The sequence below is a fragment of the Chryseobacterium sp. HR92 genome (genome assembly GCF_045689405.1).
Taxonomy (GTDB): domain Bacteria; phylum Bacteroidota; class Bacteroidia; order Flavobacteriales; family Weeksellaceae; genus Chryseobacterium; species Chryseobacterium viscerum_A.
Genome location: NZ_CP139139.1, coordinates 1,007,570 through 1,930,315, shown reverse-complemented (window position 1 = coordinate 1,930,315; position 922,746 = coordinate 1,007,570). Strand labels below are relative to the sequence as shown.

Annotated in this window: 809 protein-coding genes, 3 tRNA genes, 1 other RNA gene, 3 pseudogenes and 2 riboswitches (2 of these 818 only partly in view); of the genes and pseudogenes, 327 read left to right on the top strand and 489 right to left on the bottom strand. The window is 36.0% G+C overall.

The genetic code is table 11. From position 1 onward, the window contains the following. The 5 genes from SFA27_RS08570 to SFA27_RS08550 form a co-directional block, all read right to left on the bottom strand. Positions 1–23, bottom strand: the start of a protein-coding gene (locus SFA27_RS08570; protein ID WP_407297668.1) for a hypothetical protein. Its footprint begins 568 nt before the window's first position; 23 of the gene's 591 nt are visible here — the first part of the coding sequence; it begins with the start codon at positions 21–23; its stop codon lies beyond the left edge, outside the window. Positions 24–37: 14 nt separating this feature from the next. Then, complete coding sequence (locus SFA27_RS08565) at positions 38–547, bottom strand: RNA polymerase sigma factor (protein WP_407297666.1); 510 nt, start codon at positions 545–547, stop codon at positions 38–40. A 266-nt stretch (positions 548–813) separates the two neighbouring features. Further along, complete coding sequence (locus SFA27_RS08560; protein WP_407297664.1) at positions 814–1,632, bottom strand: hypothetical protein; 819 nt, start codon at positions 1,630–1,632, stop codon at positions 814–816. A gap of 8 nt (positions 1,633–1,640) precedes the next feature. Beyond that, positions 1,641–2,150 carry an RNA polymerase sigma factor gene (locus SFA27_RS08555; protein WP_047377619.1) on the bottom strand — a complete coding sequence of 170 codons (510 nt, stop codon included), beginning with the start codon at positions 2,148–2,150 and terminating at the stop codon, positions 1,641–1,643. 146 nt (positions 2,151–2,296) lie between these two features. Further along, entirely contained in the window at positions 2,297–3,925 is a 1,629-nt protein-coding gene (locus tag SFA27_RS08550; protein WP_264517598.1) for an NADP-dependent glyceraldehyde-3-phosphate dehydrogenase, read from the bottom strand. 171 nt (positions 3,926–4,096) lie between these two features. Between SFA27_RS08550 and tpx the strand changes: the two genes are divergently transcribed. Further along, complete coding sequence (gene tpx / locus SFA27_RS08545) at positions 4,097–4,666, top strand: thiol peroxidase (protein ID WP_407297662.1); 570 nt, start codon at positions 4,097–4,099, stop codon at positions 4,664–4,666. 55 nt (positions 4,667–4,721) lie between these two features. Here tpx and SFA27_RS08540 read toward each other — a convergent pair whose 3' ends face one another. The 4 genes from SFA27_RS08540 to SFA27_RS08525 all read right to left on the bottom strand — a co-directional run bounded on the left by SFA27_RS08540 (position 4,722) and on the right by SFA27_RS08525 (position 9,414). After that, positions 4,722–5,327 carry a hypothetical protein gene (locus SFA27_RS08540; RefSeq protein ID WP_407297661.1) on the bottom strand — a complete coding sequence of 202 codons (606 nt, stop codon included), beginning with the start codon at positions 5,325–5,327 and terminating at the stop codon, positions 4,722–4,724. A gap of 404 nt (positions 5,328–5,731) precedes the next feature. Then, positions 5,732–6,493, bottom strand: a complete 762-nt coding sequence (locus tag SFA27_RS08535) for an MBL fold metallo-hydrolase (RefSeq protein ID WP_407297660.1) — start codon at positions 6,491–6,493, stop codon at positions 5,732–5,734. A 376-nt stretch (positions 6,494–6,869) separates the two neighbouring features. Next, on the bottom strand, positions 6,870–7,412 hold the full coding sequence (locus tag SFA27_RS08530; RefSeq protein ID WP_047377624.1) for a Crp/Fnr family transcriptional regulator: 543 nt from the start codon (positions 7,410–7,412) through the stop codon (positions 6,870–6,872). Positions 7,413–7,428: 16 nt separating this feature from the next. Then, positions 7,429–9,414, bottom strand: coding sequence for a urocanate hydratase (locus tag SFA27_RS08525; protein ID WP_407297659.1), 1,986 nt, complete (start codon positions 9,412–9,414; stop codon positions 7,429–7,431). An 88-nt stretch (positions 9,415–9,502) separates the two neighbouring features. Here SFA27_RS08525 and SFA27_RS08520 point away from each other — a divergent pair, with 88 nt between their 5' ends. Then, positions 9,503–9,949 (top strand): endonuclease domain-containing protein, encoded by a 447-nt coding sequence (locus tag SFA27_RS08520; protein WP_407297658.1) that lies wholly within the window; start codon positions 9,503–9,505, stop codon positions 9,947–9,949. A 120-nt stretch (positions 9,950–10,069) separates the two neighbouring features. On the opposite strand, the gene SFA27_RS08515 is transcribed toward SFA27_RS08520, so the two are convergent. The 5 genes from SFA27_RS08515 to SFA27_RS08495 form a co-directional block, all read right to left on the bottom strand. Then, on the bottom strand, positions 10,070–10,363 hold the full coding sequence (locus SFA27_RS08515) for a hypothetical protein (RefSeq protein WP_047377627.1): 294 nt from the start codon (positions 10,361–10,363) through the stop codon (positions 10,070–10,072). Positions 10,364–10,412: 49 nt separating this feature from the next. Further along, positions 10,413–11,399 carry a D-glycerate dehydrogenase gene (locus tag SFA27_RS08510; protein ID WP_047377628.1) on the bottom strand — a complete coding sequence of 329 codons (987 nt, stop codon included), beginning with the start codon at positions 11,397–11,399 and terminating at the stop codon, positions 10,413–10,415. 74 nt (positions 11,400–11,473) lie between these two features. Next, entirely contained in the window at positions 11,474–11,737 is a 264-nt protein-coding gene (locus SFA27_RS08505) for a prevent-host-death protein (RefSeq protein WP_407297657.1), read from the bottom strand. 205 nt (positions 11,738–11,942) lie between these two features. Then, positions 11,943–12,593 (bottom strand): protein-L-isoaspartate(D-aspartate) O-methyltransferase, encoded by a 651-nt coding sequence (locus SFA27_RS08500; RefSeq protein WP_407297656.1) that lies wholly within the window; start codon positions 12,591–12,593, stop codon positions 11,943–11,945. Between the two features lie 101 nt (positions 12,594–12,694). Beyond that, positions 12,695–13,342 carry a hypothetical protein gene (locus SFA27_RS08495; RefSeq protein WP_407297654.1) on the bottom strand — a complete coding sequence of 216 codons (648 nt, stop codon included), beginning with the start codon at positions 13,340–13,342 and terminating at the stop codon, positions 12,695–12,697. A gap of 134 nt (positions 13,343–13,476) precedes the next feature. Between SFA27_RS08495 and SFA27_RS08490 the strand changes: the two genes are divergently transcribed. The 6 genes from SFA27_RS08490 to SFA27_RS08465 all read left to right on the top strand — a co-directional run bounded on the left by SFA27_RS08490 (position 13,477) and on the right by SFA27_RS08465 (position 19,210). Then, positions 13,477–14,439 (top strand): Gfo/Idh/MocA family protein, encoded by a 963-nt coding sequence (locus SFA27_RS08490; protein ID WP_407297652.1) that lies wholly within the window; start codon positions 13,477–13,479, stop codon positions 14,437–14,439. Positions 14,440–14,897: 458 nt separating this feature from the next. Beyond that, a complete protein-coding gene (locus tag SFA27_RS08485) occupies positions 14,898–16,628 on the top strand; it encodes a cellulase family glycosylhydrolase (protein WP_407297650.1) in 1,731 nt (576 codons plus the stop codon). A gap of 66 nt (positions 16,629–16,694) precedes the next feature. After that, positions 16,695–17,573 carry a CGA/CIA family class A beta-lactamase gene (bla-A, locus tag SFA27_RS08480; RefSeq protein WP_407297648.1) on the top strand — a complete coding sequence of 293 codons (879 nt, stop codon included), beginning with the start codon at positions 16,695–16,697 and terminating at the stop codon, positions 17,571–17,573. 33 nt (positions 17,574–17,606) lie between these two features. Continuing rightward, a complete protein-coding gene (locus SFA27_RS08475; RefSeq protein WP_264517588.1) occupies positions 17,607–18,017 on the top strand; it encodes a hypothetical protein in 411 nt (136 codons plus the stop codon). Positions 18,018–18,027: 10 nt separating this feature from the next. Beyond that, positions 18,028–18,918: a 3-hydroxybutyryl-CoA dehydrogenase gene (locus tag SFA27_RS08470; RefSeq protein ID WP_185097842.1), complete on the top strand. Its 891-nt coding sequence runs from the start codon at positions 18,028–18,030 to the stop codon at positions 18,916–18,918. Positions 18,919–18,970: 52 nt separating this feature from the next. Continuing rightward, positions 18,971–19,210, top strand: a complete 240-nt coding sequence (locus tag SFA27_RS08465; RefSeq protein WP_002977986.1) for a hypothetical protein — start codon at positions 18,971–18,973, stop codon at positions 19,208–19,210. A 48-nt stretch (positions 19,211–19,258) separates the two neighbouring features. Here the strand turns inward: SFA27_RS08465 and SFA27_RS08460 are convergent, their stop codons facing one another. The 6 genes from SFA27_RS08460 to dnaN all read right to left on the bottom strand — a co-directional run bounded on the left by SFA27_RS08460 (position 19,259) and on the right by dnaN (position 26,458). Next, positions 19,259–19,669, bottom strand: a complete 411-nt coding sequence (locus SFA27_RS08460; protein WP_047377637.1) for an META domain-containing protein — start codon at positions 19,667–19,669, stop codon at positions 19,259–19,261. A gap of 497 nt (positions 19,670–20,166) precedes the next feature. Continuing rightward, complete coding sequence (pheT, locus tag SFA27_RS08455) at positions 20,167–22,569, bottom strand: phenylalanine--tRNA ligase subunit beta (protein WP_407297645.1); 2,403 nt, start codon at positions 22,567–22,569, stop codon at positions 20,167–20,169. 206 nt (positions 22,570–22,775) lie between these two features. After that, the gene (locus SFA27_RS08450; protein WP_407297643.1) at positions 22,776–23,393 is read right to left on the bottom strand and encodes a DUF417 family protein; all 618 of its coding nucleotides are present in this window, start codon (positions 23,391–23,393) and stop codon (positions 22,776–22,778) included. A 64-nt stretch (positions 23,394–23,457) separates the two neighbouring features. Continuing rightward, complete coding sequence (locus tag SFA27_RS08445) at positions 23,458–24,288, bottom strand: helix-turn-helix domain-containing protein (RefSeq protein WP_407297641.1); 831 nt, start codon at positions 24,286–24,288, stop codon at positions 23,458–23,460. A 56-nt stretch (positions 24,289–24,344) separates the two neighbouring features. Then, entirely contained in the window at positions 24,345–25,178 is an 834-nt protein-coding gene (locus SFA27_RS08440) for a M23 family metallopeptidase (protein WP_407297639.1), read from the bottom strand. Positions 25,179–25,327: 149 nt separating this feature from the next. Then, positions 25,328–26,458: a DNA polymerase III subunit beta gene (gene dnaN, locus SFA27_RS08435; RefSeq protein WP_034699704.1), complete on the bottom strand. Its 1,131-nt coding sequence runs from the start codon at positions 26,456–26,458 to the stop codon at positions 25,328–25,330. Between the two features lie 332 nt (positions 26,459–26,790). Here dnaN and SFA27_RS08430 point away from each other — a divergent pair, with 332 nt between their 5' ends. Further along, the gene (locus SFA27_RS08430) at positions 26,791–27,177 is read left to right on the top strand and encodes a diacylglycerol kinase family protein (RefSeq protein WP_407297637.1); all 387 of its coding nucleotides are present in this window, start codon (positions 26,791–26,793) and stop codon (positions 27,175–27,177) included. A gap of 107 nt (positions 27,178–27,284) precedes the next feature. On the opposite strand, the gene SFA27_RS08425 is transcribed toward SFA27_RS08430, so the two are convergent. The 25 genes and pseudogenes from SFA27_RS08425 to SFA27_RS08305 all read right to left on the bottom strand — a co-directional run bounded on the left by SFA27_RS08425 (position 27,285) and on the right by SFA27_RS08305 (position 62,546). Next, positions 27,285–27,743 (bottom strand): GyrI-like domain-containing protein, encoded by a 459-nt coding sequence (locus tag SFA27_RS08425; protein ID WP_407297635.1) that lies wholly within the window; start codon positions 27,741–27,743, stop codon positions 27,285–27,287. Positions 27,744–27,966: 223 nt separating this feature from the next. Beyond that, on the bottom strand, positions 27,967–28,299 hold the full coding sequence (locus SFA27_RS08420) for a gamma-glutamylcyclotransferase family protein (RefSeq protein WP_264517583.1): 333 nt from the start codon (positions 28,297–28,299) through the stop codon (positions 27,967–27,969). Continuing rightward, positions 28,299–28,928, bottom strand: a complete 630-nt coding sequence (locus tag SFA27_RS08415; protein WP_407297633.1) for an SGNH/GDSL hydrolase family protein — start codon at positions 28,926–28,928, stop codon at positions 28,299–28,301. The genes SFA27_RS08420 and SFA27_RS08415 overlap by 1 nt, the downstream gene beginning before the upstream one ends. Positions 28,929–29,285: 357 nt before the next feature. Further along, positions 29,286–29,699, bottom strand: a complete 414-nt coding sequence (locus SFA27_RS08410) for a ribonuclease inhibitor (RefSeq protein WP_407297631.1) — start codon at positions 29,697–29,699, stop codon at positions 29,286–29,288. Next, complete coding sequence (locus SFA27_RS08405; protein ID WP_407297629.1) at positions 29,680–33,375, bottom strand: phosphoribosylformylglycinamidine synthase; 3,696 nt, start codon at positions 33,373–33,375, stop codon at positions 29,680–29,682. Before SFA27_RS08405 ends, SFA27_RS08410 begins: the two co-directional genes overlap by 20 nt. 26 nt (positions 33,376–33,401) lie before the next feature. Continuing rightward, complete coding sequence (locus SFA27_RS08400; protein ID WP_407297627.1) at positions 33,402–34,403, bottom strand: YhcG family protein; 1,002 nt, start codon at positions 34,401–34,403, stop codon at positions 33,402–33,404. Positions 34,404–34,629: 226 nt separating this feature from the next. Next, positions 34,630–35,601, bottom strand: coding sequence for a WG repeat-containing protein (locus tag SFA27_RS08395; protein WP_407297625.1), 972 nt, complete (start codon positions 35,599–35,601; stop codon positions 34,630–34,632). 51 nt (positions 35,602–35,652) lie between these two features. Continuing rightward, positions 35,653–37,080 (bottom strand): adenylosuccinate lyase, encoded by a 1,428-nt coding sequence (purB, locus tag SFA27_RS08390; protein ID WP_047377647.1) that lies wholly within the window; start codon positions 37,078–37,080, stop codon positions 35,653–35,655. A 213-nt stretch (positions 37,081–37,293) separates the two neighbouring features. After that, entirely contained in the window at positions 37,294–37,434 is a 141-nt protein-coding gene (locus SFA27_RS08385) for a bacteriocin-like protein (protein WP_156118435.1), read from the bottom strand. 169 nt (positions 37,435–37,603) lie between these two features. Further along, positions 37,604–39,349, bottom strand: coding sequence for a CocE/NonD family hydrolase (locus SFA27_RS08380; RefSeq protein ID WP_407297622.1), 1,746 nt, complete (start codon positions 39,347–39,349; stop codon positions 37,604–37,606). 134 nt (positions 39,350–39,483) lie between these two features. Next, entirely contained in the window at positions 39,484–39,876 is a 393-nt protein-coding gene (locus SFA27_RS08375) for a hypothetical protein (protein WP_103231633.1), read from the bottom strand. Positions 39,877–40,499: 623 nt separating this feature from the next. Continuing rightward, positions 40,500–40,985: a hypothetical protein gene (locus tag SFA27_RS08370; RefSeq protein ID WP_407297620.1), complete on the bottom strand. Its 486-nt coding sequence runs from the start codon at positions 40,983–40,985 to the stop codon at positions 40,500–40,502. A 650-nt stretch (positions 40,986–41,635) separates the two neighbouring features. Beyond that, positions 41,636–42,187, bottom strand: a pseudogene (locus tag SFA27_RS08365) (RHS repeat domain-containing protein); the annotation flags it as partial. A gap of 595 nt (positions 42,188–42,782) precedes the next feature. Next, positions 42,783–43,031, bottom strand: coding sequence for a hypothetical protein (locus SFA27_RS08360; RefSeq protein ID WP_407297618.1), 249 nt, complete (start codon positions 43,029–43,031; stop codon positions 42,783–42,785). A 1-nt stretch (position 43,032) separates the two neighbouring features. Continuing rightward, positions 43,033–46,542 (bottom strand): DUF6443 domain-containing protein, encoded by a 3,510-nt coding sequence (locus SFA27_RS08355; protein ID WP_407297616.1) that lies wholly within the window; start codon positions 46,540–46,542, stop codon positions 43,033–43,035. Between the two features lie 9 nt (positions 46,543–46,551). Next, a complete protein-coding gene (locus tag SFA27_RS08350; protein ID WP_052184746.1) occupies positions 46,552–47,562 on the bottom strand; it encodes a hypothetical protein in 1,011 nt (336 codons plus the stop codon). Between the two features lie 11 nt (positions 47,563–47,573). Continuing rightward, positions 47,574–50,669 carry a hypothetical protein gene (locus tag SFA27_RS08345; RefSeq protein ID WP_407297614.1) on the bottom strand — a complete coding sequence of 1,032 codons (3,096 nt, stop codon included), beginning with the start codon at positions 50,667–50,669 and terminating at the stop codon, positions 47,574–47,576. A 5-nt stretch (positions 50,670–50,674) separates the two neighbouring features. Further along, positions 50,675–52,306: a T9SS type A sorting domain-containing protein gene (locus tag SFA27_RS08340; RefSeq protein ID WP_407297612.1), complete on the bottom strand. Its 1,632-nt coding sequence runs from the start codon at positions 52,304–52,306 to the stop codon at positions 50,675–50,677. Positions 52,307–52,624: 318 nt separating this feature from the next. Beyond that, the gene (locus SFA27_RS08335) at positions 52,625–53,035 is read right to left on the bottom strand and encodes a hypothetical protein (protein WP_047378048.1); all 411 of its coding nucleotides are present in this window, start codon (positions 53,033–53,035) and stop codon (positions 52,625–52,627) included. A 119-nt stretch (positions 53,036–53,154) separates the two neighbouring features. Continuing rightward, positions 53,155–53,553, bottom strand: a complete 399-nt coding sequence (locus SFA27_RS08330) for a hypothetical protein (RefSeq protein WP_407297609.1) — start codon at positions 53,551–53,553, stop codon at positions 53,155–53,157. Between the two features lie 93 nt (positions 53,554–53,646). Then, on the bottom strand, positions 53,647–55,974 hold the full coding sequence (gene bglX, locus SFA27_RS08325; RefSeq protein WP_407297607.1) for a beta-glucosidase BglX: 2,328 nt from the start codon (positions 55,972–55,974) through the stop codon (positions 53,647–53,649). 80 nt (positions 55,975–56,054) lie between these two features. After that, complete coding sequence (locus tag SFA27_RS08320; RefSeq protein ID WP_407297605.1) at positions 56,055–56,762, bottom strand: prolyl oligopeptidase family serine peptidase; 708 nt, start codon at positions 56,760–56,762, stop codon at positions 56,055–56,057. A gap of 78 nt (positions 56,763–56,840) precedes the next feature. Next, positions 56,841–58,232 (bottom strand): glucoamylase family protein, encoded by a 1,392-nt coding sequence (locus tag SFA27_RS08315; RefSeq protein ID WP_407297603.1) that lies wholly within the window; start codon positions 58,230–58,232, stop codon positions 56,841–56,843. Between the two features lie 68 nt (positions 58,233–58,300). Then, on the bottom strand, positions 58,301–59,719 hold the full coding sequence (locus tag SFA27_RS08310; protein WP_264517565.1) for a RagB/SusD family nutrient uptake outer membrane protein: 1,419 nt from the start codon (positions 59,717–59,719) through the stop codon (positions 58,301–58,303). Positions 59,720–59,729: 10 nt separating this feature from the next. Further along, complete coding sequence (locus SFA27_RS08305) at positions 59,730–62,546, bottom strand: SusC/RagA family TonB-linked outer membrane protein (RefSeq protein WP_264517564.1); 2,817 nt, start codon at positions 62,544–62,546, stop codon at positions 59,730–59,732. A gap of 365 nt (positions 62,547–62,911) precedes the next feature. Between SFA27_RS08305 and SFA27_RS08300 the strand changes: the two genes are divergently transcribed. From SFA27_RS08300 to SFA27_RS08290, 3 genes are all read left to right on the top strand, one after another. Continuing rightward, positions 62,912–63,583, top strand: coding sequence for a DUF4197 family protein (locus SFA27_RS08300; RefSeq protein ID WP_407297601.1), 672 nt, complete (start codon positions 62,912–62,914; stop codon positions 63,581–63,583). Positions 63,584–63,623: 40 nt separating this feature from the next. After that, on the top strand, positions 63,624–63,929 hold the full coding sequence (locus SFA27_RS08295) for a DUF493 family protein (protein ID WP_047378055.1): 306 nt from the start codon (positions 63,624–63,626) through the stop codon (positions 63,927–63,929). A gap of 65 nt (positions 63,930–63,994) precedes the next feature. Continuing rightward, complete coding sequence (locus SFA27_RS08290) at positions 63,995–64,465, top strand: hypothetical protein (protein WP_407297598.1); 471 nt, start codon at positions 63,995–63,997, stop codon at positions 64,463–64,465. Between the two features lie 48 nt (positions 64,466–64,513). Here SFA27_RS08290 and SFA27_RS08285 read toward each other — a convergent pair whose 3' ends face one another. The 20 genes from SFA27_RS08285 to SFA27_RS08190 form a co-directional block, all read right to left on the bottom strand. After that, positions 64,514–64,864, bottom strand: a complete 351-nt coding sequence (locus tag SFA27_RS08285) for an ArsC/Spx/MgsR family protein (protein ID WP_407297596.1) — start codon at positions 64,862–64,864, stop codon at positions 64,514–64,516. 88 nt (positions 64,865–64,952) lie between these two features. Further along, on the bottom strand, positions 64,953–65,567 hold the full coding sequence (locus tag SFA27_RS08280) for a deoxynucleoside kinase (protein ID WP_002977952.1): 615 nt from the start codon (positions 65,565–65,567) through the stop codon (positions 64,953–64,955). 27 nt (positions 65,568–65,594) lie between these two features. Then, positions 65,595–66,557, bottom strand: coding sequence for a hypothetical protein (locus SFA27_RS08275; RefSeq protein ID WP_407297594.1), 963 nt, complete (start codon positions 66,555–66,557; stop codon positions 65,595–65,597). Positions 66,558–66,650: 93 nt separating this feature from the next. Further along, the gene (locus tag SFA27_RS08270; protein WP_047378058.1) at positions 66,651–67,673 is read right to left on the bottom strand and encodes a glutaminyl-peptide cyclotransferase; all 1,023 of its coding nucleotides are present in this window, start codon (positions 67,671–67,673) and stop codon (positions 66,651–66,653) included. 35 nt (positions 67,674–67,708) lie between these two features. Next, a complete protein-coding gene (locus SFA27_RS08265) occupies positions 67,709–68,092 on the bottom strand; it encodes a VOC family protein (protein ID WP_407297592.1) in 384 nt (127 codons plus the stop codon). Then, complete coding sequence (locus SFA27_RS08260) at positions 68,089–68,595, bottom strand: GNAT family N-acetyltransferase (protein WP_407297590.1); 507 nt, start codon at positions 68,593–68,595, stop codon at positions 68,089–68,091. Before SFA27_RS08260 ends, SFA27_RS08265 begins: the two co-directional genes overlap by 4 nt. A gap of 3 nt (positions 68,596–68,598) precedes the next feature. After that, positions 68,599–69,024 (bottom strand): SRPBCC family protein, encoded by a 426-nt coding sequence (locus SFA27_RS08255; RefSeq protein ID WP_407297588.1) that lies wholly within the window; start codon positions 69,022–69,024, stop codon positions 68,599–68,601. Between the two features lie 140 nt (positions 69,025–69,164). Beyond that, entirely contained in the window at positions 69,165–70,778 is a 1,614-nt protein-coding gene (locus SFA27_RS08250) for a Na+/H+ antiporter (protein WP_047378062.1), read from the bottom strand. Positions 70,779–70,900: 122 nt separating this feature from the next. Beyond that, positions 70,901–71,905 (bottom strand): bestrophin family protein, encoded by a 1,005-nt coding sequence (locus tag SFA27_RS08245; RefSeq protein ID WP_407297586.1) that lies wholly within the window; start codon positions 71,903–71,905, stop codon positions 70,901–70,903. A 76-nt stretch (positions 71,906–71,981) separates the two neighbouring features. After that, positions 71,982–72,659, bottom strand: a complete 678-nt coding sequence (locus SFA27_RS08240) for a DUF2490 domain-containing protein (protein ID WP_407297584.1) — start codon at positions 72,657–72,659, stop codon at positions 71,982–71,984. A gap of 131 nt (positions 72,660–72,790) precedes the next feature. Then, the gene (locus tag SFA27_RS08235) at positions 72,791–73,186 is read right to left on the bottom strand and encodes a DUF1398 domain-containing protein (RefSeq protein ID WP_407297582.1); all 396 of its coding nucleotides are present in this window, start codon (positions 73,184–73,186) and stop codon (positions 72,791–72,793) included. 166 nt (positions 73,187–73,352) lie between these two features. Beyond that, positions 73,353–73,802, bottom strand: coding sequence for a VOC family protein (locus tag SFA27_RS08230; protein ID WP_047378064.1), 450 nt, complete (start codon positions 73,800–73,802; stop codon positions 73,353–73,355). A gap of 37 nt (positions 73,803–73,839) precedes the next feature. Further along, complete coding sequence (locus tag SFA27_RS08225) at positions 73,840–74,385, bottom strand: SRPBCC family protein (RefSeq protein ID WP_407297580.1); 546 nt, start codon at positions 74,383–74,385, stop codon at positions 73,840–73,842. Between the two features lie 15 nt (positions 74,386–74,400). Then, entirely contained in the window at positions 74,401–74,772 is a 372-nt protein-coding gene (locus tag SFA27_RS08220; protein WP_047378065.1) for a VOC family protein, read from the bottom strand. Beyond that, positions 74,769–75,173 carry a hypothetical protein gene (locus SFA27_RS08215; protein WP_407297577.1) on the bottom strand — a complete coding sequence of 135 codons (405 nt, stop codon included), beginning with the start codon at positions 75,171–75,173 and terminating at the stop codon, positions 74,769–74,771. The genes SFA27_RS08220 and SFA27_RS08215 overlap by 4 nt, the downstream gene beginning before the upstream one ends. Positions 75,174–75,175: 2 nt before the next feature. After that, a complete protein-coding gene (locus SFA27_RS08210) occupies positions 75,176–75,646 on the bottom strand; it encodes a hypothetical protein (protein ID WP_407297575.1) in 471 nt (156 codons plus the stop codon). Between the two features lie 10 nt (positions 75,647–75,656). Then, on the bottom strand, positions 75,657–76,112 hold the full coding sequence (locus SFA27_RS08205; protein WP_047378067.1) for a DUF1569 domain-containing protein: 456 nt from the start codon (positions 76,110–76,112) through the stop codon (positions 75,657–75,659). A 428-nt stretch (positions 76,113–76,540) separates the two neighbouring features. Further along, positions 76,541–77,746: an ABC transporter permease gene (locus SFA27_RS08200; protein WP_407297573.1), complete on the bottom strand. Its 1,206-nt coding sequence runs from the start codon at positions 77,744–77,746 to the stop codon at positions 76,541–76,543. Positions 77,747–77,807: 61 nt separating this feature from the next. Continuing rightward, positions 77,808–78,764, bottom strand: coding sequence for an HlyD family secretion protein (locus SFA27_RS08195; RefSeq protein WP_264517552.1), 957 nt, complete (start codon positions 78,762–78,764; stop codon positions 77,808–77,810). An 11-nt stretch (positions 78,765–78,775) separates the two neighbouring features. Further along, a complete protein-coding gene (locus SFA27_RS08190) occupies positions 78,776–80,194 on the bottom strand; it encodes a TolC family protein (RefSeq protein ID WP_047378070.1) in 1,419 nt (472 codons plus the stop codon). A gap of 392 nt (positions 80,195–80,586) precedes the next feature. On the opposite strand from SFA27_RS08190, the gene SFA27_RS08185 reads away from it, so the two are divergent. After that, positions 80,587–81,855, top strand: coding sequence for a hypothetical protein (locus SFA27_RS08185; protein WP_407297570.1), 1,269 nt, complete (start codon positions 80,587–80,589; stop codon positions 81,853–81,855). A 160-nt stretch (positions 81,856–82,015) separates the two neighbouring features. On the opposite strand, the gene SFA27_RS08180 is transcribed toward SFA27_RS08185, so the two are convergent. Both SFA27_RS08180 and SFA27_RS08175 read right to left on the bottom strand, forming a co-directional pair. After that, a complete protein-coding gene (locus SFA27_RS08180) occupies positions 82,016–82,504 on the bottom strand; it encodes an ecotin (protein WP_047378072.1) in 489 nt (162 codons plus the stop codon). A 149-nt stretch (positions 82,505–82,653) separates the two neighbouring features. Next, positions 82,654–88,560 carry an alpha-2-macroglobulin family protein gene (locus SFA27_RS08175; protein WP_407297568.1) on the bottom strand — a complete coding sequence of 1,969 codons (5,907 nt, stop codon included), beginning with the start codon at positions 88,558–88,560 and terminating at the stop codon, positions 82,654–82,656. An 18-nt stretch (positions 88,561–88,578) separates the two neighbouring features. Between SFA27_RS08175 and SFA27_RS08170 the strand changes: the two genes are divergently transcribed. The 3 genes from SFA27_RS08170 to SFA27_RS08160 all read left to right on the top strand — a co-directional run bounded on the left by SFA27_RS08170 (position 88,579) and on the right by SFA27_RS08160 (position 90,864). Further along, positions 88,579–89,334: a hypothetical protein gene (locus tag SFA27_RS08170; RefSeq protein ID WP_407297566.1), complete on the top strand. Its 756-nt coding sequence runs from the start codon at positions 88,579–88,581 to the stop codon at positions 89,332–89,334. Between the two features lie 3 nt (positions 89,335–89,337). Then, on the top strand, positions 89,338–90,417 hold the full coding sequence (gene recF, locus SFA27_RS08165) for a DNA replication/repair protein RecF (RefSeq protein WP_407297564.1): 1,080 nt from the start codon (positions 89,338–89,340) through the stop codon (positions 90,415–90,417). A gap of 153 nt (positions 90,418–90,570) precedes the next feature. Next, positions 90,571–90,864 (top strand): hypothetical protein, encoded by a 294-nt coding sequence (locus tag SFA27_RS08160; RefSeq protein WP_407297562.1) that lies wholly within the window; start codon positions 90,571–90,573, stop codon positions 90,862–90,864. 55 nt (positions 90,865–90,919) lie between these two features. Here SFA27_RS08160 and SFA27_RS08155 read toward each other — a convergent pair whose 3' ends face one another. Genes SFA27_RS08155 through SFA27_RS08145 form a run of 3 tightly spaced genes read right to left on the bottom strand, consistent with a single transcriptional unit; the run spans position 90,920 to position 94,700 of the window. Continuing rightward, the gene (locus SFA27_RS08155; protein WP_264517545.1) at positions 90,920–92,950 is read right to left on the bottom strand and encodes a site-specific recombinase; all 2,031 of its coding nucleotides are present in this window, start codon (positions 92,948–92,950) and stop codon (positions 90,920–90,922) included. A gap of 13 nt (positions 92,951–92,963) precedes the next feature. Further along, positions 92,964–93,608 carry a monofunctional biosynthetic peptidoglycan transglycosylase gene (gene mtgA, locus SFA27_RS08150; RefSeq protein ID WP_407297560.1) on the bottom strand — a complete coding sequence of 215 codons (645 nt, stop codon included), beginning with the start codon at positions 93,606–93,608 and terminating at the stop codon, positions 92,964–92,966. 45 nt (positions 93,609–93,653) lie between these two features. Further along, complete coding sequence (locus tag SFA27_RS08145; RefSeq protein WP_407297558.1) at positions 93,654–94,700, bottom strand: ABC transporter substrate-binding protein; 1,047 nt, start codon at positions 94,698–94,700, stop codon at positions 93,654–93,656. A gap of 60 nt (positions 94,701–94,760) precedes the next feature. Between SFA27_RS08145 and SFA27_RS08140 the strand changes: the two genes are divergently transcribed. The 4 genes from SFA27_RS08140 (at position 94,761) to SFA27_RS08125 (ending at position 99,322) form a co-directional block, all read left to right on the top strand. Next, positions 94,761–94,837 (top strand) — tRNA-Arg (locus tag SFA27_RS08140). 311 nt (positions 94,838–95,148) lie between these two features. After that, complete coding sequence (locus SFA27_RS08135; protein WP_407297556.1) at positions 95,149–96,285, top strand: helix-turn-helix domain-containing protein; 1,137 nt, start codon at positions 95,149–95,151, stop codon at positions 96,283–96,285. A gap of 101 nt (positions 96,286–96,386) precedes the next feature. Then, positions 96,387–97,883: a serine hydrolase gene (locus tag SFA27_RS08130; RefSeq protein WP_407297554.1), complete on the top strand. Its 1,497-nt coding sequence runs from the start codon at positions 96,387–96,389 to the stop codon at positions 97,881–97,883. Positions 97,884–97,888: 5 nt separating this feature from the next. Then, positions 97,889–99,322 carry a serine hydrolase gene (locus SFA27_RS08125; RefSeq protein WP_264517538.1) on the top strand — a complete coding sequence of 478 codons (1,434 nt, stop codon included), beginning with the start codon at positions 97,889–97,891 and terminating at the stop codon, positions 99,320–99,322. A gap of 70 nt (positions 99,323–99,392) precedes the next feature. Here the strand turns inward: SFA27_RS08125 and SFA27_RS08120 are convergent, their stop codons facing one another. From SFA27_RS08120 to SFA27_RS08105, 4 genes are all read right to left on the bottom strand, one after another. Continuing rightward, on the bottom strand, positions 99,393–99,911 hold the full coding sequence (locus tag SFA27_RS08120; protein ID WP_264517537.1) for a DUF2911 domain-containing protein: 519 nt from the start codon (positions 99,909–99,911) through the stop codon (positions 99,393–99,395). Positions 99,912–99,946: 35 nt separating this feature from the next. Continuing rightward, positions 99,947–101,638: a sodium:solute symporter gene (locus SFA27_RS08115; protein WP_407297551.1), complete on the bottom strand. Its 1,692-nt coding sequence runs from the start codon at positions 101,636–101,638 to the stop codon at positions 99,947–99,949. 100 nt (positions 101,639–101,738) lie between these two features. Then, the gene (locus SFA27_RS08110) at positions 101,739–104,243 is read right to left on the bottom strand and encodes a PIG-L family deacetylase (protein ID WP_407297549.1); all 2,505 of its coding nucleotides are present in this window, start codon (positions 104,241–104,243) and stop codon (positions 101,739–101,741) included. A gap of 406 nt (positions 104,244–104,649) precedes the next feature. Next, positions 104,650–105,321, bottom strand: a complete 672-nt coding sequence (locus tag SFA27_RS08105; protein ID WP_407297547.1) for a hypothetical protein — start codon at positions 105,319–105,321, stop codon at positions 104,650–104,652. A gap of 149 nt (positions 105,322–105,470) precedes the next feature. Between SFA27_RS08105 and SFA27_RS08100 the strand changes: the two genes are divergently transcribed. After that, the gene (locus SFA27_RS08100; protein WP_407297545.1) at positions 105,471–105,935 is read left to right on the top strand and encodes an AAA family ATPase; all 465 of its coding nucleotides are present in this window, start codon (positions 105,471–105,473) and stop codon (positions 105,933–105,935) included. Positions 105,936–106,684: 749 nt separating this feature from the next. Here the strand turns inward: SFA27_RS08100 and SFA27_RS08095 are convergent. Beyond that, a complete protein-coding gene (locus tag SFA27_RS08095) occupies positions 106,685–107,230 on the bottom strand; it encodes a hypothetical protein (RefSeq protein ID WP_407297543.1) in 546 nt (181 codons plus the stop codon). A 91-nt stretch (positions 107,231–107,321) separates the two neighbouring features. Between SFA27_RS08095 and SFA27_RS08090 the strand changes: the two genes are divergently transcribed. From SFA27_RS08090 to SFA27_RS08075, 4 genes are all read left to right on the top strand, one after another. Then, entirely contained in the window at positions 107,322–107,555 is a 234-nt protein-coding gene (locus SFA27_RS08090) for a helix-turn-helix transcriptional regulator (RefSeq protein WP_002977873.1), read from the top strand. 160 nt (positions 107,556–107,715) lie between these two features. After that, complete coding sequence (locus SFA27_RS08085; RefSeq protein WP_407297540.1) at positions 107,716–108,003, top strand: hypothetical protein; 288 nt, start codon at positions 107,716–107,718, stop codon at positions 108,001–108,003. A gap of 43 nt (positions 108,004–108,046) precedes the next feature. Beyond that, on the top strand, positions 108,047–109,855 hold the full coding sequence (locus SFA27_RS08080) for a hypothetical protein (RefSeq protein ID WP_264517530.1): 1,809 nt from the start codon (positions 108,047–108,049) through the stop codon (positions 109,853–109,855). A 331-nt stretch (positions 109,856–110,186) separates the two neighbouring features. Continuing rightward, positions 110,187–110,987, top strand: a complete 801-nt coding sequence (locus SFA27_RS08075) for a hypothetical protein (protein WP_264517529.1) — start codon at positions 110,187–110,189, stop codon at positions 110,985–110,987. 528 nt (positions 110,988–111,515) lie between these two features. On the opposite strand, the gene SFA27_RS08070 is transcribed toward SFA27_RS08075, so the two are convergent. Both SFA27_RS08070 and SFA27_RS08065 read right to left on the bottom strand, forming a co-directional pair. After that, positions 111,516–112,478 (bottom strand): beta-1,6-N-acetylglucosaminyltransferase, encoded by a 963-nt coding sequence (locus SFA27_RS08070; protein ID WP_407297538.1) that lies wholly within the window; start codon positions 112,476–112,478, stop codon positions 111,516–111,518. Between the two features lie 642 nt (positions 112,479–113,120). After that, positions 113,121–114,365: a tyrosine-type recombinase/integrase gene (locus SFA27_RS08065; protein WP_273635623.1), complete on the bottom strand. Its 1,245-nt coding sequence runs from the start codon at positions 114,363–114,365 to the stop codon at positions 113,121–113,123. Between the two features lie 301 nt (positions 114,366–114,666). Here SFA27_RS08065 and SFA27_RS08060 point away from each other — a divergent pair, with 301 nt between their 5' ends. The 5 genes from SFA27_RS08060 to SFA27_RS08040 all read left to right on the top strand — a co-directional run bounded on the left by SFA27_RS08060 (position 114,667) and on the right by SFA27_RS08040 (position 118,657). Continuing rightward, a complete protein-coding gene (locus tag SFA27_RS08060; protein ID WP_407297536.1) occupies positions 114,667–115,056 on the top strand; it encodes a hypothetical protein in 390 nt (129 codons plus the stop codon). Between the two features lie 272 nt (positions 115,057–115,328). Further along, positions 115,329–115,670: a hypothetical protein gene (locus tag SFA27_RS08055; protein ID WP_407297534.1), complete on the top strand. Its 342-nt coding sequence runs from the start codon at positions 115,329–115,331 to the stop codon at positions 115,668–115,670. 43 nt (positions 115,671–115,713) lie between these two features. Then, positions 115,714–116,046, top strand: coding sequence for a helix-turn-helix domain-containing protein (locus SFA27_RS08050; protein ID WP_407297532.1), 333 nt, complete (start codon positions 115,714–115,716; stop codon positions 116,044–116,046). Between the two features lie 284 nt (positions 116,047–116,330). After that, complete coding sequence (locus SFA27_RS08045; protein ID WP_407297530.1) at positions 116,331–117,455, top strand: helix-turn-helix domain-containing protein; 1,125 nt, start codon at positions 116,331–116,333, stop codon at positions 117,453–117,455. Positions 117,456–117,610: 155 nt separating this feature from the next. Continuing rightward, on the top strand, positions 117,611–118,657 hold the full coding sequence (locus SFA27_RS08040) for a serine hydrolase domain-containing protein (protein ID WP_407297528.1): 1,047 nt from the start codon (positions 117,611–117,613) through the stop codon (positions 118,655–118,657). 103 nt (positions 118,658–118,760) lie between these two features. Here the strand turns inward: SFA27_RS08040 and SFA27_RS08035 are convergent, their stop codons facing one another. Genes SFA27_RS08035 through SFA27_RS08025 form a run of 3 tightly spaced genes read right to left on the bottom strand, consistent with a single transcriptional unit; the run spans position 118,761 to position 123,629 of the window. Further along, positions 118,761–121,355 carry a pyocin knob domain-containing protein gene (locus SFA27_RS08035; protein WP_407297526.1) on the bottom strand — a complete coding sequence of 865 codons (2,595 nt, stop codon included), beginning with the start codon at positions 121,353–121,355 and terminating at the stop codon, positions 118,761–118,763. A gap of 1 nt (position 121,356) precedes the next feature. After that, on the bottom strand, positions 121,357–122,775 hold the full coding sequence (locus SFA27_RS08030) for a hypothetical protein (protein WP_407297524.1): 1,419 nt from the start codon (positions 122,773–122,775) through the stop codon (positions 121,357–121,359). Positions 122,776–122,777: 2 nt separating this feature from the next. Further along, positions 122,778–123,629, bottom strand: a complete 852-nt coding sequence (locus tag SFA27_RS08025; protein WP_407297522.1) for a hypothetical protein — start codon at positions 123,627–123,629, stop codon at positions 122,778–122,780. A gap of 502 nt (positions 123,630–124,131) precedes the next feature. Between SFA27_RS08025 and SFA27_RS08020 the strand changes: the two genes are divergently transcribed. Next, positions 124,132–124,578: a hypothetical protein gene (locus tag SFA27_RS08020; protein ID WP_407297520.1), complete on the top strand. Its 447-nt coding sequence runs from the start codon at positions 124,132–124,134 to the stop codon at positions 124,576–124,578. Between the two features lie 169 nt (positions 124,579–124,747). Here the strand turns inward: SFA27_RS08020 and SFA27_RS08015 are convergent, their stop codons facing one another. From SFA27_RS08015 to SFA27_RS07945, 15 genes are all read right to left on the bottom strand, one after another. Continuing rightward, positions 124,748–129,574, bottom strand: coding sequence for a hypothetical protein (locus SFA27_RS08015; RefSeq protein ID WP_407297518.1), 4,827 nt, complete (start codon positions 129,572–129,574; stop codon positions 124,748–124,750). Beyond that, positions 129,574–130,593 (bottom strand): hypothetical protein, encoded by a 1,020-nt coding sequence (locus tag SFA27_RS08010; RefSeq protein WP_407297516.1) that lies wholly within the window; start codon positions 130,591–130,593, stop codon positions 129,574–129,576. Before SFA27_RS08010 ends, SFA27_RS08015 begins: the two co-directional genes overlap by 1 nt. A gap of 14 nt (positions 130,594–130,607) precedes the next feature. Continuing rightward, positions 130,608–131,447, bottom strand: coding sequence for a hypothetical protein (locus SFA27_RS08005; RefSeq protein WP_407297514.1), 840 nt, complete (start codon positions 131,445–131,447; stop codon positions 130,608–130,610). 323 nt (positions 131,448–131,770) lie between these two features. After that, the gene (locus SFA27_RS08000) at positions 131,771–132,211 is read right to left on the bottom strand and encodes a lysozyme (RefSeq protein WP_264517519.1); all 441 of its coding nucleotides are present in this window, start codon (positions 132,209–132,211) and stop codon (positions 131,771–131,773) included. Continuing rightward, a complete protein-coding gene (locus SFA27_RS07995) occupies positions 132,208–132,735 on the bottom strand; it encodes a hypothetical protein (protein WP_407297512.1) in 528 nt (175 codons plus the stop codon). Before SFA27_RS07995 ends, SFA27_RS08000 begins: the two co-directional genes overlap by 4 nt. 119 nt (positions 132,736–132,854) lie before the next feature. Continuing rightward, complete coding sequence (locus SFA27_RS07990) at positions 132,855–134,171, bottom strand: ATP-binding protein (RefSeq protein WP_407297510.1); 1,317 nt, start codon at positions 134,169–134,171, stop codon at positions 132,855–132,857. Between the two features lie 669 nt (positions 134,172–134,840). Beyond that, positions 134,841–135,578: a hypothetical protein gene (locus SFA27_RS07985; RefSeq protein ID WP_407297508.1), complete on the bottom strand. Its 738-nt coding sequence runs from the start codon at positions 135,576–135,578 to the stop codon at positions 134,841–134,843. Between the two features lie 704 nt (positions 135,579–136,282). Beyond that, on the bottom strand, positions 136,283–137,164 hold the full coding sequence (locus tag SFA27_RS07980) for a hypothetical protein (protein WP_407297506.1): 882 nt from the start codon (positions 137,162–137,164) through the stop codon (positions 136,283–136,285). Positions 137,165–137,218: 54 nt separating this feature from the next. After that, a complete protein-coding gene (locus SFA27_RS07975) occupies positions 137,219–138,076 on the bottom strand; it encodes a hypothetical protein (RefSeq protein ID WP_047378123.1) in 858 nt (285 codons plus the stop codon). 406 nt (positions 138,077–138,482) lie between these two features. Further along, positions 138,483–138,890, bottom strand: a complete 408-nt coding sequence (locus SFA27_RS07970; protein ID WP_407297503.1) for a 5-fold beta-flower protein — start codon at positions 138,888–138,890, stop codon at positions 138,483–138,485. A 321-nt stretch (positions 138,891–139,211) separates the two neighbouring features. Continuing rightward, a complete protein-coding gene (locus SFA27_RS07965; protein ID WP_407297501.1) occupies positions 139,212–139,463 on the bottom strand; it encodes a hypothetical protein in 252 nt (83 codons plus the stop codon). After that, on the bottom strand, positions 139,456–142,413 hold the full coding sequence (locus tag SFA27_RS07960) for a hypothetical protein (RefSeq protein ID WP_407297499.1): 2,958 nt from the start codon (positions 142,411–142,413) through the stop codon (positions 139,456–139,458). Before SFA27_RS07960 ends, SFA27_RS07965 begins: the two co-directional genes overlap by 8 nt. A gap of 294 nt (positions 142,414–142,707) precedes the next feature. Beyond that, complete coding sequence (locus SFA27_RS07955) at positions 142,708–143,088, bottom strand: hypothetical protein (protein ID WP_047378127.1); 381 nt, start codon at positions 143,086–143,088, stop codon at positions 142,708–142,710. 60 nt (positions 143,089–143,148) lie between these two features. Next, positions 143,149–143,316 (bottom strand): hypothetical protein, encoded by a 168-nt coding sequence (locus SFA27_RS07950; RefSeq protein ID WP_156118455.1) that lies wholly within the window; start codon positions 143,314–143,316, stop codon positions 143,149–143,151. A 385-nt stretch (positions 143,317–143,701) separates the two neighbouring features. Continuing rightward, complete coding sequence (locus SFA27_RS07945; protein ID WP_156118456.1) at positions 143,702–143,860, bottom strand: hypothetical protein; 159 nt, start codon at positions 143,858–143,860, stop codon at positions 143,702–143,704. A gap of 771 nt (positions 143,861–144,631) precedes the next feature. Here SFA27_RS07945 and SFA27_RS07940 point away from each other — a divergent pair. After that, positions 144,632–145,294, top strand: coding sequence for a S24 family peptidase (locus SFA27_RS07940; protein ID WP_047378128.1), 663 nt, complete (start codon positions 144,632–144,634; stop codon positions 145,292–145,294). A 75-nt stretch (positions 145,295–145,369) separates the two neighbouring features. On the opposite strand, the gene SFA27_RS07935 is transcribed toward SFA27_RS07940, so the two are convergent. The 17 genes from SFA27_RS07935 to SFA27_RS07855 all read right to left on the bottom strand — a co-directional run bounded on the left by SFA27_RS07935 (position 145,370) and on the right by SFA27_RS07855 (position 169,747). Then, positions 145,370–146,278 carry a hypothetical protein gene (locus SFA27_RS07935; protein WP_047378129.1) on the bottom strand — a complete coding sequence of 303 codons (909 nt, stop codon included), beginning with the start codon at positions 146,276–146,278 and terminating at the stop codon, positions 145,370–145,372. Positions 146,279–146,381: 103 nt separating this feature from the next. Then, the gene (locus tag SFA27_RS07930; protein ID WP_407297496.1) at positions 146,382–149,993 is read right to left on the bottom strand and encodes a PKD domain-containing protein; all 3,612 of its coding nucleotides are present in this window, start codon (positions 149,991–149,993) and stop codon (positions 146,382–146,384) included. 86 nt (positions 149,994–150,079) lie between these two features. After that, positions 150,080–153,082, bottom strand: coding sequence for a PKD domain-containing protein (locus SFA27_RS07925; protein ID WP_407297494.1), 3,003 nt, complete (start codon positions 153,080–153,082; stop codon positions 150,080–150,082). After that, the gene (locus tag SFA27_RS07920) at positions 153,072–155,930 is read right to left on the bottom strand and encodes a hypothetical protein (protein WP_407297492.1); all 2,859 of its coding nucleotides are present in this window, start codon (positions 155,928–155,930) and stop codon (positions 153,072–153,074) included. The genes SFA27_RS07925 and SFA27_RS07920 overlap by 11 nt, the downstream gene beginning before the upstream one ends. Positions 155,931–155,954: 24 nt before the next feature. After that, on the bottom strand, positions 155,955–159,005 hold the full coding sequence (locus SFA27_RS07915) for a baseplate J/gp47 family protein (RefSeq protein ID WP_407297490.1): 3,051 nt from the start codon (positions 159,003–159,005) through the stop codon (positions 155,955–155,957). An 89-nt stretch (positions 159,006–159,094) separates the two neighbouring features. Next, a complete protein-coding gene (locus SFA27_RS07910) occupies positions 159,095–159,505 on the bottom strand; it encodes a GPW/gp25 family protein (RefSeq protein ID WP_407297488.1) in 411 nt (136 codons plus the stop codon). 155 nt (positions 159,506–159,660) lie between these two features. Beyond that, complete coding sequence (locus SFA27_RS07905) at positions 159,661–159,951, bottom strand: PAAR domain-containing protein (RefSeq protein ID WP_047421512.1); 291 nt, start codon at positions 159,949–159,951, stop codon at positions 159,661–159,663. Positions 159,952–159,956: 5 nt separating this feature from the next. Beyond that, positions 159,957–161,702, bottom strand: a complete 1,746-nt coding sequence (gene vgrG, locus SFA27_RS07900; RefSeq protein WP_407297486.1) for a type VI secretion system tip protein VgrG — start codon at positions 161,700–161,702, stop codon at positions 159,957–159,959. A 1-nt stretch (position 161,703) separates the two neighbouring features. Then, entirely contained in the window at positions 161,704–162,423 is a 720-nt protein-coding gene (locus SFA27_RS07895; RefSeq protein ID WP_407297484.1) for a LysM peptidoglycan-binding domain-containing protein, read from the bottom strand. Further along, the gene (locus SFA27_RS07890; protein WP_255815955.1) at positions 162,423–162,584 is read right to left on the bottom strand and encodes a DUF5908 family protein; all 162 of its coding nucleotides are present in this window, start codon (positions 162,582–162,584) and stop codon (positions 162,423–162,425) included. Before SFA27_RS07890 ends, SFA27_RS07895 begins: the two co-directional genes overlap by 1 nt. 201 nt (positions 162,585–162,785) lie before the next feature. Then, positions 162,786–163,253: a phage tail protein gene (locus tag SFA27_RS07885; protein ID WP_047388278.1), complete on the bottom strand. Its 468-nt coding sequence runs from the start codon at positions 163,251–163,253 to the stop codon at positions 162,786–162,788. 2 nt (positions 163,254–163,255) lie between these two features. Beyond that, positions 163,256–163,687 carry a phage tail protein gene (locus tag SFA27_RS07880; RefSeq protein WP_034699490.1) on the bottom strand — a complete coding sequence of 144 codons (432 nt, stop codon included), beginning with the start codon at positions 163,685–163,687 and terminating at the stop codon, positions 163,256–163,258. Between the two features lie 35 nt (positions 163,688–163,722). Continuing rightward, the gene (locus SFA27_RS07875) at positions 163,723–165,096 is read right to left on the bottom strand and encodes a phage tail sheath family protein (RefSeq protein WP_255815956.1); all 1,374 of its coding nucleotides are present in this window, start codon (positions 165,094–165,096) and stop codon (positions 163,723–163,725) included. Positions 165,097–165,119: 23 nt separating this feature from the next. Further along, positions 165,120–165,551 (bottom strand): phage tail protein, encoded by a 432-nt coding sequence (locus SFA27_RS07870; protein WP_034699490.1) that lies wholly within the window; start codon positions 165,549–165,551, stop codon positions 165,120–165,122. A 37-nt stretch (positions 165,552–165,588) separates the two neighbouring features. Further along, positions 165,589–167,310: a phage tail sheath family protein gene (locus SFA27_RS07865; RefSeq protein WP_407297481.1), complete on the bottom strand. Its 1,722-nt coding sequence runs from the start codon at positions 167,308–167,310 to the stop codon at positions 165,589–165,591. An 86-nt stretch (positions 167,311–167,396) separates the two neighbouring features. Then, entirely contained in the window at positions 167,397–169,115 is a 1,719-nt protein-coding gene (locus tag SFA27_RS07860; RefSeq protein ID WP_407297479.1) for a phage tail sheath family protein, read from the bottom strand. Positions 169,116–169,162: 47 nt separating this feature from the next. Continuing rightward, positions 169,163–169,747: a DUF4255 domain-containing protein gene (locus SFA27_RS07855; RefSeq protein WP_255815963.1), complete on the bottom strand. Its 585-nt coding sequence runs from the start codon at positions 169,745–169,747 to the stop codon at positions 169,163–169,165. A gap of 570 nt (positions 169,748–170,317) precedes the next feature. Between SFA27_RS07855 and SFA27_RS07850 the strand changes: the two genes are divergently transcribed. The 8 genes from SFA27_RS07850 (at position 170,318) to SFA27_RS07815 (ending at position 179,000) form a co-directional block, all read left to right on the top strand. Continuing rightward, positions 170,318–170,638, top strand: coding sequence for a hypothetical protein (locus SFA27_RS07850; RefSeq protein ID WP_047378143.1), 321 nt, complete (start codon positions 170,318–170,320; stop codon positions 170,636–170,638). A gap of 46 nt (positions 170,639–170,684) precedes the next feature. Further along, complete coding sequence (locus tag SFA27_RS07845; RefSeq protein WP_407297477.1) at positions 170,685–172,127, top strand: contractile injection system tape measure protein; 1,443 nt, start codon at positions 170,685–170,687, stop codon at positions 172,125–172,127. 107 nt (positions 172,128–172,234) lie between these two features. Further along, entirely contained in the window at positions 172,235–173,689 is a 1,455-nt protein-coding gene (locus SFA27_RS07840) for an ATP-binding protein (RefSeq protein WP_407297475.1), read from the top strand. A 47-nt stretch (positions 173,690–173,736) separates the two neighbouring features. Then, on the top strand, positions 173,737–177,225 hold the full coding sequence (locus SFA27_RS07835) for a peptidoglycan-binding domain-containing protein (protein ID WP_407297473.1): 3,489 nt from the start codon (positions 173,737–173,739) through the stop codon (positions 177,223–177,225). Positions 177,226–177,231: 6 nt separating this feature from the next. After that, on the top strand, positions 177,232–177,858 hold the full coding sequence (locus SFA27_RS07830) for a hypothetical protein (protein ID WP_407297471.1): 627 nt from the start codon (positions 177,232–177,234) through the stop codon (positions 177,856–177,858). A 75-nt stretch (positions 177,859–177,933) separates the two neighbouring features. Next, on the top strand, positions 177,934–178,170 hold the full coding sequence (locus SFA27_RS07825; protein WP_407297469.1) for a hypothetical protein: 237 nt from the start codon (positions 177,934–177,936) through the stop codon (positions 178,168–178,170). A 34-nt stretch (positions 178,171–178,204) separates the two neighbouring features. After that, positions 178,205–178,600 carry a hypothetical protein gene (locus SFA27_RS07820; protein ID WP_407297467.1) on the top strand — a complete coding sequence of 132 codons (396 nt, stop codon included), beginning with the start codon at positions 178,205–178,207 and terminating at the stop codon, positions 178,598–178,600. A 61-nt stretch (positions 178,601–178,661) separates the two neighbouring features. Then, positions 178,662–179,000 (top strand): hypothetical protein, encoded by a 339-nt coding sequence (locus tag SFA27_RS07815; RefSeq protein ID WP_407297465.1) that lies wholly within the window; start codon positions 178,662–178,664, stop codon positions 178,998–179,000. Positions 179,001–179,076: 76 nt separating this feature from the next. Here SFA27_RS07815 and SFA27_RS07810 read toward each other — a convergent pair whose 3' ends face one another. From SFA27_RS07810 to egtD, 7 genes are all read right to left on the bottom strand, one after another. Continuing rightward, positions 179,077–180,987, bottom strand: a complete 1,911-nt coding sequence (locus SFA27_RS07810) for an amidohydrolase (RefSeq protein ID WP_407297463.1) — start codon at positions 180,985–180,987, stop codon at positions 179,077–179,079. Positions 180,988–181,475: 488 nt separating this feature from the next. Beyond that, the gene (locus tag SFA27_RS07805; protein ID WP_407297461.1) at positions 181,476–182,267 is read right to left on the bottom strand and encodes a MalY/PatB family protein; all 792 of its coding nucleotides are present in this window, start codon (positions 182,265–182,267) and stop codon (positions 181,476–181,478) included. After that, positions 182,228–182,617, bottom strand: a complete 390-nt coding sequence (locus SFA27_RS07800; protein WP_407297459.1) for a hypothetical protein — start codon at positions 182,615–182,617, stop codon at positions 182,228–182,230. Before SFA27_RS07800 ends, SFA27_RS07805 begins: the two co-directional genes overlap by 40 nt. Positions 182,618–182,628: 11 nt before the next feature. Then, the gene (locus tag SFA27_RS07795) at positions 182,629–184,194 is read right to left on the bottom strand and encodes an ABC transporter permease/substrate-binding protein (protein WP_407297457.1); all 1,566 of its coding nucleotides are present in this window, start codon (positions 184,192–184,194) and stop codon (positions 182,629–182,631) included. Beyond that, positions 184,191–185,111 (bottom strand): ABC transporter ATP-binding protein, encoded by a 921-nt coding sequence (locus SFA27_RS07790; RefSeq protein WP_407297455.1) that lies wholly within the window; start codon positions 185,109–185,111, stop codon positions 184,191–184,193. The genes SFA27_RS07795 and SFA27_RS07790 overlap by 4 nt, the downstream gene beginning before the upstream one ends. An 8-nt stretch (positions 185,112–185,119) precedes the next feature. Then, positions 185,120–186,310: an ergothioneine biosynthesis protein EgtB gene (egtB, locus tag SFA27_RS07785; RefSeq protein ID WP_407297453.1), complete on the bottom strand. Its 1,191-nt coding sequence runs from the start codon at positions 186,308–186,310 to the stop codon at positions 185,120–185,122. 16 nt (positions 186,311–186,326) lie between these two features. After that, positions 186,327–187,307 carry an L-histidine N(alpha)-methyltransferase gene (egtD, locus tag SFA27_RS07780; protein WP_047378150.1) on the bottom strand — a complete coding sequence of 327 codons (981 nt, stop codon included), beginning with the start codon at positions 187,305–187,307 and terminating at the stop codon, positions 186,327–186,329. A gap of 362 nt (positions 187,308–187,669) precedes the next feature. Between egtD and SFA27_RS07775 the strand changes: the two genes are divergently transcribed. From SFA27_RS07775 to SFA27_RS07765, 3 genes are all read left to right on the top strand, one after another. Beyond that, positions 187,670–190,066, top strand: coding sequence for a hypothetical protein (locus SFA27_RS07775; protein WP_407297451.1), 2,397 nt, complete (start codon positions 187,670–187,672; stop codon positions 190,064–190,066). A gap of 653 nt (positions 190,067–190,719) precedes the next feature. Beyond that, the gene (locus tag SFA27_RS07770; protein ID WP_407297449.1) at positions 190,720–191,874 is read left to right on the top strand and encodes a helix-turn-helix domain-containing protein; all 1,155 of its coding nucleotides are present in this window, start codon (positions 190,720–190,722) and stop codon (positions 191,872–191,874) included. 140 nt (positions 191,875–192,014) lie between these two features. Continuing rightward, positions 192,015–193,073, top strand: coding sequence for a serine hydrolase domain-containing protein (locus tag SFA27_RS07765; RefSeq protein WP_407297447.1), 1,059 nt, complete (start codon positions 192,015–192,017; stop codon positions 193,071–193,073). 67 nt (positions 193,074–193,140) lie between these two features. Here the strand turns inward: SFA27_RS07765 and SFA27_RS07760 are convergent, their stop codons facing one another. Together SFA27_RS07760 and SFA27_RS07755 are read right to left on the bottom strand one after the other, a co-directional pair. Next, positions 193,141–194,283, bottom strand: a complete 1,143-nt coding sequence (locus SFA27_RS07760) for a serine hydrolase domain-containing protein (RefSeq protein WP_407297445.1) — start codon at positions 194,281–194,283, stop codon at positions 193,141–193,143. 801 nt (positions 194,284–195,084) lie between these two features. After that, positions 195,085–195,606, bottom strand: a complete 522-nt coding sequence (locus SFA27_RS07755) for a hypothetical protein (protein ID WP_407297443.1) — start codon at positions 195,604–195,606, stop codon at positions 195,085–195,087. A gap of 432 nt (positions 195,607–196,038) precedes the next feature. Between SFA27_RS07755 and SFA27_RS07750 the strand changes: the two genes are divergently transcribed. Continuing rightward, positions 196,039–196,320, top strand: coding sequence for a helix-turn-helix domain-containing protein (locus SFA27_RS07750; RefSeq protein ID WP_407297441.1), 282 nt, complete (start codon positions 196,039–196,041; stop codon positions 196,318–196,320). Positions 196,321–196,389: 69 nt separating this feature from the next. Here the strand turns inward: SFA27_RS07750 and SFA27_RS07745 are convergent, their stop codons facing one another. Next, on the bottom strand, positions 196,390–199,071 hold the full coding sequence (locus SFA27_RS07745) for a P-loop ATPase, Sll1717 family (protein ID WP_407297439.1): 2,682 nt from the start codon (positions 199,069–199,071) through the stop codon (positions 196,390–196,392). A gap of 6 nt (positions 199,072–199,077) precedes the next feature. Continuing rightward, positions 199,078–199,503, bottom strand: a complete 426-nt coding sequence (locus SFA27_RS07740) for a hypothetical protein (RefSeq protein ID WP_407297437.1) — start codon at positions 199,501–199,503, stop codon at positions 199,078–199,080. A 233-nt stretch (positions 199,504–199,736) separates the two neighbouring features. Here SFA27_RS07740 and SFA27_RS07735 point away from each other — a divergent pair, with 233 nt between their 5' ends. Beyond that, positions 199,737–200,417, top strand: coding sequence for a hypothetical protein (locus tag SFA27_RS07735; protein WP_407297435.1), 681 nt, complete (start codon positions 199,737–199,739; stop codon positions 200,415–200,417). 37 nt (positions 200,418–200,454) lie between these two features. Here the strand turns inward: SFA27_RS07735 and SFA27_RS07730 are convergent, their stop codons facing one another. Continuing rightward, positions 200,455–200,619 carry a hypothetical protein gene (locus SFA27_RS07730; RefSeq protein WP_407297433.1) on the bottom strand — a complete coding sequence of 55 codons (165 nt, stop codon included), beginning with the start codon at positions 200,617–200,619 and terminating at the stop codon, positions 200,455–200,457. Between the two features lie 607 nt (positions 200,620–201,226). On the opposite strand from SFA27_RS07730, the gene SFA27_RS07725 reads away from it, so the two are divergent. Beyond that, positions 201,227–201,715 (top strand): GNAT family N-acetyltransferase, encoded by a 489-nt coding sequence (locus tag SFA27_RS07725; RefSeq protein WP_407297431.1) that lies wholly within the window; start codon positions 201,227–201,229, stop codon positions 201,713–201,715. Between the two features lie 24 nt (positions 201,716–201,739). Here the strand turns inward: SFA27_RS07725 and SFA27_RS07720 are convergent, their stop codons facing one another. Together SFA27_RS07720 and SFA27_RS07715 are read right to left on the bottom strand one after the other, a co-directional pair. Beyond that, the gene (locus SFA27_RS07720) at positions 201,740–202,660 is read right to left on the bottom strand and encodes a helix-turn-helix domain-containing protein (protein WP_407297429.1); all 921 of its coding nucleotides are present in this window, start codon (positions 202,658–202,660) and stop codon (positions 201,740–201,742) included. Positions 202,661–202,721: 61 nt separating this feature from the next. After that, positions 202,722–203,552: an SDR family NAD(P)-dependent oxidoreductase gene (locus tag SFA27_RS07715; protein ID WP_264517476.1), complete on the bottom strand. Its 831-nt coding sequence runs from the start codon at positions 203,550–203,552 to the stop codon at positions 202,722–202,724. A gap of 224 nt (positions 203,553–203,776) precedes the next feature. Here SFA27_RS07715 and SFA27_RS07710 point away from each other — a divergent pair, with 224 nt between their 5' ends. Continuing rightward, positions 203,777–204,841, top strand: coding sequence for a serine hydrolase domain-containing protein (locus tag SFA27_RS07710; protein WP_407297427.1), 1,065 nt, complete (start codon positions 203,777–203,779; stop codon positions 204,839–204,841). 4 nt (positions 204,842–204,845) lie between these two features. On the opposite strand, the gene SFA27_RS07705 is transcribed toward SFA27_RS07710, so the two are convergent. Then, on the bottom strand, positions 204,846–205,712 hold the full coding sequence (locus tag SFA27_RS07705; RefSeq protein ID WP_407297425.1) for a LysR family transcriptional regulator: 867 nt from the start codon (positions 205,710–205,712) through the stop codon (positions 204,846–204,848). Positions 205,713–205,913: 201 nt separating this feature from the next. On the opposite strand from SFA27_RS07705, the gene SFA27_RS07700 reads away from it, so the two are divergent. Beyond that, complete coding sequence (locus SFA27_RS07700; protein WP_407297423.1) at positions 205,914–206,783, top strand: alpha/beta fold hydrolase; 870 nt, start codon at positions 205,914–205,916, stop codon at positions 206,781–206,783. Positions 206,784–206,828: 45 nt separating this feature from the next. Next, a complete protein-coding gene (locus tag SFA27_RS07695) occupies positions 206,829–207,791 on the top strand; it encodes a zinc-binding dehydrogenase (protein WP_407297421.1) in 963 nt (320 codons plus the stop codon). Positions 207,792–207,930: 139 nt separating this feature from the next. Here the strand turns inward: SFA27_RS07695 and SFA27_RS07690 are convergent, their stop codons facing one another. From SFA27_RS07690 to SFA27_RS07680, 3 genes are all read right to left on the bottom strand, one after another. Continuing rightward, positions 207,931–208,389, bottom strand: a complete 459-nt coding sequence (locus tag SFA27_RS07690; protein WP_047378165.1) for a MaoC family dehydratase — start codon at positions 208,387–208,389, stop codon at positions 207,931–207,933. Positions 208,390–208,734: 345 nt separating this feature from the next. Continuing rightward, positions 208,735–208,929 (bottom strand): cold-shock protein, encoded by a 195-nt coding sequence (locus tag SFA27_RS07685; RefSeq protein WP_407297419.1) that lies wholly within the window; start codon positions 208,927–208,929, stop codon positions 208,735–208,737. A gap of 134 nt (positions 208,930–209,063) precedes the next feature. Next, positions 209,064–209,849, bottom strand: a complete 786-nt coding sequence (locus SFA27_RS07680) for a DEAD/DEAH box helicase (RefSeq protein WP_407297417.1) — start codon at positions 209,847–209,849, stop codon at positions 209,064–209,066. A gap of 442 nt (positions 209,850–210,291) precedes the next feature. On the opposite strand from SFA27_RS07680, the gene SFA27_RS07675 reads away from it, so the two are divergent. Continuing rightward, positions 210,292–211,239 (top strand): beta-1,6-N-acetylglucosaminyltransferase, encoded by a 948-nt coding sequence (locus SFA27_RS07675; protein ID WP_407297415.1) that lies wholly within the window; start codon positions 210,292–210,294, stop codon positions 211,237–211,239. Positions 211,240–211,309: 70 nt separating this feature from the next. Further along, positions 211,310–212,521: a winged helix-turn-helix domain-containing protein gene (locus SFA27_RS07670; RefSeq protein ID WP_407297414.1), complete on the top strand. Its 1,212-nt coding sequence runs from the start codon at positions 211,310–211,312 to the stop codon at positions 212,519–212,521. Between the two features lie 77 nt (positions 212,522–212,598). On the opposite strand, the gene SFA27_RS07665 is transcribed toward SFA27_RS07670, so the two are convergent. Together SFA27_RS07665 and SFA27_RS07660 are read right to left on the bottom strand one after the other, a co-directional pair. Continuing rightward, the gene (locus SFA27_RS07665; protein WP_047378168.1) at positions 212,599–214,107 is read right to left on the bottom strand and encodes an adenosine kinase; all 1,509 of its coding nucleotides are present in this window, start codon (positions 214,105–214,107) and stop codon (positions 212,599–212,601) included. Between the two features lie 331 nt (positions 214,108–214,438). Further along, positions 214,439–215,356 carry an SRPBCC domain-containing protein gene (locus tag SFA27_RS07660; RefSeq protein WP_047378169.1) on the bottom strand — a complete coding sequence of 306 codons (918 nt, stop codon included), beginning with the start codon at positions 215,354–215,356 and terminating at the stop codon, positions 214,439–214,441. A gap of 214 nt (positions 215,357–215,570) precedes the next feature. Between SFA27_RS07660 and SFA27_RS07655 the strand changes: the two genes are divergently transcribed. Further along, on the top strand, positions 215,571–216,581 hold the full coding sequence (locus SFA27_RS07655) for a helix-turn-helix domain-containing protein (RefSeq protein WP_047378170.1): 1,011 nt from the start codon (positions 215,571–215,573) through the stop codon (positions 216,579–216,581). Positions 216,582–216,608: 27 nt separating this feature from the next. On the opposite strand, the gene SFA27_RS07650 is transcribed toward SFA27_RS07655, so the two are convergent. Continuing rightward, positions 216,609–217,529: an AraC family transcriptional regulator gene (locus SFA27_RS07650; RefSeq protein ID WP_407297411.1), complete on the bottom strand. Its 921-nt coding sequence runs from the start codon at positions 217,527–217,529 to the stop codon at positions 216,609–216,611. Positions 217,530–217,727: 198 nt separating this feature from the next. Beyond that, positions 217,728–218,639, bottom strand: a complete 912-nt coding sequence (locus tag SFA27_RS07645; RefSeq protein ID WP_407297409.1) for an SDR family oxidoreductase — start codon at positions 218,637–218,639, stop codon at positions 217,728–217,730. A 761-nt stretch (positions 218,640–219,400) separates the two neighbouring features. On the opposite strand from SFA27_RS07645, the gene SFA27_RS07640 reads away from it, so the two are divergent. Continuing rightward, positions 219,401–222,355, top strand: coding sequence for a SusC/RagA family TonB-linked outer membrane protein (locus SFA27_RS07640; protein WP_407297407.1), 2,955 nt, complete (start codon positions 219,401–219,403; stop codon positions 222,353–222,355). Between the two features lie 10 nt (positions 222,356–222,365). Continuing rightward, a complete protein-coding gene (locus SFA27_RS07635; RefSeq protein ID WP_407297405.1) occupies positions 222,366–223,829 on the top strand; it encodes a RagB/SusD family nutrient uptake outer membrane protein in 1,464 nt (487 codons plus the stop codon). Between the two features lie 450 nt (positions 223,830–224,279). Here the strand turns inward: SFA27_RS07635 and SFA27_RS07630 are convergent, their stop codons facing one another. Then, positions 224,280–224,792: a hypothetical protein gene (locus tag SFA27_RS07630; RefSeq protein ID WP_407297403.1), complete on the bottom strand. Its 513-nt coding sequence runs from the start codon at positions 224,790–224,792 to the stop codon at positions 224,280–224,282. Positions 224,793–224,879: 87 nt separating this feature from the next. Between SFA27_RS07630 and bla the strand changes: the two genes are divergently transcribed. Both bla and SFA27_RS07620 read left to right on the top strand, forming a co-directional pair. Next, the gene (bla, locus tag SFA27_RS07625; protein WP_047378176.1) at positions 224,880–225,770 is read left to right on the top strand and encodes a class A beta-lactamase; all 891 of its coding nucleotides are present in this window, start codon (positions 224,880–224,882) and stop codon (positions 225,768–225,770) included. Continuing rightward, on the top strand, positions 225,770–226,807 hold the full coding sequence (locus SFA27_RS07620) for a serine hydrolase domain-containing protein (RefSeq protein ID WP_407297401.1): 1,038 nt from the start codon (positions 225,770–225,772) through the stop codon (positions 226,805–226,807). Before bla ends, SFA27_RS07620 begins: the two co-directional genes overlap by 1 nt. A 665-nt stretch (positions 226,808–227,472) precedes the next feature. Here the strand turns inward: SFA27_RS07620 and SFA27_RS07615 are convergent. Continuing rightward, positions 227,473–228,588 (bottom strand): acyltransferase family protein, encoded by a 1,116-nt coding sequence (locus SFA27_RS07615; protein ID WP_407297399.1) that lies wholly within the window; start codon positions 228,586–228,588, stop codon positions 227,473–227,475. Between the two features lie 183 nt (positions 228,589–228,771). Between SFA27_RS07615 and SFA27_RS07610 the strand changes: the two genes are divergently transcribed. From SFA27_RS07610 to SFA27_RS07590, 5 genes are all read left to right on the top strand, one after another. Continuing rightward, entirely contained in the window at positions 228,772–229,836 is a 1,065-nt protein-coding gene (locus SFA27_RS07610) for a sensor histidine kinase (RefSeq protein ID WP_407297397.1), read from the top strand. After that, positions 229,829–230,527 carry a LytR/AlgR family response regulator transcription factor gene (locus tag SFA27_RS07605; protein WP_407297395.1) on the top strand — a complete coding sequence of 233 codons (699 nt, stop codon included), beginning with the start codon at positions 229,829–229,831 and terminating at the stop codon, positions 230,525–230,527. The genes SFA27_RS07610 and SFA27_RS07605 overlap by 8 nt, the downstream gene beginning before the upstream one ends. Positions 230,528–230,629: 102 nt before the next feature. Continuing rightward, complete coding sequence (locus SFA27_RS07600; RefSeq protein WP_081995513.1) at positions 230,630–231,112, top strand: nuclear transport factor 2 family protein; 483 nt, start codon at positions 230,630–230,632, stop codon at positions 231,110–231,112. Positions 231,113–231,416: 304 nt separating this feature from the next. Continuing rightward, the gene (locus tag SFA27_RS07595; RefSeq protein WP_047378180.1) at positions 231,417–231,977 is read left to right on the top strand and encodes a hypothetical protein; all 561 of its coding nucleotides are present in this window, start codon (positions 231,417–231,419) and stop codon (positions 231,975–231,977) included. An 80-nt stretch (positions 231,978–232,057) separates the two neighbouring features. After that, positions 232,058–232,753, top strand: coding sequence for an ABC transporter ATP-binding protein (locus SFA27_RS07590; protein WP_407297392.1), 696 nt, complete (start codon positions 232,058–232,060; stop codon positions 232,751–232,753). A 68-nt stretch (positions 232,754–232,821) separates the two neighbouring features. Here SFA27_RS07590 and SFA27_RS07585 read toward each other — a convergent pair whose 3' ends face one another. Next, on the bottom strand, positions 232,822–234,759 hold the full coding sequence (locus SFA27_RS07585) for an SPFH domain-containing protein (RefSeq protein ID WP_052184791.1): 1,938 nt from the start codon (positions 234,757–234,759) through the stop codon (positions 232,822–232,824). 446 nt (positions 234,760–235,205) lie between these two features. Here SFA27_RS07585 and SFA27_RS07580 point away from each other — a divergent pair, with 446 nt between their 5' ends. Continuing rightward, a complete protein-coding gene (locus SFA27_RS07580) occupies positions 235,206–235,643 on the top strand; it encodes a hypothetical protein (RefSeq protein WP_407297390.1) in 438 nt (145 codons plus the stop codon). Positions 235,644–235,751: 108 nt separating this feature from the next. Here SFA27_RS07580 and SFA27_RS07575 read toward each other — a convergent pair whose 3' ends face one another. The 3 genes from SFA27_RS07575 to SFA27_RS07565 form a co-directional block, all read right to left on the bottom strand. After that, positions 235,752–236,552 (bottom strand): patatin-like phospholipase family protein, encoded by an 801-nt coding sequence (locus SFA27_RS07575; RefSeq protein WP_047379362.1) that lies wholly within the window; start codon positions 236,550–236,552, stop codon positions 235,752–235,754. 260 nt (positions 236,553–236,812) lie between these two features. Next, positions 236,813–238,201 carry a dihydrolipoyl dehydrogenase gene (gene lpdA, locus SFA27_RS07570; RefSeq protein WP_047378183.1) on the bottom strand — a complete coding sequence of 463 codons (1,389 nt, stop codon included), beginning with the start codon at positions 238,199–238,201 and terminating at the stop codon, positions 236,813–236,815. A gap of 227 nt (positions 238,202–238,428) precedes the next feature. After that, positions 238,429–238,692 carry a hypothetical protein gene (locus SFA27_RS07565; RefSeq protein WP_407297387.1) on the bottom strand — a complete coding sequence of 88 codons (264 nt, stop codon included), beginning with the start codon at positions 238,690–238,692 and terminating at the stop codon, positions 238,429–238,431. Between the two features lie 206 nt (positions 238,693–238,898). Between SFA27_RS07565 and SFA27_RS07560 the strand changes: the two genes are divergently transcribed. Together SFA27_RS07560 and SFA27_RS07555 are read left to right on the top strand one after the other, a co-directional pair. Then, a complete protein-coding gene (locus SFA27_RS07560) occupies positions 238,899–239,279 on the top strand; it encodes a hypothetical protein (protein WP_264517453.1) in 381 nt (126 codons plus the stop codon). A 110-nt stretch (positions 239,280–239,389) separates the two neighbouring features. Continuing rightward, positions 239,390–240,277 carry a hypothetical protein gene (locus SFA27_RS07555; protein WP_047378186.1) on the top strand — a complete coding sequence of 296 codons (888 nt, stop codon included), beginning with the start codon at positions 239,390–239,392 and terminating at the stop codon, positions 240,275–240,277. A 63-nt stretch (positions 240,278–240,340) separates the two neighbouring features. On the opposite strand, the gene SFA27_RS07550 is transcribed toward SFA27_RS07555, so the two are convergent. The 12 genes from SFA27_RS07550 to SFA27_RS07495 form a co-directional block, all read right to left on the bottom strand. Beyond that, entirely contained in the window at positions 240,341–243,004 is a 2,664-nt protein-coding gene (locus SFA27_RS07550; RefSeq protein WP_407297385.1) for a glycoside hydrolase family 3 N-terminal domain-containing protein, read from the bottom strand. Beyond that, complete coding sequence (locus SFA27_RS07545) at positions 243,004–244,449, bottom strand: alpha-L-fucosidase (RefSeq protein ID WP_407297382.1); 1,446 nt, start codon at positions 244,447–244,449, stop codon at positions 243,004–243,006. The genes SFA27_RS07550 and SFA27_RS07545 overlap by 1 nt, the downstream gene beginning before the upstream one ends. Before the next feature lie 50 nt (positions 244,450–244,499). After that, positions 244,500–245,399, bottom strand: a complete 900-nt coding sequence (locus SFA27_RS07540) for a TIGR01777 family oxidoreductase (protein WP_407297380.1) — start codon at positions 245,397–245,399, stop codon at positions 244,500–244,502. A 113-nt stretch (positions 245,400–245,512) separates the two neighbouring features. Beyond that, positions 245,513–246,217: a YqjF family protein gene (locus tag SFA27_RS07535; protein WP_407297378.1), complete on the bottom strand. Its 705-nt coding sequence runs from the start codon at positions 246,215–246,217 to the stop codon at positions 245,513–245,515. 19 nt (positions 246,218–246,236) lie between these two features. Continuing rightward, positions 246,237–246,713, bottom strand: coding sequence for an SRPBCC family protein (locus SFA27_RS07530; protein ID WP_264517447.1), 477 nt, complete (start codon positions 246,711–246,713; stop codon positions 246,237–246,239). A gap of 3 nt (positions 246,714–246,716) precedes the next feature. Then, complete coding sequence (locus tag SFA27_RS07525; RefSeq protein ID WP_047378192.1) at positions 246,717–247,499, bottom strand: fatty acid desaturase; 783 nt, start codon at positions 247,497–247,499, stop codon at positions 246,717–246,719. Between the two features lie 12 nt (positions 247,500–247,511). After that, on the bottom strand, positions 247,512–248,324 hold the full coding sequence (locus SFA27_RS07520) for a DCC1-like thiol-disulfide oxidoreductase family protein (protein WP_407297376.1): 813 nt from the start codon (positions 248,322–248,324) through the stop codon (positions 247,512–247,514). 516 nt (positions 248,325–248,840) lie between these two features. After that, positions 248,841–249,344, bottom strand: coding sequence for a GbsR/MarR family transcriptional regulator (locus SFA27_RS07515; protein ID WP_034696386.1), 504 nt, complete (start codon positions 249,342–249,344; stop codon positions 248,841–248,843). 132 nt (positions 249,345–249,476) lie between these two features. Further along, complete coding sequence (locus SFA27_RS07510) at positions 249,477–253,994, bottom strand: TonB-dependent receptor plug domain-containing protein (RefSeq protein WP_407297374.1); 4,518 nt, start codon at positions 253,992–253,994, stop codon at positions 249,477–249,479. 3 nt (positions 253,995–253,997) lie between these two features. Beyond that, positions 253,998–256,766 (bottom strand): hypothetical protein, encoded by a 2,769-nt coding sequence (locus SFA27_RS07505; protein ID WP_407297372.1) that lies wholly within the window; start codon positions 256,764–256,766, stop codon positions 253,998–254,000. A gap of 65 nt (positions 256,767–256,831) precedes the next feature. Beyond that, a complete protein-coding gene (locus SFA27_RS07500) occupies positions 256,832–259,147 on the bottom strand; it encodes a T9SS type A sorting domain-containing protein (RefSeq protein WP_407297370.1) in 2,316 nt (771 codons plus the stop codon). A gap of 12 nt (positions 259,148–259,159) precedes the next feature. Further along, on the bottom strand, positions 259,160–259,678 hold the full coding sequence (locus SFA27_RS07495) for an RNA polymerase sigma factor (RefSeq protein ID WP_047378197.1): 519 nt from the start codon (positions 259,676–259,678) through the stop codon (positions 259,160–259,162). A gap of 196 nt (positions 259,679–259,874) precedes the next feature. Here SFA27_RS07495 and SFA27_RS07490 point away from each other — a divergent pair, with 196 nt between their 5' ends. Both SFA27_RS07490 and SFA27_RS07485 read left to right on the top strand, forming a co-directional pair. Continuing rightward, positions 259,875–261,077: an aminopeptidase C gene (locus SFA27_RS07490; protein WP_047378198.1), complete on the top strand. Its 1,203-nt coding sequence runs from the start codon at positions 259,875–259,877 to the stop codon at positions 261,075–261,077. Positions 261,078–261,272: 195 nt separating this feature from the next. Next, complete coding sequence (locus tag SFA27_RS07485; protein WP_407297367.1) at positions 261,273–261,437, top strand: bacteriocin-like protein; 165 nt, start codon at positions 261,273–261,275, stop codon at positions 261,435–261,437. A gap of 224 nt (positions 261,438–261,661) precedes the next feature. Here SFA27_RS07485 and SFA27_RS07480 read toward each other — a convergent pair whose 3' ends face one another. Continuing rightward, positions 261,662–262,723, bottom strand: coding sequence for an NADH:flavin oxidoreductase (locus SFA27_RS07480; RefSeq protein ID WP_407297365.1), 1,062 nt, complete (start codon positions 262,721–262,723; stop codon positions 261,662–261,664). A gap of 166 nt (positions 262,724–262,889) precedes the next feature. Between SFA27_RS07480 and SFA27_RS07475 the strand changes: the two genes are divergently transcribed. Next, positions 262,890–263,282 (top strand): helix-turn-helix domain-containing protein, encoded by a 393-nt coding sequence (locus SFA27_RS07475; RefSeq protein WP_047378201.1) that lies wholly within the window; start codon positions 262,890–262,892, stop codon positions 263,280–263,282. 32 nt (positions 263,283–263,314) lie between these two features. Here SFA27_RS07475 and SFA27_RS07470 read toward each other — a convergent pair whose 3' ends face one another. Next, a complete protein-coding gene (locus SFA27_RS07470; RefSeq protein WP_407297363.1) occupies positions 263,315–263,602 on the bottom strand; it encodes a hypothetical protein in 288 nt (95 codons plus the stop codon). A gap of 109 nt (positions 263,603–263,711) precedes the next feature. Here SFA27_RS07470 and SFA27_RS07465 point away from each other — a divergent pair, with 109 nt between their 5' ends. Then, the gene (locus SFA27_RS07465) at positions 263,712–264,128 is read left to right on the top strand and encodes a carboxymuconolactone decarboxylase family protein (RefSeq protein WP_407297361.1); all 417 of its coding nucleotides are present in this window, start codon (positions 263,712–263,714) and stop codon (positions 264,126–264,128) included. Positions 264,129–264,147: 19 nt separating this feature from the next. Here the strand turns inward: SFA27_RS07465 and SFA27_RS07460 are convergent, their stop codons facing one another. From SFA27_RS07460 to SFA27_RS07450, 3 genes are all read right to left on the bottom strand, one after another. Further along, the gene (locus SFA27_RS07460) at positions 264,148–264,933 is read right to left on the bottom strand and encodes a hypothetical protein (protein ID WP_407297359.1); all 786 of its coding nucleotides are present in this window, start codon (positions 264,931–264,933) and stop codon (positions 264,148–264,150) included. Next, entirely contained in the window at positions 264,933–265,148 is a 216-nt protein-coding gene (locus SFA27_RS07455; protein WP_407297357.1) for a hypothetical protein, read from the bottom strand. Before SFA27_RS07455 ends, SFA27_RS07460 begins: the two co-directional genes overlap by 1 nt. Before the next feature lie 143 nt (positions 265,149–265,291). Further along, positions 265,292–267,724 (bottom strand): thiamine pyrophosphate-dependent enzyme, encoded by a 2,433-nt coding sequence (locus tag SFA27_RS07450; protein ID WP_407297355.1) that lies wholly within the window; start codon positions 267,722–267,724, stop codon positions 265,292–265,294. A gap of 138 nt (positions 267,725–267,862) precedes the next feature. Here SFA27_RS07450 and SFA27_RS07445 point away from each other — a divergent pair, with 138 nt between their 5' ends. Next, positions 267,863–268,156 carry a hypothetical protein gene (locus SFA27_RS07445; RefSeq protein WP_047378204.1) on the top strand — a complete coding sequence of 98 codons (294 nt, stop codon included), beginning with the start codon at positions 267,863–267,865 and terminating at the stop codon, positions 268,154–268,156. Positions 268,157–268,285: 129 nt separating this feature from the next. Then, on the top strand, positions 268,286–269,095 hold the full coding sequence (locus SFA27_RS07440; protein WP_407297353.1) for a hypothetical protein: 810 nt from the start codon (positions 268,286–268,288) through the stop codon (positions 269,093–269,095). A 73-nt stretch (positions 269,096–269,168) separates the two neighbouring features. Here the strand turns inward: SFA27_RS07440 and SFA27_RS07435 are convergent, their stop codons facing one another. The 5 genes from SFA27_RS07435 to queA all read right to left on the bottom strand — a co-directional run bounded on the left by SFA27_RS07435 (position 269,169) and on the right by queA (position 274,583). Further along, positions 269,169–270,146, bottom strand: a complete 978-nt coding sequence (locus SFA27_RS07435; RefSeq protein WP_407297351.1) for a polyprenyl synthetase family protein — start codon at positions 270,144–270,146, stop codon at positions 269,169–269,171. 71 nt (positions 270,147–270,217) lie between these two features. Then, on the bottom strand, positions 270,218–271,126 hold the full coding sequence (locus SFA27_RS07430) for a hypothetical protein (RefSeq protein ID WP_407297349.1): 909 nt from the start codon (positions 271,124–271,126) through the stop codon (positions 270,218–270,220). A gap of 278 nt (positions 271,127–271,404) precedes the next feature. Continuing rightward, positions 271,405–272,355 carry a sterol desaturase family protein gene (locus SFA27_RS07425; RefSeq protein ID WP_047378207.1) on the bottom strand — a complete coding sequence of 317 codons (951 nt, stop codon included), beginning with the start codon at positions 272,353–272,355 and terminating at the stop codon, positions 271,405–271,407. A 72-nt stretch (positions 272,356–272,427) separates the two neighbouring features. Further along, positions 272,428–273,462, bottom strand: coding sequence for a 23S rRNA (adenine(2503)-C(2))-methyltransferase RlmN (gene rlmN, locus SFA27_RS07420; protein ID WP_047378208.1), 1,035 nt, complete (start codon positions 273,460–273,462; stop codon positions 272,428–272,430). 71 nt (positions 273,463–273,533) lie between these two features. Beyond that, a complete protein-coding gene (queA, locus tag SFA27_RS07415; protein ID WP_047378209.1) occupies positions 273,534–274,583 on the bottom strand; it encodes a tRNA preQ1(34) S-adenosylmethionine ribosyltransferase-isomerase QueA in 1,050 nt (349 codons plus the stop codon). A 154-nt stretch (positions 274,584–274,737) separates the two neighbouring features. Here queA and SFA27_RS07410 point away from each other — a divergent pair, with 154 nt between their 5' ends. From SFA27_RS07410 to SFA27_RS07385, 6 genes are all read left to right on the top strand, one after another. Further along, positions 274,738–275,460, top strand: a complete 723-nt coding sequence (locus tag SFA27_RS07410) for a hypothetical protein (RefSeq protein ID WP_407297347.1) — start codon at positions 274,738–274,740, stop codon at positions 275,458–275,460. A 27-nt stretch (positions 275,461–275,487) separates the two neighbouring features. Further along, positions 275,488–276,180: an AIM24 family protein gene (locus SFA27_RS07405; RefSeq protein ID WP_407297345.1), complete on the top strand. Its 693-nt coding sequence runs from the start codon at positions 275,488–275,490 to the stop codon at positions 276,178–276,180. A 59-nt stretch (positions 276,181–276,239) separates the two neighbouring features. Beyond that, positions 276,240–277,775, top strand: coding sequence for a hypothetical protein (locus SFA27_RS07400; RefSeq protein WP_407297343.1), 1,536 nt, complete (start codon positions 276,240–276,242; stop codon positions 277,773–277,775). 210 nt (positions 277,776–277,985) lie between these two features. After that, a complete protein-coding gene (locus tag SFA27_RS07395; protein WP_047378212.1) occupies positions 277,986–279,383 on the top strand; it encodes a Gfo/Idh/MocA family protein in 1,398 nt (465 codons plus the stop codon). After that, entirely contained in the window at positions 279,373–280,287 is a 915-nt protein-coding gene (locus SFA27_RS07390) for an NDP-sugar synthase (RefSeq protein ID WP_407297341.1), read from the top strand. The genes SFA27_RS07395 and SFA27_RS07390 overlap by 11 nt, the downstream gene beginning before the upstream one ends. Continuing rightward, positions 280,278–281,312, top strand: coding sequence for a phosphotransferase enzyme family protein (locus SFA27_RS07385; protein ID WP_407297339.1), 1,035 nt, complete (start codon positions 280,278–280,280; stop codon positions 281,310–281,312). Before SFA27_RS07390 ends, SFA27_RS07385 begins: the two co-directional genes overlap by 10 nt. Positions 281,313–281,476: 164 nt before the next feature. Here SFA27_RS07385 and SFA27_RS07380 read toward each other — a convergent pair whose 3' ends face one another. Both SFA27_RS07380 and SFA27_RS07375 read right to left on the bottom strand, forming a co-directional pair. Then, positions 281,477–281,968, bottom strand: a complete 492-nt coding sequence (locus SFA27_RS07380) for a DNA-deoxyinosine glycosylase (RefSeq protein WP_407297337.1) — start codon at positions 281,966–281,968, stop codon at positions 281,477–281,479. Between the two features lie 152 nt (positions 281,969–282,120). Then, positions 282,121–284,115 (bottom strand): prolyl oligopeptidase family serine peptidase, encoded by a 1,995-nt coding sequence (locus tag SFA27_RS07375; protein WP_407297335.1) that lies wholly within the window; start codon positions 284,113–284,115, stop codon positions 282,121–282,123. A gap of 205 nt (positions 284,116–284,320) precedes the next feature. On the opposite strand from SFA27_RS07375, the gene SFA27_RS07370 reads away from it, so the two are divergent. Then, positions 284,321–285,187, top strand: coding sequence for a chitobiase/beta-hexosaminidase C-terminal domain-containing protein (locus SFA27_RS07370; RefSeq protein ID WP_407297333.1), 867 nt, complete (start codon positions 284,321–284,323; stop codon positions 285,185–285,187). 52 nt (positions 285,188–285,239) lie between these two features. Here the strand turns inward: SFA27_RS07370 and SFA27_RS07365 are convergent, their stop codons facing one another. Both SFA27_RS07365 and SFA27_RS07360 read right to left on the bottom strand, forming a co-directional pair. Continuing rightward, positions 285,240–285,584 (bottom strand): phage holin family protein, encoded by a 345-nt coding sequence (locus tag SFA27_RS07365; RefSeq protein ID WP_047378217.1) that lies wholly within the window; start codon positions 285,582–285,584, stop codon positions 285,240–285,242. A 116-nt stretch (positions 285,585–285,700) separates the two neighbouring features. Continuing rightward, positions 285,701–286,123: a PaaI family thioesterase gene (locus tag SFA27_RS07360; RefSeq protein WP_047378218.1), complete on the bottom strand. Its 423-nt coding sequence runs from the start codon at positions 286,121–286,123 to the stop codon at positions 285,701–285,703. Positions 286,124–286,351: 228 nt separating this feature from the next. Here SFA27_RS07360 and SFA27_RS07355 point away from each other — a divergent pair, with 228 nt between their 5' ends. From SFA27_RS07355 to SFA27_RS07345, 3 genes are all read left to right on the top strand, one after another. Next, positions 286,352–286,774 (top strand): hypothetical protein, encoded by a 423-nt coding sequence (locus tag SFA27_RS07355; RefSeq protein WP_407297330.1) that lies wholly within the window; start codon positions 286,352–286,354, stop codon positions 286,772–286,774. 210 nt (positions 286,775–286,984) lie between these two features. Further along, positions 286,985–287,839 (top strand): AraC family transcriptional regulator, encoded by an 855-nt coding sequence (locus SFA27_RS07350; RefSeq protein ID WP_264517427.1) that lies wholly within the window; start codon positions 286,985–286,987, stop codon positions 287,837–287,839. 200 nt (positions 287,840–288,039) lie between these two features. Further along, complete coding sequence (locus SFA27_RS07345; RefSeq protein WP_264517426.1) at positions 288,040–288,531, top strand: hypothetical protein; 492 nt, start codon at positions 288,040–288,042, stop codon at positions 288,529–288,531. A gap of 425 nt (positions 288,532–288,956) precedes the next feature. Here the strand turns inward: SFA27_RS07345 and SFA27_RS07340 are convergent, their stop codons facing one another. The 15 genes from SFA27_RS07340 to SFA27_RS07270 form a co-directional block, all read right to left on the bottom strand. Further along, complete coding sequence (locus SFA27_RS07340; protein WP_407297328.1) at positions 288,957–291,083, bottom strand: DNA topoisomerase 3; 2,127 nt, start codon at positions 291,081–291,083, stop codon at positions 288,957–288,959. 506 nt (positions 291,084–291,589) lie between these two features. Next, positions 291,590–292,318, bottom strand: a complete 729-nt coding sequence (locus tag SFA27_RS07335; protein ID WP_407297326.1) for a M17 family peptidase N-terminal domain-containing protein — start codon at positions 292,316–292,318, stop codon at positions 291,590–291,592. A gap of 313 nt (positions 292,319–292,631) precedes the next feature. Then, complete coding sequence (locus tag SFA27_RS07330) at positions 292,632–293,999, bottom strand: alginate export family protein (RefSeq protein ID WP_407297324.1); 1,368 nt, start codon at positions 293,997–293,999, stop codon at positions 292,632–292,634. Beyond that, positions 293,996–294,427 (bottom strand): DoxX family protein, encoded by a 432-nt coding sequence (locus SFA27_RS07325; RefSeq protein WP_407297322.1) that lies wholly within the window; start codon positions 294,425–294,427, stop codon positions 293,996–293,998. The genes SFA27_RS07330 and SFA27_RS07325 overlap by 4 nt, the downstream gene beginning before the upstream one ends. A gap of 223 nt (positions 294,428–294,650) precedes the next feature. After that, positions 294,651–296,423 carry an amidohydrolase gene (locus SFA27_RS07320; RefSeq protein WP_407297320.1) on the bottom strand — a complete coding sequence of 591 codons (1,773 nt, stop codon included), beginning with the start codon at positions 296,421–296,423 and terminating at the stop codon, positions 294,651–294,653. A gap of 59 nt (positions 296,424–296,482) precedes the next feature. Next, a complete protein-coding gene (locus tag SFA27_RS07315) occupies positions 296,483–297,172 on the bottom strand; it encodes a hydrolase (RefSeq protein ID WP_407297318.1) in 690 nt (229 codons plus the stop codon). A 45-nt stretch (positions 297,173–297,217) separates the two neighbouring features. Continuing rightward, positions 297,218–298,093 carry a pirin family protein gene (locus SFA27_RS07310; RefSeq protein WP_264517420.1) on the bottom strand — a complete coding sequence of 292 codons (876 nt, stop codon included), beginning with the start codon at positions 298,091–298,093 and terminating at the stop codon, positions 297,218–297,220. Positions 298,094–298,202: 109 nt separating this feature from the next. Then, entirely contained in the window at positions 298,203–298,595 is a 393-nt protein-coding gene (locus SFA27_RS07305) for a Rid family hydrolase (RefSeq protein WP_047378228.1), read from the bottom strand. A 505-nt stretch (positions 298,596–299,100) separates the two neighbouring features. Further along, complete coding sequence (locus SFA27_RS07300; RefSeq protein ID WP_407297315.1) at positions 299,101–299,685, bottom strand: Crp/Fnr family transcriptional regulator; 585 nt, start codon at positions 299,683–299,685, stop codon at positions 299,101–299,103. Between the two features lie 9 nt (positions 299,686–299,694). After that, a complete protein-coding gene (locus tag SFA27_RS07295) occupies positions 299,695–300,006 on the bottom strand; it encodes a hypothetical protein (protein ID WP_047378230.1) in 312 nt (103 codons plus the stop codon). A gap of 152 nt (positions 300,007–300,158) precedes the next feature. Then, positions 300,159–301,769 (bottom strand): Na+/H+ antiporter, encoded by a 1,611-nt coding sequence (locus tag SFA27_RS07290; protein ID WP_407297313.1) that lies wholly within the window; start codon positions 301,767–301,769, stop codon positions 300,159–300,161. A 272-nt stretch (positions 301,770–302,041) separates the two neighbouring features. After that, entirely contained in the window at positions 302,042–302,662 is a 621-nt protein-coding gene (locus SFA27_RS07285) for an alpha/beta hydrolase (protein ID WP_264517417.1), read from the bottom strand. A 5-nt stretch (positions 302,663–302,667) separates the two neighbouring features. After that, positions 302,668–303,621, bottom strand: a complete 954-nt coding sequence (locus tag SFA27_RS07280) for a VOC family protein (RefSeq protein WP_407297311.1) — start codon at positions 303,619–303,621, stop codon at positions 302,668–302,670. A gap of 210 nt (positions 303,622–303,831) precedes the next feature. Next, complete coding sequence (locus SFA27_RS07275; RefSeq protein ID WP_407297310.1) at positions 303,832–304,128, bottom strand: GNAT family N-acetyltransferase; 297 nt, start codon at positions 304,126–304,128, stop codon at positions 303,832–303,834. Between the two features lie 58 nt (positions 304,129–304,186). Beyond that, the gene (locus SFA27_RS07270; protein WP_407297308.1) at positions 304,187–305,119 is read right to left on the bottom strand and encodes a ring-cleaving dioxygenase; all 933 of its coding nucleotides are present in this window, start codon (positions 305,117–305,119) and stop codon (positions 304,187–304,189) included. Between the two features lie 583 nt (positions 305,120–305,702). On the opposite strand from SFA27_RS07270, the gene SFA27_RS07265 reads away from it, so the two are divergent. From SFA27_RS07265 to SFA27_RS07245, 5 genes are all read left to right on the top strand, one after another. Beyond that, positions 305,703–306,701: an EamA family transporter gene (locus SFA27_RS07265; protein WP_052184798.1), complete on the top strand. Its 999-nt coding sequence runs from the start codon at positions 305,703–305,705 to the stop codon at positions 306,699–306,701. 18 nt (positions 306,702–306,719) lie between these two features. Then, positions 306,720–307,748 (top strand): methionine ABC transporter ATP-binding protein, encoded by a 1,029-nt coding sequence (locus SFA27_RS07260; RefSeq protein WP_047378235.1) that lies wholly within the window; start codon positions 306,720–306,722, stop codon positions 307,746–307,748. Continuing rightward, on the top strand, positions 307,741–308,397 hold the full coding sequence (metI, locus tag SFA27_RS07255; RefSeq protein WP_047378236.1) for a methionine ABC transporter permease MetI: 657 nt from the start codon (positions 307,741–307,743) through the stop codon (positions 308,395–308,397). The genes SFA27_RS07260 and metI overlap by 8 nt, the downstream gene beginning before the upstream one ends. A 126-nt stretch (positions 308,398–308,523) precedes the next feature. After that, positions 308,524–309,333, top strand: a complete 810-nt coding sequence (gene metQ, locus SFA27_RS07250) for a methionine ABC transporter substrate-binding lipoprotein MetQ (RefSeq protein WP_047378237.1) — start codon at positions 308,524–308,526, stop codon at positions 309,331–309,333. A 490-nt stretch (positions 309,334–309,823) separates the two neighbouring features. Then, the gene (locus SFA27_RS07245; protein ID WP_407298164.1) at positions 309,824–312,034 is read left to right on the top strand and encodes a glycoside hydrolase family 3 C-terminal domain-containing protein; all 2,211 of its coding nucleotides are present in this window, start codon (positions 309,824–309,826) and stop codon (positions 312,032–312,034) included. A 470-nt stretch (positions 312,035–312,504) separates the two neighbouring features. Here SFA27_RS07245 and SFA27_RS07240 read toward each other — a convergent pair whose 3' ends face one another. The 8 genes from SFA27_RS07240 to SFA27_RS07205 form a co-directional block, all read right to left on the bottom strand. Then, on the bottom strand, positions 312,505–314,691 hold the full coding sequence (locus tag SFA27_RS07240; protein ID WP_407297305.1) for a TonB-dependent receptor domain-containing protein: 2,187 nt from the start codon (positions 314,689–314,691) through the stop codon (positions 312,505–312,507). A gap of 371 nt (positions 314,692–315,062) precedes the next feature. Further along, positions 315,063–315,614 carry a DUF2652 domain-containing protein gene (locus tag SFA27_RS07235; protein ID WP_255816070.1) on the bottom strand — a complete coding sequence of 184 codons (552 nt, stop codon included), beginning with the start codon at positions 315,612–315,614 and terminating at the stop codon, positions 315,063–315,065. 59 nt (positions 315,615–315,673) lie between these two features. Continuing rightward, positions 315,674–317,086, bottom strand: a complete 1,413-nt coding sequence (locus SFA27_RS07230) for an efflux transporter outer membrane subunit (RefSeq protein WP_407297302.1) — start codon at positions 317,084–317,086, stop codon at positions 315,674–315,676. A gap of 17 nt (positions 317,087–317,103) precedes the next feature. Further along, positions 317,104–320,244 carry an efflux RND transporter permease subunit gene (locus SFA27_RS07225; protein WP_407297300.1) on the bottom strand — a complete coding sequence of 1,047 codons (3,141 nt, stop codon included), beginning with the start codon at positions 320,242–320,244 and terminating at the stop codon, positions 317,104–317,106. A gap of 9 nt (positions 320,245–320,253) precedes the next feature. Continuing rightward, positions 320,254–321,399 carry an efflux RND transporter periplasmic adaptor subunit gene (locus SFA27_RS07220; RefSeq protein ID WP_407297298.1) on the bottom strand — a complete coding sequence of 382 codons (1,146 nt, stop codon included), beginning with the start codon at positions 321,397–321,399 and terminating at the stop codon, positions 320,254–320,256. A 218-nt stretch (positions 321,400–321,617) separates the two neighbouring features. Beyond that, entirely contained in the window at positions 321,618–322,532 is a 915-nt protein-coding gene (locus tag SFA27_RS07215; RefSeq protein WP_407297296.1) for a helix-turn-helix domain-containing protein, read from the bottom strand. A gap of 85 nt (positions 322,533–322,617) precedes the next feature. After that, entirely contained in the window at positions 322,618–323,364 is a 747-nt protein-coding gene (locus tag SFA27_RS07210) for a metallophosphoesterase (RefSeq protein ID WP_407297294.1), read from the bottom strand. Positions 323,365–323,475: 111 nt separating this feature from the next. Next, a complete protein-coding gene (locus SFA27_RS07205; protein ID WP_407297292.1) occupies positions 323,476–324,864 on the bottom strand; it encodes an MFS transporter in 1,389 nt (462 codons plus the stop codon). A 143-nt stretch (positions 324,865–325,007) separates the two neighbouring features. On the opposite strand from SFA27_RS07205, the gene SFA27_RS07200 reads away from it, so the two are divergent. After that, a complete protein-coding gene (locus tag SFA27_RS07200; protein WP_264517408.1) occupies positions 325,008–325,478 on the top strand; it encodes an Lrp/AsnC family transcriptional regulator in 471 nt (156 codons plus the stop codon). An 80-nt stretch (positions 325,479–325,558) separates the two neighbouring features. Here SFA27_RS07200 and SFA27_RS07195 read toward each other — a convergent pair whose 3' ends face one another. Both SFA27_RS07195 and SFA27_RS07190 read right to left on the bottom strand, forming a co-directional pair. After that, positions 325,559–326,074: a hypothetical protein gene (locus tag SFA27_RS07195; protein WP_407297290.1), complete on the bottom strand. Its 516-nt coding sequence runs from the start codon at positions 326,072–326,074 to the stop codon at positions 325,559–325,561. Between the two features lie 18 nt (positions 326,075–326,092). Next, a complete protein-coding gene (locus SFA27_RS07190) occupies positions 326,093–327,145 on the bottom strand; it encodes a hypothetical protein (protein ID WP_407297288.1) in 1,053 nt (350 codons plus the stop codon). 457 nt (positions 327,146–327,602) lie between these two features. On the opposite strand from SFA27_RS07190, the gene mnmE reads away from it, so the two are divergent. Next, on the top strand, positions 327,603–328,988 hold the full coding sequence (gene mnmE / locus SFA27_RS07185) for a tRNA uridine-5-carboxymethylaminomethyl(34) synthesis GTPase MnmE (protein ID WP_407297286.1): 1,386 nt from the start codon (positions 327,603–327,605) through the stop codon (positions 328,986–328,988). Between the two features lie 769 nt (positions 328,989–329,757). On the opposite strand, the gene SFA27_RS07180 is transcribed toward mnmE, so the two are convergent. The 3 genes from SFA27_RS07180 to SFA27_RS07170 all read right to left on the bottom strand — a co-directional run bounded on the left by SFA27_RS07180 (position 329,758) and on the right by SFA27_RS07170 (position 334,787). Further along, the gene (locus tag SFA27_RS07180; RefSeq protein ID WP_407297284.1) at positions 329,758–331,752 is read right to left on the bottom strand and encodes a T9SS type B sorting domain-containing protein; all 1,995 of its coding nucleotides are present in this window, start codon (positions 331,750–331,752) and stop codon (positions 329,758–329,760) included. A 971-nt stretch (positions 331,753–332,723) separates the two neighbouring features. Then, positions 332,724–334,229, bottom strand: coding sequence for a helix-turn-helix transcriptional regulator (locus SFA27_RS07175; protein ID WP_407297282.1), 1,506 nt, complete (start codon positions 334,227–334,229; stop codon positions 332,724–332,726). A gap of 192 nt (positions 334,230–334,421) precedes the next feature. Next, a complete protein-coding gene (locus tag SFA27_RS07170) occupies positions 334,422–334,787 on the bottom strand; it encodes a winged helix-turn-helix transcriptional regulator (protein ID WP_407297281.1) in 366 nt (121 codons plus the stop codon). 202 nt (positions 334,788–334,989) lie between these two features. Between SFA27_RS07170 and SFA27_RS07165 the strand changes: the two genes are divergently transcribed. Next, the gene (locus tag SFA27_RS07165) at positions 334,990–335,412 is read left to right on the top strand and encodes a DoxX family protein (RefSeq protein ID WP_407297279.1); all 423 of its coding nucleotides are present in this window, start codon (positions 334,990–334,992) and stop codon (positions 335,410–335,412) included. A gap of 739 nt (positions 335,413–336,151) precedes the next feature. Here SFA27_RS07165 and SFA27_RS07160 read toward each other — a convergent pair. Further along, entirely contained in the window at positions 336,152–336,931 is a 780-nt protein-coding gene (locus tag SFA27_RS07160; RefSeq protein WP_264517396.1) for a T9SS type A sorting domain-containing protein, read from the bottom strand. A 206-nt stretch (positions 336,932–337,137) separates the two neighbouring features. Then, positions 337,138–337,836 carry a hypothetical protein gene (locus tag SFA27_RS07155; protein WP_047378346.1) on the bottom strand — a complete coding sequence of 233 codons (699 nt, stop codon included), beginning with the start codon at positions 337,834–337,836 and terminating at the stop codon, positions 337,138–337,140. A gap of 194 nt (positions 337,837–338,030) precedes the next feature. Here SFA27_RS07155 and SFA27_RS07150 point away from each other — a divergent pair, with 194 nt between their 5' ends. After that, entirely contained in the window at positions 338,031–338,849 is an 819-nt protein-coding gene (locus SFA27_RS07150) for a helix-turn-helix domain-containing protein (RefSeq protein ID WP_407297276.1), read from the top strand. Positions 338,850–338,851: 2 nt separating this feature from the next. On the opposite strand, the gene SFA27_RS07145 is transcribed toward SFA27_RS07150, so the two are convergent. The 3 genes from SFA27_RS07145 to SFA27_RS07135 form a co-directional block, all read right to left on the bottom strand. Next, a complete protein-coding gene (locus SFA27_RS07145) occupies positions 338,852–339,295 on the bottom strand; it encodes a YybH family protein (RefSeq protein WP_407297274.1) in 444 nt (147 codons plus the stop codon). Between the two features lie 160 nt (positions 339,296–339,455). Further along, positions 339,456–341,321: a T9SS type A sorting domain-containing protein gene (locus SFA27_RS07140; RefSeq protein WP_407297273.1), complete on the bottom strand. Its 1,866-nt coding sequence runs from the start codon at positions 341,319–341,321 to the stop codon at positions 339,456–339,458. Between the two features lie 71 nt (positions 341,322–341,392). After that, on the bottom strand, positions 341,393–346,282 hold the full coding sequence (locus tag SFA27_RS07135) for a PKD domain-containing protein (RefSeq protein WP_407297271.1): 4,890 nt from the start codon (positions 346,280–346,282) through the stop codon (positions 341,393–341,395). Between the two features lie 523 nt (positions 346,283–346,805). Here SFA27_RS07135 and glsA point away from each other — a divergent pair. After that, on the top strand, positions 346,806–347,819 hold the full coding sequence (gene glsA, locus SFA27_RS07130; RefSeq protein WP_407297269.1) for a glutaminase A: 1,014 nt from the start codon (positions 346,806–346,808) through the stop codon (positions 347,817–347,819). 138 nt (positions 347,820–347,957) lie between these two features. On the opposite strand, the gene SFA27_RS07125 is transcribed toward glsA, so the two are convergent. From SFA27_RS07125 to SFA27_RS07110, 4 genes are all read right to left on the bottom strand, one after another. Next, on the bottom strand, positions 347,958–348,317 hold the full coding sequence (locus SFA27_RS07125; protein WP_407297267.1) for a helix-turn-helix domain-containing protein: 360 nt from the start codon (positions 348,315–348,317) through the stop codon (positions 347,958–347,960). Further along, a complete protein-coding gene (locus tag SFA27_RS07120; RefSeq protein WP_407297265.1) occupies positions 348,293–348,607 on the bottom strand; it encodes a transposase in 315 nt (104 codons plus the stop codon). Before SFA27_RS07120 ends, SFA27_RS07125 begins: the two co-directional genes overlap by 25 nt. 194 nt (positions 348,608–348,801) lie before the next feature. Continuing rightward, positions 348,802–352,692 carry a response regulator gene (locus SFA27_RS07115; protein ID WP_407297263.1) on the bottom strand — a complete coding sequence of 1,297 codons (3,891 nt, stop codon included), beginning with the start codon at positions 352,690–352,692 and terminating at the stop codon, positions 348,802–348,804. Between the two features lie 461 nt (positions 352,693–353,153). Beyond that, positions 353,154–353,981, bottom strand: coding sequence for a hypothetical protein (locus SFA27_RS07110; RefSeq protein WP_407297261.1), 828 nt, complete (start codon positions 353,979–353,981; stop codon positions 353,154–353,156). Between the two features lie 844 nt (positions 353,982–354,825). Here SFA27_RS07110 and SFA27_RS07105 point away from each other — a divergent pair. From SFA27_RS07105 to SFA27_RS07040, 14 genes are all read left to right on the top strand, one after another. Then, entirely contained in the window at positions 354,826–355,086 is a 261-nt protein-coding gene (locus SFA27_RS07105; RefSeq protein ID WP_407297259.1) for a hypothetical protein, read from the top strand. Then, a complete protein-coding gene (locus SFA27_RS07100; RefSeq protein WP_407297257.1) occupies positions 355,086–355,520 on the top strand; it encodes a hypothetical protein in 435 nt (144 codons plus the stop codon). The genes SFA27_RS07105 and SFA27_RS07100 overlap by 1 nt, the downstream gene beginning before the upstream one ends. Positions 355,521–356,486: 966 nt before the next feature. Next, complete coding sequence (locus tag SFA27_RS07095) at positions 356,487–363,515, top strand: SDR family NAD(P)-dependent oxidoreductase (protein ID WP_407297256.1); 7,029 nt, start codon at positions 356,487–356,489, stop codon at positions 363,513–363,515. A 19-nt stretch (positions 363,516–363,534) separates the two neighbouring features. Then, positions 363,535–367,788, top strand: coding sequence for a beta-ketoacyl synthase N-terminal-like domain-containing protein (locus SFA27_RS07090; RefSeq protein ID WP_407297254.1), 4,254 nt, complete (start codon positions 363,535–363,537; stop codon positions 367,786–367,788). Next, complete coding sequence (locus SFA27_RS07085) at positions 367,776–368,075, top strand: acyl carrier protein (protein ID WP_002977699.1); 300 nt, start codon at positions 367,776–367,778, stop codon at positions 368,073–368,075. The genes SFA27_RS07090 and SFA27_RS07085 overlap by 13 nt, the downstream gene beginning before the upstream one ends. Further along, entirely contained in the window at positions 368,066–368,848 is a 783-nt protein-coding gene (locus SFA27_RS07080; protein ID WP_407297252.1) for an alpha/beta fold hydrolase, read from the top strand. Before SFA27_RS07085 ends, SFA27_RS07080 begins: the two co-directional genes overlap by 10 nt. After that, on the top strand, positions 368,841–371,243 hold the full coding sequence (locus SFA27_RS07075) for a glycosyltransferase (protein ID WP_407297250.1): 2,403 nt from the start codon (positions 368,841–368,843) through the stop codon (positions 371,241–371,243). Before SFA27_RS07080 ends, SFA27_RS07075 begins: the two co-directional genes overlap by 8 nt. Before the next feature lie 84 nt (positions 371,244–371,327). Next, positions 371,328–372,599, top strand: a complete 1,272-nt coding sequence (locus SFA27_RS07070; protein WP_407297248.1) for a condensation domain-containing protein — start codon at positions 371,328–371,330, stop codon at positions 372,597–372,599. Next, complete coding sequence (locus SFA27_RS07065) at positions 372,596–373,846, top strand: phthiocerol/phthiodiolone dimycocerosyl transferase family protein (protein WP_407297246.1); 1,251 nt, start codon at positions 372,596–372,598, stop codon at positions 373,844–373,846. Before SFA27_RS07070 ends, SFA27_RS07065 begins: the two co-directional genes overlap by 4 nt. 62 nt (positions 373,847–373,908) lie before the next feature. Further along, entirely contained in the window at positions 373,909–374,391 is a 483-nt protein-coding gene (locus tag SFA27_RS07060) for a hypothetical protein (RefSeq protein WP_407297244.1), read from the top strand. 173 nt (positions 374,392–374,564) lie between these two features. Then, positions 374,565–376,124 (top strand): N-6 DNA methylase, encoded by a 1,560-nt coding sequence (locus SFA27_RS07055; RefSeq protein ID WP_407297242.1) that lies wholly within the window; start codon positions 374,565–374,567, stop codon positions 376,122–376,124. Continuing rightward, entirely contained in the window at positions 376,114–377,328 is a 1,215-nt protein-coding gene (locus SFA27_RS07050) for a restriction endonuclease subunit S (protein ID WP_407297241.1), read from the top strand. The genes SFA27_RS07055 and SFA27_RS07050 overlap by 11 nt, the downstream gene beginning before the upstream one ends. A gap of 369 nt (positions 377,329–377,697) precedes the next feature. Then, positions 377,698–379,233 (top strand): reverse transcriptase/maturase family protein, encoded by a 1,536-nt coding sequence (locus tag SFA27_RS07045; protein WP_407297239.1) that lies wholly within the window; start codon positions 377,698–377,700, stop codon positions 379,231–379,233. A 30-nt stretch (positions 379,234–379,263) separates the two neighbouring features. Continuing rightward, positions 379,264–382,407: a type I restriction endonuclease subunit R gene (locus SFA27_RS07040; RefSeq protein ID WP_407297237.1), complete on the top strand. Its 3,144-nt coding sequence runs from the start codon at positions 379,264–379,266 to the stop codon at positions 382,405–382,407. A gap of 47 nt (positions 382,408–382,454) precedes the next feature. Here SFA27_RS07040 and SFA27_RS07035 read toward each other — a convergent pair whose 3' ends face one another. Then, the gene (locus tag SFA27_RS07035; protein WP_407298163.1) at positions 382,455–382,817 is read right to left on the bottom strand and encodes an XRE family transcriptional regulator; all 363 of its coding nucleotides are present in this window, start codon (positions 382,815–382,817) and stop codon (positions 382,455–382,457) included. 285 nt (positions 382,818–383,102) lie between these two features. Between SFA27_RS07035 and SFA27_RS07030 the strand changes: the two genes are divergently transcribed. Both SFA27_RS07030 and SFA27_RS07025 read left to right on the top strand, forming a co-directional pair. Beyond that, positions 383,103–384,974 (top strand): AAA family ATPase, encoded by a 1,872-nt coding sequence (locus tag SFA27_RS07030; RefSeq protein WP_407297235.1) that lies wholly within the window; start codon positions 383,103–383,105, stop codon positions 384,972–384,974. After that, a complete protein-coding gene (locus SFA27_RS07025) occupies positions 384,974–386,437 on the top strand; it encodes a 5-methylcytosine restriction system specificity protein McrC (RefSeq protein ID WP_407297233.1) in 1,464 nt (487 codons plus the stop codon). Before SFA27_RS07030 ends, SFA27_RS07025 begins: the two co-directional genes overlap by 1 nt. A gap of 84 nt (positions 386,438–386,521) precedes the next feature. Here the strand turns inward: SFA27_RS07025 and SFA27_RS07020 are convergent, their stop codons facing one another. Continuing rightward, on the bottom strand, positions 386,522–388,993 hold the full coding sequence (locus SFA27_RS07020) for a TonB-dependent receptor domain-containing protein (protein ID WP_407297231.1): 2,472 nt from the start codon (positions 388,991–388,993) through the stop codon (positions 386,522–386,524). 341 nt (positions 388,994–389,334) lie between these two features. On the opposite strand from SFA27_RS07020, the gene SFA27_RS07015 reads away from it, so the two are divergent. Next, positions 389,335–390,471, top strand: a complete 1,137-nt coding sequence (locus SFA27_RS07015; RefSeq protein ID WP_407297229.1) for a 1-acyl-sn-glycerol-3-phosphate acyltransferase — start codon at positions 389,335–389,337, stop codon at positions 390,469–390,471. 69 nt (positions 390,472–390,540) lie between these two features. On the opposite strand, the gene SFA27_RS07010 is transcribed toward SFA27_RS07015, so the two are convergent. Together SFA27_RS07010 and SFA27_RS07005 are read right to left on the bottom strand one after the other, a co-directional pair. Then, positions 390,541–390,819 carry a YbbC/YhhH family protein gene (locus SFA27_RS07010; protein WP_264517366.1) on the bottom strand — a complete coding sequence of 93 codons (279 nt, stop codon included), beginning with the start codon at positions 390,817–390,819 and terminating at the stop codon, positions 390,541–390,543. A 158-nt stretch (positions 390,820–390,977) separates the two neighbouring features. After that, positions 390,978–392,027 (bottom strand): alpha/beta fold hydrolase, encoded by a 1,050-nt coding sequence (locus tag SFA27_RS07005; RefSeq protein ID WP_407297227.1) that lies wholly within the window; start codon positions 392,025–392,027, stop codon positions 390,978–390,980. Positions 392,028–392,254: 227 nt separating this feature from the next. On the opposite strand from SFA27_RS07005, the gene SFA27_RS07000 reads away from it, so the two are divergent. Next, complete coding sequence (locus tag SFA27_RS07000; RefSeq protein ID WP_407297225.1) at positions 392,255–392,800, top strand: hypothetical protein; 546 nt, start codon at positions 392,255–392,257, stop codon at positions 392,798–392,800. An 18-nt stretch (positions 392,801–392,818) separates the two neighbouring features. On the opposite strand, the gene SFA27_RS06995 is transcribed toward SFA27_RS07000, so the two are convergent. The 3 genes from SFA27_RS06995 to SFA27_RS06985 all read right to left on the bottom strand — a co-directional run bounded on the left by SFA27_RS06995 (position 392,819) and on the right by SFA27_RS06985 (position 395,488). Beyond that, a complete protein-coding gene (locus SFA27_RS06995) occupies positions 392,819–393,250 on the bottom strand; it encodes a DUF3592 domain-containing protein (RefSeq protein ID WP_407297223.1) in 432 nt (143 codons plus the stop codon). A gap of 90 nt (positions 393,251–393,340) precedes the next feature. Continuing rightward, positions 393,341–394,828 carry a serine hydrolase gene (locus SFA27_RS06990; RefSeq protein ID WP_407297221.1) on the bottom strand — a complete coding sequence of 496 codons (1,488 nt, stop codon included), beginning with the start codon at positions 394,826–394,828 and terminating at the stop codon, positions 393,341–393,343. An 87-nt stretch (positions 394,829–394,915) separates the two neighbouring features. Further along, entirely contained in the window at positions 394,916–395,488 is a 573-nt protein-coding gene (locus tag SFA27_RS06985) for a helix-turn-helix domain-containing protein (RefSeq protein ID WP_047378375.1), read from the bottom strand. A gap of 188 nt (positions 395,489–395,676) precedes the next feature. Here SFA27_RS06985 and SFA27_RS06980 point away from each other — a divergent pair, with 188 nt between their 5' ends. Then, positions 395,677–396,570, top strand: coding sequence for a CPBP family intramembrane glutamic endopeptidase (locus SFA27_RS06980; RefSeq protein ID WP_407297219.1), 894 nt, complete (start codon positions 395,677–395,679; stop codon positions 396,568–396,570). 97 nt (positions 396,571–396,667) lie between these two features. Here SFA27_RS06980 and SFA27_RS06975 read toward each other — a convergent pair whose 3' ends face one another. Further along, positions 396,668–398,158 (bottom strand): hypothetical protein, encoded by a 1,491-nt coding sequence (locus tag SFA27_RS06975; RefSeq protein WP_407297217.1) that lies wholly within the window; start codon positions 398,156–398,158, stop codon positions 396,668–396,670. A gap of 427 nt (positions 398,159–398,585) precedes the next feature. Between SFA27_RS06975 and SFA27_RS06970 the strand changes: the two genes are divergently transcribed. The 11 genes from SFA27_RS06970 (at position 398,586) to SFA27_RS06920 (ending at position 403,146) form a co-directional block, all read left to right on the top strand. Further along, positions 398,586–398,801, top strand: a complete 216-nt coding sequence (locus SFA27_RS06970) for a RebB family R body protein (protein ID WP_034697211.1) — start codon at positions 398,586–398,588, stop codon at positions 398,799–398,801. A gap of 18 nt (positions 398,802–398,819) precedes the next feature. Beyond that, the gene (locus SFA27_RS06965) at positions 398,820–399,335 is read left to right on the top strand and encodes a hypothetical protein (protein WP_407297215.1); all 516 of its coding nucleotides are present in this window, start codon (positions 398,820–398,822) and stop codon (positions 399,333–399,335) included. A gap of 38 nt (positions 399,336–399,373) precedes the next feature. After that, on the top strand, positions 399,374–399,562 hold the full coding sequence (locus SFA27_RS06960; protein ID WP_047378379.1) for a hypothetical protein: 189 nt from the start codon (positions 399,374–399,376) through the stop codon (positions 399,560–399,562). Next, the gene (locus SFA27_RS06955) at positions 399,559–400,389 is read left to right on the top strand and encodes a hypothetical protein (RefSeq protein ID WP_407297213.1); all 831 of its coding nucleotides are present in this window, start codon (positions 399,559–399,561) and stop codon (positions 400,387–400,389) included. The genes SFA27_RS06960 and SFA27_RS06955 overlap by 4 nt, the downstream gene beginning before the upstream one ends. A 39-nt stretch (positions 400,390–400,428) precedes the next feature. Beyond that, on the top strand, positions 400,429–400,815 hold the full coding sequence (locus tag SFA27_RS06950) for a hypothetical protein (protein ID WP_407297211.1): 387 nt from the start codon (positions 400,429–400,431) through the stop codon (positions 400,813–400,815). A 23-nt stretch (positions 400,816–400,838) separates the two neighbouring features. Next, positions 400,839–401,066: a RebB family R body protein gene (locus tag SFA27_RS06945; protein ID WP_223599390.1), complete on the top strand. Its 228-nt coding sequence runs from the start codon at positions 400,839–400,841 to the stop codon at positions 401,064–401,066. 458 nt (positions 401,067–401,524) lie between these two features. Continuing rightward, positions 401,525–401,782, top strand: coding sequence for a RebB family R body protein (locus tag SFA27_RS06940; RefSeq protein WP_047378383.1), 258 nt, complete (start codon positions 401,525–401,527; stop codon positions 401,780–401,782). Positions 401,783–401,861: 79 nt separating this feature from the next. After that, positions 401,862–402,119, top strand: coding sequence for a RebB family R body protein (locus tag SFA27_RS06935; protein ID WP_047378384.1), 258 nt, complete (start codon positions 401,862–401,864; stop codon positions 402,117–402,119). An 82-nt stretch (positions 402,120–402,201) separates the two neighbouring features. Then, positions 402,202–402,459, top strand: coding sequence for a RebB family R body protein (locus tag SFA27_RS06930; RefSeq protein WP_047378385.1), 258 nt, complete (start codon positions 402,202–402,204; stop codon positions 402,457–402,459). 81 nt (positions 402,460–402,540) lie between these two features. After that, on the top strand, positions 402,541–402,798 hold the full coding sequence (locus SFA27_RS06925) for a RebB family R body protein (protein ID WP_047378386.1): 258 nt from the start codon (positions 402,541–402,543) through the stop codon (positions 402,796–402,798). Positions 402,799–402,882: 84 nt separating this feature from the next. After that, positions 402,883–403,146: a RebB family R body protein gene (locus SFA27_RS06920; protein ID WP_047378387.1), complete on the top strand. Its 264-nt coding sequence runs from the start codon at positions 402,883–402,885 to the stop codon at positions 403,144–403,146. A gap of 67 nt (positions 403,147–403,213) precedes the next feature. On the opposite strand, the gene SFA27_RS06915 is transcribed toward SFA27_RS06920, so the two are convergent. From SFA27_RS06915 to SFA27_RS06900, 4 genes are all read right to left on the bottom strand, one after another. Next, positions 403,214–403,891, bottom strand: a complete 678-nt coding sequence (locus SFA27_RS06915; protein ID WP_047378388.1) for a response regulator transcription factor — start codon at positions 403,889–403,891, stop codon at positions 403,214–403,216. 8 nt (positions 403,892–403,899) lie between these two features. Continuing rightward, entirely contained in the window at positions 403,900–404,544 is a 645-nt protein-coding gene (locus tag SFA27_RS06910; RefSeq protein WP_185097858.1) for a sensor histidine kinase, read from the bottom strand. Between the two features lie 74 nt (positions 404,545–404,618). Further along, the gene (locus SFA27_RS06905) at positions 404,619–405,263 is read right to left on the bottom strand and encodes a hypothetical protein (protein ID WP_156118470.1); all 645 of its coding nucleotides are present in this window, start codon (positions 405,261–405,263) and stop codon (positions 404,619–404,621) included. Continuing rightward, a complete protein-coding gene (locus SFA27_RS06900; RefSeq protein WP_047378392.1) occupies positions 405,250–405,960 on the bottom strand; it encodes a hypothetical protein in 711 nt (236 codons plus the stop codon). The genes SFA27_RS06905 and SFA27_RS06900 overlap by 14 nt, the downstream gene beginning before the upstream one ends. A gap of 205 nt (positions 405,961–406,165) precedes the next feature. Here SFA27_RS06900 and SFA27_RS06895 point away from each other — a divergent pair, with 205 nt between their 5' ends. From SFA27_RS06895 to SFA27_RS06850, 10 genes are all read left to right on the top strand, one after another. After that, positions 406,166–406,801 (top strand): LysE family translocator, encoded by a 636-nt coding sequence (locus tag SFA27_RS06895; protein WP_047378393.1) that lies wholly within the window; start codon positions 406,166–406,168, stop codon positions 406,799–406,801. Positions 406,802–406,977: 176 nt separating this feature from the next. Next, on the top strand, positions 406,978–407,850 hold the full coding sequence (locus SFA27_RS06890; protein ID WP_047378394.1) for a helix-turn-helix domain-containing protein: 873 nt from the start codon (positions 406,978–406,980) through the stop codon (positions 407,848–407,850). 81 nt (positions 407,851–407,931) lie between these two features. After that, positions 407,932–408,654 (top strand): FAD-binding oxidoreductase, encoded by a 723-nt coding sequence (locus SFA27_RS06885; RefSeq protein WP_407297206.1) that lies wholly within the window; start codon positions 407,932–407,934, stop codon positions 408,652–408,654. Positions 408,655–408,928: 274 nt separating this feature from the next. Next, positions 408,929–409,504: a TerD family protein gene (locus SFA27_RS06880; RefSeq protein WP_047378396.1), complete on the top strand. Its 576-nt coding sequence runs from the start codon at positions 408,929–408,931 to the stop codon at positions 409,502–409,504. Between the two features lie 6 nt (positions 409,505–409,510). Beyond that, positions 409,511–410,170: a hypothetical protein gene (locus SFA27_RS06875; RefSeq protein ID WP_407297204.1), complete on the top strand. Its 660-nt coding sequence runs from the start codon at positions 409,511–409,513 to the stop codon at positions 410,168–410,170. A 27-nt stretch (positions 410,171–410,197) separates the two neighbouring features. Further along, positions 410,198–410,836 (top strand): VWA domain-containing protein, encoded by a 639-nt coding sequence (locus SFA27_RS06870; RefSeq protein ID WP_047378398.1) that lies wholly within the window; start codon positions 410,198–410,200, stop codon positions 410,834–410,836. Positions 410,837–410,838: 2 nt separating this feature from the next. Then, positions 410,839–411,477, top strand: a complete 639-nt coding sequence (locus SFA27_RS06865; protein ID WP_407297202.1) for a vWA domain-containing protein — start codon at positions 410,839–410,841, stop codon at positions 411,475–411,477. 84 nt (positions 411,478–411,561) lie between these two features. Further along, positions 411,562–413,046, top strand: a complete 1,485-nt coding sequence (locus tag SFA27_RS06860; RefSeq protein ID WP_407297200.1) for a protein phosphatase 2C domain-containing protein — start codon at positions 411,562–411,564, stop codon at positions 413,044–413,046. Position 413,047: 1 nt separating this feature from the next. Further along, positions 413,048–414,559 (top strand): helix-hairpin-helix domain-containing protein, encoded by a 1,512-nt coding sequence (locus SFA27_RS06855; protein WP_407297198.1) that lies wholly within the window; start codon positions 413,048–413,050, stop codon positions 414,557–414,559. Positions 414,560–414,566: 7 nt separating this feature from the next. Then, positions 414,567–415,583 (top strand): TerC/Alx family metal homeostasis membrane protein, encoded by a 1,017-nt coding sequence (locus SFA27_RS06850; protein WP_407297196.1) that lies wholly within the window; start codon positions 414,567–414,569, stop codon positions 415,581–415,583. An 87-nt stretch (positions 415,584–415,670) separates the two neighbouring features. On the opposite strand, the gene SFA27_RS06845 is transcribed toward SFA27_RS06850, so the two are convergent. The 4 genes from SFA27_RS06845 to SFA27_RS06830 all read right to left on the bottom strand — a co-directional run bounded on the left by SFA27_RS06845 (position 415,671) and on the right by SFA27_RS06830 (position 420,307). Beyond that, complete coding sequence (locus SFA27_RS06845) at positions 415,671–416,249, bottom strand: NAD(P)H-dependent oxidoreductase (protein ID WP_407297194.1); 579 nt, start codon at positions 416,247–416,249, stop codon at positions 415,671–415,673. Further along, a complete protein-coding gene (locus SFA27_RS06840; RefSeq protein WP_047378403.1) occupies positions 416,246–417,268 on the bottom strand; it encodes a saccharopine dehydrogenase in 1,023 nt (340 codons plus the stop codon). The genes SFA27_RS06845 and SFA27_RS06840 overlap by 4 nt, the downstream gene beginning before the upstream one ends. A 53-nt stretch (positions 417,269–417,321) precedes the next feature. Then, entirely contained in the window at positions 417,322–417,888 is a 567-nt protein-coding gene (locus SFA27_RS06835) for a Crp/Fnr family transcriptional regulator (protein WP_081995550.1), read from the bottom strand. 649 nt (positions 417,889–418,537) lie between these two features. Beyond that, positions 418,538–420,307 carry an aminopeptidase P family protein gene (locus SFA27_RS06830; RefSeq protein ID WP_047378406.1) on the bottom strand — a complete coding sequence of 590 codons (1,770 nt, stop codon included), beginning with the start codon at positions 420,305–420,307 and terminating at the stop codon, positions 418,538–418,540. Between the two features lie 270 nt (positions 420,308–420,577). Here SFA27_RS06830 and SFA27_RS06825 point away from each other — a divergent pair, with 270 nt between their 5' ends. Then, positions 420,578–421,015 carry a DUF6526 family protein gene (locus SFA27_RS06825; protein ID WP_047378407.1) on the top strand — a complete coding sequence of 146 codons (438 nt, stop codon included), beginning with the start codon at positions 420,578–420,580 and terminating at the stop codon, positions 421,013–421,015. Between the two features lie 198 nt (positions 421,016–421,213). Continuing rightward, entirely contained in the window at positions 421,214–422,320 is a 1,107-nt protein-coding gene (locus SFA27_RS06820) for a DNA topoisomerase IB (RefSeq protein ID WP_052184823.1), read from the top strand. A gap of 130 nt (positions 422,321–422,450) precedes the next feature. On the opposite strand, the gene SFA27_RS06815 is transcribed toward SFA27_RS06820, so the two are convergent. The 13 genes from SFA27_RS06815 to SFA27_RS06755 all read right to left on the bottom strand — a co-directional run bounded on the left by SFA27_RS06815 (position 422,451) and on the right by SFA27_RS06755 (position 434,468). After that, positions 422,451–423,341 carry a helix-turn-helix domain-containing protein gene (locus SFA27_RS06815; RefSeq protein ID WP_047378408.1) on the bottom strand — a complete coding sequence of 297 codons (891 nt, stop codon included), beginning with the start codon at positions 423,339–423,341 and terminating at the stop codon, positions 422,451–422,453. Positions 423,342–423,575: 234 nt separating this feature from the next. Then, entirely contained in the window at positions 423,576–425,822 is a 2,247-nt protein-coding gene (locus SFA27_RS06810; RefSeq protein WP_407297191.1) for a TonB-dependent receptor, read from the bottom strand. Positions 425,823–425,997: 175 nt separating this feature from the next. Further along, the gene (locus SFA27_RS06805; protein WP_407297189.1) at positions 425,998–426,885 is read right to left on the bottom strand and encodes an urea transporter; all 888 of its coding nucleotides are present in this window, start codon (positions 426,883–426,885) and stop codon (positions 425,998–426,000) included. Between the two features lie 196 nt (positions 426,886–427,081). Further along, complete coding sequence (locus SFA27_RS06800; RefSeq protein WP_407297187.1) at positions 427,082–427,783, bottom strand: hypothetical protein; 702 nt, start codon at positions 427,781–427,783, stop codon at positions 427,082–427,084. A 116-nt stretch (positions 427,784–427,899) separates the two neighbouring features. Then, positions 427,900–428,688, bottom strand: coding sequence for an urease accessory protein UreD (locus SFA27_RS06795; protein ID WP_407297185.1), 789 nt, complete (start codon positions 428,686–428,688; stop codon positions 427,900–427,902). Further along, entirely contained in the window at positions 428,689–429,327 is a 639-nt protein-coding gene (gene ureG, locus SFA27_RS06790; protein ID WP_047094673.1) for an urease accessory protein UreG, read from the bottom strand. A gap of 259 nt (positions 429,328–429,586) precedes the next feature. Continuing rightward, on the bottom strand, positions 429,587–430,285 hold the full coding sequence (locus tag SFA27_RS06785) for an urease accessory protein UreF (protein ID WP_047378413.1): 699 nt from the start codon (positions 430,283–430,285) through the stop codon (positions 429,587–429,589). Beyond that, the gene (ureE, locus tag SFA27_RS06780) at positions 430,278–430,787 is read right to left on the bottom strand and encodes an urease accessory protein UreE (protein WP_047378414.1); all 510 of its coding nucleotides are present in this window, start codon (positions 430,785–430,787) and stop codon (positions 430,278–430,280) included. Before ureE ends, SFA27_RS06785 begins: the two co-directional genes overlap by 8 nt. Further along, entirely contained in the window at positions 430,777–431,424 is a 648-nt protein-coding gene (locus tag SFA27_RS06775) for a hypothetical protein (RefSeq protein WP_047378415.1), read from the bottom strand. The genes ureE and SFA27_RS06775 overlap by 11 nt, the downstream gene beginning before the upstream one ends. 113 nt (positions 431,425–431,537) lie before the next feature. Further along, positions 431,538–433,259 carry an urease subunit alpha gene (ureC, locus tag SFA27_RS06770; RefSeq protein WP_407297182.1) on the bottom strand — a complete coding sequence of 574 codons (1,722 nt, stop codon included), beginning with the start codon at positions 433,257–433,259 and terminating at the stop codon, positions 431,538–431,540. A gap of 1 nt (position 433,260) precedes the next feature. After that, positions 433,261–433,629: an urease subunit beta gene (gene ureB / locus SFA27_RS06765; RefSeq protein WP_407297180.1), complete on the bottom strand. Its 369-nt coding sequence runs from the start codon at positions 433,627–433,629 to the stop codon at positions 433,261–433,263. An 11-nt stretch (positions 433,630–433,640) separates the two neighbouring features. After that, entirely contained in the window at positions 433,641–433,943 is a 303-nt protein-coding gene (gene ureA / locus SFA27_RS06760) for an urease subunit gamma (RefSeq protein WP_034697260.1), read from the bottom strand. 159 nt (positions 433,944–434,102) lie between these two features. Next, the gene (locus SFA27_RS06755) at positions 434,103–434,468 is read right to left on the bottom strand and encodes a hypothetical protein (RefSeq protein ID WP_047378419.1); all 366 of its coding nucleotides are present in this window, start codon (positions 434,466–434,468) and stop codon (positions 434,103–434,105) included. A 407-nt stretch (positions 434,469–434,875) separates the two neighbouring features. On the opposite strand from SFA27_RS06755, the gene pruA reads away from it, so the two are divergent. The 3 genes from pruA (at position 434,876) to SFA27_RS06740 (ending at position 437,633) form a co-directional block, all read left to right on the top strand. Further along, positions 434,876–436,501, top strand: coding sequence for an L-glutamate gamma-semialdehyde dehydrogenase (gene pruA, locus SFA27_RS06750; protein WP_407297178.1), 1,626 nt, complete (start codon positions 434,876–434,878; stop codon positions 436,499–436,501). 405 nt (positions 436,502–436,906) lie between these two features. Then, the gene (locus tag SFA27_RS06745; RefSeq protein ID WP_047378421.1) at positions 436,907–437,128 is read left to right on the top strand and encodes a hypothetical protein; all 222 of its coding nucleotides are present in this window, start codon (positions 436,907–436,909) and stop codon (positions 437,126–437,128) included. A 295-nt stretch (positions 437,129–437,423) separates the two neighbouring features. Continuing rightward, positions 437,424–437,633, top strand: a complete 210-nt coding sequence (locus SFA27_RS06740) for a hypothetical protein (protein ID WP_407297176.1) — start codon at positions 437,424–437,426, stop codon at positions 437,631–437,633. A 402-nt stretch (positions 437,634–438,035) separates the two neighbouring features. Here the strand turns inward: SFA27_RS06740 and SFA27_RS06735 are convergent, their stop codons facing one another. Continuing rightward, positions 438,036–439,664, bottom strand: a complete 1,629-nt coding sequence (locus tag SFA27_RS06735; protein WP_407297174.1) for a tetratricopeptide repeat protein — start codon at positions 439,662–439,664, stop codon at positions 438,036–438,038. A 302-nt stretch (positions 439,665–439,966) separates the two neighbouring features. Between SFA27_RS06735 and SFA27_RS06730 the strand changes: the two genes are divergently transcribed. Continuing rightward, positions 439,967–441,127, top strand: coding sequence for a thioredoxin fold domain-containing protein (locus tag SFA27_RS06730; RefSeq protein ID WP_047378424.1), 1,161 nt, complete (start codon positions 439,967–439,969; stop codon positions 441,125–441,127). Positions 441,128–441,341: 214 nt separating this feature from the next. On the opposite strand, the gene SFA27_RS06725 is transcribed toward SFA27_RS06730, so the two are convergent. Beyond that, positions 441,342–442,364, bottom strand: coding sequence for a 3-oxoacyl-ACP synthase III family protein (locus SFA27_RS06725; RefSeq protein WP_047378425.1), 1,023 nt, complete (start codon positions 442,362–442,364; stop codon positions 441,342–441,344). Positions 442,365–442,437: 73 nt separating this feature from the next. On the opposite strand from SFA27_RS06725, the gene SFA27_RS06720 reads away from it, so the two are divergent. The 4 genes from SFA27_RS06720 to SFA27_RS06705 all read left to right on the top strand — a co-directional run bounded on the left by SFA27_RS06720 (position 442,438) and on the right by SFA27_RS06705 (position 446,400). Beyond that, entirely contained in the window at positions 442,438–443,337 is a 900-nt protein-coding gene (locus SFA27_RS06720) for a CorA family divalent cation transporter (RefSeq protein WP_047378426.1), read from the top strand. Positions 443,338–443,496: 159 nt separating this feature from the next. Then, the gene (locus tag SFA27_RS06715) at positions 443,497–445,083 is read left to right on the top strand and encodes a patatin-like phospholipase family protein (RefSeq protein ID WP_407297172.1); all 1,587 of its coding nucleotides are present in this window, start codon (positions 443,497–443,499) and stop codon (positions 445,081–445,083) included. Positions 445,084–445,140: 57 nt separating this feature from the next. After that, positions 445,141–445,641: a DUF2199 domain-containing protein gene (locus SFA27_RS06710; protein ID WP_407297170.1), complete on the top strand. Its 501-nt coding sequence runs from the start codon at positions 445,141–445,143 to the stop codon at positions 445,639–445,641. Positions 445,642–445,962: 321 nt separating this feature from the next. Beyond that, a complete protein-coding gene (locus SFA27_RS06705) occupies positions 445,963–446,400 on the top strand; it encodes a hypothetical protein (RefSeq protein WP_407297168.1) in 438 nt (145 codons plus the stop codon). Between the two features lie 11 nt (positions 446,401–446,411). On the opposite strand, the gene SFA27_RS06700 is transcribed toward SFA27_RS06705, so the two are convergent. After that, positions 446,412–446,942: an NAD(P)H-dependent oxidoreductase gene (locus SFA27_RS06700; RefSeq protein WP_407297166.1), complete on the bottom strand. Its 531-nt coding sequence runs from the start codon at positions 446,940–446,942 to the stop codon at positions 446,412–446,414. Between the two features lie 91 nt (positions 446,943–447,033). On the opposite strand from SFA27_RS06700, the gene SFA27_RS06695 reads away from it, so the two are divergent. Then, entirely contained in the window at positions 447,034–447,411 is a 378-nt protein-coding gene (locus SFA27_RS06695) for a helix-turn-helix domain-containing protein (RefSeq protein WP_047378430.1), read from the top strand. A gap of 115 nt (positions 447,412–447,526) precedes the next feature. Here SFA27_RS06695 and SFA27_RS06690 read toward each other — a convergent pair whose 3' ends face one another. Together SFA27_RS06690 and SFA27_RS06685 are read right to left on the bottom strand one after the other, a co-directional pair. Beyond that, complete coding sequence (locus SFA27_RS06690; protein WP_407297164.1) at positions 447,527–448,087, bottom strand: DNA-3-methyladenine glycosylase I; 561 nt, start codon at positions 448,085–448,087, stop codon at positions 447,527–447,529. Further along, entirely contained in the window at positions 448,087–448,404 is a 318-nt protein-coding gene (locus tag SFA27_RS06685) for a MazG-like protein (protein ID WP_407297162.1), read from the bottom strand. Before SFA27_RS06685 ends, SFA27_RS06690 begins: the two co-directional genes overlap by 1 nt. A gap of 160 nt (positions 448,405–448,564) precedes the next feature. On the opposite strand from SFA27_RS06685, the gene SFA27_RS06680 reads away from it, so the two are divergent. From SFA27_RS06680 to SFA27_RS06670, 3 genes are read left to right on the top strand one after another with little or no spacing between them, the layout of a single operon-like run. Beyond that, positions 448,565–449,476 (top strand): alpha/beta fold hydrolase, encoded by a 912-nt coding sequence (locus tag SFA27_RS06680; protein ID WP_407297160.1) that lies wholly within the window; start codon positions 448,565–448,567, stop codon positions 449,474–449,476. A 31-nt stretch (positions 449,477–449,507) separates the two neighbouring features. Next, entirely contained in the window at positions 449,508–449,864 is a 357-nt protein-coding gene (locus SFA27_RS06675) for a hypothetical protein (RefSeq protein WP_156118471.1), read from the top strand. 53 nt (positions 449,865–449,917) lie between these two features. Further along, positions 449,918–450,931, top strand: a complete 1,014-nt coding sequence (locus tag SFA27_RS06670) for a TQO small subunit DoxD (RefSeq protein WP_407297158.1) — start codon at positions 449,918–449,920, stop codon at positions 450,929–450,931. A 275-nt stretch (positions 450,932–451,206) separates the two neighbouring features. Here SFA27_RS06670 and SFA27_RS06665 read toward each other — a convergent pair whose 3' ends face one another. From SFA27_RS06665 to SFA27_RS06640, 6 genes are all read right to left on the bottom strand, one after another. Beyond that, positions 451,207–451,803 carry a hypothetical protein gene (locus SFA27_RS06665; protein ID WP_407297156.1) on the bottom strand — a complete coding sequence of 199 codons (597 nt, stop codon included), beginning with the start codon at positions 451,801–451,803 and terminating at the stop codon, positions 451,207–451,209. A gap of 390 nt (positions 451,804–452,193) precedes the next feature. Further along, positions 452,194–453,771, bottom strand: coding sequence for a DHA2 family efflux MFS transporter permease subunit (locus SFA27_RS06660; RefSeq protein WP_047378440.1), 1,578 nt, complete (start codon positions 453,769–453,771; stop codon positions 452,194–452,196). A 94-nt stretch (positions 453,772–453,865) separates the two neighbouring features. Further along, positions 453,866–454,969 (bottom strand): HlyD family secretion protein, encoded by a 1,104-nt coding sequence (locus tag SFA27_RS06655; RefSeq protein WP_047378441.1) that lies wholly within the window; start codon positions 454,967–454,969, stop codon positions 453,866–453,868. A 16-nt stretch (positions 454,970–454,985) separates the two neighbouring features. Beyond that, entirely contained in the window at positions 454,986–456,299 is a 1,314-nt protein-coding gene (locus SFA27_RS06650) for a TolC family protein (RefSeq protein WP_047378442.1), read from the bottom strand. Then, positions 456,283–456,921 carry a TetR family transcriptional regulator gene (locus tag SFA27_RS06645; protein ID WP_047378444.1) on the bottom strand — a complete coding sequence of 213 codons (639 nt, stop codon included), beginning with the start codon at positions 456,919–456,921 and terminating at the stop codon, positions 456,283–456,285. The genes SFA27_RS06650 and SFA27_RS06645 overlap by 17 nt, the downstream gene beginning before the upstream one ends. A 273-nt stretch (positions 456,922–457,194) precedes the next feature. Beyond that, positions 457,195–458,313, bottom strand: coding sequence for an ATP-binding protein (locus tag SFA27_RS06640; protein WP_407297153.1), 1,119 nt, complete (start codon positions 458,311–458,313; stop codon positions 457,195–457,197). Between the two features lie 251 nt (positions 458,314–458,564). Between SFA27_RS06640 and mdlD the strand changes: the two genes are divergently transcribed. From mdlD to SFA27_RS06620, 4 genes are all read left to right on the top strand, one after another. Then, entirely contained in the window at positions 458,565–459,884 is a 1,320-nt protein-coding gene (gene mdlD / locus SFA27_RS06635) for an NAD(P)-dependent benzaldehyde dehydrogenase MdlD (protein WP_047378446.1), read from the top strand. Positions 459,885–460,079: 195 nt separating this feature from the next. Next, positions 460,080–461,390 (top strand): hypothetical protein, encoded by a 1,311-nt coding sequence (locus SFA27_RS06630; RefSeq protein WP_407297151.1) that lies wholly within the window; start codon positions 460,080–460,082, stop codon positions 461,388–461,390. 1 nt (position 461,391) lies between these two features. Beyond that, complete coding sequence (gene lptC / locus SFA27_RS06625; protein WP_047378448.1) at positions 461,392–461,982, top strand: LPS export ABC transporter periplasmic protein LptC; 591 nt, start codon at positions 461,392–461,394, stop codon at positions 461,980–461,982. Positions 461,983–461,992: 10 nt separating this feature from the next. Beyond that, on the top strand, positions 461,993–463,036 hold the full coding sequence (locus SFA27_RS06620; RefSeq protein WP_264517321.1) for an anhydro-N-acetylmuramic acid kinase: 1,044 nt from the start codon (positions 461,993–461,995) through the stop codon (positions 463,034–463,036). Positions 463,037–463,083: 47 nt separating this feature from the next. On the opposite strand, the gene SFA27_RS06615 is transcribed toward SFA27_RS06620, so the two are convergent. Then, the gene (locus SFA27_RS06615) at positions 463,084–463,473 is read right to left on the bottom strand and encodes a hypothetical protein (protein WP_047378450.1); all 390 of its coding nucleotides are present in this window, start codon (positions 463,471–463,473) and stop codon (positions 463,084–463,086) included. A gap of 472 nt (positions 463,474–463,945) precedes the next feature. Here SFA27_RS06615 and SFA27_RS06610 point away from each other — a divergent pair, with 472 nt between their 5' ends. Beyond that, the gene (locus SFA27_RS06610) at positions 463,946–464,563 is read left to right on the top strand and encodes an NUDIX hydrolase (protein WP_264517320.1); all 618 of its coding nucleotides are present in this window, start codon (positions 463,946–463,948) and stop codon (positions 464,561–464,563) included. 67 nt (positions 464,564–464,630) lie between these two features. Here SFA27_RS06610 and murF read toward each other — a convergent pair whose 3' ends face one another. Together murF and gldJ are read right to left on the bottom strand one after the other, a co-directional pair. Further along, positions 464,631–465,902, bottom strand: a complete 1,272-nt coding sequence (gene murF / locus SFA27_RS06605) for a UDP-N-acetylmuramoyl-tripeptide--D-alanyl-D-alanine ligase (RefSeq protein ID WP_264517319.1) — start codon at positions 465,900–465,902, stop codon at positions 464,631–464,633. 155 nt (positions 465,903–466,057) lie between these two features. Further along, positions 466,058–467,659, bottom strand: a complete 1,602-nt coding sequence (gene gldJ, locus SFA27_RS06600) for a gliding motility lipoprotein GldJ (RefSeq protein ID WP_047378453.1) — start codon at positions 467,657–467,659, stop codon at positions 466,058–466,060. A gap of 164 nt (positions 467,660–467,823) precedes the next feature. On the opposite strand from gldJ, the gene porU reads away from it, so the two are divergent. Beyond that, complete coding sequence (gene porU / locus SFA27_RS06595; RefSeq protein ID WP_407297147.1) at positions 467,824–471,726, top strand: type IX secretion system sortase PorU; 3,903 nt, start codon at positions 467,824–467,826, stop codon at positions 471,724–471,726. A 59-nt stretch (positions 471,727–471,785) separates the two neighbouring features. Continuing rightward, positions 471,786–472,949 (top strand): type IX secretion system outer membrane channel protein PorV, encoded by a 1,164-nt coding sequence (gene porV / locus SFA27_RS06590; RefSeq protein WP_047378455.1) that lies wholly within the window; start codon positions 471,786–471,788, stop codon positions 472,947–472,949. A 141-nt stretch (positions 472,950–473,090) separates the two neighbouring features. Here the strand turns inward: porV and blaCHM are convergent, their stop codons facing one another. Beyond that, a complete protein-coding gene (blaCHM, locus tag SFA27_RS06585) occupies positions 473,091–473,849 on the bottom strand; it encodes a CHM family subclass B1 metallo-beta-lactamase (RefSeq protein ID WP_407297145.1) in 759 nt (252 codons plus the stop codon). Between the two features lie 176 nt (positions 473,850–474,025). On the opposite strand from blaCHM, the gene SFA27_RS06580 reads away from it, so the two are divergent. Then, on the top strand, positions 474,026–476,290 hold the full coding sequence (locus tag SFA27_RS06580; RefSeq protein ID WP_047378458.1) for an FUSC family membrane protein: 2,265 nt from the start codon (positions 474,026–474,028) through the stop codon (positions 476,288–476,290). On the opposite strand, the gene SFA27_RS06575 is transcribed toward SFA27_RS06580, so the two are convergent. Both SFA27_RS06575 and SFA27_RS06570 read right to left on the bottom strand, forming a co-directional pair. Next, positions 476,271–476,885, bottom strand: a complete 615-nt coding sequence (locus SFA27_RS06575; protein ID WP_047378459.1) for a 4'-phosphopantetheinyl transferase family protein — start codon at positions 476,883–476,885, stop codon at positions 476,271–476,273. The two genes, SFA27_RS06580 and SFA27_RS06575, sit on opposite strands and share 20 nt — an antisense overlap. A gap of 179 nt (positions 476,886–477,064) precedes the next feature. Further along, positions 477,065–477,583 carry a pyridoxamine 5'-phosphate oxidase family protein gene (locus SFA27_RS06570; RefSeq protein ID WP_407297142.1) on the bottom strand — a complete coding sequence of 173 codons (519 nt, stop codon included), beginning with the start codon at positions 477,581–477,583 and terminating at the stop codon, positions 477,065–477,067. A gap of 166 nt (positions 477,584–477,749) precedes the next feature. On the opposite strand from SFA27_RS06570, the gene ahcY reads away from it, so the two are divergent. From ahcY to SFA27_RS06525, 9 genes are all read left to right on the top strand, one after another. After that, positions 477,750–479,063 carry an adenosylhomocysteinase gene (ahcY, locus tag SFA27_RS06565; RefSeq protein ID WP_047378461.1) on the top strand — a complete coding sequence of 438 codons (1,314 nt, stop codon included), beginning with the start codon at positions 477,750–477,752 and terminating at the stop codon, positions 479,061–479,063. Between the two features lie 103 nt (positions 479,064–479,166). Further along, a complete protein-coding gene (locus SFA27_RS06560; protein WP_047378463.1) occupies positions 479,167–479,976 on the top strand; it encodes a hypothetical protein in 810 nt (269 codons plus the stop codon). Positions 479,977–480,260: 284 nt separating this feature from the next. After that, positions 480,261–480,653 (top strand): inner membrane protein YiaA, encoded by a 393-nt coding sequence (gene yiaA / locus SFA27_RS06555; protein WP_034699887.1) that lies wholly within the window; start codon positions 480,261–480,263, stop codon positions 480,651–480,653. Between the two features lie 139 nt (positions 480,654–480,792). Then, positions 480,793–482,607 carry a BspA family leucine-rich repeat surface protein gene (locus SFA27_RS06550; protein ID WP_407297139.1) on the top strand — a complete coding sequence of 605 codons (1,815 nt, stop codon included), beginning with the start codon at positions 480,793–480,795 and terminating at the stop codon, positions 482,605–482,607. A gap of 48 nt (positions 482,608–482,655) precedes the next feature. Next, the gene (locus SFA27_RS06545) at positions 482,656–483,957 is read left to right on the top strand and encodes a BspA family leucine-rich repeat surface protein (RefSeq protein WP_052184825.1); all 1,302 of its coding nucleotides are present in this window, start codon (positions 482,656–482,658) and stop codon (positions 483,955–483,957) included. Between the two features lie 32 nt (positions 483,958–483,989). Continuing rightward, positions 483,990–485,663: a BspA family leucine-rich repeat surface protein gene (locus SFA27_RS06540; protein ID WP_407297137.1), complete on the top strand. Its 1,674-nt coding sequence runs from the start codon at positions 483,990–483,992 to the stop codon at positions 485,661–485,663. Positions 485,664–485,674: 11 nt separating this feature from the next. Beyond that, positions 485,675–486,487 carry a BspA family leucine-rich repeat surface protein gene (locus SFA27_RS06535; RefSeq protein WP_407297136.1) on the top strand — a complete coding sequence of 271 codons (813 nt, stop codon included), beginning with the start codon at positions 485,675–485,677 and terminating at the stop codon, positions 486,485–486,487. After that, a complete protein-coding gene (locus tag SFA27_RS06530) occupies positions 486,488–487,231 on the top strand; it encodes a BspA family leucine-rich repeat surface protein (protein WP_407297134.1) in 744 nt (247 codons plus the stop codon). It begins immediately after the preceding gene. A gap of 16 nt (positions 487,232–487,247) precedes the next feature. Beyond that, the gene (locus SFA27_RS06525; RefSeq protein WP_407297132.1) at positions 487,248–488,807 is read left to right on the top strand and encodes a BspA family leucine-rich repeat surface protein; all 1,560 of its coding nucleotides are present in this window, start codon (positions 487,248–487,250) and stop codon (positions 488,805–488,807) included. 53 nt (positions 488,808–488,860) lie between these two features. Here SFA27_RS06525 and purE read toward each other — a convergent pair whose 3' ends face one another. Continuing rightward, positions 488,861–489,364: a 5-(carboxyamino)imidazole ribonucleotide mutase gene (gene purE / locus SFA27_RS06520; RefSeq protein WP_047378465.1), complete on the bottom strand. Its 504-nt coding sequence runs from the start codon at positions 489,362–489,364 to the stop codon at positions 488,861–488,863. Positions 489,365–489,615: 251 nt separating this feature from the next. Between purE and SFA27_RS06515 the strand changes: the two genes are divergently transcribed. The 3 genes from SFA27_RS06515 to SFA27_RS06505 all read left to right on the top strand — a co-directional run bounded on the left by SFA27_RS06515 (position 489,616) and on the right by SFA27_RS06505 (position 493,363). Then, positions 489,616–490,524 carry a DMT family transporter gene (locus tag SFA27_RS06515; RefSeq protein ID WP_264518684.1) on the top strand — a complete coding sequence of 303 codons (909 nt, stop codon included), beginning with the start codon at positions 489,616–489,618 and terminating at the stop codon, positions 490,522–490,524. A 142-nt stretch (positions 490,525–490,666) separates the two neighbouring features. Further along, positions 490,667–491,233, top strand: a complete 567-nt coding sequence (locus tag SFA27_RS06510; RefSeq protein ID WP_047378468.1) for a hypothetical protein — start codon at positions 490,667–490,669, stop codon at positions 491,231–491,233. 6 nt (positions 491,234–491,239) lie between these two features. Beyond that, positions 491,240–493,363: a cation:proton antiporter gene (locus SFA27_RS06505; protein ID WP_407297130.1), complete on the top strand. Its 2,124-nt coding sequence runs from the start codon at positions 491,240–491,242 to the stop codon at positions 493,361–493,363. A gap of 154 nt (positions 493,364–493,517) precedes the next feature. On the opposite strand, the gene SFA27_RS06500 is transcribed toward SFA27_RS06505, so the two are convergent. Continuing rightward, the gene (locus SFA27_RS06500; protein ID WP_407297128.1) at positions 493,518–494,630 is read right to left on the bottom strand and encodes a 5-(carboxyamino)imidazole ribonucleotide synthase; all 1,113 of its coding nucleotides are present in this window, start codon (positions 494,628–494,630) and stop codon (positions 493,518–493,520) included. A gap of 25 nt (positions 494,631–494,655) precedes the next feature. After that, positions 494,656–495,207, bottom strand: a complete 552-nt coding sequence (locus SFA27_RS06495) for a DUF1543 domain-containing protein (protein WP_047379475.1) — start codon at positions 495,205–495,207, stop codon at positions 494,656–494,658. Between the two features lie 97 nt (positions 495,208–495,304). Here SFA27_RS06495 and SFA27_RS06490 point away from each other — a divergent pair, with 97 nt between their 5' ends. Together SFA27_RS06490 and SFA27_RS06485 are read left to right on the top strand one after the other, a co-directional pair. Continuing rightward, complete coding sequence (locus SFA27_RS06490; protein WP_047378473.1) at positions 495,305–496,135, top strand: sulfite exporter TauE/SafE family protein; 831 nt, start codon at positions 495,305–495,307, stop codon at positions 496,133–496,135. Further along, positions 496,135–496,518 (top strand): DUF1634 domain-containing protein, encoded by a 384-nt coding sequence (locus SFA27_RS06485; RefSeq protein ID WP_047378474.1) that lies wholly within the window; start codon positions 496,135–496,137, stop codon positions 496,516–496,518. Before SFA27_RS06490 ends, SFA27_RS06485 begins: the two co-directional genes overlap by 1 nt. 3 nt (positions 496,519–496,521) lie before the next feature. On the opposite strand, the gene SFA27_RS06480 is transcribed toward SFA27_RS06485, so the two are convergent. After that, positions 496,522–496,899: a VOC family protein gene (locus SFA27_RS06480; protein ID WP_407297125.1), complete on the bottom strand. Its 378-nt coding sequence runs from the start codon at positions 496,897–496,899 to the stop codon at positions 496,522–496,524. Positions 496,900–496,923: 24 nt separating this feature from the next. Next, entirely contained in the window at positions 496,924–497,364 is a 441-nt protein-coding gene (locus SFA27_RS06475) for a nuclear transport factor 2 family protein (protein ID WP_407297123.1), read from the bottom strand. Positions 497,365–497,787: 423 nt separating this feature from the next. Here SFA27_RS06475 and SFA27_RS06470 point away from each other — a divergent pair, with 423 nt between their 5' ends. Next, a complete protein-coding gene (locus SFA27_RS06470) occupies positions 497,788–498,108 on the top strand; it encodes a GIY-YIG nuclease family protein (RefSeq protein WP_264517305.1) in 321 nt (106 codons plus the stop codon). A 245-nt stretch (positions 498,109–498,353) separates the two neighbouring features. On the opposite strand, the gene SFA27_RS06465 is transcribed toward SFA27_RS06470, so the two are convergent. The 11 genes from SFA27_RS06465 to SFA27_RS06415 all read right to left on the bottom strand — a co-directional run bounded on the left by SFA27_RS06465 (position 498,354) and on the right by SFA27_RS06415 (position 508,414). Further along, positions 498,354–498,497, bottom strand: coding sequence for a hypothetical protein (locus SFA27_RS06465; protein WP_407297121.1), 144 nt, complete (start codon positions 498,495–498,497; stop codon positions 498,354–498,356). Between the two features lies 1 nt (position 498,498). Beyond that, the gene (locus SFA27_RS06460; RefSeq protein ID WP_407297119.1) at positions 498,499–499,557 is read right to left on the bottom strand and encodes a diphosphomevalonate/mevalonate 3,5-bisphosphate decarboxylase family protein; all 1,059 of its coding nucleotides are present in this window, start codon (positions 499,555–499,557) and stop codon (positions 498,499–498,501) included. A 128-nt stretch (positions 499,558–499,685) separates the two neighbouring features. Next, a complete protein-coding gene (locus tag SFA27_RS06455; RefSeq protein ID WP_407297117.1) occupies positions 499,686–501,455 on the bottom strand; it encodes an AMP-dependent synthetase/ligase in 1,770 nt (589 codons plus the stop codon). Next, positions 501,452–502,465 (bottom strand): NAD-dependent epimerase/dehydratase family protein, encoded by a 1,014-nt coding sequence (locus SFA27_RS06450; protein ID WP_407297115.1) that lies wholly within the window; start codon positions 502,463–502,465, stop codon positions 501,452–501,454. The genes SFA27_RS06455 and SFA27_RS06450 overlap by 4 nt, the downstream gene beginning before the upstream one ends. A gap of 260 nt (positions 502,466–502,725) precedes the next feature. Beyond that, the gene (locus tag SFA27_RS06445) at positions 502,726–503,730 is read right to left on the bottom strand and encodes an MvdD family ATP-grasp ribosomal peptide maturase (protein ID WP_255816229.1); all 1,005 of its coding nucleotides are present in this window, start codon (positions 503,728–503,730) and stop codon (positions 502,726–502,728) included. Continuing rightward, positions 503,723–504,679, bottom strand: coding sequence for an MvdC family ATP-grasp ribosomal peptide maturase (locus SFA27_RS06440; RefSeq protein WP_407297113.1), 957 nt, complete (start codon positions 504,677–504,679; stop codon positions 503,723–503,725). The genes SFA27_RS06445 and SFA27_RS06440 overlap by 8 nt, the downstream gene beginning before the upstream one ends. A 73-nt stretch (positions 504,680–504,752) precedes the next feature. Further along, positions 504,753–504,977, bottom strand: a complete 225-nt coding sequence (locus tag SFA27_RS06435) for a microviridin/marinostatin family tricyclic proteinase inhibitor (RefSeq protein ID WP_047378489.1) — start codon at positions 504,975–504,977, stop codon at positions 504,753–504,755. Between the two features lie 49 nt (positions 504,978–505,026). Next, a complete protein-coding gene (locus tag SFA27_RS06430) occupies positions 505,027–505,263 on the bottom strand; it encodes a microviridin/marinostatin family tricyclic proteinase inhibitor (RefSeq protein WP_047378491.1) in 237 nt (78 codons plus the stop codon). Between the two features lie 114 nt (positions 505,264–505,377). Then, complete coding sequence (locus SFA27_RS06425; RefSeq protein WP_407297111.1) at positions 505,378–506,157, bottom strand: alpha/beta fold hydrolase; 780 nt, start codon at positions 506,155–506,157, stop codon at positions 505,378–505,380. Between the two features lie 103 nt (positions 506,158–506,260). Continuing rightward, positions 506,261–506,980, bottom strand: a complete 720-nt coding sequence (locus SFA27_RS06420; protein ID WP_047378493.1) for a pyridoxine 5'-phosphate synthase — start codon at positions 506,978–506,980, stop codon at positions 506,261–506,263. A 165-nt stretch (positions 506,981–507,145) separates the two neighbouring features. Beyond that, positions 507,146–508,414, bottom strand: a complete 1,269-nt coding sequence (locus SFA27_RS06415; protein ID WP_047378495.1) for a mechanosensitive ion channel family protein — start codon at positions 508,412–508,414, stop codon at positions 507,146–507,148. 272 nt (positions 508,415–508,686) lie between these two features. On the opposite strand from SFA27_RS06415, the gene SFA27_RS06410 reads away from it, so the two are divergent. From SFA27_RS06410 to SFA27_RS06400, 3 genes are all read left to right on the top strand, one after another. Then, the gene (locus SFA27_RS06410) at positions 508,687–509,874 is read left to right on the top strand and encodes a carboxypeptidase-like regulatory domain-containing protein (protein WP_407297108.1); all 1,188 of its coding nucleotides are present in this window, start codon (positions 508,687–508,689) and stop codon (positions 509,872–509,874) included. A gap of 75 nt (positions 509,875–509,949) precedes the next feature. Beyond that, positions 509,950–510,441, top strand: a complete 492-nt coding sequence (locus SFA27_RS06405) for a DUF456 domain-containing protein (protein WP_047378496.1) — start codon at positions 509,950–509,952, stop codon at positions 510,439–510,441. Positions 510,442–510,458: 17 nt separating this feature from the next. Then, positions 510,459–510,968 (top strand): hypothetical protein, encoded by a 510-nt coding sequence (locus tag SFA27_RS06400; RefSeq protein ID WP_407297106.1) that lies wholly within the window; start codon positions 510,459–510,461, stop codon positions 510,966–510,968. Here SFA27_RS06400 and SFA27_RS06395 read toward each other — a convergent pair. Genes SFA27_RS06395 through SFA27_RS06385 form a run of 3 tightly spaced genes read right to left on the bottom strand, consistent with a single transcriptional unit; the run spans position 510,955 to position 513,210 of the window. Next, positions 510,955–511,596: a uracil-DNA glycosylase gene (locus tag SFA27_RS06395; protein WP_047378498.1), complete on the bottom strand. Its 642-nt coding sequence runs from the start codon at positions 511,594–511,596 to the stop codon at positions 510,955–510,957. The genes SFA27_RS06400 and SFA27_RS06395 overlap by 14 nt on opposite strands. Before the next feature lie 40 nt (positions 511,597–511,636). Then, on the bottom strand, positions 511,637–512,641 hold the full coding sequence (locus tag SFA27_RS06390; RefSeq protein WP_407297104.1) for an acyltransferase family protein: 1,005 nt from the start codon (positions 512,639–512,641) through the stop codon (positions 511,637–511,639). A gap of 50 nt (positions 512,642–512,691) precedes the next feature. After that, a complete protein-coding gene (locus SFA27_RS06385; RefSeq protein ID WP_407297102.1) occupies positions 512,692–513,210 on the bottom strand; it encodes a GNAT family N-acetyltransferase in 519 nt (172 codons plus the stop codon). Between the two features lie 337 nt (positions 513,211–513,547). On the opposite strand from SFA27_RS06385, the gene SFA27_RS06380 reads away from it, so the two are divergent. After that, positions 513,548–515,695 carry an endonuclease MutS2 gene (locus tag SFA27_RS06380; protein ID WP_407297100.1) on the top strand — a complete coding sequence of 716 codons (2,148 nt, stop codon included), beginning with the start codon at positions 513,548–513,550 and terminating at the stop codon, positions 515,693–515,695. Positions 515,696–515,777: 82 nt separating this feature from the next. Here SFA27_RS06380 and SFA27_RS06375 read toward each other — a convergent pair whose 3' ends face one another. Then, complete coding sequence (locus SFA27_RS06375; protein WP_407297098.1) at positions 515,778–516,881, bottom strand: GEVED domain-containing protein; 1,104 nt, start codon at positions 516,879–516,881, stop codon at positions 515,778–515,780. 220 nt (positions 516,882–517,101) lie between these two features. Here SFA27_RS06375 and SFA27_RS06370 point away from each other — a divergent pair, with 220 nt between their 5' ends. Together SFA27_RS06370 and SFA27_RS06365 are read left to right on the top strand one after the other, a co-directional pair. After that, positions 517,102–517,902: a hypothetical protein gene (locus SFA27_RS06370; protein ID WP_047378505.1), complete on the top strand. Its 801-nt coding sequence runs from the start codon at positions 517,102–517,104 to the stop codon at positions 517,900–517,902. 33 nt (positions 517,903–517,935) lie between these two features. Then, a riboswitch (cobalamin riboswitch) is annotated at positions 517,936–518,116 on the top strand. A gap of 117 nt (positions 518,117–518,233) precedes the next feature. After that, positions 518,234–518,617 (top strand): acyl-CoA thioesterase, encoded by a 384-nt coding sequence (locus tag SFA27_RS06365; RefSeq protein ID WP_002977578.1) that lies wholly within the window; start codon positions 518,234–518,236, stop codon positions 518,615–518,617. A gap of 57 nt (positions 518,618–518,674) precedes the next feature. Here the strand turns inward: SFA27_RS06365 and SFA27_RS06360 are convergent, their stop codons facing one another. Continuing rightward, on the bottom strand, positions 518,675–519,265 hold the full coding sequence (locus SFA27_RS06360) for an HD domain-containing protein (RefSeq protein WP_047378508.1): 591 nt from the start codon (positions 519,263–519,265) through the stop codon (positions 518,675–518,677). A 1-nt stretch (position 519,266) separates the two neighbouring features. Then, positions 519,267–519,965 (bottom strand): XAC2610-related protein, encoded by a 699-nt coding sequence (locus SFA27_RS06355; RefSeq protein ID WP_047379481.1) that lies wholly within the window; start codon positions 519,963–519,965, stop codon positions 519,267–519,269. A gap of 513 nt (positions 519,966–520,478) precedes the next feature. Between SFA27_RS06355 and SFA27_RS06350 the strand changes: the two genes are divergently transcribed. The 8 genes from SFA27_RS06350 (at position 520,479) to SFA27_RS06315 (ending at position 527,979) form a co-directional block, all read left to right on the top strand. Then, the gene (locus SFA27_RS06350; RefSeq protein WP_047378510.1) at positions 520,479–520,808 is read left to right on the top strand and encodes a PadR family transcriptional regulator; all 330 of its coding nucleotides are present in this window, start codon (positions 520,479–520,481) and stop codon (positions 520,806–520,808) included. A gap of 11 nt (positions 520,809–520,819) precedes the next feature. Then, a complete protein-coding gene (locus tag SFA27_RS06345) occupies positions 520,820–522,541 on the top strand; it encodes a PspC domain-containing protein (protein ID WP_264517292.1) in 1,722 nt (573 codons plus the stop codon). A gap of 315 nt (positions 522,542–522,856) precedes the next feature. Continuing rightward, entirely contained in the window at positions 522,857–523,450 is a 594-nt protein-coding gene (locus tag SFA27_RS06340) for a 1-acyl-sn-glycerol-3-phosphate acyltransferase (RefSeq protein ID WP_407297094.1), read from the top strand. A gap of 33 nt (positions 523,451–523,483) precedes the next feature. Further along, positions 523,484–523,912: a PaaI family thioesterase gene (locus SFA27_RS06335; protein ID WP_047378514.1), complete on the top strand. Its 429-nt coding sequence runs from the start codon at positions 523,484–523,486 to the stop codon at positions 523,910–523,912. A gap of 129 nt (positions 523,913–524,041) precedes the next feature. Further along, entirely contained in the window at positions 524,042–525,001 is a 960-nt protein-coding gene (locus SFA27_RS06330; protein WP_407297092.1) for a hypothetical protein, read from the top strand. Between the two features lie 2 nt (positions 525,002–525,003). Next, positions 525,004–526,101 carry an RNA polymerase sigma factor gene (locus SFA27_RS06325; RefSeq protein WP_407297090.1) on the top strand — a complete coding sequence of 366 codons (1,098 nt, stop codon included), beginning with the start codon at positions 525,004–525,006 and terminating at the stop codon, positions 526,099–526,101. Between the two features lie 10 nt (positions 526,102–526,111). After that, positions 526,112–526,987, top strand: coding sequence for a hypothetical protein (locus SFA27_RS06320; protein WP_407297088.1), 876 nt, complete (start codon positions 526,112–526,114; stop codon positions 526,985–526,987). Between the two features lie 23 nt (positions 526,988–527,010). Further along, positions 527,011–527,979, top strand: a complete 969-nt coding sequence (locus tag SFA27_RS06315; RefSeq protein ID WP_407297086.1) for a chorismate-binding protein — start codon at positions 527,011–527,013, stop codon at positions 527,977–527,979. 373 nt (positions 527,980–528,352) lie between these two features. Here the strand turns inward: SFA27_RS06315 and SFA27_RS06310 are convergent, their stop codons facing one another. The 11 genes from SFA27_RS06310 to SFA27_RS06260 all read right to left on the bottom strand — a co-directional run bounded on the left by SFA27_RS06310 (position 528,353) and on the right by SFA27_RS06260 (position 538,746). Then, entirely contained in the window at positions 528,353–528,553 is a 201-nt protein-coding gene (locus SFA27_RS06310; protein ID WP_047378522.1) for a hypothetical protein, read from the bottom strand. A 5-nt stretch (positions 528,554–528,558) separates the two neighbouring features. Further along, positions 528,559–529,161 (bottom strand): MarC family protein, encoded by a 603-nt coding sequence (locus SFA27_RS06305; RefSeq protein ID WP_047378524.1) that lies wholly within the window; start codon positions 529,159–529,161, stop codon positions 528,559–528,561. Positions 529,162–529,205: 44 nt separating this feature from the next. After that, positions 529,206–530,945 (bottom strand): BatD family protein, encoded by a 1,740-nt coding sequence (locus tag SFA27_RS06300; protein ID WP_407297084.1) that lies wholly within the window; start codon positions 530,943–530,945, stop codon positions 529,206–529,208. Further along, complete coding sequence (locus SFA27_RS06295; protein ID WP_052184829.1) at positions 530,945–531,682, bottom strand: tetratricopeptide repeat protein; 738 nt, start codon at positions 531,680–531,682, stop codon at positions 530,945–530,947. The genes SFA27_RS06300 and SFA27_RS06295 overlap by 1 nt, the downstream gene beginning before the upstream one ends. A gap of 99 nt (positions 531,683–531,781) precedes the next feature. Further along, positions 531,782–532,789 carry a VWA domain-containing protein gene (locus tag SFA27_RS06290; RefSeq protein ID WP_264517286.1) on the bottom strand — a complete coding sequence of 336 codons (1,008 nt, stop codon included), beginning with the start codon at positions 532,787–532,789 and terminating at the stop codon, positions 531,782–531,784. After that, on the bottom strand, positions 532,789–533,781 hold the full coding sequence (locus tag SFA27_RS06285; protein WP_264517285.1) for a VWA domain-containing protein: 993 nt from the start codon (positions 533,779–533,781) through the stop codon (positions 532,789–532,791). The genes SFA27_RS06290 and SFA27_RS06285 overlap by 1 nt, the downstream gene beginning before the upstream one ends. After that, positions 533,774–534,670 carry a BatD family protein gene (locus tag SFA27_RS06280; protein ID WP_407297081.1) on the bottom strand — a complete coding sequence of 299 codons (897 nt, stop codon included), beginning with the start codon at positions 534,668–534,670 and terminating at the stop codon, positions 533,774–533,776. Before SFA27_RS06280 ends, SFA27_RS06285 begins: the two co-directional genes overlap by 8 nt. A gap of 56 nt (positions 534,671–534,726) precedes the next feature. After that, positions 534,727–535,590, bottom strand: coding sequence for a DUF58 domain-containing protein (locus SFA27_RS06275; RefSeq protein ID WP_047378531.1), 864 nt, complete (start codon positions 535,588–535,590; stop codon positions 534,727–534,729). Between the two features lie 96 nt (positions 535,591–535,686). Continuing rightward, positions 535,687–536,145, bottom strand: coding sequence for a GNAT family N-acetyltransferase (locus SFA27_RS06270; protein ID WP_264517283.1), 459 nt, complete (start codon positions 536,143–536,145; stop codon positions 535,687–535,689). Next, positions 536,145–537,149: a MoxR family ATPase gene (locus tag SFA27_RS06265; protein WP_047378533.1), complete on the bottom strand. Its 1,005-nt coding sequence runs from the start codon at positions 537,147–537,149 to the stop codon at positions 536,145–536,147. Before SFA27_RS06265 ends, SFA27_RS06270 begins: the two co-directional genes overlap by 1 nt. 289 nt (positions 537,150–537,438) lie before the next feature. Beyond that, positions 537,439–538,746, bottom strand: coding sequence for a hypothetical protein (locus tag SFA27_RS06260; RefSeq protein ID WP_407297078.1), 1,308 nt, complete (start codon positions 538,744–538,746; stop codon positions 537,439–537,441). 236 nt (positions 538,747–538,982) lie between these two features. On the opposite strand from SFA27_RS06260, the gene SFA27_RS06255 reads away from it, so the two are divergent. The 9 genes from SFA27_RS06255 to SFA27_RS06215 all read left to right on the top strand — a co-directional run bounded on the left by SFA27_RS06255 (position 538,983) and on the right by SFA27_RS06215 (position 548,699). After that, positions 538,983–540,317, top strand: coding sequence for a peptide-N-glycosidase F-related protein (locus tag SFA27_RS06255; protein ID WP_407297076.1), 1,335 nt, complete (start codon positions 538,983–538,985; stop codon positions 540,315–540,317). Positions 540,318–540,581: 264 nt separating this feature from the next. Next, positions 540,582–541,052, top strand: coding sequence for a DinB family protein (locus tag SFA27_RS06250; protein ID WP_047378537.1), 471 nt, complete (start codon positions 540,582–540,584; stop codon positions 541,050–541,052). Positions 541,053–541,097: 45 nt separating this feature from the next. Further along, positions 541,098–541,490 (top strand): four helix bundle protein, encoded by a 393-nt coding sequence (locus SFA27_RS06245; RefSeq protein WP_047378539.1) that lies wholly within the window; start codon positions 541,098–541,100, stop codon positions 541,488–541,490. Between the two features lie 71 nt (positions 541,491–541,561). Then, positions 541,562–542,311, top strand: coding sequence for a 23S rRNA (guanosine(2251)-2'-O)-methyltransferase RlmB (gene rlmB / locus SFA27_RS06240; RefSeq protein ID WP_047378541.1), 750 nt, complete (start codon positions 541,562–541,564; stop codon positions 542,309–542,311). A 2-nt stretch (positions 542,312–542,313) separates the two neighbouring features. Next, positions 542,314–543,435 (top strand): serine hydrolase domain-containing protein, encoded by a 1,122-nt coding sequence (locus SFA27_RS06235; protein WP_407297073.1) that lies wholly within the window; start codon positions 542,314–542,316, stop codon positions 543,433–543,435. 12 nt (positions 543,436–543,447) lie between these two features. After that, positions 543,448–544,497: a DUF6263 family protein gene (locus SFA27_RS06230; RefSeq protein ID WP_047378544.1), complete on the top strand. Its 1,050-nt coding sequence runs from the start codon at positions 543,448–543,450 to the stop codon at positions 544,495–544,497. Positions 544,498–544,561: 64 nt separating this feature from the next. Next, positions 544,562–544,792, top strand: coding sequence for a hypothetical protein (locus SFA27_RS06225; protein ID WP_264517278.1), 231 nt, complete (start codon positions 544,562–544,564; stop codon positions 544,790–544,792). A gap of 31 nt (positions 544,793–544,823) precedes the next feature. Beyond that, complete coding sequence (locus SFA27_RS06220; RefSeq protein ID WP_264517277.1) at positions 544,824–547,364, top strand: YfhO family protein; 2,541 nt, start codon at positions 544,824–544,826, stop codon at positions 547,362–547,364. Positions 547,365–547,412: 48 nt separating this feature from the next. Then, positions 547,413–548,699 carry a glycosyl transferase family 1 gene (locus SFA27_RS06215; RefSeq protein ID WP_407297071.1) on the top strand — a complete coding sequence of 429 codons (1,287 nt, stop codon included), beginning with the start codon at positions 547,413–547,415 and terminating at the stop codon, positions 548,697–548,699. Positions 548,700–548,781: 82 nt separating this feature from the next. Here SFA27_RS06215 and SFA27_RS06210 read toward each other — a convergent pair whose 3' ends face one another. Further along, positions 548,782–549,423 carry a hypothetical protein gene (locus SFA27_RS06210; protein ID WP_264517275.1) on the bottom strand — a complete coding sequence of 214 codons (642 nt, stop codon included), beginning with the start codon at positions 549,421–549,423 and terminating at the stop codon, positions 548,782–548,784. A gap of 131 nt (positions 549,424–549,554) precedes the next feature. On the opposite strand from SFA27_RS06210, the gene SFA27_RS06205 reads away from it, so the two are divergent. Further along, on the top strand, positions 549,555–550,520 hold the full coding sequence (locus SFA27_RS06205) for a YpdA family putative bacillithiol disulfide reductase (protein ID WP_407297069.1): 966 nt from the start codon (positions 549,555–549,557) through the stop codon (positions 550,518–550,520). 94 nt (positions 550,521–550,614) lie between these two features. Here SFA27_RS06205 and SFA27_RS06200 read toward each other — a convergent pair whose 3' ends face one another. Next, the gene (locus tag SFA27_RS06200; protein WP_264518683.1) at positions 550,615–551,796 is read right to left on the bottom strand and encodes an MFS transporter; all 1,182 of its coding nucleotides are present in this window, start codon (positions 551,794–551,796) and stop codon (positions 550,615–550,617) included. 417 nt (positions 551,797–552,213) lie between these two features. Here SFA27_RS06200 and SFA27_RS06195 point away from each other — a divergent pair, with 417 nt between their 5' ends. Continuing rightward, on the top strand, positions 552,214–552,975 hold the full coding sequence (locus SFA27_RS06195; protein WP_407297067.1) for a helix-turn-helix domain-containing protein: 762 nt from the start codon (positions 552,214–552,216) through the stop codon (positions 552,973–552,975). An 89-nt stretch (positions 552,976–553,064) separates the two neighbouring features. After that, positions 553,065–555,005, top strand: a complete 1,941-nt coding sequence (locus tag SFA27_RS06190) for an oleate hydratase (RefSeq protein ID WP_407297065.1) — start codon at positions 553,065–553,067, stop codon at positions 555,003–555,005. Between the two features lie 138 nt (positions 555,006–555,143). On the opposite strand, the gene SFA27_RS06185 is transcribed toward SFA27_RS06190, so the two are convergent. Next, positions 555,144–556,817: a glutamine--tRNA ligase/YqeY domain fusion protein gene (locus tag SFA27_RS06185; RefSeq protein WP_047378562.1), complete on the bottom strand. Its 1,674-nt coding sequence runs from the start codon at positions 556,815–556,817 to the stop codon at positions 555,144–555,146. Between the two features lie 153 nt (positions 556,818–556,970). Between SFA27_RS06185 and SFA27_RS06180 the strand changes: the two genes are divergently transcribed. Continuing rightward, complete coding sequence (locus SFA27_RS06180) at positions 556,971–558,101, top strand: alpha/beta hydrolase (protein ID WP_047378565.1); 1,131 nt, start codon at positions 556,971–556,973, stop codon at positions 558,099–558,101. Between the two features lie 430 nt (positions 558,102–558,531). Beyond that, positions 558,532–558,699: a bacteriocin-like protein gene (locus SFA27_RS06175; RefSeq protein WP_156118473.1), complete on the top strand. Its 168-nt coding sequence runs from the start codon at positions 558,532–558,534 to the stop codon at positions 558,697–558,699. Here SFA27_RS06175 and SFA27_RS06170 read toward each other — a convergent pair whose 3' ends face one another. Both SFA27_RS06170 and fbp read right to left on the bottom strand, forming a co-directional pair. Next, on the bottom strand, positions 558,700–559,719 hold the full coding sequence (locus SFA27_RS06170) for an o-succinylbenzoate synthase (RefSeq protein WP_047378566.1): 1,020 nt from the start codon (positions 559,717–559,719) through the stop codon (positions 558,700–558,702). Next, positions 559,720–560,736 (bottom strand): class 1 fructose-bisphosphatase, encoded by a 1,017-nt coding sequence (gene fbp, locus SFA27_RS06165; RefSeq protein WP_047378567.1) that lies wholly within the window; start codon positions 560,734–560,736, stop codon positions 559,720–559,722. A 324-nt stretch (positions 560,737–561,060) separates the two neighbouring features. Here fbp and SFA27_RS06160 point away from each other — a divergent pair, with 324 nt between their 5' ends. From SFA27_RS06160 to SFA27_RS06145, 4 genes are all read left to right on the top strand, one after another. After that, positions 561,061–562,299, top strand: a complete 1,239-nt coding sequence (locus tag SFA27_RS06160) for an aspartate kinase (RefSeq protein WP_047378568.1) — start codon at positions 561,061–561,063, stop codon at positions 562,297–562,299. A gap of 22 nt (positions 562,300–562,321) precedes the next feature. Then, the gene (locus SFA27_RS06155) at positions 562,322–564,163 is read left to right on the top strand and encodes a lysophospholipid acyltransferase family protein (protein ID WP_047378569.1); all 1,842 of its coding nucleotides are present in this window, start codon (positions 562,322–562,324) and stop codon (positions 564,161–564,163) included. Between the two features lie 108 nt (positions 564,164–564,271). After that, positions 564,272–564,344, top strand: a tRNA-Phe gene (locus SFA27_RS06150). 430 nt (positions 564,345–564,774) lie between these two features. Then, positions 564,775–566,124: a DUF3472 domain-containing protein gene (locus SFA27_RS06145; RefSeq protein ID WP_407297061.1), complete on the top strand. Its 1,350-nt coding sequence runs from the start codon at positions 564,775–564,777 to the stop codon at positions 566,122–566,124. Between the two features lie 91 nt (positions 566,125–566,215). Here the strand turns inward: SFA27_RS06145 and SFA27_RS06140 are convergent, their stop codons facing one another. The 8 genes from SFA27_RS06140 to tssD (SFA27_RS06105) form a co-directional block, all read right to left on the bottom strand. Beyond that, entirely contained in the window at positions 566,216–567,460 is a 1,245-nt protein-coding gene (locus tag SFA27_RS06140; protein ID WP_407297060.1) for a hypothetical protein, read from the bottom strand. Between the two features lie 15 nt (positions 567,461–567,475). After that, positions 567,476–571,708, bottom strand: coding sequence for a hypothetical protein (locus SFA27_RS06135; RefSeq protein WP_407297058.1), 4,233 nt, complete (start codon positions 571,706–571,708; stop codon positions 567,476–567,478). Positions 571,709–571,726: 18 nt separating this feature from the next. Then, the gene (locus SFA27_RS06130; RefSeq protein ID WP_407297056.1) at positions 571,727–572,521 is read right to left on the bottom strand and encodes a hypothetical protein; all 795 of its coding nucleotides are present in this window, start codon (positions 572,519–572,521) and stop codon (positions 571,727–571,729) included. A gap of 25 nt (positions 572,522–572,546) precedes the next feature. Then, the gene (locus tag SFA27_RS06125; protein WP_407297054.1) at positions 572,547–572,789 is read right to left on the bottom strand and encodes a hypothetical protein; all 243 of its coding nucleotides are present in this window, start codon (positions 572,787–572,789) and stop codon (positions 572,547–572,549) included. Positions 572,790–572,846: 57 nt separating this feature from the next. Continuing rightward, positions 572,847–573,305, bottom strand: coding sequence for a hypothetical protein (locus tag SFA27_RS06120; protein WP_407297053.1), 459 nt, complete (start codon positions 573,303–573,305; stop codon positions 572,847–572,849). A gap of 61 nt (positions 573,306–573,366) precedes the next feature. After that, positions 573,367–574,725 carry a DUF3289 family protein gene (locus tag SFA27_RS06115; RefSeq protein ID WP_407297051.1) on the bottom strand — a complete coding sequence of 453 codons (1,359 nt, stop codon included), beginning with the start codon at positions 574,723–574,725 and terminating at the stop codon, positions 573,367–573,369. A 1-nt stretch (position 574,726) separates the two neighbouring features. Continuing rightward, positions 574,727–576,607, bottom strand: a complete 1,881-nt coding sequence (locus SFA27_RS06110) for a type VI secretion system Vgr family protein (RefSeq protein WP_407297049.1) — start codon at positions 576,605–576,607, stop codon at positions 574,727–574,729. Positions 576,608–576,734: 127 nt separating this feature from the next. Then, positions 576,735–577,139, bottom strand: a complete 405-nt coding sequence (tssD, locus tag SFA27_RS06105) for a type VI secretion system tube protein TssD (RefSeq protein WP_047378579.1) — start codon at positions 577,137–577,139, stop codon at positions 576,735–576,737. Positions 577,140–577,681: 542 nt separating this feature from the next. Here tssD (SFA27_RS06105) and SFA27_RS06100 point away from each other — a divergent pair. Continuing rightward, positions 577,682–577,754: transfer RNA gene (locus SFA27_RS06100), tRNA-Phe, on the top strand. 119 nt (positions 577,755–577,873) lie between these two features. Here SFA27_RS06100 and SFA27_RS06095 read toward each other — a convergent pair. From SFA27_RS06095 to SFA27_RS06085, 3 genes are all read right to left on the bottom strand, one after another. Continuing rightward, positions 577,874–579,928 carry a cytochrome c biogenesis protein CcdA gene (locus SFA27_RS06095; protein ID WP_407297047.1) on the bottom strand — a complete coding sequence of 685 codons (2,055 nt, stop codon included), beginning with the start codon at positions 579,926–579,928 and terminating at the stop codon, positions 577,874–577,876. Positions 579,929–580,116: 188 nt separating this feature from the next. After that, on the bottom strand, positions 580,117–581,766 hold the full coding sequence (locus SFA27_RS06090; protein WP_407297045.1) for a DUF6029 family protein: 1,650 nt from the start codon (positions 581,764–581,766) through the stop codon (positions 580,117–580,119). A 2-nt stretch (positions 581,767–581,768) separates the two neighbouring features. Further along, on the bottom strand, positions 581,769–582,254 hold the full coding sequence (locus SFA27_RS06085) for a TlpA family protein disulfide reductase (protein ID WP_407297043.1): 486 nt from the start codon (positions 582,252–582,254) through the stop codon (positions 581,769–581,771). 191 nt (positions 582,255–582,445) lie between these two features. Here SFA27_RS06085 and SFA27_RS06080 point away from each other — a divergent pair, with 191 nt between their 5' ends. From SFA27_RS06080 to SFA27_RS06070, 3 genes are read left to right on the top strand one after another with little or no spacing between them, the layout of a single operon-like run. Beyond that, on the top strand, positions 582,446–583,513 hold the full coding sequence (locus SFA27_RS06080) for an Omp28-related outer membrane protein (protein ID WP_407297041.1): 1,068 nt from the start codon (positions 582,446–582,448) through the stop codon (positions 583,511–583,513). 30 nt (positions 583,514–583,543) lie between these two features. Further along, a complete protein-coding gene (locus tag SFA27_RS06075) occupies positions 583,544–585,418 on the top strand; it encodes a choice-of-anchor J domain-containing protein (RefSeq protein WP_407297039.1) in 1,875 nt (624 codons plus the stop codon). Positions 585,419–585,478: 60 nt separating this feature from the next. Then, positions 585,479–586,228, top strand: a complete 750-nt coding sequence (locus SFA27_RS06070) for a T9SS type A sorting domain-containing protein (protein WP_407297037.1) — start codon at positions 585,479–585,481, stop codon at positions 586,226–586,228. Between the two features lie 256 nt (positions 586,229–586,484). Here SFA27_RS06070 and SFA27_RS06065 read toward each other — a convergent pair whose 3' ends face one another. The 7 genes from SFA27_RS06065 to SFA27_RS06035 all read right to left on the bottom strand — a co-directional run bounded on the left by SFA27_RS06065 (position 586,485) and on the right by SFA27_RS06035 (position 598,026). Continuing rightward, a complete protein-coding gene (locus SFA27_RS06065) occupies positions 586,485–587,246 on the bottom strand; it encodes a LytR/AlgR family response regulator transcription factor (protein WP_407297035.1) in 762 nt (253 codons plus the stop codon). Positions 587,247–587,325: 79 nt separating this feature from the next. Next, complete coding sequence (locus SFA27_RS06060; RefSeq protein WP_407297033.1) at positions 587,326–588,645, bottom strand: RagB/SusD family nutrient uptake outer membrane protein; 1,320 nt, start codon at positions 588,643–588,645, stop codon at positions 587,326–587,328. A gap of 10 nt (positions 588,646–588,655) precedes the next feature. Further along, positions 588,656–591,988, bottom strand: a complete 3,333-nt coding sequence (locus SFA27_RS06055; RefSeq protein ID WP_407297031.1) for a SusC/RagA family TonB-linked outer membrane protein — start codon at positions 591,986–591,988, stop codon at positions 588,656–588,658. 6 nt (positions 591,989–591,994) lie between these two features. Then, positions 591,995–594,568: a zinc-dependent metalloprotease gene (locus tag SFA27_RS06050; RefSeq protein WP_407297029.1), complete on the bottom strand. Its 2,574-nt coding sequence runs from the start codon at positions 594,566–594,568 to the stop codon at positions 591,995–591,997. A gap of 130 nt (positions 594,569–594,698) precedes the next feature. Continuing rightward, complete coding sequence (locus SFA27_RS06045) at positions 594,699–596,282, bottom strand: histidine kinase (protein ID WP_407297027.1); 1,584 nt, start codon at positions 596,280–596,282, stop codon at positions 594,699–594,701. 217 nt (positions 596,283–596,499) lie between these two features. Continuing rightward, the gene (locus SFA27_RS06040; RefSeq protein WP_407297025.1) at positions 596,500–597,060 is read right to left on the bottom strand and encodes a cysteine hydrolase family protein; all 561 of its coding nucleotides are present in this window, start codon (positions 597,058–597,060) and stop codon (positions 596,500–596,502) included. Positions 597,061–597,081: 21 nt separating this feature from the next. Next, on the bottom strand, positions 597,082–598,026 hold the full coding sequence (locus SFA27_RS06035; RefSeq protein ID WP_407297023.1) for an alpha/beta hydrolase: 945 nt from the start codon (positions 598,024–598,026) through the stop codon (positions 597,082–597,084). A 142-nt stretch (positions 598,027–598,168) separates the two neighbouring features. On the opposite strand from SFA27_RS06035, the gene SFA27_RS06030 reads away from it, so the two are divergent. The 4 genes from SFA27_RS06030 to SFA27_RS06015 all read left to right on the top strand — a co-directional run bounded on the left by SFA27_RS06030 (position 598,169) and on the right by SFA27_RS06015 (position 600,744). Next, on the top strand, positions 598,169–598,528 hold the full coding sequence (locus SFA27_RS06030) for a helix-turn-helix domain-containing protein (protein ID WP_047379494.1): 360 nt from the start codon (positions 598,169–598,171) through the stop codon (positions 598,526–598,528). 182 nt (positions 598,529–598,710) lie between these two features. Further along, positions 598,711–599,886, top strand: coding sequence for a thioredoxin family protein (locus SFA27_RS06025; RefSeq protein ID WP_407297021.1), 1,176 nt, complete (start codon positions 598,711–598,713; stop codon positions 599,884–599,886). A 14-nt stretch (positions 599,887–599,900) separates the two neighbouring features. Next, positions 599,901–600,533 carry a DUF3575 domain-containing protein gene (locus tag SFA27_RS06020; RefSeq protein ID WP_047378593.1) on the top strand — a complete coding sequence of 211 codons (633 nt, stop codon included), beginning with the start codon at positions 599,901–599,903 and terminating at the stop codon, positions 600,531–600,533. 4 nt (positions 600,534–600,537) lie between these two features. After that, entirely contained in the window at positions 600,538–600,744 is a 207-nt protein-coding gene (locus SFA27_RS06015; RefSeq protein WP_264517257.1) for a hypothetical protein, read from the top strand. Here SFA27_RS06015 and SFA27_RS06010 read toward each other — a convergent pair whose 3' ends face one another. Next, a complete protein-coding gene (locus SFA27_RS06010; RefSeq protein WP_407297019.1) occupies positions 600,745–601,941 on the bottom strand; it encodes an exo-beta-N-acetylmuramidase NamZ domain-containing protein in 1,197 nt (398 codons plus the stop codon). It lies immediately after the preceding gene. Positions 601,942–601,945: 4 nt separating this feature from the next. Here SFA27_RS06010 and SFA27_RS06005 point away from each other — a divergent pair, with 4 nt between their 5' ends. Beyond that, positions 601,946–603,175, top strand: coding sequence for an ABC transporter permease (locus SFA27_RS06005; RefSeq protein WP_047378595.1), 1,230 nt, complete (start codon positions 601,946–601,948; stop codon positions 603,173–603,175). A 125-nt stretch (positions 603,176–603,300) separates the two neighbouring features. Beyond that, complete coding sequence (locus SFA27_RS06000) at positions 603,301–604,293, top strand: PLP-dependent cysteine synthase family protein (RefSeq protein ID WP_047378596.1); 993 nt, start codon at positions 603,301–603,303, stop codon at positions 604,291–604,293. A 63-nt stretch (positions 604,294–604,356) separates the two neighbouring features. On the opposite strand, the gene SFA27_RS05995 is transcribed toward SFA27_RS06000, so the two are convergent. The 4 genes from SFA27_RS05995 to SFA27_RS05980 all read right to left on the bottom strand — a co-directional run bounded on the left by SFA27_RS05995 (position 604,357) and on the right by SFA27_RS05980 (position 607,662). Then, positions 604,357–604,884, bottom strand: a complete 528-nt coding sequence (locus tag SFA27_RS05995; RefSeq protein WP_264517255.1) for a hypothetical protein — start codon at positions 604,882–604,884, stop codon at positions 604,357–604,359. 36 nt (positions 604,885–604,920) lie between these two features. Then, positions 604,921–605,223, bottom strand: a complete 303-nt coding sequence (locus SFA27_RS05990; RefSeq protein WP_047378598.1) for a chaperone modulator CbpM — start codon at positions 605,221–605,223, stop codon at positions 604,921–604,923. A 3-nt stretch (positions 605,224–605,226) separates the two neighbouring features. Continuing rightward, the gene (locus tag SFA27_RS05985) at positions 605,227–606,141 is read right to left on the bottom strand and encodes a DnaJ C-terminal domain-containing protein (RefSeq protein ID WP_407297016.1); all 915 of its coding nucleotides are present in this window, start codon (positions 606,139–606,141) and stop codon (positions 605,227–605,229) included. Between the two features lie 162 nt (positions 606,142–606,303). Next, complete coding sequence (locus SFA27_RS05980; RefSeq protein ID WP_407297014.1) at positions 606,304–607,662, bottom strand: S8 family serine peptidase; 1,359 nt, start codon at positions 607,660–607,662, stop codon at positions 606,304–606,306. A 302-nt stretch (positions 607,663–607,964) separates the two neighbouring features. Between SFA27_RS05980 and SFA27_RS05975 the strand changes: the two genes are divergently transcribed. Continuing rightward, positions 607,965–609,164, top strand: a complete 1,200-nt coding sequence (locus SFA27_RS05975) for a dicarboxylate/amino acid:cation symporter (protein WP_407297012.1) — start codon at positions 607,965–607,967, stop codon at positions 609,162–609,164. A 28-nt stretch (positions 609,165–609,192) separates the two neighbouring features. Next, positions 609,193–609,705 (top strand): hypothetical protein, encoded by a 513-nt coding sequence (locus SFA27_RS05970; RefSeq protein ID WP_407297010.1) that lies wholly within the window; start codon positions 609,193–609,195, stop codon positions 609,703–609,705. Between the two features lie 21 nt (positions 609,706–609,726). On the opposite strand, the gene SFA27_RS05965 is transcribed toward SFA27_RS05970, so the two are convergent. From SFA27_RS05965 to SFA27_RS05955, 3 genes are all read right to left on the bottom strand, one after another. Beyond that, a complete protein-coding gene (locus tag SFA27_RS05965) occupies positions 609,727–610,110 on the bottom strand; it encodes a DUF779 domain-containing protein (RefSeq protein ID WP_264517249.1) in 384 nt (127 codons plus the stop codon). A gap of 86 nt (positions 610,111–610,196) precedes the next feature. Continuing rightward, positions 610,197–611,231: an alcohol dehydrogenase AdhP gene (gene adhP, locus SFA27_RS05960; RefSeq protein WP_407297008.1), complete on the bottom strand. Its 1,035-nt coding sequence runs from the start codon at positions 611,229–611,231 to the stop codon at positions 610,197–610,199. Positions 611,232–611,505: 274 nt separating this feature from the next. Further along, the gene (locus SFA27_RS05955) at positions 611,506–613,035 is read right to left on the bottom strand and encodes an aldehyde dehydrogenase family protein (protein ID WP_407297006.1); all 1,530 of its coding nucleotides are present in this window, start codon (positions 613,033–613,035) and stop codon (positions 611,506–611,508) included. Positions 613,036–613,217: 182 nt separating this feature from the next. Here SFA27_RS05955 and SFA27_RS05950 point away from each other — a divergent pair, with 182 nt between their 5' ends. Continuing rightward, positions 613,218–614,141, top strand: a complete 924-nt coding sequence (locus SFA27_RS05950) for a helix-turn-helix domain-containing protein (RefSeq protein ID WP_407297004.1) — start codon at positions 613,218–613,220, stop codon at positions 614,139–614,141. A 74-nt stretch (positions 614,142–614,215) separates the two neighbouring features. Here SFA27_RS05950 and SFA27_RS05945 read toward each other — a convergent pair whose 3' ends face one another. The 11 genes from SFA27_RS05945 to SFA27_RS05895 all read right to left on the bottom strand — a co-directional run bounded on the left by SFA27_RS05945 (position 614,216) and on the right by SFA27_RS05895 (position 629,577). Next, a complete protein-coding gene (locus SFA27_RS05945) occupies positions 614,216–615,895 on the bottom strand; it encodes a RagB/SusD family nutrient uptake outer membrane protein (RefSeq protein WP_264517246.1) in 1,680 nt (559 codons plus the stop codon). A 12-nt stretch (positions 615,896–615,907) separates the two neighbouring features. Beyond that, positions 615,908–618,760: a SusC/RagA family TonB-linked outer membrane protein gene (locus SFA27_RS05940; RefSeq protein ID WP_407297002.1), complete on the bottom strand. Its 2,853-nt coding sequence runs from the start codon at positions 618,758–618,760 to the stop codon at positions 615,908–615,910. A 673-nt stretch (positions 618,761–619,433) separates the two neighbouring features. Beyond that, positions 619,434–620,762: a hydroxymethylglutaryl-CoA synthase family protein gene (locus SFA27_RS05935; protein ID WP_407297000.1), complete on the bottom strand. Its 1,329-nt coding sequence runs from the start codon at positions 620,760–620,762 to the stop codon at positions 619,434–619,436. 167 nt (positions 620,763–620,929) lie between these two features. After that, positions 620,930–623,440 carry a M1 family metallopeptidase gene (locus SFA27_RS05930; RefSeq protein WP_407296998.1) on the bottom strand — a complete coding sequence of 837 codons (2,511 nt, stop codon included), beginning with the start codon at positions 623,438–623,440 and terminating at the stop codon, positions 620,930–620,932. Between the two features lie 24 nt (positions 623,441–623,464). Next, positions 623,465–623,683: a hypothetical protein gene (locus SFA27_RS05925; RefSeq protein ID WP_047378609.1), complete on the bottom strand. Its 219-nt coding sequence runs from the start codon at positions 623,681–623,683 to the stop codon at positions 623,465–623,467. A gap of 359 nt (positions 623,684–624,042) precedes the next feature. After that, a complete protein-coding gene (locus SFA27_RS05920; RefSeq protein ID WP_047378610.1) occupies positions 624,043–624,837 on the bottom strand; it encodes a thymidylate synthase in 795 nt (264 codons plus the stop codon). Between the two features lie 135 nt (positions 624,838–624,972). Then, a complete protein-coding gene (locus SFA27_RS05915) occupies positions 624,973–625,413 on the bottom strand; it encodes a hypothetical protein (RefSeq protein WP_407296996.1) in 441 nt (146 codons plus the stop codon). 150 nt (positions 625,414–625,563) lie between these two features. Beyond that, positions 625,564–626,913: an alpha-amylase family glycosyl hydrolase gene (locus tag SFA27_RS05910; RefSeq protein ID WP_407296994.1), complete on the bottom strand. Its 1,350-nt coding sequence runs from the start codon at positions 626,911–626,913 to the stop codon at positions 625,564–625,566. 176 nt (positions 626,914–627,089) lie between these two features. Continuing rightward, a complete protein-coding gene (locus SFA27_RS05905; RefSeq protein WP_047378613.1) occupies positions 627,090–627,686 on the bottom strand; it encodes an IS1096 element passenger TnpR family protein in 597 nt (198 codons plus the stop codon). Positions 627,687–627,821: 135 nt separating this feature from the next. Next, positions 627,822–628,853: a cell wall metabolism sensor histidine kinase WalK gene (locus SFA27_RS05900; RefSeq protein ID WP_047378614.1), complete on the bottom strand. Its 1,032-nt coding sequence runs from the start codon at positions 628,851–628,853 to the stop codon at positions 627,822–627,824. A 49-nt stretch (positions 628,854–628,902) separates the two neighbouring features. Then, complete coding sequence (locus SFA27_RS05895) at positions 628,903–629,577, bottom strand: response regulator (protein WP_002977493.1); 675 nt, start codon at positions 629,575–629,577, stop codon at positions 628,903–628,905. Positions 629,578–629,901: 324 nt separating this feature from the next. Here SFA27_RS05895 and SFA27_RS05890 point away from each other — a divergent pair, with 324 nt between their 5' ends. Together SFA27_RS05890 and SFA27_RS05885 are read left to right on the top strand one after the other, a co-directional pair. Continuing rightward, positions 629,902–632,691: a TonB-dependent receptor gene (locus SFA27_RS05890; protein ID WP_264517240.1), complete on the top strand. Its 2,790-nt coding sequence runs from the start codon at positions 629,902–629,904 to the stop codon at positions 632,689–632,691. 44 nt (positions 632,692–632,735) lie between these two features. Continuing rightward, the gene (locus SFA27_RS05885) at positions 632,736–634,145 is read left to right on the top strand and encodes a hypothetical protein (RefSeq protein ID WP_047378616.1); all 1,410 of its coding nucleotides are present in this window, start codon (positions 632,736–632,738) and stop codon (positions 634,143–634,145) included. 386 nt (positions 634,146–634,531) lie between these two features. Here SFA27_RS05885 and SFA27_RS05880 read toward each other — a convergent pair whose 3' ends face one another. The 8 genes from SFA27_RS05880 to SFA27_RS05845 form a co-directional block, all read right to left on the bottom strand. Beyond that, positions 634,532–635,770: an amidohydrolase gene (locus SFA27_RS05880; RefSeq protein ID WP_407296991.1), complete on the bottom strand. Its 1,239-nt coding sequence runs from the start codon at positions 635,768–635,770 to the stop codon at positions 634,532–634,534. Positions 635,771–635,850: 80 nt separating this feature from the next. Then, positions 635,851–636,696 (bottom strand): helix-turn-helix domain-containing protein, encoded by an 846-nt coding sequence (locus SFA27_RS05875; RefSeq protein WP_047378618.1) that lies wholly within the window; start codon positions 636,694–636,696, stop codon positions 635,851–635,853. A gap of 242 nt (positions 636,697–636,938) precedes the next feature. Continuing rightward, positions 636,939–637,607: an ankyrin repeat domain-containing protein gene (locus SFA27_RS05870; protein ID WP_407296989.1), complete on the bottom strand. Its 669-nt coding sequence runs from the start codon at positions 637,605–637,607 to the stop codon at positions 636,939–636,941. 26 nt (positions 637,608–637,633) lie between these two features. Then, positions 637,634–638,968: an amidohydrolase gene (locus SFA27_RS05865; RefSeq protein WP_407296987.1), complete on the bottom strand. Its 1,335-nt coding sequence runs from the start codon at positions 638,966–638,968 to the stop codon at positions 637,634–637,636. A gap of 459 nt (positions 638,969–639,427) precedes the next feature. After that, positions 639,428–640,717, bottom strand: a complete 1,290-nt coding sequence (hemL, locus tag SFA27_RS05860; protein ID WP_407296985.1) for a glutamate-1-semialdehyde 2,1-aminomutase — start codon at positions 640,715–640,717, stop codon at positions 639,428–639,430. A 75-nt stretch (positions 640,718–640,792) separates the two neighbouring features. Next, positions 640,793–641,851 (bottom strand): glucosaminidase domain-containing protein, encoded by a 1,059-nt coding sequence (locus SFA27_RS05855; protein ID WP_047378622.1) that lies wholly within the window; start codon positions 641,849–641,851, stop codon positions 640,793–640,795. A gap of 15 nt (positions 641,852–641,866) precedes the next feature. Beyond that, positions 641,867–642,775 carry a 1-aminocyclopropane-1-carboxylate deaminase/D-cysteine desulfhydrase gene (locus SFA27_RS05850; protein ID WP_407296983.1) on the bottom strand — a complete coding sequence of 303 codons (909 nt, stop codon included), beginning with the start codon at positions 642,773–642,775 and terminating at the stop codon, positions 641,867–641,869. 324 nt (positions 642,776–643,099) lie between these two features. Then, the gene (locus tag SFA27_RS05845) at positions 643,100–643,426 is read right to left on the bottom strand and encodes a hypothetical protein (RefSeq protein ID WP_264517236.1); all 327 of its coding nucleotides are present in this window, start codon (positions 643,424–643,426) and stop codon (positions 643,100–643,102) included. A gap of 40 nt (positions 643,427–643,466) precedes the next feature. Between SFA27_RS05845 and SFA27_RS05840 the strand changes: the two genes are divergently transcribed. The 3 genes from SFA27_RS05840 (at position 643,467) to SFA27_RS05830 (ending at position 646,331) form a co-directional block, all read left to right on the top strand. Beyond that, complete coding sequence (locus SFA27_RS05840; RefSeq protein WP_007842321.1) at positions 643,467–643,649, top strand: DUF5522 domain-containing protein; 183 nt, start codon at positions 643,467–643,469, stop codon at positions 643,647–643,649. A gap of 1 nt (position 643,650) precedes the next feature. Further along, a complete protein-coding gene (locus tag SFA27_RS05835; protein ID WP_264517235.1) occupies positions 643,651–644,178 on the top strand; it encodes a DUF4136 domain-containing protein in 528 nt (175 codons plus the stop codon). Between the two features lie 362 nt (positions 644,179–644,540). After that, entirely contained in the window at positions 644,541–646,331 is a 1,791-nt protein-coding gene (locus SFA27_RS05830) for an endonuclease (protein ID WP_407296980.1), read from the top strand. A 212-nt stretch (positions 646,332–646,543) separates the two neighbouring features. Here SFA27_RS05830 and SFA27_RS05825 read toward each other — a convergent pair whose 3' ends face one another. From SFA27_RS05825 to namA, 18 genes are all read right to left on the bottom strand, one after another. After that, positions 646,544–647,263, bottom strand: a complete 720-nt coding sequence (locus SFA27_RS05825) for a hypothetical protein (protein WP_407296978.1) — start codon at positions 647,261–647,263, stop codon at positions 646,544–646,546. Positions 647,264–647,512: 249 nt separating this feature from the next. Next, positions 647,513–648,166, bottom strand: coding sequence for a hypothetical protein (locus tag SFA27_RS05820; RefSeq protein ID WP_407296976.1), 654 nt, complete (start codon positions 648,164–648,166; stop codon positions 647,513–647,515). A 20-nt stretch (positions 648,167–648,186) separates the two neighbouring features. After that, a complete protein-coding gene (locus tag SFA27_RS05815) occupies positions 648,187–648,567 on the bottom strand; it encodes a hypothetical protein (protein ID WP_047378628.1) in 381 nt (126 codons plus the stop codon). Next, positions 648,548–649,021: a LemA family protein gene (locus tag SFA27_RS05810; protein ID WP_407296974.1), complete on the bottom strand. Its 474-nt coding sequence runs from the start codon at positions 649,019–649,021 to the stop codon at positions 648,548–648,550. The genes SFA27_RS05815 and SFA27_RS05810 overlap by 20 nt, the downstream gene beginning before the upstream one ends. Before the next feature lie 86 nt (positions 649,022–649,107). Next, positions 649,108–649,884 (bottom strand): hypothetical protein, encoded by a 777-nt coding sequence (locus SFA27_RS05805; RefSeq protein WP_407296972.1) that lies wholly within the window; start codon positions 649,882–649,884, stop codon positions 649,108–649,110. 62 nt (positions 649,885–649,946) lie between these two features. Next, complete coding sequence (locus tag SFA27_RS05800) at positions 649,947–650,738, bottom strand: hypothetical protein (RefSeq protein WP_047378631.1); 792 nt, start codon at positions 650,736–650,738, stop codon at positions 649,947–649,949. Positions 650,739–650,746: 8 nt separating this feature from the next. Beyond that, the gene (locus SFA27_RS05795) at positions 650,747–651,457 is read right to left on the bottom strand and encodes a hypothetical protein (protein WP_407296970.1); all 711 of its coding nucleotides are present in this window, start codon (positions 651,455–651,457) and stop codon (positions 650,747–650,749) included. A gap of 12 nt (positions 651,458–651,469) precedes the next feature. Beyond that, positions 651,470–652,096: a hypothetical protein gene (locus tag SFA27_RS05790; RefSeq protein WP_407296968.1), complete on the bottom strand. Its 627-nt coding sequence runs from the start codon at positions 652,094–652,096 to the stop codon at positions 651,470–651,472. Between the two features lie 4 nt (positions 652,097–652,100). After that, positions 652,101–654,920: an OmpA family protein gene (locus SFA27_RS05785; RefSeq protein ID WP_407296966.1), complete on the bottom strand. Its 2,820-nt coding sequence runs from the start codon at positions 654,918–654,920 to the stop codon at positions 652,101–652,103. Positions 654,921–654,931: 11 nt separating this feature from the next. Then, the gene (locus SFA27_RS05780) at positions 654,932–655,420 is read right to left on the bottom strand and encodes a DUF4280 domain-containing protein (protein WP_047378635.1); all 489 of its coding nucleotides are present in this window, start codon (positions 655,418–655,420) and stop codon (positions 654,932–654,934) included. A gap of 29 nt (positions 655,421–655,449) precedes the next feature. After that, the gene (locus tag SFA27_RS05775; protein WP_407296963.1) at positions 655,450–656,493 is read right to left on the bottom strand and encodes a hypothetical protein; all 1,044 of its coding nucleotides are present in this window, start codon (positions 656,491–656,493) and stop codon (positions 655,450–655,452) included. A gap of 58 nt (positions 656,494–656,551) precedes the next feature. Next, positions 656,552–657,964, bottom strand: a complete 1,413-nt coding sequence (locus tag SFA27_RS05770; protein ID WP_407296961.1) for a phospholipase effector Tle1 domain-containing protein — start codon at positions 657,962–657,964, stop codon at positions 656,552–656,554. A 34-nt stretch (positions 657,965–657,998) separates the two neighbouring features. Beyond that, entirely contained in the window at positions 657,999–658,973 is a 975-nt protein-coding gene (locus tag SFA27_RS05765; protein WP_407296959.1) for a DUF2931 family protein, read from the bottom strand. A 61-nt stretch (positions 658,974–659,034) separates the two neighbouring features. Beyond that, on the bottom strand, positions 659,035–659,205 hold the full coding sequence (locus SFA27_RS05760; RefSeq protein ID WP_264517224.1) for a hypothetical protein: 171 nt from the start codon (positions 659,203–659,205) through the stop codon (positions 659,035–659,037). A gap of 1 nt (position 659,206) precedes the next feature. Next, positions 659,207–661,138 (bottom strand): type VI secretion system Vgr family protein, encoded by a 1,932-nt coding sequence (locus SFA27_RS05755; RefSeq protein ID WP_264517223.1) that lies wholly within the window; start codon positions 661,136–661,138, stop codon positions 659,207–659,209. Between the two features lie 149 nt (positions 661,139–661,287). Beyond that, on the bottom strand, positions 661,288–661,692 hold the full coding sequence (gene tssD / locus SFA27_RS05750; RefSeq protein ID WP_047378640.1) for a type VI secretion system tube protein TssD: 405 nt from the start codon (positions 661,690–661,692) through the stop codon (positions 661,288–661,290). Between the two features lie 294 nt (positions 661,693–661,986). After that, complete coding sequence (locus SFA27_RS05745) at positions 661,987–662,265, bottom strand: DUF2752 domain-containing protein (protein WP_407296956.1); 279 nt, start codon at positions 662,263–662,265, stop codon at positions 661,987–661,989. Between the two features lie 28 nt (positions 662,266–662,293). Continuing rightward, positions 662,294–663,346 (bottom strand): NADPH dehydrogenase NamA, encoded by a 1,053-nt coding sequence (gene namA / locus SFA27_RS05740; protein WP_407296954.1) that lies wholly within the window; start codon positions 663,344–663,346, stop codon positions 662,294–662,296. Positions 663,347–663,446: 100 nt separating this feature from the next. On the opposite strand from namA, the gene SFA27_RS05735 reads away from it, so the two are divergent. Next, on the top strand, positions 663,447–663,929 hold the full coding sequence (locus SFA27_RS05735; RefSeq protein ID WP_047378643.1) for a cytidine deaminase: 483 nt from the start codon (positions 663,447–663,449) through the stop codon (positions 663,927–663,929). A gap of 236 nt (positions 663,930–664,165) precedes the next feature. Here the strand turns inward: SFA27_RS05735 and SFA27_RS05730 are convergent, their stop codons facing one another. From SFA27_RS05730 to SFA27_RS05700, 7 genes are read right to left on the bottom strand one after another with little or no spacing between them, the layout of a single operon-like run. Continuing rightward, positions 664,166–664,480 carry a barstar family protein gene (locus SFA27_RS05730; RefSeq protein ID WP_407296952.1) on the bottom strand — a complete coding sequence of 105 codons (315 nt, stop codon included), beginning with the start codon at positions 664,478–664,480 and terminating at the stop codon, positions 664,166–664,168. Next, positions 664,477–665,100, bottom strand: coding sequence for a Zn-dependent protease (locus SFA27_RS05725; protein ID WP_407296950.1), 624 nt, complete (start codon positions 665,098–665,100; stop codon positions 664,477–664,479). Before SFA27_RS05725 ends, SFA27_RS05730 begins: the two co-directional genes overlap by 4 nt. Positions 665,101–665,157: 57 nt before the next feature. Next, entirely contained in the window at positions 665,158–665,676 is a 519-nt protein-coding gene (locus tag SFA27_RS05720; RefSeq protein WP_407296949.1) for a ribonuclease domain-containing protein, read from the bottom strand. 25 nt (positions 665,677–665,701) lie between these two features. Continuing rightward, complete coding sequence (gene nadE / locus SFA27_RS05715) at positions 665,702–666,493, bottom strand: NAD(+) synthase (RefSeq protein ID WP_407296947.1); 792 nt, start codon at positions 666,491–666,493, stop codon at positions 665,702–665,704. A gap of 13 nt (positions 666,494–666,506) precedes the next feature. Continuing rightward, the gene (locus tag SFA27_RS05710; RefSeq protein ID WP_047378647.1) at positions 666,507–667,040 is read right to left on the bottom strand and encodes a GNAT family N-acetyltransferase; all 534 of its coding nucleotides are present in this window, start codon (positions 667,038–667,040) and stop codon (positions 666,507–666,509) included. Continuing rightward, complete coding sequence (locus SFA27_RS05705; protein ID WP_407296945.1) at positions 667,037–667,564, bottom strand: GNAT family N-acetyltransferase; 528 nt, start codon at positions 667,562–667,564, stop codon at positions 667,037–667,039. The genes SFA27_RS05710 and SFA27_RS05705 overlap by 4 nt, the downstream gene beginning before the upstream one ends. A 12-nt stretch (positions 667,565–667,576) precedes the next feature. Beyond that, positions 667,577–668,215, bottom strand: a complete 639-nt coding sequence (locus SFA27_RS05700) for a leucine-rich repeat domain-containing protein (protein ID WP_407296943.1) — start codon at positions 668,213–668,215, stop codon at positions 667,577–667,579. Positions 668,216–668,267: 52 nt separating this feature from the next. Between SFA27_RS05700 and SFA27_RS05695 the strand changes: the two genes are divergently transcribed. From SFA27_RS05695 to SFA27_RS05655, 9 genes are all read left to right on the top strand, one after another. Next, positions 668,268–669,254 (top strand): gliding motility protein GldB, encoded by a 987-nt coding sequence (locus SFA27_RS05695; protein ID WP_407296941.1) that lies wholly within the window; start codon positions 668,268–668,270, stop codon positions 669,252–669,254. 30 nt (positions 669,255–669,284) lie between these two features. After that, complete coding sequence (gene gldC / locus SFA27_RS05690) at positions 669,285–669,608, top strand: gliding motility protein GldC (RefSeq protein WP_034695059.1); 324 nt, start codon at positions 669,285–669,287, stop codon at positions 669,606–669,608. 135 nt (positions 669,609–669,743) lie between these two features. After that, a complete protein-coding gene (locus SFA27_RS05685; RefSeq protein ID WP_407296938.1) occupies positions 669,744–670,883 on the top strand; it encodes a cystathionine gamma-synthase in 1,140 nt (379 codons plus the stop codon). A gap of 70 nt (positions 670,884–670,953) precedes the next feature. Continuing rightward, positions 670,954–671,403 (top strand): GNAT family N-acetyltransferase, encoded by a 450-nt coding sequence (locus SFA27_RS05680; RefSeq protein WP_407296936.1) that lies wholly within the window; start codon positions 670,954–670,956, stop codon positions 671,401–671,403. 103 nt (positions 671,404–671,506) lie between these two features. Continuing rightward, positions 671,507–672,019 (top strand): DinB family protein, encoded by a 513-nt coding sequence (locus SFA27_RS05675; protein WP_407296934.1) that lies wholly within the window; start codon positions 671,507–671,509, stop codon positions 672,017–672,019. A 249-nt stretch (positions 672,020–672,268) separates the two neighbouring features. Next, positions 672,269–672,697, top strand: coding sequence for an IS200/IS605 family transposase (tnpA, locus tag SFA27_RS05670; RefSeq protein WP_047378652.1), 429 nt, complete (start codon positions 672,269–672,271; stop codon positions 672,695–672,697). A 290-nt stretch (positions 672,698–672,987) separates the two neighbouring features. Continuing rightward, on the top strand, positions 672,988–673,536 hold the full coding sequence (locus SFA27_RS05665) for an L-threonylcarbamoyladenylate synthase (RefSeq protein WP_264517212.1): 549 nt from the start codon (positions 672,988–672,990) through the stop codon (positions 673,534–673,536). Positions 673,537–673,643: 107 nt separating this feature from the next. After that, a complete protein-coding gene (locus SFA27_RS05660) occupies positions 673,644–673,988 on the top strand; it encodes a nuclear transport factor 2 family protein (protein ID WP_047378654.1) in 345 nt (114 codons plus the stop codon). A 37-nt stretch (positions 673,989–674,025) separates the two neighbouring features. Next, positions 674,026–675,444, top strand: a complete 1,419-nt coding sequence (locus tag SFA27_RS05655) for a CCA tRNA nucleotidyltransferase (RefSeq protein WP_047378655.1) — start codon at positions 674,026–674,028, stop codon at positions 675,442–675,444. A 167-nt stretch (positions 675,445–675,611) separates the two neighbouring features. On the opposite strand, the gene SFA27_RS05650 is transcribed toward SFA27_RS05655, so the two are convergent. The 3 genes from SFA27_RS05650 to SFA27_RS05640 form a co-directional block, all read right to left on the bottom strand. Next, positions 675,612–676,667, bottom strand: coding sequence for a YncE family protein (locus tag SFA27_RS05650; protein ID WP_047378656.1), 1,056 nt, complete (start codon positions 676,665–676,667; stop codon positions 675,612–675,614). A 20-nt stretch (positions 676,668–676,687) separates the two neighbouring features. Beyond that, entirely contained in the window at positions 676,688–678,514 is a 1,827-nt protein-coding gene (locus SFA27_RS05645; protein WP_407296931.1) for a TonB-dependent receptor plug domain-containing protein, read from the bottom strand. 32 nt (positions 678,515–678,546) lie between these two features. Then, positions 678,547–678,724: riboswitch (cobalamin riboswitch) on the bottom strand. 125 nt (positions 678,725–678,849) lie between these two features. After that, positions 678,850–680,163, bottom strand: a complete 1,314-nt coding sequence (locus tag SFA27_RS05640; protein WP_407296929.1) for a T9SS type A sorting domain-containing protein — start codon at positions 680,161–680,163, stop codon at positions 678,850–678,852. A 154-nt stretch (positions 680,164–680,317) separates the two neighbouring features. Between SFA27_RS05640 and SFA27_RS05635 the strand changes: the two genes are divergently transcribed. Both SFA27_RS05635 and SFA27_RS05630 read left to right on the top strand, forming a co-directional pair. Continuing rightward, positions 680,318–681,946, top strand: a complete 1,629-nt coding sequence (locus tag SFA27_RS05635; RefSeq protein ID WP_407296927.1) for a helix-turn-helix domain-containing protein — start codon at positions 680,318–680,320, stop codon at positions 681,944–681,946. Further along, positions 681,943–683,076, top strand: a complete 1,134-nt coding sequence (locus SFA27_RS05630; RefSeq protein ID WP_407296925.1) for a tetratricopeptide repeat protein — start codon at positions 681,943–681,945, stop codon at positions 683,074–683,076. The genes SFA27_RS05635 and SFA27_RS05630 overlap by 4 nt, the downstream gene beginning before the upstream one ends. A 61-nt stretch (positions 683,077–683,137) precedes the next feature. On the opposite strand, the gene pafA is transcribed toward SFA27_RS05630, so the two are convergent. Beyond that, positions 683,138–684,784 carry an alkaline phosphatase PafA gene (pafA, locus tag SFA27_RS05625; protein WP_047378660.1) on the bottom strand — a complete coding sequence of 549 codons (1,647 nt, stop codon included), beginning with the start codon at positions 684,782–684,784 and terminating at the stop codon, positions 683,138–683,140. Between the two features lie 102 nt (positions 684,785–684,886). Here pafA and SFA27_RS05620 point away from each other — a divergent pair, with 102 nt between their 5' ends. The 12 genes and pseudogenes from SFA27_RS05620 to SFA27_RS05565 all read left to right on the top strand — a co-directional run bounded on the left by SFA27_RS05620 (position 684,887) and on the right by SFA27_RS05565 (position 698,190). Further along, complete coding sequence (locus SFA27_RS05620; RefSeq protein WP_407296923.1) at positions 684,887–685,672, top strand: hypothetical protein; 786 nt, start codon at positions 684,887–684,889, stop codon at positions 685,670–685,672. A gap of 22 nt (positions 685,673–685,694) precedes the next feature. Continuing rightward, complete coding sequence (locus SFA27_RS05615; RefSeq protein ID WP_047378662.1) at positions 685,695–686,087, top strand: VOC family protein; 393 nt, start codon at positions 685,695–685,697, stop codon at positions 686,085–686,087. A 17-nt stretch (positions 686,088–686,104) separates the two neighbouring features. Beyond that, entirely contained in the window at positions 686,105–686,641 is a 537-nt protein-coding gene (locus tag SFA27_RS05610) for a GNAT family N-acetyltransferase (RefSeq protein ID WP_407296921.1), read from the top strand. A gap of 111 nt (positions 686,642–686,752) precedes the next feature. Next, the gene (locus SFA27_RS05605; RefSeq protein ID WP_047379510.1) at positions 686,753–686,986 is read left to right on the top strand and encodes a hypothetical protein; all 234 of its coding nucleotides are present in this window, start codon (positions 686,753–686,755) and stop codon (positions 686,984–686,986) included. 139 nt (positions 686,987–687,125) lie between these two features. After that, positions 687,126–687,698, top strand: coding sequence for a Crp/Fnr family transcriptional regulator (locus SFA27_RS05600; RefSeq protein WP_407296919.1), 573 nt, complete (start codon positions 687,126–687,128; stop codon positions 687,696–687,698). A 45-nt stretch (positions 687,699–687,743) separates the two neighbouring features. After that, on the top strand, positions 687,744–688,298 hold the full coding sequence (locus SFA27_RS05595) for a putative glycolipid-binding domain-containing protein (RefSeq protein WP_407296917.1): 555 nt from the start codon (positions 687,744–687,746) through the stop codon (positions 688,296–688,298). 284 nt (positions 688,299–688,582) lie between these two features. Next, complete coding sequence (locus SFA27_RS05590; RefSeq protein WP_407296915.1) at positions 688,583–690,214, top strand: T9SS type A sorting domain-containing protein; 1,632 nt, start codon at positions 688,583–688,585, stop codon at positions 690,212–690,214. Between the two features lie 5 nt (positions 690,215–690,219). Then, entirely contained in the window at positions 690,220–693,024 is a 2,805-nt protein-coding gene (locus SFA27_RS05585) for a hypothetical protein (protein ID WP_407296913.1), read from the top strand. 3 nt (positions 693,025–693,027) lie between these two features. Further along, on the top strand, positions 693,028–696,993 hold the full coding sequence (locus SFA27_RS05580) for a DUF6443 domain-containing protein (protein ID WP_407296911.1): 3,966 nt from the start codon (positions 693,028–693,030) through the stop codon (positions 696,991–696,993). Positions 696,994–696,996: 3 nt separating this feature from the next. Then, positions 696,997–697,248 (top strand): hypothetical protein, encoded by a 252-nt coding sequence (locus SFA27_RS05575; RefSeq protein ID WP_407296909.1) that lies wholly within the window; start codon positions 696,997–696,999, stop codon positions 697,246–697,248. Positions 697,249–697,313: 65 nt separating this feature from the next. Next, positions 697,314–697,727, top strand: a pseudogene (locus SFA27_RS05570) (hypothetical protein); the annotation flags it as partial. Beyond that, positions 697,708–698,190 (top strand): hypothetical protein, encoded by a 483-nt coding sequence (locus SFA27_RS05565; protein ID WP_255816372.1) that lies wholly within the window; start codon positions 697,708–697,710, stop codon positions 698,188–698,190. The pseudogene SFA27_RS05570 and the gene SFA27_RS05565, both read left to right, overlap by 20 nt. Before the next feature lie 262 nt (positions 698,191–698,452). Here the strand turns inward: SFA27_RS05565 and SFA27_RS05560 are convergent, their stop codons facing one another. Then, on the bottom strand, positions 698,453–699,463 hold the full coding sequence (locus SFA27_RS05560; RefSeq protein WP_407296907.1) for an NAD(P)-dependent alcohol dehydrogenase: 1,011 nt from the start codon (positions 699,461–699,463) through the stop codon (positions 698,453–698,455). A 124-nt stretch (positions 699,464–699,587) separates the two neighbouring features. Between SFA27_RS05560 and SFA27_RS05555 the strand changes: the two genes are divergently transcribed. The 5 genes from SFA27_RS05555 (at position 699,588) to SFA27_RS05535 (ending at position 704,597) form a co-directional block, all read left to right on the top strand. Beyond that, positions 699,588–699,971: a winged helix-turn-helix transcriptional regulator gene (locus SFA27_RS05555; RefSeq protein ID WP_407296905.1), complete on the top strand. Its 384-nt coding sequence runs from the start codon at positions 699,588–699,590 to the stop codon at positions 699,969–699,971. 84 nt (positions 699,972–700,055) lie between these two features. Beyond that, positions 700,056–700,973 carry an alpha/beta fold hydrolase gene (locus tag SFA27_RS05550; protein ID WP_407296903.1) on the top strand — a complete coding sequence of 306 codons (918 nt, stop codon included), beginning with the start codon at positions 700,056–700,058 and terminating at the stop codon, positions 700,971–700,973. Between the two features lie 220 nt (positions 700,974–701,193). Beyond that, entirely contained in the window at positions 701,194–701,991 is a 798-nt protein-coding gene (locus tag SFA27_RS05545; RefSeq protein ID WP_052184840.1) for a hypothetical protein, read from the top strand. Further along, positions 701,991–703,877, top strand: coding sequence for a S8 family serine peptidase (locus tag SFA27_RS05540; RefSeq protein ID WP_407296901.1), 1,887 nt, complete (start codon positions 701,991–701,993; stop codon positions 703,875–703,877). The genes SFA27_RS05545 and SFA27_RS05540 overlap by 1 nt, the downstream gene beginning before the upstream one ends. A gap of 24 nt (positions 703,878–703,901) precedes the next feature. Then, positions 703,902–704,597, top strand: a complete 696-nt coding sequence (locus SFA27_RS05535) for a hypothetical protein (protein ID WP_407296899.1) — start codon at positions 703,902–703,904, stop codon at positions 704,595–704,597. A gap of 105 nt (positions 704,598–704,702) precedes the next feature. Here the strand turns inward: SFA27_RS05535 and SFA27_RS05530 are convergent, their stop codons facing one another. The 3 genes from SFA27_RS05530 to SFA27_RS05520 form a co-directional block, all read right to left on the bottom strand. Next, complete coding sequence (locus SFA27_RS05530; protein WP_045500033.1) at positions 704,703–705,629, bottom strand: malate dehydrogenase; 927 nt, start codon at positions 705,627–705,629, stop codon at positions 704,703–704,705. A gap of 118 nt (positions 705,630–705,747) precedes the next feature. Then, positions 705,748–706,299, bottom strand: coding sequence for a biliverdin-producing heme oxygenase (locus tag SFA27_RS05525; protein ID WP_407296897.1), 552 nt, complete (start codon positions 706,297–706,299; stop codon positions 705,748–705,750). 21 nt (positions 706,300–706,320) lie between these two features. Then, positions 706,321–708,519: an ATP-binding protein gene (locus tag SFA27_RS05520; protein ID WP_407296895.1), complete on the bottom strand. Its 2,199-nt coding sequence runs from the start codon at positions 708,517–708,519 to the stop codon at positions 706,321–706,323. 379 nt (positions 708,520–708,898) lie between these two features. Between SFA27_RS05520 and SFA27_RS05515 the strand changes: the two genes are divergently transcribed. From SFA27_RS05515 to SFA27_RS05490, 6 genes are all read left to right on the top strand, one after another. After that, a complete protein-coding gene (locus SFA27_RS05515) occupies positions 708,899–709,948 on the top strand; it encodes a linear amide C-N hydrolase (RefSeq protein ID WP_047378673.1) in 1,050 nt (349 codons plus the stop codon). A 191-nt stretch (positions 709,949–710,139) separates the two neighbouring features. Continuing rightward, complete coding sequence (locus SFA27_RS05510) at positions 710,140–711,306, top strand: porin (RefSeq protein ID WP_047378674.1); 1,167 nt, start codon at positions 710,140–710,142, stop codon at positions 711,304–711,306. Between the two features lie 20 nt (positions 711,307–711,326). Continuing rightward, a complete protein-coding gene (locus SFA27_RS05505) occupies positions 711,327–712,757 on the top strand; it encodes an anion permease (protein ID WP_407296891.1) in 1,431 nt (476 codons plus the stop codon). Positions 712,758–712,773: 16 nt separating this feature from the next. Then, positions 712,774–713,430, top strand: a complete 657-nt coding sequence (locus SFA27_RS05500; protein WP_407296889.1) for a succinate dehydrogenase cytochrome b subunit — start codon at positions 712,774–712,776, stop codon at positions 713,428–713,430. A gap of 11 nt (positions 713,431–713,441) precedes the next feature. Further along, complete coding sequence (locus SFA27_RS05495; protein ID WP_407296887.1) at positions 713,442–715,358, top strand: fumarate reductase/succinate dehydrogenase flavoprotein subunit; 1,917 nt, start codon at positions 713,442–713,444, stop codon at positions 715,356–715,358. 14 nt (positions 715,359–715,372) lie between these two features. Then, complete coding sequence (locus SFA27_RS05490; RefSeq protein WP_047378678.1) at positions 715,373–716,125, top strand: succinate dehydrogenase/fumarate reductase iron-sulfur subunit; 753 nt, start codon at positions 715,373–715,375, stop codon at positions 716,123–716,125. Between the two features lie 87 nt (positions 716,126–716,212). Here SFA27_RS05490 and SFA27_RS05485 read toward each other — a convergent pair whose 3' ends face one another. The 3 genes from SFA27_RS05485 to SFA27_RS05475 all read right to left on the bottom strand — a co-directional run bounded on the left by SFA27_RS05485 (position 716,213) and on the right by SFA27_RS05475 (position 719,078). Then, positions 716,213–716,986, bottom strand: a complete 774-nt coding sequence (locus tag SFA27_RS05485) for a cyclase family protein (RefSeq protein WP_407296885.1) — start codon at positions 716,984–716,986, stop codon at positions 716,213–716,215. Positions 716,987–717,040: 54 nt separating this feature from the next. After that, positions 717,041–718,003 carry a hypothetical protein gene (locus tag SFA27_RS05480; RefSeq protein ID WP_407296883.1) on the bottom strand — a complete coding sequence of 321 codons (963 nt, stop codon included), beginning with the start codon at positions 718,001–718,003 and terminating at the stop codon, positions 717,041–717,043. A gap of 61 nt (positions 718,004–718,064) precedes the next feature. Continuing rightward, positions 718,065–719,078, bottom strand: coding sequence for a nucleoid-associated protein (locus SFA27_RS05475; protein WP_407296882.1), 1,014 nt, complete (start codon positions 719,076–719,078; stop codon positions 718,065–718,067). A gap of 354 nt (positions 719,079–719,432) precedes the next feature. Between SFA27_RS05475 and SFA27_RS05470 the strand changes: the two genes are divergently transcribed. The 5 genes from SFA27_RS05470 to SFA27_RS05450 all read left to right on the top strand — a co-directional run bounded on the left by SFA27_RS05470 (position 719,433) and on the right by SFA27_RS05450 (position 721,360). Then, positions 719,433–719,597 carry a hypothetical protein gene (locus tag SFA27_RS05470; protein WP_255816393.1) on the top strand — a complete coding sequence of 55 codons (165 nt, stop codon included), beginning with the start codon at positions 719,433–719,435 and terminating at the stop codon, positions 719,595–719,597. Between the two features lie 11 nt (positions 719,598–719,608). Beyond that, on the top strand, positions 719,609–719,965 hold the full coding sequence (locus SFA27_RS05465; protein ID WP_047387108.1) for a hypothetical protein: 357 nt from the start codon (positions 719,609–719,611) through the stop codon (positions 719,963–719,965). Between the two features lie 82 nt (positions 719,966–720,047). Further along, the gene (locus SFA27_RS05460) at positions 720,048–720,179 is read left to right on the top strand and encodes a hypothetical protein (protein ID WP_262712104.1); all 132 of its coding nucleotides are present in this window, start codon (positions 720,048–720,050) and stop codon (positions 720,177–720,179) included. Positions 720,180–720,230: 51 nt separating this feature from the next. Beyond that, a complete protein-coding gene (locus SFA27_RS05455; protein ID WP_047378683.1) occupies positions 720,231–720,626 on the top strand; it encodes a hypothetical protein in 396 nt (131 codons plus the stop codon). 131 nt (positions 720,627–720,757) lie between these two features. Next, on the top strand, positions 720,758–721,360 hold the full coding sequence (locus SFA27_RS05450) for a hypothetical protein (protein ID WP_407296879.1): 603 nt from the start codon (positions 720,758–720,760) through the stop codon (positions 721,358–721,360). Between the two features lie 78 nt (positions 721,361–721,438). On the opposite strand, the gene SFA27_RS05445 is transcribed toward SFA27_RS05450, so the two are convergent. After that, positions 721,439–721,951, bottom strand: coding sequence for a thioredoxin family protein (locus SFA27_RS05445; RefSeq protein WP_047378685.1), 513 nt, complete (start codon positions 721,949–721,951; stop codon positions 721,439–721,441). A gap of 84 nt (positions 721,952–722,035) precedes the next feature. Between SFA27_RS05445 and SFA27_RS05440 the strand changes: the two genes are divergently transcribed. The 4 genes from SFA27_RS05440 to SFA27_RS05425 all read left to right on the top strand — a co-directional run bounded on the left by SFA27_RS05440 (position 722,036) and on the right by SFA27_RS05425 (position 724,426). Beyond that, complete coding sequence (locus SFA27_RS05440; protein ID WP_047378686.1) at positions 722,036–722,605, top strand: hypothetical protein; 570 nt, start codon at positions 722,036–722,038, stop codon at positions 722,603–722,605. A gap of 71 nt (positions 722,606–722,676) precedes the next feature. Continuing rightward, on the top strand, positions 722,677–723,468 hold the full coding sequence (locus tag SFA27_RS05435; protein WP_047378687.1) for a helix-turn-helix domain-containing protein: 792 nt from the start codon (positions 722,677–722,679) through the stop codon (positions 723,466–723,468). A gap of 165 nt (positions 723,469–723,633) precedes the next feature. After that, positions 723,634–724,053: a DoxX protein gene (locus SFA27_RS05430; RefSeq protein ID WP_407296876.1), complete on the top strand. Its 420-nt coding sequence runs from the start codon at positions 723,634–723,636 to the stop codon at positions 724,051–724,053. Between the two features lie 19 nt (positions 724,054–724,072). Beyond that, positions 724,073–724,426, top strand: a complete 354-nt coding sequence (locus SFA27_RS05425; RefSeq protein ID WP_407296874.1) for a cupin domain-containing protein — start codon at positions 724,073–724,075, stop codon at positions 724,424–724,426. A gap of 74 nt (positions 724,427–724,500) precedes the next feature. Here the strand turns inward: SFA27_RS05425 and SFA27_RS05420 are convergent, their stop codons facing one another. The 5 genes from SFA27_RS05420 to SFA27_RS05400 form a co-directional block, all read right to left on the bottom strand. Then, the gene (locus tag SFA27_RS05420) at positions 724,501–725,610 is read right to left on the bottom strand and encodes a heparan-alpha-glucosaminide N-acetyltransferase domain-containing protein (protein ID WP_407296873.1); all 1,110 of its coding nucleotides are present in this window, start codon (positions 725,608–725,610) and stop codon (positions 724,501–724,503) included. Positions 725,611–725,907: 297 nt separating this feature from the next. Then, positions 725,908–727,050 carry a cytochrome-c peroxidase gene (locus tag SFA27_RS05415; protein WP_407296871.1) on the bottom strand — a complete coding sequence of 381 codons (1,143 nt, stop codon included), beginning with the start codon at positions 727,048–727,050 and terminating at the stop codon, positions 725,908–725,910. 7 nt (positions 727,051–727,057) lie between these two features. Next, on the bottom strand, positions 727,058–728,644 hold the full coding sequence (locus SFA27_RS05410; protein ID WP_407296869.1) for a DUF6850 family outer membrane beta-barrel protein: 1,587 nt from the start codon (positions 728,642–728,644) through the stop codon (positions 727,058–727,060). Continuing rightward, complete coding sequence (locus SFA27_RS05405) at positions 728,634–729,983, bottom strand: DUF4876 domain-containing protein (protein ID WP_407296867.1); 1,350 nt, start codon at positions 729,981–729,983, stop codon at positions 728,634–728,636. The genes SFA27_RS05410 and SFA27_RS05405 overlap by 11 nt, the downstream gene beginning before the upstream one ends. Before the next feature lie 20 nt (positions 729,984–730,003). Continuing rightward, positions 730,004–732,724, bottom strand: coding sequence for a TonB-dependent receptor plug domain-containing protein (locus tag SFA27_RS05400; protein WP_407296865.1), 2,721 nt, complete (start codon positions 732,722–732,724; stop codon positions 730,004–730,006). 334 nt (positions 732,725–733,058) lie between these two features. Here SFA27_RS05400 and SFA27_RS05395 point away from each other — a divergent pair, with 334 nt between their 5' ends. Continuing rightward, positions 733,059–733,376: a DUF3892 domain-containing protein gene (locus tag SFA27_RS05395; protein ID WP_407296863.1), complete on the top strand. Its 318-nt coding sequence runs from the start codon at positions 733,059–733,061 to the stop codon at positions 733,374–733,376. A gap of 183 nt (positions 733,377–733,559) precedes the next feature. On the opposite strand, the gene SFA27_RS05390 is transcribed toward SFA27_RS05395, so the two are convergent. Next, a complete protein-coding gene (locus SFA27_RS05390) occupies positions 733,560–734,099 on the bottom strand; it encodes a hypothetical protein (RefSeq protein WP_407296861.1) in 540 nt (179 codons plus the stop codon). A gap of 135 nt (positions 734,100–734,234) precedes the next feature. Here SFA27_RS05390 and SFA27_RS05385 point away from each other — a divergent pair, with 135 nt between their 5' ends. After that, a complete protein-coding gene (locus SFA27_RS05385; protein WP_407296858.1) occupies positions 734,235–735,125 on the top strand; it encodes a winged helix-turn-helix domain-containing protein in 891 nt (296 codons plus the stop codon). Positions 735,126–735,250: 125 nt separating this feature from the next. On the opposite strand, the gene dnaK is transcribed toward SFA27_RS05385, so the two are convergent. After that, entirely contained in the window at positions 735,251–737,149 is a 1,899-nt protein-coding gene (dnaK, locus tag SFA27_RS05380; RefSeq protein WP_047378697.1) for a molecular chaperone DnaK, read from the bottom strand. 152 nt (positions 737,150–737,301) lie between these two features. Then, complete coding sequence (locus SFA27_RS05375; protein ID WP_407296854.1) at positions 737,302–738,540, bottom strand: zinc-dependent metalloprotease; 1,239 nt, start codon at positions 738,538–738,540, stop codon at positions 737,302–737,304. 345 nt (positions 738,541–738,885) lie between these two features. Here SFA27_RS05375 and ppk1 point away from each other — a divergent pair, with 345 nt between their 5' ends. The 7 genes from ppk1 to SFA27_RS05340 all read left to right on the top strand — a co-directional run bounded on the left by ppk1 (position 738,886) and on the right by SFA27_RS05340 (position 747,458). Continuing rightward, a complete protein-coding gene (gene ppk1 / locus SFA27_RS05370; protein WP_407296851.1) occupies positions 738,886–740,958 on the top strand; it encodes a polyphosphate kinase 1 in 2,073 nt (690 codons plus the stop codon). After that, on the top strand, positions 740,955–741,839 hold the full coding sequence (locus SFA27_RS05365) for an exopolyphosphatase (RefSeq protein ID WP_047378699.1): 885 nt from the start codon (positions 740,955–740,957) through the stop codon (positions 741,837–741,839). The genes ppk1 and SFA27_RS05365 overlap by 4 nt, the downstream gene beginning before the upstream one ends. A gap of 333 nt (positions 741,840–742,172) precedes the next feature. Then, positions 742,173–742,826 carry an NAD-dependent epimerase/dehydratase family protein gene (locus SFA27_RS05360; protein ID WP_407296847.1) on the top strand — a complete coding sequence of 218 codons (654 nt, stop codon included), beginning with the start codon at positions 742,173–742,175 and terminating at the stop codon, positions 742,824–742,826. Next, positions 742,823–742,972: a hypothetical protein gene (locus SFA27_RS05355; protein ID WP_156118480.1), complete on the top strand. Its 150-nt coding sequence runs from the start codon at positions 742,823–742,825 to the stop codon at positions 742,970–742,972. The genes SFA27_RS05360 and SFA27_RS05355 overlap by 4 nt, the downstream gene beginning before the upstream one ends. Positions 742,973–743,112: 140 nt before the next feature. Beyond that, on the top strand, positions 743,113–746,151 hold the full coding sequence (locus tag SFA27_RS05350; protein WP_407296843.1) for a choice-of-anchor I family protein: 3,039 nt from the start codon (positions 743,113–743,115) through the stop codon (positions 746,149–746,151). 182 nt (positions 746,152–746,333) lie between these two features. After that, positions 746,334–746,726 (top strand): DUF3060 domain-containing protein, encoded by a 393-nt coding sequence (locus tag SFA27_RS05345; protein WP_047378702.1) that lies wholly within the window; start codon positions 746,334–746,336, stop codon positions 746,724–746,726. 24 nt (positions 746,727–746,750) lie between these two features. Continuing rightward, the gene (locus tag SFA27_RS05340; RefSeq protein WP_407296840.1) at positions 746,751–747,458 is read left to right on the top strand and encodes a barstar family protein; all 708 of its coding nucleotides are present in this window, start codon (positions 746,751–746,753) and stop codon (positions 747,456–747,458) included. 111 nt (positions 747,459–747,569) lie between these two features. Here the strand turns inward: SFA27_RS05340 and SFA27_RS05335 are convergent, their stop codons facing one another. The 4 genes from SFA27_RS05335 to SFA27_RS05320 form a co-directional block, all read right to left on the bottom strand. After that, positions 747,570–747,818: a NifU family protein gene (locus SFA27_RS05335; RefSeq protein WP_002977212.1), complete on the bottom strand. Its 249-nt coding sequence runs from the start codon at positions 747,816–747,818 to the stop codon at positions 747,570–747,572. 46 nt (positions 747,819–747,864) lie between these two features. Further along, complete coding sequence (locus SFA27_RS05330; RefSeq protein ID WP_047378704.1) at positions 747,865–748,971, bottom strand: Mrp/NBP35 family ATP-binding protein; 1,107 nt, start codon at positions 748,969–748,971, stop codon at positions 747,865–747,867. A gap of 118 nt (positions 748,972–749,089) precedes the next feature. Further along, on the bottom strand, positions 749,090–749,836 hold the full coding sequence (locus SFA27_RS05325; RefSeq protein WP_264517171.1) for a hypothetical protein: 747 nt from the start codon (positions 749,834–749,836) through the stop codon (positions 749,090–749,092). Between the two features lie 39 nt (positions 749,837–749,875). After that, positions 749,876–751,831, bottom strand: a complete 1,956-nt coding sequence (locus tag SFA27_RS05320) for a hypothetical protein (RefSeq protein WP_407296837.1) — start codon at positions 751,829–751,831, stop codon at positions 749,876–749,878. A gap of 224 nt (positions 751,832–752,055) precedes the next feature. Between SFA27_RS05320 and SFA27_RS05315 the strand changes: the two genes are divergently transcribed. Continuing rightward, the gene (locus SFA27_RS05315) at positions 752,056–752,511 is read left to right on the top strand and encodes a hypothetical protein (RefSeq protein WP_407296834.1); all 456 of its coding nucleotides are present in this window, start codon (positions 752,056–752,058) and stop codon (positions 752,509–752,511) included. A gap of 112 nt (positions 752,512–752,623) precedes the next feature. Here SFA27_RS05315 and SFA27_RS05310 read toward each other — a convergent pair whose 3' ends face one another. Continuing rightward, complete coding sequence (locus SFA27_RS05310; RefSeq protein ID WP_407296831.1) at positions 752,624–754,966, bottom strand: TonB-dependent receptor domain-containing protein; 2,343 nt, start codon at positions 754,964–754,966, stop codon at positions 752,624–752,626. 94 nt (positions 754,967–755,060) lie between these two features. Between SFA27_RS05310 and SFA27_RS05305 the strand changes: the two genes are divergently transcribed. Beyond that, positions 755,061–757,862, top strand: coding sequence for a GH92 family glycosyl hydrolase (locus SFA27_RS05305; RefSeq protein WP_407296828.1), 2,802 nt, complete (start codon positions 755,061–755,063; stop codon positions 757,860–757,862). Between the two features lie 196 nt (positions 757,863–758,058). On the opposite strand, the gene SFA27_RS05300 is transcribed toward SFA27_RS05305, so the two are convergent. Both SFA27_RS05300 and SFA27_RS05295 read right to left on the bottom strand, forming a co-directional pair. Next, on the bottom strand, positions 758,059–758,781 hold the full coding sequence (locus SFA27_RS05300; RefSeq protein ID WP_407296825.1) for a phytanoyl-CoA dioxygenase family protein: 723 nt from the start codon (positions 758,779–758,781) through the stop codon (positions 758,059–758,061). 8 nt (positions 758,782–758,789) lie between these two features. Next, on the bottom strand, positions 758,790–760,040 hold the full coding sequence (locus tag SFA27_RS05295; protein ID WP_047378712.1) for a dicarboxylate/amino acid:cation symporter: 1,251 nt from the start codon (positions 760,038–760,040) through the stop codon (positions 758,790–758,792). Between the two features lie 220 nt (positions 760,041–760,260). On the opposite strand from SFA27_RS05295, the gene SFA27_RS05290 reads away from it, so the two are divergent. The 4 genes from SFA27_RS05290 (at position 760,261) to SFA27_RS05275 (ending at position 766,026) form a co-directional block, all read left to right on the top strand. Then, positions 760,261–760,749 carry a BON domain-containing protein gene (locus tag SFA27_RS05290; RefSeq protein ID WP_047378713.1) on the top strand — a complete coding sequence of 163 codons (489 nt, stop codon included), beginning with the start codon at positions 760,261–760,263 and terminating at the stop codon, positions 760,747–760,749. Between the two features lie 8 nt (positions 760,750–760,757). Beyond that, positions 760,758–761,177, top strand: a complete 420-nt coding sequence (locus tag SFA27_RS05285; protein ID WP_047378714.1) for an SH3 domain-containing protein — start codon at positions 760,758–760,760, stop codon at positions 761,175–761,177. 94 nt (positions 761,178–761,271) lie between these two features. After that, positions 761,272–764,037: an outer membrane beta-barrel protein gene (locus SFA27_RS05280; RefSeq protein ID WP_407296822.1), complete on the top strand. Its 2,766-nt coding sequence runs from the start codon at positions 761,272–761,274 to the stop codon at positions 764,035–764,037. Between the two features lie 129 nt (positions 764,038–764,166). Further along, positions 764,167–766,026: a CocE/NonD family hydrolase gene (locus SFA27_RS05275; protein ID WP_264517162.1), complete on the top strand. Its 1,860-nt coding sequence runs from the start codon at positions 764,167–764,169 to the stop codon at positions 766,024–766,026. Between the two features lie 138 nt (positions 766,027–766,164). Here SFA27_RS05275 and SFA27_RS05270 read toward each other — a convergent pair whose 3' ends face one another. The 3 genes from SFA27_RS05270 to speB all read right to left on the bottom strand — a co-directional run bounded on the left by SFA27_RS05270 (position 766,165) and on the right by speB (position 768,744). Continuing rightward, positions 766,165–766,773, bottom strand: a complete 609-nt coding sequence (locus SFA27_RS05270) for an alpha-ketoglutarate-dependent dioxygenase AlkB family protein (protein ID WP_407298162.1) — start codon at positions 766,771–766,773, stop codon at positions 766,165–766,167. Positions 766,774–766,974: 201 nt separating this feature from the next. After that, positions 766,975–767,817: a bifunctional helix-turn-helix domain-containing protein/methylated-DNA--[protein]-cysteine S-methyltransferase gene (locus SFA27_RS05265; protein WP_407296820.1), complete on the bottom strand. Its 843-nt coding sequence runs from the start codon at positions 767,815–767,817 to the stop codon at positions 766,975–766,977. A gap of 69 nt (positions 767,818–767,886) precedes the next feature. Continuing rightward, on the bottom strand, positions 767,887–768,744 hold the full coding sequence (gene speB / locus SFA27_RS05260; RefSeq protein ID WP_047095921.1) for an agmatinase: 858 nt from the start codon (positions 768,742–768,744) through the stop codon (positions 767,887–767,889). A 190-nt stretch (positions 768,745–768,934) separates the two neighbouring features. Here speB and SFA27_RS05255 point away from each other — a divergent pair, with 190 nt between their 5' ends. Further along, positions 768,935–769,594 (top strand): HAD family hydrolase, encoded by a 660-nt coding sequence (locus SFA27_RS05255; protein ID WP_407296818.1) that lies wholly within the window; start codon positions 768,935–768,937, stop codon positions 769,592–769,594. A 110-nt stretch (positions 769,595–769,704) separates the two neighbouring features. On the opposite strand, the gene SFA27_RS05250 is transcribed toward SFA27_RS05255, so the two are convergent. The 6 genes from SFA27_RS05250 to SFA27_RS05225 form a co-directional block, all read right to left on the bottom strand. Further along, positions 769,705–771,099 carry a decarboxylase gene (locus SFA27_RS05250; RefSeq protein ID WP_047378719.1) on the bottom strand — a complete coding sequence of 465 codons (1,395 nt, stop codon included), beginning with the start codon at positions 771,097–771,099 and terminating at the stop codon, positions 769,705–769,707. A gap of 122 nt (positions 771,100–771,221) precedes the next feature. Then, a complete protein-coding gene (locus SFA27_RS05245; protein WP_407296816.1) occupies positions 771,222–772,097 on the bottom strand; it encodes a tyrosine-protein phosphatase in 876 nt (291 codons plus the stop codon). A 118-nt stretch (positions 772,098–772,215) separates the two neighbouring features. Then, on the bottom strand, positions 772,216–772,863 hold the full coding sequence (locus tag SFA27_RS05240; RefSeq protein WP_047378721.1) for a thiamine diphosphokinase: 648 nt from the start codon (positions 772,861–772,863) through the stop codon (positions 772,216–772,218). After that, positions 772,853–773,422 (bottom strand): cob(I)yrinic acid a,c-diamide adenosyltransferase, encoded by a 570-nt coding sequence (locus SFA27_RS05235; protein ID WP_264517157.1) that lies wholly within the window; start codon positions 773,420–773,422, stop codon positions 772,853–772,855. The genes SFA27_RS05240 and SFA27_RS05235 overlap by 11 nt, the downstream gene beginning before the upstream one ends. Positions 773,423–773,614: 192 nt before the next feature. After that, a complete protein-coding gene (locus SFA27_RS05230; protein ID WP_407296814.1) occupies positions 773,615–776,035 on the bottom strand; it encodes a TonB-dependent receptor plug domain-containing protein in 2,421 nt (806 codons plus the stop codon). A gap of 332 nt (positions 776,036–776,367) precedes the next feature. Then, positions 776,368–776,952, bottom strand: a complete 585-nt coding sequence (locus SFA27_RS05225) for a hypothetical protein (protein ID WP_407296812.1) — start codon at positions 776,950–776,952, stop codon at positions 776,368–776,370. A 173-nt stretch (positions 776,953–777,125) separates the two neighbouring features. On the opposite strand from SFA27_RS05225, the gene SFA27_RS05220 reads away from it, so the two are divergent. Continuing rightward, positions 777,126–777,617, top strand: coding sequence for a DinB family protein (locus SFA27_RS05220; RefSeq protein ID WP_407296810.1), 492 nt, complete (start codon positions 777,126–777,128; stop codon positions 777,615–777,617). Between the two features lie 228 nt (positions 777,618–777,845). Here SFA27_RS05220 and SFA27_RS05215 read toward each other — a convergent pair whose 3' ends face one another. Further along, positions 777,846–778,799 carry a helix-turn-helix transcriptional regulator gene (locus SFA27_RS05215; RefSeq protein WP_407296808.1) on the bottom strand — a complete coding sequence of 318 codons (954 nt, stop codon included), beginning with the start codon at positions 778,797–778,799 and terminating at the stop codon, positions 777,846–777,848. Between the two features lie 95 nt (positions 778,800–778,894). Here SFA27_RS05215 and SFA27_RS05210 point away from each other — a divergent pair, with 95 nt between their 5' ends. Beyond that, positions 778,895–779,467 (top strand): Crp/Fnr family transcriptional regulator, encoded by a 573-nt coding sequence (locus tag SFA27_RS05210; protein WP_407296806.1) that lies wholly within the window; start codon positions 778,895–778,897, stop codon positions 779,465–779,467. 169 nt (positions 779,468–779,636) lie between these two features. Beyond that, positions 779,637–780,101 (top strand): carboxymuconolactone decarboxylase family protein, encoded by a 465-nt coding sequence (locus tag SFA27_RS05205; protein ID WP_407296804.1) that lies wholly within the window; start codon positions 779,637–779,639, stop codon positions 780,099–780,101. A gap of 49 nt (positions 780,102–780,150) precedes the next feature. Here SFA27_RS05205 and SFA27_RS05200 read toward each other — a convergent pair whose 3' ends face one another. Beyond that, positions 780,151–781,878 carry an ABC transporter ATP-binding protein gene (locus tag SFA27_RS05200; protein ID WP_052184875.1) on the bottom strand — a complete coding sequence of 576 codons (1,728 nt, stop codon included), beginning with the start codon at positions 781,876–781,878 and terminating at the stop codon, positions 780,151–780,153. A gap of 505 nt (positions 781,879–782,383) precedes the next feature. Further along, a pseudogene (lptB, locus tag SFA27_RS05195) lies at positions 782,384–783,109 on the bottom strand (LPS export ABC transporter ATP-binding protein); the annotation flags it as partial. 153 nt (positions 783,110–783,262) lie between these two features. Between lptB and SFA27_RS05190 the strand changes: the two are divergent. Beyond that, a complete protein-coding gene (locus tag SFA27_RS05190; protein WP_213280396.1) occupies positions 783,263–783,556 on the top strand; it encodes a TM2 domain-containing protein in 294 nt (97 codons plus the stop codon). 78 nt (positions 783,557–783,634) lie between these two features. On the opposite strand, the gene SFA27_RS05185 is transcribed toward SFA27_RS05190, so the two are convergent. Next, positions 783,635–783,781 carry a bacteriocin-like protein gene (locus tag SFA27_RS05185; protein WP_156118482.1) on the bottom strand — a complete coding sequence of 49 codons (147 nt, stop codon included), beginning with the start codon at positions 783,779–783,781 and terminating at the stop codon, positions 783,635–783,637. A 144-nt stretch (positions 783,782–783,925) separates the two neighbouring features. Further along, entirely contained in the window at positions 783,926–784,915 is a 990-nt protein-coding gene (gene hemB, locus SFA27_RS05180) for a porphobilinogen synthase (RefSeq protein ID WP_407296802.1), read from the bottom strand. 118 nt (positions 784,916–785,033) lie between these two features. Here hemB and SFA27_RS05175 point away from each other — a divergent pair, with 118 nt between their 5' ends. From SFA27_RS05175 to SFA27_RS05165, 3 genes are all read left to right on the top strand, one after another. Continuing rightward, on the top strand, positions 785,034–785,384 hold the full coding sequence (locus SFA27_RS05175) for a T9SS type A sorting domain-containing protein (RefSeq protein ID WP_047378731.1): 351 nt from the start codon (positions 785,034–785,036) through the stop codon (positions 785,382–785,384). A 108-nt stretch (positions 785,385–785,492) separates the two neighbouring features. Beyond that, positions 785,493–786,404: an ABC transporter ATP-binding protein gene (locus tag SFA27_RS05170; RefSeq protein ID WP_264517151.1), complete on the top strand. Its 912-nt coding sequence runs from the start codon at positions 785,493–785,495 to the stop codon at positions 786,402–786,404. Positions 786,405–786,409: 5 nt separating this feature from the next. Next, on the top strand, positions 786,410–787,720 hold the full coding sequence (locus SFA27_RS05165; protein WP_407296798.1) for an ABC transporter permease: 1,311 nt from the start codon (positions 786,410–786,412) through the stop codon (positions 787,718–787,720). Between the two features lie 96 nt (positions 787,721–787,816). Here SFA27_RS05165 and SFA27_RS05160 read toward each other — a convergent pair whose 3' ends face one another. The 9 genes from SFA27_RS05160 to SFA27_RS05120 form a co-directional block, all read right to left on the bottom strand. After that, positions 787,817–788,485, bottom strand: a complete 669-nt coding sequence (locus tag SFA27_RS05160) for a porin family protein (protein WP_047378734.1) — start codon at positions 788,483–788,485, stop codon at positions 787,817–787,819. A gap of 16 nt (positions 788,486–788,501) precedes the next feature. Beyond that, entirely contained in the window at positions 788,502–789,374 is an 873-nt protein-coding gene (gene sucD / locus SFA27_RS05155; protein ID WP_047378735.1) for a succinate--CoA ligase subunit alpha, read from the bottom strand. 90 nt (positions 789,375–789,464) lie between these two features. Further along, positions 789,465–790,367, bottom strand: a complete 903-nt coding sequence (locus SFA27_RS05150) for a UDP-3-O-(3-hydroxymyristoyl)glucosamine N-acyltransferase (protein ID WP_047378737.1) — start codon at positions 790,365–790,367, stop codon at positions 789,465–789,467. A gap of 70 nt (positions 790,368–790,437) precedes the next feature. Continuing rightward, positions 790,438–791,001 carry an elongation factor P gene (gene efp / locus SFA27_RS05145; protein ID WP_047378738.1) on the bottom strand — a complete coding sequence of 188 codons (564 nt, stop codon included), beginning with the start codon at positions 790,999–791,001 and terminating at the stop codon, positions 790,438–790,440. A 15-nt stretch (positions 791,002–791,016) separates the two neighbouring features. Next, the gene (locus SFA27_RS05140; protein ID WP_407296792.1) at positions 791,017–791,352 is read right to left on the bottom strand and encodes a hypothetical protein; all 336 of its coding nucleotides are present in this window, start codon (positions 791,350–791,352) and stop codon (positions 791,017–791,019) included. Positions 791,353–791,375: 23 nt separating this feature from the next. Further along, entirely contained in the window at positions 791,376–792,170 is a 795-nt protein-coding gene (gene lpxA / locus SFA27_RS05135) for an acyl-ACP--UDP-N-acetylglucosamine O-acyltransferase (protein WP_407296790.1), read from the bottom strand. Continuing rightward, positions 792,171–793,568: a bifunctional UDP-3-O-[3-hydroxymyristoyl] N-acetylglucosamine deacetylase/3-hydroxyacyl-ACP dehydratase gene (locus SFA27_RS05130; RefSeq protein WP_047378743.1), complete on the bottom strand. Its 1,398-nt coding sequence runs from the start codon at positions 793,566–793,568 to the stop codon at positions 792,171–792,173. Continuing rightward, positions 793,561–794,592, bottom strand: a complete 1,032-nt coding sequence (gene lpxD, locus SFA27_RS05125; protein WP_047378745.1) for a UDP-3-O-(3-hydroxymyristoyl)glucosamine N-acyltransferase — start codon at positions 794,590–794,592, stop codon at positions 793,561–793,563. Before lpxD ends, SFA27_RS05130 begins: the two co-directional genes overlap by 8 nt. Positions 794,593–794,663: 71 nt before the next feature. Further along, entirely contained in the window at positions 794,664–795,890 is a 1,227-nt protein-coding gene (locus SFA27_RS05120) for an HD domain-containing protein (protein WP_264517148.1), read from the bottom strand. 238 nt (positions 795,891–796,128) lie between these two features. Here SFA27_RS05120 and SFA27_RS05115 point away from each other — a divergent pair, with 238 nt between their 5' ends. The 4 genes from SFA27_RS05115 (at position 796,129) to SFA27_RS05100 (ending at position 800,601) form a co-directional block, all read left to right on the top strand. Next, a complete protein-coding gene (locus tag SFA27_RS05115; RefSeq protein WP_407296787.1) occupies positions 796,129–797,769 on the top strand; it encodes a S41 family peptidase in 1,641 nt (546 codons plus the stop codon). A gap of 132 nt (positions 797,770–797,901) precedes the next feature. Beyond that, positions 797,902–799,446 (top strand): bifunctional response regulator/alkaline phosphatase family protein, encoded by a 1,545-nt coding sequence (locus SFA27_RS05110; protein WP_047378748.1) that lies wholly within the window; start codon positions 797,902–797,904, stop codon positions 799,444–799,446. 100 nt (positions 799,447–799,546) lie between these two features. After that, positions 799,547–799,837, top strand: coding sequence for a YciI family protein (locus SFA27_RS05105; RefSeq protein ID WP_407296785.1), 291 nt, complete (start codon positions 799,547–799,549; stop codon positions 799,835–799,837). Then, a complete protein-coding gene (locus SFA27_RS05100) occupies positions 799,837–800,601 on the top strand; it encodes an exodeoxyribonuclease III (RefSeq protein ID WP_047378750.1) in 765 nt (254 codons plus the stop codon). The genes SFA27_RS05105 and SFA27_RS05100 overlap by 1 nt, the downstream gene beginning before the upstream one ends. 70 nt (positions 800,602–800,671) lie before the next feature. Here SFA27_RS05100 and SFA27_RS05095 read toward each other — a convergent pair whose 3' ends face one another. From SFA27_RS05095 to SFA27_RS04930, 34 genes are all read right to left on the bottom strand, one after another. After that, the gene (locus SFA27_RS05095; RefSeq protein ID WP_034699143.1) at positions 800,672–801,043 is read right to left on the bottom strand and encodes a septal ring lytic transglycosylase RlpA family protein; all 372 of its coding nucleotides are present in this window, start codon (positions 801,041–801,043) and stop codon (positions 800,672–800,674) included. Between the two features lie 557 nt (positions 801,044–801,600). Continuing rightward, positions 801,601–802,335, bottom strand: a complete 735-nt coding sequence (locus tag SFA27_RS05090) for a hypothetical protein (protein ID WP_047378751.1) — start codon at positions 802,333–802,335, stop codon at positions 801,601–801,603. A gap of 27 nt (positions 802,336–802,362) precedes the next feature. Beyond that, entirely contained in the window at positions 802,363–802,968 is a 606-nt protein-coding gene (locus SFA27_RS05085) for a hypothetical protein (RefSeq protein WP_156118483.1), read from the bottom strand. Positions 802,969–803,366: 398 nt separating this feature from the next. Beyond that, a complete protein-coding gene (rimO, locus tag SFA27_RS05080) occupies positions 803,367–804,668 on the bottom strand; it encodes a 30S ribosomal protein S12 methylthiotransferase RimO (protein WP_047378754.1) in 1,302 nt (433 codons plus the stop codon). A 97-nt stretch (positions 804,669–804,765) separates the two neighbouring features. Next, positions 804,766–805,311: a dTDP-4-dehydrorhamnose 3,5-epimerase gene (rfbC, locus tag SFA27_RS05075; protein ID WP_264517145.1), complete on the bottom strand. Its 546-nt coding sequence runs from the start codon at positions 805,309–805,311 to the stop codon at positions 804,766–804,768. A 15-nt stretch (positions 805,312–805,326) separates the two neighbouring features. Continuing rightward, positions 805,327–805,896, bottom strand: a complete 570-nt coding sequence (locus SFA27_RS05070) for a sugar transferase (protein WP_407296781.1) — start codon at positions 805,894–805,896, stop codon at positions 805,327–805,329. A gap of 14 nt (positions 805,897–805,910) precedes the next feature. Next, positions 805,911–807,047 (bottom strand): aminotransferase class I/II-fold pyridoxal phosphate-dependent enzyme, encoded by a 1,137-nt coding sequence (locus tag SFA27_RS05065; protein WP_407296779.1) that lies wholly within the window; start codon positions 807,045–807,047, stop codon positions 805,911–805,913. A gap of 1 nt (position 807,048) precedes the next feature. Then, positions 807,049–807,690: an acetyltransferase gene (locus SFA27_RS05060; RefSeq protein ID WP_047378758.1), complete on the bottom strand. Its 642-nt coding sequence runs from the start codon at positions 807,688–807,690 to the stop codon at positions 807,049–807,051. A 3-nt stretch (positions 807,691–807,693) separates the two neighbouring features. Next, positions 807,694–808,299 carry a sugar transferase gene (locus SFA27_RS05055; protein ID WP_047378759.1) on the bottom strand — a complete coding sequence of 202 codons (606 nt, stop codon included), beginning with the start codon at positions 808,297–808,299 and terminating at the stop codon, positions 807,694–807,696. A gap of 50 nt (positions 808,300–808,349) precedes the next feature. Further along, entirely contained in the window at positions 808,350–809,528 is a 1,179-nt protein-coding gene (locus SFA27_RS05050; protein ID WP_407296777.1) for an O-antigen ligase family protein, read from the bottom strand. Between the two features lie 35 nt (positions 809,529–809,563). Next, entirely contained in the window at positions 809,564–810,802 is a 1,239-nt protein-coding gene (locus SFA27_RS05045) for a glycosyltransferase family 4 protein (RefSeq protein ID WP_407296775.1), read from the bottom strand. A 3-nt stretch (positions 810,803–810,805) separates the two neighbouring features. Further along, complete coding sequence (asnB, locus tag SFA27_RS05040) at positions 810,806–812,656, bottom strand: asparagine synthase (glutamine-hydrolyzing) (RefSeq protein WP_407296773.1); 1,851 nt, start codon at positions 812,654–812,656, stop codon at positions 810,806–810,808. 1 nt (position 812,657) lies between these two features. After that, complete coding sequence (locus SFA27_RS05035) at positions 812,658–813,785, bottom strand: glycosyltransferase (RefSeq protein WP_407296771.1); 1,128 nt, start codon at positions 813,783–813,785, stop codon at positions 812,658–812,660. A gap of 99 nt (positions 813,786–813,884) precedes the next feature. Next, complete coding sequence (locus SFA27_RS05030; RefSeq protein ID WP_407296769.1) at positions 813,885–815,081, bottom strand: hypothetical protein; 1,197 nt, start codon at positions 815,079–815,081, stop codon at positions 813,885–813,887. A 91-nt stretch (positions 815,082–815,172) separates the two neighbouring features. Next, the gene (locus SFA27_RS05025; protein ID WP_407296767.1) at positions 815,173–817,005 is read right to left on the bottom strand and encodes a hypothetical protein; all 1,833 of its coding nucleotides are present in this window, start codon (positions 817,003–817,005) and stop codon (positions 815,173–815,175) included. A 100-nt stretch (positions 817,006–817,105) separates the two neighbouring features. Continuing rightward, positions 817,106–818,281, bottom strand: a complete 1,176-nt coding sequence (locus SFA27_RS05020) for an O-antigen ligase family protein (RefSeq protein ID WP_407296765.1) — start codon at positions 818,279–818,281, stop codon at positions 817,106–817,108. 49 nt (positions 818,282–818,330) lie between these two features. Then, positions 818,331–819,602 carry a lipopolysaccharide biosynthesis protein gene (locus SFA27_RS05015; protein ID WP_407296763.1) on the bottom strand — a complete coding sequence of 424 codons (1,272 nt, stop codon included), beginning with the start codon at positions 819,600–819,602 and terminating at the stop codon, positions 818,331–818,333. Positions 819,603–819,683: 81 nt separating this feature from the next. Next, a complete protein-coding gene (locus SFA27_RS05010; protein ID WP_407296761.1) occupies positions 819,684–820,694 on the bottom strand; it encodes a Gfo/Idh/MocA family protein in 1,011 nt (336 codons plus the stop codon). A gap of 10 nt (positions 820,695–820,704) precedes the next feature. Then, the gene (locus SFA27_RS05005; protein ID WP_407296758.1) at positions 820,705–821,277 is read right to left on the bottom strand and encodes a DapH/DapD/GlmU-related protein; all 573 of its coding nucleotides are present in this window, start codon (positions 821,275–821,277) and stop codon (positions 820,705–820,707) included. A 12-nt stretch (positions 821,278–821,289) separates the two neighbouring features. Next, positions 821,290–822,414, bottom strand: a complete 1,125-nt coding sequence (locus SFA27_RS05000; RefSeq protein ID WP_407296755.1) for a DegT/DnrJ/EryC1/StrS family aminotransferase — start codon at positions 822,412–822,414, stop codon at positions 821,290–821,292. 37 nt (positions 822,415–822,451) lie between these two features. Further along, on the bottom strand, positions 822,452–823,642 hold the full coding sequence (gene lhgO / locus SFA27_RS04995) for an L-2-hydroxyglutarate oxidase (protein ID WP_047378771.1): 1,191 nt from the start codon (positions 823,640–823,642) through the stop codon (positions 822,452–822,454). Between the two features lie 6 nt (positions 823,643–823,648). Then, on the bottom strand, positions 823,649–824,944 hold the full coding sequence (locus SFA27_RS04990) for a nucleotide sugar dehydrogenase (RefSeq protein ID WP_047378772.1): 1,296 nt from the start codon (positions 824,942–824,944) through the stop codon (positions 823,649–823,651). Further along, on the bottom strand, positions 824,944–827,331 hold the full coding sequence (locus SFA27_RS04985) for a polysaccharide biosynthesis tyrosine autokinase (RefSeq protein ID WP_047378773.1): 2,388 nt from the start codon (positions 827,329–827,331) through the stop codon (positions 824,944–824,946). The genes SFA27_RS04990 and SFA27_RS04985 overlap by 1 nt, the downstream gene beginning before the upstream one ends. A 5-nt stretch (positions 827,332–827,336) precedes the next feature. Beyond that, positions 827,337–828,161, bottom strand: a complete 825-nt coding sequence (locus tag SFA27_RS04980; protein ID WP_264517132.1) for a polysaccharide biosynthesis/export family protein — start codon at positions 828,159–828,161, stop codon at positions 827,337–827,339. 39 nt (positions 828,162–828,200) lie between these two features. Then, positions 828,201–830,129: a nucleoside-diphosphate sugar epimerase/dehydratase gene (locus tag SFA27_RS04975; protein WP_264517131.1), complete on the bottom strand. Its 1,929-nt coding sequence runs from the start codon at positions 830,127–830,129 to the stop codon at positions 828,201–828,203. A gap of 357 nt (positions 830,130–830,486) precedes the next feature. Continuing rightward, a complete protein-coding gene (locus tag SFA27_RS04970; RefSeq protein WP_081995536.1) occupies positions 830,487–830,945 on the bottom strand; it encodes a regulatory protein RecX in 459 nt (152 codons plus the stop codon). Between the two features lie 57 nt (positions 830,946–831,002). Beyond that, positions 831,003–832,268, bottom strand: coding sequence for a serine hydroxymethyltransferase (gene glyA, locus SFA27_RS04965; protein ID WP_047378780.1), 1,266 nt, complete (start codon positions 832,266–832,268; stop codon positions 831,003–831,005). Between the two features lie 126 nt (positions 832,269–832,394). Further along, complete coding sequence (locus tag SFA27_RS04960) at positions 832,395–833,300, bottom strand: NAD(P)/FAD-dependent oxidoreductase (RefSeq protein WP_407296750.1); 906 nt, start codon at positions 833,298–833,300, stop codon at positions 832,395–832,397. A gap of 172 nt (positions 833,301–833,472) precedes the next feature. Continuing rightward, complete coding sequence (locus SFA27_RS04955; protein WP_407296747.1) at positions 833,473–834,999, bottom strand: glycosyltransferase family 39 protein; 1,527 nt, start codon at positions 834,997–834,999, stop codon at positions 833,473–833,475. 153 nt (positions 835,000–835,152) lie between these two features. After that, entirely contained in the window at positions 835,153–836,364 is a 1,212-nt protein-coding gene (locus tag SFA27_RS04950) for an efflux RND transporter periplasmic adaptor subunit (protein WP_407296744.1), read from the bottom strand. A 106-nt stretch (positions 836,365–836,470) separates the two neighbouring features. After that, a complete protein-coding gene (locus SFA27_RS04945; protein ID WP_047378787.1) occupies positions 836,471–837,742 on the bottom strand; it encodes an ABC transporter permease in 1,272 nt (423 codons plus the stop codon). Between the two features lie 86 nt (positions 837,743–837,828). Further along, a complete protein-coding gene (locus SFA27_RS04940; protein WP_047378788.1) occupies positions 837,829–839,058 on the bottom strand; it encodes an ABC transporter permease in 1,230 nt (409 codons plus the stop codon). 133 nt (positions 839,059–839,191) lie between these two features. Next, positions 839,192–839,548, bottom strand: a complete 357-nt coding sequence (locus SFA27_RS04935) for a four helix bundle protein (protein ID WP_264517125.1) — start codon at positions 839,546–839,548, stop codon at positions 839,192–839,194. 99 nt (positions 839,549–839,647) lie between these two features. Then, complete coding sequence (locus SFA27_RS04930; RefSeq protein ID WP_047378789.1) at positions 839,648–840,337, bottom strand: ABC transporter ATP-binding protein; 690 nt, start codon at positions 840,335–840,337, stop codon at positions 839,648–839,650. A gap of 425 nt (positions 840,338–840,762) precedes the next feature. Between SFA27_RS04930 and SFA27_RS04925 the strand changes: the two genes are divergently transcribed. The 3 genes from SFA27_RS04925 (at position 840,763) to SFA27_RS04915 (ending at position 843,850) form a co-directional block, all read left to right on the top strand. Next, entirely contained in the window at positions 840,763–841,737 is a 975-nt protein-coding gene (locus SFA27_RS04925) for a ribonucleotide-diphosphate reductase subunit beta (protein WP_047378790.1), read from the top strand. Between the two features lie 108 nt (positions 841,738–841,845). Then, entirely contained in the window at positions 841,846–842,136 is a 291-nt protein-coding gene (locus SFA27_RS04920) for a hypothetical protein (protein ID WP_047378796.1), read from the top strand. Between the two features lie 55 nt (positions 842,137–842,191). Beyond that, entirely contained in the window at positions 842,192–843,850 is a 1,659-nt protein-coding gene (locus SFA27_RS04915) for a ribonucleoside-diphosphate reductase subunit alpha (RefSeq protein WP_047378798.1), read from the top strand. Positions 843,851–844,201: 351 nt separating this feature from the next. Here the strand turns inward: SFA27_RS04915 and SFA27_RS04910 are convergent, their stop codons facing one another. Then, the gene (locus SFA27_RS04910) at positions 844,202–847,387 is read right to left on the bottom strand and encodes a TonB-dependent receptor (protein ID WP_407296740.1); all 3,186 of its coding nucleotides are present in this window, start codon (positions 847,385–847,387) and stop codon (positions 844,202–844,204) included. A gap of 318 nt (positions 847,388–847,705) precedes the next feature. Between SFA27_RS04910 and SFA27_RS04905 the strand changes: the two genes are divergently transcribed. Together SFA27_RS04905 and SFA27_RS04900 are read left to right on the top strand one after the other, a co-directional pair. Next, entirely contained in the window at positions 847,706–848,596 is an 891-nt protein-coding gene (locus SFA27_RS04905; RefSeq protein ID WP_407296738.1) for a DUF72 domain-containing protein, read from the top strand. A 116-nt stretch (positions 848,597–848,712) separates the two neighbouring features. Then, entirely contained in the window at positions 848,713–848,943 is a 231-nt protein-coding gene (locus SFA27_RS04900) for a hypothetical protein (RefSeq protein ID WP_047378800.1), read from the top strand. A 54-nt stretch (positions 848,944–848,997) separates the two neighbouring features. Here the strand turns inward: SFA27_RS04900 and SFA27_RS04895 are convergent, their stop codons facing one another. Then, on the bottom strand, positions 848,998–849,591 hold the full coding sequence (locus SFA27_RS04895) for a hypothetical protein (protein ID WP_081995537.1): 594 nt from the start codon (positions 849,589–849,591) through the stop codon (positions 848,998–849,000). A gap of 69 nt (positions 849,592–849,660) precedes the next feature. Here SFA27_RS04895 and SFA27_RS04890 point away from each other — a divergent pair, with 69 nt between their 5' ends. Then, on the top strand, positions 849,661–850,896 hold the full coding sequence (locus SFA27_RS04890) for a PorT family protein (RefSeq protein ID WP_264517122.1): 1,236 nt from the start codon (positions 849,661–849,663) through the stop codon (positions 850,894–850,896). Here SFA27_RS04890 and SFA27_RS04885 read toward each other — a convergent pair. The 6 genes from SFA27_RS04885 to SFA27_RS04860 all read right to left on the bottom strand — a co-directional run bounded on the left by SFA27_RS04885 (position 850,893) and on the right by SFA27_RS04860 (position 857,447). Continuing rightward, on the bottom strand, positions 850,893–851,537 hold the full coding sequence (locus SFA27_RS04885) for an HD domain-containing protein (RefSeq protein WP_047378802.1): 645 nt from the start codon (positions 851,535–851,537) through the stop codon (positions 850,893–850,895). The two genes, SFA27_RS04890 and SFA27_RS04885, sit on opposite strands and share 4 nt — an antisense overlap. Further along, entirely contained in the window at positions 851,534–852,379 is an 846-nt protein-coding gene (locus tag SFA27_RS04880) for an alpha/beta fold hydrolase (protein ID WP_047378806.1), read from the bottom strand. The genes SFA27_RS04885 and SFA27_RS04880 overlap by 4 nt, the downstream gene beginning before the upstream one ends. Before the next feature lie 92 nt (positions 852,380–852,471). Beyond that, positions 852,472–853,362, bottom strand: coding sequence for a ribokinase (locus tag SFA27_RS04875; protein ID WP_047378809.1), 891 nt, complete (start codon positions 853,360–853,362; stop codon positions 852,472–852,474). A gap of 67 nt (positions 853,363–853,429) precedes the next feature. Continuing rightward, positions 853,430–854,065 carry a DUF4241 domain-containing protein gene (locus SFA27_RS04870; protein ID WP_264517120.1) on the bottom strand — a complete coding sequence of 212 codons (636 nt, stop codon included), beginning with the start codon at positions 854,063–854,065 and terminating at the stop codon, positions 853,430–853,432. A 133-nt stretch (positions 854,066–854,198) separates the two neighbouring features. Continuing rightward, on the bottom strand, positions 854,199–854,810 hold the full coding sequence (locus tag SFA27_RS04865) for a DUF3239 domain-containing protein (protein ID WP_407296735.1): 612 nt from the start codon (positions 854,808–854,810) through the stop codon (positions 854,199–854,201). 24 nt (positions 854,811–854,834) lie between these two features. Next, positions 854,835–857,447, bottom strand: coding sequence for a valine--tRNA ligase (locus SFA27_RS04860; RefSeq protein ID WP_407296733.1), 2,613 nt, complete (start codon positions 857,445–857,447; stop codon positions 854,835–854,837). Between the two features lie 128 nt (positions 857,448–857,575). On the opposite strand from SFA27_RS04860, the gene SFA27_RS04855 reads away from it, so the two are divergent. Next, entirely contained in the window at positions 857,576–858,052 is a 477-nt protein-coding gene (locus tag SFA27_RS04855) for a DUF1573 domain-containing protein (protein ID WP_149386869.1), read from the top strand. 243 nt (positions 858,053–858,295) lie between these two features. Beyond that, positions 858,296–859,165, top strand: coding sequence for a polyphosphate kinase 2 family protein (locus SFA27_RS04850; protein WP_407296731.1), 870 nt, complete (start codon positions 858,296–858,298; stop codon positions 859,163–859,165). Positions 859,166–859,176: 11 nt separating this feature from the next. On the opposite strand, the gene SFA27_RS04845 is transcribed toward SFA27_RS04850, so the two are convergent. From SFA27_RS04845 to rnpB, 4 genes are all read right to left on the bottom strand, one after another. Continuing rightward, positions 859,177–859,767 (bottom strand): glycine-rich domain-containing protein, encoded by a 591-nt coding sequence (locus SFA27_RS04845; protein WP_407296729.1) that lies wholly within the window; start codon positions 859,765–859,767, stop codon positions 859,177–859,179. A gap of 47 nt (positions 859,768–859,814) precedes the next feature. Beyond that, positions 859,815–860,342, bottom strand: a complete 528-nt coding sequence (locus tag SFA27_RS04840) for a hypothetical protein (RefSeq protein WP_407296727.1) — start codon at positions 860,340–860,342, stop codon at positions 859,815–859,817. Positions 860,343–860,363: 21 nt separating this feature from the next. Next, on the bottom strand, positions 860,364–860,894 hold the full coding sequence (locus tag SFA27_RS04835) for a hypothetical protein (RefSeq protein WP_407296725.1): 531 nt from the start codon (positions 860,892–860,894) through the stop codon (positions 860,364–860,366). Between the two features lie 174 nt (positions 860,895–861,068). Then, an RNA gene (gene rnpB, locus SFA27_RS04830) (RNase P RNA component class A) lies at positions 861,069–861,393 on the bottom strand. A gap of 166 nt (positions 861,394–861,559) precedes the next feature. Here rnpB and SFA27_RS04825 point away from each other — a divergent pair. The 3 genes from SFA27_RS04825 to SFA27_RS04815 are packed head-to-tail and all read left to right on the top strand — an operon-like array spanning position 861,560 to position 864,399. Further along, complete coding sequence (locus SFA27_RS04825; RefSeq protein WP_047378820.1) at positions 861,560–862,051, top strand: RNA polymerase sigma factor; 492 nt, start codon at positions 861,560–861,562, stop codon at positions 862,049–862,051. Then, the gene (locus tag SFA27_RS04820; protein ID WP_047378821.1) at positions 862,044–862,718 is read left to right on the top strand and encodes a hypothetical protein; all 675 of its coding nucleotides are present in this window, start codon (positions 862,044–862,046) and stop codon (positions 862,716–862,718) included. The genes SFA27_RS04825 and SFA27_RS04820 overlap by 8 nt, the downstream gene beginning before the upstream one ends. Before the next feature lie 58 nt (positions 862,719–862,776). Further along, positions 862,777–864,399 carry an AMP-binding protein gene (locus SFA27_RS04815; protein ID WP_407296721.1) on the top strand — a complete coding sequence of 541 codons (1,623 nt, stop codon included), beginning with the start codon at positions 862,777–862,779 and terminating at the stop codon, positions 864,397–864,399. A gap of 93 nt (positions 864,400–864,492) precedes the next feature. On the opposite strand, the gene rpoN is transcribed toward SFA27_RS04815, so the two are convergent. From rpoN to SFA27_RS04785, 6 genes are all read right to left on the bottom strand, one after another. Next, positions 864,493–865,956, bottom strand: a complete 1,464-nt coding sequence (rpoN, locus tag SFA27_RS04810; RefSeq protein WP_407296718.1) for an RNA polymerase factor sigma-54 — start codon at positions 865,954–865,956, stop codon at positions 864,493–864,495. A gap of 160 nt (positions 865,957–866,116) precedes the next feature. Next, positions 866,117–867,565 carry an asparagine--tRNA ligase gene (asnS, locus tag SFA27_RS04805; RefSeq protein WP_407296715.1) on the bottom strand — a complete coding sequence of 483 codons (1,449 nt, stop codon included), beginning with the start codon at positions 867,563–867,565 and terminating at the stop codon, positions 866,117–866,119. A 766-nt stretch (positions 867,566–868,331) separates the two neighbouring features. Beyond that, positions 868,332–870,062, bottom strand: a complete 1,731-nt coding sequence (locus SFA27_RS04800) for a helix-turn-helix domain-containing protein (RefSeq protein WP_407296713.1) — start codon at positions 870,060–870,062, stop codon at positions 868,332–868,334. Between the two features lie 153 nt (positions 870,063–870,215). Then, entirely contained in the window at positions 870,216–870,857 is a 642-nt protein-coding gene (locus SFA27_RS04795; RefSeq protein WP_052184846.1) for a hypothetical protein, read from the bottom strand. Between the two features lie 29 nt (positions 870,858–870,886). Continuing rightward, a complete protein-coding gene (locus SFA27_RS04790) occupies positions 870,887–871,351 on the bottom strand; it encodes a hypothetical protein (RefSeq protein WP_407296710.1) in 465 nt (154 codons plus the stop codon). Continuing rightward, positions 871,348–871,986 carry an LA_2272 family surface repeat-containing protein gene (locus SFA27_RS04785; RefSeq protein ID WP_407296708.1) on the bottom strand — a complete coding sequence of 213 codons (639 nt, stop codon included), beginning with the start codon at positions 871,984–871,986 and terminating at the stop codon, positions 871,348–871,350. The genes SFA27_RS04790 and SFA27_RS04785 overlap by 4 nt, the downstream gene beginning before the upstream one ends. A gap of 105 nt (positions 871,987–872,091) precedes the next feature. On the opposite strand from SFA27_RS04785, the gene SFA27_RS04780 reads away from it, so the two are divergent. From SFA27_RS04780 to SFA27_RS04760, 5 genes are all read left to right on the top strand, one after another. Further along, positions 872,092–873,021 (top strand): helix-turn-helix domain-containing protein, encoded by a 930-nt coding sequence (locus SFA27_RS04780; RefSeq protein ID WP_264517107.1) that lies wholly within the window; start codon positions 872,092–872,094, stop codon positions 873,019–873,021. Beyond that, positions 873,018–873,824 carry a helix-turn-helix transcriptional regulator gene (locus tag SFA27_RS04775; RefSeq protein ID WP_407296704.1) on the top strand — a complete coding sequence of 269 codons (807 nt, stop codon included), beginning with the start codon at positions 873,018–873,020 and terminating at the stop codon, positions 873,822–873,824. Before SFA27_RS04780 ends, SFA27_RS04775 begins: the two co-directional genes overlap by 4 nt. Before the next feature lie 247 nt (positions 873,825–874,071). Further along, complete coding sequence (locus SFA27_RS04770; protein ID WP_047378831.1) at positions 874,072–874,911, top strand: SDR family NAD(P)-dependent oxidoreductase; 840 nt, start codon at positions 874,072–874,074, stop codon at positions 874,909–874,911. Between the two features lie 100 nt (positions 874,912–875,011). Beyond that, positions 875,012–875,926: a helix-turn-helix domain-containing protein gene (locus tag SFA27_RS04765; protein ID WP_407296702.1), complete on the top strand. Its 915-nt coding sequence runs from the start codon at positions 875,012–875,014 to the stop codon at positions 875,924–875,926. Positions 875,927–876,011: 85 nt separating this feature from the next. Continuing rightward, complete coding sequence (locus tag SFA27_RS04760; protein ID WP_407296700.1) at positions 876,012–877,664, top strand: serine hydrolase domain-containing protein; 1,653 nt, start codon at positions 876,012–876,014, stop codon at positions 877,662–877,664. 37 nt (positions 877,665–877,701) lie between these two features. On the opposite strand, the gene rimM is transcribed toward SFA27_RS04760, so the two are convergent. The 5 genes from rimM to SFA27_RS04735 all read right to left on the bottom strand — a co-directional run bounded on the left by rimM (position 877,702) and on the right by SFA27_RS04735 (position 880,591). Further along, a complete protein-coding gene (gene rimM / locus SFA27_RS04755) occupies positions 877,702–878,244 on the bottom strand; it encodes a ribosome maturation factor RimM (protein WP_047378836.1) in 543 nt (180 codons plus the stop codon). A 14-nt stretch (positions 878,245–878,258) separates the two neighbouring features. Then, entirely contained in the window at positions 878,259–878,825 is a 567-nt protein-coding gene (locus SFA27_RS04750) for a 30S ribosomal protein S16 (protein ID WP_309436211.1), read from the bottom strand. 117 nt (positions 878,826–878,942) lie between these two features. After that, positions 878,943–879,527: a hypothetical protein gene (locus SFA27_RS04745; protein WP_264517103.1), complete on the bottom strand. Its 585-nt coding sequence runs from the start codon at positions 879,525–879,527 to the stop codon at positions 878,943–878,945. Beyond that, complete coding sequence (locus SFA27_RS04740; RefSeq protein WP_407296698.1) at positions 879,528–880,037, bottom strand: nitroreductase; 510 nt, start codon at positions 880,035–880,037, stop codon at positions 879,528–879,530. Positions 880,038–880,141: 104 nt separating this feature from the next. Continuing rightward, entirely contained in the window at positions 880,142–880,591 is a 450-nt protein-coding gene (locus tag SFA27_RS04735) for a hypothetical protein (RefSeq protein ID WP_407296696.1), read from the bottom strand. Positions 880,592–880,722: 131 nt separating this feature from the next. Between SFA27_RS04735 and SFA27_RS04730 the strand changes: the two genes are divergently transcribed. Beyond that, a complete protein-coding gene (locus tag SFA27_RS04730; protein ID WP_407296693.1) occupies positions 880,723–881,082 on the top strand; it encodes a DUF805 domain-containing protein in 360 nt (119 codons plus the stop codon). 34 nt (positions 881,083–881,116) lie between these two features. On the opposite strand, the gene SFA27_RS04725 is transcribed toward SFA27_RS04730, so the two are convergent. Next, the gene (locus SFA27_RS04725) at positions 881,117–881,647 is read right to left on the bottom strand and encodes an SRPBCC family protein (protein ID WP_047378841.1); all 531 of its coding nucleotides are present in this window, start codon (positions 881,645–881,647) and stop codon (positions 881,117–881,119) included. 211 nt (positions 881,648–881,858) lie between these two features. On the opposite strand from SFA27_RS04725, the gene SFA27_RS04720 reads away from it, so the two are divergent. The 10 genes from SFA27_RS04720 to SFA27_RS04675 all read left to right on the top strand — a co-directional run bounded on the left by SFA27_RS04720 (position 881,859) and on the right by SFA27_RS04675 (position 890,103). Further along, positions 881,859–883,877 carry a M3 family metallopeptidase gene (locus tag SFA27_RS04720; protein WP_407296691.1) on the top strand — a complete coding sequence of 673 codons (2,019 nt, stop codon included), beginning with the start codon at positions 881,859–881,861 and terminating at the stop codon, positions 883,875–883,877. Positions 883,878–884,176: 299 nt separating this feature from the next. Beyond that, positions 884,177–885,244, top strand: coding sequence for a tetratricopeptide repeat protein (locus SFA27_RS04715; protein ID WP_407296688.1), 1,068 nt, complete (start codon positions 884,177–884,179; stop codon positions 885,242–885,244). A 74-nt stretch (positions 885,245–885,318) separates the two neighbouring features. Beyond that, positions 885,319–885,738 carry a DUF1801 domain-containing protein gene (locus tag SFA27_RS04710; RefSeq protein ID WP_407296685.1) on the top strand — a complete coding sequence of 140 codons (420 nt, stop codon included), beginning with the start codon at positions 885,319–885,321 and terminating at the stop codon, positions 885,736–885,738. Between the two features lie 95 nt (positions 885,739–885,833). Then, positions 885,834–886,217, top strand: a complete 384-nt coding sequence (locus SFA27_RS04705; RefSeq protein WP_407296683.1) for a tetratricopeptide repeat protein — start codon at positions 885,834–885,836, stop codon at positions 886,215–886,217. A 28-nt stretch (positions 886,218–886,245) separates the two neighbouring features. Continuing rightward, the gene (locus tag SFA27_RS04700) at positions 886,246–886,446 is read left to right on the top strand and encodes a YqaE/Pmp3 family membrane protein (RefSeq protein ID WP_407296680.1); all 201 of its coding nucleotides are present in this window, start codon (positions 886,246–886,248) and stop codon (positions 886,444–886,446) included. A gap of 153 nt (positions 886,447–886,599) precedes the next feature. Continuing rightward, a complete protein-coding gene (locus SFA27_RS04695; protein ID WP_047378845.1) occupies positions 886,600–886,920 on the top strand; it encodes a helix-turn-helix transcriptional regulator in 321 nt (106 codons plus the stop codon). A 51-nt stretch (positions 886,921–886,971) separates the two neighbouring features. Then, positions 886,972–887,475: an SRPBCC domain-containing protein gene (locus SFA27_RS04690; RefSeq protein ID WP_407296677.1), complete on the top strand. Its 504-nt coding sequence runs from the start codon at positions 886,972–886,974 to the stop codon at positions 887,473–887,475. Positions 887,476–887,478: 3 nt separating this feature from the next. Beyond that, positions 887,479–887,892, top strand: coding sequence for an SRPBCC family protein (locus SFA27_RS04685; protein ID WP_047378847.1), 414 nt, complete (start codon positions 887,479–887,481; stop codon positions 887,890–887,892). Positions 887,893–888,160: 268 nt separating this feature from the next. Beyond that, entirely contained in the window at positions 888,161–888,892 is a 732-nt protein-coding gene (locus tag SFA27_RS04680; RefSeq protein WP_407298161.1) for a class I SAM-dependent methyltransferase, read from the top strand. A gap of 164 nt (positions 888,893–889,056) precedes the next feature. Further along, entirely contained in the window at positions 889,057–890,103 is a 1,047-nt protein-coding gene (locus SFA27_RS04675) for a serine hydrolase domain-containing protein (RefSeq protein WP_407296674.1), read from the top strand. An 18-nt stretch (positions 890,104–890,121) separates the two neighbouring features. On the opposite strand, the gene SFA27_RS04670 is transcribed toward SFA27_RS04675, so the two are convergent. Beyond that, on the bottom strand, positions 890,122–891,519 hold the full coding sequence (locus SFA27_RS04670; RefSeq protein WP_407296671.1) for an MFS transporter: 1,398 nt from the start codon (positions 891,517–891,519) through the stop codon (positions 890,122–890,124). Between the two features lie 40 nt (positions 891,520–891,559). Continuing rightward, positions 891,560–892,123, bottom strand: coding sequence for a TetR/AcrR family transcriptional regulator (locus SFA27_RS04665; RefSeq protein WP_407296669.1), 564 nt, complete (start codon positions 892,121–892,123; stop codon positions 891,560–891,562). A gap of 204 nt (positions 892,124–892,327) precedes the next feature. On the opposite strand from SFA27_RS04665, the gene SFA27_RS04660 reads away from it, so the two are divergent. Both SFA27_RS04660 and SFA27_RS04655 read left to right on the top strand, forming a co-directional pair. Next, a complete protein-coding gene (locus SFA27_RS04660) occupies positions 892,328–892,708 on the top strand; it encodes a VOC family protein (RefSeq protein WP_407296666.1) in 381 nt (126 codons plus the stop codon). A 96-nt stretch (positions 892,709–892,804) separates the two neighbouring features. Further along, a complete protein-coding gene (locus SFA27_RS04655) occupies positions 892,805–893,428 on the top strand; it encodes a hypothetical protein (protein ID WP_047378851.1) in 624 nt (207 codons plus the stop codon). Positions 893,429–893,441: 13 nt separating this feature from the next. Here the strand turns inward: SFA27_RS04655 and SFA27_RS04650 are convergent, their stop codons facing one another. The 4 genes from SFA27_RS04650 to SFA27_RS04635 form a co-directional block, all read right to left on the bottom strand. Beyond that, on the bottom strand, positions 893,442–894,461 hold the full coding sequence (locus SFA27_RS04650) for an NAD-dependent epimerase/dehydratase family protein (protein ID WP_407296664.1): 1,020 nt from the start codon (positions 894,459–894,461) through the stop codon (positions 893,442–893,444). A gap of 59 nt (positions 894,462–894,520) precedes the next feature. Continuing rightward, entirely contained in the window at positions 894,521–895,096 is a 576-nt protein-coding gene (locus tag SFA27_RS04645) for a Crp/Fnr family transcriptional regulator (RefSeq protein ID WP_407296662.1), read from the bottom strand. 235 nt (positions 895,097–895,331) lie between these two features. Then, positions 895,332–895,691: a hypothetical protein gene (locus SFA27_RS04640; RefSeq protein ID WP_407296659.1), complete on the bottom strand. Its 360-nt coding sequence runs from the start codon at positions 895,689–895,691 to the stop codon at positions 895,332–895,334. Then, entirely contained in the window at positions 895,691–895,825 is a 135-nt protein-coding gene (locus SFA27_RS04635; protein ID WP_264517090.1) for a hypothetical protein, read from the bottom strand. Before SFA27_RS04635 ends, SFA27_RS04640 begins: the two co-directional genes overlap by 1 nt. A 100-nt stretch (positions 895,826–895,925) precedes the next feature. On the opposite strand from SFA27_RS04635, the gene SFA27_RS04630 reads away from it, so the two are divergent. From SFA27_RS04630 to SFA27_RS04600, 7 genes are all read left to right on the top strand, one after another. Continuing rightward, the gene (locus SFA27_RS04630; RefSeq protein WP_407296656.1) at positions 895,926–896,546 is read left to right on the top strand and encodes a TetR/AcrR family transcriptional regulator; all 621 of its coding nucleotides are present in this window, start codon (positions 895,926–895,928) and stop codon (positions 896,544–896,546) included. Further along, entirely contained in the window at positions 896,524–897,021 is a 498-nt protein-coding gene (locus tag SFA27_RS04625; RefSeq protein ID WP_407296654.1) for a GNAT family N-acetyltransferase, read from the top strand. Before SFA27_RS04630 ends, SFA27_RS04625 begins: the two co-directional genes overlap by 23 nt. Positions 897,022–897,031: 10 nt before the next feature. After that, complete coding sequence (locus SFA27_RS04620; RefSeq protein WP_264517087.1) at positions 897,032–897,850, top strand: AraC family transcriptional regulator; 819 nt, start codon at positions 897,032–897,034, stop codon at positions 897,848–897,850. Positions 897,851–897,926: 76 nt separating this feature from the next. Continuing rightward, positions 897,927–898,517 (top strand): NAD(P)H-dependent oxidoreductase, encoded by a 591-nt coding sequence (locus SFA27_RS04615; RefSeq protein WP_047378858.1) that lies wholly within the window; start codon positions 897,927–897,929, stop codon positions 898,515–898,517. Between the two features lie 480 nt (positions 898,518–898,997). Next, positions 898,998–900,200, top strand: coding sequence for a tyrosine--tRNA ligase (gene tyrS / locus SFA27_RS04610; protein ID WP_407296652.1), 1,203 nt, complete (start codon positions 898,998–899,000; stop codon positions 900,198–900,200). A gap of 189 nt (positions 900,201–900,389) precedes the next feature. Beyond that, positions 900,390–900,911, top strand: coding sequence for a 3'-5' exoribonuclease (locus SFA27_RS04605; RefSeq protein ID WP_047378860.1), 522 nt, complete (start codon positions 900,390–900,392; stop codon positions 900,909–900,911). 24 nt (positions 900,912–900,935) lie between these two features. Next, positions 900,936–901,376 (top strand): GNAT family N-acetyltransferase, encoded by a 441-nt coding sequence (locus tag SFA27_RS04600; RefSeq protein ID WP_407296650.1) that lies wholly within the window; start codon positions 900,936–900,938, stop codon positions 901,374–901,376. A gap of 224 nt (positions 901,377–901,600) precedes the next feature. Here SFA27_RS04600 and SFA27_RS04595 read toward each other — a convergent pair whose 3' ends face one another. From SFA27_RS04595 to panD, 8 genes are all read right to left on the bottom strand, one after another. After that, positions 901,601–903,112 (bottom strand): helix-hairpin-helix domain-containing protein, encoded by a 1,512-nt coding sequence (locus tag SFA27_RS04595; RefSeq protein ID WP_407296648.1) that lies wholly within the window; start codon positions 903,110–903,112, stop codon positions 901,601–901,603. Between the two features lie 4 nt (positions 903,113–903,116). Beyond that, the gene (locus tag SFA27_RS04590) at positions 903,117–904,343 is read right to left on the bottom strand and encodes a PP2C family serine/threonine-protein phosphatase (RefSeq protein WP_407296646.1); all 1,227 of its coding nucleotides are present in this window, start codon (positions 904,341–904,343) and stop codon (positions 903,117–903,119) included. A 50-nt stretch (positions 904,344–904,393) separates the two neighbouring features. After that, the gene (locus SFA27_RS04585; RefSeq protein WP_407296644.1) at positions 904,394–905,437 is read right to left on the bottom strand and encodes a TerY-C metal binding domain-containing protein; all 1,044 of its coding nucleotides are present in this window, start codon (positions 905,435–905,437) and stop codon (positions 904,394–904,396) included. A gap of 17 nt (positions 905,438–905,454) precedes the next feature. Continuing rightward, positions 905,455–906,093 (bottom strand): vWA domain-containing protein, encoded by a 639-nt coding sequence (locus SFA27_RS04580; RefSeq protein WP_407296642.1) that lies wholly within the window; start codon positions 906,091–906,093, stop codon positions 905,455–905,457. An 88-nt stretch (positions 906,094–906,181) separates the two neighbouring features. Continuing rightward, positions 906,182–906,859 carry a TerD family protein gene (locus tag SFA27_RS04575; protein WP_407296640.1) on the bottom strand — a complete coding sequence of 226 codons (678 nt, stop codon included), beginning with the start codon at positions 906,857–906,859 and terminating at the stop codon, positions 906,182–906,184. A 28-nt stretch (positions 906,860–906,887) separates the two neighbouring features. Further along, complete coding sequence (locus tag SFA27_RS04570) at positions 906,888–907,463, bottom strand: TerD family protein (protein ID WP_047378867.1); 576 nt, start codon at positions 907,461–907,463, stop codon at positions 906,888–906,890. 177 nt (positions 907,464–907,640) lie between these two features. After that, positions 907,641–908,723 carry a lysylphosphatidylglycerol synthase transmembrane domain-containing protein gene (locus SFA27_RS04565; protein WP_407296638.1) on the bottom strand — a complete coding sequence of 361 codons (1,083 nt, stop codon included), beginning with the start codon at positions 908,721–908,723 and terminating at the stop codon, positions 907,641–907,643. Positions 908,724–908,726: 3 nt separating this feature from the next. Then, positions 908,727–909,077, bottom strand: coding sequence for an aspartate 1-decarboxylase (gene panD / locus SFA27_RS04560; protein WP_002976902.1), 351 nt, complete (start codon positions 909,075–909,077; stop codon positions 908,727–908,729). A gap of 399 nt (positions 909,078–909,476) precedes the next feature. Here panD and SFA27_RS04555 point away from each other — a divergent pair, with 399 nt between their 5' ends. After that, positions 909,477–909,767 carry an HU family DNA-binding protein gene (locus SFA27_RS04555; RefSeq protein ID WP_002976900.1) on the top strand — a complete coding sequence of 97 codons (291 nt, stop codon included), beginning with the start codon at positions 909,477–909,479 and terminating at the stop codon, positions 909,765–909,767. A gap of 276 nt (positions 909,768–910,043) precedes the next feature. On the opposite strand, the gene pdxH is transcribed toward SFA27_RS04555, so the two are convergent. Further along, complete coding sequence (gene pdxH, locus SFA27_RS04550; protein ID WP_047378874.1) at positions 910,044–910,685, bottom strand: pyridoxamine 5'-phosphate oxidase; 642 nt, start codon at positions 910,683–910,685, stop codon at positions 910,044–910,046. A gap of 24 nt (positions 910,686–910,709) precedes the next feature. Between pdxH and SFA27_RS04545 the strand changes: the two genes are divergently transcribed. After that, positions 910,710–911,258 (top strand): YqgE/AlgH family protein, encoded by a 549-nt coding sequence (locus SFA27_RS04545; protein ID WP_047378875.1) that lies wholly within the window; start codon positions 910,710–910,712, stop codon positions 911,256–911,258. A gap of 101 nt (positions 911,259–911,359) precedes the next feature. Continuing rightward, positions 911,360–911,941, top strand: coding sequence for an N-acetylmuramoyl-L-alanine amidase (locus SFA27_RS04540; protein WP_047378876.1), 582 nt, complete (start codon positions 911,360–911,362; stop codon positions 911,939–911,941). A gap of 85 nt (positions 911,942–912,026) precedes the next feature. On the opposite strand, the gene SFA27_RS04535 is transcribed toward SFA27_RS04540, so the two are convergent. The 9 genes from SFA27_RS04535 to SFA27_RS04495 form a co-directional block, all read right to left on the bottom strand. After that, the gene (locus SFA27_RS04535; RefSeq protein ID WP_407296632.1) at positions 912,027–912,842 is read right to left on the bottom strand and encodes an aminotransferase class IV; all 816 of its coding nucleotides are present in this window, start codon (positions 912,840–912,842) and stop codon (positions 912,027–912,029) included. A 78-nt stretch (positions 912,843–912,920) separates the two neighbouring features. Beyond that, positions 912,921–913,307 carry an START-like domain-containing protein gene (locus SFA27_RS04530; RefSeq protein WP_034696870.1) on the bottom strand — a complete coding sequence of 129 codons (387 nt, stop codon included), beginning with the start codon at positions 913,305–913,307 and terminating at the stop codon, positions 912,921–912,923. Between the two features lie 188 nt (positions 913,308–913,495). Continuing rightward, positions 913,496–914,671 carry an aspartate aminotransferase family protein gene (locus tag SFA27_RS04525; protein WP_407298160.1) on the bottom strand — a complete coding sequence of 392 codons (1,176 nt, stop codon included), beginning with the start codon at positions 914,669–914,671 and terminating at the stop codon, positions 913,496–913,498. Between the two features lie 95 nt (positions 914,672–914,766). Then, on the bottom strand, positions 914,767–916,506 hold the full coding sequence (locus SFA27_RS04520) for an OstA-like protein (RefSeq protein WP_407296628.1): 1,740 nt from the start codon (positions 916,504–916,506) through the stop codon (positions 914,767–914,769). Between the two features lie 3 nt (positions 916,507–916,509). After that, complete coding sequence (locus SFA27_RS04515; RefSeq protein ID WP_027374694.1) at positions 916,510–916,983, bottom strand: Fur family transcriptional regulator; 474 nt, start codon at positions 916,981–916,983, stop codon at positions 916,510–916,512. Between the two features lie 65 nt (positions 916,984–917,048). Further along, the gene (locus SFA27_RS04510; protein WP_047378879.1) at positions 917,049–919,043 is read right to left on the bottom strand and encodes a KUP/HAK/KT family potassium transporter; all 1,995 of its coding nucleotides are present in this window, start codon (positions 919,041–919,043) and stop codon (positions 917,049–917,051) included. 114 nt (positions 919,044–919,157) lie between these two features. Beyond that, entirely contained in the window at positions 919,158–920,138 is a 981-nt protein-coding gene (locus SFA27_RS04505) for a pyruvate dehydrogenase complex E1 component subunit beta (RefSeq protein ID WP_047378880.1), read from the bottom strand. 242 nt (positions 920,139–920,380) lie between these two features. Next, entirely contained in the window at positions 920,381–920,800 is a 420-nt protein-coding gene (locus SFA27_RS04500; RefSeq protein ID WP_034696866.1) for a DUF2147 domain-containing protein, read from the bottom strand. A gap of 178 nt (positions 920,801–920,978) precedes the next feature. After that, positions 920,979–922,746 carry the 3' portion of an LTA synthase family protein gene (locus SFA27_RS04495; protein WP_407296625.1) on the bottom strand. Its footprint extends 161 nt past the window's final position, so the window shows 1,768 of its 1,929 coding nt (coding positions 162–1,929); the start codon falls outside the window, past its right edge; it ends in the stop codon at positions 920,979–920,981.

Genomic DNA, 922,746 nt, shown 5'->3' with positions numbered 1-922,746 from the left:
TTTTTCAATTCATCGATATTCATTGGATTACTGATTTTTAATGTTTGTTGGTTTTTATTTGGCTTAAGATATATTTCAGTTTATTTTTTGCTCGGTTCATTTTCACTCTTGCATTTCCTTCAGAAATTCCCATCTGTTCTGCAATCTGCTTTCCGGAAAAATCTTCCAGATAGTAAAATATAAAGGCTTTATCAATGGGATTGAGCTGATGAATAGCTTTATACATTTCAGCCAGGCGCTCTTCTTTGCGGTAATCATAGTCTTCCTGCACAATGATATGATTGGAAAAATCTTCACGGGCAATAAAGCTTCTTCTTTTTTCTGATTTAAGGAAAATAATGGCCGTGTTCAAAGCAATTCTGTATAGCCATGTTGAAAATTCGCTTTCACCTCTGAAACCAGGAAATGCTTTCCAGAGCTGATAGGTAATCTCCTGAAAAAGATCATCCCGGTCATCTTTTTCAGTCATGTACATTTTAGAAATCTTAAATAGGATTCCTTTATGCTGTTCAATTTGACTTATAAACTCTTGTTCTAATGAGATCATGATTTGTTACTCTATAGAGTTAGTTTTCATTTAAAAAAATTGTTACAGTATTTTACAAAAGAAATAAAAAAACCCGACAGAAAAATACTGCCAGGCTCTCATTGTGTGTTTTTATAGGTTTACTATTTTGAGAATAGTATTGTATTATAAATCAATTATTTAATATTTTTTCACAGTTAGTAGAATAAAACAAGAAATGTTACATTTCTTAATAAAAAAAACCTGACAGGTTATCTGTCAGGTTCTTCTGTATTTAAATTAAACTTCTAGTTCAGTTTATTTAAGGCTCTTTGTAAGGATCCTATATCAAGAAGGTTCAGCTTGGCACCGGCTATGATGACAATCAAAAAAACGAGTGTCAAAAATAAAATGATAAAAACATACATTGAAACAAACCATATAACGGTATTCAGAATATTTCCTTTAATGCCCATTTTATTCATGAAAAATTTCTGTGAACGCTCAAACCATGTTTTTTTCTTTTCGGGTCTGGGGCTTATTTCAATCTCGTTAAGTTCATCTACCAAACGTACTACATCATCAATATACCTTCCGTACATATAATAGATCCAGTATTTTATGATAAAAGCAATCAAGAGCAGGGTAATCAGAAGGCTGATCCCGAAGATGGCCAGGTTATATTCCATCTCAAAATGGAAATTAATTCTGATCAGAGAGAGAAGAAACCCAAGAGGGATATAGGAAACATAATAAGCTATATAGATTTCTTTTGATATGAGCAGCTGGCTTTTAAGATTGAACAAATCATAATTTGTATTGATACTATTCTTTTGAAGCAGCTTATACAATTTCAGAAAACGTGAATAAAAATAGACGATAATAACAATGGTCAGGATTGTGACAAATGCGGATATAATTTTAATATTAGAATCGGCAGAAGCAAACGGGAAATTGGTCAAAAGTAAAGGCAGCGTTACAATCATCAGCCAAAACTCAGTTTCCATATTCACTTTCAGCATTTGCAACGGGGAATGTATTTCCTTCTGTTTTTCAAGAGAAATTTCAGGAGATTCCTGTCCTGTATCTTTATTCCAAAGTTCTTTAAAGTTTTCTAACTCCATCATTTTATCTTTTAATAAGAACCTGCTCTTTGTTTGGTAATGATCTCTTTCAGCTTTTCTTTTGCCCTTTTCAGCTTTACCCTTGTATTGACTTCAGTAATTCCCAGCTGAATGGCAATTTCTTTTCCCGAAAACCCTTCCAAAAAGAAAAATATAAGAGCTTTATCAATAGGACTCAGCTGGTGAATTGCTTCATACATCAGCTTCATATTTACATCATCCGTATCATTATAAGGTTCCTGGCGGGCACTCAGCCCATCTACATTCTGATTCTGTATAAAACTACGTTTTTTTTCACTTCGCAGGAAAACAATTGCTGTGTTTAGCGCAGTTCTGTACAGCCATGTGGAGAAATCACTCCTCCTTTGAAAATCACCGTATGATTTCCAGGCCTGGTAGATGATCTCCTGATAGAGATCATTCTGATCGTCCTTATTATCCATATACATTTTAGAGATCTTGAAAACAACACCTTTGTGCTTTTCTATTTTCTCTAAAAACTCTTTTTCCGGTGAAGACATGATTTACACACTGATCCTTAGATGATATTTCCAAAAACATCATCTTATTATAACACAAAACTCTAATTCCCGGCATTAAGTTAAAAAAATCCTCAATAAACAAAGAGATTTATTGAGGATTTTTATTTATGTTAAATACAAAATGATCAGAAAATATAATCTGTGCTTAAAAAATTGGAATCGTGTTCTCTGACAATAGTATTGAGTAATTCTTTATTGGACTCTGTAAGTTTTGCGGCTACCAATGACCGGATTGAGAATGAACGGAGTGCATCAAAAACAGAAAGCGTTCCTTCTGCACTGTCTTTTCTTCCGGTAAAAGGGAAAACATCCGGCCCTCTTTGTGCCTGGCAGTTGATATTAACACGGCTTACAAGATTCACGAATGGGTCGATCAGCTTTGCTACTTCCTGCGGATCTTCACTGAAAATACTTACCTGCATCCCGTGTGAAGCATTCACCTGATACTCTATAGGTTCTTCTATGTCTTCAAATGGAACAACAGGGATTACCGGACCAAACTGTTCCTCATGATAAAGTTTCATATCACTGTTTACAGGATAAACTACCGCCGGAAAAACAAAAGATTCATCCGTATAGCCTCCGTCTTTATTCAAAACGGCTGCTCCTTTCTGCAAAGCATCATCAATACATTCTTTCAAGTAAGGAGGTTTGTTGGCTTCCGGAAGCGGAGTTACTTTTACGTCTTTCTCCCATGGAAGTCCCGGTTTCAGAGCAGAAACCGCTTCACTCAATTTTTTTGTAAATTCTTCAGCTATTTCTTTCTGAACAAATATCAGTTTCAATGCTGTGCATCGCTGTCCGTTGAAGGAAAGCGCCCCTAAAATACATTCGCTCACCGCTACATCCAGATTTGCATTTTTGGTAACAATAGCTGCATTTTTCGCATCTAAGCTAAGAATTGCTCTTAAGCGGTTTACTTTCGGGTGTAGTTTTTTCAGTCCGTTAGCCACCTTGCTGGAGCCAATGAAGGCAAGAACATTCACTTTTCCGCTTTCCATGATTGGGGTGATAATTTCTGATCCTTTTCCATATAAAGTATTCACCGTTCCTTTCGGGAATGCTTCTTTGAAAGCTTCTAATAATGGATAGTGAGCCAACACCCCATGTTTCGGCAGTTTAAACAGAATCGTATTTCCCATAATCAAAGCGGGAATCAGGGTGGTAAAAATTTCGTTCAGAGGATAATTGAATGGTCCCATACTTAAAACCACCCCAAGCGGTGCTCTTCTGATCTGCGCAATGGTTCCTTCTGCCTGTTGAAAGCGGGAAGATTCTCTGTCCAGATCTTTCAGTGCATCAATGGTCTGATTGATATAATCTACAGTACGGTCAAATTCTTTGGTAGAATCAGCCAGCGTTTTCCCGATTTCCCACATCAGTAACCTAATGATAAGATCTCTTTGCTTGATCATCAGGTATACAAATTTCTGCATACATTTAATGCGTCCTTCTACAGACATTGTAGGCCATTCGCCCAATCCGTTATCATAAGCTTTTACACAGGCTTCAAGAACTTCCATAGCCTCATTTGGGCCAATGTTAGGAATACTTCCCAAAAGTTTTCTTTCTAATCCGTTTTCTGTAGGAATACACACCGGGGAATAGATTTCGGTGACATCTCCGTTCCACTCTACCAGTTCGCCATTCAAAAGATAAGTTCTCTGATGAATGACCGGAACTTTATATTCTTCCGGGATTTCATTTTCACCCTTAAAAATGTGATGGAATGATGCTGTATTTTCTGAACTCATAAATCTTTCTATTTTTTATGTGATAGGATTCTCCTTCTAAGGAGGTTTTGTTATATAAAGGTAAAAGTAAAATGTTTTGAAAAAAACAATCTGCTCATAGATTTAATCTATTTGAATTAAAATTAATCTCAGCTCCTGAAAAAAGAATAATTTAGCCTAAAAATAAATTTCATGTTTTCAAAATTAGTTTTCAGTACACTATTATTCTTCTCTGCAGTGGGCTTTGCACAAAAATCTAAAGCAATCAATACCGTTTTAATGGGAGGAAAAGAAGTACATACCTATGCAAAATTGCCGGCTCTGAACAAACCAGCTCCTAAATTTACCCTTACAGATGTGAATATGAATGATCAGACGTTGGATTCCTACAAAGGGAAGAATGTGATCTTAAATATCTTTCCTAGTGTAGACACTGGTGTTTGTTCGGCTTCTGTACACCATTTCAACGAAGAGGCAGGAAATCTTCCTAATACAGTAGTGCTGTGTATTTCCAAAGATCTTCCATTTGCACAGAAAAGATTCTGTGGTGCCGAAGGAATTAAAAATGTAATAATGCTTTCGGATTTCCGTTCAGATTTTGGATGGAACTATGGCGTGGAACTGGTAGATTCTGCCATGAAAGGTCTTCTGAGCAGAGCGGTTGTGGTAATAGATCCTTCCGGAAAGATCATCTATGAAGAGCAGGTGGCAGATATTTCTCACGAACCGAATTATGAAGCGGCTATTGCAGCTGTAAAATAATATATATTATTTTAATAAAGCTCCGGCGATCTTCGATCGCCGGAGCTTTATTTCCTTATCTTCTTTTCTTTTTAGTAGTAATCACTACTACTCCGTCTTTGGCTTTTTCACCATATTTTACAGAAGCAGAAGCTCCCTTAAGAATATTCATAGTTTTTATGAGATTTGGATCCAGCTCTTTTACTTTCTCATACTCACATATTTTTCCGTTTACTATATACAGCGGTTTGTATGCAGCTCCACTTGAAGGAGCTCCTCCAATTCTAAGTGTTTGGAAATGATCTGTATTTTGAAGCACCGGAGGAGAACTGATTACCTTTCCCATTGGCATTCCATTCTGTAGATTGATGACATTACTTTTAGTCGCGCATTCCTGTGCATTCACACTTACAATTCCTCCCGTTGTCAGCATGACACCAACCGCAAATTTTATCAACAAAGAATTGATATAGGAATAATTTAAATCTCTGTTGAGCTGTGATGGATTAAAATTTCCACAGATCTCTTCCGAAGTCCTCGAAAAAACATCTATAATTTCATCATCATCAGCTCTTCTAAAATCTCTAACTGTTTTGGAACAAACAGAACAGAACCTCCCTTTTTCATCTGGTGACATCGCATTCCAGTTTTCATGACAAGGTTTTGGTATCGTAATTTTCATAGTAAGCTTTTATTATAAAGATGAGCCAATGGCAGAAAAGGTTGGAAAGAGTTGTGAAATTTTCTAATATTTTAAATTTTGCTGAAAAATGACAAAGTATTTCAGACTTTTTATCTCTATTGAGATTCCTGTGGAATGACAAAAGAGTGAAGAATTTTACGCTAATTGTGTGAATTAAATATACGCAATGTTTGTCATTCAGAGCGAAACGAAGTGGAGCGTGGAATCTAGAATTTTCAAGTGAAGTTTACATTCTATGAAATAACAATTGAAGTTCGTTTTTAATAAATGAAGAAAGATCATCAATAGCATCGGGCTTTAGCCAAAATTTAAAATTAAGTTTTGGCTAAAGCCAATCATATTACACACAAAAGAAAACGGGCTAAAGCCCGTTCCTATTGATGTTAAGATTCTACCAACACCACTCCATCCTTCAAAACCATATACTCCTGTTCTACTTCTTCCGAAACGTTTTTCAAATCCTGATCATCAAAAACCTGAGGAATATAGCATTTCTCATGAGCAAACAATCCGTAATGGATGGGCACCAGCTTTTTGGCATGCAGAAGATGCGCTGCTGCAAAGGCCTCTTTCAGATTAAGGGAAGCGGGAACGGGACTGTATTGTAAGCCGATAATCTCAAAGTTAACCACTACTCCGTTTACGGGTAAGAAAGCATAATCTATGTTTGGGTTTTCTTTTCCAAGCTTCCAGAACTGGTTGTGCCAGATGGTATCTCCGCCGTGAAAGATCTTTATTTCCCCATCATCTACGATCCATGAGGATTGTACTTCTCCCACTCCATCCATGGCAAATACGGGTTTGAAGGTGATATTGTTTTCTGTAAAGGTTTCGTCAAGGTTCAGAACAATGATTTCTATGTCATCTATTATTTTTTTCACAACAGATTCCAGTCCTGCATAGACAATCAGTTTTCCGCTATTTTTTAAACATTTCCTAATAACTCCTTTATCAAAATGATCAAGATGTAGATGCGTAAACAGAATGTAATCTGCCTGTACACGATCCGAAAACTCTATAAGATTCTCTACGGCATCACCTAAAACGGGTTTATAGTAAGAGAAATCTTCTACTGCGTCTACCAGGATAGTTTTGTTATGTGAAATAAGTTTTACACCTGCCCAGTTTAATTTTTGTATTTCCATATTCTTTTTTCAGCAAAGGAAGAGAGTTACGGAAGGCCAGTCAATAAACAAAAGATAATTAATGAGAACGTTTTGAGGGTGGGAGCTGGAGGATGGAAGGTGATTATTTCTCTACAGTTCTATTGTCTTTTCTTTGAATTAATAGTAAGGATTTATAAACGCAAAGTTTTTATTTATTAACTGCAGATTCTAAGGTGGCAAAGCCGTTGTCTAAGCTAATGGTAAGAGCACACTTCATCAAATCGATTGAAAATCGATTCATCCTTTGCTTACTTAAAATAATGTGGATTTAAAATTGAAGCTTTGCGTTAAAAAAAACTCAGCAAGATAATATAGTCTTAATAACTTCTTTTATTATCTTCAAATTTCCAGCTTCTTACAAAATTCTTTTTCTAATTCTGCTTAAAGAAATAGGCGTAATCCCGATATAAGAGGCCAGGTATTTTAAAGGAATATTCTGAATGTAATGAGGTTTATTCTTCAGCAGGTATTCATAGAGGTCCTGCGGAGTATTTTTCAGTAAAAGCATTTCCCTTTTCATCGCTGCATTGAGTTTTCTGCTCAGATAGTAGTTCTGCACGAAACGGCAGTGCGGATTTACAGCGAACAGATTTTTCACCTCATCCAGAGTGATTTCCCACGCCAACCCTTTGTTGATAGACTCGTAAACGGCATCGGAACTTTTTTCTTCCACAGTAAAAATATCACCAGGAAAATAAAATTCTGAACAGATTTCAGTATCAATATCGGATGTGCTGTTGATATAATATTTACGGACAAGCCCATCTTCTACAAGATAGGCTTTGTTGTCAGTAAATATGTTTTTCTTTGAAAATTCAACCTCAGCAAATTTCTCCCATACAGGATCACCATCCTCTACGTTCAGGTGTGAAAACAGTTTTTTGTTGATGGCTGCCAATGCTGAATTTTATGAATTATAATAAGTTTTCGTCTACAAGGTTTGGAAGTGTTACTTTCAGGTTCGGTTCTACTTCCATAGCTCTTTTAATGGCGAAAATAGCGCCTTCGTTTCTTGCCCAGCTTCTTCTTGATATTCCGTTGTTTACGTCCCAGAAAAGCATAGACTTCAGTCTTCTGTCGGCATCATCGCTTCCGTCAAGAAGCATTCCGAAACCTCCATTGATTACTTCTCCCCAGCCTACACCACCACCATTGTGAATAGAAACCCAGGTAGCCCCGCGGAAACTGTCACCAATCACATTGTGAATAGCCATATCCGCAGTAAATCTTGACCCGTCATAAATATTGGAGGTCTCTCTGTAAGGAGAATCTGTTCCTGAAACATCGTGATGGTCTCTACCTAATACCACAGGTCCTATTTCTCCGTTTTTAATGGCTTTATTAAAGGCTTCTGCAATCTTCATTCTTCCTTCTGCGTCTGCATAAAGGATTCTCGCCTGCGAACCTACTACCAGTTTGTTTTCCTGTGCTCCTTTGATCCATTGAATGTTGTCTTTCATCTGCTGCTGGATCTCTTCAGGAGAGTTTTTTACCATTTCTTCCAATACTGCACACGCAATATCATCCGTTTTCTGCAGATCTTCCTGATTTCCACTGGAACATACCCAACGGAACGGCCCGAAACCATAATCAAAACACATAGGTCCCATAATATCCTGTACATAACTCGGATATTTGAATTCTCTTCCCAATGTCGGATTTTCTGCCATGACATCTGCTCCGGCTCTGGATGCTTCCAATAAGAAGGCATTTCCATAATCGAAGAAATAGGTTCCTTTCGCTGTATGTTTGTTGATGGCAGCCGCGTGTCTTCTCAACGTTTCCTGAACTTTTTCTTTGAATAATTCGGGGTTTTCAGCCATCATTGTATTAGATTCTTCAAAGCTTTGTCCTACCGGATAATAACCACCAGCCCAAGGATTGTGAAGCGAAGTCTGATCTGATCCGATATCAATTCTTAAATCTTCCTGATCGAATTTCTCCCAGACATCAACAATATTTCCAAGATAAGCCAGAGAAACAGTTTCTTTGTTAGCCTGTGCTTCTCTTACTCTTTTCACCAATGAATCAAGATCTTCATGAATTTCATTCACCCATTTCTGATCATGACGGATCTTTGTAATCTTCGGATTTACTTCCGCACATACAGTTACACAACCTGCAATATTACCAGCTTTGGGCTGCGCACCACTCATCCCTCCTAATCCTGAAGTAACAAAAAGTCCTCCTTTTGGTTCTTTTTTGATCTTTCTGAAAGCATTCAAAGCAGTAATTGTTGTCCCGTGAACAATCCCCTGAGGGCCAATATACATATAACTTCCAGCCGTCATTTGCCCGTACTGGGTTACTCCTAATGCATTGAACTTCTCCCAATCATCCGGTTTAGAATAGTTCGGGATCATCATTCCATTCGTTACAACTACTCTTGGTGCATCTTTATGAGACGGGAACAATCCCATCGGATGTCCTGAATACATTACCAATGTCTGCTCATTACTCATTTCTGACAGATATTTCATTGTCAGCAGATACTGAGCCCAGTTTGAAAATACAGCTCCATTTCCACCGTAAGTAATCAATTCGTGAGGGTGCTGTGCTACTGCATAATCCAGATTATTCTGAATCATCAGCATAATGGCTTTTGCCTGCTCAGATTTTCCGGGATAATCTGTGATAGGTCTTGCCTTCATTTCATAATCCGGACGGAAACGGTACATATAAATCCTTCCATAATCTTCCAGTTCCTGCTTAAATTCAGGAATCAGTTCTGCATGAAACTGAGGATCGAAATAACGTAATGCATTCTTCAACGCCAGTTTTTTCTCTTCTTCTCCTAAAATTTCTTTACGTTTTGGAGCATGGTTGATATTGATCTCGTATGGTTTTGGTTTTGGCAGCTGATTAGGAATCCCCTGCTGTATCTGTTCTTGAAATGTCATATTGCTATTTAAAGGTCTATGTTTTAAACAATGTTTGAAGTTTTAAAGATATTCAAATTAGGAAATATAGGCAAGTGAAAGGATGAAAATGGCTTATAGGTTTAAAGAAATCCTTACCGCTATCAACGGAGTTCCGATCCGTAGGAACTTCGTAGAAAATCTTCCCTACAATCCCCATTTAAAAGAATTATTAAAAGAAAAACGCAAAGCCCGCATTCTGGGTGAAGTAATATTCTGGAAGAAAGTCCGTGCAAAAAAGTTCCATAAGATTGATTTTGACAGACAGAGGATTATTGGAAATTATATTGTTGATTTTTATGTGAAAACTTTAGGACTCTTTATAGAAATAGATGGTTCAAGTCATGATGAAAAGCAGGTTTATGATGGGATAAGGCAGGAATATCTTGAATCATTAGGGTTATTGGTTTTCAGGATTAGTAATTTTGATGTGAGGAATAATCTGAGTTTGGTGATGAAAGAATTGGAGGGTTTTATTGTGCTGCATTATGGGACCACCCCGTCTTCAAAAATTTAAAAAATTTTTGAATCCACCCCTCCAGAGGAGGGGAATTATCCTTACTAAGAGAAGTCGCTATTCAACATAAAAAAAACCTTACTGAAATATCAATAAGGCTGGTTCATATAACGTAAAAATTTAAGTTAAAACATCATCGTTTTCTTCCTCATGATCATCTTCATTATCGCTGAGACTCCAGTAGTTGTTCTCTTCATCTTCTTCTCCTATTTCTTCCATTTCATCATCGTTATCGGCTCCTGGAATATCTAAGCCTTTATCTATTTTATCCTCGTCAAAATCTTCATCTAAAATAGGATTTCCGTCTCCATCGAGCGAAATGTGTTTTTCTCTCTTAAATATATCTTCATTTGGGTTATAATCCATCTGTTCTAACCTCTTGTTTTGTTGATTAATATTTTTCTCTGGTGCCATGATATTTAAGATTTTAGGTTTATATAATCAGAACAAAAATAATTCCAAGTTATAATGAATGAGCAGAATAAACATCAGGATTTGCACAATTCGGCATTTTTTCATTTTTTGAAAAAGCGATGATATTTCCTGCTGCCAGTCTTGCCATCCCGTTCCTGGCTTCAATAGTAGCAGAACCAATATGTGGCAAGATGCAAACACTTGAAAGTTCAAGAATAGGATCGTCTGCAGACATAGGTTCCGGGTTGGTAACATCCAGACCTGCTCCCCAGATTTTCTTATCAACCAATGCATGATACAAATCTTTCTGATTGTGAAACCCTCCTCTGGCGGTATTGATGAAAATAGCATCCGGTTTCATCTGTTCAAATATGGACTCATTGAATAATTCTTTATGGTCAGGGGTAAAATTGGCATGAACGCTTAATACATCCGAGTTTTTGATCAGCTCTTCAAAAGAAACATAAACTGCTCCCAATTCCTGTTCTGCTTCTTTGTTATGATGGCGGTTGTGGTAGATGATATTCATTCCAAAAGCCTTTTTTGATTTTTCAGCCATTTCATACCCGATACGTCCCAGTCCGAAAATCCCCAATGTTTTTCCATAAAGCTCCTGTCCCAAAGCATCCAAAGGATCAAATGCACCCCAGCTTCCGTCTTTTACTTTCCGGAAATTATAACTTGCTCTTCTTGCCACCGACTGCATAAGTAAAAAAGCAACATCTGAAGTTGCTTTGCTCAAAACATCAGGAGTATTGCCCACCGGAATATTCCTTTGGGTAGCTTCTTTGATATCTACATGATCAAACCCCACAGAATATAAAGCAATGGCTTTAACATTCGGACAGGATTCAAAGAAGTTTCTGTCATATTTAAATTCTGCTCCAATACTTAAAATAGTATCGGTACTTTTACAGTAACTCAGCCATTCTTCATAAGAAAGGTTTTCTTTTTCGGGAAGGGTAACTTCCAATCCTGCCTCTTCCAGCATTTTAATTCCTGTTTCGGGAATTCTTTTATTGATAAAGACTTTCATTGTTATGGATTAATGATTCTAAATAAAAAACCTCACTTGCAAAAAGTAAGGTTCCTGAACTTTAATATTAAAAATTATTTCTTTTCATCTGAATGGTCTTTGTTCTTCCCCCAGGCTTCAGAAGCAATTTCCTGAATTTCTGTCCGAACTTCCTTCGCAGATTTTTGAGCCTGTGTCATAAATCCATGTTGGGTTGCTTCCTGATTCCTGCTTTTCATGTCATGAATGTAATCTTTTACCTGCTGGGAATAACTTTCTACGCTATATCCTGGATTATTATTCAGGTTTTTCTGAAGATTACTAAAATCATGTGACGCTTTGAATCTGTTCGTGTCCATATTATAGATTTTAGTGATTGGGTTCTTATATGAGTCCAATTTTCATTCCGAAATGAGTTAAAATATTTTAAATTTTGGCTAAAGCCAATTGAATATCTATTGATAAAAAAAACGGACTAAAGCCCGTTCCTATTTATAAAATTGGTATTCAACAGAACTGGTGTTTGAGACCAGCAGGTCTACCAGTTCCGTTTAATCCTGATAATTATTGATTGGTTTTTCCAAGCATCGGAACAAATTTATAAGCTCCGAATTCTTCTTTTTCAAATTCTGTAGGACCTATTTTGGTAAATCTGTATAAAACCTGTTCATCGGTAGGTCCCAACGGAATCACCATTATTCCTCCGACGTTCAGTTGTTTTAAAAGCTCTGTTGGTAAGGTGGAAGCACCACAGGTTACAATGATTTTATCAAAGGGAGCAAAAGTAGGAAGCCCGGCAAAGCCATCTCCAAAGCTCTGAAATTTTGGAAACAGATGAAGTTCTCTGAGTTTCTTTTTGGAAAAATCAAACAGATCTTTCTGCCTTTCTACAGTATATACATGGGCTTTCATAGCCAATAAAACGGCAGTCTGATATCCGCATCCGGTGCCAATCTCCAGAACTTTCTCGCCTGGTTTTACCTGCAGAAGCTCAGACTGTTCTGCGACCGTTGAAGGGTGGGAAATGGTCTGATGTGCCAGAATGGGAAATGCTCTGTCTTCATAGGCAAAGTCTTCAAAAATACTTTCGATAAAAAGATGTCTTGGAACTTCACTCATTGCCGAAAGTACATTTTCGTCTGAAATTCCAATTCTTTGCCGAAGGTAATCTACTAAAATCTTTCTTTTTCCTTTATGTACAAACGAATCCTGCATTTGACAAAAGTAAGAAATTAGAAATTAGATTCCAGAAATTGGGGCAAAGAATTATCCACAAAAAGAAAGCAGTCTAAAAATGACCGCTTTATTCTTATTTATTAATTCCATTTTATCGGATAAGGTCCGTAAAAATCGCTGAAGGTATTATCAGTACATCTTTTTCTCACAAAAAAGTTATAGTTCACTGTTTTAGTTAATCCTATATAAATTGCTTTTTGACCTGAAATCACTAATTCTCCACTCGCAGGTGGTGCAGAACTGGTTGTCAAAACAGTTTCATAAGCAGAAATACCATCATTTTCCCATGTTACTGTAGCATCAAAAGTGGAAGAATAAACGGAGGAAGTCGTTTTTGAATACGTTGCATATCCGGGTTTTATACAGGTTGTTGTATTACCGGCTAAAACGGTAACAGGTCCCGCCCAGTTGCTCCGTCCATTGGCTGTTCCACAATTTTTTCTTACATAAAGGTCATATTTATTATCCTTATACAATGGAAGATTATAGGAATTCTTATAGGTTACAACTGTTGTTCCATTTCCTAAAGTAAAACCTTGCTCTCCATACTGTATTTCATAATATCCTTCGCCCTGGCTAATCATATTCCAGGAAAGCTGGTTACTTCCTTTTTCAAATATCAAATTTTCCGGTGTTCCACATTTAGCCTGCGGGTCATATGGACTGTCTCCTATACATCCGGCAGTACATAATCCTAAGATGAGTAATATCGAAATTATCCTTTTCATAGTTATTTTTCTGATCGTGAATTTACTGTAATTTCTTTAATGAATACATGCGTTCATTCTTAAATATCTCCAAGTGAAAAGTCATGTATTTTATAAATGTACATTCACTATATTTACAAAAATTTAATACAGCTATGTTAAAAGCAGGTTTGGTAGGTGCCGGACACTTGGGAAAAATACATTTAAAACTTCTTAATCAATCAGATAGATATGAATTTGTAGGTTTCCATGATAAAGATGTTGAAAACGGAAAGAAATTAGAGGCCGAATTCGGATATAAATATTTTGAAAATTTTGATGCGTTGCTTGAGCAGATTGACATGCTTGATATTGTCACTCCTACAGTTTATCATTATGATTATGCTCTAAAAGCTATCGAAAAAGGTCTTCATTTCTTTATTGAAAAACCGGTAACACAGACTCTTGAGCAGGCAGAAGAAATTTTACGTTTATGCCAGGAAAAAGGGATCAAAGCACAGGTAGGACACGTTGAAAGATACAATCCGGCTTTTATTGCCACTAAGGAATATATCAGCAATCCTATGTTCATTGAAATACACAGACTGGCAGAATTTAATCCCCGCGGGACAGATGTTTCTGTAGTACTTGACCTTATGATCCATGATCTGGATATTCTATTGAGCATGGCTAAATCTAAAGTTAAAAACATCCATGCAAGCGGTGTTTGTGTGGTAAGCAAGACTCCGGATATCGCCAATGCAAGGATAGAGTTTGAAAACGGATGTGTGGCCAACCTTACCACCTCCAGAATTTCTATGAAAGCTATGAGAAAAAGCAGATTCTTCCAGAAAGATGCTTATATCTCTGTAGATTTCCTTGAGAAAAAGGCTGAAGTGATCAGAATGAAGGATGCTCCTGAAAGCCCTACTCCATTTGATATGATCATTGAAAATGCGGATGGGGAAAAGAATCAGATTCTGTTTGAATACCCGAATATTCAGTCCAACAATGCTATTCTGGATGAATTGAATTCTTTTGCGGATGCCATCACAGGCGATAAAAATGTAGAGGTTTCTCTTGAAGACGGAACTGAAGCATTGAAAGTTGCTTTGGAAATCATGAGGCTGATCAGCTAAAAATAAAAATATGCTGTTTTTTATGACAGCCATACATACAATGCTATCTTATAATCAAAAGAATGATTATGAGGTAGCATTTTTAATTTCTAAGGTTATTATTAGTTTTAAAACGCAAAGGTTTCAATTTTAGTTACACATTATTTTAAGTAAGCAAAGGTTAAATCGATTTTTAATCGATTTGATGAAGCTGTAGAATTATTTAGCTAATTCCTGCTTTACTTATTTAATGAAATAAAAATTTTTTATTAATAATTACTGATTTATCAATAAAAAAAACTTTTCAAAACAAAAAAACAATATATTTGAAGAATAATTCAATAAAGTATTGAAAGATTTTGTTTTACATATATGGATATCCGACACACTCAATGATCTGAATACAGTTTCATTTTATGATGTCATCGTTCATTATAATTTCTAATATTCTCCTATTATTTTAAACCATTGAAACTACTATGAAAAGAGCCATTCTATTATCCGCAGTTTTATTGTCTCAATTTGGGACATCACAATTACTAAAGACTTCCGGGCAAAAAATCGTTAATGATAAAGGTGAAAATATCCAATTGAGAGGTCTTGGCCCGGGCGGCTGGATGCTTCAGGAAGGTTATATGCTGAAAACAGCTGACTTTGCCGGTCCTCAATATAAAATTAAGGAGAAAATTGCTGAGTTAATTGGTGAAGACGGAATGAATGAGTTTTACAAAGCTTATCTGAAAAACGGAATCACCAGACAGGATATTGATTTTCTGGCAAAATCAGGATTCAATTCGATACGACTTCCTATGCATTATAATCTTTACACGCTTCCGATTGAAAAAGAATCAGTAAAAGGAAAAGATACATGGCTGGAAGAAGGATTTAAAATGACCGATGATCTGCTTCAATGGTGTGCTGATAATAAAATCTACCTCATCCTTGATCTTCACGCGGCTCCAGGAGGTCAGGGAAATGATGTTAATATTTCTGATAATGATAAGTCCAAACCTTCGCTTTGGGCCAATGAAGAGAATCAGAGAAAAACCATAGCTCTTTGGAAAAAACTGGCTGAACGATATAAAGACAGTCCATGGATTGGAGGCTACGACCTGATTAATGAGCCTAATATCAATTTCACAGGCAAAAATCCAAACGGTACTGATGAAATGTCTAATGCACCGCTTTGGAAGCTCCAGAAGGATATCACGGCTGCCATCAGAGAGGTTGATAAAAAGCATATTATTTTTATTGAAGGAAATGGCTGGGGAAATAATTATAACGGACTACCGGCCATCTGGGACAACAATATGGCTTTCAGTTTTCATAAGTACTGGAATTACAATGATGATCAAACACTGAAATTTGCCCTGGACCTTCGGGAGAAATATAATATTCCGATCTGGCTTGGTGAGACGGGTGAAAACTCTAATGTCTGGTTTACTGAGCTTATTCAGCTTTTGGATCAACATAATATAGGATATGCATTCTGGCCGATGAAGAAGATTGATAATATTGCCGGAATCACCAATGTCAAAATCACACCTGAATATGAAAAGCTTTTGGGCTACTGGAGAAATGGAGGTGAAAAGCCTTCTAAAGAATATGCAAAAAAAGCTCTGATGCAAATCGCTGATAACTACAAACTGAGCAATACGGAAATCAAAAAAGATGTTATTGATGCGATGTTCAGACAGACAAAGGATGCTTCTACAAAACCATTTAAAAATCATCAGGTTCCGGGAAGAATATTCGCTTCAGAATATGATTTGGGGAGAATGGGTTCTGCTTATCTGGACAAGGATTTCATTAATCTATGGGTAAGTGATCCGGCAAAAAGATCAGAGTGGAACTCCGGGCAGCAAATGAGAAATGATGGTGTAGATATTTATAAGTGTAATGATAAAATCACCAATCAGTATTATGTAGGAAAAACAGAATCCGGGGAATGGCTTCAGTATACTGTTCAGTCAAAAGGAGATAAAAATTATACATTTGACATCCGGTATGCCGCCGCCAATGATTTAAAAATAAGAATTGAAACGGCTTCAGGAAAAGTTTTAGCGGCAGTATCATTAGCTTCCAGTGGAGGAAATGAGAACTGGAAAACGGTTTCCGTAAAAAATATCAGCCTTCAGAAAGGGGAAAACAGCATCAGAATATTCTTTGAAAATGATGGTGTCAATCTGAATTATTTTGAAGTAAAATAGTAATAAATATCTTAAATTGCAGCTCTCTTTTGATCATCAAAGGAGAGCTTTTTAATTTTCGGTATTATGAAAAAAACAGCATTTCTTTTTCTTCTGATTTCTGCATTCACATTTGCTCAGACATCCCTATTGGAACAAAAAATACATTCAATTCTTAAGAACAAAAAAGCAACAGTAGGAGTTTCTGTACTGGGTTTTGAAAATGGTTTTACTTATCATAAAAATGCGGATAAAAAGCTTCCGATGCAAAGTGTCTTCAAATTCCACATTGCAGCTGCAGTTCTAAATGCTGTAGATCATGGAAAGCTTTCTCTGGATCAGAAAATTAAATTGGATAAATCAAATTTACTTGAAAATACATGGTCTCCGCTTCGTGATAAGTATCCGGGAGGAAATGTTGAAGTTCCATTAAGCGAAGTGATTGAATATACTGTTGCCAAAAGTGATAATAATGGCTGTGACATCCTTCTTACGCTATTGGGAGGAACCCAGCCTGTACAGAAATTCATGGATTCCAAAGGGGTAAAGGGTTTTCAGATCAAATATAATGAAGAGGCAATGCATAAAGACTGGAAAGTTCAATATGAAAATTACAGCACCACAAAATCGGCAGTTGATGTTCTGAAAAAGTTTTATGACGGAAAATTATTATCAAAAAAATCAACAGATTATCTGATGCAGGTAATGCTGTCTACTTCAACAGGATTAAACAAAATGGTAGAACAACTTCCCAAAAATACTCCTGTCGCCAGAAAAACGGGAGCTTCCGGGAAAAATAGTGCAGGTTTAACGGGGGCAGAAAATGAAATTGGCATCGTTACTCTTCCTAATGGTAAACATTATGCATTAGCTGTATTTGTCAGTAATTCAACGGAAACCGATGCGGTAAACTGCAGGATGATTTCTGATATTTCTAAGGAGGTTTGGGAATATTTTAATAAATAGAATTTTAAGCTTATTTTTAAAGCGATTTTTAACATGAAAAAAATAATAGTAACAACGGCTCTGCTGGCTTTCACATTCTTTTACTCACAGAAGAATCAGAATTATTTAGAGATCAGCTATGGAAGCGTATGCTGTGGTCCGCCATCTGATAAGCCCGTCATGAGTTTTCTGAAAGAATTCAGGAATAAAAGCCAGATAAAAAGCCTGGAAGTACTGATACAAAAAGGAAGAGGAAGAGAAGGTGAATACGCGTTATACATTGGCACAGACTTTCTTACAAAGAATCAAAAAAAACGACTTATAAGAGGATTAACAGCTACTGTTTCCAATCAGAATAACAGTAAGAAGACTCAAAGTACAGGAAACGTTTTCTTTGATTCTACAGCTGTTGTCACACAATCGGATCTTACAGACGTAAAAAATTTAACTATCTATAAAAAATAAAGGAAAAATGATCAAAAACATTGTAGTTATCGGAGCGGGAACCATGGGAAATGGTATTGCACATACTTTCGCACAAAGCGGTTTTAAAGTAAATCTTGTAGATGTATCTCAGGAAGCTCTGGACAGAGGTTTAAAAACCATTACTACCAATCTTGACAGAATCATTGCAAAAGGAAATCTTACAGAGGAGCAAAAAGCTGAAACTTTAGGCAACATCACTACTTTTACAGCACTTAACGATGCTGCTGGTGCTGCAGACCTTATTGTAGAAGCTGCTACAGAAAATATTGATCTTAAACTGAAGATCTTTGGTCAGATGGATGAACTGGCTCCTGCAAACTGTATTCTTGCAACCAATACTTCATCTATATCTATCACAAAAATTGCAGCAGCTACCAAAAGAGCTGACAAAGTAATCGGGATGCACTTCATGAACCCGGTTCCGATTATGAAACTGGTAGAAATCATTAAAGGATATTCTACTTCCAAGGAGACTTTTGATGCAGTTTATGAAATGAGCAAAACTTTGGGTAAAGTTCCTGTAGAAGTGAATGACTATCCAGGTTTTGTGGCTAACAGAATTTTGATGCCAATGATCAATGAATCTATCGAAACGCTTTATAACGGAGTGGCTGGTGTAGAAGAAATTGATACCGTAATGAAATTGGGAATGGCACATCCGATGGGGCCGCTTCAGCTGGCAGACTTTATTGGTCTTGATGTATGCCTTGCCATCCTGAACGTAATGTATGATGGTTTCAAAAACCCGAAATATGCACCTAACCCATTGCTGGTAAATATGGTAACAGCAGGGAAACTTGGAGTAAAATCAGGTGAAGGATTCTACGATTATTCTGAAAGTAAAAAAGCTGAAAAAGTTTCAAAAATGTTTTTGAAGTAATTTTAAAGTCAATAATTTTATTTATCTTTGAGAAAGTTAAAACATTAAAAAAATGAAATTACCAAAGTTTTTATTAGCAGATAATTCGGAGTTTCCAGAAGATCTATTCGTAGTTCATACAGAATACCCAAGATTTATCTTAAACGTTGAGGAAGAAGAAGTTGAGTGGTTAGATGATCTTGAAGGTGATGATGAAGAAACTATGGCAGACGAAGCTACTAAAGTAGTAGAAGCAGCGTTTAAATGGTGCGACGAAGAGTTGGCTAAGTACGACGAAGAAGAGGAAGATTAATAACACTCTAAACATAAAAAAGGAACTCAATTGAGTTCCTTTTGTTTTTTATTCTGATTTATTGAACTTCAATAATAAAAGATTGTCTTTATACAATTCTAAAGTATTTCCGGAAATTACATATTTATTTGCTTTTCCCATCATATCCATAAAATTCTGCTCTACTCCGATGTTATTACACATCATTTTTGTAGATCCCATTTGTCCTGCTGTAAAACCACCTGTAGAAGGATCTATTGAAGCCGTTCCGAAATAGTTGTTACATCCGGCATTTCCTGTGATCTTCTCTCCTTCAATATTCAATGTCGGGATTTTACCTTTTACATTGTCAGCCAATGTCCATTTTGTATTGGCAAGAGCAGGCTGAGCCTTTCCTACTTTAGACGCAGACGGGCTCGTCATGGATCCACATGAAGCCAAAACTGCAGCTGTACATATACTTAAAAAAAGATTTTTCATTTTTTTCTTTTTGAATTCATCCAAATTTACGGAAATTATATTATCTAAACGGGTTGACGTGAATTTTATTATTCTTTAACATTTGATATTTTGAATATTTTTCAGAATTATTTTTACGCTCTTGATAATCAAAAAAAGGGTTGAAAGCGTTAAGACATAAGAACTTTATCTGCACTAAAGTTGTAGCGTTACCTTTGTCATTCCGAAGGAATCTATACTATAATTGGTTTATAAAATATATTGAGACTCCTACGGAGTGACAAAGACTGTGGATAGATTGTTTTTATACAAGATTTCCATTTTAATACTAATGATACTAATATTTTCACTAATATCACTAATGCAATTCAATAGGAACGGGCTTTAGCCCGTTTACATAAAAAAGCCAACATTCAAATGGCTTTAGCCGAAACATAACATTACAACCGGCATTATTAAAACAAAGAAACGGACTTTAAAAAGTCCGTTTCTTTTATCGTGAAGTATATTTTCAAGTATTAAGATCTCAACTCTGCATTGAATTCTTTCTGGAAAGCTTTGATCAGAGAATCCATTACTTCTGTAATCTCTTTTTCTTCCAGTGTTTTTTCTTCGTTCAACAGTTCAAAGCTCATTGCATAAGACTTCTTGCCTTCAGGAAGATTTTTACCTTCATACACGTCGAATAGGTTAATATTTTTAATGAATGGAGATTTGTTCTTTTTAGCCGTCTGATATAAATCCTGATAGTTTACATTTTTATCAATCAATAAAGCTAAGTCTCTTCTGATTTTGTTGAATTTCGGGATGTCTTTGAATTTCAATTCGTTTTTAGAACGTAATTCCTGAGCATATTCCAGTTCGATTTCTGCATAGAAACAATCCTGGTCAATATCAAAATCTTTTAATAAAGCAGGAGCTACTTTTCCAATTCTCACCAAAGCTTTACCATCTGCTTCATATACCAATGCATCAGAAAATCTTTCATCAGACAGAGCAGTTTCTTTATAATCTACAGCCAATCTTTCCAATAAAACTTTTACATAAGCCTTAAGGTTATAGAAGCTTACTGCAGATTTTGGCTGAAGCCAGTTTTCGGCAACATCTCTACCGGAAACCAACAAAGCCAATTGTTTTCTTTCTTCGTATTTATCTTTTTTGTGATAAATTTTTCCTAATTCAAAGAATTTAATGTCCTGATTCTTTCTGTTGATATTATATACAGCATTCTGAAGAAGTCCTTCCAATAAAGATTTTCTCATGAATGCTAAATCCCCGCTTAGAGGATTTAACAACTTTACGGCATCAGTTTCATCTTTTACAGAAGTCAATGAGTTGTTCATTACTTCGTTGAAACCAATACTTTGTAAAGCTCTTGCCCAGCTGTTTTCCAGTTCATCCTGATCGTTAGCACTTAGCTTAACAGGGGTAAACGAAATTTTCTGTGGGGCGTCAATTTTATTGTATCCGTAGATTCTTAAGATCTCTTCAATTACATCAATTTCTCTTGTTACATCTGCTCTGTAAGCAGGAACAGAGATTTCAAAACCATTAGGAATTTCATTTAAAACCTGAATTTCCAATGCTTTTAAGATTTCTTTTACTTTTTCTCTGTGAATTTTTGTTCCTAAAATCTGCTCAATTTTAGAGAATCTCAGGATCACATAATTGTCTTCTATTTTCTTAGGATATTCTTCCAATAACTCTCCTACTAATTTTCCTTCAGCAATTTCCTGAATCATCTTAATAGCATGAGTGATAGCCGTTCTTGTAAGATTTGGGTCTACTCCTCTTTCAAATCTGAAAGAAGCATCCGTATTCAAACTGTGGGCTTTTGCTCCTTTTCTTACCGCAATCGGGTTGAAGTAAGCACTTTCAAGGAATATTGTTTTTGTAGTTTCTGATACTCCTGAATTCTCTCCACCAAATACCCCGGCAATACACATTGGGTTATCTTTACCGTCTTTGATCATAATCTCAGAACCGTTCAATGTTCTTTCAACCCCGTCTAAAGTGGTAAATTTTGTTCCCGGTTTTACAACTCCTACTTTCACTTTCTTATCTGCAATTTTGTCTGCATCAAATGCGTGAAGCGGCTGTCCGTACCCGTGAAGAATATAATTTGTAATATCTACAATATTGTTAATTGGGCTTAGGCCGATTGCTTTCAGCCTGTCTTTTAACCAAGATGGGGATTCTGCTACTTTTATGTCTTCAATAACAGCTCCGATATATCTTGGACACAATTCTGCATCTTCAATTTCCAGAGTGAAATCATGAGTTCCTTCATTATTCAAAGCTTCAGAAGCTACTTTGTTAAATTGAGATTTCAGCTGGTTTGTAGAAAGATACGCATGAAGATCTCTTGCAACCCCATAGTGAGACATTGCATCTGTTCTGTTCGGCGTTAATCCGATTTCAAACACCTCATCATTGGTAAGCTCAAAATAATCAGCAAAGTTTTTTCCTACTTCATATTTTGTTTCGTCCAGCACCATGATTCCTCCGTGATCTTCGCTAAGACCTAATTCGTCTTCTGCACAAATCATTCCCTGAGAAACCTCACCTCTGATTTTTGCTTCTTTAATTTCAAAAAAGTTTCCGGTTTTATCATAGATTTTTGTTCCGACAACTGCTACAGGAACTGTCTGCCCAGCTTCTACGTTAGGAGCTCCACAAACAATATTCAATACTTTTCCGTTTCCTACGTCTACTGTTGTCTTCTTCAGTTTGTCAGCATTCGGATGCTTTTCGCAGGTTAATACTTTACCTACAACAATTCCTTCCAGACTGCCTCTTACGCTTTCAAATTTATCTATCCCTTCAACCTCAAGACCTATATCTGTAAGGAATTCACCGATTCTTTCAGTTTTTGATTCCGTTTTTACAAAGTCCTTCAGCCAGTTGTTTGATATTTTCATTTGTTAATCTATCTACTTATTTAATTCGTCAGATGAGCTCTAAGGTTTCATCTGCTCTATTTTGAAACTTTTATTTGAAATCCCACACCCTTTCCGGTATGATTTTTCGAGCTACAAATGTCGTGTTTTTTTGAGAAATAGAGAAATTTAGAAGCGACTTTAAGAGAATTAATTTTCGTTAATAATTCTTCTTCTGATTGATGAATCTATTGGGCAGACGGTTTCAATACTTTCTTCAGACTATCAGAAAATACTACCAGCCCTCCGGCCATCATGATAATATCTTTCAAGACCAAACGCCCTGCTCCGGACAGATAAGGAAACCCAAACTGAGGCGTAGGATAATCTCCGCCCAGATTAGGCACGTAAACTTCAGGAGTGGTTATAAGAAATGACAGCGTAATGAGTGACATTAAAAATGTTAAAGAACCACCAACGGCTCCGATTTTAGGAAACCAAATTCCGAATAACACAAAAAATCCGATAACGAGAATCATTGTTCCCAAGCCATAGGAAAAAATATAGGTTCCGTTTTTTGTATGCCAATCAATATTTTTTTGAATAACTTTTCCTTCCGGGTTTTTATACAAGGTATATTCTGCAACAGGTTTTTTGTCTTCATTAAGAACTTTATTCCCGGCATTTTTGTAGAAGAAACTCATGAAAGGACTATTGGCTACAAAGGGCACAATTCCTTCTGCTTCGTAATGGAAAGCCTTCAAGCCTCCAATCCAGGCCATAACAATGAAGATTGAAATTCTGAGAAAATTGAAAAACCAGGTATCCAACTCTAATAAACGGTGGTAAAGTCTGTTGTCTTGCATGTGATTTATTTTTTTAACAAAGGTATTCACATGCCTACAGCGCCAACATAGATATTTGAGGACATTACATGGACATTTTCGCCACCACAGAGATTCCTACCTGTTCTCTATATTTTTTTGGGGAACATCCTACCGACTTTTTAAAGTATCTGCTGAAGTAAAATTCATCGGAAAATCCCAGTTCTGAAGCAATTTCCTTTACAGATCTAAAGGTTAAATGCAGCAGTTTTTTTGACTCCAGGATAATTTTTTCATTGATAAGCTGCGTGGGTGTTTTCGCAAATTCTTTTTTTACAGCCTTGCTTAATGTATTATTGGTTATATTCAGCTTGTCACTGTAAAATGACAGTTCTTTTTCATTTTTAAAATAAATTTCCAGCAGTTTCTGAAATTCAAAAGCGTTCTTATTAGGAATTTTTTCACTAGAAATCACACTGTTTTCAATACTGCTTTTCTGTTTACTGCCAATGGCAAGAATAAGCTGAATATAAGTTTTGATAATGGATTCTGAAAACTGATGTTTTTCAGAATCTTCTTTTTTGATGTGATTAAAAAGTTCGAGAATATAGTTATAGTTTTCTTCTGACAGCTCAACGCCAGGATTCAGGTAAATATTATTGAAAAGAAGCCCGTTACAGGCCACTTCTTCTTTATGATATTCGATACAGTAATAATCACCATGGAAGAAAAGCATATAAATATTTTCATCAGACTCCGAAGCCAGTTTCAGTTTTTGATAAGGGGAAAGAAACAGTATATTGTATCCACTGTAAGAATAATTAATATCATCCACAGAGAAAACACCGGAACCTTTCCATAGAACAACACTGTAATTTTCAGTAGTGAGTTCTGAAGGAAAATCTGAGGTGTGGTATAACTGTATTTTTATTTTCATAATTAGTATCTTTTAAACACTAATACCTCTAATGATTCACAAATAACACGATCTGTTTAATACTCTTTTGAATATGTTTTTTTCTCTGCCAGATATTCATTTTTGCTTCCGTTACCAGTTCTGAAAAGGGTTTTAAGAGTATTTTTCTGCTTTGGTTTTGAAGGATCGGGAAGAAAGCATTGGAAATGTAAATGAGGACCATTTGTCCAGCCTGTGTTGCCGCTTAATCCTATTAAATCACCTTTTTTAACCTCATCTCCTATGTTAACTTTAACCCCATTTTGCTTCAGATGAAAATACTGTGCAATGGTTCCATCTGAATGTAAAATTGAAATATAATTGGCCTGATTAGCACAACTTGATGTAGGGCATCCTGTATTATTACTCTGAACAACATCAATCACTTTACCTTCTCTTGCCGCCGTAATTTCTGTTCCTTCAGGCATTACGAAATCTAAAGAGTTTTCGTTCTGGTGAGAAAATATTCCATTGTACCCCTGATAAACATTGAAGGATTTCCCTTTTTGAAAAGGAAGATCATATATATAGTCAGCATCATAAGTCTTTATCGTTGCATCTCCAGCCAATGTATAATAAGCAGGCATTTTCTTGATTTTCCAACCTTTTTTATTATCATTGACAACAAAATAAGCAATTTTGTTTTTTGTTGATTTAGGAGGCAGTACTCTGATCATTTTAAATGCTTCCGGACTCTTCAAGTTTTCTGTTTCCGGCTGCTCTGAAAATGTTATTGAAATGGGATAGATTTCAATATTATCAGCATAGTAAGTAATAATATCTTTCGTATGCTCATAATACATTTTTGCACTCTTCTGAGAGAAAGCCCATAGAGAGCAGATAAGTGATCCGAGAATTGTTATTTTTTTCATGCTTATTAAAATGTTTTTCTTACTATACTTTTACTTTGACGCTCATAATTCCTAAGTCAATTCCACATCATTACAACTATGAACCGGAATGCAGGATTACAAAAAAAGCCGGAAAAATTCCAGCTTTCTTTTATTTATATACGTTAATGTTATAATCCGATTACTGGCATTGATAACATTAAGATATTTTCGTTTTCTTCAAGACCGTCAAGAGGTTCAATGATCCCTGGTCTGTTAGGTTGAGACATTTTCATGGTGATATCATCAGATCCTAAGATCGTTAGCATCTCAGTTAAGAATTTAGAACTGAATCCGATATTGATATCTTCTCCGTTGTAGTCACAAGGAATCTGCATGTCTGCTTTGTTTGCATATTCAGTATCTTCTGCATGAAGGTGAAGAATATTTCCGGAAAGCTTGAATCTTACCTGATTGGTAGATTTATTAGACATGATAGATGCTCTTTTGATAGCTCCTAATAAAAGATTTCTGTTGATTGTCAATACATTTGGATTTTCCTTTGGAATTACCGCTGTATAGTTTGGATATTTTCCATCAATCAGTCTACAGATCCATATATGCTTACCAAAAGTAAATTTGGCCATATTCTCATTAAAGTCGATCGTAACGTCTTCATTGGAACTTGCCAGAATATTTTTGAAAATGTTCAGAGGCTTTTTAGGCATGATAAACTCCATCGGCTCAGCATTCATAAGGTCTGCTCTTTTGTACACCACCAATCTGTGGGAGTCTGTAGAAACGAAATTGGTTTCGTTTTCTCCAAACTGGAAAAGCACTCCTGTCATTACCGGACGAAGAGAATCGTTACTTGTAGCGAATAGTGTGTTTGTCAAAGCTTCAGACAAAACTCCTGCCGGCATCGTAACACTTTGGGAAGCGTCAAATTCCGGTAATTCAGGATAGTCATCAGCATTGTCTAATGCTACTGCGAAATTATCTTTTTCATCTAAAATCTCAAGCTGGCTTCCAGTTCCTTCGGCATTGTCTTTTACAACAAATGTCAGAGGCTGTTCACCATATGTCTTGATAAAATCCTGAAAAATTTTAGCAGGAACAGCAAATTTACCTGTATCATCAGACTTTACTTCCAGGGAAGTAACAAGAGTTGTCTCGCCGTCAGATGCTGTAATGGTAACATTATTTCCGTCTAATTCAAAAAGATAGTTTTCTAAAATCGGTCTCGATTGAGAGCTTGATATTACGCCACTTACAGTTTGCAACGCCTTCTGCAGTTCACCACTTGAAATAATAAATTTCATAGATTTATAAAATAAGTTTCTACAAATATAATAAATAGATACAATAAAGAAAAGAATAATATGGAGGAGTTTTTCACAAAGATCCTTAATTTGTTTTGAGCCTTGATATTATGCTTAAATTTCTTTTGATTCTGAAATTTTCATCAAAACATTCACTTTATTCCAATTTGTATTTATTCTTTTCTCCTTCAAAACTCATTAAAATATCAGTATTGGAGGCAAAAGAGGATAAACGTTGATCGTTTTCTTTTATAATATCCTATTTCAAATATAAAAGATAATTCACAACAATCAAAATACAAAGGTTATCTTTGCCTGAAAAGTTCAGAATTATGCAAAAACCTCCCATTCATAAAAGTTTTCTCAATGCTTTCCGGGGTGTTTTCATGATGATAAAAACGGAAAGAAATTTCCAGATTGAGCTGCTGGCCTTCTTTGTCAATCTCTTTCTTATTTTTTATTTTAAACTAAACAACACAGACACAGCTTTGGTTATCATCGCCTCATTTGCTGTTTTAAGTGCTGAAATTTTCAATACTGCCATTGAAAAGATCTGTGATATCATTCAACCCAATTTCGACAAAAGAATCGGCTTTATTAAAGATATTGCTGCCGGTGCTGTTGTATTGACGGCCGTTGCATCGGTGATTGTTGGGGTTTTGGTGTATGGAAAATATGTTGTAAGATTGATGAAGGCTATAAAACTGTTGTTCCTGTAGGTTCTGACCACCCCGTCAAAAATTCAAAGAATTTTTGCCACCCTTCCGAGGGAGGGGAATTTCACGTCTTCAGTTCAAAAGTCTGTGAAGGCAAGTTTTTTTTCATCTTATTTTACCGCAATCAAGATATCCACTTCCGCATCTGACGGATCTTGTGCTTTTTCTCCATAGATTTCAAAATCGGCGGTAAATTTTCTTCCCAGATCCATTTCCCAGATTTTCAGCCATTCATTGATCACCAAGCCTTTTGAAAGATCTCCTTTTGTGGTAAATCTCACGTAGTCTCCACCATCAAAAGAATAACCGATCATCCCTTCAGGAATATTATCCAGGTTTTGCACTTTACAGCCAAGAACTGTTGTATAAGGCTTTGTATCGTCTTTTTCGTAATCTGTATAGATGGAATAAATGGTATTGTCTATCTTATTTGGAATTGAATTGAGAATATCCCCGTTAATCAATTTTTCCCATAACACAGGAATATCTTTTGCAGCCTGCCCATCTTCATTGGTTGTTCTTACTGAGATCCCGATAACCTTAAAAGGTTCTATTTTCACGTTATTCATTTCTTGATTTTTTGTTATGTGACAAAGATAAAGACAGGTTGTGACAAGGGTATGTCAGGAGTTTTTTAAATGGGTTTAAAATCTTTTTTTAAGTTTTGGCTAAAGCCATGGATTTCTGTTTTATAGAATGAGTGGGCTAAAGCCCACTCCTATTGAATGTAATTTTGTCTTGTAAATTTGAATAGTAAAGTTTGTTGAGATTGCTTCTCCTTACCCGCAATGACTATTTCCCGACATAGATAAACCCTTTTTTCCCGGATTTAAAAACAGTTTCAATTCTTTTGTAGTCATCCACTTCATATTCATCTGCCTGAAGGATTTCCGCTTCTGTTACTTCAAAAAGCACTCCTTCTATCAGGTCTTCATCATTCCCCGAAAACTGAAGTACAGGATGGTATTTCTGACCGCTTTTCCGCAGTACTTCAGGATCTGTAATTTCAATACTGTTTAGTTTATATCCTGATAAGACATCTTTTTCACCTTGTAAAAGTCTTCCAAAGGTTTCCATTTGAACCTGTTCTTTCTGTAAGGTTCCGTAAGAAAATAAATTGGGCATTATAAATGTTTTTCAATAATTGGGATTGCGACTTCAGCCATCATTCCATAGCCTTTTTCGTTGGGATGCACTCCGTCTGCAGACAATAGAATCTCTTTATCTTCTAAAAATGCAGCGTAAAAATCTATATATCCTAATGAATGTTCTGAGGCAAGGTCTTTAAGGATCTGGTTATAAACAACAACTTCCCCGTTTGTTCTTAATTTCCCTGAGCTCACTACTACTCCATCTATTTTTTGGGAGAAAGGAAGAATACTCACAAGATAAATTTCGCTGGAAAATTCCTTGGCATGCGCAATGGCAGTACTCATATTGTTTTTAAATTTTTCAGGATCTACAATCTGTACTCCTTCTTTTATGGCAAGATCATTAGCTCCATAGCTTAAAAAAACGATGTTTCCGTCTGCAGAATTTCTTGCACTGAGTTCGTGGGGAATTCTTTTCAGTAATCCTTCTGTAGTCTCTCCTCCGATTCCTAAATTGAATAAGATCAGCTCATCTCCATTTCCTTCGTGAAATTGCTGCAAGGCATATCTTTTTAAAATATCTACCCAACCTCCAAAAACACCGTCATATTCCCCGTAAGTAATGCTGTCACCGAAGAACAGCCCGTAAGTAATTTTCTTCATTCAACTTTTATTGTTTTCTATTTTTGTTTCAGTAAAAATAGGAAGAAAATTATTGACTGATTATAAAACTGTTGTATTTATAGGATTTTAACGCTGGCTCTTACTTTTTGTTTGAACCATTAAGATTTTATAAGGAGTGAAGAATTATTAAGAGGAATACCTTATTCATCATTGATGAATCTTAACTTTGCTTAAAACCTTTATTATTCTTAATAGTTAAATATTTATTCTGTTTTTTTAACGCAAAGGTTTTATTGTTATTATGTTGATTCCAGGAAGCAAAGAATGAATCAACAAGTTGATTTGATAAAGCTAGCTGAAAAGTATTAAAGTTTCAAAATTCCCCTTCATTACTCATTATTCCAGTCTCAGCCTAATATTAGTATGTGATTCTATTATTTCTACCAGAATATCAAAAAGAGTCTGTCCTTTTCCTTCTGTCAAATCATCCAGTTTCTGTTGAATTAATTCTATGTTGAAAGGTTTTCCCTGTCTGATTTTGTTTTCATAGAATTCACAGGTGGCAGCAAAACCTAAGTCGTCTTTTGATTTCTTTGATTCTTTCCAGATGATTTCAATTTTTTCTTTATTTTCAAATATTCCGAAACCTCCGTAGAGAATATCATCAAAGCCGTCCAGAGTTCCTACTTTCCAGTCTGCATCTTTCATCAGAACACTGGAAGCTTCTTCGTAAAAACCCACTAAAGACGAAAAATGACCGCCATGGATGACGATCATTTTTCTTGTATTGTTATTTGAAGTATTCAACACCGTTTTTGAATATGTTGTGATAATTCGCGGTTGGTATATTTTTCATGAGACCTTCAGCAAATCGTTCCGGGTGTCCCATTCTTCCGTAGATCTTTCCACATGGGCTGGTAACTCCTTCAATTCCGAATAATGAATTATTCGGGTTGAATGGCATTCCGTGAGCAATGTTTCCATCAAGATCAATGTATTGAGTTGCAATCTGTCCGTTTTCATACAGCTTTTTGATTTCTTCTTCTGAAGCCATGAAACGTCCTTCTCCATGGGAAATCGGAATGGTGAAAGTCTGACCTTTCATTCCTTTTAACCAAGGGCTTTCGTCATTCACTACTTGTACTGTTACCATCTGAGAGATATGTCTTCTGATCGCGTTGTGAGCTAGCGTTGGAGAGTTTTCATCCAAGTCTTTGATTCTTCCGTATGGCAGCAGTCCTGACTTCACAAGTGCCTGGAATCCGTTACAGATCCCGATGATCATCCCGTCTCTGTCTAATAATTCATGAACTGCATTTTTCATTTTCTCGTTTTTCAGAACGTTAACGATGAATTTTGCAGAACCATCCGGCTCATCTCCTGCAGAGAAACCTCCTGAGAATGCCAGAATCTGAGATGTTCTGATCTCTTCTACCCATGCATCAATGCTTTCATCCAATAACTGGTGATTGATATTGATCAAAGGTAAACTGCTTACTATAGCACCTTCTTTCTGGAACGCATTCAGCGTATCATACTCACAGTTTGTTCCAGGGAATACCGGAGCGAAAACTTTAGGCTGTGCAATTCCGTGTTTTTTAATGATGATATTTCTTGGATGGATTGAATTTGATTTTTCATCAATTTCAACCGTGATCTTTTCTTTTTCTACAGTCGGGAAAAGGTTCTCGAATGTATTGGTATTAGCAGCTACAAGGTCTGTAATGTTTGATTCAAGACCATTGATTTTTACAATACCTGAATCTTTCACTTCTCCGATAAGCTGAAGAGCAACCGAGTTTAATTCTTCTTTTGCTTCGATGATTAAGCTACCGATATTTTTAGCCAATAAAACAGTTTCATCAGCATTGATTTCAGCCCCTAATCTGTTTCCGAAACTCATTTTTGCTAAAGCTACTGCAAGACCTCCTTCTTTTACTGTTTTCACAGAAACAATTTTTCCTGCTTTGATGTTTTCAAAAATGAATTCAAAAACTTCTTTTAAAGCATTATAGTTTGGAAGTCCACTTTCCTGAGCGATATGATTGAAGAAATACAGTTTGTTTCCTGCATTTTTCAATTCAGGAGAAATGATATTTTCTTTATCTCCGTTAGCACATGCAAAAGAAATCAAGGTTGGTGGAACATTCAGATCCTGGTACGTTCCACTCATGGAATCTTTACCTCCGATGGCAGCAAGACCTAAATTGATCTGAGCATCATAGGCTCCTAAAAGTGAAGCTAAAGGTTTACCCCATTTTTCCGGGTTTTGACCTAATTTCTCGAAGTATTCCTGGAAGCTTAGTCTGATGTTTTTATAATCACCTCCCATCGCTACAATCTTCGCAACACTCTCCACTACAGCGTAAGATGATCCTAACAGTGAGTTTTGTTTTGAGATTTCAGCATCGAATCCCCAGCTTGCCAAAGAAACGGTTTTAATATCTTTTGCTCCTAATATCGGTAGTGTCTGTACACTTCCTTCCATCAGGGTTTGCTGGTACTTTCCACCTAAAGGCATTGCTACTGTAGTTGCTCCAATTGAAGAGTCAAACATTTCAAGCAGTCCTTTTTGAGAAGCTACGTTTTTATCTTTTAAGATATTCAGGAAGTTTTCTGCTGTGAACTCTTTTGTTTCTTCTTTTACTTCTTCAAGGTGAGTGATTTTCACTTCCTGAGATTTTGAACATCCGTTGGTGTCTAAGAAAGCTCTTGAAAGGTCTACAATCTTGTCTCCTTTCCAGAACATCTGCATTCTTCCTGAATCTGTCACTTTTGCTACTTCTACGGCAACAATGTTTTCAGCTTCACAGAATCTGATGAATTTTTCTTTATCCTGAGGATCTACAACTACCGCCATTCTTTCCTGAGATTCAGAAATAGCCAGTTCGGTTCCGTTTAATCCTTCATATTTTAATGGTAATACATCAAGATTTACTTCTAAAGAGTCTGCAATTTCACCAATCGCTACAGAAACACCTCCTGCTCCGAAGTCGTTTGATTTTTTGATCAGCTTCGTTACTTCTGGATTTCTAAATAATCTCTGGATTTTACGCTCTTCTACAGCATTTCCTTTCTGAACTTCAGAACTCATAGTATGGATAGAAGTTTCGTCCTGCTCTTTTGAGCTTCCGCTTGCTCCTCCTACTCCATCACGACCTGTTGCACCTCCTAAAATGATGATTGAATCACCGTTTTCAGGTTTCTCACGTCTTACCCAGTCTACAGGAACAGCTCCGGTAACGAAACCTACTTCCATTCTCTTGGCTTTGTATCCTTCGTCATAGATTTCAGAAACCATTGTAGTGGCAAGACCGATCTGGTTACCGTAAGACGAATATCCGTTAGCAGCCTGCTTTGTAATAGTTTTCTGAGGTAATTTCCCTGGTAATGTTTTGTCAACAGATTCTAAAACGTCTGCAGCACCTGTTAATCTCATAGCCTGGAAAACAAAAGATCTTCCGGATAATGGGTCTCTGATAGCACCTCCCAAACAAGTGGATGCTCCTCCGAAAGGTTCAATTTCCGTTGGGTGGTTATGAGTTTCATTTTTGAATAATAAATACCAAGGTTCTTTTTTACCGTCGTATTCTGCTTCAATCTGAATGGTACATGCATTAATCTCGTCTGAAATAACAAGATTATCCAGGTTTCCTGTTTTATGGAAATATTTTCCGCATACTGTTGCCAGATCCATTAAGGAAATTGGCTTCAATTCGCGGCCTAAGAATTTTCTTTTTTCGATATAATCATTGAAAATAGTTTCCAATGTGTGTTTGAACTGACCTTCAAACTGAATGTCTGACAACTGGGTTTCAAAAGTCGTATGACGACAGTGATCACTCCAGTAGGTGTCTAATACTTTTAATTCTGTTTCCGTAGGATTTCTCTCTTCAGTTTTGAAGTATTCCTGAATGAATTTCAAGTCGTCTAATCCTAATGCAAAACCGTGGTTGTTATAGAAATTCTCCAGTTCCGCATCATTGAAATTGATGAAGTTTTCGTGGATGATTACTTTTGATGGCGTTTCATCTGCAGGAATATCCAGAATTGATAAATCTTTTTCCTGAGATTCTACTTTGTTGATCAGAAGGTCTTTGATTTTAACCAAATCCGCTTCAGAAACTCCTTCAAATTCGATCAGTTTTCCACTTCTTACTTTTGATTTTTCATTTTCTGTAAGCAATGCAATACACTGCTGTGCAGAATCTGCTCTCTGATCATACTGTCCCGGCAAAAACTCCATTCCGAAATGAATAGCTTTTGCAGGGTTTCCTGTGTGTAAAATATCAGTGACAGGGTCTACGAAAGTGTTATTCACCACTTTTTCAAATTCTCCGTCATTCAGATTGAAAATATCATATACATTGTATACTTTTACGCTTTGAACAGCCGGAACCACCGCTTTTACTTCATCAAAAATTTTTGGACTTTCAACATCGAAAATTCCTCTTTTTTCTACGAAAATTCTTTTGTTATTAGACATTAGATGTCAGATTTTTAATATTAGATTTATTTTTTATTTTCAAATTTATTTCTTGCTATCTCTATTGAACGATGCAATTTTTCAAGCAAAACTTTTTCTGAAGGTAAGATAAGTAAATATTCTGCAACTTTTATATTATCACTTTCCAGATTCATAAGTTCAATATGTTCGGAATTTTTTCCTGAACAAAGGATTAAACCAATGGGTGCATTTTCACCTTCTACTTTTTCATATTTATTAAGGTATGAGAGATAGAGTTCCATCTGACCTTTATGGCTGGCTTCAAACTCACCCAATTTCAGTTCGATAACGACTAAAGATTTTAGTTTCCTATGATAGAAAAGTAAATCCAGATAGTAATCCCTATTATCTATTGTGATTCTTTTTTGTCTTGAAAGAAAGGCAAAATCAGTTCCCAATTCAGAAATAAATTTTTGAAGCTCAACAATAATTGCTTCTTCTAAGTCTTTTTCAGAAAAGGTATCTTTCAATTCTAAAAAATCAAGAAAATAAGGGTCTTTAAAAACCAAATCAGGATTTAAAATATTATTTTCAGACCAGTTTTTCAGCTCTTTATCTATTATTTCTTCAGGCTTTTTACTTATTGCTGTTCGCTCAAAAAGCAGAGAATTGATTTTTTCTCTCAAGACCCTAACACTCCAGTTTTCAATTTTACAAACTTCAAGATAAAAGTTTCTTTTAGTATCTTGAGAAATAGGTATAAGAAGTAAAAAATGGGTCCATGATAATTGTCGCATCGCTGATGCGACAATTTCAAAATCATCAAAAACAGAGGCAAACTGTATCATTTTTCGGATATTCTTTTCAGAAAATGAATTTCCGAAATCTAATGTAAGCTGTTGAGAAATTTGTACTATGACTTCTTTGCCATATTCAGCTCTTTTATTTTCTAAAATATCTTTATTTATTCTTTGTCCAATTTTCCAGTACAAAACCACCATTGCCGAGTTTACCTGAGCTGCAACCTGACTTTTAGTCTTGTCTACCAGCTCCTTTAGATCGGTCATTAATTGTTGATGATTTTGATTCTGTAACATTATTAAAATTAGATGTCAGATTTTTAATATTAGATTTATTTTTCTTTTTACTTTTCTGAATTTAAAGTTTCCTTCTTTAAATCCATCTGTATTGGAAATTTTGGGGAAGATTTCTCTTTATCCATTATTCCGTACAAATTTAAAGGAATAAGTCGTATTTTCTTCAAATTTGACCTATGTAATTTCCAAATTTATTTTACTTGTTTATAAACTTATTAGGATTATCCTTATGTTCTTTCTGAAAGTCTTCTGCATTTTTTATTTCTTCTTTCAGCCAATTTTCAAAAGGAACTTTCTTTTCATTAAAATCCTCAATGGCATAAAACGTTTTTCCATCTTCTGAAACCAGGAATTTGAAACGATAAAGCATATCCAAGTCTTTCTTCCTGTCATTATAAGTATTCACCTGATAATAAGGAAAGTTTTCTTTTGGTCTTTCTACGATTTCAAAAAACAGATTCTTTTCTTTCTCAGATAATTTATTGTAAAAATTTACATAATAAAGATCTGAAAGCTTTTTCTTCTGCTTTTCAAAAAACTGAAGGATATTTTTCTCTTTTTCATTGTATTGAAATGGGTTCGGATAATATTTCCCATCTATTTCAACATCTTTCGCTGTTGGTTTTGTAAGTGACTGAACGGTTTGTCCTTTGACATTCATCACCCCCCATTTACCCCCTACAATGGATCTGTGCTCGTCATTTGTTTTTTCCCAGTCACAGCCGTCACAAAACGCAGCGTATCCGTAATTAAAAGGTGATACAAAATCATGCTCAGCTTCAATAACGATCTTACCGTTGCGGTCTGCAAATCCTACTTTATCATTTTTAACCAGTCTTCTCAGCCCTTCAGAGAAATAATCTGCTCCATTGTCAAAAAGGAAAGGCTGATACAGGAATTTCCCATTTCTATCATACACATAGCCCCATGCATTTTTCTCCGGTTTTTCACCTTCTTTATCTCCGTCAAAAAGAATTGTTTCTCCTTCTACAGGATCTCCATCTTTAAGGTATGAAAAGACTTTAAATTGTGCAGGAACTATTATTTTCCCTGCTTTATTTTTTACTCCAACCAGGGAATCTTTGGATTTAAAATAATATAAATCCTTTGTACCCTGAGAAAAGGATATGATTGGCGTCAATAAAATGGTTACCAGCAGTTTTTTCATATTGATCGGGGTTGGAAATAAAATATGCAGCCGAAAAGACTGCATATTGTTTTATACTTTAAGATCAGCTTCCAATCCTATTAAGTCTTTGTTTTGGTCTATAATCGGCTGTACCTCATTCTTGACGAATTCTTCCGTCTGGATAGGCGCGAAACCAATAAAGTTCTTAGGATCCAAAACTTCTTTCAGTTTTGATTTGTCCAGTTTTAAAGAATCATCATTCAGGATTCTTTCGATAAGGTCATTTTCTTTTCCTTCTTCTTTCACTTTCTTAGAAGCTTCCATAGAATGAACTCGGATCACCTCGTGGATTTCCTGACGGTCTCCACCTGCTTTCACTTCTTCCATGATAATGTATTCTGTCGCCATGAAAGGAAGTTCTTCCATAATATGCTTGTTGATTCTGTTCGGATATACAACGATTCCGTTCATGATATTATTCCAGATCAATAGAATAGCATCAACAGCTAAAAATGCCTGAGGAATTGTTAATCTCTTGTTCGCAGAGTCATCCAATGTTCTTTCAAACCATTGTGTAGAAGCTACCATTGCAGAACTTGTTGTCAGAGACATTACATATTTTGCCAATGCTCCGATTCTTTCACTTCTCATCGGGTTACGTTTGTAAGCCATTGCAGATGAACCGATCTGGTTTTTTTCGAACGGTTCTTCAATCTCCTTAAGGTTCTGAAGTAAACGTAAATCGTTTGTGAATTTGTGTGCAGATTGTGCAATATTTCCTAATAGAGCAACTACTTTCGCATCAATTTTTCTATCATAAGTCTGTCCGGAAACTCCGAAAACTTTATCAAAACCGAATCTTTTTGAAAGTTCTTTATCTAAATGTTTTACTTTAGAATAATCACCGTTGAAAAGTTCAAGGAAACTTGCAGCAGTTCCTGTAGTTCCTTTTACTCCTCTGAAACGAAGCGTTTCAAGGAAGAAATCCAATTCTTCGATGTCAAGAACCAGACTCTGTAACCAAAGTGTAGCTCTTTTTCCAACTGTTGTTAACTGAGCTGGCTGGAAGTGTGTAAATCCTAAAGTCGGAAGGTCTTTGTACTGAATAGCAAAGTCTGCTAAGTTCTTCATTACGTTCACCAACTTTTTCTTTAAGATTAAAAGTCCGTCACGAATCTGAATTAAGTCTGTATTGTCTCCTACAAAAGCTGAAGTAGCTCCCAGGTGGATAATTCCTTTTGCTGAAGGCGCCACATCACCATAAGCGTGAACGTGAGCCATTACATCATGACGGAATTTTTTTTCGTACTCTGCTGCTTTCTCATAATCGATATTTTCAGCATTAGCTTTTAACTCAGCGATCTGCTCGTCTGTAATTTCAAGTCCAAGGTCTTTTTCGATTTCAGCAAGAGCTATCCAAAGCTTTCTCCAATTCTGGAATTTGTTATTGTGTGAGAAGTTAAATAACATTTCTTCACTGGAGTAGCGCTCTTCCAATGGATTTTTGTAGGAATTCATTCGTTCTTTTACTTTTTAGATGTACAAAAATACGATTTTTCAGTGAGAGATGAAAATCCTGCTTTTATGATTTTTCAACTATATTTTGATGATTTTTATTTATACTTTTACCTTGAAGCAAAAGTATACAAAAGTTCAAGACGGGAATAAGACATAAAATAGGCTATCCCGTTTCTGAGACAGCCATTCTTTACATTATTTTCTTGAATCAAGTTAATCAATAAGTCCGCATGATGATCCCACAGGAATACATTTTTTTACAAATGAACACCAGAAGTATCCTGGCAGACACATAGGGATACCTCCCTGAACTGTTTTTAATTCTCTTTTTGAAAGTTTTCTTAAGTTTTTCATAGTAACATTTTTTTGATTTTTTTTCCTACTCTATATGCTTTTCGGATTACGCTTTAATTTGGTAACACCAATATACATATTTTTCAGATACAAAAATATAACTTATTCATTTTATACAATTTACAACTTGCACCATATTTATGTGCTTTCAATAATCATCAGCACTATTTTATTCATTTAAAACTGGAATCTTTACATAGCTATCATTATACCATTTGATCTGTAATGGAATGGAAGCATCTTGTATGGTTTCTGTACTGACGTCTTTTCCTGTTCCGTAATTCAATTGGGAAAACGGGTTTTTATTAACATCAATTTTCACGACGATTCTACTTCCTTTCTGAAGTTTTTTGCTTACAAAATGGCTATTGGTAAATTCTATCCAGGCTTTGTCTCCAGGCTTCAGAAGATGTCTTTTGGTAATGTCTTTTGCATAGCTGGCTCTTCCGATATAGTATGACAAATGGAAATATTTTCCTTCGGGAGTCAATTCATATAAAGTCACTCCCAAATCCACATCTTTTTTATTAAAAGAAATATGAAGCCCTCCAACAAAAGAACCGTTCACAATCATTGATTTTTCTACCGGACTGCTGGTAAAAATGAAACCTGAGCTTTGATCCAGCTCATTTTTCTCTATTGGAGAGGGATAATAATCGCTGTTGCCACTCAATTTTCGATCTTTAAAGTCAACCGTTTGAGAAAGAAATGTATTTTTATTGGAAGTTTTTGGATCAAGATAATACGTTCCATCCTTTTTTTGATTGGAAAGGTAAAACTTCAGAACATCATTGTTCATTTTTTCAAAAGATGGGGCACTGCGCCATTCATTTGCTCCCATTACTTCATAATTGATTTTGTCTTTAAGAGCTGATGGTTTGGGTCCGTTTTTCAGGATATAATCAAACCATTCGTAGGTGATTTTATTGATATCAAAGAGGGCAACCTCATCTACTTTGTATTCGTTCACTTCTTTCTCACCTCCCTGCTGTGTACCAAAGTGACCGTATGGACCAATGATCAGATAAAATGGAGTATTTGGGCTATACTTCTGCAATTCTTTAAGATAATAAATACTGGAATTCTGGGAATCATTATAATAGCCGTCAAAAGCCAGAACCGGAATATGGATTTGTTTAAAATCTTCTTTATAGGGAGCCATTTTTTGCCAGTATTCATCAAAATCAGGGTGGCTGATCCATCGTTGAAACCATCTGTTTGGAGTACCATCAATACTGTCCATTTTATGATATGCTTCTCCTTTATCCCACCAGTTAAACATCATTGCTCTGAAACGCTTTCTATCATTTCCTGTTTCATTGTCCAGATATTTGTTGTTTCCTACATAAAATGCCCATTCATAATTGGGATTAATGAAGATATTATTTTCCATAGGAAGTCCCATTCCAGGACGGTTTGCTACATAAGGAACAATCGTTTTCAATGCAGGATGAAGTGTTTTACAGGCTGCCCACTGGCTGAAACCATTGTAACTGCCTCCATACATTCCTATACTTCCATTACACCATTTCTGCTGACTGACCCAATCTATCACATCATATGTATCATTGGCTTCAAATTCATAAGGATTTATATCATCCGGGCTCAGTCTTTTACCACGGGCATACGCAATAACACCAATATATCCTTTATCAGCAGCATTTTTCAAACTCTGAAGATCCCGCCCTGTATCCCGGACATAAATAGTAAACTGGAAAACCACCGGAAGAGCTGTTTTCTCTCCCTTTTTTCTTACTACCATCGCAGAAATCATAGCTCCATCCCTTGTTTTGATCATCACACTATCCTGGATATCATAAGAACTATCCTGAGTTTTAGCAATTGCTGATATGCTTTGCTGCCCCTGAACAGAAACAATTGTACATAGAAAAAGAATGAACAGGTATTTTATCATTTTTTTGTTTTCTAAGATATAAAAAAACCTCCGCTGTTGCAGTGGTTTTTATTGTATCAACTCAAAATCATAGACTTTGTGTAGCGGGGTTTATATTTGCGGACACGAGCGAGACGCTCGCGCAAGCGGTTTTTTTATTCTATAATCTTTTTATAACAATTCTCCCCATCATGGTAGCCAAAGCAAAGTACAATATTCTTATCTTTTTTCTCAAAAAAAGTAGTATAGGTCATATCAGTATCATTCACATCTTCTGGAAAGGCAATTAAATCTTTATCAAAATTTAAATAAAAATCATTAAACTCTATTGTGTTACCTTCTAATTTGTATTTCGAATTGTAATTCAACAATTTCTTCCCTTTTATATTGTAAATTACTCTGTTATAAACCCCATCCTTGTTAATCGTTAAAGTGTCGTATGTATTCTTGTATGATATGGGTGAATATTTTCCATATATATCTTCATTACTAATATTTTGGCACGAAAATAAAAAAGGTAATAAAATTAAACTTATACTTTTTTTCATATTTATTAAATTTAAGATGTTCTATTTAAAATCTAGGTCTTGTTAATATAGATGGTGGTGTTATAGCTTGTTTAAAAACGTTCTTGAGGTTGGATTAACTACTTTTTGTTGAACTTCGGAATTGCCTCATGCTGGCGCGAGCGTCTCGCTCGTGTCCATACATATCTCATTAGTTTACATAAATTTCTAGTATTTCGGACTATCATCACCCTAATTTTCCAATACTACATAATATCAATGAATTAAATTTAATTTCTGTCATAAAAATAATAAAACTTATATTATTAAAGCGTTGTCAATACGAACAATCTCTGTAAACATGCAAGGTTCGTATAAAAGCAAGCTAAAAGAAAAGAATGAAGTGGTAGCAGACTGAAAAATTGCTTGATAAATAAGGGACTTAATAAGTTATAACTCTCTAACATAAGTTTTCCTCTATACTGGAAATGAATAAACCCACTGCGATTGCAGTGGGTTTTATTCTATCAACTCAAAATCATAGACTTTGTGTAACGGATTTTATATTTGTGGACACGAGCGAGACGCTCGCGCCAGCGGGGGCTTTCCTTAAACAAACTAAATTATAAAGCATTATAAAAGCCACTCAATAAATGGCTTTTGTGTTAATATTGACATTTTACTTGTTCCTTAGTAAAAGATTTCTGAACTCTTTTCATTGTTCCTCCAGGATATTCATAATCATATGTGTAATTTTTTCCGGGTAATGGATTATAAATCTTTTTATATTTACTGTTATCAGTGTTATAAATATAAAGAAGTACATAAGGTTGATCTAACCAGCTTAATCTAAAATCTTCTATTTCATACATTTTGGATTCTAAATTTTCTTTACATTGTATACTATTACTTAAAACCAATTTTAAGGAAGCTATATTAATATTAGATAATTCTCGATAATCAGATTCTTTTATCAAAAATTTTCCAGGAAAATAACTAATATAATACTTTTTTTCCCCATTTAAAATGTACATATTACTAATGGATGGATGCACATTTTGATCTATTGTTATAATTATATTCCCTTCCTTATTTTGAGATAAAACTCTTGATGATAAAAGGAATATTATTGTTAATATAAGATTTCTCATTATTCTAATATTTTTTCAACAGCTTTTTTAGTAAGACTAACAGATGGTGTTGTATTAGCTCCATTATAAATAGAGATACCATTTGGATTTGCATTAGTTGTTACTTCTACTTTACCTGTCGAAGTATTTGTTCCTTGTTGTCCTGTAGAATAACCTTGTGGACCTACAATAACATTTGTACCATATTGTGCAAAAGTAGTTATATCTGTGCTTGAAGGTTCTTGAGCGTTCCCACTATATACCTTTTCTCCTACAACTTCTGTTTTTGTAGGGTGTGAATGTATTGATGCTTCTACATCTGCAGGAGTACAATACATCGGTAAATTAGGTAATGTAGCACTTGCAAAAGCGTCTTTACCATATTGTACTTCTGGACCCTGTTTTCCTTGTAAAACAATTCCATCTGCCATTACGATCGAGCTTTCTTCTTTTTTACCTCCATTATTTAAAGTTCTATCTAAAACGTTCAAACTTTCTTTTAGAACTGCTGTACTTGGAAGTGTAACACCTGATCTTACACTACTTGTATCAACATTCCCTTTTATTTTAGAGATTGATTTTGCTTCTTTACTATCTGTAACCACAACCCTTACTCCGTTATTTACTCCATCCGTTCCGATTTTTTTTCCACTTAAATTATAATAATCCGTAAGAGGACTTCTTCCATCAGGATCAATAAATCGTATTGGGTTGTCAAACGCATAATTATAAGGTGACCATCTTCTCATCTTTTCCGTCAGCGGATCTACCACACTCCATCTTCCTAAATCTGGCATATACATCCTCGCACCATAATCATACATTCCCGTCTCCTGCAGTTCCTTACCGTTGTACTTGTACTTATATGCTGGATTTCCCATTAATCCATTATATCCCTCATGTTTTAATCCAAACGGATAATAATTGCTTTCTTCAATGATCTCTAATCCTGCTCCACTTTTAGCATAGCTTAATCTGGTATTTCCAAGATGATCCGTATAGTTATACACATACTTTCCGGTCTCAACATTAAAATATCCTTCTGCTGTTGGGAAAAACTTCAATACTAAATTAGCATACTGGAAGCCATCCAGATAGTCGGTTGTATCTGTTCCGAAAACCTTTCTTACCTTCACCCCGTCTGCTCTGTAAATATAATCCGTTACTTTGGAGTTTTGGGTAATCTTTCCGGGTAAATTTAGATAATTATATTGGATGGAGGAATATAATTATTAGCTACACATATAAAAGCCACTGCTCTTACAGTGGCTTAATTCTTACCTGCCACACGAAAGGATTCGTGCGAGAGCGGAGTTATAGCTTGTTTAAAAACGTTCTTGAGGTTGGATTAACTACTTTTTGTTGAACTTCGGAATTGCCTCATGCTGGCGCGAGCATTTCGCTCGTGTCCATACATATCTCATTAGTTTACATAAATTTCTAGTATTTCGGACTATCATCACCCTAATTTTCCAATACTACATAATATCAATGAATTAAATTTAATTTCTGTCATAAAAATAATAAAACTTATATTATTAAAGCGTTGTCAATACGAACAATCTCTGTAAACATGCAAGGTTCGTATAAGAGCAAGCTAAAAGAAAAGAATGAAGTGGTAGCAGACTGAAAAATTGCTTGATAAATAAGGGACTTAATAAGTTATAACTCTCTAGCGTAAGTTTTCCTCTATACTGGAAATGAATAAAACCACTGCGATTGCAGTGGCTTTTATTTTATCAACTCAAAATCATAGACTTTGTGTAGCGGGTTTTATATTTGTGGACACGAGCGAAATGCTTGCGCCAGCGGGGAAATTTATAAAACTTTGGCATCGGAATCTAAAATATCAGATTTATAAAATTCTAATCTTACTGATTTTACATTTATAACCCCTGGCTCTAAGTTTTCAGGGTATTCGTGTAACTCTGTTCCTAATGTTAAGTGTATATGATCTTCACTTTGCTTAACAAATTTTAAATATTCTATTAATTCCTCTATTCCTTGTTTATCAACAACTACCTCTAATTGTTCAGGAACACCTTTGTAATTTATAAATGATATCATATTAATCTTCTTTTGTTGGTAATTTTTTCTTAGGTGGCATGTTTTTAGGCTTAGGATTTGGATAGTTAACATCAATATGTGCAGGCTCTACTTTTTTTCCCGTTTTTCCTGATTTTCCAGTATCTACATTATATGAATAACCAGATTTATTATTCTTATAAGAAATTGAACCACTTTTAGGGTCTGTATAAACTTTATCTAATTTCCCTTTATTAACTTGTTTTTCCATTGCATTATTTACCTGCGAAGTCGTTTTTGTTTTGAACTGATTTCCTAAGCCAGGATCTTTAGCATTTCTTATACCTTTAATTCCTCTTCCCAAACCATCTGTAGTCGCTACAATAATAACTTCTGCCGCTTTTTCCCCTGTTATTTTCCCTGCTGTTTTAGAATCTCCTTGTATCAGTGCTCCTGCTGTTTTAGCCGTTCCATAAATACCAAATGTCATAGAATTAGCCACACTATCACCATAATCACTCCAAGTGTAATTGTTAACTGCATTTTTTGTTCCATCAATAGGATGAGCTATAAAATTTCCAATTCCTTTGAATGTTCCGACGAAACCCTCTTTTACCCCAGTAAAAAATTCATTACAACAATCATCATCTCCACCATCATCTGGAGCTCTTCCATCAGGATCCGTTAAACTTATCGGATTATTATAAACATAAGCATAAGGATCTTCTGTATTTTCAACTAGTGGATCTAACTGTGCCCAACGTCCCACATCAGGCATGTAATTTCTCCAGCCGTAATCATACATGCTACTTTCCTGCAATTCTTTGCCGTTGTACTTGTACTGATACACTGGATTTCCTGCTAATGCATTATATCCCTCATGCTTCAATCCAAACGGATAGTAATTGCTTTCTTCAATGATCTCTAATCCTGCTCCACTTTTAGCATAGCTTAATCTGGTATTTCCAAGATGATCCGTATAGTTATACACATACTTTCCGGTCTCAACATTAAAATATCCTTCTGCTGTTGGGAAAAACTTCAATACTAAATTAGTATACTGGAAGCCATCCAGATAATCAGTTGTTTCTGTACCGAAAACCTTTCTAACCTTCACTCCGTCTGCTCTGTAAATATAATCTGTTACTTTGGAGTTTTGGGTAATCTTTCCTGGTAAATTTAAATAATTATATTGAATGGAGGAAATTCCTTTATCCAATTGAGTAGTCATATTTCCATTGACGTCATAAGTAATGGTACTTCCTGTACTTCCTGATGCTAACGGATATCCACTGATGGCATTTCCGGTCCCGATTTCTTTAAGGTAAGATAACTTATTACTTTGTTCTCCGTTTTCATAATGGTATTCCAGATTGTCCATTACTTCAGGGGCAGTATATCCCGGAAGCTGTTTCCCTCTTCTTAATAGACTTTTTATATTTCCGTTAAGATCATAGGTAAGCTGTTCATGGTATTCTCCTCTTTCTAAATTCATGGCATCCCAGAAACGTCCTTCCTTAAGTCGGTTAAGGGCATCATATTCGTAGGAGTAATTTCTCAGTACAGCATCATTCTGAGTAATCCAGGACATCTGGGAGATATTTCCATTATATCTTGCAGAACCTGAAAACTGACTGTTTGGGTTGTTATAATGCAGTTCGTAAGCAAAAAGTTTATTCTGCAGATTGGATGGATCATTCACTTTTGTCATCCAGCCTCTGATATTGTAGGCATACTTTACACTTTGCAGTGGACTGCCTGTGGTATTTCCTACATTTTTCGTCTGCAGCTGCCCCAGATCATTGTAAAGGTTTTCTGCCAGAAGCTCCTGAGCCCCTCCATTTACCTGATTCCAATGTCTTACCAGTCTTTCCTGATGATCATATTCAAACGTTTCTTTGATATTTACTTTGGTATCGCTTGCAGATCTTTTGTGTTCAATAAGGCTATACTCCGGTACTCCTGAGAATTTCAGGAAGCTTTCGGTCTTCGTGTATCCTCCGAGATGGTTCAAAGAATGCGTTGCGATTGGCCTTCCCTTCTTATCATAATAGGTATAGACTTTTGTCCAGCCGTCATTTTCAATATTTTTAGTATAAGAAACCGTTGGAAGGCTTTTAGTACTGACATCTGAATTCTGTATGGTCTGAGGTAATACTTCCTGCCCTAGAACCGTACTTACTGCTGGCGCTCCCTGAGGATACGTATCATAATAATTGACAGTCAGAAGTTTATCAACTGCTGTAGGATAAGATACATTTCCATATTCAATACTTATTCCATTCAGGGTAAAGCTTCCTCCACGGGCTTCATAAGTATCAGCAGATTGGTTATCAATAGCATTCTGTATGGTATTTCTTGGATTAGTATCTCTGGTAATCCCAGTGTACACTACTCTTCCGAAATGGTCATATTTGGTAAACATCCATGACTGATCCGCTGAAAAATTGCTAATTCCATTTTTAAGAACAGTATCACGATACAGAATAACCTGATCTTTTTTATTGTAAATCATTTGCTCCAGACCTTTCCCCGGAAGTTTCTTTTCTACAAGCCTGTTTTTACCATCATATTTATACTGATAACAAAGATGGTCTAGTGCAGAAGCTGAAACTGTTGCTGAAGCCGAAGCTAAAGGTGGTATAACAAATGCCAGCTGGTCATATTCATTATAGACATAATAAGTATCTGCATTTTCTGAAACACTGATTACTTTTCTTACCAGTAAAGTCTGCCCCTTGCCGTTTTTAAATTCTATAGTTTTATTGTTGTCCTCATCTGTTACTGTATTTTTATACAGCTGGGCATTTCCATAGGTCCCGGACAATACAAGCTCTGAAGAAGAAGCTCCGGCAACCCATGAGGTAACAGTGGTGAATTTTTTAACCTCACCTGTCGTGTTGGTTTCATATCCAAAAACAACAGGTTTGTTCTGCCAGTCAGTTCCTGGATTTTTCTGATTTAAAATTCTATCTAGCGGAGAATTTTCAAGTGTTTTGTGGCTAAAAGGAAAAGAGTCATTGATGCCATTGGACTGATAGTAGCTATTTGCACTAGCTTCTACTCCGGTCTGAATATTTCCGCTTAATGAAGCCATAGGTACCGGAAGCCAGCTGTCTACCTGTCTTCCAAAATTGTCATAAGGAATATGGGTTACCAGATCCTTTCCTGTGGGAGTAGATTTAATACTTACAGACTGTTTGGGTCTTCCCAGCCCATCAAAAAACTGAACACTTTGTATCTGTTGCAGGGATCCGTCTGAAACCGCAGTAGGTACCAAGTATTGTCTGGTATAAATATAATTTTCCGTCGTTGGAAGACTGGACGAATAATTTACAGTGATGGGGGTATAAGTATCACCACCCGAGGAAGCACTTCCGATGTAAGCCCGGAAGGTTCCATTGGCAGAACTGAATTTAAAGCCCGGAAGCATACGTATACTTTGAGGGTCTGCTACTTCAGTATTGGAAGCAGGAGGAGCTGTTAAAACCACTTGTCCAAAGTGATAAAGGCTCCATAGCAACCCAATGCTTATATATATTTTCTTATACATTTTTCTATATTAATGGGTTGCGTTAGATTTCATCATAAGAAACTGCTCTTTCAATTGTTTAATTTCTGAAACAATGTTTTTAAGATCTGAATTCTCCCCTTCTAATTTCTGTATTTTTTCCTGCTGGTCCTTTAACTGTCTCTCCTGTTTAATGGCATACAGGGTAAGTTCTTCAATTTTCTGTAATAATTTAATCTGAAACTCACCAACATTCACCCCTTCTTTTTCCATCACCTTTGCTGACGCAATTTCAGGAAGGTGCTTTTTATCTTTAATATGTTTGGCTACCTCTTCCAGATTGGGAAGGTTATAGTTTTCTTCAAATACAAAGTCAGCAGTTGGAGTTAGCGTTACTTTTATTTCTTTAGCTTCCAGCTTACCTTGCAGTAAAGCATTTCCTGTAGGAGAAATTTTCATGATTTCAGGCATCGATACCGGTGAATCTATTGCTACTTGTTGGGAGGATGAAGCCAATAACCTGAAACCGTCATTGTCAAGCGTAAGGGCTGTTTTTACAAAGTTTCCTTCCCCACTGCTTGAAAGCCATCCTACATTTGTACCATTTGCTTTTACTCCATAACTCATATAAGAGGAGCCAGTGCTTCGTAATGCTCCCCAGTTATTCATTGAACCACTAGCATAAGGGATGGAAAAAGCATTAATTCCGGTCACAGAATCGCCAGCTCCTGCCATAATAGTTCCTGCTACATGGAGCTTACTTAAAGGGGTCACTGTTCCTATTCCCACATATCCGTTACTATCATTGATTACAAGTTTGGGATTTGTATAATCTCCTTTGGATACAATCCACTGGCTACCATGCAAATCACCAAAAAACCAACCATTATCTCCGTTAAGGTATTGGGTTTGAATCCCCCGGATAAATCCTCCATCATTGGTACTTCTTTTTAAATATAAGATAGGAGAAGGATTTTGAATAGTTACTTCAGAAAATGCTCCTTGTTGAGCAAAAGATAATTGAGCTCCTAAAATTCCTGCAATGAATATTATTTTTTTCATAATTTAAGTTTTTATTGTTTATAGTTATATTTAAATTCTTTTAATAAGTTACCTGTCTGGCTGTTTTCTCTGATTTCTTTAAGCCTGTTAGCAGAATCATAAAGATATACTTCTCTGATACCTGATGGTGGAGTGATACTTCTAACTCCAATTAGTGGATCATAAGTATAGGTTGTGATCTGATAGTTTGGCAAACTATTTCTGAATGTATTTAATACAGATAGAAGTGAAGTTTCATCATTATTAGCTGCTATAGAAGCATCAGTATTGGATGCATTAACAATGGAATCAATTAAGGACTGTTGAATATCTGTTAATTTCGCACCTTCTATTTTAGCAATAGGCTGAGTTAGATTATACCCCCAGATAACTACTGTCGAAACTCCATTTTTAGTAGTGAACTGTTGCAAGTTTCCTTTAGAATCATATTTATCGTAAGTAACTTCTGTAACTGCTGAAGTCGGGGTTTGAAGATCATATGAAAGAACTGATAAAGGAACCATTAGATTCCCTCCTTGTATGGTGGGTAATGAATTCGGATAAACATTTTCTATTTTTGATAAGGATTTCGTATCAGTTCCTACCGTTTGTGAAGTGATTTCCTGCAAAGAAATTCCTGTCATATTTAAGTTAATAAGTGCAGGCTTATTTAAGGACTGTGCAAACTTTTTTTCAGTTGATACTATTTTACCATCTGAAAAAGTAGTATTTATCTTATTGTTATTTAAATATGAAATATCATCATAAACATAACCACTTTGAGTTATCAGATTTCCACCAATATTCTTTTCTTCAATCTGGGACGAAAGTAGTGCATAAGGTTTTATATATTCTTTTTGGAACAGTTCCCATGCATTGGATATTTTTTTTACTCTAGTAGTATAATCTTGATTTACATTTCTACAATTTACAGCCAGAATATTATTTTTAGAGAGATTCTTACAGTAATCTTTATCAATAAATCCGTAATTCATTTTAACTGTTTTAATTACTGCATTATCTTTATAATAATCTTCCTGCACTAATTTCCCTCTGGTAAAACTCCGATCTTCAAGATCAGTTTCTTTGTTTTTAAGATAATCCTGAAGCGTATGGTCATAGTTAAATTGTGGAGTATGTATCTGTACAAAATAGTTGTTGCTATTCAGTATATCCGGATTTGTTTTATAAGTTGAGAATGTGTGCTGCTTTTGTACCTGTCCGTCAACATATTCGAAAACATTGGAATACTCAATATTACTACTGGAATATGCCTGAAGCTCTATATTTGAACCAGTCTGTTTAAGTTCTTTTTTTAAGGTGTATCCCCCTGGTGCACTTTGCTTATATTCAACATAGTCAACAAAACTATAAAGTGATTTTAAAATACCACTGGATTCAATAGAATTGAGATCCTTCGTATATTTATAAGTCTTTACTACAGGTATTATATTATCCGCATTGTCTATCATTTTTTGGATTCTCATACCACTTGCTATTCCAGTCTCATTACCTATTTGAGGGAAAAAAGCGGTTGTCGAATTTCTCATTAGTTTGGAAGAAAATGTATTAGGCTCGTAAAAAAATTCTGTATATCCTTTTGTAGGATAAATAACTTTTTTCAATAAACCTATATCATTAAAATTAGAATCTACATTTCTATTATTTGAGAGTATTTCGGTATCTCCTGTATTAGCATAGAATTTATAATCAGGAATCATCATATTAGTTTCCGGCTTTCCATTATAGTACCCCCAATAGTCTACCCCTCTTGTGGCGTCATCCGGAAAAGAAGTATCTTTATAATACTCAAATCCATAGTCTTTATTGTTGATTTTTAAAGCAGTAAGCAACCATCTTCTTTTTGAGGTTCCTTTAGGGCTAATAGTAAAATCGATGGTTTTAGTAATATTATTCTGGTATTTTTCTTCAATCTTTTTTAGTTTATACGATTTATAACCCAAGTCATCATTGTAGGTATCATAAGTAAAAAAAATAGTATAAAGATTATCAACATTTATTTCCTTCAGCATTGCTTTTTTGGTAAGATTCATTCTAATATATGGACTTTGCCAAGTACTACTTTGTGAGGATCCTGACACAGAATAACCTGCCCAAGAATAATCATACTGTGCTGTTGTATTTTGTGCTTCCTGATAAAAATACCTGTTGATATCGAATGAAAAATTGAAACTGTTTGCATTCGTTAAATGTGGCATTGCATTTTTTTGTGTACAGTAATTACTGCCTGCACCAATAGGATCATCTTCATTATAAGTATACTTTATTGTACGCCCATTACTAAGTTCTATTGTATTTAAATACCAGGAAGTAATTGTAAAGTCAGCATCACCTATATATGCGCCCTGATTAGTCTGATAATTTCCTAAATCACTCGAGAGCTCTAAGTTATCATATCTTCCTCCGAAATAATATTTGTTTCCATTACCATCAATAATTTTAAATGATGACATTTCTGGTTTGCAATTGGTTTGTTCAGCAACCCATTGCTGTGAATACCCAGAGATATCTACTACAAGATTAGGATCGTTAGATCTTATTAAGGGAGTTCCATCATTGCTTAAAGTAAAGTACCCTGAAATGCCTAAGAAATTAAAATTATACTTGTCAGACTCAAGTTCTGAAGAGATAGAACCATTAAAAATTCCCGGCCAGGGAGTAGAAAGTCCAGTGCTCAGCTGGAAATTTTTCGTATAAATATCATTAGCTGATTTATTATATGCTATGGCAGATAAAAACCCATTAAGAGAGGCGGATTGAATAGTTGTAAAATCGTCTGGAATCCCTCTTACTTCACGTGTAATTGCACCAGAGGCATTAATGAACCAGTTCAACCCAGCAAACCCTGATTTTTTTGTAGGAATAAATCCTGAAGAATCATAGCCTAAAGATATTGAGCTGCTAAAACCATCAATATTGATGTCCAATAAAGGGATATTAAGATCAATAGTACCTCTGTTCATATTAATGGGAATGTTACCCATTCTTTCATAACTATAAGATTCAGGTGATTTAATATTGATAGGTTTAAAATTGAGGCCTTGCCCTTGCAATTGGGAAAAACCAATTAACATTATTAATAATATGGGTGAATATAATCTTTTCATCAAGTTTATTTTTTAATTAATTTAGCATTCGCCGTTTTATTGTTATCAGTTTTTATAGTCATCAGATAAGCTCCCTGAACCAAAGCCTGGGTATTAATTTTTGTTACCCTGTTCTTGGTTTTTATACTCTGAAGCTGTCTTCCGCTCATATCATATAAAAGAATATCAGCATCTTTGAAATCAAACCCGATTTCTACATAAGCATAATCTGAAACAGGGTTTGGATAGATCTTGATATCATATTTTTCAATTAACTGATCAACCTGTTTATCTCCCAGTTTTACAATTTTCCAGTTTTCTTTACCCAGTTCTTCGGCGCTGGTTCCTGCCAGAACAATAGAACCGTCTCTGTTCAGCTTTAAATCTGAAAGTCTCTCTTCTTTTTGTCTGGATTCTCCTTTCACATGCTTTCTCCATTGTTCATTACCATTCTGATCCAAATACAGCATCCAGAAGGTTTCATCATCCGTTTGAATTCTTCCTTCTGCCTGGGTATAACCTCCTAATAGAATGCCTTTGGAAGATTTATCATCTGCGGAATGAATCACACTCATTCCCATCAGGATATCTCTATTTTTGAAATTGTAAGACTTCTGCCACCGTTCATCACCTCTTTCATTTAAAGAAATCAGCCATAGATCTGTTCCTTCTTCAATGCCTACAGTTTTATTTCCTGATCTTTCGGATCTGGATTCTCCACCGATAACAAAGCCATTTGAAGTTAATGCTAGCGTTCTGATATGATCATCACCTTTTCCTCCAAAGTTCTTTTCCCATTCTACCTTCCCGTTTTTGTCTAACTTGACAATCCAGTAGTCACCTTCACCGAAATTTTCAGTTTGTTTCGAGTTTCGGGATATGGGATTCGAGTTTTGAACGTTTGACACAGAACCCGCATCCCGCATCTCGGAACCCTTTTCAGATAATCCCGAACCTCGAACCTCGGAACTCCTCGAATAAATTCCGAGTAAAGCTCCGCCATCTTTCGTTGGAATCATTTTTTCTACTTCATCTAAGCCTTTTCCACCTAAGATTAATTGCGAGAGTTCTTTTCCGTTTTTATCGATTCTGGTAATCAAGACATCTTTAGAGCCATAACCTTTTGAAGAGTTTTGAACATTCCCTGCAACAACGAATCCTAAGTCTGTAGTTTGGATCACAGCTCTTGCTTCTTCGTCAGAAGAACTTCCTAAAGTTTTCTGCCACAATTCATCACCAAATTCATTGATTCTGATCAGCCAGATATCTGATCCTCCTTTAGAATCCTCTTTTTTATCCAATCCCTTTCCTGAATAGGAAGTTCCGGCTAAAAGAAATCCACCATCCTGTGTGGTCACTGTTGCTGATAAATAATCATGATTTGATCCAGAGAAGTATTTTTCCCAGGTTTCTTCTCCCTGCTGGTTTAGTTTGATAATATGGAAATCGTACCCATTATTCTGCTTACCGCCTGAAGCTTGTTGCTTATCGCTTTGAATGGAACTTCCGGTGATAAGATATTGCTGATCAATGGTTGTGGTGACCTGGCTAAGAAAATCCTGGGTAGAGGATTTGATATCTTTCTGCCACACCACTTCCTGGGCAGATATACCCAGGACCGTGCATAAGGTAAATGCACAGATATAGAATTTTTTCATTCCAATGTTGTTTTCTGAGTTAGTAATTAGTTTATTGAAAACCACGCAAATTTAACACTTTTTAAGACATAAAAATCACAAAGATGCGATTTAACATACATCCTACTATTTATTATTTAGTTCTCTTTATTTATGTTGAAATTCATTTTATTCTGATGTAAAATTATCTGCACTCGACGACAAAACATGACGTATTAAAATATATTTACCCGAAAAAATTAAGTTCCGGAAATAAGATAGCTCTATTTCAAACTATCAATTGATAGTAAACGAAAAAGCCACCCTTTCGAGTGGCTTTTTATTTTTTTGAATTTTATTTTACTGATAGATTATTTCATCATTCTTCTTGATTTGGTAGCTTTTTTTATATGGAGTTAAAACATAGCTGTCTTTAATATAAGTTCCGCTTTTCCAGATCTTTCCTTTTCCCTCTTTATTCAGAATAATGCTTTTCGCAGCTCCATCCGGAATAAAAATTTCAGCTTTTTTCATGTCTTTCGAGAAAATTATTGCCGTCATTGAGGTATAACTTTTATCTGAGTTTACTTCTTTCAGTTTTATTTTCTGATTGAAAGTTTGTATACAATTATTTTTTAATTGTGAATAGGTGTATCCTGCAGAACCAATACAACCGTGAACATCTCTATCACCTCCTAAGACAGGAGCTTGTTTTTGTGCAAATAGTAAGGATCCAAGGAACATTGCGCTGAATAAAAATATTTTTTTCATATGTAAAATTTTTGTTTTCTGGCTGGTAGAACTAAATCCCGAAACAGGGTATTAGTTCATTCCTCTAAGGTACAAAAAAAACCACTCTTACGAGTGGTTTTTCATTTTGAAATCTGATCTTATTGATAGATTACAATATTATCCTTTTTAAGCTGATATCCGCTTTTCTTGTAAGGAACCAATACATATCCATCTTTTTTCCATGCTTTGGCTTTACCGCCTGCTCTGGTAAGAATAATACTTCCTGTATCAGCATCTTTCACAAAAACCTCAGCTTTTTTCATGTCTTTACTGAAAATCACGGCAGCTATTGAAGTATAACTTTCTTTTGGTGCTACTTCTGTCAATTTAATTTTCTGTTCAAAAGTTCTTACGCAGTCTTTCTTGATTTGAGAGTAAGTATACCCTGCCGAACCAATACAACCGTGAGCATCCCTGTCACCACCTTTTATTTGAGTTGTTTGCGCGAATGCTATAGAACCCAGAAACATTGTACTTAATAAAATTGTTTTTTTCATGTCGATTTGCATATAATAGTAATTACCGAGGTATTATTAAAAATCATGCCAAAAAAGACATAATACACATTTCTGTGAAAACTTTTTTCTTTATTATTTAGTCCAATTGATCTTTGAATGTTTCACCTCAGCAGAGTTGGTTCCGATCATAATATCAAACTCACCTGATTCCCAGTCATATTTCAAATCTCCGTTGTAAAATTTAAGCGTTTCAGGAGTGATATCAAAAGTCACTTTTTTGGATTCTCCTTTTTTCAAAAATACTTTCTGGAAACCTTTCAGTTCTTTTACCGGTCTTGTAATGCTGCCTACCATATCTCTGATATACAACTGAACCACTTCTGCCCCGTCATAATTACCATTATTGGTTACAGTAACAGATGCTTGAATACTCTGATCTCCTTTCGGATTGGCATTAGATACTGCAACATCAGAATATCCGAATTTTGTATAGCTTAAACCAAATCCAAACGGATACAACGGTGTATTACATTCATCCATATAGTTGGAACGGAATCTTTGATACTCACATTTATCAGTCAGTTCCTGGCTTAAAGGGCGACCTGTATTTTTAGCATTATAATAGATTGGAACCTGTCCAAGACTTCTTGGGAAAGTCATTGGAAGTTTTCCTGATGGGTTTACTTTTCCAAATAGAACATCGGCAATTGCATTTCCTGCTTCAGATCCTGCAAACCAAGCATTAAGAATAGCATCCGGTGTATCTTTTACATTGGTTAAAGCTAATGGACGTCCCGTAAAAAGTACCATAGCAATTGGTTTTCCGGTTTTCTTTAATTCGTTTAAAAGATCAACCTGAGATTGAGGAATTGTAATCTCCGTTCTTGAAGATGATTCACCACTCATTTCCGCAGATTCTCCGATTGCAAGAACAATAACATCCGCTTTGTTTGCTACATCTACAGCTTCTTTTAATAATTCTTCTTTTGAACGGTTGTCTCTGTCTGTTTTCTTACCGTGGGCAGCATAGATGTCTTCTAATTTAGCATCATAATCAATATTGGCACCTTTAGCAGAAAGGAATTTTACTTCTTTACCATAGTTGGCCTGAAGCCCCTGCATCAGGTTTACTGCTTTATCATGTTTTGCAGCAACACTCCATGTTCCGGCCATATTTAATGAATTGTTCACCAATGGTCCGATTACCGCAATAGTTCCTGATTTTTTCAAAGGAAGTACCTGGTTTTCATTTTTCATTAAAACCATAGACTGAGCTGCAGCACTTCTTGCAATATTTCTGTTTTCCATACTGAAAACTTCTTTTGCTGCCAGTTTTGCATCTCCGTGTTTGTACGGATTATCAAATAAACCTAGGTCATATTTTGCTTCAAGAATCCTTCTTGTCGCCATATCAATTTCAGCTTGTGTTATTTTTCCTTCAGATAAAGATTTTTTTAATGTTGTTAAAAAGCCTTCTCCTACCATATCCATATCAACACCTGCTTTCAGAGCCAATGCAGAAACCTGCTGAAGATCTCCCATACCATGGTCTACCATTTCATTGATTCCCGTGTAATCAGTTACCACAAAACCTTTAAACTTCCACTGATTTCTTAAAACTTCAGTCTGAAGCCATCTGTTTCCGGTTGCAGGAACTCCGTCCACTTCATTGAAAGAAGCCATCACGGAAGCTACTCCTGCATCAACCGCTGCTTTGTAAGGTGGAAAATATTCGTTAAACATTCTCACATGGCTCATATCAACCGTATTGTAATCTCTTCCTGATTCACCTGCTCCGTACAATGCAAAATGCTTTACACAAGCCAGAATGGTATTTCCAACTGATAAATCTTTTCCCTGATAGCCATACACCATATTTTTTGCAATTTCACTTCCCAGATAAGGATCTTCACCGGAACCTTCGGAAACTCTGCCCCATCTTGGCTCGCGGGAAATGTCTACCATTGGAGAGAACGTCCAGTTGATACCATCAGAAGAAGCTTCTTTTGCTGCTACTCTCGCCGACTGCTGAACCAGATTCATATCCCATGAGGCTGCTAAACCTAATGGAATTGGGAATGTTGTTTCGTAACCATGAATAACGTCCATTCCGAAGATCAAAGGAATTTTCAGACGGCTGTTTTCTACAGCTACTTTCTGAACAGCTCTGATTTTTTCTGCTCCTTTTATATTGAATAGTCCACCTACTAAACCCTGTTCAACTTTTTTACCAATATCTGAGCTTTTAGCCAGACCTGTAGTAAAATCGCCGGAACTTGGTAAATTCAGCTGACCGATCTTTTCATCCAATGTCATTTTAGATAAAAGATTATCCACAAATGCTTTCTTTTTAGCCTGATATTGAGCCGTCTGATAAGACTGAACGGGCTTCGTTACCATTTCCTGTGCGGAGAACACAGGAGCCAATGCTAAAGTGGCAATTACAATTAACTTTTTCATAAATCTATCTTCTTAAATTATTGTTTTTATATTTTTATTTTTAATTCGATGAGTTTATCTTTCGATCATTGTGTGACAGGTTATTTTCCTTTCTTTTTGGACAGCATCCATTCATAAAGCTGCGGGTTTGAATAGGCCGAATCCCATGAGTTGTGATTATCATTCGGGAAGACAACCAATTCTGCAGATGGATTTACCGGATGTAGTTTTTGGTAAAAATTAAAAGCATTGGCAGGCAGTACAATATCATCCATGCCGCCATGAAATATTTTCATATTCAAATCCTTAAATTGGTGAATATTGGCTGTCATTACCTGATCTGTAGGAGCACAAACCGAGGCTACTGCTGCAAACATTTCAGGATGCTCCATGGCAAGCTTCAAAGTTCCCCATCCTCCCATAGAAAGTCCGGTAAGATAAATGCGGGAAGCATCAATTTTATATTTTTTCTGAATTTCTTTAATCAGATTGTATACCGTAACGGTATCCCACCATGTTCCTTCCGGACATTGAGGTGCCAGAATAGCTACTGGTTCTTTGATCAGGTTCTTATAGGTAAACGGGCTGTGTGCTTTGACTAAATCAAGGTTAGTTCCGCGTTCTCCTGAACCGTGAAGAAAGACTATTAATGGTACATTTCCTTTTGCATTCTGTGGGTAATCCAGAATGTAAGATATCTTTTCCGGTCTTTTAATTTCTTTATTAAGTTCTGCTTTTATTTCCTGTGCATTCATTTGTAGTGAAAACGGAAGAAGTAAAAGTAGAATATGCTTTAATTTTAGGTTCATATTGTTATTTAGGTTTTGGCTAAAGCCAATGGATTTGATCTTTTTTATTTAAACGGACTAAAGTACGTTTCTATTGAATTATTTTATTCCATATTTGGCTGACTGGAAGCTTAATTTCTTCAATCCCTGTTGAATTTCCGGAGCATTCATAAACAGTTTCCAAAGGAATCCAGACCTGTAGTTTTCAATCATTGGTGCTATTGTTCCCTGATCTATTGCCAGATACCTTGGTGTAAACCAATTGTTGTAATTGATGGAAGTAGCATCATAAGGACCTGCAGACCCTATAAATTCAGGGGTTTGGGTATAAATAAATCTCAGGAAAGCCATTGATTCTTTCGGAGTGTAAGGAAAACTGCTCAAAGCGGCAGTAGGTGTTATCACACCGTTGTCATTACTTGGCATGTGAGCTGTGTATCCTGTGCTTCCATCCTCGTTTCTGGTATAGCCGGCTGTTAATCCCCAATAGTTGAGTCCGTAACCTTTCCATTGTTTTGGATTTTCAACACAGTATTTGTAGTCTATAAGTGTTTGATTTTTATTGATATCAAAATAGTTTTTGACAAGTTTATCAGACAATCCCGTAGGATCCAGTCCGATGTATGAATATTGTGCCCAGAAAAGTGGTCCGCCATATTCTTCTGCATAATTATGTTTTACATACAGAGGTAATCCGTATTTTGTCTTGTCTGTAAGGTAGGTTCCGTTTCTCGTCCAGCCTTTGTAGTACGTTTCAGCATCAATGGAATAGGTAGGTGAAGACGCTGCCAGAATATAAGTAATAAGGCATTCATTATATCCTTCCAGAGGAAAATTCATTTCCCATTGGTATTCCGGTGACCAATGCCAGTAAAGAACTTTTTCGCCTCCTTTTGTATACCAGTTCCACTGAATTCCTTTCCATAGCTCGTCACATTTTGCTGCCAGTGCTTTTTCTTCTGCATTTCCGTTTTTAAAGTACTCACGGACCATCAGTATTCCTGAAGTAAGGAATGCGGTTTCTACAAGATCCCCGCCATTATCTTTTTTACCAAAAGGAACCGTCTTTCCGGTTTCCCCATTGATCCAGTGCGACCAGGCCCCTTTGTGACGGTCTGCCTTACCCAGGAAATCCATGATATGAGTAAGCCTTTTTACGGCTTCTTTTCTCGGAACAAATCCTCTTTCCGTTCCTACCAGAATGGTTGCCAACCCAAAACCTGAGCCTCCTGTAGTGATAACGTGTTTATCATTATCCGGATAGATATTGTCTTCATGATAACGTTCTCTTCCCAGCAATGAGTTGGGTTCAGCATAATCCCAGAAATACTTAAGGGCATCTTTCTGTACCCTGTCCATCAGCTGTTCATCAGTAATATTACTTTTTACAGCTTCAATTTTTCCGGCTTCCTGTTGGGCTGCAGGAGCATTTTTACAGGAATAGACAAAGAATAAAGAGGTGATAGCCATTGATAATATGTTCCTTTTCATGAGATCTTTTGTTATAGGTTCTAAAAGAAGAGGAGAACTTTCATTCTCCTCTAATGTTTATGGTTTATTTAGTATCCAGGATTCTGGGTAAATAGTCCTGTACTTTCATTCATCGCATCCAATGGAATCGGGAATAATTCGTTCTTCCCAGCTTTGAATCCATAAGGAGCAAGCACTGTAGCCGCTTGTCCTGTTCTTACAAGATCTACGAAACGATCACCTTCCAAAGCAAGCTCTACTCTACGTTCGTGCCAGATTGCTGTTCTAAGCGCAGATTGCGTTGCAGCTGTAGTTCCCGCTAATTGAGCTCTTGTCCTTACCTTATTAAGGTTAGTTGTTGCTGTGGAAGTATTCCCTAATTCGTTAGCAGCTTCTGCATTAATTAAAAGAATCTCAGCAAATCTTAATATTCTGATATTCTGTCTTGAACCATAGGCACAAGCGCTATTGTTCAGAGCTTTTGGAACATATACTTTTTGGTTAAATGTTGTTACAGAGTTTGGGTCTCCCATTGCAATAAGGTCACCTTCCGGAGTAGTTTCCCCATTTCTAAGAATAGTAAGTTCTTTTCTGATATCTCCCGGCTCAAATGCATTTTCCAATGCCTGAGAAGGTGTAAAGAATCCCCATCCGAACTGGTTTCTCACTCCCTGTACTTCTGCATATTGGCTTCCTCCGAATTGAGTAGAACATTCACAGTTTACTTCAAATACAGATTCTTTTCCAAATTCACCTCCAATTCTGAATACATGGTTGAAGTCAGGATCTAAATCATATCCCATAGACATCACCTGATTAGAGGTATCATATGCTTTCTGCCAATCTTTTTTATACAGATATACTTTTGAAAGCAATCCTAAGGCAGCTCCTTTGGTTACTCTTCCAAGATCTCCCGCAGCATAAGTTTGAGGAAGAACATTTGCAGCACTTGTAAGATCTGAAATAATAAAGTTATAAACTTCTTCTGCAGAATTTCTTGGGATCTTATAAGTAGAAGGAATTCCGTCAAAGATTGGAACCCCTCCATAGATTCTTAATAAGTTAAAATAGAAATAGGCTCTCAGCATTTTTGCCTCTGCAACCAATCTTGTTTTTAGAGTAGCATCCATTTCAATTTTCGGAACATTTGTAATCACCTGGTTACATCTGTTTACCGCCTGCCATTGTCCAATCCAGTATCCTCTTACTCCGTCATCACTTACTGTATAAGTAAATTGATCATAAGCATTGATAAATGATGCATCTCCAGGGTTAGAGCCTTTCACAACATCATCTGCAGGCACTCCAAATATAAATTGATATGGGAATGCCGAATTTTCCCAACTTCTTAAAAACACATAGATAGCATTCGTTGCCTGCATTGCATCATCCTGAGTTTTGAAAAAAGAATCCGCTTCTGTTACTCCTTCCTGTTTTATATCCAGATAATCGTCTTTACAACTTATCACAAGTGAAAATAAAGCGATGGATAAAAATATTTTTTTCATGTTCTTCTAATTAAAATGTTAAGTTCATACCGATTGTATAAATGGCTGAAATTGGATAAATATTATTATCAACCCCCATTTGCACTCTGTCCGTATTCATGATCTCCGGAGAGAATCCAGTGTATTTAAAACTTGTCCAAGGGTTCTGAGCACTTAGATACAATCTAAATTTGGTAAGCAATAAAGATTTTGCGAAATCTTTAGGTAAGTTATACCCCACAGTAATATTTCTGATTCTGAAATAGCTTCCATCTTCTACAAAGAAACTACTTGGAAGAATAACAGACTGATTGTTGGTAGTCATTGGATATGCATTAGATGTTCCTGCACCATGCCATCTGTTGTTATAGAAATCAAGATCCCAGTTTTCATTTCCATAACGCTGTTCACGGTTGTAGTTATAAATTTTGTTACCGAATACCCCCTGGAAGTCTACAGCAATATCAAAATCATGAACACTTAAATTAACTCCGAATCCATAAGTTCCTTTTGGAATTGGGCTTCCTAAGAACGTTTTATCTCTGGTATCAATAACTCCGTTTCCATCCATATCTGCAAATTTAAGCCATCCTGCTTTTGCTCCGGTTTGGCCAGATGCGGCTGCTTCTGCGTCCGTTTGGAATACACCTGTTACCTCATATCCATAATATGCTCCTACTGGCTGTCCGTTTTGCAGTCTTACAATAGAGTTTCCAAATAAACTTGCTCCTGTCTCAAGGTATGAACCTTCATATACTGATGTGATTTTATTTTTAAGAGTGGTAAGGTTACCATATACTCCTAACTTTACCTTATCTGAAATTTTAGTATCATAATTTACAGAAACTTCAAAACCTCTGTTATTGAATGAATATGCATTGGTAATAAAGTTTTTCCAGTTGCTTGCACCTGAAACCGTTCCTTGTACAACACCATAAACTACGTCTTTAGTATCTTTATCAAAATAGGTTGCATCAATTTTCAATTTATTATTGAATAAGCCCATTTCTAAACCAATATCTCTACCCGTTGTAGTTTCCCAGCCAATGTTTGGATCAATTACTCTGTCAATAGTCTGTGCAGGAGCTCCTGAATTTCCATAGTAGGCACCTTCTTTAAGGATTGTAGTTCTTAAGGTATAAGCTCTTGTTACATCCGGATTACCCAGTTTTCCCCAGCTTGCTCTTAACTTCAAAAGACTGAATACATTCTGATTGTTCATAAAGTCTTCTTTGGAAATCACCCATCCGGCACTTACCGCAGGGAATACTCTATGCCTGTCTCCTGATGAATATTTTGAAGTACCATCCCTACGAACAGATCCGTTTATCAGATATTTTCCTTTATAATCATAGTTAACTCTTGCAAACATAGATTCAATTCTGTCCTGATAAGGTACTACATCATATCCTTCTACGTCCTTATCAATCATAATGATATTAGTCCCATTGAAAATATTCATAGAAGCATTAGTCCCGTCATAATTAACGTTAAGTGCTTCTAAATAAGTCTGAGAATAGGAATTTCTTGTTCTGGAGAAACCAGCAAGAATTTCAAGATTATGATCTCCTAATGATTTTTTCCAGCTTAATGTATTATCCCAAATATAATTTCTGTTTCTTGAATCTCTTGTAATCAGTTTATTAGGCTTCTGATCAGAAACAGGAACATAATTAAATGTAGGTGTATATTCGTAAAGATTTGTATTATAGTTATCTGTTGTATAACTTACTCTTAAAGTAAAATCTTGTAGGAATTTATATTCAGCCCAGACATTGTTCAATAATCTTTCCTGTCTGTTCTGAGAACGGTATAAATCTAATACAGCACGTGGGTTTGGAATAGAATACCCGTTAAAGAACTGATAATCTCCTGTACCAGGGTTCATCACAGAGAAAATAGGAGGTGCATTATAGGCGTTCAATAAAGGATTTTTTGCCTGATCGGTACGCATTTTAGAGAATGTGAAATTATTCCCGATGGTAAGATTGTCAGTGATCTTATAACTAAGGTTTAACTTAGTGTTAAGTCTGTTAAATCCTGATCCGGAATTGATACCTTGTCCTGCAGCAATATTTCCTTCATCCTGAAGATTTCCTATGCTTGCATAATAATTAAGTTTACCTAAACTTCCTGAAGCTGAAAAGTCATTAGAGTTAATGATACTTGTTCTGAAAATTTCTTTAAACCAATCTGTATCTGCAGGAAAATTTGCCCTGGAAAGTGCACCATTAAGATTCCCATTATCATTCATCAGCTTTTCATTATAAAGCTCAATGTATTGATCAGAATTGGTCATTTTTGGAACATTGGTAACCTTCTTGATTCCAAGATAAGAATTGAAATTAAATATTGGTTTACCTCTTCCTGTTTTTGTTTTAATAATCACAGCTCCGTTAGCAGCTCTTGCACCAAAGATTGCTAAACTGGAAGGATCTTTCAATACACTCATAGATTCGATATCCTGAGGACCAAGGAAAGAGATGTCATCAGTGATCATTCCATCAACGATGAATACTGTTTTACCAGTCAAGGAACCTACCCCTCTGATATCTACTCTCGGTGAACTTCCCGGAGTCCCGGAATTCAAAATCTGTACACCAGATAATTTACCCTGTATTGAACTTATTGGGTTAGCGTTCGGTTTATCAGCAAGGTCCTTTGCAGAAACCATTCCGATACTTCCCGTAACGTTTTCTTTTTTCTGAGATCCATATCCGATCAAAACTACCTCCTCGATCTTCTGCTCTTTAGCAGTAGTATCTTTTGGAGTAGTCTGAGCATTGACGTTCATACCGAAGTACAAAACAGCAATGAGACATGAATACTTTAAATTACTTTGTTTCATATAGTTTCAATTTTATTCAAATAAATTCAATTTTGTACCTGTCTCTAAATAGTGGAGTTATTTAAAATCTCAAAAAAAGACATTAGCCAAAAATAGAAAAAATATTGTACAATGTTAAACTATCTTAAATATTTAAAAATTACAACATTTTATTATTCAAAAATTGACAAATGTTTAAATTTTATAATTTTATAACTAAAATTATTATCAATTATCTAACATTTTATTAATCATAAATTAACATTTTTAACGTAAAAAATCACCAAATCCGGGTCTGAATTTAATATTTTGTTAAATAGAGAATAGTAATTACCTTTGGTGCAGTTTTTGAGAAAAAAGCATTTAGAAATAAATAATAAAAATCAATGAAAAAATATATCATTGCAGCCGCTCTTATCATAGGAACCGGTGCTGTTTTTACCACCAGCGTACAATCATGTACAACATTGGCCACATCAGACATGGGGCTTTCTATTATTAAGAGAATTCTGCTTAATGGTATTGATAAAGGAATGGGTATCTACGGAAACAAGGAGGCCTTTCTGCAGAATAATATGGTAGACAAAGCGCTTCCCAAAGAGCTAAGAGACATCAACTCTATGCTGGAAAAGGTTGCTCCGTCACTGGTTGCTAAAGAAAGAGATTATATTGCACAGGCAGCAGCTTATACGGTAAATACTTCAAAACCTATTCTGGAAGGAGCCGTCAATAGTCTGAATGCTCAGGATGTAACGAGAATTATGCAGGGCACTACTGCAACACAGGTTCTGAAAGAAAAAACATCTCAGCAGCTTATTTCCGCAATCGCTCCCAAAGTAGATGAGAAACTGAATGAATATGGGATTGTAAAAACCATCAACACAGCTTTGTCAGGAAGCAATTTTCTGGGAAGCCTTTTAGGTGGAAATAAAAACACCGTCAATTCAGGTGGATTGAGCCAGCTGGCTTCTGAACAATTGGTAAACGGGTTATTCAATATCATTGAAGATTATGAGCATCAGAACTCCAAATCTCTCCTGGGACCATTTGGAAAATAGGAGAAATTTCGTTATATTTATATTATATTAATAATTGCAGATGGATATATTACAAGGAAATCAACACGCAAATCCTGAAGATTTTTACAAGTCTTTAAAGGATAAACTGGAGGGTCATCATGATTTTCCGGAAGATTATTTATTTAAATTTATTATTCCTACAGACCAGTCAAAACTTACTGAAATATACAGAGTTTTTGACGGCATTAAATTTACACTGGGAAACCGCGAAAGTAAAAATGGAAAATACACTGCCTGCAACATCAATGCATTTGTTTTGGATGCAGATCAGGTTGTGAATATTTATAAAGAAGTAGCAAAAATAGAAGGCGTTATTCTATTGTAAAAAACAGAAACCGTTTCATAGTAATGAAGCGGTTTTTTATTATTTAAAACATAAATAAAAACACTATGAAAATCCAATTGATCCTGTTTAATATTATTTTAATCACATCTGCAACAAGCTGTGTTCATAAAAATAATAGTGAAAATACAATAACGAATATCAACACAGCAGTGCAGCAACAAAAAATTGAACAGATTCAGTTAGCGGAAAGAACAAGAGGGTTCAGTAAGAGCATTCTTTTTACTCCTTCATCAAAGACAACAAATACAAACGAAGAGATCGCTAATGCTAAGATATCTTCTGCTGAATGGAAAGCTGTTTCCCGGCTTGCACAAACTCTTGACTTGTCTAAGATATCAGATCTTAAGTCCCCTACCACAGGCAGACATTCTGACCGTGCAATGGCCGCTTCCATTATTATTACTTCCAATGGAAAAGAGTACACTTCTTCAAGTTTTGATTCCGGCCACCCACCAAAAGAACTCGAAGCTTTATATAATGCAATCAATGGAACTGAGAAAACAAAAAACCAATAAAATAAAAATCCGCTCTTTTACAGAACGGATTTTTTATTGATGTATTTATTATTTTTCAATAAAGAATTTTACATTTTCAATTGGCCTTCCCAACATGGCAACTGAGCCTTTTACCAGGATTGGCCTTTGTATCAGAGATGGATTTTCAGAGAGAATCTTCAGCCATTCTTCTTCTGAATAATTTTTATCTGCATAGTTTTCAATATACAGCTTATCTGTTTTGCGGATGATATGAAAAACACTTTGGTTAAGCTTTTTCAATACGGTTCTGATTTCAAAAATACTTAGCGGATCTTCAATGATATTAATGATCTCAAAAGGCACTCCATTTTCGTCAAGATACTCGAGTACGGCATTTGACTTTGAACAGTTTCCGTTATGTAAAACTTTAACTACCATGATATAATTATTCAAAAAAAATTAATTCTCTTCAACAAATTTAGGAAGAATTCAACTGAGTCTGTCTTAATATTCTGATAAAAGTATGTTAAAACAATCCGTGAAGTTCTGCTTCAATTTTCTCCAGAATAAATCCGAAATCTTCCGGTTTTTCTACAAAATCAAGATCATCCACTTCTACAATCAGAAGTTTTCCTTCTGTATAATTGGAAATCCATTTTTCATATTTCTGGTTCAGCTTTGAAAGGTATTCAATACTGATAGAGGCTTCATATTCACGTCCTCTTTTATAGATTTTTTTAACCAGATTGGGAACATCAGATTTCAGATAGATCAGTAAATCCGGAGCTGATACAAAAGACTTCATCAGATCAAAAACCGAGGAGTAATTATTGAAATCTCTGTCTGAAAGAAGATTCATATCATTTAAATTTTCCGCAAAAATATGGGCATCTTCGTAAATAGTACGATCCTGAATAATGTTTTTACCACTTTCTCTGATCTCCTTTACCTGACGGAACCTGCTTCCCAGAAAATAAACCTGCAATGCGAAACTCCACTTACTCATATCTGAATAAAAATCTTCCAGATAAGGATTATGATCTACGTCTTCAAATTGTGCATCCCATCCGTAATGCTTGGAAAGCATCGTTGTCAAAGTTGTTTTTCCTGCTCCGATGTTTCCTGTAACTGCAATATGCATAATATTCTTTTTCCTTGTATTTACTGATTAGTTGATAAGTTTTTCGATTGCTTCAGTCTGAACTTTAGAAGTATCTTCAATCAATTTCTGTAAGGTATTGTCTGAAGGCTTCTCTACTGTATCCTCATTAGGTTTTTCTTCAGTCTTTTCTACTGGTTTTTCTGTAGACTGCTGCAGAGACTCCGGCTGAGCTTCGAGCTGTTTTTGCTGTTTGGCTTTCTTTACTTTTTCAAGGCTGTAAAGATAGAGTTTGTTCCCTTTGATTGCAAAATAAGAGAGGATGTTTTTATCCACAATTTGTGCTTCCTGATCTTCAAAAATGGTAGTCATTCCTTTTTCCGGAACATATTGTGAAATGAAATTACCGGCAACAACAAGGATTGCATCATTCTCTCTTCTAAAGCGTTTTCCGTTTTCTAAAGGGGCTTCAAAAAGTTTTTCAAATTTCAGGCTGTAAATCCTGATATGTTTTCTTGTTAAAATATAGACCTTATTTTCATAGATCAGCATATCCATCATATCTTCAAAACTGATATCAAAAGGATATGAGTTAATCGTGGTATCATTTCTGAAATTGTACTGTATCAACCGTTTTGTACTGTCATCCAAAAGCCACAGCTGCTGCAGATCTTCGGCATAGGCCATTCTGATGAAACCAAATTTCTGCTTAAAATCAAGCTTTTGAATTTCATTCATATTCTGATCTACAAACTTCATTTCCTGAGCGTTTTCAGAGAATAAAGGTACATTCAGGGGATTTTGTACGTTCTGTACTTTATAGGGAACAGTAAGCATCATTTTTCCAATCTGCTTTCCTAAAGAATCATATTTGGTAAAACTAAAATCTTTGTTTTTATAGATATACAGATTTCCGTAGTCATCGGCAAGCATATCTTTAGCTTCCTTCAATTTTAAAGTATCTAAAGGAATGATATTCTGCGCAGAAAATGTGCAGAAAGCAAAAGTCAATATCAGATATAGTAATCTCAAAATTCTTTTTTACTAAAGATAGCGTTCCTCATGGAACGCTACCAATTTACATACTTTATTTTATTCAGATAGAAATTGTTATTAAACTTTTTCTTATTTAATTACAACTTCATAAATTTTCGGCCAGTTCTTTCCTGTTACCAGCATATTATCGCCTTTGAAAGCAATTCCGTTCAATACATCATCACTTCCTTTCGTGTTCTGTTTGGCAATTTCCGTGAAATCAAAAGTTCCCACTACTTCACCATTGGCTGGATTAATTTTTAAAATAATAGGTTTCTGCCATACATTGGCATAGATAAATCCGTTATGGTATTCCAGCTCGTTCAATTGATCATAAGCCTGAGCACTACCGGCAACAGCGATATATTTAATCAGTTTTGAGGGGTTATTGACATCAAGGAAATATAAAAGTTTACTTCCGTCAGAAGCAATCAGGTTTTTGCCGTCATACGTCAGTCCCCAGCCTTCACCCAACACATTGGGATAAGCAAATTCTGAAAGCAGTTTCAAAGAGCTTTTATCATAGACATACCCCTTTTTGCTCTGCCATGTCAGCTGATATACTTTATCCCCTACAATGGTACTTCCTTCAGAGAAGTCTTCCTTGGCCTGTTTGGTAGAAGCAAGCGGAGTTGTAGTTCCCAATGTATATTTTAGAATCTGGGAAGATCCGTTCTGACCGTCACTTTCATAAATGGTATTTCCTTCCACCTGGAAACCCTGTACAAAGTTTTTAGGATCGTGGGGATATTCTGCTACAATCTGGTAGGGAATATTTTTTTCAGGATTTTTTGCAAATACATTGATGGTTGCATCCTGATTCAGTACTTCTCCTCCTTTTGTTTTAACGTTGAATGTAACAGCATTATCACCTAATGTAAAAAATTTAGGATCAACGGTTAAATCTGTTGTTTCTTTATCTCCGAAGCTGATGGTTACACTTTCTGCATTCTCCGTTACCTCTTTCGGAAGCTCAAGCTTATCTCCAAAATGGTATCCTTTCGCCTCCATTGAATTATTATAAGTGTTCAGTGTATCAAGAATTTCTTTATTCTTGTTACAAGATGCCAGTAATAAAATCGCTGCGAAACCCGCTATTATATTTTTTTTCATTGAATTTCTAAATATTTCCCCAAAAATAGCAAATTTTATTCCGTATTGCCAATATTATCTATGGGTTCACCAAATTGTAGTATATAACCGTTGTTGTCATAGATCGCAAATTCCCTCATTCCCCACTCAAAAGATTCAATCTCATAGCAGACTTTGGCCTTTGTTTTAAGGTCTTCCCAAAGCTCATCCACCTTATTTACATTAAAATACAATGAACCGGAAAAACCGATTGAAGTATTTTTTTCATGTTGGTTAGGCTGAGAAAGCATGATGTATATTTCATCTTTACGAAGCGAGGCCCATTGCCAATCATCATTCCTGTCCATTAGGGTAAATCCGAGAATATGCATATAAAACCCTATGGTCTCATCAAAATTTTCTGTCCAGAGAATAGGACGAAGTGCAGTAAACTGTATCATGACTCCTGTAATTCAAAGGTATTTTTATGGATTTTCATATTAAGGGAAGTCCAGGTTTCTGTATCAATCTTCGCTTCACTCTTCACTTCAGGATCAAAGGCAAAACCTACTTTCCGGTAACATTCAATAGCTCCGGTATTCCAGTCATAAACGTTCAATTCTGCAGTTTCTTTATCAAAATGAGTGAAACCATATTTCAGAAGTTCCTGCATTACTTTTTTACCATAGCCTTTTCCTCTGTTCTTTTCATCCCAGATCAGAATTCTGCCCAGCAGAAATGTCTTTTCTTTTAAAAAAATCTGAGCATGGCCAATAGTAGTTCCATTGTGATCCGTAATCGAAAACAAGGTTCTGTTTTCATCAGACAAATCGGTTTCCAGCTGTTCTGCTGTAAGCGGAAAACGATATACGGGTCCGGCAAACTGAAGAAGCATTCTTTCATCTTCTATTTTTGAAATCAACAAAGGTGCATCTTGAATGGTAAAGGGTTTTAATGTAATCATGGTCTACTTTTCTACATATTCTTTTAAACTTTGTCCTAAAATAGTATTCCAGCCTTGGGTAAAATTATCTCTTGAAAAACCTTCTCCTAAGTCTTTGAAGTTTTCAATTCCTTCATGAGTAAGTTTTACAAGAGTCTGTCCGTCCTCGGGAAATAATTCCCAGGTTACAACGGTTTTTAACGCTGAAAAATCAGGATATGACCATGTGTGTTTTAGTTTTTGATTGGGTATTATTTCTAAAATTTCACCCTGATGATGGTATTTATTTTCCCCTCCAGGTTCGTAGAAATTAAATTCTTTTCCTATTTCTAATGCAAAATCCCGGATATCAAAATACCAGGATTTCATTTCATTTTTATCGGTCAATGATTTCCAGATGGTTTCAGCCGGAGCATTTATTTTGTACTGAACAGTGATTGGTGTGCTCATATGATTGGTTTAGCATGTTTAAATTTAAACATTTTGTCTGAGATATTTTAACTACAAAAGTCACAAAAGAATTTAGACTAAGATGAGCCTGCATCTGTAAAAACTTTTGTGACTTTTGTGGTTTATTTTTAAAATTTTAATTATCCATGTGAAAATCCGGTGATCTTCGCTTCATCAAAATCCAGCTGCATTTCAATGGTTCTCATCACATGGTCGTCAAATATCTTTTCTCTTTTCATTCTGTGCAGCTCGTTTCTTTGTGCCTGAATGATCTGGCGCAATACATCTTTGTTTTCATTGATTGCCGATACATAGTCTCCTGTAGAGGCCATACACTGGGCTTTGTCTGCCATCAGCATCATTTCATTTTCCAGCTTATGTTTCTGATGACGTACCAAGCTGTTTGTAACTGCCAGTTCAGAAAAGTCATTATCCAGTTTGTGTAACGCTGTTTCTTTTAATTTTCGCATCAGGATCACTTCCTGTTTTTCTTCCGGCAATTCACTTCCTGCGTCCTGAATATTCAATAATTTCAGGATCGGACTCAGCAATAATCCTTGCCCAACCAGCGTAATCAATATAATAACGAAAGTTACAAATAAAATGATATTTCTGTGTGGAAATGCCTCTCCGTTTGGTAAAAATGCAGGAATTGATAATGCCGCAGCCAGTGAAACAACTCCTCTCATAGCCGCAAAACTGATGATAAATGGTTCCCGCCAATCCGGTTTCGGAACTTTTAACCTTAATTCTTTAGAGCAGACTCTTGGGAAATACATCAACGCATAGCTGTACAGAATTCTTGTACCGATGATAGCTCCACCAATTACTACACTGTAGAAAATACCTTCTGAAATAGTGTATTCTTTCATTCCTTCCACTACGATAGGAAGTTCAAGGCCTATCAGAATGAAAATAATTGTATTCATCAGGAATATCAAGACACTCCATACGTTCCCGGACTGTATCCTTGAGGTATGACTCAGATAACAATGCGAATTGTACGACATCAGCAAACCTCCGGCCACTACTGCCAGTACTCCCGAAAAATGGAAATGCTCTGCTCCCACATACATAATGTACGGTACAATAAGGGTAATAATGGTATCGATATTAGAATTGGTAGGAATAATTCTAAGCAATGCACCAAATAAAAAGCCTACCGCCACTCCCACAGCAATTCCTCCGATAGCCATCGTAAAGAAATCCTGAACAGCATCTCTCCAGATAAACTGTCCTGAAATAACCGCTGCAAGGGCAAACTTAAACACAATTAAACTGGATGCATCATTGATAAGACTCTCCCCTTCCAGAATATTGGTGATTTTTTTAGGAATTTTCATATGCTTCAGCACCGAAGTGGCCGCTACAGCATCCGGTGGAGAATTGACACCTCCCAGCAGGAACCCCATTGCTACTGTAAGCCCCGGAATAATTGAAGAAGAAAGATAAGCCACAACGATGGATGTTAAAAACACCAATCCAAAAGCCATCGAAAAAATCTGTTTTCTCCATTTATGAAAGTCCTGCCATGAAGTAAACCAGGCGGCTTCAAACAAAATAGGCGGCAGGAAAATAAGGAAAACAAGATCAGGTTCTATTTCTATACGTGGCATTCCCGGCACAAAGCTTATGAGCAATCCTGCAATCACAAGAAAAATCGGGTAAGCGACTTTTAATTTCTGGCCGATCATTACCAATATCATCACAGACAGCAGTACTGCAATGGATATTATAACATAGCTGTGAATCATTTTAAGTAAGTTTTTTTAAGTGTTATTTTTTATTTAAAAATCATATCCAAACCTATAAGGTTTCATTTATACTCTAAGTCTAAATCCTTTTTGCTTTACAATTCTACTGATAGATCATAGAATTAAAGCACAATATTATTCTTTGGAGTAATGGCTGGCGGAAGATCAGATTCATCCAGCATATCTCTCATATCAATTTCTATAGTACGGCTGATCTGAGTGATTGGAACATCATTGGGACTTCCCTCAAATGGATTTACAGAAGCCTCCCCTACACTATCTAAGGTATGAAAACACCAGGTCACCAGTAAAGAAAATGGAATATTAAACCATAATGTCCACCCTTCTACTATGGTTCCGTCTCCTAATTTATCAAGCTCTTTCAGTAATCCGAAAGGCACGAAAACAATGAATAAAAGCAAAAGATAAGTCGTGATTGAAGAGAAGTTTCTTGGATACGGAAAGTTTTTAATTCTTTCAGCTTTTCCCTGATTATCTGTAAACTTTACCAATTGCTGATTGATTTGTGTCCATTGAAAATCATTGAGATCTCCTTTTTCATAGGCTTCAGACAGCGCTTTGCTCTGTTTTGCCATCAATTGCGTTGCTCTGTTTTTTTTGCTTAAAATATACTGAAGCTCAGGTTCAGAAAGGTATTTTTTCAATTCTTCATCCAGCTTGGAAAGTCTCTCCGGAATATCATACTTTTTAGCATATTCATCAAACTGATCTGTCCCCATGTTTTCCCATGCTCTTGGTTCACGTAGCTGAAATCTCAGAGCCGTAAGCCATGCATAATGACGAAGAAACATTTCTTTTACCTTACCTGAATCTTTGGAAAGCAGCGCATCCCTCAGAATATATCCAAAGCTACGGCTGTCATTGATAATGGCTCCATAGATCTGCCTTGCTTCCCAGAGTCTGCTGTAGCTGGCATTATTTTTAAATCCAACAATAAAGGCTACAGCTGTTCCCATAATAGCAATCGGCTGCCACGGAACTGAGAGAAATTTCCAGCCCAGAAAGTACAGAACTGTAGGAATAGCTGATAATACAACCAGAGCATAAATACTGCGTCTGGTCCAGATAATGAACTCACGGGCTCCAAATCTTTTTCCTGAATGCATAGGTGTTTATTTTTTGTGTTTATTATTGTTATTTTCCAAATAATGGCTTTCATCAAGCATTCAGCATCGGTTACGATCAGTTTTTGGTAAATGGAATATTATTATAAAAACCAATCTGAATCTGCCCGCGGTTTCTGTTCTCCTGAATCTGGTTCATATAACCTGCTTCAATCCTCATATTTTTATTAATGACATATCCTAAAGCTCCATAGACTCTGTTTCTGTCGAAAACCGGACTGTCGAAGTGCAGAAATATCTCGTTATATACGGATGCATAAAGGGTTTTTGGCAACATCTCTTTTTGAGTAATCGGAATATTTACCCCCAGCATATAGCGAAACCTCATCCTGAAATCATCTTCCAGAAAACGTTCTTCCAAACGGTAACGGTGCTGAAGATAAAAACGTCCAAATTTCTGCTTGGTAATATACTGCTGGAAAATTCTATGTTCTATATTTTCTTTTTTCTCTCCGTTTACATAAGGCTGACTCAGAATAAAACCATATCCTAATAAAACATTGTTATTATTTTCTGTAAGATCATATCCAATTCCTGTACGGATAAGTAATTGTTCCAGATCTCCAACCGCATCAAAATTACGGTACTGAATTTCATTATGCCAGTTCAGCTTCTTACTGATTTTATTATTTCCAAAATACATATACCATACTCCCAGATCATTTTTTTGAGCAAATGTCAATATGGACCCAAAACCTAATACTGTGAATGCCAACTTCGTAAAAACCTTTCTCATGCTTACTAATTACTATTATCTATCGTTTTTAACAAAATTAATAATTTAAATCAATAATAGCAAATACTATTTCACAACATGATTTACAGAAAACCGAATGCAAAAATTTCTATCCGACATTTTCTATAAGATTATTCTGGAACCTTTTCTATCAGTACATTAGTTTCATTTCGGTCAAAATAAGTACAGGTCATTGCATGAAGATCCATCTTCCAGCCATTGACGCCGTTTTCTGCACAGTCATTACAGAAAGTCATATAATCTGTTCCTCCCTGCTGGTGAAGTTTAAGCCTCAGTTTAAAGTTTTCAAGATTTAATTTTCCTGAAACAGTAAGTAGACGATACTTGCTTCCCGTCTTGACAGATTGATTTTCCTGATTAAAATATTCTGTATTTCCGTCAGAGACGTATGTTGTGTAATGAGAAACTCCTAACTTTTTTATAGTCTGAATATAGGCAGGAAAATCAGCTCCGCTTTTCACTTTCTGATGCTCGGTTTTAATATCCTCAATTGTAAATTTCATCATTTTATATTTTTTGTGTTAAATGTAAAATCTTCTATCATTTTATTATTCTGATATACTCTTTCCATCAAATTTAAAAATTTTTGGGATGCAAATGGATATCAAATAAAAAACCGGCAATGCAATTGCCGGTAAGTTCTAACTATATTTTAAATACAAAATATTAATTTTATGGATGCTGCTGCATCTTAGCAGGGTCATCATAGTTTACCATCCAGTTGATCCCGAATTTATCACTAAACATTCCGAAATAAGCTCCCCAGAAAGTATCTGCCATTGGCATTGTTACCTGCCCTCCTGCAGAAAGACCACCGAATAATTTATCAGCTTCTTCTTTAGATTCTGCATTTACAGAAATAGAGAAATTGTTCCCTGCTTTGAAATTGGAAGACCACTCTCCTCCTGTATCGCTTCCCATCAATATTGTTTCTTTAGAGATCGGAAGTGAAACATGCATGATTTTGTTTTTGTCTTCTTCAGGAGTTTCTTTTCCTTCCATTGGAGGCATTTCTCCAAATGTTCCGATGTAAGGGTATTCTCCTCCGAAAACAGATTTATAGAAATCAAATGCTTCTTTGCAATTTCCATTGAATGTCAGGTAAACGTTTACTGTTGCCATAATTGTTTTGTTTTTTTAAGTTTAGTTTGTATTTTTATTAAGGTTTTTCAGATAGAGCTTTTAATCTTGAAAGTCCTTTCTGATAGTCTTTTCCGATAGCATCTTCCATGTTCATAAATAGTTTCATCAAAGTAAACGGATAAGGAATCTGTGATGTAAATCCCCATGTTGCTTTGCTTCCGTTTCCTTCCGGAACTACCGTTACATAAGCGTTTGCTTCACTTTCATATGGAGTAAGAAATTGGATTTCCGTATCAATTCTTTTACCTGCTTCATCTACTTTTTTCAATTCCTGACAACCTTTTCCTGCATTTTCATTTTTACTGTCCCAGCAAACTTTTTCTCCTGGCTGCCCCGTTGTGCCTGTCCAATCTTTTTTCATATTAGGATCAAGGTCATTCCATGGGCTCCATTGATCCATTGCTTTAAGGGTATTGGTATTTTGCCATACTTTTTCTACCGGTGCATTAATAGAAATTGTTTTTTCATATTTGCAATCTCCTGAAACAAAAGCCGCCACCACTAACAAAATGATTAGTAATGCAACTAAGAATAGTATAATTCTTTTAAATATTCTCATCATGAATGCTTTTAATTATTATCTGTGCTGATCTATAAGAATCATATTTCCATCGGGATCTTTCAGGTAAATATGTTCAGGTCCTGAAGTTGTTTCATCAGCTTCTTTTCCGATTTCGACTCCACTTTCTTTTAATCTTTTCTGAATTTCACGTACATCTTCAAAAGATTCAAGGTTCTGTGCATTTTCGTCCCATCCCGGATTGAAAGTAAGCATATTTCCGTCAAACATTGCCTGAAAAAGTCCTATCAGTGTAGACCCGTTTTTCATGATCAGGTAGTTACTTTCTGTAGTTCCTGCCATGGTTGTAAAGCCAAGTTTCTCATAAAAGTCCCTGGATTTCTGAAGGTCTTTTACACTTAAGCTGATTGAAAATGCTCCTAATTTCATATTTTCTTTGTTTTTAAAGCGAGTTTATGTCCTATGAAAACCAATCCCCAAACGAAGATTCCTAAAATCCAGAACCACATTGGAGTAGGTAAAGATGCCATCATGTAAATGGTCATCAGTAAAAAAATGCTTCCACAGATTACAGCTGCTATAGATTTTCCGTTATTAGAAATTTTTGAGGCTGTAAATCCGGAAACAATCGCTGCTAAGGCATAAGCCAGAATGATAAAAAAAAGTGCCATAAAAGGAGCATCATTAATATACACCTGCAGAGCCTTCATATCTCCGGCAGCAGCGGCTGCCGGAGGAGGATACAGATAATGTCCTATTTTTTCTACCACTGTAATGCAGATGGAACCCACAATAATTCCAACCACCACAGCTAATATTCTTCTCAGCATGATTATTGGTTTTTTAAATGGGTCTTAAATTCTAGGGTTCCGTCATAGCTTTTCCAGTCTCCTATAAGTTCAATATATTGCCCTTCAATTTTTTCTGTTTTCTTATTCCACTTAAAATTATAGACAAATCTTCCCTTAAAAAGCCCCGAATGTTTTCCTTTATTCTCTTCTGCCAACTCATATTCTCCAAACACGGTTCCCTGTTTTCTGGAATCTTTATATTTTGAAATGGTAATTTTACCTTCAAATTTTGTGTAGTTGGTATCCACAAGAGAATATCCTGAAACAAAATATTCCTGATCATTCTTTTTATTCTGTTCAGAAATATTGATCTTAAGTTTCAGTTCCTGGCCTTTGTTTCCGATAGTTCCCAGATAAGGTTTACTGTTGTTCAGCCACGTATTTGAAATATCCGGCATCTGCCCCAATACAAAATTGGCCGCCAGAAGGAAGAGTAATAAAAGTTTTTTCATGCAGTGAGTTTTAAACGCCAAATTGTGACAGATGGTGGTTCAGGTGTTTAGCAAACATATTGTTCCACTCCTGAGCTTTTAGTTTTCCGAAAGAAAAAGATTCTTTCCCATCAAAAGCTTCTGCCCCCAATTGCTGTGTCTTTTGAATAAAACCAATCAGTCTTGTTTTTTCTTCGTGAAAGTTTTTTCTGGTTGTCACCAAAAACTGTGGGGCCGTAGGAGAATCTCTTGGATATGCTTTTTCTCCCACTACTTTAGGTTTCACAAAGGTTTTTAATATAAATTTTGCAATAGATCCCGGTTTTTTATGTTTTTCCGGCTCATAAATCATTTCATAGGTGATACAACAGTGTGCCAGCATCTGATCTACCGTCATTTTCCCCCATAAACCATGGGTATCTTCTACCAATTTATTTATCCTATCAATATAATTTTGAGCATCTTTTGCATCAAATACATTTTCCATATAATTTCTATTTTACTATGGACAAATATATCAGTTTTTTTGTTTGATTTTATCGTTGGGTGAAAAAATTGAGTGTTGTTGGTTGCGGGATTCGGGGTGCGAGGTTACGAGTTGATAGTTGGTCTGTTGCTGGTTGCTGGTTTGTGATTAAGTGCAGGGATAAAGGTTGAGGTTACATGGGGTAAGTTACGGGATGCGGGATTATGGGGTGTGGGTGCTAGTTTCAAGGGTGCAGGATTTCGGGGTGTAAGAATCTGGAGTTTGGGTGGTGCGGATTGTTTTGTTTTTTGACTTATTTCTTGATGTTATTATTTTGAATTGTTTAATGTAAAGACTAATAACCACTGAACTCATACAAGCCATAATCAATACCTAATCAACTAGAAACCAACAACAAATTAACTAGAAACAAGCAACCAGCAACCAAACTACTCAATCTCCTCAGAAGCATTCTCAACCGCAATTTCCTGTGGCACGGCTTTTCTGAAAATAAACCAAAGTTTGATCTTTAAAGCAATCCAGCCTATAACAGCGTATACTACTAAAAGAATACTTAAATGTTTCAGGTAAGGGAATGTAAGTTCTACGGAACCTTTCTGAATCAATAAGATTTTGAAGGCCTGTAAAAAGGGAGTTAATGGGATAATATTTGCGATAAACTGAACAAAAGCAGGCATCGCACTCAATGGCCATGTAAAACCACTGATGATGAAGGCCGGAGAAGCAATAACCATAAGGATCTGTGTAGCTTTCAACGCATCAGGAATCAGAATGCTGATGAATACTCCCAAAAATGAAACTGATCCTACAAAAACTGCTGTCAGAAGAATAAAGTTGAGTATTCCTTCCGGCATTGGGACCCTAAAAATCATATGCATAAAGTAATAAATACCTACAATGAGAATAGAAAACACCCAGATAGGAATGACTTTAATAAGCATGGTTGGGAAGGCCCATTTTTTCATTTTGAGGTATTCTTTCACAAAAGATCCTCTTTCAAATTCAGCAGCAAAACTTACCGCCATTGCCAACAAGATTACTTGTTGTAATACTACCGCCAGCATCGCCGGCCACATGAAGATCAGATAGTTTCCGGTAGTATTGAAAAGTGTAATGTAATTGGCTTTGAAAGGTTCATATTGGGTAGCGGCCTTTGCTGCCGGCATTCCTGCTTTCTGAAGTGCTTTGATAGATGCTCCGGCAGAGAATGTTCCTATGGTGAGCTGAAGTGCTTTAGAAGCAAAATTTGCCGTTAAGACATTCCCTGTATTGATGTAAACATTCAGTTCGGGATATTTTTTCTGAAGCATATCTCCTTCAAATCTTGAGGGAATAATTACTACAGCCGCCGCTTCATGCCTGATCACCTCATCTTTGATGCTCAGAGGTTCCTGCAGATATCTGATAATCTTGATGCTTTTATTATCATCCAGCATTTCCGTCAATTGGTTAGACAAAGGAGTATTATCTCTGTCCACTACCAATACGGGAGTATTTTCAACTTTTCCACTTTTGTAGACAAACCCCAGCAAGGTTGCATAAAACACCGGTGCCAAAAAGAACACTGTTCTTAAGGTAGAATTGCCGATAAAAAGTTTGAACTCACGTTTTAAAAGACGGAAAAATTCTTTCATCTGTATATTTTTATGTGTTGAAGAATGAAATTCAATAGAAGCTTCATCCGTTCTTTTTTATTTATTTCAGGATGACATTGGCATTGACTAAAATACTTTTAGCTTTGTTCATGTCTTTAGGTTTTACTTTGATCTCATAAATAGCATCCTGCAACTGGTAATCAGGGTAAGCCGTTGTAATGTCTGCATACTTTGTAAGCTGTTTGATGTATACAATATTTCCTGTCAAGTTTTCTTTGTTATAAACTACCTGCATGGTCACCTCCTGCCCTTTTTTGTATTTTGAAATCGCACTTTCCGGGATGGTAAATCTGAAATAAGTACTTTCCGGAATATATCCGTTGAACAGAGCGAAACCAGCTGTTGCAAGTTCTCCAGTGTTTAAGCTGATGGTTTCTATTTCCATATCGTTGGTGGCAATGATATATCTTTCGGAGTATGCCACGTTAGCTTCCTGTAAAGCTCCTTTGGCCTGTGAAGCCTGCCCTGCCGCCATTTCTATTTTTTCAAAACGGGTTCCTCTGTTTACATCATCCAGTTCAGCCACTACAGCATCATATTGTGCTTTTGCGCCTTGTAGTTTTGCATAGATTTCGTCATGAGCCTGTGGAGACATTAAGCTGTCACGGAACATATTATTTGCTCTTTTGTAAGATTTCTGAGCAAATTCATATTGTTCTTTGAGCCCTTTATATTTGGCCTGAAGCTGTCTCAGCTGATCGGCTGTAGCTCCGTTTTTGGCCATTTGTTCCTGAGCTGAAGCTGCACTTACTGCTCCTTGTGCCTGTGCAATTTTTGCGGAAACCTCCGGTACATCAAGCTGAGCCAAAGTATCTCCTTTTTTCACAGTTTGCCCTTCGGAAACATATATTTTTAAAATTCTTCCGGTAACTTTTGGGGCAAAAGAGATCACATCTTTTTTAGTCTTTCCTTCAGGATCTTTGATTTTTTCATTTTTTTTGTCACAGCTCCCCAACAAAAACAGAGCAGCGAAGAGTATAGATATATTTTTATGCATCATTTAAATTTTTAAGGGATTAAATAAAATTTGGTGATATCCAGTTCCTGGGTAGACCTCATCAGTTCTATTCCCGCTCTTCTCTGGTTGAAAATGGCATTCTGATATTCAAGTTCTGAAGCTTCAAGATCGTTTTCGGCATCAATAAGCTGTGAAGATTTGCTCATTCCGTATCTGAATTCTTTTTCTGCCTGTACAAGTGCATTTTTTGCCAGTTCTTTTTCTTTGGCTTTTAAGGTAATCTGTGCGGACGCAATATCATAATTGGTTTGATTATTCGCCAGATTCAATGTCAGTTTTTTCAAAGCGTCTTCTTTCTGGTTCTGTAGTACTTCTTTTCCTACTTTAGCTGTTTCTTCAGCATGCTTTCCTTCTTTACCGTCAAAAATCTCCCATTTAAAACCTACTCCTGCCGTAATCAATGGAAATACGTTGATATTATTAGGTCGCCAGTCCAGTTTTTTTCCTTCATATCCAAGTATTGGAACTGCAGGAATGATATTTTCCGAGGACTTGATTCTATTTCCGTACAGACCAATATAGTAAGCGGAAGCCATCAATTGTACTTTAGGAATCATCCATGTTCTTTCAGCCTTTATTTTATAGTCTGCTGCACTTATACCATGTTCCAGTGCACGAATTTCAGCTCTCTGTTCTATTCCTTTTTCTGCAGCCAGCAATTCTACAGGAGATAATATGGGATCAATCATTCTGAGCCTTTCTCTGTCAATTCCTGTTAAAATATAAAGCTGGGTAAGAAGCAGTTCTTTCTTCCCTTCATATTCTACCATTTTGGCATTTAAAGTAGCTTGAGCCAGTTCGATTTTCTTATGATCGTAAGGCGTAATCAAACCGTAACCGAGCGCTTTATCTGCTGTTTTTCTATTGATATCAAGTCTTTTTTTACTTTCATCCAGCACTTTTTTAGACTGATGAATCAAGGCCAGCTGATCATACGCTCTGGAAATACCGGCTATAACTTCATCTTTTGTTTTCTCCAGCAGAATATCTTCAGATTTCTTCTTTTCTTCAACAGCTTTCTTCATGTACTTCACCTTACCTCCTGAATACAGAAGCATTTTGGCATCTGCCTTGGCAATACCTGAAAATCCTGATACATTGAAGTTATTGTTAAAAGCTCCTTCCGGAATATTGATAAAGGGAGCGAGATTGATTTCCGGTGACGTAAGTCTTGCTGTTCCGTTAAGATAGCCGGCTTTACCACTCAATTCCAGGGTAGGAAGAAAGATATCTTTCAGCTTGTGTTCGTCAAGATCGGTAAGCTTGTTTTGGGTAACCTGCATTTTGAGGTTCGAGTCCCGAACCATAGCACTATCCAGAAGTTCTTTAAAATCCGGCGCAGACTGTGCCCAGCCAAAAGCGGGGAAAGCAAAAAAACTAAACGTAAAAATCAATAAATTGTTTTTCATGGTTTATGTTTATAACAAATATAATGCAAAAAAAAGTAAAATCATTAAAGATAATTCTACAATATGGTGAATTTAAAGTAAGTTTAAAATGTGTTTAAGTTTAAAGCCTTATAAAATAAAGTTTTGGCCGATGCGTTTAAATGTTAATTAAAAACTAAAAAATGTTGAAAAAATATTTAACTCTACTTTTAGCATTGAACCTTTAGTGTATTTTTATGAGGAAATAAAGGGATAGAAGTATATTCAATTGAAAAAATATCCATGACTTTTATTCTGATTTTGATTTGAGAGTTGGATTCTTCGGAATAAAAAACTGAATAAACTTTTAGAAATAACAAAAACAGTGCTTCATCTTAAATTCACACCAACCTATTTAATAAAAAAATTATCTTTTGAAACACATTCTCACCATATTCTTCTTTTTACTATACATCTTTTCAACTGCACAAGATCAGAATATCTGCAAGTGTGAAGCTTTAGAAAAAGCCAAAGACAGTTCAAGAAAAACCTATTCTTACAATTATAAAATAACAAGAAAACAAGCACTTACTCCTCCTTTTAAATTCATATCTATCCAATATTTAAAAAGGTTTTCAAGATCTGAAAACATAATAGATTCTTTAGAAATGAAAATGGCTTCTGCAGAAAGCAAAGTCGCATCGGACAGTCTATTGGGATATTATAAAGTAAGAGACTCCATTAAAAAAATAGAATTTGCAAAACAATATGGAGACATTCCCTTGCCTTTAATTGTTAAGATAGGCAAGCTTAATAACACTATTGCTATCCTTTATCAGACAGAGTCTTTTTTTAATGCGAAATACTATCTAAGAATTTCTATGGACAATGGAGAAACCTGGAAGAATTATTATACTGGCATGGAAAAGAATAATAATTATTTTTTTAAAAAAAATTCTCAATTCCCATTGTGGAAAGATAGTCGCCACCTACAGATTGAAGCAGATATTGTGAGAATGACCAGACCATTAACCTTCCCAAGTGGTGAATCTGAATATGAGACATTAAGAAACAATGCGCTAGTAGTTATTAATATTGATGAGATCATAAAAGATTCTGACGGAGACGGGCTTAATGATCTTGAAGAAAAAATGGAATTTTTTACCGATCCTTTGTCAAAAGACACCGACAACGATGGAGTTTCTGATCCTGAGGATAATAATCCAAAATACAAAACGATAGACAATGATTTTACAAAAGCATTATTAGCCGCTTTATACGGGGAATATGATCTTGTTGATAATCCTGATCCGTTAACCATTGAGTTTATTGTGAATTTAAAAACATTTAAAGAAGATTTTGCTTCACAGAGAAAAAGGTATAATTCTTCTTCAAATAACACTAAAAAGAGTTTCCTTGATATGCTACAATATCATGTTATGGTAACGAATGATGAAAATCTAAGAAGAACAGATACTTTAGGTGAAAAGATAATTTTTCTTACCTCAAAAGAGTTTTCAAAATATGCCCAACAAAGTTTTAGCAATCTATACGTTCCTGTTTACAGCAACCTTTTCAAATGTGATGATAAAAAAGACACTTATATTTTAATCCATAATGGGGTTTCCAGAGGTGAAACTTATGTTATAACAAGAATTCCTGAAGGCTGGAATATTAAGGTAATTAATCAGTGGATAACATAATAAAATTGACTCTATTTTTTTTTATTCTATTCTGAATTTAGAATCTGGATTCCAACGAAATGACAAACGCCATATTTAATACCATCTACTACTATAGATAATAAACGAAAACTCCCCACATCGCTGTGAGGAGTTTTCTGTATAATTATAATAAGCTGATTTATCTTTGAACTGCTTTTTTCAAGCCAGCATCAGGACGTAAAATTCTGTAACGAACTTCGATATCTTTCGGTACATAGAACACCAATGGAAGTTTACTGTTGTATCTTACCGTTTCAGGCTTTAAGGTAACAAACTTTTTAGTCAGTTTTTTATCCATGCAGCCCATCAGGGTTCCGGCAGTCTCACCTTTAGATTCTACCTCATAATAGTTGTATCCCCATCCCTGAAGATCCTGAGTTTTCATTTCCCCCATCAGGAAATAGTTGTTACAATCTAACATTTTTTCAGCACCTACAAAAAGTTCAACTTTTAAATCGTTTTCGTTTTTTGCTACGGGAAGCTGAATATATACTTGCTTATATCCTTCTTTTGCTTTGGGGAACATTTCAATCTGTAGTTTTTCAAACTTTTCTGCCTTCTTTTGTGCGAAAGCATTTACTCCAGCCATTAATACTAATCCTGTGATTAAAGTTTTAGAAAATTTCATCTTTTAATAATTTTTTTAATTGCTATTATACTAATTCCAAAAACCATTCCAAAATTAAACAATCGTTTGATTTTTCGATTTAATTCTATTTTCATTGAAAGCCCAGAAACAAAAAACTGCAGTAATTTTTACTGCAGTCTTTTTATAAGTTACTCTGAAATTGCGACATTACTTCCTTTTGTATGTGCATTCATCTGTGGTGCGTAATAATTCTGCATCGTTGTAATTCCGTTGGAGAATTTTCCTGATGCATTGGCAACCACATCATATTCAAAAACATATTTTCCTTTTGGCATGTACTGAATATAGAAGTTGGTAGAAGCATCTTTGGTTGACTGATAATACCCAAGATTATTTTTCCATTGATATCCGGATAATACATCTACAGGTTCAAATCCTGCCGCACGCATATCTTTAATATGGATAAACTCCATGGCTCTGTCTGTATTCAGAATCATTCTTACCGTTACTTTATCTCCTACTTTCAACGGGGTTTCAGAAGAGATTTTCTGAAGTTCTTCTCCGTTTACGGTTTTCACTTTTTTATAGAGTTCTTTCGTCACGGAAATATAACTTTCGGAAGATTTGATTTTATCGAGATCTTCGTAATACTGCCAGAACAATCCTCCCTGTACAATTCCAGGGCCAGGTTTTGTTACAGTTACAGTTGCTAAGTTTTTATCTACGGCGTCTGGTTTCAAAGTTGATTTCACATATCCTGTAGCTTGTGTCTGAGGAGCTAATTCTTTTCCTCCCCAAACGATAGCAGCTTTATCACTTTCTGCTCCTGTCCATGATTTTCCTGAATTTAAGATGGTAAAGATCACCTCAGCAGTTCCTCTTGAGCTTCCCCATGAGTTCACTTCCTTCTGAGTTACCAGCCAGATTTTCATGTCTTCAATAAAGCTTTGATCGTTAGATTTTAACTTATTGAATGCTTCCAATGCTCCAGCGTGGTTGACCACCTTTGAACCGAACCATCCCCAGTCATTAAGGTTTTGCTTCCAGTAAACACCTTGGGTTTTTGTATCTGTAGACGTTTCTTTAAGGTAAGTCATCAATTTATCAGATACATCTTTCAGACCGTAATCATTCATTAACAATGCTGCACGGTGAAGTCCGAAGAATGTGAAGTCTGTGATCTTTGCTGTTTTTGCTTTTTGTTTAACTAATGTTTTCAAGGTCGCACCTTTTCCTTTCAACGGATATTGTTTTTCCCAGTAATTTCTGGTATCCAGATAATCCATAGCCCAGTTATTCCAGACGTTGCCTTTCTTTACATCAAAATACTTGTTGATTTCATTATCTACATACTGAATCAACTTAGCTGTAATAGCATTCTGGTCGGCACTTTGATAGTCTTTCACATTGTCTTTTAACCAGGAATTGATTTTCCCTAAGTTTTTAAGGATATACAATGAGGTACCATAAGAGCTTGGATAACCAGAATACCAAGAGAATCCACCATCTGGATTTTGTAGTTTTTTGAACTCATCCCAATCCTGACTGATAGAATTTTTCATGGTATTAGCATCAAATAATAATGCCAGTTTCTGCATCTGCTCGCCTTCATTTTTGCTTTCCAATACCCAAGGGGTTTCTTCCAGCAGCAGTTGTTTCAACTCCTGATTTTTTTCAAGATTTGAATTCAATAATCCTTTGTTCTGATATTCTTCAAAAACCGTTTTCATTTTTGGATTGGCTTTGAATATTTCTGAAGCCAGTACATCTGCAAACCATTTATTGAAGATCACATCTGCAGAGTTATTCTGATCATTTTTCAGACTTGGAAGGGCAAACATAATCTCCCAGATCGGATTGGTTGTCAATTCTAACGTATTGGAAACATTAGAGGCTGTCGTGGATGCATTATTTTTAAGATTATCCAGTACAAATGTTTTGGTTTCTCCTTCTTTCACAAATACTGGAACGGCATCCGTCACCAGCATTCTGTTGGGCAATACAGCAATAGCCTGCTGCTCACCGTCAGAATATTGACCTGCTTTAGCAACTACTTTGAAAATAATAGAGGAAACATTGTCCGGAACTTTTAATTTCCATGTTAATGCACTGCTTCCGTTTTCATTTAAACTGAAGTTTTGAGTTCCTGACGTAAGTCCAAATTTTGAAGAAATATTCTCATTGGTAAAGGCATCCAGAATTTGTAATTCGGCAGAACCGTTCAGTTTTTTATCTGTAAGGTTAGATAACTTCGCCTGCAGATTCAGTTCATCTCCTTCTCTCAGGAATCTCGGATAGTTTGGAGTTACAGAGAATTCTTTTTGTGTTACCACTTCTTTTTCCAATGTAGCAGCTCTTGCATCCTGGGTGTGTGCCAGGAACATTAATTTCCATTTTGTCAGCGCTTCCGGAGAAGTGAATTCAAAGCTTACATTTCCTTCAACATCCGTTTTCAGATTAGGATAGAAGAATGCGGTTTCATTCAGGTTTTGGCGTACAGCTACTTTGTCCAGTTCTTTTGCTACATCATCATGATCTAAAACTCCGTCTGCATTAGATGCCATTACGTCTATCGCTGCATTATCCACAACTTCTTTTGCCACAGATGCTCTGGCAGTTTTAAATCTTGCTCCTGCAATTGGTGATGGTGGTAGCGCATAAGCTGGAGCTTTTACTCCTTCTCTATTTTGAAGCCCTGCAACTTCTCCCTGCAACGTGTAGAAAAGATCACCATCAAACCAGTTGAACTGTGGAACCTGTACATACTTATCTTCAAAATATCTTAGTCTTTTCTGATAGTTTTGCTGCTGTAGATAATTGTTGATCCCATATGAAGTAACGATCACAAATGGAGTGTACAATTTTCTCCAACTAAAGCTGTTTGCGGCAAACTGATCCAGAGACATATCATACATATTGGCCAATACCTCAGCATTGATCTTTTCCTTATCATTTCCAGTTACTTTTACCGTCCATTTTTCCTTTGCATTAGGCTCAAGTTTATCTCTGAAGGTTACTGTTTCAATTTTTAAAGGTTTTTCTGTGTCTTTTATTTTTAAAGAAACAGATTCTGTATTCACATCATTGAATGCTACCAGCTGAAACTGAAGGTTCAGGTCTGATACACTTTTATCTTTAGGAATTTCAGCAGTATATTCCAATATTCCTTTTTTCATCTGATGAACTTCTGAAATCGTTTTTCCGGATCCATCCTGTACAAAAACATTCACTAATGCATCAGGAATTGCTGAAAACACATACACTTTAGCCTTTTCTCCTCTTGACAATTCTTCTTTCGGAGCAATCACTGTAAGGAACGTTTTCTGAACCGGCTTTAAAGAGGTTTTATCCCAGACACTGAAATTCTGAGCTGTTTTTATAGTGTCTTTCCCTTCAATATTGAAAAGTTCCAGCTGGTAATCTCCTGCTTCCAGTTTTCCTAAATCAAGATTCGTTGAAAGCTGAGCATTGTCAGCAGATGGCTGCTGTTGTCTTTCAACCAATACTTTTTCTGTTTTCCAATTTTTGATCTCATCATTTTTATCGAAAAGATCATGTGGGAATTTGCTGATAAATTCTTCTTTTGAATATTTCGGTAGATTCTGAACATCAGACTTGAAATTATCTCTGAAAATTCTGTCCGGAGCAATCAGTTTTGATAACTTCACCTGATATGGTTTCTTAAGATTCTGATCATTATAGTTCTTGGTTTCTACCTTCACTTTCACATTGTCATCTGCAAAAGTATTGCTGATATTTTCTGCAAGGATGTAGTGAGAAACCGAAGCTACTTTCAATTGAGTATTTGCAGTCTGTGTTTCCCCATTGATGTCTGTCACAGAAGCATTGATGGCATAGTTATCAATTTGTATACCTTCCAGTTTTTCATCTTTTTGAAGTTCTAAACGGATCATAAACTCTCCTTTTTCATTGGTCTTTACTTCGCCCAGAATTGAGTTTTCATTATCATTGTCCTGCGGATACCAGCTAAAATATCTCCATCTGATATTCTGTTTTTTGATTTCGTAGTTAACGGTAGTATTGTTCAGCGGAACACCGGAAAACATTACTGCTTTTCCTTTCAGTTCTATAGTTTGTCCGTATTTATATTCCTCTTTTACCGGAGTAAAAGTGACTTCAAATTTTGGTCTTTTGTATTCTTCTACCCTGAAATTTTTATATCCCTGGCTTTCACCGTCTATTCTCAGATAAAAATTACCGTTCAGTTTTCCTTTTGGAAGGATAAAGCTTCCATGATAAGAGCCAAATTCATTGGTGGTAAAATCCTGTGAAGAAACCTCTTCACTATTCGTATTCAATAATGTGATTTTCTGTTTCAATCCTGAAAGAACAGATTCAACTTCTTTATTGATTCTGGTATTAATCACCTTGAAATACACTATCTGCCCCGGACGGTAAATCCCTCTGTCTATGAAGATCTGAGCAGTTGAACGGGTTTGTTTATTAGGATTATAATCGTCAGCATAGCCTCTGTTTCCATAGACCTGCATGATCTGGAAATCATTCGTCTTAGGCTGTTGAATCAGAAAAGTTCTGTAATAATCTTTGTTTTCAGAAGAAGGGAACATAAATACTCCATTTGCATTCGTTGCTCCTTCAATTTTAGTTAACGTTTTATTGGAAACAAATTCATAAAATCTAAGGCCTTCATTTCCTATAGGTTTACCATTTTCACTGTTAACCAATTTCAATTCATCTGCCAAAGGTTTTCGGTCTGTTTTAGATTGATAGATGATCCTGTTTCCAGAAACCAAAAAGTAAAAATTCTGTCTGGAGTCTGAATCTTTCATGTCAGCTCCTGCAACCGTAAATTCAGCTACATATACTCCTGAAGGAAGCGGTTTCACCTCCAATGTGGTTTTATGATTCTGATAATCCTTAGGATCCGGAAGCTGAAATGTTTCTTTTCTTACCAGATTTTTTTTCAGTTTTCCAAAGGTATTGGAATAAGAATCCTGAACGTATTGAAGCAATGGTGTAAAATCATCTTTCACTTCATAAATATTCAGGGTAAATTCTGATACATTCTGATATTGTGCAACAAAATGAATCGGCAGATTGTTCTGAGTCTGTGCTTCATATTTCAGAGTCAGATATGGATTGACAATCTGTGCTTCCTTGCTTTTGATATTTTCAATGAATGGAGATTTCGGGTATTCATTTTTAGCCTGGGCAGCCAATGCTATAGCTTCTTTAGGTTTCTTCTTGCCCACAAGCTCATCCATGATCTCTCCCATGATGACCACTTTATAATCTCCTTCTACATCAGATTTTAAAAGATTCTGAAGCTGTTCAAGTTTATCTTTACAATGATTGAAGTTGCAGTTCTCTGTAATCTTTTCTTTCATGAAATACAGCTTTGTATTTCCTGTATTCTGAGCAATCAGTTCATCATAAATGGCATTGATCGTAATGCGGTTTGCTGTCAGTTCATTTTTTGTGAAAATATTATTTTCAGATAAAAATACTACTTTCCTGATTGCGTACCAGTCAGACAATGTTGGAAAATAAGCGATATCCTCAGTACCTGAAAAAATATTCTTATACTTTTCCAGAGAGACTTTTTTCATTTCAGGTTTCTCCTGATCAAGTTCCTGAAAGCTTTTTGTTAAATAATTTTTAAAATCAAGCTTACTCCAGGTCTCAATTTGTGAAATATCCTGAGAGTTGATATTGGTTCTTCCGTTGACTTTCCATGAGTTCTGGTTGTAATAATCCATGAAAAAACCATTCAGTAAAACTTTGTATACCAATTTGCCTTCCCCACTCATTTTGCCTTCTGCATCTTTAAGCTTTTTAAAAAATTGGGAAGCGGAATCATTCTGGTCATCATCCACCGTTTGATTTACAATACTGAACTCCGCTTTCAGAGAACGGATCAGTTCAAAAGTATTATTTTCTTTCATAGCTTGTTTCTGTATGTCTAAAATGATGGGAAGATTAGATTTATAAGCTCCTTTCGTACTGTTTTCAGCCACTTTTTTCCATTGGGTATCGTAATATTTCTGTGCGGATACCATTGAAAAGCTTAGCATTACTAGCAAAAGCAGAAAAATCTTGGAAAATCTTTTCATATATATTAATTTTGATAAATGAACATCTTAAAAATACTGAAAAAAACTATCATAGACAGCCAATTTTATGTCTCTCTTATGGGAACTCTTTTTGCAGTATTTTTCATGAAAGAGCAAAACACATTCCGTTTCCCTACCTTTGCATTAATTTTCATCACTTATTTCAGTGGTTACCTGTATACTAAATACCAATACACCAAACATTTTTTTAAAATAGTAGTCATCAATGCTGTTGCAGGAATGGTCTGTGCTTTTTTAATCATTCACAACCACAATGAAATAAGGCTTTTGAAATGGTTCATTATTGTAGTATTGGGACTGCTTTACAATAGTTTCTTTCTCGATGTTTATATCCGGAAAATCCCACTACTCAAAGTTTTTTATGTTGGATTAGTCTGGGCCTTGGTCAATTGCTGGCTCACCCTTCCGGAATTCAGTATTCCCATTTTTCTGATCAGCTTTTTCTTTATCACTGCACTTGTGCTTCCTTTTGACATCCGGGATATGAATAATGATACGGTAAAAACCTTTCCTATGCTGATAGGTGTTCAGAATACCAAATACATTGCCTATGCACTTGTTTTCATAAGCAATATTATTGGAGTTTTTTGTCTTGAATTATCTTATGCCGCAGCTTTTTTTATGACCAGTATTGTAACTTATATTCTCATCTATTTCTCTGATAACAAAAGAGATGACAGCTATTTTTCATTCGGAGTGGAAACTTGTTCGGCACTTCCTTTTTTATTTTTACTAATAATGGAGTATTTTTGACGAATGATTATTAAGAAGCTTTCCCTCTACAATTTCAAAAACCACTCTGAGAAAAAATTTGAATTTTCCCCGCAGATCAATTGTTTTGTGGGCAATAACGGTGTGGGAAAGACCAATATTCTGGATGCTCTGCATTATTTATCTGTAGGAAAAAGCTTCCTGGGAAATACAGATGTCAATAATATTAAAAAAGAAGAAGACTTCTTTACTCTTGATGCTGAAATTATGAATGAGGACAGCGAAGATATCATTAGAATCACCCAGCCCAAAGAAGCCAAAAAGGTGATCAAAAAGAATGATAAGAGCTATGACAGGCTCGCAGATCATATCGGCTACCTTCCGAGTGTTATGATTTCTCCCTACGATTCCAATCTCATTTCAGATTCCGGAGAAAGCAGACGAAAGTTTCTGGATGCGATGATCTCTCAAACGGATTCAGAATATCTTTTTGACCTCATCCAATATCAGAAAACAATTCAGCAGCGAAATGCTTTACTGAAATATTTTGCCAAAAACAGAACGTGGGATAAAGATTCACTTGAAATTTACGATGACCCGATCACAAAATTTGGGACTAAAATTTTTAAGAAAAGAAAAGAGTTTGTAGAACAGCTCAACCCTATTGTTCAGAATTTCTATCAGATTATTTCTGGTGGGAAAGAAACAGTATCTGTTATTTATGAATCTCATTTGCTGGAAGATTCTTTTGAAAACCTTTTAAAAGAAAGCCTTGAAAGAGACCGTATGCTCACCTATACTTCAAAAGGAATTCATAAAGATGATCTTCTTTTTGAAATGGATCATGTTTTAATCAAAAAAACAGGATCTCAGGGGCAGCAGAAATCCTTCCTTATTTCTTTAAAACTGGCTCAGATGAGTCTTGTAAAAGAGCTCACAAAAAAGACTCCTATTCTATTGCTTGATGATATTTTTGATAAACTTGATGATACGAGAGTTTCACAACTAATTGAGCTCGTAAATAAAGAAAGTTTTGGTCAGATTTTCATAACAGACACTCATCGAGAACGTACAGAAAGCGTGGTAAAGAAAATTAATGAGGAAAGTATAATTTTTGAAGTCTAACCAGCTAAGATAGGTATCTCCCCGAATTTTGAATCAAAAAAAAGAAGCATTTGAATTTGATTCTCCTTTTTATAGTATTTTTTATCTTAACTTATCATTCCCAAATCACGGAACGCTAAACCCAAATCACGCCTCCAACCCCACACCACGACAATGAAGAAGAAAAAACGTGAATATCAATCCTCTGAACTGGTAAAATCTTTTGCCAGGATTTATGGTTTTGAACATAAACTTATTGCTTTTGACATTAAAGATTTCCTTGAAGAGTATCTTGATGAAAGCCTTTTCAATGAAATTAGAAGTGTCAATATAGAAAACCAATGTATTATTATTAAAATTGATTCTCCCTTACTGAAACATGATTTTAAAATGCGTAAAAGCTTTTATCTCAAAAAGTTCCAGGATAAATTTGGGGTAGAAAAGTTCAATGACCTTCAAATATTATAAGACAAAAATGTATACCTATAGAAAAATGCTACCCGAGGGTAGCATTTTTATTATATTAATGTTCTTCTGATTTATTAGAAATAGTACTGTTCATAAGATCATCTGCTTTCTTATCCAGTCTGGAACTTAATGGCAGGAAGAATTTCAACGGATGCTTCATAAAATACCTGAAGATTTCTTTATAGATCTCACTTACCTGTCCGAAATTCATCTTTCTTGATCGGAATGCCAGGAACATGGATAAGCTGAAACTTACCAGGAAGTTGAAGAAACCTATCAGGAAAACTGTTACAAAAGACATCCAGAACGTATAAGAATCTACTGAAAAATCTTTTCCATATAGTCCCAACGCAAAGTTACCCGCTGCAAATGTAATATGCCTGATATCAAGATCCAACCCGAAAAACATCCCTACCGGAGCTGTTGCTCCAAGGAACACCCCGAACCAAAAGTTGGAAACAATTCCAGGCCAGTTTTTAGCATAATATTTTGAAAGTCCTTTAGCAAATTTCTTTCCGAAAAAGCTTCTGATTGAAAGGTTCTTGGCAATTCTTTCCGGAATCTGGTAAAACACGGAATTGTTCCCGATATTCCCTGAAATAATCCCTGAAATAAAAAGATAAAACCCAGCAATACTTGCATGCAGAATCGCTTTTGATTTAAAAGGATCAAGGTCTTTTAACAATTTATCAGATCTGTCTACAGCCAGATTTTGTGAGAAAAACACATCCAATCCGTAAATAATGGCAAGCGCCACCGGAAAAGCAAGCAATACATTTCCTACAAAGGCAATAAACTGACTTCGGAATAATTTGGATACCAAATGGGCAAACTCAGTATTGTTTCTTTGGGTCTTTCCTTCTTCAGACAATACTTTTGTCATCGTAGCGGCAGTCATTGCCGGCTGTTTTGTAGCAAGAGTAAAGCCCATCAGATAGATCATCACGAATCCCATTGCATAGTTCATGGAGTACAGAAAAGCGTGTGAAAAGTCACTCCCGGGGATATATCCGTAGAGCATTTTCAGAACACAAAGTGCTCCTACAATAATTCCACCGCCACTAGCCTTGTAGAACATAGTCATATATTCCTTTCGGGTAGAAGTAATATAGTGCGTCCCTGCTTCTGCGGTATGATTGGTAATAAGGTGGGAAATCAGCCTTGTACTATCGTTAATCAGATCAGAAATATTATTTTTATGAGATTTATAACTCAGAATATTAAAGATCAACTGTTTAGATTTTATCTGAACATCTTCATCGGTGTCGATAACCAATAACTGAACAATTTCATATATCCTTTCAGTCTGCTGGCGAATTTTTAACAGGGATTGATTGATCTTTCCGGAAATACCATATTTGGCAGAATTTTTAAAAGCAATATTTACAAATTCCTGGCATTGTTCTGCATAGATTTTAATTTGCTTATATCTGCTGTCCTTGGAATGCAGCTGAAGTTCAGGGTCTTTTACCAGATCTTCTGCTAATGTTTCCAGTTCGTTCTGAAGCGCAAGAAACGGGTTGTCCAGATTTCTGTACTGCGGAGCCATTCTCACCACTTCCACTTCCATAGCCATCCCCGTAACCCTCCAGGAAAGAATATTCATTGAGAAAATAAGTTCTTTTTTCACATTCGGTTTCAGAATGAAATCCGAAGCCCCCAGCATGTTTAAAAATTCATCAATCTCATTTTCAGGAAGATTATGAAGATATCTAAGATCCTTCTTCGGTCTAAGACTCACATTATCAATCATAAACCACACCGTTTTTTCGTTTTCAACAGGTGGCAAAACCTTGTTCAGGATTCTTTTTTTAAGTTCCGGAAAGAAAGCATTTTCTGAAAGAATATTAGCCTCCGTCAACGAAAGATTGAAGGGTCTTCCTCTAAATATATTGTGGATATAATGTTTAAAGTTCTCAGCAAAATTAGGATTGCTTCTGAAAAAATTGAGCACATCTGTAAAGTCTGCCTCTTTAATTGTCTCTAAAAACTCTGCAAAGGGCTCTAAAGAAAGGGTTTCATTCTTAAAAGAAAAATATTTTTTAAGAACTGACTCAAAGTTTGTGCTGGAATTAAAGAATTTCATTAGTACAAAGATACTATTTCAAACTCACATTCCTCATCTGTCTCATGATCCAATTATGTTTCTTTCTTAAATAGGGAGATGGATTTTTAGGGTCATACTTTTTCGGATTAGGCAATACAGCGGCAATCCAGGCTGCATCTGAAGCACTTAGGTCTTTGGATGATTTTCCAAAATAATATTGAGCAGCAGCTTCCACCCCAAATACCCCCTGCCCCATTTCAATGGAATTCAGGTATCTTTCAAGGATAATATCTTTACTCCATACTTTTTCTATGATAAAAGTATAGACAGCTTCCAGCCCTTTTCTTACCCAGCTCCTTCCCTGCCAAAGAAATATATTCTTTGCTGTCTGTTGGGAAATGGTACTTCCTCCTCTTATTTTTTTACCTTTCTCATTATATTTCATAGCTTTTTCGATGGCTGTATAATCGAAACCGTCATGATCAAAGAATTTCTGGTCTTCAGAAGCAATTACTGCTTTTTTTACATTGCTTCCCATTTCGTCATAGGAAATATAATCTCTGTGTAGTTTTCCATATTCAAAAAAACCTCCTATCTGGGTAAGGGTAATTGGCGGATTAAAAAACCTGCCCCAGATAATAAACACTACATTCAGAACCAGAATGATGAAGATAAGCTGTTTAATTTTTTTCCACATAATTGTATAAAAAGGAAAGGCAAAAATAAGCAAATAGTATGAGTTTTACTGTAATTCTTTCATGTAAGTAAGCTGATAACCCGGTAAAAGTTCAGGATGGAAGATTTTAATATAATCTTTGAGAATAAGATCTGCTCTTACTACACCACTTTCAAAGAAATCATTAGCTTTCAGTTTTTCTTTTCCTGCAATAGTGTATATTTTTCCTTTATTGAATACATCAAGTTTTCCGTAGAAGGGATTCATTCCAAACATTTCCTTTTTTGAAGTGTGACTTCCTGCATTTACCCAGTACTGTACCCCTCCTGCTTTGGCATATACTTCTTCAAAGCTCATTGTCAGTGCTTTTTCATCTTTGTTGTCCTTCATGATATAATTCGCATTGGCATCAGAAATATAATGAGCAACGGAAGTATTTCCTCCGGGAAGATACCACACATCTCCATACATTTCGTTAGCTAGGACAACTGGTTTTTCTTTTGCTGTTGAAGCCAGTTTTTTCAGCTCACTATAATTTTTTTCAACCTCCTGATATTTAGCTTCTGCTTCCTTTTCTTTTCCGAAAAATTCTCCGAAAAGCTTGATATAGGCCGTTTTTTCCAAAGGTTTCTGTTCCATGTATTCATCAAGAAATACAACCTGAATACCATTATTTTTCAAAAGCTCATAAGTATTATCAAAACTGGCAATATGATTGGTAAAAATAGCATCGGGTTTCATGGAAATGATCTTTTCCACATCGTATTTCTGTTCGCTTCCTACATTCTGAATTTTTCCTTCTTTAAGCAGATTCTGGATTTTATCTGAATAAATATACTCCGGACTGGAAACTCCTATGATTAAATTTTCTGCTCCAAGCTCTGAAATATACCCTGCCATACTTGCATTCAACAGGATAATTTTCTTGAATGGAATCTGATTTTGTTTAAAATTATAAGTGAAATTCCCCGATTTCAGCTCCAAGGTACCATCATGCTCCTTAAACTGGGTACGGGCGGAGATATTTGTCCAGTCTGAGGACGAAATTTTTGATTCTCTTTTACAAGCTGTTAGCGCAAAAACCGTAAATAAAAGTAAAATTCTTTGTTTCATCTTTCAAAGAAAGGAAAAAAGTGCTATATTTGCAAACCTTTAAACAACAAGGTAACACAAGGCCTCGTGGCGCAACTGAATAGCGCATCTGATTACGGCTCAGAAGGTTACAGGTTTGAATCCTGTCGAGGTCACCAAAAGCCAAAAGGCGCCACTTTAAGACAAGTGGCGCCATTTTTATTTACTTTTTACAAATTCGAGGTCTCGGAGGATATTTTTCAGCATTTCTTTAGCGCATTCTGTCTGGTCTTTTACACCTTGCTTCAATAATTACTACAACAATTTCAAAATAAGTCGATGGCATCGCAGTATTAATATTTATAGCAATGCAACTTTTAGTATTTGAGCGGAATATTTTTAACATTTGATAAAGTAGGAGGATAAAATTATCTATACTTCTTTAAGCTTTGCTATTTAAATATTAAATTGCACCTATGTTAAAAAAACCATGGACAAATACAGCTTTTTAGAAATAACCGCCTTTATTGGAATTTTTCTTGTATTTTTTCTTGCGTTGTTTTTATTGACTGTAAAAACCAAGCACAGACTTGCAAATTGGCTTCTTGCTTTTTTTCTTTTTACAAACGCTGTAGATGCTTTTAAATTTTTGATGCGTGATTTTCCTGTTAATTTTATCAACCTCGAGGCTTTTCGTTGGAGTATAAACTATTTGGTTCCGGCATCATTTTATCTCTATGTACTGTCCGTTTGTTTTTCCAAATTTCGATTAAAACCGAAACATTTATTGCATACCATTCCGTTTGTTGCTTTCAATTTGTATATGATGTCAGGAATATATTTTGAGGATAGAGCTGCGAAAGTGAATTTCATAAATGCGATGAATCAAACGCCTATCATGCATTTTTTTTATTTCCTTTTCGAATTTCTATTTCAAGTTTATTTTATTGCTTCATTTCTGGTTATTAGAAAATCTAAAACTGTCTATCTCGAGAATTATACAAATCCAAATATTTCTATTCTAAATGCACTTTACAAAATAACAATTCTATATTATGTTTTACATTTTTTAGTTCTTATAAGATGGCTGGTTAGCTTTATCTTTGGTTGGGGAGAACTCAGACAATGGATTGTTACCCTTGACGGATTTGCCTTTTTCTTTTGTACGTGTTGGTATCTATTTGTTGCATTAAATAATCCTGAATTTTTCAGAGGAGTTAATTCTCAATTGAAACCTCTCGTAGATCTAATTCCGAAACAAAAATCCTCTCCCATACTTGACGATGAAAAAAATAAGCAAATCATAGCTTTGAAAGAATTTATGATTAAAAATGAACCTTATTTAGATTCTTCATTGACGATTCAGGATTTGGCAGAACAATTAAATATGCCCGTCAAAGATTTATCGGCTTTGATTAATCTGTATATGAATAAGCATTTTTTTGATTTCATTAATGAATATCGAATCGAAAAAGCTAAAGAAATATTGAAAAATCCTTTGCAAAAAGAACTGACTATTTTAGAAATTCTTTATGAGGTTGGTTTCAATTCCAAATCGTCGTTTAGTACTTCTTTTAAAAAATATACAGGAACAACTCCGACAAATTTCAGAAAAAACCCAAATTAATCCATTCTTTTTCTAAGAAATGCGTTCGACTTTTTTTAGTCGGTCGCGTACTGAGACGTTTTAAAGCATCTTTGCAGCAAATTATAAAATCAGAATCGATTATGAAAAATTTCTTGTGTGTATTTCTAGTGCTTTTATCTCTGAATACTTTTGCACAAAAAGCCATATCCAATTCCAATAAAGAAAAAGCAAAAAAAATCGATTTGATTATTGGTAAATATCACGACTACAATCTTTTTAACGGAAGTGCTTTGGTTATTCAAAACGGCGAAATTATCTTGCAAAAAAATTATGGAAAAGCCGATATGAACTGGAGTATCGAGGCAACTTCTGACACAAAATTCAGAATTGGCTCCGTAACAAAACAATTTACTGCAATGCTGATTATGCAGTTAAAACAAGAAGGAAAAATCAAGCTGGATGACAAAATAAGTGATTATCTTCCTTGGTTTAGTAAAACGACAGGAAGTAAAATTACCATTCATCAATTGTTAACGCATACTTCTGGCTTACCAAATTACACTGATTTCCCTGATTTTAAAACTAAAATGGTTTTCGAAAATTTGTCTGGGAAAGATTTTGCTATCAAATATTTCAAGGATAATTTAGGATTTGAACCAGGAACAAAGCATAATTACTGCAATACGGGCTATTATCTATTAGGATTAATTATTGAGGAAATTACCAAGAAACCTTATGAGAAAGTTCTTCAGGAAAAGATATTTGATGTCATTGGAATGAAAAATACAGGAATTGAAGATCCAAAAGAAATCATTTCAAATTATGCTCAAGGCTATGATTTTGATTACGACGGTTATCAAAAAACAGATTACATTAATATAAAAACTGCGGTGTTTTCTGCTGGTGGAATGTACAGCACAGCAAATGATATGCGAAAATGGGATGATGCTTTATACACGAACACTTTACTGAATGACGAGAACAAAAAAATATATTTCACGCCAAGTTTAGGTGATTACGCTTACGGTTTGGTTGTCCAGAAACATCAGAATTTTTTAGGTTCGGGAAAAGACATTACAACAATGGCACATAGCGGCGGAATCAATGGTTTTTCCTGCAATATTGCCAGAATTCCTGAGGAAAAAATATACGTAATCTTGCTTGATAACACTAGAGCAGGTAAAAGAGGCGGACAATTGGAAGCTGTTATCGATGATGTCTTCGGAGTTCTATACAATACCAAAGTTGATTTGCCTAAACCATTAATTATCTTCGAAGTTTATAAAAAAATGAAAGCAGAATCAGTAGAAAAAGGAATTGCTTACTTGAAAGAACTGAAGAAAAACAAATTCGATTTCTATAATTTTAATGGTTTTGAAAATGAATTGAATAGATTAACATACAAGTTTTTGGGTGAAGGAAAACCTGATGATGCTTTAAAAATTATTGATTATGCAGTTTCAGAATTACCCAACTCATCCAATATTTATGATACACGTGGCGAGATTTATTTTAATAAAAAAGATTACAATGCTTCTAAAAAGAATTATCAGAAAACGTTGGAACTGAATCCTAATAATGATAATGCCAAAGAAATGCTTTCAAAAATCAATCAAATTCTATTTCCAAAAAACTAATTAAAATGAAGAACCGATTTTTCTTATTATTAACAATTGTTTTATTGACAAATACGCTTTCTGCCCAAGGGTTAAATAATCCAAAAGAAACAAAGAAGATACATCAAAATTCGACTGAACAAAAATCAGAAATCAATCAAATTGATTCCTTAATGACGAAATCTTACGAAAGAGGTTTGTTCAATGGAAATGTCCTTATTGCTAAAAATGATAAAATTATTTATCAAAAATCATTTGGTTTTACCGATGAAACGAGACAAACTCCTTTAAACAGCAAGTCAATATTCAATATGGGCTCTATCGCAAAAGAATTTAATGCTGTTGCCATCATGATTTTGGTTGAACGTGGTCTTCTAAATCTTGATGACAAGGTATCCAAATTTAATTTAGGATTACCAAAATGGGCAGAAAAGGTTTCTATACGTCATCTGATTAATTATGCCAGTGGTATTCCTCCAATCGAACGATTAAAACCCGAAAATGATGCTGAGGCATGGAATATTTTGAGAAGTAATAATAGTCTACTCTTTGAACCAGGTACCAGTTACAGGTATGATAATGGCAATGTCTTTTTGCAAAGAAGAATTATTGAAAAAGTAACCGGAATGTCTTTTCAGCAGTTTGTCATTAAAAACATTGTTAACCCTTTGAAAATGACTAATTCCGTATTTGATCCAATATTTGGCTCTAAAAACAGAACCTCTTGTTATGATATGGACAATGTCCGATGCCCGGAATTGAAATTTATTAGCGGCTGGCTTTGGGTAGATATCAATGATTTTTATAAATGGACTGAAGCGATGAATACAAATCGTTTAATATCCAAAAAATCCTTTCAAACTTTGTTGAATAACCCATACGCAAAAGAGGAAGGCGGATCACTTGGCAGATACTTTGAAAAAGAAGACCTACAAAGACACAATGGAATTTCGTATAAATTTGAATCCATTTTTTTAAACGATTTTAAAAATAAAATTACGATAATTCTAGTGTCCAATAATCTCAATAGAGTTTGGGATTTAGGGCATATTATTCACAACTTAATGTTGGGAAAAGAGTATGAAATTCCTAAAAAATCTATTTACCAAGCGATAAGAAAAGAATCTCTCAACGATGTAAACAAAGGGATAGAAACCTATTATTTACTCAAAGAAAAATCTAAAAATGAATATAGTTTTGAGAACCCGGGAGAGCTTAATAAGTTAGGATATGAACTATCAAGACTCGGAAAAAACAGTGAATCCATAATAATATTTAAATTGGCTACCACTGAGTTTCCTAAAGATGCTAATCTTTTCGATAGTTTAGGGGAAGCCTATTTTACAGATAAGCAATATGATTTAGCATTGGAGAATTATAAAAAAGCAATCAGTCTTGGCGGAACCAATGGTAATGCTGAAAAAATGATTGATAAAATAGAGAAAGAAATGGGGAAATAAAATTTTTCAAATCAAATTTTAAACAAAAAAATCCCGGGTTAGCCGGGATTTTAATTTCTGATATTCAAATTTATTTGATCTCTACAGGAACTGAGATTTTATCCCAATCCATTGTGAATCCATTATTGTTTATTTTATACACTAAAGTCTCCTGTGTTGCTGGTAAAGCTTTTGTTTTTACATCAACACGTAAAGCATCTTTTGATTCTTCGTATTTATAAGCACCCCATTGCTTGGGCTCCTTGTTAAAGATTGCAGTCCATGTTCCACTTTCTTTAGGAATTAAGAAAAAGCTGTATTTACCTGCAGCCAGTTTTTTACCCTGAACGGTAATGTCTTTATCCGTTTCAAAAGTAGTTGCTTCATTGGCACCCGCACGCCAAACTTTATTATAAGCTTCTAAACCACCCCAGATTGTACGCCCTTTAACAGAAGGACTGCTATAGGCAATGGTAATGGTTGCATCTTTAATTTTTCCCGTAGCAGTAGCCGGAGGGCTGGCAGGTTTTTTAGTGTCCTGTGCAAAGGCATTCAAGGAGATTGTCATTGTCGCAACAAGTACGGCAGCAGATTTCATGATAGTTTTCATATTATTTTTATTTGTTTGTTTTTATTATTATTTGCTTACGAATTTACTTCTTTCTGTTTATAAAACAGCAATCCAATTGCAGAAAATATAATGACTGCTGCAGCACCAATTACATTAAGCCAAAGAAAAGAAACGACATCAAATTGATACACGGCAATAACCGTAATTTCTGATAAAATGGCAGCAATAAATACATTCGGACCGTCAATTTTTTTATAGTAAAATGCAACCAGAAAAATTCCCAATATCGGACCGTAGAAAAGAGAACCCAATACATTAACCGCTTCAATAAGGGAACCCATTTGGGTTGCAAACATGGCTACGCCGATTGAGAAGATTCCCCAGGCTAAAGTATGGAGGCGGCTATACTTCAATTCGGTTTTCTCATCAGGAATTTCTTTACTGAATATTAAATGAACATCTTTTAATGAACAGGCAGCAAGGGAATTCAACGCAGCAGAAATGGAACCCCAGCTGGCCAGAAAAATGATAGCAAACAGTAAACCTATCATCCCTACAGGCAAGGTATTTTTTACGAAATACAGGAAAATGTAATTGGTATCCGTTTTCTCGGCATTGTAGTTTGAATTGTTAATCGCTTCTTCTACCCTTCCGTGAAGTGCTTTTACCTGCGTTTGTGTATTTTTAAAATCCTTAATTGTGTTTTGAAGTTGGGGGGAATGAGTATCCTTCAACCTTAAAATTTTTTTCGATTCTGCATTGAATTTTATCTGCAAATCCTGATGCTCTTTTTCAAATACCGCAGCCTGTTCAGGTTGTGATTCCTTTAAATGTTGATAAGAGCGTTCGTTAAAATAAATAGGAGCCGGTTTTAGAGAAAAGAAAGCAAAAAGTAAGGCACCGATCAGTAAAATAGAAAACTGCATCGGAATTTTAACCAATCCGTTCAAGAGTAGACCCATTTTAGCATTGGTATTGTCCTTCGCAGTAATATACCTCCCAACCTGGCTCTGGTCTGTACCAAAGTAAGAAAGTGCGAGAAAAAAACCACCAATTAAGCCGCTCCAGATATTGTATTTGTCTTTCCAGTCGAATTCTGTGGTGATTACATTGAGCTTTCCGGATTTCCCGGCCAGATAAAGCGCATCCTTAAAACCAATTCCATTCGGCATATTCTGAATAAGCAGAAAACCTGCAAAAGCCATTGTTCCAAGAATAATGAGAAACTGTAATTTTTGGGTGTGAGCAATCGCTTTTGCTCCGCCAACATAGGTATAAATCAACAGAATACCCCCTGTTAAAACATTGGTTAAGTAAATATTCCAGTTTAAGACGCTTGATAAAATGATACTGGGAGCATAAATACTGATTCCCGTTGATAAACCTCTGGAAAAAAGAAAAAGCAGTGAAGTGAGTACTCTTGTTTTTTTATCAAAACGGTTTTCTAAATATTCATAAGCGGTGTAAACATTTAAGCGCTGAAAAATCGGGATGAAAGTGATACAGATCACAATCATCGCCAAAGGCAAACCAAAGTAATACTGAACGAAACGCATCCCGTCTGTATAAGCCTGGCCCGGTGCTGAAAGAAATGTAATGGCACTTGCCTGGGTAGCCATAATGCCTAAAAGCACAATGTACCAGGGCATTTTATTATCTGCTTTCAGGTATGATTCGTTGCTTTTTTGGCCACGGCCAATGAATACGCCGTAAACCACCACTGCAACAAGTGTAACAATGAGAACTGTCCAATCTATATTACTCATGCCCAGAATTTAGTAAACCAATAATAAAATGCGATCTGCAATACTAATGCAACTGCTAATAGTATGTACCAGATATTCCAATTTTTAAGTTGCTTGTTCATTAGTTTTTCTGTGCAGATAAAAAGTTAAAAAATAAACGTGCCGCACCATCATTTCCCGCTGGCAGCTGTCTGAAAAATGCCAACGGTGTATAAATAAAATTCCCCTTCCCGTATTTGGCATATAAAGTTGATCCCTGCAGTGGCTCTTCATCTGTATCGTGCATTTCAAAGAGCGGTTCATACGCTGAATCCCATTGAGCTGGGAAATAGGCGCCACGCTCCTGTACCCAGCCTTTAAAATCATCCGCAGTAATTTTGTTCGGAAAGTTCAATAATTTATGATTTGGGTTTAAAAATGTAACCGCTGCATTTTCTTCGGTAACACGTTTATTGGCAATACTGAAATTGTACATTCCCAATTTGTCAACGGTTGTATCCTGGTTGGTGTTATACTGCATCACCAAATTACCCCCAGCTTTTGCATAAGACCATAAAAAAGGCATCCAGCGACCCAGCTTTTTCTCAGTGTTATTTGCACGAACACCAAGTACGATGGCATCATATTGCGATAGCTTATTTTGACTACCGTTTCCGCCAGATTCATCTATGTTGCCATAAAAATCTTCGTCTTTCAAGACATCAACCTGAATACCAGCAATACGTAGAAACTCAGGAATGAAATCGCCCGCACCTTCTATGTAACCCACTTTTTTAACCTTCGTCTGAATATCACCTTTCATTACGGCTACAGTTGCAGGCGCAAAATATTGTAATGAGGGTAAATGCGGGTACTGAATTAATACTTGTTTTTTATTATAAGTAGCTCCATCTGCAACAAAATTGGCATCCAATTGCAAGCGGGATGAATGTATTGAGGTAAGCTTAGTTTTCGGAATAACGTAATCAATGGTTGTATCTTTTCCATTGAGCGAGCTTACATCAGCGCCGCCTAATCGCTCCCCGTTATACATCAGATTGAGAGTACCTTTACTGTACTGTTTGTTAGAATTAACCTTAACATTTAAACTCAAATGTAGATCTTCATTTTCTTTGGCCCAGTACAATGGTTGTGTAAATTTCAGTTCTAATGCAGGAACAATACGCAAGGCTTCAACCACATCACCACGCACCGGGTCTAATTTCTTGAAAGATAAAGGAAGTTTAACCTGAAAATTTTCCGAACCTATTTTTAAACCAAGCAACACATTCAGTGGTGATTCTGCCTCAGGCAAACCAACTAAAGTATCATTCGGAACAGAGAAAGTTGCTGCATTTGTAGGAGGTTTTGCCAACCAGTAAGGTTCTGTGGGTGCGGCATCTGCAGGAATCTGAATGTCATGCTGAATGGTAATTAAAGAATCTTTTGATAGCTTTCTATTGAAGTTTTCTGACTGACTTAACCATCGTACATTTTCTAAAACGACAGGGTTTGCAGCTCTTGAAATCAGATTTAACCTGAAATTGTAATGATCCCCGGCAACAGCTTCAGCTTGGTTGGTAACCACCTCACCCATAAATCCAGCACAGCTTAGAATGATATTGTCAAGAGATTTAATTTTATCCTTTTTCAGGTCTGCATCTTTTAACGCCATAACCTTTTTTCGCAAAGTAAGCAAAGCAGGCAAACTGCGGTCTGGAGTATTGAAATTGAAAGCGGAAATAATTTCATCTAACGATTGGTCAATATCAGCGTTTCCTTTTGAAGTCCAGGTTTTAATTACTCCGTCAAAAAGTGTTGCTTTTGCAGGTTCGCCAACAACATGGGCAAAATATTCAGTTCTGATGCCGGCTACAGACTGTGTTCCCGCACCCTGGCTTTTATGTAAACTTCTGCTTAATCCTGCCAATTCACCATAGCCCATGCCCAATTGCGCATCATATTGCCCAACGGTAACTTTCAGTTGATTTTCAGCTGTTGTATTGACCCCGCCAAAGCGGAAAGTATTCCACAATACGCGTTTTGGCTGCCATACATTAACATATTTCAATTGATTTGGGAAAGCCGTTTTATCACCTGCCAGCTTAAAAGCTTTTTCTGCAACCACAGCAGAAGCCGCATGTTGCCCGTGGCCGGCCGCAGCAGTAGGAGGAAAACGACAAATGATAACATCCGGACGGAATTTACGGATTACCCAAACTACATCTGCTGTAATGCTGTCTGCATCCCATTGTTTAAAGGTATCGGTAGTGTTTTTAGAGAACCCGAAATCAATCGCCCTGGTAAAAAACTGTTGGGCGCCATCTAACTTTCTTGCCTCTAAAAGCTCATGGGTTCTGATTAAACCCAATGCAGCACCCTGCTCTGTGCCTAATAAATTCTGACCACCATCACCTCTGGTTAAAGACAGATAGCCTGTTTCTACATTTTGATCGTTGATTAACCAGGAGAGTAATCCTGTATTTTCATCATCGGGATGAGCTGCAAGGTATAAAACTTTAGGCAGCTGCTTAAGTGTTTTGAGTTCACGGTAAATTTCAGATGATTTTGATGGCCGAACCTGCTGGGCCGAACAAAAAACCGTATAAAATCCGAGGATAAATACAGTGCTTACTTTTTTAAACATTTAATTTTACTTTGCAGAGCAAATATAAGTAAATCATCTTTCTTTCAACCTTAAAAGAATTAAACTGTGAATTTCACAAAAAAAGTTGTTTATTTTTTTTATTAAACCACAAATCGAAGATTATCTCCTTTCAGTCGATGAATGTTATTTCGATGGAGTCAAAAGTCACAAAAGATTTTTAAACACTTAAGCTATTTTAAGTTATATACTTTGTGTATAAGAAGTACACGTAAGTTTTGTTGGCAATCAAAGATTTTCATCTTATGTGAACTTAATTATGCGGTATTCCTTTAAACTTTCTAAAGTGTACTAAAGTGTTTAAAAAAATAAAATCTTTTATGACTTTTGTGGCTAAACTTAAACACTCTTATTTATTAATCAAAGTTTCAAAGAAAATAAAAACTCCTTATGTTTTTCTAACTGTATTCCGTGTAAGATAGATATAATTAAACATACAAAATGTTGCTGCCGCTCCGAAAGTATGCCATAAAAAGTGGGTTCCGAAACTCAACCATTCCCATTTATCAACGATACGGAAAGTGAGTGCGAGAGCAAATGACAATAAAGCAAAACCTACCCATTTGCCAGCTTTCCATTGGGTATAAATCAAATAACTTAGTACCGAAAAAAGTACAAATGAGGCCATTATTGCATAATTTACATTGATAAAAAGAGAAGTCTTATCTACCAAAATCCAATTTCTCAAAGCAAACATAAGCACCAGATATACCAGAACCATTACAACAGCATAGTACCATCTGATGCTCTGCGCTAAAAAATAAAATCCGGCAGACAAACAGAGCAACATAATGGGCATCCAATCCATCATGATAAATACCGGCCATTGTCTGAATGAATGGTAAACAGTTCCCCCTATGGCACCAATATATAATAACACCAGACAGTAGGTTAAAAAAGGATATTCCTTAAAATTACCCTTTATTTTAAGGGTCCAAAAAATGGCTATGGCTAAAAATAATATAGCAGTTACTGCATTTAATGGCTCGGGGAAAAACTGAGCCATATCTGTTTCTTTATATAACATGCCTCCGTCCGGAGGTAGTGGGTTTATTGGCATTGTCTTTTTTTATATTATATTTATATACTTGTTCTAAATATAGAAAAATTATGGTATTAAATGATTGACAAAACGTTATATAATGGACGCTCAAAAAACAGGCACGAAAATTTCGTACTAGACTTTTGGATTACAATATAAACTGAAATATGAGAATTGCAATAATCGGCGCTCACAAAGTCGGTAAAACTACATTGGCAGAAGAACTTCTGGAAAACCTTCCCGGGTACACACTTGAAATAGAACCTTATTACCAGATGGAGTCTTCAGGGTATGAATTTTCAGAAGAACCTCATCCTGACGATTTTCTTGAACAATTTAATTATGCAGCCAAACTGGTCTTCAAAAGCGGAGATGATGTCATATTTGATAGATGTGTCATTGATATCTTAGCTTATCTTCATGTTCTTGATTCCGGTCGAAATATCCAGTCTCTCTTTGAAAAAGTTCAAACCATCATCGATGAAATTGATGTTTTTGTTTTTGTCCCTATTGAAGAACCCGATCTGATATCCAACCATCAGATAGAGCTGCCAAAACTCAGGCATAAGGTTAATGAGTTACTTTATGAATGGATTGAGGATCTTGGAATAAAGGTCATTAAAGTAAGCTGAACTTTATCGAACCGAAAAGACCAGGTGCTGACCGGAATTTTATCCTAGGATCTGAGGGGAGTAACTTCTATAAGGCTTTAAAAAGGTTACAGGTTTGAATCCTGTCGAGGTTAGTTTAAGAGACCATCATTGACAGTTGTTAGCCCTTAAAAAAATCAGAGCAGAAATAATCTACTCTGATTGATATTTGAATAACAAGTATTGAATGCTCTTCATCGTCTCCGCTCTCCGAAGTCTCCTGACTTTGGAGCAAGTGTAAAGGAAATAATCTTATTTACTAGCTCAAACTTGGGGGACCTTGCGCAACAGAGACAATAAAACACAATATTTGAAAAATGATTATTGGCAATCATTTCTCGTTGATTCGTCGAAGCGCATGGAAAAGCATGCTGCTTCATCAGCGACAAAGTTGCATCACTTTGCCCACTTATAATAAAGCGGAATTATTCATCAACTTTGCGTTAATCTTTGTAATCAAAAATAATGTACTGATGGTATGTTTTTCTAACGCAAAGCTTTAGCTGCATTATGCATATTTTTTAGGGAGCAAAGAATAAAATCAACGAAGTTGATTCGTCAAAGCGTATGGAGAAGCATAATGCTTCATCAGCGACAAAGCCGCATCACTTTGCCCACTTATAATAAAGCGGAATTATTCATCAACTTTGCGTTAATCTTTGTAATCAAAAATAGTGTACTGATGGCGTGTTTTTTAACGCAAAGCTTTAGCTTCATTATGCTCAACTTTCTTATCCCGAATGGGTGTCCGCCATCTTCTTTTCTCTCCTTCTTTGAAGAATAAGGTGTGCAGCATCCAGCATTTTAACCGTATGGATGTAGGGCATAACGATATTCCTTTCCGGTAGATTTTCATAGACACCCATTGAAAAATAGACAATTCCCGACATAAAATAATCAAATTCTTTGAGGGTGTATGCTCTGAATGCTGTTTTGAAAACCAGCAGAGGATTCCGGTATTCCTTCTCCGAAAGCAGGCCAAGCACCCACGGGGAAATCTTTTCCGGCCGAGTGTCAACCGTCCATTTCCTGTCTTTCAGCATGATGAGATATCCTGCCCGGATCAATGACCTCATCGAATGGTAAAATTCAAAGATAACCGCCGGATCTTCATTGATCCAGCTATTTCTTTTTACCGCATAATTCATCATATTGCTGAGCTTTTCTTTGGAAATATCCAGCTCATTGAACTGAAAGAACGTTTCCATCAGCTGCAACCCGGAGTGCTTCTTGTCTGCCCAAAACCGGGAATCAAAATCTGTTTTTATCTTTTTCATGAGTTTGTATTTTTTTATAAATGTAAGAAAAGAAATTTAATTACGGTCGATCGACCGCAATTTTTTATTATTTAATTATTTCATTTGTTCCATGACAGATATAAACGAAAAAATTTGTTCATACATTACAAAAAAATGGTTGATACCTTGGCTTCAAGAAGGCAAGTCACAAAATTCTTTTGCCAAAAATCATGGTGTAGAAGAAAGTACCATCAGAAAAATTAAAAGTGAAGAAACTTACAGAATACCCGTTGAAACACTTTTTAAAATATGTGAAGCAAGAAAAATCAGTTTATCTGATTTCTTTAAACTTATAAATGAATAAATCCTGACGAAAGTTGGGATTTTTTTTGTGATGAAATTTTCGAAAAAATACGTAAAAATACTGAATGGAAGTTTTAAGATGATTTTTATTTTTATTGTTTACGGAAAGCCGTAATCATCTTCTATGTTGCATTACTAAATTTGTTAAAAAGTATGATCTTATGAACTATCAAAAATCTCAAATGATCTATTCAGACTATAAATGGTCAGCAAAGGCTGATCACGATAATCCAAAATTTATAGGAGCTCAAGATGCCGCTATGTTAAATAGAGAGGAAGGTTATGAAATGTTATATTTTATAAACAGTATGGCTTTAACCTGGAGTTGGAATGACAGTCTAGTTTCACGTCAAAAATTAGAACATATAATTAGAGCTGAAGTACCAAGCGATATTCGAACACATTCAGGAATTAAAAACTGGATAGAACAAAATTATAAGGAAATCTAGCCTTTATTCAATTTTAGACATAATATTTATAAAATCACACTAAATGACTGCATCACAATTATTAGACAATATAATTCTGCACGAAAATGCTTACTTCTATATTAAGGAAACATCAGGTTTCCTTTCAAAAAGGATTATAAAAGAAACTTTTTCAGAGGCAGCCACAGATAAACATGGAAGATCTTTATTAGAAATTGTCAAAGAGAAAAAAACACTAAGTAATGGGATTGAAATATTTTATTCTATTTTAGTTTTTAAATATATTAAAAAACCCTCGTTCACAGAGGAATTAATAACAAATTGGGAAGAGGTAAAATTGGCTTACATGTGTATAGTTGATTTTGAAGAACATCTTGTTGTTACTCGACGAAATATTTCAAAAATATCAGATTTCCTTAAGACATTTGAAGCATTGGACTACAATGTTATAACTTCTATATATTCACAAGACAATACTTCTTTTGAAAAATTAAGTATGGATAACATGAACATTTCTGACAGAGCAATTAGGCAAAAAAGCTTAGAATCACCCGACTTAAAAGAAAATGTATCTAGCTTCGGATTACAAGGATACATTCTTAATACAGTAAGAGTAAGCAACGATGAAGAGAAAATTGCTTTATCTGTAAATTCATCAAGAATTAATCAACTTGGCCCCAAAAATACATTCAATGCTTTCTTAAATTGGTGTAACAAAACTGTAGAAAAAATAAAAAACTATGTACCAAAAACAAATTTTTTATCCTCTTTTGCAACATCAATAGATTACTCAAAACATAAAGATGATTTAACGCCAACGTCAATTCTTATTATATTAAGTAAAATTTATAAAGAATTTGAAGAAAACAAAATTAAAAGATGCTTTTTTAGAATCAAAAAAAGAAATGAGATACTTGAAAGAGAAATTAACTTAATTCCTATTTTAAAGCAATTTGAATATTTGTTAGAAATTGAAGAAATAGAAGATGTATACAAAATAAAAAACAATGTTGTTAACGATTTATTTTTATTTTTAAATAATAAATCTATAACTCTTCGTTCAAAAAAACTATCTAAACTTTTTATTGAGTATGAAACAGATCTATGCTATCCTATTCTTTCAGTAATTAATTGGACCAGAAGTTATATAATAACATTTGATAATCCTGAGTTCATCTACTGCAATAGAAAACTATTTAAAGATAGCCGTTTACTCGGAAACTTAGACTCTGTTTTAAAAATTTTTAAGGAAAACCCAGAACTTGAGAATGTTACCTCTGAAAAAGGAAAATTCCGAGTTAATTTAACAAATTTCGAAACTAACTCTGTATTTGGGTTTGTTGAAAATACATTTAAAGCAAATTATGAATATTTTATATGTGATGATCTTTCTAAAGAATGGGCAGATCACATAGGGTTAAATGAAGATTCAATAGCATTCTATCATTCAAAATATAAAAATTCAAATTTTTCAGCTTCTGATTTTCAAGATATAATAGGTCAGGCATTAAAAAATTTAGGTAATTTATCTCCCTCTGATGATCAATGGGAAATCAAAGAAAGGCTTTGGAACAATTTATATAAAAACGATTTCGTAGAAACTCAAATATCTAGAATAAGAACGGGTCAAAGCTCAAATCAAACAATTTCATATTTCAAAACAATAAAGGGCTATCCAAATATAAAAAAGCAAGTTCATATTGTTATAAATTTCATCTCTAAGTCTGCTCTAGAAGATAGATTACATAAATTAAAAAATGGTGAATCTTTTCAAGAGAGAAATGAAGTTATACAAATTTTATGGTTTATTTCTTCCCTTATTTCAAGTTGCTTTGAAGCAAATACAGAAGTTTACATACATTGTAAACCGTAGAACGAATCTCCAGTGTGCATTTCACACTATTCATTCTTAGAAAAAATCCACAACAAAAAACAATCAGTTGATCTAGCTACATTCTGTGATTAATTCACTTTTAACTAATAAAACCACTGTCATCTTGCTATTCGAAGTCTCCTGACTTTGAATATAATGATCTGATTTTACCCCCTTAAACTTACAAAGTAGAAAGAATAGTAAGTCTTGACTTCGGCTTTCAGTTAAGTTGTAATTTGTACTTGTATGGAATATTGTTTCAATCTAAAAAATTCCCTTAATCATTTATTTATAAATTTGAGATAATAACCAATTATCAAATATTCAGAATATGAATTTAAAAGCAACTTTCAGACAGAAAATGGAATATGATATATTTTATTACGAAACACTCAAAATATTTAAACAACATTTTTTGAAAGATTATGATTATCATACGAAAGGAGAAATAACTTTTATCGAATATCTAGAAATTCTTAAAAAAAATTATTGGGGAATAGTTGACGATTTATCAGAAATAATAGATTTACATTCAGATAATTTTCGAACTGACAGCTATGATATAACCGATGATAAAAAAGAATTACGAAGAAATCTATTATTTGAATTAAGTAAATATTTTGAGTTTTACGAGATACTTCAAAAAGTAACAAATAAAAAATACGAACATTACTTTTTAAACCACAAAGACATGAAAAATGCTGACATTTACTTTATAGAAGAAAACTCCAAATTATTTTTGGAAGGTGCAATGGATGAAATGATAGGCATTAAAGCTGAAATAGAAAATAAGATTAAAGAATTTGAATTGATATCCATTTTTATAAATGCTAATAAATCATCAAAAATATTAAATCCAAATAAAATATTAGTTAAAGGAAGCTTACAATCTATTGGCTATTTATTTTCAGAATTAATCGAAAAAGGGTTTATTGAAGCTCCAAAAAGAAATGGTAAGGATAATACCAGCGCTATATCTCGTATGATTTTAGACCATTTTGAATTTATAGATAAAGAAGAGCAACCAAAGCCTGAAGATATACGCAAAACTCTTTTTACAGAAAATAAACTTTCAATCGAAAAACAAAATCAGTTTAAAATTCCTCAAAGTAAAATTATCAATACAGATTAAAACGTAACAATTTAGTTTGCAATGAATTATTATCGTTTCTGGATAAACTGGATAATAATTTGGATAACACTCATATTCAACAATAATTAATCTTTGCAGTATCAATTAACAAATATTGCAAATGAGTACAATTAAAACTATTGAAAAAAGTCAGAGAAAATTTAATGAAGAGATCTTAACAAATTCCTATCAAGAATCTCAAAGCAACAATATTTTCAAAGATAATTCTGAAATACAAGTCATTGCAGCTTTTTACTTAATTTTCAAAATGTTTCGAAGAATCAAAATGAATTTTGATATTAATTTGAGAATTTATGGGAAAAACAAAAAGTAAACAAATTTACTTATTTACCAGCCCCCAGCTCTCCGAAGTCTCATGACTTTGGAGCAAGTTTTAAGCAAATAATCTTATGTACCAGCTCAAAGTCTGAAGACTTTGCGCAACCAGAGACTTACCTGTTTTACCAGCAATAAAAAAACCTCTATCAAGTTTGATAAAGGTTTTTTATTAGAATTTCAATACTCTTTTTAGTTGAGATGATTAAAATTTCTGTCCATATTTTTCACATGGGTTATTTTTACTGATGTTTTAAAAGGCTCATCATATTTCATCTTAATATAATCAATTATTTTATTGTCAACATTATCATCAAACTTTCTGGCAAAAAGATGATTTCCTGTTTGGAGAAAGCTTATATCTGTTTTGGTGAATGTTTTAGGACGTAATTTGATGTCTCCATCAGGAATCCAGATAATTGCTCTTTTGTCATCATTCACTAAAGTCCCTGTAAATGAAGTATTCATTAAAACGGTTTGAAAGAAAGATTCATCAGCAATTAAGGTATTTAAATAATAGTCTTCAAATTTTTTAACCTCAACATTGCTATTGATAAATTCACAGCAATCTCTCGTCAAAATCATCCATTGCCCTCCGATATAAGGTATGACATCTTTCATGAAGCCTCTCTTATGGGTTTTGTCAGAAATACGATCTTCCAATTCTTCAAAATAATTCTCAATTCTATTCATCGTTTCAGGTCTTATTTTTTCCTGATTATCAATTTTAATATAACTGTTCCCATTATTTTTCGATAAAAACTCTTTGATGATTTTTTGTGATTTCAACGGATAATCCTGCCCGCTTAGGTTTATAAAATAATCCCATTTTGCATCCATGCTCAACAGGTATTTTATACCATCCAACTCAGCCTGAACCATACTGTATCCTCCCCAAATAACATTTTCACTGTTTAGGATGTGTACGTTCGGATATTGTTTTAAAAAATCCTTTACATCTTTACCAATTTCCTGATTGGCTTTTTTGTCAATATGAATAAGGTAGAAATTAGTAGAATCGTAGATCGCTTTAAAAAGCTTCTTAAATTGATTCGGTAAGCGATGTACTAAAATTAAGTATGCTATACTAATTGATTTCATTGGAGTTTCACCAATTCTATGTCCGTCGCTTTCGCTTACATAAACACTTTTCATTTTATTTAATTTAAAAATTACTAATGTTTACAACTTATTTCATAAAGTATTAATAGACATTTTTATAAATATACGAAATTTAAACTGTTTTTATTAAAAATAATAAAATAAAAAGATTTTCAACCCACTGAAGCTTTGAATTATGAAAGAACGGATTAATAAAATTTGAAGGACTGTTGATGATGAAATACAATATTTGAAAAATGATGATTGACAACCATTTTTCCCGCTCTCCGAAGTCTCCTGACTTTGGAGCACTTTAAAAGAAATGATGTTATTTTACTAGCTCAAAGTCGGGAGACTTTGCGCAGCAGAAAATTTCCTGGTATATTGATAAATGCTATTAATCCGCAGTTATGGGGCATGACATATAAAGCCACTAATCCTATTGTATTGTAGCTAAAAAAAATATTAGATTATTTTTTATTGATTATTATTGAATTAGATTATTACCAGATGCATCTGCCAATGGTGATGCAATATTTACTGACTATATTAAAACTGCTTTAAAAATCACTATTTTTTTTTAAACACTTAATATAAAATACAGCAAACTTTAGGCATCCAAATTCTACAATGTTTTTTAAGAAACTTAAAGAACAGTAATAAGAAATACTCTAAAAAGATAGAAGGTATTAGATATCAACCTACACATTCCAACATTTCTTCGTACACTTTATCAAAATAATTACTTAAACATATTACCCGCTCATTATTAATTGAATTAATATACTTCATGAACATCTGCTCAGTACCATGACCAGTAGCCTCCATTAAAAGCGGAGTAGGAATTTTACCAAAGAAGTTTGTAGCAAAACTCCGTCTTCCTACATGGCTAGTTAAAACCTGCCACTTTTCAATTACCACATTTCTAACCCTATGCCCTACCCGCTTACGAGCTTTAATAAACTGATTCAGGCCCGCAAGTCTCGCCACTTCTTTTATCTTTCTGTTATATGTCTGGTAGTCTATGGATCCCGGGAAGCATCCTGCATTTCTCCTTATAACATTAAGTACAGTAGGATGTAAGGGAAGAAGAATTTCTTTATTGGTTTTACGTTGTATAAAATTAATACATGTTTTACCATTAATCTGCTTTAATTTATCCAAACTAAAATCCATAAAATCAGAAATTCTCTGTCCTGTATAACAACTAATCAACAGCCAATCTTTTGCCTCACTTAATTCACTTGGAAAATCTGTAGATTTAATCCTTCTGATTTCTTCCTCTGTAAGCGTGATTATCTGTCGATGCTGTTTTTCCCTTCGTATTTCTAATTGTCGTACGGATGTTCTAATTCCTTTACGCTCAACAAAATTCAAAATAGTTTTAATAAAATGAATACTCCTATAAATTGTATTCTCACTATATTGTTCGTCTTTGCCAAACAAGATAAAATCTTTAACAAAATCTGAATTTATATCTTCTATGAAGAGCCTTTTCATCATAAAACCTTCGAACCTTTTTATGAGTCTATAGAAAACATTATACCTTTTAAATGTTGATTCACATATCATTTCTTGTCGGGATTCGATATAATTTTTTAAAAAATACAGCAATGAATTCTCAGGATAAAGTTCCTGATTTTCCGCATTGATTTTTTGAATCTGTTTAGACAAAATCCTTTGATTCAGGGACTTTTTTTTGATATATCTTTCATTAATATATTGTCTGATTCTTATTTTAAGATGGTCTAATTTCGAATTAAGTTTCTTATTTTTTTTTAGATATATGTTTTTTGGACGTTGTTTTCCAAAATCCCATTCTTCATCTGAAATACTAAATGGGGTACGAAATTGAGAGTCTATCTCATACCTCTCATCGGTAATGCTAATATGAATATTTTTAAGAAGGCTGTTGTGGGGTAAAAAAAAATTTATTGTCATTGCTGGAAATTTAAAATATTAATATTCAGCGAATTTAACATAAAAAACTAGTCCTGACTAGACTACTATTATTGTACAAAAGTAAACATTTTTAACTAAATACGATATCATATTAAGGTATTGTAACACAAACTAATGAAGGTTTAAATGACTGACAGAATATAAATCCAAATTCATTCAAAAATCATTTTCTAAACTCCTTTATTTTAAAATTAATAAAAAAAAATATTGTCGTACAGATCAATAGGTTACAAAAGTAGTCTAGTCAGGACTATTTACCTAAAATCCTTTAATAAAAACTATGAAAATAAATGACATTTTACACTATATGATATTTTTATCACTACCATATTACATTTCTATTTATAATCAGGAAAAATTATTGGCAAAACAGGATATAAATCATTATTCCTTACACCATATAGAGATTAAAGAATTTTCAATAATCCCATCCTACCCGAACTCAAAAAGCAATGTAAAATATTCTGCTACAAAAAATACAGATAGTAATCATAAGAATACTTCTCATTCTACAAGTGAAAGGGATAAGCTAGAATCAAAATCACTACCCAAGCCTAGCCAAGAAGAAGAACGGGAAGTTTATGCGGCAGAAATAGACCAATTCACTCCATTTTTATTGGTTATAGCTTTTGCTTTAATCATATATTTTTCTAAGAAAAAAAAATCATAATGGTCGTAAGAATTAAATGCATAATAAAAACTATGACTAAAATAAAATTCTTCATCTAAAGCTGAAAAAAGAAAACGGCAAATGGATCAGTGTTAAGATAAAATTATATTATCCAGGTACTATTCAGACTGAAAAGCTGTTGGATCAATTATATGAAATAAATAACAAAATATAGTTAAGATAAAATGGATTTCAAAAATATAAGTATTGGCGCTCTAATTCTCAAATCTGTTAATGAGTCATCTATAGATATTCATAGAATATGCAATTTCATGAAACAATCAGAACAAGATATTAAAAAGATGTACTTGATGAAAAGTATGGATACAGAAGTTCTTTTAAGATGGTGTAAATTGCTTGAGTACGATTTCTTTAGAATTTATACCCAGCATTTGATATTATATGCGCCTCCGGCTTCAGCTCAAAACAATAAATCTCAGGGAAAAAGAAATTCTGCCATTCCACAGTTCCGTAAAAACATTTATACAAAGGAAATCATTGATTTTATATTGGAAATGGTATATACAGGCGAAAAAACCAAACTCCAAATAATACATGAATATGGTATTCCAAAATCAACCCTTAATAAATGGATCATTAAATTCAGTAGTTGATTCATAAATATTTTACACTATAAAATTATCTTAATTGCTCATTATGAAAAAAGCTGTATCGGTAAATTATCAAAAAATATACAAAGATCTTATAATGAAAAAATTTCCAGAAAAAATGCAAGAATATGATTCTTTCTTGTTAAAAGATGAGTTTACAGTATTAGACGTCATCAAAATTAATAACCTGATATTTGGAGATCAAAGCGGATCTGTACAAAATTTGAATCAGAAACTACGATCCTACAATAAACATACTATTTTAAAAATACTGGATTATCAAAAGAGGCATAAATTAAATAATTCTCAATTAGCTCTTCATTTTAATATGAGTAGAAATACCATTGCAAAGTGGAAAAAACAATTTGTCATAAAGTAGATTTTTTAATAATGTAAAACATTATTGATCATATTCATCATTGTTCTAACCTATATGGAGGTAAGAGTATTATAATCTTGATGATATGTTTCAAGTATTTTACATTAACAGTACCGTAGATTACCTTACTCTCCGAAGTCTCCTGACATTGAAGCAGGTTTAAAGGAAATGATTATTTACCAGCTCAAAGTCGGGAGATTGCACACCATACCATAATATTTGAAAAATGATGATTCACAATCATTTCTCTTTATGACTTAAATCCTATTTTTGTAAAAAAACTAATGGACAAATTAAGTTTTCTGGAAGTTATTGCTGCAATTGCTGTTTTTGCATCGCTGCTGCTTTCCGTGTTTTTGTTAACGGTAAAAACAGAAAGAAAACTGGAAAACAGATTATTTGCAGCGTTCCTTATCATTAATGCCATTGATATCAGCGGAATTTTCATGCACCTTTTTGTGGAGAGTTATAATCTGAAAGCGTTCAAAATATCTGCTTACTTATTGGTAATGCCTCTTTTCTATCTGTATGTGAATGCCGTTTGTTATTCTGATTTCACCTTAAAAAGAAAGCATTTACTGCATCTTATTCCTTTCATTGTGGCCAACTTAATTTTAGTTCCAAGACTTTATCTGGCAGAAGGTGCTGCTAAAGAGGACTTCTTTACAACGATGTGGCAATCCCCTGAAATGTTTGTGTATCAACTCATCGGGGAACTGCAGTTTTTCTTTTATATCGTTGCCGTATTCATTGTGCTTAAAAAATATAAGAAGATTTATCTTGAAAACTACACGAATCCCAACACTTTATTATACCAATGGCTGTTTCAGCTTACCCTGATTTTCCTATTTATCCATGTATGTATTATTTTTAAAAATATCATACGATATACAGCATACAACGATCTGTTTATTTGGTTGCATATTTTAGCAGGAACTTCCTTTTTATTGGCTGCCTGTTGGTTTATCTTAAAGGCATTACATTATCCTGAGCTTTTTCGCAGGGTTGATTCTACTCTACAATTGACAGAAGATTTTACGAAAACTCAGGAAACTGAAAATAAAACCGACAAAACAAAAAATTCTCAGATCGAGCAGCTTAGAAAATTCATGGTTGAAAAAGAACCTTTCCTGGAGCCTTCATTAACGATTCAGGAATTGGCAGATCAGGTGAATATTCCTGTTCGGGAGCTGTCTGTATTAATTAACCATCACCTCAATCAACACTTTTTTGACTTTGTGAATGAATACCGCGTTAAAAAAGCAATGACTATGCTGAAAGATCCCACAAAAAAAGAATATACGGTGCTGGAAATCTTGTATGAAGTAGGCTTCAATTCAAAATCTTCTTTTCACACCTCTTTTAAAAAATATACGAACCAAACGCCAACCGCATTCAGAAACAGTTGATAATTAGTCAATTGTAAAAAATAAAACTTTGAATTGTAAATAATCGGACTCATTTTATTCATGAAAATGAGTCCGACTTTTTTATACGGACTTTTTTCAAGATTCTCTACAGCATATTTGCATCAGATTATGAATGTCAAATTAAAATTCTGACCATGAAATATGTAACCCTTATTTTATTTTTTGCCTTACTTGGCTGTAAAAGTGTTCACACAACCCATCAACAAAATGTTGAAAATGCGATTACAAAAAATGCTCTTCAGTTATTAGAGGACAAAAGATTTCATTCTGTTTCTATTGCTGTGCTTAAAGATGGAAAATCAACGACAAAACATTTTGGAGAATTAACGATTGGAAAAGGAAACAAACCCAACGATTCTACCCTTTATGAATTAGCTTCTGTAACCAAAACTTTTACAGGTTATATAGCCGCTAAAGCTGTGCTTGATAAAAAAGTAAATCTAGAGGATGATATCAGAATCTATTTTGACGAACCTTATCCTAATTTAGCATTTAAAGGTGAACCTATAAGAATCAAACACCTCATCACCCATACCAGTGGATTTCCCAATTTCCCTATAAAAAGTGAAAACAAAAAGGCTTTTCTTGAAGGATTAAGACTCATCAACATTGAAACGAAGCCTGGAGAAATCTATTCCTATTCAAATACGGCTCCGGAGCTGACCGCCTATATCCTTGAAAAAGTATATCAGAAACCGTTTGAGGAATTGGTCACTGAATTTATTTTGAAACCCAATACAATGAACCAAACTAAGTTTACACTCACTGAAAATGACAGAACAAGACTGGTAAAAGGCTATAACGATAAAAACGAGCTAATGCCCAACTTCAACAGAACTTTATGGGGTGGAATTTCAGGACTGCACTCTACGACTACAGATTTGGTGAAATATATGAAACTGCAACTTGACCCATCAAATCCTATTGTCAAAGAATCTCATACAAAATTATATAAAGAAGGTTCTGATTTTTGGGAAGGTTATCATTGGTACATTATAGAAAATGACCATCAATTAATATATAGACACCACGGAGGGATATACGGAATGCAGAATTGGTTTGTAATTTATCCTAAACAAAATATAGGAATATCCATATTAACAAACACCAGCTTTAATGAAACTGGAGAAATTTTAGAAAAAGTAGTGGATAACTTGTACAATGACATACATGTAAACTAAAAATAAACAGCACATAACAGCAGGATCACAAAAAAATATCGCCACTTTAAACAAGTAGCGATATTTTTTCAATTTCTATCCTGAAATATATATTCTGTTTTTCTTACCAGATAAACTTACAGTTCTGTTCCTGTTCTGCAATCACTCTTTTTGATTTTGTTACATATAATCTAAGGAAACAGCCCGGGCTGATATTATAAATTCTTTTGCCATATACATCAACTCCCATCGTACCTCCGCCATAGTCAAAGTTATAAATAACGATCTGCTGTTTTGGATAGATTTCTTTGAAATTCACTACCATTTTGATCTGTTCTCCAATAACATGGATAAGCCTGTTTCTATCATCTATACTAAGATTACTGGAAGAGAACTCATATTCGTGTGGATCTAATCTAACGGCATAATCATTAGGATCAGACTGATCATTAACAATTTCATCTTTGAGAGAAGCTGTTCTCCCATTAGGAATAAACATTGTATCCGGGTTTTCATCCTCAGATTTAAAGTTTCCACTGGCTTTTATGGAACCTTTTACAGCTAACTTATCGCTATCATTGGCGTCTCTTCCCATTCCGAAGCGACTGGACTCCATATGAAAATTCAAACCTCCCAACCCGTTATACTCAGAACCATAAGAATAATATTCGTTTCGTTTCGCTGCTAACAATCTTTTCTGATGAACATCTACAATACCTGACTCAGCACTATTCAGATGGTTATCTGAAATCATTAAACCTGATCCGGTATTTACTGTGAAGTCCGAATTCAGCTGTAATCCGTACTGAGCCATATAATTCCATTGCTGAATATTTGTTTCAGTAAAATCTGCCTCTGTCCAGAATTTATACCAGGAAGTAGTCCAATTTCCATCAATTCCTTTTCTAATTTTCAACATCGGAACGCCGGAACCATTAATGCCAGTCTGATTGGCAAATGCTAACTGGTAGGACGAATCACCTGTAGAAGCAGTAGTACCATCCCAGGGAGCATAGGTCATAATCCCTGCATAATTTCCAGAGGCTCCCAGTCCTGCGCTGTTAGATTTAGCAAAATCAAATCTTACTCTTTTAGGTGTAGAATTGGGTGCAATATCATCTGCATTTCTTGATCCATCCTTTGATGTTACAAAAAAGTTGGTAAGACTAACAGAATTATTACCGCTGATAGTTAATTGCTGCCCTCCTTCATTTTCAGGAGTAGCACTTAATGCAATTTGGTTCATGTTTACAGCGTGTGTTCCTAACGTTCCATTAGGAATAACAGGACTATGGGTAAATGTCTTTGTATCACTTATTGTTTCAACTCCATTTTTTCTAATGAATACATCTAAAGATTCACTTTTTGTGTAGTAATTAGATAATACAGCATTCGAAAGATATCCTGCATTGGCATGATTCCCCCAATTAAATGCGGTATTCCAGTTGTTTATATTGGCCGCAGAAAAATCATTGGAATCCCAATCTTTTGTCCAGGGATACCAGGTTCCGCTAAAATAATATCTCCTATAAACATCATTGTTATTAGCATAAGTAGTATACTCCTGTACTATATGGGTTGAAGTATAATAAACTCTTAATTGTCCTGCTAATGCGGCGGGGTAATTATTGGCAGAAGTTGCGTTGGCATTTCCTGTCTGAACCCACCATCCTGTAGAAGTAATGCTATTTAAATCTACTGTAGGACCTAAAACACCCTTGTAAAGAAAACCTGTATTGTATGCTGATATCCAGTCAGCAGAAGTTCCATCATTCAGGGTTGTAATTCTACCTGTATTATTAATTTTTACAACTTCAGTTAATGCAGGAATATTTCCGTTTGTACCTGTAGCACTTCCATAATTAAATGAAAAATTTTTATGGTTATTCACGGTAAGTCCCCATGAATTTAATGATCCCCTTGGCTGAATAAAATCAGTACCATTAAATTGTAAATTGTGGCCTAACCACAACCCATAACCATGTGTTGTATTCGCCAGATTAGTATGGAAAATAGCTGATCCTGCCGCCGTTTGACTGCCAAACAACAAATTATAAGCATCTACAAACTGAGTATTATTAGCATTGATAACTACCTGGCCAGCGCTTGTTGAATCTCCCTGGGGTCTCAAATAAACAATTCCCGAAGCTCCATCCCCTGAAATTAATGTAAATGCAGACCCTGTTCTGATTCTGTTTACTCCTTGTCTTTGAACCACAAGTTCACCCGCTGTACTGTTAATATCTCCCGCAACTCCTATATTTCCGGATGTATAAGTATTTCCGGAAACATGAAGCCTATATCCGTCCAATGGTAATGATGATCCGTTTAATCCAATTCCTATTCTCTGATCCGATGTCCAAAGAAGCGCTTTAGTAGCATTGTAAGCTGTTGCACCGAAATAACCATACGACATCTTTACAGTCCCATCCGCGTCTACTGCTCCAAACCATGCAACAGTATCCACTACGCCATTAGAACCTGCTAATTGTAAAATATCTCTTGAAAAACCTGTTGCTGCCGTTACCGTAGATAAATCTTTTTTTATGGTACTGTTGGTAGCATGATTAAACGTAAGGGTACCGCTCATCAGGTCTCCTGATCTATTAACATAGGAATTATTATCCAGAGAACCATCTGCTTTTAAAAACTGGGCAGCTGTACCGCCCGTTACTTTATAGCCTTTAGAAGTGTTATAATATGCGTATTTTACATCCATGTTAAATATCTTTACGAGTTACTGTTATGGATACAGTATTAGGCAAAGCAGAATCAAATTCAACATCTATTTTATTCGGATCTGTTAATTTTATTCTGCCATCTATTTTGTAAAGCGTTACCGTATCATACATTGCAACATCAACATTTCTGGTCCCTAAGTTGTGTACCACACCTGAAGATCCGGAAATAGCAGTAGTGTATGATTTTACAGTATTATTTCCAGCGGTAACTCTACCTTTGGCATCAACGGTAACCTCATCATAAGTTCCGGCAGTTACTCCTGTTGCAGCTAATGTCAACCCTGAGGTAACGTTTGCAGAACCGTCAAAGGTTGTGGTCCACGTAGCATCACCTGAAGCAGAAATTGTTCTTGGCGTTGTCAGTTTCGCAGCTGATCCCGTTGTATTGATTGCTGCAGTGCCTGTTAATAATGTTGCAGGAACAGCAGTAACAGGTACTGCTACATTTCCTGAACCGTCAATAGTTTGTGCTGTTGCAGTAACTCCGGAAAGCGTAATCGTTCTTGGTGTAGTCCATTTTGTAGCGGAAAGTACATTTTTTGCTGCATCTGCCGTATTTTCGGCATTAGCTAATCCTACATGAGATTTGTTTAAGACTACCACACCCGTTAATCCGTTTACAGAGTCTACGGCTCCGGAAGTGATGTAAACGAACGTAGTTCCCGTCCATCGGTAGGTTTTATTGGTATCAAGGGATACGTAAATTTTACCTGTCTCACCGGTGATAAGAGTAGTATAACCCGCTTCTTTGTAAAACTTCCCGTCAGCTGTTTTATAATATCCCTCCAGAACATCATCCACGTAAGATGGCAATTGGGATGCAGGCACCAGTCCTGATGCATCCAGTGCAGCAACCCCATTCGCAGTACCTTTTTGTGATAACGGAATATAATTAGCTAAATCTGATGAAGTAGGCACAGAACCCAGATTTACCGTTATTCCATTGGTTGTCTGGCTAACTCCCGTAACCACATTCCCTGTACCTGAAGTAGTAACGGGTAAAGAAAATGTAGTTCCTGCCAATGTCAAACCATTACCTGCGGTGTAGGTAGTATCTGTAGACGCTAATGTGATTGTATTTCCGGTCTGGTTAACCGCCATATTAGCCCCTGCTGCAAGAGTAACATCACCAGAGACCAAAGTACCGGATGCCCCACCTTTCAGACGGGTAATGGTATCTGGCGTTGTAAATGATCTGTTTGCTGACAAATCATAGGCTGTACCGTTAATTGTTAAAGTACGTGTTTTGGGCACATAATCTAACGGATTTAAATTTCCATCATGCCAAAAAGAATTGATTGCCCTTGTACCGCCTCCTGCGGTTACAATATCATTGTCTGTTTTCCCTTCTATTTTATACCCTACAGAACTTCGGTAATAAGCGTATTTAATGTCCATAATTATATTTTTTTAATTGTTAACTGAATTATATTTGGTGGTAATGAGTCAAACAGCACTTCAATAGTATTGGTGTCTATTCTTCTTACCTTAATGGGTATTGTAAACATTGTGACGGTGTCGTAAGCATCAATCACAAAGCTTAAAGTATCAAGATCATGTTTTATCCTGGAGTCTCCCCTCACTCTCTCTTCATGTTTAATTTTTTCGGAACTGGCTGCATCTTCGATACTTTTAATTTTAGCATACACCAAATCATTAAACTGATTTTGATAGGTGACTGCACCCCAGTTTGAATAAATGCCGGCAAGGTTAATTTTATCATCTGAGATATTTCTGATAATATCCTCTTTAAGCAGTTCTATCTGCTGCCGGTTTTCTTTGATATAGTCTACGATTTCCTGAAGTTCATCAAGATTGGCGTCATTAGAGAGCAGTATTTCATTAATTCTGGCAATATGCTCAAGCATTTCATTATCCTTTGTCTGAATTGCATTTACAATTTCCCCGATCTGTTCTTTTGTATAGACATTTCCAATCTCCCCTCCTCCATCTATGGTAGCGGCTAATTTGATTTTTAACTTTTCTTTCCATTCATCTACGTTGGCATCTGTAAGATTGGATGCATTCAGTTTTGCCAGCGCTGAAACATGTGCATTTTCATCTGCCAGGTGATTTGTAAAAGTGGTGGTAGACAGTGTTCCCTGAAAAGCTTCCTGTAAACCCATCACCTCGTCCATTTTGATTTTTTCATCTAAATGACGGAATGATGAAAAGGTCTGCTTAAATTGATATTCTGTAGGAATATCACCTTTTTCAAACCAACTGAAAATTATATGTAATGGTGTACTCATTTTTGATTATTGAAAATTAGTTTTGATAGAATTGACAACTGCGGAACCTAAATTATTTTATAGGCCGATTGCTCTGAATGAAATTCTATTTTTTTTGAGTGATTTTAATTCACTCTTTTATCATCTTGTCAATTAACGGATTACTTATCTACAGGCATCAGGAAAACTATACTTTTTGTCAATGTTATCGGAGTTCAAATTTCATTTTTCTTATCCTCTTTTCAAAGTTTTTTGACCTTCCTATTCTGTAGCTGCAATAAACTTCATTTTTTGAAACGGAACGATACCGTTTGTAATTACCGTGTTCAAAATTCTTGTTTTTAAAGCTCCTGTGAAAGTTTTTCAGCCTCTCCATTCTGTAGTTGCAGTAAACTTACAATTCAGCAAACTCAAACGAACCGAATCATTTGTCTGACTCTGCATTTGGAGATATCATTTTTATAAAAACAGGATCTTTTAAAAGAAAATGCCAAATATTCCGTTTAATTCTTAAATTTGGCCAATGCAAAAGTATCTTTATCTCATCCTTATATCATTTTTCCTTACCAGCTGTTATACTTATCAGGTAAAAAAACAGCCGGATCCAGCGGCCAACAATAAACAGGACCCTAAAAAGACTGCTGAATCTGCAGGTAAGGCTTCTACTCAGCTACAAAATGCAGCAGCTCAACCACCTGTTCAGGTTAGTATTCAGGAGAAACTTGCCCCTAACAAAAATGTTAAGATTGACGTTGACGGAAAGAGCTATAAAATAATAGTTGACAGATGGGAAAGCGACAGTCTGGTTGCACACGCTGTTTATAATCCTAAAAAAATTCTGAAATTTCATAAGAACCAGATCAACAGTGAGAAAATTGCAGAAAAACGTTTTTCGCAACCCATAGCTGATATCATTACGGTTACTGTGTATGCCGGAATTGGTGTTTTAATATGGGCGCTTGTTCACTAATTTTTTTAATTGCCCCGATAACTATTTATTCTTAAAAGCATCAGGATTCTCCATAAACGTAGTTTAGGGTAATCCGTTCTGCTCACAAGCAGTCAAATGACGCCACTTAGGACAAAGTGACGCCATTTTATATAAGTTATATATTCTTTTGTTTCTGAATTTTTCAGTTTTAATACATCTTATTTTCTGCATATTTATAAACTGTCTTTTCATCCCAGACAAATAACTGGATAGAGCTATATGGTGGTATTTTGTATGAATACCCTGCACTTTCTATGTCAAATCCTTGCCAATTATCACTAGCATTTAACACCAATATTCTTTGACCTCGGAAACATTTTCCTAATATAAAATGCTCACCATATACACATCTGATGACCAGCATTCTATTATCAGAATCATAATATTGAGTTCCCGGCTGCTGTTCAATCATGCCATGAGATAATCTCATTCTGGATTTTTCATTGGTAATCTCATCATCAAGACGTGATAAACTTCCGTCCGGAATAAATAAAGTATTAGGATCTTCATTTTCGGATTTAAAGTTATTAATAGCCTTTACCGAGTCCCCAACATATACTCTACCAGCAACATCTACTGAATCCGAAACTTGTACTGAGCCCCCAACATTTACGGAGTCTGAAACATTTAGTGATCCTGCAATATTTACTTTATGTGAATCATTAGCTTTTGTACCTATACCAATATTCTGGTTTCCTCTATTGAAATTAATACCTTCCCAGCCCTTATAACTGCTTGAATATTTGTAATATTCATCTTTTAATACCGCTAAATAGAATTTATCTTTTTCATTATATATACCGGATTCTCCACCATTGTAATTATCAACAACCATTAATCCGTTACCTGTCTGATTAGTAAATTGTTGGTTGACAATAATGCCATTGTTGGACATATAATTCCAGCTGTCAATATTGCTTTGTGAGAAATTCAAATCACTCCAGACAGTTCTCCAAGGCTGCCATCCTGTATCTCCAGCCCCTGCATAACTTCCTCTGAATTTCATACCGCCGCCTGTTCTGTCGATGGTTAACTGTTGTCTGCCATCAGCTGAATTCAGATTTAAAGTAGTGGTATAATTAAACCCGGAAGACGGGGCTTCCTGTCTGTAAATTCCAGATTCAGAAACTAAATTTAAATCAGCAACATATTTTAATTCTTTAAACTTATCGTTCCAATTACTGATCATCGTAGGGGTAAGATTACCGGTATCCCAAATTGTATTTCCCTGAAATGTTGGTCTTGATCTTACATGATCAACGGCACCATAATTATCAATAGTCATCGCTATCTGAGGCCCTGCTGCAAACGAATTAGTAGTTGCAAAAGCCATAGATGTACCATTTCCGTCATTACTTCTTACATATATACCGGCTTGTGTTCCGCTATTAGATGAAAACCCGATGGAAGCTGTATACTGATTATCAGTATTTGGACCACTTTCAGTTTCTACCAAGAAAGAATACTCGGCAGATGCACTGGTGTTGCCCCAGCCTGTACCTGTATTTTTTCCTCTCCCTTTAATAATCTTAAGTCCGGTAATATCCTGTTGGCCATCGACATTAACAAACTTGCTGTTTGTCCAACTTTGTGTTGCTAAAAATACATAACCATCTGTTCTATGGTAAATGTAAGGCGCACCTGCTGATAAACCATTTGAGAATCCTAGTGTTTGAGCATTTTCGGCGGAATTAACTTTAGCATCAGGATTAAAATTATTATTAGTCCAAAGCGTTTCTCCATCTGATAGCAAAGGAATATTCCCTTTTTTCGTCATGGTTGTTGAATTAACAGCCTGCCAATACTCTAAGTGATTGCTGAATAAAGGAAAATCTATTCTATGATACCATGTATTAGTTCCTGCAATGTGTAAAGAGTTACCATAAGTAGATGGGAATCCGGTACCTGTAGCCCAATCTGTAACGCTTAAAGGATAATCAGTTTTCACTGCAGTTGCATCCTGATGATTCCCTCTTTTCGTCAGGTATTCTCCGGGATTTAAATTGTTGGTAGTCCACGGAATACCTCCCTGAATTTTAACAACACCACTATCTGAACTCAATAATAAATCACCGCCATTTGCAGCACGAACTACAAAACTATCTCCTGTTCCGCCCCATAAGGCAGAATTTCCATCAGCTCCGATATAAGCTATATCTTTAGCTCCGTCATATTTTTGCCAGGTCAGATAATTCCCTGTTTGTGCCGTACTTTTCCACCTACCTAACATAGCTGGTGTCTCTATATTAAAAGCACCTGTCATAGTACCGCCATCTTTTCTGAGATAGTTTCCTAAGTCTGAAGATGATACAAAATCTGAGGCTAATCTCTGGCCTCCGCCTGCTGTTAAGATATAGTTATCATTATACCCAACTTTGTTGAAACCTTTTGATGAAACCTGACCAGCATCAGTGAATTCTATACCATTATTTAAATCCCAATCTTCTGCATTATTTGTAACAGAAGGTGCCAATATTAAATTGTTATTGGTAGGTTTCTGAATGGACCAGGATTTATATGAACTATTTTTTAGTTTGAAAGGTATTCTGTTATAATAAGTTTTTGCGGCCGATACAATTTCATCCGTATTTCTTGTCTGGTAATCACTCGGTTTGAAATTTACATTATCCCAGGCTCTTCTCCATAGTGTCCAATTTCCATTATGCCCGCTTCTATAGACTAATTCTCCCGCGTCTGCATTACCATCATTATATTTTATCTGCAACTGTGCTGTAGTATCCTGAGCACCCATGTGCAGCATAGGACTATATAAATGCTGAACCCCTCCTGCATTATTGTTGGCTCTGTAAATTCCAGAATTGGCATAACCTCCAAGACTGTTGAAGTCATCATTATATTGTACTGCTTTAGGGATATAGCTGCTATCTGCAAAATTAGTTAGCCAACTTCTTGTAGCCACTACATCAGAAGGCAAAACAATGATATTGGCAGGATATAAGTCAAAGTTAGATTCTATCGCATGAGACCATCCCAGATTCCAATCCAGATTATAGTTTCCATATTTAACTTCTACTTTAGCTACTTCAAATGAAAAGTACCCATTCCAAAATGTACTTGGCTCTCCTAATAAAATACTGAGATATCCATCAGTTCCAATTCCGATTCTGGCGGTAGTTGTAGGAAAATTATCTGTTACTTCCCATATAGCTTTTGAACCATTAGAGACCATAGTCCCTGATACATATTTATAGAAAGCAACATTCACTTTACCTAAGTATTGACTTTCATATCCATAAATATTGATATCAATACTGAACATAGCCTGATCTGGTGAAGCTTGCGGCATTTTAATAGCTAAAATACCTGTATGTCCTCCAACATCATAATAGCCCTGATAAACTTTATTAAATATTCTTACATTATTTTGGTGTTTATTTATAGATCCCCCACCATCAAATTCTAAATCCTTTGCCCCAAGATTAACATCTTGTGTTGCACCATTATAGGGAACATAATTATTTAAAGTTGATGACTTAACAAAAGTTGACGGATCTAAATTATGAGAATCCCAAACTACACCATTTACTCCATTCTTATAGTGTATTATATCATTGTTATTAGATTCTATAATAGCATTAATAGTAGGGTTTCCTATATATAATGTAGATGGATTACCATAATTTAAAACCTGGTTATTTCCTGTAGTAAATGAAGTGGAATAAATACCTTGCTTAGAGTAAATCTGACCTGACCGTCCCAGAAAATGAGTAGGATGGTCTGCATCTCCAAAATGGAAACCTATACCTTCATTCAGGCTATTGGCACTTCCCTGATAATAGGAAAGTCCATAACTATCAGCATTAGCAAATGACCAGATTCTGTTTCTTTCATCTACTTTGTAGAATCTGTTTTGAAAACCTTCATCTGTCTGAACAAAGCCTCTTGAATGTATTCCATTTGCAGGAATAAACTGTGAGTCAGTATAAGCAGAAGAAGCCAATAAACCACCAGATAAGATAACCTGAGAACTATTACCGTTTAAACCCGCTATAGGTCTGTCTGAATCTAATACCCAATAGCCGCCTGTATCTTTCTTCTCCCAAAATGTATTACCAGAAACTAACTCTTCTTTGGTAAGTAAATGTTTAAGATTGATCTGAACCCTTTTTGTACCTCCCGGATCCGGATGATCCGATACTGAAGTAACTCTGTTTCTACCCTGGTCTAAACCTCCATAGCCAGCAGTAAATTTTACATCAAACCCCTGCCAGTAAGATAATTGAGTAAACCAAAAACAAAGTTTACCGTTTAAATTTAATGCAGTAATCGCATTCCAGTAATACAATGTGGAATAGCCACTATGAGAAATAATAGTACCATTATAGATATAGCCCTGGATCTTACAATCTAAAGGCTGATCAGTTCCGTACATATTACCTTTAATCTCTAAAAGAAACTGGTCTCCATAGTCTAAAGAATAATCTACATCAGTTTCAATCAATGTACCTTGTGGAAAGTTTCTTCCGGAATGATACCAGGAGTCTTCTTTTTTTCGGGAATCATAATCTCCTCCGCCTCCCGTAAGGAATCTTTCATCATTTGACCCGTCTTTATAATACCCGGCCGATCTCACGTAATCAAAAGCATTGCCATTGATATTCATAAAGTGATAACCGTTGGCCCTATATTGTAATGTACCGGCATAAAGACCCGGCTGATGAAAAGAAATTGCGGGGTAAATTGTATCAGATGCACCATTACCTCTCAATTCTAAAGCCACTGAATTATAAGCATTACCTGTAGCTCCTGAGAAGGCTTTTCTTACCGGTATATCCTGATACGTATTCGTTGTTACTAAATTTAAATCAGAAACTATTTCCGCATGGGTTCTGGTGCTGATTTTTTTCGTTACAGAATTCCAAACCATTACAGAACCTGCATCGTTTGGAACACTTTTCACAATTATTTCGCCTTCTACAGCGATGTGATTGTTAAAATATTCAGGAGCAATCATTAGTCTAGTCTTGCAGTTAAAGTAATTCTATATTCATTCGGGGTAAGAGGTGCTAAAACATCTATTTGTACATCATTTGCTGATGTAGTCACACAGCTTACATTTATTTTTCTGTTATCAGTATTGCGGTAACAGATATAATCAACATTCAGGGTATTCCAGCCATGGCTAATAGGAAAACTAACGGAAGAGCCGTCTCCGATCTGCCATGTCTGGGATTTAATTTTTGCATCCAGAACAGCTTTCGTAGATCTTGGAGTCATTGCTTTAACAGTATTGACTCCGGCAATAGCTTCAGCATCTGTCGCAATTTGAATCAGTCCTTTCACCGCATCGGTAGCATCTACAATATCAGGAATACCTTTTTCTATAATCTGATAATTTTTAGGTGCATTGGAAGCATCATCGGTATTGGCAATAAGATGGTCACCCACAGAAACGGGTTCATTGCCCACCCAGCCGTTTGCTGTAATCACCCACACCATTCCTGTTTTAATGGCAGCTGATGTAACAGGTGATGGAGTCGTCATTGAACCTTCAGTCGCAGAAGGAATATAACCTCCAGGCTGATAAATCAACGCTCCTGTAAGGCTTTGTCCTACTAAATTTTCAATATAAGTTTTAATCTTATTGGATGACCATGTATAGGTTCCTGACTGAGTAGCGTCATTCAGGAAAATAGAAACAATATCTGCATTGGTAAGATTTCGGCCTGCGACTTTAATAACATGCCCTGAACTATTGGTTAAGATCTGGCTTAGCAAAAGAAGCCCGCTTGTCTGATCTGTCTGAAATGGATTATTAGTGAGTGGATAATCAGGATGTACATAATTCTGAGCCAGGTTAATCCAATCGGTTCCGTTCCATTGATGCAGCTGCCCCTTATAATCAATGATCCAGCCTGCAGGAACTCCGGTTGTATCAGGAAATGAAGTATGGTAATGAAAACGGGTACGTTGCAGTTCACCAAAAAAATTATCCTGATGTGCGTTATTACTGATTACTGCGTTATTATTCATAGTTCTTTATTTTTTTATGGTTTAACTTTTAAAATGAGAATGTTAATTGGATTAGCGAGGTCTCCTAACATCTTAATCTCGATGGTTTGGTTGGTTGCGTAATCGTCAATATTTATTTTTTTACCTGTAACACTGTCCCTGGCTTGAATGATCACATTTTCCGTTTCAAGGGTATTGGGAATTACAGCACTTCCGGTAATCTGCACTACTGCACTTGTAGCTGTCTGTGAGAGCAGCAAGACCTTATCATAGATTTGCCTATTAAATTCCTGTTGGTTTTTCGGGCTGCTTAGCCAATCGTAGTCAAGTAACAGTTTTACTTTATCTTCACTTGTCTGCCCTGAAACAGCTTTTAAAGCTTCAATATCGTCACGGCTTTCTTTAATGAAATCAATTATTTCCTGAAGTTCATCCAAAGAAAGATCATTAGATAGCAGTATCCTTTTAATATTTTCTATATCAGATGCCAGGTTTTTATCTGCATCTTTCAATTCATCAACAAAGCCATCTACCTGTATCTTAGTGTATACATTGCCTGATTGCTCAGAACTGTCAACCGTAGCAACATTTTTAATTCCAAGTTTATTTTTCCAGTTGTCAACATGAGCTGGCGTCAGATTACCGGCATTCAGCTGAGCCAGATATTCCGAATGAGCCGCTGGATCTGTTAAGTGTTTTTGAAATGCTTCTGCACTGGCAAATAATTGAAAAATTTCTTCAAACCCTTCAATACCTTCCATGGGAATTAAGTCATCTTTGTGATAAAAAGATAAAAACGTGTCTTTAAACTGGGTTTCTGTTGGAAAATCTCCAGTTTCAAACCAACTGAAAATTGTATGTAATGGTGTACTCATTTGATAATTGATAATTAGTTTTAATAAAATTGATAATTGGGAAAGGCTTACAGATTATTTCTATGGCGTGATATTGTAAAGGAGCGAAGAAGGCCATATACTTGCAGATGAAGCTATATGGCAATGCATTCACTTAGAAAGAATCAATGAAGCTGATTCCACTTTTGCGATCTCAAAATATTACAATGATACTATAACATTTTTGCGTAAAATTTGAACTGTATGAGCAGTTTGAAGCAGGAAAGGAAGGTCACACCTGGCTTTGAAGATTTATATCCAATGATAATAGATGATTTAAAGTCCCCACTATCAGATGGGAATTGTTATTTGGAAAAGAACAGATCAGCTTCAGCCTTTCTTCTGCGGATGAGTCCGTTTAAAGTTTTTCCACCTGCGGTAATGTACTTCGTGGTAAACCAATTTCTGATTGCCTGCTCATCTGCTTTTTTATTAATCAAAGAAAACAGTCCATCTGATCCTCCGGTATTGTAAGTATGCGATACAAGAGCATCAAATTGATTTTGAGTAAGCATCAATTTAATTTTACTGTTAACGATTTTTTCATAAGTTGGTAAAACAGATGAAAATAGCTCTATTCCTTTCTCTTTGCTGATTGCAGGGTCTTTCATGGTTACTTTCTTTCCTCCCGGATAGTAAGTGTTACCATACCCTATTGTCGGAATTCCTGCAGAATCCAGATAGGGCTTTGAACTGAAGCCTTCAAATGATACAATCAGGTTGATTCCCTTTTGTGATGTTTTCATAGCTTAAAATATTTATAGGTGAAAAAGATGAGTATTAAAGTAATTCCAAGGATCGTAATGAAAATCCAGGCCAGGATTTCAAATCCATCTGATTGAATTTTCTTTGTTTCTTCAGAGACTTTTGAAGCTACCTCTCTGATTGTTTCTTTTGAACTCGTTTTCTGAGTTACATCCTGAATAGCATGGGTAATTTCTTCTTTTTTAACATCAGATTTTTCACGATTAACCTTTGCATAATAGCTGCTGATGGAATATTCTGCATTTCCCACGATGGAAATACGCTGAATGGTATCACCTTCCACCACATTATGGAAAACAAAGGGATTAGATGCATCAGATTTTCCCTTAATCAATAGATCTCCGGATATTTCATTTCTCTCTTCCTTCAGCAATACATTATCTGAAATACTTTGAGTTGATTGTGAGCTTTGAAAGCTTGAAGAATCAACTTTCACTTTTTCTGTTTCCTTTGTATTCTCTTTGTATGTAGTTGTAATTTTGTGTTTGCTTCGACAGCCTAACATGAGACTGCTCAATATGAGCAATAGCAGAATCTTTGTTTTCATTGGTTTTAGTTTTTAAAAATTGAACAGGCTTATCCTGAATTCTTCAGTTCCGGGAAATCCAGTTGAAATTCAAATTTTTACATAAAGATTTTATCTTCTTTTACGTATTCTTTTTTGATGCTATCCAGCAACATGTCTGCACTTACTTTGTAACCAGGTTCTTTTAATGCAATTGTTTTTAAACTTACATCCTGTATGATATTCATAATATTAGAACCGGTCAATTCATATCGTTGGGCAATTTGTTCCAAATCAATATCTTCAAGCTGTAATTGTTCAGGTAAATTTTGCTGCCAGATACGCAGACGCTCCTCATGCTTTGGATTATTGAATTGTATGCAGCTATGAAAGCGTCGCGTAAAGGCTTTATCCATATTATTTTTAAAGTTGGATGCCAGAATAATAAGCCCTGAAAATGTTTCTATGCGTTGCAGCAAATAAGAAACTTCCTGATTGGCATATTTGTCATGGGAATCTTTTACAGAGGTTCTTTTTCCGAAAATAGCATCCGCTTCATCAAAAAATAAAATCCAGTTTTTATTTTCTGCTTTGTTGAACAGTTTAGCTAATTGCTTTTCTGTTTCTCCAATGTACTTTGAGACCAGCATAGAAACATCTACTCTGAAAACAGGACGTTGGGTGTATTTTCCTAAGAGACTGGCGGCAAGAGTTTTTCCTGTTCCCGGTTCTCCATGAAACAACACTCTGAACCCTGGTTTAAGTTTTGTCTGCATGTTCCAGTCTTCCATCAGAATCCGGCTGCTATTGTACCAGGCTTCAATACTTTTAAGTTCCTGTAACGTAGTTTGAGGAAGTATTAAATCTGTCCATGATCGACGTGTGAGTATTTGTTCTGCCGGAAAGTCATTGCTCATTTTCGGCAATAATTCCGAGCCAAATATGATTTTGTTAAAAGCTTCTTCATGAACACTTATCTGGCTGTTCATTGATGCATGTTCATGGGCTGAACCTGAAAAAACAATGAGTTCTTCTTTACTCAAAACCGAATCCGGGCCGAAATAATCGAGTGCTTTTAATCGTTCTGAGATACTATCTCCTCCCAAAACGTATTGGGCAGCCTGAATAGTAGGATAAAAGAGCCTGCCGTTATCATTGGTTGAACAAAAGTCAAACAGCTCACTACCTGGAAACTCCAGATAAATGCGTTTCAGCAATGATGGGTCCAATCTTGGTAATAAAGCCATTAAAAGAATCACAACTTCCTGATGGGCAAGCTCCTTCCCTGAAATATAATCTCCTAATTGAAAATTCTCATGGTTATTAGTATTAAATTCAGGGGCTCCTACATTAAAATCCTCTGAAGGATTGTTTATACGCCATGTAATAACCTTTTCTAAATGAGTAAATAATTTTTGTAATTGTTCTGACTCCATTGGTTTTTATCTTTTTAAGATCCGGTGTATTGCATCCTTCTCACTTTAGGACACATTCACTTATCTTGTAGTTGATTTCAAAAACCTCAACCGGAAAGTAGCTCACATTCGAGTATCTCTCCACAACCGCCAAAGCAGCTGTTATTGGAAAGTTGCTCCATCATTGGAGTCCTTCTTTTTAAAGAATCAATCTGCGGCTGAAAGAGAATAGTAGATCCGTAGGCCCATCATTCTGCTTCCAGAAGGAGATTCCAATATTTACACATCAGAAAATTCCTGGATTTCAGACGCTAAAAGGTGTCCTGCCAATGAGTATCTCTCCGATTGAGGTGTGTTGTATGTTTTATGTGTTTTTAAATATCATGCAGCATCTCAAGGAGAGTGCATTGTATTTTGTAGTTTGCTAAGAAAACCTCAACCGGAAAGTAGCTCACATTCGAGTGTCTCTCCACAGCTGACACAGCAGCTGCTTTCGGAAAGTCGCTCCTTCATTGGAGTCCTTCTGTTTAAAGAATCAATCTGCGGCTGAAAGAGAATAATAGATCCGAAGACCAGCCATACTGCTTCCAGAAGGAGATTCTAATGTTTACACATCAGAAAATTCCTGGATTTCAGACGCTAAAAGGTGTCCTGCCAATGAGTATCTCTCCGATTGAGGTATGTTTGTGATTAATCAATAATGTAATTAACCAAATCGTAAAAGTCCCGTCCCAAAATAATTTTTATATTAACGGGATACGATGTATATTTTTTCCCATTTATCTCAATTTCCAAAAGCATCTGAATAAGAGAAAATGGTTTTCTATGATGAACCGTATGTCTGAATGAACCAGGTCTGGTAAGTGTCCCTGACGGATAAAACTCATTGAACTGTGATCCAGGTTTGAAATAATTAATAGGATTAATATCCAGAATCATTTCTTTAGACGTTACAGGGTATTCGGACATTCTTCCCAGGGATATTGCATCTAATTGCTGTTCCTTGTAAAAACCTGCATCTTTGAATCCATTTTTGACCTTTTTTTTCTGTTTGTAACGTTTTATAATAATCTTAGGTTTGTATTTATCAATATCCAATTCGTTTGATAATTTTACCTTTAAATATTTATAACTTACACTTCTGCTGAAAGTATGTACATAATTATCTATAGCCTGTGGTTCGCTTCCGGATTCTGCTTCCAGATTGATGTGCCCTCGTCCTGATTTTTCAATATTCCCGGCTCTATAGAAATGATAATATTTCGTTGTCCAATCTGCTGATGCCTTTACATCCAGTCCGAAATTAAGCTCATTTAAATGGAGATAATTATCTATGAATCTGCCAAACTGGCTTTCTGTAGGATATTTCCCGGTTTCAAAGTAGGTTTTCAGCTCCTCTCTTGGGGTTAATATGTTGTTTTCTTCCATGATATTTTAGTTTTCTTTATTGGCTTATGTTATTACTATAACCGCTTTCCGGAGCTGATTACCAGTTGTGATGCAAAGTTCAAAATTGATTCTTTTTTTGTTCTTATAAAAGTTTTCCACCCTCTCTATTCTGTAGTTGCAGCAATCCACATCTTTCTCATAAACAATCTATTACATATAAAATCTATGGATTTACATTTTTTCATTTTCTGCAATGCATTTCCGCCTTCCGTTTTCACAGAATTTATTATTTGCTTCAAAAAAATAGATATGACAACTCTCGTTTCGCTTTGCGGATGAAATTCCAATGGAAAAAAGCTTCCGTTACAGAATATTTTATCCTATTGAGGTTGTATTTTAGTCATGAGAATGTAATGGATTAATTCTCTGCTGCCTTGTGATCTAAATATCTTTTATATTGACGGGATAAGGCTTGTTTTGTTACCTAATAGCAATTATTATTTATATTGTGATAACAGTTCAAAATTAATCACTTTATTGTTCTTATAAAAGTTTTTTGCCCCCGCTTGTCTGTAGTTGCAGTAACTCTTAATTTTCTAGAATCCAATGATTATTATCTGATTTCAAAATCTACATTTCTTTATTCTCAGATCCATTCTGGTGGAATTGATTATGCCAGTATCATTATTGCAGGGATAAAAATGTGTTGTAATATCGATTGCTGCTCAGATATTCCAATCTGATTATTTTTCATTGATGGCATAATCACATTCGATTCTTACATTTCTGGTTTTATTGATACTCCCGTTATTTGGAATGTTTACATTATTTTGGTTTGCAGCCAGGTAACCGGTGGCTAAAAGCAGATCAGTATCTTCATCATAGATCCTGCATTCGATATTCTTATCAATTTTCCGAAGGTCTGCTCTATAAAAAAAGGTCAGAAAATCCCCTATATCATAATGATCTGTAACAATATCTCCACTTGTATATTCATGCCCCCAAAGATTTCCTCCTCCATATATCATATATTCAATAAAGGCATCAGTTTTATTAACAAATTTAATATTTGTGTTTACAATGTTTATTTTTTGCCCATAACTACGCTTGCTTATTTCAAAATAAAATCTTTTACCTTTCAGGGGACCAAAGTCAAACCCATCAGGAATTGAAGGCAGGGTATTCCCGAACAATCGAGACATCATACTATAAAACATATATGTTGGATCTGTTTCGTAGCGCAAAACATAATATTCATTTTCTCCTAAATTTTCTGCTGAGAATTTTTTTGCCTTAATAGTATAAGGTGCACTACCCAGGAAATATTGCTTTACTCCTTCAGTGTTATTACCTTTACCCGCATCAATTACCAGATCTTCTTCATCCTGTGAACTTATTACAATCGGAAACTCTTCATCTGCAGCAGCATAATTTACATAGCCGATGAATCCGTTTTCAATAGCTCCTAACCTATTGGCAAGAGTTACTATTTCCTTATTAGTAAGACCATCTTCTTTATGCCTCAAAGAATCTATTAAATCAGAAAATTGATTTTGTGTGGGATATTTACCGGTTTTAAAATAGGTTTTTAATTCTTCTCTTGGGGTTAATTTATTTTCTTCCATATTACTTTATTGTTCTCTGGTTTTCATTTCTACGCATGCTCTGTCCGGAGCTCATTATTTTACATTCTCATAATAGCTGCATTCGATTCTTACATTTCTGACCTCATTGATCTGGCCGCCATTCACAGAATTCTGGTTTTGTCCTGCTGATAAATAACCTGTCGTCAAAAGGGTATCATTTTCGGCATTATAAACTTCACACTTTATGTGTTGATTGATTTTTGTAAGGTCTGCCTTATAAAAGAAGGTCAAATAATCTCCCAGATCATAATGATCAGTAACGGTATCTTCAGCTCTATATTGATCGCCCCATCCAACGGCTTCTATTCTATATTGGATAGGTACTTCCGTTTTATTAACGAACTTAACATTAGTGTTTAAAATGTTTATTTTTCTTCCATAGGCTCCTTTTGTGATTTGTATGGGTAAGCCGATACTTTCTACCTCTCCAAAGTCAAAACCAGCAGAAACTGCATTCAGATTATTTCCGAATAATCTGTAAATGGTATAAGTCTGATTTAATTGGTAAGCCAGATTATAATATTCCGTTTCTCCCAAATCACCTTCTAAGATTTCTTTTACTTTTATAGTATAAGGTGCGCTGCCTATAATATAACGTTTATCTAAAAAGCTTCTGAAATCAGTAGATGAGATCACCTGATCCGGTTCATCATTCGTGCTTACCACTATTGAAAATTTTAGATTTCCGACATTATTTGCTAAAAAATTAACGTATATGTTGTCAATAGCTGCTAAATTATTGGCAAAAATGGCTAGTTCTCTTTTGGTAAAGACATCTTCTCTAAGCCTTAAAGAATCTATTAAATCCGCAAACTGGCTTTCTGTAGGATATTTCCCTGTTTCAAAATAGATTTTTAACTGGTCTCTGGTTGTTAGTTTATTTTCCTCCATAATACTTTTTTATAAGTTATGCTTCCGGGCATAATTACACTTTGGTTTCAATGATAATTTATGTTATGTTTTAAAGTTCTGAACTCATCCTTTTTTATCCCTGGAAAAGGATTTTAGCCTCGTTACGCTGTAGTTGCAGTAACGTTTACTTGTAAGAAACCGGATGATGACTTCTTACGTTTCATTGCCCAAAATTCATACTTTTTTTGTTCCTGTGAAAGTTTTTTGACCTGTCTATTCTGTAGTTGCAGTAGCCTTTCTTTTCTGAATAAGTAAAATAACCAGATCTGTATTTTATTTAATAAAACCTGGTCTGTATCTATAATAAAAAAGGCTCAGATTATAAAAATCCGAGCCTTTTTCAGCTTATATTCTTAATGCTAATTTCTTTTCGCAGCGTTGATGATTAATCCAGTTTAAAAAAGAAATACACTACCGCCGCCCATTCTTTTTTAACTCCTCTTGCATACCCGATAGTACTGTGGCTGCTGTTTTCAACCGTTCCATCATCTTTGATGTAACCAATAGTGGAATGACTGCTGTTTTCTACAGTCCCGTCTTCTTTCACATAGCCCACTGTAGAGTGGCTCTTGTTTTCGATAGTTCCGTCACTTTTGATGTACCCAATAGTGCTTCGGCTTTTATTTTCGACAGTCCCATCACTTTTAATGTAGCCCACGGTGGAATGGCTGTTGTTTTCTATGGTTCCGTCACTTTTAATATATCCTGTGGTACTGTGGCTTCCGGATTCTATAGTTTGGGCACCTACGGAAAGACAGAAGAGCAGGGAACAAAAGAATAGTGTTTTTTTCATATTCAATATTTTAATGAGTTATTAACTTTGATTATTTGATGTATTCAAAAGTATTGATTATTCTTTTATGTTGGATGCTATATAATTAAATCTGAGCTTATTTTTCTGAATATCAAGCTTTATTATAACCTAATTTTGTTTAGTTTATACTGTAATCAAATACAAACATTTTTTCTGAATCAGTTGGATCTAACTCTGATAATAATACTTGATTATCATTTAATTTTTCAACTCCCAAATACCTACTGTTTTCTGTTGCTAGTGGTTTTTAGATATAAAAACCGCTTTATTTCTAAAGCGGCTCAAATCATTTATGAAAATTTAATTTTCTTCTTTGTCTATTATTTTCATGATTTCTTTTGCCTTTACCTCATCTATAAACTCACCAGGAGTTGGGTCTGGGTAATAGCTATTTATTTGAGGAAATTCATGCCATTGTTTATTATAATATGTTTCTCCTATTTCTCCTATTTGATCATATACTACCCTTCTGTGCAATTCTTTGAATCCGGCTTCATCATCATGAACATAAATGAAATCAATTATTTTGATTATTTCTTTTTCTTTATTCATTTTTAAGTAAATTTATATTTTTAGGTGTTTCGATATTTTTATATGCTTCTGCTTGTTTAGCATTATTTATAGCTTTTAATTCTGCTGTTGCATCTGCTGCTCTTGAAGCTTCATATAAATCGTGTGTTTCAGATTTTACCCGGAAAGTTTCATTTGTATGAAATTGTAACTCAAATTGTTGCCCAGTTGGTGTTTCAAAAGTTACATTTAATCCTTTATATGAGCCATCTCCTTGAAACCAAGCATTAAATGCCTTTGTTTTTTTATATCCTTTTATTTCAAGTTCTTTGACTATTTTAAAATAATTTTCTACGTATACTTTTGGCTCGAATGTAATAGTAAATCTAAGGACATCGTTCATTTTTGAAGCAACTTTATTTATAGCTTTTTCAATCCCAATCTTTTCTATATGTCGATCCTGAGTTCTATCATTAATTTTTCTAGTTAAAGATTCCTCTCCTTTTATTGCAAAATCCAACCCCTCCATTTTGCCTCCGGTTTCTTTCGCCAAATTTAGTAAATCACCCTGGACTAATTCTTTTTCTAATTCTGCATTTGCAATCAATTGTTTTGCTTTTTCGTTTGCTATAATATATTTCTGAGTCTTTTCATTAATATCTTCAGAATATTCTACTCTTTCATCAACCTGTTTAGGCTTTTCTTCAAATGTATTACTTTTCTTTAAATTATCATCAATCTCCCGCAGAGCTTTTTCAGATAAGTTTTTGGTAATTTCTATTTGCTTCTCATTCGCCCTTTTCCCCACTTCTTCATTGCTGATAAACTTCTCGTATTCTTGTAGCACAGCATCACAAGCCTCGGTATCCTTCGCTAATTTTACCCCTTCTTGCATTTTACTTACTGCCTGTACCTGTTCTTCTATCAGTGCATCTATATGCTCTGGTATTTCTGTACGCAACTCTTGCAGTAGGCCTGCTTTATAGGTTTCTATTCCTTTTAATCCTTCAGGTGTTTGACTTATAGCTTTCCAACTGGTAATTTGCCCGTTTTGAGTAGTTGCTTGCACGTAAAAATCATCACCTTCTTTATCCAGTCTTTCTATAAAAGTTTGAATATCCATTTGGGCCAGCTCATTTGCAGTTTGTGCAGCATTTTGTTTAGCCTGCTCCCCACTTTGTATTAAACTTTGTTTATTATTTTCCAGCTCTGTCAAAAATCCGTTCTTCACTGCAGCAAAATTATCGAGACCTATCATCTTTCTTAGTTTAGCTCTAAAGTTTTTCACACTTTCCCCTATTCTAGCTAATGTTTTTGGGAAATAGGTTTTTGCAATAAAACCTGCTGCTTTTGCCAAACCTAGCATGGCAAAAGCTACTATAAAATTAGTACGCGCAGAAGCAGCCTGGTTTACATTTTCCTTAAACGTATTGGCGTCTTTAGCCTGTGACGCCGCCTTTATACGAGCTTCAGATTCTAATGCCGACAAAGTAATGGTAGCATACAACAATACTTCTATAATTGTAGCTATAATGGCAGCCACCTCACCTACACCTGTAAGCATAGCAATCACAGCAACTATACATGCTGCTGCCAACAACCAACCCGATACTTTAGCACCTGCTCCCAAACCTGCGGATAATCGTTGCCATGCATTCACATCTCCATTAGCGGCCTCTTTTATGTCTTTTTCTATAGCTTCTGCTGTTTCGGGTGTATTCATCAAGGTAGCCGCTTTGACAAAGTCTTTGGCAACCTCTCCCGGATGGTCTTTCATATACCGCAGCTGCGCTGCCGTCGCTTTTGTGGTCTGCTCTCTAGCTAAATCATACTGGTCACTTTCAGATATATTGCCTATTTGGTTATCATCAAACCCATTCCAAGAACCCTCTATAGCTTCCTGCATAGATTGAGGCACGTTCGCTGCCTTCATCTGTTCGCTTAATGTTTTCAGTTCTTCTTTTTTTGCCCAAAAGAGATCTACGGCTTTTTCAAACAATTCTATATTATCTGTAGCTTTTAGTGTAAGAAGTTGGAATAGTACGATATCTTCTGGTGACAATTTTTTCAGTTTTTCGGCAATCACCAATAAGCGTTGATAATCTGCTAGCTTAAGGTTACCTTTTTCTAACTTGATGAGCTTTTTTATTTCATTAGGTAGTTTGGCCAGTTCGTTTTTCAATTCTTCAGGTGTTTTTCCTTGATTAGATTTAAGAATATTACCTTCATCTACTTCTTTGCTCAATTTTTTACCATTTCCCGTACCCTCACCTCCTACTACTCCTTTGTAGTCAGATTTTCTGTAATCTGCACTTCCTCCTGAACTTACGAGTGTTTTTACATATGCATCTTCATATTTAGGTGTCCAGGAATGATTAACTTCTTGTCCAAAAATCATTCTTTCCGCATAACGATCCAGCTTATAGTTAGTATCTATACTACGATTATACTCATCTGTTTTGTAAGTATCGAAGTGTAAGGTATATACGTCACCTTTTTGGGTTACTCTTTCATTACCACCGGCCTGGGGTATAAATTCGGGCACAAAATTTTGATTTTCATCTTTACTTTCAGTGGTTTGTTTCTGTATGCTCTCCGGCTGATAAGTTTCAGGTTTAATATCATGATAATCTTGTACCTGGCTGGTATTCAAGGTAAATACATAGCCTTTTTCCATATCCCTGGTTTCCGGATGGTTGGCATCACCGGTTTTTGCTAAACTTTCCTGATGCTTTTTATACATTATTTCCGAGCCCTGATCATAAATGGTTTGTGAACCATGAACCATCGGAATATTACCAGTGAGACTGACTACATTACCACTAGGACTTGCTGATCCCGTTTTAAAGGATGATTCTCCAGACTTCTGTGTCTGTACATTTGCCACTTGCACCTCAGACTGAGGTACAACTACCGGATCCTTCGGCTTCTGCTTTTTGCTCTGGTTTTTATGGGCCTTATTGTCTTTTTCTACAGGTTTTGCTGCTTTCATTGACTTAGTTTTTTAATTTCATATTGTTTTAAAAGACCTATAGGCACAACTAAAATATTGTGCCTGATAGGGTGCCTGCCGGGTTGGAAAAATCATACCGGGTGAGGTAGATTCTTTAAGAATTTAAGTAAATAGAAATGGTATTTGACTTTGAGAAACAGGCAACACTGAACCATTTCCTGGTTTCTTCTCTTGTTTTTGAATTTTCAGGTTTTTTAAGTTTTAATACACTCTTTTCCGGATAATATCTCCTTGGGAGTGATTGATTCTGTCATTACGGTCAGAATCTTTTTATTATTTCATATCATCTTTCTTTTCTTCTTCCTCATCAGATGATCTGTCTGTATTGCTGGCACCATATCGGTTTTCAATAAGAAGGTTCACTGCTTTATCAATCCAGTTAGGCAGATTATTAGTGATCATCTTCAGGAATTTATCATAACCGTACCCCAATACAAACAGTACCCCTGTTGAATACCATTTGTCATGCAATTCGGCTCTGTTCATTAAATAGCTCATCGTAAAGCCTACGATTACTACGATTACCAATGTGATAAAATGTTCCCATGGCTGTTTTTTCTCTTTATTTTGTATGGAGACCAGTACCCTTAGTACCCCTCCTGAAAATGCTATTGCAGTTCCGATTAACAGGGCTTTTATACTATCCAAATTCATTCTTTTCTTCTCTATTATTTATTAAAAATTTTAATTTTCAAGCAACTTTCAGATGTTTAATTATTCCTGAGACAGAATGTACATATCATCTAAAAACTTTCTGATTTTCCGGATATTTTCGCTCTCATCCGCATAAGCTAACTCGTCAATAATATCACTGATATCTCTGCCTGGCTTCTTTAGTTTTTCCTTATCTTTTTTCTTTTTTTTCTTTTCTTTTTTTTTCATGGCTACTAGAATTTTAATTAAATGAATAATTGATTTTTTAGTTTTTTTTAAGTTGATTCCGCTTCCAATACACTAAGGCCAAACGGTTTCTTTTTAAAGTTCATATCTCATTTAAAACAACAGAACTAAAAAGCAAAAACCGTTTTTCACCTTAATATTTTACCTATAATTTAAATTTGAGAAAGATATCAGAGCAGCCTTTTAATCTGATGGATGGGCTGTTGAGGATCTAGCAATAACTTTGAATCCCTTTTATCTTTTTAGAATGAATAATTTCAAGAAATGAATTATGAATACACACTATCTACAAACATTATCTTATTGATATTCACATTACAACATTATATTAAATGGTAAGGACTGAGCTTTCTTCCGTGATCATACGTTATGGCTGAAGAATAATGTTATATATTGTTCTTTCAGACAGAAACAACATTTCCATAAGCTCATTGACAATCACTTTCATCTGTTTATCCTGATTACGTCTTACATAATCAATGACAAAATCTTTTCTTTTTTCGACTAATTCTTTACTACGTTTCATATTCTATGGTTAAAAGTTTTTTTGGTTAAAAAGTTTTTTCCGAATCAGACAAGCTTCCTATTCTTATATATTGACCGTTTCATTAAGTCATAAGAAACCCTAAAGGCGAATATTCCGCCTTTTAACAAGATGTCTGATTCCATTATTTAAATTTGTTTTTTTAGAAGCGGGTACCTGATATTTCCCAATAAAAATCTCATTCTGGCTTCTATCTTCTAAATTTCATTTGCCTTTTTAGTATGTATTATCAACCTTACTGCCAACTATAATTAATCGATATTTTATATGCTGAACAGCAGCGTTATTCTACATTTCCGGGTTGTTTTTTATTTTCTGGAAAAACAAAGAGCAAAATGATTGCTTTATTTAGATATCAATCAAAAAATAAACGCATTTTTATCATTATTAAAACAGTCTTAAAACGAACAAAAATCCAAAAAAACTCAAAATAAAAACGCACTTTTTACATTTTATAGATTATTGAAAATTTTTCTATTCCTATCTGCGCCGGATAAAACAAAAAAGGAAAATATCTACATTTTAAATATATTAGGCACAAAATAAATACTTAACTTTTTTAATTACAGATAATTATAAGCAAAAAATAACATTTTCAAATATTAAAAAAAAATTAAATTTTAAATATAATTTTGTACATTTGTACTGTTTCATCATAATGACGAAACAAATATACGAACATTGTTCGTTTTTCAAAATAAAAAACGAACATTTTGTTCATTTTTTTTCACAAATAACTATAAACATATCAAAATGAACTATTTAGAATTCAAAGAAATCAGGAAGAAACTAAACATGAAGCAGGCTGATATCGCTAAATCTATAGGAGTGGGTACCAGAGCCGTGCAATATTGGGAAAAAGGCGAACGAAAAATACCGGAAACGACGGCTTACTTTGTCACCAATTTACTGTTAAAACAGCAGGAACTCAATGATGACAGCGCATCTCCGGTTGTTTTTTCAGATTTGAAGATTATGCATGTCCCGTTGGCGAATCAATATGCACAAGCCGGTTATCTGAGTAATTTTGCTGATGAAGAATATATAGAAAGCTTACCCACTATTCCTTTTACGGACGATGTAGAGCACAGAGGTGAATACATGTGTTTTGAAGTAAAAGGAGACAGTATGGATAACGGATCGTACGAAAGCTATCTGGAAGGAGACATTATCTTATGCAGAAATATCAGACAGGATTACTGGATGAGTAAGCTGCATTATGATAAATGGGATTTTGTGATCGTTCACAAAGAGAAAGGAATTCTGGTAAAGCGAATCATCAACCATGACGTGGAAAGAGGAATTATCACCCTTCATTCTCTGAATGAATATTATGAAGATTTCGAAATCCATCTGAAGGATGTTGCGAAACTTTTCAATATTATAAGTACAAGACGTAAAAACAACAGAAGATAACTGCCTGAGTGAATAAAATCCTCAATTGCTTGAGGATTTTATTGGGGCATTAAGATCATCTCAGTATAAGATATTCTAACAGCTTACTTTGTCTTCCCTACCAATTATTGTAGCATTTTCCGGATCTACCCGATAAATGGCACTTGGATTAAGATATGAACTCAGGAATCTGATCCATCTGATCCCACTTCTTTTGAAGCTTTCGGGTGCATTTGGCTCAAATTCTTTTATATTTGTAGGTGTTGCAAGCATACCATTAGTCAAGTAAATCAAAGTTCCTATATCTGCTGAAGAGGGTTTCAAAATTACTTTCACTTTCCAGGCAGGGTCTGTCCCATTACAAAGAGGGTCTGGGTTCAGATCATCTACACCAGACAAACAATAGGCTTCTACTGCACCACTCCACTCTTTAGAATCAAACTGAACAACATCTGACCAATCTGAAATTCCATCCGGCTTACAATACTTTCTTATTCTTATATATAACTTAGTATTATCAGGAATTTTCCCATTTTTCATATCAATATTTTCAAATTGGGTATACGCAGTATCGCTAAAGCCCACCTTTGTATAAATAATGTCTGTAAAGTCAGGATCTTTTGCTATCTGATATTCCAATGTTGCAAGATTGGTGGTATCATCAACCCAGTAGTTCATTACGATCTGGCCGTCATCCAGCACTTTTATATCATAGATTTTAGGAACGTAACAAGTAGAAGAAGTATTACATCTCCCAACGTTCAGAAAAAAATCTCTCTTAGTAACAATTCCGCCTACAGCCAGTTTCACTTCCAATTCGTATGTGCCTGGAGTTTGAATATCATTTTGAATATCATTAAGCTTTATTGCATTACCCGTTACAACCAATTGCTTTATATCATGGGTAGGTCCCGGCGGATTTAAATAAGTCACAGTCGCCTCTGTTAGTGGCAATGAAGATTCATATCCTATTTTGAATGAAACATCACATTTTGCTGCTGCCATTATATTATGTTTTTATTGTTAATATTATATTTTATCAATATCTAAGGGGTGTTGAAATCATTCTAAAGAAAAAACACCCCTTGATATCAGATTAGGTTTAATATCAATACACTGTTACAGTTGTTGTATCAATACTAAATGCATCACTATTCGCATCCTTAACCAGAAGCTGGAATTTATAGTTACCAGCAATTAAATCTTCAACGATCAGTTCTCCGTTAGCAGGATCACTAATAAGCTTCACATCCGGACCTTCTAGTTTGCTCCAGAAGTATAGAAGTACGGGCGCTCCGTCACCTGATCCTTTTAGTCCAAATCTCCCCAGTTCTAAAGAAAACCGCAGATCTTTCGCCCCGGCATCAGCTTTAATAATCGGCAGAGTGGCAGGACAGCAGTTTACACTATCTGATAAGTCTATCTTTTTGATCGCCACGTACCAATCTCTTACCGTAATAGTCTGAGTACATTCACCGTTACTCACCTTCACATTGATCACCGGGATATTTTTTGGATCTACATTCATCAAGGTATAACTCATATTTCCATTAGCATCCGGCTGAGAAAGCGGGTTACCATCTACACTGTAAGTATAGTTTGTAAAGCCTGGCCCTGAAACGACAAAGTTTACTTTTGTTTCATTTGAATTACCGGCCGGATATTCAACAGATTTAACAGATATCCCAACCTTCGGTGTTGAAATAACCCTAATACTGCAGTTGGTTTGTTTTCCGTTTACAGTAAAGGTAATTACCTGACCGTGTAACGCAGGATTCACCAGATTCGGATTGAAGGAATATCCCCCAGCACCGGATACAACACTAGCTTCAGCACCAGCACTGGCTGCTACAACTCCATTGCTGGGTACCACGTTAAAAGGTATAGAACCGGATTCAGAACAAATAGTATTCACCGGCAAGCTTAATTGAACCGGAGCATCATACCAACCTCTTATAGTCGTGTATTGAGAACATCCTCCTCCAGTCACATTCACTCCTATCACCGGAATATTTTTTGGATCAAGATTAGAATATTTATAACTTATCTTACCATTTATAGGTTTGGGAGGAGTAAACTGCCCGGTACCCAGAAAATCCCATTCGTACATATATTCTGTAAAATATGGTCCGGAAACGTCAATGTTTATTGTGGTTTCTGTTGAACCGTTCGCTGGATAATCAACAGTATAATTAATATTAACTTTAGGCGGCGGAATAACCTTAATACGACAGTTCGTTGATTTATCGTTTACAGTAAATGTAATATATTGACCATACAAAGCAGAATTCACTGCATTTGGATTGAAAGAATAGCTTCCATTGCTGGATACAACACTGGCTTCAGCACCGGCACTGGCTTTCACAATCCCATCCGTAGGGAATAGATCAATAAAAGGTATGGAATCAGATGAAGAACAAATAATATCTGTTGCTAAACTTAACCGAACCGGAGCATCGTACCAGTCTCTTATTATAACATCCTGGATACATCCGCTGCCATCTACTTTTACTCTTATTGCCGGAATATTTTTAAGATCCAGATTGTAATACTTGTAACTCACAAATCCATTTGCATCCGGCTTTATCGGAACCCAAACGTCAGTCCCAAGGAAATCCCAGCTGTACTTATAGTCTGCAAAGTTTGCTCCGGAAACTTTAATGTTTACTATTGTTGCTGTTGAGTCTCCTCCAGGATAAATGACAGGTTTTACAACTTCTACTTTAACATCCGGTTCTGAAATCACTTTAATGCTGCAATCAGTAGGTTTACCATTGACAGTAAAGGTAATTTCCTGACCATAGAACTGTTCTTCCACAGCCTTCGGATCAAAGATATATTGTCCATTGATAAATTTCACACCATTACCGATACTTGCTTTCACAACTCCATTCATTGGGGATACTGTAAAAGGTATTGGGTCGGATTCAGCACAGATAACAGAAGTTGGCAAACTCAATTTGATAATTGCTTTTGGAGTACAACAGATGTATGGAAGTGAAAAGTCTGCAATAACTTTTGGATTTCTCACAGAATCATAAACCAGAATAAAAGTGCCACCACGTTTTACTCCCCGCTTATGTTCCAATCCCGAATTTTTTTCGACATATTCATTGAAATATGTTTTTGACAGATCTTTATTTCCCTTTAATTCTTCTAAAGACAAGAGCATAATATCAAATCCCAGCTGCTGCTTATCCTTGATTTCCTTTATCTGTTCAAAGGCAACCTGGTAATCCATCCCCTGATGACCTTCTATATTATAAAACGAATAGTTATCTATATTGAGATTTAAAGGACTTTCTTTTTCAAATTGTCCTATTAACACCCAATCTGTATCAAATGTTAAATTGCTGCCAGATGACCGGTTGCTCGTTTTATCAAAGTTCCACGCTTTTAAGAAATTTTCTGTAACCGTGTAATAAAAAGGAATCGCTTTATTACTCAGAGGATTCAGTTTTTGTGATGGAGTAATTTTAACCTTTTCCTTATTTTTAATAATATTATCAGGATTAAAATATCCCACCTGCTGATTAAAACGATTAATCAGGGTTTTAACTCTTTGGGTTGCTTTTTCATCATCCAAAGCAGGTGAATTATAAAACTGATGTCTTGAGAAATCCAACTGAATATCTGATATTAATTTCCCAAGCATGATGTGTTTAGGAAAAGAAACAAAATCCGGAAGACATTTAGTAAATGCTTTAGGAAGCAATTCTACAATTTCAGAATAGGTATCCATTAAATCTTTTACGACATCGTAAGCATACTGAAAACCTGAGTCCTGATTAAAAATTCTTGTAAATGATGCTTTAAACGTATCGTAATTGGCTGTTGGAATCCCTACTATTTTACCGATTGCTTCCATTCTTTCAAAAACAACCTTCCCAAAATCAGTTTTATCCACAGCCTTGATATATATATTTTTTAAATCAGAAGCACTCAATTTTTTATCTGAAACAAACTGTTCTAAAATAACACGGTTTTGTTTCACAGGCTCCATTATATCTTCTATAAACAAAGGATGAGGCTGAAGACGATCTTTTCTTTTGAGCTTAACCTCACCTGTTATAGGGTCAGGTAGAGTAAAACCATCTTCTCCAAGAATATGAGTGATCCCTCTTGCTGTAGTAACTAATACTTTAAGGTTTCTGGTTTGCTGTATTCCATGATTATCACAGTCAACACCTCTACAAGGCTTAACTTCTTTTTCATAGTCCTCCAAATACAGCAGCAGGTATTTGTCTTCTAATTTTGTAAGATTATTAACAGGTTGAAAATCAGATCTTGCATCCTGAGCTATTGCCAGTTCCCATAGTTCAATCTGCTCGCTCCCCTCGTAAAACGCAGGGTATTTTATTTTAAAATTATCATATACTTTAAAATGGGTGAAGTTTTTATTTTCAAGATCAACCGTTTTCAGATCGCTCATGTACAAATCTTCACTTATCTTACTCGTATTGTTCAGGGTTAATAAATCTCCGTCGGTGGTAAGCGCTGCTCCCTGAGAAAGCTGTATGCCGCTGAGCAGCCTGTTTTTATATATAAGTGTTGGTTTGAGGCCGCATACAATACCTACTCCCTGCAGCAGTACTCTGGACAAACGGTCCTGATCTTCAAAAAAATCCAGGAACTCATTGAACTGATCAGGATCTTCTATATACTGCCCTTTACTGAATTTACGGTATTGGACTGCTATACTACTTAATTGATTCTTCATTATTGTTCATTTTTTAATGATTTATTAAGGTCTTTTAATAAACTTCATAGACAATTGAAACTGCCTATGAAGTTATTATCTGACTATTATTTTGTCACTCCTGTACAAGGGTTTATTCTTAGGAAATTACCATTTGGATAACCAAAATAAATAGGAACTGTAGCGTTTGCCAGGAATATTTCGGTATAGGCAACATCCTGGTGGCAACCAGTTGGCGGTCTGTTATTAACAGGTAGAGCACATTCAAGTGAAAACTCTACAAAACCATCTGATGATTGTGATGCCATTTGCTTAGCTTCTGCCTGAGTGATGATAATTTCATTATATCTGCTCAATGCAGGAGTACCCTGTTTATGGTTACCTCTATCCTGACTGCCTCCTGTATTACTTAAATGTATATTTCCAATAAAGCCAGGGTATGGATTGATCCCTCCTATGACAATACCATTTCCTTTTAAGTTGAAAGTAGCATCATTACAAACGTGACCTGTGTCTATATCGTCTCTATACTGAATGACTACTCTCATACCACTTAAACATGCAATAGTGGATTGACCTTTTAATTTTAGCGGAGCTAATTTGTAGACCGTACTACAGCCATTAGCATTGGTTACTGTAAGTGTTGGATTGAAAGTTTTCTCTTGTCCGGCAACAAGCTTATACACATGGATTTTTTTGTTAGTTGGTGCCTCGTTATGAATAATTGGAGTACCATCATCAAAATTCCAGGTAAATGTAAGACCTGTAAAGTCTCCAGAAGCATCAAACTCAACTGTTGCATCCGGGTTGTTTGCATTTTCGTCCATCGTAGGAGCATCATAACTCACCGTACCTGTAGTCACAGATATATTTGGTTGTGCATACACTACCATCTGTGCTTCCACTGGATCATCATTAACGGTAAACGTAATAGTTTGTCCAAAATAAGCCGCGTTAACCAGACCAGGATCGAAGAAGCTTTGACCTCCCGATTGTGTAACCGCAGGAATCTGAGCACCATTTACAAATGCTTTTACCTGCCCATCTACCGGAACAATTGTCATCACAATTGGAGCATCTTTCTGACATAGTTTGTTTGCCGGTAACGACAGGAATGCAGGATCCTTTTTAGAGCAACACAGATAAGGCAGTGAAAAATCTGCAAGAACCTGGTTATCAGCTTCCGAGTGATAAATCAATGCGAAAGTTCCGCCCGGTTCCACTCCAGCCACATGCTCCAGGCCTGATTTCCTTTCTAAAAATTCGCTTAAAAGCTCACTTACAACATCGTCTTTTTTCGGATCCTGCTTTACTACCGTAACCCCATCTGAAGATCCTTCTTTTGAGAATTCAGCCTGGTTCAGTAATCTTAGCTGCTCATCCAGTTTAGAGATGTTCAGTAAAGTATTCTGTGAATTGGTTGTCCTGTTGCTTACATCGCTGGAAATGGATATCAGCTGCTTTCTGAGCTCATCAATAGATACTGTTTTTTCACGGATTGGCGGCTCGCTGCCAGGTTTTTCCCCTTTTTCCAGAACCAATGCAATAACATCAAAGGCTAAACCGTATTGTGTTTTAAGATCATTGATGTTTTGCAATGCTGTTTTATAAGGCATTCCAATGTGACCTTCGATTCTATAAAAATCATTATTGTCAATGTTATAATTCAGCGGATTCTGAATAAAATCTTCTCCTGATAAATTGGCTGTATGATAACTTAAATTGTAAGCAGCTCTATCGGTTTTTGCTTTTTCAAAGTTCCATTGGGCCAATAAAGATTGATCTACATTATAGTAATACGGTATTGCTTTATTACCCAATCTTACATTCAGGTTTGAAGGCGTAATTTTAATACGTCCGATATAGGATTGAAATCCATTGACTTTCTGCACAAAACGATTGGCAAGCATTACAACTCTTTCATAATTCTCATCATCATTGGTCGTAATTGGTGAATTATAAAAATCGTGACGTAATGGGATATATTCTCCTAATTCCTGCTTTGCTCCAACTGGCCCTAACATAAGGTGTTTAGGGAATGAGCTAATATCCGGACAGCATTCAGCATTGAGATGCAGGATCAGCCCTTTTATTTCATTGTAGGTATCAATCAGGTCCTTTAATAAATCATATCGGTACTGATAATCTTCTAAGGCCGGAGAAGTACTTGTCAGCAAAGGGTTCAGTTTATCATAAAGCGTCTGCCCGCCCAGATTCATATTTACATTAAAAGCTCCTGCAATAGAGGTAAAGCCATCACTTAATTCTGCAACAGTACTGATAGCGCCCTGAAATTTGGTCTTTAACTGCGGTGCTGTTTTTACAAGAGCATCCAGAATAACTCTTTTGGCCGCTATGTTAGGCAAACTGTCAAAAAGTTTTTCATATGTATTGTGCTGTTTATAGATAGCATCTTTTGCATCTCCTTTCGTGATAAGCTCTGAAACAGACGCTGAATCTGCCAGAAGTATTTTAAGATTAGATACCTGCTCTGCTCCGTTATTGTCACAATCAGCATCCTGACATGGGGTCTCATCATTAGAATAACTTTCCAGATACAGAATAACAATTTTATCATTTAATGAACTATAAATCTCACTTACCTGTTTAAAATCTCCGGCATTAGCCCCTTCGTTCAATAATTGTCTATACTCTTCTGTTGTAAACAATTCTAAAAGAGGTATTTGCTGTCCTCCGATACGAAAATGTTCATATCCTTGAACATCAATATAATTCCTATAGTATTTGTAATTTTTAGCCTTGAAGTCTATGATAGCCTCTGACCTTTTGCTTCCTACCTGGCGCAGCGTTATCAGGTCTCCATCAGTAGTAACCCCAGCTCCCTGTGTAATCATAATAGTATCAAAGGGAATCTCAAGATCCATATCTCCTGGTCTGGATGCTTTTTCTGTCAGAGAAGGTGAGATTTCAAGTTCTACGTACTTCGATTGAAAACCGCATACTACCCCAACTCCACTCAGGCGGGTTCTTGATAATCTGTCCTGATCTTCGAAATAGTCTATAAATTCGTTTAATTGCCCTTCTGTTAACGCCTGATTGTCGTTGAACTTTCTATATTGGGTTGTTACATTGTCTAATTTAGTGTTCATTATTTTTCAATTTTTTTGATAAGTTCGATTGTCCTAATATGATTTTTCCGTCCAGAGTGTCGTTATCATTGGCGTCGCAGTCCAAAAGCCTTCCCGGTCTATAAATATTGTTTAAATGGCTAAGAGCGGTTAGTAAATCCGTAATGCTGTTTCCAAGATTCACAATATTGTTCCTCGCTTTATCTGAAAGGTATTTTTTAAATGCTGTTTCAAATTCAGCCAAATCGTTCTGAGCGGTTTGTTTTTCACTCAAACGGTCTCCCACCCAGCAGATTTTTGCTAAAACATGAGCCGGAATTTCCTGTCTGATCACGGTTTCCGCATAACGCCTGAAATCAGGATCCTGAAAACGATAAGCAAAACCAGGAAGAACAACACTCACCCTGTAAGAATAAGGGTCAAAGACATCTGTCTCGCAGCCTTCTTCACAAGAAGACATAAAGGCTTCCGAATATTCTATCGGATCTGTAGTAGGATTTTCTTCTTCCAGGTCATACATAATTCTGAAAGTACCTCCTACAGACATACAGCCAATACCTCCCATAAGTTTATAATCTTTAGTGGTGGGCTTTAGCAATAAATGCTCAACAAGGAAAATACCTTCTTCCGTAAATTCATATTTGAAATACTTCACCGTTGCCTTAATTCCTTCTTTCAATTCTTTCAAATCTGAATAAGGATTAGTTTTTTTGTGAACAGCAATTACATTTTTTGCATCCGAATCATCTACAATTTCCAAATAATAGTTACCACCCAATGAAACACGGATTTTTATATTTCCGATGAAGCAATACCCATCTTCACATGCTTTTAATTTTTCTAATGTAACTTCAGGATGTTTCTCATCTAATCTGTCTAAGGCATTCTGAAGATCTTCCTCATCAATCTGAATGGTTTGATAAATGGCATCATTCAGGTTTTTGATGGCAATATGCTCAGTAGTATAAACATTGACAGATGATAAGATGATATTGCTTCCTGTATCTTTTACTTTCCAGGTGTAAGTATTTTTACCGGCATTGTCTGTTGTTTCAATAATGGATACCGGAGACTGAGATAAGTTTCTCTGGGTATAATCTTTAATTCCCAGCAACCGGGCAATTCTTTTCTGAACACCGGAAATATTACTGGTATTCCAAAGATCTGAATCTCCAATTAAGGTATAATTATAGCCTAAACCTCTGTCTTTACTTAATGATGAATATTCTTTTAAGAAATTTTCTTTGTTGTATAAGACAATTTCATCGGTAGATTTCCCATACAGTGATTTCATCAAGAAGGTATAGTCACTGAATGTTTCAGCAAAACGGGAGATTAAATGATCCAAAACTTCGTTTCGGCGTTCCACACTGTTATCCAGCTCTTCATATAATGAATCTGTAAGTTGATCATCGCTTTCCGTATCATAGTTGGAAACCAGTTCATCAAAGCCTTTAATATTCTTAAGAGCCTGAGTAAAAAAGGTTCTTTTTAACTTACCGTTAATGCTTAATACTTCTTTTACTTTTTCAAGATGTTTGAAATAGCCGGCAAGGATCTGATCAAAAAATAGCAAATACCCTTTCATTTGTTTGGCCAGGGCTTCTCTCTCCGGTGATGGATTCCCAATAATTCCAGATTCTCCTACTCCATAGGTATCCGGAAATTCATTCAGAATAGTAGCATAATTCGCAATATCATATGAAGTTCCTTGCGGCAGTACCAACTCTTTATTCTGTCTTGCATCATCTCTAAGTACTTCTTCTTCTCTTTTAAGAGTTTCCAGGTAATCCTGAACTTTTTTCTCATTGATATTTAGTGGAAGAGATCCTTTACTGTAGCTGAATGAACTCAGCTCGCACAGCTCCGGTTTTCTGCCTTTTTCAATGCAGATCAGCCAGTCATTATTTTGTTTGATCACGCTGTCACAACCTGCAATAGATACGTCATGAATTTCTTTAACACCTTCAATCTTCATGATTTCACTGATGATATCGGAAAGACGAACTTCTCTTCTTAACTGACTGTTTCTAAGTTCTTCAGTATCGATAAAGCCATTATCAAGAAGCGGACCTTCAAAAATCTGATCTGTAGTCAGACCTTTGTCCAGCATTTGTTTCAGCGAATAAAAATGAACCTCCGGAGACAGATAATTATTGATTGTTCTGATGACTTTAGCATGCACCAGTTCTTCATCAGCTTTACTGACAAGTCCGATACGGGCACATACTGCAACTTTCTGGATTTCAACTTCTTTAATTTCCGCCAGATCTTCACAAAGTCCTCTATTGGCATGATAGCTGTCTAATATTTTGGTATTGACATTAGATTTTTCACATCCAACACCATCTGTATCAATATCTTCAGCATAATCTACATAAAGGTCATACACTCCTTTTACGTTAAAACTTTGTGTTTTTTCTCCGATAGGTTTAAAGTCTAAATCCCCGGTTTTACAATCGACATATAATTTTTCATTTTTAGGAACCAGCCAGCAGTTACGGATTGGTCTTTTAAGACTTCCAGGCATGCTGATATCGATAAACAGCTTTCTGTAGTCCAGTTCGTTTAAAGGTCTTGAAGGTAAAATTTCTGCAGCCTTTAAAAACTGGGTATGAATGTCTGTTTTTACATCATCAGATGCCAGGATATCTTCCATGTTCAGGTTCATCCTCATCCCAAGATCCGTTATGGCATAACTTAAAACTTCCAATGTGGTGATACCAGGATCATGAGAGTTATAATCGGTCCAGAGTTTTCCTCCTAACTTTTCTATGTATTCAATTCCTGTTTTGCGTAGAAAATGAAAATCTGTCTGATCCCCGGTTTCTATATTTTTTGATATACTAATATGTTTATTTTCTGACATGATTATGTTTCTTCTTGTTTATTATTAAATACATACCTGTTCTGTAATAGTGACATTATGCTGCTTGGCAGATACCAGAATTGATTTTGGATCTACTTCTATTAAAGACTGCCTTTGCAGGACATTATTCACAAATATTTTAATCTCATCAATGTAATCCACATAATACAGCTGCTCCAGATAATTAACCAACTGATTAATATTCAGCTCTACATTAAAATCAATATTTTCAGAGTCTGTAAAAGCCCAAGGCGATATATATATTTTAATATCTTCGTCCAGTTGTTTGGTATAAAATGTTTCATCATACTGCTCAAAGAACTTGACCTTTGTTTCTACTTTTGCTTCTTTATAATTGGGATTGATCACCTGAGCTTTCACATGCATTGTATTTAATTCATTTACATAATTTTGAATTTTATTCAAAGAAGCTCTGCTTACCCTTGGCTGATAGATATCAAAAGCATTTTTATTTTTAATATTCGGAACCACCATCAGGGTTACGTGGCCCGGAGCCATATATGAAGTTTCGGAAGTATGATTTAAACATTTCACCTTAAAAACTTCCGGGAATTCCTGTAATACCAAATGTTCGTAATCCCATTGTGTAATGGCTCTGTGCTTATGTCTTAATCTTTCACTCACACGTCTGTAAAACTCCGTATCTGTTTCTTTGTATTTACCATCAAACGAGTTATAAGGCTGGCTGACGGATTTTACCTGAGGAACTCTGGTGATAAGTTTAGCAATGGTTTTTGCTTCCAATCCGTTATTGAGATGAGACAGATCATTGCCCTGATTCTGGAATGTTGCTAAAACCGCCTGAGTATAGATTCCCTGGATTTTGCATACTGCATCATAACTTCTTTGTGATTTGGCCCTGATCCAGACTAATCCGTCGGTAAATCTTGTATGGCTTTTATCAATATCCTTAGGCACTTTAAACTTGACAATCCCTGATTCCAGGAACTTTCTGGTCTCGTTCTGCAGCATATAATTCGACAAACTCATCCATGTATTGTTTGAAAGGATATGCCATTCTATGAATTCTTTTTCCAGGAAAGTTTCCACTAAAGGATTTTCACTTCCTTCCAGCATTTGGATCAATAGTGACACTGTAGTTTGAGGCATTGCTTCCAGACCGATGTATAATTCACCTCCATTCTGGTGTACCGGTACAATGCTATTGGTTTCGACTTCTTTTTCATATTGGCCGAATGCATCTTCGTGATACAGCTGTACTTCTTTATTTTTTGAAGCTTCCCCGGCAGATTCTCTTTTTAGGTATGAATATGCATTTTCTTTCGCACTGTAATTCAGCTCTATATCTTCAGCAAAAGGAATATATGGCTCGTTGGGAATAAGTTTTTTAAAGGTCGGATTACTTGATAATGCCAATGTATATAGTTTAGGATATACATCCTGTAATGAAGACTGATTCAGTGTTAATCTGATCGTCTCACTTGTTCCCGCCTCATTACTTGCATTATTTACAGAAAACTGGATTTTATAAGCGTCTTTTACTTTACTGAATACATCAATGTCATTGGCTTTGTCATACCAGATTTCCTTATCCAGCAAGGCAACATCTGCTTTAAAATAAGCGTCAGAACCTACGATTGAGGAGTTTTTTAAGGATTCAAAATCGGTTAAACTGATATTTTGATTAGGCTGAATAACATATCCGCTGTATAAATCTTTTATAGAATCCGGAGCATTTTTCCAGTTGATTGTAATGTCTGCATTTTGCCATTTTTTGGAAAACATTTCAGGACATTTGATGTAGAAATTAGATCCTTTAACAGGCTGTGCGGTGAAAGGATAATAAGGCTTTTCTGAATTTAATGTCCCATTATCATTTTCTATCTGAATTGATTTTATTCCTTTTACATCAACCGCTATTTCTATGTTTTTTATTAGTTTTTCCGAAAGAGCTTCATAAATATCGTAGTATTTTTCTCCTTCAATCATCAATCTTATAACAGGAAAGCTGGTTTGAAAAGTTTCCGAAAGTACTTCTTTATTGTATTTTACAACGGCTGGGAAATCTTTAGATAATGTAAAAGAAAGTTCTAGTCTTCCTTCTTCGTTTTTAATACATTTCAAAACAACACCTGATAGCCATTCTTTCTCCCCACTACAAAGCACTTTGATATTATTTTCAATATCTGTTTTTGAAAGATTCTGTAATTTCTGGGTTGAGTTCTTATTAAAATCAATCTTAAGAGTGACTGTACGTTCTCCTTCTTTTAAATCAAATAATGAGGATGCTATGGAAAACCCCAGTTTGGCTTTTGGAAGTTCCTTATAAATAGATTTATTGGAAACGGTTTCATCAGAATTATATCCAAACGGCCACCAATAGTTGCTGTCTTCCGGTAATTTATCACCCAATCCATCAGCAGAGTTGGCTACCGAAGCCATTTTCAGTTCTCTTTTTTCAACATCATTTAAGAAGCTTTTGATCTCAACTACTTTTGCCTGATTGGCCACAAGTTCATCACCTGTTTTGTAGATTCGTTTTTTTCCATCAACGTCTTTATTCCCATCCAGCAATGTACCGGCTGGAATTCTTTCCTGAATCGCTTTTTTAGCAAGTTCAAAAATCACATAGACTTTGTCTGATTTGGCATCATTTTTCTCAATTTGAAGAATTTCGTTATAATAGAAATCCAGGTGTCTTTTCGTCAGATTATTGAAGGCTTTTTTTGAGAAATCTAATAATTTTAAAAAGCAAACAAATAATGTCAGGTGAGGGGTCAGACTGCTATCCTGTTCAAACTGGGACATAAGATCTGTAACCTGTTTTTTCATACTTTTATACTCAACGCTTTCTCTACGTGGAATAGCCTTGGCATCATCACCCAGGAAGAAGTTTCCCCAGTTTCCTTTTGGTGTTGTATTATCATCTTTGTCAAAATAGTTTACACGTTGAGCAAAATTGTTTGCGAATAATAGCCAGTCAAACAAATCGAAATCGTGTAACTCAAGATTCCCAGGATCTAATTCTGCTAAAAAGCGCTGCATTTGTGATTTTCCTTCACGATAATGTGAAAATGTATCTGTTTTTTTCATTTGTTTATATTTATCTTTCTATGGTCAGATGCAATACTTATTGTAGTGTTTGGTAGTATTCAAAATGGCTACAGACATCCCGTAATTCATTATATTTCGGTAGCTTCTCCTTTGTAAAAAGGGAAAACCATATTGCTTCTTGTATTAGTATTTCTTACTTCGTAGTTAACTTGTATTAAAACTTCTCCCTGAAGCTCTTCCTGAGTATCTATTTCAATACTTAGAATGTTGATTCTGGGTTCATGATATAAAATAGCACGCTCAACGATTCCTTTCATTTGGGTAATCAGCGTTAAGTCCAGAGGTTTAAAGAGCATTTCCTGCAAGTCACACCCATAGTTTGGGAACATTACACGTTCACCCGGGCGTGTTGACAATAAAATCTTAAGGCTGTTATTGATGTCTTCCACATCTGTGGTCATGGCCAGTTTTCCTTCAGTTTCATTAAACTCAGGCGGAAAACTCCAGCCTGTTCCTAAAAAATCTGTATTTATTTTCATACGTTAATTTGTTATATTGAATGTTCACATCCTGCATCTGTAGCATAGAGTTTTGGTTATTTTAACCGTTTTTGTTATTGATGTTTTACATTTTTAGTTTTAGTCAGATCCTATTTATAGGGAGCTAATGATTGTATTAAAAGCTGCCTTCAATATTATCCGCCTATTAAAACAGTAGCTTCACCTGCGGTTATCACTCCTCCATGAGCGGTAGAATCTCCCATTCTTGCGGCAGGTTTCCCACCTATTAAAACACTTGAAGACCCCGATGCAATGGTGTCCGGTGGTCCGGTACATACTGCTTTGTCTCCTTGTCTTGCTGCGGGCATTCCGCCAATAAGCACTGTGGGTTCTCCTGCCGGCATTATAGGACCTCCTACATGGGGAACATTTCCCGTTACCATAGGGCAGGTATGCATATCTGTAATTCTTGCTGCCGGTTTCATGATTATTAATTAATTTTAACTTGAGATCCTTTTACTACTGTTACTGCTCCTGATTTAAGCTCTGAGCCGGAACTGCCTTCTGCTTTAAATTGAGCACTTGCTTTTACATTGATATTGGTTCCTTCCATATTAATGTCTCCTTTTGCTTTGATCTTGATGTCTTTCCCGCTTTCCATACTGATACCGTCTTTATTAAGGGTAAGAATATTAGAATGCTCATCTTTTATTGTAATGACATCGGCATCTTCGTCTACAATCACTTTTTTACCTTTTGGTGTTTCCAGTGTGTACGAAATTTTGTCGTCATTAAAAATCATTTTCATTTCGCTTCGGGTAACAAATCCTTTTTCGTGATTATCGTCAGAAGCTACAATAGGAGCTGGTTTTGCACTGCTGTTCAGCATTCCAAGCACAATGGCATCATTGGGGTCATCATTAATAAATCCGATGATAACCTCATCTCCTATTTCCGGTCTGAAGAATGATCCTCTGTTTTCACCTGCATCAAGGGTGGCAATACGTGCCCAGATTCCTTCTTCCTCGCTATTAATGATAGGAATCTGTACCAGAATTCTGTCTTCTCCGTCCGGATCTGATTCCAGTTGTGATACTACCCCTACATGCAATCCGCTTATGGCAGGCATAATTCCTGAACCAGGCATTTCACTTACATCATAGGTTTCGGAGAACCATGTTGGAGAAAGTCCGAATTGAGCATCCACCAGCCAATTTCCTTCAGCGATTTCATGACGGACACCGGTTATGTATATTTTCCCGTTGAATCGGTTTCCTACTCCTTGCAGTGTTAATGAAGCTCCTGGTATCACAGATGGGATTCCCTGGAGTTTTACTCTTCCTCTTGTTTTGGCTAATTGCTGGAAAGTGGCTTTGGCATCCCCCCATTCCTGCAGTTCCCCTTGGGTAAGATTTCCACCATGCTTAAGCTGCAGGTCTTCAATTCCGAAAACATTGGCTAAATCACCTGATGAAAGATTTCCGTTGAGATTAATGGCAGGATCCTGAGCTTCCACTTCTGTCAGTTCCTGATCGGTATAGCTCCATGTTTTGGCTGTAATCTTGCTGAATTGATCTCTGGCGTCAATTTCTCCGTCAAATTCATGTACGGATGATCCGTAAACCACTGTTTCTACGGCTTCAGCCCTAAAATCAGGTTTGGCAATTTTGATGGTTCCATCTTCAACGGAACAAAGTTTACCGTTTGCCTGCGCTCTGGTAAGCATAAAATCCCAATCAGAAGCCTGGTACTGAACCAATTCCTTATGAGAATTTGAAGTAGCTTCAACATCGGCAGTAAGCCCGTTATTACTAATGAGTTCTTCCATGACATCACTGTCTGTACTTTCGTAGAAATACTTGCTTTTTCTTCCTAAGGTCATTTTTACAGCCTTATCTCTGCATTCTACAATCAAGTAAGAAGATCCACTTCTGATTTTTATGTTGTGCTTTACAACAACTCCTTTAAAAATGGTTTCTTCTTCAGAATGGTATCCGGCGGTAATCTCAATTTCTTTTCCGGGAATTAACAGATCTTCATTACTGAGCTTGAAATCCTGCTCCGGTACACTTCCGTCTAAAATAACAATGCGGGCATAAGGAATTCTGTTGAATTCTTTTTCCACGACAATGCTTTTCACACCGTACTTCCCCGGCAGTTCTGTTCCTCCGGACATGACCTTATAGGTGACTAAATCCGGATTTTTTGCTGTTTGTATGTATCCGCTATTATTCATATTATGAAACTTTTTCTAATGGCGGAAAGAATAATTCCTGCCCTGGTTTTAGCTGTCTGAAATTGACAAGATTATTTACTTTAGCTACTTCCAGATAGTATTTGGAATCTCCGTAAATTCTTTCGGTCATTAATGGCAGTGTATCGCCGGCCTGTACTGTTCTTTTATGGGTAAGATCCGGTGATTCCAGCTTTTCAATTTTACCGGCAAGTTTCGGACTTGTTGATTCACTGAATGTTGCCTTTCCTATGGCTCTCAGAGGCTGGCCTTCGTTATCAAATAACTTATATTCTATCGTTAATTCAGAAAGCACACCTTTAAATTCAAAACTTCCCCAATTAAGGATAACATTATAGGGTTTATGGATAGAGCCCACGAGCTCGCCTGTCGCTTTATAAAAATCTTTAATCTGTTGGGTAACAGCTGTTTTTGCAAAGGATTTTCCTTTAATTTTATTAATCAGTTTAAGTCCTGAATTTGCTTCCGTAACCCCTGTCCCGTCAAATAGAAATTCTAATTGCAAATCAGGTGATGCTGATGAGGTATATCCTAAATTAGGTTTAGAATTACCATCTGCCTGGTCTGTATTATATTTCGTTTTATAGGTCATAGAAAAACCTGTCGGATTGATAAAAGCTTTAAAAGCACCGCTCTGAATTCTTTTTTCATAATCGGAGTTTTCGTAGGTTCCGATTGTCAGTTTTTGAATTGCTCCTCTCATTATCTTTCTTTTTTACGTTGTTCTATCTTTGCGGCCTGCTCCACACTTTCACTGATCGCACGCATAAGCAGTGCTTCATCTACCGATGCGGCAGTTGTGGTAGCTGCAGCTTTTTCGTCCACATTTATTTTAATGTGAAGCTCTTTTATTTCTATTGGCATTTCGTTTGTTTTTTAATCGATCATTAATATTCAAAACACTAATAACCAATGATTTAACATGTTTGTTTTTAAAAATCCAAGCACATGAAGGGTGTGTTCAGTCTCTGTTATAGACCAATCTGTTGTTTTTGTGAAAAAAGATTTGGGTAAAAGTTATCTTTAAACTAACACACGTTCAAGTGCTTAGATTTGATTTAGAAATTACAAGCCTAAGCTTGCTAACGATGAGGGTATTGTGAAATATCTATATTTCAGTTCTATTGTTTCAATAGCAAGTTTGCTTTCTTCTGCGTTGAATTCTGATACTTCCCATCTTACGGGGTATGCTCCAACTACATTCCAAACCATTAAGGGTGCTGTAGACTGAATTCCCCCTGAAAGAGTAATGATCAGGTCTCTTGGTTCAAACTGGAAGTTTTCCATCGCATTTCTGCACCAGCTTATCAATCCGGAACTTACGATTAACCCACGTTTAAGAACCAGATTAGGATATTTGGGTCTCAAAGGAAGTTGGTGTGTAAACCTGTTTTCGCCTCCTTCGGCATATTCTTCAGTTCCAATTTCTGTTGATAAACCAGATATAGATTGAAATCTGGAGTCAATACCCTCTGTTGTTGAAATCCCATTAACAATAAAAGAGAAACTGGTTGGAGGATATAAAACTGCCATGATTAGTTATTTTCAATAGTTAATCCTTCGTGTGCAATTTCCAGAGTTTCAATAGCCACCTCGTTACCTTCAGCTTTTAAATCTGTTGATTGTAATTTAAGCGGGAATGCATTTTTCACTTTCCAGGTTACTGCAGGAGCTCCTGTTTCATCCAAAAGGGAGATCGTGATAGATCTGCGTTCTACTGTACTTAGCTGAATACTTTGGAACCAGTCGAAATATTCGTTATCAGTTTTGAAAGTTCCTCTCTTTAAAGTGATGTTACTGAAAGTTTTCATTCCAGGCATTTTAATCTTACTAAAGTCCGGACTTGCGCCATGTCTGTATTCAATTAAAGCTGCTTCAACATTTAAACCGCTCACTTCCTGGAAACCTACTTTTGTTCCACCCCAATCTACTTCAAAGGCAAACTTTACTAATGGATATGTACTCATAATGTTTTTATATTTAGTTGTTATTTAATTTTATTTTATGCTTCCTGTAATTTGTGTGAAAAACGTAACACGATAAATTCAGCCGGGCGTACTGCAGCCATACCGATTTCAATGATCATTCTTCCTTCTAAAATATCCTGAGCAGACATTGTTTTGTGCAAACCAACGCTTACGTAATAAGCTTCTTCCGGCTTGCTTCCGGCTAATGCACCGTCTCTCCACTGCTGATCAAGGAAATTCTCGATCATAGCCTGTACACGAACCCATGTATTGGCAGTATTCGGTTCAAAAACGAAACGTTCTGTAGCTTTCTTCACAGATTCTTCTACCATATTGAAGAATCTACGTACAGGTACATATTTCCATTCGTTACTGTTTCCGTCTAGTGTTCTTGCTCCCCAGACTAACGTTCCTTTTCCTGTAAAAGTTCTGATCGCATTGATTGATTTTCCTGCTACCGCATCTACGTTAAGACCGTCTTGTACTTCATTGGAAATTTTTACAACTGGTGCCAGTACATTGCTAATTGCTAAATTAGCAGGCGCTTTCCATACTCCGGAAGTACTGTCTACTTTGGCATAAATTCCGGCAATTGATGAAGATGGAGCCAATACCAATCTTTTAGATTCAATTTCTCTTTTTGCCTGGTTGTACAATGCTGAGCTTTTTGATTTTAGCCATGCTAAATTATTTTCATTCTGAGGCATTGTAACATCCACAAGGGCCCCTGAAGCATTGATTTCTTTATAGCTATCGATTTTAACATCTTTATCATCAAAGCTATAGCTTAAAACTGTTTCTAATTTTGGATAATATGCAGCTCCATATTTTAATCCTGTAGCATTTACTCCGGTTCTAAAAGCAGCAGCGTCTTCAAAAACATCCATAATAACGAATCTGTCTTTCAAGTCTTCTGCCTGATCCAAAGCTTTATTGTATAACTTGTAAGCATCTGCTCCTAAAACTTCAGCATCCGGGAAAACAATAAGCGTTGGCTCATCTTCTTTTTCCAGTGATTTCAGTCCGAACCATAAACCGCCAGCAACCGTTTCTGTTCCTAATACAGGAGTTTTTTCATAGTCAGCTACTGAAACAATATAGCATGGTCCGCCACCGTTAGCAAAATACATTTGCATAGCATAATGCATTTTATAAGGACTTAGCTTGGCGTTGTCTACTTTTGCAGTCACAACAGTATCTTCAATCGAAATGGAGATCGCTGTTTTTTCATTTTTTGCTCCTCCAAAAATCGTTTCGTATTCCAACATAGAAGAGATTCTTGTTGGTTCATTTCTTGGTCCTTTATCCGTATGCCCGATAAAAGCAGGGATAGCCGTTTCTACTTGTGCTACAGATGGTGGGAATTTCGCAATTTCTTCTACGTAAACTCCAGGTGTTTTGTAATTCATTTGTTAAAAATTTAAAGTTAATATTAGTTATTTTCAATAGTTAATCCTTCGTGTGCAATTTCTAAGGTTTCGATAGCCACCTCGTTACCTTCAGCTTTCAGATCTGTTGATTGTAATTTAAGCGGGAATGCATTTTTCACTTTCCAGGTTACTGCAGGAGCTCCTGTTTCGTCTAAAAGGGAAATGGTAATAGATCTGCGCTCTACCGTGCTTAGCTGAATACTCTGGAACCAGTCGAAATATTCGTTATCAGTTTTGAAAGTTCCTCTCTTTAAAGTGATGTTACTGAAAGTTTTCATTCCAGGCATTTTGATCTTACTGAAATCAGGACTTGCGCCATGTCTGTACTCGATTAAAGCTGCTTCAACATTTAAACCGCTCACTTCCTGAAAACCTACTTTTGTTCCGCCCCAATCTACTTCAAAGGCAAACTTTACTAATGGATATGTACTCATAATTTATTTTTAATTTTAATTGTTATTTAATTTTATTTTATGCTTCCTGTAATTTGTGTGAAAAACGTAACACGATAAATTCAGCCGGGCGTACTGCAGCCATACCGATTTCAATGATCATTCTTCCTTCTAAAATATCCTGAGCAGACATTGTTTTGTTTAGACCAACACTTACGTAATAAGCTTCTTCCGGCTTGCTTCCGGCTAATGCACCGTCTCTCCACTGCTGATCAAGGAAATTCTCAATCATAGCCTGTACACGAGTCCATGTATTGGCAGTATTCGGTTCAAAAACGAAACGTTCTGTAGCTTTCTTCACAGATTCTTCTACCATATTGAAGAATCTACGTACAGGTACATATTTCCATTCATTGCTGTTTCCGTCTAATGTTCTTGCTCCCCAGACTAATGTTCCTTTTCCTGCGAAAGTTCTGATCGCGTTAATTGATTTTCCTGATGTAGCATCTACATTAAGCAGATCCTGCTCTTTGGTAGAAATTTTTTCTGCAGGAAGATCTACTAAACTAAGTCCTACATTAGCAGGCGCTTTCCATACTCCGGAAGTACTGTCCACTTTGGCATAAACTCCGGCAATTGCTGATGACGGCGCCAGTACTACTGATGCAGATTCGATTGCTTTTTTAGCCTGATTATACATTTCAGAATTAGCAGTCTTCAATTCGGCTAAAGTGGTAATACCAGATGCACCGGTAACTAACACATCAGCATCTTTGAAATCATAGCTTAAAACAGTCTTCAGTTTTGGATAATAAGCCGCACCATATTTCAGACCTGTAGAAGTTACTTTATCTCTAAAAGCAGCTGCGTCTTGAAGAATATCCATAATGACAAACCTGTCTTTTAATAATTCTGCCTGATCCAAAGCTTTATTGTACAAAGCATAGATTTTGCCGATAGCAACAGAATCACCTGCTCTGGCAGTAACAAGACTACTGGCAGCAAGAGCATTGGTTTCAATAGTTGCAGCCGAAGTTAAATCTGTCTCAAAAGCAGTTACAACATTCTGAGCAGCAGCTTTAACAGTAGCAACAGTAGCATTAGCAACAGCAGCAGCAATCTTAACAGCAGCTACAACAGCCTGACCGCCCTGAGCTCCAGCAGCCTGTAACTCGTTAGGATTAGCAACATTAAACTCAGCAGCTTTAGCAACAGCAGCAGCAACAGCAGCGTCTACATTAGCACCTGCAACAGCGTCTGCAACAAGGCCTGCAATACTTTTAGCCGCAGAAACAATATTTTTAACTTTTAACGCTGTAGTGACAACAGCAGAAGCAGCAGAAACATCAGCAGCAGAAGGAACTAAACTTTGAAGATCCGGAAAAACGATCAGGGTAGGTTCGTCTTCATTTTTTAATAATTCAAGCCCGGATAAAAAAGCTTCTGCCGGTGTAGGAGCACCTACAGCCTCCGGACTTTTATAATCTCCTACAGAAACAATATAACAAGGCCCACCACCATTGGCAAAGTACATCTGCATGGCATAATACATTTTAAAGTCGCTTACCTTGGTTGGCATTGCTGTGGCAACACCGTCTTTGAAAGCTACAGCGAAGATTTCCGGGTTTGCTTTTCCAAAAAGTTCTTCATACTCCAACATCGAAGCAATTCTCGTTGGTTTATTTTTCGGTCCATCCGCTGTATATCCAATAAAAGCAGGGATAGCCGTTTCAACTTGCGCTACGGAAGGGGGAAATTTTCCTTGTTCCTCCACGTAAACTCCAGGGGTTTTGTAATTCATTTTAAAAAATTTTACGTTAATATTAATTATTCTTCGAAGTAAAACTTCGAATATTTATTCGTGATTGATTTATTGATTTTATCTTTTTAGAATTGTTGCAATTTGTGCGAGAAGTTGAGTATAATAAATTCTGCCGGGCGTACTAATGCTATTTTGAGATTTACATTCATCGTAGTCGTTCCTTCTACTCCCTTAACTGTTACTTCGTAAGCTTCTTTCGGAGTGCTGCCTGCTAATGCACCCTCCATCCATTGCTGGTTAAGAAAATTTTCTAACATTGTTTTTGCCCGTAACCATGTGTGAGGGATATTAGGCTCATTCATAAACTTGTTGAGTGCATCGTTGATCGATTGTCTGATCATATTATAATAGCGACGTACATGTACATACTTCCATTCGTTATCTTTTCCTTCATCATTTTTATCTTTTCCTTCAAGGGTTCTGGCTCCCCAGATTAAGGTTCCTTTTCCTGTAAAGGTTCTGATCGCATTAATTGATTTTCCGAAAGCATCTATGTTTAAAGCAGCCTGTTCCTGATCGGAAATTTTTTCTGTCGGAGTAATGACATGGCTAATATTGATATTTGCCGGGGCCTTCCACACACCTCTTGTACTGTCTATTCTGCCGTATGCTCCTGCTATTGCTGATGATGGCGGTAAAACAACTTTTAACGACAGCATTTCTTTTTTCACCTGATTGTATAGTGCCGAATTGGATGATTCTAAATTTTTAAGTGTTATCCCATTTGCATCTCCTTTTTCGTCTTTTATCTCAAGGATTGCCGTTTTTAATGCATCAAACTCTCCACTGAAAACAGGTGCATTTTCGTCTAAACCATCAGGGATCATAAAATCGTCTATTATTCCGTCATAGATGGCTTCCAGCACAACTTTTGCCTCATCAATTACTTCTGTTAAAGCATTTTTTTTATCTCCTGCATCTGCTGTTTCATTCACTTCTTCTGCTATCGCAATAGCCTGATCTAATAAATCGGCAAGGACGTAAGCGTCGGCAGATCCAGTTGAGATTTCTGCACTTGCCAAACGTTTTAATTCATCTAAAGCGGCGATCTCACCCGCATAAAAAAGGGCACTTCCTTGTCCTGCTTTTTGTAAACCGGTATGTATTATAGGTGTTTTAGTCTCATCAAAAGTATAATTCAAAATGGTTTTTAAGTGAGGGAAGTAAGCTGCCGCATGATTAGTTGGGTTTACTTTACTTCTAAAAGATTCAATAGTGGTAAGATTGTTTGATTGGATGACAGAATTCCCGTAATAGGTGTCCAGTATAACAAATCTGTTTTTATTCTCATCTTTAGCTTTATCAATTGCCTGATTGTAAATGCTATAAAAATCAGATTCATTGGCTAGCGAAATAGCATCAGGGAAAATAATAAGAATCGGTTCTTTAATGTTTTTATGATCAATCTTACCCAGTCCTGTTTCCAATGAGGATAATTGTACTTCTGCTGACGTATAATCTCCTACAGAAATGATATAACAAGGTCCGCCGCCATTTGCAAAATACATTTGCAGCGAATAATACATTAAAAACTGTGCATGAGGTGCTACAATAGTTGCTCCTTTACCTTCTACATCCTGTAGCTGGATATTTTCTTCTTTTGCTTTTCCAAAATATTGTTCATATTCTAAAAGAGAGCTGATTCTGAAAGGCTCATTATACCCCACAGGGAGTAGTTCGGTATACCCAATAAATGCTGGCATAGCTGTTTCTATGTATGCAACTGAGTATGGAAGTTTTGTAATTTCTTCAACAGAAACACCTGGTGTTGCTGGATTTAACATGTTTAAAAATTTAAAGGGTTATTAGTTTTTAGTTTTTGCTTTTATGATTAATCAACTTTAATACTTTGTATATTAATGTCATTAATTAATTTAACAGGGACTACCTCCTTAGCCGCAATTTTTATCACGCTGATTTTATATAAAGCAGAAGGCATTATTTTTCCGCCTAATAATCCCCAGACGTAACTTAGCTGTTCAAAGGGAATGGAATGCAGTTCAATTCTGAAACTGAAATTGTTTTGGGGCTCAAGATCAACATACTCCAGAACATTCTTTGCCTGAAATACCTCAATAACTTTTGAAATACTTAGTAAAGATTTGCTGTATGTGCTTCTGTTGGCAGAGATCATTACATATAGATTTAAGTAAGCCGGAGTGCTTTCCTTATCATATCGGATCGGATTGTTGTCTACCACAACCTGCTGATACCTTGATCTGTTTTTCAATGTTGATTCCTCCTCAATGTTGAGCAGACTAATTACTACTTTGTTACTAAGTCCCTCAGTGTTGTCATCATGTTTTGCGATGTCATCAACAACAGCAATTTCAATTTCGCCAGGAACGTTAGGATCCCATAAACCATCCGGAGCATTTAGCTGATTTTTTAAAACTGTTAATACTTTATTAATCATAATTTCTGTTCTTAATTATTATGGTGCAAACATACAATCACACCCCCTCAAAAGACAAATATTTTGAGGACTCAATACAGTCTTTGCAGTAAATAGGATTTTAATTCTTATAAAAGAAAACTAAAAACAACACTATTAATACACTGACAACAAATACATTAAAAACAGTATTAAAAAATTAAATTCTAGCCCGAAGATTTTCCTCCTCTTATGATGGCCAAATTTCAGTCTGTAATTGAGTCTCATTCTGCTTTTAAAAATCATTGTATTTCAACATATGATTATCTATTAATTAGATGGCTATTCTTAGTGATCTGTATTTTCCGAATGGTTAATAATTGAATACGATGATGGATTGCCTAAAGTATTAGTTCTCCCAAAAATCATATGCTTTCCTGATTAGAAAGATCAGCTTTTTTGCACCCGGTAATTTCCAGAAAATATAAATCTGCATCATTAGGATATGATTTTGTCTTTTACTGCAAAGACAGAATAGAGCCGCCTTATAATTCGCAAAATAGGATCCCTTCTTTCTAATTTTGACCCAATAATTTTAAAAACTTTAATCATATGAACATTAAAACACTTTTCAGCAAGCGCAATGAAATCATTGGCGGTCATTTTAACGAACTACGCTCAAAATTGGGCGTGGCAGATCAAAACGAAGAAGCTATTTTCTCTTTAAGAGAAGAAATTTGTAATGCATGTCCTTTAAAAAACGGTAACAATTGCAACGCAATGAAATGGCTCAATCCAGATACACTGGAAGTAATAGATGGTCCAAAAGATGGATTTGTAAGAGGCTGCGGATGCAGATTGAGTGCCAAGCAGAGATCAAGATTCAGTCTTTGTCCTGCAGGTTTCTGGGGTGGTGAGTTCGACAAAAAGTAAGACTGTCTGACGATTCCCAATATTTTATCATTTAAACCTATTCAATGTGAAGCAAAATCATATCATTCAGAAAGTTTTTCTTGAAATTACCGTCAACAACAAAGAAAAAGCATTGCGTATAAAAGATGATATTAACAGCTTTTTGTCTATTGATGTTTTTCCGGAAATAGAAAAGCATATCAACGCTTTAGAATATAAGCTGGACGGTCATACCCTGCAGATTCCCCGTTTAGAATTAAATTTGGAAGTAAAAAGCAGCGCATTAAATACGGAGTTAAAGGGTCAAATAGCAGAACTCTTTAAAGATGAGCTGTCAGAAATTACTAAACCCATTGAAACTTCTCATCAGGAAACAGAAAGTGATACTAAACCTTATCTTGTAGATCATCAGGAAAAGATGCTCAAAGCATTTATCTATTTTTTGGAAAAAGGAGCTATGCCCTGGTGGAATTCGGAAAGCAATGCTATGGCTATTTTGGAACCATCGGTTTTTGAACGCATTATTTCTGCTGCCGGCTTTCAAAAAAGTATCCTATCTGCTTTGTCAAAAGAAAATGTCCGGAACCGGCTTATCAATCAGCTTTCCGATGAACAAATTGCACAATTATGCCTGGCAATTTTGAAAAACAAGGAATTGAAAATCAACCTGAAAACTGATACAATACGTCATCTATCGAAACTCAATCATACAGATAGAATTGCAATATGGCGTTTGGTCTTCAATGTAATATCGGAGTATCTGAATACATCCAATAACCATCCCCGGGAGTATCTTTTACAAGAAATTTCAACAATAGAGCAGATTGGTTTATCAACAACAAAAAACAATCATCAGAACAGGAAAACAGTAGTTAAGATATTCCCTTTTATTACAGAAAATGAAATTTCTGAAAGCATCAAAACGAATGTAGCAGATCAGCCTGAAAATGTAGAAACCTCGATAGAACCCATTCAGGAAAAAAATGTAATAGTTCAGGAAGATGTAACCCAGAACGAGGGACAATATATTCAAAATGCAGGGCTTATTTTGATCCATCCATTCATCAAACCCCTGTTTGAACATTGTGAACTCGTTGATCCCAAAACCCAGCAGCTCATTGATCCGGAATTGTGTGCCCATCTATTGCATTATATCGCCACCGGAAAAATAAATGCTCCAGAATATGACATGATTTTTGAAAAATTCCTGTGCAATATCCCGATGCACCAACCTATTAACAGGCATATTAAACTTTCTCGTAAGCATAAATCGCAGGCTAAAAATGTAATAGAAAGTGTACAGCACAACTGGGCTCCCATGAAAAAATCATCTGCTGCCTTATTACAAAACGAGTTTTTCCAGCGGCCGGGGAAATTAGTCATCACTGACTCTGATTACACCCTTATTGTAGAACGAAAAACACAGGATATTCTTCTTGAAAAGCTTTCCTGGGGAATTGGTCTCGTAAAACTTCCCTGGCAGAAAAAATTCATATTTGTAAACTGGTAATAACAGGTTACATTTTCTAAATCCTCTGAAGTTTTCCAAATACTTTAAAGTTGCTGATTTTACATCAGCAATACCCTCACTGTAACCCATTAATTCAAAATAAGATTATGAAATCTCCTATTAACCATGAACACTCATCATTAATAAAAACCAATGTTAATGAAAAAACAGAAATAATCAATCCGCTATTTCAAGCCAATGCTGTAAATCATAACTCTTTAAATGAAGAAATGAAATGGTTACAATCCCTTATTGAAAAGCGATGCAAAGAATTATTTCTGGAAGATGAGACAGAATTGAATATTGGTTATGAAATACCAGAACCTCCGGAATCAGATGGCCAATCTCCTTATTCCATTACGATCAACACCCACCAGCTTACTGTTGTAGACAGAATAATCTTAGCGCTGGGCATTGCTTCGGCCCATTATCCGTCTATCCTGAAAACATTTGTACAGATAGAAGAAAGCAGCAATGCATTTGCTATTGAAGCAGGTGGTGAATATGATAAAATCAGCCGCAGCTTTAAGCCTACTTTTCAAACTGCACTTTTTTTGCTGGCAGGTAAAGATTTATCACTGTGGTCACAGTATGGTGCACAACTCATCAATGGCAGTGTACTATTGAAAAATGATATTATTTACAATCGTTCTTCAACAGAATTTATTCATGGAAAAATTGAATTGGATACCGCTTATCTCAATTATTTTTTATCAGGACAGAAACCACAACTGGATCATGGTTCTTACTTTCCCGGCAGGCTTTACAAGTCTGATCTCACCATGGAAGATATTATTTTGGAAGATAATGTGAGAGATCAGATAAAACCCATTGGGCATTATATAAAAGCATTGGAAAACGGCTTTTTCAAAACCAATGAGCATAGCTTTAAACCAGGTTTCATTGCCTTATTCTACGGTGCACCGGGAACGGGAAAAACGATGCTGGCCGGAATTCTTGCTAATGCATATGGTATTGATATGTACCATGTAGATCTTTCACAGGTAGTGAGCAAATACATTGGTGAAACTGAGAAAAACCTTGAAGTGTTATTCAACAGGCTGCAGGGTAAAAACTGTATGCTGTTTTTTGATGAAGCTGACGCTTTATTTGGGAAACGTTCTGATGTAAAAGATGCTCATGACCGCTACGCCAACCAGGAGGTCTCCTACTTATTGCAGCGAATAGAAAAATTTGACGGGCTAACAATCCTGGCTTCCAATTTTGAAAACAATATGGATGATGCTTTCAAGCGCCGAATAGATGTTTCTGTCAATGTAATACGACCTACAGAAACCACCAGAAAAGCCCTTTGGGAGCACTATTTGCCTAAAAATATAACTTTTGAAAGTGATGACCTTTTACAACATTTAACCAAAGAGTATACTTATACCGGTGCTAATATCCGAAACATTATGAAAAATGTAGCAATGGCATTACATGACCGTAATGAAACCAGCATTACCTATTCATTAATAAGCACTTATCTAATGATAGAAAATGAAAAGGCTTTTGGAAAAAATCAAGCCCGTCTCAGCCCATTTGTACAAAAACCAGAATAAAACCCCTAGCACAGAGCATAATAAAAACTCATCTAATAACCAATACCATGAGCAGACACAAAAAAACATTTGCCCCCAGGGCTGGCAGGTCCGATAAGCAAAATACCCATAGTAAAGAGGATAAAGAAAAGCATGAGCAAATCACCGATCAGGACAACAAAATATCTCTCGCAAAAGCAGAAACTACCCAAATAACATACGATCCTTTTAAAAACAGAGCATTTAGAAAAGTAGAAAAAAACACATCGGTCATTCAATTATTTGACAAAGGGCAGCATGTTTCAACACTTCATAATGCACTTAATCAATTAGGACATAAAACCTCTGAAAATAAGAATCTTTTCTGGAATGAAACAAAGACCGGGATCATCAATTTTCAACGTAAAAATAATATTAATACTTCCGGCACTTTTAATAGAGAAACCTTGCTGAAAATGAATGAAGCATTAAATTTCTTAAACAGTAAGAAAGAAGTTGGGCCTCCTGTTTCTGAACGTGCGAAAATGCTGTACGAAGCCTTTGAGCACAGAACAATAGGGATTTTTGCAGGAACTGATGAAGATAAAGTTTTTATGGCTTTAGAAAAACTTTCCTATGAAGAAAGATATGAGCTTATTCAATATTATGACGCAACATACAAACCTAAAAGAAAGGTAGGGTTAGTACAGGATTTATATGAAGAATTAGGCAACAAAGATTTATTTAAAGCGATCCGGTTATTATATGCAAACTATGAAGAGCCACAACCAGCACTGGAACCAGAGCCGGCAAACCCCGAAGGTGAGCTGCTGCAGGAAGTTGTGGTCACAGGTAAAGGATCATGGATTAAGCCTAAGACAAAGTATGCCATAGAAGGACAGCCTATAGAGTTTGATTGTACCTATCAATATGACACCCCTGTTATGTATGCTGAAGGAAACAAACCTAAAGTTCCTGAAGTTGTCCGAAAAGTATTGATCCAGAATGACGGCAGAGTGTACAACCTGTTTGAATACCCTTTTAGAAAGGACACTAAAACTTTCAGACAGGATGGAACAGTAATCAGCCAGTTTTCCATTAATACCCATCAACCAGGGAACTTTACATTTGTCTTCATTATAGAAAATACTTTAACAAAGGAATTCAGAGCTCATACCAAAGAATATCAGGTTAAGACCCTTGAAGAGGCGGCAGCTGGTGATTTGAAAAAGAATAAAATTCAAAATTATTCAGATTTCAGACAGCAGGTAGCTTTTATTGAGTTCAATCTTTCAAAAGGAGCAGCTGAAGAGCAGAAAAGCAATCCGAATTTCTTTATTAAATCCGAATCTAAAAACCCTGAAGAAATTGGAAGTGTTTCTCCTAATCATGTTCCACGTTTGTATTATTCGATTAAAGGACAACCTATTCCTAAAGATCATCATTATTTCTGGTTTGCTGAAATCAATACTCCAAAAGAAATGGGAGTAGAATATGCTAAAAATGCAGATGTCTACGGTTATAAAAGAGGAGAATATTTCGGTAAAGATGGCTGGAATATGAATTCGGCACAGGCAACAGCTACTTTTGTAAACTCACTTACAGGAGTTTATACTATTCATTGTCTGGTATTAGACAAAAATAATAATCTGACAGGTCAGGAAGCATCTTACCGACAGGTTATCTTACCGAAGGATGATTACCAGGCTCTAAAAAATATAAGAGACTATAAGAAAGAGATTGACAAAAGCTTTAATACTATTTCTCCTAAAACAGCATTGGCCATCAATGCCGTAGCAATTAATGAGGAAACTACAGAGACCCTTTCACTCAATTTATTTATAGGAAAAAGCAAAAAGAATCCGGGCAATTATGTATTAACAGATCTTACTCCAGGTGTACAGCATCAGCGTACTTATGAAGGAAATAATTTAAAAGATTTATTTGAAGAATTCGACAGCAGAAACACCTATCCGGATGGTATTCTGGCTTATGAAATTCCATCCAATACATTAGGCTATCCTACTCTAAAAGGGAATTTCACTACTAACGGGGCATCGTTCATGGAATCGCTTTCCACCGGAGCTGGCTGGGCTTCTTTAGGTTTCGCAGTAGCAGGATTGGTTGCCTCATTTACGCCGGCAGCACCTATTGCTCCTTACTTATTTATAGCTGCAGGTGCCACAGGTGCCACTTCCGGAACCGCCAGCATTATTGATAAAGTACAAAAAGGAACATTAACCAACGAAACCCTGACTTTGGATGTCATTATGATCGCTTCCAGCTTTTTAGGGATGGCGGGCTCATTATCCAGCATCGCTAAGGCTTCCTCTATTATAAAAATATCATCAACCGGGATGCAGTATATCATTTTAACTGATTTTGCCCTTAATGGTACTGCAGCAGTGATGATTACAGCTGATGGCTTAGAAAGCATACAAGATATCCATGATAATAAAAACTTAACTACTGCAGAAAAAATAGATGCTATAGTTAAAATTTTAGGACAGTTGACCTTAACTGCAGGATTGGTAATGCTAAGCAGTAAAAACTTAAAAGGAGGAGAATTAGAGAAGCTGCCAAAAGTAAAAAGACAAACATCAAAGCAAACCTCCAAAAAATCTTATAATCCGGAGCAGCATAGTGAATTTATTGATACGCCTCATAATCTGACAGATGGTATATCTCCAAAGTTTCTAGATTTAAAGCTTCATTTATCAGAAGCTGAGATAGTAAATTACAAAAAAACTCTAAATTCGGCAGACCTTAAAGTTTTAAATGCAATAGATGATCAAGACAAATTGATTAACTTTGTTAAAAGTTATAAATATAATCCAAAAGCTTTCACTGAAGCAGTGAAAAGTTATGAAAATTTCTTTGGAAGTCGTGGATGGTATAAATTTTGGGAAAAAACCCCTGATATTAATAAGTCATTAATAGATATTAAGAAGTTAAAAAATGATGGTAAGCTATTACCTACCGGTGATGCAACAGATGTCGAGCTTGCCTCCACTCATGCTTTTACCGTAGATGGAGGATTTATAAACACTCCGTTACGTTTTGCACCTTCTTGGTGGAGTGAATATAACAGTCAAATGTATAAAAATTTAAAAAGTGCCTTAGAAAAACTTAGAAAAGTTGAAGAACGAAATATGAACGGGAAAATGGTATTTAGTGGACGAATGGAAACTTTAGAATATTTCAACTCAGCTTTAAAAAATGGAAAGGGTACAGAAGTTGCCTTTAAAGGTATGGTATCATCCACATTAGATGAAAAAGTAGCCGAAGGATTCATACAACTTTCAGCCAGGAATGTAGGAGAAGGAGAAACAGTAGCAATTATTAGAAAAATAAAAACTGTGGAAGGTGTTTATATTGATGATTTATCCGACTGGGGTAATAATTTAGGGAAAAAGAGACACTTTAATGCAGACCCACCTTCTACAATGATACAGGAAGAAGTGTTGATGAACGAAGGATATTTTCTTCAAACAACTGAACCCAAGTATATAAAAACTGTTGATAATATAAAATATTACGAAATAGAATATAGAGAACTAGTAAAACCATTAAACTAAATAAATATGATTTTTGCCATATACGATTTTACTCCCTTTAAAGATGAATTACCTAAATTTAATCTAAAAGAATTACTAAATATAGAAGATTTAAATAACTCTATTTTTAACGAAGTGTTTAATATTCTCAAACCACATCAGCAAGAACAGTACATTAGTTTCAAAAAATCTGAAGAAGCTAAAAAGTATAGAGAAGATAGAAATATCAGGCTACCTTATGTTGATTTTAAAAATTTACCCGAAACTCTTGATAATATATTATTAGAAAAAATAATGGCCTATCAAAAAGAAGGAGAAGTTCGCGATGCTATATTTGATTTGATTTCAGAAGACCATAAAGGTCAAATTGCCCGATTTGAATACAAAATACGAGAAGAAGAAGAAGCCAAAAGGCGAGCTTTAATGTCTGACGAGGAAAAAAGAAAAGAAAAAGAATGGTGGGATAAGTATGATGCAGATCCAACACCTCGTTTTATGGGTAATGTAGGTGAACCTGATACCGTTACAAGCTATATCATAAAATATGGCGTAAATCCTTTAACCCGAGAACCTGAAACTATTGAAAGTTTTCAAAAAAAATATACTATCGATCCAAAAACAGGAGATCCAGTTCCAAGGAAAAAAAATGAATAGTACTTTATAAATAAGTTCTAACGAGGCTATCTTTACAATGAGATAGCCTCATTATTTTATATGTGAAAAATTAAAATGAATAAAAAGAAACTATTAGAAAAGAAAGACTGGGAATATTATGTTTTTGAAGAAGACAGCAATATTGAATTATCTGTTCCTATTCCCAATCCCAGCCCAGGATTTGATATCATTTATATTCTGGATGACTCTGAAAAAGAAATGTATTTGAATACAGGTATTAAAGCTCTTGAAGACAGGATAGAGGATATGAAAATTAACTTTTCAAATTACAAAATGAATTCATGGAGATAAGAATATCATATAGAATTAGTAATTAAAAATCCATATGATTAAAATAAATGCAGAAATAGAAAAGGATGGAGAATCATTCATATTCTATGTAAATATATTTAATATATCCGAAGAAATTTTAAAACTGAACCTGTCTAATAATACGGGTGGGCTTGTAAGAGAATCAGTGTATTTATATGATAAAAATAAGGATAGATTACATAAAGGAATCAGCTATATGGCTCCTATAAATAATGTTACCAATCTAACTTCTATTGAACCAGGAAAATTTGCTCAGCTTATGTTAAAAGCGAAACTTGAAGAAATAGAGAATGACTTGTTTCTCGATTTTAAAGGAGCCAATTTTAATGTCAAACAAGATGAAACCTATTATTTTCAAATAGAATATCTTGGTGCAAAATCAGATATGGCGCCTTTCAATATTGATTAAAACAATCAATATTGAAGAATCATTAAACAAAGAAAAATATACAACGATAAAGTAATTCAGCATGATCAGAAAAAACGAAATAACCAGGCAGAAATTATTTGATGGCGATGAACAGGAATGCCTAAAAGAAATTTTTGAAATTGAAAATCAGAAAATCAAATTGATTGATTTTTACAACAGTCCGTTAAGAGATTTAAAAAAAGAAATAGATGATGAAAGTTTTGAAACCATTGTCAGAGAAAGTGAATTTAATGTAAGAAATACTTTCATTGAAAAATATGTATCTGAAGAGGGATTAGAGGTTCATTATCTGAAAAAGAATGATGTAATCTATCTGTTTTCATATGGAGAATTTCAGCCCGGAAGGTATATGCTGTTTTTAGAAGGTATTTATCATTAAGCAAAAAATAAAATCAGAGCAGATTATTTCTGCTCTGATTGTTATCTGATCAGCAACTATTTATTCTCAGAAGCAGTTATGAGTTGTCTGAAAAGAGCATATCTTTCTCAGTCACTACTTTTGCTTTCTTATCATCCACATAAACAGGAATACCGCCTACCCAGGTTTCCAATACAAGAATATCCCGCATTTTCATATATTGTAATGAAGGTGTATTTAATGAAAGAGGGTTCTGTTCCAATATAACAAAATCGGCAAAGTATCCTTTATCCAGCGATCCTACCCATTTGTCTGCGTAACATTGCCATGCAGCATCATAAGTAACCGCAATCAGAGCCTGTTCGGGAGTAAGGCGTTCAGCACCATTTAAAACATCAATATCCTTTGGATTCTTTTCCATAATTCTGGTAATCGATTGTTCCATCATTCTCAAAGGTCCCAGTGGGCTTACCTCATTATCACTATGAAGGGTAATTCTCATTCCGGCAGCAAGCGTTGATCCGCAAAGATCAAGCATTTGTGCTTTTTCACCAAATATCACTTCTTTAAAAGCATATCCCCAATAGCCTACGTGTCCGATCAGGAAACTTGGCGAAACCCCCATTTGGAGCATATTGGTAATCTGATCTGCTGTAAGAAGGGAACAATGTTCTATACGGTTACGAAGCTCCGGGCCTTTATATTGAGCAAGAGTACGCTGATAAGCATTGATGGCAAATGTTACTGCCTGATCACCATTGGCATGAACCATTAGCGGCCAGCCTTTTCCAGCCACCACAGTATTGATCAATGTATTATAGCTTGGCGGAATTGTATGGGCAGGAATACCTGTCTGTGGAAAATTAAATACACCTGTATTATTGGCAGGATTGCACAGATATGGAGCACTCTGATAACCGGTTAATCCCTGATTTGAACCATCTGAAACGACTTTAATATGTCCATAATATACAGGTTTATAATGCTCCGGTACTTTATATGGCTCCAGGTTATCAACATCTTCCTGATTAGAACAAAGATACGCTCCGCCTGTTCTTACCACTTCAGGATGAGTCTCAAAATATTTGGTTAAAAGGATTTCTGATCCTTTATTCAGTCCGGCATCATACATAAAAGTAACACCTCTTGAATTGGCAGTCTGAAAAAGCTCCGTAAGATAACGATTGATCTCTATGCTCATCGCAATGATCTGCAGCTTTATGGTCTTCAATGCAGGAGTCATCTGTAAACCTTCCTGTAGCTGGCCTTTTGTTTCACTGATATACCTGTCAACAGTTTTATACTCGTTCTTTATATCCGGATTGTGATCAAATACATACTCTAATGCCTTAGTATTCAGATAAAGGGTATGCATAGAGGCACTTAACAGCATCATAGGAATATCATGATTAATCGTATCAAGTATTACATTATCAATCGTAATTAATTCCTTTTTTCCATCAGTTTCCTTAAAAGGCATTAATGACGGATCCAATCCTCTTCCTAAAATAACAGCTCCGGGAATTTTAGGAATATGTGCGTTTATGATTGATCCTACAGAAGTTAAATCATATATCGCTTTTAAATTCTGCCCGTCAAAAGGGCTCAAATCTAGCCAGCCGGTCATCATTGCCGTAGGAATCATATGAACATGAGGCTCAATCAATCCAGGGAGTAAAGTTTGAGTTGCCGTTAATGTTTTGAGCAGAAATCCTGAGTGATTGGCAGCCATATAATCGTTTACATCTGATTCACTGCCGGTTACAACAACTTTCCCGTCAGCAATTCCAATGGCTTCAACGGTACCAGTAGATCCACCAATCATTGGCAGAATAGTACCTCCGCTTATCATCAGCGTTTGTGGTTTTTCGTGGGTCGCTTTTCCGGAACCGGGATTTATTTTCGTCAGATTTTCTGCACTGAAAAGTTCTTCTTTAAGAACATCTAAAACAGGATTGTGGCAAGAGCAATGGGTGCAGCCATGCGTGTGGTTGTGTTGTTTTTCCATAAGAATAATTTGGTTTTAAGGTATGGTTAAAGTTTAATTCTTTCCGTGTCTATTTTCAATAATACATTGCCTTCAGCACATAGAAAGATACTTTTGCTACCGAACAGGATTTATTGTATTATTAAAATTAAAATGGATTATTTTTAAGATATTATTTTTTAATAAATATTTATATATGAATAATTTTCATTTATTTACATGTATTAGTTTATTTTATAAAAATAACAAAAATATTCTTTCAACCTACTTTTTTCACTCAATATTGATTATTTTCTTCTGTCTGAAATTTTAATTTACTGCACAGTTTTATTTAATTCACTATTACGACATGTATTTTTCAATACTCCATAATATTCTAAAGCTCAACACATTCATACTCTGACAATTTGTAAAAACAATCAAGCCGAGAGCGAGGTTATCTAAATACAGTAAGCGCCAATTTTAAAAACTGGCGCTTACTGTATTATTAATTGATATGGATTACCGTTTCATTCCTTCAAAGCTTTTTTCAGCCGCTCCAGACCCACCGTCAGAAGCTGTCTTGGACAGCCAATATTGATTCTCAGGAAACCTTCCCCGTTTTTACCATACATCGTCCCCGAATTAAGCCAAACTTTACCCTCCATCAGAAGAATTTTTGACAATTCATCAGAGGTTTTACCGAATGAACGGCAATCCAGCCAAACCAGATAGGTCGCTTCCAAAGGAATCATTTTGATTTCAGGCAGATATTCATTGCAAAAATTTTTCAGGAATATAAAATTCTGATACAGATAGTCTTTCAGTTCAGCTACCCATTCATATCCTTTTGTGTAAGCCGCAATCAAGGCTTCCATGGCAATTGGATTAGGATAACTGTTTTCCTGAAGTTCCAGCATTTTTTTGGTCTGCTCCAATATATTTTTGTCCCGGGAAATAAGATATGATACCGGTAGTCCTGAAAAATTAAAAGTCTTACATGGAGAACCGCAGGTCACCGACTGAAGATTATAATGCTGAGCTACCGAAACAAACGGAATATGCCGGTGATTATTAAAAATCAAATCAGAATGAATCTCATCAGAAACCACTATCACATTATTCCGTGAACAAATGTCAGCTACTTTCTCCAAATCTTCTCTTGTCCAGACTTTTCCCACCGGATTATGCGGATTACAGAACAACAAAAGTTTAGTTTTGGGATCGGAAGCTTTCTTTTCGAGATCATCAAAATCAATGGTGTAATTTCCTCCTTCGTACTTCAATTCATTGCAGACAATATGACACCCATAATTTTCCAAAATGGTAAAAAAATGATTGTAAACAGGTGTTCGTCAGGTTGCACAAAAGCACGAATGATGGCCGAAAGTGAAGGAAGAATTCCCGTTGCAGGCAGAAGCCAGTCTTTTTCTATGGTAAAATGGTGATTCGTTTTCCACCAATCAATCACCGAATCATGAAACCCTTTAGGAATCGTACCATATCCGAAAATTCCATGAGAAACCTTTTCATAGATAGCCTGAATCACTTCCGGAGCGGTTTTAAAATCCATATCTGCCACCCACATAGGTAAGATATCTGCCTTTGCCCAGTCCCATTTTACGGAATGAGTTCCTCTTCTTTCTATGATTTCGTCAAAATTATACTTCATGTTTAACGTCATTATTTTGAATCCAGATAATTTTTCAGGTCTGAAATATTTTTAATGTTAAGTTCATTTGCCTGTTTCTTCCGCATCATCAAAGCATACGCATTATTAAAACCAAGTGGTTTCAGCCATTCAATTCCGTATTGTTTCCGGAATTCCAGATTGACATAATCCAATGTTTTTGCCGGACTTTTAGAGACTTCTTCTATCGTTTTTGCCGAAGGTTTCAGCAAGACCAGCAGTCCGGTTCCTGTATATTCGGGATAAAAGTCAATCCCATCATTCATAAGAGCATCAAAGCAGATTTTCGTTCCGCCAAGCCCTGTTTTCGTTTCCACTTTATAATTGGTATAGCCTTCGATGAGCATTTTGTAAATTTCGGCAAGAATATACTGTTCACCAAAAATTTTTGACCCGATTTTTATCGTTTGGGAATTTCCTTTGCGCGGATCTTTATATAAGTTTGTTTTTATTAAAAAGTCTTTGGCAATTTTCTCAGGAGTCTGTTTAAGATAATCAGCTTTATAATTCAGATCTGTCATTATGGAATCATTGAATTTCCCCGATACCAGATTCAATGTTTTTTCCAATCCGGGAAACTTTTCCAGTGTCTTTGTTTTTATTACCGGCGCTGCAAAATAAGGAGGAAAAATCTTCTTGTCATCCTCCAGAACATACAGATCAAAAGCCTTAATTCTGCCATCTGTAGAATATCCGCTGATGAGGTCCAAATCTTTTTCGTAGGCTGCTTTGTACATAATGGCATCACTTACAACCAAAGGGTGTACATCCAGCCCATATACCGAGCGAAGTCCAAGATCACCGTCCTGCCGTCCCATAAATTCCGGCGTAAAGCCTGCTTTAAGCTTATGATCAGAAACGGAAGTCAAAAGATAAATGCCCCCAATAATTGCCAATATAACGGGAACGGTATATTTTAATTTCTTTACAGCTTGATAACTTAATTTCTGTAAAACGGCAATGGTTTGATCTAAAAGAACAGCCAATAACGCCGCCGGAATAGCTCCCGCCAGAATCATATTGGTGTTATTGAGGGAAATTCCGCCAAAAATAAATTCTCCCAATCCTCCGGCCGCAACAAATGAAGCTAATGTTGCCACTCCGACATTGATGACTGCCGCCGTTCTGATTCCCGCAATAATGACAGGCATCGCTAAAGGAAATTCAACTTTGAAAAGCCGTTGTTTCCTGTTCATTCCCATTGCTTTTGCAGCTTCAATGACCATTGGATCTACTTCTGTAATTCCGGTGTAGGTATTTCTGATGATGGGTAAAAGCGCATATATGAACAACGCAACAATGGCCGGAGTAGCCCCAATTCCGAATGCGGGAATCATAAAACCAAGCAATGCGATACTGGGAATAGTCTGCAAAATCCCTGCAATTCCTAAAACAGAACCTGATAATTTTCTTTTTCGGGCAATTAAAATTCCTAAGGGTACACCAATAATGATCGCCAGAAACAGAGACAAAAAAGTGAGTCCCAGATGCTGTACAACCTGAGTAAGCAATTTCTCATGCTGCTCTGTGATAAACTGCCAAAAATTTAGCTCACTCATACAGTCTGGGATTTTCGGTATTCATTAAAAGCTTTAACCAGATTTTCATAATCTTCGGAAAGTGAAGTATCTGCACTCAATTTTTGAAGAGCATCCCATAAACCTGTATTTTCGGAAAACTGAAGTTCTTCATAGAAACGACGGCCATCAATCAGAGGTATCATATCTTTCAGTCTGGCCACTTTGTACTCCAGTAAAAGCCGGCTTCTAGCAAAGAAATTTTTAACAAAATCATTTTCCGGCTGATAAAGCATTTCTTTTGGAGTTCCCGTCTGAATAATTTTCCCTTGATCCATCAGGCAGATTTTATGACCCAGATCGAATGCTTCCTGAACATCGTGGGTAACCAGAATAATCGTTTTATTTTTAAGCTCTTCCAATGATTTGAATTCTGCATGAATATCGGTTTTGGTAATATTATCCAACGCTCCGAACGGTTCATCCATCAGCAAAACAGGCGAATCGGCAATCAAAGCACGGGCAATTCCCACTCTTTGCTGCTGTCCGCCGCTTAGCTCGTTTGGAAACCGAGTAAGTACCTCTTCTGAAAGATGAAGCTTATGTAATAATTCCAGTGTTCTTCCAACAGTCTTTTTTTTATCCCATTTCAGTAAATCGGGAATGACTGCAATATTCTGCTGAATAGTGTAATGGGGAAACAATCCGGAATGCTGCATGACAAAACCAATTCCCATGCGTACCTCTTCCACTTTTTGTGACTGAATATTTTTACCGTCAATCAAAATATTCCCGGAATCTACTTCGATGAGGCGGTTTATCATTTTCAGCATGGTTGTTTTCCCGCATCCGCTTGTTCCCAAGAGCACCAGAATTTCCTTATCATTAGCCTGAAAAGAAATAGTATCAACCGCTTTTTTCCCGTTAAAACTTTTTGAAACCGATTCAACTGTAATCATAGGCAAAATTATTGTGCAAGTCTGATTCCGGTAAACTGCCACTGCAAATGGGTCTGGAAAAAGTTCCGGTAGGTATTTCTGCTATGTCCGGGCGGAGTGGCTACTGAAGCACCGCGAAGTACCATTTGATTCACCATAAATTTCCCGTTATATTCCCCCACAGCTCCTGTTTCTTTTTTAAATCCAGGGTATGGAAGATAGGCGGAATTTGTCCACTCCCAGCGTTTTCCCCAGTCAAAATATTCTGATGCGGCTTCCCATTCGGCTTCAGTAGGCAGGCGTTTTCCTTTCCATGAAGCAAAAGCAGAAGCTTCAAAAAAACTGATGTGGCAGACCGCTTCCTCTAGATCGATTTCCTGTAAACCGTTTAAAGTATAATTCATCCATTTTCCATCAATGAAATGCCAGTATAAGGGGGATTTTGCATTGTTTTGTCGCACCCAGTCCCAGCCCTCAGCGTGCCAATGGCGGAAATCTTTATACCCCCCGGCTTCAATAAATTCTAAGTATTCTTTATTGGTTACTAACTGACTGCCAATAGTAAAGTCATTCAGATACACCTTGTGTCTTCCGAGCTCATTATCAAAACAGAAACCTTCACCCTTAAAACCGATTTCATAAATTCCTTCTGAAAAATTAATCATTTCTGAGTTTCCAGCGCTTTCCTTTTTAGAAATATCTTTTTTTCTGTAAGCTGGAAATAAAGGATTGTGGCCTAAAATATATTTGATATCTGTCAGTAACAGTTCCTGGTGCTGCTGTTCGTGGTTTAAACCTAATTCCAACAGAGATTCCAGTGATTCTGTAAGATATCCGTTATGAAGAAATTCATCCATCTTCCGGTCTACATATTCACGATATTTAAAAACATCTGAAACGGAAGGACGGCTGAGATTTCCTCTGTCGGTACGGATAACACGAGCTCCAATGGTTTCGTAATAACTGTTGAACACAAAATTATACTGAGGATCAAAAACTTCGTACTCCGGAAAATTGGGCTGCAATATAAAGGTTTCAAAAAACCAGGTGGTATGGCCTAAATGCCATTTCGGAGGACTTACATCCACTATAGGCTGAACCACATAATCTTCAATTTCCAAAGGGCTGCAAATCTCAACGGAATGATTTCGGATTTCCGAGTACTTTTTTATCCAGTTTTTATGAGAATTTGCTTTTGCCAGTGCTGCATCTTTATTCATAAAAAATCATTTTAAATTAGACCATCCAAATAGAATCTACAAACCAGTTTTTTGCATCTTTAATTTCAACAAGGATATGAAATCCCGAATCTCCAGCCAGCTTTTTAATATCCTGTTCAGAAAATTTCTGAGAAATTTCCATATCAATCAGCTCATCTTTTTTAAAGTAAAACAAACGGTTTCCCACATGAACTTCCTGATCACAGAGACTTACCAGAAAACTCCTGCAGGCTCCCGAAATCGGATCATAATTTTGATAATGCTGGAAATTTTCCATCTTGAAATCAGCTTTCAGTTCCCGGTTGATTCTTGTCAAAAGATTAAGATTAAACGAAGCGGTAATTCCTGCTGAATCGTTGTATGCGGCAAGAATCGTGTTTGGATTTTTCTTAAGATCAAAACCTACGAGAAATAAGTCTCCGGCATTCAGTTTTCTTTTCACTTCATTACAGAAATGTCTGGCTTCCTCACTTTCCATATTCCCTATATTTCCGCCTAAAAAAAGGACTACTTTTTTCTTTTTTGAAATACCGGTGGCTTTATCAAGCATATCAAAATACTCCCCTTCCAGCGGTAATATTTCCAGCCCCGGCAATTTTCTCTTCAGGTTTTCCTGCAAAACGGAAAGAATATTTCCTGAAATATCAATAGGCATATAAGTAAAATCTGTTCCTTTCTCTACTAAATTTTTGAGAAGATAAGAGGATTTCATCGCATCACCTGCTCCTAATTCTATCAGATCAAAAGATTCATTGATATTGGAAATTGCTTTTGCGAGTTCTTCAGTTTTATTTTGAAATATATCCAGCTCACAATTGGTAAGATAATATTCCGGCATGGCCATAATCTGCTGGAAAAGGCGGTCGCCTGTTTTGTCGTAAAAATATTTTGAAGATAATTTTTTCGGATGAGCGGACAAGCCTTTTAAAACGTCCGAACCGAAATTATCGATACCTTCATTTTTAAAATGATCATCTTTTTTTAACGGTACATTCATAGTTTGTATTTTGTTTTGGTTGTTCATTGAGTACAACTATCTTGCCGACACCGGAATTGCTTCCCATGTACCTATAAGCGTCTCCAATTCATCTAATTAAAGGTAGGATTTATTTGTGAATTTCACCTACCACATCTCATTTTATTGATAAAACACGAACAATTCACGGGTGCTCTTCCTTGATTAAACCACTTTATCAGCATAGTTTTCCGATAAAGACCACCAACAGTTTTGCAGTTAATAACCAGTGAATCACAATCTGAAACTAATATTCTTTAAATTGGATAAATATCAGTTTTTTAACCTTTCCGAAGTCTTTAAATGATTAAATTAGCCCAGAATTAAAATGCGCTGAGATTTTTATGAAAAATATATTCTGTGTTTTGCTTATTTCTATGGTACAGCCTGTACTGGCCCAAACTAAATTGGAGAAAGCAATTACCAATCTTGAGAATAATTACGAACAGGAGAAAGTATACTTACTTACCGACAAATCCCAATATGCCGCTGGTGACAAAATCTGGTTTAAAAGTTTCGTATTTGACGGATATAACCGTTCTGCATTATCTACTACTCTATTTGTTGAATTGTACAATTCTGATAAAAAATTAATAGACTGGAAAACGGTACTTCTTACCAATGGTGAAGGCAGCGGGGATTTCCAACTGAAAGAAGACCTTCCTGAACAGGTTTATTTTGTGAGAGCTTATACGCCTTACATGACCAATTTTAACGAAGATTTTCAGATTGTTAAAACCCTTCCGGTTTACAACCCTAACTCCACAGAATCATTAGTGATTGCTAAAAATTCTGACTGGTCTGCAAAAGCCTTTCCGGAAGGCGGAACTTTCATTAACGGAATGCCTACCAAATTTGCCGTAAGATTATCCGGCAATTCTTCTTTACCGGAAAATTGGACCGGAAAAATAATTGATGCCCAAAATCCAAAAACTCCTATCACTACATTTAAATCTTTCGATAAGAATGTTGCTTCCTTTAGAATAACTCCGGTATCAGGAAAAAAATACCAGGCCGTCATCCAGGATAACAATGGAAAAAGCCAAACAATAGATCTGCCACAGGTTGCTGACAGCGGTCTGAATGTCGATATTTCCAGCTCTAAAGAAGGAATTAAATACACTTTAAAAGGCGTTAATCTGAAACAACAGCTCCAGGGTTATAAAATTGTAGGACTTATCAATAACCATCTTGCGTACAGAGCAAATATCAACCATTTAACCAATGAGGCTTCAAGTCTTATTCCCACAAAAATCAGCAACGGGGCCAACGGTGTTTTGCAATTGGCCATTTTTGATGAGCAGGATAATCTTGTGGCCCAAAGGCTTTGCTTTATAAAACCCGGTGATTTAAAGATTGAAAAAGCAGAAATCATAGCCCAGAGCTTAAAACAAACTCCAAGGGCTTTCAACAGCATTGATCTTTCTCCGGAATCTTATTTTAAAAATTATACTGTTTTGGTGAGTGAAGATGGCGGCACCTCAACTCCGGAAGAAGATAATATCCTTAGCGGACTGTGGTTAACGGGAGATTTTACTTCAAAAATAGACAGCCCGGCACAATATTTTTCCAAAAATGCCAATAGTGAAGCACTGGACGCTCTGCTTATTTCTGAAAGCTGGAAGAGATTCGACTGGAATTCCGTACTCAGCGGAACTGCCCCCATCATTAAAACCAAATCTCAGCAATATCTTTCTTACAGAATAAAACCTATTAAAAATAATGCTCTGCTGATCAACTCCGATGTAAATTTAGTATTGCAATTAGGGAAAAATGAACCTGCTTTCAATCAATTTAAAACAGATCAAAACGGATATGTCTATTTGAGTAATCTCAATAATGATGAACCTGTAAAAGTTTCCTTATTTGTAAATTCAGAAAATAAAGAATCAAATACTGATAATTTATTTGTCACCGTAGAACCGCTGGTAACTCCTTCAGAATTTAAAGGCAGCTTCCCGGGTACAAAATATACACTGATAAAATCTGCTAAAAATAAAACCCTTCCCCCAGCAATTTCCAGAGCGATCAATACTCAAAAAAACTATAAAAAAATAGAAGGTAATGATATCCAGATTCAGGAAGTAGCATTGGTAGGAAAAAAGAAAGACCCAAAAGAAGAATTAGACAAACAACTGTCCACCGGAATGTTCAGTTCTGTAAATTCTACAGTCTTCGACTTCGTGAATGAAGACCAGCATGCCGCAGCATATACTAATATACTAGACTGGCTGCAGGGAAAAGCAGCAGGTTTAACACTTCAAAGAAATAATTCAGGCGTAAACGTGCCTTACATCCGCGGCCAGCAGGCTAAGCTGTATTTAGATGAGGTACTTACTGATGGTTCAATGATTTCGTCCCTTCCTGTAAGTAATATTGCAATGGTAAAAATTATTAAGGGATCAGGATTAATAGGTGATGCCGTAGCCATATACACCATGAAAGGCAATATGAAGTCTAAAACCAATGAAAAAGAAGTTCCAAAGAACAACTCAGCCATCATCAAAGGATATGATAAACCTTCAGAGTTTCTTGTTGAAATGATAGATGAAGATGCTCCGGCAAAAATTGAAAATGACACCAGAGAAACCCTTTACTGGAACCCTAATTTATTTGACAGCGACTACGTTCCGCCAAGAATTAAATTCTTCAATAACGACAGTGCCAAACAATATAAAGTACTGATCATAAGTTTTGATGAAGATGACCATATTCTTTATGATCAGCAAATTTTGAAATAATAAAAAAGCCTTTCAATGATCTTGAAAGGCTTTTTTTGTTTTGAAGCAGGAAGCTAGCTGGAAGGAGGAAGTTATGATCGTCATAAAGAATACTTGTTTGTGTTTTTTTAAGTTGTATTTTTTAAAATGATAACTTTATCTCTATTATTGACTACCTCAAATCTTAGATTTCTAACGAGGAATTGTCATTCTGACGAAGGAAGAATCTTATTGATAAGTAGACATCTGAGATTCTTCATACATTCCTGAACTATGTTCGCAGACTTTTAGTCTGTATTCAGAAATCAAAGATTCGACGTAGTCAATGACACTAAAACCAAAAGTCGCCTGTTTTGTTGACTATAAGTCGCTACAACTAAAAACAACTCCCCGCTTCCTTCCTCCAGCTTCCGGCCTTTTGTATATTCCTTAATTCAAGCGGTTTATGATTAAGGGAGTTAATCGCGGATGAAGCTATGTGGCTATATGTTCGCTTAGAAAGAATCAATGAAGTTGATTCCGTCTTTGCTCCCTTAGAATATGATATTTAAATTATAAAATCTTTGCGTTACATCATACTGCATAAGCACAAACAATATTCTTTAAATTATTTTAAATAATTATATTTACGAAAGTAAAACCTGGATCAAAATACAGAACATAAAGCATTATGAATGGATAAAATGAATTTATTAAGTCTTGTAACGATAATCTCGTTGTTCGTTTCATTCTTTCTTGTATTTTTTTTACTTACAGTTAAAACAAAGCACAAAACCAGTAATCGTCTTTTTGCTTTTTTCCTTATCCTTACTGCAATAGATGTGAGCGATCCTTTATGGAATTCAATTTCTAACGGTCCCTCCAATCTGGGAATGCTGAGAAATACATTTGCATTTTTACAGATTCCTGTTTTCTATCTGTATGTACTGTCTGTTTGCTATTCTGATTTTAGGCTCAAACCTAAATACCTCATACATCTCCTTCCGTTTTTAATTGTAAATATTGTTTTGCTGCCTCGTTTTTATGCTGTAGATACCGCTTCTAAAATTGATTTTCTTGTCAATCGTCAGCATATGACAGAGCTTCAGTTCAATCATATTCTGTTTCATATTCAGGTTATTGTTTATTTTACTGCTGTATTTCTGCTTTTGAGAAAGGCCAAAAAGCTCTACCTTGAAAATAATGCCGGTACCCATGTCAATTCCTACCACTGGCTCTTCCAGTTTACGGTTGTACTCACCATTTTATATTCCATAGCTCTTTTGAAGAATATTTTCAAGTTTTCGGATTATCTGTACATCTCAGAATGGATAAAAATAGGAGCATTGGTCCTTCAGCTTTTTATTGTCTGCTGGTATCTGTACAAAGCATTGAATAACCCTGGTCTTTTCAGAAATATTGATTCCAAATTAAAGCTTGTTTCCGATATTATTTCTGAGGAAAAAAATAATAATTCCGAAGCCGTTAATGAAAATGTACACAATGAAGAATTATTGAAACTGAAGAAATTCATGGCAGAAGAAAAGCCGTTTCTTAATCCTTCTTTGACCATACAGGATATTTCAAAAGAACTTGAAATTCCCGTTCGTGAATTGTCTGTTCTTATCAACCATCAATTAGGACAGCATTTTTACGATTTTGTGAATACATATCGTATTGAGCATGCGATGAATATTTTAAAAGACACTACAAAAAATAAAGTAACCATTCTGGAAATCCTGTATGAAGTAGGTTTCAATTCAAAATCTTCCTTCAATACTGCTTTTAAAAAGCATACAGGAAACACGCCTACCCAATACCGCAACACACTACAAAACAACGCTTTGTAATTACTCGTACTCTTATCTTACATTACCCGAACGTATTTTTTCAGACCAATGAGGCCGAATACTTTTATTCGGTCGCCTAGATGTAAGCACTTCCACATCTTTGTATCGAAATCATTTTTAACCATTAAAATAACGATACAATGAAAACTTCATTCACTTTTCTAGCAGTACTATTATTGATCAGTACTTTTACTTTTGGACAGAATATTTCCAAAAAAATAGATTCCATCATCAAAGACAATTATCAGAAAAATCCGGACGTGGCAATCAGTGTCGGGTTGATCAGTAATGATGAGGAATATTACACGGCTTATGGAAAACTGAGCAAAGAAAGTTCTGTTAACATTAACAAGAATTCCATATTTGAAATTGCGTCTATTACTAAAATTCTGACTTCAAATTTAATTGCCCAGGCCGTTATCGAGAAAAAGCTAAAACCGGAGGATTATATCGACAACTATTTGCCTAAAGGATATATTTTACAGAAAAATCTTAAAAACAAAATCAAAATTTCAGATCTGGCTTCTCATCAGTCTGGCTTACCAGATATAGATTTCGCCAAATTAATAGAACAGAATCCGCAGCAGCCTGTAAGCAGCGTCACAGAAAATACATTGACTTCCATTGTCAACAACTGCAGTGAACTCATTGATTATGGCAAATACCGTTATTCTACCATTGGGTATACGCTGCTTGGACAAATACTGGAAAAAGTGTACGGTAAAAGCTATGATGAAATAATTCGTGAAAAAATAATCACTCCTCTGCAGATGACCAACACATTGACAAAGGATTTCAATGTAAAAAACATTACAGCCGGATATAATCCCAATGGCGGTGCTCAGGAATTTTTCAAGTGGAACATTACAGCATCAGCAGGATTGGTAAAATCTAATGCCTCGGATATGATCACTTATCTGAAAGCTGTTCTTACCAACGGAAATCCAATATCTGATGCCGCACTTTTAACAGAAAAGCTCTACTATAAAGATGAAAAAAGAGAAATGGGACTAGGTCTTACCATTAGCACTGATGATCAGAACACCATTTATCTGAAGTCCGGCGATTCTATGGGCCAATCTTCCATCATCTGCTACAACAGGGCAAAAAAATGGGGAATCATCATCCTTCTCAATCAAAGAAATTCAAAAATGAGACAAAATCTGCTGAATGAGATCTACGACAAAGTCCTGAAATAAATCTCCTAAGCCATCATACAAAAATCCAGAAAACAATTTTCTGGATTTTTTATTACAGAACTCTGTTTCAATTTGCTTTTATTCTTTTGGCCCAGCTCTGATAGATTGGGAACCAAACACGATCTCCGTTTGAGCCATTACAGAGAATTACAATACTGCTCTTTGTGGGAAAATGCATAAACAGGCCAGCGCTCCAGCCTTCATTTTCTCCGGTATGCCCTACTGTTTCAAGCCCTTCATAATTCATGAACCTATATCCAAGACCGCTTTTTCCCTTATCAGAAAATGGTAAAACAGGTTTCTCCATCAATTGTACGGTTGCCGGTTTCAACACTTTATGTGGTTGGCTTTGTTCATAGTTTAGTGACAGTTCTGCGAAATGCGCCAGGTCCAAAACTGTTGTTTGCAATCCTGCTGCAGCCTGTTCTGTAAATATTCTGTTCTTTATAGGTTTACCCGAAGCATCATAAGCTGTTGCAGAATTTTGCATCATTTCTTCAGTCCATTCATATGTAGTATGATTCAATCCTAAAGGGTTGAAAACATTCTTTTTCATATAATCTGCAAATTTCTCCTTCGTTCTTTCTTCCAGCATCAGCTGTGCTAATGTGTAGCCACCGCCTGAATACTCCCACTGTGTTCCCGGCTCGCTTATTAAACGTACACTTTCTCCGTTTCTTTTTGTCTTTCCGGAAAGAGATTCTTCCAGACTCAACAATTTTGTTCCTTGTTCAGAACCTCCGTAACCATGTACCGAAAGCCCTGCCGTATGACTGAGAATACGCTTCAGAGTAACTTTTGATATATCATATTGGGAAACGGGTAATTTCCAGCGGGTCAGGTATTCATTTACTGGGTTATCCAGGTTTACAAGCCCTTTTTCTGTAAGTTGCATCAATCCCCATGCAGATACCATTTTAGAAACAGAACCTACATTAAAAATGGTTTCTGTGGTTACCGGCTTTTGGTTTTCTTTATCAGCAAACCCTATACATTGTGTCCAGACTATTTTTCCATTCTGAATAACAGCTATGGCTACTCCGGGAACATTGTTATTCCTGGTTGCTTCCAAACCGATTCGCTGAATTTCGGTATAGAGTGAATCTCTTTTCAGCTTTTCAACCTCAACAGCGCTCTTTGTTCCCGAACAGGAAAGAAGAAGTAAGGTAAAAGATAAGCCAAAGATGGATTGTATTATTTTGCTGTTCATTTTCTATTTGTTTACAATATTTCGAATTGAAAGACCAATGCTTTCTTCGCCTTTGTTGCCGTACTAAAAATACAAAGAATATCATCAGTAGTATGCTCTGTTTCAGGAGTTTTCTATTTTTATCTAAAAAACGTCATTGTATGCGGCCTAAAATAACTTTTATCTTCCAGCCTTTTATTTCTTTAAAACGCAAAGAAAATATTCAATCCGTTTATTAAAAAGGGAGCAAAGAGTGCAATGAAGTCGCGGATGAAACTGTAAGGCTATGCGTCCGCTTAGAAAAATCAATGAAATTGATTCCAGCTTTGCTCCCTTATAATAAGATAATGATAGTAGTAAACCTTTGCGTTAAATCCTTAGCTTAGTATTGTCATTCTGACGAAGGAAGAACTCCCTGGAAATATATGAGATTCTTCACTACATTTCTCAACTATCTTCCAGTCTTTTGTTTCTTTAAACGCAAAGAAAATTTTCAATCCGTTTATTAAAAAGGAAGCTAAGAGGGCAACAAAGTCGCAGATGAAGCTGTAAGGCTATGCGTCCGCTTAGAAAAATCAATGAAATTGATTCCAGCTTTGCTCCCTTGTAATAGAATAATAATTTTAGTAAACCTTTGCGTTAAATCCTTAGCTTAACATTGTCATTCTGACGAAGGAACAATCTCCCTGGAAATATATGAGATTCTTCACTACATTCCATTTCGTTCAGAATGACAGCCTTGAAATTAATAGGTATCCATACCAACCAGCTATCACTACACCTTACAATGACTTCCATCTTCCAGCCTCACGCTCCCAACTCCTACTTTCCTCTCCTTTCCAGCATAAGATGCCCCGCATCCAGCATTTTCAGCAGGTGCAAATATGGATTAACAAGATTTGTTTCCGGAAGTTTATCGTAGGCTCCCATTGAGAAATAGACCATCCCGGACATAAAATAATCAAACTCTTTGACGCTGTATTCTTTGAATGCTTTTTTAAAAACCAACACTGGATTTTGGTATTCTTTCTCCGAAAGCAAGCCGAGAACCCATGGAGAAGGATTTTCCAGCAGAGGATCTGCAACCCATTTCTTTCCTTCTAAATGGATGAGGTAGCACGCACGCACAAACGACCGTACCGCCTGATGAAACTGAAAAACTACCGATGGATCTTCATTGATCCAGCTATTTCGCTTTACGGCGTAACTCATAATGCTGTTTAACTTCTCTTTAGAAGATGCCAGATCATTGAACTGGTAAAAGTTCTCCATCAGCTGTAACCCGGAACGCTTCTTACCGCCTTTCCAAAGCTGAGGTTCAAAATGTGTGCTTGTCTTTTTCATGTTTGTATTTTTTAAATATTATAATATAAATCTGTATTCCGTTAAAGCATGAAGCCACAATGGATTGTACAATCCATTGTAATATATCATGATACTTTATGTGATAAAGCGACTTAGAAATGATGATTGTAGAAAAAGAGAACAACATGAAATAAAACGGCATGGAACTCTACAATATCTGAACTAGAGGTACTGGTATACCCAACACACAGATAAGAGAGCCCACGCCTAGGTCGTGAGCTTCCTGCTTATCGTCTTGTGTGTTTAAAAATTACCAGTTTTCTAGTACAAGATCCTAAGCAATAGCTTCTATAATTTTTTGAAGTATCGCAAAGCTACTTTATTGTAGCTTATTGCACAAATATAAAACAATTTTTAAAATATGTACTATAGTACATAATTATTTTTATTGTTTTTCATTCACTTTGAATTATGAATGAATCATTAGATGAAATAGAGAAATTTGTTATAAAACGTATAAAAGAAATACGTGAGACAAAAGGAGTTACTCAAGAAGAACTATCTCTTTCGATAGGAAAGAATATTGGATTTATTTCACAGATAGAAGCACCGTCTAAAAAAGCTAAATATAATTTAATTCACTTGAATTTAATTGCTATAGCATTAGGCTGCTCCATTAAGGATTTCTTTCCTAATGAACCAATTAAAGAAAAAAAATACGACATTAGAGAAATTAAAGCAAAAAAATCCTGACAATGTCAAGATTTTTTTTATGCTTCATTAACTATAAATACTAAATATTTACAGATAATTATAAAAGAATTATTTTTTCCCAAACAATGCTTTATGCGCACCTGGACCTTTTCTTTTGAGGCCCATACCAATTAAATATAAATCTGGAATATGGTATCTTTTTTCCTTGTTTTTAGGTGTAAACTTATATTCATACAATACTCCTATATCTTCTAATCTTTTTTTTATTTCTGGAATTGGTAAAATTTTAAGTTCGGGTGTAGCATCAACGAGTTTACTTAAAGCATTTTCAAGAGTTGATTCTTCTATAGGAAATTGTTGATGATAATTACTCAAATTATCAAAAATCCCTTTTAATATTGGATATTCTTCTTTTATATCTTGTACTCTATGGGTAGATACCTTAGACATAGCCATTTCCATACTTGCAGGTCTTAACGGATAATCACCCGTAAATTGTTTATTCTGAATTTGTACATTAGCGGTTTCACCAAATAAGTTCAATAAACTTCTTGGCTGTATTTGTTTTTTAGTATCGCTAACATGATATAATATCCAATTATAAGGAAAAGCTTTATTATTTCCTCCCATATATTGACCTAATAACCGTTCTAACAATTTCCTATTATCTTGTTCAACCAATTCTGGGATAATTCCTAAACTATTAATTGATTCTGACCTATCGCTAATCATATGCTTCATCCAAAGTGGCAATTTATTAGTTTGCCATACCCTTTTCCAGACAATATTTAATAATTGATCATAATCCCAACTAATAGTAGATATATGATTATTAAGCTTTACTTTATCAGTTAAATTCACTTCGCGCTCAAAAATGTCGTTTCTCATAAATATTTTTGTGCTAAGTCTACTTTGATATGTTTGTATACTTCTCCATACTTCTACTAAAGCACTTAAAATTCTTCCTCGAGAATCGCTTTCCTCACGTATTAATACATCAAGATAATCATAAATAACAGTTATATAAGTCTTTTCTATTTCTAAATCAGAACATATTTTTTTAATTTCATCATCAATATCTAATGGATCAAAAGTCCTGGCATTATTAATAAATTCTTTCCAGTCTTCTTGATAAACAATATTGTCCTTGCTTTTTTTAATGGATTTTAATAGTAAAAGTTTCCAAAAGTTTCTTAAGGTTTTATGGTCTTCACCCATAATACTTTCAAAAACAGATTCTGATGGATAATCTGAAGTTCTATCTAACCCCTTTATCCAAGTTGAAGATTGCATTTCACCATCATTTATTTCACAATATGCAGCCAAGTCAATTGCAAATTCTTTATTTGAAAGAACAGCATACAAAGCTGTTTTGCCAGCTCCTTTTTCACCTAGAATTAGATATTTATTTCTATCAAAAATAAATTTATAATCCTTTCGAGGGTAAAATTTATTTAATAAGTCTTCGGAAGTATGAAATTCATACTCAGCAGCTGACGAGCCTTCAGGAGAAATTGATGCAAGGCCTTCTAGAAGTTCTTTTCCAATTTCGGCTGTTATTTCTTCTTGTGGCACTATCTCTTGTTTTTCCTCATATATAAGAGATGACATAGTTTTATAAACATTATTTCCAGAATTTTCTTCAACCAAAGATTTTAATTTCTCTGAATTATTTAGAAGTACTGCTAAATTATTATATGGTACTTCTATTGGATAATGTGGAGCCGTTTCATCATTTATATATGGCGAGTCATCTTCATAATATAAATCACTAAATAAATTATAAGAGTGTTGTAGAAAATAGTTTCGTTCATCTTCAGCAAGAGGAGATGCAGGTACTGGAGAATTTACTAAATAAAACTTCAGGTTTTGTTGTTTAATTTTTGGAAGAATAGACTCTAAACCAAACATATTCTGGCGGTTTCCATAAAAAAACAAAAAAGATTTACTTGCATATCTTGTTAAAAATAAACCTCCTAAATCATTTAATCCTGTACGTGTATCAATAAGGATGAAATCTGGTTTTAGGTCTTTTTCAATACTTTCTAATAATATATCTATTGGAGAAGCTTGATTATTTTGAAAAGTTGCATTTACTTTAGAGAATTTACTCAAATATGAATTCTCATTTTCATTCATTAATGCAGCAGGAAATATCATAAGTTCCCCTCCCAAGTTACCTACAATTTCTTGTCTATTAATATTATAGTAATAATTGCCAATTTCTAACTTATCTGACTCAAATTTAGTAGCCATTATATCAACAATAAAGTCTGTAACACCTTTAAATTGTTCTATATCAGGAAAATCGTTAGAAAATAAACTTGCTAATCCAGGCGCTTCCAAGTCAAAGTCTAATAAAGCTACTTTTTTACCTTGTCTTGCTAATTGAATTGCTGTTAAAACGAGACTAGTTGTCCTTCCTAATCCTCCCTTAAATGAATAAAAAGCAATAATAGGAATTTCACTAGAATATTTGTTCATTAAATCCCAATTCTGTAGACCTACGTGTCTATCTACGTACCAAACACAGTCATTTAATTTAAAGGGTGGCAAGTAATTAGGATGATTGATATCATTATAAATAAAACCATCTTTGCCGATCTCAACAATTCTTTCAATAATTTCATTAAGCCTATCTTTCAAAATAATAGGGTAAGTTGGATCAGGATTTAGTAAGTATATTGAGAATCTTGCATGAATATCACACACAATATATGCGCTACCTTGCTGTACAATTTCGCAAGTTACCAATTCAACTTTTTTCTTTATATCATCAAAACTATTCATTATTATTTAAATTACATTATCAATTGTCATTTTAGTAAGTATATCAAAACACTTTTCCTTTTCCTGATGAAAGTTAATAGACATCGTTTCATCCCAAGCATTTGGATTATCTTCATATCTTTTTATAGGATTCCATGTATTAATAATATTGTTACATTCAGTATGTACATCAATAATATAGCTACGATAGGCAGAAGCTGACGCTGCACTTGTAGCAGCATAGTAAAGATCTGCGCTTAATTGATTTATATTATGACCATAGGATCGAGGATTAGAACTAGGAATCGGTAATGAAAAATTCATAAAAATTTTCAGATAGCATTCTACAACATAACCAGCCATATAACAAGAGTTATGAAAGTCTTTATTAAGGTGTAAAATATTACTACTATCTCGCATTCTCTCTGCGCTATGTATAAAATTATCTGCCATTATTCCAAATTAATTTTTCAACTTCCAATTTAAAAATTTTATCTTATATTTTAATTTTTTAAGAGAAAAATTTTTAAAATTCAAGAGAATTAGTAAATATCAAATACTTTTTAAAAGTCTCACCACCTTGGAGATTCTATTTCAACAAAATCCTGCCCTATTTCTCAATATTGAAGAGAGTTGCCTATATTTGACACTTAGCGAAAATTATAGAACACCTCAACACTTACAAAATGAAAACAAAACTTAGCTATCTGTTTATTCTGTTATATGCTCTTGTAAGTGGTCAGGAAAAATCTATCATTAATGACCTGAAGTTTTCTAACTATTTCGGGCATCCCAAAACCATCACAGAGATCATTACTTATTCACCGGAGAATATCTATAAAAACATTTCCTATTATGACAAAGAGGGTTTTCTGACTAAAATAGAATATTACAATGCTATCGAAAGCGGACCTTCTCATGAAAGGTCTATCAATAAGATCATCACTTATAATTCAAAGGACAAGGCCAAACGCTATTTTGAAGCCTTTAATCCTGGAAATAAGAAGATAGAAACTACAGGCTATTTTGAAAAAGTTTCGGATTCTCTGTACAAAAGAGTTTCAAATGATTCTGCTCACAATATATCTCTTAGCAAGCTGTTTTATTTTGACAAAAATAACCGTCTTATAAAAACAGAAGAAACCGGAAATTTCTTTGAAACGCCGGTTAACAGCACTATTTTTTACACTTACATCAATGAAATGAGAAGTGAAACACTTCTTGAAGATGCCACTAAGCAAAAAAAATCTAAGCTCATTTATAAAAATGTAAAACTTGATCCGCAAGCCAACTCCATTTATGAAGAATTAGCAGATGATCAGGGAGCAATACAACAAAAAACAGAAAGAGTATTTGAGTATTATTAACCACGCTGGTTCAGCACTTTCATAAAAAACATAGAATTCAAATACAAAGGCTGAAGGCACTTTCAAAGAGCCTCCGGACACTTGGGTAAGTATCCGGAATGATTTTCCAAACTGCCTGCACCGCCTTCAAAAATAATCTGCAACGCTTACCCAAGTGTCCGGAACCACTTACAGAAATATCTTCAGTTTCTTCCCTGGTCATTCTTACCACTTAAAGAACTGTCTACAGACACTTGGATAAGTGTATATCGACAATGATATAAGTGTGTCCTGAAACCTATAAACCACATCCAGACCGTTATCTAAGGGGCTCTAGCCACTTATCATACCCTCTCCAGGGACTTCCGAACAGCCTCTACCCCCTTGAGCAAGTAGCTCTAGCCTCTTAAGTAAGGGGATCTCCCCCCTTGGGTAAGGGGGTATAGGGGGTTGTATAAGGGGGTAAAGGGTGTTACACAAGGGGGTCGAGGCCCTTATCAAAGAGGGTCTAGCCACTTGTATTAGTGGCTAGAAGGGCTTCGGAAAGGGGTAAAAGAATAAAGCTGACTTATTGCGAACCTGTTTCTTCATTTATTAAGATAAAAACCACAAACATCTGTGAAAATCTGTGTGATCTGCGCGTAAATAAAACCACAAGAGTCATAAAATCCTTAAAACACTTAAGTAAACTTTAGAGGATATTCTTGCGTAAAGTAAGTACACATTAGTTTTAAAAATCTTCGGCTTTTTCTCAGATTTAAAGATTAGACTACAATGCAGAAAGCTTAAATAAGTTTTATATTTGAAGATCAACCAACACACCCATTACAATGAAAAACAGTAGTTATGAAATACAACTCAGGCCTACCGTAGTGGCTGATCTGGATATTCTTTTTGAATTTCAGCTTGATCCTGAAGCCAGGCATCTGGCCGCCTTTATGTCAAAAGATTCCACCGATAAAGAAGCCTATCTGGCGAAATTCACAAAATTACTGGCTGATCCTAACATCAACAATCAGACTATTATGGCCGATAATGTGATCGCCGGAAGCATTGCCAAGTTTATCATGGAAGGGGATGCAGAAATCACCTATTGGATTGATAAACCTTTCTGGGGAAAAGGGGTTGCCACAACAGCATTGAAAGATTTTCTCACCCTTGAAACCACAAGGCCTATTTTTGGACGGGTAGCTTTTGATAATTTCGGCTCGCAAAAGGTGCTGGAAAACTGTGGTTTTATAAAAGTAGGTACAGATAAAGGCTTTGCCAATGCCAGACAAACGGAGATTGAGGAATTTATTTACAGACTCGACCGTTAATTTAATCCCAATAAAATCAAACCATTAATTGAAAGACTTCCTGAATTCTAAAGGAGAAAGCTTGGTTTTTGTTTTAAATAGATTACTGAACGACTGGGAATGCTCAAACCCCAGTGCATATGCCACTTCACTCACAGACAGGCTGGTGGTGGAAAGCATTTCCTTTGCCTCGCTGATCAGTTTGTCATGAATATGCTGCTGAGTACTCTGCCCTGTTAAGGAACGCAGCATATCACTTAAGTAACTGGGTGAAAGATGTAGATTTTCTGCAAAATAACTTACCGTGGGTATTCCTTTATTAAGAGACATTTCATCTTTAAAATATCCATCCAGCAAATCTTCAAATTTTTGCAGTAGGCTGCTGCTGGTAGCTTTACGGGTAATAAACTGGCGCTTATAAAAACGATTGGCATAGGTAAGAAGCAGTTCTATCTGAGAGATCATCACATCATGGCTGAAGTCGTCAATACGGCTGTTGAGTTCAGATTCAATAAAATTGAAAATAGAAAGTACTGTATTTTTCTCTTCTTCAGAAAGGTGCAGGGTTTCTTTCGTAGAATAGGAGAAAAAACCATATTGCCTGATCTTCCTGGCGATGGGATATCCCAGAAAGAAGTCAGGATGAATGAGCAGAGAGTATTGTGAACAAACGGTATCACTATTTCCGTTCCCTCCTATCACCTGACCGGGTGCTGCAAAGAGCAGTCCGCCTTCATTAAAATCGTAATAGCCTTGTCCATATTCTATTCTGCCTTCCAGTTTGGGTTTATAGGATATTTTATAGAAACTCAACACATGTTTTTGAGACAGTTTATCTGTTGCCACCAGATTGTGTGCCCCATTCATTAAGCTAATGAGAGGATGCTTGGGGGTTGGCAGTCCGAAAAACCTGCTGGCCTCTGATAACGATTCAAATTTGAAAGGAGTTTGATTTGTCTTTTTCATAATTGGTATTTTAAAGGTACAAAAAACCGGCTATAATTGTATAACCGGCTGTTACTGTTTGTTATGATCCCTGCGCTGCACTGGAAACTTCATCCCAGGCTTCCCAGAGATTGATTCTTTCTGCATATACAGACTTCACCAAAGGAAGATTATGACTTCCCAGATGAAAGCGCAACGGTGGATTTTCAGCATCTACCATTTTAAAGAGCGCTTCTGGTGTCGCTTTAGGATCTCCTTTCTCATAAGACTGAATGGTCTTTATAAATTCTGTTTTAAAGTCATTGTACACCTCCATGTTCTGAGAAAACTTCAGTGAGTCCTGACTTCCAAATTCTGTAGCATACGCTCCCGGTTCTATAATGGTTACCTTTATCCCGAATTGCTTAATCTCTTCTGCAAGACTCTCATGGATTGCTTCAAAAGCCCATTTGGAAGAACTGTAATACCCAATGACGGGTAATGTAACGTGTCCGAGATTGCTTGATGTCCCCAGAATATGCCCGTATCCCTGCTCTCTCATGATTGGCAATACCGCCTTAATAACACTTACGGGACCAAGAATATTGGTTTCATATAAAGCACGGATTTCATCTGCACCTGCCTCTTCTATGGTTCCTACCAGCGAATATCCTGCGTTGTTCAGTACAATATCCAGCTTCCCGAAATGCTGGTGGGCTTTATGTACGGCTTCTTTTACCTGCTCAGGATTCGTAACATCCAATGCTAAAGTAAGTACGTTATCACCATATTTCTCTTTAAAATCGGCAATGCTTTCCAGTTTTCTTGCTGTGGCTACCACTTTGTCACCACGCTCCAATGCTGCCTCAGTCCAGATGCGTCCGAAACCTCTTGATGCTCCGGTGATAAACCAGATTCTATTTTGCTGTATCATAATTTTAAAATGTTTTTTTTTGATAAAGCAAAATTATAAAGCCTGTCTCCTGAAATTGTAGTCTAATCGCAGACCTTTGTAGGCGAATTGAGGATCTTTAAGCTGAAACAAAACCACAAGAGCTTTAAACACTTAACTGAGTTTTGGAGGATAAAAACATCATCATATGTAATATTCTTACCCATCCGGTTGTTTTATAAATGACTAACCCACAAAAACTCATCATGAACATTAAAATTACATTACTGCTTCTTCTTATTTCCAATTATCTTTTTTCACAAACCATCAACCCGGAAAAATTAGATCATTACTTTAATTATATTGAAAATAATAATCTGGGAGTGGGCAGTCTCTCGATTTTCAAAAATGGTAAAGAAGTCTATTCTAAAAATTTCGGACAAAAAAATATCCCGCAATTAACTTATAATAAGGATACTAAATATCAGGTAGGCTCTGTTACCAAAATGATTACAGCTGTTTTAATTTTCAAGTTAATTGAAGAAAATAAACTGAATCTCAATAATAAACTTTCTGAGTTTTATCCTGAAATTATCAATTCAGATAAAATAACTATTAAAAATTTACTAGAGCATACCAGCGGATTGGGAAGCTATGTGGTGAGAGATGGGGAAGTATGGGTAACCGAAAAAGTAAGTGACAAAGAAATTATGGATCTCATTATAAAACAAGGGAAGAGTTTTGAGCCGGGTGAAAAGGTTGCTTACTCCAATTCTGCTTATTACCTTTTAACGAAAATTCTTGAACAAAAATATAAAAAAACGTTTCACAAAATAGTTCGTTCAGAAATTCTAAAACCCCTCCAATTAAAAAATTCAGCTTCTTTCCAGGCGAATCAAAAAAATATATTTCTGCCTTATCGTTATGAAAACAATTCCTGGAATATGCTGAAAAAGGAAATAGACTTTCTCAATGTAATTGGTGTGGGTGACATCTCTTCAACGCCTTATGATCTGAATATTTTCATCAACAGTTTATTCCATAATGTTATTCTTAAAAAAGAAACACTGAAACTGATGGAACCTGTATTGGGAAAAGAAAATTGGGGAAGAGGAATAGCAATCTGGGATTTTGACGGTATTACATTTTATGGTCATGGCGGTGATACCTTAGGATCACACGCTATTCTTATCTATAATAAAGAGGCAGATATCTCCATCGCTTATGATACCAATGGAGAACGGATTAAAAAGGAGGATTTTATAAAAAATATAGTTAATCTGCTTTATAACAAAGAAATTACGCTTCCTGAAATCAAAAACAAATTGTAATAGATTATAATAGTTGCGCATGCATATCAATAAAGCACTGTAAAGCCCTCGACTGCGGACCATCTTTTCTGAAAACAAGAATGGTATTCATGGTTCCCAGCTGCTTATTCAGTCCATAAGTCTTAATTTCTCTTCCTGCGTAGTATTTGGAAACAATTTCTTCCGGCAGTATACTGATTCCCAACCCTGCTTCTACGAAATTAATCACACCCTCAATAGAATTCAGGGTGGTACTCTTATAGTTCAGAATTCCTTTATGGCTTAACCAGGATTCTAACCTTTCCCTGAAAATACAGCCTTCATCGAATACTACTATCTTCAGTGGTTCATTCGCGATGAGTGTCTGCAGGCTCGGGCCTTTTGATGAGGTAAGAATCACAAGCTGTTCTTCTTTAATACAGATTTTCTCCAGTCCTTTAGCATTTACAGGAGCAGAAACAAAAGCTGCATCAAGGTTATACTCCAAAACACCGGAAAGTACCGAATCTCTGGTGTTTGATTTAAACTCCAGTTCAATGCCTGGATATTTCTCATCAAACGTATTAAGGATTTCAGGAACCTTTAATGCCATCGTTGTTTCTATACAGCCTATTTTCAGACATCCTCTGATGTTTTCACCGCTCAGAATATTATTCTTTGCTTCTTCTACCAAATGCTGAATCTGTTTAGAATACTGCATCAGGATCATGCCTTCGGAAGTAAGTTCTACTTTTCGGGAAGTACGTGAGAAAAGCTTAGTATTAAATTCATCTTCAAGACTTTTTATTCTTGCCGTGACATTCGACTGAACCGTAAACATCATGGAAGCTGCTTTTGTAAAACTGCCACTTTCTGCCACGGCTTCAAATATTTTAAAATCGTTTATGTTCATCCCAATTAATCATTATAAGTGATTACATTGATTACAATTAATCGTTTTCAGTAATCAAATATCCGTATTAATTTTGGACTATCAAAAAAAATAAATGAAAATAATATTCAGACCATTCATTGCAGCCCTCTCGTTTGGCTTGCTTGTAAACAATATGACAATGGCTCAAACCAATCAAAATTAACATTAAACCATCACATTATGGAAAACCATCCTATCCACTATCGCAACATCAAGGTAAATGATTTAAATCTGTTTTACAGAGAAGCAGGCCCTGCCAACGCTCCTACAATACTTCTTCTGCACGGCTACCCTACCTCTTCCCATATGTTCAGGAACCTGATTCCTATACTGAGTAAAAAATACCATGTCATTGCTCCGGACCTGCCTGGTTTTGGGTATTCTGATGCTCCGGATCATCAGCAGTTCTCTTACACCTTTGATCATCTTGCAGAAACTGTACAGGCATTTGTAGATCAACTTGAAATGAAACGTTTTGCGGTTTATATTTTTGATTATGGTGCTCCGGTAGGTTTACGCCTTGCCATGAATAATCCTGAAAAGATCACCGGGATTGTCTCTCAAAACGGAAATGCCTATGAAGAAGGGTTAAGCAAAGAATGGAATCCTATACAGAAATACTGGAAAGACCCATCACAGGCAAACCGCCTTGCCCTCAAAGACTTTGTTTCTAAAGAAGCCACCATGTTTCAATATTATCATGGCGTTTCTGATCCTTCTTTAATTGCACCTGAATCCTACACTCTCGACCAGAAATTTCTTGACAGACCTGGTAATATAGAGATACAGCTTGACTTAGTAAAAGATTACAGAACCAATGTAGCCTTATATCCGAAATTCCATGAATATTTCAGAAAACATCAACCGAAGCTGTTACTGGTATGGGGAAACAAAGATCCGTATTTCCTCCCTGCAGGAGCCGAAGCTTATAAAAGAGATCTGCCGGATGCGAAATTAAAGTTCTATGATACGGGACACTTTGCTCTGGAAACAAACGTTGAAGAAATAGGTGCTGAAATATTTGAATTTATGGGGACATTGCCCCAATAGCCAAGTAAGTTTTAAACTATTAAAAAGTAAGCGAAATATTTAATTATGAAAGCAATTGTCATTAAAAACTATGGTGGACCGGAAGTTCTGGAGGTAACGGAAATGCCCGCTCCTTCTATCACAAATCCTTTTCAGGTATTGGTAAAAGTAAAGGCTGCTTCTGTAAATCCTCTGGATTATCAGGTAAGACGCGGAGATTATGCATCCCTGTTTGAATTACCCATTATAACCGGTCATGATATTGCCGGTGATGTTATTGCAGTAGGTGAAGCCGTACAAAAATGGAAACCTGGCGATAAAGTCTATTATTCCCCACGTTTTGGAGGTTCGGGCAGCTATTCTGAATATCACCTTACTGAAGAATCCTCATTATCAGGAATGCCCAATAACCTAAGCTATGAGGAAGCGGCAGCTATTCCGCTTATTGGAGGAACGGTATGGGAAATGATTGTGGTACGTGCCCAATTAAAAAAAGGAGATAGCATTCTCATCCTTGGAGGTGCAGGAGGTGTTGGCTCACTCGCCATACAGGTGGCCAAATCATTAGGTGCCTATGTGTACACTACAGGGCAGAGCAGCTTACATGGAAAGCTTCAGCATCTTGGAGCAGATGTAGTTATTGACCATCATAAAGAAAATTGGATTGAAAAAATACAAACTCATACCAGGGGAAAAGGTGTTGATGTCATCATTGATACCGTGGGAGGAAGCACGCTCTCAGACAGCCCTCTTGCTTTAGCTGATTATGGTACTGTTGTAAGCCTGGTTGACATTGCCCGGCCACAAAACCTCATCCACGCCTGGGAAAAAAATGCGACGTATCATTTCGTTTTTACCAGACAAAGCAGAGATGAACTCCATCATATTACCCAGCTCATCGAAACCGGACAGGTAAAGCCTGTTATAGACAGTATCTACCCGTTTGAAGATATTAAAAGTGCCCATCAAAGAATAGAGGATTCAAAACGGGACAGACCTTTATTGGGCAAAATAGTACTGTCATTGTAAAAATACATAGATAACTGTTTTATAATAAGCCGTAGAACAGATAGCAAAAAATTAAAAGTGTCATTGAAATCAATGATGCTTTTTATTCATAAAACACTAACACTAATTAAGTTAACAGGTTAATTTTTTAAATTTTGTATCAGAAAAAATGATAAAGGAAAACGACATCACCTGTATAGGCGGGTTTTATATGATCTTTAATCAGCAGTTTAGCTTCAACGACTGCTTTTACAGTTCCCTTGAGATTGATTACTGATTTTACCGTCGCCTGCAGCCTTACCTCACTGTTTACAGGAACAGCATCTCCGAATTTAAGGTTCTCTATTCCGTAATTGATTTCCATTTTTACATTCCGAACATCTGCAATCTGTTTCCAGAGATAAGGAATCAATGATAATGTTAAATAACCATGAGCAATAGTTGATTTAAAAGGGCCTTCATTTTCTGCCCTTTCCTGATCTGTATGAATCCACTGATCATCTAAAGTAGCATCTGCAAATCTGTTGATCTGATCCTGATGTATTGTATGCCAGTCAGAAACTCCTATCATTTGTCCTTCAAAAGACTTATACTCATTAAAATTATTAATAATAATCATATTATTTCTGAACCTTTTGAGGGATTAAAATATGTACAGCTGTTGTAAACACTGTAATAATGATATACCAAGTCTGCATATTTTTTATATTTTTCAAACATTCAATCTTAGTCTATCAATATCTGGTCCAATTACCATCCTTATATTTTCAAATCCCGGAAAACCTCTCACATAAGTAAGAGGCTAATGAAAATAAAAAGTAATCTAAATTACATCCATGTTTTTTCAAACAATAGATCCAGATACTAAGTTTTATGGATTTTGAATCTGTAAAAAAATATAAAAAATATGAAACTTAATATGGAAAGGTATGTTATTGTAACATACCTGCAAGTAAGACTTTAATTATGCCAACTTTACGTTAACAGCATTTAAGCCTTTATCACTTTTTTGTACATCAAAAACTACTTTATCATTTTCACGGATTGTTCCTATGCTTAATCCTGAAGAGTGTACAAATATATCTTTACTTCCATCTGCTGGAGTAATAAAACCGAAGCCTTTTGCTTCATTGAAAAATTTTACGGTGCCTTCTTGCATTGTAATTATTATTAAAAATTGTATATTATAGTCTGTAAACGCTACAGATTCTATTCATAAAAATGAAATAGCAGTTCCTTCTATTCCGGTTTATCCAATCCTGTGAACACAGGTTTCAGGAATATCCGGAAATTCTACTGCTGCTGGACCAGTTTATTGGCTACATGTTGAGTACGTGTAAAAACCATTGATCTTATATTTTTTTTCTGCAGTTTATCTGTCTGCAAATCTGTTTTTTTTTCTTTTTCTACAAAACAAACCGGCTGGCTGGCCATCTTTGCTGTTGAAGAAACCGGGCTGACAATAACCTCCACGGGATTGTTCAGCATTGTTCCGGCAAAATGTCTTACGCTTCCTGGCATTGTTGTCGAAAAAACCAGATTTTGTCTTTTCTGGGGAAGCAGTTTTAAAACCTGTTTCACTTCATTAATGAACCCCATATCAAGCATTTTATCTGCCTTATCTAAAACAAATATTTCAATTTTGGAAAGGTCAATATGTCTTTGATTCTCTAAATCAAGCAGTCTTCCCGGTGTTGCCACAAGAATATCCACTCTTTTCCTCAGCGCTGCAAGCTGGCTTCCAATAGGAAAACCTTCATAAACAGAAAGCTGAGACAATGGTAAATACTTACTGTAAATTCCAAGATTTTCTTCTAGCTGCATAGCCAATTCCCGTGTTGGCGTAAGTATTAAAATTCGTATCTCTTTATGGTCCGGAGTATGCCTTTTCAATAGCTGCAAAATAGGCATAACAAATGCTGCTGTTTTTCCTGTACCCGTTTCTGCACATCCTACAACATCTCTTCCCGATAAAATAGACGGAACTGCATTACACTGTATTTCAGTAGGCCTGGAATATCCAGCTTCTGTCACTGCACGGATAATTGGGTTGATTAAATTTAAATTTTTAAAATTCATTATAAATTCCGGCTTTCCGGTATTTTGTAAGCAAATCTGTTGATCAGAATTTGAATGGGTATCTGGTAAGGATAAACAAATAAAGAGTATTCTTTTCTGCTCATCTTTTTCTTGTTTTAGCTACAATAATATCTGTAATATATTACCCAGCCATGACGTATCGCTCCTAATCTACAATAGAACTTTATAATCTTTGTTTTCTGCCAGGAAAATGAAGATTATAAATTGGTAGCTGAAAAAGCAAAACTGAAAGAAAAAAATGTGATTTTAAACTATGACAGAATAGCAAAGGCAGTGACCTGTTTTATAAATGTTTTGCAAACTTACAATAAAAAAAAACAAACACAATTCCATTTAATTAATTGATTATCAAAAATTTATTCGTATCTTCTAGCAATTAACTAAATTGTTTGTTGATGCAGATGATTTTAAACTCCGAATCATGCAAACTTCTGATCCCAGAACAAAACCTTATCCCAGAACATTAGAGTCAAATACGGGCCCGCATGTAAGGATTGCTTATTTTATTATGGTACATCATAAACCTGAAGTATTTAAGGAGATGTTTAAGAAAATTTATACAAGGGATCAGTTTTATCTTATTCATATTGACAGAAAAGCCAAGCCCGATCTCATTGAAGAAATACAGCTGTATGTAGTTCAGTTTCCCAATGTCTATATTCTGGACAGCCTGAATATTGTTTCAGGAGGCTTCAATATGGTTCAGGCTGAGTTGAATGCCATGGAGTTTCTCTTAAACGTAAGTAAAGAATGGGATTATTTCATTAATCTAAGCGGTGAAGATTATCCCCTGAAATCACAAAATATTATCCGCCAATTTCTTTCCACCCATAAAGACAGAAATTATCTTTTTTATTACGACCAGAAATTTTATAGACCAGACACCCTGCAAAGAATACAAAGTTATTTCACTGAATTTGCCTATGTGATTTCATCTTTCATCTACAAAAGAACATTTATGAAAGGAGTAGTCCCTTTTATTGGTGGAAAATGGTTCATTTTTACAAGAGAAACCTGCTTATTCTTAATCAATAATAAAATGGTAATGGATTTTGAAGATTACTATCTTCATACTTTTTTACCTGCAGAATCTTTTTTTCAGACTGTTCTTATGAATACATCATTTAGTGATATCATTATTAATGATGATAAAAGAGCTGTACTTGAGAAATCAATTTTTCAAAATACACAGAGTACATTCAGTTATATTGAATCTTTAAAATCCGGCAATCAGCTTTTTATCAGAAAGATAAACAACAAAACTGATGAAAATATCAGAAAATATATCGAGGAAAGTTTTCATCTTCCTCTACCCTATGTGAATGAAATTGAAAGGGAATTAAAAAGAGATAACCGTCAGAACAACTGATATCTTACTCAAAATTTTTCGATCAAATCCTTATATTTGAAAAAACATCACAAACCTGTTTTCTTCAGATATGGAAAAGAAGTTGGTGCTAGAGCACTTAAAGCTTGCAACATTAGATAGTCAGGGATTAGCACAAAATACACCGTTCGGAACCGGAAAAGATGCGGTGCTTTATGCTTTGGAGCATCTCGGATATATACAGATTGATACTTTGTCTATGGTGGAACGCGCCCATCATCATACACTTTGGGCAAGAATCCCTGACTTTAAGGCTGATTATCTTGAAGAACTGGTAGAGGAACGCCAGGTATTTGAATATTGGTTTCATGCAGCTTCTTATCTTCCGATGCAGGATTTCCGGTATGTTTTGCCACAAATGCTTACCATCAAACGAGGAGAATCCCGTTATTACAATGCAGACCCAAAAGTAATGAAATATGTCATAGACATCATTCGCAGTGAAGGTCCCAAACGGGCAAGAGATTTTGAAAACGAAAGTCATAAAGCAGGAACCTGGTGGAACTGGAAGCCTGCCAAACTAGCTCTTGAAAGACTTTTCATGCAGGGAGACCTGATGATCAGCGGACGCTCCGGAATGCAGAAAACATATGATCTGACTGAAAGAGTTCTGCCTTCTTCCATCAATACCACAGAACCTACTCCACTTGAGTTTGCGAAATATCTGGTAACAACCAATCTCCGTGCTTATGGATTTACTACGGTAAAGCAGATCACCCATCTTCGGACAGGAAATGACCTGAAGAAGAATGTGAATGAGGTTTTACAGGCTATGCTTGAAGAAGGCACAATATCGAAAGTTAAAATTGATGGAGGAAATTCTGTTTATGTTCAAAATAATCTGCTGGAAAAAACATTTGATATGACAGGTTCTAATGTATGGCTGCTGTCACCGTTTGATAATTCTATTATTCATCGTGACCGGATCAAACAGGTTTTTGATTTTGATTTCCGGTTGGAATGCTATACTCCGAAGGAAAAAAGACAATATGGTTACTTCTGTCTGCCCATTCTGTTTGGGGATCAGTTTATCGGAAGGGTTGACTGTAAAGCGCACAGAAAGGAAAAAAAGTTTGAGCTTATCCATTTACATATTGAAAACAATACAATAGCTCCTGAATTATGGCTTACACCTTTTGTAGAAACCGTAAAACGTTTTGCTGTCTTCAATGGTTGTGAATCTTTGGTTCTGACAAAAGTAAGTCCTTCAAAATTAGGCTCTATGGTAAAAAAAGAATTATCCCGATCAAAGTTGAGAAAGTAATCTTGGTTGATCTATTAAAAGACAAATCGCATTATTAAGTCAATAATGCGATTTTATTTTTTTCAGGAAAATCCCGGTTAGTTCAATTTCTGATTTGTTTTCTGGACAAAATCATTCCATTGCTGATTCAGGTAGGATAATGAATTCTTTTTCTCATTTTCATTCAGAGAAGAATAATTAATGGAATTGAAAACCAGTTTTTTTAGTGCTTTTACATCCAGCTCCCAATACACCATTGCTACCCAGAAATCATAACTAAGTCCTGTGTATCCATATACGGAAGGATCATCACTGTTGATGGAACACTGCACTCCATTGCTTAATAATACTCTGGCAGGGTGATTTCTCATATCACTCACATATCCCAGAACCTGGTTACTGATTGGGCTTACTTCCACCAGTTTATTTTGTGCTCTTATCTGCTCCATTGTTTTGGGGAAGTAGATCAGATTCAGTCCGTGCCCGATTCTTTTGTTATTTAATAAAGCTACATCCAGAACATTTTTATTCAAGGCGGAGTTGCTTTCTCCTGCGTGAAGGAAAAGAGGCATTTCTACGCCGTATTTTTTAGTAAGCTCGTTCAGTTTTGCCCAGTTTTTCTCAAAAAAATTGATGTTATGTCCAGCAGCTTCATCTGCCACAAGATCAAATCCTGAAATCATATCCGGAAATTCTTTCTTCATCTCAAATGCTGTTTCCAGCTGTTTCCCAATACTTTCATTATCCAGGAATTTAAAGCTTGAATAAATCAGTTTCAGGGTGAACTGCGGATCAGACTTGTGTACTTCTTTAAGAATATCCTGCAGATCTGTGATGGAAGTTTTTAAAGGGTATTTCCCATGCTGGAAGTCATAAAGCTCATCAAAAATATATCTGATTTCTACGTGCTGTACTTTATCTTTGATCAAATCCTGGAATCCTTTTAAATAATATTCTTTGAAGAAAGGACGGTAAGGAAGCAGCAGATTGATACGCTTAAAACGTTTTTCAAATTCAATCCAATAATCTGTGTAAGAGCAAAGGTTTTCACGTTTCAACGTAAGAAGGTCCTGTAACTGTTTTTCAAAATCAGGGTTTGAAGCCAGTTTTTTATCAAGACTGACAAATCCGTTCGGAACTTTTCCTTTTTCAAAAAAAGCCAGCTGTCCGAAAATGAACTGATCATTATCTTTCTGATCGTAAACGTAGCATTCCTGGTATTTTCTGGCAGCCGAAATTATCCATTTCACCTCCGTTATCCCTCCGCTGTGGGTATGCAGCAAACCTCCTTTGGGCATGGTCTGTACTATTTCATACAGCTTACTGCCTTCTATTAAAGGTTTTATTTCATAAAAAGAGCTGTTGTATAATGATATTTTTTTGGATTCTGTATCACTTAGAAACTGCTTACGTAGTTGCAATATCTTCTTATCCAAAACTATTTCCGCATCAGATAATTTTATATCATTATCAAATGCCATGGCTTCATTTTCCTTCTCTGATAGTTTCAAGCTATTCTGGTAAGCAGATGTTCCGATTACTTTATTTTGTCCCCAAAACAAAGGTGTTCCCAAAAGTGCTATATAAGTAAGGTATTTTTTCATCATATTATTGGAGTGGTTTTCTACAATCGTTACGCTTTATCACTTTTGATAAAGAATTGTGCAAATAAAATAATTATCAAAAATATAATTAATTTTTCTGTAAAAGAACTCCAATCACCATTAAGAATGATGAAAGATATCAATTTTTAAATTTCAGAAACAGTTTTTCAAAGACTGCGGCAAATGCAATTCACTGAGTTACAAAAGAAATCTTAAGAAAAAGGCTGCCTTACCTGGAAGACAGCCTTTTTTATTATTTTCTTTATCATATCTATAAGAGTTATCTATTTTTAGACATCTGACAAGTAGAATCTGAGAATTATTGAGTACAGCTTTAATTTATTTTATCAAAATCCGGATAAGGAAAGCCCTTCCCTGTTTCACAAAGAGATTTCAGGCTTCTGAAAAATAAAGCCCAGTCAAAACTACAGGATGCAAATTCTGAATTGTACGATTTCCAGCCATCATGGTGGAATAATAAAATACATCCTTTCTTATGCGGTTCCAGCTCAAAAGTAAGTGTAGTACCAATCCAATCCTCAAATCCCTTGATACAAAGCCACTTCACCAGACTGTAAGGTTTCAGTTCCATTACTTCCATATTTTTAAAATAATCAGGACCAAAACCAAACCTCAGTATACTCCCAATCTCAGCTTTTGCTTCCGTATCCGGTGTCCACCATCCGGCTAATCCTTCCTTGGTAGTGATGGCTTCATATACTTTTTCAACAGGTACGGTAATGAGTAATCTATGATAAATGCTTTTTGTATCCTTATTTTCTTCCTCATAACCAGGTGCTGCAAAATCTTCTTTGGGAGTTGCTTTACCCTGACCTGTAGTAATCAGGGATTTCAGACTATCCTGGATATAATGAGTCCAGGCGTCATGGCAGACCTCATAGCATTCACCTTCAGGAACCAGCCCCTGATGGGTAAATATCAGTTCTGTTTTTCCTTGTTTTTCATGAATATCAAATACGATATGAGTATTTACCCATTCTGTTTTATCTTCAATAAAATTAAAATCGTTATCCAGAACATGCCACACCACTTTAGTATTAGGCTGCATTTCTGTAATTTTTATCCTGCATCGGTGTACATCACGATAATGATAGGTAAATTCGCTGTTCAGAACAGAGGTAGATCCTTCAATATTTTCAGACCACCAGCCCCGGACATTATTAACGGCATCAAATACCTGCTGGGATGAAGCATCAACGGTAATACTTGTTGTAAAATCCTGTGATTTCATAATTTTATTTGTATTAGTGTTAGTTTTTTTTCAACAATCCTTTCAGACTGTATCATCTTAATTTACTTATCCAAAGGTAAGAACATAGAAAGACCTATAAGGGGTGTAAAATAGACATTCTAAGAGGTTGATCCGGACATCTTATTTTTTTATATTTGTATGATACAGATGAGGTTACAGCCGGCACAATTTATTCACCTTTACATTCTGCGATATGAAACATTTAACCATATTAGTTCCCGATGCACAGACAGCTCCCAATACATTATCCTGCATTATAGGAACCTATCATATTTTTACGGAAGCGAACAGGTATTACAGCCATAACAATAAAGATATGGTATTCACCATCGAACTGGCCGGAGTTTCCCAGCAGTCTGATTTTGTAAATGGTTTACTTACCGTGATCCCACAAAAAAATATTGCAGCCATCAAGAAAACCGATCTGATTGTCATTCCTGCCATTGCCCCGAATTTCACAAAAATAGAAGACCAAAATACAGCACTTGTCCATTGGATATCAGAACAGTATAAAAAGGGAGCGGATGTTGCCAGCATGTGTACAGGAGCTTATATATTGGCTTCTACAGGTCTTTTGGACTCAAAAAGCTGTTCAATCCACTGGAATACGGTTGCCAATTTTAAAAAGCTGTTTCCCAAAGTGAACGTAAGGGCAGAAAAAATCATTACGGATGAACAGGGAATCTATACAAATGGCGGAGGATATTCTTTCTTAAACCTTCTTCTTTATCTGGTTGAAAAATATTACGACAGGCAAACGGCTATTTATTGTTCCAAAATATTTCAAATTGACATCGACAGAGAAACTCAATCGGATTTCATCATCTTTAACGGGCAAAAATCGCATGGCGATGAAATGATTATTCAGGCCCAGGAATACATTGAAAAGAATTTCTCTGAGAGAATATCCATGGAAGCGCTTTCCAAAAAATTCACGGTTGGAAGACGAAGTTTTGACCGCAGGTTTATAAAAGCAACCGGCAATACTCCTCTTGAATACCAGCAAAGGGTAAAGATAGAGTCTGCCAAAAAAGAATTGGAAGCCTCCCGGAAAACCATCAATGAAGTGATGTATGAAGCAGGCTATTCTGATGTGAAAGCCTTTCGGGAAATATTCCGCAGAATTACAGGTTTATCTCCTATAGAATATCGTAATAAATACAATAAAACAGGGATTAAATCCAAACAGCATCATTCATCATAATGCTGTTTGAATCTTATCTTTTTTATTTTACTGAAATGATGTTCTAAACTCCAGCGGAGAAAGCCTGGTTTTATTTTTAAATAGTTTTGTAAAGGACTGTGGATGCTCAAAGCCTAGTTCATAAGCAATCTCACTTACTGAGAGATCTGTTGTAGATAGTTTTTCTTTCGCTTTTTCAATCAACTTATCATGGATAAACTGCTGCGTACTTTGCCCGGTAAGAGTTGTCAGCAGCCGGCTAAGATAATTGGGTGAAATTCCAAGCTTTTTGGCTGTAAACTGTACCGTGGGCAGTCCTTTTGATACCAGATCATTATCATTGAAATAATCAGCCAGTAAAGTTTCTAAACGGTTAAGAATGCTATGATTGGTTATTTTTCGGGTGATAAACTGTCTTTCATAAAACCTTTCGGAATAATTGAGCAATGTTTCTATATGTGAAATGATAATATTCTGACTGAATTTATCAATCACCCCATGATATTCCTGTTCAATATTTTCTATAATTCCATTGATGGTAAGTTCTTCTTTTTTTGAAAGAAACAAGGCTTCATTCACGGAATAGTCGAAAAAGTCATATTGTTTTATGGTTTTCGCCAATGAAGTGTTCCACAGAAAATCAGGGTGAATCAGCAGCATCCAGCCGGATTGTTTCTCCTTCAGACCGGAATCTGCCTCAATTCTGAAAACCTGATTCGGGGAAATAAAAAACAGAGTTCCTTCATCAAAGTCATATTCCTGCTGACCATATTTCAGTTTGCCATTAATTCCCAATTTTAAAGAAATCTGGTAAAAATCCAGCATCCAGTTAACCTCTCCGATATCAGCAGGCCGTTTAACATTGTTGTAGTCAATCACACTGATCAGTGGATGCTCAGGAGGAGATAATCCTCTTGAACGGTGGAATTCTGTAATGGTTTTTATTCTTTTTGTAACCCGTCTTTCCATATCTATAAAATTACAAATTGTTTTAAAAGTTATTTAACCACAGAGGACACAGATTTTCACAGATGTTTGTGGTTAATACTGTACACTTATAAAAATCGAAGATTTAAAAAAGCTTATGTGTACTTATTCTGTGCAAGGACATCTTCTTAAACTCACTTAAGTGTTTAAAAATTTTTGTAACTTTTGTTGTTCAATATTTTACCCTTCCTCATTTTGGTAAGCAGCGGCAAATTCTTTTGCAAAATCTTCCAGCTTTACTTTCCCCAGAACAGGTTGATGCTGATAATAATCTTCGTACAGAATTCCACTACCCTGACTTGCCTGAGTTTCTACAAACCCTTTGGCCACCTGCTCATTGAAGCCGATATCAAGCCAGTTTTTCAATAATTCCTCATCTGAAATCACTTCCCATTCCAGATCTTCCTTACCAATGGATGTACCCAAAGTTTTTGCAATTTCATTAGGAGAAGCCTCATCACTTGCTACATACCGTATTGTCCTCCCATCAAATGGTTTTTCAATTTCTTCAGCTACAGCATCTGCAATATCCAGCGGAGAAACCCAAGGTTCTTTTTGATCACCTCCCCAATTGGAAATAATAGCACCTTTATTTTTTATCGTATTGATGAATGAAAACATATTGAAATAAATACCAACAGGACGAACAAATTTAATAGCAATATCCTCCGGCAGCTGTTTCAGAATCTGTTCTACATGATAATGAAATACGATAATGCCCGTCCCTTTATTCGTATGAGCACCAATACTGCTGAGATGGACAATTTTTTTCACGCCTGAACATTCCACAGCAGTTTTGTATTGACGGCCAATTTCACTGATCTTTCCGATAAAATCAATGTCTTTATCAAACATATTGCCTGCGGCTTCCATTGTTTCCATTAAATAAACAAGGTCTGCTCCTGTAAACGTTTCTGTAAGAAAGTCAACATCAAACATACTGCCAATAGCGGCTTTTGCTCCCAAAGCTTCTATAGCAGCTGTTCTTTCTTCATTACTGCTGATCACGGTAACTGAGTGTCCTTTTTGTACAAGGTGTTTTGTAAGTGGTTTTCCGATGTTCCCTATGGAACCTGTCAAAACTATATTCATTTCTTTAATTTTTTGTTGATGTAAAACTCCGAAATACAGCTAGAGCAGACTTCACCGGATCTATCTTCTTCTTAGCCAAAACCAAACCTCCTACAAAAATTTCACTTATCAACCTTCCGGTTCAGGCAGCAGCTTGTCTTATAAAATAAATAAAAAGTCTACAAAAACAATAGACTTCTGGTGTTAATTTTAATTCACTGTTTTAAAACCTATTTTTTTATAATTTTTTAACATTTTAAATAATTAATTAAATTATTGATTATCAAATAAGTACATTGTTTAAATTTCATCACTTTTAATTAGTCTACTAATTTAGTAGATTAATATGATTTATCTCATACTCCTTTTTTACCGTGATTCATCAATTATTAAATAATTTTGACTCAGTTAAAAAAAACATAAACTTTATTCTCATGAATAAGAATACCTTTAATTCTTACCTATGCACTATTATGTCGACAGCTACTGCACAGCATAAATGTTGTGGAACGTCTGCCCTTTCACAACACAACCTTACTTCCCAAGACATGTGTTTTGATATGATGTGCAAAATGATGATGTGATAACTTTTTAAGAGATACATTCATTACTGTAGGAATTAAAGCCAAAGAGTTCAAGGCTTCTTTCATCCGGGTACATCTCCAGTAAATTTTAATTTTCTATTTCTTATATCCTCCCTGAAAAAGGAGGCAGGGAATTATTATTTCTTACAGAGAGATCAGCAGTAATACACAGTTCAGTTTTAAACCTAGATTAATATAATGAAAAAGAAACAATGCAAGCTTGGTGTATTGGCTTTACTCCTATTCGCGGAATACGGCTTTGCCCAAACTAAAGACAGCCTTTCCAACGAAACCTCTATAAAAGAAGTGGTAGTAGTAGCCTTTGGAAAGCAGAAAAAAGAAGAGATCACAGGATCTGTACAGTCCTTGAAGGCTAAGGATCTTTCAAATCTTCAAAACGGAAATATTCTTCAGGGAATTGGAGGAAAAGTAGCTGGGGTACAGGTAATCTCATCAGGACAACCAGGTTCTCAGCCAACAATCAGAATGAGAGGAATAGGCTCCATCAATGCTTCCAGTGATCCGTTAATTGTACTGGATGGCATTCCATACAGCGGGAATCTGAACAGTATTGCTGCCTCAGATATTGAAAGCATTTCTTTTCTTGAAGATGCTTCTTCCAATGCATTATACGGTTCCAGGGGAGCCAATGGAGTGATTATTGTGAATACAAAAAGAGGGAAAAGTAAAGGAGTAAGTATTGAAGCCGATGTAAGAACCGGGGTCAATTTCAGATCTATTGAAGATTATTCAGTTTATACTTCTCCACAGGATTATTACACTGCTTATTATAACAGAGCCAGAATTGGCGAAATCGCAAGATTGAAGCAACCGGGAGCTGTTCCTTCTGGTGCCAGTCCACATGATGTAGGCCTTTCAGCGTTGAATAAATTAGAATATAATGTTTATAATGTTCCTTTTAATCAATTGATTTCAAAGGATGGATCTTTCAATCAGGATGCAAAATTGTTATATCAGGATGACTGGAAAAAACTGCTTTTCAGACCTTCTTTGAGAAGAGAAGCCACGGTAGGGATCAACGCCAATGGGGATCAGATAAAGTCTTACACCTCTCTTAATTATCTGGATGACAAAGGGTATTTAATTTCTTCAGGATTTGAAAGATTCGGGATCAGATCGAATGTAGACTACTCTATCACATCAAAGCTGAAATTAACCAGTGCTTTGTCTTATACCTACAGTAAGCAGGATTTTGGGGAAACCGGAGGTTTTTCCAACCCTTTCCAGTTTGCCAGAAACATTGCTCCTTTCTATCCTGTTTTCCTCAGGGACAATAATTACCAGAGATTGTATGACAGCAATGGAAATGCTTTATACGATTATGGAGCCGGCCAGGGACCTAACGGAGCCGCAAGATCGTATGCCGTTTTTGAAAATCCTGTAGGAAACCTTCAGAAAGATAAATCTCAGATCATCAGCAATATTACCAATCTTAATCTTGGTTTAAATTATGAAATCATCAAAGGACTGGATTTCACGTACAATTTCGGTGCCTATCTTGAGAATACAAGAAATCTTCAGTTCGGAAATACGGAAGGAGGAACTTCATCTTCTGTAGGGGGAACTATTTCGCAAGGTTCTAATTTTAAATATACGCTGAACCACCAGCAATTGCTTACCTATCAGAAAAAACTTGGAAATCACAGCTTCAATCTTCTTGTAGGACATGAACTGAACAAAATAAAAGATGATGGCTTTTCAGGATCAAAACAGCAGCTTTTATTACCTGGCTCACAAGCTTTTGATAATGCTGTGAAAATTACCGATTTATCAGGAAGCGGTTATGAATATGCTGTAGAAGGGTATTTCACAAGGTTATTGTATAACTATGACGGAAAATATTTCTTCAATGCCAATATACGTAGAGATGGTTCTTCTGTTTTTTCACCTGAAAGCAGATGGGGAAATTTCTATGGATTGGGACTGGCCTGGAATATTGCAAAAGAAGATTTCCTTAAGGACAACAGCGTGATTAATTCTTTAAAATTAAAAGCGTCTTATGGGCAGCAGGGAAATGACAATATCCTTTTAGGAGGTTCCAGCAGGGATTATTATGCATATCAGGATATCTATGGAATTAATAATTTCGGTGACGACAAGCCGGTTCTTTCGCTTAAAAAACAGGGAAACAAGGATTTAAAATGGGAAACCTCCAAAAACCTGAATGCCGGTTTTGAACTCTCACTTTTAAAAAACAGAATAACCCTGAATGCAGATTATTTTGAAAGGAAAGTATCGGATATGATCTACACGCTTCCTCTTCCTCCGTCCAATGCAGGTTCTTATGTGAAATACGGAAACATTGGAGATATGACCAACAGAGGTGTTCAAGCTAATCTAAGTGTGGATATTCTCCATGGTGATGAATTTCAATGGAGTGTTTATGCCAATGCCACTCATTATAAAAATAAGATTACCCGATTACCTGCTGAGCAAAGAAACACAGGCTTGGTTAGTGGATTATTTATCTTAACGGAAGGTGGAGACCGTTATACCTACTTCCTGAAAGAATTTGCCGGAGTAAATCCTGAAAATGGTGACGCTTTATGGTATCGTACATCCATAAACCCTGTCACTCAGAAAGAAGAAAGAACGGTTACCAACAATTATAAGGAAGCCACGGATTATAACACTGGTAAATCGGCTATTCCAAAGGTGTATGGTGGATTCGGAACAGATTTTACTTATAAGAGATTTAATCTGGCCGTGAATTTCGCCTATCAGTTCGGAGGATATGGATATGATGATATTTATAGAAGCTTATTCCACTCAGACAGCTATGGCTCAAACTATTCCACAGATCTGGATAAAACATGGACTCCTGAAAATCCGACGGCAGCGCTGCCAAGAGTAGACCTCACCGCTACAAACCAAAACGGAAATTCAACGCTTTATTTAATTAAATCGGATTATATCAGTCTTCAGGATGTAACCCTCTCCTATCAGCTTCCTGATGGTTTTGCACAGCAGGCAGGTTTATCTGGTCTGAAAATCTATGTGACAGGCAACAACCTGTATCTGTGGTCCAAGAGAAAAGGATATGACCCAAGAGCTTCATTGACAGGAGTTTCTGATGCATACCGATATTCTCTGTTGTCAAGTGTCTCTTTAGGTTTTAAACTTAATTTTTAAAAGAATAGGAATGAAAAAAATAAAATACTTTATAGCAGCTGTAACCCTAGGTTTTATTACTTCCAGCTGTGCCAATGATCTCAATACTTTACCGGATGGCGATATTTCCGGTGAACAGCTGAATAATGATTCTTCCAGCCCGGAAAAAATCCTGGGCGGCATCTATCTTGATCTTCGCAGCAATGGTGCCGGCGGTACTACTGCTCACTCAGATTTTGGAATCATGGGAATCAAAGCAGGAGCTGAGCTGATGTCAAATGATGTCATCCAGTCTACAAACCAGCATTTGGGAATGTTTTATAATTACGAAGCAACCAATGCCAGCAACATTGCTTCTGAGATTGTCTGGACTACTTTTTATGCAAGAATATTTGTGATCAACAAGCTTCTCGATGATTTAGATAAAAATGCAAACGCAAAGAACAGAGCTATTGCAGGACAGCTATTGGCTTTAAGATCCTACTCTTATTTTTATCTGGTTCGTTTTTATGCCAACGATTATAATGGACATCAGTCTGAGCCGGGGCTTCCATTGGTACTTACCGCAAGCAATCCCAGCCAGGGACTTCCAAGATCAACTGTTGCTGAGGTGTACGGACAAATCAAGAGTGATATTGAGGAATCTATTACCCTTTTAGATACTTATGCCCGGCCATCCAGAGCCCAGATTGACCGAAGAACAGCCAAGGCTATTGCGGCTGAAGTATTTCTGGAAACAGGAGATTACACTAAAGCTGCCAAATATGCTGAGGAAAGCAAGCAGGGGGTTAGCCTTATGACAGAAGATGACTATACCACTACCGGATTTTCCAGCATCAATAATCCAGAGGTAATATGGGGTTTTCATAATACAATTTCCACGATGAGTATCGGAAATCATTATGCATCATTCTTCTCGATGTTTGATAATACCAACGAAGGATATGCCGGAGCTGCACAGATCCGTAAACTGATAGACAAACGCCTTTATGAAGCGATTCCGGAAACAGATTACCGTAAAAAAGTGTTTAATGGAAGCCAAAGTGCACCCTATACTTTTAACGGAAAAACAAAAAATTATCCACCATATGTAAGCTGGAAGTTTAAAGATCCTACTCTTTTTGAAGGAGACTATATTTACATCCGAGCTTCCTCACTGTATTATGTACAAGCTGAAGCCCTTGCCAGACAGGGAAGAGAAACGGAAGCAAGACAAATATTATTCGAAATCACCTCGAAAAGGGATAAAGCCTATACCCTGTCTACAAAATCCGGTAATGATCTGATCAATGAGATCATCCTGCAAAAAAGAATAGAATTGTGGGGCGAAGGCTACGCATGGTTTGATATGAAAAGATTAAACACCCCCTTAGAAAGAGTATACACAGGAACGAATCATACTTTTGGAAGATTCAACCTTACTCCTGACAAATTCAGATTCCAGATTCCTAATAAAGAGATTAATAATAACCCACAAATCAAACAGAATGAATAGATAAACCTAAAACAATTTTACATTCAAATATATTCAGTGACGAGGCATCATTTACTTGTAAATGGTGCCTTTTTTATGATACCATTTTTATTCTGAATACAGCAGGGATCTAAACCTTAATATCCTCACGCAGATCTTGCAAATTAAGCAGGTCTTTATGTAAAAAAAGATTATGCTATCTTAAACGCAAAGTTTAATAAGGTGAAAAATATAATAAAGGAGGCAAAGAATCGCGACTTCGTCGCTGATGAAGATGCTTGATAATACATCCGCTTAGAAAGAATCAATTTCATTGATTCCTCCTTTGCTCCCTTAAGAAATAAGGGAGTATAAAAAACTCTGCGTTCAAAAATATATAATTTCTCATGCAGATTCGGGAGATTATGTTGATTTTTTAAATCTGCTTAATTTGCAAGATCTGCGAGAGATAAAAGGAGCTCTACAAATTTTTTATTTTATAATAATATCAGACTTGTAATTGTCTTTCACAAGCTCACCGTTTTTATACAACCGCTGGTTGATGACCTTCCCTTTTTCATTGAAATAAAGCCACAGTGCATTTTTTCTTCCCAAGGAATCCAGACGTCCCATTTCTTTCGGCATTTTATTGTTATGAAGAATTTGAACAGGATACAATCCTTTCAGGTTTTTTAAAGAATCCATTTTTTCAGGGATCAGTTCAGCTTCATTCCCTATTTTGAAAGTATACTTTTTTCCTTTATCGCTTCTTAAAATAAGTTCATCTCCTGATATTTCATATTTTCCTTCTGAAAATGGAGCAGTTGAAATCTGATCATAGCTTATAAGTTCTGTTTTTAAAAATTCAAAAGTTCCGTTTTTTATATGGAGTGAATATTCTCCGCCTCCGGATTGAAGCTCAACATATTTAGGATATTCTACATCTTTTTTACAGGAAATAATCGTGAAAAGAAGGACAAAAAGGCTAATAGTTTTTATTTTCATAGAACTAAATTATTAAAATATTTGCAGTAAAAGAAAAGAGGAAATACATATATTTGGAAATCAAAAAAACTTTAAAACCAGACTCAAATGAAGAAAGGAATTATTTTCGCGTTATTCGCACTCGTGGTCAGTCTACCTCTTTTTTCGCAGCACACAAAACTTTCGGATCTTAAGAAAACCATTGAATCCATTATCTCCCATAAGAAGGCAGATGTGGGGGTTTCAATCATGGGACCTTATCAGAAAGAAACAATACAAATTAATGGCAATAAGCTGTATCCCATGCTCAGTACTGTAAAGTTTCCTATTGCTTTAACAGTATTGAAAAAAGTAGAAAAGGGTGAGCTTTCTTTACAGCAGAAACTATTCATTAAAAGAGAAGAGCTTCTTGAAGATACCTGGAGTCCGTTCAAAAAAGAACATCCGGATGGTAATATAGAAATCAGCCTGGAAGAAGCTCTGAAGTGGATTGTTTTATACAGTGACAATAATATCTGTGATATCCTGATGAGACTTGTTGGTGGACCGGAACCGGTTCAGCAGCTGGTCAACAGTAAGGATTGTATCATTCAAAACAATGAAGAAGATATGCATAAAGACTGGGAATCTCAGTTTGTAAACAAAATAACACCCAATGAAGCTATCCGGCTTCTTGAAACATTCAATAATGGAAAAATCCTGAATAAAAAACATCATCTGTGGCTGTATAATGCCATGCTCAATAATACTGCCGGCCCCAAAAGACTTAAAGGAAGTCTGCCAGAATACGTGAAAGTAGCACACAGAACGGGAACATCTTTTACCAACAAAGAAGGAATGACCGGCGCCATCAACGATTTTGGTATTATTGAACTTTCCGGCAGCCAAAAAATATACATCGCCGTTTTTGTTCATGACACCTATGAAAAGTTTGAAAATGCAGAAGCAATTATTGCTGATATCGCTAAAGTAACTTATGAATTTTACCAAAAAAAATAATGATCACAAAAAAACTGTTCTTCACCAGCGCATTTGCAGCCCTTCTATCTATTTCCTTAGCTGCCCAGAAAAAAGAGACTTATAGCTATAAAATTGACAGTATTATAACCGCTGCCAGCCCTATCGCATTTAACGGCGTTGTTTTGGTTGCTCAGAAAGGTAAAATCCAATATCTGAAATCCAATGGTTACAAAGATTTTGAAAAGAAAGTCCCTTTGAAAACAGATGACCAGTTTGAAATCATGTCCAATTCAAAGCAGGTTACCGCTGTTTTGATTTTACAGGCTGCTGAACAAGGAAAGCTGAGTCTTCATACTCCCATCAAAAAGTATCTTCCTGCTCTTACCCAAACCTGGGCAGATACGGTTACTATCCATCATCTTCTGAATCATACTCATGGTATTACAGATATTAATAAGCCAACAGCTTTCAAAGCCGGTTCCCAGTTCAAATATGGTAATCTTTCTTATAAACTGTTAGGGGAAATCCTTAAAAATACAACCGGGAAAAGCTTTACAGAACTTGCCACTTCTCTTTTCAAAAAACTGAAAATGGATAGAACTTTGGTATACAATACTAGGAGCAATCAGACTCTTGTTCCAGGCTACATGAACAAAGACAATCAGTTTGAAAAGGTAAAACAATCATTCCTGAATGATGATATTGCTCCGGCAGCCGGTATCATTTCTACTGTAAAGGATCTTGCAAAATGGGACGAGGCATTATTTAAAGGAAAGCTTCTCTCACCAGCTTTTCAAAAGCAGATGCTGACTCCTTCCACAAGCTCCCAACACAATGTTTTTGGAAAAGAAAATATGGGATTTGGGTACAATGTAAGGTTTATCAAAGAAGCGGGCCTGGATTATTTTGCCGTGACAGGTCTTGGTGATGGATTCACATGTCTTAATGTATACTTCCCTTCTACGGATACTACTTTGGTCATTTTAGAAAATCAGATGTCTGAAAAAAGTGAATACTGGAGTTTTAAAGAGGCTTCAATAAAGAATGTAGTACTGAAGGCAATAATCTCTCAATAATCATTTTATTCTACAATCTATAAGTCAGTTTCAAAATATAAACTGACTTTTTTATTTTTTATGCTCTCGCAGATTATTCAAATTAAGCAGATCTTTATGTAACATTATTTAAAGAATAAGAAGATTGTTCTATTTTAAACGCAAAGATTAATAAGGTAAAAAATACAATAAAGGAAGCTAAGAATCCCGACTTCGTCGCTGATGAAGGCACTTGGTAATACATCCGCTTAAAAAGAATCAATGAAGTTGATTCCGGCTTTGCTCCCTTAAAAATAATCAAAGTCTAAAAGAAGCTTTGCGTTTAAAAACATATAATTTCTCACGCAGATGCGGGAGATTTCGCTGATTTTCTAAACCTGATTAATCCGGGAGATTTTTTTAATATTCACTTGCTAAAAATCTTAGGGATAAAAAACCTGCACCTTTGTGTTTTCCAATTAAACCTATCTTTCTATGTTTTAGGAAAACGCAAAGATTAATAAGATAAAAAATATAGTAAAGGAAGCAAAGAAGTGCGACTTTGTCACGCATGAAGGTGCTTGGTAATACATCAGCTTAGTAAGAATCAATGAAGTTGATTCATCCTTTGCTCCCTTAAAAATAATCAAAGTCTAAAAGAAGCTTTGCGTTTAAAAACATATAATTTCTCACGCAGATTTGGGGGATTACGCTGATTTTTTCAACACCCTGGATTTAATTACTGAGAAAGGTTTTTCAATAACAAACCTATAGAACAAACCACCTAAAACACAAGCAAACAGACAAATAAGAATAGTGATATTATCTGAGGTTTCAAGTTTAAAATAATCAAGCTGCTGCTGTACCATATGGATAATTCCTTTATGGGAAAGGTAAACAGCATATGACATAGCAGCCAATTGAGCAGTAATATATGACTTCAAACGATACAGGAAAGATGATTGGGAGATAGCGGCCATCAGGATCATTCCGTAGCTTACCGCCACCAGTGTAAAACCAAATACAGAAGCAGCTTTGGAAGCTTGTTCATTGCATATCCAAAATGAAATTCCCAACAGTAGTATTCCAAGAAAAAAAAGCTTATTTCCGTTGCCGGCAACTATTCTTTTAAATATTGAAGAATACTGCATAAGATACCCGATCAAGACACCCATTCCCAGGCCATCTAATCTTGTATGGGTAGGATAATATATTTTCATATACCATAATTTCCAGAAATCTGTGGAAAAAGTCTCTGGCACTGCAATACATTCATTCCATGCCATCAGCCTTGCTACAATAGAAAATCCAATGACAGCAATCATCAGAACCGCGATATATTTGAACAGTTTTGTTGGCATGACGATCAAAAGGAACAAAGGAAGAATGAGATAAAATTGTTCTTCAATACACAATGACCATGCATGGGAAAATGTTCCCCGACTGATAACGTTCAGTTCATAGTTTTGAGTGAAAGTCACAAACTTCCATAAAGGGGATAAAGCTTCCCTCTCCCTGAAAAAAGGAAATGTAAAATAGAGAAAAAGGGTAAAACAGTAAGCCGGAATAATCCTGAAAAACCGTTTTAAATAAAATGTTTTCAGACTGACACTTCCATTGTTTTCTATTTCTTTAAACAGCTGTCCTGAAATCAGAAAACCGCTTAGTACAAAGAAAAGATCTACTCCTGTCCACCCAAATCTCCCGATACTGTCTACCCAGCCAGGATGTTTAAAGGCCCGGTAGTGATATAGTAATACGAGTAAAATAGCAGCAGCTCTCAGATGATCCAATCCGTAAAGTCTTTCAGAATGTTCCTTCATTATTTTTTTATACAAATGTTCACCAATTTCAGATTGCTTTCTGATTGAGAATCCGGACAACAGAAGATTCACTACCAACAGCAAAATAGGCCGTTTGTATAATAAATGATGTTACCTGACATTATTTTAAAGTCTTTTACATACCATTTCTCTGGTGTAGCTTAAGTTTTTATATTTTTGAAGATGATGAAAACGCCATCAGGAAATCAGATCAGACCAATGCTATACTTCCAGCTGTTCTTCTGGAGTGCTTTATTTTTATTCGGAACGGCAAGAATGTATGGAGAATATGAAAGTGGAGTTTTTAATGAAGTGATGATTTATAACTTTTGCCATTGGATTTTCCAGATTGCAGGGGCCAATTTTATTTATTTTGTGCTGATCCGTCATTTTTTTGACAGGAAAAAGTATATTGCATTTTCGCTGTATCTCATTATCAGCCTTTATCTTATTTCAATCATCAACAGGGTTTTTCTGGTTTATATCGCTGAACCTCTTTTCACCCAGGAAGTGAAAGACAGTATTTTCAGCATTTTTACAGATATTCCTTATCTTTTGCTTCATTATACATTTCCTGTTATCAGTGGGGCATTTGTTTTTGTTTCCATCATGTTTATCATTCGTTACAAGGATGAAAAAGAGCATACAATCAAACTGCAGAAGGAAAAGACCGAGCTTGAACTGCAATCACTCAAATCCCAGCTCAATCCTCATTTTCTCTTTAATACCCTGAATAACATTTATTCTCTGTCGGTCAGCCGTTCTGATAAAACCTCCCAATCTATCAGTCAGCTATCGGATATTCTGGATTATATTTTATACAAAGGGCAGAAAAAATGGGTGTTGGTTTCTGATGAACTGGCTGTTATAGAAAATTATATTGCGCTGGAAAGCCTACGGTACCATGATGAAAGATTAAAAATCCGGAAACATATCAGGTTAAACTCCCAGAATACTATTCCACCCCTGCTGTATCTTACATTGGTAGAAAATACCTTTAAACATGGAGTGGGAAAAAGTTCAGAAACCACAGAAATAAAGATTGATATGGAAACGAATAGCCAGCATTCTGTTTTTACAATTGAAAATACATTCTCAGACCACCAGACAGCTAATGAAAAAGGAATCGGACTGCAGAACATACAAAGACAGTTGCTGTATCACTATCAGAACCATTTTACCTTCCGGATCTCACAGGAAAACAATATTTTTAAAGTTGAAATAATCACTCCTTCACATTATGATTAATTGTATTATTGTAGATGACGAACCTCTGGCCACGTCATTACTGGAAAACCATATTTCTAAAATCGACGATTTAAAGCTGGTGGGGAAAGCTCAAAATGCAATGCAGGCTTATAAAATACTGCAAAACCAGACTGTAGATCTTATGTTTCTTGATATTCAGATGCCTCACCTCAATGGAATTAATTTTCTGAAGTCACTTCCTCAGAAACCCCAGACTATTTTCACTACCGCTTACCGGGATTTTGCCATTGAAGGTTTTGAACTGGAAGCAGTAGATTATCTCCTGAAACCTATTACTTTTGAGCGTTTTTTTAAATCTGTAGAACGCATTCTCAGAACTGCGACTGACCATAAAGAAGATTTCATCCTCATTAGAACTGAAGGAATGCACCGGAAACTTATGCTTTCAGAGATCGTCTATTTTGAAAGCCAGGGAAATGACATTAAAGTAGTTCTCGTAACCAATGAAAGTTTTATTTCGAAAAGTAAAATTACAGATCTGGAGCAAAGGTTGTCGGGTAAGGATTTTGTAAGAATTCACAGGTCTTTTATCATTAATTCTGTTTTTGTGACGGCATTCAGCAATAATGAAATTGTTGTCAACAATCATAAAATTCCTGTGGGAAGAAGTTATAAACATGAGTTTGATACTTTTATATCTATTTTTTCAAAACGTTCTATTAATAACTAAAAGAATAATTTTCATAATCTACTAAAATTTAAATGATTACATTTAAACCGAGAGCAATCATAATATGCTTTTGAGAAATTTTGAATTATAAAACCATTAAATATGAAAAACAAATTCTTCATTCCATTATTTTCAATCCTATTATGTTGTTTAATATGGACTACTACTTTCTCACAATCAAAATCTTATACACCAGTCTCTCAAGAGCTTTACAATACCATAATGAAAAAGGACAGCATTCTTTTCAGCGCTGCCAACTCAGGAAATATTGAAAAACTTAAAACATTTTTTACTGAAAATCTTGAGTTCTTTCATGATATTGGCGGCCTAGCAAACTATAAAGAAACTATTGATAATTTCACTAGAGTAGCTAAAAACTATGCATACACCCGAAGAGTTTTAGTTCCTGAATCTGTGGAAGTATATCCTATTAAAGATTATGGAGCAATACAGACCGGAATCCACCAATTTTGCCGTTTGGAAAATGGTTCTCTGATCAATTGTGGAACGTTCAAATTTGTTCATATCTGGAAACAAACCCCTCAGGGATGGAAAATATCAAGAGTTATCAGTTATGGACATTAAATTAATTACATTTTATTTTTATCTAAAAAATTACACACTATATATCAGCAGATTATGATAAAAAAACACATCATTTTATAATTTTAACATTTCTTGAAGCGGCAATTCCTCAACAACATAAAACACTACAAATGAATACATTATAGTCAAATTTACATATAATGAATTACATAACATTATTCTACCAACCTGTATGGATATTAAAAAAAATGGTTATTTTTGCTCCATCCGAATAAAATTGCTTTTACGCTTTTTTATTAGTAATTTTATGTGCACCAATTTATAAAACATTAAAATTCAATTCATGAGAAAAATAATTCTACTTATTACATGTATGTTCGGTATTTCAGTTTTCTCACAGATTAAAGTGTTGAAGAATGAAAGTTTGGTGGAAATTGGTAAAGATAATTCCGTTGGTCTCTATAAAAAGGAAGATAAATTTACAGTCAACTACCAGGATCTGAACACCAGCAACCTGAATACAATCCGATCTTTTTCATTTCAGAATCTTAATGGTGATGTTGCCGGCCTATACAAACTTATTATGGATGGTTTTATCTCCACTCCGGAAGAGAATGTTGTGCTGGAATTACCTAATGATATCATCGAACTTCATTATGAAAAGAATTATGGCCAACAAACCATGCAGTTTATCCAGGTGATCAATAAAAACCGGAAATACATTGGAAAATCACAGTTTTTAAATCAAAAGCAAGTGGAGAAAATTTTCGGAAGAACCAATGGAAAATATACCATGTATGACAAACCTGCTTCTATAAATCCTTCAGCGAATAAAGGAAACGGAAATACAGCTTCTACTGCTGCCCCGGCAACAGGCGGAACCAAGAAAAAATCAAGAAAATAATTATATTTTATAAATATTGCGAAACTCATTCTATCGGATGAGTTTTTTTATTTTATTTTTGCAGAAAGACATTAAAACTTATGCCGCTTCAGATAATCAATTTAACCAAAAAATTTGGTGAGCAGACTGCCCTTGACAATATCAACATTTCTATTGATAAAAATGAAATCATCGGTCTTCTTGGCCCGAACGGTGCCGGAAAATCTACCCTGATGAAATCTATTGTCGGAGCACTGAAAATTGACCAGGGTGAAATTATTTTCAATGGTATGAATATCTCAAACCATGAGATTGAAAGCAAAAAGAAAATAGGATTTCTTCCTGAAAATAATCCGCTTTATCTGGAGATGTACGTAAAAGAATACCTTCAGTTTGTAGCCAATATTCACAAAATCCCTGAATCCAGAGTAGATGAGGTGATAGAACTGGTAGGAATTACCCCTGAAAAATCTAAAAAAATAGGACAGCTCTCTAAAGGATACAAACAGCGTGTAGGATTGGCACAGGCTATTATTCATCAGCCGGATTTACTGATTCTGGATGAACCTACCAATGGTCTTGATCCCAATCAAATTATTGAAATCCGTAATGTGGTAAAACAAATCGGCCAGCAGAAAACCGTCTTACTTTCCACTCACATCATGCAGGAAGTGGAAGCGCTTTGTTCAAGAGTGATTCTTATTCATAAAGGGAATATACTTCAGGACTGCCCTATTAATGAGTTTAAAGGTAAATTTGAAAGCCTGGAAGAGGCGTTTGCAAGTTATACTGTATAAAAAATACGAAATCGCCCGGAAAAATTTCCGGGCGATTTCGTATTTTTTAATTATTCCTTAGGCTAAAGTTAAGAATTGTTATCCGGTTTTTCTTCAATTACAGTAACCGTTTCAGCATTTTTCTTTTGCACCTGCTCCAACAGCTGAAGTCCCAGAAGTCCGCTGATTCCGCCATTTGCTGAATCTCCGTTTCCACCAATTAATACCTCAGGCATTATTCTTACATTCTGGCTGGCTATATTCTCCATAATTTTCAATTGGGTAAAGTTATTTCCGCCCATTGCTTCTACAGATAGCTTGTAAGATTCTGCATTAGATTTACCAATGGCCAGAATTTTTTCCGCTTCTGCATTACCGGTTAATGAAATTTGTTCTGCATTTGCTTTTGCCAGCAATTCTATCTTTTCTGCTTCGGCTTTGGCAAGAAGTCTTGTTTTTTCTGCTTCACCTGTTGCTAACAGTTTCAATCTGTCTCCTTCCGCATTCGCCTGTAATCTTACAGAATTGGCATCTCCGGTCGCTTTTTTCACCGATGCATCAGCTATCCTTTCTGCAATCACAACACCCTGATCTGCTTTTACAATTTCTTTCTGCATATCAGCAACAGCCGTTTCTTTTTCCAGGGCCTGACGCGTTTCCTGGGCCAGCATTTCAGTTTCGTAGGTGATTTTCTGTTCTTCCGCCAATTTTCTATCGGTGAGCGTTTTCATTAAACTTTCCGGAGGAACAATCGCTCCTATCAAAGTATCTACAGCATTTACATTATATTGTTCCAAAACACTGCTGATGTGATCTTTTGCCGACTGCTGTCTTTCTTTTCTGGTTCCCAGGAAGGCAATCACATCACTATCCTGTGCTGAGTTTCTGAAATAGTTTCCAATGGTTGGCTCTAAAACCTGGCTTACAAGATTGATCATATTTCCAAAACGGGCTATTACTTTTGGAGCTTCATACGTAGGAATATGGATGATTTGCGATACATCAAGATTGAAAGGGAAACCGTCTTTACTTCGTACTGTAATGGTTGAAAGGTTTTTATCCAGCTGGTGAGATTCACTTCTTTCATAGGCCCAGTTCAGCACCAAATTGGTAGTCGGAACAAGTTCAACCTTCATAATGTAAGGATTGATAGGATATTTTCCGGGGCCAATAGGTTCTGCCCAAACTCCTTTATGGCTTTTCTCCACTATATTTCCATGTTTAAAATCAATCCCGCTCAAATCCAGTCCTTCTTCTCCTACATAACTGATAATGACTCCCACATGGCCAATTGGAATTTCCGTCATTTTCACCATTTCAACTTTTGTAAACCAGGGATTCAGGAAATAGGAACCTGCCAGAATTACCTGTTCCTGAAGCCCTTTAAATCCTCCATTGTTTAAAAAAGTATCTACGTCCTGAAACTTATTATGATCATTGATAATCTTACCGGCAATCTGACCTTCTGCCAAGGGATCTCCTTCCATGGTCGTGATAATTCCCACTGCATTATCAGGAATCTGAGTCATATCCGTTAATTCTATTTCAAACAGCAGCGTATTGATTCTGTAGGATCCCGGCGCAATAATCGCGGTCTGACGGCCTTTCCTTCCTCCGTTTTTCAAAAAAGCTTCAGCATCCTGAAAAGAATCACAGTCCACTTTTCTGCCTAAGATTCTTCCGGTTTCTAATTCTGCACCATCTTTTGCCAATAATAATCCTATTTTTCCGGTGGGAATCACTATAAAAGGCTGAAAATCGATAGAATACTGCCATATCCATTTTCTGAAATATACGCCCGGAGCTAATGTCTGGGCCTGAAAACCTGCTTCTCCATTGGTGGCGATAATTCTTCCTTCCGGAAGTTCCTGCTTACCAACCAGCACAAATTTTTTGGTAACTAACCCTATTTTGTCCTGAGGGACAATGATTAATCCAAAGAAAATTCTTAAAATGAATTTATAAAAAAGTATGCACAACAGTGCAATTACGGCCGGAATCATCCAGCCATGAAAAGCTAATTCCATAGTTTTGTTTTTTGTTTTTGATTATATTTGAAAACAGGGATTGTGCTCTATTTCTTCGGTATATGAAAAAACAGAGTACGAATTATGTGATAATTCTTTCGAAAAAATTAAGAAATTACAGGAGGAGAAGTATTAAAAATCGTGAAGATGATTTCTGATACTTTTAATAGAAAAAACTTAAAGTTAATTAGTTTCATTTTGATAATAAAGGAACGAGATCCTTTGATGGTACAAATGTACATAAGAAAAGTAATCAGTTGTTTCAGAAATTGACAATATTTTGCCAATAAAATAATAATCAATTGAAAATCAGTATTATTATTTTCAAAAAACAAGCATTCAAAAGCTGCAAAAAACTAATTTTCAGTACTCTATATTTATATTCTAAATTGAAAAATGGCGTTATATTTGATAGAATCTAAAATGTTAACCAATAACCATTTAATATGATAAAGCATATTTTATTAGGAACTTTCTGTTTAGCTCAGTTTTCTTTCGTTAATGCCAAAGAAGTTCCGAATCCAACAACAGACCGTTTTATTACTTCCTCTACCTTTCAGCAGGTACCGAAGACTGTCATCATCAAAACCAAAAAGTTCAAGATAAGAATTGACAAACAACCAAACGGCAAGTACCTTTACCAGTCGTGGAATGCCAACACCAAGATTACGGCAAAACCAAGTATGATCATCAGTGATGGTGAACTGATTCCTGATGGTACAGGCGGCAACTATTATATCAACTTCAATAATGAGGGCCATAGCTATCAGATCTGGAGAAATTATCTTACGGATTCTCCGAAAAAAGCAGCTTATACATTGGTGGTAAATGATGCTAATGACCGTGAAATTGTTCGCCAGGACGGATACGTAGTGAAAAATTAAACTGGAAAAGCTGGAGGTTGTTATAGCCTATCTATAACTTCTTTTTAAGAACTCAAAATCGTTTTCCCTTTTTATAAAATAAAATCCTGCATCAATATGCGGGATTTTTTATGTTCCGGATTGTTTTAATTCTTCAAAAAAACCACTGGCTTCATAACTTTCTTTAGCAGCTTTGTACCCGATATTAAAAATTTCTTCCAGTCTGTCTTTTCTTCGCTCAAAAGTGCCATAAGAAGATAGTTTCTGAGAGGAAATGAACCAGTCGCAGTACTCAAATTTTACTTTTTCAATTCTGTAGGAAAGTAAATCGTAAGAACGGGAAACAATAGCTTTAATGGAGTTCAGGTCTTTAATTTTAGCTTCGTTGGGTGGAGATACAAATACACCAATCAGTTTATCACATTCATCCCTGATGATGTCTGCAGGAAAGTTGTTTAGTACACCTCCATCACAATACATTTCCTCACCAATGATGTAAGGAGTTGTAATTCCGGGAATGGAACACGAAGCAATGATGGCATCCACAATCTCAAAATCTTTATCAAAAATCTTCTGAGTCCCGGAAACCAGTTCTGTTGCCACAATTTTCACTTCAATATCAAGATCACCCAATTTCATTTCATGGAAAATAGGCTTCAGATAGTTTCTGAAAATCACTGAAGAAACAAGTCCCGGCTGATTGAATGTAAAATGTTTCCAATTGAAAAAATACACAGAATTGAAAAATTCCAGAATTTCTTCCGGAGTTTTTCCGATAGCATGAAGACATCCTACAATAGAGCCTGCACTACAGCAGGAAAGGATATCTACGTCAATCCCTTTTTCCTGTAAGAATTTTAATACTCCTGCATGAGCGATTCCTTTGGTACCGCCGCCTGATAAAACAAGTCCTACTCTGTCAAAATTCATAGAATAAATGTAAGGAAACAGCATGAGATAATAGAGTTAATTTTTATAAATATGCTGATTTTAAAATTATTTTAAGAAAATCCATTGTATGCAAGCTAAAATTTCATCAGAAACCTTTTAAGAAAAACGGGTAATAAGCAATAAACCTAACAGGTTTTAAAAACCTGTTAGGTTTAGTTTACTATATTTCAGATTAGTATCAACGAAAAAAGCCCGGAGAAGTCCGGGCTTTTTATATAGATTTCTATATCTTTTTCAGATTAAATGTGAATCACTTCACCGTAAGCAGCAGCAGCAGCTTCCATAATAGCTTCAGAAACTGTTGGATGCGGGTGGATAGATTTGATGATCTCATGACCTGTAGTCTCTAGTTTTCTAGCTACAACAGCTTCTGCAACCATATCCGTTACTCCTTCACCAATCATATGGCATCCTAACCATTCACCATATTTAGCATCGAAGATCACTTTGATAAATCCGTCTGTATTTCCGTTTGCAGTAGCTTTACCACTTGCAGAAAGAGGGAATTTACCAACTTTGATTTCGTATCCTTTTTCTTTAGCCTGCTTTTCAGTAAGACCTACAGAAGCTACTTCAGGGTGACAGTAAGTACATCCAGGGATATTGCCATAGTCGATTTTTTCAACGTGCATTCCTTTGATTTTCTCAACACAAGTAATTCCTTCTGCAGAAGCAACGTGAGCCAATGCCTGAGTTGGGATGATATCTCCAATGGCATAGTAACCTGGTACTGAAGTTTCGTACCATTCGTTTACCAATACTCTTCCTTTATCTGTCTGGATTCCTACTTCTTCCAATCCGATGTTCTCGATATTAGCAGCAATACCTACAGCAGATAATAAGATATCAGCTTCAAGCGTAATGTTTCCGTTAGCTGTTTTCACAGTAGCTTTTACACCTTCGCCGCTTGTATCAACACTTTCTACAGAAGCGTTTGTCATGATCTCGATTCCTGTTTTTTTCAGAGATTTCTCTAAGTGTTTAGAGATTTCTTCGTCTTCTACAGGTACGATATTTGGCATAAATTCAACAACAGTTACTTTTGTTCCCATTGTGTTATAGAAATCAGCAAATTCTACCCCGATAGCTCCAGAACCTACAACAATCATAGATTTTGGCTGCTCAGGAAGAGATAATGCCTGTCTGTATCCGATTACTTTTTTACCATCCTGTGGCAAGTTTGGTAATTCTCTTGAACGAGCTCCTGTAGCGATAATGATATGAGTACCTGTATATTCAGTTACTTTACCTTCTTTATCTGTCACAGAAACTTTTTTACCTTTCTGTACTTTTGCAGTACCAAGAATTACGTCAATCTTATTCTTTTTCATCAAGAATTCGATTCCTTTGCTCATTTTGCTGGCAACACCACGGCTTCTCTGAATTACATTCGGGAATTCAAAGCTTGCCTCCACTTTATTCAAACCATAATCTTCAGCATGGTTGATATAATGAAAAACCTGAGCAGATTTCAATAAAGCTTTAGTTGGAATACATCCCCAGTTAAGGCAGATTCCTCCTAAATTTTCTTTCTCGATAATTGCGGTTTTGAAACCTAATTGCGCTGCTCTGATCGCAGTAACATATCCACCAGGACCACTTCCAATGACAATAATATCGTAATTCATTACTTTAAAAATTTTTATGCGAATTTAAGGAAAAATATTGGATGTTTAATGTTTCCGCAGACTGATCTTAAAATGCATCAACAAGGCGATTTTATTTAATTTTAAACAAAGAAAGAGAGCACAAAACGCACTCTCTTTCAATAAACTTCATTATACTTTGAAAATTTATCAAAACTTACAGCATAAAAATCTGTTTTTCAAATTTTAATAACTGCAAAAATACTGTATTATTTTGCCTGTTTAAGTAATCGTTTTTCAGTTGCATATCTTTGATTTAAGGCTTTCATCTGGTCTCTCTTCATCTGTTTGGTAGCCAACGGATGATTAAGGATCAGCTTTTTCTCAATATTGTATTTTTTGGTAAGCTCTTGCATTTTAATATTAACCAGCTCGCTTTTTGAAGGGTGTGGGGGTGCTGGTGGATGTTTTTGCGCAAAAACATTCATGGATAAACCTAATAACAATACTGTTGAAATTAATAACTTTTTCATAATGTTCATATTTTTGAATGATTTCAATCAATTCAATAGTTTTAATTAAATTCATTCCGGTTCATGATAAATCTTGCATATATCATACCAATATTTTTTTTAAGAAAGTAAAATCCATATTGTAAAATCATTGACTCATTTGAAATAATGATGGTTAATTACCATCTATTTTTCATACATTTATCTTTTAATAAACACTTATGAAGATGTCTGCAAAAAAGGGTAATCTGACCAAAAACAGTATCTGGATGAAAGAACCTGAATCCCACGATTTTCCTGCAGCACAGGATTATCTGGAACTCCTTTTTGAACCGGATAAAGCCAGAAAAATGGTTGAAAAATTAAAATCGGCCTCTACAATAACAAAAAAATCAAAAGATATTTTAAGAGCAAGTAAGCTTCCCCTGCTTCCTGAGACCAATATTCATGTGAAAGAAAACCTCAAAAAAGTAGAAAAAAATAAAAAACTATCACCAATATTGTTGGTTAGAGGTCAAAATGAGCTGATCATTGCTGATGGTTATCACCGTCTTTGCTGCAGCTATTATCTTACCGAAGATTTGGAAGTTCCGTGCAGATTGGTTTAATAATTCAATGCTATATAGTGATTTAATTAAAATAAATATAATTTATTAAGCTTTAACTAATTTTTAGTTATTTTTTTTCTATATTTGATAGAACTCAAATTTCTTACACAATGAAAAAATACATCTCGATCCTTTTATTTGGAGCCCTTCCCTTAACTGCACAAGTAGGTATTAATACAACAACCCCTAACAGTACGCTTGCCGTCAATGGTTCCTTAAGGGCTGGCTATAGTGAAGTCACATCCACTGCTTATAATATTCTGGCTACCGATCATTACATCACTTATAATGGAGCAGCCGATGCCACATTTACCCTTCCTGTCATCGGAACCGGAACAACAAGTTTTACGGGAAGAATTTATAAGATCAAAAACATTTCGCCGAATAATATCACACTCCAGGCTTCCAGTGGTAATACATTAAGAATTGACAACACTCCTGTTGCTTCTTTTGTGATTCCAATTGGCGCCTATGCTGAAGTGGTGAACAACGGTAATACAACTGGTGGAACATGGGATCTGTCTTTTACAGTTCTTCCTAAGCCGAGCAATGTGGAGATTTACGGTACCCAGTTTTTTATTCCTCCTCATGCGCTTGGAACAGCAGCTCTTGCCGACTGGACCAATCACGCTAATGCAGGTTATGATTCAGGTTCTGCAACTGACAGATGGTGGATCGTGAGTAAAACATCTGTAGACAGGGCTCATACAGCTGCCTACTCCAATACAAGCAGAATGACCCTGGTTTATGAATATCAGGGTACTCCTTTCAATGTTAACAATATGTATCCTATTCTTACTGCAGGAAATAACTCAAGTTTCCCGGATGTATTTACAGCATCTTTTGTAAGCCTTGCCAATAATGGTACAGGTGGTAAAACCAGACTTACCGTATCTGTTGCCCGTGTAGATTTTATTGGTACGAATGGTGCCACTACCAATAACAGTAACTGGGCAGGAACATTCTTATTGAATGTTTTACTAGCCAGAAAATACTAGATATCTTCAAAAAAATATAATAAAAAAGAGCAGAAATTTCTGCTCTTTTGTTTTTTAATTTAACTATAAAACTTCAATATTCTGTTTTAATGGTAAGTTCCTGGATGAATTGCCGACCATAATCCTGTAAGTTCCTTTTTCTACAACCCATTCCATTTTTTCGTTCAGGAACTGTAATTGTTTTATGGGAACTTCAATGGTGACAGATTTTGATTCTCCCGGCTGCAATTCTACTTTCTGAAATCCTTTGAGCTCAATCACCGGTCTGGAAACTGTAGCCAGCAAGTCTTTCACATACAGCTGAACCACTTCACTTCCTGCTCTTGAACCTGTATTTTTTATGTTGACTTTGGCAATAATAGTTTCATTTTCTGAATATTGGGTTTTATTCAACTGTAACCGGGAGATTTCAAAGGTGGTATAACTTAAACCAAATCCAAACGGATACAATGGCTCACCACTCAGGTCATGATAATCATTTCCTCTTCCCGTTGGATGATGATTATAAGTCAAAGGCAGCTGGCCTTCTTCGACCGGAAAAGTGATGGGCAGTTTCCCTGATGGATTTTCAGCACCGAAAAGAGTTTTTGCCACGGCATTTCCTCCTTCTTCACCGGGATACCAAACATCTAAGATTGCTCCTACTTCATCTTTCCAGGCGGTTGTTTTTATAGCAGATCCTCCTACTAAAACTACTGTTACCGGTTTTTTCAATTTTGAAATTTCCTGAATAAATAATTCCTGATTTCCGGGTAAACTCAAGGAGGAACGGTCCTGAAATTCGCCTTCATGAATTCCGGCAGCAACGATGATATAATCTGCATTCTGAGCAAGATTTAAAGCTTCCTTATATTCTTTCTGGTACTTATGAAGTCCGTAGTTCCAGATCAGTTCAAGATTAGCTTCACCCCTGTTTTCATGAAACTCTATCGTTATGTCATATTTTTTCCCTTTTACGAAATCTACATCAACCATTTTGGTGGAATAGCTTAGTTTTTCCCATTGGTCAATAGCTAATTTGCCATCAAGGTATAATCTGAAGCCGTCATTTCCCCGTAATCCTAATTGATATTTTCCTGAATCCGGTGCTTCCAGTTTTCCTGTCCAGCGAATGCTGTAATGATCCGCTTGAAGTTTTTCAGGATTCGGTGAATATAGAGTCCATTTAAAACTGAGCTGTTCATCCTGTTTTTCAAAAGCAGGATTTCCTTTTAAATCATTATTAGAGAAATAGAATCCTTTTAATCCTTTTTTATTTTCGGAGGATAAATATTCATTGGAAATTGTGGTAAAATCCTTTACATTCCAATCAATCCCTTTTGAATAAACGACTTCAATGTTTTTATCTCTGACATAATTTTTAATTCCGTCTACAATATTTATTTTTTTATTTCCCGGCCCGGAATAACCACCTAATCTGGCATCAACAGCATCTGTTCCTACCACCAGAATTTTTTTTACATTTCCGGGAACAGGAAGAGTCTGGTTATTGTTCTGAAGCAAAACAAAAGATTCTGCAGCTGTTTTTTCTGCCAGAGGCTTGTGATTAAGCTTTTTTAATTCTTCAATTTCTTTGAGTGAAACGTAAGGGTTTTCAAATAATCCAAGTTCAAACTTTGCTCTCAATACTCTTGAAACGGCATCATCAATTCTTTCTTTTGAGATTCTTCCATCCAAAAAGGGAGGAATAAAGAGCTCATAATGTTTGTATTCTGTCTGGAAAATTACATCCAGCCCTGCATTGATTGCCTGCGCAGAAGCATCATCATAATCCTTTGCCGTAAAATGCAGCACATTTGCTCCTCCTACCGCACTTGCATCACTGATGACAAAGCCTTTGAAATCCCAGTCTTTTTTTAACTTTTCTGTTAACAGCCAATGATTTGCTGTTGAAGGTCTCCCATCAAGAAGATTATAAGAGGTCATTACTGAGCGGCTTTTTCCTTTTGTAAAAGCATTGTTAAAAGGTATTAAATGCGTTTCTTCAAGATATCTTTTGCTCCAATGAATCGGGTATGAATCTCTTCCACCTTCTCCTACATTGGCCAGAAAGTGTTTCGGAGTTGTTATGATTCCTATATTTTCAAATGAACTAACGAAACTGACTCCCATTACTGAGGTCAGAAAGGGATCTTCACCATAAGTTTCCTCCGTCCTACCCCATCTCACATCACTGGCCAGATTCACTACAGGCGTCAGAATCTGACGGATTCCTCTCAATTTGGATTCTTTTGCAATTGCTGTTGAGACTTTATTCATCAACTCTGGGTTGAAAGTAGCAGCCAAACCAATTGCCTGTGGAAAGGCAGTTGCTCCTTCTCTCACCAGTCCGTGTAAGGCTTCGTCAAAGGGAATAATCGGGATTCCTAATCTTGATTCTTCCACGAAATATTTCTGAATGGCATTGATTTTTTTCACCAATCTTTCTGCATCTTCATTGGCGTTATATTTCAATAACTGCCCTGCTGCTCCGCCACCTTGGTTTCCTGCGCTCACCTGCAACCCAAAAATTCCATGAGAATATTGTTCCTTCGGGACTTTATCTAAATCTCCGGGAATCATAAAACACTGCCAGAATTTTTCTTCAGGTGTCATTCTCTTCAACAGATCCTGAACTCTTACTTCAATGGGTTGTTTTGGGTCTTTATATAAAGGCTTTTGGGCAGAAATAATCACCACATTCAACAATAATGCTACTCCTGTAAGGTTAAAACGAAATAGTCTCATTATTGCACGATTTGAATTACGGTTGCATATTTCAGATTTTTTCTTTCTTCAGGTAATTTGATTTCAAGCGTATTTTCTGTTGTTGTTTTCCATTGAATTTTTGAAGAAAGACCTAATATTTTTAAAGATTTTGGCTTAAAGTTTTCCGGGATGGAAAAGGTAAGTGCTGCCGGAGCCTTATATTCTGACTGTTCATCAAGATGAAATACATTTACTGTATGATGGTCCTTACTTTGGGTATAATAGTAGCTTCCTTCGTGATAGGGTGCAATACTTCTGGTTGCAAAAACCGCAGACTGATTTTTCTCCATCCACCCGGAAATCTGCTGCAATCTTTCATAGACTATTGGATCATAATCACCATTCGGTCCGGGAGCAATATTCATGAGATAGTTTCCTCCCCTTGAAATGATTTTAACCAAGGTTTCAATGATCTTCTGGGAGGTTTTATAATTGTCATTCGGAACATAGGAAAAGGAATCTCCCATTGTGATACAGCTTTCCCAAGGGATGGAAAGAGCATGTTCCGGAACTGCCTGTTCTGGAGTAACATAGTTTTCCCATTTGCCGGGAACAGTACGGTCTACAATGATGATTCCCGGCTGATTTTTTCTGGCCATCGTTCCTATTTTATCCATATCAATGTCCTGCTCCACTTTGATGGTGCGCTGCCATTCCACTTTCTGATCTATGGTGTGAAAAGGACGTACCCATCCTCCATCTAACCAAAGAATATCAATTTTTCCATAATTGGAAGTGATCTCATTCAGCTGATTGAAAGTGAATTTTTTAAAATTCTCCCATCTTTCCGGATATTTCTTCGGATCATAATTGACGTTTCTGTCTTTTGGTGGAAAGTAAGACCACCAGTAATCATCGGAATGCCAGTCAGGTTTTGAAAAGTAAGCTCCGATTTTAAATCCTTCTTTTCTGAAGGTATTGAAAATTTCTTTCGTTACATCTGATTTTGGATGTTTTGAAAAGGGTGTCTTAGGAGAAGTGATTTTATAGTCTGACTGCTGGGTATCAAACATTGCAAAACCATCATGATGCTTGGTGGTAAAAACCACGTATTTCATTCCGGCTTTTTTTACGGCATCTGCCCATTTCTGAGGATTAAACTGTGTTGGATTAAAAGTTGTCTGAAGGTTTTCATAATTTTTTACATATTCGTCATAAGATTTTCCGTGCTCAGGTTTTCTCTGTGTCCATGATTCGTCTTCGGGGCATAAGCTCCAGCTTTCAACAATTCCCCACTGGCTGTAAGTTCCCCAATGCATAAACAGTCCGAATTTCATATCCTGCCACTGGTCCAGATTCTGGGCAACCAAAGGATCTGTGGGTTTCTGATATCCGTCAGACACATTATGAGCCTGTGAAAATACTATTGAACTAATTAAAAAAGATGAAAGGAAAAAGGGTTTTATTTTGGGTATAACCAGCATATAGGATAGTTTTCCGCTAATTTAATTATCCTTTGGGAAATCCGCAAACATTAGGATTCCAAGAGATTAAGAATAGCTTCATCAAATCCGGGATAGGAAAACTGAAATCCATCTTTTATGAGTCTTTCAGGATAAACATTCCGGCTTTTTAAGAGTAATTCGGTTTCTGTATCCAGGAATATAGATGCAATTTCCAACTGCCAGACAGGAGCATTGAGCCCAAAAGGTATTTTCAATTCTTTTCTTAATTTTTTCATCATATTTTCATTGGAAACCGGAGCTGGAGCCGTTATATTGATCGTGCCCGACGTATTCTCATGTTGAATAATCCATTCTACTGCTTTACAAAAATCATCAATATGAATCCAGCTTACCATCTGATTACCTCTTCCCTGTTTTCCTCCCAAGCCCAGCTTCGTAATCATTTTAAGTTTTGGAAAGGCACCGCCATTATTTCCAAAAACGATAGAGGTACGAAGAGCAATTTTTCGTATTTCTTCATTTTGGACGGCAAAGAATTCTTTCTCCCAGCTTTTGCAGATATTCATGGAAAAATCATCTCCTATAATTCCGTTTTCTTCTGTATTGAGATGTTTTTCAGAATGAACGTAAATGGTTGCAGAACTGGCATTCAGCCACACTTTTGGTTTTTCAGAACATTGATCTACTGCTCTTTGCAATATTCTTGTACTATCAATTCTTGAAGAATAGATTTCCTGTTTATTTTTCTCATGATAACGGCAGTCGACGGATTTTCCTGTCAAATTGATCAGAACATCTGCTTTTTCAAGGCTGTTTTTCCATTTACCTATCGTTTGGGCATCCCAATAGATTTCCTTTTTACGTTTAGGATTACGGGTAAGGATGTAGACTTGATTTCCTTTTTCTGTAAAGTATTTTTCAAGGTTTTCACCAAGAAATCCGGTTCCTCCGGCTATGATTATTTTCATTGTTTGAGATTTAATGTTTAAAGTTTTGGGTTCAAGGTTTATGATTTGCCCACAAATTTCACAGATTTGCACAGACGGTCTTGGAAGGAGGAAGGTATTTTGCTCTTATTATTTTAGCTGATGTATTTCTTGGTTTTGACTTGAATTTCTGATCCTTCTGCCAACATTACAGAAATGGGTTGCTGATCATTCAGGAAGGAAAAATCACTTCCATAGATTTTTTGAAAATCAATTTCCAACTGGTGGTATTTTACTGTATAACAATCCCATTTTGGGTGGCAAACTTCATATTCAGAGGTTGTATTTTCTTTTTTGGTAAAGCCAAAATAATGTTCTGTGATAAATTCAAATTCTGAGTTTTCTTCCATAGGTTTTGCGATAGCCTCAGCCATAATCTGAATAGAATGCCAGCTTTTATCTTTCCATGAATACCGGATCAGCAGCTCATCCCCACTTTCATCAATCTGGTTTTTCATCGGCATGGTATGATAATTTTCTTTATAGATGGAATTTGCAACCAGGCTTAATGCAGGTTTGGGAACAATCTCTTTGATAAATACCACTCCTCTTTTCCAAACTCCTTTTTCTTCTTTTTTTACATAAAATCTTAGGTTTACTTCTTCAAAATTTCGGTGAAAAGGAATGGGTAATCCCAACAGTTTTGAATTCAAAAACATAAATCCCACCAAGCTTACATAGCATCTGCCATTATAAAAATCGAGTTCTGTTCCTTTGGGTAAATAGGGCAATAAGACATCAGGATCAATATCGTAATTGATGATGGCCAGCTTTCGCCATTCTGCTTTTAAAAAGTTCATTACAATCTGTTTTTTATGGTTAAAAAATGGCTATTCCGTCACAGGTAGAAGATTCTGCAATGGTTTTGATCATTTCGTTTCTTTTGATCAGAAATTTTCTGAGATATCCTGTAAGAAAAATGGCATTAAATAATTTTCCAATGATGCCAAGCGGAGATTCAAATTCAAAAACATCTGTCATCAGTGTTTTTCCGTTTACCGTTTTAAAAATATGACGGTGTCGCATAGATTTGAAGGCTCCTTTCTGCATCACATCAATGAACTGAACGGGTTTTTCCATCCTGACAATTTTTGTTGTGAGGTTTTGATATACTCCCAGGTGTTTTGCCCGCCAGGTTACGGTTTCATTTTCTTCAATCAATCCAGAGGTACGTCCTGCAATTGCTTTTTCATGAGATGTTGAGGTAGACTGCTGATGCAGATCAATATTCCTTGCCAGGTCAAAAACATAGTGAATATCTGCTTTGATGACTGTGTTTAAATAGATTGTTGACATTTTTTAAAAGGTTTGTTTTTTGTTTAATTCTGGAAGCTTTTTGTCTATTCTTTCTGCAAGCTCTGGAAGCTTTATGGTAGGCACCGCAGGAAAAAGATGGTGTTCCATATGATAAAACATACTGAAACTCAATTTATTCTTCCAGAATCCGCGCTGTGTTCTGGCGATATCAGGATGCTCGTGGGTATCGTGATGAACAGTCCACACTGCAAAAAATGCCATTAGAAATTCGCCTAAAACCATCATCAATATGTGATACATCAGGAAATAAATATGAAAATAAAACACTACTGCTATAAGAATGGTTATAGACGCCAGCTCTAACATCATATTCTTCCGATAGGTTTTATTGGCTTTTTTAAAAGTAATCCAATGAATCAGAAACATATGTTTGGGCCCATACAGAATGGCTTGATACCATTTCATAGAAGCAGATTTACCTTCATAATCTTCTTCTGAGAGGCAAAATTTATGATGTCTCAGGTGATTGAATTTTACGGCGTGAATAGAGGTCATCATGGTAAGACTATTAAGATATAAAGACAACCATGTCAACCTTTTTCCAGTTCCTAATGAATTGTGAAAGCCATTATGTACCTGTCTCAATGCGGTGAGGAAATAAAAACCTGAGAACGGCAATGCTAATCCATAATATCCTTTATACGCTAAAAACAAAGAAATAAAAAGCCATGGCAGACTGATGTTATTTTCAATCAGTATTTCCTTTGGAGAAAGTTTTTTTAGGTCTTTCCACTCTATGGTTCTAATAATTTCAAGATGATTCATGTTTTTAATTTTTTAAATGGTTGTCAGAATGACAATAGCCAGCGCTGTTATCCTAAACAATATCCATGAAATGGTTGGAAAAAAATTTAATTTTAGTATTCTGCATCTTCTTATATGTTCCAGAAACATGATCAATACTACAATCCCAAAGTATACCAGATAAAAGACAGGAGTAAAATCGGTTATCAGAGCAGGAATTAAAAGCAAAGTCCCGATTAAGGAAACAGTCATCATATTTCCGAGATAATCCCAAATTTTATCTTTGAGATAGCTTTTTAAAAAGAGGGTCTGCCAAACGATCTGACCAAGACAAACAGCAAATTCTCTTAGAAAATTTCGTTCTAAATTAAAATCAAGCTTCAAAGAAAATTGACTTAAGATGTATGCTGAAAAAACAACAACAAAACTGATGTATGCTATTCTGTATTTCAGGTTAAAATCCGGAACACAGGATTGTTCTGTATAATCTTTTGAGGAAGGAATAATCTGTTTTCTATTGTAAGAAACAAAGGAATACAGCTTTTGAAAAAAACAATACAGAGGTTTTGTCCGAGCAATTTTTGCCAACAATGGAAAAGAGTTACCGATGATAAGGAGCAGACTGTCTAATCCGTAAACGACTTCATTTTTGTTGTGATCTACCAGAGCAATTTCATTTTTCGCACGGTTGAAGTCTATCAGTATTTTATTTTTCACTGAAAGTTCCGTAAATGCTTCTCTTCCATCTTCATCCAGCATTCCGCATTTAGTAAAACCTTTGGAGTAGAGATTACACATAGGACATTCATTGTCGTAGATTAATGTGTGGTTTTTGAGCGTTTCCATAATTGTGATTTATAAGGTTCATAAGTAGTGTAACAGTCATAAACATACGCCGCTGCCATCACAGGGCTATATAAAAGAGCGGCCATTAAAACATATCCAAAAAAAATCATTGATGTGTTTCTCTGTAAACAAGATGGTTACAATAATCCAGACCGGTACTATTACAATTCCATACGCGATATACAGCGCTGACTTTTTTGTTTTAAAAAACAGTTTGATCAGGAAACTTATCAATTGAGGAATTCCTACTATAAAATAAAACAGAACAAATCCAGACAAACCACCAAATATAAAAGCCTGAGGCCCAATTATTATAAAGAATAACTGAATGTAATAATCATATTTTGCAAATGTTTTCATGGCAGCAATGGTTTTAAAGTGATCCTTTTCTTCTGAAATAAATAATCAGGAATAAATGAATGATTAAATTTTTCATAATTATTATTAATTTTATATTTTCAGTAATTTTTGAAAATTAAATTGAAATAAAAAAGGATTTTCATCCTCTTTCTTTTTCTATTTCAACAGATTGGTAATCTTCCCCACCAGCCAGTGGTCATCACTTTTTATTGCCAGATCCATAATATTATTAATTTTTCCGGTTACAGAACTGAAGTCATTCATCAGCTTGATAAATTCCTGAGCTTCTTCCGAATCTTTATCTTCGATATTCTTTAATTCTTCAAGAAAAGAAATCACAGGTTCTATTTCTCTTTTTCTGCGCTCCTTGGTAATTTGTTTGAATAAGTACCAGACATCTTTCTCCGCTACGAAATATTCTTTACGATCGCCTTTCACAAACTCTTTTTTCACGATTCCCCAGTCTATCAAAGCACGAAGATTCATATTGGCATTTCCTCTTGAAATCTCCAACTGCTCCATTACTTCGTCTGTAGAAAGGGGTTTGCCGCTTGCCAAAAGCAGTGCATGCACCTGTGCCATCGTACGGTTGATTCCCCAATTGGTAGCAAAGGTTCCCCAGGTCTGAATGTATTTTTCTTTTGCTTCTGAAAGTTGCATTTTGTTTTCCTTTTAGATTTCTGTAGCAAATGTAATTATATTTTTTGAATTTTCAATAATTTTTGAAAATTAATTTTAAAAATAAAACAGACATCCCTGAGAATGTCTGTTTGGGGTTTATAAAATTTAAAATTAAGGTTCTATTTTAGTAATTATACCCTGATTCCAATGTTTAGCTTCCGGCATGTAGTAGAGATATACATTGCTTGATTTTCCGGTATAAGTTCCTGCAAATTCTACTTTGAGATCCAGATTGATGGTTTTTGTCTCTTCAGCATTGAAATGTTCCCAGTACAAAACCAAATAATTGTCAAAGATTTCATAATAAGAAATCTGTTTTTTATCAATCAGATCTTTTAGCAAAGCATTTTGTAAGGTCAGTCCTGCAGGGATACCGATCTTCGCTATGGTCATTGGTAGTTGGCCATTGATTTTATTTTTAACGGTCACTGTCATTCTGTTGGTCTCTCCCACTCTGGACACCGCAGATTTTAGCTTTGTTTCCATAGTAACAGGAATATCTTTGCTTTCCGGGGCCAGAAGTGTATAATACTGATATTCTAATTTATAAGGCAGACCTTTTTGTGTTGGATAATGAATACTGATATTATTTTCTCCAGCTTTAAATGCTGACGAAAGACTCATCATAGGTGAAATTTGTGCCTGATTAATCTTGATGGCAGGCCTTTCAGTTCCATATAGTTTTCCGTTTTTAGAGAAAAACTCAGACAATGCCTGTATTGCGAGTGTTGTAGCCTGTGTAGAACCGAACCCGTAATATCCATTGAAATTAATGAGTTGATCTGCTGCTTCGGCAATTTTCAACTGATTCAGTGTTTCATCTTTCTGAAGTGCCATAATATATAACGAGAGAGTTTCTGCATCTGCAGACATTCCCCATGATCCTGTAAAAGTGATGTTGGATTTTATATTTTTCGATTCATACTGCTTGTCCAATATTTTCATCAGATCATCATATTCCTTTTGTTTTCCTAATTGAGCAGCAGCATTGGCAAGTAAAGCCAGCTGATAAGAATCTTTTGTAACCAAAGCTCTTTTCATCATTACTGTAAAGGAATCTTCTATTTCATTTTTAAAACCCAGCTTAGATAATGCATACAGCACATACATATTTCTTGACCAGGAATATTCCGAGAAATCCCTTTTTGATTCATAGGGTCTTCTTACTTCAAATAATCCGTTTGTATTTTTCTTAGACAAAATGAATGAGGAAAGTCCCTGAATGATCTTAGCATCCGGGGTTACATACTTTTTTAAATCCGTAAATTCTAATAGCGCAAACGCAGAAAGTGCCACATCCGATTCTTCGCTGCTGAAATACCCGAAACCTCCGTCTCTGTTTTTATAACTCAACATTTTCTGGAACCCTTTTTTCATATTTTTAACCACCAGATTCTCAGTTGCTGTATCTATTTTTTTATCTGATTTTAAATAATCCAGAATAAAAATATTAGGATACACCGTTGAAGAAAGTTGTTCAAAGCATCCGTAAGGTTCTCTTTTCAACTGTTCCAGATCTTCAAAAAGCTTCAAAGCAGTATTTTCGAATACATAATATGATGAATAGAGACTTCCGTTAATGTATTCCGGAATAGTGATTTTGATATCTTCTGTTTTATTATTAATGATGGAAAACTTATGTGGGAATCCTTTCTCTTCTACTTTAAACGGAAGAATCATCGTTTCTCTGAAATCTCCGGATCTTATAGTAAATTGAATGTTGGAATCTACAATCTCGTCTGTTTGTATTTTGACAAATAATCTTCCCGATTCCAATGGTTTCAAGGTAATTAAGCTGTCAGAATGAACCAGTTTTACATGATTGGGAACAATAACATCCATCGTCATTTTCCGTATTTCTGAAGAATTATTTTTAATAACAACAGGAATCATCATCTGGTCCGTTCTTGTCAGATATTGTGGAATTTTAGCATCCAGTGAAATAAGGCTCTGTGCAGCATAAGTGGTTTCATCTCTGCCCAAAAGCCCTGTTGCAGAAATACCTTCTGTCATCACTCTAAAAGTAGAATTGGCATCTGAATTATAAAACTCTACTTTTGCCTTCCCATTTTTATCGGTTTCTACAACGGGATTCCAATAAAGTGCTTCCCTATAATCGAACCGGTAGGATGTGTTGGTAGTTTTATATTCCGGATAAACAAAAGTTCTTGATCCGGCATATGAAGTAAGTCTTCCGTAAGGCAGCGTTTCTATTGCAACATAAGATTTCGGAGTAATATCAAAGCTGATTTTTGAGCTGTTATTTTTATATGAATTAATAATCACAACCCCGTTTGCAGCCCTGCTTCCATAAATAGCGGTAGCAGCAGCATCTTTGAGAACTGCAATACTATTGATATCATTCGGGTTTATAGTGGTATTGAAGTTTTCTACGGGAGTACCATCAACGATGAATAATGGAGTCTTATTGGTAATGGACGCTGTTCCCCTTATTCTTATCTGTGTACTGGCTGCTGGCTGTCCTGCCGGCGTAATTACTAATCCGGCAACTTTTCCGCTTAATAATGAGGCTACATTGGGATTCTGAATTTCCATCGAAGACATTATCGTTGCAGAAGTAATCGCGGCTTTATCTCTTTTTAAATTGTATCCTAAAACAACAACTTCTTCAATCCTTTTATTCCGGATAGTATCAGATTTTGAAAAACCTGGTTTGCTCAATGTTTGGGTATTATTTCTGTTTTCTGTTCTTATAACTTCTTTTCTTTCAGCTTCTTTTACAATTTCTTCTACATCAATATTGGATAACTTTTGCTTCACTAAAGGATTAATATCCAGATTATACGACAAGATTCTGATTTTCAATGTATGTTTAGGCTGAGAAGATCTGGCTATAATTTTATACGAATGGTCCGCATTCAGATCTGAAAAATAAAAACGTCCATTTTCCGCAGCGGTCTGTTTAAGAATTTTTTTATTATCTGTATTCAAAAGAAAAACATCTGCATTTACAGGTTTTTTGTGCTCATCTTCCACCACTCCGTAGATTGTATTTTTCTTTTCAGGAAGAAACTTGTACTTATTGGTTGTAATAATTTCCGGGATAAACTCGAAATACCTGTAACCATTTGTCAGCATAACAAGATCTAAACTTTTATCGGCTTTTTCTTCTTTTTTATCGAAATAAAACTGTGGTTTTTCAATTTTCCCTTTCAACTCGGAGTCCATCAGAAGCCAGGAAATGATATGATTCTGTTTGTCATCAGCGTAGGTCCAGAGCTTATCATCCACTACGCTCAATCCAAGGTTGGCAGGAACAGGTCTGTTATTTTCATCAGTGGTTTCGATATCCAAAATTACTTTTTCCCGCGGCAGATAATGTTGTTTTACAGGTTTAACCTTTATATTCAATTTGTTTTCTTTATTGGTAAAAACCACACGTTCTGCAAGAGGAATATTGTTTTCCAGTACGGTAAATCTGCAGATTCCTGTGGGGAAGTCTTTTTCATTAATTTCCAATAAATTGCTGCCTTTTTTTAACAGAAGATCTTTGGTATACAATTCTTTTCCGCGGAAATTTCCCTTCAGGGTAATCGTTTTTTCATCGGTTGAAATGAGGGTAAAAATTACTTTTTTGTTTTCATTCCGGATATTAAAAACTACCCCTTCATCTTTTGCGGCAGGGAAATTAAAAGTCTGGGTACTGTTTTCCGGCTTTACCACTTTTGCATAATAGATTTCTCCTTTTTCCGGCGTAAAACGGAAGCTTCCCATCCCAAAATTATAGGCTGGAATTTCTTTTATTTTTTTATGATTCTGATTGTAAACAGCAAGAACAGCATCTACAGGTTTTTCAAATTCATCAAGAATTTTAAAGGCAATATTTTGCTCTACTCCATTGATAAAAGTTCCGCCTTCAGGCAAAAATTTCACATCCAGATTATTCAGAACTATTGGGATATTTCGTGAAATAGATTCTGTAAATCCGTCAAAATTCACTTTAATATTCAAAAGGGCATCAGAGGATTTCAAAATTTCCGGGAGCTTGAAGCTTAATTGATTTTTACCTTCTTTATCTGTAATAATTTTACCTTCTGAAACAGTTTCCCCGTTGGTCATTACCGTATAATCTGCTTCATAAAAAGGAATCGGAAGGTTACTCAGGCTTCTCATTGAAAAATCGGCTGTCACCTCATCTCCCGGGCCGTATCCTTTTTTAGGAAAATCCAGCTTCATTAAAATTCTTGGAGAGACTATTTTCTGGAGGGTAATTTCTTTCTCAAAGGTATTTTTCCCTTCTTCATTCTGCATCCAGTTGGTAAAGGCTCTGATCTTATAAATTCCACCTTTCATATCTTCATCAAAATAGAAATAACCCTGGGCGTATCCATTGGTAATCTCATATTTCATTTTTTTCAAAACACTTCCTGCAGGATCAATAATTTCAAAATTAACGATTCTGCTGTCTTCTGCCGGAAGGTTACTTTTTCCTTTTACAACGTATATTTTAAAATACATTCCCTCACCAGGTTTATAAAAAACATGATTGGTCTGAACGTAGGTCTTTTCTTTTTCAAAGTCCTGAAATGGCTGCTGTGCTTTTAGGAAAACCGTTGACAATACTAAGCTCAGCAAGATGATATAAGGTGATATAAGCTTGAAATTCATGGGTTAAAATTTGAGTGAAACAATACATCCGAATGTTTTAAAAGATGGAAGGTTAAAAAAATCAAGTCCTCTTCCATTATCCATATCATAAAAATTCTGATTGGGATCTGCTCCTTTACTGGCCTGCCAAAGCATTAGATTATTTACATAAAAAGTAAGTTTAAGATTCTGCTTGCCATAGTTGATTGGAAAATTGGAAGACAGTGAAATATTGCTGATCCTTACATAATCTGCCTTTTGAATATAGTTTTCCGCCACACCCAGGTAGCCATATCTTGTCCATCGGGTTTCCAGAACATTCAGATTGGGATCATAGAAATCTACAGGAATCTGGTTTACAGTTCCATTTGCTTGCACGCCCTGGAAAACATAGTTTTTGATATTTCTATCTTCTCCCGAGTCGGAAGAACGGCCATAATAATCAAGAACAGCCTGTGTTCCGTTCCAGAGCTGTCCTCCTTTCTTCCACTCCCAATTGATATCTAAGGAAAAATTTTTATACGCAAAACTATGAGTAAATTTCATCACGAAATCTGGTGTAGGGTCTGCGATCATTTTCATTCCTTCTGCTTTTTTGGGGAATCCAAGCTCATCAATGATCAATTGCCCGTCAACATTTCTTTCAAAATAGCTCCCCATGACAGCTCCCAAAGCCTGCCCTTCAGTAAGGGTTTTATAAATGTCTTTAAATCCTGAAACAGGTATATTCTTATAGCCGGGAGCTATCTTGTCTACGATATCTTTATATTTGAAAAATGACACTTTCTGGATACTGTAAAAGTCATCCCCAAGGCGCAAACGGTCATAGGCAAAATTGAATTCATATCCACTGTAGGTATGATCTGCTATATTCTTTAATTTTAACTGATTATTTTCAAAAACAGGAAATATATCATCTGTATTTTTTCTGTTGAAATATTCTCCTTCCAGACTTATATTATAACTAACGTCAAGCCTGGCACCCGCTTTCCATTCTTTTGTATTGATATTGGATAAACCTCTGAAGCTTTCCACTTCCTGTACCGGGAAATATTGATTATAGTTTTGTGCATTCAATAAAGTGGTGGAATAAGAAGCATATGATCTTGTAATTTCCGGCTCGGTGCTCAGCTGTGTATAACTTCCCAATAATTTAAAACTGTAATTATACCAATTGAAAATGTTATTGAACTTTACATAAAAATTAGCTTTGGGAAGCCAGTAGTTGTTATTAAGGGATGTATTAGAAATATAAAATGAATTTCCAAGATTAAAACCAGCTTCAAAATCATAATCACGGATATCCATATTATAATTAAAAATATGATCCTGCGAAGTTCTCTGATATTGGTATTTCTGATTGATAAAGCTGTTATAAACATCCGATTTTCTATCGTTTAAGATAAAATTCAGACTGAACGTATTTTTAAAATCATAATCCCCTAATGCATAGGAACCCAATATATTGGAATGATATAAGCTGTTGTTTTGAATCCTTTCATTCAATACTCCATTGCTGAAGCCATAAACAGAAGGTTTATACTGATCCCGGTTCCAGATATTGTTACTTTCATAAGACTGGCTGATATTCAGTTTAAAATTACCCCAGCTTTTTCCAACATTAAGACTGAACTGCCTTTCACGATTCTGATACCGGTATTTGTCATCCTGTTCAAAAAGGAATGAGGGATTGTCTGCATCTTTGCTGTAACTTCTTTGTGAACCATTATTCAGAAGGATATTTTGCTCATTTGAAAAAGAAATGGGTGTTAACAATGAATTCTGATAGGCTCTGTTGAACAGTCCTATTCTATTGGTATTGGTAGCTTTTTCTTGTTCGTAATTAAAAGCAAGATTAATTGAATATCCATTAAGCTCTGTATTCAGCTTTGCTTTAAAAGTGTTGGTAATATCAAACTGATCTATAAAATACATCTGGTTCTTCTGCTGGCCAAGGTTCAATGACAGCCGGATTTTCTCATTGTAACCTTCTTTTATAAAAGCATTTACATTCAACTGGTTATTGTACCCTACCGTTGTTTTAAAAAGGCTGTTATTATATTTTCTGGCATGCTGAACTCCATCAACCCAAGGAATCAGTCTTCCGTTCTGATCATATTCATAAGCCAGTCCATCAAACCCCAGGGTAGAAATATCCGGTCCAAAACTGAACATTTCGTTGGTTTCCGGTCCTTTCCAGACAAGACTTCCATTTTCTGATCTTCCCTGTACATATTTGCTTTGAGTTCCGGGAATCCCATTCCTGTTTTTAATATCTAAGGATGTGGTAAAGCTCCCATTAAAAAGTAATGTTTTCTGGTTGAGCCTTTTTAAAATATAAAGGCTGTCATTTTTTGGTTTTAACTGTCTGATTCTCTCAAAATAAGAATGTGACCTTTTACTTAAACGGGTCTTTGTTTTTTCAATACTGAAATCATCTCTGATCTCTTTTGAAACCAGGCTGTCATAGGTTTTACTATAAATATTTTCGACATTTCTATTGCCAGTCTGATTTTCCAGAATAGCTTTTAATTCCTTAAGCTCATAGGTAGAAATAACATGAGTATTTTTGCCTTGATTCCATACAAGGGTATCATAAGGTTTCGCAGCAATAATGGCAAATCCTTTCTCATCAGTCAGTTCATAAATACCACTGTTTTTATTATAAACCTTTAAGAAATTCTGCTCTTTATCTTTGGATGTTAAAAATTTTCCAGAATAATACAATTGTGAATTTTGTGCCTGTAATAAAGTAATGGTAAACGGCAGCAACAGCAAATAATTCTTTTTCATCAGTTATTAGTATGTTTAAAAATATAAAAAAAGAAACTTCCGGGGAAATTTCTTTTTTAAATATGTTAGTTTTTAATGACCTTAAATGTTTCCCACAGACCATTAGTATGAATACGTACAAGGTAAATCCCTTGAGGATAAGAAGTTAAATCAATTGTATTTTTACCTTCGGGTAGTTTTTCTTTTCTCATAATAATTTTTCCGGCGAGATCATAAACAAACAGTTCGTCAATTAATTTTCTTGTTTTTATCTGCATCAGACCTTTTGTTGGGTTTGGGAATACAACAGTCTTACTATCAACCTGATTTTCAATTTCTTTCTCCATTTTTTTATTGATATGATCATTTAAAATCCCTGTACTGCATTCCGGTACAACTGCTCTTTGAAGGATTAATCTTAATAGTAAATCATTCAGTTTTTCAACTTCATAAGAATCTATGGTTGGTTTGATATGGCTGTTTCCTATCCCACTGTCATCTGTAAGGAATGTATAGGTACCATTGGTAAGTAAAGCAAATGTCCTCATCAGATATTCCGTTTGCTTATCTGTATCACTGGCAGCCAGTGGAATAATCGTAATCCCTTTCTTTGCAGCAGCCTTTATTGTACTATAAAGTTCCTTTATATTCTGTTCCGAATGGTGTGGTGGTGCATCCAGAATTAAAAACATTATTTTGGTTGAGTTTTCATTACTCCATTTAAGCTCATCAACAGAAACTTTCAGGGCTTCTACAACAGCTTCCGGTGTATCTCCGCCACCGCCTGCACTTTGTTTTTTAATAAATCCAATAAGATCTTCTGCTTTATCCGAAAAATCAAATTTCCGGGTCACATATTCATCCCCCAGATCTCTGTAAAAAACGGATCCATACCTTACAGTTGTATTTTTAAGCTTTCCTTCGATTTTTTTCAACACATCCAGAAGTTCAGACTGAAGATAAGAAATCTCATCCCCCATAGAGCCTGTAGCATCCACTACAAAAGCGAGATCCAATCTACGTTTTTGCAGACAGGGCTTATCCATGACAATCAGGTTTTGTCCACTTTTGAAATTCCTGATATTGCTGCTGATTACCTGCCCTGAGCCATCGGACAAATAATATTTCTCTGAACCTGAGTTGCCATCTGCCATTGGTGATATCCATAATTCTGCATTACCCAGATTATCTGAAACAGCTTCCCAGATAATGTTTTTCTTATCATCCAATAGTTTTACTTTTTCACCTATTACCGGCTTTCGGTCTCTGTTGACCAACTGAACTGAAACTCTTTTATCAGGAAAGAATTTCCATGTAGTTTTATACTGATCTAAAGTAGGAACTGCAATATCTTTCCAATAATCCCACTTAGAAAAATCGTTCACTTCTCCTGCTGTCAGCTGGCCTGCTTTTGGAAGTGTTTTTTCAGGTTCTTCAGGTTCTTTCAATATTTTCTCAGCACTTTCTGAGGAAACTTTTTTGAGTTTTTCTATTTCTGTTCTGGATAATCCTTTTGTGGTAATTACAACAACTCCGTTGTTAGCTTTGCTTCCATACAATGCAGTAGCTTCCAGTCCTTTCAGTACTTTTAATTCTTTTATTTTTTTAGAATCCAGGGTATTTAAAAATTCAGACCCACTACCTATTACAACTCCATCAACAATATATAGAGGATTCGTAGAGCGGCCGTCTATACTTTTTGCACCTCTGATTAATATTGCATCAGTCTTTTTAATTCCGGCTGAGACTTCTATCCCCGCAGCCCTTCCAGCCAATGAAGATACTGCAACCGGAGAATGTAAGGGAGCTTTATCTCTGGAAGCAATCATCACTGTTGAAGATGATAACGCTGCCTTACTTTTAACTGTTTTTGAATATCCCATGACTACAACTTCTTCAATATCTTTTGTTTTTAAAGTATCATTGTAGATTTCTGGTAAAGATGTTATTATTCTATCAGGAGCTTCTACTGGTGGTAAACTACAAGTAGGATGAGGTTGATATGGGGTTATAACTACTACTGGCGGAGATTGATGTGCTAAAGGAAGAGGCACAGATACAGGCAATTCTTCTTTTCTGATATTATTCTTTATTGTACTGTCTATTTTTGCAATATCTGTTTTATTAATTGGACCTCTTAAAGTTGTATTCTCTGCTATTACTGGCTTTAAAGGTTCTGCAACCTCTTTTTTATTCATAAAGTAAAAAGCTCCCAAACCAATTATCAAACTTGCAGCAATACCATAGGGCAGCCAAAGAGGAATTGTTCTCTTTTTCTTTTCTTTTTTATCTAATTTCTCTTCAATTTCCCCCCATACTTTCTCAAAACCAGGAAAAACAGTTGGCTCTTCTGATAGCTTAGAAGCTTCATTGAATTGTTGATCTATATGATTATTTTCCATTGTTGTAAAAGTTTAAATGTTTTGATTCACTAAAAGTTCCTGCAGCTTTTTCCTTGCAAAATTGAGCTGGGATTTTGATGTTCCCTCGCTGATGGAAAGCATGGTTGCTATTTCCTTATGAGGATATCCTTCAATAGCAAAAAGATTAAAGATGGCTCTGCAGCCTTCAGGGAGAAAATTCAATAAACTCAGAATATCTTTTTCCATAGAAAGGTTTTCGGTAGTTCCTTCAGAAGGATCAATAAAGTTTTCTTCCAGTGAAATAAGCAATCCTTTATTGGATCTTAATTTCTGCAGACATTCGTTCACAGCAATTTTTCTTGCCCATGCTTCAAAAGTATCAGCATTATGAAGCTGTGTAATTTTCGTAAATATTTTGTAGAACGTATCAGCCAATACTTCTTCTATATCTTCGTCGTTTTTCAAATAGCGTCTGCAGACTGCGTAAAGTCTGCCCGCCATTTTCTCGTAAACTTTCCGCTGTGCATTGCGGTCGCTACGTTGGCATTCCAATAATAATTCTTGTTCCATAGTCAGGAGTTATACTATTATAGATGCAGAAACTTTTGCATAGGTTGGAAACATGATCAACTTTTTTGGATAAAATGATAAAAAAGTAAATTTGAAAATCAGTTTTTTAGTATTTTTTTTTTTCAAATTTAACTTTTCCTTGTGTAACAAATCTCTATTATCAACGACTCTTAATATAAATAATCTTTTTATAGTAATGAAAAATGCCAAAATTGCATCATTACTTTTTGTTTTGTCTGCAGGAAGTATGATGTTTGCCCAAGATGACTTAATCAACAAGTTAAAAAACAACCAATCACAAAATGCTAATTTTCAGTTCACAACGTTAAAAGACGTTGGTGCAACTTCTGTAAAAAATCAGGGATCATCAGGAACTTGCTGGAGCTACTCAGGAAATTCATTCCTTGAATCTGAAATGCAGAGAATGGGCAAAAAACCTGTAGATCTTGCTGAAATTTTTACAGCAAGAAACTCTTATCATGATAAAGCTAAATTATATGTGTTAAATAATGGCGCTATCAGTTGGGGTGACGGAGGAGAACTTCATGACGTAATCAATATGTACAAGAAGTATGGTGCAGTTCCTCAGGATGTGTACACAGGGTTAAAAGCCGGGCAGACTACGAATAACTTCAAGGAAATGCAGGGGAAACTGAAGCCGGTTCTTGACAGCCTTGTTCAGGCTTCTTCAAAAGGAAAACTTACAGATAACTGGATGGATTCTGTAGATGCTATTCTTGATGAATATTTAGGAAAAGTACCTGCCAACTTCACATATGAAGGGAAAAACTACACCCCGAAAACATTTGCTAAAGAAGTAGTAGGAATCAATCCTGAAGATTATGTAGAATTATCTTCTTACAAAGATTATGCTTATTATGAGAAATTTGTAGTTCCTATTCCTGATAACTGGAGCCATGATTCTGACTGGAATGTTCCAATGAAAGATCTTACAGCCATCATCGACAATGCAGTAACGAAAGGATATTCTGTGGGTTGGGCAACTGACGTTTCTGAACCTTATTTCTCTTATAAAAATGGTGTAGCTTATGTTCCGGATATGGAATTTGATCAGATCACTGCAGAGAACAAGCAGACTTTGTTTACTGAGCCTAAAAAAGATAAAACCATCACTGAAGACATGCGTCAGAAAGCTCTTAACAACCTTTCTACAACGGATGACCACGGTATGCATATCGTAGGTTTAGCAAAAGACCAGACAGGTAAAGAATATTATATGGTGAAAAACTCATGGGGAGTAACCAATGATTTTGCAGGATATCTTTATGTAACAAGACCTTATGTTGAATACAAATCAACAGCTATCCTTGTTCACAAAAATGCAATTCCGAAAAGCATCTTAAAGCAATTAAAGCCAACTAAGAATATCGGTTTATAAGATAAAGAAATCATTTCTGCCGGCTTAAAGGCAGTTTTAGATATTTAAATCTGTTAAAACCCGCTTCCGGAAATTCCGGAAGCGGGTTTGTTTTTAAAATACATTCTTTGAAATAATTTATTTCCCATTTTAGTGTAAAGTATTGTTTGATTTACAAAAAATATTATATTTGCATGAATCAACAAACTAATTAACATGAAAAATCTAAAGAAATTAACAAAATCGACATTAAAGAACATCATCGGAGGAAATGCACCACAGTGTGAAGGAGATACTATTGCCTGCCGCCACAAAGCTGAAAATGGTGTTCCTGCCTACTGGTCATGCGAACCCGCTGCAACAGGATGCAGATTCTTATAAAACATGACCTTCAGAATTTTCAGAAGTTGTTTATAAAACAAATAAGAACCCGATTTCAGAAATTCTGAAATCGGGTTCTTTAATAAATAGGTGAAAATTAAATATAAAATAAAGTGAATTATGCTGATTTAATACCAGGTTGAATCATTAATTCCGCTTCACAAGTGAATAAATTATGCTGTTAAAAAATCGACCGCGAAGCGAATTCACTATTCTAATTGATATTAAAATAAAACGCCCATACTTTCTGCTGAAAAATCTAAAAGAGCTTCTGTATTTCCGTCTTTGATCTTCTGTACCCACTGGTGATCCTGTAAAATAGCTCTTCCTACAGCAACAAGATCAAATTCTTCATTGTCAAGTCTTCTGATCAGTTCTGTAAGTTCTGTTTTTTCTGTTCCCTGTCCTGCAAAAGCATTCAGGAAATCTCCGTTTAAACCTACAGAACCTACTGTAATGGTTGGCTGTCCGGTAATTTTTTTAGCCCATCCTGCAAAGTTTAAATCAGAACCTTCAAATTCCGGCTCCCAGAAACGACGTTGTGAACAGTGGAAAATATCTACACCAGCTTCTTTTAACGGTAATAACCATTCTTCCATTTCATTAGGAGTGAATGCCAGTCTGGTTTTATAATCCTGCTGTTTCCACTGTGAAAGACGGATGATAATGGTAAAATCCTCCCCTACTGCTGCTCTGATCGCTTTTACTACTTCTACAGCAAATCTGCTTCTTTCTTTTAGTGTTTTACCACCGTATTCGTCAGTTCTTGTATTGGTTACTTCCCAGAAAAACTGGTCAATAAGGTATCCGTGAGCTCCATGAATTTCAATACAGTCGAAACCAAGGTCTTTCGCAGATTTTGCAGATGCTGCAAACTGTGCAATGGTATCCTGAATATCTTCAATCGTCATTGTGGAAGCCTTTTCCATTGGAACCAACGGATAGTCTTCAGACATTCTTGTATCTCCTACATGCCAGATCTGAGGGCCCATTTTACCTCCATTCTGATGTACAGTATCAATTACATTTTTCCATCCGTTTAAAGCTTCTGTTCCATAGAAATCAGGAATATTCTGCATATTTTTTGATCCCGGTCTGTTGATCACAGTTCCCTCAGAAAGAATTAATCCTACTTCTGAAGCGGCTCTTCTTCCATAATAGTCTGCGACATTCTGAGTTGGGACTCCATTGTCAGACTGTGCTCTGGTCATAGGAGCCATTACGATTCTATTTTTAAGCTGTAAATTTTTGTATTGAAACGGTTTAAATAATGATGATGTGCTCATATTTAAATTTATATTTTATAATTGTTACACAAAGTAACTAATAATAGTTCGCTTTTGTATCTTTTATTAAAAAAATAGTGGTAACTTCGCAGTAACTTACATTAGTAACATCAAAGTAACGTATGAAACGCAGGTCTCATATGATATTTAAAATAAAGATCTCTCTATGAAAAAGAATGAATTAATGCAATACAGCTGTCCTCTGGGCAAGGCAATGGCCGCTTTGGGAAGCAAATGGAAGCCTATTATTGTTCTTGTTATTAAAGACAGAAAGTTACGTTTTGGGGAACTGGCAGTACGCATTAATGTCATTTCCAGAAAGGTATTGACTGATCAGCTGAGAGAGATGGAAGCCGATGGACTGGTTATTCGTGAAGAGTTTAAGGAACTTCCTCCAAGAGTGGAATATTCTCTTACAGAAAAGGGATTGGCCTTGCTACCCATCCTCTATTTATTGGAAGAATGGGAAGCAAAATATCAGGTGAAAGGGCAACATGAAGATAAAGATTGCGCTTTTTTGAATGAGGATGTGAAAAATATAAAGGCTGTCAATGTTTGATAGCCTTTACTTTTATCCTATCTTGACAGATGCTAATTATCAGGCTTACTTTTTATAAATAGTGATAATACAAAAAAGATAAGCAAAAACATTACAAATTGAATCAATAAAACAGGAAGTAAATCTGGGTCTGCATACCTGTATGCAAAACTCAAAATTGACACTGGAAATGTTACTAATATGGCATACAAAGTCCATTCACCATAAAATGGATCGCTGCCATAAGCTGAGCATACTGCCAGTGTTCCAATACCTACATACAGGATAGAAATAATCAGTGCTAATCTTCGAGACTTTAAAAATAAAGTTATTTCTTTCATTCTTTAACTAATAATATGATACACTTTCAAAAAGGTAAGTGTATAACCAAAAAGTAAGTATATAGGTTCTGAAGTGTTTCTGATGCAAATTTGCAGAAAAATTTTCATTATGAATTACAAAGAAATTGCAAAAGAAACGATTGGAAATCTGTATAGAGCCCACAACAGCATTAGAAAATCCGGGATTGATGAAAAACTGATAGCCCTTGTGGAACTGCGTATCTCTCAAATCAATGGATGTGCGTATTGCTGCAGTTATCATGCAAAAGAACTGTCTAATTTTGGCTTTGAACAGGATACTATTAATAGGCTTCCTGGCTGGAAACATACGCAAGTATTTAATGATCAGCAAAAGCTTGTTTTAGAATGGGCAGAAGCCGTCATTTACAGCAAAGATGACTGGGAAAATACCAAAACAAAACTGATAGGCCAATTTACAGAGCGCGAAATCGTAGAACTTACGGCAAGTATAACCCTGATGAATACTTTGAATAAATTGAGGATTACTTTGGTAGATGAGGATTAAAAATTAATAATATTAATTTTTAATCTATGGTTCTTGCAATAACAGAAACCAAATTTCCAGAAGCATCAAATGTTTCATCTAATTGAATAAATGTTAAATTCAAATTTATTAAATCTGAATATTTAAGTATAATATAGTTTCCTTTTATATCTTTATATATACCACTTTGATCTGAAATAAGTTTTCTTTGTGCATTAGTAACTATTAATAGATCTAACCCTCCATCACGAGCTAATTGATAGTCCGCTAAAACTCCTCTATAAATAAATGTTTGTTCATTAACATTGACTAGTGCATCAACGTATGTAAAATCAACATCTTCAACAGTGTCATTTTGCAGTATATGTGAGTTTTTTTCAAAATTCAACAATCTTGCAGTAATAATATAATGCCAGACGTTTTTATATTTAAGAATATCATATTTTGTATCAAAAGATTTTGATAAAACACATTTTTTAAATCTATTACCTATTGAATATGCAATAATATTAAGCAACACTTGATAAACTATAATAGCTATTTTATTTTTTTCTACTGTTGTAATTGCCGTTTTTATTACATCATCATTTGAAGATGATAGACCTAAAATAATATCAAATCCAAAGTCATAATTAAAAACATAATATATAATAGGATAAGATAATAAATAGAGAATAAGACTCGGAAAAAGAGTATTTATTAAAAGGTTATAAAAATCACTCGTTGTATATTGATTAGAAAATTCTCCAGAATAAAACCCTTTAGCAAACGAAATTCCTGGTAGAATCAGGATTAAAAGAATAATCCCACTTAATGCAATGTCCACTATTTTGAAGTTTCTAGTTCTTCTTTTGTAATTGGCTTCTGCAATTCAATCTTCTCAGATGTTCCATCTTTAACAGCAGTTCTAATCGCAGAAATTATATTAACAGAATCTGTTTTACTATGAAGCAATATTCTTCCTAGAGCACTACTTACAGCAACTCTTCCAGTGGATAAATCTCTTTTTCCTAATAAAGATTTTTTAGAATTCAATTTCATATATCAAACATAACAAATTTATTTCAAAAATGCAACTAATTGATTTTAAAATAAATGAAGTTTTAATTTTAATTTTTATTTATGATAAGTTAAAAACCGCTCCCAAAAAGGAAGCGGTTTCAAAAGTTTATCTAAAATCTCAATTAGAATATTGCTGGATATTTCTGAGGATTTGTTTCATTAAACATTGCGTAGATTTTTTCTACCATATCGTCTGTAGATGGCTTACTGAAATAGTCACCATCACTTGCATAGGCAGGTCTGTGATCATTTGCAGAGATTGTCAGCGGATCTGAATCCAGATATCTGAATGCTTTCTGCTTTTCAAGGATCTGCTGTAAGATGAAACCTGTAGTTCCCCCTTCTACATCTTCGTCAATCACTACCAATCTGTTGGTTTTCTTAACACTTTCAGCAATTTCGTGAGATAAATCGAAAGGAATCAACGACTGAATATCAATTACTTCTGCAGAAATCCCTAGTTTTTCCAATTCATTGGCTGCTTCAGTTACAATTCTCCATGTAGACCCGTAAGTAACCAAAGTAACGTCTTTTCCTTCTTTAGTTACTTCAATTTTCCCTACAGGAACAGTGAATTCACCTAAGTTATCCGGCTGTTTTTCTTTTAATCTGTATCCGTTCAGACATTCTACGATGATCGCAGGTTCGTCAGCCTGAAGCATAGTGTTATAGAATCCTGCTGCTTTCGTAAGATTTCTAGGTACTAATACTAAAATACCTTTTGAAAGGTTAAGAATCCCTGCCATTGGAGAACCTGAATGCCAGATTCCTTCTAATCTGTGCCCTCTTGTTCTGATAATCAATGGAGCTTTCTGCCCTCCTTTCGTTCTGTAATGTACTGTTGCCAGATCATCACTCATCCCCTGTAAACAGTAAAGAACATAGTCTAAGTACTGGATTTCAGCGATAGGTCTTAAACCTCTCATGGCCATACCAATACCCTGTCCAAGAATGGTTGCTTCACGGATTCCTGTATCAGCAATACGTAAAGCACCGTATTTTTCCTGCATTCCTTCCAGTCCCTGGTTTACATCACCGATGTTTCCGGTATCTTCACCAAAGATCAGGGTTTCAGGATATTTTTCAAAAATTTTGTCAAAGTTATTTCTGATCACTACTCTTCCATCTACATCTTCAGAGCTGTCAGAATATACCGGTTTGATTTCCTGGATATTTTCAGACTTCCATTCCGACTGAGAGTATAAGTGAGAAGAATAGTTATCTTTTTCAACTGCCGCAACTTCATTATACTTCTGCATCAGCTGAGTTCTTTCTGCAGAGTTTGTACCTCTTGTTGCCAGTAAAGCTTTTCTTACTAAATGGAAAATGTCCTTTTTAGCTTTTGAAACCAGTTTATTGAATTGAGAAATGTATGCTTCAACTTCAGCATTCTGCCCTTTAAGGCTTTCTACTAAAGGTAAAATAGACTGAATAAGTTCTGAAACTGCTTTTTGATAGTTTTCCCAAGCCGTTTTCTGTCCTGCTTTTGCGATCTTTTTTGCCTCTTCATCAATAGTTTCTAGCTCTTCAGCAGTCGCAATTACTTCTTCATTTCCATCAATATCAATAGAATAGTTCAGGATCCACTCTTTGAATTTTGCCAGTCCGTCATACTCAGCTTCCCAAGCCAGACGTTCTTCATTTTTATATCTTTCGTGAGATCCGGATGTAGAGTGCCCCTGAGGCTGGGTAACATCAATTACATGAACCACTACCGGTACACTTTCTGTTCTTGCAAAATGTTCTGCCTTAGCATATGCATCCAATAATGCAGGATAATCCCAAGCTTTCACCTGAATGATTTCACATCCCTGGTTCTCACCTTCCTTTCTCTGGAAACCGCTTAACATCTCACTGATGTCAGCTTTTGCTCTTTGATTTTTAGTAGGAACTGAAATTCCATATCCGTCATCCCAGATAGAAACAATCATAGGAACCTGAAGTGCACATGCTGCATTCAGAGTTTCCCAGAAGTGTCCTTCTGCTGTAGAAGCATCCCCAATAGTTCCGAAAGCAATTTCGTTACCTTCTCTTGAGAATTTTTCTGAACCGTCAAATTTTACACTTTTATAGATTGTAGAAGCCTGAGCCAATCCTAATAATCTCGGCATCTGTCCGGCTGTAGGAGAAATATCGGAAGAAATATTTTTCTGAGCTGTCAAATCTTTCCAGCTTCCGTCTTCATTTAAACTTCTTGTTGCGAAATGCCCGTTCATCTGTCTTCCAGCTGAAGCAGGCTCTCTTTCCACGCTTGTATCTGCGTACATCTGTGCAAAGAAACTTTCTACTGTTAAGGCATCTATTGCCAATGCAAAAGTCTGATCCCTGTAATATCCTGAACGGAAGTCTCCATTTCTGAAAACTTTCGCCATTGCAAGCTGAGGAAGTTCTTTTCCATCCCCAAAAATTCCGAATTTAGCTTTTCCTGTGAGTACTTCTCTCCTTCCGAGATAAGACATTTCACGAGAGATCCTTCCTAACCTGTAGTCTTCAAGTATCTGATTTTTAAAATCTTGAAAGGATATTTGCTGTGTTTCAATGTAGGTTGTTTGCATAGCTAAGTAAAAAAGTTTTTTAATCTTCAAGTATTTTGCTAATATACACTTTTTAAATTAATTTTAATTTTTAATAATCTTTTTTAAAAATTTGATAATAAAAAAAATTGTGCTTTATTTTGAAAAAAATTGTAAAAGATGGAAAAAAAATCACCTCACATTTTGAATGCCTCGAGCAATCTTTTAGGGTTTTCATTGATTATCATGACGTCTCTAAAAATCGCTAAAATCAGTCAGAATACGCATTTAGACGAATTTGCAGGTCTTGCCAGCATCTTTTTTGCATGCAGCTGCTTTTTCTCATTTCTGGCTATCAGAACGAAAACGAAAAAACGGGAATCCACCTTTGAGAGTATTGCGGATTATTTATTTTTAATCGCTTTATTTTGTATAGTTCTGGCAGTTATTATTGTAAGTCTAAAAATAATTTAATTTAAAAACACAAATTCAATTATCATTATCAAACTATAAGTCATAGATTTTTATCGATAATCGCTTATTTTCATTTCTCTGGTATATTATTTGAAATTAACATTAATAATTTTTTAAAAACACTAGAAAATGATGAAAAAATTACTTACCGTAGCTAAGGTTTTTGCCTTTTCTACACTTTACTTTGCACAGGTAGGAATAAATACTTCCAATCCTCAGACGACCTTTCATATTGATGGGGCTAAAGATAACCCAACATCCGGAGTTCCTTCTACAGCACAACAATCTAATGATTTCACAGTGACTAATACCGCACAAATAGGAATAGGAACTGTTACTCCAACAGAAAAACTGGATGTAAGTTCGGGAAATGTACGTGTCCGAAATATTAATTCCAATATAGGAGTTGGCGGAACAGACAGAGTAGTGGTTGCAGATACCAATGGTGTTCTGAAAACTATTGATTTTACAGCCTATTCACTATTCCATGCCCGCCTGGCAGCTGATCAGAATATCAGTAGTGCAGCTTCTATTGTGACATTAATGTTTGCCAGCCCAGTTGCTACTTCCCCATTTTATTCTTATAACACTTCTTCAGGGGTTCTAACTTTTAATCAGGCCGGTAATTATCTGGTGACTTTACAGGCAAGTTTTACAAATATTTCTGCAGGAGCACAATTACTTTTAGGGATCAGACCAGTTCCGGACAGTAACTATCTGGGAAGAGGAAGCCATTATGCAGGAGCTGCAACTCCTACCCTAACAGCTTCAACAAGAATTGGTGAACTAATGAATTACACGACTGTAATTGTAGTGCCTACAGCTGGGTATCAGATTCGTTTTACAGCAGCTCCTAATCAAGCATGTACGATTTTATCAACAGAGATGGGACCTACAGGAAATGGAAATGTAACCAATGTAACGGTACAGAAAATATAAACAGGAAAACATTGATAAAAGGTTTCGGCGCACCTGTGGTGCGCCGAAACCTTTTTTATTTATTAATATTTTTTTAAAACTTTCTTTCAATTACATAATCCAACATGCTATGCAGCGATTTTCTTGCCTCAGAATCCGGGAAATCATTCAGAAGATCTTTCGCTTTCTGCTGGAAATCTTTCATTACCTTAATGGCATATTCCAATCCTCCCGAGTTTTTAACGAATTCAATAAGCTCTTTTACACGTTTGGGGTTATTGTTATAACGTTTTATAGTATCGAAATAGTACTTTCTATCCTTCTCACTGGCTATTTTCAGGGTATGAATTAAAGGCAGGGTCATTTTCTGTTCTTTAATATCAATTCCTACGGGCTTTCCGATCACATTTGAACTTAAATAATCAAAAAGGTCATCTTTGATCTGAAACGCCATTCCTGTAAAGGTTCCGAAGTCCATCATCTTCTTAGCAAGAACTTCGTCTGCATTGTTAGAAAGAACTCCTATTTCACAGCAGGCAGCAATGAGAGTAGCCGTCTTCTGACGGATAATCTCATAATAAACATCTTCTGTAATATCCAGTTTTCTGGCTTTTTCCAGCTGAAGAAGTTCTCCTTCTGACATTTCACGGATGGTTCTGGAAATTACTCCAAGTAAGTCATAATCTTTGTGGTCTGTAGATAGTAAAACTGATTTTGATAAAAGATAATCTCCCACCAAAACCGCAATTTTATTTTTCCATAGCGCATTGATTGAAAAGAAATTACGACGTTTAAAACTTTCATCTACTACATCATCATGTACCAGAGTAGCAGTATGGATTAGTTCGATCATAGACGCACCGCGGTACGTCTTCTCTGTCACCTCTCCTACCAGCTTGGCACAAAGAAATACAAACATAGGGCGCATCTGTTTTCCTTTGGTGGTAACAATAAAACGGGTTACTTTATCTAATAAAGCCACTTTACTCTGCATTGATTCATAAAACTTCTGTTCAAAAAGTTTCATTTCATCATTGATCGGTCGTTTAATCTCTTCTACAATATTTGCCAAAATCTGCGATGCTGGGTGAATAATTATTAATTCTCACAAAGATAATTTTTTTCGCTCAATTTTAAGACAAATTAATCTTTGAGTTGATCTTTAGGGATAAAATAAAAAGAGGGTTTTGTAGTTCCCAATGGAGATTTGAATTTTTCACTGGAAATATAAATTCCCGTTTCATCTACACTTATTCCTTCAATCTGTGATAATGAAAGAGCTGTTCCCAAATAATAGTGCTTTGGTTTTTGCTTGAAAAATATTCCGGGCTCCGTTTCAGTAAAAATATCTAAAAAGACTTCTGTTTTCTTAGTATATCCTATCAAATAAAGCTTTTTATCAAAGTAAGAAGCATCCGTTACCACAAAACCTGTTTTATAGGTTTCTGTTTTTTCTGCCTTTTGCAGTTCTGAAATGTCAGGATCTACGATATAATGGGAGGTTGCTTTTGACGCCCATTCTTTAGTAAATATATGCAGTTTTCCATTTAAATAAATCATGGCTTCTGCATCGAAGTCATTCTTTGTATTTTTAGAAATGAATTCAGTCTGTTCAGGATAATAAAAAGAAATTGTCGTTCCATCTAAAGCTCTTTCTGAACCAGGAATTTTAATGTTTATAGATGTATCAAGACGTTCGTAAGGAACTTTATAGATCATCAGATTTTTCCTTGTTCCTGCATTATTTCCAAAATCTCCTATATAAAAATTCTCACCGTCATTAGCCAAAGCTTCCCAATCATTATTAATCAGATTGGTTTTCAGTGTTCGGATAATTTCGCCATTATTTTTATCAATTTCAAAAAGCTCGGCTGGATTTCCACTATCGTTGAAAGTGTATAATTTTCCGTTTAAAATATCCAGTCCGGAAGTTTCTTCAATTTTATCATTCAGATAATTAACCCTGTATTTTTTTATTTTCAGAAAGTCGGTCTGCTGGGAAAATGCAGATTGAGTAATGATGAAAGTGAAAATCAGAAGGAGTTTTTTCATAAGACAAAAGTAGGGTTTTATTCTGAGCTAGAGGGTTTGAGAGTTGGAGGGTGGTTATGGGGGTACGAGATTTCAGGTTTCGGGTTTCGGGGATGTGAGTTTGAGAGTGAAAGTGTACAAACTACACGCTTAGTCTATCTATCCATACACTTTGTCATTCCGAAGGAATCTAAATATTGTATGCAACCTTTGAAAAAGAAATATCCATTAAAAAAAACAGAAAAACGGACTAAAATAGTCCGCTCTTCCTTAGATTTCTATTGATTTTAAAAACAGGCTTAAGCAGTTTTCTGCTCTTCCTGAGTTTGCTGTTGTTCTTTCTTTTTGGCCTGTTTTGCAAAATATTCTTTCTGGTATTGCCTTACCGTCTTTCCGGTTCCGTCATGTCTCCATCCCGGTGAATTGAAAATATAATTGATCCTGTCTGTAAACTTTAATCCGGGCTGCTTCAGATCTTTCCAGATTTTTCTCCATTCATAAAAAAGTACCGTATCTGGTCTGTTATCAGGCATTTTAGGATAGATTCCATATTTTACGGGAATATTAGGGTCCTCTTTTTGAAAGGTTCCAAATATTTTATCCCAGATGATCAGACACATTCCCATATTTTTATCCAGGTATTTTACATTGCATGCATGATGAACGCGGTGGTGGGAAGGAGTCACAAGAATATATTCTAAAAATCCCATACTCTTCACTGTTTGTGTATGAACCCACGTTCCATATACCTGACCAATAGCATAAGCCACCATAATATGCCATGGATTGAATCCTAAAAATGCAAGCGGTGAAAAATATAAATATCTGTAAAGCGGCTGTAGGACAGGACTTCTGAATCCTGTTGTAAGGTTAAAATATTCTGAACTGTGGTGCGTGATATGAACTGCCCAGAATGCTCTGGAACGGTGGTCAACATAATGCAGTACATAATAAGCAAAATCTGTGATGATAAAACAAGCCAGCAGATACCATACACTAAGATCCCATGAAAAAAGCCTGTGATTGTAGAAGAAAAACATAACGCCCATGGCAAATGCTTTCATGATAAGGTCCAGACCAAAATTCATTAAGGCCAGATAAACATTTGTAGCAAGATCTTTCCCACTATATAACTTAGCCTCTGAAACGTGGCTGTAAATCATTTCAGCTAAAATAACAGTTGCATGCAACGGGATAGCCCATGCATACACATTTTCCAGCCCATCCTCGCTCATAAGAAAATCCATCATCACAAAATAATTTGTGCAAAGGTAGGGTTTTAACCTTTTTTTAAGGAAGTTTTGATTTTTTTTAAGGAAATTTTAATCCGTTGCTTTGTTGGCCAATTGCCCGCAAGCTGCATCAATATCACCTCCACGGCTTCTTCTGACCATTACAGTAATACCTGCATTTTCAAGCTGGCGGATGTAGTTTTCTTCCGCCTGTTTGTTACATTGGTCATACTTACCATCACCAATCGGGTTGTATTGAATAAGGTTTACTTTTGAAGGAACCTGTTTGCAGTATCTGATTAAAGCTTTAATATCTTCATCTCCGTCATTGATTCCTTTCCATACACAATATTCAAAAGTAATGACAGAACCTGTCTTTTGATACCAGTACTGAAGGGACTCCATAATATCCGTCAACGGGAATTTATCAGAGAAAGGCATGATCTCGTTACGCTTGGACTCGATAGCAGAGTGAAGGGACAAAGCCAGTTTCACACGCAGTTCGTCATCAGCAAGCATTTTGATCATCTTTGGAATACCGGATGTAGAAACGGTAATTCTTCTTGGAGACATTCCCAATCCTTCCGGCTGGGTAATTTTTCTGATAGCCTCCACTACGTTTTTGTAATTCATCATCGGCTCTCCCATTCCCATAAATACGATATTGGAAAGCGGTCTCTCGAAGTACATTCTACTCTGGCTGTCAATCAGAGCTACCTGATCTACAATTTCAGCCACTTCAAGGTTTCTCATCCTCTTCAGTTTTGCTGTAGCACAGAATTCGCAGTTTAATGAGCATCCTACCTGCGAAGATACACAGGCTGTAGTTCTTGTTTCTGTAGGAATAAGAACAGACTCCACCATCAGTCCGTCATGAAGTTTCACTCCGTTTTTGATGGTTCCGTCAGTACTTCTTTGAAGAAGATCTACGGAAACAGGGTTGATTGTATATTCTTCGGAAATTTTTTCACGAAGTGATTTCGAAAGATTCGTCATTTCATCTATCGAATGGAGATTTTTACTCCACAGCCAGTCATAGACCTGTTTCGCACGAAACGGTTTTTCTCCTAAAGACTCAAAGTAATCTTTAAGCTGGTCCAGTGATAATATACGGATATCTTTCATTATAAGGTTGTAGATTTTAGGTGGCAGGTGGCGGGTAACTACTACCTGCCACCTTTTACCTATTATCTTTTTTATAGAATTAACATTGCGTCACCGTAAGAATAGAATTTATACTTTTCTTTTACGGCTTCTTCATAAGCTTGCATTACGAAATCTTTTCCAGCAAACGCAGCAATCATCATAAGAAGTGTAGACTTCGGTGTGTGAAAGTTTGTGATCATTGAAGTAGCTACTCCGAAATCGTGAGGCGGATAAATGAATTTATTAGTCCATCCGTTGAAAGCAGAAATCTTTTTGTTTGAAGAAACAGAAGTTTCCAGTGCTCTCATTGTAGTGGTTCCTACCGCACAAACTCTTCTGTGAGATTCTACCGCTCTATTGATAAGGTCAGCATTTTTCTCATCGATGATGATCTCTTCAGATTCCATTTTGTGCTTAGAAAGATCTTCTACCTCAATCGGGTTGAATGTTCCCAATCCTACGTGAAGTGTTACTTCAGCAAAATTGATTCCTTTGATCTCTAATCTCTTCATCAAATGCTTAGAGAAGTGAAGACCTGCAGTAGGTGCTGCAACAGCTCCTTCTATTTTAGCATAGATAGTCTGGTATCTTTCTGCATCTTCCGGCTCTACAGCTCTTTTGATATACTTTGGAAGTGGAGTTTCTCCCAATTCTTTTAATTTCGTTCTGAATTCGTCGTAAGAACCGTCGAATAAGAATCTTAACGTTCTTCCTCTTGAAGTAGTGTTATCAATAACTTCCGCTACCAAAGATTCATCTTCAGTGAAGAATAATTTGTTACCAATTCTGATTTTTCTTGCCGGATCTACCAAAACATCCCAAACTCTGGTTTCTTTATCAAGTTCTCTTAATAAGAAAACTTCAATTTTAGCACCTGTTTTTTCTTTATTTCCGTAAAGACGGGCAGGGAAAACTTTAGTATTGTTGAAGATAAACAAATCATCCTCATCAAAATAATCCACTACATCCTTGAATAATTTATGCTCGATAGTTTGTGTTTTTCTATCAAGTACCATTAATCTAGCTTCATCTCTGTGCTCTGATGGGTGTTCTGCTAATAGTTCCGCAGGAAGATCAAAATTAAAATCTGATGTTTTCATTTTTTAAATTACGGTTTAAAAATTATTGAAATTACAAGGTGTAATTTTCGGAGTGCAAATATACGACATTGAATACCCCTTTGTCAAGTATTATTTACAATGAAATATAAAACCGTGATTTTACGGGGAATTTTAAACTTAAAAAGTTTTACTTTTGGGAAAATTAAAATTCAGCATGGAGCCAGTAAGCACAATCTATTTCCTTAATAATCCGTATCCTGACGGTCATAAAATTGTTACATTCAACTGGAACGGACGGATTGATGAATATGGGTTTATCTGGTTTGATTTTCATTTAAAAACCGAAAATTATTATGCAAATGATGATGACAGCGACGAAGAAGACGAAGATCTCTCTGACTGGGACTCCAAAGTCGTATGGGGAAATTACCATGCCTGTACTCTATCGTCAAATTATTGGGGTGAGCAAAGAGGAATAAGAATTAACAACCTTGATGAGAAACTTGACTTCGATGCTGTTGTTAAAAATAACCTTTTCAGCAACGATCTTCCATCTGAACAACATTATGATGATGATGATCTGGCATTCAATATTTATCTGCTGGGACATGACAGTTGTGCCGGCCATCAGATACAGTTTTCAAAAACAGACAGTAGTCAATATGATATTACTTGGACCGGTAAAATAGCATTAACTTACGCTGGTGATGATGAGTTTTCTCATGATTTCAAAGCAGAGATTTTCAATGCAGAATTTGAAGGTTTTCATTATCCTAAAACCTGGTCAGTAGAAAAAGCAACGGAAATGTTCAAAGCTAGACTTGCCAACTTTGAAACCTATGAATTTGTGGATCTGAATCCGAAAAGTAATAAGAGAGAATACAAATTAAACAGAATCAAATCGATAACCGCATAAAAACAACCAATCAAAAAAATTATCATTATGAGTAAATATTCAATTGAAGCATTTATCAACGAAACAAAAGAGAATCCGCAGCAAAGAGATTATTTTGAACTGGAAACCAAACATGTTCTGGAAATCAACCTTAATAATCAGGCAGTATGGACCAAAAAAGGAAGTATGGTAAGCTATGTGGGAAATGTCAATTTTGAAAGGCAGGGAATGCTTGCCGGAGGAATTGGAAATCTTCTTAAAAAAGCAATCAGCGGGGAAGGAAGTAAGCTTATGAAAGCGGAAGGAACCGGAAAATTGTATGTGGCAGATTCCGGAAAAAAAGTACGTATCCTTTATCTGAACAACGAGTCAGTATGTGTGAACGGAAATGATGTTCTTGCCCATGAGCAAAGTGTAAAAAGTGATATTACCATGCTTAAGAGTATTGCAGGAATGATGTCTGGCGGACTTTTCCAGGTGAAACTTTCAGGAACGGGACATATTGCCATTACAACTCACGGAGATCCATTAACTCTACTGGTAACTCCTGATACGCCTGTGTTCACAGATCCTAATGCTACTGTTGCATGGTCCGGAAATCTGAACCCGGAACTGAAAACAAATGTTTCTTTCAAAAGCCTTATCGGAAGAGGAAGTGGTGAAGAATTTCAGATGAAGTTCTCAGGCCACGGATGGGTATTGATTCAGCCTTACGAAGAAGTTTATTATATGGAAAAATAAAGCCGGCAAACCTTAGAGGGAATTTTGTATTTTCGTAGTACTTATTAAAGCAATAGCAAATGAATACTCTGATAAAGCTATTTTTTCTGATCGTTATAATTCCTAATATAATTATAGCCCAAAAACCAAAGAATAATTACGAATACAATATAGATCTTCTTCATATGTCCAACGATGAAGTCCGGGTTTCTTTTGCTCCGCCCAGGAACAATCTTCAACAAGGTAAGTTTATTATCCCTAAACTGGTTCCCGGATTTTATCAGGCTATGAATTTCGGCCAATATGTTTCAGATTTTTCAGCTACCGACAAGAACGGAAAAAAAATACTGACAGAACGCCTGGATAAAAACAGCTGGCTGGTACACGATCTTAAACATGTACACCAAATATCATATCAGGTAGCCGACGGTTGGGATTCTTTAAAAAATGATACCCAGGAAGCCAAATCTCCAGGCAGTATGTTTATCAAAGACAGCGTTTTTGTAATCAACTATAATTCTTTAGTGGGATATTTTGAAGAAATGAAAGATAATCCTTATCAGATTAATATTACAAAAAACAAGGACTTTTACGCTTCTTCTGCCCTGGATTATAAGCAGAAAAATAAAAATACAGATATTGTTTGGGCAAAAGATTACCGGCAATTGGTAGATTCTCCTGTTTTATATTGCGTTCCCGATACTACATGGCTCAAAATAGGTCATACCAAAGTGCTTGTATCATTCTATAACAAGAAGGAAAGACATTATTCTAAAACGATTGCTAACGAAATAGAGAACATTCTGAAAAATCAGCAGGCTTATCTTGGCGGAACATTACCGGTCAACAAATATGCTTTTTTGATTTATTATGAATCTTCCAATGAAAACGGATATCTGGGAGACGGGCTTGAACACTCCCACTCTACAGTCTGCCTGTACCGTTCAGGAAGTATGAAATTTCTTCCGAATGCTTTAAACAGAGTGGCTTCTCATGAGTTTTTCCATATTGTTACCCCTCTCAATATTCATTCAGGAGAAATTCAACATTATGATTTTCTGAATCCTGTCATGTCTAAGCATCTTTGGCTGTATGAAGGAATGACTGAATATGCTACGATTCATATGCCTATCAAACAAAAAATGATCAGTCTGGAAGATTTTGAAAAAAGTCTGGAAGAAAAGATACATGGTATGAAAGAATTTGATGATAAATTTTCTCTTACTGAATTGAGTAAAAACTCCATGGAAAGACAGGATCAGTATATGAATTTTTACATGAAAGGAGCATTACTTGGATTATGTCTGGACATAAGGCTAAGAGAACTCTCAAACGGAAAAACAGGAACTCAGGATCTGATGCAGATGCTTATGAAAAAGTATGGAGAGGGTAAATATTTTAATGATGATGAACTTTTTGATGAAATTACTAAAATGACCTATCCGGAAATACGTGTATTTTTCAGGGATTATGTAGAAGGTACCCAACCTATTCCATTGAAGGAATATCTGGAAAAAGCAGGTCTTAGCTATGATGAAACCACCGGAAAAGTAACTACGATACCTAATCCCGATTCAAAACAGCTGGCTTTAAGAAAAGCATGGATTAATCAATAGACTTTTAAACGAAATTATAAAAGTGAAAAGAGCTAAAGAGTAAAAATTATTTAGCTCTTTTACCCTATTTCAAACATTCTTAAACCATCTTACTCTCTAGCCCGGAAACTCTTTCACTCCCAAATCCTCCAGCTTCCCCTCCCTCACCTGATATTATCCATCACCTCATCGGGATTTACAAAAGTTTTAATATATTTAGGAAAAAAATAGATGGACAATAGTAATTCGCGCAGGAACTTTCTTAAGACAGCAGCTTTAGCAAGCTTTGGGGCATTGGTTTTACCCAATTCATTATTTGCCTATTCCAATGATTTTAAAACAGATAAAAAAGTCCGTGTCGGTTTCATCGGCGTTGGTCTTCGTGGGCAGGAACATGTGAAATTACTGGCAAAACGCAATGATGTAGAGATTGTAGCATTTGCAGATCCTGAGAAAAGAATGCTTGCTGCTTCTCAAAAAATATTAAAAGACAACAATAAACCGGCTGCTCAGGAGTTTTCCAACGGGGAATATGACTATAGAAATCTATTAAAATTAAAAACAATAGATGCTGTTGTCATTGCTACTCCATGGGAATGGCACCTTACACAGGGTGTAGAAGCTATGCGTGCTAAAAAAATTGTGGGCATGGAAGTTTCCGGAGCAATAAAGCTTCAGGACTGCTGGGAATTTGTAAAAGTATACGAGGAAACAAAAGTTCCTATCTTCATGATGGAAAACGTGTGTTACCGAAGAGATATTATGGCCATTCTGAATATGGTTCGTAAAGGGATGTTCGGAGAATTAGTTCACGGAAGAGGTGGTTATCAGCATGATCTGAGAGGTGTGCTTTTCAATGACGGGGTTAATCCTTACAATTCCGGTGCAGAGTTCGGAGAAAAAGGATTCAGTGAGGCAAAATGGAGAACCGAACATTATGTAAAACGTAACGGAGAACTTTATCCTACACATGGATTAGGTCCGGTTGCCATGATGATGGATATCAACAGAGGAAACCGTTTAACAAGACTTTCTTCATTCTCTTCAAAATCTGTAGGACTTCATAAATATATTGTAGAACATCCTAAGGGAGGAGAAAATCATCCAAGTGCCAAAGTAAAATTCAATCAGGGAGATGTGGTAACTACGCAGATTGCCTGTGCCAATGGGGAAACCATCCTTCTGACTCATGATACAAGTTTACAGCGGCCTTATGATTTGGGCTTCCGTGTTCAGGGAACTGAAGGATTGTGGCAGGATTTCGGATGGGGAGATTTCAACCAGGGCCACATTTATTTTGAAAAAACAATGAACCATACCCACCGTTGGGACAATACAGAAAAATGGATGACAGAACACGATCATCCGATGTGGAAAAGGTTTGAAAATACTGCTGCGGGAGCAGGACATGGCGGAATGGATTTCTTTGTAATGAATACTTTTATTGAATGTATCAAACGAAATATAGAATTCCCGATGGATGTGTATGACCTTGCTTTATGGTATTCCATTACGCCGTTGAGTGAAGAATCTATTGCCAAAGGCGGTCAGGTAGTTGATATCCCTGATTTTACCAATGGAAAATGGAAAACCCGTAAACCTGTATTTGGAATGACCGATGAGTTCTAAGAAAACACTACTCATATTAGCAGGCGGATTAGGCAGCAGATATAAAGGGCTCAAACAGATAGACGGAATACTCAATAATGGCTCACCGATTCTGGAGTATTCTATCTTTGATGCTCTGGAAGCCGGTTTCCAAAAAGTAGTTATTATTGTCAATAAACTGATTCCTGAACGTTATATTGAAAGACTCAACAGCATTTCAGAAACTAAAAATTTTGAGCTGCATTGGGTGTATCAGGAAATGGACAGTATTCCTATTTCGCTGGAAGGTTTTGATTATCCTGATCGTGAGAAACCATGGGGAACTGCTCATGCTGTTCTTTGTGCCAAATATTCAGTACAGGAGCCTTTTGTGATGATTAATGCGGATGATTTTTACGGAAAAGAAGCGTTTCAATTGGCCGCAAATGAAATTAACCATCATCATATCTCAGATTCACAATTGGGAATGATTGTTTATCCCGTAGGAACAACGTTGAGTGATAATGGAGCTGTAGCCAGAGGAATATGCACGCTGGATCCGGAAAATTATCTGATCAAAGTTGAAGAACAAACTTCCATTCAAAAAATAAATAATTCTATCGTTTATATTAAAAATGGAGAAAATGTAAAATTAGATCCTAATACTTTGGTATCCATGAACTTTTTTATATTCCATCCTCATATTTTCTGTTATCTGGAAGCCTATTTCTATGACTTTATCGAATCTGATCCACTACCAACTCAGGAATTTTATATTCCTTCTGCTGTACAGAGAATGATAGATGAAAACAGAGTACAGGTAAAGGTAAAAGCGTCTATGTCTCAATGGATGGGTGTCACTTATGCCGATGATAAAGAGGAAATTAAAGATTTTTTGATTTCAGAAGTTAGAAACAATAGATACCCGGAAAATTTATGGAGCTAAACGATATTGTTATTCAATTTATTGGTACAGATCATTACGATCTCACTCCTATTACTGACGGGTTGATCAATACCACCTATCTTTTGGAAAATAAAGATCAGGGGAAAAAGTTTATCTTACAGAAAATCAACAATCATGTTTTCAAACGGCCGGAGATTATCATCAATAATCATTTAATGATTAATGAACTTCTAAGGTCAAATAACTATCAGTTTCAAATGATAGAACCTATTCCTTCTCTTACCGGTAAACTTCTGGTAAAAGATACAAATGATGATCCATGGCGTATGTTGAGCTTTGTAGAAAACAGTGTTTCTTTTCTTACCGTTCCATCACTGCAGACGGCATTTGAAGCAGCTAAGACCTTCAGTTATTTCCTTACTACCGTTAATACTGAAAAGCTGCCTGCTATTGAAGATACACTTCCTGATTTTCTTAATTTTGAGAAAAGGGTTGCAGATTATAAAAATGCACTTAAAGATGCGGCTCCTCAATTAAAAGAAAATGCAAAGGCTGAAATAGAAATCACCAATCAGCTTCTGTCCTTGCCTGATCAATGGATCGAAATGGAGAAAAACAATCAGATTCCTAAAAGAATCATACATGCAGATGTGAAAATCAGCAATATCCTCTTCGATCAGAATCATAAACCATTAGCTGTCATTGATCTGGATACTATGATGATTTCCACAGTTTTGTATGATTTCGGAACAATGATCCAGTCTTATACCAATACTACTCATGAAGATGATGGAAATGCCAGAAACAATTTCAACCCTGAAATGTATAAGGTTGTAAAAGAAGGATTCTTATTCTATTTAAAGGAAAAACTTACCCCGGAAGAATCTGACAATCTTGATTATGCTGCACAAGTCGCCATTTATATCCAGGAACTTCGTTTTTTAACGGATTACCTGAATGGAAGCACCTATTATTCTACGAAATATCCTGAGCATAATTTAGACCGGACCAAAAACCAACTGGAGCTGTTGAAGGGATTAAGGGAATATCTGGGAAGTGAATGATGTTAAAAAATCCTTTAATTTTCTATCAAGATTAAATACAAAATTTAGATTCCTACGGAATGACAAAGTGTACGCATAAATAAAGCGCTCTGTTTGTCATTCCGTAGAAATCCCCACTCTTACAAACAACGCCCTAACTCGTAAACCCTCCCATTCTCAAACTCTCAAACCAAAAACTCCAGTATTCTCTTCCACTCCTCCAGCTTCTTCTCAAAGGAAACGGTATGAAGTGGACTTGTAGAAGGCAATAGGAAAATGGGCAGTTTATAATTTTTCCCCAGCAGTTTTTGTAAATTTTTATGAGATTTTCCACCATTGCAGAATATGGCTTTGACATTTGGGTGTTTTTCCAGCAGTTCAGCAATCTGGTTGGCCTCTTCATTTCTGATTTCGGAATCCAGGCTTCCTTTTCTTTCGCAGGAATCAATGACGTCCCAAAGAGCAATGTGATGTTTCATGATCGTTTTGATTCTTTGGGTATAATCTTCAGTAAATTCTTCGTTCAGCAACTCAAAAATAATTTTCCAGAATTTATTTTGCGGATGGGCATAATATTGTTGTTTTTCCAATGATTTCACGCCCGGAATTGAGCCTAAAATTAAAATTTCAGATTGGGCATCAATAAGGGGTGAAAATGAAGAAATACGGTTTTGCATATTCAAATATATAGATTTTATTTCTCGCAGATTATGCAGATTACACAGATTAAAAAATATGTTGCTATTTAGGTTTTGGCTAAAGCCATTGAATTTCTGGGCATAAAAAAGCGGGCTAAAGCCCGCTCCTATTGATATTTATTTTGTTTCTATTATAAAGTTTCTTTCAACCAATCAAAGAATTCTCTCTGCCATACCAATCCGTTTTGTGGATGAAGTACCCAGTGATTTTCGTTCGGGAAGTAAACCAGTTTAGATTTTAATTCTCTTAATTTTGCAGCCTGGAAAGCTTCCTGTCCCTGCTCGTAAGGAACACGGAAATCAATTCCTCCCTGAACGATCATGATAGGTTTATTCCATTTATCTACAAAATTGCTTGGATTGAATTCTGTATAAGCTTTTGGCTGTGGTTTTTCCCATGGTGAACCAAGATCCCAGTTTGCAAACCAAAGCTCTTCAGTAGTAAGATACCATGATTTCATATCAAATAATCCATCATGAGCGATGAATGTTTTGAATCTGTTTTCATGGATTCCTGCCAGCATAAATACGCTGTATCCTCCGTAACTCGCTCCTACTGCGGCTACTCTGTCTCCGTCTACATATGGTAAAGTTTTCGCAAAGTCTGTTGCTGCCAGATAATCTCTCATTGGCTGCCCGCCCCAGTCTCTTGAAATCTCTTCATTCCATTTTGTACCCCAGCCTGGCATACCTCTTCTGTTTGGTGCTACCACGATATAATCATTGGCTGTCATCAGGGCAAAGTTCCATCTTACGCTGAAAAACTGAGTAAGAGCAGACTGCGGACCACCCTGGCAGTATACCAAAGTAGGATATTTTTTGTTTGGGTCAAAGTTTGGCGGATAGTGGAACCACACGCCCATTTCCTTACCGTCTGAAGTCTTCACCATCTTAAGTTCAGATTTCCCCTGAGCCAGCTTAGCATATGTTTCTTTATTGGCTTCAGTCACCTGCTTCATTTCTCCGTTTTTAACGTTTACAGAGAATAATTCTGTGGCATGGTTTACATCTGTTCTTCCTACTAAAAGTGAATTTTTATTGTCTGTAAAGATTTCGTTTACGTCAAAATCTCCTTTCGTAATCTGTTGTACTTTTGCTGATTTTGAATCCAGAGCAAAAAGCTGTTTTGTCCCTCTGAACGCTGCTGTGAAGTAGATCGTTTTTGAATCTGCACCCCAAAGTACATCTCCTGAAACACTTTCATCCCAACCAGAAGTTAAATTAGTTGTCTTTCCTGACTTCCAATCCATGATTTTCACATCATTCTTATCTGCTTCATATCCATCTCTGGCCATGCTCTGCCAGATCAAAGATTTTCCATCCGGACTGAATTTAGGATTTACATCATACCCTTTGTTGGATTCTGTAAGATTTTTGGTTGTTCCTGATGCTAAATCGTAAGCAAAAATATCTGTATTGGTACTTGTAGAATAGTCTTTTCCACTTTTAGGTTTTGTAACATATAAAAGCTGTGCAGAATCTGAACTCCAGATAAAGTCTTCAGCACCCCCGAAGGGTCTCTGAGGAGAATCCCACATTTTTCCTTCCAGCAGGTCTTTAGCTGATTCTGCTTTATCAGAAGTATTCACTACAAATACATGGTTGTATTTTCCTTCATTGAAATAATCCCAGTGTCTGTGGTTCAGATCTGTATACACCTGAGCCGTAGTTTTAGGAGTATCGCTGAATTTATCTTTCCCCATTACTTTTTCTACCAATACCTGCTTGCTGAAAGCAATTTTCTTCCCGTCCGGAGAAATGACAACATTATCAACTTCACCGATGGTATAAAATTCTGTCCAGGTTTTTCCTGCATCTTTAGAAAGATAGATTTTATCACCTTCCTGAGCATAGATTCCATTTTTATCCCATTGAATAAGGGCTTTTTTACCGAAATCAATTTTGAAAGACTGATTATTAAGAACATTCAGAAAATAGTTCTCATTTTTTGTTTTTTCTGTTTTCAGATCAACCTGTCCTACTTTATAGATAAGAGAACCCTGATCCGGTGAAACAGCCTGTACTACAACTTTTTTCAAAGTCCAAAGAATTTCAGGCGTCATTACTTGTTGTGCATTCATTAAAAGCGGAGCTGCCAAGGCCAGCAGACTGTACTTAAGTTTCATATGTTGATATTCATTTTTTAACGGATGTACGGAATCCTGCTGATTTCATACCCTCCTTTTATTAAACTCAAAGATTGCCAAAGTTAACTATTAAAATAAAATTAACGAAAGAATTAACATTTAAGTTTTCTAAAGTTTAAAGTAAATCATTTATCAATTGGTAAATTCATTAATTTTATAAAAAACAAACTAATACCCATATTTCATGAAAAAGTTTCTGCTTATTTCGTCATTTCTTCTATCATCATTCTTTTTTTCACAGTTAACGATAAGTCCTTTTGCAAGTCATTATGATAATCCTTATCAAGCCATTATTTCAGGAAACGGCACAATTTATTATACAACTGATGGAAGTACACCCACACTAAGTTCTAGTTCTGCCCTCAACAATGTGCAGATTCCTATCGACCAGAATAAAGAAATCAAAGCATTTCTTGTTAACGGACAGGGAAATTCCTCAGCTATCATCAGTAAAAAATATTATACGGGAAGTATTCCTGATGCTGTTATTTATTTTAAAGCACCTTCTACCTGGACGGGCGGAAGCTGTGCCATGATTGATATGATTAATCCCAATTCAATTAACGGATTTGCAATAGATACGTTATGGCCCGGAATAGTGATGCAGCCTGCAGGATGTGAAACCTGGTACAAAATCACCAGAAATTTTGAAAATGCCAATGTACGTTTTAATAATTGTTCTCTTTTTGAAAATATTCCTCCGGCCATCAGTACGAATTTGATTCCGATGGGAAGTACTTTGTATTATGATTTTACAGATGGAGTGATAACAACTCCACCTTCATGCCTGTTTTTGGCAACTCATGAAACACAGCTTAAAAACAACACCCTTTTGATCAAGGTTTATCCGAATCCTGTTTCAGATGTTTTAAAGGTGAATACAGACAGAAACTTCAAGGAATATGAAATTACAGATGTGAACGGAAGAGCTATTGTAAAGGGTCAGTTTGTAAAAGAAATTTTAATTAATCAGCTTATTTCTGGAAATTACTTTCTAAAACTGAAAGACCAGCAGGGAAATTTGGTTTTACTGAAATTCATTAAAAAATAAAAAAATCCGCTCGTTGAGCGGATTTTTTTATTTTGATTTATTATGATTTTAATTAATCTCCATCTGAGAACATTGAATTCGCCAGAGACGTCACGATTGACAATAATATACTGAAGATAAATGCCCACCAGAAACCATCTACCACCATACTATCTATGAAGTAGTCTGCAATCAGGATAATTCCGGCATTGATTACCAAAGCAAAGAATCCTAATGTAAGAATGGTCAACGGCAGACCGAACAGGCTTAAAATAGGCTTTACAAATATGTTAAGAACCCCTAGCACAATAGCAAAGATAATGGCTGAAGAAAATCCTTCAAAATGTACTCCCGGTAAGATTTTAGTTAAAAGATAAGCTACAATTGCTGTTACAAATAATCGGATAATTAAGTTCATTGAGTTATTTTTTAATGTTTATGGGGTGTATGGAGCAAAAGCCATTCCATTCCGGAAAAAAGAATCCTTTGAAACCCTTTATTTAAGGAATATCTTGTCTTTTTTTCTTTAATGTTTTATTTTATTTTCATCATTGTGACCAATGAAGTCGCCACATGGCTTTCTGAGTCTGATCCTTCAGTCTGAACATAGATTTCTGTTCTCACCACAATGATTTTCCCTCCGCCTTTGATGACATAGGATTTTGAAACCAAAGCATCACCCATGGCAGGACGAAGGTAATTCACTTTCAATTCAACAGTTACCACATAACAGTCTTCTGCGTAATGGCTCACCGCTGCATAACCTGAAGAAACATCTACCAAAGAAGCAATCATAGCCCCATTGAACATTCCGGCTTTCCTGGTCATCATTTCCATTTTAGGAATCTTCATGGATATAAAATCGGTTTCTACTTCCAGCAGTTCTGCTTTATAGAATTGTAAAGTTTCCGAACGGTTGAAGCTGTCTGTGATGAGTTTTCTTTTTTCTGGAGTCATTACTTTTTGAATTTGTATGTAAAGGTAGAAATTGATTTAAAGATTAAAGAATTTAAAGATTAAAAATTTTCCAGTGGCAAGAAGCTTTGAAGGAACTGATATAAACTTATGCTGCTGTTTAATTTCTACATGAATATTTAAACCTTATAGGTTTGCTGATGTGTGGTTTGTTCAGCAATAATCAAAATTTTTCAGTTCAAAAGATTAGCTTTGCAGAAAAGCTTTACTATGGGTTTAAAAAGGTTTTTCCAATTTTTAGGTTTAGTGGCAGGCTCCGGTTTCCAGGCGCAGACTCTGCATTTGTATGGCGGCGCAGATCAGGATCAATATCTGGGTTGTTTAAACTGTGATAAATTTGATAAGAATTCGATATGGAACAAGTTTAGCGATTATGGAAATGCCTTCAGTTCAAAATCTATCTGGAATGCCTATGGAAATTACGGAAGTCCCCACAGCACCTACTCTCCATGGAATGAGTATGGAGCTTATCCTCCGGCAATTGTAGATCAGGATGGAAATTTCTTTGGGTTTCTTACTGTGAATCCTTATAAATCTGGAAGATCAGAGCTGGAACTGGCTGCGATTTTGTGCAAGCATCATGAGGAGATTAAAAATGATGTTAGTGGCTGGCATGAGAAATTGTTCCGGTAAGCCACCCCGTCAAAAACTCTTTGAATTTTCGTCCCCCCTCCGGAAGAGGGAAATTTTCACGCCTTCAGTTGTAGTATTTGTAGTAGAACAAAGATTGTAAAAGTACAAGACTGGATTCCTTCAGAATGACAAGGTGTACGGATAGGCTACATTTTACAAGAATTTTTTTTAACTTTCACATGATTCAATTCAAAACGAACTTCATCCATTATGCTGAATGATTATAAAAAATACGAATTGTTTGGAAAGACTCTGATACAGAAAATTGATATGACGGGCCCATTCAGATATGATTTTCCGGTTTCGGAGCAAGCCTGTTTTCTGTATGTGATTAAAGGAGAATTTCAATATAAAACAGATGAGCAGGAATTTGATGTTCCTACCCATTATTCCCTGTTTCTGAACTGTATCAGTTCTGGAAAGCATATTCAAAATTCAAATTCAGAGGATAATTGTCAGGTCGTAATCGTTACTTTCTACCCGGATATTTTGAAAAGAATCTATGACAGAGAATTGCCTTTATTACTGCAAAGACCTGCCAATAATACTTCAACTCCGTCCAGTGAGAAAATAAATAATGATTTTCTAATTCAAAAATATGTAGAAGGATTGCTTTTTTACTTTGAAAATCCTTCACTCATTAATGAAGATATATTAATACTTAAACTGAAAGAGATTATGTTGCTGCTCGCCCAATCACAGAATGCAAATACCATTCAATTGATTTTGTCTCAACTTTTCTCTCCAACAACTTATTCTTTTAAGCAAATCATTGAAGCCAGCTTATTTTCACAACTCACCATTGAACAGCTTGCGGAACAATGTAATCTGAGTATATCATCCTTCAAAAGAGAATTCGCAAAACTCTATAATGATACTCCTGCCAACTATATAAGAAACAAAAAGCTGGAAAAAGCTGCCGAATTACTTTTAATATCCGATGAACGCATTACTGATATCGCATTGGACTGCGGATTTAATGATCTGGCTACTTTCACAAAAAATTTCAGCGACAAATATCTTGTCACTCCTTCCAATTACCGTCATCAACAGAAAGAAAAATAATTGAAAAGCATTTTATACAATGATAAGGACATTTCTTATTTCAATAAGGAATAATATTTTCTGGACTAAAATCTCAAATTCTTGAACTAAATCACAAAGTCATTTCTGTGTTTCTATCGCAAATTTGTACCGTCAGCTTCAGGGAATAGAAGTATGTCTGTAGCTCAGACTTATGAGTATAAATTTAAAATAAAATCAATATGAATCTATCAAGTTTAGGAATTTTTCACACCATTATTGGCATTGCAGCACTTGTTGGCGCCATCATAGGGTTTATCAAATATGGTAAAATCAATCTGGCCCAGCCGTCAGGAAAAGTTTATTTTTATGCTACTGCCATCACCTCACTTACCGCATTAGGCATCTCAAAAAATGGTGGTTTCAATGCAGGACATGTATTCTCATTATTCATCCTAGTATTGATCTTTGTTGCCTATTTCCTTTTTTCAAGTAAAAAGGATGTCAATAGAGCCAGATATTTTGAGAACTTCCTGCTGTCATTCAGCTTTTTTCTGTCCCTTGTCCCAACTATTAATGAAACTTTCACAAGAGTTCCGATAGGTCATCCTTTGGCTAAAGACATCAAAGATCCGATCATTGGGCAGACTCTTCTGATCCTTTTCCTGCTTTTTATTGCTGGATCTGTTTTTCAGTTTATAAAGCAGAAAAGAGAGAATGTTGAAATTTCATGATAATAAGGCGTTCAAAAAATTGTAAAACCACCCCGTCAAAAATTCTTTGAATTTTTGACACCCCTCCAAAAGAGGGGAATTTTTACGTCTTCAGTTGTAGTATTGGTAAATAGGGTAAGGATAGATTCCTGCGGAATGACAAATACTACGCTTAGTTTATCCGTACAGTTTGTCATTCCGTAGGAATCTCTGTATAGATGGGTTGGAAAACGCGGAGGCGCAAGGTCTTTCTAAACTGTGTATTTTTAAGGTGTAAAGATTTTATCTCCGATAAAATGTGATAATGTCAAAAAACTATCACGTTTGACTGGCAGTCAAAAGGTCACGGGTTCGAATCCCGTATTCTCCACCCAATGATGCTATTTAATCTGTTTTCCCGGAATCATGGACAAAAACTTGACAAATTTTGGATCAGATACTATTGATTAGCTAAGTTGTGTCTGAAAGTCATCACTTAACGTCAGAACTCCTTCTGTAATAGCTTCCGGATGTGTGGTAAAACCTTTTAATTTTGAAGTTTTCCCTTTTAAAACGAGGTCTAAAAGCTGTTTATCTGATAATTTTTTACCAAAAATTTCAAAAGTTATTTTAAAGCCACAGTTTTTGAAATCGGAACACCCTACTGCTGTTTTTCCTTTGATCAGATTGTGTTCTTTACATTTCGGACATTTTGTTTCTTCCCAGGACTGAAGTTCTTTTTTCTGTGCAGGTTCTCTTTTTTTCTTCTCCTTCACTTCTTCTTTTTCCTCTTCCTGAAGGGTAATCACTTTTCCTTTTCCGTACACTACTTTCTCGGTAAGTTCAGTAACCATCTGGATCAGCTCTTCCTTAAAAAGATTGGCTTCATACTCTCCTTTTTCAATTTTACGAAGTTTGGATTCCCATTCTCCGGTAAGTTCCGGACTTTTTAACAGCTCGTCCTCGATGGTATCTATCAACTGAATTCCGGTTTGCGTTGCGATGAGGTTTTTCCTTTTTTTCTCGATGTATTTTCTCTTGAAAAGGGTTTCGATGATATTCGCACGGGTGGATGGTCTTCCGATACCGTTGTTTTTCAGCATTTCACGCAGTTCTTCATCTTCAACCTGTTTTCCGGCAGTTTCCATGGCTCTCAGCAACGTTGCTTCGGTGTAGGGCTTTGGAGGAGTGGTTTTTCCCTGATGAATCATTGGATCGTGTGGTCCGGTTTCTCCTACAATAAATTCAGGGATGGTTTGTTCTTCCTCTTTTTCTTTTTCCTTATCGGTGGTTTCCTCTTTCGGTTCTTTGGCGTAAACGGCTCTCCATCCTGCTTCAAGAACCTGTCTTCCACTGGTTTTGAAAGGAATAGTTCCTACTTTTCCTTCTACCAATGTATTGGAAATTTTACATTCCGGGTAGAATACAGCAATGAAACGTTTTGCAATCAGATCATAAATCAGTTTTTCTTCCCTGCTCAGATTCTGAGAAGGTGGAATTTCCGTAGGAATGATCGCATGGTGATCCGTTACTTTTGTATCGTCGAAAACAGTTTTTGATTTTGGAATCGGAGCTTCCAGCAATGGGGCAATCAGATCCTGATAAGGGTACATTTTCTGAAGAATACCTGTTATTTTCGGGTATAAGCTATCTGATAAGTAGGTGGTATCCACACGCGGATAAGTTACATGCTTCTTTTCATAAAGGCTTTGCACATAATTCAATGTATTTTCCGCTGAATACCCATACTTTTTATTGGCTTCTACCTGAAGTCCGGTCAAATCGAAAAGTCGTGGATTTTTCTCTTTTCCTTCTTTAATTTCGAAAGAAACGATTTCAAATGGATTTACTTTAAGATATTCCAATCCTTTTTCAGCACGTTCCAGTGTTTTTAATCGGTCAATCGCTGCATTGAAAATAACGTCACGGTATTTGGTCTTCAATTCCCAATATTCTTCTGTGGTAAAGGCATCAATTTCTTTCTGACGCTGCACCAGCATGGCCAATGTTGGGGTTTGCACTCTTCCAATGGAAAGAACAGCTTTATTTCCGCCAAATTTCTTGGTAAAAAGCCTCGTAGCGTTGATTCCTAACAACCAATCTCCTATGGCTCTAGCATTTCCAGCCAGATACAGGTTTTTATAATCTTCCGCTGGTTTTAAGCTCGCAAAACCTTCTTTAATGGCATCTTCCGTCAATGAAGAAATCCATAAACGCTGGATGGGTTTGTTGCATTTTGCTTTCTGTAATACCCAACGCTGAATGAGTTCTCCCTCCTGCCCGGCATCCCCACAGTTAATGACCTCATCACATTCTTCGACCAATCTTTCAATCACTTTAAACTGATTTTCAACACCTTTATTCGGTATCAACTTGATTCCAAAACTGTTGGGAATAATCGGCAGTGAAAAAAGGTTCCAGGATTTGAACTGTGGACCGTAGTCGTGCGGTTCTTTCAGGGTACAAAGGTGTCCGAACGTCCATGTCACGCAATAGCCGTTTCCTTCCATATAGCCTTGTTTAGGCGTGGTAGCGCCCAATACTTTGGCGATATCTCTGGCAACACTGGGTTTCTCGGCAATACATAATTTCATGAACTCGGGTTTATAGAAGGAGTGCAAAAATCGGGATTTTTTTTGACATTGCAAATTTAGTTGGATGTTGAAGGGTTACATCTGAGAGAGAGGAAATTAAGTTCTGTATTCTAAAGATGTGAAGTTTTACAATGTATTTAAACGCAAAGGTTATTGGATTCTATTATATATTTGAGGGAGCAAAGAAATGCGATTAAAGTCGCTGATGAAGCGAAAGGATAATCTACCCTATTTAAAAAGAGATCATGCCAACGGTCTATCAATCGTCTTCTGTCATTCTAACGAAGGAAGAATCTTATTGATAATTAAATGAGATTCTTCACTACATTCCATTCAGAATAACATTTTTGAGGTATCTATATTCAATACTGCTTAGAATTAAAAGATTTAAGCTAAAATTTTATATTTAAATAATTGCTTAGTAGATATATAATCGTGATCCTTCTTATACAAAAAGCCCCCTTAAAAAAGGAGGCCGAATCAACAATGTAATGAAACCAGGTTCATTATTTCTTTTGGGCTTCTGAAATGGCATCGGAAATTCCTCCGCCTGCGGTTTCAAAGAAGGCAGGACCAGCCAGAAGATATACTTTTTCTAATTTTTTTGTGGTGGAAAGTTTGTGCTCTTTCAGGTAATTTTCAGAACGGTTGGCGTGAACGATTCCTCTTACTACATTTCTGGCTACCAAAGCGGTTGGAGAATCTATTCCTGCATCTTTCAGGTCGCTGGCAAAGGCAAAATTGGTAACACCCAATCTCATAGCTTCACGGGCTGCCACTTCGCCTACGGAAGTCATTAAGTCTGGTGTGAACTTGTTACGGTCACCCAAACCTATCAATAATAATTTCTTTGCAGACATAGATCCTGCAGGCGGCGTGATCAAAAGAGTTTCCAAAGAATGTCCCTGAAACTGTCCTGTTTTTCTAAGGTTCGTCAGCTCTCCTTTCAAAGCTTCATCAAGGTGAACTAATCCATTCAATTTAGCGGGTAATGCCTGAGCATTGAAGATGTCTCCTTCTGTATATTCAAAAACACAGGCTACCTGAAGCTGGGCCTCTGCTGAAGAAGGTCCCTGAACTAATCCTACCATAGAGATTCCGTCTACGGTTCCCCATGTTTTAGAGGTTCCTATGGCTGTTGTTTTTGCAGGTGCTGTGGTGGTGGTTTGTGCAAAGCTTAGTGTAGATAATGCTAAAGCTGCGATTACCAGTGAGTGTTTTAGTGTATTTTTCATGAGATTTATTTTTTTGTTGGTTTTTGTTGTTGGTTGCTGGTTATTTTTGTTTCGAGTTACGAGTTTCGGGGATGCGAGATACGGGTTGTAAAGGTTGTTTGTTGGATAACGCAAAGACGCTAAGTTTTTTAAGGTTTAAATTTTTAAGGCGCAAGTCGCTCCGCTCCGGCTATTTCTTTTTCAAAGGTAGTTTCTGTGATGGAAAGGGGCATTGATGTGGGGTAATTTTTTGTTATGGGTACGGGATTCGAGGTGCGGGGTGCGAGGTACGAGATTTTTTTTGTTACGGGATTTATTTATGTTGTTATGTCTATTAAAATTTAAATACAATTCTGGAGTTGATGAAGAGTCCGTCTTTGTGGTTGTCGATTACATCGTTGATAAAGGCTCCGGTATTGAAGTATTGTATTCCGGTATTAAAGGTTAAAAATGTATTGATCTTATAATTAAAACTTCCTAAGAAAGCTGTTCCGATGTATCTCTTTTTTGAGTTTGACGATGGAAGGTTCAATGTTCCGCTGGGTCTGTAAATCCCGTCCTGGGTAGAATATCTCCAGTTGAAAACTACGTCTGCCTGAACGGTTATTTTTTTACCTAAATCAATGGTTGCATAAGGATGAATATCAATTAAATTCACCGGACCGATCTGAGGATTAAATCCAAAATAGCCGCCTTTCGGGTACAAAGGATTGAAAGTTCCCAATGTTCCGTCTCCTTTATTACTGTCTCCTGAAATATAATCGTTTCTAAGGTTGATGGTTGGTTTTCCTTTTACATTTTCAAACATATATCCGATGTCTGCAGAAGCTGTCCATGCGCTGATATTTCCTTTATTAAAGTTACCGAACTGATAGGCTGCTTCAAAATTGTAAATAAAGCCTCCTCCATATTTCCAGAACCTCCCGCCAAAAGTGTGTCTGTTCTCATCTGAAAGCCCATCCTCAAAACGTACATCCTTTCTGTGAATTCCCAAATAATACAGCTCCAGGTTTCCGCTTCTGGGGATAATCCATGTATTGTAACTTCCCCAAAGGTTAACTGATTTTGAAGATGTATTATCGAATGCTCCCGGACTGATTTCACTGGCTGCCATCATAAACGCATCAGATCTGAAATTTCCTCTTTTGTACATAAATTTCAATCCATCAAAATACAGTCTTAAATTCGGACCTTCTCTTACCGAGATCAGTCTTCCGCTTCCATAATCCAGCTCCTGTCTTCCTGCACGCACCGTCAGTTTTTCTTTCTCATTTTTCAGGATATCCACATCAATGAAGAGATTCTGAATATTCAAATGATCCTCGTCAATAGGTCGCGGACCATTCTTTCGTCCGTTTTCCCAGGCACTTCTCACCTGCCCGAAAATTCTTACCCGTGAGCCCAGATGCAGATCTGCATGTACGTTATATCTTTGGATCAGAAAAGGATTGCTTCCGATATCCATTCTTCCCCAATCTTCATTATTAAAATCTACAAATTCCAGTCTTGCTTCTCCTCCTACTGACAGATAATTGTTATTTTTTTCTGCAAGCGGTATATATTTTATGGAGTTATAAAAAGTCTTTGCAGAATCTTGATAAGAAGCATAATCTTCATCAAACCTCATCAGCTTGAACTGAGCAGATAACTGAACCGGAATAAAAATCTGCAGCAAGAGTACAATGGCAATCAGTTTTTTCATGATGATTTCTTTGTTAAATAATGATCAACCGAATATTTCCCAGCCCCCATAAACAGTAGAAAAAGATAACACAAACTGTACATGAAAGGAGTATCTTTCACCAGTAATGCATCATTCCAATGGAGAATAAAATATCCTGTAAGTGTTACAGCCAAAATGGGTAATACTGCTATTCTCGTGAAAAAGCCAAAGATCACAAATACCGGAAATACCAGATTGGCAGCATCAGCAAAAAGGCTGTTAAATGCTTCGGGAAGATGCAGCGGGTTGGGCACCTGCTCTGCTTCTGAAACACCTACTCCTATTTTTTTCAATCCGTGGGCTACGATCAATTCTACCGAAAGTAAGATTCTGAATACTAAAAGTGCAGCATCGGTTAATTTTCTTTCCGGACTGGTATTGGTGATGATATGGATTATTTTTTTCATGATTGGAATGAAGTTTTAAGGTTTATTTTTGTTTTTTTAACCGCAGATTGCACGGATTGACACGGATGATTGTGGTTATTTTATACTGTTGATGGTTTTGCGTGTAAGACCACCCCGTCAAAAATTCTTTGAATTTTTGCCACCCTCCAAGGGAGGGGAATTTTTACTCCTTCAGTTGAAATATTTGTATACAAATGAAATATTAGTCCTTATTGCTTACCAATTATTTTGTCTGATACCCTCCGTAATATTTTACCGGTGACCAATCCGGGATTACTGGAAGCGGTGCTGGAGCTGCTGTTTTGTAGGTTTCGTCTCCGTACACTACTTTTCCGTCTACGATTGTAAGTTTTGAAGTGATGTTTTTGATTTCTTCATCATTGACCGTGAAATAATCTTTATCCAAAATGGTAAGGTCCGCAAAGTATCCTTTCTGTATTTTTCCTTTCTGATAGTCTTTTATGAGTTCATACCCTCCATAAGTAGAAAGAGATAATGCTGTTTTTCTATCCAGTGTATTTTCTTTGCCCATTACCTGGTTTCCTCCTATTGTTTTTCCTGTCGTGATCCAGTATAAAGCAACCCATGGATTGTAGCTTGCTACTCTTGTTCCGTCTGTTCCCAGTCCGACAGGAATTCCCATTTCAAGCATTTTTTTCACCGGTGGGGAAGCTAAAGCTGGTTTTTTACCATATCTGCGGATGAAACTTTCACCCTGATACGCCATTCTGTGCTGTACTGCAATTCCTCCACCCAATGCTTTAATTCTTTTCATATTGTCTTCAGTCACGGTTTCGGCATGATCAATAAACCAGACTAATCCGTTCAAAGGAGTCTCTTTATTGACTTCTTCAATGACATTTAAAAATCTGGTGATGCTTTCATTATACGTTGCATGAATTCTGAAAGGCCATTTATTTTTTACCAGAAGACTTACTACATCTTTCATATTCTTTTCCATAGTAGCTGGAAGTTCCGGTCTTGGGAAAAGGAAGTTTTCAAAATCGGCTCCGTCTGATACCAGGTTTTCCCCTCCTCCGTTGACATGATAGTCTATTTCATTAAAATCATTGTGACCATGGTCATCAATCTCTACCATTCCTGTCCATTTGGTGTAATCTGCAAGTTCGGAACCTTTCTTTTGAGCAAATAAATAGTAAGGAAGACGAACAGTAATTTTTCCCTGTTTATTCAGTTGATCTGTTGTTCCGTAGTCGTCCGGAAAATTCTGGAATCCACCTCCTGCATCCATTACAGCGGTTACTCCTAATCTGTTCAGTTCGGTCATATACTGGAGGGTAGAATTTACTTTTTCTTCTTCTTTCAACTCCGGTAGTTTCGCCAATGTTGAATAAAGGATAAATGCATTAGGTTCTGCCACCAATAATCCCGTAGGATCTCCATTATTATCTTTTTCGATCAGTCCCTGTGCGGGATTGGGAATATCTCCGTTGATGTTCAGTTCTGTTAATCCGGCTTTATTTAACCAGGCTTTTCCATAGAGATACATGATGAAAGTGGGAACATTTCCTGTGGCTTCATTAATTTCAGCCAATGTGGGAAGTCGTTTTTCTTCAAACTGATATTCATTCCAGCCTCCGATTACTCTTACCCATTGTCCTTTAGGTGTTCGCTGAGCCTGTTCTTTCAACATTTCCAATGCTCTTTTCAAAGATTTCACACCATCCCAACGAAGTTCTGTATTATAAAACCGTCCTCCTCTAATCACATGCAAGTGGCTGTCAAACAATCCCGGAATCACTCTGTTTCCTTTGGCATCAATGACTTTTGTATTGCCGTTTTTTAATTTTAAAATTTGAGCATTGGTTCCTGCCTGTAAGATTTTGTGATCTTTTATAGCAACAGCCTGTACTTCGGGATTTTTATCATCCATTGTCGTGATCTTCCCGTTGGTGATAATCATATCTGCTTTCTGAGCATGGAGAATTCCTGTAGCAAAAACCGTGGTAAGTGTAAGTATATTCAGTAGTTTCATTATTTCAATATTTAAGTTTGAAGGTTTCGGCAGGCTTTCAGCCTGCCGAAACAGCCTCATTAGTGTTTTAACATTTCCTGAGCGTACTGAATTCCAATCCCGTAAGCCCCACCATGTTTTTTCATCAGGTCATTAACCGGTTTGTACGTTTCTTTTCTTGCCCAGTCTCTCTGCAGTTCCAATACATACTGAACAGAAGTAATAGGATGTGCCCCAGCCTGAACCATACGGGCGATTGACTGATCGTGAGCTTCTTTAGAAATATCCCCTGAAGCATCAGTTACCACGTATACATCATACCCTTCGTCAATTGCTGATAATACAGGTCCTACGATACATACACTTGTCCATAATCCGGCAAAAACCAGTTTCTTTTTATTTTTCCCAGTAATGGCTTTGTGAGCGTTAACATCTTCCCAAGTATTCATAGTAGTTCTGTCCACATATCCGCTTGTTGCTTCAGGATATACTTCTGAAATTTCCGGGAAAACAGGTCCGCTGAATGATTTTTCAGCTACCGTTGTTATCACTGTAGGAACATTAAATATTTTTGATCCTCCTGCTACAAGTGCTACATTATTTCTTAATTCTTCCATGCTGATGCTTTTTGTAGCGAAAGCCATTTGACCTTCGTGGTCTACAAGCACCACTGCATGATTCGTAGGATTTAATAATGATTTCCCAGGGTTTTGAGCTGTTGCTGTTAATGATAATAAACCAGCTGCAAATGATAGGATTAATTTTTTCATGATAATTTAAAATTTAAGTGTTGTTATTTCTGTTGAATTTTTTATTTATAGTGTCATAGGTACTTCCATTAAAAGGATTTCTGTACCTTCTTTAATAGCTTTGATATTAATCTCCTGAATATCCCAGACTCCGAATCCATCACGTTCTTCAATCGTCTCACCACCTATTTCTGCGCTTCCTTTAAGGATAAAAACATAGACTCCGTTTCCTTTTTTTCGGATCTGATAATGGGTTTCTTTATTCTCATCAAAAGTTCCCAGGTGAAACCACGCGTCCTGATGGATCCATACACCTTCATCATCAGCATTGGGAGAAAGAATCTGTTGAAACTGATTGTGGCCTTTTGTTTTGTCTAAAGTAATCTGGTCATATCTTGGTGTAACATTTCTCTTTTTAGGATAAATCCAGATTTGAAGGAATTTTACCAGCTTATCACTGTTTTTGTTGAATTCGCTGTGCATGATTCCGGTTCCTGCACTCATCACCTGGATATCTCCGCTTCTGATCACTGCTGTATTTCCCATGCTGTCTTTGTGTTCAAGATCACCTTCCAAAGGAATACTGATGATTTCCATATTGTCATGAGGGTGCGTTCCGAAGCCTCTTCCCGCCTCCACTCTATCGTCATTCAGGACTCTCAATACTCCGAAGTGCATTCTTTCAGGATTATAATAATTGGCAAAACTGAAAGTGTGCTGGCTCAACAGCCATCCGTGATCTGCTTTCCCTCTTGAATCTGCTCTGTGGATGACAGAGTTTTCTTTTATTTTTGATTCTGTATTGGGAAGATGATTGTATCCGATGGGTTCTAATGGCTCAATCTCGTCAATGTCATTTTTCATTGCACTGGCCAAAGAAGCAGATGCTACAAACATTCCTGTTCCCAATAATCCTTTCTTTAAAAAATCTTTTCTGTCCATATCAGATTGTTATTTGTTGTTGTTTGATAGTACAAATTTAGAGAGACCGGAAACCCTGCACATTTAACTAGTTTAATAAATGATGATTTTGGAAAATTCATTGATAAATTTATATCGTTGCAATAATTTTAATTTCCACAAGCTGCTCTGGCAATGCAAGTCCGCTTACTCCAACCATTGTACTAGCTACAGTTTTAGGATCATCATAAAATTCTGTTTTGAAATTTTTTCTTGCCTCAAATGCAGCTGCCATATCCATTGCATAAATCACTTCTTCTACTACATTTTCCATTGTCATCTCATATCTCGATAGCAATTCTTTGATATTCGCGTAGGTTTGTTTCATCTGCGCTTCCATTCCTTCTGCCAGTTCACCATCTTTGTTGTGACCTAATTGACCGGAAATCCAGACGGTATTTCCTTTTTTTACCGCTTGTGCGTATCCGTAAATATTTTCCCAAGGCATCCCAAAGCCTTCTGCTGTTTTGTTTTCCTGTGACATTTTTTTATTTTTTTAAATTAATAAGACAAAGGTAGAGCAGATAGAAATCTTAAAAATTTAACTAGTTTAATAAAGCACTTTTTGCAAAAAAAAATGCCGGATACAAAAGTATCCGGCAGTATAAATATATTGGATTGTTGTTTTTGGGGAAACGCAAGAGTGTTTATTTACTCTTAGGAACTATTTAATTTGAAAGAATAATTTAAAGAATAGCTTTATTTAGATTCCTACGGAATGACACAATTGCAATAATGGCTTACCCATACAGTTTGCCATTCCGTAGGAATCCAGCCAGTATTATTCAAATAAGAAAAGTATCAACAAAAATTCCAATTCTGATCCAAAATCTCAACTGAAGACGTAATGATTCCCCTCCATTGGAAGGGTGGCGAGAATTCAATGAATTTTTGACGGTTGGTCTTATATGTAAAATTATCATGAGCAAAAACTCTCATAATCATCCGTATCTGTATGCACGACCCGCAGATAAAAAATTCTCAAAGATTTATTTCTCCTTTGAAGCAAGTCGCTTTCTGATAGTACTTACAAATTCTTTTGAAACACCAAGATATGATGCTATATAATACTGCGCCACACGTTGCGGAATTGTTGGATAAACTCTTATAAATTCCAGATAACGGTCCGTTGCAGGCTGAGAAATAGTATTAACCAGGCGGTTTTGAAGTGTCACCACATACCTCTGCATCATCATTCGGAAAGCTCTTTCAAACTTAGGAACTTTCTGCAATAGCACCTCCTTCGTTTCCGGGGTCAGCATATAAATTTCTGTATCTTCCAAAGTTTCAATAAAAATCTTAGAGGGTGTTTTGTTATTGAACGAATCAATATCAGTTATCCACCAATCTTCAACGGCAAACAGAAGTGTCACTTCAAAGCCATTTTCATCAAGATAATAAGTCCGTACACAACCCTTCTTTATAAAACCCTCGAATTGACAAATCTCTCCTTCGCGCAAAAGATGTGTTTTCTTTGGAAAACTCTGAAGCTTTAACAAGTCCTCATAGATTTTTTCCTCTTCAGGAGCTAAGGTGACAAATCGAGAGATATTTTTGATGATATTTTGAAACATAAATTTATTTTACCCCTGCAAATTAGGAAAAAGACTGTAAACTTCATTCTTTAAAAGTCCGCTTCCTCCTCCATAATGGTCGATTACTTTAACATCTTTATCCAGCCCGGCGCAAAATATTTTTATATCTTTCTCAAAATCATCTTCTAAACCGGAGCTTAAAAGGACTATGTCTACTATATTATTTTTTATATATTCATAGCAGAAATTTTCATCACTTTGTATTTCTGCTGTCCAGCCTTCATTATTTTCTATAATTCTTTTCAAAGTAGCCAGAATTTCCTGGTTCTTTCCAATGACTAAAAAATGTAATATTTTCATTTTGTTCAAGGTTTAATGTTTAAAATTCAAGGTTCAAGGTTTAATGTTCAATGTTTATATTGTTGGAGTAAAGGATAAAAGCCAGATGAAATAACTATGATACTCTCAAACCCTCCGACCCTCAAACTCGTATCCCGAACTTCGCATCCCTCCTACAAGTGCTTATTCCCTGTAATTTTCAGTTCATTCAGATCCAGTTGTGATTCGGCTTTTCTTATCTCGTCTTCGCTGAAGCGTTTTTCACGTTTCATTTGAAACAGTTCTTTTCTTTGCAGGGCAAATATATCCAGCATCACGTTATGATATTCTACCATATCATTTCGTCTGTTGGTACACATTTCCAAAGAGCTTAAATGGTTCTGGTGAAGTTTGATATCAGTTTCCAAAGCTTTTTTAAAATTTTCAAGCAGGCTATTGCTGTTCACCAATTCATTATACTCTTTATCAAGTTTTTGAACTGCAAGTTTATCCAGTCTCATTTGAATTCCCGCCTGCTGTTCATGAGAAGGAAGAATAGGATCGATTTCTTCGATTTTTGTCAATCTGATCACCAAAGGCAGTGTCAATCCCTGAAATACCAATGTAACAAAAATAACGACAAATGTGATAAAAATGATCAGGTTTCTCATCGGAAATTCGGACTGGGTATTCATCATTACTGGAATAGACAGGGCTGTAGCCAAAGAAACAACTCCTCTCATTCCTGCCCATCCTATAATTAATGGATTTTTCCATCCCGGACTTGGATCGCGGCGGGCTTTTTCACTCAGCCACCTTGGAATATGAGCCACAGGATAAATCCATAACAGACGTACTACAATTACGATCAAACTTATAATTAAACCATATTTGATTCCTTCCATTAATGAAATTTCACCCAATCCATGGATGATATCCGGAAGTTCCAGACCTATTAATACAAAGACTAAAGCGTTCATCACAAAAATCAGAGTATTCCAAACTCCTGTCATATTGATTCTTGTAGTTCCTGTTTTAAAAATTTCATGAGAACGGAAAGACATAAACAACCCTCCACTCACCACAGCCATTACTCCCGAAAAATGAAAATGTTCTGCAGAAAGAAACAGAATATAAGGCGTAATCACTGTAATGGCAGCATCAATGGCAGGTGTGGTGGGTAAAAAACGGTGAATGGCATAGAAAACATGAGCCCCTGCAATTCCTATGACCACACCCATTCCTGCTACCAGAAAAAACTGCCCCGTTGCTTCATGCATTGAGAAAGCTCCTGTCATTACGGCTGCCAGCGCAAATCTGAAAACAATCAGTGAAGAGGCATCATTAATCAAACTTTCTCCTTCCAGAATGGCAATAGTACGTTTGGGGACTTTTAATCCTTTTAAGACTGTGGTGGCAGCAATAGCATCCGGTGGTGAAACAATTCCTCCCAATAAAAACCCTAATGCCAGTGTAAATCCCGGAATCAGCATTTGTGAAGTATAAGCCACTACCAGAGATGTCAAAAACACCAAGCCAAAAGCCAAGAGACTGATGGGACGTTTCCATTTCCAGAAATCATTCCATGAGGTGTACCAGGCCGCTTCGTACAAAAGAGGGGGTAAGAAAATCAGAAATATAATTTCCGGATCCAGTTTTAGAACAGGTACTCCCGGAATAAAGCTGATGCCCAATCCGGCGAGAACCAGAAAGATAGGATAGGCAATTTTGATCCGCTGTGCCAGCATTACCAGCAGCATGACGAGTAATAAAAGTCCCAGGATTAAAAGGAGTTGTTCGTGCATGTTTTTAGAAGTTAGAAATTAGAGGTTAGAAGTCAGATTTCAAATTCGGGGTTATGTAAGTTTTGGCTAAAGCCAATGATTTTTTGTTTTTTGTTTGGCAGGCTAGAATCCACCTCTATTGAATGCTAATTTATGCATTTGGTTAGATTCCTTCGGAATGACAATGTGAACGGATAGATAATGCGCATACTTTGTCATTCCGAAGGAATCTCCACTTTACTTAAACACCTGAAGTATAGCAAAAGTTGCACACTTCAATCTTAAAAAAACACTTACTTAAATAGTATTGAGTTGGCCAATTCAATTTCTTCCTCATTAATAGAGTGTCCAAAATTGGCATATACTTTTTCTGTTACATCAGCATTCATTTCTCTTAAAATATTGGCTGTAGCATATACTCTTTCTATAGGAACATGAAAATCAGGGTTGCTGGTTCCCAGAAAAACCGGAGTTCCGGCAAAATCACCTTTATAATTTTCACGATTGATCTTATCTCCTATCACACCGCCAATAATGGCCGCCGCTCCACCAAACTTCTGAGCATTACGGGCCAAAAACTCCAGAGTAAGACAAGCACCTTGAGAAAATCCGAAAAAGTATATATTTTCAGGTTTAATTCCAGCTTTTACAGCGGCTTTTACTGTTTCTTCTACCATTTCAAGGGCAGATGATAACCAAGGTTCGTTTTGTTCTACCGGAGCTATAAATGAAAAAGGATACCAGGTGTGGTTTAAAGCCTGTGGGGCTAATAATGCATAATCTTTTACATTCAGGTGCTGGGATAAACTCAGAATATCCTGAGCGCTTCCTCCGCGTCCGTGAATCATAATCAAAGCTTTTTCTGCCTGATGTAATGGAATTCCTGCTGTTTTTATATTTAAAATATGACTCATTATTTTTATCTGAATTTTTCTGTTGGATAATTAATTGCTGGAAGAACTTCTTTCAAACGTTCTCTTCTTTTTTCAAACTGTTGCGGCAATTGCAGATCTTCTCCTAAAAATGCGGCTTCTTCATCCACATCGAACCCGGGACCGGAAGTTGCAATTTCAAACAAAACTCCACCCGGCTCTTTAAAATAGACTGAAGTAAAATATTTTCTATCCTTCACTTCAGTATGTTCCAATCCATATACATTTAACCGCTTTACCATTTCAAGCTGAGATTCTGCATCCGGAGTTGCAAAGGCCACATGGTGCACGGTACCTCTTCCTGCCAATCCTTTCAGTGCATTGGGAGTAGATAAAAGATCTACATATTTCCCGGGCATATTGTCTGTTCCCAATCTCAGTCGGTCAGGCGTTTCCTTAATCACCTTATGATCCATCTGGGTTGTAAGAAGAGCTGCCGTTCTTTCATAAGCATCCTGCCAGATTTCTACATGATGGATTCCTTTTATGGCATAATCTTTAGGAATATAACCATTGTAGTATCCTTTTCTTTCATCTTGATCATTAAAAACCAATTCCAATCCCAGCCCATCAAAATCTTCAAGATAAATAAAAACTTCATCAGAGAACCTTTGCTGTGGCTGCTTAAAAGGGATATTGAACTGTTCCAGACGGTTCATCCAATAATCCAGGCCCTCTATAGAAACTGAAAATGCCGTTGTATTGAGCATTCCTTTACCATGTCTGCCATTGATAAGATCTTTACCATACGGAAAAGTAGTCATGATCGTTCCCGGTGTACCATATTCGTCTCCGAAATAAAAATGATAAACATCTGAGTAATCAAAATTAACCGTTTTTTTGACCAATCGAAGTCCTAAAACTCCGGTATAAAAGTCTATATTTTCCTGTGCATTGCCGGTAATTGCCGTAACGTGATGCAGTCCTGTGATAAGTTTCATTGTGATAAAATTGTTAATTGGTTATTGTGATAGGAGGCGAGATTTCGGAGGTTAGGGGTTAGGGATTTGAGTTGATACGTTCAAGAGTAGCTTTATTCATCTTTTGTCTTTCACCTCTGTTTTTAGCTCGGGACTCTCAAACCATCTTACCCTCCGACTCTCAAACTCGAATCTCGAAAACCCGCATCCCGAAACCCGACCCTCAACTATCTATAGCACCTCCTTAAACCAAACATCATTATATTCTTCCGGGTGACGTTTAAACTGTGCGTGAACATACGGACACAGCGGCAGAATTTTTAAATCGTTTTCTCTTGCATAGGAAACCAGTCTTTCCAATAATATTTTAGCAAAGCCTTTTCCTTCATATTCCGGATTCACTTCGGTGTGGTAAACGGTCAATTTTTTTCCTATGACTGAAATATCCATTTTACCGGCCTTGTGATCGTCTGAGAAAAGCTGAATTTCACCTTTCCTTCCTTCTAAAACTATTTCTGTTCTTTCCATTTTTTTGTTTTTAAATCTTTATTCAAAATTAGCATCTTTATGAGAGCTGGCCGATGATCTATGATAAGTTCGGAAGCACTCCTTCTATTTTCTCACGCATTCCTTCATACTGTGCAGGAAGCTTCAGATTTGTTCCCAACTCATTCAAAGGTTCATCTACAGTAAATCCCGGATTGTCAGTTGCAATTTCAAACAAAACTCCACCCGGTTCACGGAAATACAATGAATAAAAATAGTCTCTGTTGATCTTCGGAGTGATGCTCAGTCCTGCGGATAATGCTTTCTCACGATATTCCATCAGAATCTCATCATTTTTTACTCTGAATGCAATATGATGATTGGTTCCGGCAGCATTTCTTCCGGCAGGAATTGTATCATTTTCAATAATATCTATAAGGTTAGCCGTGTCAATTGCATCAGTAGCGAATCTGTATCTTTCTCCTTCCTGTTTTTGCAGATTGTATCCTAAAACATCAGTCAGAACTTTGATTGTAGGGTCTGCTTTTTTTAAGGTTAAAGTGACATTGTGGAATCCTTTCAATGCATTTTCATCTTTAATATCATCAGTTGTCCATACTTTTCTGTTATCATCACCTGATGGTTCTATAAACTGCAACTGAAGACCGTCAGGATCTTTGAAAGAGATCATTTTTTCTCCAAATACTTCTCCTTCTTCCACGCTTACATTAAAGCTTTGCAAACGGTTTTTCCAGAATTCAAGGCTTCCTTTCGGTACTGAATATCCGATATGGGTAGCCATTCCGCTTCCATTGTTACCTTTACCAATTCCTTCCCATGGAAAGAAAGTAAGGATGGTTCCCGGCGTTCCGTTTTCATTCCCAAAATAGAAATGATACGTTCCCGGATCGTCAAAATTTACCGTTTTTTTAACCAGTCTTACTCCTAAAACCTGTGTATAAAAATCTAAATTTCTTTTGGCATTGTCTGCAATGGCAGTAATATGATGCAGACCTAATATTCTATTGTCCATGTCTTTTAATTTTGATGCTAAATTACAGTGAACAGAAATGCTACACATTTAACTAGTTTAATAAATGTAACTCCTTCATTTTAGCCAACATTATTTAGCATACCTTTTAAATATTAAATAAGAACACAAAACCACCTTTACATAATTCCTAAAAATATCAGCATATTTTATCTTTTCCACAACACCAATTAAGATGTAATTTCAGTATCATTTGAATTTAAAAGCATAAACTGCTATAATTTTTTAAAAATCTATTAAAAAACAAAAATACAAAACACACTGATTTTAAACACATTAAACCATTAACAATAAATTAATATTCAAAATGTCTACTTTTTTAGTGGACTAATAAAAATTATATGATATATTTGCAACCGTATTCAGGAAATAAAACAAAATGAAGGCAGAATTCAAAAATAATTCAATTAAGAAACATACCATCAAAAATATGATGAAGGATATCTGTATGTCTATACATCAAGAATACTGTGGTTGACCTTACTTTTATATAGATATATTTTCAGAGGCTTTACCACGTGGTAGAGCCTTTTTCATTGAACACAACAACATTAAAAAAATAAAAATGAGTAATTCTAAAAACAAATGGTTGATTCCATTGGCTTTTACAAACATCTATGTGATATGGGGAATTACGTTTTTAGCTATTTCATTTGGCTTAAAAGGTTTTCCGCCGTTCATTCTTTCAGGGTTAAGATTTCTGGTTGCCGGTATTCTGATGATAGGATATCTTCTTTCTAAGGGAGAAAAAGCAAATTCTCTGATCAACTGGAAGAAAAATGCAATTACCGGTATTCTTATTCTTACCGGAGGAACAGGACTTGTAGCCTGGGGAGAGCAATATGTAACAGCTTCTGAAGCGGCAATATCTATTGCAACCGGCCCGTTCTGGTTTATTGCAATCGACAGAAAAAACTGGAAATATTATTTCTCAGATAAATTTATTCCGATAGGATTGGCCATTGGATTTGCAGGATTAATTATGTTTTTAAAAGGCAGTGTAAATTCAAATGCAGCTCATGCAATTGCTAATGAAAATCTACGTATTACTGCATTTGTAGTTTTGGGTCTAAGTTCCATCGCATGGGTACTGGGTTCTTTATATTCAAAGAAAAATCCGGCTTCTCAATCTACCTTTATGAATATTGCTCAACAGCTTATAGTAGCGGGATTAGCTTCTTTTTTAATCTCTTTTATAAGAAAAGAATGGACTGGTTTTTCAGTTTCTGCAGTCCCGTTATCGGCATGGTTTGGAGTCCTATTTTTGATCTTCTTTGGATCGATAGTCGCTTATTTGTCGTACATTTGGCTTCTGTCCGTTAAACCCGCTGCCTTGGTAAGCACACACACCTATATCAATCCTATTGTAACAGTGATTGCAGGTTGGATTGTTGCCAGCCAAAGCATCAATGGAGGTCAGCTGTATGGTTTATTTATCATATTGCTGGGAGTACTTCTAACGAATGTCACCAAGTATTTCAGACTTTCAAAACGGTCAAAAGTAAAAATCAGAAGAGTAAGAAGATTTTTTAACAGAGCAGGCAAGCCATATCAGCCTATTTAAACAGAATACAAAATCAGAATGATAGAGATCAGAAACATATCGAAAACATTTCACCAGAAAAAACAGTCCTTTAAGGCATTGGATAAGGTGAGTTTAAATATAGAGAAGGGAGATATTGTTGGAATTATCGGTTTTTCGGGTGCTGGAAAAAGTACCCTGATCCGTACAGTAAATTTACTGGAAAGACCAGATGAAGGGCAGATTATTATTAATGGAAAAGATTTTACGCAGCTTAATGCTAAACAATTGGCTGAGGAACGCAAAAAAATAGGAATGATCTTCCAGCATTTCAATCTTCTTTCTTCCAGAACTGTTTTTGATAATGTAGCTCTTCCTTTAGAACTGGATCATAGCAGTAAGGATGAGATCAACAAAAAAGTCAACGAATTATTGAAGATTGTGGGACTTGAAGATAAAGCCAATGATTATCCCAGAAGTCTTTCCGGTGGACAGAAACAAAGAGTTGCCATTGCCAGAGCTTTAGCCAATGATCCCCACCTTCTGCTTTGTGATGAAGCAACCAGCGCACTGGATCCGGCTACAACACAATCTATCTTGCAGCTTTTAAGAGATATCAATCAGAGACTGGGAATTACCATCCTTTTAATTACCCATGAAATGGAAGTTATCAAAGCGGTCTGCAACCACGTTGCAGTGATAGACCAAGGAAAATTATTAACAAAAGGAACTGTAAGCGAGATTATTTCGGATAAAGAGAACCCGATCATCCGCCAGTTTATAAATTCAGATATCATGACCCTGCCACAGGAATTCATTAGCAGACTGCAGAAAGAACCCAAAGACGGTTTATTTCCGCTGGTCGAAATAGAACTTAACGAAAACATCAGTGTGGAACAAATTCTTTCAACACTATATAACCAATATAAAATCCCTTATAAACTTTTAAAGGCAGACGTAGAGTATTTTGGAGATTCCAATTTCGGAAAACTTCTGCTTCAGCTTCAGGGTGAAGCAGAAGAAAACCAACAGGTGATTTATTATTTCAACCAAAACAAAATTCAAAATACAGTAAAAGGATATGCTTAGTGATACGGTAATTGCCCTTTTGGCAAAAGGAACCTGGGAAACGGTTTATATGACATTTTTATCCGGATTTTTTGGATTTGTACTTGGTCTTCCGGTAGGAATCATGTTGTTTTTAACCAGAAAAGGACAACTGCTGGAAAATGCAGTCTACCATAGAGGATTGTCTATTCTGGTTAATATTTTCCGTGCCATCCCTTTTATTATTCTGATCGTATGGATGATTCCTTTTACCAGAATTCTGGCAGGAACTTCTATTGGAGTAAATGCCGCTTTGGTTCCGCTAAGTGTGGGTGCAGCTCCATTTATTGCAAGACTTGTGGAGAACAGCCTTATTGAGGTTCCTCACGGACTTATAGAAACGGCAAGAGCGCTGGGAGCCTCTCCATTGCAGATCATCAGAAAAGTATTGCTGCCTGAGGCACTTCCTTCATTAATTAACAACGCTACTATCACTTTGATTACGCTTGTAGGATACTCTGCGATGGGTGGGGCTGTAGGTGCAGGTGGACTTGGACAGGTGGGTTACCAATACGGATATATCGGATATGATATTGTCATTATGAATACAGTATTGATACTTCTTGTTCTGCTGGTGTTTATCATACAATTCGCGGGAGACCGATTGTCAAAAAGATTTGATCACAGGTAGTTGGGTTGGAGAGAGAATGAGTTGGAGGGTTTGAGATACGAGGTACAGATTTCGAGATACAGAGTACAATTGAACAGGCTTTTCGCCTTTTGCTCTTTTGCTTCAATATTTTAAATAAAAAATAGAATGAAAAAAATAAAGATTTTTGGTTTATTAGCTGCTGGAATATTACTGTTCAGTGCTTGTTCGGGAAGAAAAGATGACCCGAACTTTATCCGTGTCGGGATTACTTATGGCCCGGAACAGGAAATTGCTGAGGTTGCCAAAAAAGTAGCTAAGGATAAATACAATCTGGAAGTGGAGCTTATCCCTTTTAATGATTATGTAGTTCCCAATGAAGCTCTGACTAACGGAGATATTGATGCCAATGCCTTTCAGCATCTTCCTTATTTAACAGAACAGTCCAAGCAGAGAGGTTACAACCTCGTACCTGTAGGAAATACATTTGTCTATCCTATTATTGCCTATTCAAAAAAGATTAAAAATATCAGTCAGCTGCAGGAAGGTAACACTGTTGTTATTCCCAATGACCCAACCAATGGAGGACGTTCTCTGCTTCTTCTGCAGAAAAGCGGTCTGCTGAAATTAAAAGCAGGTGTAGGACTTCTACCAAAAGTAACAGATATTACTGAAAATCCCAAACAGCTTAAAATCATGGAGATTGAAGGAGCACAGATCCCAAGGGTTTTAGATGACAGAGACGTTGTTGTAGGAATTATCAATAACAATTTTGCAGCCCAGGCAGGATTAGACTCGGAAAAACAGGGTATCCTAATTGAAGATAAAGACTCTCCATATGTGAATCTGGTGGTGGCCAGACAGGATAATAAAAACAGCCAGAAAGTAAAAAACTTTGTAAAAGCTTACCAGTCTCCGGAAGTGGAAAAGAAAGCCAAAGAAATTTTCAAAGGCGGAGCTGTGAAAGGATGGGATTAATGAGTTTGAGGGTTTGAGAGGGCACGAGTTTGAAATGCGAGGTTCGAGATCCGGGTTTTGGGATTCGGGATTCGCGGTTTTGTGTGAGAGTTTGAGAGTAAGAAGGTTTGAGATTGTAAGAGCTTAGATTCCTGGACAAACTACGCGCTTTACCTATACGTCAACCTTGTCCATTCCATAGGAATCCAGACACTATATTAGAAGCATTGTAGGATTCGAGGTATTGAATGGAAAGTATAGATGAGTAGTTTCATTTGTCTTTTACTTTTTCCACCTATCAAATTCTATTTATTTTTTTCGCTATTATAAATACAATATTTAATAATGAGCTGTCTGCAAATATGTGGGCAGTTTTTTATTCATTAAAATTTATTTTCTCAATTTGAGATAATAAAAATTTTCTCTATTTTTGCTTTTAATCAAATAGAAAGGCATCATGTTAAAGAAAACCGTCATTATAAGTTTATTCACCTTTATTTCTGCTTCTTATATGGCTCAGACCAATACTACCATACCCGTTTATTTAGATGAATCCAAACCTGTAGAACAGCGTATTCAGGATGCATTATCAAGAATGACACTGGAAGAAAAAGTGGCAATGCTTCATGCACAGTCCAAATTCAGTTCACCAGGTGTTCCAAGATTGGGAATTCCTGAATTCTGGACAACAGATGGTCCTCATGGGGTACGTCCGGAAGTAATGTGGGACGAATGGGATCAGGCTGGCTGGACCAATGATTCTATTATCGCCTACCCTGCACTGACAGCCTTATCCGCTACCTGGAATAAAAAAATGTCATGGAACTACGGTAAAGCATTGGGTGAAGAAGCCCGCTACAGAAAAAAAGATATCCTTCTGGGACCTGGAGTGAATATTTACAGAACTCCGCTGAACGGAAGAAATTTTGAATATATGGGTGAAGATCCTTATCTGACCTCAAAAATGGTAGTTCCTTATATTAAAGGAGTCCAATCTAATGGTGTGGCAACTTCTGTGAAACATTTTGCACTCAACAACCAGGAAATGTTCCGTCACACCAGCAATGTGAATGTAGACGACAGAGCGCTTTATGAAATCTATCTCCCGCCTTTCAAGGCAGCAGTTACAGAGGGTGATTCATGGACGATCATGGGTGCTTATGATATGTACAAAGGCCAGTATGCCAGCCAGAATCAATATTTATTAAATGATATTTTAAAGAAAGAATGGAACTATAAAGGGGTTGTAGTATCCGACTGGGGTGCTGTAAACAATACAGAACAGGCCATCCACAATGGTCTTGACCTTGAATTCGGATCATGGACCAACGGACTTTCTGCCGGAACTAAAAATGCCTATGACAATTATTACCTGGCAAAACCTTATCTGGATCTGATTAAAGCAGGAAAAGTAGGAACCAAAGAACTTGATGATAAAGTAACAAGATTACTTCGTCTTGCTTATAAAACTACGATGAACCGCAACAAGCCTTTCGGAAATATTGCTTCAGAAGAGCATAAAGCGGTGGCAAAAGAAATTGGTGAAGAAGGAATCGTTTTACTAAAGAACCAGGGAAATGTGCTTCCTATTGACCTTAATAAAGCTAAAAAAATAGCAGTTGTTGGAGAGAATGCCATTAAAATAATGACTGTTGGTGGAGGTTCTTCATCTTTAAAAGTTAAATATGAAGCTCTTCCATTAGACGGAATCAAGTCCAGATTTGGAAAGCAGGCAGATGTACAGTACGCAAGAGGTTATGTAGGAGATATCGGAGGTGAATATAATGGGGTAAAATCCGGACAGGATTTAAAAGATACCCGCTCTGAAGCTGAATTACTGAACGAAGCGGTAGAATTGGCCAAAAAATCTGATTACGTCATTTTTGTTGGCGGACTGAATAAGGCAGACTTTCAGGACAGTGAAGGAAATGACAGAAAGAGCTACGGACTTCCTTATAATCAGGATCATGTAATCACTGCCCTTGCAAAAGCAAATAAAAATCTTGCTGTTGTTCTGGTTTCCGGAAATGCTGTAGCTATGCCTTGGATCAAAGAAGTACCGGCCGTTTTACAGTCGTGGTATCTGGGTTCTGAAGCTGGAAATTCCATTGCTTCTATTCTGGCTGGTGATGCAAATCCATCAGGAAAGCTTCCGTTTACATTCCCTGTAAAGCTTGAAGACAATTCAGCTCATCAGCTTGGAGAATATCCCGGACAAAAAGATGAATTGGCTGCAGGAAAAGGTAAAGATCAGAAAAATCCTATCAACATTACTTACAACGAAGGTGTTTTTGTAGGCTACCGCTGGCATGACACTAAAAATATAAAACCTCTGTTCAGTTTCGGACATGGATTAAGTTATACGACTTTTGAATTTGGAAAAGCAAAAGCAGACCAGACCACGATTTCACAGGATGGTAAAATTACCTTTACCGTAACGGTTAAAAATACAGGAAAAAAAGCAGGTGCCGAAGTTGCCCAGCTTTACATCAGTGATTTAAAATCATCTGTTCCGCGTCCTGCAAAAGAACTGAAAGGGTTTGAAAAAGTGTATCTGAATCCAGGAGAACAGAAGGAGGTAAGTTTCACCATTGATAAAACGGCTTTAAGTTATTTCGATGCCGGAAAACACGACTGGGTTGCAGAACCGGGAGACTTTGAAGCATTGATTGGAAATTCTTCTGATGCTATTAAAACTAAAGTGAAGTTTACCCTTAAATAAAAACTGAGAGTTAAGAGTATAAACTCTATTTAATAATTATTTGATAGAATGCAAACAGATTCCGGATTGGGATCTGTTTTTTGTTTAATACTCAATATTTTTTAGATCTGCTTAATCAGCAAAATCTGCGAGAGATATTTTTTAACACAAAGATTAAAAAAAGAAATGGTAACACTTTTAAGGAAGCAAAGAAAGCAACTCTATTGCTTACGAAGCTTTATAGTAATGCATACACCTAGAAAGAGTCAATGCAATTGGTTCAAAGCTTCGCTTCCTTAGAATAGTAAGAACTTCAGATAAAACCCTTGCGTTAAAATTTAATTTGGCTCGCTCAGATTTAGGAGATTTTGCAGATTTTTTTAACAAACCTCACGGTATCTTTCACTTCTTCACTCTTCCTACTTCCAGCCTAAAATAAAAAGCAGATTCCGAATGGGAACCTGCTTTCATTTTATCTAACAAATCTTGAATTATTTTCCGCCGCCGCCATTTTTCTCCACGTCGGTTTTTGTATTTTCTTTTACTTTCTGATTTCCAAAACGCTTTACAAACGTAAGAGAAACCCCATACCAGTCCCATTTTGAATACTCTCTGAAAGTTCCGTCCGGGCTGTAAGTGGTATTATCCCCATAAGGTCTTTTAAAAATATTCATCAGCTGCATACTCAGTTCCATTTGGGTTTTCGGGAAAATTTTGGTGACTGAAATATTGTGGAATACATTGGTATTATTAGCATATGAGTTCCCGTTATTCTGATTGGCAAGCTCTAACCAAGCACTCAGGTTAATGTTTTTATTGAATAGATTGGTATAAGAAACATTCGCAGAAGCTCCCCAATAACTGATATAATCTTTGGCTCCTAACTTATTTTTTTCATTAAAATCTTTATTATTAATGTAGTACCATCCAAATCCGGCATTTACATTCAGCTTATTTTTCAGGAAGTTCTGATTGGTATTGGCAAAAAGGTAATATTTTTCAACTTTCCCATCAAAGTTCCCCGGTAACGAAACTGTTCTTCCGTTTTCCGTTACATAAGTCGTCCAGTAATCCTGATTGGTATGCATATATCTTGCAGAAATAAAATACTTTTTCAGAATTCCGAATTTCAGATAAAGCCGGTCATTCGGATTGGGATTCAGATAAAGGTTTCCTCTGGAATACGTTCCATTAATTTCCGGCATCACAAAAGGATTAAACTCAGAATACCACGGTCTCCAAATGGTTCGGTTATAAGTAAGGCTCAAATCAAATTTCTCTGAAAAACTATATTTCAGCAATAGATTGGGAAGAAAAGTACCATAAGAATCTTTTCTCTCTGTTCCTGCTACGTCCTGTGTTACTTTATAATCAATATATTCATAACGGATTCCGACTCTTGTTTCCAGCTTTTCAAAAAAAGTCTTGCTATAATTGGCATATAAAGAGCTCAGATGATCTTCATAATGGAATCTGTCATTCCTGGATAGATTGGCATATTCCGGTGTGGGATTATCAATACTGAACCCATAGAGTCTGTTAGGAATAACATGATTATTCAATTCGGTTTTTCCTCCCACTTCCATGGTTCCCCCTGTTTTACCAAAAGGATGAGTATAATCAATTTTCAGATAATAATTACGCATTTGGTTTGTACTGACAACTCCCAGCTGCTGATTAGTAATTACCCCCTGCTTATTAATTTGTTTGTCAATCAAATTATCATTATTATCGCTGGAATAATTGGTTCCCAAATTAATATCTAAAATCCTGTTCTTTTCTTTATCATAATATTTATAGAAGGCATTGGTCCCTAAATTCCGGCTGAATCCCCAGTTATTTTGTGTCTGAAGGAAAGATTCACCGGGATCTCCGTCTTTTTTAGTCACCCCGTTAGATTCTGCTGAAAGTAAGTTTCTATTCTGTGAATACTCCAGCACAAATCCGAAATTATTCTTATCATTGATTTCAAACTCTGATGTAGAAGAAAGAGACGGACTTTCATTTCTCATCACGTTTTCCAGATTGAACTGCGTAAGCTTATTACCTTCAAACCGGTTATCCCAGGTCTGGGTTTTCTGTACATAAGTTCCATTGTTGTAGCCTCCTATAAAAGTTTGGGTAAACTTTTTCTTGTGATAATTCAGGTTAAAATTCGTGTATTGTGAATTCTTGGTACTTTGTCTGTTGTTCAGGGAGATACTTCCTTTCAATCCTTCGTCATCCCTTTTTTTCAGGACAATATTGATAACGGAACCGGAGGTTTCATATCTCGATGAAGGGCTGGTAATTACTTCAATTTTCATCAGGTTATCAGCAGGAATTGTCTTAAGATATTCCTTTAATTCCTTCCCTGTAAAAACTGATTTTCTATCATTGATGTATACGGTAACCATCTGCCCTTCGGCTTTTACATCATCATTATTATCTATGCTTACCAAAGGAGTCATTCTAAGAACATCCCATGTTGTATTTCCTGCCAGAATTGCACTGTTAGCTACATTAAATACAGTTCTGTCTACTTTAGATTCTACGGTCGGTTTTCTGGCAACCAGCGTAACCGCTTCTATTTCTTTTGTATTTCCTTTTACAGTATCCTTTGCTGCCGGGGCCTGAGCCTGCTGAGCCATTGCTAATGATCCTGCTAATATCGCTATTGGAAATAATATTACTTTCATGTGAAATTATAGTTTTTACTATAAGACCATTATCTTCACAATTTTGTTACATCAAAAAATAAAATAAATACTTAATTCCCAATAAGATACCAATTAAAAACAGAACCATAAATTAAAAAACAATAAAAAATCCTCAATAAAGTGATATAATATAAATTACTTCCATAATAAATATTCTTAAAAATACATTTTATCTGTAATTTAAATTTTATTAAAAAAAATCATAATTTATCATTTATACGTGAATCTTTATTATGAAAACAAGTTACTCATTTTCTCAATTCTCAAAGATTTGCAAACAAAAAAGCCCGGATCTCACCCGGGCCGCTAGCAATAGCAAATTTACAAGGATTAATATTAAAAAATATATGCTAGTTTAAATTTTCAAAATAATGGATAACGCCTACTTCAGGCAGACGAAGCGGATCTTTATTAAAATCAGACTCTTTATTTCTGCTGTTTTCCAGGAAAGAATTACTGAAAAGAGCATATGAAGGCTGTTCTGCCAATCCGTTTTTCAAAAGCTGATGTGCCTCCACAATCGTTTTCCCATACAGCTTTCTGAAGTTTCCAATATTGTATTGTGAAAAAGATCCATAATGAACAATAAATTTGAGTGCCAGATCAATGGTAGTGCTTAAACTCTTACTCAGCTCCTCTATCTTTCTGTTGAATGCACTCCTCATCTTCCACAACATTTTGGAAATGCTCTGGTAAGACGGATTTTCATCATAACGGTAAAATAAAATGGCATCCCCCTCAATCTCAGAAATTTCAAAGTACTGATCGTTCACATCAATCAGTGTAGACAACAACTGTCTTACGATATACTCACCTGTATACAATTTTGTATTGAACACAAATTCGGTAAATCCGCTGAAATCCGGAATTAAAATGATCCCCTCCTGTATATTTGTCTTCATAATGATAATGGATTAAAAACCTGCTTCATCATTACAGACGAAGCAGATTCAATTTTACTTTATTGCCATCCGCCCCCTACAGAGCGGTAAAGAGCTGTAATAGCATTCAGTCTCTGGGTTTTCAGAGAAGCCAGTTCCAATTCTGCCTGAAGTTTGTTTGATTGAGCAATAATCACCTCTACATAAGTTGCTGAATTATATTTAAATAACAAATCAGCCTTCTTCACCGCTTCACCGGATTTCATGACCAGCCCTTCAGCAACTTTCTGCTGTTCTTCGAGTTTTTGGATCTGTACCAATGCATCAGAAACTTCACCTACCGCCTTTAAAACAGACTGTTTAAAGTTGAGCTCTGCCTGATCCGCCAATACTTTAGACTGCTCATACTGCGTTTTCAACTGTTTCCCATTCAGAATAGGCTGTGCTACAGCTCCTGCCACCATTCCGAACAGTGATCCCGGAACGCTGAACCATTTACTGATCTGGAATGCATTTACACCACCTTGCGCTGTAATATTCAACGAAGGATACATGCTCATTTTGGCAACATGAATTGCGGCTGCACTTTTTCTTACCTCAAGTTCTGCCGTTTTAATATCCGGTCTGTAACTTAATAATTCTGAAGGAATCCCTGCAGCAATATGATCCGGAGACTGTACATTGTTCAGGCTTGCACTTCTTTCAATTTTCCCGGGCATAGAACCGGTCAGCAGACTCAAAGCATTTTCCTGGGTTGTCACAGAACTTTCAATCGCAGGAATTGATTTCAGGATCTGATCTTTTACAATTTCCTGCTGCTGTACTGCCAAAGCTGTCGTTAATCCCAATTCCTGCTGTTTAGCCAGAAACTTCAGGGTATTATCAGCATAAGCCAGATTGGATTTTGTAATTTCCAGCTGAGTATCCAGCATCAGCAGGTTATAATATCCCTGCACTACAGCAGACACCACTTGTGTTTTTACCGCCTTTGCCGCTTCCTGCGTTTTGAGATATTCTGCCAAAGCCTGTTCTTTTCTTCCTTTGATCTTACCCCAGATATCAGCTTCCCATGAAAAACTAAGAGAAGCTGTATAATCTTCCATATATCTTTTTCCCATGAACTGCCCGGCCATCATTCCATTCATACTGTTGTCTGAAGGACGATTGATATTCGCATTGGCAGAAGCACTTACCGTTGGAATATTCCCCCATTTACTCTGAGTATAGGCCAGGGAAGCAAATTCAATCTGTTTTAAAGCTACCTGAAGATCATTATTCTGTACCATAGCTTTATCAATCAAGCCTACCAGAACCGGATCTTTGAAAAAATCTTTGTAGCTGATCTTAGCAATATTTTCATTTTGATCCGAAACAAGACTATCACTTCTGAAAACTTCAGGCATTTTTACCTCAGGCTGTTCATATTTCTGTACTTTACAGGAAATTGCTGTTCCCGAGATGAACGCGATATATGCTATATTTTTAATTTTCATTTTTAAAATCATTTGAATTAATATTCCCAATCCGCATCTGTTACCACCTTTCCGTTGATTCTCTCATGCAAAGCCTGAAATACCACAAAAAGAACCGGAACCACAAAAATCCCTAAGACTGTTCCGAAAAGCATCCCTGAAATGGCTGCATATCCGATAGAATGGTTACCCATCGCTGAAGGTCCTACCACAAAGATCAATGGCAGTAATCCTGTAATAAATGCAAGAGAGGTCATCAAAATAGGACGCAAACGTGCTTTTGCCCCTTCTACAGCAGAAGCAATAAGGCTTTTTCCTGCTCTACGTCTTTGAATCGCAAATTCTACAATCAGAATACCATTCTTCGCCAAAAGCCCGATCAGCATCACCAAAGCAATCTGTACATAAATATTATTGGACAGTTCTGCGAATGTAATCCCTACAAATACTCCTGATAAACCTACCGGAATAGCAATCAATACGGCTAACGGAAGAATATAACTTTCATATTGTGCAGATAAAAGGAAGAATACAAATACAATACATAGCCCGAAGATCATAACAGATTGCGAGCTTGAACCCGCTTCTTCACGGCTCATTCCTTTATAATCGTAAGTATATCCCGGAGGAAGCACCTGCTTACTCACTTCTTCAATGGCTGCCATAGCCTGTCCGGTACTGTATCCCGGAGCTGCCATTACTGTTAAGTTCGATGAGTTGAATAGATTGAAACGATCTACTACTTCTGCTCCTGTTACCTGTTTCAGGCTTACCAATGTATTGATAGGAACCATCTGGCCTAAATTATTTTTAACAAAAATTCCGTTCAGGGATTCTTTATCCTGTCTTGTCTCCGGAGTAGATTGCACCAATACTCTATAATACTTTCCGAATCTGTTGAAATCCGAAGCCTGAATACTTCCGTAATATCCCTGCATCACTCCCAATACATCAGAAACATTCACTCCCAGCTGAGCAGACTTCACTTCATCTACAAGCACTTCAAATTGTGGATACGTGACATCAAACGTTGTAAATGCTACTGCAACCTCTGGCCTCTGCATTAAAGCTCCCATCATTCCATAGGAGATATTTCCTAAATTCTGAAGTTCTCCGTTGGTACGGTCTTGAAGCACCAGTTCCATCCCACTCGTATTTCCAAAACCGTCTACTGTTGGGGTATTGATCACAAGGAAATTAGCTCTTTTATCCTGAGAAAGCATTCCCTGCGTTTGTCCGATGATATCATTGATGTTATTCACTGCTCCTCTTTCGCCTCCTTTTTTTAATTTAACGAAAATAGAAGCTGCAGAAGATGACATAGAGCCACTGAATAAGTTTAATCCATCTACAGAAATTACCTTGTCCACAGCAGGGTTTTTCATCAATAAATCTTCCGTATCGGAAACCACTTTTGAAGTTCTGTCCTTTGATGCTCCGGGAGCAAGGTTAGCTGTTACAATAATGAAACTCTGATCTTCATCGGGAATAAATCCTTTAGGTGTTGTCATAGACATCCATGCGAATAAACCTCCAAAGGCTACAATAATGATCAATGCTACCCATTTTCTTTTTAAAAGGAATAACACAGCTTTTCCATATCGGAATGTCAGCTTATTGAAGCTTGCATTGAAACCTGCAAAGAAACGGTCTTTGAAATTCATTTTTTCATGGGTTTCCGGATGGTGTTGTTTTAAGAATAAAGCACATAAAGCCGGACTCAATGTCAATGCATTGATCGCTGAAATCACAATGGCAATTGCCAGTGTCAGTGCAAACTGCTGGTAGAATAGTCCTGTAGAACCACTCATAAAGGCTACCGGAACAAATACCGCAGACATGATCAGCGTAATAGAAACAATTGCTCCTGTAATCTCACTCATTGCCGACATCGTAGCCGCTCTTGGGTTCAGCTTTTTATGCTCCATCTTAGCATGAACGGCTTCTACCACTACAATGGCATCATCTACTACAATACCGATTGCCAGTACCAAGGCAAACAACGTCAAAATATTAATAGAGAATCCGAAAACTTTCATAAAGAAGAACGTTCCTACGATGGACACCGGAACTGCAATGGCCGGAATCAAAGTAGACCGGAAATCCTGAAGGAAGATATACACCACAATGAATACCAGGATAAATGCTTCTATCAATGTATGAATCACCTGTTCAATAGACTGATCCAGCGCATCTTTTGTTGCATATGGAATTTCATAATCCATTCCTGCCGGGAAAGATTTTTCCAGTTCTTTCATTCTTTCCTGAAGAGCGATCTGCACTTCATTGGCATTGGAACCTGCCATCTGGAAGATCGCCATCGTTACAGACGCTTTCTTATTATAATTGGAAGAAACCGTATAACTGTAAGCCCCGAATTCTACTTTGGCAATATCTTTTAATTTTAAAACTGAACCGTCATTCAGTGCTTTGATAGTGATATTTTCATATTGCTCAGGCTCTGTAAATTTTCCTTTGTAGCGAAGAACATACTCCATTACCTCTTTACTTCTCTCCCCTAATCTTCCGGGTGCTGCTTCGAGGTTTTGCGTCTGAATAGCACGGGAAACATCAGATGGAGTCAGATTGTATGAAGTCAGTTTATTAGGATCCAGCCAGATACGCATGGAGTAATCTTTATTTCCATACACCATTGCATCTCCTACTCCTTTTACTCTTTTCAGTTCCGGAACGATGTTGATTTTCGCATAGTTTTCAAGGAAAAGGTCGTCCATCTTTCCGTCTTTACTGGTGAGGGAAACCATTGCAATCATACTGTTCTGTCTTTTCACCGTGGTGATTCCCGCCTGAATTACCTCTGCAGGAAGCTGGTTGGTCACCTGAGCTACCCTGTTCTGCACGTTAATAGCCGCCTGGTCAGGATCTGTTCCCAGTTTAAAAATAACAGTAATGCTTAATGTTCCGTCATTACTTGCTGTAGAAGTAATATAGTCCATATTTTCCACTCCATTGATAGCATTTTCCAACGGAGGTGCTACCGACCTTGCAATGGTTTCAGCATTGGCTCCCGGATAAGCAGCAGTTACCATAACGGTAGGCGGTGCAATGTCCGGGAATTTGGTAATCGGAAGACTCACCATCCCAACAATCCCCAGAATAACAAGCAATACGGAGATTACCGTTGCCAGTACGGGTCTTTTTATAATTTTCTTTAGCATGATTTCTTCTTAGGATTTTTTCTGTTGAGCATTTTTCTTTTGTGCCACGACAGGTGTTCCCGGCTGTAGACGGTCAAAACCGCTGGTGATATATTCGTCACCTGCCTTAAGTCCTTTGGCTACAATGAAATTATCACCGGCTTTACCATTTACTTCAATCGGAAGCATCGCCGCTTTCCCACCCTGAATGGTAAATACAAATACTTTATCCTGAATGGTTCTGGTAGAAGCAACAGGAAGTAAAATAACATTGCTGTAGAACTGATCCAGTACAATTTTACCGGTATTTCCGCTTCTTAAAAGATTATTGGGATTGTTGAATTTTGCTCTTAATGTAATTGATCCGGTTGTTTTATTGAACTGCCCTTCCACAGCATCAATCTTTCCTTTTTCAGCATATTGCTCACCACCGGAAAGGAGTAATGATACTGCAGGAGTATTTTTAATCACCTCATCAATACTGCTGCCTGTGTATTGTTTCTGGAAATTATTAAAATCATTTTCACTTAAACTGAAATACGTATATACCTGATGAATATCTGACAGCAAGGTGATCGGTTCCTGATTCCCCGGGGTCATCAAACTTCCCAAACGATAGTTGAATCTCCCGATAAAACCACTTACCGGGGCTTTAATTGTAGAGAAATTCAGATTGATTTTTGCTGATTCAATAGAAGATGTTGACTGACTTACAGCTCCTCTTGCTCCATTGTAAGCCGCTTCCGCTTCTTTCACCTGAATTTCGGAAACCATTTTGTTTTTAAACAGTTCTTTTTTTCTATCCAAATCAATTTTAGAGGTTGAAAGACTGGCCTGAGCGGTAATCAAAGCCGCCTGAGCACTTCTCAACTGCTCACGGAAAACCTGATCTTCAATTTTGAACAGAGGCTGGCCTGCTCTCACAAAGTCTCCTTCATCCACAAAAATTTTGCTTAAATATCCTGTTACCTGAGGTCTGATCTCCACATTGGAAACACCCTCGATAGATGCTGCATATTCTCTGGAAACAGAAGCGTCTCCCTGTGTTACCTTTGCAACAGGTAATTCCGGTGCCTGCTGCTGATATCCCTGGTTTTGATTATCTTTCCTACATCCCGTCAAAACGATCAGCGAGAGGAAAAGTAAAGTCGATTTTTGAATAAAAAATCTTTGCATAACAATAGTCCTTTTAAATTTTCCGGACAAAAATCGAACGAAAAAAATTCAATAGGATTATTCAAAAAACTCCTTATTTTGTCAAAAAGACTCCTTATTTTAAAAAATATGAGAAATATCATTTATAGACAATATAAATAATACTATTTACTTTTTTAAATCGAAATTATAGTTGAAATTTGGTAAAAAGACGTCTTAAAATCTTAAATCACTGATTATCAATACAAGTCATCTTTTCTGTATTCCAAAGGAGATCTTCCTACATGTTTTTTAAAAAATTTACTGAAAGAAGCCTGGTCTGAAAACTTCAGTTGTGATGCTACTTCACCGATATTCAGGTTAGGATTTCTCAGCAGCAATCTGGCTTCTACCGCTAAAACCTGATGAATAATATCTCTTGGGGATTTGAACACCGTTTTATTGATCACTTTCGTAAGGTATTTGCGACTGATAAAAAGCTTGTCGGCATAGAACTGAACATTATGCTCTTCTTTGAAATGATCCTGAACCAGCTTAAAAAAACTGGTCGTCAATTCATCTTCCCTATTGGTTACCTGATGAGGTTTTTCTATTTTCTTGAAATAATTATCAATTTCATAGATCACCAGTGAGAAATGATGCCAGATCATTTCATTGAAATAATAATTATCTTTTTCCTTATCATTCAAAACCTTAAGTTCATCGAGATGGAAATTCAGCTTCCTGTACACACCCTGCTCGTTTCTGACGATATGGGTAGGATCTGATGACAAACTTTTCAGAACATTATTTGACTTATAATTAAACCCTGCATCAGAAATAAAATTCAACGAGAAGAAAATATACTTAGCATTATAATCATCGGTAATTTCATCCAGCCAAAAAGTTTCTAACATAGGACAAAAAACAATATCACCTTTGGAGACCTCATAGCTTTTATCATCCAACCTGAATGTAACTCCTCCCTTCTGTATCATAAAAATGCAGAAATAATCTGAACGGTAAGGCATATTGGGCTTTATGATATAATTTGCCTTATCAATTTCCATCACCACAAATTCCTTGATTCTAAGATCAAACTCAACCTGCTGAAGCACCTCATCAAAGGCTAGCTGTGAAACAAAATCAGGTTTCGGCTGGGATTTTTTAGGCATTGGAAAGAAAATTAAACACGAAGATAGTTGAAAAAGAAAAAAGAGCCAAGAAGGCAAATAATCGAATTACACTTTTTATTGTTTCCTAAACAACAATCAGCAATTCTTTATCATATCCGTTGTATTTTTCATCAATATAACCATGGGGATTACAGATGATCTCAGTTTCTCCGATTTTATATCTGCACGGGGTATGAATATGTCCGTGAATCCAGTACAGCGGTTTGTATTCTGTCAATAAACATTCCAGATCGGAGGCATAAGCAGATGTTACCGGATCTTCCTTATAATGTTCCGGAACAGATTGTATACTGGGTGCATGATGGGTAACGACTATATTTTTAAGACCTTTTGAACTTTCAAGACTTTCTTTTAACCATTCTTTTGAAAACTGATGGATTTTGAAGGTATCCAGTGTCCTCATTTTCGAATAGGAAGGATCTCTCCTGATCATTTTATAATCATTCATTTTGGACTGGCAAAGCATTCCGTACTGAACCGGATTCCCAAAGATGGAAAAATCCGTCCACAAAGTCGCTCCATGAAAACGAATTCCATCAATGTCTACAAATGAATTTTCCAATACGTGAACATTAGAATTCAAGGAAGCGTCTCTGATCTTATGGAGCGTTTTTGGATATGAACCTTTATAGTATTCATGATTGCCCAAAACATAAATTACAGGTTTATCGGGAATTGCATTTTTAATCCATTCAATTCCTTTGGTTCCCAAATTGACATCACCTGCCAAAACAACAATATCAGAATGATCAAAACATAATTCCGTACTTCCAAATTCCCGGTGGAGATCACTGATGATCTGTATTTTCATGATGAATAGTAAAAAACCAAAGATAATAAAGCTAAGCGGAAAGACAAAAAAAGAACCGGCACCTAAGCACCGATTCTTCCTCATATAGTTTGTGTATTTTTAGGCCGCCTGCTATGAAACAGCCACTTTTGTCTGCTTCACTTTTAAGCTCTTCATTATAAAATAAAACAACATTCCGAGTGCCAGAAGAGCATAGCTGATTAAGACAACCAGATTCAGACTTCCTACGGAAAACTCTGAAGGAAAGATCTGGCTCATTAAAGTCATGAAAGACAATCCAATACCGGCTCCCAAAAAGTAAATTGTAGAACTCAAACTTGATGCCAATCCGTAATTGGAAGGCTCAACATCCTGGATTCCCATTACCGAAAGCGCGGTAAAACAAAACGTCATTCCTACTCCTGAAATACATGCTGCTCCCAGCAAAACTACAGCCAGCGGATGTCCGGTATAAACGGAGATCAACAGTGACAATCCTCCCATCAGCATAAACAACCATCCTAACACTCCCATTTGAGAAGAACTCAGACGTTTTGATACGTGCGGCAGAATAAATTTAGCCGTCAAAGCAGATATGATGCTGAACGGAACAAGCATTAATCCTGCTGAAGCAGCGCTATAGCCCATATCTTTCTGAAGCATCAATGAAATCAGGAATAAAAATCCGATAAAAAATGCCCCCAACGTAAAGAATACGGCATTGGAGATCACTAAAGATCTGTGTTTGAATAATTTTAAGTCAACTAAAGGTGCAGCAACGGATTTCAATCGGTAATATACCATAACCAGCAGCAATACCGCCAGAATCAAAGAGCCTATGACCAGGAATGGCTGTTCTTTAATATGGACTAATTCATGTGTACCGTAAGTAAGACTTAAAAGTCCAAGCACCATTAATATTCCGGAAACCATATCCGTTTTCTGTGCAGTTTCATTTTTCTCATCTGCAGGCAGATAGTAATAAGACAGCACAATTGTTATTAAAAGAATAGGCACATTAATCAGGAATACCCAGTGCCAGCTCAGGTAGGTACTGATAATTCCTCCTACAGAAAGGCCACTTCCTGAACCGATAGCAGCGAATGAACTGAAAATTCCGATAGCATGGTTTCTCTCCTGCTCTCCTCTGAATGTATTGGTGACAATGGATAGCGCAGACGGCATCACCAATGCGGCTCCTAATCCCTGTAAAGCACGGAAAACAGCCAGCACTTCAAAGTTTTGAGACAATCCTGCACCTAATGAAGTCAGCATAAAAATCAGTGCCCCCAGCAAGAACATTTTCTTTCTTCCGATCTGATCTGAAAGCTTTCCTCCAATGATCAGAAATCCTCCAAAGAATAGCACATAAAGGGTCTGCAGCCATTGAACGGTCTCTGCACCGATCTGAAACTGCTGCTGAATAGAAGGAATTGTTAAATTAATAATGGCAATATCCAAAGCCTCCACAAATGTTCCTACCGATGCTAAAATTAATATTAAATTCTTCCTTGTATCCATGTTTCAAATTTCCTGCAAAATTAAAATTAACAGAACGTATTTAAAAATTTAACCTTAAATTTGGAACAATATTATATATATAAAATATTTATAAGAACAAAACTACTGATACTCCATACAACAACCTATAAAAACAGAACAAAATGGCAACTGAAAATTATATACCCGATGAAAAAGACTTATCCATCCTGCGTCTTCTTCAGAAAGATGCCAAGATGAGTATCCGTGACATTTCAGCAAGAATCAATTTAAGTCCCACCCCTACCCATGAACGTATCAAGCGCATGGAAAAACAAGGAATCATTAAAGAATATACTGCTGTTGTAGACCGTAAAAAAGTCAATAAGGGAATGATGGTGATCTGTATGATTGCCCTGAGTGTTCACAATAAAAAAACTGCAGGAAAATTTATTGAGGAAGTGGGCAAGCTGAAGGAAGTTGTGGAGTTTTATAACATCAGCGGTGATTTTGATTTTATGCTGAAGATCCTTGCTCCCAATATGGATGAATTCCATGAGTTTTTTGTGAACAAATTATCAGAAATTGAAGGAATTGGCCAGACCAAGAGTATTTTTGTGATGAACAGTATCAAGGAAAGCGCCCAGATTGTTTAAACCAAAATAAAAGCAGCTGTATGAAAATATACAGCTGCTTTTTATTGTAAACAGAATATTCCAGAGTAGTTTCTCATCATTTATTTCCAGTAATTCCAGACTGACCCGTCAAATATTGCCAGTGTCTTACTGGTTGTATCGTAACAGATCATACCCGGGTACGGATTTTTTACACTAAGATGTGGTGTTGTTATTTTTGGAAGAATCATGGCCTTATTCTGAGATTCAAGGACTAACACTCCATCAGCAGTACTTACCGCATCTCCCATAATAACTCCTTTACCTGATTCAGCAGAATTATTGGCAACAACTGTACTTGAATTACCGGCATCGGACAAAGATTTCCAGGTGTCATTTTCGTAGACTTTTACTTTATTATCTGTGATATCAAAGATCAATGTTCCATTCACCAAAGTTCCGGTAGGGAATCCTGATGTTGCAGGAAGAATCAAACCTTTTGTATTTCCGGGAACGTTATCAAAATCCAATACGGTACTGTTTCCATCTACTGTTTGTTTTCCAATAGCCACCTGAGCAAAAACTGAATTAAAAACAATCAGGGCAGCTGCTATACTTATATTTCTTACATTTTTCATAAACTCTTTATCAGTAGATTAATCGTTACAGCTTTTTTGTACACACTTCCATTCGGTACCGTTATAAAGCTTTACACATTTGTCCTGGATATCATATAAAAGCATTCCTTCTTTTGGATCAGTAATGGCATCACCAGGTTGTGGTGACTGGCTCACATGCTGAACTCTCGTCATGACAAAACCTTTATTTTTAGATTCCATCGCCAAGAATCCATTAGGTATGTTTTCCGGCCAGGAATTGTTTTTCTGCTGCACTGTAATTCCAAATTTGGTAAAGCCATCAGGTGTTCCTGAAGCTGGCGGTTTTGTACAGAATCCGTCCAGGTCATCAATAATAACCGGAGCGTTGCCACAGCTAGTTTTATCTTCGGAAAGACCTTCAGGCCAAAGTCCCGGGCACATGGTTTTTGTTGCATTAGGGCCGCAGAAGCTTGAATTCCCCATCCCCAATCCTGTGACAGATCCCATGGCAATTGTTACTATCTGACTATCATCACTAATAATGGAGCCTTCCCCTCCTCCACTTACATCTGCTTTTGCAATACAGTAAGCTTTTCCGGTAGGATTTCCAATATATTCAACAGAGGGATAAGTCTTAGACTGCTGGGTAAATGTTCCGCATATTTCTACAACACTATTTGTTCCCATCTCAATAACAGAAGTTGCTCCAGGGTAAAATCCGCCAAAAGAAGGGTCTTCCTGAATAACTGATCCTACCAGTGATAAAAATGATTTGGTTCCTAGTTTAATTTTTGAATTTTTCTGAGATCCGAAAGTTCCTACTTTCACTGTCCCGGTAGACTGAACACTTGTTCCATCACCTATTTCCAAGACTCCATCTACCTGAATACTATTAGATTGAAGCTGCCCGGATTGAATAATAAGTGTTGCCCCATTTGGTATGCTTATATTCGTACTTACATTAAGGTTACTGTTAAGACAATAGATATTTCCACTGGTCATCGCCTGCCCTGTGTAAGGAATACATTGAGCATAGGCTACAGCGCTGAAAGCTAGCATTAATAAAAAAACGACTTTTTTATTAATATTTAAAAAAAATAATTTATTCATGTGCATTTATAATATTTTAACAGATTATTGTTGCTTAATTGGAAAATATTTAAATTTTCAACATCATCGTCGGACTAACAACAATTAACATACCAAACAGGTGTTTAATTTTTTTATTATCAAACTATACTTAACAAAAAAGTGTGCTTTCTGAAACAATTAAAAAACCCCATAAAATGCTATATTACAACACATTGAAACCTATCAAAAACAATTTTGAATCATGAGACTATTTTTAATCTAAATCTTTTTTTTCTTACTTAATTCAGACTATAGTTTAATAAAGAAAATTCTATGTTTTTTAAATACATCATCTTATTTACCTACAGAATAATCAAAACGACAATAAATTTTATCATAATATATTCTGTTCTATTTTTCCATCTTAATGAAACAATAGATAATCTGAATAACAGACCTCAACGAAAATTCATATTAAAAACCGTAAATTTGCAGCATGAATAACGATACGATATGTGCACTGGCTACTGCCAATGGAATAGGTGCTTTAGGCATCATCCGGGTTTCTGGAAATGAAGCTTTATCTGTAGTTCAGAAAAGTTTTCCGGCAAAAAATCTGGAAAAACAGAAATCTCATACCATTCATTATGGTTATTTTATGGATGAGGAGGAAGCAATTGATGAAGTAATGCTTTCCATCTTTCTGGCACCTAAAAGTTTCACCACTGAAAACTCTGTGGAGATTGCATTTCACGGCTCTCCACATATCGGAAAACGTATTCTTGAAACGCTGATCAAAAACGGAGCGAGAATGGCAAAAGCAGGAGAATTTACACTCCGCGCCTTCATCAACGGAAGGATTGACCTTTCCCAGGCAGAAGCGATTGCTGATGTGATTGCTTCTGAAAATGAAGCCTCCCGAAAAGTAGCCATTAACCAGTTGAAAGGTGGAATAACCAATGAAATTTCTATCCTGAGAACAGATCTTCTGAATTTCGTTTCCCTGATTGAACTGGAACTGGATTTTGCTGAAGAAGATGTAGAATTTGCAGACCGAACCGCTCTGAGCGGATTGTTAGATAAAATTGAATTAAAATTAAATTCTCTTATTGAAAGTTTCCAATACGGAAATGCCATTAAAAACGGGACAGCCGTTGCCATCATCGGAAAGCCGAATGCCGGGAAATCTACGCTGTTGAACTCCCTTTTGAAGGAAGAAAGAGCGATTGTAAGTAATATTGCAGGAACCACCAGAGATACCATTGAGGAAATTCTTCATATTAAAGGCCACGCCTTCCGACTGATTGACACCGCAGGACTTCGCGAAACGGTGGATGAAATTGAAGCTATCGGGGTAAAAAAAGCAAAAGAAAAAGTAGAAAACGCCAATATCCTTGTTTATCTGGCTGATGCTGCTACTGAAGATTTTTCTGAGGATATTGAAATGATTCAGTCGCTGTTGAGAGAAGATCTGAAACTGATCATCTGCGCAACAAAAATTGATGAGGTGACTCCTACCAAATATGAAACTGTAGAAAATATCTTTAGAAATGCTATCTCTCACGAGTTTGATTTTATCAAAATCTCAGCCGTTGAAAATCAAAATATCCAGGATCTGAAAAATGAACTTTCATCATATGTTGAGCATCTAAAATCCGAAGAAAATAATGTAGTGATTACCAACCAGCGTCATTTTGAAGCATTACGGAAGTCTCTGGATGCTGTTCATAAAGTAAAAGAAGCCATTTCTTTCCAGATCTCTACAGAATTACTGGCTTATGAGCTTAGAAACGCCCTTGAACATCTTGGAGAAATTTCCGGAGAGGTTACAAATGATGAGGTGCTTGGGAATATTTTTTCTAAGTTTTGTATCGGGAAATAGAATTTACAAACAATTTCCTTGTATTGAAAAAGAAAATCAAAAATAGTTATAGTTATTATTATAAAAATGAGACTATATTTTGCAAAAGAATAATCAAGCTTTTTCAGTATTGATTTAATAAAAAAATACAATAGAAATGAATCAATGATTCAGTAAAATAAAAGCTTTATTAGCTTTAAATTTGCATGTAATATTATTATCTACTGTTTATTTAGATTATCATAAGTACTCTTTATCAACATAAATTATAAATACACATCAGGTTTATGGAGCAGATTGTATAGTTTGTACATGTTACTATATTGATAAAAAACCTCCATTTTAATAGGAGGTTTGGAACAATAAAAAAATTCATTGTTTACACTTGTGTTATTTAGGCCCTATGCTTAATTTCTAAAGAGTCTCATTAACATATAGAGAAATAAGCTTTACTAATGAATAATATTTCCTTTTATTAGTTGTTAACAAAAATATTAATTTGATATAAATCTTCATCAAACATTAGTATCACATTGATATCACACGCTATTTTGATTGAATTTTTCCTCTCCTAAAATGCAATTTTTAAACTTTATTATCATTTTAAACACTTTGCTTATATTTTTATCCATGGCAGTAATGATGTAAAACTATTTATAGGAACAAAAGCAAGCTATTTTTGTTATATAAACTTTGTTTCAGTGAGAAATAACCAATTCAGTATTAAAGAATCTATAAAAACCTGTAAGAATAGTACATAAAGTATTTTCTTACAATTGGATATAAACTTTTAGTCCCTATTTTTCACCAGTATCCAGCTCGAATACTTAACAGCGGTGTTCTTTTTATTATTCTCATTCCATGTTACAGAGAACCAATAATTTCCTGTAGAGATCTTTCTTCCTGCGATGGTTCCATCCCATTTATAATTATTGGATTGGTTACCCTGGTAAATTCGAGCTCCATATCGATCGAAAATACTAAAAATCAGATTTTGCTTACCTGCCAATGAAGAATAGTCTATTACATCATTTATTCCATCTCCATTTGGTGTAATTACGTTAACCAGATTAGGAATTGTTATAGTAATATCAATAGACTCACAACCATAAGCGTCTTTTACATATATGTTGGTTTCTCCTCTTGGTAAATTATTAAATCCATTGGAGCTCTGCCAGTTGATATTATCTATTGAATATTGATAAGGAGGAGCCCCACCAATTACATTCACTGTGATTGTACTGGCTGAAATGTCTACATTGTTGATTACCGGATGTTCGGCAGGATATATAGTTACTTTTTGAGTTGCGGTACATTCCCCAGTTTTTAATTTCACCCAATAAATACCCACTCCTGCATTTGTTATGATTTGAGTTGTTGCACCGGTATTCCACAGGTAAGATACAAAACCCGGTCCTGCATCTAAGGTTGTTTTATCTTCAATACAGATTATTTTGTCTTTTAGGACAGGAGAAAGCACAGGAGCTATTACGACTAAGGTTACTTTGGCTATGGCATAGCATCCATTTGAGTTTGTCACTTTAATATAAACAACTCCATTTGGAGCAATATATGTTGTCGGCGTACTAATTTCGTTTGTTCCGTTAGTTGCATCGGTTAAAGATGGGTAATATTTTTTAGTAACTCCAGATTGTAAGTTTACGGAAGCAGTTTCCAGGTTAAAAGAACCCAGTGCCGGAGTTGCTTCTATAAAGCAAGATCTCAATGTGGCATCTTTTACAGTAACGGTTGGGGCAACTTTTAAAGCTATTTTAGCATCATTATTGTCACACAATACTGATGTTGGATCTTTGATAATGACGGAAATATTTGTATCGATATTATATTGAAAGTCTGTAGGATTGGCAATCGGAGTTCCGCTTCCGGTAATATAATATGTGAAAGTATAATTGTTAGGGTTTGTTGTAAACTGCGGATTTAATGTTGTTAAATCAATATGGGCCATTCCAGCCAAATCAGGACACACGAACTTGGTAATTGCTGTTTGTAAAAGAGGAATTTTGTCTACATAAACTTTTACATTTTTGATAGAGTGTCTTGCGCTTGCTCCCCCTGTAGATGCGGAAAATCCAAAATATCCTACGTTCATTGCAGCCGCCGCACCAGCAGGAGCAAAAGATTGGTTGACAATAAGGTTGCCATCAAGGGTTATTTTTACGATCCAGTTGGCAGGAGCTGCAGGATCTACTTCTCCACTTACTTCAACATGTTTATAGGTTGTTCCTTGAAATGGTTGTGTCGCATTGAGGTCTGCAGAGTGAAAGGAGCTTCCTAAAACGTTGTAAAATTCAATATTATTGGTGTCTGTTGTATTTTGAACTTGTCCGTATGCAACATGTATTTTACTCATCCCTGTTTTTCCGGTAATATTGTTATAAGAGTCAAAGGCAGTAATAAAACCTATGGCATTTTGAGGGACACCCATTCCAGAGCCAAAGACACTTGCAATTGGAGGGTTTGCCAGGTACCAAAATGCTATACCGTCTCCATTATACGATTGATTTGAATCCATTCTAAAATCAAATTCTATCCGCCACTTATCACAATATTTTAAGTTAATTGGTTCATTCAATTTTATAGAACCAGATTCACCAGAGTTGTCGGAGGTAAGTTGTACAAAATCACCGCTTACTATCGTGGAAGCAACCATTGTCCATCCCGCTGTGTTTATAGGATTTCCTGTTAACTGATACGTCTGTGAGATCAGTTTTACGGGAAGAGAAAGTAAGATAAGGAAGAAATAAAAGAGTATATTTTTTTTCATTTGTATTTGGCCAATAAGTTTTTAATTAACTTTATAAAAAGATTGTCTTTTTTATGTAGATGTTCAAAACACGGAATAGAAAAACATGGATGTTTAATTTGTTTCTTGTATATTGAATTACTAAAAATCAATCCTTATTCTTTTATTTTTAGTAATTATATTTTTCTTATTTTTAATATGTAATTATATTCTATATTTTTGAAGCCATCTATGTAAAGTAGTCTTGGGTATTCTATACTCATTAATAACTTGTTCTTTAGTCATTTGATTACTTGAAATTAACTCAATAATATGTTCTATGATTTCCCTTGTATAAATATTTTTCCTAAACTGTGGTAGTTTTGTACATTGCTTATCTCTTCTAGATCGTGAATTACTAGCTTTAGCAGGGGAATATAATATAAGATGATGGGAATACAATCTGAAAAAGTCATAGTCCAAAAGTTTACACCATTTTAAAAGTAGTCTGGTGTCTAAACTTTCGGAACGGAACATTTGTTCAACATCTACATCTGTACATTTGAAAAAATTGCATATGCGTGATAAATCTATTTTATATTCTATTGCTGATTGCTTGATAAAAAAACCAATATGAATATCTTTTAAGTTTTCCATTTTAAAATCCACAAACAACTAATTTACAATACGTTATGTTTTAAATGATTTATTAAACTTTAATGTACACCAAACTTATAGATAAGAAAGAACAGAACAAAAAATACAAATATCACATTGGTATCTCACTCCTTTTTCCGAGGCACAACAATAACATAATCAACTATTTACGCTTTGTTTTTTTTACATGTTTTAAAAATTACATAATAGCAATAAAATATAATTCGATATTTATTTAAATCAAATGAATGGTATGGTATGAGAAATTTAAATATTAGGTATTTGAGGTTAATAAGGTTGTATGAAAAGCCTGCAAATTTGTTTGAGAGATCAATAATTTGAATACAGAATAAAAATTAAGAGAGATTTTTAAGCCATAAATAAATATCCTCATCAGATAATATGTTTAGTTTTTTTCTTAGGCGATTTTTTCTAATCTGGACAGCTCGGGGAGTTACAAAAGTGTACTGAGCAATTTCTTTAGAAGAGAAATTGAGATACAAGTATGCACAAAAGGTTAATTCACTAGTTTGCAATTTAGGATCAATTTTAAGAAGAGCATTAATAAAGTCGGGATAAACTTCCCCGAATCTTGTAAGAAACCCTGGATCACTTTCTTTCGCAAGTTGAATTATAATATTAAAAGATTCGTTTACTTTTTGTTCAAGTAATAGATTCTTTTCATTCTCTTTTGCAATAACCTTTTCTTGATGATTAATTGTTTTTTTTGCTGACTTATGTTTTTTTATAAGATAGTAAATTGACAAAATAATTAACAAGGATAAAATTGCTGCAAAAATATACTTATACATGTTTTTTTTTGCTTCTTTCTCTTTTTGATTCAGTAAAAATTTATTAAGTATGGTTTTGGAGAAATCATCATATTCTTTTTCTGACTGAAAACTGTCTTGTAAATCTACCGTTTTTGCATCATATTCATTGGCCTTTTTAAAATTCTTTAGCTCACGATACGCTCTTGAAATATGGTAATAAATGGTTGGTATATCGTATCGATTACCAGTTTCTTCCATATTTTTTAGAGATTTAAGATAATAAATGAGCGCTGAGTCATTTTTTTTTTGCTTTGCTGCCATAAGTCCTAAAGCCAGATAAATACTAGACTTATCTCTATATTTGAACTTATCAGCAATATTCATAGACTTGTTTAAATAATATTTAGCTGAATCATGTTGTAATTTTTTAGATAGTAATAAACCTTTAAGTACATAAAATTCCGTTGCTTGTTGAGCCGGAATGTCTATCTCATTTTGCTCAGATATAATTTTGTTTATTTTTTTTAAAGTATAGTATACGGAATCCAATTTAGCTTCTTCAAAATACAAGTAACTTAAACTGTTGTATGCTTTAATTTTAATACGATTTCTAGTTGCCCTATTTTCAATTTTATCAGTAAATGCCAGCCCTTTCTTTAATTCTTTTTTTGCGTCATTAATAGAAAAAGATACAATATAATCATAAGGTATACTGTATGCTATTGAAATTTCAGCCATTAAAAGAGGATCATTTTTAGAATATTCTTCTTTTTCGGCAAGTATCAAATGTTTTAACCCGGTATTGAATTTTAAAAATTTAATCATTGCTTGCCCTATATAAAAATGGCTATATGCTTTTCCTAATGAATAATCCGCTTCATTACTATAACTGAGTGCTTTATTTGCATATTGATAGCTGGCTTCAATATCCATTATCTGATATTTCTTTTTTGCCGAATCCAAAAGAATATTAATTTTTTGCTTTTCACTTCTTGATTTTGAAGATTCAAAAAATGAGAACCATTCTTGAGATTTTAAGGATTGGGAAGCCAACAGGGCTATAATAATGTAAAGAATATTTTTTATCATATTTTCATAACAAATTTAAAAATAATAAAAAGCGATAGAGTTCAAATTGTAAATGGTTAACATTTAATAAAATAAATAAGACTAAAATAATTTTAATGGTAGGCTTAAACAATAAAAAATGGATACCGTTTCAAAGTGGAAGAAGCTTCATTAGAACCCATTATTAAAGATTACTTTTAAGTAGTTTAGAATTTACATTTTAATTATTCTTTCTTTCAATAATTGTTCTCTATAATCTATCCCCCATTTACCCATAACGTCAATCACATTATGCAAACTTTTTCCAAAATCAGTCAACTCATATTCTATAGAAACAAGCAGGTTATTATTCTCTGTTCGCTTGACCAGGTTATTCATTTCTAAATCTTTTAATTCTTTTGAAAGTACTTTTGGAGCAATTTCCGTCTGTCTTTTTAAGTCCATAAACCTTATTTTTCCAGTATAATAAAGCTTATCAATGATGAATGTTTTCCATTTCCCATTTAATAGGTCTACTGTATCTTTTACACCACGAATATGCTTTATACATTCAGGGCTTAATTCTTCCTTTTTTTTCATATTACAAATTTAAATTAAAAATGTTTTTTTTACAGATTACCAATTGGTAACCAGTTACTAGCAGGTAATAAGTAGCAAATGGGGGATTAATATTTAATATTTTTACATAGCGATTGATGTAATAAAATAATTTTTACTCTGGAATTATTTTTAGCTATGTAAAGGAGTGATACTAAAATTAAACAAAAAAACTTAATTATTTATGATTATTTTAACAAAAAAAACAAACACAGATTTAGGCATTTTAATCTTACGCATTTCAATAGGTGTTTTGATGCTTTTTCATGGTATTTTTAAACTCATTCACGGGTTTGATTTTATTAAGAGTGTACTTTTAGAACATGGCTTGCCTCAGTTTTTATGGCTTGGTATTCTGGTTATGGAGGTCATTGCTCCGATTTTACTCATTCTGGGTATTTTTACAAGATTTTCCGGTTTGGGAATAACCTTACTGATGACTTTTTCTATTTATTTAGCACGGCTATCAGAGGCTTTTACCTTAAATCAATTTGGCGGATTGGGAGGTGAGTTGAACTTTTTATTTTTATTTGGTGGACTTTCACTTTTTTTCACCGGAGGTGGTAAATATTCTTTATATAAACCATCAAACGATTGGATTAAATAATTAAAAATCTTATAGTAAACATAGTGATCATTCTAAAAGACATTATCTCTACCCATAGCTGTAATATGATTATAAATAACAAAATGTTTTAGAGCAATATTACTTTTGTTAGTTTGATAGGTAGTGTTTCATAATAAAATCATTAAGCAGCACCTCCTCTGATTCTGCATTTACATAAACATTGAATCTGAAAAAATGTTAAACTTAATAAATAATGATTTCCTATCATCACTGTTGAATCTTTGTTCAACATATCTTTGATCCTGAAAGAAATTCCACTTACCAAAAGTGAAATAAAAAATGCGAAAATTAATCTGTTCTTCATAATAAATCTTTGGTTTGTTAGATTTCATTTGTCGTTTTATTCACAAATCACTTTACAATGACTATGAATTTTACAATTATACATTTCAATTTATTATAAGTTGTAATTTTGAGGTATCACATAGATATAACATTATCATAAATAATACAAAATCAACGACATATAAACTATTTAATGAATATGAAATTTTAATAATTTAAGTAAAACATAATACCTGTAAATCTAGATTTCAATATTATAAGCAGTTTTTTTCTATTTCAACCATATTTAAATATCAAAAACTCTTATAGTAATTTAAATAAATATTTGATCAGTTATTAAATCTAAGAGAGAATGATCTTTAAATTGTCTGAAAAATAAGCATCAAAAAACTCCTGCAAAGTGCAGGAGTTGAGAATTGAGCAGTAACAGTAACTACTTATTTTTTATCAGTTTTAAAGTTCCGCTTTTACCAATATTGGATTTCCACTGGACAATATATGTTCCTCCCAAAGAATTTTGGAGATCAACCGACAATTTGTTTAGCCCAGCTTCTATATCTGTAGTGTATGCTCTAACTACTTTACCATTGATATCAACAACATTGATTGAAATTGTTTCCCTATCCACTGCTGTATAATAAAGCTCAGAGAGTCCAATGCTTGGATTAGGTACCAATATTGGATCATTACTTTGAAGATTTCCATTTTTAGAAACGGGAGGACGGATACATATATGACATAAGAACTTGGTAACTCTAATGGTATATTTATTTGGAGCATTACAATAAATATCTACCCCATATCCATACTTACCAGGGTATGGATCATACACAATTAGATTAGGGTCTGAAATGGTTGTATGGCTCCCAACTACCGTTGAAAGTGGATAGTATCCGCTAACTAATACTGGAGATACCGGATCATTAAAAGTTACTTTAACATAGGTAACCTGGGATGAAGTAGTAAATGTTGGAAAAGCATAATCTTTAGAAGCATTATTATTAGGAAGAAATGAATTAAATTGTGGAGCAGAAGACCCTGTTTTTATTTCAAGTGTAAGAGTAGTATCAGCGTATGCAATATCTCCCGGAGCATAATCATCATTTCTAGTAAAGGCAACCTTGTAAGTCTCTACAGGACCAATAATTATTTGCGCCGTTAATTGATTTTGGCAGGCAAATAAAAAAGACAGTAGAAGGATAATTTTTTTCATTTTATTATAATTTTAAATTGTTCTTTTTACTATTAAACGTTATTATGATTTTATTCATAATGTAAAATTGAAGGTTATTGGTTATATAGTAAAAGAACAATTAACAAATGTGAAGGGTTTCCTAATATCTGTTTATATCCATTTAATAACTGTCGATTTAACTAGCTAATAGCTATCTATTTTTTGGATACCATGTCTCAAAATAATCAGCAAATCAACAACAGCCGATATTCACCATCATTTTCTACGGGAGCCCTGTGAACACATGGCAGCGCCTGCTGTTCCGGATGATCTACGGCGATTCGCCAAAGATGACCAATTCCTAAGTTTACAGGTTCTGCATTGGGTTTAGTTTGATAATGAAGATCAAAGAAATATTCTTTGAGAAAGTCTTCAAACTCTTCTTCGGGGCCGCCGTGTAGTTTTTTGAGCTGTTCCCGGATTTCAGGAATCAAAATTTTCTGTTCAACCTGATCATTGGGAATAATATCACTTGCAGCTCCATGATAGGTGCATAAAAAAGTATCTGTTGCAATAGGTGAACGGTCTACATGATATGAATATACATCTGTTGAAATGAAACCAAGTTCTTCATCCCGATCATAACATTTAAGAAGATTAAGAACTGGAGAAGCTCCAAAATCGGTCAATAGCTGTAAGTCATTTAAGATTATTTTTCTTGCCATATCCCCTTCTTCTGATAATTGTAATGCCAAAAGATCCTGAGCAGAAACTACTGTTATATCCTCTTTTAACTGAAGCTGAGAAACAATTTCTTTACAGTCTCCAACTAAATTCCGCTGCCAGCAAATTGCATTCCTGGTTCCTTGAAAACTGGTATGTACAAGTTCAGAGAAAGAAGATACTACTTCTATTTGCGGGTTGCCAGAAAATATATTGTCCATGTTTTGAAATAAACAGTTTAATTGCTTAATTGTCTGCAAAAATACGGAATAGGTTTTCAAAATCTCTACGACGGAAAAAACCGAACGTACTTTGATATGGGAAATCTTATTTTGATCTTCTTATCCCTTCGTATTATTTTTATTCCTAACTTAGAACAAACTACATTTCAATGAATTAACACCCAGTAACAGCTATGCAAATTTCCCCTTCCGTAAGCTTAGCACCTTACATAAAGAGTTATACCGTTGTTACGATTGACAATGATCTCAGGGATGAAGTGTTTTATCCCAGCGGATATATAGACCTCATCATCAATATTTCCGGTGGTACTGCTGCGACTACTATTAATGGAAAAAGAAAGGATACTCCGGATATAGAACTTCTGGGACACCTCACCCTTCCTACCCGGCTTACCGTTGCACAGGGAACTTCGGTACTGATAGCACGAATCTATCCGTATGCCGGCACTTTATTCTTTTCTGATCCTTTATCGGAATTCACAAACTGCGCTACTGATATGTATGATGTAGCAAAAAGTGAAATCAGGGATTTGTATGACTGTATCATGCAGGCCGGTGGTCTTCATGCGAAAATCAATGTTTTGGAAGCGTATTTTCTGCAACAGCTGAAGAAAAATGAAACCAGACTAAAGAAGGCTGTAATGGTTCAGGCGCTCAGCCAGCACTTTTTTATGAATCATCAAACATTGGATCTTCATGCTTTGGCACAGGGTTCAGGTTTATCGGAAAGGTATATTCAAAAGCTTTATCTTAAGAATATCGGTATAAGCCCTTCGGCTTTTGCTGCTGTCATCAGATTTAACAAAAGCCTACCAATGGTTCTCAACACCTCGGAATCACTTATAGCTATAGCTTATAACTGCGGGTATTATGATCAGGCCCATTTTATTAAAGAGTTTAAAAAATTTACAGGCATCACTCCTTCTGCGTCCAGACATTCGCTGATCAAAAATGATATGGATCTTCAGCAGGCTGTCAATATTGGTTTTTGATGTTATTTTGCGGGATGATTGCTGCTGAACATATCGCGGTGCATTTTCCAGCCATCTGTTGTATTCTTCCAGATTACTATTACTTTTCCGTCATCCAGTTTTTTACCTTCTAAATCTGTCATTTCGTAGTAACTTTCTTCAGTGACCGATGTTTTGCCGTCTCCGTACAGGTTTTGAATCGTAAATTTAACATGAACCTTAGGTCCGTTTTTAAAGAAACCAAGGATATTATCTCTTCCACAAACAGGTGCTGCATTGGGAGGAAACAGACAGGCATCATCTGTATATCTGGTCAGAATAGATCCGTCATTTTTATTAGCCAGATCTGCATAGATTGCATTACTGGCTTCAATAGTCTTTCTTACTGTTTTCATAAGGTCTTTAGTCTGGGCATTCCCCCAGGAAGTAAGCATTAAAAACAGGCTTAGAATAAGTAATTTTTTCATTTTAATTTTTTATACAAAGCAAAGTATTCTGACAGGCAAAAAATTGTAAAATAACGAACAAGTTCATTTTTTCAGCCCAAGAGTATCCAATAAAAAAACAGTGTCTTCTTTTGGAGAACACTGTTTTATATATAAGGTTATTAATTTTCAGTTTTGTTTTTTACTTCTTCAATATTTTTTCTGTTACTGTAGAAGATTTTGTTTTAAGTTTAATGTAATACACTCCTGTCTGAAGAGAAGATAATACTATTTGCTCCTGCATCAAATTCAAAGTTCCCTGTTTTATCAGTTGTCCTGCAGCACCAAAGATTTCATAAGAAATCAAAGGCTCCTTACTTCTGATCATAAGTACATCCTGAACAGGATTCGGATATAATTGTATTCCTGCCTGAGCGGCTGTTTCTTCTACTGACATCTGACTGCATGCCGATTTAGCATATTTTGTAAAAAATGACTGGGATTTTCCTCCTGCTACATTGACGGCCATTGTATTGACATTATCATTAGAATCTGTAAACAATTGGTCATGAAAAAAGCCTCCCACAATATAATTACCATCTTTATCTGCAGCTACTGCCGTAAATTCATCTATCACATTAAAATTGCTGCGGATCTCCCCAGCTCCTAAAACAGCTCCTGTATCTTTGTTAAGCCTAACCAATAAAGGATCTGATCTATCTCCATCAGGTCGGGTCATTGTATAACTTCCCCAGATATCAGACCAGCTTCCTTTGGCAAAAGCCACTTCATTTCCATTAATAACAATGGTTCCCTTCGTAAAACGATACCCAAACTGAAGACCGGACATTCCCTCCGGAGTTCTTGCCCACTGTACCAAACCAGCAGCATCAAGTTTCATAACAAACGGAACAGCTTCAACATAACTTCTTAAAGGGAAAGTATAACTCCCAAAAGTTGCAGGTACCGTTATCCCATTGAAATAACGTCCTGAAATATAAATATCCGAAGTAACCGGATCTTTGATGATGGAATGAATTTCATCATCTGTACTTGTAGAACCATTATTAAGTTCTTTTCTCCATACTTCTGCTCCGGTAGTACCGTCAAAAGCCAATAAATAAGCAGCTTTCGTAAATGGTACATTATTATAGGAAAGATCGAGCAGGTTACTAAACCCGGCATCCATTCTCTTTCCTGCAAGATAATAGCGGTTTAAGCTTTCATCATATACCAGATTTACTTTACCCTCTCTTCCTACTGAACTTATTGCATCTCCGGTGATTGGAAGAAGCACTGGAGCAGCAGGTGTCATATTACCGTTATCATAGTTGAATTTAACAGCATAATACTGATAGGCCGAGGTGAACGTTGAAGGCACTGTAATTAAACCATTCAAATGGGTACCTGCTCTGAATCCCATAACAGCGTGGATATTTTTGGAAGAATCCATGTACATCATCTGAACATCACACATACGGGATGAATAATTAACATCTCCCTGCAAAGGTTTGCTCCATGCAAGTGTACCGTCAGAAGTATTGTATTTCAACAGAAAAGCTGCTTTGTGGGCAGGATCTATTGTCTGGTCATAATGGGTATACAACGGTAATGTGTGGGTATCATCGAAATGCACGGGAACAGCACCTGGATCTCCTATATATGAATTATTATAAATGGTAGCCATCACATATAATCCACCGTTATTATCCAGTTTAATATGCCAGGCATTTTCTCCATCTCCCGATCCTCCTATTGGTCTGGACCATCTTATATTCCCTTCACAATCAGCAGAGAAAAGAAAAAGGTCACTAAGCCCATAATTGTTTACAGAAGTGCCATTCAGGTTTTGTCCCTGCTCACGCATGGTTGCGAGATAGTAAGTATTGTTGTTGTTATCCACTACAATATCCCTTATTGATTCATCAAATACATAATGAAACCCCGGATCAGCAGAGCCTGTTATTCCTCCGGCCTGCTTTCCCCATTGCCATTGGTAAGTCTGGCTAAAAGATAATGCCGGCAGTATCAGAAGCAGTCCCCACAGTTTGTTTTTTAATTGTATCATAAAAATTCTTTTTGTTATCACATACTATAAAAAAACAGTGCTCTCCGAGGAGAACACTGCTTTATAAGCTACTAATTTTTAATTAGTTTTCCTTGTAATGATGTGTCTCCCGTTTGTACAATGACAATGTAAACACCTTGCAGCCAGCTGGTAACTTCTACGTCCACCTCACCGGAAGCCGCTTTTAGTTCCTTACGGAATTTGACATTGCCCATGGCGTCAAAAACTGTAATCTGTTTTGCCAGTAATTTTTCACTGCCCGTATTATACGAGATTTTCACTTTTTCCTTCGCAGGATTTGGTATCATTTTCAGAGAAGAGACTGAAGCAGCAATCACGCTTCTTCCTGCACTTCTCATACCCATCCAGTCCGGATCTGTTGCTTTGGTTGTAAACTTACAAGTTTCATTAGAGAATAAAATCTCATCAGCTCCCTGGAAGCTTGAGTTTGGATAGAATGCCAATGGATTAGCATTCATATCATACACTCCTCCTGCCGGAATAGTGATGATAGACGGAATATAACTTCCATATCCATTAAGACTCGAAACAGTAAGACTTATCGGTTGACTTCCCATATTGTGAAGGGTACCAGTAACAGCATAATGATCTCCAACCCACTTCATTCCTTTGATACTTGTTTCCAGCTTACAGTCTGTTTCAAATCCACATTCTTTACCTGGATAATAATTCATAGTTCCGGAAGTAAACTGACATCCTAAATGATCAATCTGAAGCTGATAGGTTCCCGGAGCATTGATATACAACGGATAGATGAAATCATTGTTTCCGCTCTGGATATTGTTTCCAAACAGCTGCCACTCATGATGATCGAAAATTCCTTTTGGTCCTAAAATATAATTCTTTCTAAGACATTCATCATAGCATCCTGTAGGGAATACCCACATCAGACTTTCAATGCTTAACGGCACTTCTGTATTACCAGCTACTTTACAACCGCTTGGCGCAGTATAAATAACCTGATAAGCACCACCTTCATTTACTGTAATAGACTGACCTGTCATTCCATTACTCCAGTTGTAATCTCCAGCAGATGGTCCTGATGCTGTTAACTTTATTTTATAAGGCTGGCAGCTTACCAAACTGTAGCTTACCGTAACCGGCGATGGCGGAGGACTTATTGTAACTGTAAAGTTTTTAGAACTCATACATCCTGATGTACCCGGAGTTCTTACTTCCAGCGTATAAACATATGTACCTGCAGGTAATGATCCTGTATCGAGAACAATCGGATAAGGACCAGGGCTCCACGGACCTGATATCAATCCTCCATTTTTCTTCCATTGATACTCCAATGTTGTATCTGTTACAATACCGCTAAGGATTGCGGAAGATCCTTCACAGATATTAGCTTTTCCAGATATATTAACATATGGAGGGTTTTTAAGGGTTACAGGTATTGCTTTAGTACTCATAATACTTGTTCTACATCCATCTGAAGATACCAGCACCGGCCAGTAGCTTCCTGATTGAGCTGGAGTGAAAACCGGAGCGTCTGGTGCTCCAGCCACAGGCTGAGAACCATTCATCCAGATGTAATGACTTGGAGATCCAAGTGTACTTGTAAATATGATATTAGGAGCACTTCCTATACAAGCAACAAGAGCCGGAGGTGCCATATTACCATCAAGAGTAGCCTCTTTCACACTAATATTAATGACAGCGGAAGTATATTCACATCCATTAGGTGTTTTAATTCTCAGCTGAATTGTTTTTGTTCCGCTCGTATTGTACGTTATAGTAGCATTCGGTCCTCCGGTTACATAAGACGTGCCGTCAAAGACCCAGGTATATGTATTTCCGGGAACATATGATATAGGAGAGAATGTAATTGCTTCACGCACACATATCCATGCCGGAACCAGGAAGCTGGTACTAGGAACCGGAGCCAATGTAATAGTCTGCGTAGTGGTACATGCAGGTTTTCCAGGTGCAGACATTGTCATTGTAAAGGTATAGGTACCAGGCGCCAGATTGTTATAAGTAGCCGTCTGCCCTGTCTGGGTTGGCAGCCCCGGGCTGGTAAATGTGTAAGTAATAGTTGACGGATTGATTTCAAATATAGTAGATGTATTGAAAAGAGTTACATTGTAACCTCCTCCGTTACAAACTGTACTTACATTGAACTTAGGCTCATAGTTCTTTCTTACTTCTACTCCTTTGCTGTACCAGCACGCACCATATCTTAAACGTACAAAAACAATATGTGCAGCAGGAAGATTCGTCTGATATACCGGTGTAGCTGTTCCCTGTCCGGAAGATAAAGTAAGTACAGTATCTGACAACCACTGTATCTCATCCGGAGTTCCAATGTAAGATAAGCCTGTAACAGAAATTGTATTACAACCTGACCACTGCGGAACAAAACTGATCTGAGGGTCTGTTGTACAACCTCCACTGCTCGGACATAGCTGAGTAACATTTACATCCTGAGAATAAACCACACAGTTATTAATATCTACAGCCTGTACTTTATATGTTCCAAAAGCACCTGCACCTGATATGGTATATGAGTTTGTATTAGCACCTGGTATGATTCCGTTATTTTTATACCATTGCCATGCAATAATATTCGTAAGACCTGTAGAACTGTTAGCCGTAAGTGTATACGGTGTCATTGTTGTCGGGTCACAAACAGTAATATTATATACCGGAGAAATGGTGATAATAGTCTCTGGATATATTGTAAAGTTCGCACTTGCCGTTGGGTTATAACTACATCCGTTAGTTCCTGTATACGTTACAGTAACTATCTGAGAAATATTACCTCCTGTATTATTTGAGATATACCCATTATTTGGGAAGCTATAATTTCCGGATGGGTTGAAAGCCGTAGTATAGGTTGTTCCGTTAGCAAATGTGAAAGTCACATTTGTTGCCGAAGTAATGGCACCCTGATTTACAGTGAAAGAAAGGTTTGAACCTAAACAAACTCCGCCCACACTGGTAAAGTTTACTACCGGAAGCGGTATTAAAGATACCGGTATGCTGATAATTTTCGTTACCCCGCATTTTACAATTCTTAAATTCAGAGTTGTGCTGCTTGTAGAAGAGATCTCATTAAAGTTTACAGTAATATTAGCTGTACCCTGCCCTCCTATCACACTTCCGAAGTTGGAACTTCCAAATGTCCATTCCATAAATTCCGGAACAATTCCGTTCAGATTGGCACTGAAAGTCTGAGTACTACTCGGACAGAAAGGTCCTGAATTAGGATTAATCGTAATAGAATTAAGATCTAATGCTGCTACACTGAACGAAGTTGGAGCCGAAAGACAGCCTGCGCTGCTGATCGATTTATTCTGCGCAGACACAGTATATGATGAAGCACCAGCATTAAATATAACCGTTACGGATGAACCTGCATTACTTCCCTGGATTGTTCCGTTGGTAACACTCCAAACCGGGATCATTCCTGCATCAACAGGGCTGATGGTATATACATAAGGTCTTCCGGAACACACTTTTGTTTCTCCGGAAATAGTACCTGTAGGTGCCTGCGGAATTGGTAATACCTTAATAATTCTTGCGTTACTTTCACAACCTCCACCTTGTTTGGTAGCAGTAATAGTATAAGTACCCGCTGCTGTAAAATTGTAGGTAAATGATCCTGTTGTTACCCCTGACGTAAAAGTAGATCCGCCTGTAGTCACTTTCCAGATAACAGGTACGTTAGGGTTAGTTGTAAATACCTGGCTTGTTCCTGCACAGATTTCATCTGTACCACCACTTACTGCTACCGGAGCTTCCACTACGATATCAATAGAAGCCTGACCTTCACATGGCAATAAAGTATTGTGATAGTTTGCTACAAGGTGATAGGTTCCAGGCTGTGTTGCAGAGAAAATAGCCTCATTTCTTTGCTGAGTATAATTCAGCTGACCTCCTGCAGGACCGGTTACGCTCCATTGAACGCTGGTTGTAGGCCATTGAGGAATTGAATAGGTATACTGTTTACCTGCACATACTACCGCCTGCCCTTTCACTTTTGCATTCGCTAAAACCACAGGAATTTTGATGGTAGTCCACTCAGGGCATGCACATTCAGATAAATACATTACATAACCGAAACCATCAAGCGGATCTACCTGATCCCACTTCACTTCGATTTCGCTGCCGTAATTATTCACAATAGATCCTCCAATGACTTTCCATTGCCCTTTATTACATCCGTCCTGTGCGCTGTATTTTTCAACACTACCTTCACATACTACAGATGCACAGTTGATCTGTACAGGATCTGATTTCAGTACCTTGATTTCCTTTTTGTATATACTCTGGCAGCCGCACTTATTAGTGACTGTCAGCTTTACAATAAAGTTTCCAGGATTAGTATACACATGAGAGGGTTCAAAAGCAGTTGAAGTAGAAGTAATTCCATCTCCAAACTCCCAGAAATAATTGATAATATCCGATCCTCCGTTTTGCTCGGAAAGGTTATCAAAATACACCGTTGTATTTTTACATACGGTATAATCCAGGTTTAATAATTCAAATTTAGCAATCGGTCTGTTGATTTTTTCAATACAGATGGTCTGGGTTTCAACAGTTCCGTCATTGTAGGTAATAACTGCCTGTAAAGAGCCATTGCCTGCAGCTCCCCAGGTAACATACGCTGCGGTATTTCCTGGTCCTGAAGGGATTAAAGTTCCTCCTGAAATAGTCCATTGTACATTAGAAACGTTCGGTCCCTGAACCAGATATTTGACAGGGTCTATTGATTTCTCACACACACGGAGACATTGGGAAGAATTGATGTAGGAAACAGCGACTCCGTTATCGGGAATCTGGTCTTCTTTTTCGCCACGGAATTCCTGGCATCCGACCTGTTCAGTCCATGTAATTCGAGCTTGTGCCTGCAGTACCCATGGTACCAAAAGCCAACATAGCAGCAGCCATCTAAAGATATGCTGCCTACTAAAATAGGTGTTGTTTTTCATAGTTATTAAAAAAGTGTTATTAATTTTTTGTCAAATTAATAAAAATAATAATACAAAAATCATTTAATAGTGAAAAAATAACATTATTTTGCTATTGAATATCAATAATATAGACAAATACGTGATTATATCTTATTTCACCCATGTATTAATTATGTAAAAAAGATCTGTCAGTTTCGATATTTCCATGATTCACAAGGTATTTAATCAAATAAAATACTTGTTTTTCTAAAAATTAACGACAAAATAAATAACTAAAACCTAAATTAATTTATTTTTTACTAAATAAATAGGTTTTACATTAAAATTAATCAACATTAAAAACCATAAAAACAAATCTGATTTTAAAATAGAATTTCTCACAGGAAGCACCATTTTTATGCAGCCACTTCACACATTACCCAACCCTATCTGACAAAACAAACATCAATGGTGTAATAAAGGAACATTGCCGACAAGATCAAAATACTTTATCTTTGTTTTTCAAGGCTTATCATAAATATTTTATTTGAAGATCTTCTCTATGAAAAACAACAGCTTTTTATTTTCTGCAAAAGGAATTTGTACCGCAGCTTTTCTTTCCTTAAACACAATAGTTTACGCTCAAAAAGCCGCAGACATTTCAACAATCTCAGAAAAAACACTCAATACTATTCTGGAAAAAAACAGAGCTTATTATACACAAGGCAAAGTAGCAGATTATATTCCTGAACTGGGAAAAATGGATGCTAAAGCAATTGCTTTTTCGGTGGTTGATAAAAACGGGAAAATATTCAACACAGGTGATGTGAGTAAAAAATTCACCATGCAGAGTATTTCCAAAATTATATCATTAATGGTGGCTGTAAACGAAAAAGGCGAAGCCCATGTTTTTGATAAGATGGGGTATTTCGGTTCTGATAAACCTTTTAACCATTTTTCAAACCTTGAAACCACAGGCAAACCTCTCAATCCTATGATGAATGCTGGAGCTATTCTTACCACTTCGCTGATTTCGGGAGATGGTGAGAAACCCTTCCTTAAGATTCTGGACATGGTGAGATACATTACCAAAAATCAGACTATTGATTACAACAAATCTGTTTATGAATCTGAAAAATCAACAGGACACCGAAACCGTGGTATGTTTTATATCATGAAAAACAGCGGCCTGATTTCAGGAAATGAAGACCAGCTGGATAACTATTTTAAGCAATGTTCTATTGAGCTTACTGCTGAAGATCTTGCAAAAATAGGATACTTCTTTGCCAACCAATGCGTAAGGTTTGACGGAGATTCCACTTATAAGAATGCAGATATGGCAAAACTGGTAGAGTCACAGATGCTGACGGCCGGAATGTATGAATTCAGTGGTGAATACTCCAGAACCGTAGGCCTTCCAAGCAAATCCGGTGTAGGAGGCGGAATTACCGTGAGTGTTCCCGGAAAAATAGGAATTGGGGTATTCAGCCCATCTTTGGATCAGCATGGTAATTCACTGGCGGGATATCATATGATCTTAGACCTGGCCAAGCAGTATGGATTAAGTATATTTTAAAGATTAGAAAGCATAAAATACAACAAGACTCCAAAGCATTTTGTTCTGGAGTCTTTGCATACAAAGGTTTTATTATACTTGTAATGATTTGATTATATGCACATTCTTATTCTAAGATGCAACCTCCATATTTTCTGTTTATTTACTTTCTGCAGTTATTTGACAGTATTGTTTTCTCCATTTAGCCAAAGTATTCCTGCTAATTTTGTAAAACTTTGAAACTTCTGAATTACTCAGTTTATTTTCCTGTTGATATACTAAAATTTCAAAAATACTTTTTTCATCATAGGAACGATGCTTAGAACTAAAACCTCTGGTGCTAATAGTTTCACTTCCAAAAATAATTTGATTTAAGCTAATAATCTCAAGTGCAGAAAGTGTTTCCTTTTCCATAAACATTTTACACTCATTCATTTTATCCGGGAATTTCTGTTCTAAAATATCACTATAAATTTTAAGGTAATTAGGACCAGTTATCTGCTGTACTTCTCTATCCATTTATACAATGTTGTTTTAGGTATACCATATTCATTTATGATCTGTTCTTTTGTTTTCTTTTTATCTTCTATCAATTCCAGCATAAAAGAAATAACTTCCTGAGTATAAATATTCTTTCTGAATCGTGGAAGAATATTACTTTTTTTGAAAAGCATGTCTTGATTACCCGGAGGTGCATAAAGTATTAAGTGCTGGGTAAAAATTCTAAAAAAATCATATTCAAGCAACTTACTCCACTTCAACAATGAAAGAGTATCGATACTTTCCGATTCATACATAATTTCTACCATTTTCTCTGTACATTTAAAAAAATTGCAAATCCGTACCATATCGATATTCGTTTCATTTACCCTTTCTAAAATCATTGAACCAACATGTATATTTTTAAAATCTCTTAACATTTTTGAATTTATTATTATACAATTATTTTAATACTACTGCTCAACTATGAGCTCTGGACAAACAATAACAACACAACCGTAAATCATTTTAAATGATCTTTTACAAAAGCTGAAGGAGTAAGCTTATAGTACGCTTTGAAACATTTAGAAAAATATGCCGGACTTTCAAACCCAGCTTTAAATGCTGCTTCTGAGCTATTATATCCTTCTTTGAGAAATTCTGCAGCACGTTCTAATCTATAATTTCTAACTACTTCAACAGATGTTTTTCCCGTTATTGCTTTTATCTTACGATGCAATTGAACACGACTTACATGCAAAAGACCTGCAAATTCTTCTATACCAACAGAAGAATTACTAAGATCATTTTCCAATATTGTATATAATTTTTGCAGAAACGGATCAATAACTTTTGTCTTCTCTACATTAGAGTGTATATTAAATTGTGCTGCTAAAAGCTTTCGGTAACGAATCTGAGATTCTAAATTGTTTTGAATACGCAAAGTCAAATCCTGAATATTAAAAGGTTTAACCAAATAATCATCAGCTCCTGACTCAAGCCCCTCCAATTGACTATTCATATTTTCTTTAGCACTCAAAATGATAATAGGAATATGACTGGTCTTATCATTATTCTTCAATTCTTTACATAATGTCAAACCATCCATCACAGGCATCATAAGATCTGCAACAATAAGATCCGGAATAATTTCCTTTGCCACCATCAGCCCTTCTTCTCCATTAAAAGCTCTAATTACAATATAATTTGACGGTAATATATCCAGAATAAACTCTGACATATCAACGTTATCTTCAACCAATAGTATAACCGGATTCTCATCATTCCGATCTATTTCTTTCTCCAATAAAATTCTATTGAAATGATCTCTAGACTCATTTGACAGCTGCGATCCTATTGCAGGGTAAGGCATATGAACCATAAAGACAGTTCCTTCTCCTTCCGTACTTTCCATTTTAATAGTTCCTTGCTGAGAGCTAACAAATTCCTGAACTAAAAACAAACCAATACCAGAACCATGAACATTTAATTTTTTACTATTCTTCTCCGATTGAAAATACCTGTTAAAGATAAATGGTTTGTCACTGTCCGGAATACCAATACCAGTATCTTCAACAATAAGAACTATCCCGTCAGGCAAGCCTTTTTTAACAATTACATTAATTTTTCCTCCAGACAAAGTAAATTTCAGAGAATTCCCAATCAGATTAAACAATATTCCTTTAAGATTCTCCATATCGAATCTGTAAAGATTATTAACATCCGAAGAAAATGAAAGATCTATATCTTTACTTAATGCCATACTTTTAAACTGATCTACAACACCCTCAACAAAATCTGAGATACTTCCTATTGATTCTCCGGATATTGGTAATTTTTCTTCCAGTTTAGAGAGACTAAGCAATCTGTTTACAGAGTCAAGCAATTCCTCTGAATTCTTTTGAATTGAATCTATATTTTTCTCCTGAGAGCTTCCTGCCAGGTATTCCTTCAATTCAGAAAGTGGAGACAATATCAATGTGAGCGGAGTACGAAAATCATGAGTCATATTAGTGAAAAACCTGGATTTCATTTCCGTCAGCTGCTTTAGCTGCTCAGTTTCCTTCTGTTTAAAAGCAATAGATTGCTCAAGCTTAATCCGGAGACGCTGTAAGTAAAGCCAATATCCGACACCTGCAAAAAACAGCACTGCATATATCATATAAGCCCACCATTTCAACCACCATGGTGATGCAACGGATAATTTAACGGTCTTTATTTTTTCACTCCACTTTCCTACGGAATTACTACAGTTTACCCGAAATTCATAATTGCCAGATGGCAGCCTTGTATAATTAGCAAAAGGAATATTACCACACTCTACCCATTCTTTATCATAACCCACCAACTGATACCGAAACTTAAGATCTTGCGGTTGATTAAACTCCATTCCTGCAAAAGACATCATGAATGTATTCTGATCATAATCAAGGAATAGTTCTTTCATCTCATTGACTGGCCTATCCAATATACCATTCTTTTTATGATGATTAACTTCAATATTATTAACCTTTAAACTCGTAAATGCCACCTCAGGCTGATAATTGCTATCTCGTATTTTTGTGGGATCGAATAAAACCCAACCTTCCGGTCCTCCAAATGATAATCGTCCATCAGGTAATTGTAAACAATGAAATCTGTTAAATTCATTTCCAGGAAGCCCATATTGGGATTGAAATACTCTCACACGATAATTCCGGGGATCAAACCGGCAAAGTCCTTTATTAGTAGAGAACCAAAGATTTCCTTTGGAATCATCTGACAAAGCATACACCGTATTATCAGGCAGCCCCTGCCTCATTGTAAATATCTTCGTTTTCAATGTTTTCTTATACAGACAAATAAGCCCGTGATAACTTCCTATCCATAAAACATCTGTCCTTTTAGGATCTTTCCGAATCCCTAACAATGGTTCTTGTTTTCCCCATTTCAGTTTATAAACTCTTCTATCTTTTAAAGTGATATAAAATACTCCATTTGTTTCGGTTGTCAGCCATAATCTTTCATTGTCAGCGCACATATCACTTAGAACCAAATTCTCTCCGAATAACACTTTTAGAAATCCCGGAGGTAAGAACCATTTCCAGGCTGATGTTTTTCCATCATAAAAAAGTAAATTACCATTATAACCTGCTACTATAGGAGAACCTGACTCATTAAATGCTAATCCTTTAAGACCGATCCCTCTACTGTTTTTATCTTCAAGGCCTTTTATTTCAGGTAATTGTGTAAGTTTTCTGGTGTATGGATCGTAACAAGTCACCATATTTTTCACCCCAATCCATAGTTTCCCGTTTCTGTCATAAGAAGAACGGATATGATAGCCTGGCAGTGAAAATTCAGAATCCGCTGCTGTCCATTTAAATGTCTTTGACAGGGACATATTAAATTCCCGTTTCAATAAATTATCAGGAAAAGTATCAGCCGGAGAGAACGAATAAAATTCAGGAGTATTCAAATCTATTTTCAATATTCCCCTCGCATCTGTTCCTATCCATATAACCCCTGTTCTATCCATAAAAAAAGACTTCGCAGCTATAGAGCTCTTATGGAGAACATCATTAATAAGCAAAAGCCCTATTTTGTTATATTGCCAAACCTTCCCCCCTCTCTCAAAATAGACATTTCCATCACGCCCCGATTTGATCCATAGTACATTTTCTTTATCCTTTCCGGGTAATTTCACTTTAGATATTCTATGATTCACCACAGAATACGTGTATAAATTTTCAGTATCTCCCCAAAGAAAATCACCATTCGATTTAAAATAAAGATCAAGCGCTGTATTTCCAACAACAACGTCATTTCTATAAATAGCTGAAATAGGTAATTGATAGTGCGTATAAAACCCCTTCTTTTTATTATAACTTAGAATTCCCTTATCAGTAATGGCCCACAAAATACCTTTATGATCTTCCTGAATACCCCATAGATTTAAATTTCTCTGGGTATTTCTGAAAATATATTTTTCTAATTTTCTCCTTTTAAAATTGTAGGAAATAATATTATTTTGCTCACAAATGGCCCATAATAGATGATCACAACCTATGATCCATCCTCTCTTAAGCATTTTAAGACCAGATTTTTCAAGGGTAGATTTTAAGAAATAGTGCGTTATTTCTTCAGTTACCGTATTTAATCTATCAATATCTCCGGACTTATATTCAATCCATACTGCATTATCGAAATACTTTAAACAAATAATCAAATCACCATTAATGCTATTAGAATCCATGGGATTATGATGGAAAACTTTATAATGAACACCATCATATCTGGCTAATCCATTTTTGGTTGCAATCCATAGAAAACCTGAATTATCCTGAACTATCCCTGATACAAAAGATTGGGGTAACCCATCTGAGGTAGAAATAATCTGATATTGCTGACATTTACAGTAAATAGGGAACAACATTAGAAAGAGATAGGTACAAGATATCCAGTTCCAACGAAAAAACACTAATATTCTCAATATAAATAATTAATTTTCTTATTACCTAATATAAACAAAAGACACTATCACTAACAACACTATCTGACAAATCGTGTTAATGACATCGTATAAAATATTTACAAATCATTTTTAATGATTTAAAAACAGGATTATTATCCCGTTTTTAAATCCATAATTAATAAATATAAATTATACCAATCATTTTTCGTGTTTTTAGAATCATTTACATTAAATACAGCCGTAGTAGTTACAGAAATAGGTACTATGAAAAGCCGGGTAATATTATTTTCAGTTCTCATAAACAACATTCATTAATAGAGCGTACACAAAGAGAAATTGTTCATTAACTTTTTACGCAATTCCAAAATAAATGCTGCTTATGAATTGATCAAGTTGTTATTAAGCGCAATAGCTATATTAAATTACATATCTGATATTTTGTAGATATAAATTGATACTTGTTTATTTGTTAATAAACCAAGTGAAACAGCACCTGTTTTAAATACAGGAGAAATCAAATCTCCGCTATTAAGTTCAAGAACCGTATTCATAATTGTTCCGCTTACCGGGACATCTGCAAGATCTAAATTAATAATCCCAAGATTAAGCGACAGAGTAACTGAATCCATCTGTTTATCTTCAATAGGTACGGAACCTCCATTTTTAATTAACCCAAGATAACTTTTTCCTAATAAATTGGCATTTATTCCCTGGATACGAAATTCATACTTTATTTGATAGATACCATCTGATGGTACCACATATTCACCATTAGCATTTAATAAGGTAGCTGCCCCCATCTGTTTATCTGCTGCATCAATAGATACCCTGTTCCAGCCGCCTGTTAAGCTAAGTAAACTCCATGTTCCTGTCTTAAATGCTTTAAAAAGAGTAGTATTTCGATTGGTATCAATCATTTTTTTCCAAACATTACCGTCAAAATAGTAATATCCCTTGCTATTCATATTTACTCTTTGTCCCAACATATCTCCTCCATTTACATCTGTAATATAAACGAGCGCTCCAGACTGATCCATACCATAAATAGCTGTATTCTGCGTGAGTTGCTCTCTTGTAAGAGTTGGTGCCTTTAATCCGATGTGTTTAGAATTATCCGGTCCTCCTGTTAATGGGTCTTTCTGAAATTCAACATCCATAGTCATTTTGGGAGATGTCGTATTTATTCCTATTTGTGCGTGAGCTGTAAATCCAAAGCTCAAAATAGCTGCAACAAAAAAAAGTTTTCTCATGTTATATGTTTTTTTATCATTAATTCACTTTACAAGCCTTCTGTTTCTAAAAACAAAACAGGATAAGATAGTCCTGTTTTATTTTGTTTCTGCCTTATTAAAGACCAGAAAAACGAACAAGTTTAATTGCCCTTAATATTATTGCTGCAAAGTTCAAATTATTACATAATCACCACTATAACATATATTACTTTTACTATAACAAATGTTTCAAAATAACCCTAGTAAAGCCTTACGAGACAATCTTCTTTCACTTTATTGAACAAATTCCCCTGTCATATGATAATTAAAAAACGGGGTAAAACAATCGGTCAATCATTTGAAGAAATCAAAAAAAAATACTCATGTACATTTATAAGTGATATACATCTGAAAACTATTTCATATCCGATATTTTAATCCATAAACAATCACAATAATCTACATTACAAAATAAAGTTTGATTCAACCAGATATACTGTATACTAATCAAAGTAAATCCAATATCAGCATTACTACTAACTTACTATTTACGAAATAAGATACACAACAACATAGAAAATTAAGAGTACCGATACTATCATAATCAAAGATTATAAAGCTTTATTCTAAATGCAAAAGCACCTGAATGTTATGTAAAACCCGATTTCTGAAACAATCGTTATAGTAAAAGTAACATGTATTATAATTATTAGCCTCTAATAATCTCAATTTTGCAAAAAAAACACAGCCATAGAAGACTAAAACCTACACATGAAAAGATAGAACAGAAATCTATTTTTAAGAAAGTTATTGGAATTAATTCAAAAGCATCATCCTTTAAGTTTTGTGTAAATAAATATTGAAGTTTTATAAATTCTAAAAAATGAAAAGAAAAATTATTACGTTACACCTTTTTGCTATTTCTTTATCTGCATGTTCTCAAGTTGGTGTAAACACAGCATGCCTCCGCCTCCACGGAACTTTACATATTGACGGAGGTAATGATTATCCGGAAACCCGCATTCCTGCTGTCATTCGACAATTCAACAGCTTCATTGTAATTGGAGAAGAAAATACTGGTGGAGATACCATTGCTCCGACACCGCAATTAAAATTGAATTCCGGAACACTAAACATATCATAATGAAAAACCAGATATCCTTAAGATTTTTACTTTTAATCTTAACATTAACAACTCTAAACTGTTCAAGAACCAACGATGATGATATGCAGACAAGCACGGTTACTTCACAATACTTTCATACTCCTGCATGGATTCAAGGTACCTGGAGTGTTGCTGATGGTACAACCTCCAATAAGCTGTATAAGTTTACGTCAGAGGATTTTATACTAATGACAGCAGACGGTAGTGAACAAAGTATAACAAAGACAATTAAAGAAACGTCTATGGGTGGGAAAGTAGATGAAACTCTTAACAACAGCGCTCAATACAATTTCTTAATTACGTTTTACAATACAAATACAACAGAAAGCTTTGAATTTAGAAAGATTTCTACAACTCAAATCAAGTGTAAACATAACAGTAAAGAAATCTGGTTTGATTTAGTGAAATTATAACGAGAACAAGAGGCAGCTTTACATATTACAATCGTTTTTACAAAACAAAGCATTATGAACAAACTGTAAACATACAGTATTTACGCATCAAAAAAATTCCAAGGACGTCACTTTTAAATATAACTCATTAATAAACAGATCAATTTCCACAAAACAAAAACCAATATTTTATGAGAAAAATACTCTTTTTATGAATTTCGGAAAGATATTTTAATTATTCATTAAAATACCTATCTATTTATTTATCAAAAAGATAGATAAAGTTCACAAATAATTTAAATTAAATCACAATATATTGATTAATTTTATGTAAATTCGTTTATCCGTTTTATCAGATTGATAAAGGTTATTCTTACAATTCCCGACCCTATTCAAAGTATATTATCTTTTTGTAATATACCCTAAAACAAATCTCTCATTTTTGAAATATTTTATTTTTTATTCCTATATTTGCTTAACATTTTTTTAACTATAAATATTTATAGTTATAATTAATAAGATTGTACCGACCATATTTCTAAAAATAAGAAAACAATAAATATACTTTAATAGCATTTGAACAATTGATATTTTACTATTAAAAAATCATTATCAAATTGCATTTATGATTAAAGATATATTATAATTTTATTATTTTTATTTCCTCATAACAGCAAATCGCGATTTATGCCGATGGTATTAGCGTTTTGATATGAGATATCATTAATCATTCCTATACCGTAAATGCTATGAAAAACTTGACTAAAATCAGGCTAATGCCTTTTGAAAAGCCGGACATCAACCTTATATCATACAATCTATCAACAAACAATAGATTCTTGAATAATTACCATAAAAAAACACACATCGTTAACGATTTAACAAAAACCAATTTTATTATATCATAACAAAAAGCGATCGCCTTAATACCGAAAGGCCCTGCATTTTGTTATGAATCTCTTGCTATCATTCAATAATTATCACGCCATGAAAAACTTAACCATTATTGGACTGACGCCTTTTGAAAAACCAGACGTTAACCTTATCCCTAAACTACACCAGGCGGGTGCATTTCCCGTTTTAAGTTTAGGAAATGAAATAACGGCTGCACAGGAAGCGTTACATCAACTTGACCAGATAGACGTACCATCGTATGGTATTTATTTTTCTAAGGACAACTTCGCCTCTCTTCAAATTTCTGAAAAAGTAAGATTTGCGATCCTTCCCTTCGGAATGTTGAAACCTTTCAATCTACCTGTTGTTTATCAGGTAAGCAGTTTGGAAGAAGCCATACAGGCTGAACAATCGGGAGCAGAAGGAATCATTATTAAAGGAAATGAAGCAGGCGGATTAGTAGGCTATGAATCCACGTTTGTATTATTTCAGCGTGTGATCAAAGAAATTCAGAACATTCCGGTGTGGTTACAGGGAGGAATAGGCCTCCATACTGCAGCAGCATCAAAAGCATTGGGAGCAACAGGAGTTGTACTGGACAGTCAGCTTGCCCTGTTTCCTGAAAGTTCAGTTCCTAAGGATCTGAAAGAAGCGTGCTCAAAACTGAATGGTACGGAAACTAAGGTGATTGCTAATCATCGTGTATTGGTAAGACCCAATTCACCTGTATTACCTGAAAATGTAACAGCTGAAGATCTGAAACAGTACTTTACCGGTCTTGACCTTAGTACCTGTTATATTCCTATGGGACAAGACATTTCGCTGGCAACAGACCTGTATGAGGATTTTAAAACCCTGAAAAAGCTGATTTTCGGATTCAAAGAGGCTATGTATGGACATCTGAAACAGGCAAAAGCACTGAAGGTAATCAATAAAGACAATCCAATGGCTCAGGAGCTGGGGCTGCGTTATCCTATCGCTCAAGGTCCTATGACCCGTGTAAGTGATGTTCCTTTATTTGCCAATGCAGTAGCGGAAGCAGGAGCCTTACCTTTTGTTGCCTTATCCTTATTAAAAGGAGAATCTGCAAAATCTTTGGTGATGGATACCAAAAAACTGGCTGGAGAAAAAACATGGGGTGTAGGGATCCTGGGATTTGCACCGCAAGAATTAAGAGAAGAACAGACCTCGTATATATTAGAAGCTAAACCTCCTGTGGTTTTGATTGCAGGCGGAAGACCAGCTCAGGCTAAAGTATTTGAAAAAGCCGGAATAAAATCATTCTTACACGTTCCTTCCCCTGCCCTTCTGGATATTTTCCTTAAAGAAGGTGCTAAAAATTTCATTTTTGAAGGACGCGAATGTGGAGGGCATGTAGGTCCTCTTTCAAGTATGGTCCTTTGGGAAAAACAAATTGAACGTATCTTAAAAGAAGAACACCCTGAAAACATCAGTGTCTTTTTTGCAGGAGGGATTCACAACGCATTTTCAACCGCGTTTGTTTCTATCATGGCTGCACCATTAGCTGCAAGAGGAGTAAAAATTGGTGTATTAATGGGAACTGCTTATCTCTATACACACGAAGCGGTGCAAACCGGAGCCATTCAGGAAGAATTCCAGGCGCAGGCTATGCAGGCAAAAGATACCGTTCTATTGGAAACAGCCCCGGGACATGAAACCCGTTGTTTAAATACTGCATTTGCCAACCATTTCAATACAGAAAAAGCAAAACTTCTTGCTGCCGGAGTGGACAAAAAACAGGTGTGGGAACAACTTGAAAAATTAAACGTAGGCCGTTTACGAATTGCGGCTAAAGGTATAGAGCGTCAGGGTGATAAACTTGTCAGCATTCCTAAAGATGACCAACTAGACTTAGGAATGTACATGATAGGACAGGTAGCCACGATGCACAATCGAGTGATCTCATTAGCTGCTTTACACCAAAGTGTTGTAGACAATTACGAGCATATTCAGAATGCGGCGTTACCAGAAGAACCTATTTCTACAGAAAAACCTCTGGACATCGCTATCGTAGGGATGGAATGTATCTTCCCTGGTGCTAAAAATCTCGATGAATACTGGAGAAATATCATTTTAGGAAAAGACAGTGTTACTGAAGTACCGGATGAAAGATGGAATAAAGAACTTTATTACAAACCTGATTCCAATGAATCGGATGTATCTCATTCCAAATGGGGAGGATTTATTCCTAAAATTGATTTTGATCCTCTGGCATTCGGAATTCCGCCACAATCGCTTGCAGCCATTGAACCCACACAGCTTCTAACCTTATTGGTTGCAAAACGTGCTATGGACGATGCCGGATATGGTGAAAAACACATCAACAGAGATAACATTTCTGTCATTATAGGTGCTGAAGGAGGTAATGACCTTGCCAACAGCTATAGTTTCAGAGGATATTATAAGCAGGTTTTCGGAGAACTTCATGAAGAAGTAAAAGAAGCTTTCCCACATACTACAGAAGATTCTTTCCCAGGTATTCTGGCCAATGTAATCGCAGGTAGAATTACAAACCGACTGGATCTTGGCGGCAGAAACTTTACCGTAGATGCAGCTTGTGCTTCTTCTTTGGCTGCAATTGATCTTGCTTGCCAGGAATTGGTATTAGGAAAGTCAGATATGGTTCTTGCCGGAGGAGCAGATTTACATAACGGAATCAATGATTATCTGATGTTCTCCAGCACACATGCCCTATCCAGAAAAGGAAGATGTGCTACATTCGATGGTGATGCAGACGGTATCGCCCTTGGAGAAGGTATTGCTATCCTTGTTTTAAAAAGATACGAAGATGCTGTACGTGATGGTGACCGTATTTATTCGGTGATCAAGGGAGTTGGAGGATCCAGTGACGGAAAAGCTCTTGGACTGACTGCTCCAAGACAAATAGGCCAGGTAAGAGCATTAGAACGTGCTTATTCCCAGGCTGGGATCAGTCCTGCTTCCGTAGGTCTTGTAGAAGCTCATGGTACAGGAACTGTGGTAGGAGACAAAACAGAATTAAGTGCACTGACTAATTTATTCAGCCGTTCAGGAGCTTTACCGGGACAGACTCATTTAGGTTCTGTGAAAACACAGATCGGGCATACCAAGTGTGCAGCAGGATTAGCTGGATTAATCAAAGCTTCGCTTGCCGTTTATCACGGGGTAAAACCACCTACCCTACACCTTCAGCAGCCTAATGCCTATTACAATTCAGAAACCAGTCCGTTTGCATTCCATGCAGAAAGTGGATTATGGGGTGAGAAAAACCGTTATGCAGGAATCAGTGCTTTCGGATTTGGGGGAACAAATTTCCATACGGTAATTGCCAACCATCCTAAACAGGATAATTCAATTACAATGCAGTCATGGCCTTCAGAATTATTTGTTTTCCGTGGAGACACTTACGAAGAAGCAAAAGGACAGTCAAGCCAGATCAAAACCTTATTAGAAATTAATGATGGTATTCCATTAAAAGATATCGCTTACAGTTTAAGCATCAGTTCAGAAAAGCGAATTCAGTTCAGTATTGTTGCAGACACCGCTGAAGACCTGATGATGAAGCTTGAACTGGTATTGCTGGGGATTGAAACAAAAGACACTTTTACGGTTAATAAAAAAGAAGGTAAAGTAGCTTTCACATTCCCTGGACAAGGCAGTCAGAGAATCAATATGGCTCGTGACTTATTTGTGGTTTTCCCGGCTATGCGTAAGATCATTGATGAATATCCTGAACTTGAAAAAGTAGTTTTCCCATCCAAGACCTTTAATGAAGCTGATTTAAAACAACAGAAAGAAACCATAAAAGATACCCGTTTAGCACAACCGCTTTTAGGAATTGTAGACCTTGCATTGGCTAAATTCCTTGAGTCATTGGGAATTATTCCTGATATGCTGGCAGGTCACAGCTATGGTGAAATACCTGCTTTATGTTTTGCAGGAGTATTTGGAGAAGATAAACTGGTTGACTTAAGTGTTAAGAGAGCTCAATCTATTTTAGACTCAGTAGAAGGAGGAGATCCGGGTTCAATGCTGGCAGCAAGTGCTACTCCGGAACGTTTACAGCCAATTATTGCAAAAGTAGAAGGATGTTATCCTGTAAACTTCAATGCTCCTACCCAATGTGTCATTGCCGGAAGTACAGAAGCCATCAATAAATTGCTGGAAGTGCTTAAACAAGAAGGTATTTCTGCAAAAAAATTAGAAGTTGCATGTGCATTCCACAGCCCGTTATTAGCAAAATCCAAGGACTTATATGCTGAAGTATTAAAAGACGTTCCTTTCCAGGAAATGCAGATCCCTGTATGGTCTAATACCACAGCAGAAGTATATCCCGCGAATCCATCAGAAATAAAAGAAAGACTTACTGACCATCTGGTACAGCCTGTAAGATTTGTAGAACAGCTTCAGGCGATGTACAACGACGGTGCCAGAATATTTATAGAAGTAGGCCCCGGAAAAGTACTTACCGGATTAACCAAATCCTGTCTGGAAAAAGATCAGTTAACCTTATATGTTGAAGACAACAGCCGTAATAAATTCAGTCATCTTCTTTGCATGCTGGCTCAATATTTAGGAACCGGCAGAAGCTTCAATATTGATAAACTTTTTGATGGTAGAAGCGTGAAGGTTATTGATCTTAACCAACCCGAGCTTTACAAGAAAAGCCCTGCCATCTGGCGTGTTAACGGGCAAACTGCCCACCCAACTACCGGTAATCTGCCAGCAAATGGTGCATTACCACTTATAAACCCTATTCCCATGAACAATTTTACTAATAATACACAGGCACCTGCAACTGAGGCTCAGTCTACTGCTGAACGTATGTTGCAGGAATATTTAAACAGTATGAAATTAATGATACAGGCACAGCGTGATGTGATGCTTTCCTTTATGGGACAGAATCCTCAGGCATTCCCTGCTCCTGTATATCATTCACCAGCACCAGTTGCTGCGCACCAGCCAATATCTTCCATTCCGGTTCAGCCTGTTCAACAGGAAAGACCGGTAGCCGTTGCTGCTGTGAAGCAAGCTCCTACAAGAGATATCAAATCCTTATTACTACAGGTAGTAAGTGACAAAACAGGATATCCTCAGGAAATGCTGGGTATGGAAATGGACCTTGAAGCTGATTTAAGTATTGATTCTATTAAAAGAGTGGAGATCATTGGAACACTTCGTAATGAACTGGGAACTCTGGGTAACGGAAATACCAATGAAGACACCGTTATGGAGCAATTAGCCGGAATAAAAACTTTAAGCGGCCTTGTTTCATGGCTTACTGAATTTTCAGGAGCTGAAACAACTGCTACGCCTGAAAAAAACGGTTCTTCAGCTGAACCAACAAGTTCAAAACCACAAACACAACCGACATTCTCTCTTGAACACCTTCAAAATGCGATTCTGAATATCGTAAGTGAAAAAACAGGATACCCAAAAGAAATGTTAGGTCTTGATCTTGACCTGGAAGCAGATTTAAGTATAGACTCCATCAAACGTATGGAAATCATCGGTGATCTTAAAACCAAAATCGGGTTTGGCCAAAACCTTGAACAGGCTGATGATGTTATGGAAAAACTGGCTGCTATTAAAACACTTCGCGGCCTGGCGAGCTGGATCAGCGAAATGAATAGTGAAACCAACGAAGCTGCCCATGAAGTGAAAGAAACCAATATCGCAGAGCCAACTCAAAATGTACTTTCACGTCTTCGTTTCGATATCACTCCTACCGATGATTTTTTAGTACAAAATACAGAAGTATTGCAGGGAAAACGTTTTGCGATTACACAAGATGACAATAAACAAACTTCAGCGATTAAAGAAGCTTTGGAAAAGCATGGAGCTATTGTAGAATTAGTAGATACAGAAAAAGATTTTTCTAATATTGACGGATTAATTATGCTGGATTTATTCTCAGCAACTGATAAACCAAGCATTATTGATCATGTAGATCTGATCAAAAAACTGGATTTTGATAAGGCAAAATGGGTATATCTGATTTCTGATATTCCGGCACACCTTCAGGAAATTACAGATGCAAGCATATTACGCCACCATCAGGGGTATCCGGGACTTTTCAAAAGCCTGGCAAGAGAATTTGATAATACAACCTGCAGACTGATCAGCCTTGGCACGCCTCAGGAAGTAGATCAGATTGCTGAAATTACTTTAAAGGAAATCCTTACCAATGATAAACCCGCTGAAGTTATTTATAAAAATGATCAGAGACATAAAGTAGACATTATCCCTTCTCCATTGTCAACAAGCTTAAACGAAGCTCATATCCAATTAGATCAAAAATCTGTGGTATTGGTATTGGGAGGTGCCCAGGGAATCACTGCTGAATTGGCAAAACATATGTCTCAGGCTTATCCTTGTACTTATATTCTGGTAGGAAGATCAGCTGATCCAAGAGAGGGAGCATTAGAATTAAAAGAATTTGAAGCTATGAAAACCAAAGAAGAAATCAGAGGTTTTCTTATCAGATCCGGCCAATTCACTGCCCCTGCAGAAATAGAAAAAGAAACAACTAAGATTTTCAAAAACAATCAGATCCTGCGCACAATCCGTGATATGGAAGCGCTTGGAAATACTATTATTTACCAGTCATTGGATCTTTGTGACGAAGAAGGTTTGAGTAATCTGATCAGCAGTATTTATGAAAAATACAACCGTCTGGATGGAGTAATCCATGGAGCAGGTCTCTTAGAAGATAAATTATTCAAACAAAAGACAACAAGCTCTTTCGGGCGTGTATTTGACACCAAAGTAAAACCACTTCGTGTATTGGCAGAACAGCTTCGTTCAGACTGCCAGTTTGTAGTATTATTCTCAAGTATTGCATCTGTATACGGTAACAAAGGTCAGACAGATTATGCTGCAGCCAACAGTGTACTGGATGATTACGCGAATGCTTTAAACAAAAGATTAAAAGGAAAAGTAATCTCTATCAACTGGGGACCATGGAAAGGTGCCGGAATGGTTTCCTCTACTCTTGAATCAGAATACGAACGCAGAGGTATTTCCATGATCCCATTGGATGAAGGAAAAGAAATCTTCCTTAACGAGATTAAATACGGAACTGAAAGCCAGGTGCTGATCATGTCAGGAAATAATTGGTAAAAATCTGTATAAACGAAGTATGAAAAAAACAGATGTTGCTGTAATTGGTCTATCCTGTGTCTTTCCCGGGGCACAGGATGCCAGCACTTTTTGGCAGAATATTGTCAATAAAGTTGATTCTACCGAGCTGGCTCCGGCTGATCGGATAGATCCGGTTCATTTCAGTGATGCGACAAGTCCCGTTGACCGTTTTTACTGTCAGCGTGGAGGGTTTATCCCTGATTATACATTCGATCCTACCGCATTTGGTATCCTGCCATTGGCTGTTGAAGGAACGGAACCTGACCATTTGCTTACCCTTGATCTGGTACAGAAAGCGCTTGAAGACGCAGGCGTATTTCAGAAGAATATTTCCCTTGAAAAAACGGGAATCATCATTGGTAAAGGAAATTACACAGGTCCTGGAGCTACCCGTGCTATCGAAATTGTAAGAACCGGAGAACAAATTTCTTCATTATTACAGGAATTGCTGCCTCAGGTTTCTTCTGCAGACATTGAAAAAGTAAAACATGCTTTTCAACAGCGTAAAGGACGTTTTGCAGCAGATACTGCCATGGGATTAATTCCCAATCTTGTTGCCTCTCTTGTTGCCAACCGCTTCAATTTAGGAGGCGCTGCATTTACTGTAGATGCCGCTTGTGCCTCTGCTTTAATTGCTGTAGATCATGCTGTACAGGAACTTCAGAGAGGTCGTTCTGATATTATGATCGCAGGAGGTGTACACACTGGACAGAATGCCGCTTTCTGGAGTATTTTTGCCCAGTTGGGTGCCATGTCTCACCAACAGCAGATCAAACCGTTCAGTATGGATGCTGACGGTCTATTGATTGGGGAAGGCTGCGGTTTTGTAGTCTTAAAAAGATTAGAAGATGCCGTTCGTGATCAGGATAAAATCTATGCGGTGATCAAAGGCGTGGGGGTAAGCAGCGATGGTAATGGAACCAGCGTGATGAGCCCATCTGTAAAAGGCCAGTTGAAAGCTTTGGAACAGGCATGGATTAATGCTGATTTAGATAAAAATAAAGTGGGATATCTTGAGGCGCACGGCACAGGAACTCCCCTTGGAGATAAAACAGAACTTCAGACCTTAGCTCAGTTCTTCGGAAAAGAAGAAACTGCGCCGGCAGCAGGTATCGGATCTGTAAAATCCAATATCGGGCATGCTATGCCAGCTGCCGGAATTGCTGGATTGATTAAAACCTGTTTAGCATTGCATCACGATACTCTGCCACCAACCTTATATTGTGAAAATCCGACTTCGGATATGAAGAATACAAGGTTTGAACCTGTGCAGGAAGCCAAAAACTGGTCAAAAACAGGACTGCCAAAAGTAGCTGCAGTGAATGCTTTCGGATTCGGAGGAATCAATGCCCACGTTGTTCTGGAAGGCTATGATATGCCGAAAAAAGATCATGTGTTGATATTGGCAAGACCTACCCATGAAGAACTGCTTTCTGCATTACAAAATAATGAAACGACCATTGGTGAAGGAGATTTCAGAATTGCGATATTCGATCCAACGCCTGCAAGAATAGAAAAAGCCATTAAAATTGTTTCCAAAAATATCATCTGGAAAAACAAACAGGATATCTGGTACACTTCTACTCCATTATTAAAAGATAGCGGTAAAGTAGCCTTTGTATTTCCCGGCTTAGATGGACTGGCAAAAGGTGAAGTAGAAACGGTAAGCCGTTATTTTGGACTGACAGCCCCTATCGAAACGGAAGGTGAAGGTCTTTTAACCGATGCCTTAAATATTTTCAACAACTGCAGTATCCTTGATAATTCACTGAAAAAACTGGGAATTATCCCAGATATGAATGCCGGACACAGTTTAGGAGAATGGCTGGCAGGATATTCATCTGAGCTGGCAGAAGCCAACTCAGTAAAAGCTTTAATTGATGTGCTGAATCCTGAAACTTTTGAATTAAAAGATTCCAAGTTCATCGCCATAGGAGCCGGAATTGAGGTCATAAAACCTTTTATTACTGAAATTCCAAACCTTTATGTTTCCAATGACAACTGCCCTAATCAGGTGATTCTTTGCGGAAGCAATGCAGCATTGGATGAGTTAGTTCCTTTGTTAAAAGCAAAACAGATCTTCCATCAGGTATTACCGTTCCAATCCGGATTCCACTCTCCTTTTATCGCTGATAAACTGGATGTGATCCTTGCCGGAATGGAAAAAGCACAGTTTCAGAAGACAAAAATTCCATTGTGGTCTGCTACCACATTAGAACCTTATCCCGCAGATCAGGCAGCGATCAGAAAACTGAGTGCTGAACATTTGGTTGAACCTGTTCGCTTCCGTGAACTGACAGATAAATTATACGAAGAAGGCGCAAGAGTTTTCATTCAAGTCGGAACTGGCGGTCTGATTGGATTTATTGATGATACTTTAAAAGGAAAAGCTTTCAGTACCATTGCATCCAGCGTTCCGACCCGTTCTGCATTGGCACAGTTACAACGTGTAGTGGCTTCATTATTTGTAGAAGGAAAAACAATCGCTCTTGACTTTTTAGAGATTCAGAATCATTCAAAAAAAGCATCAGGAAAAGGTATTAAACTGGAATTAGGTTCACCTATTATCCGTAATTTCAAAGAAGTGAAAGCATTGGCTCAGTCCTTTGACACGCCAAAACAATATACAGCAACAGCTTCAGCTATTGCTGCAAAAAGCGGCCACCCGCTGGTACAGGCATTTCAGGACAACGTTGCAGATATGATCCGTATGCAGGAAGAAGTACTGACTTTATTCCAGAACCGTCCGGAAATCACGATTCAAAGACCTGTACCTGTAGCTCCTGCAGCTCAAAAAGCACCAAGAAGTACAACCTTCACAAAAGACTTGTATGTAACTCTGGAAAGTCATCCTTACCTGATCGACCACAGCTTATTGAGACAGCCTAAAGGATGGGCTCATGTAGCTGATATGGAACCGGTAATTCCTATGACGATGATCTTTGAACAATTAGCAGAAATTGCGGAAGCGGAAATTCCGGGAACACTGGTTCATAAAATCATGAACGTAAGTGTATTCCAATGGATGAACGTCGCCAAACCTTTCGAAAAAACCGTAAAAGGAGAATGGCGCTCACCCAATCACGCTTATCTCGATATTGAAAACTTTGCCAATGCAGAAGTAGTCTTAAAATCTGCTCCTATTCCAACGCCTGATTTCAATATTTCCATCGGTAATATTTTGCCTATCGAAAGAACCCCTGAAGAAATCTATGACATGCATATGTTCCATGGAGATAAATATCAGGGAATTACGGAAGTTTCGGCCGTTGGAGACAAAGGAATCATCGGAAAAATAAAAGGAAACGGTGGTAAAGGTTCTTTGCTTGATAATGCAGGACAGCTATTCGGGCTTTGGCTTCAGCTTACTTTGGTGAAAGACCGTATTGCATTCCCTGTAAAAATCAGAGACATTGAATTCTTCGGAGATATGCATGATCAGGAAGGTATTTTTGAGTGTACCTGCATGCTGACTGAGCTTAATGATGAATTCGCCATTGCAGATATCATCCTGAAAAGAGACGGAAAAGTATGGTGCGCCATTACCGGCTGGCAAAACAGAAGACTGGAAATTGATGCCGCATTATGGAATGTTTCCATGTCACCGCTGCACAACCGTCTTTCGGAAGAGATTGCCCCTGAAGTATTTTTCTTCCATCAGGCATACACCAGAGTCGCTTCATGGGATTTTATCCTGAAAAGATATTTCAACCAGACAGAAAAACAGCACCACCAACAGTTATTGCCTAACAAAAAGAAAAACTGGATGGTAAGCCGTGTGGCGGTGAAAGATGCTGTAAGAAACCTTCTGCGTCAGGAAAAAAATCATGCCTGCTTCCCGATCACCTTTGAAATCCGTTCCGATGAAGTGGGGAAACCTTACCTCATCAGTGATTTTACAAAAGACATCCATATTTCTCTGGCTCACAAAGGAAAAGAAGCCGTAGGAATCGCGAGATATGGAAAATCTGTAGGAATCGATATGGAACTGATGGAAGAACGCAGTTCAGGATTCTACGACATGGTATTTACCGACAAAGAATTAACCTTATTAAAAGACAGAGATCAGGCAGAATGGACCACCCGATTCTGGGTAGCCAAGGAAGCTTACGGAAAGTTCCTGGGAACAGGACTGAAAGGAAATCCTAAAGCCTTTGAAGTCGAATTTATAAAAGATGATCACCTGTGGATCAACAATATTGAAATCAAAACTATTAAACATAAAAATTATATTATCGGATGGACACTGTAAACGCAACATTAAAAATGAACCACGAAGAACTTTTTACTTTATTAAAAGGTTTTATTACTGAAGTGATAGGTGCTGAATTTGTAGAAGAGATGGATATTACTCCTGAAAGTTCATTCACCAAAGATCTTGAAATGGACAGCATTGAAATTGTCTCTTTCTCTGAAAAGATCAAAGCGCATTTTGGCGATCAGATCGACTTTACAGGTTGGTTATCTTCTATGGATCTTGACCAGCTGATCAATCTTGACCTTAGTATGATCATCAATTATATCTACGAATGCCAATAATCACTGTCAATAACAGACAAGTTCATATACAGGAACTCAACAAAGGAGCCGAACAAACCGTGGTACTCATCCACGGTATGTTCAGTAACCTGTCCATTTATTATTTTAATATTGCCCCTGTGTTGGCAAAGCATTTCCATGTGGTGATGTACGATCTGAAAAGCCACGGTATGAGTGAACGCTTTCTGGATGGGTACGATCTTGACAACATGTCATCCGATTTAATAGGTTTAATAGATCACCTTCAACTGGAAAAAGTACACCTTGTAGGCTATAGCTTCGGAGGTCTTATTGCGTTGAAAACAGCATTAGAATATCCTGACCGCGTGAATCAGCTCGTGGTGATGGAAGCTCCGGATCCTCAGGACGAAAAAGCCCGTAACATCATTGATGAATACAGCAAAGAGTTTCTTGAGCATTATGTAGCCAACTTTACAGATACCACCAAAGTGCAGATGGGCAAAAGACAAATGGAAAAGAACCATCGTATGTATGAATTTCTGTTTAACCAGACCAGCATTAAAGCAGATATGATCAGGGAAAAACATTTCCTGGGTGAAACCGACTTCAACAAACTTACGGCTTCTACTCTATTGCTTTATGGCGCTGACTCCAACTGCAGACCTACCGGTGAGTGGCTGCAATCTCAAATCAGCCAGTCTGAACTTGAATTAATTCCGGGTGATCACAATATTCCTATTCAGGAACCTCAGCTCATTGCTGAAACGATCTCTCAATTTTTATCTAAAATTTTAACACAAAACCATGGCTAAATTTGCATTTATAGTTCCACCATTAACAGGTCATGTCAACCCTACCCTAAGCATCGGTGCTACGCTGCTGGAAAGAGGACATGAAGTAGCCTGGATCAGCCTTGACCCGACTTTAGAGGCTAAACTTCCCGAGGGAGGAAAATTATTACTGATCCAATACGATCAGACCGACGAAGAAAAGAAAGAAAGTGAACAATATCTCGATATTATTTCCAAAAAAGTAGTGTATGGTATAGACAGTGTGAAGTTTCTGTACGAAGAGGTTCTTATCCCGCTGAACAGACATTGCTATAATGGTATTGTTTCATTATTAAAAACATATCAGCCAGATTTGATTATCGGGGATCATCAGTTATTTGCAGCCCCGGTTGCCGCAAAGGCACTCGGAATTCCTTATGCTACTTCCGTTACCGCTCCGGCAGCCATCAAAATCATGAATGAGCTTCCAAAAGTACACGAATGGGAAGTGAATCAGATCATTGATCTACAGAAAGAATTAGGCTTCAATGAAGAGCGTTCTCTCGCAACTTCAGATCTTTTGACCCTTGTTCTGACCTCCAATTATTTCTTTGGGGAAATGGAAGATCTGGCACCTCAATATCAATTCACAGGACCAGTTCTTACAGAGCGTCGTATTTCTTGTGAATTCGATTGGGACAGATTGAAAAATGCTACCAACAAAAAGATCCTGGTAAGTATTGGAACTACCTTCGATCATGATCATAAAAAAGCATTCTTCCAGAAGGTCATTGATGCTTTTAAAGATGAAAACTTAACCGTTGTAGTGGTTTCTGATCCACAGCTTTTTGAGCAGTGGCCGGATAATTTTATGGTCTATCAGCAGGTTCCTCAGCTGGATCTGTTACCTCATCTGGATGGTGTGGTTTGCCATGGCGGTCACAACACCGTTTCTGAAACATTATCCAATGGTATTCCTTTGGTAGTGATTCCGATTGCGTATGACCAGTCGCATGTTGCAGGGCGTGTTGTGCGTACAGAAGCGGGTGAGCGTCTTAATTTTAACCGATTTAAAGCCAATCACCTGAGAGAGGCTGTACAACAGATTTTAAATAATCCAAGCTACCGTGAAGCGGCTCAGAAAGTAGGACAGTCTTTTGTGGAAGCAGGAGGCGCACCTACAGCAGCTAATCTATTGGAACAGGCTATATCAAAGGCTTCAAAACCTGAAAAGCCATCTAAGTTTTTATTCGTTGTTCCTCCGTTTTTCGGACATGTAAGCCCTACTTTAAGTGTGGGAGCAAGTCTGATTGCCCGCGGACACGAAGTAAAATGGTTCGGGATTACGCCTCTAGACAGCAAACATATTCCTGAAGGAGGTTCTTATTTCTACCCTGAAGAAGATCTTATCCCATATCAGGAGGAAATTGCCCGTATTTTAAAAAGACAGGATGACGGACCCGCATGTTCCGGACCTGAAGTAATGAAACTGGCACTGGAAGAAACCTATGTTCCTTTCGCTAAAATGATGATGCCGGGATTAACCAGACTTACAGAAAGCTGGATGCCTGATGTGATTGTGAACGACTGTATCACTTTCGGAGGGGCTCTTTTCGCTCACAAAAATAATATTCCTTGTGTAACGACAACTCCAGTTCCGCCGGATGTGATGGGAGACACGGAAAAAAGTGCTCCAAAAATCTGGGAATGGCAGCAAAACCTGATTAAAGACCTTCAAAAGGAAGTAGGTATTCATGAGGAAGGAATTTACATCCATTCTCACAAGCTGAATATGGTGTTTACTTCGCAGGCTTTCGCTGGTTTTGAAACCGTTCCGCCTCATATGAAATTTGTAGGTCCTGTGAAAGGCCGTCCGAACGATGCTCCATTTGACTGGGATAAATTAAACGCTTCCACAACTCCTAAAATATTTGTATCATTGGGAACGCTGCTGGTAGATATCAGAAAAGCCTTCTTTGAAAAGATCATCGCAGCATTTAAAGATCAGCCGGTAACAGTGATTGCTGCTACTCCACCGGAAATTTTTGAAGAATGGCCGGACAACTTTATTGTGAACAGCTTTGTCCCTCAATCGGCAGTAATGCAGCAAATGGATATGGTAATTTGCCATGGTGGTTTCAATACGGTAAATGATACTTTCCGTAATGGCTTACCAATGCTGATCACTCCAATTGCTTATGATCACTTCCACATTGCAAAACTTATTGAGCAGGCAGGCTGTGGAATCAGCATCCGGTACAAAAGACTTCGTGTAGATGCTCTTCGTGAAACGGTTTTTGAATTATTGGAAAATCCAAAATACAGAACCGCCGCTCAGGAAGTCCGCAACACATTTACGCTTGCCGGAGGAAATGACAAAGCCGTAGAACTATTAGAAAATTTTGTACATGAACATTTAATATTAGCCTCCGTATAAGCTCATGTAATCGCAATGATCTGGAAACAAAGGTTGATGAAGACATTGTGATTCATACAACCTTAAAAAAGAAGATATCCGTATATGAAAAGAAGATTGCTATTTGGTGAACGCATGTTACTGGGAAATGGAACAGAACCTTTTAACGCGGTCATTCCGTTCAGACTGAAAGGGACTTTTACATTAAAAGAGATCCAGCAGGCTTTAGCCCAAATTCAAAATAAACATCCATGGCTGAGAGCATTAATCAGCCATGATGAAAAAAATATTCCCTGGTTTAATGTTCCTGAAAAAACCATTTCTATTCCTGTAAGAATCGTCACCAGACAAAGTGAAGATCAGTGGCAGGAAGAATCCAAAAAAGAATGGAACACCACCTTTAATTACGAAAAACTACCCCTGATCCGGTTTATCTGGATCAAAGGAGAAGACGTCTCCGACATGCTGTTTGTATTCCATCATTGTCTTTGTGATGGTGGCTCTGCAATGGCTTTCTTAAAAGAGTTTTTCATCGTTCTGGACAATCCGGCTGCCGATATAGGAATAGAAAACCCGATAATGGGAATTCAGGATGTAGTTCCTGCCCATATTCTGAACAGTCGAAGACAAAAACTAAAAGCCAGATTTATCGGAAGACTGGCAGCTACAGCCATCAAATGGCTTCCGGTAAACAAAAAACCTGTTGAAAGACAGAATGACTATCTGATCCATGGAAAACTGGATGAAGAAACAAGTCAGCAGGTCATCGCTTATTGCAAATCCCAGGAAATTACCGTCAATACATTTTTGAGTGTCGCATTATTACATTCATTTAAAAAAGTAAGAGGTAAAAAATCCTTCAACAAAGTTTCCTGTCCGGTAGATATCAGACGTTTTGCCAAACAGATTAAAGAAGATCATATCTTCGCTTTCGGGCTGATGATTGTGATTTCTTATGATGAAAAGCTAAGCTTTACAGAGAATCTCCGTGCAATGCAGAAATCTGTTGAACAAAAGGCTTCAAAGCTGGATCCGTATATCACTATGATGGTAATGGAATCCGGACATGATGCGCTGAAAAGTTTCACCAGACTGTTAAAGAACGGAAAGTCTTCCAACGACTGTATGTTTTCTAATCTGGGACCTCTTCAGATTCCCCATGAGTATAAAGAGTTTTCAGTAGAGACAATCTTTAGCCCATCGGTCATTGGTCCATTGGGAAATACCACAACGCTGGTGGTTTCTACCTACCGTGGAAGAATGGATTTTTCAATCATGGGAAGCGAAGGCTATTTACCTTATACTGAAGTAACAGCCATCCGTGATGAGGTTCTGAGGACAATTTATTCACAAGTTAAACAAACAGCAGTATCATGATCAAAAGACCCTTAATGATGGTGGAAAGGATCATGTATGTAGATCCGGAAACACCTTTAAACTGTATTTATACAGCAAAAATAAACGGACAGGTTTCTGAGGACAATTTTAAAACAGCCTTAGTGAAAATCCAGCAGAAGCACCCTATTCTGAGAGTCAATATTGATCATAGCAGGGGGCGCTATCCTTTTTTTATGGGACAAAGGGATATTGAGCCTATTCCCCTTCGTATTGTAGAACGAAAGACAGATGATGATTGGATCAAAGAATCCGAAAAAGGATGGTTTCAACTTTTTGAAACTCCCAAAAAGCCACTGGCCGAAGTAGTCTGGATAAAAGGACAGGATACTTCCGAAATTCTTTGGATCATGCCTCACTGCATTTCAGACGGAACCACCGGAGTGACCTTAATGCGCGAACTTCTGAGTTTGCTGGATAATCCTCATTCCCCGCTGATTCCTTATGTAGCTTTTGAATCTGTAGATGATTTTCTGCCTTCGGATTTTAATACAGGAATCAAAAAATATAAAGCTAGCCTCTACTTGCTATTTGCCAGGGTATTCTTTTCTATCCAACGAAAAAGTAAAAAGAGAAACCTTGGAAAAAACTACGCCATCCACTGGAAAATGACGCCGGAGGATACAAAACTGATCACAGAAAAATGTAAAGCCAACGGAATCTCCGTTCATGCTTTGCTGTGTTCTTCTGTGATGCAGGCGTTCAGGGATATTCAGGGAGACCGTGCCAAAGGGAAGGTGATCAGTCCTGTAGATGTACGCCATTTTATCCCGGAAATAAAAGAAGATCATTTATTTGCTTTCGCTCCAACCGTAGAACTTTCCCTGAAAAAAGACAGCAAGGATGTTCTGAGCAATGCCAAGCAGATCAAAAGAGATCTTATTGAGAAAATTGATAAGCTGGAAGCCCGTGAACTCCTATGGATGGGAGAACGCATGCATCCCATTGTGGAACGTATGATCCGTATGCTGAGATCCAGCGAAGGCGGACATGATGTAACCTTATCCAATATGGGAAAGGTAAATATCCCGAATGATTACACAAATTTCAATCTGGAAACGGTCTTTAGTCCTACCGTGGCTTTCCCATGGCTGAACTCGAATACCTTAGTCGCCAGTACGTACAACCAGCAGATGGACTTCACCTTCATGTCCAATGAAAATTTCCTTCCCAAAGAGGAAGCCCATAAGATAAAAGATAAAGCCATTGAGCTATTGACCACCTCATGAAATTTAAAATAAAGCCGCCAAAGCCAAAACCTATAAAAAAAACCACCCTCAGACGCTTTCTCATGAAGCGTACGATTTACTATGTCCTCCCGAATGTATTTTTTAATTTCATCATCGCGTATGCCAGCTTTAAAGAGCTAGGCTACACCCATTTTTTCTCAGGAACCCAAAACCTGGCCCGCCTTACCCTGCCAATGGCTATTTTCCTTCCGGTAGTCCTTACTATTGATATCATCAAAAGAGTAACCGACGCCGCCAGCCAGGAAGCCATAGAATTTACCGTAGACGAACAGTTAAATATTAAAAAGCTAATGACCAAACTAAGCATCCTACATGGTTTGATTACAGGTTCATTGGTACTCTCCCTACTCTTTATAGGACAATACAATTTCTCAAAGGATTATAAGCTGGACGCTACGGCAATGGCTGTTGTTGTGGGTGTATTGGCAGGTGTGTTGTCTGTGGTGTTTGTGTATTTGCCGATTTGGAGATTGAGGAGGTGGATGTGTAGGAGAACCGCTTCAACAATTTTAGATATTAATTAATAATATTTTTTATCCGTAATATAAATAAAGACCTGAACATTAATAATTCAGGTCTTTATCATTAATATAAACATACTCATTTATGGATTACCGTAATTTTTTTTCTCTTGTTTTATTTTTCTTTGCATTTTAATATCATTATTTTTACGGCAAATACTATTTTTCTTTCAATAATGGCTAAAAAAGACCAGACGAAATCCACTGAAGAAATTCTTTGGGACTCTGCAAATAAATTACGTGGCTCTGTAGAACCATCAGAATATAAACATGTTGTTCTAAGTTTGATATTTCTCAAATTTGCGAATGATAAATTTTTAAGAAGAAGACAAGAGCTTATCAACGAGCACAAAGAAGCATTTCTGGAAATTCCGGAATTCTATCAGGCAGAAAATATTTTTTACCTTCCTGAAGAATCCCGATGGACATACATTATAGAAAATGCTAAACAGGAAGACATTACTTTAAAAGTAGATTCTGCACTGAAAACAATAGAACGTACCAACAAGTCATTAGAGGGTGCTTTACCAGATAATTATTTTTCCCGTCTTGGGTTGGATCAATCTAAATTTTCAGCGTTACTAGATACTATTAACAATATTGATACGCTGAAAGATGAAGCCCACGATATTGTAGGGCGTGTTTATGAATATTTCTTAAGTAAATTTGCTATCGCAGAAGGAAAAGGAAAAGGAGAATTCTATACCCCAAAATCTATTGTTAATCTGATTGCAGAAATGATAGAACCTTACAAAGGAAAAATCTATGATCCATCCTGTGGTTCTGGTGGTATGTTTGTACAATCCCTTAAATTTATTGAAAAGCATAAAGGAAATAAAAAGGATGTCTCTATTTATGGGCAAGAATTAACTAACACGACCTATAAACTGGCTAAAATGAACTTAGCTATCCGTGGTATTGCTTCTAATCTTGGAAGTAAGGCTGCAGATACCTTTGCTGATGACCAGCATAAAGATCTGAAAGCCGATTATATTATGGCTAACCCACCTTTTAATTTAAAAGACTGGCGTGCAGAAAATGAATTAACAGATGACCAGCGATGGGCAGGCTACGAAGTCCCTCCAAAGTCCAATGCTAATTACGGATGGATTTTGAATATGATCTCCAAACTATCTCAGAATGGTGTTGCCGGGTTTATTTTGGCAAATGGTGCTTTATCAGGTGGTGGTGAAGAATATAAAATAAGAAAGCAGATTATTGAAAATGATTTGGTGGAAGCTATCGTCATTCTACCAAGAGCAATGTTTTATTCTACAGATATTTCTGTGACTTTATGGATTTTGAATCGTAACAAAAAAGAAAGAACTCTACAGGTAAATGATGGTGTTAAAAACTATCGTAGCCGTGAAAACGAGATTCTTTTTATGGATCTTCGTCAAAAAGGAGAACCTTTTGAAAAGAAATTTATTCAGTTTGGAGAACAAGAAATTACAACAATTGCTCAACATTATCATAATTGGCAGCAGATTGATTGGAAAGAAACATATCAAAATGTTCCTGAATACTCTTATAGTGCAACTTTAGAAGAAGTTCGTAAAAAAGATTACTCATTAGTACCAAGCAAATATATTGAGTTTGTGAACCGTGATGAAAATCTGGATTATGAAGAGCAAATGCAAATCTTACAATCTGATTTAAAAGATCTTTTTCTACAGGAAAGCAATTTGAAAAAAGAAGTTTTCAATGTTTTTAAAACTTTGGGTTATGAACTATAAAACTCTCGGAGACTATATTAAAAAGGTTGATAACAAAAATAAAGACCTTAAGGTGCTTAATCTACAAGGATTAAGTATGAATAAAGAATTTAGAAAATCTACATCTAATATTGTAGGAACAGACCTATCTAAATACAAAATTGTTAAACAGGGGCAATTTTGTTGCGATTTTATGTCTGTAATTCGAGTTCATAAATTACCGGTAGTCTTAAATAATCTTGGAGAAGATGTGATCATTTCTCCTGCCTATGTTGTTTTTGAAATTATAGATAAGAATATTATTTTACCAGAATATTTAATGATGTGGTTTCGAAGATCCGAATTTGATCGATATGCAGATTTCAGATGTGATAGTTCTATACGTGGGGGGTTTCAATGGGAAGAGTTATGTGAAGTTAAGCTTCCTATACCCTCGATTGAAGAACAAAATAAAATTGTTACTCAGTACCAAATTGTAGAAAATAAAATAAAAGTCAATGAGCAAATTTGTGAAAAGCTAGAAGCTACTGCACAGTCTTTGTATAAACATTGGTTTGTTGATTTTGATTTTCCTAATAAAAATGGAAAACCTTATAAATCTTCTGGCGGTAGAATGATTTGGAATGAACAGCTAGAAAAGGATATTCCGGAAGGATGGAAAATAAAGAATTTGAGTGAAATTTCTAAGATTATTATGGGGCAATCTCCAGAAGGTGAAAGCTATAATGATAAAGGAATAGGTAAAATATTTTATCAAGGAAGAACAGATTTTGGATTTCGAATTCCTGAAGTAAGAATTTATACAAAAGAGCCTAAAAGAAATGCTAAAAAAGGAGATATCTTAATGTCTGTTAGAGCACCAGTGGGAGATTTGAATGTAGCAGATGTTGATTGTTGTATTGGAAGGGGGTTAGCAGCTTTTCGTTCCGATTATAATAGTTTTATATTTTATCTCTTAAAAGATTTTAGAAATTACTTCAATTTAAGTGAAGGAACAGGAACTATTTTTAGCTCAATAAATAAGGATGAATTATTTAATTTAAAAGTTATTTTCTGTGATGAAATCATTTTAAATTTTGATGAAATGGTAGGAAATATAGAAAGGCAAACAATTAATATTTCTAAGCAAAACCAAAAATTATCTCAACTCCGAACCTTATTATTATCTCAATTGGCAGCAAAAAAGAATTTGGAAAATATGTATGAGAAAATAAGAAAATTATAATAAAAACTATGGAGTAGTGAAGAACCGAAGTGGACGTATTAGGGCAAAAGGCGAAAGTCTACCTAACTTGAAAAACGGTTAGAGTCTGTAGATTTCATATAGACAAATAACTAAGAGAATATCTTGGGAAACTTGTCCGAAGAGACCTATCTGAATCAATTTCAGTAAGGTTGGAATCATACCAGAGATGAATGTTGTCAATTTGTTCATACCATTTGAATATAGTTGCAAAGTTACATCAATTATTTAGCTACCCAGCATATAGTCGGAGCGATGAGCAATCATCGATAGAGCATGTCTACTTCAGGGGAATGTATAATTTCCTAAAGGATTGCTTCGCACTGGGTCTTCGCTACTCCTTTTATAATCATGGAAATAAAAGATTGGTTTAAAATTAAGAGATATCCTCATATAGGTTTTCCTATAGAGAGTAGAATGCGATTGCAATGGATTGAAAAATATATCACTAATCCTGACCAAATGGCTAAACATGGTTTTTTACCCTTCATTCATAAAACTAATTATCAGAGAAAATTTAGAAAAAAATATGACGAAAATACAGGAAAGAAAATAGTATTTTATGAAGATGAAAAGTTAATTTCTAGATATAAAAAAGAAAAGAAAAGAGAAATATTCTATGCAAGTCACATCGATGCATTAATTTATAGCTATTATGCTACAATACTTAATGTAGAATATGAAAAATGTATTGAAAAACATAATATTGGAGAAATAATTAACGCTTATCGATCGATTCCTTTAAATCCTACAGATCCTAATTCAAGTAATAAATGTAATGTCGATTTCGCTAATGATGTATTTAAATACATACTGGATTATAATCAAACAGAGTTTTCTGTAATAGCATTTGATATTTCCAGTTTCTTTGATAACTTAGATCATAAGTTATTAAGAAATATTTGGATGGAAGTTTTAGATGTAAAATCACTTCCACCAGATCATTTTAATATTTATAAAAATATTACAAGATTTTCTTTTATTGATCTTGTAGATATCTTTAATCTTTTTCAGAATCAAATTTTTACAAGACGAAAAAATAAAGATGGCACTAATCTGCCTATAAAAAGGCGTAAAGTAGCAAAAATAAAATTTTTAAAAAGTCAAAATGCCATTGCTTTTTGTACAAAAAAAGAGTTTTATGCCAATAAGGGAAAACTACTTAGACCCTCAAAAACTTTTAAAAATAAAGATGGAAGCATAACTTATAAAAACTTTGGCATTCCACAAGGTTCTCCTATTAGTGCTATTTTAGCAAACATGTATTTATTACACTTTGACAAAATCATTAATGATGTAATATCTAAGTTTGGAGGAATCTACCGCCGTTATTCTGATGATATGGTAGTAATATGCCCTCTCAACAAAAAAACAGAAATTTCTGAATTGATTTACACGGAGATTGAAAAATATAAGTTAGAAATTCAAAGAGAAAAAACACAAATCTTTAGATTTAAAAAGGAGAATGATAGATTGATCTGTGGTCAAGAATTTATTAAGCAAATTAATTGGGATAAAAACTTTATTTATTTAGGATTTGAATTTGATGGGAAATATACTAAAATCAAGTCTGGAAGCATTTCCAACTATTATAGAAAAATGAAAAGAAGCATCCGTCGGGCAAAACACTACTCTTCTAAAAAAGGAAAATTCAAAAATGAAATATTTAAAAGAAGACTATATAAAATGTTTACCTATAAAGGAGCAAAAAGATTAAAAAAATATAAATGGGATAACAGTCAAAATAAATTTATTAAATCGGAAGATTATAACTGGGGAAATTTTTTATCTTATGTCTATAAATCTTCAAAAGTAATGGTAAATAATAAAATAAAAGGACAAATTAAAAACCACTGGAAGGTTTTCCATGACGAATTAAATTCTTAAAAATAATTTTATTACATTTAAACTAATATCATGAAATATACTGAATCCCAATTAGAAAAATCATTCATTCACCTTCTAAAAGAAGAAGGTTATGAGTATTTAGATGGCAAAAAAATATTGCGGAGCTCTAATCAAGAAGTATTGATCAGGGAAGATCTAAGTGATTTTCTAATGCAGCAATATCCAGATCTGGAAGCTATAGAATTGGAAACGATTATTAATGAACTAGCCTATCAACCGGCATCTAATCTATATGATAGTAATAAGCATATTGGAAAGCTTTTAGCAGATGGTTGGATTTTCAAAAGAAATAATCCTGCTAAAAAAGATCTGCACATTCGTTATATTGATATTGATGAAAACAGTCTTTTACAAACCAACCATTTTAAAATTGTCAATCAATTAGAAATTCAAGGTAAGGAACTTCGTATTCCTGATCTTATTCTTTATATCAATGGTATTCCTATTGTCGTTTTTGAGTTTAAAACCTTAATTGAAGAAAATATAACAATTTTTAATGCTTTCACACAATTAACAGTCCGTTACAAAAAAGACATTCCGGAACTGATGAAATACAATGCATTTTGTATCATCAGCGATGGTGTGAATAATAAAGCAGGATCTTTATTTGCACCTTATGATTTCTTCTATGGTTGGCATAAAATTACCGGAGAAGAAAAGAAAGCTTTAACAGGGATTCATACTGTAACGTCTATTGTTCATGGAATGCTTAATAAACAAAGGCTTGGTGATATTCTACATCATTTTATTCTGTTTCCCGATACTTCTAAAAAAGAAGAAAAAATACTTTGTCGCTATCCTCAATATTATGCGGCAAATAAACTTTTTTACAACATATTAAAGCATCGTAAACCTGAAGGTGATGGTAAAGGTGGAACCTATTTTGGAGCTACAGGATGTGGAAAAAGTTTCACCATGCTATTCTTGTCCAGATTACTAATGCGTTCGACAAAATTTTCGAGTCCAACAATCATTATTATTTCAGATCGTACCGATCTTGATGATCAACTTTCCAGAGATTTCACTAACGCCAAAGACTTTATTGGAGATGAAAATATTATCAATATAGAATCCAGAGAAGATCTGAGAGCAAGACTGAGAGGGAGAGAAAGTGGAGGTGTTTTTCTGACAACAGTTCAAAAGTTTGCAGAAGATAATAAAATTTTATCTGATAGAAATAATATTATCTGTATATCAGATGAAGCCCATCGCTCACAGGTCAATCTTGATCTAAAAATAAAGATTGACGAAGCTGGAGTAAAAAAAACTTATGGGTTTGCAAAATATCTTCACGATTCTTTACCTAATGCAACTTATGTCGGGTTCACTGGAACACCTATTGATAAAACACTTGACGTTTTCGGTGAAATAGTAGATTCTTACACAATGTTAGAATCTGTTGCAGATGAGATTACAGTAAGATTGGTGTATGAAGGTCGTGCTGCCAGAGTGAATCTCGATCATTCTAAAGTAGTCGAGATTGAAAAATATTATGACAACGCAGTTGCTGAAGGAGCTTCCGAATATCATGTTGAAGCCAGTCAGAAAGCTATTGCTAAAATGGAATCTGTATTAGGAGACCCTGACCGCATCAAAGCTATTGCACAAGATTTTATTCAGCATTATGAAAGCCGTGTAGCAGAAAAAGCTACTGTTGCTGGCAAGGTCATGTTTGTATGTGCATCTCGTGAAATTGCCTATAAACTGTTTTTAGAAATTATTGCGCTTCGTCCGGAATGGAATGAAATTAAAATTGCAGATCACCTTACCGAAAAAGAACAGAAAGAAATAAAGCCTATTGAAAGTATCAAAATGGTTATGACCAGAAACAAAGATGATCATGAATCACTTTGGAATCTTCTGGGAACAAAAGATGACCGCAAGGAGCTGGATCGCCAATTTAAACAAATCCATTCCAATTTTAAGATAGCTATTGTGGTAGACATGTGGCTGACGGGATTTGATGTTCCTTTTCTTGATACAATCTATATTGATAAGCCGCTGCAAACCCATAATCTTATACAAACTATTTCCCGTGTAAACCGAAAGTTTGAAGGAAAAGAAAAAGGTTTGGTAGTAGATTATATAGGAATTAAAAAAAATCTGAATCACGCTTTGGGATTATTCAATAATCAAACCGCCACTGATGATTTTGAGGATTTGGATAAAGCCGTGATTATTGTAAAAGATCAACTTGAGTTATTACGACAGTTTTTCTACCAGTTTGACACCACAGATTATTTTACAGGTTCACCTGTAGAACAGTTACAATGTTTAAACAGAGCATCAGAACTGGTTTTACAAACGGAAAAATCTGAACAGTTTTTTGTAGAGGTAACCAAAAAATTAAAAGCAGCATATAATCTGACCTGTGGTTCTGAAATATTCAACAGCAACCAAATAGATGAAATACACTTCTATTTTGCTATCAAATCTATAGTAGTAAAACTAACCAAAGGTGAGGCACCAGACACTGCACAGATGAATGCTAAAGTGAGCAAAATGGTAGAAGATGCTATTGTTTCGGAAGGTGTTGAAGAAATTTTTAAACTGGATGATAACAAGGCAAATGCTATTGATCTGTTCAATGATAAATTTCTTGAAAAAATTAATAATCTTGAATTACCGAATACCAAAATTAAAATTTTAGAGCGCCTTTTAAAACAGACTATTTCCGATTTTAAAAAAGTCAATAAAGTAAAAGGGATGGAGTTTTCTGAGCGACTACAGAACATTGTCAATCGTTATAATGAAAGAAGTGAGCTCGATATCTTAGATTATGATGGCATACAAGCAGATACATCAGAACAGATCCTTGATTTGATACTGAAGCTTCGCACCGAAATGGCGTCTTATCAGGACTTAGGAATCGACTATGAAGAAAAAGCCTTTTATGATATACTTGATTCTATCTCTAAACAATATGGATTTGACTTCGACAAAGCTAACATGCTGGAACTGGCTCAGGAAATAAAGAAGATCGTAGATAACACCGCAGAATATCCTGATTGGAGTGACAGAGAAGACATCAAAGCAAAACTAAAAATGGATATTATTGTAAAATTACATCAATATGGCTATCCGCCCATTACACAAGATGATGTATACAAGAATGTTCTGGAACAGGCAGAAAATTTCAAAAAAAACAGATAAAATAAGAGGCTAACTTTTTAAGTTGGCCTCTTTACTTTTATAATTAATTATCTTTTCTCAATAAGCTTCTCCAGCCTCATCATCATCTCATCCTTCTCCTTCAGCATACGCTCATAAAGTTCCATTTTCTCTTCATGTAATTTCTTAATTTCTTCAATGGTATTTACATTAAAAGTAGGTGTATGGCCTGTATTTAAGAAAGAGCCATTATCAAACGTATTAGAAATAATATTCACCGCCTGCTCCTCATTAAAATTCTGAAATGCTTCCACCGGAATTTTCAATACTTCAGAAATTCTTTTCAGTAAAGGGTCTTCAATAATTTCTTTCTGTTCCAGCAAAGAAACTTTCTTCTGGTTCCAGTCGTCCCCAAGATCAAGAGCCAAAGCCTCCTGCTTGATGCCCAGCATTTCCCTGAATTGTTTCACAGGTTGGAGGGACTTCCGAAGGGCCAAGGAGAATTTCTGAGCAATATTTACAGAAAACTTACGCTTTCCCGTAATTATCCATTAAGGATTTTTCTTATTATTGTAAACCAAAAACAACAGATCCATGAAAACAAATATCATTTATCTCTTTATATGATCATATAAAAGATGTTCAACATTTTTATCAGAATAATTTACGCCTGATATGAACTCCATTGCTTGTAAATGGGTTATTAACTAAGACAATACAAAAAACTAAAAACCAACATGACTTTTACAGAATTAATTGACAAAATAGAGGTTTGGGAACCTTGGCAGGGAAAATATAATCGTTTTGTACCTCAGTTTGTAGCAGAGGCAAGTACAGGAAAAAATTGGAAAGATTGGGATCAGGATATATTCAATGAATTTTTCATGCGTTCTGTCGGCCAATGTGTATCTTCTTTAAAGCGAGGCTATTTTACTAATGAAGAAAAAGACCTTATCAAACAAAATTGGCATCTTCTTTCTCCGTTATTACAAAATATTGCATTAAGCCAACAAGAACCCTTATTTGAAGATTATCACAAAATCAAAAATCTGATTCGCACATATACTACCAATAACAATAAAGCAGCTACTAACAGGCTTATTGCAGCGCTTCAACCAGAGCTATTGTGCACAGTGGTGAATGAGGATAAATTAAGAAGCTTAATATATCTTCTGAACAAGAATGTTGAGGATTTTGAAATGGAACTTACATATGACTGGTTTCAGGACAGCTATAACCTTCTTCATATATTTAAAGAAAAACTCCATAAAAGTGTTTATGAAATTGTAACCCTTCCTTGGCAGGTTTACGACTATTTTCAGGAACAAAATACCCTATCTTCCACAGAACAAAATGATATGAGTGAAAATAAACTGGACCAGCAGATCCAAATTTTAAAATATAAAAAACAAATCATCCTGCAAGGACCTCCCGGAACCGGAAAAACAAGAATGGCCAAGGAGTTGGCCGTCCAATTATTGGGGTTGAATAATGCTAAAGAATTAAAAGACAATCCGCAGTTTAAGCTTATCCAGTTGCACCCTAGTTACGCCTATGAAGATTTTGTAAGGGGTATTGTAGCAGAATCTAAAGGAGAAAGAATTGAGTATAAGAATGTAAATAAAACGCTTGGTTTATTTACCGAAGAAGCGTTAAGAAATTACAAAGCGAGTACTGATATTTCTTCAGAATCTAATATTGAAATATGGATTGATACAAAATTTGAAGAATTTAAAACTAATATTGAAGCAAAACTACCTGAAGAAGAGGTAGTCCTTTCTGGTGACATTAAGATTTATGACGTGACAAATTCATATTTCAAATATGGAAAATCATGGCAAACTCCAGGGTATTTGAAATTTAGTGAATTTAAGAAATTAGTTAAAGCTATAATCCTTGATGAGTTTGAATTATCAAATAAGCAATTAGATAAAGACAAATTTATTCATGCACATTACCGTTACACCTATTACAATGCTTTATTAAGGATTTTCTTTGATGAATACCAATATCAGGGTGAATCTTATCCTGAAAAGTTGCAGAATTATGTACTTGTTATTGACGAAATCAACCGGGCCAATCTTTCTTCCGTTTTAGGAGAACTTATTTATGCTTTAGAATATAGAGGAGAAGCTGTTAATTCCATGTATGAAGTGGAGGATTCAATTCTCTCAGATAAAAATCACTTAATCCTCCCTCCCAACCTATACATCATCGGCACCATGAATACGGCAGACCGTAGTGTTGGACATATTGATTATGCGATACGACGACGCTTTGCTTTTATTGATGTGCTACCTGAACCTCTTGAGGATGACGAGCATATTCATTTTAATAATGAAGGGTTCGAAAAAGTTTCGGACCTATTTAAAAATGGAAATGTAAGTGGTGAATTTGAAGCGAAGGATGTTCAACTGGGACACAGTTATTTTATTGCCAAAAATGAAGATATACGAGCTGATCAGACAAAAGAGGAAATTTTCACAATGAAGATGAATTATGAAGTGGTTCCTATTCTTCTGGAGTATGTAAAAGATGGTGTTCTTATCGGAAACCACGGCGGAAAAAACATCAAAGAATATATCAATGATCTGAAAATAAATAATTAATGGGAATTTTACTTTCGGAACATAAAAGTTTTCTGATCAGAAGACTTATTCCTGAAGAACCTTTTTTGGATACGCAGGATGAACTGCATCTTGATGATGAATCTTTTCAGTTGTTTACAGCTTTGGAAAGTAAAGAGTTTAACCATCAGTCTTTTTCATTTTCAGTGGTGAAAGGAGAAAATCATTGTGAGATTAAAGCTGATTATTTTGTTGGCGTTGACTGGCTGGGGAATACCGGCAGAACCATTTATGTAGAGCCTAAGATCAATGCGGGTTTATCTCAATATTTCCAGAACTGTCTTAGTGAGGAAGAAAATTCCATTAAAATTCCCGATGAGTTTAGTAGTAAAGATAAAGCAGAAGCTAAGGAAATCAACTACCTTAGTATTCTTTTAAACATCATGTCTTTACCGGAAACAGCCAAATATTCCAAAGATGTCATTCAAATAGATTGGAATGCAAAATATATTGAAATCGATCAAAAAGACGACCGTCTAACTCCTTTTCTTATCATACAGTTTTTGCAGCATTTAAGAACAATTGTACGAAAGGGTCTGAAAAAATCATATTATAAAAAACAAGAAAACCTTAACAGTAAAATTAAGGGTAAAGTATTGGTAGGCCAGCATATTAAAAAAAATATTTTAAAAAACAGGCTTACCTCCACTTTTTGTGAATTTCAGATGTTTGGTGAAGATCATTTAGAAAACAGATTTCTTAAAAAAGTATTGGATTTTGCCACCAGCTACATTGAAAATAATCCATTATTATTCTATTCCAATCTAGAATCTATCAAACATATTTTAAGTTATTGCAGACCTGCATTTGAACATATCAGCTCTGATGTTGATGAGTATCATTTAAAACATATTAAAAAGAATCCTTTCTTCAATGAATATGGAGAAGCTATAAGGATAGGACAATTTATACTAAAACGTTTTTCTTATACCATCACAAAAACAACTCAGAAAAAAATAGAAACACCTCCTTTCTGGATTGATATGCCCAGATTGTTTGAACTGTATTTTTATTATCAACTAATAGAAGCAAACCCCGGAGATGAGAAATATATTCACTATCAATTCAAAACTTACGGAAATCACCTGGATTTTCTGATTAGTAAACCGGATTATGAAATGGTCATCGACACAAAATATAAGTTGAAATACACAAAAAGTCATATTCACAAAGATATTCGCCAGGTTTCCGGATATTCCCGTTTAAAAAAGGTTATCAATGAAATGAAAAGTAAAAGTGATAAATGGGAGGAAGATAAAATGATGGACTGCCTGATTATTTATCCTCATCTTCACCTGCCTGATGAAGATCATTGCAATAATCCTCCGTCGTTATTACATAATTTTTCAATTGAAAATATAAAAAAGCAATTTGATAATAAGGAGAATCAGATTGCAGCTTATCACAAAGTATTTAAATTAGGAATAAATCTGCCTTTAGCTTAGTGTTGAATATTAAAAAATAAAAAAGGTTCAGCTTTTTAGCTGAACCTTTTTATTGATATCGTTTGTAATGAATGTCAAATACTGTTAACTCCCCGATCCCGGCCCATTCAAATACTCATTGCTGATATCTTTCTCCTTTTTAAAATCCATCTTCCCGAATTTGTAGCTGAAGCTGATTCCAAAAGAGCGGTACGGCAGATCTCTTACAGAATAGGACTGATAATCTCCCGTATTTACGGTAGTTATCTGCCGGATATACTTGTTGAACGGATTCGTAATGGTAAAGCCTATGCTTGCTTTTTTGTTCCAGAACTCTTTTCTACCCGCTAAGGTGTAGGTAGTGGATTGTGGATTTTTACCCTGTATATTTTTAGCCGCTGAGTTATAATTTCCAAATACTTCCAGTACAAAATTCTTTGGAAACTGGTAATTAAGATTCAGATTTGCACGGTAACGCATTCCCATATCCAGATTACCTACATACGTATGGCTTACAATATAACGGTGAAATACCATGATATTACTTCGCAGATTCATGGCATTATGAAAAAACGGCAAAGAAAGAGAGATGATTCCTCCGGAATTGTATTCCTTACCAATATTATCCCTTGCCGTAACCGATACATTGGTGTATTCTGTTCCATTAGCTGTAAATGTGGGATAAAATGTAGTAATCTGTTTTAAATCCTGACTGTTGATCCGCTCAACCAATGACATAGAGATATTACCACCATTCGTAAAATTCTTTGTGTAGCCCAGTTCCATATTATCTCCAATTTCCGGCTTCAGGGCTGGATTTCCAGTGGTGATATTATGAGGATCACTAAAGTTCAGGAAAGGGTTAAGCTCTGTATATTCAGGACGTTCTACCCTTCTTGTGTAAGAGAGTTTCAACGTTTCCCCGCTATCAAATTTATGGGATACAATGAATGATGGAACCAACAAACCGTATGACGGGATATTCGTATTCGGAAAATCAATTTTAAGGGTGGTATATTCATATCTCAGCCCTGCTCTTACATCCAGCCAGTTCAATAATTTAAGCTTCGAAGAGAAGTAAGCAGCATAGATTCCCATATCATAATTTAATTGGTAAGACTGCAGCGGATCTGTTTCATACTGACCCGATAAAGCATTCAGAACATGTACATCTGTGGCATTGGTAATATGCTGCTGCACGGTTTTCGCACCCATTTCAAAGGTAATATTGTCATTCAGAGGATGCACATAGTCAATTGACAGGTTATGACTGTTATCTGTTCCGGGGTTGTTCCCTGAAATTCCATTATAAGGAGATGCAGCTCCGGACAAACTCTGTGTCTGGAAATAGCTGGTGGTGGGGGAACCATAACTGAACACATAGTCTGCTGTAAGCTCCTGCCCTTCTTTTTTAAAGGTTTTTCTGAAGCTCAGACTTCCATCGATGGAACGAACAGAAGACTGATTATCAGACGTTCTGGACCCTATGATGGATTGTACATTGGAAGTGTTATAATCCGTTATATACTGCTGCTGGCCGATCAGCCCGGTACTTTTATTGGAAAAGCTGTTAAAGGATAAAGAGCCACTTAAAGCAGTGGACGTACTCATCGACCAGTCAAATCCCAGCCCTGTTCTGTATCCGTGTCTCTCAAAATCAGTATAACCATCCTGTAATAGACGAGTCCCTGTGTTGGAGGCTGTATCTTTGGAAGTTCTGTCCTGAGAAAATGGAGTTTTTGCTTTCAATTGAGCATTTCCGCTGAAAAAAGCATTCATGCTGAAATTATTATTCCTATAATTCAGATTCAATGATCCGGTTTCGAATAAAGTTCCGCCAGTTGCGTTGACGCTTCCGTTAATTCCCTTTATTTTATTATCCTTTAAAACAATATTAATAATTCCTCCTGTACCCTGTGCATCATATTTTGCTCCCGGGCTGGAAATCACTTCAATACTTTTAATCTGACTCGCAGGAATAGATGCCAGGGCATCCGCCAGACTGTTTCCAAATATACCTGAAGGTTTCCCGTTGATTAAAAACCGGATATTTGAATTCCCCTGAAGTTCAACATTTCCATCCGCATCTACGGTTACCTGGGGAACTTTTCTCAAGACATCAATGGCTGCTCCATTTTGAGAAGTTACATCATTGGCGGCATTAAATACGATTTTATCAACTTTATTTTCAACCACTGCTTTTTTTCCCACAATTGTTACTCCTTCCAGAACCGTTTCCCCATTGATCAATTGAATATCACCCAATGAAACAGTCATATTACTGCTCCCGATCTGAATATCAGAAGTGGTTTTGTTTTTGTACCCCGCATAAAAAACAGCTATTTTGTAGGTTCCCAAAGCAATATGATCTATTGAAAATTCTCCTTTTTCATTGGAGACAGCTCCATTCACTTCTTTATTATCCTGATTCAGCAGGCCAATACTGGCATGATCTATTGTATTTCCTGTTTTGGAATCTACAATTCTTCCGCTTATTTTCCCCTGATCATCCGCTTGTTGTGCATTGGCCATTCCTACAGAAAAAAATAGAGCCAATAAAATTGATACTTGTTTCACTATGATTATAGAATTATTACAGTGCAATAATGGGGATCAATTTAGCATAAATTCTGAATTTATATGGGAATTGAAAAGAATACGAAATAAAGTTAAATAACTTGCTGTTCTTTAATAATCTAAATAATACTTTTAAGTTCAGGCAAAAGCCAAAGGAAAGAATATTTTCTTATTAAAATGGGCTAAAGCTCATTTCTATTGAATTCCTACAACTGATTAAGATAAAAGAGAGCTCCTGAGCCTGAACTCCTACGCCCTTCATAATACTTTAACACCCATTATGCCCTATCCCCCAATAAATTTTCGTTCTTTTGCAAAAGTTTTAATTTTTACCTAACTGCATGTCTAAGTTTGATGAAATCCGGTATTTCTATGATCAGGAAGTGAATGAGAGGTTACAGAGCATAGCTCGTGATCCAATGATGAAAGCACTGATGAATTTTACTTTTCCTGATACGGATGAGCAGGTTTGGCTGGAACAGTTTAAAAATGTTCATTCCATCAGTGATTTCCAGCATCAGTTTGTAGCGTATGCCGTTCGTCAGATCCTTGCGAAAAGTTCTGACGGCTTAACAACTTCAGGCTTTGATAAGCTGGATAAAAATACCCCTTACCTTTTCATCTCAAACCACAGGGATATCGTTCTGGATACTTCACTGCTTAATCTGGTTTTGCTGGAGGGTGGCTATATTATGACCGCTTCGGCTATTGGAGATAATCTTGTCCGCAAAAAATTCTTAAACGTACTGGCAAAACTGAACCGGAATTTTTTGGTACAAAGAGGTTTGTCCCTTCGTGAACAACTGACAAGTTCACAGACGATGTCTGAATATATTAAGGAGCAATTGCATCAGGGAAACCGTTCTGTATGGATTGCCCAACGTGAGGGCCGTACCAAAAACGGTAATGATTCTACCCAACAGGGTGTTTTAAAAATGCTTGCCATGGCAGCTGGAGATCAGTCACTGATTGATTATTTTAAAACTTTAAAAATAGTTCCGATCTCTATTTCCTATGAGTACGATCCTACAGATTCTTTAAAAATGCCTCAACTGCTGGCTCAGCACAGAGATGAAGAATATATTAAGGGGAAAAATGAAGATTTCACCAACATTATCAGTGGAATTCTGGGACAAAAGAAACGTATCCACCTTCACGCCGGTGATGTCCTTGATACTGAACTGAACGAAATTGCAGCGACCATTGACAATAAAAACAAACAGCTGCAGGCCATTGCACAGGTAATTGACCGTTCTATCATCAGTAATTATAAACTTTGGCCAACCAAATACATTGCTTACGATTTACTTCATAATACCAATACCTACGCTTCCGAATACACGGAACAGGAAAAACAGTTATTTACCCGCAGACTTGAAATGCGTATTGATCCATCCGATCCGGTTTCTAAAGAGTATTTCTTAGCCATGTATGCCAATCCTTTGGTGAATAAACTGAAGCTGGAAGAAGGTTTATAAGAAGAATTGACTACCAAATAATAAAAAACCACTGCTGCTGAGTAGTGGTTTTTTATTTTTTAAAGGGTTTTATTCTCCATGGGTATACTCAATCACTTTTTCTGTTTTTACATTTACTTCGGCATATGCAACACCTCCAATTGCCGGCGGTGTTGGAGAGTTTCCATGCACAATCCAGATACTGTCGTTTTTCTTTTCTGCAACGAACGGTTTTTGCTTATTTATTGTTGATTTACCATACACTTCGTTCCATTTTTTTTCAGCCACGGAAATGGCAATTTCTTTATCGGTTTTACTCTTTTCACAACTTAAAAGTGAAAATAATAATATGAAAGCAAAATATTTCATTTTAAATAAATTATGGATGATGTCTAAAGCTTCTTCGTTATTTTTTATAACACTTGCTCTGTTTTTCTCTGGTACTCAAATATAATTATTTTAAGACAAAATAGTGCTGAGATTTTACTTTTCAACATTCAGATCATCCTATTTGATCTGGCAGATATTTATTTGGTTTGTAACATGGAGTCTACTTCTATAATCGCATCTGCAAATGCTTTTGGAGCTTCCTGTGGCAAATTGTGTCCAATTCCACCTGTTAGAGTATGATGTGCGTATTTGCCTGTATATCTGGAAGCATAACTTTCCGGGGCAGGAAACGCAGCTCCGTTGGCATCACCTTCCAGGGTAACTGTTGGGACTGTAATGGCCGGAGATTTTGCAAGTTTAGCTTCAAATGCATCATATTGTTTTTCCCCTTTGGCCAATCCAAGACGCCAGCGGTAATTGTGAATTACAATATCAACGTGGTCAGGATTATTGAATGCTGTAGCAGAACGTTCGTAAGTCTGATCATCAAAAGTCCATTTTGGCGAAGCAGTTTTCCATATCAGTTTATTAAATGCCGCAGTATTCGCTTTATAGCCCTTATAACCTCTTTCAGTAGAAAAATAATATTGATACCACCATAAAAATTCAGCATTTGGAGATAGAGGTTTTTCGTTGGCCTTTGGACTTCCAATTAAATATCCACTTACCGCTACCAGCCCGGAGCATCGCTCTGGCCACAATGCAGCCATGATATCCGCTGTTCTGGCTCCCCAGTCAAAACCGCCAATGATCGCTTTATCAATTTTCAGAGCATCCATAAAAGCAATGATATCCAATGCGACAGCACTTTGCTGACCGTTGCGTTTTGTATTTGGAGATACAAAGGTAGTTGTACCATACCCTCTTAAATAAGGTATCAGAACACGGTAACCTTTTTCAGCAAGTATCGCAGAGGACTGTTCAAAACTGTGGATATCATAAGGCCACCCATGAAGAAGGATAACAGGTTTTCCGTTTGCAGGCCCTACTTCTGCATACCCTACATCCAGCAGCCCGGCTCTGATTTTCTTTGTATTCTGAAAAGCTGATCTGACAGCTGCATTTTCCTGATCTTTTTCGCCAGTACTATAAGTCTGTGCTTTTAGAGATAACAATCCAACTCCCATAAAAATAACCAGGGATAAAACGAATCGTATTTTTTTACTGATGTTCAATGTTGTATTCATAATAGTGATGTTTTATGATGGTAAAATTATGGTATAACAGAGCCAGGAATAAGTGCAAATACTTTGAGCAGGTCATATTGAGCGGTGAAAACTGATTTTCGGGCGGTAAACCGGACAGCAGAATACATAAAGATGTCTAAAATTATTATTAAAATATGCAAAACATAATTCATCTTCAGGCAGTTTTTCCAAAAACATTATCTTCGTATCTGAAAAAATTTGACAAAATGAAGAAAATAATATTTCTGGCTTCGGCTGTCCTTGTTCTCAATTCATGTGTAGTAAGAACAGCTACAAAAGTAGTATCAGGAGCTGTAAGCTTAAGCTATAAAGCAGTAAAAGGAACCGTCAACGGAATCAGCTGGGCGGTAAGCAAAGCAAAAGGAAAAATTGATGAAGACCGTCTGGATGGAACCTGGAAAGTCGTAGGAGTCTACCGTGGTTCTTTTGAGGAGTTTTCTAAAGATCAGAATCCTGATGGCTCATTCACCTCAGAATGTACGGAAGGTTTTGATCAGATCGTTTTCAAAGCCAAAAAATCTAAATTCAAGCCTGTACACTGCAGCACACAGGATGAAGACTGGGTGAAATATTCTATGGAGTTTGGAAAAAATCCTTCAACAAAAGAAAAGGAGAATTATATAGAATACAACTCGAATAACTATATTTCTGTCATAGATGCCAATAATAAGACGATGATCCTGGAAGGAAACCTGATGCCTAAACTGGCATTTTCCGGGGCTAAATTGTATCTTCTGGAAAAGGTAAAATAGAAATACAGAAGGAAGAGGTTATTTTAAAAACTGGTCTGCAATAAAATAACCTCCTCCCACTACCAGCAATGGCAGTGCTATTGAGATCAGTATTAAAGGCCATGCAAAAATTCTGAAATACGTATATAATTCTACCGAAGAAGGATCATCCGGATCGTAGATAACGGTCTCTGTCTCCCCTACCGACCACGCTGAAGGATTGGTACCTTCCGGCAGTTCATAAGTATATTCCATATTATTCCGGGTCTGGAAGGTAAAGAGCGGACTAAATACCGTTCCATCCGAGTCCTCGTATTCCCTCAATGAAGTAACTGTAGCTGTAGCCTTTTCAGCTTTGTTTAAGAATGAAAGAGTGCTTCTGAGGCTCAACCATGCTGCAACAAACAGGATTATTCCTGCTCCAAGGATAATATAATACTGCCACATAGCTTTTGTTTTGTTTCTGTTCATAATTTGGCATACTGGAAACAAATACACACCTATTGTATTTATTTCCAGATTGATACCCCGAATATACAAAGATTTTCATTGCATAAGCAGCTATCGGGTTTCTATCTCCACAATCTTCTTCCCTTCTTTCCCCAGATAATGAAGCACCAGCTTTTCATAAACTTTATAGCCATCATCTACATTGGTAAATATCACAATCCCTCTACCTGAATCGGGCAGTACAATGGCAATACATCTTGTTCCCTGATCTGCTCCTCCGTGAGATAAAGCATATTCGCCGTTTCCAAGATCATAAATTTCAAGACCTAGTCCGAAATATTTATTTTCTTTAACCTTCACCTGTTTTTTGATCATTTCCTGAAAGACTTCGGGTTTCAGATTTTTTCCTTTCATAATGCTGACCATAAAATTTCCGTAATCTTCTATCGTGGTATGCAGATCATCGGCAGCATTGGCTGTTTTAATTTTTTCTATCGGATAAGCATTTCCCTTTTCATTGTATCCTGTCACAAATCTTGACTCATCTGTATTCTGATCCCAGATATAGTTTGTATTACGCATTTTGAGAGGCTGAAAAATAAGTTCTTTCGCAAGCTGGTCCAGTGATTTACCAAACTTCTTTTCCAGTGCTTTCCGAAGGTATTCAAAACCTTCTCCTGAATATTGATACTTTGTGCCCGGATCAAACTGAAAGTTGAGTTTTTTGTTAGTGTTCATCCATCTCCAGTTGGGAAAACCGGTCTGATGGCTCAAGATCATTCTTGTTGTTATTTTTTTATTCCTTGCATCATTCGCAATGTCCGGATCTGTCCAGTAAGCATCTAAAGGTTCATCCAGTTTCCATTTTCCTAAGCTTACCAATCGTAAGGTTACCATTGCCGTAACTGGTTTGGTGAGAGAGGCAACATTAAAATAAGCATTGAGGGGGACTGAAATTCCTGTTTTGGTATCTCCAAAAACTTTTACCTGCTGTAGTTTTCCACCTTCGATAATTCCTAACCCCAAAGTAGGAATATTATTTTCTTTCAGCCAGCTTTGCATCGACTGATCATTATCAAACATTGTTTCATTATCAGTAGTCTGCTTCGGATGGTGATCAAAGCTCAATGAATTTTTAAGTTTCCACTCAGCATTTTCCAAAATCCACAAATGAGTAAACTTTGCTTCCCCGACTAATTTCTCAGCCTGATCCCCTATCTTTTCATAAAACAGGTGATCTCCATTCTGAATGGCAGCATATATTTTCCCATCTTTATACATGGGGTAGATCTCGGTACTTTTACCAACTAAAACTCTTTTTAATTGATAAGTTTCCGGAGACTTACACAATCCGTTTTTAAAATCAATGATGAATTTCTTTTTGTCTTCAAAGCCGCCCTTATCGTGATAAAATTCAAACCCGTCGCTTAACATGCTTTCCATCTTTCCGATGTTACAGGTGTTGTAACCTGCTGAAAAAAACAGGCTGTCTTTCGATATAATTGTTCTGTAAAGAGAGTCCGTTTTTTTTGTCTGTGCATATACTATACTCATGAACAGAATCAAAAAAGGAAGGATAAACTGTGAAGATTTTGTCATTGTTATTTTTTTGACAAAGATTCAATTTCATTTTGTTTTTCACATAAAAATGAACCCGACAAAAACCCGACAAAGCAACGATAAAAATCATAACATACTGAATTTCAACTTAAAATACAGTTTGTTTTTACGGTCAATTTCTGCAGTATTTCTTAGGATCATAAATACATTGGACAATACAATAAGGATCATAAGAATAAGCGTAAACTCTTTTCCGAGCTTTAAAAAGATACCGAGCATAAACACAATGGGTGCCATAGCTGTCCAAAACATCTGCAGTGAAATAATCTGTTTGGTGAGACTGTTTCTCTGCTTCATAATAAGCATGATCAGAAAGGGAGCCAGGATATTTAACGGAGGTACTACCACAAATAATAAGGAGGAAAGATTGATCATTTTGATTGAAGAATAATTGAGCGTTTCAGATTCTTCTGTGGCTTCTGTTTTTATCTCTTCTATTTCAGCAGAAATAGTGGTTTCTTTCTGCAATAATAAAGATTCTTCTATTTCCAAAGTCTGCGCCAAAGCTCTTAATGTATGTCCTTTAGGTTCTGTTCCGGATTCTATCCTCTGAATGGTTCTTACAGAAATTTTTGATTTTTCTGACAGCTCCTCCTGGGTCAGATTTTTTTGTTCTCTTATGGCTTTTAGTCTGGACATGTTCTAGGGTAATTCGAAAAAAAATTTGTTTTCGCTAATTTACATTTTTCCATTATTAAAAACAGAAGACCTCTTTTTTAAATTGAACAGTACTAAAATTATAATTGTTATAAGAAATAAGTATATTTTTATTTGAAAATAATCTTCTATCTTTCAGTTATTTATCAACTCCAACACCAGATCAGTTTATGGAAAATACAGTATCCAAATCCGAAATCAGGAAGAATATTGCCACTTACCTGTGTCTTACCCTGCTTTTCTGCCTCCCGGTCTATTATATGTGCATCCGTACCGGTAAACTCGGTGGCGGAATTATATCTTACGCCACTATTGTAATGTGGTGTCCGGCTATCGCAGCTCTTCTTACCTGCCGTATCCGGAAAATTCCTGTTTCTTCCCTGGGCTGGAAATGGGGCCTTACAAAATACCAGATCATCGCTTACTGTATTCCTATTCTTTACAGTCTGGTTCCTTATCTCATCATCTGGATCAGTGGGGCTGGCGGTTTTTATAACCATGAGTTTGTAGCAGAAGCTGGTAAAGGTATGGGTTGGAATCTTTCTGATGGCCAGACCATCATCCTGTATATTATTCTGATGAGCAGCTTTGGTATGGTGCGTTCTGTAGGATCAGCATTGGGTGAAGAAATAGGCTGGCGCGGTCTTCTTACTCCGCAGCTGGCTAAGATCAATTCCTATACTACGACTTCTCTTTGGATGGGTCTTATATGGTCTATCTATCATTATCCGCTTCTTCTTTTTTCTAATTATAACACGGGTGGTCCCAAATGGCTGGCTCTTTTATGTTTTACGGTGATGATATTTGCATCCTGTTTTATCTTCACCTGGTTACGGTTAAAATCCGGAAGTTTATGGACAGGTGTTATTTTACATGCCAGCCACAACCTTTTTATACAGTCTATTTTCACCCCGCTTACTGTAGATACGGGAAATACCAATTATTATATTGATGAGTTTGGTATTGCTCTGCCAATTGCGACCGCTGTTGTTGCATACTTCTTTTGGCGGAAGAGAAAGGAATTACCTGAAAAGGATAGTGAAGATACTCCCCTTTCTGCATAGCATTATTAATAAAAAAGCCAGCCTTCTGTAGAGAAGGCTGGCTTTTGGGAATATCAGTAAAATTTCGTATTTTAATCAGTAATTCAAGGCTTATTGTTTAATAAGTGTTTTCGGCACTCTCCAACAGTTTTTTGTAATCTTTTCTTTTCTGTGGAATGACGGGGTTATAAGTAATTTGTTTCTCAACCCAGCGTTCAGGCTGTAAATACTTGAGAATAAGCTCCATATCTTTATCATTAAACCCTTCATAAAATCTGTCTTTTTCTTCTTTTGGTATGGGGGTTGGTGGTGATCCATCTTTTTTACGCGGAGCATAATGTGCCCCTGTATAATCTCTTTTTTCTCCTATGAATGTTGCTTCTATTGCAGGTTTAAGTTCTATTTTCAGATCTTCTATCTGCCTTTTTGTTTTGGGTCCGGTAGTTCTTATTATTCTGCTAATTTCTTCATCAAGTTTTACCTCAATTTTTGTATTTATTTCTTTTATTTTTTCCTGAAGAAATTTGCCTGATCGTGTTGGAGGTTGACTCAACAATAGCCGTTCATATCCGGTGGCATCTCCTCTTTTTAAAGTCTTACCTCCGCCTATATCCTTCCAGGCAAGCATTCTGCCACCACTCTCACTTCCTTCTTCTTCCATATACCTTACCGTGTACCCCAGCATCGCCATCACTTCAAGATTACCACTTCTGAAGCCCAGATGCTTTACATGGGTAAAGTGTCTTTCAAAATAATCATATAGCTTAAACTGCCCAAAACGGGTATTGCCTCCCCATGCTAATAAAGATGGTGTTTTTTCATCCCAAAACTCGGTAATATTGAATACTTTGGAAGGGTGAATGGTACTTTTGACCTCATTGACAATATCATCAAATTTAGATCCTCTCTCCTTCACATAGCCTTTATCTCCGGTAATAATGATTGCATCATACATTTCTGCTACTCTATAAACAATTTGTCTGATTCCTGTATAGCTTGTATCGTGTTCTATATGAATATCTCCTCCTTTCCCACTGAAACGTGACCATAAAATAAGTAAATTGTCTCCACTGGTAGGAATTCCTTTTTGTTCCAGCCAACTTTTTATAGCCTCATCTTCATAGCCATTACTATTGACCTCCCATCTTACTTTTAGTTTATTCCGTAAGGCTGGTGAGTATTTTCTCGCGATATAATCAGTTCCATAATTCACTCTTTTGATGTATCCTCTTGGCTGAAACTCACGTGCTTTATTTTCTAATCTTCTCTTACCCGCATTATCTCCCCTTAATCTATTTACTTCAACTATATGTATTCTATCCTCTCCTATTCCGGAATCTCTATAGAATTTTTTTATAGAATCTGCTTTATCCGTGTGGTCTATGAAAGTGCCATTGCCTTTGGAAATAACAACATGAAGTTCATCATCATCAATTAAAGCCGCGGCAATTCCAAACATATCACCTGTGGCGTATCCGGGTTGGATAAGTACTTTAGGTTTAAATTCAGGTTTGGGGCCACGTGGAAGGTCTGGTCTTGGTGCTGGTCTGCGATTAGCATCATCTGTATTGGAAGCACCTGCTTTGTTTTTTTTTCTATTCCTTATCATATCGTTTAGTATTATAATACGTTAGGGAACAAATTTCAAGGTAAAGCTCCTGACAAAACAGAGGGGATCTACCCATTTTCAGAAATTCAGGGTTTACCCGTATGGGCAGATAAGGTATTTGTGTATTCACCTGTTATGATTATTAAATACACTTTATATGCTAGTCTGTTTTCCGGATTTTAATTATGTCGATATGATATTGTATAAAAATTTCACTCATAGGAGAATTCCCTTAATTTTTAAAATTCAGTTTTTTCCCTTAATGAAGATTTATTTCGATTGATGAAATTTGTATCAGACAAAAGAGATCAGCAATCTCACAATTAAGGCTTAACCAGGAAATAACAATAAGGTTGAGCTGAAGAAAAAGTCTTTGAAAGAAGATGTTTGAAAATAAAAAACAATAGTAACCCATTAAAACCAGAATATGGCAGAAACAGTAAACACCCAGACTACAGATGCAGTAACGCAGACTAATGTTACCGTACTTGGTGAGTCTCCCGCACAGGCTATGAGTATGCTTTACCAGATGGCCACCCATGCCAGTGGAATTTCCATTCAGAATTCTGTAACCAATCAGCAGAACTTGAACCAGCTCAACCCTGCGATTGTTGCAGATGCCATTAAAATTTTAAAAGGATAATTATAAAACCTTACAATCATGAGTGAAAACAACAGTGAAACCCAACAATCCCAGGCAGCCAATGCTACCACTCCGGCGGAGAAAGCTGTAGTATTTGTGAACAGTGAGGTACTGGCCCCACCTAAGGCTTCTCCAATGACCGGAGTGACAAAAGTAATGATAGAACAGTCTACAGGAATGATGGTTCAGGATTTACAGTCTTTTTTGAAAGGATTTGAGCAGGTAGGTCTTATAGCATTAAGCAGATTGGCCAATAATTTACTGACATATGGAACGACTTTCGGGCCGGCTCCGGGCAGTAAAGAAACCTCCACTCAGATGGCAGAGCATGTGCAAGGCCAGGACGCAGGAAAAGGAAATGAAATGATGAAAGACTTATTCAAAATGGTAAGTGAATATGCTGAAGTAAAAGCTAAAATTTCCAATACTATTTATAATGTCAACACGCTTCCTGTCTCAGAAGTCCTTCCTTCTCCCCCATCCTATACGGAAGTAATCCCTGAGACTGAAGATCCTGAAAAAAAAAACGAGTAGATCCGGTTCCGGAAGAAGTCTCATCAGAAAAGGAAGGCATGAGAAAAAGCTTTATCACGGCTGATCATGGGGGAAAATTAGTATTAAAGTCAGTAAAACTGACACAGCCACTCATAAAACCAGAGATTAAAGAAGCAGTAATTCCTTCAGTAGAACCTGAAGTGAACCGAAAGAAAAAAACAATAATAAACCAACTCCTTGAAAAAATTAAAATAAATAAAAGATGAATTATTCTTCAACAACCAAACCCGCCAAGATTTTAAATCTGGAAAATTTAAATGATTTAAATGAACGACTTTACCTGACCCGAAGCAGTGATATTTCTTATTTTGACACGAGAAGTGTTGATGTGAAAAAGACGGAACATAATGCAGAGCGAGTTATATTTAATCTTCAGACCTCAAACATTAATATTCAGCCTGCCATAAGACTGGTGAACTGCATCAACAGAGGAAATAAAAGATATAATCATTTCCAGTGTTTTGTAGTGGAACCTATAGATAGATCAACGGGAATTGCCGTCATCATGGTCAAGCTGGATGATCCGAAAGCTTTTTATTGTAATGTGAGAATTTTACCATTTACCACCTTAAGTGAAATTGCAGTTTCAGATCTTGATTCAAAACTTCTTACGATTAATCTTGAAAAGGCAAAATGGATTCTCAAAACAGATATCACGATTACGCCATCTGATACGGGAGAAGCTCAGTATTCGGTACATGATGTGGATGTAGCTGCTATTGCCGAACTGGTAAGCCAGGAAGAAATAATTGAATTAAAAAGAGAACTGGAATTCCAGGCTTCTAAACTGATTGCGCATTATTTCCAGGAAATTCTGAGTATTGTAGTGAATGAAAACCCTCCAAACAACGGCAGGCTTCCCGTAATTCCGGATGATTATATCCTTACCCTTCCTCCTAATCAGTTAAAAGAAATGTTGTCAGCCAGTGCTGTTTCAGCGTGTATTGCATTGGAAATTACAGGATATAATGTAGTAAAAGATATCAACCGGGACTGGAGGGCTGCAGCAGCATTCATTAATTATCTGCTGTAAGTAGGTGCTCACTATTCCCAACACTCTAAAACAATACTTATGCGAAGAAGAATCCGCAAAAAGGCCCCCGCACACAAACCTCCGGTACCTGTAACGGAACCTGAAATCGTTGAAAAAGAAATCATGCCCTTTGTTTTAAGACATGAAGATGAAATCATTACTTATATCAAGGATAAAGCCATCAAAGAGACCATGAAATCGCTGGCTCCTCTGCTGGAAAAGCTGGAAGAAGCTGTAAAACAGCAAGAAGTTCCTCCCCAGGTACAGGCTGCAACACCAGCTCAGACGGATCCTCCTATGATGAACTATGAAGAACAATTGAAAAGACTTCAGGAGGCATCCACTGCAAAGGTAAAAGAGAAGGAGCTTAAAATAATGGACCGAATGAATAAACTGAATGCCCGGTTTGGCAATATCCGTCCATAAAAACATCAACACCAACAGATATTATGAACGAAATTGATACTATAATTATGGGAATGTCTACCGCTGTACCTAATGCTATTTCAACACAGGTAAGTGCGCATTCTACGGGTGCAATGCAGATCAATTCTGCCTTGAACCAACAACGAAATAACATGACTGCCATCAGCAACTATGTCATGGGAGTAAAAAAAATGGGATCCGGAAAACTGAAACACAAAGAATCAGGACTATTTAGAAAAGGACGTTTTTAATTCCGGTTTCACCACCACGGATGCGGTTTATTTTCTCTGCAAAGATGAAATCCGGTGCCCTCAATATATACAATCTCAGGTCAACATTTATTTTGCACCGTTTTTCAGATGCTGTCTATGTGCAGAAGCAATTATTCAGAATCCATCTTTAGCCCAAAAGAATCCAGCATAGCCAGTATACCTGCAGCAGATATTTATTTTTAAGACAGATATTAAAAATAAAAACCGCATCCTTTTTATCAGGAAATATGCTTTACACTCACACAGATTTTACAGATAGGGTCTCAACCATTGTATTCAGAGCCACCTTCAGATCCAATCACTTATAACCTGTCAATACCAATGCTTTTGAAATGTATTCATCTGCAGGATCTGTAGTGAGTTTAAAATAAAACAGAAAACTAGTTTACCTCAATAATTATTAACCGAGATCAGATCTCAAAAAAACAATTACAATTATGCCAGTTAATGAACAAATCACAGACGCAGTAACGCAATCGAACGTGAAAGTAGTAGGAGAATCTCCTGCAATGGCTTTAGCCAATGTGTATCAGTCAGCAGCACATTCTACAGGAATTATGTTTGAAAATGCTGTAAATGCACAAAACCAACAAAACATTTTAGGCCAGGCAGCCACCACTCAGGGTATTCTGCAGATCTACAGCCTGGATACGGTAGCAGATGCGGTTTCTATCGCTAAGATTCTTAAGCCGTAATTTTTAAACTTTTTGAGAAAAAGTCATTATCTCAGCCGGAAAATCCGGTCGTTTTTTAACCTAATAAACAATAATCATTATGCCAGTTAACGAACAAATCACAGATGCAGTAACGCAGTCGAACGTAAAGGTAGTAGCAGAATCTCCTGCAATGGCTTTAAGTAACGTATACCAGACCGCAGCACATTCTACGGGAATCATGTTTGAAAATGCGATGACAAACCAAAATCAGCACAATATTGTAACGCAGGCCGCTACTACACAGGGTATCTCTCAAATCTACAGTAAAGATACTATTGCAGATGCTATCTCAATTGCTAAAATTCTTAAACCTTAATCCATTCTTGCAAATCGCAGAATATAACCATTTTCAGGACCGGAATACCCGGTTATTTTAACCAAAATAAACAATAATCATTATGCCAGTAAACGAAAAAATCACAGACGCAGTAACACAATCGAACGTAAAAGTAGTAGCAGAATCTCCTGCAATGGCTTTAGCTAACGTGTATCAATCTGCTGCACATTCTACAGGAATCATGTTTGAAAATGCAGTGAATACACAAAACCAACAGAATATTGTCTCTCAGGCAGCTACTACACAGGGTATCACTCAGATCTACAGTCTGGATACCATTGCTGATGCTGTTTCTATGGCTAAAATTCTTAATCCGTAATTCATTTTTGCGAACAGCTTAAATTCCTTCCGAACAACCGGAAAATCCGGTTGTTTTTAATCAAAATAAACAATAATCATTATGCCAGTTAACGAACAAATCACAGACGCAGTAACACAGTCGAACGTAAAGGTAGTAGCAGAATCTCCTGCAGTAGCTTTAAGCAACGTATACCAGACTGCAGCTCATTCCACAGGAATTATGTTTGAAAATGCGGTGAGCGCACAAAACCAACAGAACGTTGTCACTCAGGCAGCTACTACACAGGGTATCGCACAGATCTACAGTCTGGATACCATTGCGGACGCTGTTTCTATGGCTAAAATCCTTACTCCGTAATTCACCTTGCGAAAAGCTTAAATACCATTATCCGAGCAACCGGAAAAGCCGGTTGTTTTTTAACCCAAATAAACAATAATCATTATGCCAGTAAACGAACAAATCACAGACGCAGTAACACAATCGAACGTAAAAGTAGTAGCAGAATCTCCTGCAATGGCTTTAAGTAACGTATATCAGTCCGCTGCACATTCTACAGGAATCATGTTTGAAAATGCAGTGAATGCACAAAATCAACAGAACATTTTAGGTCAGGCAGCTACCACTCAGGGTATTCTGCAGATCTATAGCCTGGACACTGTAGCAGATGCGGTTTCTATTGCTAAAGTATTGAATCCTAAATTATAGTGTATTTTTAGATTTCTTGTTATCAGGGAGTACAGTTATGTGCTCCCTGATTCTTTTTTAGATAAAATTATTTATCAAATAATACGATTTCGTTTGGGTCTATAACCTGATTTTGCACTGCGTAAATCACAAGTCCTGCCATATTTTTCACTCCTGTTTTAATCATCAGGTTGGTTTTATGGGTTTCTACCGTTTTGGGAGAAATAAAAAGAGAATCTGCAATTTCCTTAGTACTCATCTGCTGGCAGACCAATCGCAGCACATCAACTTCTCTGTCGGTAAGCTCATTCTTAGAAAAGGCATGAAACTCCGGAAGTTTATTGGAAAGCTGGCTTCTCATGACATCAATCTGATCATTGGAAAAATAATGTCCTGTGTGGTGAACGGTTTTGATAATGGCTAATAATTCTTCTAATTCAATTTCTTTGGGCAAAAAAGCATGGGCTCCCATTTTCAGCATCTGCCCCATGAACGAACGGCGATAAAAACTGGAAAGAACAATAATTTTTGTTTCAGTTTCTCTTTTAGCCAGTTCAGACATTACTTCAAGACCATCACCATTTGTCATTCTCAGATCCAGAATAAGAATGTCTAAAGATCCGGAATCCTCAGTAAGAAACTGATAACCGCCTGTAGAGGTCAATGTAACCTGATAGTCTCCATTATTATCAATATAATTTTTCAAAAGCTGTACAAACAGCAGGTCGTCATCTACAATTCCGATTTTAATTTTCGTATGTTCCATGTTTATTTTTATTGTATTGCCATACAGGCTATGAATTTTGTGCCTTTTTCAGGCTGTGTTTTAAGTTTATAAATGGCTTTAATTTTTTGTGCTCTTGACTGAATATTCCTAAACCCAATGCCTCCAGAGTGCGTTTCTACGATAAAACCCCGTCCGTTATCTTCTATCGTTAGCATCAGATAGTTCAGAGAGATTCTCAGCGACACATCTACTCTGGTGGCTTCAGCATGTTTCAAAATATTGGTGACCAGTTCCTGAACAATTCTGAAAAGGTTCAGTTTTACCGGGCTGCTGATCGGGGTTCTTATCGTAATATGACGGAAAATAACCTCTATATTTTTATTAACCTGTGCAAGATAATCTGCAATCAAATCTGCCAGTTCAACCTCATCGAGGTCCGGCGGTGTAAGATTATGGGATAATTCCCTTATCAACTGCATGGATTTTTTCAGATCGCGATTAAGCTCTTCGGGATTTTTATCCGTAAGGTTTAAACGGATGAGATTCAACTGTGAGATAATATTATCATGAAGTTCTTCTGCCAGACGTTCCCTGTCCTGCTCCTGTAAAAGCAATGTATTCTCCCAATATTCTTTTTGGGTATTCCGGACCAGCTGAGAGACTTTCTGTTTATTTTTCTTTATACTTTTCAAATAATTAATGACCAATAACGTAATGAATAACGTTGTTAAAAAAAATAGTCCAATACCGATCCATATCCATAGAACTATCTGATCCTGATTTTCCCAACGCCACATCCCAGATTAATAAAAGCAATATAAAAAGACAATAGCAAAATGCCTCTAAAAAGCCAGACAGGAGCTACCCAGCTCAGATGATTGCTGATTAAAAAATTAAAGGTAGTGGATATGATACATTCAACAGAAAAAAACAGGAAAACAATGATGTTCACAATAAACATATCCCTATCTGCCCTACCTTCCCTGATAATCTTCATAAAATAAGAGGCTGCATAGCTACAAATAATAATACTGGTAATAATATTGGAATAAAAAGTAGCCTGTGTATCATTTTGCACATACAACACATTAGTCATCAGTGCCAATATTGCATATCCATAGATCGTCCATTTTAACTCACGGGAAAGCTGGATATAATAATTGCTATAGATGACGGTAAGGATCATCAAACCAAAAAACTGGCTCAGTATATAATTGTAGGTATTGAGTGTATTTAATTTCATCAGCCGGTCCGTTAAGTCCGTCAGCTCCAGCATAAACTCTCCTGAAAGAAGCACAATCACAGGAAGTTTTGTTTTTATCCCATCTTTTACCAATACAATCAGCCCGGTACACAAGACCAGGTTAATAATAATTTGTAAATACAGGGATAAACTGTTATACGAAAACACTGGTGCTCTGCTTCAAAAGTTGATAATCATTAAGAGTATCAACGGTAAAAGGAGGTCTTGGAGTAGAATAATTTTCTGCGGTCTCACTCATATGATTAATCGCAAGGCTTTTCACGGTAATAATTTCGATATGATAAGGAAAATCCGGATCTTTTTTCTCCAGATCATCAGTAAGTCCAAAAAAACTGGTACAGGTTTGCCCTCCTGTAATTCCCATTTTATCATAATCTGAAAACGGAATGGAAATCAGCTGAAAAATATCTTCTGTTTTCTGAGCCTGTATCCATGAAGTACCGAACATATTCCATCTGAAATTTCGGTTAATGGCCGATTCAGCTGTGATTGGAGGCGGGATCACTTCTTCGTCATTGCTGCTCTCCATCTTCTCCTCAGTAAATTTGCTTGAAAATTCTTTAATAATGATGTTACTAAAATCAGCATCCTTATCACTTTTAGAATCAATCAGGAAAAATTTCAATTGTTCCTCATGAATACCTACATATGCATGAATACTTTTCAGTTCTTCCGTTCCAAGGTTTCTTTTCCATTGTTCTATTTCTTCCCCCGAAACACTGAAATGAGTTCCCTGATTTAAAAATATCAAAATTTCTGCCCCATTTATGCTAATTCCATTTTTATAAGAATCAATAAGATTTTTCCATTTTCTGATGGCTTCAAAGATGTTTTCAGTAGTCATGATAATATTTATTTGTGAATGATAATTATTTTATGTGTTGAAATTTACAAAAAAAACAGACTGGTATTTATTTTAAATCACATTCAAGTGGAAAATAAAATTGAATTGAGTGAAAATTACTATTTCTTCAATTTTTTATCATATCAGATTAGCTACAGTATGTATCTTTGTACCGGAAATATTCGCATTTAAATAACAACTACCAATGATTCCATTTCACGAACTTATTTTTTTCATCCTGGCCGCACTCATCTTAGTTATCAGTCCCGGTCCTAATATGATTTACCTGATTTCAAAATCTATAACACAGGGGAAAAAGTCCGGGTTTATTTCCCTGGCTGGAGTGGTGTGTGGATTTTTATTCCACATTATCATGGTATCTTTTGGCCTGACCGCTGTTTTACTAGCCGTTCCATTGGCTTATACCGTTCTTAAAGCCATGGGAACTGTCTATCTCTTATATCTGGCCTATCAGGCAATAAAACCAAAGAGCAGAAATATTTTTGATGTTGACAGGAATGCTGCTCATGACAGTCCTAAAAAGCTCTTTACCATTGGCTTTTTAACGAATGTATTAAATCCGAAAGTGGCCGTCTTTTATCTGTCTTTCTTTCCTCAGTTCATCAAACCTGAGTATGGTTCCGTCTTCACGCAGAGTCTTGAACTTGGCGTTATTCAGGTTCTGATCAGCTTCAGCATTAACTTTATCATTGTATTAACAGCGGCGAGAGTTGCCCTGTTCTTTTCCAATAATCCGGTCTGGATCAAGGTTCAGAAATGGTTTATGGCCAGTGTATTGACTTATCTGGCTATAAAAATGGCTTTTTCAAAAGCAAAATAAAATCCGGAACAGTTTTCTTTCTGTTCCGAATTCCGGGGTATATTCATATAAAATCTGATCTAAAGAAAACATTATCATTATTCACCGCGAATTTGAGATTAATATTCCAGATGTAAAACCGTGAAAATACGTAATTTTACGGTTACGTATTTATCCTCATCACAACAGGTTTACAGATGAAACAGACCATTCCGACTTATGATTTAAACGGTATTTCCCACCACAGATTCCATGTCAAAAGAATGGATAAGCGTACTCAGGATGCTGAAGATATTCTTTTGGACAAAGGAATACACCGAGACAGTCATTACATTTTCACGTGCATGGAAAGCGGTCATGTAAGAATGATGGTAGATTTTAAAACAATTGAAGCAAAAGATTCCACTCTTTTCTGTGTATTGCCAGGACAGGTACATCAGGGCCTTTTAATGAAAGACGTTTGCGGATGGTTTGTAGCTGTTAAAGCAGAACTTGTCCCCGATATGGTACGTTCTTTTTTTGATGAATCTCTGGGGGAAATACAACCATTGTCTCTGGATAAAAGTCTCGTCAAAAAAATAAATACAACAGCCAGCATGCTTCATGCCTCTTATACGAATGAGATGCTTTCCACCAAAGAAGGGTCGCTTGTTGTACAATCACTGCTTAATGCATTTCTGGGAATGTTTGTCATGATCTATTCCCAAAAGAATGTATCTCCTGCTTCCAGCGAAAACCGGGCTTTACAACTGTCAAGAATATTCAAAACTTTGGTTCGGAAGAAATATAAAACCTCGAAAAGTCCATCTGAATATGCAGAGATTTTAAATATTACAAGAGGATATTTAACGGAGGCAGTCCGAGAAGTAACCGGGAAGCCTGCACAACACTGGATTCATCAGGAAATTTTAATTGAAGCTAAAAGATTACTGGTCTTTACCAACCTAAGTGTAAAAGAAATCGCTTATGAATTGGGATATAGTGACCACACTTATTTCAGCCGATTATTCTCTAAGCTGGAAGACCAATCGCCATCGGAATTCCGGGACCTGCATAAAAACAAACACTAACCACGAATAGTCCAATTATTCCCCCGAAACAGCTATCGGTATTTTCTGATTTTGCAACGTCCTTTGCAATAAAAATGATTTATGCCGAGCTTACCAAAATGGATCAATGACACTGTAGAAAATGTCTGGTCCTCAAAATTTAAAGACTGTACGGTTATCCATATAGAAAAAATCACGAATGACCTTCGTCTTATACGTTTTCAAACAGATTTACAGGATGTTTCTTACGAACCTGCATATGCAATTGGGATAAGAATCAACAGCCGCGATTTCCGGAATTATTCTCCCTTCAACTTCAACCAGGAAGCAGGGACTTTTGATGTTTTATTTCACCTGCATGATTCATCTGCTGCAGGAAGCCATTTTGTAACCCAGCTTTCTGCCGGAGATTCCATAAAACTTTTAATGCCAAGAGGAAAACAATTCTTTGCTCCCAATGCAAAAATTCATTTTTCTGTAGGTGACGAAACTTCACTGGGAAGTTCTCTTTCGATCAAAAAAGCCGTGGAGGAAAATGGTTCTTTATTCATCTGTCTTCATGAGCTGGAAGAATACTCTGCTCTTGAAAAACTGAATTTGTATGGCTATCACAGCCCTAAAAACAATACCATGAGAATGATTGAAGCATTGAATGACTTTTTGAGGGAAGAAAAAGAAACTATCTACAATGATGATGCTGTTTTCTACCTCACCGGAAACGGAGGAAGAATGTCTCTGATCAGGAAATTTCTTAAAGCCAGAGGTGTTTCTCCCAAATGTATAAAATCACAGGCATACTGGATTGAAGGGAAAAAGGGATTGTAAAAACATTTATAAAATTCTATACTTTTAAGCCTTCTTATAGATTAATATTATGAAATAAAGCACGATAGTATACACTATTGTGCTTTTCTTATATAACCCCTATCATGTAAAGTGAGTACTGGTATATATTCTGAATTTCCCTGTCTATGATATCATTACGGTTTTCCGTAAGGATTGTCAATATGATGTATTTACTTTTACCACATCAGAAAGTTTAAAATCTTTCTAAAAAAGACAAAACTTCGAATATACAAAAATAACTTAAACAGATTGTATGGCAATTAATTTACAAAAAGGTCAAAAAATTACTATCGGATTAAATAATATGACCATTGGCCTGGGCTGGGATCCTAATGAAGGAACCGGTTATGAATTTGATTTAGATGCTTCTGCTTTTATGATCAATGAAGAGAGACTTATTCCTTCAGACCCTTTTTTCATTTTTTACGGAAATACAGAGTCTCCGGACGGAGCATTAGTACATACAGGTGATGATCCGGATGGAAAATCAAGTGATGGTGATGATGATGAATCTATAATAGTTAATCTTTCAAAAATTGATCCTCGTATTACTGAGATATTATTTGTTGTAACGATTCATGAAGCTGATATAAGAAAACAGAACTACGGGCAGGTACGCAACTCATACATCAGGATTGTAGACAATTCTACCGGACAGGAAATAGCCAAATATGAACTGGGTGAAGACTTTTCTATTGAGACCGCTATCGAATTCGGCCGTCTTTACAAAAAGAATGAGCAGTGGAAATTTGAAGCTTCCGGTATCGGATACAGAGAAGACCTTGCCTTTTTTCTATCAAAATACTATAAAGGAAACATTATAAAATAAAAAACCATGTCTATTAATCTACAAAAAATTACAATTGAAAAAAAAGGGGATACCCATTCTATTGATCTTACCAAACCTGAAATTTCTCAAAAGGAAATCATTATTAATCTCAACTGGTCTCAACCTCAGCAAAAAAAAGGTTTTTTCTCAAGTCTATTAGGAGGAAACAACAGCATTGATCTGGATTTGGGATGCTTTTATGAACTAAACAATGGACAGAAAGATTGTATTGATGGATTACAGTTTGCCAATGGCAAAGGAGGTTCAAAAGATAAGCTTACCAGGCAGGGAAGATATAGTGATCTGCCTTTTATCTGGCATACCGGAGATGACCGTGGTGCTAATGCCGGATCAGGCGAAAATATACTTGTAAACCCTATTGGTATTAATAGCCTGAAAAGAATTGTGATCTATTGTTTTATTTATGATGGTGTTGCCAGATGGAATGAAACGAATGGGATCATCAATATAAAAGTTTCAGGAAATCCTGATATAGAGGTTGAAATGGGTAAACAAAATGACTCAAGAAAATTTTGTGCTATTGCGGAAATCCTTTTTTCTCCCCATTCTATGCAGGTAAAAAAACTGGTAACCTTTCATAATTCTCATGCAGACTGCGATAAAACATACCGTTGGGGAATGAAATGGGCTCCTGGATCTAAATAATAATCAAAAAAAAATAAAAAAACTATTATGAGAAGACTTCCCGTATATTTACTTCTGGATACATCAGGCTCAATGACCGGTGAGCCCATTGAAGCTGTTAAAAACGGAGTTCAGATGATGCTTCATTCACTCCGTCAGAATCCTCAGGCCATAGAAACAGCTTATGTAAGTATCATTACTTTCGACAGTCAGGCCAATCAACTTATTCCTTTAACTGATCTTGCCTCTTTTCAAATGCTTGACTTAAAAGCTTCTGGAACAACATCATTAGGAGCTGCCTTAAGCCTTTTAGCAGATAAAATGCACTCAGAAATTATTAAAACAACATCAGAACAAAAAGGAGACTGGAAACCCTTAACTTTTATCATGACTGATGGTGTACCTACTGATAACTGGCAATCCGGGTATCAGAAACTAAAATCCGTCAATAAAGGGCTGATTGTAGGATGTGCTGCCGGACAGGGAGCAGATGATGCTGTGTTAAAACAGATTACCGAAGCTACAGTAAGATTAGATAATGCAGATTCTGAAAGTATTTCAAAATTCTTTAAGTGGGTAACAGCATCTATTTCAACCACTTCAACCAAAGTGGAAACAACAGGAGTAGAACTGGCAGGAATAGATCAGCTGCCTCCACCACCATCTGAACTGGTAATTGTGGCTTAGATATGAACAGAAGATTATTGGCTTACTTCCTGTTGGATACTTCCGGCTCAATGAGAGGAGAACCGATACAGGCACTTAATAATGGCTTCAACGGGCTTATCAGTATGCTTCGGTCAGATCCGCAAGCAATGGAATCTCTTCATATAAGTGTTATCACTTACAATCGTGAAGTGAACAATATTGTGCCTCTTATTGATCTTGCAAGTTATCAGCCTGTAGAAATAACATGTCCGGACAGCGGCCCCACGCATACAGGGGCAGCCCTTGCCATGATGTGCGATCTTGTCAGTAAAGAAATAGTAAAAGGCTCCCTGATCCGTAAAGGGGACTGGAAGCCTTTACTCTTTGTTTTCACGGATGGGAAACCATCTGATATTCAAAAGTACAGAGAAATAATTCCCAATGTTAAAAAGCTTGATTTCGGAGTTATTGTAGGTTGTGCTGCCGGTCCTGAAGCAGAAATAAGTTTTTTGCAGGAACTTACCTGTCATGTTGTTAAACTTGAATCTACGGATGCCAGTACACTGGCTACTTTCTTTAAGTGGGTAAGCACTTCCATTGAAATGGGTGGGAGATCTCAGGGAACCGGAGAAACAATAATATTGCCTCCATCACCAGCAGAGCTCAATATTATTGTATAAAATATAACGATTGTCTGACTGACATTTCAGCATCATTGAAAAAAACAGAAAAAATCCGGGATTGAATTTCAAAAGATGGATTTTATGGAAACAGAACATGAGAATAATATGGAAACATTTTTAAAAGACATTCTAAAAGATTTTGAGATTGAAGAAAATAAGATTGTAGAAACCACGATCTCCAAACTCATACAAAATGCAAAAGTAAGTGACCTTGAAAAATCAATGCATTCAATAAAAAAACAGGTTTTAGAAATTTTCAATATGTACAGAGATAAAGAGGAGTTTAAAGAAAAATATATTGCTATTCCCAATGCCAATGCAAAAAAAGAATATCAATATTCATTCAATACAGATGAGTTTCCGAATATAGTTATCCGTGAAATTAAAAATCTGGATATTGTAGGACTGCAGTTTGATCATGAAAAATCTTGCATTACAGGAATTCCCATGATGGCTAATACTATTGATATTCAAATTGTATTTTATAACAGAAATGATAAAAATGAAACGGATGACATTAAAATCATCCCATTTGTAGTCAATGCAGACCCAAAAGATCTTTGGATAGATAAACCCAGTGATAAAGGCAGTAGATTTGCCAAATCTGATACCGCTACTCTGTCTGCAAAATTTCTGGATAAAAAAATTGTGATTGCTTCAAAAAGAGGTCGTTCGCATGCCCATGCAGGGACATTCAGAGATGATGATTTTAATCTACTTGAATTACCTAACAACTGGACTGTTGTTGCTGTAGCTGATGGAGCCGGATCTGCTCAATATGCACGAATGGGTTCAAAAATAGCAACAGAATATATCACAAAAAGCTTTGATGATACTGAACTGCTACAGCAGCTTTCTGAACACATCATTGATTTTTTTAGTGAACACTCAGTAAAAGAACCAGAAAAAACAGAGCCCAAAAATATCATTGATGATATTCCGCAAGAGAATAAAGATAAAAACGAAAATTTGGATGAAGACCACAGATTGCAAAAAAAATCAGCCATCATCAATATTCTTTATAAAAATGTAAGAAATCTTCATCATGAGCTTAAAAATTTTGCCGGTCAGGAGTCTTTACATATCAAAGATCTCAATACTACAATCATCTTTGCCCTGATAAAAAAATTTGATTTTGGCTATGTGATACTTAGCTTTGGAGTGGGTGACTGTCCTATTAATATCATGACTGATCAGCATGAAAAAGTACAACTTTTAAACTTTCTTGATGTAGGTGACGTAGGAGGCGCCACCCGTTTTATTACCATGGGAGAAATATTTTCAAACCCGGATATGGGAGCACGCTTTGGTATCAACTGTTTTGAAGATTTCTCAAAATTATTCCTAATGACAGATGGAATATATGACCCTAAATTCCTGGTAGAAAGCAAATTGGAAAACATTGACAACTGGAAAGAATTTCTAAGAGATCTTGATGGTGAGAATGAAGAACTGGTGAAAGTTGACTTTGAAGAAGACTCTGATATTGAAACCCAACTCCTTCATTGGATGGACTTTTGGAGCAAGGGGAATCATGATGACAGAACACTCGCTATAATTTACTGAGATGAATATTATAAAGGTAAAATCAGTCATTGATCCATCAAAAAGTTACGAATACGTAGATGATGGAAATCCTAAAATGGGAGGTGTAAAAGATGTCTATTTTTCACCAGACAAAAGATACGTTGTAGCTTTCTTTCGTGATTTTATTGATTTTAATCATAAAGAAAGTATCAAAAAAATTGTTACTCTCTATCATAACAACATCAAAAACGGAAATTCATCTGAATATTTTTTAGATGAAATCTACAGATGGCCTTATGATGCAGTAGAGAAAGATGGAAAATGGGGAGTAATTGTTCCTTTCTATAATGGAAAGTTCTTCTTTAAAAAAGGATATACGGCCAATGAAACGATCAAAAATGGAGAGAAAATCGGAAAATGGTTCACCACACCATCCTTTAGAAATAAACAATACCCACTGTCGCTGGATCGTTCTGAACTGGGAGACTGGTTGAGTTATTTTCAGGTCGCTATTAATATCTCCAGAGGAGTAAAAAAAATGCACCAAATGGGATTGGCTCATTCAGACCTTTCTTATAATAATGTGCTTGTAGACCCTGTCACAAAATCAGCATGCATCATAGATATTGATGGTCTGGTAGTACCAGGACTTATCCCTGCCAAAGTAATAGGAACTGCAGATTTTATAGCTCCCGAAGTTTTAAAAACCAAACATTTGAATATCGGAGATCCAAACAGGATTCTTCCCAATCAAAAAACAGATCTTCATGCCCTTCCTGTGCTTATCTATATGTATTTATTAAGGAGACATCCTTTCAGGGGAGGAAAAATCTGGGATCTCGATGCTGAAAAGGATGAAATATTGGCTATGGGAGAAAAAGCTGTTTTTATAGAACATCCTGAAAATCCCATTAACCGTGTAAAAACAGATCATCTCAAAAAATGGAATATGTTCTGGGGAGACCCTAAGAAATCACCTTTTACCATTACGGGACCTTATCTGACGGAACTCTTTAAAAAAGCGTTTATCGATGGTTTGCACAATCCTATTCTAAGGCCCATTGCCAATGAATGGGAAACAGCTCTTCTGAAAACCGTGGACCTGATACAACCCTGCAGCAATCCGGATTGTGATGAAAAGTGGTATGTCTTTGACAATACCTCTGCTCCCAAATGTCCTTTTTGCGATACTCCTCACAAAGGAAGTTTACCCGTCATTGATCTATATTATAAATTTAAAGATAATGTATGGAAACCTGAGAATCACAGACTGATGGTATACCATAATCAATATCTTTTTAAATGGCATGCGTCCAGGAAAGTAATCCGGAATGAAAGTCTCACCCCGGAAGATAAAAAACCTGTAGGTTATTTTACATTTTACCAAAACAAATGGATGCTAGTCAATCAGGGGTTGTCTTCCATGAAAGATCTTTCTGAGAATAAGGCTATCCCTATTAATTCTATGGTCGAAATCAAGGACGGAAAGAAAATTATGCTTTCTGATGAGGAAGGAGGAAGACTGATGTATATTACTTTAACCAATAATTAATTTTATTATGGATCAACAAAATATTATAGATTTACATCCAGGACTTATCTTCGGCTTTGCTTTGCTTATCATGATAATGCTGTTGCTGGATCTGGGTGTTTTTAATAAAAAAGCCCACAAAGTTTCTACTAAAGAAGCAACAGTATGGTCAGTCATCTGGATTTCACTATCAATGATTTTTTCAGGTGTTATCTACTGGATATTCAATCAGGATGAAGGAGGTAATGCACTGGCCTTTGAAAAGTTCACACAGTTTCAGGCTGCCTACTGGATAGAGAAAGCACTTTCTGTAGATAATCTGTTTGTTTTTATTCTTGTTTTCAGCTTTTTTAAAGTACCCAAACATTTGCATCATAAAGTATTGTTCTGGGGAATTATTGGGGCTTTAATTTTCAGAGCTATATTTATATTTGCCGGTATTGGAATCATACAGTTAACTTATCTTCCTGAAATACAGATATTCGGTAAAGCAGTACAGATCAATATTGTAATGACGTTGTTTGGTCTATTTCTGATATATGCCGGAGTAAAGTCGTGGGGAGAAGGAGATGATGATGATGAAAAAGACTTCAGTAATACTGCTGGTGCAAAACTTATAAAAAAATGCTGGAAAGTTTCCGATAACTATGTAGAGGATAGGTTTTTCACCATTCAGAACGGCGTTAAAATGGCTACTCCCCTCCTGATTGTAGTAGCTGTTATTGAATTTACTGATGTTTTATTCGCTGTTGATTCCATTCCTGCTATTTTTGCTATTTCAAAAGATCCTTTTATTCTCTATACCTCTAATATTTTTGCCATTCTGGGCTTAAGATCGTTATATTTCTTACTGGCAAATTTTATTCATATGTTTAGCAAACTGCCTTACGGGCTGGCTGTTATCTTAAGCTTTATTGGAGTTAAAATGCTGATATCTCCGTGGGTTCATATTCCATCACCCATATCTTTGGGAGTTGTTGCCGGAATACTCATTCTCTCAGTTCTTATATCTCTTCTTTTTCCACAGAAAGAAGCAGCAACTTAAACTGACAGCTATAAAACTACTATTGAAAAAATGTTGTATTCACTAGGGATAACATTTTTTCAATAGTTTAATAGGCTAAATCAGAACTCACTTTAAATTTCTACCCAATTCCTTAACTTTTCTCAGCCATTGAACCCGTTGCTCATCTTTAGAATTTCGGATGATCCCGATATAAGTTATCTTAACCGGTTTTACTCCGCAGTATTCCAGTATAGACTTTCTAAGCTGATTGACGCTGGGTCTTCCAAAAAACAAACGGTAATACCAACCCGGCTGGTCTAATGTGGTGATTATATGTGCTGTTTTTCCTTTTAAAAGCTTATCCCACCATACAGAATTCTCACGGTATTTATAGGCCAGCCCTGGTAAGAAAAGGCGGTCTATGAATCCTTTCATCAAAGCCGGAAATCCTCCCCACCAAACGGGATGCACCCAAACCAGATGATCTGCCCACTGAATAATTTCCCATGCTTTCATCAGATCCGGTTCAAGCTCCATTCTTTTCTGATATCCAAATTGCAGATTAGGATTAAAATTTAAATCCCGGATGACAATTTCCTTTACTTCAGCTCCTGATTCTACAGCTCCTGCCTTATAAGCTTCTGCAATCCCAAAGTTGAAAGAATTTTTATTCGGATGTCCATTGATAATCGCTATTTTTTTCATTGTGTGACATTGATATTGATAGTTTCATAGGTATGAAGCTGTGTCATTAATGATAAAGGTTCATGAAGCTGATGGCTGAAATACACATTGTTTTCATGCGGATTTCTCAGCAGCTCTTCGGTATGTAAAACAGCAGATAAAGCAGTAAGTTCTGCCTGCCCTTTCATACTTCTTAAACTCAGTTTCTTCTGACCTTCTTTATCTTTCACCACAATTTCAAACACAGACTGATCTCCGTTTCCACTGGATCCAAAAATCATTTTTCTTTCTTTTAATGATAAAATATTGAATATTCTCAGATACTGAAAGGATCCCAGCAGCCAGGTAATGAATTTCGAGTTATAAGTCATCTTTACACTTACTCCGGGAATTCGTTCCACTTTATTAAGAATATAGAGATCCGGCACATCAAAATTATAAGCCTTTCTCTCTCCTATTCCAAAAGAGAATTTAAAAGATTCTGTGTCCAAAAAATGTCTGATGGAAACAGGTTTGTCATTCTTATAATGTACAAAAGGAACGGCTACGTTTTCTGCCATAAAATGGGCTGAACTTTCCCCTGCCAGGTCTTTTACAGAATAATATACAAAAACCTTTACTTCCTTGATATCATCTGAATGGGAAAGGGTATTGACTAATCCCGGTACAATTCCGCCCATCCAGCCTGAACTGAAGATTATTCTGCTGTTTACGTCTGATTTTCCAGCAATATCGTAGGCCTTAACCAAAGCTGGAGTAGGTTTTGTAATGTCCAGATAATCTATATGATGAGTAATAGCAAAACGAAGTACATGATCTTCTTTATCATTCACGGAAAGAATGATGAGATCTATTTTTTTCTCAGAGATCACTTTAAAAGAGGAAGGATCTGTGACATCGATCTTTAGATCTTTGTCTGTTTTCCCACCTTTTCTTCCCCCTATAAAAACAGTAAAATGAGGATTTCTTGATTTCAGAATTCGGGAAATTGTCTTTCCTACCAATCCATTTCCACCAATAATCAGAATATTTTGCTCCATAATTTTTTTTGACAAAAATAGAGCGCCCCTGTTTCAACGAGCAGGACAAATGTCTAAAAAGAAATTTCCTTTCTGATACGGCTTAAGTGACGTTGTGTAATTCCAAGGTAAGAAGCCAGATACTGCAATGGTATGTTTTGAATATAATCAGGATGATTCTTTAATAATGTTTCATACCGCTGGGCTGCGCTATCTCTCTGAAGCTGAAAAAACCTTGTTTCAAGTTCAAGATACTCCTGTTCTGCAATGATCTTTAAAAATTTCGTCCAGTTAATGCTATTCTTTACCAGCTCATCTACTGCTTCTTTTTTAAGGATAATCAGCTCTGCATTGGTAATGGCCTGCATGCTTTCTTTACTCGGACACCCTGAAATAAATGATGAATAGGCAGCGATCATATGATTGGGAAATCTGAAGCAATAAGTCATATCTTTTCCTTCATCTGAAGTATAAAAGGAACGGAAGATACCGGATTTCACCAATCCTACTTCCTTGCAAAGTTCTCCTTCCTGTATGAAATAATCATTTTTATTGATGAATCTGAACTCGGAAAACTTCAAAAATTCTTCAATTTCACCTTCTGAAAACAGATTAAAGCTTCTAAAATAATCCTGTATTATCATTCTTAAAAATAAGGGGTTTTAATGAATCACGAAAATAGATAAAATCAGGATAAAAAATGAATGCAAACTTCTTTATCAACGCAAAGTTTTTATTTTTATAGAATTTTATTCCAAGAGAGCAAAGGTGGAAACTATCTCAAAAGTGAAATAATTTGGCTTTTGTCATTGATTACGTCGAATCTTCGATTTCTGACGAAGGAAGAATCTCATAAATAACCAGAAGTATGAGATTCTTCACTACATTGTTGAACTACGCTCGCAGACCTTCAGTCTGTGTTCAGGATGACACTTTTGAAAAGCCTCTTTTTAAACGGATGCATGTGTCGTGGGAACTTATCTGACAAATTTCAATTAACAGCAAAAAAAAATCACCTCAGGACGAGATGATTTACCGTTTTGAATTTACTTGAGTTATTTATGAAGATATGAATGATGTTTTGTTGGTACAAAGATAAATCAGCCCCGGTTTTTATCCATCAGTAGAATCCCTAGAATTATATCCGTAAAAATACGGTTGTATAAAAAGAAAAGCCCTGCAGGAAATACCTTACAGGACTTTGGTTTATCTAACAATTCTTTTGTTTAATATTTAAAGATCAAGGTTTAAAGTTATGATTGTCATTTACTTTCCACCTTTGAATTTTTATTAAAGGGGGCTTACCAATTGCAGGAACCATTCTTTAACTTCCCCATCCAGATAAGGAGCAAGCTTTTCTTCACATGTTTTATGGTAGCCGTTCAGCCATGCGATTTCGCTTTCTGAAAGGATTTCTTTTACTACAGTATCTTTGAAGAACGGGCAGAATGTCAATGTTTCAAATTCATAGAATGTTCCGTGAATTGTTTTTTCCGCTTCTTTTACTGCGATCAGGTTTTCATGACGGATTCCATAATGTCCTTCAAGGTAATATCCAGGTTCGTTTGAACATACCATTCCCGGAAGAAGTTCCTGAGGATTCAGGTCTTTTCTGATGTTTTGCGGTCCTTCATGTACATTCATGAAACTTCCTACACCGTGCCCTGTCCCGTGGTTGAAGTCTTTGCCTTCCATCCATAAAGGAAGTCTTGCAATAGCATCAAGATGTACTCCTTTTGTTCCTTTCGGGAATTTCACCATTGATAAACGGATCAATCCCTGTAATACCAATGTTGAGTTTCTTTTAAACTCTTCTGAAGGAGTTCCCAAGGCAAAAGTTCTTGTAATATCTGTGGTTCCTTCAAGGTACTGGCCTCCTGAATCTACCAGGATTGTTTCCTCGTTGGTCACTTCTTTGCTTCCTTCTTTTTTGGCAGAATAGTGCATGATAGCCCCATTATCTTTGTATCCAACGATAGAACCGAAGCTTTCTCCTACAAAATTTTCACCTTCTGCACGGAATCCTCTCAGTTTCTGACCGATAGAATATTCATTCATAGCTTCTTTTCCGGCATTGTGCGTTAACCAATACAGGAATTTCACCATAGCTACTCCGTCTCTTACCATTACTTTTCTGAAACCTTCCAGCTCAGCTTCATTTTTCTGGGCTTTCATCAGGTTACCCGGAACCGGAGCTTTGATAAACTGGTTATCTGCTTTTAAGGTTTCAAAAATCTGCTGGTTGCTGTTGGGAGAAACCAGTACTTTTTCATTTCTAAATGTCTTCAGGTAATTGTAGAATTCTTCGTAAGGCATCATTTTCACAAAGGAATCATCCATTTGCTTTCTTGCTCCTACTTCCATTTTTTCCAATCCTGTGAAGAGTACCGCATCATTTTTAGTGATCACAATATATCCTAAAAATACGGGATTACTTTCTACATCACTTCCTCTCAGGTTGGCTGTCCATGCTACATCATCCAGACTTGATATGATATGTACGGTGGCTTCCTGATCCTCCATTTTCTGGCGGATGGCAGCAATTTTATCAGAAACAGATTTACCTGCTCTTTCCACCGGATGTACAAAAATAGGATTGGCAGATGGAGTTCCTCTTTCTTTCCAGACTTCTTTTAAAAGCGGAAAATCTACTAGTGTAATATTTTTTGAATTAAATTTTTGAGAAAGCAGTTCCCAGTTGGCATTAGAAGCTGCTAAAGCATTTACGGCCACTTTACCGCCTGAAGGGATTTCCGAAATAATCCAGTCGATATAGTTGGGAGTTCCTTCCATACCATCTTTGAAAAGGTCAATTCCTGAACCGTCCAGCTCAATCGCGGCTTGAGTAAAGTATCTTCCGTCTGTCCAAAGTCCCGCTTTGTCTTTGGTAACTACCACAAAACCAGCAGAACCTAAGAAACCTGACAACCAAGCTCTCTCCTGCCATTCTTCAGGAAGATATTCGCTCATATGCGGATCTGCAGAATATACTATAAATGCATCAACATTATTTTTCTGCATTTCTTCACGAAGCGCAGCAACTTTTTCCTTTGAAGTCATTCTTTTCTTTTTTAAACACCGAAAGTTACGAAAAATTTGAAGTCTGAAGCTGAAATCTTCCGGCTATTTTTCTTAATAATCTGTTATTTTAGCAGGAATTCTTTTTGAAGGAATGTACATTGGCTGGTTCGGAATGACAGATGCATTTATAATTTAAAAAACATTAAAACTTTAAACATATTGAATAAAATAAATCATTTTCATCTAAAAAAAACTACCACATTATCAAAATAATAAAGTTTTGGAAAGATTATTGCTGTAATCTACTCCATGAAACAGCAGAACTACAATAACCACAGGAAATTTTATCCACCCCATCATTTTATCTATCTTCCTTTGCTCATCATATTGGAGATTTTCGGAATTTATAAAATCTGGGATGATCCGGGAAATCAGCTGACATGGATTCTGTTTTCTATTGTGATTTTTCTGCTTTTTTATCTGGCATTTATGACACGGCAGCATTATGCACTGGGGCTTCAGAACCGAATGGTGATTCTGGAATTTCAGCAGCGGTATTTTGAAATCTTCAATAAAAGATCGGATGAAACTGTTGAAAAACTGAGATTTGATCAGATTGCTGCATTGAGATTTACCTATGATGAAGAGTTCAAGGAGCTTTTATACAGAGCTCTTCATGAAAACATCTCAGGAGATGAAATTAAAAGGTCTATCAAAAAATGGAGGGCTGACCGACTCAGAATCTAACACCTCAACAAATATATACTTATGAAAAAGTGGAGCTTTTACAGTATTACGATATTAAGTTTGTTGACACTCACAAGTTGTGAAGCAGTAGAAACAATTTTTAAGGCAGGAATGTGGTGGGGAATTCTCTTAGTCTGTGTAATAGCAGGGATTCTTTTACTGATTTTTTCGAGGGGTAAAAACTCTTAACCATGCTTTATGGAGAAGAACACAGACTTGGAGATGATTTCTCACCTTAAGCCTTCAAAAATTGTTAAAATAATGAAGGACCCGGAAGCTTCTGCAAAGGCGGTACATCTTGTATATACCACCGATGCAGAAACCGCCGGAATTACCCGTAAGAAAACAGGAAAGAAATATTCCTATTATAAAGACGGTGAAAAGATAAAGGATAAAGAAGAAATTACAAGGATCAATAAACTTGTGATTCCGCCTGCCTGGGAAAATGTATGGATCTGTGCACTGGAAAACGGACATCTTCAGGCAACAGGTTTTGATGTCAGGAAAAGAAAACAATACCGCTACCATCCTCTTTGGAGTGCTTTAAGAAATCATACAAAATTTTACAGGATGCTTCAGTTCGGATATGCATTACCAGACATCCGGCTTCAGGTAGAACAGGATCTTACTCTGAGAAATTTTGAGAAACGGAAAATCCTGGCTTTAATTGTAAGCCTTATGCAAAGAACCAACATTCGTATCGGCAATAATATTTACGAAAAATTATATGGCTCTTTTGGATTGACAACCTTAAAAGGTAAACATGTTCAAGTAAAAGGACAAAAGATTACTTTTTCTTTTAAAGGAAAAAAAGGTATTATGCATAACGTTGATCTTAAAAGTAAAAGGCTGGCAAGACTCATCCAGAAATGTAAGGATATTCCCGGGAAAGAGCTTTTCCAATATTTTGACGACGAAGGAAACCGTCATTCTATAGATTCGGGAATGGTGAATGAGTATATAAAAGAAATAAGCGGTGAAGATTTTACGGCTAAGGATTTCAGAACCTGGTCCGGAACGGTAAGCGCTCTGATCGCTTTTAAAGAAATCGGATATGCAGAAAATGATACTCAGTATAAAAAGAAAGTAAAAGAGGCCTTGGAGATTGTTGCAGAAAACTTGGGAAATACATCGGCTGTCTGCAGAAAATATTATGTTCATCCTTTAGTTATTAACCTTTACGAAAACAATACAATCAAAAAATATCTTGACGAACTGGAAATTATAGAAGAAAATGATGGAAAAGCTGATCTGACAAAAGAGGAAAGGCTGGTACTGAAAATTCTGGAAAACGAGAGAATGTAGGGAATTTTCGGTCAATAGTGAATGGTGAATCTGCTTCGCAGTGAATTTTTATACTACACTTCATGAATTCTATTGACTTTTCACTTGCGTAGCAGATTCACCATTGACATCAAAATCTTTATTCTTTACATCAAACTGAAATCCTGCTGCTGCTCAAAAACTGAGTTCTGTACTCCTTCGGGGTAATGCCTGCAATTTTTTTGAAAAGCTGGGTAAAATGAGAAGCGGTATGAAAATTCAGCTCATAAGCAATTTCTGCAATATCTTTACTGGAGTGAAGTAATGCTTTGCTGTAATTGATATCAATTTCATTGATCCACTGTTTTGGTGATTTCTGGGTTACACCCTTTACACATTTATTCAGATAGCTTTCTGTTACAGACAGTTTATCGGCATAAAATGCTACTCTCTTTTCCCCCACATGATATTTAAACAAAAGATCCCGAAACTGAAGGGACAATTCCATAGGACGTGTCGCTGATTTGTGATGAGTATCAGAGTCTGTGCTCAGCATTTTGATTAAAACAAGATGAAGCATCGTCACTACTACATCATTGATATTGAGATTATTTAGCCACAATTCCTGCTCCATAATGGGAAGAAGCTGTGTAATGGTGCCGTAGGTCAGGCTGTCAAGATTCAGGAAGGGAGTCATGAAAAATATGCTGCTTTTATGCTTGGGCAGTTCCTGTTCGGAGAGGATATTATTTTCATAAGCAAGGAAGAAACCTTCAATATCGTCTGATAACTCAACCGTTGCCGTAATGGTACCCTGCTTGATGAAGATAACCCCGCCTTTTTCAGCATGATATTCTTTATTTTCAAGGTATTGTCTGATATGGCCGTTTGTAACGAAAATAATAAAATTGAACGTTGTACGGTACGGAATCACCGGCATCAGAATTCCTTTCAGATAGTTTTCTATCCGATACAGCTGTATATCAGCATTATTGGCTAATATCTTGTCCGTAATATTCGGAAGAAAAAGCTTTTTATATTGAAAATTGGATAGTACTTCCATAGTGAGTTGATTATTACAAATTTAATGCGGAAATTGGAGATTTGGATGTTTTTTATTGTATTATGTCAGGTGTATAATGTACAATGTATGGCCATCTTTGAAAACAATAATAACATATTAATTATCTGCTATTTATACTTTCAAAAAAATAATTACCAGCGCAACATTATACATTATACATTATACATTATACATTATACATTATACATTATACATTATACATTATACATTACTTTAAAACTTATAATACACTCCTACTCTCACTCCAAAAGGACTTCCCGGGGTGTAAGTAAGGTCTGTAACTGGTTCCGCTTCTCCTTTTAGCTGAGTTTCTGTTGCAAACTGGGCTTCGTTCCATTTCACGTTGAAAAGGTTGTTCAACTGAACATTTGCGCCCCATTTCTGGCGGTTATAGGAAAGCATAAGATCATTGACAAAGTAAGATTTCGTTCTGATGCTGTTATCCTCTACAGCGGGTCTTGCTCCAAGATATCTGTACTGAAGTCCTAAAGAAAAACCATGCAGGAAATCCCAGTTTACAGATCCTGTACTGGTGACTACCGGAGCTAATGGAACGTAATCCTGACCTTTTTCTTCTTCGGTAAATCTTGCATGAGAGTAATTGATATCCGCATTCAGATAAAAGTTTTCCAATGGCTGAAAACGCACTCCAAGATCGGCACCGAAGCGTCTTGATTTTCCGGAAGGCTCTACTACTGCATCATCTCCTACATAGACAAATTCCTGCTGAAGATCCATATACCATAATGCCGGAGTGATGATCAAGGATTTGAATGGGTGTAATCTCACCCCGAAATCTGCTCCAATAGAATATGGAAGGGTATTTTCATTTTTATTGGGAACCACTACTCTCAGGTCATTGGAGTGAAAACCCATTCCCGTTTTCAGGAACCACATCACATTATCATTCTGGGCATATGAAAAGTTAAGTTTCGGGCTCAGTCTTGTTGCTTCTTTTGACTGTCCGGACGGTAATTGTTCTGCATCCAAAAGATTGTGCATATTAAAGATAAAATGATCTACTCTCAAAGCCGGATTAATGGTCCATTTTCCGGTTTTCCATACCAGTCCTGAGTATGCATGAAGATTGGTTTCTGTTCCTGTCACGTCTGATAATTTATCAAGCAGCATATCTCTGTGATAAACGTGGTTAAGCTGTAGCGTATTGATATCATCATTTCTTAATCCAATTCCAGAAGTCCAGTTTAAAGAGCTGTTGGCCAGGGTGAAAGTTTTGGTATATTTTACTTCGGCACCGTAGATATTTCTTCCGTCAGTCTGCTGAATTTCGTCGCCATGATCTTTATCTTTTAAATTAAAGGTGAAATCAGAATACAGATTGAAATTATACTTTGAATAGAAAGCCATGGCATCAATCTGTTCGGAAGGAGAAATAATATGCTTGAAGTTCATCTGAAGGTTTGTTCTGGATGTTTTTCCGCCTTCCGTAGGGTCTATACTTCCCCATCTCCCAATGATTCCTTCATCTACGGCACGTTCCGGAATCTGTCCGGAAGCATTCCACGAAGAATTGAATGTAGAGAACTGGATATTGAAATAATCGTTATCCGTAAGCCATTGATTGTATTTCCCGAAGATATTGACTCTGTTAAAATTCTGTTTTACATCAAAAGGTCCGTCTGTATAGTTGTATTCTGCTGCTATATACGCATTTTTTCGTCCCAGATCATCATGCAGAATATTGAACATTCCCAGGACTCTTTTTGAATTGAATGGGCCTCCTTCCAGCTTAATCATACTGTTTTTTAACCCATTGTATGTCTGAAAATCCACATATCCCGCTGTATTGAAGTCTCCGCGGTCCATATAATAAGCTCCTTTTCCAAAGTCTATATTATTAACAGTTTCAGGAATTACAAAGTGTAGATCAGAATATCCCTGACCATGAGCGTGAGAAACAATGTTCACCGGCATTCCGTCTACATTTACGCTTACATCGGTACCATGATCAGCATCAAATCCTCTTAAAAAAAGCTGTTCCGCCTTTCCACCACCCGCATGCTGTGCAATAAACAATCCCGGAACTTTTCTGAGCAGATCTTGTGCTGAGCTTACCGGAAATTTATTCAAATCAACCTTCGTTATAGCTGACAAAAACGAGCTGTGATTGATGGCTACTTCAGAAATCTGAAACGGCTTATGCTGTAAAAAAATAACTTTATTTTTATCTTCATCATTGGTCACCACCCATTTTACCTCATCGTATCCCGGACGGCTGATCAAAAGAGTATCAGGAAGGGATTTTACAGGAATGGCGAATCTACCGTCTGTTCCTGTATGAGTATGGTTGTTTCCGTTGTCATATTTTACCAAAGCATCTGCAATGGGAAATTTGTCATCTGCATCTTTTATCAGCAGCTGTTTTTCGGTTTCCTGCGCCATCATTTTTCCACTGAAAGCCATGACCAGAAATACGGCTGCTATTTTTGTTATTTTCATTTTTTTTATTTTTTTGTACAATGTATAATGTACGGTGTATAATGTATTATGATTTTAGAAATTGTAGGAATATCAATAGTGAATTTTGCTTCGCAAGTGAATCGTCAATTATCATAAAAGAACTTTAAACTCCCTTAAAACTCTCAAACCCTCCAACTCTCCAACTCCTCCAGCTCTATTTTTTTACTTTAAGAAGTACCTTCTGTAGTAAAAGAGTAATCCACGTTCCGGCTACAAATGGGAAAGTAAACACTCCTCCAACAATATCCAGACAATGATTATCAATCAAAAGGTCATCAATAGCAATGGTAATAAGGACAGCGATCAGCACCCATAAGCCATCTGTTTTTTTGACTCCTGAGAAAACAATTGCCGAAAGGACAGCATTAAATCCAAATAATCCCATGTGAATTTCTTTAATAGGTTCACCATTCAACTGTGATAATCCTGCCCCAAGAATAGACGCGGCCAATCCGTATAAGGCAGCTATCGGGGAACTGATGAAAACGGCAAGAAAAAAAATCATTCCTGAAAGTATTCCTCCCTGGAATATCACCTCGCCGAATCCGTTGGTACAGGCAAGAAAGTCATCATATTCTGTAGGAACTACTTCACTGCTCAACATCGCAGACGGCGGAATATGGGTAAACTGATGCAAAGCAAAAACCAATACCCATGTAATGATGATGAAAGGAAAAGTAAACACCGGAATTTTCTTTTGGATAAAGAAATGCTGAATAACAGCTGCCAATGCCCCACCCAACACGATTAAAACCCAGATCAGAACCGTAGTCTCGAAAAGGAAGGATAATGCAACTCCCACAAGGGCTGCACTGAAACCATAAAGTCCTGCATTGATTTCAGATTGATTATATTTAAGCTTCATTGCTGTAAAAGTTCCGGCCGCTGTTGAAAGCAGTACTGCAACTCCGCACTGCCAGCTTCCCATAAAGATTCCTATCAGAAACAGAAGCCCGGTCCATCTGTTTTCCTGGAGCATAATCTGCCCGATTCCTTTTAATATATTGTCTAAAAAGGGTAGTTTTTTGAAAAATTCGTCCATAGTTTTTTTTATTGTATTAATGTAGAATGTAAAATGTATTAATGATGTTGAAGACAGAATCAATTTTGCTTCGCAAGTGAATAGTGAATTGTCAATTATCAGTGAAAGGATAACAACTTTAAACCTTAAACTTTAAACAATTCCACTCTCAAACTCTCTTACCCTCAAACTCTACCACTCGTACCCCGGAACTCGTTTACCATCCAAGAAATACCATTCCAACACCGCAAACGGTTACCACCGCTCCGCTTATCACTCCCATATATCTTTCCAGTTTTTCGGTATTGAATAGGGTTGAGTATCCGTAACGTCCCAGAAGAACCATTCCAAGCATTGTCAAGACTGTAGTTGCTGTGAAAGAAGTTACCAGTATGGCAATTTCAGACATTGAATGTTTTACTCCCGAATAGAATAATAAAGGAATCAAAGGTTCACTTGGTCCCATCACGAAAATCATGAACAATACAAGCGGAGTCACTTTTATTCTTTTTTGAGGCATTACGACTTCGCTGTGATTATGTTCATATACATACACGTCATCACCCATCACATCAAAATGTTTATGAGGTTTGTTTCTTATTGCCTGAATCAGACCATACACCAGATAAACTCCTCCCAAAATAAGCAGTGCCCATCCAGAGAAATTCCCTCTGATATCCTGAAACCATGAGATTTTATTCAGCTGCCATCCAAGGAAAACCCCGATAAAACCTAAGATCAGAGAACTGAACACATGTCCAAATCCGCAGACAACTGTTAAGATGGCTGTTTTCATTCCACTCCATTTTTTGGATTTTGAGATCACGATAAATGGCAGGTAATGATCCGGCCCTGAAGCGGTATGTATAAAACTTATTGAAATGGCACTCAAAAGAAGCGCCCAAACTGTACTATCCATTTTTTATTAATTCTGTTATTTCAGATTCTTTATTAAGTTTTGGCTAAAGCCAATGGGAAATTTCTTTTTATTAAGCGGGCTAAAGCCCGCTTCTATTGAATATATTAGTATCCTTTTTACTCAAGTGACCAAAGGATTTCCTGAATATGCAGGAAGAGGTTATACATCATTTCACCTCCGTGTCCCAAAGCCCTTACTACGAAACCGTTATCTTCCATTGCGGAAACTCCTACTTCCATTTCTTCATGATGCTGTGCAGCTGCTTCAACGATCTCTTCGATCAATCCGTTTTTATCTACATTCTCCTTTGTGCTGTAAAAGATCAGGGTTCCCTGATGGGTATATTGTTCCAGATTTCCGATACTGCTGATCGGGATCATGTCAGGCTGGATCAGAACGTTATCTTTCACCACCAGTTTATTGTTGTGATAAATTTCCATGACATTCTGAAAACGCTTCAGTTTAAAAACTTCACCATAATGTTTTCTCCCACAGGTAATGATCTCACTGATGATGATCTGACTGTCTTTTCCGATATGAATATTCGCTTTACTCTTAAAGTTGGAATCTTCATGCGGAACGATCGGATGAGGTACATACGCAAAAGAGGTTTCGTCTTCCATAGAGACATTGAGCTCCTGAAGTGCTTTATCCTTCATATTGAACAATCTCTGATAAGATTGCGACTGCAGCTGAAGAGCAGCTCCTTTTTCAAGGGTAACATCCAGATGATAATGGTCTCCATCCAGAATTCCCGGAGAGGAGCTCATCACCATCTGATAGAGCTTTTTGTCACTTTTCCGCTGTCCTACAGAAACTACTCTGAAAGGAAGCGAGACATAAAGGTCTTTCACATAGGATTCTCCTCCCTTGAATCCTGCAATAATTTTTAAACGACTATCCATTTATCTTACCAGGTTGGGTTCTTCAATTTCCTCTAAAAGAGCATATTTTTTGATCCAACCTATTACTTTATCCAATCCCTCATCTGTTTTCAGATTTGTAAATACAAAAGGATTTCCTTTTCTCATTCTTCTGGCATCATTTTCCATTACTTCAAGGCTGGCTCCTACATAAGGGGCAAGGTCAATTTTATTGATGATCAACAGGTCTGATCTTGTAATACCAGGTCCTCCTTTTCTTGGGATTTTTTCACCTTCGGCTACATCGATAATGAAGATCGTAACGTCCGCAAGGTCCGGGCTGAATGTTGCTGAAAGGTTATCACCTCCACTTTCGATAAGAACCAGTTCGATTTCCGGGAAACGTGCTGCCAGTTCATCTACTGCCTCAAGATTCATACTTGCATCTTCACGAATGGCAGTGTGGGGGCAACCTCCTGTTTCTACACCGATAATTCTGTCGTGGGGAAGAAGGCTGTTTTTCGCCATAAATTCAGCATCTTCTTTGGTATAAATATCATTAGTAATTACTCCAAGATCATAAGTCCCGAATAATTTTCTGCTTAAACGTTCCAATAATGCAGTCTTCCCGGAACCTACAGGTCCTGCCACTCCTACTTTTATATACTTTCTATTTTCCATTTTTTCTAAATTTTACTTTTTTTAACGCTATGGGCGCTAAGTTTTTTTGATTTTGAATATTTTTCGATCGCAAGGGCGTTTCACTCAGCAAAGAGCACCTTGTTTCAGGTATATTTTTTTAATTGAGAATATTGTAAAGGATGCAAAGGCGTTTCATTCGGCTAAGAGGCATACGCATTCATTGAATTTTAAACTTCTTCATTCTCTTAGCTTTCCAACCGTCATTAATCATTTTGCCTTTACTTCCTTTTTACCTTTTCTATGACATATAAAGCCTTGAATAAAGCCTTTCATGCTGCATGCACCTGATATCAAAAGCGGTATTACAAAGTCCTACCATATCTCTGTCCAGTTCCATGGTTTCCCATACTGTTTTTTCCATTACAGGATACAGAGAAAACAGGATATCCTGTCCGTCCAGCTGTCCGAGAGGAACCAATTTTACAGCATTGGTAATCATTCCGGCAACTGAAGTATAGTAGAATCCCAAAAGTGCTTCGTACAAAGGAATTTTCATCAGGTAAGCATACACTCCGAACACAATACAGTAATGAGAATTGGCTTCTTTATTCTGAACTGCTTTTTCAAAAGCTTCCATAAAAGGGAAACTTTCTCTTCTCTTGAAAATTTTGATCAGTCTGAGCCCCAGTTTCTGGCTGGCCTGGCGGATTTCCTTTGGACATTTTATCGCATTACATTCATTATCAAGAAGTATCAACCCCTCTAAGTCTCCTTTTTCTGCTGCTTTATAAGCCAGTTTTACAAAAGCTCCATCATTGAATTTAAGGTTGTACTGAAGCATATTCTGTACAAACTCTTTTGCTGTTGCCAGATTATGTACAATTCTTTCCTGTACATAGGTTTCAAGTCCGTTAGAATGGGTATAACCACCGATGGGAAGTGTGGGGTCTGCTAGATGAAGCAGTCCTGAAAGGAAATTTATGTTTATATTATTCATCTTTCGGGGCAGCCATTTTTAGGATTTTTGTAAAGATTGTTGATCCCAAACTTCCGTGTCCGTGAGGTTCTACATTCGATTTAAGAAGATTCAGCAGTTTCACAGATTGTTTTTCCGGTTTGAACCCGCTTGCCTCCAGCCATCTGAACATCGGCATTTCAAAAGGAAGCAATACTTTGTCATTCTGAATAAAAAGCGGGATATGTTTATTCCCGATCTCATAACACACGGTACCCATTTCCAGCAGTGAGGTTGGTGACATCACGATAGCTTCTGTTTCCAGAACATTTACCGCAATTATTTTTTCTGCATCCTCAAAAAGAATATCTCCTTCACGCAAACGCTGCCCTTCTCTGAGAAACTTGATGGCAACGTCAATTCCCTGTCTGGTTTTTTTACGCTGGATTCTTTTAGTGGTTTCAAACCATTCCAGATCAAGATAGTCTATGGTTTTCTCCGTAGGATTTTCAGTTAGATTGCCTATGATTTGATTAATTATCATTTTTCGATTTTTTTCTGAAGTCTAAGTTTTTGGAAATCCCTACTCCGAAAGTGGAACCACTGATTCCTGCTACATAGCTTTTCGTCCAGCCTTCTTCTTTTGTTTTGGTCTGAAGCATGGATAGCTCTGCAAATTTGAATTTCAGTGCCCAGCCTCCTCCTAATAATATCCCAATCAAAGGATAGGCACGAAGACGGAATCCATTAAAATTCTGCATTGTGTCAGCAGCTGTTGACAACTGTTGTCCCCAAACATAATGGGCATCCACCTGGCCAATCAATACAAAATATTTTCCAAGCATTAGGGATGGACTATACCAGATACCGGCTTCATTTTGTTTGTATACTACATTATGATCAACCGTATTCTGCGAGTAAGCATAATTGACCCCGATAAGATCATTATTATTGATAAAGTAACCTACTCCAAGCGGTGCACTGGAAACGGTACTGCTGCTGCTTGACGGAGTTGTAATTTTAGAATAATCTAAGGAACCATAGACCATAAACTGTCCTTTTGGTCCATCTTCATCGCTTTTCAGCCTGTGCCCGCCCAGAAACTGAGCATTCAGATTTCCTGACAGCATAGACACACCGGCTATGACAAGAGAAAAAACTGTTTTATTTAAATATTTCATTCTATACTTAGTTCTATAATTATTTTAAAATATGGACTGATAAATCTTTTTTAGTTGTTAAATAAACCTAACAGGTTTTTGAAACCTGTTAGGTTTTATTCGTAAAATTTATCTTAGAACAAGTAATACAACTGTGTTAAAGGAAGTGTTTCCGCAGGTTCGCAAGTGATGTATTCACCATCTACCGTTACTTTATAGTTTTCAGGATTCACTTCAATTAAAGGAGTCTTATCATTATGGATTAGATCTTTTTTGGAAATATTTCTACAGTTTTTCACCGGAAGAATCATTTTTTCCAGTTTGTAAGAAGCAATTGTTCCGTTGTCAATAGAAATCTGGGAAACGAAGTTGGCACAAGTCCCAAACTTAGCTTTTCCGTGGGCTCCGAACATATTTCTGTAAATAACAGGCTGAGGCGTTGGGATAGATGCATTAGGATCTCCCATTTTAGCAGCAATCACAAATCCTCCTTTTACAATCATTTCCGGTTTTACTCCGAATAATGCAGGTTTCCAGATTACCAAATCTGCCAGTTTTCCTTCTTCAAGAGATCCTACATATTCTGAAATACCGTGTGCAATAGCTGGGTTGATGGTATATTTCGCAACATATCTTTTTGCACGGTAGTTATCATTATCTGTATTCTCATCTTCTTCCAAAGCGCCTCTCTGCTCCTTCATTTTACTTGCTGTCTGCCATGTTCTTGTGATCACTTCCCCGGGTCTTCCCATCGCCTGAGAGTCTGAGCTCATAATACTGAAAACTCCCATATCATGAAGAATATCTTCTGCTGCAATGGTTTCAGGACGGATACGTGAATCTGCAAAAGCTACATCCTCAGGAATGTTTTTGCTCAGGTGGTGGCAAACCATCAGCATATCTAAGTGCTCATCGATTGTATTTACTGTGTAAGGACGCGTAGGGTTTGTAGAAGCTGGTAATACATTGGGATACATAGCCGCTTTAATGATATCCGGTGCGTGGCCTCCTCCTGCTCCTTCTGTGTGGAATGTATGGATCACTCTTCCGTTGATTGCTCTCATGGTATCTTCAAGGAATCCTCCTTCATTCAACGTATCGGTGTGGATGGCAACCTGAACGTCATATTTATCCGCTACTTTCAATGCGGCATCAATCGTTGCGGGAGTTGCTCCCCAGTCTTCGTGAATTTTTACCCCTAAAGCACCTGCTTCCACCTGCTCTTCAATAGGTTCTTCTGCCGAACAGTTTCCTTTTCCGAAGAAACCAAGATTCATAGGATATTCTTCTGCTGCTTCAAGCATTTTCTGCATGTTGAATCTCCCCGGAGTTACTGTGGTAGCATTAGTTCCATCATTTGGACCTGTACCGCCACCGATCATTGTAGTGATTCCGCTGTAAAGTGATGTTTCGATCTGCTGAGGACAGATATAATGAATATGGGTGTCAATTCCTCCTGCAGTTACGATATATCCTTTTCCACCATGAACTTCCGTTGAAGCACCAATAATCATATTAGGAGATACACCATCCATCGTATCAGGATTACCTGCTTTTCCGATTCCTACAATTTTTCCGTCTTTGATCCCGATATCACCTTTTACAATTCCCCAGTGATCAATGATTACAGCTCCTGTAATACAAAGATCCAGAACACCTTCGTCTCTTTTAGCGGTAACATTCTGTCCCATCCCGTCACGTACAGTTTTTCCTCCTCCGAAAACTGCTTCGTCACCGTAGTGAGTGAAATCTTTTTCAATTTCAATGATAATTTCAGTGTCTCCCAGTCTGATTTTATCTCCGGCTGTAGGACCTAATATATTGGCGTATTGTTTTCTGTCTACGTTTAAGCTCATCTTAGTGATTTTTAAAGTTTAACTCTTCAACTTTTGCAAGGCTTGCTTTTTTCTGTTCTTCAGAATCTACCTGTCCGTCAACAAGGTTATTGAAGCCCATTGCTTTTGTGGTTCCTCCTATTTCTACCAACTCCACTTCTTTTTCTTCTCCTGGCTCGAAACGTACTGCAGTACTTGCTACAATATTCAGTCTCTTTCCGAAAGCTTTCTCGCGGTCAAAGCTCATCGCTTTATTGACTTCAAAAAAGTGAAAGTGTGAACCTACCTGAATAGGACGATCTCCTGTGTTTGTCACTTTTATTTTTACAGTTTCTCTGCCTTCATTGCAGATAATTGTACCTTCTTTTACAAAAATTTCTCCTGGTATCATAATCAGTAGTATTAGCGGATTGGGTTGTGTACGGTTACCAGCTTGGTTCCATCAGGGAAAGTAGCTTCAATCTGAACATCATGAATCATTTCTGAAACGCCTGGCATCACATCTTCTTTGGTAAGAAGGTTTGCTCCTTCCTGCATTAGTTCGGCTACTTTTTTTCCGTCTCTTGCTCCTTCAAGCAAAAAGTGGCTGATCAGAGCTATTGATTCCGGGTAGTTTAATTTAAGGCCTCTTGCCTTTCTTTTTAGAGCGAGTTCGCCTGCCAGAAATAGCATAAGCTTCTCCGTTTCTCTCGGTGTTAAGTGCATAATATTTTTATTTAAAATTGGACAAACAGAATCCTGTTCACCTTTGTGTAAAGGCAAATAGAAATGTTCAAAAAAATGTAAAATGGGAAATGATTCTTACGGATCTGTATTAACATGAATACAAACCATAACAGATCATTTAAGAATTAAAAAAAGGGATTAGCAGCCCGCTATCTGCAGACAGTGATACAGAATGTATCTCGGTGCTGTAATATAAATACGGTTTTGAACGGCCGCAACCCGTGTATTGTGAGAATAGCCTGCAAAGAAATAATTAAGCCATTGCTGTGCAAGTATTGAGTAATCAAATTTTACTTTCTCCCAGTCATTGGAATCCTGTACATCCTGCACATCTGAAAAACTGTAGATCTCAGGCTGGGTCTGCTGATCGGATTTCTGCTGAAGGAGATTAATTTTTGAGATAATATCAGAATATGATTGAGTTTTCCCTTTATGTACAAAAAGACCTGCACACAATGCTGAGAAAAATAAGACAAAAGAGAAAAATAGGACTCTTTTTTTCATACCCTGTTAATAATGGTGTAAAATTAGAACAATCTTAAAACCTTGGCTATCAAAAAGATTATTTAAAATGTTCAAAATCGCAACAAATACAATTTTATATAATTTTAACATTTCATGATAAATCCCTTATTTATAACACTTAAGCATTGCTTATGAACTATGACAAATATTTTATTGTCCCTATTCCTATAATTCTGATTATCCTCCTCATTTTTTCCTTCTATTTAAAAGATCATATAAATACATCTACTATTATCACTACAGGATGTTAAAAATCCTTTATTCATTAACGATTACTTAACAATAGGCTTTATTTCATAAAAACAGGCGGTATTTTTTTCTTTCCTTATAATTATCGTAAATTTGTATACACATCTTATTTAATTAATAAAATAATAAAACGTAATATGTCAAAAGCAATTTCGCAAGTACCATTAGCGGTAAATGAACCGGTAAATTCTTATGAACCGGGATCTCCGGAAGTTAAAAGCCTTATCGACACTTATAAAAAAATGTGGGCTGAAAAGATTGAAGTTCCAATGATCATCAATGGAAAAGAAGTGAAAACTGATACAAAAGTACAGCTTCAGTCTCCACAGGATCATGCTCATGATTTCGGTTTCTACTATCAGGGTGGTATGCAGCATGTGGATGACGCTATCAACGCGGCATTGGCAGCTAAACAGGAATGGAATGAACTAGGCTGGGAACAGCGTGCCGCAATTTTCTTAAAGGCAGCTGATCTTTTGGCTGGTCCTTACAGAGATGTAATTAATGCTGCTACAATGATCGGGCAGTCTAAAAATGTACACCAGGCTGAAATTGATGCGGCTTGTGAATTTATTGACTTCTTAAGATTCAACGTAGAATTCATGACAGAAATGTATGCTGAGCAGCCGGTTTCTGACAATGGAATCTGGAACCGTGTTGAGTACAGACCATTAGAGGGATTCTGCTTTGCAGTAACTCCGTTCAACTTTACAGCGATTTCCGGAAATCTTCCTACTTGTATGGCAATGTTAGGAAACGTAGTGGTTTGGAAGCCGTCTGACAAGCAGGTATATTCTGCAAAAGTAATCATGGATGTATTGACAGAAGCGGGTCTTCCTGCAGGGGTTATCAATATGATCTTTACAGATGGAAAAGAAACTGCTGAAAAAGTATTGGCACACCGTGATTTTGCCGGTCTTCACTTCACAGGTTCTACGAAAGTATTCCAGGGAATGTGGAAAATGATTGGTGATAATATCCACAATTACAGAACATATCCAAGAATCGTTGGAGAAACAGGTGGTAAAGATTTTGTAATCGCTCACCCATCTGCTAACGTAGAAGCTGTAGCTACTGCATTGGTAAGAGGTGCTTTTGAATATCAGGGACAAAAATGTTCTGCTGCTTCAAGAGCTTATGTACCTAAATCTCTTTGGGCTGACGTGAAAAAAGTAATGGAAACTCAGATGAATTCTATCAAAGTAGGTTCTCCAGAAGATACTTCAAACTTCGTAAACGCAGTAATTGACAAAAATTCTTTCGAAAAATGTAAAGGATATATTGATAGAGCTAATGCTTCAGGTGAAGCCACTGTTGCAATCGGTGGAAAATATGACGATTCTAAAGGATGGTTCGTACATCCAACAGTGATTGAAACTACAAATCCTCACTACGAAAGCATGGTAGAAGAGATCTTCGGCCCAATCTTGTCAATCTACGTATATGAAGATCAGGACTGGAAAGAAACTCTGAAACTGGTAGATTCTACTTCTCCTTATTCATTAACAGGTTCTGTATTCTCACAAGACCGTTACGCAATCAATCAAGCTTATAAAGCTTTAGAGAATGCTTCAGGTAACTTCTATATTAATGATAAACCAACAGGTGCTGTAGTAGGACAACAGCCTTTCGGTGGTGGTAGAGCTTCAGGAACAAATGACAAAGCAGGTTCTAAAATGAATCTTCTAAGATGGGTTTCTGTAAGAAGCGTAAAAGAAACGTTTGTTTCTCCAAAAAATTACAAATATCCATACCTTGGGTAATTGATAAGTAATGAATAATAGGCAATGAGTAATTATTGTCTGTTCTTTGAATACAGCCTCGGAATTTCGGTTTCGGGGCTTTTTTATGGTGGGTTCGGGATACGAGGTTCGGGGTTTAAGGTACAAGTTAAAATTCAAGGTTTAAGGTTTAGAGTTCAAGGTTTAAGGTTTAAAGTTTAGAGTTCAAGGTTTAAGATTTAAAGTTATTAATAGTTAAAGAAGTACTTTACCTTCTTCAATACTCTAATACTCTAATACTCTATAACTCTATAACTCTCCCCCTCACCCCTAACCACCTGCTACCTAACATCTTTTAACAAACTTTACCTATATTTTACGATTTTCCTTACCCTCTTAGGAATAATTGTTGATTTTCAATACGTATACACCCCAAAATAAGATAGTATGAAAAAGTTATTGCTAACAGTCATTGGAATAGGAATATTTGCAGTGAGCTGTGGAACCAAAGAATCGTCAATGTCATCGAGCAGCCGTGATTCAGCGACGGTAGACAATACACAAAAAAGTGTATCGCCTGCAACCACTGATACTATGACTACAAAAATGACAAATCCTGACAGTATCAAGATAAAAAAAGATTCTGCGGTAATGTCTCCTGTCAAATAGTATTTTGATATACGTTCAATTTAAAATGGAAAATCTGCAGATGAAAGCGCTGCAGATTTTTTTATTGAATAACCAGAAATGTTGGAGTTATCATGAAGTTTCGTTTTGAAAACGCTCATTTTTAGGTTTTGGCTAAAGCCGATGATTATATATTATTTTTAAAGGTGGGTTAAAACCCACCCCTATTGAGTTTTAATAACAACATCTTTTATCTTTTATCTTTTATCTTTTATCTTTTATCTTTTTAATTAAATTCTTACATTTGATTAACACCAAACATTAAAAATATACTACTATGAAAAAATTCTGGATAGGAGCAGCTATTGGACTTCTTTTCCTTGGAAGTTGTGCTCAGAATAAAGAAAAAAGAGAGGAATATAAAGATGCCCACAACAAGGATTCTTTAAGAAATAAAATGGGTGATTCTGCTGTGGCTAATTCTATACCTGCTCCGGCAGCTACCGATACTTCAAAAACAAAACCCGACAGTACAAAGGTTAAATAAAATCACAAATCCACAGAAGTCTGTGGATTTGCACTTAAAAAAACTTGACTGAAAAAAAACCGGGCAATCAACCCCGATTATGAGGTATATTTGATATTCTTGAACAGAATATTTCCTTTTAAAGATAAAAATGGGAACCGTGGCTGTTTCAATAATGAAATATGCCCGTGTTCCATATATCAATTTTTCATGGTTTAGTTGTAAGCTTAGGGAAATTGTCTTGCTTTATATTATTTCAGAAAAAGGATATTCCTTCAAAAAATAAAAGAGATCAGCTGTAGTATGATTGTGTTCATGTCCCTGGAACTGGCGCAAAGATAGGACAGCAAAGGGTTCCTGTAAAATAATAGGTTGTTCATTTTCGTGAAAATAGTAAGGTAGAATTTAAAAATCTATCTTTTTTTAATCATTTTCAGGAAAATGAACATTTTTATCTGATTGATTTTCAGCATCAAGATATTTGATATAAGCTGATGGGGAATAGTCTGTGACTGCTTTGAAAACTGCAGCAAACTTACTGTGTGAAGAGAAGCCGCATTCATCAGCAAGAATGCTTATTTTATATTGCCTGTACTTCTCATCGTTGATCAGCTTATCAACAATATATTTGATTCTTAAACGGTTGACATATGATTTAAAGTCAGCACTTTTATGCTGGTTAATTACATAAGACAGGTATTTTGTATTGGTATTTAATTCACCTGCAAGAAAAGACAGAGACATTCCTTTATTGTTATAGAGATCACCTTTCTCAAAATCGTCAAGAAGTTCAAGCAGCTTTGATTCGGTTTCGGAAGTCATCAGAGAATCATTTCGTCTTCGGTCTGTTTCAGAATCTTTTTCATCAATTTCTTCCACAGATATATTGGAAAACTCAGAACCATCAGATTGTTTTAAAGGATGATTACTCCTGCTGCGGCTCACTTTCAACTGAGTTCTTATGATATTTCTGAACTTTGAACGTTGTTTTTTCTGCTTCATTCTGAAGAAAACAAGTAAACCAATCAACAAAGTAAACAGGACAATAATGGTGGCATTTTTCACCAGATTCATATGTCCGCCCTTTTTGCTGATCTTCCCTTTTGAAATCTCTGCCCCTTTCATTGTGAAACTTTGATTACGGGCTGCAATACTGTCATATGTCCTTACATATTTCACAGCATATAAAGAAGCTTTGAAATTATCCCCTACTCCTTCATAGTAATCATTTATATTGGAGTATACTGCTTTTTTCAATGTAAGACTTCGGGAAGTATCTGCTATTTTTTCTGCTTTTTTAAGATATAGTTCAGCTTCTTTCCAGTTTTTCTGCTTCAGACGGATTCCTCCCAAACCATTATAAACCAATCCGAGCGTACAGCTTCCAACTTTAAGCAGGCCTTCAGCTTTCCTGTAATAATTTTCAGAAACGGGATAATCATTAAGTTTGAAATAGGCATCACCCAGCAATTGATAGGAAGCAGCAGCAGTCCTGTCTTCATTACGGCTATTGATTCTTTCAAAATATTTCAGGGAAGATTCTATAAATCGTATTGCATTGGAGTAATTACCCAGCTCCATTTCATAGAAAGCCATTTCCTGATTCAAGAGTCCTGCCGCCTCATTGCTTTTTTGAAAATCAGTAATCCTGCCGGAAGCTTCCAGCCCTTTTACAATGTATTTTTTAGACCTTTCATACAACCCTACCTGTCTATATTGTCTGCCAAGTAATCTGGTTACAACAGCCATCCATTCCGGATCGTTAGTCTGATTGATTACTGAGTGGGCGTTTTCACTATAGCAAATAGCTTTTTTAAGCTCACCAGCATGATGATAAAGTTCTGAAGAGAGAATAAGGCATTGTATTTTCTCAGAAGGTTTCTGTGCCAACATATAAAGAGAATCCGCAGTCTTGATCGCTTTGGGTAAGTCCTTATACGCCGTAACAGAAGAAGTTTTTTCACAGATCAGGTCAAAGCTGCTTTTTTTCTGAGCCAATATGGGGACTGCTGTTATCAGCAAAAACAAAAATTTCAGGAGATTTTTAGACATACAGAAACAAATTATTATTTTTTATTTTATAATAATTCATCATTATTTTCACTGGGTGTCTTTTTGTTTTTTACAAAACTAGTGATATTTTATTTTTTATTAAAACATTATATTGAAATTTAACTATTTAACCCAAAATAACCATTTACATTAATTTTAATAATTACACAAAAACAATAGGTGATTATCTTTCATATCCCCCTATCTCTGTTTTAAAACTAATGTTATGGTATAATTATTTTCAATATGAACGGCTCATGTGTCATCATATTTATTACATTTGCAGGGAATAAAAAGTTTTTATGAAAAAAATAGCAATACTTTCCTCAATCTTTATAGGAGTTCTTGCATGGGCACAGGGAATTAAATTTGAAGACGGCAACTTCGCGTCTATCCTTGCCAAAGCAAAAAAAGAAAAAAAACTGGTCTTTATAGATGCATATGCTTCATGGTGTGGACCTTGTAAACTGATGGTGAAAAATATCTTTCCACTTCAGTCTGTGGGTGACTATTATAATTCTCACTTCATCAATGCTAAAATTGACATGGAAAAAGGAGAAGGAATTGAGCTGGCCAAAAAATATAATGTAAAAGCATTCCCTACTTATCTGTTTATTGACGGAAACGGTGAAGCGGTACACAGAACGTTAGGATATGTTGAAGAAAAAGACTTTATCCAGTTTGCCAAAGATGCTGAAGATCCGAACAAAAGACTGACTTCTCTAAAGCAGCAGTTTGAAAAAGGAGAAAAAGATCCTGAGTTTCTAAAGAACCTTGCAGGACTTACCATGTATAATGATGCTGAGTTTGCCGGTAAAGTACTTAACCGTTATTTCCAGCAGAAGCCAAGTTTAGATCAGGAAGATGTTCAAATGCTTCTTTCAGGGGTTCAAACTACAGACAGCCCTCTGTACAAAATTTTCCAGGATAAGAAAGCGGATATCATTAAATTCTTCCCGGAAGATAAGTATGAAAAGTTTGACAAAAACATCAAGCTGAATACAGTTTCCAAAAAAGCATATAACGCAGATACAAAAAAATGGGACGACAACTACTTCATGTCTGAAACTCAGAAATTCCTAAGCAAAGAAGAGGCTGACAAGATCTTAAAAAGAATGAAAGCCAACAGAGCTTTAAAGAATAAAGATATTCCTGAGTATGAAAAACTGATCCTTGATTTATACAAAGACTATTCTGCAGCAGGTTCTGAAGAGCTGAATTCTCTTGCTTGGAACTTCTTTGAAAACGTAAGCAATAAATCATCTCTTGAAAAAGCAATTGCATGGGCACAGGAATCTGTAAAGAAAGATCAGAACTTTGCCAATACAGATACTCTGGCCAATCTTTACAATAAAATTGGAGACAAGAAAAATGCAAAAACCTGGGCTGAAAAGTCTATTGAGCTTGCAAAAAGCACAGGGCAGGATTCTTCTGACACCGAAAAATTATTGAAAAGCCTTTAATTAGGAATACATAAAGTAAAAAACCGCAGAACTGAAGTTCTGCGGTTTTATTTTGTTTGGTGAGCAGGAATGGCAAACCACCCCGTCAAAAATTCTTTGAATTTTTGACACCTCTCCAAAGGAGGGGAATTTTCACGTCTTCAGTTGTAATATAAGTGAAAATAAAGCTCTCCTTCTATTTTATAAGATATAACAAGCGATTTATTCTCTTCATTTAGTATTCAAACAGAACACTTCCCCATGTAAATCCGCTTCCGAAAGCTGAAAGAAGGACCAAGTCTCCTCTTTTGATTTTCCCCTGTTCAATCGCTTCACTTAAAGCAATAGGGATAGAAGCTGCGGTCGTGTTTCCGTATTTCTGAATATTGTTAAAGATCTTTTCGTTCGGTAATCCGAATTTTTCCTGTACAAACTGAGCAATTCTAAGGTTAGCCTGATGTGGAATAAACATATCAAGATCTTCAACTGTTTTTCCTGCTTTGTTCAATGCTTCCATCATAGTCTCCGGGAACCTTGTTACCGCATGTTTGAACACGAAGTTACCGTTCATGATCGGATATACCTCTTTGTTGGTTACATTTTCAGGTTCTTTTCTCATTCTGTCACTCCATCCGAATTTTGACCCCGGGAACTGAGTACAAAGTTCATCTGCATATTTCCCTTCAGAATGCATATTTACTGCTAAAATATCACCTGAATTTTCATCTTCTGAAGCTGAAAGTACAACCGCTCCTGCTCCATCTCCGAAAATAACAGAAACCCCTCTGCCTTCGTCAGAAAAATCTAATCCGAAAGAGTGAATTTCTGCTCCAACAACAAGGATATTTTTATAAGTACCTGATTTAATAAATGCATTAGCAACGCTCATAGAATATACAAATCCTGAACATTGATTTCTTACATCCAATGCTCCAATGGTATCACATCCCAGCATATCCTGAAGCAATACCCCGCTTCCCGGGAAATAGTAATCCGGAGAGAGGGTTGCAAAAACAATAAAATCAATGTCTTTTGAGGTAAGACCTGCATTCTGAATGGCTTTTTCTGAGGCTTTAAATGCTAAATAAGCAGTGGTTTCCTGAGCATCATTCCTGTTTTTTCTGTGTCTCCTTTCTTTGATACCCGTTCTTTCCGTAATCCATTCGTCATTTGTAGTCATTAGTTTTGCTAAATCATCATTTGTAACAACGTTATCTGGAACATAAAATCCCACACCTTTTATTGTACTTTTAATCATATAGTTTTTTAATTTTGGCAAAGATAAAACTTATTTAACACATAGTTTTTCAAAATATTAGTATTTTTACTTTATGCCAATTGATACGATATACAGAACCTCCCAGTGTGAATGGGTAGATGTAGAGGCTCCTACAGCAGAAGACCTGAAATTCCTTCATGAAAGATATGAAATCAATAATCTTCTTCTGGAAGATACCATGGATCCCAACCACCTTCCCAAATATGAAGAAGACGGAAATGTCAAATTCTTTCTCCTTCGTGAGAGCACAGAGCTGGAAAGAAAGAATCTGAATACCATCAGTGATATCAGCACCAAGATCGGGATTTTTCTGGTGGAAAATACCATTATCACCATCCACAGGATGAAAACCAGAAGCATCACCGAAGTCAAGAAGAAAGTTTCTTTGATTCAGGAAGATCTTAATCCTCACCAGATAACGTTAATGATTGCTATATTGATCATGAAAAGTTTTGATGATGAATCTTTAAGCCTGTTCGAGACTATGGACAATATAGAGAATGAGATTTTCCTTAAAAATACGAATCATACAAACCAGATCCGCCGTCTTTATAAACTGAAAAGAAAATCAGGATTAAATTCACGGGTACTGGTGATTTCTACGGATGCTATTGATAAATTTAAATTATTGAATTTACAGGACTCCGAAATTGTTGATTTAAAGGATAAACATAAAGATGTAGTGGCGGATTTTGATCATTTAAATATTCAGATCACCAACCTTATTTCAATGTTCCTGGCACTTTCGGATCAAAAGGCCAACCAGGTTATGAAAGTTCTGGCTATCTATTCTATTTACTTCTTACCTATTACCTTTATTGCTGGGGTTTATGGGATGAATTTCGATAATATGCCTGAACTGCATCACAAATACGGATATTTTATAACACTGGGAGCTATGGCTACAGTTATGATCAGTACATTTATTTATGTAAGGAGAAAACAATGGTAATTCATTTTTACAAACGCAAAGGCGCATAAGAATACAAAATGATATATGTTTTAAGGCGCAAAGATTTTATCTCCGATACAATATAACCTAGTTGACTATTTTAGATCAGAGATTGCTTCACCTCAGATCACAATGACTACACCATCAAAACAAAATACCATGACTACTGAAAACCTTAACAAAGTTCTGGAAGATTCTTCTCTTTCGCAGGACTCCAAAGAAAAACTGGCTGCTTTGCATGAGAATATATCCGCCAAAGAATTCTCTGATCTCCTGGATCAGTCTGGGAATCAGTATGTAGAGTTTGTACAGGAAGGTGGTGGTGTCTGGGGAAGTGCATTGGTAGGTTATCTTTACGGCCTGGAAATATTCGGTGTGCGTTTTCTGAAAGTAGCCGGAACGAGTGCCGGAGCCATTAATACCATGCTCATTGCAGCCTGTAAAACCAAAGAAGAGCGCAAAAGTGAGCTTATCAAAGAAATCCTTTTCAGCTGGGATTTTTCCGATTTTATGGATGGGAAAACCTATGTAAAAACTACTCTTCATGCGATGCTTAACAATAAGGATTTTTTTAAGATCAATGCCATTATTGCTGCGATCCTTTTCATAATCCTGATCAGTATTCCTTTTCTGGCTTCTTCAAACACTATACTGAATGCCAAACTGATGTTTCTGATTCCTCTGATTCCGGCTGTCATTCTCTTTTTCTGCATTCAAAAGCTATATAACAATTTCAGAAAAGAAAACAGCGGCCTCAACCCCGGAAATGTTTTTCAGAATACCATGCAAAATGCACTGGATCAATTTGGAATAAAAACGGTGGCCCACCTCAACGAAAAATTTATTCAGAAAGAACGGGATCTCAACCTCAGCTATCGATATGGAAACGGGCATGAATATTATATGATGGCAATACAGAGTATTGAAAATATTAAAATCAAAAATAAGGAACATATTGATCCGACCCGATATAGAATTTTCTATGAAAGTGCTCTCAATAATGATTATTATAAAAACAATCCGTTTTACCTTCTCAAATCTGAATATGTGGTCATTACCACCGATATCAATGCTAAAATTAAGGTGGAGCTTCCTACGATGGCCAATCTCTACTGGTCTGAAGAGGAACTGAAGCACATCAGTCCGGCTGAGTTTGTAAGAGCATCTATGGCCGTTCCTTTTTTCTTTGAACCTTTTCAGAAACAAATCAATAAAAACGACAGTTCTGTAAAGTATGCCTGGAGATATTGGATGAATACCAAACCTGAAGATATCAACCCTGCCGGGGTTTTCATTGATGGAGGCAGTATTTCCAACTTTCCTATTGACCTGTTTCATGCCGATGAAGTTTTTTATCCGAGAATGCCTCTTTTCGGGGTGCAGCTGACGAGTGACTCTGCTATTCTTTCAGAAAAAGGAAAAAGCAGTGCAGAAATCCTTAAAACACCTTTCAGCTATGCCGGAAATATCATCAGTACGTTGAAAGGTTTTAATGACAAAACCTTCCTTACGAAACATACTTTCTATCGTTTGTACAGCATACAGAGTGTCAATTGCGGTACCAGCAGCTGGCTGAATTTCTTTATGAAAAGAGGCGAAAAGGAAGAGCTTTTCAACAGAGGTTTTCAGGCTGCTCTTGATTTCCTCAATGGATTCGACTGGGAAAAGTACAAATATGAAAGAATGATGCTTACGATGAAAGAGAAGAAAATATTGAAAGAAGAGGATACGCCTACCGTGGGATAAGGATTCTTTAGGTATTTTAGTTTTTAAATCACCAATATTATGAATAAAAACAATAGTATGAAATACATCTGTCAATGCTGTGGAGAAGAGAAAGAAGACTGGCCGGCCCTAGCCTACAATGCTCCTTATTTCTATTCATGTCTGTCAGAAGAAGAATTAAAAGATGCTGAACTCACCTCAGATTTATGTATTGTTGACGATTCCGAGAATATCCACAGGTTTATCCGTACCGTTCTGGTACAGGAGGTCATAGATGACTGCAGGGATTTGGATTATGGAATCTGGGTTTCATTGAGCGAAAAGAACTTTAATGAATATGTTGAGAATTATGACAATAAGGAATTTGAAACCGAATATTTCGGATGGCTTTCTACCTATCTCCCGGATTATGATTTTCAGGAAAGCGTTCCTACAACGGTTGTGGTAAATAATTCTGTAGGCCGGCCGTTTGTCTTTCCTCACCAAAGCTATGACCATCCGTTTGTGTATGATTTTTATAATGGAATAACAAAAGAGGAAGCAGAGAAAAGAATCAACAGAGTTTTAAATAGAGAATAGATGAAATCAGTTTACAAGTACCTCTTTTTTACCGGATTGTCAATCTTAGGCTTATCCATTATAATATTTTTCACCTCCATGGGGTTATTTATAGCAAGAGGAGATTATTCTAAAATCATCATCAAACTGGGTGAAATTTCTTTTGCGTTATGGCTTCCTTTTTTAATGATAGGAATATTTTTAATCATAGTAGGGATAGTTGGCAGATTGAGAAAAATTCAATAAAAATATATTAATCAAATATGAAAAATTTATCTCAGAAAAATCGCATTTGATCTCCCTTTCATTTTTAACAACCTATTTATTAAACAATTCATTAAAATGATCACATTAGAATATTTAAAAGGGATATTGAGCACTTTCGCCCGCTTAAACACGCCAAATACTGAACTCATGTATCAATATGATATTATAGAATTTGAACTCTCAACGGATGTTATTGATATCTTGAGAGATAAGTGCGGTCTTCATAAGACTTCAATTTCTTATATCAATACAATAGATGAACAAGGTCTAAAAAGATTTCTAGATGAATGGCTCTTCAAGAGGGGAGAATTGATCAATATCCCATTAAATGACAGAAGAAAGAATGACGAAGTATATTTATTTTACAGTACATTAAAAGCAGTGACACAATTACAATCCGCACATTTTATCGCTCTTAATAATGATTATGACTTTATAGGAATTATGTATGATTTTCTTCTTATTAAAGGCAGTGAGAAAAATTACCTCTTATATTTTCTTTATTCTGATTGATATCAACCCATTTATAACTGGTCCAGAAACTCCAGATACATCGGAACACTTCTATTGATCCATTCATCAGAAGAATCTCTTTCAATTCCGTAATAAACGAAAGGTTCTTTATAATCTGCTTTTATATAATCAAAAGTCAGTTCATAAGGCCTGAAAAGCTCTTTCATCGTGTATTTATATTCTCCGGCCGTGGAGTATCCTTCTTCATCTATTCCAGCAGTAACAGCCAGTGACATTTTCTTTCCTGCCAGCTTGAAACCACTGTTGCTTCCATATGCCCAGCCATATAAAACCACCTCATCCAGCCATTGTTTTAAAAGCGGCGGACTGCTGAACCAGTAAAAGGGAAACTGAAATACGATCTTGTCATAAGATTCCATCATTTTTTGTTCCTGTGCCACATTAATTTTCCCATCGGGATATGCTTCATATAATTGATGAACCGTATATTTTTCCGGGTATTTTTTCAATTCATCAATCCATTTTTTATTAATTGCTGATTTTTCAATATCAGGATGTGTAACAATTACTAAGGTCTTCATTATGTTTAAATTTCTATGACAAAATTACTACACATAACTTACATTTCGTACATTAGCAACCTATTGTATGGTACTATAAAAAATGTAAGTAATGACTAAAATAAAGGAAACCTCTACTAATTTTGCCAATAAGAAAGCACTTGCTGATGAATGTCCTGAAATCTATGCATCCAACATTATCGGAGGGCAATGGGCATTGGCAATCTGCTGTTATCTGATTAGTGGGAAAATGAGATTCGGGGAACTTAGAAAGAAGCTTCAGAATATTACCGAACGCATGCTTACTCTTCAGCTCCGCCGATTGGAAGAAGACAAAATTATTACCAGAACTGTCTATGCAGAAGTTCCGCCAAAGGTAGAATATGAGCTTACAGAAATTGGCTATAAGCTAAAACCCATTATCCTGGAGTTTGAAAAATGGGGAAATGAACATAAAAAGCTGATGAAGCAATCCTCAAAGAATGGTTGAAAAATGCGATTCCTACGGAATGACAATAGAAGTATTTGACATTATGCACACACTTTGTCATTCCGTAGGAATCCAGGCTTATTAATTGTATTATAATTGTTGAATAATCCGTATTCTACCTCACTTCAACCTTTTTCCACAAAGGCTTTTGAGCCAAAACTTTTGAATGTATCGGGCAGCTTTCATGATGAGCTCCTTTCAGATATCCGGTACTCATAAGAAATTCGTTTACGATTTCTCCGCCTGTGAATTTGAATGTTTTTTTGAATACCTTCATCCATTCCTCCAGGGTTTTAGGATGATGATGTTCCAGCCATTTTTCAAATGATCCGAATTCTTTCTGAAGCTCTATAATCGTTTTAGCATTTTCAATCGCTGCATTTACCTTTAGTTTATTTCTGATAATTCCCGGATCACCTAGCAGTCTTTCGCGGTCTTCTTCTGTATAGACTGCTATTTTTCGGATATCAAAATGGTCATATGCTTTTCTGAAACTGTCTTCTTTTTTCAGGACGGTTTCCCAGCTTAGTCCTGCCTGGTTGATTTCCAGAATCAGTCTTCCAAACAACTCATTATCATCATGAATGGGAAACCCATAATAATTGTCATGGTAATTTTTGTGCAGTTCTTTTCTGCTTTCAGGCTGCATGCCTTCTATTGCTAAACAATAACTCATTAGAATATGTTTTCTGTTTTCGTTAAAAATTGTTCCAGGGCTTCTTTAATATCAATTCCCGTGCGGTCTGCCAGGATGATCAGCCACCAGATATTTTCTGCTAATTTATGTTCCAATTCTTCCGCTGAATCTTTTTTCAGCCATGTTTTCTCATGAGACATTACATTTCTCCCTACTAGTCCCGCATCCGTAAGATAAGCAAGAGCATCCTCTTCCAATGTCCATTGGGTTCCGTTGCTTTTTATTTCCAGCTGATGATACTTTTCTCTGATTTCTAAAGAACGTTTTATGATGATGTCAAAATTATTGGTTTCCATATTTTGCTGTTTTAAGTAAACTTTCAGGATGTAAAGATAAACCGGAACTGTGACAACTGTCCGTCAGCAGTGATTTCAATTTTTAAATTTAATCATAATTCCATTTAATTTCTTCCACTCAGAGAATATTCAGTAGTTTAGAGAGCTCAAAAACTACATCATGAAGTCATTGTTTTCTTTCATCTTTAGTATATGTTCCATAGTCATAAATGCCCAAAACTTATATTCTAAAGCCTATGGAAATCCAAAAAATATTCCTGTTATTTTTATTCATGGAGGACCAAGCGGAAATGCTACTTTATTTGAAGGAACCACAGCTCAAAAACTTGCCGATAAAGGATTTTACGTAATTGTATACGACAGGCGTGGGGAAGGCCGTTCAAAAGATGAAAATGCTACCATGACTTTTAAAGAAAGTTTTGAGGATTTAAAAGGAATTTACACAACTTATCATCTCAAAAAAGCAAATATTCTTGCCCACAGCTTCGGTGGAATTATCGGGACTCTTTTCACTTCACAGTTTCCTGAAAAAGTAAATACACTGACTCTTGCCGGAGCTTTATTTACCCAGCAGGAAACCTACAATCATATTTTGAAACAGGCTAAAGAACATTTTAAGAACGATCCTTCCCAGCTCAAAGAGATTTCAGAAATAGAAAATCTGGACAAAAATTCTGCAGCCTATAGAAAAAGATGCTATGAAATGGCCGGTAAACTCAATTTCTTCGATATGCCCAATCCTACTCCCGAAAGTGAAATGCTGAGAAACGAATACAAAGCGAGTGAATTTTATAAAAACAACATCAGAAATTCTGATTCGCCTCTTAAATTTTATAAAAATGAACCTCTTAACAATCTGGATAATACATCTGTTTTAAAAAATATCCAAAAAAAAGGAATTTCCATTTTTGCTGTGTATGGTAAAAATGATGGAATATTTTCAGAAAAACAGCTGAATAATCTTAAAAATATTGTCGGGAAGAAAAATTTCAAGCTTATTGACAACTGTTCTCATTACCTATTTGTAGATCAGCAGGAGGATTTTTTACAATTTATTAAGCTAAAAGTGTAGTTTTGTAATTATGCCCAATTCAGGACTCCATATGAAAACCTATAAAGCTGTCATTATGATGCTTGTTTTGGTGTTTTCATTATCACCGTGTTCTGTAAAAAGAAATGTTCTTGATATTTTTGATATTCAGTACATCAGCGGGCTGAATAAGGTAAAGACAACCTCGTCACTTTCTTCCAGCTGCGATACAGCATCTGTTTCCACAAGAGTTTCAGTATCAAAAGCTAAAATTCAGGAGCAATACAAAGATTCTTTTTCCAATTTTTATTCCATTGCAAAAAATTCTGCTGAAAAGAAGATTTTCTTCAATGAATACTCAGGGCATTCTACAGGAAGCAGCCCTCCGAAATATATTCTATTTAAAAGACTGAAGCTTAATCTGGTTTAATTTTTTTAATCCAATTAAAGAATCAGTTTTTTATAATACAATATTAATTTTCAATGAAACATACCTTAAACAGCCAGTCTTCGGACATGGCCGGATTATATACTTTATCTCTCCGAATGGTCATCGGATGGACTTACTTTTCAGCCTTCTGGCGCAGGCTTATCCTCGAAAATAAACTTATTCCTGATGAACAGGGATATATTGGGGAAAAATTCAATCATTTTTTACCGAATGCACTTGGCATAAAGCCTATTATCGAATATCTGGTTACCCATCCTGATGCTTTACAGCAATCCATGATGATTTTCACTATTATTGAAGCTATTGTGGGATTATTCATTATTCTCGGGTTATTTACACGGCTTATGAGTATCGGCATCTTCGGTCTTGCCCTCGGGATTCTTTTGGGTTCTGGCTGGCTGGGAACAACCTGTCTTGATGAATGGCAGATAGGAGTCTTAGGAATTTCAGGCGGATTTGTGCTGTTTCTTACCGGAAGCGGTCCTTATTCAATGGATTATTATTTCATGAAGAATAACAAAAGTTTTTCTCAAAAAAGATGGTTCCAGTGGCTTGGTTCGGGAAGTTTGCCTGTCTCACAAGCAAAAGTTCTTGTATTGGCCGGATCACTCATCATATTCAGTCTGACCCTTTTTACCAATCAGTATTTTCATGGAGGTGTATGGGGAACCCTTCATAATAAATCGGTAAAACCGAAACTGGAAATTTCAAATATTTTCCATGATAATTCGAATTTAAAATTTGAAGTGTACAGAACGGAAGGTGCCGATGTTTATGGCTCTTTCCTGATAGGCATCCACATTCTGGACAAAAATGGAAATATTTTAAAAGCACTGGATCATAAAGAGCTTTCTAATTTTCCTAAAAAAGATATACAGAATCATTATGTAACCAAAATAAAACCGGGGAAACACAGCCTGGTGATTCCTCTGGGAGCAAAGGCTGATGTAACTCTGGATATTGATGATATTCTTCAGAAAAGTGAAATTCACGCGCTGAAACTGATTGATATCAGCGGTATTGAGTGGATAGAGAAGATTGAATAAAATATTTTGTGAGTGTACGCAAAGGCGCGAAAAGTTTGTATGGATGTGTCATAAAACACAAGGATTTTATCTCCGATAAAATTGAATACTGCTGATATTTTTGATAAGGTTATAGTTAAAGTACTAGATACTTTATTGGTTTTGGCTAAAGCCATTAGACATTCATTTACAGAAAAAGCGGACTTTAGTCCGCTTTTATTCATATTTTGAGATAAAAATTCATTACAATAAGGTCTGCGGAATCTGTATAATCAACGAGATCATTGATAATTATCCTATTTCTCAGAGACCGTGATATGATAGCAGCAAGAACTGTCCGGATCAAGTTTCAGTACTTTTATGTCTAGTAAAACATCCAGCCCCATTGTATCGCAAACTCCCTGTAAAAAAGGTTTTATGACAGGCCATTTCAACAGACCTGCAATCTGCAGGCTCTGCGTGATTTTATGGTAACGGTCTACTCCTTTAATCAGCAGTTCACATTTGTGTTCATTTAATTCTTTAAATTCAAAATTATATTCGGGACTGGATGTAAAAATTGCTCCTATCAATATTTTGGCTACAGCCGGAATACCAGGCTGCAGATTAGGTTTTATTTCAAGATTTCTCAGTGTCATTCTGGATCCGAGATCATACATAAAAGTACTGGAAAGCTGCTCAATTGCATCGCCTCCATAGAGTCTGCCAATCTGCTTGAGCATTCCGCCATAAAAAGCTCCTGTAATATCAGACAGACGCTGGGTAAGTTCTGTAAAGGTTCCGGGAAAGAAATCTGAGATAATCTGAGCCTGATTCATTTCAGGAAGAAAGATATCATGTTTTCTGAAGTCTGATAATGCCAGGTAGGTTTCCGGTAATTGTATTTGATTCATATTTAATATTTTGTAAGTATGCTGAGATCATGGTTTAGTTAAATAATGAAACGAAAGGCAGTATTTTATAAAGCTTTCGGAAATAAGAACATCGTCTTTATTCGATATAAAAACAAAGTAAAAGACAGCTCCCGATCAATTGATATTCAGATAAAAATTCGGTATTCTATTAGAAAAATTCCTTTTTGAAAAAGGTTTGAGGGGTAAGGGAATCTATTCATATTTTTTCATTTGTTCGTGTAAAGCTAGAAAAAATAATTAAACTCTCCAATAAGTGATATTATTTTTTATTTAACAAAATTAAAATTGAAAGTTACTGCCTAATATTATTTTACAACAGAAATGGATAAAAAAAAACCTTCGAGAATATCGAAGGTTTTTAATTAAAATTTAGTGCATGGCTTCACTCAAATCTATTTTTTCTTTGCTCTTTCTTTCTTTTACAAGTAAGATAAACGGAATACATACCAGGAATATTACCCCGAGGTAAAGAAAGACATCCATATAAGAGAGTACTGTTGCCTGTTTGGTAACAGACATATCAAGCATTTTATAGGCGGCATTCATTGCTGCATCTGGTGTCATTCCCTTCGCTACAAAACTTGCTTTAAGAGCTGCCAGTCTTTGCTGGACATCAAAACTGTTTTCGTCAAGATGAGAAATCAGGCTATTCCTATACTTCTGGCCTGCATTGGCAATAAAAGTTGTGATGGCTGCAATCCCGAAAGACCCTCCAAGTTGTCTCATCATCCCGGTAAATGCTGCTCCCTGACCAATCTCCTGCCCTTTCAATGTACTTAATGATAAGGACGTGATTGGAATAAACAGGAGTCCTAAACCTGCTCCTCTTACGATCAGCATCCAGAAAAACGCATCTTTACTGGTATCTGGTGTCAAAATTTTATATCCCCAGAAACTATAGACAAAGAAGATGAACAATCCTAAAGAAACCAGGATCTGCTGTTTTGCTCCTTTTGCAAGTAATCTCCCAATAATAGGCATCATGAAAGCTGTCGTTAAAGCAGCCGGAATCATCAAAGCTCCTGACTGAAGTGCCGTCCATCCCAAAATACTCTGGGTATACAATGGAACGATGAACGTAGAACCATAAAGCCCAAATCCAAGCACGAATGACATCATTGTTCCGATTCTCAGATTACTGTTTTTAAGTACCCTGAGCTCAACAATTGGGTATTTAAAAGTAAGCTCTCTCCAAAGGAATAATATAAATCCTAGAACAGCAGCTACTGTAAATGCTACAATCATCCCACTGGCAAACCAGTCTTCCTCATGTCCTCTTTCCAGAATGAACTGTAATGAACCTACCGTTACTGCCAGTAAACCAATTCCAATCCAGTCTACATCCGAAACTTTGCGTTTTTCTGCATATTTCGGACTTCTTACAAACTGCAGTGTCATCAAGGTTGCTGCAATTCCAATCGGAATATTAATATAGAAAATATATGGCCAGCTGAAGTTATCAACGATATACCCTCCAAGAGGCGGACCTAAGGTAGGACCAATGATTACTCCCAAACCATAAATGGCCTGTGCCATACTTCTTTTTTCAATCGGATAAGATTCCGTAATAATCGTCTGTGAAGTTACCAATAAGGCTCCCCCACCGATTCCCTGCATCAGTCTGAAGAACACAAGTTCCCAGATATTGGTCGCATTTCCACATAAAAATGAAAATATGGTAAATATAATGATGGATGCCGCAAAGTAATTTCTACGCCCAAACTGCTGGGAAAGCCAGCTCGTCATTGGTACTATAATTACGTTACCAATGGCATAAGCCGTGATTACCCATCCCACTTCAGAAAGTGTAGATCCAAGATTCCCCTTCATTTCATTCAAGGCAACATTGACAATCGTGGAGTCTACAATTTCAAGAAGGGCACAAAGGATAGCCGTAATCGTAATGATTACTCTCCGCGCTCCATATTCTACTAATGAATCTTGCATAATTTTTATTCGAATATTTGTATTAATGTAAAATGTAGGATGTATTAATGATTTTCAATTCACCATGAATACATTTTACGTAAGTACATGAATACTATTTCAAAGCGACCTCTGCCTTCACGTTCATTCCTGTTCTCAATCTTTTGGCAATATTCTTATCAAGATTTACAAAATCGATTTTTACAGGAAGTCTCTGAACTACTTTTACGAAGTTACCACTTGCATTATCCGGAGGAAGAATGGAGAAAGTAGCTCCTGTAGCCGGCGAGAATGAGCTTACCACTCCTTCAAATTCCTGATCAGGGAAAGCATCAATCTCAATTTTCACCTTCTGTCCTTCTACCATTTTGTCTACCTGTGTTTCCTTATAGTTGGCCACTACCCATTTCTGGTCGTTTTTAACCAAAGCAAACAACTGTGCTCCCGCCTGCAGATACTGGCCTGCCTGTGTAGGTACTTTTCCTACATATCCGTCTTCAGGGGCAAGGATTACAGTATAAGATAAATTCAGTTTTGCATTTTCTACATCTACTTCTCTTTGTTTGGCAACAGATCCTGCGACACTAATTTGTTGTGAGCTTGCTGCGGTCTGAGAAGAAGCAATATGGGTTTGCTGAGCAATTTGATTTCTCTGGTCAACTAAAACCTGTAATTGTCTGTCTGCAGATTGTTTTGCAGCTAAAGCCTGCTCATACTGTTGTTCTGTAATAGAATGATCTTTTACAAGATTAGCATATCTCTTCAAATCCTGAGAAGTTTTCCAAACGTTTACTTTTGCAGCTTCTATCTGAGCATTAGCAGTTACTACTGCCGCTTCGGAAGAGCCGATATTTTTAGAAGTCGCTGTAGTAGTAGCTTCTGCATTTGAAATATTGCTTTTAGCGGTTGATAATGCTGCCTGAGCCTGATCAAGTGCCATTTTCTGATCTCTGTTATCCAAAATCACCAAGGTATCTCCTTTCTTTACAAACTGGTTGTCTTTTACTTTTACCTGAGCTACATATCCTGAGATTTTAGAAATTACCGGGGCCATATTGGAAGCGATCTGAGCATCGTCAGTCTCTTCATGATACTGTCCGTAAGTAAAGGCTCTGTAACCATAGATTCCTCCTCCGATTACTACTGCCGCTAAAATGATAGGAAAAACTAAACTTTTTTTCTTTTTAGGTTCAGCTGCCTGTGTATTATTATTTTCCATTTTGGTTTCGATCTGATTATTTAATTGTTAAAGTTCCTGTTGTCTGTAATAGTTTTCTGTATGCTAATGCTGCATCTGCCTTAGCATTGATCACACCTACGTTTGCTGCAATCTGCGCTGCGTCTGCATCCAGTAATTCTGTCATGGTTGCAAGACCGTTATCGTATTTATTTTTTGTGATTCTGTAATTTTCATTAGCCTGCTCAGCAGATTTTTCGAAAACAGTAATTCTCTTTTTTGAATAGTCTGTATTCTGATATTCTCTGTTCACATCAAGCTTAATGTTGTCATTCAATAGTTCATCTGTAGCAGCAAGCTGTTTTTCTCTTGCCTGCGATTGTCTCAATGAAGAATTTTCTTTCCAAAGATTGGATAAGTTATAAGAAACCCCAATTCCTACATTGATAGCATTGTATACGGTAAGAAATTTAGGAATATCTGCCGCTACATAACCTCCGGTAAATGCAATAGAAGGAAGGTTTTCAGCTTTTGCAGCCTTTGATCCCAGCTCTGCCGCTTTTCTCTGTTGTGCTAAAGCCTGTAAATCTTTACGGTTTTCTCTGGCTTCAGTTACATAAAAATCAACCGGTTTCACATCTGAACCTTCTTCAATATAGTTTTCATCCACTTCTAACTCTGTAGTCTCAGGAATACCTAGTAACAAATCCATATTGATGTTGGCAATATTGTAATTGTTCTTAGCTTCCAATAGCTGAAGTTCGATATTTGAAGTCTGAAGGTTTGCTTTTAATCTGTCATTTCTTGCAATCAGACCATTGTTTTCCATTTTAAGAAATGTCTCATCTCTTTTTTGAGAAGCAGCAAGGTTTTCTTCAAAAACTTTGATTGATTGGTTAGCTTTAAACAAATTATTATAAGCCTGAGCTACGTTATAAGCAATAGCAATTTTATCATTCTCAGTGCTTAATTTGGAAGCTTCTACCAAATATTTAGCCGACTGAATACCATATTTGATTCGGCCGCCGCTGTAAATCGGAACACTAAGATTAGCTGAACCGTAAAGCACCTGATGTACTTCGGGGCCTCCTGCTCCTGAAACACCCGGAAGTTTGATATCTACATTGGGTTTTATCGGAAGATACATATAGCTGCCTGATACTTTTAATTCCGGCAACTGTCTGTTTTTAGCTTCCAAAAGATCAGCTGTAGCCTCTTCGATCTTGGCTGCATCGATCTTGAGATTCTTGCTGTTCTGGATTCCCAGCTGCACAGCTTCGTCAAGAGAAAGTGTTTTTTTCTCCTGAGCATTTGCATTTGCTATTCCTACGAATAGTGATAATGCAATCACTGAGTTATTTATTCTCTTCATAACCTAAAAGGTCTTTTAGTAAGTATTTAATGTGTCTATTAAGTTCTGTATAGTATCTTTCATCAAAAGCTGCCTCATCTTCTGTTTCATTCAGGAATTCTTTATACATTTCTTTCGCGTTGAAAGCATAGAATAAAGTTCCGCTTACTGTGGAATGAAGCAGATAAATAGGAGGTTTTTTGGTGAAAATTCCATTTTTAAGACCACTTTCCAATATTTGTGAATACATAGAAAGAAATCCCATTTTGATTTGCTTCAAAAATTCTACAATCTGAGGATTCTGAGTATGCAGCTGCTCTCTCTGCATAATCCTGTAAAAGCATTTTTGAGTTCTGATTTTATTAGAAAACTGATCAATTACTTTTTCAATTTTCTGCCATTCGTTGATATCGGTTCGTCCCAAAAGATCTTTTGAAAAAAACTGACCTTCATTCATTCTGTATTCCACTAATTTCTCATAAAGTTTTTCCTTAGAGCCAAAATAATATGAGATCATAGAGATGTTTACATTAGCCTCCTTTGCAATTTCCCTGGTGGAAGTTCCTTCAAACCCCTTTTCGGCAAAAAGCTTCTCGGCTGCAAATAATATATTTTCTTCTTTTGAAATCATGCTAGTGTTCATTTTTCAGGGCGCAAATTTACACAAGTTTTATACAAAATCAAACGATTGATTGATTTTTTAATATAGATTTAATTTATTGTAAATAAAAGATGATCTCTATAATATAGTACAGGACTAATAAAAAAGCCTCTGTTTCCGGCAAAAAACCTCAGTAATTGCTCGGTTTATTTAAAGTTCAGATAACTCGTTACAATAAATCCTTTTATTTCTTTAAAAATTTTAAGCTTAAAAAAATGAAAAACAAAAACTCCGGTATTGCTGCCGGAGTTTTATTTATATGCTTTTGTGAATATATCTTGATAGTTTTATCCCAAGATCTGTCCATACAATTTTAGGATTTCCGTTTCGGGTCAGATGCAGGTCGGCTGCATTGATTTCTTCTAAGATACTCTCAATATTGGCTCCGCTGATGAATTTTGAAAACCCTGTCCAGTTGAATCCGTTTGCATCTATCTTTTTATATACCAGATTCTCAGACTGATAATTCTGAAGTAGTGCAAGTCTAAAGATTTCGGAACAGTAATTCAGGAAATTTTTCTGCTTTTCCCGGTTCCATCCTGCAATTTCTCTGGCCCAAAGAATTATACTTCTTAAATATTCAGGCTTCTTTTTTACCATAAAGGCGTCTCTCACCCACTGTACAAAGAGTTTTTCAAATTCATTGGTTTTATCTCCGGAGTTCAGCAGTTTTACAGCATCATTAAGATCTCCCTGCGCTTCATGAACAATCTCTTTCACTTTTTCTTCTGAAACAGAAAAGTTCTTTTTGAGATGGTTCTCAATATCTTCATCATGTATTCTCGGGATTTCTACAATCTGTGTTCTGGAAAGAATAGTAGGAAGAATATCATTGGTACTTTCTGCAGTAAGAAGGATAATTGTTTTAGCCGGAGGTTCTTCTAAAAATTTCAAAAATTTGTTTGAAGCCGCGGTATTCATTTTATCAGCTCTCCAGACAATAAGAATTTTGGTTCCTCCTTCAAAGCTTTTCAAAGAAAACTTCTGGTTCTGGTCATCAATTTCATCTGCTGAAATAAACAGCTGTTTGTTTTCAGACTCTAAAAAAGCAGTCCAATCATCATAACTTGCATAAGGAGAAGCCATGATCATTTCTCTGAATTCATCAAATTTATTCTTGCTTAAAGAATTTCTATTGTCCGTAAAAACAGGAAAGCTGAAATGCAGATCCAGGTGATTGAGATGTTCTACTTTTGCTGCAGCATATTCATTTTCACGATTTAGAATCTCTTTTGCATAGGCCAAAACCATAGGTAATGTTCCGTATCCCTCTTTTCCTACAAAAAGCTGGGCATGGCTCACTCTGTTTTCGGCAATGCTTTCTTTAAGAAGTTTTTTCAGATTTGTCTGTCCGGCGATGTTCTCCCAATTCATGTTTCAAAGATAAAAAATCTTATTTCAATTTATAAAATTAAGTCTGCTTAAAATGTATAAAACTATAGACTACAAATTTCAAAAGAGCAACACTCCTAGTTCTATTATAGGAAATATCAATCATAAGATTAGAATAAAACTTAAATTTATATTTCACACAATTTAATTTTAAACAATAGATTTACCGAGTGAAATTTTTCGTAAATTCATTACCATTTCACACCAATTTCAAATAATAAAATATTAAACCAATGGATACAAACCTGGAACAAAAAATCAGAGGAATATTTCAACAGCAGAAAGCCTTTTTCAAAACCAATCAAACAAAAGATATTGAATTCCGAAAAGCACAATTAAGAAAATTCCGTGAAGTTTTTTTGCAACATACGGATGACCTTTGTGAAGCCTTATCTATTGATCTGGGGAAAAGCAGAAAGGAAGCAGAATATGTGGAAATTCAAATTGTCATCAGTGAACTGGATTACTTGCTGGAAAATATTGATGAGTGGGCAAAACCTACATCTGTACCTTCAAAACCGCATCCATCGGGAGCTGAAGTGGTGAGCAAAATAATGTATGAACCTTATGGAGTTACTTATATTATCGGACCTTTCAACTACCCTGTTCAATTAACATTCAGTCCTCTTATCGGAGCTTTAATCTCAGGAAACACAGCCATTATAAAACCTTCTGAAAATACGCCTCATGTTGCCCAGGTTCTTGAAAATATTGTAAAAGAATCTTTTGATGAATCTTATGTATCGGTCATTCAGGGCGCTATTGAAGAAAACACGTTGCTATTAAGCCTGCCTTTTGATTATATTTTCTTTACAGGAAGTCCGAATGTTGGCAAAATTGTGATGAAAGCCGCTGCAGAACAATTGATTCCGGTGACTCTGGAACTTGGAGGTAAATCTCCTACGATTGTTCATAAAGATGCAGATCTGGATAAAGCAGTAGCAAGAATATCTTACGGAAAATGGATTAACTGTGGGCAAACTTGTGTTGCTCCGGACTATATTTATATCCACGAATCTATAAAAGATGACTTTATTGAAAAGTTTAAAGCTCATTTAAATGCCACTTATGACGGCCAGTCATTAGGAAAAATCGGGAAAATTGTGAGCCAAAATCAAATTAAACATCTTGCAGGTTATCTGGAAGCAGCTCCGGAAAAAGTAATCTACGGAGGAAATTATGACCTTGAAACACGTCATTTTGAAGCAACTGTAATGGATAATGTTACCTGGAATGATCAGGTAATGCAGCAGGAGATCTTCGGTCCCATACTTCCTATCATGACGTATAATGATATTGAAGAAACTTTGGAGGAAATCAATAACCGTCCAAAACCTTTAGCATTATACGTTTTCACAGAAGATCAGGAGCTGGCAGATTATGTTTTAAATCATACCACAAGCGGAGATGCTGAGATCAATAGTGCCATTATTCATGTGGGTTCACATTATTTACCTTTCGGAGGGGTAGGAACTTCAGGAATGGGTAAATATCATGGGAAATTCAGCTTTGAGTGTTTTAGCCACAGCCGTTCTGTTCTTCAGGTAAAATAATAACAAAATATACTACATATAAAACTAAGACTGTTCATCATAGGGCAGTCTTTTTTGTAAAACAGAATTGATATTTTTATTGCAGAAAAATTGCATTTTTCTTTTAAAGAAAAGCCCTTAACAAACTTTAACCACATATAATTTTTACAATTCATTAATATTTAAGATATTTGCGCATTATTTTAAAAATAAAGAATGAAAAAAATCTTTGTAGTATCATTCATATCAGTTGGATATTTTCTTAATGCACAGAGTTTAAGTAACTCTCCTTATGCAACTTATGGAATTGGGGATGTGAAATATGATAATACGATCGAGACTACTTCTATGGGAGGTATATCAACTGCTTTTATAAGTGATTTTACCAGTAGTTTCAATTTTGCCAACCCAGCAAACAATGCCAATTTTGAACTTACGAGTATCAAACTGGAAGCTACCAACGAAAACAATTATTTCAAATCGAATTATAACGATATGAAATCTACAAAGCATTCTACGTATCTTTCCAATATTTCACTTGCATTTCCATTATCATCTAAAGCGAAAATGGGGATCTCTTATCAGCCATACAGTTCTAAAAGCTACGACATCGTAACAGAACAGCTTGATAAAGATAATGTAACTCCTCTTTACAGAAATAATTTTAAAGGAAGCGGAACATTGAATGCGGCACAGGTTGCTGTTTCTTATAAAATTAATCAGGAACTTTCTGTAGGAGCAAGAGCAAACCTTTATTTTGGTGACCTTAATGACCTTAATGAATTCCGTGCATACAACCCTGCTACAGGCAGTTATGCTGGTGAATATGTGAATGGTTATCAGACTAAAAACAGAGTCAGAAACTTTAATTTTACACTGGGTACAAGCTACCAGACTTTAAATACCCGTACTGACAAGAAGTTTACAGTAGGAGCTACCGCTACTTTTGGTAACACCAGTAATATGACTACTGAGTATATTAACAGTACTTACAGATACTCTGATGCTCAGGAAACCACTAAGGTATATGAAACCATCATAGATCAGCAGGAAACAAAATCTAAAAACCTTCTTCCATTACAAGCATCCGTAGGGGTTGGATATGGAAGTGAAAACCATTGGTTCCTATCAGGACAGGTGGATTATAAAAAAGGAGAAGATATTGCTTATTTTGGTAAAACTTTCGACTTTCAGGATACTTACAGAGTTTCTGCCGGTGGATGGTACCTTCCTAACTATAATAACTTCAGAAACTACTTCTCAAGGGTAATCTACAGATATGGAGCTTTCTATGAAAGAGGAAACCTTAAACTGGAAGGGACAAGCATCAACAAATTCGGTATTTCTGCCGGAGTAATGCTTCCATTCAAAACAAGTAGTATCACAAGAATGAGTGGTCTGGAAATAGGTCTGGAAGTAGGTAAAAGAGGAACTCTTAAAAATAACCTGATCAACCAGAATTTCATCAACCTGAAAATCGGCTTTAATTTTGCTGATAAATGGTTCAGAAAGACTCTTTATAACTAGAATGAATTTTTCAAAAAAAATATCATATAAAAATATAGCATGCCTTTTTAGTTGTGCTATATTTTTTATATTGACATCCTGTGAAGAAGATCTTACCAAAAGAAATGGCAGCCAAAGCAAAAATTTCCCTTCACAGATCATCAACAACGCCAATATTATACAGCGTGACTCCGGCTTTGTCACTTTAAAAGCCAAAGCTCCCATCATTGAAAAATATGAGCTGATTGACAGCCCTTATGTAGTAGCCAGAAAAGGAATTGATATTGAGTTTTTTGATAAAAAGAAACCTAAAGTTCCGGGAAGAATTACAGCGAAATACGCACGTATTTTTGAATATAAAAAATTCTACGAAGCCAAAGGTGATGTAAGAATAAAAACCAATGAAGGGCAGAGATTTGCAATGCAGAGTATTTATTGGGACCAAAAAAAGAACAGAATCTACACTAAAGATACAGTATATGTTACCATGGAAGACGGCTCTACACTGGTAGGAGCCAATGGGATGACTGCAAAGGATGACTTTTCAGAATATACTTTCTATAACAACTCAGGAGATTTCAGTTCAAAGAGAATTTCTGAGAATAAAAAATAATCCCCAAATAATGAAAGCTCTGGCTATTGGACTGATGTCCGGGACAAGTCTGGACGGTTTGGATATCTGTCTCGCAGAATTTGAGAAACAAGACAAATGGTCTTTTCAGATCCTGAAAGCCGAAACAATCCCCTATGCTGAGGATTGGGAAAATAAGCTTAGACACTCCATTCATCTTTCTGCGGAAGATTTATTGGAACTGAATTCCGAATATGGTTTTTATCTTGGCCGGCAGGTTAAAGAATTCATTCATAAGCATCAACTCGAAAACATCAATTTGATTGCCTCTCATGGTCATACGATTTTCCATCAGCCTAATCGAAAATTTACACTTCAGATAGGTGATGGCAGAGCGATAAAACTGGAAACCGGATTACCCGTTATCTATGATTTCAGAAGTCAGGATGTCCTGATGAAAGGAAATGGAGCTCCATTGGTTCCTATAGGTGATGAATTACTTTTTTCAGAATACAACGCCTGTTTAAACCTTGGCGGGTTTTCCAATATCTCTTTACAGTCAGACGGAAAAAGAATCGCTTTTGATATAGCACCGGTGAATATTGTATTGAATCATCTGGCTCAGCACATCAACAAAAGTTTTGATGAAAACGGAGAGCTTGCCCAAAAAGGAAAAATCAATGAAACTTTACTGAACGATCTTAATGCTTTAGATTTTTACCAGAATTCACACCCAAAATCTTTGGGAATCGAATGGTGCCATGAACATATATTTCCAGCTCTTAAAAATATTGAAATCTTAGATGCCCTGGCAACTTTTACAGAGCATACCGCCCAGCAGATCGCCAATGTCATCAATAAAAATAATATAAAGAATATCCTTATTACTGGAGGAGGCGCTTACAATTCATTTTTAATTGAAAAAATAAGATCAAAAACACAAGCTGAAGTGATTATCCCTAAAAAAGAAATTATTGATTATAAGGAAGCTCTGATCTTTGCTTTTATGGGAGTTCTAAAGCTCAATAATGAGGTGAATGTACTTTCATCTGCTACAGGAAGTTCTTCTGACCACTCTTCTGGAGCCATAGCATAAAACTACATTAAAATAAAAAAAAACCTTCAAAAATGAAGGTTTTTTTATTATTTATAAGCTTCGATTTTATCGGTAAGCGTATTGATAAAGTTCTGTAATGGTTTTTCTACCATCATTTTGATGAATGGATTGAATTTCCCCTCAAATAACATCTGAACTTCAGTCTGGTTATCATTAATTGGGTTTAAAGTTGCTGTTAAAGTGAAGTCCAAACTTGAACTTGCAGATCTTAAAACAGCTTTTTGGTCATCCACTTCATCTATTTTTAACGCAATTTCCGGCATTCCCTGTAATCCGAATTTAAATCCGTTATCTCTTGTTTCAAATTTTTGAAGACCATCCGGCATAAAATCTTTGTAATTTTCAGGTGATTTCAGCAACTCGGTAAGTTCTTTAGATGATTTATTGACAATAATCTTTCGTCCTTCTAAATTCATTTCTTATTTTTTATAATTAAATTCTTAACTCTTACAAATGTATAAAGTTTTTGTGCATAAATACTCCAAACTGATAGTCAATATTTTATTTATTACATAATTTTCTGATCATCCGGCAATCAGACAAAGAATGGCAGGTATCCGTTTATCACAATAACAAAATTATAAAAATTTGTCTACAAAGACACCACTAAAACATACTTTTGAAATATAATCTTAAAGCTTAAAAGCCTTTAAAAACAATTCGTGACAGTTTCTATGTAAATAGCCAAGAAAGAGAGCGTCAATAAGGGAATTTACTTTCTATGCTCCATCATAAATACGTAAAATATGCCTCTGTTTAATGTTTAATTTCTATTACAATTTTATATATTTGTGAGTGATTGTAGTAAAAAATAATTAAAAAGTCATTTTTTATTGTTTTGAAAAATAACAAATCACTGATAATCAATTCTAAAATCTACTATATAAGATGTATAAAGTTTTTGTGAACGAAAAAAAATTATTGGTGTCTAAACATCCTGAAAATCTTGAAAAAGAAATTCGGTATGAAAGTTTCACAACTTTAGAAATAGCATTAGACCTTCTGGAGAATACTTCTGTACAGGAACTTAATGTATATGGAGAGAATTTGGATGAAATATGGCAGGAATTTCAAAAGCTTTTCAGAATTATAGAAGCAGCGGGAGGCCTTGTGAATAATCCTGAAGGGAAAGTTCTTTTTATTAAAAGACTTGGCAAATGGGATCTTCCAAAAGGTAAGATGGAAAAAGGAGAATCCAGAGAGGAGTCTGCAGTACGGGAAATAGAAGAAGAAACCGGGCTGAGTGATGTTGAACTCATAAAATTCATCAATACCACCTACCATATTTATGTAGAAAGAAACGGAGAAAAGATCCTAAAATGTACCCATTGGTTTGAAATGAACTTTGACGGAGAGGATACTTCCAAACCGCAAATAGAAGAAGGCATTACTGAAGTTGCCTGGAAAACGACATCAGAAATTGAAAATGAAGTTTTCCCAAGTACCTTTAAAAATATTATACTGATCGTAAAAGAATTCTGGGATATAAAGAAGCTGGAAGCTTAAAGGTAAGAAGCTGGAAGAAGGAGGCTGGAAGTTATTATTCAACAACATTCAACCTCCTTTTTTTGTATTATACAAAGTCGATTAGTTTTTCCAGAGCAATCCCCCTGGAACCTTTCAACAATATATTTTCAGATTGAATTTTATTCTGTTTTAAATATTCTATCAGGACTGCTGTATTTTCAAAAGCAAGGTCTGAAGAATTAACCTCTTTAAAATGTTTTCCAACAGTGATAATCTCATTGAAATGAAGATCCTGAGCCAGCTTTAAAATGTTCTGATGTTCTTTCTCACTTTCATCACCCAATTCCAGCATATCACCAATAATAATAGTCTTACTGCCTTCAAAACTGATAAAGTTATTCAACGAAGCCGTCATAGAGCTTGGATTGGCATTGTAAGTATCCAGAACCAAAGTCCTCCCCTCTTTTTTCACAACCTGTGATCTCATATTGGTAGGCGTATACAATTCCAGAGCATGTTTTATTTTTTCAAAACTGATTCCGAAATGAAGTCCCAGACTTGCCGCTGCGCAAAGATTGGTAAAATTATATTCACCAGTGAGTTTTGAAACAGCCTTTACTCCCTGATATGCCAACCCTACAAAATGTTCTTCTGAAAAAGATTCAAAATTGTAATCCGATGTCACTTTTCCAAAAGTAATCTTAGGTGAATAGTTTTCAGTTTTCTCAGTCTGGATAGGATCATTTTCATTAACAAGAATAGTTCTGTTATTGTTTTTAAGATAGTCATAAAGCTCAGACTTTCCTTTAATCACACCTTCAAAACCTCCGAATCCTTCTAAATGAGCTTTCCCAAAATTGGTAATATATCCAAAATCAGGTTGAGCGATGGTACAAAGGAATTCAATTTCTTTCTGATGATTAGCTCCCATTTCAATCACAGCCATTTCATGTTCCGGTTTAATGGAAAGGATTGTCAAAGGAACTCCGATATGGTTATTCAGGTTTCCAAATGTATACTGCACATTGTATTTTTCTGAAAGGACAGCATGAATCAATTCTTTGGTAGTCGTCTTCCCATTGCTTCCTGTAAGCCCGATAAAAGGAATACTAAGTTTGCTTCTGTGATAGATAGACAGCTGCTGTAAAAACTCAAGGGTAGACGGAACATAGAAAATATTTTTATCTCTGTTTTCGAATTCCGGAAGTTCAACAATTACTGCCAAAGCTCCATCATCTATGGCTTTTTCCGCTAATGTAGCTGCATTGAAATTTTCACCGGAAAAGGCAAAGAAAATATCATTCTCTGCTATTTTTCTGCTATCAATGGTCACTTTTGCGGCCTGCAGAAATAAAGGATAAAACTGTTCTATATTCATGTGGAAATATATATTTTTTTTTAAAAGAAGTCACATGCAATCGCCAAATCTCTATAAGTATTTTAGACTTTTTAACCGAAGCGATTTCATGATCCAAAAATAAAAAAACCTTCCGAAAGTCCGGAAGGTTTTTTATAAGTATTTTTTGATAAATATTATCTTCTAGTTCTACCCTTATCGTTAGTTCTTGAATCCTGTGCAACACGGAATCCTACCCAACCATAAGCTCTGTTTTGATTTTTATATCTTCTTTGTCCCGGATCCAGCCAATATGCTGTATCCTGCCAAGAACCTCCTTTTACAACTCTAACCTCGTTAGAAACTGCTGAAGTTCTGTCTTTGGTATCTTTCTGTAATTTCACTCTACCAGCTCCGTCTACAACAAAGCTTTGTTTAGGAGCATTGTACATATCGAATCCTGCAGCAGAATCAGAAGCTCTGTAATACTCTAAAGAAGACTGTCTGTCACCATCTCTGTAGTTTCTGTAATCAGCGATAGTTTGTCTTTCAAATTGTCCAGGAAGTCCTTTATAAACTAATCTTCCGTCAGCCAAAGTATCATATTTGATAGTACCTTCGTCGATCATTTTATAAGTTCCGTCACCATTTCTTACAATAGCCTGAGGCATATTTCCTCTATAGTAGTTGAAATCGCTGTAATCTTCATCAATGATTGGTCTGTAAACATCCGCAGTCCATTCTGAAACGTTTCCGAACATACCATATACCCCAAGGTCATTAGAAGGATACTTTCTTACATCAGAAGTCTGTGCAGAACCGTCATTCTTCCATCCTGAGATCCCTGAATAGTCACCTTTACCCATTTTGAAGTTTTCAAGGAACATTCCTCTGTCTCTTCCTTTGGTACCTCTTAATCTTTCGATTTCAGGTTTTTTACCTAGGTATTGGTTATATTCTCTGGTTTTTGCCATACCAAGAGCTGCATATTCCCATTCAACTTCGGTAGGAAGTCTGAACTTCTGTACCATTGCAGAATTTGGAGCTCTGTTAGCTGCAAGCAATCTCTGGTTTGTGGTTTTCATACCAGTTTTTTGCTGCATTCTTTTTTCATTGATATATCCTTGCATTTCAGGATCATTCGATTTGAATTTATCCATGTTGAATGCAGTTCCTCCCTGGTTGTTGGATTCGTTGATATACAAATCTTTGGCAATAATACCAGACTGCATCAAAGCTTTTTCATTCGCTCTGTCTGTCAGCCATTCACAGTATCTGTTTGCCTGAGTCCAGGAAACTCCTACCACCGGATAATAATCAAACTCCGGAGAACGCAGATACGTTTCATTATAATCGTTTCTTGCTAATTTGTTGTCCCATAATAAGGTATCCGGTAAAGCACCGTTATAGATTTCCTTAAAACTAGGATCACTTGGTGGGAATACATACTTCAACCATGTAAGGTATTCGCGGTATTCGTAGTTAGTAATTTCTGTTTCTCCGATAAAGAATGAACTTACCTGCATTCTGCGAGGTGTGTTATTCCAATCGTGCATAACATCATCTTTCACTAATCCCATTGTAAAAGTTCCACCTTCTACATATACCATTCCAGGCCACCCCTTCTGCTTTTGTTGCTTTCCTGCAAAAAACCAACCTTGTTTTTCGTTTGGTTTCCAACCCGTTTTACTGACAAATTTTTTGGTACCGCCACCTTTGCTGGTTCCCGATCCGCCACAGCTGGTTAATGCAAGTGTAGAACTTAATGCTATTAATGAAAACAACTTTAGTTTTTTCATAGTCGATATAAATATTTTCAAAGTACAAAGAAAAAATAAATTATTCAATAAATCAAGTAAACATTTGATTTTTTTGAAAAACGTTAACAATTTAATTTTATTGTATCGCAATTTAATTCTAAAATTTTCATTTATTTTGTAATTTAGCAATTTCAATAGTAAACATGAGACGAAAAATTACGCTTCTATCTTTAATCGCTTTTGCATCAATACTTTACGCCCAAAGGAACACCATAGAATGGAATGGTTCAAAAATTCAGGATTTTGGCGACACAAAATTAAATCTTCCTAATTTCAAAAATGAGGGTTTTTCTTTCAGCCAAAATAATGTTTTTATAGTAACCAAGCAAAAAATCGGAGAAAAGCAGCTGAAAATTTCAGACCTTGTCTGGGAAAGCGTTCCTGCTCAGGATTTATTTGAGTTGGATAAAGGAAGACTTCCTGATTATGATGTAGCAGATGTTTCCTATTATAATTTAGATGGAGACAGCTATGCCAGCATCAGTGTTGCTTTGTTTAAAAATGTAAAAGGTCGTGTTCAGAGATTATCTTCGTTTAATGTTTCAGAAGCCTCTTCATTTGTAAATACAACAGGGACTGTTAATAAAATAGGAACGACCGGCAACCCATTATCAAGCGGCAACTTTTACAAAATAAAAGTCGATAAGTCCGGTGTATTCAAAATTACAGCACAGTTTTTAAAGGATAACGGCATCAATCCCAGCTCCGTAAATCCTAAAAACTTCAGAATTTATGGAAACGGAGGAATATTGCTTCCTGAATATAATCAGGATGCACGATATGGAGCTTTGCAGGAGAATGCCATTCAGGTTGTAGGTGAAGATGACGGGGTATGGAACGATAATGATTATGCTCTTTTCTACGCTCAGGGTCCTGATGGATATAACCTTTACGACACTGCCAATGGAAATGGCTTTAAAAGAAAAGATACCCGATTCAGCGAAAGAAGTAATAATGTCAAAAATATATATGAAGATTTTTCTTATTACTATATCAACTTTGACAAAGGTTCAGGGAAAAGAGTTCCGACTGTTGACGGAAACCTTCCTGCCCAGCTGATTACGAGATATGACAATTACCAGGTGATCAACAAGGATCAGAAAAACTTGTTGAAAGTGGGCAGAACATGGGTGGAAGACACTCCTTTCAGCAATGAAAAAACATTGACATTTTCTACCAACTCACCAATACAGGCTGGAGATGTTATACGATACAGAACTCAGGTGGTAGCATATAATTCGCAACAGAATACGATTGATTTTAAGATCAATAATTTAAATCCGCATCCACTACAAACGATCCCAACAGATACTTCATCTTATCAGTATACCTTCTACCCTGTAACCTATTCCGGAACGCTTTCCAATCTTACCGGAAATCAGATTACAATGGTTTTGAATCCTGATATTTCTAAAAACCCTAACGGAACTTTCTATTTTGATTATGCGGAAGTTCAGTACAAAGAAAATCTGGCTTTCAATGGCTCACAGATGAACTTCAGGGACTATTCAATTGTAAGTGGAAGTAATACAGACTATGGATTCAGCATTACCAATGCTGCTAATATAGAGCAGGTATGGGATGTAACGGATATTACCAATGCCAGCCGAAGAGTGAATAAAGCCGGAGCCGGCGCTTTCAACTTTGCTTATACTGCTGCCGATCAGAATTTCAATAATGAATTTGTAGCTTTCCGTGCTGATGCAGCTTTCAGCCCGCAGTTTGTAGGGAGAATTTCCAATCAGAATCTTTCTGCTTTACAAAATATAGATTACCTGATTCTGACGGTTCCTGAAATGATGGGCCAGGCACAGAGACTTGCCAACTATCATCAGACCGCTCATAATTATAAAGTAGAAATTGTAGACGTCAATAAAATCTATGAAGAATTTGGCAGCGGAAGTAAAGATCTTACGGCTGTAAGAGATTTTGTCAGCAAGCTCAATACTCCTCTTGGCAGACTTCAATATGTATTTATTCTGGGGGATGCTTCATTTGATTATAAAAACAGGGTTCCCAACAATACAAACGTTGTTGCCAGCTACCAGAGTGAGCAGTCTTCAGATTACGTATCCTCATTCGTAACGGATGATTATATTGTAATGACCAAGCCACAGACCACATCATTAATTGAAAACAATTTACCGGATCTGCCCGTGGGTAGAATTCCGGCTGCGAATGCAAGCGAGGCCGGAGATATGATCAATAAAACCCTGGCTTATTACAACTCCCTTCAGGGGCAGTCCACTCCGTTCGGAGACTGGCGTATGAGACTTGACTTTGTAGTGGATGATAATGACGAGGGAGGAGGTCCGTTTCATAATGTAATGAACAGTTCTCTGGCCGGCATATTTGAACAACCGGGACAGACGGAACTTAAAGAATATAATGTTAAAAAATTATATATGGATGCCTTCACCGCTCAGAGTACATCCGGAGGACGAAGATATCCACAGGTAAACCAGGCTATTTCCAATGCTATCGGAAACAGTTTATATCTGTTTTATTTCGGACACGGAGGAATTAACGGCTGGGCACAGGAAAGAGTATTAACAACTACTGAGGTTCAGAATGCCAATAATTTCTCTAATGTATACAGCAGATTTCCGTTTGTTTCTACCATTACATGTGAATTTACATTATGGGATGAGCCTGCAACCAATTCTGTAGGAGAACAGTTTATCAAAATGAAACAGGGAGGTGCCTCAGCAATGATTACTTCCAGCCGTGCTATTGGGGTAGATTACGGGCGTGATTTCACCAATACATTTACTCAGAATATTTTTAAATTAACCAGTGACGATTTCAATTCGTTAGGTAATGCACATTTACTGGCTAAAAAACAGAAGGGGCCAAACAATAACCATTTAAAGGTAAACTTTCTGGGTGACCCTGCTATGAAATTAAGCAGACCGCAAAGACTTCTTACCATTGACAATATTGAAACTCCGGTTCCTGGACTGATCAGAGGTTTGGATTTTGTGAAAATAAAAGGACACGTCAATAATCCGAATGGAACATTGAACAATACCTTCAACGGGAGAGTCAGCATCAATATTTTTGATAAGAGATTAAATAAGAAAACATTAAATAACACCGGTGTTTTATCTCCGGTTTTAGACTATACAGAGGAAGGAAGTGCTATTGTAAAAGCTGCCGGAACCGCTGTAAACGGAGTATTCACTGCAGAATTCTATGTTCCTAAAGACATCAACTATGCGGTGGGCCAGGGAAGAATTTTAGCCTATGCAGACAACAAGGCAACGGATGTTTTCAACAACCAGGCAGTACAGGTAGGTGATATCAATCCTAATGGAATCAATGACAGCCAGCCTCCAAAAGTAAAGCTGTATATGAATAACACCAACTTTGCGGATGGTGGAATTACCAACCAGAATCCAATGCTTCTTGCCTGTCTTACAGATGACACAGGAATCAATTCCACAGGTTCAGGGGTAGGTCACGATATTACAACATACCTGGACGGGCAGATTATCAATACTGTTGTTTTAAATGATTTTTACTCTGCGGGAGAAGGAAATGGATGTTTAAATCCAAGTCTTGCCGACTACCAAAAAGGAAATGTAACCTATCCTTTCAGAAATTTAGCGATTGGGCAACACCAGTTGACATTTAAAGTTTGGGATATAAACAATAATTCTACATCTGCTACGTTAAATTTTGAAGTTAAGGATGAATCTGACCAACACCTGACGATCAACCGTCCGCTGAACTGGCCAAATCCATTTACAAATAAAACCTATATTCAGTTTGAACACAATTGTGATGATATTCTGGATGTGAACGTACAAATTTATACAATAACCGGAAGATTGGTAAGAACTTTATCACAACCGGTAGTCGCAGAACCGTTCCTACAGGGCTTTAGAACCCCTCGCCAGGCAATAGAATGGGACGGAAGAGATGATTTTGGGTCAACAGTAGCAAAAGGTACGTATATTTTTAAGATATTTGCAAAAAGTCAAAATCAAGAAAAATGCAAAGGAAGTGCTACAGCTGTAGAAAAAATGGTACTTTTGAAATAATTAAATAATACATAGACAATAATATTAACAAAAAACTGATAATATATAAAAGACAACATATGAATTTAACTACTAAACTGCTTTTAGGATTTGGTTTGAGTGCTGGTTTTTTAGGCTATTCGCAAGATTTAGGTAAAGTAAACCCAGTTCTTACCGGAGCCCCTTTCCTAAGAATTGCGCCTGATGCGAGATCGGGAGGTATGGGAGACCAAGGGGTGGTAACCTCTCCGGATGCATTTTCACAATTCTGGAATGCGGCTAAATATCCTTTCAGCAGAACAAGTTCTTCCGTAGGTCTTAACTATACGCCTTACATGGGAAAACTTACCAATGATGTATTCTTATTATATGCTTCGTTCCATAAGTTTCTGGGGCAGGAAGAAAGATCTACAATCTCTGCAAGTATCTATTATTTCAACATGGGACAGGTAGACCTGACTCAGTTAGTAGGTACAGAAATTGCATCAATGGGTACATCAAAACCAAACGAATTCTCTATTGACGTTGCTTATGCTTTGAAGCTTTCCGATTCATTCTCGGGTGCTGTTACCGGTAGATTTATCCGTTCAGACTTAGCCGGAGGATTCAACACAGACACTACACTTAAAGCGGCTAACAGTTTTGCAGTAGACGTTTCAGCATACTATACCTCGCCAAGATTCTCCAGTATCGGAGGATATGATGGTAAAGTGAATGCAGGTTTAGCTATTCAGAACGTAGGTCCAAAACTGGATTATACGGGAAATGAAGAATCAAGATCTTATCTTCCTACAATGGCAAGATTAGGGGTTGGGTATGACATGTACCTGGATGATATGAATCGAGTTGGAATTTCTGTAGAAGGTTCAAAACTTTTGGTTCCCGGATCTGAGTATGCAGGAATTGATCCCAATACAAGACAGCCTATTTATCAAATCCCGAATGTAGGGCCAATGGCTGGTATCGGAAAATCTTTCAAAAACAAAAACAGTATCATGTATAGTGGTGCTTTAGAATATTCTTATGATAATGCATTTTCTGTAAGAGGAGGTTACTTCCATGAAAGTGAAGAGCAGGGAGCAAGACAGTTTGCTACAGCGGGTGTTGGTTTAAGATACCGTTCTTTCGGGCTGGATCTTTCTTACCTGATCAACATGTCAAAAATCAACAGTGCATTGGATAACACACTTCGTTTCGGTCTTACCTGGAATATCGGAGAAGAAACATCCAACAACGATCGTTAAAAAAAGCTTCAGCTATATAAAAAAGCCTCATTTTCTATGAGGCTTTTTTTGTGGCAATTGTGAATCGTCAATCCGCTTCACTTGTCAATTTCTTTTACACGCTGCAATCATTCACCATTCACTTTGCAAAGCAAAAATTCACTATTGACCTTTAAATAATGTAATAGTATAATCAAGAAGTCTCCTATCTCTATAATCTCCATGTCCAGGAACTACAATCTTCACGTTAGGATATTCTTTTTTAATTTTTTCAACGGTATTTGACCACGCAGAGACATTTGCATCTCCTAAATATCCCTTACCTGCCTCAAGCTCTTTCAACAAACAACCTCCAAACAGAATATTTTCACTTGGGAAATATCCAACAGCATTATCTCTTGTATGACCTTCCCCAAAATATTTTGCAATAACATCTTTATCTCCTATTTTCAAAACAACAGAATCATTAAAGCTGTTTTCAGGAACAACGAAATGATTTTCTTTGGCTAGTTCTATTGTTTTAGCATATGAATAAGAAGGAATGTTTTTTTTATGAAACGCCAGCAATCCTCCTAAACTATCATCATGAAAATGAGTTGGAATCACTGCATTGATTTTGGCATGAAGTTTTTCATTGATCCATTGTATCAATTCTTCTGAGCTTTTATCATTAGTGGGTGTATCAAAAATAATGGTTTCATTATTATCTTTTACAATGAGTCCATTACACGGTACATTTCCGAAATCATTCGTCTGCTTAAAAGAAGTATGGATAAAAGCATTTTGTGAAATCTGGGTAATAACCAGACTGCTGGATTTATAAATTTCCTTAGCATTAAAGTTATCCTTCTTCTGCGAACCGCAACTTATAATGATAATAGAAAATAAAATGAAGAAGATATTTTTACTGATGATTTTCATGAGCCTGCTGTTTTAGGAATTGAGATAAGCTAAGATAAGAATTCGTGGAACATGAGTGTTCTGCTGAAATGTTAAAACCACTACAATGGCATGCCATAAAAAAAATATAATATTTAAGTTTATAAAAGTCTCTTTTTTATGGCAATTTTCTTAAATTCAATAACTATTTTTGTAGTATGAACTATTCGGCAGAATTAAAAAAATTTGTAACCAGTCAGTATGTATATTCTGCTATCAGAATTACATTAGCTACTGTTCTGCCTTGCTTAGTCCTTGCCCACTTCGGAATTCTGAAGGAATATTTTCTTTTTCCTCTCGGAACCAGCTTTGTAGCTCTTACAGATCAGCCAGGCCCTTTCATCAGAAGAAGAAATGCCCTTACTTTTGCAATATTCTGTTTTGTTTTTGTTGCACTTATTGCCAGTCTTGTGATGAATATCAAAGTACTGGTGCTTCTGGAAGTCATCGTATTTGGGATGTTTTTCTCCCTGATCGGAGTTTACGGTCAGAGATTGGCGGCAGTAGGTTCATTATCGCTTGTTGTGCTCGCCATCTTTATTGACGGTCACCTTACGGGAAGTAATATATTTAAAAGTTTACTGATTTTTGCTTGTGGCTGTATATGGTTTCTTCTCATCTTCCTTATTGTAACCACAATTCGTCCTTATAAACTGGCAAGCCAGATGATTGGGGAAAACTACCTTCAGTTGGCCGAGTTTTTAAAGATTAAAGCTAATTATTATCAGAAGAATCCGGATTTTAATAAACTGACCACTCAGGTTATTGCAAAGCAGATTGAGATAAAAAACCTGCAGGAAGACACCAGAGAAACGGTTTTTAAAACAAGAACCATCGTCAATGAATCTACAACAACCAGCCGTTTATTGATGCTGATGTTTCTGAATTCAATGGACCTTCATGAGAAGCTGATGACCTCTGAAAGTGATTATCAGAAGCTTCAACAGAGTTTTGAGGACAGCATGATCCTGGTTAATATCCATGATTATCTCAATCTTTTGGCAGAAGAGATTACCAATATCGGAATCGCGCTGCAAAGTGGTACAAGGGCAAAACCTATGGTGAATCTGGAACTGGAATTAAAGAATCTTAATTATAACTATTTCGAACTCAGAAATAAGCAGCTTTCTTCTGACAATCTGGAAAATTTCATGATCCTGCGCCAGATTCTGATGCGTATCTATGAAATCACGAAAGAAATCAACGAAATCTATAAAGTATTTTCTCAGAATATAAAACTGGCAAAGAGTTTATCCACAGGATTAGACCTTAGGAAATTCATGCCGAATGAGCCTAAACTCAATGCTAAAGTTCTAAGGAATAACATTTCCTTATCATCTTCCCATTTCCGCCATGCGATAAGAATTACAACAGCTTTGCTGCTGGGGTATATTTTCTCGATGTTCGATTTTCTGGGACTGGGACATACATATTGGATATTAATTACCATTACCGCCATTTTAAAACCGGCCTACTCCATTACGAAACAGAGAAATCTTCTCCGTCTCTATGGAACCATTGCAGGGGCCAGTATTGCTTATGCCATTCTTCATTTTGTTCATATTAACGGCGTTTTATTTGCTATTCTGCTGGTCAGTATGATCATGTGTTTCAGTTTTTTGAAAGGAAGATATTTCTGGGCAGTATTATTCATGACGATCTATGTTTTCCTGAGTTTTAATTTTTTGAATCCAGGGAAAGTCAATATTATTTTTAAAGACAGAATCTTTGATACAGCGATTGCCGGAATCATTGCTTTTGCTGTATCTTATATTGTACTGCCGGTTTGGGAACACACCCAAAACCTGGATCTGATGAAGAAATCCGCGGCAGACAACCTTATCTATTTCCAGAGTGTAATTTCCAAATTCTTACAGGGAAATTTTGACCTTGAAGATTATAAAGTAAAGCGAAAAAATGCGATCATTTCTTTAGCCAACCTTTCCGACAATTTCCAGAGAATGATTTCGGATCCTAAAAACCAGCAGAAAAAGCTGGAAGTTGTTCACCAATTTGTAGCTACATCACATCTGATCACAGCATATACAGCTTCTCTTTCTCAATATTCCAAGAGTAATGAACAATATCCTGAAATAGATGCTGAAAGCTGGAGCCGAAAGATTGAAGCAGAAATGCAGCAAACCTCTACCCTTCTCAACGGGAATGACATCAATGAAACATTGAAAATGGAAAGCCGTCTTGAGCCGGAAGATTCATCCATTGAAGATATGCTTCTGAAAAGAAAAACTGAGATTGAGGAAAATGACATTGTAGACAGAAGAGATCCTGATAAAGTATCCCATTTAACGGAGCTTAAAAACATCCACGATATCCTGGAGCTGATCTATGATGTTGCAAAAGAACAGAGAAAAGTGATCGAAAAATATAAAAACGAAGCAGATTCTACTCTTCCACAATCGTAAAGCAGTAGTCGTCGAAAAACTCTACCCTGGCCTTAAATTCATCTGAAAACTGATCATCATAAACACGGCAGCTTATTTTATGGAGATGCTTCAGCTCGAAAGGTTTTACTTCATAATTTTTCTTCAAAGACCAATATTTTGAGTGGTGAATCTTGTACATACTTTCCTTCACACTCCATATAATCGTATAAAAAGTATCTGCTTTATCTTCAGGAATAAAACCGCGCTCATTCTCATAGGTAAATTTATCAATCACCCTTAAAATCTTAGGATTAAACTTTTCGACGTCAATCCCTATTTTATTTTTAGAAATGGCAATGGCAGCGAAGGGAAAAGAATGTGTAATGGAAATTTCCGCATCGTTAGGAGAAAGAAAAGGCTCTCTTTCTTTATATAAAATCTTAGAATCCGGCTTTAATCCTTTCAGGAGCTTCCGCACCATCAAAACTTCCAGTAATTTTTTAGGATGATAATCTTTTACCTTCTCGGCATTTTCCGGCTCCAGAAGTTGATGAATATCAAGCTCTTCACTTTCATCATACTTCCAAACAAGGATGGTGGCATTATCATCTGAAAAATCTCGGTAAAGGGGCATTCTTTTTTTATTGGACAAAAATACTAAAAAAAGCTTGAAGCTGGAAGAAGGAAGGTGGAAGTACTATTCGTTATAAAATAAACTACAGATTAAATTAAAAAAATTGTTCAAAAAAACTAATTCTTTGTTTCCTTAATCTTTACAACCTCCAGCTTCCTTCTTCCAGCTCCCAGCTTTAATTATTTAGACTGATGATTCACATCATTTCTATGCTCTACAATTTCAAGATTTGCATCTACAAAATAGGCGCTTCCGAATCCGTTTACATAAGATCCTTTTACAGGCTGTAAGGCTATTAAAATAAAATCCCCCATTTCAGAAATGACATCCACTACTTTTCCGTGAGTCTCTTTAAGTTGAGCAATTACAGTATTCCATATTTCAGAATCTCTTTCAATCTGAGAAGTTACTGCCTCAAAAGTTAAGCGTTCACGAGCGTAGATCTGTTTGACAGCTGATTCATCTTCAATAAACATGATGGATGTTTTTCTTCCGTCAGCAAGGTTTTTAGTATGTTTTGCCATGAAAGACACCAGAATATAAAATGTCTGATCTACTTGTACGAAAGGAGCATAGCTTGAATTGGGATTCCCTTCTGCATCTACAGTAGCCAGAATGATGCTTTTAGAAGCATTGATCAGTTCTTTTACTTTTGGAGCAACCGGCCTGGCCTTCTTTTCTGTATGGTTTTGATTCATAATATATTTATTTATCAGCTAAAATTAATTATTTATATTAAGACTAAATAATATTAAATCATGTTTAATCTCATAAAACTGAACTTGATCTGCCGTTTTTATATCTTAATTATTAATCGTAATTTTGCCTTTCGTTATCAATTGAATTTAAAAATATTCATTACATATGAGTACTACAACACAATACGTTCCTTATAAAGTTAAGGATATCTCCCTTGCAGAATGGGGTAGAAAAGAAATTACCCTTGCAGAAGCAGAAATGCCTGGTTTGATGTCTATCCGTGAAGAATACGGACCATCTCAACCACTTAAAGGAGCAAGAATCGCAGGATGTCTTCACATGACGATCCAAACGGCTGTGCTTATCGAGACATTGGTAGCTTTAGGAGCTGAAGTTACCTGGTCATCTTGTAATATTTTCTCTACACAGGACCACGCTGCTGCTGCTATTGCTGCTGCAGGAATTCCGGTGTATGCATGGAAAGGTTTAAATGAAGAAGAATTTGACTGGTGTATTGAGCAGACTTTATTCTTTGGTGAAGACAGAAAGCCATTAAATATGATTTTGGATGATGGTGGAGATTTAACAAACATGGTTTTTGATAAATACCCAGAATTTACAAAAGATATCAAAGGTCTTTCTGAAGAAACCACTACCGGAGTACACAGACTGTACGAAAGAATGAAGAACGGAACTTTAGTAATGCCAGCAATCAACGTAAATGATTCAGTAACTAAATCTAAATTCGACAACAAATACGGATGTAAAGAATCTGCTGTAGATGCAGTAAGAAGAGCTACAGACGTAATGTTAGCCGGAAAAAGAGTGGTAGTTTGCGGATACGGAGACGTAGGTAAAGGTACTGCTGCTTCATTCAGAGGAGCTGGTTCTATCGTTACTGTAACGGAAATTGATCCAATCTGTGCGCTTCAGGCTGCTATGGACGGTTATGAAGTAAAAAGATTAGACACTGTGGTAGATAATGCTGATATCATCATCACTACAACAGGTAACTTCAATATCGTAAGAGGAGAACATTTCCTTAAAATGAAAGATAAAGCTATCGTTTGTAACATCGGGCACTTCGACAACGAAATCGATATGGCTTGGTTGAACAAAAACTACGGTCAGACTAAATCTGAAGTGAAGCCTCAGGTTGATATCTATACTATCGAAGGAAAAGAAGTAATCATCCTTGCAGAAGGTAGATTGGTGAACTTAGGATGTGCTACAGGCCACCCAAGTTTCGTAATGTCTAATTCTTTCTCTAACCAGACTTTGGCTCAGATCGAATTATGGAACAACTCTGCTGCTTATGGAAACGAAGTATACATGCTTCCTAAGCACTTAGATGAGAAAGTAGCTGCTTTACACCTTAAGAAATTAAGCGTAGAGCTTGAAACTCTTTCTCCTGAGCAGGCTGAATATATTGGTGTAGATGTAAAAGGGCCATTCAAGCCGGAATACTACAGATACTAAGATTTAAATAAAATATGATATTATCCCACTATTTCTAAGATAGTGGGATTTTTTTATGCAGGGATATAGATCATTCTGTATTTTTGTCAGCTAAATTAATAACATGAAAAAAATCTTATTTCTGGGACTGATGAGCTCTGTGGTATTCTTTAACAGCTGCAGCAGCAATGATGATAATGATGGAACTAATAATCCTTCCGAGCAGCCTCAGCTATTACTGAGTAAAGTTACAACTGTTTATTATGACGATCCTTCTAATCCTCAAACAACTGTTTCAACATTGAGTTATAACACTCAGAGACAATTAATCAAAACTATTTCAGAAGGGAGAACATCAACTTTCGAATATGATAATGCCGGAAAACCTGTAAAAACGATTTACTATAAACCAGATGGTACTGTAGATTATTATTCTGCGTACACTTATAATGGGGATCAACTGGCAAACGTTAAAGCCATCTACACTAATTCAAATTACAACAGAACGGTTACCTTTAATTATAATACAAACGGACAGGTAATCTCTTCTACCCTTTGCCAGACTCCGGATTGCTCAAGCCCAGGTATTGATACTTATACCTATAATGGAAATAATATTTCATCTGAAACTTCAACGTTTGGAGGAGCTATAACTTATAGTAATAAAAGTGATTTTTCTTATGACGATAAACTCAACCCTTATACCAACATCAATAAGTATCTGAAAATTATGATGGGAAGAGCATATACTTTAAGTAAAAATAATTATCTAGTAGAGAAAATAAGCTTTAAAAATAACGGAGTATGGCAGCAAAGCCAAACTGTAAGCTACACTATACAATACAACACTTCCGGATTACCGGTTCAGGTTGTCGGAAAAGAAGCAGATGGAAGTCTTTCCGTTCAGTATAATTACGAATATATCACTCAATAATAACAAGCTCTCCAATTTTGGGGAGTTTTTTATGAGGTGTGAACACGGGGTGCATATGGGATTCTTGGTTTAATAATTCTTGTCAATATTCAACAGGAACGGACTATAATCCTGAGCTTAGTCGAAGGGAGTCCGTTTTTACTATAGAATAAAATCAACCGGCTTCAGCCAAAACTTAAAAAATAATGAATGTATTTTACCGTGTTTTTCCCATATTTACCCTCTATCAGGCTTATATTTATAAAAAAAGAATATCTTAGCCCTCTTAAATAAAACATTAAACTATGAAAAAACAAAGAGTATCGAATGCATTCGTCGCGGCATCATGGGTAGCATTGGGAGCAGGAATGATCGGATTTATTGTTGGTCTTGCAAGAGCTGAAATGCTGCTGAATGAAAAAGGATATTATTTCACGATTCTTCTTTATGGCTTATTTGCCGTTGTTTCTCTACAAAAAGCAGTACGTGACAGATTGGAAAATATTCAGGTAACCGATATTTATTACGGAATCTGCTGGTTTGCCACATTATCATCTATTGTATTACTGGCCATTGGACTTTGGAATGCAACTATTCTACCGAGTGAAAAAGGTTTTTATGCCTTTGCCTTTCTGCTCGCTCTCTTCGGGGCCATCGCAGTTCAGAAAAACACACGTGACAATATGCTTCAGGAATAAAGTAAACTCTCCATTTCGGAGAGTTTTTTATTTAAATAATTTCATTAAAATTTATAAATTACTATAAAATTTACATTTAATTTAAAAATATATTAAGTTTTTTGTTATTTTAGCAGTGCTTATTTCACAAACTAATGACATGTACAAAAAACTCTTATTTTCTACTTTATGTATTCTATTATTCCAGTTTTCAAAAGCACAAAATGAATTCATCACCGTTTGGCAGCCTGGCTTTATAAGTTCTACTCCCATCTCTGTTTCTGCCCCCTATCCTGCAGTAAACAATCAAGTCTGGTTTCCGGCTATTGGCAATAATTTTACAATAAGCTGGGAAGAAGTAGGTTATCCCTCACATCATGGAACAATGACTAATATTACTTCTGCCAAACAGGTTTTAATAGACTTCGGAACATCCTTACATCCTAATCCGATGCAGGCCAGTTACCGGGTGAAAGTAAGTAATGTAAATGGTCCTTTCAGAATACTTTCTAATGAATATGCTCCTTCTACAGGAGTGAAATACACTGGAAGTGTTGACAAATTACTTGAAATCGCCCAATGGGGAGACATTCAATGGAGTACAATGAACAATGCCTTTGCATTTTGTCCTGATATAACACTCACCGCTTCAGATGTACCGGATCTGTCCAACGTTACTGATCTATCCGGAATGTTCAGGTCTGCAAAGAATTTTACTTCCAATCATTCAATAAACAGCTGGGATACCTCATCTGTACAGGATATGTCTGAACTGTTTTCTCAGACAAAATTCAATTCTCCAATTGATAACTGGAACACGTCCAATGTTACCAATATGTTCCGTATGTTTCATTATACAAAACTTTTCAATCAGCCTCTGAAAACCTGGGATGTCTCTAAAGTGACCAATATGCAGTATATGTTTATGAATGCAGAAAAGTTTAACCAGCCGTTACAGGACTGGAATACTGAGTCTCTCACTACTATGGCTGATATGTTCAATAGTGCAAGAGAGTTCAATCAATCTCTTAATACCTGGAACATTTCAAATGTAGCCTCTCTTAGTGGTGTATTTTCTTTTGCTGTACAATTCAACCAGCCACTCAATAACTGGGATACTTCAAAAGTAACCGATATGTCCAGAACATTTCTTGGAGCCACGAACTTTAATCAAAATATTAATAGCTGGGATACAACCAAAGTAGGCAATATGTCATATATGTTTGCAGAAGCTGTGAGCTATAACGAGCCTATGACTTCCTGGAAGACAGGAAGCGTTACAGATATGTCTTTTATGTTTCATTTCGACCCGTATTTCAATCAGAATATAAGCAATTGGAATACTGCTAAAGTGGTTAATATGGAGCACATGCTGCACCGCTGTTATGAATTCTCTCATAATCTGGAAAACTGGGATGTCAGCACGGTTTCAAATATGGATTTAATGTTAAAGGAAACTACTTCATACAATCATAGTTTAGAAAAATGGAATCTAAACTCCTTAACAACTGCTTTCTCGATGCTTACTTCTTCAGGATTAGACTGTGTAAATTACAGCAATACACTTATGGGATGGTCTAATAACAGTAATACTCCTGATAATATTAATCTTGGTGATGTTTCCGCCCTAGTCTATTCTGGTACCGCAACTCCTTCAAGAAATCTACTTCTCAACACAAAAGGATGGGTTTTTATGGGTGATAGTTTAGGCAGCTGCGAACTTCAACTGGGTGTATCAGATCATAACCTTAGTAATGAACCTCAAATTTATCCTAATCCGGCAACGGATATGATTTATCTGAAAAATATTCCCAATCCGGAAAGTTACATCATTACCGATATGAGTGGAAGACTGATTATTAAAGAAAGCCTGAAAAGTGATAAAATTTCTGCCAGCCTTTTGTCTCCGGGAAATTATATCCTGCAAATCTTTACCAAAAACAGGGTTCACTCCTTTCCATTCATCAAAAAATAATTCCTTAAAAAACTAATAACGATAACCATGATTTTAAAAAAAATTCCAATGCTCATTTTTCTTTTGCTGATATTCCCGGCAAAGGCACAAAACGAGTTCATCACCATCTGGAAAACCCAAAATGCACAGCTCATTAAATTTCCCGGCCGGGGAACCAACTTCCAGGTATCCTGGGAAGAGGTAGGATATCCTCAACACAATGGAATAATGAGTAATATCACTTCAACTACTGAATTTATTATCAACCTGGGAACACCATTAAACCCATCTCCTGCCCAGGCAAGCTATAAAATCAAAATCAGTGACGGAAATGGAAGCTTTGATCAGGTGAGATTCTTCGACAATACATTAATTCCCACTTATAATGCTTCAGACCGCTCAAAAATCACTCAAATTGCCCAATGGGGAAATATAAAATGGAAAAGCTTTGACAATGCTTTTGTATTTTGTGACTATATGGATGTGACGGCTACTGATGCACCAGACCTCAGCATGGCAACCAGCATGCGCCAGATGTTTTATTTATGTACTTCACTGATCGGCAATTCCTCTTTCAATACATGGAATACCTCTACCATTAAAGATATGTATTATATGTTTGGTGAGGATTATCAGTTTAATCAGCCAATTGGCAGCTGGGATACTTCCAATGTTACAGATATGTCCTATATGTTTGATACAACGGGATTCAACCAGCCTCTCGGCGAATGGAATACAGCAAACGTGACAACTATGGAACATATGTTTCATTATGCTGAAAACTTTAATCAGGATCTTCAAAACTGGAATACGGGAAATGTTACCAATATGAACGAAATGTTCCACGATACAGCTTTTAATCAGGATATTGGAAGATGGAATCTTAGTTCATTAACAAGTGCTACCGGCATGTTTCTCAATTCTGCAATGAGTTGTTTAAATTATGACAAAACGCTTTACGGATGGAGCCAGAGCCCATCAACGCCTAATAACATTAATCTATCAAGTGCCTCGCCATTGGTCTATTCTCATGATGATGCTGTAGCTGCAAGAAACTATTTAACCAATAATAAAGGCTGGACAATATCCGGTGATACTTACAACGGACTTTGCAACCAGACACTTTCAACTTCTGAAAAGAATATCAGCACTCAGCCCTCCATCTATCCGAATCCTGTAAAAGAAAATATTTATCTGAAAAATATTCCGAATCCGGTAAGCTATATTATAACCGATATGAGTGGAAGGACTGTTGCCAAAGATAATCTGAAATACGAAGAAATTACTGTCAGTCTTTTAACTCCGGGAAATTATATTCTGCAGATCCTGACAAAGAATAAGGTTCATTCATTTCCATTTATTAAGAAATAACAATAAAAACTAATAACCATAAAACTATAAACATGATTGTAAGAAAAGTCCAAACACTCATTTTTCTTTTGCTGATATTCTTTGCAAATGCTCAAAATGAGTTCATCACGGTATGGAAACCCAACCTCGCCCCACCTTCCTATCCTTATGCGGGAATTCCTGTTAACTCAAATAATAATCAAATCTGGTTTCCCGGAAGAGGAACAAATTATCAGATCTATTGGGAAGAAATAGGCTACCCTTCTCACAATGCCACTTTAACGAATGTAACTTCTGCTTATCAGACCCTCATCGATTTCGGAGTGCCTCAAAACCCTAATCCATCAGATGCCACTTACCGGTTAAAAATAAGTAACGGAAACGGAAATTTTCACCAGATAAGATTTGCCGACTGGGATATGTTTAATGATAACGGAATTGTAGGAGATGTTCATAAAATACAATTGATAGAACAATGGGGAAATATTCAGTGGTCTTCTATGGAACAGGCATTTCAGGCGTGCAAAATTTTAGATTTTACAGCAACAGATATTCCTGATCTGAAAGAGGTAACTGATATGTCCCACATGTTTTTAGGCTGTTATAGCTTAGTAGGAAACTCCAGTATCAACACCTGGAATATTTCCAATGTAACAACGCTGCTGGGAACATTTTCAGGGTGTTTTGTATTCAATCAGCCGGTTGGAGACTGGAATACGTCCAATGTTACCATGATGGGGATAACATTCAGTGTGGCAAAGCTTTTCAATCAGCCTCTGGCCAACTGGGACACTTCCAAAGTAACTGCTACTACGGCTATGTTTAGTGGAGCTGCACAGTTTAATCAACCCATCGGAAACTGGGATATGTCTAGTAATCTTGATGCAGAATTCATGTTTTCCAATGCTATAAATTTCAATCAACCACTCGGAAGCTGGAATACCTCACAAATTATTGAAATGAATCATATGTTTAATGGAGCAAAGACTTTCAATCAAGATATATCTCAATGGAATACAGGCAGTGCTACCATTATGAGTGGTATGTTTAATAATGCTGAGAATTTTAACAGCAATATCTCCAATTGGGATACCAGAAAAGTACAATGGATGCAGGATATGTTCAATGGTGCTAAAAAATTCAATCAGAATATAGGAAAATGGAATGTAGCTTTAGTAAAAAACATGAATAACATGTTCAGTAATGCAATTGTTTTTAATCAAAATTTAGGAAGCTGGAATCTGGGTTCTTTACTGTACGCCACTAATATGTTTAAAAATTCTGCACTGAACTGCCAGAACTATGACAGCATACTGTATGGCTGGAGTCTGAATTCTTCGACACCAAATAATATTAACCTATCTTCAGTTTCACCTCTTACTTATTCCCATAATGCAGCAATAACTGCCAGAAACTATCTGATTAACAACAAAGGCTGGACAATCAGTGGAGATACATATAACGGAGAATGTCAATCCTTCCTTGGGACTTCTGATGTAAAGGTGAAAGGTGATCTCAGCATATATCCGAACCCTGCCACCCATATTATTTATGTAAAAAATTCCCGTGCAAAAGACTTTAAAATTATTGACCTAAGCGGAAGAATTGTTTTAAGTGGAAATCTGGAGAATGAACAGATCAATGTTCAGGCTTTAGCTCCCGGAAGCTATATTTTACAGCTTTCTTCAAAAGAAGATATTCAAAACTTAAAATTCATCAAAAAATAACCATAAACGAGATGCTATTAAAAAAAATCCCTACCCTCATTTTTCTAATGGTGGTTTTCGTTGCGAAAGCACAAAATGAATTCATTACGATTTGGAAGCCGGCATCCACTGCAATACCAGCAGTAAATGTAGATGCGCCCTATCAGGCAAGCCTCCAGCAAATATGGTTTCCCGGAATTGGTGAAAATTATAACATATATTGGGAGGAAGTAGGATATCCCCAACACAATGGTACACTTACCAACGTTACTTCTACCAAGCAGGTTCTCATTGATTTCGGAACATCCATCGCAGATGGGAATGATGCAAAATACAGAGTAAAAGTAAGTAATGGCAACGGTTCTTTCAAACAAATAAAATTTGGTTCTCCCCAGGTTTTCTTAACTCCTGACGAACTCTTTCCCATCTGGCAGGTCAACGGAAGTACAGATAAATTATTAGAAATAGAACAGTGGGGTAATATTTCATGGACAGCTATGAACAGTGCATTTAGTTTGTGCAGACTCATGGTGCTTACGGCAGAAGATATTCCTGATCTTACTAATGTGGCAGATGCGTCTTTCATGTTTTACGGTACAACAAGTTTTACAGGTGCCAGCTCTATGCAGAACTGGGATACTTCAAAAATCCAGAATTTCAGTTTTATGTTTTCGCTTTTGTTTGATGTAACGCCTGCTACACTGACAGATCAGTTTAACCCACCTTATTTTGATAGCTGGAATATGTCCTCTGCTACGAATCTAAGCTATATGTTTGGAAACAGAACTCACTTTAACCAAACTCTTAATAGCTGGGACGTCTCTAATGTGACGGATATGAGCTAGATGTTTGGCCAATGTCTTAGCTTCAATCAGCGTCTGGACAACTGGGATACTTCCAGTCTTGAAGATATGCATTTCATGTTTCATATGATCCCGGTTTTTAATCAGCAACTGAACTGGAATACTTCCAAGGTTACCAATATGGCGCATATCTTCCATGGATGCACATCTTTCAATCAATCTTTAGAAAGCTGGGATATGACTAAAGTAACAAAAATAGATCAGATTCTTAACGGTGCTTCAAGTTTTAATCAACCGTTAGGAAACTGGAACTTAGCTTCTGTTATCGATGGTAATGGCGCTTTAAATATAACAGGTATTAATTGTGAAAATTACAGTAAAACACTTCTGGGCTGGGCCGATAATTTCAATACAGCAAACAATGTTGGATTAGGTATGGTAACCGGACTTAAATATGCCTCAAATGTATCTGACAAGAGAGATATTCTTATCAATAAAGGATGGGTCATCAATGGTGACTCAGTAGGAAACTGTTTATTGTCTTCATCAGACCTGAAACTGAATAAAAAACCTCTGCTCTACCCTAATCCGGCCGTTGAAGATATTCACATTGAAGGGTTAGCTGGTATGAAAGGTTATAAAATTTACGATGCTGCCGGAAGACTCGTAAAGGAAGGAAATCCTAATAATGATCTGATCAATGTAAGCTCTCTGCCAAAAGGAAATTATATGATACAACTGATCATGAAAGAAAAAACAGTTTCTTCAAAATTCATTAAGAAATAACTATAAAATCATCCATATGGTATTCAAAAAAATTGTGGTAAGCTTTTTTATTCTGCTGATATTCATTGTGAAAGCCCAGAATGAATTTATCACTATCTGGAAACCTGCCTCTACTGTAATACAGCCTATCACCGTAAGTGCACCCTATCAGGCAAATGACCAACAGATATGGTTTCCCGGAATTGGCGAAAACTATGATATTTATTGGGAAGAGGTAGACTATCCCCAGCACAATGGTTCTCTTACCAATATAACCTCTACAAAACAGGTTTTTATTGATTTCGGTACATCAATGGCAGAAAAGAATGATGCAAAATATAGAGTAAAAGTGAGTAATGGGAATGGAGTTTTTCAACACATAAAATTTGGAGATGTACAGGAGGTTCAGCTTCCGGATCAGATTTTTCCGGTCTGGCAGATCAACGGAAGTGCAGATAAAATACTGGAAATAGAACAATGGGGAAATATTGCCTGGACAACAATGAACAGTGCTTTCAGCCAATGTAAACTGATTCAGCTCACTGCAACTGATATTCCAGATCTTAGTAATGTTGAAGATGCTTCTTACATGTTTTACGGTGCAAAAACCTTTACAGGCGCAAGCTCCATGCAAAACTGGAATACTTCTAAGATTAAGAAATTCAGATTTATGTTTTCTATTATCTTTGATAGTATCAATACTTCAATACCCGATCAGTTCAATCCTCCTTATTTTAATAGCTGGAATATGTCGTCAGCAACTGATCTCAGTTTTATGTTTGCAGGAAGAGGGATTTTTAATCAAAAATTGAACAACTGGGACGTTTCGAATGTCACTGATATGAAATGGATGTTTGCTCTTTGTCCAAACTATAATCAACCCATGGATAACTGGGATACCTCAAGTCTTGAAGACATTCGTTTTATGTTCCATTTTGATTCCGGTTTCAATCAATCCTTAAATAATTGGAATACGTCTAAAATTACCAATATGGCCCATGCTATTCATGGCTGCACGGCCTATAGTCATTCCCTTGAAAACTGGGATATGACCAAGGTTACCAGAATAGACCAGATTCTTAAGGAAACACCCAACTTTAATCATTCCCTTGCAAGCTGGAATCTTGCCAGCGTTAATAATGGAGCCCAGGCTTTTATGCAGACAGGAATGGATTGTGAAAATTTCAGTAAAACACTCGCAGGATGGGCAGATAATCCTGATACTGCCAATAATGTTGATTTAGATATTGTAACCCCTTTGACTTATGCTTCCAATGCCGCAGATAAAAGGAATATTCTCATCAGCAAAGGATGGATGATGTCCGGTGATACAGTAGGAAACTGTTTACTGTCTTCATCAGAAGTCAAGCTGAATAAAAAACTTTCACTATATCCCAATCCCGCTGTGGATGATATTCATATTGAAGGACTAAGTGACATTAAAAAGTATAGAATTTTTGATGCAGCTGGAAGACTGGTACTTGAAGGAAACCCTAATAGGGATATGATTAATGTAGGATCATTACCGAAAGGAAATTACATTTTACAACTCATTCTGAAAGATAAAACAATCTCTTCAAAATTCATCAAGAAATAAAACAAAGAAGCCTCGCTGAAAAGTGAGGCTTTTATTTTGAGTATTAAGATCAACTATTTGTCAAAATGATTAGGGTGCTGGGCTTTGATATCATCTACCGTTCCTAAAACTTTATCTTTTAAGGAATCCTGATATTTCTGAAGTTTTGCAGCTACTTCCTCATTACTGCTTCCTAAAATTTTTGCTGCTAAAATTCCTGCATTTAAAGCTCCGTTCAACGCCACGGTAGCCACCGGAATTCCGCCGGGCATCTGAAGAATAGATAAAACAGAATCCCATCCGTCTATAGAATTACTGGACAAGATCGGAACTCCAATCACAGGAAGTGTTGTACAGCTTGCCACCATTCCGGGAAGGTGCGCTGCTCCTCCAGCTCCTGCTACAATAACCTTCAGACCTCTTTCCTGAGCAGTTTTTGCATAATCGAACATTCTTTCCGGTGTTCTGTGTGCTGAAACTACAGTGAGTTCATAAGGGATATCAAGGCTTTTAAGAAAATTTGCAGCCTGTTCCATGATCGGCAGATCACTCTGACTGCCCATAATAATTCCTACCATCTTCAATTTTATTAGATGTCCAAAGATAAAAAATAAAAATTTAAGCTGGAAGCTGGGGAAAGGGAAGCTGGAGGTTCTTTAAAATCCATTAAATATCTCAATTAAACTAAACTAAGCATCAACCAGATAACTAGCAACTATACAACCACCACCCTTCCTCCCTCAATCTGTATCATCAAAAATTGAAACAACTGTATCCATCATAATCATTTTAAAACCTCTACATTTGTTTGTTACACTACTTATTTACGTTGAAAGATTATAAACTCATTTTTGCTGTTATTACCGTTGCTATGGTATGGGGAACTACCTTTTTAGCAATACGTGTGGCTGTGGAAACAATTCCTGCATGGTTTGTAGCGGGAATCCGTCAGTTTCTGGCTTCTATTATTATGCTTGTTGTTCTACTTTCCAGAAAGGAATTCAAGTGGATTGGCTGGAAAAGTTTGGGATATCAGATTATTTTCGCTTCCCTGATGCTGGTGGTAGCTAATGGAATGACTACTGTGGCTGAAGAAACTGTTTCAAGCAGCCTTGCTTCACTAATCAGTGCATGTTCACCTATTCTCGTGTTCCTTGGAAGTGTGGCTGTAGGATTACAGAAATTCAGTTTGCGGGCCCTTAGCGGTGTTCTGCTATGTTTCAGCGGAATTCTTTTTATTTTCTGGGACGGCCTTAAAGATCTGGCCAACCCTGATTACAGAATGGGGATGATCTTCCTTTTCTGCGCTATTGCAGGCTGGGCTTCCGGAACTATTTTTACCAAGAAGTTAAATATCCAGAGCGGAAATATAACGTTGAACCTGTTTTATCAGTTTTTGTTCGCAGGAGTTGTCCAAATTATTCTTGCCTTCCTGTTCTCTGAAAATTATAACTTCGGAAACTGGACTATTAAAAGTATTTCAGCAATGTTATACCTTTCTGTTTTTGGTTCCGTAGCAGCTTTCTTTGCGTTTCACTATGCACTGACAAAAATTTCACCGGTACAGGTTTCTATCCTTGCCTATATCAATACCATTATTGCGATATTTCTGGGTTGGCTGATTATGGATGAAAAAGTGACATTTAAATTTATCCTCGCCGCTGTAATGATCATCTGTGGTGTTTTTATTATTAATTACAAACCGGGGATGTTTAAAAGGCAAAGAATCGAGTCTTAAGGCCGAAAATAATATCAAAAATCTCACCCAATCTATCCGGCTGTTTTTTAAATTATTAAATGTAATTAAAACAGGATCCGTTTCAGATGGGGTTTCATATTCTCTCCATTTTTCCTATATTGTATACTCCAACCGATACAATATGCTGAAAAACACATTTTTTTTATTTCTGGTCTCTTCTTTTCTACTTGTAAGCTGTGATTACAAAGAGAAGGAGAAAAATCTGACAGACAGAGAGAAGCAATTATTAGAAAAAGAAAAAGTATTCGCTAAGAAAGAATCCGAATATCAGTCGCTTCTGAAAATGAGGGACAGTATTTTCGCCAAAAAAGATTCTGTGGTGATTGCTGCTGCCTGGCCCACGGAAATCTCCGGTCCATGGAACGGAAAGGTCATCTGTACAGAGTCTAACTGCAGTGAATATGCTGTGGGTGACCAGCGTACTGACATATGGGAATTCGATAACGATTCTACCCAGCCTATTACCAAAATTATCAATAACAATAATCTGGTAAGGCTGTATACGGGCAAATTTGAAAATAATGAGATCAGATTGTCTTTCAAAACAGATTCTACGGCCAAAAAAAATGTAGAAATGAGCGTTCTTCTTAATGATATTTCGGACAACAAGATCAAAGGAACAAGAACCATCACATCGGATGGCTGTACCGCCAAGTTCTCTGTTGAATTAGTACGTTCCACAAAATAAACACTTATGATTTTACTGAGTATACACAACCTGAGTTTTCCCATAGAAGATCCGGTACTTAAGTTCCTGTTGGTACTGGTCATCATCCTGGCAGCGCCATTGCTACTAAATAAAATTAAAGTTCCACACCTGCTGGGACTTATTATCGCCGGAGCCGTTATTGGTCCGAACGGATTCAATGTATTATCAAGGGATAGCAGCATTGTTGTGACGGGAACTACCGGATTGCTTTACATCATGTTCCTGGCAGGGCTTGAGATTGATATGGGAGATTTTAAAAAGAATAAATGGAAAAGTCTCACTTTTGGTATTTATACTTTTACCGTTCCTTTTGTACTGGGATATTTGGGAGGTTACTACCTTCTTCACTTTTCAATGCTGACTTCTATTCTGTTTGCCAGCCTTTTTTCATCTCATACTCTTATTGCTTATCCGTTAGTGAGTAAGTTAGGAATTGCGAAAAATAAAGCTGTTAATATCACCGTTGGAGGTACGATGATCACAGATATCCTGGCCTTATTGGTACTGGCTGTGATTGTGGGAATGTCTCAAGGAGATGTTGGAACAGAGTTTTGGGTTAAATTATCCGTCTCATTTGTAGTGTTTGCTTTAATTGTACTTATTGTATTTCCTATTATAGGGCGTTGGTTTTTCAAAAGAGTGGATGATAAAATCTCACAGTATATTTTCGTATTGGTCATGATTTATCTGGCTGCCATGCTTGCTGAACTGGCCGGTGTGGAAGCGATTATTGGAGCATTCTTTGCCGGATTGGCTTTAAACCGACTTATCCCTCACACTTCTTCTTTAATGAACAGAGTTGAATTTGTGGGAAATGCCATCTTTATTCCTTTCTTCCTGATCAGTGTAGGAATGCTGATTGATTTCAAAGTGTTCTTCAAAAGCTGGGAAACATTGGAAGTAGCGGGAATTATGCTGGTAGCTTCTATCGGTGGAAAATATCTTTCTGCCGTGGCGACTCAGAAAACATTCAGGCTGACCAAAGAGGAAGGAAAACTTATCTTTGGATTAAGTTCTGCATCCGCAGCTGCAACACTGGCATCTGTAATGGTAGGATACAACATTATCCTTTCTGAAACCGAAACCGGAGAACCTGTAAGATTACTGAATGAACATGTATTGAATGGAAGTATTTTACTGATCCTTATTTCATGTACCATCTCTTCTTTCATTTCTATGGCAAGTGCTCAGAAAATTGCTGAAAGTGATAATGAAGATACTGTTTCGGGAAATACCCATGAGGAAGAGAATATTCTCTTAGCCATTAATCATGAGGCAACTGTTGAGAGAATGGTAAATCTAGGAATTCTGATCAAAGCGCATTCCAATACTGAAGATCTGTTTGCTTTGAATGTCATCAATGAAGATAAAAATGAATCTTCAGTAAAGAATGCTGAAAAGCTTCTTCATCAGGCAGCAGATGCAGCCGCAGCCGCAGATGTGAAACTACAAGCCTTAAAAAGATATGACAATGATGTCATCAATGGGGTAAATAATGTGATTAAAGAACAGAAAATCACAGACCTCATCATCGGATTGGAGGATGAAAAAGGATTCTCTCCATCTTTCATTTACAATCTTTACAACGGTTATCTACAGAATGACGATGTGAATGTATTGGTATATCATGCTGCACAACCACTTTCTACCATTAAAAAATATGCCGTGATGATTCCTGAAAATGCTCATCAGGAAGCGGGATTCTTCCACGCATTGCTGAGAGTCTGGAATATTGCCAGAAATTCCGGTGCTACGGTTGTCTTTTATGCTCCGGAAAATATTATTGATATTCTTCAGAAAATCATAAAAAAAGCCAATATAGAAGCTGAATTTATTATCATGAATACCTGGCAGGACGGCGAAAGAACTGCTGCCCAATTGAAAGATGATGAAGCCTTGATTATTCTAATGGCAAAACGTGGTATGAAATCTTATATTCCAAGAATGAGGCTGATCCCGGAACTTCTGAACAGAAATCTGAATGATAACAATTACCTTCTGATTTTCCCTTTCTCAGAATATGATAAAAACAGTCCGGAAATACGTTCTGTAGGAAATCACGGAGACTTTGTGGAAATTGGAAATGTGATTCAGAAGATTTTTAAATAAGAGGATGGAAGCTGGAAGAAGGATGATGGAAGTTATCTATGTCTGAATAATCATTTTTTTATTAAATTATCAAACAATTTGAGTGATTATATAACAAAATAAAGGGAGCCGTTTCTATTTAAAAACGGCTCCCTTTTATTATTTTAAACTGATATTACTCAGAAATTACTCTTACCATCCCCTTCACCATGATAAGCTTTTCCATAAGCTCTTCTCTGGAATCAGCTAGAACGTTGATATGTCCCATTTTTCTTCCTGGTTTCGTTTCTGTTTTTCCATATAAGTGAATATAGGTTTCAGGAAGCTTCAAAACATCTTCCATTCCTTCATATACTACTTTTCCGGCATATCCTTCTGCTCCTACCAGATTCAGCATTCCGCTGTAAGTGATGGCATCGGTATCTGCTAAAGGTAAGTTTTTTACCACACGGTACATTTGCTCAAATTGCGAGTTCGTGTTCCCTTCCTGGCTTTGGTGTCCTGAATTGTGCAGTCTTGGAGCGGTTTCATTCACCCATACTTTTCCTTCTTTATCAAGGAATAATTCGATGGCAAATAATCCCGGAGAGTTCACAGCATTTAAAAATTTCTCTGTAATGGAATCAATCTGGCTCTGAACATCTTCCGTTAAAAGAACCGGGCATACATTGAAGTCTAAAAGGTTCAGTTTTGGATCAGCAACCATTTCTGTGACCGGGAAAATATTGGTTTCTCCTTTTTCATTTCTTGCCACAATAACGGAAAGCTCTTTTTCAATATCTACCAGACTTTCAATGACAGAAGCTTCCGTCCATAAGTGCTGATAATCTTCTTCTGTTCTGATGACCTGTACTCCTTTTCCATCATATCCACCTGTATTCATTTTCTGAACAAACGGCAATGGCATGATAATTTTTTCATCACTGTTCCACACTACCTGAAATTCAGGGCTTGGGATATCATGGGTTTTATAAAATTCTTTCTGAAGGATTTTTTGCTGGATTGTTTTGATGATATTGGCATTGGGAACCACTTTTATTCCCTGTTTTTCAAGTTCTGCCAGTGCATCAGCATTTACGTGTTCTATTTCAATGGTTACAACATCCTTATCTTTTCCGAAGTTCAGAACCGTTTCGTAGTCATTAAAATTTCCCTGTGTAAAATACGAGATATTATGACATGGCGCATCAGAAGCCGGATCCAGAGTATAAAACTCATCGTCATACTTCAGTGCACTTTGTATCAGCATTCTTCCCAGCTGTCCGCCTCCCAGAATTCCTATTTTCATTTTTTATTTTTATTAAATTTACTTCTTATTGAATTTTATCGATTTTTAAATACCCAAGCCCCATCGGGTTTTCCTGATTTTCTGCATCAGATTTTTTAAGAACGATCGTATATTTTTCTTTCATATAGGCAGGAAGGATATCACTTACATTGAAAATATCATCAATATCTACTCCATGCTTATCATCAATATGGCTTACAGCGCCTTCAAAGCCCATCGTCTGATAAAATTCGGTAGCTTTTGCTCTTTTAACAATTTCCCCCATAGACTGCCCCACCATTAAGTGCTGCTCATGAAATTCTTCAAAGAAACCAGGCTTATAACCTCCCAGATTGAGGAAAAACAATTGATCTTCTGAAGATTTTTCTCCTTTCTCTACAATCTCCACTTCATAGCCATCAGCAAATTTTACTTCCTGGTAACAGTCCAGATGAATTTTACCTTCTGCTTCCTTCCAAAACTCTTTCATATCCGGAATCAAATCTTTAAGATTCTCTGCTATTCCGAAGAAAACATCGTGCTGCTCAATATTTCTTCCTTTAGGAGTTGCCCCAAGGATGACATAAAATAATTTCATTACATTTTTCATGCATGCAAAAATACGTTAAATTTATCTTTTTCAAATGTTTGGCAGACTACTACAATAACTTTATATTTGTAACATTATTTGTAGTATGTCAGAAATCATCATACTCTTCCTTGGCGCAATTTCCGCTGGTCTTTTAGGTTCACTTACGGGTTTAGGAGGAGGAGTTATTATCATTCCTTTATTAACGCTGGGTTTTGGCGTTCCAATGCATTATGCTATCGGTGCTTCACTTATTTCTGTGATCGGTACCTCTTCCGGCGCGGCTGTAGCTTTCGTCAAAGAAGGTTTTACCAACATGAGAATCGGGATGTTTCTCGAAATAGCCACCACAGCAGGAGCTATTGCGGGTGCCTTAGTTTCGGGAATGCTTAACCCTAATACAATCGGAATTATTTTCGCAAGTATTCTTCTTCTTACTGTTATTCTGAATCTTAAAGGGAAACCGGATCACCAGGAACCTTTGGTAAAAGGAAGCCTGGAAGAAAAACTGAAATTATACGGAACATTCCCTGATAAAGGAGTATTGAAAAACTATTCTGCAAGAAATACAGTTCCTGGATTTTTGATGATGATGTTTGCAGGTGCTATGTCCGGACTTTTAGGAATAGGTTCCGGTGCTTTGAAGGTATTGGCAATGGACAATATGATGAAACTTCCTTTCAAGGTATCTACAACAACCAGTAACTTTATGATTGGAGTAACGGCTGTTGCCAGTGCACTAATCTATTTCCAGAGAGGAGAAATTATTCCTGTGATTGTAGCTCCGGTTTTAATTGGAGTTGTAATCGGAAGTTTTATCGGCTCAAAAACGCTGATGGTATCAAAGACCAAAAAATTAAAAGTATTTTTTGCCATTGTTATCACGATTCTGTCAATTTACATGATGTATAACGGTATCAACAAAAGCTTCAGATAATGAAAAAGAATTTTACAGATGTAGATCTGAACCGCTCCGTAGGAAACCTTCTGAGACTGGGTGTTATTCTGTCTGTGGCAACCTCCCTGATTGGTTTTATCAAGTTATTCTTTGAGGGTTTTAAAATGCCCGAAAAATACACAAGCCTTGTGGTAGGTACTTCTTCAGAAAAAGTATGGGGACATTTCTGGAATTCCCTGTGCAAAGGAGAGGGAATGGCTATTATTCAACTGGGAATTCTTCTGTTGATCTTCACTCCTTTGATGAGAATTGTTTTTGCTTTAATAGGCTATTTAAAAGAAAAAGACTACGTGTATGTAGTCATTTCTTCAATTGTTTTAGCAATTATGGCTGTAAGCTTCTTTGCAGGCTACGCCCACTAATTCTTACATTTCATAAAATTCTAACGGCAGCTCATCAGGATCCTGGGTGAAGAAAAATTCTTTCCCCGTGAATTCATCTATCCGGATTTCTTCACAGCTCAGCCCTTTTTCTATCAATTCATTTCGTTTTTCTGTAACATTTTCAACGGAAAAAGCGAGATGTCTTAAGCCACATGCTTCAGGACGTGATGGACGCTGAGGAGGATTGGGAAAAGAAAACAGCTCTATCACATAATAGTCCCCGATCGCGAGATCAAGTTTATAAGACTGTCTTTCTTCACGGTATACTTCCCGGATGATATTCAGATCTAAAATTTCCGTATAAAATTTCTTTGAAACGGCATAATCTGAACAGATGATTGCAATATGATGAATTTTCATTTTTTATATTTTAAATTACTTTTATCACTGTATTTCTTTACAGTTATCCTTTCTTCTCGTATCAATAATATACTGGATTTTCCATTCGTTATTCTGCTTCACCAACTGAAAGCTATTAGCCCCGCAATGTGATAATTTTTCTTTTAAATAAAAAGAGTAAGGCGTAAATACACTAGCCAGATTTCCATCCGTATGAATGGCTTCTACAATAATTCTTTCATCCAGATCTCCCTTTGTAAATTTTGAAACCGAAACAACAAAATCTGATATGCTGTCACTTTTTACAGTACCATCCTTCGTGATTGTTTGAAGAACGGCATTTTCAGCAAAGGCTGATTTTACCAGCTCAGGATCTGCATTTTTCATGCCAAGGAATAAGTTACGGATAGGTTTTTCAATATCCTGATTCTGCTGCCCGAAGCAAACAGCACTTAACAGTAAAAGAATACCAGCGACTTTTTTCATGTAATACGTTTTAAGAAATAAAAATAGGGAAAATAATGTTTCAGCTAAACGATTTTCTTCAATTTCAAATACTTGCCCATAAATGTAATCTTCCTTTTACACAGTATTTATTTTAACTTCCTTAGAATGGCAACTTTTGTTTGTATCATTTTAATTGTTGATATCATCTGCCTTTGTCATTCCGAAGGAATCCAGGCTAACCAATTTTAATATAAAAACATTCTTATCCCATACTTTGCTTAGATTCCTACGGAATGACAGTATGGTTGTTTTATCTTCTTATTAGGTTTTTTATCACTCCGTAGAAACTGGATATTCACATAAAATAGAAGCATTTGTACCTTCTAATAGGAAACAAATTCAATCATAAAACAATAAATTTTCAAAAACATTTTTTGTAACTTTTGTAAAAATAACGCACAAATGATAGAATTTTTAAATGGTAAACATACCTACTATATCTATATTTTGACCAACAAAAGCAGAAGAGTTTTATATACAGGAGTAACAGGTAATCTTCATAGAAGGTTGTATCAGCACAAAACAAAGCTGAATCCTGGCAGCTTTACAGCAAGATATAATCTTGAATTTCTAATTTACTACGAAAAATTTAATTGGATTCATCATGCCATTGCGAGAGAAAAAGAAATTAAAAACTGGGCAAGAGCTAAAAAACTAGAGCTTATAAGAACGGTGAATCCTAACTTAGAATTTTTGAATTATTTGTTTGAAAACTGGTCTTAATACAATAAGTTATAAATTTCTAAGAATACCAACCATTACATATTATGAACTGAATGTGTAATAAAACACGAATTTTGTCATTCCGTAGGAATCCAGACTCATCAATTATACTTTGCTTAGATTCCTACGGAATGACAAAAGTGAAAACAAACAAATCTGTATGAAAGAACCATCGCATAGAAATCCTAGCTCCTTTATACTAAAAAAGTGGGCCAAAGCCCACTCCTGTTGAATATTATTTTTTATCAGAATCCAAAGTTCCATCCCCAATTAATCGTCCTGTTTCTGCCCCAGCTTCCTGTTTCTGTCCCTACTTTATATTCAGCAAAAAATATAAATAATAAAACAATCGTAACAATAATGAGAATATAAATTTTCTTCTTTTTCATACTAGAATTTCATCACATCCTTCACTACCCCGTTTTTCTGAGTGTGCTGTAATAACTCAGCTTCAATGAAAGTTTTAATCTGTTCTTCAGAGCCATTGTTCGGGAACAGAAGGTGAACATTAGCTCCTGCATCCAACGTAAAGAATAAAGGCAATCCGGTTTCTCTTCTGAAATCCCAGATTTTATTGATGACTTCCAATGTACCTGTTTTCATCAGGATAAAAGCAGGATCACTCATCATCATCATCGCGTGTAATGTAAGTGCTTCGTGTTCTACCAGCTTGATAAAACGTTCCATATCTCCGTTTTTCAGGATCTCTTTCATTGGTACAAAGTTTTCTCTTGCTTCCTGGAACCTTCTTTCTGCGTAAGGATTGGTATTCATCAAACCGTGTCCTACTGTTGAAGAAACACTCTTCTGTCCTTCATGAATTAACAATACCCAGTCGTTAAAGTTTTTAAATACTTCATGAATTTCAGCATCCGGATATTGTAGTCCAAACAGATCTGAACTTCCTTCTACCTCATCAGTTTCCCCCCATACAACAAGACCGCTGTATAAGCTTCTGCATGCACTTCCACTTCCTAATCTTGCTAAGAATGAAGCTTTTCTCAAAGACTCTTGCTCAGAAGTTTTTTCTGTAAATGAAGTATCCAGTGCCATCAGACATTTTGCAATCGCTCCAAATCCTGAAGCTGAACTTGCAATCCCGGAACTGTGTGGAAATGTATTTTCTGTTCTGATAACATATTTCCCTTTTAAAATCCATGGAAGATACTGTTCTATATTTTTGAAATATTTCTCAATTTTTTCAGCAAACTTCACTTCTTCGTTACCGGCCAGAAAAGTCTTTACTGAAAAAGGTTCATTTGCAATAAACTCCATTGAAGTATTAGTTTTACAATGGTTTAATGTATAGCTGATGCTTGGGTTGGCAGGAATCTGATCAGCATATTTCCCCCAATATTTAATCAGAGCAATATTAGACGGACAGCTTTCTGAAACCGTTTGGGTATGAATGGTGAAATTTTCTTTTCCTATAAAATCTTGTGTCGTCATAGTTTAATTTAAGTCAGTATTTTGAACCACCCTGTCAAAAATTCTTTGAATTTTCGCCACCCTTCCAAGGGAGGGGAATCTTCACATCTTCATTTGTATTTGACGTGAAAAACAGGGGATTAAAATTTTTAGTACATCTTTTCTATAATGTCTGCGTATTTTTTGATCACTACATTTCTTTTGACCTTCAATGTAGGGGTAATTTCGCCTGTATTGATATCAAATTCTGCCGGCATCAAAGTGAACTTCTTCACTTTTTCATAGTCTGCCAGGTGGCTCTGTAATTCTTTTAATTTCTCTTTATAAAGGTTGATGATCTTTTCATTTTTTACAGCGTCTTCCCAATTGGTGAAAGGAATATTGTTTTTCTTGATATAATCCTGTAAAAACTCAAAATTAGGAACGATCAATGCTGAAACAAACTGTCTTCCCTCTGCAATCAGCATAATCTGCTGAATGAAATTATTATTGGTCAAAAGGTTTTCGATCTGTTGAGGAGCAATATATTTTCCATTGGAAGTTTTCATCAGATCTTTGATTCTGTCTGTAATAATCAGATTTCCTTTATCATCAAATTTTCCTGCATCACCAGTTTTGAACCATCCGTCTTCCGTGAATACTTTCTGGGTTTCTTCAGGCTTATTGTAATACCCTTTCATGATTCCGTTACCTCTGGCCTGAATTTCATCATTTTCTCCGATACGCATTTCTACACCTGGTAAAGGTTTCCCGCTTGTTCCATGTTCAAAATGAGTCAGAGGAAAAAGCGTCAGTGTTGCGGTAGTTTCCGTTAATCCATATCCTACTGTTACATGAATTCCTACTGATTCAAAGAAACGGGTAACTTCCGGTGACAATGAAGCTCCTCCACAAGGTAAAAACCAAAGTCTTCCGCCCATTTTCTCTTTGATTTTACTGAAAACCAATCTATCCGCAACGGCTTCTTTGAATTTTAATCCAAAAGGAATCGTTTTTTCATTTCTTCTCAATTCAGCAGTTTCCCAACCGGTTTTAAGGGCCCAGTCAAATATTTTTTTCTTTAATGATGAGCCTTCTTCCGCTTTTTCAAGAACTCCGGCATATACTTTCTGGAAAAATCTTGGTACTGCACACATAGCAGTAGGTTTTACTTCTTCCAGTGCTTTGGCTACATTTTTAGGATCTTCCAGGAAATATACTCGGGCACCACCATATAAACATAATAAGCTCCAGCTTCTCTCAAAAACATGACTTAATGGTAAAAATGCCAATGAAAGTTCTTCTTCAAAGTTTTTAAATTTAAAAAATTCAAAATGAGAATCGAATGCCTTGATGAAGTTTCCATGGGTAAGCATTACCCCTTTCGGAACTCCTGTTGTTCCGGAAGTATAGATTAAAGTGGCAGTATCATCATTTTCTTTCTTGCAGATCTCAAGTTCTGGTGAAGCTTTTGCAATAAAATCTTCAAGATAAAAACTATTGAATTCTTTCTTGATCCACACTGCTTTTTTAGAGACAATAATGGTTTCAAGATTGTTTTCTTCTTTATGTAAAAACTCAAGACAAGCATCATACTGCATTTGGTTTCCTACTAAAACTACTTTAGCTCCGGAATCGTTAATGATATGCTCTGCCTGCTCAGCATTATTGGTTGAATAAATAGGCACCGTAACTGCACCAATGGCCATTGAAGCCAGGTCAACAATCATCCATTCGGACGAGTTATCTGAATAAATAGCGACTCTGTCATTCTCCTGAACTCCAGCCTCCTTTAAGGCATTGGCTGTTTTAAAAATAACCTCACTGAATTTTTTCCAGCTCAGCTCTTTCCAGGCAGCATCTTTCTTTTTAAATCCAATAGCTGCTTTTATAGGATGTTTTTCTACATTTTTAAGGATAATTGCCTCTGCAAGATTCATTTCTTCAGCTTTTTGTCGTTAATATAATTATTCAGGTGAAAGTCGATACTTTCTTTTACAGGAATAAACTGATAGTTCAGTTTTTCTTTGACTTTGTGATTGGAAATGGTGTTGAATGAAGAAATGGCTTCAATATTTGATTTGGTAACCATTTTCAGTTTGGGAATCAGCCATCCGAAAAGGGTATTGGCTATTCTTCCGATATTTAATACAGATTGTGAAAGAATTCGGGCATCTTTAAGTCCCAGACGGGTTCTGACCTGTTTTGCCAGATCGGCATACCTGTTGTTTTCAGCAACAATGATAAAACGTTCTCCGAAAAGATTGTTTTCCATTAATCCTATGGCAGTATTGGCAACATCTCTTACGTCAACATACGCAGAACCTCCCGAAAAGGTAAAGCCATTGTCTTCAAAAGTAGAGAAAAGCTCACCGCTGCTTTGATTCCAGTTTCCACTTCCCACGATCATTCCCGGATTGATAATCACGACATTCATGCCTTCTGCTGAGGCTCTCCATGCTTCCATTTCAGATAAATGTTTGGATATAGCATAGGCAGAATGTTCCAGTTTTGGATTAAAATCAGAATCTTCATCCAGTTCTCCTTTTTCATTGAAATTATCAAGAACAGCCACAGAACTCACATGAAGAAATTTTTTAACGTCTGATCCTTCGCAGGCAAACAAGAGATTTTCTGTACCCTTAATGTTTGTACGGTACATTTCTTTTTCATCTTTGGGATGAAAGCTCACTTTTGCAGCACAATGATACACCTCATCTACACCTTGCAGTGCTGTTGTCAGAGAATCGAGATCATCAAAATCTACGTTTACCCATTCGATCTTATTAAAAAAATCGTCGGGATTTTCCGTATAAAAGCTGTATGAATGCTTTACTTCGTTTAAATTGCTGCCCGGTCTTTTGGAAGCACGTACATTTTTACCTCTTTTAAGAAGTTCCAGTACAATTATTCTTCCCAGAATTCCGGTAGCACCCGTTACAAAAATCATTAATTATTTTACTTGATTACTGACTAAAATATAACAATATTTTCTATCCGGCAATTCTTCCGGATCCGGCAAAAATTCCTCAGAAAAACTGCTTTTGCAAATTTGCGATTTTTAAAGCATAATTCAACTTTATTTAACCAATATTATCACTCAGAAATCAACAAACCAGAAAAATTTTAATTACAATAGATCATTACATTTAAAAGTCCTGAAAGAATGTGCAACTTTCAGGACTTCTATGATAAGAAATGCTCTATTTTCTAAGCCATTACCTCATTATTTCTTCTTGGAGCTTTGTCACAAAGAACGTCTGCAATGCTCTTGGAAATAAGGTTTCCTTCTGTAAGATTATCCAGCCAGAAAAATTCTCCTGCTGCATTGATTTCGATGAAATAATATTCGTCTTCAGGGGAAACGATCATGTCGATTGCTCCATAATCTACATTGTAAATATCTAGGAGTTCAAGCAGTTTTGCTTCCACATCTCCAGGAAGTTCTGTTCTGTTCCATTTATCAATGAGGTTGATCCCATCTTTTCTCCAGTCTACTTTAGCATCTTCGGACTGCTGGGAGTCTATTTCAAATGCATAAACATCTCTTCCTACAATGGTAATACGAAGTTCTTTTTTCTTTTGAATCATCTGCTGAAACTGCATAGGGCAGTATAACAAGGAATCAAGCTCTTCCAGTTTATCTTCGCTGACAACGTTGGTAAACACTACATTTTCAACACCGTCTTCATAGATGGCGAAACCGGTTTGCATTTTGGCTACCACATTCTGATGTTTCAGAATAAATTTTCTGGCTTCATCGGGATTGTTGGTAAGGCATGTGGCCGGAATGGTCAGCCCTAATTTATCTGCAATTTTCAATTGTTCTTCTTTGCTGTCGAGTCTTCTGTAAACACTTGGCTTACCTAAAGAATAAGCATCCACAGATTCAAAGAAACCGAAAAGTGTATTTCTGATTTCTCCCATTGCTGCACCGTAAAACTTAGAATCCATTTCTTCTCTCAGGCCTTTTCCGATATTGTAAGCTCTTCTGTACCATATGGCAGAAATATCATCCAAACGATGTTTTGCATCTGGAGTTTCAAGAAAACTTATCCATTCCCCATCCTGAAAAATGGTAGACAGTTTGTTTTGTAAAGGATAGATATCAACATCAAAACGAATGACTTCACAGCCATTTTTTCCGATGTATTCTGTTACTTTTTCAATAGAAAAATTATCTGCGGTATGGGTAATAATTAAAATTTTATTCATGGAAATTGATTCTTTTGATAAGATTATCGGCAATTCTTTCTGCGATGGGAAATCCCAGTTCTTTCTGAAGCATTCCCCACTCTCCCTGTGGATTCACTTCAAGGAAATAATATGCTCCGTCTCTTCCTTTGATCATATCGATAGCTCCTATATAAAGTCCCATTTCGTTCATCATGGAAGTGAGATTGGTTTTGATGAAATCCGGAAGTTCATAAGCTGACCAGAAATAGCCTTCACGAGCAACCCGCCAGTCTGCATTTTCACTGTTATTGATCTTTCCTGTGAAAAAATCACCGTCTACATAAACGATTCTCAATTCGTATTCTTTGTCAATGTAGGGTTGAAAAATCATCGGACAGTAAACAATATCTGAAAGATGTTCCAGAGATTCTTCTTCAATAACCGTAGTGGAAATCATATTTTCTCCTGACATGGTTTTTGCTGTCACTCCATGAAGCTTAGCAATTGCTTTTCCCTGACAGTATTGATGGAAAAATGTTGTTATTCTTTCTTCATCATTGGAAAAAATGGTTTTGGGAATGGTTAAGTTATTTCTTTCTGCTACTTTTAGCTGAAAAATCTTATTTCCATCAACCTTTTTTTCGTTTTCATAAGGATTAATCCAGGGAATATGTTCTAAGGCAGTCATCAGATTATAACGCAGACTTCCGTATTCATTCAGGAAGATTCTTTCATAGTCCTGATCCAATTCTTCGGGAGCACTGATTCTCCAGGCTTTTCTATGCCATACCCCTTTAATAGCATCCGAATGAATGGTATTTCCGAACTCGTCAGTCAATTCAAATGAATTTTCATGAATGCTGATTTTCTGAAGATGATTCAGGCGGTCAGAATTCAGTCTGAAATAGTGGATGTTTTTGGAGGCCAGGTATTCAAAAAAGATATCGATATTATAAAAATCCTGTGAATGGGTGATGCAGAGAATCATTTGCCGGTTTTTATTAAAAAGGGAAACTTAATGTTTAAGTTTCCCTACTATTTTATTAATATTCTACCTGATTTTATAGTGGAATAGTGATTGTATCGTCATCACCATCAGATGGATATTTCAGCGTGTGCATCATATCATCTTTCGGAGAAGTTACAACGTCTACTGCCGGCTTTGTAATCACGTCTCTTTCAGGAATTGTAATATCAGTTCCTCCTTTTACAGTTTCAGGATCCTTCACCTGTTTTTCCAGAAATGATGCGAAAAACGGTTTCTTCTTTGAGTTATTGCTTTTCATAATGTTTTAGTTTTGTTTGATATATAATTTAGCCTATGCTTTATATTTCTTATGCTTCTAAAACATCCTCATCTCCGTCAGAAGGATATTTCATTGTTACATTATCATTATCAGGTTTAGTAACATTATCCTTAAGAGGAGTAGTAATCTGATCCTGTAGGGATGTCGTAATCTGATCTGCAAGTACAGAAGTAATACCTCCTCCTTTTACTGTTTCAGGGTCTTTAACCTGTTTTTCTAAGAATGACGCGAAAAATGGCTTCTTTTTTGAATTTTTGTTTTCCATAAGTTAATATTTTTATTGTTTTGGAAATCCAAAGTACAAAAAATTCAAATCATGGAGAAATAATATTACTTTTTAATAAAAATTTAACATAATATCAAAAAATAAAGTATAAAATTAATTCAATCCAAGAAACTCCTTAACAACGTTTGCAAAATCAACTGGATTTTCGGCCTGCACCCAGTGCCCAGCATTTTTCACCGTAACTATCTTAGCTTTAGGAAATTGCTGCTTGATTCCGAATTCATCCTGTGGCAGAATATAATTGGATTTTGCCCCTGCTATAAATAATGTATCCCCTTCAAAAACTCCAAATTTAACAGCATTGGATACAAATTCAGTATATTTTTCAGATAATGTTTTAAGATTAAATCTCCAGCCCAGTTTTTTATTTTCATCCCAATACAGGTTTTTCGTTAAAAACTGTATGGTTGATTTTTCAGGAATATACTGGTTAAGAACTGCTTCCACTTCATTTCTTGAGCCAACTTTATTAAAATCAACAGTTTCCAGGGCTTTGATAATTCCCTGGTGGTGTGGCGGATATGCTTTAGGTGAAATATCGACAACAATCAGTTTTTCAACACGTTCAGGATATTTTATGGCAAACTGCATCACCGCTTTTCCTCCTAAAGAATGTCCTAAAACATGAGCTTTCTGAATTCCATAATGATCCATATAGTGTACAATATCATCTGCCAGATCATCATGAGACATACTTTCTGAATGAAAGCTTCTTCCGTGGTTTCTAAGGTCGATCAGATGTACAGGAAGATATTCTCCCAGATCTTTTCCGAAACTTCCCCAGTTGTCAAGCATTCCAAATAATCCGTGAAATACAAGAAGCGGCGTATTGGTTGAATTTTCGCCGAATATTTTTGAGTTTAAGATTTCCATATTTTTTAGACGTTAGATATGAGAAATTAAAAGTTAGATAACATAAGAGATCAGAAACGAAGTTTCACTAACTTCTAATCTCTAACTTCTAGCTTCTTATTAATTACCATTTTGCCAGTCTCTTCAGATAAGCCTGAACTGTGTTTTCCAATCCCATATAAAGTGCTTCAGAAACCAAAGCATGTCCGATAGATACTTCCAACAGGTTTGGAATAGTATCTGCAAAGTATTTCAGGTTTTCTAAACTTAGATCATGACCTGCATTGATTCCCAATCCGAAATTGGTAGCTTCAACCGCTGTGTCGTAATAAGGTTTGATAGCCTGTTCTTTATTGGTAAGATAATTTTTTGCGTAAGCTTCAGTGTACAGTTCAATTCTGTCTGCTCCGGTCTTTGCCGCATATTCTACAAGCTCTGGTAAAGGATCCAGGAAAATAGAGGTACGGATACCTGCCTTTTTAAATTCTGCGATGATCTCTGTAAGGTAATCAAGATGTTTTTTTGTGTCCCATCCTGCATTGGATGTAATGGCATCATCAGCATCCGGCACTAAAGTTACCTGCTCAGGCTTCACTTCCAGTACCATATCGATAAAACTATGATGAGGGTTTCCTTCAATATTAAACTCAGTCGTAACCAACGGCTTCAGATCATAGACATCTTTTCTTGTGATATGCCTTTCATCAGGTCTTGGATGGATGGTAATTCCCTGTCCTCCGAATTCCTGAATTTTTACAGCAGCCTCTGTAACACTTGGGGTTTCACCTCCTCTTGCATTTCTTAACGTCGCAATTTTATTAATGTTTACGCTTAGTTTTGTCATTTTTTATTTTAGATGTTAGATATGAGATGTTAGAAGTTAGATAACAAATTGCTATTATCATTTCACTAGTATACTTCTCTATACCATTATTAAATTTTATACTTATTATTTGATCTGGATATCAGTTGTAAAGAAGCTTAGCTTCTAATATCTGGTTTCTGGCTTCTATACTTTAATGCTTACCTGCATCACCTGAAGTTCAAATTCTTTGGATGCTACCAGTAAATGGTCAAAAATATCTGCCTGTATCTGTTCAAAACGTTCCCATTTGGAATCATTGGCAAAGCAATATACTTCAAGAGGCAGCCCTTGAGGAGTAATGTCCAGCTGACGTACCATTCGGGTGCCGTTTTTATCTATATCGGGATCATTTTCAATGTATTTCTGTGCATAATATCTGAAAACGCCAATATTGGTAAGCTGTCTCCCATTTACGATCTTATCTTTGTGCTCAAGGCTTTCTTTCTCTTTTTTGATCTCTGATGTTCTTTCTTCCAGATAGTCTGAAATCAGGTTAATCTCCTTTAAACGCTCAACATCTTCATCAGTCAGAAACTTAAAAGAATTGATGTTAAAGTAAATGGATTTTTTTATTCTTCTGGTGTTAGACTCAGACATCACCTGCATATTTTTGATCTCAGTGGTCATCAGATCATAAGTAGGAATGGTGGAAACCGTTTTATCAAAATTAGTAATTTTGGTTGTCAAAAGATTGATTTCCGTAATATTCCCTTCAATACTGTATTTGGGAATGCTTACCCAATCTCCTACTTTTAAATTTTTAGAAGTGGCGACATGAAGACCTGTTACAAATCCTAAGATTGTATCTCTGAAAACCAATACCAAAACAGCAGTAATAGCCCCAAGACTTCCTACAATAGTTGTTCCTTTGATCCCAAAAATCACACAGAATCCTACGACTGTAAATATGAAGAGTCCTAAAATCTTTACGGTTTCTGAAATGGCATTAAGCGCCATAATTTTGTAAAAATCCTGTTTAATGCTGAAATAATTCCTGAAAGCTGTCAGTGATCTGTAGAGCATTCCTGCTAGTATCAATACCAACCCCAGATTGATACATCTTATTATAAAAATGGTTGTCTTCGGCAGTGCATTTTCCGGAAATATAGATCCCTGGATTCCGGCAACAGCAATCAGGGCAGCAAAATGCGCTACAGAATTAGTGATTTTGGCCTGATAAATAGATTTTAAGATGGGGAATTTCTGTTCATTATGAAATAACCTGAAGACCGAATTAATGATGAATTTAAAAACAAAATCAGTAATAAAAAACAGGACAAGAAGTAAACTCAGTTTTACAATGATATGAAAAACCCAGTCCAACCCGGAGGGTGATATCTGGGTAATATAGATGTAAAGCTGCTCGCTTAGTTCCTGTATAAAGTTTTTAGTTTCTTGTAACTGGTCATTCATTACAGCAAATTTATGAAATTAAGAATCATCATTTTACTATTCTCAATCAATTTTCATCCCAAAAAGTATTCATTGGGAAATATTTAATCAATTTTTTTAAACAATTACATTAAAAAATATTGAATCCTTTACAGACCCACATTGCAATTGAAAAACAAACTACAAACAACGTATTTAAATGAAAAATATTAAAATAAATTACATTTTTAATGTTTTAATATTAAAATTTTATTAAATTTGATTAAAACTAAACCCATCAAAATCAACTAAATATGAAACAAAATTACTTGTTAATCATGCTATGCAGCCTTCTGCTCCTAGCTAATTGTAAAGGAGACGACACTGTTTCTCCTGAAGAAAATCCTACTCAGGTAGTTTCCACAGGAAAAGTGGAAGGCAAAGTATTTGCAAAAAACGGCACCAAACCCATTGGAGGAGCTCTCGTATTCACTACTGACAGCCAAAGCAATATTTACCATACCTATTCCAATGCCGATGGTACCTTCAGCTTAACAGCTCCTGAAGGCAAGACAACACTTCACATTCAGACTGGTAACGGTAAAAATTTCAGATCCGAGGTTCCGGTTACAATTAAAAAGAATGAAACAGTTACTGTAGCTGCAACGGATTCAAAGTTGGACCAAATCGCAAAAATGGCTTATATAAAAGGAAGCTATGATGAAATTGAAGCTATTATAAGTTCTCTTGGATATGCTGCAACTGAAATTACTTATCAGGATTTAAAAAACATCAATACGATTTCCCAGTATGATATTATTTTCCTGAACTGCGGATCCCGTACTTATGCCCAAACAGGTACTTCGATGCCAAGCAATGACAATAATGTATATAGTAATCTTTCTACTTTTGTAAGCAATGGCGGAAGTCTTTACAGTTCAGACTGGGCTTCGGCTTATCTGGTAGGAGGAAATACAAATACTGTAAGCTGTAATGCTCCCGGTGGTTTCATCAATGATAATCTTCTTTGCCTGCAAGATACAGGAGCAGCCACCACTTATATGGGCTGTAACGTTTCAAACACTGCTTTGGCAACTGCATTAGGGTTTAATACATTGGATATTCAATATGATATGGGTGCGTGGGAAAAAATCATGAACTATGATCCTGCATTCTGGGATGTTCTTGTACAGAAAGGCAATGAGCCACTGATGATAAGAACAGGACATTATACAAACCCTTCAGCTCCGCAAACTCCTGTAGGAACATCTTTAAACAATAACCATATCACGATCTGCCATCACATAGCAAGCGGAAATAATATTACCATTACCATCAATCAGAATGCATGGAATGCTCATCAGGCACATGGAGATACCATGGGACCTTGTTCCGGAAATTCCAGCAGCGGAAATATCTACTATACTACATTCCATAACCACGCAAGCGGAAATATCGGAAAAGCAGGCCCGATACTGGAATACGTAATCTTAAATTTGTAATAAAATTTTATAACTCGTTCTCAAAGTGGTCTTTTATAAGGCCACTTTTTTTATATTGCATCTATATTTTAAAGAATGGATACAACAATTATTAATATTTTCTGCCTTATTCTTCTGTTTGTAGGGATATTGGGAACTTTTCTTCCTGTTTTACCAGGGTTGCTGCTGAGTATCTGCGGGCTCCTGATCTATAAATTCGGGACGGATGCAGATCTTCCAATGATTTATATCTGGGCATTCGGAATTCTTACATTAGCTTCTATAGTCCTAAGCTATGTCATTCCGGCAAAAACCAATAGAAAATATGGAGGTACACGCTGGGGAAGTATCGGTTCTGTAATTGGAACCATTGTAGGGATATTTATTCCAATTCCATTAGGCTTCCTTGTAGGAATGTTTGCAGGTGTGTTTATTGGTGAATTACTTCATGACAGCAAGGATATGAATAAAGCCTTACAATCTACCAAAGGAGCACTGATTGGATTCATTTATGGAACCGGATTCAGTTTTGTAGTAGGAGTGGCAATGTTTTTGGTAGTACTTCTTAATATGTTTAACGTTATTTAATTAAAATATAAGAAACTATGTTCCATAAAGTTATCATACTCAGTCTGGGAATTTTTGCATTAACAGGATGCGATGCCCAAAAGAAAGCTAAGATTAATACAAAAACTACTGAAATGCCTGCAGGTACAAAAATAACAAGCACTGACAATCAGAAAGATGGTGTTATATACCTGAATGAAGGAGAAAATAAGTTTTTAAGAGAATACCAGATGAATGTAACGTTCAAAGGGGTTTCTGAAGACAGCCGCTGCCCTGAAGGAGTCAACTGTATCTGGGCCGGAGTCGCTCTTGCTCAGGTGGAAGTAATGGGAACGTCTACCCGGCCAATGATTCTGAACCTTGCAAGTGCAGATTATCCGGGAAGAAATTATCTCCAGTCAGCAGAATTCAATGGGTATACCATTACCTTACAAGATGTTGCTCCTTATCCAAAACAACAGGACGGAGCAAAAGCATTAGCCGGAAAATATAAAATCGGAATTACGATAAAAAAGGCAGGCAGATCAACAGATTCTACCACGAAATAGGTTTCTTGCCTTTGGAAACAAGATATTCATTAATTTTTGAGAAAGGCTTACTTCCAAAAAATCCTCTGTACACGGAAAATGGTGAAGGGTGTGCCGATTTCAGAATAAAATGCTTAGCCGGATCTATGAGTTCGGCTTTTTTTTGTGCAAAAGCGCCCCACAGTACAAACACCACATTCTCTTTTTTATCCGAAATTTCTTTAATAATAAAATTGGTGAATTTTTCCCAACCCAGATCTTTATGGGAATTAGGTGAATGAGCACGAACCGTTAACGTTGCATTCAATAGCAAAACACCTTGTCTTCCCCAGTCATCTAATTCTTTGGAAGTTCTTACCACTCCTAAATCATCTTTTAACTCAATAAAAATATTCTTAAGTGATGGCGGTGCAGTAACCTGCTCAGAAACAGAAAAGCACAAACCATTGGCCTGAAAATCATTATGGTAAGGATCCTGACCAATAATAACAACCTCAACATCATCAAAAGCCGTCAGTTCCAGTGCTCTGAAAATCTGATTTTTTGGAGGAAAAACTTTCGTCGTTGCATATTCATTCTTTACTTTCTCCCAAAGGGTTGTAAAGTATTCCGTACTCTTTATCGGGGCTAAAATTTCTGTCCAGGTCATAGTGCAAAAATAATAATATTAAAATAAAACAAGAACCTCCTTATACTTTAAATATCCTGAATTTTCTTTCAATCAGCATATATGAGAAGTAAGAGAGTAATATAGAGAAAGCTATTAATAGTATATTATTGAGATGATAAGAGTTTACAATAACGAAATCCTGTTTTTTTACAATATAATGGATGATATATAATGAGTAAGAAATATTTCCTAAGAAATACACTGCTTTGGTTTCTAAAAATATCTTTAGATAATTCTGATTCCCTTCATACAGGTATTTTATTATAAACGCAGATAATAAGGGAATAAACAATACTCCTTTTTCAACAAACAACATAGATACAAACAACAGGAGAATGATATAAATAACGAAATTACCTTTCTTCATTTTAAATGGTGGTAAAAGAGCAACCCCAATTCCAAGAAAATAGGAAGATACTGTTCTCAGAAGGGAAACAAGGCCATAAGGAAGATCAAGGTATCTTGGTGAATCCTCTACTTCAATCGGGGTTTCTGAACCTATATACAAATGGCCGGGAAAATAGGGAAGCATCAACCTCAAAATCAAACTTATGATAATTAAAATTTCGCTGCGTATTTTATAGTACAGGACAAGCCATAACATAAAAGGGAATATTAAATAGCAAACCCATTCTGTGCTGAGTGACCAATAGACAACATTCAGCAGATAATCAGGATTAAAAAAGCATTGCAGTAAAGTCGCATTAATCAGGAATCCTGCTATAGAAGTCTTCATTAAAAACAATGCAATAAAAATAACTGATACAATATATACAGGATAAATTCTATTGATTCTTTTTTTATAAAAAACCTCTATTGATCTATAATTCAAATCTTTAAACTTCCCAGAATAAGACACCGTCAGTAAAAAAGCACTTAACACAAAAAAAATATCAACTGCCACATATCCCTTTCCTACTACATCCTGAATAAATTCATTCCGAAAAAAACTGAAATGAAAAAACGCAACCCATAATGCAACAATCCCTCTGAGTCCCGTTAAAGATTTTATTTCATTTTTCATATGCAATTTCAATCGGCGATAAAGATAGAGAAAACCTGTTAGATTTTATATCAGCTATTACCAGACGGTCTTTTTAAACTAAAAATAATGTTATCCGGAAACCCTTCATCTTTCTTTCCCTCCAGCAAAATAAAATCATGCTTCACAAGAAGTCCTTTTGAATTTTCGTTCAATGTATTGGTAATCGCAACAATTTCCTGTAAATGCAATTCATTAAAACCAAAATTCAAAACCGCTTTTAAAGCTTCAGACATAATTCCCTTCCTATGATATTCCGGCAATAACTCATAACCGACTTCTGCTGTTGTCCGGTCTTCAGAAAAATTCCAAAGACAGATTGTTCCAATAAGGTTCGGCTGATCTTTCAGGGAAATTCCCCAATAGACCGTCTGATTATTTTGAGTTCTCTGCTTAATCGTTAAAATAAACTGAAGAGCATCATAGTTTGTCTTTGGTGAAACCCTTTTCACAAATTTATTGACCTCCGGATTACCTCGGATTTTTAAAATATCTTCTGTATAGCTTTCATTGATTCCTTTTAAAATCAATCTTGGAGTTTCCAATTTCATATTTCAAATTTAATGAAAAGAATATCATCAATTACTTAAACGCAAAGGTTATTGGATTCTATTACTTATTTGAGTGAGTAAAGAAGTGCGGCTAAGTGCTGATGAAACATTATCATTATACATACGCTTAGAAAGAATCAATTTCATTGATTGCATTCTTTACCTCTTTAAAGGAATAAGATTTAGTAATAAAAACTTTGTGTTTAAGTAAATTGATCTTATTTTTTGATTCTAAAAGTTTCAAAGAAGAAACAATTATATCATCAAATTCCAGTTAATTTATTCTGTAAATCTCTCAGATATACGTAATAATCAAAATTCTCACTAAATTTGCAGTGTGTATATAAATAAAGAAGATTTAGACGAATTAGAGTTTCCGCAATTGCTCGCGGAAATCTCCCCATTTGCGTATTCTCCGAAAACAAGAGAAAAAATTCTTCAACTTCGCCCAATGGAAATAGACGAGGCGGAACTTTCGTTAAAAAAAACATCAGAATATCTGTCAAGTTTTGAAAGTTCAAATGCGATTCCGTTTGATGAATATGAAGATATCGAAAGTGAGCTGAAATTGATGCTGATTGAGAACTACCGCCTGGAAAATGCTGCTTTCATCAAAATAAAAACCATCACGGAACAGATCGGAAAACTGCAGAAGTTCTTCCCCACCATGCCCGAAACATTTCCTACTTTATTAGAGGAAGTTTCTGTACTGGAATTCAGAAAGGAGATCATTGATAAAGTAGATAAGGTTTTCAACCGTTTTGGTGAGGTAAAAAGTGAAGCTTCTCCGGCTTTGAAAGGCTTGAGAACTGAAATCCAGCTTGCTAAAAAAGCAATTCAGGAAAATTTCAACCGTGCACTCACCACCTATGGACAGAATGATTTTTTGGATGATATCCGGGAAACAATTATTGATGACCAAAGGGTTCTGGCTGTAAAATCAGGATTCAAAAAAAGAGTAGCCGGAAGAACGCTGGGAATCTCCAAAACAGGTTCCATTACCTACATTCAGCCGGACAGTGTTGTAAAGCATTACTTCAAACTTCGTGAAAGTGAGGAAGAAGAGAAAAAAGAAATTGACAAAGTTCTCCGACAGCTTACTGCCGAACTGGCAGAGTTTCAACCTCAGCTATGGAGATATCAGGTGTATATTTTTGATCTGGATCTTACAAGAGCGAAAGCTAAATTTGCTGATTTAGTGAACGGAATTCTTCCAAAGATCAACCGTCATAAGACATTGAAACTTAAAGACGCTTACCATCCATTGCTATGGTTGAGAAATAAAGTAGAGAATAAAACGATCCATCCTCAGACTCTTTCTTTAACGGAACATAACAGGATTATCTGTATTTCCGGACCTAATGCCGGTGGAAAATCAATTACCCTTAAAACGGTAGGATTATTACAGCTGATGATTCAGAGCGGTATTCTGGTTCCGGTTCATCCCAAATCTGAAATGTTTTTCTTTGAAAAGATCATGACTGACATTGGTGATAATCAATCCATTGAAAATCATCTGTCAACCTATTCATCTAGATTGAAGAAAATGTCCGGAATCATCCGTGAGGCAGATGCCCATACCCTTCTGTTGATTGATGAATTCGGTACCGGTTCTGATCCGGAACTTGGAGGTGCGCTGGCAGAAAGTTTCATGGAGTTTTTCTATGACAAAAAGAGTTTTGCCATTATTACCACTCACTACACCAACATTAAACTGGTGATAGAACAGCTTCCCAATGCTCAGAACGCAGCAATGCTCTTCAATGAAGAAACACTGGAGCCGATGTATAAACTGGAAGTAGGCCAGGCAGGAAGTTCATTTACTTTTGAAGTTGCAGAAAAGAATAAAATTCCAAGATTTATTATCCATTCTGCCAAGAAAAAGGTAGAGCATGATATCGTTAATCTCGACAAGACTATTGTAAAGCTGCAGCAGGAGAAATTTGAAGTTGAAAAACTGAAATCCGATCTTGCAGAAAGAAAAGAATCTGTAGAAGATAAACGTGATAATCTTCAGAAGCTGAATGACCAGCTCCAGCAGAAACTGTTCAATTTCCAGAAACTATATGAAGAGGAACACCGCAAGCTTCAGTTTGGTAATAAAATTGAAACGTTCATCGACAGTTATACAAAAGGAAAATCCAGAAAGGATGTTGTAAAAGACTTTGTAAAACTTCTTGAACAGGAGAAATTCAGGAAATTAGGTCATGATAAGGATGAAACAAAACGCCTGCAGGTTGTTAAGAGAAAAATTACTCAACAGCTGAAAAAAGAGGAAGTCATTGAAAAAATTGCAGAAACCAATGAAAAACTGGAAGAACAACGTAAAAGTGACCGCGCTATCTGGATGAAGATCGGACAGCGTGTTCGTATTACAGGAAGCACCAGTGTGGGAACTATTGAAAAGATTTCCAGAAACAAGGTGATTGTTAATTATGGAACCTTCAAGACTACGATTAATGCAGATGAACTTGAGAGAATTTAAGTAATCTGAAGTGAGTTTAAAAAGAACTCATTTTACGCAAATACTAAGAGAGAGTACCCAATGATACTCTCTCTTTTTTATTTTATTTCTTAATGAATTTTAACCGGATTGCACTATTTTTATCTTTCAGCTGAATAAAATAAATTCCTTCGGATAAATTACTAAGGCTTACTTTATGATCGGAAACTTTTCCTTCACTTGTTTTCTGCCCCAATACATTATAAATTTCATAATCCGTTGCTTCTGAAATTCCGGAGATATTTAAAACATCGGATGCCGGATTTGGATAAATTTCAGGTTTTGCCGATTTACCGGCTTCGTTTACTGCCAGTGTAGGGTTAAGAAAGTTTATACCATAATCCTCAACTTCTCCATAGGTAAATGAACCACAGGCATCCGCAGGCACTTCCTGTCTGCACATTACCCTCATCACAAGTCCGCAACCATTAATTACAGAGTTTGGCAATGTAGGATAACCAGGAATAGAAAATGTGGTTACAACCGGAGCTGTTGAGGTCACATTATTCGCAACCAGTATTCTTTCATTAGAATCAAAAACACCATTGCCATTAATATCTATCCATGCTGTTACAGTGATAGGACTTGGTGTGCCAGTCCATGTATTACTCACTGAAAGCGTATTTCCTACGCTTCCTGCTAAAAATTTAATTCTTCGGTCTACATCAGTTCTGTAATCAATATAGTTGGAAGCTCCGGAGTTGCTCACCATTGGAGCTGTCATTCCCGTTGAACTTACCGTTACATTGGATATATATACCATTGTTGCATCTATAGAGGCAGTAGTGCAATAATTGAGTGATGTTGCAAAAAATATAGGGTTCGACCACATTCCCTGGGTAGTGCATACTTTTGCTACCTGTACTTCATACACTGTACAAGGCTGTAGATTCGTAATAGTAAATGAATTTTGCCCAGGTACAGGAGTAGCCACCATCCAGGTAGTAGTTCCGGGTAATCTGTATCTGATAAAATTATTCGGGGTATCAGGATCGGCCGTCCAGGTAACGGTTCCGGAGGTAAGGGTTATATTGGACATCTGAACACCGGTGGGAGCATTCGTATCACAGTAAAATAATGATTTTAATTCTGTTTCTATTTTATTTTCTGCCTGAAAGCTGGAAATTCCCAAAATAAAAGAGCATACATAAAGTAGTTTTTTTGTCATGTTTATTAGTTTTAAAATTCTCTTGAAAAATAAGTCATTTTTTTGAATATGATTTACATTTAACTTATTTATTATCACTTATTTCTTTCATAAAATATTATGGCTAAGGCATCATTTTATAGGATCAACTGAAAACCAATACAAGATTTAATAAACTGCTACGTTATAATTATCTTCCGAAAAGCATTTAATTTATATATTTGAGGATCAAAAAAATTTCATGATGACTTTTATAAACAAAGCATTCTATTTATCCGCTTTCAGTATTTTATCTATAGCTTTTGTAAAAGGGCAGACTAAAGTTCCTTTTGGAGTTGTAAAAGCTGAAGAAGGATATGCCAACGTACGTGTACATAAAGACGACTATCGAAAAATTGTAGACAAGATCCGTATGCGTAAAGGAGATGTATTTGTTTATGTAAAACCGGCTCCGGGAGAAACGGAATGGATCTGGATCAAATATCCGGAGAAACAGGATGATGACAAACCTTTTGTACGTTATGAAACTCTTGATAAAGAAGGAATGGTTAATAAAGGGCGTATTGCATATGTAGACCAGCTTCCCGCCTATACTCCATCCAAATCTAAAAACGGAAGATCTCTCATTTTCACAGATAATTCTGATCCTAAAATCCCTACTGCACAAAGAAGCAAAGTAGTAATTGATATTTATCCTTCCAATGCTGGATACCGTAAAAAAGAAAAAGATGCAGAAGGAAAAATTCTTACCATTGATAAAGTAAAGCCCTGGGGAATCGGAAATGACCTTCCCGAAGGAATGACTGAAATCAAATCAATCAGAGTACAACAGCCCGGAAGAGGATCTGTTTTTGTAAGAGAAGCCATCAAAAATATGTTCCAGCCAACCATGGATTTTGAGAACATTGGAGTAACGTCCCTTGACTCTGACAATATTTTCCTTTATATGATAAATGGTTCAGGAGAAAACAGATACACCACTCTTTGGACGATTAAGAAAGGAAGAGTAATCAGCCAGATTATTTACCATAATCCGGAATAAATTCGCTACTTTTGCACCTGAAAAGTTTTACGCTTATTCATCACAGAAATTGGTTCTGCATCACTGCAGATTAAAAGGGAACCGTGTGAAAATCACGGACTGTCGCGCAACTGTAAGTAACTGAAATCTTTATCAAAGATCCACTGTGCGAGGCATGGGAAGGAGATAAAAGATGTTACAAGTCAGGAGACCTGCCTGTTTCTTTAAACAAATAACTTTCGCGATTTGAAGTTGTATTGATCTGATGGATTGTTTCAGGGGTTCTCTAAGTTCCTGTCATTATTCTGTTGTTTTAATATCGTTTTCATTTCGCTTTAATTAATAATGATATATGACTACAGAAGAAAGAATTGAAGCATCCGAAACCAGAATCTTTAAAGCGGTTTTCCCTAACACAACCAATCATTACGATACCCTTTTTGGTGGTACGGCTATGCAGCTGATGGACGAAGTAGCTTTTATTACCGCTACCAGATTTGCCAGAAAAAGAGTGGTAACGGTGAGCAGTGACAAGATCGATTTCAAGAAACCTATTCCAGCCGGAACTATTGTGGAACTGATCGGGAAAGTTTCATACGTTGGAAAAACCAGTATGAAAGTAAACGTTGAAATTTACACTGAACAAATGTACTCTTACGAAAGAGAAAAAGCCATTGTAGGTGATTTTACTTTTGTAGCGATCGATGAATTCAAGAAACCAATCCAGATACTATAAATAATATAGCTTCGGGCGGCCTTTGGCCGCCCGAAGCTTATTCTATTTTCATTAATTTTATTTCACAACTTTTTCTGTTTCCAGACTTCTGCTTAATAAAAATTCAAAGGCCTCTCCCATTTCATCCGATGCTCTGTTGATCGCATTTTCAAGCATATTTCGGATTTGTTTTTCTGTTACTCCGGCTTCCGTCCAGCTTTTTCCTGAAGTATGGGAATTTAAGATAAATGGCATAATTCTGTCAATCCCACAGGCAAAAATAGCATCAGGAGTTTTCTCATCTTCAAACTCAAGCCATAGATTAAAAAACTCTGTACGCAAAGGTTCATCCAGGATTCCGAAAATCTTTTGGGCAGATACCTTCTCTCTGTCAAACTTCCCTACCATTGCTTTTTCATCAAAAATAAAGGTGTCTCCAGCTTCTATCTCTACCAAATCATGAATGGAAAGCATTCTTATCACTCTCAACAGATCAATATCTGCACGGTTTTTAGCATATGGATAAAGGATCTGAGCCAGAATGATGATCTGCCAGGAGTGTTCTGCAGTATTCTCTCTTCGGGAATCGTCAGCATTATAATTTCTTCGCTGTACATTTTTCAAGGCATCCACTGCCAGGATAAAATCAATCTCTTTCTGAATTTTCATCTTACTTTTCTCTATTATATTGTTCTGAAGGATACACCTTTGTTTTGGTTACCCATTTATTATTGATCTTTTCTTTAGTGATTACTTTCACGCGGCCTTCTACCGTCATGTCTTCTTCTTTTTCAAAGACTTTATCAAGCCCTTTATTGGGAATAACTGCATATTCAGTGGTAAAAATATCACAGCAGCCGGATTTTCCATAGGAGATCAAGCGTTTACGTTGGACATCAACATCAAAAATATCAAGGGAACTGGATGCAAGATCCGTAAGTTCTTTACTCTTCACAAATGCCATTCTTGTACTGTTGAACACATAAACATCATAGGAAGCTGCACTATAGTTTCCCATATTTCCGTTCCTTACCGCTATATCTTCTGTTCCATCAAAATTAAAATCATTTATGATTACTGAGTTTTGTTTATTCGTCAGCTGGATCATTTTTCCAAGCTTGGGTTTTTCAGCCTGATCTGTTTCCAATACCAGATCATCCGATGCAAAAGTCTGTATCTTTGTATTTTTGTGATCAAACAACTCTACAGTTCCTTTTCCGCTACATCTGTCATCATAGCAATTTTCTACCTGAATAATGGCATCATAATTCTTTGAAGCATTTTTAACCTCAAACTGATATTGCCCAAAACATGCTGGCCCAAGTAAAACAAAAGCAGGTAAATGCTTATACTTATTGAATAAATTCATGGTAAAAGTAAATGATTTAGGTGTTTTTTTCCTAACAAAAATACGAATCATAATACCGATCTCAAAATTCCAACCTTATTATCTGTAAGGATTTGAAACATTTTAACAGCCTTTAAATGAAAGAGTATTCAGTGATAAGAAGCTGTTCCCGCTATACACTCATACTCCTCGCTCCTTACTAAACCCAAACCACTGTGGGGTAACCGCTGCTATCGGGGCTATATTATGGGTAATGAGTAATAAATAATGAATGATAACTTTTTCTCTTCATTTCTTTCATTTTCAATTAAAATTTAAACATTTTTTGACCAAATTCATTTTTCATAAAATTTACGATAAAAATTATTTCACTGATTACCAATTGTTTATATTATTTATTTTAAAAATTTCACTACTTTGTATTGCATAATACCATTTTATTTACATATCTTTGTAATGTAAAATCGAAATAGGTACAACTAGCTAGGTTCCGAACTTCGAAAATTATATAACTAATTAACAAAACTTATAAAGATGAATACCGAAAATACCAAAGCGCAAATGCGAAAAGGAATTCTGGAATTCTGTATTCTAAGTCTCATCAATAATCGCGAAATGTATGTTTCTGATCTTATTGACGAACTGAAAAAAGGAAAACTGGATGTAGTGGAAGGAACCCTCTACCCTCTTCTTACAAGACTTAAAAACGGAGAGTTTCTCTCTTACAGATGGGAAGAATCTACAGGAGGACCACCCAGAAAATATTATCAGATCACAGAAAAAGGAAAACTTTTCCTGGATGAACTTCAAAATACATGGAATGAGCTGACAGCCTCAGTAAACAACATCACCCAACAAAATTAAAAAACAAAGCTATGAACAAGACACTCTCAATAGGACTCGCAGGTTTTTCTTTTACAATAGAAGAACACGCATATATAAAGCTCAGCGATTACCTGAACGCTCTGAGAAGCTCACTGGATGCTTCTGAAGCTGATGAGGTAATGCATGACATAGAAATAAGAATGGTGGAGATTTTCAAAGACTCTCTGGGAAAACGTGAAGTAATTAACGATACCGATGTAGAAAAGGTAATCGCACAGATCGGAAGCCCGGAAAAAATTGAAGAACAGGAAGAGGCTTATTTTTCTGAAAAAACATCTACCAGAAATACCAATTCAGGAAACAATTATACCGATAAAAAACAACTGTTCCGTGACCCGGAAAAACAAAAAGTAGCAGGGGTTTGCGCAGGGTTAGCTCAATATGTAGGAATGGATATTACCGCAATGAGAGCAATCTGGCTGGGAATATTCGTCTTAGGAATTTTTACAGCAGCCATTTCATCTTCACTGATCGGTCTTTTATATGTAATCCTTTGGATCGTACTTCCAAAAGCTGAAACAGCAGCAGATTTCCTGAAAATGCAGGGAAAGCCTATGAACTTCGACAATCTTAAGAATGAGTCTAATAAATTGGTTCAGTTTGCCAATGAATCTACTCAGAGGGTCGGAGAAATATACAACGAAAACAAACCTTACATCAACAATGCTGGAAGCGGAGTATGGAATGTATTCAAGTATATCGTAGGGGGATTCTTCGTATTGATGGCTGTAAGCAGCATTATCGGAGTATTTGTACTATTCGGTCTTTTCGGGATGGATACAGACTTCCCAGGTGCCAATGAGATCAGATTCTATATGGATGATCAGGGGCTTGATAAAGTACTGGCAGCCATGATGGTAATCGGAAGCTTAATTCCGGCAATCCTTTTCAGCTTATTAAGCATCAAGATTTTCTCTCCAAAAACAAAACTGAGAAACATCGGATGGGTTGTAGGAGGTTTATTCCTTCTTCTGATCGGACTGGGAACTTACTTCGGAATAAGCATGGCCAAAAAAGACATGATCTATAGAGGAAGTAAAGAAGATGTAGAGAATGTTGCTATCAACACTACTTCAGATACAGTGTATGTGGATGTAAAGCAAGTTAACATTCCTCAGAATTTCAAAGCATATAATAATGATATCTATTCTGATAAAATATCTGTTTATGAAGAAGATTATATCTCAGTAGATGTAACAAGAAAACCAGATATTAAAACACCATATCTGATCATCAAAAAAGAAGGAAAGGGTTATAATTTCCCAATTCAGCTGATAGTTCCTGTAGAAGTTGTAAACAATAAAATATTACTTCCAAACTATATCAAATATCCATATGAGCACAGATTCAGAGACTATAGCCTGGATTATGAACTTGTAGTTCCGCAAAAAACAGTGGTTATTTCATCGAACAAAAACCATATCCATATGGATGGTGACTTAGATGGAGATGGCATCAATGACAATGAACAAGACAGTGATGAAGACAACAACGGTGTTAGAATTGAAAAAAATAAAATCACGGTAAACGGTTCAAGTATCGAATACAACTCTGATGATCAGGACAGTATCATCGTAAACGGTAAAAAAGTTCCGAACAACCAGGCAAAGAAAGTAATTGATTCTGCAGTGTCCAATATCAAAAAATCAAATAAAGATATGGACATCAAAATCAAAGACGGAAAAAACGAAATTTCCATACAAACTAAATAATTAACTTCAGAGAGTGGTAGAAGGTGTGGGTGGATGGCAACCGTTTGAAATTCACACCCTTCTTCTCTCAGAAAAGTAAAAATAAAACTCTATTTAGTTTCTTATGTAAAAAAAAAGTTTTAATTTCGTAGAGCTAAAATTTAATAACCAACCAACCAAAAACACAGCCTTATCATGATACAATTTGCAATGGAATTCGTAATGAAAATCGTAGATTTAATTAGCGGTTTGTTTTAAGAGCGATAATATTTCAATATATTTGTAAAGTATAACCAAAGTTTGGTTATACTTTTTTGTTTTTAATCCAAGAAATCTATGAAAAAGCTGATAGGCAAAGCAATGTTAAAAATATTAGGCTGGAAGGTCGTTCTGCAGGGCGATGTCAACAACCTGAACAGGTGTATCCTTGTGGTAGCACCTCACACCCATAATATGGAATACATTTTAGGAAATTTCGCCTATTGGTCACTGGAAAAGCCTTTAAAAATCATCATTAAAGACGCTCACACCAAAGCCTGGTATGGAGATCTTGTAAAAGGTCTTGGTGGTATTGGTATAGACAGAAGCCAGAAAAATGATCTGGTGAATTTTGTAGCCAATCAGTTTTCAAAAGAAGATTTCAGTCTTGTTATTACTCCGGAAGGAACAAGAAGCTGGGTTCCGAAATGGAGAAAAGGGTTCTATCATATGGCCTTGGCAGCAAAGGTACCTATTGTACTGGCAGCGGGTGATTTCAAAAGAAATATTGTTTACCTGGGTTATACCATTCCGTATGAAAGAATAGCATCAGTTCCTTTTTCAGAAATTATGCAGGAAATTCAGGACTATTATATCAAAAATGATATTGTTCCTAAGGTTCCTGAAAATTGGAATCCTAATATTATGGGAACCGGAACTGAACAGAATTAAATGCTAGATGCAAAATTAAATCAATTATAAGAAATGAAAGGTCAGACAAAAGAAGAAATATTAGCATTCATCAATAACTGGGGAGATGTAACTCTTGCAAAAACTCTTGAAATAAAATTCATCGATATTGATCTGGAAAATGAAACCCTTACTGCCACTATGCCTGTACTTCCGAGAACGCATCAGCCGTTTGGGATCATGCACGGAGGAGCAAGCTGTGTTTTGGCTGAAACTTTAGGTTCAAGCCTGTCTAATATCTTTATTGATGGTGAAAAGTATTACGGGGTAGGAACCAATATCAATTCTAACCATTTAAGAAGTAAAAAGGATGGCATTGTAACCGCTACAGCTCGTTTTATCAGAAAAGGGAAAACCATGCACGTTTCGGAAATTGAAATCCGTGATGAAAAAGGAGTCCTTATCAATCATACGACAATGACAAATAATATCATCAATAGATAGATAGATAGATAGATAGATAGATAGATAAGTACAACATAAAAAAAGAAAGCTCAAATAAATTTTGAGCTTTTTGTATATAATGACTGCAACTATTTTCTTTTTTGTCATCCTATAAGAAAAATAATTACCATGAAAACAATTTTACCTTTTTTATTTCTGTTTACTTTATTCATTTCCTGTAAGCAGGATGATGAAATAGTTTTACAAAAAAACGGTTCCTATGACCTGTATGTTTCAGGAAAGGATAATTCACAATTGTGCTACTGGAAAAATGGTATAAAGCATAATATTACCAATGTGCCTGCAGATACTCCATCAAAAATATTTGTTAACGGGAATGACGTTTACATCAAAGGAAAATCTGGTTTCTGGAAAAATGGAAATTATACTACTTACTTTCAGGCAGCAGGTCTATCCGGAAATCAGGATATGATAAATATTTTTGATTTTTATATGGAGAACGGAAACATCTATTTTGTAGGGTATACATGGTCTGTAAATAATCCGGCACCTGATAAATATGAATTTTGCTACTGGAAAAATGGTGTTAAAACATTTTTATTTAAAGATACCTTTACTTACAATAATAATTGCACGATCACTGAATTTAATTCTGATGTATATGTAGGAGCAAATAAAAACTTGAACGGATTTATAAGTCAGGGATATTTTAAAAATACCACTTTCACCATCACAGATACCAGTATCGGAACGTTTACCTATATCGTCTCCAATGACAACAATGTGTATCTGACAGGTATTCATTATTATACAAATGTACTTACCGGCGTAAAGACAAATTTTTCCCCAACACCCATTACAGGAGATTACGGGCCTGCATTAGATGGTAATGATGTTTACATTAATGCAAGAGCCAACTCATATTACAAAAATGCAAACATGATCGTGACCAGTAATCCCTTTCCTACCATCCTGGATTTAAAAGTAACCGATCAAAATATCTACATGATCAGAACAAGTAACAATGGTCTGGAATATAAAGTATACATTAATGACGTAGAAACCCAAAGCATACCAAACCCCAATGGCGGATCAAGCTACAATAATATTACGGTCATAAAAAATTAGGTATGTCAACAATCAACTGGCAGAAAATCTATCACAGCCATTCCCCAAAACTCTTGGGGATTTGTCGTAGATATATACAGGATATGCATACTGCTGAAGATATCATACAGGACAGCTTCATTACAGCCCTCCAGAAAAATCATCAGCTGAAAGATGAAAAAGCACTCTTTGCATGGTTAAAGAAGATCGTTATCAACAATGCTTTACAACACCTTCGTCAGCATAAAGATACTTTTATTATTACCGAACCATCAGAAATCCCAGATCTACATTCAGCCATGGACAATCATCTCTCAGAAGATAGAAATGTCTTCATTTATGACTTTACCAGTGAAGAGCTTCTGTCTTCCATTGACAGTCTTCCACCCCACCACAAATCTGTTTTCAATTTATATTTTATTGAAAATCATTCCCATGCTGAGATTTCTGATCTGTTAGGAATTACTGTAAACACATCAAAATCTCACCTTTTAAGAGCGAAAAAATCCATACAAAATTATTTATTGAACAATGTTGTAAATAATAAAACCACCAAAAATAAAACGGCACAATTGCTTGTATTTATTGGACTCGGTAGTATATTATGGGCACAAACTTTCAAAAGCAAATTTTCAGGATTTTCCATTACTCCTTCAAGGATCTTTGAAATACCAGAGAACATTACTTTCAGGAATGTTAATATTAAAGTCCATTCAGCACATGGTTTGAAAAAGGGACTTATAACCGGAGTAAGTACTTTAGCAGTCCTTACAGTTTTCCTTCTAGTTTTCCGTCCTAAGAACAGCAGCTTTCCTCACAATACTATTTCCATCCATAATACTGAAGTTATACAGGAAAATAAAAAAAATAAAAAGTATGATAAAGAAAATACAAATCATGCCCTTCCACATTCCCGTACAGACTATATTCCAGATGAAAGATTGGTTAAAGACAAAAGCAACTCCTTTGTGAAACCTGAAATTCCTGAAGAAAAAACCAGTACCATCAAATCCAAAAATCACTATACCAATATCAAGGATACCTTATCAGAAAATATTCATCAAAAGGTAATTATAGTAAAGAAAATTATTCAGAGAGATACCATTTATATTGAAAGATAAATTAAAAATAATGTTGTTAAAAAAATCATTACTTATTCTGCTTTTTGCTTTTGTCAGTTTATTCAATGCTCAAAGGAAGAAAACAGATACGTTGTATGTATATGAGAAAGTAATTGTTTATGATACCATTTATCTGGAAAAAGCTTTAAAAATGAAATCTCAAGGTCTCAATCTAAGTCCACAGACGATCTATGAAGCAGAGCTTATAAAACGAAGTCCTTTGAAAGACGAAATCAAAGGAAAACCAATAATGTTATCCAAAAAATTACAGTATGGCGGAGGTATTGAAGGAGGTATTAAGAAAAGTTTCTGGGACGAAAATGCTCACGGAAAAAGCCAGCAATCTGGATTCGGAGCCGGAATCTGGGTTTCAAAATCGGTCTATAACCGGTTTTTACTTATGCTGTCAGCTCATATCTATTCATGGAACTCTACATTTGATCTTGACGCCAATAAGGAAGAAACATGGCTCAACGGATATTATTTTACTGAAGATCATCAACCTTTGCTTTTCCAGAGATTTAACAATAAACATACAGAATATGCGATGCAGCTAAAATTGCTTTATGACTGGAAAAACATACGACCATTTATAGGATTCGTTACCAATAAAAATGATTATAGCATGCAGTTCCTTGTTCCCGAAAACAATGTATTGGATAAACTGGAAGATTTTAAGTCCAAGCAGATCAATTTCGGATTTTCTTTAGGGTTACAGTATCAGCTAATGAAAAAGTTTCTTCTGTCTTTAGAATACCAGGAATATAAAATAAAGAATATTTCCTTAAAAAACAGTTCTTTTAATTTTGACATCTTTAAGACTAGTAATACCTTTGCAGAAAGGAAAATTTCGCTGGGAATTTCCTATATTATTTCCGGCCGTTGATTTTCAAAATTCTTTCATAGCTCATGATTTATTTCAAACTTCCTTTCGACGGAAGACTACTGTCTGCCGATGAAAAAAACATAAAAAATGCAGTCAATTTTTATTCCTACAATGGTTTAGATCAGATCAGTTTTCATGGAAATATTGTTGAAGTTAATTCTGAAGAATATACTCGTGTTTCAATCACAAACAAAGAGTTGATCAATGACCCAACAAATTCTGCTGCTGAAACCAAGGAAGAGTACTGTAAAACATTGCAGGAAGTAATAGAGGTGATTAAAGAAAACAATCTCCCTAAGCTGGTTTACTCAAGAAGAAAGATCTTTACAGACTTTAATACCGTTGACTATAAAGAAAGTTTTAAAAATCTTTGTGAGTCTTATCCTAATGCGTTCAGATATCTTTTTAATGACGGAGAGAATGCCTGGATGGGTGCTTTTTCTGAGGTATTGGGGAAATTCAACAAGTCAACCCATAAATTTGAAACCATGGCTCTGGCAGGTACTCTTCCTGTCTCAGAGGACTGGTCTGAAAAAGAAATTGAAGAACAAAAACCTGTAACAACCTATATTCAGAATATTCTTAAAAATTATTCTGACAATATACAGCAGTCGGACACCTATGACCATATTTCCGGAAATATAAAACATTTAAGAACGGATTTTAAAACCCATATTAAACCAGAAGATCTTGATAAGCTTATTCAGGATCTGCACCCTACCCCCGCTGTCTGTGGAATTCCTAAGGATTTTTGCAATGAAAACATCCGTAAATACGAGAAATTTCCACGTGAATTCTATGCCGGATATATTAAAATCGAAACCGAAGAAAGTATTCTGTACTTTGTGAATCTGCGTTGTGCAAGGCTTTATAAAAACGCTGTACATGTTTTTGTAGGAGGTGGAATCACAGCGCAAAGCAATCCTGAAAAAGAATGGACCGAAACAGAACTGAAGTCTGAAGCAATATTGAAAAATCTCGCTATTTCTTAGAAGATATTGTTTTTTACATTTAAGAATTCTCCCACAAATTGCACAGATCTGCACAGATGTTTATATATTTTCTTTGCTGAGTGTAACGCCATTGCGAACTATTTCAAAATCATTTATTCTCCTCCTGCGAACTTTGCGTGATAATATTAGGTTTTGGCTAAAGCCTATATTTGAGTGCCTATCTTTTTTAAACGGACTAAAGTCCGTTCCTATTGATACAAAAAAACAGTATTGAAATCTAATGGCAGCCAACCCCTGCTACCTACCACCTGCTACCTACCATCTATCACCTTTTCACCTTTTCCCCACCACCTAATAAAACAAAAAACCTCCTTCAAACGAAAGAGGCTATATCTTATAATGAAATATTCAATTATTTCTTTAAACCGATTCTGCTCCATGTATCCATTACGAAAAGCAGGATAAGACCTATTGCAGCAGCTCCAGCTGAGAATGCAAACCTAACGTTATCTTCATCTCCTAAGATATCTGTCGCCTGCCAGTTGATAGCATAAAGATTGATGGTGATGAATACGATGAACAGTACTAAAAATACTTTATAAAACTTCTTCATGACTCTTAAAAATTAATATAATTCTGCACCAGCTGGGCAAAATTTGCGGTGAATAATTTAATTGAAATTGCCAAAAGGATAATTCCGAAAACTTTCTGAAGGATCATCAAAGTAGCATCCCCAATTTTTCTCTCCAACCATTTCGCTGATTTCAGCACCAAATATACGAAAATTGTATTAAGAATAATTCCGAAGATAATATTAATATCATGAAATTCAGCTCTCAGAGACAGGGCCGTGGTTAAAGTTCCAGCTCCTGCAACCAGCGGAAATGCGATGGGTACAATAGATGCGGCCTTTGCTTCAGTTGTTTTATTAATTTCAATTCCTAAAATCATTTCCAGGGCTATGACAAAAATCACAAAAGCACCGGCAATGGCAAAAGAATTTACGTCTACTCCAATAAGTTTAAGGATCTTATTTCCTACGAAAAGGAAAACAATCATAATAGCACCAGCAGTGATTGCAGCCTTCCCAGCCTCAATCTGTCCAAACTTCTGCTGAAGACTTACTATAATGGGAACTGAGCCGATAATATCGATAACGGCAAAAAGAACCATAAAGCTGGTAACGATCTCTTTAAAAGAGAAACCATCAAAAATTTCCATCTCTTTGTAATTAAAAATTTCGCAAAAATATGAAAATAAACTGACTATTTGCTAATTTGCGAGTACAAATTAACAATTGTTTTCAAAAGTTCTTCAAGTGCATCAGCAGATTTCACAGGATTGTATTTCTCCATCTGAACTTTCTGCTGCAATTTATTATATTCTTCTGCAACTGAAGCGCCTTTGTGTTTTTCAAGAAAAGTCTTAAACTCTGCTGCAGAGCCTTGAAAATACTGACTTCTCACTTCCTGATCCAATTCCTCCAATGTCGTAAAGAACTTTTCGTACTCACCGTTATCTTTAAGATTTTCCAGATATCCGAAATAATCATTGATATCTGTTTTCAGCAATTCTCTGATCTCTTTTTCTGTTTCAGCCACTGAACCTAAAGGTTTTGACGGTATAGTTTCCCTAACTAATGTACGTTTTTTTTGCCAATTTTTAAATAACAGATAAGCAACAAATAAGCTTATCAAAATGGCAATATTCGTTAAAAGGATATCCCAATGGAATTTACTTTTTTCTTTTACTTTAAATGAAGTGGTTTTTAAAACAGGAGTATTCACCGTCTCCAGAAGGTTATTGGTATATTCATTTACCTTTTCTACCGTAGAACGGGCTTCAAGAATCTGATCATGAGAAAAAGCATTCAGATCCAGCGTTTTTTGTCCCAGATCTACATATTCTTTGTTTTCAGGATCAAAGAATGCAAACTGTTCCGTTTTAATAGAAATTACTCCAGCTTTTTTGGGAATAATGACATAATTAGCCAGAATCTCCCCCTTCATTCCTGCGGTTCCGGGAGAAACTTTGGAGGTAATTTTCGGAGGAAAAACTTCATAGTCCGGAGATGTAGCAATTTTAGGAAGTTCCATATCCGGTAAATTACCTTCACCCGAAACTTTTACTACAACATTTAATGGTTTTTTTGCTTCCGGTTTTTCTTTGGAAGCATTATATACGTTGACATTAAAGTTTCCAACTGCATTTTTAAAGCATTCAGGAGCTCCTTCCGGAAGCTTTCTTACATTGATTTTTACTTTATTGGAAACAATTTTGGCTTTATTAGAATAAGTACTCACAGAAGCAGATACGCCAGGTACTTCCACATATCCAGCTTCATTAGGAAATACCATAAACATAGCGAGAACCTGTGAAGGCATATTCCCATATCCCGACGGATCTATCTCAGATTTATCAAAATTGATAGGATGTACGTTGATATTATCCTGCTGAGGAAGATGGATATTTTTTACCTTTCTCAGGTTATCCATATTTCTTGAATATACTCTAAGAACAGCAACGGTAGGCTGATCCTGATAGACTTCCCGGTCATCAATCTCCATATTCAGATAAACATCATTGGATGTATTGGCTGCTAATGATCTTCTATCAACAATATCACGGATATTAACATCGAAAGGTTCTGTTTTGTAGATTCTGTTATTGACCGTCACCAGAACTGAACCGATTTTTATTTTTCCTTTTTTCTTAGGTTCAAGAGCAATTCTCGATACTTTTTGGGTAATTAAAGTATTGGTAGCAGGATCAATTACGGTATTGGTAACAGATCCGCTTCCTATGATATTAAATTTTGAAAGATCCGGAAGCTGAAAACCCGTCTGTTGTACAAGGTCACTTCCGTTAAGTTCAAGAACAATGGTAAGGTTTACAATATCTTTCCCTCCATACTCAGATTTATCAGCATCCAGAGTAAGATTTACCTGTCCGTAAGTAATTACGGATGCGAGGGTAAGCAATATGTAAATCAATTTGTGTTGCATCACCAATCTTTCTCGTTGCTTTCAGGCATCGAATAAGAATTTTTGTTTAAAATTCTTCTGGCGGTTTCTTTTTCTTTTTCGTTTATTTTATCTAAGATCGCATTTTCAAGATTCTTAGGCATTCTGCCTTCATTATTCTGATTTTGCTTAGGATTATCACCTTGGTCGCTTTTACCTTCGTTTTGCGGGCCATTTCCCTGATCCTGTTTTTTGTCGCCTTTCTGATCATCACCTTTGTTCTGATCATTTCCGCCGCCACCTTTTCCTGAGTTGTTCTGCTGGTTCTTTTGTTGTTCTTTTTCTTTCTCTTTCAGTTTGGCAATCTCGTAATTTTTTCTGGTTACCTCACTGTAGGGATCCTGCTTCAAAGCTTTCTTATAAAAATCAGCAGCTTTTTCCGGCTGGTTCATCTGCATATAAGCATTCCCTAAATTATGAAGAGCGGCAGTCTTATCAGGAAGTGTTTGTGAAAGTTTTTCTGCTTTTTCAAACTCTGCCTTTGCCTCTTCGTATTTTTTACTTTTATATAATGCATTCCCCATATTATAATGAGCAGTAAAATCTTTATCATTAGATTTTATTGCTTCCATATATTTTGAGGAGGCTCCGTCATAATCTTTACCGTCAAATTTCTGGTTGCCTTCATGAACTAAATTCCTGTAGTTTTCCTGCCCAAACAAGAAGCCTGAGAATGAGATGGCAACAATAAACGATAAAAATATGATTTTAGTATTCATCACTTGCAAAATTATTCCTTTATATGTTAAGAAACAGAGTTTTATTTGTTAAAATTCGGTTAAAGTACTTGTAGAATTACTTCTATATAAAGAGGAAATCTACACATTAAGATCCTTTTTCGGATTAAAAATATAAATTAAAAAGAAAAACAGAATAGACACTCCAAGAAAATATTGATAATAATGATTGGCATTCTGGGATTTCACCATGGTTTCTGCTCCTGCAGCCTTTTTATTGACTGCATCCACAATTCTCTCCGGAGCTTCATTGATATTATTGCCGTCAATATAAGTTCCGTCCGTAGACTCTGCCATTTTCTTTAAAGCTTCAGTCTGTCTCTTTGAAATCACTGTTCCTCCGTTCACATCTGTTTTATACCCCATCAGCTGCCCGAACACATATTCCGGAACCGGAGCTCCTTCATCTGTACCGATTCCTACAGAAGTAATGCTTATACCTTCCTTATTTGCCAGTCTTATCGCTGCATTATCATTTCCTTCGTTATCTTCACCATCACTCAGCAAAATCACTTTTCTGGATCCTTTGCTTACATTTTTAAATTTATCAGCAGCAGCCTGCATGCCTTTCAGAAAATCTGTCCCCTGAATCTGCATAGAATTGGTTTCAATCCCGCTGATATAAGTTTCTGCAGAATTATAATCTGTGGTAAGAGGCATAATAGACATTGCATGTCCGGCAAAGATGACAATACCTACCTTATCATTATTCATTTTCTTCATGGTAGCTGTCATCAGGTTTTTAGCCTCTGTAAGACGGCTAGGGTCTATATCCTCAGCATTCATAGAATTGGATACATCCAGCATAAAGATCACATTGTTCAGTTTCTGAGTACTTTTCACTTCTTCCGAGCCATTCAAAAGGTCAATGATGGAGAATATCAAAAACAATGTTCCTAATAAATATAAAGCAGGAAAAAACCTGGTAAATCCTGACCTCTTTTCAAATAAATTATCGTGAAACTGGCTGGATGCAAAAATTTCCCTTTTCTTATTCCTCCATTTTAAGAAACGGATCAAAAAGGAAGCTAACAGCGGCAGAAGCAACAGTAAAAATAAATACCAATAATTTCCTAAAGACCAACTCATCAGCTTAAAATTTTATAAAACACCCATCTCAACAATGCATCAAACACCAGCATTCCCAAAGCAATCCAAAGGAATATTTTGAAATATTCTTCATAATTGTACAGTTTGGAAACTTTCACGTCAGATTTTTCCAGCTGGTTGATTTCATCGTATATTTCTTCAAGACTACTGTTTGAGGTTGCTCTGAAGTATTTACCTCCGGTAGTCTGTGCAATTTCTTTCAAGGTATTTTCATCAATGGTCACCTCGGTTTCCGTAAAGATAAGATCTCCGAAAATGTCCTGTGATGTCGGCATCAGAGCATACCCATTGGTCCCGATTCCGATTGCATATACCTTTATATTATTATTTTTTGCCAGTTCAGCAGCAACCTGTGGAGGAATAGCATTCTGAATATTGCTTACCCCATCTGTCATCAGGATCACCACCTTACTTTTAGCTTTGCTTTTAATCAAATGATTTACTGCAACGGAAAGGCCTTCTCCGATAGCTGTACCTGGTTCAAGACCTGCAGAATTCAGATTTTTAATTTCATCAATTACCACCTGGTGATCTGACGTAACCGGAACTTTGGTAAAGGCTTCTGCAGCATATGCAACCACTCCAATCCTGTCATTGGGACGTTTCTGAACAAATTTCACGGCAATATCTTTCAATGCGGTGATTCTGTCCGGATTCAGATCTTTAGCGAGCATACTTAAAGAAACGTCAATAGACAGCATAATATCCACACCTTTCGTATCATCCCTGTCCTGAGAAACCGTAAAAGTTCTTGGTCTTGCCATGGCAATAATCAAAGCAGCAAGAATGATATACTTTGAGATTTTCAGTAAAAAAAGTACGCCCTGGATTCCATCGCTGTGATCCATATTTTTTATGGTAGGCACTTTTATACCTTTTCTTTTCCGTCGCCCGGCATCTTTAATAAAAAGTGGGATAAACAGCAGAAAAAGCAATAAGAACCACGGGCTGTAAAACTCAAAATTAAACATCCTTTCTTAAGTTTTCAAATTCTAAATCTTTGGATGATCTTTTCACAAAATCTCTGATATTGGCAAAATCAGTCTCCATTGTATTTTGATCCGGAAATGTTTTGGCAAATTTTACCAGATCTCCTCTCAGGAATACATCCTCTATTATTTTTTCATTGTCCTGCGAAATTGTATTGTTCTTTTTCATGACATCAATAAGGTCATCCGTAAGAAGAACATCTGCAGGAAGGTGATATTGTTTCGTAATGAATGTTCTGGAAATATCAATCAGTTCAACATAGAACGAACGGAAGTTTCCTCCTTCAATATATTTTTTCTTTTTAAGAGAGTCAAGTTCTTTCAATGTCTGATTGGTAGCTACTACCGGAGAACTTTTGGATTTCCTGCCCCACTTTACAATCATAATAACTGCAATGATTATGGCAATACCTGCAAGCGCTGCCAGAATATAAAACTTATAAAGCTCCCAATAATCTTTAGCATCAAGTTTCACCTGCTTATTCTTCATGATATCATTGATCTGATCTGCCTTTTGAGCAGTATTAATGACATCTATTTCATAAGGAATGGTTTTAAGTACTTTATCCCCTACTTTGAATTCCAGTTCAGGAATGGTAAACTTCCCTTCATCGAAAACAGCAAATTCAATTTTTCTTTCGTAAGAATTGGCCGTCTGCCCTATACTGTCCTTAGTTTCTTCAAAGTGAAAAGGGAGCAGTTCATTTTTCGGAGCGGAAGTCACCTGCTGCTCATTAAGATTGTCAATCTTTATAGTAATATGATTGGTTTCCCCAAGAGCCAGGGTTTTCTTTTCTACGTTAGAGGATAATATCTGTGAAAAAGCATTCGCACAGATCAGAAAAGATAATATTAAAAGTATTTTTCTCAATGTTAAAATAATAAAGGCAAGTGCCTGATGTTTTTAGTTACGGGCTGAGCCCTGTGTTATTTCTTCTGAAAGTAATTATACAATAATTTTGAATAATCTGAACCAGTATTGATATTCATAAAACTGGCAGAGCTGTTGGCAAAATCTTCTTCCAGAGCTCTCAGCTTTTGTTTTTGAGCTTCAGCAAAGGTATACCGCCATCTTGCACTGGAAGTATTGGCCCATATTTCTTTTCCGGTTTCCACATCCAGTAAACGGGCATATCCTACATCGGGAATTTCATTATCTTTTTCATCATAAATCCTCATTCCCAACAGCTGGTGTTTCTTTGAAGCCACTCTCAGCATTTTGGAATCATATTCATCTCCAAAATCTGAAAACAGAAAAACCAGGGATTTCCTTTTGAAAATTCCCATCATATATTCCATCGCTTTGTCTATTCTGGATTCTGCCGGAACATAATCTGCAGTCAGAATATTACTGATAATGGAAAGAATATGTTTTCTTCCTTTCTGAGGAGGAATTACTTTATATACTTTATCAGCAAACAGGATCAATCCTACTTTATCATTGTTACCAGCTGCTGAAAATCCAAGGCTTGCTGCTATTTCTGCTACATATTCTCTTTTCAGCTGGACTTTCGTACCATAATCCATAGAAGCGGAAATATCAACAAGAATCATCATCGTCAGCTCCCTTTCTTCTTCCATTACTTTTACAAATGGCTCGCGGAACCGCGCAGTTTTATTCCAGTCGATTCTTCTGATTTCATCTCCAAACTGGTAAGGACGAACTTCTGAGAACGTCATCCCCTGCCCTTTAAAAGCACTGTGATATTGCCCCATCAAAGCAGCCTCCGTCTTTTTTCTGGTACGGATTTCAATCTGCTTTACTTTTTTTACAATATCTTTTATCTGCATAGGCGAGTTCAAGGTTTATAGTTCAAAGTTTGAGGTTTAAAGTTTCGAGGTAAACGAGCTACGTGATACGTGGTTTACAACTATACTTTTTAGTTTCTACTTTTTAAGTTCAATAGATACATTCAACCATTCATTATCAAACTTCGGACTGTATTTTTTATAAAAATTGATGGCTGGCTCATTCCAGTTCAATACCTGGAACACCATTCCGCTATAATTGTTGGATTTTCCATATTCCAGTGTTGCATCAAACAACATTTTTCCAATTTGCTTTCCTCTGAGCCTTTCTGTCACAACGAGATCTTCAAGATACAACCTCCTTCCTTTCCATGTTGAGTATCTGTCGTAATACAGTGATATCCCAACGATTTCACCTTCAAATTCCGCAACAAAAGCTCCCCAGACCGGAGAATTTCCAAAACCATCCTGAATAAATTCATCCAGCGTCACCGTTACTTCATGAAGTGCTTTTTCGTATTCCGCCAGTTCTTTAATTAAATCCAGCATGGAAGCACAGTCCTCCAGAACTGCTTTTCTAATTAGTACATCACTCATTATGGTGCCTGGATTTTTGCTAAAATTCTATTAACGATTTCTTCTGATGAAACTTCTTCTGCTTCGGCCTCGAAAGTCAAGCCAATTCTGTGTCTCAATACGTCTTTTGCCAATGCTTTTACATCTTCAGGAATCACGAACGCTCTTCCTTTTAAGAATGCGTATGCTCTTGAAGCGATGGCAAGGTTAATGGATGCCCTTGGAGAAGCTCCAAAGCTGATATAGTTTTTAAGTTCAGAAAGACCGTAATTTTCTGGATAACGCGTTGCAAATACCATATCCAGAATATATTTTTCAATTTTCTCATCCAGGTAAATCTGGTTGATCAATTCTTTTGCATCTACAATGTCCTGAAGGGAAATCACAGGTTTCACAGCCGGTTGATGCGAAGTTGAAACCATTCTCATTACCTGTCTTTCATCTTCAAAAGAAGGATAATCTATGGTACATTTCAACATAAAACGGTCACTCTGTGCTTCAGGCAGCAAATAGGTACCTTCCTGATCAATTGGGTTTTGGGTTGCCAATACAAGGAACGGCTTTGGAAGCTTCATCGTTTCATCACCAATTGTCACCTGTTTTTCCTGCATGACCTCCAAAAGAGCCGACTGTACTTTTGCCGGCGCACGGTTGATCTCATCCGCCAATACGAAATTCGCGAATACAGGACCCTTTTTTATAGAAAAATCATTGTCTTTGATATTATAAATCATAGTTCCTACTACATCTGCAGGAAGCAAATCCGGAGTAAACTGAATTCTTGAAAACTCACCATGAACAGCATCTGCCAACGTTTTTATGGCAAGGGTTTTGGCCAATCCCGGTACTCCTTCAAGAAGAACGTGACCATTTCCCAAAAGCCCAACCAAAAGACGGTCTACCATGTAATCCTGCCCAATAATAACTTTGTTGATTTCCTGTCTCAGAAGAGAAAATAAGTAGTTTTTTTCTTTTACTTTTTCCGTCAATTGGCGGATATCTTCAGCTTGATATATCTCTGACATAGCTTGATTTAAAATAAGTGGTAAATTTCTGATAAATACTTGCATTAATCAACACAATAAATGCCATTTTTGAGTTAAAGTTTGTTAAATATTCCGGGATTAACATGACATTTAAGGCTATAATGCTGAATTTCTTGTCTATAAACAAATCCATATATCCTAGTTATTTTCATAGATTTACCAGGCCTTTTTTGTCATTATTCATATAAAAAAGTGCTGCAAAATTACTTTCACAACACTTTTGATTTATCATCTCAATTTTTGGATCAAAACCTAACTCTCAAACACTTTAAAGTTTGGTTATTGTAATCGTAAAAGTATTTTCAGGAGCATCCGTTGTATCATCATAAGCTCCAACATTTATAAAATAATCAGTCCCTGATACAGTAGTAATCGTAAGCGTTTCTGCGGTACCACCTCCACCGTTATCTACTGTACCTGTACATGTCAGATTGCTGCAGCTTCCGCTATATACTCCTATCTGAGGATCAAAACTACTTCCGGAAGGCATTGCTACTTTAATCGTATACTGACTTCCATCTCCAACCAGTTTGAACCACGTCCCGTCATTCATTCCCGTATCTCCGGTACTGGTACATACAGTTATATTTCCTGAATTATTAGTGGCAGACACAGCATCATCCTGAGTATAGCTGTAAGGAAATACGGATGTAATCAAAGCTCCCGAGCATGCGTCATTAGCGGGTACTGCAGGAACCGTTTTAAAAACAAATTCTGAACACCCGGAGGATTCAACATTAGCAGAAACAGCCGTTATCTTCAAATAATAAGTGGTTCCCGTAGCAAGAGCTGCCGAAGGTGAAAAGGTTGTTCCGGATACTACCTGCTGATTAACAATATTAGCACTTCCCGGACTTGTCCCTATTGAAACTTTATATGAATCTGCTCCCGAAACAGGAAACCAGGTGATGTTAGGAGACAAGGAAACATTTTGAGTGTTATTGGCAGGATACATAATAAAAGGACAGGCAGGACCAGCACTTGACGTGAGCCCTGAAATAGTGACTGCTGATTTATAATCTGCTCTTATTCCACCCGGAGGAGCAGAAATATCTACTACATTACGATCTCCTTTATAGTAGAGAGTTGAATTGGGAATATGAGTATAGACATGGAAAGCTTCATCGAAATTATTAATATCGACATTCGGAGAATTTTCTTTTGCAGCAATAATCAGATTATCAATATTATTATAAGCAAAAGGCGTCGTGAAAATCACCTGAACTTTATTATTATTCTTAACTACAGTTCCTGTAAACACCTGTGTTAGTTGTGAAGCAGGAATCCAGTCTGTACCGGAAGAAAATGATATTTTCGATGTATGACCAAGGTAAACAGTCCAGTTTGAAGATTCTGTAATAGTTGACGATGGATCTACATAAAATGTAAGACCTGTAATATTACCTGCAGCATTGGCATTTATTTCCTGTTTAGGATAGATCTGCTGCACATAGGAATAAGAGAAAAAACTACTTACAGGTGCTGTCCCCACATTCGGAGCTCCAATATTGATATTGATCTGAGCACCCACTCCCACCACTACAAAAAACGAAATTAAAAGTAAAATTCTTTTCATTATTAATAAAATTAATCTCAATTGCCATGCTAATTTAATAATAAATACTATGAATACAACAATAAAAAAATATTTTAAACCATATGATTTAATACAAAGAAATTAATTAAACAAAAACATATTTAAAAATTAAAAAAAGTCAATATTTATCAATAAAACACCACTAATCATAAAAACAAAAGAAATTAAAAGTATTTTTAATACTTAATTAATATATTTACACTAAACATCAATCTATGTATAAAAGGCTATTTTTTTCAGGTATTTTCATAGCAAATCTGGCTTTATCACAAACAACGATGACCAATGTGATTTCAGATGCTGTTTATTACGATGGTTATGCAGCTACGGTATCCAACCCCGTTCCAAGCGGCCTGACCAGATTAAATAATGCCAGATATACAAGAAAACTTACAGATGCCGAACTAGACTCTTTCAAAGCCAAGATAGCTATGCGGGTAACAATAGCTGCATTGTGTGATAATTATGACCGCCTGGGAGAAGTCTTTTTAGCGATGGTTCCTAAAAATCAGTCTACTTACACCATTAACGATACGAATGTCAGAAGAATTGAGATAGGAAGGTATATTACCCCGTTCATGAATAAAAATAAAACCCCTTCAGAAGTTCCATATACTTATGATGTCAGTAATCTTTACAGTGTTTTTCATGATACAGCATTACGTAACGCCTATGATCTCTATGTGGAACTTGATGTTTTCGGAGTTCCTTATGCTGCTCAAACCCAGGTTTCAGGCTGCTCAAATAGAATTGATGTTTTTTCAGGAACTCTTACTTTTTTCTCAACGGATACAGGAGCAACCCCTACAGATACCAACAGTCTCGTACCTATATTAAGCTATAATAAACTCAACAACTATAACGGTACCGATGTTACCGGAGAAACTGTTAGAATTGTAACTTTTAATCTGCCCGATCCTGTTACTAATGCCCGATTTTTTGTAATATCTACCCCTCATGGTGCTAACAGTGGTGGTGAAGAATATATCAGAAGACAAAACTACACCTATGTAGACGACGTACAGGTACTCACTTATACTCCGGGAGGGATTTCATGTGAACCGTACCGGGTATATAACACCCAGGGAAACGGAATCTATGGATCTACTCCTAAAACTTTTGCAGACTGGACTTCATGGAATAACTGGTGCCCCGGAAATGCAGTTCCTATCAGAGAATTCACACTTCCCAGCTTAGCTGCAGGTAATCACACTCTGAAACACACAATACCAACAGCTGTTTTCAACCAGCAACAGGGAGACGTGATGTTATCAGTTTATATGCAGGGTAAAACCAATACAACTTTAAATGTTAAGGATATCAAAACTGTAGATGTAAACATATATCCTAATCCCACTTCTGACTTTGTACATATAAAATCAAAAACAGATGTAACCTCAATAGGTCTTTTCAATACAGAAGGAAGGAAACTTACTGAAACTTATAAAGAAAACAAGATAGATCTTTCACCATACAGTACAGGAATTTACTTTTTAAATATTGTTCTAAAAGACGGAACCACATTTAAACATAAAATCATCAAAAAATAAAACTATCTGTAAAATTATATTATAAATAAAACAACTAAGCCTTCCCGGATCTTTTCACAGGAAGGCTTTGCATTGGTATACACCTTGTCCGTTTTGTAAAATTCAACGTAAAAACATCATGATAAAGGTAAAAATCTGCCAGAAAAACAACCTGAATCCATCCTTTTTCTGAATAGTTAAAAAATTTTAACTTCAATCCTTTACCCAAAAAAATTGTCATTTCCAGTTTATTAAACTATTTTTGGAGATTAAAAATTTCGCAAAATGAATTATCATTTTCAAGCGCACAGACAGGTAAGAAAGAACCTTTTAGACGTCCTTCAGAACACATCTCATGAAGATCTGATTCTGATTCCGGATGGCTTCAACAATAATATCTACTGGAATATTGCTCATACAGTTGCTACACAGCAGCTTTTGCATTATTACCTAAGCGGAAATCCTTTCCGTATTGATAAGTATTGGATTGAAACCTACAAGAAAGGAACTTTACCGAATTTGAATGTTCAGAAATCAGAAGTGGAAGATTTAGAATTTTTACTTACAGAAACTTCAAAGATTTTAATGAAGGATTATGACAGTGATTTTTTCTCAGACTACACTCCTTACACAACAAGTTTCGGGATGGATCTGAAAAGCATCCAGGATGCTATTATCTTCAACAATATGCATGAAAGCCTTCACTATGGATATGTGATGGCACAGAAAAGAGCAATTTTAGGTGAGAAGTATTAGATTCAAGGTTTAAGGTTTAAGGTTTAAGGTTTAAGGTTTAAAGTTATGGGAACTATTAATAGATTTGAGGATTTAGAGATATGGAAATTATCCCGACAACTTTGTAATGAAATCTATGACATCATAGCATCTACCAACCTTAAGAATAACTTTAAACTCTGTAATCAAATTGATGGATCTTCAGGCTCAGTAATGGATAATATTGCTGAAGGATTTGAAAGAAACGGTAATAGAGAATTTATACAATTCCTTTCTATTGCGAAAGCGTCCTGTGGAGAAACCAGATCACAATTGTATCGGGTTTTTGATAGAAATTTTATTTCTCAGGAAAAATTTGAAACATTAATTGAGCAGACAGAAACATTAAGTAAAAAGATCAGCTCATTTATAAAATATTTAAATACAACAGATTTAAAAGGAACAAAGTACAAAAATTGAATTTCAAAACTTTAAACATTAAACTTTGAACTTTAAACTTTGAACCTTAAACATAAAATTTTAACAACTCAATGAAAGACGATTTTATTTTCGGGCTGCGTCCCGTGATTGAAGCAATTGAAGCGGGAAAAACGATTGACAAGGTCTTTGTGCAGAATGCACTTCAAGGTCCTATTTATGCTGAACTAAAAGCAATTTTAGCGAAAAATAAAATCCGTCCCAATTATGTTCCGGTTGAAAAACTGAACCGTTTTACAAGAAAAAACCACCAGGGTGTGGTCGCTTTTATTTCGGATGTACCGTTTCATAAAGTGGAGGATATTGTTCCACAGTTATTTGAACAGGGAAAAACTCCTTTTCTTTTGATTCTGGACAGACTTACTGATGTAAGAAACTTTGGAGCAATCTGCAGAACGGCAGAATGTGTAGGTGTTGATGCCATCATCATTCCTGAAAAGGGTGCAGCTCCTATTAACTCTGATGCTATAAAAACCTCTGCAGGTGCTATTTACAATATTAAAATATGTAAAGAAAACAACCTGGCTCATGCTGTGGATTTTCTTCAGCAAAGCGGAATTTCCGTGTATGCTGCCAGCGAAAAAGCTCAGAAATTAATTTATGATGTGAACCTTACAGAGCCATGTGCTATTGTTATGGGAAATGAAGAAACCGGAATTTCTAAAGAAGTACTGCATCATGCTGACGAAAAAATAAAACTTCCTATTGAAGGAAAAACTCAATCTCTGAATGTTTCTGTAGCATGTGGAGCGATTTTGTATGAAGCGGTAAGACAGAAAATGACTGCTATACCAACTCCTTAAACATGAAAATAAAATTGCTTTTACCATTATTTTTTGCGCCATTTATTTATAATGCACAGACAAAAAATATAGCAACCGACAACTCCCTTACCACTGAACTTGACAAAATGGTTCAGAAGGAAGCGCTCTCTTATATGCAGAATCCTGCACGTGTAGGGCTTTCAATAGGTGTTTTTAAAGATGGTAAAAGTTATTTTTATAATTATGGAACAACGGAAATCGGAAAATCAGAACTTCCGACCTCCAAAAGTCTGTATGAGATTGCATCCATCACCAAGACCTTTACCGGAACACTTCTGGCTCATGCTTTAGTGGATGGTAAAATAAACATGGATGATGATATCAGGAAATATCTGAATGGAAATTATCCTAATCTTGAATTTGAAATGCATCCGATAACAATTGGCAACCTTACCAATCATTCATCAGGATTGCCCCAGTTTTTACCGGATCAGTCTGAAACATTCAAAAAACCGATGGACTCTGTTGCAGCAGCGTTGTCTGATTTTTATAAAAACTATTCAAAAAAGAAGTTTTATGAAGATCTTCATCAGGCGAAAATTGATTTTGCACCGGGAACAGAATACAGATATTCCAATGTAGGAACACAGATTGCAGGAGATATCCTGGAAAAAGTATATCAGAAAAGCTATGAAAACCTGCTTTCAGAGTATATTACAAAACCTCTGAAAATGAACCAGACCATTATTGGTACGAATTCTGCACGCCTATTGACTTGTTACAACGAAAAAGGAAAGGTAATGCCAAGAAATTTCACAACGATTTTTGCTCCGGCAGGTGGAATTATGTCCACTACAGAAGATCTGGTGAAATACATGCAGTATCATCTGGATGAGAGTAATAAGTATGTAAAAGCATCTCATACTCCTCTTGTAAAAAGTGAAGGAGATGCTATTGGATTGTATTGGAGACTGCATACTTATGAAGACGGAACGCAAACGGTTTATCATACAGGAGGGACATTTGGTTTTTCAAGTGTGCTTCAGATCTATCCGTCAAAAAATATAGGAGTCGTTGTACTGTCCAATGAGTCAGATGGAGAATCTCAGGGGAAACTGCATGATATTGCAGACAATATAGTAAGAAACAGTAGTAAAAAATAAAGTTAAAATCAAATGAAGAACATTGCAGCGCTTGCGCTTATATCATCAATAGCTCTTGTATCTTGTAAAAAAGAAACAGCAAAAATAACAAAAGTAGATCCTAAAACCGGAAAAACAGTAACCGTAGAAGTTCCTGCAGATTCTGTAGCAAAAGTTGCAGAAAACCCGGCAATCAAGGATTCAGCAGGAGTTATTACACAGACTTTTAAGCTTGAAAAAGGAAAAACATATCCTCTTACCACTTATCAGAGAGATGTAAAAACAATGACGGATCCTCAGGGAAAATCTATCACAGCAACCAGCGAATCTACAGATGAGATGAATTTTGTAGTTAATGACATTAAAGGGAATGTATATGAAATGACCCTTAATCTTGTAGCGAAAAGAAATTCTCAGTCTGCACAGGGAAAAACTGTAGTAGTAGATACCAAACTTGCTCTTCCTAAAGAAGATGATCTTAAAATGATCTGGAATGTAAACAAGGCACTTACCGGAAACAAACTTGCCATGAAAATGGATACAAAAGGTAATGTAATCTCTATCACAGGATTTGATGCTGTGTACACAAAAGTTTCCAATGCAGTAGGAACTCTTATCAAAGATGCCAATCAAAAAGCAAGTGTTGTGGCAAGCCTTAAAGAATCATTCAACGAAAAGGTACTGAAAGATCAATTCCATAAAAACCTGATGATTATTCCTAAAAAAGGAGTAAAAATTGGTGAGAAATGGTCTACTTCAGAAAATGCAGATGCAAGCGGAGCTGTAAAAGTAACCTCTAATTATGTAATGAAAAGCTTAGGAAACGGAACAGCAGAAATTGCCGTTACCGGAGGTATTCCTAAGAAGACTGAAAAGAAAGCTCAGGGACCTATTACACACAGCCTGAGCAGTGAACTGGCTCAGAACGGAACCATTAAGTTTGACGAAAGCACAGGATGGATTACCAACCAGAATATCAATGTAAAAACGACACAGATAGAAACCATTTCAGATGGAAAACAGTCTCAGTCTATGAAAAGCGTTTCCAATTCTTCGGTAATGGTAAACCCATCTGCTAAATAAAATAACTGAATTAAATGCATTCAGGGTTTAAAGTTTAAACCCTGAACTTTAAATTTTTTAAATTATGAAGTACATTCTTGAGTTAGTACTCACTGCCATTATTATTTTCTTTGTCTGGAATATTCTGAAAAGAATTTTCTTTAAGACATTTTATAGTTACCGTTTTAATAACAATAATCAAAACAACGGACAGCAGGACATACACAACTCGAATAAGAATAACAAACAGAACCTTAACTGGGATGCAGAAACTGTAGACTATGAAGAGGTGAAAGAGAGTAAGGACAAAAGGTAATCATTCCAAGAAATAAAAGATAATAACCAGCATGGCAAAAAATAAAAACTTCATTTATATTGCAGCTTCATTAGTAGTATTTATAGTTTTAGCATTTTTATATTCTACTCCTGTATTTACAGGTAAACAGCTTTTCCAGCACGATATTGTGCAATATAGAGGAGGAGCAAAAGAACTGCTCGACTATAGAGCGAATACCGGAAATGAGACCTACTGGAGTGACTCCATGTTTGGGGGAATGCCGACTTATCAGATGGGAAGCCAGTTCAAAGGTGACATCATCAAAAAAATCGACAGCAATCTGAATTTCCTGCCAAGGCCGGTTAATTATCTCTTCCTGCTGTTTGCAGGTTTTTTCCTTTTGGGAATGGTTGTAGTCAGAAACTGGAAGTATGCGCTTTTAGGGGCTACTTTCTTTGGACTTTCAACCTATTTTTATATCATTATTGCAGCCGGACATAACGGTAAAGTAAATACCATTGAATATTTTGCACCGCTGCTAGCCGGAATTTTACTCGTTTATATTAGAAAACAATACATCTGGGGGTTCATTGTTACTACCCTTTTTATGGGACTGCAGATTGCAGCCAATCACCCACAGATGACGTATTATCTGTTCCTTGCACTAGGATTCTTATTCCTGTCTGAACTCATCAGAGCCATTCAGAAAAAGACACCGATGAAGCATTTTCTTATTTCATCAGGAATTATTGCAGCATCATGTATTATCGGAGTTGGAATGAATTCACAAAGAATCATGGCCAACTCGGAATATGTAAAAGAAACAGTTCGTGGAAAGCAGATCTTAAATAATGACAGCCACACTTCAGGAAAATCCGGAATGGATAAAGAAAGTATGCTGATGTGGAGCTATGGACAGCTTGAAACTTTAAACCTATTTATCCCAAGATTGATGGGTGGAGGAAGCCAGGAGCCGGAAGGAAAAGAAATGATGAATAAAGTTCAGGAACTGGTTCAGGAAAATGTAGGTTCACAGGCTGAAATGGACAGAATTTCAAAAGGTTTCAGCGGAATGACCTACTGGGGAGATCAGCCGGGAACTTCAGGACCTGCTTATCAGGGAGCCATTGTGTGTTTCCTTGCTTTATTAGGGTTTTTCTTTGCCAGAAAAAAATACCGTTACTGGATTTTAGGGGCTTCTATCCTGACTATTTTACTGGCTTGGGGAAGTAACTTTATGCCGTTATCTGATTTCTTTATTGATTATGTTCCGTTCTATAATAAATTCAGAGCACCTTCTTCAATCCTGGTGGTTGTAGAATTATTATTCCCTTTAATTGCCATTCTGGGGTTATACAGATTCTTCACAGATGAAGAACTTACTGAAGAATATAAGCAGAAAATTCTTATGTATGTTGGAGGTGGAACTTTAGGGTTTTTATTGATCCTCTTGATCTTCGGAAAATCACTGCTAGGTTTTTCAACAGAAAGCGAAAAGACTTATTTTCCTCCTTTCCTGCTTGATTATCTTGTAGATGAAAGATATAAACTATTCAGAATAGACGCTATAAAAGCATTCATTTATGTAGCCATTACTGCGGCAGCATTATTCTTAACTTTAAAGAAAAAGCTTAATCAGAATATTGCTTTGGTAGTGATTGGAGTTGTAAGTTTATTTGATCTTTGGACCGTAAACAAACGTTATCTGAATGACGAAAACTATGTAGATAAAATCTTTGCTGAAAATCCTTTCCAGACAGAAAGTTCAGACCTGCTGGCTGAAAAAGTTCAGGGAAATCCGAATCTGGAATCTATTTTATCCAATGTGAACATCAACAAAACATTGGAAACTATTGCCGACAAAGACAAAACGCACTACAGAATTTACAACCAGACTTTAGGAGTAACAAGTGAGACCAATACCTCTTATTTTAAAGCTTCAATTGGTGGTTACCACGCTGTAAAACTAAGAAGATATGATGATGTTCTGAATGAATACATCAATAGTGTAGACAGTGTAAAAACTCCTAATGTATTAAACTTATTAAATGCCAAATACATGGTTTTCGGAGGACCTGAGCAGCCACAGGTTGTTCCTAATCCAAAAGCCAACGGAAATGCATGGTTTGTAAGTGATTTAAAGTTTGTAGATACTCCTAATCAGGAAATAAAATCCATTGGAACTATCGACAACAAAAAAACAGCAGTTATTGCATCATCTGATAAATCATATTTTGACAACAAACCAGTTCAGGCAGATCCTACAGCATTTATCAATCTTACAAAATACCAGCCTAACGAACTTGAATTTAAATCTCAGTCGAAAACGCCTCAATTGGCAGTATTCTCTGAAGTATATTATCCTCACGGATGGAAAGTCCTGGTGGATGAGAAAGAAGTTCCTTATATCAAAGCAGATTACTTGCTTCGTGCAGTACATGTTCCGGCAGGAAATCACCATATCAGAATGGTTTTTGAACCTGAAGTAATAGAAAAAGGAAAATGGGTTTCTCTGCTGTCATTCGGATTATTTATTTTATTGTCCGCATTTGGAATTTTCTGGATCAACAAAAACAAGAAAAAAGAAATTGTAGCTGAACAAAAAGCTTAAAACAATATAATATTGTGCAATGTCATTCTGAATGGCAAAATATTCAAAATGGAACAGAAGAAAATATTGATTATCACCTATTACTGGCCTCCTGCGGGAGGTCCTGGTGTTCAAAGATGGCTGAAGTTTGCAAAATATCTGCCGGATTTCGGATGGAAACCTATCATTTATACTCCGGAAAACCCAAGTTATCCATTGCTGGATGAAACGCTGATGAAAGATATTCCTGAAAACATTGAGATGGTGAGAACCAAAATCTGGGAACCTTATCAGCTGGCTGAAAAACTGAATAAAAGCAATAAAAAGTTTAAGGCAGGACAATTTGACGTAGGAAAAAATCAAAGCTGGAAATCCAGACTTTCGATCTGGGTAAGGGGAAATTTTTTCATTCCCGATGCCAGAGTTTTTTGGGTAAAACCTTCCATTACATTTTTGGAAAAATATCTGAAGGAAAATAAAATAAATACGATTGTAACTTCGGGTCCTCCACACTCACTTCATCTGATTGGTTTAGGACTTAAAAATAAAATGCCGGATCTGAAATGGATTGCCGATTTTCGTGATCCATGGACAGAAATTTCCTATTATAAACACCTGAAACTAACCAAAAGTTCAGATAAAAAACACCGTCAGCTTGAGAGTGCTGTATTTAAAAATGCAGACATCACTTTGGCTACAAGTTATACCGATGCGGAAAACTTCAGGAAAGCAGGAGCTAATGCCATTTGTATTACGAACGGATTTGATGAAAGTGATTCTGATAAAAGTGTAACAAGGCAAATGAGCAGTGCTTTTACTTTAAGTTATATCGGCGTTTTGGAGCAGCTCAGAAATCCTGAGAATCTTTGGAATGCACTTGACGAACTTGTAAAGGAAAATGCTGAATTTGCAACTGATTTTAAATTGAAATTTGTAGGAAGAATAGATGATAAAATCCTGCAGTCTATCGAAAATTCAAGTCTGAAAAATCACATCCTGAACCTTGGATATCTTGCCCACGGAAAAGCTGTGGAGGAAATGCAGAATTCAGATTTGCTTCTAATTACCAATTTCCCGAACGAATCTTCAAAAGGAATTATTCCAGGAAAAATATTTGAATATCTGGCTTCAGGAAAACAGATTCTGTCATTCGGTCCCGATAGAGCTGATGTTGCAAAAATTCTGGAAGAAACCCAGGCAGGAAAGCATTTTAATTATCAGGATACAGAAACTGTCAAGAAATTTATTCTTGAAAAATTCAACCTTTGGAAAGAAGGAAATCTTCTTGAAAACACTCAGCATATAGAGCAGTTTTCAAGAAAAAATTTAACCCGTCAGTTGACTGAAATTTTATAATATAAAGAAAGGAAGTTAGAGGCCGGAAGTTAAAAATATCCGCCTCAACTTCTAACTTCTAACTTCTAACTTCTAACTTCTTCTAAATCGTCCACTGATCATTTACCACAGCGATCAGATAATATTTCCCCTGAAATTCTTCAAATACAAAACGGAGTGTTTTCCAATCCATATCACCATACTTTTCCGTTCCTTTGATATAGTTTTCGGTAAAGTCATGTTTAGGATAAATTTCTTTTAAATTATTCAGGGAATTACCTCCGCCGATGAATTTATTCAGTGAATATTGGGATGCAGTAAAGTCTTTAGAAAAAACCCATTTACCAAGATAATCATTGATTGTTGCCTTATATGGATCTCCAGAGCCATCATGTGCTCCCCAGGTAAACAATGTTTTGGCAGGCTGATATTTCTCAAAATCTGCTTTAGAAAAATGCTTATCACCTTTGATATCCACAAAAGCATACATTGAAAAACGGATTCCTTTTTCAGGGTGGATCAAGGATGCAAAACTGGTATAATCTTTATTTTTCAGAGCTTTCAAAACTTCATCATTGGTCTGCTTCAAAACTGCTTCTTTATTGGCAATATTCCGAACGGTACCCGCACTGTCTGTTTTATTTTGTGCTATAGAATCAATCACATTGGGAACAGGTTTTCCAGCCTCTTTTTTACAGGCTACAACCATAACCAAAACAACCAATGGAATAAGTAATTTTTTCATATTTTAAATTTTGCAGTTGCTAAAAAACACCAAAACTGATGCCAACCGATAAATGATATAAAGTGATAAAGACTATGGGAGTTGATGGGTTATAGCTTCTCATTTTAAAAATTACATCGTACATTTGTTAGATGAAAATGTTGGATATTCTCATTATCGGAGCCGGGCCAATCGGTTTGAACTGTGCCCTTGAAGCTCAAAAAAATAATCTTAGCCATCTCATCATAGAAAAAGGAACCATTGTCAACTCTCTGTACAATTATCCTTTATATATGCGTTTTTTCTCCACTGCGGAAAAACTCGAGATTGATGAAATTCCATTTATTTCAACTGCTCCCAAACCAGGAAGACAGGAAGCATTAGAATATTACCAGGGAATTGCCAGACAAAAAAAGCTTAACATTAATCTGTATGAAAAAGTGCTGAATGTTTCGAAAAATAATGAAATATTTGAGATCAGTACTTCCAAAGCAAACTATCTGGCTAAAAATATAGTGATTGCTACCGGATTCTATGATATCCCCAACCTCATGAATATTCCCGGTGAAAATCTTCCAAAGGTCAAGCATTACTATACTGAACCTTATCCTTATGCAAGACAGAAAATTGTAGTTGTAGGATCAAGTAATTCTGCGGTAGATGCGGCCCTGGAAACCTATAGAAAAGGTGCTGAAGTAACCATGATTATTCGTCATTCTGAAATTTCCAAAAGTGTAAAATACTGGGTAAAACCGGATATAGAAAACAGAATTGCAGAAGGCAGTATTAAAGCTTATTTTAATGCAGAAATGATCGAAATTAAAGACAATACCATTATTTTCAAAGATGAAAACGAAGAAATTCACGAAATCGACAATGATTTTGTTCTGGCCATGACAGGTTATCTTCCTGATTTTGATTTTCTGAGAAATTCAGGTATTGAACTCAACGGTGACTGCCTGAATCCATTTTATAACCTTGAAACTATGGAAACCAATATTCCCAACCTCTATCTTGCAGGAGTTGTATGCGGCGGAAAAGATACTCACCTCTGGTTCATTGAAAACTCAAGAATTCATGCGAATATGATCATTAGCACAATTCTTTCCAAATCTTAATTGAATTCATACATTCATATAAAAAAGCGGGTAATCCTTAGTGAATTACCCGCTTTTTCAGTTTTTGACTTATCAATCAGAGTTTTTATTTTCTCTATATTAATTCATCTTCAACTTTATTCTTATTCTTAAGCATCCATGGAATGATAAAGTAAAAACCGATAGCAATAGCAACAGCCAGTACTCCTGTTCCAATCCATAATGTGTTAAAGCCTAATTTCTCTGCAATCAGTGTTCCTATGTAAGGTGTAATGATGAATGCAATGGAAAATGACATTCCGTTCAATCCCATATAAGCACCTTTATTGTTCTCTCCTGAACGTAATGCTGTAATGGTTGACATAAAAGGAAGTGTCCATATTTCTCCCACACAAAGTAATGTCATAGACAGAACAAGGGTAACCATACTATAATCGAAAGCCAGCATTGCATAAGAAACTCCACACAGGAAAGTTCCGATAAGCATGGTAAAAGCTAACGTAAAATACTTCTCAGCAATCTGTACCAGTCCCATTTCCAGCAATACAATCAGAAAACCGCTGTATCCAAGAATATAACCGATGTTTTGCTGACTCATATGTGCGGTATCTTTATAAAATATTGTCAGCGTACTGAATAACTGGAAGAAACATATTGAAAACAACATACAGAACACGCAGTACATCAAAAATTTACCGTCCCGGTATGGAGAGCTTTCTTTTTTAATGACAATTGTTTCTTTTACCTTTTTCGCCTGTTGTTTGGCCAATCTTGCGCGGTCTTTAAAGAACCAGATATACATCAGCCCAGCCAGCAAAGCAGCCAGTGCATTACTGAAAAACAGAAATTCATAAGAAATAGCAGATAAAATACCTCCTAATGCAGGCCCGATAGAAAATCCAAGATTTACAGCCATACGGTTCAGTGAAAAAGCCCGGGTAATATTTTCTGGTTTCGCATATTTTGTAATAGCCACCGAGTTTGCCGGACGAAATGTTTCACTTACAATACTCTGAGCTAAAATAATCCCAGCCAAACCAGCTTCGGTTGTAAAAAGCGGAATTAAACAAAATAAAGGAACGCTGAGGAGTAAACTCAGACTCTGTACCCTGTATTCGCCAATTTTATCCGTAATCATTCCTCCCAGCCACGAACCAATGACGGAACCTATTCCAAAAAAGCTCAGAACAATTCCTGAATTTTCAATACTGAAATGTAAATGATTGGTCATATAAACTCCCAAAAACGGAAGTACCATAGAACCAGCCCTGTTGATGAGCATTACCAACGCCAGCATCCAACTCTCCTGCGAGAGTCCTTTGAAAGAACTCGTATATACGTTAATTAGTCTCACAATAATATTTTGGGGGGAATTTGAAAATGCAAAATTAGATAAAATTAACCCAAAAGCCCTTATTTAAACCCTTTTTTTATAAATAGCATCCATAAAAACAGACTATCAGCTGTATCCTAAAAAACGTTTTTTTTACTTTATAAAACTCAAAAGCTTTTATAAAAACCGTAAATTGCAGTAACAACAATGGTTTTAGACTAAAATAACTTAAAAACACAATAAAATTTTAATCAATACGTAAGAATGGTAACCTAAGAAAATTTACATGATACACTTTCCTTTTACAGTATTGACTGCCGGCAATCCTACTATATTTCCTCCGGAAAACCCATTTTCGAATTTCCCAAAGCTCCTTTCAGAATGGATTATTATGCTCTGTGCATTTGTACTGCAGGAGAAATCAACATTGAGATAGACCGCCAGAAATATAAAGTGGATGCCAACAGTTTTCTCATGGCTGCTCCTTCTACAATTGTAAAGTTTGGAAAGACCAGTAATAATTTCACAATGAAACTGCTGTTCTTCGACAAGAATTTTCTGATTAAAAATATTTCCAATCCCTTTATCATTGAAAAAATGAACCTTTTCTCCAAAGGGTCATACAGTATCGTAAAAACCACTTCAAAAAATTCTTCTTTACTCCAAAATATTTTGGATGATCTTGATAAAAAATCTAAAAAGCAGGGAAAGTTTACAGAAGAGATTATCCGTACCATTATTTTCCATCTGCTGCTGGAAACCGCTGAGATTATGGAACAGGAAAACTCTGCAAATCCGGAAAAAGAAGATGGAAAAAAAGACCTTTATCTGAAATTCAGCAAACTGATCAGGGAAAATATTACCCGGGAGCGAACGGTTAAGTTTTATGCGGATCAACTGTATGTTTCCAACAAATATCTTATCGAAATCATTAAAAAGGCAAGTGGAAAAACACCTCACGAGGTTATTGACGAAGCTTTGCTGAAGGAAGCGTATGTAATGCTTGGGAATCCTGACATGACGATTTCTGAGGTTGCATTTGAGCTTCAGTTTAATTCAGCTTCTGCATTTGGCCGTTTTTTTAAAAAACATACTGCGCTTTCTCCTTCGGAATACAGAATTAAAGAAAATATTCAGTCATGAGAATTTGGGGATAATAATTCTGAAGTTGGGGATATATATCGCTTTGTGAATAGAGGTACCTTTATACTGTTAATTAAAAACAATACAAAATGAGTACGATCAATTCAAAATTCGACAAAGTTTTAAATGCCTCTGACCAGTTTGGGAACGTAAACCACGAACCGGATTCAAGTAAAGAAGTTCAGATTAACACTCCTGAAAAAACGATGCCTTTCTCCGACCAGATCGGAAACTATCAACGTAATAAAGGTATCCCTTTGCAGTCTTACGAAAACAGCAAAATTTATATTGTAGGAAGCGGAATTGCAGGTATGTCTGCCGCTTATTATTTTATCCGTGATGGCCGTGTACCAGGCAAAAATATTATTTTCCTTGATCAATTGAATATTGAAGGCGGATCTCTGGACGGAGCAGGTAATGCAAAAGACGGTTATATCATCCGTGGAGGAAGGGAAATGGACATGACTTATGAGAATTTATGGGATATGTTCCAGGATATTCCCGCTTTGGAACTTCCTGCACCATACAGTGTACTGGATGAATACCGCCTCATCAATGACAATGACCCGAATTATTCTAAAGCAAGACTGATCCACAACCAGGGACAGATACAGGACTTCAGTAAATTCGGACTTGAGAAAAAAGATCAGCTGGCCATTGTAAAACTTCTGTTGAAGAAAAAAGAAGAACTTGATGATCTTACAATTGAAGACTATTTTGCAGAATCTTTTCTGAACAGTAACTTCTGGTTCTTCTGGCGTTCTATGTTTGCCTTTGAAAACTGGCACAGTTTACTGGAACTGAAGCTGTATATGCACAGATTCCTTCATGCTATTGACGGAATGAAAGACTTCTCATGTCTTGTTTTCCCAAAATACAACCAGTATGACACCTATGTAACCCCACTGAAAAACTTTCTGATAGAAAAAGGAGTACAGATTCAGTTCAATACTTTGGTAAAAGATCTTGACATTCATATTAACACGGAAGGAAAAACAGTAGAAGGAATCATCACTGAACAGAGTGGAGAGGAAGTAAGAATACCAATCGGTAAAGATGATTACGTTATTGTAACTACCGGATCTATGACTGAAAGTACATTCTACGGAGACAACAATACCGTTCCTGAAGTTACCATAGACAACAGCAGTGCCGGACAAAGTGCCGGATGGAAACTGTGGAAAAATCTCGCAGCCAAATCTGAAGTATTTGGGAAACCTGAAAAGTTCTGCAGCCATATTGAAAAATCTTCATGGGAATCTGCAACATTAACTTGCCGCCCTTCCGCATTCACAGAGAAACTGAAAGAGCTGTGTGTGAATGATCCTTATTCAGGCAGAACTGCTACAGGAGGTATTATTACCATTACAGACTCCAATTGGGTAATGAGCTTTACCTGCAACAGACAGCCACACTTCCCTACTCAGCCGGATGATATTCTTGTAGTTTGGGTTTATGCCTTGTTAATGGATAAAGAAGGTAATTACATCAAAAAACCAATGCCTCAGTGTACCGGAAACGAGATACTGGCCGAGCTGTGCTACCACCTTGGAATGACAGATCAACTGGATAATGTCATAGAAAACACCATTGTACGTACTGCATTCATGCCTTACATCACTTCCATGTTTATGCCAAGAGCGCAGGGAGACCGTCCGAGAGTAGTTCCTGAGGGGTGTACCAACTTAGGACTTGTAGGACAGTTTGTAGAGACCAATAATGATGTTGTATTCACGATGGAAAGTTCTGTCAGAACTGCAAGAATTGCTGTTTACAATCTACTTAACCTAAATAAACAGGTACCGGATATCAATCCTTTACAGTATGATATCAGACATTTATTGAAAGCTACCCAGGCACTAAATGACTATAAACCTTTCCTAGGAGAAGGAATTTTAAGAAAAATATTAAAAGGAACTTATTTTGAACATATCCTGGTAAACCGTCCTGAAGAAAAAGAAGAACATGAATCTTTTCTGATGGAGCAGGTGGGCAGATTCCAGGAATGGGTCAAAGGCGTGAAGGGATAGGTGAATTTGTTGGAAAATGTAAAGCAGCGAAAACCCAACACAAGATTGCATCACTTTCGGTTCGCAATGACATCATGTATAAATAAAAATCAGGACTCCAAATGAAGTCCTGATTTTTTTATTATCTATTCCCGAAAATTATTCAGGTTTAAAAGAATCTTTCAGTGTTACTGTACGGTTAAATACCAAAGTTTCCTCTGTAGAGTCCTGATCTTTTGTAAAGTATCCTATTCTCTGGAACTGAAGAGGTTCACCAACAGCTACATCTTTCAGGCTTGGCTCAGCAAAACCTTTCACAATAGCCATAGACTCAGGGTTAATGAAGTTCAGGAAATCAACATCTTTTTCAGCATCAGGCTGCTCCACAGTAAACAAATGATTATAAGTTCTCACTTCTACAGGAAGAGCATGTTTTGCAGATACCCAGTGTAAAGTTCCTTTTACTTTTCTTAAACTTTCTTCTGTTCCGCTTCCTGATCTGCTTTTCTCATCATAGGTAGCATAGATGGTAGTGATCTCACCATTTTCATCCTTCTCTACTCTTTCAGCTTTGATGATATAAGCAGATTTCAAACGAACTTCTCCACCTAATTTCAGTCTGAAGAATTTATTGTTAGCTTCTTCCTTGAAGTCTTCACGTTCAATATACAGCTCTCTTGAGAAAGGAACTTCTCTTGTTCCCGCATTTTCCTGCTCAGGATTATTTTCAGTCTCCAACCATTCTTCCTGACCTTCAGGATAGTTTTCGATCACTAATTTCACAGGATCTACAACTGCCATTACACGTTTTGCAACCTTATTAAGGTCTTCACGTACACAGAAGTCCAGCAATTGAATTTCAATAAGATTTTCTCTTTTTGCAACCCCTACTTTATCAATAAAGTTTCTGATGGAAGCTGGCGTAAATCCTTTTCTTCTCATTCCTGAAATGGTAGGCATTCTAGGGTCATCCCATCCTGTTACTACTCCTTCTGCTACCAATCTCTGCAGCTTTCTTTTAGAAGTAATCATATAGGAAACGTTCATCCTTGCAAATTCTCTCTGTTTGTTTTTAACCCTTCCTTCTTCATAAACCTGATCTAAATACCAGTTGTATAAAGGTCTGTGATTTTCAAACTCCAAAGAACAAAGTGAGTGTGAAATTTGTTCGATATAATCGGATTCACCATGTGCCCAGTCGTACATCGGATAAATTTTCCATGCTGTGCCTGTTCTGTGGTGAGGTTTATTTAAAATTCTGTACATCACAGGGTCACGCATATTCATGTTCGGTGAAAGCATGTCGATTTTTGCACGAAGAGACATTGAACCACTTTCAAATTCTCCGTTTTTCATCCTTTCAAATAAATCTAATGATTCTTCAACGGGACGGTTTCTGTATGGAGATTCAATTCCTGGTTCCGAAGGATTTTTTCTTTGCTCAGTAATCACTTCTGAAGGCTGCTCATCTACATAAGCTTTTCCTTCTTTAATTAACTGAACTGCCCAATCGTAAAGCTGCTGGAAGTAATCGGATGCGTACAAAACTTTATCCCATTTGAAACCTAACCATTCAACGTCTTTCATGATAGAATCTACGAATTCCTGCTCTTCTTTCTCAGGGTTAGTATCGTCGAAACGAAGGTTTACGGGAGCATTGTATTTTTCACCCAGGCCAAAGTTGATACAGATGGCTTTTGTGTGCCCTACATGCAAATAACCATTGGGTTCAGGGGGAAAACGGAAACGGATCTCATCTCTTTTCAGACCGTTTGCCATATCATCTTCTATAATTTGCTCAATAAAATTGAGTGATTTTTTTTCTTCTTCCATTAAAGTAGCTTTTATTTTTTAGCAAAAAAAGTTTCACAAAGTTACGGAAAAATAAGCGTTTGTAAAAGTGATAATTTAAAAGCCTTATCCTTTGTATTTCAGTAATTTTCATTAATTTCGGGAAAGCTAAAACCATTTAACCAATTATCAATCATGGCCGTTTATATCTTAAGTAACCGGAAGATCATTCGTCATAAAGGCGAAAGAGTAGATTCTTTTTCCAATGATGAATACTCAATTCCAAATTTCAGGATTGCTAAATGTGATTTTGATAACTACAAAGAGCCCACTGCTCAAGCCAAAAAGAAAAAAGACTACACCAACAGAAATATCTTAAATTATAAGTTTTTCTCCGAACCCGAAAAACAGGGCTATGAAGAAGTTTTGGATGTTCTGCTGAGTGAGAAAGGAATTAAAAAATCTCCTCTTACAGCCAATAATCTTGGTGGCACCCAAAGAATGTTCTATGAGCTGTACAAAAACATGTCTTCCACCAAAGACAGAAGCGATGTACTGATATTCATCCATGGTTATCTGTATGATTTTGATGATGAATTAAAGGCGATCCTTGATCTTAAGAAAATATTCATTGATAATCCGGCTTCTCCTGTAGAACATATCTTATTTGTAAGCTGGCCAGCCTCAGGAAGCATTATTCCGTTGAGTTATTTTGATGATAAGGCTTCCAGTATCAATTCCGGAACATCTCTGATGAGATTGTTTTATTTCTACACTCAATTTTTAAAAGATATCTTTTCCAACCGGGATCTTGCGCCCTGCAATCAAAGAATTCATATTATGGCTCATTCTTTGGGGAACAGAGTGCTTCAAAGCATGTTGTACAGTCTTAAAAGGGAGAACATACTCCGTGTTATCGACCAGGTTCTATTGTTGAATGCAGATGTCAGCTATAAAGTATTTGAAGATTCCGAAGATTCATATAATAAACTGCCATTACTGGCCAACCGGATTTCCATTTACCTGAACAGACAGGACACGGTTTTGGGAATTTCTCAGTTTACAAAAAATATTCTGACACCAAGACTTGGTAAAAACGGACCAAGTGATCTTGGCCACTACAAAGACATTGTTTCTATCATCGATTGTACGTTTGTAAAAGATGATCTTCTGAACAGCTTTAAATATGAAGTGGGAAATCACTGGGGATACCTCTCCAGCTCACAGGTACAGGCTGATATTTTTCAAAATTTAAGCGGGATAGACAGGAATCTTATCACCAACCGATCCAAGGAAAACGAAAATATTTTTACAATTATTTCTTAACAAATAATTAAAATAATTCTAAAAAAATGAACTTTATGTTAAAGTTGGCTCAAGCCTGCAGTATGGCATAAAGATTGCTAATTCAAACTATAGGGAATTATAATTTTTTTTATTATGGAAAATATTAAAAAACAGTTTTCTTATATATTAGACTATATTAAGAAGGCCATCTTCGTAAAAGATGTCATTTAACTGAATAACAACCTCTAAATCAACAAAGTATTCGACCCAACAACTACTCATCCTTATAAAACAGCCCGAAAAAAACAATACTTATTCCTCATAAACAAATGCAGGAATCTATTTTCATGATTAATATGTATTGAAATATTTCTTTAATATTGTTAAATATTGCCAAATAATTCCCCACTTGTTGTATAATTAAAAAAAGTTTTCGACATTTACTTATCAATCAAATAAAATTAATATCATGAAAAATCTAAAGAAAATCAAAAGAGGAGAATTAAAAACGATCAAAGGGGGAAGACCACCTCTTGGATGTAATAGTTGGAATCCTGTTGCTATGTGCTGTAGATCATGGGGTCCTGATTACTGTGGCCAGACTACATGTCCGGATTCACCTCCACCATTATGCTAATTAACTTTTCTCATTTATACTTTTGAACCATAGTAACTCATTTCTGAGTTCTAAATCGGATTCAAAATTATTGACAAATAAAGCTCCAGTGCCTAAACCTTGAGGCATTGGATTTTTTTTGGTAAATGTATATTGAGCAATGGCATTCAATCCAATATTGCTTTCCAAAGCTGAAGTTATCCACCAACCGATATTCTGATTTTCAGCAAGAGAAATCCATTCATCTGAACCGAAAAAACCTCCTACCAATGCAGGCTTCAGAATAATATATTGGGGTTTTATTTTTTCTAAAAGCTTTTTCTTTTCTTCAGGATCAATAATCCCGATCAGCTCTTCATCCAATGCTATCGGAGTAGGTGTTTTAGCACATAATTCGGCCATATCATCCCAGTTTCCTGCTTTGATAGGCTGTTCAATAGAATGAATATGAAGGTCCGCCAGTTGCTGCAAAACAATAACTGCTTCTTCCTTACTGAATCCTCCATTTGCGTCCACACGAAGTTCCAATTGATCTTTGGAGAATTTCTCCCTTAATTTCTGTAGAATGACATATTCAGATTTCCAATCGACCCCTATTTTTAATTTAATACAATGAAATCCTTTCTCAAGCTTATCCTGAATCTGCTCTTCCATGTACCCTACCTCTCCCATCCATATCAAACCATTAATGGTGATAGCAGATTTCTCTTCGGTAAACTCACTGGGAAAATAAAGGCTGCCACCATGCTTCAGATTCAGAATTGCCTGTTCATATCCAAACCAAATTGATGGAAATTCTTTCAGTTCTTTTTTTAAAAAAGCGGTATCCTGATTAATATTTTCACAAAGCCACTTCAGCTTTTCTTCATAATCAGACCTGTCATCAAAACTCAGACCTCTGAAAATAGCACATTCACCTATTCCTTTTCTTCCGTCTTCCGAAATAGTGAGAATAAAGGTTTCCTTATCAAGCAAAACGCCGCGAGATGTTCCACTCGGGCGTTTAAATTGTAATAAATATTGTAAATAATTTGCTTCCATTTATTTTACACTGTCGATACGCATGAATTCTTCTGCTTTCTCTACCATGTCTATACTTCCACAGAAGAACGGAATTCTCTGGTGAAGTTCTGTAGGTTCTATTTCAAGAATTCTTCTGAACCCGTCAGTTGCTTTTGCTCCTGCCTGTTCTGCAAGGAATGCCATAGGATTACATTCGTATAACAATCTTAATTTACCATTTGGAGCCTGTGAGTAAGAAGGATAGATATAAATTCCTCCTTTCAGCATATTTCTGTGGAAATCTGCTACTAATGAACCAATATATCTTGAAGTATAAGGACGATCTCCTTCTTCCATCTGGCAGTATTTAAGGTAATTTTTTACTCCCTGAGGGAATTTGATATAGTTTCCTTCGTTGATGGAATAGATTTTACCTGTTTTCGGGAAGGTCATATTAGGATGAGAAAGATAATAAGTTCCCAATGAAGGATCCAGAGTGAATCCGTTTACTCCGTTTCCGGTAGTATAAACGATCATTGTAGATGAACCGTAAATAACATATCCAGCTGCAATCTGATTGATTCCTTTCTGTAAAAAGTCTTCCAACTGTACAGGAGTTCCAGGTTCAGTTACTCTTCTGTAAATAGAGAAAATAGTTCCTACGGAAACATTAACATCAATATTTGAGGATCCGTCTAAAGGGTCGATCAATACTACATATTTGCTTAAATGTCCGTTTTCGCCACATTTAATATCAATAAAATCATCATTTTCCTCAGACGCAATACCACAAACAACCTCTCTTTGAGACAAAGCCGTAATAAAAATTTCATTAGCAATTACATCTAATTTCTGCTGCTCTTCTCCCTGAACATTTTGGTTTCCTGCAGCTCCCGTAATATCTACAATTCCGGCTTTATTTACTTCTCTGTTTACCACTTTCGAAGCCAATCTTATTGCACTTAGAAGACGAGAAAATTCACCTGTAGAATACTGAAAATCGTCCTGCTTATCTATAAGAAATTCTCCTAAAGTCTGTAATGGTTGATTTGACATATTTTTCTTTTTACGTTTTGCCCAAATTTCGGAAAATTTATTGCATTAAGAAAATTTAATTACAAAAGAGATTATCAGCTGTATTTCAACACAATACATAAGTAATTCAGTATAACGCTAAACGGTTATTGAAAATTATGTCTCCGGATTTGTGATATCAGACACCCGAAAAATTCAAATTATTTCATTAATTGTTGATTTTAAGGAAATCTTAATTCTATCTCCCTTCCTGGCTATTTCATATCTCGTTGTAAATTTATAATTTTGACGTCCGTAAAAAACTCATGTAATTTTTTATCTAACAATTTTATTTTTAACAATTTAATGAAAATTTTCAAGTTTGGTGGAGCATCGGTAAAAGATGCCGAAAGTGTGAAAAACGTATCCATGGTTCTAAAAAGCCAGGGATTTGCCAAATGTTTGCTGGTGATTTCAGCAATGGGCAAGACGACAAACGAGTTGGAAAAAGTTGTAGAACTTTATTTCAAAAAGGAGAACTATCAAACTGAGATTGAAAAGATAAAACGAAAACACATTGAGATTGCGGAAGGTCTTTTTCCTGAAAATCATGCGGTTTTTGCAGAAATCAATCTCTTTTTCGATGATATTGATTCTTTTTTAAGAAGAAATAAGTCTCCCAACTACAACTTTGTTTATGATCAGGTGGTAAGCTGCGGAGAAATGATTTCTACCAAAATCCTGAGTGAATACCTGAATGAAATCCAATTTACCAATCAATGGCTGGATGCCAGAGATTATATAAAAACGGACAATTCATACAGAGAAGGTACCGTAGACTGGGTAAGAACAGAAGAATTTATTTCCAATCTGAATCCTGAGATCTGCTACGTAACCCAGGGATTCATTGGTTCTGACGAAAACAATTTTACGGTGACGTTAGGAAGAGAAGGTTCAGACTACTCTGCTGCTATTTTTGCTTATTGCTTAAATGCTGAAGCGATGACTATCTGGAAAGATGTACCGGGAGTAATGACCGGAGATCCGAGAAAATTCAATGATGTATCTCTTCTTTCCAATATCTCTTATGAAGAAGCAATTGAGATGGCTTATTACGGAGCAAGTGTTATTCATCCGAAAACATTGCAGCCACTACAGCAAAAAAGCATTCCTTTTTATGTAAAATCTTTTGTAGATCCTACCAAAGAAGGAACAAAGGTGGGTGCTTCCGACAAAAACCAACAGGAAGAATCTTATATTTTAAAAGAAAACCAGGATCTTCTGAAGATATCTACAAGAGATTTCTCTTTTATTGCAGAAGACCATATGAGCTTAATTTTTGGATATTTATCTAAATATAAGATCAAGGTTTCCCTAATGCAGAATTCTGCTATCTCCCTGGCATTGTGCCTTGAAGATAAATTTAATCATATAGATGAGCTCAACCAGGAGCTTCAAAAAATTTTTAAAACCGAAGCAATTAAAAATGTATCTTTATTCACAGTAAGAAATGCGAAGATGGATCACATTGATAAATTTTACCATGAAAAAAATGTATTATTGGAACAAATTTCCAAGAATACTCTTCAAATGGTAACACAATAATATTAATTGCGACTAAACACACATGAGTTTAATTTCGAAAAACGATCTGATCAAAGCTTCCGGCTTAAGTAAACTTGGGTTCCTCAAGAACCCGGTAGCATCTGCTGTGATGAGCATTGCTAAAATAAACGAAGTAAATAAATTATACGACAAACTAAAAGACAAGGAAGGCAAAGACTTTTTCGACTCATTTGTGAGAGAAAGAAACCTAAGCTATGTAGCTTTTGAAGAGGATCTGGCAAAGATTCCGAAAACGGGACCGTTTATTCTGGTTTCCAACCACCCGCTGGGTGCTATTGACGGAATTCTGATGTGCAAGGTCTTATCAGAGGTTCGTCCGGATTTCAAGGTGATGGGGAATTTCCTTTTGGAGAAGATCAAACCTATGGAACCGTATGTAATCGCTGTAAATCCTTTTGAAAACAGAAAAGAAGCTTACAGCAGTTCTTCAGGTATGCGTGAAACACTCAAGCATTTGCAAAACGGAGGCTGTGTAGGTATTTTTCCTGCGGGAGAAGTTTCCAACAAAAACAATCCTTACGGAGAAATTTTAGATAAGGAATGGGAAAAAACGGCACTTAAGCTTATAAGAATGGCTAAAGTGCCGGTAGTTCCTATGTATTTCCATGCTAAGAACAGCAGACTTTTTTATCAGGTGGCTAAGCTTCATCCGAATTTACAGACCCTGATGCTTCCGGCAGAAATGATGAATGACAGGGAAAAACCTATCAGAATCAGAATCGGGCGCCCTATCACTGTAAAGGCAATGGATGAAATGGAAACAATTGAGGAATTGGGAGAGTTTCTGAAACGTAAGGTGTATATGATGAAATCTTACTATGAAAAAAGAAAGTCCCTTGCTCAAAGCATCAATCTTCAGAATTTATCAGTAAAATTTCCTTTGCTGAAGGAAGAAAATATTGTTCAGAACATCATCGACGAAACTCCTGTAGAAGACATTATAAAAGATGTTGACAAACTGAGAGGAACTGACAAAATGCTGTTCAGTAACGGAAATTATGAGATATACTTTACTACTTACGAGGAAATCCCTTCCATTATGAGGGAAATCGGGCGTCAGAGAGAGCTTACTTTCCGCGCGGTAGGTGAAGGCAGTAATCTTCCTTTTGACCTTGATGAATATGATAAACATTATCACCACCTTTTCCTTTGGGACAACGGGGAGAAAAAACTGGCTGGCGCTTACAGAATGGCACTGGGTAGAGAGGTGATGAAGAAATATGGTATCAAAGGCTTTTATACAAGCTCTTTATTTGAGTTTGAGCAGGACATTCATCCTTTCTTTAAAAAGGTGATTGAAATGGGCCGTGCCTACATCTGCCAGGAATATCAGCAGAAACCACTTCCTCTTTTCCTTTTATGGAGAGGAATTGTGCATGTGTGCCTGAGAAATCCTGACCATAAATTCCTTATGGGTGGAGTGAGTATTTCCAATAAATTCTCGGAATTCTCAAAATCGCTGATGATTGAGTTTATGCGTTCAAATTATTTTGATTCTGCAGTAGCACAATATATCACTCCAAGGAATGAATATAAGGTAAAGCTTCGTGACAGGGATAAAAACATTTTCTTTGAGGAAATGGAATCGGATCTTAATAAACTGGACAAAATTATTGATGACCTTGAACCTGAATTGAGACTTCCTGTTCTGATCAAGAAATACATCAAACAAAACGCCAAAGTAATTGCATTCAACGTAGATCCGAACTTCAATGATGCGATAGACGGATTGATGTATATCCGAATCAGTGATCTTCCAGAAAACACGATCAAACCGGTATTGGAAGAGATGAGTGAACAGATCAGAAAGGAGCAGGAAAATAATCCGGCTGATAATCAGTAAGTTTTTAACTTTATTCAAAAAAAGTACGATGTATACTTGCTTTGTATACCAAAACTTACTACTTTTGCATCACTTTAAAACAACGAAGTAATAAACAAAAACATAAATGGTTTCTTAGCTCAGTTGGTAGAGCAATGGATTGAAAATCCATGTGTCCCTGGTTCGATTCCTGGAGAAACCACTTGAAAACCTCTAATTCAGTTTAGAGGTTTTTTTGTTTTTTGTAAGCAACTCTTTCCTTTTGAATCTTCTCCTTATTTAACACAAAGAAAAATTTTCTTATCCTAAAATTTAAGGATGCAAAGAAGAGCAACTCTGTCGCTGAATAAGCTTTATGATTATTCATTTACTTAAAAAGGATCAATGAAATTCATTCTATCTTTGTTTACTATAAAAAAGACTTTGCATTAAACAACAAGTTCACCGATGTTTTGGAACTAATTCCATTTAGTTTCTTCAGGAAATATTCAAAACTAGCATATAAAGTATCATTCATTTCTAAATAATATGTTTGTTTAAAAACAAAAAAAATTAATCAAAATAATGGGAATTAATTTTTTATTTGACAGGTAAAACTTAATTTAGTAAGATAAACCTAATTACAAATACTTATGAGAGTAAAATTATTAGCCGATACTTTTCTGGGTATCCTTGCTCTGCTTGTTTTTCAATCATGTGCAGAAAATACTATGACAGCAGAAGACACTGTTGCTACAAAAAAAAATGTCTCAGCTTTAAGAAAAGCATCTTCCTTCAGTGTTCCGGTGGCCGGAAATTCTTTTTTAACGGTAAAACCTTCGGGAGCCAGTGAGGTCATCACTTCTTCCAGCTTAGGTAACTGGACAAACTCGAGTACTGTTATAAGCACTTATTTCAGGGTGGGTAATACGGGAACGTTAAACATCGGATTAAAAGCATCTGTTCCTTCGGGTACAAGTGTTGTAAAAGTAACTGTAGGCGGGACATCCAAAAATGTTACTTTAACGGGATCGGGTTACAAGGATTATACCGTTGGGGATTTTACTATTTCCTCTCCTGGTTATGTAAAAGTTGATCTTCAGGGCGTGTCAAAAACCGGTGGATATTTTGCTGATGTAAGTGATGTGACCTTCAGTGGTGCAGCTTCCGCAGGAACCAATATTTACAGTAATGATCCTTCTTACTATTATTGGGCACGCAGAGGGCCCTCCTGCCACCTTAACTACGTAATTCCAACCACCAGTAATGTGAGCTATTATTATAATGAAGTAACAGTTCCGGCAGGAGAAGATAAAATTGGTTCTTATTTTATGGCCAATGGCTTTAGTGCAGGCTATTTTGGAATGCAGGTTAATTCTGCTACAGAAAGGAGAATTTTATTCTCTGTATGGAGTCCGTTTGAAACGGATGATCCCAATAATATCCCTCCTGATCACAAAATTGTTCTCAACAGAGCAGGTACCGGGGTAACAATCGGAGAATTTGGTAATGAGGGTTCTGGCGGACAAAGCTATTATAAATACAACTGGAGTGCAGGACAAACCTATAAATTCTTATTAAAAGGTGAACCTGACGGAACCGGAAAAACAGATTTCACAGCCTGGTTTTTATCTCCAGATACTACAACATGGAAACTGATCGCCAGCTGGAAGAGACCTCAAACAAGTACTTATCTTAAAAGCTTCTACAGTTTTGTTGAAAACTTCAATCCTGAAAATGGATATCAGGGCAGAAAAGCAGAATTCAAAAATCAATGGGTAAGAACTTCAGACGGCAACTGGAGTTCTATTTCCGGAGCCAAGTTCAGTGTAGATAACACCTATAATGCAAAACAAAGAATAGATGCAATGGGAGGAACAAGCGGCAATGCTTTCTTTTTGCAAAATGGAGGATTCTTTAATACAACAGTTGTTCCCGGCTCACAGTTTTCTATTACTGCACCTACCCAGACTCCTAATATCGATTTTTCTACGCTTCCTTAAAATTATAACTTAAAAATAAAAGCCAGTTCCTGATATATTAGGAACTGGCTTTTATTTTGTTCATTGTCAAGATACCATTTATTTTTATAAACTAATCCGGAGCACCTACACTGTCAAATCCTTCAGCATAGTTGATAACTTCTTTTAAGTTAGATAAATTATAGTAATTATTTTTTTGCATTTCTTCTTTAAGCTGAGACCACTTAATTTTACTTTTTGAATCATCTTCAAAATATGCTCCTAAAATATTCCATCGGGGATCCCAACCTTCCTGATTCCTATGATTCTTTTTAAACAGAAAATCATAAGTATTGGCTAGATAAGCTACCATTTTAATCTTTTCTTTTTCAGAATAACTATTGTATTCATCTGTTTCTAATAGTTTTGAACAGAACTCCATTAACCCAAATAAATCTTTAGGATTTGAGCTTTTTTGATAAATATCAGCCAAACTCTGTAATATTCCATCCCGTACTTCTAATTCTTTATTACAATTTTTAGCGAAAATAAGTTCACCTATTTTATATTGGTCTTTAGGTTGGATATATTCATTAATAAGCATTTCATTAAATTTGGGTTCCTTATCATAACCAAAATTTTTAACCAATAACTTTATAAAGTTTTTATCATGAGTTACCAACCAAATGATATATGTTTTATTATCATTGAACAAATACATATTTCTGGCAATGATTCTTTGGATATTTACTTTTCTTTGTTCTTTTAAATTGGCAACCTCTTTCCAATGGGGAATTTCAACATCTACTTGTGAACTTGATTTTCTTGTAATTTTAGTAAACTCAACTTCATTTAGTGTGGGATATTCTTTTTGGTAATCAAGAATTTCAGGTAGATAATAAAAGTCAGTAAAAAGTCTTCTTTGTTTATCAATGTAACCTCCTTCATAATCCACACTATTATTACTGTAAGTAACAAAGCTTCTATCACATTTATCAAAATAATTTACATACAAAAATGGATTGCCTGAATTAGAATCTATTACCCTTCCAAAAATATCTTTAATCTTACTACTAAATTCGTTATCAGACAATTCCTTAAACCCATTGGACAGCAATATTTTTTTTGCAGTTTCTGCTGATGCTTCCAGTTCTTCTATATCAAATGGTATTTTAACTAGTTCAGCTCCTGCTTCATCAATTGATTTATTTGAACCTTCCCGCAACTGTTTCTTGAGAACTTTTGGTATTATGGTATCATCATTCATACTTATTGCCTTTTGATTATTGTCAGAACTTTGTTTTTTTTCCTGGCAGCTTAAACTGCTCATTATTAATAGGGAATATATCGTTAATCTAATTTTACTTTTTATATTCATATGAATTATATTTTATTATCTGGAACTTTCTTTCGTGTTTTCAGCATTAACATCATACTTTGGAAGTTCTTTATCTTTTACAGATATTGTATATTTTTTAGGTTTAGTAATAGCAACAATCGATTTACTTTCTTTATCAACAGAACCTAATATTATTTTTTGATATCCTGCTGTTTTTTCTCCATTCCCTTGATTCCCTCCCAAATATACATATCTTGTTCCATCTAAATTTTCACCAGCAATTAATGCCACATGTGAATAATCAAAAACTATTAAAGCTCCAACAAAAGCATTACAATCCTCTCCATTTTCCCATGTACTTCCCTTCCAACCAAAGGCAGCTGCGCTTTTAGGAGTATTAATCCTTTTATAATCTTGAGTTTGATCAAAACACCAAGCCAAAAATGCACCACACCATGGATTTGTATAATCATAACCCAATCCAGCAGCAGAAGAAACATCAAAGTACTCAGTAATCTTTTCCTTTAAGGGACTATCCATTTCTCTTAATCCTTTATATTTTTCATATTCTTTCCATGCAGCTTGAAACCATGGAGCATCTCCTACCAAATTCAATCCTGTACCTTTACCACATTCTCCTACCCTAAATACAGACTTCATAGAATCTCCTGCTTTAACCTCCCAATTATCCAGCTTACCCCCACGATACCAAATTTTACGATGCGGCCTTGAAGGTGTAAGTTTATTTAGAATATCAACAATTGAATCAACAACAACATCATCTGCCAATTTACCTGTATCATCAGCTTTTAAATACATAGAATCCTTATACCAATCTGCCATCCCAGTTATTGCAGCTTCCTTAGGGGTATAGTCCCTATCTACTCCATCAACAATTGTAACACCGGAGTCACCCGCTTTTTCATCTATTTTCTTTTGAATTTCTTTATAATTACCTTTTCCCGTTATTTGCAACAATCCTCTACCTCTAAAATTCCATGTATCATCAACAGATTCATTTCCAAGCCTTCCTCCATATGCTATTTCTGCAATCTTTTTTTCATTAGATTTATAACCGTTTTTGGAACTTCTACCATACTCATAAGCTTCATCATTAGGGGGACTTTGTTTCCCCAGTTCAGGGTTTGCCCTAAAGTTTTTAAAATGTTTTGGTAAATCTTCAGCGGCATAATCTAAACTTTCTCCATGAAGACCTCCTTTTAAATTAGTTCCTGCTTCTTGTAATGACTGTGCGAAAAAATGAGCTTTTCTTGCGCAAGTATTGAGTTCAAAAATATTTCTGTATTTATTTAAAGTTAATGCTAACTCTTGAAGATCCTCATCTTTTGCATTTTTATATACTTTTTTGAGAATATCAACTGTAATTTCAGCTTTACATCGTGGGCACCCATTTTCTCCCTCTCTCTTCACCTCTGCCATTTCTACAACCACAGGCATCACATCATTATCAATGGCTTCAGGTGTTTCTTTCTGTGACACTTTAAGGCAACCACCCTCATAGAAAATAAACTGTTTCCTTAATTCCAGCATTTCTTCTTTTGTAAAAGGTGTTCCGTCTTTTTTATAAGCTTTGATCCCCAGTTTTTCCATATCCTCTGTCCGAACCAGATCAGCAGGAAGCGTACTATTAATTGTAAACTGGCTTTTTTCTATTTTCCAGACTTTCTTTTTGGGATCGGCTGGGTCTTGCACTTGCCGGGAAACCTGTGCTATGTAGTAATCAAAGTTTTTTGGCGGATTTTTCCATTCTTCTTTTGCAGTAAAGGAAACTTCCAGCAGGCCGTCTTTTCCCGTTTTTTCCTCGTTATAACTTTGTTTGCTTTCGTGGGTATAGGTTATATGATCTTTTTCATTTAATCCTTCTTTAGGAATCTCCTTCAAAACATCAATTTTCAGAACTTCTTCAGTCATATTGACGGTATGTACCCAAATTTTGTGGGTTTTTCCATAGAAAGTCTGCTCCCGCTGGATATCTTTACCATTTTCTGTGGAGAACATGATGGAGACAATTTTCTGTTCGGAAGTCATCACCAGTTCTTCATTGGAATCCAGAACTTCCAGATAGGTAACAGTATTGTCTACAACTACGGGACGCGTCCCCTGAATGGTAATATTTCCGGGAAGAACAATATCTGCGGAGGAGCTTGCCTGAAGTTCTATTGTAAATACCAGACGGTAAGACGGGTTGGGATTTTCCGTTGTTTTTGGAATAGCTGCGGCCAGTTTTTTCTTATAATCATCATTGGTGGTAATAAGGAAGGAAGCTTTACCTTCATTGTTAAGTGTAACGGTTTTTTCCTCCAGCATATATTTGTCTTTCTCTTTATAGAAATCATCTCCTTCCCCTTTTGCCCATACTTTTACTTTTAAGGCCTGATTCTGAAGACCATCAATTTCAAGAAAGCCATACGTTTCTTCTCCAAAACCGGTTTCAGTACGTTTCACTCCTGTCCCATAGGCCCAAAGAGCTCTTTTTACGATTGGTTCTGAGACTTTTACTTTAACCTCAATTTTCTTCCCGTCGGTATAATCTCCAGTTAAATATGAAGAAATAGTATATTCTCCGAGATCATTGAACGTAATGGTTCCATCTCCGTTATTGGTCACTTTATCTGGAACTTCTATTTTTATAGCTTCATTTCCTGCCAGCGTAGCAATTCTTGCCGTTGCGGTATACTTTACTTTGGTTCCTTTTGGAATATTAGTAGCTGGAAGGGTGAATTTATCTATTACATTTTGAATCACCTCAAAATTAAAACAGTCTGATCCTGAAAATCCGGGCTGCTTTCCTTCTCCCAGCGGATTGGCATACGCTTCCAATATATATTTCCCGAAATACTGATCACTGGCCAGTTTGGCATCATTATAAAGCAATTCAGCAACCTTCTTGCTGATGGTACCTGTTTTGAAAGAAGGTGAATTTTCAAATAAAGCTACTCTTCCAATTCCCTCTTTTTTAAGATACCAATATACAGAGGTTCCGGAAGGTATATAATTGACATTGAATTTGGAAGCCTGAACTTTGATTGTATCACTGAATCTTACCAGACCCGGTTCTCCTTTCACTCCCATTACCCCCAGGCTGTTTTCTATTTTAACTTCTATAGACTGCGGTTTTGGGTCTGTAGGGTCTGTAAATGCTTCTACAGTATATTTACCTTCATTTTTAAAAGTCAGAAATATACGATCACCAATACCTGTTACATCCACAAGATGCGAGGAAGAAACTCCTGAATAACTGCTATAAAGCACTGTTGTTCCTTGCTTCACAGTCCATTGAACACTATTCACGGGCATAATAAAACCTCTGTTCAATATTTTCGCCTGGTCGGCTGCACTGCTGAGTTTACGTTCAATAGATACAGGCAGAGGGATTTTAATTAGGGTTGAAGTACCCGGACTGACAATTTTCTTGACAAAATCCTGAACTACTTCCACATTAATACAGCATTTGGCATCTCCAGGTTTTTTACCATAGGCTTCGAGTCTGTACTTCCCTTCTGCAAGACTGTCAAATATTTTGCTCATAGATTGGCTGAAATTGCTTCCCAATCCTATAAATGTTTTTACTTTATCTTTGGTTCCTTCTCCTTTGAAAAGGGCCCAGATAATCTTCTTCTCATCACCTTTAAATTGGGCTTTCAAATCCAGGTTATCACCTCCAAAAGGGTTTGCAATGGGAAATAACGGTCCGTTCATCCCTTTGATATAGTAATAATTTTCGGTAAGTTTATCTGCCGGTATTGGTCTTATCATCGAAATTGATGACACAGATATGCTGGCTTCAGACGCAGCAGATGAAGGCCATTGTGGTGAAGTGTTGGCTACAGAAAACTCATCTGCTTCTTTGACTTCGATCTGGGAAACATTATTAGCCTGCCCGGTAGTTGCAAAAGCAATGGTTCCGGGAACACCATATCCCGGACAATTTCCTGTAGATGCATCCAACAGTATTTTCATACTTTTGTTGAACTCTACGTTTTCATAATAGTCTTTATATTTAATACTGCATTTGCCTTTACATGGGTAAGTTTTACCATCTGAGCCTTTACAGTTTCCAAATCCGTTGCCACCACCGAAGCTGTCGGCTTTATCGTCAAGGTAAGTTGCTACAGGCTTATTCTGTGCAAAATATTTGTTTTTGCCCAGCTTTTTTTTCTGGCTTTTCACTTCCATCGGAACGGCGGTTCCATTGGAATTGTTGGTTACCGAGCTGCTGCAGTACGCAGTGGCTCCTTCTATAATGATGTATCCTTTATCCGCCATGTCATTTGTTCATAAAGATTAAGTCATTGTGATCGTTTCCCGGTATACTGTTTTTTCTCCATCTGACAATATAAAGTCAGCTTTCTTTTTGGAATACTGTTTTTTACGGGAGTTGTATTCCATTTCTATGCTTAATTTCACCTGATAGTGTTCCATCTGATACAGGTATTTCTTTTCTAATTCTTTTTGTAGGGTTTCCGGAACTTTGATTTCGGAAGTAAAAAAGGCATTAAAGCCATAGTCCCTCTGTTCTGCTCTGATAACTCCTGAACATTCTACATCACCAATTCCTTTGATATTCCAAACAATAGATTCAGGGTTTTCACCTCCATTATCTACATAATAAGGAGCAAATAACAGCAGATTCCAGAAGGGTTCTTTCAGTTTGTTTTTATAAAAACCAGCTTCATCCTCAAACGCAGCCAGATATTGATTTCTGAAGACCTCAGCATTCTGGTATTTTTCCTGAAGGCCTGCCGTTTTAAGTTTCCAGTTTTCTATATTTTTATGATGGTCTGCAGCTCTCAGAAAACTTCCTTTTTCATCCACTTTTATTTCCAGAGGATAAGAGCTCTGTTCCAGAATAAAAAGGATCTCCATAAATTTATTTTCAGAGGGAAAAGAGGAATCATCTACCTTTTCTATCAGCCAGTTTTTTGTATGATCTTCATTCTCTTTCTCCTGCAGTGTAATTCTATAAGATGAATAAAACCCTTTTGCTTCTCCAAACTGTATTTCAAGAGCATTCTCCACATGATAATCATGAGTTCCTAAAGCATATTTCTGAAAAGGTTTTACTCTCGTTTCTACCATATTGGATTTTATTATTTCCTATAATTTAAAAGTCATTCCACTCTCTATGTAGCTCGCTGATTTTATTGATCATAAAATTGATTATCCATCCTGAAACTATTCCGATAATCAGATATACCAATGTTTTCAAACTAAAAACTGAGCTGAAAACAAATCCGGCACTCAAATGATCCTCTAATGAAGCTGTATCAGCATTATCCACCATGGAATCCCATATTGAGAATACTATTCCTATAAATCCTCCCGCCGTTATTATTCTTTTCCTCATATTTTTTTGGAATAAAATGTTTCGTTAATTGTATCACTTTTCTAAAAATAAACAGCACTATTTATCACAGTTTTTGCTTGCCACTGTCTCTTCCGGCAGATTGTAGAGATATATTTTCTCTATTGTTCCTTTTCCACATTTGCTTACCAGATAATTGGCTATATAATCCTGCTGATAATGTGATATTTCTTCTCCTAACAGTTCTCCTGCACTTTCCTTATTGGTTATAAAATATGAAGTATTATCCGTTTTTCTGTAAAAAACAAAGTTGAGTGAGAATGTTTCCGGTTTTGTAAGAACCTGATTGTTTTTCAATCTGTTTTCTACATACTTTATAATTTCTTTTTTCAGAACACTTTCAGTAGGTTCCGGATTGTCTATAAGAATATAGCATGAAATCTTGACCGCATTTTTATAATAAGCATTGGTAAAAGTCATATGTTCAAGAGGAATAAAGTCATTCCGTTTCTTGTCACAGCTCAGTGCTATTAAAAGAAAGCATACTATCTTGATCATTTTTATAGATTGCAAATACTTCATTTTTTTTTGTATAATTCCTATTAGGTTTAATGGTTAATTAATATTCTCCCGGTCTTCTTCTGCCCATATTACGAAGATGATCTTCTCGTTCTTTCTCTGCTCTTCTTTTATTTTGACGTTCTGCCTTACCAATGTTGATACTTTCCTTAAAAGTTTTTTCAAATTCAACTTTTGTGATAAAAGGTTGATATCCTCTGATATGCTGCAAAATAAACCAGTATCTGAAACCAAGCAGATAGTAATATTTCTTCTCAATATCCGGCATATCCAATCCAAAATGATCATATAACGCAACTTTATAGGTTGCATCATAAGTACCATTTCCGGATTTATTAAATTTTGTCAGCTGCACCTCATAGGCCCAGGTATCATTCATACAGATGGTGAGTCCTCCTATAAAAGTGTCTTTCATGGTTGAAAACTGCGGATGTCCCCATCCTCTTCGTCCAAACTTTCCAACCTCATCATCTGTAAAGTGTATTTCATCATCTTCAATGGATGCAATACTTCCATGATTCTTCTTAATCCTGTCAGCAATTTCATCCTCTATACTTAAACAGAATCTTTGATTTGATGGATGGGCAAGTACATGTTTTGTAAGGATAGGACTAGTATATTCTCCTCCTTCGCTTCGTTTAAACTTTTCAATCATATCAAATGCAACCGTTTCCAGTTCGCCGACTGAAAAAAGTGTTCCTACCATACGTTTGAAACCGGTCCATAATTCTTCATCTGTTTTGTCTCTTATTTCTGACTTGATCCAGATTCCTTTGCTTTCTACATCTTGCAAAGTGTATCGGGAAGGATATTGATTGGAAACTCCCAGGCCATAGCACATATCATCTGCCATGTTAACTCCCTTCCTGTCTTTTCCTTTAATTTTAAATCTGTCAATATAAAGAGGTAATGGATTGGTTATTTTCACCTCAACACTAACCTTATCAATTGGAGTTTTAAAATAGGCATACACACGCATATCATAACAGGGAAGTTTCACCTGAATAGTCGAAGTATTTCCTGTGATTGAAGAATAATCAAAAAAGAAAGGAATAGATATTCCATTTATCTTTTCCTGCCATTGAAGTTTTTTATACTCACTCTTCGTTGCAGATCTGTTAAAAGTCGCTTTGAACCAATATTTTTCTCCTTCTTTAGGTTTTGCTATTTTTCCGCCATGATCATCTAAAGGGCCTTCTACTTTTATTACCAATAATGTATTGTCTTTTTTCGCCTGATATTCATCAAATTTCTTTCCTCCCTTTTTTCCATAAAAGGTATTTTCCTGGGGAGATTTAAAATCCAGAGTCCCTTTAGAAGCATCTTTCATAATATGTTCAGCTTCCTTGTAGGACTTCCCAAAGACATTTCTTACGATATTTCCGCCTTCACCTGCCATATTACTGCATTTTTACCTGTTTACCACTATTGATAAGCACTTCCTTGGCACTTTCTACGTTGATGGCATCTTTTGTACTGATGTAAGAGCCAGCCTCCATATTTTCTGTAATATTTTTGGCTGTAGATTTTCTGCCGGCTTCAGCCGTTTCAATAATATTGCTTGCTGTCAGATTGTAATCATCATTGGCTGTTTCCGTGATATCTTCACCGGCCATAATATTGACATTTCTCTGCGCTGAAGCAATGATATTTTTACCTGCATTGATCTGCACATTTTCTCCGGCAGTGAAGGTTATATTTTTGGGAGCATTAACAACAATATTTCCTTTTCCATCCATTAAATAAGTATTTCCGCTTGGATCTTCTATGAAAATACTTCCTTCCTGATCATTAAAGATAACTTTATTACCACTCCTTGTCTGAATAGATTTAAGGTGATTGTTGATGCTTCCACCCAATGCCACCTGCCCATGGAACATTCCTCCCATTGCAAACGGGAAATCGGGATGATGATATTCAAAACCTACCATTACCTGATCTCCTACTTCCGGTATGGCTACAAAACCTCTGTTTTGAGTGATCACATCTGTCCCTCCTGCATCAGGGCTCATCATTCTGATAAAATGAGTTGTATCGGGATTTTTCTGCCAGTCAAATCTCACCTGTATTCTTCCCTGATTAAGCGGGTCTGTATTGGAAATAACGGTGGCAACCTGTGGTTCAGCCTTAGGTTCTATAAATTCAGGTTTTGGCATAAAGCCTGTACCTTCAGCGATTGCTTCAAAGCTTCCCGTGTAATACCCTCGGGCATTGACTTCATGAGAAACTTCGGTAATTGTAAGTTTTGTAAAATAAAAAGTCTGGCTGGTATCCGGCTTCCGCATTTCGATATCCGCAAGACAACCCGGATATAAAAACGGAACGGTTGTATTTCCTGAAACAGTAAATACTTCTACGGCAGCGCTTCCGGCAGCACTTTTCTGAGAATCACTCACATCCACAAACATATTGGCATTGATAGGTGCCGGAGAAAGTGAACGGGTTTTAAAAATATTATTATTCAGTTCATAAGCTTTGGATGGTATTTCACCTAAATGTCTTATGTTATTTTCAGAACCTTCCATTTTAGTATGGCTGCTGCTGTTATAACCAAAAAACTGAGGGTTGGTATGTACAGCATTCAGCTCCACCTGAACATCTGTTGCATTGCTTCCGTATACAAGCCGGATTGGTTTTTCTGAAGGAGGAAGTTTTCCGAAATGAAGTACTTCGCCATCATAATAAAACTGTTCTCCATATGCTTCTGCAGTTCTTGCAAGATAATTGTAATGGGTTTCGTTATATTGTGCACTATAATTGATATAGCTTTTATTCTGGGTATCTACTCTGAAATCAAATTTCTCTGATCCCAGTGCTTCTTTACATATTTTGTTGGCAATGATTCCTGTATTGACAGCCTGATCTCCTCCAAAACTCTGGGTATGGGGAGCTGCATCCATCAAAATGGTAGGGCTTTGACCTCTCAGTACAATATTTCCCAAACTCATTTTTTCCTGGCTGAATGCGGCTTTGGTGATGACTCCTACAAAAGTTCTTTCAGGACTCTCACTTTCATAGTCTTTATATTTGAAGACAATAGTAATCCTCTTTCCCAAAAACTGGCGTGCCTGTTCCAGAGTATGGTTTTGAGCTTCTCCAAGAGAATCATGGGCCAAAATAAGTTCAAAATTGTGATGTCTTCTGGCACTTTGCTGTAAACGGAAATGCTTGAAGTGTTTGATAATTTTGCCTTCAATCACAATATCCAGCTTTACCACACGGTTGATTCCGGGAATATGATTCTCAGAAATCTTATCGGAATTCGAGATATTTTTATTCATAGTGATTAGGTGTTTTTTTCAGAACTTTATTTTAAATAAACAGTCGTTCTATAAGGTTAAAAAAGGCAGAACAGCCTCCCTTGAACCGGGTGTACTGTTCTGCCTGATATTTAAATTCTGAATAGGCTTAAGAAGGCCATGCTCCGAAGTAAGAAGAATTCCCCAGATCTATCTGTTCTGCACTTACTATAAAACTGATGTACATACTGTTCTCATCTACAGCATCAAAATCTACCTCATGCTGTATTACATAACCGTTGTTCCACTTCAGTGTTGTTAAAGTTCCTTCTTCATGAGATTTATTGAAAGTAATTTCTCCTACAGTAGGCTTATACTTTCCGTTCAATAAACTTTCCAGAATGTCTGATTTTTCAGTAGCTTCTACCGTGATTTTGATAAGAGCATTGGAAGGATCTGATGCTACACGTCCTGAAACGTCTGTAGATCTTGATACACTGTAATTAAGTTTTAATAACTTTTGTCCTTCACCGTTGTTGAATTTTAAAATTCCTCTTGAATTTCTTTCTGCCATGATTTGTAAATTTTAATGGTTAAATATTTTTATGATTTTGTTTTTCTATATCACCAAATATAGATGTAATTACAAAACGTAAATGAAATTTATGATTAAATTTAAAAAAGTGTAGTAATTCTACGACTAACACTTGTTAGGTTCATTAAACACTACTAATCAAGTGTTTGAAAGTTATTTCTGTTATAAATCACATTATTTTACTACTTGTTTAAGGTCTTTCAAAACAGTAAAATAATTTTCGGAATTTATCCGATAAAATAATTTTTCGTCCGTAAACAGAGTGCGACAGTAGTTTCGGGATAAAAAATGAATTCAGTACTGAAAATACAATTATAGAAAGCATTTAAAAAATAATATTCTTAAAAAAATTAAAAAAAATAAAATCTACCAAATTACTGATGAACAAAGCATTGAAACTAAAAACAAGCAATACCAGAAGGTTTCTTCAAAAAAATAAAACAAAATACTTGCGCGGTATTATAAAATGTTATACTTTTGCATCACTTTAAAACAACGAAGTAATAAACAAAAACATAAATGGTTTCTTAGCTCAGTTGGTAGAGCAATGGATTGAAAATCCATGTGTCCCTGGTTCGATTCCTGGAGAAACCACTTAAAACCTCTAATTTATTTTAGAGGTTTTTTTGTTATATGAAAATAAATCATTTTCCCTCAAAGTGAAGACAATCTTTTTTGGCCTCAACATTTTGACCTGATAATAAAAACTTATCTTATTTATAATAGTTGACTCCGCATTCCAGGAATTTTTTGAACTCTTCCTTTGGCATATAACCAGATACCGGTGTATTTAACACCTTTCCGTCCGGCGTAACCAAAACATAATGCGGTTGTGAATTGTTATTGAAATTGACTTGTTGGAATAAGCTCCATCGGTCTCCGATAGTTTTTACTTTTTTAATTTGCCCTTCGCCAAGATCAATCTTTGTTTTTTGATCTTCAGGAAGCTCTTCTTTGTCATCCACATAAAGAGAAGCAAGAACAACATCATTTTGAAGAATAGGAAGGATATCAGGTTCACTCCAGACAAATTCTTCCATCTTTCTGCAGTTTTCACAACCATAACCTGTGAAGTCAATCAGAATAGGTTTGTTTTCTTTTTTGGCAAGCTCAGCAGCTCTGAAAAAATCATGTTCAGGATGCATTCCCAGAATTCCGTCTTTTTCATCGTGAAAATAGCTTACATTTAACGAGGGAAGTATTCCACTTAATAATTGAAGTTTTGGACGCTCAGAAGGAAATAGCCCTTGCATTAAATAAATAGAAAATCCAACACCTAATATTCCCAGCACCCTTCTTATAATAGATATTTTAGGTTTTTTATCATCATGGGGGAATCTGATTAGTCCAAACAGATATAAAGTAAGACCAATGGTGATGATGATCCAGATTACAATAAATAATTCTCTTTTTAAGAAAAATGTTTTAGAAACCAAATCTGCTTTTGATAAAAATTTTAATGCTAAAGCTAATTCCACGAAACCTAAAACAACTTTTACTGTTCCCATCCAGCCTCCGGATTTCGGAAGACTTTGTAAAGCGTGCGGAAATAAAGCCAAAAGTCCAAAAATAATAGCCCAGGCCAATCCGAAGCCTCCCAAAGCAAAAGTCAATAACATCGGAACATTGGCAGACCCTGTAACTGCACTTCCCAATAAACTCCCTAAAATTGGTCCGGTACAGGAAAATGAAACAATAACCAAAGTCAAAGCCATAAAGAAAATACCAATGATTCCTCCCGCTTCTTCAGCTTTGGAAGATTTATTAGCAATTGAGCCTGGCAATGCTATATCATAATATCCGAAGAAACTTCCTGCAAAGAAAATAAATATGATAAAAAAGGCTATATTCAGCCAGACACTGGTAGAAATTTCATTGAAAATATTCCCTGCAATCCCATTAATTAAATGAAACGGAACACTTAATAAAACAAATATTAATAAAATGAAAAAGCCATAAATAAGTGCATCTCTTTTCCCTTTAGCTTTATTTCCTTTTGTAAAAAATGAAACGGTTAAAGGAATCATAGGGAAAACACACGGTGTTAATAGAGCTATTAAACCACCTATAAATCCTAAAAATAAATAAGTCCAATAGTTTTCATCAACCTTTGAGGATGTAGTACCACAATCTGTAATAGGGTTTTTAAAGTCTAATGTTTCTATTTTTAATTGTTTAGGGTCCAAGTGGGATCCTGATGCCACTGAAACATCACCTTCAGCAGAGCGTTGCCCAACAGCCATCGCTCTTTTTTCAGAATCTTTGGTAATTTCAGCAGTTGTTTCAGCGGTTACTTCTTCTATAGTTCCTTTTGGAGTAATTTTTTGATTAAATTCCAAAGTGTTAGGAGCCAGGCAAACTCTATCATCACAGGTCTGATAAGTGATCTCTGATGTAACGTCAGCTGGTTTTACAGGATCTTTAAGTTTGAATTTTTGTTTAAAGTCCGCAGCATTAGAGTAGAAAATAATAGTTCCTCCAAAAGCCTCAGAAAACTCTTCGTGTTTCTTTCCAACCTCCTGAAACTTTTCAATTAATTCAATGTTTTTTCCGGAAACTTTATATTCAGTTGGGATTCCGGTATCTTCAGGGGTATCTCTTGAGTAAATATGCCATCCATTTTCCATTGCTGCATTAAGAACTGCTTCATATTGATTATTTCCGAGATCATGAACTGTGAATTTAAATTTTACAGGATTTTTTATCTGCGCATTGATTCCTGCCATTAAAAATAATAGAATTAATAAAAACCAATTTCTAAATTTCATGTTTTTTATTTTAAAATTTTGGAAAATATTTTTGTTTTTTCGTCTTTTATAAACCCTCGAAAAGAGCATCCGATACGTGATAAATGCATGTTAACATCTACCGTATCCTAATTATCCAGGTTATTTCGTAAGCAGTCTGCTTTCAAATCTGATCAGATAAAAATTGAAACCAGAGTGTATGAGTTATTTTAATAACTTGTGCTAATTCCCAAGGAAAAACCTGCACTTTCTGGCACAAACCTACAAACTCCTCCTACACACAATAGTCCTCCCCGTTGTCTGCCGTATGAAGCCTGAATTCTGGTACTGTTCTTTCTAAAAACCAATCCTCCTGTATAATAATGCATCTGCTTTTCTTTATCAGGATTGCCATAATTATAAAGATCATTCACAAAACACGACCAGTTTCTGTTGAAGTTATATTCAAAAAGACCTGCAGCCCAATTTCCATGGTATCCATCAGCCCATTGATGCTGCAATTCTAATTTCATAGAGCTTTTAGAGAACTTATATATATTATCTAAAACAACAGTCTGTGCTTTTACTTCTCCTGAAGTTTCTTCAGTTCTGTAGGTATTGTAAAACTGGTTAATAAAAACAGCTGCAATCTTCCAATTATCTTTCAAACGGGTTCTTATATCTAAACTTTGATCAGAATAATATTTTTCTCCTAATGCAAGAAAATCTGTTTTATAATCCCTGATATTATTTATATATGCGCGGTATGTTCCTTTTAATCCATACCAATTGGAAATATTCAGGGACAGATCAGTTCCGTACTTCCCTCCGAGGAGTGTTCCTTTTTTTATTTTATAGAAAATATCAAATTGAGAACCTATTTCTCCTGCTTTTTTCTGAGGAAGAAATGCAAGTCTGGGCTGTGCCTGATATACATAAATATTAGCCAGACTATAATCATATTGTTTAGTAAGTGCGGGAACATAATTTAGTACTGCATTATGATAAATATTTCCGATTTGATCACGCTGCGAATAAAAATTAAAGTTTTCCAGCCTTCTCAAACTTGCTATAATTCCAAACCTGTCGGTTGCATAAGAAAGGTTTAAGAGATAAGCCTTCCCTGAAAAAAGATTATTTTGATCTAATGCTGAAATCTCCTTTATATTATCCTTCGTTTTATAAAGATATTCAAATTCTAAAGCAAATTTAGAATACTCCATTTTAATCCGGGATGAATAGATGCTTACATTTTTAGGATATTGAGGACTCTCTTTGTTGTTTTCGTATTTGTTAACATAACTAAATCCAACACTTGTACGGAAATCTTTTACTTTCATCAGAGAATCAAGTTTTACCTCGGCATCGAGTCCCCCAATAAGCCCATCAGAAAGTTTAAAGCCAAACCTTTGTTTTCCTAGTAAAGCCTTTAAGGTTATAATTTGATCAGGATCGGTATATTTAATTTTTCCGCCCAGTAATGAATTAGCGATCCCCAATTGCTTATCTTCCCATACACGTAATGCCAAACCACTTCCAAATTGCTCATAAAAATGTCCTAACGTAACATCCACTCCGGCTTTTTCGTTGTTATAATTGACAAAATAGGTTCCTAAATTGGTTTTATTTAAAGCTGGTGAGTAGTTGAGTAAAGCTTTTGGCTCATAAGATTCAAGTTGTGCACCAAAGGTAAAATTATCCAGCTTGTAATTAACATTTAAATAGCTGTTTGACCGAAACCTCTGAGAAGCTTCGGTTTCAGAAAGTTTTATTTTATTATCATCAATATAATACTGCGAATTAGACTCCAGGTTTACGGATAACTGGCAAAATACATTAATACTAAAAAAGAGTATTACACCACTAATTTTATTCTGCATGATTAATTAATGGTATTATATTCTTTAATTTTTTCAATCAATTCATCTTCGTCACCCGCAGAATAACCTATATGTGAATAAACAATTTTTCCTTTATGAATAATAATTACATGTGGCACACTGTTAATGTTCAATGCTCTTTTTAGAGTTTGATTGGTGTCAAGCAGAATAGTATATGGCCACCCTTTGCTTTTCACAACCGTTTTTACTTTTGAAACAGTACGGGCATCATCTGTAGAAACGGCAAACAGGGTAAACTTATTTTCTTTCTGCCAGCCCTCATACTTCTCATTAATTGTAGTGAGTTCCTCCATACAGGGCAGACACCACGTTGCCCAAAAACTCATCACTACAGGCTCTGACGAATCGATTTTTGAAACATTGAGTTTTTCACCATTTAAGGTACTGATTGACACGTTCGGGACTTCCTGAGCATAACAAAAACTCAAAATAAAAATTAAAGACCCAGATAAAATTAATTTCAACATAGTTATGATTTATTTACTACAAATATATAATTTCTTTAACAAATTACAAATAATTTAGTATTTTTGTAATGGAATTATCATTATTTATGCCATTTTGTTATTAAAATGAAAATAAATTATACACATATTTTAGAGATATCATTAAAAAATTCTACAGTATTATTCAAATTAATTAAATATTTAATAAAAAAATGAAAAAGAAGTTATTATTTCCAACAATGGTGATTTACACTCTGATTCTTCTTCTTTTTTCCTGCAAAGGAGCCGAGAGTGATGAGGGAAACACTACCGCAACTTATCTTACTATCTCTTCTGAGGGAGGCAATGAAAAATTATTAGGAAAAACTTTTACATTCAAGATAAAAGATAACCTCAATAATGATATTACTGCAGAGAGCCAAATCTTTGTAAATAAGCAACTGATACAAGGAAATTTATACACCCCCACAGAAAAAGGAGTCTATAGCATTAGCGCTCAATACAAGGATCTTCCTGTAAACCCTATTTCCGTCAATGCGATTATCAGTGATGGCACAAGTTTCAAACACAGAATTTTATATGAAGACTTCACAGGAGTATGGTGTGGAAACTGTACACGTGCCGGAGCCAGGTTAAAAAATTTAAAAAACCAGACTGATGATGGATTTGTATTTTTAGGAGTACATGGCCCCGGCGGACAAGATCCATGGTCTAATGCAACCAGTACTGAGCTGGAAACGTTCAAAAGTGTTACAGGTGCAGATCTGGGATGGCCCACCATGTTCATTAACCGAAATATTATATGGCCGGATACTGAGAATTATACAGACATGTCACTTCCTTTAGCTCAGCTTAAAGCATCCAGTAAAATAGGGATCAGAATGAGCTCAACCATAACTGGCAATACTTTGGATATCAATGCTCACATTTCTTTCACTCAAAACTTTACGGGCCTTAAAATTGCTGCATTTATTGCTGAGGATAATCTTATAGGCAAACAAAAAAACTACGTCCCTGCTCTGGGATCTCCTACCATATATGACTATGTTCATCACAATGTTTTAAGAAATAAACTGACCTCTTCAGTGGCGGGAGAAAATATCCCGGACACTCAAACTGTAATTTCAAATGAATATTCAAGGGCTTTCCAATATTCAATTCCATCAGACTTCAATCGTAATAATCTAAAAATCATCATCATGGTAATGGATGGAAACGGCAGCGTCCTTAATGTAAGAGAGGAAAAACCAGGAACAACAAACAATTATGAATTCTTATAATATTATTTAACACATTAAAACTTAACAACAATGAAAAAAATTTTAATCACTATGAGTATTCTTCTATTTGGAATACATTATTCACAGACTTTTTACAGTCAAGATTTTAATACTGCCGGTATGAACGGATGGACCAGTACTGATATTGACGGAGATGGTAATCAGTGGGCCAATTTAAATGCCTCAGGCATAAATGTGAACCTTGGTACAGGGTCTTTGGTTTCTTATTCATACAAATCCAACCAGGCTCTTACCCCAAATAACCTGATCACTTCACCTTTAATTAATTTAAGCACTGCTTCGGCCAATACTGTTCTCAGTTATGATCTGTTAACAAATTCCAATGACCCAGCTGAAAAGTATTCTGTGTATGTTACAACTTCCAATGTTTCAGGAACCATTACTTCTTCTACTCCAGTTTATACAGAAACAGTTGCCATCGGAGGTCTTCAAAACAGAATAATCAATCTGGCTCCTTACATTGGGCAGCAGGTTTATGTTTCTTTCAGACACTATGACTGTACTGATCATTATTATGTTATGATAGATAATGTTAATGTAAAAACCCTTCCAGATAATGATATTGCTCTAAAAAAAATCGCCATAGAACGTTATGGATTAGTAAATACGAATTACTCAATTAAGGCAACTGTAAAAAATAATGGAACACAGAGTGTTAACAATATCAAGGTTAACTGGAATGACGGGACAGCAGACCATATTTCTACAATACCGTTAGCTTCTCCATTAGCCACAGGACAGGAGAAAACAATAACTCATACCATTGCAGTAAACTATCCTACAACAATAGAGAAAAATCTTACTGTTTCTATAATGGAGGTAAATGGATCTCCCGATGCCACTCCTGCAGACAATACACTTGCAACTAAATTCAATTCTGTAAGCCAGAATTCACCAAAAAAGGTAGTTATTGAAGAAGGAACAGGAACATGGTGCGGTTACTGCCCAAGAGGTGTCGTTGCAATGCATAATGCTGAAATCAACTTACCAAACGATTTTATAGGAATAACAGTGCATAACGGTGACCCTATGAAATTGGCCGAATACGATACAGGTGCAAATTTCTCAGGATTTCCTGGTTTAAATGTGGATAGAAGCTTATTAGGCAAGGAAGTTCCGCCTAACGCTGATTTTTCACCAATTATCAATGAAAGAAAAACTCTGATAACCCCAGCTGCTTTGAGTGCAACTTCTACCTTATCAGGAAGAACACTTACGCTAAATACTTCAGCTATTTTCAGATCAAATTTCGCTAATGCCAATTTCAGATTTGCTGTAGTTATGGTAGAAAATGATGTAAAAGGCACCATATCTGGTTATGATCAGCATAATTATTATGCAGGAGGAGGAATGGGCCCAATGGGAGGTTTTGAAACCAAACCCAGTTTAATACCTGCAGCACAAATGGCTTATGATCATGTGGGAAGAATGCTATTGGGAGGATATACAGGACAGGCAGGCTCAATACCAACAGTCATTACTGATGGGCAAACAGCCAATTACACATTTACAGCTGATATTCCCGTTGAATATAATATAGCCAATATGAAAGCAGTAGTACTGCTTCTGGATGCTACAACCGGTGAAATAGTAAATGCCGCAGGTCCATTTGCTCTCAATGGTACATTAGGTACAAATACTGCCCATATTACAGCCAATGATCTTAGCATATACCCTAATCCGGCAAAAGACTTCATTAAAGTACAGGCAAAAGGAAAGGTAGATCTTAAAATTTTTGATACCAGCGGAAGAGTTGTTATTGAAAGATCCGGAGTTGAACCAAACACAGAAATTTCTATACAGAGCCTGATAAAAGGAGCTTATATGGTTTCTATCCAGGAAAAAGGTTCCGAACCAAAGACTAAGAAATTAATAATAAAGTAATAATCTCAAGAGTTCGGGAAAATTCAAGATGAATTTTCCCGGATTTATAAAATAAAATTTATGAAAACACTTAACTTAACAGTCATTGTATTTATGCTTTTGTCTTTTTACGGGAAGGCACAACTCGCTTTAGCGAAAGAAGATGGAAGTCCGATAACTAACGGACAAATTATTACCTACAATACAACGGATGAAATTCCAGCCAATCTACATTATAAAATTAAAAATACATCTGCATCTCCAGTAAATGTCCGGATAAAAATCATGGACATCGTCAATGCAAACGGAAGCAGTTTCCAATTCTGCTACCTTACGACCTGCTTACCTTTTGTATCAAAAAATTCGGTATACCCTGGTAATTCAAAACCACCAATAACTATAGGAGGTAACTCTGAAGTCTCCAGTGGATACACCATGTGGAACTCAGATACAGGATCGGGAACATTCCCAATTGATTATGTAGTGAAGTATTATCTGGTAGATGATTTAAATAATGAATATGGTATTCCGGTAACATTTACCTATAGGTATGATCCTAATGTAGTTTTACGAACGAACGATATTCAGAAAGAAAAAAAATCTTTTGTAGAGATCCCTTCAACCGTAGTCAAAAATAGCATCGAGGTAACTGCAACAGAAAATACATCTTATAGCTTGCTCAATATGGAAGGTTACATTTTATCAACCGGAAATCTTAAAAAAGGTAACGTTCAAATAGATGCTTCAAGACTGAATTTGGGAGTATATATAATTACTTTCAAAAATAGTCAGGGAGATGTTATTTCAAAGAAAATAATTAAAAGGAATTAATTCACAAAAAATAATTTTATTTGAAAAAATATAAATCACATTCTATGACATAGTTCCTATAAACACATCTAAGTCTAATAATTGTTTTTTCATTTAATCTGTTTTATAAAAATTGTACCGTTTAACCTATAATAATTTTTTCTCCTTTTTCTAAGAAGTTGTCCGAATTTTCGGGCAGCTTCTTTTTTTTCAAATTCATCTTCAAAATGAATATTCGTTACCATAATGATTATTCGTTTCTCCAACTAAAAACCAATTACCTGTTCAGCCAGTTCAGGCATTCAGCAATCTGCATTTTACTGATAAAAACCTCAGCATTCACTTCCGGTTCCGGAGAAAGCTTAAGTTCTACTTTCTGACTGGAATGTTTGATAATTTCAGTAACAGCTTCCTTATTAATGATAAACTTACGGTTTATTTTAAAGAAAATTTCAGAATTCAGCTTCTGGATAATATCTTTAATGGTATCATCATAAATATAGGTCTGATGATCTTTTGTAGTAAGGAAAAGGTATTTCCCGGATGCAAAAAAATAAGCCGTGTTATGCTCATCTATTGATTTGAGTTTATTCCCTTCTCTTACCATAAAACGTTTCATCACCTCACCTTCTGCCTGCCTTAATGAGGAAATTGATTTGAGCACCGGTTCAGGATCAAAATTGTTTCTTATGGAGATAAATTTCTGTAAAGCTTTATGCAAATCCTCTTCTTCAAAAGGCTTCAGAAGGTAATCAATTGTGAAATGTCTGAAGACTCTGATGGCATATTCGTCAAACGCGGTAATGAAAATAATCGGAGTGAAAAGTTCCACCTGTTCAAAGATTTCCAGGCTCATCCCGTCACCAAGGTGGATATCCATAAAAATAAGATCTGCAGAATCTTTCTCAAAAAAATCAATTGCCTGTTTTTTGGAACGAAGAATAACAGTCTCTGTAACAGGGACAATGCTTTGTGTATCTAAAAGGTTTTTCAGATAATTCACAGCCAGCAGTTCATCTTCTATAATGGCAATTTTCATAACGGTGCAAAAGTACAAAAAAACCGCTAAAACAATTAAGTTCAAGCGGTTTCATCTGTATTGAATTTGATATGAAGTTTTATAAATTAGGGTTATTCTTCTTCGCACTCATTGGATATTCAATGGTATATCGCGGATCATTCTGCTGAAGAATATACTCTTTGCCATTGATTGTATGGCTTATCTTTTTCTGATTTGCTCTTCTTAAATCGAACCATCTTTGTCCTTCCAAAGCAAATTCTCTGAATCTTTCATCCAGGATAAAGTTCATAAATGCTGCAGAATCCATTGAGCTCACTGCATTTTGAACTGAAGTATATCCGTCCGGAGTATATCTGTTCTTCATTACTTTAAGAAGTGTTTCTTTAGCTTCAGCCAGCTTATTCAACTTTAACAATGCTTCAGATTTTATAAAGTACTGCTCTGCCGTTCTGAAAGACACTTTGAATTCTAAGCTTCCTCCTTTAATAACTTTATACTTACTTCCATTTTTTTCAAAATACATGCCAAACCTTTTATCTGTAGTACTATTGTATGAAGAAATAAGTTCAGGAGACACGAAAGATAAGTTCTTTATAGAATTATCCCATGGGTTATCCAAAGCCATAATTGATTCCGGGGAAGCATAATGATTAGGCACCGTATTTACCGTATTTAAATTACTTAAATCTCCTTTTACTGTCAGTACCTGATTTGCATAATTCAACGCATTATTCCAATCTCCTTCATACAAAGCTGTTCTTGCCTCGAAAGCCAGCAATGCTGTTTTTGAAAATCTGTAATTAGCTCCTAATGCCTGCGTTTGTTCTACCATCAGACCTTCTGCTTTTTTAATATCTGCATGAATCTGATCATACACCTCCTGTACTGAAGATGGTTTCAATACCTCCTCAAGATCAATTTCAAGATTGATGGGAACTCCTCTGTCCGCAGAAGCTGTAGCATTGTTATAAGGTTTTCCATATAAATTCACCAAATCAAAATACAGGTAAGCACGCAAAGCATAGGCTTCTGCTAAAATCTGATTCTTCTCTGGAGAATCCTTCATCGTTTTGCTTCCTTCATTAATAATCTGGTTCACGTAGAAATTAACGGAATAGAATCTTACCCAAGGAAATTCTGCAGATGTGGGATCATTATTCGAATCTTTCCACATTGCCATTTCTCGATAAGAAACAAAATCTACTCCATTGTCATCAATATTCAACTCATCGGTACGAAATGCTACCAGAGATTTGTGAACGGGATATTTTGAATAGGCTGATGTAAGTACTTGTCGGTAATCTTCGGTGGTAACAGGAATAACTTTGCCTTCAGGCTGAATATCTAAAAACCTGTCACATCCAATATTGGTTAAGCAGATTGCTGCAAGGGCTATAATTGTTGTAATTTTTCTCATTTTCTTAAGTTTAAAAAGAAACATTAAATCCTACGGTCACCGACTTGGTGATAGGTTGTGCATAAATATTACCATATGTCTCCGGATCAAAGTATCCGTTATATCCGTTACTGAATACAAACAGGTTACGTCCTTCAACACTTAGTCTCAGACTGGAAATCCCCATAGGGTTTGTAAATTCTTTAGGCAGTGTATACCCTAAACGAATACTACTGATTCTTATGTAGCTGATTTCTTTTGCCCATACATCAAGTAAACTGTATGCATTGGAACTATTTCCGGCAAACCACTTATTTGCCATCCATCCACCCGGATTAGCCTCCATATCAGGACTTGTGATCCCTGGAAGCGAACCACCTGCTTCATAGATATCTCTTGTATAGTTTCTTCCTCTATCCAGATCCATACCTCGGTAAGAAGGTGTTCTCATTACCGTCTGCTTCAGATTGAATGTTGCAGAGATGGTAAGATCGAAATCATGTACCTTAAAGGTGTTGATAATACCTCCGGTAAATTTCGGATCTCTGTCTCCTACATAGGTAAACAGGCTTCTCAGCTCAGCACTTGAAAGCTTTGTATCTACAAGCTGCCCTGGAAGGAAATCAGCATACACATCATATAATTTAAAGAATTCTGCAGCTGAAATCTTCTGATCTCCTTTCCAGAACAATGGGTTTCCATGTTCATCCATTCCTGCCGTTTTTAAAGCAAAAACAGCATTCACAGGAAGACCTTCTCTGGAAGGAAGGAAAGCGTTGTCACGAGGCTGCTCACTCAATACCCTACTCTTGTTGTGAGCAAAGTTGATGGTGGTAGTCCATTTAAAATTATCGTGATTGATGTTTCTGGTAGACAATGCCAGTTCAAAACCTTTGTTAGTCAAACTTCCCCAGTTCATCATCGTATACTCGAATCCGGTTTCAAGAGGGGTTTCTTTCATACTGATCATATCTGTACCTTTTCTGCTGTAGACATCAGCGGTAAGGCTAACACGGTTATTGAATAATCCTAAATCAAGACCAACGTTAGTATTGGTAGTTTTTTCCCATCTCAGTTTATCATTCGGAGGGCTTATTACTGTAATAACACCTTCTTTTACTCCCGGAAGAATTGTTGCATCATTATATTCTCCAATAAAGAATGGTGAAGTATTTCTGTCGATATTTCCTTGAAGACCATAAGATGCTCTCAATCTAAGGTTAGATACTGCAGAAATATTTTTCATAAAATCTTCCTTCGTTACCAGCCATGATCCTGAAATTGCCCATATAGGAAGGTATTTATACTTTTTATTTACCCCAAAAAGGTTGGTCCCATCATACCTTACACTTCCGAAGAAGGTATATTTCTGATCGTAAGTATAAGACGCCGTAGCAAACATGGAAGCATAAGCATTCTCTACCGGTGGGTTTTCACGATATGTTTCATATTTTTTATCTGTTGCAAAATCTGAATTCGGGAAAACAATTGCCGTACCTCTTCTTGAAGTCGGGTCATATCCAAAAGCTCTGGTAACGGTAGTATTATCCTCTGTTTTACGGATTTCTGTTCCTGCCATCAAATCAATTTCGTGTTTTGAATTGATTTTCGTACTGTACGCCGCCTGTAATTTCCAGTTGTATTGGAAGAAATCATTATCCCAGTTTTGTTTTACAGCTCCTGCAGGCAGGAAGTAATTGAATTTACCATCTTTATAGTAACGGGTACCTTGTCTCATTTTTCTGGTGAAATAGGTGTTCTCCCCTGCAAATTTCTCCGTTTTATTAGCATCATACTGGATACCTAGCTGAGAGGTAAATCTTAAACTTTTTGAAGCTTTGTATTCTAAGTCTAAAATTGCTTTCAGAGAGTTATTTTTCAGCGTATAGCTGGTATTTTCTCTTTCTTCAAGGAAATTGAAAGGAACATATAAATCTTCAAAACCGTCTATATCTTTATCATAATTATAGCTTCCATCTGCATTGAAAGGCTTCATGTAAGGATTGGCATTTCTTGAATAATTGATAGGGTTTATTGAAGCATCAGCATCTGTTACAAAAGATGTACGTTCACTTTGTGTTCCGAAAATAGAGATTCCTGCATTTAACTTATCGCTTAATTTATAATTGTTTTTTAAAGTCAGGTTATAACGTTTAAAACCTGTACCGATAGTTGTTCCTTCTTCATCATAATATCCCAGGGAGAAATAGTAATCTGCACGGTCACTTCCGCCAGAAACGCTTAATCCATATTGTTTGTTGATGGCATTTCTGTACAACAGTTTTCCCCAGTCTGTATTGTTGCTTCTTAGGCCATTGATTTGTTGGCGTGTGAATGAATTCAGTGCATCAAAACCTCCGTTTCTGAAAGCATCAAGCTGGCTATTCTGAGTCAGGATTCTCATCACTTCTCCTTTATCTGCGCGGTAAGTAAGGTCAGCGCGCTTGGCAAGCATCAGTTCCAGGTCTACTTTTTCAGAGGCATTTAAAAGATTCAGCTTATCAAAATCAGGACGGGATGTCACGAAAGTATCTGCCGAAAAGTTCAGTTTTAAACTTCCTTTCTTTCCTTTTTTTGTGGTAATGGAAATTACCCCGTTTGCTGCTCTTGCTCCATAAATGGCTGTTGCAGCAGCATCTTTAAGGATGGTAATATCTTCAATATCATTAGGATTCAAACCTGCAATAGAGAAGTTTTGAAGCTGGTCAATATTGTCTTTATCGGTAAAGTTCGGAACATCATTTCCTTCTAACGGAAGACCGTCAATTACCCATAACGGATCCTGAGGACCGGAAAGAGAAGCTGTACCCCTGATTCTGATCTTCGCCGGACTACCAGGGGCACCGGTTTCGGGAGTTACTGCCACACCAGCAATTTGCCCTGCCAGCATCTGATCTACACTGGCAACACCAGCCTGGCTGATGTTGTCCATTTTTACTGTAGAAACCGCTGAGGTCTGCTTACGCTTTTCAATTTTCTGGTAACCGGTGATGATTACTTCCTGGATTTTATTTTTATCTGAAACTTCAGAAGTTAGTCTTATTGTATAGTTAGTCTGTCCTTCATTAAGCTGAATGACTCTGGATTCATAACCTGGGTAACTTACCAATACAGTTTTTGTATCAGCAGGGATTTCTAATATAAATTTCCCGTCCTTATCGGTCACTGTACCTACTGATACACTTTCGATAATTCCTTCTAGTTCTGTTTTTGTAGAGACCGACTGTGTCTCGATTTTTATAGATGCACCGGTAATCACATGAGAGGTATTTCCATCTTCTATTTTCCCGGTGATGGTTTTCTTTTGCTGGGCCATTGCTATATTAGCAGCCAAAAGAGGTAAAAGTATTAGAGTTTTTTTCATTGCCGTTTATTTGTTTAAAGCCTCTTGTATACGAATAATTAAATCTGTGTAATGTGCTCTGGAAGCATCATCGCCTCTGTACCTTGTTCTGTTCAGTAAGTCCAGAACCTTCTGAAGTTCTGCCCTTTTGTAAGTGGTAACTTCAGATACTCTCTTCATAGATGAATAATTGATATTCCTCAAACCGTGATCCTCTTCATGGAAATTACAGATGGTTGGGATATTCAGAGTATCATCTGCTTTCAACCCTTTCACTGCTGTTTTTTCAAATAATTTATTCACAGAAACAATCAGGGCATCCACATAATTTTTCTGAGTCATTTTCTCAAGCATCGTAAGGCTTCCTTTTTTACTGAAAATAGGAGTTCTTACCTGATCAAATAATTTTTCAACGGTATAGATCTCTTCTTTAGAACCAGACATCTGATGCTTCAGCTCATTTTCAAGCAATCTCAACAGTCTGTCATCCATAAACAGAGAATAGATATTTGCATACTGCATTCCTCTTGCCATGGTATATGGTGTCTGCTCAAATGGCCCCATTGGTGAATCTTTAACCGGATACGTTTTTTCTGTAATCGGATTAAAGAATAACCACTCCGGAAGGTTGATCGCGTTTTTAACCAGATAATCAACTGCTCTTCTCTGAATTTCTTCAGGAACTGCTTCGTAAGCTTTCTTCTTGTTGCCAAAAACAGTGTTGTTCAGGTAAATTCCTCCCACATTCGCCATCACATGACCTGTGTACAGGTCCCATTGTCCGATAGCTCCCATATAAAGTTTTCCGGTATCCGTATACTCTTTACCATCTTCATACGTCCACTTTAAAAGATTGTTGACAACCACTTTAAGGTTTTTCATCCCATATTCGCTGGCTTTCATGGCATCATCTCCCAAATCTTCAGACTGAGAACGAGGATCGATAGTTTCCAGGTAGCTCTGCTGCTCGCCATAGAAATACATCGGATCGTCCTGATGCTTTTCAATTAAATTTCTCAGCGCTCTTTTCTCAACAAATTCATCCGGATACCAACGGTAACCCCAGTCTATGGCATATTTATCGTAAAGACCAATTTTCGGAGTGATGGCTGTAACACCATCTTCCGGCTGAGCAACGTAATTGTAACGTGCATAATCCATAATGGAAGGTGCTGTACCACCCATTTTGTCTGTAAATTCTTTGGAACGAAGCGACTCTACAGGGAATGCAAAGGATGCTCCCATATTGTGCTTCAATCCGAAAGTATGCCCTACTTCATGCGATGAAACAAAACGGATGGCTTCACCCATATGTTCATCACTGAATTTATTTCCTCTTGCTTTCGGGTCTATAGGTCCTGTCTGAATTCTCATCCAGTCATGAAGAGAAGTCATTACATTATGCCACCAGATGATATCTGCTTCGATAATTTCACCACTTCTCGGGTCTACTACTGATGGTCCCATTGCATTTGACTTTGGCGAAGCGGCGTAAGTAATCACAGAATATCTTACATCATCAATATCAAAATCTTCATCTTTTTCGTCCGGCATTTTCGCAATCACTGCATTTTTGAATCCTGCCTGCTCAAACGCCGCCTGCCAGTCATGTACTCCGGCAATGATTTTCTCACGCCATTGTTTTGGTGTTGCCGGGTCTATATAATAAACAATAGGCTTCTTAGGCTCTACCAGCTCACCTCTTAAATATTTTTCTTTATCTTCATCTTTGGGTTCAAGATTCCATTTGGTAATGAAAAACTTTTCATCCATTTTCTGCTGGTTATCATTAAACGACCAGTGCTTTTCGGAGAAAAATCCTACTCTTGAATCCGCAACTCTTGGTTTCATCGGTATTTTAGAAAGAAGCACAAGATTCGTGGTAACACCAAGAGTTACCGGCAGATCTACACCTCCTTCATTTACAGAAGTAGACAATTGAGACTTCACCACAAGGTTCTTAGGAAAAGTTTTCACACCTTCTATATAAGAAAGGCTTGATTTCACAGATCCTCCTAATCCTACATTAGCCAATACATCATTAAAGCTCTTCTGATTCCCATCAAAAACTTTATTAACTTTAATTGCTACTGCTGTAGAATCACTGTTTTGCGCCTCAATATCAAAGACTTCAATTACAGATTCTGAAAAGTTGTCTTTTACAGATTTTGTAATAGCATCATTTTTTGGTGAAGACACTTTAGGAACCACAGTTTTCACCCATACCTTTTTAGCTACAGGGTCACGGTGAAAGGAAATGACCTTATTTTCATAATTCATTCCTTTGTTCAAACCTGCTTCATTCACCTGCATTGGCACCTGAGATAGCTTGTTGACCACCAAAAACTGACGTCCCATCAAGCTGTCTGGAATTTCAAAATAAATATCCGTCTTTAACTGAATAGTATTAAAAAGTCCCTTTTTATAGGTTCCTTTTTTGATCAGGTCTTCAATTTTTTTTGTTTTTTTTGACGAGGATGTCTCTGTCTTATCTGTTTTTTCTTTGTTGACCTTTACCGTATCTTTATCTTTTTTTTGTGCTATTGCCATTGGTGAAGCCATAGCAAGACCGAGATACAGCGCAAGTCTGTAATTCTTCATTAAAATAGTCCGATTCATTCCAAATAGTAAATATCTTAGTTTCAGTAAGCAAAGCTATAGGTATCGCGAATCATATATATAATATTAGGGAGTGAATGGTGATTTTTCGGGAGTGAATGGATTTTTATTTTCACTTCAATAAAGGCAAAAAACATATGAAATATTCACCGTCTACAGAAATATGAAGAAGATTATTTTTAAAATACTCATAAATTTGATTCAAATAATCAATTCCGAATTTCTCACCCTGCACCGGTTCACTTTTTGGCTGCCAGGTATTCTTTACAGTGATACCCTCCTCATCCACAATAATGATAATTTCCAGAGGCTGATCTATCGTTGCAATATTATGTTTGATGGCATTTTCCGTTACAATCTGAAGGGATAAATACGGAATTCTTTTTTCCAGACTTTCCGGAGCATTAATAATCAGTTCAAACTTCATCTCTTCATCAAACCTGCTTTTCAGAAGTTCCATATACTGCTGTATAAATTTGATTTCCTGCGAAACCGGAACAATATTATCTTTAGGGGGAATTATAAGATACCTGTAAATCTTAGAGAGGTTCATGGTAAACTTCTGGGCATTTTCTTTATTGATCCCGATCAGCATATAAAGAGAGTTCAGTGAATTGAAAAGAAAATGAGGATTGATATTGTTTTTAAGCTGCTGAAGCTGGTTAATTACTTCTGCTTTATGCATCTTTTCGTTCTCTATTAACAATAAATTCTTTTCAGACTGTATTTTTTCTTTTTCCTGATAAGCAAGATTGGTTGCTCTCTGGAATAAGATAAAGACCGTTACAATAAGAAACAGAGCTGCCAGAAAAATATAAACGGTATAAGTTTTTATTTTGTCAATATTTTCATCGATGATAAAATTCACGTGATTTACGACTGTATATCCGTCAAAATTGTCTGTCTTTAATGGTTTTATGAAGCGTGTTACCTCAACACCAAGATATTCTGAGACCGCCGTTCCTTTGGTGTATCCGGCTTCAGTTCTGCTGGACAGTGTATCTTTCGCCTTAATATCTGTAAACTCGAAAATATTCTTTCCGATATATTTTTTCTCCGGATGGGTAATACAAATTCCTTCTTTTGTAAAGACGTACGCGTAAGTATTGGAACTTTTGTCTACATTAATAAAGTACCGATGGAGATCATCCAGGCTTACGGTAGAACCATAATACAGTTTGTTTTTATCAGGCAGCACCAGAGAATCATAACTCACCCAATACATACTGTCTTTTTTGGTAATCAAAAGATCCCTGAAATGTCCGGAACCGTTATTTTTTAAACTAATAAAATTCTCTTTATGTTCTGTCTGTCTGAAAATACCAGATAAAGGATTATTACTTTCTGTTTTTCCTGAAGCCGTATTTTCGTAATAATACCAGCTGTAAGGCAGCAGATTTCTTTTTTTGTTTAAATCATTTAAAACCAAAGAATAATCTTTATAATTCTTCAGTCCGTCTTTCTGAATCAATGCGCGAAGCAGATATTGATAATCTTCAATATTCCTGAATTCATGTTCTATGGATTCATATTTACGGAAGAAGGTTTTCTTTGCAAAATCATCAGTGTTTTTACGGCTGTCTTCTGTGATCAAAAGGCTCAAAACGGCAAATGCTGCCACTGCAATAAGGCAGGCAGATAATGCGGTAATGTAAATGTATTTTGGGGATAAGGCGTGTTTAAAATTAATACTCAAGTTACTCTGAATTGTTGTTCTCCTACATATAAATTATTCGTTTGCAAAGATATAACAAAGATTCCAGTACCATAAAGTGAATTATTTTTATCTTTAAAACCGCCAGTGGGCACCCTTATTTTTTAAACAAAAACATGTATTTTAAGCTATTTATTTCAAAAACATAAAAAAACTACCAAAAAATGGTAGTTTCAATATATTCAGATTATAATTTTTCCTACAGCTTTCTTAATAGTTCTTCAGTATTCATGATGGTGGCAAATTCTTCACTCAGATTGGCTAACGCCATGAGATGAACCAGTTCCGCTTCATATTTTTCTCCATGTATTCCCACTCTGTCAAAAGCCGCCGTAGCATCAGAAATCACGTAGGTTTCATATCCAAAGTTCTCGGCCATTCTTGCCGTAGTGGAAACACAATGATTGGTTGTAATTCCAAGAATCACCAGAGTATCTATTTTCTGAATATCTAATTTTTCTTTCAGACCCGTTCCTATAAAAGCACTGTTTACGTTTTTTGTAATAACACATTCGCCATCTTGGGGTAAAACATGATCATTAAATCCAGGATCAGATTCATGCAGTTTCGATGTAAGATTGGTTGAGTTGTGCCTGATATGAAATACCGGCAAATTCAGGTTCCTCCATGTTTCCAGTATTTTTCCACTTAATTTTTCTGCTTCTTTGTTATTTCGGTTTCCTCCCCAATAGTTTTCATCAAGAAATCCTTTTTGAATATCAATAAGAAGCAATGCAGGTCTTTTATCCCGTAATTTCATCTGTTTTTATTTTATACATTATTATTGAAAAAGTCTGTTCATAAGAAACTTATTATATTCATCTTTCATAGGAGAATCAAAGAGGTCGAATACATGCAGCGCACCGGAAATTACCCATAATTCGGTTTTCACTCCTGCTTTATATAAGAGCTGGGCATATTCTAAATCTTCATCTCTTAAAGGATCCAGCTCACAGGCAACAATGGTAGTTTGTGGCAACCCGGAAAAATTATTATAGTTGGTAAGATCTGAATATTGAAGGCTTTTATCTTTATTTTCTTCGCCCAGAAAATGCAGCCACGCTGTCTTTGCGTAATTTTTATTCCATAGTGGAATATCTGTAAACTCTTCCATTGAAGGAGTATTCAGTCTATTGTGAATGACAGGATATAGTAAGAACTGATGTTTTATATTTTTAATATTGTGATCTGCTGCCATTTGAGTTACAGCCACCGCCAGATGCCCGCCTGCACTTGCTCCAAAAACGGTTATACCATCAGAATTAATCCCCAGCTCTGAGAAACCATGTCTTATGATCCATTGTAAAGCATCAAAACCATCTAAAACAGGTATAGGAAACCGATATTGGGGAGCCAGCCTGTAATCAACAGAAATAATGGTTGCCTTAAGTTTATCTGCTATCTCAAACATCTGGTCATCCACCTGCTCCGGCAATCCGAAAACATATCCTCCTCCATGAAAGTAAAGGAGAACCCTGTTCTGGTTAAAACCTTCAGGCTGATAAACGTGAAGTCTGATCCCGTATCTATCTTCTGAGCTTGGTATAAAAATATCCTGCACAGCAATATGATCCGGTTTTTTAAAAGGATGAGCTTTCGTAAATTCTTTTCTTTCCTGTTGAATAATTTCCGGAGCATTCAAAAATAAATCTTCATCAATTTCCAACGAATAAGGGACATTTTCAATGCTATTTTTCAAATCAATGTTAATTCTATTAAAGTTCATAATATCTTAAATATTTTATACTAAACAAGCGATAAAACCATTTTCCAACAGAATATTTCCTGTTTTTATTTGTAAATTTACCTATCAGCATTATGCTTTCCAAGTGTACAAATGATTGTCTGGAACGAACAAAAATGTAAGTATGAGTATTAAAGAATCATCCACCAATAATGAAAATAAGAAAACACTGGAGTACAGCTGTTCTGAAATATATGCCGTGAATCTGATCAGTGGCCGCTGGATTCTTTCCATTTGTTATCATCTTAAACATGGGAAACTGAGATTTTTTGAACTGAAGGATAGAATCCACAATATTTCTGAAAGAATGCTTACCCTTCAGCTAAAAAAAATGGAACAGGAGGAACTTATCGCCAAAAAAGTATATGCAGAGGTACCCATAAAAGTAGAATACGAGCTTACAGAAATTGGTAAAAAACTGATTCCGGTTCTGGATCAACTTGAAGTATGGGGTAATGAGCATAAAAAAGTGAAGAAAAAATAAGCTAAACTCTCACTACTTTTTTAAAGAAAAAACCGAAAGAACAACTCTTATTTTATACACAAACCGAAAGGCAAGAAAGCGGGTATAAGTCTTAAAGTTAGTTAATATCGTTGTTCAGACTACAGATTCAGCATGCTATATTTTTAAAATTAATTATCTTCGCCTACAAATCTTATTTGAAAATGAAGAAGATCATCTCCGGGATATCTATTTTTTGTACCATCGCTATCTCAGCTCAGGAAACGATCCAGTTTCAGGAACTCCCGTTCAAAGATATTATTGCCAAAGCCAAGAAGGAAAAGAAATTGGTTTTTATTGATGCCTATGCATCATGGTGTGGCCCATGTAAAATGATGGAGAAAAATGTCTTCACCCAGAAAACGGTCAGCGATTATTACAATACCAACTTCATCAATGCAAGGTTTGACATGGAAAAAGGAGAAGGAAGAGATATTGCTTCAAAATTCGGAGTACGTTCTTATCCTACTTATCTTTTCCTGAACGGTGAAGGAGAGCTTGTTTCCAGAAATACCGGCTATATGGAGGAGAGCATGTTTGTGGCTATGGCCCAGGATATCAATTCGCCAGGAAACAAAAAAGGTTCTCTGAAAGACCGTTTTGCCAGCGGTGAAAAAGACCCGGAATTCCTGATCAACATCATGAAGCTTAACGCTAACTCAGATTATGAATTCGCAAAAAAAGCTTCCGAAAGATATTTCCAGAATAAAAAGAAAACTGAAGAGCTTACAAAAGATGAAATTGGTTTTCTTCTCTATTTTGTAAAATCATCAGAAGATACCAATTATACTATTTTTGCATCCAGAAAAGCAGAAATCGTTAAATTTCTTCCTGAAGAAACTTACACCGAATTTGATGCTCAACTGAAATTAGGAAAAATAGTAGAACAGTCTATTGATGATAAAAATAAAAAGATCAACGACGACTATTTTTTAAAAACAGCTGAACCATTGGTAGGAAAAGAAGCTGCGCTTAAAAAACTGAATCAGACAAAACTCAGCTATTATGAACAGAACAGTAATTTTCCAGAATACGAAAAAGCTGCTTTAGACTATTACAAAGATTCTGACTCATTTGACCCTAATGAACTTTTAAGAGCTGCATGGATATTTGCAGATCATGTGAAAACACCCTCATCATTAAAGAAAGCTACAGAATGGGCAGAAAAGTCTGTCATGAGAAGCGAAACTTCAGAAAACACTTATATTCTTGCCAAACTCTATAATCTTACAGGAAATAAAGAGATGGCAAAAAACTATGCTGAAATGTCTAAAAATATGGCAGTTCAGGGCAATAAAGATTCTCAACTAGCAGATGAATTATTAAAGCAAATAAAATAAACATTACATACCGGATGAAATATAAATTATTAGCAGCAGGCATTTTAGCTTTCCTGTCAGCAAGCACAGTAAGTGCTCAGGAACAGGAACAAGGAGGACAGGAGAAAAGTTTATACATAAAAGGAAATGCTTTATTTGCCCCGATAGGAATTTTAAACCTTGGAATAGAAAAACAGCTGAGTTCAAGATATACGCTTCAGGGTGATGTTTTCATTTCACCATGGAAATCTTTTTCAGGACACAAACTACAGTTTTACTCTGTATCTGCAGAAGGAAGATATTACTTCGATGAAGCTTTCAAACATTGGTATGTGGGGGCTAACGTTTCTGTTGCCGCTTATAATGCATCAAAATGGACCTACTGGAATGATAATACCTCCGAAAACTGGAACGGAGAAATTCTGGTCAATTCTAATCTTTATCAGAAAGGGTTTTCTGTGATGCTGGGTGTTACAGCAGGATATCAATTCCAGCTATCTGAGCGATGGAATCTTGATATTTATGGAACAATAGGAACCTCACAGGGATTCTATAAAGGGTATGACAAATCTACCGGGAGACGTTATGATTCTGCAAAAAATTTCAACAAAAGTGGTGAAATCATTCCGTACAGAGGAGGGGTAATGATTTCTTACAAATTAAAATAATACAATGAAGCCATTCGGAAGAAACCATATCATCATTTCAGTGATCACTTTTGTGATTCTTTTTTTAATGAACTATATCGGGAACGATCTTCCTGATAAATTACAGAGGGCATTAATGACTGCTTTTGCAGGAGTTGTTGGATTAACAGTAGGGCTCTTTATATTAAATAAGGGCAGAAATGATAAAAGTCCGCCCCAAAATTTTGATTAATTAATCTTCATATACTACATACTGGGTTCTGATCTTTTCAAAACTATCCAGATCTTTTTTCCAGGAATCTTTAATTTCCTGAATTGATTTTCCGGCTATAATCTGTTTTCTGAAATCATCAGTTCCGGACAGGGTATCAAACCAAAGATTTTTCAGGAAGAAATCCTGTTGGGGATTGTTATAATTCTGATAAGCTTTGATAACCCATTCAAGGTTAAGCTCTCTTAAATCTTTAGGATATTCTGAGAGGTTTTCACCATAGCATAATTTCCCGTTCAGAAATGGATCTTTAGCACCATAACTTGGCTTTGGTGTAAACTGATAAGGGAGTTTTTCCGTCCATGGAGAACCATAAATCTGGAAAGGTAGATCTGTTCCTCTTCCTACGGAAACCTGAGTTCCTTCAAAAAAGCACAGACTTGGATATAAATTGATGGCTTTATCATTGGGTAAATTCGGAGAAGGTTTATCAAGCATTGGATAGCGTTGTTTTTTATGATAATTCTTCATCTGAATAAGCATGTATTTAGCCTGAACCCCATCTTTCAGCCATTTTTCACCATTCACCATCTTTCCATACTCTCCTATCGTAAGTCCGTATACTACAGGAACTTCATGCATTCCTACAAAACTGGCCCATTTTTTTCTCAATACAGGTCCATCTGTATATCCGTCGTGTGGATTAGGACGGTCCAACACCATTATCTCAACATTATTTTCAGCACCTGCCTCCATCAGATAAGACAGAGTAGAAATATAGGTATAGAATCTCACCCCAACATCCTGGATATCAAAAATAACAATATCAATTCCGGCCAACTGTTCCGGTTTTGGTTTTTTATTATTGCCATACAGGGAAACAATCGGTATTCCTGTTTTTATATCTACCCCATTTTTCACTTTTGCACCCGCATCCGCATCTCCTCTGAAACCATGTTCAGGAGCAAAAATAGATTTGATCTTTATTCCGTTTTTTACCAGAAAATCTACCAAATGAGTTTTGTCACTCATCAAACCTGTCTGGTTGGTTACCACTCCTATCGTTTTACCTTTTAAGAGCGGCAAATACATTTCAGGCTGGTCTGCCCCGGTTTTAAAATCCGATTGAACTTGAGTCTGAGAATAATATTGATTGAATACTCCTAAAAAAATTAGGCAAATCAGAAGTAAATTTTTAATTTTGAAATCTAAATTCATAAGCTTGAAATTTCCTTTATATTTCTCTAGAAAAATAGCATTTTCCAAAGATAACAAAAATAACCTTTCAAGGGTTATCATCTTCATTGGCAGGCTTTCCGTAGCATTGGGGATTATTGTTTCCTTAATTACTGTAGCCACCGGTTTTGGTTCAAAAAAAGCTATCAAAGAGAGGCTGGCAGATTTCAGCGGGCATATTACTGTAAGATCAACGAGATCAAACTCCTCTTACAACACTTCTGTACTCGATAATCAGGGACTCAATATTGCAAAAATAAAAGAACTTCCTGATGTGGAAAGTACTCAAAAATATGTGATGGTTACTGGAATTATGCGTAACGAGCACAATTTTGCAGGGATCATATTTAAGGGGATCGGAAAAGATTTTGACAGTTTAAGATTTAAAAAATTCCTCATTGCCGGTACTACTCCGAAAGTTACTGAGCAAGGTTTTAACAATGACGTTGCTATTTCACAAAAAGTAGCCAACGACCTTCATCTTAAGGTGAATGACAGTATTGTTACCGTATTTTTAAAAGCTGATCAAAAACCACTTTATCGTAAATTCAAGATTATTGGTATCTACAGAACTGATATAAAACTGATCGATGAACAGTTTGTGATTGGCGGAATCAACCATGCAAGAAAGATTCAGGATATGAAACCTGATGAAATTGGCGGAATAGACATCTTCCTGAAAAATGTAAATGATATTGACAAAGATTTTCCTGAAATTGAAAAACTGATCGGTTATAAAAACTATGCTGAAAAAGCTACTGAAAAATTTCCACAGATCACGGACTGGATCAGCATTTTTGATACCAATATAGCTTTGATCATTATCATCATGCTGATTGTAGTGGTTATTAATATCATTATGGTTCTTCTGATTCTTATTATTGAAAGAACAAATTCTATTGGTCTTCTTAAAACATTAGGTGCAAGCAATTCACAGATAAGAGCTACTTTCATCAATTATACGTTGATTATTATGATTCCAGGACTTTTGTATGGAAATGCTATCGGACTGGGACTTATTTTGATCCAGAAATTCTTTGGTGTTATAAAGCTTAACCCGGAAAATTATTATGTAAGCACGGTTCCGGTAGACCTTAATCCTATTGCAATCATTTCAATCTCGTTAGGAATTCTTCTTATTTCAGGATTGGCTTTAATTATTCCAAGCTATCTGATCAGTAAGATTTCTCCTGTGAAAGTTATTAAGTACAACTAAATTGATAATTGACAATTATTCGCTGTCTTTCAGGGGTTTTTAACTTTATCCACAACTTATCCACACGTTATCCACAGCGCAGATAATTTTAAAAGCCTTATCTTTGCGCCGCATATAAAACATTTATGAAATACGCAAAAAATATCCTTGAAACTATAGGTAACACGCCGCTGGTAAAGCTTAACAAAGTATTAGGTGAAGATTTTCCGGCATTAGTATTAGCAAAAGTAGAGACCTTCAATCCTGGAAACTCAGTAAAGGACAGAATGGCTCTTAAAATGATAGAAGATGCCGAAAAAGACGGCAGATTAAAACCTGGAGGAACCATTATTGAAGGGACTTCAGGAAATACAGGAATGGGATTGGCATTGGCAGCGATCATCAAAGGCTACAAATGTATTTTTGTAACCAACTCTAAGCAATCAAAAGAAAAGTGTGACATCCTTCGTGCTGTAGGTGCGGAAGTAATCGTTTGTCCTACCGATGTAAAACCTACTGACCCGCGTTCGTATTATTCAGTTTCAAAAAGACTGGCAAAAGAGACAGAGAACGGCTGGTATGTGAACCAATATGACAACTTATCCAACAGAGCCGCTCATTATGAGTCTACAGCTCCTGAGATCTGGGAACAGACTGAAGGAAACCTGACTCACTTTGTAGTAGGAGCCGGAACAGGAGGCACAATTACAGGATGCGGAACTTTCTTCAAAGAAAAAAATCCAAACATCAAAGTAATCGGTGTTGATACCTATGGTTCTATTCTGAAGGAATTCCACGAAACCGGAGAACTGCACTACGACCACGCTTATACTTATATTACAGAAGGTATCGGGGAAGATATCATCCCTGAAAACTACGACATGTCTGTAATAGATCATTTTGAAAAAGTAACAGACAAAGACGGTGCTATCTATGCCAGAAAGCTGGCTAAGGAAGAAGGAATTTTCTGCGGATATTCTGCCGGAAGTGCCATTGCTTCTTTGATCCAGATGAAAGATCAGTTTACTAAAGATGATGTAATTGTCGTTTTACTTCATGACCACGGTTCAAGATATGTAGGAAAGATCTACAATGACGAGTGGATGAAGGAAATGGGATGGCTGGAAGAAAATAAATAAGCAAAAAGGCTTACTTATAAGATAATAAAAAAACGGAACAAAATTTTGTTCCGTTTTTTATTTTTATTGCTTGATGTTTTCTTTTAATTTATTTTTGAGAAAACTATATTCTTTTTCACTCATTGCTTTTCTGGGAAACATATAGCTGTATTTTCCTTCAAGGGAAATAAATTCATTATTGCTGTCAAAATATTCAAAATCTTTCCACTCACTGGTTTCTTTTTCTCCATCAATATTCACAGTGAAAAAATTCTGATCAAATCTGATTTCATACACTTTACACTTTTCCAGAACATGCAAATAATGATTCACCTGTTTTTTCCATCTTGAAACTTTATTGACACTTACAGACAGAAAAACAGCACAAAGCAAAAAAATAAAACTCAAAAAGTATAAAATCCCTACACTTTCTTTGCTCAGATTATCCTTCAAAAGAAAAACAATAAAAACAATGATTGCTGCTGCAATGGTGGCAACGGTTTTACTTTTCGTTGTAGGTGAAAAAAGCAGACTTCCCTGATTACCACTAAAATAAATATCTTCAAAAATCTTTCTTTCCGGTTTTAGTGTAATCACCTTTTCTTCATTCATAATTATAGAGTTGCTTTAAAAAGCTACAAAACTAAACTAAATATCTTCATATTGATTACTTATTGCAGAAAGTTTATTCATCAACTCTCTGTTTCTTCGGTTCAGCGCATCCAGTTTTTTCAGCATATTGTGAATCACTTCAAGACCGGGAAGATTGACTTCAAGATCATAATACCAGTTGGCAAATTTTTCCAGATCAGGCAGATCCTCATACATCAGATAATGGATATTGTCTTCAATCTGTATATTCAATAGCCCATAATCTACAAGCTCATCAAAAAAAGTGATTTCTATATTATAGATTCTTACGAGTTCTTCCCGTGATATTCTTTCACTCATAGCTTAGGAATTTTTTAGTTGTTCAAAAAGTTCTTTCTGCTTCTCGGTAAGGTTGGTGGGCAGTTTCACTTCATAGGTTACAAAAAGATCTCCATGTTCTCCTTCTTTTTTATAGACAGGAAAGCCTTTTCCTTTCAGTCTTACAGTGATTCCTGTTTGGGTTTCCGGCTTTACTTTAAGCTTTACGCTTCCTTCCAGGGTATTTACATTCACTTCTCCGCCTAAAACAGCGGTATACAGATCAATGGTTACCTTGGTTTTCAGATCATCCCCGATTCTTTCAAAATTCGGATCAGCCGGGATATTGAAGGTAATATACAAATCTCCGTGAGGGCCGCCATTGACACCCGGATTTCCATGTCCTTTCAGTTTAATTTGCTGCCCATCATATACTCCTGCCGGAATTGTGATTCTGACTTTTTTCCCATTGATATCAAAGGTTTGCGGGTGGGTTTTTGCAGCATCTCTTAGATTCAGAGTTAATTCTGCTTTGATATCCTGTCCTTTGAACTTTCCAGAAGCTCTTCCTCGTGAGCTTTTACCAAATCCGCTACCTGCTCCGCCAAACATATTCTGGAAGAAATCTGAAAAGTCTTCCCCATCACCAAAATCAGCACCGGAGAATCCACCGCCATAATTATTTTGCTGTTGATATTGTCTTTGCTGCTGCTGCGCCTTTTCGTATTCTTCACCATGTTTCCAGTGTTCTCCATACTTGTCGTATTTAGATCTGTTTTCCGGATTGCTGAGTACTTCGTTGGCTTCATTCAATTCTTTGAACTGTCTTTCGGCTTCCTTATCATCAGGGTTCAGATCGGGATGAAGTTTCCTGGCCTGTTTCCGGTAGGCCTTTTTGATATCATCCTGTGTTGCGCTTTTATCTACGCCTAAAATTTTATAGTAATCTATATAAGCCATAGAAATGAGGTTTATCCAAATTTATGAAATTTATCTTTGAATGATACATAATAAAACATGAAAATTTGTCCTAAAAAAGTTTTAATATTCATATCATACAAACAATATCAACAAAAAAAGAGACGGATAACTCCATCTCTTTTTAGTTAAAACTATAAATGATTATCTGTGAATAATCTTATCAATTACACCATCTTTATCGTAACGATAATCTGCTGTAGAATAAATATTTGTAGGGCTATATTTACCAGTATAATATTTTCCATATGTTCCATCATTTAACCATCCATATTTATACTCCCAATAAGCAGGTTTTACACTACCATCACTTGTTGGAGTTCCTAATAACAGAATTCCTGCTGCATGAGGCGATGCCATAGAAGTTCCGCTTATTGTGTTATATGTACCATTTAACCAAGTTGATTTTATACTGTAGCCCGGGGCAGCATAATCGACACCAATCCCATAATTAGAAAAATGGGCCCAGTAATCACCTTGAGCTATGGCTGATATGGTATAGATATTTGCATGATTCACGGCTGCTGGTGAATAGTAATCAGCATCATCATAACTATTCCCTGCTGCAATAGCTATTTTAATACCTTTCTGAGCAACCTTTAAGGTAGCTTGATCAGTAGCAGAAAACCTACCTCTTACTTTTGGTCCTAAACTCATGTTTACAACATCATTTACCGAAGCATTAGCATATACATAATCCAGGGCAGAAACAGTCCATGAAAACTCTCCACGTCCATCGCTTTTTAAAACTTTCAATGCAACAACTTTAGCACCGGCAGCTACCCCTACAACACCAATATTATTATTAATAGCAGCAATAGTTCCTGCAACATGAGTTCCATGACCATTCCCATCATCAGGGTTGTTATCCCCTGCAAAAGAAACACTTCTTTGGATATCTACGTTAAGATCCGGATGATCCAAATCTATTCCAGAGTCAATTACCCAGGCTGTCTTTCCTGTTCCATCTCCTGAACCTCCTATTCTTGTAATTCCCCAAGGTAACTCTTGTTGAGAGGTGGCTTTTGCAATAGTACCTACTGCCGTTCCTAATGAAATCTGATAATCCTGTTCAATACTTTTGATTCTTGAATCCTTCTTCAGTGTTTCCACTTCTGCATCAGTAAGATTTCCAGCAACAAAACCTTCCAGAGCATACCCGAAAGCATTGGAAATTTTTTGATTATCAATTCCCAGTTTTAGCCCACTAACATTACTTTTCAATTTATCTAATAACACTCCAGTCTGCCTTAAATAATTTTCTCTGTCATTGTTTGCACCTTTAAAAACAGCGAGACCATTTTGAGCCAGAACACCATCTTTTAAAACTACAATATATTGTCCCGGAATAGGTTTAGAACTTCCGGAGACTACACCCTCGGAATTAGTAAGTGCATTAGCATCAGTATTAGGTTCAGCAGTATCACTTAACCTATCAGTGTTACAACTTATAGTGATTGCACCAACAATCAGTAATAGCGAAATTTTGTTTTTTCTTTTCATAAATTTGTAATATTTTTTTACCATTAGTTAATTTCAAATATATAACAAATAATTGTTTTTAAAACAATATCAATAAAGAATAATTTAAAAAATATAAAATAAATAATTAATTCGACTAAAAAATTAATTATTAAACAATTTAAATATTTTCATCTATTGATAGTTTTATAGAATAAAATTTCATAATTAGCAATATCAACTTTTCAATTTTATAGTAATACACCAAAATCATACAATTGATAAATTGAGCTAATTTCTATTCTCACATAGAAAATAAACTTATCTTTGATAAAAAGCGCCGCATGAAAGAGGTCCTGAAAAACTACTCCGGAATTATATTTTTACTTTTGGGAATCACTATTGGAAGCATCATTGGAATTGTTGCTCCTGGTTTTGTGGAATATATAAAACCTTTGGGAGATATTTTCCTTAATCTTCTTTTTGTGAGTGTAGTTCCGTTGGTATTTTTTGCCGTATCCAATTCTATTTCTTCTTTGGAACAGCAGTCTAAATTTGGAAAAATCATCCTTGTGATGTCACTTACCTTTTTATTCTTTATTCTCACGGCAGCTGTTTTTACCATTTGTGCTGTATATCTTTTCCCTGTTTCAGGGGTCTCTGGAAGTTCTGATATGATCACAGAAGCGGCGAATGATGATACATGGGGCAACAGAATTGTAAGTTTCTTTACGGTAGGCGAATTTACTGAGCTTTTCTCGAGAAGAAATATGCTGGCTCTTCTGGTATTTGCATTTCTGACAGGATTTGCGGCCAGAAAGACAGGTGAAAAAGGACAGCCTTTCCGGGTTTTTATTGCTTCCGGGTATGAAGTGATGAAAGAGCTTCTTTTATTGGTCATGAAACTGGCTCCCATTGGTCTGGGTGCTTACTTTGCTTACCAGGTAGCGACTTTAGGACCACAGCTTTTCGGATTTTATGCTAAACCTTTAGGCTTGTATTATATTGCCGGAATCATTTACTTTCTGGTCTTCTTTTCAATTTATGCTTTTATGGCAAACGGGCAGAAAGGAATCAAAAGTTTCTGGACTAACGCAATCTACCCTACTCTTACTGCAATAAGTACCTGCAGCAGTTTTGCCACCATGCCTGCCAATTTACAGGCAGCATCAAAGATCGGAATTCCGAACTCTATTGCCAATCTGGTGATTCCTATCGGGACTACCCTGCATAAAAACGGATCTTCTATGTCTTCTATCATCAAGATCTATGTAGCATTTTTAATTATCGGAAAAGATTTCTTTGATCCGGCCAACCTGCTTTTGGCTTTGGGAATTACAATCTTTGTGAGTATTGTGGCTGGTGGTATTCCTAATGGCGGATATATTGGTGAAATGTTGATGATCTCTGTGTATAAACTGCCACAGGAAGCTATTCCTGCGGTAATGATTATCGGGACTCTGGTAGATCCTCTGGCTACTGTTCTGAATGCTGTAGGAGATATCGTCGCCGCCATGTTTGTCAACCGGTTTGTGAAAGTCTGATTGCATTTTAACTATTTTCTATTAACCCATGAACTCATTTTTTAAAAGCATTGGCTTGTACAACAGCCTCACCATTGATCTCAATATCAACAGTGCAGAACTTATACAGAGATTAATGAAAGTAACTTATAAAACCAATACGACATTCATATCATTGGAAAAAGATACTGCAATTCCCACGCGGTTTGAATACCGGGGAATGATTGATGCCAAGAGCTTTACAATCAAAAGAAGAGGAAGACTATTTGATATGAACAGAAGTAATCCTGTATTACGTGGAACTATTTCTGATAAAAATGGTATATCATCCGTATCTGTAGAATTTTTTCCTTCAGGATTTCAGATTTTGAATTGGTTTTTTATTCTGTGTTTTTGCTTTATAATAGGATTCGTCAGTATAACAGGAGATCAACAAGGTCTTATGGTCGGGGCAATCGCTTTCACAATAGCAATCAGCCAATATTTTATCTTAAAAAGAGGAATTTCGAGAGGGAAATATGAGTTTGAAAGAGAGCTTATTTATATTACCCAAAAGCCTTAAACCAATCTCAGGCCCAAGGCTCTACTCACTGCGTTTTACAGCTTCAAGATTTTTATATTCATCCGGAGTGAAAAGCCTGTAGTGAACTTTAAATGTTTTTCCTAAGGGAGTTTCCAAAGAGAAGCCACCAGGTCCGAAGCCATCTGTAACATCTAATGTAAAATGTGAATATTTCCAGTATTCAAATAGGTCACGGTCTATCCAAAACTCATATCCATTAATGGTTCCGATCATTGCATCATTCATCCGGGGAAAAAATCCGCCTTTTTCAAAACATTGCGGCTGCGTACCTTCACAGCATCCTCCTGCCTGATAAAACATGAGTGGTCCATATTGATCTTCCAATTTCCGGATCACTTCAAGTGCCTGTTCTGTTGCAGAGAGTCTGGATATTTTTGCTTCCATTGTTTTTTTATTTTAGCTTACGGAACCTTATTGTTATAAAAGATCCCGGCAAGTAAATCCAGCCGGGATCAGCAACACATCATCAATTAATTTGAGCCGGCAATATCCAAAACGATTCTGCCGTCAATCTGTCCTTTTTTCATTTTATCGAATACATCATTGATATCTTCCAGTTTTGCGGGAGTAACTGTGGCTTTTACCAATCCTTCATTGGCAAAATCCAATGCTTCCTGCATGTCTTTTCGGGTTCCTACGATGGAACCTCGCACAGTGATCCTTTTTAAAACTGTTTCAAAAATCGGAAGTTCAAAGGAGCCGGGAGGAAGACCGTTCAGAGCAATGGTTCCTTTTCTTCTTAAAACATCTATTCCTTGTTTGAAGGCAATAGGAGAAACTGCTGTAATCAATGCGCCGTGCATTCCGCCAACTTCTTTATGCAAATATTGTCCAGGATCAGTGTTTTTTGCATTGACTACAAGGTCTACTCCTAATTTTTTTGCCAGTTCGAGCTTATCATCAGCAACATCAATGGCTGCTACATGCATTCCCATTGCTTTGGCATACTGAACCGCTACATGTCCCAGCCCGCCGATTCCTGAAATAGCTACCCATTCTCCAGGTTTTGTTTCTGTTTCCTTTAATCCTTTATAAACAGTTACTCCGGCACATAAAATAGGAGCAATTTCAAGAAAGTTAACATCTGATTTCAAATGTCCCACATATCTTGAGTCTGCAATAACATATTCTGCAAAACCGCCATCTACGCTATAGCCTCCGTTTTTCTGTGCTTCACAAAGGGTTTCCCATCCTGTGATACAATAATCACAACATCCACAGGCACTGTACAACCAGGGAACTCCTACTGCATCTCCTTCTTTTACAAAAGATTCAGGTCCGCAGGCTACCACAATACCTACTCCTTCATGTCCTGGAATAAGAGGCATCTTGGGTTTTGCAGGCCAGTCACCATCTACAGCATGTAAATCTGTATGGCAGACTCCACAGGCTATTACCTTAACAAGGACTTCATATCTTCCGGGTTCTCTTACGGGTACTTCTTCTATTTTCAGAGGCTGGCCGTAGCCTTGAACTACTGCCGCTTTCATTGTTTTTGGAATCATATTTTATTTTTTGGATGGAGTTATTTTGGGTTATTAGTTTTTATCACCAGATGTAAACAGTTAGCTGTAAATCGCTATGCTGCTTTATAAGTCAATGACTAAATAGAAAATGTATATCAAAAGACCAATATTTCTCTGCGTGAGGGATAGTAAGGGCGGCGAGGAACGAGCCGGTGCGAAATGCAATGGAGCACCGAAACGAAGTGCAGCCCTGCATAGCCCGACCGTTTTGCCCTGGATAAAGCCAAGGCAATAGGGCACGTCCTAAATAATATTAAAAGAAACCTAACTTATTCTTGTTGTAAGAAATCAGCATGTTTTTGGTTTGGCGGTAATGATCGAGCATCATTTTATGATTCTCTCTTCCGATTCCGGATTGTTTGTAACCTCCGAAAGGAGCCCCTGCAGGGTAAGAGTGATATTGGTTTACCCATACTCTTCCCGCTTCTATCTGACGAGGGATATTGTACAGCTGATGTGCATCCCTTGTCCAAACCCCTGCGCCAAGTCCATAAATGGTATCATTGGCAATTTTTACTGCATCTTCTTCATCTTTAAAGGTCGTAAATGCCAGCACCGGTCCGAAAATTTCTTCCTGAAAGATTCTCATTCTGTTGTTTCCTTTGAAAATCGTTGGCTGAATATAGTATCCTTCTTCCAGATCTTCTCCAAGATGGTTGACTTCTCCTCCTACCAGAACTTCCGCTCCTTCTTCTATTCCCAACTGGATATAGGAAAGGATTTTATCTTTCTGAATCTTTGAGGCCTGAGCTCCCATCATCACGGTTTTGTCCAGTGGATTTCCTACTTTGATGGCTTTTACTCTTTCAATCACCTTTTCAATAAAGGCATCTGCAATATCTTCCTGAACGAGTAATCGTGACGGGCATGTACAAATTTCTCCCTGGTTAAGGGCAAATAGAACGGCTCCTTCTATCGCTTTATCTAAAAATTCATCGTCAGCATCCATTACTGAACTGAAGAAAACGTTTGGTGACTTCCCTCCCAATTCCAGGGTTACCGGAATTATGTTTTCAGTTGCGTACTGCATCACCATGCGCCCTGTAGCGGTAGAACCGGTAAATGCTGCTTTTGCTACTTTCGGATTGGTTACCAGGGCTCTTCCAAGTTCTGCACCAAATCCGTTAACAATATTGATAACGCCCGCTGGTAAAAGATCTCCAATAAGTTCCATCAAAACCATGATAGAAACAGGAGTACTTTCTGCAGGTTTCAAAACGACACAGTTTCCTGCCGCCAGTGCCGGAGCCAATTTCCAGACAGCCATGAGTATCGGGAAATTCCATGGGATGATTTGTGCAATTACTCCCAGTGGCTCGTGAACGATCAGAGATACGGTATCTTTATCCAGTTCGTTATGAGATCCTTCGTCAGCACGAATCACGGAAGCAAAGTATCTGAAGTGATCAATTGCTAAAGGTAAATCTGCCGCCAGTGTTTCTCTCACGGCTTTTCCGTTATCAATTGTTTCTACTGTCGCCAGATATTCTAAATTCTGTTCTATTCTGTCTGCAATTTTGTTCAGGATAATGCTTCTTTCTGTAGAGGAAGTATTTTTCCAGGTACGGAATGCTTTTTCTGCTGCATCTACGGCCAGCTCCAAATCTTCTTTGGAGGAATGGGCAACCTGGGTAAAGTTTTTCCCATCCACGGGCGAGACTACGTCAAAATATTGCCCCTTAACGGGTGGCGTGAATTTCCCGTCAATATAATTATCATATCTGCTTTTGAACTCCGGACGCTGTAAAAGCGTGGCTGATCTTGGTTCTGTAATAGTGCTCATATTAGTCTTGTTTTTATTTTTCGATAAAGCCAAATTACACTGAGATGCCCAAAAGAGTATAGCACAATCCTATAAAAAAAGTGTAAAATAGTGCAAAGAGTTCAATTTTAGTATTTTATTAACAGCAACGTACTCCCAAATTCTCTATATTTGAGTTACCTCCTTTTCAAAAAAATTTAGAAATGAATAACAATAGTAAGATTTTATTAAATACTCCTGAATTACGTAAGGAAAGCCAACTATTGAGTCTTGTTGAAAACCAGACGAAATTCAATCTAAACAATTGTGAATTCAGTATTTATGAGACTCATAAGGCTGCTTTTGATGTAAAACTTCATTTTGAAAATATTGCATTTACAGCAATGCTGAGAGGTAAGAAACATATGAAGCTGGATAATAAGACCAATTATTTTGATTATTATCCGGGAGAAAGTATTCTGGTTGCTCCGGGAGAAACAATGGTTATTGATTTTCCTGAGGCGGATGAAACCCCTACCCAATGTATTTCTTTAAGTCTTAATCTTGATTTTATAGAAGATTCTCTTAATTATCTCAATTATCATCTTCCCAAAGTGGATGAAACTTCGCAATGGAATATTCAGCTGGATGAATATTTTCTGTTCAACAATAAAGCGATTGCTTCTGCCACCAATAATATTATGAGAATTGCAATGGATGATAACTCACAAAAGGATATCATGGCTGATTTTGCATTGAAAGAACTTCTGATAAGACTGATGCAGACCCAGGCAAGAAGCATGGTAGAAAAAAATATTGTTAAAAATAAATCCAGGATAAGCTTTGTGGTAGATTATATTAAAAGAAATCTTCACCAGAAACTATCCATTGACAATATTGCCAAGCTGGCTTATGTAAGTAAATCCAATTTCTTTAAAATGTTCAAAGATGAGCTGGGAACTTCCCCAAATGATTTTATTTTGCAGGAAAGGATTAGCAAAGCAAAAGAGTTATTAGCCAGCCAAATCAGTATCAAAGAAACTGCTTTTCAGACCGGATTTTCAGATACAAATTATTTCACGAGAGTATTTAAGCAGCTGGAGGGAGTAACTCCGAAAAATTATCAGGACAGAATGGTTCTGAGGTAATCTATTTACAAATTTCTATAAAAAAAGAGCCCCATTACTGGGACCCTTCTTAAAAAATATATTAAAATTAAATCTTAATACTTGTCATTCTGCTTAACGTTCGGGTTTGCAGATATTTCTCTGATTGGAATAGGTAATGTATATCTGTAATCACCATTTGGAAGGTTTTTCATATCGATAATATCATCCGTAGGGTTTCTGTCCATAGATACATTAGCTGATACAGCAAGTCTCTTAAGGTCGATAAAACGGTGTCCTTCAAGTGCTAATTCAACTCTACGTTCTTTCAAGATATCAGCATATGCTAATTGTGCAGATGAATAAGTAGGAGTAGTAGCTGTTCCCTCGAAGTTTCTTGCTACTCTCACTTGCTGAATTTTATCGTGAGCTGCTGCAAGGTTTCCTGCCGCTACTTCAGCTTCTGCTATAATGAAGTACATTTCTGACAATCTGAAAACTTTCACATCGTTTCTTGTAGCTGTACTTATTTTACCAGGATATTTGTCAATAACTAATCCGTCCGTTCTGGTATTTCCTGCTGTTGCAGTAGCATAATTTGGATTTGGTTTTGAAGAAGGGTCTACGTAGGCATATTTTCTGATATCTCCAGGAGTATTTTTAAATATGTTGTATAGGTTTCTTCCCCAGAACCACATTGGTGCTCCACTAATATTAGACTGATTTGTATTCCATTTTCCTCCAATAGCTGCACCAGCTCCTAAAGGTAGTCTATTCAGAGAGAAAATAGCTTCTCCATTTTCAGTATCAGCCCACATTCTTCTGTATGGGTTGAAAGATCCTCCTGCTATACCATTTCCAGTGCTCTCATCAATTCCTCCGTAGAATGCAATATTCCACTTACTTGTAGGGGTATCACTGAAAGGTCCGGATTGGAACACAGAACCATCAGCTTCAGTAACTGGAACTGCAGCATTGGTACCTGTGATTGGCGATGCAATTGTAAGAGAAAGACCAGATCCGTTGATTACTAATTCTGCATTTTGCTTAGCTAATGCCATTTCACCTCTGTAGAGATTAAAACGAGCAGCAACAGCATTTACAAAATTCTTATCTACTTTATATCTTCTTGGAGTAGTAGAGTTTCCTAAGATTCCTCTTGCATAATCCAAATCAGCATTAATGAAATCATAAACATCCTGATTTTTAGCTCTTGGCAATTTCGATTCTGTAGAAGGAACATCCGTAAGAAGAATAACTCCCAAAGCATTAGGATCCTTCATATCAGCAGAGAAATAAGCCTCTAACTGTACATAGCAATATGCTCTGATTGCCCTTGCCTGCGCAAGAATAGCATTGTATGTATTCTTCTCCTCAACAGTAGTAGGTGTAATTCTCTTTGCTCCCTCAAGAAGTCTGTTTACCCTGTTGATTACTCTATAATTGTTTAACCAGATTCCATCACTGGCAACAGTACCTACTGTACCTCCGGTAATAATAGGACTAGACGGATCTAGGAAATGTCTGTGCAATGTATATTCCTGTCCTCCACTACCAGATCCTGGCTTTACTTCATCTGTAAATACCGCTGTGAAATAGATCTCATCAATTGGGTCTAACTGAGCGTAAACAGATCCGTTTAAAACTTCATTAAGATTAGCAACACTTGTATACAGGTCTTCTCCTTCTAATTGTCCTGCCTGCTTTATATCTAGTGCATCCTGACAGCTATTCAGCGTAAATGCCACAGATGATAGGGTTGCTACAACTAATATTGTATTTATAATTCTTTTCATAATTCTTCTCTATTAAAAATCAACATTTAAACCTACAGATACGGTTTTTGGGTTAGGATAAACATTTAATGAATACGAAGTAATTGGCTCCGGATCAAATCCTTTCCAATCTGTCCAGGTGTAAAGGTTTTCTGCCTGAACAAATACTTTGATTCCTTTTACCGGCAGTTTACCTAACTGGCTTTTGCTGAAGTTATATCCTACAGAAATATTTTTAAGTCTGATAAAGTCTGATCTGTGTAAGAATCTGTCTGAAGAACCTAGGCTTAAGTTACTTGCTTTTAGTGCAGGGATATCTGTATCTCTGTTATCAGGAGTCCATGCGTTCAATAAATCAGCTGAAAGGTTTCTTGTTGCTGCTGCATTTGGATCCATAATCCATGATTGTAAGTTATCATAGATCCATCCTCCTTGTTGGAAAGAGAATAATGTATCAAGGAACCATCCTTTATGTTGTACATTGAATCCGAAACCTCCTGTAAACTTAGCATATCTTGATTTTCCAGTCAATACTCTGTCTGCTGATGTTGGAGCTTCTGTAATGTTTCCGTTTTTGTCAAGGAACTGTAAGTTTCCATTGTCACGGTTTACACCAACGTATGAATATAGCTGATACTGACCAGCAGGTCCACCGATAGCATTTACCACATCTCCTGCAAGGTTTTCGCTGTTCATAGAAACGATCTTGTTTGAGTTGTATGCACCGTTCACAAAAACAGATACTTTTGTATTTTCGTTTCTGATCACATTGTACTTGATCATCCCTTCAATACCTTTGTTGTCAAGAACACCGTCGTTACCTCTGATTGAGTAATATCCTGTAGCAGATGATTTTTGAATGTCATTGAACATTCTTGATGTTCTTTTCTGATAGTAATCAACGCTACCTTCAACCAATCCTTTATAGTTAAAGTCTACTCCGATGTTGCTTTGTTTTACCTGCTCCCACTCTAGAGAAGGGTTTGATAAGTTTACAAAGTTGTATCCTAATAAATTCTGGTATCCTGAGAAACCGTTATATAGATCAAGGAAATTATTCGGAAGAAGTGCTAATGGGTTTTGGTTATCACTGGCAATTCCTAAGTTCTGGTTACCTGTAGTACCGATTGAAGCTCTTAGCTTAAGCAGTCTGAATCCGGAATTAGCCATGAATTCTTCTTTGTCGATATTCCATCTTGCCGCAACTGACCAGAAAGTTTCCCATCTGTTGGTAGGAAGGAAACGGTAAGAACCATCTCTTCTTACAACTCCACTTACTCCATACTTATCTTTGTAATCGTAATCTAGAGTTCCAAAGTAAGCTAAGGTACCAGCAGTTACTTTTGTAGCACTATTAGAAGGTCTATAGATGTTTGGTGTATCCGGGTTAAATGGAATATAACCAGTTCCTGCACCAAATTCCCACTGTAATGGGTTAAGACCGTTTTGTCTTTGAGTATTTGTAGTTACATGAGCTTTAATATAGTCCATGTATGCACCAGCACTAATGGTATGATCTCCAAAAGATTTATTGAATGTAATATTCGTAATACTGTTGAACGTAAGATCTTTTATTGTAGAAAAATCTTCGAATCCGCCATATGTAGATCCGTCTCCTTTTGCTACACTGATAGCAAGGTATCCTAGTGGTGATCTTGCAAAGGTTCTGTCGTATTGCTTATACTCTATACCAGTTCTGTTCCCAACGCTTAAATAATCTGTAATTTTGTAGTTTACATTAGCATTGGCAGAAATACTTAGTTCAGTAAATCTGTTTCTGATTCCCCCATTGATATTATCCTGAAGAATCCAGTGTCTGTTATTAGTAGCATCTCCTTTAATAGCATTATATAACTCCAGTCCATTTGCATATGGAGAAGGTGTTGCATATGGTAATGAAAGAACACTTCCGAATAAAGGATTCTGAAGGGTATTGTTAGAAATACCTGTGTTTGTTTCATCATCCAGCTGGTTTCTTCTGGAATACCCTAACCCCATAATAGCCCCGAAAGTTAATTTTCCGTTTTTAGACTTACCATTAAGGTTATTTCTCATTGTAAATCTCTTGAAGTCTGTAGATTTTACAGTACCTTCACTATCAAGATATCCTAGAGACAAGAAGTTATTGATGTTTTCCCCACCTCCTGTAATGGAAAGGTTGTGTTGTTGAGAAATACCTATACGGGTAAATTGCTTACTCCAGTCTGTATTAGTACCCCAGTTATTGATCTGATCCTGTGTTAAGGTATTACCTTTACCAGTTGCTAAATTCTTTTGAATTTGTAAAAGTTGTCTACCGTCTGACATGTTGTAGTCAGAAGTAGGCAGTTTACTGAACGAAGTTAATGCATCGTAAGACACCTTCATTCCTGCGTTGAATTTCCCACCTTTAGTTGTAATTACTACAACTCCGTTTGCTGCTCTGTTACCATAGATAGCAGTTGCCTGAGCATCTTTCAGGATACTGAACGTATCAATGTCATAAGAGTTTAGGTTTCTGAACTGAGAACCGGAAGTAATTACCCCATCCACAACGTATAGAGGATCTGTAGAACCATTAAGGGAGCTAGCACCTCTGATCAAAATATTGAATTTTCCAGAACCTGGAGATCCAGATGCTGAATTTACTACGATCCCGGGAGCTGTACCCTGAATAGAGCTCAGTACCGAGATATTAGGTCTGTTTTCTAAGGTTTCAGAACCAACAGTAACCGAAGATGTAGTTGTTTTCGCTTTAGTAGCAGTCTTGCTATAACCTAAAACAACAACTTCCTCAAGTTTTGTCTCTTTGTCCTTACTGTTCTTAGAGTCCTTTTCCTGAGCTAATACAGTCTGCCCTGTAAAAAACAGAACACCGACTGTTAAAACGCTTAATTTCACATTCATATTAACAGATTTTAATATATTCAAGGGACAAATATGTCGATAAATATCTACAACATCAATTCATTAAACGCTGAAAACAGGCTTCCAGAAAGGAGAAATTCACATTCATACTAAAAAAATGATAGGGAATCATTTTAATTGTATTTAAAAAATTAACGAAAAATAAGCCAATTTAAAGATTAACGGAATTTTAATAAATTTTGAAATTAAAATCAACTTTCTTCAATCAACCAATATTGATTAAAAAAATAAACCAAAAAACATCAATTCGATTAATAAATTAAAATATTTCATCCTCAATTTTAACTAAAATGAAGAAAAAAATACACCATTTTCTTAAATTTTATTTAAAAAACAGGCCCTAAACAGCAAGACCCCCCTTTTTCAATAGGGTGTCATTGTAATTTCCACCAAAAAACTGTTACTATATTATATTGCGAGATCAGTTGAAACTTATAAAATTCTCTTTCATATTCCCTGCATTTTTTTAACCTTTTTAGCATTACATTTAAAAATAATTCAACTCTGAAAATGAGAAAATATTCAATGTGCTTTTATTTGAAAAAGAACATAATTAACATAAACTTCATGTGGATTATTATAAGCATGTTTTACTGCAAAAAAAAAGCATCTCATACGATGAGATGCTTTATATATTAAGTTTACAATAATTTTATTTCTGGTAACTATAATATCTGGCTCCAATTAATACCGGATTTTCAGTCTCAATAGAAACAAGTCCGAATCCTTTATAATTTATGTTTACAGATTCTTTCAGTTGCTTTCTGTGAAGTTTTTCATAAGTTTCAAAATCTACAGAAGTTCTTTGTTTCAAATTTTCAAATACATTCCATTTTTCTACTACTTTTTTCCAGTTCTCAGAAACTTTTCCGGCAAACACTTTTGATTTTGAACCACTTCCATAGCCTATAAAGCCAATTTCTTCTCCTGAAAGCTCTTCATTTTCGTTATAGGATGTCTGTAAAGCAGAAAGAAAGGCCATAAAGACAGAAGCTGTGTACATGTTCCCTATCTCGGAAGAAGCCCTTTGTGTCTTTTCTATTTTATCACTGATTAATTGTAAATAATCTTCAGATTTTGCAACGGCTTTCTGTTCTTCTGCAGTTTCATAAGGCAAACCATTCTCAAGACTGTAAATTTCAGTAAAAACCCTTTTTCCGTGAAAGGCATAGGGTAGATGGAAAATAATATATTTCCAGTTTTCATAAGGTTTTTTCTCTCCTGTTATTTCTTTATAATGATTGTAAGCTTCTCTTATCCTATCCTGATAGCATTGGTTAGAATATTGCCCGTCAAAAACAGGTTCATCTGTGAAAATTTCAATTTTTTCGGGATATGTTTCCGGAGCACCGTTCAGGTATTCTTTATTATAGGTTCTTCTCGGTTTGAAAAAATCAAAGACACTTTCTGAAGCTACCCCCCAGTTATTTTCAATTTCAAGAAGATCGGGCTGTGAAGAAATCAAAAGAGCTACAGCTCCTCCTCCCTGCGTATATTCTCCTGAAGAAGCCAATTCATATTTTGCATAGTCACTGGCAATCACTACTGCTTTTTTATCAGGATTCACTCTTACAAAATCTAAAGCATTATGAAGAGCATCTACTCCTCCTACACAAGCAAATGTCATATCCAGCACATCACAGTTTCTGAAACATCTTGCTCCAAATTCTTCTTTCAATACCTGTTCTACCATCTGAACAGCATAAGATGCTGTAGGCTTTGCTGCATCCACCGCACTTTCTGTTCCCAGATATACTCTTGCTATTTCCTTAGGATTGATATTATAATCTTGTATAAGCTTCAGTAATGCTTCTGCGGCAAAGGTTGCTGGATCTTCATGAACATCAGAAAGCCCCATTTTATGAAGACCTAAGCCTTTTTCCAATTTCGCCGGTTCTATTCCTCTTTTTTCTGCTAAATCCTTAATCTCCAAATATAAACCAGGCACATAATAGCCCGCTGCTTCAATTCCAAAACTCATAATTGTCTAAATTTTAAACGAATTTATGAAAGATACTGCAAAAAACAGCGGTAAAAAATGCTGATTTTTGTAATATTATTAAAAACCAATCTACTTTATATCATATTTCGATAAATTGGTATTCAGTCATGATAAAAGAAAGCCGGCAAATCTGCCGGCTTTCTCTATTATTTATAGTTTTCAATTGCTTTATTGATCACGTCAATCTGCTTATTAATACTTGCAGCATTTTGCGGATTCTGTTTCAGCAGTTCCATTTTTTTACTTAAGCCATCTTTCAGCATCTGAACCATCATCATTTTAGCCTGCGGATTACCTGCCATCTGATTTTTGGCATATCCTGCTATTTTCGTAATGCTTTCCGTTGCTTTTAAGTTATCAGAAGTCATGATCCAATTGAAACCGTCTTCTGCAGCTTTTCCTAATTCAGGGTTCTGGAATTTAATAAATGGATAAAAGGTAGCAAGAGGAGCAATATTCTCTATCTGAGAAGTAATTTTGTTCTTTACAATAATCGGAAGCAACTGAGCCTGCAATGCATCTGATGCTCCTTTCATATCAATTTTATCAGCCAGGTTATTTGCTCTTGACGGATCAATGGAAAGAAGTGCACTCATTGAACTCCCTTTCACAGCATTTGAAACAGCATTTATTCCTTTTTCAAATAATGGAAGATATTTTTTGTCTTTTGTCTTTCCTAAAGCAGTAATAGCCGCTGCCTGTGTTAATGTTTTAGGATCATTGGAAGCCAGTTTTTCAACTTCAGCACCCAGCGCCTTCATTTGCTCAGGATTGGTAAGATCTATTAAATTTAAAGCTTTTATTCTTACTCTGAAAAAAGGATCTTTTAATGCTGCAGCCAGCAATTTTACAACGGCAGGGCTTTTTCCAATCTGATCCTTGATCCCATTTAACGCCAGATATCTGCTTTTAAACTCCTTGGAATTTGTAAACTGCATCAGGTTCTGCTCAGGAGTCTTAGCCTCGGTAATGTCTGCCAGTAAAACCCCATCTGCATTGATATTAATCAGATCAGGAGTTTTGGAAACATCAAAACTGAATGTATTTTTTGCTTCTGCATTTACCCAGACATTATATCTTTTAGATTTTCCGTTGTCATAGACATCTATAGCCAAAGGAAATTCAAATGGTTTTTCTTGACTTTGATTAATAGTTAACGCCACTTGTTTTTTTACAGGCTCAAATGTGAATGAGTAATTAATTTTCGGATTTCCACTTCCAAAATACCATTGATTGAAGAACCAGTTTAAGTCTTTCCCTGATACTTTTTCAAAAGAGAGTCTCAACTGATGGGCTTCTGCATTCTGATATTCATTGGTTTTCAGATAATCGTTCATTCCTGCAAAGAAGGCATCATCTCCGAGGTAGTTTCTCAGCATATTCAAAATTCCTCCTCCTTTCTGATACGTTACCAGATCAAAAACATCTTCACGGGATTCATAATTGAACCTAACCAGATTTTTATTAAAATCGGACGGGTTGTGAAGATAGTTATTCACATCGGTCATCAGGTGATAATCTGCCTGATCTTTTCCATATTTATATTCATTCCAAAGGTATTCGGAATAATTGGCGAAGGATTCGTTGACTGTAAGATTGCTCCAGCTTTCTGCTGTAACAAGATCTCCAAACCAATGATGGAACAATTCGTGGGCAATAGTGTCTTCCCATGTATTTTCGTCAATAAGCTGTCCCGGTTTCTGAAGGATATCACTCCCATGAAGGGTTGCTGTAGTGTTTTCCATCGCTCCACTTACATAATCTCTTCCTGAAATCTGAGCATATTTTGCCCATGGATAATCGTAATTTAGTTTTTTGGAGAAAAAGTCGATCATTTCCGGAGTATTCCCGTAGATCTGTTTAGCATAAGGTTCGTATTCTTTTTCAATATAATAATCAACCGGGATATTTTTCCACTTGTCTTTTACAATAGCATATTCTCCTACTCCCATAAAGAAAAGATAGGTAGAATGTCTTTTATCCATCACCCAATGATCTGTCCTAAGTCCGTTGGATTCTTTTTTAGATTCTTTCAGTAGGCCATTGGAAAGGGTTACATATTTATCAGGAACTGTCATATAAATTTCCTGTGTTGTCTTTTGGTTGGGTTTATCAATCGTAGGAAACCATGCAGAAGAAGATTCTGTTTCTCCCTGTGTCCAGATTTGTGTAGGCTTATCCGGTTCTGTTCCCTGAGCATTGATGAAATAAAGTCCTTTTGCATCATTGATAGCCATGCTTCCCTCCTGCTTCACCTCATTGGGACGGGATGTATATTTGATGTAGACGGTATACTCCTGATTTTTCTGGTATGTTTTATCAAGGTTGATTTTCAGAACATCATCTTTGTAATCATATTTCAAAGGAGATTTTTTCCCGTTATTATCAAGAGCCACTTCATGAATCAGCATTCCTTTTGCATCAAGCGTAAGTTCGTTGGTGGCATAAAAATAAGGTGAGGCGGTAAGCCATTCTTCCCCATTCATCTGTTCTTTCTGATAATCGAAATTTACTTTCAGCTTTGTGTGTTTAAGTTCCGTCACCTTGGCAGGAGTAGCTCTGTATACTTTTTCCCTTCCTGAAGTTTCGGTTTGTGCTGATACATTTGCGGAAAATAAAATTCCAAGTATAGCAATTGATAAAATGGCCTTTCTCATCGGTCTACTTTATTATTTTTAGAATTATTTTTTAATGATTATATCGAAAATATCATTGACTAAGGTTTCATAGTCTCCTTTTTGAAGTTGTTCTTTGGTTTTTGCAAAAGCTTTTTTCAGCTCGCTTTCCGGATTTTCGTCATCCATTATTTCTGCTGAAGCCACTCCCTTCAATTGAAGGATGGCGTTTTTCAGCGCTTCGATGTCTGCGTTTTCTTCAATATTAACTTTTAAATACTTCATGATTTATTTTTAAGCATTTGAAATTTATGATCTGTAACCCAATCATCCTTCCCTTTTTTCAAAAGATTAAATGAATCTGAGTTGTTCTTTCAAATTTAAGAAACAATTGCCAAAAGAAAGTGTGCTTAAAGGTTTATCTCAAGATAATTTGTGGTATAAGCTGTTGTACAAATTATTTTTCCCATTTTAAAATAGAATAGTACCTTATCATTTACTTTCTATCCGAAATGTAAAACATGAATTTGGGGGATAAAATAATGGTCCGGCAACCCTTATGTTTCCGGAATATATGACAAAACAATCCTCTCTACTAATGTGTAAATAATAGAGAAAGGATATCAGATAAATATTAAAGGATATTAAATAGCTACAGGAGCTTTAATTCCCGGATGCGGATCATAATTTTCCAGACTGAAGTCTTCGAAATCAAAATCAAAGATATTTTTAACTTCCGGATTCAGTTTCATCGTCGGAAGTGCTCTCGGCTCTCGTCCCAGCTGTCTGTTTACCTGTTCAAAATGATTATTGTAGATATGAACATCCCCGAAACTGTGAACATAATCTCCCACTTCCAGATCACAAACCTGTGCTACCATCATCAGGAGCAATGCATAGCTTGCAATATTGAATGGTACCCCAAGGAAAACATCAGCACTTCTTTGGTACAGTTGTAAGGATAATTTTCCATCAGCTACATAAAACTGGAACAAAGCATGACAAGGAGCTAAGGCCATATTGGGAATTTCTGCTACATTCCATGCGGAAACAATCAGTCTTCTGGAATCAGGATTTTTTTTAATCTGGTCAATGACTTCTGTAATCTGATCTACCACTTTTCCATCTGCACCGCTCCAGCTTCTCCATTGCGCTCCATAAACCGGTCCCAAATCTCCATTTTCATTTGCCCATTCATCCCAGATGCTTACTCCGTTATCTTTAAGGTATTTGATGTTGGTATCTCCTTTCAGGAACCAAAGCAACTCATAAATAATAGATTTCAAATGCACTTTTTTGGTCGTTACCAAGGGAAATCCTTTAGACAGATCATATCTCAGCTGATATCCGAAAACACTTCTTGTTCCAGTGCCTGTTCTATCGGTTTTATCCGTTCCGTTGTCTAAAATATGCTGTAAAAGGTCCAGGTAGTTTTGCATTTTGAATGAGATTTTAAGTTCCAAATTTAGTAAAAACCATCAAAAAAAGCACTCATTTTTATGAATGCTTTTTATAGGTCTGATGTCTATTTTCTATTAAACAACTGTATATCTGCATTCTAACGTCTATTAAATTTACCATATATTTTCAATGGTCTGGTGAATGCTGTTTACTGTAAATGATTCTCCTGTTTTTTTACCACACATTACTTTTACCAGTGGAGATTCTGCAGATACAGTCATGATTTTCTGATTTTCAAAGACAAGTTCTCCCATTGAAGCAGAGATATAGAACAGCCCCTTATTGGTTTTCACCAATGCACCATTCTGAACTTTTTCCGAAGGATCGGAAGTTATTTTCTGCAGTACAGCCTGCTGATTCAAAACTTCGTTAAGCTGTCTCTGCAGATTATTAATTTCCTGCTGAAGCATTTCTCTTCCGGTTTCATATTTGTCCCCCATCGAACTTTTCGTATCGTTATTGGATGCCCGTGTTTCCGCAATAAGGTTTTCAAAATACTGGATTTTGTCGGTAGCTTTTGCTTTTATTATATTGATTATTTCCTGTTTGTTCATTACGATGATCGTTTTTTTATTATGGGCAGATAAACCACCCCGTCAAAATCATAGATTTTGACACCCCTCCAGCGGAGGGGAATTGAGAACCTTTAAAGATCAGTCATTAAGATTTCACTGTTTCAGCCAGAATTTCAAAGGATTGATTGCTTATTTTTCAAATACGGCATAATCTGAAACTTTGAAACTAAAGTCTTTCCCATTATTGAAATCTCTTTTCGTTTTATCAAAAACATTCCTGAATGCTCCTGATACATGTTCGTCTTCAATTGAAAAGTTAACAGGTTCTTTTGACATATTCAGAACAACCAATACTTCATCATTCCCATTTTTTCTTACATAGGCCAGAATCTTATCATTGGCTGTAGTATTAAGAAGATAAGTTGTTACATTAGAATCTCCTCCTCTCAAGGCCAGGTTGGAGGCTTTTAAATCCAATAATGTTTTATAGAAATCAGCGACCTGATATGTATTTGTCCATTTGATGACATCCTTTTCGAAAAACTCAAGTCTTTTCATATTCGGAAGTTCCTGTCCAGAGTAAAGTAACGGAACACCATTCCATGTTGCAGAGAATACTGCCATAGGTTTTGTAATGACTCCATATTTTTCATATTCGGTTCCGTTCCATGAATTCTCGTCATGATTTGTGGTAAACCATGCTCTCATTGAAGCATCTCCGATATTTGAATATTGTCTCAGAAGATCTTTTAATTCCTGAAGAGGTTCGTTATTTTTATAGTAATCGGCAGATTTGTGCATCCATTTCCAGGAATAGCTGGCATCAAAAACTTTTCCGTACTCAGGGCTTTCCAACTCATCAAATTCTCCCAGCCAGAAAAGAGGTTTTACTTTTTCTACTTCAGGACGGGCCTGCACCCAGAAATCTGCTTCTACCCATGAAGCAAGGTCGCATCGGAAACCATCAATATTAGTTTCCTGTACCCAGAATTTCATGGCATCAATCATAGCTTGACGCATCTCCTGGTTTTTGTAATCCAGCTCAATAATATCATCCATTCCGGAAGCGATATGGAATTTTCCATCCGGATCTTTCAGATAAAATTCAGGGTGTGTTTTTGTCCAGACATGATCCCAGCCTGTATGATTGGCTACCCAGTCTATAATTACTTTGAACCCCAGTCTATGTGCCTCATTCACCATATCTTTAAAGTCCTGCAGTGTTCCGAATTCAGGATTGATGGAAGTATAATCTGAAGCGGCATATGGGCTTCCCATGCTTCCTTTTTTATTCTGATGGGCAATGGGGGTGATGGGCATAAACCAAAGGGTTTTTATTCCCATAGATTTCAGGCGGGGCATTTCTTTTGCAAATGCTTTGAAAGTTCCTTCCTGAGTATATTGTCTTATGTTTACTTCGTAGATATTTGTATTATGTTTCCAATCTTTTGGCAGTTCTGTCATCTTCCGGGTATTTTTTTGAGTGGTACAGGAAACAATTCCCAGACCAATTACAGCTAACAAAATTAATTTTTTCATTAAACTATTTTTAACAAAAGTAAGGATTGTTTTTTGGGAAAAGGCAAAATTTACGGATAGATGGATATACTTTCCGGCAGTTACCAGGCAGATCTGTTTTTATTGAAAATTAAATACCTTCACACTTTTGCAAAAAAAGCCCCGGATCAAAATCCAGGGCCAGTATATTGTGTTGACTATCTTTCGTCATCATTGTCATCTTCATCATCAAAGACATCGTCATTGTAGTCTTCTTCTTCCTCATCGTCGAAGCTGTCGTCCTCATCTGCAAAGTTTCCTCCTGATCCGAAATCTTCATCGAAACCAAACTCATCATCTACCAAAGGCATTGCCGATTTCTTTTTAGATCCTCCGGCACTTCCGTTTTTGCTAGGTGCTTTCAACGGAACGTTTCCGAATCTGTATACTGTGATAGGATAATTAACCCCTTTTGTTTCTTCAATTACTTCTACAAGTTCACAGAAGAATTCCCAAAGGTCAAGAAGCCCATATTGGAACTGTGCCTTGTCGCCTACACTTTCAAAAGCTTCATCAATGTAAACATCTGACATAATCTCACCATCACCATCATCACTCATATCTTCCAATGGGACACTTTTTACAATTGTTCCGTCATCTTCTAACAGATTAAAAGTAGAAAGCTCATCTCCCTGCAGACTGAATGCACTTTTAATTCCTAAATGTAAGTTCCATAACGTTTGTTTTCCCTTAACTTCGATATCACGGAAAATATCTTCTTTCGCATCTAATATTACGCGGATTTTGTAAACCATATCAGTTTCTTAAATTACTTTTTTTGCCTTTATAATTATGATAAATCTCTGGTGCAAATATATAATAAATGACATGTGACAAAAAAATATTTCAGGATTTTTTAAAATATTTTTTTTCCTTACATTTTGCCGGAATTATTTACTTTTTTCGAGCATAAAACTAAACTTCGTGCCTTCAAGGTATACACTTTCAACGGTGATATTTTCGTTATGTGCTTCAAGAATATGTTTTACGATGGCTAATCCCAGTCCTGAACCTCCTTCTCTCCTGCTTCTGCTAGTTTCTACACGGTAAAACCTTTCGAAGATCCTTGGAAGAATCTCAGACTTGATTCCCATCCCGTTATCTATCACTTCTATCAGCACCTTATTTTTAAGGATACTGGTCTTTACGATCACTTTTGCTTCCTGTCTGTTGGCATAGTGAATCGCATTGGAAATAAGATTAATGAAAACCTGGGAAATTTTCTGTTTATCAGCCTCCACAAAAATCTGTGGATGAAGGGTCTGGATCTGTAATGTTGTATTTCTTTTTTCAGCTTCAAGATCAAGAAGATCAAAAATCTCTTTGATCAGAAGATTGACATCAAATTTTGAAACGGTAAGATTGATTTCGCCTGCTTCCAGCCTGTTGATCATATCAAGATCTGTGACAATAGCAATAAGTCTTTCGACAGATTTATCAATTCTTTCCAGGTATTTGTCACGAATGGTAAGATTGTCTACACCACCGTCTCTTAAAGTTTCTACATATCCCTGAATAGAAAACAAAGGCGTTTTCAGTTCGTGAGATACATTACCTATATATTCTTTACGGTAGCTTTCCATCTCTTTCATCATATCAATTTCTGATACCTGCTGCTGATTGAGATCTGAAAACCTTTCTCCTAATTCCTTGATGGTAATATTTTCATCCTGATTCTGAACTATTTCCTGCGGCAGAAATCCCGAAAGACCTTTTACCTGTTTTCTGCTGTAATAATTGAAAAGTAGCTCCAATACCACACAGTTGATCATAAAGATCAGGATAATACAGATGAAAAGACCCGTTTTAAACAAAGGGGTCTCATAATAGATATCTTTCAGTGAATCGAAGACGACTACTAAAAGGAGCATTACCAATGTCAGCAGACAGGAGGCAACGAGGGTAAGTCTGTAAAATTTCAATTTTACAACGTTTTAATGATTGAACGTAAAGTTAAGATTCTAAAAATAATTAAACGATCAGTTTATACCCAATCCCTTTTAATGTCTGAATCGTATTGATTCCTAGTTTTTCTCTCAACCTTCTGATATGTACATCGATGGTTCTTTCACCAACAATCACATCATTACCCCAAACTTTTTCCAGAATTTCTTCTCTTTTGAAAACCTTTTCAGTATTGGAAGCCAAAAGGTAAAGCAAATCAAATTCTTTTTTAGGAAGAAGAAATTGCTGTCCGCTTTTGGAAACTCTGAAATTATCTTTGTCGATAACAAGGTCTCCGATTTCGATTAGTTTTGCATTGTCAGAAACCTGCGAGGTTAGCTGTAATAATGCATTTACTTTAGAGATAAGGATTTTCGGCTTGATCAGTTTTACGATGTAATCATTGGCACCCGCCTGAAAACCTGCTAACTGAGAAAACTCCTCGCTTCTTGCAGAAAGGAACACGATAAGTGTTTTTTGAAGTTCTTTCACTTTACGAAGTTCCTGACAGGTTTCTATACCATCTTTTTCAGGCATCATGACATCTAATAAGATAAGGTCCGGAACAATCTCCTTTGCTTTTTCTATACCTTCGTTACCATTGGTAGCTGTATAGATATCATACCCCTCCTTTTCCAAATTGTAAGACAGAATCTCTAAAATGTCCAGTTCATCGTCTATTAAAAGAATTTTTTTGCTCATCTTCTAGTTTAAGAATTCCCACAAAATTAATTATTTCAATTGATTTCATCTATCTGCCAAATGTTAACTAATTATTAAAAAAACATATCGCAGTTCAAAATTATAAAATCAATAAAAAAAATTAACAATAAATACACATAAATCAAATATAAGGAATAATATTTAAAATTAAAACAAAAATTACAATTATATAAATTAAACATCAATAACTGTAAATTTCACTCATCCGTTAATACAAACTTCACAATTAATTAAGATTCTCCTAAAGTTTTCTTAAAAACTTAGCCCTTATTTTGCCCTTGAAAAAGAAGTAAAAGAAGTAAAATGAAAAAACAACTCCACAAGAGCATCATGCTACTTGCCTTGTTTTCTGCTGGCTATGCTTTTGCACAAAGTCAGATTTTGGAAGGTAGGGTATTGGACGAGAAAGATAACACTCCTATAGAAGGGGTAAAGGTAAAAGTAAATGGGCAGGAAGCAACGACTGACATTTCCGGATACTACTCTATCAACCTGTCCCCCGGCACCAATTACATTGTAACGGTAAGCTCCAATGGGTATAACAGAAAAGAGATCAGTGAGGTTATTATCAAAAATGAAGGTAATACTCATCTTGATATCGTAATGGACAAGCCCTCTACCAAGGAAAAAGAAATTGAGGGAGTTGTCATAAAATCAAACGCAAGAAAAGAAACCATAGCCTCTACAATCGGTTTACAGAAGAACGCCGGTGTAGTTTCTCAGGTTATTGGGGTTGAAGCTATTAAAAGAAGTCCGGATAGAAACACAGGTGAAGTTCTGAAGAGAGTTTCCGGGGTGAGTTTATCTGAAGGAAAATATATTGTAGTAAGAGGTTTATCAGACCGTTATAACCAAGCGATGCTGAATGGTATTCAGTTATCCAGCACGGAGCCTGACAGAAAGACTTTCTCTTTTGACCTATTCCCGGCAAACGTTATCGAAACCCTTGTCATCAACAAAACTTTCATTCCGGAATATACAGGTGAATGGGGAGGAGCATTGATTCAGGTAAATACAAAGGATATTCCTAATAAAAATTTCTTCAACGTACAGGTAGGTGTAGGAGGAAACACTGCTACTATGGGGCAGGAATTCCATATGCAGAAAGGAGGAAAATGGGACTTTTTAGGAATTGATGACGGTTACAGAAAGCTTCCTACCAATATGCCTGCAAAAAATGCTTTCAGCATTCTGACTGAAGCTCAGAAAACAGAGATTGGTAAAGGATACACAAAGAACTTAGGATACAACAGTATCGGTTATCCTGAAAACTTAAGTTTACAGCTTGACGGAGGTTTCAATACCAAAATATTTGGAAAGGATTTAGGAGTAATTGCTGTTTTAAACTACAGTAACAATAAGAGAAGAACTGAGTCTACCAACCGTTTCTTTACCATCAACAACGAACTTGCTGATACCAACTTCGATTATTTTACAGAAAAATACAGCAATGATATTATCTTAGGAGGAATGTTGAACTTAGCTTTAAAGCTGAACAGCAACAATAAAATTTCCTTAAAGAATATCATCACTAATAATACAGTGAACCACATGTCCTTCAGAACAGGAAAGGACTTTGAATTTGATCCAATCAACGGAACAAATATTATGGCAAGGGAAATTGGATTTAAAGAAACTACTTTCTATAATTCTACCCTTACCGGTAACCACAAAATTGATATTCTTGGCGGCCTTACTGTAAACTGGTACGGAAGCTTCGGAATCCTGGATCAGTATATTCCTTTGCTACAGCGTTTGCAGTATAATCAATACACAAACATGACAGGAAGCCCTTATTTAGCATTGATCTCTAATGGTCTTTCTCAAAAATCGGGAAGTGTATTCTACTCTACTTTAAGTGACTATCTGTATAATGCAGGAGGTGATATCTCCAAAACATTTACCATGTTTGGTCAAAAACAAACGATCAAAGGAGGTTATTTATTCCAGGTAAAAGACAGAATCTACAATTCAAGACCATTCTCTGTAAGACTTGAAAACTTCAATCAGGGATTACTTTCCCAGCCTTTTGAAACTATCTTCAATCCAGGAAACTTCGGAGGTAACGGTGGATTTACATTTGATGAAATTGCAGGAAACCAGTACCGATATATTGCCAACACAATCCTTAACGCAGGGTATTTACAGTTTGACAATAACTTTACACCATGGTTAAGAGCTGTTTGGGGATTAAGAGTTGAAAACTTTGATCAATTGGTAGGAAGCACGAAAAAAAGTGATGACCGTTTTGTAAACACCCGTGTTACAGATTTCTTACCTGCTGTAAACTTAACATTCAAGGTAAATCCTAAAATGAACATCCGTGTTGCAGGTTCACAAACTGTTGTAAGACCGGAGTTTAGAGAGGTTTCTCCTTTAGCATATTATGATTTTGATCTGGGAGCTACTGTAATCGGTAACAAATCTATTGAAAGAACTAAAATTACGAGTGCCGATGTTCGTTGGGAATATTACCCAAGAAACGGAGAGATTATATCTGTGGCAGGTTTCTATAAAAACTTCAAAAAGCCGATCGAATTATACTTCAACCAATCAGGGGTTGGAACGAGTAATACCTTCAACTACCTTAATGTAGATAAAGCTGATGCTTACGGGGTGGAATTGGAAGTAAGAAAAAAGCTGGATTTTGTAAGTGCTCTTAAAAACTTTACGCTGGGTGGAAACGTAGCTTTAATTAAAAATAAAGTAACAGACGAAGCTACTAAGATTGACAGACCAATGCAGGGTCAGTCTCCATATACGGTCAATGTAAGTCTTCAATATGATACTGAAAAATCAGGATGGTCTTCCACCGTATTATTCAACATGATCGGAAGAAGAATCCTTTATGTAGGAAACGATCAGGTACCACCAATCTGGGAAGCACCTAGACCTCTTCTGGATTTCCAGATTGCAAAAAAAATATGGAGCAACAAAGGAGAAATCAAGCTGAATGTTTCAGATATCCTGAACCGTCGTGCTAAATTCTACCATGACCTGAACGACAACGGTAAGTATGATAACAAGGATGCTCTTGCTATTGAAAGACTTATGGGAACCAATATCAGTTTAACACTGGGATACAATTTTTAATTCACACAACAAATAATCTAATAAATAATTTAATTCTTTATAACATGAAAAAGTTCGTTTTATATTCTTTAATGCTTGGCGCTCTAGTATCAACTACCGCATGTAGAAATATAGAAGAAGATGGACCTACCATTATTCAAAATGGAGGTAACGGAAACGGAGATACTGAAAACCTTATTCTTTCAGGAAAGATCACTTCCAGCATGACGCTTAAAGCTAACAAAATTTATAAGCTAAGAGGACTAGTATATGTAACTAACGGAGCTACTTTAACTATCGAGCCAGGTACAAAGATTGTAGGTGAAGCTGATAAAAACGGAGCTTTGATCATTACAAAAGGCAGTAAAATCATGGCAGAAGGAACTGCTGCCAACCCTATTATCTTCACTTCTGAAAAACCAAGTCCTAAAAGAGGAGACTGGGCAGGTGTAGTAATTTTAGGAAATGCTCCTACTAATGCTTCTTTCGGTGGAGCAAACGGAGTTGGAGAGATTGAAGGAGGTATCAACAACTCTGAAGGTCTTGGACTTTATGGTGGAAACAATGCTGCTGATAACAGTGGTGTATTAAAATATGTAAGAATAGAATATGCAGGATATGCATTCTTACCGGATAAAGAGATCAACGGACTTACATTCGGTGGTGTAGGTAACGGAACTACAGTAGATTACGTAGAGGTTGCTTATGCTAATGATGACAGTTTTGAATGGTTCGGAGGAACAGTAAACTGTTCTCACCTTATTTCTTACAAAGGTCTTGATGATGATTTCGATACAGATAACGGTTTCTCAGGAAACATTCAGTTTGGTATCGCAGTAAGAGATTCTCAGGTAGCAGACGTTTCCGGTTCTAACGCATTTGAGTCTGATAATGATGCTAACGGTTCTACTTTAACGCCTCAGACTTCAGCTACATTCTCTAACATGACGATCATCGGGCCAATCAACTCTGCGGCTCCAGGATCAATCAACGCATTATTCCAGAATGCATTACAGATCAGAAGAAACTCTTCTATCTCTGTATTCAACTCTGTATTCACAGGATTCCCGGTTGGTTTATTCATTGATGCTACAAAAGGTGCTCCAACAGATAACAATATTGTAGGTAACAAATTATTCTTTGAAAACAATGTTTTAGCAGGAATGCAAACTCCTTTAAAATTTGGACCATCTACTTCTACTCCGACAACTTATACATTAAACGATCTTACAACTTGGTTTAATGCTAAAGGAAATACAATCCTTGCTTCTACTGCTGATGTAAAACTTGCTGGTGCTTGGGCTCCTGCAGGAACTACACCAAACTTTACTCCTAGTGCAGGTTCTCCATTATTAACTGGAGGAGCGTTTACTAATCCTAAATTAGCTACTTGGTTTACACAGGTAACTTACAAAGGTGCTGTAAAAGATGCTACGGATACATGGTATGCGGGTTGGACAAACTTCAACTTATAATAGTATATAGTACTTAGATTTAATTTCAAATAGAAGGCCTTCGGAAGTATTTTCCGAGGGCTTTTTTTATTGTTATTATTGGATATTACAGATATTAGGAATTCTGAATATGAATAGATGTTCATATTGCAAAAACCGAAAAAGGGAATATGAACAGTTATTTTTTAAATTGATCATGGGGTTTATTGGTAAGTTTCGGCTAAAGCCGGACGAATGATTCTTCTAATTAATAAATGGGCTAAACCCATTCCTATTGATAGGAAAGAGACCCGAAACCCGGATCCCGAAACTCATAATTCATAATTTATAATTCAAAAAAACGCCACCAGGAAAACTCCCGATGGCAATTACAAAAAACAAGTGTATAAAAATATATATACTTCAAATTAATTTCTCCAAAATAAATTCCCGTCATTCATCAGGGCTTTTATTTCAGACATTCTGGAAACAGCTTCTGCAGAACATGAAGCGTCTGCAAGTACAATTGCAGCTTCATCACAAGCTTTAGGCCACTGCTGTTTTCCTTTTTCATCCAGAGGAAGGATACTTTGAGTTGCAAACTGTAAAGCTCTTGATAATGCATATTCTGTGGCATAACCGTACAATTCTGCAATCAGATTGGCTTTCTGCAGCATACTTCCGGACCCGAAAGTACTCCAGTAGTCCTGTACATTATCATTTCCAATTAATACATTCACACCATATTTTTTCAAAGTTGGAATGGGCATTACCGTTCCTTTAAAAGGTACAGAAGAAGCGATTCCTACTTTTCCTGCGGCCAGTCTTTCTGCAATCAGTTCTGTTTCTTTTGATGAAAGATGAGCTAAAGCAAATGCATGACTTACAAATGTTTTTCCCTGAAGTGCCGGATTTTCGATTGCTTTGTCAATCAGATAATTGATGGTTTTCATACCGGACTCTCCTACTTCGTGCAGGTGAATATCAATTCCTTTATTGTGATCTAAAGCCAATTGAACGGTAAAATCCATTACTTTTTCAATACTCCCGTCAATACTCAGAGGATCCAGCCCGCCAATGAATCCCACACTTTTCAGCAGGGCAGCTTCCTTCATCAATGGAGCAGATTCAGTGTAATACACTCCATGTTGTGGAAAGGCTACCAGTTCAGCTTTAAAGGAATCTTTTTTATTTTCAAGCGCCTGCTCAAGATGTTCCAGGGATTTCAATCCTGATGTAGGATCTATATTGAAATGTGTTCTCGCAAAATGAGTTCCATAGTGTTGCTGCAGACTGATCAGCTGTTCTGCTCTGCTTACGGAAGTTTTCAACAGTTCAGGAATGATTTCCTGTTCATAGGCAATCATATCTTTCACTGTTCTTCTCTTCGGGGAAAGTGCCTGCCATGGAAGGCCGTACAATGTTTTATCCAGATGGATGTGCATATCTCTGAAAGCCGGAAGCATCAGATACCCTTTAGCATCAATTGCTTTAGAAGCAGGATCATTTGTTTGTATGGACTTGATCTTTCCGTCTTCAATTTCAATACTGAAAAGGTCTGTTTTCGTTCCGACAACCTCTTCATTTTCGTATTCAAAACCTGTTTCCAGGCGGACATTTTTAAGGGAATATTTTCCTTTTGCAGTTAATTGATAGGGAAATTGCATGATTTAAAATTTTAACAATACAAAATTAACCCGGCTTTGGGGTAAAACCGGTGTATCAATCATGTCTTGTTTTGTACAGATTATTCTTTGAATTGGGAAGGTGTCATTCCCGTTTGTGCTTTAAAAAATTTGGAAAAGCTGGCATGGTCATAGAAACCGAGATCATACACAATATCTTTTACAGACATTTCGGAAACCTTTAAAAGTCTTTTGGCTTCCAGTAAAATACGATCCTGAATAAGGGATGAAGCCGAAGCATTAAGATTTTTCTTGCAGACAATATTCAGATAGTTGGCAGAAATATTCAGTTTATCTGCATAGAAAGAAACAGATCTTTCTGTTTTAAAATGTTCATCAATAAGATGGAGAAATTTTGAAATAATAGGATTTGAGTTATAGACTTCAAAGTCTTTGAAAGCCCCTTCCACAGATTTACTTACCAGCAGCCCAATGAGCTCACTTCTTTTTTGAATAAGCTCCCAAAATACGTTTTCTCCATTCAGTTCTTTCTGGATAGATTGAAATTCATATAGAAAAGTTTTAAAAATTTCCTGGGAAAGATTAATAACCGGATGATTCTGATAATAAGATGCCGAAAATCTTAACGATGGCAGAAAGCTTTCAAACCAGTCCCGGCTGATCATCAGCTGATAACCTATGGTTTCTTTCTCAATGACCCATTGGTGCACCTGATCCGGAAAAACAAGGTGGATCTGATGGTCTTTTACCGGATATTCTGTAAAATCTATGGTGTGTGAGCCTGCTCCATGCTCAAAAAGATTGATGATAAAAAAATCATGCTTATGGGGATCATCAATGGAACGTGCCCCGTAAAGTTCATTAAACAGCAGATTACAGCCCTTCAACTGATTTTCACTAAATTCCTGAATTCCTAAAATTGGAAAATGATCTGTATGGTAACCCACTCTGCCTGATTTTCTCTTAAAATTACTAAAAATTGTGAGAGAAAAAACTAAAATAACCACAAAAGGGACAAAAGCTTTACTATACCACTTCTACTTCAGTTTCTATCTGCATCCAGTGGCTGTTTCTGAAAAGTTCAATACATTTCCAGGCTTTCCCCCGTAAAAACTTTTATACCCTTTGCGGTTAAAAAAACACAACTAAAAATATATTAATTTATTAATCACGAGCTGTTGCTCAACATCTATGATTTTAAAATCTGAGCAATTTCTTTAAACCCTGATGATTCTGCATGCTGCAAAGGCGTTTTACCTGAATGGTCAGGAATGGTTAGATCAGCTCCGTTATCTTTTAATATCTGTACAATTTCCTGATATTTCCCGCTTCCATTACCCAGAATCACCGCTTCCATCAAGGCTGTCCATCCTAATCTGTTCACATGATTAATGGGAAATCCTTTTGTTTTAACCAAAACTTTTACAGTTTCCACATGTCCCCGCTCGCAGGCAGGGATCAAAGCAGTTCCGTTATAACGGTTAAAAAGATCAAAACGGGCTCCGCTTTCCAGATACAGCTTAACCAGTTCCGTCTGTCCGCTTGCTCCTGCATACAAAAACGGACTGTCCAGCTGATCGTCCTGAAGATTAACATCTGCTTTGTAAGATATAAGCAGTTTTGCCATTTCAGATTGTTTGTTTATTGTTGCAATCAGCAATAAGGAACGGCCTTTCCTGTCTTTGGCATTCACATCTGCACCGTTATTCAAAGCTGATTGTACCGCAGTCATATCATTTTTCTTTACAAAATGTATTATATCTTTTTCCTGCATATTTTCTTCTTTTGGTGTATCAACAGGTTTTGTTTCACAAGTATTCACACTTCCGAATGCCAGAAAGAATAATAATACTTTCATAACTTTCATGTGAGTTAAAAGAAGGTTTAAAAGACAACATTCCCATTATGTACCAATGATTCCACTTCTGAAATTCTTGATACAGCTTCTGCGGAACAGCTTGTGTTCATCAGAACAAAGTCTGCTTTGTCTCCTATTTTTGGCCATTGTTGAGTTCCTTTATCATCCAGTGGAAGAATATTTCCTGTTGCCAGTTTTAAGCTTCTTGACAATAAAAACTCTGTTGAATATCCGTACAATTGGGCCATTAAGTTGGCTTTCTGAAGTACACTCCCTGTTCCGAAAGTATTCCAATGATCTATGATACTGTCATTTCCTGTGAGAACAGTTACATTATGTTTGTAAAGCGTTGGTATTGGCATGATCAACCTTCCAAAAGGGATTGTAGAAACAATTCCAATCTGTGCTTCACTTAATTTTTCAGCGATTTCTTCCTGTTTTGCAGCTTCTAATTTAGCCAGAATAAAACAGTGGCTTAAATAAGTCTTCCCTTTCAGAGCAGGATTTTCATTTACTTTTTTAATAAGATATTCTACTGTTTTCAATCCGGAATCTCCGGTTTCATGCAGGTGAATATCTATTCCTTTTTTATTGTCCAAAGCAAGCTGAACAGTAAAGTCTACCACTTTTTCGATATCTCCATCGATGTTGAATGGGTCTACACCACCGATAAAATCAATATCCATCTTTGCAGCTTCTTTCAGATAAGGCACAGAATCCGTATAGAACACGCCATGCTGTGGAAAAGCTACCAATTCGGCTCCAAAACCTTTCTTTTTATTTTCTAAAGCTTTCTGCAGATTTCTTAAGGACTGAAGTTTGGAAGTGGGTTCAATATTTACATGGCTTCTTGCATATGAAGTTCCTTTCGACTGTAATAATTCGATCAGTTTTTCAGCCTTGAAGGTTGAGTTTTTCAGCATTTCAGGAAGCATTTTCTGCTCCAGCTCTATCATTCCTTTGATCCCTCCGGTTCTTTTTCTAACGGCCTGCCATTGATCTCCATAAAAGGTTTTATCAAGGTGAATGTGCATATCTTTGAATGCAGGAAGCATCAACAATCCCTTTGCATCTACCGCTTTAGCGTTAGGCTGATTTGGGCTAATCTTTACAATTTTCCCGTTTTCAATTTCTACATAGAACAGATCTGTTTTGGTAGAAGCTACTTCCCCATCCTGATATTCAAAACCTGTTTCCAGACGAACATTTTTAAGGCTCATTTTCCCTTTTACGGCACTATTATTTTCATCCAGGAAAGGTGATGCAGTCATGATATTAGGTATTAAAGTTAATCCCGCAACAGCCAAAGCTGAATTCCGGATAAAATCTTTGCGGGAGATGGTATTGTCAGAAGTCTTCATTTCCAATCTATTTAGGACAAAATTAAAAAGAAGTACTCTGAACGAGGTGTATGGTTTATTACAAAATCTGTATGATTTATACTTTGTGGTAATTACTTGCTAAAATACTCAGTTTATCTTTCCGTATTGAAGTCAAAAGATATCCATGGCAATTGTCATTCCATAGAAATCTAAATGATGTTTTTTAAAGTTGCTGAGACTCCTGTGGAGTGACAAACATTGCGGATATTTTTGTTAGGGATAACGCTGATCACTTACTATTTATACAGGAAATATTATCAGGTTGCTTGTCCATTCCGTAGGAATCTAAATTATATTGTTTTTATGCTGGTGAGACTCCTACGGAGTGACAAAGATTGTGTATAACTCTGATTGCGTAGAGTTTTTTATTGATCTGCAGACTTTCCAATTCAAATCATTCTGCACAAAAAAAACCGGATCTAAAATCCGGTCTCATTATTATTTATTGGAATATTCAAATTTTCTTACTGCTTCCAGCGTCATATCAATTTCTTTATCTTTGATCGCATCACTGATGAAGTACGTTTCGTATCCACTTGGTGGTAAATACACTCCATTCTGCAGCATCTGATGGAAGAAATTATTAAACAATGAATGATTAGCTTCCTGAGCTTCATCAAAGTTTGAAACCCTGTTGATATGGAAGAAAACAGACATCATAGAACCTTTTCTGTTGATTTTATGAGCAATTCCTTTTTCATTTAAAATTTTTCCGATTTCAAAATCCAAAGTTTCTGTTGTCTTATGCAATCTGTTGAAAAATTCGGGGTCGTTTTTAATAAGCTGAAGGGTTTTTAATCCAGCTCTCATTGCTAAAGGGTTTCCGCTTAATGTTCCTGCCTGATATACTCCTCCTTTTGGAGCCAGGTGATCCATAATTTCATTTCTACCAGCGAAAGCTCCTACCGGAAGACCTCCACCGATTACTTTTCCGTAAGTCACTAAGTCTGCTTTTACATTGAAAAGTTCCTGAGCTCCTCCGAAAGCCAATCTGAAACCGGTCATTACCTCATCAAAAATTAATAAAGCTCTATTTTCATCACAGATCTTTCTCAGGTTTTGTAAGAAGTTGTTTTCTGGCAGTACACATCCCATATTTCCTGCAACCGGCTCTATAATTACCGCTGCAATTTCTCCCTGATTGTGACGGAATAAATCCTCAACCTGTTCAAAATCGTTATAACGTGCTAATAATGTATCTTTCGCAGTACCTGCTGTTACTCCTGGAGAATTTGGATTTCCGAAAGTTGCTGCACCACTTCCTGCTTTGATCAGAAATGAATCTGAATGTCCGTGATAACAGCCTTCAAATTTCACAATTTTATCTCTTCCTGTATATCCTCTGGCCAGTCTTACTACACTCATACATGCTTCTGTTCCTGAAGAAACCATTCTGATCTGGTCAATATTCGGGACGTTATCAATGATGAATTTTGCGATTTCTGTTTCCAGTTCTGTAGGAGCTCCGAAAGAGAATCCTTTCTCTGCCTGAATCTTCAGTTCTTCCAGTACTTCAGGATGTGTATGTCCCAAAATGGCCGGACCCCATGAATTGATATAATCGATGTAAGTATTGTCATCTGCATCGGTAAGGTAAGCCCCTTTTGCCGATTTCATAAAAACAGGAACACCTCCTACGGATTTGAATGCTCTTACCGGAGAGTTTACTCCTCCCGGAATGTATTTGTAGGCTTCATCAAACAAAGCCGAACTTCTTTGATACTTCATATATACTTAGTTGCTGTTGGCAGTTGCTGGTTGGCATTTAACTGTCAACGGTAAACTCTCAACAAAAAAATTAAATTAGTTTCGTGGTTTTTTGTCTATCAAATAAATCAACTGTCCTGCAGATGGCTGCTGTCCTTCATCCATTCTGTTTTTAGCATAAAGTTTATTTAATTTGATTCCGAATTTCTGAGCGATATCATGCATATCTTCTCCAGATTCTGCTTTATAAGTAGCTGTATTTCCTGTAGAATTTTTTGATTCCAGAAAAACAATATCATTTTTCTTTAAGGTTTCGCCTTCCAGTTCATTCCATTTTATCAGTCTGCTTTCGCTGACTTTGAATTTATTAGCAATGAATTTCACATCAGTATCTTCAGGAATTACAATATATTTCAGCCCGTCATTCGGATGGCTTTTAATAAGAATGGAATTAAGAATTTCAGCTTTCGTTTTGATTCTTTCCACTCTTTTTTGCTGTTGTGCGTAAGAAGTCTGTTTGTAAGGAACTTCTACGGTAACCGGGTCTTTAGCTTTTTTAACAGCTTTTGAAGGGTCCAGCTGTGCCATGAAAGTTCTGTCGTCTTTCAGATCCGGATACATTTTAAGTACAGCGTACAATACCTCATTAGAACTGGTATTGTCGAATTCATATAGCTTGTACTTTTCAATTTTGGTAATAAGAATTGAAGCATAACGTGGATTGGTAGCATAACCCGCCTTTTTTAAACCGGTTGCCCACGCTCTGTAATCTTTCATATCCAGTTTGAAGAGGTTTGCATAATATTTTCTTGTGGATAAGAATATAGAATGGTCTTCATAAGACTGTCTTGGATCGTCATACACACGGAAGCATTCATTGGGTGCATCATCGGTATGTTTCATCGTTCTACCGGTCCAGTCTTCTTTACATTTTATACCGAAGTGGTTTTTACCTTCCTGTGCTAATCTGCTTTGCCCGCCCCCGGTTTCCAATAATCCCTGGGCAAGGGTAATAGAAGCCGGAATTTTATATTTTTCCATTTCTTCTACGGCATATTTAGCAAACTTCTGAATATACTGATCTTCGGTTGCCCAAGTTTGGGCAGAAAATTTTGATAAAACTAAAAGGCTTATGGTTAGGAAAAGTCTTTTCATGTTTTTCAATTTTACTTATATAATTAAATTTCTATTCTGTTTTTCCAAAAGCAGATTAGCTCCTTCAATCCCCTGTAATCCACCAGTGTGAAAGCACAAAATCCTGCTGTTTTCAGGAAAATAATCATCTTCAATCAGTTCAAAAACTTTCTCCATCATTTTTCCTGTATATATCGGTTCTAAAGGAATACCATACTTCTCTTTGAAATCATTGATAAAACGGATGTTTCCATCATTTATTTTACCGTAACCTCCAAAACATGAATCTATTAGATTAAAATTATGTCTCAAAGTTAATTCAAAAATTCTATTTTCCAGTGAAGCATCATCTACAACCTTAAATCCTATAACTTTCTGATTGTCTTCACTAAATTTTGAAATTCCCGCAATGGTTCCTCCGGTTCCGACTGCGGTGCAAAGATAGTCAAAATCTTTTGTTTGTTCATTGAGCATCATTTTCACCCCTTCCACAGCCTCTTCATTGGTGCCTCCTTCGGGTACTATCAGTGCATCGGGAAACTCCTGATGAAGGAATTCTGTCAGTTTTTCTTTATGGCGGTATTCTTCGCGGGTGACAAATTTCAGATTCATTCCATTTCTTTTGGCAAAAAGTAAGGTAGGGTTATCACGCCACTTATGCTGCAGTTCTTCTCCTCTGATGATTCCCAATGTTGGAATACCTGCCAAATTTCCTACGGCTGAAACCGCAGCAATATGGTTGGAAAAAGCGCCTCCAAAAGTAATAATATAAGGTTTATCCGGATTTCTTTCCAGATAGTGGTTGACATTATAAAACAGTTTCCAGTATTTATTACCTGAAATCAGCGGATGAATCTGGTCTTCCCTTTTAATGAAGAGTTTTACATTTTTATGAATGGGAATTTCCTGAATGGAAACAGGTTCTGTGGGAAGTTGTAATAGCATTTCAGTTTTTAGCAGCTCAAGGTTTATTCTTTACAAAAGTAGGAAAAGATTTATTCTTCCGGAGGTTTCTGGCTGTATGAGTAATTATGTTTAGATCTTTCACGCGGATCACACAGATTTTCACAGATGGTGGTTTGATTTTTTTAGGTTTCAGCTAAAGCCAAATGAATTTGAGTTTATTTGATAAACGGGCTAAAGCCCGTTCCTATTGAATATAAAGAAAATCGAAATTGATCTTCCCAAAAAAACAGAATCCAGAAACTTGAACCACGAACCCCAAATCCTTAAGAATGAAATCTCGAATCCCGAAACTGGCAAATAACTCTACAGATATTTCCTGAAGTTCCAGAATTTTCTTTTCTTCAAATAATTCAGATTATTTTCATTGGTGTAGGCTTCTCTTTCAAATGAGATTCTTCTGTAAGCCAGATAGCCGTCTTTCAGCTTGAAAAACCAATAATAATATTCAATGACATAGAAAATATAGAAGAAAATAATAAGCATTTCCCATTGTTGGCGTAAATGGATTTTTTCGTGATTGATCAAAACATTATTTTCCTTATCTTCGGGTTTCCTAATGAAGATAAAGGGAAAGAGAGCAATGCCATTAATTTTTAATTTTTTTAAAGGCTTTTGGCATACAATTATCATAGTAACAAATATAAAAAGTTTTTTGACTAGCATTTAACTTATGGCCCATTATGACATCAAAGAAGGTGAAGACTTCTACTATAATGAACAGGGGTACAAGGTTTTTACAGAAAAATTTCATCTGAAAAGAGGTTATTGCTGTAAAAGCGGCTGCAGACACTGTCCTTACGGGTACGATAAAAAGACTGATACATTCATTAAAAATGATAAAAAAAATAAATAAAATGAAAAAATATATTTTTATTTTGTTGGCATCAGCTACTTTAGGTTTAACTTCTTGTAGCCCTTTTCAGGTACGTTCAGATTATGCTGAAACCGCCAATTTCAATTCTTTCAAAACTTATAAAATAAGAATTGATGATCTAAAATTGAATGATATTGATAAAGACAGAGTGCTGAATGAACTGTCAAGACAGCTTCAGAGCAAAGGACTTCAGTCTGGAGAAAGCCCTGATCTGATTATCAACGTAAAAGCTAATCATAAAAAGATTACTGATATCAATTCTTCTTCACCTTACGGAATGTGGGGATGGGGCGGACCATTCGGATGGGGTGTTGGAATGAGCAGAACGTGGACTTCAAATTATAATGAAGGTGCACTGATTGTAGACCTTATTGATGCAAAAACCAACAAATTGGTTTGGCAGGGTATCGGAAGCGGAATTTCTGTAGATTCTCCAAAAGCAAAACAGAGACAAATTCCGGAAATTATGGCTGAGATTATGAAAAATTATCCGCCACAAAGAAAATAAAATTTAAGTCATTCATTATATAAGCCGGTATTTTTGTACTGGCTTTTTTTATGAGTGATGATTCTGTTTTTCCCACAGATAATACAGATTTCCACAGATGCTTTTTTTGGATTTTTTATGAGTTTGGTCATTAAGTTTTAAGTTTTGGCTAAAGCCAGATAAATTGTTGGTTTATTTGATGAGTGAGCTAAAGCCCACTCCTATTGAGTATAGAAAATATTAAAATGTATAATCCAAAATATAAAATTCAAAACCCGGAACTCCGCATTCATTACGTATTACATGCAGTGCATTTAAAATTAACTATTTTGTAATTTCTTATTCACAAAAAATGTAGTATTCTTGCTGAAACTTGTATTAATATGAAAAAAATCATTTTATTCTCTGTATTTGCAGGACTTGCCCACGCTCAGGCTCCTGCAGGATACTACAATTCTGCCAACGGACTGAGTGGCGCAGCACTGAAAACTGAATTAAGCAGCATTATCACCAGCGGTCATATGGACAAAGGATACAGTGGACTTTGGACCGGTTATAAAACTACTGACATAGATAAGGATTATGAAAATGATGGTTCTATTCTTGATATCTATTCTGAAAAGCCTGCAGGCACAGACCCTTACAAGTATACTCCGGGAACCAACCAGTGTGGAACGTATTCTACTGAAGGAAATTGCTATAACAGAGAACATATTGTTCCTCAAAGTCTTTTCAATCAGGCTTCTCCCATGGTTGCAGATATTCACTTTATCAGAGCGACAGATGGGAAAGTAAACGGAATGAGAAGTAATTATCCTTTCGGAAAGGTAGGAAGCGCCTCTTTTACTTCACTGAATGGTTCAAAGCTTGGAACGTCAGTCTCTTCAGGATATTCGGGAACGGTTTTTGAGCCGATTGATGAGTTTAAAGGAGATGTGGCGCGTATGATTTTCTATTTTGTAACCCGTTATCAGAGTAAACTTTCTACTTTCTCATCAGGAAATATGTTAGGAAGTTCTACATTCCCGGGATTACAGACATGGGAACTGAATGTTCTTCTGGCATGGCATAATCAGGATCCGGTTTCTCAGGCTGAGATCAAAAGAAATAATGCCTCTTATACTTTCCAGGGTAACAGAAATCCATTTATTGATAATCCGAATTATGTAAATCTTATCTGGGGTTCTCAGCAGCCTTCAGGTGATACTCAGGCACCTACTGCAGCAACAGGACTGAATGTTTCAGGAAAAACTTCCAGCAGTATTTCTCTTGCCTGGAATGCCTCTACAGATAATGTAGGAGTAACAGCTTACAATGTTTATATGGATGGAAATCTGAAAACTACGGTAAGCTCAACCTCAACAACAATTTCAGGACTTGCTCCTTCTACTTCTTACAGCTTTTATGTTGTAGCAAAAGATGCAGCAGGAAATTCATCATCAAACAGTTCTACGGTTTCCGGTACTACCGATGCAGGAAATACAAATCCAGGAACAAGCTGTGCGAATGAAAGTTTTGAAACAATTCCAGCAGCCAGCTCTACTTATTCAACCAAAACATGGAGCAACGGTGGTATCTCCTGGACAGCAACGGATGCAAGAACTGATCAGACTCTTAACAATAAAGCTATTACGGTAAGAAACGGTTCTTTAACTTCCGGCAGTTCTGCAAACGGTATCGGCTCTTTAACAGTCACTACACAACTTAAATTCTCAGGAACAAATGGTACTTTTGATGTAAAAGTAAACGGAACAACGGTAGGAACTATTCCTTACAGCACTTCATCTACAACTACTACCATCAGCAATATCAATATTTCCGGGAATGTAGTGGTAAGTCTGGTTAATAATTCATCAAGTAACAGAGTTGCCATTGATGACCTTTCATGGACATGCTATTCCGGATCAAGTGCAAGAATAGCTCAAAATACAGCTGCAGAAACTACTTCTAACAGTTTTAAAATTTCTCCGAATCCTATTACCAACCAGGAGATTTTTGTAAAAGGAGATCTTCAGAAGGTAAAAAAAGCTGAAATTTACACTCTTCAGGGGAAAGTTCTTCAGACAATTAATCAGCCTTTCAGAAATGGAAATTCTATTAAAACCATAAATCTTGGTCAGGGAGTTTATATTCTGAAACTGGATCAGGTTACAATGCAGTTCCTTGTAAAATAATTCAAGTACTGATTTAATATAAAAAATGCCGGTCTTTTTAGACCGGCATTTTGTGTTTTTTAAACTATCGCTGATTTTGCTGATTGAGCTAATGTTTTTAACGCAAAGGTTTTATTTTTATAATATTTTATTTTAGAGGGCAAAGAGGAATCAGCAAGCTGACCTGACTAAGCGAATGTTTTATTTTTTTGTTTGTTCTTATCTTAATTCAATTAATTCAGAGAGATTTTATCGAGATCCGGATATCCTGATCCTTTCAGAAGATCTTTCCATTCTTTATTTTTGAATACAAAGAGATTGCAGCGGTATTCGTCCGGTCTGTTATCTATTTTGGTTTCGCAGTAATAATAGAGTAAATCTTTGCTTCTCCAGATTGCTACTTCCTGTCTGAGTTTATTATGAGTCTGGATGATTTCATCATCTCTAACTTCTGATTCAAAACCTTCACGTATGGTATCAAAGCTGGGTTTCTGAAGTGTTTTGTTCAGATTATCCAAAAGCGCAGTTTTTTCCTGCTCTGTATAAATATCAAGCTGATACATTCCCAATTCGTCTTCTTTTTCATTGGCAAGAGGACCAATTTCCTGATCAACCTTTCCAAAATGTAAAATTACTTTGTTGATGTTTTTATTATTCTTTCCTTCCAGATCTATTCCGTTGAAATGTAATAGTTCTTTTGATGAAAAAGCCAGTTTTTCATTTCCGATAAGGGTAACCTCACTGGTACGTACTGCTTCTTTGGCTGTTGCTCCAGCAGATTTCAAAATTTCATTAATATTTTGACCTACAGTAATTTTGGCAAGATTAAAGGGTTCTGTCTGTGTACTTCCCTGTGTTTCAACCAAAGCCTCAGTCTCTTTATTTTTCTGATGGCCGCATGAAGCAAATCCCCAACAGATCATTGATAGTACTATATATTTCAATCTTTTCATAATGTTAGTGTTAGTATGCGGTTATCAATATTAAAACAGAAAAAAGGAGATTCAAGTATCCGGAATCTGTTTTTTATTTGTTATTCTCTTGTTTTTCATCTCCTGGTCTGCATTTTAATTCATATACTTATCTACGGAGACTCTTGAGATGTAGAACATTTTAATCCAAAAACAACATTTATTATGGTAAGCCTCCTGGATCGCGGAAGTACATTTATACCTTTATTTTTACTTTACTCTCAATGACTTTTAGTTCATGTATTTATACCACGGAGAAGCCGGAGGTGTTGGATATTTCAATCCAAATACAGCATTATCACGATACGCGTCTTTCGTAACGGAAATGTATTTATTTCTTATTTTACCATCATCTTCAATGGAGATACTGAGTATGCAATAATTTTTACCATCATCCCAGAAGAAAGAAGTTGGGTAAGTAAAGGTATTTTTTTGATTTTGGTCCCATGACACTTTTTCGGGAGAAAGTTTTTTCAGCTTTTCAAAAATTGGTTTTACAAGTTTGGCATCTACGGTAGCTTTATCAGTAATAGAAGCTGTAGGATTTCCATGTTTTTTTACTATTTTTTCTACAAATTCCAAAGAGTATTTTTCGGATGCATTGGTATCTACAGCTCCTACTTTCCCTTTGTATACGGTAATTCTTGTACCCATCGTATTGTCTAAGGGTATATTCCCATACGTCACTCCTTTGTTTCCATCAGCATAGTATTGAATGATATCTGCCTTTGCAGCATCTTTCATAAATAAATCTTTGTTTTCAAAATCATACTTCTTTGCATCATTACCTAAGGAAACTGATGACAGGTCAAATGATTTATTTCCACAACAGATATTGATCAATACTACAAAAATTAATACCAGTACTCTTACTTTTTTCATCATGTTAAATGTTTTTTCCAAAATTACTGATTTTGTTTTTCTTTAATCATTTTAGACCAATCGGTAAACATTTTAGTAATTGTATTGGCATTAATCAGACTGAAAAAAAACATTCCCGCGAGTACCGTAAGCCAGCAATAGGCTAGTTTTACTCCATTTTTATCGGTAATAAAAAAAAGGATAAATATTGTAATTGCCCCTACTATAAATGTAAAAAGCAAAGTATACATGAATACATGAACGATATACATGCTGAATTTAAGCTTTCTGAAAATCCATCCTATAACGGCAACTGGAATAAACAACAAAAGCGGCAGAAACATAGCTCCGAAAATGGTTACTTCCGGGTAATCTACTATTTTATCTTCTAATCCGAAAAAGGTATTAAAACTGAACCCCGTCATAATGTTTTTCTTCGTTTGTGATTTCCAGTAAAGTTTTGTCTTTATAGCCTAACATTTTCGCCAGTATCACATTGGGAAATTCATGAATTCCGATGTTATAAAGGTTAACGCTGTCATTAAAAAATTCTCTTCTGTCTGCTATTTTGTTCTCCAGATCGGAAATTCTTTTCTGCAGTTCAAGGAAATTATTATTAGACTTCAGTTCGGGATAGTTTTCTGAAACAGCAAAGAATGAAGAAAGTGCTTTTGAGGTTTCATTGGCAATCTCTGTTCTTTTATCTGCATCAGTACTGTTATTATAAAAGGTCCTGAGCTCTGTAAGGCGGGCAAGGAGCTTTTCCTCATAGTTCATAAAGTGTTTGGCAACTGTAACAAGATTGGGGATCTCATCTGCACGCTGTTTCAGCACTACATCAATATTACCATAGGCTTTATCAACATTAAATTTAAGCATAACCAGCTTGTTATAAAGATTTATTAGAAAACTGATGATAACTACTCCCAGCAGAATAAGTAATATGATTGCGACCGTCTGATTCATTATTGTGTAAGTATATAAATAATTATTAAAAGGATGATGGAGCAGGTAAACATAAATGACTTCAGCAATGGCTGGTATTTGTTCCAAACCGTGATGCCTGATGACGAAGTAATCCCAAGGACTTTATAATGTTCATCTTTTCTCATGAAAGGTGTTCCGTTTCTGGAATCGGCATAGCCTACCAACAGCATCTTCTGACCATCTTTTAAAAGCGTTTCTTTGTACCTTTTACCGCTATGACTGCTTACATTGGTTTCTTCTAATAAAACCAGCTCTATTCCTTCAGGTTCTACCTCTATCGTGCCAGTATCATCTTTAATCTGGAAAATACTGCATTGGGTTTCCCGATGAATCGTTCTGTAGCTTTCTTTGCCGTCAGAATCTCTGTCGATATCCTCAATGGTATAATAATATCCGATGCAGACTTCATTCTTCACTGGTGAGGATAAAGAGGTTTTCATCACCAATGTTCCTTCAATCTCTGCCAGTCCTTTTGCTACCGAATGGATTTTTGAAGTTGGGAGTGATGACTGTAAACGTAAAAAACGTTTTCCGGCACTGGGTTTCATTAAAGTGATAAAGATCAGAATAAAAACCACTAAAGGAATAATAATTATTGCCTTTTCCGCATAGCTGTCATAATTATTGGCGATTTCAAAAGCATATTCATGCAGCGGCATTTTATCTTTAAAAATAACCCACAGAATAAAATAAATAAAGCACGCCGCTATTATTCCTAAAATGCTATATATAATGTATGGTCTTCCTTTTTTCACTCCCCTTTATTCTATTCTAAAACCCTGTAGAAATATCTGAATATTATTCCCGTATTTCTTTTTTAAATGACTTCAAATTCTTCTTTTCCTTGTGGAATATGAAACATCAGCTCCAGCATTAATTCTTCACCGGTTTGTTCTTTATAAAGGAAAAATGCGGGTTCTCCGTTCAGTTTTTTATAGGTTGCCAGTTTTCCATTGCCATAGATTTTCAAAATCCTGTCTTCCGGTAACGGCATCATTGCAAAGCCATTATTAAAATCTTCTAATAAGCTGTTCAGTCTTGCTTTCGCATCTGCATCGCTTAAATACATGGATAAAGCCATATTTTTTTCACGGTTCTTTATCATTTCAAAGTAAGATTCATACTGCCTTGAGCTGATAAGACTGCTTATTTTTTTGTATGCTGAATCCAGTTTGGTACCAAGGTAAGAATTATCTTTTGAAATGGACAGCAGATCACGGCTTTGTTCCCAGCTCATCATTTCATAAGGAATTTCAGCCTGAAAGGATGATTTATGGTTTAGTGAAGGTAGTTTTTTTGCAGTTTCTTTTTCTGAAAACTGAAAATTACCACAATCTTTTTCGTGAACAAATTGATCATTGAAAACATCAAATAATTTGATGGTATATTGAAATGCTGTTCTTGAATCTATATGCTGTTCTCCTGTAACCGGCAGAAGCTTAATCTCAATTTTCTGTTCACCGGAACTGTTTATTCCGAAATTAACAGGAACGTTGGGAGACATTTGTCCTTCGGTTTCCAGAGCGATAACGGGAATGTCATTCACCAGAACTTCAAATTTGCAATAAACAGCAGTAAAATCAATGGTGTAGTAAGGTTCTTTAGCCATTATTGTGGTTATTTATTGTAAAACATATCGAGACTGCGGTAAGAAACCCATTCTTTATATTTTGGGCTGGTTTTATCTAAAGCAAAAATCTTCAATGTATTTTCATTGGGTTTCTTAGAAAGATTAACGGTATGGATGGTAAAGAAAGTTGTTTTTGCTTCTTTATCTTCCCAGACCTGTATTGTTTCTTCTATGTGATCTGTTTTGAATTCTCCGTTTTCATCAAGGAAAATAGGCCTTTCTTTTGTATTTACTTTTTTATCTGAAAAGTCTGCTTTATGACCTGCTTTTTTTTCAATAGCACTCAGAATGGCATCTGTATTGGGGTTGTTCTGAAGTACCATTTCGTAGCACCATACTTTCTTATCATTCTTTGAATAAAAAACGGAAACGTCATCCGCAGCCGATTGCAGGGCGTTATTAAACAACGACAGGTTCAGGTTTTTATCTTTTGGAAATTGAAATTCAACATAATCCACCGAGGTATTAAAATCACCTGAAGCATTGTCATTAGCAGTTAATCCAACTCCTTTGAGTACCTCTTCTCCATTGGTTCCGAATTTCAGATCTTTAAAATCCATTTTTCCCTGTGTGTTGTTTGCTGTTTTATTTATAACGTTGGTATTGGCTGTCTGGGAAGCAGATTTACCTGTTCCTTTTTCCTGACAGTTCATGAGAACAAAGCTCAAAACAATTTGGCATATAACGATCTTTTTCATTCAACTTTTTATTTAATTTTGTTCTTTACTATATACACTATAAGGGTAATTTTCTACCTTCTTATTGTTTTTTATTCTGAATTTTAAGTATTCAGAATATTTTGTAGCCTGAGTAGCATTAATGATCAGTGTGGTAAAGTTAGTATTTAAACACAACAGATCCGATTCTTTTGTTTTTTCTCCTTGTATTTCGGCATTTCCACTATTGAGAATATATAGCTTTCCGGAGGTTTCCCAGATGATATTCCTTTCTGTTTCGTTTCCTTTATCGAAAGCCGGTTTTCCTAATTTATCAAGAAGGAGTTTTTCCAGTTTTTCGCTTTCCTTCTGTGTGTACAGATGGATTTTATAGCCGTTTATATCTTTTGCATCTCCTAGAAGCTCAAGATAATTTTTTCCTGCATAGGCTGCAGAGTTGCTTCCAATTTCATTTGCAAAAGTCTGTCCATACAAGCTAAAAGTATTCATATCTTTTATCTGATAGGCAGTAAGCTTTTCATCTAATATGGATTTCTTCTCTGTATAGTCTGCACCACTTACAATTTTTTCTTTTTTTACAGGGAAAAGAATAGTAGATAAATCTTCTTTTGCTGTACTGCATGATGATATAAACAGAGATATGATTAAAAGTATAAACATATTTTTAATTTTTCTTTTTTTCCCAAAGTAACATTTTGTTGTCATAACCTGCTAGTTCTGCTAAATATTTCATGATATCAAATCCGTCAAAAAATGTACGGGTTCTGTTATAATTTACCGGAGTCCAGTCTGAGCTTACTTTTTTATAGGTAAATCCGGCTTTTACCATGACCACTACTGTTCCTACACAAGGGTCTATACTTAAACTCGGAATATAATAAATTCCGGCTGTGGAATCATATTTTAATTTATGCCCTGAAGTAATTCCCATTGTTGCTCCTGCAGTTAGTTTTCCTTCTATGTGTCCTTCCAGTTCTGGTTTTTTTGTAGTTCCGATGACCACAAACATTCCTTTTAACTCGAGTCCGGATTTTAATTCAACGGTTATATTGGAGCTCAGATCAAAATTGACCTCCGCTCCGTCTTTCACAGTACTGAATGAACCATCGATAACACCGTCTACTTTTCCTTTTACTTCAAGATCAATGTACATTTTAAAATTGATAACTACATGTTCCGTTTCATATCCTTTGCTTGCCCATTCTCTTACCATATTGAAGATTTCAAGAGCGAGCGCATTTCCTGTTCCGGCCGTCGCTACAGCAACTCCTGCCTGAACAATTAAAGCCAAAAGGTCAAAAACAATGGCCAGCTCAACCAAAGGTTTTGCTTCAATGAAGAGCATCAGTTTTGTCCCTATATCAGAATGAGCTTCGTTCACATCTGCTTCCCATTCTGCTCCAAAATATAATGCGGGAGCATTTAATTTTATTTCAAATGGCAGCTTTCTTCCTACTCCTTTGGACACCACACCTTTTGTCTGTGATGTGATTCCCTGCGACATTTTTTTAACGGAAGAAATAATAGAGAAGAGTTTACTGATCTTATCTTTATATTTCAGAGTAAGCTCCGGCTTACAATAATAGCTTCCATCTTTTTGTTTGTCATAAGAGGCCTTAAGCTCCACTCCGAATTCTACATCTGTGTATTTTCCTTTCTCTTCATTGGCAAGGCTTAATGCCTTACTTCGAAGTTCTTTATGCTTGTCGGGAGTCATTTTCTGCCATTTTATACTTAAGCTGTTGCTCAGATTGATAAAAAAGGCGAATCTCCACTTTATATCCGGATATGCTTTTATTAATACCGTAGTTCTTTTCTCATTGCTGTAATACCTGCAGGTATGTACGTGCATATGAAACTGATTCGGGCTGGAAGATGCAGGCCAGATATATTGCATAACGGTCATTGATTGGGCATCAAACCCAACTCCTCCTCCAAAATTATACCTGCTCAGCGGAGCATAGACTTCATAAGGGAATGATGGAGTCTGGAAACTTTTCTTTGTATCTCCTTTATCTATTGCCTGCCCTACGTCTACGATATAAATTTCTTTTTTATGCTTGTTTTTGGTATCTCTGAAACAGCTGTTGGTATCAAATCCTGTAACATCAATAATGAGTTCTTTTTTAGTGGCTGAAGTAGGAGCTACTACAGCATAATTGATTGTCTGGGCATCATGAGCATTGAATACGAATGAAATGTCTACTCTACGGTTGTTTTCGTAGTCTTTCTCATTTTTGTATTTGATATTATCTCTTCCCATTTTATCATCGGTAGGATCTACTTCTCCTTTTCCTACTGAAATGATTCTTCTTGGATCTAACCCTCCGTCTGCAAAGAATTTTTTGACAACATCTGCCCTTCTTTGTGAAAGTCCTTTGTTGTAATTTTCTTTTCCTATAACGCAGGCATAGCCACTGAGATTCATGGTAGCATCTTTGTGTTCGAGAAGGAATTTGAGTACATTATTCAGTATAGCCACTCCATCTTTATCAATGACTGTTGAATCAAATTTATAAAAGATCGTTCTCTGAATATGTTCCTGTAATGCAGCGGATTTTATCTGTTTTACACCGTCTCCGTTTTTAAAGACTGTAGCTGTTGTATTGTTGGCTTTGCCATCTTTTATTTCACTTTCTGTAATTTTGATGACTTCAAATTTACAGGGTTCAAGTCTGACTGCATTTACATCCGGCTTATATACTTTCGTTGGAGTCTGGTTCTGGGCTCCATTGGTATTGGTTGTGACTATTTTATTTTTCACATTCAGATAGATGGCATGAAGATCATCCCCCAATCTATCTTTGATATATTGCTTTGACGCGGCATCTTTTACTTTAATATAAAATTCCTCTACGTTTACAATATAATCTACATGCGCCATCCAGGAATAGGTGTTTTCTATTTTCAGGTTCACTTCACCATCTATTACCTGTACATCAGTATATACACATATCTGCTTATCTTTTTTGGCAGTTTGGCGGTTCCACAGCTCAATAATAAGTGTATTTCCATTCAGACCTTCCGTCATCAGGTTCAGGTGTACAATATGTCCGTAGGAAATATATTCGACCTTTTTATTATTTTTGATGCTTTTACTGTTTCTTTGTGTGGACCATTTACTGCTTACAATTTTGGGCTCACACCAGCCTTTCACATACAAGCCTGTGTTATTTTTAGTATCTCTTACTCCTGAAAGACTGGCTTCTATATAGAACTGATAACTTCCGCAGTATTGTTTATCTATTAAAAATTTATACCCGCCCGCAGAGGATACCTGATTGATAATAATTTTCCTGTTGCTGTTCTGCCTCATCCAGATAAGAGGTTTCTTTTTATCTGCATCTGTAGTGCCCGGCAGCCATTCGTCAATACCAAACTGCACCCATTGGTCAGGTTTTATTGTTACCCTTTGCCCTAATACAGACATTTTAGGATAATACAGTCCGCTTACAACTTTTATTTTTTTTACGCCTTTTGCCATTTTCTTATCATTTAGATTGCACCATCCTGACCTCCTCCCGAAGGCTGCTCGTTATACATTTCTTCGGAATCTACCAACGGATTAATCTGCTGCTGGACGTCTTTATCTGCATTTTTAAAGTTCTGCTGGCTGGCTTCTGCTCTCTGCCCGTGGTCTATGATCTCAATGCATGGAGTTCCGGCAACAGCACATACGGCTTTGCTGTCTTCTACAATGATATATCCGCCATTGCTGAGCTGTACTTTATCATAAAACTTCTGCCATTCTGTAACCATGATTTTGCAAGGTGGCGGCGGAACTCCCATTTTGGTACAGTTTCCGAAGGTATTTTTTTCAAATGTAGCTGCTCCTATTTCTTTCGTAGTAACGATCAGTTTTTTGGAAGCGCTTTTATCATTGGCATATTCTTTTTGGTGTGTAAGTACTTTCAGCTTGTCCGGAGCCTGCCCGAACTGGCATTTGCACATGGCGCCCTGTACTACAATATGTTTTTCTGCCATATTAATTTTATCTTTAGTGAAATGGTAATTTAGTTTTCATCAATTCCTGAAACTGATACTGAAATCTTTTTCTCTTCCTGCAGCATGATACTGCATTCCAGATAAAGAGATTCCGGAAGTGAAGTTTCTCCTTTCAAATAGCTTATGAGTCTGAAAGTTCCTTCTTCATTCATTATCGGTTCGTCTTCTATAATCAATGAAAAAGGTGATCTTCTTATAAAATCATCAATATCTCTTTCTTCATATAATTTTCCTGATCCTTCTACAGTAATCAGGTCTGTTTCTCCTTTTAGCGGATCTGTCTGCAGTGTGATCTTGTATCTGGGTTCAATTGCATTATCCACTACCGGAAAAGTTGCTGTCATTTCTGTTGTATAGTCCGATCCGAAACGTTGGTATATCCCAAAGAACAAAGCACGGATGAAATAATCATTTTTAAGGTAAAGATCTATTGCTTCAGGCTGGCTGATTACTTTTTCAATCTTTCCGCAATATTCGTCTACCGTCTCTCCTTCAAATTCTTTATACAGTTCTTCTTTAACGGCCGGCCATCTTTTAATAAATACCTCAGCATTTTCTACTGTTCCAAATTTTCCCTGTTCATCTATACTGATCTGTAGAGGGTATAAAACTTTAGATGTTCTGTACGCCAGCAGATCTGCAATTTCATTAACTTCTTCTTCATTAAGATAAAGGTTGGATGTTCTATCTATCTCAAAAAAGTAAAGTCCTTTATCTGTTTTCAGCCAGCGAACTGATGTTTCATATTTTAATTCACTTCGAGCGTCTCCTTTTTCAATGGTAATGACAACACTGTATTTCCGCACTGAAGTTTCCGGCTGAAAAACAAGTTTGTTTCCTCTTCCGAATTTTACCAGACTGTTTTTATCTGCAACTGCCGTTCTCGGAATAAAAAGTTCTTTCTGCCCGTTAAGGTTGATCAGGATCATATCCTTAACAGCGCAATGATTATTATGGAAGAGTTTTAATGCATCTTTATCCAACCCGTACAGCGAGGCTATACTTTTTAAAGTTTCATCTTTCTGAACGGTATGTATATTATATTTCTGCATAAAATGTTCCTGCTTCAATTTCTTTCTTGACTGATATCTTTTGTTTAAAGATTTAATTCTAATGGATAACTCTTGTTCTGTTTGGCCTCGGATCCATCCCGATTTTTTCTCTTCTTGCGGACCAGTGAAGGTAATGAAGACGAAGGAATCTTAAATCATCCTGTTCTTTTACTTCTTTCTGATACGCTGTCTGGCGGTCTTCCGGAATTTGGTTTCCTCCATAGGCGTCCCTCAGTTCTTTATAATGTCTGAAAGAATAAGGTTTGCCATCTCCCATTACGTAAGTTCTGAGACGATCTTTTATTCCTATTAAAAATTGATCATCCATAATGGAATATTTATCGTCTGTCAGTTTTTTTATGGTTATAGGAAGATTTTTATCAATCCCGTATTCTGCCATAAAATGTAAAGGAATATAGCTGAAAGTCTTCAGCAGATAGCGCGATCCTCTTAGTGAAAGATAAAATCCGGGAGTAATGGTAAGCTGGTCTTTTTCGTACCATCCTTCTGTTTCAAGCTCTGTTTTTAATGCTTTTAATTTGGTACTGGTGGTCCATGATGTTTCAACTTCTTCCCATGTTTCCTGCCCGTTTTCATAGGCTCCGCCTACATCGCAGTGTACACCCGGGAATGTTTTTTCCGTTCCGATATGTACTCTTGTCAGGTCAAAGTTTTCTCTGTGCTCGTTTTCTGCAATAAAATGAACTACCGTCTGAGCTTTTCCAATATCATTAAGGCTCAGTTCTTCTACGTCATTGCTGAAATTGGGTACTGGTGACAGATATTTTGAATAGGAAGAAACGGTATCGTAAATTCCCAGGAATCTTACTTTCAAAACATCGACCTTTAATCCTGCTTCTTCAAGTTTAAGGCCTAAATGTCCCCATTTTGGAAGTTCTTCCGAAGCAACACCTTTTCCGTCATCATCTGAGTAGGTAGTCACTGAAACAGCTTCATTGGCAACTGTGCGTGAAGTGGCTTTATATTTTGCTTTTCCAATTTCGTATACAAAGTTACGGGCAGCAGCAGCCCCACGGCTAAATCCGAATACATCAAAAGTAAGAACAGCAATTTTATCAGCTTTCTTTTCTGCTTTAATGGTTTTCACCTTTTTTACGATTTCTTCACAGCCTTTTCTCACTTTTGATCTGATCCCGGTTTCTCCTGTTCCAAAAGCATAGCCCAGCGTAGCATCTCCTTCTTTATCCTGTGTACCGATACCTTCTATATAAATACCGAAGTTTTTATCATAATTATCCCACATACGGGCTACATTACTCCAGTCATTATTGTAGCTGGTATTATCTGTAGCTTTTCCGCCATGTTTTTTATGAGCCTCCGTCCCTTTTTTTCTTTCGTCTGTATTGGTTTTATTATTCAGGGTTCCGTCAAAAAAAATCCCAATGGTAATATCCAGTACTTCCTCTTTGGATACAGATGGTGTATAACTTCCAAATTGATTGTTGTGCATAGTTCTTGTTTTTAAATTGACTGAGTGAATATTATCATTCTATCTTTCCGGATACTCTGATTTTTGCTTTGGTAACAGCCAGCTTTTCTTTTTCAGATTCTAAGAACACCAAAACTTTGGTATTGTCTTCATTAACTTTAATGGTAAGATCAATGTTTTTATCCTTACCTAATTTTTGAAACAGATCAAATATTTCTTTGTCATCAAAAGAGTCTATCCATACCGCATATCTGTTGTTGTTTTTATCTTTCCAGTAAAAACCACAGAATCCGGGAACAGCTCTGCTTTTGTAGGTATTAGCTTTTAAACTCTGATCAAAAAGATTTTCCTGCTCACCGTTATAATTGGTAAATCCGAAATCTATCCATGTTGCACCTTCCGGAAGAATCACTGAAGGTTTCCAGCTGTATTTTTCTCTGTATACGTTATAAATATCAGCTGCAGGATATCCTTCTTTTTCAATTTTCTCCCGAACTTCCGGCTTGAATGTCTTATAAGACGGATCTTTCAACATTCTGTCCGCAAAGCCTTCTTTCAGCATATACTGTGCGTTATCGTATGCTTTTTCTTTGGTAATAACAGTATCATGAGCCTGAAAAGCACCTACTTCTTTCTGATTTCCTGCACCTTTCATCCAAAGCACTACTCTTCCTTGTGGAGCTAGTCCCACAACAAAAGAGCTGTAAGTAGATTTCTTTTTCGTGTCCTGATCTACAAATCCTTCGTCAAAAAGGCTTTTTATCTTTTCTTTATCCAGGTTCCATTTCCCGGTATAGAATTTTTTTTCTACCAGAGAATACCATGTGAATTCCAGCTCATGAGGAGCATTCATTCTTTCGGTGGTCACGTTCATGGTTCCTCCTTCTTTACCCCATCCTGTATTTTGTGTTCCCCAGATTGCATCAAAGCTGTAAGTAAAACCATCGGCAACAATAGCTCCTTCATACACTTCCATCGGATATTCCTGTGGGGCAGAAACGGTTCCCAGCCAACTGTATTTTTCTTCCATTTTTTTATTCTGACAATTCGTTAATGAAAAACACCATATAAAAAGAATTAGCAGGTTATATTTACTTATGACCATGGGACATAATCTTCTTGTTACTTGCTAAAACCAGATTTGCTTTATGTGCTTCCACATTGATTTTCTTTGCTATTTTCTCCACCTTTTTTCCTACACTCAGATGATAGGAATCTTTAACCGTGATGTGCAGATTGGTTGCTGTCTTTATAATGGCCATATCAGAAAAGTTTTGATTTTTCAGCACTGTTGAATTCTACAATCTTTCCACTTTGCATGGTCATATTTTCCAGTTCGCTGAACATAGAAATTTCACCAGCTATTTCGTTGGATGTTTCAGATTGTCTCTTGAATTCTTTTTCAATCATTTCCGTTCTGGTATCGGAAGTTTCTGTAATATCTCCCGAGGCTGTAAGTTTCATATCTTTTCCTGCAATGGAAACAATATTGTCGTTTGCAGTACTGGTAATACTTGCTCCTGCTCCTATTGAAATTTCTTTTCCTGCGGTGATATTGATATTGTCCCCTGCATTTAAAGTAAAGTTTTTAGGTGCTTTCATGCTGATATTGCCCTGTCCGTCCATGAAATAAGTATTTCCACTTGGATCAAGTATCGTTACACTTCCTTCTTCATCATTCATTAAAATTCTGATTCCACTTCTGGTTTGAATTGACTTAAGGTGATTGTTTACACCACCTCCTAATGCAATTCCTCCATGGAACATTCCTCCCATTACAAAAGGTCTGTCCGGATGGCTGTGAACAAAGTTGACCATCACCTGATCTCCTACTTCAGGAATGGCAACATAACCACGGTTTTGGCTAACCTGATCTGTGCCTCCCGCATCAGGGCTCATCATACGGATAAAGTGAGTGGTATCATTGGTCTGCCAGTCAAATCTCACCTGTATCCTTCCTTGTCCTTCGGGATCCGTATTGGAAATTACAGTTGCAGTCTGCGGCTCAGCCTTCGGAATGGTGTATTCCGGTTTTGGAAGAAATCCTGTGTCTGCGGCAATTCCTATAAAGCTTCCATTATAATGACCTATTGTGTCAATTTCATGTTCGGCTTCTGTGATCATGATTCTGGTAAAATAGGAGGTTTCATTAGAATCCTGTTTACGCATCTGCACATCTGCTACACAGCCCGGATGTAAGAAAGGCACTGTTGTATTTCCTGAAACAGAAAAAACGTTGACAGCTTCGCTTCCTGATGCACTTTTTTGAGAATACTCAACATCAAGGTGCGTGGCAGCTTTGATGGGAGCCATCTGTAAAGCCGGAGTTTTATAAATAGACTCGTTATGACTGTATGCTGTTTTTGCCAGATCGCCCACGTGTTTGATCGGTGTTGAACCGGAAGTCAGTCTTTCATTTTTATTGCTGTTGTAGCCGTAGAATTGCGGCTTGGTATGTACAGCTTTCAATTCCACTTTTATATCATTGGCACTGCTTCCGTAAGTAAGGGTTATTGGTTTGTTCTGAGCAGGAAGTTTTCCGAAGTGTAAGACTTCACCGTCATAGTAGAACTGTTCACCATAAGCTTCAGCCATTCTTGCTAGATAGTTGTAATGGGTTTCATCATACTGGCTGCTGTAGATAATCTGAGAATAGTTATTGGCATCTACCCTGATATCAAAACGGCTTTTGTCAATTCCCTGTTTGATCACTTCTTCGGCAATGATTCCTACATTTACAGACTGTGCACCTCCAAAGCTCTGGATATGGGGAGCTCCATCAAGGAGAATGGTAGGACTGTATCCGGTAAGGACAATATTTCCTAAACTCATCTGTTCCTGGCTGAATCCTACTCCGGTAATCACTCCTACAAAGGTTCTTTCGGGGCTGTTGTCTATATCTTTATAGGAAATAACAGCCGTAAGCCGTTTTCCAAGAAATTTATTGGCCTCTTCCAATGAATGGGTCTGTCTGTCTCCCAGAGTATCATGCGCCAGTGTCAGCGTAAATTCATGGTGTCGTCTGGTGCTTTGTTTAAGCTTAAAATGCTTATAGTACTTGATAATCTTACCTTCTATGACAAGGGAAAGTTTTACCAAACGGTTGATACCTGTATGATGGTTTTCGGAAATACCATCTGCATTCTGCGTAGGACGAAAAGACGTCGCTTGTGATTTTCCGGGTGTATTTGACATATTTTTTAGTGATTTGATTAATTTTCTAAACGATTATTCAACAGAACGGGAATTTAAAAATAAAAACAAAAGCTCCCACTGAATATAGTCTAAGGTAAAAAAAGACCGTCTTATTAAGGACAGTCTTTTATTTTTCACTCATGAAAGACCTAGCTCATTGGCCAAAGACCATCATAAGATGAATTTCCATATGTAATGCTTTCAGCGCTTACTACAAAGCTGATCAGCATGTTGTTACTGTCTACTGCATCAAAGTCTACTTCATGCTGGATAACATATCCGTTTTCCCACTTCAAAGAAATCAGTGTTCCTTCTTCATGAGATTTATTGAAGTTTATTTCTCCGTTTGTAGGTTTATATTTACTGTTTAGTAAGCTTTCTAAAACATCAGATTTTTCTGTTGCTTCAATGGTTACTTTAATCAATGCGTTTGACGGATCAGATGCTACACGTCCTGAAATGTCCGTAGATCTTGATACGCTGTAGTTAAGCTTTAATAACTTCTGACCTTCTCCTCCATTGAATTTTAAGATTCCTCTTGAATTTCCTGCCATATTCTTAAATTTTAATCATTAACAACTGTTCCCAGATATAGGATTTATATAACAAAGATAGACTTCATGTTCTAATTTAAAAAGTTTTTAGAGAACAGTTTCATAAATTGTAGTAGTTCTACGACATTTATCAAAATTTCGAATTGAAAATAAATTTTAGAATTTTAAACTAAACTAAATTATTTTTCATTAAAATTTTTCTACAAAACCCTTTACAAATCAACATATAACAGAAAGTCAAAAAAGGACCATCCTATTCAATATCAATCATTTAAAATTTCATATTTTGTAAAATCAATAATGCTTATAACCATACCCAATTACCATAATAATAAGGTTAATAATTACCATAATTATTAGAATATTGCTGTATTTTCTTTTTTTGTCAATAAAGCTCAGGCCAAGAATAAAAAAGAACAACAGTAAGGTATATACGGCAGGATACATTTGAAAAGCTTCAGAAAACTTTCCTTCAAATACCAGTACAATTGCTCTCTGGGCACCACATCCCAGGCATTCTACCCCAAGGAATTTTTTACTGGGGCAGGTAAGCATGAAATCTTCAATATCCATTTCTGAGTTTTTATAAAATTTTCATTACCTAAGAAGAGATTTTAGCTCTGGTATACTGATGTGGGAAAAAACAGTCTTCTTTCATTTCAAAAGACCCCTGAACGGCAATATATGGATTTCTAAGAATTTCTCTTGCCACAAAAACAAGATCGGCATCGCCTTTCTGAAGAATTTCCTCAGCCTGCTCCACTTTGGTTATCAATCCTACTGCTCCTGTCTTTACACCTGCTTCCTTTCTCACCTGTGATGAAAAAGGAACCTGGTAGCCGTCAAAAACCGAAATTTTTGCGCCATGAATATTTCCTCCACTGGATACATCCACAAGGTCTACAGCGTGTTGTTTTAAAATTTTTGCCAGTTCTGTACTGCTTTGAATGTCCCAGCCGTTCTCTGCATACTCCGTTCCGGAAATTCTTACAAAAAGAGCTGTATTTTCACTCAATTCCTCATTAACAGCGTCTACAATTTCAATCAGAAATCTGATCCTGTTTTCAAAGCTTCCACCGTATTCATCTGTTCTGATATTGGATAGTGGTGACAGGAACTGATGGATCAGATATCCGTGTGCCCCATGAATTTCAATAATATCAAAGCCAGCTTTTACAGCTCTTCTTGCCGCTTTTTTAAAATTCTGAACCTGTTCCTTAACCTCATCTGTCGTTAATGTATGCGGAATTCTTTCTGTAGGATGATAAGGAATAGGGCTTGGTGCAACGGTTTCCCAGCCTTCTTCCACAGAAATCTGCAGGTTATTCCATGTTGAACCTTTTCTTCCGGCATGAGCCAGCTGAATTCCTATTTTACTTTCTGAATTTTTATGCACAAATTCTACAATTCTTTGCAGCTTCTCTGCCTGTACATCATTCCAGATTCCCATGCAGTGATTGGTAATTCTTCCTTTGGGTTCTACTCCTGTAGCTTCTACAATCAATAACCCTGTACCACCCTGCGATCTGCTTCCGTAATGTACAAAATGGAAGTCATTGGCTTCTCCGTTCTCACATGAATACATACACATGGGGGACATTACCCATCTGTTTTTTAACTCTACATTTCTGAATTTTATTGGTGTATATAACATTGTATTCTTAAAAAAAATTGAACTGTTTACCGAGAGAATAAAATATTGCCCACTTCATTAAAAAGAACTAATTTTACCCCCCTTTTTTAGTTGACAATATATGAAAAAAGACATACAGATCAGTTATGAATATTTTAAAAATAGCAGTGAACTGAGCGATATAGAAAATAAATTATTTGCAAGAGCCAAAGAGGCTCGTGAGAATGCTTATGCACCCTATTCTCAATTTTTGGTAGGATGTTCCGTATTATTGGAAAACGGAGAAATCTATTCCGGGAACAACCAGGAAAATGCAGCCTATCCGTCCGGACTCTGTGCGGAAAGAACGACTGTTTTTTGGGTAGCAGCCAATTTTCCGAACGTGAAAATAAAAAAGATCTTTGTTGTAGGTGGTCCTAAAGAATTTCATGAAAAGAACCCTCCGATTCCCCCTTGTGGAGCTTGTCGCCAGAGTTTAATAGAGTATGAAACCAAACAAAATGAAGATATAGACCTTTATTTTTCAAGTATGAATGAAGAGGTTGTAAAAGTGCGTGCGGTGAAGGATCTGCTTCCTTTTTATTTTGATTCTACGTTTTTGTAACCAAAGTAAAACTTGATTTTTAAACCCTGCTAAGGTTTGAAACCTTGGCAGGTTGTGAAGTAAAAACTTCACATTGACTAGTCCTAAATAAACTTTACAATTAAATAAGATAAGAAACCTAACAGGTTTTGGAAACCTGTTAGGTTTGTATGTTAAAGAATAAAGATTTGAATACTATAGAATAAGAATCAGCATAAAAAAGGCTGTCTCCTCTATTGGGACAGCCTTATTTTTTTCTATTCTTCGTCTTCAGATTCCACATCATCATCTTCGTCTTCGTACTGTTCAAGATAATAGCTAAAGCTAAAGTCTTCAACTTCTTCTTCCGCATCTTCAAGTGTTATCAAAAGATCTTCGAAAATTTCTAGCTGATCTACAGTCATGTTTACGAATTCTAAATGGAGCGGCATTTCCAGATCTCCGGTGATGGTATCAAAAAGTGCATCAAGATTATCACCGAAATGCTCAGGAAGCTGAATTTTTTCCTTTAGCTGGGTGTAAAAATCTTCATAGTCACCTATGTCTGTAAAATCTATATATACTGTCTTCATATTGAATTAAATTTCCAATTTTTATTGATTAAAAAAGTTTTGCATTTTTTGCAGAAATCCGTTTCTTCATTGGTTGGATTCTTACCTTCTGCATCTCTCATAAAGCACATTTTTTCGGGGCAATGTGGCAGCCCTTGTGTATGACCTAATTCATGAATAGCTATTTTGTAAAACTGCTCATCCCGATTTTCTTTGCTTAGTCTGAAATTTGAAGCTACACAAGCTTTCCCAGGTCTATACCCCAATCCCATGATTCCAAAGTCTTTTATCTTTCCTCTGGTGGCGCTGATGTCTTTTGAAGTCAGACCAATTGTAACAAATCCTTCTTTTGTTTCCTTATTTAAAAACTTAATGATTGAATCTGCTCTATACCGGTTTCTTCCTTTATAATAAGTATTTTCAGGAAAATCTATGGCATTCTGAACTTTTACATTCGGGTATACTTTTTCTATTCCTTCAGCTACTTTTGCTACAGTTTCCTGTTTAATATCTTTAAATGGTTGTATGAGTATTGTTACGGCTGGCTTTTCTATTTTTTCTTTTGCAATATTCTTCTTTTCCGAACATGAGTATGCCAGAAGCAAAACAATTAAAAAGTAAAAAAATCTAATATTCTTCAAAATTAATAATTATAATGCAAATTACATATTAGTCATTGCGAGGAACGAAGTGACTATTTATTGTTTTTCAAAGCTTTTATAATGGTTTTTGGTAAGATATACGTCACCATTTTGCGTGTAAATGATGCGGTCAGCATTTCTTCCGCCACAATGATAGTTTACATCTGCTTCAAAATATTTTTCTCCATCCGGCAAACGTCCTTCTCTGTTCCCGAATTTATCCCCACCAATAGCTTTTCCGGGAAGTATGTCACAAAGATTTCCTTTGGAAGGATTCCATCCCTGTTTTCTCGCTTCATTTTTAGTGATATAATAATCCGGAAGTTTATGATTCTGTTTCACATAGCTGATCACCGTTTTTTCCTCTGTCAGCTGATCAATAGATACCTGAGCTGATGAGTTTCCATTATTGGATGCACCATCCGGGGTGGTACTGCTATAGTTCACCGTTTCCTTTTTTACAGAACCTGTCTGATCTTTTTTATCTTCAATAAAATTTCTGTAAACATACATTACAGCCATTCCGAAAAGGAGTCCCAGACAAATAAAAAACAGGGATCTTATTTTACCGTTCATAACTAGTATTTAATGTAATAATATTTTATGCTCTCCACTCTTCAGGAATATCACAAACAGGAATAGGATCCATTTTGTGTTTTGCAGCTTTATGCATTCTGTCAAAGATCTGGAAAACTTCTTTATCTCTTCCTTCATAGTCATCAGCTGTTTTCTTTCCGTATTCTTTCTGGATTTTTTCCAGTTCCGGATAAGTGGCACCTATTTGCTGCTCGTCTGTTCTGTCTACATCCCAAAGTCCATCGGTAGGAATTGCTTCCTGAATACTTTTGATCAGATTCAATCCTTTGGCAAGTTCGTATACTTCCGTTTTATAAAGGTCAGCAATTGGAGAGACATCTACTCCGCCATCTCCATATTTTGTATAAAATCCTATCCCGAAATCTTCCACCTTATTTCCGGTTCCCCCTACCAAAAGGCCATTTATCTGTCCATAATAATACAGGGTAAGCATTCTCAGGCGGGCTCTTGTGTTCGCAAATGCCAGTTTCTCGTTAGGAAACAGATCATCTTTTACATCGAAAGTTTTGTACAGCTCCTCAAAAGCAGGCGTCAGATCTACAGACATTGTTTCAACGTTGGGGAATCTGGATTTAAGGTCATTCATATGATCTTTTGCACGGTCTACCTGATCAGCTTTCTGACGGATCGGCATTTCGATCAGTAATGTTTTCAGGCCTGTCATTGCTGCCAATGTAGAAACAACCCCTGAATCTACTCCTCCTGAAACTCCAATTACGTATCCGTTCACTTTTGCTTTTGTGGCATAATCTTTTAACCAGCTTACAATATGATCTATCACTTTTTGTGTCTGCATCGTTTATATTTTTTTAGTCTATTCCAAATTCCTGAGGGTATTTCACCACTCCTTTTTTATCTTTTAATCCGTCTTTTACCAATTCTACAGCCATTCCGTTTTCTTCCGGAATATCAAATGGAAAAGAAATCCCAAAATTACTTGTTTTTTTGTAACCAAAGCGCGGATAATAATTTTCATGTCCTATAAGTATTACCGATTCATATCCCAGCTCTTGGGCAATATGATGTCCCTGAAGAATCAATTTCGCACCGATTCCCTGATTCTGAAATTCAGGTTTTACGGAAACAGGGGCCAATGCAAGGGAATCAAAAGATGCGTTATCATTAACAATTTTAATTTTTGTAAACAGAATATGCCCTGCAATTGTTCCGTTTTCATCTTCTGCCACTAATGATAATTCCGGGATAAATGCTTCAGATCTTCTTAATTTTCCCACCAGAAACTGCTCCTGATGATCACTGTGTTCCATTTCTCTAAAGGCCTCTTCCGTAAGTTGAAAGACCTGATGATGATCTTTTTTCTCTTCCTGTCTTATGGTAATCATTTTTGTATATATTTTTCACGCTTCAGTTCGTACCATGAGCACATCACCCCATCTTCTTCAAATTCTCCCATATTTTCAAAACCCAGTTTCCCAAGAATATATCTTGAGCCTGTATTTCCGGAATCGGCATAAGCATAAATTACATTTGCATTTAGCTCAATAAAACCATATTCAAGTGTTCTTTCAGTGGTCTCAGTGGCATATCCTTTTCCCCAGAACTCTGGAATAAAACGATATCCCAATTCCAGTACATTTTTGTAACCATTGATAGGTTTTGTGAGTAATTTTAAACCACACCATCCTATCAGCAATCCGCTTTCTTTTTCAATAACAGCAAGCCTTCCCACACCATTTTCTTCATATTGCTTCCGAATCATTTGGATCACTTCTTTCGATTCTTCTTTTGTTGCCACAGGTTTACCCAGATATTTCATCACTTCAGGATTGGAATCCAAAAGAAAAATACGTTCTACATCTGTCTCTTCAAGTTTTCTTAAAATAAGTCGTTTTGTTTCTATTTTCATACTCATTAGTTTTTACTCTCCAGCTCCAAAAATGGTAACATCTATTTTTATCCCTTTTTTGATATCCGTTTCCTTTATTTTATTTCCCATTACATTCAGGGTTTGCAGAGCCGGATTCCCGGAAATATCAATTTTTTGAAGCTTATTATGTTCTAAATTCAATTTCCTTAGTGCTTTAAACTGAGTCAGGTCAATTGTTTTCAATTGATTTAAAGATAATGTTAATTGGTCAATTTTTGGAATTCCATTAAGCGAAATACCTTCCAAGAGATTATTATCCAGATATAAAGAACTTAAATTTTTCAAATTTTCTGCTTTGAATGAAGAAATCTTACACCCTGTACAGGAAAACAATTCCAGTTGATCCAGATTGTTTACTACAATATTCTGTATCGTATTATCATCTATAACAATCATTTTCACATTTTTAAAAAAGTGCAGATCTTCTGTGGAAGTAATTCCTTTCTGAACAAGGAACAGATTCGTAACTGTCCCAGCTTCCAGGGGTTCAAGTATTCCGTTTTTATTCAGATCAAAATTTTCAAGGACTGCTTTTTCAAAGTTTTTATCTTTAAATTCAAGCTTTTGCCCATAGAAAAAAGAAAGTCCCCAAATAAGGCAAAGGGTTGTAATTATTTTAATTTTCATCATGAATTGTGTATTTAATCCTTATTTTTGTAAACTTAAATTCCATGTAAAAATAATGAAGATTTTTAGATATATTGCGCTTTCTTCTATTTTAGCTGCCGGACTTGTTTCCTGCAAAAAAGAAACTGAAAATCAATGGAAGGTAGAAGTTAAAGAAACTACCGAAAAAGTTGATGTAACAGATATTTCCAAAGAATTTTATAATCCGAATGTTCCACTGGAGCAGTTTAAAGCTAAATTTCCATGGTTTCAGGGAAGTGTTTCAGAAGCAGATTTCGAAAAAAGGAGAATGGATGCTGAAGAGATCAAAATCTATAAGGAAGCCATTGGAAAAATAAATCAGGCTACATTAGAAACGGAGCTGAAGAGTTTATTCTCACATATCAAGTATTATTTCCCACAGTTCAAAAGCCCCAAAGTATATTTATTTTCATCTGCATTACAGATGATTCAGGATCCTATATTTTATGATCAGAAAGGAAACCTTCTATTCATAGATGTTACCGGTTTTATGGGTGACGGAAACCCTAATTATAAGGGACTGGAACTGTATTTTCAAAAATCGATGAACCCGCAGAATATTGTTCCAAAAGTATCACAGCTTTTTGCTGAAAATATTGTAACAGAATCCCCAGATCACCAGAAATTTATTGATCAGATCATTCTGAACGGAAAAGTAATGATTCTTCAGGACGCTTTTCTTCCGGATACTCCTGATTATCTGAAAATAAATTATACCAAAAAGCAGTATGAATGGGCAACGGGTAATGAGGCCAATATCTGGAATTATTTTGTAGAAAGCAATCTGATCTTCGGAGATGATCCGAGATTGGGAGAACGTTTCATATCACCTGGACCATTCTCGAAATTTTATACAGAGATTGATAATGAATCTTCACCACAAATCGGAATTTTTACGGGATGGCAGATCTGTAAAACATACCTTAAGGAAAAGCCTGAGACAAAACTTACTGCTTTCCTGAAAATGGATGCAACTACCATTTTTAATGAATCCGGTTATAAACCGAAACTTAAACAATAGAAAATTTAGAATTTAGAAAAAATAGAAAAAATGAGAAAGACTCAGATTACGATAGATGTAGAACTTGATGAAAATCATGTGCCTGAAAATATTACATGGAACGCTCAGGACGGAGGTATTGATAAACAAGATACCAAAGCAACCATGATTTCTGTATGGGATGATAAGACAAGAGAGGCATTAAGAATTGATCTTTGGACTAAAGAAATGCCTGTAGATCAAATGAAGATGTTTATCCACCAGATTTTAATATCTTTAGGAAGCACTTATCAGAGAGCGACAGGTGAAGAGGATGTGGCGCAATGGATGGAAGAAATTGCAGAAGAGTTTGCTGTAAAATCTGCTATTAAGTAAAAAAATACAATTGCGATAAGCTGGGGACGGTAAGCGGTAAGCTTTTTGTATTCAGTTAGAGCAAATTTTAATAAAAAACAATGGGCTTAAGTAATATATTCTATTGCTTAATGCTCAAGCCTAAAGCAAAAAATTATGAATTTTAATACAAAAGTAATTCACGGAGGGCAGCACCACGAGTCTGCAACAGGTTCTGTAAATGTTCCTGTATTTTTAACCTCTACGTTTGCACAAAAAAGCCCTGGAGTACATTCTGGATATGAATATTCAAGAGCAGCCAACCCTACAAGACAGGCATTGGAAGATTCTTTGGCAAGTATTGAAAATGGAGCGAGGGGTTTAGCTTTCGGTTCTGGTCTTGCTGCCATCGACTGTGTTTTGAAATTATTAAACCCTGGTGATGAAGTAATTGCTGTAGATGATCTTTATGGTGGTACTTACAGAATGTTCACAAGACTTTTCGAAAAATATCAGCTGAAATTTACTTTCGTGAATTTTGACGATGTTTCTAAAATTGCTGATGTGATTACTGATAAAACTAAGCTGATCTGGGTAGAAACACCAACTAACCCATTGATGAAATTGGTAGACATCAAAGCAGTAGTAGAGATTGCGAAAGGAAAAGATATTTTAGTAGCGGTAGACAATACCTTTGCGACACCTTACATCCAGAGACCTATTGATTTGGGAGCTGACATTGTGATGCACTCTGCCACTAAATATTTAGGAGGACATTCTGATGTTATCGCAGGAGCGCTTATCGCTAAAGATGCTGAACTGGGAGAAAAACTTCACTTTATTCAGTTTGCGAGTGGTGGTATTTTAGGACCTCACGATTCTTATCTTGTATTGAGAGGGATTAAAACACTGGCATTAAGAATGCAGAGACATTCTGACAACGGACTTGCTGTAGCAAAATATCTGGAGACCCATCCAGCTGTAGATAAAGTAATTTATCCAGGATTGGAATCTCACCCACAGTATGAACTGGCAAAATCTCAGATGAAGGAATCAGGAGGAATGGTTTCATTCACTTTCAAATCCGGAAAGAAAGAAGATGCAATCAAATTCTTAGAGAAAGTAAGAGTATTCACACTTGCTGAATCTTTAGGAGGAGTGGAATCTTTAGCTAACCATCCTGCTCTGATGACCCACGCTTCAATCCCGGCAGAAAAACGTGCTGAATTGGGAATCACTGATGACCTTGTTCGTTTAAGTGTAGGTATTGAGGATGCTGAGGATCTTATTACAGATTTAGAGAAAGCTTTTTCTTAACATACCATAAACTAAAATGAGAGGGGTTATTAAAAATCCTTCTCATTTTATTATAACCATCACTAATAATATGAAAAACATAAGAAAAGCAGTCATCTCCGACTTGCCTCAGCTGGCTGAACTATTTGACCAGTATAGAATATTCTATCATAAGACTTCAGACATTCCTGCCGCGACCAATTTCCTTCAGGAAAGACTTGAAAATAAAGATTCTGAAATTTTTGTTGCAGAAGAAAATAGTAAACTAACAGGCTTCGTACAATTATACCCGATATTTTCGTCTACAAGAATGCAGCGCTACTGGCTGCTGAATGATCTCTATGTGAATGAAAACTATAGAGGAAAAGGCTTTTCTAAAGAGTTGATTGAAGAATCTAAGGAACTCTGCCACTCGTCAAAAGCATGTGGTATCCTTCTGGAGACAGGAAAAAGCAATGATGTAGGAAATCAGCTGTATCCAGCCTGTGGATTTGAATTGTATGACTCCGTGAATTTCTACGAGTGGACTAATCATGAGTAATGAGTAATAAGTAATTTATACATAATATTCTCCATCCCGGATCTCAAAACCTCGAATCCCGAAACTCGCAACCCAAAACCAACACTAAAAACAAAAAAATAACATGACCGATTTTCAAAAATATATTCAAAGATATTTAGATCAGATTCCATCAGGAAACTGGATCAACGAACTGCAGATATCAGCAGACAAAACAACAGGGATTTATTCCAACCTTACCGAAGAACAGTCTCATTTCACTTATGCAGAAGGAAAATGGACATTAAAAGGACTTCTGCTCCATTTATCAGATACAGAAAGAGTTTTTCAATACAGAATATTAGCTTTCGCAAGAGGAGACAAAAACAATCTTCCGGGATTTGATGAAAATGAATATGCCGACCAGTCTTTTGCCGGTGAAAGAACACTTGAATCTCTTTTGGAAGAATACAAGCTGGTAAGAATGTCTTCCCAAATTCTATTAGAAACGCTTACGCCTTCCGCTTTACAAAATACAGGTACAGCCAATGGTCACGAAATCACTGTAGAAACCATCGGAAAACTGATTGTAGGACACAATTACCATCACCTGAATATTATTGAGGAGAGGTATTTATCGAAGTTGGGATGGATGTAGGAAGTTAAGTTTAATGTTGGATTATTATAGGTTTTGGCTAAAGCCGTGGTATATGTCTATTGTTTAAATGGGCTAAAGCCCATTTCTATTGAATAAAATAACGTCTATAATAATTTATTTGATCAACAAATTACGTCATAAAAAATATCAATAGGAACGGGCTTTAGCCCGTTTTTCATATTATATACCATTCCATCGGCTTTAGCCAAAACTTATTAAATAAATACTATTTTTGATAAAACAACACAAATGGCTTTTATCAAAATTTACATTCATCTTGTTTTCTCTACAAGAAACAGAGATCCCTTTCTTGACACATTCGACACACGTCTCAAAGTCTGGAAACATATTAAAGAATATGCTACAGAAAAAGGAATATTTTTAGATATGATTAATGGATATTCAGACCATTGTCACTGCCTAATTTCCTTGGGTTCAAATCAAAATATAGAGAAAATCGTACAGTTATTAAAAGGAGAATCTTCTCATTGGATTAATAAGAATGATCTTGTAAAAGGAACGTTTTCCTGGCAGGATGAATATTTCGCGGTGTCCGTTTCTGAATCCATGGTAGAAACCGTAAGAAATTACATTAAAAATCAGGAAAAGCATCATCAGAAAAAAAGTTTCGGTGAGGAATATAAGGAATTTGTTGAAAAATATAATTTTAAAATCTGAGTAAGTTTTGGCTGAAGCCAAGAGATTTAGGCATATTGCTTAAATGGGCTAAAGCCCATTTCTATTGAATAAAATAAATAACATCCTCTACCATAATTTATTGAATTAACAACATTTAATTGTGGCGTAAAAAGACACCAATAGGAATGGGATTTAGCCTGTTTTCAAATGATACATTCCTCATTGGCTTTAACCAAAACCAATTAATATCATCACATTTATATCCCATTTTTTTGCCTAAAATTCATAGATTTTTTACCTTTATCCACTCTTTGAACCCACATACAACTATGGAACATATTATCGAAATATTAAAATCCGGCGGAACAATTCTTTATCCTACAGATACCATCTGGGGAATAGGTTGTGATGCTACCAATATAGAAGCTGTCAATAAAATTTTTGACATCAAAAAGCGCGAAAAAAATAAATCTATGATCATCCTTGTAGAATCTGAGAAAAGACTTCAGGATCTGGTGGATGTTCCTGAGATAGCCTGGGAAATTATTGATCTTAGCGAAAAACCGGTAACGATTGTTTATGAAAATCCAAGAGGTTTACCCAAAGAACTTCTTGCAGAAGATGGAAGCATCGGAATCCGATTAGTGAAAAATGATTTCTGTAAAAAACTGATTACAAAACTGAACAGACCTTTGGTATCTACCTCTGCCAATTTCAGTGGCGAGAAAAGCCCGTTGAAATTCTCTGATATTTCTGAAGAGATGATCAGCCTTGTAGATTATGCAGTGGAAGAAGACAGAGAAAAGGTTTCAAAATATTCAGGTTCTTCGGTAATCAAAATCTGGAATGACAACAGAATAAAAGTACTTCGGGAATAAAAATCCTGAGAATTTATGTTTATTTTTTAGAGTCTTGTCAGTTCATATCGGCAGGATTTCTTTTTTTTAATTCTATCTTTGCAAACTCAACTCATAAATTATTTGCTATGAATCATCAGGAATTTGCTCAAATGTGGATTAATGCATGGAATTCTCATGATTTAGAGGATATACTCTCCCATTATTCGGATGATATTGAGATTACAACTCCCATGATAGCGATGGCTACAGGTGGTAAAGAAAGTTCTTTAAAGGGAAAAGAAGCCGTCCGCAAATATTGGAAAAAAGCCTTGGATAAGTTTCCAAATCTCCACTTTGATCTTATTCATTCTACAGCGGGAGTAGATTCAGTAGCATTATTTTATAAGTCGATTATGGATAAACATGCTGTTGAAGTCATGTTTTTTAATGAAGATGGAAAAATTAGTAAAATGTATGCTCATTATGATTAATGAGTTACATGGGTAGAAATTGTCACTATTATCAACGATGAAAATTAATCTTAATCAAAATAAGAATTTAAAACTTTTTAAAATAATTTCTGAAGCAGCAGAAAGGAATAACCAGTCCGTATATATTGTGGGGGGATATGTGCGTGACCTTCTGATGAACAGAAAAGCTTCTACAGATATAGACTTTGTAACAGAGCAAAGCGGTATTGAACTTGCCCAAAATGTAGCACAGGATATAGATCCTAAATTAAAGGTTTCCGTATTCAAAACTTATGGAACAGCCATGATCAAGTACAAAGAACTTGAGCTTGAGTTTGTGGGAGCAAGAAAAGAAAGCTACACCGAAAACAGCAGAAAACCGGAAGTAGAAGGCGGAAGTCTGGAAGATGATCAGAAAAGAAGAGATTTCACCATCAATGCGATGGCTATTTCTTTAAATAAAGAGAACTTCGGAGAACTGGTAGATCCGTTCAATGGGGTTGAAGATCTTGAAAAAGGAATTTTAAGAACTCCTTTAGAACCAGCTCAAACCTATTCTGATGATCCGTTAAGAATGATGAGAGCGGTACGTTTTGCTTCAACTTTAAATTTTAAAATCGAGGAAAACTCTCTCCAGGCTATTCAGCAGGAAGCAGAAAGAATCAAGATTGTTTCTATGGAAAGAATCATGGTAGAATTTAACAAAATTATGCTTTCTGAAAAACCTTCTGTCGGATTAAAACTCATGGAACAAACCGGTCTTATGAAGCTGGTTATTCCGGAACTGATCGAACTGAAAGGAGTGGAAGAAGTGGAAGGACAAACCCACAAGGATAACTTTTACCACACGCTGGAAGTTGTAGATAATATTTCTGTGAATACAGATAATCTTTGGCTTCGCTGGGCTGCCCTACTCCATGATATTGGGAAAGCCCCTACAAAAAAATTCGTAGAAGGAACGGGATGGACATTTCACGGACATGAATTTTTGGGTTCAAAAATGGTGAAAACACTTTTTCAAAGATTAAAATTACCTTTAGGAAGTGATATGAAATATGTGCAGAAAATGGTAAAACTTTCATCAAGACCTATTGCCCTGATCACTGATGATGCTTCAGATGCTGCATTGAGAAGACTTTTATTTGATGCCGGTGAAAACCTTGAAGATCTTTTTACTCTTTGTAAAGCCGATATTACCACTAAAAACTCTAAAAAGCAGGAGAAATTCAAAAGAAATTTTGAATATGTAGCCGTGAAGATCAAAGAAGTGGAAGAAAAAGATCAGGTAAGAAATTTTCAGCCGCCTATTACTGGTGAAGAGATTATGGAAATGTTTAATCTTAAACCCGGCCGTGAAATTGGTATTCTGAAAGAGAAAGTAAAAGAAGCTATTCTGGAAGGTGAAATTCCAAATGAAAAAGAGGAAGCCACAAAGTTTGTCATTGCTGAAGCAGAAAAACTTGGATTAACAATCTAATTTAATCTATAGATAATATTAAAAAAGCCCGGCGGGATGTTCCATCCCGCCGGGCTTTTTCATACACAGATATAAAACAAAGCCGGCCGGTTTCTTTGGAAACCGGCCGGAAAAAAACACAAATGATGAAAAAATAAAAAATTATTTTTTAGAAGTGTGATAAATTATTATGGGTTCAGGAAAGTTCCGTTAGCTCCAAGACCTCCTGTTTTAATAGATCCCATTTTGTTACCAGTAGTTCCTGAATATATTACCATCTCACTTTCTGCTGTAAACTGGTGAACGTCTGATGCAAAAATTCTTCCGTCAATAACGTTAAATCCGTAAAGTGTAAGGTAAGGACCTCCATCCGCAGCTGTTAATAATGGGCTGGAAGGAACTGTTGGAGTAGCTAAACCAGTTGTATACACTTTATTGGCAGAGCTGAAGTAGATTTTATCATTATCAATCTGAAGATTGGTAGCACTTGGAATTCCTGTCAAAGTAATTACCGGTGTCATTGCTCCAGTGCTCGTAATCTTGTAGATATAAGAATCTGTAGCTGTAGAAGAAATGGTGTAAACATTAGATTTGTATGAAACAGTACTGTTGATCTTACCATTCGGAACAGTAATTTCAGTTTTACTGTCGTTAGAAGCATTGATATAAGTAATCATATTTCCGAATCCTGATGTAGCATTTTGTACAAAAACATTTCCACCTGCTTCTACTGTTTTATCAGCACCGCCTGTCATAGTAATTTTGCTTACAAATGAATAGTCAGAAACTTTATATTTCGTTACACTTGTTGCATTCGTAGAGAAATTCAGGTTGGCAACATAGATAAAGTCATTCGCAAAAGCAATTCCTCTTGGATTATCAATCTGATCTGTAATTACTGCTAATTTTTTGAATGTATAACGATCTACTACAACAATTTTGTTTGAGTTATTGATGACAAGATAAGCCTTATTTCCGTTAAGACCAATGGTCTGAAGAACGTCACCCAGGATTTCTTTATTATTGTTATAACCATACACATCATCTTGTTTCATACTTAAATCTCTTGTCAGGAATGTTACTTTAGCTCCCTGGCTGTTGAAGTTTCCTTCATTAGAGATAAAATATCCGTTCTGGTAGGTGATGGGAGACATTTCAAACTCCGCAGAGTCACTTGTACATGAAGACATGTTAAACAATAAAACCACTGCAAATAATACAGTTAAAAGTTTAGTTATTTTCATAATTTATTCAATTTAATTTTTTAAAAATTTATTGCTGCATACACACTGTAGTTTCTTTTTGGTAAAGGATAGAAAGAAACTGTTTTATAATAAGTATTCGTTAGATTATTCACTTTAAACCCTAAAGTGTATTTTTTTGCTAGCGTTGCGGAAACACCCATATTTAAAAGAAAATAAGGATCTATGGCATCTGATCTCTTTTCGTCACTTGTGGTATAAGTAACGCCATTCAGCAGTCCCTGTGCAAAGAATTTAAAGAAACCATATTCATAATCTACATTGGCCATTCCTCTGTGCATGGGAACGTAAGGTCTTTGCATCTTCGTTTCTTTATCAATAGATTTTGCATAATAGTACCCGGCGTTCGCACGGATTCTATGATTTCCAAACTGTTTACTGAAAGACAATTGAGATTCCAGTCCGTAAGATTCAGATTTATTGACATTAAATGCCTGCCAATATCCTAAAGCAGTAGGCAGCCATACAATAAGATCTGTAACGTTCATATAATAAGGAGACAAAGTAAGTCTGAAATCTCCCGCTTTGAACTCATTCACCATATCAAACTGGGTAGACGTTTCTGGTCTCAGATCTTTATTTCCTCCCGGTTCATAATAGATATCATTAAATGACGGATATCTGAAGTTTTTTGACACATTAACGCTTACATCATACCATTTTGCAGCGCTCCATTTTCCAGAGAATGAATACATAAACGGAGACTTCACATCTTCCACAAAATCTTTTTTAAATCCACCTTCAAAACGCAGGTCTTTAGTAGCAAAATACCTCAGCAATCCGGAAACAGAGCCAATATTTCTGCTGACACTGGATATTCCACTCTGATATCCTTCACCTTTATTGACCTGAAATTCTCCGATAAGATTAAAATTCCACTTAGAATTCAGGAAATAATTGAAATCATTTTTAAAGATATAGTTTTTCCCTGTTCCACCACTTGATTTAGGTAGGTTTAGCGAACCGAAATACTGAAAGTTTTCTTCTGTATAGGCAGCTTTAAAAGAGTTGCTGAACTTTGTTTTATTCCAGTCCCAGGAAAGAAGACTTCTTATACTTTGAGTTTTGTACTTTGTTTTTGTTCCCGTTTCTTCATACACAGGATAATGCTGCGAAGAATCGAAAAACTGGCTCTGCCAAGAAATTTTATGATCGTTGGTTATCTTATAGGAAGCACCTGCATTGAATGTGGTATTGTAGTAATTCCCATTTCTGTTGATGTAGTTCAGATCACTTACCTCATAATTATTTTCGCTCACAGAATAATTTCCAGAAGCTTTAAAACTGAACTTATCATTGCTGTAAGAACCTTTTACAAAATTATTATAGGTATTAAAAGAAGCAACCTCAGAAAATAAAGAACCATGGAAACCTTTATTAAAATCAAGGGTGTTATTCAGGTGAATACTTCCCCCGATAGCTCCGCTTCCATACACTACACTTCCTCCACCAGCTTTTATACCGATCTGATCATATCCGAACAAAGCAATATTATTAATATCTCCCTGTCCTAAAAAATTGGAGTTGATATTAATTCCATTCCAGACAAAAGCGGTCTGCTGGGCAGTTGTTCCCCGAAAAGAAGGTGAAGAAACAGCTCCGCGGCCATTTTCTTTAATAAAAACCTGTGACTGAAATCTCAGGAGTTCCGAAAGATTACTGGAGTTTTTTTCGGCCTCTTCTGCCGAAATTATTTTTACGGGATGAAAAAGTTTCACCCTATTCATCTGGTTATCGAAGACATAAATAGTGTCAATGGTTTTCTCTTGTGCAAAAAGAAAACAGCCATAAGATGAAAAAAGCAGTACTAAAGATCTTTTTATATCCATACTTTTTTACTTTTCCTCCGAAAGCAATATGTTTTTTTTATTATAATTCCGGCAGGTCTCCTGACTTTCGCATTCTGCTCCTTCCCGTTTTAAACAGTGGCTGTTTGCAGAAACTTTTATTGCGATTTACAGTTGCGGGGACAGTCCGGGAGTTACACCCGATTCCCTTTTCATTCCAAAATACTGGAAACCAAAATTTTTGCAAAGATAGTTTTTTAAATGTATTCGCCCAAAACCGGGCAAAAACCTATCTCCCTAATCAAATAAACAAAAAAACAGCCGCCTTCAATATTGAAAACGGCCATACATCCCACTAATATTACTATTTATATGTTTTAATTCTTTATAAATTTATAATTCTGTTGTTTTTCTCCTTTCACAGAGTATTGCAGAATATACTCTCCTTTTGACAAGGATGAAACATCCATCTGTCCTTCCACAGTATTGAATGATTTCACCCTTTGTCCAACCAAATTGTAAATTTCTGCTTTCTCTATTTTTCCTGTTCCTTTAAAATATAGAATGTCAGCCACCGGATTAGGATAAATGCCAATGTTGTTTTTATCTTTCACCGCATCATTTACGGATAAAAATTCAGAAGTATCCAGATAAAAAGCTATTGTTTGACCTGAAGCATTCGTTCCTGATCCGGCAATTTTCTTTCCGTCTTGTGAAATCGCCAGAGGAAGTCCCATTGTTATTCCATTCGTAGCAATTCCTAAGGATACTGCATAGTCATTCAGATTGACTCTTCCGGCAGCTGAAGTCCAGATAAAGCCTTCTCCCGACATCGGAGGTGCTCCAAATGCTCTGTAATATCCAATAACCTTTGTTCCGTCAGCCGAAATTCCTGTAGCTCCTCCTTTGAAACTGAACGAAGCATTAGGATGCGTTATATAGGTCAGTCCGCTTGCGGCATTCCAAACATAAGGGTTAGGATTTGCAGCTCCTATAATGGTATTTCCGTCAGCAGAAATTCCACCTGCTTCTCCTACATGATTTCCGTTATTATCTGTAATAAAACTTTCTACTCCATCCTGCCATTTTGCACCACTTCTTGTACCTGTTGGCTCATCCTGCCACCCTACAATCACCGTTCCTGCCGCATTGATTGCATTTGCCCTGGAGCTTCGTCCGGCAACTATACTTCCCAGATCAACTATTCCGTTTACTTCATCCCATTTCACAGCATGCGCATTCGCTGCAGTAAGGAATCCTAGCCCTACAATAGTATTTCCGCTAGGTGACATTCCCCATGTAGAACTTACACTGCCATCCCAACCGGTAGGAACCAGCCCGCCTCTGTTTACCCATGTGGAAGTAGCTACATCATAAGTAGATATTTCATTAAATCCCGTTGCAGAATTTGTAACCGAAGACGATATTTTGTTTCCGTCATTCGAAACAATTGTTCTGCCTGCAGCTGGGTATCCGTTTGATATTGAACCTATCTGTACAAGTCCGCCTGCTGCATTCCATTTATATATTCCGCCTGCACTTGTATGCATACTTACAACTCCATTATCTGAAACTGCACCTACATTATAATTTCCTAAACCTATGACAGTAAGCTGCGCTTCCGCAAAACCAAATTTCAGAAAAAGACAAGCCGTCAATATTTTTATTGACATTCTGTAAAAATTTTTCATATTTTATTATATTTAGTGTCTCGAATTGGTAAAAACAATATTAATACAATATTTTTCCTACCCAAAGAAATAGGCTTTCATAATTCGTGAATTTTAAAAGAGTTTAATTTTTAAACAAATAATAATCAGACAGATACAAAACATTATTTTGAATATGGATTTTACCCGAACTATTCAAAAAAGCACAAAAAACAAATTATCAAGACAAAAATTATTTCAAAAAAGTAGAAGAATCCTGCTGTTCCTTTTCATTTGCTGTTCTTTTATTACCAATGGACAGTCAGGTCCGGACTTTAAAATTCTGGCAGATAAGGCATTTCTGAAATTGTATCAGAATTCTGACGAATGCATCAGTTATACTCAAGGAATCCTTGTAAGCGATCAGAATACAGAGCATAAAATTGTACTGCAAAACATTATTTCACAAGCTTTTGCCATGAAAGGCGATTACGTACAGTCTGTGAACATTTTTGCTCAGAAAGAAGATTCCGATCCCAAAAATGAACTTTCTTATTTTATGCAGATTTTCAGTGATTATAATCTTGCTGATCAGTACCAGAACCTGGGTCTGTACAATCAGTCAAAAAGAATTATCTCCCAGCTTTTATCTGATCAAAAGCTTCTTAAAAGTAACGATCCTGCATTAAGAATAACCACAGCAAAGTTGTACCAACTGCAAGCTTTGAACTCGGGAATCAATAAAGATTATCCTGCTGCATTCAAAAACCTTGATAAAAGTAACCAATACCTTAACAATGATAATGAAGAAAACAGAATATTAAAAACGGAAAACAGAATTTTCCATTCTGCCTATCTGTTGAAACAAAATAGAATGGTTAAATATAAAGTGCTTATAGAAAGTATTATTTCTGATCTTGAGCACCAGAAAAACCAGCCATTTCTTTTAGCTTTAGCTTATGAGAGTCTGTCCCAGTATTATTTTTTGAAACAGGATTATACAACCTCTGTTGAGAAACTGGAGGCCGGACGTTTTTTGATTGAAAATTTACCTTTTAATAATTTAAAAATTAAAATCTATGAATCATTATCCCGCAGCTATTATGCACTTCATAATGATGTAAAATACCATCAATACAATAAACTTTACAATGATTTAAAAACAAAAACCGATGCAAGCTCGAAAGAAGGGATACGATATATTATAAAACTTGTTGAAACCAGTCAGAATAAAAGTATTGAATTTCAAAAACTGATGTTTCTTAAGTCTTTCTTACCTCTGATTCTCGCTCTGTTCCTGATTGTTGTTGGTCTGTTCACTTATTTTTTAATAACTAAAAGCAAAAATAAAGATTTAAAAAAGCAATTTGATTTCTTTGAGAAACAAAGCAATGAGAAACTTCAACCCGTCTTATTAAATAAAGCTTTTTCAACAACAAAAGATGCCGTTACCACTAAAATGTCGCGGGGAAAAGAAGATGAAATCCTTCAGAAACTTGAAGAGTTTGAAAAATCCAACAGATATCTGAATAAAAATATGTCTTTATCTATGCTTTCTTCTCAAATGGAAATTAATCCAAAATACCTTTCTGAAGTAATCAATAACAAGGAGAAAAATTTCAACGGATACATTAATAAGCTAAGGATCAATCATATTGTACAGTTATTAAAGAATGATTCTACCTTTCTTAATTATAAAGTGAGCTACCTTGCCGAATATTCAGGATTTTCATCGCACAGCGCCTTTACAACCGTTTTCAAATCCGTCACCGGAATGTCTCCCAATGCTTATATTCAGGAAATCAGTAAAACCAAAGCCATATGAAATTACTTTTTAAAATATTGCCGCTGTTACTCTTATCCTTTTGTATTTTCATAAAAGCTCAAAAGACACCTGATAGTGTCTTAATCAAAAAGGCTCAACTTGAAATTTATGATAATCCTGATAATACAATTAAAATTGCAAAACAGTTATTAAAAAAATCTCATGATGTAAAAACGTCTATCAACCTTTATAAGCTTCTTTCCACGGCTAATATTGCCAAAAGAAACTTTGAAGAATCATTAACATATATTTTGAAAGCAAAGGAACTTTCTCAGAAAACCAATGACCCTCTGAGCCATGCAATAGCTCTTATCTCGGTTGCAATACAATATCAGCAGATGGAACTTTTCAGCAAGAGCCTTGAAACACTGAACGAAGCGGATCAGTATACTGCTAAAATCCCTGACAAAAACCCTGTGAAATATGTTGAAATTGCTACGAGCTACGCCATAAGAGGAATGATTTACAAGAGCCAGTCCAATTCAGAGATTGCACTGGAAAAATTTTTAATTGCAATACGGAATTTTGAAAAAGTACCTGTAAAGAAAGCTACTTACTCCAACATGAGTGTAGTCTTCTACAATATTGGATACTGCTATCTTGACCTCAATCAAATTGATAAAGCCCAAGAAGCTTTTGTGCAGTCTTTAAACAATGCCCGAAAGAATTATGCTAAAAGTCTGGAAGCTTTTGCCTTAAAAGGAATTGCTGAAATACATAAGAAAAAATATGAAAATCAATCCGCTATAAGCCTTTTATTAAAAGCAGAAAACCTTTGTAAAAATACAGGAGACCTCACCCTGAATGAAGGAATTTACAAGGAATTGGCAGAAAATTATCTTGCTATGGGACAACAGAATCTTTATCAGCAGTATAATAAAAAATACCTGGAAATGCGCTTTAAAAGAAAACAGAATGAACTGAAATCCATTAACCAGGTAATTGACAATCATAATAAAGAAACCGCATTAAAAAGTGAAAAACTGAAATCTTATTATCATTACATTAAAATTGGATCCATACTGCTGGGATCTATTTTAGTAATTATCCTTTTATATTTTATTGTAAAAATCAGAAAACAGAATAAAAAGTTTCATAAAGAGATACAGCAAATGATAAGAACATCATAAGCTATGAAAACAAAAAAACATTCCAATTTGGAATGTTTTTTTATAAAGTATAATTTCTGGTTTATTTACCAATAACTTCTGTAATTGGATTTCCTACATTTCCACTTGGAAACTGGATTTTCAGTAAAGAAGATACCGTAGGAGCAATATCTGTCATGTGGTATTCTTTATTGCTTTCTCCTTGCTTCACTCCCCATCCCATGAAGATCAATGGAATATGTGAATCGTAAGAATTCCATACACTGTGTGTAGTTCCTGTTTTAGAATATGGAGGAAGCATAGAATCATGAGAAATTAGCTGAATATCTCCACTTCTCTGTCTGTTAATTCCGTTGATAATTCTTTGTTTGATCGGCTCCGGAATGCTTGACTCCTGAACTTTATCTACAGAAACAGCGTATAAAACGGTAGGATCTTTCTCAATTTCTTTTACAGCAAAGTTTCTTACATCATCCAATTCAAGCTTGCTGTCTGCTAATACTTTTCTGTCAAAATAAATCTGATAGTTATCAATCGCGTTGATCAGTTTATCAGCTCCGAATTTATCTTTTAGCTTTTGGTTCAGATTTTTTTCAGCATCTTCACCAAAGAAACCTGTCGGGATTTTATGTTCTTTAAGAAATCCTACAGAATGTGCTCCACCATGGTCAGCAGAAAGGAAAACGGTGTACTCCCCTTTTCCTACTTTAGAATCCAAATAATTGAAGAACTCAGCTAAATCCTGGTCTAATCTGATATAAACATCTTCTACTTCAATAGAATTTGGTCCGAATTTATGGCCTGCATAATCTGTAGAAGCCAGGTTGATGGCTAAAAAGTCTGTAATATTATCTCCACCCAGTTTTTCACCTTCTACAGAAGCTTCTGCCAACTTCAATGTCAGCGTATTTCCGAAAGGTGTATAACGGATATTGTCTTTTTTAGTCTGATAATCCTTTGCTAAGTTGCTGTAAGGGAATGTAGGTGTTTTTGCACTTCCCAGCAAGCCTTCCCATGAAGAATTGTCTGGTGCACTTTCTGTATATTGATTAATCGGAAGTAAGGTATTCCAACCGTTTGCTACTAATTTTTCAGGAAGATTCTGAGAATTGAATGACTTTACCCATTGAGGAAGGTCATTCATATACCATGAACTTGTAATGAAATTTCCAGTGCTGTCATCAAACCAGAAAGCTCCGTTTGGAGTATGCCCTGCGGGAAGAATAGAAGCCCGGTCTTTCAAAGAAACTCCGATTACTTTTCCCTGGAAGTTGGTTGCTAATCTCAATTCGTCAGTCACCGTAGTAGACCAAAGGTTTTTCGGAGAATGGCTTCCGGTTTTTGTATTGGTTGTTCCCACTGGCTGAACGCTTTCATCGGCAGTACAATAGACTCCTTTTCCTGTTTCCTTATCCGTCCAGTCATTTCCTGCAATTCCGTGAATAGCCGGTACAGAGCCTGTATAGATACATGTGTGTCCCAAAGCTGTAATGGTAGGAACATAAGGAATATGTACATTATTCAAAGAATATCCGGTATTCAAAAGTCTTTTGAAACCATCATTTCCATACTTACCATAAAAACGGTATAAATAGTCCCAACGCATCTGGTCTACTACAAGACCTACCACTAATTTTGGTCTCTCAAGTTGAGTATTTCTGTTCTTCTGCGCATTGATTGTAACTACGGACAAAAAAGTAGCTGCCGCAATTGAAATGTTCCTAAGCATCCAAGTAAATTTTTATTGACAACAAATTTAAGGGTTTTGAAAGTTTTGGAGTGTGAAATTTTATTTAATTTTGATTATTGTACAATTATCAATCAATCTTCTATGATTTTAGGCGTATACTGGTATTTCAAATTTCCGGATCATTTATATGATTTTCAGTTTTTCAAATTTTATCCGGGATATGGCGGACATGCTGATAATCCTGCAGAACTGGCAGCAAGAGTTCAGGTAGAAAATATGGATGATTTTATTGGAAAACTTGAAGCATTGAAAGAACGTTTCAAAAAAACTTATTTGCACTTGAATATCAATAAAAACCAGCTGATTATTAATATCGGAGATTATCAGCTCTTTGATTTTCATTTTCAAATGGCGGAAGAAATAGAAGAACTGCTAATTCGTAAACATGCTGAGCTGGTAGATTCCAGCATTCCTTTTACCATTCAGTCCAGCAGGAGTTATGCTCCCGAAAAAGAAGAATTTAAAAATATAGAACACCGCTTCATTCAAATGGTGGGTTCAGACTTTAAACAGAACAATGCAGAGAATTATGCTGCCAGAATTGATTGTAATCTGCCTCTGCAATACAAACAAAGCTTTATTGATGGTTTAGCTCAGATATGTAAAGAAGAAAATCTCAATGTATTTTACTATAATGATTCCGATTTTAAAGATCATTGTAATCTGATGCTCTTTTTCAGCAATGGCAGACAGAAAAAGGAATCTGTTCAAAAGGTTGATATCAATTCTTTTGGAGGTAAAGTACGGCTGCTTACTCAGAAATATCCTCTTCATTTCGGTCACTTCGGAAGCTTTAAAGAATATCCTTTACAGGGTCCTCATGTTGAACTCATGGTGGATAAAGAATATATTTTAAATAAAAAATAAAACCCATTTTAATTCAAATTATATGATCAAATTCAAATATGTCATTCTTTATGTAGAAGATGTAGAACAGTCTATGAATTTTTATAAAGACACTTTCAACTCTGAAATAAAATTCATTACTCCTGAAAAAGATTATGGAGAACTGCTGACCGGAGAAACTACCCTTTCATTCGCCTCTGTGAGCCTCGCAAATTCCAATATTAAAAAAGGATTTTTACTCTCAAAAACGGAAGACAAACCTTTCGGAATGGAATTAGGTTTTACAACAGACAATGTAGAGGCTTTGGTAGAAAAGGCAATAAAAAACGGAGCCGTTCTTTATGAAGATATTGCCGTAAAACCGTGGGGACAAAAAACTGCTTATATCAGAGATATCAATAATTATCTGGTAGAAATCTGTACCGAAATTCAATAAGCTTAAAAATATCTGATGTGGAAATAAGAAAATTACAAAAACTAGTCTCCAATCCAAGCTTAGAATGGGGGCATAACGGCTATACAACGGATAAAATATATTCTGTTTCTTCTATTGAATTTGGAGGTTCTTTTGAATTTAGTTTAAAAGAAAAGACTTTACCTTATACCAAAATATGGGAAACTACTTCTGAAGACCTGGAAGAACTTAATATTATTATTGAACAAGGTAATTCTTTCGGTGCTTATGTGAATGAAGAGCTTGCAGGCTGGATTATCGGTGAGCAAAGATCATGGAATAACAGTTTCTACATTGAAAATATTCTGATTGACGAAAAGCACAGACGGCAGGGAATCGGGATTATGCTGATTAAAAGTGCCATTAAAGAAGCCAGAAAATTAAACTGCAGAGTTATTGAGCTCGAAACACAGAATACCAACTATCCTGCTATTCAATTTTACAGAAGAATGGGATTCAATATTACCGGACTGAATACAAGACTATATAATAATACAGAAGAAATCGCTCTTTTTATGACCTTAGATGTGGAATAGATCTATGATATGGTATTATCATAAAATATTTCAATTCTCTTTAATTAAAACACTTGCTGGTGTGCTAATTTTTCTATACATTAGTAATCAACAAATTAAAACATGATTACTATGAAAAATTTAAAAAAATTAAAGAGAAATCAGCTTGTGCTGATCAGTGGTGGTGACACACCTTATGCACTATGTGATATGGATGGTAATTGTCCGCCAACCATTGGCTCATATTATTGCAGCGATGGTACCTGTTACAGAGTTTCCGGCGGCGGCGGTGGTAATCCCGGCTGTAATGAACCTATGCGCCTTTGCCAGGAATGGGAAACCGGATGTGGATGCGTTTATATGTAAAATATTTTGTTAGATAGAATCTTGTTGGGGGCGGTTTTTACCGCTCTTTTTTTACGCTCAATTACTGGGGAAAAACATACTTATACAAGTAATTTCCGGCAATTTCACTACTTTCGCAGAAACAGGATCACTCAATATCATGCAAAATCTTCTGAAATACATCAGATCCCTTACCTCATTTTCTGATGAAAGCTGGATGATGCTTCAACCGGCCTTATCGGAAAGGCATTATAAGAAAAATGAACTGATGTTACAGGAAGGAGAAATCTGCCAGTCTTTATTTTACGTTGATAAAGGATTTTGCAAAAGCTATTATGAAATAGATGGAGTTATAAAAAACACCGGATTTTTCTTTGAGAATGAAATAGCAACCAATATCAGCAGTTTTGGAAGCGGGCAGCAGTCTGAATTTAACATCATCGCTTGTGAAAAGCTTTGTACCATAGTTTTTGATAAAAAGAAATTATTTGAAGCAGCTGGAAAGAATCCGGAAATTGAAACATTGGGGCGTCATTGCATCCGTCAGTTTGCCTCCAGGCTGGAGGAATTTTCTAATCTATTCAAACTCTATACAGCACAGGAAAGACTGGAATATATTGAAACAAAATATCCTGAAATGCTGCAACGCATATCTCTTACCCAGCTGGCCTCATTTCTGGGCGTAGCAAGAGAAACATTAAGCAGAATCCGGAAACGGAGAATTTCCAGTTAACAACTTTCTATTAGATAATACTACACTAAGTAAAAACAATATTATATGAAAACATTAATCTGGCAAGGAGTTCTTTATCAATCTCTGGAATATTTTAACGAGCAGACCAAAGATGAAAACTATATAATAGTAGAATCAAAAATTATAGGCTGTTATGAAGATAAAATTTATGCCGTAGACTATAGTATCCTCATTGACAAAAACTGGATCGTTCAGAATTTTCTGATCAAATCTGAGATTAATAAGGTTAAAACAACATTAGAAGGAAAAAGGAATCAAAATCAATGGGAATTCAACAATGTTATCAATCCTGAATTCAATGATATTAAGTTTATCGATATTTCTTTGACTCCATTCACCAACACACTCCCGATCAATAATTTACAACTCAAAGAGAACACTCCCAAAAAAATCGATGTGATTTATATTGATGTACTCAACCAGCATATCAGACCTGTTCAGCAACAATATACAAAGACAGCATCCAATAAATACCTGTATGAAAATATCGAAAACGATTTTAAAGCAGAGATTTCAGTAGATAATGCAGGGCTGGTCATCAGCTATCCCAAATTGTTTGAAAAAATTGCAGAACTCTGAAAAACTGTTCAATAAAAATTTAATTGGAAGACACTTTATTAAGTGTCTTTTTTATTTAAATAATCATAACTTATTTTTCATTATAAGAAAATACGACATGTTCTGTCGTTGCACGTAGATAATTTTGTATGAGAATAAGATGAATTCAATGCAGTATAAAGTAGATTTAATTATAAATAGTATGATTTACTACAGACTACAATAAATTGATTTTCATGTCTTAAAAAGTGTTAAATTCGCGAAGTTTTAAGAAACTAATTACTAACTCAGAAAACAACATTGGAATGAAAAAATTCTATATCTGTGCATTTACCTTATGCACGGTCCTGGGTATATCTGCCCAGGAAGTGGTGTGGCAGAAAGATATCAAATCCTCTACCCAGGATTTTCTTAGCCAGGTCACCACAACTATTGATCAGCAATATCTTATCACGGGAAGTTCTATACAATCGAGAAGCGGGAAGCTGGAGGCTGGAAGTAAACAAAACAACGGTTATGATTTTCATCTTGTAAAACTGAATCAGCAGGGAGAAGAAGCCTGGGAGAAATACTTCTCTGGATCAAATCATGATTATTTATCAGCAACAGTAACCACACAAGATGGTGGATTTTTATTAGCCGGAACCTCTTATTCAGGAAAGGGATTGGATAAAAAAGAGGACTCGAAGGGCGGGTCAGATATCTGGCTGATCCGTATCAATGAATTTGGTGATGAACTATGGCAGAAAACTTTAGGAAGCTCTTCAGACGAAGAAGCAAGAGCTGTGATCCAAACTACAGATTTAGGATTCTTTGTTGCAGGGAATGTTCAAAACTCTTCAAAAGGTTATGGTTCCAAAGACGTCTTAATTACCAGAATTGATAAAAACGGAAAAGAACTCTCCCAACTAATCTTAGGCGGAAAAGGCTTAGACGAAGTAGAAAAAATGATTCCAACGAAAGATGGAGGAGCGTTATTGGGAATTTATTCCAGAAGTTCCGAGGTTCGGGTTTCGGGATCTGAAAAGGGTTCTGAGATGCGAGGTGCGGGTTCTGTGTCAAACGTTCAAAACTCGAATCCCATATCCCGAAACTCGAAACAAAGCGACAATTTCGGTGAAGGTGACTACTGGATTGTCAAGTTGGACAAAAACGGAAAAGTAGAATGGGAAAAGAATTTTGGAGGGAAAGGTGATGATCATATAAGAACTCTTGCTTTAACTTCAAATGGTTTCATCATTGGTGGAGAATCCAGATCAGAAAGATCAGGAAATAAAACTGTAGGCATTGAAGAAGGAACAGATCTTTGGTTGATTTCTTTGAATGAAAGAGGAGAAGAGCAGTGGCAGAAATCCTACAATTTCAAAAACAGAGATGTATTGATGGGAATGAGTGTGATTCATTCCGCAGATGATAAATCATCCAAAGGCATTCTATTAGGAGGTTATACTCAGGCAGAAGGAAGAATTCAAACGGATGATGAAACGTTCTGGATGCTGTATTTGGATCAGAATGGTAATGAACAATGGAGAAAGCATGTGAAAGGAGAATCCAGACAAAAAGAAGAAAGGCTTTCTGACTTAAAACTGAACAAAGACGGTTCTATTGTTCTGGCAGGAACCAGCGCAGAAGAACTGGGTAAAGAAAACTGGAAAATTGTAAAACTGGGAGATAAACAGGTTGATCAGTTAATTGAAAAATATGATATCAAGATCTATCCAAACCCTGTTTCAGATTATGCTTATGTAGAAATCGGCTTTGATTTTAAAGATGCTGATATTCTTTTGTATGATATGAGCGGAAGACAGCTTCAGAGTATAAAAACTAAGAACAGAGTGACTAAGATTAATACCCAGGCTTTGGTTCAGGGGGCTTATCTTGTAACGATAAAAACTGATAACAATAAAACAGCGAATGCTAAAATAATTAAGAAATAAAATACATGAGAAAAAAATATAAGCTCATAATACTCCTGCTAACGTTTTGTTCAGGGCTATTATTTTCGCAGGGAGCAACAAGTGAAACTTTTACTTCAGCACCTTCTGCGGCATCAATGTCTAGTTTCATCAATGCTCCTATATCATTATCCACAGGGGTTCCGGATATTAATATTCCTTTCTTTGCATTAGCTACCCATAACCCACAGATAGGGATTAATGTAGGAATATCTTACCACCCCGGCAATGCAGGTAAAACAAGCAAGGCATCGGATGTAGGATTGGGATGGTCTTTATATGGAACAAGCTGTTTAATTTATAGAGCCGTAAACCAATACAACAGTATACCGACTGATATTTATTATTATTCTTTTTTGGGATTCAATGGTAAATTTTTACTAAAAACCAATTCCACAGGACAAAAAAAAATCACAAATATCACTCATACCAATCTGAATATTACCTATAATCAGACGGAAGATACTTTTAATGTTGTTGATCCATCAGGAAATACCTATTTTTTTGATAAAAAAGATCAGAATATTTCTAGAAAAAGTAATAATTCTACGGCATACATTTCAGCTTATTATCTTACTAAAATAAAGGATGTTTATCAGAATGAGCCCCTACTTTTCACCTACATTGAGGATAGTTATGTACCTAACGATCAGACCCTCACTATGAAAAGTTTGAAAATCAGCAAAGTAACTTCACCAGATTTTGGCTCCATTGAATTCAGCTATAATTTTAATGAAGCTCTCAGAAAAAAGCTGGCCGACCCTTATCAGTTGCACACTGTAGCCTTGAAAAACAAAGCCGGAAAAGTGATTCAGAAATATACCCTGCAAAGTGACGATAGCGGATTTACCTATACTGAACCTTTATTATCCTCATGTACAGCAGAAGCAGTACCTGATGGTTTCTATGACAGAAGAATGCTTCGTTCAATTCAGAAATATGGAACCTCTACACAATTTGAAAAAACAAGTTTTGAATATAATAACAGTCCTTTTACAGGAAGCAACTGGACTGAGTTTAAGTGTCATTGCCTTAATGGACCAGACGGTCCAAAGTTTTTAAACATTGGACTTCTCAGCACTATAAAATATCCAACAGGTGGGCAAACCCGGTACGAATTTGAACCCAATCAGTACGAATTCAAAAAGACTAATATATTAGATCCCTGGACTATTTCTGGTGATGCGTATATACGTCCTTACGAATTCGTGGATCAGGACGCCCAAGTACTGGAAACTGTAGGTACTTTTAATTTTGATACCCATTTTACAAATACTTATACTTTTAATATTCCGACAAATCCGGATGACTCCGAGGGAGGAAGCTATCTTATGTATTGTGTAGACGTCACCGCTTACTATACCGATTCTCCTGTATGGGATCCAGGTTTGACTCCTTCTGTTGATATCGAGCTAACCTCATCAGTATTAGGTAATGATGGTAATATGAAATTTATGCCGGGAGCCAATACCTTCAAAGTACTGGGAACAGGTGGTGGAGGTACTGTTACCATCAAAAGAATCAGATACAAATCTATTCCCCTTCCCAACTATACCACAGGAAATGGAGTCAGAATAAAAAAAATAGAATTTCTTGAAAATGGGATTCCTGTAGATTCAGAAACCCGTTATTATTCTTATCAGCAGTTTGATGATAATAGTAAAACAAGTGGCTATTTGGGCCCACTCAAAGACGCACCTGTTGTTTATAAAAATGTGAAAGAAACCATTGGTCAGAATAAAGGATATGCAAAATATTATTTTGGAACTTTGAAAGATCGTCCTGAAAATCAATCCCCGGAAGGAGGATTAACAAATCCAGTTTCTCATTACAATATCCTTGTCAATGGTCTTCTGGATAAAAAAGAAGTCTTTGATGCCAGCAATACTATGGTAGCAAAAGAAGAAAACATCTATGAATTAACTCCAACAGGATTCTCATATTCTCTTGATGATAATTTTGATTCAGGTGTTCAGGTAAAAAACTCTATTGTGACGAAGCAGACGAATACCACTGCTTCTTTTGTAGGGCAGGATGCTATTTCTTCAACCATAGAATCCACACGAGAAACCACAGATCTTAATATTACAGGCAAAAAGACCATTACTCCTGAAGGTGATATTCTGGAAGAAAATTATACATATCCTAATCCAGCTGCTATGCGCTTATTTGGTGCAGGAATCAGAGATAGGGTTATTACTACTGAATCCAAAAAAAATGGAGCTACCCTTTCTAAAACAGAAACCCGATATGATGATACCACTCATCTATACCCAACTTCCGTCATAGGATTTTTGCCTGATGATCTTACCCAGTCCTTTAAAAATGCGGTGAATGATATTTATGATGACAAAGGTAATCTTGTTCAGTACAGAGCATTTCCAAATACTGCAGATGCTTCTACAGGAGGAATTCCAACTACCGTCATCTGGGGATACAACAAAACCATGCCGATTGCTAAAATAGAAGGTGCAAAACTATCAGATATTCCGGCAGCACTTGTTACATCCATTGTCAATGCCTCTAACGAAGACGCAGATGCTGTTCCAGCCAATGAAGCAGCAAAAGAAACAGCATTAATCAATGCTTTGAATACCTTCAGAAAAGATACTGCTCTTAAAAATTTCGTGATTACAGCCTATACCTATAATCCAATGATTGGAATGACTACTATTATTTCTCCAGCCGGAATGATGGCAAAATATGAATATGACTCTTTTGGTAGACTTCAGAAAGTCATCAATAGTGAAGGAATTACGGTGAAAGAATATCAATACAATAGAAAAAACTAAACGATGAAAAACAATATAAGTATAATTCATAAAGGAAGGCTGAAGTTGAAAAAATATTTTTCAGTTTTTGCTTTTACTCTTTCTCTGTCTGCTTTTGCACAGACTACGACAGAAAACTACGTCTACAGCAAAGAAAGACTTTCTGAAGATGGAAGTAAAAAATCAGAAACTATACAATATTATGACGGCTTGGGGAGACCTAAGCAGGCCATTCAGGTAAAATTTACCCCACTGGGACAGGATCTTGTAGTACCTATTACCTATGATCAGTTAGGACGACAAACCAGAAGCATTTTACCAGTTCCTGTGCCTACTTCTAACCTCAGCATACAGAGTGTTTCTGAAGCTACAGCCAATGCTTATTACGGAGTACCCAATGCCTATTCCGAACAGAAACTGGAAGCATCTCCTTTGGCAAGAGTATTGGAAACTGCAAGCCCAGGAAGTGAATGGGCAATGAACTCCGGACATACCGTAAAAGCATCCTATGAAATCAACAAAAGCTCAGATAAGGTAAAAAAGTTCTCGTTTACCAATTCATGGGTCAGCACTATTGCAATTTCTTCTGTTCCTACCGTTTCTTTTTACAATGAAAAAGTACTGATAAAAACCTCGGGAACTGATGAAGATGGTAATAAAACCATTGAATTTACTAACGGACTGGGACAAACTATCCTGGTAAGAAAAGTCATTAGTGCTACTGAAAATGCAGATACCTATTATCTTTACAACGATTATGGTCATCTTGTCTACGTTATTTCTCCGAAAGCAGACGCTCAGATTACCCCCAATAACAATATCATCACCCAACAGGTTCTGAATGATCTCTGCTATCAGTATAAATATGATAACAGGGGCAGACTGGCAGAAAAGAAAGTTCCCGGAAAAGGATGGGAATACATGGTGTATAATAAAGCTGATCGGCTTATTCTAACTCAGGATACGCTCCTTAAAGAAAAAGGACAATGGCTTTTTACCAAATATGACCAATTGGGAAGAGTTGTGTACACAGGAATCACCAATAATGCTTCCAGCAGGGCATCAATGCAAAACAGTGCCAATGCCAATGCTAATTTATATGAAACCAGAACTGCTACAGCGGGACTGACCATAAACGGCATGCCTGTATATTATACTAACGTTTCGACTTCTACCGGTGTTACCCAGGTCTTAAGTATTAATTACTATGACACCTATCCGCAATACAGTTTTAATCCTGCATTTCCATCAGCAATTTTCGGAAAACCAGTTTTAAAAGATGATCTTTCCGGAAATGTAAATACGAAAGCAATGCCTGTCATGAGCCTGGTAAAAAATATAGAGGATGATAACTGGACTAAAAATTATAATTATTACGATACAAAAGGAAGACCCGTCGGAGGATATTCAATCAATCATTTAGGAGGCTATACCAAAACAGAATCTGAACTTGATTTTTCGGGAGTACCACTTCAGGTAAAAACTTATCACAAAAGACTCAATACTGATACAGAGAGAGTGATTACTGAAAATTTCACCTATGATAACCAAAACAGACTGCTGACCCACACCCATCAGGTAGACAGCAACACTCCTGAAATTCTGACCCAGAATAAGTATAATGAGCTTTCCCAGCTCCAGTCTAAAAAAGTAGGTGGAACTTCCGCAGCATCTCCACTTCAGACGGTAGATTACACTTATAATATAAAAGGATGGCTTACCAGAGTCAATGATCCTAAAAATCTGAACGGAAGACTTTTTGGTTATGAATTGAAATATCAAAATCCTGATAATACTTCCTATACAAAATTCAACGGTAATGTTTCTGAGACAGACTGGAAAACATCTGTAGATAATGTTCTGAAAAGATATATTTATGCTTACGATCAATTAAACAGGCTTACAGCAGGATATTACCAGGAGCCTACAACTTCTGTTCCTGTTAATCATTTTTACAATGAAGAAATAGCATATGATCCTAACGGAAATATTACCCGCCTTCAGAGAAATATGAAAGGAAGTAATAATTCATCAGAATACATAGACAATATTTATTATACCTATTCAGGAAACAGACTTACTTCAGCTTCCGATATCACACAGAATTTTAATGGTTATCCAACAGGAGGAAATCAGATTGGCTATGATAATAACGGAAATATGATTAACCAATTGGATAAAGGAATTTCTTCCATCCAATATAATTATTTAAATCTAACTAAGCAGATTACACAAAACTCTAAAGTCATTAACTATTATTACAGGGCAGATGGAGTTAAAATTAAGAAATCTGGACCAGCAGAATCAAACACAGATTATCTTGATGGGTTTCAATATACGGAAGGAAGCATAAAATTTGTTCAGACTTCAGAAGGATATTTCAATTTTGAAAATAATAAGTATATTTACAATTATACAGACCATCTGGGAAACATAAGATTAAGTTACTATAAAAATGAAACCGGAATAGAGATCCTTGAAGAAAGTAATTATTATCCATTTGGTTTAAAACATGGAATATCTAACCCTTCTGTAGGAAATCCAAGCTATAAATACAAATATAATGGTAAGGAATTACAGGAGACCGGGATGTATGATTATGGAGCAAGAATGTACATGCCGGATTTAGGAAGATGGGGAGTTACTGACCCATTGGCTGAAGCATCCAGAAGTTTTACACCTTATCATTATGGAAACAACAACCCGATAATGTTTATAGACCCGGATGGAAGAATTACGGAGTCTTTTATTAAGGGAATGCTGTCTGCTCCTTCAGGCACAACATGGTACAATACGGGGATGGGTTTTACCAATGATCAGGGAGGTTCTATGGACTATGATGGAAACAGGATTACCTGGGGAATAGACTACACACGTATGCTTATGCAGAGTGTTGGTCTTTCTCATGGTGGTGAAGGTGGCGGTGGTGAAATGCTAATCCATATTCCGGAAGTTATTATTACCGGAAGGAAGGGTAAAGGCTTTGCAGAAGGTTCATACAATAGCTTCATGATGGAAGTTAAAGCAGACAATGCAAGATTGGCATGGAACTTAAGCCAAAGCAGATCTTTACTGTATGATGCCATAGAAAATACCAAAGTAGGCCAGTCCGTATCTGCAGCTGAAAACTTCCTGTTTTTAGAATTACCTGCTTCTATGGTAGGTGGAGAGCTTTTAGCCGCTGGATGGAAAGCAGCCGGAATGAGCAGGCTTATCTGTCGTCCTGCAGCAAGGCTTACCAATGGGCTTATTAAACTTTGCTTTACGGAAGGTACCTTAGTAGCGGTAGAAAAAGGCAGCAAAAAGATTGAGGATATTAAAGAAGGAGATCTTGTCTGGAGCTATAATGAAAAAACAGGTCAGAAAGAGCTGAAAAAAGTAGTAGAACTATCCCGCAATACTTCTTCCTCATTAGTAAAGATCTCTGTAAGCGGAACAGAAATTATCTGCACACCGGAACACCCTTTCTATGTAAACGGAAACTGGGTAGAAGCTAAAGACCTCGTAAAAGGAATGGCCCTTACTACTTTAGATGGGAAAACTTCTACCATAGAATCAATTAAATTCTTGGATGAAAAAGTAAAAGTCTATAACTTTGAAGTAGAAGGCAACCATAATTATTATGTTTCTGAGAAAGGGATTTTGGTGCATAATGATTGTGGACTTCCTCAATTACTTTCCAGAGTAGAAGGTAATATGATTGGTGGAGAATTTAAATATGCTAGTGGGGAAATAATAGATTTTTTAGGATATCATAATGCTAAAGGAAGTACATTAGAAATAACAGAAATGGCTTTTTACCCTAGAGGTGCTATTAAAAACGAAATGGCTAATCAATTTGGAAATAGGCAAATGATTCAAAGTCTTAAAGTACTCCAAAACTATGCAAGGGAAAATGGATTTACACATTTAAGACTTCAATTTGAGAGAGCAGCTAACAGTTCAGCAAAGAATCCTGGTCATATATTCGATCAACTTTTTAAATTATAAAATATGAATAATACAGAGTTATTGGAAAAATATAAAGATTACACAATCACTAATATTGAAGATTTAATATTAAAAATGAAATTAGAAGATAATTTATCTATGATGCAATCAACAATGTTATTAGTTTTAAAATTTAAATTAAAAATTACTGAAGCTGATAATTATGTATTAAATTCTAAAGCTTGGTCTGATCATAAAGAGTCAGTAGAAAAACTTCGGGATAATATTTTTGATAAACTAAAAAATCAACATTAAATAAAAAAGAAGTCGACTCAATGAAATGAGACGGCTTCTTTCTTTTTGAAGTTCACAAATTTAAAGTAGAAGGCAACCATAATTATTATGTTTCTGAAAGAGGGATTTTGGTGCATAATGATTGCCACTTTACAAATGAACTTTTGGGTTATGTTGGAAAATATGCTCAGGTTTTTGATGGTAGTGTAAATATGGGGTGGCTAACTGGTGACATAATGGAAGTACAGGTTAATGGTATTGTAAGGGCTAATAGCGCGCCGAAAAATGCAGTATTTAAAGCATTAACAGAAGGAGCTGAAAGCATGGCAAGAAAATATGGTATGAGTGAAGTAAGAATACAATTTAATATGGTAATGAATCAAAACCTCAAACATAATTCCCTTTGGGCAAGAGAGTATGGTTATTTTTTTAGTAGAGAGGGTGATACCGTTTTTGGGAAAAAGTTTTACATTAATAATTATGAATATAAAAGAATTTAAAGACAAAGCGATCGAGATTAGTCTTAAATGTGTAGATAAAGCACCAGAGGACTGGCTTACTTTTAATGATCAAATAAATACTCAATTATTAGATGATAGCTATGAATCCAAATTTGTTTCATTAGAAAAAAATGAATTACCTATTTTAGATTGCAGCCTAAATAATTCATATTTATTAGTTACAACTGAAAGGGTTATTTCGATAATAGATGATAATTATGACGAGGTCTACTCTAAAGATTTTGAAGGATTATGTAATGATTATGAAAAATTTAATTATAAAAAAGAGAATAATCAGCATCCTAAAACTAATTTTATATGTATTGAAAAGACCAATAAATCAAAGTTATTAGCGATAATAGATTCTTATTATCCCGCTTTTTTTTCTAAAATGTTAATCTGTAATGTATTATTGTATAAGAAAGAAGGAAGATGGTTTTTAAATCCGAGTAGGAATTTATAAATAGAAATATTTAAATAAGCAATAAACAAAGAGATTGACCAACAATCAGTCTCTTTTGTTATTTAAAAGTAAAAGTCCATAACTTTGAAATAGAAAGCAACAATAATTATTATGTTCTGGGAAAGTAACTTTAGTATATAATAATCGTGAATGGACAGGTCCCGCTGGCGCGAGCGTCCTCGCTCGTGTCCATGAATAAAAACAAAACCACTGCAAAAGCAGTGGTTTTTTATTAATATCAACACCCCTCATCCAAAATAAACTAATACTTTATCACAATTTTTCCCGTTGCTCCTTTTTCAAGATGAGAAAAAGCAGATTTTGCATCTTCAAATGGATATATATGATCAATGACAGGATGTATCTGATGTGTTCTCAAAGCTTCATTCATATGGGTAAACATTTCTTTGGAACCTACTTCTATTCCCTGCAGTCTGATTTGTCTGGACATAATTTTTACGGTATTCAGTTCGGCGCTTAATCCACCCATTAAGCCAATAACTGAGATGGTTCCGTCGAGGGCAATTACATTCATGGATCGATTGATATGACTGCCTCCAACCACTTCTACAATATGGTCTACTCCTCTTCCACTGGTAATATCCATAACATTTTTTTCCCACTCAGGAATTTGACGGTAATTGATAAGGTGGTTAATTCCCATCTTTTTACCCAATGCCAGTTTTTCATCACTGCTTGATAATAAAATCACATCAGCACCAGCCATCAAAGCAAATTGAGCTGAAAACAAAGAAACTCCGCCTGTTCCCTGGATGAGAACTGTACTCCCCGGTTTAATATCTCCTTTTTCAATGATGCCATGCCATGCTGTCAATCCAGCACAAGGTAAAGTTGCAGCTTCCTCATCACTTAAAAAATCAGGAACTTTAATGACTTCATTTTGGTCAAATACAGCATACTCCTGCAGCAGCCCATCTGTTTTTGCACCGCCAAGAGAACCACCTAGCTTTTCATCAGTCAATTTTCCATCTATCCATTTGGGTAAAAATAATCCGGCAATGCGGTCATTTACATCTAAATTTGTGACTGCACTTCCCTTTTCTACAATGATACCCACTCCATCAGAAACCGGCACCCTTCCTACCGGAGGTTTCCATGAAGAATAGCCTGTTACCACCATCAGATCTCTGTAGTTAAGGGAATTGGCTTTCATTTTCACTAATACTTCATTCGGTAAAAGTTCCGGATAAGATCTGTTCACCAGCTCAAGAGAAGATATACTGAACTCTTTACTTACCTGATATGCTTTCATTTTGCTTATTTTAGAATTGTTAAACTATAGAGTAAAAAACGTAATTTTATGAAACAAATGTATGCTGAAAAAGTCAAGGAGAATATACTACAGTCCATTGTGAGTTACTAATAAATAAATGAGTATGAGAAAAAAGAAGCTGAGTTCCACCAATACAATAAATGAGCATTATCTGGATGACAGATGTACCTTGAATAAAGTATTAAAGATTATTGGCAAACGATGGGTAGCAGAAGTTTTATTACTGATTACCCATGACGTCTCCCGATTCTCTCAATTGAAGGAAACATTGACTGGGATTTCAGATAATGTATTATCTTCGGTACTCAATGAATTGGTTAAATCAAATCTGATCACCAAGAAAATATTCAATGAGGTTCCTTTAAAAGTTGAATATCACATTACACCCAGCGGCTCAGAACTCACAAAGGTGATGCACCAGCTCTGCAGCTGGGGAAAACAAAATATTCCCTATGAAGTTAGAATTCTTCCGGGATCTATGAAATAGTAACCAACATTAAGAATTAATAAGCAAAAGGAAGCTAATTTTTCATCCAGGTAATAAACACCCTTTTACAGTTGTTATAATGATATGAAAACAATTGCCCTCCTACTCTTTTTCTTTGTTTCCCTGACTACAATTTCAGCTCAGAATCGCACATCTGGAAGCTTTTATGAAACCTCAGATCATGTAAAGATCAAGTATAAAATCTCCGGAAAAGGAGAAGCATGCATTTATATTCCAGGTGGTCCCGGACAGGGTTATCCATCTTTTGAATTGATGGGTGGAAACAGTCTGGAAAAAAACATGCAGATGGTTTATATGGATCAGCGGGGATCGGGTGCATCCGGTACTTCTAAAAATTATCATCTTGACAAAATGGTTCAGGATATTGAAGAACTGAGACAGCATCTCAAATTAAAAAGGGTTTTCCTGCTGGCTCACTCCTTTGGCGGAATCATTGCAGTCAGTTATGCAAAAAAATATCCCCAGCATACCAAAGGACTCATTCTTGCCAATGTTACCCTTCATTTTCTGAATGATGAATCTCTCAAAGAACAGATTGAATATGGAAACAGTCTTTTACAGACAAAAAACAGAGCGGTTCCTAAAGACAACCTTTCTTCAGAACTTTCAAAAATAAGCAGTGCACTAAGAAAAAAAAGAATCGGATATAAATTCCTGACCGAAGATATCGAAACCATAAAACAGACGGATAAAATAGACTCTCTTCATCCCCGTATCATCGACTTCGGAATGGCCGTCATTTCAAAACCTAAAGATTTTCCGGAATATTATGCTGATTATGCTCCCATCACAAAAGATATTCATGTTCCTGTCCTTATCATTACGGGAAAAAAGGATAAAGCAGTGGGAACCCAGCATTATAAAACCTTCAGATTTCCCAATCAGAAAGTAGTTTCCATTGATGGCGGACATCTTTTGTATTATGAGAAAAATAATGAATTTGTGAGTGCTGTTGAAAATTTTGTGCGCAAAATAAAATAGGAATCACTAAAAAATTACATCCTGAGATTTTTATATAAGTTAAATAAAACCGTCGTATTCCAATACATACAACGTAAATATATCATTCATAACCTTTTAAAAGATTAATAATTTGATTTAGCTTATTGTAGATATAGTAACATGATTCACAAATCAAAAAAATAATCACATCCCGTTGATATATTTAGTATATTTATCACGAAACAAAAACTAATTAAACATGAAAAAAACAATCACTCTGGCAGCTATTGTCATAGCAGCTTTTTCTAATGCACAAACATGGAACCTGACAGGAAATACCGGTACTGATCCCGCTGTCAATTTCTTAGGTACCTCAGACGCAAAAGATCTGATCATAAAAACAGGTAATAAAGAAAGAATACAGATCAATTCTTTGGGAAACATCGGAATGGGAACAGCTCCTGACCCTAAACTGACCCTTAATCTTTTAGGAAATGCTACATTTGTAGCCAGTGACCCTACATTAGATGGGTACCATTTTTTCAGTGCCGGTCAGAATAATATTAAAGACAGCGACTTAATGTGGCTAAGTTATAATAACCATCAGACTAATGATGTTGGTATTTTAACCTTATCGGCACCACCCACTCCGGGAAACTGGTCACAGCCCGTTTTTTCTGTGAGAGCTAATGGCAAAGTTTTAATTGGGGTGAACTGGAACAATCTTGCACAAACAGGATGCGCAGACTGTAACAATTATAAACTATTTGTCCGCCAGGGGATAAAAACAGAAAAAGTAAAAGTTGAAGTCGCTGCTGAAAACGGTTGGGCAGATTATGTTTTTGAGGACAATTATAAACTTATGGACCTGAAGACACTGGAAAATTATATTAAAGAAAATAAACATCTTCCAGAAGTTCCCACTACCGCAGAAGCAATTAAAGAAGGTATTGAACTGAAAGAAATGAATATTCTTTTATTAAAAAAAATAGAAGAACTTACCCTTCACGTTATTGATCTTAACAAGAAAATAGAAACCCTGCAAAATTCAAAATAATGAAAACAAAAAGTTACTTTTTGGGATTTTTATTTTTGAATACATTTTGTTTTTCACAACAAACCAGGTTTTTATATTATGTAGAATTTAAAGATCCTTCCAATAAGCCCCAGCCGGTTATTGGAGAAAACAGACAATTAAAAACTTTATCTTTTAACAACCAGAAATTAGAAGTTGTACAGTATGAAGAAGCTTTTTCTGATTTTTCTTCTCAAAAGTTAAAGAATACATCATTAATAGAATTTAAAACCGAAAGAGATTATAATAATTTTATAGCCACTCATCAAACAGGCATTGTAAAATCTGAGAAAATAGATATCCGTAATGAAGAGATTTCATTACTTAAACCGGGTACAGAAAATAAAATCTTCCCACAGTTTAAAACCATTTCTCCCCTTGTATATAACTATACTCCGAATGACTATTATTTGATACCTGAAGATATCTCACATACTCATCTGGATCTGATCAATGCCCGGGAAGCATGGGATTATTCCAAAGGTGACGGGGTCATAGTGGGAATTTCAGACACCGGATTTAGATTAACACACAAAGAGTTTGAAAACAAAATCTCAACACTCCCCGGACAAACCGTAGGCAATGAAGTCCATGGAAATGTTGTTGCAGGTCTGGCAGGTTCCAATACGGATAATAATTTTGGAATATCTTCTATAGGTTTTAATAATAAATTACTAGTAACCAGTCAGATGGGTTATGGCAGCTGGAACACACTGAAACAACTGTCTCAAAACGGAGCCCGAATTATCAGTATGAGCTGGTTGTCAACATGCAGCTTTTCGCAGACAGAGCAGGATGCTGTAAACGAAATATATAATAACGGAACAATTCTCGTTGCAGCAGCCGGAAATGGAAGCTGTGGAAGTACATATGCCCAGGTATTTCCGGCATCGTACAAAAATGTCATTGCTGTGAGTGGTGTAGGCCACCTTAATGATCTCAATTCTGCCAACACAACCAATGTTAAGGATATTCATTATTTTAACTATGCAACTCAGGTAAACGGCACTCAAAATAACGAAGACGTTGATGTTGTAGCCCCTTCTTATGAAATGTTTGGACTGCCCTATCCTGAATGTGATGAATGTCTAGGAAAGGTATGGACCGGAACTTCCCTTGCAGCTCCATTAGTTTCAGGTACTTTGTCTTTATTATTTTCATCCAATAGCTGCTTATCACCTGCAGAAGCTGAAACAATTATAAAACTGACTTCTGCTAATATTGATCATCTTCCTCCTAATCAAACTTTTGCCGGACTGTTAGGAGCAGGCAGATTAGATGCAGGAAAGGCCAATAAGATGGCATGGCAAATGAATCCTCAAAATGGCGGAGAAATTATCATTGAAAACAAAAAATTTTATCGCTGGAATTTTGAGCTTCTTAATGCTCCTGAATTCATTAAGATCCAAAATGAAAGTTTCACACAAAATGCTAATGTTAATTTTAAGGCAAAAAAGGGGATTACTTTGGATGCTGGTACTTATTTAGAACCCGGAACAGGAAAAAGTCATTTTCTGCATGTAGAAAATACAAATACCTGCTTTACATTCTCCCCCGTATCCAAATCTGCCAGTGATAAAGCCTTAAAGAAAAATAATGAAACTTCAAAAATATCTCCATCTGTAAATAATGATATCAATGTTTATCCTATCCCAGCTAAGGACATTTTATTCATTAAAACAGATAAAGAATTTAAAAAGGGGATTATTAAAATTTTAGACCTGAATCAAAGACAGATTCTTCAAACGAATGTTATGTCCTCGAATAATCCGATTTCCGTAGATATTTCATCGTTAGTGAAAGGAGTTTATTTTATTGATATTACCCTTGATAACTCCCATTACAATAAAAAAATTGTGAAGGAGTAAAAGTAGGTAAGTATAATAATCTTTATGATAAAGATTGTTTCTGGGGCGGCCTTTGGCCACCCCAGAAACTACTTTAATCACCCAACAAGAAAATTATGGTTTCCCGTAATCATAAAACTTCAAGAATTTTTAGTTTTGAACAGCCCTAAACCAATAAGAATGAAGTTACAATTTAATTTAATCCTATCTGCAGCCACACTCATCACTTTGAGTTGCAACGATGGAAAAAAAGTAGAAAAAGCAGAAAATAAAACAACTCTAAATCAAACAAAGATTGAATCCAATTTAGAAAAGTTAAAAACAGAAGCTTCAAGGCTCAGAGGCGGAGGTTCTGTGAAAAATATTGAATTGACAGATGGTAAAGCTACCATTACCTATGTAAAAAACTATTCTGAATATAAAGAATTAAATCCACAATCTAATGTCACAGAAAATGATTTAAAAGAATATTGGTCAAGTGGAAATGCTATTCAGAAAACCTTAGTAGAAGGTTCTGTAAAACTCATGAAAAATCTTGATTTTATCAACGAAGTAGAGATTACGATTCCATTTGAAAATAAGCTTTATAACATTGATGTTAAAAAAGAAGAATTAGAAAAATTTATAGGAAAAGATTTCTCAGAAATAACAAATACCTGGACAGAGAGTTTTATTGATCCATATGTTTATAATAAAAAAGGAAGACAAGAATTTTATAATAAATTCAATAATAAAAAATAGGCTTTCCCCCGGAATTAAAATTTTTCAAAAAAACAAACCAGGCTGTTTCAAATTGAAACAGCCTGGTTTTATCTATTTTAAATCCTGCTTAAAGCAGATCAATCATTAGAATTTAAGATCTCCATTCACCTCTCTCACTGCATTAGCAGCTTCAGCGAATTTCAATTGCTCTTCAGCAGTAAGCGTTACGTTTACAATTGATTCTACTCCGTTTGCTCCGATGATAGCTGGAACACCTAAGCAGATATCGTTTTGTCCGTATTCTCCTTCAAGCATTAAAGAACAAGGGATCATTTTCTTTTGGTCACATGCAATTGCCTGAACCATTACAGAAACTGCTGCACCTGGAGCATACCAAGCTGAAGTTCCTAATAATTTTGTAAGAGTAGCTCCTCCTACTTTAGTTTCTTCAATCACATATTTTTGTTGATCTTCACTTAAGAATTCAGTTACAGGAACTCCATTTCTTGTAGCTTTGCTCAATAATGGAAGCATACCTGTATCACTGTGAGCAGCAATTACCATCCCGTCTACATCAGAAATTGGAGCTTCTAACGCTTCAGCCAATCTGTATTTGAATCTTGCAGAGTCTAATGCACCACCCATTCCGATGATTTTGTGCTTAGGAAGACCTGAAGTTTTGTGAACAAGGTAAGCCATAGTATCCATTGGGTTAGAAACCACGATAATGATTACTTCCGGAGAATGTTTTACTAAGTTTTCAGTAACTTCTTTCACGATACCAGCGTTGATACCGATCAATTCTTCTCTTGTCATTCCAGGTTTTCTAGGAATCCCTGAAGTGATTACTGCTACATGAGAACCTGCAGTTTTGCTGTAATCTCCTGTTGTACCCGTAATTTTTGTATCAAATCCGTTAAGAGATGCTGTCTGCATCAAATCCATTGCTTTTCCTTCAGCAAACCCTTCTTTAATGTCTACCAAAACTACTTCTGAACAGAAGTTCTTCATTGCGATGTATTCCGCACAGCTTGCTCCTACAGCGCCTGCACCTACTACAGTTACTTTCATATTGTTACTTTTTAAAAATTATTTTTTGTTAGTTAAGTTTAAATTTGAAACTCCCCAAATTTAACAATTCCTGAAAAAATGCGCAATTTTTCAGGAATTTAATTAGAATTAAAATAAATTAGTTGACGTTCAGTAAAAACGTGTACAGCTTTTTCGCACCGGAAAGCACTTCATGATAGTTTTCCTCAGCTACTTCCGTATCAAGAACTTCCTTGAAATTTTTCCACATAGGGCCTGTATTTTCCTGATAACATCCGAAAAAATTGAAAGTAACCTCATCAAATCCTTCCGTTTTAGAAAGCTGCTTGGCAATTACGTTCCCACCAAGCGTAGAACCTTCAATCACATACATTGCTCCAAGCGCCTCATGTTCATTGCTGAATTCCAGATTGTGGGAAGCGGACTGATTTTCCAGAGAAAGACTTTTCAGATCCTTTTCAATAAGGGAAAGTTTTTTTCTTGCCTCAAGCTGAAGTTTTTCTGCATACTTGTCAGAAAGGCTGCTGAAGATTTTGTCTTCACTGTGAAGAAGCATCAGGTAATTGGTATGGATGATTTTTTTATAATCCTCTAAGGTGAAAGTTTTGTTAAAAATCTTTTCAGAATTAAAAAGTTTCTCTGCCGCATCGTGATAATCTGCCGTATTCTGTTTAAGATATTCTGATACCATAAATAACGTTTTAAAAGTTTCTCAAATATAAGGCTTTTTGAACGTTAAAATAAATGAGGTTCCTTCACTGCTGCTTTCATAATCCACATTTCCTCCTATTCTTTTCATAATACGGTATACAATAGACAGCCCTACTCCGTTTCCTTTAAATTGCTTGGCATTATCCATCCTGTTGAAGATTTTAAACATCTTATGCTTCTCCTCTTCAGGAATACCAATACCATTGTCTGAAACCCTGTAAATAATAGTCTGCCCATCTTCTGTGCCTTCAATTTCCACCTTCGGAAAATCTTTGTGGGAAGAATATTTCACAGCATTATTGATAATATTAAGAAATACCTGATGAAGCATCGTTTTATCAGCCAGTACATCCGGGCATTCCTTAATGATAATTTCACTGTTCGGACTCCCATAAGTCATCTTGGCATTTTGAGATATTTTCTCAATAGTATGAGCCGTTTTAAGGCTTTCAAGCTGAACTTCACTGTGCTTGGCACGGCTAAGCTGTAATACGTCCTGCATCATTTCAGCCATATTATCAATCTCCTCGATAATTGTATTGATCTTCGTTTTGCTTTTTCCGGTATCTTCAGCAAGATTTCCCAGAAGCATCTGGGCATTCAGCTTCATCACTGTCAATGGAGTTCCTAAATCATGAGAAATGGTATAAGAAAAACTGTCAAGCTCTTCATTCACTTTCTTAAGCTCATCATTAAGCCTTTTGATAGCAATATAATTTTTGTGAGAGGTTTCTAAAATCAAATCCCTTACAGCCTGTACAGCATTTATGTTTCTGGAATTCCATCTTTTAGAACTCCCTTTGATATTTTCTGTAAAAATATGGAAGGAAGTTCTCGGCGATATCATTTGCCTTTCCTCTCCGTTTTGAGAAAATACACCAATCTTTTTCTCCGGATTTCCAGCCCAGTTGATATGTTCATCAAACTCTTTCCGGAACCAGAGCAGCATTTCATTCTTATCCCTTTCAATAAAATAAATAATAATACCTGCAGCATTTTTAGGCAGATCCAGTTCTTCACCGTAATCTTTAAGAAAGCTTCGGCTCACATAAATTCTCTCATTGGTATTCTCCAACGCCCATTGTACAATTCTATTGACAGTTTCCGGATTGGGAGTACTGCCGTCTGTTATGATGCTTTCATCTGAAACAATAGCAAGCCCGTCTGCCTCAGGTAGGTTTCTGATGTCTGTTTTACACTCAATAAGAGAATCAAACAGGTTATTATGTTTTAAAAACTCCGTTTTAAGCTGAGACACTTTCTCATTCAGCTCCAAACGGTAGTTCAGTTCGCTCTTGGACTTGAAAGATGAATATGCATTAGCAGCCAGAGCAGTGAAAATTCCGGCCTGTACTCTGTCCTCAAGGTCAATATGCTTAGGTTCTACATTCTGGCAGGTTACCAATCCCCAAAGGTGATCATCAATAATAATCGAAATACTGAAGCTTGAAGCGACTCCAGAATTTTTAAGATACTGCCCGTGAATAGGCGACATTCCTCTTGATGCAGAGAAAGTAAGATCGATATTTTCCGGACTTTTGCTTAAAATAGGAACCGTATCCGCATATACATTGCTGAAGATTCTTTTTCTTTTTTTCAGATAAAGCTCACGTGCCTGTTTGGGAATATCAGATTCCGGATAATGAAGTCCCAGAAAGCTTTCCATATTCTCATTTTTCTTTTCGGCAATTACTTTTCCTGAACCATCCATCATGAATTTATAAACCATCATCCGGTCATAGTTCACCACCTTCGACAGGGTTTCCAGAAGATGATTCCAGAGTTCTTTTTCATTATCAATGATGTAAAAATTATCATATTTATTGGAAATCCTTTTGTCAGGATTGATCAGCACTTCTTCAAATTCCAGGAAAATATAAGGTCCACTCTTGAAAACAGAAAAGTGGTATTCTTTTTCACCAATGAAAATCTTGTCAAAATAAGTTTCGTTTTTACGTCTGGTAAACCTTTCCAGTGAAGTATATATTTCCGAATTGATAATACTCTGGAAACTTTCCGGAAAGTCCGTAAGCTTCCTGTCGAAAAGTTTTTCCGGACTTTCAATTGTAAATATATCCGAGATATTCCTGCTAAAAAAAGTAATGGTACGGGACTCCGCATCAATGCCAATCAAATAACCAAAACTTTGTATAGAACCCGGAATATGGATAGGTTCTTCATGGCATTCTATAAAATTCATATATCTCTTCAGTCTATCTATCAAATATAGCGTTTTTTAGAACAGCTTTCTATTTTGTGGTATCTAATTTCAATGTTCTTTACCTTATAATTTAAAAGTATATCCCTATGAAAACCAAAGTAAAAAGACATTACACTATTCTTCATTTTTACCTCATTTTTATGAGATATCTCTAGAATATACAAAAAAAAATCCAATAATCAGGTTTTTCACTCTTTAACTATGATTCATAACATGAATTACACATTATTATCCTTAATAATTATTTTATTTAAACAAATTTATCTAAATTTATATCACCAACTAATGAATATGATTAAAATTAATTGAATTATTCACAATAAATTCAATACAAAATTTAAATTCAAATAATACTATTATGAAAAAGTTCCCATTAATTTTATTTTCTCTGGTCCTCGCTGTAGGATTATGGAATCCATCAGAAGCATGTACAAGAGTAGTTTACAAAGGACCCCAAAACACTGTCATTACAGCCCGTTCTATGGACTGGCGTGACGAAATCCCTGCCAATCTGTGGGTTTTCCCAAAAGGAATAGACCGCAACGGGCAGACAGGCTCTAAATCTGTAAAATGGACTTCCAAATACGGAAGCCTCATCAGCTCTTCATGGGATATTGCTTCAGCAGACGGAATGAACGAAAAAGGACTGGTTGCCAACCTGCTTTGGTTAGGAGAATCCCAATACCCGAAGTTTGATGGAAAAGGAAGTAAAAAGGGACTTGCTATATCATTATGGGCACAATATTATCTCGATAATTTTGCCACAGTAAAAGAAGCTGTAGAGTTTTCACGCAAAGAACCTTTCGTTATTGTAAGTGATTATATTCCGGGAACAGAAAGATTTACAACAATCCACCTTTCCATTTCTGATGCTTCCGGAGACAATGCCGTATTTGAGTATATTGACGGTAAACTGGTCATTCATCATGATCCGTCTTACACCGTAATGACCAATTCGCCTGTTTTTGAAGAACAGCTGGCCCTTAACAATTACTGGAAAGGAATTCCGGGAACAGTTATGCTTCCGGGAACCAACCGTGCTGCAGACCGCTTTGTAAGAGCTTCTTACTATGTAAATGCAATTCCGCAAACAGCCGATACCCGTACAGCTGTGGCCAGTGTTTTCAGTGTGATCAGAAACTGCTCTGTCCCTTATGGAATCACTTCAGCAACGGAACCTAACATTTCGTCCACAAGATGGCGTTCTGTCTCAGATCAGAAAAATCTGGTGTATTATTTTGAAACGGTTTTCACACCAAATACTTTCTGGGTAGATCTTAAAGATTTCGACCTGAGCCCTAAGGGAAAAGTGATGAAACTAGACCTGAGTAATAATAACACTTACAACGGCAAATCCAATGCAGATTTTAAAGAATCCGCACCGTTTACATTCTTAGGATTAAAATAAATATTTCACCACAAAACATTTACACTTAAGTAAAATAATCTGCTCTTGCAGACGAAAAGACCTAAGTATGCCACACTATGATTCCATGTGTTACCATTCCCTCCTCTGGAGGGGTGGCAAATCAAAGATTTGACGGGGTGGTTAAGCAGTAGTGGTAAAATAAAGTTTACAATAAAAAAACAAAAATAGATATGGCCTTTTTTTCGATTAAAAAGAAAAGCCTGATCCTGTGCATGCTGGCCTGTGGGTTATCAGCTTATGCACAAAATCAGGATTCTCTGAAGACCACACCTCCTCCACAGGAAGAAGACAATGTAAAATATCCGCAGCTGCAGATCAAAGGCCTTTTTCAGGCACGTTATCTGGTAGGAATGTCCAGGGATGTTGATGTCAACGGACTTCATCATACCGATGGTTCCGGAACGGATAATAATTTCATGCTCAAATACATGAGGGTTCAGGTACGGGCACAGATCAGCAAACGTACAGAAGTTGTTGTTTTGGCCAACCTTGCCGATTTTAAAAATGACCCTAAAAGCAGAGTTCTTGAAAATGCTTATCTGAAGTACACCTTCAATCCCAAATTAGCAATTACCGTAGGACAATTCAGACCTTGGTTTGGTATTGAAGAAACGTACCCTATTGATATTATTAAATCTTTAGACTGGTCTAATCAGTATACTGAATTCGGAAAACTGGGCTGGACGAGTTTCCAGATCGGAATGTCTGCTACAGGACAGCTTCAGTTGGGAGAAATTCCTTTCCAATATGCTGTTTCGGTAGTGAACGGAAATGGGAAAAACCAGATCAACGATAATGATAACGGAAAGCAGTATTCTACCCGGCTTGTTTTCGGATTATCCAAAAAATACAATTTCAATGTGGGTCTGAACGGAGGTATCGGAGAAGTTTTCAGTAAAAAAGTATACGCACTGGGAGTAGATCTAAGCTCATTGATTCAATTTGATCCAAAATGGAGTCTTGATATGCAGCTGGAAGCCAAGCAAGCCACCAACCATGTTCTGTACAACTCCATTGCCCCTGAACTGAGACCTGATAATCCTGATCAATATCTGATCCGTGGCGCTTATTTTCTTCCGAATCTAAGATATGAAATCAATCACAAAAATCTCAGTGCTTTTGAACTATCATGTCGTTACGAATATCTTGATACCAATTTCAGAATGGCTTCCAACCCAAGACAAACGATCACTCCTATGTTCGGATTGGAATTCCTGAAAAATTACGGAGCAAGAATTCAGCTGGGGGTTCAGTTTGACCGCTACAAATATCAGGTGGAAAACACATCACAATACAATAACAATCTATTCATTGTACAAGTACAGAGTAGGTTTTAACCGATTAAATAGTTAGTATCATGAAAGAAATTAATATCAAAAACGTAGCGATTACATTTGTTGTTGCGTTGATCATATGGTTCATTCCTGCTCCGAAGGGTGTTGCTGAGAATGCCTGGCATCTGTTCGCCATCTTTGCGGCAACCATCTTAGGGATCATTCTTAAAGCAGCACCAATGGGTACAATGTGTATGATGGCCATTGGTTTTACAGCCCTTACACAGGTGGTAGCCCCGGGAGACGCAGGAAAATCTATTACCAAAGCTCTTTCCGGTTTTGGAGACAAAGTAATCTGGCTGATCGGGATTTCATTCTTTATTGCCAGAGGATTTATTAAAACAGGACTTGGAAACCGTATTGCCTTTCTATTCATCAGAGTTTTTGGTAAAAGCTCTTTGGGATTAGCTTACGGATTAGGACTTGCCGATGTCTGTCTTGCTCCAGCTATTCCGAGTAATACCGCGAGAGGAGGTGGAATTATCTACCCTATCATGAAATCTATGGCCATCAGCTTTGATTCCGTTCCAGAAAAACCGGAAACCCATAGAAAATTAGGATCATTTCTAACATTGAACAGTTATTATATGAACCTCATCGCTTCTTCTATGTTCCTTACGGGGACAGCCAGTAACCCGATGTGTCAGAAATTTGCAGCCAACCTTGGTATTGATATTACCTGGATGTCTTGGGCTGCCGCAGGTTTCATTCCCGGTGCAGTAGCATTCTTTGTGGTTCCTTTGGTATTGTATAAGTTATACCCGCCTGAACTGAAAAAAACAGGTGATGCTCCCAAAATGGCAGCTCAGAAATTAAAAGAAATGGGGCCTATTTCCAGAAACGAATGGCTGATGCTGCTTGCATTCTTCATTCTGTTAGCTCTTTGGATATTTGGAGGGGCATTTTCTATTGATGCTACCACTACGGCATTCATCGGATTAACATTATTGCTTTTAACTTCGGTATTAACCTGGGAGGATGTAAAAGGTGAAAAAGGAGCATGGGATACCATCGTTTGGTTTGCTGTATTGGTAATGATGGCAAGTTCTTTGAATGAACTGGGCTTCATTGGATGGTTCAGCAACCTTATCAAAATACAGATTGGAGGTTTGAGCTGGCAGGTAGCTTTCCCGGTTATCATCATAGTTTATTTCTTCAGCCATTATATTTTCGCAAGTGCTACCGCTCACGTAGCTGCTATGTATGCTGCATTACTTGGTGTAGGGGTTTCTTTAGGCATTCCTCCTATGTTATTGGCGATGATGCTAGGTTTCATGGGTTCAATTTACGGAGTACTTACTCATTATGGTCACGGTCCGGCTCCGGTATTCTTCGGAAGTGGATATGTTGACCTGAAAGCCTGGTGGGTAAGAGGTCTAGAAATAGGAATCGTTCTGTTGATCATTTATATGGTTGTAGGAGGATTGTGGATGAAAGTCTTAGGATATTATTAATTTTTAAATCAAAAATATGTTATCAACATTGTCAAGAAAAATGCTGATGTGCCTTACAGGACTCTTTTTGGGATTCTTCCTGTTGATTCATTTCCTTGGAAATCTTCAGCTTTTCCTTCCACAAGAACAGGCACACCTGCAGTTTAATGCCTATTCGCATTTTCTATCCGGAAATATTATTATCAAAATAGTTTCCTATGTTTTATATGCCAGTATCATTCTGCATGCTGTAGATGGACTCATTATTACTTTAAAAAATAAAAAATCCGGTGGCGGTTATCAGTCAGACAGGCGTGAAAGAGCCAGTAAATGGGCTTCCAGAAATATGGGAATCCTTGGAACATTAATTCTGATTTTCCTGGTGATCCATTTTCAGAACTTCTGGTATATCTACAAATTCGGAAATCCGCCTTTGGATGAGAACGGAAATAAAGATCTGTACATTCTGGTAGTAACCGTATTCAAAGAATGGTGGTATGTCATCATTTATGTACTCTCAATGATTGCTTTATGCTATCATCTGATTCATGGGATACACAGTGCTGTAAGAACTCTGGGGCTGTATCATCCTAAGTTTGTACAATGGTTCAAGACTATCGGGATTGCCTATTCAATCATCATCTGTGTAGGTTTTGCATTGATGCCGGTGTATGTATTCTTTACTTATCATTAAACAGAACGGTCATGATTTTAGATTCAAAAATACCACAAGGCCCATTGGAACATAAATGGGAAAATTATAAAAAGAAAGCGAGACTCGTTAATCCCGCCAATCGTAAAAAACTGGATGTCATTGTTGTAGGAACAGGATTGGCAGGAAGTTCTATCGCTGCTTCTTTGGGAGAAATGGGATATAATGTGAAATCATTCTGCTTCCAGGACAGCCCGAGAAGAGCGCACTCTGTAGCAGCCCAGGGAGGGGTGAATGCTGCAAAAAATTATAAAAATGATGGTGACAGCGTCTACAGAATGTTTGTTGATACCTTAAAAGGAGGCGACTTCAGAGCCCGTGAAGCCAATGTATACCGAATGGCAGAGTGTTCTCTGAATCTCATCGACCAGGCTGTAGCGCAAGGCGTACCTTTTGGACGTGAATACGGAGGATATCTGAACAACCGATCTTTCGGGGGCGTTCAGGTGAGCCGTACTTTCTATGCGAGAGGACAAACGGGGCAACAGCTTCTTCTGGGCGCTTATCAGGCATTGATGAGACAGGTTGGAAAAGGTTCTATACAATTGTTTTCAAGGCATGAAATGCTTGATCTGGTCACCGTTGAAGGGAAAGCCAGAGGAATTATCGTAAGGAATTTAGACACAGGAGACATTGAAAGACATGCAGCACACGCTGTAATATTGGCAACGGGAGGTTACGGGAAAATCTATTATCTGTCTACCCTGGCCATGGGTTGTAACGGTTCTGCAATCTGGAGAGCCCATAAAAAAGGAGCTTTAATGGCTTCTCCAAGCTGGATTCAGGTGCACCCTACTTCTCTTCCGCAATCAGGAGATTATCAGTCTAAACTGACCTTAATGTCTGAATCATTGCGTAATGACGGACGGATCTGGGTTCCGTTAAAAGAAGGTGAAAACAGACCACCCAATGATATTCCGGAAAATGAAAGGGATTATTATCTTGAAAGAAGATATCCGGCTTTCGGGAATCTTGCTCCGAGAGATATTTCTTCCCGTGCAGCCAAAGAAAGAATTGATGCAGGTTTCGGAATCGGGCCTTTGAAAAATGCTGTGTATCTTGATTTTTCAAAAGCAATTCAGGAACAGGGAAAGGATAAGATCAAAGAGAAATATGGAAATTTATTTGATATGTATCTTAAAATAACGGGATACGATGCCTATAAAGAACCCATGATGATCTCTCCATCTGCCCATTTTTCAATGGGTGGTCTTTGGGTAGATTATGAGTTGATGACTACCGTTCCGGGATTGTTTGCTTTAGGTGAAGCTAATTTTGCAGATCATGGAGCTAACAGATTAGGGGCTAATTCTCTTTTGCAAGCTTCCGTAGACGGTTATTTTATCGCACCTTACACTATTGCGAACTATTTGGCTGATGAAATTCACACCGGAAAAATTTCACCGGATACTCTTGAATTTGAACAAGCAGAAAATGCCGTTAAAAATCAGATTCGTGATTTTATCAATATCAAAGGAACCAAAACCGTTGATTATTTCCACAAAACACTGGGAAAACTCCTGTACGATTATTGTGGGCTGGCCAGAAATGAAGAAGGACTGAAATACGCCATTCAGGAAATCAGAAAACTGAAACAGGAATTCTATAAAGATGTCAAAGTTTCCGGCCAGGGAGATAAAATGAATACCGAACTGGAAAAAGCCGGCCGTGTTGCCGATTATTTTGAAATAGGAGAACTGATGTGTTATGATGCCTTAACCCGTAACGAATCCTGCGGGGCGCATTTCAGAGAAGAATTCCAGACTCCGGACGGAGAAGCCATGAGAAATGATGCTGAATACCAGTTTATCTCCGCTTGGGCATGGGCAGGTGAAAATAGTGAACCTGAGCTAATTAAGGAGCCTTTAACCTTTGAAGAAATTCAGCCAACGGTAAGAAGTTACAAATAAAAAAACAGAAAATTATGGATTTACATCTTAAGATATGGAGACAGAAAGACAGAAAAAGTGAAGGAAAACTGGTGGGTTATGACTTGAAAGGATTGAACTCTCATATGTCTTTCTTAGAAATGCTGGATACTCTGAACGAAAAACTGATCATAGAGGGTGATGAGCCTGTAGAATTTGATCACGACTGCCGTGAAGGAATTTGTGGGCAATGTGGTATGATGATTAACGGAATCGCCCATGGTCCTCTGAAAAACACAACTACCTGTCAGCTTCATTTACGGTCTTTTAAAGATGGGGAAACTATTCTGATAGAACCTTTCCGTGCTGAAGCTTTTCCTGTAAAGAAGGATTTAAAAGTAGACCGCTCTGCTTTTGACAGAATTATATCTTCTGGAGGTTTTGTGTCTGTAAATACAGGCCAGGCTCCTGATGCCACTGCCATTCCGGTGACTCATCAGACTGCTGAAGAAGCTTTTGATTCCGCAGCTTGTATTGGATGCGGAGCTTGTGTTGCAACTTGTAAAAATGGAAGTGCAGCATTATTTACCTCTGCAAAAATTACCCATATGGCACTTCTTCCTCAGGGGAAAGAAGAACGAAGCAAGAGAGTTCTGGATATGGTGGCTCAGATGGACACAGAATTATTCGGGCATTGCTCCAATACAGAAGCCTGTGAAGTGGAATGTCCGCAAGGAATTTCTGTACTCAATATTGCCAGAATGAATTTTGAGTACAGCAGAGCCTTATTTTTCAGGAAAAAAGCTTAGATACATCAACGAAGAACGCTAAAAATGATAATGTTTGAAAGGGTGAATTTGCCAATGCAAATTTGCTCTTTCTTTTTTATTTACTTTCTATTCGTTCATCATCGCCACTACCCTTGCCGGAGCCGCAGAACCGCCAACAATCTTTAGCGGAAATACACAGATTTTAAATCCGGATGGAGGCAGTGCACTGAGATTGGTAAGCTGTTCGATATGTAGATATTCTTTTTCAATGCCTACGCGATGCCCTTCCCAAAAGAATTCGGGATCATTGAGTTCTTTGGCTTTTTTAGCCATATATCTTAAAGGAAGATCCCAACCCCACTGATCAATTCCCATTACTTTTACACCCTGGTCAATCAGCCATTCTGTAGCTTCTTTACTCATTCCTGTTCCTTTTTCTACGAAATCTGAGGTTCCCATCATTTTATCACGGTCTGTTCGGATCAGTACAATATTTCCTTCCTGTACAGTGATTCCGTTTTTATCGAGATCTTTTTTCAGGTCGTCTACAGTGATCGCAACAAAGTCTTCTTTATGGGTACAGTCGATCACAATTCCGTCTCCATAGCACCATTCCAGAGGAATCTGATCTATGGTTTTAGCCGGTTTCCCTTCTACTACAGGGCCATAATGCCATGGAGCATCAATATGGGTTGTGGCATGAAGTCCCATATTCTTGATGGTATCATCTGCCCAGCCTGTCCAGTTTTTAGGAAAAAGCCTCGCTGGAAGTCTTAGCGCCAGACGAATCAGCCAATGTGATTTCCGGTGTGATTTATGTTTGATTTTCACCCTCATAAACCAAGGATCTCCTGCATTGTACTGAATGGGTTTTGTCAGATCGACAATTGTTGTTTTCATATGATTTAGGCTAAGAAGCAAAGATAGCAAATACGGCAAAAGCGTTGTTGATGTTTAAAATCCTTTAGGAATCATAATTTTCTTCGGGTCATTCTCATCATACATGATTTCAATAGTTCCGTATTTGGGGACTGAAGAAAGATTCAAAAGGCTGACAATTTTCTTGTAAACAGCAATATGTTCAGTTCCTCTGAAGTCTTTAAAACTTACCTGAAACATGATCTGTGGCTGGTCATTTACAAGAAGACCTGTCTGGCTTACACTGATGATATTGGCTTCAGCATTTCTTCCTGAAAAGAGAATGCGTTCTTCTTTTTTATTTTTAAAAAGTTTGCTGATCAGTAACTGAAAAACCAATACATAAATAAGGGTCATTACGCCGCTGAAAATAATCGGGTGCATGAAAGTCAGAAATCTCCAGCCAAAATCAAAAGATTCCCGCATATAGAAGTAATAGTAAAGTCCGGTTATGTAGCCAATCATCAATACAGCAAACACAATTCTTAAAATGATTCCGGAGGTATTGAACCCCACTTTCTGATCACTTAAAATAAAGTAAGGTTCCTGCGAAACTTTGGGATTCAGCAGTACTTTCACCTTATTTCCGACGTCAAATCTTTTTTCCTGTGGTTTGGAATCGTGAAACATCATTTCATGTTCAATCAATGTATTTCTGAGATTGGGGAATGAAAGTATAATCTGAATAATATTCATATTGGTTTTCGGAATATACTTCAGGAGTTTATAGCTGGTAATTTTGGCTTCTCTTGGAATTCCGTTCTGTAATATAGACTGAATCGTATTTTTCTCTTTAAAGGTTTTTATAAAAAGGATATTGATAAAGAAGAAAACTACATACAACCATATGAGCAAAGAAAAACCGAGATATCCATAGCTCACAGCTAATGAATTTCTCGGTTCTGTTGCGAGTTCTTCCGTCATCATATAAATGAAAATCGGAAAAGGAACGCAGAAAAAAAAGAGAAAAATCCCCCAGAAAATGATCATAAATTTCATAGCTGCTATTTTGTAATCAGCAATAAAGTTATGATATTATTATGGAACAGGAGAGATCTTTTTACACCTCTTTCTCGAAATAAAGTCTGTAATATTTTCCTTTATCATCTTCACCCATTTCGATTTTTTGTCTGTCTCCGTGGATGTAGATATGGAAGTTTTTATCCAGTTTAATGATACTTTTAAAATGTCTCTGAGTCTTTTTTACCGCCGCTTCACTGATTGGGAATTCTTCGGCAATATTCACCTGCATATCCTGTTCGTAATCTGTTTTAAAGTTCACGAAACTTTCAATCACATGCTCGTCACCCAATACTTCACTGGCAAACTCATCCAGCTTAAACTCTTCTTTTTCTTTGAAGAAATTGATAGACTTATTAAGGAAATCTGCCTGGTCTGCTTTGGAAACTTCAAATTCCTGAGGGAGCTGTTTGGTGATATAATCTTTATAGACCATCAAAGCTTCCTGCGTGTGGAAATATTCGTCATCACGCTGTTTTACTTTCAGGAAATCTTCAAACCAGTAGTACATATCTCCGTTTTTGTTGTTGTCAACCACAGAAAGTACATATCCTGTTTCTTTATTGTTGTTGTAGATCAAAGCGGCTTTATCAATTTTAGATAATCCAATTCCCTGATCTTTTTCAATATCAAATGTTTCTTCGGAAGGATTGATTTTCAGGAAAGATTCTCTCTTCTCTGTTTTAAAAATCCCGATTTTGTCTACTTTGTCAGGACGGTCACTTTCGTCTTCAAAAAGAACAATAAAAAGTTCTCCGCTCTGAACTCTTGGGTTCTCTGCAGCCTCAAAAAGATGTTTTGCAATATTCTCAGATTCCCAGATGAACTTAGCTTTATCATCAAAAATTTCTGATACGGCACTGTAAACCGGATTATTCACCAGGTAAGTATCGCTATAAAAATGGAACGTTTCTTCTGACTTGAAGGAACCTAAAAAGTAATCTTTAAGCATTTCTGCCATTCCTTCTTCCAGCTTCAATTCTTCCTGAGAAAGCGTCAGGGAATCACCATTGATCTTATTTCCGACTCTGTGTACTATTATTTTTGAAAACATTTTTCTGAATATTTGGACTGCAAAGATATTCATTCTTATTCTTTCTGCGAAACTTAAAAAATGTCATGACATGCGATAGATTTTATTAAAGCAAAGTTTTACCACCCCGTCAAAAATTCTTTGAATTTTCGCCACCCCTCCAAGGGAGGGGAATTCTCAGTCGTTCATTTGTGGTAGCAGGTAACATAAATTTTTTTCTCTCATTTCCAAATTGATAAAACCCTTATCATTTTGACATGCTTTTTTGTCTCAAAAACCAAGCTAAAAAATCACAAAACATTATTTATCAGTGATTTAAATCAAATTTATTTTCAACGGAATACCATTGGCATCATCATTTGAAAACATAGAAAAATGGACTTAAAAACCTTAAACAGAATAGACAAGCTGAGAAGATTAAAAAGCAGAGGGCCTGAGACTCCCAAATGGCTGAAGCCTTATCACCTGCTCTTTTTGGCTTTTTTAACCATTTTCATCTTTGGCGCCATCATCAGAATGCTGGAACAAAATCACCATTAAAATATAATATTATGAACTATCTACAAGCCGTAAAGGAAATCACTGATGTGGTTCCCGATTTTGAAAAAGAAGTAAAAGAAATCAAAATTCAAAACTCATACAGCATCATCCGCACTTTCACGGAGCGCATTAAAAATATGATCCGCCAGAATGACAGAAATCTGCTGTTCAGAAGTTTACAGAAAATGGACAAAATTTATACTGACGGAGATACTATATTAAAAAATGCTATTGAGACTACTTTTATTTATTCTCTGGACAATTGTACTGCTTTCTGCAGTGAAGAATACAGAAAAGTGATTTTTAGTCACATTTCTGCCAACCTTCAGAAGGTATATTCAAGACAAATTTACAGTCACGGTATATAAAGGTTTTATTACATTTTTTATCCCTTTCATTACAAAGTGTTTAAATTAAACAAAATTAAAAATAACTCACAATCAATAGATTATGAAAAATAAAATAAGAAGAATTTCAGACTGGAAAACCTGGAAAACCACGACTAACAGACATAATACAGAGATATTACTCACTCACATCGCTGTCATAGTAAGTGTATTTATTTTTGCGGCCTGCCTTTAAATTTTGGTATACATTTCGCTGCAATAAAAAGTGTTTGAAAAATTCTTAATTATGATGAAAGTACAAATGCAAACTATTAATCAAAAAATAGCTGTTGAATACTTAAAATTTTTCTATCCGCCACTTCGCAATGAAATCACACAGTTGTCTGTTCAGGACAATTTTGCCGGGATCATGCAGGCTACCGTGAATTATCTGAAGAATCTTTTGCAGGAATCTAAAATCAGTATTATTGCCCATCACCTTAAACTGATGGACTCAATCTATAGAAACGGGGATTCTTATGTAAGAACCATGATTGAAAATCTGTTTGTAAGATCTTTCGAAAGTTTCAAAAAACACGCAAAGATTCAACATTGGAAACTCCTTTATCAATATATGCCTGTAAGCTTCCAGATCATTTATAATGAACAGCAGAAGCAGGATATGATGTATTTTGGAAAATAACAGTAAAACAAAAATCAAAAGGACAATTCACTTATTTGTCCTTTTGATTTTTCCTTCTATTACTGACAAATCACACCCTCATCTATTACATCAATACGTGTAAAACCTCTATTTTTGCAAAAAAAATAACGATGAAGTACCTTTTTTATGCTGCAATGATATCCCTCCCGCTGATCTCATGTGGAAATAATGATAACATGATTGACGATCCGAAACCGATTGACAAAGAAATTTATCAGTTTGAATTCAAAAGCTATGCGGTAAAAGGAACTACGCTTTACACAGGTTCATTTGGAAACAAATCTAATCCTGATGAATCGTATCTAAGCCAATACTGGAGCCTATACCAGGAACCTGCCTGGAAAAAAATAACCCTTGATCTGAAAAACAAGACGATCAGATTGATTTCAAAGACCTCATCTACGGATTTTACTTATAGCTTTACAATCGTAAATGACTCTGTACTGATCAAAGAGAATAACAATAATAAGCCAGCTTACATTGGTGATTTCAAAAAAAATAATTCCTTATTCACTTTAAAAAGAACTTACAGATACATTAAAAAAGTACCCCGTAATGACCATGACGCGCTATTAATTACTAAAAGTGCTCATTTTGGAACGACCCAATACGAAAATATTTTCGGAAATATTTTTACCACTCCTTCTGAAATGATAAAATCAGGGGATCAGGTTTTATGGACTAATATTGAATATTCTTATCAGGAATTATAGTCACTGGTAATGATTCAAAATAAATCCCCGGAGCTTATGTTTCCGGGGATTTATTTTTTATGATAAATAGAAGAGTTTTTATTTCTTTACAAATACTTTCTCTATTGTCTGAGATTCTTCATTATTCAGTTTTGAGGCCTTTCCTAACTTGGCAATGAAAGCTGTTACTTCTTCCGGAGTTGCCGGTGAGCCAAGATTTTCTCCTTTGGCATCAAATGAATCAGCTAAAACTTCTCCCTTTGGATTTAGAATCAGCCAGAAAGGAAGTCCTGCATTTTCACCTTTATATTTATTCATCAATTCCTGTCCGCCAGGATTTTCAAGACTTTTCTTTTCCCCTCTTTCCTGAACATCTACATAAGCAGTCACAAATCTTTGATCAAAAATAGGTTTGGTTTCGGGAAGATCCATATTTTTTTCCATCATCTTGCACCATTTGCACCATGAAGCATGGAATACCAGTAAAACATTTTTCTTGCCTGCTTTAGCTTCTTTGAAAGCTGTATTTAATACAACATCCGCTTTTTCCTGTGCTGCTCCCAACTGAAATAGAAACAGAGTAACAACGATAATAATTTTAGTGTATTTCATTCTGAATTTTTATTTAAAACCTACACGAATTTAGGCATTTAATCGTTCAATTATTTTATTTAACTTTAAATATTATTATAAAAAATGAGATATAAATATTTTTACGGTTTTCTTCTTACTTTAAGTTTTATAGGATATAATGCTCAGGTTTCTGAATCAGTAAAAAAGATGGCACAACCCTTAGACCATATTTCTTATGCTGAGTCCTCTCATATTGGAGCCGGAGGAGAAGAAAGTAAAATTTATAATCAATTTAAAAAAGTTGCCAAAATAGCGAGTAATGACGAGCTCTATTATTTTGCGATGAATGGGAGCAATGCATTAAAATTATATTCAGGGAAAGAATTGTTTAAAAGAAAAGATAAAAGATTTTTAGACGTTTATACATTTTATTCCAGGAACCCTTTAATAATGGAGTATGTTTTAGGCTGTACCATAGACCGTAAAAATATTGCTGAGTTTTTGAAAAGTGAAGTATACGCAGCTCCACATTATATTTCATTTCGAGATCAGTTGTTAAAAAACAAAGATAAACAAGATGAAATAGTAAAAACACAATTATCACAGATCAAAGAGCTGGGCTATGATAAACTTACGGAAGAAGATGTCACGACAGTAAAAAAGCAGCTAGAGAAAATTAATAATAAAAAATAAAACTAAGCATAGATTATCACTAAAATTTATCTGGTTCAACTCAATATTTTAACTTTTAACAGGCTCATAAAATGATCGAAATAAAAAAATATTCTCATCAGGCAGGACATTCTGAACCCAGACGGGTCATCAGATACACATTATTCTGGTGTCATCATGGTAGTGCTGAAATCCTGATTGACGAAAATATTTTCATCCTGAAAACAGGACAGACGATAACCATTACCTCAGGACAGTTTCATCAGTTAAAATCAGTGGAAGGAGAACTTACCGTATTAGAATTTACCCTGGACTTCTTCTCTAAAAGTGACAGTGATATTGAACTTATTTTTCACAATGGGCTTTTTTGTCATTTTGGAATGAATGAAATGATTACTGTACAAAATCCTGTATTTTTCACTGAAACCTTAAACACCATTGAAAAAGAAATCCAGGAACAGCCATATCAATATCTGATCTCAACGCATTCCCTGGTTGAATTATTGTTGGTAGAAATCAACCGCAGTAAAATTGCCAACGGTGATGAAATCTGGAAACCGGATGCCTTATTCTTAAAGTTCCTGGAAAGTGTCAGAAACAATTTCAAAAATAATTATCAGATCTCCCATTTTGCTGATATCCTTAGAACCACTGAAGCTAAACTGAATGAGGTTTCAAAACTCCACACCAGCAAAACCGCTCAGAATGTGATCTACAGCCTCATTATTTCTGAAGCAAAGAGACTTTTGCTCTATGAAAAACTAACAGTGAAAGAAATTGCTTACCTGCTTGGTTTTAATGATCCTTTCTATTTTTCAAATTTCTTTAAAAAACATACTTCTCGTTCTCCTAAAGATTATCAGAAGGCGGTAAAGGAAATCTGAAAGAAGAAATCAGCAGCTTCATATTAACTTCCAGCCTCCAGCTTACCTTCTCCCTTCTCCCTTCTCCCTTCTAAATATTATATGCTTTTTCCGGAATCGTCTATTCTTTAGACAATGGTTTTCCCTGAACTTTGTACCTGTAATTAAGACCTAAAAATTATAAGTATGAAAACTCAACAGGACATTGCCGTTTTTTTATTAAGGATAGCTCTGGCATTCGGATTTTTATCTGCTGTAGCAAGCAGGCTGAATCTTTGGGGAGCTCGATCTTCGGGATGGAAAAAATTTGTTGATTATACTGCTGAAACCAATTCATTTTTACCACAGTCATGGGCTTCCGTTATTGCCGTATTGTCTACTGCTGCTGAATTATCAGTTGGTATACTGCTTCTGGCAGGATATCAGATAAAAGGAACAGCACGGTGCGCCTCTGCCCTTACTTTATTTTTTGCAGTTGCCATGAGTATTTCTTTTGGTATAAAAGAACCTTTGGATTATTCTGTCTTCGCATTCAGTGCCGGAGCTTTTCTCCTGAGTACCTTTCCCCGCTACCCATGGAGTGTAGACCAATTTTTACATCAATAACAATTTAAATATATATATCATGAACACCAACATCCACGATTACATCGTAAAAACAGAACAGAAAGAATGGCAGCCTTTAATTGAAAAAGGGATTCATTACGAAGGTATTTTTGTAAAATCTTTAAAATTTGATCCGGAGAAAAACCGCTCAACCAGCATTCTTTTAAAATTTGAGCCGGGAGCCAGCTACCCTTATCACAATCATCCTGCAGGTGAAGAACTGTTTATCATGGAAGGAAATGCTGTTATTGCAGGAGCTGAACTTGAAAAAGGAGATTATTTGTACACTCCACCCAATTTCAAACATTCTGTAAAATCTGAAAAGGGCTGTGCCATTCTTTTTGTAGTGCCTGAGGAAGTAGAAATTCTTTAACACGATTACAAAACAAAACCACAGTAAGCCTTTTTACTGTGGCTTTTTATATTTTTTAAAAGATAAAATTGGAACTATTTCAAAGCTGTTTTATCCGGTGATATGGGCCTGAAAACAATCAATGTTTTTTTCTTTCTTATAAGATCTACCAAAGTCTGCACTGAAAAAGTGAGAATGATATACAATACAATCAGGGCTGACACATAACCAATTTCATGCTGTCTGTATCCGAAAATACCTTTTCCCCATGAGATCAGTATCCATTGGATCATGTACATTGAGGTTAAATTTTTACTGCAATATTTTAGAACACGCATAAAACCATTTTCTTTAACGTTAGCAGTAATTGTATTGATCAGCCATAAAAACAGTAACGTCCAGCCTGCAAAATAAATAACTCCTCCAGGTCCCATGTGGTAAAAACCATTGTAATTATAATCACCATACAGAAAAACCAGCGGTGCTCCTATGGCAATAAATAACAATCCAACATACAGCATATTTCTGAATATTTGTTTGGTATTGTAGTTCAGTTCCTGAAACCATTTACCAAAAAACATCCCGATAATAATAAAAGCCATCCATGGAAAAACAGGAAAATAGACATATGCCGGATAATCAGTATTGAAAAGAAGATCCAGAATGTAATTGATTACCGGATAATCAAGATTAATTCCGCTAACTTCTCTGGATATCAATGCAACGAATAAACCTATTGCCAGCATGATATATTTATTTTTCACATACTCTCTGATAAACCCTACAAACAGCAAAGACATTCCCGCCAGCTGTAAAATATCACCTAGCTGTACCAGATAGACATACTGCTGTTCTATAGACGCATGCCATCCATATTTTTGGATAAAATTATCGGGAGCAAAATTAAAAATAACAGGAATCATAAACTTCATAAAATTCATGAACAAACCTGCAAATACAAGTAAAACACCTCGTTTCAATGCACTTTTAAGACTTTGATGACTGGAAGTCATGAAAGTAATTCCCATACAGATTAAAAATATTGAGGTTCCTCTGCCCAGAAAAACGATAAAACTGCCGATTGCTGTTTCATATTGTGATTTTACATTGGCATACACCAGCAAAGTATGTATGATAATCATTCCGATAACACTTATACCTTTTATTAAATCCAGCGTGAGGATTCTTTTGTTTTGTTGTTCCATAGTTTTTTAGTGAAAATGGTGGATTAGATGGATAAAATTGTATTCATTATTGTTTTTTTAAATAATATTTTTATTTATTCTAAATAAAAATCAAATATACAAATTAAAACTACTTCTTATAGCTCATCAATCAATTTTCATAACATAGCATTAACCAAATATATAAACTCGAATTAAAGACAGTTTTGGGTAAATAGTTCATCGTATAATTTACATTTGAAACAAAGCAAAAATGAAATAATTAATACCCTATAGATAAAAAAACTCTTCCGGCTGGAAGAGTTTTTACTATAATTGTTATGATTTTGGTAATTCCGGTGGACGCATTTTGTATTTGTAGCTATTCAGGGTTTTTAAAAATGCAACGATATCAAAAACTTCGTCGTCCGTAAGGTTTAGTTTTTCTATCATTCCTGATTTGTGGGGAAACTTAGGATCATTGATCTGATCTCCTTTTGGAGTTTCTCTGCCCATTCCTGCGTTGTACATCATAACGATGTTGGCCAATTCAGGGAAAAGTCCGTTATGCATGTAAGGTTTATTCTCAGAAACTTCTCTCAGCGTAGGTGTTTTGAACTTTCCTACATCTTCATTCTTTTTGGTAACAATATATCTTCCCAGGTCTTCATATTTCTTTCCGTAGTAGGTCAGTCCCAGATTGTGGAACTTCTGATCAGAAAAATAAGGGGTGTTGTGACAATTGATGCAGTTCGCTTTGGTACGGAATAAGTGAAGTCCGTTGATTTCAGAATCCGTTAAAGCATCCTTTTTTCCGGTAACGAATTTATCAAATTTCGATGGCGGGCTTATCAGAGAGCGTTCAAATGTTGCAACAGCTTTTGCAATTTTCTCTTCCGTTACTTCCCCATTCCCGAAGGCTTTTACAAAGAAAGTTTTATAGCCTTTAATCTTTCTGATATTCTTTGTGGCCATTGACATATGAAGATTCATTTCTACCGGATTTTCGATAGGGGCTTTCACCTGCTCTTCCAAAGTCGCTGAACGGCCATCCCAGAAAAACGTTTTTGCATAACCAATGTTCACTAAAGTCGGAGCATTTCTGGTTCCCGTCTGCCTGTCATGGCCAAAGGACACTCTACTCCCGTCTGACCAGCCAATTTCAGGATTATGACAGTTGGCACAGGAGATCTGTCCGCTTTTGGAAAGTCTCGGATCAAAAAATAACATTTTCCCCAGCTCCATTTTATCTTCGGAATAGGGATTGTCATCAGGAAAATTCATTTTAGGTAAAGGTCCTATATCCTGAAAACCTTCTTTCGCTTCGTCAAATAAGTGAGCAGCCGGCCATTTATTCTGATCCCCGCTGCTGTATAAAATACGAAGCTCTTCCGCGGTATATCCCGTAGGGTCATTTGAAGTATAACTTAATAAACATACTATTCCGGCAATGGCCAGAAAAGCGAGATATCTGTCTTTCATTTATTTTTTAATAATAAACATTCAATCCTACTAAGGCAACATGGTTAGCTTTGCCATTGTAGTTCACTTGATTTTTATACGTACTGTTCATCAGCCAGGTTTGTGAAAAACTTCCAAACAGCTCATACCTGATTTTATTCTGATCGAAAATATAACTTGCGTTAAAATTAAGACCAATCTTAGGCGTTGCATCATAAGCAAAGTCCGGCTGAGCGATTTTAGTTGCAAAGATATTCTCTTTTGTGCTTTGATAAGGCTGATAATTGAATTCTTTTTCCAATGGAACATACAGATTTTGAGAAAGACCAACAGCTAATTTATGGGAAGGTTTTAAAACAAATTCCTTTTCTGCTCCCAGACGGTAATTGAAAAAGGAAAGTTTTCTGTCCATTACTACTGATAAATCTTTTACATGATTTTTCCCATATGCTGCATCAAAAAGGACTTTGAATGCTTCATTTTTATGATTAAACCAAACTACACTATTCTGCCAGAAAAGATTTTTCTGTTCCAGACGGTACGATGTGTACTCCAGAGGATAGTTGTAATTGGTATCCAGCTGATCCTGATACGTCATCATGGAAGCCCATTTTTTTCCATTATAATTTCCTAAAAAATTAAGGTAGAAACTGTGCAGATCTGTTTTCAGGCCGGAATATTTTGTATAGTCTTTATGCCAGTTAAAGCTAGCATCCTGATATTCGAAAACTCTGTAGAAACGTTCAATCAGGTTTTTATAATCATATCCGGCAGAGAAATGGGTATCCGCACTGTTAAAAGCATATTCCCCACCCCAGATATAACCTCCCATTTTATATTCGGAAGTTTTGTACTGGGTATTTCCGATATACTGATTACCATAACCTTCATTATAGCGGATATAAATGCTGTCGTTCGCAGGTACATTTCCTTTCATATTCACAAACATGATATCGTTTCCCTTATAATGGTGTACGTAGCTCAGCTTTCCGAAAATGGCATGCTGCTTCCATTTTAACCCTAATTTTGCAAATGCTTTATATTTATAATCGTCTACTTTAGGTCTTGGGTCTGCGTTCTGGCGGTAAGATTTAGCATAAGCTCCTTCTCCTCCTACTTGAAGGATCACTGGTTTTACAGGATTATAAGCAAACTGCCCGTTGATAAAATAGCTTTGTTTCTGCCATCTTGCCGAGCGGGAAACCCAATAATAAGAAGGGTTATAAATAAAAGAAGAATTGGCAGTTCTCTCGTCACTTAGGATATAAGGAACATCTTCTTCAGTAGTTTTGTCTGCTTTAAGCCTTCCTGATAATGCAATTTTATCATTAAGTTGATAAACTCCTTCTGACTGAAAACTAAAGCTTCCTGTTTCTCCCGCGGTCTGTACTCTCTTAAAATTTTGTTTTGTAGAAGAATACTGAAAGGTTGTACGCGAAAAATCCAAAGGCTGAAAAAATGCAATATAAGGATCATTAATCCTGATATTCTTTTCTACAGAACTTATATTAATACTGTCTAACTGAGTTGCCTGTGCATGAAAGAACTGACTGCCTAATGCGGCCAATCCTAATATACCGTATTGAAAAACTTTAATTGTCTTATTATTGTGCATATCCTCGAGGGTTTGCTTTAATCGTTACAAAATCATTGGCAGAATTATTTGTATCCTGCAGTACCACACGTCCATTGATAATTTCCTTTGTTTTACGGATTACAGAAAGTCCGGAAAAAGTACCTTCAGCCTGTCCAAGTGTGTTGACAATGAAAGTTCTTGAAGCATCTATATCTGCAGGGAAGTCTTTAGGAACTTTCTGCTCTTTATCTGTAATATCTATTCCGTCAATGATATAGTTTTTAGGAATTTGTAAAAACAGGGTTCCGGCAGGAGCTTTAGGAGCGGCTACCTTTTGCCAGCTTGCCACTTCTGCATCAGTTGCTCTCAGAATCCCCAATCCCAGCATAGAATTTACGTTCAGGATTAAGTCATTAGAGGCAATACTCCAGTATGATACCAGCATATCCGGAACCATAATATTCTGAATATCCCATGCAAAAGGTTTCTTACCAATGCTTGTATTATAATCTCCCATATAGGTTTCAAAGTCTGCATGGCTCAAATCAACAGTTCTGTCAGGCTCCTGTATCGCTACACCTGTACCGTTGATATCATCAAAAGGCATTTTATGATTAATGGCTGTTTGAGCTATAACAATACTTTTCCCGGGTAAAATTGGATATTGACTTCCGCTTCCAGGTATTTTAATGAAAATATTGGAATATACATAGTCCGTATTTGCAGCAGACCCGCCGCCGGCAGTTTTGCTCCAGTCATACTGTCCGTTAGATAAAGTATAGGTGGTTGGGTTGTTATTTATATTACCTTCCAGAAATACGAGATATAAACCGTCAGCATAAATAGTCTGATCAGAATTGTTGTGAATCTCAATAAACTGATCTCTGAAATTGGCTCCTAACTTGTTATCTGAACCTGCATAATAATATTGTTTGATCACAAGATCCCCAAGGTTTCCACTGGTGATTCTGACCAGTTTTGAAGATGTATTGGCATTAACGGTTACTTTTTCATCGAAGCCTCCAAAGTGTACAATTTCATAGCTTGTTTCTTCTCCAATCTGCTGTTCATATTCACTTTGCTTCAGCTGCAGTTCTGCCTGAATGCTGTAAGTTCCCGGTAGAACGGCATCCAGTATAAGGTCACCGTCTGCATTTGTTTTTCCTATAATCTGATCTTCTGTTGCAGCATTTTTCAGGATAACGGTTACATTTGCAACCCCTTTGTCTGCAACGGAAGGGTATTTGGAAGCATCATATTTAATATTTACAGTGAACGGAACGGGCTTAATCTCATTATTTCCTCCAAAATCATCATCTCTGTTGCATCCCGAAAAGATCAGAACAGGAATCATTAACAATAGTATTAATCGTTTCATTATTTTTATTTTTAGTATTATTAAAATCTATATGAAATATTTCCCCCAAACGAAGTAGAAGTAAAGTTGCCGTAAACACTTCCTCTTTCATCATATGCCTTTAAATTGAAAACATTGCTTACGTATATTGACAATCTGAAACCGCTTAAGAAATCCTTTGTAACTCTTAAATGAACATTATGCAGCGTTTTGTTATATAAACCTGAGAGCTTTTCATCTGAAGGTTTCAGAAACAATCCCTGATATTTTGGATTGGTACGGTCGTTTTCAGGAATCATCTGCATTTCTCCATTATGTTTGATATACCCTATCGGATAAATGTCATTCATTCCTGTTAAAGATCTGTCTGAAAGAAAATGATCCGTTCTCAGACCAATGATTAATCCTGATGAAGGCAGGTGATAGTCGAAGCTGAAACTTGCTCTGGCCATGGATTTTTTATTTTTAATATCATTATAAATTCCATATTGGTAATCCTTATCCATGATTTCTGGTGCGCTGATTTTATAAAGACCTTCATCTTTGTGACCTGAAGTTTCTACATAACTGGCATTAAAACCAATAACAAGATTAAGGGCTTCTATTTTTTTGAAACTGGCCATCAGCTCCAGTCCTTTATCTACAGACTGATATCCATTAACAATTCTGTTCTGGAGATAATTAAATTTTTCAGTTCCTACAATCTCGAAAGTAGGCACATCTGTCCCTGATATATTGACATTAACTTTGGCTTTATCCATTATTTTATGGACACTCATGGTAGTAAAGCCATCAAACAATCTGTTGTAATAAGCGGTAAGGTTAACCGTTGCAAAAGGGAACCTATAATCCACACCTATTTCTGTTTTCCAGCTTCGTGATGGTTTCAGATTGGCATTATCTCCCGGAGTTACTACTGTCTGCATAATGGCTGCTGAATAATATCCAGGCAGACGATAATCCCCAAGAAGGAAATCAAAATACCTTGGGGCTGTATAGATTTGATTCAACGAGGGAGCTTTAGAAGTGAGTCCAAAACCTCCTCTCACAGAAAATTTACCCATTTGATATGAGGTATTAACCCTTGGTGAATAGGTAGAATATGAATTCTGCAGATCATAACGAAGTCCCAGATTGGTTCTTAAAATATGTTTGTTGGCGAAAGCTTTCGTAATATTATCCTGGATATAAAATGCATACTGTTTGGTGCCAAAAACATTATCACGGTAATTAAAATCTCTCATTCCATTGCCCCCCTGTCCTGCAGCATTAATTGTTGTGAACTGTCCCGCTGTTCCGTAACGACCTTTTCCAAAATTATTTCCATATCTGAAATTGGCTCCGATACTGTACATGTGAACCCATTTGGATGCTGTTACTTTACTTCCATTAACACTTAAATCTGTAAAAATATTAAGAGGTTTACCATCCGAAAAAGCCTGGTTCTCATAACTTGGAGGTGTATAAGGAGCGTAATAAACACCATCGGTTGTTGAGTTTCCATAAGGACGCGCACCTTGGTTCAACCAATATCTGCGCTCTGTAAGCTGTGTTGAATAGCTGATCCCTACATCTGCACTTATCGTTCTGAAAAATGGTTTATTTCCGTTTCTGTTAAAATTATAACTGATATTATTTCCTAATGAAAAGCTCTTATTATCCACATTAATAATGATTCCGTCAAGATCATCCGGATCTTTCTTTCCTTTACTGGTATTGGTAGAAAATGATGCTGAAAGTTTATTACTGAATCCTTTACTGTTTCTTGATGACCAAAGGAAGTTAACATTCGTTCTGTCATACCCTACCAGACTGGTTCTTGGATCAGAAAGTGAATTCATATAGTCTACAGATACATTAAGCGCATTATTGTTTTTAAGCTTAAAACCTTTGGTAAGACCTACCTGATAAGTTCCTTCTCTGAGAGATGCATCCAATCGAAGCGGTGATGCTTTGGCAATGGTTGTTACTTTAATAAGCCCGGATGTCAGGTCTCCGTATTTAGCGTCCGGAACTCCCTGTATCACTTCAATACTTTCAATATTCTCTGTAGGGATTTCTCTTAAATCAACTCCATAGTTCGGTTGGCTTGGTGTTAAGTTTCCGCCATTAGTTGCAGCATTAAAGCTTATCCCAAAAGGGCCACTGTTTGCAGAATCATAACTCTGCATGTTTTCGTTATTAGATAAGGCAATATCGTTGACCATCAACTGAACTCCAAACGCTCTGTTACCAAAATCATCACCACCGGGAATATTTCCGGAACTGGTGACTGAAGGACCGCTGGCTGTTCTGAATACAATATTTTTAAACTGGGTATTGTCAAACTGTTGTACGTATTGACCTGGTAATTGCTGCAAGACATCTCCGAGAGAGAAAGACTGAAGATTCTGAAGGGCTTCCTGCTGAATTGAAATTTCTGAAAACTGTTTCTTTTTTGCGGTAAGTTGTACCCCTTCAATTCTTATTTCTGATTTTTCTCGGGATGAACTTTTTGATGCCAGGATCTGAAGCTGTAATTCCTCTCCCTCTTTTATTATAATAGTTTCTTCTCTATTGTTGGAATTCAGAAAGACGATCTGACATTTTCCTTTAAGAACCATAAAACTATCTTTCTTATGAAGCTCTTTACACTCTTTCGAACCACCATTGACAAGTTCTCCTTTTTTGAGTTGTCCATTATGATAAAATTCTACTTTTTGAGCAGACAAGAATCCGCCTGCTGTTAGAAAAACAGCACCTGCTAATAACGATAATTTCACCCTTAAAATATTTAGAGCGCAAAATTAATTATAATTATTCTAAATAAAAAGTAAGTTTTTGAATTAATTAGAGTTATTTTATCTTAAAATAGAATAACATACACATACAATTCCCTATATGAAGAATAAAACAATAATATAAATTACCATAAATAGTGACTTTTACAGTAATCATAATTAACAACTCAATCTTTCAGCTTAAAATATTTTATTAAAATTTAATACTTAATCTATTAAGAGTATTTTAGAACTTATTTTTTAGAATATTTACGGAAAACCACAAAAACTAACAAATATTAACTAGTAAATTGCTAATAAATTAACAATATAAATTATGGCAAAATACAGAATCTCTGGAGTTTGGAAAAACTCAAACAATGTAATTACACATTATGCATTTCATACAGTAAATGATAACAATACGACATCTAGGGCCACAAAAAAATCAAAAGATGAAGCAATTAAACTACTAGAAATTCAAGGCAATAGTGCCACAACTTGGATATGGAATTATAGTACGAGTGGATGGAATATTGGTGAAACTGTAACAATAGTTAATGGCTCCAATGGAAAATATTTAAGATCAAATCCAGATAAAAAAGAAACAAATAACCTAGAACACTTGATTGATTTTGATTGGATTGCTCCATAATATGTTAAAGTAAAAAACTTTTTACAGATTTCAATAAAACCCTGCAGCAAACAAAGTTTGCTGCAGGATTGACCTATAATTAAATACATAGAAAACGATATCCAGTATTTTACAAAAACCTTTTTGTAAAATTTTTCTGTTTTAAAAAATCATCTGCAAAATTGGTTGCACTTTTACAATTACTTAGCAGCCTCCTTTACGGGAGACACGTTGAAAAATCACTTTACCATTCCGTTCCAGATATTCGCCCGAAATTATCGGGTATGAATACTTGGGTGCGTGCGATACGTTATGACTTTTTATAATTACTTTGTCATTAACTTTCAAGCTATGTAATTGCTCGAGCTGAGACTTTTCCGGCTCAAATTTGACAATGTAATCATCACCATTAATCCTGACCATTACTCCGAAACCTAATCTTGAGCCTGGCGGAAGAGAAAGAGAAGTTACAACTCCCTCCATATTGATGTAATATTTAATGTTCTTCCCTATTTTAGCTTCAGCGACCTGCACTTTTTTACCTGCCGGAGATGCTTCCCATTTTTTGTACATTCTACCAGCAGGGGTAGCCTCCCATTGTTTCAATGCAGCTTTCCTTTCAGCAGCAGAGAGAGGCTTTGAGATTGGCTTTTCAGAAGTTTCATTTTTAATTTCACGATTAGCAAATACCAGTCCGCTTACCACAACCAGCAGTAAGGTCAGTACATAAATAATTTTTTTCATAGTTTTTTAGATTTAATTAATAACATTTTTATCTCTTTTTAAAGTTGATACAGCAAAATTATTTTAATATTTTCCTGCTGGTAAGTTTAAAATTGTAAATAAAAATGTAAACTTTGTAAATAAACAATTGACACTATGTTTAATAGTAGAAATCTACTTTCAGGAAAACGTAAATATCTGCTCGGATTAATACTTCTATTATTTATCTGGATTATCTATGTGGCTTTCAGCAGTGAGGATAGTGACGATTTTGATTTTGCCAGAAGAGAAGTTTTACTCCGCAAAATCGGACATGAAGTACTTCTGCAATCAGGTGACAGTACATCAAGAGTACTCCCAGTGAAAAAAATTGCAAAAAATGAATATCTGATCAGCTTTGAGAATAAGATTACTTTTCAACCGGATTCTCTGGTAAGTACTACTCAGCGTGTATTAGCCAAAGACCCGTTCGCAAATGATTATGTTGTTAATGTACTTAATTGTAACAACTCCAGTGTAGCCTATGGATACGCTATATCCAAAAATAAGCAAAATGATGTTGTACCATGCAGAGGAAGAAGACAGCCCATCGCCTGTTATACGATCAACATTAAATTTAAACCGACAGGAACAGCTATAGAAAAAAACGGATATCTTCTGGGTGGCCTGTCATTTTTAGCATTCATTGGTTTTATTTTTTTCAGATCTTTTAAGGCCCGAAAAATTTTACCTGAAAGCCAGCATACAGACACGATCACTTTAGGCTCGGCATTGTTCGATGCGAAGAACCGTAAGCTTATAATCAATGAAAATACAATAGAATTAACCGGAACTGAGATGCGTCTGTTACTCATTTTTGCATTATCCCCTAACGAAACCATAGAAAGAAGCAGATTACAAAAAGAAGTGTGGGAAGATGAAGGGGTTATAGTAGGACGCAGTTTGGATATGTTCATCTCCAAACTAAGAAAAAAACTGGAATTTGATCCAAATATTAAAATTGTTGTTGTACGCGGAAAAGGATATAAGCTGGAAATTAACCCTTAAGAAAATATGAGGAAATTCCATATCATCGCAACTTTAATGCCGGTACAAAGGATGTAAAAGCAACAAAAAGCGGGATAAAAAATATTTTATCCCGCTTGTATTAGCTTTATTCTATGTCAGTTATATTACTTTACTTCCTCGAAGTCTGCATCCTGCACATCTTCAGCTCCGGCGTTTCCACCAGCATTCTGAGCTCCTGCACCTGCATCAGCACCTGGCTGTTGACCAGCTGCATATAATTCTTCAGAAGCGGCCATCCATGCTGCATCTAATGCTTCAGTTTTAGCTTTCACATCATCAACATTTTTAGCTTCAAAAGCTGTTTTCAATTCTGCGTGAGCCGCTTCGATAGCTGCTTTTTTGTCAGCAGAAAGTTTTTCACCGAATTCTTTCAATTGCTTTTCAGTCTGGAAGATCAATCCGTCAGCTTTGTTGAAGATTTCAACTTCTTCTTTTCTCTTAGCATCAGCTGCAGAGTTTTCCTGAGCTTCTTTCTTCATTCTTTCGATTTCTTCGTCAGAAAGACCTGAAGAAGCCTGAATTTTGATAGACTGCTCTTTACCAGTTCCTTTATCTTTAGCAGATACACTTAGGATACCGTTCGCATCAATATCGAAGGTTACTTCAATTTGAGGAACTCCTCTTGGTGCTGGTGGGATATCCTGAAGATCGAATCTACCGATTTCTTTGTTATCATTGAACATAGATCTTTCACCCTGTCCTACTCTGATGCTTACAGCCGGCTGGTTGTCAGAAGCTGTAGAGAATACTTCAGATTTTTTAGTTGGGATCGTAGTGTTCGCTTCAATTAATTTAGTGAATACAGAACCCATTGTTTCAATACCTAAAGAAAGTGGAGTAACGTCAAGTAGTAGTACGTCTTTTACATCACCTGTCAATACACCTCCCTGGATTGCTGCACCAATAGCTACAACCTCATCTGGGTTTACTCCTTTAGATGGTTTTTTACCGAAGAATTTTTCTACTTCTTCCTGGATGATCGGGATTCTTGTAGAACCACCTACCAAGATTACTTCGTCAATATCAGAAGTTGACAGACCAGCATCTTTTAATGCTTTAGCAACAGGCTCCATAGATCTTCTTACAAGATCAGCAGATAATTGCTCGAATTTAGCTTTTGTTAAAGTCTTCACTAAGTGCTTAGGACCTGTAGCAGTAGCCGTGATATATGGTAAGTTGATTTCAGTCTGAGGAGAAGAAGATAATTCAATTTTAGCTTTTTCAGCTGCTTCTTTCAATCTTTGTAATGCAATTGCATCAGATTTTAATTCAACACCTTCTTCAGCTTTGAACTCATCAGCCATCCAGTTGATGATCACATCATCAAAGTCATCACCTCCTAAGTGAGTATCACCATTTGTAGATAATACTTCAAATACACCATCTCCTAAATCAAGGATAGAGATATCGAAAGTACCACCACCAAGGTCGTATACTGCGATTTTCTGATCTTTATGGTTTTTATCAAGACCGTAAGCTAATGCTGCAGCTGTAGGTTCGTTGATAATTCTTTCTACTTTAAGACCAGCGATTTCACCAGCTTCTTTAGTAGCTTGTCTCTGTGCATCATTGAAGTATGCAGGAACAGTGATTACCGCTCTTGTAACTTCCTGTCCAAGATAATCTTCAGCAGTTTTCTTCATTTTCTGAAGCGTCATTGCAGAAATTTCCTGTGGTGTATATTCTCTATCGTCGATTTTTACTTTTACAGTATCGTTTGGTCCGGCAACTACTTTATAAGGTACTCTTGTGATTTCAGAAGCATCATCTTTAAAGTGCGTTCCGATAAATCTTTTGATAGAGTAAACAGTTTTTGTTGGATTCGTTACAGCCTGTCTTTTTGCAGGATCACCTACTTTTCTTTCTCCGTCTTCTGTAAAAGCTACGATAGAAGGAGTAGTTCTCTTACCTTCTGCGTTAGGAATAACAACAGGGTCTTTTCCCTCCATTACAGCAACACAAGAGTTGGTTGTTCCTAAGTCAATTCCAATTATTTTACTCATAATATTTTATATTTTTTCTATTTTTAATTTAATTTACACTCTCAATTTCTCAATATCTGTACCATTCAAAGAATTGTGACAAAATGACACAATAAAATTAAAAACCTCGATAAAATCGAGGCTTTATATGATTTAATATGGAAATATTTTCATTATTTTTTGATAAACTTCATTGATTTGACGAAGTCTTTACCATTATAAGTTCTTACATAATAGACACCACTGGCAAAATCTTTCACATCAATTTTATCTGTCTCATTTTTAATAAATGCTTTTTTCACAAGTCTTCCTTCAGCATTGAAAATTTCTACTTCATTGATTGGCGCTAAAGGAGAAGCTATAGAAATGTACTGTGTAGTAGGATTTGGGAAAAGATTAATAGAATTTGCTTTTTCCACTTCATTTACTGATAAGAAAGCACAGGCGTTGGAGTTCAGTAGACTAGCTCTTGGACCTGCCATAGTATTAGTTTTGATTGTTTTCTGATCATTGGTAAAGAATGCCATTTCTGTATCTGTCACATAATCCATAAAATTCATGAACATGGCACCGTTTGCAGTTGGATTACACATAAAGCCGTTATCTGGAAAAACATTACCCCCGTAATGGGCATCATTAATAGCAGGAGTATCTGCACAGCCGTCATCATTATCCGGTGTTCCACATACACTGCCATCTTCTCCCCATGGGTGAAGCAATCCGAAATAATGTCCTATTTCATGTGTTGCAGTTCGTCCTCCATTATAAGGAGACACAGCGGCTCCTGTAGTTCCGAAGTATTTATAGCCAATAGCAAGTCCGTCCTCCGGAAATCCTGCTGCATCAGGCAGATAAGCCCACCCCAGATAAGGATTAGGCATATTCCCTACCCATATATTTAGATATTTAGTAGGATCCCAGGCTGTAAGGCCGGTTGATAAATAATATTGGTTAGCAAAATCAAAATTTGAGGCCACTGATTTTCTTTCTATACCTGTAGTAGAAGCACCTGTAGGCGTTTTTGTTGCCATACAGAATGTCAGCTCCATATCTGCAGCATAGGGCTTGAAAACATCAGGAACTACAGAACTAAAATTAGGGTTCAATTTTCTGAAATCATTATTCAGGATAGCAATCTGCGATGCAATCTGAGCGTCGGAAATATTCTGTGCAGCACTTCCATAAAGAACATGTACTACAACTGGAATAGTAACAACAGTCTGACCGTTTTTACCCAATGTATTAGCAGCCGCACTCTTACTGGTTAAATAATTTCTTAAATCTTCTTTTTTTGCCAGAGCCTGGGGATTTCTCGCATAAAACTCCTTCATTTTCAAATCAGTAGCACATTCTCTCTGTCCATAAACATTGCCCATTAGAAGGCCAGCAGTCAATAGTAAAATTTTTTTCATGGAAAATAATTATAAAGTAAGCGATAAATATAACCATTCCTAAAAAAAACACTCTGAAGGTAAAAAGTACTTTATACTATATATCTTGACAATAATCACACTTATTAAAATATTATGGATTAGAATGAGAAAAAAATCAACAAAAAAATTACAATATAGAATATTTTACATTTTAAAACTTTTTTCACAATACATATTTTTGTCCAAGAACTGGGAATATCATAGCTTACAATAGCCCTTTTATTATCAATTCACCAATCTTTAAAAATTAATCAAAGTTTAATCTAAGAAATAGAGGCAGAATCTTTACGAATTATTATTTTTGATAAAATATACACATTTAGAATGTCATTACACTTTAATCCACGAGATATTACATGGCTTGCCTTTAATGAAAGAGTTTTACAGGAGGCCATGGATGAAAAAGTTCCCTTACATTTAAGAATACGTTTTCTCGGAATTTTCTCCAACAATTTAGATGAATTTTTCAGAGTACGTGTTGCCGGATTAAAGCGTGCCATGGATTTTAAGGAAAAAGTGATTGCTGAATCTTTCTACCAACCACCCTCCAAGATCCTTCAGAGAATCAATGAAGTTGTCATGAGACAGCAGCTGAATTTCGATAAAACCTGGAAAAAGATCCAAACCGAAATGGCTGATCATAAAGTTTTCATTAAAAATTCCAAAAACCTGACAGCAGCACAAAAAGAATTTGTCAGACAATATTTTGATGAAGTGGTAGAATCCAATGTAATTCCTATTCTTCTTCATGAAAATACGCCAATGCCCTATTTAAGAGACAAAAGTCTTTATCTGGGAGTAGCGATGAGAAAAAAGGACTGGCAGTATTCCAGCAATTATGCTATTATTGAGATTCCCTCCCGTTTTGTAGGGAGATTCGTATTGCTTCCAACAGAAGATCCTGAAGAGAAAAACGTAATGCTTCTGGAAGATGTGATCACTTTCAATCTTCCGCACATATTCTCTTATTTCGGATATGATGAATTTTCTGCTAATGCTTTTAAAGTAACAAAAGATGCAGAACTGGATCTGGACAATGACATCAGAACCAACTTCGCAGAAAAAATAGAAAAAGGACTTAAAAACAGAAGAAAGGGAAAACCTACCCGTTTCGTTTTTGATAAAGATATGGATAAAGCGCTGCTGGAACTCCTTATCAGAAAACTGAATTTAACGAAAAAAGACAGCATTATTCCGGGAGGAAAAATTCATAACTTCAAGCATTTCATGGATTTCCCAGACGTTTTTGAAGCCTATGAAAGACCTGTGGAAAGAAGCTCTTTTACGCATCAGGCATTTGAACATGGTGAAAGAGTGACAGATGTTATCTTAAAAGAAGATGTGCTTCTTAGTTTTCCTTATCACAAATATAATCCAGTGATTGATCTTCTCCGTGAAGCAGCAATGGATCCGGATGTAAAATCTATACAGATCACCGCTTACCGTATGGCAAGCAGTTCAAAAATTATCAACGCGCTCATCTATGCCGCCAGAAATGGTAAAGAAGTGACTGTAATGCTGGAACTTCAGGCAAGGTTTGATGAAGAGTCCAATTTGAAATGGAAAGATATGCTTGAACCGGAGGGAATTACAGTTCTTGTGGGAATTCCCAACAAAAAAGTACATGCTAAACTATGTGTTATCAAAAAGAGAGCGCATAATAAAACCATCCAATATGGATTTGTAAGTACTGGAAATTTCAACGAAAAAACGGCAAGAATATATGGTGATCATCTGCTCCTTACAGCCGATCGCGGCATCATGGCAGATATCAATAAAGTATTCAATGTGCTGAAAAAACCGAAGGATGATTTTATTCCGATTTTGAAAACTTGTAAAAATTTATTAGTTTGCCCTCAGTTTATGCGTGAAAAGATTGTTCACCATATTGATAAAGAAATCGAAGAAGCCAAAGCAGGCCGAAAAGCAGAGATCATCATCAAGGTAAATTCTATGAGCGACAGACTGCTGATAGAAAAGCTATATGAGGCTGCCAAAGCTGGTGTGGTAATCAGACTCATCGTAAGAGGAATCTATTGTGCCGTAAACCAGAAAGAATTTAAAGAAAAAATAAAAGCTATAAGTATTGTAGATGAATACCTGGAGCATGCCAGAGTAATGTATTTCTACAATAAAGGAACAGAAGACATGTACATTTCTTCCGCTGACTGGATGACCAGAAACCTGGACTACAGGATTGAAGCCGCTGCTAAAATCACTGATAAAAACCTTAAGAAAGAATTAAAAGATATTCTGGACATTCAGCTTAGGGATAATATAAAAGCCAGAATTCTGGATAAAAAACTCAGCAATGAATACATAAGAAATGATAAAAAAGAATGCCGTTCACAAATAGAAACCTATAAATATTTAAAAGCTAAAACAAGCAAAAAATGAAGATAGCAGCGATAGACATAGGGAGTAATGCAGCCCGCCTTCTTATCAATGAAGTTAAGATTAATAACAGAAAACCTGAATTCATTAAACTCAACCTTCTCAGAATTCCTCTGAGACTGGGAATGGATGTTTTTACCATCGGAAAAATAGGTCCCGAAAGAGAAAAAATGGTCATTGATTCCATGAAAATCTTCAGTGATCTGATGAAAATATATAAAGTGGATCATTACAGAGCCTGTGCTACCAGTGCTATGCGTGATGCTGCCAATGGTAATGAAATTATCGGCCTCGTAAAAGAAACATCCGGAATCAACATCGAAATCATTTCCGGTGACGAAGAAGCTACCCTGGTCTATGAAAACCATGTTGCTGAAGGCCTTGATAAAGAATTCGCCTACCTATACATCGACGTTGGTGGAGGTTCTACAGAACTTACCTTCTATGAAAACGGTAAAATGGTTTACGAAAAATCATTCAATATCGGAACGATCCGTCTTCTCAACAACCTGGTTACAATGGATAACTGGAAAGAGATGAAGGACGAGATCAATAAAAATATCGTCAGTAAAAAACCAATTGTAGCCATTGGATCAGGAGGAAACATCAATAAAGTGTTTTCCATGAGCAAAACCAAAGATGGGAAACCAATGTCTTTATCTCATCTGAAAAAGGTCTATAAAGAATTCAATGAACTGTCTGTGGAAGAAAGGATGACCAATTACAACCTTAGGGAAGACCGTGCTGATGTATTGGTACATGCCCTGAGCATCTTCAACAATGTGATGTCATGGTCTGATATCAATAGGATTTTTGTCCCTAAAATATCTGTGGCAGACGGATTGATCCATAATATTTACAGTCAGTTACAACACAAAAAATAACAACAAATCACAATATTGTAAACCAGCCATTGAGCTGGTTTTATTTTGGGGAGCTGTTTTCATCTTTCCAACATATTAGCATTTCGAGGAGCAACGCGACGAAGCAATCTCTGGATTTTCACATGTATTTTCATATAAAATGTGTTTCTGTTGTTAAGTTTTGGCTAAAGCCAGTGGAGGATTAGTGTATTACAGGCAACCCTATTGAAATTTAGCAACAACTTTTTACTTTTTACTTTTTACTTTTTACTTTTTACTTTTTAATAAAAACTTTTATAAATTTTAAAGTAAAACCCCGTCCCCATTCGTCATACCATTATCAATAGCAAAACAATGAATCCAATCAAAATAATTCTTACAGGAGCTACAGGGATGGTAGGCGAAGGCGTTTTAATGGAATGTCTTGAGAATCCCAATGTTTCTGAAATCCTCAGCATAAGCAGAAAACCTTGTGGAAGATCACATCCCAAACTGAAAGAATACCTTGTACCGGACTTTTTATCCATAGACATTCATGATGAAAAACTGAAAGGCTATGATGCCTGTTTTTTCTGTGCAGGAATCAGCAGTGTAGGCATGAATGAAGAAGATTACACCAGAATCACCTACGATACAACCTTACACTTTGCAAAAGCTGTTTTGAACCAAAATCCGGATATGGTTTTCAGTTATGTTTCAGGGGCAAGCACAGACAGCACAGAGAGCGGAAAAATGATGTGGGCAAGAGTAAAAGGCAGAACCGAAAATGATTTGAAAAAAATGAATTTCAAAGGAGCGTACAATTTCCGTCCCGGATTTATGAAACCTGTTGACGGTCAATTGAATGTAAAATGGTTTTTTAAACCTTTTATTTGGATTTTTCCTGTTTTTTTTCAATCAAAATCATTAACTTTACAGGAAGTGGGTAGAGCAATGATCAATGTGACCCAAAAAGGGTACCCTACATCTACTTTAGAAATTAGAGATATTAAAAATTTAGCGATATGAGAGACATGTTAAGAAGGATTATTCTGGTTATTTTTGTACTCTTGCTTGTGACTGCTGTTTCAGGATATTTTTATATGCAGAAACATCCATTGGAAGGGAATAAGTCCGGAACAATTTTAAATTTTTCAGGAAAATCAGGAAAATAAATACATCCTACGAGCCTTCATCCAAACATTATTTTATCTTTTATCGGAAACAAACCTATTTTTTAAACATTTCTTAAAATTCCATTAAGATAGTTGCGAAACATAAAGTTCATTTTTGTATTTAACTAATTAAAGTAAAAATGATCAACAACTACCTATTAAAAGGGTCTGTGATTGCCGCATTCTTTTTTCAGAGCGGTCTTTTCGGACAGACACTGATTCATTACTGGAATTTTAATAACAATACTTCTGCCCCCACAGTCACTACACCTTCTTCTACTATGGTAAATGGTTCTCTTACAGCTATAGCAGGAGGTACGAGTGTAATAGATTTTGCCGGGGGTACCGGACAGAATTTTAGTGATGAAAATTTAAATGCCAGAAATGGAGATGCAGCCGGAACCCATTTAAGGTTCAATAATCCGATTGGAGGAGGATTACAGTTTAATCTGCCTACCACAGGATACAATAATGTCATTATTAAATTTACTACCAGAAGATCCGGCCAGGGAGCAGGTACCCAGACATGGTCTTATTCAACAGACGGAACTACTTTTGTGCAGTTTCAGACTGTGAATCCTCAGGATGCCAATCCTCAGTTGATTACTCTTGATTTTTCTAACATACAGGGAGCCAATAACAACCCCAATTTTAAATTAAAAGTTGAATTCTCAGCAACAGGAGGCGGAACAGGAGGAAATAATCGTTTTGATAACTTTACGGTAGATGCAACTCCTGCTGGTGGTTCTGATATCACCCCACCAACCGTTGCCTATCTTCCTGCTAATAATACCAATAACGCTTCAACTACTGTAAATCCTACATTATCTTTTAATGAAAATATAAGATTAACAGATAATTCTGCGATCAATAATTCTAATGCTCAAAACCTTATAGAGCTCCGCCTTGGGAATGCTTCAGGCACACCAATTCCTTTTACAACAACTTTCAGCAACAATATCATTACCGTGATTCCAACTTCAGGGCTGGTACCGGGACAAACTTATTATGTTGCACTTAAACCCAATACAGTAGAAGACTTTAGTGATAATGGGGTTACTGCCGCTACATCCAGTACTTTCACTACAGCCGGAACAACAATTTCTTTGGAAAAGAATTTCATCAAGGTCAATGAAAACTCAGGAAATCTTGCATTTAAAATCAATATCACCAATCCTTCAACAGCTACGGTAAATCTTGTGGTAAAACCAGCACCATTCAGTACAGCTGATGCTAATGATTTTACTTTAGCCAACCAGACTATTAACATCACTCCATCTACAACAAGTTATACAGTTAACATTCCGATTATTGATGACACAGTGGCAGAACAGCAGGCCGAATATTTTGTCGTAAGCCTTGAAAACCCTACAGGAGCAACTATTTCAGGGGATAATTCTGCAACTGTTTATATTGTAGATAATGATAAACCGGCACCAGTTCCGTCTCATCAGATCCAACTGAATTATCTCGGAAGTTTTGATCCTTCAGGAAATAATAACAGTTCTACGGAAATTGTGGTTCATGATCCGTCAACACAACGTTTATTCACAATCAGTTCCATTACGGATGTTTTTGATATCATTGATTTCAGTAATCCGGCAATTCCATCAGTAGTAAAAACAGTGAATATGGCTCCTTATGGCGGTATCACAAGTATTGCTGTAAAAAGCGGAATCATTGCAGCCGCTTCTCCCAATACTGATCCACAGCAAAACGGTTCTGTGGTATTCTTTGATATTAACGGAAACTTCCTGAAACAGGTAAACGTAGGAGCATTACCGGATATGATTACCTTCTCCCCTGACGGAACAAAAGTGGTTACCGCAAATGAAGGAGAGCCTAATGACACTTACACCGTAGATCCAGAAGGAACAATCAGTATTATTGACATCTCCGGCGGTATTGGAAACCTTACACAAAGTAATGTAACGACTCTTAATTTCAACAGTTTTGATTCTCAGCTGACAGCGTTAACGTCTACCGGCTTAAGAAAAGTAAGAACCAACAATACGCTTTCCCAGGATCTGGAACCTGAATACGTTACCATCAGTGCAGATAGTCAGAAAGCATGGGTAACACTACAGGAGAACAATGCCATTGCTGAAATTAACCTGGTCACTAAAACCATCACAGGAATCTGGGGATTAGGTAAGAAAGATATGAGCCTTCCTGGTAATGGCTTTGATGCTTCAGATAATAATGGAGAGGTTTTAATTGCCAACTGGCCGGTAAAAGCTTATTATGTTCCGGATGCGGTACAGAATTATAAGGTAGGAAGCACCCATTATATTGTAACAGCCAACGAAGGTGATGAAAAAGACCTTTCAGGATTCAGTGAGAGAACCACTGTAGGGGCAAACAGCTATATTTTAGATCCTGTACTGTTCCCGAATTCAAGTATTTTAAAGGCATCCTATAATCTGGGAAGATTCAGGGTTTCATCTGCCACAGGAAATACAGACGGAGATGCAGAATTTGAAGAAATGGCCGCTTTAGGGGCACGTTCGTTCTCTATTTTCAATACTGACACCAAACAGATTGTATATGATAGCGGGGATCAGTTTGAGCGATATATTGCAGCTAATCACCCGTTAATTTTCAATGCAGATAATGAATCCAACGGAGCTAAAAACAGAAGCCGTGCAAAAGGTCCTGAGCCGGAAGGGGTAGCACTGGGAAACATCAACGGACAGACGTATGCTTTCATCACATTAGAAAGAACCGGAGGAGTTATGGTGTACAATATCACAGACCCTAACACCCCTATTTTCACCGATTATAAACATTCCCGTTCTACTTCAGCTTACGGAGGTGACAACGGCCCTGAAGGAATTATCTACATCGCTCCTGAAAATACAACCACCAATAAAGGGTATGTGATTGTTGCCAATGAAATCAGCGGAACTCTATCCATGTATGAAGTGGCAATGCCGGCTACACTTGGAACAGGTGAGATAAAAACTGAACAGGCAACCTTCAACGTATTCCCAAATCCTGTCAACAAAGGAAATACACTTTACTTTAACAGAAAACAGGATTACGAATTGTATGATATGTCCGGAAAGTTAATCGCAAAGGAAAAAAATGCTTTAACAATAAGCACATCTAATCTTTCTACCGGAGTTTATCTTGTAAAAACTTCAGAAGGACAGATCAAAAGAGTCATTGTAAAGTAAACATAAATTACGGTATACATTCTATTTAGTTAAAGCTTCGGATTTTCCGGAGCTTTTTTGTTATTGAAAAATTTGAAGTCAGCTAAAATATAAAACTCATTATTTAAGATGATTTAACTTTTTGACATGCCAGAAAAAATCATTTTATTTCTATATTTACCTTCAACAAAACCAAATTCACAATGAAAAATATTAAAACTGCTGGAATTCTGGCTTTCCTTTTATTCGGAACAGGAACAGCTTTTTCACAATCCAGAAAAGTAGAATCTGTAAAAGGAGTAGAAAAAACAGAAAGTAATAAAGTCGTACATGTAGAAGGTGTAGGTCATACACTCAATTATGCCCTTAGTGGAGGCGTTGTTGAGGTAGAAGGTGGTGATAATACATTAACAGTCAAAGGAAGTGCAAAAAAAATTACTGTTTCGGGGACTGGTAATAAAGTATACATCGACAAAGTGGATAAAATATCCATGGAAGGAGGCGGCAATATAGTCTACTACCGAACTTCCGGAACAAAATCAGGAAAACCTGATGTCTCTATTGAAGGGGTAGGAAACAAAGTTGTAAAACAATAAAAATAATTAGAAAAGATTAGTTGCATGTTTGGATTTGCATTAGATACTGGAAATGATCCTGAAATCATTACATTAATAGATCAGGTAAAGAATATTGAAGGATCTAATCCTATTGCTTATAAAAAAATTAGGCTGGTGAATGTTCATAACATTTCCAACCTGATTTCTGCTATAGAAAATGCCTCTAAAATTTACCAGAATAATGGTTTTATTTGTAAACTTGACCCACAAAACAATATTATATCAAGTACTTTTATCACCAGCATTAAAATAAGTAAGTCCAAAAAAAATATTATTCTAACCGGTTTTGCGTGGACAAGTCCAAAAGGGTATCAAAAAGCTCTGGATATGAAACTCAATAATGAAATTAATGAAAAGAATATCTGGAAAAGTTTCAGAAAAGATGAACTACAGGGATGGCTTGTTTATGCTTTACATTCTCAGAATCCTGAAATAAACAGGCAAAACATCAACATTCAGATCGATGGAAATGAATTTCACAGCTTAGATGGTTTTTTTTGCACTCTGGGAGAAGAAATTCACGGAATTCTGGGATACTTCGGACGTAATCTATATGCATTGTATGATTGTCTCCATGGAGATTTCGGAGTAGAATCCATTTCAGAACTCAACTGGATCAATCATAAAAGAAGTAAAACAATACTGAAAACAAAATTTACCCAGATCGTTGAGATTTTTGAAGATCATAATGTCAAAGTTCTGCTGAACTAATTTTGTCATCAAAAACCTGTTAGGTTTGATTTATATTTCACTTATTATTTTCAACAAAAAAAGACAGGTCTTAAACAAGCCTGTCTTTTTAAAAATATCTCAGATATAATTTTACTCTACGTTGATTACCTTTTCGATTTCCGGTGCATGTTGTTTGATGGTATTTTCAACACCTAGTTTCAGGGTTGAAAAATTCAACGAACATCCGGAACAGTTACCCAAAAGTTTCACAAACACCTGATTATCTTTCACATCAATAAGCTCAATATCACCACCGTCTTTATTCAAAAACGGTCTGATGCTTTCCAGAGCTTCCATTACTCTTGTTACTGTATCTTCGTGCGTTATGTTTGTTTCCATATTTTTCAGTTCAATTTGGTTCTTTCAAATGTATTGAAAGGTATTATTATTTTGCTTTTGGTGAGCATCCTGCCATTGTTGAAATCTTTACTGCCTCAGTAGGAGGAAGACTTTTGTTTCTTTCCACTAAACTCTCCACCATTTTTCTTGCCGTTTCTGTGTAGATATCTGCAATTTTTGATCCTTCCTGAAGCGCGGCTGGTCTTCCTACATCTCCTGCTTCTCTGATGCTTTGGATTAATGGAATTTCTCCTAATACCGGAATTCCAAGATCTTCAGCTAAATATTGTGCTCCCTGGTTTCCAAAGATATAATATTTATTTTCAGGAAGTTCTTCCGGTGTAAAATATGCCATATTTTCTATTAATCCAAGAACAGGAATATTGATACTTTCCATCTGGAACATTGCAATACCCTTTCTTACATCTGCCAATGCAACATGCTGAGGTGTACTTACAATCACCGCACCTGTTACAGGTACTTCCTGAATAATTGATAAGTGAATGTCTCCTGTTCCCGGAGGAAGGTCTATCAATAAGAAATCCAGTTCTCCCCATGCAGCATCTCTGATCATCTGGTTCAAAGCTTTTGAAGCCATCGGGCCTCTCCATACTACAGCCTGATTAGCTCCTGAGAAGTATCCTATTGAAAGCATTTTTACCCCATAGTTCTCGATAGGTTTCATAAGATTCTTACCATTCACTTCCACAGAAATTGGCTTTTGCCCCTCTGTATCAAACATGGTAGGAACTGAAGGACCATAGATATCAGCATCTAATAATCCTACTTTAAAGCCCATTTTAGCTAACGTTACTGCCATATTTGCAGAAACCGTAGATTTTCCTACTCCTCCTTTACCGGAAGCAATAGCAATAATATTTTGAATTCCCGGAATTTGTTTTCCTTTGATCTGACTTTGCTGAATTTCACTAGGCTCCGGAGAAACGATTTTAAGTTTTAAATGAACGTTTTCTCCAAACTCACTGGCAAAAGCCTGTTTCATTGCAGCCTCCAGTTTTTTCTTTTCGTGCATTGCAGGCGAATGAGCAGTCATGTCAATATAAACATCATCACCCATAATCTGAAGATTATTCACCAAATCGTCTACTTCTATTTCTTTAAGGAAATCCTGAACCTTTTCTTTCGTCAACATATAAATATAAATTGTTTACAAATTTACGCATTTTTCACCTATTTAGAATAAGTAAACACAATCATAGATAAATTCTTTTGTAAACACAGACCTTCAGCCCTTTATATATCGGCAATTATTATCTGAAATAGGTTACTAACGGAATATTTTTATTCCAGAATTCACTGGATTTTAGCAGCCAGGAGGTAGAAAAGAAAAACAAGGATGTGGTTTCAAAAATAAGAGTAGAATAGGTTAAAAATTGATTGGCAGAAGCTGAATCATCCCCTAAAATAGCAATAAGCCCAATACACGCTAGACTGATGAGTATTCCCCAGCCACAAATTTTATAATACAGATTTCTGCGGCTTTTCTTAAGCGCTTCTTCTTCGGAAACAGGTTCCCCATCCTGTTCTTTATCACTTTTCTGAAAGAAATAGAGACAAAAAACGGCAAAAGACAAGAAAAGCAGCCCTGCACTGATATAGTGTACCCAGCTGAACCATTCCTGATAATTCGCTTTGTCTATCGTAATATAAATATTCCCTCCATAGCCTTGAAATCTGGTTGGGAATACAGCAACCAACACCGCCATTACTCCGGCAAAATTTGAAAGCATATTTTCATATTTATCTTTTCCTCTGTAAGTGGCAAACAATCCACCCAGAATACATAATGTTCCTACGAAAATTATGTGTCCGAAACTGTAGTAATAATGGCTGATACTTACTTTGAGCGGATGCTCGTCATTCAGGAAATAGGTCGTCGAAAAAAGAAGGAATGAAAGAAGAAATCCAAGTAATCCGATAAACATTCGAAGTTGGTAATAAGAGATCAATACTCCGTTATTATCATCCTGAGCCGTTTTTTTTAAGTTAGTTTCCATGAGGTTCGTTTTGAGGTTATAGTTGTTTAGAAGCAGAGGTTATAATGAAATTGTTATTTTATCAATAATTTTCACATTTTTATCCGGATCCAGCTTGAAATTGTTTTTGATAAATTTCTTTGGATCCTCGGTAAGCATCTCTTTTTGCAGACTGGAAGCCTGTTTCTTTTTTAATAAATTCATCCATTGGTATGTTTTTTTTATGGCAACTACATAGATGACGATTTCTTTATCTGTTATTTTAAACTTCAGAAAGTTTTTATTTCCTGTATTTATTTTCCCTGATGAAATTTCGGTGACATACAATTTAAAAAAATGATATCCGAAAAGAATATACCATCCAAAAAGCATGGATTGCAAAAGAGCGGAAATGATCAGCTGAGAGACAAAATAATTACAGCCCGCAGGAATTTTAAAGAAACTTTTTATTTCATTAATATGGATAAAAGACAAATGACTGTCCTCTAAAAAAGCAAATCCATAAGTGGGAAGTTTCATATATACAAACCACTGAACAGCAAACGATAACACAAACAAAAATCCCCTCAGAATTTTACTTGTCCATTTTTCCTTTTCGGAACATTCTGTATTGGTGACTTTGGTGATGGTAAAATGAAAAATCACAGGAATTAACAATAAAATTAAACCTTTCAAAATAGAATCTGAGTAACAATGGGTATAGGTAACGATTAAAGAGAGCAAAAACAACAATACGGTAAATTCATAATTGATGATAAAGAAAATGAGGTTCCAGAATGTTTTTTTACCGGATTTTTCTTTAGACGGATACCTGCCATCCAGTTGATATGTGAGTTCTGTAGTCGTTGTATTCTGCAGGATGGGAAGAGTGATTGTCTCTTTTAAAAAATCGGTAATATGTCCGAAAGCGCCGCCGCCTCCTGAAGTAATATAATGTTTGATCTCTTTGTCATAGCCTTTCTCATTTTCATCCAATTTATAATGTGAATAATGATGAATATCTCCTGTAAGCACGACATCAAAAATAATTTCCGACTTTATATTACTTGCCTCTAATTTTCTCACAGCTTCTTTCATCGTTCTGATGATATATTCCAGACTGTCCATACGCTGTCTTCTCTTGTGTCTGTCTTTTATCTGATAATTGTACCAGTAGGGTTCTGCAATGAGCAGGATAATATGATTGGTATCATTTCCTTTTGATATTTTCTCTACATATTCCGTAAAAAAAGTCATCTGAGGAATATCAATATCTCCCAGCAGCTGATTGTCAATACCCATTAAGTGAACATTCTCCCTTAGTGAATAGGCGAAATAACTTCTGTTCTGTACCGTTCTGTAGTCACTGATTTTACTTTTCTGGCACATCAGCCTGAAAAAAGCACTTAAACCATCATACCAGTCATGATTTCCTGGTGTGGCAATCAATATCGGACCTGCCTTTTTTGTATCAGGAGCAACAAGTCTTAACGGTCCTTTGAAGCGGTCTCTGTAATTGATTTCAGAACCTACGGGATATACCAGATCGCCTCCTACTACCAAAACAGATCCCCTTTTCAACCTGATTTCAACCTCATCCTCAACATCTCTGTTGAATTCATTTTTAAAAGAATAGGTATAGCTGTCTCGTGTCAAATGATAAAAGATACTGGTAGTAGCATCAAAGCCATCACCGGTATCTGCAATGAAATCAAACCACAATTCATCTTCCGGTTCATCACAGTTATTCTCTATCAGCTCTCTTCCCGTATCTTTTCCCAAAGCGGTCTGCATTTCTCTTTTATCAATGATAGAAAGGATATCTGCAGAAAGAGAAACCATTCTGAAACTATTCATAAGCCCTGTAAAATCAAACCATTTGACAGGTTTTCGGGGAATAAAGTAATAAGGATATTTCTCATCAATATCTTTGAATATTTTCACTTTTTTAGCAGTGTACAGACTGTCTTTAAAGTAAAAAATCAGAAACGCAGCTGCAGCAAGCAGCAAAAGGTAAAAAAGCAGTGTTTCCATCATGTTATTGAGTTTGTATTGATGTTCCCAATGCTTTTGACATTAAGGAACTTCTTTAGCCTGTCACACCAGAAATTATTAGTTTATAATCAAATTTACGAAATTTGAAATTCGATTCATATAACACTTTTGTGGTATTTTATTCGTTGATAAAAATATTTATGAGTAGGTATTTAAAATAAAATAATTAGATTTATTGACACCATTATCATTGCAAAACAATTATTATGAAAACCAACACCTACCCTTCCAAATATGCACTGTCAAAAGGAATTTTCACCGTTGGAAAAACGAAATTCAAATGGTACGATCTGGCTGATGATCCGGCCGAAATCTCCCCACAGGACATCCATAATGCCCGGCTGTGTATTGAATATGCAGAAGAAGACTTTCAGAATATTGATGATCTGGGATTTGTCATCATGCATCGTTGCGGAGAAAACTACCTTCTCCTGGTATGTACGTGGCGAAGTGAAAATGAATTATGGGAAAGTGTTTACTATGACGGTTCCGGCAACTTTGAAATATGGGACAGAAACAAAACCCACCTCCCTACTTACTGTGTCTGGGAAATGGGTATTGTTTATCATGAATCCCAGTCCTGGAAAAAATATCTGGGCTCCGGACGGGAAGAAAATGATAAGGAGGAATATCTCAATGCTGTCTTTGAAGGGGAAGTGTAAATATTTCGCACTGTCATTCTGACGAAGGAAGAATCTTATAAAAGAAGAGATTCTTCATTTCACTCCGTTTCACTTAGAATGACATCAAAAACAACAATTTAAATTCAAATTATCAGTTCGCTCTGTTTTTTTCATCAAACTTTACATTGCGGTCCATTCCTTTTACTTTTTTATTTCCGAAAGTATAGGTTGCGGATATGGTAAGTCTTCTTGCATCGTAATAATTATTATAAGAGTGTGTTCCTGTGGTATAATAAATTTCACCCTGACTTTTCCCTTGCTTCAAAATATCAGAAACAAATACATTCAGCTGAAGGCTTTTTTCCATAAGGTTTAGCTTCAGGCCTGATGTAAAATTCCCGGCAAACTTCATATATGAATTTCCTGAGTTGGAAGGCAGACGGAACCAGTAATTCAGAATCAGCTGTATGGTTTTGCTTGAATTGAGTGATATATTATTCTGAAAATCGAAATCATAGCTGTTTCCTTTTCTGGAAAGAGCATCCGTTGCAAAAACATCAGTATTCATATAAGAATAATTGGCCGAGTAATTAGCTTCCCATTTTTTGAAAAAAGTATCTGAGTAATTAAGCGAAACACCCAAACTGTTCTGATTGTAGTAATTTTCAAAAGTACTTACTCTGTTTTCACCTTTCAGATTAGCGAGCTGGCCAAACGCCTCCACTGACCTCTGAAAATAAGCAGACGCTGATAGTTTTCCTTTATAAACATAAGAAAATTCAAAATTATGATTGATAGACGGTTTCAGGAAAGGATTTCCGGTAAAATAGGAATTGATGTTGATGTACCAGCGGTATGGATTAATCGCACGAAATCCCGGTCTGTTGATTCTTTTGGAATAGTTCAGATTGAAGGTATGATTTTCATTGCTCTTATAGCTGATATAAGCTGTTGGAAAAAACTTCCCGTAAGAATTTTCGGTCTGCTGCCCGGATGTTAAAGAATTTCCGTTGACTACAGAATATTCGTAACGTAAACCTGCCTTTGCCGACCATTTTTCGCTAAATGATTTTTCAAAACTGATATAAGCGGCGTAGTTTTTTTCATTGTACTCAAACTCATTGCTCTTCAGGGGATCTGTGATATATTGTCCGTTCTTTAAATTCTGATAAAAGATATTGGAGTTATTATCAAAATTTGTGAACTTCACTCCTGTTTCTGTTTTCGCAAACTGATAAGGCAGTGTAAGATCTGCCTGCCCGGAATAAATTTTATAATCCACCATGGATGGTGATTTTACGATAAAGCGGTCTCCGGAACTTTCTGTGGTGGTAAAATCAATGATCGTTTCCGGAGTATTGGAAAAATAATTTCCGGTAATATTCAGTTTATTATCCTGTTTACCGAATTTAAGATCATAGTAAGCACTTGCTGTATGCTGTTTCCCTGTAGCTCTGTGTTCCGCATAAGTGAGTAAGGTATTGGTATAATTTCCATTTTGAAAATAGTCCGAAGTGTTGGTAATATCCATATTGGAATGTCCAAATCCGAAATCATAAATAAATCCGATATTGGAACGCTTACCCAACTGATAATCCAGACTTAAATTGGCACCCAGCCCATCGCCAAAATCTCTTCTGTTATCATTGCTTTTAAGGCCGTCTGCTCCTTCTATCCAGTAATTTTCATAAGAATGTTTTTCATTTTTATTCTGTCTTAATTTCAATGAAGTGCGCAGTTTTTCATTCTGATAATTCAAAGTTATACTGTTTGAATTTCCGGTATAGGTCTGCTGCTGAAGGCTGGAGGTAAGACTTCCACTCCATCCCAGATTCTGATTTTTCTTTAAAACAATATTGATCAGGCCGCTGTTTCCCTGCGCTTCATATTTGGCAGGAGGAGCTGTAATGACTTCAATTTTTTCTATATTTTCGGATCTGAGACTTTTCAGGTAAGTAACAAGTTCTGCATCTGACAAATTCAGAATCCTGTCATTGATCATTACTGCTACGCCACTTTTTCCGACAATGGAAACTCCGGTATTGTCATCTACTTTTACCAGAGGCGTCGTTGCAAGAGCATCTGCTCCATCCATTCCCTGTGAAGCCACGGAATTGGAAACATTGAAAACTAATCTGTCTGCTTTTCTCTCAATCAGCTTTTTTCTGGCGGTAAGTGTAACGCCTTCTATCTGTTTTTCTTTCTTTTTTTCGATAAAAAAATCGTGTTTCATCTCACCATTTACCGTCAATTCATTATTAGATATTTCTACACCGTCCTGGATAAGCTTAATATGGTAGTTCCCGTTTTCCGAAAGTTTCAGTGAGTAATTTCCTTTTTCGTCCGAAATAGCTGTCTGCTTCTTCTGATTTTTTTCTGCAACCACCTCAACGTAAGGAACAGCATTTCCGGTTTGGGTAATCTTTCCTGTTATCATCTGGGCAAATGCAGCTGCCGGTAACAGCATGATTACAGCAAGTAACGTCTTCTTCATGAATTATATCGTTTTTAATAAGACAAGCCGTAATCGACTTTTATTACATCTCTTTTACTGTTTTTCAATATCTTCGCTATTATAAAATCAGAACATGAAAAAAAGGCTTATTGCATTTTCAATATTTATTACTCAGATCATTTCCGCACAGAATTATTCTCAATATGTCAATCCAATGATAGGAACCGGGGGGCATGGCCACACTTTTCCCGGTGCTATTGTTCCATTCGGAATGGTGCAGCTTTCTCCAGACACAAGAATAGACGGAAGCTGGGACGGATGCAGCGGATATCATTATTCAGATTCTGTGATCTATGGTTTTTCTCATACCCATCTGAATGGAACCGGAGTTTCAGATTATGGAGACATTATGCTGATGCCTACAATGGGAAATCCAAATCTGAACAGCAAAGATTATTCCTCAAAGTTTTCACATAAAAATGAAAAGGCAACCGCCGGATATTATACTGTTAAATTAGATAAACATAATATTGGAGTACGCCTTACAACAACAAAAAGAGTTGGTTATCATGAATACACCTTCAACAATGCAGGTGATGCCAATATTATTTTAGACCTCAACCACAGGGATAAGCTTCTGGAAGGTGAAGTAAAAATCATTGATGATAAAACCATTGAAGTTTTCAGAAGAAGTGAAGCCTGGGCTACCAACCAGTATATCTACGCCAGAATTGAGTTTTCAAAACCTATGAAAATTTCAAAAAAAGAAGTCAACGGAAAACAGGAAAACCATCTTTTTACCGGAACAAAGCTTACGCTAGCATTTTCAACCAATGTAAAAAAAGGAGAAAAAATTAATGTGAAAGTTTCTATTTCTCCCACAGGATATGAAGGAGCAGGCAAAAATATGCTGGCAGAAGGACAATCAAAGGATTTTGATGCTGTAAGAAAACAGGCAGAAGCTAATTGGGACAAAGAGCTTTCAAAAATTGAAGTGAAGTCTGATGATAAAAATAAACTAGCCGTTTTTTACACTGCTCTTTATCATGTTTTTACACAACCGAACATCAATATGGATGTTGACGGAAAATACAGAGGCAGAGACAACAAGCTGTATAACGCAAACGGTTTTGATTATTATACCGTTTTCTCACTTTGGGATACTTTCAGAGGGGCTCATCCGCTGATGACTTTAATTGACCGAAAAAGAACCGCAGATTTTATCAACACCTTCATCAAACAACACGAACAGGGCGGAAAACTTCCGGTATGGGAGCTGGCTTCCAATGAAACGGAATGTATGATTGGCTATCACTCCGTTTCTGTGATTGCGGATGCTATGGCCAAGGGAATTCAGGGGTTTGATTATGAAAAAGCATTTCAGGCTGCCAAAGGCTCTGCAATGCAGGATATTTTCGGATTGAATGCTTATAAGCAGAATAATTATATCAGCATAGATGATGAGCATGAAAGTGTTTCCAAAACCGTAGAATATGCTTATGATGACTGGTGCATTGCTCAGATGGCAAAAATTTTAGGCAAAAAAGAAGACTATCAGTATTTCATGAAGCGTTCTCAAAACTGGAAAAACCTTTACAATCCTAAAACCGGGTTTATGCAGCCAAGAAAGAATGGAAACTGGTATGAACCATTTGATCCGAGAGAAGTAAACAACAATTATACAGAAGGGAATTCATGGCATTATTCTTATTCCGTGCAGCAGGATATTCCGAGACTTATTGCTGCACATGGCGGAAAAGAAAAATTTGAACAGTTCATTGATGCCATCTTCACTGCTCCTGATAAAACAACAGGTAGAGAACAGGTAGATATCACGGGATTGATGGGACAATATGCTCAGGGAAATGAGCCAAGCCACCACATCGCTTACCTGTACAATTTTGTAGACAAACCAGAAAAAACAGATGCCAAAATAAAATATATCCTTGATAATTTTTATAAAAATACTCCAGACGGACTGATCGGAAATGAAGACTGCGGCCAGATGAGTGCGTGGTATATCCTAAGTTCTATGGGAATTTATTCCGTTACCCCAGGATTACCGGAATGGGAAACAACTACACCTTATTTTGATGAAATTAAAATTCACCTTGAAGACGGTACTACAAAAACAATTACCAAAAATACCGGCAGAGCTGAGCTTAAGAAACTTGGTTTTGAAAATGTAAAACCTGTTAAGGACTTTAAATATTCAGAACAAACAGCTTCACCAGTAATTGCTGCAGACAGAATTTTCGATTTTTCTGCCAAAGTTCAAATCACTCCTTTACATCCAAATGACAAGGTGTATTATATGACCATGGATGAAAGCGACAGCAATAAAAGAAAGACGTTCTCTACTTACAAAGGACCATTTTCTATCACCAAAACCACACAGGTAATGGCTTATGCCGAAAGAAGCGGAGAAAAAAGCTCTGTCACCACAGCCCAATTCAACAGAAGACCTAATTACTGGGATATTAATATTCTGTCAAAAGTGACTCCGCAGTACAGCGCCACAGGAAACCTGGCTCTTATTGATGGAATCAGAGGTGATGTTAACTGGAGAAAGGGTGAATGGCAGGGATATCAGGGACAAAATTTTGAAGCAATTATTGATCTTAAATCTCCTCAGAACATAAAATCTTTATCTTCCACTTACCTTCAGGACAGCAGAGCATGGATTCTGATGCCTAAAAAGGTGGAATATTACGCTTCCATGAACGGAAAAGATTTTATCCTTCTGAAGACCATTGACAATGATATTGATCCTAAGGATGAAAAAGTACAGATCAAAGATTTTTCTACGGAAATTCTTCCTACCGAAGCCCGATATGTTAAAGTAAAAGCTTACTACTTCGGAAAACTTCCGGAATGGCACCAGGGAGCAGGAGGAGATGCTTATATCTTTATTGATGAGATTGGTATAAAATAAGGAAGACGGGAGAAGGAAGATGGAAGTTTCTATTCTACGAATTACTTCCTGAAGTCAGTTTATATAGAATTTAGTTTTCAAAAAGTTAATAAAACAGACTGAAATTAATCTGTAAACTTCCAGAAACTTCCTTCTTCCATCATCAATCTTCCAGCTAAAAAAATTGCCCTTCAAAATTTGAAGGGCAATTTTTTTATCAATTCATTCTTTCCGACCATTGCAGAACTTCCGGAAGTTCAATATCAGAAAATTCGATGTGGATGACTCTCCTTTTCTTTCCGTTGGTGGTTCGGTTGGATCCATGAAGCGTTAAAGGTTTCATGATCATAATTCCGCCTTTTTCCACGTTGCAGATTTCTTCTGTTTCTACAGTCCAGTCAATAGTTTCCGGTCTGTAAATACCTTTTGCATGAGATGTGGGAACTACTTTCAAAGCGCCATTATTCTCATCGGTATCATCCAGATGGATTCTGATGGTATAAATATTTTCCAGAATATTCAGTGGCGGCTGTACCGCAAACTGATTCTTTTTAGTTGTCCATGGGCCAAAATCAGGCAGATCCAGCTTTTTATCAACAGAAATAGTCAGATCCTGATGATAGGCTACATACCAGTTGGAGGTTTCAGGCTTATCAAAATAAATACTTTTGACCACAAAATATTTTTCCCCGAAGATTTCCTTCACCACTTTCCGAATGTTTTCATTGAAAATAAGGTCTTTGATTTCCGGGACTTCTTTTAAAAACTGTCTTATGGCAAAAAGGGCTTCAGATTTTCTGAAATTCTCTTTTGAAGTGTCTATATTTTGAAGAACTTGGTTTATTTCTTCAAGTTCTTTCTGTGAAAACACATTATTGATAACAGCAAAGCCATATTCAAGAATATGGCTTTTATTGTTTTGTAAGTTATTTAAACTCATTGTTCTATTTAAATTTTGTCTAATGGTTCTGTCAACTGTCCTTCCCATTTGGAAACTGCTGAAGTGGCCAATGTATTTCCTAACACGTTGGTCATACTTCTTCCCATATCACAGAAATGGTCAATTGGCAGGATTAAAGCAATTCCTTCCGGTGGAATACCAAACATGGAACACGTTGCCACAATAATTACCAGGGAAGCTCTCGGAACACCGGCAATTCCTTTTGAAGTAAGCATTAATACCAATAGCATGGTGATCTGCTGTCCAAGGCTCATTTCGATACCGTAGATCTGCGCAATAAAGATGGAGGCAAATGTCATATACATCATACTTCCATCCAGGTTGAATGAATATCCTAAGGGTAAAATAAAAGATACTACTCTGCTGTTGCACCCGAATTTCTCCAATTCTTCCACCAATTTCGGGAATACTGCTTCTGAGCTCGTTGTAGAGAAGGCAATCAGTAATGGCTCCTTAATTCTTTTCAAAAGATCGAAAAGACGGTTTCCTAAGATAAAATACCCCACCAGTAAAAGTACCAGCCAAAGAACTCCTATCGCAAAGAAGAAGTCTCTCAGATAAATAGCATATACTTTAAAGATTTCAAAACCATTAGTTGCTACTACTGCTGCAATAGCTCCCAATACTCCCAGCGGAGCAAACCACATGATATATCCTACCATTTTAAGAATCGCATGAGCGATGATATCAAAAAGCTTCACCACAGGCTTAGAATATTCTTCTCCTAAATTGGCAAGTGCAACTCCAAACATCACAGCAAATATCACGATCTGCAATACTTCATTGGTAGCAAAGGCTTCAAATAAACTTTTAGGAATCATATGTTTGACAAAGTCTTCCATGGAAAAACTTTTACTGCTTTTAAGAAGCTCATCAGCAGAAGATACGTCCTGAATCGGTAGTTTTGTGACATGTCCCGGCTCCAGCCAGTTAACGAGAATCAACCCGATGAAAAGGGAAATCAGAGAAGCGGAAATAAACCAAAGCATTGCTTTTGTTCCTACTCTTCCAATCATTTTGATATCACTCATTTTGGCAATTCCCACTACTAATGTCGTAAAAACCAATGGAGCAATAATCATCTGTACCAATCTGATAAAAACCGTTCCTAACAGTTTTATGTTCTTGGAAAAAGGTTCTGCATTCTCAGGATACTTCACGTGTACAATACCTCCAATTCCAACTCCCACAAGAAGGGCAATGATAATTGCTATAAAAAGTTTATTCTGTCCTTTCATATATATAGTTCAATTTGCGCAAATATAATGGTTTTTCAATTGGCAGAAGATTTTCTTCAATGAGCATTAAGTTTACATTAAGTTTTTAATACCTAAAAATTAAAAGCCTGGTTTAGAAAATATTGTAAAAAAATTAAGAAACATTTATTGAATTTTTATTCTTTTGGTACAAATTTTATTATTACATTTGATTGTATAACAACATTAATAAATATACAATATGAAAAAAACTATTGCAATGGCTGCATTAGCTGTAGCTGTATCTTTCGGTGCTATTTCTTGTAAAAAGAAAATTTCTGATGCCGACCTTCAGACTCAGGCTACAACGGTAGTAACTTCTAATCCCAATGCTTCTGTTGAAGTAAAAGAAGGTGTAGCTCACTTAAGCGGTACTTTCGCAGATCAGCAGTCTAAAGATGCGATGATCGCAAAACTAAAAGCGATCAACGGAGTAAAAGACGTAATGGATATGTCTACTGTAGCAGCTGCTCCTGCTCCTGCACCTGTTGAAACCACTTCTGCTGTAGATCCTGCTGTTCAGAAAAAAGTTCAGGATGCGGTGAAGGATTTCCCTTCTGTAAAGGTAGAAGTTGTAAACGGACAGCTTACTCTTACAGGAAATGTTTCCGGCCTTCAGGCTAGAAAAATCAAAGAATCTGTAGATGCTTTGAAAATCGGAAAGTATAACAACAACCTAATCGTAAAATAATTATTAAAATGAGCGAATTACAAGATAAATATTCAAGCGTAGTTTCAGCGGCACAGTCTGCAGGAATTTCAAATCTTCAGGTTCAGGAGCAGGACGGGATTCTTTATGTTTCCGGAAACGCTTCCAATACTGCGGCTAAAGATGCTGTATGGAATGCTTTAGGAGCTATTGATTCTACTTATTCTGCTTCAGATATCAATATTGATGTACAGGTTGCAGGTCTTACTTCAGGAGCTTCTTTAACAGTAGCAACGGAAGATTCTAATCTGAATATCAGACAGGAACCTTCTACTGAAGCTGCTGTAGTAGGTAAAGCGGCTAAAGGTTCTTCTGTAACTCTAATTGAACAAACTTCTGATGACTGGTGGAAAGTGAAAACAGCTGAAGGTCAGGAAGGATATGCTTATTCAAGATATTTAAGAGCATAATTTCTATTAAAATATAATAAATTTTCATAAAAAAAGCATAGAAACATCCCACCTTTGGGATGTTTTTATATTTTTACCGTCCTGGAAAAAAACAATGAAGAAAACTCTGTTGCTACTGGCTTTGATGTTCACAGCATTTATTCTGCATGCACAAAAATTACACATCGATGGAAAAATATCAGATTCTGAAAAGAAATCGATACAAAATGCCACTGTTTATCTTTTGAAAGAAAAAGATTCATCCATTGTCAATTACACGGCAACTAATAAAGAAGGTAAATTCTCACTGAAGATTGATGATATGAAAGAGCCTTCCATTCTAAAAATTGATGCCGAGAAACAGTCTCCTTATTCGAAAAAATTTGAGAAAATAGATCAGTCTATATCTTTAGGAGATATTCAGCTTGAAAAAAAGGGTATTGTCAACAATATTGATGAGATAAAAATCACGGCATCACCGGTAAAAATTAAAAAAGATACCATTGAGTTCAGTGCGTCTGCAATCAAAGTACGACCTGACAGTAAAATAGAGGAGCTGCTGAAGCAGATTCCTGGTGTTGAGATCAGCAATGAGGGAAAAATTACGGTTAACGGGAAGGAAGTGGATCAGATTATGATCAATGGTAAACCTTTCTTTGATAAAGATGGCAAAATTGCCCTGCAGAATTTACCTGCAGATATCATCAAGAATATTCAGTTTACAACAACCAAAACAAAGGAAGAAGAACTTAGCGGGAAAGCACCCAAATCTCAGAATACCACCATCAACTTTAATATTGACGAAAAGAAAAATAAAGGATTGCTGACAAGACTTACAGTTGGTTACGGATCAGATAAGCGGTATGAAGCAAGCGGATTGGCCAGTTATTTTAAAGGGGACACAAAAGTAAGCATCCTTGCTTCTTCCAACAATATCAATTCACAGGGATTTTCCAGAGATGAGGTTTTTGACAGTATGGGAAGCGGCCGGAATGCATGGATGATGCAGGGCGGATCAGTCTCAACGGTAGGAAGTACGACGTATTACAATCAGGGAGGCGGTACAAAAGGGATTCAAAGATCTACAACCATTGGATTGAATTACAGTGATAAAATGGGGAAAAATGCTGATCTGGATTCTTTCAGTCTGATGCATTCCGATTCTAATACAGAAACAAGATCCAAAACTTCAAGATCTACCCTTCTACCGGATTATACCCTTCAGACCAATTCTGAGAGTAATGGAGAAAATGAATCCAAACAATACAGCTTTGATACTTCAGTAAACGTTAAACTGGATTCCCTGACAAGTATTTATTTTTCTCCAAGATTTTCAAAAAACAGCAGCTTTAGTTTTAATAACTCACGATCATCTTCTTTAAAGAATGGCAGCCTTCTGAATGAAAGTAATTCATATTCAAGTAATGATTCTGAAAATAATTCATTTAATCCAAACATCTATTTTTCAAGAAGATTCAAGAAAAAAGGACGTTCTGTTTCAGCTAATATAAACAGTTCTATTTCTGAATCTAAAAGGGATAATCTGAATCAGTCTCAGAACACCTTCTATCAGCAAAGCGGCACTACTGTTGACAACAGAGATCAGTTAGCCAAAAATAAAAATCAGAATAATACGTTTAATTTCAATGCGGGATATACAGAACCCATTTCCGATTCGTCCAGTGTAAGTTTTGAAGTAAAATATGAAACAAGATCATCCAGAGATCTTAGAAATGTAAATGATTTTGATAATGCAACAGGTGATTACACCAAATATAATCAACTTTTATCCAACAATATGAGGCAGAGAATCAATCAAATCTCTCCTGAACTAGCTTATCAGATCAACAAAAACAAACTCAACTTCTGGGCTTCTGTGCATCTTAATATTTCGGATATGAAAGTAAATTCTATCTTTAACGGACAACAATATGATCTGCAGAAAAATTTTGTACTGCCTGAATATGATCTAAACCTTTACTACCAGCTTGGTGAAGGAAAAAATCTAAGTATTTACAACTCCTCCAATTACACGATCCCAACGGCAGAACAGCTTACTCCGTATAAGGATGAAACCAATCCTTTGGCAACCTATCAGGGAAATCCTGATCTGAAAAACACTTGGACCAACAATCTTTCTCTATATTTCAGCAATTATAACAAGGTAAAAGATCTCAGCTATTATATCAATGTGGGCTTTACCTACAGAAACAATGATATCATCAATTTTACGAAATATGATAATGCAGGAAAACAAATTGTTACTTATGATAACGTGAGCGGAAATAAAAGCATTAACGCCAGCGGAGGATTAAGCAAAACCCTGAAATGGAACAACAACAAACTTACCATCAGTCCAAGGTTCAGTATGAATTATGCCTATAATAATGGTTTTATCGACGGCCAATCGTTCACCAGCAATTCATACAATCTTAATCCGGGACTTAACCTGGTCTATGAAATCAAGGATAAAATGACGATTAAACCCTCTTACAGACTTGGGTACAGCTTCTCAAACTACACCAATTATAGTATAAACAAGATAAATACAGCCAACCAGTCATTAAAACTGGAACTGACCAATTATATGCTGAAAGGTGGATTTGTATTTGGAAATGATTTTGAATATAACACCAGCTCCAATATTGCTCCTGGCTTTAAAAAAGACTTCTACTTCTGGAATACCAGTCTGGGCTACTCATTCTACAAAAAACAATTTACAGCAAAAGTGAAGATCTATGATGTTTTAAATCAAAATCAAAGCGTAAAAAGAACCATCACAGATTCTTATTTTGAAGACCGTGAAGACCTGATTCTGAAACGATACATCATGTTCTCTATCAGCATGAAGCTGAATAAGTTTGCAGGTAAAAAAATGTAATAATACAACACCATACTTTTATATATATATTTTTGATAATGGCCGGATCTTTCCGGCTATTTTTATGAATACAACCAAGATGTATCAATAAACGTGTTTTTATTTTTAAATTAGCAGCAAATTTTTTTTATGAAAATCCATATTTCAGTATTATGTATTCTTTTTTTCATTCTTGGAAAAGCTCAGAAGACGGAACAGAAAGATACTTTCGTTAAAGACAATTTCACCAAGAAAGAATTTTATATTCCGATGCGTGATGGAGTGAAACTTTTCACAGCCGTATATATCCCGAAAGATATATCAAACAAAAACAAATATCCGTTTCTGATGCAGAGAACCTGCTACAGCATTGCCCCATACGGAGAGAATGAATATAAAACAAAGGTAGGTCCCAACACCTATCTGATGAAAGACAAGTATATTTTTGTGTACCAGGATGTACGCGGAAGATATATGAGTGAAGGTACTTTTACCAATATGACTCCTCAGGTAGAGCGAAAAACTAAAAAAGATGTTGATGAAAGTACAGATACCTATGATACCATCGAATGGCTTTTGAAAAACATCAAGGATAATAATGGAAAAGCAGGTCAGTTCGGGACCTCTTATCCTGGGTTCTATACTGCTGTAGGAACGTTGTCACAACATCCTGCTTTGGTTGCTTCATCTCCTCAGGCTCCGATTTCTGATTTCTGGAATGATGATTTCCTTCATAACGGAAGATTTATGCTTGGCTATTTCAGAACATTTCCTGTTTTTGGAGTTCAGAAAACACAGCCGGAAAAACAGGCGTGGTATATGGATTCTTTCGTTAAACAGACTTCTGAAGACGGATTAAAGTTCTACAGAGATATGGGTACTCTAAAGGACGGATATGAAAAATATTACAAAAATAATTTCTTCATGACAGAAATTATGAACCATACCAACTATGATGAATTCTGGCAAAAAAGAGGGCTTCTTCCTCATCTGAAGAATATCAATCATGCTGTAATGACTGTTGGAGGATGGTTTGATGCAGAAGATCTTTCCGGTCCTTTGAATATTTATAAAACTATCGAAAAAACAAGTCCTAAAGCTAAAAATACAATTGTAATGGGACCTTTCTCTCATGGCGGCTGGTCTCAGGAGCAGGGTAAACATTTCCACAGCGAAACCTATTTTGGTGACAGTATTGCAACCTATTATCAGAAAAATATTGAAACCAGATTCTTCAATCATTATTTGAAAGGCAACACAAAAGAAGATGCCGGACTTCCTGAAGCACTAATGTATGACACCGGAGCTAAAGAATGGAAAGAATTTGCTTCTTATCCGCCTAAAAATGCTCAGAAAGTTAATTTTTATTTAGCTGATAAAACCTTGAAAAAAACTTCCGGACAAGGATATTCTGAATATTACAGTGATCCTAACAATCCTGTTGTAAGCTCAGATCACTTAAAAGATTTCAATGGCTTCACTCCGAAAAATTACATGTCGGAAGATCAGAGATTTGCAGTAGGAAGACCCGATGTATTGACTTTCACAACAGATGTTCTGACAGAAGATATTGCATTTGCAGGAGAGATTATGGCCAAACTGAACATTGCATCCACTTCTACAGATGCCGATTTTGCCGTAAAACTAATTGACGTTTACCCTGAAGATTTTAAACCTGCAGAAAAGAAAGATGGTGTTATATATGGTAACTATCATCAGATGGTAAGAAGTGAAATAATGCCTGCCAGATTCAGAAATACGAGAGAAAAGGGAGAGGCTTTGATTCCTAATCAGAAAACGGCTGTTAATTTCAGACTTCAGGATGTGGTTCACACCTTCAAAAAAGGACATAAAATCCAGATTCAGATCAGCAGTACGTGGTTCCCGCTTTTTGCGATCAACCCTCAGAAATTTATGGACAATCCGAATTTTGCCAACAAAGAGGATTATACCAAGGCATTTATTAAAATATATGATGACAGCTCCATTGAAGCTGAAGTTTTAAAATAAATTGAAAAAGCTGTTCGTCTGAACAGCTTTTTTGTTTTTAGGAACTGTTTTTTTAGGTTTCGGCTAAAGCCAGATGAATCTGTTTTTTTATTTAAGTGGGCTAAAGCCCACTCTTATTGATAAAATCCTGAAAATAAATTATTCTTCAATGGTTCTAAAGGTCAGGTTTACTCTGGGAGTTTTCACCTTTGTCGTGGGCGGAAGCCTGTGAAGCCAGTTATCCTGTGTAGTTCCTTTCATAATTAATAAGCTTCCGTTTTCCAGGAATACTTCTGCCTTTTCTTTGGTTGTTTTATGTTTAAATAAAAACTTTCTTTCCGCTCCGAAAGTCAGAGAAGCAATGGCTCCGTGTTTTTTCAGATCTGTTTCACCATCACTGTGGTAGGCCATTCCTTCACTTCCGTCATGATATAAATTGAGTAGACATGAATTGTAGGTTTCTCCTGAAACTTCCTCACATCTTTTTTTTAGTTCCAGTAATTCCGGAGTCCAGAATTTTGCATATTTTGTCCGTTTAGAATACGTATATTCAAAAGGTTTTTCTCCGAACCAGGCCACTTTTCTTTTGGTTAAAATCAGTTTTCCAAAGATGATTGCTTCATCATTTTCCCATGGAATCTGTTTCAGTAAATAGGTATAAAAAGAATCTGAAAGTTCTTTAGAAAAAATCTTTCCATAATAATGAACGGTTCCGTCATGTGGAAGTATGTTTAAGGGATAGTCTGATATTTCTTCAAAGAGGCTCATCATAGTTTTTTAATTAAATGCTTTATTTTGTAAAAAGTACAATGTAAAATGTATTTATTATTCTTATAGTTAAACACAAATTACACCAATATTTTTCACAAATGACACAGTAGAATTCATCAATAGGAATGGGTTTTAGCCCGTTTAATCAGGAACAAGAAACACATTGGCTTTAGCCAAAACCTATCAATACATGGTATTTCAAGAATAAATATGTGAACCTTCCCAACCTACAATCAGCTGTTTCCTGTCACTTCCCCAACGGTATCCGCCGAGATGTCCGGTAGACTGGATCACACGGTGGCATGGAATAAGAAATGCAACAGGGTTACTTCCAATAGCTGTTCCCACCGCTCTGGATGCTTTAGGGTTTCCTATTTTTTCGGCAAGGCTGCCATAAGTAGACAATTTTCCCATGGGGATTGTCAACAGGCTTTCCCAGACTTTAAGCTGGAAATCGGTTCCTTTTAAATGTAATTTTATTGTATTGAGTTTTGTCCAGTCTTTATCAAATATGGACAATGCATTCTTTTGAAGGTTATCTTGCAGTTCAGTAAAAGAAGCATTGGGGAACTTCTGTTTCAGCTCCCCTAATGCTGTTTCTTTATTGTCTTCAAAAGCCATATAGCAGATTCCTTTTTCTGTAGAAGCTACTATTATATTTCCGAAAGGACTTTCAGAAAAACTGTAATGAATACTAAGGCTTTTTCCGCCATTTTTATATTCTGCCGGAGACATTCCTTCTACCTTTACAAACAGGTCATGAAGCCTGCTGGTACTGGAAAACCCTGTCTCGTAAGCGGTATCAAACAAACTTGCTTTTTCTTCCTTCAATAGGTTTTTAGCGTGTTCAAGACTAATGAACTGCAAAAACTTTTTCGGACTTGTTCCTGCCCAATCTGTAAAGATTTTCTGAAAATGGGCGGGACTTAAGTGAATATTCTCTGCCACTTCCTCCAAACTTGGCTGAAGCCTGAAATTGCTCTGGATATATTCTATCGCCTTAGCAATTCTGTTATAATCTATCTGATTTTGTGTGGACATTGTATTATTATTTTACCTCACAAATTTCCAAAGAATATACGGCAGAAAAAATCCGATTCTTGCGGAATATTAGTTGTTGTTATAAATATCGTTATAAGCAAGCATTTTATAATATAACTTAGCGGCAAGGAAAGCTGTTGGCTTAGCCATTGGGGAATCCATTAATTCTACAATGTCAAATGCTACTACATTACATTTTTCAAATACTTTTCTTAATAATTCCAGTGTTGGATACCATTGTAATCCACCTGGTTCAGGAGTTCCTGTAGAAGGAGCAATGGAAGGATCAAAAGCATCTAAATCAATCGTGATATAAACGTTTCCTGAAACTTTTTCCAATACATCATTCACCCAGTTCTCGTTGTTTGCAATCTCGTGAGCAAAGAATACTCTTCCTTCTGGTAAATATTGAGCTTCTTCAGCATCCATAGAACGGATTCCCACCTGAACCAAGTTATGTTTCTGGTTCGCTTCAAATACAGCGCAAGCATGATTAGAAGTAGAACCATGGAACTCAGGACGTAAATCTGTATGAGCATCTAACTGAAGAACGGTAAGGTTTTCAAATTTCTCTCCTACTGCACGGATAGAACCGATAGACACAGAGTGTTCACCTCCAAATAAAGTAAATACTTTCCCTTCATTGTTCAAAAGTTCTTTTGTTTTCTGGTAAACAGCTTCTGTCATTGCTTCCGGGCTTGAATTTTCAGAAACTTCTCCTGCCAGATATACTCCCTGAAGGTAAGGTTCTGTTTGGGTTTCAATATCATAAAGCTCCATGTTTTCAGAAGCATCTAAGAATAATTCAGGACCTTTATCGGCTCCCTTTCCCCATGTTGAAGTTCCATCATAAGGAACAGTTACCAACATTACTTTCGAATTCTCTAGCGTTGCGTTTTCCTCGGGAATTCCTGCGTATGTTTTCATATATAATTATTAATTAAAAAATTAAATGATTGAAAAATTAATAGATTCCACAAAGATACAAAGAGTTTATGAGTTGGAGAGTAAGAGTGTCGGAGAGTTTGTGAGTTACAAACCTGCTACCTATCATCTATTACCTTTATTCCCTTTCCATTCTCAACTCAAATAGTTATTTTTGTACAAAACTCATTATATGCCTTTAAAAGCTGTTCTTTTCGATATGGATGGAGTGATTGTAGATACAGAGCCATTGCATAGAAAAGCTTATTTCAAAACGTTTGATGAATTGGAAATTGCTGTTTCCGAAGAGCTGTATACCTCTTTTACCGGGGCTTCCACCAAAAGAGTTTCTGAAACTTTGATCAATGAATTTAATTTAAATCAGACTTATGAATCCATTGCGGGAATCAAAAGGTCTCATTTCAAAGATTATTTTTATAATGATGATGAATTTGATTTAATCCCAGGGGTAAGAAAACTGATCGAACATTATCATGAAAATGGAATAAAGCTTATTCTGGCTTCTTCAGCCACCATGGTAACAATCAATATGGTTTTTGAAAAATTCGGGTTGGAAAAATATTTCAGCGGAAAGATCAGTGGTGCCGATTTAAAAGAATCAAAACCTCATCCTGAAGTTTTTTTACTAGCTGCAGAAATGGCAGAAGAACCTGTTGAAAACTGTATGGTGATTGAAGATTCTACCAATGGAATTCTTGCTGCACACAGAGCCAAAATTTTCTGTGCAGCTTACAGAAGTCCTCATTCAAAAAATCAGGATTATACGCTGGCAGATACTGTAGTTACTGATTATAAGGAACTCGAACTTGATAAAATTTCAATGTATTTCTAAATAAAAAGCTCTCAGAATCTGAGAGCTTTTGTTTTATAAGTTTTGGCTAAAGCCAATTGACTTTTCTATTGATTGTAAATGGGCTAAAGCCCATTCCTATTGATCATAAATTATTTATACCCAAGAATTTTCAGGATATCTTCCGGTTCCTGCTTTTCACGGAAAATTTCATATTGCAACTCACCGTTTTCATCCTTTTGGATCAGGACGTGTCTCGGCTGAGGCATCAGACAATGGTGTACTCCACCATATCCTCCAATTGTTTCCTGATAAGCTCCAGTATGGAAGAATCCAATATACAATGGCTTAGTATCACTGAAAACCGGTAAATAAATTGCGTTGGTATGCTGTTCGGAGTTATAATAATCATCTGAATCACACGTCAGTCCTCCTAAGAATACCCTTTCATAAGAATCTTCCCAACGGTTAAGCGGAAGCATGATAAAGTGTCTTGAAATCGCCCATGTATCAGGAAGAGTGGTCATGAAAGAAGAGTCAATCATATTCCATTTTTCCCTGTCATTCTGACGTTTCTGAGAAATGATTTTATAAAGATTCGCTCCGCTTTCTCCTACAGTAAAGCTTCCGAATTCTGTATAGATATTAGGTTCTTCTACACCTTCTTCTTCACAGAATTTTTTGATCTGAGAAACGATCTCTTCTACCATATACTGATAGTCGTAATCAAAATTCAAAGAAGTTTTGATTGGAAAACCACCTCCGATATTCAATGAATTTACTTCCGGAGCAATTTTTTTCAAACGTGCGTATACACGAAGACATTTATACAATTCGTTCCAGTAGTAAGAAGTATCTTTGATCCCGGTATTGATGAAGAAGTGAAGCATTTTCAATCTTGCATTCGGGTGTTCGGCAATCTTCTGGCTGTAATAAGGAATAATATCTTTATATCCGATTCCTAATCTTGAGGTATAGAACTCGAATTTCGGTTCTTCCTCTGATGCAATTCTGATCCCGATATTGAAGGTAGAATCAATACTTTCCGTAAGTTTATCTAATTCTCTGTAATTATCAAGAATCGGGGTAATATTTTCAAAACCATTGTTGATCATATCTGAAATATTTGTCAGATAATCATCTGTTTTAAAACCATTACAGATTACTTCAATGTTTTTATCTACCTTTCCTTTTTCGTAAAGGGATTTTACAATATCCATGTCATAAGCAGAAGAGGTTTCTATCGAAATATCATTCTTCAAAGCTTCTTCCAATACGAAATTGAAATGACTGGATTTTGTGCAATAGCAGTAGGTATAATTCTTTTTATATCCGGTTTTTTCAAAAGCTTCTTTAAACCAGCTTTTGGCCTTCTGAATATTTTGAGAAATTCTCGGCAGATAGCTAATCTTTAGCGGAGTGCCAAATTGTTCAACCACATCCATCAATGGAACGTCGTGAAACAACAAATTGTTCTCAGATACATTAAATTCCTCCGTAGGAAAATATAATGTCTGATCAATAAGTTCCGAGTACTTTATTTTCATTTCTAAACAAGTGAATTAAGAAATGCAAAATTGCTAAAAAAGTTTGATTTTCGGGTGTTAAAATTATTATAATTTTAAATAAAGACCCAATATTGTATCCTGCAAAAATTTATCTCTGATAATCAATAGGTAAACTTTTGAATATACTCTGTTCTTTTGATATCTGAAATTCCTAATACCTGCTGAATATAGGCATCTGTGGAACCATATTTTTTATCAATCTCACCAAAAGCGGCATCAAGGTATCTTTTTTCTACCCAGCTCAGTTTTTCCAGCACCTGTAAATCCATCTTTGGATAGATAAAATGTAAGCTATTGGCAAGGCGAAGTCTTTTCTGAACCATATCTTTTCTATAGTTGTTGGATAGAAGATATTCATTATAAATAGTCTCTTTATCAAACTTCAGTATAGTTAAGATGAGCGCTGTGGTAATTCCTGTTCTATCTTTTCCTGCAGTACAGTGGTACAAAACAGGATCTTCAGATTCCAGGATATCAGTGATGATTTTCTTTATGATTTCCGGGTTTTCCGTAACGTATTCCCGATAGAAATCTATCATTCTCTTGTCTGCATCAGAAGCATTCACTTTACCTTTCAGAACCAGTTTTTTTGCCTGGGCCAGCTGATCTCCCTCATCTTCAAACGCTGAATATTTTTTGTAAACTGTACATGAAGGAAGCTGATCAGGTTTCTGAGCAATTTCCTTTGAATTTCTAAGATCAATAATCTCTTTGATTCCCAATTTTTCAAGATCGTCAAAAGATTTCCTTTTAAGCTTATTAAGATGGGCACTTCGGTAAAGTTTTCCTTCTTTCAGTGTTCTTCCTTCTGTATTTTTAATATTTCCTACCGTCCGGAAATTGGTTACTTTCTTGATATGAATCACTTTTTCAGTCTCACTTTTTCCATATTCAGGGGTTTCAAAATGCTGTGTTTTGCATGAGAAAACACTGCATAATGAAATGGTGAAAACTGATATTTTGATTAGTTTATTCAATAATTTTTATTTTATGTGAGAATTAGTAACAAGCCTGTAAAATCTTTTCATTTGCCAACTTTCTAAGTTTTGGCTAAAGCCCGTTTCTATTGATAGGGTAACTACTCGATAAAAACCTTTAATAGATTGCAGGATATTCTATTTCACTCATTCCTACAAATAACAAGACATCACCTGATTCATATTCTACGAAAACTTCATCTTCAACGGCAAAATTCCGGGTTCCTATTCTCGAGGTAATACTTAGGATTTCATTTGTCAAAGGCCAGTTGAGTCCTTTTGTTGTAATATTATTCACTGATGGAAATGGATAGAGAGAAATCATTCTATTTTTCACTCCTTCTAATTTAAAATAATTGGGAATAAAATAATATTCTGAAAATTCGTCATAAAATTTAATGTTCATCCGGTCTTTGAATGCATAGGCAACGGTAAGATTTCCCAGAAAGTGATCCTGTTCACCTCCACTTCCTCCGAAAACATCAATCTCCAAAAAGCCTTTTTCCAAAATGATTTCCAAAGCTTTATGAAAATCTGTTTTCTCCTGATCCAATGTAAGGATAAATTTTCCCTGATACATATCTTCATCTGATCCGGAATGTGAATCAAAATCCCCGGATATAAAATCCAGCTTACCCAGAGGAAAATTCATTCTTTTTAAATAATGAAAAGCACCGTCTGTACAGGCAATCAAACTATAGTTTTCCGGATTGGGTAGCGATTTTGGAGCATCTCCGTTGATGAAAAGTAATGCTTTATCTCTCATTCGGGTTCCAGTATTCTTCCGGTTCGTTGTTCAGTTTTGAAATATATCTTGCCAACACAAAAAGATAATCTGAAAGTCTGTTTAAATATTTAATCAATTCAGGACGCACTTCTTCGGATTCATTCAAAAATACCAATGAGCGTTCTGCTCTTCTGCAGATGGTTCTTGCAGCATGTAAAAAAGTGGCAGATTTTCCACCCCCTGGAAGAATAAAATATTGAAGTGGCTCCAGTTTGTCTTCAAAAGCATCCATCCACTGTTCCAATTCTTCAATTTCTGTTTCTGAAATAATAATCGGAAGGCGTGATTTTCCGTTGGCCAGCATCAGTTTATCTGTTGGCGTAGCAGCCTCGGAACCTACAGTAAACAAATCAAACTGTATTTTCTTAAGTTGTTTTAAAACTTCTTCATCTGCGATATGACTTTTGGCAATCCCGATGAATGAATTCAGCTCATCTATATTTCCATAACTGTCTACTCTGGCACTGGCTTTAGAAACTCTTGTTCCGCCATATAATGCCGTCTGACCTTTATCTCCTGTTTTCGTATAAATTTTCATAGTACTAAAATACCTTTTTTTGTATAAAGTACAATGTAAAAAGTAGCAATAACTGCCTATTCTGCCTGAAAAAATAATTAGCTGACATTAATTCTAATGTCAGCTAATATTTGTAGGTGGGTTTTATATCTTTTGAAATTGCCTGTCCTTTTTAAGTATGACAAAGCAAATGTTAATTCTCTTATTTAGAGATTAAAAAGTATAATTAACATTGAGCTGAAAAGTTGTTCCGTTAAATCCGAACTGATTCACCTCCCAAGGATACTTAAATCTTCCTCCAAGATCTGTTACTATATCTCCTTTGCTGTCTATGACATCCGGATAAATATTAAATAGATTATTTACAACTCCGGAAACTTTAAGATCTTTGGTGATTTTATAGGTTAAAACTATGTCTGTAATGACCTTTCCAGAAAATGTCTGATCTTTAGCAGGATCAGTTGCATGCTGCCAGGTAACAGACCCAAAGTAAGTATTATTAAGGTTAAAATTAAACTTTGAAATGTCATACGAAAGACTAAGTATAGTTTTTGTTTTGGGTCTTGCAGAGGTAATTCTTGATTGTTCTTTTCTATCAAAAAAGTTTTCTGAGTACCCATTTTCAGCCAAAATATTCGGAACGGCAATATTATCTACTATTTTAGTTTCGTTATAATTGAAAGCTGCGATAACTCCCAATCTTCCTTTACCAATAGCGGAAGTATAATAATTTGCAACGAAATCTACCCCCTGGGTAACTGTATTTACAGCATTGGTGAAAAACTTCAGGGAAGTTATTTTATTATTGTCTAATATTACTTCCACAGGGTTTGTTAGATCCGGACTCCCAGGAGCACCTGTTTTGTAACCAATATCTCCCGAGAAAAGTACCCTGTCTTTAATTTTTATTCTGTAATAATCTGCTGTAATCGTAAGGTTTTTAAAAGGTTTTACGGCAAATCCTCCAGTAATGTTAAAGGCTTTTTCAGCATTTAATTTGGGTACACCAAGATCGGATCTTACAATTTGAGAGTCATTATTAAAAGTACCCTGATTAGCTACAGTATTCCCTGTAATTTTGGTTTGAACATTGGAATAATAAATCTGGTGTAATGAGGGTGCTCGGAATCCTGTAGAAACAGACCCGCGGAAAACTAATTTATCATCCAACAATTTATACCTCGCATTTCCTTTCCAGGAAACATTATTTCCAAAATCACTAAAGTTTTCATATCTCACAGTTCCTCCAATCAACAGGTTTTTCGTAATATCCCATTCAGCATTCATATAAGCTCCAATATTCTGACGATTTTTATTAACTTCATTTTGAGACTGCAGTCCTGGAAATGATTCTGCACCACTTCCTATATAAGATGCCTCTTCTCCTGCCCTTGCTTGATAATTTTCATTGCGCACTTCTGCTCCAGCTCCTAAAACAAGCGCACCAAAATCTCGGCTGACATCTATGTTTCCTATAATATTACTGAACTGGTGTCCACCTGCTTTAAAACTGGTTGGTGAATTTGCACCCAAAGAAACATTAATGGTATTTCCCACAACATAATCTACTGCATTAGAACCAAAAGTTGCACTACCATCAAAACTCCATTTTCCAAACATGCCTTTCCACCCTGAGGTTAAATTATAATCATAAACATCCGTTTTAAATTCAGGCTGAAATCCATTGTAAGGTTGTCCTTTTGGAGTTAATAAACCAAAATCAGAAGTTACCCAATAAGGTGTTCTATACAAACCATAACTGGTCCCATTCCTGTAAGTTGTACCACCAAAAGCATAAAATTTACCTGTTTCACTTGTTGGCAACTCAAAATTGACAAACATATTGGCAACTTTTGTGTCCGGCTGCCCTATAATCATTCCTAAACCAGGATTAGCTTGCGTCCAGGCATTATCTACACCAAAAAGTTCATCTTTTGTAACAGAACCTGCACGGTTAGTTTTATTTTGGGATGAAAATCCTAAGGTAAGATTCAGACTTCCATTTTTTGCAACCTTGATTCCTGTATTAAAATCTGCTCCGATATTAAAACCATCTCCTTTTGAAGTAATACCTGAAAAAAGATTGACTGTACTTTTTCCAACGCTGTTCTTAAGAATAATATTGATCACTCCTGCAATAGCATCAGAACCGTATTGTGCAGATGCACCATCTCTCAATACCTCTACATTCTGTAAGGCAGCAGATGGAATACTTTTCAGATCCGTACCTACCTCACCTTTTCCCGGTGTATCATTGACATAAATGAGAGCACTTTGATTTTTTCTTTTATTATTGACTAACACTAATGTTCTGGATGGCCCTAATCCTCTTAAATCTGCCGGATCAAAATGAGCCGTTGCATCAGAAACAGTTTGCTGTGATGAATTAAAAGATGGAACAGCGTAGGTTAAGGCTTTATCAAAAGTAGTTTGCCCTGTGGATTTTAATTGTACAGCAGAAATATTATCAATAGGAATTGCTGAGGTAATAATGGTTCTGGGCTTAGTTCTACCCGTTGTAACCACAACTTCATCTATTTTATTTTGTTTTATGCTGTCCTGAGCATATCCCATTGCACCAGCTCCGCTTAATACTAATACACAGATTTTTTTATTAAATGATTTCTCTTTCATGTGATTTGACAATTATTCAATAAATCTAATGAAAATATTAATATTAAACATAAAAATAAACCATATGGTATGAATAATATTCCATAAATCCACAAATAGTATTTATTTACAAAATAGAAGCAAATTCACAAACATCAAGTAATTTATTAATAAGATTAAAAGAAACGTAGTAATAATTTCCTAATTATGTCTGAAAAAGTGATTAACTTACATTAGGAAATAAATATGATTTCATTCTTTCTGAAAAGTAGTTTTCGTAGCTTGAGATTACTTCACCTATAGCTTGCAATGACTGTATATAAAAAATGGCCGTTGAAACGGCCATATCCAAATTATTTATTTACCTCTACGTATTGTATGATGGTCTGATTTTTTGGGTTGTAGATAATTGTACTACTGTTGGGAAACCTTTTCAATTTATAATATTGAATGTTTTTATCGGATTTTATATCTTCCAAAATACTGACATCAAAGGTATTATCAGGAAGAAATTTTGATAAAAGACTTATTTTATCAATAATGTTTTGCCCATCAATTTTGCGGGCTTTCTTTTCTGATTTACTTTCATCAGAAGTAGGCTGTCCCTCTAAAAATGGGAGTAATACTGCAATGTCTGCTTTGTATTTAAAAATGTAACCTTCTGATCTTCCCGGGATTTTAATTTTTTTCCCTTTTTCTTCAGATACAATGGCAGCACCTTCACCGGGAAAAACAGTATTAAACTTAACGTCTTCGGAATTAATTAAAGAATTCACAGATTCATTGACCGTTTTCTTCACTGTTTCTTCTACAGCCTGCTGTGCTTTCTGCTGCACAGTTTCGGTTGTTTTTTGAACAGTCTGATCAATTTTTTCTTCAATCTTATTGCATGATACTAATAAAAAAGTGGTGACAACAGGCAAAATATACTTCTTCATAATTCTAATAATAGCGATTTTTGTTATTAATATCCATCCTTCTAACGCAAAAACAGGTCAGGATATTTTAGCAAAGAAAAAAAATATTTTTTCAATATCAAAAATCCTGCTGACAAACTGTTGTCATAACCCTGTCTTACCTTTGTATCAACAACAAACAAAAACAAAACATTATGACAACTACAGCAACAGCCACTAAACAATTCATGACTTCTGAGCAGTTATTAAACGACTGGCAGGGACACAGAAATCTGACAAGAAGAGTAATTGAATCTTTTCCTGAAAAAGATTTGTTTGAATTTTCAATTGGCGGGATGAGACCGTTTGCAAAACTGGCAGTTGAACTGATTGGCATTGGCGGACCTGCTTTAAAGGGAATTGTTGAAGGAACTATGGAAGCTTACAATGAAGAAGCTTTTAATCCAAAAACAAAAGAAGAGCTTTTAAAAAAGTGGGATGAAGAAACAGAAGTAATCAACCATTATTTTAATATGATTTCTGAGGAACGCTTCCAGGAAACCTTTAATCTGTTTGGAGAATATGAATTCCCGGTATATCAGAACATCCTTTATTTTGTAGATAACGAGGTTCATCACCGTGGGCAAGGATATGTTTATCTGAGAGCTTTGGGAATTGAGCCTCCTTTCTTCTGGGAAAGATTTTAATAAAAGCGAAGAGGTAAGATTGCAAAAAGGCGAAAACCCTGAGAAAAAATTACATCTGCAATGTCATTTATTAATAGTGATTTTCTCAATTCAATCTAAACAACTTATATCATTTTTTGCGACAAAACAAATTTAGCTTTTTTGCGATCTTGCCTCTGGCTTATTAACCATTTCATTTATTTGCCTCAATTAAGTCTTTAACCTCAACAGCTGTCTTGTTGAGGTTTCTTATTGATGTCTTTCTGTCATTTTTACAAGCAGTTCGTTTAGCCTGGCGCGGAGACTTTCCGGCTCCAGAACAGTAGCATAATCTGCGAAAGTAATAAGCCAGCGGGGAAATCCATCACTGATCCATTCTGTTTCAAAAGTAAGTTCTACTCCTTGTTCAGTTTCTACTTCTTCTATCAGTCCGTAATATTTTTTGGAATTCACCAGATGAGACATTATTTTTTTGTCTACCAAAAGTTTGGCTTTGACTTTATTTCCGTTTGATTTTTTCCGGTAATCATTCACCTGTCCGTACTCCTGTAAAAAGGGATTCTGGGTTTTTGAGATCTCTAAAATCCGGTCTATCCGAAATTGCCTGAAATCTTTTCTCAACGTACAGAATGCCATGATGTACCAAAAATTAAACTCAAAGAACATCCCGACAGTTTCAATAGTTCTGTTGTCTACTCTTCCATCTACCGTCTGATATCTTATGTTCAATTGGGTTTTGTCTGCAATGCTTTCTAAAATAATAGGAATTACATTTTTGAGAGAATCTCCGGAATCGGTATGAAAACTAAAAACATCAATCTGTTTTTCAATATTCTGGATCAGATTTTTATCAGAATTCCGCAATACTGAGCGCACTTTTTCCATGGCTGCCTGATAATGGTTTCCTAAACTTTGATGAGAAAATTTCTGCATCAGCTTTTCAGCGGTAATGAAACTTAAGACCTCTTCTTTGGTAAACATAATGGGAGGAAGCTTGTACCCGTCCATTAAAGAATAGCCATTACCTGCTTCACCTACAATAGGAATACCGGCATTTTCCAAGGTTTTTACATCACGATAAATGGTTCTGATACTTACATCGAACTTTTCAGCCAGATCCTGTGCCCGGACAACAGGTTTAGACTGTAATTGGGTAAGAATAGCGGTTACCCGATCGAGTTTTTTAAGATAGTGATCGTTCATGATACAGCAAAGCTAAAATTCTTTTTCGAGGTATGTATTATCAATGGGACTGCTTTTTTTATTAATTTTATTTTTCACAAAACAGTTTCTTCTTTATGCTTCACACTCATTTTGTTCAGTCTATTGAAAAAGTTTTAAAACCGGAACAGGCAGTCATGGACGAACTTGTTTCTCATCTGGAATCCAAATCCTACAGAAAAGGAGATTTTCTGTTAAAGGCTGATGAAACCTGCAGGTATTTTTATTTTATCGAAAAAGGACTTGTCAAACTTTTTTTTGACAATGGTGACAAGGATTTTATCATGACATTTTTTGCTGAAAATGCTTTTTTTGCTGAACTGAGCGGTTTTCTTACAGGACAGCCCTCAAAATATATGATCGTTGCCCTGGAACCTACTGAAGTTCTCCGTGTACACAGAGATGTAGTTGAAGGGTTATGCAAAAAATATCACACTGCAGAAACACTTTTCAGCAAGCTTTATTCAAAAGCTCCGGTGAATATGATGGGAAGGATCAGTGAAATGCTGGAAGACGATGGTAAAAAGCGTTATCATAATTTCATGAAACAAAGGCCTGATCTTACCCAGCGCATCAGCCTTGGAGATCTGGCAGACTATATCGGGATCACTCAGGTTTCTTTAAGCAGAATCAGAGCACAGAAGCTTTAAGGGAATGGATGAGGGAAGTTATTGAAGACCGAATAGATATCATCTGCCTAATAGTAACTTCCAGCCTCCAGCTTCAAAAATCTTTCCTTATAAAATTTATCATTTGTAAAAAAAATCAGAAAAATACAGCTATACATTTGTCACATAATTAATCAAAAAAACAAATATTATGTCACAAAGAATCAATGCATTTGCAATCGGAAACAAGGCCGTAAATTCACTTCACAACATGGGATTTCAGGTACAGAATTCATCACTGGACAATTCATTTCTTGAACTGATGTATTTCAGGGTTTCACAAATGAACGGATGTGCTTTCTGCCTGGATATGCATTCCAAAGAATTAAGAGCAAAAGGTGAAACTGAACAGAGAATATTTCTGGTAAGTGCCTGGAGAGAATGTTCATTTTATACGGATAAAGAAAAGGCAGGACTTCTATGGGCTGAAACTTTAACGGCTCTGAATGGTAAAGAAGTGAGTGATGAAATTTATGCTAAGGTAAGTCATTATTTTTCTGAAACTGAAATTGTAGATTTAACAATGGCAGTTATTGCTATCAACAGCTACAACAGAATTAATATTGCTTTCGGAGCAGATGTAGGTACTTATCAGGTTCCTGAAAAAGCGCATTAAACAATTATTATGAAGATAAAAAACTCAGCCGTCCGCTGAGTTTTTTTATTTAATTTTCTTTAAAAGTATTCACCAGTTTATCGAGATTCAGACTGCGGGCTGATGCGTCAAAGATCTCCCGGTAAGTGCCCTCTTTATTATAAAGTTCATCGTGAGTTCCATTTTCTACTACTCTTCCTTTTTTCATCACATAGATGATATCAGAATCCAGAATCTGCGACAGGGAATGGGAAATGATGACAACCGTCCTTCCTTCTTTTATGGCATCCAGAGAATTCTTGATCTGTTCTGTGGCAATGGCATCAAGACTGGCTGTAGGTTCATCCAAAAAGATGATCGGAGGGTTTTTCAGAAACAGTCTGGCAATGGCAATTCTCTGCTGCTGTCCTCCGGAGAGCTGAGTGGCATCATGCTGATATTGATCCGGAAGATCTATAATCTGTTCATGCAGATAAGCTTTTTTGGCGGCTTCCTGAATTTCTTCAAAACTTGCATTCATATCTCCATAGCGGATATTATCTTCAATACTTCCCTGAAAGATATGGTTTCTCTGAAGCACCAGTCCAAGATCACTTCTCAGAAAAGTATTGTCAAATTCATTAAGATTTACTCCATCCAGAAGAATCTCTCCGGAATCCGGAAAATAAAATTTACACAAGAGATTAATAACCGTTGACTTTCCTGCACCGCTCAGCCCTACCAAAGCCGTAGTTTTTCCGTTTTCAATTTTCATGGAAACATCATGTAAAGCCTTTGTACCGTTGGGATAAGTAAAATCAACATTTTTCAATTCAAAATTTCCTTTGATTTCCTTTTCCACAAAACTTCCGTTCGACTCGGTTTCGTTATCTGCATTCAGAATATCAAAATAGCCTTCAGCATAGATCATGGCATCGTTCATATCATCATAGATTCTGTGCAGCTGGCGGATAGGTGCAGAGACATTGTTGAAAAGCATAATATGAAGCATAATTGCACCGATGGTCATTTGCTGGTCAAGAACGAGATAAACGGTTAAAAGAATGATCAGAACAACTCCGAACTGTTCAATAAACGTTTTTAAACCATCATAAATAAAGTTGGTTCTTCTTGTGATCATCTGGCTTTCCATAAGTTCCATCTGAAGATCGTACTGTTTTTTTCCTTCAAATTTTTCGCGGACAAAACTTTTAATCACCATAATGGAATTAATCAGGTTCAGAAGTCCAGAGGTCTTTTTTTCTCTCTGATTTCTAAGCTGGCGGCGAACTCCCCCGAGTTTTTTGGCCTGCAGAGAACTGATGTAAAAATAAATCGGAACAATGATTGTTGAAACAAGTCCTACATACACATTCTGCATATACATAATGATCAAAGCAATAATGGCGTTGGAAAAAAGAGGAAGAATATCAATAAAAAAATTCTGCACCAGTCTGGTTAAGCTTTCTATACCACGGTCTATTCTGATCTGTAATTTCCCGGATTCATGGTTTTCATCATTAAAATAAGCAACTCTATAGGTTAAAATCTTATCAATCGCTGACTGAGCCAGCACAGAACTTACATTAATCCTTATTTTTTCACCATAAAATTTCTGCCCGAAGTTGATAAAAATATTCAGCAGCTCTTTTCCCAATAAAATAATTGAAATGATGATAAGAATATGGATACCTTCTGTCATCGGATGTGGAAGATGGGTTAGCTTGGTGACCTCATCCACCGTGTATTTCAAAACAATCGGGTTTACTTGTGCTGCGAGGGCTCCCAGAAAAGTAAGAAACAATGTTCCGTAAATCATTAGCCGGTAAGGTCTGATAAAGGGGACAAGCTGTTTATAAATTCCGAACAAGGTGACTGTTCTGTTAAAAGGTTTGGCCATAGAAATCATTTTTAAATGAAAAACGTACCGCTTTCAAAAGAAAAAGGTACGTTTTATTATTATTTTCAGCAAGTAAATGCTTTATATTTTATCCTTCAAACAGATAAGTCGTAAGGTAATGCAGTTCTTTTCTGCTGGCCTCTTTAGACTCTGCTTCTGCCTGCTCCATAGAGTATTGTGAATTAATTTCCTTTTTCTGGAAAACAAATGAGTTGTTTGCATTTTTGTCTACCACATCATTAAAGATATGTTCAATTTCAGAGTTTGCTAATGAAGCAAAGCTGATATCTTCAAAACCATAGATCAGTCTCAGATCATCAAACTGCTTGAAGTTTTCATCTGCAAAACCTTGAAGCTGCGCTTTTGAATCAAAATTACCCGCCCAGATGTTGTAAGCGTATTTTTTCTTTTTAGGTTTGTCTAAAATGCTCTGATAGACAAAGTTTTCACCAAGATAGGCTTCTCTTACCTGCGGATCATTCGCAAGATCTTCCGGAAGTCCTTCTTTCAGGATCTTTCCTTCAAACATAATATAGGTTTTGTTGGTAATCGCCAACGTCTGCTGTACATTGTGGTCAGTAATCAGAATTCCGATGTTTTTATCTACAAGACTTCTTACAATCTTCTGGATATCTTCAACGGCAATCGGGTCAACCCCTGCGAAAGGTTCATCCAAAAGAATAAAATTCGGGCTTGTAGCAAGGCAGCGTGCAATTTCGGTTCTACGTCTCTCTCCTCCGGAAAGAAGATCCCCTCTGTTTTTACGGACGTGCTGTAAAGAAAACTCTTCAATCAGTTCATCACATTTGATCTGCTGCTCACGCTTAGAAAGCTTGGTCAGCTGCAATACTCCCATAATGTTTTCTTCCACGGAAAGTTTTCTGAAAACGGAAGCTTCCTGAGCCAGGTATCCGATTCCTTTTTGGGCTCTTCGGTACATTGCATCAGTAGTAATCTCCTGTTTATCCAGGAAAATTTTTCCTGAAGTGGGCTTAACCAACCCTACGATCATATAAAACGATGTGGTTTTTCCTGCTCCGTTCGGACCCAGCAAACCAACAATTTCTCCCTGTTGAACCTGTACAGAAACGCCTTTTACAACTTTTTTAGGACCGTATTCCTTGATTAAGTTTTCTCCTCGTAAAATCATAGGGCAAATATATCAAAAATATAAACTTCACTTATATGTTAATATCAACTTGTTGATTTAATTGTAAACTTATTCACTTCCAAATCATTGTAACTTTTTATCATTTTAAACTACTTATCGTAAAACATCTCAATCAATTACAATCATTAAGAAATGGAAAATTACGGTTACACAAAAACAGAAAATGCAGAAAACCAGCAAAGCAACGTTCCTTACCGTTCGGAAAAGAAAATTCCTGCAGCTTTATTGGGAATTCTTGTAGGATGGCTCGCATTAAATAAATTTTATCTGGGATATACGAAAGAGGGAATCATCCAGCTGGTTCTGAATGTTGTTACTTTAGGAGCAGCTTCTGTTATCCCTTTTATTGAAGGTATTTTATATCTTTTCATGAGTGATAAGCAGTTTGATGATACTTACGTTTACGGTAAAAAAGGTTGGCTATAAAATAATAAACCACCTGTCCGTTTGAAAATAAAACAGGCTGTTCGGTGAGAACAGCCTGTTTATTTTATACTGAAATGATTAGTCCGGTGGACAAGCTAAATGATTAATTGTACATGGATGCCAGATTCCCTTGCACCATGTTCCGCAATTCGGATCATCAATAATCACTTCTCCTCCTTTGATTTCCTTCAATTGATTTCTTTCAATCTTTTTAAGATTTCTCATAAATAAATTCTTTTGATGTTTTAATTATTTTCGTTTCTCGAAATTAGCTTTACTCAAAAGTAACTTTTTTATTTACTCGGAAGTCATCCATTCAGACCATTAACATAACATTAACGTTGGTGTCCGGATCAAGATTGTTTACCTTTATTTATTTAAAAGGATAGCAGCTTCTTTTGCAAAATAAGTAAAGATCATGTCTGCTCCTGCTCTTTTGAAGCAAGTGAGACTTTCAATGATCGTTTTGTCATTATCCAGCCAGCCGTTCTGAGCAGCCGCTTTTACCATGGCATATTCTCCACTTACGTTGTATACTGCAATCGGAAGGTCAATAGCTTCACGTACTTTGGAAACGATATCCAGATAAGGAAGTCCCGGTTTGATCATGATAACATCGGCTCCTTCGTCAATATCTTTAAATACTTCATTCAATGCTTCACGGGTATTGTGAAAATCCATCTGATATGTTTTTTTATCTTTCGGAATTTCCATATCATCTTTCGGAGCACTGTCTAAAGCACTTCTGAAAGGTCCGTAGAAAGAACTCGCATATTTGGCAGCATAGCTTACAATTCCTACGTCTGTAAAACCGCTTTCTTCCAACGCTTCACGAATGACTTGTACCCTTCCGTCCATCATATCACTTGGTGCCACAAGATCTGCTCCTGCTTCAGCATGAGATACTGACATTCTTGCCAGAGCATCGTTGGTAGCATCATTTATCACTTTTCCGTTCTCAATGATCCCGTCATGTCCGTAAATTGAATAAGGATCTAAAGCTACATCAGGCATAACAATCATTCCCGGAACGGCATCTTTAATTGCTTTGATTGTACGCTGCATCAGTCCGTCTTTATTCCAGGCTTCTTTTCCTGTATTGTCTTTCAGATCTTCTGACACTTTCATGTACAAATTGACAGCTTTTACTCCCAAAGAAAATAATTCCTTACATTCCTTCACGGTTAAATCTATACTCCGCCTAAAAATTCCCGGCATAGATGGGATTGCCTCCTGCTTGTTTTCGCCCTCCATTACGAAGATCGGCATTACAAAATCATCAGTTGTAAGCACATTTTCTCTTACCAAACTTCTGATAGATTCATTAACTCTAAGTCTTCTATTTCTTGAATGTATCATTTTGGAATACTTTTTGAATAAGTTTCTACAAATTTAATATAAGTTCTACAAAAAACTATTGTATGAAATTGTAGAATGTATTACATTTGTTATATATATTCGAGAAATTATAAATTTGATGAAAAAACTTTTACTTTTATTTCTATTTGTAGGCACTTTTGTTGGATTTTCCAACAATTTAAAAGCTCAGCTTAGAGAGCCGAGTTCCATCACTCAGAAAGCAGATGATGGGGTATTGCTTGCTTATCCAAATCCTGCAAAGGATTTCCTTATCATTAAGGCAAAAGATTCTTCTTTAAGAATCAAAAGTGTGACTTTTTATTCTATTTTGGGTATGCAGGTCGCTAATTATACAGTAAATATGAATTCCGGTGAGATTAATATTGAAAAATTGAAACCCGGAAAGTATATGATCCGTTATATTTTAAGTGACAACACGCAGAAAGTTACTCAAATCGTGAAACAATAAATTACAATCCTGATAATCATCAGGATTTTTTCTTTTACATTAATTCTGTTTTAATATTTCCGTAACTTTCGGGATCTTTTTATACTAATTGTAAAAAGAATAATTTTAATGCTAAAAGCCGAACATATTAAAAAGACCTACAATGCCGGAAAAAAGGTCGCCCTGGATGATTTCAGCATCCATGTTCCCAAAGGTAGTATTTACGGCCTTTTAGGACCCAACGGAGCAGGAAAAACTTCTTTTATCCGCATCATTAATCAAATTACTCAGGCAGATTCCGGAGATATCTTTATCAACGGACAAAAACTGAACCCGGATCATATTAAAGACATCGGCTACATGCCCGAAGAAAGAGGATTGTACAAAAACATGAGTGTTGGCGATCAGATTTTATATTTCGGGGAATTGAAAGGGATGAGTAAAAGCGATGCCCTGAATGAAGCAAAAAAATGGTTTGAAAAGCTGAATATCGACCAATGGTGGAAGAAAAAACTCTCTGAACTATCTAAAGGGATGGCACAAAAGATCCAGTTTGTAGTAACGGTTCTTCACAGACCTCATCTTTTGATTCTTGATGAACCTTTTTCGGGTTTTGACCCTGTAAATGCCAACTTAATCAAAGATCAGATCATTGATCTTAAAAATAACGGAACAACCATCATCCTTTCTACCCACAGAATGGAAAGTGTGGAAGAAATGTGTGATTATGTTGCTTTGATCAACAATTCTAAAAAAATCATTGACGGAAGGGTTTTTGATGTAAGGGAAAAATTTAAGAAAAATATTTTTGGAGTTACACTTTCTGATGTCAGCAGCGATCAGTTTGATTATTTCAAGAATAAGTATGACATCTTCAATTTATCGAATGAAAATAATCTTGTTTCTTTTGACCTGAAAAATGAAGAGAGTCAGAATAATGTTCTTCTAGATCTTGTACAAGTGGGTAAAGTGAGATCATTCGATGAAAGAATTCCTAGCATGAATGAAGTATTTATTAATGCTGTAAGTAACCATCCTTAAATTTTATGAATAATATTTTTTTAATTACCAAGAGAGAATTTCTTACACAGGTTAAGAAAAAATCCTTTATCATATTAACACTGCTGGCGCCCATAATGATTATTGCTTTTGGGGCTGTGGTTGGATTAATGTTTAAGGCGAATGAGTCACACAGTATTATAGAAGTGGTTGATAAAAGCGGATTGTTTATGAATCAGCTGAAATCTAATGATAAATTAAATTACGTTTTTGTTTCGGCTGCAGATGAAAAATCCAAGATCAACAATTTAAAAGGAAATGAATCCCTGGATGGTATTTTGATTCTTCCGGAATTGAAAAATCAGAATTTCGATGCGCTTGAAAAAGAGGCAAGGCTGGTAATCAACAGCAAAATAGGATTCGATACAAAGCAGCAAATTGTTTCTGACATCAGCAATGTTGTTAAAAAAGAAAAAATTAAACAACTGGGCATTCAGGAGACTCAGTTAATTGATCTTGATAAAAGCTTTACATTAAAGACCATTAATGTTACGGATAATAATAAAGAGGATTCTGATCTTGCTTTTGGGGTTAAATCAGGGCTGAGTATGATCCTGATGTATGTCACCTTTATGTTTATCATTATATATGGTGTAAGGGTAATGCGAAGTGTACTTGAGGAAAAGAACAACCGTGTTGTGGAGATCATTATTTCTTCTGTAAAACCTTTTGAACTGATGATGGGTAAGATTCTGGGGGTAACTATGGTTGCACTGACACAGTTTCTGATCTGGATCACGATGTCTGTCATCGGAGCATTAGTTCTGAATACAGGCTTCTCACCTCTTCAGAAAAATATTCCGGGTGGAAATGATGAGATTGCAAGTAAACTGGATGTGGGACAGCTCGCTACCCAGATCTCTCACAGTTTGCTGGAATTGAATTTTCCACTGATCATTTTTGTATTCATCATTTTCTTCCTTTTAGGATATATTTTTTACAGTTCTATTTATGCAGCAATTGGTTCTGCAGTAGATAACGAAACAGAAACCCAGCAATTTACTTTATTTGCCATTTTGCCATTGACATTGGGGATGTATGGAAGTTTTACCCTGATGAACAATCCGGACGGGCCATTAGGCTTCTGGCTGTCCATCATTCCGTTTACTTCACCGGTTGCGATGATTGCAAGAATCCCATTTGGAGTTCCTGCCTGGCAGATTGCACTGTCTATTGCATTATTGCTGGCGACAACTATTTTTATGATCTTCCTGGCCGGAAAAATCTATCGTGTAGGTATTTTGATGTACGGTAATAAAGCTACTTTAAAAGAGCTTTGGAAGTGGATTAAAGGATAATAAACGAAAGGACTAAAGAGTATAAAGTTCTTTTACAATTAAAAATAAAAAATCCCGGAAACTTAGTTTCCGGGATTTTTTATATTGAGAGCTATTCTATTTGAATATATAGCTTAAGGTAAGTGCAATTACCTGTTCTGATTTTTTCTTATCACTACCGCCTTTTTCTTTTGCAAGACCAGGGTAAGTATCAGAAAGTCCTAAATCATATTTTAAAGCTACTTCAAGTTGTCTCTTATAGCTATATCCTACGCCTAGTCCAAGTCCCCAGTTAAAGCTTTTTGCTTTTCCGTCTACTCCTGGTTGTGTAGGATCAGTAACGTCCGGATCATAATAAGGTCTGCTTATAGGAGCATTCTTTACGTCCTGACTTACTAAAAAGTTAAATCTAGGTCCAATCAATCCAAAGAATTCCGATTCAGCTTCTGAAAAGTATCCTTTGAAATAAAGTGGTACACTAAGATAGTTGTTTGCATATACTGCATCATAACCATCTTTTCCTTTAGCGTCTTTATCTTTCCCGGTTTCTCCTGCACCATAGTACAAAACTTCGGGTTGTATAAAGAATTGGTTTGCCTTCCCTACGGGGATCAAAGCCAAAGCTCCACCTTGGAAGGTAAATCTTGGGCCAGAGGGATTGTGGGCATTTGCTACTCTTGAGTAGTTTAAACCTGCTGTAAGACCAAATCTTGTATTATTCCATTGCACCTGTGCAAAAGATAATGCAGAAAGCGTCAAAGCTGAGGCTAATAAAAGTTTTTTCATATGATGTGGTTTTATATTATCCTAGAATTTTTGCTACAGTAGCACCAATATCAGCAGGAGAGTCTACAACGTTGATACCGTTTTCTCTCATGATTTCCATTTTTGCCTGAGCTGTATCTTCAGCACCACCTACGATAGCACCTGCGTGTCCCATTGTTCTTCCTTTTGGAGCTGTTTGCCCAGCGATGAACCCTACAACTGGTTTATTAGAACCACTTGCTTTGTACCATCTTGCAGCTTCAGCTTCAAGACCTCCACCAATTTCACCGATCATTACAACAGCTTCAGTTTCAGGGTCATTGATAAATAATTCTAATGCTTCTCTTGTAGTTGTTCCAATGATTGGGTCACCACCAATACCGATAGCGGTAGAAATACCATAACCTGCTCTTACTACCTGGTCAGCAGCTTCGTAAGTAAGGGTACCTGATTTTGAAACGATACCTACTTTACCTTTTTTGAAAACGAAACCTGGCATAATACCAATTTTAGCTTCTTCAGAAGTAATGATTCCAGGGCAGTTTGGTCCGATTAATCTGCAGTCTCTGTCAGCAATATAAGATTTTACTTTTACCATATCAGCTACAGGAATACCTTCAGTAATACATACAATCACTTTGATACCTGCTTCAGCAGCTTCCATGATAGCGTCTGCTGCAAATGCCGGTGGTACGAAAATGATACTTACGTTTGCTCCTGCTTTTTCAACAGCATCAGCCACTGTATTAAATACCGGTTTTCCTAAGTGCTCGCTACCTCCTTTTCCTGGAGTAACACCACCTACTACATTTGTTCCGTATTCAATCATCTGACCAGCGTGGAAAGTTCCTTCGTTCCCTGTAAATCCTTGTACAATTACTTTAGAATCTTTGTTTACTAAAATTGACATTTTATTGTTGTTTTAATTTATTTATTATTTTATTAATGCTCACAAATTTACTTAAATTTCTTTGATTTTGGATAAAACCTTTGGAATAGTTTATTTGAGATTTCTCAGCTTTACTTCTTTTTTGAGATAAGTTTTGAAATCTTCTGCAAACATCCCGATATAGGTACCTTTTTCCAGATCTCTGTTTACTCCTGTTTTTCCCAAAATTACAGATCCTGCCTCAATTTTATTACCGGAAGCGATTCCTACCTGTCCCCATAATGTCACCTCATCTCCAATGATGCAGCATCCTGCAATTCCTACCTGAGAAGCAATAAGACATTTTTTCCCGATAACGGTATCATGTCCCACCTGAATCTGGTTATCCAAAACAGAACCTTCTCCAATGATGGTAGAATCTGTAACACCTCTGTCTATGGTGCAGCCATTTCCGATCTCCACATTGTTTTCAATAACAACATTTCCTACAGAAATCAGGCGGTCAAAGTTTCCATTTAATTTTCTGTAATAAAATGCGTCACCTCCTAAAACGGTGTTGGATTGAATAATAACATTATCTCCGATTTCCGTACGATCACCGATCACTACATTAGGGAAGATAAGGGTATTTTTTCCGATTTTCACATTGTTTCCGATTACTGCTGAAGAGTGAATCCTTGTTCCCTCTCCTATTTCAACATCGTGAAGTTCTTCTGTAAAATTATATATCCTGGTAAAATGAGTATTGATTTTATTAAAGTCTCTGAAAGGATCATCAGAAACTAAAAGCGCTTTGCCTTCCGGGCACTCTACTTCTTTATCAATTAAAATAATAGTCGCTGCAGAGTTTAATGCTTTGTCATAATATTTAGGGTGGTTCACAAAAACGATATCACCTGGCTTTACCATATGAATTTCATTAGTTCCCAATACTTCAAAGTCTTCCGGACCAACAAATGCTGAGCCTATTAAATCTGCAATCGTTTTAAGCTTTTGCGGAGAATGGAATCTCATAACAATAGATTTTCTTATAAAACAAAATTCGGACTGCTAATGCAAACCGAATTTATGTAAATTTTATTTATTATTTCACTCTTTCTAAGTAGCTGCCGTCTTCAGTGCTTACTTTAATTCTGTCTCCCGGTTCAATGAACAAAGGAACCATTACTCTTGCTCCTGTTTCAACGATTGCGTTTTTAAGAGCGTTAGTTGCCGTGTTTCCTTTTACACCCGGATCAGCTTCGATAACATCCAGATATACTGACTGTGGAAGTTCAGCAGAAAGCGGAGTCTCATCAGCTTCTTTCAGAATGATTGTTACTTCTTCACCAGCTTTCATGAACTGAGCGTTTTCAATCATTTCTTTATTGATGTATAATTGAGAGAAGTCATCATTGTTCATGAAGTGGAATCCGTTCTCATCATCATACAGATACTGGAACTTTCTAGTGATTACTTTTACTTCATCAATTTTGTGTCCTGCAGAGAAAGTATTATCAATTACTTTACCGTTAGTCACTGATTTTAATTTTGTTCTTACGAAAGCAGGTCCTTTTCCTGGTTTTACGTGAAGGAACTCGATTACTTTAAAAATATCATTGCTATATTCGATGCAAAGACCTTTTCTGATATCGTTACTTGTTGCCATTAATTTTGTAAATATTTATTTTCTTTTATTAAACTGTATTCCTTGCCCTTGCGGCATCATTCTGTTAAATGTATTATTATTGAACGTATTCACATTATTATTCAATCTGTTTACATTCATCTGAAGATCAGTTTTATATTGATCGGTTGTTCCTAAAATTGAACTTCCGGTATTTTTCTGTTTCAGAATACTATTTACGTTATTCTTTGCAATACTATCATTAGATACTTCGGAAAGTTTTCTTTCTATGGTAAAGGGTTTTTCCTTTTTTTCAGTTTCAGGCTTTTCCGTCTGCTGTGCAAACAAAAAAGAAGTTGCAGAAAGCGCCGTAAGTACAATTAAACTTTTCATTGTCTGATAGTATTGATCATTAATTACTCTCTTTCCTTTCCAGTACCATATCCTTTTACGATACCTCTAGGTGAGTTTTGAATAAACTGTAAGATTTCATCTCTTTCAGCCGTTGGAAGCATTTCTTTTTCAATATGGGAAATAGCCTGAGAAACGTTCATTTTCATCTGGAATATCGCTCTGTAGATTTTCTGGATTTCAAAGATTTTCTCATTGGTAAATCCTCTTCTTCTTAATCCAACAGAATTGATACCTGCATAAGACATAGGCTCTCTTGCAACCTTTACGTAAGGCGGAATATCTTTTCTTACCAAAGTACCTCCGGAAATCATGACATGCTTTCCAATTTTACCAAATTGGTGAACAGCAGATAAACCTCCCATTACAGTATAATCTCCAATCTCCACATGTCCTGCAATACCACAACCGTTTACGATGATAACGTGATCTCCGATAACGCAATCATGGGCAATATGTGAAGTAGCCATAATAAGGCAGTGCGCTCCTATTTTAGTATATCCTAGAGCTTTTGTACCTCTGTTTACTGTAACACATTCTCTGATTGTTGTATCATCACCGATAATTACCTGAGTATCTTCACCATCAAATTTCAGATCCTGGGGAATTGCAGAGATTACAGTCCCAGGAAAAATCCTACAGTTTTTTCCTATTCTTGCACCATCCATAATGGTAACGTTAGGACCAATCCAGGTTCCTTCTCCAATTTCTACGTCCCCTGCAATAGTAGTAAATGGTTCTACGATTACATTTTTGCTGATTTTCGCACGTTTATCTACGGCTGCTAATTGATGAATCATTTAATCAACTTTATTTTTTGCAACTTGAGCCATAAGCTCTGCTTCTACTGCTACTGTATCTCCTACGTATCCATACCCCTGCATATGAACAATTCCTCTTCTGATAGGCTCTATCAATTCAATTTTGAATATTAGCGTATCTCCAGGAATTACTTTTCTTTTGAATTTCACCTTATCAATTTTGATGAAATAAGTAGAATAGTTCTCAGGATCCGGAACGCTAGCCAGTACCAGGATACCTCCTGTCTGTGCTAATGCTTCTACCTGAAGTACTCCAGGCATTACAGGTTCTTTAGGGAAGTGTCCAACGAAGAATGGTTCGTTCATTGTCACGTTTTTCAAACCTACTACATGAGAGTCTGAAAGCTCAAGAACTTTATCAATCAATAAGAACGGGGGTCTGTGAGGCATAAGCTTCATTATTCCGTTGATATCGAATACTGGTTCTTTTGTCAGGTCAAAATCCGGAACGTTTTTCTTTTTCTGCAATTTCCACTGGCGGTTTAGTTTTTTCGCAAACTGAGTATTCACAAAGTGTCCCGGTTTGTTGGCAATAACTTTACCTTTTATTTTTACACCTGCCAAAGCCAGGTCACCGATTACATCCAGTAATTTGTGTCTTGCGGCTTCGTTAGGATAGTTTAAATTAAGATTATCAAGAATACCGTTTGGTCTGATGGATACATTATCTTTACCAAAAGCTTTCTTTAATTTTTCTGTAGTTTCAGGAGTAAGATCTTTATCTACATATACAATGGCATTGGAAATATCTCCACCTTTGATCAAACCGTGATCTAAAAGCATTTCCAATTCATGCAGGAAGCTAAATGTTCTTGCTGATGAGATTTCGTCTTTAAATTCTGAAATATTTTTAAGAGTGGCATTCTGAGTACCTAATACTTTAGTCCCAAAATCTACCATTGTTGTTACTTCGTAAGTATCTGAAGGAATAATTGTGATTTCCGAACCTGTTGCCGGATCACTGTAAGTAAGAACTTCTTTTACAACCAGATATTCTCTCGCTACCCCCTGTTCTGCAACACCAACGCTTTCAATAGCTTCAACAAAATATTTTGAAGATCCATCCAGAATAGGTGGCTCAGAGGCATCCATTTCTAAGACTGCGTTATCAATATCACACCCCACAAGAGCTGCCAAAAGGTGTTCGCAAGTGGTAATTTTTACCCCTAATTTTTCTAATGTAGTTCCTCTTTCTGTTGCTACAACATAATTTACATCTGCTTCTACCTGAGGATGTCCCTCCAAGTCTGTTCTTACAAATACAAAACCTGTATTTTCTTTAGCAGGTTTAATGGTAAGTTTTACTTCTTTACCCGTATGAAGGCCAATTCCAGAAAGAGTTACCTCTTGCTGAAGTGTTTTTTGCATATCACTCATTAGTATTATCTTTTGAGTTATTCTCAAGATTATTTATTCTATTTACGATTCCAGGCAGATTCCTGAAATGAACATAACTCCTCAAATAGTCATTATAGCTGATGGCTGGTGAGCCATACAATGTTTCTCTATCATTAACGCTGGAATTCACACCACTCTGAGCCTGAATTTTCACCTGATTTCCTATTTTGATATGTCCTACGACGCCTACCTGGCCTCCAATCTGGTTCCAGTCTCCAATTGTAGTAGAACCTGCAATTCCCGCTTGTGCTGCAATTACGTTGTTCTGACCTATTTTCACATTATGGGCAATCTGAATCAGGTTATCAATTTTGGTTCCTTTTCCTATAATGGTAGAGCCTATTGTTGCTCTGTCAATACTACAGTTTGAGCCGATCTCAACATCGTCTTCAATAATTACATTTCCAAGCTGCGGTATCTTTTTGAAACCTTCGGCTGTTGGCTGGAAACCAAAACCGTCACCTCCAATTACCGTATTGGAATGAATCACACAGTTATCCCCAATAATACAATAGTCGTAAATTCTGGCTCCACTGTCTATCTTACAGTTTTTACCAATTTTCACTCCTTTTCCTATATATACATGCGGATAGATCTGTGACCCTTCCCCAATTTTAGCTTTCTCAGAAACATAAGTAAATGCTCCGATATAGGCTTTATCTCCTATGACAGCCGTATCATGAATGGAAGAACCATTTTCTATACCTTCTTTTCTTCCCTGCATTTCCTGATATAAATTCATCAGAATCTGAAAAGAAAGATAGGCATCTTTTACAACGATTAAGGTAGGGTTATAATTATTTTTCTCCAGAAGTTTTTCCGAAATGATGATAACAGAGCATCGTGAGGTATCCAAGAAATGAGAAAATCTATCTTGTGCTATAAAAGAAAGATGTCCTGATTCCCCATTTTCAATTGGTGAAACCCCTGTAATAAGTGCATTCTCGTCACCTATTATTTTTCCGTCAATAAAACTTGCAATTTGCGAAGCTGTAAATTCCATATTCTGCAAAGATAAGAAATTCTAGAATTTGCAAACATTTTTTGGTTTCAGATCGTAAATTTTAATATTATTTAAGAGTCTAGCCCAGAGATATCTCTTGGAAACATAAGGATATAGCGGGTTGTCTTATTTACAATTAACCCCGATAAAAGCTGATCTTCTGACTCATGAAGCCTCGTTCTTTTACCATTTTTATGCAATAAATAGATTGGCTGCTTCTCCGCATGATAGGGTAAAAGTTTTCTTTTTATTTCATGAACCAATTCTTTTCCATTGTTGATTTTGAAAAATTCATTGGTGTTTTTTATTTTTTCATCAATTATTTCCTTTCCAAATTGATGCGATGAAATAATTGTTTTAGGTAAATTTCTCTGAATTACACATTTACACCAATATGACAACACAAAATCATCCGTATTCTGCCACTCTTTCATCGCCTGGATCACATCATTATCATCAAGGCTTGTAAATCTCTCTATATCTTCATCCGTTGCTGCACTCTTTTCGCGGTATAAAAAATATTTCAGATTCTCGGCTGCAGGAAGCTCTGTTCCCTGGGAAATCAGATATTTTGCTCTTTCAAGGATCTTAACCAAAAGAAATTCTGCCAATGCTGAAGTTTTATGGTAATACACCTGCCAGTACATGAACATTCTGGCTGTCAGAAAATTTTCAATAGAATAAATTCCTTTTGCATCAATTACCAGTTCACCTTCTTCACAGACATTCATCATGGAAATAATTCTCTGGGTATTAATATTTCCTTCCGATACACCGGTAAAAAAGCTGTCTCTTTTCAGATAATCCAGACGGTCAACATCCAGCTGGGAAGAGATCAATTGGTTGAAAAATTTTCTATGATATTTCCCCTGAAACATTTCAATAGCCATAGATAACTGCCCATCAAACTCCTCATTTAGCTTATTCATAAGAAGTAAAGAAAGGTTTTCATGATGCCAGTCATCCATCAGCATACTTTCCAGCGCATGAGAAAACGGACCATGACCAATATCATGCATCAGAATAGCCAGCATCGCTCCTTTTTCCTCTTCTTCAGAAATTTTTACTCCTTTCTGCTTTAATGTTTCCAATGCAGTAAACATCAGATGCATTGCTCCCAAAGCATGATGAAATCTTGTATGAGTAGCTCCTGGAAATATGAGGTTCAGAAGTCCGGTCTGCCCTATTCTTCTTAATCTCTGAAAGTAAGGATGCTCAATGATATCAAATAAAATTTCGTGGGGAATTTTGATGAATCCATGAACAGGATCGTTGATGATTTTTAGCTTATTCTGCATTGAAACGTCAATATTAGCAAACAAAGTTAGGCATTTTAAAGTTTAGGCTTTTATTAAATTACTATTAAAATATACGGCTTAAAAACGGATAACATTCATGTTGTTAACAAATAATACCTTTTTAATACTATTGAAAATCTCTCTGACTCATTTTTATTTTTAATTCATATTTTTTTGAAAACCTTTTGCAGTTGTTGCAGCAAAGGACTACCTTTGAGAGAAAACACGATAACCCTTAATGAGAAAATATTCTCTTTTCCTTTTATTACTTTTAAGTTTAAATTTTTCTGCACAAATTCTATCCGAGACCCAAAAACTGGAATCTCTCTGTCGGATTTGGGGATTCTTAAAATATTACCATCCTCATGTAGCAAAAGGAAATCTGAACTGGGACAAACAGCTTTTTCAGAAGATTGATGAACTTGACTCTATTAATGATATACAGGCGTTAAATAATTTTTATTCTGACTGGATCGGGAGTCTCGGAGAAGTTACCCCCTGCAAAGAATGTTCAGTAAAGGAAGATAAAGTATATTTTCTTAAGAATTTTGATCTGAGCTGGATAGACAATCGTCAAATTTTCACCAGAGATCTGTCTCAAGAACTTCATTATATTGAAAATAACCGGAATCTTGGAGATAATCATTATTTCGGAAAAGGCGGAAGAAAAATATATTTCAGAAATGAAAGGTCCTACGGTTCAAAGTTCACTTCAAAAACCGTCAGTTTATTGGAGCTATTCAGATATTGGAATTATGTAGAGTACTTTTTTCCTTATAAATATGACACTGATCAGAACTGGAATGATGTTCTTACAGAAATGATTCCCAAGTTCCTTATGATTGATCGTGATGAAAGTTATCATTTAGCATTGGCAGAACTGGTTGCCAAAACAGATGATTCCCATGCCTATCTTTCATCAAAGGAAATCCTGTTTCATCAATACGGAAACCGAAGAGTGCCTGCGGAGTATTCCTATGCGGAAGGAAAACTTGTGGTTACAAAGATCAATGCTACAAGATTCAGGGATAAAAGCCCGCTTCATGTAGGGGATGTTATTTATGATATTGAAGGTAAAACGATTCCGCAAATAGTGAACAGCTTTGGAAAATATATTCCAGCTTCTAATTCCTGGGGTAAATTCAACAAAGCAAAAAGCAAACTTCTTTTCAGCAACAGTGATTCTATTACTGTAAAAATTGAAAGAGAAGGCCAAAATCTGGAAATAAAAACCAAAACTTATTTTGCGAAAGATATTATTCAGGAAAAAATGACGCCTCCCAAGAAATGGAAATTCATTGATCATGAAAAGAAAACCGGCTATGTCAATATGGGAATTATAGAGAAGGAAGATCTGAATGAAATGTACAGCAGCTTACAATCTGCAAAGTCTATTATCTTTGATCTTAGAAATTATCCTAAGCAAACCATAGAACCTCTAAGTTATCTTCTGCTTCCGGAGTCTTCAGTTTATTATCAGTTTACTTTTCCGGACACCAGCTATCCCGGAAAATTTTACAGCAGGAAAAATAGTATAGGCAGGAAGAATCCCGGATACTATAAAGGGAATGTAATCGTTTTAGTAGATGAGAATACACAAAGCCAGGCCGAGACAACCACAATGATGTTCAGGCAGCATCCTAAGTCTAAAATCATTGGAAGCAATACTTCGGGAGCCAACGGAGATGTCATTATGTTTAAAATTGCAGATCTTGACACCCGGTTTTCAGGTCTGGGTGCTTATTATCCGGACGGAAGGGAGACACAGAGAATCGGCATCACTCCAGACATTCTTGTGAAACCGACTGTGGAAGGCCTTAAAAACAGAAAAGATGAAGTTCTGGAAAAAGCTTTAGAATATATAAAAACCACTGATTAAAGTAAACAAAAATGTGAAATATCAAGCGGTATTTTCATTTAACTAATATTTAACTTTTAATATTTCTATTTTGTGAGATTTTAAAAGGATTTGGTCAACATTTTGATAGAATAACCGTGTAAAAAATAAATTATGTCAGAAAAGATATTATGGATAGATGATGAAATAGATTTACTTAAACCTCATATCGTATTTTTAGAAAAGAAGGGTTACCAGGTAACCCCTGTAAATAATGTGAACGAGGCTTTGGAACTTATGGATTCAGAGAAATTTGCTTTAACGTTAATTGACGAAAACATGCCGGGTATCTCCGGACTGGAAGCCATCCCAATGATTAAGGAAAAAGATAATTCCCTAAAAATTGTAATGGTTACCAAAAGCGAAGAAGAACACATTATGGAAGAGGCTATCGGATCTCAGATTGCCGATTATATATTAAAGCCCGTAAATCCTAATCAGATATTACTTTCCCTCAAAAAAAACCTTCAGGAAGATAACCTGGTGGAACAAAAAACCATTCTACAGTACCAGCAGGAATTCAGAAACCTTTCTATGGAACTTTCATACCTGAGAACGTATCAGGAATGGGCGGAATATTATAAAAAAATTCTTAGTTGGGAAATCAAATTTGATAAGGTTGCAGATAATGAATTTGCAGACCTTCTGCAGTCTCAGAAAGAAGAAGCCAACATTCAGTTTGCCAAGTTTATTGAAAAAAATTACACAGACTGGCTGGTTGATTCTGACAAACCTTTAATGAGCCATACACTTTTCAAAGAAAAAGTAAAACCTGAAGTTGAAAAAGAAAAAGTTCTTTTACTGATGGTAGATAACCTTCGTTATGACCAATGGAAAGTGATTGAACCTTTATTTACAAAATACTACAACAAGATTTCAGAAGACTATTACTACAGTATCCTTCCTACCGCTACTCAGTATGCGAGAAATTCTTTCTTTGCGGGATTAATGCCGTCTGAAATTGAAAAACGTTTTCCGGATAAATGGTTTAATGATAATGAAGAAGGAAACAAAAATGAATTTGAGCGTGACTTCCTGGAAGATCAAATGAAGAGAATAGGTTTGGGCTCAAAATCTATGAAGTATCTTAAAGTACTGAATGCCGATTTTGAAAGAAAGATCTATGATGATTTCAATCAGCATAAAAATAATGATCTGCTGGTTATCGTATACAACTTCATTGATATTCTTTCCCACGCAAAAACAGACAACCACATTGTAGATCAACTGATCCGTGATGATAAAACCTTCCGCTCTCTTACCTTCAACTGGTTTGAAAACTCTTCTTTGCTGAAGATTATAAAAACAGCGGCAGAAAACGGCTATAAACTGGTCATCACTACGGACCACGGAACGGTATATGTGAAAAAGCCAAGCAAAGTGGTAGGAGACAGAGAAACTTCTACTAATATCCGATATAAAACAGGTAAAAGTTTAACGTATGACGACAGTGATGTATGGGCGATTACGAATCCTGAAAAACTTTTCCTTCCAAAAGGAAACTTAAGCTCGAAATATATTTTTGCTAAAAACAATATATTCCTGGCTTATCCTAAAAATTACAATCATTTCGTTAATTACTATAAAGAAACCTACCAGCATGGAGGAATTTCACTGGAAGAGTGTATCATTCCTATCAGCATTTTAGAACCCAAGTAGTTTTTTTCATAGTTTAGTTAATTTTGGGTTTAAAGCGGAAAAAATCATTCGATTTTTTCCGCTTCTTTTTTATAGTTCATATCTTCGTAAAAAATAAATCATGTTTATTATTTCGCTTACCTATAAGAGTTCTATTGAAAATGTAGAACGTCTTATTCCCCAGCATAATATTTTCCTTAATAGGCACTATGAATCCGGGAAGTTTATTGCTTCGGGAAGAAAAGAACCCAGAACGGGAGGTATCATCATAGCTAATGCAGAATCTAAACATGAAATTGAGCAGATCATTTCTGAAGATCCTTTTTATATTCATCAAATCGCAGATTATGACATCACGGAGTTTATCCCTTCGAAATACAATGAAAATTTTAAACTTTTTATAGAAGACTAATGAAATTAATCACATACAACGTCAATGGAATCAGAGCCGCTTTTACAAAAGATTTCCTGGGCTGGCTAAAAACTGCTGATCCGGATATCATCTGTATTCAGGAGAGTAAAGCCGGAAACGATCAGATAGACATCGAAAGCCTTGAAAAATTAGGTTATCACAGTTACTGGCACTCAGCAGTAAGAAAAGGATACAGCGGGGTCGGAATTGCCTCAAAAATCAAACCCAATCATGTAGAGTATGGATGTGGCATTGAAAGCTATGATAATGAGGGGAGAATTATTCGTGCAGATTTTGATGGCTTTTCAGCTATTTCTGTATATGTTCCTTCTGCATCTAATATTGAGAGACTGGATTTTAAAATGCAGTTCTGTCATGACTTCCTGGAGTATATCAAAAATTTAAAGAAAGAAATTCCTAACCTGATTATATCCGGTGACTTTAATATTTGCCACGAAGCGATCGATATTCACAATCCTGAAGGTTTAAAGAATGTTTCAGGGTTTCTTCCTATGGAAAGGGAATGGATGACCAATTTCATCAATGAATGTGAACTGATAGATAGTTTCAGGTTTTTCAATAATGATCCGGACAATTATACATGGTGGAGCTACAGACAAAATTCCAGAGCCAGAAACAAAGGATGGAGACTGGATTACAACTTCACCTCTTACAGTTTAAAGGACAAGCTCTCCAGAGCCGTTATTTTAAAAGAAGCAGTGCATTCTGACCATTGTCCTGCTTTATTGGAATTGGATGTATAGACGTTTGATATGTATCCATACAAAAAGCCAGCTGAATCAGCTGGCTTTTTTTTTAATTTAAATCATAAAATTAATCGACAATTTCATATTCGACCGGAATTGTACCATGACTGATATCTCCAATCTCATCGAACGCAGCTTTAGACATATCTAAAGATCTTGATGAATGGTAAGGCCCTCTGTCATTAATTCTCACTATTACCTCTTTACCATTTTTAAGGTTAGTAACCTTAACGTTTGTTCCAAATGGAAGCGTTCTGTTTGCCGCAGTAAACTTTGAGTTATCAAAGATTTCTCCGCTAGCAGTTTTTCTACCGTTAAATTTATCGTGGTAGTACGATGCATAACTTGTTTTTTTCGCATCTAAGGCATTACTCGTAAAAGAATAAACACCTAAGGTTGAAATCATCATTATGATTACGAGAATGAATCTTTTCATCATTTTGAACTTTTATTGGTTTTGACGGGACAAAAGTATCAGGAATCTTTATAAAACCCTATCCCATATGTTAAAAACAGTTAACAAAACCTTAAATAAATCTTAATCAACCTTGCAACACCCTATGAATAGGGGTTTTAAACCACACTGTTAAAAAGTGTTAAAAAAAAGCTTTAAAAGTTAACATAATTAACTAATTTATGCATAATTTAAAAAAAAAAATTTTAAAAATAACTGATAATCAATTAATTAAGTTTCACACAATGTTAAGATCTGAATTAATAATTGACCTTTAAAAATTAAAAATCTTAAAATCAGATTCTGGAAAAAACTGCTTATAGAAGGTCCTTCCCTTTATAATATCATCTTCCCTGATCAGATTTTAACAGCTTTATATTCTGTTAAAATTTATAACTTGATTCCTTATTCATTAAATATCAACACCAATTGCTTAAAATATTGTTTTTAATATCTAATAAATGCATAAATCTCTTCTCTTCTAAAAGTAAAAAAACCAATGATCTCTCATTGGTTTTTATTTATGTAATTAAATTAATTCTCTATTTTAAATATTCTAATACATAATCGTATGTACCGTTAGGATAAACTACAGACATGCTAGGAGAACCTGTAATTGCATTTCCTGGAGTTGTAACCGGATTATAAGAATATAAACTTCTATCATAAACAGTGTTTGTACCTGCTTTATAGATTGTAATACCATACATAGTAGTCATTCCTGTAGGAGCTGGGATATTAACTGCTGTAGAAGTACCATTTGCAGTGAAAGTTCCTTTGATAGCATAAAGCTGCTTATCAACACCCGGGCTTACATTGATAATAGTATTTGTAGTTGTTTCTGCTGTTCCTACAGTTACTTTTGGTGAAGTAGAAAGTGAAACCCATGTACCTGTAGCCGTAGCGAATCCATTTGCAGTTCCTCCGGTAGGATTTGAGAAATAGTAATATCCAGGAGTAACATTGGTAGCAACACCAGAAACTGTAGTTCCTGAAGCGGTGTTGTAAACTATCATTCCATCATAAGCCGTTGGGAAGTTATCTTCGTCAGTAACAGGAGTAGCAAATGTAAAGGTTGTTAGATTTGTTCTTGGGAAAACAAGTCCTTTTCCGTCATTAGCACTGTCTGTAAAACCTCCGGCACTTCCTGATGCATCTAAGAATGCGCCTTGCCCATTTATATTTCCACTGGCGAAACCGTTTGTTCTAACCTGTGCATTTGTATATTGAAACATTGCCAAAGAAGAGGCAAGAACTAATAATATTTTTTTATTCATGACTAAATCTGTGTAAAAAATTAATAATTATTGAGCTGAATAAGATTGCCAAGCAGTTCCATCATAGATAAATCCAAGACCTCTACCATTAAGAGACATTGAATTAACTGAAGCTGCACTTGCTCCATTTACAGTAAGTGTACCTCCACCTACTTTAACAAGGGTAATACTTTTTCCTTTTGTTGCTGCACTTACTGGGATTGTAGATAAATCAGCGTTGGTTGTAAGAAATACATAGCCATTTAAATCTGCTGCAGATAAATCTGTACCAGTAGCTGAAGTTCTTACAGTAGGAGCTACAGGAGCAACTACACCACCTCCACCTACAGTAATCCACGTATTCGTAGTTTGGCCATCATAGTAATAAAAGCCTACTGCTGTAACGTTTGTAGTTTTAGGAGTTGCTGTACCGTCAATCGTCGTAACGAAAGCAAGCGCGCCATTTTGAGCTGCAGTATAAGCTGCATCTTTAGCTAATAATTGTGCTCTTGTCATACGAGGGACTAATAAGGCATCAGGTCTAGCGTTGTCAGTAGTATTTGCTACTACATCTAGTGTTGCGGCAGGTGTGGTTGTGTTAATCCCCACTCGCCCCTGCTGAGCCTTAGAAAGGGCCGAAAGGCCAACAAGCATAATTGCTGTTAATAAAAATTTTTTCATAAGTTTTTAAAGATTTTTAATTACATTTTTTTTCATCAATATTCCCAAAATGGAAGATGCATCTCAACTTGTGAATATCATAGTGAAGCCATCTTATTAAAATACCATTTTAATTGCATTTTAGCTTCATTTAAACGATTTAACTCATTGAAAGCATATTATTTAAAAATATTGCTTATTGCGCAAATTTAAGACATAATTTTTGAATTTATATACTTTATAAAAGAAATTTGATAAATCTTAATTACGCAAAATATTAACAAATTGATTATCAATAAAATAAAAACAAACCACCGAGAAAATTCTATGTTAATTTTCGTTAATAGCTTAATTTTATAAATCTTATTTTAAACTGATTAGTAAGCATTTAGCTAGACTAATTCTCCGTATAAATCAAACTCTTCGGCCGAAGTAATTTTAACATCTGCAAACTCGCCTATAGAGATATAGGTATCTTCTGCAGAAACCAAAACTGTATTGTCCACATCTGGTGAATCATACTCTGTTCTTCCGATAAAATAATTCCCTTCTTTACGGTCAAAAATACATCTGAATATTTTCCCTACTTTTTCCTGATTCTTTTCCCACGAAATCTGAGACTGCAATTCCATGATTTCTTCTACTCTTGCCTCTTTTACCTCCTGTGGAATATCATCTTCCAATACATAAGCCGTAGTATTCTCTTCATGAGAATAAGTAAAGCATCCTAATCTGTCAAACTTCTGCTCTCTCACCCAGTCTTTAAGCTCTTGAAATCTTTCTTCTGTTTCACCGGGATATCCAACAATAAGCGTTGTTCTGATCGCCATATCCGGAACTTTTTCTCTGAACTTGCCTAAAAGAGCATCTGTTTTTTCATGGGTAGTTCCTCTCTTCATTGATTTCAACAAATCGGAATTGATATGCTGAAGAGGGATATCTATATAGTTACATACTTTAGGTTCTTCACGGATAATATCGAGAACATCTTCCGGGAAACCGCTTGGGAAAGCATAATGAAGACGAATCCATTCTACACCTTCTACCTTCACCAATTCTTTTAAAAGATCTCCTAACGCTCTTTTCTTATAAAGATCAAGACCATAGTAAGTAAGATCCTGTGCAATAAGGATTAATTCTTTTGTCCCTTTTTTTGCCAGTTTCTGAGCTTCTAAAACCAGTTTTTCAATAGGAGTTGATAGGTGACCTCCTCTCATCAATGGGATCGCACAGAAAGAACATGGTCTGTCACAACCTTCAGAGATTTTAAGGTAGGCATAATGTTTTGGAGTAGTTGTAAGTCTCTCTCCTACCAGTTCGTGTTTATAATCTGCCCCAAGATGTTTTAAAAGCATCGGCAGGTCTCTTGTTCCGAAATATTGGTCTACATCCGGAATTTCTTTTATCAAATCCGGCTTGTATCTTTCTGATAAACATCCTGTAACGAATACTTTTTCAACCTCTCCTCTATTCTTAGCCTCAACATAATCAAGGATGGTATTAATAGATTCTTCTTTAGCATTATCAATAAATCCGCAGGTATTGATAACAACAATGTCGCCACGGTCTTCATGAACCACTTCTTTGCCATTAGCTTTCAGCTGGCTCATTAATACTTCAGAATCATATACATTCTTGGAACATCCAAGAGTGACTACATTGATTTTCTTCTTCCCTACAGATTTTGTACGCATCGTTTTGATTTTGAGTCTGCAAAGATACAAAATATTGAAGAGTTAAGAATTAAAAAAATGAAAACCACTTTTATAAAGTGGTTTTCAGGGATATAATTTAAAAGTTTTTGTCTTTAAATCCAGGGGCGTTCTGGTCTTTTTCCGAAAGTATGGCGTCTTTTTCATCAAGTTTCCAATCAATATCAAGATCCGGATCATTGAACTTTACGCTGCCTTCTGATTCTTTGTTATAAAAATTGTCACATTTATAGGAAAATACAGCATGGGTACTTAATACGGCAAATCCGTGTCCAAAACCTCTTGGTACATAAAGCTGTAGTTTATTTTCTGCGGTAAGCTCTATTCCGAACCATTCTCCAAAAGTAGGAGAATCTTCTCTAAGATCTACAGCAACATCCCACACACTGCCTTCAAGGCATGAAACGAGTTTTGCCTGTGCATGCTCTCCTTTCTGAAGGTGCAGTCCTCTTAATACTCCATAAGATGATCTGGAAACATTATCCTGTACAAAGTGGCCGTTCATCCCTGTCAATTCTTCGAATTTTTTTTCGTTGAACTTTTCAAAGAAGTAGCCTCTCTCATCTTCAAATATGGTGGGCTCTATGATATAGCAATCTTTAAGCGGGGTTTCTTTAATTTTCATAATAGTAAAAAAACTCTATTTCAATATGGTTATTATTGTTTTAAATAAAATCTTTGTATCATTTTTGAAAGACATATTTTCAAAATAGTCAAGATTCATTTTTACTTTATTCGGAAATAATATTTCATCATTATATACCAAAGGATTCTCCTGGCTGTTCAGAAGATTTTCTTCGTCTCTGTATTTTATACTTGCTTCAGAGGTTAACCCTGGCTTTAATTCCAGAACTTTTCTATCTGCTCCGGCCAATTTATCGTAATATCCTTCGATATCAGGTCTGGGACCCACAAAACTCATATCACCTTTTAAAATATTAAACAATTGGGGAAATTCATCAAATTTAAATTTCCTGAGGGTCTGCCCGATTTTGGAGCATACTCTTTTGTTATCGTGAATTGTTTTAAATTTAAATATGGTAAATGGCTTTCCATACTGGCCTATCCGGGTCTGAAAAAAAATCCCGTTAGAAGATGTGTCGAGACTTGCAATCAAAAATAAAATAATCAGTACCGGCATAAGAAAGAGGGTCAGTATTACCGCTAAGATAAAGTCAAAAACCACTTTCCAATATTTGTACTGATTCATTAAATTCAATGATATTAAACTCCGAAATAGTTACGGATTACGTTTGCTATTCTTTCTCTGTCATCATCTGACAAGTTGGACCCTGACGGAAGACACAGTCCGTTATCAAAAAGATTTTCGGAAATTTTTCCTCCGTAATAAGGAGAAGATTCAAAAACCGGCTGTAGGTGCATAGGCTTCCAAAGTGGTCTTGATTCAATATTATCTTCTAAAAATGCAAGTCTTAAGTCTTCTCTGTTTTTCCCTGTAACCTGTGGATCAACAATGATAGCTGATAGCCAGTGATTGGAATAAAAATCATTTCCAGGCTCTGAAAATACAGTTACTCCTTCAATATTTTTGAAGATCTCAAAATAGAAATCATGCATTGCTCTGCGGGCTGCCACTCTGTCTTTAAGGACTTCCATCTGTCCTCTTCCTATTCCTGCAACAATATTGCTCATTCTGTAGTTGAAACCAATATGTGAATGCTGATAGTGAGGTGCATTATCTCTTGCCTGAGTAGAAAGGAAAACAGTTTTGTTTTTATCTTCCTGAGTATGGCAAACCAAAGCTCCACCTCCTGATGTGGTAATAATTTTGTTACCGTTAAAACTTAATACTCCAAAACGTCCGAATGTTCCGCACGCCTGTCCTTTGTAAGTAGAACCAAGAGCTTCTGCAGCATCTTCTATAACAGGAATCTGGAATTCCTGAGCGATAGCTGTAATTTCGTCCATCTTTGCCGGCATCCCATACAGATGAACAACAATAATTGCTTTAGGCTTCGTTCCTTTTTGAACTCTGTCTTCAACGGCTTCTCTTAAAGCTTTTGGACACATATTCCAGGTGTCCGGCTCGCTGTCTACAAAAACAGGAATTCCTCCACAGTAAGCAATAGGATTAGCTGATGCTGAGAAAGTCATTGACTGGCAAATAACCTCATCACCATGTTCTACTCCACATTCAATAAGTGCAAGGTGTAATGCTGCAGTACCCGCAGAAAGGACGGCAACTTTTGCATTTTCACCTAAAAACAGCTCCAGATCATTTTCAAGTCCATCAACGTTAGGTCCCAATGGTGCGACCCAGTTTTCTTCAAATGCTTCGTTGATATATTTTTGTTCATTACCTCCCATATGGGGTGAGGACAACCAGATTTTAGTATTCATATTATTCATGGAATTTTATTGGTTTGGCTGGTATTCCGACTGCTGTACAATTTGCAGGAAGACTTTTATAGACTACTGCTCCCGCTCCAACAATAGTATTTTCACCGATTTCTAAAAGATTTATAATTTTTGCACCTGTACCTACGTACACAGCTTCATTTACAACTACTTCTCCTGAAATATTAACTGTCGGCATGAATGAACAATAATTTTTTATCACAGTATCGTGCCCTACAGTGCAAGAAAGATTAAGGATCACAAAATCTTCGATTTGAATATCAACAGTAATAATAACTCCTGCACAGATAATATTTCCCTTTCCTATTTTGGTATTATCCAGGCCAATAATTACCGATGGATGTATTAATGTTGGAAATTCAATATTAGGATTACTTATTCCCTGTATAATCTTTTTCTTTGTTTTAGGGTCTCCTATTGCTACGGCAATACACAAAGGATGATCTACTTCATTTATTTTTTCAATCTTTCCTAAGTAAGGAACTCCATTAATATTATGATCATAATGTTTATCATCATAAAAACCTAAAATTTCAAATTGTTCATCTTTCTGGTTGATATGATCGATCAGCATCTTCACCTCACGTCCAAATCCTCCTGCTCCAATAATTGCTATTTTTTTCATATTTTAAATATTTCCTTTAAAAGGTTCCATTGTTGCTTGTCCTTCTTGTGAAATTCCTTCTCTTATAAAAACTTTTTTGGCTGTTAAAAAGAAAATTTTCACGTCTAAGGTAAATGATATATTTTCTACATACCATACATCATAATCAAATTTTTGATTCCATGATATTGCATTTCTACCATTTACTTGTGCCCACCCTGTAATTCCTGGTCTTACCTCATGTCTGCGCGCCTGATTTTCATTATACAGCGGCAGATACTGAACCAAAAGAGGTCTAGGCCCAATAAGAGACATATCCCCTTTAAGTACATTAAGTAATTGTGGAATTTCGTCCAGAGATGTTTTACGGACAAATGCTCCCAGAGCTGTTAATCTTTCTGCATCTGATAAAAGGTTTCCTGTAGAATCCTTTTTATCATTCATTGTTTTAAACTTTATAATTTTAAATACCTTACCGTTTTTACCAGGTCTCCGTTGAAAGAAAAAGGGTTTACCATTGTTGGAAAGAAATAATCCAACCATCACGATAAGAAAAATTGGAAGTAGAAAAGTAATTCCAATGAGAGCAACTACAAAGTCGAAAATCCTCTTTAAATAATTTTTGTACATTTTTAGAAATTAGGTGTATCAATCATCATATGCTTTTATCAATATCTTTTTTAAACTTCCTGTGTTTTTGCTGTATAACCAATACCTATAATCATTGAGCTAAAGTACAAAAATTCCGGTATATTGAAAAGATTGCAGGAAGTCTGTACCAAAGTAAAGTATTGCAAAAATAACGCAAAAATCAGTTTATAGTATATATTTCCCTTTTGAATATTCCAAAATAAGGCAGCATTTTTTACTACGGGTACAAACTTTAAGAAATAAATAAATAATCCTAAAATTCCGGTTCCCATTAAAAGCTCTAAAAAAATGTTATGTGGATGAGCACCGTCCTCAAACAATATCCTTCCTCCCAATAACCGATTTGAATTAAATATTTCGATAGCTCTACTGAATAATGGCCCTCTGCTTGAGGTATCGCCATGTGCTATCCACTTATACATCCTGTTAAAGCTTGTTATTGCTCCATTCCCATATTGCTCATGCAAAATAACCAACCCTATAAACAACAGCATCGAAATAAGAGCATAGATAATATATTTTTTATTCCCTTTCAGAATAATCATATACAAAGAGCATACAGAAATCGCTACAATTGGACTTCTCGCCATAGACTGGATAACATTAAAAAGACCTAAAAAAAGACAAAAGAACAGAAAATAGGATTTATAATCGTCTCTGCAAAACAGCAGTAAAAATAATGATATGATAAACAATGAAGCACCTATATGGCCATACATAATGTAGTAGGTACTAAAAATATGGTCTAATTTTATATAGCCATATATGTAATTTACAACGAGAAGTCCACAGAGAATAGTAACACTATATTTTGCTATGCTTTTAAAATCTATTTTACTATAATTGATACATAATAGTGCGATACTTGGTAAAAGCACCAAAAATAGGATTCTGAAAATATATTCATTCTCAGATTGCATTATCTCCTGATTAAACGAATAATTATTAAACGAATATATAAGCTTGATGATATAAAAAACCCAAAATCCGACAAGACTAATAATTGGAATATTTTTAAAACTAATATTTTTCCTTTCCCTATATATTATAAATAAAGAAAATACAATGACAAAAATTCGATATGGTATGGAAAAATTCCTGGGATTCATTTCAAGTGGCTTTGCAAAAGCAATGGCAATAGTATTTCCCACCATAACAGATAACAGGAATAGTTTATAAATGAAATTATTATTAATAGTAATTTTCAAAATAAAACCTATTTTTTATTTCAACCAATGCAAAGCTACTTCTTTTGCTTTACGGAATGAGATAAAATAGCGTCCAGATATTTTTTCCCCAACACCGGATACGTTCTGTTTTCAAAAATCCATTTTCTGCCTTTATCTCCTATCTCAATTCTTTCTTCCGTACTCATATTGGCATAATATAAAATGGCATCTTTAATATTCTCTGCAGACGTACTGTTGATAAACCTACCGCAATCAGCTTCATTAATCATAGAAGGATATCCGGTATAAGAAGCAATAATTGGTTTGGCGGCAAGCATATATTCTACCACTTTGTTCATAGATTGCCCATAATCCCATACTTTTGAATCTTTGGTAGATAAGTATAGAATATCACAAACCTGAAGAAAATATTTAACTTCATTTTGCTGAATTCTTTGTAAAAAAGTTACATTCGTACAATCTTTTAACTGTTCTTCATAAGATGCTCTAAGATCACCGCTTCCAACCAATACAAAATGGATATTGGTGTTCTCTTTCATTATTTGTATTGTTTCAATGAAAGGTTCCAATGCATTCGTAACTCCCATACTTCCAGCATAACCAATAATTACTTTACCAGATGGTACTATTTCTAAAAACGGATTTTTTTCTTTCAGGAAGTCTTCAGAATAATTTTCAGGATCAAATCCTAATGGTGAACAATGAAAAGGTTTTTTATATCCCAGTAATTCTTCTACGTGTAAATCCAGCCTTGGCATTGTTCCTGCAACCAAATCAGCTTTCCTGTATCCAAACTTTTCTATAAATCCTATCAGTAAAACAAGAGGATGCCATTTCGAAAAACCAGCTTCCTCTGTCATCGTTAAAGGCCAGATATCACGAATTTCAAAAACTAAAAAACTACCAAACTTTTTTTTCAGATAATAACCATATATGATCGTAAAAATGGAAAGTGACGAAATAATAACTGCATCAGGCTTTTCCATATTGGAAAGTTTCATTAAAAATAGCTTTCTTTCAAAATCAAGCCAAGACAAAATTCTGTCTATAGATGCGGTTTTAGTATATTTTTTGGTTTTAATCCATCTAATAGCAACCCCATCCTGTTCCTCATCATTATATATTTTATCCGTTTCAGGACAATTCGTAAAATGATTGGCATCCGATGTTATTAATAAAGCTTCATTTCCCATTTTTTTAAACTCTCTCGCCAGATAAAATAAGCGCGATGGAGCTTTTGCATACTGTGGTGGTGAGGCATATTTGGAAATTAACCAGATATTTTTTTTCATTTTTTACTGCAGGGTTGGTTTTTTAATTGGATCAATCAGGAAATCAAGCATTATTGCTTCATTCAGAATATTACTGTTATTAAGATTCTCAATGGTGAGACTGTTTTCAAGTTGGCCGAAGTCTGATACAAAATCTTTTGCTTTAGATTTATTTTCTAAAATATTTAATTTTATTCTTTCTCCCACACCATCATTCACCCAATTCTGTGTGACATCAAAGCCTCTTTTCAGACGGTTTTTAAGGATATATCCTGGCACGTCTTTTTTCATCATTTCACGTAAAATCCATTTTCCGTAACCATTTTTAATTTTAAGCAAATCCGGCAATGCTAAAGCAAATTCTACCAATCTATAGTCCATAAAAGGCAGTCTGCTCTCAATAGAAAAATACATTGAATTTCTGTCTTCATATCTTAAAAGGGAAGGGATACTGTATTTTTGGATATCTGAAATCTGCCTGCTTGATAAAGATGAATTTTCAAACAGATTTAAAGAAATTTCAGGCAAGCAATCCAGGAATGCTGTATCTTTCCCTGTTGTCTTCAGATATCTGTTTTTCTCATTCCAATATGTTTTTATTTGTTTTGCTTCAAATACCAACATCAGAGCTAATGAGTGAAAATATTGTAAACCTGGCAAAACTTCTTTATTTTCTATTGCCTTTCGCAATACTACTACGAAAAATTTTCTGTATCCGGCAAAAATTTCATCACCTCCCTGACCGCCTAGTAACACTTTGATGTTTCTTTCTTTTACCTGCTTGTATACTTCATGCTGTGCTATGATACTGAGTCCCAGAAATGGAGATTCCTGTGCCTCCATGGTTTGGTCATAGATATTCCCCATCTCTTGTGCTGTGTAAGAATGGTGAATATATTCAACGTTAATATTTTTATCTTTTGCAAACTTATTAATAACCGGGCCTTCTGATTTCGGGTGATCGGGAGCTCCATAGCTGAAAGCCTCCAGATGATCTACTTCTTTTGATGCAATTGCTGCTATAGAGGAAGAATCTACTCCTCCACTCAAAGAAATAGCCAGAGGAACATCACTTCTCAGACGTATTTTGGTTGAATTTTCCAACAGGGATTTCCCTTTGGAAATGAGTTCTTCCGAACTTAATGACTCTAGCTCTTTTCTTTTTTTTGCAACCTGCTCTTCCAGAGAATACCAGGTTTTAGTCTCTGTTTTCAGTTCTCCTTCCAGTTTACATTTCATCAATGATCCTGGTAAAAGATATTTTACATTTTTGAAGGGAGTTCTGTCTTCATATCCCTCGAAAAAACCGAATCTTATCCCACTGGAACAATATTCCAGATCTATATCCTGATTTGTTTGTTTAGCTACAGAGGCTATGGATGAAGAGAATAGTAACTGACCATCAAAAAAGGTATAAATTAACGGTTTAATTCCAAATCTGTCTCTTACCAGATAGAACTCTCCTTTTATCTTGTCAAATAATCCGAAAACAAACATTCCATTCAGCTTATTCAAACAAGCCTCCCCCCAGCATTCCCAGGCTCTTAAAAGAACTTCAGTATCTCCTTTGGTTCTGAAGTCAAAACCATTAGATATTAATTCTTCTCTGATTTCCTGGTAGTTGTATATTTCACCATTATAAGTGAGACTATATCTTTCGTCATCGGAAATCATCGGTTGATTAGATGCTCCTGACAGGTCTATAATTGCCAGCCTTGAGTGAGCCAAAGTTACTGACCAGTCAGCGTATTCTGCTTTTTCAACCCCATAGTAATCCGGTCCTCTTCTTCGTATATAATTATGTAAATCACTTCCTTCTTTAAAGTCAAGATTTTGTGATCTTTTAAATTCTATTGCTCCTGTTATTCCGCACATATTAGTTGGATAAAACTTTTTGATAAAACGTTAATAATTTTTCGGACTGGCTTTCCCATGAAAAATTTTCAAAGACTAATTTTCGTCCCGCTTCACCCATTTGCTTTGCTGTTTCCTTATGAAGCATCAAGTAATCAATAGCATCAGCAATTTCTTTAGGTTTTTGAGGGTTTACAAAAATACAACATTCACACCCTTTCAATAAACTTCTCCAATATGGAAAATCTGAGGCAATAAAAGGAATCCCTGCAACCATGTATTCAAACATTTTTATAGGCAGACTCACTAAAAATGTCGGAATAGGATGTAAAGTAACCACGCCTGCTAATGAGCGGTTATAAATATTTTCTACTTCTTCCGAATTAACATATCCGAAATCATTGACAAGGTGGTAATCTTTATGTTCTTTTATCTCTTTTTCCAAAGTGATAGAAGAATACATACCCGCAAGATTCAGTTTTGCCTGTGATTTTGTGAGCTCCAATGAATTCATCAGATCTTTAATTCCTCTTGTATCATCAATAGATCCCACATAGCATACTTCATTCAGCTTTTGATCCCATAAAATCTGTTCCTGTTTCTTATCAGATAAGATAGGATAGTTATTGATATTTTCAGTTTGTTTGGCAAACTTTTTAAAATAATTTTCAATATGAGGCGTAGCACCAATCACTCCATCTATCTTTTTACAGGTATAGCGTTCAAAATTCTCATATAATATGGAGATCATATTTGAAACAGGAGATTTTAAATAGGGTGAAACTAAAATAGTGTTTACTGTGTCTTCGTGGGAATCAAAGATTACTTTTTTATTTAATTTTTTCAGCTTCTTTGCTATTAAAAGCAGTTCAGGATCATGAAGGTGAAACACATCTGCGTTGAGTTCTTTAGCTTTATTAAAGATTTCAGAGGTAGTTTGTGTAATTCTTTTCAATCTACCAGCCGGGGCTCCAATATCTATAATTTCTACATTGTCCACCGTCTCATTACCTTTCCCATCAGCTACTACCAAAGTTATCCTTACATCATTAGATGCCAGACTTTTACACATCTTATGGAATATTCTAGAATCATTTCTTGGATGAACACTCGTGAGATGGCAGACGTGAAATCCGTATTTTTTATTCATTAATTGGCTTGGGTAATGTTTTATTTCTTATTTTTTGATTTTCCTACTGAATCTGACAGGCTTTGTACCTAACTTGCAATTCAACAGTGCTCTATCAAATCATTTCAGATTTACAATTTCCTGAAAGAAACCTTTATCATGAGCGATATAGGCACTCTGTTCAGAATAATATGGAAAATTTTTTGCTATTTTTTCATACATGATATCAATTTCATTGGTATTCAACATTTTCCACCATCCAATAAAAATATGTTCAAAGTTCTTAGATGGCTGTATACCTTTTTTCCCATCTTTAATATCACTTCTAAAGTTACTGTTATTACCGTCTATATAATTATTGAAAATATAAATACTATTACTGGAATCATAGCTTGCAATATTAGTAATGAGCTGGTTTGAAAGTAATGTAGTAAGTTTTTCCAGATAGCTATATTTTGGTTTATCATCCTGAAAATTAAGTTTCAGCAGATGCAGATAAGCAGACATTCTTGAAAAATGAGAGGCATCCCAATTAACACTTTGACTTTTTTCCAGCGCTACATCCTTAAAATCCGGATGATCACGCCATATATTGGGCTGCAGATACCATGCTTTATTATCTTTAATCTTTACTTCTTTCTTCAACACCTGATAGAATCTATCTTTAATAGAGACTAAATCAGGGGTTATGGTTTGCTTTGCATCTTTCTCAATGAGTAAAAGACTTACACCTGTTCCCATAACGTAGAGTTCAAAATCAGTAATTGCTCTGTAGTAACTTAAATTGCCATTAAAATCTCCACTTAAGATATAATCTATCCTTTGTTTTGCACCATAGAATTTATTTGATTCTGATTCCCAAATATTTGCGGGATTATTATTCCAGTAATATAAAATTTCACTTTTTATGAAATTATACATTTTGGTGTTTTCAGCATTGTTTTTAATTCCACTTCTTCTCAAATATTCTGAAGCAGTAAAGTAAAATGTCCTTTTAGCCAGATCATCGGCCTGAGAATTCTTTTTTACAATAACCAGGGTATTATAAGTATACAGTTTCTGCAGCTTGTTTATTAATTCCTGATTTTGGGTATCATAAGCATATTGTATGGGAATATACAAAAGTGCAGAACTATCATAGACGGCGCTATACCATTTGGCCAGCTGAGTTTCTGAACTAAACACATCAGTATAAAAATCCAGGAGCTTGGAAATTTCCTTAACGCTTAAGTTTTTGTCCGTAAATATGGGCTTATCTGATGTAAATATTTTTTTATTTTGTGTTGGTACTACACTTTTAAAAGAGGGCGTAGCCAAACAAAAAGAATTACTATAAAACAAACAGGTAAATAGTAATAAACCTTTTAAAATTACTGCAGGACTTTTCATTTACGAACAAAAATTTTAATTATTTTTCAGTATACAATTTCGGAATTTTATTCACGATTTTAATGACTCTTTCAAAATCTAACCCCAACGTATCTAAATACCATCTGATATTCTGATATCGTGGAGTATTCTCTATTTCAACCAGTTCTAAAGCTCTTTCTCTTGTCATTTGCCCCTCTCTGATCTGATTACTTCTGAACGTGTCATGTTCTGTAAAGCCGGCTACCGTGTAATATACATAATTGTAAAAAGCCGCTGTACCATCACCAATCCTCCAGGTAGTGGTAGTATCTATTGCTTTTTCCCAGTTATAATCATTTAAAAGGGTGTTATCAACCTGCTCCTCATCCCATCTCCAATAATCAAAAATATGGTAGTAATCCTGCTTTTCAGTGAAGCTTCGGTAGTATTCTCCTGAGAGCGTATCCCAAAGTGAACTATTGAAATATCCTGGACTCTGCATCATCGCTCTGAATCTTTTTGAGTGATATCTCAGCTGTTTCATTGCACCATGGCTGTACACTCTTTTTTCTTCAAAATCTGGTTCAATATCTAAAAACCCTGTTTTAAAGTGAGTTACTTCCAATGGATTTACTCCCCAGAGATTAAGATTGATTCCTGTCTGCTTCTTGATATCTTCTACATATCTGAAGAAGTGCTTATCTCCTGCCGTAAGCATTGCCATCATCCCTAAATGAGGTGATTTCAGCCATGCTTCAAGATTCATTCTGATATTCTTTCTTTTCAATGAAATATCTGCAGCCACAATAATGTTTTCTACTCCCAGATCAGCACACATACGGCTGATATTTCTTCGGCCAAGGTCTGTTACCATTCCCCAGTCATAAGTATAGGTAACTGGTTTCATTTCCAGTTCCTTTACAATAAGATGTAATCCGTAGCAGCTGTCTCTACCTCCTGAAAAAGGAACGATACAATCCAGTTCCTTACCATTTCTTCTGTAAGGTTCCACCAGCTTAAATATTTCTTCTTTAGGTTTCGGATTATTTCTTGGTTTGTAGTTTTTACAATAATTACATACCCCTGCTTCATCAAATTTTATGAAAGGCATTGTCTCCGGAAGAATACATTTGGTACATCTTTTGATGTTTAATTTCTTGTATTCAAGCAGACCTTCTTCAATAGTATTAAATTTAAACTCAGGGATCAGGTCTTCCACCCTGCTTTTTTCATCGGTTACTGAAAGGTTTTCCTTGGAAACAGGAATATCCAGAATCAAAGATTCTTCTTTGATCTGGGTGATGTTTTCGCATCCTATTATTCTAAGCCCGTAGCTTTCTGATGCAAAATAGGTTTTGTCCTCATTATATCCTACATATAAGCTTCCGTTATTAGAAAAAAGAAGCAGTTTCCCTTTTTCCGGCAGAGCAAGAGCACAGGCAATAACTCCCTGACATAAAGAAAGTATCTTTTTAGGAAGATCTTCTATTTTATTGTCATTATTTTGAAGAAATTCTTCTGCGATAGCAACAATAGCTTCAGAATCAATTTTCAATTGTCTGCTTACTGATAACTTGCTCCAGACTTCTTCTTCGTTTACAATAATACCATTGTGTATTGCACATATATTTCCTCTGATTACTGGCTGGTTATCTCCCAGTCCGTTTGTAATCAACCTGCTATGTCCTAAAACAATATTGTTATTATATGGTTTTACCTTGTTCAGTAATTTTTCAATGCTGTAATCAGCTCTGTTTATCTTATATTGGTTATTTTGATAATAAATCAAACCACTAGAGTCTACGCCTCTTTGTTCGGAATGCTTTACCAGAGTTTGAAACTTCTGTTTATTAATACTGGTGTTCGATACGACACCAAAAATTCCACACATTTGTTTTTTTCTTTTTTAAATTAAATAATATTTATAGGAACCTATATAAGTATAATTTAGTTTTATAAAATTAATATTATACATTATTTCAAGTGAATTTTTAATTAGTTATTCCAACTTTATATCTCTTCTCAGATATAAAAAACATAATCCATATAATACTGCATCTCCAGGAATCAAAAGAGTTACTTTTATTATCTTCCAGATAAAATAGCAAAACAATAATAAATAAAATCAGCATATCCTTATTGCTTTTGGAAATAGAATAATTTCTAAGAAAGAATAATACATATGCAGACAGGTATAATCCTCCTCCTACTATTCCCAATTCCATCATTGATTCAACAAATAAATTGTGCGGATAATTACTCACATCAACACCCTCCAGTATAAACCCTGAGCTTCCAATCCCTAGTCCAAAAAAAGGATGATCTAGGATTGATTCCAATCCAATCTCAAGAAAATTCCCTCTTATAGATAAACTTGCATCTTCATTATAAGATTTAAATATGTTAAATCGTTCAAAATCTACATTTTGAAATGCAAAAGTATAAATATTCTCTCCAAAAATAAGTATGGTAAAAAATAATGCACCTATTGCAAACCCTGTTTTATAATTTATTTTATAATTTTTAAGATTCAAAGTAAAGAAAACAATTAAGGATAGTATCAAATTGATGATAGGCCCTCTTCCCCCAAGTTGAAATAGTAAAAATAATATTGATAATCTGTAAGCCGCAACATACCATGTTAATTTGCTTGCCAGAGAGAAAATAAAACATGCACACAGCATGATTCCAATAACTAAATATGTAGGAACTTTATCCACCAGCAATTCAGAATCATGGAATATAATAAACATATTATTAAAATACAGATAAAACAATCCTGCAATCATTAATCCACCAATAAGATACATCAATAATTTCAATTCAGAAAAAATAGATTTTTTAAATACAATAATGGGGTATATGACTGTAAAAATATTTAAAATAATCGCTAGTGATTTAGATTCGGCATAAATACTAGATATTGAATAAACATTAGAAACAAGGAAAACAAGACTCAATATTAAAATCAAAATGACAATATGACGATCCTTTACTTTTAGTGGAACTATTGTACGCAATTCAGAGATCATTACCACAAAACAAAGCAAAAGAGACAATAGGGTCAAATCCATTGGAATAGGTAACCACTTTAGAGACCCCGAAAAAACAAAAATAAAATAAATGAATACTTTAAAAAATGTAAACTTGTCGGTAAATAATGACATACTTATTAATTATATTTATTTTTTAATAAAAATTAAATTTGTTTCTAGTTTATACTGAATCATTAGTTTTTGAAATTTTGTATGAATTAAAAATTAGTATTATGTTAAAAACAGAAGCAGAAATAGCGAAAAACACTAATGACATGTATGCATCTGAAAAAATAAAATAACCTGTCACAATCATTATAAAACCCAAGACTGCGTTCAGTAATTGAAGTTTCATCAGCAACTTTTGCTTACCTCTTATATAATAGATTGAACTAAGGGGTGTAGCGATAAATTCAAAAAACAAAAAAACTGAAATAACTTGTGAATATTCACCAGCCACATACCATTGCTTACCAAAAATCCAGCTAAATAAAAATTTGCTCGTTAAAAATAGGAATAAATATGCAGGCAATGAAAGAAATATTAACTTCTTCATTGTAGAAATATATAAGTCTTTACAGTTTCCGTTTACCCTGATTGCATCTATTGCCTCATTTCTAAAAACATTACTGATTGCACTGGTTATAACAATATTTGGAATTCTTATTATTCTATTTGCCATAGAAAAAAAACCTACAATAGTGGTACTGTATAATAAGGAAAATATGATTGGTATAAATTGTTGGCTAGCTACTAAAGACAAGTCTGAAAATGTCATATATTTTGGAAAAGAAGAATATTGTAATGCAACACTCTTCACTTCATTTTGTTTGATAACGTTTTTCACTATTGTACGTTCAGTCAATACATGATAGAGTATCCCAACCAAAATACCAATCATCAGAGATAGTATCAGTCCGGATTTCACATTGAAAAAGCCTAATATTAGACTTGCCAATGTTGTACTTATGATCTGTAAAGTTGTAGCTATCGTAATAGTTTTATATGCTTTTTGTCTTTGTTTCCAATAATTTAATGCTGAAAAAACAGCAACAGAAAAAATATAAAAAGGTGCCAGATAATAAATGTTCTGAGATAAAAATAAATCTTTATCTAAAACTTTCAATATATATTTCAGAATTATTATCAGCAACAAATATGTAGAAGAAACCGCAAATCCAATGATTACAATCAGTTTGATAATCTTGTACGAATCTTCTGTTGATTTTGGCAATCCAACAGCTAACTCGTATCTTCCTGTGGAAACAACAGCTAAAAAGGCAGTAACGCTTGTAAATATTGCCAAATTTCCAAAAGACTCTACCGGATAAATTCTAGATAAAAAGGGAGAGGCAATAATAACTAAAATTTGTCCAATTATAGTCCCTGAAGCCAGTGTTGTGACTCCCCTAAAAAAATTATCTTTGAATATGCGTAAAAGTTTCTCTTGCAAAATATTGTTTTAAAATTTGGGAATTTTCCTTAATTAATTATCCATTTTTAGAAATATACTAAGACAGCGACTAAATAATAATTACTTAAGATTATAAATCCTTTCTATAATATCCACCACTTTCAATCCTTCCAAAGCATTTGTAGTGATAGTATTTCTTCCTTTTAATACATCCACAACATTTTCAATAATAAAATGGTGATTGGCTGCAGATCCTTTATAAGCACCATAATCATTTCCAGGGTTTGTTGGAGCTAATTCCGGCATTACATAGTCTTTTATATTACAAACTTCCACTTTGTCCATGTATTGTCCGCCAATCTTCACAGATCCATTTTCTGCGATAATTGTCATAGAACTTTCAAGGTTCTGATTCCAGACTGAAGTAGAATAATTTAAGGAACCCATTCCTCCGTCTACAAAATCAAAGCTCACGAAACCTGAATCTTCAAAATCTGTAAGAGTTTCATGATTAAAATCTGCAAATTTTGCCTGAATATTGGTAATATCACCGAACAGCCAGTACATGATATCTATAAAGTGAGAAAACTGTGTAAATAAGGTTCCTCCATCCAGATCTTTCTTTCCATGCCAAGATTCCGGTTTATAATATCGGTCATCACGATTCCAGTAGCAATTAAGCTGAACCATAAATATTTTTCCCAGTTTTCCACTCTCTACCATTTCTTTTACCCATGCAGAAGGTGGTGAGTATCTGTTTTGCATCACTGCAAAAACTTGTTTATGCTTGTGCAGCGCCTGAAAAATAAGCTTTTCAGCATGTTGTTTTTTCAGAGCCATGGGTTTTTCTACCACAACGTGCTTTCCTGCATCTATCACTTTATAAGACTGTTCAAAATGGAATCCGTTTGGAGAAGCGATATTAATAACATCCACTTCAATTCCGGAAGCCAGAAACTCATCTAGTGAAGCAAAAAAAGGAACTTTATAATTTTCAATGCCCAATACAGATTTATCTTTAACATCAATTAATCCTACCAGTTCACATTCCTCATTTCTTGAGATCATTTCGGCATGTCTTTTTCCGATATGCCCGCAGCCAACTACTGCAAATTTTATTTTTTCAGTCATTTGTATGTTTTTAAATTTTAAAAACCTTATTATTTTCTAATTTGTATTTTTCTCCACTTTCTTCACAAACAGCAATATTTTCTGCATCAAACTGAAGTCTTTGCCCAAATTCGCTCATCCATCCCATCTGTCTGGCAGGGTTTCCTACCACCAATGCATAATCCGGTACTTCTTTTGTGACCACAGCTCCTGCTCCGATAAAAGCAAACTCGCCTATATTATGTCCACAGACAATAGTTGCATTAGCCCCTATAGATGCACCTTTCCCAACATGGGTCTTAAGGTATTCATTTTTTCTGTTTATAGCACTTCTTGGGTTTATTACGTTGGTAAAAACCATTGAAGGACCTAAAAAGACATCATCATCACATGTTACCCCTTCATAGATAGAAACATTATTCTGAACTTTCACATTCTTTCCTAAAACTACTTTTGGAGAAATAACAACGTTTTGTCCGATATTACATTTTTCTCCCAAAACGCAGCCGGTCATAAGGTGTGAAAAGTGCCAAATTTTGGTTCCGGTCCCTATCTGGCAACCTTCATCAATAACAGCTGTTTCGTGTGCAAAAAAATCTGACATATCTGCTTTATATTAATTAAAAAAATTCTTGATTTCTGTAACAATAACATCCAATACTTCCTGATCAAATTCTGTATGTACAGGAATGGAAATCACTTCAGTACAAAGTTGTTCCGTAACAGGAAGACTAAATCCTTCTTCTACATATTGAAGAAAAGCCTCTTGTCTGTAAAGGGGTAAAGGATAATATATCATACTTGGAATATTCTTTTCTGCCAAGTATTTTTGTAGCTCATCTCTTTTCCCATTTTTCACTCTAAGGGTATACTGATGAAATACATGGGTAGAGTTTTCAGCTCTTTTGGGAGTCTGAACTTCGGCAATATCCGCGAGATTTTCATCATAATAATCAGCCATCCTATTTCTGGCAGCTGAGTATTCGTCCAAATGTTTTAGCTTAACTTTTAAAACGGCTGCCTGAATTGTATCTAATCTGGAATTACAGCCTAAAACTTTGTGATAATATTTCTTTTCCTGACCATGATTGGCTATCATTCTGATTTTTGAAGCCAGGTCATCATCATTCGTCATCAGCGCACCTCCATCACCATAACATCCAAGGTTTTTGGAAGGAAAAAATGAAGTACATCCGATATGACCGATAGTACCTGTTTTTTTTACAGTTCCATCAGAAAAAGTATAATCAGAGCCAATTGCCTGAGCATTATCTTCTATTACAAAGAGATTGTGTGTTTTTGCAAATTCAAGAATCTTCTCCATATTGGCACTTTGTCCATATAAATGAACAGGAACAATCGCTTTGGTATTGGGTGTCAGGAATTTCTGTAAATCTTCCAGCTCAATATCAAAAGTATCTTCGTTTACATCTACCATTATTGGTTTTAATCCTAAAAGACCAATAACTTCAGCCGTAGCTACATAAGTGAAAGCCGGGCAGATGATTTCGTCACCAGGCTGCAGATCAAGTGCCATCATGGCAATTTGAAGAGCATCTGTTCCGTTAGCACAAGGAATCACATGTTTTACACCCAAATATTTTTCAAAATCCTGTTGAAATTCTTTTACAGCAGGACCGTTAATAAATGTTGTATTGTTTATACATTCCTGAATACCGGCATCTACGTCTTCTTTTATTTTCAGGTATTGACCTTTAAGATCAACCATTTGAATTTTCATATCTTTAGTTTTTTGAGTGCATGTAGAGGTGCATATTTTAATTCACGATAAGCTCACTGATTTTGTTTCCTATAGAAAGGCAGGAAGTGGCTGCCGGAGAGGGTGCATTTCTAACGTGAATGATGTTTCCGTTTTTCACGATATCAAAATCATCAATCAATCCTCCGTTTCTGTCACAAGCCTGAGCTCTTACCCCTGAACCTCCTGCTACAAGATCATTTTCCTGTATTTCCGGTAAAAGTTTTTGCAGAGCTTTTGTAAACGCGGATTTGGAAAGTGAACGATGCATTTCCCCCATTCCTGTTTTTCCATATTTCGCTACAATTTTTCTAAATCCAGGCCATAGCATGGTCTGCATTGTTTCGTTGAAATTGAAATCAAAAAAATGGTATCCTTCCTTTTTGAAGGCCAGCACTGCATTGGGGCCGGCTTCTATATTACCATCAATCATTCTGGTAAAATGTACTCCAAGGAACGGAAAACTAGGGTCAGGAACCGGATAAATAAGATGTTTTACCAAATATTTTTTTTCATCCTTAATTTTATAATATTCTCCTCTAAAAGGAATAATGACCACATCGTTTTTTTCGTTGGTCATTTTGGTGATCTTATCAGAATAGAGTCCTGCGCAGGAAATAAGCTTTTTGGTTTTAAATTCGGAGATATTGGTCTTTACAATAATTTCAGATCCTTTATCAATAATGTTTTTTACTTCACTATTAAATTTTACTTCTCCTCCTGATTCTTCAAAAAGTTCTTTTATTTTTTTGGCTATTCCCGGATAGTCAATAATTCCGGTCTGTGGAACTTTGATTGCTTTTACGCCCTCACAATGGGGTTCTATTTCACGGAATTCTTCTCTTGAAAGGTATTTTAAATTCTGTAAGCCGTTTTCAACTCCTCTTTTATAAATATTATCCAAGAGAGGTAATTCTTCCTGTGAAGTAGCTACGATTATTTTGCCGCAAAGGTCATATCTTATTCCGTATTTCTCGGCAAAATTAATTACTGAGTTATAACCTTCGATACAGTTTTTTGCTTTAAGGCTGCCTGGTTTATAATAAATCCCACTATGGATTACTCCACTGTTATGTCCCGATTGGTGCAATGCCACATCGTTTTCTTTTTCCAAAATTAAAATTTTAGAATCAGGATTTTTCAGTTTAGTCTGATAGGCCGTAGCCAATCCTACCAAACCTGCACCAATGATTATAATATCATAGTTCATGATCTGTTACAGTCTTGCATCAACCAGATTTCTGTCTAAACATGCTTTGGTATCAAAAACCACAGCATTTTCTTTTTTAAGCTGATCCAGATCCATTTCCAGGAACTCATTATGAGATACCGCAATCACTAAAGAATCATACTTTTTCCCTTCCTGAAGCGCATCCAGAATATCAATTCCATATTCATGTTTTACTTCCTCTTTACTAGCCCATGGATCGTAAATATCTACATTTACTCCGTAATCAGCAAGTTCTCTATAAATATCAACAACTTTAGTATTTCTGACATCCGGGCAGTTTTCTTTGAATGTAACTCCTAAAATTAAGGCATTAGAATTTTTGATCACTCCGCCTTTTGCAATAAGAAGCTTTACTACTTTAGCTGCAACGAACTTTGCAATAGAATCGTTTACACGTCTTCCTGATAAAATAACATCCGGGTGGTATCCTAACTGCTCTGCCTTGTGTGCAAGGTAATAAGGATCTACGGAGATACAATGTCCTCCTACTAATCCTGGTTTATATTTAAGAAAGTTATATTTTGTACCGGCAGCTTCCAGTACATCATTGGTATCGATTCCTACTCTATCGAAAATTAAAGCTAATTCGTTTACAAAAGAAATATTAACATCTCTTTGTGCATTTTCAATAGCTTTTGAGGCTTCTGCTACTTTAATGCTGGGTGCTTTATGAGTTCCAGCTGTAATAATTTTCTTATATAGGCTATCTACTTCTTCGGCAATTTCTTCCGTAGAGCCTGAAGTTACTTTTTTAACACTGGTAAGAGTATTTATTTTATCTCCCGGATTAATTCTTTCCGGAGAGTATCCTACAAAAAAGTCTTCATTAAACTGAAGCCCCGAATATTTTTCAAGAACAGGTACACATTCTTCTTCTGTACATCCAGGAAAAACGGTAGATTCATAAATAATGATATCTCCTTTTTTGATAATTTCTCCCAACATTTTTGAGGCAGAAATCAATGGATTCAGATCCGGAGCGTTATATTTATCAATAGGAGTAGGAACTGTTACAATGAATACATTAGCTTCAGAAATATCAGATAACTGGCTTGTTGCTTTATAGCCTAAAGAGCCATTAGATTCATTATATTTTTTCAGTCCGTTATTTAATTTATCAACATCTGCTTCAAGCGTTATATCCTTTCCCTCATTAAGCTGATCAACACGCTGTGTATTAATATCAAATCCAAAGACAGGATAGTGATCTGCAAATTCAAGAGATAAGGGAAGACCTACATAACCTTGGCCTATAACCGCTATTTTATATGTTGTTGTCATTAACTAAGTTTATTTTTTATTTTTTGAAACCAAGAGTGTTCTGTATGCTGGTTATAACCATAACCATATTTATTGCTATATCCTAAATTTTCTCTGCTTACATCATTAAGTACGAATCCAACATTTTTGATTTTTTTCTGATCGATATTGCTATTTGCAAATTCTAGTAATGCCTTTTCAGTGTATTTAGATCTGGATACATAAATTGTGACATCAGAAAGTTCAGCAATAAGGAATGTGTCTGTAACAAGAAGCAATGGTGCAGTATCTAAGATAATATATTCATATTTATCTTTCAATTCGCTTAGAAGGATTTCATAACGACCGTTGGATAATAATTCTGTTGGGTTCGGAGGAATCATTCCTGAATAAATTACATCCAGGTAAGGATTAAAAGATGATACATGAACGATATCCTCAAGTTTAGTATCGTCATTATAAAGATATTCTGTAAGTCCGGTAAGTCCTTTTCTTGCAGGATTATATCTTTGAAGTTGAGGATTTCTGATATCGGATCCTATGATAATTGCTTTTTTCTTAGGATTAGCCAATGTTAAAGCTAAATTGACAGAAGTAAAGGTTTTTCCTTCTCCTTTTACTGTTGAAGTGACAAATACAACTTTCCCTTTTTTCTCTTTTGAAAGCATAAAATTCATATTGGTAATAAGAATTCTAAATGCTTCCGCCATAGGAGTAATATCATTCATTTTTACTATTTCAGAATCTCCACTTTCAAGGCTTGGTAATTCTGCAATAATAGGAGCATGTACAAGCTTTTCAAGATCATGTTTAGTAATCACTTTATTATTAAATAATTGTAACATATAAATAATAATAAAAGGAACTAACAATCCTAGAAATAGTGAAGCAAATAAGATAGCCTGAGTCTTTGGTGCAATAGGATTTGCAAAAGCATAAGCCTCATCAATCACCCTCGCCTTCGGTGCTGTAATAGACTGTGCAACAGCAGTTTCTTCTCTTTTTTGTAATAATAGTAAGTATAAATTTTCTTTAATTTGCTGTTGTCTTTCTATTCCCCTAAATATTTTTTCCATAGAAGGAATTCTCGCGATTTTCCCAGTTACTTTATTTTGCTCTCCTACATACTCATTTCTGGCAAGTTCTAATCCTGTCTTATTTCTTTGCAGAGTTTGAACAACTGAACCACGCATTGCATTTATCTGTTTACTGGTCTCAACAACTATAGGGTTTTCTGGAGTTGCAGATTCCAGCAATCTTGCTCTTTGTAGTATTAATTGGTTATAGGATGTAATCCCTGAAACAGCCTCTGGATTATTTAATCCAATATTGATTGGTAAAACCTGGTATTGTCCTTGCTTCGACATGAAAGAAAGCAATGAGTTTGTCAATTCTATTTGAGCATCAAGTTCCAGCTGCTTACCACGAGCCGTCGCCGAACTTTCAAGATCTATTTTAGCTTCCGTTTCAAGATCGGTAAGGTTATTTTTTGATTTAAAACTTTCTTTTTCATTCTCAACCTGTCCTAGTTCTACTGAAAGTTTTCTTACCCTGTCTTCAATAAAATCCAATGTCTTTTTAGATTCTTGGTTTTTATCCAGAATAGCATCATTATTATAGGCAACAACTAATGAATTAAGAATGTCTTCTGCTTTTGAAATTACAGGGTAATTCATTGAAAGTTTAAGAACAGTAGCTTCTTTGTTTGCTAAATTTACACTAAGAGCTCCTCTTAACGAATTAACCTTTGCTTCCACTGATGATATGATTAATTCTAAGTTCTTTTTATCAACAGTTGGTGATGCTTTAGGGTTATACCCTGTATTTTTAGTAATGATAATATTAGCAAAAGGAAGACTTATCATTCTTCCATAGCCAGAAACAATATCTTTTTTTAGTCCTTCATAATGTATTGAAATTTCTTCTCCTTTTAATTCTACATTAATCAGGTTATTGGCACTTTTAAATACTTTTTCATTTACAACTTTTACTTCAATAGGAGAAGATTCTTTATAAAGCTCAGCACGACTTACTTTTCCTTTAACAATGATATTGGTCTGAAGATTTTTATTGATCACTACATCCCTCATCAGTTTTTTTGATTTCAGGACTTCAATCTCATTGGAAATACTATTAGTTTTCATTCCTCCCAATCCTGATAAATCAGAAAGAACCCCTAAATCATTATTTGAAGAAGAATTTTTAGAATCTTTAATAAGTAAGGTTGTTTCTACATAATAGACCGGAGTCATAAATTTTATTGCAAAATAGCCTATAGTTAAAGCTATCATAGCACAAAAAATAAACCATGGCCATCTCCTTAAATATGGTTTGATTATTTCACTAAAATTAATTTTGCTTGAATTTTTTTCTTCTTCTGAAAATTGTGACGTTCGCTGGTTATCCATCAATTTTATTTCTTATTAAATAAACTTACTACTACGGCAACTGCTGTAACCGCAATAGAAATGGCGGTCAGATAAAGTCCAGTGTTAGGATTCTGTTTTGCTATAACATCTTTTGTATTGTTTGAAGAAACAATAATAGCATCTCCTTGCTTCAGGTTATAATATGGAGAATTAATTAAATTAGCATCCTGAAGATTAATACGGCCGTGAGAAACAACCCCATTTTCTGTTCTGACAACCAATATATCTTCTCTTTTTCCATATTGAGTTAAATCGCCAGCTAGCCCTAAAGCATTTAAAATAGTTGCCTGCCCATTTGCAATAGTATAGTCACCCTGTCTATTTACTTCTCCTAATACAGTAACCTTAAAATTCGAGAGTCTCACATTAACTGTTGGATTAATAACATATTTTGTCATTTTTTCCCTTACATCATCTTTAAAAGCTGTCAAGCTTTTATTCGATGTATTCAGTTTTCCCAATATTGGAAAATCAATGTCTCCATTGGCATCTACAATATATGTTGGACCTGACAGTATTGTTGCCCCTTGATTAGGAGTATTTCCTCCTGCTATAGCATTTGTCTGGATAAGTTCTGATGAAGAATAATTCTGATTAAAAGGCTTTACAACATCCATATCCTTAGCCGTGATCAAAATAATCAGCTGATCACCTGCTTGGATTGTATTTGCTGAATTTTTAGCAGAGGCATTGATTGCAACCTGTTCTATATTCTGCATATAATTTAAATCATTCTTAGCATTGGGATTGACTTTACAGGAAACCACTAAAGAAGACACCAAAATTACTGCTAATATTTTTCCTTTCATTATATTGTTAAATTGTACAAATATACATTTATTTTTTTCCTATTTATCTAAGGCCTCATAGATTGAATTATTGCTTCGGAATTCCGGCACTATTGTTTTAAGAATTCTTACTACTTCCACTTTATCTCTTCTAAGGGAAGCTTTAGTAATTTGTGTGGTAAGTGTATCTATTTCTTCAAATCCCGTAGAAGGGTCTTTAGAAATCATAATTTTGTCATTATGAGTAGGAAGTGTTTTAGCATCATCACTCAAAAGCTCTTCATAAAGCTTTTCCCCGGGTCTTAATCCTGTATAAATGATCTTAATATCAATATTAGGTTCAAATCCTGATAATTTGATCATTCTTTTCGCAAGATCAAGAATTTTCACAGGTTCACCCATATCAAAGACAAAAATTTCACCACCTTCTCCCATTGTTCCAGCCTGAAGTACCAATTCACATGCCTCCGGAATAGTCATAAAGTATCTTACAATTTCCGGATGAGTGATGGTTACCGGACCTCCTGCTTCAATCTGTTTTTTAAAATGAGGAATCACGGAACCGTTGGATCCTAATACGTTTCCAAATCTTGTAGTAATAAACTTGGTAACATTACCTTCTACATTTTGAAGCGACTGTACAAAAAGCTCAGCAGCTCGTTTTGAAGCCCCCATAACATTGGTGGGATTTACAGCTTTATCTGTAGATACCATTACGAACCTGTTTACTTTATACTTGCTGGATAATTTTGCAACAATCTTTGAACCTAATATATTAACAAAAATTGCTTCATGTGGATTTTCTTCTACCAAAGGTACATGCTTATAAGCAGCAGCATGATACACCATTGAGAAGTTATATGTTTGGAACAAAGATTCCATTCTGTGATGATTAGAAACATCTCCTAAAACAAATTTGAAAGCAATATGAGGAAACTTGTCTCTCATTTCGAGTTCAATTTCATAAAGAGGAGTTTCTGCCTGATCCAGAACTACAATTAAAGAAGGATTAAAGTTAGCAACCTGTCTTACAATTTCACTTCCTATGGATCCAGCTCCTCCAGTTACTAATACTGTTCTATCAAAATGCCTGCTTTTGACTTTTTCGTTCTGAATTTTGATAGGTTTTCTATTTAACAAGTCTTCAATCTGAAGATTTCTGATAGATCCTCCTAAATCACTGTCTCTCAGTTTTTGTACTGACGGTGCTTTGAAGACATTAAGATCTTTCTCTAAAAATAAATTCACCCACGTATTCATCTCATCTCTGGCCATCATCTCTTTTACAATGAGAATTCCATCAATAATAAGATCTTCTTTCGTATTTTCTTCTATTTTTTGTTTTCCGTAGATAGGCTTTCCTAGTAGAGATGCCCTTTTAGAATCTGTTCTTTGAGTTAAAAAGCCTACTACCTGATAAGGCAGGCTCGGATTATCCAGAATAGCACGTGCAATTGCAATTGATTGTTCATCAATTCCCAACACCAAAATTCTTTTTTTCAATGCACTTCTTCTGTATTCCCTTACAATATGGAAAAACTCTTTCACATATAATCTGAAAAGGAATAATCCCATAAATGAAATTACAAAATAAAGCATCAGATAAGGAGTAAGTATAAACTTAGCTCCTGTAGTCCAGAAATAAAGAATATTGATTGTTCCAATAGCCAGCATTGTGCAGAAGCAGGATATCAGAAGTTTAAATAAATCTATAAATGTTGAATGGCGAATAATTCCGGCATAAGTCTTAAAGAGATACATGAAAACAGTATTTACCAGAATAATAAAAGCAAAGATTAAGCTTTTATCTTCATGGTATATAAACTCCTGCTTGGTAATTTTTTCGATAATGTAAGTGGAAAGAAATAAAGATATAACCAGAATAATAATGTCTATTACAAGAATTATCCATCTAGGAAGATATCTTACGTCTGAGAGATTGACAACATTATCCCCTCCAAATATTGTTTTTCTAAGAGAATCGTACATTGTCTATATTGGTCTTCATATTTAATTAAGGTGTAATATCTGATCATCTGATCAAAGATAATTCCGATACAATCATGCAAAAATAAAATAAATTTATTTCAATATGTTGAAATCAAAAATAAATTTGATGTTATATTTATGAAATCTAATAATTTCATTACGATACAGCTAAACTCACAGACAAAAATCATACCATATAAAGTCTTATAAAGGCGATATTTATCTATAAAAATTCTTTATTCCAGCTGTTTTATCTTTGAAATAATTATTAAATCTTTATGTATCAACCTCTTTCAATGAATTGATTGTTTTTTGGTAAAAAGTCATATTTCAAGTTTTTTTAAATTCATTAATATATTATTCAAAAATATCAATTATTTTCTCATATTCAAAACCTTTACTCATCAAATATTTTATAGTTTTGGTTTTTTTTTGATATTCTTTCAAACCATTTTGTTTAGAATAATACCCTTCAAAAATTTTTCTGATAGTCTTCTCATAATCAGAATCATCTATCTCATCAAAGCATGAATTGATCAATCTTTCTGAAATCTGTTTTTGCTTCAGATTCATTTTTATTTTGGTCTTCCCCCAGTGTTTGATGTAGAATTTACCTCTGATATAGCTTCGTGTAAACCTTTCTTCATTCAGATAGTTTTCTTTCAGGAGATATAAAATAATTTCTTCTTTGGCCTCATCAATAAGCAGAAACTCTCTCATCTTCTGTTCCACTTCTGCATGGCAGCGGTCCTGGTAAACACAGTAATTGACCAGTTTCTGTTTGATTTCCTCAAAAGTATAAGATTTCTTTTCCATTTGAATAAAAAAAGAATGAGCAGTTTGCCCATTCTTTATATGATATTGAAATGCCTGCTAGTAATTAAACAAAGCTTTTCCTTCCATTAATTCGTTAACTTTCTTTCTTACGGATGTAAGAACTTCTTCATTTTTAATATTGTCTACCACTTCAGAAATCAATCCTGCAATAGTATCCATATCATTTTCTTTCAATCCTCTTGTTGTAATTGCTGCCGTTCCTAATCTGATACCAGAAGTTGTAAATGGAGATTTATCATCAAAAGGAACCATATTTTTGTTACAGGTAATATCAGCAAGCACTAATGCTTTTTCTGTTTCTTTACCATTCACTCCTTTATTTCTAAGATCTACCAGCATTAAGTGGTTATCTGTACCTCCGCTTACGATATCAAATCCTCTGTCGATCATAGCTTTTGATAGCGCCTGAGCATTGGATTTAACTTGTTTTGCGTATGTTTCGAACTGTCCGTCCAAAGCTTCACCGAAAGCTACTGCTTTACCAGCAATCACATGCTCAAGCGGCCCTCCCTGAATACCAGGGAATACAGCTCCGTCTAATACCTGGCTCATCATTTTGATTTCTCCTTTTGGAGTTTTGTGGCCATATGTATTTTCAAAATCTTTCCCCATCATGATCATCCCTCCTCTTGGCCCTCTTAGGGTTTTGTGAGTAGTGGTAGTTACTACATGACAGTGTTCAAATGGTGAGTTTAATAATCCTTTTGCTACTAAACCAGCCGGGTGAGCGATATCTGCCCAAAGTGTTGCCCCAACTTCGTCCGCCACTTCTCTGAATTTAGCATAATCTAAATCTCTTGAATACGCAGAGAAACCAGCAATAAGCATTTTTGGTTTTTCCCTCAAGGCTACTTCTCTCATTTGATCGTAATCAATAAGACCTGTTTCCTGCTGAACTCCATAAGAAACCACATTATACTGGATACCAGAAAAATTCACTGCAGAACCGTGGGTAAGGTGTCCTCCCATGGAAAGATCCATTCCCATGATTTTATCACCAGGTTTCAAAACTGCAAGATAAATGGCTGCATTCGCCTGAGAACCGGAATGTGGCTGAACATTCACATAGTCTACTCCGAAAAGTTCTTTTGCTCTGTTGATAGCCAATGTTTCAACCTCATCTACAACTTCACATCCTCCGTAATATCTTTTTCCGGGATATCCTTCAGCATATTTATTTGTCAGTACACTTCCCATTGCTTTCATCACGTTTTCAGAAACAAAATTTTCTGATGCGATAAGCTCTAATCCATGAGTTTGTCTTTGTCTTTCCTTTTCAATCAGGTCGAAAATAATATCCATTTTACTTTTAGTTTTTGAAATTTCCACCCCAAATGTACGGAATTTTCATTGAGATTTCTCTATTGAAAAAATGATTTTAAACACTAAAAAATGAAAAAACAGACGTTTTATTTCTCAAAAAAGCTTTTAAAATTCTTCATCCACAAGTTCTTTATTTACTACAGCACCAGCAAAATTCCCCTGTGCTATTGCATTGGCTACAGAACGCATCATCGTTACATTGTCTCCACAGGCAAAAACTCCGGGAACGTTTGTTTTCTGCATCATGTCTACTTTAATAAATCCTTGTTCTGTCAGTTCACATCCCAGATCATCGGATACATTGAGATTTTGTTCAAAAGGAATTTTAGCATATAAAGCCTGTAAAGGAACTTCATTCCCATTTTTGAAAATAATTTTTTGAATAGATCCATTTTCATGTTTGATCTCTTCAATCTCATCTTCATTAAGAACGATTTTATTCTCCTTTAGTTTTTCAATCTGTTCATCAGTAAGAACAGCTTTCCCATTGGTAAACAGGGTAAGATTTTTAGTCAGATTAAAAATCAGTTTTGAAAACTCGTAAGCCATATCTCCATTGGAAAGAATTCCGGTACTCTCATTTTTCACTTCATAGCCATGACAGTATGGACAATGTATAACAGAAATCCCCCAGCACTCTGCAAATCCTGGAATATCCGGCATCATATCCTTTACTCCGGAAGCAAGGATGAGTTTTTTAGCATAGAATTTTTCACCAGATGAAATTTCAATCTCGAAACCTCCGGTTGTTTTTACTGTTTTTACAACTGTTCCGCTATAAAACCGGACAGTATTATATTTTTCTACATCTTCTTTTGCCAGCCTTGCAATTTCTGCCGGTGTTTTGCCGTCATGAGTAACAAAATTATGGGAATGAGGAGTCTGCCTGTTACAAGGTTTTCCGTTATCTATAATAAGGACATTTCTTAAAGATCTTCCTAATGACATGCCTGCTGATAATCCTGAATAGCTTCCTCCTATTATAATGACATCAAAGTTTTTGTTTTCCATAGTTCAGTTGATAGTTGATAGTTGATAGTTGATAGTTGATAGTTGATAGTTGATAGTTGATAGTTGATAGTGCAAAGATAACCTAAAATCAGTTAATGCAATAGAGTTGCGATAATATTTGTCTATTAACTTTATCTTGTCTACAAATCATCATTTCCAACTTTATTGAAAACTATTTCCATTCATTTTTAACTTCAATAATTTCGTCCTGAATTCTTTTATTAACATCTATTTTTGCTCCCTGCAAACTGAAAATTGCGGTTCCTCTTTCTCTTGCGTATGGATTGGTAATAGAATCATATAATTTTGCAAATTCAAAAAAAGAACCGGATTCTTTAAGTTCTTTCCCTGCTTCCGGAGCATCTTTGACCCTGATAACATTTTTATATTTTTTGCTTAAATCTATCCAATTGATATAATCTGCATGAAATGACATTGCTTTTACACCCATTTTTGAATAGTAATTAATAGCTCCGGTCTGCCCATAATTATCACACAGAACCATAGTATTTCCTGACTTTGACAGTCGGGAATATTCTTTATCTACTTTTTGAGCCAATTCTTTCCAACCCTGCATATCGGCAAAATCCTGAGGTAATGGATGATCTTTTCCATCCTCCCACCGAAGCAGCCCGAATTTTTTGTATTGATCCTGATGGGATTCAATATATTGAGGACTTTTATTCGGAAAGGCTACATTATATAAAGGAAGAAATAAAAGTATGGGAATGAGAATACTGATGGGCTTCAAAAACCTCTTCCAGCCTTTTTCAAATAAATGACCAAGAAAAACGGAACCAAAAGCAATATACACTGGATAAAGTCCTATTGCGTAATATTCTTTTGCTTTAAAAAACAAAAACAGAGTAATTGTAATGATATAACTCCAGAAGAAAAACCTGAATTTCTCAAAAGGTTTGTACAGCAATAATGCTCCCCAGCCTGCAATAATTACAAAGATAACTCCTATGAAAAAGAGAATCTGAGATTTCATAAAATCCATTCGGTCTACATTTACAAGCTGTGTTTCAGAAAGTTCTTTCATATGACGAATGACCGGAAACTGATTCTGATACTGCCAGAGAAGATTGGGAAAAATAATCATCAAAGCCAAAAGAGCAGCCCAGTACACATGAGACTGCATAAAAATTTTTCTTTGCTCTGTCAGCAATAATGCAGGAATAAGCCCTAATAATGAAAAAGCAATATTGTATTTATTCAATATTCCTATTCCGAAAATGACAGCTCCCATATACAGCCATTTTACTTGTTGGGAATTAAAATATTTAATCAGACTATAATAGAGAAACAGCCATAGAAAAATTTCCAATGACGTAGGCTGAAACAACATATTTACCCGAAGAAGCACTGAGAATAATATTCCTAAACAGGCCAATATTTTAGCAAAAAGGTTTCCATTGAGTTCTTCAACAACTTTCCACGCCAGTACAATCGTCAAAGCTCCGAAAAGAGCTGGAAAAAATTTAACCCAAAAGATAGAATTACCCAGCATTTTAATTATCCAGGCTAACCAGGAATTAACGGGAGGAACAGAGAGATATCCCCATGCAAGATGATTGGCCTGATCGAGATGCAGGTATTCGTCTCTGTGCAATTCATACTCAGGACTTATCAGCGAGTATTGAAGGGCAAACTTTGCAATGATAAAAAGAAGCAGAATCCAATAGTCTCTTTTCATGGAATATAGTTTAGAATTTAAATTTAAGACATTTTGAATTCACTATTTGTTACATTCTTGCTATTTTAAATTTGTTATTATGTAATATAAAAAGAATCCCGGAGAAAAAAATTCCTCCGGGATTCACAGTTTAAAAGTGTATAGTGTAGTTTATTATTTTTTATTCGCTTTTTCTTTCAGCTCTTCTTTATCTTTATCAGACGGGTTCCAAACTTTCACTTCAGTGTCTTTTGTAATATTTGATCCCGGAAGAATCTGAACGTTGATACCGTCGCTTGCTCCAAGTTTCACATATACTTTTTTGAATTTCCCATCTTTTTGTTTCGCTTCTACAAAAGGAACGTCTTTACCTTGCTTTTTTTCATACTGGACTAAAGATTCATCCAATAATAATGCATTTTTCTGAGAACTCAAAACAATTTCACCGTTTGCAGAAAAACCTGCTCTAATATACTCATTATTAGGATTAGTTACGTTTCCTTCTACCGGAAATTTAATAGTTCCTGCATTATCCTTTCCTTTAGGCGCGATCATAGTAAGTTTCCCAGGGAATGTTTTGTTTTGTAATGCCCCGATCACGATGTTCATATCCATACCTTCACTTAGCTTTCCGGCTTGTGCTTCATCGATTTCACCTTTAAAAATCAAGACGTTCAAATCCGCCACTGAACAGATTGTAGTTCCGGCATTAAAGTTATTGGCTTCAATCACCTGACTTCCTGCTTTTACAGGAACTTCAAGTACAGTACCTGAGGCTTTGGAACGGATTTCTGTAGTTGCCAGGCCTTGTCCTTTAAGTTCAGGAGTTGCTCCTGTTTTAGCGATCTGTAATCTTTTTTGAGCGGTATTCAATTGCTGCTGGGCATTTTTCAAAGTCTGCTGCTGAGAAAACAACTGTTGCTGAGAGTTCAGATATTCCTGCTTAGAAGCAACTCCCTGCTTATATAGTTTCTCCTGCATTTCAAACTGCTTCTGCATATTTCCTACATTCATCTGCGCATTGCTGATCTGAATCTGTGCATTCTGAACTTCCTGCTGAGAAGCATTTACTTCAGAGATGCTTGGAACAATTTTTACCGTGGCAATCAGCTGCCCTACCTCTACTTTATCTCCTTCTTTTACTAAGATCTTATCTATAATCCCTGCAATATTGGGTTTGATTTCAATTTCTTCTTTTGGAACAATTTTCCCCGTAGCCATTACCTTATCATCCATATTCTGAACAGTAGGTTTACGGGTAAGGAAAGCCTCACCTTCTTTAGAGTTTGATTTTATAAGATAGCCAAGCCCCGAGAACAATGCCACTGCAAATAAAAGCCCTAACACAATATAAATGGCTTTTTTCCAGGTGAATTTCTTTTTCATATGTATAGTTTATTTTTTATTAAAAGATTGAATGATTTAAAGACTAATCAGCCATACTGATGACCTGATCATCACAATTTTCAAATTATTTTTATTTTCAAATTAATTACTCCGTTCTTAATGCTTCAATAGGTCTGATCTTTACTGCTCTCTGTGCAGGGATCATCCCGATTACCAATCCTAAAATCACCATTACAGCCATTGCTGCAAATACGTTTCCATAGTTGACTGTCGGATTATAGAAGGGAAACGAATCCTGCCCCTGTGTAACGGCATTGAGAATCATCAATACAAAAATTCCAAACATAAAGCCTAATAATCCCGAGGAGAGCGTGATCACAACACTTTCCAGCAAAATCTGATTTCTTACTTCTGCCGGCTTTGCTCCCAATGCTCTTCTGATTCCGATTTCTTTGGTTCTTTCTTTTACTGTAATCAACAGGATATTCGAAATAGCAATTACTCCCGCAAGAATCGTCAATGTACCAACAATGATTGTTAATAACTGCATTCCCGTAAGGAAACCGGTCAGCTTTTTAAACTCTTTTCCAAGGTTGAAACTTCCGAAAGCGTTGGTATCTTCAGGTGAAACTTTATTTTTTGTTTTTAAAACCTGCTTTACATCTTCTTCTACGGAATTCACATTAGCATTAGGCTTGCTTACAATAGCAAACATATCAATCTGGTCTCCTGCATTATACATTTTTGTATAAGTGGAAAGTGGAATGAAAGCCGTTTGGTCATTTTCAAATCCGCCTCCTTTTTTCACACGGAAAACTCCGATGACATTAAAGAAGAGACCTTTAATATTGATTGATTTTCCTATTGGATTTTCTTTTTTCTTGGCATCAAAGAAGTTTTTATAAATCTCTTCTCCTATTACCACTACATTTTTATTTCCTGAAACATCAGCATCATTGATATAACGCCCAAAAATCAGTTTCTTTTCTGAAATTTTATTTCCTACAGAGTAGTCTCCGGTAAGCGAATACGTTCCGTTTTTCCCATTCCTTGACATTGCTTCTCCCGGTGTTCCGGTAAAACTTCCTCTTGCATTTTGCGGCGAGATATAATCTATGGCAGTTACTCTTCTTTTCAGCATTTCCATATCAGCTAAGTTCAGGTGTACTTCTCTTCCTTTGGGAAAACCCTCATATGGAATAGATGTTTTCTGCGCCCACAGGAATATTGAATTGGTAGCAAAACCTGAAAATAATTTATCAAAACCATTTTCCATTCCTTTTGCGGCTCCAAGAAGGCTTACATACAAAAACATCCCCCATCCTACGCCAATCATGGTAAGAAATGTTCGGAGTTTATTATTCCTCAATGAGTAATAGATCTCCTGCCAAGTATCTTTTTTAAATATGATATTCACCTTTTTGAATTATAAGTTATAAATTATGAGTTATGAATTCCATTCATCCTTTTAACTAAAGACTTGCTTTTGCTTTTTAGCTTATATTATTCTGTTCTCAATGCTTCAATAGGTTTGATTCTTGAAGCTCTGTATGCGGGCACAAATCCAGCAATCAATCCTGAAAAAATCAGTGCAATGAATGCCATAATAATGGCTCCCCAGCCTACACTTGGGCTTTTGATAAAGAATTCTTCAAGACTGTCACCAATAAGACTTAATGTCAAAACACCTATTCCTACTCCAATAAGTCCGGATACCACTGTAATTACAACACTTTCCTGAACAATCAGCCCTACGATTCCGCTTGGTTTTGCCCCAATAGCTTTTCGTACTCCGATTTCTTTGGTTCTTTCTTTCACAATATACACCATGATATTACTGATCCCGATAATTCCGGCCAATAGTGTCCCTAATCCAATGAATCCTACAATAGCTGTAAGAACTGCCATAAACGTAAATGTATCATTCATGTTTTTGGCGTTATTCCAGACACGTACTCCATTTTCATCATCAGGAGAAACATTCTTTCTGGCTTTTAATTTATTTTGTAACTCATCACCGTATTTTATGGCCTGATCCGGAGTCAACTTATCATTATATGTGATATATGCTATATTCACCGTATCAGAACCCTTTTTCATCTGCTGTAAAGTGGTAATAGGAACTGTAATATGTCTTTCATCCCTGTCTCCTCCATCATCTGAAAAGACTCCAATCACCTTGTACATCGTTCCATTAATATCCAGCTCTTTTCCAATAGGATTTCCATTTTTGATCAAATCCCGCTGAACCATTCTTCCAATTACTGCAACATTTAATTTCCTAGCCAAATCCATAGATGTCAGATAACGACCATCAATAACTTTTCTATTTTCAATAACCTGCTCCCCCGGCTCTGCACCATTGATCTGATAAAGACCACTCTCTTTCCCATATTTCACCATTAAATTGGCGCTATACCTAGGACTTGAAGGACCCGCTTTTTTCTTATCTGCATTAATCAAAAAATCATAGTCTGCGTTATTCATTGAAACATTTCTATCAGACTGCAAGCCTTTATAAGCTAAAGTGGCTTTTCCTGTTGAAATAATAATAAGGTTCTTAGCGTCTCCGGCAAATCCTTCAGAGAAAGCATTCTGAAGTCCTTTTCCAATTCCAAAAAGTACAATAAAAATAAACAGTCCCAAAGCTACTGTAAACCCTGAAAGCACCGTCCGAAGTACATTACTCCGGATAGAACTGAATATTTCCTGCCAACGATCTAGGTCAAACATAGTTTTTATTTTTTTACTTTGTAAAAAAGTCAATTAGCTTCGCTCTCAATTTTCTTCGAAGTCAATTAACTTTGTTGTCAATTTTTTTCTCCTATTTTATTTCGATTACGAAGCAAAGTTCATTTTCACATTTCTACTCTTTTTTCAACATTTTACTTAATAGGATAAATGTTGTTTTTATTAAATTTTCAATTTTTGTTAATTCTTCTATTTTAATATAATTACATTCTATAACGATATCAAAACAAGAATCCAACTCAATAACTGAACCTCTGGCAATTTCAAAATATCTTTTCCTTTCCAGTTCAGATTTTCTTGAACACCCTTCGGTAATATTTAATACCACTGAAGTAGAAGCTCTTCGTATCTGGTCAATTATATTAAACTTTTCATGATCAGGAATTTTAGATAAAACTTTATAACATTCTATTCTTAATTTTCGGGCTGACTGATAAACATCAAGCTTATAATGATTCAGATTTAAAAACATTTTTATTTTTTTTCATATTCATTTGTGTCCGTTATAAATTATTTATCCTCCTCATTATAAAATTCACTTGCGAAGCAAAATTGACCATTCACTATTCACTTATAGTACAATCTGCTTAATAAACTCATCACTTTCAATAACCCCATCTTTCAGTATTACATTTCTTTTCGTTTGTGCAGCAACATCCGGTTCGTGGGTTACAACAATGATTGTTTTCCCCTCATTATTGATATCCTGAAGAAGTTTCATAATATCATGAGTGGTTTTGGAGTCCAGCGCGCCGGTAGGTTCATCTGCAAGCACCACTTTTGGATTTGTTATCAATGCTCTTGCAATAGCTACCCTCTGTTTCTGTCCTCCGGAAAGTTCACTCGGAAGATGGTTTGCCCATTGTGCCAATCCCACTTTTTCAAGATATTCCATAGCTTTCTGATTTCGCTCTTTTCTCGGTACATTCTGATAGTACAGAGGAAGTGCTACATTTTCCAAAGCTGTTTTATAATTGATAAGGTTAAAAGACTGAAAAATAAATCCTAAAAACCTGCTTCTGTATTCCGCAGCTTTTATTTCAGATAAATGTTCAATAGGAACTCCATCCAATTCATAGGTTCCTGAGTCTTTTTCGTCCAGAATCCCAATAATATTAAGAAGCGTAGATTTTCCGGAACCGGAACTTCCCATAATAGAAACAAACTCCCCTTCAGAAATATTCAGATTAATTCCTTTGAGAACATGAAGCTTGCTTTTCCCTGTATCGTATGACTTATTTAAATCCTGAATTACTAACATTAAGTGATGTATGTTTTTATACCCAATAAGTAGATGATATTTTCAAATTGTTACAAGAATAAAAATTTATTCAAATATTTTTTTGTTTAACAAATTAGACCTTTATTTATAATGGTTTATATTTTTCTGTTTAACTGTAACTATGAATTTACACCCATTTACCCCCAAGATAGCGGTCTAGCCTATTATTCGAGCCTGTTTCATGTAAATGTGGAAAACTTTTCAGGCTAAAAGTCAGCCGATTAGTATTTACCTCTTTCAAAATCAGTTCTTTTTTTCGAACTTTGCTATTAGTTCTTTACAAGAAATATGAATTTGGGGAAGTGAATAACTTCAATTCACAACTTACAGATAAACAAAAAGTTAAGTATTTCCGGAACATTATCCACAGAGATCTAAATTATTTAATTATAAAGATATTTAATATGGGAATTTTTGATAAAAGAGTAAGCTATAAGCCATTTGAATACCCGGAGGTTCTTCAATTTGTAGAGGCAATCAACAAATCGTTCTGGGTGCATTCGGAAGTGGACTTTACTGCAGATGTTCAGGATTTTCATTCGCAGTTGGAACCACATGAAAAGCATGCTGTGAAAAATGCGCTGTTAGCCATTGCACAGATCGAGGTGTCTGTAAAGACATTCTGGGGAAATTTATACAACCACCTTCCAAAGCCGGAATTCAATGGATTAGGATCTACTTTTGCAGAATGCGAGTTTCGTCATTCTGAAGCATATTCCCGTTTATTAGAGGTATTAGGATATAATGATGAATTCCTTAATGTAATCGAAATTCCTGCTGTAAAAGGAAGAATCGAGTTTTTAGGAAATGCTTTAAAGCATGCTAATTCTGCTACCCCGAAAGAATATGTTTCCGCTTTATTACTGTTCAGTATTTTAGTGGAAAACGTTTCTCTTTTCTCGCAGTTTGCCATTATCCTTTCTTTCACAAGATTCAAAGGATTCATGAAAAACGTTTCCAATATCATTGCATGGACTTCAGTAGATGAGCAGATTCACGCCAACGCAGGAATCTACCTGATCAACAAAATCCGTGAGGAACAACCTGACTTATTAACAGACAGCGATATTGAAGATATCTACACATTAGTAGACGAGTCTATCGCAAGAGAAGGTGATATCCTTAGCTGGATCTTTGAACTAGGAGAAATCGACAATGTTTCCAAAGAAGACCTGTTGAACTTCATGAAATACCGTGTGGATGACAGCTTGAAGAAAATCAACATGAAAACAAGATACAACATCACTCCGGAACAATACAAACCAATGGTATGGTTCGAAGAGGAAGTTTTCGCGAATTCACTGGATGATTTCTTTGCAAAAAGACCTGTAGACTACACGAAACACGATAAGAGTATTACAGCAAACGATTTGTTTTAATACAGAGGCGCGAGCGAAGCGAGCGTCAAAACAGTCAGTATTAGGATTATCCTTTTCTGATTAATAAATGGAATTGCTGTTCATTAATAAAGCACAAATACAGAAGAAATGATCAATGTAATAGTAAGCTATACGGTAAAACCGGAATTTGTTCCAAACAATAAAACCAATATCCAAAAGTTTCTGGAAGATTTCAAAAATTTAGATCCTTCCACTTTTGAATACAAAGTTTTTGTAAAGGAAGATGGTGTTACTTTTGTACATTATTCAAACTACATCAACGAAGAAGTTCAGCATGAAGTTTTGAATGTTCCGTCTTTTAAAGAATTTCAGAGATTAAGAGATGAAAGCGGGCTGAACGGTTCCCACAAAGTAGAAATTTTACAATCAATAATATAAAAAAACAAAATTCCGGAGTGATTCTCTCATTCCGGAATTCGAAAATATAACATCTATGGAAGAGCAAAATTCAAATATATGGTGGCTCAATGAAGAGTCTGAGCAGATGCTGAACAGAGGATATCTGTTGAAAGGTGAAACGGTAGACGGAGCTATCGACAGAATTACCACTGCCGCTGCAAAAAGGTTATACAAACCCGAACTTCAACCGGCATTCAAAGAAATGATCACGAAAGGATGGATCAGTTTTTCTTCTCCTGTATGGGCAAATATGGGAACAGAAAGGGGACTTCCTATCTCATGTTTCAATGCTCACATTCCGGACAGCATCGAAGGGATTACTCACAAAATGGGTGAAGTAATCATGCAGACTAAAATCGGAGGTGGTACTTCAGGATATTTCGGGGAATTGAGAAATAGAGGAACCGCTGTAACTGATAACGGAAAATCTTCAGGAGCAGTTTCATTCATGAAGCTTTTTGATACGGCTATGGACGTTGTTTCACAAGGAGGCGTAAGAAGAGGAGCTTTTGCTGCTTACCTAGATATTGACCACGGAGATATTGAAGAATTTTTATCCATTAAAGATATCGGTAGCCCGATTCAAAACCTGTTTACCGGAGTATGTGTACCAGATTACTGGATGCAGGATATGATAGACGGTGATATGGAAAAACGTAAAGTTTGGGCAAGAGTATTGGAAAGCCGCCAGCAAAAAGGTCTTCCGTATATTTTCTTCACAGACAACGTAAACAGAAATAAACCTCAGGTGTATAAAGATTTAGGAATGACGGTAAATGCAAGTAACCTTTGTTCTGAAATTATGCTTCCATCAACAATGGAAGAATCTTTCATCTGCTGTCTGTCTTCTATGAACCTTGAACTATATGATGAGTGGAAAGATACAGATGCTGTAAAATTAGCAGTATACTTCCTTGATGCTGTATTATCAGAGTTTATTGACAAAACTGAAGGTAACTACTATCTGCAGGGAGCAAGAAACTTTGCAATGCGTCACAGAGCTCTTGGATTAGGAGTTTTAGGATACCACTCTTATTTACAGAAAAATATGATTCCGTTTGAAAGCTTTGAAGCAACCCAGTTCAACGCAAGAGCATTCAGACATATTAAAGAGCAGGCTGAGCAGGCTTCAAGAGAGCTTGCCAACATCTATGGAGAACCGGAAGTATTGAAAGGATACGGGTTAAGAAATACCACTACAATGGCTATCGCTCCTACTACTTCAAGTTCAGCAATCTTAGGACAGACTTCTCCTGGAATCGAGCCTTTCTCTTCTAACTATTATAAAGCAGGTCTTGCTAAAGGAAACTTTATGCGTAAAAACAAATACCTTGCAAAACTATTGAAAGAAAAAGGATTGGATAACGAAGAAACATGGAGAACAATCATGTTGAACCACGGATCTGTACAGCATCTGAATGAGCTTACCCCTGAAGAAAAGGCAGTATTCAAAACATTCAAAGAAATTTCTCCAATGGAGATTATCTCTCAGGCAGCACAGAGACAGCAATACATTGACCAGGCACAGTCACTGAATCTTCAGATTCCTTCTACAATGCCTGTAAAAGATGTTAACTATCTTTATATTGAAGCTTGGAAAAAAGGAGTAAAAACACTTTACTACCAAAGAAGTTCTTCTGTTTCAAAAGAAATGATGGTCAACTTTGTATCATGTTCAAGCTGTGAGGCATAAGATCAAGTAATAAACACACTATATTTACAAAAGCATACCGAAAGGTGTGCTTTTGTCGTTTTCAATGTTAATAAGTTTTGGCTAAAGCCAGTGGAGGGTTTGTTTTATGAAAACGGGCTTCAGCCCATTCCTATTGAATAATTACAGCTTGTATATAATTATTTTGAGCATTTCCCGCAGATTGCGCAGATTTTCACAGATGATTGTGTGTATTTAAAATGATTTAGTAAGAATATTATGTTGGCATCATTTATCAATAATAATTTATAGTTTATAATTCATGAAAAAGGTCCGGAAAGAAAATCCGAACCTTTGAAAAAGAATTATATGAAGTAAAATGTAAAAGCGTCATTAAAAATTGTATCGTACTCCCAGCTGAGCCTGGAATCTTGATGCAAACTGATCAATAGTATACGGCAATCCCGGAGTTTTGAAATTGTATGTAGGATCTCCCGCAGAAGGTTGTCCTGTAGCTATATTTCCAACCTTTGTCAGTCCTACACTTGCTGTAGAGTTGAAAGTATTAGGCACAAAATAGACTTTACCCCAATCTTTGTTTAACAGATTGGTAAAATTGATGATACTCAATGAAATTTGAATATTATTCTTAGATTTCTTACTCAGCTTAATCTCATCCATGATTCTGATATCTGCCTGAATATTCCATGGAGTGACATCACCGTTTCTTTCCGTGAACTTCCCTCGTCTGGATTTCAGATAATCATTACTGTTGACAAAGTTTTCATAATCTGCAATCTGCTGCTGGGCAGTTACGACTATATTCCCTGCAGCATCTTTTATAGGAACAATATATTTGGAAGCTTCTGCAGCATCTTTAAAGATATATGAAAGTCCTGCAGCCTGTCCCGTATTGGCAATTGTACTGTTTACAAATCCCCATGAAAAAGGATTTCCGGACTGTGCATTGAAATATACATTGGTATATAATCTGTTCATATCGGAAATATTAAAGGCATACCCCAGATTGGCTACTACTCTGTTTTTGATTGCAAAATTAGAGGTTGTCAGTTTCGGATCGTTAGGAGTAAGAGACTGATTCATCTGCCAGTTACTTTCCATAGAGTTTCTGATCCCGTTGGTAATATCTTTAGCATCTCCGTAAGTATATGCCACGAAGAAATTAAATCCGAAATCATAGGATTTTGAAAGCTGTGCCGTCAGGTTATAACGGTATCCCTCTTTAGTATTGGATAAAAGATAGGCATTAGAGAAGTTGCTGTTGATATTTGTGGTATAGATTGGCATTTCATGATTCGTATCATAGCTGTAATACGTCACGTTGTCTGTCTTGTTCACCTGCTGGAATTTCAGATCATAAAGCACTTTTGTATAAATACCCTCCAAAGTCAGTTTATACCCTGCAAGCGTATAATCGAAAGCTAATGAACTTCTCCATACTCTTGGCATTTTAAAATTATTATCAATAAGATCAACCTGTACTTTTGAAGAATTCTGCCATTTCGGGAAATTGGCACTATTCAATGGGTCTCCATTGGCAGCAAGTTGTGCCGCCGTTGGTCCATTATAATCATAGCTTCCAAAACCTACTCCATCATTATAATAAGCGTATCCCAGCCATGCAAAAGGAATTCTTCCCACAAAAATACCTGACCCTCCTCTTAGTACCATAGATCTGTTCTCTGTAAGATCAATCGTAAATCCAAGTCTTGGAGAGAATGTCGGTTTATTCAGATAATTGTTGGTAAGCTGACTTAGTGGGGTATAATTGTAAGTATTTCCAGCATTTGGATCCTGAGGCGAATTGGTTACCAATGGGCTCAGCTGCGGTTTATTCGGTAAGTCTGTATAATCTACTCTTACTCCCGGTGAAAGTCTCACTCTTCCCCAATTGATTTCATCCTGAAGATACATGGAAAGCAAGTTTACTTTATACTGAGCATACGGATTATCAAAAAGGTTTTCTCTGCTGTCTCCGTTGAAAGGATAAGTACCTCTTATTCTTGCAGGTGTTCCATTATAAAAATCAGTCAGGTTTTTATAGGAAATTCTTCCGTTCAAAGCATTCACAAAACCATAGTTGATATTATACAATTCATTGTGAGTTCCCAATAAGAAGGTATGATTTCCTGTTTTGTAGGTAAGGTTATCCGTAATTTCGAAAGTCTTTTGCTTCATATTGAAAACGGTAGCTTCTCTGTCATTTCCAAGAAGAATAGTTCCTCCGTTGTAAGCAATTTCCACCTGTGGGAACATCGCGTTTCCAGAAGTAGGATCTCTGTAATCATGAATGGAAGAATATCCCACCACTAAATTGTTGCTCCATTTATCATTAAAACGGCTTTTCAGTTCAAGTGTAGTGGTAGACGCTGTATTTTTCTGAACGAAATCCATGCTGGAGAATCTGAAGTTGGCTCCGTCTCTTTCCAGATTGGATGCCTGTGAAAATACCGTATTGTTTTTAATGGATAAAGTATGTTTATCATTAATCTTCCAGTCTAACTTATTGAAAAGTTTAGAACTTTCAGAGAAGTTATTGTACTGATTGAAACTTCCTGCGTTGAATCCATATTTATTTCGTACAAAATCTGAAATCTGCTGCGCTACCTGCTCATTCACCAATGCCCCCGGATCGTTGGCATTATAGAAAACAGGATCTGTTCTTTTGGTGTACTCCAGGTTGGTAAATAAGAACACTTTATCTCTTACAACCGGCAATCCTACTCTTCCACCATAGATAAAGTCTTCAAAATCACTCGGCATTTTAGAATTATCCCCTACTCTGTTTCTACCGGTAATGGATGCATTTCTACCGTATGCATAGATTGAACCTGTAACATCATTGCTTCCGCTTCGGGTTACGGCATTAATACTTCCTCCAAGGAAATTTCCGAGCTTCACATCATAAGGAGCAATGTAAACCTGCACATCCTGAATGGCATCCAAACTTATAGAATTGGAACGCGTACTGCTTCCCGGCATTCCTGAAGTACCGGTCTGCCCTCCCAGTGAAGGGCTGAAACCAATAGCGTCGTTATTGATAGACCCATCAATCGTCACGTTATTATAACGGAAATTAGTTCCGTTGAAAGAGTTGTTAGCACTCTGGGGAATCAGTTTGGTAACATCCTGAATTCCGCGATTGATGTTAGGAAGTCCGGAAATCTGAGCCTGGCTGATCCCCACTCCATATTTTGCAGTGGTCTTTTTAGAAGTAATTTTCACCTCATCAATTGTCTTTTCTTTACTTCCTACTTCTACTACAGGTAAGTCGTTATTTCCCAAAGAAAGCTGCAGATTCGGGTTTTCATAGATAACCTGTGATCCGTCAGAAATTTCAATTTTATAAGGTCCTCCCGGCTGAAGATTATCCAAACTGAACTGCCCTTTGCTGTTACTTTTCGTTTCAAAGGTACTATTGGTAGGTATATGTATTACCTTTACTGTAACTTCGGAAGAAATTCCCTTTAATCTTCCAAAAATTTTAGAACTGGTTTCCTGTGAAAATGCAAACCCAAACGATAACAGAGCAAAAGCACAGATGATTTTTTTCTTCATATTTTATTCGCTATAAACTTGGTGTAAAATTAGACCTAGTAAAAGTGAAGTATGGTAACATAGAATTAACATTACGTAACAGAATGTTTAACATTTCCTTAAAAAAAACTTAATAGGAACATCGTGAAAATCTTAAAAAAAATTCTAAAGAAAAACATAAAAATCGTCCTATTTACCGAGCATTTCAAAAGGTTTTAATTTCTTAAAATTTCACTATCAACAATCATTTCCTGTTGAATTACTTTCCATGAAAATCATAGAAGCTCTGATATTTTTGGTTTATATTTGTGTTTATTGTTTAATACCAAAACTACAGATATGAAATTCGGACAAGTAGAGGACCCATCAAAAATAGATTTCACATTACCAAAAGATCATCCTAAAACCAAAGATATACTGGCTCTTAATAAAAAAGGACTGAAAAATATTTCTATCGGATGTGCAAAATGGAATAAAACAGATCTTAAAGGATTCTATCCTAAAGGAACTAAAGATGAACTGACCTATTATGCCACTCAGTTTAATTCTATTGAGCTGAATGCAACTTTCTACGGAATGCCCACTCCGGACCAGGTAAAAACATGGAAAGAAAAAACCCCTGATAATTTTAAATTCTTCCCCAAGATTACTAACACCGTTTCCCATTTCAGAAGACTGATTGATGTGACTGATCCGGTAACACATTTTGCCTCAGCGGTAATCAATTTTGATGAAAAACTGGGAATGGCTTTTCTTCAGCTTCATGATAATTTTAAACCCAAGGATTATGACAGACTGGAAAAATTTGTAAAAGAATGGCCTAAAGAAGTTCCATTAGCTATAGAACTCAGAAATACGGAATGGTTTACCGATGAAGAGATCCTTAATACAACCTGTGATCTCTTTGAAGCTCACAACATCACCAATATCATCGTAGACACTGCCGGAAGAAGAGATATGCTTCACATGCGTCTTACTACACCTAATGCATTTATCCGTTATGTAGGAGCCAATGCTGAAAGTGACTATGAAAGATTGGATGACTGGTTGAAACATCTCACAAAATGGAAAAAAGAAGGCCTTCAGAATCTCTACTTTTTCGTACACCAGAATATTGAAAAAGCATCTCCTCTATTATCCGCATATTTCATCAAGAAACTGAATGAAGAATGGAAAACTGATATTCATGTTCCACAAATGGCAACGGAAAGTACAGGTACATTATTTTAGATAGTATAAAGCGGGTACAAGATAAAGATTGACGCAACACCCTTTTTCATAATGAAAAATTTCATAAATTAGAGTATAGCGTATTTCACAATACATTATACTTTAAAACATAAATCATGGAAAAGGAAATTTGCAAAATCAGTATTGCCAATAACTGGCTTGGTGATGAATATACTTTTTATGAAAACAATACCATAAAAAGAGTATTTGATTATCACAGTCTTAATTCCAATAAAACGGAATGGGTTACCCCAAAAGAAATCAGTAAACAGAGTAAAGACAAACTTATCAGGTCCTGTCCTGAGGAATTCAAGGAGCAAATTATGCAGATCCTGGATTATCCTTAGCAAAATAATAATGGGTAATGGGTACTATAAAAAGACTCATTACCCATTCTATTCTTATTTATTTTTCTTCAGAAGCAATACCAGATTGAGAAACAGAAGCAGGAAATCCAATGCAATCCAGATCCCAAGTTTTGTGTTCTCATAATTATAGGCATCTACCTGCTTTTTTGCCGATTCAGAAAGTTTCATACTTTGGTTGATGTAATTCTGAACTTCTACAATCTGATCAATATTTTTATTCGGTACGGAATGCTGGGAAAAGTACACCAGGTTTTTCTTTCCGAGATAGCCCACAATCCAGTATTCATCAGACTTATCCATTTTCAGGTATTCTATCCTGTAGTATTCCGGTCGTATTTTACCAATATGCTTGGGCTCAAGGGTTACATTCTTATCGTTTTTATTTACATTGATCAGGTAAAAATCCAATGCCTGAGGAAGCTTATTGACGACCTGCAGCCCCACAGAATTATCCACAAATGCTACAGCACTTTTCTTGATAAACCAATATGTAAAAACAGAGATTGAAAAAACTACTGTTACAATACGAAACAGCTTCGCCCACTTTGCCATACTTCCTGATTTTACCTTAAACAGGACCAGAGAAAGAACAGAAGCCAGGAATATTATAAAAATAATGAGTGTCATATCTTACAAAGATACTTCTTATCTCTATTTTATCTATATTTGCGCCCAAGTTTTTAATCCTAACTAACCATGAAAAAAACATTCTCGGTGCTGCTTTCCTTCTGTATCGTGCTCATTTCCGCACAAATAAAATTCGAAAAAGGCTATATCATCAGTAGCAATGATGTAAGAAAAGAAATACTCATCAAAAATCAGGGATGGGCCAACAATCCTGACAGTTTCACTTATAAAATGGATGAAGCATCAGGAGAAAGTACAGGAAATCCCTCTACAATTAAAGAATTTGGTATCTATAATGATGTAAAATATGTTACTTACAATGGTGATATTGATTACTCTTCTGATAATACAGGAGATCTTTCTTCCATCAAGGAACCTGAATTTAAAAAGGCTTCCGTATTCCTTAAAGAAATAGCAACAGGTAATAAAAATCTGTATTCTTACCAAGGGCGCAATGTAATAAGATATTTTTATTCTGATTCTGATTCTTCTATCAAGCCATTGATTTATAAAAAATACTTTTTCAATGGAAATAATCTGCAGGTTGCAACTAACGAAGAATATATTGATCAATTGAAGACCATATTCTCAAATGACAATGTAGCCCAAGCAATCGCTCCAAAAACAAAATATACCAGTAATGACCTGAAGAAAATTTTCTCAACCTATAACAGCAAATTTTCCGGAACTACTAACGAGGAAAATGTTTCTGAAACTAAAAGAAATTCAAAGTTGAACTTAGCGGTTAGACCCGGTCTCAATTTTTATTCACCATTGGAAATAACAAAAACCCTTAGTAATGAAGGAGCTCCTTCAAAAACCGGATTTAGAATAGGAGTTGAGGCAGAAATTGTATTACCCTTCAATAGAGGCAAATGGTCAGTTGTAGCTGAACCTACATTCTCTCTTTACAATAATAAGACGGCTATAAGAACAACTAATGGTAATTTGTATAACATCAATGTAGAAAATTATTCATTTATCAGTATTCCTCTAAGTGTAAGACATTACATGTTCATCAATGATAAATCAAAGATTTTTATTAATGCCGGAATTAATCTCCTGACGCTTAAAACCAGTTCAGCTAAGGATTTCTCTGTAGATTATGACGGATATGTATTTGATAGATTAAAGCTATCTTCATCCCAGGCTTTCAAAAGTGCTGTATTTGGAATAGGATATAACTATAATAACAAATACATATTAGAGGCAAGATATAATACAGGCATGAATCTATTTGAAGAAAAAGGGGCTGAAGCAAACCTAAAGTATGCTTCCATAATTCTGGGATATAATATTTTCTAATCTACATTCCATTCTTTATAAAACTGGTCGAGGAAATTCAGCATATAATTGTGTCTTTCTTCGGCCATTTCTTTTCCTTTTTGGGTATTCATCATATCTTTCAAAAGCAATAGTTTTTCGTAGAAATGATTGATGGTTGTTCCATCAGACTTTTTATATTCTTCTTTTGACATTCCCAGTTTAGGTTTCATATCCGGGTGATACATCAGGTTATTCTTAAAACCTCCAAAATTGAATGTTCTGGCAATTCCAATAGCTCCTATTGCATCAATACGGTCTGCATCCTGCACAATTTGCAGTTCAATAGATGGATTTACCGGAGCCTGATCTCTGTTTTTGAACGAAATATTTTCAATTACAAATAAAACCTGCTGGATCGTTTCTTCAGGAACGTTCTGTTCTTCAAGAAATGCTCTGGATATTTTGGGAGCAATGGTTTCGTCGCCGTTATGAAATTTAGGATCTGCAATATCATGGAGAAGGGCAGATAATTCTACCACCTCTTTATTACAATTTTCTGTTTCTGCTATCTGAGCTGCCAGTTTCCATACTCTTTCAATATGGAACCAGTCATGTCCTGCTTCTGCTCCTTCTAATTTTTCTTTTACAAATGCTACCGTGTTATCAATCGTACTTTTCATTTATCTATCAGTTCATTTAAAATAATATCCCAGAGTTTGCTGTTGTAGCTTCTAAAAAAATTGACATGTCCGATTTCCTTTTTATCAGATTCTGAAACAGCGATCAGTCTGTAAGTTGGTTTAAGATTAGGGTAAGTATTGTTCAATAAGCTTAACACCCCTCTTTCTGTCAGCCAGATATCATCTTCTGCGCGGATTACAAATACTTTCTGTGTCAAATTTTTAGAAAAGTTATCAATTTTCTCCAACAGCCTGTTGGTTGATTTCTTGTTTAAAATTAAGGTTCTCCAGTCATATGCGCAATTTTTTGGAAGACTTTCTCCCAGTCCAAACCAATGTGCCGGAAAATATCCTAATAATGAAGTGGTTAATGGCTGGGCAATTCCAAACCCCAGATAGGCTTCAATTTTTGTAACTCCTTTAAGGTTGCCAACAAAAGCATTTTGTGTTCCTACAAAAACAAATTCTTCAAATATTTCCGAATCTTCATTCATTCCCAGAATCAATGCGCCTACAGAATGGCCTAAGCAATACTTTTTGTGGTCTTTAAAGTGTACTTTGATGTATCCAGTTAAAGCTTTATAATCTTTTGAGCCCCACAATCTCATCGAACCATGAAATCCTCTCATATCTTTCGGCTTGGAAAGTCCTATTCCTCTGTAATCATAAGTGATCACGGTAAATCCCTGTTCAGAAAAATAACTGGCAAAAGAAAAGTACACCTGCTGTTTTACTCCTGTTGCCGAATTGATCAGCAATAGTTTCCCATTACTTTTTTCCGGTTTAAAGAGATGGACAGCCAAAGAAATATGATCTTCCGTGGTAAGTATTAGTTTTTCCATAGTATAAAAAGAAAAAAATCCACTATAAAAGTGGACATTTTTACTTATACTTTTATGTTAAGTTTTAGACTTTTAATATGTCGTAAATAGTTTTAAGAAAAGAAATCTGACATTCTTGGCAGGCCTGTCTGAGAACCCTTACCTCCGGAAACTCTTGATGAAACTTCATTTCCAAATTTCACACATTCTTCGATAGAGTTTCCATGACAAAGAGCGATAGCAAATCCTGAAGTAAATGCATCACCCATTCCCATTTTATAAACTTTCTCATCTTTGTCGTTTCTGTAATATTTCATCTCAGTACCATCAAAATAAATGGTTGAGTTGGTATCATCTCTTACAAAAACTTTATTGAAATATTTCTTAAGGACCTCTTCCCTTTTTTCTTCTCCGAAAATGGTGTATAATTCGTTACTCTTCGCTACAATAAAATCAACCTTTTCTAAAATTTCTTCACTGACTCTCATTGCAGGAGAAGCATACAAACCTACTTTTTTTCCATATTTCTTGGCTTTTTTAACGGTATGCTCCACCACCTCCATAGAAACCTCAAGTTGTACCAGCACAAGATCTGCAGTATTAAAATACTTGTCGGCTTCGTCTATATGTGATTTGCTAAGATGTTTATTGGCTGCCGGCACTACAACAATAGCCGCATTACCGTGAGAAGTCGTTACGTAGGCTGTTCCTGTAGCATCTTTATCTGTTTCATGTACAAACCCTACATTCACATTTTCACTTACCAGATTTCTCATAATCTGCTGCCCAAGGGGATCCATTCCCACACATCCTATAAAGTACACACTTGCACCCAGCCTGGCAGTACCTACCGACTGATTGGCTCCTTTACCCCCAAAATAACTATCTGACTTAACGGCTAAAACCGTTTCGTTGGGTGAAGGAAGTTTTTCGGTTTCAAGAACCAAATCTATGGATGAGCTGCCCACAACAATAATTCGGGGTTGTTCTGATGAGAAATTCATTGTGTTTTGTATTAGCTTTAAAATTTATAACTGACAAAATCGTGTTCCAAAAATAGCTAATTTTAAATTAACTTATTTCTATAAATTCAGTAATTATTTTCACAGGCACTTGATCCTGATCATACGCTATATAACTGGCATAAAATCCTTCACCATATCCGGTTTCAAAAGCAAATATAGTTCCAGGATGTTCCTTTGCAGGTTTTAGGAAAGCATATTGATCAATAGCTCCGTTTTCATCAAAGAAATACTCATGGAAAAACTCTTCGTAGATTCCCATAAAATCTCCGCCTTTATTCTGGAATAACCTTTGTTCAAGCTCATTGAGACTGTTTTGAGTATCAACATCCATAAAGCATCCCATCCCGCTTTCTACAGGATAACCAAAAATTTCTTCTTTTGCCAGATCTTTTATATTCTGCCCGGCTGTGGTGGCCAGTTTCCATTCTTTAATTTCAGAATTATTGAATATGATTTCGGCATAAGCCACACAGTTACTGTTTCTTTCTTTGTGTACCATCACAGAAAAATCTCCCTTCGGAAATTCTGTGGTGAAAGGAAGCATATCATTGGTGATTAATGGATCGCAGGCAACCAGCTTTCCACTGGAAAGATAGATCTTTCCTGCTTCAAAACTTTCTAACAATGGATTTTCTACAAAATCCTTCGAGAATAGTTTTTTTATGTTTTCTATATGTGTCATTTTATGTATTCTTTAAACCATCAGGCTGGATACAATTTTCCATCTGTATCCAGCCTGAGATTCTGACAAACTTTACTGTCTATATTTTACAAACTTTTCAGTTTCTCTTCAAGGATAAAAATATCTATACTTTTTACCAACTGCTTGTTTCATCAAATATTTTAAATAATCCTTCTCTATATGGTTGCTTTAGCTGCTTTATTCTGCTTTCCAAAACATCCCAGCTTTCTTCTGAATATGATTCCAAAACAGTATTCAATTCCTCTTTATTATTATTAACATAGTCTACAGGAACTGGAAAAAAGTCATTCCAGTGGGGCTTTTCTTCAGAATTTTCATAAAGAGCAACTGTTCCTATCCTATCATTGAGTTTTCCTTTTCCTTTATAAGGCAAAATCTTTATGACAGGAAACTTACCTCCAAAACCTTTGGAGAGATTGGTAGTGACTGCAATCATTTTAGGTTTTTCAGAAATGACTATTGCTCCGTTAGAATCTCCATATTTAAAATGTTCTTTTTGTCTTCTCCAATAAAAAATATTGACCAGTAAAAGAATAATAAAAGCAAATCCTCCCCATAGCCATGAAACATCCAATGCAAAAGCTAACGAAAACAATAAAGCAATTAACAAATAAATAGGTTTATAGATGTATTTTATCAATACAAATGGCATTACTCTAACCCTTCCAGGATTTGAAGCAACCGTTCTACTATCTAATGTTAAAATATCCCTATTGTCATCCATATTTTAAGGAGTATTTAAAATATTTTACAAACTTTTCAGTTTCTCTTCAAGGATCGCAATTTTATCCTGAGCATCTTTCTGCTTCTTACGCTCCACTTCTACAACTTCAGGCTTAGCATTAGCAACAAACTTTTCATTGGAAAGTTTCTTATCTACTGAAACTAAGAATCCTTTTAAATATTTCAATTCTTCTTCAGTTTTTGCTTTTTCTTCTCCCAAGTCTAAGTTTTCGCTTAGAGGAATAGAGACCTCGGTTGCTCCTACCAGGAAAGTAAAGCTTGGCTTATCTGTTTTCTGTCCAAAATGGATCTCAGAAATATTAGCCAATTTTCTTACTACGGCTTCATTTGCAAATTCAGAAGCATTGGTATATATCTCAGCAGCTTCTCTTGGTGAAATTCCTTTTGTCTGACGGTAATTTCTAACTCCTGAAATCAATTCAGCTGTAATTTCAAAGTTTTTAATGACTTCTTCATTAAAGCTATCCGCATCCTTCTGCTGAGCAATAACAAGCGCTTCATCAATACTTCTTTCCGAAATCAATTGCCAGATTTCTTCAGACTGAAATGGCATGAACGGATGAAGCAGCTTCATCAATTCTTCAAAGAAATAGATGGTTTTATTATACACTTCTTTAGAAATCCCTTCTCCATAGTTTGGCTTGATCGCTTCAAGATACCAACCACAAAAATCATCCCAAATTAATTTATAGATCAAATGCAGGGCATCAGAAATTCTGAATTTCTCGAACTGATCATTAATCTCAACGATTGTTTTGTTAAGTTTATTCTCAAACCATTCGATAGCCTGGTGATCTGTAGCGACAGCAGGTTTATCTTCATGGTTCCACATATTGATCAAACGGAATGCACTCCAGATTTTCGTCATGAAGTTTCTTCCCTGAAGCATCAGATCTTCATCAAAAAGAAGGTCATTTCCTGCTGCAGAACTCAATAGAATTCCTACACGTACTCCATCAGCACCATATTTTTCCATTAATTCAATAGGATCAGGAGAGTTCCCTAAAGATTTAGACATTTTTCTTCTTTGCTTATCTCTTACAATTCCTGTAAAATAAACATTTTTGAACGGTACTTCTTTTTTGTATTCCAGTCCGGACATGATCATTCTTGCCACCCAGAAGAAAATAATATCAGGAGCAGTTACCAGATCAGAAGTAGGGTAATAATACTTGATATCTTTATTTTCAGGATCTAAAAGCCCTTCAAATACAGACATTGGCCATAGCCATGCAGAGAACCAAGTATCTAATGTATCATCATCCTGTCTTAAATCTTCAAGATTAGCAATAATTCCTTTTTGTTCTTCTAATACTACAAGAGCTTGATGCTTATCTTCAGCTACTACAAAATCATCATCTCCTGTTCCATAGTAAAAAGCAGGAATCTGCTGTCCCCACCAAAGCTGGCGGGAAATATTCCAGTCACGGATGTTTTCCATCCAGTGTTTGTAGGTATTTTTAAATTTCTCAGGATAGAATTTCACTTCATCATCCATTACCACATCTAAAGCAGGCTTAGCCAACTCAGACATTTTAAGGAACCACTGTACTGAAACTTTAGGTTCAATAACGGCACCTGTTCTCTCGGAAGTTCCAACTTTATTTACATAGTCTTCAGCTTTCAGCAAAAGATCTTTTTCTTCAAGTTCTTTAGCAATCTGCTTTCTTACGTCAAATCTGTTTTTCCCTGCATAATGTAAACCATGTTCATTAAGATTTCCGTCATCATCCAGCGCATCAATCATTTTCAGCTGATGTTTCTGTCCGATTTCGTAGTCATTCACGTCATGTGCCGGTGTAATTTTCAGGGCACCAGTTCCGAATTCAATATCTACATATTCGTCTTCAATAATTGGAACTACTCTGTTTACAATAGGTACAATTACATTTTTACCTTTTAAGTGGGCATATCTTTCGTCATTAGGGTTGATACATACAGCGGTATCCCCGAAAATAGTTTCAGGACGTGTAGTAGCAACCGAAAGGAACTCTTCAGAACCTTCAATTTTATATTTAAGGAAATATAATTTTCCGTTCTGCTCTTTGAATATTACTTCTTCATCAGAAATATTGGTCTTTGCTTCAGGATCCCAATTGACCATTCTGTATCCTCTGTAAATCTTTCCTTTATTATAAAGATCTACGAAGCTTATGATAACCTGTTTTGAAAGGTTATCTTCCATGGTAAAACGGGTTCTGTCCCAATCACAAGAACATCCCAGTTTTTTCAGCTGCTCAAGGATTGTACCTCCATATTTGTGAGTCCAGTCCCAGGCATGTTTTAGAAATTCTTCACGGGTAATATCTGACTTATTGATTCCTTCAGACTTCAATTTAGCAACAACTTTAGCTTCGGTAGCAATTGAAGCGTGATCTGTTCCCGGAATCCAACAGGCATTAAACCCGCGCATTCTTGCACGACGGACCAGAACATCTTGAATGGTATTGTTCAGCATATGCCCCATGTGTAATATCCCCGTTACGTTTGGCGGAGGAATGACCACGGTATATGGTGGTTTATCATTAGGTTCTGAGTGGAAATATTTATTTTCCAACCAGTAATTGTACCATTTCTGTTCTGTTTCCTGTGGATTGTACTTTTCTGAAATCTGCATAAATTCTATTTCTTTGGCTTGCAATTTGCAAAAATAGTCTAAAGAAAAAAATTTTTAAGCATGAATTAAAATAATTTTTAACTTTGTTTCACAAAATTTATCTAACAAACGTATTAACATTCAAGAATATGAAAAAACTAATTGCAGGAATTGCATTATTCGGAACATTTGCAATTGCATCTGCACAAACGATTACATTTGATAAAACAACTTTCGATTACGGTACTATTAAGCCTAATGCTGATGGTACTAGATTCTTTACTGTAACGAATTCAGGTGATAAGCCTTTGATTCTTTCAAACGTAAAGCCTTCTTGTGGATGTACAACTCCTGAGTTCAGTCAAGATCCTATTATGCCTGGTAAATCTGCTAAAATCAAAGTTGGATACAACACAGCTATTCCTGGAGGTTTCAACAAAATGATTGAGGTTTTCTCTAACGACCCTGCAAACAGTAGAAGTGTAATTTACATTAAAGGTAATGTAGACGCTAATGCTCCTGCTCCTGTTGCTGAGGCAAAAGTATTGACTCCTGCAGAGCAGAAAGAAGCTGCTAAAGCTGAGAAGAAAGCTGCTAAACTAGCTAAAAAGGCTGCTGCGAAGTAATCTCTACTCAAAAAAATAAAGAAACCGTCTCTATAGAGGCGGTTTTTTTATTACATTTATGTTAGTTTAGGTGGAAGGTAGCAGATAATCGGTAATAGGAAATGGTATTGATATTTATCAAATATATTATTTAGGTTTTGACCGAAGCCTTTTGAATTTATTTTTTTAAAAATGGCTGGACTAAAACCCACTCCTATTGAATTTTAATAACAACCTCTTTTAATCTTTTAATCTTTAAAATATATGGACACCAATTTCTCAGATGACTTTAAGGTAAATGGAAAATTTTCAATAAAAAAAACATCAACATCTTATAAAGGAAAGCTTACCAAAGAAGATGGAGAGCAAATGCTGATTCAGGAGAAAGAAAAGCTTCGTGAACTGCAGGAAAAATTATACGCTGACGGAAGCCAGTCTCTCCTGGTTGTATTGCAGGCTATGGATGCAGCAGGAAAAGACAGTATGATAGAACATGTTTTCGGAGGGGTAAATCCGCAGGGATGTAATGTGACCAGCTTTAAAACTCCAAGTTCTAAAGAGTATTCCCATGATTTTTTATGGAGACATTATCTAGCATTACCACAGAAAGGGATGATAGGGATTTTCAACCGGTCTCATTATGAAAGTGTCCTGGTCTGCAAAGTACATCCTGAATATAATTTAAGTGAAAAAACGTGGTCTTCAGTAAAAGATTTCGACAATAAATTCTGGGAAAACAGATATGAAAGTATTAGAAATTTTGAAAAACACCTTTCACAGAACGGAACAACCGTTGTAAAGATCTTTTTACATGTTTCTAAAGATGAGCAGAAAAAAAGGCTTCTGGACAGAATTGATGAGCAGGAAAAAAACTGGAAATTCTCTGTAGGGGATCTTCCGGAAAGAGCATTATTTGATCAATATATGGAAGCTTATGAAACAGCCATCAATGAAACATCAAAAGATCATGCTCCATGGTATGTACTTCCTGCCGACAGCAAATGGTTTACAAGAATAGCTGCTATCCAGATCATTATTGATACTCTTGAAAAAATGAATCTTAAATATCCTACACTTTCTGATAAAGACACGGAAGGTCTTCAACAGGCCAAAAAGCAATTAATGGAAGAATAATCAGTCACTGTTTATTTCAAAACCGATCTGTGATGAATATAATTGAAGACCTTTGAATGTAATTTTTCAAAGGTTTTTTTCCAGGTGAATTGTTCGGTACTTTTTATCTTATTCCCATTTTTCGGTAGCAGGAATGGTATAATTTCTTTGGGAATGCGCCATAAACCTTCGGGTGGATTTTGGTTGAAAATATTAATGTAAAGTTTTAATGTTTCCAGATACCAGTCCTGATGCTTATGATAATCATTAATTCCACCTACGTTTGGGAAATGATGTAGTTCTCTTTCCAGGATCTTCGGACAGAATTCTTTCCAGTATTCGGTGGTATAAAGCAAGTGCATATGCCATACTTTATCTACTACGATTGAAGGTGAGGCTCCGTTTTTTGAGATACAGCATAAATAAACAAACTTTTTATATTCTTCAATAGCAAGCAGACAGAATCTTCTCGTCCAACCTTCAGTCTGAGCTAATTTTCTGGAAAATGGAATAATGACGTCAGCCTGATCAATCTGATATTCTGAAATCCTTTTCCACAAAGGATTCTGGTCATAATCTAACTGTATGTTATCCAGTAAAATGGAAGTAAATTCGGGTTTCATAATGTCAATATTTTAATTGGTAATTCTGGTTATTACTATACACTCAATTAACCTCCGCATCCACAGGATAAAGGACTATTATAGGTATAAATTTCTTTTTTATAATGACATCCAAGTAATTTTGCAAAATCATCTCTGGTCATATCCATATAAACATCCGTGTCCCCTAAATATAATTGAAAATCTTTTTCAGGATACAAATCTACAGTCACCGAAATAACAGCATCAATAATCTGAATTTCAGAAATTTCTTCCCAGATCAATTGCTGTTTTGCCTTATGGTTAAAAATTCCTGTTTTGGTGATGGACAGTATTTCAACAGCTTCTTCTTCCGGCGCTCTCTGCTCCGTAATGCATCTGATTAAGATTTTTACTGAACTATATAAGAAGACTGATATAAATACAATTACAATAACGGAGATTAAAAACTTAAAGAAATTACTGCTTATTAGCAAGAGATATATTGTTGCACAAAGAGCAGCCAATAGAGCAAGTGATATGAGCATAAAGAAAATAATCCCCGAATACCCCGGTTTTCTTTGTCTGGATTTATATAAGGTGATTTCTGTTTCCATTTTTATGTTATTATATTAAAATTAACAACCACAACCACAGGATGATGGAGTATGGTAAATATAAATTTCTTTTTTATAATAATATTCCAATAGTTTTTCAAAATCATCCTGCTTCATTTGCTTCTGAAGATCTGTATTGAAAAGGTTAAGTTTAAAATCTTTTCCAGAATCAAAATCTACGGTTACAGACAATATAGAATCTATAATCTGTATTTCTGAAATATCTACCCATATGGCTTTTTTATTTTCCGGATAATAGGCTATTCCTTCTTTTGAAATATTTAAAACAGGATAAATAACCGGACGTTTTCTTTGTTTTTTTATCAGATAAAGGAAATGTTTTACGATCAAATAATTAAAAAACATCAACCCGATCCACACTACCTTATTAAGAATCTTTATCAGTACAGCATTGGTAATATCACTGAAAAAATAAACCAGACATTCGTCTATTACCCAAAAAAGTCCATATATAAAGGCAAGGTAAAATAGAATAAGAATATATCCGGGTTTTTCTTCAGGAACTGAATGTAATGTGATTTCTGTTCTCATTTTGATTTGTTTATACAAATTTGTGATAACAGAACAATATAAAAGTCTTTAATTCATCTTATTTAGTTTTACAAAAGTCTTATATTAGACCTATATAAAACAATACTCTTTCAAGTATAAGCTATGAAAAGAGGTTAGATTGAAAAATAAAATTTGAGGAAGATTATATTGTAAAAAACGAGAAAATCTATAAGCCGGATTTTGTACTTCCGAAGAAGTGCCTGTTATTTATCTACGTGTTACATTGCTGCAACACTTGAGCTGATTACCCCTCGGTTTTCAGGACGAGCCGCCCCTATTTCCATTACTGAAAAGAACCGATATACTTACCATTGCACCGCAAAGAGTTTACCTGGTTTCACTACAGCCGAACTGTACCTGCTTTCTGTTGCACTTGTCCTACCCTCACGGGTGACGGATGTTATCCGCTTTGCTGCTCTATGGTGTCCGGACTTTCCTACCTCCCGTAAAACGGGAAATCAACAAGCCGATTTTCTCGCGGATGCAAAGATACATAAATTTCGCAAAGAAAGCTGAGAAAGCTAAGTTGGCCGAGAAATCTAATTTTTTAATTTATTTTTTTCCCTTTTCACATTTTTACAATTTTACACTATAATCTTTACTAATTTACCACTTTATCATTATCTTCGTGCCATTATATATCTATGGATTCCAGAGAAAAAGAATTTGCGCAGCTTATTAAAGATAATCAGGGACTGATTATCAAAGTATCGCGCCTTTATACCAATTCTCTGGAAGATGAAGAGGATCTTTTCCAGGAAATCGTGTTACAGCTCTGGAGAAGCTATGATTCCTTTAAAGGAAATTCAAAGATTTCCACATGGATGTACCGTGTAGCGCTCAATACAGCCATTACCCTCTTTAGAAAAAAAAGCAAAAGTCTTCCTACGAATGAGCTAGACGTCAACCACAAAGATTTTGTGGAAGATGATGATGAAAAACAGCAGCAGGTATCACTTTTGTATACTGTAATCAAGACTCTTCCCAATGTAGAAAGAGCCATTGTCATGATGTATCTTGACGATCTGCCTTACAAGGATATTGCAGAAAACCTCGGTATCACTGAAGTCAATGCACGTGTTAAAATGAACAGATTAAAGAAAACCCTTAAAGAACAGATGGAAAAATATGCCTGAATTTGATCTAGATAGTTTAAAAAAAACATGGCAGGAACAACCTGTCCAGCCTAAATATGACAACAACGAGATTCTCCAGATGTTGAATAGAAAATCACGTAATTACATCAAATATATTTTCTGGATCAGCGTTGTAGAGTTTTTGTTTTTTTCCGTATTGGGCTTGTTTTACCTTTTCCCGGAAGAAGAATCAGACAGCTTCCGTAAAATGCTGGAAAGATTAGGAGCCCAGGAAGCTCCGGAAGTAGAAAACAACTTCGGTCATGCTTATTTAGCGATAAAGGTCTTAAGTTTATTGATCACAGCATATTTTGTATTGAAATTCTACCAGAATTACCGAAGAATCAAGATTGAGGAAAATCTGAAGGGACTTATCACCAGAATCATTAAATTCAAAACAACAGTCAATGCTTTTATTCTGATTAGTATTGTATTATTATTGATATTCACGTTTGTATTGACTGCGTTCATATTTTACACTTTAAATTCTCAGAATATACAGCCTAGCGGCTCGAATCTCACAATCATCATAGTAGGAATTGTTGTCAGTACTCTATTAGGCATATCCATGATCTGGCTTTATTACAGACTGGTATATGGTACAATTATTAAAAAGCTTGATAAAAATTTAAAGCAGCTTAAAGAAATAGATTCTCAGGAAAGTTAATATACATAGGCATATTTCGGGATATAATTATTAATTTTAGCCCACCAAATCTTAAACTATGCCCTTATCTTATGTGTGTGGAACTTCTGAGATTCCATTATTAGGACAGACCATTGGAGCAAATCTTAAAAGTACTGTCGAAAAATACCCCCATCAGGAAGCATTAGTCTGTGTTCATCAGAATTACAGAGCTACTTACCAGGAATTTTACAATCAAACCACTGCTGTTGCAAAAGCTTTACTGCTTTTGGGAGCAAAAGCAGGTGACAGAATCGGAATCTGGTCTTCCAATCGTTATGAATGGGTCCTCTTACAGTATGCCACTGCAAGAATAGGAACTATTTTAGTCAATATCAATCCGGCCTACAGGACTCATGAACTCACCTATGTTCTTAATCAGTCTGAAGTTCGTTTTATTTTTTCTTCTTTAAGTTTTAAAAGCAGCAACTACAAAGAAATGGTTGAATATGCCAAAGAAGTATGTCCTACCCTTGAACATGAGATATTCTTTGATGAAAACTGGGAAGCATTTGTCAATAACGGTCAGGATATTTCAGATAAAGTTCTCCACAGTTTTGAAGAACATGTACAGTTTGATGATCCTGTTAACATTCAATATACTTCCGGAACTACAGGTTTCCCGAAAGGAGTTACACTTTCTCATCATAATATCCTCAACAACGGGTATTTTATCGGAATCAGATTAAAATATACTGAGAATGACCGTGTCTGTATCCCTGTTCCTTTCTATCATTGTTTTGGTATGGTTATCGGCAATATGTGCTGTACAGCCCATGGAGCATGCATGGTAATTCCCAACGACAGTTTTGATCCGGAAATTACTTTAAAAGCCGTTTCTGACGAAAAATGCACATCTTTGTATGGTGTTCCTACCATGTTTATTGCTGAGCTGGCAGTAAAAGATTTTAATAAGTATGATTTTTCAAGCTTAAGAACGGGGGTCATGGCAGGCTCGGTATGTCCTCCGGAGATTATGAAAAAGGTAGAGAGCCTGATGAATATTAAAGAAATGAGTATCTGCTACGGAATGACGGAAACTTCACCTGTATCTACCCAGACTTTAATAGGAACACCGCTGGAGAAACAGGTCAGTACTGTGGGAACTGTTCAGGACCATCTTGAGATCAAAATCATTGATGAAAATGGCAGAACTCTGAAACGCGGGGAACATGGTGAACTTTGTACAAGAGGCTATTCTGTCATGCTGAAATACTGGAATGATCCTGAAAACACTAAAAAAGTACTGGATAATGCCCGCTGGATGCATACCGGAGATATGGCAGTAATGGATAAAGACGGATATATTACCATTTCAGGAAGAATAAAAGACCTTATCATCCGTGGTGGAGAAAATATTTCACCTAAAGAAATTGAAGATTTTTTATATACTTACACCAACATTCTTGATGTTCAGATCATTGGCGTTCCGAGTGAAAAATTCGGGGAAGAAGTGATGGCCTGGGTAAAAGTGAGAAAAGGTTTTACCATCACTGCTGAAGAACTGCAGGAATACTGCAAAGGAAGAATTGCCCACTATAAAGTACCGAAATACTGGAAATTTGTAGATGAATTCCCTATGACTATTTCCGGAAAAATAAGAAAAGTAGAAATGCGGGAGATTTCTATGAAAGAACTTGAATTAGGTAGTTTTAAAGATTAATTCCAAATAAAAACGATGAGCAATAAGAGATCGTTTTTTTCTCTCAACTGATAATAAAAAAGCATTTCAAATTGAAATGCTTTTTTTATATTTTTAAAGTTCTTTTCTTAATCTTGCTACAGGAATATTGAGCTGTTCACGATATTTTGCAATCGTTCTTCTGGCAATATTATAACCCTGTTCTTTTAGAATTACCACTAATGCATCATCTGTAAGCGGCTTTCTTTTATTTTCTTTGCTGATTACTTCTTGAAGGTGGGTTTTGATTTCTTTGGTAGAAACTTCTTCTCCGTCATCATTCGTTAAGCTGTCTGAAAACAAATCTTTAAGATATACAATACCGTTAGGAGTATCTGCATATTTACTTTTTACCACTCTTGAAATGGTAGAGATATCAAATCCTGTAATATCTGCAACATCCTTTAAGATCATTGGTTTCAGAGATTTTTCATCTCCGGTAATGAAATAATCCTTCTGGAATTTCACAATCGCCGTAATCGTCTGTAATAAGGTATTCTGACGCTGATTAATAGCATCAATATACCATTTTGCAGCATCCAGTTTCTGCTTGATAAATAATGCAGCCTGTTTATGTTCCGATGAATTCTTATCATGGGAATAAGTAGTAAGAATATCTTTATATTCTTCAGAAACTCTTAAGGTAGGTGCATTTTTGCTGTTGAGCATAGGTATAACCAATCCGTCTTTTACCTGAATCACAAAATCCGGAATAATTTCCTGATTAATTGTAATGGTCTGTGTATCAAAGTTCCCTCCTACTTTCGGGGATAATTTTGATATTTCTTCCAGTGCATCTTTCAGATCTTCTTCCTCAATATCATATTTCTGAATGATCTTATTGTAGTGCTTATTCGTCAAGGCTTCAAACTGATGTCTCAAGATATTGGCAGCTAAAGAAACTGCTTTATCTGAGCTTACTTTCTTTTCAATTTGCAGCAATAAACATTCCTGCAGGCCTCTTGCTCCTACTCCGGACGGATCCAGTTTCTGAACATAGTTCTCCAGGATATCCTCCACTTTTTCTTTAGTTGTATAAATTCCTTGTGAGAAAGCAAGATCATCAACAATAGATTTAATTTCTCTTCTAAGATATCCGTCTGTATCTAAGTTCCCGATAAGGTATTCTGCAATCTTAAGATCTTCATCATTGATATTAACCAGGTGAATCTGTTCTGTAAGATAGTCGTATAAGGACTGTCCCTCAGTGAGAAGGCTTTCGTTGTCAAATTCTTCATCATCCGGAGAATAGTTGCTGGATGCGGTTTTATAGCTTGGTTCATCGTCATAGATATATTCATTGACGTCGAAATCTGTTTCAATGCTTTCTGTACCCTCATCCTTATAAGCATCTTCCAGGGAAGAATATTCATCTTCCTTAGAATCTTCTTTCGCAATTTCCAAAGCCGGGTTTTCTTCTAACTCTCTCTCCAACTCCTCTTCAAATTCAAGAGTATGAAGTTGAATAAGCTTCATCAACTGGATTTGCTGAGGGGCCAGCTTTTGTCCTAATTTGAGTTGTAAGTGTTGTTTAAGCATATTCTTATTTGCATTTTAACATAACATATTCTACGAATTTAATAAATTTATTTGATAAAAAACGTATTTAGCATGATTTTTGCATTATACATCCCATCTTAATAAACTATTGAAAAATAAAAAAAGCCTTAACTTGTGATTAGGGCTTTTTTTTATTGTTCTAGAATTCAGCGCTTTTCGGCGTTCTTGGGAAAGGAATTACGTCTCTGATATTCGTCATTCCTGTTACAAAAAGAACTAATCTTTCCAACCCTAAACCAAAGCCTGCATGCGGCACAGAACCAAATTTTCTGGTATCAAGATACCACCAAAGCTCATGCTCATCTACATGCATGTCTGCCATTTTCTGTTTTAAAACATCTAATCTTGCTTCTCTTTCAGATCCACCGATGATCTCACCGATACCAGGGAAAAGAACATCCATAGCAGCAACAGTTTTATTGTCATCGTTCAGTTTCATATAGAACGCTTTGATTTCTTTCGGATAGTCAAATAATACTACCGGGCTTTCAAAATGTTTTTCTACAAGATATCTTTCATGCTCAGACTGAAGGTCTGTTCCCCATTTTTCAACCGGGTAAGCAAATTTTCCTTTTTTGTTTTCTTTTGAGTTCAATAGGATTTCGATGGCTTCAGTATAGCTTACACGTTTGAAACGTTTCGCTATAACATTCTGAAGTTTTTCGATAAGACCTTCTTTTGCTCTTTCTTTTTCCGGTTTTGTCTTCTGTTCTTCTGCAAAACGGTTGTCTAAGAACTCAAGATCATCTTTACAGTTATCCAATACATACTGGATTACATATTTTAAGAAATCTTCCGCAAGGTCGATATTGTCTTCAAGGTTGTTGAAAGCAACTTCCGGCTCAATCATCCAAAACTCCGCAAGGTGTCTTGTAGTGTTAGAGTTTTCAGCACGGAAAGTAGGTCCGAATGTATAGATTCTTCCTAATCCCATGGCAGCAGTTTCTCCTTCAAGCTGTCCTGAAACGGTAAGGTTTGTTTTTTTACCGAAGAAATCCTGTGCAAAATCAATGTCTCCTTCTTCAGTTCTCGGCATGTTGTTCAGGTCAAAGTTCGTTACTCCAAACATTTCACCTGCTCCTTCTGCATCTGCTCCGGTAATAACCGGCGTGTTGATATAGAAAAACTGATTCTGGTTGAAGAACGAGTGAACGGCAAAGCTTACTGCATGGCGCACTCTGAACACCGCTCCAAAAAGGTTTGTTCTGAATCTTAGGTGTGCCTGCTCACGAAGCTTTTCAAGGCTGTGTTTTTTAGGTTGAAGAATCGTACTCTGAAGGTCTTCCGTAAAGTTATCTCCTAAAACAATAATTTTTTTAGCGATAATTTCCACAGATTGGCCTGCTCCCTGGCTTTCCACCACTTCTCCTACTACTTTAAGGGAAGAAGCTGTACTGATATTCTTGATAATAGCTTCATCAAAATTTTCGAAATCAACAACTATCTGCAAATTATTAATCGTAGAACCATCATTAAGCGCTATAAAGCGATTAGCACGGAATGATCTTACCCATCCGTAAACTGTAATGTCATGATGTAATACTTTCTTGTAATCCTTTAGGACTTCTTTGATCGTTTGCTTTTTCATTTGTTGATGATAAATTTTTTATATAAAAATTAATGTCTGCAAAGTTACAAAAAAACAGCGCAACTTGATGATTGCGCTGTCTTAAAATCATTTAACAAGTATTTAAGCTTTCAGTTCAGGAAAATTACCCTTTTTCTTCTTCCCACTCTTCTTCATTTTCAGGTTACATTTCCACTCAATATTGTCCTGAACTTCAATAAAATCCGCATTGCCCCGGAGTAAATACCCTTACACTATCACCTTTTAGAAAGAATAAATTTTACTTTATTCTGAGTTTTCATGGAATTAGTTTTAATTTATTGAAATGGTTATTAGTTTTTAGGCAATAATTTCATGGTAAACTACAGGTCATGAATCCATCTATTAAACTATACTATACTTTTAAACACTGTGGATGGATTCTGCGAATTTATTTTACTTATTTTATGATTTTTTAAATGATCACTACTCTTTTATATTTCTAAATTTCTGAACAAATTACTTCATTACTATGTTTCATTTTTTACTGATATTCATTTATAATTTTAACCAGCTTTGTTTCTCATTTTTAATATACAGTTCCGGACTTTACTTTTTAATGAATCAACAGTTTGGAACTGATATCTTGTATTGTGCACATACAAAATAAATGATTGTGTTTTTACCTGAAGCAAAGATGCAGTAAGAAAAATAATGATACAAGAGAATGGTTCATAGATTCATAAATTTATATACCTAAAATCATGAATTTACAAACTTAAATAAAATGAAAATCAATCAGTTATATTTAACTCACCCTCATGTTTTCAATTTCTTTCAGATAGACAGAAAGAGGTGTTCCGGTTCGTTTTTTGAAGGCTAAAGTGAAAGCCTGCTCATTATTATATCCTAATTCTTCGGCAATAAAAGGAATTTTATAAGACCTGAATTTTCTGTCATTCGCCAATCTGTTGATGGCATAGTCAATACGGAGATCATTAAGATAGGTTGCAAAATTTTTCCCTTTGTAAGTATTGATAATTTCCGACAGATATTTAGAGTTTGTTTTTATTTTTTTGGCAAGACTTCCCAATGTAATTCCTTTATTCAAAAACTGGTCTTTGCTTTCAAAGATGTCAAGTTCTTTTAAAATGGTTTGGGCAATATCTTCAGAAATTGCTCTGGTTGTTCTGTCTTCTGTATTTTCTACCGGAAGAGTTTCAGGCAGAATCTCTTTTTTAATTTCAGACTCCCTGCTTCCTCTGTTTTCATTAACAGACTGAATCAGGTCCTGGGCAATCTTTTTATAATTCTTTTCAGATTTTTTGTATTTAAAATAAACATTGATAAATAAAAGATGTGATACCAATAAAAGACTCAACACGATATAAAACAGGCTCTTCCTTTTTGTAAGCTCATTGGTAATATTTTCTTTCTCCTGCTGTAGTTCCGGAGTATCATACCTTCTCGGAAGTTCTCTGGAAATATACCTGAACCGGCTATCCAGGACCTGATCAACCTTTAAAAAACGTTCTACATAATACAGTTGTTTTTCCTTAGCATTGTTTTCTTTATAATAATCAATCAGATAGGTGTATACATCTCTCAGTTCAGGATAGATGTAATTTGTTTTAAGAACCATGGAATCTATCTTCCGGAAAAAGTTTACGGCTTTTTCTTTTTCCTGAAGCCCGGCATAGGATTTTCCCAAATACAAAAGAGTATAATGCTGGTTTCTTTTACTGCCATTATTGTTTGTAAAGAAATATTTTTCACACTCCAATAAACCGTCAATCGCTTTCTGATAATTTTTTGAATGCAGATGATAATATCCCAGCAACCCAAGATTCTGATAATAACGGTAAACATTTTTATTTTTCCTTGAATCTTGTAAACCTTCCTGTATTAATATATAAGCAGAATCCATTTTACTGATCTCTATATAAGCATCTGCCAGGTTCAGTTTGAGAGAGTTTTTCTCATCCTCATTCATATAATCAGCATCATAGGCATAATGTCTCAATACCTTAGCAGTTTCCTCGTGTTTTCCAATATAATTATTCAGATAGGCAATATTGATATGTGCCATGGCAATCTGCCGATTATTTCCTTTTTCTTTTGCATATTTCAACCCTAAGATATAATTATTTAATGCAGACTGAAGATTATCATTTTTAAAATATAAAATCCCTCTTAAAAGATACGTTCTTGCCGGATAAATGTTTTCTTTGGAATTTTTGGTGATATGCTGTAGGCTGTCAAGATATTGTAATGCATTGGGTAAGCTTTCGTCAAAATGAAGCATAACATACCCTTCAGCAATCTGAGCTGTATTTTTTTCAAATTTTGCTTTTTTAAGATAATAATTTGCAATACTTCTTGCACTGTTTGCATCTTCAGAACGGTCCTTATAGAATTCTTCTTCCAATTCCTTATAAGTAAGTCTTTCAAGAATATTTTTTTCTACATTATTGATCTGTGCCTGAAAAAACACATTCCCTATAATCAAAAACAGCAGTAAATATTTTATTTTCATCATTCATCCTAGCTATATTACAAAAATATTATTTTTCTTCAGTAGATGCACCAATCCTTTTACTTTTTTCCGTGAATGGGGAATAATTTTATTAAAATCAATACTGATAAACTCACAAAAGAGAGTACAGTATGAAAACTGCACTCTCTTCAAAAATCATTTCCATTCTACCCTTCCTTCCATATAATATACCCTTCCCTTATCTTCGTAAAGAAGATCATACCCCTGAGAGGTCAGGTAGAAATGACAAACCTTCATTTCATCTTTTTTATCTTTAAATTGAATAACAGCCGGGCACATTTTAGCACGATCCATTTTTTTCACAGTCAGATCAAAATTCTTCTGAATATTCTTTTTGCTGTACAGAGACAACATTCTGTCATCAATAAAGCGCACATATTTTAAAGATGAAAGAGGGTAATTAATCAATTCAAAAGGCTGTCCTGCCAGCCTGGCTGCATTTTCATTGAAAAAATTCGTAATCGAAAGACTGTCTTGAGTAATATTTTTTACCACACTTGATTCATATCTTTTTCCATCCGTAAATTCCATGCTGTAGATGGCTTCCATCTTAATAGCAAAGCCTTTCCCTGATTTTCTTAAATCTTTAAGATCTGTAAATTCTTTCCCTTTTTTGATCACAATCAAAACATTTCCTTCTCCAAAATCACAATCGTAATATTTTTTATAGTCAAAAGATTCTTCTGTTTGGGTATTCAGTGTATCATTGATTGTATTTTGTGAAAAAACACGTACTGAAAACAGTAATAAAAATAATATCCATTTATAATTTTTCATGGTTGAATTATTTATAGGTTTAAAATCATTTAAAAGACAAGGTTAATTCCCATACCATAGCGGAATCCTTTAATAGGAAAAGGCTTGTAGGTATTATATTCAAAGTTGTACCCTAATTCTGCACAAAAGAAATGGTAAAAATTTATTCCCGCTTTGGGTGAAACCGCATAAGGTGAAACTCCTGCTCCGGCATATAAAGATGATACCTCGGCACCATCCCGAAACGAAACAACTTTTCTGAAATAATCAAACTCCGGAATGACCAGTAGCTTTCTTTCGTCCCACCAGTTAAAATGACCTCTTAAGCTGTAATAATTCTTATCACCATCAGTAAGTTTTGTTCCTATTGACAGAAAGGCTTTATTATCCATTGAAGTCACTTCAATTCTGGTACTGAGAAGAATGACCAGCCACTTTTTTTCTTTGATTTCTTCAAACTGAGCTTGTAAGAAACCACAAAGAAATATTGCGATTGTTAAAGCTAACTTTTTCATAATGTCTTATTGGTTTTTTGTTTTTTAAAATTCCAGTTGATCAATGGAAGTTTTCTCTTTCCGTTCTCATTCCATCCGCCAATCTGTATTCCACTGAAATCACTGCATTTATTGTACAGTCCTATTTGTATTCCTCTGCATTTCTGGCCAATATTAGCCAGTGGTGCTACAGAAACCCCTTTCATTTCATGGTGCAGATTAAAAAACGGAGAAACAGCCATACCGTTGGTCACCGCATAAGTATTGATATTACTTGAAACATTGATTTCCAAACCATTTGTAACCGTAGGTTCCATATTGATGAGCGACCATTGAAGTCCATTGATTTTGTTCATCTTTTCACGAGGAACTATTACATAATCATCATTACCAGGTAATTGTAAGTTGAAAAGCATCAACGGAGGAAGAAAAACACCTAGGAAATTGAATCCCAGGCCCAGGCCATTTACTTTTTTCGGTTTAAAATGATCTTCTTCATCATAATATTTAAATAAAACTCCATTCACGTTTCTGACATTCTTTGAGGGGGAAGCGGCAATCAGTCTCGGTTTCAAAGAATCTGCTTTTAAACGGTCTGATGCATAGGCCAGACTACTGAATAAAAGAACTGCTATTAATAAAATTCGTGTTTTCATAACTCTTTATTTTAAAATTACAGTTCAAAATTATCAGCAGAAGGCTCAGTTCCGAATGTGAAAAAAAATTAAAAAAAATGCTACATTTGTGAAAATCACAAAACTATGCACCAGGAAGCCCTACTGAAGGAGATCCGAAGAAAAATCGGTGAAAAATCTTTAAATGATGAGATCGCCAACATTCTTAATATCAGCTATGATGCAGCTCACAGAAGGACTTCCATGAAAGCCAAGTTCAGTTTTGAGGAAGCACTGGAACTTGCCAAATACTATCAGATTTCATTAGATCAGTTCCTGGGAACAGAAAACCAACTGATTGTTAAAAGAACCCAGCCTGTAAGAACCACCGAAGATCTTTTAAACTATTTTGAAAACTCTTTGAAGATTTTAAATGTTTTTCAGAATATTACCAATTCCAAAGTATTTTATTCAGCAAAAGACATCCCATTTTTTTACACGATTTCAGATTCCATTTTGTCCCGTTTCAAATTTTATGTCTGGATGAATTTACTGAACCAGGATAAATTTTTAAGCCCTTTTCATGAGTTTAATATGGAATATCATTCTGTAAAAAATGAAATGCTGAAAGATCTTTATGATAAACAAAATGTAACTGAAATCTGGAATGACACCACTATTATGAGCGCTTTAAGACAAATCTCATTCTATTATGAGATGGGATTGTTAAAGAAAAATGATGTAGATCTTATTCTGGATGACCTGAGAAAATTATTGGAAGGGCTTGAAATGAAAACACTGGAGAAAACTAATTTTCAGATCTATGTGAATGATTTAGTAATTTTAAACAACAGTATTTTATTCAAAAACGAGCAGCAATGTTCCTTTTTCGTTCCTTTCAGTATGTTTGGATATATGATGACCAATGATAAAATCACCTGTGAAGATTCTCTGAGCTATTTTGAGCATCAGATCAAGAACTCCAGATCGCTGAACGAATCCGGAAACCGGGAAAGGAAAATGTTCTTTAATAAAATGTATGAACAGATTGACCGATTAAAACAAACCCTATCATGAATACACTTCGTAAAGGCGAATACTTTGGACAAACCAATCAAATGGTCAATTTAGAAGGATTGACCATCACTGATACGGAGTATACACATCCTTACGTAGACTGGCATTATCATGAAAATGCTTATTTCACTTTTCTTCTGCAGGGCAATATGACAGAAGGAAACAAAAAAGAAAGGTATGACTGTTCTGCAGGAACGTTATTGTACCATCATTGGGAAGATCCGCATTACAATATTAAACCGGAGGTTTTCACAAGAGGTTTTCACATCGAACTTTCACAAAGCTGGTTTGATCGGTTTGATATTCAGAAAAATAAAGTGGAGGGTAGTTTTAATATAAAAGATCCCACTTTAAAACTCTTGGTTTATCAGATGTTCAGGGAAACCAAAACCAATGATTTGTCTTTTGAAATAGCTGTCAATCAGTTATTATTACATCTTTTCAGTCAATTGAGCCATCAGAAAGAAATAGTTGATAGAAAACCCGTATGGGTAGGTCAGATCAATGAAATTCTGCATGAAAGCTTTACGGAAAGTCTCAATCTTACAGAACTTTCCAAAACATTGAACATTCATCCCATTCATTTAAGCAGGGATTTTCATAAATACTTCCATTGCAATCTGGGCGAATACCTCAGAAAATTAAAACTCAATAAATCTCTTGAACTTCTCACTTTACCCAATTCTTTAACGGATATCGCTTTGGAATGCGGTTTTTCAGACCAGAGCCATTTTATCCGTTGTTTCAAAGAGAATATAGGAATTACTCCACTTAAATACAGGAAGCTTTTGAAAAATCATTAGAATCTGTCCGAATTCAGAAAGGCCATCCTGAAAGTCAAATTATTCCGCTTTTGTAATCGTGACGAACGAAGAATCTTACTAGTTATCAAGTGTTTGAGATTCTTCATTTCATTCTATTCCATTCAGAATGACACTTTTGAAATAGTACCATTCACGATTTGGATACATCATTCCCCGATTTGGATACATTTCCCCTTTTGTAAGTTTCCATCTTTGTACCATCATTTAAACAAAAAAATATTTAAAAATGGAAACAAAAAAAGTATGGTTCGTGACAGGAGCTTCAAAAGGCTTAGGATTCGAGTTGGTAAAAAAATTATTATCCGAAGGATTTCAGGTTGCTGCCACAAGCCGTACCGTTGAATCCCTGATCTCCACCATCGGAGAAACTTCAGAGAACTTCCTTCCGCTCAGCGTCAACATTACAGACAATAATGACATCAAATCTGCTATTGCTAAAACAGTGAATCATTTCGGACGAATTGATGTAGTTGTCAATAATGCAGGCTACGGGCAGATCGGAACGCTGGAAGAACTTACCGATGAAGAAGCAAGAGAAAATTATGCGGTGAATGTTTTCGGAACCTTAAATGTGATAAGAAACGCCATGCCTTATCTTCGCGAGCAAAGATCAGGAAACATATTCAATATTTCTTCTGTTGGGGGATATTCTGCCAATTTTCCAGGTTGGGGAATTTACTGTTCAACAAAATTTGCTGTTGCCGGCTTTACTGAAGCTTTGGCTGAAGAAGTAAAAGATTTCGGAATTCATGCTACCGTAGTGTACCCAGGATATTTCCGTACCGATTTTTTGAACAAAGATTCTGTAAAAACTCCCGCCAATCCCATTCAGGCGTATGAAGCAGCGAGGAATTCTGAACAGGCACACCTTAATGACATCAACGGAAATCAGCCTAATGATCCTGGAAAAGCAGCTGACGTCCTGATCCAGATCAGTAAGGAGAAAAATCCACCAGTACACTTGTTATTGGGTGTAGGTACCCTGGAATTTCTGAATAACAAGATTGATATTTTAAAGAAAGACGCTGAGAAATGGGAAAGCCTTACTGTTTCCACTGCGATCTAATTCTGTAGTGATACCCTTCGGCTCTGTTATACATAAGCAGAGCCGAAGACTTTTTGAATCAATACGTTATACTTTTTACAAAAACAACTAACTTCGCTATATGAAACAGCCTGTTCATTTTAATTCTATTTCAGATTTTCATGCTTTCTGTGGTCTTCCCAATCCTGAGCATCCGCTGATCAGTGTGATAGATTACAGTAAAGTCCGCTATATTATAGACAATGAGGAGTTGAAATGGATACAGAATTTTTATTCGATTGGTCTGAAAAAGAATGTCAGTCCTAAGTTCAATTACGGACAGCAGCAATATGATTTTGACTCGGGTGTATTGTGCTTTGTTTCTCCACAACAGTTTTTAAGTCTGGAAATAAGACAGGATGTTGAAGTAGAGCCTACCGGATTTTTATTGCTGATTCATCCCGATTTTCTGTGGAACACTTCATTAACCAGGAAAATAAAATCTTATGATTTCTTCAGTTATAAGGTGAAAGAAGCCCTTTTTCTTTCTGACAAGGAAGAGAAAATTCTTGTTGATATTTTTAAAAATATTGAGCGTGAATATCAAACCAACACCGATAGATTCACGCAGGAACTGATCATTGCCCAGATTGAATTATTACTGGTTTACTCTGACCGTTTTTATGAACGTCAATTTTTCACCAGAAAAAAATCAAGCCACGAATTATTATACAAGTTTGAAGACCTTCTTTCTCAATATTTTGAAAGTGGAAATCTTCTTGAAACCGGAATCCCATCAGTAAAAACCATTGCCGAACAAATGAATATTTCTCCTAATTATCTGGGAACGCTTCTACGGCTTCACACCCAGCAAAATACCCAACAGCATATTCAGAATAAACTCATTGATTCTGCTAAAGAACGTTTGAGCACGACAAGTTTATCTGTAAGTGAAATTGCTTATGAATTGGGATTTGAACATCCACAGTCTTTCAGTAAACTCTTTAAGCAAAAGACCAATCAGTCTCCGGGAGAATTTAGAAAATTATTTAATTAGATTCAAGGGCAGATCAATATAAATGTTAATTTCATTCTATTTTGGCACTAAGAAGTTTGTTACTTTTGTTTAAATACTTCTTGTAATGAAACCAGTTCTATTATTGATCTTTATTTTTACATTTTATCTTTATCAGGGGCAGAATAAAAATATAATCAATCCTGAAAAAATTGAAAATCCGATTCAAAAAAAATATACAGGAAAAATTATTTTCCTTAACAAAGCCGTTACTCTTGAAAATTTGAAAGATTCGGACTTTCTCACTTCTTCTCTCTTCCAGGAAAACGGAGATCTTGGTATTCTTGCTTTTTTCGACAATTCTCTTGTTAACTACCTTCATCAGCTTGAACCCAATTGGACCGTTGAGGAACTGTTGAAAAACGGAAATTATCAATTCTCATTTTATGTAGATGGCAAGCTGATCTATAAAGAAAACCTCAATACAGGTGCAGGCATTGCAGAGCATAAAAAAGTAAAAACAGCATTGCGAATTCCTCTTCTCAGCAGTAAAAACGAAGATTCATGGGGAAGATATCTGTGGATGCGCTTCTATATGGCCCATAACGGAATTGATGCTCTGACGGAAGGAAATCATATTTTAAAAATTGAAATGCGTCCGTATCTCAATACTTCTACAATTAAGGCAGGAGCTGTTATTGCAGAAGGACAGATCAACCTCAGTGTTCCGTCCCAAAATATTTCGGAGCAGCAGATCGCTGTTCAGTCTATTCAACCCAACAGCGGATGGAAGGTTTCTCAGGAAAAGATCAACACAGAAACTATCAGAAATCTGAATAAGAAAATTGCAGAAAACAGGTTTAAAAATATAACCGGAGTTGTTATTGTAAAAGACGGGAAATTGCTTCTTGAAGAATATTTCAACGGATCCGGAAGAGATTCTTTGCAGGATACCCGTTCCGTAGGAAAATCATTTTCTTCAGCTTTAATGGGAATTGCTATCAAAGAAGGAAATATAAAAAGTGAAAATCAAAACCTGAAAGATTTCTATGATCTGAGACAATTTAAAAATTATTCTTCACAAAAAGATAATGTTACTATAAAAAGCTTACTGACAATGAGCTCCGGATTTGACGGAAACGATGAAAATTCTGAATCTGCCGGAAATGAGGAAAATATGTATCCTACCGAAAATTGGGTAAATTTCACGTTGGATCTGCCAATGACAGATAATGTAGCAGGAAAAAACTGGAGTTACTTCACTGCCGGGGTGGTGGTAACCGGAGATATTTTGGATAAAACAGTTCCTCAAGGCTTAAAAAGCTATGCAGATAAAAAGTTATTTCAACCGCTTGGAATCACAAATTATAAATGGCAATTTACTCCACAGCAAAAGCCTTCTCTGGCAGGAGGACTTCGTATGAAAGCACTTGATTTTGCAAAATTCGGACAGCTGTATAGCAATAATGGAGTTTGGGAAGGTAAAACTATTTTAAGTAAGGATTGGATTAAGAAATCTTTTACCAATTATTTTCCGGATCGTCAGGATTTTGAAGGGTATGGATATTTATTCTGGAGAAAAGTTTATACAGTGGGAAACAACAGTTATGAAGCTTTCCAATCCAGCGGAAATGGCGGAAATAAAATTATCATCTTCACTCAAATACCAGTTGTCATGGTAATTACCGCACAAGCTTACAATAAACCTTATGCCCACCCACAAGTTGAAAAAATGGTACAAGAATATCTTTTACCAAGTTTAATTATGAATAATGAGTAATATTGAAAAGTGAGAAAGAAATTGCTTATTGTAAAAATTATTCATCTTTCTTGGATGGAACAAGGAATACATCAATAAGACCTTCAGGAAGTTCCATTTTGATTATTCTTTCTTCTCTGTCAACTTCAAGAATCCAGTCTTTTATCATAGGAATAACCACTTCTTTTCCATCCAGATTGGTAATGAAATACACCTGTGCCGTCTGATCGTTTACGGATCTGATCACTCCACAGTTGTTATCATTTTGATCAAAAATTTCAAACCCAATGATTTCGTGGTAATAGAACTGTTTTCCTGAAAGTTTAGGCAGTGAAGCAAGCGGAAGGTAAACATTTTTACCCAATACCTGGTCTATGATAGCCTCAGAAGAGTTTTTGAATGCAAGATTCAGAGCATCAAGTTTGCTCCATGATGATCTTTCAATAAAAAATGGAACCAATAATCCGTTGATTTCAACGAATATTGATTCCAATTTATTGTAAAGCTCGGGTTGGTCCGTATCCAATTTAAGGATTACGTTACCCGCAAGTCCATGTCTGCGTGTGATTTTACCTAAAAAATAGCAATCTTCTTTACGCATAACAGGGTTTGGTCTTAAGCTTCAGTGTTTTCTTCAGTTTCAGCAGCAGGAGCTTCTCCTTCTGTAGCTTCAGCAACAACTTCTTCAGCAGGTGCGTTTGCAGCTTCTTCAGCAGCTTTAGCTTCAGCTTCAGCTTGTGCAGCAGCAGCAACTCTAGCTTCGTTTACTTTTACTTCAGCCTCTAAAGCAGCTTTCTTAGCATCAGCTTTAGCAGTTGCTAAACCTTCTACTTTACCTTGTACTTTAGAATCTTTAGCTTCTACCCAAGCATTGAATCTTTTTTCAGCTTCAGCTTCGTCAAAAGCACCTTTAGCTACACCACCTTGTAAGTGTTTTTTGTAAAGAGCACCTTTGTAAGATAGAATAGCTCTAGCAGTATCAGTAGGCTGAGCACCGTTGTTTAACCACTGTACAGCGGAATCAACGTTCAATTCGATAGTTGCTGGGTTAGTAATTGGGTTGTAAGTTCCTAGTTTTTCGATGAATCTACCATCTCTTCTAGCTCTAGAATCTGCAACCACGATGTGGAAAAAAGGTTTTCCTTTTTTACCGTGTCTTTGTAATCTGATTTTTACTGACATAATGTTTGAATTTTATGGGAACTCGTCCCAGTTAAATATTTAAGAGTGCAAAGATAGTAAAAAAGTTTGAAGTAAAAAGCTCAAAGTGAAAAGTTTTATAAATTCAAATTATTTTTTCTAACCAAGCATAGCAAGAGAGAATATTGTTGAAATAATTACGGAAATAAGAACAGCCATAAAAACAACAAAATTATCCCGTGTCTTTCCCGTAATTCCATAGATCACGAAATAGTTGATGATATAAACAGGTACCAGCAGAAAAAATGAAAATTCTCCTGTAGATGTCATCACAGCCTTTAAAAAAAGAAGTCCGGTAACAGAAGCTGCTACAAGTCCTAAAAGGCTTTTAAAAATTATTTTCGAATCTATTTTATCATTTTCTTTTACTTTTGAAAACTGATCAAATTTATCCAGAATAAAAACTTTCAAATCACTGCTTCCGATCATTTTCGAAGAGATCGTTTCAAGAATAGTATCTATCTTTTCTCCCTTTTGTACCATTTTGTGTACTTCAAATGAGATTCTCCCTTTTTCTTTAACTAAAACCTTCCTGAATTCTGCTGCTTTTACAAATTCATCATAATTGAATTGCTGACTGATGGCTTTACGCAGTTCATCATTGACTTTACCGGTATGATCAGTCATATGAAGATAAGCAGCATGCAGATCTTCTTCATTATAATTTCTGTAAATATTCTTCATCTATACCGTTCCCATATAGAAAAGTCCCAGACATTGCTGGTTTTCTTCAATAATCAGAGAATCTTTCAACTCCTCTACAATTTTAGGAGAACTCCAGTAACACCCGATATTATTTGCTGTACAGGTAAGATACATATTCTGAACGGCCATTGAGGTAGCTGCTATTTCTTCCCATTCAGGAACCATTCCACTGAAATTGACTACGATGGAAACTACAACATTAGCTTTATTGATTTTAAAACCGATATCTGAGTATTTTTTTTCTAAGAAAAGCTGTTCGGGTGTAATTGCTTTATAGATTGCCTGCATTTCTGATGCCAGCTGTGCTTTTTCTTCCCCTTTGAATATCTTGAAACGCCAAGGTTTTGTGCGCTTATGATTGGGAGCAAATGTGGCAGCATTTAAAATTTCCTCCAAAATTTCCTGAGAAATTTCTGTATCGGTATAATCTTTTGGGAAAATACTTCTTCTTTGTTCTATGATTTCTTTTAAAATGGATGCTTTATTCATGTAACAAAATTACGAAAAAGATAGAAGCAGGAAGTGGGATAAAGAAAGTTTAGTGTTTGGCTGTGTAATAAATGCCGGAAGCTTATCAAAAATACTTTTTACTTTTACAAAACCTCTATAATCTTCTGATGGATTTTGTTTAAAGTAAACTCATCGCCTGATTTCATACCCATCATTTTTTTGGCCATAGGACTTTCCGGAGAGATTGCATAAAACCGATCTCCTTCAAAAAAGAATTCCCCTAATGACACTGATATATAAAACCTGGCCTTATTGGTGATCACCAGCGAGCCAAGCTGCACTCTTTCTGTAGCGGTATTCAGAACTTTTGCCATATTTCTTTTAAGATCATTCAAAGCCCCAAGCTGTCTCTGCATCTGATAAATCTCCTCCTGCATCTCTTCTCTCATGCTGTCATATTTCGGAGTTTTTTTAATATCACGGCTGGCTTCCAGGGTAAATTCGATAAAGTTATTAAGCTTTTCAATTTTCTCTGCGATGGTAGTTTTCACAAAGTCTCTGATATCACTTTTTTCAAATACGATCTTCTCCATACAATCTATTCTTTATATAAAGATAATATTTTTAGAATAATATTTCTTTCACTTTATAGAAAATAATGCCCGCAAACAGCCATTATCTTTAAAAAAATATTTCTAGATTTGCCTTTTTTAAAACTAAAACCATGTTTAAAGCACCATTTTCATTTAATGGAAGAATCAGAAGGACAGAGTATGGATTGTCCTATCTTCTATATCTGGTATTTTCTGTACCATTCAATATCTACTTTCAAAGTAACGAACCATCAGGCGGTGTTACTTTTGTATTCTTCATTTTACTGATTCCATTTCTTTGGTTTCTTATTGCACAGGGAACAAAAAGATGTCACGACAGAGGAAATTCAGGTTGGTTTCAATTAATCCCTTTGTATGGTTTATGGATGTTATTTGCAGACAGCGACCACGGACCAAATGAATACGGACCAAATCCTAAGGGGGAAGGAAACTATAGCTCAATCAACGAGATTGGTAAGAAAGAATTGTAATAAAAAAGCCTTGTAAATTTACAAGGCTTTTATTTTATTTTTCAGCAAGTTTCTTCAGATCACCAAGACCCTGACTAAACATTTTATCCATATTACTGTTCATCAGCGGTTTCATAATCTTCATCATAGGAGTTAGCTCATTATCGATCATCCATGTTACTTTTGTTCCGCTTCCTTCAGGTGTCATAATGAAATTAGCCTTCATATTTCCTTCAAATGGTTCTACAAAGTGAAGTTTGGTAGCCATTTTTTGATTGGGTATCAGCTCAGTAATGGACTGCTCACCCTCTCCCACATTTTTATCTCCTTTCCAGTGATAGGAATCTCCTACTTTATCTCCATTTCCTGAATAAGTAATGACAATGTTTTTATCAGCTTTAGAAAAAGGATCCCATTGGTTATATCCTTTTAAGTTACCCGCATAAGTCCATACTTTTTCCTGTGGTGCATTGATCACAATAGATTTTTCATAATGATAATCTTTACTGAAAGCCAGCATCGCAATTACAGCATAGATGAGAATCAGTACGATGATAGTACCAATAATTTTTAAGAGTGTTTTCATAGTCTATATATTTAAGGTTATTTATTTTAATAATGACTTTTAAACCTGTTCTCAAAATTAAATATTCCCGCATCACTCCCACTTTCCATATGACAAGATTATTTAAAGATAAGTATTTTTGTCATAACTTGTGAGTAAGGCATTATTTTTGAGCATTTCAGCTGTGATTCCTAATGAATCATTACATTTACCTTATATAAAAGATTAAAAAATGAATATTTTAACTGAAAAATTTAACACTCCATATCATTCGGCACCATTCAATAGCATTAAAAATGAAGATTATCTTCCGGCATTTAAAGAACTGATTCAAAAGTCCGAATCCGAAATTGATGCCATTATCAACAATACTGAGGCACCTACTTTCAAAAATGTTATTGAAGCATTGGCATATTCGGGAGAGCAGCTGGATGTGGTTTCAAATATTTTTTTCAACTTAAATTCTGCAGAGACCAGCGATGAAATTCAGCAGATTGCTCAGGAGGTTTCTCCGATCTTAACTGAATATTCTTCAAAAATATCTCAGAACGAAGCCCTTTTCAACAAAATCAAAAAAGTATATGATGAAAAGGAAAACTATAATCTTAACGAAGAACAGGAAATGCTTTTAAATGAGACTTACAAAGGTTTTGTAAGAAGCGGAGCTTTATTGAATGAGGAAGACAAAGAAAAATTAAAGAAAATCAGCATGGATCTTTCTTTAAAGTCTTTACAGTTCGGACAAAATGTACTGGCTTCCACGAATGCTTATTTTAAACATATCACCAATAAGGAAGATCTTGCGGGAATTCCTGAAGCCATCATCGATCAATATGCTGAAGAAGCTAAGGAAAGAAATCTTGAAGGCTGGGTAGTAACTTTACAGTATCCAAGCTATATTCCGTTCATGACGTATGCTGAAAACCGTGAATTGAGAAAGGAACTAGCTTTAGCCAATGGTAAAAAGTCTTTTGATGACGGAGAATTTGACAACCAGAATCTGATTAAAGAACTTCTGAATTTAAAGCAGCAAAAAGCCGAGCTTCTTGGGTATAAAAACTATGCAGATTTTGTTCTGGAAGAAAGAATGGCAAAGTCTCCGGTAAAAGTTCTTGATTTTTTAAACGAACTTTTAACGAAAGCAAAACCTTATGCTGACAAAGAAATTGAAGAATTAAAGTCTTTAGCCAAAGCAGACGGAATTGATGAAATGCAAGGTTACGACCACGCATTCTATGCTGAAAAACTTCGTAAGGCTAAATTTGACCTTAATGATGAAGAATTGAAGCCTTATTTTCCACTAAACCAGGTGCAGGATGCTGTATTCGGGCTGGCTGGAAAACTTTTCGGGCTGACTTTTGAGGAAAGAAATGATACTCCGAAATATCACGAAGATGTAAAAGTATATGAAGTGAAAGAGAACGGAATTTACAAATCTCTGTTATACGTTGATTATTTCCCAAGAAAAGGGAAAAGAGCCGGTGCATGGATGACCAGCTACAAAAATCAGTATAAGCAAAACGGTGAAAATTCACGTCCGCATATTTCTATTGTCTGTAACTTCAGCAAACCAACAAAAGATACTCCCAGCTTACTTACGTTCCAGGAAGTAACGACTTTATTCCACGAATTCGGGCACGCTCTTCACGGAATGATGGCGGATACTCAGTATCCTACCCTTTCCGGAACTTCTGTAAAATGGGATTTTGTGGAACTTCCATCTCAGTTTCTGGAAAACTTCTGCTATGAGCCGGAGTTTTTAAAAACGTTTGCTAAGCATTATAAAACGGGAGAAGTACTTCCTGACGAAAAAATTGAAAAGATAGAACAGTCTAAAAATTTCATGGAAGGTTATCAAACTTTAAGACAGCTAGGGTTCGGACTTCTGGATATGAACTATCATACAAAAGTTGGAGAGTTGGAAAATGAAAGTATAAAGGATTTTGAGGATAAGTATACCAAAGCGACCACTCTTTATCCTTCCAATGCTGAAACGGCAATGAGCCCAAGTTTCTCCCATATTTTCCAGGGCGGATATTCTGCAGGATACTATTCTTATAAATGGGCAGAAGTTCTGGATGCGGATGCTTTCCAGTATTTCAAAGAAAACGGAATCTTCAATCCTGAGATTGCAGCCAAGTATAAAGTATTGCTTTCTTCAGGCGGAACGAAAGATCCAATGGAACTTTATAAAAGCTTCAGAGGCAGCGAGCCAAAAGTAGAGAGTTTATTGAAAAGAGCATTTGGATAACCATAAAAACTGATTCACAGATCAGGAAAAAGAAAATATAAAAGAACAGCAATTGCTGTTCTTTTTTGTTTTTCAATTTTTAGTATCCAAAATATATTATATCTGGAGATCATCTTATCCTTTTTTCTATTAAATTTGATGCCAGTCTTATGATACAATTTCCATTAAAATTATTGGAGAAATTATAGGTCAAACAAAAAATCCATGAAAACATTATTAATTTCGATTCATCTCTTAGCTTACGAAGAAAACAGATGAATTAAAATTCAATTTTATCTTTTATAAAAATGAGTTATTCAATGAAAAATAAATTCAAAATTTTAATTTTAACTGTTCTATTAAGTAATTTGTCTTTTGCCCAAAATAATAAGGAAATTGCTTTACAAAAAGGTAATGAAGCTATTAAGTTAATGGATAACGGGAAGATTGAAGAAAGCATCATATTGCTTGAGGAAAGCCAAAAATTAGATCCTGAAAATTTTAATTATCCTTATGAAATTGCATATGCACATTATTTAAAGAAAGATTATAAAAAAGCAATTGAAATCGCTGAGAAATTACAAAACTATAAAGATATAAACGTTCAACTTTATTCACTTTGGGGAAACTCTTATGATAATCTTAATAACCCTAAAAAAGCAATAGAAATATATGACACAGGAATTAAGAAATTTCCTAATAAAGGATTGCTTTATCTGGAAAAAGGGGTTGTTTATGAACTAAACAAAGAATATAATAAAGCTGTTGCTTCCTATCAAAAAGGAATTTCGGTTGACCAAAAATATCCTTCAAATTATTATAGGATTGCAAATCTTTATCTTAATTCTGATGATAAAGTTCCTGGTTTAATTTACGGAGAAATCTTTCTCAATCTTGAAAGAACTACCGACAGATCTAGAGAAATGAGTAAAAATTTATTTGATGCTTATAAAAATTCGATAGTATTTGAAAATGGAGAGATGAAAGAACTGAATCTTTGTAAGCAAATGAGTATGACCCCAACAGACAAAAACCTTCCTCTATGTTTAATGTTTGGAAAATGGCTTATTTATGGTTTATTAAATTCAAAAGCAAAAGAATTCAATTTGGATACCTTATCCAAAATAAGACAGGCATTCTTGAAATCATATTTCGAAAAAGACAATAAAGATTATCCTAATATACTTTTCGAGTATCAGGATCTTATCTCTAAAAACAATCTTTTTGATGCCTACAATCACTATTTATTTCAAATGGGAGCTCAAGATGAGTTCTCAAGCTGGCTTAAAAAAAATGAAGGAGAATATAATAAATTTGCAGAATGGTATGTAAAAGGTGAAAATAGTATCAATATAAATGAACATAATTTTTTTCACTTTATAAATTAAAAAAACAGCTTATTATTACAATATATCCAAGCAGGATTCATCCTTAATAATATTTTTCACATCCTATATTTCATATGCCCATTCAAGAACAAATTCAAGACTATATCAACAGCCAGCCGGAACTGAAACGTAACGATATGCAGGAACTCCACCACATCATTCTGAAGCTTATGCCGGAATGCCAGCTGTGGTTTCTCGATGGTAAAAACAGTGAAAATAAAACGGTTTCCAATCCCAATATCGGATATGGATTCTATACCATTCAATATACCGACGGAAAAACCCGGGATTTTTATCAGATCGGAATGAGTGCCAATACCACCGGAATCTCAATTTATGTTCTCAACATTGATGATAAAACTTATTTGTTTACAACCTATGGAGACAAAATAGGTAAAGCCAGCGTAACCGGATATTGCATTAAATTCAAGGCATTGAAAGATATCAATATTGAAATCCTGAAAGCTGCCATACTGGATGGTCTTAAAGGATAACATTCTTTTAACTTATAAAAAACTGGCAGATCTGTTCTAAGAAAACTAAATTTGTACAGGAAACAAAGCAAGCATCCATTCTGTAATTTTAAATAATGAGTACGATAACGACAAGATTAGAAAACGTAAAAAAACTTCAGGCTAAAAGGTGGGAAAATGAAGATCATTGGGATACCTTAAATGATCTGTTGGTTAAAGAATTAGATGAAATTTTATTGATTGAGCCTGAAAATACAGCAGCTTTAATCAATATTGGTGCTGTTTACTCGGATATGGGAGAAAATGAAAAGGCACTGGAGTATCTAAAAACGGCATTAAATTTGGGTTCTAAAGACAAAAATCTTTTTGTAAACCTCGCTATTGTGCTTATCTACATGGAAAAACATCAGGAAGAGTATTTGGAATACCTTGAAGAAGCTGAAGATACTATTGAAGATCCGCTTACTTTTAAAGCGTATTTTGATCCTCAATCTCGTTAAAATTCTTTACAATAAAAATTTTAAAATCATGCTACTGGCCATATTACTTCCCTTCTTATCCTTCATCGTCCGTGGAAAAGTTTTCACCGGAATTATCTGTCTTATTTTACAGATCACCCTGATCGGATGGCTTCCTGCCGCCATTTGGGCTGTTCTTTCTTTAAACAATGAAAGAGCTGATAAACGGAATAACAAGCTGATTAAAGCGATGCGTAAAAACCAAAAGTAAATATCGCTTCAAATCAGCCACTAACAACCGGTTACATTATATACATTTTAATTTATAACTTCTGATTTGTAATTTTTTTCAAAAAAAACTTGCGAAACCGAAAAGTTGCACATATATTTGCAACCATATGGTTTCATTTAAAAATTGATACTTATGAGAAGAGACATTTTTCAGGCTATAGCAGATCCTACCCGCAGGGCTATTATTGCGTTGATAGCAGTACAAGCGATGACACCCAATGCAATTGCAGAACATTTTGACACTACAAGACAAGCGGTTTCAAAGCATCTTAAAATCCTGACTGAATGTGAACTGGTTACCCAAAATCACCAGGGAAGAGAAATTTATTACTTTTTAGAAATTGATAAAATGAAAGAAATAGATCATTGGCTGGAACAGTTCAGAAAGATCTGGGAAAGCCGCTTCGAACAACTAGACACTTTACTGGCAACATTAAAAAGTCAGCAGAAATAAAGCTTAATACTTTACTATCATTTTAACAAAACAAATTATAAAAATAATATTATGAAACATCATCTTCAGTTCGATTTTCTTGCAGACAAGGAAAAGAACACACTTACTATCAGACGTGAGTTTATGGCCAACCGACAAATGGTTTGGGATTGTTACACAAAGAGTGAACTTCTTGACCGATGGTTTGCTCCGAAACCACTGACCACAAAAACAAAATCAATGGAATTCCGTGAAGGCGGACATTGGCATTATGCTATGGTAGAACCCAACGGAACAGAATATTGGGGCTGGGTAATCTATCACAAGATTAATACGGTTGATTCCTATACTTCAGGTGATGCGTTCTGCAATGAACAAGGAGAAATAAACACAGATTTACCTCAGGCTGAATGGCTGGTCACTTTCACAGATAAAAATGAAAATACCCTTGTGGAAACTATTGTCACCTATCAATCATTAACCGATCTGGAAACCATTATCGAAATGGGAATGGAACAGGGAATGATAGCCACATTAGAAAAACTTGACGAATTATTACTAACATTAAATCAATAAAAAATGAGCCACAAAATCACAGTTTCTGCCATCATAAATGCAGATCCAAAAAAAGTATGGAATTATTACACCAATCCTGAACACATCACCCAATGGAACTTTGCTGACCCTTCATGGCAGTGTCCTTCTGCTTCCAACGATATGAAAGTAGGAGGGAAATATGCTGCAAGAATGGAAGCTAAAGACGGAAGTTTCGGTTTCGACTTTGAAGCGGTTTATGATGAAATAAAAGACGGTGAAAACTTTACCTATACCATGCCGGACGGAAGACAGGTAAAAGTTGATTTTAAAGAAAAAGAAGGCCAAACTCATGTAGATGTAGCTTTCGATCCGGAAAACCAGAATCCTGAAGAAATGCAGAAAGGAGGCTGGCAGGCTATTCTTGATAATTTCAAAAAGTATACAGAATCGAATTAAAAATTCTCAATTGAGAAATAATGAAATAAAGCTGAGTGTAGAACATTCAGCTTTTTTCAGTGATCAGCAGCCTCTGAATTCTGATATAATTGTCGTAAATTTACGTAGATCTCGTGTTCATTAAATGATTTGCAGGAATGATACTTCTTTAATGAGCTGAAAATTTTCAAAGTCTTAACTAAAATCCATGTCAAGGTTTAAAATCTTGACATGGATAGGTAAAAAAGTCAAAATGACTTTAATTAAAGAACCACAATTTTTTGAAGCTATGAAAGAAAATAAATACGACCATCCGTCATTTTTTGACCAATACGAAAAAATGCTCCGTTCACAGATAGGTTTGGAAGGAGCCGGAGAATGGCATACATTGAAAAATATGCTGCCTGATTTTCAGGGGAAAAATGTTCTTGACCTTGGATGTGGTTTTGGATGGCACTGCCGCTATGCCATGGAAAATGGTGCAGAATCCGTGATCGGAATCGATCTTTCGGAAAGAATGCTGGCAAAAGCTCAGGAAATTAATAATCTGGAAGGAATCCGATATGAAAGAAAAGCTCTGGAAGATGTTGATTATCCTGCTGAAAAATTTGATATTATATTGAGTTCACTCACATTGCATTATGTAGAATCATTCGATACTATTGTTCAGCATATTTACAAGTGGCTTAGCCCTGGCGGATCTTTTGTGTTTTCGGTGGAACATCCTGTTTTCACGGCAGAAGGCGGTCAGGACTGGGTTTATGATAAAAACGGTGAAAAAACCTGTTGGCCCGTAGACCGTTATTTTATGGAAGGAAAAAGAGATACTACTTTTTTAGGAGAAAATGTGATCAAATACCATCGTACTTTAACTTCTTATTTAAATACTTTATTAAAACAGGGTTTTAAAATCAAAGAGATTATTGAGCCGGAACCGGGCCAGGAAATGTTAAAAGAAATCCCTGAGATGAAAGAAGAACTCCGCAGACCGATGATGCTGTTAATCTCTGTTGAAAAATAGTTTCTTAGAACTACGTCATTAGCTTTTCAAACAAAAAACAAAACAACTATATTGTATAACATAGTAATAATAAATTATCATATCTTTGCATAACAAAGTATAGAAATATGATTATTAAAAAACTAATTTCCTTCTTGATATTGCTCCTGTTTTTAAGCAATAGAATGGATGCTCAGATTCCTACAAAAGGATATGAAAAGAAAATTGACAGTATTATCCAGACAGAATTCAGGAATGAAAATGAACCTGGTGGCGTTTTCCTGATTACTCAAAATGGAAAAACCCTCTATCGGAAAGCATTTGGAAAAGCCAATATTGAACTCAACGTTAATATGACATCGGATAATGTTTTCCAGATCGGATCTATGACCAAGCAGTTTACAGCCGTGGCTGTTCTGATATTGGAACAACAAGGAAAACTTAATGTCAGTGACCCTGTTTCCAAATACCTTAGAAATTATCCTAACGGGGACAAAATTACCATTCATCATCTTCTTACCCACACGTCAGGAATTAAAGATTTCACCAAAATGAAATCCATTTCTTCTATTGCTCAAAAAGAGATGAAGCCTGAGGAAATGGTTGATTTTTTCAAGAATGAACCTGTAGATTTTGCTCCCGGAGAAAAGTTTGATTACAACAATTCCGGATATGTCGTGTTAGGCCATATCATTGAACTGGTTTCCGGAACCTCTTATGAAGATTTTATTAAGAAAAATATTTTTGATAAAACAGGAATGTCTCATTCTTATTATGCCTCTGACAGAAAAGTGATCCCTCAAAGAGCCTATGGTTATCACAAAAAAGAACAGGGCTTCGTCAATAAAACTGTTATCAGTTTCAGTGTTCCTTTTTCTTCCGGTTCATTGATGTCTACCGTAGATGATATGCTGAAATGGCAACAGGCTTTGCTTCAGAATACTTTGCTGAATCCAGAAGAAGCCCAAAAAGCATTTCAGAAATATAAGCTGAACAATGGTGAAGAATTTACCTATGGATATGGATGGCATCTGAAAGATATTAATGGTATACCAGACCGGGAACATGGCGGAAGTATATTTGGATTTAAAAGCATGGGCGTTTATATTCCAAGCGAAAATGTCTATGTGATAGGATTCAGCAACTGTGACTGCCATTCCCCGACTGAAGTTACCAGAAATATTGCGAAAGCAACTCTGAGCGAAATCAAAACCACATCAAAAAAGCCATAAAATAATCCAGATTATCATTTACCTCTTTTCAGGGAGAACATGATTCGGAACTTTAAAAACAGAAACTATTACAAAAATCAGACAGAGAATGTTGATCAATACTGCAACTGAGAACGCATGGTGATAATGTTGTACTGTAGGTTTCGTTCCCAGAAAGTAGTAGAAAACACTTCCTACAGCCACAATTCCGATGATGGCGGCAATCTGCTGAAAGGTATTATAAACTCCGGATGCATTTCCAATCAGCTTTTCAGGCATACCCGACAAGGCAATATTGGCCAGCGAAGGAATGATTGAACCCACTCCCAGCCCATGTAAAAACAGCAGCAGCCAGAACATGAGAAAACCGGTCTGCATTCTGAATAAAAACAGCTGAAGAATAAGAATAACAATGATAAAGCTGAGCCCTGCAATCAGGGCTTTTTTCCCATATTTCAAAATCAATTTTACAGAAACTGTGGATGCCAGTATAAGCCCAAGCCCCTGAAAAACAATAATTTCTCCGGCTTCTAACGGACTCATCTTTAATCCATCCTGAAAAAAAAGCGACAAAATGTAAAAATAGGAATCCAGCATAATGAAAAAGAAGGAAACGGCCACGATACCCAGATTGAAATTTTTATAACGGAACAATTCAAAATCAATCAGATAAGATTGTTCATTTTGTATTCTCTTCTTTTGATTTTTCATAAAACCGAAAATAATCCCGGCTGAAATAAACATCAATGAAGCATTTTTGAAATGAAAACCTTCATGCTCAGACATCGTCAGGGCATAGGTAGCACAAAACAGGCCTGCAGATAGTGCAGCAACACCTCCAATATTAAAAGACTCCTTTGCTGAAGTTTTGGATTCATTCAATAATTTCAGGCTCAGGAAAACTGCCGGCAGGCATATAGGAATATTCATCAGAAAAATAAGCCTCCAGGGTTCTTCCATAATCGTAAGAGACGAAAAGTATCCCCCAAGAAACTGACCTGCGATGGTACCTATTCCAATAGTAATTCCATACCATCCCATTGCTTTTGTACGTTCATGGTGAACAGGAAATAAAATCTGAATCATGGAAAGTACCTGTGGAGCCATCATTGCAGCACTTATCCCCTGTATAAATCTCGAAATGACCAGTTGTTCTGCTCCTGCAGAAATTCCGCAAGCAATGGAACTCACCATAAAAGTTATTAACCCAATGACATAAATCTTTTTTCTTCCATATAGATCACCCAACCGGCCTCCTGTAATCAGAAAAGAAGCAAATCCGATAAGATAAGCTGCAATCATAAACTGCATTTCTCCATTGGAAGCATGAAGATCACGTTGTATGGAAGGTATAGATACATTAATGATGAAAATATCCATAATCGTCAGCAACTGACCAAATAGTACAACCAATAATTTCAAATACTTATGTTTCATTTTTATATAGATATATCTATTTTTTTAATATTAAAAAAAATCAGAACAGTAATCCCTGAACGATTTTTTTTACCTGATCAAAAGAATCATTCTGTTTGTTGATGGTGGATGTTACAACCGCCCCTTCTATTAACAGGAAAATATTTTCTGCGATTAAATCAATATCGTTAAGCTGCTCCTTCGTTCCATATTCTGTTACTAGTGTTTTAATAAGATCTTTCTGTTTTTCTTTATGCTGTTTGGCAAAATCGGAGACAGATGGATTTCCCTCTCCTATTTCAGAAACTATCTTTATAAAATGACAACCTGCAAACTTAGAGGTCTGCTGTAGTTTTTTCCTGTAATCAATAAGTGCCAGAAGTTTTTCTTTCGGAGCAGAAATTTTGGAGATACTTTTTTCAAATCCTTCAAACCAGCCAAATTCTTCTTTGATGAGATACGCCTGAAGAAGGTCATTCTTAGATGAAAAATGGTTGTATAGCGAGCCAATGGCAATATCAGCTTCTGCAATAATCTGGTTTATTCCTGTAGAATTGTACCCCTGCTTATAAAACAAATCTGAAGCTACCCTGATAATTCTTTCGCGTACTTTTTCTTTTTTCATTGTGAAAATTTTTACAAATATAAATAAAAAAATAGATAGGTCTATCTATTTTTAAAATACAGATGAAAATTTTATTTTAGATCAGAGAAATAATCATTGTCTTTTAAACTTCCTACCATGAAATCACTATGTTCTTTTTTCATATTCTTCTTACTGATAACTGTATCTTGCAGCCAATCACAGAAACCTAACCCTGTAAAAAATATGAAACCGACCAATCCTGTTGTATATTTTGAAATCCCCGTGCAGAACCTGGAACGTGCAGAAAAATTCTATTCTGCTGTTTTCAACTTTAGCTTTGAGAAAGAAATCATCGACCATTATGAGATGGCTTTGTTTCCTTTTGAGGAAAAAAACAGCGGCATTACAGGAGCTTTGGCTAAAGGAGATGTTTATAAGCCTTCCAAAAGCGGTGTCATTATTTATTTTAAAACAGAGAGTATTGACCATACATTGGAAAAGGTTGTACAACATGGAGGTTCTGTCCTTTATCCTAAAAGAAACGATGAAAAGTATGGTTTTGCCGTAGCAGAATTTGAAGACTCAGAAGGAAACAGAATTGCACTGCATGAAACTGTAAAATAGCTATACCATTTGATGCATATTATTTTTTTAAACAAAGTTGATGCATATTTTGTATCTTTCAATAACCATTTACAAAAGATTATCTGATAAATACCCATGGCAGAAGAACTTTATTTCATCAAAACCAACCCTACTATTGCCAAAATTAATTTGTACAATAAGCTCGAACGTGAAGAGGAAAATATTCTAAAATTCCTGCCATCTGATGCAAAAGATACGCTTGAGAATATTAAAAAAAAGGTTCAGGATTCTGTAGAAGAACTTACCCAGGAGGAGCTTCTGCTTATTTTTCAATGGTTTAGTAAAGTATATTCTTCAGATCATGAGGAGGCTAAAACCCAGCTCTACATCAATGGTATTGATCTTTTTTATGAAATACCTACGACCATTCATGCCGAAAACTTTCTTCAGATTCTTTCAGACTATGAAAAACTCCTGAAACAGGATATGAATTATATTGTGGATTCCAAAAACTTCAATCAGTTTCTGATCTACGGAATATTTCTCACAGAAATTATCAATAAAGACCAACATCAGAATAATATCCTTTGTGAATACCTGAAACCGGACAATCAATCTTTATATCTTTTGGCAGAAAACCAATGTGATTCTAAAGAATTTGATGGAAAAATCATCCCGGACCTTCAGCATCATTTTGCTGATCTGTATGATCTGACCAAATTTTACAAAGGTCCCATTATCAAGCTCGAGCAGGAATAAAAAAAGAGACTTTTCAGGCCTCTTTTAAAATTTCAGGGTTTTTCATTAAATAATCCAATGCTTCCTTCACAGCCTGTTCAGGGCTTTTGGGATTAAATCCCAGCTCCTTTCTTGCTTTGGAAATATCAAAATCCTGCTGTAATCCGGAAAACATGCTAATATCTTTTCTTGTGAGTACCGGAGCTTTCCCACTGAGTCTTGCAGTAAATTCTATAATGGCAGCAATGCTGAATAAAATTCCTTTAGGTACAGAACGGGGAATATCAAGTTTCAGTTCAGGATAAAGCTGATTGGCTAAAATAGTGGTATCAGTAATGGTCATACATTTTTCATTGGCCAGAATATAACGTTCACAAGAACGTCCTTTTTCTGCTGCCAGATAACATCCTTCCGCCACATCTTTCACATCTACCCAGTTCAGGGTAATTTTGGTATCCACCGGAATTTTCTTGTTCAGGATAAGCTTCAATACTCCATAGGAAACATTCAACGGAGAAAAAGCTTCACCGCCTATCATCGCAGAAGGCATCACGGAAACAAGTTCTATTCCCAATTTTGCAGCCAGATCAAAAGCTAGTTTCTCACCGTCATTCTTAGAATTATAATACATATCTCTGCGGTCCGGGTTATAGCCATTACTTTCTCTTGTTGGTAATGTTGTATAGTTGAGTGCGGCAATAGAACTTATATACACTATTTTCTTCACACCCGCTTCCGCTGCTGCTTCGATGGTATTTCTGGTTCCCGCGATATTTACATCATAGATTTCTTTTTTTGGATTTTTTGCCCATAATTTAAAAGCCGCACCTACTGCATAGAAGGTTTCCACACCCTGAAGGGCTTTTACAAAAGAAGCTTTATCTGTAATATCAGCCTGTACCAGCTCGCAATTCAGCCCTTCAAAAGGTTTTTCGTTATGAGTATTTCTTACTGCCGCACGCACCGGTAGCCCCTGTTTCAGTAAAAATCTGACTAAATTATTTCCCAGATGCCCATTTGCTCCGGAAACAAGACTTAAATGATTCTTTGTCATTGCATAGATTTTAATGCTGCAAAGTTCATCTTCCCGCCCCCGAAGCCACTTGACTTTTGTTAGTTAATTATTTTTCTCCGGATTCTGCTCAGACTTTCGGGTTTCATCCCTAAAAATGAGGCGATGTGCTGGATAGGAACATTCTGAATAATTTCCGGATATTCTTTTATGAGTTTCAGATAGCGCTGTTCGGCATTCAAAGCTGACAATTCTCTCGAACGGTTCTCATTGTAAGCAATTGATTGTTGAAAAACTGAAATACTAAAATCTTTCATTGCCTGACTTTTGCCTGTCAGATAATCCAGATTTGTTTTTGAAATTCTCAAAAGCTCAGCATCTGTAATGCATTCCACATTATTTTCAGAAACCGTACCATTGATAAAATCTGAATATGAAGTAAAAAATCCAGGGGGACAGTTGATATGAGTAGTAATTTCACTGCCATTTTGGTCATTATAAAAAAGTCTGAGATAGCCTGAAACAATATAGTAAAGATAATGAGGAACCTTCCCTGCATTTTCTATCACAGTATTTTTTGAAAACACCACAGGCTCAAAATATTGTCGAACAGCTTCTGTTTCTTCATTGGTAAAGTCATGGCCAGACTGGATGTAGTGTAAAAGCTTGTCATGCATCGAAGTAAAAATTTTGAGTCTTTTACAAAGCTACCAAAAGAAAGCTTTCCAATGTATTAGTTTAAAAAATATTCATCTGTTCATGTAACATTCCGGATTCAATAGTTGTCTTCTATACATAATCGAAAGAAAACTGTTGAGAAAAACAGTCGCTAAGATTAGTAAACATTATTGAACCAGGATAAAAACTATACCCCAGCCAGCAGTCTCCTTTACGATGTGATCTGTTGGCTTTTTATTTATTTACATCCCAATTCCTTATTGTAACAAAATAATATATCATTCCTCCGACAAAATAAGCCAGTACATCAAAAAAATCTCCGGTAAAGTCCGCAGATAGTTTCGGACAAAGAACCTCAAACAAAAAAGACAGATAAAATACGGACGTCAATACAAATTTCAAATCTGGGCACCATTGATAGCCTAAGACAGAATTCATTATAAATTCTATGAGATAACAATACATAGGGACAGTAATACCATCTGTAAAATAATCATTGATAACAGGAATATACATTCCGTTTCGTCTCAGTAAAACTATCACTCCCCAGGCTGTCAGTCCCAGTAGAAACCAATATGAAATTCCTCTTTTCATCACATGTGAAGTACTGCCATTATTACCCCAAGAATTATCTGCAGTATTTTTGATATAACTTCCTGAGGATCTGCTTTATTTTCCTTTTCAGTGCTTTCTGCTGATTCATAATTGAATTTTTGTTTACCTTCCATTGCCATATGATTTAACATTGCAAATATATCAAAATTAGAACAAATGTTCTAATTTTGAAAATATGATTTATATACACTCTTATATTCTTATCTTTGAGGGATGAAGACCAAGGATAAAATTCTGTCTAAAGCACTGGAATTATTTAATGAAAAGGGATATAACAATATTACCACAAGGCATATTGCGGCTGAACTCAGCATCAGTCCGGGCAATCTGCATTATCATTTCACACACTCTGAAGACATTATTAAAATCCTTTTCTCAGAACTTACCCTGAAAATGGATGAGCTGCTGAACCAAATGAAAAAAATGGAGAATAAAACACTGGATGATCTTTATGAGTTTACCTATTCTACCTGTGAAATCTTTTATTCTTACCGTTTTGTATTTATTAATTTTATAGATATACTTAACAAGATTCCTGAAATAGAATCCAGATATGAAGGGATCAATTTCAGTAGAAAAGAAGAATTTCAGATCATCTTTTCAGACCTTCAAAAGAGTAATGTTTTTCAGAAAGATGTACCCCGTTTTATTGTAGAATGTCTTACTGAGCAGATTTTCATTATTGCAGACAATTGGCTTACCCACAACAGACTTATCTTAAAACTCAGTCCCAAAGAAGCAATACAGCATTATACACTTCTTCAGATGAATCTTTTTTATCCGCTTCTCAATAAAGAACAGCAAAAACTTTATGAAAAACATTATATCCAATAGTCAAAGTATTACCATCAGAAAAGGGATCAGGAAAGATCTCCCTGAAATGCTGGAGCTTTTTACAGCTACTATAGATGAGGTATGCAAAAAAGACTATAATTCTCAACAGCTCGAAGCATGGAAATCCGGTGCAGAGAATGAGGAGAGATGGATGAATGTGATTAGCAACCAATATGTTTTAATTGCTGAAAATGGAAATCAGATCGTAGGTTTCTGCACACTAGATGGGGGAAACTATATTGATCTGTTTTTTGTACAAAAAGATTATCAGCAAAAAGGTATTGCATCCGCGCTTTATAATGTAATTGAAAAAGAAGCTCTGCAGCAATATGAGAAACTGCTCACAGCGGATGTAAGCAAAACTGCCAGACCTTTTTTTGAAAAAATGGGCTTTCAAGTTGTTCAGGAACAGACTGTCAAGGTAAAAGAAATTATACTTACCAATTATAAAATGGCAAAAAATCTCATCTCTTAATTTCTGAATAATGGAATTACAGCCGGAATATAATGAGCTTAGAATTTCAGTTCCTCAGGAATTTGAAAATGTATTTACTCATTTTTATTTTGCTGAAAATACTTCTGATATACCGGTTACAAAAACTCTTTTGCCAACATATCAGACTATTTTGTTATTCTGTTTTGGAGCAAGTGCCACGATGTCTACCCGGGAAAAAACAATCATTGGTGTTGATAAATGTGTGGTATTCGGACCCGTGAGGCAAGCTTTTGAATATACACTTCCGACAGGTTGCTCCATTCTTGCGGCAAATTTTAAAGATGATGCATTCTTCAGGTTTTTTGGAAAAATATCCACTGAACAATCGGTAAGACATCCTGACGAACTGCTGGAGGAAAATTGTTTTACAGATCTGTGGCATCAGCTGACAAAATTAGATTCAACCACAGAGCAAGTGAATCATATTCTTGAATTCTGCAGACCCTATCTTCAGCATCAGAATACTACCAGCAGGCTTTTGAGCAGTTTTGAGAATGAGCTCTTAAACCCTGTTAAAGTAATTGCAGAGCAAATTCAACAGACAGAAAGGAACATACAGCGAAAACAGAAAGAACAGTTTGGCTATTCCTTAAAAGAACTTAACCGCTATAACCGTTTTTTAAAAGCAGTAAAAATCATTGAAAAGGAAACCGGAAAACAGGGTAAAGTGAAATGGTTTACCATCATTGATGAGTGCGGTTATTATGATCAAAGCCAGCTTATTCATGATTTCAAACATTTTATCAACATTTCTCCTGCTCAGTATTTAAAATTCCAGCAGGACATCTGCAATCCAAAGTCTAAATAGACTATTTTCGTTTTCTTACAATTTTTGAAAAGTATACCATACTACTTTTGTCTCATTAATCTTAACAATCAAGACAATGAGACATTTAATAATTTACGCGCATCCTAATGAAAACAGTTTAAATCATCATCTTTTAAATACTGTTGTTGAATCGCTTCAGTCCCGTAATCAGGAGATCATGGTGAGAGATCTTTATAAAATTGGTTTTGATCCTGTACTTTCTTTGACTGATATGCAGGAACAACGCATGGGAAAAGTATCTGAGGATGTAAAAATTGAACAGGAATATATTTCATGGGCAGAACAGATCACTTTCATTTATCCTATCTGGTGGACCGGACTTCCCGCTATGATGAAGGGATATATAGACCGTGTTTTCAGTTATGGTTTTGCTTACCGTTATGATCAGGGTATACAAAAGGGACTTCTGAAAGGTAAAAAGACTGTGATTATCAACACTCATGGAAAATCTCATGAAGAATATGAAAAAACAGGGATGGATAAAGCACTCACTTTAACCTCTGATAACGGAATTTTTATCTACTCCGGGCTGGAAATCATTAGACATTTATTTTTTGATAAGGCAGATAAAGCTACTTCCGGAGATTTTGAGATCTGGAAAGATCAAATTAAAAACTTATACTCTGAACATGCCTTTAACTATTAAATAACAACCATGAAGATAAACACTGATAAACAGACCATTAACCCATTACCAATCAATACTTATAAGTTGATAAAGAAAATTATAAAATATAGTTTTTACATCTTTATCCTGTATTTTGCTTTTAAGGGATTTATGGCATGAAATTAGCTTCAAAAATCGCAAGTAAAATTGTTTTGAACCATTATTTTAAGCCATTAAGATTGATGGATGGTTAAGTTTTTTCTTAAAAACAGATCTTGTTATAACCCTGCAATGCGTCTTAATGGTTTAAATATTGGATCCTCGGGAAATTCCTGTATATTTACATTACAATGAAACATCTGAACAGCATATTACGTCTTCCATTCTTCAGTGAATATTACACTCCGGGCTATCGTTCGGGAAGACTTTCTATATCTGTAATTCAATAAAATAATCTAAAGTATATATAGAACCCGGACAGTACCTGTCCGGGTTTTTTCAATTTTAAAACTATTCAACATGATCCATTTATTACAAGAAAATGTGGCTATCATCCTACCTGAAAACGGTTTGGAAGAAAAGCTTGCCCAGGCTAAAGAAGAAAACAGAAAACTCACCATCAAGTTAGGGTTTGATCCTACTGCTCCGGATCTGCATCTGGGACATGCAGTAGTGCTAAAAAAACTGAAACAATTTCAGGATCTGGGACATCAGATCATTATAGTGGTAGGAAGCTTTACAGCAAGAATCGGTGATCCTACAGGAAAAAATAAAGCCCGAAAACCTTTAAGTGCTGAAGATGTACAGCATAACGCCCAGACTTACATCAACCAATTATCTAAGGTAATTGATGTTCAGAAAACAAAGATTGTCTTCAATTCTGACTGGCTGGATTCCCTTAGCTTTCCGGAGGTTATCCAACTGTTATCAAAAGTTACCGTTGCTCAACTGATGCACCGCAATGATTTTAATAAAAGATTTACAGAAAACACTCCTATTGCCATGCATGAGCTTGTATACCCAATTCTTCAGGGCTTTGATTCTGTAAAAATTAAATGTGACATCGAAATGGGCGGCACGGATCAGCTTTTCAACTGTACAATGGGAAGACAGCTTCAGGAAGTTCATGGAATGCCAGCCCAAATCGTCATGTGCATGCCTTTACTGAGAGGCCTTGACGGAAAGGAAAAGATGAGTAAGTCACTGAACAATATTATCGGGCTGACAGATGAACCCAATGAAATGTTTGGAAAAACCATGTCTATTCCGGATGCATTGATTGAGGAGTTCACCAACCTGACCACAGATTTTTCAATAGAAGAAAAAACGACTCTTGTTTCAAGAATGACAGAAGGCGAAAATCCTATGAATATTAAGAAAATCATTGCTAAAAATATCATCAGCCAATATCATGATACAGCTTCAGCAGAAAATGCAGAGCAATTCTTTATCAATCAGTTTCAGAATAAAAATTTTGAAGAGAAAGTATATGAGCCCGTTGTTATTGGTTCTTTAAATAGTATTGAAAACAGAATATCACTTGTGGAGCTTTGTCATCAGCTTAAAAGTGACCTCAGCAAATCGGCAGTCCGAAGGTTAATTGAAAATGGAGGAATTCAAATCAATACCACCAAAATAACAGACTCAAACGAAGAAATTGAACTAATCCCCCAAACTAAAATAAAAATAGGGAAAAGAGGCTTCTTTGAGCTTGTGGGGTAAAGCTGGAGGGTGGGAGCTGGAAGAAAGAAGCTCTCTAAGACAATAAACTTCCGGAATTCTTTAATTGAAATATTTTTAAAAGCATTTGTTGAATTAAAAAAGCAAAAGTTCCTTTCAACACAAAAGCAGCTTCCGGCTTCCCTCCTTCAACTTATTTCAATATATTCGTTCTCTTAAAAACTGTTTCCAATGAGCTACATCATGGTTGACATAGAGTCGGATGGCCCGATTCCAGGCGATTTTTCAATGGTCTGTTTCGGGGCAGTACTCGTCACAGAGGAACTGGACATCACTTTTTATGGAAAATTAAAACCTGTTTCTGAGAAATTCAATCCTGATGCTTTGGCGGTTTCCGGCTTCAGCAGAGAGGAAACAATGAGTTTTGATGATCCTGAGGAAGTAATGCTTTCCTTTGAAGAATGGATTAAGACAAATTCCAAAGGCAGACCAATATTTATCAGTGATAATAATGGCTTCGACTGGATGTTTATCTGCTGGTATTTTCATCATTTTATCGGCCGGAATCCTTTTGGCTTTTCATCCAGAAGGCTTTCTGATCTTTACTGCGGGCTGGAAAAAGATACTTTTGCCCAATGGAAGCATCTCCGCAAGACAGAACACACTCACAATCCTGTAGACGATGCCCGAGGAAATGCAGAAGTTTTACTGCACATGAAAGAAGAAATGGGACTAAAAATTGCATTAAAATAAGAACTCTAATTTTTATTTTTAAATATGGATCTTGATTTACGCTACAAAAAAGCTGATGATACTGATATTGATTTTCTTCTCAAACTCAGAATGAAAACTATGAATCCTCATTACGAAGCTTCGGGTCTTTCTACAGACACAGAAACAACCCTTCAAAGAGTTTTGTATCAGTTTGAAAAAGCTAATATTATTTTTTTAGACAATCAACCCATCGGACTGTTAAAACTAGACAGAACATTTACCAACATTGAGGTCCTGCAACTTCAGATTGATCCCGGCCAGCAAGGTAAAGGACTTGGAAAAAAGATTTTGTCTGATATTCTGGAGGAAGCTTCACTAGCAGGAAAAACAGTATCATTGAGTGTTTTGAAAACCAATAAAGCACAGCATCTTTATACAAGTCTTGGTTTTAAAATTGTGGATGAAGACCAGCATTCTTATTTTATGGAAACTGAAAAACAGTGAATTGAAAATAATGTAAGTTTTGGCTAAAGCCGTTGGAATCTAAATCTATTTCTTAAAACGGGCTAAAGCCCGTTCCTATTGAATATGGACCATGCTAAAATCAATTTTATCATTCTATTTTTTTGATTTAAACACAAATCTCACAAATAAATGAGCACAAATGCCCACAACTATTTGCGAGATCTGAAAATATGAGATTGCTTCACTACGTTTGCAATGACAGTTTACTGGTTTGCCATCGTCACATAGATCAATCTTCCGCCTTCTTCTGCAGATAACAGTATTTTTTTACCATCAGTGAGTTCAACCATAGAACCGGGCGGAATTTCTTTTTGTTCTGTGACATCTTTCATTCCTGATAAACTTTGGTTTACCAATACCCATCTTCCTTGATGGAAGGTGAAGTATCCTACAGGCATTTTATCCTGCATCGTCAGATTTTCGTTGCGTATCACTTTCCTGGAAACATGCCACTTAAACAGATATTGATTATGATAGACCATCAGCCTGTGATTTTCTGGTTTCCATACCTCATCATCAAATTTAAAATACAAGTCTAAAACGGGCAATGTGCCCTGATGTGGTGTTCCACAGAACGGACATTTGGGACTGCTTGTATTATCAAAAACATACCATTTTTCGGTACAATTGGAATTGTGGCAAGGTTGTATAAGATCCACAGTTTTCAACAGAGCCGCTTCCCATTCATTGGCTGTGGGACGTCTGATAGGGTCATGCAATCCGTCTACAAATGTTTTTCTGAAAAGATCTGAAATATAGGGTCCGGTGATGGTATAAGGAATCTTTTGAGGATCACCCCAAAATGCATCCCATTTTCTGAGATGATCTGCTTTTACGTGATTGGAAGGATTTCCCGGATCTTCCACAAACATTGCTTTTTCTCCCATAGACAGCATTTCATCTTTTTCTGAATCCAGATCCCAGATTTTTCCTCCGCGCAAAGGATGTCTTCTCAGCAGGTACATATAAATCAGAACAGCAAGAGCATGAAGATCTGTTTTTTGGTTAGGCAGATGTCTTCCCTGATCCTGAAGGCTCAGATGCTTGGTTTTTAAAACTTCCGGAGCAATAAAATCTGAGGTTCCTATTACCTCCGGAGGAAACAGTTTAGGAACAACGAGTCCGTCAATATCAATGATACAGGCAGATTTTGTAACAGGATCTACAAGAATATTATTGTATGATAAATCGGAGTGCGCCAACCCCATCTGATGCAGCTTTTTTACTCCTCTGCTGATATTGACTGCAATCTGAAAATAGCTCAGCCAATCTCCCAGCTCCGACTGGTCAAGTCTTAGAGGATATTGCTGATTCCTGAACATAGGAGCAGTAAACCACTTCCCCACTTTATCCTGTCCCTGGATATTATCTGAACCGATATAGCCTTTGGCAAAATAAAATTTATTGTGATAAACAGGAACCACAATTCCTGTAAGGTTATCTTTTTCAACAATATCGTAAGGCCATCTGAATATTTCGTTCAGAAAGTATTCCGAAGCATTTCCGTTCTGTATACTTTGCAGATAGGTAGAAACAATTCTCATGATTCTTTCTTTCTGTCCTTCATCCAGTGGATTCCGGTAAAAAGCCACCACATATTCTTTATCGGGAGAGAAATAAACATCTTTCACGCCGCCCCGGATAGGGTTTTCATCTACATATTCATAGAATTTGGCTGTATCCAGAACAGAAACAACCTTAATGGTCTTTTTCATGGTATTAATAGATTATTGCCAATGTACGGTCATCATGATTTCCTCTGCTCCAGAAATCGCTCCAAATCAAAAGTTCTTCATCAATTTTTCCATCGTTGATAAAGTTTACTTTCGCCCGGTCATCATTATTTCCGCAAAGGTCTTCAAAAAGTGATTTCCAGCTTTCTGTATCTTCCAGTTTATTTTCTGTGATAAATTTCGGATCATAAATACCATCCGTCATCAGCACGAGATAAGAAAAATCATCCACACAGGTAATCCGGAAACGGGAATCCATCTGATCATTGAAAATTTCTTCCATGGTGATAAAACGGGTACCCCCGCTAAATTCACCCACATCCATCTGATTTAAAAGCTTCACTTCAGAAAAACCAGGATTGATGAGATTAATAGGGCAATCTCCAACTCCGAAACTAAGAATCACATATCCGAAACTGAATTTTTTAAGTAATGCAAAAATCAGTGTAGCATGCATATCAGTTACAGACATAGTATTTTCTGCTGCAGTTTTTTCTAATGCTTGATAAACTTCTTCAACACTCTCTGATAAAATATTTTTGATGTTTTGCTCTGCTTCTGAACCTTCTTCAATAGAAACATCAGTACCATACATCCGATTGATATTGTTTTCAATTCCGCTTAAAATCTCCTGTGAATTAAAGAACTGATTGATCGTTACTGTTGCCAGCCTTGAACCTTCTCTCGCAGCCACTGCCGAGCCTGCACCGTCTGAAACGGAAACAATATTCCATTCATTTGGCAAGGCATTCACAGCAAAATCATCTTCACGAAATTTGCCTTCATGAGCATGGGAACGCCCTCTTTTGGAAGCAACAACAATTTTTTTATCTGAAAAAGAACCTTTGAATGAGTCTTCTTCCAATTTATAAAAAGCAGCATTTCTATCGCTGGGAATATTTTTCCATAAGTCTTTCGGATCTGCGTTTACAAAAAGCTGTACTTTTTTTGTTTCAATCTGATCATGATCATGAATGTGATAAAACTGAACATCCAGATGATATATATTGCAGGTAACCGGAGTTCCTGAAATTGTATTGTTTTCAAAAGTAAGTCCTGTTTTTTCCAGGTTTCCGATATTCTTAATTTTTATGTTCGGAAAAGTTTCCATGTCAAGGCTGAATTCATAGAACTGCTTTGCACTGGCATTCTTCAATACCCAATGAGCATCTTTGAACTCTTCTTTCTCTCTGTAAATAGCAGCTTGTTCCATAGTCTTTGGCTTAGATTCAGAGGCTGATTTCCGAAAAAATTTTCCCATCATTATCCCAAAGTTCTGTTAATATCAAATCCGCCCCCTGAAAATCCGTAATAATCTGAAGTTCCACACCATGGACATTTGCTGTATCCTTCTCCTCTAAGGCAGTGAATACCACCGCAGGAACAGGTGGCCAATGCAATGGGATTGGCACAGTGAGGACATGAAGTACCACCGTCCAGTTCTTCTATATTGATTTTAAGGTGAGTTTTCTGATTGGAAGAAAGTCTGTAGTACGCTTTTTCATCAATTTTATAAGCCCCGTCCAGTCGATAATATCTTGTTGCCATTCCGGGAATGCTTGATTCTGCAAATGCTTTTTTAAACTTCATCAGATAAAGCTTCTCTGTTTCCTGGCATTTCCCGTTTAATACTACAAAATTGTTGTCAGGAAATCTCTGTTCCATTTCAGGGTCTACTTTCTCGAGAATAAGAGAATCGATCTTAGAAAGATTGATTCCTTCTTTCTTGGCTTCCGTTACACTCTGGCTGGTTGTTTTAATAGAATCTGTTACCCATTTGAAAAATTCTTTGTAGGAATTCTCATCAGAGTTATTAAACAGCAATACATTATCTGCTAATGAACCAAGAAGTTTGTAATTTGTATTTTCCCCAATAGATACGGCAATTGTATTGGATTTCCCGCTGTACTTGTTATTCCACCTCTCAATAGCTTTGGTGGAATCATCAGTGGGAACTCCGTCAGTAAACAGGAAAACGATAGGTTTCCAGTCTCCTTTTCTTTCATAAGTGGTCTTCACAATATCCCTGTCGATACAATCCATTACTTTGATCAAACCCTGGGAAAGTGATGTCCCGCTCCCGATTGGGATTTTAGGTGGATAAAAGCTTATAATATCCTGCAATGGAGTAATCACTTCCGCTTCTCCTGCAAAACCTATCACAGAAATATAAACGGTTTCAAGTGAATATGGGTCTTTTTTTAATTCTCTGATAATATTAGCGATACCTTCCTGTACCTGCTCAATAGGTTCTCCAACCATAGATTCGGAGATGTCTACTAAAAAATAAATAGGCAGCCTTCTCATGTTGTAAAGACGATTTTTTAAATAATAATATTAAGCTCCGATGGTGGTGGAGGCAATGTAATATTTTCTCCCGTATTTTGTGAATGCCCTCCCTGTGTAATGGAAGAGCTCACCCACCTGAAAAAGGAGGAAAGGGTAATAGCGTCCGTAGTATCCAGTTTTACCACATGATCCGTCAGTTCTTTCAAAAACTGTTCATCAGCTTTCGGGCCGGCAGCGCAGCCTACGATAGCGCCAAACTCCAGCCCTCTGATTACAGGAATCATCTGTCTGTATTTCTGAATATCTGAAGGTTTTCCATCTGTAAATATAAAAAGTAATGGCTGCCAGTCTCCTTTTGCATCTGCCGATTCTTTTACAATTTCTTTCTGCACCAATCCGGAAACCATTTCCAATGCAGCTCCCGTATGTGTAGGGCCACTATCCGGACAGGTAATTTCCATGGGATAAAAACTGGCCAGATCTGTTAAAGGAATAATATTTTGAACTTCTCTATCGAAGGTAATAACGCTTAGATGCAGACTATCCATCGCCTGTGGATCTGCGCGAAGCATACTGATCAATCCGTTGAATCCATTATTCAGTGCCTGAATAGGTTCACCATTCATAGAACCTGAGGTATCTAATAAAAAATAAGCTAATAATCTCCTGCTCATTATATGACAAATATTAATTCTGAAGCCGGCTTGGAAGTCTTTGACTTCCTCCGCCGGCTTTTATTGTGGTTTGATAAAATTTGAGAACCTAATTGGAATAAGCGTACTGCTGTCTCAGAATATCTATAAAGTTATCTGTATGATGCGGTTCACCTACAGCACGGAATTTCCAGTCTCCGTTATGACGGTATGCTTCTGCAAAAACCATCGCACACATTCCGTTCATACTTGAATCTCCGGAAAGGCTGTATTTTGTAATTTCTTTTCCAGTAGCATCTACCGCCCGGATAAATGCATTTTCGATCATTCCGAAATGCTGGTTATTGGTTTTTCCCTGATAAATGGTAACAAGGAATACAATTTTCTGATAACTCTGGTCCAGCTGATCCAATCTTACAATAATCTGCTCATCATCCCCATCTCCGGCTCCGGTTCTATTATCCCCTGTAAGCCATACATTTCCGCTTGGATGCTGCATAGAATTGAAGAAAACCACATCTCCCTGATATAGCCCCATCTGTCTTCCGTCATTGGTCTGTACCGTTCTTCCAAGATTGGCTACTTTCCCATTGCCATCTAAAAGAAATGCTACTGCATCAAGGTCATATTCGGCTTCTTTACTGAACAGCTTCCCAAAGAACCCACTGCCCTGTTTTCTTACATCCCATCCTAATCCGATGGTTACTTTTGAAAGATCATAAACACTTTCTCCGCGGTCATTTTTTCTTAAATCTATCGTTTGTCCTTTCTGTAAATTGATTGCCATAGTTATAGTTTTGTGTATTTGAGTGTTTTTATTTAATAATTTGTCCTTTGTAGTATTTCTCCAGGAAAAAACCAAGATCTGCCCTGTATCCTATTCCCGATGCTTCAAACTTCCAGCTTCCGTTTCTTTTATACAACCTCCCGAACTCTACACCGGTTTCAATGGAAAAATCTTCATCCAACTCATATTTTGCAATTTCCTGATTGGAATGATTATCCACAACTCTGATATAGGAGTTTCTTACCTGTCCGAAATTCTGTCTTCTTCTTTCAAAATCTTCTATGGTTACTACGAAAAGAATTTCTTCCACTCTTGAATCTACTTTATCAAGATCTATTACGATTGCTTCATCATCGTCACCATCACTGTTTTTACCATTGGGATCATCGCCTGTATGGGTAAGAGCTCCGTCCGGAGAGTTCAGGTTATTGTAAAAAACAAAATATTCTTCGCTTACTAATTTTCTGTCAGAATCAATCATGATTGCGGAAGCATCCAGGTCAAAATCGTAGCCGGTTCCTTCATTAGGATCCCAACCTAATCCAATCGTCATTTTAGTCAATCCTATGTCGATCTTTTGTCCTTTCTGTAAATTAATTGCCATAGTGTTTTATATTATGATTATTTTTCGCATTAAGATAGAAGTGATTTATGAATTGACCAAATTTATTTAGGAAAAAATGATCTATAGAGCCCGATTAAAGCTATTTAAGTCACAAATCACCATAAAAAAAGGTTCAATTAAAAAATTGAACCTTGTATTGTAAAAAAGAGTATTAAATTAATTTTCAAATTCCTTATCCGAAACGGCAGCATTTCTTGCTTTTGCCAGCATAGGAATAGAAATCAACCCCATCACCAGCATAATAACAATCTGTAACGGTAAAGAAATAAAGGAATAGGTAAGCCCCATTTCACCACCAAAATCAGCACTTTTTCCCACAGAGATAAAGAGTGCCATGAAACCATACTTCATAGCAAGGTTATAAGCTCCGATACCTCCACTGGCAGGAATTATCATTCCCAAAGTTCCCACAACAATAATAAAGAAGCCGTCTGCAAAGGTAAATGCAGATGTTTCAGGAAGTGCAAAGCAAACCAGATAAGCAGCTAAATAATAACAAATCCAGATTCCCAGTGTATAAAGGATGAATTTTCCTTTTTCTTTTAATTTAAAGATGGAAGTTAACCCCTGAAGAATTCCTTTTCCAAAATTGATAAGTTTCTCTTTTTTATATTTATAAAGAAGGCCTAAACCAATTAAAACCAATATTACAAGACCAATTTTAATGCATAAATAAAACAAGTCAAAGTCACTTATCCCCAATTTCATCATCTGCCTCTCAAAAAAGTTGGGAACAAACTCTTCTTTCTCATCCTTCTTATCCATTACAAAATGATAGAAAGCAAGAATTGCTTTAAATTTAAAAATTCCTGTAAGAACTAAAAAACCTGCCATACAAATAAGATCCACTACTCTTTCCAAAATAATGGTCCCAATAGATTTATCTACAGGTACCTTCTCAACTCCATATAAAGCCGTAGCTCTTGCCACTTCCCCACTTCTCGGAATGGTAAGGTTCATCAGATATCCAAATGATATTGACCAAAGGGAATTGGAATTTGAAATTTTGTATCCCATAGGTTCCAGCATCAGATTCCAGCGAATAGCCCTGAACCAATAAGCAAGAAGACCAAATACGGATGCCAACAGCACCCATAAATAATTTGCTTTCGCCAGCGACTTCTGAATCACTTTAAAATCAAGCCCTCTTAAGGCAAGCCATAAAAAAAAGCCTGCAAAAGCAAGCGATATTACTATTGTTAATATTGATTTTACGGGACTTTTTGATGTTTTCTCCATGTACTATGTAAGAAGGTTTGTTTTTTCATCCGGGAAAACGATCTTCGGTTGGAAGTCTTTAGCCTCTTCCGGGGTCATCTGTGCATAAGCAATAATAATGATAATATCATCTTTCTGTACTTTTCTTGCTGCAGGCCCGTTCAGACATACTTCTCCGGATTTTCTTTTTCCTTTGATAACGTACGTATCAAAGCGTTCCCCGTTGTTCACATTCACAATATAGACCCTTTCTCCTACCACCAAACCGGCAGCTTCAATAAGATCTTCATCTATTGTTATACTTCCTATATAATTAAGGTCAGAGGCTGTTACTCTCACCCTATGAATCTTAGACTTAAAAACTTCTATTAGCATGATGCAAATTTATTAATAAAAATTAATAAAACAGGTCTTTAGTATCATTTAAAAACTCCCACAAACACAGGGGTTTAATTTTATAAAATACAAGGATTTTGAGAATTGCTTATAAATTTAATAATCATATGGTTAAAAAAATTAAATGTTTACACTTAATTTAGGATTTAATAAATACAAGAAATAATATTAACTTTTTGCTAAAGTCAATAAACATAAGCATTTGGCATGATTTTAGCAACGCGTAACGTAGATTTTCTGTAAAAAGTGGAATTATCATATTTTAACCAATTTCACCAAAAAGCAAAAAAATTTTACAAGTTTTAATAAAAAAATTGCACAATTAGAAAATAGTATTATATTTGCTATAATTACGAACTAACTTTAATATTAAAAATTATGAACAAGTCTGAATTAATCGACGCAATCGCTAAAGATGCAGGTATCACTAAAGTTGCAGCAAAAGCTGCTTTAGAATCTTTCATTGGTAACGTAACTACTACTTTAAAGAAAAAAGATGGAAAAGTATCTTTAGTAGGTTTCGGTACTTTCTCAGTAGCTGAGAGAGCTGCTAGACAAGGGATTAACCCTGCAACTAAAAAACCGATCAAGATCGCTGCTAAAAAAGTTGCTAAATTTAAAGCTGGAGCTGATTTATCAAATGCAGTTTCAGGTGCTAAGAAAAAATAATCATTCAGATTAAAAAAATTCAAGGGCTGTTTCTTAGAAACAGCCTTTTTTATTTGAAACAGTGAATGGAAGAAATTAAACCATTAAAAAGTCTTAAGCCGTTAAGAACTATTAAGTTTCGGCTAAAGCCATTTATAATATTGCCGTAAACAAATAAGCGGGCTTTAGCCCGCTTCTATTGATATTACAAAGTTTATATTTTCAGGATGACAGCATCATATTTAAAAACACCATCACTAAGCTCTAATTTTTAGTTTCTAACCTCTAATCTTCCCATTACGGTGCCAGTCTTGAAATTTTCCAATCCAGATCTTCCAGCTGATAAATAATCCTGTCATGAAGACGGTTGGGCCTTCCCTGCCAGAATTCAATTTCATAAGGTCTTGCCAGATATCCGCCCCAATTGGAAGGCCTTGGAACCTCAGTATTTTCATATTCCTTTTCCAGTTCTTTTAATTTCCCTTCTAAAAATTCTCTGTTGGGAATCACCTGGCTCTGTGGAGAAACCACCGCTCCCAATTGACTTCCTTTCGGTCTTGAATGGAAATAACCATCACTTAAGTTTTCTGCCAGTTTTTCAAGATCTGCCTTGATGATGATCTGCCTTTCAAGATTAGGCCAGAAGAAATGCAGGCATGCTTTATGATTGCTTTCTATTGCTTTTCCTTTTCGGCTGTTATAGTTGGTATAAAAAATAAATCCTTCATGGGTATATGCTTTAAGAAGGACCATTCTTGTTCTCGGACAACCGTCTTCCTCTACTGTGGAAACAGCCATAGCATTGGATTCTGAGATCATCGGGCTCTCGCTAGCCTCCAAAAACCAGTCTCTAAACTGCTCAATTGGATTTTGTTTTATCTCACTTTCAATAAGTTGGGATTTCTCGTACACTTTTCTTTTGTCGTGCAGGTTTTCCATAAATATTTTTTATTAAATTTGAGTATGAATCACTCATACAAAGGTAAAATATTAATCTCGACACCTGACATTTCCGGCGATATTTTTTCAAGATCGGTAGTGTTGGTTATTGAACATAATGAAAGTGGTGCATTTGGTTTGATACTGAATAAAAAGAACAGCCAGATGAGCAGCAAGTTCAAAGATTTTTTTGACTTTAAAATTGAGGTATATGATGGAGGTCCTGTGGAAAACGACAAAGTATTTTTTATTGTAAAAGGTAAAAGAGTTACTGAGATCTATACAGACATCACAGATGAATACTATCTTACAGAAGATATTGAACGTATCATCAATGCTGTTTTGAGCAGCGAACTGGATATTGAGAACATCAAAATATTTTCAGGGTATTCCGGATGGTCTCCGGGCCAGCTTGATACTGAAGTTCAAAGAAAAATGTGGACAGTAGTGGATGTTTATAATCTTGATTATACGCTTCCAAACGATCAGACTCTTTGGAAGTCTATTATGCAGAACCTTGGGGGAGAATTTCTTCTTTGGGCCAATTCGCCTGAAGATATTTCACTGAATTAAATGCCATTTTCATGTAAATCAGACAATTAACAAACTTTAAGATTCCTTTAACCAATTTTAAAGAAAGTTTTTCCGTTCTTTGAAAAACTAAAATCACTGATATGAAAGGTATTACATTACTTGCTTTATCAATATTTTCTACCGCTTTTTTATCATTCAGCCCAATTAACAAAAAATACATTGTCATAGATGCCGGTCATGGCGGAAATGACTTTGGGGCTACACATGGTGAAATTCGTGAAAAAAATATAGCGTTAAGCGTTGCTAAGGAAATCCAAAAGATCAATGAAAGCCAGGATAAATATGAAATCATTCTGACAAGGGATTCTGACAGTTATCCTACTCTTTCCGAAAGAACAGCTCAGATCAATAAACTTAATCCTGAAATGGTTATTTCACTCCATGTCAACACGTCTTCTGAACAGGAGAGATCTGATAACGGATTCGAAGTTTATACTCAGAATTCTGATGTTTCAAAGGAATTAGCCGGAAAAATTTACAAGAAATTCAATGCCCGTAAAATATCGGAGAGCAATCTTCACATTTTAAGAGAAACTAAAGCACCTGCCGTATTGGTAGAACTTGGTTTCATCAATAATTCTGAAAATAGGAATTATATAACAAGTGAAAAAGGGCAGAAAGAAATCGCACAGAAATTTGTTGAAATCATCAACGAATACTAAATAAAAAAAACAATTTCTGATTTACTCAGAATAAAACCCGGTAAAGGACTTCTGGAACTTTGTTGTTTACCGGGTTTGTCAATTTTTATTGATTAAAACTTTGCTTCCAGCTTTCTACCAGTTCTGAGAAACGAGAGTTTTCAAAAGTCTTATTTCTTATCTTACCTACAGAAAATATACCTTTCTCTTCAGAAATCATTAAAATCTCTTCAGCTTTCTGAGATTCAAATGCAATAATCTCATGTTCCTGAATATCAGCAAGGTTATTTTTATGTAAAAAAGTAACAAAATTTTCCATCAAAGGAGAAATGTAAGCTCCTTCAGTCTGCTTTGGTACTTTAATAACGTCACCTTCTAAAAAAAGAAGATTTCCTGCAGTGGTACGTGCTATTCTTTTATTCGGGTTCAGAAGAATAACGTCATCAAGGTCATTTTCCTGAGCATAGATCGCCCCGTAGATATTTTCCGGACAATGAACTCTGATATTGCTCAGAAGGTTATTATTAACGTTAATTTCTTTAATCAAATCCAATTCTAAAGGTCTTTGATGAACTGCCAGCACATCTGCCATTTCTGAAACTTCGTAAAAATAGGAAACAGAAGATTTTGCCAATGTTGTGCCGTCATTATTTCTGAACACCTGGAAATTGATAATTCCGTTCTTTACTCCTTTACCTTCAATAATTTCTTTTTGAAAAAGTGTCTGAAAAAACTCCAGAGTGTAAGTCAAAGGAATATTCATTCTCATCTTTCTCATGGAAGCCATCAGGAAAAAATAGCATTCTTCGTCCATGATCAATCCACCATTTCTTACAAAGAAAGAAACTTTCACTGAGTCGCCCCAAAGGAAGGCTCTGTTCTTTACATTTAACTCGTCTGATGTAAAATATTGATTTTCCAATTTTTGATGTGATTTATTTACAAAAAAATAATGAACGATAAATCGTTCATCAGTTTTATCATTTAATATAGCCCAGTATTATGCCGCACCTAGTTTTATTCTCAGGTTCTCAATAAGATTTTCCCAATACATTGCATTTTCCTCTTCATCACCTTCTTCACAGAAGTCTGTAATATTTAAAGCCAGATCTTCTGTAATATCATCAATTGTGATCGTCATTTCAAAGAAATTTTTTGTTCCTTCATCTTCTTCCCATCTGAAACGCACGAAACCTTCAGGCTTATATCTGATCAAAGTGGCCTTCTCAGCAGGTCCTCCACCCCAGCTAAAAAAGAAATCATCGCCTTTCTCTGTTACCTCATCCGCAAACCATTCAGACAATCCCTCTGCAGTTGCCAGATATTCATATAAAATCTCTGATAAACAGTGCATTGGAAATTCGTAATGGACTTTATGTTTCGCCATATAATCTTTGTTTTATCGTCCCGCAATATATAAATTAATTTTTTTATTACGCAAAAAAACAATTACTTTTTTAAAGAATCAGTATGATATTTATCACAGGATTTAAATCCTTATTCTATTAATTTTTAATGGTTAAACTTGCCATGTAAAGCATAAAAAAATCTCTCCGGAAAGAAGAGATTTTATCTTTAATTTTCGTTTAGTATATCAAGAATAATATGACATCCTTCTCTTATTTCTTCCTTAGACAATGTAAGAGGTGGAGAGATTCTCAGGTACTCATTTCTGTACAGCTGCCAGAAAACTACCAATCCTCTTTCCATACATTTTTTGGCTACTTCCAATGTATATTCAGGAGTTCCGAGATTTACAGCAAGCATTAAACCCTTACCATTAATGTTTTTAATTTTTGGATGAACTAAAAGTTCTCTGAACAGTTTTTCTTTTTCTTCTACTTCATTCATCAATCCGCTGTCCAGTACTTCCTTTAAAGTAGCATAGCTTGCAGCTGCAATCAATGGATTTCCACCGAAAGTAGTGATGTGCCCCAGCTTTGGTGAATGTGATAAGCTTTCCATGATTTCTCTGGAACTCATAAAAGCTCCTACAGGAACTCCTCCTCCCATTCCTTTACCCATCACCAGGATATCCGGAACGATTCCAAAGTGTTCAAAAGAGAATAATTTCCCTGTTCTCCCAAATCCGGGCTGAATTTCATCTAAAATCAAAAGTGCTCCTACTTCTTCACATCTTCTTTTCAATTTGATCAGATAGTCCTTATCGGGAACCAAAAATCCCGCTGCTCCCTGAATAGTCTCAAGGATAACACAAGCTGTTTTCTCCGTAATTTTATCGAAGTCCTTTTCATTATTAAATTCAATAAAAGAAACCATCGGCAGTAAAGGTCGGAATTCTCTTTTATGGGTTTCATTTCCTGAAACACTTAAAGCACCATGCGTATTCCCGTGGTAAGAGTCTTTAAAGGAAACAATTTCTTCTCTTCCCGTATATCGTTTTGCAAGCTTCAAACTTCCGTCAATAGCCTCAGCACCACTGTTCACAAGATAGGTAACTTCCAAAGGCTCCGGAGTAGCTTCTGCAAGCAGTCTGCATAATGCGATGGGTTTTTCCTGCGCATATTCCCCGTACACCATTACATGAAGGTATTTATCTGCCTGTTCTTTGATGGCATTTACAACCTTAGGATGTGAATGTCCCAAAGTGTTAGCAGAAACTCCCGCTACAAAATCCAGATATCTTCTTCCGTCTGTTCCGTAAATATAGCTTCCTTCTGCTTTTTCAACTTCAAAACCTGCAGCAAATTTTGTGGTTTGAGCCTGATATATAAAAAAATATTTTTGCATTTCCATTGTCTCCAAAATTTCAGCAAAGCTATAAAAGATTCATTAAACGTTAAAATTAATCCGCAAAAAAGACCAGTGAATACTGGTCTTTTATATTATTTTCTGGTTCGTTTAGGCTTTTTGGCTTCTTCTTTAGCTTTTTCATCGTCTATCGCTTTTTGAGCTTTATCGAAGAGCTCACTATCAGCAGTGTATTGTATTTCCTCGTTGTTTGGAGTATCTACAAGAATATCCTGCCATTTTCGGATCCGGTCTTTGGTATTCCAGTTAAAATCGGGAAATTTCCTTCGTCCAGGTTCTATTTTACTCATCGGATAGGTATCTGAAACAGCACCAATGCTACACGAGATAATCTGCAGAGCTCTTTCTTCAAATAATGCTCCGATAATTCCGCAGGTAGAAAGGGTAATTCCTATTCTTTCCGGTTTTTTGGTTTCCTGATCGGTATCATCTACATAGACAATAGACTGGGCATTTCCTACTACTCTTGCTTCTTTAATATCATTTTTCTCATAGTAAACCGTCATGAATTTTCCTTTTACCTGATTGAATTCATCTTTCAGGTTCAGGGAGTCTACTTTGCTAATAGCAAAAGCATTTCCGATAACTTTTAATGAGTCGATATCTTCTGTCTTGGTATTGAAATAAGCTTCTACTTTATCACCGGTTACCTGTTTTTCACCGCTCCAAAGAATCGGGTTGGTATACATATGCATGACACCATCTGTCTCATTGAAGGCAATGGAATCTGCTCTTCCCTGTGCATTTGATTTATAAATACGGGCTTTTTTAAAGGCTCTTAAGTAGCTTTTCTTAACTTTAACATCCAGTGAATCCGGCCTTTGATAAGAGATGATTTTTTCTGATGCAAAATAGATGGAATCTTTTTCCATCACTTTTACTGCATAAGGATTTTTCGTCATCATGGCAGAATCTTTTTTCTCAAAGATCTCTCCGTAACCACCTTTTATATATCTTCTTTCCTTTGGATCATCAAGGGTTACATTTCCTGTTGCTTTACCGAATCCTGTAATCTGATTATAGTACATATCATCACCGGTAAGGATTTTCTCGTTATAAAAGATTCTGGAGTTTTTGGTTAAATAAGCCTCCTTGGAATCCATTTTATAAGTTCCTTTTTCAGTGTAGATTCTGTTTCTTGGATTGGTTTTGCTGGTAATGGTTGTAGGGCCTAAAAAGTCAGCAATTTTTGTATTCTGATTCTGCTTGATATTGGGTCCTTCAATGATATATTGAGGCGTTTCAATTTTCACATTTCCTGTAAGGTCTACAACTCTTGTATTGAGAAAATATGTTCCTACTTTAGCGTAGGTTACATTCTGGCCATCCGAGATTGTTCCTCCTGTATTAAAATAAGCCTGATTAGCCAGTCTGTCATAATACAGAATATCTGTTTTTATTGTTTGTTTTGGATCGGTTAAGACCACATTTTTTCTGGCAACACCTTTCTGAGTATTGGCATCATATTCCATTTCTCCTGCTGTGATTACAGAGCCATCTGTATTTTGAAGTCTTGTATTGCCTATTGCTTTTACAAAGTTCTCTTCATTATACAGAACTACTTCATCTGCTGTAAGAATGGAGCCTTGATGTTCAATCTGAACATTCCCGGTAAAATATTGATTCCCGTCATATTTTTCAGGGTTTTTCTTGATCTCGTCCGCATGGATGATCTTTACCTTATCTTCAGGTCTCACCTGTTTGGGCTGAGCCGGTGAAGGAGTCTGCAAATAGGGATCTCTCTTCACAGGAGTTTTATCCTGCGCAAAGCTTAGCGTAGAAATAAAGATTAACAGAAAAAGGATTATTCTCATTAATTAGTCATTCTTAGTGCCATAAAAATATAGCGAATGAGAATCAATTTTTACGCCAAATGCTTCTTCAATGGCTTCTTTGATTCCTTGGATTCTTGGGTCGCAGAATTCAATAATTTCTTCAATCTCTTTATCAGAGTCTTTTTTGTAGATCACCAGGTGGTCATGCTGTTTGTCAAAATAAGACTTCTCATAAGATGAAGAGGTCAATGTCTTTTCTCCAAACTGATGCTTACGGATTAATCCTGCATCAAGGAAAATTTCAATAGTGTTGTAAATGGTTGCTTTGGAAACATGGTATTTTTTCTGCATCATCAGAAGATACAGATCATCCACGTTGAAGTGATGATCCATATTATAAATCTCTTCCAATATCGTATATCTTTCAGGTGTGTTTCTGAACCCTTTTTCTAGTAAGTAGTTTCTCAAAACATCCTTGATCAAAGCTATATTTTTTTCTTTTTGTACTGTATCCATTAAAAAAATTATCTACAAATTTATTGAATTTTATTTAAATAGATATTATAGTTAATACTAGTAGGTTACGAGTTGTGACGGAAATATCCGGACTGCTCTATCTTGTTATCGTAAACTGTTAATTCTGTGATCGGCGCAGATTCCACTTCAACGTTATGAGAAGATACTCCCCAGGCCTTAAAGTCATCACTTCCGATATACTTCACAAAGTTATAAATGTTAAGAATAATCTTTTGCTTAACAGTTAAAAGGATATCGTTGATATAGGTGTTATCTATGATTACATATTTAAGATCCGGCGGTATCTCATGAGATCTTAAAGATGGATGGCTGCTTCTTGAAGGAATGGTTCCATCAGCCATTAAATCTTTAAGAACCATATTGAAGTAATCATTGATTCTACGGTCTACTTTAAATCCTAAAAGGAAGTTGATTTTATATACTGTTCCAGGAAGAATTTCGTCTACTGTATATTTAAAAGTATATGGATCTTCCTGGTTTACGATGCTCAGGATGAAATAATGGTCTGCTCTTTTCGGCTGTTTCTTGATGATGGAATAGATGATTTTTGATTCTACTTCATCGTTTCTTTTTGCTCTGCTCAGGTAAGCCAGGTTTGTAGCATATTTCGGAATAGTTTCATCCAGTTTCATGTCTTTAAGGATAGACACATACTTTTCTATTTTCACAAACTGGATAAATCTTGTTTTGATCAGTCGTCCGTTATACCATGCATACATAGAAAGTCCGATAGAACCGGCCAAAACAACCGTAATCCATCCTCCTTCCATAAACTTGATAATATTGGCACTGAAGAAACCTAGTTCAATAGCCATATAAACAAATGCGAAAAATAAAATCAATATTTTGCTTACTCTTTGTTTCAATAACCAGAACACCAGCAGGATAGTTGTCATCAGCATCGTAACTGTAATGGAAAGTCCATAAGCCGCTTCCATTTTTCCGGATTCCCTGAAATGCAGTACGACAATAATACACAGAATAAGAAGTCCCCAATTGATTCTTGGAATATACATCTGTCCTTTAACCCCGGAAGGATAATCAATTTTTTGATTCGGCCATAAGTTAAGAGACATTGCTTCTGAGAATATGGTGAAAGAACCTGTAATCAATGCCTGGCTGGCAATAATTGCAGCTGCTGTTGCTAAAATTACTCCCGGGATGATCATCCATTCTTCCATAATTCCAAAGAACGGGTTTACTACAGAGAATCCAGGTTTGTTGTAATTCGTCAAAAGCCACGCTCCCTGTCCAAGATAGTTTAGGATAAGCATAACTTTAACAAATCCCCAGCTTACTCTGATATTTTTTGCACCGCAGTGCCCCAAGTCTGAATAAAGTGCTTCTGCTCCCGTTGTACAAAGGAAAACAGCACCTAAAATAACAATTGCACTTGGTGAGTTGACAATAAGTTTGTAAGCATAATAAGGATTGAAAGATCTTAAGATTTCAAAATTTTCGCTCAGGTGCATTACTCCCAAACCACCTAATACCAGGAACCAGACCACCATTACAGGGCCAAAAAATTTACCGATAAAGCTGGTCCCAAATTGTTGTACTACAAAAATAACAATCAGAATTCCAATGGTGATAGGTACAACAGGGGTGTGAGGGTTATAAATTTCAAGACCTTCAATGGCTGACATTACGGTAAGCGATGGTGTAATTACCCCGTCTGCAATAAGAGCGGCAGCCCCTACAATAGCAATGAGATACAACCATCCTTTCTTAAGGTTTCTTACTAATGAAAACAAAGCAAGTATACCTCCTTCACCTTTGTTATCTGCTCTTAAAGCAATGATCACATATTTTATTGTAGTCTGCAGGGTAAGTGTCCAAATAATACATGAAAGAGCCCCTTCTATGTATTCATTGAAAGGCATATTGCTCCCTTGGGATCTTGCATTCACAATTGCTTTCATTACGTAAAGCGGAGAGGTACCAATATCTCCAAAAACAATTCCTAGAGACACTAAAACTCCAATAAAGGAAAGTTTCTTTATGTCGAAGTGGTAACCATCTTCTGTAACTTCTGCCATATCAGCTTAATTTATTTTAAAGGCGCAAATTTATACTAATTTTATGACGTCAAGAATTTTTCTTCATGAATATAATAAATGAAAAAACTTCCTTTCGGAAGTTTTTCTCTATAACTATTTTACGTACATCGCTTTTTTGATTTCTTCTTTCACTTTTTCAAGTTTAGGGAACCATTCTGCAAATAATGCTGCAGAGTAAGGTGCAGGTGCATCAGGAGTAGTAATTCTCTTGATAGGGGCATCTAAATAATCAAATGCTTTTTGCTGTACCATATAAGTAATTTCAGAAGATATAGAAGCAAATGGCCAAGCTTCTTCTAAAATAACCAATCTATTTGTTTTCTTCACTGATGCCAGAATAGTATCAAAGTCAAGAGGACGAACTGTTCTAAGGTCAATAACTTCTACAGAGATTCCTTCTTTAGCCATATCTTCAGCAGCCTGTAAAGCCAGCTTCATGATTTTACCAAAAGAAACCAAAGTAACGTCTGTACCTTCTCTCTTGATATCTGCTTTTCCTAATGGTAAGTAGTATTCTTCTTCAGGAATTTCCATTTTATCTCCATACATCTGCTCAGATTCCATGAAAATAACCGGGTCATTATCCTGAATTGCAGTTTTCAACAACCCTTTCGCATCGTAAGGATTTGAAGGTACTACTACTTTAAGGCCGGGAATGTTTGCAAACCAGTTTTCAAAAGCCTGAGAATGGGTAGCTCCTAATTGTCCTGCAGAAGCCGTAGGTCCACGGAAAACAATTGGACAGTTCCATTGCCCACCACTCATCTGACGGATTTTTGCAGCATTATTGATAATCTGATCAATTCCTACCAATGAGAAATTGAATGTCATATACTCTACAATAGGTCTGTTACCATTCATCGCAGCCCCAACAGCAATTCCTGTAAAACCAAGTTCTGCAATTGGAGTATCAATTACTCTTTTAGGACCAAACTCATCCAGCATTCCTTTTGAAGCTTTATAAGCACCATTGTATTCTGCAACTTCCTCCCCCATTAAAAAGATGGATTCGTCTTTACGCATTTCCTCGCTCATTGCCTGTGCAATTACCTCACGAAAAGTATATTCTGCCATATTTATTCGAAAAATTTAGACTACAAAAATAGTGTTTTTTTATTATACACATCATAAAAAAGCTCTTCATTTGAATGAGAAGTCCTTTTATTAATTTTATTTAAAACTGATTTTTCTCCTGTAAACTCAGTTCTTTGTAATTTTTTCTGAGATCCAGTAAAATTTCCCCAATAATTCTTTTGCAGACAAAAAAATGACATCTCATTTCTGAAATGTCATCTAAAATTCTATTTAAACTTAAATTAATTAGCTTTCTCCCAAACCTGGGTTCTTCCTAATAAAGATAATCCTAAGTAACCTCTTACGTTCAGCTTATCACCGCTTCTTGTAATGGTACATTTATAAGTTTTTCCGGTTTTAGGGTCCGTAATTGTTCCTCCCGTGAACTCATCACCATCTTTTTTCAATCCTCTGATGATCTCTAATCCTAAAATGGGTTTCCCTTTTCTGTCATCCTTACAAAGTGTACAGTTCGGATCAGCAGGCTTTATCAATAACTGAGAAACTTTCCCATAATATTTCCCATCTGATTTTTTGTACACTTCAACAATAGATTTTGCCTGTTTTGTCTCATCATCTATCGTTTTCCACTTCCCTTCTATTTGTGCAAATGTGAGTACCCCACATAGAGAAAGCGCAAACGTTAACAATATTTTTTTCATATTTCTTATAGTTTTAATTTTAATATAATATTCTTATCTACGTATTGATAAAAATATAAATTAATTTTCAATGAACAAAAACTTTTATTATACAAAGCATAAAGAGCTTATGAAAGGTAAAATGGTAAACCTACCAAAATGCAGGTTTTCATATTAACCTGCTTTTCTATCTTTTACCTTAATACAGTTTTCTGTTAATTACTCTATCCATATAATCCTGATACCAAGCTTTTGCAGTTTTCTTTCCAGCTTCAACTTCAGAGTTTTTAACTTCATTCATAATATTTTTTTCAAGACTCAGGTCTGATTTGTCATATACTCCGATAATTTCTTTTCCATCAAAACGGTAAATGTAATTTCCGATCATGAACTGATCCGTACTTCCATCAGAGTTTACTATTATGAAAGGATATTTTTTATCACTTACCAAACTTCTGCCCCAGCTTCTAATGGGTTTGTTATATCCGATAAGGTCAGCCAATGTAGGATATATATCTGCCTGCTGGGCTATTTCCTGGCTGACTCCTTTGAGCTGATAAGCAGGATTCGGGGAATAGAATACCAACGGAACAGCATAACGGTTCATCGCTCTTTCATATTCCGGATAATACACCTGATTGGTATGATCTCCTGTGAAAACAAAGATTGTATTATTATACCAGGGCTGCTTTTTTGCGGTTTCAAAATACTGTTTGATAGCATAATCCGTATACTGCATCGGCTCATGGATTTCAATTTTCCCTTTTTTAAATTTACCGTTATATTTTTCAGGTATTTTAAAAGGATGGTGTGATGAAGCAGTGAATACTGTAGTCATGAAAGGTTGCTTTTTTCCTACATTTTTAGCAAAATACTGAAGGAAAGGCTCATCCCATATCGCCCACATTCCATCGAAGTCTTCATCATGATTGTATTCTGTTTTTCCGAAATAGTGTTTAAATCCTAAAATATTTCCAAATCCAAGGAATCCCATAGATCCATTCGGTGCTCCATGATAAAAAGAAGTATCATAACCCAGATCATTACATACCGAAACAATAGACTGTATTTTCTGATTGGAATACGGAGATCCTGTAAAGGCATCTGTAAGACTCGGAATTCCGGCCAGCACACTGCTCATCCCGTGAATAGACTGCCTTCCGTTTGCAAAAGTATTGGGAAAAATAAGACTTTGACCAGCCAGACTATCCATAAACGGAGTGTAAGAAACGTAATCTTTGATATTTTTGTCTTTATTAAAAGCTCCGGAATATTCCCTACCGAAGGACTCTACAATGAAAATAACAATATTGGGACGGTTTTTAACTTTTCTGTCATATACTTTATAAGGCTGTACATTTTCTTCAATATATTTTTGATCTACGAAGTGAACTTCCTTGAAATTATTGGTATTTAAAGTCCTGAAAAAGGAGAATGTACTGTTGAGTACCATATTTCCCTGCAGTGGATTTGTTACAAAACGGGTAGCATCCACCATATTAATAGGTCTTGTACTGTGTTTAAAATCCCCTCTGATTCCTCCTACAACCAATACCGCAGTGAGACACAGCGTAACAATGGAAGTAATAAAGTAAGGAAGTAATTTCAGAGGTTTCACCTCCTCTACTTTTACTCTTTTGTAAAGGAAAACCCACAGTCCCATTAAAACAATAAACCAAACCAGCACAAAAGGATGTTCTCCCACAGAGATCATCAGCGTTTGGGAAACGTTGGATTCATGTTCAGCTACCTGAAATACTGCAGACGTAAGTCTTGCCTGTGAGAATTTATAGTAAATAAAATCCCCGAAATTCATGGCATAAGCAATCCCGTTGGTAATAAAATACAGCCAGAAGAGAATTTTCTGAAAAACTTTCTTTGTATTGATGACCAAAGGCAATAAGCTAAGGAGTATAAACAATGCATTGACATATAAAATAGCAGTGGTATCGAAAGCTGTACCATGG

Bases quoted from the DNA above. Each gene is read 5' to 3' on its own strand.
- SFA27_RS08565 (WP_407297666.1), bottom strand. From the start codon at position 547: ATGATCTCATTAGAACAAGAGTTTATAAGTCAAATTGAACAGCATAAA.
- SFA27_RS08560 (WP_407297664.1), bottom strand. From the start codon at position 1,632: ATGATGGAGTTAGAAAACTTTAAAGAACTTTGGAATAAAGATACAGGA.
- SFA27_RS08555 (WP_047377619.1), bottom strand. From the start codon at position 2,150: ATGTCTTCACCGGAAAAAGAGTTTTTAGAGAAAATAGAAAAGCACAAA.
- SFA27_RS08550 (WP_264517598.1), bottom strand. From the start codon at position 3,925: ATGAGTTCAGAAAATACAGCATCATTCCATCACATTTTTAAGGGTGAA.
- tpx (WP_407297662.1), top strand. From the start codon at position 4,097: ATGTTTTCAAAATTAGTTTTCAGTACACTATTATTCTTCTCTGCAGTG.
- SFA27_RS08540 (WP_407297661.1), bottom strand. From the start codon at position 5,327: ATGAAAATTACGATACCAAAACCTTGTCATGAAAACTGGAATGCGATG.
- SFA27_RS08535 (WP_407297660.1), bottom strand. From the start codon at position 6,493: ATGGAAATACAAAAATTAAACTGGGCAGGTGTAAAACTTATTTCACAT.
- SFA27_RS08525 (WP_407297659.1), bottom strand. From the start codon at position 9,414: ATGACATTTCAAGAACAGATACAGCAGGGGATTCCTAATCAGCTGCCA.
- SFA27_RS08520 (WP_407297658.1), top strand. From the start codon at position 9,503: ATGGCTTATAGGTTTAAAGAAATCCTTACCGCTATCAACGGAGTTCCG.
- SFA27_RS08515 (WP_047377627.1), bottom strand. From the start codon at position 10,363: ATGGCACCAGAGAAAAATATTAATCAACAAAACAAGAGGTTAGAACAG.
- SFA27_RS08510 (WP_047377628.1), bottom strand. From the start codon at position 11,399: ATGAAAGTCTTTATCAATAAAAGAATTCCCGAAACAGGAATTAAAATG.
- SFA27_RS08505 (WP_407297657.1), bottom strand. From the start codon at position 11,737: ATGGACACGAACAGATTCAAAGCGTCACATGATTTTAGTAATCTTCAG.
- SFA27_RS08500 (WP_407297656.1), bottom strand. From the start codon at position 12,593: ATGCAGGATTCGTTTGTACATAAAGGAAAAAGAAAGATTTTAGTAGAT.
- SFA27_RS08495 (WP_407297654.1), bottom strand. From the start codon at position 13,342: ATGAAAAGGATAATTTCGATATTACTCATCTTAGGATTATGTACTGCC.
- SFA27_RS08490 (WP_407297652.1), top strand. From the start codon at position 13,477: ATGTTAAAAGCAGGTTTGGTAGGTGCCGGACACTTGGGAAAAATACAT.
- SFA27_RS08485 (WP_407297650.1), top strand. From the start codon at position 14,898: ATGAAAAGAGCCATTCTATTATCCGCAGTTTTATTGTCTCAATTTGGG.
- bla-A (WP_407297648.1), top strand. From the start codon at position 16,695: ATGAAAAAAACAGCATTTCTTTTTCTTCTGATTTCTGCATTCACATTT.
- SFA27_RS08475 (WP_264517588.1), top strand. From the start codon at position 17,607: ATGAAAAAAATAATAGTAACAACGGCTCTGCTGGCTTTCACATTCTTT.
- SFA27_RS08465 (WP_002977986.1), top strand. From the start codon at position 18,971: ATGAAATTACCAAAGTTTTTATTAGCAGATAATTCGGAGTTTCCAGAA.
- SFA27_RS08460 (WP_047377637.1), bottom strand. From the start codon at position 19,669: ATGAAAAATCTTTTTTTAAGTATATGTACAGCTGCAGTTTTGGCTTCA.
- pheT (WP_407297645.1), bottom strand. From the start codon at position 22,569: ATGAAAATATCAAACAACTGGCTGAAGGACTTTGTAAAAACGGAATCA.
- SFA27_RS08450 (WP_407297643.1), bottom strand. From the start codon at position 23,393: ATGCAAGACAACAGACTTTACCACCGTTTATTAGAGTTGGATACCTGG.
- SFA27_RS08445 (WP_407297641.1), bottom strand. From the start codon at position 24,288: ATGAAAATAAAAATACAGTTATACCACACCTCAGATTTTCCTTCAGAA.
- SFA27_RS08440 (WP_407297639.1), bottom strand. From the start codon at position 25,178: ATGAAAAAAATAACAATTCTCGGATCACTTATCTGCTCTCTATGGGCT.
- dnaN (WP_034699704.1), bottom strand. From the start codon at position 26,458: ATGAAATTTATTATTTCAAGTGGTGAACTGCAGAAGGCGTTGCAAACT.
- SFA27_RS08430 (WP_407297637.1), top strand. From the start codon at position 26,791: ATGCAAAAACCTCCCATTCATAAAAGTTTTCTCAATGCTTTCCGGGGT.
- SFA27_RS08425 (WP_407297635.1), bottom strand. From the start codon at position 27,743: ATGAATAACGTGAAAATAGAACCTTTTAAGGTTATCGGGATCTCAGTA.
- SFA27_RS08420 (WP_264517583.1), bottom strand. From the start codon at position 28,299: ATGCCCAATTTATTTTCTTACGGAACCTTACAGAAAGAACAGGTTCAA.
- SFA27_RS08415 (WP_407297633.1), bottom strand. From the start codon at position 28,928: ATGAAGAAAATTACTTACGGGCTGTTCTTCGGTGACAGCATTACTTAC.
- SFA27_RS08405 (WP_407297629.1), bottom strand. From the start codon at position 33,375: ATGTCTAATAACAAAAGAATTTTCGTAGAAAAAAGAGGAATTTTCGAT.
- SFA27_RS08400 (WP_407297627.1), bottom strand. From the start codon at position 34,403: ATGACCGATCTAAAGGAGCTGGTAGACAAGACTAAAAGTCAGGTTGCA.
- SFA27_RS08395 (WP_407297625.1), bottom strand. From the start codon at position 35,601: ATGAAAAAACTGCTGGTAACCATTTTATTGACGCCAATCATATCCTTT.
- purB (WP_047377647.1), bottom strand. From the start codon at position 37,080: ATGAATTCCTACAAAAATCCATTGGAAGAGCGCTACTCCAGTGAAGAA.
- SFA27_RS08385 (WP_156118435.1), bottom strand. From the start codon at position 37,434: ATGAAAAACTTAAGAAAACTTTCAAAAAGAGAATTAAAAACAGTTCAG.
- SFA27_RS08380 (WP_407297622.1), bottom strand. From the start codon at position 39,349: ATGATAAAATACCTGTTCATTCTTTTTCTATGTACAATTGTTTCTGTT.
- SFA27_RS08375 (WP_103231633.1), bottom strand. From the start codon at position 39,876: ATGAAAAAAAGTATAAGTTTAATTTTATTACCTTTTTTATTTTCGTGC.
- SFA27_RS08370 (WP_407297620.1), bottom strand. From the start codon at position 40,985: ATGAGAAATCTTATATTAACAATAATATTCCTTTTATCATCAAGAGTT.
- SFA27_RS08360 (WP_407297618.1), bottom strand. From the start codon at position 43,031: ATGATATCATTTATAAATTACAAAGGTGTTCCTGAACAATTAGAGGTA.
- SFA27_RS08355 (WP_407297616.1), bottom strand. From the start codon at position 46,542: ATGTATAAGAAAATATATATAAGCATTGGGTTGCTATGGAGCCTTTAT.
- SFA27_RS08350 (WP_052184746.1), bottom strand. From the start codon at position 47,562: ATGAAAAAAATAATATTCATTGCAGGAATTTTAGGAGCTCAATTATCT.
- SFA27_RS08345 (WP_407297614.1), bottom strand. From the start codon at position 50,669: ATGAAAAGATTATATTCACCCATATTATTAATAATGTTAATTGGTTTT.
- SFA27_RS08340 (WP_407297612.1), bottom strand. From the start codon at position 52,306: ATGAAAAAATTCTATATCTGTGCATTTACCTTATGCACGGTCCTGGGT.
- SFA27_RS08335 (WP_047378048.1), bottom strand. From the start codon at position 53,035: ATGAAAAAAATATTTTTATTCAGCGCAATGTTCCTTGGATCCTTACTA.
- SFA27_RS08330 (WP_407297609.1), bottom strand. From the start codon at position 53,553: ATGAAAAAAACAATTTTATTAAGTACAATGTTTCTGGGTTCTATAGCA.
- bglX (WP_407297607.1), bottom strand. From the start codon at position 55,974: ATGAAAAAGTTAATTGTAATTGCCACTTTAGCATTGGCTCCTGTGTTC.
- SFA27_RS08320 (WP_407297605.1), bottom strand. From the start codon at position 56,762: ATGAACCTAAAATTAAAGCATATTCTACTTTTACTTCTTCCGTTTTCA.
- SFA27_RS08315 (WP_407297603.1), bottom strand. From the start codon at position 58,232: ATGAAAAGGAACATATTATCAATGGCTATCACCTCTTTATTCTTTGTC.
- SFA27_RS08310 (WP_264517565.1), bottom strand. From the start codon at position 59,719: ATGAAAAAAATATTTTTATCCATCGCTTTATTTTCACTTGTGATAAGT.
- SFA27_RS08305 (WP_264517564.1), bottom strand. From the start codon at position 62,546: ATGAAACAAAGTAATTTAAAGTATTCATGTCTCATTGCTGTTTTGTAC.
- SFA27_RS08300 (WP_407297601.1), top strand. From the start codon at position 62,912: ATGAAAAAATATATCATTGCAGCCGCTCTTATCATAGGAACCGGTGCT.
- SFA27_RS08295 (WP_047378055.1), top strand. From the start codon at position 63,624: ATGGATATATTACAAGGAAATCAACACGCAAATCCTGAAGATTTTTAC.
- SFA27_RS08290 (WP_407297598.1), top strand. From the start codon at position 63,995: ATGAAAATCCAATTGATCCTGTTTAATATTATTTTAATCACATCTGCA.
- SFA27_RS08285 (WP_407297596.1), bottom strand. From the start codon at position 64,864: ATGGTAGTTAAAGTTTTACATAACGGAAACTGTTCAAAGTCAAATGCC.
- SFA27_RS08280 (WP_002977952.1), bottom strand. From the start codon at position 65,567: ATGCATATTGCAGTTACAGGAAACATCGGAGCAGGAAAAACAACTTTG.
- SFA27_RS08270 (WP_047378058.1), bottom strand. From the start codon at position 67,673: ATGAAAAAAAATATAATAGCGGGTTTCGCAGCGATTTTATTACTGGCA.
- SFA27_RS08265 (WP_407297592.1), bottom strand. From the start codon at position 68,092: ATGATACAGTTTACTGCACTTCGTCCTATTCTCTGGACAGAAAATTTT.
- SFA27_RS08260 (WP_407297590.1), bottom strand. From the start codon at position 68,595: ATGATTACATTAAAACCCTTTACCATTCAAGATGCACCTTTGTTGATT.
- SFA27_RS08255 (WP_407297588.1), bottom strand. From the start codon at position 69,024: ATGAGCACACCAATCACTGTTCAGTACAAAATAAATGCTCCGGCTGAA.
- SFA27_RS08250 (WP_047378062.1), bottom strand. From the start codon at position 70,778: ATGATTCACAGCTATGTTATAATATCCATTGCAGTACTGCTGTCTGTG.
- SFA27_RS08245 (WP_407297586.1), bottom strand. From the start codon at position 71,905: ATGCATTCAGGAAAAAGATTTGGAGCCCGTGAGTTCATTATCTGGACC.
- SFA27_RS08240 (WP_407297584.1), bottom strand. From the start codon at position 72,659: ATGAGAAAGGTTTTTACGAAGTTGGCATTCACAGTATTAGGTTTTGGG.
- SFA27_RS08235 (WP_407297582.1), bottom strand. From the start codon at position 73,186: ATGATGAAATTTACAATTGAGGATATTAAAACCGAGCATCAGAAAGTG.
- SFA27_RS08230 (WP_047378064.1), bottom strand. From the start codon at position 73,802: ATGGCAACAGTAAACGTTTACCTGACATTCAATGGAAATTGCAAAGAA.
- SFA27_RS08225 (WP_407297580.1), bottom strand. From the start codon at position 74,385: ATGATGAGAATATTTAAAAGAATTATACTATTCTTAGTTGCATTACTA.
- SFA27_RS08220 (WP_047378065.1), bottom strand. From the start codon at position 74,772: ATGAAATTAGGAGCATTTTCAATCAGCTTAAGTGTAAAAGACCTTCAG.
- SFA27_RS08215 (WP_407297577.1), bottom strand. From the start codon at position 75,173: ATGCTGAGAAGAATATTAGCTGTGGTGGTTGGAATTATTGTGGGTTCC.
- SFA27_RS08210 (WP_407297575.1), bottom strand. From the start codon at position 75,646: ATGAAAAAACTTTTATTACTCTTCCTTCTGGCGGCCAATTTTGTATTG.
- SFA27_RS08205 (WP_047378067.1), bottom strand. From the start codon at position 76,112: ATGGAAAATGTATTTGATGCAAAAGATGCTCAAAATTATATTGATAGG.
- SFA27_RS08200 (WP_407297573.1), bottom strand. From the start codon at position 77,746: ATGAAAGAATTTTTCCGTCTTTTAAAACGTGAGTTCAAACTTTTTATC.
- SFA27_RS08195 (WP_264517552.1), bottom strand. From the start codon at position 78,764: ATGCATAAAAATATATCTATACTCTTCGCTGCTCTGTTTTTGTTGGGG.
- SFA27_RS08190 (WP_047378070.1), bottom strand. From the start codon at position 80,194: ATGAAAAACAATTTATTGATTTTTACGTTTAGTTTTTTTGCTTTCCCC.
- SFA27_RS08180 (WP_047378072.1), bottom strand. From the start codon at position 82,504: ATGAAATTTTCTAAAACTTTAATCACAGGATTAGTATTAATGGCTGGA.
- SFA27_RS08175 (WP_407297568.1), bottom strand. From the start codon at position 88,560: ATGAAAAGATTTTCCAAGATTTTTCTGCTTTTGCTAGTAATGCTAAGC.
- SFA27_RS08170 (WP_407297566.1), top strand. From the start codon at position 88,579: ATGAACATCTTAAAAATACTGAAAAAAACTATCATAGACAGCCAATTT.
- recF (WP_407297564.1), top strand. From the start codon at position 89,338: ATGATTATTAAGAAGCTTTCCCTCTACAATTTCAAAAACCACTCTGAG.
- SFA27_RS08160 (WP_407297562.1), top strand. From the start codon at position 90,571: ATGAAGAAGAAAAAACGTGAATATCAATCCTCTGAACTGGTAAAATCT.
- SFA27_RS08155 (WP_264517545.1), bottom strand. From the start codon at position 92,950: ATGAAATTCTTTAATTCCAGCACAAACTTTGAGTCAGTTCTTAAAAAA.
- mtgA (WP_407297560.1), bottom strand. From the start codon at position 93,608: ATGTGGAAAAAAATTAAACAGCTTATCTTCATCATTCTGGTTCTGAAT.
- SFA27_RS08145 (WP_407297558.1), bottom strand. From the start codon at position 94,700: ATGAAACAAAGAATTTTACTTTTATTTACGGTTTTTGCGCTAACAGCT.
- SFA27_RS08135 (WP_407297556.1), top strand. From the start codon at position 95,149: ATGGACAAATACAGCTTTTTAGAAATAACCGCCTTTATTGGAATTTTT.
- SFA27_RS08130 (WP_407297554.1), top strand. From the start codon at position 96,387: ATGAAAAATTTCTTGTGTGTATTTCTAGTGCTTTTATCTCTGAATACT.
- SFA27_RS08125 (WP_264517538.1), top strand. From the start codon at position 97,889: ATGAAGAACCGATTTTTCTTATTATTAACAATTGTTTTATTGACAAAT.
- SFA27_RS08120 (WP_264517537.1), bottom strand. From the start codon at position 99,911: ATGAAAACTATCATGAAATCTGCTGCCGTACTTGTTGCGACAATGACA.
- SFA27_RS08115 (WP_407297551.1), bottom strand. From the start codon at position 101,638: ATGAGTAATATAGATTGGACAGTTCTCATTGTTACACTTGTTGCAGTG.
- SFA27_RS08110 (WP_407297549.1), bottom strand. From the start codon at position 104,243: ATGTTTAAAAAAGTAAGCACTGTATTTATCCTCGGATTTTATACGGTT.
- SFA27_RS08105 (WP_407297547.1), bottom strand. From the start codon at position 105,321: ATGCCAATAAACCCACTACCTCCGGACGGAGGCATGTTATATAAAGAA.
- SFA27_RS08100 (WP_407297545.1), top strand. From the start codon at position 105,471: ATGAGAATTGCAATAATCGGCGCTCACAAAGTCGGTAAAACTACATTG.
- SFA27_RS08095 (WP_407297543.1), bottom strand. From the start codon at position 107,230: ATGAAAAAGATAAAAACAGATTTTGATTCCCGGTTTTGGGCAGACAAG.
- SFA27_RS08090 (WP_002977873.1), top strand. From the start codon at position 107,322: ATGACAGATATAAACGAAAAAATTTGTTCATACATTACAAAAAAATGG.
- SFA27_RS08085 (WP_407297540.1), top strand. From the start codon at position 107,716: ATGAACTATCAAAAATCTCAAATGATCTATTCAGACTATAAATGGTCA.
- SFA27_RS08080 (WP_264517530.1), top strand. From the start codon at position 108,047: ATGACTGCATCACAATTATTAGACAATATAATTCTGCACGAAAATGCT.
- SFA27_RS08075 (WP_264517529.1), top strand. From the start codon at position 110,187: ATGAATTTAAAAGCAACTTTCAGACAGAAAATGGAATATGATATATTT.
- SFA27_RS08070 (WP_407297538.1), bottom strand. From the start codon at position 112,478: ATGAAAAGTGTTTATGTAAGCGAAAGCGACGGACATAGAATTGGTGAA.
- SFA27_RS08065 (WP_273635623.1), bottom strand. From the start codon at position 114,365: ATGACAATAAATTTTTTTTTACCCCACAACAGCCTTCTTAAAAATATT.
- SFA27_RS08060 (WP_407297536.1), top strand. From the start codon at position 114,667: ATGAAAATAAATGACATTTTACACTATATGATATTTTTATCACTACCA.
- SFA27_RS08055 (WP_407297534.1), top strand. From the start codon at position 115,329: ATGAAACAATCAGAACAAGATATTAAAAAGATGTACTTGATGAAAAGT.
- SFA27_RS08050 (WP_407297532.1), top strand. From the start codon at position 115,714: ATGAAAAAAGCTGTATCGGTAAATTATCAAAAAATATACAAAGATCTT.
- SFA27_RS08045 (WP_407297530.1), top strand. From the start codon at position 116,331: ATGGACAAATTAAGTTTTCTGGAAGTTATTGCTGCAATTGCTGTTTTT.
- SFA27_RS08040 (WP_407297528.1), top strand. From the start codon at position 117,611: ATGAAATATGTAACCCTTATTTTATTTTTTGCCTTACTTGGCTGTAAA.
- SFA27_RS08035 (WP_407297526.1), bottom strand. From the start codon at position 121,355: ATGGATGTAAAATACGCATATTATAACACTTCTAAAGGCTATAAAGTA.
- SFA27_RS08030 (WP_407297524.1), bottom strand. From the start codon at position 122,775: ATGGACATTAAATACGCTTATTACCGAAGTTCTGTAGGGTATAAAATA.
- SFA27_RS08025 (WP_407297522.1), bottom strand. From the start codon at position 123,629: ATGAGTACACCATTACATATAATTTTCAGTTGGTTTGAAAAAGGTGAT.
- SFA27_RS08020 (WP_407297520.1), top strand. From the start codon at position 124,132: ATGCAAAAGTATCTTTATCTCATCCTTATATCATTTTTCCTTACCAGC.
- SFA27_RS08015 (WP_407297518.1), bottom strand. From the start codon at position 129,574: ATGATTGCTCCTGAATATTTTAACAATCACATCGCTGTAGAAGGCGAA.
- SFA27_RS08010 (WP_407297516.1), bottom strand. From the start codon at position 130,593: ATGAATAATAACGCAGTAATCAGTAATAACGCACATCAGGATAATTTT.
- SFA27_RS08005 (WP_407297514.1), bottom strand. From the start codon at position 131,447: ATGAGTACACCATTACATACAATTTTCAGTTGGTTTGAAACTGGAGAT.
- SFA27_RS08000 (WP_264517519.1), bottom strand. From the start codon at position 132,211: ATGAAAACATCACAAAAGGGAATCAACCTGATTGTATCATTTGAAGGC.
- SFA27_RS07995 (WP_407297512.1), bottom strand. From the start codon at position 132,735: ATGTTAGGCTGTCGAAGCAAACACAAAATTACAACTACATACAAAGAG.
- SFA27_RS07990 (WP_407297510.1), bottom strand. From the start codon at position 134,171: ATGGAGTCAGAACAATTACAAAAATTATTTACTCATTTAGAAAAGGTT.
- SFA27_RS07985 (WP_407297508.1), bottom strand. From the start codon at position 135,578: ATGGAAGAAAACAACATATTAACCCCAAGAGAGGAGCTGAAAACCTAC.
- SFA27_RS07980 (WP_407297506.1), bottom strand. From the start codon at position 137,164: ATGGAAGAAAATAAATTAACCCCAAGAGAAGAATTAAAAACCTATTTT.
- SFA27_RS07975 (WP_047378123.1), bottom strand. From the start codon at position 138,076: ATGGAGGAAAATAAACTAACAACCAGAGACCAGTTAAAAATCTATTTT.
- SFA27_RS07970 (WP_407297503.1), bottom strand. From the start codon at position 138,890: ATGAAAAAAACACTATTCTTTTGTTCCCTGCTCTTCTGTCTTTCCGTA.
- SFA27_RS07965 (WP_407297501.1), bottom strand. From the start codon at position 139,463: ATGAATAAAGAAAAAGAAATAATCAAAATAATTGATTTCATTTATGTT.
- SFA27_RS07960 (WP_407297499.1), bottom strand. From the start codon at position 142,413: ATGAAAGCAGCAAAACCTGTAGAAAAAGACAATAAGGCCCATAAAAAC.
- SFA27_RS07955 (WP_047378127.1), bottom strand. From the start codon at position 143,088: ATGAATTTGGATAGTATAAAAGCCCTGTTAATCGGAACTGCAATAGCA.
- SFA27_RS07950 (WP_156118455.1), bottom strand. From the start codon at position 143,316: ATGAAAAAAAAAGAAAAGAAAAAAAAGAAAAAAGATAAGGAAAAACTA.
- SFA27_RS07945 (WP_156118456.1), bottom strand. From the start codon at position 143,860: ATGAAACGTAGTAAAGAATTAGTCGAAAAAAGAAAAGATTTTGTCATT.
- SFA27_RS07940 (WP_047378128.1), top strand. From the start codon at position 144,632: ATGAACTATTTAGAATTCAAAGAAATCAGGAAGAAACTAAACATGAAG.
- SFA27_RS07935 (WP_047378129.1), bottom strand. From the start codon at position 146,278: ATGGCAGCAGCAAAATGTGATGTTTCATTCAAAATAGGATATGAATCT.
- SFA27_RS07930 (WP_407297496.1), bottom strand. From the start codon at position 149,993: ATGAAGAATCAATTAAGTAGTATAGCAGTCCAATACCGTAAATTCAGT.
- SFA27_RS07925 (WP_407297494.1), bottom strand. From the start codon at position 153,082: ATGAACACTAAATTAGACAATGTAACAACCCAATATAGAAAGTTCAAC.
- SFA27_RS07920 (WP_407297492.1), bottom strand. From the start codon at position 155,930: ATGTCAGAAAATAAACATATTAGTATATCAAAAAATATAGAAACCGGG.
- SFA27_RS07915 (WP_407297490.1), bottom strand. From the start codon at position 159,005: ATGAAAAAAACAGATACATTTTCACATTATCGTGAAGGAAAATCACAA.
- SFA27_RS07910 (WP_407297488.1), bottom strand. From the start codon at position 159,505: ATGAAAATAAATACAGATTTTTTAGGAACAGGCTGGAGTTTTCCGCCT.
- SFA27_RS07905 (WP_047421512.1), bottom strand. From the start codon at position 159,951: ATGAAACCGGCAGCAAGAATTACAGATATGCATACCTGCCCTATGGTA.
- vgrG (WP_407297486.1), bottom strand. From the start codon at position 161,702: ATGAATAATAGCGGATACATACAAACAGCAAAAAATCCGGATTTAGTC.
- SFA27_RS07895 (WP_407297484.1), bottom strand. From the start codon at position 162,423: ATGAGAGGAGCAATTCAAAAACTGACAATCGGAACCTACGAAAACTCC.
- SFA27_RS07890 (WP_255815955.1), bottom strand. From the start codon at position 162,584: ATGCCAATAGAAATAAAAGAGCTTCACATTAAAATAAATGTGGACGAA.
- SFA27_RS07885 (WP_047388278.1), bottom strand. From the start codon at position 163,253: ATGGCAGTTTTATATCCTCCAACCAGTTTCTCTTTTATTGTTAATGGG.
- SFA27_RS07880 (WP_034699490.1), bottom strand. From the start codon at position 163,687: ATGAGTACATATCCATTAGTAAAGTTTGCCTTTGAAGTAGATTGGGGT.
- SFA27_RS07875 (WP_255815956.1), bottom strand. From the start codon at position 165,096: ATGAATTACAAAACACCTGGAGTTTACGTAGAAGAAATTGCGAAATTC.
- SFA27_RS07870 (WP_034699490.1), bottom strand. From the start codon at position 165,551: ATGAGTACATATCCATTAGTAAAGTTTGCCTTTGAAGTAGATTGGGGC.
- SFA27_RS07865 (WP_407297481.1), bottom strand. From the start codon at position 167,310: ATGAATTACAAAACCCCTGGAGTTTACGTGGAGGAACAAGGAAAATTT.
- SFA27_RS07860 (WP_407297479.1), bottom strand. From the start codon at position 169,115: ATGTTAAATCCAGCAACACCAGGTGTTTCTGTTGAAGAAATTACAAAA.
- SFA27_RS07855 (WP_255815963.1), bottom strand. From the start codon at position 169,747: ATGATTAATAAAGTATTAACAGTTTTAAAAAATCAGCTAAATGCTCCG.
- SFA27_RS07850 (WP_047378143.1), top strand. From the start codon at position 170,318: ATGAACATTAAAACACTTTTCAGCAAGCGCAATGAAATCATTGGCGGT.
- SFA27_RS07840 (WP_407297475.1), top strand. From the start codon at position 172,235: ATGAAATCTCCTATTAACCATGAACACTCATCATTAATAAAAACCAAT.
- SFA27_RS07835 (WP_407297473.1), top strand. From the start codon at position 173,737: ATGAGCAGACACAAAAAAACATTTGCCCCCAGGGCTGGCAGGTCCGAT.
- SFA27_RS07830 (WP_407297471.1), top strand. From the start codon at position 177,232: ATGATTTTTGCCATATACGATTTTACTCCCTTTAAAGATGAATTACCT.
- SFA27_RS07825 (WP_407297469.1), top strand. From the start codon at position 177,934: ATGAATAAAAAGAAACTATTAGAAAAGAAAGACTGGGAATATTATGTT.
- SFA27_RS07820 (WP_407297467.1), top strand. From the start codon at position 178,205: ATGATTAAAATAAATGCAGAAATAGAAAAGGATGGAGAATCATTCATA.
- SFA27_RS07815 (WP_407297465.1), top strand. From the start codon at position 178,662: ATGATCAGAAAAAACGAAATAACCAGGCAGAAATTATTTGATGGCGAT.
- SFA27_RS07810 (WP_407297463.1), bottom strand. From the start codon at position 180,987: ATGGAAAAACAACACAACCACACGCATGGCTGCACCCATTGCTCTTGC.
- SFA27_RS07800 (WP_407297459.1), bottom strand. From the start codon at position 182,617: ATGAAGTATAATTTTGACGAAATCATAGAAAGAAGAGGAACTCATTCC.
- SFA27_RS07795 (WP_407297457.1), bottom strand. From the start codon at position 184,194: ATGAGTGAGCTAAATTTTTGGCAGTTTATCACAGAGCAGCATGAGAAA.
- SFA27_RS07790 (WP_407297455.1), bottom strand. From the start codon at position 185,111: ATGATTACAGTTGAATCGGTTTCAAAAAGTTTTAACGGGAAAAAAGCG.
- egtB (WP_407297453.1), bottom strand. From the start codon at position 186,310: ATGAATAAAGATGCAGCACTGGCAAAAGCAAATTCTCATAAAAACTGG.
- egtD (WP_047378150.1), bottom strand. From the start codon at position 187,307: ATGAATGTACCGTTAAAAAAAGATGATCATTTTAAAAATGAAGGTATC.
- SFA27_RS07775 (WP_407297451.1), top strand. From the start codon at position 187,670: ATGAAAAATATATTCTGTGTTTTGCTTATTTCTATGGTACAGCCTGTA.
- SFA27_RS07770 (WP_407297449.1), top strand. From the start codon at position 190,720: ATGGATAAAATGAATTTATTAAGTCTTGTAACGATAATCTCGTTGTTC.
- SFA27_RS07765 (WP_407297447.1), top strand. From the start codon at position 192,015: ATGAAAACTTCATTCACTTTTCTAGCAGTACTATTATTGATCAGTACT.
- SFA27_RS07760 (WP_407297445.1), bottom strand. From the start codon at position 194,283: ATGAACAGCAAAATAATACAATCCATCTTTGGCTTATCTTTTACCTTA.
- SFA27_RS07755 (WP_407297443.1), bottom strand. From the start codon at position 195,606: ATGAAAAAGACAAGCACACATTTTGAACCTCAGCTTTGGAAAGGCGGT.
- SFA27_RS07750 (WP_407297441.1), top strand. From the start codon at position 196,039: ATGAATGAATCATTAGATGAAATAGAGAAATTTGTTATAAAACGTATA.
- SFA27_RS07745 (WP_407297439.1), bottom strand. From the start codon at position 199,071: ATGAATAGTTTTGATGATATAAAGAAAAAAGTTGAATTGGTAACTTGC.
- SFA27_RS07740 (WP_407297437.1), bottom strand. From the start codon at position 199,503: ATGGCAGATAATTTTATACATAGCGCAGAGAGAATGCGAGATAGTAGT.
- SFA27_RS07735 (WP_407297435.1), top strand. From the start codon at position 199,737: ATGAAAACAAAACTTAGCTATCTGTTTATTCTGTTATATGCTCTTGTA.
- SFA27_RS07730 (WP_407297433.1), bottom strand. From the start codon at position 200,619: ATGACCAGGGAAGAAACTGAAGATATTTCTGTAAGTGGTTCCGGACAC.
- SFA27_RS07725 (WP_407297431.1), top strand. From the start codon at position 201,227: ATGAAAAACAGTAGTTATGAAATACAACTCAGGCCTACCGTAGTGGCT.
- SFA27_RS07720 (WP_407297429.1), bottom strand. From the start codon at position 202,660: ATGAAAAAGACAAATCAAACTCCTTTCAAATTTGAATCGTTATCAGAG.
- SFA27_RS07715 (WP_264517476.1), bottom strand. From the start codon at position 203,552: ATGATACAGCAAAATAGAATCTGGTTTATCACCGGAGCATCAAGAGGT.
- SFA27_RS07710 (WP_407297427.1), top strand. From the start codon at position 203,777: ATGAACATTAAAATTACATTACTGCTTCTTCTTATTTCCAATTATCTT.
- SFA27_RS07705 (WP_407297425.1), bottom strand. From the start codon at position 205,712: ATGAACATAAACGATTTTAAAATATTTGAAGCCGTGGCAGAAAGTGGC.
- SFA27_RS07700 (WP_407297423.1), top strand. From the start codon at position 205,914: ATGGAAAACCATCCTATCCACTATCGCAACATCAAGGTAAATGATTTA.
- SFA27_RS07695 (WP_407297421.1), top strand. From the start codon at position 206,829: ATGAAAGCAATTGTCATTAAAAACTATGGTGGACCGGAAGTTCTGGAG.
- SFA27_RS07690 (WP_047378165.1), bottom strand. From the start codon at position 208,389: ATGATTATTATTAATAATTTTAATGAGTATAAGTCTTTTGAAGGACAA.
- SFA27_RS07685 (WP_407297419.1), bottom strand. From the start codon at position 208,929: ATGCAAGAAGGCACCGTAAAATTTTTCAATGAAGCAAAAGGCTTCGGT.
- SFA27_RS07680 (WP_407297417.1), bottom strand. From the start codon at position 209,849: ATGAATTTTAAAAATTTAAATTTAATCAACCCAATTATCCGTGCAGTG.
- SFA27_RS07675 (WP_407297415.1), top strand. From the start codon at position 210,292: ATGCAAACTTCTGATCCCAGAACAAAACCTTATCCCAGAACATTAGAG.
- SFA27_RS07670 (WP_407297414.1), top strand. From the start codon at position 211,310: ATGGAAAAGAAGTTGGTGCTAGAGCACTTAAAGCTTGCAACATTAGAT.
- SFA27_RS07665 (WP_047378168.1), bottom strand. From the start codon at position 214,107: ATGATGAAAAAATACCTTACTTATATAGCACTTTTGGGAACACCTTTG.
- SFA27_RS07660 (WP_047378169.1), bottom strand. From the start codon at position 215,356: ATGAAATCACAGGATTTTACAACAAGTATTACCGTTGATGCTTCATCC.
- SFA27_RS07655 (WP_047378170.1), top strand. From the start codon at position 215,571: ATGAAACATTTAACCATATTAGTTCCCGATGCACAGACAGCTCCCAAT.
- SFA27_RS07650 (WP_407297411.1), bottom strand. From the start codon at position 217,529: ATGGAAAGACGGGTTACAAAAAGAATAAAAACCATTACAGAATTCCAC.
- SFA27_RS07645 (WP_407297409.1), bottom strand. From the start codon at position 218,639: ATGAATATAGTTTTGACAGGTTCCATAGGGAACATCGGAAAACCACTT.
- SFA27_RS07640 (WP_407297407.1), top strand. From the start codon at position 219,401: ATGAAAAAGAAACAATGCAAGCTTGGTGTATTGGCTTTACTCCTATTC.
- SFA27_RS07635 (WP_407297405.1), top strand. From the start codon at position 222,366: ATGAAAAAAATAAAATACTTTATAGCAGCTGTAACCCTAGGTTTTATT.
- SFA27_RS07630 (WP_407297403.1), bottom strand. From the start codon at position 224,792: ATGAAAATAAAAACTATTAGCCTTTTTGTCCTTCTTTTCACGATTATT.
- bla (WP_047378176.1), top strand. From the start codon at position 224,880: ATGAAGAAAGGAATTATTTTCGCGTTATTCGCACTCGTGGTCAGTCTA.
- SFA27_RS07620 (WP_407297401.1), top strand. From the start codon at position 225,770: ATGATCACAAAAAAACTGTTCTTCACCAGCGCATTTGCAGCCCTTCTA.
- SFA27_RS07615 (WP_407297399.1), bottom strand. From the start codon at position 228,588: ATGAAGGAACATTCTGAAAGACTTTACGGATTGGATCATCTGAGAGCT.
- SFA27_RS07610 (WP_407297397.1), top strand. From the start codon at position 228,772: ATGATGAAAACGCCATCAGGAAATCAGATCAGACCAATGCTATACTTC.
- SFA27_RS07605 (WP_407297395.1), top strand. From the start codon at position 229,829: ATGATTAATTGTATTATTGTAGATGACGAACCTCTGGCCACGTCATTA.
- SFA27_RS07600 (WP_081995513.1), top strand. From the start codon at position 230,630: ATGAAAAACAAATTCTTCATTCCATTATTTTCAATCCTATTATGTTGT.
- SFA27_RS07595 (WP_047378180.1), top strand. From the start codon at position 231,417: ATGAGAAAAATAATTCTACTTATTACATGTATGTTCGGTATTTCAGTT.
- SFA27_RS07590 (WP_407297392.1), top strand. From the start codon at position 232,058: ATGCCGCTTCAGATAATCAATTTAACCAAAAAATTTGGTGAGCAGACT.
- SFA27_RS07585 (WP_052184791.1), bottom strand. From the start codon at position 234,759: ATGGAATTAGCTTTTCATGGCTGGATGATTCCGGCCGTAATTGCACTG.
- SFA27_RS07580 (WP_407297390.1), top strand. From the start codon at position 235,206: ATGATAAAGCATATTTTATTAGGAACTTTCTGTTTAGCTCAGTTTTCT.
- SFA27_RS07575 (WP_047379362.1), bottom strand. From the start codon at position 236,552: ATGAATTTTGACAGAGTAGGACTTGTTTTATCAGGCGGCGGTACCAAA.
- lpdA (WP_047378183.1), bottom strand. From the start codon at position 238,201: ATGAATTACGATATTATTGTCATTGGAAGTGGTCCTGGTGGATATGTT.
- SFA27_RS07565 (WP_407297387.1), bottom strand. From the start codon at position 238,692: ATGAAAAAGTTATTAATTTCAACAGTATTGTTATTAGGTTTATCCATG.
- SFA27_RS07560 (WP_264517453.1), top strand. From the start codon at position 238,899: ATGTCTGCAAAAAAGGGTAATCTGACCAAAAACAGTATCTGGATGAAA.
- SFA27_RS07555 (WP_047378186.1), top strand. From the start codon at position 239,390: ATGAAAAAATACATCTCGATCCTTTTATTTGGAGCCCTTCCCTTAACT.
- SFA27_RS07550 (WP_407297385.1), bottom strand. From the start codon at position 243,004: ATGAGACTATTTCGTTTTAACCTTACAGGAGTAGCATTATTGTTGAAT.
- SFA27_RS07545 (WP_407297382.1), bottom strand. From the start codon at position 244,449: ATGCTGGTTATACCCAAAATAAAACCCTTTTTCCTTTCATCTTTTTTA.
- SFA27_RS07540 (WP_407297380.1), bottom strand. From the start codon at position 245,399: ATGAAAATAATCATAGCCGGAGGAACCGGATTTCTTGGTGAAAACCTT.
- SFA27_RS07535 (WP_407297378.1), bottom strand. From the start codon at position 246,217: ATGAACTTTTTAAAAGCAGAATGGCGAAAGCTGGCCATCATCAATTAC.
- SFA27_RS07530 (WP_264517447.1), bottom strand. From the start codon at position 246,713: ATGTCAACAATCTATTTAAACACAGTCATCAAAGCAGATATTCACTAT.
- SFA27_RS07525 (WP_047378192.1), bottom strand. From the start codon at position 247,499: ATGAATCATCTTGAAATTATTAGAACCATAGAGTGGAAAGACCTAAAA.
- SFA27_RS07520 (WP_407297376.1), bottom strand. From the start codon at position 248,324: ATGGAAACGCTCAAAAACCACACATTAATCTACGACAATGAATGTCCT.
- SFA27_RS07515 (WP_034696386.1), bottom strand. From the start codon at position 249,344: ATGCAACTTTCAGAAGCAAAAGAAAAATACATTCAGACCTGGGGAACC.
- SFA27_RS07510 (WP_407297374.1), bottom strand. From the start codon at position 253,994: ATGAATTTCAAGCTTATATCACCTTATATCATCTTGCTGAGCTTAGTA.
- SFA27_RS07505 (WP_407297372.1), bottom strand. From the start codon at position 256,766: ATGAAAAAGAATTATTTGCTGTTGCTGCCGTTTACCATTACTTTATTA.
- SFA27_RS07500 (WP_407297370.1), bottom strand. From the start codon at position 259,147: ATGGAAAATAATCATATAGATCAACAATTCAATGAAGCTTCTAAGCTA.
- SFA27_RS07495 (WP_047378197.1), bottom strand. From the start codon at position 259,678: ATGGAACAAGAATTATTATTGGAATGCCAACGTAGCGACCGCAATGCA.
- SFA27_RS07490 (WP_047378198.1), top strand. From the start codon at position 259,875: ATGAAAAATGCCAAAATTGCATCATTACTTTTTGTTTTGTCTGCAGGA.
- SFA27_RS07485 (WP_407297367.1), top strand. From the start codon at position 261,273: ATGAAAAATCTAAAGAAATTAACAAAATCGACATTAAAGAACATCATC.
- SFA27_RS07480 (WP_407297365.1), bottom strand. From the start codon at position 262,723: ATGAGCACATCATCATTATTTAAACCGTTTCAATACAAAAATTTACAG.
- SFA27_RS07475 (WP_047378201.1), top strand. From the start codon at position 262,890: ATGAAAAAGAATGAATTAATGCAATACAGCTGTCCTCTGGGCAAGGCA.
- SFA27_RS07470 (WP_407297363.1), bottom strand. From the start codon at position 263,602: ATGAAAGAAATAACTTTATTTTTAAAGTCTCGAAGATTAGCACTGATT.
- SFA27_RS07465 (WP_407297361.1), top strand. From the start codon at position 263,712: ATGAATTACAAAGAAATTGCAAAAGAAACGATTGGAAATCTGTATAGA.
- SFA27_RS07455 (WP_407297357.1), bottom strand. From the start codon at position 265,148: ATGAAATTGAATTCTAAAAAATCTTTATTAGGAAAAAGAGATTTATCC.
- SFA27_RS07450 (WP_407297355.1), bottom strand. From the start codon at position 267,724: ATGCAAACAACCTACATTGAAACACAGCAAATATCCTTTCAAGATTTT.
- SFA27_RS07445 (WP_047378204.1), top strand. From the start codon at position 267,863: ATGGAAAAAAAATCACCTCACATTTTGAATGCCTCGAGCAATCTTTTA.
- SFA27_RS07440 (WP_407297353.1), top strand. From the start codon at position 268,286: ATGATGAAAAAATTACTTACCGTAGCTAAGGTTTTTGCCTTTTCTACA.
- SFA27_RS07430 (WP_407297349.1), bottom strand. From the start codon at position 271,126: ATGAAAAAACTCCTTCTGATTTTCACTTTCATCATTACTCAATCTGCA.
- SFA27_RS07425 (WP_047378207.1), bottom strand. From the start codon at position 272,355: ATGATGGATTTTCTTATGAGCGAGGATGGGCTGGAAAATGTGTATGCA.
- rlmN (WP_047378208.1), bottom strand. From the start codon at position 273,462: ATGAAAGATATCCGTATATTATCACTGGACCAGCTTAAAGATTACTTT.
- queA (WP_047378209.1), bottom strand. From the start codon at position 274,583: ATGAAAACATCAGATTTTAATTTTGATCTTCCTGCGGAACTATTAGCA.
- SFA27_RS07405 (WP_407297345.1), top strand. From the start codon at position 275,488: ATGAGTAAATATTCAATTGAAGCATTTATCAACGAAACAAAAGAGAAT.
- SFA27_RS07400 (WP_407297343.1), top strand. From the start codon at position 276,240: ATGAATACTCTGATAAAGCTATTTTTTCTGATCGTTATAATTCCTAAT.
- SFA27_RS07395 (WP_047378212.1), top strand. From the start codon at position 277,986: ATGGACAATAGTAATTCGCGCAGGAACTTTCTTAAGACAGCAGCTTTA.
- SFA27_RS07390 (WP_407297341.1), top strand. From the start codon at position 279,373: ATGAGTTCTAAGAAAACACTACTCATATTAGCAGGCGGATTAGGCAGC.
- SFA27_RS07385 (WP_407297339.1), top strand. From the start codon at position 280,278: ATGGAGCTAAACGATATTGTTATTCAATTTATTGGTACAGATCATTAC.
- SFA27_RS07380 (WP_407297337.1), bottom strand. From the start codon at position 281,968: ATGCAAAACCGTATTTCTTCATTTTCACCCCTTATTGATGCCCAATCT.
- SFA27_RS07375 (WP_407297335.1), bottom strand. From the start codon at position 284,115: ATGAAACTTAAGTACAGTCTGCTGGCCTTGGCAGCTCCGCTTTTAATG.
- SFA27_RS07370 (WP_407297333.1), top strand. From the start codon at position 284,321: ATGAAAAAGTTTCTGCTTATTTCGTCATTTCTTCTATCATCATTCTTT.
- SFA27_RS07365 (WP_047378217.1), bottom strand. From the start codon at position 285,584: ATGAACTTAATTATCCGATTATTTGTAACAGCAATTGTAGCTTATCTT.
- SFA27_RS07360 (WP_047378218.1), bottom strand. From the start codon at position 286,123: ATGACTCCAGAAAAAAGAAAACTCATCACAGACAGCTTCAACCGTTCG.
- SFA27_RS07355 (WP_407297330.1), top strand. From the start codon at position 286,352: ATGGGTTTAAAAAGGTTTTTCCAATTTTTAGGTTTAGTGGCAGGCTCC.
- SFA27_RS07350 (WP_264517427.1), top strand. From the start codon at position 286,985: ATGCTGAATGATTATAAAAAATACGAATTGTTTGGAAAGACTCTGATA.
- SFA27_RS07345 (WP_264517426.1), top strand. From the start codon at position 288,040: ATGAATCTATCAAGTTTAGGAATTTTTCACACCATTATTGGCATTGCA.
- SFA27_RS07340 (WP_407297328.1), bottom strand. From the start codon at position 291,083: ATGAAATTATGTATTGCCGAGAAACCCAGTGTTGCCAGAGATATCGCC.
- SFA27_RS07335 (WP_407297326.1), bottom strand. From the start codon at position 292,318: ATGAAAAATACACTAAAACACTCACTGGTAATCGCAGCTTTAGCATTA.
- SFA27_RS07330 (WP_407297324.1), bottom strand. From the start codon at position 293,999: ATGAAAAAACTGATTGCCATTGTACTCTTGCTGCAGATTTTTATTCCG.
- SFA27_RS07325 (WP_407297322.1), bottom strand. From the start codon at position 294,427: ATGAAAAAAATAATCCATATCATCACCAATACCAGTCCGGAAAGAAAA.
- SFA27_RS07320 (WP_407297320.1), bottom strand. From the start codon at position 296,423: ATGAAACTACTGAATATACTTACACTTACCACGGTTTTTGCTACAGGA.
- SFA27_RS07315 (WP_407297318.1), bottom strand. From the start codon at position 297,172: ATGAAAAAATTAATCCTATCATTTGCAGCTGGTTTATTATCATTAACA.
- SFA27_RS07310 (WP_264517420.1), bottom strand. From the start codon at position 298,093: ATGGACAGAAAAGATTTTTTAAAGAAAGGATTATTGGGAACAGGAATG.
- SFA27_RS07305 (WP_047378228.1), bottom strand. From the start codon at position 298,595: ATGTCACAGGAAAACAAAACAGCAGAAGGCTTTGGGATGCCTTGGGAA.
- SFA27_RS07300 (WP_407297315.1), bottom strand. From the start codon at position 299,685: ATGTTTCAAAATATCATCAAAAATATCTCTCGATTTGTCACCTTAGCT.
- SFA27_RS07295 (WP_047378230.1), bottom strand. From the start codon at position 300,006: ATGAAAATATTACATTTTTTAGTCATTGGAAAGAACCAGGAAATTCTG.
- SFA27_RS07290 (WP_407297313.1), bottom strand. From the start codon at position 301,769: ATGCACGAACAACTCCTTTTAATCCTGGGACTTTTATTACTCGTCATG.
- SFA27_RS07285 (WP_264517417.1), bottom strand. From the start codon at position 302,662: ATGAGTCATATTTTAAATATAAAAACAGCAGGAATTCCATTACATCAG.
- SFA27_RS07280 (WP_407297311.1), bottom strand. From the start codon at position 303,621: ATGAAACTTATCACAGGACTGCATCACGTTACGGCAATTACCGGCAAT.
- SFA27_RS07275 (WP_407297310.1), bottom strand. From the start codon at position 304,128: ATGGAAAGAACAGAAATAGTTTTAGAAGGAAGGAAAGGTGAAATTCAG.
- SFA27_RS07270 (WP_407297308.1), bottom strand. From the start codon at position 305,119: ATGGACAATAGAATATTAGGTCTGCATCATATTACTGCCATTGCAGAC.
- SFA27_RS07265 (WP_052184798.1), top strand. From the start codon at position 305,703: ATGAGTAATTCTAAAAACAAATGGTTGATTCCATTGGCTTTTACAAAC.
- SFA27_RS07260 (WP_047378235.1), top strand. From the start codon at position 306,720: ATGATAGAGATCAGAAACATATCGAAAACATTTCACCAGAAAAAACAG.
- metI (WP_047378236.1), top strand. From the start codon at position 307,741: ATGCTTAGTGATACGGTAATTGCCCTTTTGGCAAAAGGAACCTGGGAA.
- metQ (WP_047378237.1), top strand. From the start codon at position 308,524: ATGAAAAAAATAAAGATTTTTGGTTTATTAGCTGCTGGAATATTACTG.
- SFA27_RS07245 (WP_407298164.1), top strand. From the start codon at position 309,824: ATGGCTCAGACCAATACTACCATACCCGTTTATTTAGATGAATCCAAA.
- SFA27_RS07240 (WP_407297305.1), bottom strand. From the start codon at position 314,691: ATGAAAGTAATATTATTTCCAATAGCGATATTAGCAGGATCATTAGCA.
- SFA27_RS07235 (WP_255816070.1), bottom strand. From the start codon at position 315,614: ATGAAGACAAATATACAGGAGGGGATCATTTTAATTCCGGATTTCAGC.
- SFA27_RS07230 (WP_407297302.1), bottom strand. From the start codon at position 317,086: ATGAAAATTAAAAATATAGCATATATCGCGTTCATCTCGGGAACAGCA.
- SFA27_RS07225 (WP_407297300.1), bottom strand. From the start codon at position 320,244: ATGCTAAAGAAAATTATAAAAAGACCCGTACTGGCAACGGTAATCTCC.
- SFA27_RS07220 (WP_407297298.1), bottom strand. From the start codon at position 321,399: ATGCAAAGATTTTTTATTCAAAAATCGACTTTACTTTTCCTCTCGCTG.
- SFA27_RS07215 (WP_407297296.1), bottom strand. From the start codon at position 322,532: ATGCCTAAAAAATCCCAGCCGAAACCTGATTTTGTTTCACAGCTAGCC.
- SFA27_RS07210 (WP_407297294.1), bottom strand. From the start codon at position 323,364: ATGAAAATACAGATCATCAGTGATCTCCACCGGGAATTTGGAAGTACG.
- SFA27_RS07205 (WP_407297292.1), bottom strand. From the start codon at position 324,864: ATGGATACAAGGAAGAATTTAATATTAATTTTAGCATCGGTAGGAACA.
- SFA27_RS07200 (WP_264517408.1), top strand. From the start codon at position 325,008: ATGGCAACTGAAAATTATATACCCGATGAAAAAGACTTATCCATCCTG.
- SFA27_RS07195 (WP_407297290.1), bottom strand. From the start codon at position 326,074: ATGAAAAATGTAAGAAATATAAGTATAGCAGCTGCCCTGATTGTTTTT.
- SFA27_RS07190 (WP_407297288.1), bottom strand. From the start codon at position 327,145: ATGAATAAATTATTTTTTTTAAATATTAATAAAAAAGTCGTTTTTTTA.
- mnmE (WP_407297286.1), top strand. From the start codon at position 327,603: ATGAATAACGATACGATATGTGCACTGGCTACTGCCAATGGAATAGGT.
- SFA27_RS07180 (WP_407297284.1), bottom strand. From the start codon at position 331,752: ATGAAAAAAAATATACTCTTTTATTTCTTCCTTATCTTACTTTCTCTT.
- SFA27_RS07175 (WP_407297282.1), bottom strand. From the start codon at position 334,229: ATGATAAAAAATATTCTTTACATTATTATAGCCCTGTTGGCTTCCCAA.
- SFA27_RS07170 (WP_407297281.1), bottom strand. From the start codon at position 334,787: ATGAAAAAAAAGGAAGAATTAAGCCCTGAATGTATAAAGCATATTCGT.
- SFA27_RS07165 (WP_407297279.1), top strand. From the start codon at position 334,990: ATGATTATTTTAACAAAAAAAACAAACACAGATTTAGGCATTTTAATC.
- SFA27_RS07160 (WP_264517396.1), bottom strand. From the start codon at position 336,931: ATGAAAAAAATTATCCTTCTACTGTCTTTTTTATTTGCCTGCCAAAAT.
- SFA27_RS07155 (WP_047378346.1), bottom strand. From the start codon at position 337,836: ATGGACAATATATTTTCTGGCAACCCGCAAATAGAAGTAGTATCTTCT.
- SFA27_RS07150 (WP_407297276.1), top strand. From the start codon at position 338,031: ATGCAAATTTCCCCTTCCGTAAGCTTAGCACCTTACATAAAGAGTTAT.
- SFA27_RS07145 (WP_407297274.1), bottom strand. From the start codon at position 339,295: ATGAAAAAATTACTTATTCTAAGCCTGTTTTTAATGCTTACTTCCTGG.
- SFA27_RS07140 (WP_407297273.1), bottom strand. From the start codon at position 341,321: ATGATACAATTAAAAAACAAACTGTGGGGACTGCTTCTGATACTGCCG.
- SFA27_RS07135 (WP_407297271.1), bottom strand. From the start codon at position 346,282: ATGAAAAACAACACCTATTTTAGTAGGCAGCATATCTTTAGATGGCTG.
- glsA (WP_407297269.1), top strand. From the start codon at position 346,806: ATGAAAAACAACAGCTTTTTATTTTCTGCAAAAGGAATTTGTACCGCA.
- SFA27_RS07125 (WP_407297267.1), bottom strand. From the start codon at position 348,317: ATGGATAGAGAAGTACAGCAGATAACTGGTCCTAATTACCTTAAAATT.
- SFA27_RS07120 (WP_407297265.1), bottom strand. From the start codon at position 348,607: ATGGTAGAAATTATGTATGAATCGGAAAGTATCGATACTCTTTCATTG.
- SFA27_RS07115 (WP_407297263.1), bottom strand. From the start codon at position 352,692: ATGTTGTTCCCTATTTACTGTAAATGTCAGCAATATCAGATTATTTCT.
- SFA27_RS07110 (WP_407297261.1), bottom strand. From the start codon at position 353,981: ATGAGAAAACTTTTTTTTGTTGCAGCTATTTTGAGCTTTGGATTTACA.
- SFA27_RS07105 (WP_407297259.1), top strand. From the start codon at position 354,826: ATGAAAAGAAAAATTATTACGTTACACCTTTTTGCTATTTCTTTATCT.
- SFA27_RS07100 (WP_407297257.1), top strand. From the start codon at position 355,086: ATGAAAAACCAGATATCCTTAAGATTTTTACTTTTAATCTTAACATTA.
- SFA27_RS07095 (WP_407297256.1), top strand. From the start codon at position 356,487: ATGAAAAACTTAACCATTATTGGACTGACGCCTTTTGAAAAACCAGAC.
- SFA27_RS07090 (WP_407297254.1), top strand. From the start codon at position 363,535: ATGAAAAAAACAGATGTTGCTGTAATTGGTCTATCCTGTGTCTTTCCC.
- SFA27_RS07085 (WP_002977699.1), top strand. From the start codon at position 367,776: ATGGACACTGTAAACGCAACATTAAAAATGAACCACGAAGAACTTTTT.
- SFA27_RS07080 (WP_407297252.1), top strand. From the start codon at position 368,066: ATGCCAATAATCACTGTCAATAACAGACAAGTTCATATACAGGAACTC.
- SFA27_RS07075 (WP_407297250.1), top strand. From the start codon at position 368,841: ATGGCTAAATTTGCATTTATAGTTCCACCATTAACAGGTCATGTCAAC.
- SFA27_RS07070 (WP_407297248.1), top strand. From the start codon at position 371,328: ATGAAAAGAAGATTGCTATTTGGTGAACGCATGTTACTGGGAAATGGA.
- SFA27_RS07065 (WP_407297246.1), top strand. From the start codon at position 372,596: ATGATCAAAAGACCCTTAATGATGGTGGAAAGGATCATGTATGTAGAT.
- SFA27_RS07060 (WP_407297244.1), top strand. From the start codon at position 373,909: ATGAAGCGTACGATTTACTATGTCCTCCCGAATGTATTTTTTAATTTC.
- SFA27_RS07055 (WP_407297242.1), top strand. From the start codon at position 374,565: ATGGCTAAAAAAGACCAGACGAAATCCACTGAAGAAATTCTTTGGGAC.
- SFA27_RS07050 (WP_407297241.1), top strand. From the start codon at position 376,114: ATGAACTATAAAACTCTCGGAGACTATATTAAAAAGGTTGATAACAAA.
- SFA27_RS07045 (WP_407297239.1), top strand. From the start codon at position 377,698: ATGGAAATAAAAGATTGGTTTAAAATTAAGAGATATCCTCATATAGGT.
- SFA27_RS07040 (WP_407297237.1), top strand. From the start codon at position 379,264: ATGAAATATACTGAATCCCAATTAGAAAAATCATTCATTCACCTTCTA.
- SFA27_RS07035 (WP_407298163.1), bottom strand. From the start codon at position 382,817: ATGCTGGGCATCAAGCAGGAGGCTTTGGCTCTTGATCTTGGGGACGAC.
- SFA27_RS07030 (WP_407297235.1), top strand. From the start codon at position 383,103: ATGACTTTTACAGAATTAATTGACAAAATAGAGGTTTGGGAACCTTGG.
- SFA27_RS07025 (WP_407297233.1), top strand. From the start codon at position 384,974: ATGGGAATTTTACTTTCGGAACATAAAAGTTTTCTGATCAGAAGACTT.
- SFA27_RS07015 (WP_407297229.1), top strand. From the start codon at position 389,335: ATGTCTAAGTTTGATGAAATCCGGTATTTCTATGATCAGGAAGTGAAT.
- SFA27_RS07010 (WP_264517366.1), bottom strand. From the start codon at position 390,819: ATGAAATATTTTGCTTTCATATTATTATTTTCACTTTTAAGTTGTGAA.
- SFA27_RS07005 (WP_407297227.1), bottom strand. From the start codon at position 392,027: ATGAATACAACATTGAACATCAGTAAAAAAATACGATTCGTTTTATCC.
- SFA27_RS07000 (WP_407297225.1), top strand. From the start codon at position 392,255: ATGAAGAAAATAATATTTCTGGCTTCGGCTGTCCTTGTTCTCAATTCA.
- SFA27_RS06995 (WP_407297223.1), bottom strand. From the start codon at position 393,250: ATGAACAGAAACAAAACAAAAGCTATGTGGCAGTATTATATTATCCTT.
- SFA27_RS06990 (WP_407297221.1), bottom strand. From the start codon at position 394,828: ATGACAAAATCTTCACAGTTTATCCTTCCTTTTTTGATTCTGTTCATG.
- SFA27_RS06985 (WP_047378375.1), bottom strand. From the start codon at position 395,488: ATGTCCAGACTAAAAGCCATAAGAGAACAAAAAAATCTGACCCAGGAG.
- SFA27_RS06980 (WP_407297219.1), top strand. From the start codon at position 395,677: ATGGAAAATACAGTATCCAAATCCGAAATCAGGAAGAATATTGCCACT.
- SFA27_RS06975 (WP_407297217.1), bottom strand. From the start codon at position 398,158: ATGATAAGGAATAGAAAAAAAAACAAAGCAGGTGCTTCCAATACAGAT.
- SFA27_RS06970 (WP_034697211.1), top strand. From the start codon at position 398,586: ATGGCAGAAACAGTAAACACCCAGACTACAGATGCAGTAACGCAGACT.
- SFA27_RS06965 (WP_407297215.1), top strand. From the start codon at position 398,820: ATGAGTGAAAACAACAGTGAAACCCAACAATCCCAGGCAGCCAATGCT.
- SFA27_RS06960 (WP_047378379.1), top strand. From the start codon at position 399,374: ATGAGAAAAAGCTTTATCACGGCTGATCATGGGGGAAAATTAGTATTA.
- SFA27_RS06955 (WP_407297213.1), top strand. From the start codon at position 399,559: ATGAATTATTCTTCAACAACCAAACCCGCCAAGATTTTAAATCTGGAA.
- SFA27_RS06950 (WP_407297211.1), top strand. From the start codon at position 400,429: ATGCGAAGAAGAATCCGCAAAAAGGCCCCCGCACACAAACCTCCGGTA.
- SFA27_RS06945 (WP_223599390.1), top strand. From the start codon at position 400,839: ATGAACGAAATTGATACTATAATTATGGGAATGTCTACCGCTGTACCT.
- SFA27_RS06940 (WP_047378383.1), top strand. From the start codon at position 401,525: ATGCCAGTTAATGAACAAATCACAGACGCAGTAACGCAATCGAACGTG.
- SFA27_RS06935 (WP_047378384.1), top strand. From the start codon at position 401,862: ATGCCAGTTAACGAACAAATCACAGATGCAGTAACGCAGTCGAACGTA.
- SFA27_RS06930 (WP_047378385.1), top strand. From the start codon at position 402,202: ATGCCAGTAAACGAAAAAATCACAGACGCAGTAACACAATCGAACGTA.
- SFA27_RS06925 (WP_047378386.1), top strand. From the start codon at position 402,541: ATGCCAGTTAACGAACAAATCACAGACGCAGTAACACAGTCGAACGTA.
- SFA27_RS06920 (WP_047378387.1), top strand. From the start codon at position 402,883: ATGCCAGTAAACGAACAAATCACAGACGCAGTAACACAATCGAACGTA.
- SFA27_RS06915 (WP_047378388.1), bottom strand. From the start codon at position 403,891: ATGGAACATACGAAAATTAAAATCGGAATTGTAGATGACGACCTGCTG.
- SFA27_RS06900 (WP_047378392.1), bottom strand. From the start codon at position 405,960: ATGACTACTGAAAACATCTTTGAAGCCATCAGAAAATGGAAAAATCTT.
- SFA27_RS06895 (WP_047378393.1), top strand. From the start codon at position 406,166: ATGATTCCATTTCACGAACTTATTTTTTTCATCCTGGCCGCACTCATC.
- SFA27_RS06890 (WP_047378394.1), top strand. From the start codon at position 406,978: ATGAAACAGACCATTCCGACTTATGATTTAAACGGTATTTCCCACCAC.
- SFA27_RS06885 (WP_407297206.1), top strand. From the start codon at position 407,932: ATGCCGAGCTTACCAAAATGGATCAATGACACTGTAGAAAATGTCTGG.
- SFA27_RS06880 (WP_047378396.1), top strand. From the start codon at position 408,929: ATGGCAATTAATTTACAAAAAGGTCAAAAAATTACTATCGGATTAAAT.
- SFA27_RS06875 (WP_407297204.1), top strand. From the start codon at position 409,511: ATGTCTATTAATCTACAAAAAATTACAATTGAAAAAAAAGGGGATACC.
- SFA27_RS06870 (WP_047378398.1), top strand. From the start codon at position 410,198: ATGAGAAGACTTCCCGTATATTTACTTCTGGATACATCAGGCTCAATG.
- SFA27_RS06865 (WP_407297202.1), top strand. From the start codon at position 410,839: ATGAACAGAAGATTATTGGCTTACTTCCTGTTGGATACTTCCGGCTCA.
- SFA27_RS06860 (WP_407297200.1), top strand. From the start codon at position 411,562: ATGGAAACAGAACATGAGAATAATATGGAAACATTTTTAAAAGACATT.
- SFA27_RS06855 (WP_407297198.1), top strand. From the start codon at position 413,048: ATGAATATTATAAAGGTAAAATCAGTCATTGATCCATCAAAAAGTTAC.
- SFA27_RS06850 (WP_407297196.1), top strand. From the start codon at position 414,567: ATGGATCAACAAAATATTATAGATTTACATCCAGGACTTATCTTCGGC.
- SFA27_RS06845 (WP_407297194.1), bottom strand. From the start codon at position 416,249: ATGAAAAAAATAGCGATTATCAATGGACATCCGAATAAAAATTCTTTC.
- SFA27_RS06840 (WP_047378403.1), bottom strand. From the start codon at position 417,268: ATGGAGCAAAATATTCTGATTATTGGTGGAAATGGATTGGTAGGAAAG.
- SFA27_RS06830 (WP_047378406.1), bottom strand. From the start codon at position 420,307: ATGACTTCAAAGGAAAAAGTTGCTGCGCTTCGTGAAGAAATGCAGAAA.
- SFA27_RS06825 (WP_047378407.1), top strand. From the start codon at position 420,578: ATGAAACAGCAGAACTACAATAACCACAGGAAATTTTATCCACCCCAT.
- SFA27_RS06820 (WP_052184823.1), top strand. From the start codon at position 421,214: ATGGAGAAGAACACAGACTTGGAGATGATTTCTCACCTTAAGCCTTCA.
- SFA27_RS06815 (WP_047378408.1), bottom strand. From the start codon at position 423,341: ATGGAAGTACTATCCAATTTTCAATATAAAAAGCTTTTTCTTCCGAAT.
- SFA27_RS06810 (WP_407297191.1), bottom strand. From the start codon at position 425,822: ATGAAAATAACAAAAATAGCAGCCGTATTTCTGGTCATGGCTTTCAGT.
- SFA27_RS06805 (WP_407297189.1), bottom strand. From the start codon at position 426,885: ATGGACGAATTTTTCAAAAAACTACCCTTTTTAGACAATATATTAAAA.
- SFA27_RS06800 (WP_407297187.1), bottom strand. From the start codon at position 427,783: ATGGATAGTACAGTTTGGGCGCTTCTTTTGAGTGCCATTTCAATAAGT.
- SFA27_RS06795 (WP_407297185.1), bottom strand. From the start codon at position 428,688: ATGGATAGTCGTTTAAAAATTATTGCAGGATTCAAGGGAGGAGAATCC.
- ureG (WP_047094673.1), bottom strand. From the start codon at position 429,327: ATGGAAAATAGAAAGTATATAAAAGTAGGAGTGGCAGGACCTGTAGGT.
- SFA27_RS06785 (WP_047378413.1), bottom strand. From the start codon at position 430,285: ATGAATAATATAAACATAAATTTCCTTTCAGGACTGCTTCATCTAGCA.
- ureE (WP_047378414.1), bottom strand. From the start codon at position 430,787: ATGATAATTAATCAAATCATAGGCAATCTAACTGAAAATCCTACGGAG.
- SFA27_RS06775 (WP_047378415.1), bottom strand. From the start codon at position 431,424: ATGAAATATTTAAATAAAACAGTTTTTTCTCTTGTCATAGCCGGTGTG.
- ureC (WP_407297182.1), bottom strand. From the start codon at position 433,259: ATGAGCTTAAACGTAGACAGAAAACAATACGCCAATATATTAGGTCCT.
- ureB (WP_407297180.1), bottom strand. From the start codon at position 433,629: ATGATACCAGGAGAAATTTTTGTAAAAGAAGGTACAATTATCTGCAAT.
- ureA (WP_034697260.1), bottom strand. From the start codon at position 433,943: ATGCACTTAACACCGAGAGAAACGGAGAAGCTTATGCTATTTCTGGCA.
- SFA27_RS06755 (WP_047378419.1), bottom strand. From the start codon at position 434,468: ATGAAAAAAAGAGTCCTATTTTTCTCTTTTGTCTTATTTTTCTCAGCA.
- pruA (WP_407297178.1), top strand. From the start codon at position 434,876: ATGTCAAAAGCAATTTCGCAAGTACCATTAGCGGTAAATGAACCGGTA.
- SFA27_RS06745 (WP_047378421.1), top strand. From the start codon at position 436,907: ATGAAAAAGTTATTGCTAACAGTCATTGGAATAGGAATATTTGCAGTG.
- SFA27_RS06740 (WP_407297176.1), top strand. From the start codon at position 437,424: ATGAAAAAATTCTGGATAGGAGCAGCTATTGGACTTCTTTTCCTTGGA.
- SFA27_RS06735 (WP_407297174.1), bottom strand. From the start codon at position 439,664: ATGTCTAAAAATCTCCTGAAATTTTTGTTTTTGCTGATAACAGCAGTC.
- SFA27_RS06730 (WP_047378424.1), top strand. From the start codon at position 439,967: ATGAAAAAAATAGCAATACTTTCCTCAATCTTTATAGGAGTTCTTGCA.
- SFA27_RS06725 (WP_047378425.1), bottom strand. From the start codon at position 442,364: ATGATTAAAAGTACAATAAAAGGTGTGGGATTTTATGTTCCAGATAAC.
- SFA27_RS06720 (WP_047378426.1), top strand. From the start codon at position 442,438: ATGCCAATTGATACGATATACAGAACCTCCCAGTGTGAATGGGTAGAT.
- SFA27_RS06715 (WP_407297172.1), top strand. From the start codon at position 443,497: ATGACTACTGAAAACCTTAACAAAGTTCTGGAAGATTCTTCTCTTTCG.
- SFA27_RS06710 (WP_407297170.1), top strand. From the start codon at position 445,141: ATGAAATACATCTGTCAATGCTGTGGAGAAGAGAAAGAAGACTGGCCG.
- SFA27_RS06705 (WP_407297168.1), top strand. From the start codon at position 445,963: ATGATCACATTAGAATATTTAAAAGGGATATTGAGCACTTTCGCCCGC.
- SFA27_RS06700 (WP_407297166.1), bottom strand. From the start codon at position 446,942: ATGAAGACCTTAGTAATTGTTACACATCCTGATATTGAAAAATCAGCA.
- SFA27_RS06695 (WP_047378430.1), top strand. From the start codon at position 447,034: ATGACTAAAATAAAGGAAACCTCTACTAATTTTGCCAATAAGAAAGCA.
- SFA27_RS06690 (WP_407297164.1), bottom strand. From the start codon at position 448,087: ATGAGTTATTGTTTAGCAATAGAAGGCATGCAGCCTGAAAGCAGAAAA.
- SFA27_RS06685 (WP_407297162.1), bottom strand. From the start codon at position 448,404: ATGGAAACCAATAATTTTGACATCATCATAAAACGTTCTTTAGAAATC.
- SFA27_RS06680 (WP_407297160.1), top strand. From the start codon at position 448,565: ATGAAGTCATTGTTTTCTTTCATCTTTAGTATATGTTCCATAGTCATA.
- SFA27_RS06675 (WP_156118471.1), top strand. From the start codon at position 449,508: ATGAAAACCTATAAAGCTGTCATTATGATGCTTGTTTTGGTGTTTTCA.
- SFA27_RS06670 (WP_407297158.1), top strand. From the start codon at position 449,918: ATGAAACATACCTTAAACAGCCAGTCTTCGGACATGGCCGGATTATAT.
- SFA27_RS06665 (WP_407297156.1), bottom strand. From the start codon at position 451,803: ATGAATCAAATACAATTACCGGAAACCTACCTGGCATTATCAGACTTC.
- SFA27_RS06660 (WP_047378440.1), bottom strand. From the start codon at position 453,771: ATGCAAGATTCATTAGTAGAATATGGAGCGCGGAGAGTAATCATTACG.
- SFA27_RS06655 (WP_047378441.1), bottom strand. From the start codon at position 454,969: ATGGAAAATAATAATACACAGGCAGCTGAACCTAAAAAGAAAAAAAGT.
- SFA27_RS06650 (WP_047378442.1), bottom strand. From the start codon at position 456,299: ATGAAGAGAATAAATAACTCAGTGATTGCATTATCACTATTCGTAGGA.
- SFA27_RS06645 (WP_047378444.1), bottom strand. From the start codon at position 456,921: ATGAACACTAGCATGATTTCAAAAGAAGAAAATATATTATTTGCAGCC.
- SFA27_RS06640 (WP_407297153.1), bottom strand. From the start codon at position 458,313: ATGAATTGGGAGAACATCGCCGGACAGACAAATCTGAAAAAACTTCTT.
- mdlD (WP_047378446.1), top strand. From the start codon at position 458,565: ATGGATACAAACCTGGAACAAAAAATCAGAGGAATATTTCAACAGCAG.
- SFA27_RS06630 (WP_407297151.1), top strand. From the start codon at position 460,080: ATGAAAAAAATCTTTGTAGTATCATTCATATCAGTTGGATATTTTCTT.
- lptC (WP_047378448.1), top strand. From the start codon at position 461,392: ATGAATTTTTCAAAAAAAATATCATATAAAAATATAGCATGCCTTTTT.
- SFA27_RS06620 (WP_264517321.1), top strand. From the start codon at position 461,993: ATGAAAGCTCTGGCTATTGGACTGATGTCCGGGACAAGTCTGGACGGT.
- SFA27_RS06615 (WP_047378450.1), bottom strand. From the start codon at position 463,473: ATGAATTTAGAAGGACGAAAGATTATTGTCAATAAATCATCTAAAGAA.
- SFA27_RS06610 (WP_264517320.1), top strand. From the start codon at position 463,946: ATGTATAAAGTTTTTGTGAACGAAAAAAAATTATTGGTGTCTAAACAT.
- murF (WP_264517319.1), bottom strand. From the start codon at position 465,902: ATGAATATAGAACAGTTTTATCCTTTATTTCTGCAGGCCGCAAAAGTG.
- gldJ (WP_047378453.1), bottom strand. From the start codon at position 467,659: ATGAAAAAACTAAAGTTGTTTTCATTAATAGCATTAAGTTCTACACTT.
- porU (WP_407297147.1), top strand. From the start codon at position 467,824: ATGAGACGAAAAATTACGCTTCTATCTTTAATCGCTTTTGCATCAATA.
- porV (WP_047378455.1), top strand. From the start codon at position 471,786: ATGAATTTAACTACTAAACTGCTTTTAGGATTTGGTTTGAGTGCTGGT.
- blaCHM (WP_407297145.1), bottom strand. From the start codon at position 473,849: ATGAAAATCATCAGTAAAAATATCTTCTTCATTTTATTTTCTATTATC.
- SFA27_RS06580 (WP_047378458.1), top strand. From the start codon at position 474,026: ATGAACTATTCGGCAGAATTAAAAAAATTTGTAACCAGTCAGTATGTA.
- SFA27_RS06575 (WP_047378459.1), bottom strand. From the start codon at position 476,885: ATGCCCCTTTACCGAGATTTTTCAGATGATAATGCCACCATCCTTGTT.
- SFA27_RS06570 (WP_407297142.1), bottom strand. From the start codon at position 477,583: ATGAATCAAAACCATACAGAAAAGAAGGCCAGGCCGGTTGCTCCAAAA.
- ahcY (WP_047378461.1), top strand. From the start codon at position 477,750: ATGAGTACTACAACACAATACGTTCCTTATAAAGTTAAGGATATCTCC.
- SFA27_RS06560 (WP_047378463.1), top strand. From the start codon at position 479,167: ATGAAAAAAATCTTATTTCTGGGACTGATGAGCTCTGTGGTATTCTTT.
- yiaA (WP_034699887.1), top strand. From the start codon at position 480,261: ATGAAAAAACAAAGAGTATCGAATGCATTCGTCGCGGCATCATGGGTA.
- SFA27_RS06550 (WP_407297139.1), top strand. From the start codon at position 480,793: ATGTACAAAAAACTCTTATTTTCTACTTTATGTATTCTATTATTCCAG.
- SFA27_RS06545 (WP_052184825.1), top strand. From the start codon at position 482,656: ATGCTCATTTTTCTTTTGCTGATATTCCCGGCAAAGGCACAAAACGAG.
- SFA27_RS06540 (WP_407297137.1), top strand. From the start codon at position 483,990: ATGATTGTAAGAAAAGTCCAAACACTCATTTTTCTTTTGCTGATATTC.
- SFA27_RS06535 (WP_407297136.1), top strand. From the start codon at position 485,675: ATGCTATTAAAAAAAATCCCTACCCTCATTTTTCTAATGGTGGTTTTC.
- SFA27_RS06530 (WP_407297134.1), top strand. From the start codon at position 486,488: ATGTTTGGCCAATGTCTTAGCTTCAATCAGCGTCTGGACAACTGGGAT.
- SFA27_RS06525 (WP_407297132.1), top strand. From the start codon at position 487,248: ATGGTATTCAAAAAAATTGTGGTAAGCTTTTTTATTCTGCTGATATTC.
- purE (WP_047378465.1), bottom strand. From the start codon at position 489,364: ATGGTAGGAATTATTATGGGCAGTCAGAGTGATCTGCCGATCATGGAA.
- SFA27_RS06510 (WP_047378468.1), top strand. From the start codon at position 490,667: ATGCTGAAAAACACATTTTTTTTATTTCTGGTCTCTTCTTTTCTACTT.
- SFA27_RS06505 (WP_407297130.1), top strand. From the start codon at position 491,240: ATGATTTTACTGAGTATACACAACCTGAGTTTTCCCATAGAAGATCCG.
- SFA27_RS06500 (WP_407297128.1), bottom strand. From the start codon at position 494,630: ATGAAAATAGGAATTCTGGGAGGCGGACAGCTGGGAAGAATGCTGATA.
- SFA27_RS06495 (WP_047379475.1), bottom strand. From the start codon at position 495,207: ATGAAATTATTTTATGTCATCCTTGGGGCAACTCCTAAAGGAAGAAAT.
- SFA27_RS06490 (WP_047378473.1), top strand. From the start codon at position 495,305: ATGTCAGAAATCATCATACTCTTCCTTGGCGCAATTTCCGCTGGTCTT.
- SFA27_RS06485 (WP_047378474.1), top strand. From the start codon at position 496,135: ATGAAAAAGAATTTTACAGATGTAGATCTGAACCGCTCCGTAGGAAAC.
- SFA27_RS06480 (WP_407297125.1), bottom strand. From the start codon at position 496,899: ATGAAAATTCATCATATTGCAATCATCTGTTCAGATTATGCCGTTTCA.
- SFA27_RS06475 (WP_407297123.1), bottom strand. From the start codon at position 497,364: ATGAAAAAAGTCGCTGGTATTCTTTTACTGTTAAGTGCTGTTTGCTTC.
- SFA27_RS06470 (WP_264517305.1), top strand. From the start codon at position 497,788: ATGATAGAATTTTTAAATGGTAAACATACCTACTATATCTATATTTTG.
- SFA27_RS06465 (WP_407297121.1), bottom strand. From the start codon at position 498,497: ATGAAAAAGAAGAAAATTTATATTCTCATTATTGTTACGATTGTTTTA.
- SFA27_RS06460 (WP_407297119.1), bottom strand. From the start codon at position 499,557: ATGACGACACAAGATTTTATAGGAAAAGAAAATTTCACCATTCATACC.
- SFA27_RS06455 (WP_407297117.1), bottom strand. From the start codon at position 501,455: ATGAATCTTGCAGAGGCAATTATCCTTAAAAATGTAGAAAAACATCCT.
- SFA27_RS06450 (WP_407297115.1), bottom strand. From the start codon at position 502,465: ATGATTTTTGTAACGGGTGCTACCGGAATTCTGGGAAGAATAATTGTA.
- SFA27_RS06445 (WP_255816229.1), bottom strand. From the start codon at position 503,730: ATGAATAAAATTTTAATTATTACCCATACCGCAGATAATTTTTCTATT.
- SFA27_RS06440 (WP_407297113.1), bottom strand. From the start codon at position 504,679: ATGATTCTCTGCATCACCCATTCACAGGATTTTTATAATATCGATATC.
- SFA27_RS06435 (WP_047378489.1), bottom strand. From the start codon at position 504,977: ATGAAAAGCAATAACTCAAAGAAGAAACCGTTTTTCGCATCATTTCTG.
- SFA27_RS06430 (WP_047378491.1), bottom strand. From the start codon at position 505,263: ATGGAAAACAAAAATTCAAAAAAGAAGCCATTTTTCGCGTCATTCTTA.
- SFA27_RS06425 (WP_407297111.1), bottom strand. From the start codon at position 506,157: ATGGAAATCTTAAACTCAAAAATATTCGGCGAAAATTCAACCAATACG.
- SFA27_RS06420 (WP_047378493.1), bottom strand. From the start codon at position 506,980: ATGACAAAACTAAGCGTAAACATTAATAAAATTGCGACGTTAAGAAAT.
- SFA27_RS06415 (WP_047378495.1), bottom strand. From the start codon at position 508,414: ATGAATGACCAGTTACAAGAAACTAAAAACTTTATACAGGAACTAAGC.
- SFA27_RS06410 (WP_407297108.1), top strand. From the start codon at position 508,687: ATGAAACAAAATTACTTGTTAATCATGCTATGCAGCCTTCTGCTCCTA.
- SFA27_RS06405 (WP_047378496.1), top strand. From the start codon at position 509,950: ATGGATACAACAATTATTAATATTTTCTGCCTTATTCTTCTGTTTGTA.
- SFA27_RS06400 (WP_407297106.1), top strand. From the start codon at position 510,459: ATGTTCCATAAAGTTATCATACTCAGTCTGGGAATTTTTGCATTAACA.
- SFA27_RS06395 (WP_047378498.1), bottom strand. From the start codon at position 511,596: ATGACCTGGACAGAAATTTTAGCCCCGATAAAGAGTACGGAATACTTT.
- SFA27_RS06390 (WP_407297104.1), bottom strand. From the start codon at position 512,641: ATGAAAAATGAAATAAAATCTTTAACGGGACTCAGAGGGATTGTTGCA.
- SFA27_RS06385 (WP_407297102.1), bottom strand. From the start codon at position 513,210: ATGAAATTGGAAACTCCAAGATTGATTTTAAAAGGAATCAATGAAAGC.
- SFA27_RS06375 (WP_407297098.1), bottom strand. From the start codon at position 516,881: ATGACAAAAAAACTACTTTATGTATGCTCTTTTATTTTGGGAATTTCC.
- SFA27_RS06370 (WP_047378505.1), top strand. From the start codon at position 517,102: ATGATGACTTTTATAAACAAAGCATTCTATTTATCCGCTTTCAGTATT.
- SFA27_RS06365 (WP_002977578.1), top strand. From the start codon at position 518,234: ATGACTACAGAAGAAAGAATTGAAGCATCCGAAACCAGAATCTTTAAA.
- SFA27_RS06360 (WP_047378508.1), bottom strand. From the start codon at position 519,265: ATGAAAATTCAGAAAGAGATTGATTTTATCCTGGCAGTGGATGCCTTG.
- SFA27_RS06355 (WP_047379481.1), bottom strand. From the start codon at position 519,965: ATGAATTTATTCAATAAGTATAAGCATTTACCTGCTTTTGTTTTACTT.
- SFA27_RS06350 (WP_047378510.1), top strand. From the start codon at position 520,479: ATGAATACCGAAAATACCAAAGCGCAAATGCGAAAAGGAATTCTGGAA.
- SFA27_RS06345 (WP_264517292.1), top strand. From the start codon at position 520,820: ATGAACAAGACACTCTCAATAGGACTCGCAGGTTTTTCTTTTACAATA.
- SFA27_RS06340 (WP_407297094.1), top strand. From the start codon at position 522,857: ATGAAAAAGCTGATAGGCAAAGCAATGTTAAAAATATTAGGCTGGAAG.
- SFA27_RS06335 (WP_047378514.1), top strand. From the start codon at position 523,484: ATGAAAGGTCAGACAAAAGAAGAAATATTAGCATTCATCAATAACTGG.
- SFA27_RS06330 (WP_407297092.1), top strand. From the start codon at position 524,042: ATGAAAACAATTTTACCTTTTTTATTTCTGTTTACTTTATTCATTTCC.
- SFA27_RS06325 (WP_407297090.1), top strand. From the start codon at position 525,004: ATGTCAACAATCAACTGGCAGAAAATCTATCACAGCCATTCCCCAAAA.
- SFA27_RS06320 (WP_407297088.1), top strand. From the start codon at position 526,112: ATGTTGTTAAAAAAATCATTACTTATTCTGCTTTTTGCTTTTGTCAGT.
- SFA27_RS06315 (WP_407297086.1), top strand. From the start codon at position 527,011: ATGATTTATTTCAAACTTCCTTTCGACGGAAGACTACTGTCTGCCGAT.
- SFA27_RS06310 (WP_047378522.1), bottom strand. From the start codon at position 528,553: ATGAAGAAGTTTTATAAAGTATTTTTAGTACTGTTCATCGTATTCATC.
- SFA27_RS06305 (WP_047378524.1), bottom strand. From the start codon at position 529,161: ATGGAAATTTTTGATGGTTTCTCTTTTAAAGAGATCGTTACCAGCTTT.
- SFA27_RS06300 (WP_407297084.1), bottom strand. From the start codon at position 530,945: ATGCAACACAAATTGATTTACATATTGCTTACCCTCGCATCCGTAATT.
- SFA27_RS06295 (WP_052184829.1), bottom strand. From the start codon at position 531,682: ATGAATACTAAAATCATATTTTTATCGTTTATTGTTGCCATCTCATTC.
- SFA27_RS06290 (WP_264517286.1), bottom strand. From the start codon at position 532,789: ATGAGTTGGTCTTTAGGAAATTATTGGTATTTATTTTTACTGTTGCTT.
- SFA27_RS06285 (WP_264517285.1), bottom strand. From the start codon at position 533,781: ATGTTTAATTTTGAGTTTTACAGCCCGTGGTTCTTATTGCTTTTTCTG.
- SFA27_RS06275 (WP_047378531.1), bottom strand. From the start codon at position 535,590: ATGCAGATAAAAGATATTGTAAAAAAAGTAAAGCAGATTGAAATCCGT.
- SFA27_RS06270 (WP_264517283.1), bottom strand. From the start codon at position 536,145: ATGAGTGATGTACTAATTAGAAAAGCAGTTCTGGAGGACTGTGCTTCC.
- SFA27_RS06265 (WP_047378533.1), bottom strand. From the start codon at position 537,149: ATGTCAGAGATATATCAAGCTGAAGATATCCGCCAATTGACGGAAAAA.
- SFA27_RS06260 (WP_407297078.1), bottom strand. From the start codon at position 538,746: ATGAAAAGAATTTTACTTTTAATTTCGTTTTTTGTAGTGGTGGGAGTG.
- SFA27_RS06255 (WP_407297076.1), top strand. From the start codon at position 538,983: ATGTATAAAAGGCTATTTTTTTCAGGTATTTTCATAGCAAATCTGGCT.
- SFA27_RS06250 (WP_047378537.1), top strand. From the start codon at position 540,582: ATGAATTATCATTTTCAAGCGCACAGACAGGTAAGAAAGAACCTTTTA.
- SFA27_RS06245 (WP_047378539.1), top strand. From the start codon at position 541,098: ATGGGAACTATTAATAGATTTGAGGATTTAGAGATATGGAAATTATCC.
- rlmB (WP_047378541.1), top strand. From the start codon at position 541,562: ATGAAAGACGATTTTATTTTCGGGCTGCGTCCCGTGATTGAAGCAATT.
- SFA27_RS06235 (WP_407297073.1), top strand. From the start codon at position 542,314: ATGAAAATAAAATTGCTTTTACCATTATTTTTTGCGCCATTTATTTAT.
- SFA27_RS06230 (WP_047378544.1), top strand. From the start codon at position 543,448: ATGAAGAACATTGCAGCGCTTGCGCTTATATCATCAATAGCTCTTGTA.
- SFA27_RS06225 (WP_264517278.1), top strand. From the start codon at position 544,562: ATGAAGTACATTCTTGAGTTAGTACTCACTGCCATTATTATTTTCTTT.
- SFA27_RS06220 (WP_264517277.1), top strand. From the start codon at position 544,824: ATGGCAAAAAATAAAAACTTCATTTATATTGCAGCTTCATTAGTAGTA.
- SFA27_RS06215 (WP_407297071.1), top strand. From the start codon at position 547,413: ATGGAACAGAAGAAAATATTGATTATCACCTATTACTGGCCTCCTGCG.
- SFA27_RS06210 (WP_264517275.1), bottom strand. From the start codon at position 549,423: ATGAAAAAATTACTTATTCCATTGGTTGTTTTGGTTATGGTTGTAGCC.
- SFA27_RS06205 (WP_407297069.1), top strand. From the start codon at position 549,555: ATGAAAATGTTGGATATTCTCATTATCGGAGCCGGGCCAATCGGTTTG.
- SFA27_RS06200 (WP_264518683.1), bottom strand. From the start codon at position 551,796: ATGCTGGCGTTGGTAATGCTCATCAACAGGGCTGGTTCTATGGTACTT.
- SFA27_RS06195 (WP_407297067.1), top strand. From the start codon at position 552,214: ATGGATTATTATGCTCTGTGCATTTGTACTGCAGGAGAAATCAACATT.
- SFA27_RS06190 (WP_407297065.1), top strand. From the start codon at position 553,065: ATGAGTACGATCAATTCAAAATTCGACAAAGTTTTAAATGCCTCTGAC.
- SFA27_RS06185 (WP_047378562.1), bottom strand. From the start codon at position 556,817: ATGGAAGAAGAAAAAAAATCACTCAATTTTATTGAGCAAATTATAGAA.
- SFA27_RS06180 (WP_047378565.1), top strand. From the start codon at position 556,971: ATGGCCGTTTATATCTTAAGTAACCGGAAGATCATTCGTCATAAAGGC.
- SFA27_RS06175 (WP_156118473.1), top strand. From the start codon at position 558,532: ATGAAAAATCTAAAGAAAATCAAAAGAGGAGAATTAAAAACGATCAAA.
- SFA27_RS06170 (WP_047378566.1), bottom strand. From the start codon at position 559,719: ATGGAAGCAAATTATTTACAATATTTATTACAATTTAAACGCCCGAGT.
- fbp (WP_047378567.1), bottom strand. From the start codon at position 560,736: ATGTCAAATCAACCATTACAGACTTTAGGAGAATTTCTTATAGATAAG.
- SFA27_RS06160 (WP_047378568.1), top strand. From the start codon at position 561,061: ATGAAAATTTTCAAGTTTGGTGGAGCATCGGTAAAAGATGCCGAAAGT.
- SFA27_RS06155 (WP_047378569.1), top strand. From the start codon at position 562,322: ATGAGTTTAATTTCGAAAAACGATCTGATCAAAGCTTCCGGCTTAAGT.
- SFA27_RS06145 (WP_407297061.1), top strand. From the start codon at position 564,775: ATGAGAGTAAAATTATTAGCCGATACTTTTCTGGGTATCCTTGCTCTG.
- SFA27_RS06140 (WP_407297060.1), bottom strand. From the start codon at position 567,460: ATGAATATAAAAAGTAAAATTAGATTAACGATATATTCCCTATTAATA.
- SFA27_RS06135 (WP_407297058.1), bottom strand. From the start codon at position 571,708: ATGGCGGATAAAGGATACATCATTATAGAAGGAGCCACTGCGTACTGC.
- SFA27_RS06130 (WP_407297056.1), bottom strand. From the start codon at position 572,521: ATGGTAGAAACGAGAGTAAAACCTTTTCAGAAATATGCTTTAGGAACT.
- SFA27_RS06125 (WP_407297054.1), bottom strand. From the start codon at position 572,789: ATGAGGAAAAGAATAATAACGGCGGGAGGATTTATAGGAATAGTATTC.
- SFA27_RS06120 (WP_407297053.1), bottom strand. From the start codon at position 573,305: ATGATCAAGATAGTATGCTTTCTTTTAATAGCACTGAGCTGTGACAAG.
- SFA27_RS06115 (WP_407297051.1), bottom strand. From the start codon at position 574,725: ATGGCAGGTGAAGGCGGAAATATCGTAAGAAATGTCTTTGGGAAGTCC.
- SFA27_RS06110 (WP_407297049.1), bottom strand. From the start codon at position 576,607: ATGAATAAAAATATCTCGAATTCCGATAAGATTTCTGAGAATCATATT.
- tssD (WP_047378579.1), bottom strand. From the start codon at position 577,139: ATGGCAGAAAGAAATTCAAGAGGAATTTTAAAATTCAACAACGGTGAA.
- SFA27_RS06095 (WP_407297047.1), bottom strand. From the start codon at position 579,928: ATGAAATTTAGAAATTGGTTTTTATTAATTCTATTATTTTTAATGGCA.
- SFA27_RS06090 (WP_407297045.1), bottom strand. From the start codon at position 581,766: ATGCAGAATAAAATTAGTGGTGTAATACTCTTTTTTAGTATTAATGTA.
- SFA27_RS06085 (WP_407297043.1), bottom strand. From the start codon at position 582,254: ATGTTGAAATTAATTTTATCTGGGTCTTTAATTTTTATTTTGAGTTTT.
- SFA27_RS06080 (WP_407297041.1), top strand. From the start codon at position 582,446: ATGAAAAAGAAGTTATTATTTCCAACAATGGTGATTTACACTCTGATT.
- SFA27_RS06075 (WP_407297039.1), top strand. From the start codon at position 583,544: ATGAAAAAAATTTTAATCACTATGAGTATTCTTCTATTTGGAATACAT.
- SFA27_RS06070 (WP_407297037.1), top strand. From the start codon at position 585,479: ATGAAAACACTTAACTTAACAGTCATTGTATTTATGCTTTTGTCTTTT.
- SFA27_RS06065 (WP_407297035.1), bottom strand. From the start codon at position 587,246: ATGAAAATTGCCATTATAGAAGATGAACTGCTGGCTGTGAATTATCTG.
- SFA27_RS06060 (WP_407297033.1), bottom strand. From the start codon at position 588,645: ATGAGAAAAATTACAACAATTATAGCCCTTGCAGCAATCTGCTTAACC.
- SFA27_RS06055 (WP_407297031.1), bottom strand. From the start codon at position 591,988: ATGAAAAAAACTCTAATACTTTTACCTCTTTTGGCTGCTAATATAGCA.
- SFA27_RS06050 (WP_407297029.1), bottom strand. From the start codon at position 594,568: ATGAAGAATTACAGACTTGCGCTGTATCTCGGTCTTGCTATGGCTTCA.
- SFA27_RS06040 (WP_407297025.1), bottom strand. From the start codon at position 597,060: ATGAAATTACGGGATAAAAGACCTGCATTGCTTCTTATTGATATTCAA.
- SFA27_RS06035 (WP_407297023.1), bottom strand. From the start codon at position 598,026: ATGAACTTTAATAGAATTAACATTGATTTGAAAAATAGCATTGAAAAT.
- SFA27_RS06030 (WP_047379494.1), top strand. From the start codon at position 598,169: ATGAGTATTAAAGAATCATCCACCAATAATGAAAATAAGAAAACACTG.
- SFA27_RS06025 (WP_407297021.1), top strand. From the start codon at position 598,711: ATGAAGAAGATCATCTCCGGGATATCTATTTTTTGTACCATCGCTATC.
- SFA27_RS06020 (WP_047378593.1), top strand. From the start codon at position 599,901: ATGAAATATAAATTATTAGCAGCAGGCATTTTAGCTTTCCTGTCAGCA.
- SFA27_RS06015 (WP_264517257.1), top strand. From the start codon at position 600,538: ATGAAGCCATTCGGAAGAAACCATATCATCATTTCAGTGATCACTTTT.
- SFA27_RS06010 (WP_407297019.1), bottom strand. From the start codon at position 601,941: ATGAATTTAGATTTCAAAATTAAAAATTTACTTCTGATTTGCCTAATT.
- SFA27_RS06000 (WP_047378596.1), top strand. From the start codon at position 603,301: ATGAAATACGCAAAAAATATCCTTGAAACTATAGGTAACACGCCGCTG.
- SFA27_RS05995 (WP_264517255.1), bottom strand. From the start codon at position 604,884: ATGAATGAAGAAAAGGTGATTACACTAAAACCGGAAAGAAAGATTTTT.
- SFA27_RS05990 (WP_047378598.1), bottom strand. From the start codon at position 605,223: ATGAGTGAAAGAATATCACGGGAAGAACTCGTAAGAATCTATAATATA.
- SFA27_RS05985 (WP_407297016.1), bottom strand. From the start codon at position 606,141: ATGGCTTATATAGATTACTATAAAATTTTAGGCGTAGATAAAAGCGCA.
- SFA27_RS05980 (WP_407297014.1), bottom strand. From the start codon at position 607,662: ATGAAAAGAAAAAACAAAATTTCGCTATTACTGATTGTTGGTGCAATC.
- SFA27_RS05975 (WP_407297012.1), top strand. From the start codon at position 607,965: ATGAAAGAGGTCCTGAAAAACTACTCCGGAATTATATTTTTACTTTTG.
- SFA27_RS05970 (WP_407297010.1), top strand. From the start codon at position 609,193: ATGAACTCATTTTTTAAAAGCATTGGCTTGTACAACAGCCTCACCATT.
- SFA27_RS05965 (WP_264517249.1), bottom strand. From the start codon at position 610,110: ATGGAAGCAAAAATATCCAGACTCTCTGCAACAGAACAGGCACTTGAA.
- adhP (WP_407297008.1), bottom strand. From the start codon at position 611,231: ATGATTCCAAAAACAATGAAAGCGGCAGTAGTTCAAGGCTACGGCCAG.
- SFA27_RS05955 (WP_407297006.1), bottom strand. From the start codon at position 613,035: ATGAGCACTATTACAGAACCAAGATCAGCCACGCTTTTACAGCGTCCG.
- SFA27_RS05950 (WP_407297004.1), top strand. From the start codon at position 613,218: ATGAATAACAATAGTAAGATTTTATTAAATACTCCTGAATTACGTAAG.
- SFA27_RS05945 (WP_264517246.1), bottom strand. From the start codon at position 615,895: ATGAAAAGAATTATAAATACAATATTAGTTGTAGCAACCCTATCATCT.
- SFA27_RS05940 (WP_407297002.1), bottom strand. From the start codon at position 618,760: ATGAATGTGAAATTAAGCGTTTTAACAGTCGGTGTTCTGTTTTTTACA.
- SFA27_RS05935 (WP_407297000.1), bottom strand. From the start codon at position 620,762: ATGAGTTTTGGAATTGAAGCAGCGGGCTATTATGTGCCTGGTTTATAT.
- SFA27_RS05930 (WP_407296998.1), bottom strand. From the start codon at position 623,440: ATGAGAAAGGCCATTTTATCAATTGCTATACTTGGAATTTTATTTTCC.
- SFA27_RS05925 (WP_047378609.1), bottom strand. From the start codon at position 623,683: ATGAAGTATTTAAAAGTTAATATTGAAGAAAACGCAGACATCGAAGCG.
- SFA27_RS05920 (WP_047378610.1), bottom strand. From the start codon at position 624,837: ATGCAAAACTACCTGGACCTTTTACAGCATATTTTAGACAACGGAACG.
- SFA27_RS05915 (WP_407296996.1), bottom strand. From the start codon at position 625,413: ATGAACAAACAGGAAATAATCAATATAATAAAAGCAAAAGCTACCGAC.
- SFA27_RS05910 (WP_407296994.1), bottom strand. From the start codon at position 626,913: ATGAAAAAATTAATTTTGTTAGCTGTAATTGGTCTGGGAATTGTTTCC.
- SFA27_RS05905 (WP_047378613.1), bottom strand. From the start codon at position 627,686: ATGGTTTACAAAATCCGCGTAATATTAGATGCGAAAGAAGATATTTTC.
- SFA27_RS05895 (WP_002977493.1), bottom strand. From the start codon at position 629,577: ATGAGCAAAAAAATTCTTTTAATAGACGATGAACTGGACATTTTAGAG.
- SFA27_RS05890 (WP_264517240.1), top strand. From the start codon at position 629,902: ATGAAAAAACAACTCCACAAGAGCATCATGCTACTTGCCTTGTTTTCT.
- SFA27_RS05885 (WP_047378616.1), top strand. From the start codon at position 632,736: ATGAAAAAGTTCGTTTTATATTCTTTAATGCTTGGCGCTCTAGTATCA.
- SFA27_RS05880 (WP_407296991.1), bottom strand. From the start codon at position 635,770: ATGCAATTTCCCTATCAATTAACTGCAAAAGGAAAATATTCCCTTAAA.
- SFA27_RS05870 (WP_407296989.1), bottom strand. From the start codon at position 637,607: ATGAAAGTATTATTATTCTTTCTGGCATTCGGAAGTGTGAATACTTGT.
- SFA27_RS05865 (WP_407296987.1), bottom strand. From the start codon at position 638,968: ATGAAGACTTCTGACAATACCATCTCCCGCAAAGATTTTATCCGGAAT.
- hemL (WP_407296985.1), bottom strand. From the start codon at position 640,717: ATGAAGTATCAAAGAAGTTCGGCTTTGTTTGATGAAGCCTACAAATAC.
- SFA27_RS05855 (WP_047378622.1), bottom strand. From the start codon at position 641,851: ATGAAAAGACTTTTCCTAACCATAAGCCTTTTAGTTTTATCAAAATTT.
- SFA27_RS05850 (WP_407296983.1), bottom strand. From the start codon at position 642,775: ATGCTATTACAACTTCCCACAGAACCTGTTTCCATTCAGGAAATTCCC.
- SFA27_RS05845 (WP_264517236.1), bottom strand. From the start codon at position 643,426: ATGATAATTGTATGCCAAAAGCCTTTAAAAAAATTAAAAATTAATGGC.
- SFA27_RS05840 (WP_007842321.1), top strand. From the start codon at position 643,467: ATGGCCCATTATGACATCAAAGAAGGTGAAGACTTCTACTATAATGAA.
- SFA27_RS05835 (WP_264517235.1), top strand. From the start codon at position 643,651: ATGAAAAAATATATTTTTATTTTGTTGGCATCAGCTACTTTAGGTTTA.
- SFA27_RS05830 (WP_407296980.1), top strand. From the start codon at position 644,541: ATGAAAAAAATCATTTTATTCTCTGTATTTGCAGGACTTGCCCACGCT.
- SFA27_RS05825 (WP_407296978.1), bottom strand. From the start codon at position 647,263: ATGAAAAGATTGAAATATATAGTACTATCAATGATCTGTTGGGGATTT.
- SFA27_RS05820 (WP_407296976.1), bottom strand. From the start codon at position 648,166: ATGATGAAAAAAGTAAGAGTACTGGTATTAATTTTTGTAGTATTGATC.
- SFA27_RS05815 (WP_047378628.1), bottom strand. From the start codon at position 648,567: ATGACGGGGTTCAGTTTTAATACCTTTTTCGGATTAGAAGATAAAATA.
- SFA27_RS05810 (WP_407296974.1), bottom strand. From the start codon at position 649,021: ATGCTTAAATTTAATGTTGATAAAGCCTATGGTAATATTGATGTAGTG.
- SFA27_RS05800 (WP_047378631.1), bottom strand. From the start codon at position 650,738: ATGGCTAAAGAACCTTACTACACCATTGATTTTACTGCTGTTTATTGC.
- SFA27_RS05795 (WP_407296970.1), bottom strand. From the start codon at position 651,457: ATGAAAAAGATCGTTATATGCCAAATTGTTTTGAGCTTTGTTCTCATG.
- SFA27_RS05790 (WP_407296968.1), bottom strand. From the start codon at position 652,096: ATGTTTATACTTTTAATCATATCTCTGTTTATATCATCATGCAGTACA.
- SFA27_RS05785 (WP_407296966.1), bottom strand. From the start codon at position 654,920: ATGGCAAAAGGCGTAAAAAAAATAAAAGTTGTAAGCGGACTGTATTAT.
- SFA27_RS05780 (WP_047378635.1), bottom strand. From the start codon at position 655,420: ATGGCAGAAAAACATATTGTAGTACAGGGCGCCATGTGCAAATGCCAG.
- SFA27_RS05775 (WP_407296963.1), bottom strand. From the start codon at position 656,493: ATGCAGAAATATAATATACATACCGTTCAGAAAGATGAAACTTTAAAA.
- SFA27_RS05770 (WP_407296961.1), bottom strand. From the start codon at position 657,964: ATGCACAACAATCAATTTGGAAGTTATACACCATCTGTATCCAAAGAG.
- SFA27_RS05765 (WP_407296959.1), bottom strand. From the start codon at position 658,973: ATGGAAGAAAAATACAGTTGGCTGGGAACCGTTTCTGCCCCACAGGAA.
- SFA27_RS05760 (WP_264517224.1), bottom strand. From the start codon at position 659,205: ATGGCCATTATAAAGACAGCAACCAATCTGCACATCACGGTTAAAGAT.
- SFA27_RS05755 (WP_264517223.1), bottom strand. From the start codon at position 661,138: ATGTCAAATACACCCGGAAAATCACAAGCGACGTCTTTTCGTCCTACG.
- tssD (WP_047378640.1), bottom strand. From the start codon at position 661,692: ATGGCAGGAAATTCAAGAGGAATCTTAAAATTCAATGGAGGAGAAGGT.
- SFA27_RS05745 (WP_407296956.1), bottom strand. From the start codon at position 662,265: ATGGATATTGAAGATTTCATGCTTACCTGCCCCAGTAAAAAATTCCTT.
- namA (WP_407296954.1), bottom strand. From the start codon at position 663,346: ATGTTATATACACCAATAAAATTCAGAAATGTAGAGTTAAAAAACAGA.
- SFA27_RS05735 (WP_047378643.1), top strand. From the start codon at position 663,447: ATGAAAAAAGACATACAGATCAGTTATGAATATTTTAAAAATAGCAGT.
- SFA27_RS05730 (WP_407296952.1), bottom strand. From the start codon at position 664,480: ATGAAGACAGTATATATAGATTTTACAGACATAGGTGACTATGAAGAT.
- SFA27_RS05720 (WP_407296949.1), bottom strand. From the start codon at position 665,676: ATGAACGGTAAAATAAGATCCCTGTTTTTTATTTGTCTGGGACTCCTT.
- nadE (WP_407296947.1), bottom strand. From the start codon at position 666,493: ATGCAGACACAAAAAGTGATAGATCATATTGTAAGCTGGTTAAAAGAT.
- SFA27_RS05710 (WP_047378647.1), bottom strand. From the start codon at position 667,040: ATGATTACCATAAGACAGGAAGAGAAAAAAGATCATCATCAGGTCTTT.
- SFA27_RS05705 (WP_407296945.1), bottom strand. From the start codon at position 667,564: ATGAAAATAGAAACAAAACGACTTATTTTAAGAAAACTTGAAGAGACA.
- SFA27_RS05700 (WP_407296943.1), bottom strand. From the start codon at position 668,215: ATGATGAAAATTAAAATAATTACAACCCTTTGCCTTATTTGGGGACTT.
- SFA27_RS05695 (WP_407296941.1), top strand. From the start codon at position 668,268: ATGAAGATTTTTAGATATATTGCGCTTTCTTCTATTTTAGCTGCCGGA.
- gldC (WP_034695059.1), top strand. From the start codon at position 669,285: ATGAGAAAGACTCAGATTACGATAGATGTAGAACTTGATGAAAATCAT.
- SFA27_RS05685 (WP_407296938.1), top strand. From the start codon at position 669,744: ATGAATTTTAATACAAAAGTAATTCACGGAGGGCAGCACCACGAGTCT.
- SFA27_RS05680 (WP_407296936.1), top strand. From the start codon at position 670,954: ATGAAAAACATAAGAAAAGCAGTCATCTCCGACTTGCCTCAGCTGGCT.
- SFA27_RS05675 (WP_407296934.1), top strand. From the start codon at position 671,507: ATGACCGATTTTCAAAAATATATTCAAAGATATTTAGATCAGATTCCA.
- tnpA (WP_047378652.1), top strand. From the start codon at position 672,269: ATGGCTTTTATCAAAATTTACATTCATCTTGTTTTCTCTACAAGAAAC.
- SFA27_RS05665 (WP_264517212.1), top strand. From the start codon at position 672,988: ATGGAACATATTATCGAAATATTAAAATCCGGCGGAACAATTCTTTAT.
- SFA27_RS05660 (WP_047378654.1), top strand. From the start codon at position 673,644: ATGAATCATCAGGAATTTGCTCAAATGTGGATTAATGCATGGAATTCT.
- SFA27_RS05655 (WP_047378655.1), top strand. From the start codon at position 674,026: ATGAAAATTAATCTTAATCAAAATAAGAATTTAAAACTTTTTAAAATA.
- SFA27_RS05650 (WP_047378656.1), bottom strand. From the start codon at position 676,667: ATGAAAATAACTAAACTTTTAACTGTATTATTTGCAGTGGTTTTATTG.
- SFA27_RS05645 (WP_407296931.1), bottom strand. From the start codon at position 678,514: ATGGATATAAAAAGATCTTTAGTACTGCTTTTTTCATCTTATGGCTGT.
- SFA27_RS05640 (WP_407296929.1), bottom strand. From the start codon at position 680,163: ATGAAAAATTTTTACAGAATGTCAATAAAAATATTGACGGCTTGTCTT.
- SFA27_RS05635 (WP_407296927.1), top strand. From the start codon at position 680,318: ATGGATTTTACCCGAACTATTCAAAAAAGCACAAAAAACAAATTATCA.
- SFA27_RS05630 (WP_407296925.1), top strand. From the start codon at position 681,943: ATGAAATTACTTTTTAAAATATTGCCGCTGTTACTCTTATCCTTTTGT.
- pafA (WP_047378660.1), bottom strand. From the start codon at position 684,784: ATGCTTAGGAACATTTCAATTGCGGCAGCTACTTTTTTGTCCGTAGTT.
- SFA27_RS05620 (WP_407296923.1), top strand. From the start codon at position 684,887: ATGATTTTAGGCGTATACTGGTATTTCAAATTTCCGGATCATTTATAT.
- SFA27_RS05615 (WP_047378662.1), top strand. From the start codon at position 685,695: ATGATCAAATTCAAATATGTCATTCTTTATGTAGAAGATGTAGAACAG.
- SFA27_RS05605 (WP_047379510.1), top strand. From the start codon at position 686,753: ATGAAAAATTTAAAAAAATTAAAGAGAAATCAGCTTGTGCTGATCAGT.
- SFA27_RS05600 (WP_407296919.1), top strand. From the start codon at position 687,126: ATGCAAAATCTTCTGAAATACATCAGATCCCTTACCTCATTTTCTGAT.
- SFA27_RS05595 (WP_407296917.1), top strand. From the start codon at position 687,744: ATGAAAACATTAATCTGGCAAGGAGTTCTTTATCAATCTCTGGAATAT.
- SFA27_RS05590 (WP_407296915.1), top strand. From the start codon at position 688,583: ATGAAAAAATTCTATATCTGTGCATTTACCTTATGCACGGTCCTGGGT.
- SFA27_RS05585 (WP_407296913.1), top strand. From the start codon at position 690,220: ATGAGAAAAAAATATAAGCTCATAATACTCCTGCTAACGTTTTGTTCA.
- SFA27_RS05580 (WP_407296911.1), top strand. From the start codon at position 693,028: ATGAAAAACAATATAAGTATAATTCATAAAGGAAGGCTGAAGTTGAAA.
- SFA27_RS05575 (WP_407296909.1), top strand. From the start codon at position 696,997: ATGAATAATACAGAGTTATTGGAAAAATATAAAGATTACACAATCACT.
- SFA27_RS05565 (WP_255816372.1), top strand. From the start codon at position 697,708: ATGAATATAAAAGAATTTAAAGACAAAGCGATCGAGATTAGTCTTAAA.
- SFA27_RS05560 (WP_407296907.1), bottom strand. From the start codon at position 699,463: ATGAAAGCATATCAGGTAAGTAAAGAGTTCAGTATATCTTCTCTTGAG.
- SFA27_RS05555 (WP_407296905.1), top strand. From the start codon at position 699,588: ATGAGAAAAAAGAAGCTGAGTTCCACCAATACAATAAATGAGCATTAT.
- SFA27_RS05550 (WP_407296903.1), top strand. From the start codon at position 700,056: ATGAAAACAATTGCCCTCCTACTCTTTTTCTTTGTTTCCCTGACTACA.
- SFA27_RS05545 (WP_052184840.1), top strand. From the start codon at position 701,194: ATGAAAAAAACAATCACTCTGGCAGCTATTGTCATAGCAGCTTTTTCT.
- SFA27_RS05540 (WP_407296901.1), top strand. From the start codon at position 701,991: ATGAAAACAAAAAGTTACTTTTTGGGATTTTTATTTTTGAATACATTT.
- SFA27_RS05535 (WP_407296899.1), top strand. From the start codon at position 703,902: ATGATAAAGATTGTTTCTGGGGCGGCCTTTGGCCACCCCAGAAACTAC.
- SFA27_RS05530 (WP_045500033.1), bottom strand. From the start codon at position 705,629: ATGAAAGTAACTGTAGTAGGTGCAGGCGCTGTAGGAGCAAGCTGTGCG.
- SFA27_RS05525 (WP_407296897.1), bottom strand. From the start codon at position 706,299: ATGGTATCAGAATATCTTAAACAGAATACGGCAGATTATCACGATGCG.
- SFA27_RS05520 (WP_407296895.1), bottom strand. From the start codon at position 708,519: ATGAATTTTATAGAATGCCATGAAGAACCTATCCATATTCCGGGTTCT.
- SFA27_RS05515 (WP_047378673.1), top strand. From the start codon at position 708,899: ATGAAAAAGTTCCCATTAATTTTATTTTCTCTGGTCCTCGCTGTAGGA.
- SFA27_RS05510 (WP_047378674.1), top strand. From the start codon at position 710,140: ATGGCCTTTTTTTCGATTAAAAAGAAAAGCCTGATCCTGTGCATGCTG.
- SFA27_RS05505 (WP_407296891.1), top strand. From the start codon at position 711,327: ATGAAAGAAATTAATATCAAAAACGTAGCGATTACATTTGTTGTTGCG.
- SFA27_RS05500 (WP_407296889.1), top strand. From the start codon at position 712,774: ATGTTATCAACATTGTCAAGAAAAATGCTGATGTGCCTTACAGGACTC.
- SFA27_RS05495 (WP_407296887.1), top strand. From the start codon at position 713,442: ATGATTTTAGATTCAAAAATACCACAAGGCCCATTGGAACATAAATGG.
- SFA27_RS05490 (WP_047378678.1), top strand. From the start codon at position 715,373: ATGGATTTACATCTTAAGATATGGAGACAGAAAGACAGAAAAAGTGAA.
- SFA27_RS05485 (WP_407296885.1), bottom strand. From the start codon at position 716,986: ATGAAAACAACAATTGTCGATCTGACAAAACCCATTCAGTACAATGCA.
- SFA27_RS05480 (WP_407296883.1), bottom strand. From the start codon at position 718,003: ATGAAATTTATGATCATTTTCTGGGGGATTTTTCTCTTTTTTTTCTGC.
- SFA27_RS05475 (WP_407296882.1), bottom strand. From the start codon at position 719,078: ATGTTTTCAAAAATAATAGTACACAGAGTCGGAAATAAGATCAATGGT.
- SFA27_RS05470 (WP_255816393.1), top strand. From the start codon at position 719,433: ATGGACTTAAAAACCTTAAACAGAATAGACAAGCTGAGAAGATTAAAA.
- SFA27_RS05465 (WP_047387108.1), top strand. From the start codon at position 719,609: ATGAACTATCTACAAGCCGTAAAGGAAATCACTGATGTGGTTCCCGAT.
- SFA27_RS05460 (WP_262712104.1), top strand. From the start codon at position 720,048: ATGAAAAATAAAATAAGAAGAATTTCAGACTGGAAAACCTGGAAAACC.
- SFA27_RS05455 (WP_047378683.1), top strand. From the start codon at position 720,231: ATGATGAAAGTACAAATGCAAACTATTAATCAAAAAATAGCTGTTGAA.
- SFA27_RS05450 (WP_407296879.1), top strand. From the start codon at position 720,758: ATGAAGTACCTTTTTTATGCTGCAATGATATCCCTCCCGCTGATCTCA.
- SFA27_RS05445 (WP_047378685.1), bottom strand. From the start codon at position 721,951: ATGAAATACACTAAAATTATTATCGTTGTTACTCTGTTTCTATTTCAG.
- SFA27_RS05440 (WP_047378686.1), top strand. From the start codon at position 722,036: ATGAGATATAAATATTTTTACGGTTTTCTTCTTACTTTAAGTTTTATA.
- SFA27_RS05435 (WP_047378687.1), top strand. From the start codon at position 722,677: ATGATCGAAATAAAAAAATATTCTCATCAGGCAGGACATTCTGAACCC.
- SFA27_RS05430 (WP_407296876.1), top strand. From the start codon at position 723,634: ATGAAAACTCAACAGGACATTGCCGTTTTTTTATTAAGGATAGCTCTG.
- SFA27_RS05425 (WP_407296874.1), top strand. From the start codon at position 724,073: ATGAACACCAACATCCACGATTACATCGTAAAAACAGAACAGAAAGAA.
- SFA27_RS05420 (WP_407296873.1), bottom strand. From the start codon at position 725,610: ATGGAACAACAAAACAAAAGAATCCTCACGCTGGATTTAATAAAAGGT.
- SFA27_RS05415 (WP_407296871.1), bottom strand. From the start codon at position 727,050: ATGAAAGACAGATATCTCGCTTTTCTGGCCATTGCCGGAATAGTATGT.
- SFA27_RS05410 (WP_407296869.1), bottom strand. From the start codon at position 728,644: ATGCACAATAATAAGACAATTAAAGTTTTTCAATACGGTATATTAGGA.
- SFA27_RS05405 (WP_407296867.1), bottom strand. From the start codon at position 729,983: ATGAAACGATTAATACTATTGTTAATGATTCCTGTTCTGATCTTTTCG.
- SFA27_RS05395 (WP_407296863.1), top strand. From the start codon at position 733,059: ATGGCAAAATACAGAATCTCTGGAGTTTGGAAAAACTCAAACAATGTA.
- SFA27_RS05390 (WP_407296861.1), bottom strand. From the start codon at position 734,099: ATGAAAAAAATTATTTATGTACTGACCTTACTGCTGGTTGTGGTAAGC.
- SFA27_RS05385 (WP_407296858.1), top strand. From the start codon at position 734,235: ATGTTTAATAGTAGAAATCTACTTTCAGGAAAACGTAAATATCTGCTC.
- dnaK (WP_047378697.1), bottom strand. From the start codon at position 737,149: ATGAGTAAAATAATTGGAATTGACTTAGGAACAACCAACTCTTGTGTT.
- SFA27_RS05375 (WP_407296854.1), bottom strand. From the start codon at position 738,540: ATGAAAAAAATTTTACTATTGACTGCTGGCCTTCTAATGGGCAATGTT.
- ppk1 (WP_407296851.1), top strand. From the start codon at position 738,886: ATGTCATTACACTTTAATCCACGAGATATTACATGGCTTGCCTTTAAT.
- SFA27_RS05365 (WP_047378699.1), top strand. From the start codon at position 740,955: ATGAAGATAGCAGCGATAGACATAGGGAGTAATGCAGCCCGCCTTCTT.
- SFA27_RS05360 (WP_407296847.1), top strand. From the start codon at position 742,173: ATGAATCCAATCAAAATAATTCTTACAGGAGCTACAGGGATGGTAGGC.
- SFA27_RS05355 (WP_156118480.1), top strand. From the start codon at position 742,823: ATGAGAGACATGTTAAGAAGGATTATTCTGGTTATTTTTGTACTCTTG.
- SFA27_RS05350 (WP_407296843.1), top strand. From the start codon at position 743,113: ATGATCAACAACTACCTATTAAAAGGGTCTGTGATTGCCGCATTCTTT.
- SFA27_RS05345 (WP_047378702.1), top strand. From the start codon at position 746,334: ATGAAAAATATTAAAACTGCTGGAATTCTGGCTTTCCTTTTATTCGGA.
- SFA27_RS05340 (WP_407296840.1), top strand. From the start codon at position 746,751: ATGTTTGGATTTGCATTAGATACTGGAAATGATCCTGAAATCATTACA.
- SFA27_RS05335 (WP_002977212.1), bottom strand. From the start codon at position 747,818: ATGGAAACAAACATAACGCACGAAGATACAGTAACAAGAGTAATGGAA.
- SFA27_RS05330 (WP_047378704.1), bottom strand. From the start codon at position 748,971: ATGTTGACGAAAGAAAAGGTTCAGGATTTCCTTAAAGAAATAGAAGTA.
- SFA27_RS05325 (WP_264517171.1), bottom strand. From the start codon at position 749,836: ATGGAAACTAACTTAAAAAAAACGGCTCAGGATGATAATAACGGAGTA.
- SFA27_RS05320 (WP_407296837.1), bottom strand. From the start codon at position 751,831: ATGATGGAAACACTGCTTTTTTACCTTTTGCTGCTTGCTGCAGCTGCG.
- SFA27_RS05315 (WP_407296834.1), top strand. From the start codon at position 752,056: ATGAAAACCAACACCTACCCTTCCAAATATGCACTGTCAAAAGGAATT.
- SFA27_RS05310 (WP_407296831.1), bottom strand. From the start codon at position 754,966: ATGAAGAAGACGTTACTTGCTGTAATCATGCTGTTACCGGCAGCTGCA.
- SFA27_RS05305 (WP_407296828.1), top strand. From the start codon at position 755,061: ATGAAAAAAAGGCTTATTGCATTTTCAATATTTATTACTCAGATCATT.
- SFA27_RS05300 (WP_407296825.1), bottom strand. From the start codon at position 758,781: ATGAGTTTAAATAACTTACAAAACAATAAAAGCCATATTCTTGAATAT.
- SFA27_RS05295 (WP_047378712.1), bottom strand. From the start codon at position 760,040: ATGAAAGGACAGAATAAACTTTTTATAGCAATTATCATTGCCCTTCTT.
- SFA27_RS05290 (WP_047378713.1), top strand. From the start codon at position 760,261: ATGAAAAAAACTATTGCAATGGCTGCATTAGCTGTAGCTGTATCTTTC.
- SFA27_RS05285 (WP_047378714.1), top strand. From the start codon at position 760,758: ATGAGCGAATTACAAGATAAATATTCAAGCGTAGTTTCAGCGGCACAG.
- SFA27_RS05280 (WP_407296822.1), top strand. From the start codon at position 761,272: ATGAAGAAAACTCTGTTGCTACTGGCTTTGATGTTCACAGCATTTATT.
- SFA27_RS05275 (WP_264517162.1), top strand. From the start codon at position 764,167: ATGAAAATCCATATTTCAGTATTATGTATTCTTTTTTTCATTCTTGGA.
- SFA27_RS05270 (WP_407298162.1), bottom strand. From the start codon at position 766,773: ATGAGCCTCTTTGAAGAAATATCAGACTATCCCTTAAACATACTTCCA.
- SFA27_RS05265 (WP_407296820.1), bottom strand. From the start codon at position 767,817: ATGTCCACACAAAATCAGATAGATTATAACAGAATTGCTAAGGCGATA.
- speB (WP_047095921.1), bottom strand. From the start codon at position 768,744: ATGAAAACATACGCAGGAATTCCCGAGGAAAACGCAACGCTAGAGAAT.
- SFA27_RS05255 (WP_407296818.1), top strand. From the start codon at position 768,935: ATGCCTTTAAAAGCTGTTCTTTTCGATATGGATGGAGTGATTGTAGAT.
- SFA27_RS05250 (WP_047378719.1), bottom strand. From the start codon at position 771,099: ATGAAAATAAAGTACTCGGAACTTATTGATCAGACATTATATTTTCCT.
- SFA27_RS05240 (WP_047378721.1), bottom strand. From the start codon at position 772,863: ATGAGAGATAAAGCATTACTTTTCATCAACGGAGATGCTCCAAAATCG.
- SFA27_RS05235 (WP_264517157.1), bottom strand. From the start codon at position 773,422: ATGAAAATTTATACGAAAACAGGAGATAAAGGTCAGACGGCATTATAT.
- SFA27_RS05230 (WP_407296814.1), bottom strand. From the start codon at position 776,035: ATGAAAGAGAAATCATTTAATAAAAAAATCTGTGTATTAGTATTAAGC.
- SFA27_RS05225 (WP_407296812.1), bottom strand. From the start codon at position 776,952: ATGAAGAAGTATATTTTGCCTGTTGTCACCACTTTTTTATTAGTATCA.
- SFA27_RS05220 (WP_407296810.1), top strand. From the start codon at position 777,126: ATGACAACTACAGCAACAGCCACTAAACAATTCATGACTTCTGAGCAG.
- SFA27_RS05215 (WP_407296808.1), bottom strand. From the start codon at position 778,799: ATGAACGATCACTATCTTAAAAAACTCGATCGGGTAACCGCTATTCTT.
- SFA27_RS05210 (WP_407296806.1), top strand. From the start codon at position 778,895: ATGCTTCACACTCATTTTGTTCAGTCTATTGAAAAAGTTTTAAAACCG.
- SFA27_RS05205 (WP_407296804.1), top strand. From the start codon at position 779,637: ATGTCACAAAGAATCAATGCATTTGCAATCGGAAACAAGGCCGTAAAT.
- SFA27_RS05200 (WP_052184875.1), bottom strand. From the start codon at position 781,878: ATGATTTACGGAACATTGTTTCTTACTTTTCTGGGAGCCCTCGCAGCA.
- SFA27_RS05190 (WP_213280396.1), top strand. From the start codon at position 783,263: ATGGAAAATTACGGTTACACAAAAACAGAAAATGCAGAAAACCAGCAA.
- SFA27_RS05185 (WP_156118482.1), bottom strand. From the start codon at position 783,781: ATGAGAAATCTTAAAAAGATTGAAAGAAATCAATTGAAGGAAATCAAA.
- hemB (WP_407296802.1), bottom strand. From the start codon at position 784,915: ATGATACATTCAAGAAATAGAAGACTTAGAGTTAATGAATCTATCAGA.
- SFA27_RS05175 (WP_047378731.1), top strand. From the start codon at position 785,034: ATGAAAAAACTTTTACTTTTATTTCTATTTGTAGGCACTTTTGTTGGA.
- SFA27_RS05170 (WP_264517151.1), top strand. From the start codon at position 785,493: ATGCTAAAAGCCGAACATATTAAAAAGACCTACAATGCCGGAAAAAAG.
- SFA27_RS05165 (WP_407296798.1), top strand. From the start codon at position 786,410: ATGAATAATATTTTTTTAATTACCAAGAGAGAATTTCTTACACAGGTT.
- SFA27_RS05160 (WP_047378734.1), bottom strand. From the start codon at position 788,485: ATGAAAAAACTTTTATTAGCCTCAGCTTTGACGCTTTCTGCATTATCT.
- sucD (WP_047378735.1), bottom strand. From the start codon at position 789,374: ATGTCAATTTTAGTAAACAAAGATTCTAAAGTAATTGTACAAGGATTT.
- SFA27_RS05150 (WP_047378737.1), bottom strand. From the start codon at position 790,367: ATGAGATTCCATTCTCCGCAAAAGCTTAAAACGATTGCAGATTTAATA.
- efp (WP_047378738.1), bottom strand. From the start codon at position 791,001: ATGGCAACAAGTAACGATATCAGAAAAGGTCTTTGCATCGAATATAGC.
- SFA27_RS05140 (WP_407296792.1), bottom strand. From the start codon at position 791,352: ATGAAAAGTTTAATTGTACTTACGGCGCTTTCTGCAACTTCTTTTTTG.
- lpxA (WP_407296790.1), bottom strand. From the start codon at position 792,170: ATGATTCATCAATTAGCAGCCGTAGATAAACGTGCGAAAATCAGCAAA.
- SFA27_RS05130 (WP_047378743.1), bottom strand. From the start codon at position 793,568: ATGAGTGATATGCAAAAAACACTTCAGCAAGAGGTAACTCTTTCTGGA.
- lpxD (WP_047378745.1), bottom strand. From the start codon at position 794,592: ATGGAATTTACAGCTTCGCAAATTGCAAGTTTTATTGACGGAAAAATA.
- SFA27_RS05120 (WP_264517148.1), bottom strand. From the start codon at position 795,890: ATGCAGAATAAGCTAAAAATCATCAACGATCCTGTTCATGGATTCATC.
- SFA27_RS05115 (WP_407296787.1), top strand. From the start codon at position 796,129: ATGAGAAAATATTCTCTTTTCCTTTTATTACTTTTAAGTTTAAATTTT.
- SFA27_RS05110 (WP_047378748.1), top strand. From the start codon at position 797,902: ATGTCAGAAAAGATATTATGGATAGATGATGAAATAGATTTACTTAAA.
- SFA27_RS05105 (WP_407296785.1), top strand. From the start codon at position 799,547: ATGTTTATTATTTCGCTTACCTATAAGAGTTCTATTGAAAATGTAGAA.
- SFA27_RS05100 (WP_047378750.1), top strand. From the start codon at position 799,837: ATGAAATTAATCACATACAACGTCAATGGAATCAGAGCCGCTTTTACA.
- SFA27_RS05095 (WP_034699143.1), bottom strand. From the start codon at position 801,043: ATGATGAAAAGATTCATTCTCGTAATCATAATGATGATTTCAACCTTA.
- SFA27_RS05090 (WP_047378751.1), bottom strand. From the start codon at position 802,335: ATGAATAAAAAAATATTATTAGTTCTTGCCTCTTCTTTGGCAATGTTT.
- SFA27_RS05085 (WP_156118483.1), bottom strand. From the start codon at position 802,968: ATGCTTGTTGGCCTTTCGGCCCTTTCTAAGGCTCAGCAGGGGCGAGTG.
- rimO (WP_047378754.1), bottom strand. From the start codon at position 804,668: ATGCGTACAAAATCTGTAGGGAAGAAGAAAATCAATGTAGTCACTCTT.
- rfbC (WP_264517145.1), bottom strand. From the start codon at position 805,311: ATGAAAATTAAAGAAACCCCGCTTAAAGATTGCTATATCATAGAGCCC.
- SFA27_RS05070 (WP_407296781.1), bottom strand. From the start codon at position 805,896: ATGAATCAGTACAAATATTGGAAAGTGGTTTTTGACTTTATCTTAGCG.
- SFA27_RS05065 (WP_407296779.1), bottom strand. From the start codon at position 807,047: ATGAATACTAAAATCTGGTTGTCCTCACCCCATATGGGAGGTAATGAA.
- SFA27_RS05060 (WP_047378758.1), bottom strand. From the start codon at position 807,690: ATGAAAAAAATAGCAATTATTGGAGCAGGAGGATTTGGACGTGAGGTG.
- SFA27_RS05055 (WP_047378759.1), bottom strand. From the start codon at position 808,299: ATGTACAAAAATTATTTAAAGAGGATTTTCGACTTTGTAGTTGCTCTC.
- SFA27_RS05045 (WP_407296775.1), bottom strand. From the start codon at position 810,802: ATGAAAAAAAATATCTGGTTAATTTCCAAATATGCCTCACCACCACAG.
- asnB (WP_407296773.1), bottom strand. From the start codon at position 812,656: ATGTGCGGAATAACAGGAGCAATAGAATTTAAAAGATCACAAAATCTT.
- SFA27_RS05035 (WP_407296771.1), bottom strand. From the start codon at position 813,785: ATGAATAAAAAATACGGATTTCACGTCTGCCATCTCACGAGTGTTCAT.
- SFA27_RS05025 (WP_407296767.1), bottom strand. From the start codon at position 817,005: ATGTGTGGAATTTTTGGTGTCGTATCGAACACCAGTATTAATAAACAG.
- SFA27_RS05020 (WP_407296765.1), bottom strand. From the start codon at position 818,281: ATGTCATTATTTACCGACAAGTTTACATTTTTTAAAGTATTCATTTAT.
- SFA27_RS05010 (WP_407296761.1), bottom strand. From the start codon at position 820,694: ATGACTGAAAAAATAAAATTTGCAGTAGTTGGCTGCGGGCATATCGGA.
- SFA27_RS05005 (WP_407296758.1), bottom strand. From the start codon at position 821,277: ATGTCAGATTTTTTTGCACACGAAACAGCTGTTATTGATGAAGGTTGC.
- SFA27_RS05000 (WP_407296755.1), bottom strand. From the start codon at position 822,414: ATGAAAATTCAAATGGTTGATCTTAAAGGTCAATACCTGAAAATAAAA.
- lhgO (WP_047378771.1), bottom strand. From the start codon at position 823,642: ATGAACTATGATATTATAATCATTGGTGCAGGTTTGGTAGGATTGGCT.
- SFA27_RS04990 (WP_047378772.1), bottom strand. From the start codon at position 824,944: ATGACAACAACATATAAAATAGCGGTTATAGGCCAAGGTTATGTAGGT.
- SFA27_RS04985 (WP_047378773.1), bottom strand. From the start codon at position 827,331: ATGGATAACCAGCGAACGTCACAATTTTCAGAAGAAGAAAAAAATTCA.
- SFA27_RS04980 (WP_264517132.1), bottom strand. From the start codon at position 828,161: ATGAAAGGAAAAATATTAGCAGTAATTTTGGTGTCTTCTTTAGTGGTT.
- SFA27_RS04975 (WP_264517131.1), bottom strand. From the start codon at position 830,129: ATGTACGATTCTCTTAGAAAAACAATATTTGGAGGGGATAATGTTGTC.
- SFA27_RS04970 (WP_081995536.1), bottom strand. From the start codon at position 830,945: ATGGAAAAGAAATCTTATACTTTTGAGGAAATCAAACAGAAACTGGTC.
- glyA (WP_047378780.1), bottom strand. From the start codon at position 832,268: ATGGATATTATTTTCGACCTGATTGAAAAGGAAAGACAAAGACAAACT.
- SFA27_RS04960 (WP_407296750.1), bottom strand. From the start codon at position 833,300: ATGGAAAACAAAAACTTTGATGTCATTATAATAGGAGGAAGCTATTCA.
- SFA27_RS04955 (WP_407296747.1), bottom strand. From the start codon at position 834,999: ATGAAAAGAGACTATTGGATTCTGCTTCTTTTTATCATTGCAAAGTTT.
- SFA27_RS04950 (WP_407296744.1), bottom strand. From the start codon at position 836,364: ATGAAAAAGAAATTCACCTGGAAAAAAGCCATTTATATTGTGTTAGGG.
- SFA27_RS04940 (WP_047378788.1), bottom strand. From the start codon at position 839,058: ATGTTTGACCTAGATCGTTGGCAGGAAATATTCAGTTCTATCCGGAGT.
- SFA27_RS04935 (WP_264517125.1), bottom strand. From the start codon at position 839,548: ATGTTTTTAAATCTGAATCATTATAAGCTTGATGTTTATCAGTCAGCC.
- SFA27_RS04930 (WP_047378789.1), bottom strand. From the start codon at position 840,337: ATGTTAGTAATTCAGGATTTAAATAAGTCATACGATACAGGGAAAAGC.
- SFA27_RS04925 (WP_047378790.1), top strand. From the start codon at position 840,763: ATGGGAATTTTTGATAAAAGAGTAAGCTATAAGCCATTTGAATACCCG.
- SFA27_RS04920 (WP_047378796.1), top strand. From the start codon at position 841,846: ATGATCAATGTAATAGTAAGCTATACGGTAAAACCGGAATTTGTTCCA.
- SFA27_RS04915 (WP_047378798.1), top strand. From the start codon at position 842,192: ATGGAAGAGCAAAATTCAAATATATGGTGGCTCAATGAAGAGTCTGAG.
- SFA27_RS04910 (WP_407296740.1), bottom strand. From the start codon at position 847,387: ATGAAGAAAAAAATCATCTGTGCTTTTGCTCTGTTATCGTTTGGGTTT.
- SFA27_RS04905 (WP_407296738.1), top strand. From the start codon at position 847,706: ATGAAATTCGGACAAGTAGAGGACCCATCAAAAATAGATTTCACATTA.
- SFA27_RS04900 (WP_047378800.1), top strand. From the start codon at position 848,713: ATGGAAAAGGAAATTTGCAAAATCAGTATTGCCAATAACTGGCTTGGT.
- SFA27_RS04895 (WP_081995537.1), bottom strand. From the start codon at position 849,591: ATGACACTCATTATTTTTATAATATTCCTGGCTTCTGTTCTTTCTCTG.
- SFA27_RS04890 (WP_264517122.1), top strand. From the start codon at position 849,661: ATGAAAAAAACATTCTCGGTGCTGCTTTCCTTCTGTATCGTGCTCATT.
- SFA27_RS04885 (WP_047378802.1), bottom strand. From the start codon at position 851,537: ATGAAAAGTACGATTGATAACACGGTAGCATTTGTAAAAGAAAAATTA.
- SFA27_RS04880 (WP_047378806.1), bottom strand. From the start codon at position 852,379: ATGGAAAAACTAATACTTACCACGGAAGATCATATTTCTTTGGCTGTC.
- SFA27_RS04875 (WP_047378809.1), bottom strand. From the start codon at position 853,362: ATGAATTTCTCATCAGAACAACCCCGAATTATTGTTGTGGGCAGCTCA.
- SFA27_RS04870 (WP_264517120.1), bottom strand. From the start codon at position 854,065: ATGACACATATAGAAAACATAAAAAAACTATTCTCGAAGGATTTTGTA.
- SFA27_RS04865 (WP_407296735.1), bottom strand. From the start codon at position 854,810: ATGGATGACAATAGGGATATTTTAACATTAGATAGTAGAACGGTTGCT.
- SFA27_RS04860 (WP_407296733.1), bottom strand. From the start codon at position 857,447: ATGCAGATTTCAGAAAAGTACAATCCACAGGAAACAGAACAGAAATGG.
- SFA27_RS04855 (WP_149386869.1), top strand. From the start codon at position 857,576: ATGAAAAAACTAATTGCAGGAATTGCATTATTCGGAACATTTGCAATT.
- SFA27_RS04850 (WP_407296731.1), top strand. From the start codon at position 858,296: ATGGACACCAATTTCTCAGATGACTTTAAGGTAAATGGAAAATTTTCA.
- SFA27_RS04845 (WP_407296729.1), bottom strand. From the start codon at position 859,767: ATGAAACCCGAATTTACTTCCATTTTACTGGATAACATACAGTTAGAT.
- SFA27_RS04840 (WP_407296727.1), bottom strand. From the start codon at position 860,342: ATGGAAACAGAAATCACCTTATATAAATCCAGACAAAGAAAACCGGGG.
- SFA27_RS04835 (WP_407296725.1), bottom strand. From the start codon at position 860,894: ATGAGAACAGAAATCACATTACATTCAGTTCCTGAAGAAAAACCCGGA.
- SFA27_RS04825 (WP_047378820.1), top strand. From the start codon at position 861,560: ATGGATTCCAGAGAAAAAGAATTTGCGCAGCTTATTAAAGATAATCAG.
- SFA27_RS04820 (WP_047378821.1), top strand. From the start codon at position 862,044: ATGCCTGAATTTGATCTAGATAGTTTAAAAAAAACATGGCAGGAACAA.
- SFA27_RS04815 (WP_407296721.1), top strand. From the start codon at position 862,777: ATGCCCTTATCTTATGTGTGTGGAACTTCTGAGATTCCATTATTAGGA.
- rpoN (WP_407296718.1), bottom strand. From the start codon at position 865,956: ATGCTTAAACAACACTTACAACTCAAATTAGGACAAAAGCTGGCCCCT.
- asnS (WP_407296715.1), bottom strand. From the start codon at position 867,565: ATGAAAAAGCAAACGATCAAAGAAGTCCTAAAGGATTACAAGAAAGTA.
- SFA27_RS04800 (WP_407296713.1), bottom strand. From the start codon at position 870,062: ATGATGAAAATAAAATATTTACTGCTGTTTTTGATTATAGGGAATGTG.
- SFA27_RS04795 (WP_052184846.1), bottom strand. From the start codon at position 870,857: ATGAAAAATTATAAATGGATATTATTTTTATTACTGTTTTCAGTACGT.
- SFA27_RS04790 (WP_407296710.1), bottom strand. From the start codon at position 871,351: ATGAAAAAGTTAGCTTTAACAATCGCAATATTTCTTTGTGGTTTCTTA.
- SFA27_RS04785 (WP_407296708.1), bottom strand. From the start codon at position 871,986: ATGAAAACACGAATTTTATTAATAGCAGTTCTTTTATTCAGTAGTCTG.
- SFA27_RS04780 (WP_264517107.1), top strand. From the start codon at position 872,092: ATGCACCAGGAAGCCCTACTGAAGGAGATCCGAAGAAAAATCGGTGAA.
- SFA27_RS04775 (WP_407296704.1), top strand. From the start codon at position 873,018: ATGAATACACTTCGTAAAGGCGAATACTTTGGACAAACCAATCAAATG.
- SFA27_RS04770 (WP_047378831.1), top strand. From the start codon at position 874,072: ATGGAAACAAAAAAAGTATGGTTCGTGACAGGAGCTTCAAAAGGCTTA.
- SFA27_RS04765 (WP_407296702.1), top strand. From the start codon at position 875,012: ATGAAACAGCCTGTTCATTTTAATTCTATTTCAGATTTTCATGCTTTC.
- SFA27_RS04760 (WP_407296700.1), top strand. From the start codon at position 876,012: ATGAAACCAGTTCTATTATTGATCTTTATTTTTACATTTTATCTTTAT.
- rimM (WP_047378836.1), bottom strand. From the start codon at position 878,244: ATGCGTAAAGAAGATTGCTATTTTTTAGGTAAAATCACACGCAGACAT.
- SFA27_RS04750 (WP_309436211.1), bottom strand. From the start codon at position 878,825: ATGTCAGTAAAAATCAGATTACAAAGACACGGTAAAAAAGGAAAACCT.
- SFA27_RS04745 (WP_264517103.1), bottom strand. From the start codon at position 879,527: ATGAAGAATATTTACAGAAATTATAATGAAGAAGATCTGCATGCTGCT.
- SFA27_RS04740 (WP_407296698.1), bottom strand. From the start codon at position 880,037: ATGAATAAAGCATCCATTTTAAAAGAAATCATAGAACAAAGAAGAAGT.
- SFA27_RS04735 (WP_407296696.1), bottom strand. From the start codon at position 880,591: ATGGAGAAGATCGTATTTGAAAAAAGTGATATCAGAGACTTTGTGAAA.
- SFA27_RS04730 (WP_407296693.1), top strand. From the start codon at position 880,723: ATGTTTAAAGCACCATTTTCATTTAATGGAAGAATCAGAAGGACAGAG.
- SFA27_RS04725 (WP_047378841.1), bottom strand. From the start codon at position 881,647: ATGAAAACACTCTTAAAAATTATTGGTACTATCATCGTACTGATTCTC.
- SFA27_RS04720 (WP_407296691.1), top strand. From the start codon at position 881,859: ATGAATATTTTAACTGAAAAATTTAACACTCCATATCATTCGGCACCA.
- SFA27_RS04715 (WP_407296688.1), top strand. From the start codon at position 884,177: ATGAAAAATAAATTCAAAATTTTAATTTTAACTGTTCTATTAAGTAAT.
- SFA27_RS04710 (WP_407296685.1), top strand. From the start codon at position 885,319: ATGCCCATTCAAGAACAAATTCAAGACTATATCAACAGCCAGCCGGAA.
- SFA27_RS04705 (WP_407296683.1), top strand. From the start codon at position 885,834: ATGAGTACGATAACGACAAGATTAGAAAACGTAAAAAAACTTCAGGCT.
- SFA27_RS04700 (WP_407296680.1), top strand. From the start codon at position 886,246: ATGCTACTGGCCATATTACTTCCCTTCTTATCCTTCATCGTCCGTGGA.
- SFA27_RS04695 (WP_047378845.1), top strand. From the start codon at position 886,600: ATGAGAAGAGACATTTTTCAGGCTATAGCAGATCCTACCCGCAGGGCT.
- SFA27_RS04690 (WP_407296677.1), top strand. From the start codon at position 886,972: ATGAAACATCATCTTCAGTTCGATTTTCTTGCAGACAAGGAAAAGAAC.
- SFA27_RS04685 (WP_047378847.1), top strand. From the start codon at position 887,479: ATGAGCCACAAAATCACAGTTTCTGCCATCATAAATGCAGATCCAAAA.
- SFA27_RS04680 (WP_407298161.1), top strand. From the start codon at position 888,161: ATGAAAGAAAATAAATACGACCATCCGTCATTTTTTGACCAATACGAA.
- SFA27_RS04675 (WP_407296674.1), top strand. From the start codon at position 889,057: ATGGATGCTCAGATTCCTACAAAAGGATATGAAAAGAAAATTGACAGT.
- SFA27_RS04670 (WP_407296671.1), bottom strand. From the start codon at position 891,519: ATGAAACATAAGTATTTGAAATTATTGGTTGTACTATTTGGTCAGTTG.
- SFA27_RS04665 (WP_407296669.1), bottom strand. From the start codon at position 892,123: ATGAAAAAAGAAAAAGTACGCGAAAGAATTATCAGGGTAGCTTCAGAT.
- SFA27_RS04660 (WP_407296666.1), top strand. From the start codon at position 892,328: ATGAAACCGACCAATCCTGTTGTATATTTTGAAATCCCCGTGCAGAAC.
- SFA27_RS04655 (WP_047378851.1), top strand. From the start codon at position 892,805: ATGGCAGAAGAACTTTATTTCATCAAAACCAACCCTACTATTGCCAAA.
- SFA27_RS04650 (WP_407296664.1), bottom strand. From the start codon at position 894,461: ATGACAAAGAATCATTTAAGTCTTGTTTCCGGAGCAAATGGGCATCTG.
- SFA27_RS04645 (WP_407296662.1), bottom strand. From the start codon at position 895,096: ATGCATGACAAGCTTTTACACTACATCCAGTCTGGCCATGACTTTACC.
- SFA27_RS04640 (WP_407296659.1), bottom strand. From the start codon at position 895,691: ATGAAAAGAGGAATTTCATATTGGTTTCTACTGGGACTGACAGCCTGG.
- SFA27_RS04635 (WP_264517090.1), bottom strand. From the start codon at position 895,825: ATGGAAGGTAAACAAAAATTCAATTATGAATCAGCAGAAAGCACTGAA.
- SFA27_RS04630 (WP_407296656.1), top strand. From the start codon at position 895,926: ATGAAGACCAAGGATAAAATTCTGTCTAAAGCACTGGAATTATTTAAT.
- SFA27_RS04625 (WP_407296654.1), top strand. From the start codon at position 896,524: ATGAAAAACATTATATCCAATAGTCAAAGTATTACCATCAGAAAAGGG.
- SFA27_RS04620 (WP_264517087.1), top strand. From the start codon at position 897,032: ATGGAATTACAGCCGGAATATAATGAGCTTAGAATTTCAGTTCCTCAG.
- SFA27_RS04615 (WP_047378858.1), top strand. From the start codon at position 897,927: ATGAGACATTTAATAATTTACGCGCATCCTAATGAAAACAGTTTAAAT.
- tyrS (WP_407296652.1), top strand. From the start codon at position 898,998: ATGATCCATTTATTACAAGAAAATGTGGCTATCATCCTACCTGAAAAC.
- SFA27_RS04605 (WP_047378860.1), top strand. From the start codon at position 900,390: ATGAGCTACATCATGGTTGACATAGAGTCGGATGGCCCGATTCCAGGC.
- SFA27_RS04600 (WP_407296650.1), top strand. From the start codon at position 900,936: ATGGATCTTGATTTACGCTACAAAAAAGCTGATGATACTGATATTGAT.
- SFA27_RS04595 (WP_407296648.1), bottom strand. From the start codon at position 903,112: ATGAAAAAGACCATTAAGGTTGTTTCTGTTCTGGATACAGCCAAATTC.
- SFA27_RS04590 (WP_407296646.1), bottom strand. From the start codon at position 904,343: ATGGAACAAGCTGCTATTTACAGAGAGAAAGAAGAGTTCAAAGATGCT.
- SFA27_RS04585 (WP_407296644.1), bottom strand. From the start codon at position 905,437: ATGAGAAGGCTGCCTATTTATTTTTTAGTAGACATCTCCGAATCTATG.
- SFA27_RS04580 (WP_407296642.1), bottom strand. From the start codon at position 906,093: ATGAGCAGGAGATTATTAGCTTATTTTTTATTAGATACCTCAGGTTCT.
- SFA27_RS04575 (WP_407296640.1), bottom strand. From the start codon at position 906,859: ATGGCAATCAATTTACAGAAAGGACAAACGATAGATTTAAGAAAAAAT.
- SFA27_RS04570 (WP_047378867.1), bottom strand. From the start codon at position 907,463: ATGGCAATTAATTTACAGAAAGGACAAAAGATCGACATAGGATTGACT.
- SFA27_RS04565 (WP_407296638.1), bottom strand. From the start codon at position 908,723: ATGGAGAAAACATCAAAAAGTCCCGTAAAATCAATATTAACAATAGTA.
- panD (WP_002976902.1), bottom strand. From the start codon at position 909,077: ATGCTAATAGAAGTTTTTAAGTCTAAGATTCATAGGGTGAGAGTAACA.
- SFA27_RS04555 (WP_002976900.1), top strand. From the start codon at position 909,477: ATGAACAAGTCTGAATTAATCGACGCAATCGCTAAAGATGCAGGTATC.
- pdxH (WP_047378874.1), bottom strand. From the start codon at position 910,685: ATGGAAAACCTGCACGACAAAAGAAAAGTGTACGAGAAATCCCAACTT.
- SFA27_RS04545 (WP_047378875.1), top strand. From the start codon at position 910,710: ATGAATCACTCATACAAAGGTAAAATATTAATCTCGACACCTGACATT.
- SFA27_RS04540 (WP_047378876.1), top strand. From the start codon at position 911,360: ATGAAAGGTATTACATTACTTGCTTTATCAATATTTTCTACCGCTTTT.
- SFA27_RS04530 (WP_034696870.1), bottom strand. From the start codon at position 913,307: ATGGCGAAACATAAAGTCCATTACGAATTTCCAATGCACTGTTTATCA.
- SFA27_RS04525 (WP_407298160.1), bottom strand. From the start codon at position 914,671: ATGCAAAAATATTTTTTTATATATCAGGCTCAAACCACAAAATTTGCT.
- SFA27_RS04520 (WP_407296628.1), bottom strand. From the start codon at position 916,506: ATGAGAATAATCCTTTTTCTGTTAATCTTTATTTCTACGCTAAGCTTT.
- SFA27_RS04515 (WP_027374694.1), bottom strand. From the start codon at position 916,983: ATGGATACAGTACAAAAAGAAAAAAATATAGCTTTGATCAAGGATGTT.
- SFA27_RS04510 (WP_047378879.1), bottom strand. From the start codon at position 919,043: ATGGCAGAAGTTACAGAAGATGGTTACCACTTCGACATAAAGAAACTT.
- SFA27_RS04505 (WP_047378880.1), bottom strand. From the start codon at position 920,138: ATGGCAGAATATACTTTTCGTGAGGTAATTGCACAGGCAATGAGCGAG.
- SFA27_RS04500 (WP_034696866.1), bottom strand. From the start codon at position 920,800: ATGAAAAAAATATTGTTAACGTTTGCGCTTTCTCTATGTGGGGTACTC.